Source organism: Kordia antarctica, from assembly GCF_009901525.1.
Lineage (GTDB): Bacteria > Bacteroidota > Bacteroidia > Flavobacteriales > Flavobacteriaceae > Kordia > Kordia antarctica.
Map to the genome: position 1 here is coordinate 3,096,274 of NZ_CP019288.1, position 922,746 is coordinate 4,019,019.

778 protein-coding genes, 3 tRNA genes and 5 pseudogenes (2 of these 786 cut by a window edge) are annotated in these 922,746 nt (G+C 33.6%); 361 read left to right on the plus strand and 425 right to left on the minus strand.

What is annotated here, in order from left to right; translation table 11 throughout:
- Window positions 1-1,339, minus strand: partial view of a M1 family metallopeptidase gene (locus IMCC3317_RS12840; protein ID WP_160129900.1) — the 5' portion only. 416 nt of this gene lie to the left of the window's left edge; only the first 1,339 of its 1,755 coding nucleotides appear in the window; its start codon is at window positions 1,337-1,339; the stop codon falls past the left edge of the window.
- Between the two features lie 138 nt (window positions 1,340-1,477).
- On the opposite strand from IMCC3317_RS12840, the gene IMCC3317_RS12845 reads away from it, so the two are divergent.
- From IMCC3317_RS12845 to IMCC3317_RS12860, 4 genes are all read left to right on the plus strand, one after another.
- Entirely contained in the window at window positions 1,478-2,146 is a 669-nt protein-coding gene (locus tag IMCC3317_RS12845; protein ID WP_160129901.1) for an SCO family protein, read from the plus strand.
- Window positions 2,147-2,234: 88 nt separating this feature from the next.
- On the plus strand, window positions 2,235-2,462 hold the full coding sequence (locus IMCC3317_RS12850) for a FeoA family protein (protein ID WP_160129902.1): 228 nt from the start codon (window positions 2,235-2,237) through the stop codon (window positions 2,460-2,462).
- 12 nt (window positions 2,463-2,474) lie between these two features.
- Window positions 2,475-4,631, plus strand: a complete 2,157-nt coding sequence (feoB, locus tag IMCC3317_RS12855; RefSeq protein ID WP_160129903.1) for a ferrous iron transport protein B — start codon at window positions 2,475-2,477, stop codon at window positions 4,629-4,631.
- A 4-nt stretch (window positions 4,632-4,635) separates the two neighbouring features.
- A complete protein-coding gene (locus tag IMCC3317_RS12860; protein WP_160129904.1) occupies window positions 4,636-4,755 on the plus strand; it encodes a FeoB-associated Cys-rich membrane protein in 120 nt (39 codons plus the stop codon).
- A 16-nt stretch (window positions 4,756-4,771) separates the two neighbouring features.
- Here IMCC3317_RS12860 and IMCC3317_RS12865 read toward each other — a convergent pair whose 3' ends face one another.
- Window positions 4,772-5,419 carry an outer membrane beta-barrel protein gene (locus tag IMCC3317_RS12865; protein WP_160129905.1) on the minus strand — a complete coding sequence of 216 codons (648 nt, stop codon included), beginning with the start codon at window positions 5,417-5,419 and terminating at the stop codon, window positions 4,772-4,774.
- 120 nt (window positions 5,420-5,539) lie between these two features.
- On the opposite strand from IMCC3317_RS12865, the gene IMCC3317_RS12870 reads away from it, so the two are divergent.
- A complete protein-coding gene (locus tag IMCC3317_RS12870; protein WP_160129906.1) occupies window positions 5,540-5,791 on the plus strand; it encodes a hypothetical protein in 252 nt (83 codons plus the stop codon).
- Window positions 5,792-6,116: 325 nt separating this feature from the next.
- Here IMCC3317_RS12870 and IMCC3317_RS12875 read toward each other — a convergent pair whose 3' ends face one another.
- From IMCC3317_RS12875 to IMCC3317_RS12915, 9 genes are all read right to left on the minus strand, one after another.
- Window positions 6,117-7,499 (minus strand): metal ABC transporter permease, encoded by a 1,383-nt coding sequence (locus tag IMCC3317_RS12875; protein WP_160129907.1) that lies wholly within the window; start codon window positions 7,497-7,499, stop codon window positions 6,117-6,119.
- The gene (locus tag IMCC3317_RS12880; RefSeq protein WP_160129908.1) at window positions 7,492-8,622 is read right to left on the minus strand and encodes a metal ABC transporter permease; all 1,131 of its coding nucleotides are present in this window, start codon (window positions 8,620-8,622) and stop codon (window positions 7,492-7,494) included. Before IMCC3317_RS12880 ends, IMCC3317_RS12875 begins: the two co-directional genes overlap by 8 nt.
- A complete protein-coding gene (locus IMCC3317_RS12885) occupies window positions 8,623-10,248 on the minus strand; it encodes a DUF3843 family protein (protein WP_160129909.1) in 1,626 nt (541 codons plus the stop codon).
- Between the two features lie 72 nt (window positions 10,249-10,320).
- A complete protein-coding gene (locus IMCC3317_RS12890) occupies window positions 10,321-11,061 on the minus strand; it encodes a hypothetical protein (RefSeq protein ID WP_160129910.1) in 741 nt (246 codons plus the stop codon).
- Between the two features lie 9 nt (window positions 11,062-11,070).
- The gene (locus IMCC3317_RS12895) at window positions 11,071-11,808 is read right to left on the minus strand and encodes a metal ABC transporter ATP-binding protein (protein ID WP_160129911.1); all 738 of its coding nucleotides are present in this window, start codon (window positions 11,806-11,808) and stop codon (window positions 11,071-11,073) included.
- A 266-nt stretch (window positions 11,809-12,074) separates the two neighbouring features.
- Window positions 12,075-12,989 carry a metal ABC transporter solute-binding protein, Zn/Mn family gene (locus tag IMCC3317_RS12900; protein ID WP_160129912.1) on the minus strand — a complete coding sequence of 305 codons (915 nt, stop codon included), beginning with the start codon at window positions 12,987-12,989 and terminating at the stop codon, window positions 12,075-12,077.
- A 126-nt stretch (window positions 12,990-13,115) separates the two neighbouring features.
- The gene (locus IMCC3317_RS12905; RefSeq protein ID WP_160129913.1) at window positions 13,116-13,931 is read right to left on the minus strand and encodes a transporter; all 816 of its coding nucleotides are present in this window, start codon (window positions 13,929-13,931) and stop codon (window positions 13,116-13,118) included.
- A 1-nt stretch (window position 13,932) separates the two neighbouring features.
- Complete coding sequence (locus IMCC3317_RS12910; protein ID WP_160129914.1) at window positions 13,933-14,589, minus strand: metal-dependent transcriptional regulator; 657 nt, start codon at window positions 14,587-14,589, stop codon at window positions 13,933-13,935.
- A gap of 151 nt (window positions 14,590-14,740) precedes the next feature.
- Window positions 14,741-15,715, minus strand: a complete 975-nt coding sequence (locus tag IMCC3317_RS12915; protein ID WP_160129915.1) for a polyprenyl synthetase family protein — start codon at window positions 15,713-15,715, stop codon at window positions 14,741-14,743.
- Between the two features lie 131 nt (window positions 15,716-15,846).
- Here IMCC3317_RS12915 and IMCC3317_RS12920 point away from each other — a divergent pair, with 131 nt between their 5' ends.
- The 8 genes from IMCC3317_RS12920 (at window position 15,847) to IMCC3317_RS12955 (ending at window position 25,181) form a co-directional block, all read left to right on the plus strand.
- Window positions 15,847-16,455, plus strand: coding sequence for a TetR/AcrR family transcriptional regulator (locus tag IMCC3317_RS12920; RefSeq protein WP_160129916.1), 609 nt, complete (start codon window positions 15,847-15,849; stop codon window positions 16,453-16,455).
- 1 nt (window position 16,456) lies between these two features.
- Window positions 16,457-17,806, plus strand: coding sequence for a TolC family protein (locus IMCC3317_RS12925; protein WP_160129917.1), 1,350 nt, complete (start codon window positions 16,457-16,459; stop codon window positions 17,804-17,806).
- A gap of 95 nt (window positions 17,807-17,901) precedes the next feature.
- Complete coding sequence (locus IMCC3317_RS12930; RefSeq protein WP_160129918.1) at window positions 17,902-19,074, plus strand: efflux RND transporter periplasmic adaptor subunit; 1,173 nt, start codon at window positions 17,902-17,904, stop codon at window positions 19,072-19,074.
- 13 nt (window positions 19,075-19,087) lie between these two features.
- Entirely contained in the window at window positions 19,088-22,642 is a 3,555-nt protein-coding gene (locus IMCC3317_RS12935; protein ID WP_160129919.1) for an efflux RND transporter permease subunit, read from the plus strand.
- Between the two features lie 231 nt (window positions 22,643-22,873).
- Entirely contained in the window at window positions 22,874-23,551 is a 678-nt protein-coding gene (locus IMCC3317_RS12940; protein ID WP_160129920.1) for a DUF6345 domain-containing protein, read from the plus strand.
- Window positions 23,552-23,602: 51 nt separating this feature from the next.
- Window positions 23,603-24,502, plus strand: coding sequence for a hypothetical protein (locus IMCC3317_RS12945; RefSeq protein ID WP_160129921.1), 900 nt, complete (start codon window positions 23,603-23,605; stop codon window positions 24,500-24,502).
- Between the two features lie 179 nt (window positions 24,503-24,681).
- Window positions 24,682-24,921, plus strand: a complete 240-nt coding sequence (locus IMCC3317_RS12950; RefSeq protein ID WP_160129922.1) for a hypothetical protein — start codon at window positions 24,682-24,684, stop codon at window positions 24,919-24,921.
- Window positions 24,921-25,181, plus strand: coding sequence for a hypothetical protein (locus tag IMCC3317_RS12955; protein WP_160129923.1), 261 nt, complete (start codon window positions 24,921-24,923; stop codon window positions 25,179-25,181). Before IMCC3317_RS12950 ends, IMCC3317_RS12955 begins: the two co-directional genes overlap by 1 nt.
- 151 nt (window positions 25,182-25,332) lie before the next feature.
- Here the strand turns inward: IMCC3317_RS12955 and IMCC3317_RS12960 are convergent, their stop codons facing one another.
- Together IMCC3317_RS12960 and IMCC3317_RS12965 are read right to left on the minus strand one after the other, a co-directional pair.
- Window positions 25,333-26,652 carry a RagB/SusD family nutrient uptake outer membrane protein gene (locus IMCC3317_RS12960; RefSeq protein WP_160129924.1) on the minus strand — a complete coding sequence of 440 codons (1,320 nt, stop codon included), beginning with the start codon at window positions 26,650-26,652 and terminating at the stop codon, window positions 25,333-25,335.
- Between the two features lie 14 nt (window positions 26,653-26,666).
- The gene (locus IMCC3317_RS12965) at window positions 26,667-29,627 is read right to left on the minus strand and encodes a SusC/RagA family TonB-linked outer membrane protein (RefSeq protein WP_160129925.1); all 2,961 of its coding nucleotides are present in this window, start codon (window positions 29,625-29,627) and stop codon (window positions 26,667-26,669) included.
- A 236-nt stretch (window positions 29,628-29,863) separates the two neighbouring features.
- Here IMCC3317_RS12965 and aspS point away from each other — a divergent pair, with 236 nt between their 5' ends.
- Window positions 29,864-31,612 carry an aspartate--tRNA ligase gene (gene aspS / locus IMCC3317_RS12970; protein ID WP_160129926.1) on the plus strand — a complete coding sequence of 583 codons (1,749 nt, stop codon included), beginning with the start codon at window positions 29,864-29,866 and terminating at the stop codon, window positions 31,610-31,612.
- A gap of 155 nt (window positions 31,613-31,767) precedes the next feature.
- Here the strand turns inward: aspS and IMCC3317_RS12975 are convergent, their stop codons facing one another.
- The gene (locus tag IMCC3317_RS12975) at window positions 31,768-31,947 is read right to left on the minus strand and encodes a class I lanthipeptide (RefSeq protein ID WP_160129927.1); all 180 of its coding nucleotides are present in this window, start codon (window positions 31,945-31,947) and stop codon (window positions 31,768-31,770) included.
- Between the two features lie 270 nt (window positions 31,948-32,217).
- Here IMCC3317_RS12975 and IMCC3317_RS12980 point away from each other — a divergent pair, with 270 nt between their 5' ends.
- Genes IMCC3317_RS12980 through IMCC3317_RS12990 form a run of 3 tightly spaced genes read left to right on the plus strand, consistent with a single transcriptional unit; the run spans window position 32,218 to window position 34,458 of the window.
- Window positions 32,218-32,376, plus strand: a complete 159-nt coding sequence (locus IMCC3317_RS12980) for a hypothetical protein (RefSeq protein WP_160129928.1) — start codon at window positions 32,218-32,220, stop codon at window positions 32,374-32,376.
- A 31-nt stretch (window positions 32,377-32,407) separates the two neighbouring features.
- Window positions 32,408-34,186, plus strand: coding sequence for a chloride channel protein (locus IMCC3317_RS12985; RefSeq protein WP_160129929.1), 1,779 nt, complete (start codon window positions 32,408-32,410; stop codon window positions 34,184-34,186).
- A 32-nt stretch (window positions 34,187-34,218) separates the two neighbouring features.
- Entirely contained in the window at window positions 34,219-34,458 is a 240-nt protein-coding gene (locus IMCC3317_RS12990; protein ID WP_160129930.1) for a hypothetical protein, read from the plus strand.
- Window positions 34,459-34,460: 2 nt separating this feature from the next.
- On the opposite strand, the gene IMCC3317_RS12995 is transcribed toward IMCC3317_RS12990, so the two are convergent.
- Genes IMCC3317_RS12995 through IMCC3317_RS13025 form a run of 7 tightly spaced genes read right to left on the minus strand, consistent with a single transcriptional unit; the run spans window position 34,461 to window position 40,445 of the window.
- Window positions 34,461-34,916 carry a nucleoside deaminase gene (locus IMCC3317_RS12995; protein ID WP_160129931.1) on the minus strand — a complete coding sequence of 152 codons (456 nt, stop codon included), beginning with the start codon at window positions 34,914-34,916 and terminating at the stop codon, window positions 34,461-34,463.
- 19 nt (window positions 34,917-34,935) lie between these two features.
- A complete protein-coding gene (locus IMCC3317_RS13000; RefSeq protein ID WP_160129932.1) occupies window positions 34,936-36,468 on the minus strand; it encodes a LytR/AlgR family response regulator transcription factor in 1,533 nt (510 codons plus the stop codon).
- Between the two features lie 25 nt (window positions 36,469-36,493).
- A complete protein-coding gene (locus IMCC3317_RS13005) occupies window positions 36,494-36,994 on the minus strand; it encodes a hypothetical protein (protein WP_160129933.1) in 501 nt (166 codons plus the stop codon).
- A 19-nt stretch (window positions 36,995-37,013) separates the two neighbouring features.
- Complete coding sequence (locus tag IMCC3317_RS13010; RefSeq protein WP_160129934.1) at window positions 37,014-38,228, minus strand: S8 family peptidase; 1,215 nt, start codon at window positions 38,226-38,228, stop codon at window positions 37,014-37,016.
- A 10-nt stretch (window positions 38,229-38,238) separates the two neighbouring features.
- Entirely contained in the window at window positions 38,239-38,592 is a 354-nt protein-coding gene (locus IMCC3317_RS13015; protein WP_160129935.1) for a hypothetical protein, read from the minus strand.
- Between the two features lie 2 nt (window positions 38,593-38,594).
- A complete protein-coding gene (locus IMCC3317_RS13020; protein WP_160129936.1) occupies window positions 38,595-38,954 on the minus strand; it encodes a hypothetical protein in 360 nt (119 codons plus the stop codon).
- Window positions 38,955-38,972: 18 nt separating this feature from the next.
- Window positions 38,973-40,445, minus strand: coding sequence for a hypothetical protein (locus tag IMCC3317_RS13025; protein WP_160129937.1), 1,473 nt, complete (start codon window positions 40,443-40,445; stop codon window positions 38,973-38,975).
- 279 nt (window positions 40,446-40,724) lie between these two features.
- Between IMCC3317_RS13025 and IMCC3317_RS13030 the strand changes: the two genes are divergently transcribed.
- Both IMCC3317_RS13030 and IMCC3317_RS13035 read left to right on the plus strand, forming a co-directional pair.
- On the plus strand, window positions 40,725-42,494 hold the full coding sequence (locus IMCC3317_RS13030) for a 1-deoxy-D-xylulose-5-phosphate synthase (RefSeq protein WP_160129938.1): 1,770 nt from the start codon (window positions 40,725-40,727) through the stop codon (window positions 42,492-42,494).
- A 76-nt stretch (window positions 42,495-42,570) separates the two neighbouring features.
- Window positions 42,571-42,720, plus strand: coding sequence for a hypothetical protein (locus IMCC3317_RS13035; protein WP_160129939.1), 150 nt, complete (start codon window positions 42,571-42,573; stop codon window positions 42,718-42,720).
- A 275-nt stretch (window positions 42,721-42,995) separates the two neighbouring features.
- Here IMCC3317_RS13035 and IMCC3317_RS13040 read toward each other — a convergent pair whose 3' ends face one another.
- Genes IMCC3317_RS13040 through IMCC3317_RS13050 form a run of 3 tightly spaced genes read right to left on the minus strand, consistent with a single transcriptional unit; the run spans window position 42,996 to window position 50,151 of the window.
- A complete protein-coding gene (locus IMCC3317_RS13040; protein WP_160129940.1) occupies window positions 42,996-45,812 on the minus strand; it encodes a WD40/YVTN/BNR-like repeat-containing protein in 2,817 nt (938 codons plus the stop codon).
- 58 nt (window positions 45,813-45,870) lie between these two features.
- Window positions 45,871-48,771: a M4 family metallopeptidase gene (locus IMCC3317_RS13045; RefSeq protein WP_160129941.1), complete on the minus strand. Its 2,901-nt coding sequence runs from the start codon at window positions 48,769-48,771 to the stop codon at window positions 45,871-45,873.
- 36 nt (window positions 48,772-48,807) lie between these two features.
- On the minus strand, window positions 48,808-50,151 hold the full coding sequence (locus tag IMCC3317_RS13050) for a deoxyguanosinetriphosphate triphosphohydrolase (RefSeq protein WP_160129942.1): 1,344 nt from the start codon (window positions 50,149-50,151) through the stop codon (window positions 48,808-48,810).
- A 246-nt stretch (window positions 50,152-50,397) separates the two neighbouring features.
- Between IMCC3317_RS13050 and IMCC3317_RS13055 the strand changes: the two genes are divergently transcribed.
- The 3 genes and pseudogenes from IMCC3317_RS13055 to IMCC3317_RS13065 all read left to right on the plus strand — a co-directional run bounded on the left by IMCC3317_RS13055 (window position 50,398) and on the right by IMCC3317_RS13065 (window position 54,866).
- Window positions 50,398-51,603, plus strand: a complete 1,206-nt coding sequence (locus IMCC3317_RS13055; protein WP_160129943.1) for a porin — start codon at window positions 50,398-50,400, stop codon at window positions 51,601-51,603.
- A 75-nt stretch (window positions 51,604-51,678) separates the two neighbouring features.
- Window positions 51,679-54,016 (plus strand): annotated as a pseudogene (locus IMCC3317_RS13060) (anion permease).
- A 139-nt stretch (window positions 54,017-54,155) separates the two neighbouring features.
- The gene (locus tag IMCC3317_RS13065; RefSeq protein ID WP_170293850.1) at window positions 54,156-54,866 is read left to right on the plus strand and encodes a DUF6503 family protein; all 711 of its coding nucleotides are present in this window, start codon (window positions 54,156-54,158) and stop codon (window positions 54,864-54,866) included.
- Window positions 54,867-55,137: 271 nt separating this feature from the next.
- On the opposite strand, the gene IMCC3317_RS13070 is transcribed toward IMCC3317_RS13065, so the two are convergent.
- The 3 genes from IMCC3317_RS13070 to IMCC3317_RS13080 all read right to left on the minus strand — a co-directional run bounded on the left by IMCC3317_RS13070 (window position 55,138) and on the right by IMCC3317_RS13080 (window position 59,559).
- Window positions 55,138-57,582 (minus strand): ribonucleoside-diphosphate reductase subunit alpha, encoded by a 2,445-nt coding sequence (locus tag IMCC3317_RS13070; RefSeq protein ID WP_160129944.1) that lies wholly within the window; start codon window positions 57,580-57,582, stop codon window positions 55,138-55,140.
- A gap of 152 nt (window positions 57,583-57,734) precedes the next feature.
- Window positions 57,735-58,715: a ribonucleotide-diphosphate reductase subunit beta gene (locus IMCC3317_RS13075; RefSeq protein ID WP_160129945.1), complete on the minus strand. Its 981-nt coding sequence runs from the start codon at window positions 58,713-58,715 to the stop codon at window positions 57,735-57,737.
- A 274-nt stretch (window positions 58,716-58,989) separates the two neighbouring features.
- The gene (locus IMCC3317_RS13080) at window positions 58,990-59,559 is read right to left on the minus strand and encodes a DUF3109 family protein (protein WP_160129946.1); all 570 of its coding nucleotides are present in this window, start codon (window positions 59,557-59,559) and stop codon (window positions 58,990-58,992) included.
- 157 nt (window positions 59,560-59,716) lie between these two features.
- On the opposite strand from IMCC3317_RS13080, the gene IMCC3317_RS13085 reads away from it, so the two are divergent.
- From IMCC3317_RS13085 to IMCC3317_RS13095, 3 genes are all read left to right on the plus strand, one after another.
- Window positions 59,717-60,301 carry a MarC family protein gene (locus IMCC3317_RS13085; protein ID WP_160129947.1) on the plus strand — a complete coding sequence of 195 codons (585 nt, stop codon included), beginning with the start codon at window positions 59,717-59,719 and terminating at the stop codon, window positions 60,299-60,301.
- An 86-nt stretch (window positions 60,302-60,387) separates the two neighbouring features.
- Complete coding sequence (locus IMCC3317_RS13090; RefSeq protein ID WP_160129948.1) at window positions 60,388-60,591, plus strand: hypothetical protein; 204 nt, start codon at window positions 60,388-60,390, stop codon at window positions 60,589-60,591.
- Window positions 60,591-61,193: an FAD-dependent oxidoreductase gene (locus IMCC3317_RS13095; RefSeq protein WP_160129949.1), complete on the plus strand. Its 603-nt coding sequence runs from the start codon at window positions 60,591-60,593 to the stop codon at window positions 61,191-61,193. The genes IMCC3317_RS13090 and IMCC3317_RS13095 overlap by 1 nt, the downstream gene beginning before the upstream one ends.
- Before the next feature lie 338 nt (window positions 61,194-61,531).
- Here IMCC3317_RS13095 and IMCC3317_RS13100 read toward each other — a convergent pair whose 3' ends face one another.
- From IMCC3317_RS13100 to IMCC3317_RS13115, 4 genes are all read right to left on the minus strand, one after another.
- Window positions 61,532-63,130, minus strand: a complete 1,599-nt coding sequence (locus IMCC3317_RS13100) for a S41 family peptidase (RefSeq protein WP_160129950.1) — start codon at window positions 63,128-63,130, stop codon at window positions 61,532-61,534.
- 12 nt (window positions 63,131-63,142) lie between these two features.
- Window positions 63,143-63,577: a deoxycytidylate deaminase gene (locus IMCC3317_RS13105; RefSeq protein ID WP_160129951.1), complete on the minus strand. Its 435-nt coding sequence runs from the start codon at window positions 63,575-63,577 to the stop codon at window positions 63,143-63,145.
- 115 nt (window positions 63,578-63,692) lie between these two features.
- Window positions 63,693-64,280: a HupE/UreJ family protein gene (locus IMCC3317_RS13110; RefSeq protein WP_160129952.1), complete on the minus strand. Its 588-nt coding sequence runs from the start codon at window positions 64,278-64,280 to the stop codon at window positions 63,693-63,695.
- A 60-nt stretch (window positions 64,281-64,340) separates the two neighbouring features.
- Window positions 64,341-65,150 carry a TerB family tellurite resistance protein gene (locus IMCC3317_RS13115; RefSeq protein WP_160129953.1) on the minus strand — a complete coding sequence of 270 codons (810 nt, stop codon included), beginning with the start codon at window positions 65,148-65,150 and terminating at the stop codon, window positions 64,341-64,343.
- A 243-nt stretch (window positions 65,151-65,393) separates the two neighbouring features.
- Between IMCC3317_RS13115 and IMCC3317_RS13120 the strand changes: the two genes are divergently transcribed.
- The 3 genes from IMCC3317_RS13120 to IMCC3317_RS13130 all read left to right on the plus strand — a co-directional run bounded on the left by IMCC3317_RS13120 (window position 65,394) and on the right by IMCC3317_RS13130 (window position 67,293).
- Entirely contained in the window at window positions 65,394-65,804 is a 411-nt protein-coding gene (locus IMCC3317_RS13120) for a BrxA/BrxB family bacilliredoxin (RefSeq protein WP_160129954.1), read from the plus strand.
- Window positions 65,805-65,892: 88 nt separating this feature from the next.
- On the plus strand, window positions 65,893-66,636 hold the full coding sequence (locus tag IMCC3317_RS13125) for a lysophospholipid acyltransferase family protein (RefSeq protein WP_160129955.1): 744 nt from the start codon (window positions 65,893-65,895) through the stop codon (window positions 66,634-66,636).
- Between the two features lie 3 nt (window positions 66,637-66,639).
- Window positions 66,640-67,293: an HD domain-containing protein gene (locus IMCC3317_RS13130; protein ID WP_160129956.1), complete on the plus strand. Its 654-nt coding sequence runs from the start codon at window positions 66,640-66,642 to the stop codon at window positions 67,291-67,293.
- Window positions 67,294-67,335: 42 nt separating this feature from the next.
- On the opposite strand, the gene IMCC3317_RS13135 is transcribed toward IMCC3317_RS13130, so the two are convergent.
- Window positions 67,336-68,205, minus strand: a complete 870-nt coding sequence (locus IMCC3317_RS13135) for an AraC family transcriptional regulator (RefSeq protein WP_160129957.1) — start codon at window positions 68,203-68,205, stop codon at window positions 67,336-67,338.
- Window positions 68,206-68,409: 204 nt separating this feature from the next.
- On the opposite strand from IMCC3317_RS13135, the gene IMCC3317_RS13140 reads away from it, so the two are divergent.
- Window positions 68,410-69,006, plus strand: a complete 597-nt coding sequence (locus tag IMCC3317_RS13140; RefSeq protein WP_160129958.1) for a hypothetical protein — start codon at window positions 68,410-68,412, stop codon at window positions 69,004-69,006.
- Between the two features lie 304 nt (window positions 69,007-69,310).
- A complete protein-coding gene (locus IMCC3317_RS13145; RefSeq protein WP_160129959.1) occupies window positions 69,311-69,505 on the plus strand; it encodes a hypothetical protein in 195 nt (64 codons plus the stop codon).
- A 103-nt stretch (window positions 69,506-69,608) separates the two neighbouring features.
- Here IMCC3317_RS13145 and IMCC3317_RS13150 read toward each other — a convergent pair whose 3' ends face one another.
- On the minus strand, window positions 69,609-70,040 hold the full coding sequence (locus IMCC3317_RS13150; RefSeq protein WP_160129960.1) for a hypothetical protein: 432 nt from the start codon (window positions 70,038-70,040) through the stop codon (window positions 69,609-69,611).
- A 413-nt stretch (window positions 70,041-70,453) separates the two neighbouring features.
- Window positions 70,454-71,530 (minus strand): PA0069 family radical SAM protein, encoded by a 1,077-nt coding sequence (locus IMCC3317_RS13155; RefSeq protein WP_170293877.1) that lies wholly within the window; start codon window positions 71,528-71,530, stop codon window positions 70,454-70,456.
- 144 nt (window positions 71,531-71,674) lie between these two features.
- Here IMCC3317_RS13155 and IMCC3317_RS13160 point away from each other — a divergent pair, with 144 nt between their 5' ends.
- Complete coding sequence (locus IMCC3317_RS13160) at window positions 71,675-72,106, plus strand: hypothetical protein (RefSeq protein WP_160129961.1); 432 nt, start codon at window positions 71,675-71,677, stop codon at window positions 72,104-72,106.
- 1 nt (window position 72,107) lies between these two features.
- Here IMCC3317_RS13160 and IMCC3317_RS13165 read toward each other — a convergent pair whose 3' ends face one another.
- The 7 genes from IMCC3317_RS13165 to hemH form a co-directional block, all read right to left on the minus strand.
- Window positions 72,108-73,142, minus strand: a complete 1,035-nt coding sequence (locus IMCC3317_RS13165; RefSeq protein WP_160129962.1) for a T9SS type A sorting domain-containing protein — start codon at window positions 73,140-73,142, stop codon at window positions 72,108-72,110.
- 108 nt (window positions 73,143-73,250) lie between these two features.
- Window positions 73,251-74,033, minus strand: coding sequence for an enoyl-CoA hydratase/isomerase family protein (locus IMCC3317_RS13170; RefSeq protein ID WP_160129963.1), 783 nt, complete (start codon window positions 74,031-74,033; stop codon window positions 73,251-73,253).
- Window positions 74,034-74,037: 4 nt separating this feature from the next.
- Complete coding sequence (locus IMCC3317_RS13175) at window positions 74,038-75,495, minus strand: sensor histidine kinase (RefSeq protein WP_160129964.1); 1,458 nt, start codon at window positions 75,493-75,495, stop codon at window positions 74,038-74,040.
- 47 nt (window positions 75,496-75,542) lie between these two features.
- Window positions 75,543-76,088: a CopD family protein gene (locus tag IMCC3317_RS13180; protein WP_160129965.1), complete on the minus strand. Its 546-nt coding sequence runs from the start codon at window positions 76,086-76,088 to the stop codon at window positions 75,543-75,545.
- Complete coding sequence (locus tag IMCC3317_RS13185) at window positions 76,089-79,196, minus strand: WD40/YVTN/BNR-like repeat-containing protein (RefSeq protein WP_160129966.1); 3,108 nt, start codon at window positions 79,194-79,196, stop codon at window positions 76,089-76,091. It abuts the gene before it with no gap.
- Window positions 79,197-79,422: 226 nt separating this feature from the next.
- Window positions 79,423-80,772 (minus strand): MATE family efflux transporter, encoded by a 1,350-nt coding sequence (locus tag IMCC3317_RS13190; protein WP_160129967.1) that lies wholly within the window; start codon window positions 80,770-80,772, stop codon window positions 79,423-79,425.
- Window positions 80,772-81,809 carry a ferrochelatase gene (hemH, locus tag IMCC3317_RS13195; RefSeq protein WP_160129968.1) on the minus strand — a complete coding sequence of 346 codons (1,038 nt, stop codon included), beginning with the start codon at window positions 81,807-81,809 and terminating at the stop codon, window positions 80,772-80,774. Before hemH ends, IMCC3317_RS13190 begins: the two co-directional genes overlap by 1 nt.
- A gap of 359 nt (window positions 81,810-82,168) precedes the next feature.
- Here hemH and IMCC3317_RS13200 point away from each other — a divergent pair, with 359 nt between their 5' ends.
- The gene (locus IMCC3317_RS13200) at window positions 82,169-85,618 is read left to right on the plus strand and encodes a TraB/GumN family protein (protein ID WP_160129969.1); all 3,450 of its coding nucleotides are present in this window, start codon (window positions 82,169-82,171) and stop codon (window positions 85,616-85,618) included.
- Between the two features lie 427 nt (window positions 85,619-86,045).
- Here the strand turns inward: IMCC3317_RS13200 and IMCC3317_RS13205 are convergent, their stop codons facing one another.
- Window positions 86,046-86,933 (minus strand): helix-turn-helix domain-containing protein, encoded by an 888-nt coding sequence (locus IMCC3317_RS13205; protein WP_160129970.1) that lies wholly within the window; start codon window positions 86,931-86,933, stop codon window positions 86,046-86,048.
- 205 nt (window positions 86,934-87,138) lie between these two features.
- Between IMCC3317_RS13205 and hemA the strand changes: the two genes are divergently transcribed.
- The 3 genes from hemA (at window position 87,139) to hemE (ending at window position 91,413) form a co-directional block, all read left to right on the plus strand.
- Entirely contained in the window at window positions 87,139-88,398 is a 1,260-nt protein-coding gene (gene hemA / locus IMCC3317_RS13210; protein ID WP_160129971.1) for a glutamyl-tRNA reductase, read from the plus strand.
- Window positions 88,395-89,972 (plus strand): hydroxymethylbilane synthase, encoded by a 1,578-nt coding sequence (gene hemC, locus IMCC3317_RS13215; protein WP_160129972.1) that lies wholly within the window; start codon window positions 88,395-88,397, stop codon window positions 89,970-89,972. Before hemA ends, hemC begins: the two co-directional genes overlap by 4 nt.
- Before the next feature lie 415 nt (window positions 89,973-90,387).
- On the plus strand, window positions 90,388-91,413 hold the full coding sequence (hemE, locus tag IMCC3317_RS13220) for a uroporphyrinogen decarboxylase (RefSeq protein WP_160129973.1): 1,026 nt from the start codon (window positions 90,388-90,390) through the stop codon (window positions 91,411-91,413).
- Window positions 91,414-91,510: 97 nt separating this feature from the next.
- Here the strand turns inward: hemE and IMCC3317_RS13225 are convergent, their stop codons facing one another.
- From IMCC3317_RS13225 to IMCC3317_RS13235, 3 genes are all read right to left on the minus strand, one after another.
- On the minus strand, window positions 91,511-94,000 hold the full coding sequence (locus IMCC3317_RS13225) for a TonB-dependent receptor (RefSeq protein ID WP_228054791.1): 2,490 nt from the start codon (window positions 93,998-94,000) through the stop codon (window positions 91,511-91,513).
- Between the two features lie 43 nt (window positions 94,001-94,043).
- Window positions 94,044-94,967, minus strand: a complete 924-nt coding sequence (locus tag IMCC3317_RS13230) for a FecR family protein (RefSeq protein ID WP_160129975.1) — start codon at window positions 94,965-94,967, stop codon at window positions 94,044-94,046.
- Window positions 94,968-95,029: 62 nt separating this feature from the next.
- On the minus strand, window positions 95,030-95,545 hold the full coding sequence (locus tag IMCC3317_RS13235) for an RNA polymerase sigma factor (protein WP_160129976.1): 516 nt from the start codon (window positions 95,543-95,545) through the stop codon (window positions 95,030-95,032).
- A gap of 202 nt (window positions 95,546-95,747) precedes the next feature.
- Between IMCC3317_RS13235 and IMCC3317_RS13240 the strand changes: the two genes are divergently transcribed.
- From IMCC3317_RS13240 to IMCC3317_RS13290, 11 genes are all read left to right on the plus strand, one after another.
- The gene (locus IMCC3317_RS13240; protein WP_160129977.1) at window positions 95,748-96,809 is read left to right on the plus strand and encodes a hypothetical protein; all 1,062 of its coding nucleotides are present in this window, start codon (window positions 95,748-95,750) and stop codon (window positions 96,807-96,809) included.
- A gap of 106 nt (window positions 96,810-96,915) precedes the next feature.
- Window positions 96,916-97,692, plus strand: a complete 777-nt coding sequence (locus tag IMCC3317_RS13245; protein WP_160129978.1) for a membrane metalloprotease — start codon at window positions 96,916-96,918, stop codon at window positions 97,690-97,692.
- A gap of 43 nt (window positions 97,693-97,735) precedes the next feature.
- A complete protein-coding gene (locus IMCC3317_RS13250) occupies window positions 97,736-98,326 on the plus strand; it encodes a porin family protein (RefSeq protein ID WP_160129979.1) in 591 nt (196 codons plus the stop codon).
- 88 nt (window positions 98,327-98,414) lie between these two features.
- Entirely contained in the window at window positions 98,415-99,242 is an 828-nt protein-coding gene (locus tag IMCC3317_RS13255; RefSeq protein ID WP_160129980.1) for a hypothetical protein, read from the plus strand.
- Between the two features lie 16 nt (window positions 99,243-99,258).
- Complete coding sequence (locus IMCC3317_RS13260; protein ID WP_160129981.1) at window positions 99,259-100,032, plus strand: EI24 domain-containing protein; 774 nt, start codon at window positions 99,259-99,261, stop codon at window positions 100,030-100,032.
- A gap of 62 nt (window positions 100,033-100,094) precedes the next feature.
- Window positions 100,095-100,262, plus strand: a complete 168-nt coding sequence (locus IMCC3317_RS13265; protein ID WP_160129982.1) for a hypothetical protein — start codon at window positions 100,095-100,097, stop codon at window positions 100,260-100,262.
- A 40-nt stretch (window positions 100,263-100,302) separates the two neighbouring features.
- Window positions 100,303-100,503, plus strand: coding sequence for a hypothetical protein (locus tag IMCC3317_RS13270; RefSeq protein WP_160129983.1), 201 nt, complete (start codon window positions 100,303-100,305; stop codon window positions 100,501-100,503).
- 199 nt (window positions 100,504-100,702) lie between these two features.
- Window positions 100,703-101,608: an oxygen-dependent coproporphyrinogen oxidase gene (hemF, locus tag IMCC3317_RS13275; protein ID WP_160129984.1), complete on the plus strand. Its 906-nt coding sequence runs from the start codon at window positions 100,703-100,705 to the stop codon at window positions 101,606-101,608.
- A 158-nt stretch (window positions 101,609-101,766) separates the two neighbouring features.
- Window positions 101,767-102,198, plus strand: coding sequence for a PaaI family thioesterase (locus tag IMCC3317_RS13280; protein WP_160129985.1), 432 nt, complete (start codon window positions 101,767-101,769; stop codon window positions 102,196-102,198).
- 29 nt (window positions 102,199-102,227) lie between these two features.
- On the plus strand, window positions 102,228-103,520 hold the full coding sequence (locus tag IMCC3317_RS13285; RefSeq protein WP_160129986.1) for an ATP-binding protein: 1,293 nt from the start codon (window positions 102,228-102,230) through the stop codon (window positions 103,518-103,520).
- Window positions 103,520-104,746 carry a tetratricopeptide repeat protein gene (locus tag IMCC3317_RS13290; RefSeq protein ID WP_160129987.1) on the plus strand — a complete coding sequence of 409 codons (1,227 nt, stop codon included), beginning with the start codon at window positions 103,520-103,522 and terminating at the stop codon, window positions 104,744-104,746. The genes IMCC3317_RS13285 and IMCC3317_RS13290 overlap by 1 nt, the downstream gene beginning before the upstream one ends.
- Window positions 104,747-104,763: 17 nt before the next feature.
- Here IMCC3317_RS13290 and IMCC3317_RS13295 read toward each other — a convergent pair whose 3' ends face one another.
- Complete coding sequence (locus IMCC3317_RS13295; RefSeq protein ID WP_160129988.1) at window positions 104,764-105,048, minus strand: helix-turn-helix domain-containing protein; 285 nt, start codon at window positions 105,046-105,048, stop codon at window positions 104,764-104,766.
- A gap of 2 nt (window positions 105,049-105,050) precedes the next feature.
- Complete coding sequence (locus IMCC3317_RS13300; protein ID WP_160129989.1) at window positions 105,051-105,389, minus strand: type II toxin-antitoxin system RelE/ParE family toxin; 339 nt, start codon at window positions 105,387-105,389, stop codon at window positions 105,051-105,053.
- 198 nt (window positions 105,390-105,587) lie between these two features.
- Here IMCC3317_RS13300 and hemB point away from each other — a divergent pair, with 198 nt between their 5' ends.
- The 10 genes from hemB (at window position 105,588) to IMCC3317_RS13350 (ending at window position 112,736) form a co-directional block, all read left to right on the plus strand.
- Window positions 105,588-106,562, plus strand: coding sequence for a porphobilinogen synthase (gene hemB / locus IMCC3317_RS13305; protein ID WP_160129990.1), 975 nt, complete (start codon window positions 105,588-105,590; stop codon window positions 106,560-106,562).
- 3 nt (window positions 106,563-106,565) lie between these two features.
- Complete coding sequence (locus tag IMCC3317_RS13310; RefSeq protein ID WP_160129991.1) at window positions 106,566-106,955, plus strand: c-type cytochrome; 390 nt, start codon at window positions 106,566-106,568, stop codon at window positions 106,953-106,955.
- A gap of 14 nt (window positions 106,956-106,969) precedes the next feature.
- A complete protein-coding gene (locus tag IMCC3317_RS13315) occupies window positions 106,970-107,476 on the plus strand; it encodes a DinB family protein (protein WP_160129992.1) in 507 nt (168 codons plus the stop codon).
- A gap of 108 nt (window positions 107,477-107,584) precedes the next feature.
- Window positions 107,585-108,658, plus strand: coding sequence for a CNNM domain-containing protein (locus IMCC3317_RS13320; protein ID WP_160129993.1), 1,074 nt, complete (start codon window positions 107,585-107,587; stop codon window positions 108,656-108,658).
- A gap of 215 nt (window positions 108,659-108,873) precedes the next feature.
- A complete protein-coding gene (locus tag IMCC3317_RS13325; RefSeq protein ID WP_160129994.1) occupies window positions 108,874-109,359 on the plus strand; it encodes a methylated-DNA--[protein]-cysteine S-methyltransferase in 486 nt (161 codons plus the stop codon).
- On the plus strand, window positions 109,360-111,129 hold the full coding sequence (locus tag IMCC3317_RS13330; protein WP_160129995.1) for a helix-turn-helix domain-containing protein: 1,770 nt from the start codon (window positions 109,360-109,362) through the stop codon (window positions 111,127-111,129).
- Window positions 111,130-111,235: 106 nt separating this feature from the next.
- Window positions 111,236-111,391, plus strand: coding sequence for a hypothetical protein (locus IMCC3317_RS13335; RefSeq protein WP_160129996.1), 156 nt, complete (start codon window positions 111,236-111,238; stop codon window positions 111,389-111,391).
- 105 nt (window positions 111,392-111,496) lie between these two features.
- On the plus strand, window positions 111,497-111,715 hold the full coding sequence (locus IMCC3317_RS13340) for a class I lanthipeptide (RefSeq protein ID WP_160129997.1): 219 nt from the start codon (window positions 111,497-111,499) through the stop codon (window positions 111,713-111,715).
- Between the two features lie 82 nt (window positions 111,716-111,797).
- Window positions 111,798-111,974 carry a hypothetical protein gene (locus IMCC3317_RS13345; protein ID WP_174805954.1) on the plus strand — a complete coding sequence of 59 codons (177 nt, stop codon included), beginning with the start codon at window positions 111,798-111,800 and terminating at the stop codon, window positions 111,972-111,974.
- 48 nt (window positions 111,975-112,022) lie between these two features.
- Window positions 112,023-112,736 carry a 3'-5' exonuclease gene (locus tag IMCC3317_RS13350; protein WP_160129998.1) on the plus strand — a complete coding sequence of 238 codons (714 nt, stop codon included), beginning with the start codon at window positions 112,023-112,025 and terminating at the stop codon, window positions 112,734-112,736.
- A gap of 244 nt (window positions 112,737-112,980) precedes the next feature.
- Here IMCC3317_RS13350 and IMCC3317_RS13355 read toward each other — a convergent pair whose 3' ends face one another.
- From IMCC3317_RS13355 to IMCC3317_RS13365, 3 genes are all read right to left on the minus strand, one after another.
- On the minus strand, window positions 112,981-113,571 hold the full coding sequence (locus tag IMCC3317_RS13355; RefSeq protein ID WP_160129999.1) for a hypothetical protein: 591 nt from the start codon (window positions 113,569-113,571) through the stop codon (window positions 112,981-112,983).
- Window positions 113,572-113,610: 39 nt separating this feature from the next.
- The gene (locus IMCC3317_RS13360) at window positions 113,611-114,663 is read right to left on the minus strand and encodes a ligand-gated ion channel (protein WP_160130000.1); all 1,053 of its coding nucleotides are present in this window, start codon (window positions 114,661-114,663) and stop codon (window positions 113,611-113,613) included.
- 629 nt (window positions 114,664-115,292) lie between these two features.
- Complete coding sequence (locus tag IMCC3317_RS13365; protein ID WP_160130001.1) at window positions 115,293-119,279, minus strand: immunoglobulin-like domain-containing protein; 3,987 nt, start codon at window positions 119,277-119,279, stop codon at window positions 115,293-115,295.
- Between the two features lie 218 nt (window positions 119,280-119,497).
- Here IMCC3317_RS13365 and IMCC3317_RS13370 point away from each other — a divergent pair, with 218 nt between their 5' ends.
- The 3 genes from IMCC3317_RS13370 to IMCC3317_RS13380 all read left to right on the plus strand — a co-directional run bounded on the left by IMCC3317_RS13370 (window position 119,498) and on the right by IMCC3317_RS13380 (window position 123,230).
- Window positions 119,498-121,168, plus strand: a complete 1,671-nt coding sequence (locus IMCC3317_RS13370) for an ABC transporter ATP-binding protein (RefSeq protein ID WP_160130002.1) — start codon at window positions 119,498-119,500, stop codon at window positions 121,166-121,168.
- Between the two features lie 82 nt (window positions 121,169-121,250).
- Complete coding sequence (locus tag IMCC3317_RS13375; protein ID WP_160130003.1) at window positions 121,251-121,622, plus strand: hypothetical protein; 372 nt, start codon at window positions 121,251-121,253, stop codon at window positions 121,620-121,622.
- A 48-nt stretch (window positions 121,623-121,670) separates the two neighbouring features.
- Window positions 121,671-123,230, plus strand: coding sequence for a class I SAM-dependent methyltransferase (locus IMCC3317_RS13380; protein ID WP_160130004.1), 1,560 nt, complete (start codon window positions 121,671-121,673; stop codon window positions 123,228-123,230).
- 250 nt (window positions 123,231-123,480) lie between these two features.
- Here IMCC3317_RS13380 and IMCC3317_RS13385 read toward each other — a convergent pair whose 3' ends face one another.
- The 3 genes from IMCC3317_RS13385 to IMCC3317_RS13395 are packed head-to-tail and all read right to left on the minus strand — an operon-like array spanning window position 123,481 to window position 127,550.
- The gene (locus tag IMCC3317_RS13385; protein ID WP_160130005.1) at window positions 123,481-125,670 is read right to left on the minus strand and encodes a prolyl oligopeptidase family serine peptidase; all 2,190 of its coding nucleotides are present in this window, start codon (window positions 125,668-125,670) and stop codon (window positions 123,481-123,483) included.
- On the minus strand, window positions 125,663-127,345 hold the full coding sequence (locus tag IMCC3317_RS13390; RefSeq protein ID WP_160130006.1) for a S8 family serine peptidase: 1,683 nt from the start codon (window positions 127,343-127,345) through the stop codon (window positions 125,663-125,665). The genes IMCC3317_RS13385 and IMCC3317_RS13390 overlap by 8 nt, the downstream gene beginning before the upstream one ends.
- 40 nt (window positions 127,346-127,385) lie before the next feature.
- Window positions 127,386-127,550 carry a hypothetical protein gene (locus tag IMCC3317_RS13395; protein ID WP_160130007.1) on the minus strand — a complete coding sequence of 55 codons (165 nt, stop codon included), beginning with the start codon at window positions 127,548-127,550 and terminating at the stop codon, window positions 127,386-127,388.
- Window positions 127,551-127,683: 133 nt separating this feature from the next.
- Here IMCC3317_RS13395 and IMCC3317_RS13400 point away from each other — a divergent pair, with 133 nt between their 5' ends.
- The 11 genes from IMCC3317_RS13400 to IMCC3317_RS13445 all read left to right on the plus strand — a co-directional run bounded on the left by IMCC3317_RS13400 (window position 127,684) and on the right by IMCC3317_RS13445 (window position 137,608).
- Entirely contained in the window at window positions 127,684-128,817 is a 1,134-nt protein-coding gene (locus IMCC3317_RS13400) for a helix-turn-helix domain-containing protein (protein WP_160130008.1), read from the plus strand.
- A gap of 149 nt (window positions 128,818-128,966) precedes the next feature.
- Entirely contained in the window at window positions 128,967-130,505 is a 1,539-nt protein-coding gene (locus IMCC3317_RS13405) for a hypothetical protein (protein ID WP_160130009.1), read from the plus strand.
- 12 nt (window positions 130,506-130,517) lie between these two features.
- A complete protein-coding gene (locus IMCC3317_RS13410) occupies window positions 130,518-131,000 on the plus strand; it encodes a hypothetical protein (RefSeq protein ID WP_160130010.1) in 483 nt (160 codons plus the stop codon).
- Between the two features lie 350 nt (window positions 131,001-131,350).
- Window positions 131,351-131,845, plus strand: a complete 495-nt coding sequence (locus IMCC3317_RS13415; RefSeq protein WP_174805955.1) for a hypothetical protein — start codon at window positions 131,351-131,353, stop codon at window positions 131,843-131,845.
- A complete protein-coding gene (locus IMCC3317_RS23790) occupies window positions 131,842-131,970 on the plus strand; it encodes a hypothetical protein (protein ID WP_262887040.1) in 129 nt (42 codons plus the stop codon). The genes IMCC3317_RS13415 and IMCC3317_RS23790 overlap by 4 nt, the downstream gene beginning before the upstream one ends.
- A 640-nt stretch (window positions 131,971-132,610) precedes the next feature.
- Window positions 132,611-134,512, plus strand: coding sequence for a hypothetical protein (locus IMCC3317_RS13420; protein ID WP_160130011.1), 1,902 nt, complete (start codon window positions 132,611-132,613; stop codon window positions 134,510-134,512).
- A gap of 18 nt (window positions 134,513-134,530) precedes the next feature.
- Window positions 134,531-134,803, plus strand: coding sequence for a hypothetical protein (locus IMCC3317_RS13425; protein WP_160130012.1), 273 nt, complete (start codon window positions 134,531-134,533; stop codon window positions 134,801-134,803).
- Between the two features lie 45 nt (window positions 134,804-134,848).
- Window positions 134,849-135,010 (plus strand): hypothetical protein, encoded by a 162-nt coding sequence (locus IMCC3317_RS13430; RefSeq protein ID WP_160130013.1) that lies wholly within the window; start codon window positions 134,849-134,851, stop codon window positions 135,008-135,010.
- Between the two features lie 2 nt (window positions 135,011-135,012).
- Window positions 135,013-135,426 (plus strand): hypothetical protein, encoded by a 414-nt coding sequence (locus IMCC3317_RS13435; RefSeq protein WP_160130014.1) that lies wholly within the window; start codon window positions 135,013-135,015, stop codon window positions 135,424-135,426.
- Window positions 135,427-135,947: 521 nt separating this feature from the next.
- Complete coding sequence (locus IMCC3317_RS13440; protein ID WP_160130015.1) at window positions 135,948-136,664, plus strand: helix-turn-helix domain-containing protein; 717 nt, start codon at window positions 135,948-135,950, stop codon at window positions 136,662-136,664.
- Window positions 136,665-136,708: 44 nt separating this feature from the next.
- A complete protein-coding gene (locus tag IMCC3317_RS13445) occupies window positions 136,709-137,608 on the plus strand; it encodes a hypothetical protein (RefSeq protein WP_160130016.1) in 900 nt (299 codons plus the stop codon).
- A gap of 77 nt (window positions 137,609-137,685) precedes the next feature.
- Here the strand turns inward: IMCC3317_RS13445 and IMCC3317_RS13450 are convergent, their stop codons facing one another.
- The 8 genes from IMCC3317_RS13450 to trhO all read right to left on the minus strand — a co-directional run bounded on the left by IMCC3317_RS13450 (window position 137,686) and on the right by trhO (window position 150,810).
- Complete coding sequence (locus tag IMCC3317_RS13450; RefSeq protein ID WP_228054793.1) at window positions 137,686-139,509, minus strand: M43 family zinc metalloprotease; 1,824 nt, start codon at window positions 139,507-139,509, stop codon at window positions 137,686-137,688.
- Window positions 139,510-140,432: 923 nt separating this feature from the next.
- Window positions 140,433-142,742: a M43 family zinc metalloprotease gene (locus IMCC3317_RS13455; protein WP_160130017.1), complete on the minus strand. Its 2,310-nt coding sequence runs from the start codon at window positions 142,740-142,742 to the stop codon at window positions 140,433-140,435.
- A 294-nt stretch (window positions 142,743-143,036) separates the two neighbouring features.
- Complete coding sequence (locus tag IMCC3317_RS13460; protein ID WP_160130018.1) at window positions 143,037-143,693, minus strand: CoA transferase subunit B; 657 nt, start codon at window positions 143,691-143,693, stop codon at window positions 143,037-143,039.
- Between the two features lie 1,026 nt (window positions 143,694-144,719).
- Window positions 144,720-145,421, minus strand: coding sequence for a CoA transferase subunit A (locus IMCC3317_RS13465; protein WP_160130019.1), 702 nt, complete (start codon window positions 145,419-145,421; stop codon window positions 144,720-144,722).
- Between the two features lie 74 nt (window positions 145,422-145,495).
- Window positions 145,496-147,847 carry a penicillin-binding protein 1A gene (locus tag IMCC3317_RS13470; protein ID WP_160130020.1) on the minus strand — a complete coding sequence of 784 codons (2,352 nt, stop codon included), beginning with the start codon at window positions 147,845-147,847 and terminating at the stop codon, window positions 145,496-145,498.
- Window positions 147,848-147,865: 18 nt separating this feature from the next.
- On the minus strand, window positions 147,866-148,357 hold the full coding sequence (locus IMCC3317_RS13475) for a gliding motility lipoprotein GldH (RefSeq protein WP_170293851.1): 492 nt from the start codon (window positions 148,355-148,357) through the stop codon (window positions 147,866-147,868).
- The gene (gene ricT, locus IMCC3317_RS13480; RefSeq protein ID WP_160130022.1) at window positions 148,341-149,678 is read right to left on the minus strand and encodes a regulatory iron-sulfur-containing complex subunit RicT; all 1,338 of its coding nucleotides are present in this window, start codon (window positions 149,676-149,678) and stop codon (window positions 148,341-148,343) included. Before ricT ends, IMCC3317_RS13475 begins: the two co-directional genes overlap by 17 nt.
- A 100-nt stretch (window positions 149,679-149,778) precedes the next feature.
- Window positions 149,779-150,810 carry an oxygen-dependent tRNA uridine(34) hydroxylase TrhO gene (gene trhO, locus IMCC3317_RS13485; protein ID WP_160130023.1) on the minus strand — a complete coding sequence of 344 codons (1,032 nt, stop codon included), beginning with the start codon at window positions 150,808-150,810 and terminating at the stop codon, window positions 149,779-149,781.
- Window positions 150,811-151,050: 240 nt separating this feature from the next.
- On the opposite strand from trhO, the gene IMCC3317_RS13490 reads away from it, so the two are divergent.
- From IMCC3317_RS13490 to IMCC3317_RS13510, 5 genes are all read left to right on the plus strand, one after another.
- Complete coding sequence (locus tag IMCC3317_RS13490; RefSeq protein WP_160130024.1) at window positions 151,051-151,713, plus strand: CHAP domain-containing protein; 663 nt, start codon at window positions 151,051-151,053, stop codon at window positions 151,711-151,713.
- A 612-nt stretch (window positions 151,714-152,325) separates the two neighbouring features.
- Window positions 152,326-153,327 carry a recombinase RecA gene (gene recA / locus IMCC3317_RS13495; protein ID WP_160130025.1) on the plus strand — a complete coding sequence of 334 codons (1,002 nt, stop codon included), beginning with the start codon at window positions 152,326-152,328 and terminating at the stop codon, window positions 153,325-153,327.
- A gap of 255 nt (window positions 153,328-153,582) precedes the next feature.
- Window positions 153,583-154,002 carry a hypothetical protein gene (locus tag IMCC3317_RS13500; RefSeq protein ID WP_160130026.1) on the plus strand — a complete coding sequence of 140 codons (420 nt, stop codon included), beginning with the start codon at window positions 153,583-153,585 and terminating at the stop codon, window positions 154,000-154,002.
- A gap of 27 nt (window positions 154,003-154,029) precedes the next feature.
- On the plus strand, window positions 154,030-154,569 hold the full coding sequence (locus tag IMCC3317_RS13505) for an RNA polymerase sigma factor (protein ID WP_160130027.1): 540 nt from the start codon (window positions 154,030-154,032) through the stop codon (window positions 154,567-154,569).
- Window positions 154,562-156,286 carry a porin family protein gene (locus tag IMCC3317_RS13510; RefSeq protein WP_160130028.1) on the plus strand — a complete coding sequence of 575 codons (1,725 nt, stop codon included), beginning with the start codon at window positions 154,562-154,564 and terminating at the stop codon, window positions 156,284-156,286. The genes IMCC3317_RS13505 and IMCC3317_RS13510 overlap by 8 nt, the downstream gene beginning before the upstream one ends.
- Window positions 156,287-156,385: 99 nt before the next feature.
- On the opposite strand, the gene IMCC3317_RS13515 is transcribed toward IMCC3317_RS13510, so the two are convergent.
- Entirely contained in the window at window positions 156,386-157,132 is a 747-nt protein-coding gene (locus IMCC3317_RS13515; protein WP_160130029.1) for a lysophospholipid acyltransferase family protein, read from the minus strand.
- Between the two features lie 116 nt (window positions 157,133-157,248).
- Here IMCC3317_RS13515 and trpS point away from each other — a divergent pair, with 116 nt between their 5' ends.
- Entirely contained in the window at window positions 157,249-158,217 is a 969-nt protein-coding gene (gene trpS, locus IMCC3317_RS13520; RefSeq protein WP_160130030.1) for a tryptophan--tRNA ligase, read from the plus strand.
- Between the two features lie 300 nt (window positions 158,218-158,517).
- Here trpS and IMCC3317_RS13525 read toward each other — a convergent pair whose 3' ends face one another.
- The 3 genes from IMCC3317_RS13525 to IMCC3317_RS13535 form a co-directional block, all read right to left on the minus strand.
- The gene (locus IMCC3317_RS13525; RefSeq protein WP_160130031.1) at window positions 158,518-159,378 is read right to left on the minus strand and encodes a C1 family peptidase; all 861 of its coding nucleotides are present in this window, start codon (window positions 159,376-159,378) and stop codon (window positions 158,518-158,520) included.
- 154 nt (window positions 159,379-159,532) lie between these two features.
- Window positions 159,533-160,639: a DNA-processing protein DprA gene (dprA, locus tag IMCC3317_RS13530; RefSeq protein ID WP_160130032.1), complete on the minus strand. Its 1,107-nt coding sequence runs from the start codon at window positions 160,637-160,639 to the stop codon at window positions 159,533-159,535.
- Window positions 160,640-160,708: 69 nt separating this feature from the next.
- Window positions 160,709-161,104 carry a hypothetical protein gene (locus tag IMCC3317_RS13535; RefSeq protein WP_160130033.1) on the minus strand — a complete coding sequence of 132 codons (396 nt, stop codon included), beginning with the start codon at window positions 161,102-161,104 and terminating at the stop codon, window positions 160,709-160,711.
- Window positions 161,105-161,307: 203 nt separating this feature from the next.
- On the opposite strand from IMCC3317_RS13535, the gene IMCC3317_RS13540 reads away from it, so the two are divergent.
- Window positions 161,308-162,267, plus strand: a complete 960-nt coding sequence (locus IMCC3317_RS13540; protein ID WP_160130034.1) for an HU domain-containing protein — start codon at window positions 161,308-161,310, stop codon at window positions 162,265-162,267.
- A gap of 164 nt (window positions 162,268-162,431) precedes the next feature.
- Window positions 162,432-162,944, plus strand: coding sequence for an acyl-CoA thioesterase (locus tag IMCC3317_RS13545; protein WP_160130035.1), 513 nt, complete (start codon window positions 162,432-162,434; stop codon window positions 162,942-162,944).
- A gap of 151 nt (window positions 162,945-163,095) precedes the next feature.
- On the opposite strand, the gene IMCC3317_RS13550 is transcribed toward IMCC3317_RS13545, so the two are convergent.
- From IMCC3317_RS13550 to IMCC3317_RS13615, 14 genes are all read right to left on the minus strand, one after another.
- Window positions 163,096-163,269, minus strand: coding sequence for a hypothetical protein (locus IMCC3317_RS13550; protein ID WP_160130036.1), 174 nt, complete (start codon window positions 163,267-163,269; stop codon window positions 163,096-163,098).
- Window positions 163,270-163,474: 205 nt separating this feature from the next.
- Window positions 163,475-163,669 (minus strand): hypothetical protein, encoded by a 195-nt coding sequence (locus tag IMCC3317_RS13555; RefSeq protein WP_160130037.1) that lies wholly within the window; start codon window positions 163,667-163,669, stop codon window positions 163,475-163,477.
- A 127-nt stretch (window positions 163,670-163,796) separates the two neighbouring features.
- A complete protein-coding gene (locus tag IMCC3317_RS13560) occupies window positions 163,797-165,776 on the minus strand; it encodes a tetratricopeptide repeat-containing sensor histidine kinase (RefSeq protein WP_160130038.1) in 1,980 nt (659 codons plus the stop codon).
- A gap of 30 nt (window positions 165,777-165,806) precedes the next feature.
- On the minus strand, window positions 165,807-166,541 hold the full coding sequence (locus tag IMCC3317_RS13565; RefSeq protein WP_160130039.1) for a LytR/AlgR family response regulator transcription factor: 735 nt from the start codon (window positions 166,539-166,541) through the stop codon (window positions 165,807-165,809).
- Between the two features lie 356 nt (window positions 166,542-166,897).
- Window positions 166,898-168,130: a murein hydrolase activator EnvC family protein gene (locus IMCC3317_RS13570; protein WP_160130040.1), complete on the minus strand. Its 1,233-nt coding sequence runs from the start codon at window positions 168,128-168,130 to the stop codon at window positions 166,898-166,900.
- Window positions 168,130-168,900 carry a DUF4292 domain-containing protein gene (locus tag IMCC3317_RS13575; RefSeq protein ID WP_228054795.1) on the minus strand — a complete coding sequence of 257 codons (771 nt, stop codon included), beginning with the start codon at window positions 168,898-168,900 and terminating at the stop codon, window positions 168,130-168,132. The genes IMCC3317_RS13570 and IMCC3317_RS13575 overlap by 1 nt, the downstream gene beginning before the upstream one ends.
- A 29-nt stretch (window positions 168,901-168,929) precedes the next feature.
- Complete coding sequence (locus IMCC3317_RS13580; protein WP_160130041.1) at window positions 168,930-169,859, minus strand: tetratricopeptide repeat protein; 930 nt, start codon at window positions 169,857-169,859, stop codon at window positions 168,930-168,932.
- A gap of 21 nt (window positions 169,860-169,880) precedes the next feature.
- Window positions 169,881-170,900, minus strand: a complete 1,020-nt coding sequence (locus tag IMCC3317_RS13585; RefSeq protein WP_160130042.1) for a sugar phosphate nucleotidyltransferase — start codon at window positions 170,898-170,900, stop codon at window positions 169,881-169,883.
- Between the two features lie 280 nt (window positions 170,901-171,180).
- Window positions 171,181-171,615, minus strand: coding sequence for a dUTP diphosphatase (gene dut / locus IMCC3317_RS13590; RefSeq protein WP_160130043.1), 435 nt, complete (start codon window positions 171,613-171,615; stop codon window positions 171,181-171,183).
- Window positions 171,616-171,788: 173 nt separating this feature from the next.
- The gene (locus IMCC3317_RS13595; RefSeq protein ID WP_160130044.1) at window positions 171,789-173,252 is read right to left on the minus strand and encodes a lipopolysaccharide biosynthesis protein; all 1,464 of its coding nucleotides are present in this window, start codon (window positions 173,250-173,252) and stop codon (window positions 171,789-171,791) included.
- Window positions 173,253-173,670: 418 nt separating this feature from the next.
- Window positions 173,671-174,183, minus strand: a complete 513-nt coding sequence (locus tag IMCC3317_RS13600) for a hypothetical protein (protein ID WP_160130045.1) — start codon at window positions 174,181-174,183, stop codon at window positions 173,671-173,673.
- Between the two features lie 278 nt (window positions 174,184-174,461).
- A complete protein-coding gene (locus IMCC3317_RS13605; RefSeq protein ID WP_160130046.1) occupies window positions 174,462-175,022 on the minus strand; it encodes a hypothetical protein in 561 nt (186 codons plus the stop codon).
- The gene (locus IMCC3317_RS13610) at window positions 175,012-175,491 is read right to left on the minus strand and encodes an RNA polymerase sigma factor (RefSeq protein ID WP_160130047.1); all 480 of its coding nucleotides are present in this window, start codon (window positions 175,489-175,491) and stop codon (window positions 175,012-175,014) included. Before IMCC3317_RS13610 ends, IMCC3317_RS13605 begins: the two co-directional genes overlap by 11 nt.
- Before the next feature lie 40 nt (window positions 175,492-175,531).
- Complete coding sequence (locus IMCC3317_RS13615; RefSeq protein ID WP_160130048.1) at window positions 175,532-176,389, minus strand: alpha/beta fold hydrolase; 858 nt, start codon at window positions 176,387-176,389, stop codon at window positions 175,532-175,534.
- Between the two features lie 262 nt (window positions 176,390-176,651).
- Between IMCC3317_RS13615 and IMCC3317_RS13620 the strand changes: the two genes are divergently transcribed.
- Window positions 176,652-176,978 carry a hypothetical protein gene (locus IMCC3317_RS13620; protein WP_160130049.1) on the plus strand — a complete coding sequence of 109 codons (327 nt, stop codon included), beginning with the start codon at window positions 176,652-176,654 and terminating at the stop codon, window positions 176,976-176,978.
- A 93-nt stretch (window positions 176,979-177,071) separates the two neighbouring features.
- Here IMCC3317_RS13620 and atpG read toward each other — a convergent pair whose 3' ends face one another.
- The 12 genes from atpG to IMCC3317_RS13680 all read right to left on the minus strand — a co-directional run bounded on the left by atpG (window position 177,072) and on the right by IMCC3317_RS13680 (window position 189,031).
- Window positions 177,072-177,932, minus strand: a complete 861-nt coding sequence (gene atpG, locus IMCC3317_RS13625; RefSeq protein WP_160130050.1) for an ATP synthase F1 subunit gamma — start codon at window positions 177,930-177,932, stop codon at window positions 177,072-177,074.
- A 30-nt stretch (window positions 177,933-177,962) separates the two neighbouring features.
- Window positions 177,963-178,298, minus strand: coding sequence for a four helix bundle protein (locus IMCC3317_RS13630; RefSeq protein ID WP_160130051.1), 336 nt, complete (start codon window positions 178,296-178,298; stop codon window positions 177,963-177,965).
- A gap of 86 nt (window positions 178,299-178,384) precedes the next feature.
- On the minus strand, window positions 178,385-179,962 hold the full coding sequence (gene atpA / locus IMCC3317_RS13635; RefSeq protein WP_160130052.1) for a F0F1 ATP synthase subunit alpha: 1,578 nt from the start codon (window positions 179,960-179,962) through the stop codon (window positions 178,385-178,387).
- 12 nt (window positions 179,963-179,974) lie between these two features.
- Window positions 179,975-180,511 (minus strand): ATP synthase F1 subunit delta, encoded by a 537-nt coding sequence (gene atpH / locus IMCC3317_RS13640; protein ID WP_160130053.1) that lies wholly within the window; start codon window positions 180,509-180,511, stop codon window positions 179,975-179,977.
- Window positions 180,512-180,521: 10 nt separating this feature from the next.
- Window positions 180,522-181,016, minus strand: a complete 495-nt coding sequence (locus IMCC3317_RS13645; protein ID WP_160130054.1) for a F0F1 ATP synthase subunit B — start codon at window positions 181,014-181,016, stop codon at window positions 180,522-180,524.
- Between the two features lie 77 nt (window positions 181,017-181,093).
- Entirely contained in the window at window positions 181,094-181,315 is a 222-nt protein-coding gene (gene atpE, locus IMCC3317_RS13650; protein ID WP_160130055.1) for an ATP synthase F0 subunit C, read from the minus strand.
- Between the two features lie 20 nt (window positions 181,316-181,335).
- Window positions 181,336-182,409: a F0F1 ATP synthase subunit A gene (gene atpB, locus IMCC3317_RS13655; protein ID WP_160130056.1), complete on the minus strand. Its 1,074-nt coding sequence runs from the start codon at window positions 182,407-182,409 to the stop codon at window positions 181,336-181,338.
- A gap of 527 nt (window positions 182,410-182,936) precedes the next feature.
- Window positions 182,937-183,173, minus strand: a complete 237-nt coding sequence (locus tag IMCC3317_RS13660; protein ID WP_228054797.1) for an AtpZ/AtpI family protein — start codon at window positions 183,171-183,173, stop codon at window positions 182,937-182,939.
- On the minus strand, window positions 183,133-183,552 hold the full coding sequence (locus tag IMCC3317_RS13665) for a bactofilin family protein (protein WP_160130057.1): 420 nt from the start codon (window positions 183,550-183,552) through the stop codon (window positions 183,133-183,135). Before IMCC3317_RS13665 ends, IMCC3317_RS13660 begins: the two co-directional genes overlap by 41 nt.
- A gap of 41 nt (window positions 183,553-183,593) precedes the next feature.
- Complete coding sequence (porW, locus tag IMCC3317_RS13670; protein ID WP_160130058.1) at window positions 183,594-186,113, minus strand: type IX secretion system periplasmic lipoprotein PorW/SprE; 2,520 nt, start codon at window positions 186,111-186,113, stop codon at window positions 183,594-183,596.
- Window positions 186,114-186,790: 677 nt separating this feature from the next.
- On the minus strand, window positions 186,791-187,501 hold the full coding sequence (locus IMCC3317_RS13675; RefSeq protein ID WP_160130059.1) for an ABC transporter ATP-binding protein: 711 nt from the start codon (window positions 187,499-187,501) through the stop codon (window positions 186,791-186,793).
- Between the two features lie 21 nt (window positions 187,502-187,522).
- Window positions 187,523-189,031 carry a DUF5687 family protein gene (locus tag IMCC3317_RS13680; RefSeq protein WP_160130060.1) on the minus strand — a complete coding sequence of 503 codons (1,509 nt, stop codon included), beginning with the start codon at window positions 189,029-189,031 and terminating at the stop codon, window positions 187,523-187,525.
- A gap of 503 nt (window positions 189,032-189,534) precedes the next feature.
- Between IMCC3317_RS13680 and IMCC3317_RS13685 the strand changes: the two genes are divergently transcribed.
- On the plus strand, window positions 189,535-190,575 hold the full coding sequence (locus IMCC3317_RS13685) for a ferredoxin--NADP reductase (RefSeq protein WP_160130061.1): 1,041 nt from the start codon (window positions 189,535-189,537) through the stop codon (window positions 190,573-190,575).
- A 222-nt stretch (window positions 190,576-190,797) separates the two neighbouring features.
- On the opposite strand, the gene IMCC3317_RS13690 is transcribed toward IMCC3317_RS13685, so the two are convergent.
- From IMCC3317_RS13690 to IMCC3317_RS13710, 5 genes are all read right to left on the minus strand, one after another.
- Window positions 190,798-191,838: a glycosyltransferase family 9 protein gene (locus tag IMCC3317_RS13690; protein ID WP_228054799.1), complete on the minus strand. Its 1,041-nt coding sequence runs from the start codon at window positions 191,836-191,838 to the stop codon at window positions 190,798-190,800.
- A gap of 20 nt (window positions 191,839-191,858) precedes the next feature.
- Window positions 191,859-192,464 (minus strand): DUF4254 domain-containing protein, encoded by a 606-nt coding sequence (locus tag IMCC3317_RS13695; RefSeq protein ID WP_160130062.1) that lies wholly within the window; start codon window positions 192,462-192,464, stop codon window positions 191,859-191,861.
- Window positions 192,465-192,574: 110 nt separating this feature from the next.
- Window positions 192,575-199,048 carry an SdrD B-like domain-containing protein gene (locus tag IMCC3317_RS13700; RefSeq protein ID WP_160130063.1) on the minus strand — a complete coding sequence of 2,158 codons (6,474 nt, stop codon included), beginning with the start codon at window positions 199,046-199,048 and terminating at the stop codon, window positions 192,575-192,577.
- 905 nt (window positions 199,049-199,953) lie between these two features.
- Window positions 199,954-204,081 carry an SdrD B-like domain-containing protein gene (locus IMCC3317_RS13705; protein ID WP_160130064.1) on the minus strand — a complete coding sequence of 1,376 codons (4,128 nt, stop codon included), beginning with the start codon at window positions 204,079-204,081 and terminating at the stop codon, window positions 199,954-199,956.
- A gap of 256 nt (window positions 204,082-204,337) precedes the next feature.
- The gene (locus IMCC3317_RS13710) at window positions 204,338-205,183 is read right to left on the minus strand and encodes a hypothetical protein (protein ID WP_160130065.1); all 846 of its coding nucleotides are present in this window, start codon (window positions 205,181-205,183) and stop codon (window positions 204,338-204,340) included.
- A gap of 124 nt (window positions 205,184-205,307) precedes the next feature.
- On the opposite strand from IMCC3317_RS13710, the gene IMCC3317_RS13715 reads away from it, so the two are divergent.
- A complete protein-coding gene (locus IMCC3317_RS13715; RefSeq protein WP_160130066.1) occupies window positions 205,308-205,535 on the plus strand; it encodes a DUF6341 family protein in 228 nt (75 codons plus the stop codon).
- Here the strand turns inward: IMCC3317_RS13715 and purD are convergent.
- The 44 genes from purD to IMCC3317_RS13935 all read right to left on the minus strand — a co-directional run bounded on the left by purD (window position 205,530) and on the right by IMCC3317_RS13935 (window position 261,157).
- Window positions 205,530-206,801 (minus strand): phosphoribosylamine--glycine ligase, encoded by a 1,272-nt coding sequence (gene purD / locus IMCC3317_RS13720; protein WP_160130067.1) that lies wholly within the window; start codon window positions 206,799-206,801, stop codon window positions 205,530-205,532. The genes IMCC3317_RS13715 and purD overlap by 6 nt on opposite strands.
- Window positions 206,798-207,568: a glycosyltransferase family 2 protein gene (locus IMCC3317_RS13725; RefSeq protein WP_160130068.1), complete on the minus strand. Its 771-nt coding sequence runs from the start codon at window positions 207,566-207,568 to the stop codon at window positions 206,798-206,800. Before IMCC3317_RS13725 ends, purD begins: the two co-directional genes overlap by 4 nt.
- A gap of 2 nt (window positions 207,569-207,570) precedes the next feature.
- On the minus strand, window positions 207,571-208,977 hold the full coding sequence (locus tag IMCC3317_RS13730; protein ID WP_160130069.1) for an exopolysaccharide biosynthesis polyprenyl glycosylphosphotransferase: 1,407 nt from the start codon (window positions 208,975-208,977) through the stop codon (window positions 207,571-207,573).
- 3 nt (window positions 208,978-208,980) lie between these two features.
- Window positions 208,981-209,967 (minus strand): UDP-glucuronic acid decarboxylase family protein, encoded by a 987-nt coding sequence (locus tag IMCC3317_RS13735; protein ID WP_160130070.1) that lies wholly within the window; start codon window positions 209,965-209,967, stop codon window positions 208,981-208,983.
- 45 nt (window positions 209,968-210,012) lie between these two features.
- Window positions 210,013-211,323, minus strand: coding sequence for a UDP-glucose dehydrogenase family protein (locus tag IMCC3317_RS13740; protein ID WP_160130071.1), 1,311 nt, complete (start codon window positions 211,321-211,323; stop codon window positions 210,013-210,015).
- A 72-nt stretch (window positions 211,324-211,395) separates the two neighbouring features.
- Entirely contained in the window at window positions 211,396-213,441 is a 2,046-nt protein-coding gene (locus tag IMCC3317_RS13745) for a polysaccharide biosynthesis protein (protein WP_160130072.1), read from the minus strand.
- Window positions 213,442-213,498: 57 nt separating this feature from the next.
- A complete protein-coding gene (locus IMCC3317_RS13750) occupies window positions 213,499-214,632 on the minus strand; it encodes a DegT/DnrJ/EryC1/StrS family aminotransferase (RefSeq protein WP_160130073.1) in 1,134 nt (377 codons plus the stop codon).
- 163 nt (window positions 214,633-214,795) lie between these two features.
- Window positions 214,796-215,407 (minus strand): sugar transferase, encoded by a 612-nt coding sequence (locus IMCC3317_RS13755; protein WP_228054801.1) that lies wholly within the window; start codon window positions 215,405-215,407, stop codon window positions 214,796-214,798.
- Window positions 215,408-215,436: 29 nt separating this feature from the next.
- A complete protein-coding gene (locus IMCC3317_RS13760; RefSeq protein WP_160130074.1) occupies window positions 215,437-216,048 on the minus strand; it encodes an acetyltransferase in 612 nt (203 codons plus the stop codon).
- 2 nt (window positions 216,049-216,050) lie between these two features.
- Window positions 216,051-216,800: an aldo/keto reductase gene (locus tag IMCC3317_RS13765; RefSeq protein WP_160130075.1), complete on the minus strand. Its 750-nt coding sequence runs from the start codon at window positions 216,798-216,800 to the stop codon at window positions 216,051-216,053.
- Window positions 216,788-217,564 carry a TauD/TfdA family dioxygenase gene (locus IMCC3317_RS13770; protein ID WP_160130076.1) on the minus strand — a complete coding sequence of 259 codons (777 nt, stop codon included), beginning with the start codon at window positions 217,562-217,564 and terminating at the stop codon, window positions 216,788-216,790. Before IMCC3317_RS13770 ends, IMCC3317_RS13765 begins: the two co-directional genes overlap by 13 nt.
- Before the next feature lie 5 nt (window positions 217,565-217,569).
- A complete protein-coding gene (locus IMCC3317_RS13775; RefSeq protein ID WP_160131922.1) occupies window positions 217,570-218,175 on the minus strand; it encodes a sugar transferase in 606 nt (201 codons plus the stop codon).
- Window positions 218,175-219,422, minus strand: coding sequence for a glycosyltransferase family 4 protein (locus IMCC3317_RS13780; RefSeq protein WP_160130077.1), 1,248 nt, complete (start codon window positions 219,420-219,422; stop codon window positions 218,175-218,177). The genes IMCC3317_RS13775 and IMCC3317_RS13780 overlap by 1 nt, the downstream gene beginning before the upstream one ends.
- Window positions 219,423-221,303: an alginate lyase family protein gene (locus tag IMCC3317_RS13785; protein WP_160130078.1), complete on the minus strand. Its 1,881-nt coding sequence runs from the start codon at window positions 221,301-221,303 to the stop codon at window positions 219,423-219,425.
- A gap of 50 nt (window positions 221,304-221,353) precedes the next feature.
- Window positions 221,354-223,468: a bi-domain-containing oxidoreductase gene (locus tag IMCC3317_RS13790; protein ID WP_160130079.1), complete on the minus strand. Its 2,115-nt coding sequence runs from the start codon at window positions 223,466-223,468 to the stop codon at window positions 221,354-221,356.
- Window positions 223,469-223,543: 75 nt separating this feature from the next.
- Window positions 223,544-224,737: a hypothetical protein gene (locus IMCC3317_RS13795; protein WP_160130080.1), complete on the minus strand. Its 1,194-nt coding sequence runs from the start codon at window positions 224,735-224,737 to the stop codon at window positions 223,544-223,546.
- Window positions 224,734-226,092 carry a hypothetical protein gene (locus tag IMCC3317_RS13800; protein WP_160130081.1) on the minus strand — a complete coding sequence of 453 codons (1,359 nt, stop codon included), beginning with the start codon at window positions 226,090-226,092 and terminating at the stop codon, window positions 224,734-224,736. The genes IMCC3317_RS13795 and IMCC3317_RS13800 overlap by 4 nt, the downstream gene beginning before the upstream one ends.
- Entirely contained in the window at window positions 226,093-227,325 is a 1,233-nt protein-coding gene (locus IMCC3317_RS13805) for an O-antigen ligase family protein (protein ID WP_160130082.1), read from the minus strand.
- On the minus strand, window positions 227,326-228,447 hold the full coding sequence (locus IMCC3317_RS13810) for a glycosyltransferase (protein ID WP_160130083.1): 1,122 nt from the start codon (window positions 228,445-228,447) through the stop codon (window positions 227,326-227,328).
- Window positions 228,447-230,300, minus strand: coding sequence for an asparagine synthase (glutamine-hydrolyzing) (asnB, locus tag IMCC3317_RS13815; RefSeq protein WP_160130084.1), 1,854 nt, complete (start codon window positions 230,298-230,300; stop codon window positions 228,447-228,449). Before asnB ends, IMCC3317_RS13810 begins: the two co-directional genes overlap by 1 nt.
- Window positions 230,301-230,315: 15 nt before the next feature.
- Window positions 230,316-231,566, minus strand: a complete 1,251-nt coding sequence (locus IMCC3317_RS13820) for an NHL repeat-containing protein (RefSeq protein WP_160130085.1) — start codon at window positions 231,564-231,566, stop codon at window positions 230,316-230,318.
- A 3-nt stretch (window positions 231,567-231,569) separates the two neighbouring features.
- Window positions 231,570-233,012: a polysaccharide biosynthesis protein gene (locus IMCC3317_RS13825; protein WP_160130086.1), complete on the minus strand. Its 1,443-nt coding sequence runs from the start codon at window positions 233,010-233,012 to the stop codon at window positions 231,570-231,572.
- A gap of 135 nt (window positions 233,013-233,147) precedes the next feature.
- Complete coding sequence (locus IMCC3317_RS13830) at window positions 233,148-235,088, minus strand: alginate lyase family protein (protein WP_160130087.1); 1,941 nt, start codon at window positions 235,086-235,088, stop codon at window positions 233,148-233,150.
- Between the two features lie 118 nt (window positions 235,089-235,206).
- On the minus strand, window positions 235,207-236,646 hold the full coding sequence (locus IMCC3317_RS13835) for a hypothetical protein (protein WP_160130088.1): 1,440 nt from the start codon (window positions 236,644-236,646) through the stop codon (window positions 235,207-235,209).
- 176 nt (window positions 236,647-236,822) lie between these two features.
- On the minus strand, window positions 236,823-238,319 hold the full coding sequence (locus IMCC3317_RS13840) for a hypothetical protein (protein ID WP_160130089.1): 1,497 nt from the start codon (window positions 238,317-238,319) through the stop codon (window positions 236,823-236,825).
- Between the two features lie 347 nt (window positions 238,320-238,666).
- Window positions 238,667-240,784, minus strand: a complete 2,118-nt coding sequence (locus tag IMCC3317_RS13845) for a bi-domain-containing oxidoreductase (protein WP_160130090.1) — start codon at window positions 240,782-240,784, stop codon at window positions 238,667-238,669.
- Entirely contained in the window at window positions 240,784-242,445 is a 1,662-nt protein-coding gene (locus tag IMCC3317_RS13850) for an SGNH/GDSL hydrolase family protein (RefSeq protein ID WP_160130091.1), read from the minus strand. The genes IMCC3317_RS13845 and IMCC3317_RS13850 overlap by 1 nt, the downstream gene beginning before the upstream one ends.
- A 5-nt stretch (window positions 242,446-242,450) precedes the next feature.
- Window positions 242,451-243,890 carry an MBOAT family O-acyltransferase gene (locus IMCC3317_RS13855; RefSeq protein ID WP_160130092.1) on the minus strand — a complete coding sequence of 480 codons (1,440 nt, stop codon included), beginning with the start codon at window positions 243,888-243,890 and terminating at the stop codon, window positions 242,451-242,453.
- A 12-nt stretch (window positions 243,891-243,902) separates the two neighbouring features.
- A complete protein-coding gene (locus IMCC3317_RS13860) occupies window positions 243,903-244,448 on the minus strand; it encodes a hypothetical protein (RefSeq protein WP_160130093.1) in 546 nt (181 codons plus the stop codon).
- Window positions 244,449-244,467: 19 nt separating this feature from the next.
- The gene (gene wecC, locus IMCC3317_RS13865) at window positions 244,468-245,670 is read right to left on the minus strand and encodes a UDP-N-acetyl-D-mannosamine dehydrogenase (RefSeq protein WP_160130094.1); all 1,203 of its coding nucleotides are present in this window, start codon (window positions 245,668-245,670) and stop codon (window positions 244,468-244,470) included.
- A gap of 8 nt (window positions 245,671-245,678) precedes the next feature.
- Entirely contained in the window at window positions 245,679-246,806 is a 1,128-nt protein-coding gene (wecB, locus tag IMCC3317_RS13870; protein WP_160130095.1) for a non-hydrolyzing UDP-N-acetylglucosamine 2-epimerase, read from the minus strand.
- Between the two features lie 30 nt (window positions 246,807-246,836).
- The gene (locus IMCC3317_RS13875) at window positions 246,837-248,096 is read right to left on the minus strand and encodes a nucleotide sugar dehydrogenase (protein WP_160130096.1); all 1,260 of its coding nucleotides are present in this window, start codon (window positions 248,094-248,096) and stop codon (window positions 246,837-246,839) included.
- Window positions 248,086-249,081 carry an SDR family oxidoreductase gene (locus tag IMCC3317_RS13880; RefSeq protein WP_160131923.1) on the minus strand — a complete coding sequence of 332 codons (996 nt, stop codon included), beginning with the start codon at window positions 249,079-249,081 and terminating at the stop codon, window positions 248,086-248,088. Before IMCC3317_RS13880 ends, IMCC3317_RS13875 begins: the two co-directional genes overlap by 11 nt.
- A 404-nt stretch (window positions 249,082-249,485) precedes the next feature.
- Window positions 249,486-250,283 (minus strand): 3'(2'),5'-bisphosphate nucleotidase CysQ, encoded by a 798-nt coding sequence (cysQ, locus tag IMCC3317_RS13885; protein ID WP_160130097.1) that lies wholly within the window; start codon window positions 250,281-250,283, stop codon window positions 249,486-249,488.
- A gap of 59 nt (window positions 250,284-250,342) precedes the next feature.
- On the minus strand, window positions 250,343-251,416 hold the full coding sequence (locus IMCC3317_RS13890) for a Fic family protein (protein WP_160130098.1): 1,074 nt from the start codon (window positions 251,414-251,416) through the stop codon (window positions 250,343-250,345).
- Between the two features lie 204 nt (window positions 251,417-251,620).
- On the minus strand, window positions 251,621-252,358 hold the full coding sequence (locus tag IMCC3317_RS13895; RefSeq protein ID WP_160130099.1) for a hypothetical protein: 738 nt from the start codon (window positions 252,356-252,358) through the stop codon (window positions 251,621-251,623).
- Window positions 252,359-252,506: 148 nt separating this feature from the next.
- Window positions 252,507-253,358, minus strand: coding sequence for a dTDP-4-dehydrorhamnose reductase (gene rfbD / locus IMCC3317_RS13900; protein ID WP_160130100.1), 852 nt, complete (start codon window positions 253,356-253,358; stop codon window positions 252,507-252,509).
- An 89-nt stretch (window positions 253,359-253,447) separates the two neighbouring features.
- Window positions 253,448-253,981 carry a dTDP-4-dehydrorhamnose 3,5-epimerase gene (gene rfbC, locus IMCC3317_RS13905; RefSeq protein WP_160130101.1) on the minus strand — a complete coding sequence of 178 codons (534 nt, stop codon included), beginning with the start codon at window positions 253,979-253,981 and terminating at the stop codon, window positions 253,448-253,450.
- 9 nt (window positions 253,982-253,990) lie between these two features.
- A complete protein-coding gene (gene rfbA, locus IMCC3317_RS13910; protein WP_160130102.1) occupies window positions 253,991-254,848 on the minus strand; it encodes a glucose-1-phosphate thymidylyltransferase RfbA in 858 nt (285 codons plus the stop codon).
- A 110-nt stretch (window positions 254,849-254,958) separates the two neighbouring features.
- Window positions 254,959-255,975, minus strand: a complete 1,017-nt coding sequence (rfbB, locus tag IMCC3317_RS13915; RefSeq protein WP_160130103.1) for a dTDP-glucose 4,6-dehydratase — start codon at window positions 255,973-255,975, stop codon at window positions 254,959-254,961.
- On the minus strand, window positions 255,968-257,041 hold the full coding sequence (locus IMCC3317_RS13920; protein ID WP_160130104.1) for a hypothetical protein: 1,074 nt from the start codon (window positions 257,039-257,041) through the stop codon (window positions 255,968-255,970). Before IMCC3317_RS13920 ends, rfbB begins: the two co-directional genes overlap by 8 nt.
- Before the next feature lie 5 nt (window positions 257,042-257,046).
- On the minus strand, window positions 257,047-258,741 hold the full coding sequence (locus tag IMCC3317_RS13925; protein ID WP_160130105.1) for a DUF6909 family protein: 1,695 nt from the start codon (window positions 258,739-258,741) through the stop codon (window positions 257,047-257,049).
- Window positions 258,742-258,783: 42 nt separating this feature from the next.
- Window positions 258,784-260,283, minus strand: a complete 1,500-nt coding sequence (locus IMCC3317_RS13930) for a GH3 auxin-responsive promoter family protein (protein WP_160130106.1) — start codon at window positions 260,281-260,283, stop codon at window positions 258,784-258,786.
- A 1-nt stretch (window position 260,284) separates the two neighbouring features.
- On the minus strand, window positions 260,285-261,157 hold the full coding sequence (locus IMCC3317_RS13935) for a M23 family metallopeptidase (RefSeq protein ID WP_160130107.1): 873 nt from the start codon (window positions 261,155-261,157) through the stop codon (window positions 260,285-260,287).
- Window positions 261,158-261,284: 127 nt separating this feature from the next.
- Here IMCC3317_RS13935 and tatA point away from each other — a divergent pair, with 127 nt between their 5' ends.
- The 5 genes from tatA (at window position 261,285) to IMCC3317_RS13960 (ending at window position 264,753) form a co-directional block, all read left to right on the plus strand.
- Window positions 261,285-261,473: a twin-arginine translocase TatA/TatE family subunit gene (gene tatA / locus IMCC3317_RS13940; protein WP_160130108.1), complete on the plus strand. Its 189-nt coding sequence runs from the start codon at window positions 261,285-261,287 to the stop codon at window positions 261,471-261,473.
- 319 nt (window positions 261,474-261,792) lie between these two features.
- A complete protein-coding gene (locus IMCC3317_RS13945) occupies window positions 261,793-262,575 on the plus strand; it encodes a hypothetical protein (RefSeq protein ID WP_160130109.1) in 783 nt (260 codons plus the stop codon).
- A 13-nt stretch (window positions 262,576-262,588) separates the two neighbouring features.
- A complete protein-coding gene (locus IMCC3317_RS13950; protein ID WP_160130110.1) occupies window positions 262,589-263,161 on the plus strand; it encodes a Crp/Fnr family transcriptional regulator in 573 nt (190 codons plus the stop codon).
- 65 nt (window positions 263,162-263,226) lie between these two features.
- Entirely contained in the window at window positions 263,227-264,081 is an 855-nt protein-coding gene (locus IMCC3317_RS13955) for an alpha/beta fold hydrolase (RefSeq protein WP_160130111.1), read from the plus strand.
- A 33-nt stretch (window positions 264,082-264,114) separates the two neighbouring features.
- Window positions 264,115-264,753 (plus strand): hypothetical protein, encoded by a 639-nt coding sequence (locus IMCC3317_RS13960; RefSeq protein WP_160130112.1) that lies wholly within the window; start codon window positions 264,115-264,117, stop codon window positions 264,751-264,753.
- A 373-nt stretch (window positions 264,754-265,126) separates the two neighbouring features.
- Here IMCC3317_RS13960 and IMCC3317_RS13965 read toward each other — a convergent pair whose 3' ends face one another.
- The 4 genes from IMCC3317_RS13965 to IMCC3317_RS13980 form a co-directional block, all read right to left on the minus strand.
- Complete coding sequence (locus tag IMCC3317_RS13965) at window positions 265,127-267,253, minus strand: Tex family protein (protein WP_160130113.1); 2,127 nt, start codon at window positions 267,251-267,253, stop codon at window positions 265,127-265,129.
- 272 nt (window positions 267,254-267,525) lie between these two features.
- Window positions 267,526-268,503 (minus strand): DUF4837 family protein, encoded by a 978-nt coding sequence (locus IMCC3317_RS13970; RefSeq protein WP_160130114.1) that lies wholly within the window; start codon window positions 268,501-268,503, stop codon window positions 267,526-267,528.
- Window positions 268,504-268,527: 24 nt separating this feature from the next.
- Window positions 268,528-270,171, minus strand: a complete 1,644-nt coding sequence (locus IMCC3317_RS13975; RefSeq protein WP_160130115.1) for a LysM peptidoglycan-binding domain-containing protein — start codon at window positions 270,169-270,171, stop codon at window positions 268,528-268,530.
- 165 nt (window positions 270,172-270,336) lie between these two features.
- Complete coding sequence (locus IMCC3317_RS13980; RefSeq protein ID WP_160130116.1) at window positions 270,337-271,524, minus strand: phosphoglycerate kinase; 1,188 nt, start codon at window positions 271,522-271,524, stop codon at window positions 270,337-270,339.
- A 243-nt stretch (window positions 271,525-271,767) separates the two neighbouring features.
- Between IMCC3317_RS13980 and IMCC3317_RS13985 the strand changes: the two genes are divergently transcribed.
- Complete coding sequence (locus tag IMCC3317_RS13985) at window positions 271,768-272,928, plus strand: DNA polymerase III subunit (protein ID WP_160130117.1); 1,161 nt, start codon at window positions 271,768-271,770, stop codon at window positions 272,926-272,928.
- A gap of 11 nt (window positions 272,929-272,939) precedes the next feature.
- Here the strand turns inward: IMCC3317_RS13985 and IMCC3317_RS13990 are convergent, their stop codons facing one another.
- From IMCC3317_RS13990 to IMCC3317_RS14010, 5 genes are all read right to left on the minus strand, one after another.
- On the minus strand, window positions 272,940-273,947 hold the full coding sequence (locus IMCC3317_RS13990; RefSeq protein ID WP_160130118.1) for a nucleotidyl transferase AbiEii/AbiGii toxin family protein: 1,008 nt from the start codon (window positions 273,945-273,947) through the stop codon (window positions 272,940-272,942).
- 1 nt (window position 273,948) lies between these two features.
- The gene (locus IMCC3317_RS13995; RefSeq protein WP_160130119.1) at window positions 273,949-274,551 is read right to left on the minus strand and encodes a DUF6088 family protein; all 603 of its coding nucleotides are present in this window, start codon (window positions 274,549-274,551) and stop codon (window positions 273,949-273,951) included.
- A gap of 96 nt (window positions 274,552-274,647) precedes the next feature.
- Window positions 274,648-277,248: a carboxypeptidase-like regulatory domain-containing protein gene (locus tag IMCC3317_RS14000; RefSeq protein ID WP_160130120.1), complete on the minus strand. Its 2,601-nt coding sequence runs from the start codon at window positions 277,246-277,248 to the stop codon at window positions 274,648-274,650.
- Between the two features lie 57 nt (window positions 277,249-277,305).
- Window positions 277,306-278,223 carry a FecR family protein gene (locus IMCC3317_RS14005; protein ID WP_160130121.1) on the minus strand — a complete coding sequence of 306 codons (918 nt, stop codon included), beginning with the start codon at window positions 278,221-278,223 and terminating at the stop codon, window positions 277,306-277,308.
- Window positions 278,224-278,276: 53 nt separating this feature from the next.
- Window positions 278,277-278,789 (minus strand): RNA polymerase sigma factor, encoded by a 513-nt coding sequence (locus tag IMCC3317_RS14010; protein WP_160130122.1) that lies wholly within the window; start codon window positions 278,787-278,789, stop codon window positions 278,277-278,279.
- A 611-nt stretch (window positions 278,790-279,400) separates the two neighbouring features.
- Between IMCC3317_RS14010 and IMCC3317_RS14015 the strand changes: the two genes are divergently transcribed.
- Window positions 279,401-280,204 (plus strand): hypothetical protein, encoded by an 804-nt coding sequence (locus IMCC3317_RS14015; RefSeq protein WP_160130123.1) that lies wholly within the window; start codon window positions 279,401-279,403, stop codon window positions 280,202-280,204.
- Between the two features lie 132 nt (window positions 280,205-280,336).
- On the opposite strand, the gene IMCC3317_RS14020 is transcribed toward IMCC3317_RS14015, so the two are convergent.
- Together IMCC3317_RS14020 and IMCC3317_RS14025 are read right to left on the minus strand one after the other, a co-directional pair.
- Window positions 280,337-281,185 carry a DUF4249 domain-containing protein gene (locus IMCC3317_RS14020; RefSeq protein WP_160130124.1) on the minus strand — a complete coding sequence of 283 codons (849 nt, stop codon included), beginning with the start codon at window positions 281,183-281,185 and terminating at the stop codon, window positions 280,337-280,339.
- 4 nt (window positions 281,186-281,189) lie between these two features.
- A complete protein-coding gene (locus tag IMCC3317_RS14025) occupies window positions 281,190-283,568 on the minus strand; it encodes a TonB-dependent receptor (RefSeq protein ID WP_160130125.1) in 2,379 nt (792 codons plus the stop codon).
- Between the two features lie 308 nt (window positions 283,569-283,876).
- Between IMCC3317_RS14025 and IMCC3317_RS14030 the strand changes: the two genes are divergently transcribed.
- The 5 genes from IMCC3317_RS14030 to IMCC3317_RS14050 all read left to right on the plus strand — a co-directional run bounded on the left by IMCC3317_RS14030 (window position 283,877) and on the right by IMCC3317_RS14050 (window position 287,863).
- Entirely contained in the window at window positions 283,877-285,043 is a 1,167-nt protein-coding gene (locus tag IMCC3317_RS14030; protein ID WP_160130126.1) for a hypothetical protein, read from the plus strand.
- Window positions 285,044-285,147: 104 nt separating this feature from the next.
- The gene (locus IMCC3317_RS14035; protein WP_160130127.1) at window positions 285,148-285,714 is read left to right on the plus strand and encodes a hypothetical protein; all 567 of its coding nucleotides are present in this window, start codon (window positions 285,148-285,150) and stop codon (window positions 285,712-285,714) included.
- 10 nt (window positions 285,715-285,724) lie between these two features.
- Complete coding sequence (locus IMCC3317_RS14040; RefSeq protein ID WP_160130128.1) at window positions 285,725-286,351, plus strand: hypothetical protein; 627 nt, start codon at window positions 285,725-285,727, stop codon at window positions 286,349-286,351.
- Window positions 286,333-287,115, plus strand: a complete 783-nt coding sequence (locus IMCC3317_RS14045; RefSeq protein WP_160130129.1) for a sensor histidine kinase — start codon at window positions 286,333-286,335, stop codon at window positions 287,113-287,115. Before IMCC3317_RS14040 ends, IMCC3317_RS14045 begins: the two co-directional genes overlap by 19 nt.
- Before the next feature lies 1 nt (window position 287,116).
- Window positions 287,117-287,863 (plus strand): LytR/AlgR family response regulator transcription factor, encoded by a 747-nt coding sequence (locus IMCC3317_RS14050; RefSeq protein ID WP_160130130.1) that lies wholly within the window; start codon window positions 287,117-287,119, stop codon window positions 287,861-287,863.
- A 69-nt stretch (window positions 287,864-287,932) separates the two neighbouring features.
- Here IMCC3317_RS14050 and IMCC3317_RS14055 read toward each other — a convergent pair whose 3' ends face one another.
- The gene (locus tag IMCC3317_RS14055; RefSeq protein WP_160130131.1) at window positions 287,933-290,338 is read right to left on the minus strand and encodes an outer membrane beta-barrel family protein; all 2,406 of its coding nucleotides are present in this window, start codon (window positions 290,336-290,338) and stop codon (window positions 287,933-287,935) included.
- Between the two features lie 158 nt (window positions 290,339-290,496).
- Here IMCC3317_RS14055 and lepA point away from each other — a divergent pair, with 158 nt between their 5' ends.
- The gene (lepA, locus tag IMCC3317_RS14060; protein WP_160130132.1) at window positions 290,497-292,293 is read left to right on the plus strand and encodes a translation elongation factor 4; all 1,797 of its coding nucleotides are present in this window, start codon (window positions 290,497-290,499) and stop codon (window positions 292,291-292,293) included.
- Window positions 292,294-292,568: 275 nt separating this feature from the next.
- Complete coding sequence (locus IMCC3317_RS14065; protein ID WP_160130133.1) at window positions 292,569-293,078, plus strand: hypothetical protein; 510 nt, start codon at window positions 292,569-292,571, stop codon at window positions 293,076-293,078.
- Window positions 293,079-293,410: 332 nt separating this feature from the next.
- On the opposite strand, the gene IMCC3317_RS14070 is transcribed toward IMCC3317_RS14065, so the two are convergent.
- The 3 genes from IMCC3317_RS14070 to IMCC3317_RS14080 all read right to left on the minus strand — a co-directional run bounded on the left by IMCC3317_RS14070 (window position 293,411) and on the right by IMCC3317_RS14080 (window position 298,646).
- Window positions 293,411-295,255, minus strand: coding sequence for a cation:proton antiporter (locus tag IMCC3317_RS14070; protein WP_160130134.1), 1,845 nt, complete (start codon window positions 295,253-295,255; stop codon window positions 293,411-293,413).
- Window positions 295,256-295,527: 272 nt separating this feature from the next.
- Entirely contained in the window at window positions 295,528-295,920 is a 393-nt protein-coding gene (locus IMCC3317_RS14075; RefSeq protein ID WP_160130135.1) for a hypothetical protein, read from the minus strand.
- Window positions 295,921-296,228: 308 nt separating this feature from the next.
- Entirely contained in the window at window positions 296,229-298,646 is a 2,418-nt protein-coding gene (locus IMCC3317_RS14080) for a helix-turn-helix domain-containing protein (protein WP_160130136.1), read from the minus strand.
- 170 nt (window positions 298,647-298,816) lie between these two features.
- On the opposite strand from IMCC3317_RS14080, the gene IMCC3317_RS14085 reads away from it, so the two are divergent.
- From IMCC3317_RS14085 to IMCC3317_RS14115, 7 genes are all read left to right on the plus strand, one after another.
- On the plus strand, window positions 298,817-299,665 hold the full coding sequence (locus IMCC3317_RS14085) for a universal stress protein (RefSeq protein ID WP_160130137.1): 849 nt from the start codon (window positions 298,817-298,819) through the stop codon (window positions 299,663-299,665).
- Window positions 299,662-301,896: a SulP family inorganic anion transporter gene (locus IMCC3317_RS14090; protein ID WP_160130138.1), complete on the plus strand. Its 2,235-nt coding sequence runs from the start codon at window positions 299,662-299,664 to the stop codon at window positions 301,894-301,896. The genes IMCC3317_RS14085 and IMCC3317_RS14090 overlap by 4 nt, the downstream gene beginning before the upstream one ends.
- 64 nt (window positions 301,897-301,960) lie before the next feature.
- Window positions 301,961-302,329 carry a hypothetical protein gene (locus tag IMCC3317_RS14095; RefSeq protein WP_160130139.1) on the plus strand — a complete coding sequence of 123 codons (369 nt, stop codon included), beginning with the start codon at window positions 301,961-301,963 and terminating at the stop codon, window positions 302,327-302,329.
- A gap of 20 nt (window positions 302,330-302,349) precedes the next feature.
- Window positions 302,350-302,820, plus strand: coding sequence for an HAD domain-containing protein (locus tag IMCC3317_RS14100; protein WP_160130140.1), 471 nt, complete (start codon window positions 302,350-302,352; stop codon window positions 302,818-302,820).
- Window positions 302,821-303,048: 228 nt separating this feature from the next.
- Window positions 303,049-303,906, plus strand: coding sequence for an MBL fold metallo-hydrolase (locus tag IMCC3317_RS14105; protein WP_160130141.1), 858 nt, complete (start codon window positions 303,049-303,051; stop codon window positions 303,904-303,906).
- Between the two features lie 23 nt (window positions 303,907-303,929).
- The gene (locus IMCC3317_RS14110; RefSeq protein ID WP_160130142.1) at window positions 303,930-305,558 is read left to right on the plus strand and encodes a S8 family peptidase; all 1,629 of its coding nucleotides are present in this window, start codon (window positions 303,930-303,932) and stop codon (window positions 305,556-305,558) included.
- Window positions 305,559-305,619: 61 nt separating this feature from the next.
- On the plus strand, window positions 305,620-307,458 hold the full coding sequence (locus IMCC3317_RS14115; protein WP_160130143.1) for a M1 family metallopeptidase: 1,839 nt from the start codon (window positions 305,620-305,622) through the stop codon (window positions 307,456-307,458).
- 258 nt (window positions 307,459-307,716) lie between these two features.
- Here the strand turns inward: IMCC3317_RS14115 and IMCC3317_RS14120 are convergent, their stop codons facing one another.
- Complete coding sequence (locus tag IMCC3317_RS14120) at window positions 307,717-308,520, minus strand: LexA family transcriptional regulator (RefSeq protein ID WP_160130144.1); 804 nt, start codon at window positions 308,518-308,520, stop codon at window positions 307,717-307,719.
- 619 nt (window positions 308,521-309,139) lie between these two features.
- On the opposite strand from IMCC3317_RS14120, the gene IMCC3317_RS14125 reads away from it, so the two are divergent.
- The 4 genes from IMCC3317_RS14125 (at window position 309,140) to IMCC3317_RS14140 (ending at window position 311,864) form a co-directional block, all read left to right on the plus strand.
- Complete coding sequence (locus tag IMCC3317_RS14125) at window positions 309,140-309,751, plus strand: phage tail protein (RefSeq protein WP_228054803.1); 612 nt, start codon at window positions 309,140-309,142, stop codon at window positions 309,749-309,751.
- Window positions 309,752-310,223: 472 nt separating this feature from the next.
- Window positions 310,224-310,658: a TIGR02594 family protein gene (locus IMCC3317_RS14130; RefSeq protein ID WP_160130145.1), complete on the plus strand. Its 435-nt coding sequence runs from the start codon at window positions 310,224-310,226 to the stop codon at window positions 310,656-310,658.
- On the plus strand, window positions 310,645-311,130 hold the full coding sequence (locus IMCC3317_RS14135; protein WP_160130146.1) for a phage holin family protein: 486 nt from the start codon (window positions 310,645-310,647) through the stop codon (window positions 311,128-311,130). The genes IMCC3317_RS14130 and IMCC3317_RS14135 overlap by 14 nt, the downstream gene beginning before the upstream one ends.
- Before the next feature lie 122 nt (window positions 311,131-311,252).
- Entirely contained in the window at window positions 311,253-311,864 is a 612-nt protein-coding gene (locus tag IMCC3317_RS14140) for a hypothetical protein (protein ID WP_160130147.1), read from the plus strand.
- Between the two features lie 21 nt (window positions 311,865-311,885).
- Here IMCC3317_RS14140 and IMCC3317_RS14145 read toward each other — a convergent pair whose 3' ends face one another.
- A complete protein-coding gene (locus tag IMCC3317_RS14145; protein WP_160130148.1) occupies window positions 311,886-312,200 on the minus strand; it encodes a heme biosynthesis HemY N-terminal domain-containing protein in 315 nt (104 codons plus the stop codon).
- Window positions 312,201-312,625: 425 nt separating this feature from the next.
- Here IMCC3317_RS14145 and rnpA point away from each other — a divergent pair, with 425 nt between their 5' ends.
- Window positions 312,626-313,018: a ribonuclease P protein component gene (gene rnpA, locus IMCC3317_RS14150; protein WP_160130149.1), complete on the plus strand. Its 393-nt coding sequence runs from the start codon at window positions 312,626-312,628 to the stop codon at window positions 313,016-313,018.
- A 43-nt stretch (window positions 313,019-313,061) separates the two neighbouring features.
- The gene (locus tag IMCC3317_RS14155) at window positions 313,062-314,699 is read left to right on the plus strand and encodes a S41 family peptidase (protein ID WP_160130150.1); all 1,638 of its coding nucleotides are present in this window, start codon (window positions 313,062-313,064) and stop codon (window positions 314,697-314,699) included.
- A gap of 10 nt (window positions 314,700-314,709) precedes the next feature.
- On the opposite strand, the gene IMCC3317_RS14160 is transcribed toward IMCC3317_RS14155, so the two are convergent.
- The 4 genes from IMCC3317_RS14160 to IMCC3317_RS14175 all read right to left on the minus strand — a co-directional run bounded on the left by IMCC3317_RS14160 (window position 314,710) and on the right by IMCC3317_RS14175 (window position 318,625).
- Complete coding sequence (locus tag IMCC3317_RS14160; protein ID WP_160130151.1) at window positions 314,710-315,153, minus strand: GNAT family N-acetyltransferase; 444 nt, start codon at window positions 315,151-315,153, stop codon at window positions 314,710-314,712.
- 155 nt (window positions 315,154-315,308) lie between these two features.
- Window positions 315,309-315,743, minus strand: coding sequence for a ribose 5-phosphate isomerase B (gene rpiB, locus IMCC3317_RS14165; RefSeq protein ID WP_160130152.1), 435 nt, complete (start codon window positions 315,741-315,743; stop codon window positions 315,309-315,311).
- A gap of 1,114 nt (window positions 315,744-316,857) precedes the next feature.
- A complete protein-coding gene (locus tag IMCC3317_RS14170; RefSeq protein WP_160130153.1) occupies window positions 316,858-317,100 on the minus strand; it encodes a DUF2007 domain-containing protein in 243 nt (80 codons plus the stop codon).
- Between the two features lie 610 nt (window positions 317,101-317,710).
- On the minus strand, window positions 317,711-318,625 hold the full coding sequence (locus tag IMCC3317_RS14175) for a diacylglycerol/lipid kinase family protein (RefSeq protein ID WP_160130154.1): 915 nt from the start codon (window positions 318,623-318,625) through the stop codon (window positions 317,711-317,713).
- Between the two features lie 311 nt (window positions 318,626-318,936).
- Between IMCC3317_RS14175 and rnr the strand changes: the two genes are divergently transcribed.
- Both rnr and IMCC3317_RS14185 read left to right on the plus strand, forming a co-directional pair.
- Window positions 318,937-321,132: a ribonuclease R gene (rnr, locus tag IMCC3317_RS14180; RefSeq protein ID WP_160130155.1), complete on the plus strand. Its 2,196-nt coding sequence runs from the start codon at window positions 318,937-318,939 to the stop codon at window positions 321,130-321,132.
- Window positions 321,133-321,646: 514 nt separating this feature from the next.
- Window positions 321,647-321,961, plus strand: coding sequence for a YbjQ family protein (locus tag IMCC3317_RS14185; RefSeq protein WP_160130156.1), 315 nt, complete (start codon window positions 321,647-321,649; stop codon window positions 321,959-321,961).
- Between the two features lie 64 nt (window positions 321,962-322,025).
- Here IMCC3317_RS14185 and IMCC3317_RS14190 read toward each other — a convergent pair whose 3' ends face one another.
- Window positions 322,026-322,211, minus strand: coding sequence for a hypothetical protein (locus IMCC3317_RS14190; RefSeq protein WP_160130157.1), 186 nt, complete (start codon window positions 322,209-322,211; stop codon window positions 322,026-322,028).
- A 161-nt stretch (window positions 322,212-322,372) separates the two neighbouring features.
- Between IMCC3317_RS14190 and IMCC3317_RS14195 the strand changes: the two genes are divergently transcribed.
- Complete coding sequence (locus IMCC3317_RS14195) at window positions 322,373-323,044, plus strand: head GIN domain-containing protein (RefSeq protein WP_160130158.1); 672 nt, start codon at window positions 322,373-322,375, stop codon at window positions 323,042-323,044.
- A gap of 420 nt (window positions 323,045-323,464) precedes the next feature.
- Window positions 323,465-324,136 carry a LysE family translocator gene (locus IMCC3317_RS14200; protein ID WP_160130159.1) on the plus strand — a complete coding sequence of 224 codons (672 nt, stop codon included), beginning with the start codon at window positions 323,465-323,467 and terminating at the stop codon, window positions 324,134-324,136.
- Between the two features lie 61 nt (window positions 324,137-324,197).
- Here the strand turns inward: IMCC3317_RS14200 and IMCC3317_RS14205 are convergent.
- The 3 genes from IMCC3317_RS14205 to IMCC3317_RS14215 all read right to left on the minus strand — a co-directional run bounded on the left by IMCC3317_RS14205 (window position 324,198) and on the right by IMCC3317_RS14215 (window position 325,360).
- Window positions 324,198-324,268, minus strand: a tRNA-Cys gene (locus tag IMCC3317_RS14205).
- 141 nt (window positions 324,269-324,409) lie between these two features.
- The gene (folB, locus tag IMCC3317_RS14210; protein WP_160130160.1) at window positions 324,410-324,769 is read right to left on the minus strand and encodes a dihydroneopterin aldolase; all 360 of its coding nucleotides are present in this window, start codon (window positions 324,767-324,769) and stop codon (window positions 324,410-324,412) included.
- A 381-nt stretch (window positions 324,770-325,150) separates the two neighbouring features.
- Window positions 325,151-325,360 (minus strand): zinc ribbon domain-containing protein, encoded by a 210-nt coding sequence (locus IMCC3317_RS14215; RefSeq protein ID WP_160130161.1) that lies wholly within the window; start codon window positions 325,358-325,360, stop codon window positions 325,151-325,153.
- 142 nt (window positions 325,361-325,502) lie between these two features.
- On the opposite strand from IMCC3317_RS14215, the gene IMCC3317_RS14220 reads away from it, so the two are divergent.
- From IMCC3317_RS14220 to IMCC3317_RS14230, 3 genes are all read left to right on the plus strand, one after another.
- On the plus strand, window positions 325,503-327,791 hold the full coding sequence (locus tag IMCC3317_RS14220; RefSeq protein WP_160130162.1) for a glutamate--tRNA ligase family protein: 2,289 nt from the start codon (window positions 325,503-325,505) through the stop codon (window positions 327,789-327,791).
- 105 nt (window positions 327,792-327,896) lie between these two features.
- Entirely contained in the window at window positions 327,897-329,198 is a 1,302-nt protein-coding gene (locus IMCC3317_RS14225; RefSeq protein WP_160130163.1) for a hypothetical protein, read from the plus strand.
- 196 nt (window positions 329,199-329,394) lie between these two features.
- A complete protein-coding gene (locus IMCC3317_RS14230) occupies window positions 329,395-333,006 on the plus strand; it encodes a S8 family serine peptidase (protein ID WP_160130164.1) in 3,612 nt (1,203 codons plus the stop codon).
- Between the two features lie 391 nt (window positions 333,007-333,397).
- Here the strand turns inward: IMCC3317_RS14230 and IMCC3317_RS14235 are convergent, their stop codons facing one another.
- The gene (locus tag IMCC3317_RS14235) at window positions 333,398-333,925 is read right to left on the minus strand and encodes a hypothetical protein (protein WP_228054806.1); all 528 of its coding nucleotides are present in this window, start codon (window positions 333,923-333,925) and stop codon (window positions 333,398-333,400) included.
- A 92-nt stretch (window positions 333,926-334,017) separates the two neighbouring features.
- A complete protein-coding gene (locus IMCC3317_RS14240) occupies window positions 334,018-334,953 on the minus strand; it encodes an SPFH domain-containing protein (RefSeq protein ID WP_160130165.1) in 936 nt (311 codons plus the stop codon).
- A gap of 95 nt (window positions 334,954-335,048) precedes the next feature.
- On the opposite strand from IMCC3317_RS14240, the gene IMCC3317_RS14245 reads away from it, so the two are divergent.
- On the plus strand, window positions 335,049-335,699 hold the full coding sequence (locus tag IMCC3317_RS14245; RefSeq protein ID WP_160130166.1) for an outer membrane beta-barrel protein: 651 nt from the start codon (window positions 335,049-335,051) through the stop codon (window positions 335,697-335,699).
- Between the two features lie 111 nt (window positions 335,700-335,810).
- On the opposite strand, the gene IMCC3317_RS14250 is transcribed toward IMCC3317_RS14245, so the two are convergent.
- The 4 genes from IMCC3317_RS14250 to IMCC3317_RS14265 all read right to left on the minus strand — a co-directional run bounded on the left by IMCC3317_RS14250 (window position 335,811) and on the right by IMCC3317_RS14265 (window position 341,307).
- Complete coding sequence (locus IMCC3317_RS14250; protein WP_160130167.1) at window positions 335,811-336,257, minus strand: OmpA family protein; 447 nt, start codon at window positions 336,255-336,257, stop codon at window positions 335,811-335,813.
- Between the two features lies 1 nt (window position 336,258).
- Window positions 336,259-337,770, minus strand: coding sequence for a glutamate--tRNA ligase (gltX, locus tag IMCC3317_RS14255; protein WP_160130168.1), 1,512 nt, complete (start codon window positions 337,768-337,770; stop codon window positions 336,259-336,261).
- 245 nt (window positions 337,771-338,015) lie between these two features.
- Window positions 338,016-339,956 carry a T9SS type A sorting domain-containing protein gene (locus IMCC3317_RS14260; RefSeq protein WP_160130169.1) on the minus strand — a complete coding sequence of 647 codons (1,941 nt, stop codon included), beginning with the start codon at window positions 339,954-339,956 and terminating at the stop codon, window positions 338,016-338,018.
- A gap of 301 nt (window positions 339,957-340,257) precedes the next feature.
- Entirely contained in the window at window positions 340,258-341,307 is a 1,050-nt protein-coding gene (locus IMCC3317_RS14265) for an alkane 1-monooxygenase (RefSeq protein WP_160130170.1), read from the minus strand.
- Window positions 341,308-341,475: 168 nt separating this feature from the next.
- Between IMCC3317_RS14265 and IMCC3317_RS14270 the strand changes: the two genes are divergently transcribed.
- The 6 genes from IMCC3317_RS14270 (at window position 341,476) to IMCC3317_RS14295 (ending at window position 350,007) form a co-directional block, all read left to right on the plus strand.
- On the plus strand, window positions 341,476-344,901 hold the full coding sequence (locus IMCC3317_RS14270) for a DUF4175 family protein (RefSeq protein WP_160130171.1): 3,426 nt from the start codon (window positions 341,476-341,478) through the stop codon (window positions 344,899-344,901).
- Entirely contained in the window at window positions 344,894-345,316 is a 423-nt protein-coding gene (gene ybeY / locus IMCC3317_RS14275; protein ID WP_160130172.1) for an rRNA maturation RNase YbeY, read from the plus strand. Before IMCC3317_RS14270 ends, ybeY begins: the two co-directional genes overlap by 8 nt.
- A gap of 59 nt (window positions 345,317-345,375) precedes the next feature.
- Window positions 345,376-347,247 (plus strand): tRNA uridine-5-carboxymethylaminomethyl(34) synthesis enzyme MnmG, encoded by a 1,872-nt coding sequence (mnmG, locus tag IMCC3317_RS14280; RefSeq protein ID WP_160130173.1) that lies wholly within the window; start codon window positions 345,376-345,378, stop codon window positions 347,245-347,247.
- Window positions 347,248-347,280: 33 nt separating this feature from the next.
- Window positions 347,281-348,108 carry a GNAT family N-acetyltransferase gene (locus IMCC3317_RS14285; protein WP_160130174.1) on the plus strand — a complete coding sequence of 276 codons (828 nt, stop codon included), beginning with the start codon at window positions 347,281-347,283 and terminating at the stop codon, window positions 348,106-348,108.
- Window positions 348,109-348,338: 230 nt separating this feature from the next.
- Window positions 348,339-349,181, plus strand: a complete 843-nt coding sequence (locus IMCC3317_RS14290; protein ID WP_160130175.1) for a class I SAM-dependent methyltransferase — start codon at window positions 348,339-348,341, stop codon at window positions 349,179-349,181.
- A gap of 304 nt (window positions 349,182-349,485) precedes the next feature.
- Complete coding sequence (locus IMCC3317_RS14295; RefSeq protein WP_160130176.1) at window positions 349,486-350,007, plus strand: OmpH family outer membrane protein; 522 nt, start codon at window positions 349,486-349,488, stop codon at window positions 350,005-350,007.
- A gap of 73 nt (window positions 350,008-350,080) precedes the next feature.
- Here IMCC3317_RS14295 and IMCC3317_RS14300 read toward each other — a convergent pair whose 3' ends face one another.
- The 5 genes from IMCC3317_RS14300 to IMCC3317_RS14320 form a co-directional block, all read right to left on the minus strand.
- Window positions 350,081-350,770, minus strand: a complete 690-nt coding sequence (locus tag IMCC3317_RS14300; protein WP_160130177.1) for a nucleotidyl transferase AbiEii/AbiGii toxin family protein — start codon at window positions 350,768-350,770, stop codon at window positions 350,081-350,083.
- On the minus strand, window positions 350,763-351,281 hold the full coding sequence (locus IMCC3317_RS14305) for a hypothetical protein (RefSeq protein WP_160130178.1): 519 nt from the start codon (window positions 351,279-351,281) through the stop codon (window positions 350,763-350,765). The genes IMCC3317_RS14300 and IMCC3317_RS14305 overlap by 8 nt, the downstream gene beginning before the upstream one ends.
- A 153-nt stretch (window positions 351,282-351,434) precedes the next feature.
- Window positions 351,435-352,028, minus strand: a complete 594-nt coding sequence (locus tag IMCC3317_RS14310; protein WP_160130179.1) for a hypothetical protein — start codon at window positions 352,026-352,028, stop codon at window positions 351,435-351,437.
- A gap of 10 nt (window positions 352,029-352,038) precedes the next feature.
- Window positions 352,039-352,617: a YceI family protein gene (locus tag IMCC3317_RS14315; protein WP_160130180.1), complete on the minus strand. Its 579-nt coding sequence runs from the start codon at window positions 352,615-352,617 to the stop codon at window positions 352,039-352,041.
- A gap of 17 nt (window positions 352,618-352,634) precedes the next feature.
- Window positions 352,635-353,165 carry a hypothetical protein gene (locus tag IMCC3317_RS14320; RefSeq protein ID WP_160130181.1) on the minus strand — a complete coding sequence of 177 codons (531 nt, stop codon included), beginning with the start codon at window positions 353,163-353,165 and terminating at the stop codon, window positions 352,635-352,637.
- A gap of 106 nt (window positions 353,166-353,271) precedes the next feature.
- On the opposite strand from IMCC3317_RS14320, the gene IMCC3317_RS14325 reads away from it, so the two are divergent.
- Together IMCC3317_RS14325 and IMCC3317_RS14330 are read left to right on the plus strand one after the other, a co-directional pair.
- Window positions 353,272-354,153: a winged helix-turn-helix domain-containing protein gene (locus tag IMCC3317_RS14325; protein ID WP_160130182.1), complete on the plus strand. Its 882-nt coding sequence runs from the start codon at window positions 353,272-353,274 to the stop codon at window positions 354,151-354,153.
- 369 nt (window positions 354,154-354,522) lie between these two features.
- On the plus strand, window positions 354,523-355,971 hold the full coding sequence (locus IMCC3317_RS14330) for an ATP-binding protein (RefSeq protein WP_160130183.1): 1,449 nt from the start codon (window positions 354,523-354,525) through the stop codon (window positions 355,969-355,971).
- A gap of 134 nt (window positions 355,972-356,105) precedes the next feature.
- Here IMCC3317_RS14330 and IMCC3317_RS14335 read toward each other — a convergent pair whose 3' ends face one another.
- From IMCC3317_RS14335 to pdxA, 8 genes are all read right to left on the minus strand, one after another.
- A complete protein-coding gene (locus IMCC3317_RS14335) occupies window positions 356,106-356,555 on the minus strand; it encodes a 3-oxoacyl-ACP synthase (protein ID WP_160130184.1) in 450 nt (149 codons plus the stop codon).
- A complete protein-coding gene (locus IMCC3317_RS14340) occupies window positions 356,552-357,664 on the minus strand; it encodes an NAD(P)/FAD-dependent oxidoreductase (RefSeq protein ID WP_160130185.1) in 1,113 nt (370 codons plus the stop codon). Before IMCC3317_RS14340 ends, IMCC3317_RS14335 begins: the two co-directional genes overlap by 4 nt.
- Before the next feature lie 233 nt (window positions 357,665-357,897).
- Window positions 357,898-359,247, minus strand: a complete 1,350-nt coding sequence (gene accC / locus IMCC3317_RS14345) for an acetyl-CoA carboxylase biotin carboxylase subunit (protein ID WP_160130186.1) — start codon at window positions 359,245-359,247, stop codon at window positions 357,898-357,900.
- A gap of 91 nt (window positions 359,248-359,338) precedes the next feature.
- Window positions 359,339-359,824, minus strand: coding sequence for an acetyl-CoA carboxylase biotin carboxyl carrier protein (gene accB / locus IMCC3317_RS14350; RefSeq protein WP_160130187.1), 486 nt, complete (start codon window positions 359,822-359,824; stop codon window positions 359,339-359,341).
- Window positions 359,825-359,847: 23 nt separating this feature from the next.
- On the minus strand, window positions 359,848-360,846 hold the full coding sequence (locus tag IMCC3317_RS14355; protein ID WP_160130188.1) for a beta-ketoacyl-ACP synthase III: 999 nt from the start codon (window positions 360,844-360,846) through the stop codon (window positions 359,848-359,850).
- Window positions 360,847-361,021: 175 nt separating this feature from the next.
- On the minus strand, window positions 361,022-361,222 hold the full coding sequence (gene rpmF / locus IMCC3317_RS14360; protein ID WP_160130189.1) for a 50S ribosomal protein L32: 201 nt from the start codon (window positions 361,220-361,222) through the stop codon (window positions 361,022-361,024).
- Window positions 361,223-361,230: 8 nt separating this feature from the next.
- Window positions 361,231-361,770 carry a YceD family protein gene (locus IMCC3317_RS14365; RefSeq protein ID WP_170293852.1) on the minus strand — a complete coding sequence of 180 codons (540 nt, stop codon included), beginning with the start codon at window positions 361,768-361,770 and terminating at the stop codon, window positions 361,231-361,233.
- Window positions 361,771-361,844: 74 nt separating this feature from the next.
- Complete coding sequence (gene pdxA, locus IMCC3317_RS14370) at window positions 361,845-362,891, minus strand: 4-hydroxythreonine-4-phosphate dehydrogenase PdxA (protein ID WP_160130190.1); 1,047 nt, start codon at window positions 362,889-362,891, stop codon at window positions 361,845-361,847.
- Window positions 362,892-362,948: 57 nt separating this feature from the next.
- Here pdxA and IMCC3317_RS14375 point away from each other — a divergent pair, with 57 nt between their 5' ends.
- From IMCC3317_RS14375 to IMCC3317_RS14390, 4 genes are all read left to right on the plus strand, one after another.
- On the plus strand, window positions 362,949-363,545 hold the full coding sequence (locus tag IMCC3317_RS14375) for a riboflavin synthase (RefSeq protein ID WP_160130191.1): 597 nt from the start codon (window positions 362,949-362,951) through the stop codon (window positions 363,543-363,545).
- 514 nt (window positions 363,546-364,059) lie between these two features.
- Window positions 364,060-365,226 carry an efflux RND transporter periplasmic adaptor subunit gene (locus IMCC3317_RS14380; protein ID WP_160130192.1) on the plus strand — a complete coding sequence of 389 codons (1,167 nt, stop codon included), beginning with the start codon at window positions 364,060-364,062 and terminating at the stop codon, window positions 365,224-365,226.
- Between the two features lie 3 nt (window positions 365,227-365,229).
- Complete coding sequence (locus IMCC3317_RS14385; protein ID WP_160130193.1) at window positions 365,230-368,520, plus strand: efflux RND transporter permease subunit; 3,291 nt, start codon at window positions 365,230-365,232, stop codon at window positions 368,518-368,520.
- The gene (locus IMCC3317_RS14390; RefSeq protein ID WP_160130194.1) at window positions 368,510-369,829 is read left to right on the plus strand and encodes a TolC family protein; all 1,320 of its coding nucleotides are present in this window, start codon (window positions 368,510-368,512) and stop codon (window positions 369,827-369,829) included. Before IMCC3317_RS14385 ends, IMCC3317_RS14390 begins: the two co-directional genes overlap by 11 nt.
- A 326-nt stretch (window positions 369,830-370,155) precedes the next feature.
- Here IMCC3317_RS14390 and IMCC3317_RS14395 read toward each other — a convergent pair whose 3' ends face one another.
- The 4 genes from IMCC3317_RS14395 to IMCC3317_RS14410 all read right to left on the minus strand — a co-directional run bounded on the left by IMCC3317_RS14395 (window position 370,156) and on the right by IMCC3317_RS14410 (window position 378,933).
- Window positions 370,156-373,197: an FG-GAP-like repeat-containing protein gene (locus IMCC3317_RS14395; protein ID WP_160130195.1), complete on the minus strand. Its 3,042-nt coding sequence runs from the start codon at window positions 373,195-373,197 to the stop codon at window positions 370,156-370,158.
- Window positions 373,198-373,254: 57 nt separating this feature from the next.
- Entirely contained in the window at window positions 373,255-374,352 is a 1,098-nt protein-coding gene (locus tag IMCC3317_RS14400; RefSeq protein WP_160130196.1) for a hypothetical protein, read from the minus strand.
- Window positions 374,353-374,714: 362 nt separating this feature from the next.
- Window positions 374,715-377,759 (minus strand): FG-GAP-like repeat-containing protein, encoded by a 3,045-nt coding sequence (locus tag IMCC3317_RS14405; RefSeq protein ID WP_160130197.1) that lies wholly within the window; start codon window positions 377,757-377,759, stop codon window positions 374,715-374,717.
- Window positions 377,760-377,835: 76 nt separating this feature from the next.
- Entirely contained in the window at window positions 377,836-378,933 is a 1,098-nt protein-coding gene (locus IMCC3317_RS14410; protein WP_160130198.1) for a hypothetical protein, read from the minus strand.
- A gap of 217 nt (window positions 378,934-379,150) precedes the next feature.
- Here IMCC3317_RS14410 and IMCC3317_RS14415 point away from each other — a divergent pair, with 217 nt between their 5' ends.
- On the plus strand, window positions 379,151-379,369 hold the full coding sequence (locus IMCC3317_RS14415) for a hypothetical protein (protein WP_160130199.1): 219 nt from the start codon (window positions 379,151-379,153) through the stop codon (window positions 379,367-379,369).
- 46 nt (window positions 379,370-379,415) lie between these two features.
- On the opposite strand, the gene IMCC3317_RS14420 is transcribed toward IMCC3317_RS14415, so the two are convergent.
- The 7 genes from IMCC3317_RS14420 to IMCC3317_RS14450 all read right to left on the minus strand — a co-directional run bounded on the left by IMCC3317_RS14420 (window position 379,416) and on the right by IMCC3317_RS14450 (window position 387,388).
- On the minus strand, window positions 379,416-380,369 hold the full coding sequence (locus IMCC3317_RS14420) for an ABC transporter ATP-binding protein (RefSeq protein ID WP_160130200.1): 954 nt from the start codon (window positions 380,367-380,369) through the stop codon (window positions 379,416-379,418).
- A 381-nt stretch (window positions 380,370-380,750) separates the two neighbouring features.
- Window positions 380,751-382,910: a prolyl oligopeptidase family serine peptidase gene (locus IMCC3317_RS14425; protein WP_160130201.1), complete on the minus strand. Its 2,160-nt coding sequence runs from the start codon at window positions 382,908-382,910 to the stop codon at window positions 380,751-380,753.
- A gap of 239 nt (window positions 382,911-383,149) precedes the next feature.
- Entirely contained in the window at window positions 383,150-383,533 is a 384-nt protein-coding gene (locus IMCC3317_RS14430) for a DoxX protein (protein ID WP_160130202.1), read from the minus strand.
- 181 nt (window positions 383,534-383,714) lie between these two features.
- On the minus strand, window positions 383,715-384,704 hold the full coding sequence (locus tag IMCC3317_RS14435; protein WP_160130203.1) for an aspartate-semialdehyde dehydrogenase: 990 nt from the start codon (window positions 384,702-384,704) through the stop codon (window positions 383,715-383,717).
- A gap of 419 nt (window positions 384,705-385,123) precedes the next feature.
- The gene (gene mscL, locus IMCC3317_RS14440; RefSeq protein WP_160130204.1) at window positions 385,124-385,540 is read right to left on the minus strand and encodes a large conductance mechanosensitive channel protein MscL; all 417 of its coding nucleotides are present in this window, start codon (window positions 385,538-385,540) and stop codon (window positions 385,124-385,126) included.
- An 85-nt stretch (window positions 385,541-385,625) separates the two neighbouring features.
- Complete coding sequence (gene alr / locus IMCC3317_RS14445; protein ID WP_160130205.1) at window positions 385,626-386,735, minus strand: alanine racemase; 1,110 nt, start codon at window positions 386,733-386,735, stop codon at window positions 385,626-385,628.
- A gap of 8 nt (window positions 386,736-386,743) precedes the next feature.
- A complete protein-coding gene (locus IMCC3317_RS14450; protein WP_160130206.1) occupies window positions 386,744-387,388 on the minus strand; it encodes a thymidine kinase in 645 nt (214 codons plus the stop codon).
- Between the two features lie 103 nt (window positions 387,389-387,491).
- Between IMCC3317_RS14450 and IMCC3317_RS14455 the strand changes: the two genes are divergently transcribed.
- On the plus strand, window positions 387,492-388,262 hold the full coding sequence (locus IMCC3317_RS14455) for a hypothetical protein (RefSeq protein ID WP_160130207.1): 771 nt from the start codon (window positions 387,492-387,494) through the stop codon (window positions 388,260-388,262).
- Window positions 388,263-388,548: 286 nt separating this feature from the next.
- Here the strand turns inward: IMCC3317_RS14455 and IMCC3317_RS14460 are convergent, their stop codons facing one another.
- Window positions 388,549-392,619 (minus strand): DUF7933 domain-containing protein, encoded by a 4,071-nt coding sequence (locus IMCC3317_RS14460; RefSeq protein ID WP_160130208.1) that lies wholly within the window; start codon window positions 392,617-392,619, stop codon window positions 388,549-388,551.
- Between the two features lie 139 nt (window positions 392,620-392,758).
- On the opposite strand from IMCC3317_RS14460, the gene rsmI reads away from it, so the two are divergent.
- Both rsmI and dcm read left to right on the plus strand, forming a co-directional pair.
- Complete coding sequence (rsmI, locus tag IMCC3317_RS14465) at window positions 392,759-393,427, plus strand: 16S rRNA (cytidine(1402)-2'-O)-methyltransferase (RefSeq protein WP_160130209.1); 669 nt, start codon at window positions 392,759-392,761, stop codon at window positions 393,425-393,427.
- Window positions 393,428-393,509: 82 nt separating this feature from the next.
- Window positions 393,510-394,781, plus strand: a complete 1,272-nt coding sequence (gene dcm, locus IMCC3317_RS14470; RefSeq protein WP_160130210.1) for a DNA (cytosine-5-)-methyltransferase — start codon at window positions 393,510-393,512, stop codon at window positions 394,779-394,781.
- Here the strand turns inward: dcm and IMCC3317_RS14475 are convergent.
- The gene (locus IMCC3317_RS14475; RefSeq protein WP_160130211.1) at window positions 394,727-395,437 is read right to left on the minus strand and encodes a PmeII family type II restriction endonuclease; all 711 of its coding nucleotides are present in this window, start codon (window positions 395,435-395,437) and stop codon (window positions 394,727-394,729) included. The two genes, dcm and IMCC3317_RS14475, sit on opposite strands and share 55 nt — an antisense overlap.
- A gap of 109 nt (window positions 395,438-395,546) precedes the next feature.
- Window positions 395,547-396,137, minus strand: a complete 591-nt coding sequence (locus tag IMCC3317_RS14480) for a carboxymuconolactone decarboxylase family protein (protein ID WP_160130212.1) — start codon at window positions 396,135-396,137, stop codon at window positions 395,547-395,549.
- A gap of 64 nt (window positions 396,138-396,201) precedes the next feature.
- On the opposite strand from IMCC3317_RS14480, the gene IMCC3317_RS14485 reads away from it, so the two are divergent.
- The 4 genes from IMCC3317_RS14485 to IMCC3317_RS14500 all read left to right on the plus strand — a co-directional run bounded on the left by IMCC3317_RS14485 (window position 396,202) and on the right by IMCC3317_RS14500 (window position 400,908).
- Window positions 396,202-396,624, plus strand: a complete 423-nt coding sequence (locus tag IMCC3317_RS14485; RefSeq protein ID WP_160130213.1) for an OsmC family protein — start codon at window positions 396,202-396,204, stop codon at window positions 396,622-396,624.
- Window positions 396,625-396,943: 319 nt separating this feature from the next.
- Window positions 396,944-397,243, plus strand: a complete 300-nt coding sequence (locus IMCC3317_RS14490) for a GIY-YIG nuclease family protein (protein WP_160130214.1) — start codon at window positions 396,944-396,946, stop codon at window positions 397,241-397,243.
- A gap of 526 nt (window positions 397,244-397,769) precedes the next feature.
- Window positions 397,770-399,458 carry a single-stranded-DNA-specific exonuclease RecJ gene (recJ, locus tag IMCC3317_RS14495; RefSeq protein ID WP_160130215.1) on the plus strand — a complete coding sequence of 563 codons (1,689 nt, stop codon included), beginning with the start codon at window positions 397,770-397,772 and terminating at the stop codon, window positions 399,456-399,458.
- A 181-nt stretch (window positions 399,459-399,639) separates the two neighbouring features.
- The gene (locus IMCC3317_RS14500) at window positions 399,640-400,908 is read left to right on the plus strand and encodes an MFS transporter (RefSeq protein WP_160130216.1); all 1,269 of its coding nucleotides are present in this window, start codon (window positions 399,640-399,642) and stop codon (window positions 400,906-400,908) included.
- A gap of 182 nt (window positions 400,909-401,090) precedes the next feature.
- Here IMCC3317_RS14500 and IMCC3317_RS14505 read toward each other — a convergent pair whose 3' ends face one another.
- The 7 genes and pseudogenes from IMCC3317_RS14505 to IMCC3317_RS23895 form a co-directional block, all read right to left on the minus strand.
- Window positions 401,091-401,846, minus strand: coding sequence for a UDP-2,3-diacylglucosamine diphosphatase (locus IMCC3317_RS14505; protein WP_160130217.1), 756 nt, complete (start codon window positions 401,844-401,846; stop codon window positions 401,091-401,093).
- A 160-nt stretch (window positions 401,847-402,006) separates the two neighbouring features.
- A complete protein-coding gene (locus IMCC3317_RS14510) occupies window positions 402,007-402,456 on the minus strand; it encodes a 6-pyruvoyl trahydropterin synthase family protein (protein WP_160130218.1) in 450 nt (149 codons plus the stop codon).
- Window positions 402,457-402,672: 216 nt separating this feature from the next.
- The gene (locus IMCC3317_RS14515) at window positions 402,673-403,860 is read right to left on the minus strand and encodes a hypothetical protein (RefSeq protein WP_160130219.1); all 1,188 of its coding nucleotides are present in this window, start codon (window positions 403,858-403,860) and stop codon (window positions 402,673-402,675) included.
- A 215-nt stretch (window positions 403,861-404,075) separates the two neighbouring features.
- Window positions 404,076-404,843 (minus strand): enoyl-CoA hydratase/isomerase family protein, encoded by a 768-nt coding sequence (locus IMCC3317_RS14520; protein WP_160130220.1) that lies wholly within the window; start codon window positions 404,841-404,843, stop codon window positions 404,076-404,078.
- Between the two features lie 232 nt (window positions 404,844-405,075).
- The gene (locus IMCC3317_RS14525; RefSeq protein ID WP_160130221.1) at window positions 405,076-406,410 is read right to left on the minus strand and encodes an MATE family efflux transporter; all 1,335 of its coding nucleotides are present in this window, start codon (window positions 406,408-406,410) and stop codon (window positions 405,076-405,078) included.
- The gene (locus IMCC3317_RS14530) at window positions 406,407-406,916 is read right to left on the minus strand and encodes a GNAT family N-acetyltransferase (RefSeq protein WP_160130222.1); all 510 of its coding nucleotides are present in this window, start codon (window positions 406,914-406,916) and stop codon (window positions 406,407-406,409) included. The genes IMCC3317_RS14525 and IMCC3317_RS14530 overlap by 4 nt, the downstream gene beginning before the upstream one ends.
- Before the next feature lie 26 nt (window positions 406,917-406,942).
- Window positions 406,943-408,334 (minus strand): annotated as a pseudogene (locus IMCC3317_RS23895) (glycoside hydrolase family 113).
- Between the two features lie 112 nt (window positions 408,335-408,446).
- Here IMCC3317_RS23895 and IMCC3317_RS14545 point away from each other — a divergent pair.
- From IMCC3317_RS14545 to IMCC3317_RS14560, 4 genes are all read left to right on the plus strand, one after another.
- Entirely contained in the window at window positions 408,447-409,241 is a 795-nt protein-coding gene (locus IMCC3317_RS14545; protein WP_160130225.1) for a universal stress protein, read from the plus strand.
- Window positions 409,242-409,384: 143 nt separating this feature from the next.
- Entirely contained in the window at window positions 409,385-409,558 is a 174-nt protein-coding gene (locus IMCC3317_RS14550) for a hypothetical protein (protein WP_160130226.1), read from the plus strand.
- 425 nt (window positions 409,559-409,983) lie between these two features.
- A complete protein-coding gene (locus tag IMCC3317_RS14555) occupies window positions 409,984-410,160 on the plus strand; it encodes a hypothetical protein (protein WP_160130227.1) in 177 nt (58 codons plus the stop codon).
- A gap of 47 nt (window positions 410,161-410,207) precedes the next feature.
- Window positions 410,208-410,384, plus strand: coding sequence for a class I lanthipeptide (locus IMCC3317_RS14560; protein WP_160130228.1), 177 nt, complete (start codon window positions 410,208-410,210; stop codon window positions 410,382-410,384).
- A gap of 47 nt (window positions 410,385-410,431) precedes the next feature.
- Here IMCC3317_RS14560 and IMCC3317_RS14565 read toward each other — a convergent pair whose 3' ends face one another.
- From IMCC3317_RS14565 to IMCC3317_RS14595, 7 genes are all read right to left on the minus strand, one after another.
- Complete coding sequence (locus IMCC3317_RS14565) at window positions 410,432-411,283, minus strand: alpha/beta hydrolase family protein (RefSeq protein ID WP_174805956.1); 852 nt, start codon at window positions 411,281-411,283, stop codon at window positions 410,432-410,434.
- Window positions 411,284-411,285: 2 nt separating this feature from the next.
- The gene (locus IMCC3317_RS14570) at window positions 411,286-414,051 is read right to left on the minus strand and encodes a PD-(D/E)XK nuclease family protein (RefSeq protein WP_160130229.1); all 2,766 of its coding nucleotides are present in this window, start codon (window positions 414,049-414,051) and stop codon (window positions 411,286-411,288) included.
- Window positions 414,052-414,121: 70 nt separating this feature from the next.
- Window positions 414,122-415,492: an OmpA family protein gene (locus IMCC3317_RS14575; RefSeq protein ID WP_160130230.1), complete on the minus strand. Its 1,371-nt coding sequence runs from the start codon at window positions 415,490-415,492 to the stop codon at window positions 414,122-414,124.
- 119 nt (window positions 415,493-415,611) lie between these two features.
- Window positions 415,612-416,805, minus strand: a complete 1,194-nt coding sequence (gene kbl, locus IMCC3317_RS14580; protein ID WP_160130231.1) for a glycine C-acetyltransferase — start codon at window positions 416,803-416,805, stop codon at window positions 415,612-415,614.
- A 40-nt stretch (window positions 416,806-416,845) separates the two neighbouring features.
- On the minus strand, window positions 416,846-419,995 hold the full coding sequence (locus tag IMCC3317_RS14585; RefSeq protein WP_228054808.1) for a UvrD-helicase domain-containing protein: 3,150 nt from the start codon (window positions 419,993-419,995) through the stop codon (window positions 416,846-416,848).
- Between the two features lie 111 nt (window positions 419,996-420,106).
- Window positions 420,107-420,385: a hypothetical protein gene (locus IMCC3317_RS14590; protein ID WP_160130232.1), complete on the minus strand. Its 279-nt coding sequence runs from the start codon at window positions 420,383-420,385 to the stop codon at window positions 420,107-420,109.
- A gap of 210 nt (window positions 420,386-420,595) precedes the next feature.
- Window positions 420,596-420,835 (minus strand): class I lanthipeptide, encoded by a 240-nt coding sequence (locus IMCC3317_RS14595; protein WP_160130233.1) that lies wholly within the window; start codon window positions 420,833-420,835, stop codon window positions 420,596-420,598.
- Window positions 420,836-421,145: 310 nt separating this feature from the next.
- On the opposite strand from IMCC3317_RS14595, the gene IMCC3317_RS14600 reads away from it, so the two are divergent.
- Complete coding sequence (locus IMCC3317_RS14600; protein ID WP_160130234.1) at window positions 421,146-421,754, plus strand: superoxide dismutase; 609 nt, start codon at window positions 421,146-421,148, stop codon at window positions 421,752-421,754.
- Between the two features lie 842 nt (window positions 421,755-422,596).
- Here the strand turns inward: IMCC3317_RS14600 and IMCC3317_RS14605 are convergent.
- The 5 genes from IMCC3317_RS14605 to purN all read right to left on the minus strand — a co-directional run bounded on the left by IMCC3317_RS14605 (window position 422,597) and on the right by purN (window position 427,569).
- Entirely contained in the window at window positions 422,597-424,495 is a 1,899-nt protein-coding gene (locus tag IMCC3317_RS14605) for an amidophosphoribosyltransferase (RefSeq protein ID WP_160130235.1), read from the minus strand.
- A gap of 69 nt (window positions 424,496-424,564) precedes the next feature.
- Complete coding sequence (locus tag IMCC3317_RS14610) at window positions 424,565-425,491, minus strand: PfkB family carbohydrate kinase (protein WP_160130236.1); 927 nt, start codon at window positions 425,489-425,491, stop codon at window positions 424,565-424,567.
- Between the two features lie 372 nt (window positions 425,492-425,863).
- A complete protein-coding gene (locus IMCC3317_RS14615; protein WP_160130237.1) occupies window positions 425,864-426,454 on the minus strand; it encodes an START domain-containing protein in 591 nt (196 codons plus the stop codon).
- A 63-nt stretch (window positions 426,455-426,517) separates the two neighbouring features.
- Window positions 426,518-426,988 (minus strand): ribonuclease HI, encoded by a 471-nt coding sequence (rnhA, locus tag IMCC3317_RS14620; RefSeq protein ID WP_160130238.1) that lies wholly within the window; start codon window positions 426,986-426,988, stop codon window positions 426,518-426,520.
- Between the two features lie 8 nt (window positions 426,989-426,996).
- Complete coding sequence (gene purN / locus IMCC3317_RS14625; RefSeq protein ID WP_160130239.1) at window positions 426,997-427,569, minus strand: phosphoribosylglycinamide formyltransferase; 573 nt, start codon at window positions 427,567-427,569, stop codon at window positions 426,997-426,999.
- A 187-nt stretch (window positions 427,570-427,756) separates the two neighbouring features.
- Between purN and IMCC3317_RS14630 the strand changes: the two genes are divergently transcribed.
- The 8 genes from IMCC3317_RS14630 to dusB all read left to right on the plus strand — a co-directional run bounded on the left by IMCC3317_RS14630 (window position 427,757) and on the right by dusB (window position 433,975).
- Window positions 427,757-427,993, plus strand: coding sequence for an acyl carrier protein (locus IMCC3317_RS14630; protein ID WP_114901751.1), 237 nt, complete (start codon window positions 427,757-427,759; stop codon window positions 427,991-427,993).
- A 106-nt stretch (window positions 427,994-428,099) separates the two neighbouring features.
- Window positions 428,100-429,350 carry a beta-ketoacyl-ACP synthase II gene (gene fabF, locus IMCC3317_RS14635; protein WP_160130240.1) on the plus strand — a complete coding sequence of 417 codons (1,251 nt, stop codon included), beginning with the start codon at window positions 428,100-428,102 and terminating at the stop codon, window positions 429,348-429,350.
- Window positions 429,351-429,356: 6 nt separating this feature from the next.
- Window positions 429,357-430,091 (plus strand): ribonuclease III, encoded by a 735-nt coding sequence (rnc, locus tag IMCC3317_RS14640; protein ID WP_160130241.1) that lies wholly within the window; start codon window positions 429,357-429,359, stop codon window positions 430,089-430,091.
- 183 nt (window positions 430,092-430,274) lie between these two features.
- Window positions 430,275-430,760 carry an IPExxxVDY family protein gene (locus IMCC3317_RS14645; protein ID WP_160130242.1) on the plus strand — a complete coding sequence of 162 codons (486 nt, stop codon included), beginning with the start codon at window positions 430,275-430,277 and terminating at the stop codon, window positions 430,758-430,760.
- Window positions 430,760-432,190, plus strand: a complete 1,431-nt coding sequence (gene pyk / locus IMCC3317_RS14650) for a pyruvate kinase (protein ID WP_160130243.1) — start codon at window positions 430,760-430,762, stop codon at window positions 432,188-432,190. The genes IMCC3317_RS14645 and pyk overlap by 1 nt, the downstream gene beginning before the upstream one ends.
- A gap of 85 nt (window positions 432,191-432,275) precedes the next feature.
- Window positions 432,276-432,419 (plus strand): hypothetical protein, encoded by a 144-nt coding sequence (locus tag IMCC3317_RS14655; protein WP_160130244.1) that lies wholly within the window; start codon window positions 432,276-432,278, stop codon window positions 432,417-432,419.
- A 26-nt stretch (window positions 432,420-432,445) separates the two neighbouring features.
- Window positions 432,446-432,925, plus strand: a complete 480-nt coding sequence (locus tag IMCC3317_RS14660) for a hypothetical protein (protein WP_160130245.1) — start codon at window positions 432,446-432,448, stop codon at window positions 432,923-432,925.
- Window positions 432,926-432,982: 57 nt separating this feature from the next.
- Window positions 432,983-433,975: a tRNA dihydrouridine synthase DusB gene (gene dusB, locus IMCC3317_RS14665; protein ID WP_160130246.1), complete on the plus strand. Its 993-nt coding sequence runs from the start codon at window positions 432,983-432,985 to the stop codon at window positions 433,973-433,975.
- Between the two features lie 384 nt (window positions 433,976-434,359).
- Here dusB and IMCC3317_RS14670 read toward each other — a convergent pair whose 3' ends face one another.
- Both IMCC3317_RS14670 and rbfA read right to left on the minus strand, forming a co-directional pair.
- On the minus strand, window positions 434,360-435,571 hold the full coding sequence (locus tag IMCC3317_RS14670; RefSeq protein ID WP_160130247.1) for an ABC transporter permease: 1,212 nt from the start codon (window positions 435,569-435,571) through the stop codon (window positions 434,360-434,362).
- Window positions 435,572-435,964 (minus strand): 30S ribosome-binding factor RbfA, encoded by a 393-nt coding sequence (rbfA, locus tag IMCC3317_RS14675; RefSeq protein WP_160131929.1) that lies wholly within the window; start codon window positions 435,962-435,964, stop codon window positions 435,572-435,574.
- Window positions 435,965-436,154: 190 nt separating this feature from the next.
- Here rbfA and mce point away from each other — a divergent pair, with 190 nt between their 5' ends.
- Window positions 436,155-436,556: a methylmalonyl-CoA epimerase gene (mce, locus tag IMCC3317_RS14680; RefSeq protein WP_160130248.1), complete on the plus strand. Its 402-nt coding sequence runs from the start codon at window positions 436,155-436,157 to the stop codon at window positions 436,554-436,556.
- 57 nt (window positions 436,557-436,613) lie between these two features.
- Window positions 436,614-436,687, plus strand: a tRNA-Ile gene (locus IMCC3317_RS14685).
- Window positions 436,688-436,975: 288 nt separating this feature from the next.
- Here IMCC3317_RS14685 and dinB read toward each other — a convergent pair.
- Complete coding sequence (gene dinB, locus IMCC3317_RS14690; RefSeq protein ID WP_160130249.1) at window positions 436,976-438,088, minus strand: DNA polymerase IV; 1,113 nt, start codon at window positions 438,086-438,088, stop codon at window positions 436,976-436,978.
- Window positions 438,089-438,205: 117 nt separating this feature from the next.
- On the opposite strand from dinB, the gene IMCC3317_RS14695 reads away from it, so the two are divergent.
- The 6 genes from IMCC3317_RS14695 (at window position 438,206) to prfH (ending at window position 443,925) form a co-directional block, all read left to right on the plus strand.
- A complete protein-coding gene (locus IMCC3317_RS14695; protein WP_160130250.1) occupies window positions 438,206-438,682 on the plus strand; it encodes a CYTH domain-containing protein in 477 nt (158 codons plus the stop codon).
- Complete coding sequence (locus IMCC3317_RS14700) at window positions 438,675-439,202, plus strand: YciI family protein (protein ID WP_160130251.1); 528 nt, start codon at window positions 438,675-438,677, stop codon at window positions 439,200-439,202. Before IMCC3317_RS14695 ends, IMCC3317_RS14700 begins: the two co-directional genes overlap by 8 nt.
- A 281-nt stretch (window positions 439,203-439,483) precedes the next feature.
- Window positions 439,484-440,365: an endonuclease/exonuclease/phosphatase family protein gene (locus IMCC3317_RS14705; protein ID WP_160130252.1), complete on the plus strand. Its 882-nt coding sequence runs from the start codon at window positions 439,484-439,486 to the stop codon at window positions 440,363-440,365.
- A gap of 740 nt (window positions 440,366-441,105) precedes the next feature.
- On the plus strand, window positions 441,106-442,503 hold the full coding sequence (locus tag IMCC3317_RS14710) for an RtcB family protein (RefSeq protein ID WP_160130253.1): 1,398 nt from the start codon (window positions 441,106-441,108) through the stop codon (window positions 442,501-442,503).
- 256 nt (window positions 442,504-442,759) lie between these two features.
- Window positions 442,760-443,314, plus strand: coding sequence for a hypothetical protein (locus IMCC3317_RS14715; protein ID WP_160130254.1), 555 nt, complete (start codon window positions 442,760-442,762; stop codon window positions 443,312-443,314).
- Window positions 443,315-443,328: 14 nt separating this feature from the next.
- The gene (gene prfH / locus IMCC3317_RS14720) at window positions 443,329-443,925 is read left to right on the plus strand and encodes a peptide chain release factor H (protein ID WP_160130255.1); all 597 of its coding nucleotides are present in this window, start codon (window positions 443,329-443,331) and stop codon (window positions 443,923-443,925) included.
- A gap of 123 nt (window positions 443,926-444,048) precedes the next feature.
- Here the strand turns inward: prfH and IMCC3317_RS14725 are convergent, their stop codons facing one another.
- Both IMCC3317_RS14725 and IMCC3317_RS14730 read right to left on the minus strand, forming a co-directional pair.
- Window positions 444,049-444,351, minus strand: a complete 303-nt coding sequence (locus IMCC3317_RS14725; protein ID WP_160130256.1) for a hypothetical protein — start codon at window positions 444,349-444,351, stop codon at window positions 444,049-444,051.
- Window positions 444,352-444,364: 13 nt separating this feature from the next.
- Entirely contained in the window at window positions 444,365-445,480 is a 1,116-nt protein-coding gene (locus IMCC3317_RS14730; protein WP_160130257.1) for a TolB family protein, read from the minus strand.
- A 44-nt stretch (window positions 445,481-445,524) separates the two neighbouring features.
- Between IMCC3317_RS14730 and IMCC3317_RS14735 the strand changes: the two genes are divergently transcribed.
- Both IMCC3317_RS14735 and IMCC3317_RS23795 read left to right on the plus strand, forming a co-directional pair.
- Window positions 445,525-446,805: a M20/M25/M40 family metallo-hydrolase gene (locus IMCC3317_RS14735; RefSeq protein ID WP_160130258.1), complete on the plus strand. Its 1,281-nt coding sequence runs from the start codon at window positions 445,525-445,527 to the stop codon at window positions 446,803-446,805.
- 146 nt (window positions 446,806-446,951) lie between these two features.
- Entirely contained in the window at window positions 446,952-447,086 is a 135-nt protein-coding gene (locus tag IMCC3317_RS23795; RefSeq protein ID WP_262887045.1) for a hypothetical protein, read from the plus strand.
- Between the two features lie 73 nt (window positions 447,087-447,159).
- Here IMCC3317_RS23795 and IMCC3317_RS14740 read toward each other — a convergent pair whose 3' ends face one another.
- Complete coding sequence (locus tag IMCC3317_RS14740) at window positions 447,160-447,354, minus strand: hypothetical protein (protein WP_160130259.1); 195 nt, start codon at window positions 447,352-447,354, stop codon at window positions 447,160-447,162.
- A 78-nt stretch (window positions 447,355-447,432) separates the two neighbouring features.
- Window positions 447,433-449,106 (minus strand): AraC family transcriptional regulator, encoded by a 1,674-nt coding sequence (locus tag IMCC3317_RS14745; protein WP_160130260.1) that lies wholly within the window; start codon window positions 449,104-449,106, stop codon window positions 447,433-447,435.
- Between the two features lie 473 nt (window positions 449,107-449,579).
- On the opposite strand from IMCC3317_RS14745, the gene IMCC3317_RS14750 reads away from it, so the two are divergent.
- On the plus strand, window positions 449,580-449,825 hold the full coding sequence (locus IMCC3317_RS14750; protein WP_228054810.1) for a hypothetical protein: 246 nt from the start codon (window positions 449,580-449,582) through the stop codon (window positions 449,823-449,825).
- 42 nt (window positions 449,826-449,867) lie between these two features.
- Here the strand turns inward: IMCC3317_RS14750 and pbpC are convergent, their stop codons facing one another.
- The 8 genes from pbpC to IMCC3317_RS14790 all read right to left on the minus strand — a co-directional run bounded on the left by pbpC (window position 449,868) and on the right by IMCC3317_RS14790 (window position 461,363).
- Complete coding sequence (gene pbpC, locus IMCC3317_RS14755) at window positions 449,868-452,222, minus strand: penicillin-binding protein 1C (protein ID WP_160130261.1); 2,355 nt, start codon at window positions 452,220-452,222, stop codon at window positions 449,868-449,870.
- Between the two features lie 295 nt (window positions 452,223-452,517).
- On the minus strand, window positions 452,518-452,829 hold the full coding sequence (locus tag IMCC3317_RS14760) for an antibiotic biosynthesis monooxygenase family protein (protein ID WP_160130262.1): 312 nt from the start codon (window positions 452,827-452,829) through the stop codon (window positions 452,518-452,520).
- Window positions 452,826-453,710 (minus strand): hypothetical protein, encoded by an 885-nt coding sequence (locus IMCC3317_RS14765; RefSeq protein WP_160130263.1) that lies wholly within the window; start codon window positions 453,708-453,710, stop codon window positions 452,826-452,828. The genes IMCC3317_RS14760 and IMCC3317_RS14765 overlap by 4 nt, the downstream gene beginning before the upstream one ends.
- Entirely contained in the window at window positions 453,707-459,244 is a 5,538-nt protein-coding gene (locus tag IMCC3317_RS14770; RefSeq protein ID WP_228054812.1) for an alpha-2-macroglobulin family protein, read from the minus strand. The genes IMCC3317_RS14765 and IMCC3317_RS14770 overlap by 4 nt, the downstream gene beginning before the upstream one ends.
- A gap of 106 nt (window positions 459,245-459,350) precedes the next feature.
- Window positions 459,351-460,397 carry an isoaspartyl peptidase/L-asparaginase family protein gene (locus tag IMCC3317_RS14775; protein ID WP_160130265.1) on the minus strand — a complete coding sequence of 349 codons (1,047 nt, stop codon included), beginning with the start codon at window positions 460,395-460,397 and terminating at the stop codon, window positions 459,351-459,353.
- Between the two features lie 120 nt (window positions 460,398-460,517).
- Complete coding sequence (locus tag IMCC3317_RS14780) at window positions 460,518-460,748, minus strand: hypothetical protein (protein ID WP_160130266.1); 231 nt, start codon at window positions 460,746-460,748, stop codon at window positions 460,518-460,520.
- Between the two features lie 149 nt (window positions 460,749-460,897).
- A complete protein-coding gene (locus tag IMCC3317_RS14785) occupies window positions 460,898-461,137 on the minus strand; it encodes a hypothetical protein (RefSeq protein WP_160130267.1) in 240 nt (79 codons plus the stop codon).
- 22 nt (window positions 461,138-461,159) lie between these two features.
- The gene (locus IMCC3317_RS14790; RefSeq protein WP_160130268.1) at window positions 461,160-461,363 is read right to left on the minus strand and encodes a class I lanthipeptide; all 204 of its coding nucleotides are present in this window, start codon (window positions 461,361-461,363) and stop codon (window positions 461,160-461,162) included.
- Window positions 461,364-461,532: 169 nt separating this feature from the next.
- Between IMCC3317_RS14790 and IMCC3317_RS14795 the strand changes: the two genes are divergently transcribed.
- The 3 genes from IMCC3317_RS14795 (at window position 461,533) to amaB (ending at window position 464,427) form a co-directional block, all read left to right on the plus strand.
- A complete protein-coding gene (locus tag IMCC3317_RS14795) occupies window positions 461,533-462,075 on the plus strand; it encodes a 3-hydroxyanthranilate 3,4-dioxygenase (RefSeq protein WP_160130269.1) in 543 nt (180 codons plus the stop codon).
- The gene (locus IMCC3317_RS14800) at window positions 462,065-462,787 is read left to right on the plus strand and encodes a hypothetical protein (RefSeq protein ID WP_160130270.1); all 723 of its coding nucleotides are present in this window, start codon (window positions 462,065-462,067) and stop codon (window positions 462,785-462,787) included. Before IMCC3317_RS14795 ends, IMCC3317_RS14800 begins: the two co-directional genes overlap by 11 nt.
- Before the next feature lie 86 nt (window positions 462,788-462,873).
- Window positions 462,874-464,427, plus strand: coding sequence for an L-piperidine-6-carboxylate dehydrogenase (amaB, locus tag IMCC3317_RS14805; RefSeq protein ID WP_160130271.1), 1,554 nt, complete (start codon window positions 462,874-462,876; stop codon window positions 464,425-464,427).
- Between the two features lie 501 nt (window positions 464,428-464,928).
- On the opposite strand, the gene IMCC3317_RS14810 is transcribed toward amaB, so the two are convergent.
- The 8 genes from IMCC3317_RS14810 to IMCC3317_RS14845 all read right to left on the minus strand — a co-directional run bounded on the left by IMCC3317_RS14810 (window position 464,929) and on the right by IMCC3317_RS14845 (window position 474,388).
- Window positions 464,929-465,927, minus strand: a complete 999-nt coding sequence (locus tag IMCC3317_RS14810; protein ID WP_160130272.1) for an acyl-ACP desaturase — start codon at window positions 465,925-465,927, stop codon at window positions 464,929-464,931.
- Between the two features lie 215 nt (window positions 465,928-466,142).
- Window positions 466,143-466,877: a metallophosphoesterase family protein gene (locus tag IMCC3317_RS14815; RefSeq protein ID WP_160130273.1), complete on the minus strand. Its 735-nt coding sequence runs from the start codon at window positions 466,875-466,877 to the stop codon at window positions 466,143-466,145.
- Between the two features lie 86 nt (window positions 466,878-466,963).
- Window positions 466,964-468,100 carry an ATP-binding protein gene (locus IMCC3317_RS14820; RefSeq protein ID WP_160130274.1) on the minus strand — a complete coding sequence of 379 codons (1,137 nt, stop codon included), beginning with the start codon at window positions 468,098-468,100 and terminating at the stop codon, window positions 466,964-466,966.
- Window positions 468,097-468,729 (minus strand): HD domain-containing protein, encoded by a 633-nt coding sequence (locus IMCC3317_RS14825; RefSeq protein ID WP_160130275.1) that lies wholly within the window; start codon window positions 468,727-468,729, stop codon window positions 468,097-468,099. The genes IMCC3317_RS14820 and IMCC3317_RS14825 overlap by 4 nt, the downstream gene beginning before the upstream one ends.
- Window positions 468,726-470,426 carry an SWIM zinc finger family protein gene (locus IMCC3317_RS14830; RefSeq protein ID WP_160130276.1) on the minus strand — a complete coding sequence of 567 codons (1,701 nt, stop codon included), beginning with the start codon at window positions 470,424-470,426 and terminating at the stop codon, window positions 468,726-468,728. Before IMCC3317_RS14830 ends, IMCC3317_RS14825 begins: the two co-directional genes overlap by 4 nt.
- A gap of 4 nt (window positions 470,427-470,430) precedes the next feature.
- A complete protein-coding gene (locus IMCC3317_RS14835) occupies window positions 470,431-471,183 on the minus strand; it encodes an SDR family NAD(P)-dependent oxidoreductase (RefSeq protein ID WP_160130277.1) in 753 nt (250 codons plus the stop codon).
- A 71-nt stretch (window positions 471,184-471,254) separates the two neighbouring features.
- On the minus strand, window positions 471,255-472,124 hold the full coding sequence (locus IMCC3317_RS14840; protein ID WP_160130278.1) for an aldo/keto reductase: 870 nt from the start codon (window positions 472,122-472,124) through the stop codon (window positions 471,255-471,257).
- A gap of 431 nt (window positions 472,125-472,555) precedes the next feature.
- Window positions 472,556-474,388 (minus strand): sodium:solute symporter family protein, encoded by a 1,833-nt coding sequence (locus IMCC3317_RS14845; protein WP_160130279.1) that lies wholly within the window; start codon window positions 474,386-474,388, stop codon window positions 472,556-472,558.
- Window positions 474,389-474,624: 236 nt separating this feature from the next.
- On the opposite strand from IMCC3317_RS14845, the gene IMCC3317_RS14850 reads away from it, so the two are divergent.
- The 10 genes from IMCC3317_RS14850 to IMCC3317_RS14895 all read left to right on the plus strand — a co-directional run bounded on the left by IMCC3317_RS14850 (window position 474,625) and on the right by IMCC3317_RS14895 (window position 486,261).
- The gene (locus IMCC3317_RS14850; protein WP_160130280.1) at window positions 474,625-475,620 is read left to right on the plus strand and encodes an AAA family ATPase; all 996 of its coding nucleotides are present in this window, start codon (window positions 474,625-474,627) and stop codon (window positions 475,618-475,620) included.
- Window positions 475,621-475,747: 127 nt separating this feature from the next.
- Window positions 475,748-476,614 carry a DUF58 domain-containing protein gene (locus IMCC3317_RS14855; protein ID WP_160130281.1) on the plus strand — a complete coding sequence of 289 codons (867 nt, stop codon included), beginning with the start codon at window positions 475,748-475,750 and terminating at the stop codon, window positions 476,612-476,614.
- Window positions 476,615-476,642: 28 nt separating this feature from the next.
- Window positions 476,643-478,307: a BTB/POZ domain-containing protein gene (locus IMCC3317_RS14860; RefSeq protein ID WP_160130282.1), complete on the plus strand. Its 1,665-nt coding sequence runs from the start codon at window positions 476,643-476,645 to the stop codon at window positions 478,305-478,307.
- Window positions 478,307-479,314, plus strand: coding sequence for a vWA domain-containing protein (locus tag IMCC3317_RS14865; RefSeq protein ID WP_160131931.1), 1,008 nt, complete (start codon window positions 478,307-478,309; stop codon window positions 479,312-479,314). The genes IMCC3317_RS14860 and IMCC3317_RS14865 overlap by 1 nt, the downstream gene beginning before the upstream one ends.
- Before the next feature lie 8 nt (window positions 479,315-479,322).
- The gene (locus IMCC3317_RS14870) at window positions 479,323-480,357 is read left to right on the plus strand and encodes a VWA domain-containing protein (RefSeq protein ID WP_160130283.1); all 1,035 of its coding nucleotides are present in this window, start codon (window positions 479,323-479,325) and stop codon (window positions 480,355-480,357) included.
- Entirely contained in the window at window positions 480,354-481,208 is an 855-nt protein-coding gene (locus IMCC3317_RS14875) for a tetratricopeptide repeat protein (RefSeq protein ID WP_160130284.1), read from the plus strand. The genes IMCC3317_RS14870 and IMCC3317_RS14875 overlap by 4 nt, the downstream gene beginning before the upstream one ends.
- A 230-nt stretch (window positions 481,209-481,438) precedes the next feature.
- Window positions 481,439-483,205, plus strand: a complete 1,767-nt coding sequence (locus IMCC3317_RS14880; protein ID WP_160130285.1) for a BatD family protein — start codon at window positions 481,439-481,441, stop codon at window positions 483,203-483,205.
- A gap of 6 nt (window positions 483,206-483,211) precedes the next feature.
- Window positions 483,212-483,973 carry a tetratricopeptide repeat protein gene (locus tag IMCC3317_RS14885; protein ID WP_160130286.1) on the plus strand — a complete coding sequence of 254 codons (762 nt, stop codon included), beginning with the start codon at window positions 483,212-483,214 and terminating at the stop codon, window positions 483,971-483,973.
- A 9-nt stretch (window positions 483,974-483,982) separates the two neighbouring features.
- The gene (locus IMCC3317_RS14890; RefSeq protein WP_160130287.1) at window positions 483,983-484,306 is read left to right on the plus strand and encodes a hypothetical protein; all 324 of its coding nucleotides are present in this window, start codon (window positions 483,983-483,985) and stop codon (window positions 484,304-484,306) included.
- Between the two features lie 83 nt (window positions 484,307-484,389).
- Window positions 484,390-486,261, plus strand: coding sequence for a SulP family inorganic anion transporter (locus IMCC3317_RS14895; protein ID WP_160130288.1), 1,872 nt, complete (start codon window positions 484,390-484,392; stop codon window positions 486,259-486,261).
- Between the two features lie 66 nt (window positions 486,262-486,327).
- Here the strand turns inward: IMCC3317_RS14895 and IMCC3317_RS14900 are convergent, their stop codons facing one another.
- From IMCC3317_RS14900 to IMCC3317_RS14910, 3 genes are all read right to left on the minus strand, one after another.
- On the minus strand, window positions 486,328-487,101 hold the full coding sequence (locus IMCC3317_RS14900; RefSeq protein WP_160130289.1) for a tetratricopeptide repeat protein: 774 nt from the start codon (window positions 487,099-487,101) through the stop codon (window positions 486,328-486,330).
- A gap of 41 nt (window positions 487,102-487,142) precedes the next feature.
- Window positions 487,143-487,556 (minus strand): hypothetical protein, encoded by a 414-nt coding sequence (locus tag IMCC3317_RS14905; RefSeq protein ID WP_160130290.1) that lies wholly within the window; start codon window positions 487,554-487,556, stop codon window positions 487,143-487,145.
- Window positions 487,557-487,712: 156 nt separating this feature from the next.
- Window positions 487,713-488,291: a CvpA family protein gene (locus IMCC3317_RS14910; protein ID WP_160130291.1), complete on the minus strand. Its 579-nt coding sequence runs from the start codon at window positions 488,289-488,291 to the stop codon at window positions 487,713-487,715.
- 176 nt (window positions 488,292-488,467) lie between these two features.
- On the opposite strand from IMCC3317_RS14910, the gene IMCC3317_RS14915 reads away from it, so the two are divergent.
- From IMCC3317_RS14915 to IMCC3317_RS14925, 3 genes are all read left to right on the plus strand, one after another.
- Window positions 488,468-488,824 (plus strand): hypothetical protein, encoded by a 357-nt coding sequence (locus IMCC3317_RS14915; RefSeq protein WP_160130292.1) that lies wholly within the window; start codon window positions 488,468-488,470, stop codon window positions 488,822-488,824.
- A gap of 52 nt (window positions 488,825-488,876) precedes the next feature.
- Entirely contained in the window at window positions 488,877-489,896 is a 1,020-nt protein-coding gene (pheS, locus tag IMCC3317_RS14920) for a phenylalanine--tRNA ligase subunit alpha (protein ID WP_160130293.1), read from the plus strand.
- Between the two features lie 150 nt (window positions 489,897-490,046).
- The gene (locus IMCC3317_RS14925) at window positions 490,047-490,442 is read left to right on the plus strand and encodes a hypothetical protein (RefSeq protein ID WP_160130294.1); all 396 of its coding nucleotides are present in this window, start codon (window positions 490,047-490,049) and stop codon (window positions 490,440-490,442) included.
- Between the two features lie 640 nt (window positions 490,443-491,082).
- Here the strand turns inward: IMCC3317_RS14925 and IMCC3317_RS14930 are convergent.
- A complete protein-coding gene (locus tag IMCC3317_RS14930; RefSeq protein ID WP_160130295.1) occupies window positions 491,083-492,084 on the minus strand; it encodes an NAD(P)H-dependent glycerol-3-phosphate dehydrogenase in 1,002 nt (333 codons plus the stop codon).
- A 126-nt stretch (window positions 492,085-492,210) separates the two neighbouring features.
- Here IMCC3317_RS14930 and IMCC3317_RS14935 point away from each other — a divergent pair, with 126 nt between their 5' ends.
- The 3 genes from IMCC3317_RS14935 (at window position 492,211) to IMCC3317_RS14945 (ending at window position 494,671) form a co-directional block, all read left to right on the plus strand.
- Window positions 492,211-493,155: a nicotinic acid mononucleotide adenyltransferase gene (locus IMCC3317_RS14935; protein WP_160130296.1), complete on the plus strand. Its 945-nt coding sequence runs from the start codon at window positions 492,211-492,213 to the stop codon at window positions 493,153-493,155.
- A 483-nt stretch (window positions 493,156-493,638) separates the two neighbouring features.
- Entirely contained in the window at window positions 493,639-494,145 is a 507-nt protein-coding gene (lysM, locus tag IMCC3317_RS14940) for a peptidoglycan-binding protein LysM (protein WP_160130297.1), read from the plus strand.
- A gap of 136 nt (window positions 494,146-494,281) precedes the next feature.
- On the plus strand, window positions 494,282-494,671 hold the full coding sequence (locus IMCC3317_RS14945) for a hypothetical protein (protein ID WP_160130298.1): 390 nt from the start codon (window positions 494,282-494,284) through the stop codon (window positions 494,669-494,671).
- 645 nt (window positions 494,672-495,316) lie between these two features.
- Here the strand turns inward: IMCC3317_RS14945 and nadD are convergent.
- The 3 genes from nadD to IMCC3317_RS14960 form a co-directional block, all read right to left on the minus strand.
- The gene (nadD, locus tag IMCC3317_RS14950) at window positions 495,317-495,898 is read right to left on the minus strand and encodes a nicotinate (nicotinamide) nucleotide adenylyltransferase (protein ID WP_160130299.1); all 582 of its coding nucleotides are present in this window, start codon (window positions 495,896-495,898) and stop codon (window positions 495,317-495,319) included.
- A 292-nt stretch (window positions 495,899-496,190) separates the two neighbouring features.
- A complete protein-coding gene (gene gmk / locus IMCC3317_RS14955) occupies window positions 496,191-496,772 on the minus strand; it encodes a guanylate kinase (protein WP_160130300.1) in 582 nt (193 codons plus the stop codon).
- Window positions 496,773-497,621: a YicC family protein gene (locus tag IMCC3317_RS14960; RefSeq protein WP_262887046.1), complete on the minus strand. Its 849-nt coding sequence runs from the start codon at window positions 497,619-497,621 to the stop codon at window positions 496,773-496,775.
- Between the two features lie 198 nt (window positions 497,622-497,819).
- Here IMCC3317_RS14960 and IMCC3317_RS14965 point away from each other — a divergent pair, with 198 nt between their 5' ends.
- Window positions 497,820-498,497, plus strand: coding sequence for a PrsW family intramembrane metalloprotease (locus IMCC3317_RS14965; protein ID WP_160130302.1), 678 nt, complete (start codon window positions 497,820-497,822; stop codon window positions 498,495-498,497).
- Here IMCC3317_RS14965 and IMCC3317_RS14970 read toward each other — a convergent pair.
- A complete protein-coding gene (locus IMCC3317_RS14970) occupies window positions 498,484-499,446 on the minus strand; it encodes a YheT family hydrolase (RefSeq protein ID WP_160130303.1) in 963 nt (320 codons plus the stop codon). The two genes, IMCC3317_RS14965 and IMCC3317_RS14970, sit on opposite strands and share 14 nt — an antisense overlap.
- 52 nt (window positions 499,447-499,498) lie before the next feature.
- Here IMCC3317_RS14970 and IMCC3317_RS14975 point away from each other — a divergent pair, with 52 nt between their 5' ends.
- The gene (locus IMCC3317_RS14975) at window positions 499,499-499,975 is read left to right on the plus strand and encodes an acyl-CoA thioesterase (protein WP_160130304.1); all 477 of its coding nucleotides are present in this window, start codon (window positions 499,499-499,501) and stop codon (window positions 499,973-499,975) included.
- A gap of 192 nt (window positions 499,976-500,167) precedes the next feature.
- Here the strand turns inward: IMCC3317_RS14975 and IMCC3317_RS14980 are convergent, their stop codons facing one another.
- The 11 genes and pseudogenes from IMCC3317_RS14980 to IMCC3317_RS15030 all read right to left on the minus strand — a co-directional run bounded on the left by IMCC3317_RS14980 (window position 500,168) and on the right by IMCC3317_RS15030 (window position 509,926).
- Complete coding sequence (locus IMCC3317_RS14980) at window positions 500,168-501,328, minus strand: sodium:calcium antiporter (protein ID WP_160130305.1); 1,161 nt, start codon at window positions 501,326-501,328, stop codon at window positions 500,168-500,170.
- A gap of 12 nt (window positions 501,329-501,340) precedes the next feature.
- Window positions 501,341-502,861: a helix-hairpin-helix domain-containing protein gene (locus IMCC3317_RS14985; protein ID WP_160130306.1), complete on the minus strand. Its 1,521-nt coding sequence runs from the start codon at window positions 502,859-502,861 to the stop codon at window positions 501,341-501,343.
- A 10-nt stretch (window positions 502,862-502,871) separates the two neighbouring features.
- A complete protein-coding gene (locus tag IMCC3317_RS14990) occupies window positions 502,872-504,320 on the minus strand; it encodes a PP2C family serine/threonine-protein phosphatase (protein WP_160130307.1) in 1,449 nt (482 codons plus the stop codon).
- A 2-nt stretch (window positions 504,321-504,322) separates the two neighbouring features.
- The gene (locus tag IMCC3317_RS14995; protein ID WP_160130308.1) at window positions 504,323-505,381 is read right to left on the minus strand and encodes a TerY-C metal binding domain-containing protein; all 1,059 of its coding nucleotides are present in this window, start codon (window positions 505,379-505,381) and stop codon (window positions 504,323-504,325) included.
- Window positions 505,382-505,625: 244 nt separating this feature from the next.
- A complete protein-coding gene (locus IMCC3317_RS15000) occupies window positions 505,626-506,261 on the minus strand; it encodes a vWA domain-containing protein (RefSeq protein ID WP_160130309.1) in 636 nt (211 codons plus the stop codon).
- A gap of 4 nt (window positions 506,262-506,265) precedes the next feature.
- Window positions 506,266-506,646, minus strand: coding sequence for a TerB family tellurite resistance protein (locus IMCC3317_RS15005; protein WP_160130310.1), 381 nt, complete (start codon window positions 506,644-506,646; stop codon window positions 506,266-506,268).
- Between the two features lie 21 nt (window positions 506,647-506,667).
- A complete protein-coding gene (locus tag IMCC3317_RS15010; protein WP_160130311.1) occupies window positions 506,668-507,306 on the minus strand; it encodes a vWA domain-containing protein in 639 nt (212 codons plus the stop codon).
- 1 nt (window position 507,307) lies between these two features.
- A complete protein-coding gene (locus tag IMCC3317_RS15015) occupies window positions 507,308-507,985 on the minus strand; it encodes a TerD family protein (RefSeq protein WP_160130312.1) in 678 nt (225 codons plus the stop codon).
- A gap of 69 nt (window positions 507,986-508,054) precedes the next feature.
- Window positions 508,055-508,729 (minus strand): TerD family protein, encoded by a 675-nt coding sequence (locus IMCC3317_RS15020; protein WP_160130313.1) that lies wholly within the window; start codon window positions 508,727-508,729, stop codon window positions 508,055-508,057.
- Window positions 508,730-508,735: 6 nt separating this feature from the next.
- Window positions 508,736-509,291: pseudogene (locus IMCC3317_RS15025) on the minus strand (TerD family protein).
- Between the two features lie 11 nt (window positions 509,292-509,302).
- Complete coding sequence (locus IMCC3317_RS15030; RefSeq protein ID WP_160130314.1) at window positions 509,303-509,926, minus strand: TerD family protein; 624 nt, start codon at window positions 509,924-509,926, stop codon at window positions 509,303-509,305.
- 343 nt (window positions 509,927-510,269) lie between these two features.
- On the opposite strand from IMCC3317_RS15030, the gene IMCC3317_RS15035 reads away from it, so the two are divergent.
- Complete coding sequence (locus IMCC3317_RS15035) at window positions 510,270-510,713, plus strand: DUF1761 domain-containing protein (protein WP_160130315.1); 444 nt, start codon at window positions 510,270-510,272, stop codon at window positions 510,711-510,713.
- A 274-nt stretch (window positions 510,714-510,987) separates the two neighbouring features.
- On the opposite strand, the gene IMCC3317_RS15040 is transcribed toward IMCC3317_RS15035, so the two are convergent.
- The 4 genes from IMCC3317_RS15040 to IMCC3317_RS15055 all read right to left on the minus strand — a co-directional run bounded on the left by IMCC3317_RS15040 (window position 510,988) and on the right by IMCC3317_RS15055 (window position 514,885).
- Window positions 510,988-511,695, minus strand: coding sequence for a hypothetical protein (locus IMCC3317_RS15040; RefSeq protein WP_160130316.1), 708 nt, complete (start codon window positions 511,693-511,695; stop codon window positions 510,988-510,990).
- 555 nt (window positions 511,696-512,250) lie between these two features.
- Window positions 512,251-513,483 carry an ammonium transporter gene (locus tag IMCC3317_RS15045; protein WP_160130317.1) on the minus strand — a complete coding sequence of 411 codons (1,233 nt, stop codon included), beginning with the start codon at window positions 513,481-513,483 and terminating at the stop codon, window positions 512,251-512,253.
- 17 nt (window positions 513,484-513,500) lie between these two features.
- Window positions 513,501-513,839, minus strand: coding sequence for a P-II family nitrogen regulator (locus IMCC3317_RS15050; protein ID WP_160130318.1), 339 nt, complete (start codon window positions 513,837-513,839; stop codon window positions 513,501-513,503).
- A 59-nt stretch (window positions 513,840-513,898) separates the two neighbouring features.
- The gene (locus IMCC3317_RS15055) at window positions 513,899-514,885 is read right to left on the minus strand and encodes an outer membrane beta-barrel protein (protein WP_160130319.1); all 987 of its coding nucleotides are present in this window, start codon (window positions 514,883-514,885) and stop codon (window positions 513,899-513,901) included.
- Between the two features lie 436 nt (window positions 514,886-515,321).
- Between IMCC3317_RS15055 and gltB the strand changes: the two genes are divergently transcribed.
- From gltB to IMCC3317_RS15100, 9 genes are all read left to right on the plus strand, one after another.
- Window positions 515,322-519,821: a glutamate synthase large subunit gene (gltB, locus tag IMCC3317_RS15060; RefSeq protein ID WP_160130320.1), complete on the plus strand. Its 4,500-nt coding sequence runs from the start codon at window positions 515,322-515,324 to the stop codon at window positions 519,819-519,821.
- A gap of 3 nt (window positions 519,822-519,824) precedes the next feature.
- Complete coding sequence (locus tag IMCC3317_RS15065; protein ID WP_160130321.1) at window positions 519,825-521,291, plus strand: glutamate synthase subunit beta; 1,467 nt, start codon at window positions 519,825-519,827, stop codon at window positions 521,289-521,291.
- Window positions 521,292-521,412: 121 nt separating this feature from the next.
- The gene (locus tag IMCC3317_RS15070) at window positions 521,413-522,285 is read left to right on the plus strand and encodes an Abi family protein (protein WP_160130322.1); all 873 of its coding nucleotides are present in this window, start codon (window positions 521,413-521,415) and stop codon (window positions 522,283-522,285) included.
- A gap of 1,033 nt (window positions 522,286-523,318) precedes the next feature.
- Window positions 523,319-524,998: a dihydroxy-acid dehydratase gene (ilvD, locus tag IMCC3317_RS15075; RefSeq protein WP_160130323.1), complete on the plus strand. Its 1,680-nt coding sequence runs from the start codon at window positions 523,319-523,321 to the stop codon at window positions 524,996-524,998.
- A gap of 86 nt (window positions 524,999-525,084) precedes the next feature.
- On the plus strand, window positions 525,085-526,818 hold the full coding sequence (ilvB, locus tag IMCC3317_RS15080) for a biosynthetic-type acetolactate synthase large subunit (protein ID WP_160130324.1): 1,734 nt from the start codon (window positions 525,085-525,087) through the stop codon (window positions 526,816-526,818).
- Window positions 526,819-527,049: 231 nt separating this feature from the next.
- Entirely contained in the window at window positions 527,050-527,580 is a 531-nt protein-coding gene (gene ilvN / locus IMCC3317_RS15085; protein ID WP_160130325.1) for an acetolactate synthase small subunit, read from the plus strand.
- A gap of 64 nt (window positions 527,581-527,644) precedes the next feature.
- Window positions 527,645-529,144: a ketol-acid reductoisomerase gene (gene ilvC / locus IMCC3317_RS15090; protein ID WP_160130326.1), complete on the plus strand. Its 1,500-nt coding sequence runs from the start codon at window positions 527,645-527,647 to the stop codon at window positions 529,142-529,144.
- Window positions 529,145-529,279: 135 nt separating this feature from the next.
- Window positions 529,280-530,545: a threonine ammonia-lyase IlvA gene (gene ilvA, locus IMCC3317_RS15095; protein WP_174805957.1), complete on the plus strand. Its 1,266-nt coding sequence runs from the start codon at window positions 529,280-529,282 to the stop codon at window positions 530,543-530,545.
- An 8-nt stretch (window positions 530,546-530,553) separates the two neighbouring features.
- Window positions 530,554-532,131: an NADP-dependent glyceraldehyde-3-phosphate dehydrogenase gene (locus IMCC3317_RS15100; RefSeq protein ID WP_160130327.1), complete on the plus strand. Its 1,578-nt coding sequence runs from the start codon at window positions 530,554-530,556 to the stop codon at window positions 532,129-532,131.
- A gap of 291 nt (window positions 532,132-532,422) precedes the next feature.
- Here the strand turns inward: IMCC3317_RS15100 and IMCC3317_RS15105 are convergent, their stop codons facing one another.
- Genes IMCC3317_RS15105 through IMCC3317_RS15115 form a run of 3 tightly spaced genes read right to left on the minus strand, consistent with a single transcriptional unit; the run spans window position 532,423 to window position 534,811 of the window.
- Window positions 532,423-533,565, minus strand: a complete 1,143-nt coding sequence (locus IMCC3317_RS15105) for a hypothetical protein (RefSeq protein WP_160130328.1) — start codon at window positions 533,563-533,565, stop codon at window positions 532,423-532,425.
- Entirely contained in the window at window positions 533,562-534,458 is an 897-nt protein-coding gene (locus IMCC3317_RS15110) for a DMT family transporter (RefSeq protein WP_160130329.1), read from the minus strand. The genes IMCC3317_RS15105 and IMCC3317_RS15110 overlap by 4 nt, the downstream gene beginning before the upstream one ends.
- A gap of 2 nt (window positions 534,459-534,460) precedes the next feature.
- Window positions 534,461-534,811, minus strand: coding sequence for an arsenate reductase family protein (locus IMCC3317_RS15115; RefSeq protein WP_160130330.1), 351 nt, complete (start codon window positions 534,809-534,811; stop codon window positions 534,461-534,463).
- A 105-nt stretch (window positions 534,812-534,916) separates the two neighbouring features.
- On the opposite strand from IMCC3317_RS15115, the gene IMCC3317_RS15120 reads away from it, so the two are divergent.
- The 3 genes from IMCC3317_RS15120 to IMCC3317_RS15130 all read left to right on the plus strand — a co-directional run bounded on the left by IMCC3317_RS15120 (window position 534,917) and on the right by IMCC3317_RS15130 (window position 539,171).
- Entirely contained in the window at window positions 534,917-535,372 is a 456-nt protein-coding gene (locus tag IMCC3317_RS15120) for a DinB family protein (RefSeq protein ID WP_160130331.1), read from the plus strand.
- A gap of 2 nt (window positions 535,373-535,374) precedes the next feature.
- Window positions 535,375-536,616 carry a cation:proton antiporter gene (locus IMCC3317_RS15125; protein WP_160130332.1) on the plus strand — a complete coding sequence of 414 codons (1,242 nt, stop codon included), beginning with the start codon at window positions 535,375-535,377 and terminating at the stop codon, window positions 536,614-536,616.
- Between the two features lie 698 nt (window positions 536,617-537,314).
- The gene (locus IMCC3317_RS15130; protein ID WP_160130333.1) at window positions 537,315-539,171 is read left to right on the plus strand and encodes a PLP-dependent aminotransferase family protein; all 1,857 of its coding nucleotides are present in this window, start codon (window positions 537,315-537,317) and stop codon (window positions 539,169-539,171) included.
- A 290-nt stretch (window positions 539,172-539,461) separates the two neighbouring features.
- Here the strand turns inward: IMCC3317_RS15130 and IMCC3317_RS15135 are convergent, their stop codons facing one another.
- Window positions 539,462-541,108, minus strand: a complete 1,647-nt coding sequence (locus IMCC3317_RS15135; RefSeq protein WP_160130334.1) for a M1 family metallopeptidase — start codon at window positions 541,106-541,108, stop codon at window positions 539,462-539,464.
- A gap of 98 nt (window positions 541,109-541,206) precedes the next feature.
- On the opposite strand from IMCC3317_RS15135, the gene IMCC3317_RS15140 reads away from it, so the two are divergent.
- Complete coding sequence (locus IMCC3317_RS15140) at window positions 541,207-542,349, plus strand: cystathionine gamma-synthase (RefSeq protein ID WP_160130335.1); 1,143 nt, start codon at window positions 541,207-541,209, stop codon at window positions 542,347-542,349.
- Window positions 542,350-542,423: 74 nt separating this feature from the next.
- Here IMCC3317_RS15140 and IMCC3317_RS15145 read toward each other — a convergent pair whose 3' ends face one another.
- Window positions 542,424-543,212, minus strand: a complete 789-nt coding sequence (locus tag IMCC3317_RS15145; protein WP_228054814.1) for a THC0290_0291 family protein — start codon at window positions 543,210-543,212, stop codon at window positions 542,424-542,426.
- 251 nt (window positions 543,213-543,463) lie between these two features.
- On the opposite strand from IMCC3317_RS15145, the gene gdhA reads away from it, so the two are divergent.
- The 9 genes and pseudogenes from gdhA to IMCC3317_RS15190 all read left to right on the plus strand — a co-directional run bounded on the left by gdhA (window position 543,464) and on the right by IMCC3317_RS15190 (window position 560,947).
- Window positions 543,464-544,807, plus strand: a complete 1,344-nt coding sequence (gdhA, locus tag IMCC3317_RS15150) for an NADP-specific glutamate dehydrogenase (RefSeq protein ID WP_160130336.1) — start codon at window positions 543,464-543,466, stop codon at window positions 544,805-544,807.
- A gap of 210 nt (window positions 544,808-545,017) precedes the next feature.
- Window positions 545,018-547,324, plus strand: a complete 2,307-nt coding sequence (gene porZ / locus IMCC3317_RS15155; protein WP_160130337.1) for a type IX secretion system anionic LPS delivery protein PorZ — start codon at window positions 545,018-545,020, stop codon at window positions 547,322-547,324.
- Window positions 547,325-548,044 (plus strand): DNA repair protein RecO, encoded by a 720-nt coding sequence (gene recO / locus IMCC3317_RS15160; protein ID WP_160130338.1) that lies wholly within the window; start codon window positions 547,325-547,327, stop codon window positions 548,042-548,044. It begins immediately after the preceding gene.
- The gene (locus IMCC3317_RS15165; RefSeq protein WP_160130339.1) at window positions 548,028-550,448 is read left to right on the plus strand and encodes a TonB-dependent receptor plug domain-containing protein; all 2,421 of its coding nucleotides are present in this window, start codon (window positions 548,028-548,030) and stop codon (window positions 550,446-550,448) included. Before recO ends, IMCC3317_RS15165 begins: the two co-directional genes overlap by 17 nt.
- A gap of 169 nt (window positions 550,449-550,617) precedes the next feature.
- The gene (locus tag IMCC3317_RS15170; protein ID WP_160130340.1) at window positions 550,618-555,117 is read left to right on the plus strand and encodes a GEVED domain-containing protein; all 4,500 of its coding nucleotides are present in this window, start codon (window positions 550,618-550,620) and stop codon (window positions 555,115-555,117) included.
- Window positions 555,118-555,430: 313 nt separating this feature from the next.
- Entirely contained in the window at window positions 555,431-558,838 is a 3,408-nt protein-coding gene (gene ileS, locus IMCC3317_RS15175; protein WP_160130341.1) for an isoleucine--tRNA ligase, read from the plus strand.
- Between the two features lie 5 nt (window positions 558,839-558,843).
- Window positions 558,844-559,224 carry a TraR/DksA family transcriptional regulator gene (locus IMCC3317_RS15180; protein WP_160130342.1) on the plus strand — a complete coding sequence of 127 codons (381 nt, stop codon included), beginning with the start codon at window positions 558,844-558,846 and terminating at the stop codon, window positions 559,222-559,224.
- A gap of 381 nt (window positions 559,225-559,605) precedes the next feature.
- Entirely contained in the window at window positions 559,606-560,226 is a 621-nt protein-coding gene (locus IMCC3317_RS15185) for a hypothetical protein (RefSeq protein WP_160130343.1), read from the plus strand.
- 54 nt (window positions 560,227-560,280) lie between these two features.
- Window positions 560,281-560,947, plus strand: a pseudogene (locus IMCC3317_RS15190) (lipoprotein signal peptidase).
- 254 nt (window positions 560,948-561,201) lie between these two features.
- On the opposite strand, the gene IMCC3317_RS15195 reads toward IMCC3317_RS15190, so the two are convergent.
- Window positions 561,202-561,765 (minus strand): 5-formyltetrahydrofolate cyclo-ligase, encoded by a 564-nt coding sequence (locus IMCC3317_RS15195; RefSeq protein WP_160130344.1) that lies wholly within the window; start codon window positions 561,763-561,765, stop codon window positions 561,202-561,204.
- 243 nt (window positions 561,766-562,008) lie between these two features.
- Here IMCC3317_RS15195 and IMCC3317_RS15200 point away from each other — a divergent pair, with 243 nt between their 5' ends.
- The 7 genes from IMCC3317_RS15200 to IMCC3317_RS15230 all read left to right on the plus strand — a co-directional run bounded on the left by IMCC3317_RS15200 (window position 562,009) and on the right by IMCC3317_RS15230 (window position 571,826).
- Complete coding sequence (locus IMCC3317_RS15200) at window positions 562,009-563,337, plus strand: Fic family protein (protein WP_160130345.1); 1,329 nt, start codon at window positions 562,009-562,011, stop codon at window positions 563,335-563,337.
- 78 nt (window positions 563,338-563,415) lie between these two features.
- The gene (uvrC, locus tag IMCC3317_RS15205; protein ID WP_160130346.1) at window positions 563,416-565,206 is read left to right on the plus strand and encodes an excinuclease ABC subunit UvrC; all 1,791 of its coding nucleotides are present in this window, start codon (window positions 563,416-563,418) and stop codon (window positions 565,204-565,206) included.
- Window positions 565,207-565,219: 13 nt separating this feature from the next.
- Window positions 565,220-567,445 carry a patatin-like phospholipase family protein gene (locus tag IMCC3317_RS15210; protein ID WP_160130347.1) on the plus strand — a complete coding sequence of 742 codons (2,226 nt, stop codon included), beginning with the start codon at window positions 565,220-565,222 and terminating at the stop codon, window positions 567,443-567,445.
- A 526-nt stretch (window positions 567,446-567,971) separates the two neighbouring features.
- Window positions 567,972-569,141, plus strand: coding sequence for a homogentisate 1,2-dioxygenase (locus tag IMCC3317_RS15215; RefSeq protein WP_160130348.1), 1,170 nt, complete (start codon window positions 567,972-567,974; stop codon window positions 569,139-569,141).
- A gap of 110 nt (window positions 569,142-569,251) precedes the next feature.
- The gene (hppD, locus tag IMCC3317_RS15220; RefSeq protein ID WP_160130349.1) at window positions 569,252-570,415 is read left to right on the plus strand and encodes a 4-hydroxyphenylpyruvate dioxygenase; all 1,164 of its coding nucleotides are present in this window, start codon (window positions 569,252-569,254) and stop codon (window positions 570,413-570,415) included.
- A 27-nt stretch (window positions 570,416-570,442) separates the two neighbouring features.
- Window positions 570,443-570,736: a hypothetical protein gene (locus IMCC3317_RS15225; RefSeq protein WP_160130350.1), complete on the plus strand. Its 294-nt coding sequence runs from the start codon at window positions 570,443-570,445 to the stop codon at window positions 570,734-570,736.
- A 145-nt stretch (window positions 570,737-570,881) separates the two neighbouring features.
- Window positions 570,882-571,826, plus strand: a complete 945-nt coding sequence (locus IMCC3317_RS15230; protein WP_160130351.1) for a tryptophan 2,3-dioxygenase family protein — start codon at window positions 570,882-570,884, stop codon at window positions 571,824-571,826.
- 350 nt (window positions 571,827-572,176) lie between these two features.
- Here IMCC3317_RS15230 and IMCC3317_RS15235 read toward each other — a convergent pair whose 3' ends face one another.
- The 4 genes from IMCC3317_RS15235 to IMCC3317_RS15250 form a co-directional block, all read right to left on the minus strand.
- Entirely contained in the window at window positions 572,177-572,428 is a 252-nt protein-coding gene (locus IMCC3317_RS15235) for a hypothetical protein (protein WP_160130352.1), read from the minus strand.
- A 117-nt stretch (window positions 572,429-572,545) separates the two neighbouring features.
- The gene (locus IMCC3317_RS15240) at window positions 572,546-573,172 is read right to left on the minus strand and encodes a hypothetical protein (RefSeq protein WP_160130353.1); all 627 of its coding nucleotides are present in this window, start codon (window positions 573,170-573,172) and stop codon (window positions 572,546-572,548) included.
- 213 nt (window positions 573,173-573,385) lie between these two features.
- The gene (locus tag IMCC3317_RS15245) at window positions 573,386-574,243 is read right to left on the minus strand and encodes a T9SS type A sorting domain-containing protein (RefSeq protein ID WP_160130354.1); all 858 of its coding nucleotides are present in this window, start codon (window positions 574,241-574,243) and stop codon (window positions 573,386-573,388) included.
- A 99-nt stretch (window positions 574,244-574,342) separates the two neighbouring features.
- The gene (locus IMCC3317_RS15250; protein WP_160130355.1) at window positions 574,343-576,118 is read right to left on the minus strand and encodes a helix-turn-helix domain-containing protein; all 1,776 of its coding nucleotides are present in this window, start codon (window positions 576,116-576,118) and stop codon (window positions 574,343-574,345) included.
- A 427-nt stretch (window positions 576,119-576,545) separates the two neighbouring features.
- Here IMCC3317_RS15250 and IMCC3317_RS15255 point away from each other — a divergent pair, with 427 nt between their 5' ends.
- The 6 genes from IMCC3317_RS15255 (at window position 576,546) to IMCC3317_RS15280 (ending at window position 584,677) form a co-directional block, all read left to right on the plus strand.
- Window positions 576,546-577,322, plus strand: coding sequence for a DUF3108 domain-containing protein (locus tag IMCC3317_RS15255; RefSeq protein ID WP_160130356.1), 777 nt, complete (start codon window positions 576,546-576,548; stop codon window positions 577,320-577,322).
- Window position 577,323: 1 nt separating this feature from the next.
- Window positions 577,324-578,289: a tryptophan 2,3-dioxygenase family protein gene (locus tag IMCC3317_RS15260; RefSeq protein ID WP_160130357.1), complete on the plus strand. Its 966-nt coding sequence runs from the start codon at window positions 577,324-577,326 to the stop codon at window positions 578,287-578,289.
- Window positions 578,286-579,581, plus strand: a complete 1,296-nt coding sequence (locus IMCC3317_RS15265) for a peptidoglycan DD-metalloendopeptidase family protein (RefSeq protein ID WP_160131934.1) — start codon at window positions 578,286-578,288, stop codon at window positions 579,579-579,581. Before IMCC3317_RS15260 ends, IMCC3317_RS15265 begins: the two co-directional genes overlap by 4 nt.
- 5 nt (window positions 579,582-579,586) lie before the next feature.
- Window positions 579,587-581,230 carry a glucose-6-phosphate isomerase gene (gene pgi / locus IMCC3317_RS15270; RefSeq protein WP_160130358.1) on the plus strand — a complete coding sequence of 548 codons (1,644 nt, stop codon included), beginning with the start codon at window positions 579,587-579,589 and terminating at the stop codon, window positions 581,228-581,230.
- A 156-nt stretch (window positions 581,231-581,386) separates the two neighbouring features.
- Window positions 581,387-584,125 carry a TonB-dependent receptor gene (locus tag IMCC3317_RS15275; protein ID WP_160130359.1) on the plus strand — a complete coding sequence of 913 codons (2,739 nt, stop codon included), beginning with the start codon at window positions 581,387-581,389 and terminating at the stop codon, window positions 584,123-584,125.
- Window positions 584,126-584,236: 111 nt separating this feature from the next.
- A complete protein-coding gene (locus IMCC3317_RS15280) occupies window positions 584,237-584,677 on the plus strand; it encodes a hypothetical protein (protein ID WP_160130360.1) in 441 nt (146 codons plus the stop codon).
- Between the two features lie 362 nt (window positions 584,678-585,039).
- On the opposite strand, the gene IMCC3317_RS15285 is transcribed toward IMCC3317_RS15280, so the two are convergent.
- Window positions 585,040-586,086 (minus strand): endonuclease/exonuclease/phosphatase family protein, encoded by a 1,047-nt coding sequence (locus IMCC3317_RS15285; protein WP_160130361.1) that lies wholly within the window; start codon window positions 586,084-586,086, stop codon window positions 585,040-585,042.
- Between the two features lie 137 nt (window positions 586,087-586,223).
- Here IMCC3317_RS15285 and IMCC3317_RS15290 point away from each other — a divergent pair, with 137 nt between their 5' ends.
- The 3 genes from IMCC3317_RS15290 to IMCC3317_RS15300 all read left to right on the plus strand — a co-directional run bounded on the left by IMCC3317_RS15290 (window position 586,224) and on the right by IMCC3317_RS15300 (window position 591,478).
- A complete protein-coding gene (locus tag IMCC3317_RS15290; protein WP_160130362.1) occupies window positions 586,224-589,004 on the plus strand; it encodes a TonB-dependent receptor in 2,781 nt (926 codons plus the stop codon).
- A 63-nt stretch (window positions 589,005-589,067) separates the two neighbouring features.
- The gene (locus tag IMCC3317_RS15295; protein WP_160130363.1) at window positions 589,068-590,477 is read left to right on the plus strand and encodes a DUF5689 domain-containing protein; all 1,410 of its coding nucleotides are present in this window, start codon (window positions 589,068-589,070) and stop codon (window positions 590,475-590,477) included.
- Between the two features lie 746 nt (window positions 590,478-591,223).
- A complete protein-coding gene (locus IMCC3317_RS15300; RefSeq protein ID WP_160130364.1) occupies window positions 591,224-591,478 on the plus strand; it encodes a hypothetical protein in 255 nt (84 codons plus the stop codon).
- Between the two features lie 84 nt (window positions 591,479-591,562).
- Here IMCC3317_RS15300 and IMCC3317_RS15305 read toward each other — a convergent pair whose 3' ends face one another.
- From IMCC3317_RS15305 to IMCC3317_RS15320, 4 genes are all read right to left on the minus strand, one after another.
- The gene (locus IMCC3317_RS15305) at window positions 591,563-593,752 is read right to left on the minus strand and encodes a prolyl oligopeptidase family serine peptidase (RefSeq protein WP_160130365.1); all 2,190 of its coding nucleotides are present in this window, start codon (window positions 593,750-593,752) and stop codon (window positions 591,563-591,565) included.
- 118 nt (window positions 593,753-593,870) lie between these two features.
- Window positions 593,871-594,044 (minus strand): hypothetical protein, encoded by a 174-nt coding sequence (locus tag IMCC3317_RS15310; RefSeq protein WP_160130366.1) that lies wholly within the window; start codon window positions 594,042-594,044, stop codon window positions 593,871-593,873.
- Window positions 594,045-594,162: 118 nt separating this feature from the next.
- Window positions 594,163-595,965 carry a helix-turn-helix domain-containing protein gene (locus IMCC3317_RS15315; protein WP_160130367.1) on the minus strand — a complete coding sequence of 601 codons (1,803 nt, stop codon included), beginning with the start codon at window positions 595,963-595,965 and terminating at the stop codon, window positions 594,163-594,165.
- 733 nt (window positions 595,966-596,698) lie between these two features.
- A complete protein-coding gene (locus IMCC3317_RS15320; protein WP_160130368.1) occupies window positions 596,699-596,947 on the minus strand; it encodes a hypothetical protein in 249 nt (82 codons plus the stop codon).
- Window positions 596,948-597,658: 711 nt separating this feature from the next.
- Between IMCC3317_RS15320 and IMCC3317_RS15325 the strand changes: the two genes are divergently transcribed.
- The 7 genes from IMCC3317_RS15325 (at window position 597,659) to IMCC3317_RS15355 (ending at window position 604,252) form a co-directional block, all read left to right on the plus strand.
- Window positions 597,659-598,042, plus strand: coding sequence for a hypothetical protein (locus tag IMCC3317_RS15325; protein WP_160130369.1), 384 nt, complete (start codon window positions 597,659-597,661; stop codon window positions 598,040-598,042).
- Window positions 598,043-598,121: 79 nt separating this feature from the next.
- Window positions 598,122-598,505 (plus strand): hypothetical protein, encoded by a 384-nt coding sequence (locus IMCC3317_RS15330; protein WP_160130370.1) that lies wholly within the window; start codon window positions 598,122-598,124, stop codon window positions 598,503-598,505.
- Between the two features lie 10 nt (window positions 598,506-598,515).
- Entirely contained in the window at window positions 598,516-599,097 is a 582-nt protein-coding gene (locus tag IMCC3317_RS15335; protein WP_160130371.1) for a hypothetical protein, read from the plus strand.
- Between the two features lie 15 nt (window positions 599,098-599,112).
- Entirely contained in the window at window positions 599,113-600,096 is a 984-nt protein-coding gene (locus IMCC3317_RS15340) for a hypothetical protein (RefSeq protein ID WP_160130372.1), read from the plus strand.
- 2 nt (window positions 600,097-600,098) lie between these two features.
- Window positions 600,099-600,503, plus strand: a complete 405-nt coding sequence (locus IMCC3317_RS15345; RefSeq protein ID WP_160130373.1) for a thiol-disulfide oxidoreductase DCC family protein — start codon at window positions 600,099-600,101, stop codon at window positions 600,501-600,503.
- 97 nt (window positions 600,504-600,600) lie between these two features.
- Complete coding sequence (locus IMCC3317_RS15350; RefSeq protein WP_160130374.1) at window positions 600,601-603,255, plus strand: outer membrane beta-barrel protein; 2,655 nt, start codon at window positions 600,601-600,603, stop codon at window positions 603,253-603,255.
- A 139-nt stretch (window positions 603,256-603,394) separates the two neighbouring features.
- A complete protein-coding gene (locus IMCC3317_RS15355; RefSeq protein WP_160130375.1) occupies window positions 603,395-604,252 on the plus strand; it encodes a hypothetical protein in 858 nt (285 codons plus the stop codon).
- 71 nt (window positions 604,253-604,323) lie between these two features.
- Here the strand turns inward: IMCC3317_RS15355 and msrA are convergent, their stop codons facing one another.
- The 9 genes from msrA to IMCC3317_RS15400 all read right to left on the minus strand — a co-directional run bounded on the left by msrA (window position 604,324) and on the right by IMCC3317_RS15400 (window position 619,936).
- Window positions 604,324-604,863 (minus strand): peptide-methionine (S)-S-oxide reductase MsrA, encoded by a 540-nt coding sequence (gene msrA / locus IMCC3317_RS15360; RefSeq protein ID WP_160130376.1) that lies wholly within the window; start codon window positions 604,861-604,863, stop codon window positions 604,324-604,326.
- Between the two features lie 654 nt (window positions 604,864-605,517).
- Window positions 605,518-606,957, minus strand: coding sequence for an alpha-amylase family glycosyl hydrolase (locus tag IMCC3317_RS15365; RefSeq protein ID WP_160130377.1), 1,440 nt, complete (start codon window positions 606,955-606,957; stop codon window positions 605,518-605,520).
- A 37-nt stretch (window positions 606,958-606,994) separates the two neighbouring features.
- Entirely contained in the window at window positions 606,995-609,409 is a 2,415-nt protein-coding gene (locus IMCC3317_RS15370; RefSeq protein ID WP_317172551.1) for a TIM-barrel domain-containing protein, read from the minus strand.
- Window positions 609,399-611,468: an alpha/beta hydrolase gene (locus IMCC3317_RS15375; RefSeq protein ID WP_160130378.1), complete on the minus strand. Its 2,070-nt coding sequence runs from the start codon at window positions 611,466-611,468 to the stop codon at window positions 609,399-609,401. The genes IMCC3317_RS15370 and IMCC3317_RS15375 overlap by 11 nt, the downstream gene beginning before the upstream one ends.
- 238 nt (window positions 611,469-611,706) lie before the next feature.
- Window positions 611,707-613,632 (minus strand): glycoside hydrolase family 13 protein, encoded by a 1,926-nt coding sequence (locus tag IMCC3317_RS15380; protein WP_160130379.1) that lies wholly within the window; start codon window positions 613,630-613,632, stop codon window positions 611,707-611,709.
- Window positions 613,633-614,087: 455 nt separating this feature from the next.
- A complete protein-coding gene (locus IMCC3317_RS15385) occupies window positions 614,088-616,397 on the minus strand; it encodes a glycoside hydrolase family 65 protein (protein ID WP_160130380.1) in 2,310 nt (769 codons plus the stop codon).
- Window positions 616,398-616,458: 61 nt separating this feature from the next.
- A complete protein-coding gene (gene pgmB / locus IMCC3317_RS15390) occupies window positions 616,459-617,115 on the minus strand; it encodes a beta-phosphoglucomutase (protein ID WP_160130381.1) in 657 nt (218 codons plus the stop codon).
- Between the two features lie 6 nt (window positions 617,116-617,121).
- Window positions 617,122-618,696, minus strand: coding sequence for an MFS transporter (locus tag IMCC3317_RS15395; RefSeq protein ID WP_160130382.1), 1,575 nt, complete (start codon window positions 618,694-618,696; stop codon window positions 617,122-617,124).
- Between the two features lie 199 nt (window positions 618,697-618,895).
- Complete coding sequence (locus tag IMCC3317_RS15400; RefSeq protein WP_160130383.1) at window positions 618,896-619,936, minus strand: LacI family DNA-binding transcriptional regulator; 1,041 nt, start codon at window positions 619,934-619,936, stop codon at window positions 618,896-618,898.
- Between the two features lie 310 nt (window positions 619,937-620,246).
- Between IMCC3317_RS15400 and IMCC3317_RS15405 the strand changes: the two genes are divergently transcribed.
- The 4 genes from IMCC3317_RS15405 to IMCC3317_RS15420 all read left to right on the plus strand — a co-directional run bounded on the left by IMCC3317_RS15405 (window position 620,247) and on the right by IMCC3317_RS15420 (window position 628,955).
- Window positions 620,247-623,165: a SusC/RagA family TonB-linked outer membrane protein gene (locus IMCC3317_RS15405; RefSeq protein ID WP_160130384.1), complete on the plus strand. Its 2,919-nt coding sequence runs from the start codon at window positions 620,247-620,249 to the stop codon at window positions 623,163-623,165.
- A 25-nt stretch (window positions 623,166-623,190) separates the two neighbouring features.
- Window positions 623,191-624,771, plus strand: coding sequence for a RagB/SusD family nutrient uptake outer membrane protein (locus IMCC3317_RS15410; RefSeq protein WP_160130385.1), 1,581 nt, complete (start codon window positions 623,191-623,193; stop codon window positions 624,769-624,771).
- Window positions 624,772-624,782: 11 nt separating this feature from the next.
- Window positions 624,783-625,844 carry a SusE domain-containing protein gene (locus IMCC3317_RS15415; RefSeq protein ID WP_160130386.1) on the plus strand — a complete coding sequence of 354 codons (1,062 nt, stop codon included), beginning with the start codon at window positions 624,783-624,785 and terminating at the stop codon, window positions 625,842-625,844.
- Between the two features lie 234 nt (window positions 625,845-626,078).
- On the plus strand, window positions 626,079-628,955 hold the full coding sequence (locus IMCC3317_RS15420) for an alpha-amylase family glycosyl hydrolase (protein ID WP_160130387.1): 2,877 nt from the start codon (window positions 626,079-626,081) through the stop codon (window positions 628,953-628,955).
- Window positions 628,956-629,113: 158 nt separating this feature from the next.
- Here the strand turns inward: IMCC3317_RS15420 and IMCC3317_RS15425 are convergent, their stop codons facing one another.
- Genes IMCC3317_RS15425 through IMCC3317_RS15435 form a run of 3 tightly spaced genes read right to left on the minus strand, consistent with a single transcriptional unit; the run spans window position 629,114 to window position 633,638 of the window.
- The gene (locus tag IMCC3317_RS15425; RefSeq protein ID WP_160130388.1) at window positions 629,114-630,511 is read right to left on the minus strand and encodes a hypothetical protein; all 1,398 of its coding nucleotides are present in this window, start codon (window positions 630,509-630,511) and stop codon (window positions 629,114-629,116) included.
- Between the two features lie 12 nt (window positions 630,512-630,523).
- Window positions 630,524-632,335: a hypothetical protein gene (locus IMCC3317_RS15430; protein ID WP_160130389.1), complete on the minus strand. Its 1,812-nt coding sequence runs from the start codon at window positions 632,333-632,335 to the stop codon at window positions 630,524-630,526.
- Window positions 632,336-632,375: 40 nt separating this feature from the next.
- Window positions 632,376-633,638: a phosphatidylserine decarboxylase family protein gene (locus IMCC3317_RS15435; protein WP_160130390.1), complete on the minus strand. Its 1,263-nt coding sequence runs from the start codon at window positions 633,636-633,638 to the stop codon at window positions 632,376-632,378.
- 782 nt (window positions 633,639-634,420) lie between these two features.
- Between IMCC3317_RS15435 and IMCC3317_RS15440 the strand changes: the two genes are divergently transcribed.
- The 3 genes from IMCC3317_RS15440 to IMCC3317_RS15450 are packed head-to-tail and all read left to right on the plus strand — an operon-like array spanning window position 634,421 to window position 635,847.
- On the plus strand, window positions 634,421-634,666 hold the full coding sequence (locus IMCC3317_RS15440) for a hypothetical protein (protein ID WP_160130391.1): 246 nt from the start codon (window positions 634,421-634,423) through the stop codon (window positions 634,664-634,666).
- 36 nt (window positions 634,667-634,702) lie between these two features.
- Complete coding sequence (locus IMCC3317_RS15445) at window positions 634,703-634,996, plus strand: helix-turn-helix domain-containing protein (protein ID WP_160130392.1); 294 nt, start codon at window positions 634,703-634,705, stop codon at window positions 634,994-634,996.
- The gene (locus IMCC3317_RS15450) at window positions 634,993-635,847 is read left to right on the plus strand and encodes a reverse transcriptase family protein (protein ID WP_160130393.1); all 855 of its coding nucleotides are present in this window, start codon (window positions 634,993-634,995) and stop codon (window positions 635,845-635,847) included. Before IMCC3317_RS15445 ends, IMCC3317_RS15450 begins: the two co-directional genes overlap by 4 nt.
- Before the next feature lie 62 nt (window positions 635,848-635,909).
- Here the strand turns inward: IMCC3317_RS15450 and IMCC3317_RS15455 are convergent, their stop codons facing one another.
- Window positions 635,910-637,196: an AAA family ATPase gene (locus tag IMCC3317_RS15455; RefSeq protein WP_160130394.1), complete on the minus strand. Its 1,287-nt coding sequence runs from the start codon at window positions 637,194-637,196 to the stop codon at window positions 635,910-635,912.
- A gap of 266 nt (window positions 637,197-637,462) precedes the next feature.
- Here IMCC3317_RS15455 and IMCC3317_RS15460 point away from each other — a divergent pair, with 266 nt between their 5' ends.
- Window positions 637,463-639,673 carry a peptidase domain-containing ABC transporter gene (locus IMCC3317_RS15460; RefSeq protein ID WP_160130395.1) on the plus strand — a complete coding sequence of 737 codons (2,211 nt, stop codon included), beginning with the start codon at window positions 637,463-637,465 and terminating at the stop codon, window positions 639,671-639,673.
- Between the two features lies 1 nt (window position 639,674).
- Entirely contained in the window at window positions 639,675-641,069 is a 1,395-nt protein-coding gene (locus tag IMCC3317_RS15465; RefSeq protein WP_160130396.1) for an HlyD family secretion protein, read from the plus strand.
- A 266-nt stretch (window positions 641,070-641,335) separates the two neighbouring features.
- Here IMCC3317_RS15465 and IMCC3317_RS15470 read toward each other — a convergent pair whose 3' ends face one another.
- The 7 genes from IMCC3317_RS15470 to IMCC3317_RS15500 form a co-directional block, all read right to left on the minus strand.
- Entirely contained in the window at window positions 641,336-641,599 is a 264-nt protein-coding gene (locus tag IMCC3317_RS15470; protein ID WP_160130397.1) for a hypothetical protein, read from the minus strand.
- Between the two features lie 88 nt (window positions 641,600-641,687).
- Complete coding sequence (locus IMCC3317_RS15475) at window positions 641,688-643,415, minus strand: AraC family transcriptional regulator (protein ID WP_160130398.1); 1,728 nt, start codon at window positions 643,413-643,415, stop codon at window positions 641,688-641,690.
- 604 nt (window positions 643,416-644,019) lie between these two features.
- On the minus strand, window positions 644,020-644,925 hold the full coding sequence (locus IMCC3317_RS15480; RefSeq protein WP_160130399.1) for a thiopeptide-type bacteriocin biosynthesis protein: 906 nt from the start codon (window positions 644,923-644,925) through the stop codon (window positions 644,020-644,022).
- Window positions 644,918-647,173: a lantibiotic dehydratase family protein gene (locus IMCC3317_RS15485; protein ID WP_160130400.1), complete on the minus strand. Its 2,256-nt coding sequence runs from the start codon at window positions 647,171-647,173 to the stop codon at window positions 644,918-644,920. Before IMCC3317_RS15485 ends, IMCC3317_RS15480 begins: the two co-directional genes overlap by 8 nt.
- A 10-nt stretch (window positions 647,174-647,183) precedes the next feature.
- Window positions 647,184-648,401, minus strand: coding sequence for a lanthionine synthetase C family protein (locus IMCC3317_RS15490; RefSeq protein WP_160130401.1), 1,218 nt, complete (start codon window positions 648,399-648,401; stop codon window positions 647,184-647,186).
- A gap of 137 nt (window positions 648,402-648,538) precedes the next feature.
- Window positions 648,539-649,351 (minus strand): tetratricopeptide repeat protein, encoded by an 813-nt coding sequence (locus tag IMCC3317_RS15495; protein WP_160130402.1) that lies wholly within the window; start codon window positions 649,349-649,351, stop codon window positions 648,539-648,541.
- Window positions 649,348-649,905, minus strand: coding sequence for an RNA polymerase sigma factor (locus IMCC3317_RS15500; RefSeq protein WP_160130403.1), 558 nt, complete (start codon window positions 649,903-649,905; stop codon window positions 649,348-649,350). The genes IMCC3317_RS15495 and IMCC3317_RS15500 overlap by 4 nt, the downstream gene beginning before the upstream one ends.
- 144 nt (window positions 649,906-650,049) lie before the next feature.
- Between IMCC3317_RS15500 and IMCC3317_RS15505 the strand changes: the two genes are divergently transcribed.
- The 3 genes from IMCC3317_RS15505 to IMCC3317_RS15515 all read left to right on the plus strand — a co-directional run bounded on the left by IMCC3317_RS15505 (window position 650,050) and on the right by IMCC3317_RS15515 (window position 658,957).
- A complete protein-coding gene (locus IMCC3317_RS15505; protein ID WP_160130404.1) occupies window positions 650,050-653,682 on the plus strand; it encodes a T9SS type A sorting domain-containing protein in 3,633 nt (1,210 codons plus the stop codon).
- A gap of 103 nt (window positions 653,683-653,785) precedes the next feature.
- The gene (locus IMCC3317_RS15510) at window positions 653,786-655,111 is read left to right on the plus strand and encodes a S8 family serine peptidase (protein ID WP_160130405.1); all 1,326 of its coding nucleotides are present in this window, start codon (window positions 653,786-653,788) and stop codon (window positions 655,109-655,111) included.
- A 1,092-nt stretch (window positions 655,112-656,203) separates the two neighbouring features.
- A complete protein-coding gene (locus IMCC3317_RS15515) occupies window positions 656,204-658,957 on the plus strand; it encodes a CHAT domain-containing protein (RefSeq protein WP_160130406.1) in 2,754 nt (917 codons plus the stop codon).
- 488 nt (window positions 658,958-659,445) lie between these two features.
- Here IMCC3317_RS15515 and IMCC3317_RS15520 read toward each other — a convergent pair whose 3' ends face one another.
- Window positions 659,446-660,405, minus strand: a complete 960-nt coding sequence (locus tag IMCC3317_RS15520) for an NAD-dependent epimerase/dehydratase family protein (RefSeq protein WP_160130407.1) — start codon at window positions 660,403-660,405, stop codon at window positions 659,446-659,448.
- Between the two features lie 203 nt (window positions 660,406-660,608).
- On the opposite strand from IMCC3317_RS15520, the gene IMCC3317_RS15525 reads away from it, so the two are divergent.
- The 3 genes from IMCC3317_RS15525 (at window position 660,609) to IMCC3317_RS15535 (ending at window position 663,920) form a co-directional block, all read left to right on the plus strand.
- On the plus strand, window positions 660,609-661,244 hold the full coding sequence (locus tag IMCC3317_RS15525) for a hypothetical protein (RefSeq protein WP_160130408.1): 636 nt from the start codon (window positions 660,609-660,611) through the stop codon (window positions 661,242-661,244).
- A gap of 3 nt (window positions 661,245-661,247) precedes the next feature.
- The gene (locus tag IMCC3317_RS15530; protein ID WP_160130409.1) at window positions 661,248-661,766 is read left to right on the plus strand and encodes a nuclear transport factor 2 family protein; all 519 of its coding nucleotides are present in this window, start codon (window positions 661,248-661,250) and stop codon (window positions 661,764-661,766) included.
- 96 nt (window positions 661,767-661,862) lie between these two features.
- Window positions 661,863-663,920, plus strand: a complete 2,058-nt coding sequence (locus tag IMCC3317_RS15535) for a M13 family metallopeptidase (protein ID WP_160130410.1) — start codon at window positions 661,863-661,865, stop codon at window positions 663,918-663,920.
- Window positions 663,921-664,202: 282 nt separating this feature from the next.
- Here the strand turns inward: IMCC3317_RS15535 and IMCC3317_RS15540 are convergent, their stop codons facing one another.
- Complete coding sequence (locus IMCC3317_RS15540) at window positions 664,203-666,485, minus strand: M28 family peptidase (RefSeq protein ID WP_160130411.1); 2,283 nt, start codon at window positions 666,483-666,485, stop codon at window positions 664,203-664,205.
- 122 nt (window positions 666,486-666,607) lie between these two features.
- On the opposite strand from IMCC3317_RS15540, the gene IMCC3317_RS15545 reads away from it, so the two are divergent.
- Window positions 666,608-667,078, plus strand: coding sequence for a CBS domain-containing protein (locus IMCC3317_RS15545; RefSeq protein WP_160130412.1), 471 nt, complete (start codon window positions 666,608-666,610; stop codon window positions 667,076-667,078).
- Between the two features lie 6 nt (window positions 667,079-667,084).
- On the opposite strand, the gene IMCC3317_RS15550 is transcribed toward IMCC3317_RS15545, so the two are convergent.
- The 3 genes from IMCC3317_RS15550 to IMCC3317_RS15560 are packed head-to-tail and all read right to left on the minus strand — an operon-like array spanning window position 667,085 to window position 668,683.
- Window positions 667,085-667,774 carry a hypothetical protein gene (locus IMCC3317_RS15550; RefSeq protein WP_160130413.1) on the minus strand — a complete coding sequence of 230 codons (690 nt, stop codon included), beginning with the start codon at window positions 667,772-667,774 and terminating at the stop codon, window positions 667,085-667,087.
- Between the two features lie 22 nt (window positions 667,775-667,796).
- Entirely contained in the window at window positions 667,797-668,147 is a 351-nt protein-coding gene (locus IMCC3317_RS15555) for a hypothetical protein (protein WP_160130414.1), read from the minus strand.
- Window positions 668,148-668,149: 2 nt separating this feature from the next.
- Entirely contained in the window at window positions 668,150-668,683 is a 534-nt protein-coding gene (locus tag IMCC3317_RS15560) for a GNAT family N-acetyltransferase (RefSeq protein ID WP_160130415.1), read from the minus strand.
- 184 nt (window positions 668,684-668,867) lie between these two features.
- Here IMCC3317_RS15560 and IMCC3317_RS15565 point away from each other — a divergent pair, with 184 nt between their 5' ends.
- Window positions 668,868-669,200, plus strand: a complete 333-nt coding sequence (locus IMCC3317_RS15565; RefSeq protein ID WP_160130416.1) for a single-stranded DNA-binding protein — start codon at window positions 668,868-668,870, stop codon at window positions 669,198-669,200.
- Between the two features lie 163 nt (window positions 669,201-669,363).
- Here the strand turns inward: IMCC3317_RS15565 and IMCC3317_RS15570 are convergent, their stop codons facing one another.
- On the minus strand, window positions 669,364-670,056 hold the full coding sequence (locus IMCC3317_RS15570; protein WP_160130417.1) for a hypothetical protein: 693 nt from the start codon (window positions 670,054-670,056) through the stop codon (window positions 669,364-669,366).
- Between the two features lie 183 nt (window positions 670,057-670,239).
- Between IMCC3317_RS15570 and IMCC3317_RS15575 the strand changes: the two genes are divergently transcribed.
- The 10 genes from IMCC3317_RS15575 to IMCC3317_RS15620 all read left to right on the plus strand — a co-directional run bounded on the left by IMCC3317_RS15575 (window position 670,240) and on the right by IMCC3317_RS15620 (window position 681,015).
- Window positions 670,240-672,624 carry a heavy metal translocating P-type ATPase gene (locus tag IMCC3317_RS15575; RefSeq protein WP_228054817.1) on the plus strand — a complete coding sequence of 795 codons (2,385 nt, stop codon included), beginning with the start codon at window positions 670,240-670,242 and terminating at the stop codon, window positions 672,622-672,624.
- Between the two features lie 339 nt (window positions 672,625-672,963).
- Complete coding sequence (ccoS, locus tag IMCC3317_RS15580; RefSeq protein WP_160130418.1) at window positions 672,964-673,134, plus strand: cbb3-type cytochrome oxidase assembly protein CcoS; 171 nt, start codon at window positions 672,964-672,966, stop codon at window positions 673,132-673,134.
- A 23-nt stretch (window positions 673,135-673,157) separates the two neighbouring features.
- Window positions 673,158-675,368 carry a cytochrome-c oxidase, cbb3-type subunit I gene (gene ccoN / locus IMCC3317_RS15585; RefSeq protein ID WP_160130419.1) on the plus strand — a complete coding sequence of 737 codons (2,211 nt, stop codon included), beginning with the start codon at window positions 673,158-673,160 and terminating at the stop codon, window positions 675,366-675,368.
- 4 nt (window positions 675,369-675,372) lie between these two features.
- Complete coding sequence (locus IMCC3317_RS15590) at window positions 675,373-675,561, plus strand: CcoQ/FixQ family Cbb3-type cytochrome c oxidase assembly chaperone (RefSeq protein ID WP_160130420.1); 189 nt, start codon at window positions 675,373-675,375, stop codon at window positions 675,559-675,561.
- Window positions 675,558-676,502 (plus strand): cbb3-type cytochrome c oxidase N-terminal domain-containing protein, encoded by a 945-nt coding sequence (locus IMCC3317_RS15595; protein ID WP_160130421.1) that lies wholly within the window; start codon window positions 675,558-675,560, stop codon window positions 676,500-676,502. The genes IMCC3317_RS15590 and IMCC3317_RS15595 overlap by 4 nt, the downstream gene beginning before the upstream one ends.
- A 50-nt stretch (window positions 676,503-676,552) precedes the next feature.
- On the plus strand, window positions 676,553-677,977 hold the full coding sequence (ccoG, locus tag IMCC3317_RS15600; RefSeq protein ID WP_160130422.1) for a cytochrome c oxidase accessory protein CcoG: 1,425 nt from the start codon (window positions 676,553-676,555) through the stop codon (window positions 677,975-677,977).
- 232 nt (window positions 677,978-678,209) lie between these two features.
- Window positions 678,210-678,656 carry a FixH family protein gene (locus tag IMCC3317_RS15605; RefSeq protein ID WP_160130423.1) on the plus strand — a complete coding sequence of 149 codons (447 nt, stop codon included), beginning with the start codon at window positions 678,210-678,212 and terminating at the stop codon, window positions 678,654-678,656.
- Window positions 678,657-679,358 carry a sulfite exporter TauE/SafE family protein gene (locus tag IMCC3317_RS15610; protein ID WP_160130424.1) on the plus strand — a complete coding sequence of 234 codons (702 nt, stop codon included), beginning with the start codon at window positions 678,657-678,659 and terminating at the stop codon, window positions 679,356-679,358.
- Between the two features lie 367 nt (window positions 679,359-679,725).
- Window positions 679,726-680,145 carry a CBS domain-containing protein gene (locus IMCC3317_RS15615; protein WP_160130425.1) on the plus strand — a complete coding sequence of 140 codons (420 nt, stop codon included), beginning with the start codon at window positions 679,726-679,728 and terminating at the stop codon, window positions 680,143-680,145.
- 42 nt (window positions 680,146-680,187) lie between these two features.
- Window positions 680,188-681,015, plus strand: a complete 828-nt coding sequence (locus IMCC3317_RS15620) for a universal stress protein (RefSeq protein WP_160130426.1) — start codon at window positions 680,188-680,190, stop codon at window positions 681,013-681,015.
- 48 nt (window positions 681,016-681,063) lie between these two features.
- Here IMCC3317_RS15620 and IMCC3317_RS15625 read toward each other — a convergent pair whose 3' ends face one another.
- Window positions 681,064-681,576 (minus strand): GNAT family N-acetyltransferase, encoded by a 513-nt coding sequence (locus IMCC3317_RS15625; protein ID WP_160130427.1) that lies wholly within the window; start codon window positions 681,574-681,576, stop codon window positions 681,064-681,066.
- Window positions 681,577-681,768: 192 nt separating this feature from the next.
- Window positions 681,769-682,602, minus strand: a complete 834-nt coding sequence (locus IMCC3317_RS15630) for a universal stress protein (RefSeq protein ID WP_160130428.1) — start codon at window positions 682,600-682,602, stop codon at window positions 681,769-681,771.
- 230 nt (window positions 682,603-682,832) lie between these two features.
- Here IMCC3317_RS15630 and IMCC3317_RS15635 point away from each other — a divergent pair, with 230 nt between their 5' ends.
- The 3 genes from IMCC3317_RS15635 to IMCC3317_RS15645 all read left to right on the plus strand — a co-directional run bounded on the left by IMCC3317_RS15635 (window position 682,833) and on the right by IMCC3317_RS15645 (window position 686,629).
- Window positions 682,833-683,837 carry an alpha/beta hydrolase family protein gene (locus tag IMCC3317_RS15635; protein ID WP_160130429.1) on the plus strand — a complete coding sequence of 335 codons (1,005 nt, stop codon included), beginning with the start codon at window positions 682,833-682,835 and terminating at the stop codon, window positions 683,835-683,837.
- Between the two features lie 122 nt (window positions 683,838-683,959).
- The gene (ppk1, locus tag IMCC3317_RS15640) at window positions 683,960-685,978 is read left to right on the plus strand and encodes a polyphosphate kinase 1 (RefSeq protein ID WP_160130430.1); all 2,019 of its coding nucleotides are present in this window, start codon (window positions 683,960-683,962) and stop codon (window positions 685,976-685,978) included.
- A gap of 90 nt (window positions 685,979-686,068) precedes the next feature.
- Window positions 686,069-686,629 (plus strand): hypothetical protein, encoded by a 561-nt coding sequence (locus IMCC3317_RS15645; protein ID WP_160130431.1) that lies wholly within the window; start codon window positions 686,069-686,071, stop codon window positions 686,627-686,629.
- 112 nt (window positions 686,630-686,741) lie between these two features.
- On the opposite strand, the gene dinD is transcribed toward IMCC3317_RS15645, so the two are convergent.
- Window positions 686,742-687,578, minus strand: coding sequence for a DNA damage-inducible protein D (dinD, locus tag IMCC3317_RS15650; protein WP_160130432.1), 837 nt, complete (start codon window positions 687,576-687,578; stop codon window positions 686,742-686,744).
- 707 nt (window positions 687,579-688,285) lie between these two features.
- Here dinD and IMCC3317_RS15655 point away from each other — a divergent pair.
- A complete protein-coding gene (locus IMCC3317_RS15655; protein ID WP_160130433.1) occupies window positions 688,286-688,975 on the plus strand; it encodes a peptidoglycan DD-metalloendopeptidase family protein in 690 nt (229 codons plus the stop codon).
- 2 nt (window positions 688,976-688,977) lie between these two features.
- On the opposite strand, the gene IMCC3317_RS15660 is transcribed toward IMCC3317_RS15655, so the two are convergent.
- From IMCC3317_RS15660 to IMCC3317_RS15715, 11 genes are all read right to left on the minus strand, one after another.
- Complete coding sequence (locus tag IMCC3317_RS15660; protein WP_160130434.1) at window positions 688,978-689,406, minus strand: VOC family protein; 429 nt, start codon at window positions 689,404-689,406, stop codon at window positions 688,978-688,980.
- Window positions 689,407-689,409: 3 nt separating this feature from the next.
- Window positions 689,410-690,069 (minus strand): hypothetical protein, encoded by a 660-nt coding sequence (locus IMCC3317_RS15665; RefSeq protein ID WP_160130435.1) that lies wholly within the window; start codon window positions 690,067-690,069, stop codon window positions 689,410-689,412.
- Window positions 690,070-690,271: 202 nt separating this feature from the next.
- Complete coding sequence (locus IMCC3317_RS23690; RefSeq protein WP_160130436.1) at window positions 690,272-691,069, minus strand: LysM peptidoglycan-binding domain-containing protein; 798 nt, start codon at window positions 691,067-691,069, stop codon at window positions 690,272-690,274.
- Between the two features lie 14 nt (window positions 691,070-691,083).
- A complete protein-coding gene (locus tag IMCC3317_RS15675; RefSeq protein ID WP_160130437.1) occupies window positions 691,084-692,733 on the minus strand; it encodes a DUF4407 domain-containing protein in 1,650 nt (549 codons plus the stop codon).
- Window positions 692,734-693,008: 275 nt separating this feature from the next.
- Window positions 693,009-693,662 carry a PAQR family membrane homeostasis protein TrhA gene (gene trhA / locus IMCC3317_RS15680; RefSeq protein WP_160130438.1) on the minus strand — a complete coding sequence of 218 codons (654 nt, stop codon included), beginning with the start codon at window positions 693,660-693,662 and terminating at the stop codon, window positions 693,009-693,011.
- A 355-nt stretch (window positions 693,663-694,017) separates the two neighbouring features.
- Entirely contained in the window at window positions 694,018-695,910 is a 1,893-nt protein-coding gene (gene serA / locus IMCC3317_RS15690) for a phosphoglycerate dehydrogenase (protein WP_160130439.1), read from the minus strand.
- 266 nt (window positions 695,911-696,176) lie between these two features.
- On the minus strand, window positions 696,177-696,329 hold the full coding sequence (locus IMCC3317_RS15695; protein ID WP_160130440.1) for a hypothetical protein: 153 nt from the start codon (window positions 696,327-696,329) through the stop codon (window positions 696,177-696,179).
- Between the two features lie 116 nt (window positions 696,330-696,445).
- On the minus strand, window positions 696,446-697,561 hold the full coding sequence (leuB, locus tag IMCC3317_RS15700; protein ID WP_160130441.1) for a 3-isopropylmalate dehydrogenase: 1,116 nt from the start codon (window positions 697,559-697,561) through the stop codon (window positions 696,446-696,448).
- Window positions 697,562-697,563: 2 nt separating this feature from the next.
- The gene (leuD, locus tag IMCC3317_RS15705; protein WP_160130442.1) at window positions 697,564-698,148 is read right to left on the minus strand and encodes a 3-isopropylmalate dehydratase small subunit; all 585 of its coding nucleotides are present in this window, start codon (window positions 698,146-698,148) and stop codon (window positions 697,564-697,566) included.
- Between the two features lie 10 nt (window positions 698,149-698,158).
- Window positions 698,159-699,550, minus strand: coding sequence for a 3-isopropylmalate dehydratase large subunit (gene leuC / locus IMCC3317_RS15710; protein WP_160130443.1), 1,392 nt, complete (start codon window positions 699,548-699,550; stop codon window positions 698,159-698,161).
- A complete protein-coding gene (locus IMCC3317_RS15715) occupies window positions 699,550-700,722 on the minus strand; it encodes a 2-isopropylmalate synthase (protein WP_160130444.1) in 1,173 nt (390 codons plus the stop codon). The genes leuC and IMCC3317_RS15715 overlap by 1 nt, the downstream gene beginning before the upstream one ends.
- A 157-nt stretch (window positions 700,723-700,879) precedes the next feature.
- Between IMCC3317_RS15715 and IMCC3317_RS15720 the strand changes: the two genes are divergently transcribed.
- Window positions 700,880-702,424, plus strand: coding sequence for a hypothetical protein (locus IMCC3317_RS15720; RefSeq protein WP_160130445.1), 1,545 nt, complete (start codon window positions 700,880-700,882; stop codon window positions 702,422-702,424).
- A 43-nt stretch (window positions 702,425-702,467) separates the two neighbouring features.
- Here IMCC3317_RS15720 and IMCC3317_RS15725 read toward each other — a convergent pair whose 3' ends face one another.
- From IMCC3317_RS15725 to metG, 3 genes are all read right to left on the minus strand, one after another.
- Window positions 702,468-703,229 carry a hypothetical protein gene (locus IMCC3317_RS15725; RefSeq protein ID WP_160130446.1) on the minus strand — a complete coding sequence of 254 codons (762 nt, stop codon included), beginning with the start codon at window positions 703,227-703,229 and terminating at the stop codon, window positions 702,468-702,470.
- A gap of 227 nt (window positions 703,230-703,456) precedes the next feature.
- Window positions 703,457-703,975 carry a ferritin gene (locus tag IMCC3317_RS15730; protein ID WP_160130447.1) on the minus strand — a complete coding sequence of 173 codons (519 nt, stop codon included), beginning with the start codon at window positions 703,973-703,975 and terminating at the stop codon, window positions 703,457-703,459.
- 94 nt (window positions 703,976-704,069) lie between these two features.
- Window positions 704,070-706,139 carry a methionine--tRNA ligase gene (gene metG / locus IMCC3317_RS15735; protein WP_160130448.1) on the minus strand — a complete coding sequence of 690 codons (2,070 nt, stop codon included), beginning with the start codon at window positions 706,137-706,139 and terminating at the stop codon, window positions 704,070-704,072.
- Between the two features lie 223 nt (window positions 706,140-706,362).
- Between metG and IMCC3317_RS15740 the strand changes: the two genes are divergently transcribed.
- Window positions 706,363-707,253, plus strand: coding sequence for a S66 peptidase family protein (locus tag IMCC3317_RS15740; protein ID WP_160130449.1), 891 nt, complete (start codon window positions 706,363-706,365; stop codon window positions 707,251-707,253).
- Window positions 707,254-707,397: 144 nt separating this feature from the next.
- Here the strand turns inward: IMCC3317_RS15740 and IMCC3317_RS15745 are convergent, their stop codons facing one another.
- The gene (locus tag IMCC3317_RS15745) at window positions 707,398-708,186 is read right to left on the minus strand and encodes a class I SAM-dependent methyltransferase (protein WP_160130450.1); all 789 of its coding nucleotides are present in this window, start codon (window positions 708,184-708,186) and stop codon (window positions 707,398-707,400) included.
- A gap of 138 nt (window positions 708,187-708,324) precedes the next feature.
- On the opposite strand from IMCC3317_RS15745, the gene IMCC3317_RS15750 reads away from it, so the two are divergent.
- Complete coding sequence (locus IMCC3317_RS15750) at window positions 708,325-708,684, plus strand: YraN family protein (protein ID WP_160130451.1); 360 nt, start codon at window positions 708,325-708,327, stop codon at window positions 708,682-708,684.
- An 82-nt stretch (window positions 708,685-708,766) separates the two neighbouring features.
- Window positions 708,767-709,426: an aspartate kinase gene (locus IMCC3317_RS15755; RefSeq protein WP_160130452.1), complete on the plus strand. Its 660-nt coding sequence runs from the start codon at window positions 708,767-708,769 to the stop codon at window positions 709,424-709,426.
- 671 nt (window positions 709,427-710,097) lie between these two features.
- On the opposite strand, the gene IMCC3317_RS15760 is transcribed toward IMCC3317_RS15755, so the two are convergent.
- From IMCC3317_RS15760 to IMCC3317_RS15780, 5 genes are all read right to left on the minus strand, one after another.
- Window positions 710,098-710,307, minus strand: coding sequence for a hypothetical protein (locus tag IMCC3317_RS15760; RefSeq protein WP_160130453.1), 210 nt, complete (start codon window positions 710,305-710,307; stop codon window positions 710,098-710,100).
- A 17-nt stretch (window positions 710,308-710,324) separates the two neighbouring features.
- Window positions 710,325-710,489 carry a hypothetical protein gene (locus IMCC3317_RS15765; protein ID WP_160130454.1) on the minus strand — a complete coding sequence of 55 codons (165 nt, stop codon included), beginning with the start codon at window positions 710,487-710,489 and terminating at the stop codon, window positions 710,325-710,327.
- A 64-nt stretch (window positions 710,490-710,553) separates the two neighbouring features.
- Window positions 710,554-710,835 carry a hypothetical protein gene (locus IMCC3317_RS15770; RefSeq protein WP_160130455.1) on the minus strand — a complete coding sequence of 94 codons (282 nt, stop codon included), beginning with the start codon at window positions 710,833-710,835 and terminating at the stop codon, window positions 710,554-710,556.
- 78 nt (window positions 710,836-710,913) lie between these two features.
- A complete protein-coding gene (locus IMCC3317_RS15775) occupies window positions 710,914-711,123 on the minus strand; it encodes a hypothetical protein (RefSeq protein ID WP_160130456.1) in 210 nt (69 codons plus the stop codon).
- A gap of 127 nt (window positions 711,124-711,250) precedes the next feature.
- Complete coding sequence (locus IMCC3317_RS15780) at window positions 711,251-711,430, minus strand: hypothetical protein (RefSeq protein WP_160130457.1); 180 nt, start codon at window positions 711,428-711,430, stop codon at window positions 711,251-711,253.
- Window positions 711,431-711,636: 206 nt separating this feature from the next.
- Here IMCC3317_RS15780 and IMCC3317_RS15785 point away from each other — a divergent pair, with 206 nt between their 5' ends.
- Window positions 711,637-713,328: a helix-turn-helix domain-containing protein gene (locus IMCC3317_RS15785; RefSeq protein WP_160130458.1), complete on the plus strand. Its 1,692-nt coding sequence runs from the start codon at window positions 711,637-711,639 to the stop codon at window positions 713,326-713,328.
- A gap of 89 nt (window positions 713,329-713,417) precedes the next feature.
- Window positions 713,418-713,675, plus strand: a complete 258-nt coding sequence (locus IMCC3317_RS15790; RefSeq protein WP_160130459.1) for a hypothetical protein — start codon at window positions 713,418-713,420, stop codon at window positions 713,673-713,675.
- Between the two features lie 83 nt (window positions 713,676-713,758).
- Here IMCC3317_RS15790 and IMCC3317_RS15795 read toward each other — a convergent pair whose 3' ends face one another.
- A complete protein-coding gene (locus IMCC3317_RS15795) occupies window positions 713,759-715,084 on the minus strand; it encodes a TlpA family protein disulfide reductase (RefSeq protein WP_160130460.1) in 1,326 nt (441 codons plus the stop codon).
- Window positions 715,085-715,130: 46 nt separating this feature from the next.
- On the minus strand, window positions 715,131-718,472 hold the full coding sequence (gene mfd, locus IMCC3317_RS15800) for a transcription-repair coupling factor (protein WP_160130461.1): 3,342 nt from the start codon (window positions 718,470-718,472) through the stop codon (window positions 715,131-715,133).
- Window positions 718,473-718,618: 146 nt separating this feature from the next.
- Between mfd and IMCC3317_RS15805 the strand changes: the two genes are divergently transcribed.
- Both IMCC3317_RS15805 and IMCC3317_RS15810 read left to right on the plus strand, forming a co-directional pair.
- Window positions 718,619-719,344, plus strand: coding sequence for a hypothetical protein (locus IMCC3317_RS15805; protein ID WP_160130462.1), 726 nt, complete (start codon window positions 718,619-718,621; stop codon window positions 719,342-719,344).
- Between the two features lie 127 nt (window positions 719,345-719,471).
- Window positions 719,472-719,903: a tellurite resistance TerB family protein gene (locus tag IMCC3317_RS15810; protein ID WP_160130463.1), complete on the plus strand. Its 432-nt coding sequence runs from the start codon at window positions 719,472-719,474 to the stop codon at window positions 719,901-719,903.
- Between the two features lie 146 nt (window positions 719,904-720,049).
- On the opposite strand, the gene IMCC3317_RS15815 is transcribed toward IMCC3317_RS15810, so the two are convergent.
- From IMCC3317_RS15815 to fbp, 5 genes are all read right to left on the minus strand, one after another.
- On the minus strand, window positions 720,050-721,582 hold the full coding sequence (locus tag IMCC3317_RS15815) for an ATP-binding response regulator (RefSeq protein WP_160130464.1): 1,533 nt from the start codon (window positions 721,580-721,582) through the stop codon (window positions 720,050-720,052).
- A gap of 5 nt (window positions 721,583-721,587) precedes the next feature.
- Window positions 721,588-722,079, minus strand: coding sequence for a Rab family GTPase (locus IMCC3317_RS15820; RefSeq protein ID WP_160130465.1), 492 nt, complete (start codon window positions 722,077-722,079; stop codon window positions 721,588-721,590).
- Window positions 722,066-722,899 (minus strand): cell envelope biogenesis protein OmpA, encoded by an 834-nt coding sequence (locus tag IMCC3317_RS15825; RefSeq protein ID WP_160130466.1) that lies wholly within the window; start codon window positions 722,897-722,899, stop codon window positions 722,066-722,068. The genes IMCC3317_RS15820 and IMCC3317_RS15825 overlap by 14 nt, the downstream gene beginning before the upstream one ends.
- Before the next feature lie 28 nt (window positions 722,900-722,927).
- Entirely contained in the window at window positions 722,928-723,299 is a 372-nt protein-coding gene (locus tag IMCC3317_RS15830; protein ID WP_160130467.1) for a fructose 1,6-bisphosphatase, read from the minus strand.
- Between the two features lie 69 nt (window positions 723,300-723,368).
- The gene (fbp, locus tag IMCC3317_RS15835) at window positions 723,369-724,373 is read right to left on the minus strand and encodes a class 1 fructose-bisphosphatase (RefSeq protein WP_160130468.1); all 1,005 of its coding nucleotides are present in this window, start codon (window positions 724,371-724,373) and stop codon (window positions 723,369-723,371) included.
- Window positions 724,374-724,489: 116 nt separating this feature from the next.
- Between fbp and IMCC3317_RS15840 the strand changes: the two genes are divergently transcribed.
- The 5 genes from IMCC3317_RS15840 (at window position 724,490) to IMCC3317_RS15860 (ending at window position 730,538) form a co-directional block, all read left to right on the plus strand.
- Window positions 724,490-724,972, plus strand: a complete 483-nt coding sequence (locus tag IMCC3317_RS15840) for a GNAT family N-acetyltransferase (protein WP_160130469.1) — start codon at window positions 724,490-724,492, stop codon at window positions 724,970-724,972.
- A gap of 423 nt (window positions 724,973-725,395) precedes the next feature.
- On the plus strand, window positions 725,396-726,646 hold the full coding sequence (locus IMCC3317_RS15845; RefSeq protein WP_160130470.1) for an aspartate kinase: 1,251 nt from the start codon (window positions 725,396-725,398) through the stop codon (window positions 726,644-726,646).
- Between the two features lie 56 nt (window positions 726,647-726,702).
- On the plus strand, window positions 726,703-728,511 hold the full coding sequence (locus IMCC3317_RS15850; RefSeq protein WP_160130471.1) for a GNAT family N-acyltransferase: 1,809 nt from the start codon (window positions 726,703-726,705) through the stop codon (window positions 728,509-728,511).
- 42 nt (window positions 728,512-728,553) lie between these two features.
- Complete coding sequence (locus tag IMCC3317_RS15855; protein WP_160130472.1) at window positions 728,554-729,315, plus strand: exodeoxyribonuclease III; 762 nt, start codon at window positions 728,554-728,556, stop codon at window positions 729,313-729,315.
- A 188-nt stretch (window positions 729,316-729,503) separates the two neighbouring features.
- Window positions 729,504-730,538 (plus strand): aldo/keto reductase, encoded by a 1,035-nt coding sequence (locus tag IMCC3317_RS15860; RefSeq protein ID WP_160130473.1) that lies wholly within the window; start codon window positions 729,504-729,506, stop codon window positions 730,536-730,538.
- A gap of 460 nt (window positions 730,539-730,998) precedes the next feature.
- Here the strand turns inward: IMCC3317_RS15860 and radA are convergent, their stop codons facing one another.
- The 5 genes from radA to panC are packed head-to-tail and all read right to left on the minus strand — an operon-like array spanning window position 730,999 to window position 735,728.
- Window positions 730,999-732,357 (minus strand): DNA repair protein RadA, encoded by a 1,359-nt coding sequence (gene radA, locus IMCC3317_RS15865; RefSeq protein WP_160130474.1) that lies wholly within the window; start codon window positions 732,355-732,357, stop codon window positions 730,999-731,001.
- A gap of 1 nt (window position 732,358) precedes the next feature.
- The gene (locus IMCC3317_RS15870) at window positions 732,359-733,507 is read right to left on the minus strand and encodes an alpha/beta hydrolase (protein WP_228054819.1); all 1,149 of its coding nucleotides are present in this window, start codon (window positions 733,505-733,507) and stop codon (window positions 732,359-732,361) included.
- A gap of 37 nt (window positions 733,508-733,544) precedes the next feature.
- Window positions 733,545-734,501, minus strand: a complete 957-nt coding sequence (locus IMCC3317_RS15875) for a lysylphosphatidylglycerol synthase transmembrane domain-containing protein (RefSeq protein WP_228054821.1) — start codon at window positions 734,499-734,501, stop codon at window positions 733,545-733,547.
- Entirely contained in the window at window positions 734,502-734,852 is a 351-nt protein-coding gene (gene panD / locus IMCC3317_RS15880) for an aspartate 1-decarboxylase (RefSeq protein WP_160130475.1), read from the minus strand.
- Between the two features lie 27 nt (window positions 734,853-734,879).
- Complete coding sequence (gene panC, locus IMCC3317_RS15885) at window positions 734,880-735,728, minus strand: pantoate--beta-alanine ligase (RefSeq protein ID WP_160130476.1); 849 nt, start codon at window positions 735,726-735,728, stop codon at window positions 734,880-734,882.
- Window positions 735,729-735,832: 104 nt separating this feature from the next.
- Here panC and IMCC3317_RS15890 point away from each other — a divergent pair, with 104 nt between their 5' ends.
- The 16 genes and pseudogenes from IMCC3317_RS15890 (at window position 735,833) to IMCC3317_RS23700 (ending at window position 753,708) form a co-directional block, all read left to right on the plus strand.
- Window positions 735,833-736,648: a glycogen/starch synthase gene (locus IMCC3317_RS15890; protein ID WP_160130477.1), complete on the plus strand. Its 816-nt coding sequence runs from the start codon at window positions 735,833-735,835 to the stop codon at window positions 736,646-736,648.
- Window positions 736,649-736,660: 12 nt separating this feature from the next.
- The gene (locus tag IMCC3317_RS15895) at window positions 736,661-738,298 is read left to right on the plus strand and encodes a DUF4270 domain-containing protein (protein ID WP_160130478.1); all 1,638 of its coding nucleotides are present in this window, start codon (window positions 736,661-736,663) and stop codon (window positions 738,296-738,298) included.
- Window positions 738,299-738,320: 22 nt separating this feature from the next.
- Window positions 738,321-740,168 carry a glutamine--fructose-6-phosphate transaminase (isomerizing) gene (glmS, locus tag IMCC3317_RS15900; protein WP_160130479.1) on the plus strand — a complete coding sequence of 616 codons (1,848 nt, stop codon included), beginning with the start codon at window positions 738,321-738,323 and terminating at the stop codon, window positions 740,166-740,168.
- Window positions 740,169-740,248: 80 nt separating this feature from the next.
- Window positions 740,249-743,095: a TonB-dependent receptor gene (locus IMCC3317_RS15905; RefSeq protein WP_160130480.1), complete on the plus strand. Its 2,847-nt coding sequence runs from the start codon at window positions 740,249-740,251 to the stop codon at window positions 743,093-743,095.
- 249 nt (window positions 743,096-743,344) lie between these two features.
- Window positions 743,345-744,853, plus strand: coding sequence for a F0F1 ATP synthase subunit beta (atpD, locus tag IMCC3317_RS15910; protein ID WP_160130481.1), 1,509 nt, complete (start codon window positions 743,345-743,347; stop codon window positions 744,851-744,853).
- Window positions 744,854-744,942: 89 nt separating this feature from the next.
- Window positions 744,943-745,236: a F0F1 ATP synthase subunit epsilon gene (locus IMCC3317_RS15915; protein WP_160130482.1), complete on the plus strand. Its 294-nt coding sequence runs from the start codon at window positions 744,943-744,945 to the stop codon at window positions 745,234-745,236.
- A 186-nt stretch (window positions 745,237-745,422) separates the two neighbouring features.
- Window positions 745,423-746,142, plus strand: a complete 720-nt coding sequence (locus tag IMCC3317_RS15920; RefSeq protein ID WP_160130483.1) for a hypothetical protein — start codon at window positions 745,423-745,425, stop codon at window positions 746,140-746,142.
- A gap of 173 nt (window positions 746,143-746,315) precedes the next feature.
- A complete protein-coding gene (locus IMCC3317_RS15925) occupies window positions 746,316-747,089 on the plus strand; it encodes a hypothetical protein (protein ID WP_160130484.1) in 774 nt (257 codons plus the stop codon).
- A 77-nt stretch (window positions 747,090-747,166) separates the two neighbouring features.
- On the plus strand, window positions 747,167-747,799 hold the full coding sequence (locus IMCC3317_RS15930) for a SanA/YdcF family protein (RefSeq protein ID WP_160130485.1): 633 nt from the start codon (window positions 747,167-747,169) through the stop codon (window positions 747,797-747,799).
- Window positions 747,800-747,858: 59 nt separating this feature from the next.
- On the plus strand, window positions 747,859-748,365 hold the full coding sequence (locus tag IMCC3317_RS15935; protein WP_160130486.1) for a hypothetical protein: 507 nt from the start codon (window positions 747,859-747,861) through the stop codon (window positions 748,363-748,365).
- Window positions 748,362-749,501 carry an aminotransferase class I/II-fold pyridoxal phosphate-dependent enzyme gene (locus IMCC3317_RS15940; RefSeq protein ID WP_160130487.1) on the plus strand — a complete coding sequence of 380 codons (1,140 nt, stop codon included), beginning with the start codon at window positions 748,362-748,364 and terminating at the stop codon, window positions 749,499-749,501. Before IMCC3317_RS15935 ends, IMCC3317_RS15940 begins: the two co-directional genes overlap by 4 nt.
- Window positions 749,502-749,822: 321 nt before the next feature.
- Window positions 749,823-750,203 carry a DUF2007 domain-containing protein gene (locus IMCC3317_RS15945; protein ID WP_160130488.1) on the plus strand — a complete coding sequence of 127 codons (381 nt, stop codon included), beginning with the start codon at window positions 749,823-749,825 and terminating at the stop codon, window positions 750,201-750,203.
- A gap of 285 nt (window positions 750,204-750,488) precedes the next feature.
- Complete coding sequence (bioD, locus tag IMCC3317_RS15950; protein WP_160130489.1) at window positions 750,489-751,100, plus strand: dethiobiotin synthase; 612 nt, start codon at window positions 750,489-750,491, stop codon at window positions 751,098-751,100.
- Window positions 751,100-752,365: an adenosylmethionine--8-amino-7-oxononanoate transaminase gene (bioA, locus tag IMCC3317_RS15955; protein ID WP_160130490.1), complete on the plus strand. Its 1,266-nt coding sequence runs from the start codon at window positions 751,100-751,102 to the stop codon at window positions 752,363-752,365. The genes bioD and bioA overlap by 1 nt, the downstream gene beginning before the upstream one ends.
- 381 nt (window positions 752,366-752,746) lie before the next feature.
- A pseudogene (locus IMCC3317_RS23695) lies at window positions 752,747-753,087 on the plus strand (DUF1016 N-terminal domain-containing protein); the annotation flags it as partial.
- A gap of 60 nt (window positions 753,088-753,147) precedes the next feature.
- A complete protein-coding gene (locus IMCC3317_RS23700) occupies window positions 753,148-753,708 on the plus strand; it encodes a DUF1016 domain-containing protein (RefSeq protein ID WP_228055058.1) in 561 nt (186 codons plus the stop codon).
- A 163-nt stretch (window positions 753,709-753,871) separates the two neighbouring features.
- Here the strand turns inward: IMCC3317_RS23700 and IMCC3317_RS15965 are convergent, their stop codons facing one another.
- A complete protein-coding gene (locus IMCC3317_RS15965; RefSeq protein ID WP_160130491.1) occupies window positions 753,872-754,306 on the minus strand; it encodes a cytochrome c oxidase assembly factor Coa1 family protein in 435 nt (144 codons plus the stop codon).
- A 205-nt stretch (window positions 754,307-754,511) separates the two neighbouring features.
- Here IMCC3317_RS15965 and IMCC3317_RS15970 point away from each other — a divergent pair, with 205 nt between their 5' ends.
- The 8 genes from IMCC3317_RS15970 to IMCC3317_RS16005 all read left to right on the plus strand — a co-directional run bounded on the left by IMCC3317_RS15970 (window position 754,512) and on the right by IMCC3317_RS16005 (window position 761,273).
- A complete protein-coding gene (locus IMCC3317_RS15970; protein ID WP_170293881.1) occupies window positions 754,512-755,669 on the plus strand; it encodes a beta-ketoacyl synthase N-terminal-like domain-containing protein in 1,158 nt (385 codons plus the stop codon).
- A gap of 43 nt (window positions 755,670-755,712) precedes the next feature.
- Window positions 755,713-756,327, plus strand: coding sequence for a hypothetical protein (locus IMCC3317_RS15975; RefSeq protein ID WP_160130493.1), 615 nt, complete (start codon window positions 755,713-755,715; stop codon window positions 756,325-756,327).
- Window positions 756,328-756,346: 19 nt separating this feature from the next.
- Window positions 756,347-757,738, plus strand: coding sequence for a flotillin family protein (locus IMCC3317_RS15980; RefSeq protein ID WP_160131940.1), 1,392 nt, complete (start codon window positions 756,347-756,349; stop codon window positions 757,736-757,738).
- A 160-nt stretch (window positions 757,739-757,898) separates the two neighbouring features.
- Window positions 757,899-759,494 (plus strand): AraC family transcriptional regulator, encoded by a 1,596-nt coding sequence (locus IMCC3317_RS15985; protein WP_160130494.1) that lies wholly within the window; start codon window positions 757,899-757,901, stop codon window positions 759,492-759,494.
- Between the two features lie 106 nt (window positions 759,495-759,600).
- Entirely contained in the window at window positions 759,601-759,753 is a 153-nt protein-coding gene (locus tag IMCC3317_RS15990; protein ID WP_160130495.1) for a class I lanthipeptide, read from the plus strand.
- Between the two features lie 372 nt (window positions 759,754-760,125).
- Entirely contained in the window at window positions 760,126-760,278 is a 153-nt protein-coding gene (locus IMCC3317_RS15995) for a hypothetical protein (protein WP_160130496.1), read from the plus strand.
- Between the two features lie 87 nt (window positions 760,279-760,365).
- Complete coding sequence (locus IMCC3317_RS16000) at window positions 760,366-760,506, plus strand: hypothetical protein (protein ID WP_160130497.1); 141 nt, start codon at window positions 760,366-760,368, stop codon at window positions 760,504-760,506.
- 326 nt (window positions 760,507-760,832) lie between these two features.
- Entirely contained in the window at window positions 760,833-761,273 is a 441-nt protein-coding gene (locus tag IMCC3317_RS16005) for a hypothetical protein (protein ID WP_160130498.1), read from the plus strand.
- Between the two features lie 118 nt (window positions 761,274-761,391).
- Here the strand turns inward: IMCC3317_RS16005 and IMCC3317_RS16010 are convergent, their stop codons facing one another.
- Window positions 761,392-762,192, minus strand: coding sequence for a GLPGLI family protein (locus IMCC3317_RS16010; protein ID WP_160130499.1), 801 nt, complete (start codon window positions 762,190-762,192; stop codon window positions 761,392-761,394).
- A 16-nt stretch (window positions 762,193-762,208) separates the two neighbouring features.
- Window positions 762,209-764,740 (minus strand): peptidase associated/transthyretin-like domain-containing protein, encoded by a 2,532-nt coding sequence (locus IMCC3317_RS16015; RefSeq protein ID WP_160130500.1) that lies wholly within the window; start codon window positions 764,738-764,740, stop codon window positions 762,209-762,211.
- Between the two features lie 48 nt (window positions 764,741-764,788).
- Between IMCC3317_RS16015 and IMCC3317_RS16020 the strand changes: the two genes are divergently transcribed.
- The 4 genes from IMCC3317_RS16020 to IMCC3317_RS16030 all read left to right on the plus strand — a co-directional run bounded on the left by IMCC3317_RS16020 (window position 764,789) and on the right by IMCC3317_RS16030 (window position 767,440).
- Window positions 764,789-765,067 (plus strand): hypothetical protein, encoded by a 279-nt coding sequence (locus tag IMCC3317_RS16020; protein ID WP_160130501.1) that lies wholly within the window; start codon window positions 764,789-764,791, stop codon window positions 765,065-765,067.
- A gap of 122 nt (window positions 765,068-765,189) precedes the next feature.
- The gene (locus IMCC3317_RS23800; RefSeq protein WP_262887049.1) at window positions 765,190-765,321 is read left to right on the plus strand and encodes a hypothetical protein; all 132 of its coding nucleotides are present in this window, start codon (window positions 765,190-765,192) and stop codon (window positions 765,319-765,321) included.
- A 28-nt stretch (window positions 765,322-765,349) separates the two neighbouring features.
- Window positions 765,350-766,456 (plus strand): biotin synthase BioB, encoded by a 1,107-nt coding sequence (gene bioB, locus IMCC3317_RS16025; RefSeq protein ID WP_160130502.1) that lies wholly within the window; start codon window positions 765,350-765,352, stop codon window positions 766,454-766,456.
- Window positions 766,457-766,570: 114 nt separating this feature from the next.
- Window positions 766,571-767,440 carry a cupin-like domain-containing protein gene (locus IMCC3317_RS16030; RefSeq protein WP_160130503.1) on the plus strand — a complete coding sequence of 290 codons (870 nt, stop codon included), beginning with the start codon at window positions 766,571-766,573 and terminating at the stop codon, window positions 767,438-767,440.
- 223 nt (window positions 767,441-767,663) lie between these two features.
- Here IMCC3317_RS16030 and IMCC3317_RS16035 read toward each other — a convergent pair whose 3' ends face one another.
- Window positions 767,664-768,134 carry a regulatory protein RecX gene (locus IMCC3317_RS16035; RefSeq protein ID WP_160130504.1) on the minus strand — a complete coding sequence of 157 codons (471 nt, stop codon included), beginning with the start codon at window positions 768,132-768,134 and terminating at the stop codon, window positions 767,664-767,666.
- A 127-nt stretch (window positions 768,135-768,261) separates the two neighbouring features.
- Between IMCC3317_RS16035 and IMCC3317_RS16040 the strand changes: the two genes are divergently transcribed.
- Complete coding sequence (locus IMCC3317_RS16040; protein ID WP_160130505.1) at window positions 768,262-772,803, plus strand: lamin tail domain-containing protein; 4,542 nt, start codon at window positions 768,262-768,264, stop codon at window positions 772,801-772,803.
- A 335-nt stretch (window positions 772,804-773,138) separates the two neighbouring features.
- Here the strand turns inward: IMCC3317_RS16040 and IMCC3317_RS16045 are convergent, their stop codons facing one another.
- The 6 genes from IMCC3317_RS16045 to IMCC3317_RS16070 all read right to left on the minus strand — a co-directional run bounded on the left by IMCC3317_RS16045 (window position 773,139) and on the right by IMCC3317_RS16070 (window position 778,505).
- Window positions 773,139-774,104, minus strand: coding sequence for a hypothetical protein (locus IMCC3317_RS16045; protein ID WP_160130506.1), 966 nt, complete (start codon window positions 774,102-774,104; stop codon window positions 773,139-773,141).
- A 154-nt stretch (window positions 774,105-774,258) separates the two neighbouring features.
- On the minus strand, window positions 774,259-775,035 hold the full coding sequence (locus IMCC3317_RS16050) for an ATP-grasp domain-containing protein (RefSeq protein ID WP_160130507.1): 777 nt from the start codon (window positions 775,033-775,035) through the stop codon (window positions 774,259-774,261).
- A 15-nt stretch (window positions 775,036-775,050) separates the two neighbouring features.
- Window positions 775,051-775,548: a hypothetical protein gene (locus IMCC3317_RS16055; protein ID WP_160130508.1), complete on the minus strand. Its 498-nt coding sequence runs from the start codon at window positions 775,546-775,548 to the stop codon at window positions 775,051-775,053.
- A gap of 103 nt (window positions 775,549-775,651) precedes the next feature.
- Window positions 775,652-775,864, minus strand: coding sequence for a hypervirulence associated TUDOR domain-containing protein (locus tag IMCC3317_RS16060; RefSeq protein ID WP_160130509.1), 213 nt, complete (start codon window positions 775,862-775,864; stop codon window positions 775,652-775,654).
- A 474-nt stretch (window positions 775,865-776,338) separates the two neighbouring features.
- A complete protein-coding gene (locus IMCC3317_RS16065; protein ID WP_160131941.1) occupies window positions 776,339-777,886 on the minus strand; it encodes an Rne/Rng family ribonuclease in 1,548 nt (515 codons plus the stop codon).
- A gap of 328 nt (window positions 777,887-778,214) precedes the next feature.
- Window positions 778,215-778,505, minus strand: a complete 291-nt coding sequence (locus IMCC3317_RS16070) for an HU family DNA-binding protein (RefSeq protein ID WP_160130510.1) — start codon at window positions 778,503-778,505, stop codon at window positions 778,215-778,217.
- Between the two features lie 131 nt (window positions 778,506-778,636).
- On the opposite strand from IMCC3317_RS16070, the gene mutY reads away from it, so the two are divergent.
- From mutY to gldD, 4 genes are read left to right on the plus strand one after another with little or no spacing between them, the layout of a single operon-like run.
- Window positions 778,637-779,674 carry an A/G-specific adenine glycosylase gene (mutY, locus tag IMCC3317_RS16075; protein WP_160130511.1) on the plus strand — a complete coding sequence of 346 codons (1,038 nt, stop codon included), beginning with the start codon at window positions 778,637-778,639 and terminating at the stop codon, window positions 779,672-779,674.
- A gap of 42 nt (window positions 779,675-779,716) precedes the next feature.
- On the plus strand, window positions 779,717-780,238 hold the full coding sequence (locus tag IMCC3317_RS16080; RefSeq protein WP_160130512.1) for a single-stranded DNA-binding protein: 522 nt from the start codon (window positions 779,717-779,719) through the stop codon (window positions 780,236-780,238).
- A 26-nt stretch (window positions 780,239-780,264) separates the two neighbouring features.
- Window positions 780,265-781,566 carry a gliding motility-associated protein GldE gene (locus IMCC3317_RS16085; RefSeq protein WP_160130513.1) on the plus strand — a complete coding sequence of 434 codons (1,302 nt, stop codon included), beginning with the start codon at window positions 780,265-780,267 and terminating at the stop codon, window positions 781,564-781,566.
- Complete coding sequence (gene gldD / locus IMCC3317_RS16090; RefSeq protein WP_160130514.1) at window positions 781,566-782,132, plus strand: gliding motility lipoprotein GldD; 567 nt, start codon at window positions 781,566-781,568, stop codon at window positions 782,130-782,132. The genes IMCC3317_RS16085 and gldD overlap by 1 nt, the downstream gene beginning before the upstream one ends.
- Before the next feature lie 74 nt (window positions 782,133-782,206).
- On the opposite strand, the gene IMCC3317_RS16095 is transcribed toward gldD, so the two are convergent.
- Window positions 782,207-782,467: a class I lanthipeptide gene (locus IMCC3317_RS16095; protein ID WP_160130515.1), complete on the minus strand. Its 261-nt coding sequence runs from the start codon at window positions 782,465-782,467 to the stop codon at window positions 782,207-782,209.
- Between the two features lie 203 nt (window positions 782,468-782,670).
- On the opposite strand from IMCC3317_RS16095, the gene IMCC3317_RS16100 reads away from it, so the two are divergent.
- The 4 genes from IMCC3317_RS16100 (at window position 782,671) to IMCC3317_RS16115 (ending at window position 786,518) form a co-directional block, all read left to right on the plus strand.
- Window positions 782,671-784,014 (plus strand): serine hydrolase domain-containing protein, encoded by a 1,344-nt coding sequence (locus IMCC3317_RS16100; RefSeq protein ID WP_160130516.1) that lies wholly within the window; start codon window positions 782,671-782,673, stop codon window positions 784,012-784,014.
- Window positions 784,015-784,541: 527 nt separating this feature from the next.
- The gene (locus IMCC3317_RS16105) at window positions 784,542-785,078 is read left to right on the plus strand and encodes a DUF2589 domain-containing protein (protein ID WP_160130517.1); all 537 of its coding nucleotides are present in this window, start codon (window positions 784,542-784,544) and stop codon (window positions 785,076-785,078) included.
- Between the two features lie 69 nt (window positions 785,079-785,147).
- Window positions 785,148-785,924, plus strand: coding sequence for a hypothetical protein (locus tag IMCC3317_RS16110; protein WP_160130518.1), 777 nt, complete (start codon window positions 785,148-785,150; stop codon window positions 785,922-785,924).
- Between the two features lie 57 nt (window positions 785,925-785,981).
- On the plus strand, window positions 785,982-786,518 hold the full coding sequence (locus tag IMCC3317_RS16115) for a hypothetical protein (RefSeq protein WP_160130519.1): 537 nt from the start codon (window positions 785,982-785,984) through the stop codon (window positions 786,516-786,518).
- A gap of 151 nt (window positions 786,519-786,669) precedes the next feature.
- Here the strand turns inward: IMCC3317_RS16115 and sufD are convergent, their stop codons facing one another.
- From sufD to IMCC3317_RS16150, 7 genes are all read right to left on the minus strand, one after another.
- Window positions 786,670-787,989, minus strand: coding sequence for a Fe-S cluster assembly protein SufD (gene sufD, locus IMCC3317_RS16120; RefSeq protein ID WP_160130520.1), 1,320 nt, complete (start codon window positions 787,987-787,989; stop codon window positions 786,670-786,672).
- A 24-nt stretch (window positions 787,990-788,013) separates the two neighbouring features.
- Window positions 788,014-788,766 carry a Fe-S cluster assembly ATPase SufC gene (gene sufC / locus IMCC3317_RS16125; RefSeq protein WP_160130521.1) on the minus strand — a complete coding sequence of 251 codons (753 nt, stop codon included), beginning with the start codon at window positions 788,764-788,766 and terminating at the stop codon, window positions 788,014-788,016.
- 28 nt (window positions 788,767-788,794) lie between these two features.
- Complete coding sequence (locus IMCC3317_RS16130) at window positions 788,795-789,226, minus strand: hypothetical protein (RefSeq protein WP_160130522.1); 432 nt, start codon at window positions 789,224-789,226, stop codon at window positions 788,795-788,797.
- Window positions 789,227-789,250: 24 nt separating this feature from the next.
- Window positions 789,251-790,699: a Fe-S cluster assembly protein SufB gene (sufB, locus tag IMCC3317_RS16135; RefSeq protein ID WP_160130523.1), complete on the minus strand. Its 1,449-nt coding sequence runs from the start codon at window positions 790,697-790,699 to the stop codon at window positions 789,251-789,253.
- Between the two features lie 35 nt (window positions 790,700-790,734).
- On the minus strand, window positions 790,735-791,136 hold the full coding sequence (locus IMCC3317_RS16140) for a four helix bundle protein (protein ID WP_160130524.1): 402 nt from the start codon (window positions 791,134-791,136) through the stop codon (window positions 790,735-790,737).
- Between the two features lie 38 nt (window positions 791,137-791,174).
- The gene (locus IMCC3317_RS16145) at window positions 791,175-791,504 is read right to left on the minus strand and encodes a HesB/IscA family protein (RefSeq protein WP_160130525.1); all 330 of its coding nucleotides are present in this window, start codon (window positions 791,502-791,504) and stop codon (window positions 791,175-791,177) included.
- Window positions 791,505-791,805: 301 nt separating this feature from the next.
- On the minus strand, window positions 791,806-792,780 hold the full coding sequence (locus IMCC3317_RS16150; protein ID WP_160130526.1) for a hypothetical protein: 975 nt from the start codon (window positions 792,778-792,780) through the stop codon (window positions 791,806-791,808).
- Between the two features lie 437 nt (window positions 792,781-793,217).
- On the opposite strand from IMCC3317_RS16150, the gene IMCC3317_RS16155 reads away from it, so the two are divergent.
- Window positions 793,218-794,237: a LamG-like jellyroll fold domain-containing protein gene (locus IMCC3317_RS16155; RefSeq protein WP_160130527.1), complete on the plus strand. Its 1,020-nt coding sequence runs from the start codon at window positions 793,218-793,220 to the stop codon at window positions 794,235-794,237.
- A gap of 93 nt (window positions 794,238-794,330) precedes the next feature.
- Here IMCC3317_RS16155 and IMCC3317_RS16160 read toward each other — a convergent pair whose 3' ends face one another.
- Window positions 794,331-795,401 (minus strand): cytochrome-c peroxidase, encoded by a 1,071-nt coding sequence (locus tag IMCC3317_RS16160; RefSeq protein ID WP_160131942.1) that lies wholly within the window; start codon window positions 795,399-795,401, stop codon window positions 794,331-794,333.
- 164 nt (window positions 795,402-795,565) lie between these two features.
- On the opposite strand from IMCC3317_RS16160, the gene IMCC3317_RS16165 reads away from it, so the two are divergent.
- The gene (locus IMCC3317_RS16165; protein ID WP_160130528.1) at window positions 795,566-795,772 is read left to right on the plus strand and encodes a hypothetical protein; all 207 of its coding nucleotides are present in this window, start codon (window positions 795,566-795,568) and stop codon (window positions 795,770-795,772) included.
- 78 nt (window positions 795,773-795,850) lie between these two features.
- Here the strand turns inward: IMCC3317_RS16165 and IMCC3317_RS16170 are convergent, their stop codons facing one another.
- From IMCC3317_RS16170 to IMCC3317_RS16210, 9 genes are all read right to left on the minus strand, one after another.
- Window positions 795,851-796,477 carry a response regulator transcription factor gene (locus tag IMCC3317_RS16170; protein ID WP_160130529.1) on the minus strand — a complete coding sequence of 209 codons (627 nt, stop codon included), beginning with the start codon at window positions 796,475-796,477 and terminating at the stop codon, window positions 795,851-795,853.
- Window positions 796,474-799,263 carry a sensor histidine kinase gene (locus IMCC3317_RS16175; protein ID WP_160130530.1) on the minus strand — a complete coding sequence of 930 codons (2,790 nt, stop codon included), beginning with the start codon at window positions 799,261-799,263 and terminating at the stop codon, window positions 796,474-796,476. The genes IMCC3317_RS16170 and IMCC3317_RS16175 overlap by 4 nt, the downstream gene beginning before the upstream one ends.
- A gap of 164 nt (window positions 799,264-799,427) precedes the next feature.
- Complete coding sequence (locus IMCC3317_RS16180; protein ID WP_160130531.1) at window positions 799,428-799,955, minus strand: DUF421 domain-containing protein; 528 nt, start codon at window positions 799,953-799,955, stop codon at window positions 799,428-799,430.
- A 279-nt stretch (window positions 799,956-800,234) separates the two neighbouring features.
- The gene (locus IMCC3317_RS16185; protein ID WP_160130532.1) at window positions 800,235-802,199 is read right to left on the minus strand and encodes a serine hydrolase; all 1,965 of its coding nucleotides are present in this window, start codon (window positions 802,197-802,199) and stop codon (window positions 800,235-800,237) included.
- Window positions 802,200-802,274: 75 nt separating this feature from the next.
- Window positions 802,275-803,954, minus strand: coding sequence for a helix-turn-helix domain-containing protein (locus IMCC3317_RS16190; protein ID WP_160130533.1), 1,680 nt, complete (start codon window positions 803,952-803,954; stop codon window positions 802,275-802,277).
- A 296-nt stretch (window positions 803,955-804,250) separates the two neighbouring features.
- Window positions 804,251-804,748 (minus strand): nuclear transport factor 2 family protein, encoded by a 498-nt coding sequence (locus tag IMCC3317_RS16195; protein WP_160130534.1) that lies wholly within the window; start codon window positions 804,746-804,748, stop codon window positions 804,251-804,253.
- A 102-nt stretch (window positions 804,749-804,850) separates the two neighbouring features.
- Window positions 804,851-806,305: a hypothetical protein gene (locus IMCC3317_RS16200; RefSeq protein WP_160130535.1), complete on the minus strand. Its 1,455-nt coding sequence runs from the start codon at window positions 806,303-806,305 to the stop codon at window positions 804,851-804,853.
- A gap of 95 nt (window positions 806,306-806,400) precedes the next feature.
- Entirely contained in the window at window positions 806,401-807,096 is a 696-nt protein-coding gene (locus IMCC3317_RS16205; RefSeq protein WP_160130536.1) for an alpha/beta fold hydrolase, read from the minus strand.
- A gap of 47 nt (window positions 807,097-807,143) precedes the next feature.
- Window positions 807,144-810,002: a WD40/YVTN/BNR-like repeat-containing protein gene (locus IMCC3317_RS16210; RefSeq protein WP_160130537.1), complete on the minus strand. Its 2,859-nt coding sequence runs from the start codon at window positions 810,000-810,002 to the stop codon at window positions 807,144-807,146.
- Window positions 810,003-810,413: 411 nt separating this feature from the next.
- On the opposite strand from IMCC3317_RS16210, the gene IMCC3317_RS16215 reads away from it, so the two are divergent.
- The 4 genes from IMCC3317_RS16215 (at window position 810,414) to IMCC3317_RS16230 (ending at window position 817,091) form a co-directional block, all read left to right on the plus strand.
- Window positions 810,414-810,572, plus strand: a complete 159-nt coding sequence (locus IMCC3317_RS16215; protein ID WP_160130538.1) for a hypothetical protein — start codon at window positions 810,414-810,416, stop codon at window positions 810,570-810,572.
- A 121-nt stretch (window positions 810,573-810,693) separates the two neighbouring features.
- Window positions 810,694-811,278, plus strand: coding sequence for a Crp/Fnr family transcriptional regulator (locus IMCC3317_RS16220; RefSeq protein WP_160130539.1), 585 nt, complete (start codon window positions 810,694-810,696; stop codon window positions 811,276-811,278).
- A 227-nt stretch (window positions 811,279-811,505) separates the two neighbouring features.
- Window positions 811,506-814,964 (plus strand): T9SS type A sorting domain-containing protein, encoded by a 3,459-nt coding sequence (locus tag IMCC3317_RS16225; protein ID WP_160130540.1) that lies wholly within the window; start codon window positions 811,506-811,508, stop codon window positions 814,962-814,964.
- A gap of 837 nt (window positions 814,965-815,801) precedes the next feature.
- Window positions 815,802-817,091 (plus strand): aminopeptidase P family protein, encoded by a 1,290-nt coding sequence (locus IMCC3317_RS16230; protein ID WP_160130541.1) that lies wholly within the window; start codon window positions 815,802-815,804, stop codon window positions 817,089-817,091.
- Between the two features lie 258 nt (window positions 817,092-817,349).
- Here the strand turns inward: IMCC3317_RS16230 and IMCC3317_RS16235 are convergent, their stop codons facing one another.
- From IMCC3317_RS16235 to IMCC3317_RS16245, 3 genes are read right to left on the minus strand one after another with little or no spacing between them, the layout of a single operon-like run.
- Window positions 817,350-818,573 (minus strand): AbiH family protein, encoded by a 1,224-nt coding sequence (locus IMCC3317_RS16235; RefSeq protein WP_160130542.1) that lies wholly within the window; start codon window positions 818,571-818,573, stop codon window positions 817,350-817,352.
- A complete protein-coding gene (locus tag IMCC3317_RS16240; RefSeq protein WP_160130543.1) occupies window positions 818,570-819,943 on the minus strand; it encodes a branched-chain amino acid transport system II carrier protein in 1,374 nt (457 codons plus the stop codon). Before IMCC3317_RS16240 ends, IMCC3317_RS16235 begins: the two co-directional genes overlap by 4 nt.
- Entirely contained in the window at window positions 819,930-820,502 is a 573-nt protein-coding gene (locus tag IMCC3317_RS16245) for a hypothetical protein (protein WP_160130544.1), read from the minus strand. Before IMCC3317_RS16245 ends, IMCC3317_RS16240 begins: the two co-directional genes overlap by 14 nt.
- A gap of 24 nt (window positions 820,503-820,526) precedes the next feature.
- Between IMCC3317_RS16245 and IMCC3317_RS16250 the strand changes: the two genes are divergently transcribed.
- On the plus strand, window positions 820,527-821,333 hold the full coding sequence (locus tag IMCC3317_RS16250) for an alpha/beta fold hydrolase (RefSeq protein ID WP_228054825.1): 807 nt from the start codon (window positions 820,527-820,529) through the stop codon (window positions 821,331-821,333).
- Window positions 821,334-822,142: 809 nt separating this feature from the next.
- On the opposite strand, the gene thiL is transcribed toward IMCC3317_RS16250, so the two are convergent.
- Window positions 822,143-823,198 (minus strand): thiamine-phosphate kinase, encoded by a 1,056-nt coding sequence (gene thiL, locus IMCC3317_RS16255; protein WP_160130545.1) that lies wholly within the window; start codon window positions 823,196-823,198, stop codon window positions 822,143-822,145.
- A gap of 285 nt (window positions 823,199-823,483) precedes the next feature.
- On the opposite strand from thiL, the gene IMCC3317_RS16260 reads away from it, so the two are divergent.
- The 4 genes from IMCC3317_RS16260 to IMCC3317_RS16275 all read left to right on the plus strand — a co-directional run bounded on the left by IMCC3317_RS16260 (window position 823,484) and on the right by IMCC3317_RS16275 (window position 829,108).
- Window positions 823,484-824,740: a choice-of-anchor B family protein gene (locus IMCC3317_RS16260; RefSeq protein ID WP_160130546.1), complete on the plus strand. Its 1,257-nt coding sequence runs from the start codon at window positions 823,484-823,486 to the stop codon at window positions 824,738-824,740.
- Window positions 824,741-824,746: 6 nt separating this feature from the next.
- Entirely contained in the window at window positions 824,747-826,132 is a 1,386-nt protein-coding gene (locus IMCC3317_RS16265) for a hypothetical protein (protein WP_160130547.1), read from the plus strand.
- A 2-nt stretch (window positions 826,133-826,134) separates the two neighbouring features.
- A complete protein-coding gene (locus IMCC3317_RS16270; protein ID WP_160130548.1) occupies window positions 826,135-826,893 on the plus strand; it encodes an MbnP family protein in 759 nt (252 codons plus the stop codon).
- 244 nt (window positions 826,894-827,137) lie between these two features.
- Window positions 827,138-829,108 carry an NACHT domain-containing protein gene (locus IMCC3317_RS16275; protein WP_160130549.1) on the plus strand — a complete coding sequence of 657 codons (1,971 nt, stop codon included), beginning with the start codon at window positions 827,138-827,140 and terminating at the stop codon, window positions 829,106-829,108.
- 444 nt (window positions 829,109-829,552) lie between these two features.
- On the opposite strand, the gene IMCC3317_RS16280 is transcribed toward IMCC3317_RS16275, so the two are convergent.
- Together IMCC3317_RS16280 and IMCC3317_RS16285 are read right to left on the minus strand one after the other, a co-directional pair.
- Window positions 829,553-830,518, minus strand: coding sequence for a succinylglutamate desuccinylase/aspartoacylase family protein (locus IMCC3317_RS16280; RefSeq protein WP_160130550.1), 966 nt, complete (start codon window positions 830,516-830,518; stop codon window positions 829,553-829,555).
- Window positions 830,496-831,389, minus strand: coding sequence for a RimK family alpha-L-glutamate ligase (locus IMCC3317_RS16285; protein WP_160130551.1), 894 nt, complete (start codon window positions 831,387-831,389; stop codon window positions 830,496-830,498). The genes IMCC3317_RS16280 and IMCC3317_RS16285 overlap by 23 nt, the downstream gene beginning before the upstream one ends.
- Before the next feature lie 265 nt (window positions 831,390-831,654).
- Here IMCC3317_RS16285 and IMCC3317_RS16290 point away from each other — a divergent pair, with 265 nt between their 5' ends.
- The 14 genes from IMCC3317_RS16290 to IMCC3317_RS16355 all read left to right on the plus strand — a co-directional run bounded on the left by IMCC3317_RS16290 (window position 831,655) and on the right by IMCC3317_RS16355 (window position 846,056).
- Entirely contained in the window at window positions 831,655-832,887 is a 1,233-nt protein-coding gene (locus IMCC3317_RS16290; protein WP_160130552.1) for a hypothetical protein, read from the plus strand.
- 99 nt (window positions 832,888-832,986) lie between these two features.
- Entirely contained in the window at window positions 832,987-833,679 is a 693-nt protein-coding gene (locus IMCC3317_RS16295; protein WP_160130553.1) for a succinate dehydrogenase cytochrome b subunit, read from the plus strand.
- A 14-nt stretch (window positions 833,680-833,693) separates the two neighbouring features.
- Window positions 833,694-835,706, plus strand: a complete 2,013-nt coding sequence (locus IMCC3317_RS16300; protein WP_160130554.1) for a fumarate reductase/succinate dehydrogenase flavoprotein subunit — start codon at window positions 833,694-833,696, stop codon at window positions 835,704-835,706.
- Between the two features lie 30 nt (window positions 835,707-835,736).
- The gene (locus IMCC3317_RS16305; protein WP_160130555.1) at window positions 835,737-836,096 is read left to right on the plus strand and encodes a hypothetical protein; all 360 of its coding nucleotides are present in this window, start codon (window positions 835,737-835,739) and stop codon (window positions 836,094-836,096) included.
- A gap of 45 nt (window positions 836,097-836,141) precedes the next feature.
- On the plus strand, window positions 836,142-837,392 hold the full coding sequence (locus IMCC3317_RS16310; RefSeq protein ID WP_160130556.1) for an AAA family ATPase: 1,251 nt from the start codon (window positions 836,142-836,144) through the stop codon (window positions 837,390-837,392).
- Window positions 837,385-837,819, plus strand: coding sequence for a hypothetical protein (locus IMCC3317_RS16315; RefSeq protein ID WP_160130557.1), 435 nt, complete (start codon window positions 837,385-837,387; stop codon window positions 837,817-837,819). Before IMCC3317_RS16310 ends, IMCC3317_RS16315 begins: the two co-directional genes overlap by 8 nt.
- Window positions 837,820-837,832: 13 nt before the next feature.
- On the plus strand, window positions 837,833-838,582 hold the full coding sequence (locus IMCC3317_RS16320) for a succinate dehydrogenase/fumarate reductase iron-sulfur subunit (protein ID WP_160130558.1): 750 nt from the start codon (window positions 837,833-837,835) through the stop codon (window positions 838,580-838,582).
- A gap of 293 nt (window positions 838,583-838,875) precedes the next feature.
- Window positions 838,876-839,796, plus strand: a complete 921-nt coding sequence (locus tag IMCC3317_RS16325) for a M28 family peptidase (RefSeq protein WP_160130559.1) — start codon at window positions 838,876-838,878, stop codon at window positions 839,794-839,796.
- A 98-nt stretch (window positions 839,797-839,894) separates the two neighbouring features.
- The gene (locus tag IMCC3317_RS16330) at window positions 839,895-841,670 is read left to right on the plus strand and encodes a MutS-related protein (protein WP_160130560.1); all 1,776 of its coding nucleotides are present in this window, start codon (window positions 839,895-839,897) and stop codon (window positions 841,668-841,670) included.
- Between the two features lie 129 nt (window positions 841,671-841,799).
- On the plus strand, window positions 841,800-842,333 hold the full coding sequence (locus IMCC3317_RS16335; protein ID WP_160130561.1) for a GNAT family N-acetyltransferase: 534 nt from the start codon (window positions 841,800-841,802) through the stop codon (window positions 842,331-842,333).
- A gap of 148 nt (window positions 842,334-842,481) precedes the next feature.
- A complete protein-coding gene (locus IMCC3317_RS16340) occupies window positions 842,482-843,360 on the plus strand; it encodes an alpha/beta fold hydrolase (protein ID WP_160130562.1) in 879 nt (292 codons plus the stop codon).
- A gap of 261 nt (window positions 843,361-843,621) precedes the next feature.
- Window positions 843,622-844,113, plus strand: a complete 492-nt coding sequence (locus tag IMCC3317_RS16345) for an RNA polymerase sigma factor (protein WP_160130563.1) — start codon at window positions 843,622-843,624, stop codon at window positions 844,111-844,113.
- Window positions 844,106-844,711, plus strand: coding sequence for a hypothetical protein (locus IMCC3317_RS16350; protein ID WP_160130564.1), 606 nt, complete (start codon window positions 844,106-844,108; stop codon window positions 844,709-844,711). Before IMCC3317_RS16345 ends, IMCC3317_RS16350 begins: the two co-directional genes overlap by 8 nt.
- Window positions 844,712-844,913: 202 nt before the next feature.
- A complete protein-coding gene (locus IMCC3317_RS16355) occupies window positions 844,914-846,056 on the plus strand; it encodes a methionine aminotransferase (RefSeq protein ID WP_160130565.1) in 1,143 nt (380 codons plus the stop codon).
- A gap of 55 nt (window positions 846,057-846,111) precedes the next feature.
- Here IMCC3317_RS16355 and IMCC3317_RS23210 read toward each other — a convergent pair whose 3' ends face one another.
- From IMCC3317_RS23210 to IMCC3317_RS16375, 7 genes are all read right to left on the minus strand, one after another.
- Window positions 846,112-846,249 (minus strand): hypothetical protein, encoded by a 138-nt coding sequence (locus tag IMCC3317_RS23210; RefSeq protein ID WP_170293853.1) that lies wholly within the window; start codon window positions 846,247-846,249, stop codon window positions 846,112-846,114.
- Between the two features lie 33 nt (window positions 846,250-846,282).
- Window positions 846,283-846,438, minus strand: coding sequence for a class I lanthipeptide (locus IMCC3317_RS23215; RefSeq protein ID WP_170293854.1), 156 nt, complete (start codon window positions 846,436-846,438; stop codon window positions 846,283-846,285).
- Between the two features lie 34 nt (window positions 846,439-846,472).
- Window positions 846,473-846,634, minus strand: coding sequence for a class I lanthipeptide (locus IMCC3317_RS23220; protein WP_170293855.1), 162 nt, complete (start codon window positions 846,632-846,634; stop codon window positions 846,473-846,475).
- A gap of 247 nt (window positions 846,635-846,881) precedes the next feature.
- Window positions 846,882-847,043 carry a hypothetical protein gene (locus tag IMCC3317_RS16360; RefSeq protein WP_160130566.1) on the minus strand — a complete coding sequence of 54 codons (162 nt, stop codon included), beginning with the start codon at window positions 847,041-847,043 and terminating at the stop codon, window positions 846,882-846,884.
- A gap of 90 nt (window positions 847,044-847,133) precedes the next feature.
- The gene (locus IMCC3317_RS16365; RefSeq protein WP_160130567.1) at window positions 847,134-848,828 is read right to left on the minus strand and encodes a helix-turn-helix domain-containing protein; all 1,695 of its coding nucleotides are present in this window, start codon (window positions 848,826-848,828) and stop codon (window positions 847,134-847,136) included.
- Window positions 848,829-849,096: 268 nt separating this feature from the next.
- Complete coding sequence (locus tag IMCC3317_RS16370) at window positions 849,097-849,237, minus strand: hypothetical protein (protein ID WP_160130568.1); 141 nt, start codon at window positions 849,235-849,237, stop codon at window positions 849,097-849,099.
- 237 nt (window positions 849,238-849,474) lie between these two features.
- On the minus strand, window positions 849,475-850,359 hold the full coding sequence (locus tag IMCC3317_RS16375) for a thioredoxin family protein (protein WP_160130569.1): 885 nt from the start codon (window positions 850,357-850,359) through the stop codon (window positions 849,475-849,477).
- Between the two features lie 222 nt (window positions 850,360-850,581).
- Here IMCC3317_RS16375 and IMCC3317_RS16380 point away from each other — a divergent pair, with 222 nt between their 5' ends.
- The 4 genes from IMCC3317_RS16380 to IMCC3317_RS16395 all read left to right on the plus strand — a co-directional run bounded on the left by IMCC3317_RS16380 (window position 850,582) and on the right by IMCC3317_RS16395 (window position 854,347).
- Window positions 850,582-851,550, plus strand: a complete 969-nt coding sequence (locus IMCC3317_RS16380; protein WP_160130570.1) for a sensor histidine kinase — start codon at window positions 850,582-850,584, stop codon at window positions 851,548-851,550.
- On the plus strand, window positions 851,547-852,269 hold the full coding sequence (locus IMCC3317_RS16385; RefSeq protein WP_228054827.1) for a LytR/AlgR family response regulator transcription factor: 723 nt from the start codon (window positions 851,547-851,549) through the stop codon (window positions 852,267-852,269). The genes IMCC3317_RS16380 and IMCC3317_RS16385 overlap by 4 nt, the downstream gene beginning before the upstream one ends.
- A gap of 126 nt (window positions 852,270-852,395) precedes the next feature.
- Complete coding sequence (locus tag IMCC3317_RS16390) at window positions 852,396-853,178, plus strand: amidohydrolase (protein ID WP_160130571.1); 783 nt, start codon at window positions 852,396-852,398, stop codon at window positions 853,176-853,178.
- A gap of 89 nt (window positions 853,179-853,267) precedes the next feature.
- Window positions 853,268-854,347, plus strand: coding sequence for an AAA family ATPase (locus IMCC3317_RS16395; RefSeq protein WP_160130572.1), 1,080 nt, complete (start codon window positions 853,268-853,270; stop codon window positions 854,345-854,347).
- A gap of 7 nt (window positions 854,348-854,354) precedes the next feature.
- On the opposite strand, the gene IMCC3317_RS16400 is transcribed toward IMCC3317_RS16395, so the two are convergent.
- Entirely contained in the window at window positions 854,355-855,998 is a 1,644-nt protein-coding gene (locus IMCC3317_RS16400) for an Ig-like domain-containing protein (protein ID WP_228054829.1), read from the minus strand.
- A gap of 33 nt (window positions 855,999-856,031) precedes the next feature.
- Window positions 856,032-856,721: a ComF family protein gene (locus IMCC3317_RS16405; protein ID WP_317172552.1), complete on the minus strand. Its 690-nt coding sequence runs from the start codon at window positions 856,719-856,721 to the stop codon at window positions 856,032-856,034.
- 52 nt (window positions 856,722-856,773) lie between these two features.
- Between IMCC3317_RS16405 and IMCC3317_RS16410 the strand changes: the two genes are divergently transcribed.
- The 5 genes from IMCC3317_RS16410 (at window position 856,774) to IMCC3317_RS16430 (ending at window position 863,292) form a co-directional block, all read left to right on the plus strand.
- The gene (locus IMCC3317_RS16410; RefSeq protein ID WP_160130573.1) at window positions 856,774-857,178 is read left to right on the plus strand and encodes a hypothetical protein; all 405 of its coding nucleotides are present in this window, start codon (window positions 856,774-856,776) and stop codon (window positions 857,176-857,178) included.
- Between the two features lie 116 nt (window positions 857,179-857,294).
- The gene (locus IMCC3317_RS16415; RefSeq protein ID WP_160130574.1) at window positions 857,295-857,849 is read left to right on the plus strand and encodes a class I SAM-dependent methyltransferase; all 555 of its coding nucleotides are present in this window, start codon (window positions 857,295-857,297) and stop codon (window positions 857,847-857,849) included.
- A 35-nt stretch (window positions 857,850-857,884) separates the two neighbouring features.
- The gene (locus IMCC3317_RS16420) at window positions 857,885-859,426 is read left to right on the plus strand and encodes a glycine--tRNA ligase (protein WP_160130575.1); all 1,542 of its coding nucleotides are present in this window, start codon (window positions 857,885-857,887) and stop codon (window positions 859,424-859,426) included.
- Between the two features lie 354 nt (window positions 859,427-859,780).
- A complete protein-coding gene (locus IMCC3317_RS16425; RefSeq protein WP_160130576.1) occupies window positions 859,781-862,159 on the plus strand; it encodes a DUF2339 domain-containing protein in 2,379 nt (792 codons plus the stop codon).
- 305 nt (window positions 862,160-862,464) lie between these two features.
- A complete protein-coding gene (locus IMCC3317_RS16430; protein ID WP_160130577.1) occupies window positions 862,465-863,292 on the plus strand; it encodes a hypothetical protein in 828 nt (275 codons plus the stop codon).
- 105 nt (window positions 863,293-863,397) lie between these two features.
- Here IMCC3317_RS16430 and IMCC3317_RS16435 read toward each other — a convergent pair whose 3' ends face one another.
- The 24 genes from IMCC3317_RS16435 to IMCC3317_RS16550 all read right to left on the minus strand — a co-directional run bounded on the left by IMCC3317_RS16435 (window position 863,398) and on the right by IMCC3317_RS16550 (window position 885,878).
- Window positions 863,398-863,970 (minus strand): hypothetical protein, encoded by a 573-nt coding sequence (locus tag IMCC3317_RS16435; protein WP_160130578.1) that lies wholly within the window; start codon window positions 863,968-863,970, stop codon window positions 863,398-863,400.
- A 107-nt stretch (window positions 863,971-864,077) separates the two neighbouring features.
- A complete protein-coding gene (locus IMCC3317_RS16440; RefSeq protein WP_170293856.1) occupies window positions 864,078-867,491 on the minus strand; it encodes a hypothetical protein in 3,414 nt (1,137 codons plus the stop codon).
- A gap of 172 nt (window positions 867,492-867,663) precedes the next feature.
- A complete protein-coding gene (locus IMCC3317_RS16445) occupies window positions 867,664-868,080 on the minus strand; it encodes an arsenate reductase ArsC (protein WP_160130579.1) in 417 nt (138 codons plus the stop codon).
- Window positions 868,081-868,143: 63 nt separating this feature from the next.
- A complete protein-coding gene (locus tag IMCC3317_RS16450) occupies window positions 868,144-868,476 on the minus strand; it encodes an ArsR/SmtB family transcription factor (protein WP_160130580.1) in 333 nt (110 codons plus the stop codon).
- Between the two features lie 72 nt (window positions 868,477-868,548).
- Complete coding sequence (locus tag IMCC3317_RS16455; RefSeq protein WP_160130581.1) at window positions 868,549-869,241, minus strand: YtxH domain-containing protein; 693 nt, start codon at window positions 869,239-869,241, stop codon at window positions 868,549-868,551.
- A gap of 155 nt (window positions 869,242-869,396) precedes the next feature.
- Window positions 869,397-869,822, minus strand: coding sequence for a VOC family protein (locus tag IMCC3317_RS16460; protein WP_174805958.1), 426 nt, complete (start codon window positions 869,820-869,822; stop codon window positions 869,397-869,399).
- A gap of 70 nt (window positions 869,823-869,892) precedes the next feature.
- Window positions 869,893-870,387 carry a hypothetical protein gene (locus IMCC3317_RS16465; RefSeq protein ID WP_160130582.1) on the minus strand — a complete coding sequence of 165 codons (495 nt, stop codon included), beginning with the start codon at window positions 870,385-870,387 and terminating at the stop codon, window positions 869,893-869,895.
- Between the two features lie 241 nt (window positions 870,388-870,628).
- A complete protein-coding gene (locus IMCC3317_RS16470) occupies window positions 870,629-871,015 on the minus strand; it encodes a VOC family protein (RefSeq protein ID WP_160130583.1) in 387 nt (128 codons plus the stop codon).
- 18 nt (window positions 871,016-871,033) lie between these two features.
- Window positions 871,034-871,549: a DUF4199 domain-containing protein gene (locus IMCC3317_RS16475; protein WP_160130584.1), complete on the minus strand. Its 516-nt coding sequence runs from the start codon at window positions 871,547-871,549 to the stop codon at window positions 871,034-871,036.
- A gap of 11 nt (window positions 871,550-871,560) precedes the next feature.
- Window positions 871,561-872,505 (minus strand): 2-hydroxyacid dehydrogenase, encoded by a 945-nt coding sequence (locus IMCC3317_RS16480; protein WP_160130585.1) that lies wholly within the window; start codon window positions 872,503-872,505, stop codon window positions 871,561-871,563.
- Window positions 872,506-872,510: 5 nt separating this feature from the next.
- Window positions 872,511-872,876, minus strand: coding sequence for a cupin domain-containing protein (locus IMCC3317_RS16485; RefSeq protein ID WP_160130586.1), 366 nt, complete (start codon window positions 872,874-872,876; stop codon window positions 872,511-872,513).
- A gap of 23 nt (window positions 872,877-872,899) precedes the next feature.
- Window positions 872,900-873,421: a GNAT family N-acetyltransferase gene (locus tag IMCC3317_RS16490; RefSeq protein WP_160130587.1), complete on the minus strand. Its 522-nt coding sequence runs from the start codon at window positions 873,419-873,421 to the stop codon at window positions 872,900-872,902.
- A 395-nt stretch (window positions 873,422-873,816) separates the two neighbouring features.
- Window positions 873,817-875,169 carry a magnesium transporter gene (gene mgtE / locus IMCC3317_RS16495; protein WP_160130588.1) on the minus strand — a complete coding sequence of 451 codons (1,353 nt, stop codon included), beginning with the start codon at window positions 875,167-875,169 and terminating at the stop codon, window positions 873,817-873,819.
- Window positions 875,147-875,938, minus strand: coding sequence for a 16S rRNA (adenine(1518)-N(6)/adenine(1519)-N(6))-dimethyltransferase RsmA (rsmA, locus tag IMCC3317_RS16500; protein ID WP_160130589.1), 792 nt, complete (start codon window positions 875,936-875,938; stop codon window positions 875,147-875,149). Before rsmA ends, mgtE begins: the two co-directional genes overlap by 23 nt.
- Window positions 875,939-875,947: 9 nt before the next feature.
- Window positions 875,948-876,388: a hypothetical protein gene (locus IMCC3317_RS16505; RefSeq protein WP_160130590.1), complete on the minus strand. Its 441-nt coding sequence runs from the start codon at window positions 876,386-876,388 to the stop codon at window positions 875,948-875,950.
- A gap of 6 nt (window positions 876,389-876,394) precedes the next feature.
- Complete coding sequence (locus tag IMCC3317_RS16510; RefSeq protein ID WP_160130591.1) at window positions 876,395-876,709, minus strand: DUF4286 family protein; 315 nt, start codon at window positions 876,707-876,709, stop codon at window positions 876,395-876,397.
- A gap of 120 nt (window positions 876,710-876,829) precedes the next feature.
- Complete coding sequence (locus IMCC3317_RS16515; RefSeq protein ID WP_160130592.1) at window positions 876,830-877,375, minus strand: hypothetical protein; 546 nt, start codon at window positions 877,373-877,375, stop codon at window positions 876,830-876,832.
- A gap of 72 nt (window positions 877,376-877,447) precedes the next feature.
- Window positions 877,448-879,232: a tetratricopeptide repeat protein gene (locus IMCC3317_RS16520; RefSeq protein ID WP_170293857.1), complete on the minus strand. Its 1,785-nt coding sequence runs from the start codon at window positions 879,230-879,232 to the stop codon at window positions 877,448-877,450.
- A 441-nt stretch (window positions 879,233-879,673) separates the two neighbouring features.
- Complete coding sequence (gene serS / locus IMCC3317_RS16525) at window positions 879,674-880,945, minus strand: serine--tRNA ligase (protein ID WP_160130594.1); 1,272 nt, start codon at window positions 880,943-880,945, stop codon at window positions 879,674-879,676.
- A gap of 208 nt (window positions 880,946-881,153) precedes the next feature.
- The gene (locus tag IMCC3317_RS16530) at window positions 881,154-882,500 is read right to left on the minus strand and encodes an HTTM domain-containing protein (RefSeq protein WP_160130595.1); all 1,347 of its coding nucleotides are present in this window, start codon (window positions 882,498-882,500) and stop codon (window positions 881,154-881,156) included.
- Window positions 882,493-883,422: a bifunctional riboflavin kinase/FAD synthetase gene (locus tag IMCC3317_RS16535; RefSeq protein WP_160130596.1), complete on the minus strand. Its 930-nt coding sequence runs from the start codon at window positions 883,420-883,422 to the stop codon at window positions 882,493-882,495. The genes IMCC3317_RS16530 and IMCC3317_RS16535 overlap by 8 nt, the downstream gene beginning before the upstream one ends.
- 26 nt (window positions 883,423-883,448) lie before the next feature.
- Window positions 883,449-884,090, minus strand: a complete 642-nt coding sequence (gene pth / locus IMCC3317_RS16540; RefSeq protein WP_160130597.1) for an aminoacyl-tRNA hydrolase — start codon at window positions 884,088-884,090, stop codon at window positions 883,449-883,451.
- Between the two features lie 194 nt (window positions 884,091-884,284).
- Complete coding sequence (locus IMCC3317_RS16545) at window positions 884,285-884,911, minus strand: 50S ribosomal protein L25/general stress protein Ctc (RefSeq protein ID WP_160130598.1); 627 nt, start codon at window positions 884,909-884,911, stop codon at window positions 884,285-884,287.
- Between the two features lie 25 nt (window positions 884,912-884,936).
- Window positions 884,937-885,878: a ribose-phosphate pyrophosphokinase gene (locus tag IMCC3317_RS16550; RefSeq protein WP_160130599.1), complete on the minus strand. Its 942-nt coding sequence runs from the start codon at window positions 885,876-885,878 to the stop codon at window positions 884,937-884,939.
- A gap of 144 nt (window positions 885,879-886,022) precedes the next feature.
- Between IMCC3317_RS16550 and IMCC3317_RS16555 the strand changes: the two genes are divergently transcribed.
- Window positions 886,023-886,104: transfer RNA gene (locus tag IMCC3317_RS16555), tRNA-Leu, on the plus strand.
- 563 nt (window positions 886,105-886,667) lie between these two features.
- Here IMCC3317_RS16555 and IMCC3317_RS16560 read toward each other — a convergent pair.
- Window positions 886,668-887,540 carry a hypothetical protein gene (locus IMCC3317_RS16560; protein ID WP_160130600.1) on the minus strand — a complete coding sequence of 291 codons (873 nt, stop codon included), beginning with the start codon at window positions 887,538-887,540 and terminating at the stop codon, window positions 886,668-886,670.
- Between the two features lie 36 nt (window positions 887,541-887,576).
- On the opposite strand from IMCC3317_RS16560, the gene tnpA reads away from it, so the two are divergent.
- From tnpA to tnpC, 3 genes are read left to right on the plus strand one after another with little or no spacing between them, the layout of a single operon-like run.
- Entirely contained in the window at window positions 887,577-887,927 is a 351-nt protein-coding gene (gene tnpA / locus IMCC3317_RS16565) for an IS66 family insertion sequence element accessory protein TnpA (protein WP_160128709.1), read from the plus strand.
- A complete protein-coding gene (tnpB, locus tag IMCC3317_RS16570; protein ID WP_228054780.1) occupies window positions 887,915-888,268 on the plus strand; it encodes an IS66 family insertion sequence element accessory protein TnpB in 354 nt (117 codons plus the stop codon). Before tnpA ends, tnpB begins: the two co-directional genes overlap by 13 nt.
- Before the next feature lie 49 nt (window positions 888,269-888,317).
- Window positions 888,318-889,805: an IS66 family transposase gene (tnpC, locus tag IMCC3317_RS16575; protein ID WP_228054778.1), complete on the plus strand. Its 1,488-nt coding sequence runs from the start codon at window positions 888,318-888,320 to the stop codon at window positions 889,803-889,805.
- Between the two features lie 185 nt (window positions 889,806-889,990).
- Here tnpC and IMCC3317_RS16580 read toward each other — a convergent pair whose 3' ends face one another.
- Together IMCC3317_RS16580 and IMCC3317_RS16585 are read right to left on the minus strand one after the other, a co-directional pair.
- The gene (locus IMCC3317_RS16580) at window positions 889,991-891,334 is read right to left on the minus strand and encodes a hypothetical protein (protein WP_160130601.1); all 1,344 of its coding nucleotides are present in this window, start codon (window positions 891,332-891,334) and stop codon (window positions 889,991-889,993) included.
- A 37-nt stretch (window positions 891,335-891,371) separates the two neighbouring features.
- Complete coding sequence (locus IMCC3317_RS16585) at window positions 891,372-892,931, minus strand: NACHT domain-containing protein (RefSeq protein ID WP_160130602.1); 1,560 nt, start codon at window positions 892,929-892,931, stop codon at window positions 891,372-891,374.
- A 214-nt stretch (window positions 892,932-893,145) separates the two neighbouring features.
- Between IMCC3317_RS16585 and IMCC3317_RS16590 the strand changes: the two genes are divergently transcribed.
- A complete protein-coding gene (locus IMCC3317_RS16590) occupies window positions 893,146-893,313 on the plus strand; it encodes a hypothetical protein (RefSeq protein WP_160130603.1) in 168 nt (55 codons plus the stop codon).
- A 43-nt stretch (window positions 893,314-893,356) separates the two neighbouring features.
- Here the strand turns inward: IMCC3317_RS16590 and IMCC3317_RS16595 are convergent, their stop codons facing one another.
- Both IMCC3317_RS16595 and IMCC3317_RS16600 read right to left on the minus strand, forming a co-directional pair.
- Window positions 893,357-894,025, minus strand: a complete 669-nt coding sequence (locus IMCC3317_RS16595; RefSeq protein ID WP_160130604.1) for a response regulator transcription factor — start codon at window positions 894,023-894,025, stop codon at window positions 893,357-893,359.
- Between the two features lie 8 nt (window positions 894,026-894,033).
- Complete coding sequence (locus IMCC3317_RS16600; protein ID WP_160130605.1) at window positions 894,034-895,923, minus strand: tetratricopeptide repeat-containing sensor histidine kinase; 1,890 nt, start codon at window positions 895,921-895,923, stop codon at window positions 894,034-894,036.
- A gap of 542 nt (window positions 895,924-896,465) precedes the next feature.
- Between IMCC3317_RS16600 and IMCC3317_RS16605 the strand changes: the two genes are divergently transcribed.
- The 4 genes from IMCC3317_RS16605 (at window position 896,466) to IMCC3317_RS16620 (ending at window position 899,456) form a co-directional block, all read left to right on the plus strand.
- Window positions 896,466-896,636, plus strand: coding sequence for a hypothetical protein (locus tag IMCC3317_RS16605; RefSeq protein WP_160130606.1), 171 nt, complete (start codon window positions 896,466-896,468; stop codon window positions 896,634-896,636).
- Between the two features lie 44 nt (window positions 896,637-896,680).
- Window positions 896,681-897,394 carry a hypothetical protein gene (locus IMCC3317_RS16610; RefSeq protein WP_160130607.1) on the plus strand — a complete coding sequence of 238 codons (714 nt, stop codon included), beginning with the start codon at window positions 896,681-896,683 and terminating at the stop codon, window positions 897,392-897,394.
- A gap of 5 nt (window positions 897,395-897,399) precedes the next feature.
- On the plus strand, window positions 897,400-898,359 hold the full coding sequence (locus tag IMCC3317_RS16615; RefSeq protein ID WP_160130608.1) for a hypothetical protein: 960 nt from the start codon (window positions 897,400-897,402) through the stop codon (window positions 898,357-898,359).
- Between the two features lie 200 nt (window positions 898,360-898,559).
- Window positions 898,560-899,456, plus strand: a complete 897-nt coding sequence (locus IMCC3317_RS16620; protein WP_160130609.1) for a UbiA prenyltransferase family protein — start codon at window positions 898,560-898,562, stop codon at window positions 899,454-899,456.
- On the opposite strand, the gene IMCC3317_RS23900 is transcribed toward IMCC3317_RS16620, so the two are convergent.
- The 9 genes from IMCC3317_RS23900 to IMCC3317_RS16665 all read right to left on the minus strand — a co-directional run bounded on the left by IMCC3317_RS23900 (window position 899,449) and on the right by IMCC3317_RS16665 (window position 905,967).
- Window positions 899,449-899,925: a methyltransferase family protein gene (locus IMCC3317_RS23900; protein WP_160130610.1), complete on the minus strand. Its 477-nt coding sequence runs from the start codon at window positions 899,923-899,925 to the stop codon at window positions 899,449-899,451. The genes IMCC3317_RS16620 and IMCC3317_RS23900 overlap by 8 nt on opposite strands.
- 479 nt (window positions 899,926-900,404) lie before the next feature.
- Window positions 900,405-900,875, minus strand: a complete 471-nt coding sequence (locus IMCC3317_RS16630; RefSeq protein ID WP_160130611.1) for a relaxase/mobilization nuclease domain-containing protein — start codon at window positions 900,873-900,875, stop codon at window positions 900,405-900,407.
- 50 nt (window positions 900,876-900,925) lie between these two features.
- The gene (locus IMCC3317_RS16635) at window positions 900,926-901,342 is read right to left on the minus strand and encodes a hypothetical protein (protein ID WP_160130612.1); all 417 of its coding nucleotides are present in this window, start codon (window positions 901,340-901,342) and stop codon (window positions 900,926-900,928) included.
- Window positions 901,342-902,109 carry a hypothetical protein gene (locus IMCC3317_RS16640; protein ID WP_160130613.1) on the minus strand — a complete coding sequence of 256 codons (768 nt, stop codon included), beginning with the start codon at window positions 902,107-902,109 and terminating at the stop codon, window positions 901,342-901,344. Before IMCC3317_RS16640 ends, IMCC3317_RS16635 begins: the two co-directional genes overlap by 1 nt.
- Window positions 902,110-902,199: 90 nt before the next feature.
- Window positions 902,200-902,562, minus strand: coding sequence for a hypothetical protein (locus IMCC3317_RS16645; protein WP_160130614.1), 363 nt, complete (start codon window positions 902,560-902,562; stop codon window positions 902,200-902,202).
- On the minus strand, window positions 902,559-904,022 hold the full coding sequence (locus IMCC3317_RS16650; protein WP_160130615.1) for a type IV secretory system conjugative DNA transfer family protein: 1,464 nt from the start codon (window positions 904,020-904,022) through the stop codon (window positions 902,559-902,561). The genes IMCC3317_RS16645 and IMCC3317_RS16650 overlap by 4 nt, the downstream gene beginning before the upstream one ends.
- Before the next feature lie 13 nt (window positions 904,023-904,035).
- A complete protein-coding gene (locus tag IMCC3317_RS16655; RefSeq protein WP_160130616.1) occupies window positions 904,036-904,185 on the minus strand; it encodes a hypothetical protein in 150 nt (49 codons plus the stop codon).
- A complete protein-coding gene (locus IMCC3317_RS16660) occupies window positions 904,178-904,894 on the minus strand; it encodes a hypothetical protein (protein ID WP_160130617.1) in 717 nt (238 codons plus the stop codon). The genes IMCC3317_RS16655 and IMCC3317_RS16660 overlap by 8 nt, the downstream gene beginning before the upstream one ends.
- Window positions 904,891-905,967: a hypothetical protein gene (locus IMCC3317_RS16665; protein WP_160130618.1), complete on the minus strand. Its 1,077-nt coding sequence runs from the start codon at window positions 905,965-905,967 to the stop codon at window positions 904,891-904,893. The genes IMCC3317_RS16660 and IMCC3317_RS16665 overlap by 4 nt, the downstream gene beginning before the upstream one ends.
- Before the next feature lie 413 nt (window positions 905,968-906,380).
- Here IMCC3317_RS16665 and IMCC3317_RS16670 point away from each other — a divergent pair, with 413 nt between their 5' ends.
- From IMCC3317_RS16670 to IMCC3317_RS16690, 5 genes are all read left to right on the plus strand, one after another.
- Window positions 906,381-907,751 carry a hypothetical protein gene (locus IMCC3317_RS16670; protein ID WP_160130619.1) on the plus strand — a complete coding sequence of 457 codons (1,371 nt, stop codon included), beginning with the start codon at window positions 906,381-906,383 and terminating at the stop codon, window positions 907,749-907,751.
- A 239-nt stretch (window positions 907,752-907,990) separates the two neighbouring features.
- On the plus strand, window positions 907,991-908,659 hold the full coding sequence (locus IMCC3317_RS16675; protein ID WP_160130620.1) for a hypothetical protein: 669 nt from the start codon (window positions 907,991-907,993) through the stop codon (window positions 908,657-908,659).
- Window positions 908,660-909,192: 533 nt separating this feature from the next.
- Complete coding sequence (locus tag IMCC3317_RS16680) at window positions 909,193-913,731, plus strand: caspase family protein (RefSeq protein WP_160130621.1); 4,539 nt, start codon at window positions 909,193-909,195, stop codon at window positions 913,729-913,731.
- Window positions 913,728-914,444, plus strand: coding sequence for a hypothetical protein (locus tag IMCC3317_RS16685; protein ID WP_160130622.1), 717 nt, complete (start codon window positions 913,728-913,730; stop codon window positions 914,442-914,444). The genes IMCC3317_RS16680 and IMCC3317_RS16685 overlap by 4 nt, the downstream gene beginning before the upstream one ends.
- 1 nt (window position 914,445) lies before the next feature.
- Window positions 914,446-914,859: a hypothetical protein gene (locus IMCC3317_RS16690; protein ID WP_160130623.1), complete on the plus strand. Its 414-nt coding sequence runs from the start codon at window positions 914,446-914,448 to the stop codon at window positions 914,857-914,859.
- A gap of 89 nt (window positions 914,860-914,948) precedes the next feature.
- On the opposite strand, the gene IMCC3317_RS16695 is transcribed toward IMCC3317_RS16690, so the two are convergent.
- The 3 genes from IMCC3317_RS16695 to IMCC3317_RS16705 form a co-directional block, all read right to left on the minus strand.
- Window positions 914,949-915,455 carry a hypothetical protein gene (locus IMCC3317_RS16695; protein ID WP_160130624.1) on the minus strand — a complete coding sequence of 169 codons (507 nt, stop codon included), beginning with the start codon at window positions 915,453-915,455 and terminating at the stop codon, window positions 914,949-914,951.
- On the minus strand, window positions 915,439-915,771 hold the full coding sequence (locus IMCC3317_RS16700; protein WP_160130625.1) for a helix-turn-helix domain-containing protein: 333 nt from the start codon (window positions 915,769-915,771) through the stop codon (window positions 915,439-915,441). The genes IMCC3317_RS16695 and IMCC3317_RS16700 overlap by 17 nt, the downstream gene beginning before the upstream one ends.
- 444 nt (window positions 915,772-916,215) lie before the next feature.
- Window positions 916,216-916,722 carry a replication protein gene (locus IMCC3317_RS16705; RefSeq protein ID WP_160130626.1) on the minus strand — a complete coding sequence of 169 codons (507 nt, stop codon included), beginning with the start codon at window positions 916,720-916,722 and terminating at the stop codon, window positions 916,216-916,218.
- A gap of 422 nt (window positions 916,723-917,144) precedes the next feature.
- Between IMCC3317_RS16705 and IMCC3317_RS16710 the strand changes: the two genes are divergently transcribed.
- Window positions 917,145-917,456 carry a hypothetical protein gene (locus tag IMCC3317_RS16710; protein ID WP_160130627.1) on the plus strand — a complete coding sequence of 104 codons (312 nt, stop codon included), beginning with the start codon at window positions 917,145-917,147 and terminating at the stop codon, window positions 917,454-917,456.
- 68 nt (window positions 917,457-917,524) lie between these two features.
- Here the strand turns inward: IMCC3317_RS16710 and IMCC3317_RS16715 are convergent, their stop codons facing one another.
- Window positions 917,525-917,794, minus strand: coding sequence for a hypothetical protein (locus IMCC3317_RS16715; protein ID WP_160130628.1), 270 nt, complete (start codon window positions 917,792-917,794; stop codon window positions 917,525-917,527).
- Between the two features lie 53 nt (window positions 917,795-917,847).
- On the minus strand, window positions 917,848-919,413 hold the full coding sequence (locus tag IMCC3317_RS16720; RefSeq protein WP_160130629.1) for a recombinase family protein: 1,566 nt from the start codon (window positions 919,411-919,413) through the stop codon (window positions 917,848-917,850).
- Window positions 919,414-919,728: 315 nt separating this feature from the next.
- Between IMCC3317_RS16720 and IMCC3317_RS16725 the strand changes: the two genes are divergently transcribed.
- From IMCC3317_RS16725 to IMCC3317_RS16740, 4 genes are all read left to right on the plus strand, one after another.
- A complete protein-coding gene (locus tag IMCC3317_RS16725; protein ID WP_160130630.1) occupies window positions 919,729-920,919 on the plus strand; it encodes a type IV secretory system conjugative DNA transfer family protein in 1,191 nt (396 codons plus the stop codon).
- Window positions 920,920-920,984: 65 nt separating this feature from the next.
- Window positions 920,985-921,452: a JAB domain-containing protein gene (locus IMCC3317_RS16730; RefSeq protein WP_160130631.1), complete on the plus strand. Its 468-nt coding sequence runs from the start codon at window positions 920,985-920,987 to the stop codon at window positions 921,450-921,452.
- 38 nt (window positions 921,453-921,490) lie between these two features.
- Window positions 921,491-922,276 (plus strand): DNA adenine methylase, encoded by a 786-nt coding sequence (locus IMCC3317_RS16735; RefSeq protein ID WP_160130632.1) that lies wholly within the window; start codon window positions 921,491-921,493, stop codon window positions 922,274-922,276.
- 34 nt (window positions 922,277-922,310) lie between these two features.
- Window positions 922,311-922,746 carry the 5' portion of a hypothetical protein gene (locus IMCC3317_RS16740; RefSeq protein WP_160130633.1) on the plus strand. It continues 161 nt past the right edge of the window, so 436 of the gene's 597 nt are visible here — the first part of the coding sequence; its start codon is at window positions 922,311-922,313; its stop codon lies off the right edge, out of view.

The following is a 922,746-nucleotide window of genomic DNA, read 5'->3' on the forward strand; positions in this document are numbered from 1 at the left end:
GATGTGCTTGTAATTGACTTGTATTTGCGTAACCGTATGCTAATTCTTCATCATCCAAATAATTTCTAATTCCTTGAAAGAATGCTGCATCACCTAATTTTTTACGCAACATATGAATTACCATTGCGCCTTTGTTGTAACTTAATCTAGAACTAAAAATACGCCCAACATTATCTAATTTTTCATCTTGCACATAAACTGAACCGTTTCTTGACGTTGTAATGTCTGCAATTTTTCCACGTTTCCAGTTGATAAAATCTTGTTCGCCATCAAAATGATTCTCTACCAAACCTGATAAATACGTTGCAAAACCTTCATTTAGCCAGATATCATTCCAAGAATCACACGTTACTTTATTTCCAAACCATTGGTGTGCCAATTCGTGCGCGATTAATGATCTGCTAAAATTCCCCATAAACGAAATCGTAGAATGTTCCATTCCGCCACCATATTCAAACTCTGCATGACCATATTTTTCATCTTTAAAAGGATAATCTCCAAATAAATCTTGAAACAGATTCATAATATCAACCGTTACTTTCGTGTATTCTTCTGCTTTTTCTTTCGATTCTGGATATACATAATTTACAATATCAAAACTATGCCCATTTCTTTCTATTGTTTGCGAAAACACTTCGTAGTCTGTTACCGCAATTCCAATTAAATACGAAGGAATTGGGTAGTTGTGTTGCCAATGCGTCGTCACCATTTCTCCATGTTCTTCTTCTGATATTGCCATTCCATTAGAGACAGCTTTGTATGCTTTAGGAGCAGTGATGATTACATCAATTTGATCAATCTTATCTGTTAAATCTTGTTTACACGGCCACCAATCTCTTGATCCGTAAGGTTCAGACATCGTATATAAAGAAGGTGTATTATTATGTGTTGTTGTTACAAATCCGTCGCCGCCTGCATTTTTATTTGGCGTTCCTTCATATATAATAGTTACTTTCTCCGTAGCGTTTTCACAAATACCTTTTGCGAATGTGATGGTAAGTTCGTTGTTTTCGTGTGTGAAGTTTAGGGTTGCTTCTTCTGTAGTGATAGAAGCTACTTGTAAATTATCTGATAAATCAAAAACGATGGTGTCTGTATTTTCTAAAGCGCGAAATTCTGTAGTTACTTCTCCTTTAATATAATGTTTTGCGGGATCAACTTCTAATTGAAGTTTATGATATAACAAATCGTATGAAGCTGTATGTTGATTTGCTTGAAAATCTTGTAATTGTGCTGCCTTATTGTGTTCTCCTTGTGCTACATCAATTAGTTCTTGACCAGATTGACTGTACGCAATAAAAGTCCACAAAAAACCAATGGCTAAAATGGCTTTCTTCATAGTTAAGTTTGGTTTGGGACTAACAATATAGGATTTTTTCACAATCAAAAATAAAAATCGTAAATTTGTACAGCGTTTTTTCGATGAAGTGCGTGAATTAAATCGATGAACGGTAAATTAATACGTCAAACAACCTGAATGTTAGCATTTTTTAAGAAATACAGACTTTTTACGATTGTAATGAGCTGTTTATCAGTAATCATTCTCATCACTTTTTACTTTGCTTTAAAAAAGGAAAGAATGCTTAAGGTATATGAGCCCGAAGATTTTAATTCAGAATTAGTTGATCCTTCTATACAACATGTGAGAAAGTATCATACGATTAAAGATTTTAAACTCGTGAATCAAAATGGTGACACTATTACGCAAGAAACCTACAAAGACAAAATTTATGTAGCCGATTTTTTCTTTACAACCTGTCAAAGTATTTGTCCTGTGATGACAAAAAACATGGCGCTCATTCAAAAAGAAATTTTAGATGATGATGATATTCTGTTATTATCACATTCGGTAACTCCCGAAATTGATTCTGTTGCACAACTAAAACGCTATGCAATTGAAAAAGGTGTGATTGATGCAAAATGGAATTTGGTCACAGGCGATAGAAAACAAATTTACGATTTGGCACGTAAATCATATATGGCTGTAAAATCTGACGGTACAGAAGGTTACGGAATGATTCATACCGAAAATTTTGTATTGATTGATAAAGAAAAGAGAGTTCGCGGAACCTATGATGGCACAAACGATGAAGAGATTCAAGAACTTCTGGGAGACATCAAAATCTTAAAAAAATCTTACAAATAAATTCATTTAAACTTTTTCCAAAAGGAAGTTTTCTAACTAAAATTTTTATCTTAAATTTGCTTCTTTAAATTTAATCTAAATAAACGTAATGTTGACTGTTGCAGAATTAAAAAAGGGAGAAAAAGCAATAATCCTTGATTTTCCTGTCGATACAATTCCGCTGAAACTCATAGAAATGGGTTGTTTGCCCGGAAATGAAGTCATGTTGGTTCAAACCACACTTTTTAATGGTCCTTTATTTTTAATGATTAATGGTAGCAATATTGCAATTAGAAAAGATACTGCAAAGGAAATTCTAATCGAAAAAATAGTATAATCCTATTGGCTAATGAGTGATGCAATGATAAAAGTAGCGTTAATAGGAAATCCAAATACAGGAAAAACTTCGCTTTTTAACCATTTGACAGGATTGAACCAAAAAGTTGGAAATTACCCTGGAATTACGGTTGATAAGAAAACTGGAATTTGCAAACTTTCCAAAACGCAAAAAGCCACTATTTTAGATTTACCAGGAACGTACAGTTTGAACGCTTCCTCAGCAGATGAAAAAATCACGATTGATACGTTAAATGATGCAACGAACGAGTTTTCTCCAGATGTTGCTGTTGTTGTCACTGATGTAGAACAACTAAAGCGTAACTTGTTAGTTTTCACGCAAGTGAAAGATTTAGAAATTCCAACTTTGTTAGTCATTAATATGGCGGACAGAATGCAATCGAGAGGAATTTCATTAAATATTCCGCAATTAGAAGCAGATTTAAATACCAAAATTATAGTCATCAGTTCTAAACTTCAAACAGGAATAGACGATCTTAAAGAGGCGATTATTAGTTATACTTCACTTTCAACCGAACGTTGTATTTCTGCGGGGAAAATTGAAAATAATACGATTACACATCCTGAGTTATTGACGTCTTTATCTGCAATAGAACTCAAAAAAGTACAACATCGCGAAACCATTATTCGGTATCAATTTATCAATGCAGCGCTTAAAAAATCGTATAAAATTGATCGCTCAAAAGCATCTGATTTACAAGCAAAACTCGATCGTATTTTTACACACAAAATATTCGGATATGTGATTTTTGGAGTCTTATTATTACTTATTTTTCAAGTAATTTTTGAATGGAGTTCGGTGCCAATGGAATTCATTGATGGTGCGTTTGGCTCGTTGGCAGATTGGACAAAAGAAACCTTACCCGAAGGAATGTTTACCAATTTACTCGCCGAAGGAATCATTGCAGGTTTGGGCGGAATCGTCATTTTTATTCCACAAATTGCGTTTCTATTTCTATTTATCGCCATTTTGGAAGAAAGTGGTTATATGAGTCGAGTTGTCTTTTTGATGGATAAAATAATGCGCCGATTCGGCTTAAGCGGAAAAAGTGTTGTTCCTTTAATTTCCGGTGCTGCGTGCGCAATTCCGGCAATTATGGCAACCAGAAACATTGAAAGTTGGAAAGAACGTTTAATCACAATATTAGTCACGCCATTTATCACCTGTTCGGCTCGATTGCCTGTATATGCAATTTTAATCGCGCTCGTTATTCCGAGTGAACGCGTATTTTGGATTTTTAATTGGCAAGGAATTACGTTGATGGCTTTATACATTATCGGATTCGCGATGGCGTTGCTTTCGGCATACATTTTACACAAAACATTAAAGATTGAAAGTAAATCTTATTTTGTTGTAGAAATGCCAAAATACAAAGTTCCATTGTTTAAAAATGTAGCATTTACAGTAATTGAAAAGACCAAAACGTTTGTGTTTGAAGCTGGAAAAATCATTTTAGCAATCTCAATTATATTATGGGTTTTGGCGTCCGTTGGCGTAAATGAAAAATTTGATAATGCAGATGCGATCATTACGGAATCAGTTTCCAAAAATGGTTTCAACGAGATTCAAGAAGTATCTTTAAACAATAAAGTTATTCGCTTCAAGCAAAGTTTAGCAGATGAAGCTTCAGAAGCAGGAAAAACGATTACTGCACAAGAGATTAATTCAGCCATAGCTGAAAAAACACCTGAGTTTAGACAAGCAGTTATTGACGATGAAATTTCGGCATTGCGTTTAGAAAATTCTGCGTTAGGAACTATCGGAAAAGCAATTGAACCTGCGATAAAACCTTTAGGATACGACTGGAAAATAGGAATTGCCTTAGTAAGTTCATTTGCCGCGCGTGAAGTGTTTATAGGAACGTTGGCAACAATTTACAGCGTAGGAAGCGAAGGCGATGACGAAGAAGCAAATACGATTAAAGCAAAAATGGAATCGGAAGTACATGCGAGTTCAGGCAAAAAAGTATTTACGTTTGCTTCAGGAATATCATTACTATTATTTTATGCGTTTGCGATGCAATGTATGAGTACGTTAGCCATTGTAAAACGGGAAACCAACGGCTGGAAATGGCCAATGGTTCAGTTATTTGGAATGACAGCTATTGCGTATGTAGCAGGATTAATAGCGTATCAATTATTAAAATAGAACTATGATTCAAGGAATATTAGTTGGCATTACGTTTAGTATCGCAGTTGGTTTTATTATTAAAAAATTCTTCTGGAAAAAGAAAACCGCAAAAGCGTGTGGAAAAGACGATTGCGGTTGTTAATTTATTTTTTATTCTTCTAGAAATAATAACTCAATCCGAAAAGTAAGTTAGATGAGTTTAAAGAGAAGTTAATGTTATTCGTTTTAACATCTGTTCCTGTCGTTTCGTTTTCAACTTTATCTGTTGTATATCCTAAAGCTCCAATGGACGTTTCTAATCCTAAATTTTTGTTCAACATCCAAGTAATTCCTGGTCGTACACCAATAAAAAATCTATTTGATGTACTGCCATCTACGCCGTTAAACTCAAAATTCGTATACGAATATCGCGCTTCTCCTTGGATATAAAACGCTAATTTTTTTCCAATTCCTTTGTAATAACGTACATATGGAAATATGTTATATGAACTTGCTTTGGTTTCACTATCAGTAACTCCATTAAGCTCATTTTCTCTTGAGTTGTAGCCATAACCCAATCCGAGTCCTAAAAAGAAATCTTCGCTAATAGCATATGCATATGACGGACTAATGCTGAATCCGAAATTTTTACTTTCTTGTGTTTGTGTAGTTCCTTCAACATCAGAATTGCCAATATTCAAAGTAATACTTCCGTTTATTAATTGAGTTCCTTTCGCAAACGTTAGTTTGTCAGAAGTAGTTGCGTCATCTTGCGCATTTACAAACATAGCCATAAGAATGCATACCAAAAGTGTAATTTTTTTCATTGTTTTTGTTTTAATGTATGAATTAACAAATTTAGTATAGCAGAAGTTTTTAGGTAGTCTGTTTAACAAATTTTTATCGGTTTTGCATTCAAGATCAAAAAAGAATACTAAATTTATAGCATGTCAATTTCTTTACTCTTTTTCGCTCCTATACTTTTAATTGGTGTTGGTTATTACTTTGACTACAAAGATAATCCTGCAGTATTCATGTCCAATCTAAAAGGTGGAATGCTGTATTTCTTGGCGTTATTTCTATTTATTGCGATACAAAAAGTAGTGTTTGGAGTTGGTTTGCTACTATTAGTACTGCAAGTTGCCGTATTTATAATAGGATCATTTTTGATAAAATTCTTGATTCAGAAGGGAAAATAAAAGCATAAAAAAAGAGAACGCTAAGCCTCGTTCTCTTTTTTTGTAGTTTCTAGTTGACTTTAAGCAAATCAATAGAAGACTAATATTTAAAATTACTCAAAGTAAAGATACATTGATTCTCAAAATTTTAAATTTTATTTAGATTAATGTACGTAACGAATCGTTAAACATATCAATTTAATAGATGAACGGTAATTTTCAATTGTTTAAAGTACTGTTTTTCAATTTACTAACGTTTGATCGTCGTTATTTAAACGACACATAAGTGTCATTGACGGAATGTGTGTTTGCTTATGCTTTATTTATCTTCTAATGCTGGCTGAAGTTATCCTCTGAACAAGAAGAAATCATCTTTCATTCCTTCAATTTCAGTATCTTTATTTGTAATGATATAATCGATGGCTTTTTCAGTGAAATCTTCTCCTTTTGCCGTTAACGAAATGATTTGATCCGTTATCGTAATCATATTATTTTTTTGAGCCAATTCCACAATTGATTTTGATCGGATGCGTTGCCAATTAATGTGTTCGTTTAAGTGTTTTACATGACGTTCGCTTTCTTCTGTATGATTGCGAATGTGTAATAAAAAGACCAACAACATGATTTCAGTTTTCTGTTGTCTCACTTTGTAGTAGCCAAAAATAACACCTCTTTTGGGTAAAATATAAATTAAAAATGTTGTTAGGATTGCCGTAATTCCAAAAATATATACATAATCTAAAAAAGTAAATTGTGAAAAAATAGCTTTTAGCTTCTGCCATAAAAGTAAGTGTTCCAAACCATCTGTAGTTTTTCCTAAATATTGATGAAATATAATGCTTGTTCCTGCAATAAAACTCACCACAATTGAAGTAATTATTGGTTCATATACAAGCAAAAACAAAACTGCTAAAACCGTTGTCATAGAACCCGAAATAGAAGCATCTAACATATGTGCTAACCAATAGCCTGAAATTGCCGCAAACACACCAAAAAAGCAAGAAAGCAATAGCATTTTCTTTAAGTCTTTGGTAAATAAATAGGCGGTTGCCGCGGGCGCAATCATGAGCGCGACGACTAATATTGGCCCAACTGCATCAAACGCGCCAACAATGGTAATTGACGAAACTGTCATGAGTCCGTAATGCATTATAATTGGCGAGAAACCAAGTGCAGCCGCCAAACCTGCGTCAAATGTGCTTACTTTTAGTTCTTTGAAAAACAAAAAGAGTAAGACTAACGTAATCAACAAAATTGTTCCAATAACCCAAATGGCTTTTGGGCCAAGATTGATGCATGAATCGGCAATTCCTTCGGTGCAATTAATTAATAACGGATCAAAAGGTGCAAAACTTAAATCGCCAACCATTACCGAATCGATATCTAAATGTACATCATTTGCGTTTTTGGCAATTAAGATAACTCCAATACTGAATAGTGCTGGAAATACGAGCCCGATTGCTGTATCTTCTTTTACCAAGCCAGTTTTCTGGATAAACTCCACCAACATTACTGTGATAACACCAGTTAAAGCAGCTAAAACAATTAATAAAGGCGAAGAAGTATCTTTCACAATAAAAAAACCAATTACAATTCCTAATAAGATGGAATGACTAATTGCGTCGCTTATCAACGACATTTTCCGCAATACCAAGAATGTCCCTGGAATGGCACAGGCAACTGCTACGAGCGCCACGATAATTTGGATGATAATTTGCGCGCTATTCATGCGTATTTCTTATTTGTTGATCGTATAAATTTGCCGCAGTTTCAAATCCTTGTTGCGTCATAGACCATTTTTTTCCTTTGATTTTTACATAATTCAAATCGACCAATTCCTGTAATGATTTTTTAGAAAACCCTTGAAAACCATTTAATATATTAATCATATGTGGATGCGAGATATTTTCATGATTTTTGGCAATTCCGTACATAAATGCCAACGTTTTTTGCATTTTGATGTTATTTCTGTTTTTTCGGAATCGAATTTCTCTGAATAATAATCCTCTGTTTGGCGAGAAAATAAACGAAAATAATACAATACTTGCTGCAACTAATACAATGACTGGACCTGTTGGTAAATTACTTTGACTTGCGCTAATTCCGGTGCCAACAACTCCTGAAAATGCTCCGAAGATTGCTGCCAAAATCACCATAATTCCTAAGCTATTTGTCCATTGTCGTGCGGCGGCGGCTGGCGCTAATAACATCGCGCTCATTAATACAACTCCAACGGTTTGCAATCCTAAAACAATGGTAATTACAATAAATGTTGTGATTAAAATGTCAATAAATGTTGTGTTGAAACCGAGTGTTTTGGTATAATCGGCATCAAAAAGTAAGATTTTAAATTCTTTCCAAAATAATAATAAAATGACTAAACAAACTCCTGCAACAATTGCCATGAGCCAAACATCTTTTTCTAGTAATGTTGCGGCTTGCCCAAATAAATATTTGTCCAATCCTGCTTGACTGGCATTCGGTTGTTTTTGAATAAAAGTTAATAATAACATTCCAAAACCAAAGAATAAGGAAAGTGTTAAACCAAGTGCAGTATCCGATTTTAAGTGTGTGTTTTTCGTAATTCCGCGAATCCAAAATGTTCCAATTAATCCACTAATTAAAGCGCCAATTAATAGCGTATTGTTGTCTTTTGCGCCCATAATTAAGAATGCAATAGCAATTCCTGGTAAGGCTGCATGCGAAATTGCGTCACCTAATAAACTTTGCTTTCGTAATACTGCAAAACTTCCCAACATTCCGCAAATTGCACCCAATATTGCCGTTCCAAGCGTTATGGTACGTAAGGTATAATCTTCAAAAACAAGCGATATGTATTCTTGAATGTCCATTTATGAATTACCTATAAATGTTATTCTATTTTGCTCTTCATAATGATTGATTTTACTGAATTGCAATAAAAAGTCTAATTCCGCTATATATTCCTTTAGTGGAGATTCTTTTAAAATAGACACTTTATTTTTGAATTTTTTTATAAAATAATGAATCAACTCAGGAGAATATTCTGGACTAAAAAGCAAGCTTATTATATCACTTTTTGTAATTTCAAGAAGGTTAGAATTGTGTGTTTCATTTGGAAAAATAGTTTCTAGCCCATAAAATATTTCTATTCCACTTGAAGGATTGAAAAATAATACTACTTTTTCATTTACATCGATGAAATTTTGATCTTCTTCTTGGTTTGAAAATTCTTCATGAAAAAAACCTTCTTTTTTGATTCTTTCTTCGGATTCCTTAATTTCTTCTTTGGATAGTTTTAAAGTATCATTATGATGCGTTATGAAAGACTGTATAAAATCATCCACTTTATTTTCAGGTAAAGTAATTGTAAGACTTCCTTTATTAAGTTTTAAAAATGTCTTTTTTTGATCTTCTAAAAAAGATTGTGTGTATTCAGTAGGATTCAAGAAATTTACAGAAGCTCTATCTACTGCTGAATTTTTTTGATCCAAAATTAAATCAGCATTAAACTCTTGTTTATAATAATTACCAGAAAACCACCAATAACCTTCCCATTTTACTAAACCTATGTATAATATTTCGTCTTCTTTTAAATTGTTGTAATCATCAAAAGATTTTTTAGTTAATTCAAAAGATTTTCCAGAAGCAATATGCTCTAAATATATAAGGTTTTTATCTTGATTTTTATAAAGAAAAAAGCCAACTACTCTTTTTGAAATGGTTTCAGCGCCTTGCGTTTTTTGATGTGTATTTTTCAGAAAATGATAACCCCATTCTGAAGCACTCATTGCTAATAAAGAGCTCTTTTTGTTAAATGTATAAGTTTCTCTGAACTCTCTAATGTAGCTTAATTTCATGTATTCTTCTTCATCTTTCTTTTCAAGTAATAGTTCTTCTAATTCTAAATCGTGTCTTTGATTGATATCAGGATAAAAAAGAAACCCACTAAAAATAACTTTTTGAATAAATTCTCTAACATCATAAAAATCAACATTTTTAGCTAATGTATAGCATGTTTTTAGCTTATCGTTTTCTGGCACATATTCATATTCTTCTTCAAAAACTTCCATTGCAGATAAAGAAATATCTAAAATAAATTTATTAAAAGGACTAATAGAATGCTCTTTTTGAATTGTATTGATATAATACCAAATTAAAAAAGAAATATCTTGAATATTAATATCTCCTTCATTATAGTCCTGATTTGCAATTGCATAAAAAGGTAACTGTTTGTTATTCTGACTTTTATATTGTTGTTGAAAGGTTTCCCAAAAGCCTATTTTACTAATAACATCTTCAAAATAAGACACTATAAAACAAGTGAGCATTTTAAGATCATCTTGGCTTATATAACTGAGCAGAACTATTTTTTCTCCAATATCTATTTTAGCATAAATAGTATTACAAATATTTAAATAATAGAGATCAATATTGGTTTCGTTGGTATATGGTTTTAATTGTAGCCAATGATTGATATAAATTTGATCTTTTTTCATGTCCTTTTATATATTGCTTTTTTTATTTTTAGTAACTTCAAACCATAGCTAATATTATTTGCCCTGATTGTTTTATTGTTTAAATATTTTTCCGTTAAAAGTCAGTATACATTTTTTCCCTGTCGGTTTGTAAAATTCCTTTTCTTCATCCCAAACAAATTCATTGTGTGAGATTTCCTGTGTTTTCGTGTTTATTTCTAACTCAAATTCGTATCGCCGCGAAATTTCAAGCACATAATAATTCGCTCCTTTTTCAAAAGCAGATTTTCGTTGTAATGTATCATTTTCAAACTCGTAATAGGCTAAAATTTTATGCTCATGTCCACTTCCATGCGTTCCCCAACCTTCTAATAAATAGCCTTTTTTAAGTTGATAAATTTCAATAATGACAACATCTCTGAAGACTTCTTCATCGTCATAATCCATTTCTTCACTTTCTTCTTGAAAAGAAAAAACAGCGACTCCATTGGTGGTTTTGTGTTGAACCAACGTTTTGAGCATATGCCAACTTCCGCCCATGCGATTGTCCCAGCCAAAAGTTCTTATTTTTTTATCTTTTGAAATAGTTATACGAATAAGTTCAGAAAGTTTGGCAAATGAATAATTCCAGCTTTCTTTGTTGGAAAGTAGTGTTTTCAGTGTGGTTTCAAATTGAATTACAACTTCTTCCAAGTCCATTTCTGGATCATTAGAACGCAATTTTTGCAAGATTGTAATCACTTTTTCTTCTTCTACTTTCATATCCGTTTGCGAGAAACCTGAAAGCGAATAAAAGCTTATAAATAGTACTAGAAAGATTGTTTTTGTTTTCATATACTGAAATTATTCTTGAACACTTACTTTGTAATTGATTCCGTAGGTTTTAGTCAAATTATCATCATTAAAAATATCTTTTACTGGACCTGTTGCTATTTTTTTTACGTTTAAAAAAGTTACCCAATCAAAATATTCAGGAACAGTTTGTAAATCGTGATGTACCACAACAACTGTTTTTCCTGCTTTTCGTAATTCCTTGAGAATGTTGATAATCGCTTTTTCCGTAGTTGCATCAACTCCCTGAAAAGGTTCGTCCATAAAATAGATGGAAGCATCTTGCACCAACGCTCTCGCTAAGAAAATTCGTTGTTGTTGTCCGCCCGAAAGTTGACTGATTTGTCTACTTTTAAACGGCAACATTCCTACTTTTTCCAACGCTTCTAAGGCTGCTTTTTTTTCTTTTTGTCCAGGACGCTTTATCCAACCGAGGCTTCCGTATGTTCCCATCATGACAACATCTAACGCAGTTGTTGGAAAATCCCAATCTACACTTCCTTTTTGTGGAACATACGCAACTAACGAACGTTGTTTTTCATACGGTTTCCCGAAGATAGAAACTGTTCCTGCAATCGGTTTTATAATTCCCAAGATTGCTTTTATTAACGTAGATTTTCCTGCGCCATTTGGCCCTACAATACACATTAATACACTTTCAGGAATCATTAAATCAATATCCCAAAGTACTGGTTTGTAGTTGTATGCAACTGTAAGATCATCAACTGTGATGGCGTATTTTTGTTTCATTTCTTAGGTTTTGGGTTTTGGATCGCTTTGCTTTTGGGTTTTTGTTGATTTGTTTATTCGTTATTCGTCTTTTTGTTAATTTGTTTACACTGAGCGGAGTCGAAGTGTTGATTTGTTATTTCTGTGAAACTTTTCACTTTTCACTCTTAACTCTTCACTTTCCACTTTTCACTTTCAACTTTCAACTTTTAACTTTTAACTTTTCACTAATTTGTTTATTCGATAAAAGGCTTTTCAATTTAAAATTCAACATTTATCATTCATAATTACTTAAGTGCATTCACAATCGTTTTCACATTATATTGATACATTCCAATATACGTTCCTTCCACAGTTCCTGCATTTCCAAGTGCGTCTGAATATAAGGTTCCACCAATAGCAACTTCATGTCCTTTAGATTTTACAGCTGCTTGCAACGCTTCTATGGTACGTTTTGGCACTGAACTTTCTACAAATATGGCTTTTACCTTTTTTTCAATAATAAAATTTGCCAATTTCTGCACATCTTGCACACCAGCTTCCGTCGCTGTTGATAGTCCTTGCAAACCAACTACTTCAAAGTTATGCAATTTTCCGAAGTAATTAAATGCATCGTGTGCCGTAACTAAGATTCGTTTTTCTATTGGTAATGTTTCAATTATTGCTTTAATTTCTGTTGCTAATACCTCTAATTTCGCAATGTATTCTTGTCCGTTTTTTTCAAAACTTTCTGCGTTTTTTGGATCTATTTTTTTGAGTTCGTCAATCACAAATTGTGTTGCTTGTTTCCAATAGCCAATGTGAAACCAAATGTGCGGATCGTAGCTAGAAGCAAAGTATTCCGAACTTATCAATCCGCTTTTGTCAATCGCATCCGAAACTGCAATGGTTTTCTTTTGTTGCTTGCGCATTTTTTCAAAAATATCTTCTAATTTTCCTTCTAAGTGCAATCCGCTATAAATAATAACATCTGCGTTAAAAAGTTTGCTTACATCGCCTTCACTCGCTTTGTATAAATGCGGATCAACGCCACTTCCCATTAAACCTTGAACTTCAACTTTATCGCCACCAATATTTTCAACCATATCAGTAATCATCGTGGTTGTCGTAACGATTTTTAGTTTTCCATTACGTTCTTTGACTTCTGTTTTACAGCTTATGATTGTGAGTATAGCGATGAGTATGTATAGGTGTTTTTTCATTTTTTTTGTTTGTTGATTCTGTGTTTGTTGATTTGTTCTATGTTCTATGTTCTATGTTCTATGTTCTATGTTCTATGTCAAAAAAAATTCTTTTTTATTTAAAATTCAACATTTAGCATTTATAATCTATTTTGGCAATCTAAAACTAATTCCTGTACTTATAAAAAAATCTTGATCTGTGTTGATTCCTGTTCCGCCAGACAAATCTAATTGTATGTTGTTTGATACTAAATAGGTAAATCCGCCATCTATTAAATGATTTGCTCGATCACTTTCAGGGAAATCGCCATAGAATTCTAAATAACAACCAATTTTTTCTGTAATACTATGCCCTAAAACCGTTGTGTATACATACGAAACGTTTGATGAATTTCCATCCCAAGCTGCTCCAAGATTGTACGAGAAACTCCAGTTTTCACTAAGCGTATGTGCAAATGAAAATCTAAAATCGCCACCTGTATTTTCAGGTTTATATTTGGTTGCCGCTGTAAATGGCAAAAATGCGCCTCCTAAAAATCCTATTTCTGGCAACGCGCCTTTTTCTTCTGTGATTCCAATTTTAAAACCTACATATAAAGGACTTAATCCGCTAAATTTGTCTTCAAAATTACTGTTTCGCGCGCTGTTTTTTGTTCCAGCAATGTCCAATCCTAACCGTAATTCTAAATTGTCTAATAATCCGTAACGCAGTAACATTGTATTGAATGTTGTTGTATTACTTTCTATATTGTCAGTAGTAATTTCTTCATACATAAAACCAGTTTCTACTTGTAATAATCCTTTTGGAACCAACGTTGGCGATTCGGTTTGATCTGGTCTATCTGTTACAATAACACCATAATCTTTTATGTTTTCATCTGAATTGTTTTGTGCTTGAATTGTTGTACATATAAATAAAAATAGTATTCCTATCACTATATTTAAGTTCCTCGTATCCTTCATTTTAAGTACTCTTTTTGACATAAATATTATTTGCAATTTGACTTGATATAGTAATTTCCTGTTTTTTTATTTTTATTTTCATGGAATTATCAAATGGTTCCATTTCCATGACTTTTATTTTTTTTCCCAGAGCAATTTCTTGTTTGTCTAAATATTTAAGGAATGAAGAAGAAGAATCTTTTACACCAACAATAATTCCTTTGTCATCTTTTTGTAATGTTGATAATAGTGTATCAGCAACTGTTTTGATATTTCCGTCTTTATCAGGAATTGGATCTCCATGCGGATCGCGCGTTGGAAAACCTAAAAAAGCATCTAATTGATTCGTGAGTTTTTCAGATTTTATGTGTTCTAATTGTTCTGCAACATCATGCACTTCGTCCCAAGTGAAGTTGAGTTTTTCAACTAAAAAAACTTCCCACAAGCGATGTTTTCTAACAATATTAGAAGCGACTAATTTTCCTTCTTCTGTAAGTGCAGTTCCTTTGTAGCGTTTATAATCTACCAAACCTTTTTCTGAAAGTTTTTTAATCATGTCCGTAGCCGATGAAGCCTTGGTATCCATTTTTTCAGCAATAGAATTTGTACTTACGCCACCTTCTTTGTGATTACATATGTGATAGATTGCTTTTAGATAATTTTCTTCAGAGAGTGTCATCTCATTTTATTTTTAGACTACAAAGATATTTATAATTATGATATAAGTAAATATATTTTTAGTCTTATCTAAAAATAAAATTTAAAAAAGAGGTTTTTCACATCTAATTAATTGAAATTAAATGAATTACATTCATGAAGAATACTGATTTCTAAACCGTTCTATTCATCAATTGCGCACCGAAGGATTTGAGAGATTGCTTTTCTGTGTCGCCAATATTAAGCGTTTGTAATAATTTGAATGCTTTGGAAGTATAATCTTCAATCGCAGTTTTGATCGCTTCTGGAGCTTTACTTTCGTTAAAAATTTCCATGACAGCATTTATTTTCTCCGTTGCATCTTCTGGTTGTTCGGAGAATAATTGGATTAATTTTTCGCGGTTTTCTTCCGAACTATTTTTTAATGCTTTTAGGTAGAGATATGTTTTTTTGTTTTCAATAATATCGCCGCCAACTTGCTTTCCAAAGGTTTCTGGATCGCCATATGCGTCTAAATAATCGTCTTGTAATTGAAATGCCAATCCTAAATAGCGACCAAAATCATAAATACCTTGCGCATCTTTTTCGCTTGCTTTTGCCACCAACGCGCCCATTTTCATCGCAGCACCAACTAAAACTGCTGTTTTGTATTCAATCATTTTCAAATATTCAGGGATCGTAACATCGTTTCTAGTTTCAAAATCAATGTCATATTGTTGTCCTTCACATACTTCTATTGCCGTTTTACTGAACAATTCTGCCAAAGCTCTAAACGTTGCTCCATCGTAATTTTCAAATAATTGATATGCCAAAATCAACATTGCATCACCTGATAAAATTCCTGTATTTATGTCCCATTTTTCGTGAACTGTTACTTTTCCTCTTCGCAAAGGCGCATCGTCCATAATATCATCGTGAACTAACGAAAAGTTATGAAAAACCTCCACAGCCAACGCTGCATTTAAAGCTTCTTTGTGAGAAGTTCCAAAAATTTCGGCAGTCATTAATGTCAATACTGGTCGCAATCGCTTTCCGCCAAGTTGCAGAATGTAAATGATTGGCTCGTATAAATTTTTAGGTTCATTAATTATAATCTTTTCTTCTAAATATTTTATAAAAGTCTCTCTGTATTGAGCAATGTGTGTCATTTAATTGAAAATTTCTGCTAAAATACCATATTTCCAATTTATGCAAATAGAAATCAATTGTTAAATAAATGTAAAAACTTTGGAAACTTTTTTGGTTTTTAAAGTTTCCGAAGTACATTTGCACTCAATTTATGAAAGAAAAAATCAAAATAACAGCGACAGAATTATTCTTAAACTTAGGTTTTAAGAGTGTCACTATGGACGATATTGCTAATGAAATGGGGATTTCTAAAAAAACCATCTATACACATTTTAGCAACAAAACAGATTTGGTAAATGAAGTAACTTCTTCTTTGTTTTGTATAATTAGTGAAGGTATTGACTTGATTTCTGCCGCACAAAAGAACTCCATTGAGGAATTATACGAGATTAAACGCTTTGTAATGGAGCATTTGAAAGATGAAAAGTCTTCTCCACAATATCAACTGCAAAAATATTATCCAAAAATCTATTCAACCTTAAAAAAGAAGCAATATGATGTGATGCAAGATTGTGTGAAGGATAATTTGTTACGCGGCGTAAATTCAGGAGTTTATAGAGATTCTATTAACATAGACTTTATTTCAAGAATCTATTTCAATGGTGTAATTGGAATTAAAGACAACGAATTATTCCCACTTAAAGAATTTTCTATGAATACCATTATGGAATATTTTTTAGAATACCACATTCGTGGAATTTGTACAGCTAAAGGACTAGAAACATTACAAAAATTTATAACCACTAATCAATCATTATAATATGCGAAATAGACTAATATTTATCTTTAGTTTATGTTTTCTAAGCTTGGGATTTTCTCAAGAAGATACAGAAGCTCCCAAAAATTTCTCTTTGGATGAAGCGATTGCTTTTGCACTTGAAAACAACAGAACTGCCAAAAATGCTGTCCGAAGTATTGAAGCTGCTGAAAAAGAAAAATGGGAATTTACAGCGACTGGATTGCCTCAAATTAATGGTGCAATTGATTATCAAAACTGGATAAAACAACAAGTTTCGTTACTTCCTGGTGAAATTGTAGGACAAGAAGAAGGAACTTTTGTCCCTGTTAGATTTGGCACAAAACAAACCCTAAATGCAACCGTGACGTTGAACCAACTTATTTTTGATGGTTCGTATTTAGTAGGATTGCAAGCAGCGAAAGTATTCTTAGAAATTTCTAAAAACGCTAAAGATAAAACAGATTTACAAGTTCGAAAAGCGGTTATTAATGCCTACGGAAATGTGCTACTTTCTGAGGAAAGCCTCGCGATTTTAGAACGCAATTTGGCAACACTTGAGAAAAACTTGAATGAAACTAGAAAAATCTACGAAAATGGATTGACAGAAGAAGAAGATGTTGAACAGCTTGAAATTACACTGTCTAGCATTGAAAGTAATTTACGAAATGTAAAGCGTTTACGCGATTTGTCATATAAAATGCTAAATATCACGTTAGGAATTGACCTAAATCAGAATACAATACTTACTGATTCGCTTCAAGCATTGACAGCTTTGAATATTGTGCCTTCTTTGTTATTACTAGAAGATGATGTGACAAATAATTTGGATTATAGAATTGCAGCAAATGATACGCAAGCTAAAGTATTGCAGTTAAAGTTAGAAAAAAGCAAAGCATTGCCATCTTTGAGTTCATTTGTTAATTTCGGATATACCGGAAATAACGATTCTTTCGGATTCTTGCAAAGAGAACAAAAATGGTTTGGATCGTCTTTATTAGGCGTAAGCTTAAATGTTCCGATTTTCAGTTCCATGAAAAGAAGCGCTTCGACACAACGTGCAAAAATCAATTTAGAAATAGCGAAAGATGATTTATTAGAAACAGAACAACAGTTAAAATTACAAGTAGCTGCTGCAAAAAGTGATTATCAATTAGCGATTGAAGAATACGAAACTGCAAAGAAAAATTTGGGACTTTCGGAACGAATTGAAAAGAAAAATCAAGTGAAGTTTTTTGAAGGTGTTTCTTCAAGTTTTGAATTACGCCAAGCACAAACACAATTATATTCGGCACAACAAGAATATTTGCAAGCAATGCTTGATGTTATTAATAAGAAAGCTGAATTGGAGACTATTTTGAATGAAGTCGATTGAGTTGATGGGTATTTTAGTAGTTGAGTTCAATGCTCATCTACTCAGAAACTAAACAACTAACACACTAAACAACTAACAAAGAAAAATAAATCCTAATGAAAAAAATAAATACACTAATTCTTCCTATCGTGCTTCTATTAGCTTCTTGCGGTGGCGGAACTAAGAAAGATGTAGACACATTGATCTCAGAAAAAAATATTGAAGCAATCACGGAAAAAAGAGACGCATTGAAAGTTGAAAAGACAGAACTTGATGCTAAAATTAAAAAACTTTCGGATGCTATTGAAGAAGTCAATCCAAAAGAAAAACACACCTTAATTACAGTATTTACTGCAAAGGACACCATATTTAATCACTATTTAGAATTACAAGGAAATGTAGATACTAAAAAGAATATTGTCATTACTCCTGAAATGTCTGGAATTTTAACCCAAGTTTTTGTGAAAGAAGGACAACGCGTTTCAAAAGGACAAATTTTAGCAAGAATCGATGATGGCGGAATGAGTCAGCAATTGGCACAAATACAAATTCAAGCGGACTTAGCAAAAACAACGTACGAACGCCAAAAAAGATTATGGGATCAAAAAATTGGGTCTGAACTTCAGTTTTTACAAACAAAATCTGCGTACGAAGCACAACAACAAGCCGTAAATCAACTAAAAACGCAATTAGGAAAAACAGCCGTTAGAGCTCCTTTTCCTGGTGTGGTAGATGATGTAATTACGGAGCAAGGTTCGGTAGTTAGCGCAGGACAATCGCAAATTATTCGTATTGTAAATTTACGTGACATGTATATTGAAGCTGTGATTCCTGAGCAATATATAACAAGTGTTACAAAAGGAAAAAAGGTAGAAGTACATTTCCCAGTTTTGGGGAAAACAATGGAAGCCAAAATTCGTCAAGCAAGCGATTTCATTGATCCTAACAATCGCACATTCAAAATAGAAATTGGTGTACCAAATAAAGAAGGAAACATCAAGCCAAACTTGACAGCGAAGCTAAAAATCAATGATTATACAAGTGCTAACGCTATTTTAATTCCGCAAAGTATCATTTCTGAAAATGCAGAAGGCGAACAATATGTATATATCGCTAAAGACATTAAAGAGAAAAATGCAATTGCAAAACGTGTCATTGTACAAACAGGAAAAACGCAAGGTGATTTTATCGAAATCACAAATGGATTAAACGATGGTGACGCCGTTATTAAAGAAGGTGCCCGAAGTGTAAAAGATGGTCAAGAAATCAAGATCATAACTAACAACTAAAGTCTACAACCAAATGGCGAATAAAAAAACAAATAAAGAGTTCTTTATGTCTTCTTGGGCGATTGATAATAAAACTATTATCTACATCGTAATGGGCTTAATTCTCGTTTTAGGAATCTCTGCGTATTTCAGTATGCCTAGAGAAAATTTTCCTGAAGTAATTGAGACTAAAATCTACGTAAGTACCATTTATAGAGGAAATACAGCAGAAGATGTTGAAAAATTAATTGTTGATCCGTTAGAAGATCGACTCAAAAATGTGAGTGGCGTTGTAAAAGTTACCTCAACATCACAGGAAGATTATGGAATTATTGTCGTTGAATTTGATGAAAAAATCAGTGTAGAATCTGCCAAAGTAAAAGTTCAAGACGAAGTAGATGTCGAAAAAGGTAGCGAAGATTGGCCAACATTTAACGGCGCAAAAGTGGAACCGAATATTTTCAATCTGAATCTTTCGGAAGAACAACCAATTCTAAACATCAATATATCAGGCGATTATCCTGTTGAAAAATTAAAAGAATTTGCAGAAACGCTTCAAGATGATATTGAAGATTTAACTGAAATTAAACAAGTTGACATTCGTGGTGCGCAAGAAAAAGAAATAGAAGTTGCGGTTGATGTGTACAAAATGATGGCAGCAAAAGTAAATTTTGATGATGTCCGTAACGCAATTTCCAATGGAAACGTTACCATTTCTGCGGGAAACATGATTTCTTCAGGACAAAGACGTACCATTAGAATCTTGGGTGAAATTTCAGATCCAAAACAACTAAATGACTTTGTAGTAAAATCTATTGATGGACCTGTTTATTTAAGAGATATTGCTGATATAACTTTCAAAGAAGAAGACAAAACAACTTATGCACGTAAGTTTGCAAAAGACGTTGTAGCGCGAGATGTAGTAATGCTTGATGTAAAAAAACGTGCTGGTGAAAATATGGTTGCTGCCGCAGAACAAATCGGCGAAATCATTGAAAAATTTAAAGAAAGTCACGAAGAGTTAGAGATTTCTATTACCAATGATCAATCTGAAAAAACGATCAACCAAGTAAATGACTTGGTAAACAATATTATTTTCGGAATCATCTTAGTGGTTTTTGTATTAATGTTTTTCTTAGGATTCAGAAATGCATTATTTGTAGGATTGGCAATTCCGATGTCAATGTTTATGTCGTTTGTAATTCTAAACTTATTAGGATATACAATGAATACTATGATTCTATTTGCCTTAATTATGGGACTTGGAATGCTAGTAGATAACGGAATTGTAGTTGTTGAAAACGTATATCGTTTGATGGATGAAGAAGGCATGAGCCGAATTGAAGCTGCGAAAAAAGGAATTGGCGAAATTGCTTTTCCAATTATCATTTCAACGTTAACAACGGTTGCGGCGTTTGTTCCTTTAGGAATGTGGCCAGGAACTATGGGACAATTCATGATTTATTTCCCAATCACGCTTTCCATCGTATTAGGTTCTTCCCTATTTGTGGCAATCTTTATCAACTCATTAATGGTATCGCAATTTATGGAAGTTGGCGAGCGTAAATTAAAAATGAGACAGCTATTAATTATTACGGTAGTATTGTTAGTATTGGCAATTTTATCTTTTATAATTGGTGGCGGATCTAGCGGTTTAGGAACATTATTCATATTCATTGCGATCATGTTTTGGGCATACAAATATGTGTTAAAACCGATGGCTCGATTCTTTCAAACTAGAATATTAGCTGCGCTAGAAAGAGCCTATGAACGTTTTCTAAAATTTGCTTTAGGTGGTTGGAGACCTTATGTGTTTACACTTGGAACATTTGTATTATTATTCTTAGCGTTCGGATTGTTCGGTGCATCTATAGGAAGTAAACGTACCAAAGTAGAATTTTTTCCAGACAATAAACCAAATCAAATTATTGTCTATATAGAATATCCGCAGGGAACTGCGATTGAAAAAACAAATAACATCACCAAAGAAATTGAAGCACGTGTATATGACGTTTTAAATAGCGACGAATACATGGACGGCGATTATAATTTCTTGGTAGAATCTGCGGTTTCACAAGTTGGTGAAGGTGCAGGAAATCCGCAAACCGATGGCGGATCGGCAGCAGAAATGCCACACAAAGCAAAAATTACTGCTTCCATGCGTGAATATAAATTCCGCCGCGGAGAAGACAGTGAAGTATTGCGCCAAAAAGTAACGGAAGCATTGAAAGGAATTTATCCTGGAGTTGCTATTTCTGTTGAAAAAGATGCCGTTGGTCCGCCTGCAGGTTATCCAATTAATATTGAATTAGAAGGCGATGATTATACAGAATTAATTGCGGAAGCAGAAATAATGCGTGAGCTGATCAATTCTAAAAATATTGCAGGAATTGAAGAATTAAAAATTGACGTCAACAAAGGAAAACCGACTATGCAAGTAGTTGTTGACAGAGAAAAAGCAGGAGAATTGGGCGTTTCGGCTGGACAAGTTGGACAACAATTACGAAACTCGTTATTTGGTGCAAAAGCTTCTGTATACAAAGAAGATGGCGAAGATTACGATATATATGTTCGTTTTAACGAAGAAAATAGATACAATGTAAGTTCACTGTTTAATCAGAAAATGATTTTTAGAACTCAAACGGGACAACTGAAAGAAATTCCAATTTCTGCGGTTGTAAAACGTAACAATACGTCTGGTTTTAGTGCTATAAAACACATGCAGAAAAAACGTGTCGTAACTGTATATTCTGGATTAATGCCCGGATTTACAGATGCTGGAGCAATTGTAGCGCAGATTCAAGCGGAAATGTCAGACTATAAGCCTGACGGAATTGAAATTGATTATACAGGACAAATTGAGGAGCAAGACAAGCAACAAGCGTTTTTAATGACGGCATTTTTTGCAGGACTTGGATTAATTATGTTGATTCTAGTTTTTCAATTTAGTTCTATCTCAAAACCAACAATCATAATGATTGCAATTTTCTTAAGTTTGATTGGTGTTTTTGGTGGGATTTTAATCACAGGCGCGCCATTTGTAATTATGATGACGATGATGGGAATTATTTCGCTCGCGGGAATTGTGGTAAATAATGGTGTAGTTTTGCTCGATTACAATCAACTTTTAATTGATCGTAAAAAAGAAGAACTCAACATTCCAGAAGATAAATATTTACCAATTGATGATGTATTTGAAACAGTAGTACGAAGTGGAAAAGCACGTTTGCGTCCTGTATTACTAACGGCAATTACAACCGTTTTAGGATTAATTCCATTAGCAATTGGATTCAACATTGACTTCTTTTCACTATTCAGCCAATTTGATCCAAAAATATATGTTGGTGGAGATAATGTAATTTTCTGGGGACCATTAGCATGGACAGTAATTTACGGATTAATTATTGCTACATTCCTAACATTAATCATTGTTCCCATCTTATTCTTCTTAACAACGAAGTTTAAATTTTGGGCGTTTAAAAGCAAGCGTCCTGAAATGGAAACAGCTGATGATCTGCATATCAAAGATGGAGATTCTGGTGAAGATTTAAATATCAACGAAATTGATTTGCCGATAGAAACGGTATAAAAATACTGAGTTTCACTAACACAAAAAGCCCGAAATCTACCTTAGATTTCGGGCTTTTTTTATGCTCATTATTTTTATTCATAACTGGTTTTAGATTTAGGTTAAATATTAAAGAATCATCTAATGACAATTTAAAAAAGGGGAAAAACACTAGCCTCAAATCAGGTTTTACATGGCTAAAAATAGCTTTACAATATAGTAGCTTTGGTAAAAAACTAAAACTATTTACATATGGGGTCAATTGGAATTGAATGGGTCAATCAATACAACGGAAATGCTTCTAACCTGGAGAACAATGATAATAATGCGCGCGGTTTTTACAATACTTTACAAGGTGTAAAACAATTTGAATACGGAGATAACCTAGCATGGGATGAAGATTTTGAAAAAGCAGGAAAAGGTTCGCCATCCGCAGGAACAGATACAACGTATGCTGATAATGCAGATATTGTTTTCTTCTCAGGTCATGGATGGAGAGATTTTTTACTTTTTGGAAGAAATGATCGTGATAATGGAAGAGCAAGAAATACCGAGATGGAACTTGGTGATCAAGACTTAGAATGGATTGTTTTTGACGGTTGTCAAGCCTTAGAATTTGATGGCGTTTTCGGACGTTGGGGCTGGGGAGTTTTCAAAGGATTGCATTATATCTTAGGATTTGCAACTATTTGTTATGACAAAGCAGATAGAGGCAAAAAATTTGCACAACGCTTAAATAATAAATGGAGAATGCGGGAAGCATGGATAAAAGCCTGTAAAGAAACAGAAGTTGCTGATACGAAATTTGCTTATTTGCGTGCCAACGAAGGAGGAATTAGTACATACAATGATCATTGGCATGGAAAAGGAGACGTAAGTTTAGATCCTGACAATCCTGATAATTTATGGTATTTAAACGGAAATTGTTAAGACAAAAATTATAAAAAATGTCGCGAACTGACATCTAAAAATATAGCACACATGAAAGATTCATTATTCAAACTAAATACAAAATTACCAAAACACGTTGGTCGCATACCAATGTATAAAACGTTCCACTTTGAAACAGCTTCAAGCAGAAATAAAGAGTATGCTGCGTATATTTCAGAACGCGTCGATTTTTTACGTTCCAAGTTTAAAACAGAAGGAGAATTAGAAGATGTTGGCGATCAATTAGTCATTAAAAACGAAAAAGAAGCACTAGAAATATATACCGCAAGCGATTCTTTTTGGTGGACAGATCGTGAAAACGCATATAGCGAAAATATAAAACTGGCGGAAAATCTTCCAAATAAAGACGAAGCTGTACAAAATGCAGTAAAACGACTTGAAGCATTGAAAATTGATACGCAATTCATGAAATTGCACTCTGTAAGTAACAATTTTGCAGCATTCAGTAAATCACCAAAAGATGCAAAAGGAGAACAATTTCCAACAAGTGTCAACGTAAATTTTAATTATGAATTAGAAGGATTGCCTTTATTTGGTGCTGGAGCAAAAACACAAGTATCATATATTAATAACGATCAAACTGTTGAAATTTTACACTTTTACAGAACACCAAAGCAAGCAGGAAAAGCAGAAGTTATTAGTCCTGAAGAAGCTGTTCAACAAGTATTTGACAATTATCGATTTGCACAACTAAAAGATTCTGATAAAAACACAGGCGAAATCACAGATGTAACTTTGGGTTATTACACGGCAAGTCCAACAGACTTACAACGTTATTTGATTCCTGTCTATAAAGTAAAAGGAAGCGTTTCTACACCAGCTTTGGAAAACTACGACTTCAATTTATTTGTCATTGCAAGTACAGAAAGTCAAGAAATGGCAAAACAAAAAGGTCAAATCAATACAGGATTAGAAACTGTTTTCAATTAATAGCCAATTAAAACGCTTTGCAAATTTTTGTAGAGCGTTTTTCCATAGAACTGAACTTGTTTTGGTTTTTTCTTTACCATATTATAAGTGATTATAAAATTCTATTACTTTCGCCACTTTCTTGATATAAAGGATATCTTATAATTTACGTATATTTGTTAGTATAATACTTCATTATTATGGGAGCAGTTGAGTTAAAAAATAGAATACAAAACTTTTTAGATAATGCCGATGAAAGAGTATTAGCTATCGTTAACGGTGTATTTGAAAACTACTACAAGGACCAAACTGTTGCATTCAATCCTGATGGAACTTCTATGACAAGGCAAGAATACAAAACGGCGCTAGATACTACTGAAGAACAAATTGAAAATGGTGATTTTATTTATGCTGAAGAATTTGAGCAACAAGAAAATTAATGGCTGAAAAAGTTACAAAAGTAGTTTGGACACGCCAAGCTAGAGAAGCACTCACTTCAATTTTAGATTACCGCTGTAAAGGCGTTCCGCCAGCTCGAAAAATTATTCGTAATGATATTATTAATTCTTCTAAAGAAATTGTTTTTGCAAAGCAATTCCAAAAAGACGATATCTATCCTCAGTATCGAAGACTAATTGTTCGTGATTACAAAGTTCTTTACACAGAGAAAAAAGGAGTGGTTTGTACAAAAACTAAATGAAATAGTTGCTCCCAAAATAGTCAAATCTCAACATTATTCATCCAACAAAACATTCAAAAAGAAAAAGCTGATAGATAGTTTCTAGTAAAATTTTGACATAAAAAAAGCGCCTCTTTCGAAGCGCTTTTAAGTTTGTTATTTGTACTATATATTACTGATTTTCGTTTAATGGAATAGGAAATTCTATCCAAACATCATCTTCAGCTCTATCAATAGGTAATTCTGCCAATTTATTAAAACGTCTCATGTCTATCCATCTATGACCTTCGCCAAATAAAGAATATCTTCTTTGCTTTAATATTTCAGTAAGTAATTGACTAGGACTTGTTCCTCCAGTATACGGTACTAAACTTGCGCCACTTCTAACAGCATCAATAGCAAGAACCGCTTGTACAGGAGCTGTATTCATATTTGCCTCCGCATATAATAACAATAATTCCTCGTTACGAATAATAGGAATTGCATCTGAATTAGACGTATATACCATTACATCATACGATCCTGTTAAATTGTCTAGTGTCAACGCTCCAGATGGTCTTAAAGCTACTTTTGATAAACGTGTATCACCAGCTTCTGCGTCTGTCACAAAACTAGGTTGTGCAATTCTAACTCCAGCCGTTGAAGCATCTAAAGGAAAAAACATTGGGTTTGTAATATCTCCTGCTCCTGTAGAAAATACATAACTAACTCCTGTATTCAAATCTCCTGTGATGTTATAAAAAGAAGCATTTAAAAATGTTAATACCGCTGGATAATCTTCTTGATATGCAGCAACTCTTGCAGCTAATGCATTGTTGAATTTTAAAAATTCTGAAGGCGTATCAAATCCTGCAAAACCAGTGGTTAGTGAAAACGGGAAGTCTGATCCTCCGTTGCCTAAATCTGAAGCTCCACTTACCAACAAGTCTCTTATTCCTTGCAATGCAGCATCTTTACCAACTACGGGACCTAAATTATCAGGATCATTTACATCCAAACGAATTCCGTTACCATACATTAAATTTAAATTTAATAATAGTTCATACGCTTGAATGGTTTTTGCGAATCCAGTTGTTGCATTTTTCTCTTCAGTTGAAAAATCTGCAGTAGAATTCACAATTCCTTCTAAAATAATATTGGTTCCTTTAATGTTCACATATCGTGCTCCCCAAGGACCTGTTGTATAAAATGTATTATTGTCAAGTGTTGACGATCCTCCGCCTAATAAATCTGACGTAAAACGTGGATCTGAACTTGAAAATCTATAAAATTCTCTTCCAATAACACCTACGTCATCAAAATAAGTTCCTATTCGGGTTCTCATACTCGATTGTACTCCACCTGCAATATCTTGCAAATCTCCACGAGACATATTGGAAGCAATGGTATCTACATCGGCACCATTTAAGTTCGGAAATTCTTCTACCTCACAAGAAAAAAGCAGTAAGCTTCCTAATGCGAATAGAAATATATATAAATTATTTTTTTTCATAATATTTTTTTAGATTAAAATTCGATTGCTAGGTGAAACATATAACGCTTTGAAGATGGGAATGGTGTTACCTCAACTCCTGTTGATATTCCATTTGATCCAAAGTTAGATACTTCAGGATCGTAACTGTTATAATCAAATATATTGATTAGGTTCGTTCCTGAAAATCCTAATTTTATTGAATCTATATAATCCTTACTCCATTTAGTGATTAAATTTTTAGGAATACTGTAATATACTCCAAGTTCTCTCAATCTTAAATAAGATGCATCTTCAACGAAAGGTGCTGCGCTTACTCCCAATTGACTCAGTCTGTAAGGTCCGTTTCCAACTTGTCCAGCAGGATCTAAATCGATATCATCAAAATCATGACTTGTGCTGTTAAGATCTGTTAATAATGCTGTTAAATTCACATTATCACCACCTTTTTTCCAGTGCCATAAAAACGATAATTCAAAATCTTTATATTTTACGTTGTTTCTAAAAGACATTTGAAAATCTGCTTCAGAATCTCCATGTTGTACCAATCCATCTGGACTAATTCCAACAATTTGTGTCGCACTTTTTCCTTCTTCAATTCTAAAAGTTCCTAAAGTCGCTCCAAAAGCTCCGATATTAAATGCTGGTACATCTAGTTTTGTAATTTCAGAAGTGTTTTTCCAGAAACTAACATTCGTTGTCCATTCAAAATCATCGGTTCTGACAGGTACTGCATTTATTGCAATTTCAACACCTTTATTTTCTAAATTACCTGCATTTGTCCATTTGGACGTAAATCCAGAAGAAGGTGGCAATGCTGCTTGTAGTAATAAGTCATCTACTTTTTTGTTATACCAAGTAAATTGTAATTCTACTCTATTATCTAAAAACCCAAGATCAAAACCTAATTCCAATTCTTTTTGTCTTTCAGGTTCAATATTAGGATTTCCTCTAAAAGGACTTACACTAATTCCTTTAAATCCACCAATATTATTTCTGTCAAAAGAAGTAAATAATGATCCAAATGGTGCAAAGTTTCCAGATTCACCATATGCGATTCTCAATTTTACTTGATTCACAACTTCTGATTTCCAAAATTCAAAATTATTAATGTTTACAGCTAAGGAAGCTTTAGGATAATAATACAATTTTTGTGCATCTCCGTTATTTGAAGATCTATCGCCTCTAATTCCTATTGTTCCGATAAATTTATCTTGAAAATTGATTTCTTCTTGAACAAAAAATCCTGCATCTTCTTGCTTTAATCTAGTTTGAGCTGCATCAATAGAACCAGCTTGATCTACATTATTTTCAGAAGCAATTAAATCTTTCGCTATAATTAAATACGTATTTCTATCAAAAACTTCTTTAGTGATACCTGCTTGTGTTCTAAAGTTTAAATCACTATCAGTTGTATAATTATGTACTAAAAACCCTGAAAAGTTTAGGTTTCTGTTTACCGTACTTCCTTGAATAGAAACTCCATTATCTCCTCCTGCAACATTCTCAAATTGCAATTCTTTTGGAAATATTGCTCTACTACTTAAATTATAACTGTCAAGACCAGCTCTTAAGATCATCTTTAAATTAGAGTTATCATTTGAATACAATTTTATATCCGCAGAACCTCCAATTATAAATCTATTAACTTTTTCGTTATTAGTTACTAAATCTCTTGTTTGTAAAACGTTTGAAGCTCCCGATTGACTGTTTGGATAATTTCCGTTTGCATCTGGAAACAATTGATCCCAAGGTCGTGTAGAAGTCAATGAAACACCTATTGTTGTTCCGGTATTATCATTGTTAAAATATCCTCTATTTGAAGAAGAGTTAATATAGTTGGCGCTCAATCCAAGTTTTATACTGTTTGATACTTTATGATCTAAGTTCAATCGAACAGAAGCTTTTCTATAACCTGTATTTTTAACAATTCCATCTTCGTCGCTATACGACATTCCTGCATAAAACTTTGTTTTTTCTCCACCGCCACTCATTCCAAAACGTGTATTTGAAATAAGTCCATTCTCTCCAAAAAGTTCATCTTCATAATCATGATAATTTCCTGAAGCCTGAGCTGCTGTAAACAATGGAACTTCGGCAGCACCAAAAGCATCTTCTACTTTGGCTGCATCCCAATTTCTAATTCCCTGCAAGTTAATTGCTTGAGTAAACCCAAAAGCTTGTGAAAAACTAAATTTAGTTTCTCCAGCCTTCCCTCTTTTTGTTGTAATAATAACAACTCCGGCAGATGCTCTCGATCCATAAATAGCTGCAGCAGATGCTCCTTTTAAAATCTCAATGTTTGCAATATCATTTGGATCTATATCTGCAATACGATTGGTAGGATTGTCCTGATTTGAAGCACTTCCTCCAGCGGCAGCACCAGATACTGCATTTAATCCCGAAGGAATAGATGAGTTATCTACATAGACTCCATCAATAATATATAATGGTTGAGAATTTCCATTAACAGAGGTCACACCTCTAAGTTTAATAGACAATCCACCTCCAGGAGCTCCTGAATTTGCACTTACTACAGCTCCAGTAAATTTTCCATATAAAGCTGCATCTAACGTTTGTGGAGGTGTTACTCCAACAAGTTCTTGCGCCGAAATGGACGAAACTGCATTTGCAGAATTAGTTCTTTTAATAGAAGTTGCTAAACCAGTTACAACAACTTCATCCAAAGCAACGCCACCAGTAAGTGAAACATTAATTGGATTAACTGAAGTACTAACCAGTACTTCTTTACTGTCGTATCCTAAGGAGGAAAACACCAAGGTAACTGGCAAATCGTTTACCGTTAAGGTATACTTTCCATCAAAATCTGTTGCTGCTCCTTTTTCTGTTCCTTTAACAACAACACTGGCACCAAATAGTGGCTCGCCACCGTCAGTGCTAGTTACGGTTCCTGTGATTGTATTTTGTGCTAAGAGTCCTAAAGGGACAAAAAACAACAAAAACATCAACATTTTTTTAAGTAAAATTTTTTTCATAAAAAATCGAGATTAATTAATATTGAATAGGCTTTTATTAACTGCGAAATTAAATTAAATTAACAGTATTTAACTATTTTTTAGAGAATAATTTATTTAAACACACCACAGATGGCATTTTTTTCATTTTTTTATCAATTTATCAATCAATTCTATACAACCTAGAAAATATTTATCCATAGAAGCACTGATGCAATCAAAAACCATTAAATTTGCCCTTTTAAAATCGCATACAAATGTACAGATCACATAGTTGTGGTGAATTAAGATCATCACACATTACACAAGAAGTTACCGTATCAGGTTGGGTACAAAAGTCTAGAGATAAAGGATTTATGATTTGGATTGATCTTCGCGATCGCTACGGAATCACACAATTAATCTTTGATGAAGAACGTACTTCGAAAGCCGTTTTTGAAAAAGCAAAAACACTTGGTCGCGAATTTGTAATTCAAGTAAAAGGAACGGTGATTGAGCGTGAAGCTAAAAACGCAAAAATACCTACAGGAGATATTGAAATTTTAGTCTCTGAATTGACGCTTTTAAATGCTTCTTTAACACCTCCATTTACGATTGAAGATGAAACTGATGGTGGAGAAGATATCCGAATGAAATATCGCTACTTAGACATACGTCGAAATCCTGTGAAAAACAGTTTGATATTCCGTCATAAAGTATCAATGGAAGTTCGTAAATACCTGTCTGCGCAAAATTTTATAGAGGTAGAAACTCCATATTTAATAAAATCCACACCAGAAGGCGCACGCGATTTCGTGGTTCCTTCTCGTATGAATGAAGGACAATTTTACGCATTGCCACAATCGCCACAAACCTTCAAACAACTCTTGATGGTTGGCGGAATGGACAAATATTTTCAAATTGTAAAATGCTTTCGCGATGAAGATTTAAGAGCCGACAGACAACCTGAATTTACACAGATTGACTGCGAAATGGCGTTTGTAGAACAAGAAGACATCTTAAACGTTTTTGAAGGATTAACGCGTCACTTACTAAAAGAAATCAAAGGAATTGATGTTGAAAAATTCCCAAGAATGACGTACGATCACGCCATGAAAACCTACGGAAATGACAAACCAGACATTCGTTTTGGAATGGAATTTGGCGAACTAAATGAAGTTGCACAACACAAAGAATTTGGCATCTTCAATTCAGCAGAATTGGTTGTCGGAATTGCTGTTCCTGGAGCCGCAACATACACACGAAAAGAAATCGACAAATTGGTCGATTGGGTAAAACGTCCACAAGTTGGCGCGTTGGGAATGATATATGTAAAATGCAATGAAGACGGAACCTTCAAATCGTCTGTTGATAAATTCTACGATCAAGAAGATTTAGCAAAATGGGCAGAAAAAACTGGCGCAAAAACTGGTGATTTAATCTGTGTATTATCTGGAAACACCAACAAAGTACGAGCGCAACTAAGTGCATTACGTATGGAATTAGCAACACGTTTAGGATTGCGAAATCCGGCAGAATTTGCTCCACTTTGGGTAATGGACTTCCCATTATTAGAATTGGATGAAGAAACAGGACATTACCACGCAATGCATCATCCATTTACATCTCCAAAACCAGGTCAACTAGAATTATTAGATACAAATCCTGGTGATGTAAAAGCAAACGCATACGATTTAGTCTTAAACGGAAACGAAATTGGTGGCGGATCTATTCGTATTCACGACAAAGAAATGCAAGCAACGATGTTTAAGCATTTAGGATTTACGGAAGAAGAAGCAAAAGCACAATTTGGTTTCTTAATGGACGCTTTCCAATATGGAGCGCCGCCACATGGTGGATTGGCTTTCGGATTGGATAGATTGGTTGCTATTTTGGGCGGACAAGAAACGATTCGTGATTTCATTGCGTTTCCAAAAAATAATTCTGGTCGTGATGTTATGATTGATGCACCTGCACCAATTGACGCTCAACAATTAAAAGAACTGAGTATTAAACTCGATTTATAAATAGAAAAAGGCTAATTAAAAATTTAAAAATAGCTATAATTGTCACATTGAGCGCATTCGAAATGCTTTGGTAATCAAGGCTTACTATTTCTCGACTGCGCTCGAAGTAACAATAATTAAGACTTTTCAGACAGCCTCTTTACTTCTACATGTAATTAATTACATTGCTGATTTCCACAAGCGGAATACATCGCAGTAGTTCCACAAGTCCAATTGCAAGTATTGCAAGTACATGTGTGACAACCGTTTGTTCCTGCTCCAGATACAGCATCTTCTTCTAAACTCGAAATTTTGCTTTTGCTAAATGATAGCTTTTTTAATGACTTTTTTTTCATGATTTAAAAAATTATGATTAGTAATTATCGCCATTTTAAATAACGATGTATTTAGGTTTTCAACATCTTTTGCTAAATTAAACCCAATTCAAGTTACATCTTAATCGAATACAAAAAGTAATGTTCTTCCGTAAATTAGATGATTTAAGCCACTTAAAAGTAAGAAAATAAATCTATTAAGGTGGTTTTTATGCAATAAATTATACTGGTTTTTTTAGGAGATATAACTCAGATTTTGCAGATGCGAAATAGTATAAAGCATTAATTATCTTGGATGAAGATACCAATGAAGCCTTCACGATTATTGAAGAAGCAATTGACAATTTTCACAATGGGTATTCCGATCAGCGACCGTATGTAGAAACCATTCGTCAATTATATTTGGAAGATTATGAAAACCTAAAGGCAAAATTGGAATCGATAGATTAGATTTGTACTTTTAAAGTACACAATCGCAAACATGCCAACGCAGAAAAAAACGCTATTTAGACGCTTCTTAATTTGGAGATACAAGCATATTTCCCATAAGAATTTCATTTTCATACTGAGCATTTTAGTCGGTTTAGGTTCTGGTTTGGTTGCAGTTACCATTAAAAACATCACATTTTGGATTGAAACTCTACTAGAAAATGGAATCATCTTTTCCAAAAATCAACTGTACTTTATTTTACCAGTTATCGGACTTCTTTTAGTCTATTTATTGGTGAAATTTGTTTTCAAAAAACAACCTGAACACGCTATTTCGTCTATTCTTTATGCGTTGTCCAAACGCACAGGAATCATTCCAAATCATAAAATATATTTACCACTAATTACCGCGCCATTAACGGTTGGTTTTGGCGGTTCGGTAGGTTTATTAGGACCTGCGGTTGCTTCTGGTGCTGCGATAAGTTCTAACATTAGCAAAATTTTTCACATCAACAGCAAAACCCGAATGCTCTTAATTGGTTGTGCAGCGGCTGGCGCAATTTCGTCCATCTTTAAATCGCCCATTGCAGCAATTATCTTTGCAATAGAAGTTTTTAGTTTAGATTTAACCCTAATATCGTTAATTCCGTTGTTATTAGCTTCCATTTCGGCAGTGGTAACTTCCTATTTTTTTCTTGGGAATGAAAACCTATTCAATTTCAAACTGATAGAACAATTTCAACTCAGTGACATTCCTTTTTACATTGCGCTTGGTATCGGAACTGCGTTTGCATCTATTTATTTTACCAAAATGCACTTTGCGATTACGAAGTTTTTTGAACGATTTAAACGAAAATTACACAAACTCATCTTTGGCGGATTGGCAATTGGTGTCATGTTATATTTCATTCCGCCATTATATGGAGAAGGTTTAGGATTTATCACAAATCTACTCGATGGAAATCACATTGAAGCACTCGGAAAAACACCTTTAGACAATTACACTGAAAACATTTGGGTTGTCATTATACTTTTAATCGGAATTACCATTTTTAAAGCAATTGCCATGACAACTACATTTGCGGCTGGCGGTTCTGGCGGAATTTTTATTCCGACAATGGTTATGGGAAGCGCATTGGGAAATGTGGTTGCTAAAATCATCAATCAGTTTGGATTTAATGTATCAGAAGCAAACTTTACACTTGTCGGAATGGCTGGATTGATTGCCGGAGTTATACATGCGCCGTTGACAGCAATTTTCTTAATTGCAGAAATTACTGGCGGTTACGATTTATTTATTCCGTTGATGTTAACCTGCGCGATTTCGTTTCTCATCACAAAAAATCTATTAAATTATACCATTTACACACGTGAACTTGCTGAAAAAGGCGAATTGCTCACGCACAATAAAGACGAAACTGTATTAACGTTAATGGCACTTGACAGCGTAATTGAGCAAAATTTTACCACAATCCAACCCAAAATGACCTTAGGAACTATGTTGCATGAAGCTGTGGCAAAATCCAATCGAAATTTATTTCCTGTAGTCGATGAAGATGAAAATTTGGTTGGTATTATTGTGTTGGATGATATCCGCGAATTTATGTTTGATACTTCGCTGTATAATTCACTTCATGTAGATGATATTATGCACAACGCGCCAGATTATATCATTTATGAAGAAGATAATATGAAATCGGTGATGAAAAAATTTCAAGATAGTAGTGCATGGAATTTGCCTGTTTTAAAAGAAGGAAAATACTATGGATTTGTCTCAAAATCTAAATTATTAACCGCATATCGTAGAAAGTTGATTAATTTTACGCGGTAGTTTTAAAACTATTCTATTTTAAAAAACAACAAATGAAATACATACTCATCATACTCTTAATAGCTTTAATCGGCGTTGGAATTTTTGCAAATTACTACGAATTTCAAGAAGAAAACTTTAGCGAAAAAGTGCTTGGACTTTGTATTTTGACGTTTTCTTTTATTTGGATGCCACTTTTTATTTACTATCGATATAAGGATAAGAAAAAAGAAGATTTTATACTTTCTAATGAAAAGTTAAAAGAAATGAACGACTTCTCTCGAAAAAAGTAAATTTAATTCAAGTTCCGTTTTTGAATAAAGAACTGTTTTAACAAATTGGAAGCTTCTTCTGCCATAATCCCACCTTTCATCACTGTTTTTGGATGTAATTTTGTGTTTAATTTTATACAGCCACGATCTTCATCACGTGCGCCGTATACAATGTTTGAAATTTGACTCCAATACAATGCGCCTGCACACATTTGGCAAGGTTCTAACGTGACATATAGCGTACAGTTTTTCAAATATTTTCCACCTAAAAAGTTAGCTGCAGCAGTAATTGCTTGCATTTCCGCATGCGCTGTCACATCGTTTAACGTTTCAGTTAAGTTGTGTCCGCGCGCAATGACTCTATTGTCAATTACAATCACAGCACCGACAGGAACTTCGCCTTTTTCAAGCGCCATTTCGGCTTCTTGCAATGCTTTTTTCATGAAGTAATTGTCGTCGTAGCTATCTTCTAGGTTCATTGTGGAGTTTTGTGTAAAATTACGGTTTATCTTTAAAATTACCTTTATGTAATCGCGACAATGGAATTTCTGTTTTATCAATGAGTGTAATATGATTTCCGTTGATTTGCTTGATATAGTTTGAATTGATAATATACGAACGGTGCGATTGTATAAAGTTTGGCGGCAATTCTTCTTTGATTTGGCTTATTTTACCACGTACAAAATGTGACTTCCCATTATTTAAAAATAGTTTTATAAAATGATCTTCCGATTTGATATACATTAAATCCGAAATATAGACTTTGGTTTTATCTTTTAAAATGATATAGTTTTTAATTACAATTCCTTTGAGTTCTTCTATTTTTTCAAGTGTTTCTGATTGTGCAGTTTCAAGTGTTTTTGATTTTGATTTGTATTTTTTGAAATAGTAAAATAATGCAATGGCAATTAGGGCAATGATTGCTAAGATTGGGAGAACTACGTTAATTGTAGTTGTTAAGTTCATGATTTCTTTATCTTTTTTTTTAAATTTTTGTTGGGTTTTTTTTGCTTCATTGGTAATATCAAATTCAATAACTTTTTCTATATGCATATAATATTCTATAGAATCTTCATACTTCATAGTTAGTTTCATATAAAAGTTAGAACTATCTATTTTTTTTTGATCCTCATATCCTTGACGCAAACAATTATATATTGAATATTTTAATTCTATGTTCTTTTTAATCATTTCATCATTTAATAACTCATGAAATTCAGTTATAGCCTCTTTAAATATTTTATTTCTGAAATCTATAATGGCTAATGCTATTTTAGCCCTTAACTTTCTTCCATAAGAGTAAAAATATTGATTACTATATGTGTTATATGCCTTTTCAAAATAGACTCTTGATGAATCGTGCATACTTGGATAGCTATAAAATTGTCCTATTGCATGATTAATTCTTCCTTGAAAATATGTATTATTTGGAGTATTGTTCTTTTTTAAATTCAACAATGATTCCTCCATATTTTTGAAATCTAGATTATCTGAATTCCTGATAGAGTCATACGACATATTAAAAAGTAACATATAGTACTCTTTCCAAAATATATCAATCTCATCTTTTTGATATTTAAGCAATTCACCTACATATTTTTGATACATTTTCTTATTCTTATCATTTTTTAAAAAAAATGTATTGATACGTCTTAGTGATTCATTTATAAGTAAAGTGTCTTTGTGTGTTTTTGCGATTTCAAATGCAGGAATATAATATCTAAAAGAATACGAATCATTAGGGTTCATTTTTCTAACACAGTAATCTCCTAAATAATTATAATACAACACACTATCTAGATAAGTTATGTTTTCTTGCCTTTCAAAATAATCATCAATTCTTCCAATCTTCCCCTTTTTTAAATACTGCAATTCTTGTTTAAAAATTATATACCCTTTTATTTTAGGATCGTTTTCAAGAGTTCTTGTCACAGAATCTAATTCGAATCCTTTAAATAGTTTTATAAGATCATAACTAGTTTGTTTTTGAGCAAATAAGCCATTAAACAAGAATAGCAGTATTATAATCAAAGGAGTTTTTTTAATCATTATTTCATTATATTGAAAAATATGCAACAGTATTACATGGTATTCCGTTTCTTAATATAAGTTTTGGATACGAAGTATGTAAGTGATAATCTATTTTCTGGTTTAGTTTAACTTTAAATGGTTGATCTATTAACCTGTGATGAGTATTCTTCTCAAATTCTTCGTCATAAGGAATCTCTTTTAAATTTGCAGTAATGTTCATAATACCTTTATCATCTGTTCCATCTACTCTAATTGAATCAAAACCATATTGTATAACCGCTTGATTTTGTATAATATTTATTAATTTAAAATTTACTTCTTTTACTAAAAAAACTGTTTCTTTATTTTCAGTCAAAAATTTTTCACCAATAAATCTTCCATATAATTGAAATTTATTAATTCCATCATTATCCGTTTCATTATGCAATATCTGATAAGTATCTGATTCTTCAAGATGTAAAAATGTATAAACATTCTTGTTAATATCTCTTCTATCTCTGGGCATAAAAATGTTATTTTGTTCCATAATTATAAGTTTTATAAAGTTAGTTAATTGTTTTTATGATATCAAGTATATAGCCGTAATGTCCTGTATCTTTATCAAGAAGTACTTTATTCCCTCTTTGTAATCTTTTAACAACTTCCTCGAATTTTATTGATTTATTTTTCTGTTTTAACAATGCTATGGTAGCCGTAACAAAGGGCGTTGCTATAGAGGTTCCAGTTACTTTTTCAGTAAGAATAGAGGGATTTCTGCTACCTGTCATCTTTTTTGTGGTTGAAATGTTTTCTGCCGGAGCCCACACAGTCACCTTTTCCCCAAAATCTGAACTCTCAATTTTTTTACCATCAAAACCTAATCCTCCAACTACAATAGTATTCCCTGTATTTTGGGGATACGTTCTATTAATATCTTGCCCTCTATTTCCAGCTCCAAATACAAGAATACAAGCACTATCTGCTAATTCTTCAAATAACTGATTTAATATTCCCGATTGTTTACCGTCATCTATATACCAACTATTATTAATTACATCTGCCCCTAAATGATATGCCATTTTTATTGCATTGTAAACATTAGATATATAAACTCTCTTTTCAGGTGTTCTTGTGTTTACTTTAAATGATAATAAATTAACCATTTTTGCTATTCCTTCAGGATCATCATTTTTGGTTGAATTAGCAATGATTATTCCTGAAACATTAGTTCCATGACCGTTATCATCCATGAAATTAAAAATTTGAGTATAATCTCTAGCTGAAAAATTGAATCCAAACTTCATCTTACTTTTATTGCCAGAAAAATGTGGATGCTTATAATCTATTCCAGAATCAATAATAGCAACCGTAACTCCTTCACCATTTAACTTTGTTGATTTTGAATTATAGTTGATAACCCCAAAAGGGGTTTTCACTTCTTTATTATCAGAAAGAGAAGCCACGGAATTAGGAAAAAAAGATACTGGCATGTCATCCTCAATTAAATCTATAGTCCCTTGAATAGCTTTAAATCTATCCTCTAATTCTTCTTTTTTAACGGTTTCGAAAAATTCAAAAACATATTTATTCTCATCATCAAATAAAAAAGAATCATTATCGTCTGAACATATATCAAAATGGAAATCATTATGACAATTACACAAACTCCAACATTTTTTACAATTAGAAGACTTTAAAATTTCTTTAAATTCTTTGTTTTTAAACATCTCCGTCATGTCTACTTCTTTTTTGAATCCTATTATAAATCTTGATGTACCCATATTGTAAAATTTAATTAGTATTATTAATAGGTGAAGGCGCTAACAGTCCAGCAATTGCTGCAATTGCTGACGAGGCAATAATTCCTAGAATTTGTGGAATCTGAATAATTAAATCACTTTCTCCTGTTTCAGAAGTTATCTGATGAGGATCCGAAAGAGTAATAATTCCAATGAAAGTAATACTTACTATCATTGCTAAACCAATGATGGAAACTATTAATGCAAAAACCCAAGGAATTTTAGTAGGTTCTTGATTTATTTTTTCAAAGAATTCTTTTGGATTATTCTGTATCAAAGCTAACATTTCTTCTGAAGCCAAAACTTCATCCTTAAATGCGCTAAGGTGTCTGTAATTTGTTTTCATGATTATAAATTTTCTAATGATATACTTCTGTGTAATTTTTGAGTTTCCTCTACAATAAAAGCCTCTTTATCTTTTATCTTTTTTTGATAATTAAATAATTTTTGAAATGCTTCTGTTTCATCAGTACACCAATTACTTTTATAGTTCTCATCTGGACAGATTATTCTATATCTATTTTGCTTAATCGCATTAGAACTAAAAGGGAAAACTCCTGATGTTTGTGTTACATATATAGAGAATTTATGCTTCTGCTGATTTCCATCAAAACAATGTGATCGCACTGCTGATTTTGCTTCTAATTCTGAAGCAAACGTTCCTAAAGAAGTATTAGTTGTTATACATTTTACTGGATATGTTGTCATAATTTTAAATTTAAAAAGTTATAAATTAATTGAAAAAGGAAGTGTGAATCTTAGCCCGACAATACCATCATTTAAAAGCCGTTCTCTTGATGGAGAGCGATTACTCCCAATATCTGTTAAGCTGTAAAAGATTTCAGCATTAACAACTGCTTTTTTATTTTTTTTACTCTTTAATGAAAATAGAAGCCCAACATCTAGATCAATTAATGGTTTCTCAAATTCTGTGAAAGTAACTCTTGGATACAAATGAAAAGCAACTTTACTATTATTATTGAAATACTTGTAATAATGAAGGTAGAAAAATAATTCACTCAAACGGCTTTTATAATCTCCTTGATACACATTAAAAGTACTCGATCCTGAAACTTCAGTGGTTTCATCTTCTTGAAAAATAGTAGATTCTTTTATTTCTAACTTCCTTAGAGAAGAAAGATTATTAATAGCCTTAAAAGTTGCTCCAATATTTAAAAAAGTTGGTTTTCCTGAAAATTTATCTTTAACGCTATATCTACTATATTGCGCATTTAATTCAAATCCAGTAAAAGAAGTATCTATAACCTTTTCTAGAGAAAACACTTCTTCTTGCGAAAGTTTAAACGAATCTTTATTCAATTTAGCCCCAAAACTAAACCAACTAATATCTACTGATTTGTAGTTTTCAAATAAAGAAGAATATTCTTTTTTCTCTTTATCATCTATCTTTTCAGAAAGTTTTGACTTATCAATTATGTCTAAAGAAGCATCTTTTTCAATAATTTTTCTATGTGATTCATACTTCTGTCTCGCTTTAGCTTTTGCTACCGGAAGTTCAACTATGTCGAAATATTTCTTTTCGAACAAATCATAAGTGACTGATGAATTAATTATTCTATGATACGTAACTCCAACTCCGATTCCAGTATTTAAAGATGCGTTGGAAAAAATTGGTAAAATACCATCTTTAGAAGCTCCTTCTAAAGTTACTCCTAAAATATTATTATTACTCATAATATAGTTGACCGAAAACATTAACTTAGAAGCTTCAGTATCTATGGATGCATAATTTCCAATACTTGTTGAGTTTCCAGTAACAAATGAGGTGAATTCTTTTCCAATAATGTTTTTGAGTTCCAATTCTGTTAATTTTTTTGATTCATTAGAGGCTAATTTGGGTTTTAAAATTTTGACTTCTTGACTAAGATCATAAAGTCTGGCTTTGTATGATTCTATTTCCCTGAATAATTCAAAAGCTTCTAACTCCTTACTATCTTTTAATTTGGTATATTCAGTACTCGAATTATCCTCTTTCTTTAATTGCTCTAAAAAACTAATTACTTTTAAAAATCTTGACTCTTTTACTTTAAGAGAATCTCTGATTACTAATATTTCACCCTCTTCTGTTAAAGTAGTATCTGTTGCTTCTCTTATTCCTTCAGCAACTTTTACTTGCCCATAACTATTGGATATATGAAAAAGTAGGAAAGCAAAGAACAACATGTATTTATACCTCATAATATTCATTTTTAAATTAATAATTCACTCACAAGCGTTGCAACAGCTTTCTCAAAACTAGCTGATAATCAAGCATAAAACCAAATAAATGTCGTGAGTGGTATGAAAAATAGCGCGAATGACACAAATCGTAATGTAAGATTTAACTTTCCAACTCAAAAAGATAGCTTTTTGGAATTCTATAAGATCAACTTGATTTAAAAAGAGCAGTTTTAATTGCTGTTTTTCTAAAAATTCTTCTCAATTTAAAATCGTAGTTTTGTAATCACTCATTCGCACATGAACAAACTACTTTCAGATATAAATTCGCCAATCGATTTACGGAAACTTTCCAAAGAAGATTTACCGAAAATTGCACAAGAATTACGTGAGTTTATTATTGATATTGTAGCCACGAAAGAAGGACATTTAGGCGCAAGTTTGGGCGTTGTAGAATTGACAATTGCGCTTCATTATGTGTTTAACACACCAAAAGATTTACTCGTTTGGGATGTTGGACATCAAGCATACGGGCATAAAATTTTAACAGAACGCAAAGATGTTTTTCATACGAATAGAAGACGCAACGGTATTTCTGGATTCCCAAAGCGTGATGAAAGCGAATATGATACGTTTGGTGTCGGACATTCGTCAACAGCGATTTCTGCCGCGTTAGGAATGGCAATTGCTTCCAAACTTCAAAAAAATTTTACAAAACAACATATTGCAGTCGTTGGCGATGCGTCTATTGCAAGCGGAATGGCGTTTGAAGCCATGAATCATGCGGGCGTGACAGACACGAATATTTTAGTGATTCTGAATGATAATGCTATTGGAATTGATCCAAGTGTTGGCGCATTAAAAATGTATTTGACAAACGTTAAGAAAGGAACACAGAAACAAGATAATATTTTTGAAGCGTTAAATTTTGAGTATTCTGGACCAATTGACGGACACGATATTTTTGCCGTTGTAGCCGAATTGGAACGTTTGAAAACGGTAAAAAGTCCAAAGTTTTTGCACGTAATCACGACGAAAGGTAAAGGTTTGAAACAAGCTGAAGATAATCAAGTTACGTATCATGCGCCTGGGAAGTTTGATAAAGTTACTGGCGAATTAACGCCAAAAGATACTACACATTTACCACCAAAGTTTCAAGATGTTTTTGGATATACGATTGTAGAACTTGCTAAAGAAAACGAAAAAATTGTCGGAATTACGCCTGCAATGCCAACAGGAAGTTCGCTTAAGTATATGATGGAAGAAATTCCTGAACGTGCTTTTGATGTCGGAATTGCCGAGCAACACGCAGTGACACTCGCCGCAGGAATGGCTACACAAGGTTTGATTCCGTTTTGCAATGTGTATTCTACGTTTTTGCAACGCGCGTACGACCAAGTAATTCATGATGTAGCTTTGCAGAATTTACCTGTAATTTTCTGTTTAGACAGAGCTGGTTTAGTTGGTGAAGATGGCGCAACACATCACGGAGTTTTTGATTTAGCGTATTTGCGTTGCATTCCAAACCTCATCATTTTTGCGCCTTTAGATGAAGTTGCATTACGAAATATTATGTACACGGCTCAACTTGGGTTGAAACATCCGATTGCGATTCGTTACCCTAGAGGTCGCGGTGTTTTGCTTGATTGGAAACAACCTTTTCAGAAGATTGAAATTGGAAAAGGAAATTGCATTCAAGAAGGAACCGAAATTGCTGTTTTAAGTATTGGCGCTATTGGAACTATCATGATTGATGTGTTGCAAGAAACTACTTTTTCCACGAAAGTGGCACAGTACGATATGCAGTTTGTAAAACCATTGGATGAACCATTATTGCATGAAATATTTGAAAAATTTGACACGATTGTGACATTAGAAGATGGCGTAATTAAAGGAGGCTTTGGAAGTGCAATTTCTGAATTCGCTTCACAACATAATTATTCAAATAGAATCCATTTTTGTGGAATTCCCGATCGTTTTATTGAACATGGAACTGTGGAAGAATTGCATTCAGCATGTGGAATTTCTAAGAATGCGATGAAAGAATTGTTGATTTCTATACTACGTTAATTAAAAAGAATTTATAAATTTTGGGTAACGTTTTCGCATGTTTTGTACTTAAGTATATAACATAAAACTTATTATTATGAAAAAACAAAATTTTACCACATTGAAGTTAAACAAGAAATCTATTTCTGAGATTCAAGGAAAAACTTCACTCGATCAAATTAAAGGAGGAAACAATACGTTTATGATGGCTGATTGCCGATTGTCAGTATTTCATCATTGTACTTAATTGAAAGAGAAAAGCGAATCTAAATACAAGATTCGCTTTTTTTATTACTGTTTTTATGTGTGCTACTGAATTACATTTCGACTGTATTTAACGTGAAAGTTCAGTATGACGCTAAGTTATAATGAAACTCATCATCAAATTGACAAATCTTCAAATTATCACATTGAAACATTACTTTTTCTGCCACGACTGCACGAGTTATTTTATGTGTTCTATTTTTAAATGATAGTTGAAAACAACGCATTATAAAATTGACAAATCTTCAAATTAACACATTAATTAATCACAATTTTCTGCGTTTGAATTTTATCGTTTTGTTGAATTTTTAAAATATACACACCAGAAGCGATATTGGAAAGTTTGAATTTTGTTGTACTATTTTTTGTGAGATTTATGGTTTGAAGATTCACTTGTTGTCCAGCTAATGTATACATTGTTATCGTTGCCAAGCCGTTTTCATTCGCGCCAAGCGACATAGTTCCATTAGATATTGTTGGATAAATTTTAAAATATTTTTCAGATTGAATTTCCGCAGTCGTTAACGTTCCTGATAAGAATGTTCCTGTAAAGAATCCGCGTCCGTATGTTGTTGCCAATACTGTATAATCTGAAGTTCGTAAGTCTAAGTCTAAGACTGAAACCGCGCGCATTCCATTGTCAGATCGTGTCCAAGTTGGCGAAGTTGTATCAAAGTTTTGTGAGCGCCAAACGCCTAATTCTGTTCCAATAATAACTTCTGCTCCGCCAGCTAGTAGCGGATTCATCAAGATGCATTTTACAGGCAAATCGGGTAAATTACCTTCTTTGTTGTTCCAAGAAGTTCCTTGGTTTGAAGATTGCCAAACGTTATTTACGCCGTAATTATGAAAGGTTATTAAGAGTTCATTTTCGGTCATGCCAAATTCTATATCGGAAATACTTCCCACAAAATTACCATCACTAATGTCTGTAAATATTGGCGTTTCTGTATGCACATTGTCTATTTTGAGTAGTTTTCCATTTTTTAAACCTGCATATAATGTTTCGCCATTGGCTGAAATTTTTAACGCCGTCGGCACATTATCCAATAACGGATCTACCAATTCAAAGGTTGTAACGTTTCCATTTCCGCCATTTACATTGGAATGTTTCCCTATTTGAAAAATCCCCGTAGAGGTTGACGCATTTGTGTATAATACATTGAGCGTTTTGTCTAATTCGGCAGTATTTATGAATTCTCCTTCGCGAAAGCTAAACGGATTGGATTCGGACGCAACGAAATATCCTTGATTGATATCAAACGAAGGATACGGAACATACGCATGATTGAGATATGGAAAAGAAATGATTGCATAACCGTCATCTTCGTCAATTTCTGTATACGCGCCATCGCCAGTAATTATGGTTGAAAAGTTATTGATTCCGACAGTTGCATCAATCGCGGAAAGACTTCCATTGTCTTGCGTTCCGCCTGCAATGTCATCGCCATTTAATGCATCATTTTGGGCAATTGCGCCAGAGTAGAATTGCGTTACGTTGTAGTCTTTGTTCCGAACTTCAATGGATGCGGCATCATTCACGGAAGTGGAAAAATTATCACTGAAATATACGCCACCATCATTTCCGATAATTCCATGATTGTTGTTGTTTGGTCGAAAAACGATTGCGTGTTGATCGGCGTGTATTAACGAAGCCGTAATGTTTTGCAAACCACTATCGTTTTTCCACTTGGAGATTTGATCCCAATTAGAATTCGTTGTGTTGTACTTGAACAAGTCAACTCCGCCAACGTATAAATTATCATTCGCGTCAGCTTCAATGACTAAGTCGTAAAATGCTTGACTTCGTGTGAAATCGGTAGCCGAAATTCCGTTATCAGCATCATTTGGTTCTTGCAAAGCATTTATTGTTGTAAAGTTGTCATCTGTAAAATATACATCTGCTTGCCGATTCGTTTCTGCTAAAATCCAGAAAGTTCCCGCAGTTGTGCTTGAAGGTTCTATTTCGGTACGTTTGGTATTTGCAATGGTATGTTTTAAATCGAATGTAATTCCATCGGAAGATGAATAGATATATCCGCCAGGATTGTTGAAGAAATCGCCAGTTGTTGCCAACCAAATGTTATTGTTGATGTCCAATTCTATGTCGCTTGGATTTTGATAGAGTACACTGCTAGGATATTGAATTGGGAATCGTGACCAATTTGCGCCATTGTCTGTAGATTTGTATAATCCGCGTTCATAATATCCTAGTTGATTGAATGGCGCTGCTGCGTCTCGGTATGAAGCACTTGCTATTGCAGCATAGATTTCCGTGGTTCCGTTGTTGTTTCTGGCTACTAAATCGTTGATATAAAATACACCTTCTACATAGTATGAAGCGCCATCAACCGATGATGTTCCGTAGTTTCCTCCAAAGATTTGTTGCCACGTTGTTCCGCCATCTTCTGATTTATAGATTCCGCTTCCAACAGCATCACCACTTGTGTACGATTCGCCAGAACCTAGATAGAGAATGTTTGCAGCATTTGGATCTGCTATGATAACCGTGACCGAAATGTTATCGGGCAAACCTGTGATTAATTGCCAAGATGAGTTTGCGTCTGTAATGTCGTTATTTACCCATAATCCGCCAGAAACACTTCCTGCAAAGACACGTGTGTAATCGTCCGTTGAATTTGTATTGTTGATGTCATTTGGATCGAATAGAATTGCGCGTGTGCGTCCGCCAATGTTGTTTGGACCTCGTTCTGTCCATGGATTGTCATTCGCATCTCCAGGAGCACGTTCTTGCGTGTTTTGTAATGAGAGTTGTTGTTGAAGTCTGAATAGTGTTTCAGGAGTTGGTCGTCCTAAACTGGGATTTATCGTGAGTTCCCATTGTTGCTCAAAGTATGCATTTGGCGGTAAGCCTTGTAGTTTTCGATCTGATCGAGATAAATTTTTAGACGTTAGAAACGGACTGTTTTCTAAATGATATGCGTGTTGTTCTTTCGCTGTTTTTTCAGGAACTTTATCAGTGCTTTCTTTTTTGTATTTATTGCTCAGCACATAGCCAATGATAGCTAGAAATAGCAATATATAAAATATCCTTCTCTTTTTTTTTCTGTCCATAGTTATAGATAGGTTTTCAAAGAGAAGGATATTTGTATGTGATTATTTTATTTTATTATTATTCAATAATAATTTTAGTCGATTTTACAAAATCTTCTCCTGCTACTCTTAGAATATATAATCCTGATTGTAAATTATCTAGGTCAAAGTTAACCGTTCCTGTTAAGTTAACATCTTTAGAATATAAGTTTCTTCCGTTTATGTCGAAAATATGTACAGAAACATCACCTAAGTTTTTAGCTGCTTTGATACTAAAGCTTCCATTTGAAGGATTTGGATATATAGAGAATGCATTGTTGTTTTCTACATCGCCCACACTTAATACAGACGTAACTGTTAAGTTGTCTATGATTGGTCCTTCATTGTTTGTACCTGCATCGGTTACTAATACGAATCTGAATACAATACTTGGCTCGCTGTTAAAGGCTGCTAAGTTATAGCTGTATTGTTGCATGGTTGCATCTGTTCCTGTCCATTGCGATCCGATACATGCAAAACAATCCGTGTTTCCTGAAGATGCAAATGTTCTGTCACTGTTGTACCAGTTAGCATCTGATGCGCTACCTAATACATTCCAGTCGTTTCCACCATTTGTTGAGTATTCTACATATAAGTAATCCCAATTTTCTTCTATATCAAACGCCATGTCAAATTGAATTGTTGGGTTTACCACACCAACTAAGTCATAACAGTCTGTTACTAAATAACTTCTTGTGTTTTGGAAATAGTTTCCGTTAAGGTTTGTAGCATATACGTTTCCGCTTAGTGTAGTTGTTGCAAATACACTTCCTGTTTGGTTGTATGTTCCTCTACTCCATGTTTGTGGAACTCCATCAAAATATGTAAGTAAGTCATCACTTATAGTTTCAAAATCATATACATCTTGTACTGTCCCAATTTCGTTTACACGCAATGCAAAACCTTCTTGATTGTTTGTTGCGTTTCCATCGTTTACAACTACAATAGAGAAACTAAGTGCATGTAACCCTTTGGTTAGTGTGATTGCTGGAAGGTCAATGTCTTGTGTTGCGCCAACAGGAATGTTTCCGTTGAATGTGAATGTGTTTGTACTACCACCATCAATTGAATAGTTAATGTCTACTGATGTAATTGGAGTCGCTACACCTGCATTTTCAACTTTAACTCTTGGGCTGTATGTGTTTAATCCGCAGTGAATTTCTGGGTCAGATACTGAAACTAATCTTCCGTCTGTTGCTTGCGCTACATATGGAGCTCCAACATTTACAGCGTAGAAAGCATCTTGTGTTGCTATTGCTTCTGGACTGTTAGATCCGTATAGACTTAATGCAATGTCTACAGCTGCGTTTCTTGCATCTAAAAATGTACTGTTTGGCGTTAAATAGTCTCTTAGTACTAAGTATGCAATTTCTTCTGATTTTTGCATTCCTATTCCAGTTACATTAAACGCATTGAAAGCATCGTTTGTTCCTGATCCACCTTGTGTTAATAAGTAAAACCAAAAGTTTAGTACGCCACTATTACTATGTACACCACATTGGTCATTGCTGTTGTTTGGTGTTGGACAACCAGTAGCTGATGTTGGTCTCCAGTTTGAACCTTCATACGTATCAGGATCTCCAAATTGATTTGGATTGCTCATACTACGAATTCCTATTCCGTTAGATACAAAGTCTTCTCCTATTTGCCATGTTTCAGCATTCGGGTTTAAATCATCTCCATTTCCTTTCGCATAAAATTCAATAGCTGCTCCCCAAATATCTGAGTATCCTTCATTTAATGCTCCAGATTCTCTTGCATATACTAAGTTGTTTGCAAATTGTGTTATTCCGTGTCCAATTTCGTGTCCACAAATATCGATAGATGTTAATGGTTGAAAACTACTTCCGTTTCCATCACCATACGACATTACAGATCCGTTCCAAGCTGCGTTTACCCAACTTCCGCCACCTTGCGGATTGGCAACGTGTACGTAGCTTCTCATTGAAAAACCGTTTCCATCAATTCCATTTCTTCCATGAACATTTAACCAATAATCATAGGATTGCATTGCGCCCCAATGTGCATCTAAAGCTGCATCGTCTAAGCCTGGAAGCGTCCAAACATTATCTGCATCTGTAAATTCTGCAAAGTTGTTGATATAACCACCACCAAAAGGTACATTTTGTGCATTTCTTGTAAATACACTTCTTCCATCATCGTTTAGTGTATACATTCCGCTTGTTTCCAAACGTGTTTCAATACCTCTTAATCCGCTGTAACGCGTGTTTGCAGATCCTAATACAAAAGGTCCCATTGCTTCTTTTCTCGAAACAAGATTTGCAGGATCATTTAACATTTCACGACCTTCGTTGTAATAATGCTTGATGATTTTGTTATTGAATAATATGTTTCCATTTTGTGCATCAACGTATACTTCTCCTCTACTTACAGGTTGTGTTGCATAGATATCAAATTTGTATGCTAAGTTTAGCATGCCTGAATATGTATCCATTTCTGGAAGCAATACTAATTCGCCTGTTGGTTTTGAGTAGTTGATTGCCGCAGCTTCCGCAGGATTTGACCATAAGTATTGTTGCGCACCAACAAATGCTGTTGCTTTGTTAAAAGCTTCTTGTGGAGATAACGTTGGTGAAAGATTTACACCATTTCCGTTGTATACTTCTCCGTTGATATTTTTTACGGTGTTATTTTTTGAATGCACAATCAACGTACCAAATTCTACTTTGATTCCGTTATAGTATTGCTGCATTTTTTCATGCTGCATTCCCGATCTGTCTTTGTTGACAATTGTTTGTTGAAATGTGTTGTTTTCGTCCAAATTGAACTTTTGCAAAAATTGTGCTTTTGCTTGTGTTGGAGATACTTCTTTCGTGAATTTGATTCTTTTATTCACTGAAACTCCTTCTTGCGCATTTGTTTGCAATACGAATACTGCGCAAAAAAGTAGTATTCCTGTTTTAATGTAATTTGAGTACATATGTAATTGGGTTAAGTGGCTAAAATAATAAAAAAATTATAATGTTTTGGCTGTTAATTTGTTAAACAAACTTACCGCTTTACTATCTGATAAAGTAGATATGAAATTGGTAATGTTCATCAGCCTTTTGTATAAATGGTCAGTAGCATAGTCTACATTTTCCGGTAAAACTTTCAAAATTAATTTGTCATAGTTAGAAAGCGAGTCAGTATGATAATTTTCTGCTGCAGTGATAAATGTGTTCAGCAAATGCTGTAATACGTGATATCCTGTAATTTCTTTTTCTATGACTTCATCACTATTATATATCTTTTCAACACTAATTTTAATGATGTCATCAATTTGTGCTTTGTATTTACTTTTTTCCATCAATCCTACGGAAAAAGTTCCTTCGCAAATTGCTCCTTCATTTTCTAAAAAGATACGTACTGCATCTTTAATAAGTGTGTTGATTGATAAGGCTCTTAGATAACTTAAACGATCTTCACGATATTGTAATAAGTTATATTTTTCTCTGTTGATATTATTCTTTACCAAATTGATTAAAAATTCCAATGCTTTTTCTTCTTGAATTAATCCAAGATTGATACCATCTTCAAAATCAATTATTGTGTAACAAATATCATCGGCGGCTTCTACTAAGAATGTGAGTGGATGTCTTGCATAACGGATATTTTCGCCTTCACCTGTAGCTTTTAAACCTAGTTCATTGGCTACATCTGTAAAAGCTTCTTTGTCAGATTGAAATATTCCGTATTTCTTGTCCGCAATGTGATTGGTAGGTTTTTTGGGCAATGATTGTTTCGGATACTTCATAAAAGCACCTAACGTAGCATAACTCAAGCGTAAGCTTCCGTCAACTCCTTTGCGGTTTTCTGTTAAAATTTTAAATCCGTTAGCATTTCCTTCAAAATCACATAAATCTTGAAATTCTTTTGGAGCTAATTGCGATTGGAATTTTATTCCTTTTCCAATTTTAAAATATTCTCCAATAGCTTTTTCTCCTGAATGTCCAAATGGCGGATTCCCAATATCGTGTGCCAACGCTGCCGCAGCAACAATTGCACCGAAATCATTGAATTGAAATCCGTGAACTTCTTTGAGATGTGGATATTTTTCTAGGAGTTTTGTGCCAACTTTTCTTCCCAAACTTCTTCCTACTACAGAGACTTCCAAACTGTGTGTGAGTCGTGTGTGGACAAAATCTGTTTTGGATAAAGGGACAACTTGCGTTTTGTCTTGCAAGCTGCGAAAAGCAGACGAAAAAATTACCCTGTCGTAATCTACATCAAAGCCCAATCTGGTTTCATCTTGTTCTTTACGTAATCGCTTATGAGTATCTCCATAACGTTTTAACGAGAGTAATTGTTCCCAATTCATTCTTAAATAGCATTTTTCCTTGCAATATACTACATAAATTATAGAAATCCCATCGCAAGCCATTTCTTGATGCTATATTCCTGTTTTTGAGGGAAAAGCATGGTAATTATTTAACCCGTGATTAACACTAATTTAACAAAAGACATCTTTATTTGCACTGCGAACAACGCAAATTTAATTATTAAATTTTTAATCTCTTTTTTGATTTTTTCTACATCGAAAAGTGCTTTATTTTAAAATAAAATAATGAACAAAGTAACAGTACTAGTAAGCTTAATTCTTTTATTTTCCTTTTGTGCTATACAAGCTCAAGAAGTAAAAACTCCCAAATTTGGAAAAGGAATTTTAAACATTAAAGGAAAAGATAGTACTTGGAGTATGAATGTTTCTGCTCGAATGCAATTTTTAGCTACCTCTGAATGGGAAAGCGAAGATGGCAACCTTATAAATCCGGAATCAAATTTTTTGATTCGAAGAGCACGTTTGAAACTCAACGGATTTGCCTTTTCTCCAAAACTTCAGTATAAAATTGAATTAGGCTTGTCTAATAGAGATATTTCAGGAGCTTCTGAATTTACCAGCAATGCGCCACGCTATATTTTGGATGCTGTTTTAAAATGGAATTTTCATGGAAACTTCACACTTTGGGCAGGACAAACAAAATTACCAGGAAACAGAGAACGTGTTATTTCTTCTGGAAATTTATCATTAGTAGATCGTTCCTTATTAAATAGTAGGTTTAATATTGATCGTGATATGGGAATTCAACTAAGACACCATTTTAAACTGTCAAAAAACTTTATTGTTAGAGAAATGTTGTCCATTGCGCAAGGAGAAGGAAGAAACGTAACTACTGGAAATCTTGGTGGACATCAATATACAGGAAGAATAGAAATGCTTCCTTTTGGAGCTTTTCAAGGATCAGGAGATTATAGAGGAAGTGATTTGAAAAGAGAAGAAAATTTCAAATTAGCAATTGGAGCAACCTACGATTTCAACAATAATGCTGTTAAAAATAGAAGTAATCAAGGTTCGTATATGGAAACTACTACTGGTTTTTATGAAACAAACATCAATAGCTTTTTTATTGATGCGATGGTAAAGTATAAAGGATTTTCATTTATGGGCGAATACGCAAATAGAGATGCAAAAGATCCTATTGCTAAAAATGCGGACGGAACTTTAACTGGAGATGTCGTGCAAATAGGAAACGGATTTAATCTTCAAGCTGGTTATTTATTCAAAAACAACTATGAAGTTACAGGACGCTACACAAGTATTGATCTTGATGAAAATATTACAGGAAAAGCACTGGAACAACAATATACGTTAGGTGTTTCTAAATTTATTGTTGGTCACAAATTAAAAATTCAAACCGATGTTAGCTACTTATCAAAAGAAAGTAGCAACAATCAATTAATGTATAGATTGCAATTTGATATTCACTTTTAAAAGAAGATATAACCTTTAGGTAACGTTAACTTTAAAGACACTATTGATATTTGCACAATATTTTAAACCCATCTTATGGAAAATATTTATTTGTATATGATTATTGCACTTGCCATTTTAGCTGTTGCTGATTTGGTTGTTGGTGTTAGTAATGATGCTGTAAACTTCTTAAACTCTGCAATTGGTTCAAAAGCTATTTCTTTCAGAACAATTATGATTGTTGCGAGTGTTGGAGTTGCTGTCGGAGCTATTTTTTCAAGTGGAATGATGGAAGTTGCTCGAAAAGGAATTTTTAATCCTGGAGAGTTCATGTTTAATGAAATCATGATTATTTTCATGGCGGTAATGATTACAGACATTCTACTCCTCGATTTCTTTAATTCAGTCGGAATGCCAACATCAACCACTGTTTCTATTGTTTTTGAACTATTAGGAGCCGCAGTTGCAATTGCTTTAATTAAAATTGGCAAAGACGGAGGCGAGTTTTCAGATGTTATAACTTACATAAACACCTCTAAAGCTTCTTTAATCATTTTTGGAATCCTACTCTCTGTCGTCGTCGCATTTTCCATTGGCGCACTTGTACAATGGGTTACAAGACTCTTATTATCCTATAACTTTGAGAAAAAAGCAACTTGGGTTGGCGCATTGTTTGGAGGTATTGCATTAACAGCAATTACCTATTTCATTTTCATGAAAGGACTCAAAGGCACCTCGTACGCAAAACAACCATTTGACATTCTTGGCGGAGGAACCATGGCAAATTTCCTTGAAACACAAGTACTCGCTATTGTTGCAATGAGTTTAGTGTTTTGGTCATTGTTATCTTTTTCACTCATTAAATTTGCTCAAACAAATATCTATAAACTCATCATTATCGTCGGAACATTTGCGTTAGCATTGGCTTTTGCAGGAAACGATTTAGTAAACTTTATCGGAGTTCCTATGGCAGGATATAATGGATATCTATTATGGGAAGCTTCTGGAACTGCAGCTGTAGATTTCCCAATGGGTTCTTTAGCGGATAAAGTTCCTACGAATACCTGGCTATTATTTGGCGCTGGAATGGTAATGGTATTGACACTTTGGTTTTCTACGAAAGCTAAAAATGTAGTAAAAACATCATTGGATTTATCGAGTCAAGGAGCAACAAAAGAACGTTTTCAGCCAAACTTTTTATCTCGTAGTTTTGTGAGATTTGCTGTTGGAGCGTCTCAAGTATCTGCATATGTGCTACCAAAAACTTGGCAGCAAAAAATTGAAAAACAATTTGAAGCTCCAGTAATCGTTTTACAGAAAGATAAGATGGAAGAATTACCTGCTTTTGATATGGTTAGAGCCGCTGTAAACCTAATGGTTGCTGCCGTTTTAATATCAATAGCAACTTCCTATAAATTACCACTTTCAACTACATATGTAACTTTTATGGTTGCTATGGGAACTTCATTAGCCGATAGAGCTTGGGGAGCAGAAAGTGCCGTTTACAGAGTTGCAGGCGTATTAAATGTTATTGGAGGCTGGTTCTTTACTGCATTTAGTGCATTTCTTGCTGCCGGATTAGTAGCATTTCTACTAAACTTGAATTTGGTATTAATGTTTCCACTTTTATTAGTGCTTGCTTTTGGATTATTGGTGAGAAATTATATCTCTCACAATAAAAAGAATAAAGAATCTAAAGCAGAAGATCGTTTGCAGAAAGCAGAAAGTAGCTCTGTACAAGGTGTTATTCTTGAAAGTGCTGGTAATATTGCAAACGTAGTAAAACGTGGTAATAGAATTTACACAAGTGCAATTAACGGATTAGCTAAACAAGATTTAGCAATGCTTAAAAAGAACAAAAAGAATATCTCTAAACTTTCAAACGAGATTGATGATTTGCGTGATAATATCTTCTATTTTATTAAAAACTTAGACGAATCTAGTATTGGCGCGAGTAATTTTTACATCAATATTTTAGGCTACTTGCAAGATTTTGCTCAGTCATTGGAATACATTTCAAAGGCGAGTTTAAAACATGTAAACAACAATCATAAAAAGCTAAAATTCAGTCAAATCAAAGAATTAAAGCAAGTTGATGAAGCGTTAGAACATTTATTCATTAAAACAAAAGATGCATTTGACTCTCGTTCTTTTGAAGAAATTGGAGTTGTCTTAGCTGAAAAAGATGCTATTTTTCAATTAGTGCGTCAAAAGATTCAAACACAGGTAGAACGTACACGCACGGAAGAATCGAGTCCTAAGAATACAACCTTATACTTTAGTTTATTATTAGAGACCAAAGATTTACTGAAAGCAACGGTAGCGCTGTTAGAAGAATACCACGATGCGCATGACGGTTTCTGTTGAACCTGCTACAATTGCGACGAAGGATAAAGAAACAGATCAAGGCGATGCCGCGAAAGAAACAAAATAATTTATACAAACATTTTAAATATAAAAACGCAATCATTTTGGTTGTGTTTTTTGTTTTTGAAATGTTTTGCACCAAAATCAAATCTTTTAAAATCATTAAAAACCGCTATCTTGGGCTTCACTAATTTTAGCAAATTCCCATGAAGAAATCATTTTTCTATTGCCTACTATGCTGTTTTATCTATATAACAACGGCAACGAGCCAAGAACTTACAGGACAACAATTACTAGAAAAAGCTATTGAATATCACGATCCTAATAGCAATTGGGAAACTTTCAACGGAACGTTAAACGTAACGATGGAAACGCCTAAAAATGCACCTCGCGTAAGTACGATTAAGATTAATTTGCCAAAGGAATATTTTTATGTAAAAGCTTCGCGCGATGCTAAAACGACTGAATACACGGTTGAAAAAGATACGTGTGTAATTACTTTTAATGGTGAAACAAACATTTCTGATAAAGTTGCCAAAGAGAATAATCTCAGTTGCGATCGTGCCAATATGTATAAAAATTATTACACGTATTTATATGGTTTGCCAATGAAATTGAAAGATGCAGGAACTGTTATTCATCCAAAAGTAACGAAGAAAACCTTCAAGGGAAAAAAATACTTAGTCTTAAAAGTAACGTATAAAGAAAGCGTTGGAAAAGATACTTGGTATTTTTATTTTGATCCAAAAACGTATGCAATGGAAGTATATCAGTTTTTTAAAGATGAATCTAAAAATGATGGCGAATACATTCTATTAACGGATGAAACTGTTATTAACGATATCAAAATACCTAAAAAACGCGCTTGGTATTATAATAAGGATAATGGATATTTGGGAACGGATATATTGAAATAGATCGCTTTGCTGTTAGCTGTTAGACCGGTTTGCTATTAGATCGCTACGCTTTTAGATTGTTGCACTTCTTAGATTGTTAGACGAAACGCTAGCGCGAGTTTCAAAACTCGTGCCGATACACGAGCTCAAAATTAGATTACTTTGCCATTCCTCAAATAACCAATCAAAATACATCTAACAATCCAAGAAGTCCAGAAATCTAGAAATCTAGAAAAGGGAACGCTTATTACAAACGTTCCCTTTTTCTATTGTCAATTTTCTATTTTATAACTTAAGAACCACACATTAAGCAATCATCATCTTCGCCTTCTTTCGATCTTGCTATGATTTCCTTCAATTCTTCTGGCGTTAAAGGCTCAACTGCTACAGGAGTTGGCTTTTCCCCTACTGTTTCTGCTGCAACTGTTACTGCCGCGGCTGCTTCAATAGCTACAGGTTCTTGCTTTACCTCTTTTGCTACGGTAAATTTAATTGCATCTACTGCCGATTTTGTTCGTAAGTAATACATTCCCGTTTTCAATCCAGATTTCCAAGCGTAGAAGTGCATTGATGTTAATTTAGACATCGTTGCGCCTTCCATAAACAAGTTCAATGATTGCGATTGATCAATGAAATATCCTCTGTGACGAGACATGTCAATGATATCTTTCATACTCAATTCCCAAACAGTTTTATACAATTCTTTGATGTCTTGTGGAATTTCCTCCATGTGTTGAATAGAACCATTCGCACGCATCAAATCTTGTTTTAAATCTTCTGTCCATAAACCTAAGTTTACTAAATCTTCTAGTAAATGCTTATTTACCACAATAAATTCTCCCGAAAGGACTCTACGTGTATAAATATTTGAAGTGTATGGCTCAAAACATTCGTTGTTTCCAAGAATCTGCGAAGTGGAAGCTGTTGGCATTGGCGCTACTAATAACGAGTTACGCACACCATTTTTCATCACTTCTGTACGCAATTTTGCCCAGTCCCAACGTCCGCTGAGTTCTTCATCTTTAATTCCCCATAAGTTATATTGAAATTCTCCTTGTGATATTGGCGAACCTTCATAACTCTGGTATGTTCCTTCTTCTATTGCCATTTCCATGGAAGCTGTAACTGCTGCAAAATATAAAGTTTCAAATATTTCTTGATTCAGTTTCTTAGCTTCGTCTGACGTAAACGGCATTCTCAATTTGATGAAAGTATCTGCCAATCCTTGCACACCTAATCCAATTGGACGGTGACGGAAGTTTGAATTTTCCGCTTCCTTTACAGGATAGTAATTTCTATCAATTACTTTGTTTAAGTTTCTTGTTACACGTTTGGTTACACGGAATAATTCTTTGTGATCAAATTCTTTTCCTTTTATAAACATTGGCAATGCAATCGAAGCCAAATTACAAACCGCTACTTCATCAGGAGACGTATACTCCATGATTTCTGTACATAAGTTTGAAGAACGAATGGTTCCTAAATTCTTTTGGTTCGATTTGCGGTTTGCTGCATCTTTATACAACATATACGGCGTTCCTGTTTCAATTTGAGATTCTAGGATTTTCTCCCATAACTCACGCGCCTTAATTGTTTTTCTTCCTTTTCCTGCTGATTCGTATTTTAAGTATAATTCTTCAAACTCTTCACTATGTACGTTGAATAAGTTTGGACATTCATTTGGACACATTAACGTCCATGAACTATCTTCTTGAACACGTTCCATAAATAAATCTGGAATCCACATTGCGTAGAACAAATCGCGGGCACGCATTTCTTCTTTCCCATGATTCTTCTTCAAATCAAGAAAATCAAAAATATCTGCATGCCAAGGTTCTATATATATTGCGAATGAACCTTTCCGTTTTCCGCCACCTTGATCTACATAACGCGCTGTGTCATTGAATACTTGTAACATTGGCACAATTCCGTTACTAGTTCCGTTGGTTCCTGCAATGTATGAACCAGTTGCACGAACATTGTGAATAGATAACCCGATTCCACCAGCTGATTGAGAGATTCTCGCCGTTTGTTTTAACGTATCATAAATACCGTCAATACTATCATCTTTCATTGCCAATAAGAAGCAGGATGACATTTGAGGTTTTGGAGTTCCAGAGTTGAATAACGTTGGCGTTGCATGCGTAAAATACTTTTTAGACATCAACTCGTAGGTTTCAATCGCTGAATCCAAATCATTTAAGTGAATTCCGATAGAAACACGCATCAACATGTGTTGTGGACGTTCTGAAATTTTTCCATTTAACTTTAATAAGTACGAACGCTCCAACGTTTTAAATCCGAAGTAATCGTATCCAAAATCGCGGTTATAGATAATTGTAGAATCTAAACGATCTGCATTTTCCATAATTACCTTATAAACTTCATCAGATAATAATGGCGCTTCTTTTCCGGTTCTTGGATTTACATATTGATATAAATCCTCCATCGCCTCAGAGAAAGATTTTTTCGTGTTTTTGTGTAAGTTAGATACAGAAATACGCGCAGCCAATCGAGCATAATCAGGATGCGTAGTCGTCATAGTGGCGGCAATTTCTGCTGCCAAGTTATCTAATTCTGAAGTCGTTACTCCATCGTATAATCCTTCAATAACACGCATGGCAACTTTTACAGGATCTACCAAGTCGTTTAAGCCATAGCATAACTTTCTCACGCGTGAAGTGATCTTGTCAAACATCATTGGTTCTTTTCTTCCGTCTCTTTTTGCTACAAACATATGCTCGTTAATTTTTTAGTTTTTTCCTGAAACTCGTTCAGAAAAGGGGTTAGTTATTTTACCAATTTTTTGGCGAAAAAATCAGTGTTTAGGGAATTTCTTTATGTTTTTTAAATTTTGATTGCGTGCAACCAAAATCAACTGTTTTTTTGCTAGAAATCAGCGTCAAAGCTGAATTTATCTGATTCTTCTTCTTTGTTTAAAACACCTGCTTTTTGATATTCAGATACTCTTTTTTCGAAGAAGTTTGTTTTACCTTGAAGGGAAATCATATCCATAAAATCAAATGGATTTGATACATTATACTCCTTTTCACAATTCAATTCTTGTAAAAGTCTGTCGGTAACAAACTCCAAGTATTGTGTCATTAATTTAGCGTTCATTCCAATAAGACTTACTGGCAATGATTCCGTGACAAACTCACGTTCTATATTTAACGCATCAACAATAATGGCACGAATACGTTCTTTAGGAACTTTATTTACAAGGTGATTATTGTGCAAATGCACCGCAAAATCACAATGCACACCTTCATCACGAGAAATTAACTCGTTCGAAAATGTTAATCCTGGCATAATTCCTCTTTTCTTCAACCAATAAATAGAACAGAAAGCTCCTGAAAAGAAAATACCTTCTACAGCTGCAAACGCAATTAAACGTTCAGCAAAACTTGGCGAATCAATCCATTGTAAAGCCCAATCTGCTTTCTTTTTAATAGCTGGGAAATTATCAATTGCTTGAAACAGCATCCCTTTTTCCTTTTCATCTTTCACGTATGTATCAATAAGTAATGAATAGGTTTCAGAATGTATGTTTTCCATCATGATTTGAAATCCGTAGAAAAATTTAGCTTCCGAATATTGCACTTCATTTACGAAGTTTTCCGCTAAGTTTTCATTTACAATTCCATCTGATGCTGCAAAAAATGCTAAGATGTGTTTTATAAAATAACGCTCGTCATCATTTAATTTCGTTGTCCAATCCGTAAGATCTTGGTGTAAATCAATTTCTTCCGCTGTCCAAAAACTAGCTTCCGATTTCTTGTACCATTCCCAAATATCCGCGTGTTTGATTGGAAAAATCACAAATCTGTCTTTATTTTCTTGTAAAATGGGTTCTATTGCTGATGACATAAAATTATTGGGGTTTTTAATGTAAAATTTAATATAAAGACTCTCGTTTGATTTGGGAAATACAAAGATGGAGAAATGTACGGTAAAATAAAAGACTAACTTATTCACAAAGCAAGCAAGTTTTTAACAACGATACAGTTTTTTCCCACTTTTGTGTTAATTTTTAAAATGGCATTTTTTATTGATAATCAGATAGTTAAGGGTTTTAATTTTTGCTCAGGTGCTATGAACCATAACATTTGAAAAAAAAATGAGAAAAAGAAATTTTAAAGATTTAGCGACCTAATTTTTGTGCTGTCTTCTCTAATTCTAAATACCAATCTTCGCCAAATTTTCGAATTAAAGCTTCCTTGACAAATTTATAAACCGGAACTTGCAATTCTTTTCCTAAAGTACATGCATCATCGCAAACTTGCCACTTATGATAATTCACAGCTGCAAATTCACTATAATCTTGCACACGAACAGGATATAAATGACATGAAATCGGTTTTTTCCAACTGACCAAACCTTTGTTATATGCTTGTTCAATTCCGCACATCGCAACTTTTTTATCGTCAAAAGTAACATATGCACATTCAGCACCATTTACTAATGGAGTTTCTAGTTCACCTTTTTCAGTTACAATATAGGTTCCTTGTTGTTCAATAGCTTCAATTCCCTCTTTTCTGAGGAATGGTTTCACGGTTTCATAAATATCTTCTAGAATTTTAATTTCGTCTTTTTCCAGCGGCGCTCCAGCATCTCCTGCAACACAACAAACACCTTTACAGGCATGTAAATTGCATACAAAATCCTTTTCAATAATATCTTCCGAAACAATGGTTTTTCCTAAATGAAACATGCTGCAAAGATACTTTTTTCTTTGTCTGAAATTCTGTGAAAAGTTCAATTTTTTGAACATATTTAATTAACATTAATTTAAAGTAAATATTACAAGCTTTAGTATTGTTTGTTTGTGGAATGCTGTACTTTTGCCGCCAATTTAAAAAAACCCTAAAATGGATTTGGATTTGAAACACATTTTAACAGCAAGTATGCTATTATTTGCTGTAATAGATATCGTAGGAAACATTCCTATTATTATAGATTTACGTCGCAAAACAGGACACATTCAATCTGGAAAAGCCACTATTATTGCTGGTATTATTTTGATAGTGTTTTTGTTTGTTGGGCAAAGCTTGCTCAATTTAATTGGAATCACTGTAAATCAGTTTGCCATTGCAGGTTCTTTTGTACTCTTTTTTCTAGCATTAGAAATGATTTTGGGAATTACCTTATTTAAGGAAGATGATGAAAGCCCTATGAGCGATGCTTCTGTGTTTCCTATTGCGTTTCCGTTAGTCGCAGGACCAGGAAGTTTGACTTCTATTTTATCGCTTCGAGCAGAATTTAACGTTCAAAATATTGTGATTGCTATTATTATCAACATGATTATTATGTTTGTTGTGTTGAAAGCTTCTAATAGAATTGAACGTTGGTTAGGACAAAATGGAATTCGTATTTTGAGAAAAGTATTCGGTGTTATTTTATTAGCAATTGCTGTAAAAATATTTACTACTGGAGTTCAAAATATATTTGCGTAATTTTGCAAGTAAGAAAATGTTAGTGCGCATACGCATTTAGTAAATTTCGTATGCGCACTGAACTATTTTATCAAAATAAAAATCTTATGAAAATATTCACGTATGTATTAATTGTAATTGCAGCACTACTTTGTATTTACAATGCCACAAAACTAGATTTTGAAAATTTGTTACAAGGCGAAAGTGTTGTAGCACTCATTGGTATTGTAGCATCATTATGTGCTGTGTTAATTTTACTGATTTTTATGACTTCTAGAAAGATTCAGGATAAAGTAAATAACCAAAAGTAATGTTTGATGTACTTGTTATTGGCGGCGGTGTTTCTGGAATGCAATGCGCGCTTGTGCTTGGTTCTGCAAAGGGAAAACCATTTGCTGCTGATAAAGACATAGGTATTATTTTGCATCAAAGAGCATCACATTTACAGAATGCTTTGTTTAATAATGTACTAGGAATTCCTGTGGGGAAAACTGCTGCGGATATTTTGGAAGAAGGTCAAATGCATTTGCAAGAAGTGTATCCACATGTAAAACAAATTGCAAATGAAAAAGTACTAGAAATTAAAGGCGAAGCTGGTAATTTTGAAATTATTACTACCAAAAATATTTACGTTAGTAAAGTTGTTGTGATTGCGCTAAATTATTCAAAACCATTCACTATTGATGGTTTGGACGAATTTGTTGCATCACATCCGAGAGCAGCCGCAAAAAAAGATAGAATTTATCTTAAAAACGAAGATCATTTGGTAAAAGATGGTTTGTATGTGTGCGGAACTATTGCCGGTTGGCGAAGTCAATTCGCAATTGCAGCAGGAAGCGGCGCGCAAGTTGCTACGGATATTTTAACACTTTGGAATGATGGAATTCACACGAAGATTCATGATAAAGTATGAATTAAATTGATTGAAAGATTGAAAAGAGTAAAGATCGCTCCGCTTTTAGAATAAAGAGCAAAGACTTGATCTTAACTGATTCATATTTAGTTTTTTATTTTAAAATTTAAAGAAACAAGCTAACAAAACGCCGCAATAAAAGTCATTTTCAAATTAAAAAATCTTCAAATCTTCAAATTGAAAAGAGCAAAGACTTAATTGTAACTAATTGATATTTAGTTTTTTATTCTCGAATTCAAAGAAACAAACTAACAAAACGCCGCAATAAAAGTCATTTTCAAATTAAAAAATCTTCAAATTTTCAAATTGATACATTGCTAGATTAATACATTAAAAAATTAATTCCCGTGTAGTTCAATAACTTTCTCAATCATCTCGTCATTTTTGTTCAACTCTTGTTGATAACCGTTGACACCAAATAATTGCTCAATAAAAACTGCTTTGATATGTCTTTTCATTTGTGCAGCGTACTTTTCAATGTAGATCCGTTGTCCGCGTTTTTCACTTAAATAATCTGTATATTCTATTAGCAAATCATCACTTACGTTGAATTTGTTCATGAATTCTTCAAATGACATATTACTATATATTGCTCTGTCTTTATCTAGTTTATCGAATACAAAATCATCAATAAAACCGACCATTTTTGAGCGCAATCCTCTTTCGAGAGATAATTCTTCTGGCGAACGCGCTAACGGCACAAATACATCTGGAATAATTCCGCCGCCGCCATACACAATTTTACCCTTTGGAGTTTTAAACTTTAACGAATCGGCAACTTTAATGCTGTCCATTGATTTCAATTCTCCCGATTTGAATCTGTCATAATAATCGTCAAAATAATCTTTATTTCCTTTTTTATACGAACGCTGAATAGATCGTCCTGTTGGTGTATAATATCTTGAGATTGTTAATCGTACAACAGAACCATCGCCAAGTGGCATTGGACGTTGTACTAATCCTTTTCCAAACGATCTTCTTCCAACAATTACACCTTTGTCATTGTCTTGCAACGCGCCTGCAATAATTTCACTGGCAGAAGCTGATTTTTCATTAATTAAGACATAAATTTCGCCATCTTCAAATTCGCCTTCATCCGTAGCAAAGTATTTGTCAATTTCTCCTTTTTTATTTTTGGTGAACAGAATTAGTTTTCCATCTTTCAAAAATTCGTCCGCAATACTGCGTGTTACATCTAAAATTCCGCCTGGATTATTTCGTAAATCAAGTGTTAAATTTTTAGCACCTTTTTGTTTTAAGATTGCTAATGCTTCTACAAATTCGTCATAACTAGTTTCTGCAAAACGATTGATTTTTATATAGCCTAAATCGTCTGTCAACATATAATATGCCACCACACTTTTGATTGGAACTTTTGCTCTTTTTAGATTGATATTGAATTCTTCGTTTGTTTGCTTGCGATATATTTTCAGGTTTACAGACGTATTTTCTGTTCCTTTGAGTTTTGAAATGATATCAGTATTTCGCATATTTTTTCCATACAACGTATCAGTATCTGCCATTAAAATTCGGTCACCAGCTTTAATTCCTGCGGCTACACTTGGCCCGCCTTCTAGCGTTCGTACAACTGTTAATGTATCATTTATCATATCAAAACGAATTCCGACACCGACAAAATCACCTTGCATGTTTTCGGAAACTCTTTTTTCTTCTTCCGAAGGAATGTACACAGAATGCGGATCTAAATTTTCAAGAATATTCATCACTGTAACATCTACAATGCTATCAACATCAACATCATCCACATATTCATAATCAATATAATCGATCAATCGGTTCAGTTTGTCTTTACTTGTGTTTGATGAGAATAGCGTTTCGGGCGTTGCACTAAAGTTTAATTTTCCACCAATAAATACTCCTGCGGCTACTGCTGCGGCAATGATCACGGGAAGTAAATATTGTGTTGTTTTATTCAAAATACTATTGTTTTATGAGGTTTGCAATGTTGGAATGTGTTCTACTTCAACGCCTGCTTTTTGTAAAAATTGTACACCTGAGTCATCTTTGTACGCGGTTACATATACAACTCGCGTAATTCCTGATTGATGAATGAGCTTGCTACATTCTTTACATGGCGACATCGTAATGTACAACGTTGCACCAACACATGATTGTGTAGAAGCCGCTACTTTTAAAATAGCGTTTGCTTCTGCATGAAGCACGTACCATTTGGTATAACCTTCTTCATCTTCACAGAAATTTTCAAATCCTGAAGGTGTTCCGTTGTAACCGTCAGAAATAATCATTCTATCTTTTACAACAATCGCGCCGACTTGTTTACGCTTACAATAAGAGAGTTTTCCCCATTCTTTTGCCATTCGTAAATAGGCGTGATCATATTTTGCTTGTTTTTGTTTCGGCATAGCCAAATGTAAGTTTTTTATAGCGAAAAAAAGCAACCATAACAGTTGCTTTTCCTCTTCTGTAACGAAGATATTAGGTTTACCGTTGATTCACAACAGCATTGCTGTTAATTTTTTACCAAAATCTTGCTTTTATAAGTAATGGAATTAATACTCCAATAACAATTGCAGAGACAACCATAACCCAATCACGTTTTGAGAATCTAAATATTGTTTGAAATATAAAGGAAATAATAAGTACGACAACAACAATAATGATTTGGGCTGCTTCTATTCCTAATGTAAATTCTAATAATGGAAGTAATTTGTCATTAATATCATTAGTAATGAATTTAAAATCTTTGGCAAAAGCCAATCCATGAATAATTCCGAAAAATAATGCAGATATAACTAATATTACTGATTTTGTTTTATTTGCACTTTTTCCAGCAGTAAATACGTTATATAATGCCATTGTAAAAATCGTAATTAATACAAAAAACTCTACAATTTCTCCGTTTACTTTAACAGCTCCATAAGTCGATAGAATTAATGATAAAGTATGACCAATTGTAAAAGCAGTTACTAGCCATAATACTCTTTTCCAGTCTTTAAAAGTGTAAGCAATTATTAATACTACTAGAAAAAGAATATGATCGAGTCCATTGATCCGCAGAATATGGTTCATTCCTAATTCAAAGTAAAACAAGAATTGATCAAGCATAAAATTATAGGTTTTAGGGTTTGGGGTTTGTGCATCAAACTTACATTATATTTTTGGGTTTTAAAAACCGCGTTCTTTTTGCAGCTTTTCGTAGGCTTTTTGTACGTGTTGAAATTTTTCTTTGGCACCTTTCATGTGTTCTTCTCCTAAGTGTTGTAATTTGTCAGGATGATATTTTTTCGCCATTTTTCGGTATGCTTTTTTGATTTCATTAATAGAAACCGATTTGTCAATTTCTAAAATCTTATACGCGCTATCTACAGGATCGTAAAACATAGCTTTAATCGATTCGTAATCGCGCGCATTGATATAAAGATATCCTGCAATTTTTTCAATGAGTTCTACTTCACTTTCGCTCACATGTCCATCAGCTTTGGTCACGCCAAATAAATAGTGTAGTAATTGTAAACGTGAAGAATGATCCATGTACAACTGAATTTGCTGACATATTTCACGCGTAGAAAGGTCTTCTTTTTTTAGAATTCCGTTGAAAAGTTGAAATGCATGATTTGCGCGTTCTTTCCCGTACATTTTTACAAAATAGGCACGTACGTAGTTTTTTTCAGAATCTGAAACTTCGCCATCGACTTTCATTACAATTGCAGAAAGCACTAATAAACTTACTTCAAAATCTCCCGATTTGGTTTCCGCTTGTTTTTGTGCTGATGAAACTCTTCTCCTTCTTTTATCGTATACAGAATCAGCGCGTTTATTGCGTTGTTGTCCAGTACGTTTTGGCGGTTCTAACAGTAATCCTTTTGATGTTGCTTTGTCAACGGCAGCTCCAATGGCAAATCCAATAGCGGCTCCAATTGGTCCTCCAAGTGTCCAACCTAATGCGCCTCCAATCCAGCTTGCAAATCCACTCATATGGTTTGTTTTTTACCAAAGATACATTTTCCCAAGAATAATTCATTAAACAACACCATTTCTCTTTGAGCCTTTCTTTAACAAAAACTGCATTTAATTTTGGAATAAGCTTTTAGATCTCGCTCTCCAGCGAGATTAGTTCAACTTACAATTTTATGCAGATCTTAAAGACTCCTCAAAATTGAGTTTCACTAATTTAATCCGTATCTTTGCAGCATTATTAATGAATTAATTTAGAAGATTATGTATCCACCAGAATTGGTAAAACCGATGAGAGCAGATTTGACTGCCGTTGGTTTTGAAGAATTACATACTGCCGAAGCTGTTGATAAGGCTATTGCAAAAGAAGGAACAACGTTAGTTGTTGTAAATTCTGTTTGCGGTTGTGCAGCAGCCAATGCAAGACCTGGAGCAAGAATGTCTCTAGATAACGCAAAAAAACCTGATCACTTAGTTACTGTTTTTGCAGGAGTTGACAGAGAAGCTACAGATAAAGCAAGAAATCATATGATTCCTTTTCCTCCATCTTCGCCAAGCATGGCGTTGTTTAAGGACGGACAATTAGTACATATGTTAGAACGTCATCATATTGAAGGTAGACCAGCAGAAATGATCGCTGAAAATTTAAAAGACGCGTACAACGAGAATTGCTAATACATTCTTACCGAAAAAAAATACGATAAAACCACGCTTTTGCGTGGTTTTGTTTTTTATTTTTGTCACATCATAAAGTACCAAAGTTGTGAAGTATTTATCATATATAGTATCTAGCGTTTATTTATTATTTTTTGGATTGTCCTTAGTAATCTCTCATGGAATCCAATGGATTTGCTTGAAGTTAGGCGGACAAAAATGGCACAACTGGAGCGTAAATTTGATGCAATTTACATTGATGCGTTGCCAAAATCTTTTAGGAACGCGTTATACGCTCAAAAACCCGCATGAATTAAATTCGAATCAACCGATAATTATTGTGTCAAATCATCAGAGTATGAATGACATTTCGCCGATGATTTGGTTGTTTAAAAAACATTTTCCAAAATTTATCAGTAAGAAAGAATTAGGAAAAGGAATTCCAGGTATTTCTTTCAATTTACGCCACGGTGGCGCAGCTTTGATTGACCGAAATGATCCGAAACAAGCCATTACAGAAATCATTCGATTTGCAAAATATATTCATGAAAATAACTATTCCGCTGTAATTTTTCCAGAAGGAACACGTAGTAAAAATGGTGTGCCAAGACCTTTTAAAAGAAAAGGATTGGATGTGTTGTTTAAGTATATTCCGAATGCACAAATTGTTCCTGTGACGATTAATAATTCGTGGAAAACAACCAAATACGGGAAATTTCCATATGGTTTAGGCGCACACATTACCGTGGAAGCACACAAACCTCTTTTATTAAGTGATTTTCCAAAAGATAAACGCGACGAATTGCTTGAACATATTGAGAAAGTAATTACAGAACATATTGTAATTGATTGATTTATGAATAAAGAAAAAATCATTTCGGAAACTATTTCTTTTGTGCAAAAAACCTTGAAAAATGCTGAAGGCGGACACGATTGGTTTCACATTGAACGTGTGTATAAAAACTCGTTATTGATTGCGGAAGAAGAAACCGTCGATGAATTTATTGTGAGTTTGGGCGCATTGTTACATGATATCGCTGACGCTAAATTTCACAATGGCGACGAAACTGTTGGTCCAAAAGTAGCACGCGAGTTTCTAGAAAGTTTACAAGTCGAAAAAAGTGTGATTCTGCATGTAGAAAACATTATTTCTAATATTTCTTTTAAAGGTGGGAATTTTGATCAACAATTTAATTCGCCAGAATTAGACGTCATTCAAGATGCAGATCGTTTGGACGCGATTGGCGCCATTGGAATTGCACGTTGTTTCAATTATGGCGGATTTAAGAATCGGAAATTATACGATCCTGCAATTCCTGTAAATCTTCACATGAGTAAAGCCGAGTATAAAAAAACAACTGCGCCAACAATTAATCATTTCTACGAAAAATTGTTATTGCTGAAAGATAAAATGAATACCAAAACTGGTAAAAAAATTGCCGAACAACGTCATGAATATATGGAGCAATTTCTGAATCAGTTTTTCCGTGAATGGAATGGGGAAGTTTAGACTTTGTTAGATTGTTAGATTGTTAGATGAAATTTAATTACGTTACTGTATCATCAACTTCATTTCGCTTCTGTATTTAGAAGCACTTTTCCCTGTAATTTCTTTAAATGACTTATTGAAGTGAGAGAAATTATTAAAACCACTTTCATAGCAAATATCGGTAATACTACTTTGGCTTTCTAAAAGCAGTTTTGTTGCATGCATCACTCTGTATTCGTTCACTAATTTTGTAAATGTTTTTCCTGTCACTTTTTTAAAGTAGCGACAAAACGCAGGAACTGTCATACTTACCTTATCTGCAATTTCATCTAAAGTAATATGTTGTTGAAAATTGCTACTGATATATTTGAATATAATATCTATTTTAACGCTGTCTTGCGGTTGTGTTTCAAAGGCAAATCCGTCTGCATTTAGTAACACATAATCTTTGGCTAATGCCAACAGATTCAAAATTTCTAATAGCTTGATCACTCTCTTGAAACCATCATATTTTGGTAATTTTTCAATTTTTGGTCCAACGAGTTTTTTTGTTTCTGGCTGAAACCGAATTCCTTTTTTTGCCTTTTCTAGCAAGAGCGAAATATTCTTCATTTCTGGTAAATTGTAGAATTCTTTCCCTAAAAAATCAGTTTTAAATTGAATGAGTGTTTCTTTTCCTTTTGAAGTCAATCGATCTGCAAATCCATTGTGTGGCAAATTAGATCCAATAAGAATTAATTGACTGTTATTGAAGTACGATAAATGGTTTCCTATATGACATTTACCTTTTCCTTTGTTTACATATACCAATTCTACTTCAGGATGAAAATGCCAAAACGCTAATCCACGTTTTCGCTTTTTCGTATTCTGTGCCACAAGAATAGAACTCCCAAAATCTGGTGTTATTTTTTCATAGGTAGGTTTGTTGTTCATAAGCAAAATGTATTCGTTGCAAATTTACCATTTACATGGTTTTAAACATATGTTCTTTTACCTAAATTATATACTATATTAACTTAATAAAAATATAATATTTATTTCATGGTTAAAATAACACACATATTAGCCAAAATAGCTGTTTTACAACAACAAAATCGAACTTAGATTTGTACTGTGAATTATTTAAAACTAAAAGTCATGAAAAAAAGAATCAAAAATGTTGTATTTATAGTAGCTATGTTGGCTAGTGTAATGAGTTATGCGAGTGCTGATTATGCTTTAAACACCAAGAAAATTAGTACTATACTAACCTTAACGAATGTTAAAAAAGGACAAAAATTAGTAATTAAAGATGCTGATTTATCTATTATTTATAAAGAATTAATAGCAAATGATGGCATATTTTCCAAAGGATATGATTTGACGGCTTTGCCAGATGGTAAATACTTTTTTGAGTTAGAAAAAGATGTTGAAATCGTAATTATGCCATTTACAGTAGTTTCAAACGAAGTGAAATTTGAAAAAGAAAAAGAGGCTTTTATATACAAACCTACTGTTAGAACTGTAGATAATATAGTTTATGTTTCTAGGCTTTCTTTAGATACGCAACCTTTAAAAATAAAAATTTATTACAGAGAATCTTTTGGCGATACTACTACTTTAGTTTTTTCTGAAGAAATTAAAAACACCAAAATCATAGAGCGAATCTATGAATTATCAAAACTAAAAAAAGGAGATTACACGATCGTGTTTAAAACACAAAATAGAGAGTTTACAGAACGAATTAAGTTCTAACGAATCTAGTATTAAATTTGATTGAAGGCACAGCAAACCGCTATTGGGATTGCTGTGCTTTTTTTCGTTAGAACAGGCAATATTGACCATTTTATACTTTTAATAAAACGTTTTGTTGAGTTTGAGCATTCTATTCTAGTGTATTATCAACTTCATTTCTCATAGCTTTAAATACAACTACAAGAATTCAGAAAAGTCTCTTTTTTAAAAAAAATAAAAAAAGTGGGTAATGGAATCTAATTATGAACCCTAGTTATAAAAGCTGACAAGCAAACTAAATAATTAATCCATAAAATTCTATATTATGAAAAGCAAAACATTCAATTCGTTAAAATTAAACAGAGTATCAGTTTCTAACTTATCATCTATTAGTGGTGGTCTTGTTGCGAATAACAATAATAATCAACAACCAATGCGAAATGTTCCAAGTACAGCCGGACCAACTTGGGATTGTGGTTACAGTGCTGGTTGCAAAACTAAAGGTTGTGCTAATGGTTAATATGAAGAACTAAAATTATTTTCTAAATAACGTAAATTACCCAAGTTTTATACACTAAAATTTGGGTGATTTTTTGTTTAAATTAGTCTCTAAAAAAACCACCCTAATATTCAATATTAATAACTCCATCAGTAAACGTAAATATTGGTTGTCCAGTATTATCTTCCATAGTTGCTCTAAAAGTTCCTTCCATTTTAGAATCTGTATGTACTTCAATAGAAGTTTCTCTGTTTCCATATATTGGATCTGAAATGTGGTTTATATGATTCTCAATAAACACAAAATCATCTATTTGATTTGTTTCTTCTACCAACACAGAAAACAAAAGTGTTTTCATATTATTATCAAAAGATGCTTCTATAATCCTAATTTCAGTATTTGCTGGATTTAATGTCACGTTGTAATCTGTTAGAGAATAATCAACTCCATTAAGATTGAAACTTAAATTACTTTCATTCAGTATTAATGAGTTTTCATCATCAGTTGAACACGACAGAAAAGCTAGAGCGATTAGACATAAAAATACTTTTTTCATTGCGGTTAATTTATAATTATACACGTTTTTAATTCATCAATTTTGATTGATTACTTTTAAATGTATATCATAAATTTGTATAAAATACTACAGAATTGATAAGCGTCGTGTATTTTTTATGAGCGTTGTTAAATGATGTGAATTTTATATATTTTTTGAAAAATAAAAATGATAGATTTCGTTTTTATTTTCTTTGTTCGCCCAAAGAATACTGAATCAAGTTCAGCACAGGCTTCAACAAAAGAAAAGGCACTTTTCCAGAGGTGTTTTTAGTTTTTTCTCTGAAAAACTAAAACCGTATTCATTTTTCTAAATTTTTTCCAAGGCTTCAAAAATTCTTAACGAAAAATGAATACTACACTTCGGAAAAGAACAAAGTGGAAAACAACAACATTTATTACATCAATCTAATCTCAAAACAGCGAATATTGCCCACTTTTATACTTTTCGTGAAGCGTTCTATTGAGTTTGGGCGTTTTTTTATTTTTGAAATATTTCAATCGCGCAAGCTTGATTAAGTTATGAATTTGTTCTGCAATTTTTCCTTCGCCGCGCATTCTGTTTCCATAACGACTGTCATTTAATGTTCCGCCATGACAACTTGCAATTTGATTCAATACTTTTTCTGCTTTGTCTGGCATGGTTTTATGAATCCAATCTGAGAAAATTTCGCCAATAGCGCCATTCAATCGTACAATTGTATAACCAATTGATGTTGCGCCTAATTCAGCTACTTTTTTTGCCATCGGAAGAATTTCATGACTGTTTATAGACGGAATTATCGGTGCCAACATTACATTGACAGGAATTCCGTTTTCGGCGAGCGTTTGTACAGTTTCCAATCGCTTTTTAATGGTGGCAGTTCTTGGCTCCAACACACGACGCGTTTCTTCTGACAAGGAAGTTATAGAAATATTGACACTGACCAAGTTATCTTTTGCGAGTTCTTTTAGGAGATCTAAATCGCGCAGAATTAGTGCGTTTTTAGTAATGATTCCGACAGGATGTTTGTATTTTAAGAATACTTTTAAAAGACTTCGCGTAATCTCCAACTCCTTTTCTACAGGTTGGTAACAATCAGTATTGCCAGAAAGTATAATGGGACATGCTTGCCAATTTTTCTTCTTTATTTTTTCTTCTAATAATTCCGCAGCGTTGCGTTTGACTAATATTTTTCGTTCAAAATCTAATCCTGCGCTAAATCCCCAATATTCATGCGTCACACGCGCATAACAATAAATACAACCATGTTCACAACCTTGATACGGATTTAGTGAATATTCCATACCAACATCTGGACTTTGCACTTTGTTTACAATCGTTTTTGGAAACGTATTGATGTATTGAGTTTTGTTTTTATCTGCTTCTTCGCCTTCTTTGTGACAATATTCTAAAAAATCGGAGCGCGTTTCATGCGTATCTTGCAAAAAACGATTGTGTACATTTTTTTGCGCGCCTCTTCCTTTGATGTTTTTCGTACGTTCCAACATTTCTTTTTTCAAAAATAAAAGCTATACAAACAATATCGCTTGGTTGAAATGATTTTGAAGTGCAACTACGGGAATTTTAATTCGTTAAACTTTTGAAAGTGACGTTCATTATATCTACATTTATAAAAAACAACCGCATTTCATATGTTTAAAACAATCTCTATATGCATTTCTTTTTTGTTTTTTGCTTCTGCAAATAGCCAAGAAACTGTTGATCCTTACAAAGATCAAAAGGCAAACGCGAAAAATTTTCCATCAAACCTCAAAAAAAGCGATCAGCTAATTTGGTGTATTGATGCGGAAAAAAAGAAGGGAAAATGGGTTGTCATTCTTGAAATATCTAAAGAAGAAATAAAAGAATTACAAGAGAAATTAGTATTACTTGGTTTTATCTCAAGGATAGAAAAAACTCAAGAAAGTATTTTGGATATAAATACAATGAATGCTATTATTTGTTTTGAAAAAGAACAAGGAAAAATTTATGAATGTTGCGGAATTATTGGTATTTCTAAAGGAATGAAATCGCGAATAGAAAAAGCATTCCAAAAGAGAAAAAGAGTTCAAAAAAAGAATTGAATTACTTCTTTATAAATTTTTTAATGATTGAACGATTTTGAAAATCAATTACTTTCAAAAAATATACACCACTTTTTAAAATACTTACATCAACTGTTGTTGAATTGTCTAAAGAAACTTCAATCTTTTTTCCAAGTATAGAATACATTTCTACGGTTTGAATGTTTGTAATTCCTTTAATATGTAAATTATCTGAAGCTGGATTTGGATAGATTGAAACATTTGAAAGTTCTAAATCTTCTGTTGATAAGGTCCTAGAATAGGTAACTTGATTGCAATCGTTTGATACAGTTAGATAACGAAATTCCATTAATCCACATCCTGCAAAGCAATCGCCGCCACCAAGCATAAACTGATAGTTTTGATTTTCATCAAATATGATATCACATAGTTCTGTTTGAAAACTTACATTAGGAAATTGAACGATGTAATAAAGAACTCCTGTATAATTAAATCTATTATCAATTCCACTAGGAATTTCGAACGCTTCAATAATACCTGCCATGCTTTCCAAATCGTCAATCAAAGCAAGCATGTTCAAAGCATCATGGCTAGTTTGTAAAGTGAAAAATGTTTTTCCACTACTATTAGAACTAAAATGCTCCGAATATGTAAGCTGATATTGCGCCATAAAATCGTCTAAAGGTGCAAACCCAGACGTTCCTGTAGTAATTAAAGTTTGTACCCAAGAAACATTAGTGAACACAGAAAAAACGATCTTTTCATACGATACCTGAAACTCATTATATTCAGTATTGACATGAAACTGAAATTTAGTAAACAAAGAATCAATACTTGGGTTGTTATCAGGGTTTTCATAAATAGCCGATAGCTTTTCCAAATGGTAATCTACGCGTGTTTGTGGAATATAAGGATTGTCATAATCAGGATCATTCACGTTACTTTGAATTTCTCGTAACGCCAATATATTAGCATCTACATCATAGTTCTGCTGAATAAATGGGCTAATAACACATTGCGCAGATACGCTAAATATGAATAAACAAAATAAGGCTGTTAGAGAAGTTTTTTTCATGACGACTAGTTAGTTGTTTGATAAACAAATTAACCACCTATTCCTAAATTTAACAAGAAACTCTATTCGTAATTTATAAATAACGATAACAATCGAATTATTCTCTATTTATTTCCCCGGAAATTCCGCTTTGCGTTTTTCTAAAAAAGCGGTTGTTCCTTCTTTGAAATCTTCCGTTCCAAAACAGTTTCCAAATTCCGAAATTTCAATTTCATAACCATTTACGCCAGCTTCATAGTTTGCATTGACAGCTTTGATTGCTCCGCTAATCGCAACTAATGAGTTTCGCATTATTTTGCTTGCCAATTTATACGCTAATGGCAACAATTCTTCTTGTGTAGTTACATGATTTACCAATCCGCATTGGTGTGCTTCTTCTGCGCCAATCATTCCGGCAGTCATAATCATTTCCATTGCTTTTCCTTTTCCAACCAATTGTGGCAAACGTTGCGTTCCGCCATATCCTGGAATTACGCCTAAGGAAACTTCTGGTAAGCCCATTTTTGCATTGTCGCTGGCAATTCTAAAATGTGCAGCCATTGCCAATTCCAATCCGCCACCAAGTGCAAATCCGTTTACGGCAGCAATTACTGGCGTTCCTAAATTTTGTACAAAATCGAATAGCAATTCTTGTCCTTTTGCAGCTAACTTTCCGCCATCTTTAACTGAAAAATCTGCAAATTCGCTAATATCTGCGCCAGCTACAAAAGCTTTTTCACCACTTCCTGTTAAGACAATTACTTTGGTATTTTCGTCACTATCTAACGCTTCAAAAGCATCGCGCAATTCTTGAATGGTGTCACGGTTTAATGCGTTTAGTTTTTTTGGACGATTGATTGTAATTGTTGCAATTCCGTTGTCTTGTGTTACACCTATGTTTTCGTAATTCATGTGATTAATTTTTTGGGAAAGTCACTATAAATGTCGTGCCTTCGTTTTCTTCTGATGTAAAAGTAATACTTCCTTTATAAGTTTCTACAATATTTTTTACCATTCCAAGTCCAAGTCCCATTCCACTGGTTTTGGTTGTAAATTTTGGTTCAAATATCTTTCGCATGTTTTCTTTCGTGATTCCAATTCCGTTATCTTTTACCGTAATTGTTACGTTCTCGTTTTCTTGAAATACACGGACATCTATACGCGGTTTTCGATCAGTTGGAATTGCTTGTGTCGCATTTTTTACCAAGTTCGTTATGACACGAATTAGTTGTGTGCGATCAAATTTTGCAACAATTTCTTGTTCTTCAAACGAAACATTTATATAATCTTCATTAAAAATATCCATTGCCAAACGTGTAATTTCAACCACATTCAACATTTCATTTTGCTGTGCTGGCATTTTAGCAAAGTTAGAAAACGCCGAAGCAATACTACTCATGGTGTCAATTTGCTGAATTAATGTTTTAGAATATTCATCTACTTTTTGATGAATTTTTGGATCTTCCGGATCAAACTTTCGTTGGAAACTTTGCACACTCAAACGCATTGGCGTCAACGGGTTTTTAATTTCGTGCGCTACTTGTTTTGCCATTTCGCGCCAAGCTTGTTCACGTTCGCTCATCGCAAGTTTTACAGCACTTTCTTCCAACTCATCAATCATACTATTGTACGCATTAATTAGGTTGTAAATCTCTTCTCCTGCATCTTCTACAATAATTTTTTCATTGCGTTTATTAAAGCGTGTTTGATCTAATTTTTCTCCAATTTGCTTTAATGATTTTGTAATATATCTCGAAATAAAATACGCAAAAACAATTGCCACTAACAGCATTACAACATAGGCATATCCTAAACGTCTTAGAAATTCTCGCAATTCGTAATCACTAAATGTATTGTCTTGTTTATATTTTAAATTGATGATTCCCAGCGGTTTCGATTTGGAATCTGTGATAATACTATACGAAGATTGATATTCTATTTCTGTTTCTGTGATAATTTCTTCTACATAATGTTTGTCAACACTTGCACGTAAATTATTTAGGATTTTGGCAGACAAACATTCTGTGACATCTTCGCTTCTAATAGAAGTGTCAGACGTTTTTAGAAAATTACCTTCTAAGTCGTATAAATTAACATCCACTTTATGAATATCTGCAATTTTAAAAATTTCATCCTTAAAAATAAGTCCCAAATTTTCTTGACTCACTACATACGTAGTTTCAAAATTGATAAGGTATTTTATATGTCCTTTTACCTGATTTTCTTTTCGTTCCAATCGTCTTAAATGATAATCAACGGATTGTTCATGATATTGATAAATAGTCACCAAAGCAATAAGGATAGATGCTACAAGAATCAAGAGAATCATGTAGGCAAATATTCGGGAACGTAATGACAATCTTGCTGGTTTCATGAATGTTTATTTATCTTCTGTGTGTTGACTCAATAATCAAGCCAATATTATGCTTCTGGGTTTTTCGTGCGAATGCGTTTATATAGCTTAAATCCTAACATAAGCACTATTCCTAATACAAAAATTCCAATTACACCAAAAATCCAATTGATAGCACTTTTTAAGATGACCAAAAACACAACCGCAAATAGAATAAAAGTCGCGCCTTCGTTCCAAATTCGCATAAAATTAGACGTATATTTTACCTCATCACGTTGCAATTGGGTGAACATTTGATGTGTTTTAAACTGATACAGAAATAACAAAAATACAAACGCAAGTTTTACATGCATCCAAGATTGCTCAAGCCAAAAAGGTCTTAAAATTAACAACCAAATTGCAAAGATTGTTGCCAAAATTGCTGAAGGCCACGTGATAATAAACCACAAGCGTTTTGCCATTAATTTGAGTTGTTTTCCTAAGATTTCTTTTTCTGGCGAAGGTTTATGAAACGCTTCTATTTGATACACAAATAGCCGTGGAATATAAAATAATCCTGCAAACCAAGTTACTACAAAAATCAGGTGTAATGATTTTATATAATCGTATTCCATTTAGTCTTCTATAAATAGATAGTTTAGTTTTTTCGTATTAAATGCTTCGTTAAATGCTTTAATTTCAGTGTCTACCAAATTATTGAATGTGTTCAATTGTTGATTAATTTGTTGCGATAATTCATTTTTTACGGCAATATCTTGCTCGGTTGGCGCAAAATCGCCCATACTTACCAATGAATTTAAGTGTCCTAATTTGTTCGTTAAACGAATTGGGAAATTCAACGGATCTTGTCCACTTCTATTTTTTGTTTGATACAAAGCTTCTTCAATCGTCGTGAATTTTTTCTTTAACTCATTGGCTTTATCTACCAATTCTTTCACGTTTTCGTCATCTTTATATTGCGCTGCAAAAGAACTCAATTTTCCATTAATCTTTCTAATTTTTTTAATCGATTTATGTGCATTATCCATCGTTTCGTTAACATCTTTGATAAAATCAAATTGCTTTTGCATATCTGCCAACGTACTTTCTGCTCTTGGATCTGCTACAATTGTAAATGGTTTTGTAAGTTCAACTTTATTGATACTATCCTTTTTAACCGTTAATTTCACTTTATAATCACCAGGAATTGCTTTCGGACCTTCCAAACTTGCCCACCACAAAATCATTCCTTTGAGCTTTTCAGTTCCTTTGTACGACATATTCCACACAAACTGATTCGCTCCTTTTTCAACTTCAAGCTTATCTTTCTCTTTATTTTTTGTGCTGAATGTTTTAATAATTTTTCCACTTGCGTCAGAATATGTTAACGAAACCTCAGCTTTTTCATCAAAATCATTCAAATAGAAATACGTCATCACACCATTCGGATGATTTGTTCCGTCAGTTTTACTTCCTTTTCGGGAACCGCCACGCATTCTGTAGGTATCTTTTGGTGTGTACAGAATATTTGAATTTTTTGTAATAGTATATTGTTGATGAATCACAGTTAAATCATCAATAATCCATAAACTTCTACCTTGTGTGGCAACGATTAAATTGTTGTCTTTTATAGTTAAATCTGTAATTGGAACAATGGGAAGATTCAACTGAAACGATTGCCAGTTTTTCCCATCGTTGAACGAAATATACATGCCAGTTTCTGTTCCAGCATATAACAAACCTTTGCGTTTTGGGTCTTCACGCACAACACGCGTGAAATGTTCTGCGTTGATTCCGTTGGTAATTTTTGTCCACGTTTTTCCGTAATCTGTTGTTTTATATAAATATGGAGCAAAATCGCCTGTTTTATATTTTGTTCCAGCTATATAACACGTTCCAGCATCAAATGCACTTGGCTCAATGCTATTAATCATCATCCATTCTGGCATTCCGTTTGGCGTAACATTGTTCCAGGTTTGTCCGCCATCTTGCGTAACGTGAAGCAATCCGTCGTCGCTTCCAACCCAAAGTAAACCTTCTTTTACTGACGATTCTTGTGCAGCAAATATGGTGCAATAATATTCTACGGAAGTGTTATCCTGTGTAATTGGTCCACCTGAAGATTTTAGTTTCTCTGGATCATTTCGAGTTAAATCTGGACTAATAATTTCCCAAGATTGTCCTTCATTTTCCGTCACATGCACACGATTTGAAAATGTATATAATTTATTCGGATTGTGTTTTGAAAATAGAATTGGAAAATTCCACTGAAAGCGATATTTCATACCTTCTGCGCCATGTCCCATCGGATTATCTGGCCAAACATTAATGGCTCTTACCGTTCCTGTTCTGTGATTTTTTCGGGTAAGAAAACCGTCATAACTTCCACCATATACAATGTCATTATCTTTTGGATCGACGGCAATATGAGCTGATTCGCCACCTGCGGTACTTTCCCAATCGTCATCCGAAATAGAACGTCCGTCAGTTCTATGCGGAATTCGAATCGTAGAATTATCTTGTTGTGCTACATAAATTCTGTATGGAAAACTAGTATCTGTAGTTACCCTGTAAAATTGCGATGTTGGCTGATTGTGATATGTGCTCCACGTTTCGCCGCCATCATAGGTAACTTGTGCGCCGCCATCATCGCCAATAATCATCCGTTTTGGATTTTCGGGCGCAATCCATAAATCATGGTGATCGCCATGTGGCGCATTGTACGTACTAAATGTTCTTCCGCCATCGGTGCTTTTATGATACCGAACATTCAATACATAGACAACATCTACGTTTTCCGTATCCGCATATAAACGTGTGTAATACCAAGCGCGTTGACGCAATTTACGTTCACTATTCACTTGATTCCACGTTTCGCCGCCATCATCACTTCTATATAATCCGCCTTTTTCTTTATTTTCAACAATTGCCCAAACACGTTGATTGTTGAGTGGAGAAACCGTTACGCCAATAATTCCTAAGGTATCTGTTGGAAATCCTTTATGTTTTGAAATCTCTGTCCACGTTTCGCCACTATCTGTACTTTTCCATAATGCCGAACCTTCGCCACCAGAACTCAAACTATATGGAGTTCTACGAATTCGCCAAGTTGACGCGTATAAAATTCTCGGATTTGTTGGATCTATCAATAAATCTACAACGCCAGCATTTTCATTTGCGAAGAGTGTTTTCTTCCATGTTTTTCCGCCATCGATACTTTTATAAACGCCTCTTTCTTGTGTTGGTTTGTATAAATTTCCCATCACGCCAGCATATACAATATCTGAATTTGTTGGATGAACCGCCATTCTTGGAATGTGTCTTGAGTTTTTTAAACCAGCGTCTGTCCATGTTTTTCCTGCATCGACACTTTTCCAAACTCCATATCCTGAAGATACATTTCCGCGCACGGTTTTTTCTCCGCCGCCAACATACATAACATTCGGGTCACTTTTAGAAACTGTAATCGAACCAATACTTCCGCCAAAATAACCATCCGAAATATTTTCCCAACTCCGTCCGCCATTGGTAGTTTTCCAAACGCCGCCGCCTGTTGCGCCAAAATAGAATAAGTTTGGTTTGTTCGGAACGCCAGTTACTGCAGCACTTCTTCCGCCACGAAATGGTCCGACTAATCGGTATTCTACGTTTTTATAATAATCTTCGTTAAAGGTTTGTGCTTGTGTTTCAAAGGAAGTTCCTACCGTAAGTAGTAACACGGCTAATAAGGTTAAAAATCGCATTTTATGGGTTGGTTTAGTTTGAGGTATTAAAAATAAGGATATTCTTTTTTGCTTGCTAGTATTTAGGCTTTTTTGTGAGTTTTGGCGTTGCTGGTTGCTGGTTAAACTTATAAACTATTTTATATTTAAAATTTCATTCATAGCGTCATTTCGAGTGAATTTGTGAAACAAATTTGTATCGAGAAATGCTTTTTAATTTAAAATTCAACATTTAGCATTTAAGATTTTATAACGCCGTTTTCAAATTTCGTTTAACTTCTCTATTAAGATAGAATCCTGTAAGAATGGTTGATAACAAATCGGCAATTGGAAACGCAACCCAAACACCAAAAATGCCGAAGTATTGTGGTAATATTAGAATCAACGGAATGAGGAAGAATCCTTGTTTTGTGAGTGTCAATAATAGCGCTGGAATCGCTTTTCCAATGGCTTGAAAATATCCAGATCCAATCATTTGTACCGCAATTAATGGCGTGACTAAGAAAACCCAACGCAATGCACTTGGCGTATCGCGTAAAATGACTTCATCATCCGTGAAAACGGAAACAATTTGTTCAGGAAAAAACATGATAATTGCAAAGATCGCAAGTGCCAATCCTGTTCCGTATTTTATAGAAATATTGATACTTTCGCGCACACGCTGATATTTTCCTGCTCCGTAATTAAACCCTGCAATTGGCAGAAATCCTTGGGAAATTCCCATGACTGGAAATAACGCAAACATCAACATTCTACTAATAATTCCATACATAGTCACAGAAGTTTCGCCACCATACATAAATAAGGTATGATTTAGAATGATAGACAAAATACTCACCATTCCTTGTCGCGCCAACGTTACGCCGCCGAGTTCTGTAATTTCTTTAACGATTTTGCGTTCCAATTTAAAACATTTTAATCGTATTTTGAGTTCGCTATGTTTTGAGAAGAAAAACCAATAGATAAATACAAAACAGATAAAGTATGAGATACAGGTTGCCCAAGCCGCGCCAGCCATTCCATAACCCAACACATTGATAAATAAGTAATCGCAGAAGATGTTTCCAATTGCAGGAAGAATCAACGCGATCATTGCAAATTTTGGTTTTCCTTCTGCACGAACTACAGGATTTCCCGTCATGCACAAGGCTAAAAACGGAATGCAATACATAATTATTGAATAGTATATTTCGGCTGGACCGAGAATTTTACCATTCGCACCAAAAAGTGCCAAAGCTTCTTCTTTAAAAATCAATCCAACAATGACAAAGAAAACCGATAAACCAAACGACATCACAATTTGATTTCCAAAAACGCGTTGCGCTTTGTCTTGATCGTCAGAACCTAACGCACGGGAAATGATGGACGCGCCACCAACTCCAATCGCCATTCCAATGGAAGCAATTAAAAAGGTAAGTGGAACTACAACGGTAATTCCTGCAATCGCCATCGGACCAATCCATTGTCCAACAAAAATGGTATCTACCACCATGTTTAGCGACATCACCAAAATTCCTATGGAAGCAGGAAGTGCTTGCGAAATAAGTAATTTCCCAATCGGTGCGTTGCCAAGTTCGGCAGAAGCTTTGTGTGCCATTAAGCGGTAACTTCCTCTTTAGAAGTTACGCTCCATTCGTTAATCCAACGTGTCATTACTTTTACCCAATCGTCGCTGTCATTTAAGCAAGGAATGTGTTTGTATTCTTCTCCGCCAGCTTCTTTAAATTGCTCTTCTCCTTCCATTGCAATTTCTTCCAATGTTTCCAAACAATCTGATACAAATGCAGGTGTAATAACCACTAAATTCTTTTTTCCTTCTGTTGGAAAACGCTCAAATTCAAAATCTGTATAGGGTTTTAACCAAGGATCGCCACCTAAACGTGATTGAAATGAGTTGCTATGTTTTTCTACTGGCAAGTCTAAATATTTTGCAATTTCTTTCGTCGTTTCAAAACATTGATGTCTGTAACACGTTGCGTGTGCTTTGGATGCAGTTTCGCAACAACTTCCATCAATTTTGCAATGTGAGTTTGTTGGATCGCTTTTGCGGATGTGCCGCTCAGGAATTCCATGATATGAGAATAAAATATGATCGTAATCAACGCCTTCTAAGTGCGATTTTATGTTTTCAGACATCACACGAATGTAATCTGGATGCTTGTAGAATGGTGGAACAAACGTCAACTTCATGTTTGAAAAATGCTTCTGTTGTTGTTCTTTCGTTTTTTCGATGACGGTTTCCGAAGAAGACATTGCATAATGCGGATATAAAGGTACTACTAAAACTTCATCAACGCCTTGTTCTTGCAATTCCATCAATCCTTTTTGAATACTCATAGAACCGTAACGCATTCCTAATGCAACAGGAATTTTGGCGCGTTCTTGTACTTTTTTATGAAAACGTTCTGAAATAACAATTAATGGAGAACCTTCTTCCCACCAAATTTTTTGATAGGCTTTTGCCGATTTTTTTGGACGCGTATTTAAGATAATTCCTTTTACTAAAAACGCACGAAGTAAATACGGAACGTCAATCACGCGTTTGTCCATTAAAAATTCGCCTAAGTATTTTTTTACATCTTTAGGATTTGGGCTATCTGGCGAGCCTAAATTTATCAATAATACACCTTTCATGTGTTTGTTTTTATTGTTTTTTACTTGTCACATGCTGTTCGCTATGAATCATTTACTTAAATGATAAAATTTTGAACATGCTCGTTTCATGTGTTTGTTTTTTTCAGTTTTTAACGAATTACAAAATTACGATTCTAACTTTAATAAATGAATACGACATCATAGGAAATGTCTATACAGGCATTGAAAAGGCATTTTTACGTTTATACCATCTCTACATTGAAATCAAAATAGAAATGGTATTATGATTCTATTAACACGAAAGAATTTATATCTTTAGTACATTGAACTCAGTTTAAGCAAGTTCATTGTTAAACTGATTACCGATGTTAGTTACCATTAAATTTCCACCTATTTTTATGAGAGTTTATATATCCTTTTTATTCCTGTTTTACGCGTCTATCCTTTTTTCACAAGAAAATAAACAAAGTCTTCTTTGGGAGGTTTCTGGAAACGGAATGGAAAAACCTTCGTTTTTATACGGAACCATGCACGTAAGTAAAAAAGTAGCATTTCGCTTAGATGATGTTTTTTTTAAAGCGTTAAACGAAGCCGAAACGGTAGCTTTAGAATCCGATCCTACAACTTGGTTGGCGCACAATTATGAAAGCATGTCTAGCTCGTCTGCAAGAAGAAGTTATGGAGGCGGACAAAATTTTTATAGCCTAAACTTTAATCCGCAGTTTTCCAAGAAAATAATTGTACGCAGTATTATTCGGTTTGATAATAGAATCATCAACGGATATTTATACCGAAAACAAGCTGGCGCAGATGATTTTGAAGAAGAAACCTACTTAGATATGTTTATTTATCAAGCTGGAAAAAAGAACAATAAACCTATTATAAGCTTAGAAAATATTGAAGAAGCTCGGTATTTGACTTCGCGCGCAGCGTATAATGTGCGAAAGAAGAAAATAGATGAATGGATTCAGAAAAAATTCAAAAATAAAAACCGATATACATTACAAGAAGACGTGTATAGAGACCGAAATATTGACTTGCTAGATTCTATTGGTGCAGCTACAAATACGGAGTTTTTCCGTGAACATATGTTGTATAAGCGCAATGAAAATATGGTCATTGTCATGGATTCATTAATGCAACACAAAACTGTTTTTGCAGGCGTTGGCGCAGCACATTTAGCAGGCGAAAAAGGCATGTTGCAAATGCTTGAAGATAGAGGTTACACTGTAAAACCGCTCACTTCCGAACAAACTGATTATGCACTAAAAGCGAAAGCCGATTTGGAAGAATTACACGTAAAACCGTATTTGAATACGTATAGTACGCCAGATGGTTTTATTACAATAAAAACCTTCGATGAACTTCGCGAATTTGTATATAAAGATCAAAAATTTTACTTAGCGCCCGATATGACAAATGGTGCATATTTAACGATTACACGACTGAATACGTATGATCATTTTCCGAATGAAGAAAAAATTACGCTGGACGAAATTGATCCGTTATTATATGAAGATATTCCTGGCGATATTATTTCTAAAACGCCATTGACAAGTCCGTTTCCAGGATTTAGCATTGTGAATAAAACCACAAAAGGCGATTACCAAAAGTATCATATTTACAAAACGCCTTTGGAAATTATCATCATCAAATTTGCTGGAAAGAAGGATTTTGTATTGCAATATGAACAAGAAATTTTTGATTCTATCGAATTTCGTTCTTCTACGGAAGAAATGAAAACATATACGTCCGAATATACTAAATATGAGTTTTTATTTCCTGCGAATTTTATTTCGGACAATACAAAAAACGTTGGAAATAAGTTGTTACAAGCCGAAGTTAACGACCAATATTATTTCTTCAAAGAAGTGTACAGCACCGACGTTTCTTATATTGAAGAAGATGCATTTGAAGCGGAATATATTCATGATAATTTCTATAAAAATTTAGACATCAAAAAGATTGACGGCAAGTTTACAGCATCTACATATACGAGTTACGAATCGTCAGCCATTATAGATAGCATCACGAAACAACACATTTATTTAAAAACTGTGATAAAAGACGAAAGCTATTATTTGCTCGGCTATATTGGCGATCATAAAGAAAAAGCAACGACTTATTTTAATTCGTTCAAACTAAAAAAACCAACGTATAAAAAGTTCGAAACAGTGATTGACACATCATTGCATTTTTCTGTATTGACGAATACCAAACAGCCTGCAACAAGATCGAGCAGTTCTAGCAGATACAGCGCTGAGAAAAAAGCATACGATCAAGAGAAAAAATACATTACGTATACGTCAAAAAGTAACGAGAAAATATTTGTAAAACGCATAAAATATCACGATTTACAAATGTATCATAACATTGATAGTTTGTGGAGTTCTATGGAGCGTGGCTACAAATTTGGTTTTGTGATTGAAGATAAAAAATACGAAGAAAAAGACAACATGTTTTACAGTACATATGTCATAAAAGATACGGCGAGCGCAAAGCGAATTTACATGAAAAACATCTTAAAAAAAGGTGTTTTATTTGGCTTGCTTACGCTAGAAGATTCCATTTCAGAACCATCTGATTTTGTCAAGAATTTTTACGAAACTTTCACTCCTTTAGATACGTTACTTGGGAAAGATGTGTTTGCTGATAAAACAGGAATTTTCTTTGATGGAATCAAAAATAATGATAGCATTGTGCTAAAATCGTTCGCAAAAATTAAGTTTACAGACAAACACGCAAACACGATTATTTCTATCTTACATGAACATGATTTTCCAGATGATCGGGAAAACATCAAAAACTACTTAATTACGTCACTTGGAAAGCTGAAAAATGCACGAATTCATCCATTTTTTGAAGACTTATATGTGAATGCATACGATAAACCAAAAACGCAAACAGCAATCTTAAAATCATTATTATCGCAAAAAGATGAAGCTTCCTATACATTGGTGCTTTCGCTGTTGGAAAAAGATTTTCCGCTAGATTCTAGAGGCACAAATACCTTATTTAAAGCCGGAAAAGACAATTTATTACTGAAGAAAGAATTGTTTCCTGAATTGTTGAAATATTCGAGTATTGAAGAATATAAAACGCCAATTTATTCGTTGTTAACAGAACTCCGCGATAGTAGTCTCATCAAACCAAAAATATATAAAAAATATAAAAATCAATTGCTAAATGATGCTAAAATTGAAATCAAACGAAACTTAGGAAAATCAACTTCTTACAGTTATAAAAGTAGCAGCGCGTTGAGTAATTATGTGAAATTATTATTTCCGTTTCGAAAGGATAAAAAGATTCAGGATTTCTTCAATAAATTAATCAAAACAGAAGCGCGAACTGCGTTGACAACCTATTTGGGATTGTTGGCAGAAAATGGCGAAATGATTCCGCAGGAACTAAAAAATAAAACCATTTTTGAGTCAAAAGCATTGGCTTTTACATTAAAAGAATTAGCAGACAAAAATTTACTTGCCATTGTTCCCGATTCTTTAAAAACACAACAACGCTATGCAAAAGCACGATTGCTAAGTCGTGTTAGTTTTGATGAAGAAAAAGATACAATTTCATTTGTAAAATCTGAAACTGTAGAAAATGAAGATGGAATAATTACGATTTACTTTTTCAAAATAAAAAAGGAAAGTCGCTACAACAACAGCACAAAATTATATCACATCGCATTTTTGAATAAACCAACCTTGAATACGAAAATCTATTTAGTAATTAAAAGCTATAGTGGCGAACGAATTTATGGCGATGAAATTGATGATGAATTGTTTGATAATGCGATTGAATTGGTGAAGTATAAGAAGCGAAAAAGAATTAGTGGACGGAGATAGGTTGTTGGACTTGCTTAGACTTTTTTTAAGTACGAAAGCTAGCGAAAACTTCACGTATGCTGAGTTTATCGAAGTAAACTCGTGCCGACAAACAAACTAAAAACATTCGTGAATTTGTGGCAAAAAATAATTAACGATTAACGATTGTTGATTTTTTTATTATGATTGGACTCACTGTTATGAGAAGATGAATCAATACTGAATCAAGTTCAGCACATGGTTCAGCTTGACGAAAGAAACCGTAAAATACTAAAGTTTTCAATCCTGCAATCATTAAATATTTCAATTAATCACAAAACAGCTAGTGCAAGTTTTCAACTCGTGCCGATAAATAAGTTAAAAGATTCTCTGCGTCGGCACAAGTTGAAAACTTGCGCTAGCAAACGGAATGATTCAATCTTTCAATTCTTAAATCTTTCAATCAAAACTAATTCACACTCGCTAAAATATACTTCTTCGGTGTTGTTCCATATTTCTTTTTAAACGCCGCAATAAAGTGACTTGCAGTACTGTAGCCAACTTTATGCCCAACTTCGTTTACATTATAACTTCCCGACTCTAGTAGTTTTCGTGCGTATTCCATTTTATAATCAAACAAAAAGCTGAATACGGAATCGCCATAAATTTGCTTAAAACCTTCTTTTAGTTTCTTAATATTCAAACCAACTTCATTTGCCAATTCTTGCAATCCTGGCGGTTCTGCCATATTTGCGATGACAATATCTTTTGCACGACGGATTTTCAATACATTTTCTTCATCAACCAAAAACGGACATTGCTCAATATCAGCATCTTCACTTCTGTTAAAATACAAGCTTAGCAATTCGTACGCTTTTCCTTTTAAGTATAATTTTTTGATAGATTCGTGCATGTTGTTATTAATCATCTGATTCAACACAACTGCCATTATCGGTGTAATTTCTTTGTTATCATAATACTTTTTATCTTTCTTATCGGCATTCAAAAAGTGAATGTAATTTGCTTCGAGCGAAAACAACGAATGAAATTTTTTAATCGGAATCAAGAGAGAAATCAACCAAGTTTTGGACTTTACTTCCACATTAATTGGCAAATCGGTTTGCGGATTGTACAACAACAACGCATGTTCATCCAACACATCAAACGAATAACGTCCGTTGTTAAAATTGAACTTGCATTCACCTTTAATACAAAAATGAAATTGTATAAAACTACTGTCAATTTCTCGGATAAGTTGCTGAGTATCATCACTCTCATTTTGAAGCTTTAAAATATAAAAACCTTCTTCCACTTGGGTCTCTTGAAAAGTTCCTTGAGCGTTGTTTTTTTCTTCCATAAGTAGAAATACCTGTTTTTGCTTTATTTAGAATGATTCTACACTAAACCACTTAAAAAGCCTTAATTTGCTGTAAATTTACAACATTTCGCAAGTTTTTTATACGAAATGCACTTAAAAAACTTAGAGCGACACTAAAAGTCCTTTGAGCGTTGTTTTTATTAAACCTCGAATGATACTTTTGTTAACGATTTCAAAAATCCCCATGAAGCAATACAATATATCAAAACAAAATTCTTTCTACTGTGTAGGCATGAGCTATCAAAAAGCAGATGCAAGCACTCGCGGAAAATTTAGTTTGCCCGATAATGCCAAAGCTTCTATCCTTTCTACAATTTACGATACTGAAATTGGCGATGGCGCATTAATCATTTCTACGTGCAACCGAACAGAAATTTACGGTTTTGCACAACATCCGTGTCAATTTATTAAATTATTGTGCGACAACTCTAACGGAACTGCGGAAGAATTTGAAGAAGTAGCGTACATTCATAAAAACAAAGATGCCATTTCACACTTATTCAAAGTTGGCACAGGATTGGACAGTCAAATTTTAGGTGATTTTGAAATTATTTCACAACTAAAAAAAGGATTCAAAGCTTCTCAAAAAGCAGGACTTATCAATGGTTTCATGGAACGTATGGTAAACGCTGTGATTACGGCGAGCAAACGGATCAAAAACGAAACGGAAATTTCTTCAGGAGCAACTTCGGTGGCTTTTGCTTCAGTTCAGTATATCTTAAAAAATGTAACAAATATTTCTGATAAAAATATCTTACTCTTTGGAACTGGAAAAATTGGAAGAAATACGTGTGAAAATTTAGTAAAACATACGAAAAACGATCAAATTATTTTGATCAATCGTACCAAAAATAAAGCAGAACGAATTGCTGGAAAGTTCAACTTAATTGTAAAAGATTACAACGAACTTACTACTGAAATTGAAAAAACAGATGTTCTAATTGTTGCCACTGGCGCGCAACAACCAACAGTTTCTAAAAAAGACATTCATACAAACAAAGAATTATTGATTCTGGATTTATCGATTCCTCGCAATGTTTCACAAGATGTAACGGAATTAGAAAACGTAACATTGATTCATTTAGATGAATTATCGCAAATTACCGATGAAACATTAGAAAGAAGAAAATTACAAATTCCGAAAGCAGAAAGAATCATTAACGAAGTCAAAGCAGAATTTATTGCGTGGTTAGAAACTAGAAAATTTGCACCAACAATCAAAGCGTTAAAGCAAAAATTGACTGCAATGAAAAATGCTGAAATCAACTTTCAACGTAAAAAGATAAATGATTTTGACGAATCTCAAGCTGAAATCATCAGTAACAGAATCATTCAAAAAATAACTACACAATTCGCCAATCATCTTAAAGATGAAAACACGACTTCAGAAGAAAGTGTAGCACTTATACAAAAAGTATTTCAATTAGAAAATAACTCATTATGAGTAGAATCATCAGAATCGGGACTAGAGATAGTGAACTCGCATTGTGGCAAGCTAAAGTAGTACAAACGCAACTAGAGCATTTGGGTCACAAAACTGTATTAATTCCCGTAAAAGCTACTGGAGATTTAATTTTAGACAAACCTTTATACGAACTCGGAATTACAGGAATTTTTACGCGTACGCTAGATATTGCAATGCTGAATAATGACATTGATATTGCGGTGCATTCGCTAAAAGATGTTCCAACAGTTTTACCGAAAGGAATTGTGCAAGCTGCGGTTTTAAAACGTGGAAATGTACGCGATACGCTAGTTTTTAAGAAGAATGAAGAATTCTTATCAGAGCGTCATGCTGTCGTTGCTACAGGAAGCTTACGCCGAAAAGCACAATGGCTCAACAGATATCCAACACATACGATTGAAGATTTACGTGGAAATGTAAACACGCGTTTGGAAAAACTTGAAAATACCGAACATTGGAATGGCGCTATTTTCGCTGCCGCTGGATTGGGAAGAATTGATCTCCGACCAGAAGATGCTGTAAATCTCGAATGGATGGTTCCTGCACCAGGACAAGGCGCAATTATGATGACAGCGTTGGAAGAAGATGAAGAAATTAGAGCGATTCTTGCCGAAATCAATCATGAAGAAACAGAAATTTGTACCACAATTGAACGCAAATTTTTAAACCTGTTAGAAGGCGGTTGTACAGCTCCAATTGGCGCAATTGCATACATAAAAGAAGAAGTTGTTACGTTGGAAACTGTATTGTTGAGTGTTGATGGAACGCGGAAAATTACCATCACTCGCTACGACAAACTTGGCGAACATCATGAATTGGCAAAATATTGCGCTGATTACATTATAGAACGTGGCGGAAAACGTTTGATGGAAGAAATCAAAACTTCTGGAAGTCAAACGAATGTATATTCTACGAAGTTATTAACAGAAGGACAACGACAGTTATTCAATGAAAAAGTAGTTGCAGAAAGTAGCGATTTTATTAAAATTAGTTTGAATAGAATTAAACCGCAAGCTGTTCGCAAACCGATTCAAAACGTAGTCATTACAAGTAAAAATGCAGTAGCAGCATTATTACAAAACTTTTCGGCTGCCGAATTACAATTTGAAAATATTTATTGTGTCGGAAGACGTACCAAAAAACTCATTGAGCAGAAAATTGGTCCCGTTGTAAAAGCCGCACGAAACTCAAAAGAACTCGCAGAACATTTAGTAGAATTTATTAGCGGAACAAGTGTAACCTATTTTTGTAGCGACATTCGTTTGGATGCATTGCCAACTATTTTGGAAGAAAACTACATTGAAGTCATCGAAGTACATGCCTACAAAACGATGTTGGACGCTGAGAAACTTCAAGAAAGTGTAGAAGGTATTTTATTTTACAGTCCATCAACGGTACAAAGTTATGTTTCGGTAAACAAAGCAAAAGGAATTGCTTTTTGTATTGGAGAAACAACGGCAAAAGAAGCAAAACAATATTTTGAAGATGTCCGTATTGCAAAAGTTCCAACGGTGGAGAGTGTGATTGAGTTGGTGAATGAGCACTATGTGTAATAGGCATTAGGTTTTGGGTATTAGGTATTAGTAACGTCACTTCGAGTGAAATTCTGCACATTGAGCGGAGTCGAAATGAAAGAATTTTGTATCGAGAAGTACTTTGAAATAAAATTAGATGTGAGATGTTAGTAGTGAGAATTGAGATTATTTAGATATTCTAATCTCAATACGAGAATAAAACCAATCGTCACTTCGAGTGAAATTTCGAAGAAATTTAGTATCGAGAAGTGCTTTGAAATAAAAAATAGATTTGAGATATTAGTAGTAAGCAGTGAGATATCCTCAATACTGACAACTCAATACTGAAAAAATAATAAAATTGATTCCTGCCTACGCAGGAATGACAAATAGTAAATGTTAGCATTGCGCAATTTTTCTCAATTCTCAATACTAACAACTCAATACTAAAATTATGCTAAAGAACGATTTATTTTTAAGAGCTTTAAAAGGAGAAGTGGTCGAACGTCCGCCAGTTTGGATGATGCGCCAAGCAGGAAGATATTTACCAGAATTTATGGCAATTAAAAAGAAGTACGACTTCTTTACGCGTTGCCGAACTCCAGAATTGGCAAGTGAAATTACGGTGCAACCAATTCGTCGTTACGGAATGGACGCAGCAATTTTGTTTTGCGATATTTTGGTAATTCCACAAGCAATGAATATTGAAGTGCAAATGAAGCCGAATTTTGGACCTTATTTACCAAATCCGGTGCGTACTCAAAAAGATGTTGATAATGTAATTGTTCCCAATGTTACTGTGGAATTGGATTATGTATACAAAGCCATCAAAGCAACGAAAGAATTGCTAAATGATGAAATTCCATTAATTGGTTTTGCAGGTTCGCCGTGGACAATTTTGTGCTATTGCGTACAAGGTCAAGGAAGTAAAAACTTTGATAAAGCAAAGGAATTTTGTTTTACAAATCCTGTTGCGGCGCATCAATTATTACAAAAAATTACAGATACTACGATTGCATATTTAAAGGAAAAAGTAAAAGCTGGCGTAAATGCTGTTCAACTATTTGATTCTTGGGGCGGAATGTTGTCGCCAACCGATTATCAAGAGTTTTCTTGGAACTATATGAATCAAATTATTGAAGCTTTAAAAGATGACGCGCCAGTAATTGCCTTTGGAAAAGGGTGTTGGTTTGCATTGCAAGAAATGGCACAATCTAATGCTTCTGCTTTAGGAATCGACTGGACATGTTCTGCACGAAATGCACGTTATTTAACTGGCGGAAACATTACATTACAAGGTAATTTTGATCCAACACGTTTATTTTCTCCGCCTGCGGAAATCAAAAAAATGGTGCATCAAATGATTAATGAATTCGGAAAAGATAAATACATCGTGAATTTAGGTCATGGAATTTTACCAAACATTCCGTTAGATCACGCAAAAGCATTTATTGATGCAGTGAAAGAATATAAAGTTTAAAAAAAGCTTTTTTAGAATATAGAAGAATCCGTTGTTTACGAAAGTGAGCAACGGATTTTTTAGGTTTTATATTGATGTGAATTCCGCTTAAAGCGAATTAAAAACTCACCCGAAAACTAACATTCGGCGTCATGCGAAGCGAAATATTGTCTACACGTTTTGCTTTGGTGTTGTCTTCGGAATCAACTTCATAGTATCGATTGATCACATTTCGTTCATTTGTGATATTTAAAACGCCTGCTTTTAGTGTTCCTTTGATATCGTTGTGAATATTAAATCCGTAACTTATTGAAGCATCTAATCGTTTGAAATTGTTTAAAAAACTGCTGTTTGGCTCTTCATAATTGACTTGTGTAAAGTTTCCGTTTTGAACCGTTTCATTTCCTTCAATTGGTTCTGTATACGGTTGTCCTGAACGCCAAATTCCGCCCACGGAAATTTTTAAATTTTTGATAAATTCATAGTTAAACGCTGCCGAAACCGAATGTCGCGCATCTACATTGTTTGGAAACTTTGAAGGTGTAAATTGATCAAACGTATAATCGTTTATGCTATGTGTATAACTTATCCAAGCGCTATATGCATCAGCTGTTTTATTTGCCAAAAATTCCAACCCATATGATTGATAACTTCCAGTAGCATCGCTAAATTGCAATCCGTTATAAAAACCTTGACTTGATGTCGTAATTCCGTCTATATTTTTATAAAATCCCGTAACATCTATTACTAGATTATTATGATTGAATTCAATTCCTGCCGAGCCTTGAATACTTTCTGCAATTGGAATATTTTCGTTATTTGCTAAAATCCAACGGCGGTTTTCCACACCTAAGAAATCATCTTGAAAATCTACAATTTGTGTTGCTGATTGATTTTTAAATTCTCCTAAAAATTTTACTGCAAATTGGTTAGATAATTTTTGTCGAATGTTGATTCGAGGTTCCAATCGAAATTTTTGAAACTGCTGAAAATAGTTGGCGCGCAAACCTAATCTCACGTAAGTGTTCTCCTTTTTATATTCGGCTTCCGCAAATGCAGCATGATTGAGCAACACATCTTTTTTGATTCTTTCAAAGAACGGTAAACTTACCTTGGTTTCGTTTAAAATCCCTATTTCGTTAAACTGATAACCAGCATTTAGTCGAATGTTTTCGGTCCATTTGTATGAAGCTTTTAGTTTGATTCCAGTTTCAATGACTTCATTAATTTGCGTCAATCGCTGATCTGATTCTACTCTGTAATCATCAGCATCAACCATGTATGTTGAATAAAAACCTGAAAATTCTGTGTTTAATTTATCGCTCCACGAAGCTTTCCAATTTCCGCTCGTTCCAATATTAGACTGATTCAATTCGCTTACACGTGAAATAGTTTCATCGGACGTATTTGTCGTTGTTTCCATATAATCCAACTGATTGTCAATACTTAAAAAACTAAGTCGAAACTGATGATTTTCATTGAAATCATACAGAATTTTAGCCGAATAATCATTAAATACAAAGTTGGAAGTTGTTGCTGCTTCATTGATGTTATCGCTATTGATATTGATGTCGCTATCTTGAAAACTTCGATCAAAATAGCGGTCGTATGTTGGCGTGTTGAAAATGTCTGTATACGAACGTCTCGCAGAAACGTGTAGTTCTAAATTTTCAGTCAGCGGAATTTCTAAAAAGGCATCTGCACTTATCAAATCAAATCCAAAACCACCTGAAAATTCATTGGTAATATTGTCTTTAGTTTCCATTTTTATCGTGCTTGAAACTCCATCGCTATATTCGCTACTTGTTCCGTTTTTGGTCACAGTAACTTTCTCTGTTAAGTATGGATTGTACGCAGAAATTAACCCAAAAAAGTGTCCTGAATGATACATTTTAATTCCGTCCCAAAGCATTAGATTTTGGTCATTTGTTCCGCCACGTACATTGATATTTGCAATACTTTCATTTGCACTTTCCACACCTGGTAAGGCTTGAATGGATTGTAAAATATCGGGAGCTGTCAATCCTGGCAAGATTCCAAACTCTTTGGTGTTTAAAACGGTACTTCCATCCAATATTTTTTGAAGTCCAGTAGTTAGAAACTTTACAATCACTATTTCGTCTAAGTTTTCATTGATTGGTTTTAATGAAATTGTACGACAATCGCTAGTGGTAAATATATCTTTTGCAATCACTGTTTTTGATTCGTATCCTAAATAAGAGATCAAAATTTGTGCGTTTGGGGAAACTTGGTTGAGTATAAATTTTCCAGTTTCAGAAGTTGTACTTCCTCTAGTTTCGCCAGCAATGGCAATAGTTCCGCCAAAAAGCGCGTCATTTGTTTCTGCAGATTTTAAATACCCACAAATGTCAATCTTTTTATCTAGCACAGAAACCGTAACATACCGTTCATTCAGCATTTTGAAGTTCAGTAAGGTTTGTGTGTTTAAATACGCAACGGCTTCTTGTAGATTGAGCGAATCGTTTGGCGGATGTATTTTGATACTTCCTAAATCTTCTACCGCATACGAAAACTTGACATCGTATTTTTTTTCTAGCGCGCTAATGACTTCAGTTAGCAGCTGTTTTTCTTGCGTATTTTGTGCCATCAAACAGTGGCATATCACAAAAAATAAAATATAGAGATACTTTTTATTTACTGCCATGATTGTAAAATATCACTTTTTTGTCTTCAATCGTATATGTCATTCGCAACGGTATTGTCACAGATTGTAACGCTAATTCTTTGTTGTTGTGTGCAAAAGTTCCTGTGTATAATTGTGTCGTATCTACATCATTTGTTTTGATTACGATATCATATTGACGCTCTAATTCTTCAATTACTTGCGATAATGGAACTCTGTCAAAAGTAGATTCATTTTGCATCCACGAAGGATTTTCGCTGGTAATGTCATAGACATTTACATCTTTCTCATTGACAATTCGGAATGCTTTTCCTTTGGTTAAGATAACCGTTTCTTTGCCATAGGTTACGCTTACTTTTCCTTCGAAACATTGAACGTCAAAGTAATTTTTTCGGTCTTTGATATTAAATTGTGTTCCTAATACCTGAACTGTTCCTTCGTCCATTTGAACCGTAAATTTTTCACCTTTACTTACTTTAAAAAAGGCTTCACCATCTAATTCTAAGTTGCGTTCTTTTTCCCAAGAATCTTTGACATATGATAGTTTAGAACCTGCGTTTAAAGTTACTTCTGAGCCATCTGGCAAAGAGATTTGTTTGTTTTGCGCAAATGAAGTTTCTAGCGTAAATGTATTGTTTGAAAGTAATAAATAGGAAACTGTAACTAATAATAAAACGGCGGCGGCTATTTTAGAGATAAAGCTAATATTTAATTTTCTAACTTTCGTTTCTTCCTTTTTTGTTTTTGTTAGATAGTTTGTTTTAAAATCATTTAATGCCGCTTCAACATCACGTTTAGGCACCTCAAATTGTGCTCCATAGAAATTAATTTTTTCCAAAGTATCAACATCGCCAGTTTCGTGTAAACTTTTGATTTCTTCTTCGGAAAGCGCTCCATTAAACCATTTTAATATGTCTTTTTCTTTGTCCATATGTAGTTTTCTATATGTAAGACAACTCTATTTTAGTTTACCCTACGGAAAAACGAAATAGATTATAATCCTTCTATTTTAGTTCGTAAATATTTTAATGCCAATGACATGCGTTTTTCAACAGTTTTTTGAGAAATGTCTAATAATTCGGCAATTTCTCTATATTTTTTTCCTTCGATTCTATTTAATAAAAATACTTCGCGCTCTTTATCTTCTAGACCTGCAATAGCAGCTTGAAGCTTCTTTTTAAACTCGTTTTCTTGCATGATATATTCAGGATCCTGATTGGTGCGATCCATATACGAGGAACCTTGTTCATATGTTAACACCACTTTTTGATGTTTAACAATGTTTAAGAAGGTATTATTTATGGTTGTGAATAAATACGTCTTTGCTTTTGAGGTATCTATTTTTGCACAATTCTCCCAAATTTTCACAAAAGCTTCTTGAATAATATCCATAGAAGTTGCTTTGTCTCCACTTTTATAGAAAGCAAAATTACTCGCAGCTTGTAGATACGTAGCATAAAATTTAGTAAAGTAATCTTCATCACATAAATTATCGTGCTCCGATTGCATAAATTATCTTTTAGATTTTTACTTTTACAAAAGTATGATATTTTAATGTATTATAAATTATTGATTATCAAGTGGTTGCTATTTTTTTTGAAAAAAATTAAAAAAATCATAGGGTAAATAGTTGCTGCGTTGTCTTAAGTTCGAAATAACGAAAAACAATTTATTTACAAACAAAAAATAGCAAACTAAAAAAACAATCATTATGAAAAATTTAAAGCTTTTAACATTCCTTATTGTATCATTCGCAATGATAACTTCATGCCAAGATTCAATTGATTCAGAAAATGGAGATAATCCAAATCCAAATGTGACTACGAATTCTGCAAATTCTGCAACAACTCTAAATTTAGCAAGAACAAATATGTTCGACGGATCTTTTGACGATTATTTGGATGGAGTTTCTTGTTCATCTGTTTTATTACCCGTAACAGCTACTGTAAACGGAACGCAAGTTTCTATTGTTTCGCAAGCAGATTATCAATTAGTTCTAAATATTATAGGACAATTTAATACGGATAACGATACTGTTGAGTTTCAATTTCCGATCTCAGTAAGGTTAAGTGATTACACGGAAGTTACAATTACGAATGAAGCAGATTATCAAGCATTAATCAACGAATGTGAAACAGCACAAAATACGGCGCAAGATGCAATTTCATGTGTAGATATTCAGTTTCCGATCGCCATCTTAAATTATGATGCTACTTTGAACCAAACTGGAAGTATTTCTGTACAATCTGAAGAGCAATTATATAACTTTGTTAATGACATAGGTGATGATGAATTTTACGCAATAAGCTATCCGATTACGGTGATTTTGAATGACGAAACTACGGCAACAATCAACAGTGATTTAGAATTACAATCGAGTATTGAAAACTGCTTAGATGTGGAAGAATTAGAAGACGAAGCAAACGACAATGCAGATGATTTAGAAGTAATTTTAGTAGACGGACTATTTAGAGTAGAATCGTTTGTAAACTCAGGTACTGACACAGCAAATGCATATGCAGAGTTTACCATTGATTTTTCAAATGACTTATCAGTTGAAGCGCAAAATATAATCAATAGTACTATTGAAAATGTAGAAGGAACATACGAAGTAACTTCGGAAACAGAAGTATTCTTAACGTTGAATTTCTCTGGAAACGCTTCATTTGAATTATTAAACCAAACGTGGGAAGTAATGAGTGCTTCTCAGACTACAATTTCATTGCGTAGTACGGTAAATAGCGCCATCACTTTAGTGTTGACTGACATATAATATTATCCCTGAACCTGCCCATAGTTACTATGGTTGAACAATTGTCAAAAAATACTTGGCAATTGTTCTTTTTTAAAATAATTTTGCATCCTAAAAAATAATTGTCATGCTTAAAAAAGGAATCTTAGTACTTATCTGTTTCACATTTTTTGCTTGTTCAGAAGATGAAAGCATCACGCCAACGAACAACGGAACACCAAATCCAACGACGGCTAATTTACAAGCGGTTGGAAGTTCAGCCAATGATATTTTATCAGACCATACATATACAAGTTTATCAATTGAAATTGTATATGTACAAGGTTTTGAACCGTCACAAACGGCTGTCAATAATTTCACTTCTTTTTTACAAGAACGAACGTTTAAACCTGATGGAATTTCGACAACACTTACCGCGATAGAATCGCCAGGAAATACTTCATATACAATTGAAGATATTTCGAATTTAGAAAGTATTCATCGAATGAATTATAATAGTGATTCTGAAGTTGTGATTTGGGTATTTTTTGCAGATGCACCTTCGGCAAGTAATACAAGTAGTGGAGTTGTACTTGGAACGGCTTATAGAAATACTTCTTTTGTAATTTATGAGCAAACGATACAAGAATTGAGTGACGAACCTTTTGAACCAAATAGAAGTGTTTTGGAAACAACAGTCATTAAACATGAGTTCGGGCATTTGTTAGGATTAACGAATTTAGGTTCCGCATTACAAAGTGCTCATGAAGATGCCGAACATCCAAAACATTGTGATGTAGATTCGTGCTTAATGTATTGGGCTGCCGAAACTGGTTCAGGAATTTCCAATATGATTTCTGGCGGAAATGCTCCACAATTAGACGCACAATGTATTGCGGATTTACAAGCAAATGGCGGAAAATAAATTATAAATTCAATCAAATTAAAAATCATTAAACAACAAGAAAATGAAAAAGACAATTTTAACTTTAGGAATTATTTTAATGGCATTTCAAGTAGGAAATGCACAAGATGTAACTTCAAAAACAGCAAATGTTGGAATCAAAGGTGGTTACAATTTGGCTGCGGTGAGTTTTGATGGCGACGGCGAAACAAGTCAGCGTAGTGGTTTTCATATTGGTGTCTACGGAGAATCATTTTTGAGTGAAAGCTTCGCATTGCAATTGGAGCTTTTATATTCGCAACAAGGGTATGAAATTGAAGCAAATGGCGGAACTTTTACGCAAAAACTAGATTATTTGAATCTTCCAATCATACTAAAAGGATATATTAGCGACAACTTTTTCTTAGAAACTGGTCCACAAATTGGGTTGGCTATTTCGCACAAAGAAGAATTTGACAGCAGTTTCAACTTGTTTGATACAACTCAAGAATTTGATCCAAATAGTTTTGATTACGGCGTAAATTTTGGTGCTGGTTTTAAAACAGATTCAGGATTTACATTATCAGCGCGTTACCATTTAGGATTGGGCGATATTTATGACGAAGGAAGTCCAAAAAATCGTGTTTGGCTGTTTTCAGTAGGATTTGATTTATAGAAACATAGCACCTAAATAACCTCAAAATCCGTTGCTTTAATTAGCTTCGGATTTTTTTTTGAGCCTTATTTTATGCTACATTTACGGTATGAATACTTCCGCTGTTAATATTATTGGCAATCTAAATTTTGACAAAAAAACGATTAATTATTTATCGGTTTTAAAACCTGCGGCAACTGCTATTTTATTAGCGCCAAGCAAAATAGAACTCAAAGATATTATTCGATATACCTTGATGGATTTAGCATTAAAAAAAGTGTTGGTCATTAAGAAAAAACATATCCAATTGCATCCAAGTGATCCATATAAGAGAACACGAACAACTGTTGAAACTGCTAAAAATTTCAACGCATACTACAAAAGTGAATTTGAAAAATACTTTCTAACGATTATTGATAATGCAAGTTACTTTCATTTGCGTTCGTATTTACACAGAGTGTATACCGATATGCCACGAGATCATGTAGTAAAACGGCAGGTAATCAAAGAACATAAAATTCAAAATTTATTCTCTAATTCTTTCATTTACAGCATATTTAATGTGTTTCGATTAAATACTTCAGGAAGAAAAGTTCAAAATGAAATACAACGATATCTTTCTGCAATTGATGAAAACATTGTGCAAATCATTGAAGAATCGCCCGAACAAGCATTGAAATTAGTATCTTTTTTAAAAGGAAATATTTTCTTGTTGAAAAACTTAACTTTTGAATTATTAGAAAAAATCAACGCGTTAATCATTCAAAATAAAAATATCTCTCGTGATACGTATTTTGAAATGTTTGATATATTTGATTTTTCAGAAATATTTTTCACTTCTCTCTCAGAAGAAATCACATTACTATTAGATAGTATAGAAATTGATTTTAATTCTAGTGACGGAGGCGATTTTGATATAGGAGATTTTATAGATTAATTGTACATTAGGACTTATGATAAAAGATATATTTAACGGAATTCAAGCCTATTTTTCAGCATATACATTACTGAATAAACTCAATTTGTGGCGCTTTTTTGTGATTCCGATCGTGATTAGTTTTTTGCTTGGTATTTTCATCATTTTTACTGCGTATGGTTTGTCAGACAACATTGGAAATTACATTGCTAGTATTTGGGGATTTACTTGGGGAAAACAAACTGTTACGACGATAAGTCATTTTATTGGCGGATTGATCGTTCTTGCAGTTGGAATCATTATTTTCAAACATACACTCATGGCAATTGTTTCGCCGTTTATGAGTCCAATATCTGAAAAAATAGAACAGCATCTTTTAGGAACTGTTCGCAAACAAACCACTGGATTCAAAGCGCAAACCTCAACATTGGCAAGAGGAATCAGATTAAATTTTCGAAATTTGATCGTAGAAATTTTATGGATCATTCCATTTTTTATATTCAGTTTCATTCCGTTAATTGGAATAATTTTCTTGTTCTTAATCTTTTTAATACAAGCGTATTATGCAGGTTTTGGAAACATGGATTATACGTTAGAACGCTACTTTCCGTATAAAAAAAGTATTGAATTTGTTCGGAAAAACAGAGGAATTGCCATTGGAAACGGAGTTGGTTTTATGCTTATTTTATTAATTCCGATTATTGGAATTTTAATTGTATTGCCATTATCGGTTGTTGCTTCAACGGTAACGACTTTGAAAGCGTTACATCCTGAAAAATTCGACAAAAACAACCGTATTATTACAACTTAAGCACATACTTTAATTGCATGTTTTTACTTATATTTACTACTTAACTAAAAATTATAAATATCATGAAAAAAAGTAAAACCAAATTAGCATTCAGCAAAAGCACTATTTCTGCTTTAGAAAATATTCGTGGAGGACGTTCTGAAACTTCTTATAGTTGTCCTGGAGATCAGTGTCTGACTGACGCAAAAACGTGTGTTAACAACGGACCATGTGATAATACCATAAGATAATTCTTCAAAATTCAGTACATAACCAAAAATTATAAATAATATGAAAAAAAGTAAAGCGAAATTAAATTTAGGTAAAAACACAATTGTCTCATTAGAAAAAGAAGTTCAAAAAATAATTAATGGTGGTCGTGAACCTTTACAAGCACCAACGGATAGTTGTCCTGGAGCCGCTTGTCCAAGCGAACGAAACAGTTGTAACTTGTCATGTAATGGTTATCCAAAATGTGATGGTTTTAACTAAAAAAAGAAGTCTATATAAAAGAAGAAATCAGCAATGGTTTCTTCTTTTTTGTTAAAAACGTATTGTATATTATTTCTACAGAAAAAGTATCTTTGTATAATACCAAATTAAAATTTAAAATGACCGTTTAAAATCGTTTTAAACATTATTTGGTATAACTCAAAAAAGCACCAAAATTATTTAAATTAAGGCGAAAACAATGAAAGATCTTTTTCTCAATTATATTCATCAATTACAAGACACTATTACATCAACACTAGAAAAAGTTGATGGAAAAACAACCTTTGAAGAAGACTTATGGAAACGTCCAGAAGGCGGCGGCGGACGAACGCGTGTCATTGAAAATGGAGCAATTTTTGAAAAAGGTGGTGTTAATATTTCGGCAGTTCACGGCGAACTTCCAGAAGCATTACGAAAAAATTTCAACGTGGAACAAGGCGATTTTTTTGCATGCGGATTGAGCTTAGTATTGCATCCAAAAAATCCATTTATTCCAACAGTTCATGCCAATTGGCGTTATTTTGAAATGTATGATAAGGAAGGAAATGTTGTCACACAATGGTTTGGTGGCGGACAAGATTTAACGCCATATTACTTGTTTGAAGAAGATGCAACACACTTTCATACAGTTTGTAAAACGGCGTGTGACAAACATCATCCGGAATTTTATCCAACACATAAAAAAACCTGTGACAATTACTTTTGGAATTCACATCGTGACGAAGCGCGTGGCGTTGGCGGATTATTTTTTGATTACCTAAAAGAAACGGACGAATTTTCCATGCAAGATCGGTTTGACTTTGTAACTGAAGTTGGAAACAGTTTCCTAGAAAGTTATGTGCCAATTGTAGAACGCAGAAAAAATATTGAATACACACAAAATCATAAAGATTGGCAAGAAGTACGTCGCGGACGATATGTTGAGTTCAATTTGGTTCATGACAGAGGAACTTTATTTGGCTTAAAAACTAACGGACGCATTGAAAGTATTTTAATGAGTTTGCCGCCAACAGTGCAGTGGAAATACAATCATCATCCTGAAATTGGAAGTGAAGAAGCAAAACTGATTGAGGTTTTGATGAATCCGAAAGATTGGGTTTTGTAAGTATGATTAGCTAACAATGGTCATTGCGAATGAAATGAAGCAATCTGTTGAATTTAAGTTGCTAATCTAAAGATTACTTCGAAATTAAGAATTTCTCGTAATGACAATATTCGTGTATTCGTGGCAAACAACAACGAAGAATTCACTAATTTTATACAATGGAACATTACCAAAAATTAGAGCGAATGTATTTGGCAGCAAATATGAATACACAACTCTATGAAACCACAGAAATAAAAATTGAAGATGAAGTTGCAGAAATAAAGTTGACAATTGATTCCAAATATTTTCATGCGCTTGGCGCGATTCACGGTTCGGTATATTTCAAACTATTGGATGATGCCGCTTTTTTTGCCGTAAGTTCTATTATAAAAGATGTATTTTTATTAACAACTTCATTCAACATTAACATTACTAGACCTGTAAGCCAAGGCGTAATTACTGCAACAGGAAAGCTGAAATTCAAATCGCGAAATCTATTTGTTGCCGAAAGTAGTTTGGTCGACGAAAAAGGCCGGGAAATAGCTTTTGGGACAGGAAATTTTACCAAAAGCAATATTTCATTAACGGAAGAAATTGGTTATAAATAAAAGTGTTTATCTTACAAAAAATTAAACAAATGTTAGAAAGTTTACTAGAAGCATTACAATTTTCTCCAAATAATATTCCACTCAAACTTCAAATTGCCAAATTGTTTATGCAACAAGGAAGTTTTGCTGAAGCGGAACAACATTTTATTCAAATTATTGATTTAGATAGCAATCACATAGAAGCAAAATATGAATTGGCTAGTTGTTTTTACAAGCAGCAAAAAATTACAGCTTGCGAAGTTTTGTTGGAAGAAATTATAAAAGTACGATCAGATCGAAAGTTTTTAGAATTGTTATGTTATTGTCAAATAAATCAAGAAAATTACAGCGACGCGCAAGAAACATATAGAGAATTACTTGAGCTTGATCCATCTTATGAAAATGAAGATTTTGACAATGTATTAAAAGTAAACACAACGCGCGAACCAGATTTTGTTGATGAAGATGGTTTATCTTTTCTAAAAAAACCAACGACAAATTTTGCCAGTATTGGCGGAATGGAAGAAATCAAAAAGGAAATTGATCTCAAAATCATAAAACCATTAGAACATAAAGATTTATACAAAGCGTACGGTAAAAAAATTGGTGGCGGAATTTTATTATACGGTCCGCCAGGTTGCGGAAAAACACATATTGCACGTGCAACTGCAGGCGAAATTGACGCGAATTTTATCAGTATTGGAATCAACGATATTTTGGATATGTGGATTGGAAGTTCAGAGAAAAACTTACATGAAATCTTTGAAACTGCGCGCGCAAATACACCGTGCGTCATTTTTATTGATGAAATTGATGCGCTTGGCGCGAATAGAAACGATGTAAATAAAACTTCAGGAAGGTCTGTTATTAATCAGTTTCTAGCGGAATTGGACGGAATTGACGCCGATAACGACGGAATTTTAGTGCTTGGCGCTACGAATGCTCCTTGGCATTTAGATCCAGCTTTTCGTCGTCCAGGACGTTTTGATCGCATCATATTTGTTTCGCCACCAGATGTGGAAGCAAAAGCGGAAATATTTAACATTCATCTCAAAGAAAAACCAACAGAAACCATTGATTATATGTCATTGGCAAAAGCGGCAAAAGAATTTTCGGGCGCAGATATTCAGGCAGCAATTGATGTTGCTATTGAAGTAAAACTGGAAGCTTCTTTTAAAGACGGAATTCCAAAACCACTAAGCACGAAAGACATTTTAAAAGCAATCAAAAAAGTAAAACCAAGCACTAAAGAATGGTTTGTATCTTCTAAAAACTACGCGTTGTATGCAAATGATAGCGGATTGTACGATGATATTTTAGCATATTTAAAAATCAAAAAATAATGGAATCTAAAAGTCATTTAAGAGGCGCACAATTGTTCGAATTAGGACGTTTTAAAGAAGCAATTCCTGTTCTAAATCAAGCGATTTCGGAAAGTGTTTACAATTATGCAAGCAAGTATTATTTGGCACTTTGTTTTTTTAATATTGATGCATATGATAAATCATCCAAAATTATAGATGAGTTATTGCAAGAATCACCAAACGAAGGAAATTTATTTTTTATAAAAGCACAAATTGCGTCACGTTTAGATAAAACTTCAGAAGCGTTAAATTTAATCAATCAAAGTATTGCATTAGATCCGTATCAAGCAGATTATTTTGCGTTTAAAGGCGCGTTATTAATGGCAAACAAAAAGTTTGAACCTGCGTTAGATTTTGTGAATCAAGGCTTACAACTCGATCCGAAAAATGCAGCGTGTCTAAATCTTCGCGCACGATTATTGACAAAATTAAACCGAAAAGAAGAAGCTCAAGAAACTGTTGAACATATTTTATACGACAACGCAGAAGACGATTATGCGCACGCAAATGTCGGTTGGGTTGCATTGGAAAATGGCAATACCAAGAAAGCGTTGCATCATTTTAAACAAGCGTTACAACTGAATCCAAACATGCAATACGCACGTGAAGGAATGACAACGGCTTTAAAATCGAAGAACTTTTTATACAAATGGTATCTAAAATATGCCTTTTGGATGAGCAATCAATCGTCTCGAAATCAATGGATTTTCATCATTGGTTTATATATTGCATATCGTATAGGAATTGTAGTTTTACAAGCATCTGACTTAACGTTTTTAGTAATTCCGTTAGTTATTGTGTATTTACTTTTTGTCCTTGGCGGATGGATTATGGAACCCTTATCCAACACCATTTTATTAGCCGATTCGTACGGAAAATATTTATTACAAGACCGTCAAAAATATAGTGGATACGCTTTTGGCGGATTGGCATTAGCAGGAATTTTGGCAGTTGGCGCCTATTTCACGTTTGGAAATGAACTGTATATGTTATGGGGATTAACCTTTTTCTGTGCGTTATTACCATTGCCGGGATCATTTTTAAGAGAACAAAAAAGAACAAGATTGATTGGACTTTTTTACGGAATCGCGATGATTTGCGTAGGATTTTTTGGCGTGTTTTTTACCAACGACATTATGCTCAACGGCGCAATCGTTTTAGGAATGATGGTTGTGTATACGTGGATTTCCGGGTTTATTTCTTAAAGAATTTATATACAACTTTATTCAACTGTCAACTGAATTGTTAGTCCCAAAGCGTTTGCAAGTAAAGCAAAATTAGATAATCTAATGTCTTCTCCGTTTTCAATTCTAGAAATATACGGCCTTTTCTTTCCAACTTTTTCTGCTAGATGTTCTTGAGTCATGTGTAATTCTTTCCTGCGATTCTTTATAATTTCTCCAAAATAATAGGAAAAAGCACCTTCTCTAAACGCTTCACGTTTTTCCGTGCCTTTTTTCCCATAACGTTTTGCAATTAATTCTTTTGCGTTTATTGATTTTCCCATAATTATTCTTCTTTTAAATAATTCTCCAGTATTTTTTCTGCTTGTTTAATTGCTTTTTTATAATCTTTAGTTCCTTTTTTTTGAAATCCATACAAGCAAATTGCTTTTTTACATTCTGAAAAATTCAGGTGGTCAATAGCAAAGATTACAATTCGATATTCGTTTCCTGATTTAATTCGCAATTCATAAAATTGTGTTGATTTCAGTTTTTTCAGAAAATTGGAATTAATCACTTTAATTTCACTGATAACTTCAATAAGTTGAAAAAATTTCAATGCAACTCTCTCTTCTTGACTGTCGATAAATTCCAAACATTCTTCTGCAATATCGATTTCTCTCATAGTACAAATGTAACTAATTAGTTACAATTTAATAGAAAATTTTTATTAAACGTGATTATTTGGACATAAAAATAAAACCATTTACAAATCATTTCTTTCTAATTTTCTGATATTCCCATTGTTTCATAGAATTCTATTAATTTAACATTCACTTTATAATTTAGTATCTTTGCACAAGTTACTTTTCAAACAAAAAATATGTTCCCACTTCGAAGAAATAGACGTTTACGTGCCAATGCTGCGATTCGCGGTTTGGTCAGAGAAAATATAATTACAGCAAACGATTTTTTAGTGCCACTTTTTGTGGTGGAAGGCAAAGGAATCAAAGAAGAAATTCTGTCCATGCCAAATTATTACCGACATAGTTTAGATACATTAGTTACTGAAGTAAAATTGCTTTGGAGTTTAGGTTTGCGCTCCGTTTTGCTGTTTGTAAAAGTGCCCGATAATTTAAAAGATAACAAAGGAACAGAAGCTTTAAATGCAGATGGTTTGATGCAACGCGCTATTAAAACCGTCAAAAATACCTGTCCTGATATAATTATTATGACAGATGTTGCGCTCGATCCGTATTCTTCTTTTGGTCATGATGGAATTGTGGAAGAAGGAAAAATTATCAATGACGATACGATTGAAGTTTTGGCTGAAATGAGCGTTTCGCATGCGGAAGCTGGCGCTAATATTGTGGCGCCAAGTGATATGATGGACGGACGAATTTTAAGCATCCGTGAAGCGTTAGAAGATGAAGGTTTCGTAGATGTTGGCATTATGAGTTACAGCGCAAAATACGCGTCTGCTTTTTACGGACCTTTTCGTGATGCACTCGATTCTGCTCCTGGTTTTGGCGATAAAAAAACCTACCAAATGGATCCTGCAAATCGGCATGAAGCCATGCGCGAAACTGAAATGGATATTGATGAAGGCGCCGATATTGTGATGGTAAAACCTGGAATGGCGTATTTGGATATTGTGCGAGAAATTAAAAATGAATTTGATGTTCCTGTTGCGGTCTATCAAGTTAGTGGCGAATATGCAATGATTAAAGCTGCGGCTGAAAAAGGTTGGCTCAACCATGATGAAGTTATGATGGAATCGATTATGGCATTTAAACGTGCTGGCGCAGATGTCATTGCGAGTTATTTTGCTAAAGATGTGATTAAATTATTATCGTAAACGATGAAAGTTGCTTTTTCCATATTTATATTAATTACCATTGCTGGAATGGCTTTATTGGTATTTATAAATATTGAAGAACAAGAAAAAACGTACGCTTCACAACCAATTTTTATCTGTGGAACTCCTTCTCTAGATTCTTCTGAAGAAGCAAAAAAAGGAAGAAGCTTATTTAACGCAAATTGTGCTGCTTGTCATAAATTAGACGCGCAATCTACTGGTCCGCTATTACGAAGTATTAACGAACGCTATTCTGCGGAAGACATTATAAAGTTTATGAAAAATGATTTTTCAGGGGAAATTAAATATTCTGGAGAACGAGGTTATAAGTGCAATCCGTTTCCAAACCTAACTGATGCCGATATTAAAAATATTCTCTCATATACACACTAACCAAATTATCAATTATGAAAAAACACATATTTCTTCTAGTCATTTTCGTAAGTTCATTCGCGAAAGCGCAAGACACACCAATTTCAGCTTTTTTGGAAAAATGGGAGAACTCTAAAGATTATTTAGTAGAAATGGCAGAAGCAATGCCTGAAGATAAGTATGATTATAAACCAACCGAACGTCAAAAGACATTTAAAGAGCAGTTATTGCATATAAAACAGAATATGGATTGGTTGAGCAATCGGTATTTCGCGAAAGCAACACTTGAAAATATAAAAGTAACATACCCTACAAAAGCGGAAGTGATTGAAGCCATGAAGACATCTTTTGACAATACAGCAACAATTATAAAAACTGCAACTCCAGAAGATTTAAAAGAGTTGGTAGAATTTTTTGCAGGTCAAAAAACGAAATTGCAAATCTTGAATTTACTGCAAGATCATGTGACACATCACAGAGGACAACTCATCGTGTATTTGAACCTCAACGACATAAAACCGCCAACATATCGTGGTTGGTAGTTAAAATCCGCCTAAGTAAATCGTAGTAAATTTTATGGATTCAACTCGGATAGTTTAAGATTGACCAAAATATTCTCTAAATTCGCTACATCCAATTTTTAAATAAACATGACACTATTAATACTTTACGGAGTAGTTTCTATTTTTTTCTCGTTTTTATGCTCCATTTTGGAAGCTGTACTTTTGAGCGTTACACCAACGTTTGTAAACATTAAAAAGAAGGAAGGAAAACCATATGCAGATGCTTTAAAAGAACTTAAAAAAGACGTAGATAAACCGTTAATCGCGATTCTTACGTTGAATACAATTGCGCACACAGTTGGTGCAATTATGGTTGGTGCAGAAGCAAAAAAGATATTTAATGACGAAGGTTACGGCGTATTTATTGTGTCTTCTGTGATGACAATTTTGATTTTAGTTACTTCTGAAATTATTCCAAAAACAATTGGCGCTACGTATTGGAGACAGTTGGCAAATTTTACCACAAAAACGCTTGGAATTATGGTAACGATTTTAAAATACACTGGAATTCTGTGGGTTTTACAATTGTTCACAAAAATTATTGGAAGTAAAGGTCACGGAAGTGTATTGAGTAGAGAAGATTTTAGCGCAATGACGGAAATTGCAACCGACAAAGGTGTTTTTCACGAATCGGAAAGTAAAGTGATTCGCAACTTATTAGGTTTTAGAGATATTTTAGTGAAAGATGTGATGACGCCGCGATCTGTGTTAAAAATTGTTGCTTCTGATAAAACGATTCAACAGTTTTTTGATGAAAATCCGAATTTGAAATTCTCTCGAATTCCCATACATGGAGCAAAAGAAGATGATATTTCTGGATATGTTTTGAAAGATAAAATAATGGAAGCCATTATTCACGGAAGAGGCGAAGAACCGTTAGAATCTATTAGAAGAGAATTATTAGTAACTGAACGTAATTTACCAATTCCAGAATTGTTTGAGCAACTTATTGAACAGCGCGAACATATTGCGTTGGTTGTAGATGAATACGGTTCGGTAAGTGGTTTGGTAAGTCAAGAAGATGTGATTGAAACCTTGCTTGGTTTAGAAATTATGGATGAAAGTGATAACGTTGCCGATTTGCAACAATTGGCACGTAAAAGCTGGGAGAATAGAGCTAAGAAATTAGGCTTGATAGAAAAAAATAACCCAGAAGAATAAATCCGTCTGGGTGTATTTATCGTTGGTGTATTTTAGTTAAAATTTCCAACTACTAACAACTTTCTGTATGCTGATTTTTCACCATAAACTCATAATTAAAAAAATGAGAGTGAACTGAGTTCATGATTAGATTTCGGGCGTGACAAACTTATAAAAAAAACGCGCTTTATCTGTCTTTTTAATCACTTTATCGATGAAATACACTTTTTAGTTTCATGAATACATACACAGCACATATAAAAACTCCTTTGGGGATTGCAAGAATTGTTTCTGACGATACTGATATTCTTGAAATTTCTGTGTTGGATGCTACTACAACGTTTACGGATTCTGAACAAATTCCTGAAATACTTCAAGATTGTGTCACACAATTACACGAATATTTTGATGGAATACGCACCAATTTTGAACTTCCACTAGCTCCAAAAGGAACCGAATTTCAACAGAAAGTATGGAAAGGCTTGAACGAAATTCCTTTTGGAAAAACATGTTCGTATTTAGATTTGTCGAAGCGTTTGGGCAATGTAAAAGCAATTCGTGCAGTAGCTTCGGCAAATGGGAAAAATCCATTGTGGATTGTAACGCCGTGTCATAGAGTTATTGGAAGTGACGGCTCGCTTACTGGCTATGCTGGCGGATTGTGGCGCAAAAAGTGGTTGCTAGCGCACGAAAGTCCTGCTAAACAACAATCTCTTTTTTAAATGAATACTACAACACCTAAAAAGCTTTTTTTATGTTTGGCTGGAATCTTCTTTAGCACTTTTATATGCTTTGCGTTTCAAAATCCTAAAGTATCAGCCAAACTTGATAATTTATCAATGTCTCAACTGAAAGATAACATTTCTTTTTACACCGATAAAGAAGATCCTGAAGCTGAACAATATTTACAAGTATATCTTAAAAAAGCAATTGAAAAAAAGCAAGTCTATGCTGTTTTTGAAGCCTATTCAGGTTTAGGGAAAATTAAATATCATGAGAATAAGTATCTAGAAGCGATTGCATTTTATGATAGCGGATTGGCTTATTTAAAAAAATATGGTAAGCAACATGCTAAAGAAATTGTTCTTCTTTTAAAAGATAAAGGTCAGAGTTTATTGGATATGCAACGGCTCAATGATGCTTATGAATGTTATTCTAAAGCACTTGATACAATTGCAAAATATAATTTGAATGATTTAAAAGTTTCGCTTACTTCTAATATTGCTAATATAAAATCTGAAACTGCCGATTTTGAAGAAGCGCTGAAATTGCATCAAGAAAACTTAGCTATTTTAGAACAAGTTAATAAAAAAACCTATGCTTCTTATAATGATTATGATACCGAGTATATAGCTACTATACTGAATATTGCCACAGCTCACAGACGTTTAAAGGAATTCGAAGAAGCTTTAAAATATACCAAACTAGGAATTGCCAAAAATGAAGAAATTCTAAATGAAAAAAACATACCTGACAAAAAAAATAGATTTCATCAAAAACTAAAAGGGCATTTATTAACTAATCAAGGAATTATTTATTTCTATAAAAATCACTTTGATCTTTCCTTAGATTATTTTGATAAAGCTCAAATAATTAAAGATGAATTAAACATCAATAGTTTTTCGCTTGAATGCGATTTGTTTAGAGGAAAGTGTTATTTGAAAAAAGGTAATTATGTACAAGCAATTTCTTTTGGAAAGAATGCCATTAAAGGATATGAAAATAGATATCAATTTTCATCTACACGAAATCTTTTAGACGCGTATTTAGTATTGATTAAAAGTTATAAAAAATTAGGACAGTATGAAGAAGCTACCATTTATGATGAAAAATACAGAGTACGATACGATCAGGTTTTTAATCTTCAAGAGATTCATATTTTAAATCAACTTGAAAACGAGTATGAGTCTAAAAACTTAAAATTACTCAATCAAATTCTTCAAAAACGATCTTCGCTTTTTATGATTGCAGCAATCATATTAATTATACTCTTGTGTATTGGATATCTGTTCTATAAAAGGAAAATTAAAAAAGGAAAACAAGCGTTCGGTGCTTTAATGCATAAGATGACGTTGTTAGAAGAACATAAAAATATTACTGTAACTAAAAAGTCACAACAGCATCTTCAAATTGATGAGCAAACGATACAGATTATATTAGACAAACTAAATCGTTTGGAACAAGAACATTTCTTTTTAGATAAATTGTATGATTTAAGTCAGACAGCTCAAAAAATTGGAACAAATACGTCTTATCTCTCTGCGATTATTAATCATTACAAAGCAAAGAATTTTAAGGAATATATGAACCAGTTAAAAATCAATCATGCAGTAGTAACGCTTAAAGAGAATAAAACATTTAGAAAGTATGCAATTGCTGCGTTGGCCGAAGAGTTTGGGTATAATAGCACATTAACGTTTTCTAGGGCTTTTAAAAAATACGCTGGATTAAATCCGTCCGAATACATCGCTACGCTGAATAAAAATCATTAATTTCTTTATGTAAACGTATGTGTCATTTTATAAAATGACGCTACGTTTCTTTGGTTTACAAATACAAGAAGAGTTACTTTAGTTGTCATATTTAAACCAATATACCATGAAAAATACACAAAAAAAACGTGCTTCAATTAAGAAATTGACGCTAAACAAAAAATCTATTGTTCTGTTTGATACTTTAAAAGGCGGAACAGAATTTAACACCATTTATAGTCATCAAAGCCTTGGCGAATACACCTGCGCACAGGATTTTTAAAAGATTTCATTTTATAAAATGATACTATAAGGCTAGTTTTCACGCTAATTTCCAGATTTTATATCGCTAAGTTTGATTCATATTTAATCATTAAAAATTTAAATCATGAAAAAAAAGAATGTAAAAAAATTGTCTATTAGTAAGTCCGCTATTTCTGTGCTTAATGTAAATTCTGTGCGTCAGATAAAAGGAGGAAGTGCATTTGTGTGTTCCAATGATTGTGACACAACTACGGATACAGATACTTTAGGAATTCCAGGAACTATCATCGGATGTCCATACAATCCTAGTTACTATCCTTGCGAAAATGAAAATCGTAATTAAATTTATTTTTTGAGAACTAAACACACACTAAATTTATTGATGTTTCTAAAACCGTCTTTTATCTAAGACGGTTTTTTTATATTTGGACTTAAAAGTAAAGAATGTACAAACCGAACATGAAATTACTATTGAAAAAATAACGTATTTGAAGAATGACAACGCACAAATTTTTGCAGAAGTCATTAAAACCCTATATATTGCTGAAAAGTCGTTTTATAAAGAGAAACTTAAAAAACGCGAAAAAGCAATGTCTTATTAGTACACAGACCAAAAACTTACCCTTTTTAACGTGCTAAAATAAAGACTTATGTTACAAAAAATGAACCTGGAACATGTGTTGTTTCTAGATATAGAAACGGTTCCTGAACATCCTAATTTTAATGATTTGGATGCAGAAGAACAAGCACTTTGGGAACAAAAAACGGTGTATAAACGCAAAGATGAGTTTACACCTGAAGAATTTTATGATCGTGCCGGAATTTGGGCAGAGTTTGGAAAAATTATCTGTATTTCTGTTGGGTATTTTTCCAATAAAGGCGATATCCGAAATTTTAGAACGACTTCTTTTTATGGCGAAGAAGAACACTTACTCCAAGAGTTTAAAGGACTTTTAGAATCACACTTTAACAGACCGCATCATGTGTTGTGTGCGCATAATGGAAAAGAATTTGACTTTCCATTCATCGCGCGCAGAATGATTATTAACAGAATTACATTGCCTTCTAAGTTGAATTTGTTCGGGAAAAAACCTTGGGAGATTGCACATTTAGACACCTTAGAATTGTGGAAATTTGGCGATTATAAACATTATACTTCTTTAAAGTTGATGACAAAAATTTTAGGAATTCCTTCGCCAAAAGATGATATTGATGGAAGTCAAGTTCGAGATGTTTTTTACGAAGAAAATAATATTGATCGTATTATTGTGTATTGTGAAAAAGATGTGATCGCTGTCGCGCAGATTTTACTCAGACTCCGAAATGAACGTTTGTTAGATGATGATGAAGTTTTGCATGTGTAGTTTTGGTATGTTGGGTTTTTGGGTGTTAGGTGTTAGGTCGCTGCGCTTTTGGACTTGCTTAGACTTGTTAGATTGTTAGATTGTTAGATTGTTAGATTGTTAGATGAAAATAAATAAAGCTGATCGAAAAGCCCTGAAGAACATCATTACGAATAATTTTTCATTCTGAAGTAATCTGTGACTAAATTCAACAGATTGCTTCATTTCATTCGCAATGACAATTTGGTATTAACGCACAGGTAATTTATTGAAAGTAATATTTCAATTTAGACCAAAAACTTGATTTGCCGTTGTTAGTTTCTGAGTATTTTAAACCTATTTTTGGAAATGCTCTTTCTTTGATATAATCCATAATCCAACTTTCGGCAAGAAGGACTAATTTTTTTCTTGACTTTAATTCATTGGCGACTCTAGCAGCCATTTTAGATCGATTTTCAACTTCCTTTAACTTTATTTCTTTATCTATCAATTCACCTGAATTGTCATAGATGAGTACACAAAGAACTTCCACTAAAATAATGCGCTTGTGGTCAAGAATTTTATGATTATCTATTATATCTAAAATTAAATCTATATTTTTTTCTTCAGCTAACATTAATTCTTCGTCCTGTTCTTCAAAAAATAAATCAATATTGTTTCCCCATTCCAGCATTAGTTCTTTATCAAATTCTGGCTTAGTTACTTGTGACGAAAGCCATTTTTTTTCGCCACATTTTGAGCATTTGGAATCCCAAACTTCCTTCGTGTCATATAAATCAAATGCAGCTTCTCGTTTTGTAAATCTAATTTCATCCCTATTTCCACACTTACATATTTTAATCAATTTATATTTCATGATCTAAATTCTTTTGAAAAGACATCCAAAACAAACTATCTACACAATTAATGACATATAAAGTACAATCATTATAAGAGCATATACAATTGGAAACAAATACCTAAAGTATTTTAGTAGCGGAATTTTATCTCCTTTATCTTCTTCTCCATTAATTCTATGATTTATAATCACGGCTACTATCCCTAAAAAGATAAAAATATAACCCACAATAATTACGTATTCGATAAAGGTATTGTACGGAAGTTTTGGTAAGATGGATGCAGAATAGAAATTAAACGCAACAACCGTTAACATTAACGTAAATCCGACACCAATTTGAGATCCAAATTCTTTGATCCAAAAAATAGAGAACGATGCCAAAATGATAATCAACAATGGAAATAGTACCTGCCATTCGTAATATCCGGAAAGCCTTTGCGCTTTGATTTCAAAGATGACTCTGGAGTATGAATTCTTTTCAGAATTTATACTGTCATCCATGTATTTATAGGTTTTTGTTACAACATGTGCATCACTATTTACAAACTCCCAATCTTCTCCAAGATAGTCCTCGTGATCTTTTTCTAGAAATAACTTAGGATTCGTAAAAACAATTTTTTTGCTCCCATAAGAAAACGCCTCAATAGCCACTTGGTACACTTGCGAATCGAAAGGAAATTTCTTAAAATCCATATTTGTGCTGCATGTGGCAAAAAAACGTTCTTCGTATTCGATAATTCCATCAGAATAAATTTCAATACGAATATTTGGCACTTCTCTACTGCCTTGAACATTTATAAGTTCGAATGCAGGAATCCATAAGTCGCTATTTATGAGTTCTCGTGCTTTATCATTTTCAAAAACTATTGAATTTGCCGTGGAGTCTTTAAGATAAGATATGGCTTCTTCATTTTTCCAAGTGTACATAAAATAACCGTCAATTTGATACGTTTCCTGTACCGAATTTATATTGTAAATTTTATTAATCCGTAAGTTAACAGAAACTTCCAACGGTTCTTTTTCTGTTGAAATAGTGTGATGCTGCCTTGCAAATAATTGTACAGATACGAACAATATAAAGATGCAAAGGATACTTTTGGGAAATTTCATTTAGTAATTGTTGTGTGTTTTAAACACTAAATTTAGTAAATACATATTTAATAAAAAATTCTTGCAAATTTTCGTAAGTAGGCTTTTACAAACGCATCTCTAACAAGAATTTCTGAGAGTTTTATGATAATTAACGTGAATTCGATATAAAATTTCAGAGTGTTTTTTTTGTCTTTTCCGCAGTATAGCAGGGATTTTTCGTTAAGAATTTTCGAATCCTTGGAGAAAATTTAGAAAAATTCATGCGGTTTTAGTTTTTTTCAAAAAGAAAAACTAAAAATACCTCTGGAAAAGCGCACTTTCTTTTGTTTCTTTTCTTTGTGCGAACAAAGAAAACGAAAATCAAATACTTAGCACTTATTTTAAAAATATGCTGAAAATTTTATATCGAATTCAGGTTAATTAAATCTTATGCTATTGTTATACGCTTAGTCATTTTAAAACTTAAATAAAGCTTACGCTGAAAATAGTTAATTCAGAATTTATGAATGTGCAGTAAAAAATATCATTCCCATGAAAATGGAAATCTACTCTGAAACACTACAGATTCCTGCCTACGCAGGAATGAAAAAGCCCAAACACATTACATGTTTGGGCTTTTAAGCATTCTTTATTTACTAGTTTGGGTATTATTCTTTAATAAACTTCTTCGTTACAGTTTTTGATTCTGCTTCGATTTGAATCATATAAACTCCACTTTGTAATCTTTCAACATTAATAGTTCCAGAACCAATTTTTCCTTTCGCTACTTGTTGTCCCATGATGTTAGTTATGGTATAATTTGCATCATTTTCCAACGTTCTAACATTTAATACGCCTCCTTTTACAGGATTAGGATAAATCTGAACTTCAAACGATGCTCCAAGAGTATCATCGCTAGTTGTTGCATATCGTGTATCGTTCGTAGACGTTGTAGCTACCAAACAGAAGTTTGTAGTTTCAGATGTTGTAAATGAACCGCCTGAAGCTAAGGTTGCTCCACTAGTACTATTTGTAAGTGTAAACGAACCATTTCCATAAGAACAGCAAATTCCATCACCATACGCATCTGTAATAGTAAAGTCATAACATCCATCATCTAAACAACCAACAGCAATATTTAATGTTGATCCGTCTGCTTGAGAAGCGTATGTTCCGCCTGAAGCAACAACGACTCCTCCACTATTTGTAATTTCCCAACTTGTTTCTTCAGGATAATTATCAAAAGTAATTGATAAGGAAACATCAGAACATGAAGTTCCGCCACCACTTGTAGTAAGGCTTACATCATCTATTGCAATATCTGCTTGCCAAGTAGAACCTGTAGTTCTGTTAAATCGTAGTTGTACACTTCCACCAACATATGCTGCTAAATCTACACTTGCAGATAACCAAGAATTTCCTTTATTTCCTGTTTGGCTCCATAAGGATGTCCATGAAGCTCCGTTGTCATCACTTGCTTCCAATAAAATACTTCCCATATCAGCTGCTCCATACATGTGATATTTAAAATCGAATGTAGCTTGCGTTGCTGCACTTAAGTCAAAACAAGGAGAATTTAAAATCGCTTGTTTTGTTGGAAAGCCAGCACTTCCTGATGCTTCAACGTATACATAATATGTTCCTTGAGAAGCACTAGCTGGTCCTGTATTGCTTGAAGGTGTTCCAGAAGCATCAACTATCCAGTCAATATCATCTGCGCTAGATTGTGTCCATCCGCCTAACGTATTTTCAAATCCTTCAGTATAAGGGAATGATGTTATTCCTCCTGAACAACTTCCTGTACTAGGTGCTGTAACAATTACGGTTCTTGAAACTTGTGTTGCTGCATTTCCTGCTGCATCACTTACATTATAATTTAATATATACGTTCCTGCAGTATTTGTATTCACAGAACCTGTTACTACAATACTTGATGTTAAGTTTCCATCTACGTTATCTGTTGCCGTTGCGCCAGGATCTGTAAACGAATCTCCGACAGTTAAGTTCATCGTTGCCGAACCAGTTAATGTAATTACTGGTGCTGTTCCATCAGATACATTTACTGTTCTACTCACTTGTATTGCTGCGTTTCCTGCTGCATCACTTACATTGTAGTTTAATGTATATGTTCCAACTGCATTGGTATTTACCGAACCAGTTACTGCAATACTTGATGTTAAGTTTCCATCTACGTTATCTGTTGCCGTTGCTCCTGGATCTGTAAATGAGTCTCCTACGTTTAAGTTCATCGTTGCTGAACCAGTTAATGTAATTACTGGCGATGTTGTATCAGCTGCTCCGCTTGTAATATTTACAGTATAATCTTCAACTTCTCCATAAGAGAACGATTCACACGCTGTTGGTATTGCATTATATTTTAAAGATACTCGCATACGTGTAGCTCCATTTGTTGCAGAAGATGGTACTGTAAAAGAACCACTTACAGGAGTTGTTTGTGTAGCAGCTTGTGTCCAAACTTGTTCTCCAGCATCGCTAAAGTCTCCATCTTGATTGTAATCAATCCAAACACTATATCCTTCACTATATACAGTTCCTGACCAAGTTGGCGTTACTGTAATTGTTTGTGATGTATTTTTTGCTAAAGAAGTAGAAACAGAAGTATGATCTGCATAACCACCGGCCGAAGCTCCTGTGCTATTATCTATACTTCCAAGTTGTACTCTACTAATATATTCATCGGCTACACTATTTCCATTAGAAGCGCAATAATTTAATTGTACTTCCGTAGTTGTAAAGTTCACAGACGCACTGTATGACGAGTTTCCACTTGTACATTTGCTACGAACTTGCACTTCATATTGTGTAGTTAATGTTAATCCTGTTAATGTTGTAGATGACCCAGAAACTGCATTTGTTGTCCAAGTAGAACTTCCAGTTGCTCTGTATCGTACGTCATATGTTGCCGCAGGAACTGCTGTCCAAGAAACAGTTGCTTGCGAATCTGTTACTCCAGTTACTGAAACTCCTGTTGGTGTAGTTGCATTACAAACTACTGGTGTTCCTGTTAATCCAGTTACAATTAGTGAGAAGTTTTGACTTCCGCCAACTAAAGATCCTTTGTTTGTTACCGTAATTGTATACGTTCCAGATGCTCCAGAAACGTCCACTCTTTCATACGGATCTACCACATTATCTCCTTGTCCATTCGTCGTAACTCCTGTCAATCTCCACGGAGTGTGTGTTGTTCCACTTTTGGTAACTCTTATATCTAAATCATTTACTAAAACTGGTGTTGAAGAGTTTACAGTTGTATTAGCCGTTCCTGCACGATCTGTCCAAGAAATAGATGCTAGTAATGGGTTTATTCCATCAGAATCAACAGTAATTGTATACGTTTGACCAGAAGTCAAGGTCAATTCTTCAATTTTAGATTCGTTTCCATCACTTGTAATTACCTCAGCAGCTTTTTTTGTATTCATTAATCCCCATCCAAAAATAGCGTCAGGTCCGTTAGATCCTGCGTCATCTGCTGTATGTAAAGCCAACCCTTTTAAAGTTGCTGCTTTCATAAATGAACCGTTTGTATTATTAGCATGTTGTTGTAATAATAATAATGATCCTGCTACGTTTGGTGAAGCCATTGATGTTCCTGTAATAGAGTTGTATGCTGTATCACTACTTTCATACGTAGAATATACCGAAGTTCCGTTTCCAGTAATATCTGGTTTAATACGGTAATCATCCGTTGGTCCTTCACTACTACTACTATTTATGGTTACCGAAACTAAGTTTCCACTTCCGTCAATATTTGCATCATTTGCATTGGCAACTACTAAATTATTTTTTGATGTAGAATGTCCTGTTAACTTATCATAAGAACTATTTCCGTCTAAAGGACTTCCATTATATCCATTTTGATTTCCATCATTTCCTGCAGCTACTACCATTAAAAAGTTTGGTGCGTTGAATAATATTTCATCCCAATCACGAGATTCTGTAATATATCCTCCAAAATAATGATCAGGAACTAAATCACCTCTAAAACCATAGGAATGATTAGAGATTAACATTCCGCTAGATGCTGCTGAAGTTGCTTCTGCTAAATCACTATTCCAGTCATATCCGACTGCACTTGCATGTGGCGCCATTCCTTTTGAATTCGCAACCACTCCAGAAGCCATAATCGTTCCTGTAACGTGTGCTGAGTGATAGTGTAATGTTGTTGTTCCGTCACCAATAGAAAATCTATTCGTTCCTCCAGCTCCATCATATTCTTGATGCGAAGTTCTTGCCAAACCACCATCCCAAACGTGTGCAGTCATGTTTTGTCCCATAAGGTTCAATCCTAATGAACCTCCACTATTTAAATGATCTGCTCGTGTTGATTTTGCTGCCGCTACATTAAATGTTGTGTAATATACAGGCGTTCCGTCTGGAGTAACTTTTTGTAGTTCAATTAAAGTTCCGTCTGCTAGAGTTTTTCTAATGTCCCAACCGTTTTGTTGAGCAAGTCTTACAGCTTTTTGCTTTTCTTGCACTTGTGACGCTGTAAATGTGTTTTCTAATTCTCCTAGTTTCTGAACATCATATTGGCTTACTATTTTCTGCTTTTCAGCATCAGTTTGTCCAAATGAAGTTTGTGCGAAAAACATTCCGAGGGCTAATATGCCCATTGAAAAGTACTTTTGTTTCATAATTGGTTGGTTATTTGGTTATAAAAAGTTTTAACGAAAACGTTTTCGTAAAAATCAATTAAAATTTAAAAGACTTTCATTAAAACACCGCAAAGTGTTAAATTTTAACTAATTTTCTATGAAATTATCGTTTTTTTCGATGAAATACACTCTTTTGTCTAAAAATCTTATCTATTTCTCAGTATCCTAAATTCATTTCGTTTGCGTACTTTTGAATAATGAGTTCGCTATTAGATATACAAAACTTAACTATCTCATTTAAAGGAAACGAAGTGATTCATGGAATTTCGTATACGTTACATCCAAATGAAATTTTAGGAATTGTTGGCGAGTCTGGTAGCGGAAAATCAGTTTCTTCATTGGCTATTTTAGGCTTATTGCCGAAAAAACATACAGAGATTTCTGGTGCTATTTTATATGAAGATCAAAACTTAGTTTCACTTCGAAATAAGGAATTTCAACGGGTACGCGGGAATGAAATTTCGATGATTTTCCAAGAACCTATGAGTTCTTTAAATCCGTCAATGACGTGTGGCAAACAGGTTGAAGAAGTATTGTTACAACACAAATATAGTACTCGGAAAGCTGCAAAGTCTGAAGTATTGGCATTGTTTGAAAAAGTAAAATTGCCTAGAGTTGCACAAATGTATGATTCGTATCCGCATCAATTGAGTGGCGGACAAAAGCAACGTGTTATGATTGCAATGGCAATTGCTTGTAAACCTAAAATTCTGATTGCTGACGAACCGACAACCGCTTTGGATGTAACGGTTCAAAAGGAAATTATTTTGTTGTTAAAAGAATTGCAACAGGAAAATCAAATGGGCATTATTTTTATCTCGCACGATTTGGCATTGGTCAGTGAAATTGCCGATACTATTGTAGTAATGTATCAAGGAAATATTGTGGAACGTGGAGAAACGACTTCGTTATTTACCAATCCGCAGCATGAATATACCAAAGCATTATTGAAATCAAAACCTTCGTTAGATGTTCGGCTACGAAAGCTTCCAACTATTCAAGATGTACTCGCAGGCACAGTTTCGGATGCGGTTGTAACTTACGAAGAACGTAAAATTCACCACGAGACCATTTACGCGAAAGCGCCAATATTAGAAGTAAAAAATGTATCAAAATCATTTTATAGCAATGCGCGTCTGTTTGGCAAATCTACGGAAGTGAAAGCTGTCAATGACGTTAGTTTTTTAGTATACGAAGGCGAAACATTAGGTTTGGTAGGCGAATCAGGTTGCGGGAAATCTACGTTGGGAAATACTATTTTGCAGTTACACAAAGCAACCGCAGGACAAATTTTATATAAAGGTGAAGATATTACCAAGTTATCCAAACGTGAAATTCGTGCGTTGCGAAAAGAGATTCAGATTATTTTTCAAGATCCTTTTGGCTCTCTAAACCCTAGAATTCCTGTCGGAAATGCTATTTTGGAGCCAATGAAAGTGCACGGTTTGTACGCCAATGATACAGAACGAAAAGAGAAAGTGTTAGAGTTGCTAGAACGTGTTGGTTTGGAAGCTTCGCATTATGGAAGATATCCGCATGAGTTTTCGGGCGGACAACGCCAACGAATTGGAATTGCGCGTACGATTGCGTTGCAACCAAAGTTGATTATTTGTGACGAATCGGTTTCTGCTTTAGATATTTCGGTGCAAGCACAAGTATTGAATTTACTGAATGAACTGAAAGATAATTTTGGTTTTACCTATATTTTTATCTCGCATGATTTGGCAGTTGTAAAGTATATTTCTGATCAATTGTTAGTGATGAATGACGGACGCGTTGAAGAATTAGGCGAAGCGGATGCAATTTATGCAAATCCAAAATCATTGTATACACAAGCATTGATTGATGCGATTCCGAAAGGAATTTGATGCTTCGACTTCGCTCAGCACAAGCCGCTATGATATTATTTTCTTTTTACTATCTTGTATCTTTCAGAATTAAAAAAATATTATGACAGAATATAAAGGTTGCAAAGAAATGACTGTTGATGAGTTTTTAACTATGGTTGAAAACAGTCCAGAACTAAAGAAGAAGTTTGAACAATTGGGACTTTCACAAGATGAAGAAGGGCTCAAAGTTGTTTTGAATTATTATGAACTTCTTACTAAAGAAGAGTTGGAGTTTTTAAAGAATGTTTTCAAAGATTTTTATCCTGGATCAGGAGACGAAAATGCTTCCTTTTTTGTGAAATTTAATAGTGATCCTAATGCTTTGACTTTTTGTGTGTCTAATGTAATTTGTGATTCTTGTCATAAACATTTATTAAACAGTAGAAAACATAAAGATCACTTAACATCTAATACTTTTGGTGCTGGAGATTGATATATATTTTTCTTTACGCCACATTTGAAAAATATGTATCTTTAGAAAATGAGCTTAACCAAGGAAGAGAAACGAATATTCCGATCATTATTATTTAAACATCAAGACGGAATTGCTATTACTGCAATTATTGCAACTTTAGAACATCATGCAGTTTTTGATTTTTTAGCTATGCAACAAACAACTTCCGTTGCCGAGATTCTTCAACAATTTCCACAATTCCATGCAGGTTATTTGAATATTGCGCTGCGCAGTTTGGCTTCACAAGGAATTTTGACATATGAGGTTTCTGAAAAAGAAGTTCGCATTGAAACTACTTCAAAGTTTATAGCATTTCAGCGTCACATTACACATTATGTAACCTTTAATGAACTGTTTGTGTACTTTTATGAATTATTCAAACAGCCATTTCAGTTTCCATTACAGAAACCTCGAAAATTATATCAGCTAGCTTCTTATTTGACAAATGCTCGAAAAGCACTTCGCACAGATGCATATTTTCAGATAGAGATTGCCGCACATATGGAAGGTGTTTTGTTAGCTTCATTGTTAGTATATTTAGAGTATCATGGCGATTTAGAAAATATAGAAACCGCTACATTCTTAGAAGATGAATCGCTTCAAAAGGTATTGAAATTATTGGAATTACACGACGGAAATACATTGACAGCAAAAGGTAATTTTTTAGTTTCTAAGAGTTATGCTTACGGAGTTACCGTTTCGTATTTGCCAATTATGCGACATATGGAAACGTACTTGACAGGCGATTTTCTTCCGTTTTTTGAGCAAGATCATTTAGGTAATGAACAACATGTATTTAGAGGTGTGAATGTTTGGGGAAGTGGCGGAAGTCACGCAACCTATTTTAATAAGTTTGATGCGGTTTTGACAGCTATTTTTAATAAACCACTTGCCGAGCAGCCAAAAGGAATTATTGATGTCGGTTGTGGAAATGGCGCGCTTTTGGAACATGTTTTTGATTTGATTTGGAATCAGACACATCGCAGAGACGATTTAGGCGCAAATAAACTCATCTTAGTTGGTGCCGATTATAATAAGGAAGCTTTGTTGACTACCAAACGAAATTTGGAGAAAGCCAATGTTTGGGCAGAAGTTGTTTGGGGCGATATTGGGAATCCGGCAGAGATTGATCAGAAATTACAAGAGTTGTATAATGTAAAGTTGGAGGAATTGTTGAATGTGCGTTCTTTTTTAGATCATAATCGCCCGTTTAATTCGCCTCAAGGTTCATATAGAGGCAGTTTGCTTTCTACGGGAGCATTTGCGCATCGCGGGAAACAATTGCATAATACTGACGTTTCACAAAGTTTGGTAGAACATTTTCAGAAATGGAAACCGTATATTCAACAGCACGGATTGTTGTTTATTGAGCTCCATACGGTTTCGCCAACTACGGTTTCTTTAAATTTAGGCAGAACACCTTGTACAGCGTATGATGTGACACATGGTTTTTCCGACCAATATATTGTAGAGTTGAATGTATTTTTGGAAGCGATTGTTAAAGCAGGACTTTCCGTTGATCCTACACATTCGTATCGTTTTCCAACAGAAGAGATTTCCACGGTTAGTATTAATTTGATTCGGTAGTTTTTTGGACGCGCTTCGCTTTTGGAAACGGCTTCGCCTTTTGGATCGCTTTGCTCTTGGACTCGCTTCGCTTTTAGTATTTTAGAATGTGACTTATTAGTTCAACTTGAATAAACTTATAAACCTTTAAACTGAAATTTTGCTTTGCTTTGATTGCCATGAGTAATACCAATTATCACTTAAAATGCACCTAATAATTGGTATAATGCATTTTAGACATTGACTTATTTGCCTGACTTGGTACTATTCATTATTTAGACTCTTCATCAAGTTTATAATCTGGATGTCCAGTTTGCCAAAAAGCAAATGAAAACATATTTGCATAGTTTACATGAAGTTTATTCTCAGTTAAATTTATGCCTCCATGTCCCGCATCAGAATCTACCAAAAAAAGAATAGGTGATTTCGATGTGCTTGAATCTAAAAGCTTTGCAACAAACTTTGCAGGATCCCATGCGACAACTCTACCATCTTTTAATCCTGCTAAAATTAGTACTGCTGGATATTTTTCTCCTTTTTTAATGTTATGATATGAATCCATTTCAAGCAAAGCTCTAAATTCAGTTGAATCTTTTACTGTACCAAATTCTTTAATACTATTCAATCCATTTGGTTGAATTTCACTGCGCACCATATTCATCGCAGGCGCAAATCCTAATACAGCTTTAAATAAATCGGGGCGTTCTGTCATGGCTCTTCCAACCACAATTCCTCCAGCGCTTGTTCCCCAAATAACTGTTTTGTCGGGCGACGTATATTTATTAGCAATCATATATTCAACCGCGGCTATAAAATCTTTCCACGAATTGGGCTTCGTTGTTTTCATGCCAGCTTTGTGCCAAGCATCTCCTTTTTCGCCTCCACCTCTCACATGTGGCATTACAATAATACCGCCTTCTTTTACCCATAGTAAAAAGTTTGTTGAAAAGAATGGAGAAAGTGAACTACCGTAAGACCCATAACTGTAAAACAATGTTGGGTTTTTACTGTTCTTTTTCATTCCTTTTTTATAGATCAAAGACACGGGAAGCATTGTTCCGTCGTGAGATGGTATTTCAATTTCTTCAGCAGTAAAGTCTTTAAATCCATCTGGGAAAATAGAGTTAATAATATTCGATTGGGAAAAATTATTTTTGTTCACATCGTATTCGTATATCATTAAAGGATTTGTCCAACCGCTAGTGTATATGCGCAAATCAGCATGATTAGTACCAAATGATCCAATAGATATGCTTCCTGCGGTAGACGGTAAATTGATTTCCTTTGTTGTAGTATCTTTTACATGAAATAACTTAGCCTCAATTCCATTTTTGACTGAAACATAGAAGAATCCGTCTTTGGTAATCTGAAAATTAGAAATGACAGCATCTTCTCGTTCCGTTATAATAACTTCAGGAGATTCAAAATTAGGGTTTTCAAGAGCTGTTTTACAGATTTTAAAGTTGGAGGCGTTTTTTGCAGTTAAGTATATTATGTCTTTTCCAACAACCATAAACCTAGATATCTTTTCATCTTTTGTGAATAATAAGTTCCACTTCGTTTTTTCAGCATTGATTTCCGATTCATGCATGTAATACATATCTTGATAGTCTGAATCGCCTGAAATTTCACCGAATAAATAAGCGTCATCGTTAGAATAATTGTAGACCGTTGGAAAATCTTCAATGTTAATAGCTAACTCAGGATTATTGTTTTTTGAAAAAATATCTTTGCCTTTGTCATTCCCTATTTTATAAAGAAACGTTTTCGTATCCAGCCAAAAATTTTCATCAGTTGGATCCGTATAGGGTAAATAAGAACACATAAAACCTGAGTCATCAGAGAGCCAATGAATGCCTTCTAAACTAGCAGGAGCGCTATTAGGATACACGTTTGGTAAAATAGTATTCGTTTCTCTATCAAAAACTACTATTTCAGATATTTCATTTCCTTTTTCAGAAAAACTCAAGGCTATTTTAGTTCCGCTCCAATTGGGTTTGATGTAATTGATTACATAATTTTCTTTTGAATTCTTTTTTAAATAGACATTCACATTGAAAATCATTTTTTCTTCTCCATGTAAACTGTCACGGTAGTAAACATTAAAAACATCTTCCTCAGCAAACTTTTTTAAATAAAAATATTGACCCGATGGAATGATCCTAATTTGTTTTGCACTGTGTCCTTTATTTTCATCAATTCTTTTTTGAATTTCGATCAAACGATTTCTTCCAGAAATATTTGCAACAATATTTTCTGCATAATCGTTTTGTTGTTTCATCCAGTTTAAAACTGTAGAATCTTTTAAATTTTCCAAATTTCTATAAGGATCATTTAATTCAATACCATGATAGGTATCAACTGCATTCACTCCTTTTATGGATTCACCTCGATATACTTCTTCCGAACAGGAAATTATTAAAAGTGTTGTTAAGAATATGTATGTTAATTTTTTAATCATTTTTCTTCTTTTTTGAAACTTCTTCAGCCATGAGTAATGCATTGTAGGCATTGACTATTTTACCTGATTTGGATAATGAACTGAACGGAATTTTTTTAGGATCTTGTTTGTCTCCATAAGGATACGGCCGTACAACATCAACATCAAAAGAAATGCCTGATTTCAAAATGATATCTTTTACTTCAATAGCTGATAAGTTTGGATAATAGGAGCGAATTAAAGATGCAATGCCAGATACTACAGCAGAAGCTAATGAAGTCCCTGAAGAATAACGAGTTCTGTTCCTTGATAAACAATAAATTTTATGCCCAGGCGCAAAAATATCTACATTTTTGGTGCTATAATTCGAAGACAACCATACCATGGTAGAATCTGCCTTATACGAACTCGCACCTACTTTGACAAAGTTTTTGACATATTCCGTATCTTCTTTATAATCATCAGGGTAATCAAACTCATTATTCAAATCATAACTTTTATTTCCAGCAGAAGAAACAATGAGAACATCTTTACTTTCAGCATATTTGATTGCTTCTTCTATCCATTTTGGATGCATAGAAAACTCTTTACCAATACTCATGTTAATAATTTTAGCACCATTATCCACCGCATATCTAATGGCTAAAGCAATGTCTTTATCATGTTCATTTCCAAGAGGAGCGACACCTAAAAACATAACTTTAACTGAATTGCTAAAACCGTTTATTCCAATATCATTATTTCGAGTAGCGGCAATAATGGACATTACTCTTGTTCCATGACTTCCTCTTAGAGTCCCTTGTACATTATTATTCCCATACGGAACATCATTTAGATTATCTACATTATCTCTTTGATTTTGTCGATCATCATATGTAAAGCTTAGCCATGTATTTAGTTTTTTATTTTCTTCTTTTATACCTCTATCTGTCCATTTTACATCCATATTATTTTTTAAATAATATTTCATATTTCCAATGCGCATCTTTAGTATGGAATCCGTTGTGGCTTGTAATAAAGAATCTAATTGAGGAATTGTATAATCTTTTTTAGGGAAATAAGTGGTTAGTAATCTATCTGCTTTTATGAACTTATCTTTTATTCTATTGTAGGTAGTAATATCATCTTCTACTCCCTTTTTTTCTTTATTGTAAGTCTTGATAGCTCTGAGATACTCTTTATATTCTTTCTTTTGACTTTCAGGAATTTGAATCTCTTCCTTGTCTTTAAAAAGCGAATCATACATTTTTATGATTCTTATAAAGGAATGATTAGCATATAAAACAGCACCTTTTTTAGTGGTTTGTAAAAAATTCCAACCATGAATATCATCAATGTAACCATTGTTATCATCATCAATATTATTGTTTGGAATTTCGTCTTTGTTGATCCAAATTTGACTTTTTAAATCTTCATGATCTATATGCAATTCAGTATCAATAAGAGCTATTATAATGGTATCGGATTTTTTATTTTTTAAAAAAGTGTATGCTTTGTCAAGACTTATCCCTGGAATAGAATCTTCAAAAATGTCTTTGAGGTGCCAATTTTTCTTTTCTTCCTTAGTAAATGCTTGTTTTTTGGCAAAAGCAGCGGTAACTGTTTGCGGAGTTTTTGACACCTTATTCTGCTGTGAAGCGCATGCAATAATAAGGCAACAACTTAAGAGTGCGATAAAGAATTTGAAATGCTTCAAGTGTGTCTATTTTTTCTGAAATTTACAATACTTAGCAGTATTATTCTATAACTCCTGTAAAATCTTTACTTTCCGAATATATTTTTATACCAAATAAATACCAATGTAGTACGCCACTCATATCGTAGCTAAACGTTCCGTTTTCTAGTTTGTTAATAGCAGCACTCATATATTGCCAATCGTAGCCACTTGTAAATCCTGACATATGACTTCTGTTGCTAAGAACAACACATAATATGCTTTTCTTGATTTTTAATTACGATAAAAGTAAGAAAATATTTTTTTAACAATACTTTTTTGATAAATTAGAGATTTCTAATTTCTAGTTAAATAAAAGAATGTTTAAAGACCTAAATGTCAATATCTACAACTTATTAATTTTTGCAGGAATAATTCAAGGAATAATTTTTGGAATAATCGTCTTAACTAATAAAAAGTATAATAACAAAGCTAGTTTCTCACTCGCATGCGTTATGTTGCTAATGTCTTTAAGTAATTTGCAGTATTGGTTGATTGATACTAAAACTATAGAAAAATATACGTTTATAAAATTTACTTACATTCCTTGGCATTGGCTTATTATGCCATTCTTTTATTTGTTTGTTTATAAGTACCTTCAAAGAAAAGAAAAATTAGATAAAAAGATCAAACTGTATCTTTTTGCCCCTTTTTTCATTGTACTCTCAATAGTTATAGTTCAGCTTATATATAAATTCTTAATTAATCCAAACTATGAATTGCCATCTCATTTTAGCAGAGGGATTTTTATTTATTTAGATATTTTATCAATTCTTTTCATTGTCAGTATCATATATATGATTTTCAAAATGTTGAAAAAATATGAAATTGATAACAAAGAATATGATTCATTACAAGTTATTTCTGAAACAGCATGGTTAAAACGTCTAATAACGATTGGTCTAATAACATGCGTGTTTTGGATAGTAGCAATGGCTATCACAGTATATTCAAATGAGGAAAACTTAGCTTTATTTTATTTTTTGTGGTTAGGTATGTCAATAATTATTTACTATTTGGGATATGTTGGGATTAATAAATTACAACTAATTAAAGAAAGAAAAAAGATAAGAGTGACTCAAACAGCAAAAAAAATAAAGAAAAATTTACATGATAATAAGCTAGATGAAATTTTCGAAAACTTCACATCTATTGTTTCTGAAAAATATACAAATCCAAATTTAACCTTAGAGGAAATAAGTAAAGAGTTAAATATAAGTTCAAGTTATTTATCTCAAAAAATAAAAGCAAATAGCGGCGAAAATTTTTCTACATATATAAATGCATTAAGAATCAAAAAAGCAAAAAAGATGCTCATTAATAGTGAGTATAAAAACTATACAACAACTGCAATAGGTTTAGAAGCTGGTTTTAATTCTAAGTCAAGCTTTTATAGAGCTTTCAAAAAAAATGAAAATTGTACACCTCAACAATACATAAATTCTCAAAAATAAGTGTCATTTTCTATAAAACTGAAGATTTTGACACTCTGTAACTCTTTGAATGGAATATCATTGCCAAGTATTAACAAATAAAACTGATTTAGAAACGTATAATTTCCAGTCATTTTAATAATTAAAGAATTTATGAAATTAAAAACTACTTGAAATTCGCATTAGTGTTTGCAATTTCTTCTTTATTGTTCAATTGTCAAACCGACACTAATGTTGATGATATCGCATCAATAGAAACAGGAAACAACTTAGCCTTCAAAAAAGAAAGGTTTCAAGATTTAGAAAAACTTACATCTTATGTTGAGGAGTTAAAGCGAAATATAAAAGGATCATCCTTAAATAAAGAATCTTCATTAGGAGATGCTTATAATTTTATTGTCATTGAAGATCAAGACGTTTTAATTTACGAAGAACAAACGAATACAACTTATACCATACCAATTGTAAAAGCAGAACAAGAAGTCGGTACTTTTAGTAATTTGGTAGTGAAGTTCAGTGATACCAATCAAACTGAGGCATTTATCATAAATTATGTACCAAACGATGGGTTTTTAGAAGCTTCTGAAAATTATGAGCAAACACCTTTTTCTGGAAGCATCACAAAAGAACACCTTCAATATGATGGAAGTTTAGATAATTTAAACGAAAATGCAAATCCAAATTGTACAACCGTTACCATAATGTTTTGTAATTGGTCAGAGGGAAGTGTTGAAGGAACTACACATCTTGCAGGAAGAAATTGTACACCGAGATACATGTTTTCTTTTAGTTATGAAGCATGCAGTGATTTTCCTGAATTAGTTATTCCGCCTTCATCATCATCTTCAAATCAATCAACTAGCAGTCCTTCGACAAGCACATCATCTGGAAGTAATAACAATAGTAATGATAACCCTATAATTATTCCTACTGTTCCAAGAATAGAAAATACTCTAGATATCGATGGTATTACATTTGATATGAATAACTGGTTGAATGATAATTTATATGTAAAACTTGAACTAATTAAGCTTTTAGAAGAGAAGCCTGACGCTGAAGATTTTATTTTGGAAGTTATTGAAGAGTTAATAATAAATCAAGGACTAACTTTGGAGGAATATCGTAACTCACAGATTGTATTTGAAGGTCCAGAAGTTTTGGTTCCAAATATAAGAGATTATTTAGATTGTTTTAGTCTTTTAGAAAGTGCAGAAATTACAATTTATGTTGATCAACCTGTCCCTAATACCGATGATACGTGGGTATCGACAGGAGATATAAAGGCAGGACATTCATTTGTGAAAATAAAACAGGGTAATGTTACACGGGTTTTTGGATTATACCCTGCTGGGGATGCAGACCCAATAGCACCAAATGATCCACATGCTTTCGGAAACAATGAAGGCTATGAATTTCATGTTAGTATTACATTTTCAGTAAGTGGGGGAGCTTTACAACAAATTATTAGTAATGCTAATAACTATAATCAAAATTATGATCTAAATAATAATAATTGTACAGATTACGCTATTCAAACCGCGCAATCTGTAGGACTGACATTACCTGATCCGCAAAAATCATGGTTAGGTGGTGGAGGTAGTAGCCCAGGGGCTTTTGGGCAAGCATTGAGAAATATGCAGCTTCCAAATGGAATGACACGAAATACTACTGGAGGGAACGCAAGCGCTAATAGTGGTGATTGTAACTAAAAAATAAAACTCATGAAAAACTTACACTACACGAAACTCATACTTTTTTGTTTCCTGTTCATTGCATGTGGGAAGCAAAAAACTGAAAGACTAAAAGCTGATTTAACATTCAGGTCTGTAACATTTTCAAGCTTTTATGGAGCAACAGATGAAAGATATGAAAGTTTGGTTCGTGAAATGGATAGTACACTACAAAATTTTAAAAAAGAAGATGGAAACGTAAAGTTGTGCCGTCAATTTAAAAAATTACAAAAACTTTCTCTTTTGAGGTCACCATTTATATTTTTAAACATCGAAAAAGATTCTACAATCACCGTTTACTTGGATGAAAAAGAGTATACGAAAGTTAAACATATTAAACATGTTGATCTTTTTAGAGAGGGCAAAAAAGCAGTTTTAGAATTGGAAGTGATAGAAAAAGAAAAAGGTATTTATTATTCTGAAAATATAATAGCTGTTAAAAAAGTTGATGGAAAATCAAGATCCAATATTTAATTAAAAATATCGGACTATTAAATCTTTCACTAAATAGAATTTTTATTCTTTTTTAAATCTATGTGAAAAATGAGTTCTAAATAAAAAAAGACTTTCACGTTAATGAAAGTTTCAAGAACAAACAAATAAACATTTGCTTACGATCTGCAAATCAAAGATGAGTATTTTTTTAATATACATCACGGCAAATGTTTACATAAAGAAAAGCTTTCCTTATGTAGTAGTGAGGTATTAGTATTGAGATTTTATAGTTTCTCAATACTAATATCTAAATACTCACTACTATAAAACAAAAGTCGTGGAAACCGAAAAACATACGAGTAGGTGTATTTTAAAAATTCAGAAGCAAAATGGCATTAGAAAATTTAATTAGTATTGAATTCACAACCGAAGAACTCACAGCCTTAGACACGCACTTAGATGGCATACAACAAGTACTTGCAGGAAAAACCGTAAACTTCACACCTTCACAACGTCAACAATACGGAAGTATAGGCAACCAAAACAAACTTATTGTTGACAAAGCAAAAAACTACATGGAACAACACCCAAATTGGATTCCTAATTTTTTGGACAAAACCGAGTTTGACAAAGACTACAACGCACGCCAACAAATGGAAGAGCGTACCCAACGCCTACAAAACCTAGCACAGCAATTGTTAGACACCAAAACCCTCCTAGATCACGACAATTACACCAATTCACTTAGTTTTTATAGAATGATGCGCTACCTAGCAGGCGAAAACGAAGCAGGTTCCAAAACCGTGTATGAAGATATGAAAGTACTGTTTACTAAAAGTGCTAGAACAGCTAATACCGATGAAGAGCCAACAACGGATTCATGATACTCAAAGAACAGCGCAAAGAACTCAAAAAGATTTTAGGTTATCATTACACAGCAGGTGTGCTAAAAATTTTAAAAGAAAAGAAAGAAACAATAGCGCAAAGAAACCGAATACTGGGTTTATAGGGTTTCGTATACATTACTTAGGGTTGCACATTATATACTTAGGGTTGATTATAAAATAGTTGAGGTTGGTTTATCAATAAAAAGGGTTACATAAAAAATAGTTTTGGTTGATTATAAAATATTTGGGGTTCAGTATAAAAATTATGCGGTTGCATAAGGGTTAACAGCCACCAAACAACCCCAAATATTGGTTAACCAAGCCAAAAAAAAGCTTACTGAGCCCAAAATAAATAGTTGTTATAGGGGTAAATTATATTTTTTAACCGAAAATAATGATAAAACAACCGCAAGTAAATATTATAGAACCCGAAAAGAGGTTTTTTGAGTTGTGGGTTGAAAATTACAAAACGTCACTTCGAGTATTATTGAGAAGTGCTATAAAACAAAAAAGACTCTCGTAAAAACGAGAGTCTTAACATAAACAAATAAACATTTGCCTACGATCTGCAAAATCAAAGATACGTATTTTTTTAATACACATCACGGCAAATGTTTAATCATAAGGAAATCCTTCCTGTGAAAGTGAAAATGTGAAACGCTAGATTGAAATTTTACATTTAAAATTTAGCATTTAAACTTTCCAAAACGTCGTGGAAACCGAAAAACGTATGAGTAGGTGTATTTAAAAATAATAACCAAAATGAAAACAGTAAGAAATTTATTTCGATTTTTATGTATCTTGACACTTGTAGTGTCATTGACCAACTGTCAGCATGATACTGTGAGTGAAACACAACAAGATGAAGCTTTGCAAAAGGAATTCCCTTTTAAATCAAGCATATTGTCCAAGCAAGATGTAGAAGCCAATACAAAACTAAGTAACCAAATGAGAAGTTTAACAACGTTACAATCTAGTAATTTAGCCGAAAGTGTATACAACGAAACGTATAACTTTACGATTGATACTGACGTTGTAAAGTTTGTGGAAAGTACCGAAAACGATTTACATTCGTATACATTTCCAATAAGTCGTGAAAATAACACTAGTAGTGCTTTAGAGAATTTAGTATTCTCTTATAATGCTACTACCGATAATTATGAAGCTAGTTTAGTGACGTATCATTTTACAGCTTCACAACAACAAGAGTTTTTGTTAACTCAGCATGTACGCACACCGTATGAGATATCGTATGAGTCTATTGCCGTAAACTTATCTGATATAGTTGGCGAAACGTCATTGCCATGTACTACTAATTATACAGAATATCATACCACGCCCGATACAGGAGAAACTTTTGTGCATTCATCCTCTATTGGAAATGTAAACAATGAATGCGAACACGAAGATACTTCGGGAAATACAAGTTGTACAGTCTATACAATAATTACAACTGATTGTCCTGTTAGTGGAAGTACAAGTGGATCACCTAGCAGCCCAAGTAATTCGCCTACTGGTGGTGGAAATACAACACCAAATAATGATAATGATAACGATGACCGAGTAATAACTTCGCCTATATTAAGCCCATCACAAATAATTACTGATTGTATGAACGGAGATTCATTTAATCCACTTTTATCAGAAGAAGCTCTAAACTGGTTACAAGAAAATAGAAGTTCTTCTGCAGCCATGAGTAATTATTTAAAAAATGTTGGATGCGATGAAAGCGCACAGAACTTTGTGGAAGAAGCTATCGAAGAGATGATGGCTAATCCTAACTTAACTTTTGAAGAGTATATAGAACAACAAGTAGAAGATATTTTAGAAGCTAATCCATTTGCTTTATTAGAGATTGATTGTAATCAAATAGATCATTGGCAGACTCTTGCACAGCATATACCTCCACAAACAGTAAAAGATAAAATTGAAGGTCTTCATGCTAATCATGAAGCAGCTTTAGGAGATTGGCAAATACAATCGCTTGAAGAAGCTGGTGGTAAAGTTCTTAATCTTGATTATTTTGCAGTAAAAGTGACTACACTTCCTAATAATCCAGTAACTGGGACTCAATTTAACGCACAAGATTTTTTAGTTTATTTTAGAAAAAACATTAATAATTTTACGAATGGATCAACTTTTGAGCCTTATTGTGAAATCCCTAGCATTTGTCAGCAAGAAACCAATCTTTGGAATACAACAAACATATTAGGAGCAATAGTAAAATTAGATATTCCTGCTTATAATGGTGTTGGCGGTGATACTTTTGGAAATGATGGTGTTGTTGTATGTTCTGAATTCACAAATAACTATTGGAACTTTATGACTATGGAAGCTCCATATGATTACTCTCATCCCGTTAGTGGTACTAGACAATTTGGCTTTGAAACAAATTCAGATGGTTCATATAATTTCTATGTGAGAGGTGTTGACAGATTTAATTCAAGAGCTCAAGAAATTGCTGCGGGAATAGTCTTTGGAGATGATATATTTTCTAAGGCAGATGAGCTTTGGGAAACAGTTCAAGAAAAGTTGAGTATCTTTATAAATGCAAATGGTGGTGGTTCAACCATCGTCACTCCTGTTACAAATCGTGCTAATTGGGAGAAAGTTAAAGATGTTCTACAAGGTAAAAGACCTACAAGCGATCTAGGATGTAATTAATAATTAACTAATAAATAAATGAAACATTTTTTTAACTATTGGATAAGTGTGGTAGTAATCACTTTTTTACTTTTTATATCATTGTCATACAATAAATTAATAGATGGCGGAATTGGTTATATATGGATATATCTATTATTTCCGTTAACAATAGTATTTATGATTGTTACAGTAACTCTATTAATAAAATCAGATGATAAAGAACGATTAAAGAAGTTTCTTATAAAAACAATTCTTTGGATTTTATTTCTAATTATTGGGACTTACACAATTCGTTATATTTTTTTATAATTAATTATGTAAGCAGACATACTGTTTAAAACTTATCAGATGCCTATGGAAAATAGCACTGAAGCATTTAGTATTGCAATTGCATTTATCATTACTGTAATTGTTTTAGGAATCAAGTTGGTTTTAAAACTTTTTAAACTCATGGATTCACAAACCATGCTCAATAAAGAGCGTTTAAAAAAGTTGAAAAACGAAAATTCTAATTAACAATGAAAAAAATACTCTTTACAATTTTTCAAATTTTAATTACCATTGTATTTATCGGAAAAATATCCAATTGGTTTCTGAATTATAGTGACGAAACGAATCAAATTCTGAACGTTGCAATGTTTACACTAATTGGAATTGCGTATATGTATACTGGTTTTATTTGGGACAAAAAACTAATTAAAACAATCTTGATAGTTTGTGGATTATACCTGATTGTGGCAAATTTTATAAGTGATTTTTATTTAAAATCAATAATTGGAATCGTATGTATTTTGGTGCCAATGTTGATTATACGATTTTCTCATAAAGAAGTTGATGAAGAACAACTAGAAGAAGAGATAGACAAAAAACACAATTGGAATCTCGTAGACCTCACATGGTCAGACATCTTTTCCCATAAAAAGAAACACTAAACAGGTTCACTTTTTTTTCATAATTACCCTTAAAAGCCATGCTTTGATTAGCATAGTCAGCTATACGCATGGCTTTTTTTAACTGAGTTTAGTATTAAAATATATGAATTATGCGTATTGAAATTATATCAAACAACATATTGCTATTATCAGTATTCATCTTTATTGTGATTATAATCGCTGTGATAATATATCTGTATGCTTTTAATTCAATGAAGAGGAATTCAAAAACAAAAAAACGAAATACAGTAGATGATGAGATTGAAAAGGAGTTGGGAAAAAACACGTAGTTTTTTTGGTTGTGAGTTGTGAGTTATTGGTTGTCGGTAAACTTCTCAAATCAAAAATCAACATTCGTTAATCGTTAATCTTATTGGGAGTTAGTCGTGAAGCAGAATTTAAAACTTCTTAAATCAACATTCGTTAATCGATATTCGATATTGGGTTTTGGGTTTTGGGTAAAACTTCTAAAATGAATATAATCTAATTAAAATAGTTACCCGATTTCTCGGGCAATACATATGAAATCATTAAAAAATATAAGTATTCAATATTGTACATTCATACTATTTGCATGTTTTATGTGTAATACAACTGTACATGCTAATGAACAGAAAGAGCAAAATTTTGAACAGACTGTTGATAGTTTATACGCTTACCAAAAACAAGATGTACAAATAGAGCAACTTCTACACACGCAAGAAGTATTTGAAACTAGATATTATTTATCAATAGGAATTGTATTGTTATTAGTACTCATTTTCGGGTTGTTATGCGCTCGAAAAACGAAAGGATACAATCATCTTAAAAAAATCATTGAACTACTTGAAAAAAATAAACAAAATACAGGTAGCGATGATAAAAAAAGTAACGAAACATACATAGAAATTAATGAAACAATTGTGAATTCTATTTTAGAAAATCTTCAAGCTTTTGAAAGAGAAAGAGGTTTCCTAATATCAAAAATCACCTTGCATCAATTTGCTAAGCAACTAAAAACGAACACGAAATATTTATCAAAAGTGATTAATACGTATAAGTTAAAATCGTTTCGAAATTACATCAATGATTTACGAATTCAACATAGTCTTCAAGAACTAGAAAACAATACGAATTACAGAAAATATACCGTAAAAGCGATGGCGAAAGAATCGGGTTTTGGTACTACAGAATCCTTTTCAAAAGCATTCCAGAAAAACACAGGCGAAACCGTTTCTAGCTTTCTGAGGCAGTTTTAGGTGTGATATTATTTCTATATTGCCAAACTTTAAAATTTTATATTATGAAATATTTTATACTTCTATGTGCCTCATTGTTTATTGCTTGTTCTGAAAAACAAGAAGTAAATAGTTTGACTATTGCAGATAATTTTGTAAACCATTTTTTCATTAGTGATCTCCATGATTTGACAGCAATAAATGCGTACATGACCTCAGAATATAAACGTCACTATAATTTTTTGTCGGAAGAGCAAAGAAATGTTCATGAAGAGTATATCAGAGCAATGATTGATCGCTTACGAGAAGAATTAGCAGAAAACAATCACGCGTATACACTTGAAAAGTTAGAAGAATTATACATTGAAGAATTTCAAAAAGAAATCTTATATAAAGGAACTGGCGATGTGTTTTTATTGAAAAGTAATGATGAATTTTTTGGGATTATAATTGTAGAAGGGAATAAAATATATTCTTTTGCAGGAGACTTATATCTTTCCCCGAGAGGAAAAATATTGCCGTACTTCTTTTTTAAAGAACTAAACGCGCAACGAATAGAAGCTGATTTAACGTTTATGTCTATAACATTTTCAAGTTTATATGGTGCAACAGATGAAAGATATAAAAGTTTGGTTCGTGAAATAGATAGTACATTACAAAATTTCGATAAGGAAGATGGAAACGTAAAGTTATGCCGTCAATTTAAAAAATTACAAAAACATTCTCTATTGAGATCACCATTTATATTTTTGAATATCGAAAAAGATTCTGTAATTACTGTTTATGTAAGTGAAAGTGCTTACGAGAAAGTAAAACATTTTAAACATGCTGATTTGTACAAAGAAAAGAAAAAAGTAATTGTACAATTAGATATTGTTGAAAAAGAAAAAGGGATTTTTTATGCTGCACGAATTATAGAGGCTAACAAAGTTGATGGCAGATCAAGATCCAATATTCATCATTAAAAAAACAAAAAACTCCCACGCTTTTACACTTGGGAGTTTTCATTTCTATAAAAATTGTATTAGAAATTGCTTATTGCTTATTGCTTTACAAACTTCTGAATAATTCTCTCTTCTTCGTCGCTTAGTTCTAATAAATAAACTCCCGATTTTAATTCGCTCACATTCAATCGTCCTCCATCTTTCAATATTCCTGTTTTCACAGTCTGACCTAATAAATTTAAGATTCTATACGATGAATTAATGTTATAACTAATTAAGTTAACTGTAATATCTCCACGAGTTATTGTTGGCGTTATTAAGTGATCTCCACTAACTGGTTCTTGTGGTCCTGTACGTGATAACTGAAGACCGTCAACTGTTGCTCTTGCAGTTCCTCCATTGATACCTGTAATGGTTACTTGGTCAATGTATACTTGATCTGAATTATTACCTGCATCACACTGAATTCTAAACTGTGAGTTAGACGCAAAGTTAACATCTGCACTGTTTAATGTTATAATTCCAGCATAGTAACTTCTGTTTGTAAAGTCATTTCCACTAGTATACGTTGCTACTGTATTCCAAGAAGATCCGTTGTAATATCTAATCCAGAAGTCTTCTCCATTTTCCATAGAGTTTGGATAGAAGAAGAATTTGAATTCTACTTGATCGTATCCAGTTAAGTCAAATTCTTCAGAAGTCATTGCAGAACTTGTTCCTGAATTATCTCTTATTCGCATAGAATATTTCCCTTCATACGAACGTTTTCCTTTATAACGATGACAATCGCTTCCACCATCAGACCATCCGTCTAATCCACTTTCAAAGTATCCTTCGTGTAACAAAGTATCTCCTGGAATTTGACATGGCGCACATGCTGATCCACCACAATCTACTCCTGTTTCATCTCCGTTTTGAACTCCATCCGTACACGTTGGTGTTGGCGGTGGTGGTGTCGTTGAATTACATTTATCAGATAACGCTAAACTTCTTCTTGATCCACCTGTTCCTAATATTGCACGCATACGTGCTTTTTGTCCTGCAGTATATAAGTTCATACATGCATCCGCTGAGTAATCCATGTAGTTTTGTACCATGTCAGTACTTGCACAAGAAACATGAGTAGAATCACATCCGTAGTTTGGTCCATCTGAAGCTGGTGTATCAGATACGAAATCGTCAACTCCACATCCACCATCACCCCAAATATGGCGTAAGTTTAAAAAGTGGCCTACTTCATGTGTTGTAGTTCTTCCTAAGTCGAAAGGAGCTGATAAGTAAAAACCTGTTCCTTTTGCACTACTTCCAAAATATTGAGGACTCATTGCAACGCCATCAGTAGCAGCACTACCTCCAGGAAATTGTGCATATCCTAATAATCCACTTCCTAAATTACAAACCCACATATTTAAGTATTGATTTGTATTCCAAGGATCTACTCCACCTTCAGAAGATTTTTTCATTGCATCATTCGTTCCCCAAGCAGTAGTTGGTGAAGATTTTCTTGTAATACCTATTGTTGGATTTCCATTAGGATCAACAGTAGCTAAACAGAATTGAATTTCTGTATCGGCAGCTTGCGACCATCTATTACTTGTATCAGTATTAGTTCTTCTAAAGTCTTCATTTAGTACATCTAATTGCGACTGAATTTGTGCTTGACTAATATTTTCATTAGCGTTATTGTAAATAACATGCACTACAACAGGAATGGAAATTATATTTCCTGTAATACTTTCTTGTGATCCCGCTTCTTGAATTCGCTGCCTTGTGAAATCTTCGATTTGTTGCATGCGTGCCTCCAACTGTGGATCTAATTGTTTTCTGTATTCTAAGTTTTCCATTGTTGAACAATCGCGCTCCTGCGCAAAAATTGTTCCTATGCAAAAAAGAGTTAGTACTAGTAAGGTAATATTTTTCATAATGGGCTATTAGGGAATTTGTATATAATTTACACTTCAAAAATCTTAATTAAGTGTGGAAACTTATCAAATATGTTGATCTTTTATATGCTTTACGATGAAATGTTCATTTTTTCGATGAGATACATAAAAATTTTTGAAAATATTTACATTTAATTCACATTATAAACTGAACTCATCTTGACTTTTTGTTTTTAACCGAAAATGAGTTAAAATTTGTTCAGATAAAGCTATTTTTAAAAGGCATAGCATCGCTACGCATGAGAAAATAGCTGAAATATAGGCGAATTTTAGGCATTTTTTAGGAAATAGAAAAAGTCAAGATGAGTTCACTATTGCCTTTCTGCCAATTATACCAATTATTATTTAAAAGGAGCCTAAAATAATTTGAATTATAGTGTGTACAGATGAAATAGAAAATCAAAGCATAGCATCGTTACGGTTTTATTTTATATTGAAATACATGTACTGAGCCTAGTCGAAGTATGGGCGCAATAGAAACAAATTATTAGGTGCATTTTAAGTGATAATTGGTATTACCTATAAAACCTACTTTTACTAGGCATTAAAAATTTTAATAAATTCATAAAAAAAGCGCCGTATTTGAGAGATATGACATCAGAAGATCCATGTCATCATAACCCTTTATTAGAAGAGCATAGAAAAATTCATGAACAATATATCAGAATACAACCTTGAATTGTATAAGTATGCAACAACGCTTGAAAAACACAAGATTATAAGTTCGACTCAAATACATTTGAATCTTGAAAGAAATTCAACAATCACTGTTTTTTTAAGTGAAAGTGCTTACGAGAAAGTAAAACATTTTAAATATGCTGATCTGTATAGAGAAAACAAAAAACTCCCAAGCTTTTACACTTGAGAGTTTACATTTTATATAAATTGTATTAGAAAATTGCTTATTGCTTCACAAACTTCTGAACAATTTTCTCTTCTTCGTCGCTTACTTCTAATAAATAAACTCCAGATTTTAATTCGCTCACATTCAATCTTCCATTTTTCAATGTTCCTGCTTTCACAGTCTGACCTAATAAATTAAGAACTCTATACGATGAATTAACGTTATAACTAGCTAGGTTAATTGTAATGTCTCCACGTGTTATTGTTGGTGTCATTAAGAAATCTCCACTAACCGATCCTTGTGGACCTGTACGTAATTGTTGAATTGAGTTTGCTGATTCAGCTGTAGCTCTTGCTCCATTAATACCAGTAACAGTTACTTGATCAATATAAACTTGATCTGCGTTTGCACTTGCATCACACTGAACTCTAAACTGTGAGTTAGACGCAAAGTTTACATCTGCACTATTTAATGTTATTGTTGCAGAATAGAAATTTCCATTGCTAAAGCTACTTCCACTTGCATATGTTGCAACTGTACTCCAAGATGATCCGTTGTAATATCTAATCCAGAAATCTTCTCCATTTTCCATAGAGTTTGGATAGAAATATAATTTGAATTCTACTTGGTCGTATCCACGTAAGTCAAATGTTTCAGAGGTCATTGCTGAACGCGTTCCTGAGTTATCTCTTAATCGCATAGAATAGCTTCCTTCATACGAACGACTTCCGTTGTAACGGTAACAGTCACCTCCACCATCAGTCCATCCGTCTAATCCGCTTTCAAAATATCCTTCATGTAATGTAGTTGTTCCACCTGTAGCACAAGGCGCACATGATGATCCACCACAATCAATTCCTGTTTCATCTCCATTTTGAATTCCATCATCACACGTTGGTGTTGGCGGTGGTGTACTTCCTAAACAGAAATCAGTTGCTTCAGAAGAAGTAAAGCTTCCTCCTGATTTTATTTGTCCATCAGGACCTGTTAATGTATACGATCCGCTTCCATATGTACAGCAAATTCCGTCTCCGTACGCATCGTTAATTGTAAATGTGTAACAGTCATTTGGTAAACAAAGTGTTTCTGTAACCGTAGAACCGTCTGCATTTGCAGCAGAATAGCTTGTAGAAGCTACCGTAGTTCCTCCGTCAGTAACAATAGACCAAGAAGTTTCTTCTGGGTATTGATCAAATGTAATTGTTAACGTTACTTCATTATCTGAACAAGCTGTTTGACATGGCGCACATGATGATCCACCACAGTCAATTCCTGTTTCATCTCCATTTTGGATTCCATCATCACAAGTTGGGTCTATTGTACATGGCGCACATGACGATCCACCACAATCTACTCCTGTTTCATCTCCATTTTGAACTCCATCCGTACATGTTGGTGTTGGAGCAGAACCACATTTGTCAGATAATGCTAAGCTTCTTCTTGATCCGCCTGCATCTAATATAGCACGCATACGCGCTTTTTGTCCAGCAGTATATAAATTCATACATGCATCATCTGAGTAATCCATATAATTTTGTACCATGTCAGTACTTGCACAAGAAACATGTGTACTATCACATCCGTAGTTTGCTCCATCAGAAGCTGGTGTATCAGATACGAAATCGTCAACTCCACATCCGCCATCGCCCCAAATGTGACGTAAATTTAAATAGTGACCTACTTCGTGTGTTGTAGTTCTTCCTAAATCGAAAGGAGCTGATAAGTAAAAACCTGTTCCTTTTGCACTACTTCCAAAATATTGAGGTCCCATTACAACTCCATCAGTAGCAGCACTACCTCCTGGAAATTGTGCATATCCTAAGATTCCTCCTCCAATATTACAAACCCACATATTCAGATATTCACTTGCATTCCAAGGATCTACTCCACCTTGAGAAGATTTTTTCATTGCATCATTTGTTCCCCATGCAGTCGTTGATGAAGATTTTCTTGTAATACCTGTTGTTGCATTTCCATTAGGGTCAACAGTAGCTAAACAGAATTGAATCTCTGTATCAGCAGCTTGCGACCATCTAGTATCTGCATCAGTATTTGTTCTTCTAAAGTCTTCATTCATCACATCTAATTGCGACTGAATTTGTGCTTGACTTATATTTTCATTAGCGTTATTATAAATAACATGCACTACAACAGGAATAGTAATTATATTTCCTGTGATACTTTCTTGTGATCCCATTTCTTGGATTCGCTGCCGTGTAAATTCTTCAATTTGCTGCATACGTGCCTCCAACTGAGGATCTAATTGTTTTCTGTATTCTAAGTTATCCATAGTAGAACAATCACGCTGTTGCGCAACCATTGCTCCCATGCAAAGAAAAGCTAATATTAGTAGGGTAAAATTTTTCATAAAAAATTATTTAGGTTATTAGAAATTGAGAATTCGAAACTCTCAATAATTTGTGAAAACGTATCAAATGTGTTAAAATTTTATTAATTATACGACAAAAGGTCATTTTTTTCGACGAATTGCACGAAAATTTTCGAAAATTAGTACATTTAACTCAGAATACAAACTATTGCCTTTCTACCAATTACCTATAAAACCTACTTTTACTAGACATTAAAAAAAATTGATAAATCCATAAAAAAAGCGTCATATGTGTAAAATATGACGCTTTTTAGGTTCTGTGTATTTTAAATGTTATGCAAGTTGCATCTCTGGAATTTCTCCTTCAACAAGTAAGTTTCCTTCCGTTGCTTTTTTGATTTCTTCTACCGAAACGCCTGGCGCTCTTTCTAATAATTTGAATCCTTTAGCAGTAATTTCTAAAACCGCTAAGTTGGTTACAATCTTTTTTACACAGCCAACACCTGTTAGTGGCAAAGAACATTTTTTTAGTAATTTAGATTCTCCACGTTTGTTGGTATGCATCATAGCCACAATTATATTTTCTGCGGAAGCAACTAAATCCATTGCGCCACCCATTCCTTTGACCATTTTCCCTGGAATTTTCCAGTTGGCAATATCTCCGTTTTCTGAAACTTCCATCGCTCCTAATATGGTAAGATCGACATGTTTTCCTCTAATCATTGCAAAACTCATTGCAGAATCGAAGAAACTCGCGCCTGGCAATGTTGTAATAGTTTGTTTCCCTGCATTGATAATATCAGCATCTTCTTCACCTTCAAACGGAAAAGGTCCCATACCGAGTACTCCATTTTCACTTTGAAATTCAACTTCAATATCGTCTCTAACAAAGTTAGCAACTAGCGTTGGGATTCCGATTCCTAAATTTACGTAGTAACCTTCTTTTACTTCTCTTGCGATTCTTTTCGCGATTCCATTTTTATCCAACATGTTTTTTATGATTTCTGTTTGATGATATTTCTGTTTTTAATTTGAAAATGTGGTAATTTGAAAATTTGATGATGCTTTTCTATTTAATAACCTTTTTTCTAAATCTACTACCTTTTGAGTCTTTATTTACCTTTTATAATTTGAAAATGTGGCGATTTGAAAATTTGATGATGCTTTTCTATTTAATAACCTTTTTTCTAAACTTACTACCTTTTGAATCTTTATTTATCTTTTATAATTTGAAAATGTGGCGATTTGAAAATTTGATGATGCTTTTCTATTTAATAACCTTTTTTCTAAATCTACTACCTATTGAATCTTTGAGTACCTTTTTTTATTTGAAAATGTGGCGATTTGAAAATTTGATGATGCTTTTCTATTTAATAATCTTTTTTTTAAATCTATTTCCTTTTGAATCTTTGACTACCTTTTTTCAATTTGAAAATGTGACGATTTGAAAATTTGGTGATGCTTTTCTATTTAATAACCTTTTTTTTAAATCTATTTCCTTTTGAATCTTTAACTACCTTTTTTGATTTGAAAATGGTTCTTTTAGAATAAAATGACAATCTGTAATCACAATGGTTCTTTCTAAGTATCATTTTCAAATTGACACATTTTCAAATTTTCAAATTAAATCATCATCAAATTAACTTCTAGAATAAAATACCAATCTGTAATCACAATGGTTCTTATAAGTATCATTTTCAAATTGACACATTTTCAAATTTTCAAATTAAATCATCATCAAATTAACTTCTAGAATAAAATGACAATCTGTAATCACAATGGTTCTTTCTAAGTATCATTTTCAAATTGACACATTTTCAAATTTTCAAATTAAATCATCATCAAATTAACTTCTAGAATAAAATGACAATCTCTAATCATAATGGTTCTTTCTAAGTATCATTTTCAAATTGACACATTTTCAAATCATCAAATTAAATAACAAAAAGAAAGTCAACATTTCAAAAGGTTCTATAAAAACCAATCTTCAAATTTTCAAATTGACACATTTTCAAATTAACTTTTAGTTCGAACCGTCCGTTGTTCAATCCTTTTTTCATAGTTCTCTCCTTGAAAAATCCGTTGTACAAAAATCCCTGGAATATGTACCTGATTTGGATCTAATTCGCCCACAGGCACTAATTCTTCTACCTCAGCAACCGTAATTTTTGCCGCGCCACACATACATGGATTAAAGTTTCGGGCAGTTCCTTTAAAGATTAGGTTTCCTGCTTCGTCACCTTTCCAAGCTTTTACAAATGCAAAATCTGCTTCGTACGCTTTTTCCAAGATGTACATTTTTCCGTTAAATTCTCTTGATTCTTTTCCTTCAGCGACTTCTGTTCCGTAGCCTGCTGGCGTGTAGAATGCTGGAAATCCTGCTTGTGCTGCTCGACATTTTTCTGCCAACGTTCCTTGTGGAGTGAGTTCTACATCAAGTTCTCCAGAAAGCATTTGACGCTCAAATTCATCATTTTCTCCCACATAAGAAGAAATCATTTTTTTGATTTGACGCTGTTGTAATAGAAAGCCTAAACCAAAATCGTCCACACCTGCATTATTTGAAATACACGTAAGATTCTTTACGCCAAGTTTTACCAATTCGGCAATTGCATTTTCGGGAATTCCGCACAAACCAAAACCACCAAGCATCAATGTCATATTATCTTTTACGCCTGCTACTGCTTGTTGTACTGTATCTATCTTTTTGTTAATCATCAATCAATATTTTGATTGAAAATTACGAAATTTTCAAAAGATGTCTCTTATTTTTTAGAATAATTTGAGGATTATTAAAAGTCTATTCCATCTAACTTATCATTGCCGTTAGGATTTTTGGTGCCATCATCAGCTTTTGTAGTCGTTTTAGAACAATCTACATTAATAGTCAATTCGTCTGGCTCAGGAAATTTATCTTTTGAAACTGTTAGTGATTCATCTGCATAACATTTTTTCATGAATAATCCCCAAATCGGCAATGCCATTGATGCTCCTTGCCCGTATTTAGTTCTTTCAAAACGTATTTGACGATCTTCTCCACCAACCCAAGCTCCAGAAATTAGGTTTGGTACCATTCCAATAAACCAACCATCACTGTTATTTTGAGTAGTTCCTGTTTTTCCTGCAATTGGATTTTTGAATTCGTACGGATATCCTGTGATGATTTCGTCGTACATAGGATTCCACTTATTTGCTCCTTTACTGCGCAATCTTGCTCCTGAACCACTTTGTGTTACACCTTCCATAAGGTTTACAACGGTGTACGCTACTTCTTCGCTTAATACATCTTTAGTTTCTGGCACAAATTCGTATAAAACAGTTCCGTTTTTATCTTCTATTCTACTTACTATAACAGGTTTTACGTATACACCTTTATTTACAAAAGTTCCGTATGCACCAAGCATTTCATATAAGGTAATATCTGGTGTTCCTAATGCAATTGATGGCACTTCTGGTATTTCAGATTCTACACCTAGTCGTTGTGCTAATGACCGAACGTTTGCAGGTCCAACTCTATCCATCAAACGTGCAGTTACCGTGTTTACAGAGTTTGCTAATGCGCTTTTAAGAGTTCTCATACCTTCGTAATCGCCGTTAGAATTTTTAGGACACCAAGGTTCTAGCAACCCATATTTACCTGTTTCAATACAGAAAGGTCCATTTGGCATAGAATCGCAAGGTGATAAGTGTAATTGGTCTATCGCGGTAGCATATACAAATGGCTTGAATGTAGAACCTATTTGACGCTTTCCTTGTTTTACCATATCGTATTTAAAGTTTCGGTAATTTATACCGCCAACCCAAGCTTTTACTTGTCCTGTTTGTGGTTCTAATGACATAAAACTAGCACGCAAAAAGAATTTTGAGTAGAGGATAGAATCACGTGGCGTCATGATGGTATCAATACGATTGTTTTTCTCCGTCCACGAAAATAATGTCATTGGTGTTTTTTTATCAAATGAAGCAAGGATATCCTTTTCAGATTTTCCTTCTTTTTTCATGATTTTCCAACGCTCTGAATTTTCTATAGCTCTATTTAATACATTGTCAATAGATTTTTGCTCAACATCTTTGGCAAATGGCGCATTTTTGTTTCTATCTTTTGTGTTTTGATGATAAAATTCTGCTTGTAATTTTGTCATGTGTTCTTCCACAGATTCTTCAGCATATTGTTGCATGCGCGAATCAATAGTGGTATATATTTTTAATCCATCAAGGTAGATATTGTATTTTCCGCCACCTGCTTTTGGGTTTTCGCTAATCCATGTTTTTAAGAAACCTTTTAAGTGTTCTCTAAAATATGTTGCTAACCCTTCATTATGCGATTCTGGATTGTAATCTAATGCTAGTGGCAATTTCTGTAAAGAGTCTTTCGTTTTTTCTGTGATATAGTCGTATTTGTACATTTGCGCTAATACAACATCTCTTCTGTTTTTTACACCTTCAGGATTTCTTCTAGGATTGTAGAGTGAGGAATTTTTGAACATTCCGACCAACATAGCAGATTCTTGAATTTGTAAATCTTTTGGTTCTTTTCCAAAATATATTCTCGCCGCAGAGCGAATTCCATCTGCATTATTACCGTAGTCATAGATGTTTAAATACATGGCAATAATTTCTTCTTTGGTATATTGACGCTCTAAACGTGTTGCAATAACCCATTCTTTGATTTTTTGAATGAGTCGTTCTGGAAGATTTTTAGAACCTTCTCCCACAAATAATTGACGCGCCAACTGTTGAGAAATTGTACTTGCGCCACCTTTACTTCCTAAAAAAGCAAATGCTCTTATGGTTCCGCGGACATCAATGCCTGAATGATTGTGAAAACGTGCATCTTCCGTAGCAATTAATGCCTCTACTAATTCTTTTGGCAACTCTTTATAACCAACAGGTGTTCTATTGTCATTCAAATAGTATTTTGCCAATATTTTTCCGTCAGAGGATAATATTTGACTTGCTAAGTTTGTTTGCGGATTTTCTAAGATTTCAAAAGAAGGCATTTCTCCTAAAGCTCCCCAAGAAGCTAATAAAAATAATAGGAATATGCTTGTAATTCCACCTGCGAATACGATCCAAAACCACTTGATGATTTTTTTAGCATACGAAGGATTTTCTTGTTCTTTTTTGACTTGCTTTTTTGCCATTTCAATACGTTGTTTGCACTATTTTTTTTCTATTCTAAAGCCGACCTCTGAGATTCCCTTTAAGCTTTGGACTCCATTGGGTTCATTAATTTTCCGCATCGCTTGTTGGATCTCAACTTCGTACATTCCTTTGTACGGGAAACGCACATTTGGTTTGTACCAAAGTTTACTTTCTTTGGTTGTTGTAAATCCTGTACCAAGCCATTCTCCTTTTGGTGTTGCCATTTCATACTCTAACGTATCTGTAACAACATTTCCATTTGGAAAGTTCATGTTTACAATGAGAAACAAATTCTGAAATTCATATTCATTTGTATTTCTCACGTTCACAAACAAATTGTAGCTGTTTGTGCTGTCTGGCTGTTGAAATTTAAAAGTTAAAGAGGTGTCTTTGTCCCAAGATTTTCCAACGGTTTCATATTGGTCAAAAACACGATTACCGTCACAAGAAATAAATAGTGTTACACAAAGAATACAGCTAAAAAATGCGATTTTACTTTGGGTTTGCATTTCTATTAGGTTTTTTACGTCTGTTGTTATTCTTGTTTGCTGTGCCAGTACTTCTTTTAGCAGTTCCACTAGTGTTTTTTGTAGTATCGTTACTTTTTTCATTAGTACTACTTTTCGCAGTACTACTTCTTTTCGCAGGTACACTACTTCTAGTTTTATTGCTAGGATTTGTATTTGGACGTCTGTTTTTGTTTTGAGTTCCTCTTTTCTTTCGGTTTCGAGTGGGTTTTTTATCAAATCGCGTAAGACTATCTTGCCCTACAACGTTTTCAAAGTCTGTTTTAGTATCTTCTTCATCAAGTTCTATAGCATATTCTTCTAAACTTGCTACTTTTTCTTTTTTTGCGTTTTGCGCGATGATTTCATTCGCTTGATCTGTAGTTAGCTTGTGCCAATTCATCCATTCACCTTCATACGCATACCAAATGTGTCCTTTGAAGATGTCTGTTTTTTGACAAACTGCCGTTCCTTTTTCGGTGTAGAGTTTTACGTCGCTTTTTGGAAATTGCTTTAGTGCTTCTAGATACGCATCTAATTCAAAATTTAAACAACATTTTAACTTTCCGCATTGTCCTGCTAATTTTTGGGGATTTAACGAAAGTTGCTGATATCTGGCGGCAGCCGTATTTACAGATCTAAAATCGGTTAACCAAGTAGAACAACATAATTCGCGTCCACAAGAGCCAATTCCACCTAAGCGAGCGGCTTCTTGACGAAAACCAATTTGACGCATTTCAATACGAATACTGAATGCTTTTGCCATATCTTTAATTAGTTGACGAAAATCTACACGATCTTCCGCAGTGTAATAAAACGTAGCTTTTGATGCATCTCCTTGAAATTCTACATCCGAGATTTTCATATGTAATTTTAAAGCAATTGCCAATTCGCGGGCACGCTTTTTTATTTCTTCTTCTCTATCTCTTGATCTTGACCAAACATCAATATCTTTTTGAGACGCTTTTCGGTATACTTTTTTGACTTCTTCACTGTCAACACTTACTTTTTTCTTCTTCATTTGCACTCGTACCAATTCTCCGGTAAGCGTTACAATTCCGACATCATGTCCGGGAGAAGCTTCTGTAGCCACAATATCTCCAATACTTAGCGTTAGATTTTCTGTGTTTCTATAAAAATGTTTTCTACTGTTTTTGAAGCGCACTTCAATACAATCAAAAGGTTCTTGACTGCTTGGTAACGACATATTTGATAACCAATTGAAAACCGTTAGCTTATTACAGCTATCGGTTCCGCAAGTACCATTGCTCTTGCAACCGCGTGGTTGACCATCTTTACCAGTGGAACAACTGTTACAACTCATATTTGTATATATAGAATCTGCAAATTCGGGTTTGCAGATATAGGGTTCATAAATTTCTCTAAAGATGTAAAGATAGGATTATTTCCGTAGCATTGGAAATCTACTTTTTGTACTTTAACACTTCCGATCTTCCTTTTTTGAAAATTTTGTTACTTACTTCTTTTCCTTTGCGGAGTTCTTTTTGCATTTCTACTGGTAAATTGTGTACTTCTTTACATTGGTCAGAACAGCAATCGTCCATTTTTTCGGCACACGATTTACATTGAATAAATAGTAAATGACAGGCTTCGTTAGCGCAGTTTACATGCTCGTCACACGAGTTTCCACATTGATGACAGTTGGCAATAACATCATCTGAGATACGTTCGCCTTTTCGGTGATCGAACACAAAATTTTTACCAATGAATTTGTTTTCTAATTCTTGCGCTTCTACTTGTCGTGCATAATTAATAATTCCGCCTTCAAGCTGAAATACTTTTTTGAAACCTTTGTGTTTGAAATATGCACTTGCTTTTTCGCAACGAATTCCGCCTGTACAATACATGACAAGGTTTTTATCTTCTTTGTGAGCTGATAAATCGTCTTCTATGATAGGTAATGATTCACGAAATGTGTCCACATCTGGCGTTATTGCGCCTTGAAAATGACCAATTTCGCTTTCGTAATGGTTCCGCATGTCAACCAAAATCGTGTTTTCATCATCTAATAATTCATTAAACTTTTCCGCGCCAACGTGTACACCTTTTTCGGTAACGTCAAAACTAGTGTCTTCCAATCCGTCAGCAACAATTTTATCTCTAACTTTCACTTTTAGCTTTAAGAAAGACATATTATTATGTTCTATTGCTACATTGAGTCGCACATTTTCTAGAAATGAAATTGTATCTATATGTTCTTTGAACGCATTAAAATTTTCGGCTGGCACAGAAAGTTGCGCGTTGATGCCTTCGTACGAAACATAAATTCTTCCCAAGACGTCTATGTTGTCCCAATTAATAAATAAGTGATTTCGTAAAATTTCAGGATTTCCGATGTTAGCGTACTTATAGAAAGATATTGTCATACGATCCTTACCAGCTTTTTCGATAAGTTCGGCTCTTTCTTTAGCACTTAATTTATTGTACAGTTGCATGCTATATCAATTTTTTTAAGTTTAAAAGTGTATGATTTCAGGGCAAAAATACATTTTTTCAATGAACTACCGGTATATCATTTTAAGATTTGCCGTTTTGAATAGAAAATCAAAAATTTTAACGTTTCAAAAAATACGTTTATAAATATTTTCTGCTTTACACGTACAAAAAATACGGAAACAGCTTACTTTTTTAGCATTGATATTTCTTATTTTTAAGTATAACTAAAAAATAACCTTATGAAAATTAATAAAATGATTTTAGGAGTAGGAACGTTCTTAGTAGCAACCTTCCTTTTTATAAATTGTAGTAGTGATACTATTGCTGCTGTAGAGAGTGAGAACGAAACAACAATAAATTTTGAGTATTACCGAATAGATTTGAGTAAATCTTTTACAGACCTTTCGGATGATGAGCGCTTTAAAGATTTGACTAATGAGCAAATTCTTGCCATTATGGATTATTATTCTCCTGGAGAAGAATCGCTCACAGAAGCTGATTGCAACAACTGTGTATATCATGTACGCTCATTTGACAATCGTTTAATGCCTGTTAATTCTGGATGTAACATAACTTATAAGTGGACTAACACAGGATGCTTAGGTGGGAAAAAGAAATTAATTAACTCATGTACGCCAGCTGTTGGATCTGCTATAATTATGGACACGGGAATTTCCGCAGGACATGTGGCATATATCGAGTCAGTTGTATTAATTAATCCAAATCCTGTCCAATACAGTATTAAAATTAATGAAGGAAACAGACCTAGTGGTGTATGTAGAACCATTTGGATTTCGAGTACCGATAATAATGTTGTAGGATATCAAAACCCTAATATTGGTATTAATTGTAATAATGCGCCTTTTAGTACATGTAGCACTCCGTATAGTAGTTGTAATTAGTTTTTAGATGCATATCAATTTTTACTATATTACATTTTATTCAAAAACAACAACGCTTATAAACAAATAGCTACGCTTACAAATTTTATAAAGTGATATTGAAAAGTATGCTGTATCTTTAATTTTATAATTTATAAAAGAGGCTAAATTATATTTGTCAGTTGATGGAATTGGAAAAAAAAGAGTGACGAGATTAAGCGAAATGAAGACTAAAGTAGTGCTTTTTGAGTAGTTGAAAATAGTTTTTACTGCAACTACGGGGAAAATAAAAGTGCCTCTATTTATATAGAAGCACTTTTACTAGCTAATTCATTGTTAATATAAAAATTTTCTATTGTAAAATAGAATTAACAATGAAGTTAGCCACCGTCTAGCTTACAGTTCCCATAAACTGAAACCGAAGCATTATCCCTTTTTTGGAATATAGTTTTTTTCAAGATTCTCATAATTTAATAAGCAATTTTACATATTAGATACAGAGTTTTCAAAAAGGTTGCGTCCAATATGTGATTATTTTCAATGTTTTTTGATGAAAATCCGAAGAGGCGAATTGTTTACGGTAAAAAGAAATAGTAATTTAGCAGTATTCTAATTAATAGAAAAATTGATATCATGAGTTCAGAAAAAGAAGCAAAATTAAAAGCATTAAAGCTTACGTTAGATAAGTTAGATAAAACATACGGTAAAGGTACTGTGATGAAAATGAGCGATCAACCCATTGTGGATATAGATGCCATTTCCTCAGGATCTTTAGGATTAGATATTGCCTTAGGTGTTGGTGGATATCCACGAGGAAGAGTTGTGGAGATTTATGGTCCGGAATCATCTGGGAAAACTACCTTAACATTACATGCTATAGCGGAAGCTCAAAAAGCAGGTGGTATTGCAGCTTTTATTGATGCAGAACATGCCTTTGATCGTTTTTATGCTGAAAACTTAGGTGTTGATATTGACAATTTAATTATTTCTCAACCAGATCACGGAGAACAAGCCTTAGAAATTACTGATAATTTAATCCGTTCTGGAGCAATTGATATTGTTGTAATTGACTCTGTTGCTGCTTTGACACCAAAGAGCGAGATTGAAGGAGAAATGGGAGATTCTAAAATGGGATTGCATGCACGTTTAATGTCGCAAGCACTTCGTAAATTAACTGCTTCTATTAGTAAAACAAATTGTACAGTGATTTTCATTAACCAATTGCGTGAAAAAATTGGTGTGATGTTCGGAAATCCTGAAACTACAACTGGTGGAAATGCATTAAAATTTTATGCTTCTGTACGTTTGGATATTAGACGTTCTACACAGATAAAAACCACAGACGGAGAAGTAATGGGAAATAAAACCCGTGTAAAAGTTGTAAAAAACAAAGTAGCGCCACCATTTAAAATGGTAGAATTTGATATCATGTATGGTAAAGGAATTTCTAAAGTTGGAGAAATTTTAGATATCGGTGTGAATTACGAAATTATAAAAAAGAGCGGATCTTGGTTTAGTTATGGAGATTCCAAACTTGGACAAGGACGAGACGCAGTAAAAATATTACTACAAGATAATCCAGAGTTGCTTGAAGAACTGGAAATAAAAATTAAAGCCGCTATTGCAAATAGTTAATAATGAACACGTTTACCCTTTTCTAATTTGCTAAAAAATTGTTGTTTTTAGCTCAGTATTTGTATATATTTCTTTCCGTAGCTATGCTATGCAACTCAAAAAAATATTCAATAGAACTGAAAATTTCTAATTTTTGCTTAAGCCCAAAAGGGTAAACGAATTCATAAAAAATCCCTTTTCGGGATTTTTTATGTTTTTAGACGCAACCATTTGCACTTTTTATCATCTACTTGACAAAGTAGCTTATTATCGATTATGAAAAAGATAGTATTTTTAGTCTCATTAGTGTGTGTAACACTATTTAATTCGTGCTCCGTTGACGACAGCGCGGCAGATTTTCAAATTGAGTTTATTCCAATAGAAACCGTAGAAATACCTACTGAATTTAATTTTGGAGAAACGCACATAATTACCGTAACTTATAAACGTCCAACAACATGTCATTCGTTTAGTAGTTTTCAATATGTACCAGAAGATAATAACGTCCGAAATGTGGCTGTTATAAATTTTGTGACACTTGGAAGTGATTGCGAAACGCTTGAAGATGATTTTCAATCAAAATCATTCAGTTTTAGCGTGCTTGATACAAATTCCTATACATTTAAGTTTTGGCAAGGCAAAGATGATAATGGACAAGATATGTATTTAATATATGAAGTGCCTGTTACCAATTAATTTAAGTTACTAAAACCAACAAACCGAGTGAGTTTAGAACAGCTCATACATAAATGTAAGAATAACAACCGTGATGCTCAAGCTCAACTGTATAGTTTATATGTTAAAAAATTATACGCGACTAGCTTAAAGTACTCTCGGAACAAGCTTGAAGCGGAAGATAATTTGCAAGATAGTTTTATGGTTATTTTTGAAAAAATTAGTCAATACAACTTTAAAGGTTCGTTTGAAGGTTGGCTTAGAAGAATTACCGTAAACACCGTACTTCAAAAATATAGAAGTAAAGGTGTTTTTGAAGTTATAAATGAACGCGTGTTGGAAGAAAGACCAGTAACCGTTTATGAAGAAGATGTTTCATTAGATTTTTTACTGAGCATCGTTCAAGAATTACCAGATCGGTATCGATTGGTATTCAATTTATATGTGCTTGATGATTATTCGCATCAAGAAATTGCTGAAATGTTAGGCATTTCGCAAGGAACTTCTAAATCTAATTTGGCTAGAGCCAGAATGATTTTGAAGACTAAAGTAGAAACGTTTAAAAAAAAAATCGCCATCAATGAGTGATCAAAAAAAAATAGACAACCTGTTTCGGGACACCTTCGAAGATTTTGAAGCGTCACCCGATTCTGCCTTATGGGATAAAATTTCCGATAAGCTAGACGCACAAGAAGCTGAGAAAAAGAGAAAAGGCGTCATATTTCTTCCTTGGTTATACAAAGCCGCCGGAATTGCCGCTGCAATTGCTTTATTGTTTTTTGTAGGGAATGAATTTGTGAATTCTGATGGAACTGAAATTGATTCGGACGAACAAACTACGGAAACAACGAAGAAAGATTCAAATCTCGATGAAAACAATAACGGAACAACGTCAAATTCGAAATTAACCGATATAAATTCTGAGCAAAATTCATCAAATGATCCAAACAATTCATCTTCTAATAAAATTATAAACGATCAAGAACGTATTGCGAATGAAAATGGTGTTGCACAACAAAATGGAACAACTACAAATTCGGCTTCGCAAGAATCTTCAAACAATAATGTTACTACAAATAAGATCAAGAATCGTACTTTGATTACGAACGAGAATGCAGTAACTAATACTAGTTCGCCAGAAAATAAAAATTCAACAAATACGAATCAGCAAACGCCAAATAACCGATCTAATAATGGAAATTATAAAGTTGGAAATGGTGATTATGTTTTAGGTTCAACTACAGTAACGCAAAATAACAACAACGGAACTAAAACTTCTGAAAATAATAATGATGTTCAGAATGGCGTGAATTCTTCGAAAACAAATAAAAACGCAGTTACAAACTCAAATTCGTCTACTGTTGCACAAAATGATCCGAACAATTCAACAAACGCTTCAAACACATCAAATTCATCAGCAACAAACGCTACAAAAACAACTGATACTGAAACTTCAATTATAGAAACAGCAGTTGCAGAAGTGAAAAAAGATGATCTCATTAAAAAGTCATTATTAGACGTTATTAATGATTTGCACGATTTAGAAAAAGAGTCCGAAGTAGCCGAAGTGAAGCGTAAAAAATGGACAATTTCGCCAAATGCTTCGCCTATCTATTACAATAGTCTTAGCAATGGCTCACCAATTGATGAAACATTTGCAGACAATACAAAAGCCGGAGATGTAAATCTAAGTTATGGTGTCAATGTTGGGTATGATGTTTCAAAAAGACTTACAATTCGTTCAGGAATTCACAAAGTAGATTATAGTTATAGTACGCAAGATATTGCGCTTGTACCATCTATTAATGGAAATGATTTAACAACTATTGCTTTCAGAACTAATGGAGCTTCGTTTGATCTTAAAGACAGACAAGCGCCATCAACTATTGTGTATTCACAATATCAATTACCAACAAGTGAATCTTCTATTTTTGAAAAGCAAATTGAAGGAAACTTGAATCAGCGCATGAGTTATATTGAAGTTCCCGTGGAATTAAAATATGCTGTACTCGATAAAAAATTAGGAATCAACGTTATTGGCGGTGTAAGCACATTGCTCTTAACAGAAAATAGTATCATATTAGATTCTCCAGAAATAGTCGCAGAAATTGGAGAAGCAACCAATATAAATGATGTGAGTTTTAGTACAAATATTGGCATCGGAATCGATTATAAAATTTCGGAACAATTAGAGTTCAACTTAGAGCCAATGCTAAAATATCAGTTAAATACATTTTCAGGAAATACTGGCAACTTTAAACCTTATTCAGTAGGCGTTTATACAGGAGTCAGTTTTAGGTTTTAGTTTTTTAGTTGATAGGTATACGCCATATACCTTAAAAGCAGAGATGCTTGCCAAAAATCGTTTTTCTTATTTTTATAGGAAAGACGATTTTTTATTTTTTTATAAACTTCCGTGTGCCGTAAGTTCTGTTAAAATTATGTCTCTTACCGTTTTACTAATTTCTCTTTTATCTTCAACTTTCAAGCCTTCAGTACTCAAAAATTTATGAATCGTTACGCGCATGCGTCCTGGCGAACCACTAAAAAATGTATATGAAAGTCGTTTCTTATTATCCACAAACGTCATTGGTACTACAGGAATTTGGTGTTCAATTGCCAACCGAAATGCGCCATCTTTAAATTCATCCAATACAACATCTTCTTCTGGCACTTTCCCTTCCGGGAAGATACAAATACTCATACCTTGATTGAGACGTTTTTGTGCGCTGTCGTAGACCGCTTTTCTACTTGCCATGCTTCCTCTATCTACCAAAATACACGTACGTTTATAGAAAAAACCAAAAACAGGAATCTTTACGAGTTCTTTTTTTCCGACAAAAACAAATGGATTTTTAGACGCAAGAAGCATCAACATAATATCTGTCATACTCGTATGATTTGCAACGAGCATATAACTTTTTCCTTGTACAATTTCTTCTTCTTGTTTAAACTTAGGAAAAAAGCCCATTCCATATAAAATTGGACGCGCCCAAAAGTTTCTAGCAAACCAAAAAAACTGCGGATATAGTTTTTCTGAAGTTGTCAATAATAGTAGTATTGGGAAAAATATAAGTATAGGAAATAGCACCAAAAAGTAAAACCAAATGCGCCAAATAACAATTCCAATATTGCGTATGAAAGTAATCATAAGTGTCAAAAATACATTAAAGTTTCGAAAATGTGTTCAGAAATTATTTTTATGAAATTTTCAGTAGTGATTTCAAAAGAAGTACATTTGCTAAAATTCAATAATTACAACTACTCATGGCTAGAATACTTACTGGAATTCAAAGCACAGGAACACCACATTTAGGCAACATTTTAGGAGCAATTGTTCCTGCAATAGAAATGGCTAAAAGTGTGGAAAATGATTCTTTTCTGTTTATTGCTGATATGCATTCGCTTACGCAGATAAAAGATGGAGAAACACTTCGCGAAAACACATACAGAACTGCGGCAACATGGCTTGCATTTGGTTTAGATGTGAATAAAACGGTATTTTATCGCCAAAGTGATGTGCCACAAGTAACAGAACTTTCTTGGTATTTGAGTTGTTTTTTTCCGTTTAATCGATTAAAATTAGCGCATAGTTTTAAAGACAAAGCAGATCGTTTGGAAGATGTAAATGCAGGTTTGTTTTCGTATCCAATGTTAATGGCTGCAGATATTCTATTATATGATGCTGAGATTGTTCCCGTAGGGAAAGATCAAGAACAACATATAGAAATTACACGTAATGTTGCCACGCGTTTTCATGAAAAATTAGGCGAAACTTTTGTATTGCCTGAAGCTAAAATTCAAAAAGACACCAAGTTGATTCCTGGAACTGACGGTGCTAAAATGAGCAAGAGTAAAAATAACGTGATTGATATTTTTCAGACCGATAAAAAACTACGCAAACAAATTATGGGAATCCAAACGGATAGTACGCCGATGGAAGATCCGAAAGATCCTGATAAAGATAACGTGTTTGCATTGTATAAATTATTAGCAAGTGAAGCTCAAATCGCAGAAATGCGTCAAAATTATTTGGGCGGAAATTACGGTTACGGACACGCCAAACAAGCTTTCTACGAAGTTGTTGTTGAAAGATTTGCTACCGAGCGCGAACGCTTCAATCATTATATAGAAAACAAAAATGAAATTGATGCCGCTTTGGCAATTGGTGCTGAAAAAGCTAAGAAAGTTGCGAATGAAGTGTTAGCTAGAGTTCGAAAAAAAGTTGGTTATTAAGTTTGTTTAGAATACAATATACATGAATAGTTTAATGCGAGATTCATTCAAATGAAATTTTGAAAACACTTACTATAGTATTTTTAAAATACTCAAATTCAGTTTTTTATTTTCGTTTTCTTTGCTCGCACAAAAAAAAGAAACAAAAGAAAGTGCACTTTTCCAGAGGTATTTTTAATTTTCCTTTATGGGAAAAATTAAAACCACAGTGATTTTTCTAAATTTTTTCCAAGGCTTCAAAAATTCTTAACGAAAAATCCCTGTTATACTGCGGAAAAGAAGAAAATGTATTCCCTAGAATCACTTTTTAAAACTTACTTTTTTCAAAGCCAACGCTTCGTACGCAAAAAGTTCGTGATAATCATAACTGATGCGTTCGTATCCATAATAACGCCAATCTGTTCCCCACGAATTTTTAATAATAAATCCTTCTGAATCGTACCCAACAATTGCAACTACATGTCCGCCATATGGATTATAATTTTTTGTTGGTACAACGGTGCGTTCTAAAACAATTTGTCCACTATTAATCTTATCATTAAGATTAACAATTGCTTTTTTCATATCACTATATGTTACTTGTTTTTGATTAAAACCTCTCAAAAAATAGCCTTTATCTGGTGTAATTGTGGTGTATTTTGTAGCTTGAAATTTTTCCCAAGCTGGCATGTATAATTCATAGGAAACTGGAATTGCTTTTACGCCATTGTCCAACAAGCATTTAATACGTTCGATGTTCTTACTTTGCATTCTATCCATATATTCATAGGAATCCAAGTTGAGAAATTTAGCAATAGATTTGTATTTATATATAAAAGATACTGGTCCAGTTGGTGATTCCTTTAATATTTTCAGAACTTCTGATTCATGATCTTCCCATTTTGAAGCTGCTATTTGTGGATATGGCAATTCCGCTTCTGTAAGAATGCCATATTTTGGCAATGAAGTAACATATGCTTTTAAAAAAGTTCCTCTCGTAATTGTATTGTTGGTATCGAATTGTTCATATTTTTGAGCCGTATACAAGAAGTTTTCACTAATATCTTTAGGCATATTTGGCAAGGTTTCCAAAGCGGCAGCAACTCCAAAAGCACTGCATGAATTTCCGTTTCCTTGATCTTTCACAGGTGTTTGAGAGCTTATATGAATTCTACTGCTCATTAATTCCTCTGGGCTTTTTAGTTTGATTTGACTAAAAAGAAAATTCACACTTAAAAAAAGTAAACAAAAAGAAACTGATTTCATCTTTATATTTATTAGTTATTTTCAGATTAAATATACTATTTATTTGCTTAACATCAACATATTACAATTTCTAAACGGCTTCAAATAATTTTCCTGGCAATGGTTTTATAACACCTTTCATTTCCATTTGTAATAGAATTGGTGCTACTTTATGAATTGGCAATTTGCATTCCAATGCAATACTATCCAAAACCGTTTGTCCTTTTTCTTGCAAATATGAATGAATGGAAGCTTCTTCTGTATTTAAGTCTACAAATAATTGTTTTTGTACAGGTTGAATTGTTGCCGTTTCCAATTCCCAACCTAATAAATATAAAATATCTGCCGCAGACGTTAAAAGGTGCGCGCGTTGTTGTTTGATGAGATTATTACAACCAATACTTTGCGAATCGCCAACTCTTCCCGGAACTGCAAAAACGTCTCTGTTATACGAATTTGCAATATGCGCCGTCACTAAACTTCCGCCTTTTTCGGCAGATTCTATGACAATTGTTGCTTGCGTCATTCCTGCGATTAATCGATTTCGTTTTAAGAAATTTTCACGATCTGGATTGGAAGTACTCCAAAAGTCGGTGACAAAACCACCATTTTCTTGTACACCTTTCATATATTTTTCATGAACCTTCGGATATATTTGATTCAATCCATGCGCCAAACAGCCAATCGTTGGAACGTTATTTTTTACCGCGGCACGTTGCGCAACAATGTCAATTCCGTAAGCAAAACCAGAAACAATTGTTGGTTGAATTGGTGATAAATCTTCAATTAATTTTTTGCAAAAATCAATTCCGTACGTGGTAGCTTTTCGTGTGCCGACAATACTAATCATTTTGGAAGCGTTCAAATCTGCATTTCCTTTCTGAAATAGTAAAATTGGACTATCCGCGCAATGTAGCAATCGATTTGGATAGGTTTCATCCAAAAAATAATGAACCTTAATGTTTTCTTTTTGAATGAACGCTAACTCTTTTTCAGCTAATTTTAAATTTTTAGAATTATGTAAATCTGATAAAGCATACGTGCCAATTCCGTCTATTTTGAGTAATTTATCTTTCTTTTCTTTGAGAACGGCTTCTGCGTTTCCACAATGTCTTATGAGTTTTTTAGCGAGTATATCACCCACTTTTGCTGTTTTTTGAAGCGCAAGTGTGTACAACAATTCTTGTTCAGAATTCATAGTAATTAATTTTCGAAACTAAAGTTACAGGATTTTTTTAAGGTGAAGCTTTCTTTGGTAGAATTTTATTTAATTAGGTTCAGTTTTGTGGAATTCCAAAAGTTTATCCGTCAAAATATTTATTTCTTTTTTCTCTTTTAATTTAAAATCAATCACTACTATTAATCCATAAACAACTAAAACAACAGGAATCACCCAATTGCCTTTTATCAGTGAAATTATAGAAACTAAAATTCCAAGCGCGAGTAAAAATTTTGCAATAATGTTCATCGGTGGTTTAAAGTCAAATTTTAGTTCGTAATTTCCAGTATCATTCGCAATTCCAATAATTCTATGATTATTTGGAAAACGATTCCGCATTAATTCAAACTTTTCAGTTCTGACGTATCCGTTATAAAACCCATTTGCAATTAGCAAATTCAGAATTTCTACATTTTTATTGCTTTTGGTAATTGTTTGTTTCATGTTTCAAATTACATATAATAGTTTTCTGCATGAAAGATAGCAGTTTTGGTTTAGCGTTTAAAAGAAGAAAAACTTTTCTATTCCTCAGAAAAAGAACAGCTTACTAAAAATCCTGTTTTTAAATTTATAGCAAACTCACATAATGTTAATAAAAAATTGAGCAGATACGCTATTCGCTTTATATTTTTTCTAACTTTGTTTTAATGAGATTAGACAAATACATCAGCGACCTTTTATATAGATACGAATGTGTGACTGTTCCTAACTTCGGTGCTTTTTTAACGCAACGAAAAGGAGCGCAAGTACACCATATAACCAATGCATTTTATCCACCTTCAAAAGTAGTTTCGTTCAACGCGCAACTTTCTTCAAATGATGGTTTGTTGGTAAAACACATTGCCGATATTACTGGCGAAGAGTATGAAACCACATTACAAAAAGTATTAACAAAGGTTTCTGAGTGGAAACAAGAATTGGAAAATTCAGCGATTGTTTCTCTTGAAAATATTGGCGATGTATCATTAAATGCCGAAGGAAATATTCAATTCGAACCTTCGTATCATTTGAATTACTTAACGGCATCTTTTGGATTGTCTTCGTTTGTTTCTTCAGAAATTAGCAGAGTTATTGCCGAAGGTATTCAAGAAGTCGTTCCAGTTATTGCAGGAAAAGAAACTGAAGTTATTCCTTTAATAGTTGCCGAAGAAAACAACAGATTCCGTTTTCCATGGAAATATGCCGCTGCAGCAGCAATTATTTTTACCGCAGGTATTTTTGGATTTAATGAATACAATAAATCAGCACAAGAAAAACAACAAGTTGTAGAAGATACGAAAGCAAAAAAATCAATTGATAAATACATTCAACAAGCAACATTTTTTGGAAATAGTCCAGTTGAGTTACCTTCCATTACGTTGCAAGTAGCGAAAGAAGTGAGAAACTATCATGTTGTTGCAGGCGCATTCCGAATTGAAGAAAACGCCAATACAAAAGTTGCCGAGTTACAAGCAAATGGTTTTGAAGCGGAATTGTTAGGCAAAAATAAATACGGTTTACATCAAGTTTCGTATGCAAGTTTTGCTAGTCGTAGAGAAGCTACAAATGCATTGATACACATTAAAAAAACGGAAGCTCCAGAAGCTTGGTTGTTAGTTACAGAATAAAAAAATTACACTACATATTTTGAAAGACTGCTTTTTATAGCGGTCTTTTTTTTTCGCTTTCGCGAGATGAAACATTTTGTGATTCCTTAATGGTTTCTTGTAATTATTCTCCTTTTTTAGCATGCTAGAAAACGAATCTGTGTACCTTTGCAAAAAAATTATTGATGGAAGCAAGACATCCAAAATCATCTAAAACTATTATGACTGACTTGGTTTTACCGAGTGAGACAAATCCGCTGAATAATTTGTTTGGTGGCGAATTGTTAGCGCGTATGGACAGAGCTGCAAGTATTGCCGCACGGAGACATTCGAGAAGAATTGTAGTCACAGCTTCTGTGAATCACGTTGCGTTCAATCGTTCCATTCCTGTGGGAAGTGTGGTTACGGTAGAAGCTAATATTTCCAGAGCTTTTAAGTCTTCAATGGAGATTTATATTGATGTTTGGATTGAAGATCGTGAGTCTGGAAGACGCGATAAAGCAAACGAAGCTATTTATACGTTTGTTGCCGTTGATGATACATCGAGACCTGTACAAATTCCTGAGTTAATTCCTGAAACTGATTTAGAAAAAGAACGTTTTGAAGGTGCTTTGCGCAGACGACAATTGAGTTTGGTACTCGCTGGAAAGATGAAACCGAATGAAGCAACTGAATTGAAAGCGTTGTTTTTTGATTAGACGCGCTATCGCTTTTGGTATTTTGGTATCGCTGCGCTTTTAGACTTTAGCTTTTTCCTTTCGAAAAAACTTTTACAATGACTTAAATAATAGCAATAAAAAAGCGGGAACCTATGTTCCCGCTTTTCTATTATTATATCCTACTTGTATATTAACAAACAATTACTGAGCAATAACCAGTAAAACCATCATCAGATGCTGGCTCTGGTGCTTGATCTTCACATTCTCTTTTGTAATGTGTTTTTCCTGGTCTTCCTCCGCGAATATCTGTAAAGTTTAAAATTACATTTTTATTCAACGATAATTTTTTCAATTGTTTTTTCATGATTTTTAGTTTTGTTATTTAATTAATCAAATTTATTTTTCTAGCTTCTATAAAAAAAACGTCCTGATCTTGAAGGTCGAAATGATGAGATTTACTTCCTTTTTGATAAGATTGAGCAAGCAAATTCATGTTTTATATTAGTAAGGTAAAAAAAAGCGGCAAAAAATATTTTTCCACTTTTTTATTTTATGCTTTATCTATAATGTTAGTCTGTCGGACAAGTCTCACCAAATGTTCCTCCTGGCTCACATAATCCTCTACCATTTGAAGGTCCACATAATTCACAACTCATTCCTTCACAAGTTTGTCCATGTGTTTCAGGTGCTCTACCTCCTTGTACCTCATTGAAGTTTGCTACTACTTTTTTACTTAACGATAGTTTTTTAAGTTGTTTTTTCATAAGTTTTTAGTTTAAGTTAATACCCAAACTTATTTTATTATTTTTAGCCACAAAAAAGCTTTGAGTCGGAAAGTCGTTCTGATGATCTTTAGTGGTTATTTGATGTGGTTTACTGTAAAAACAATCGTTAAACGATTGAGAAATTGCCGTATTTCAAAGGAATTGTAAATATTACAGTCGTATTTTTATCGGTAAGAATTTTGTATTGAATCTCCATTCCATGCACTTTTTGAATGTTTTCAATACGCTGTTTTATAATATCCGTACTCATAGATCGATGCAACATTCCAGACTTTTTCGGCTCCGTAGTCATTCCTTTTCCATTGTCGCTAATTTGTATTCGCAGAAATGTAGCTTCTTTAGTATATGCAATGGTAATATGTCCGTTTTCAATACTAGAAATACCATGTATAATTGCATTTTCTACAAAAGGTTGAATCAACATTGGCGGAATCATAATTTTTGAAGAATTCAATTCCTCTGCCAAAGATATAGTATACGTAAAATTCGTAGCGTGGTTTAACGATTGCAACGCTAGATATTTCTCAATAAAATCAATATCAGTTTCCAACGGAATGAAATCAATATCAGACGATTCTAAAATAGTTCGCATCAGCGCGCCAAATTTTTGCAAAAACAGCGCCGCAGTTTCTTTTTCTTCTTTGTAAATATATCCTTCGATTGCCGTTAATGCATGAAAGAAAAAGTGTGGATTGAGTTGCGTTCGCAAAAAACGTTGTTGTAGTTTTTCTTTGTCTAAATTGATGATGGCTTCTTTAAATTTTTGCTTTTGTTGTCTCGTTTTATACCATACAATTCCTAAAATAAGTAAGAGCATAATAAGTCCAGCAATTCCATAAATAATATATGATTGTTGGTGTATTTTTAGTTGTTGTAATTCAGATTCAGTATTAAGAAAGGTGATTTCTTTTTGTTTTTTTTCATTCTCATATTTTTCTGTGATTTCTGCAATTGCTTTTTCTTGAGATTGATTATATACCGTATCTTTTAATTTGTTGTGAAGAAGCAATACTTCATTTGCCTTTTTATAATTTTTTAATTCTTGGTAGGCTTTCGCTAAATCATTTAATACAGGAACTTTACCTGTTTCCACATTAGTTTCCTCAAGTGCCTTTTCTAAATACGGAATTGCTTTTTCATAATCTTTAAGTCCCAAATAACCTATTCCTACGGCATGTAAAAATGTATCTTTAAATTCTGGATAATTGTATAGTTTTTCGAGCTCTAATGCTTTTAAACCATTTTGTATGGCGTTTTCATAATCTTTTGATGCAATATACATATTGCCCAACGTTGAATAAATTTTTGGAAGTAAATTATGCTGTTTTTCTGCTATACTTAAGGCTTCGGCTTTTTTAGCATATATAATAGCTTTTGGCAATTGATTTAACCTTTCATAGATATCTGCCTTATTAATATGATTGTGAATATTTATAACTGTTACTCCAAAGTATTGCCGATGCGATTTATCTATTATAGCAATTTTTTCAGTTAAAAGGATTTCAAGTTTATCACAATATTCTAATCCTCTTTCTTCATATCCTATGAGCGATAAAATACTGCTAATATTGTGTAAAGTTAAATAGTAGTTAATTTCGTCTTCTACACCTTCATTTTCATAGATTGAAGCAGTTTTATAATAAATTTCTAATGCTTTTTCATAAGCTATCTGATCAAAATAAATTTCAGCTAAAGCTCCATAAAACTTGAGTAATGCATATTTATTTTCTGGCTTGTTGAGTTCTTCTGAGTTTTGTTGTATCGTTTCTTCAATAAGTAAAACAGCTTCATCATATTTTTTTTCGAGTTGAAGTATATATATTTTTCTACTAATTGCATCAAAATGCATCGTAGAACCTTGCGTAAGTTTAGCATATTTTGCTACGTATATTTTACTACTATCTATATTTCTTCGTGCATAGAAAGTGATGACCCGAATATAATTATTTCTGTTTGTATCCGTATTTGCGTCAGTTAGAATTGTTTTTATACTATCTATTTCGCGGTGTTCTTTAACCACATCTATTTCTTGACTGTATAATAGTATCGGAATTAGAAAACCAATAATGACAATATATATTCGCATTTGTTTATTTTAGAATCACAATTTGTAGAGTCACATTATATTCAATCGTTTGTATAAGTCTTCTTTAAATGTGCGACCTATTGGAATATGCGTGCGCTCTTTGAGACATAACATTTGTTCTTTTTCATCAATGTGTAAAATATAATTGAGGTTGATTCCGTATAATCTGTGTACTTGTATAAAGTGAGAATTTAAAGTTTTCATCAGTGCTTTTAAAGAATTTCGTAGTTGAAATTCTTTATCATCTTTATCAACCAATGTTACATAGTTTTTTGACGTAATTTTTAAAAGTTTTATTTCTTTTAGATTTATTTTTCGCAATCTATATCCAACTCTTACCGTTAAAAACTTAGCGTTTTCTTGTGTTGAAAGCACTTCTTTTGTATCAATATTTGATTGATTTTGCTGCTGTAAAGCGACTTCAATAGTTGCTTTTAATGTTTCTGTTTCTATTGGTTTTACTAAATATCCTGAAGGACGAATTTGCACTGCTTTTTCTATAATATTACTCGCCGTTAATGCAGTTGTATATATAATAGGAATTGTAGAAAAGCTTTTAATTGCGTGCGCCAATTGAATTCCGTCATTATCATTTTTTAGATTAATGTCTAAAAGAATTACATCAGGTATGTTCTTTTTAATGATTCGCAATGCTTCTTCAAACGTAGCACAAATTTTTAGCACTGTATGTCCAATTGCTTTTACCTTTTCTTGCAAAGCATACGCATGATTTTGATCGTCTTCAACAATACAGATATTTGCCATTTGTAAACATTTTTTCGTTTAAATATAGCGTTTTATTTCGGATAGTTATTGTTTATGCTAGATGAAGACGTTGTAAATGCATATTGTAATTTTTGCCACGAATGCATGAATTTTTATATTATCATTCCATAAAAGTTCAACAATCTAAAAGCAACAGAAAAATTTTAGTTTAAAAGTTGAAAGGTTTATAAATTTATTCCATTGGATAAATAATTCACATACCAAAATACCAAAAGCGTTTACACTGAGCGAAGTCGAAGTGAAGCGATCCTAACATTCCAAAAGCGTCTTTGAATTATTTGAACTTTTAGTTATCATTGAAGATCCTGAATCAAGTTCAGGATGACGCACTAGCGTCACATCCGATACAACCAAGTTTCAGGATTTAAACGTGTTGTGTTTTTAAAGACTGAAAATTTAAGTTCTGCTTTTCCTGTACTTTTATTAGTGTGCATTACGCCTATATTTTGTTTTTTAGATACTTTATCGCCTGTTTTTACGGAAACTGAGTCTAAGCCGAAATACGTTGTAATGTAACTTCCGTGTCTAATTACAACACATTTTACACCATCATTTGTCGTAAACATATACGTAACTTCTCCACCATAAACTGCGCGCACACGTTCGCCTTCATTTGTTGCAATAATAACTCCATTACTTATTTTGGTAACGTTCGGATTCAACACATCTCTGTATTGTCCGTAACCTCTGGTTTTTGTTCCTTCTGCAACTGGCCAAATGTGTTTTCCTTTGTTTGCCGCAAAACTGTTTCCAATAGCTTTGGCTTCTGGCGTTAATGCAAAGGTTTTGCTACTTGTCGTTTTTCCAGCTTTTTTGTTAGAACTTGCAATTGCATCACGAATAATTTTATCAATTTGTCTGTCAATTTCGTCTGCTTGTTGTTGCTTCTTTTTGACTTGACCCGCGTATTTATTTTTATCTTTTCGCAAAGTCGCTAGCATTTCGCTTTGCATTTTTTTCTCCTTTTCAAATTCTTTTTGCACTTTTCTGTTTTCTGAAATAAGTGCTTCTTTTTCCTTTTTTTGTTTGGAATAGGTAGTGTTTAGTTTTTGTAATTCTTGCGTTTTTACGGCAATTGCTTCGCCTTGTTTTTTGCGATAATCCGTATATTGTTTCATATACTGAACACGTTTGTAGGCTTGCAGAAAACTTTCTGACGAAAGTAAAAACATGAGTCTACTGTTTTCAGATTTACTTTTATACGACTTCCGAATCATTGCTGCATAATCAGCTTTTGATTTCGTTAAATCGCTTCGTAATTGTCCTATTTTTTTGATGTTTGTATTAATTTGATTTGTCAACAGATTTGTTTGTTGATTCATCACTTTAATCAAATCTCGTTTGACACGAATTTTGTGATTGATGCTTTGTACATCTTCAACTATAAATTTTGTTTTGGATGAGTTTTTACTGATCAATTTGTTGATGAGGCGGATTTCTTTCTGCAAACGCAAACGCAAAGCTTCGAGCTCTTTCTTTTTGTCTTGCGCCATGCTCATACAGCTTACAAATAATAGTAAGAGTAGAATTATATTTTTACGATGATGCTTTTTGAATATTGACTTCACTAGATTTTTATTTCTTTATATCCACTTGGAATTTCGAACGGAAAACGTACATCTTCATTGAATGTTATTTTTCTATATTCTATTTGAATGGTCGTTGTTTTATTGGCTTCTGCCGCTTTGATTTCAATATTTTCAGGAAATACTTGTCCTGTTACTTCTTGATATGCTGTATAGTCAATTGTCAGTAAACGCAGTTCTGCGGATTGTTCTAACTGTTGTTTTTTTACTTTGAAATGAAACGCATCTAATAAAAATAATCTTTTAAAAAGTTCTAAATCGCGCTTTGGTGTCAACGCATACGTTTTGTCTTGTATTTCAGAGTTGAATGGCTCTTTTTTTAAATCGAATAATGCATTTCCAATTAATAGGTTTTGCACTTTTTCAAAATCGAGTTCGGTTCCTAGAAAGTTACTGAGAAGTGCAAAATCGCCTTCAAAATATGTATTATCAAGCTTGTTATAAAAACTTACTTTGGTAGGCGTAATGTATACTTTTACTAATGAAAGTGTCGCGCTTAACCAAATGGCTTCGTCTTTTTTCATGCGTAAGCTAAGTGTAAAACTTTCTTCCGTTTTTCCATTATTGAAACGAACTTTTAGTTTGCCACGAATCGTTTTGAACTTTAGCGTATTTCTGTAATGATTTTTAATGATGTTTTTTGTAGACAGATTGGCTACTTTACCCGAAGACGTTATTGTTTTAGCAGATTTACAACCTATTAAAAAGAGCAATAAAATGCTTGTAATGAGTATTTGAATTCCGTTTTTCAAGTGTTTGAATTTAGTGCGCGTACGTACGTTTATTGTATTTTTTTACGGTAATAGTTTTCCTTTTTTGAGTTGCCCATTTTCTTGTATGCAACTACAAAAGCTTGATAGAATTCTTTTTCAAGTTTTGTATCTTCAATGATGTAATCCAAACCAATTTCGAGCATTTCTATCGCTTTCTTGTATTCTTTTAACGCATTTAATGCTTTTGCATTGTATAGATATAGTTTTGGTTGCGACGGAAAGTCACCTAATCCTATTTTCACTAAACGTATTGCATCCGTAAAAGCATCGGTTTCGAGCGCTTCTTCTATTTGCTCCAAAATTTTACTGTTGGCATCTGCTCTTGGTTTTGGTGTTTGATTGATAACCTCAGCAACATCACCTGACGAATTTTGATTTTTGTGCAATTGCTTTTCCAACATGTTTTTCATGTTAGCAGCCATCAATGATAATCCGCCGTTTTTTTCGAGTTTTTCAAGTTCCTTTAATGCTTTTTTGTATTCGCGCATTCCGATGTAAACTTTGGCAACATCTTCTCTAAATTTTGGATTGAGAGAGACGATTTTTTTTCCTGTGTCTAATGCTTCTTCGCGTTCATTCAGCTTCAACTGCGTATTGAATAATCCTAAAAGAAACCACTGATTTTGAGGTTTTTTTGTGACTGCTCTTTCGAACGATTCTTTTGCCAAATCGTATTCTTTTCGCGAGTAGTAATTTTTCCCAAGTTCAAAAGAAACACTTGCATTGTCGTCTATTTTTTTACATTTTAAGAGTTCGTCAATGGCACGATCATAGTTTTCAATTCCGCGTTGTTTTAGTGCTTCAAAGAAGTGTTCTTGAAATTCGTCAATGTTTTCTTCTAATGATATTTCTGCGCTTTCTTCTTCTTGCGCATGTACAATCTCAGGAATGGAAAATAGCATTCCTGAGAATATAAATATGTACATGTATTTTTTCATTGAAAGATGATTTCTAAGTTGTTATGCTTCTAGGGTTGAATAATCGCCAATGCTGATTTTTGTGAATTTCCCATCAAATTTTGCATGGTTTCCGATCATTGCTTCCTCTAAATTAGCGTTTTTTACCGTAGTATTGGTTTGTATTAAGCTATTTTTAAGAGTTACGTTTTCCAATCGCGAGTCATCGCCAATAGAAACATGCGGTCCAACCGTTGAATTTTTGATAATTACGTTTTCGCCAATGTAACATGGTGGAATGATTTCGGAGTTGATTATTTGAGCAGAATCTGCCACTAATTTTTCATTATCAGCCAGTAAAAAACCTAACATTCTTCCGTTGGTTTCAATGGTTACATTTTTGTTTCCACAATCCATCCATTCGTCTACTTTTCCAGTGACAAAACGACGACCTTTGCGCATCATTCCTTTGATTCCGTCATTGATTTGATATTCGCCACCATGAATAATATTGTTGTCTAATACGTATTGTAATTCTTCTTTTAAGACAGCAACATCTTTGAAGTAATAGATTCCAATAACCGCCAAATCTGATACAAATTCTGCTGGTTTTTCTACCAATTCTACAATTTCGTTTTTATCGTTTAGTTTGACAACTCCGTACGCTTCTGGCTGGTCTACTTGTTTTACCCAAATAGCAGCATCTGCATCTTTATCAAGGTTGAAATCAGCACGAATTAACGTATCTGCATACGCAATTACTGCTGGTCCAGATAGTGAATCTTTTGCGCACATAATTGCGTGACCAGTTCCTAATGGTTGATCTTGACGATAGATACTTGCTTTTGCACCTAAACTTTCTGCCAATTCCGTTAAGCTTGAAACTACTTCGTCTCCAAAAAATGCTGGATCGCCCAATACAAACGCAATTTCGTCAATTGGTTCGCCTAATACTTTTGCAATGTCAGAAACTAATCGGTGAACAATTGGTTTTCCTGCAATTGGAATTAATGGTTTTGGAACTGTGAGTGAATGTGGACGAAGCCTAGAACCTCTTCCTGCCATTGGTACGATTATTTTCATGCTTTGTTTTTTTGGTATTCGTTTATTCGTTTATTCGTTAGTTTGTCTGTTTGTTGATTTGGTGTTGTGTGTTGTGTGTTGTGTGTTGTGTGTTGTGTGTTGTGTGTTAATTTGTTCTTTTATTTTGATTTAAACTATAAACTGATAAACTTCAAATTTGTTTTGTCTTTTTGTTAATTCGTTTTTTGGATTTATAAACTTTTCAACTTATAAACACTTTTTAATTTTTAATTTCATACTACTTCTCAATACTCAATTCTAACAGCTAATTTCTAATACACTATTTCACGCCTGTACTTCCAAATCCGCCAGCGCCTCTGTCTGTTTCTGAGAGTTCACTTACTTCTTGCCATTCCGCACGTTCATGTTTTGCAATGACTAATTGTGCAATGCGTTCGCCGTTTTCAACCGTAAATGCTTCTTTGGATAGATTTACAAGAATCACGCCAATTTCGCCTCTGTAATCTGCATCAATTGTTCCTGGAGCATTGAGTACTGTGATTCCTTTTTTCGCCGCTAAACCACTTCTAGGACGTACTTGCGCTTCTATTCCAACTGGTAATTCAATGAATAAACCTGTTTTTATGATTGCTCTGTCCATTGGTTGTAAAGTTACAGATTCCGATAGGTTTGCACGTAAGTCCATTCCGGCGGAAGCCAATGTTTCATAATGCGGTAACGCGTGTTGCGATTTGTTGATGATTTTTATATTCATTTTGTTAGTTGTCGGTTATCGGTTGTCGGTTGTTTGTTGATTCGTTTATTTGTCTTTGCTCTTGATTTTTGTGTATTCGGTAATTTGTGTATTTGTTATTCGTTTTTTTGTTGATTTGTCTTTTGTCTTTTGTCTTTTGTCTAATAGTCCAATAATCTAAGAAGTCTAATAATCTATTCCCCTTTTTTTAAGAGCCTTTTGAGTTCTTTTCGTTCTGATATATAAACGATTGCCAAAAATACTAAAAGTAACGCAGTTGTGATGATATAGTTACCGCGAAACTCATCATAGAAAGCTAACGCTGATAATAGTGCCGCGAGTGTAATGTAAATTCCAATTTGTTTTATGTTGTATGGAACAGGATAGTGTTTTTGTCCAAGTATGTACGAGATAATCATCATGCTTCCGTACGCAACTAATGTTGCCCAAGCTGACGCCATGAATCCTATTTTAGCAATCATAATCCAGTTGATGATAATGGTAATAATTGCGCCAAAGATAGAAATGTACATTCCGTAATTGGTTTTGTCCGTGAGTTTGTACCAAATGGACAGATTGTTATAGATTCCCAAACAGAGATTCGCCAATAGAATGATTGGAACTATTGCTAACGCATCTAAATATTCGGGTTTGCTAATGAGTAAACTTGCGAATAAATCAATATATGCAACAACAATTAACATAAAAATTGCGCCCAATATGGTAAACCATTTGAGAATTGTTGCATAGTTATTTTTGGCATTTTTTTCTTTTGCATGATTGAAGAAAAACGGCTCTGCACCTAATCGGAACGCCATAATGTATAACGTCATGAAAACACCAAGTTTGTAACAACCTGAGTATTTTCCCATTTCAACATCACTTATCATGTTTCCTAAGAAGAGTTTGTCAATGTTTTCGTTGGTTACATACGCCAAACTTCCAACCATAATTGGCATTCCATAAATTAAGAGTCGTTTTAAGATTTTTTTGTCAAATTGCCATTTGATTTTTAGAATGTTTGGAATGAGAAGTATCAACGTAAGTAAGCTTGCAAATACATTTGCCAAGAATATATAGATAACTTGTGGTTCATTTTTTATGTAAAAGTTGAGTGAATCAGGCAATAATTCTTCCGAAAGGAAACCAGTAGGAATTGCCCATAAGAAGATCACATTTAAAACTGCCAGAAATAGAATGTTCGCTATTTTGATTCCTGCAAAGCGAATTGGTCTGTTTGTAACGCGCAAATATGCAAACGGAATGACGACAATTGTGTCTAAAAATACGGTCCAAATTAAGATTTTGACATACATCACTTTTTCAAAACCGAGCGATTTTGTGATTTCGGGCGCAAATGTTAATCCTAAAATTAGGAATATGACTGTTGTAAAGAGCAATGTGATAAACGAGGTGGAAATGATTTTCCCTTTTTCTTTTTCTTTACTGAAAAATCGAAAGAACGCCGTTTCCATTCCGTACGTTAATAGCGCGTTCAAATATGCTGCATACACATAGTATTCGGTGTTTACCGCGTATTTGTCGGCTCCAAAAACATCGGTGTGTAATCTTAGTAAACCTATGTTGATTGCTCGTGGCAGAATTGCCGCAATTCCATAGATTATGGTGTCTTTGAAGAACTTTTTTAGTGCGCTCAAGGCATGTTTTGTTTAAGCGTTAAAAGTATTGATTTCTGCGCGCTTTCCCAAAATGATTTTTACTCGATACTTGAGATTTTGTATTCTTTGGCTTTTCGCGATATGTAAAGTGGTTTTTAACTAACGTGAGTTCGATATAAGTTTCACAAATAACCTTTGAACTGTTTTTTAAAATTTCACGATAAAAACCTCATTTTCATATTGTTATTTTCGTTTTCTTTGCTCGCACAAAGAAAAGAAACAAAAGAAAGTGCGCTTTTCCAGAGGTATTTTTAGTTTTTCTTTTAGGGAAAAACTAAAACCGCATGAATTTTTCTAAATTTTCTCCAAGGATTCGAAAATTCTTAACGAAAAATCCCTGCTATACTGCGGAAAAGACAAAAAACATTCTGAAATTTTATATCGAACTCACGTTAGTTTACTGTTTGTTTTCAGGCGCGCTTGGATAATGAATTGGGAATTTTTCTATGATGTTTTTTACTTTATGATATTTCAACGTTCCGTTTTCTGTGTAACTAATCACACCTTCATTATTTTCTAAAGTAAAAGGAAACTTCTCTTCTAAATGTGGCGGTTCATTGCCTGCTTCTTTTTTGTGATTTTCATGAAGCATGATCTCTTTTTCTGTTTTTGTAGAATTGATAAAATACGCAACGAATAATCCATTGTTATTGGTGGAAGCATCTTGTAGTGTCGTTTTCCTTCCACGGAAGTAAAAGTCTTTTAAAACAATTGTTTCCGTATCAAGATTCGTAATTGTCATCTGTACATTGATTCCGCTTCCTCCATTTTCTTGTCCTGCTGTCCAAACTTGCGCAAATACAGATTCGGTTTTGAATGGAACTTCTTCTTGCATCGTCATTGTTTTTTGTGATGATGAACAGTTTATGAATCCGATGATTAGAAGAATTGGGAGGATTTTTTTGATCATTTTTCTTTTAGCATTTTTATAAATATATGGAATTTGTTTACACTGAGCGAAGTCGAAGTGTTGATTTGTTCTTTGTTCTTTGTTCTTTGTTCTTTGTTCTTTGTTCTTTGTTGAAAAAAAATTTTTATTTTGAAATTCACAAACGTCAGTTCGAGTGATTTTCGATAGAAAATTGTATCGAGAACTGCTTTGAAACGAGTTCCCATTTTTATTTAATTATTTCGTAAACTAGCACTTCTCGATACAACAAATCACAGATTTGCCACTCGAAGTGACGTTTAGGATTCCTGAAGGTTTTCTAAAATTTCCAGTTCTTTTAATACTTGTTTTCGTATAAAGAAAAATAATATCACAAAAGATACAACATAAGATACAACAATATAATAGAAAAAGCCTCTTGATAGATATTGGTAAAAATAATACGACATGATTACAAAACCTATGTTGTAAATGATAAGTAATACAGGAACAATTTTGAAAGCCAGTGTTTTTCGTTTTTGATAATAAACTATGAGTTGTTCTTTGAATTCATTGAACGATAGTAAAACGTTTATTTTTCTAAGTTGCTGTTGACTTCTGATTTCAATGTAAACTCGTGTTAGAATGACTCCAATTAGTAATGACATTCCTAAAAGTGGTCCGTTGTATTTGTAAGCCGATATGTAAAAGAAAAATACAATCAGGATTGCTACTGTACTTCCTAAAACAAGGTGTGTAATTTGCTGTTTTTTACGAAGATATTTTAGTTTTTGCTTTGCAGGTTCAAAGTCAGGAACTGTTTTTGGAGCTTCTGATTTTGATTGTTGCTGCCATGTGTTTTGTATGTCTTTAAATTCCATTGGATACGCATTTTGTTAGTTTTTCTTTGATTCTGTGAACTCGTACGCGAATGTTTTCATGTGAATGTCCCGTAATTTCTGCTATTTCTTTTTGTGGTAAACCTTCTAATACTAATAAAATGATGATTCGTTCTGTTTGTTTTAGTTTGTGAATGCACACGTACATTTGTTTCACGCGATTTTGATCGTTTGTTTCTTCTTGAACTTCATCTTGGATTTCTGTGAAACTGAGCTGCTTCTTTTTTTTATCCTTTCGAATAAATAGCAAACATGTATTGACAGTAATTCGGTAAATCCAAGTTCCTATGCTCGATTTTTGTTGAAATTGATCCAAATGTTCCCAAACTTTTATGAAAACATCTTGCGCTAAGTCTTTCGCCAACGCTTGATCTCCATTTACATATCCGAGACACAATCTATGTACTTTGTCATAGTGTTTTTGGTAGATTTTTGTGAATTTTTTTGACAAGGCTTTTTGTTTTAGATTGCTTACTCTTAACTTTACACTTTTAACTTTTAACTTTCAAAATTGTTTTCATTTGAGTTAGAAACCAATCTGGTTTGTCAAACATAATAAAGTGCGCTGAATCATCCACATATATGATGTCTTTTTTAGCAAGTTTTTGATATTGTTTTGTGTATAATTCTTCAACTTGTTTTTTTGGATAGAAACTTACTGCCGCTAGTATTGTAACTGGTATTTTTATGTTTTGAATTTGCTCTCTTAGATCCAGTTTTAACAAATCTACATACCCATAAACATATGTTTTTCTATCTGCTTGAATCATCCAAGAAGTTATTGTGCTTTGTTTTTCTTTGTTGAATGTCATTCCTGCCGCCATTTGCGTTGCCATTGTCTTGAAAGCTTCATCGTCCATTGCAAATTGTTGTTTAGAAAATGGATTGTCATGCGTTACATTTTCACTTGAAAAGTTAGGAATCATTAATGCTCCTATACTTGGAAGTCCATCAATTATAATCAAATTTTTATATGTATTTTGATTTGTAGAAGCTAACCATAATGCCAAAGATCCGCCCATACTGTGTCCAATAATTGTTGGTTTTTGTAATTTTTTGCGCTGTACATAAGCTTCTACATCTTTTTTGATGGTTTCTAACCAAGGTGTTTCTATCGGCGCAACCGTTCCAAATCCTGCAAATGTAAATACATGACATTCGTAGGTTTTTGATAGTTCTTTTACGGTTTCGTTCCAAACGTCGCCTGTACAACTAAATCCAGGAAATAATAATATTGGATTTCCTTTTCCTATGACTTCAACTTCGAATGATTTTTCTTGAGATTGAGATTGCGCTGTAAACGTAAATAAGATTGCTACAACTAACACTAGATTTTTTAAGGTTTTCATCTTTTTTGTTTTATGATTTTCCCTTTAGATACAATTCGCGTAAAATGTTACAGATTTTTTTAATTTTTGTTTCTTTCGCTTTGCTCAATGTTCTTTGTTATTCGTTTGTTGTGGATTTGTTTTTTGTTCTTACTCTATACTTATATTTTATTGCAGCTATTTTTTTTCTCTAACAATCCAAAAGCAAAGCAGTCTAACAACCTAATTTGTTTGAATTTTTTTATATTTTTACTGAATATTAATTCTCCTAAAAATTAAAATTATGGCTCTTGGAATTGCTGAAAGATTAGTTGCTGAAGAAACTTTAAAAATGACCATCTGTGAGCGATGTAATACTCAAGAAGATACACTTGTAGTGCGTGTGTTTTCTAAGTTTTTTGTTGCTTCTATTATGTTTTTTGCATTTAAGAAACGAGTTCATATTGAATGTATTTCGTGCAAAAGAATGGAAAAAAGTATTGATTCTTTTCCTAAACGAACACAAGATCGGATTGAAGCTGTAGTTGGCGATGCGAAACATCCATGGTATTTATACAGCGGATACGTTATTTTCTTTATCATAATTCTTATTAGCCTAGTTTCAAAATAAGATATTTTGAATTAAGCATAAAAAAACCTCACGTTTCTGTGAGGTTTTTTAATTTTATGATGTGATGCTGAATCAAGTTCAGCATGACGTTTTTTAGTTATTCAAAGCTTCCGCTCCACCAACGATTTCTAAGATTTCGTTTGTAATGGCTGCTTGTCGTGCTTTGTTGTATGTCAATGTTAACGAATCTCTTAATTCTCCTGCATTGTCCGTTGCTTTGTGCATCGCTGTCATACGCGCGCCGTGCTCACTTGCGAAAGAGTCTCTGATTCCTTTGTATAATTGAGTTTTTAATGATTTTGGAATTAACTCTTCAACGATTTCTTCTTTTGATGGCTCAAAAATGTAATCTTGTTGAACGTTTGCTTCTGATTCCATTGGTACAATTGGTAAAAATTGTTCCGTCATTACGATTTGTGTCGCAGCATTTTTGAATTTGTTGTAGACAATCTCGATTTTATCGTACGATCCATCTTCAAATAATCCCATTAATTTTTCTGCAATTTCAGCTACGTTATCAAAAGTTAAATCATCAAAAACATCACTACGATTTTCAATGACCGTGTTGGTTTTAGATAAGATATCTTTTCCTTTTTTACCAATCGCAAATACATCAACTTGTTTACCTGCGTATACATTGTTGATTAGATTTTTTGATTGCTTGATAATGTTAGAGTTGAACGCTCCACAAAGTCCTCTGTTAGATGTAATAGCTACAATTAGTACTTTGTTTACTTCACGTTGATCTGCAAGTTTGCTTCCGCTATCTGCATCAAGTGTAGCACTTAAGCTTTGTAATAATTCTGTAAGTTTGTTAGCATACGGACGCATCGCAGTGATGGCATCTTGTGCTTTTTTCAACTTTGCCGCCGATACCATTTTCATAGCACTCGTGATCTGCATTGTTGATTTTACAGAGGTAATTCTATTACGTATTTCTTTTAAGTTTGCCATTTTTTCAAGTTATGAGTTAAAAGTGTTGAGTTATGAGTTTTTTAGTATTGCTACTAGAATTCTGATTAACTCTTCACATTTATTCATCATTTCTTTTGGTGTTTGCCTTCCTGTAGCTTCTAATATTTGTAACCAGTATTTGGTTTCGTCAGCTTCTTTTAGTGCAATGCCAAATTTGTGTTTAAAATCTTTTTTACTAACTCCTCTTTGCGCTTCTCTTGTATTGGCTCCAATACTTGTTCCACTTCTGAGTAGTTGAGAGGCTAATTCGTAATCCTTCTGAGCTTTTAGCTGATCGCAATACTTAACGATATTACATGCAAATTCAAAACTCTTTTTTCGTATCGGACTATCCTCTAATGACATTTATTTTTGTTGTCTGTTTCAGAATTTAGAGTTTGTATACAAAATACAAACTCTAAACTCATCACTTTTCACTCTTAACTAGAAACCTAGTTATATTTCGCAGACAATTCTTTACAAACCTGTGTTAACGTGTCTGTAACTTCGTCTGTTAGTTTCCCTGCTTTTAATAAATCTAAGACACCTCTGTGTTTCGCGTTTAAGAATTCTAAGTAATCTCTTTGGAATTCTTTTACTTTTTCAACAGGAACGTCTCTTAATAAATTTTTAGATCCAGCATAGATAATTGCAACTTGGTCTTCTACGGCAAACGGATCATTCTGTGCTTGCTTTAAGATTTCCACATTACGCTTTCCTTTGTTAATTACGTTTAACGTAACTGCATCTAAGTCAGAACCAAATTTTGCAAATGCTTCTAGTTCACGATATTGCGCTTGATCTAGTTTTAAAGTACCTGCTACTTTTTTCATTGATTTAATCTGTGCATTTCCTCCAACACGAGATACCGAAATACCTACGTTAATTGCCGGACGAACTCCAGAGTTAAATAAATCACCATCTAAGAAAATCTGCCCATCAGTAATCGAAATTACGTTTGTTGGAATATATGCAGATACATCTCCTGCTTGTGTTTCAATGATTGGTAACGCTGTTAACGATCCACCACCTTTTACGATTGGCTTCAACGAATCTGGAAGATCATTCATTTCCCTTGCAATAGCATCATTGTTGATGACTTTTGCCGAACGCTCTAATAAACGAGAGTGAAGGTAGAATACATCTCCAGGATATGCTTCTCGTCCTGGTGGACGACGTAATAATAACGATACTTCACGGTATGCAACTGCTTGCTTAGATAAATCATCATAAACAATTAATGCTGGACGACCAGTATCTCTGAAATATTCTCCAATAGATGCTCCAGTAAATGGTGCATATACTTGCATTGCAGCAGGATCTGATGCGTTTGCAGCTACTATTGTTGTGTATGCTAATGCTCCTTTTTCTTCCAGCGTCTTCGCAATAAGTGCTACTGTTGAAGCTTTTTGTCCAATAGCAACATATATACAATATACAGGTTCTCCTGCATCGTAAAATTCTTTTTGATTTAGAATTGCGTCAATACAAACGGCAGTTTTTCCAGTTTGTCTATCTCCAATTACCAATTCACGTTGTCCTCTACCAACTGGAATCATTGCATCAATTGCTTTAATTCCTGTTTGTAATGGTTCTGTAACTGGCTCACGATAAATAACTCCAGGTGCTTTACGCTCTAAAGGCATTTCATATGTTGTTCCTTCAATAGGACCTTTTCCATCAATTGGACTTCCTAATGTATTTACAACACGCCCAACAATACCTTCTCCTACTTGGATAGATGCAATTCGTTGTGTACGTTTTACGATTCCGCCTTCTCCAATATTTTGTGAAGATCCTAATAAAACTACACCAACGTTATCTTCTTCAAGGTTTAATACAATTCCTTCAAGTCCGCCTTCGAATTCTACTAATTCTCCGTATTGAGCGTTCGCTAATCCGTAAACACGTGCGATTCCATCACCTACTTGTAGTACAGTTCCAACTTCGTCAAGTGAAGCTGTCGCTTCAAATCCTGAAAGTTGTTTTTTTAATATTGCTGATACCTCAGCAGCTTTAACTTCTGCCATTCTATTTAGTATTTAATTTTGAGTGAAAGATCGTTTCAGGTTATTCAATTGGTTTGCGATGCTTGCGTTGTATTGCAAATCACCTAAACGTAAAATAAATCCGCCTATGATACTTTCGTCGATTTTGTTTTCTATTGTTACTTTATTGCTCGTAAGATCTTTGACCTTCGCTAATACTTTGCTTCTTAATGCGTCTGTTAAAGGAATAGCCGTTGTTACTACTGCTGTTTGTTCTCCTTGTAATTCTTTATATAAGTTGCCGTATTGAACTGCTATGTTGTCTAATAAATGAATTCGTTTATTAGTAATTAACATATCTATTACTCCTTCAGATACAGAATGCATTCCTGTAAAGATTTCTTTTAAAGCTGATTTTTTCGTTTCAGGCTTTATAATAGGACTGTTTAGCATTAATCGTAATTCTTTACTGTTGTTCACAGTTTTTACGATTCCGTCCATATCTTTAGCTACAGCTTCTCCTGCATTTTGATCTTGTGCTAATCCTAAGATAGCTCTTGCATAACGTATTGCTGCTCTAGATCCCGCCATAGTATTCTTATTAGTTTAGTGTAACGTCTGCAAGCATTTTATCAACTAATGCTAATTGCTTGTCTTTATCTGCTAATTCTGCACGCACTACTTTTTCTGCAATTTCCACAGAAATGTTAGCGACTTGATTTTTCAATTCAGCCAATGCAGATTGTTTTTCACTTCGGATGCTTTCTTGCGCTTGTGCAATCATTTTGTTTGCTTGCACTTTTGCTTCTCCAGTAGCGTCAGCGATCATTTTTTCTTTGATCTCACGTGCTTCTTTCAGCATCATTTCTCTTTCTGCACGTGCTAGTTTTAATAACTTTTCGTTATCAGCATGCAAGTTTTGCATTTCTTTCTTTGCATTTTCAGCAGAAGCTAACGCATTTTTGATAGAGTCTTCCCTTTCACTTACTGCTCCAAGTATTGGTTTCCAAGCAAATTTTCTTAATATGATAAGTAATATTAAAAATGTGATTGCTGTCCAAAATACAAGTCCAATTTGCGGTGTAATTAAATCCATTTCAGTATTTTTTTAATAACTTAAATTTTTAAAAAATACAGAAGAAACCAACCGTTTCTTCTGTATTTTTAGGTTTTTTATCCTTGTAAGAAAGCAACAACAACACCAAATAGTGCTACTGCCTCTACGAAGGCTGCTAAAATTAATGCAGAAGATTGTATTTTTCCGTGCATTTCTGGTTGACGAGCCATAGCTTCCATAGCTGATCCACCAATTTTACCAATACCAATTCCAGCTCCGATAGCTGCTAAACCAGCTCCGATAGCTGCGATTCCAGTAATTGTAGTAACAGGTTCCATGTATATAAAATTTAAATTAATTAATGATGTTCTTCTTCAGTTGCCATTCCAAAATAAAGGGCTGACAATATTGTAAATATGTATGCTTGTATTGCTGTTACAATGATTTCTATAACTGTAATAAATAATGAAAATGCTATAGATACTGGTGCAATGTATATAGACTTAAATACGAATATTAATGACATTAATGCTAATATGATAACGTGTCCTGCGGTAATGTTTGCGAACAAACGAATCATTAACGAAACTGGTTTTACAAACATTCCGATAATTTCTATTGGCATTAGAAATATTTTCATAGGAACAGGAACTCCTGGCATCCAGAAGATATGTTTCCAGTAATTTTTGTTACCACTAAATGTAGTAATGATAAATGTAAATATTGCTAGTGTAAATGTAAATGCTATATTTCCACTTAGGTTGGCTCCATTTAATATAGGAATCAATCCAAATATGTTATTAATCCAAATAAAGAAAAATATTGTCAATAAGTACGGCATGTACTTTTTGTATTTATGCTCTCCTATCATTGGTTTTCCTATCTCATCTCTTACAAAGACCACTAAAGGCTCAACAAATCCTGCTATTCCTGTTGGAACACCATCTTTAGATTTTTTATAACTTCTCGCTGCTGGAATAAAGATAAGTAGTAAGATTAAAACAGAAAACCACATCATAAATACGTTTCTTGTAATAGAAAAGTTTAATGGTTTTGTTCCATTTGTTATTGTATGAAGTTCAGTATCAAAAGTTGCTGAATCACCGTTTAATTGGTATATTTTTTCATGAAATTTTACGAAATTTTCACCATTCTTTCCAACAACTACTTTTCCTGCGTCGTCATGATGAAATTCGCTAGACATAAATGTTGTTAAACCATTGTCTGTCCAAAGTATTATTGGAAGTGGTATAGAAACTGGTTTCCCTTTCCAGTCCCAGAAATGAAATTCATGTGCATCTTTTACGTGATGCAGGATCATTTCCTTTGCATTAAATTCTTTGTCATCATCTTTATCATTACTAGCGTAACTAACAAAAGATGTTGCTAAAAATATTCCTAGTAAAAGTGCCTTTAATACTTTTTTATGCATTACTTATAAAATTAAAATGCCTATCCTTAAATTCCGTGCAAATCTACACACATTATTTGAATTGACAAATTATATTTTAAAGATTATTTAAACCCTTATATGGAAAGAGTTTTTTTGGTTTATTGGGGTTTATTTTGAATAAATTTAATTATGGAAAAGACTTCAAAAAACAGGTATAGAAAGTAAGGAATCATGAAGTTAAATAAATCCAATTTTTTGTTTTCCATTGGCGCTAGTATTAAAGGAAGAAAAAATACTATTGTTAGCACCATTTTTAAAAAAGTTCCGATCATGAATGTATTGAAAACAGTTTCATGTCCGTTTGAGAATCTATAATTCACAATGCTGTAGATAATTGCTGTCATTACAAAATGAAAGGTGTAAATATGCCATATTGGAAAAAATAGCACGATTTCTTTTGCAAAATGATACAGTAAGTAACTATGTATTCCTAGCAATATCAATGTGATCGCTATGAGTTGTACTAAAAAGTCTATTTGACGTTTTCTGAAATCTACAGTCATTTTTTAATTTTCTTTTGAATCTTTTGTAATCCGTCTTATCACATATATTATAGACATAATTACGGATCCTAGTGATAGAAAGAGTGTATATAGTTTGTGTTCGTTGGGAAATTTTTCGTCGAGTTTTACTCCTAAGTAGGATCCTACTGCTATTATTGCAAACATTTGAATCCCTATTCCAGAGTATTTAGCATAGCTATTAAGCGGTTTTGTTGGCTTTGTTGGCTTTTTTTCCTTCACTTGAGTTGAGTTCTTTAATTCCTGTTTTCATTGCACATGTCGCATTAAAAGTAGCGCCAGGTTCAATAGATAGTTTACTTACTGTTACTTCGCCTTCAATGATTGCTGTGCTTTTTAATGTAAGCAAGTTAGATACGTATAGTTCTCCCTGAAAACGCCCTTCAATGTCTGCGTTTTCACAAATTACTTTCCCTGTAATTACACCACTTGTGCCAATGACTATTTTTCCAGAAGTTTCTACGCTTCCTTCCAATTTTCCGTCAATTCTGAAATCGGATTGCGAAACAACATCTCCTTTGATATTGGTCGATTTTCCTATTCGGTTCGATTGTCCGCGTGCAGCTTCGTTGGCTCGCTTTTTTTTAGATTCTGAAAACATGGTTCTTGTTAGTTTGAGGGATTCCTAAGTTGTGTTTTTTATTATTTTACTTCGTCTAGATTTTTATGAATTTGTACCGTTTGATAATTCTCAGAAGACAAAATCACATTTTCTTTTTCCACAAGATACGCGGGTCCAGTTTTTAAGGTGTTTTCAAAAGCAAGTGCCGTTGGTTTTGATTTGAATCCATGAATAATGACAAATTGTTGACTCCTGTTATACACATCTCTCGATATGGTAAGCGAATTGTATCCTCGATCTTCAAATGCTTGCGCAATTGTTTTTTCGAGTGCTTCCATCGCTTCTATTTCGTTTTTTTCAAACGTATATATGATTTTAAAGTTTTTTGCTTTATCGTCATTTATGAATGCTTTTTTGGTCAGTTTTGGCAATGAAGACGTAATTATTTCCTGCGCACGTTTTCCTTCTTCATCATTCGGATAGTTTAAAGCCACATAATTTAATGCTTCTTTGTATGCAACACAACCGTCTAATCGTGCAATAAGAATCGCTTTTAGCATTTCAAATTTTGGTGCAATTTCTTCGCCCGTAAATTGTAAAATGTATTTGTCACTATCAACCAACGCTTCTTCATATTGCTCATTGGCAAATTTCTTATACGTTTTTGCATATAAACTTTCAGGACTGTTTTCATCCGAAGCAATGACATCTTGTGGATTTTTTAAGATTTGCGCATACCGACTATCACCATGATTGTTAATAATGTCATTCTTATACTTGTCTGCGTTATTTGATTGCTCTAAAAGAATATAAATTTTATATAGATTGTACTTTGAAGGCAGAATCAATTTTTCTTCAGGATTGTTTTGTAATAATTGCTCCAATCGGCTTGCTGCCAATTCGTATTCCTTAAATTTTTCCTTATAAATTAATCCTAATTGGTAATACGCAAAGTTTCGTTCTGTACCAATACTGTCAATTATTTTTTCGTCTGTTGGAATTTTATCTGTGTAAAAAGCTACGGAATAAATGTCTTTCGCGTCGTCGCTTCCTGCTTCATTGTTCGTTGCTATGGCAGTTTTTGTAATTGTGTTTTTATCAAATAAACGCCAATTATCTTCTAAAGCACGATCGCCCCATCTTTTACGGAATTCGTTTTTACCGTATGCAACTGTGGTTTGATTGTAAAAGTAAAATTCATCATTACTTCCTGTTTTTGGTCCAGAATTTCGGCTTGAAGCAAATTCGTTCGCAACAAAACTTTGTTGTTCTTCCAATTCTTTTTTAGCTTCTTCTGCAGCTTTTAATTCGTCAATATAGGTTTGAAAATATACAGTTCGTTCTGCTTCAGAAGAGTTAACCAATTTTAGAATACTGTCATTTTTCTGTGCAACATCTTCATATGCAATTACATCTTCAAGATTTGCTTTTTTCTTTTCAATTCTTCTAAATTTTCGCGTGTTCTTTTTCAGGTTTAATAAAGTACTGTCATAATATGAACCTGCATCTTTATAGTTGGCTTCATCAAAACGTAGGGCTGCAATATTTTCGTAATCTAACGCTTTTAGGAATTTGTCTGTGGTTGCTTTCCGAATGGATTGTTGAAAGTATGATTCTGCCAATTCCAACGAATCGTTCGCCAAATGATAGGTTGCTAGTTGACGGTAAATACGATCTAAAAACGGTCTGTTTTCGCGATCTTCAGCCAAATCATTTAGCATTTCTAAAAATACTTCTTTGTCTCCGTTTTCCAGATCAAAATTTTTCGCTTTTTCAATGTGCGCATTTATCATGTACACTCTTGGCGATTTTCGGTTGAGTTCAATTACTTTATCAAACGCAATATTTGCGCTGTCTTTATGACCTAATTCGTTGAATAATTGCCCAATGATATAATTGTAACGTCCTTTTTCTTCTTTAATTTCTGTTGAAGAAGCCGCGCGCTTCATAACTTGTACTGCGCTGTCTTTATGTTTTAGATTGATGTATGCCTGACCTAATACCGCATTTGCATCTGCATATTCTTGATCGTCTAATTTTTCGAAACGTATTATTTTTTTCAGATTGACAATTGCGAATTCTTCATTTTCTAGTCGAAGATGTGTTTTTTCGCGCCAAATTCGTGTTTGGTTTATTTTATCGCTATCTGGATATTCTGATAATGTATAATTGAATGCTTCTAATGCAGGAATGAATCGTTGGTCAAAATACCGTGCTTTTCCTAATAGCAGATAGGCTTCGTCCATTTGCGAATTGCGCTGACGTCCATCAATTTCCATAGAATGCTTCTGAATTGCTTTGACGGCTTTTTCTTCTGCTTTTTTGAAATTTGGATTTCGCCCACCTTTTCCAGGAATCGTTAATTCGTCTAATACTTCCATGCGTTCTACAGGCAGCACTTCCCAATAATTGTCAATATAGGAATTCATTAAAGCATCGCGTCCTTCTTCAAAAGCTACATTTCCATTGAATAATACGTTGTATTTGGTCGTAACAGAATGGAAGTTTCTGTTAATGAATGAATCTTTTTTAGTGGAACAACTAAAGAGTAAAATTCCTAATACTGATAGTGTTACCGATATATGTACTGTTTTCTTCAAGGTGAATCTATTTTGTAATTGTAAAACTAAAATCTTACGTGTTTAGTATACAGAAAGGTAAAAATACATTTCTTTTTGAAAATTTTGGTGAAATCTGCGATAAAGTGTCCTTTTTTGGGTTTTTAGAAGGCAAGAAACTCACAAAAAGAAAAAAGATTACTCTAAAAAAGCAATCTTTCTTAATTTTTCAGAAAACGAACATTTTTTTCATGTTGCGTTTTCAATACTATATTAAAGCATTAATCCATATCAGCTTCGTCTAAATTTCTTAATCACCTTCGCCTATAGCTTGTAGAAGATTTCCTCCTGTAATTTTTGCAACTAATTTTTCATCCAATTGGTAACGTTCTCGTAGTGTTTGTAGTGTTTTCATAATAATCGTATTTTAATTTCTACTTAAAGTAACGAATTTTTACGCGAATATATTGTGTTGTTAGTCATAAAACGTTGCTGAAAATTAGTGCTTAATTCTTAAATAACGTGAGTTTGATATGAATTTTGTCCGCGTTAAGGATAGAAGCATTGTTGGAGCTCTTTGTGGTTTGGATTCCTGCCTACGCAGGAATGACAAAGCGCAAAAGCGACTGCGGATAGCCTGACCGCAATAAAAAAAGCACACCTACATTTCGAGTTTTCTCAATGTTCGGTGTGCTTTTTTTGTTGTGGGAACGCCCAAATTATTCTTCAACTGCCGTTCCTGCAAAGAAGGCTTCGAGTTCTTTTAGCGTTTTTTCCGATTTTACAATGTCTTTGACAACTTCGCCTTTGTTGAGTACGACGATTCTATCGGAAACTTCCGTTACATGCATTAAGTCATGACTGGAAACTAATACGGTTACTTGACGATCTTGAGCTAGTTTTCTGATGATTCCTTTGAGTCGGATTTGCGTCGTTGGATCTAAGTTTGCAAACGGCTCATCTAAGATAATGACTTCTGGATTTCCGATGAATGAAGCCACAATTCCTGCTTTTTTCTGGTTTCCTTTACTAAGATCACGCAAGTATTTTTTTTGGTTTAGTATTTCTCCGTGAAAGAAATCTTCAAAACCTGCTAGTAATTTGTCAACAGTTGCTTTGTTTTGTCCGCGTAAGTCGCCAATGAAGTAAAAATATTCTTCTGGCGTTAAGTAGCCAATTAGGAAACTTTCGTCAATGAATGATGATGTAAATGGTTTCCATTTTTCGCTTTCGTGAACTTTGATATTGTTGTTGCTTATGTAACCTGTTGTTGGCTGAATTAAGTCTAAAAGCAAACTGAAAAGCGTTGTTTTTCCTGCACCGTTGTTTCCTACTAAACCAAAACTTTGTCCTTTAGGAATGTCTAAACTGTCAATTTTTAAAACGGTGTTTTGTCCGTATGTTTTTGATATATTTTGTATTGAGATCATTGTTGTCGTGTTAGTGTGTTATTAGTTTTCGCTGAAAGCTTCGATGGTTTTGTATTTTCCTTTTTGGTATACTTTTTCTATTTGTGTGAGGAAAAAGTTTCTGAATATTAATCCAACTGCGCCACTTACAGCTAGTGTGATGATTCCTGCGTTTAGGTTGTAATCTGTTAAGAAGTATGGAATGTAAAAGAGTAATACTGGCAACAACATTTTTGGCAAAGCAATGAGTAATTGCGTCGGATTGAAGCCTTGTGTGTTGCTGAATGCTTTTGCTTTTTCGTTGAGTTTGACAGGAACTCTGTTGAGCGCGCCACCAAATAGTGTTACAAACGAGTTGATTCCGATATTGAACGATGCGCCAGCGGCAATCATTGCATATGTGTCCCAACCAAAGTAAATGTATGGCGTGCTTAGAATGAACGAAATAAATACTGCCAATACCATCAAATACCATTTTGATTCTAGGTATTTACGGTATGGAATGTTTTGACTCATGAGCATTTTGTAGTGTTCGCTATCCCAAGAAGGAACTAATTGTCCAAACGAGAATAAGAATCCTGCCGTAATGAAGATTGATGCAAAAGCTTTCATCGCTGGCATATTGTCATACGATTTTTGTGTGAAGAAGAAAAGTCCGTAGAATAGGAAAAAACACGACATGATGAGTACTTGTTTTGGTCGTTTATTTCTCCAAATCATTCGTACATCAATTTTTAGGAATGTTGCTAGTGTTCCAAAACGATTCATCCATGAAAGATCCGAAGTTTCTACTTCTTTTATTTGTTTTGAAATGGCGCTGTCTAAGTAAAAACGCTTGTTTAGATAGTCAAAGTTTAAACGATATAGAAATATTGCCAATCCTATTGGAATGACAACTAAATACGGATGATTGTATAATCCGTTGAAAAGCATTCCGAAAAGTGCTGATATTTTGAAAGCGTCAAAGTATTCATTAATGTAAAGATATTCCAATCCGACAAGCGTAATTAGTAATCCTACTATTATATAGAAAACCGTATTGCTTTTGTTGACTAGAATGTTTAAGAAGTTTAACACTTGCGTGATTGCCATTACGGAGATAAACCACGCAATTACATGTAACGCTGAATATTCGTGTACGAGCAATACAATACTGAACGGAATGAATATGAACAACGGTAAGATGTTGAAAAAGGAAATGGTTGTTTTTCCGAGTAAGAAGTGAATGATTGTTTTTTGTTTGATAGGCAACGTCATTAACGGTTTAATGTTCATTACAGGCATTTGCTGCATGAAATACCTAATCATTAAATCGAGCAGAAACCAGAAGATGAGGAAGTTGTTTACAATAACTAGTGGATCTACTTCTATATTATACTTGTCTGAATATATTTCTCTGATAAGAAAGAACATTCCAGAACCTAGTAATATTGCCATTCCAATAAAGTATAACGCGGCAATTATGAGTAGTATTTTTATGGCTATTCCTTTTTGAAAAGAGGAAGATCGAGTAAATTCTTTCCACTGTAAGCTTAGAAATTTTTTGATCATTATGTTTGTGTGAGTTAGTTGTAGTGTTAGTATCGGTTTTTTGGATTTGTTACAGGTTGGTGGGGAATTTTGTTTTTTTGTTGATTCGGTTTTTGTTGATTCGTTGATTTGTTTACACTGAGCCTTTCGACTTTTAACTTTTAACTTTTAATTTGTTCGTTATTCGTTGATTTGTTTACACTGAGCCTTTCGACTTTTAACTTTTAACTTTTAACTTTTAACTTTTAATTTGTTCGTTATTCGTTGATTTGTTTACACTGAGCCTTTCGACTTTTAACTTTTAACTTTTAATTTATTCGTTATTCGTTATTCGTTATTCGTTATTTAAAAGTGTCTAATTTATCTAAATAGTCCAAAAATCTAGCTATCTAAAGTGTCTAATATTGGTATGCATCAGTTTTTTAGGTATAATTTATGATGAAATCGTTTTTAAAGCCTAGTAGTATTGTTTATTTTTGCAGAATTATTCGCGAAAAGCGATCATTTTTATAAAAAATTACACCATGTCAGGTTTCCATTCATTAGAAGTACGTCATATTCATAGAGAAACACCAAGCGCCGTTAGCGTTGAGTTTCATGTTCCAGAAGTATTACAACCTTCATTCTCTTTTAAAGCAGGACAACATATTACTATTAAAACTACTTTAAACGGCAAAGAAATACGCAGATCGTATTCGTTATGCGCTACGCCAAAAGAGAATAAAATTAAGGTTGCTATTAAGGAAATCGAGAACGGAACGTTTTCAAAGTACGCCAATCAAGAGTTAACCGAAGGAACAATTTTAAACGTACATCCGCCAGAAGGAAAGTTTGTTTATACGCCTTCTTCACATAAAGGAAATATTGCTCTTTTTGCCGCAGGAAGTGGAATTACGCCTATGATGAGCATTTTGAAAACTGCGTTGGAATACGGAAATACGGTGGCGTTGTTGTACGGAAATAAGTCTACGGAAGAAACTATTTTTCATGATGAATTGATTGCTTTGGCAGATAAGTTTCCTAATTTTTATTTGAAATTTGTGTACAGTCAATCACGTACTGAGAATGCATTGACTGGACGAATTGATGGAGCTTCGGTAAATTATGTATTGAAGAATCAAATGAAAGCTACTGATTTTAGTCATTATTATATTTGCGGACCTGAAGAAATGATTGCTACTGTTTCTGATACATTAACTACAAACGAAGTTGCCAAAGAAACCATTCATTTTGAGTTGTTTACGTCTTCTGCTAAATCAAATGCAGCAGCGGAAGCAGTTTCTGGAAAAACAACCATTTCTATTACGGTTGATGATGAAGATTTTACGTTTGATATGGATGCAAGCGAAACTATTTTAGATGCCGCATTGAAACAAAAGATTGATGCGCCATATTCATGTCAAGGTGGAATTTGTAGTAGTTGTATTTGCAGAGTTACCGAAGGAAAAGCAATTATGGAGAAGAATCAGATTTTAACCGATAGCGAATTGGCTGAAGGAATGATTTTGGCGTGTCAAGCACATCCTGTAACTGCAACGATTGCTATTGATTTTGATGATATTTAGCATTTCGACTCGCGCAATGTTCAATGTTCAATGTTCAATGTTCAATGTTCAATATTTAATTAAAACACCTTTTGAAGCGTCATTACGAGGAAGTATGACGAAGTAATCTGTTCTTTGAACAAATAGATTGCCACGAATTTATTCTAGATTCTCGCAAAGACGGAAGTATTGTTAGATATTTTAAATTGTATCTAGATAGTTGATTTTCAATTTTTCAATCCTTTAATCTTTTAAAACCTCCACAATTTTATCAAAAACCACTTGCGGCGTAATACTTTCCATTACATTTTCATATCCTGCTGGATATTTATTTCCATAGATAGATGTTGGCAATAACGGATATTTCTCTTTGTCTGCGAATATTGCATTTTTTAGCGGTTGCCCAAAAGGGTAAAACCCGGCGTATGGATGCGTTATTCCCCAAATGGTGACTACTTTTTTGCCAAACATCGCGGCTAAATGTGCATTTCCAGAATCCATAGAAAGCATGAGATCTAGGTTGGATATGAGTATGAGTTCTTCTTCGAAAGAAAATAAACCTGCACAATTATATACATCATCGTATGTATCATGCCAAGAAGCGAGTTCGTTTTTGTCTGATGCGCCACCAAAGAGAATGATTTTGTATTGATTGGTTTTGCTAAGTTTAGCAATTACTTCTTCCATTTGTGTTGTTGGATAGGTTTTTCCAGCGAAAGCGGCAAACGGCGCAATTCCAATCCACTTTTTTGAATCTTTGCCAATGAATGATGTTACTTTTTTGGTCAGTTTTAATTGCGGTAATACATCTTCTTTTACAAGTTTTAATTCGTATCCTAATGCACGAAAAACGTCCGCATAACGTTCGTGCGTTGTTTTGAGTTGCTTAAAGATTTTGCTCTTTGTTTGCGTTAGTGCTTTTTTCTCGGTTCTTCCTTTGTCTATTGTACAGACTTTGTATCCGCCAAGTTTGAAAAAGGTTCCTAATATTTTTGATCGCAATACATTGTGAAGATCGGCTACAACATCAACGTTTAGTTTTTTGAGTTCTTTGTATAGTTTGAAAAGTCCCGATACACCTTTGTGTTTGCTTTTTACATCTGCTGTGTAGAAAGATACATTTGGTATGTTTTGAAAGATCGGTTTTAGAAATACTCTTGAAACAACTGTGATTTTTACATTCGGATACGTACGTGTCATTGCTTTTATGACAGGTATAGACATAGCAACGTCTCCCATTGCTGAGAGACGTATGACTAAAATGTGTTTCGAAGATGAATCCATCTTTCTTTGTGACCTACTTTTTATTTGTTTTTGTTGTAAAGAACTGGATTTAGATCGTCATCATTGTACATTTTCATTTGCTTGTACACTTTCATGTATTTGTCGCCACTTTCAATGTCTGTAATGAGTTGGTCTATTGCCATAGAAAGATCTACGCGTTGTTCTAGTAACGTGTTTAGTTTTTCTTGGCATTTTGTTCTGTGTGCTTCCGAAGCGTCTTTACGATCTGCTTCTTCTTGCATGTGGTATATTTTTAATGCAAGAATTGACAACCGATCTAGTGCCCAAGCTGGGCTTTCTGAATTGATCGTTGCCGAATCTTTTACTTGAATATGACTGTATTTTTTAAGAAAGAAACTATCTACATATTCTACAGTGTCTGTTCTATCTTGGTTAGAAGCGTCAATTAATCGTTTTAGTTTTAGTGCTGCAACAGGATCAATGTTTGGATCTCTAATAATGTCTTCATAATGCCATTGTACGGTATCAATCCAGTTTTTTCTGTATAATAGATGCTCAATTTTGTCGTTTGCGTATGGATTTTTAAACAGCTGATTTACATCATCAATGATATGATATGTATCAATGCTTTCTTGAAATACTGTATTTGCTAGGTCACTAAACATAGTTCTTATATTTTGATGCAAATATACGTTAATATTTGATTTTATTGGAAATAAGAAAAGCCGCTTTGCAGCGGCTTTTCATTAGGTTGGGGAATTATTGCTATCGTTAATTATCTTTTGATAAATTTCTTGCTAGCAACTTTATTTCTAGATGCGAATTTAGCATAGTACATTCCTGGCGCTAGCCTTTGAACGTTTACTTTAACTTCGTTTCCAAATGGACTTACCGTTGTAGTCATCACTCTGTATCCTCTGTCGTTGTAAATTTCAACAGTTACGTCTCCTGCAAACTCCTCAGCGTTGATAGCTATTTGGCTAACAGTTGGGTTTGGATATAATCTTAATCTTTCAGATACATCTTCAGCAGCGTTTGTATACATAGTATCAGCTCCGTTTGCGTCTCTAGATGTAGAGTTAAGATCAACATAGTTGATTCCAAAGTTTACTCCTGCAATATTTCCTGTCATAATTGTTGGAAATACTCCGTCTGGATTTGCAGTTCCTGAATCTGGATCATATGTTGGTGTCCATGTCTCAAATGGAGGGTTTGGTGCTGGAATTACTATTACAACAAATACTTGTCCTGGAGGGATATTATCTACAAAATAGTTAGGATTTGTAAAGTCGAATCCTCCGTTTGCTGTTTGCGTAAGTGCAATTAATACATCAAAGTTGGCATCAAATGTTCCTGATAAATCTGTATCAGCATAGATTTCAACAGACAATCCGTCTAATGAACCTTCGCCAACATCAGCTATACCATTTTCATTGTCGTCATCAAATACAACACCAGTTACTTGGAATAAGTTTGGTGTGATTTGTATACCAAAAATTACATTGTTTACATCAGTGTTTACACTAGAAACAGCTAGCTGTCCTGAAGTTGTATACGTTCCATTTGATGGTAATATTGGTGCTACAATTACATTAGCAAGGTTTACATTTGTAAACTCATAAACTCCAGTTATTGAAGTGAAAACTGTGCTTACTACAGAGTCTGTCCCTGCGTCAATAATTCCGTTTCCGTTAACATCTTCATAAAGTGTTACTCCAATACCTTCTAATCTTAGTTCTAGTGGATCTTGATTTTGGTCAGCATTCTCATCACTCCAAACATAACCTCTTACATTGTATAAGACAATTAATGTTCTTTGAATACCAAAGTCTACATTTATAACAGTAGCTCCTGTACTTAAAGCCACACTTACTGCAGTTGTAGCCACGTACTGAAATTGTGGAGTGTTAAGTGGTACTACTATTTGTACTACCACAAATACATCTGTTACTCCAGTGAATTGGTAATTACCATTTCTGTCTGAAGTCGTTGTAGTGATTAATGGCTCTCCTCTATCAATTCTTCCATTTTGGTTTATGTCTCTGTATAAATTAACAGTTACATTATTTAAACCTCCATCAGTAGCATCATTGTTTCCGTCTGCGTTTACATCATTGAAAACGTTTCCTGAGATAGCGTATGAAGCATTTTGTTGGTTGATTCCAAAATTAACTCCAGTAACATTGGTAACTATTGAACTAGTAACTCTTGTTGCTGCTGTTGTTAATGTATAGATAAAAGAACTATCATTTGCTGGTACTGTTACCGCTACTAATGTTCTTCGTGCAGTTACATTGCTGAACGTGTATGTTCCGTCAGTAGCAGAAGTTGTAGAACCTATTACTGTATCAGCAGTTCCTAAAGTTCCGTTGTTGTCAGTATCTTCATATAATGTAAGCGTTACATTACTTAATCTTCCAGCTTCATCGATCACTCCGTTTGCATTATCATCATCAAATACAGTTCCTGAGATGTTGTAGTTAACTACTTGTACTCTATCAATTCCAAAGTCAACACCTGTTACATTAGTCATTACTGAACTAACAGCTTCTGCTACTGGACTCGTTGGTACAAATGTAAAGGTTGTTGTGTTTCCTGGTACTGTTACTTGAACTATTGTGTTCATAACAGTAACATTAGTAAAGCCATAGTTTCCTGACATGATATCCGTTGTAGTTGTAGTGATTATAGTATCACCAGCATCTAAAACTCCGTCATTGTTAGTATCAGCATATAGTGTAAGTAAAGCAGCTCCGATAAATCCTTCGCCCATATCTTTTACACCATTTCTGTCATTGTCATCAAATACAATTCCTGAGATGTTGTAATTAATAACAAGCTTTTCGTTGATACCAAAGTCTAATCCAGTAACATCTGTAGTTGTTGAATTAGCAGCTTGTGTGTTAGACGTTGTTAATACATATGTCTGAGTTGCTGTGTTTCCTGGAGTTGTTACTACCGCTAATACATATTGCGTAGTAATGTTTGAGAAACTATATGCTCCGTTTACTCCTGTTGAAGTTGATGATAATGTTGTATCACCTACATCAAGATTTCCATCTTGGTTGTTATCAGCATATAAGGTAATGTTGATTCCGTCTAAAACTCCGTCACCAGCATCATTTACACCACTTTCGTTATTATCATCAAATACAGTTCCTGAGACATTGTAGTTAATAATTTCTACTTTGTTGATTCCGAAATCTACTCCAGTTACATCAGCAGTTGTTGAACTTACTGCTAACATTACAGCTGTAGTAGGTGTGTATAAGAATTGAGGTGTGTTTGATGGTACTGTTACTGCTACTAAAGTGTTTTCAGTAGTTACATTAAGGAAGCTATATGTTCCATCAGTAGCTGTACTAGTTGTTCCTAAGAATCCATCACCAGCATTTAACGTTCCACTAGCATCATTATCTGAATATAATGTGATTGTTAATCCGTTTAATCCTGCTTCAGCATCGTTTACACCATTTGTGTTATCGTCATCAAATACAGTTCCTGAAATATTGTAATCAATAACTTGTACTTTATTGATTCCGAAATCTACTCCAGTTACATCGGTAGTTGCAGAACTTGTGTTTTGATCTCCAGCTGTTGTTAATGTGTATGTGAAATCTACAGTGTTTGTTGGTACTGTTACCGCAACTACTGTATTGTTTACTGCAACATGTGGAAAGATATACGTTCCGTTTGCTATAGTTGTAGTTGTAGTTATTACTGTATCCCCAGCATCTAACATTCCGTCAGCATTCACATCGTTGTATAAAGTAACTGTAACGTTTTCTAATACGCCTTCAGCATCATTTACACCGTTTGCATTATCATCATCAAATACAGTTCCTGTAATGTTATAATCAGTAACTTCTACTTCATTGATTCCGAAATCTACTCCAGTTACATCAGCAGTTGTTGAGCTTACCGCTAACATTACAGCCGTAGTAGGTGTGTATAAGAATTGAGCTGTGTTTGATGGTACTGTTACCGCTACTAAAGTGTTTTCAGTAGTTACATTAGAGAAACTATAAGTTCCATCAGTAGCTGTAGCTGTAGTTGTAATGAATCCATCACCAGCATTTAACGTTCCACTAGCATCATTATCTGAATACAATGTGATTGTTAATCCGTTTAATCCTGCTTCAGCATCGTTTACACCATTTGCATTATCATCATCAAATACAGTTCCTGAGATATTGTAATTAATAACTTGTACTTTATTGATTCCGAAATCTACTCCAGTTAAATCAGCAGTTGTTGAACTTGTATTTTGTTCTCCTGCTGTTGTTAATGTATAGGTGAAATCTCCAGTGTCTGTTGGTACTGTTACCTGTACTACTGTATTTCCAACTGTTACATTTGCAAAGCTGTATGCTCCGTTTACATCAGATGTAATTGTTGTAATTGTAGTATCTCCCGCATCAACAGTTCCATTTGAATTGTTATCAGCATATAATGTTACAGTTACTCCGTTTAAAACACCGTCACCAGCATCTTGAGTTCCGTTTGCATTATCATCATCAAATACAGTTCCTGAGATATTGTAGTCAATAACTTGTACTTTATTGATTCCAAAGTCTTTGTCATTAACATCATTAAGTGTTGAATTTACTGCTAATAATTCTGGTGTTGTAGAAGCATATGTAAAGTTTGGTGTGTTTGCTGGTACTGATACCATTACCAATGTGTGCTCTTCAGTTACATTTGAAAATGCATATCCTCCATCTACTGCTGTAGTTGTTGAAGTAATCATTGTATCTCCTGTATCAAAAGCTCCATCAATATTATTATCAGCATATAACATCATTGTTACATTGTCTAATCCTGCTTCAGCATCGTTTACACCGTTTGTGTTATCATCATCAAATACAGTTCCTGAGATATTATAATCAACAATTAGTACTTTATTGATTCCGAAGTCAACTCCAGTAACATCTGTAGTTGTAGAACTTGTATTTTGCTCTCCTGCTGTTGTTAATGTGTATGTGAAATCTACTGTGTTAGTTGGTACTGTTACCACTACTACTGTGTTTTCAATAGTTACATTTGTAAAGTTGTATGTTCCTGTTACAATTGTGTTAGCTGAACTGATTACTGTATCACCAGCATCCTGAGTTCCATTGTTGTTGTTATCAGCATATAATGTTACTGTAACATTTTCTAATGTTTCTTCTCCAGCTTCTACAACTCCGTTTGCATTATCATCATCAAATACAGTTCCTGAGATATTGTAGTTGATAACTTGCTCTTCGTTGATTCCAAAATCAACTCCTGTTACATTTGTATTGATTGAATCAATAGCTTGTGTTGGAGGTGTTGTTAATGTGTATGTATAGTTTCCAGTACTTGTTGGTACAGTTACTGCAACAATTGTATTTTGAATACATACGTGTAAAAAGCTGTATGAACCATCAGTTCCAGAAGTAGTTGTAGTGATTACTGTATCACCAGCATCTAAAACTCCGTCAGTATTTGTATCAGCATATAACGTTAATGTTACATTGTTCAATCCTGCTTCTCCTGCTTCTAAAGCTGCGTTTTCGTTGTTGTCATCATAAACAGTTCCGAAAATATCATACGCTACGTTTACAACAACTGGTTGTTTGTTGATTCCGAATTTAATTCCTGTAATATCAGCTGTAGAACCTGTTACAGCAACAACTTCCGCCGTTGTTAATGTATATGTAAAGCTAGCATCATTACTTGGTACTGTTACTTGCACTAACGTGTTTGCTACTTGTACATTATTAAATGTGTAGTCTCCAGTTGCATTTGTATTTTGAGATTCGATTACTGTATCACCAGCATCTAAAACACCATCAGTGTTGTTATCTGCATATAATGTTACTGCAACACCATCTAATTTAGTTTCTCCTGAATCAAGATTTCCGTTTTCGTTGTTATCATCGAATGCGAAACCTTCAATCTTATAAGATACAGGTGGCGTTAATCTAACATAATCAGATGCATCTGTAATTTTACCAACATCATAGCTGTTTAGTCCAGTAATTTCATTTAATGAACCTATTTGAAGGTTGTTGTACGTTCTAAGACTTGATGGAGCCGTATAACTTTGTACAAAACTCTTTTTTGTACAAGATGTATGTGGGCAACCATAGTAGTAAGATGTACTACATTGTCTTTTGTTTTTTAATAATTGAAGTGCGCTGTTTTTATCTTTCGCCATTTGAGCATATACATCTTCGTTGTTAGCCCAGTCATATCTGTTGCTATTAAAGTTGTAAGCTTGTACTTGGTAAGAAGTAGCTGCGTATAACTGACCGTTATCATCAACTACGATATCTCCAAGTTCTCCTCTGTATCGGAAACTAGAATATCCCCAGTTGTCATATACAGGTCTTCCGTTTGATACAGAAGCAGTACTTCCAGATGCATCAGATAATCCATTGAAAGAGATTTCTAATAAATACATTCTGTTGTTGTACGAACTACTGTAATAGCTAGAACCACTTTCAGCATTAGAGGTTCCTCTTTGTTGTAAAGTATCATCAGCAGTAGTATCAACTGGTAAATCTTCTTCAGGAACGTAGTCACTAACAAGATCATTTAAAGCGTTTGCTTCTTCTCCATCTATAATTACGAAATCTGCAGCAGTTTCTCCTTCTCCTTCTCTACCACTATCAGCTGCGTCAGTTTCAGACATGCTGTTACTGTTTCTAGGAACTGGCCCATTTGTAAACATTGAGTTTGACACTGTTCCTGCCGTTCTCACATTGTTTGACAATTCGTCTTTTGGGTTTTCATTTCCAGAATTCTCACCTCTACCATAATAACAGTACGTAGGATATTCCATTGCGAAATATAATTTCCCGTTGTAGAAAGTTGCTCCACCAGAAGCTAAACCTCTAGAAGAGTACGCGTGACCAGTAGACGTAAAGTAATTTCTAACTGATCCAAAATTTTTGTGTGTGTTTGTGTACACATTGTAACCATATATCGTCCAGTTGTACCTAGAGATGTGGTTAGAAACGTAAAAAATCCATCCTGTAGTGTTGTCACTAGCGATGGAGTTAATTTCATTTACGTAAGGTGATGTTGCCAACAACGTAGCTTGGTACGTGTTCATGTCAAGCGTGTAAATTCGCTTTCCTGCTGAAATGATAATCGAGTTATCACCAGTAGTCATAATTTCATTTTCGACAATATTCTCGCTCGATGGCATCGAATTTGCGAAAACATTCGTCAGTCCTAGGAATACTGTTAGGACTAATAGAGTAATTTTAGTCTTCATTGATTTGCTGTTTAGTTAACTATTATATGTATGCCTACACATGAATAGAAAAAATTAATAATAAGTTTGGGGTTGAGCGGCTTAATTCTCAGTGACAAAAATATTTTTAATTCTTCTAATAAACAGACAACTTCTTTTCTTTTAGATAAAACGTCATTAAAATCGGGAAAGGGTGCATTTCGTACTTAATATACTACGGTTGTGTACGTAAAAACGTTCGCGTATTTACGGTTTGTAGGTCTATTCTAAATAAAAATTGAATATAAAACTAACAATCATTAGCAAAAACAGCAAAATATCGCCTATCCTTTTGTTTTCAATATTTCCTAGAAGATTCGCCATAGAGATTGCTAATGGAAATAGTGGTACTATTTCAGTATTTTGAATCCCATTTTTTGCAAACAACACATGCCCAACTTCTATAAAAAAAGTGCTTTTATTAGTAAAAAAGAAATTTTTTCTGAGAAGAATAAGTTTTGTATTTTAAAAAAAAGATTACAAAATTTATGCTAAATTATGAAGTAATTAACACATGTAACAAAATTCGTCTATAACCTGTCGTTGAATAATTAATTTTTTATATCCAATTGAAATAATGAGCCTGTAAGAATGTTTTCATCTTAAAGAGAACTAAATACAAAGAAAACTATCCTAGAATCAAAGAGTTTCTGCTTTACATAGCCTAGTAAACGTAACTGATGATTTCTCTAAAACCTATTCATACCAAAATGTGTATACAATTTATATACGGGAAGAAACGTGTAAAATAATCCAATGAAGATTGTAAAAAATAAATAGCGCAACCTCATTTTAATGAATTATGCGCTATTATTTAATGTTTACTAGAAACATGAAAAGCCGCTTTGCAGCGGCTTTTCATTAGGTTGGGGAATTGCTATCGTTAATTATCTTTTGATAAATTTCTTGCTAGCAACTTTATTTCTAGATGCGAATTTAGCATAGTACATTCCTGGCGCTAGCCTTTGAACGTTTACTTTAACTTCGTTTCCAAATGGACTTACCGTTGTAGTCATCACTCTGTATCCTCTGTCGTTGTAAATTTCAACAGTTACGTCTCCTGCAAACTCCTCAGCGTTGATAGCTATTTGGCTAACAGTTGGGTTTGGATATAATCTTAATCTTTCAGATACATCTTCAGCAGCGTTTGTATACATAGTATCAGCTCCGTTTGCGTCTCTAGATGTAGCATTAGTATTAACATAATTGATTCCAAAGTTTACTCCTGCAATATTTCCTGTCATAATTGTTGGAAATACTCCGTCTGGATTTGCAGTTCCTGTGTCTGGATCATATGTTGATGTCCATGTCTCAAATGGAGGGTTTGGTGCTGGAATTACTATTACAACAAATACTTGTCCTAAAGGAATATTATCTACAATATAGTTAGGAGTTGTAAAGTCGAATCCTCCGTTTGCTGTTTGCGTAAGTGCAATTAATGTATCAAAGTTAGCATCAAATGTTCCTGATAAATCTGTATCCATATAGATTTCAACAGGTAATCCGTCTAACGAACCTTCGCCAACATCAGCTATACCATTTTCATTGTCGTCATCAAATACAATACCAGTTACTTGGAATAAGTCTGGTATAATTAACATACCAAAGTCTACATTGTTTACATCAATGTTTACACTAGAAACAGCTAGCTGTCCTGAAGTTGTATACGTTGCGTTTGATGGCAATGCTGGTGCTACAATTCCATTTGTAAAGTTCACATTAGTAAACTGATAAACTCCAGTTACTGAAGTGAAAACTGTGCTTATTGCCGTGTCTGTCCCTGTGTCAATAATTCCGTTTCCGTTAACATCTTTATAAAGTGTTACACCAATACCTTCTAATCTTAGTTCTAGTGGATCTTCAACTTGATTAGAATTCTCATCACTCCAAATAATACCTCTTACATTGTATAAGACAATTAATGTTCTTTGAATACCAAAGTCTACATTTATAACAGTAGCTCCTGTACTTAAAGCCACACTGATTGGAGTTGTAGCCACGTACTGAAATTGTGCCGTGTTGTTTGGTACTACTATTTGTACTACCACAAATACATCTGTTACTCCAGTGAATTGGTAATTACCATTTCTGTCTGAAGTCGTTGTAGTGATTAATGGCTCTCCTCTATCAATTCTTCCATTTTGGTTTATGTCTCTGTATAAATTAACAGTTACATTATTTAAACCTCCATCAGTAGCATCATTGTTTCCGTCTGCGTTTACATCATTGAAAACGTTTCCTGAGATAGCGTATGAAGCATTTTGTTGGTTGATTCCAAAATTAACTCCAGTAACATTGGTAACTATTGAACTAGTAACTCTTGTTGCTGCTGTTGTTAATGTATAGGTAAAAGAACCATCATTTGCTGGTACAGTTACCGCTACTAATGTTCTTCGTGCAGTTACATTGCTGAACGTGTATGTTCCGTCAGTAGCAGAAGTTGTAGAACCTATTACTGTATCAACAGTTCCTAAAGTTCCGTTGTTGTCGGTATCTTCATATAATGTAAGCGTTACATTACTTAATCTTCCAGCTTCATCGATCACTCCGTTTGCATTATCATCATCAAATACAGTTCCTGAGATATTGTAGTTGATTATTTGTACTCTATCAATTCCAAAGTTAACGTTAGGTACATTTACAATTGTTGAACTTACGGCTTGTTCTGTTGGAGTTGTTGGTACAAATGTAAAGGTTGTTGTGTTTCCTGGTACTGTTACTTGAACTATTGTGTTCATAACAGTAACATTAGTAAAGCCATAGTTTCCTGACATGATATCCGTTGTAGTTGTAGTGATTATAGTATCACCAGCATCTAAAACTCCGTCATTGTTAGTATCAGCATATAGTGTAAGTAAAGCAGCTCCGATAAATCCTTCGCCCATATCTTTTACACCATTTCTGTCATTGTCATCAAATACAATTCCTGAGATGTTGTAATTTATTTGTACTTGGTTGATTCCAAATACAATCCCTGTTACATCAGAAGTACTTCCAGTTACAGCAATGACCTCAGCAGTTGTTAAATTATATGTGAAACCGCCATCATCAGTTGGTACAGTTACTTGCACTAGCGTGTTTGCAACTTGTACATCATTGAATGTATAGTTTCCTGTTGCATCAGTATTTAGAGATTCAATTACTGTATCACCAGCATCTAAAACTCCATCAGTATTGTTATCTGCATATAATGTTACTGCGACACCATCTAATTTAGTTTCTCCAGTATCAAGATTTCCATCTTCGTTGTTATCGTCAAATACGAAACCTTCTATCTTGTATGATACAGGTGGCGTTAATCTGATGTAATCAGAAGCGTCTGTAATTTTACCAACATCATGAGGATCTAATCCAGTGATTTCATTTAGTGATCCTATTTGAAGGTTGTTATACGTTCTTAAACTTGATGGAGCCGTATAACTTTGTACGAAACTCTTTGTTGTACAATTTGTGTGTGGACAATTGTCATCGTCATCATCATCATCATCATCATCATCGTCATCATCATCATCATCGTCATCGTCATCATCATCATCATCATCATCATCATCGTCATCGTCATCGTCATCGTCATCGTCGTCGTCGTCATCGTCATTATCGTCGTCATCATCATCATTATCATTGTTATCGTCGTCGTCGTTATCATCATTGTCACTCTCATTATCTCCATAACTACGATCATCATCGTCGTCATCATCATTGTCGTCATCATCATCGTCATTGTTATCATCATCGTCGTCGTCGTCGTCGTCGTCGTCATCGTCATCATCATCATCATCATCATCATCATCATCATCATCATCATCATCATCATCATCATCATCATCATCATCATCATCATCATCATCATCATCATCATCATCGTCATCATCGTCATCATCATCTCCTCCTGGAGTAGTATAACATTGTCTTTTGTTCTTTAATAATTGAAGTGCGCTGTTTTTATCTTTCGCCATTTGCGCATATACATCTTCATTGTTAGCCCAGTCATAGGTGTTGCTATTAAAGTTGTAAGCTTGTATTTGGTAAGATGTGGCAGCGTATAATTGACCGTTATCATCAACTACAATATCTCCAAGTTCTCCTCTAAATAAGAAACTAGAATATCCGTTGTTATCATATACAGGTGTTCCGTTAGATACAGCTGTAGTATTTCCATAAGCATCAGCTAATCCACTAAAAGAGATTTCTAATAAATATATTCTGTTGTTGTACGAGCTACTGTAATAACTATAAGAACCACTTTCAGCGTTGGATGTTCCTCTTTGCTGTAAAGCACCATCAGCAGTATTATTCACTGGTAAGTCTTCTTCAGAAAGGTAATCATTAACAAACTCATTTGCCTTATTTGCTTCTTCCGTTTCTAAAATTTGGAAATCAGCATTAGTTTCTCCAGTACCAGTTCTTCCACCAGTATCTGCAGCTTCATCAGAAGAATTTCTAGTAATTGGCCCATTCGTAAATAGTGTGTTTGACACTGTTCCTGACGACCTCACATTGTTTGACAATTCATCTTTTGGGTTTTCATTACCTGAATTTTCGCCTCTGCCATAATAACAGTGCGTAGGATATTCCATTGCGAAATATAGTTTCCCGTTGTAGAAAGTTGCTCCACCAGAAGCTAAACCTCTAGAAGAGTACGCGTGACCAGTAGACGTAAAGTAATTTCTAACTGATCCAAAATTTTTGTGTGTGTTTGTGTACACATTGTAACCATATATCGTCCAATTGTATCTAGAAATGTGGTTAGAAACGTAAAAAATCCATCCTGTAGTGTTGTCACTAGCGATGGAGTTAATTTCATTTACGTAAGGTGATGTTGCCAACAACGTAGCTTGATACGTGTTCATGTCAAGCGTGTAAATTCGCTTTCCTGCTGAAATGATAATCGAGTTATCACCAGTAGTCATAATTTCATTCTCGACGGTATTTTCACTTCCGGGTACGGAATTCGCGAAAACATTTGTAAATCCTAATAATGTTATTAGAACTAAAAGAGTAATTCTATTCTTCATTGATTTGGTTGTTTGGTTAGCTATTTTAGATACCCAAAGGGTACACAAATAGAAAAAATTAATACTAAAATTTGAGATGAGTGTCTTAATTCTCAGTCATATGAGCACTTTCAATTTCTATAATAGTTTCCAATAAGCGGACTACAAATTTTTTATTTAGCTAAAAACACCATTAAAATCGATAAAAAACATGTTATGTGATTAATACATTACAATAATATTGACAAAAACTATTGAATAATTACGCTTTCTGTGCCTATTTCAGAAAAAAGTTAACTAAAAAGCCAACAATCAGTAGTGAAAACAACAAAATATCGCCTATCCTTTTGTTTTCAATATTTCCTAGAAGATTAGCCATAAGGATTGCTAATGGAAATAGTAGTACTATTTCAGTATTTTGAATCCCTTTTTTTGCAAACAACACATACCCAACTCCTATAAAAAAAAGTGCCTTTATTAGTAAAAAAGAAACCTTTTTCTGAGAAGAATACGTTTTGTATTTTAAAAAAAAGATTATAAAATTTATGCTAAATAATGAGGTAATTAACACATGTAGCAAAATTCGTCTGTAACCTGTTGTTGAATAATTAATTTTTATATCAAACTGAAATAATGAGTCTGTAAGAATGTTTTCACTCGTAAGATATAAAGATGTTGTATATATAAATAGTATTCCCAAGAAACTAACTATGGGAACCAACCAGTTTCTATAATCGTTTGATACATATACAAGGATGGACATGTATATAATGAATAGATACAAAATCATCCAAGAATCAAACAAAACTGCAAGTGCTATATATAAAGATGCGTCAAAAAGTTTCTGTTTTGTACTGTTTAGCGTTCGCAAACTAATGATTCTTCTAAAAGCAAGCAATACCAAAACATAAATACACACTATGTTTAAATGTGCAAAAATATCAGGAAATAATCCTAAAAAAATCGTGACAAATAAGAGCGTAAAATCGTTCTGTTGCATGAAATCGTTCTTTTTTACGATAAAATCTACCATAAATAAGGAAAAGAGTAGTAAAAATACAATCGGAACTTCCAGTGTTAACATATCCAAACCAAACTCCTTATCACTTGAAAATAAGCACATTACAAAATATACGAGTATAATTACCGCACACAGTATAAAATTTATTGGTTTAGATTTGCTAAAAACGCTTGTTATCATTATTGGTTTTTATATTTTTGTACTGTAAATATAATATGTTTTATCGATGAAAAATATTTTTGAAGGAATTGCAGACTTTAGTGAAAACGTACTTCTTGCTCCTTTTAATTCTTTGCGAGCAATGGAATTAGAAAATTGGGCAGCAGCAAATGCAATCAACTGGATCTTTATGATTATAGCAGCTTCTGCTATGGTATATTGGGTTTTACAGTTAAAGAAATTCAACGACAATGGCGAAGAACGTAAAGACATATCGTCTCATTCTTATTTATAAGTCGAAACCGATATCTTTTCTATAATACATCTTATCAAAATGTAACTTGTTTATATTTTGATAAGATTTTTTTATGGCTTCTTCATACGTAATTGCTTGCGATGTAATTGCAATCACTCTTCCGCCGTTTGTAACTACCTTATTTCCTTCCAATTTTGTTCCTGCGTGAAACACGATAGAATCTGTAATGCTTTCTACACCCGTAATTTCTTTTCCTTTTTCATACGCTTCCGGATATCCGCCAGAAACGACCATTATTGTCGTTGCCGCTTCTTTTTTAATCTGTAATGTGATTTTATCCAATGTTTGATTTCCTATTGCTTGAAACAACTCCGCCAAATCATTCTCTAATCTTGGAATCACAACTTCCGTTTCCGGATCGCCCATTCGTACATTATATTCTATCACAAACGGATCATTTCCAACTTTGATCAATCCAATAAAAACAAATCCTTTATAGGGCAAGTTATCTTTCTGAAAACCGTCAATAGTTGGTTGTATGATGCGCGTTTCAATCTTTTCCATAAACTCCGCATCTGCAAAAGGAACTGGCGATATTGCGCCCATTCCGCCTGTGTTCAATCCAGTGTCGCCTTCTCCAATACGTTTATAGTCTTTCGCAGTTGGAAGTGTCACATAGTTTTTTCCATCTGTTAAAACGAAACAACTCAATTCAATTCCATCCAAAAATTCTTCAATCACAACTTTTGTACTTGCGTCGCCAAATTTTGCATCGACTAACATTTCACGTAAGGAATCTTGCGCTTCTTTTAAATCTTTTATAATTAACACACCTTTTCCAGCCGCCAAACCATCTGCTTTTAATACATATGGCGATTGTAATGTGGTTAAAAATTCGCAACCAGCTTCTACGGTTTCTTTGGTAAAACTTTCATACGCCGCTGTTGGAATGTTGTGACGCATCATAAATTTCTTAGCAAACTCTTTGCTTCCTTCTAATTCGGCGGCTGCTTTTTGCGGACCAATGATGTGAATTTGGTTTAACGCTTCATCATTCAAAAAATAATCATGAATTCCGTTTACCAATGGATCTTCTGGTCCAACTACGACAATATCAATGTTGTTTTCTACTGAAAATTTTCCAATCGCTTCAAAATCATTCACGCTCATTGCTACATTTTCAGCAATTGCCGCCGTTCCAGCATTTCCTGGCGCTACAAAAAGCTTGGTGAGTAATGGACTTTTTGATAGTTTCCAAGCAAATGTGTGTTCTCTTCCGCCTGATCCTAAAACAAGAATGTTCATAGTTGTGTTGTTTGTTGTGGTTTTATAAAGAAATGTTCTATTAAAAATCGAACTAAATATAAACTCGATTTGAAAGCCCCAAATTTAAGTGCCTTTCTGTAAATAGCATAGTTGTATTTCAATAAATTTATTTTATTTGATGAAATTGAATTGTCACGTACACGATATTTTGCCAACGGTTCTTCCAAACTGTGCGCTTTTCCAACTTTTTTAATCAGTTTTAACCATAAAGCCCAATCTTGTCGCTTCCTAATATTTGGCATATATACTTTACCAAGTTTCTCCGCATTATACATTCCCGTAAGGTTTCCGACGTAATTACTTTTGAGCATTTTAGCGTAATTCACTGTTGGCAAGGCTTTAATCATTTTTCCTAATGATGTTCCTTTTTCATTCATCAATTCATAACTAGAAAAACTAACTGCAATATCTTTTGTTTGCATGAAGCTGATTTGTTTTGAAAGTTTTTCAGGCTTCCATAAATCGTCTGCATCTAAAAAAGCAATGAAACTACCAGAAGCTTTTTCAATCGCGGTATTTCGAGCAATTGCTGCGCCCGAATTTGTGTCTAATACATAAAACGTGATTCGTTTGTCTAAGGTGGAATAGTGCTGTAAAATTTCTACAGTAGTGTCGGAAGAAGCATCATCGACCAAAATAAGTTCCCAATTTGTATAGGTTTGCGCACGAATAGAATCAATCGTTTCCGAAATAAATACTTCAGAATTATACGTTGGCGTAATGACAGAAACTAGCGGTTGTTGCATAATTAGTATGCCTTTTTTTCTCCTTTGAGAATGTTTGCAATCGTTTCAAAAATAATTTTTATGTCTAAGAATAGTGACCAATTTTCAATGTAAAAAATGTCGTATTTGATGCGATTGATGATGTCTTCATCATTTTTAATTTCGCCGCGATAACCTTTTACTTGTGCCAATCCGGAAATTCCAGGTTTTACGCTGTGGCGGAATACAAAATTGTATTTATCAATCTTTTTGGCGTACTGACTTGTATACGGAATCATGTGTGGTCGTGGTCCAATAACGGACATATCGCCTTTTAATACATTGAAAAATTGTGGCAATTCGTCAATGCTTGTTTTTCGAATAAAACGCCCAATTTTGGTCACACGTGAATCTTCTTCTTCCACTTGTTTTAAGTCTGAATCTTTATCGTAATTCAGCGACCGAAATTTGTAACAAGTAAATTCTTTGTAATTCATTCCATTCCGAATGTGCTTATAAAAAACTGGTCCTTTTGATTCTAGTTTTATCAATATTGCCATTAATGGAATAAACCAAGAGAGCAGAAAAATGATAATAAATAACGAAAAAGCAATATCAAACGCGCGTTTAATAAACCGGTTTAAGTTATTGTTTAAAGCAACTTCCTGAATGGATAATATAGGCAAATAGTTGTAGTAATCTGTTTTGAGTCGTTTGGTAACTAACTTTTTTGTGTTTGGAATGAACTTGATATTAATCATATTCAAACTCGCATATTTCACATAATCGTTTACATGCTTTTCGCTGAGTTCATCAATGGCACAGTAAATTTCGTCAATACCTTGTTCTTTTTCTATAAAATGAAAACTTTCTTCAATAGTTCCTGTAATTGCTTCACTTTTTTTATCACTAAAGATACCCGAAATTTTGTATCCAAGTTCTTTGTTATTTTTGAATAAACGCTCTAATTCTTGCGCGCCCGAATTATATCCAATAATAATAACTCTACGAATATTTCCATCTAAAACGGCGCGGTATTTTTTTAAACCATAATACCCAATTATTTTACCCAAACCGATAATTCCAAAACTCAATAGTAGGTATTTAAACGTCACAAAAGCTTGTACGTCGATACTTCTAAAAATTCCGATAAACGCATACATAATTAAGGTGTACGCTAATAATTGTTTAATGAGTAAGGATAAAATATGTGGAATTGATGTAAACCGATATACGTTGTAAAATTTTAAATAGATAGATGATAACGGCCAAAAAATGATCGTATATAAGATGAATAACAAGTGTTTATTATTCCAAAAAGAAGAATCAAAAAAGTATAAATCCTGATCGTTAAAGTCAAAAAACCAAAAGACAAGGATATTTATGACGCACAAATCGAACACCACAAAAAAGGGTCTCAATAGCCATGAATATCTTCCTTTTGTGCGCATGAATTACATTCTTGTATACGTTGAAAAATCTTTGTGTTCTTTTTTGAATAATTCTTTTTCTGGTAATGATTTAAAGTAATCGTAGGTTTTTTTCATTCCTTCAGCACGATCTACTTTTGGTTCCCAGTTTAGAATTTCTTTCGCTTTGCTAATATCTGGCTTTCGCTTTAATGGATCATCAACTGGCAATTCTTTGTAGATTACTTTTTGTGATGTTCCCGTAAGTTTGATGATTTCTTCTGCAAAATCTCCAATCGTAATTTCGTGCGGATTTCCAATATTTACTGGATCTACATAATCACTCATTAACAATCTAAAAATTCCTTCTACTTGATCGGTAATATAACAAAAGGAACGTGTTTGTGTTCCATCTCCAAAAACGGTTAAATCTTCGCCGCGTAACGCTTGCCCAATAAATGCAGGAATCACACGTCCGTCATTCAATCGCATTCTTGGTCCGTATGTATTGAATATTCGAACAATTCGCGTTTCCAATCCGTGAAATCTATGATACGCCATTGTAATAGATTCTTGGAATCGTTTGGCTTCGTCATAAACGCCGCGTGGACCAATAGTATTTACGTTTCCGTAATATTCTTCCGATTGCGGATGCACTAATGGATCTCCATATACTTCCGAAGTAGACGCAATTAAAATACGTGCGTTTTTTTCTTTGGCTAAGCCTAATAAATTATGTGTTCCTAACGAACCTACTTTCAAGGTTTGAATCGGAATTTTTAAATAATCTATCGGACTTGCTGGCGATGCAAAGTGTAAAATATAGTCTAACTTATCAGGCACGTGTACAAATTTTGTCACATCGTGATGATAAAAATCAAAGTGTTCTAAGTGAAATAAATGTTCAATGTTACGAATGTCTCCCGTAATAAGATTGTCCATTCCAATAACGTGATATCCTTCTTTTATGAAGCGATCACATAAGTGTGAACCTATAAATCCGGCTGCTCCCGTAATTAGAATTCGTTTCATTGCAATTGTTGATTAGTTGGTGTTGAACTCATTTAAACGAATTCATTATAATACTTCTTTTCGTCCAATAGAGAAATAGGTGAATCCTTCTTTTTCCATGTCAGCTACATCATATAAATTTCTACCGTCAAAAATGATCGGTTGATTTAGATGTTCTCTTAACTTTTTGAAATTTGGCGTTCTAAAAATGCTCCATTCTGTACAAATAATTAATGCATCTGTATTTGAAATGGCTTCGTACATGCTATCTGCATATTCCACTTTGTCGCCAAGTTTTGCTTTAACATTGTCCATTGCTTCCGGATCAAATACTTTTAGTTTTGCTCCTTTTGCTAATAATGCGTCAATAATATATAAAGATGGCGCTTCGCGAATGTCGTCAGTTTCTGGTTTGAAAGACAATCCCCAAATTGCAATTGTTTTTCCTGTTAAATCTTCTCCTAAGTGATTGACTACTTTCGGAATTAACGCTGTTTTTTGCTTATCGTTTACATTGATAACCGCGTCCAATATTTGAAAATTGTAGTTATTATCTTTTCCCGATTTGTACAATGCTTTTACATCTTTTGGAAAACACGATCCGCCATAACCAATTCCTGGAAATAGGAAACGTTTTCCAATTCGTGAGTCTGTTCCCATTCCGATACGAACTTTGTCAACGTCTGCGCCAACTTTTTCACAGAAATTAGCAATTTCGTTCATGAACGTAATTTTCGCCGCTAAAAACGAATTTGAAGCGTATTTTGTAAGCTCCGCAGATTTTTCATCCATAATCAAGATCGGATTCCCTGAACGTACAAACGGTTTGTACAAACGCTGCATGAGTTCCGTAGCTCTTTCTGAACTTGAACCAATGACAATGCGTTCTGGCTTCATGAAATCATCAACAGCAAAACCTTCACGTAAAAATTCTGGGTTTGAAACTACATCAAAATCTACCGTTGCGTTTTCTGCAATAACCGAAGTTACTTTTTCGGCAGTTCCAACTGGCACCGTACTTTTGTCAACAATGACACGATATTCCGTCATTAGTTTTCCAATGTTTTCGGCAACGCCTAATACGTATGATAAATCGGCAGAACCATCTTCATCTTCTGGCGTTGGCAATGCTAAAAATATAATTTTTCCGTGCGCTAATCCTTCTTCTAATGAAGTTGTAAATTTTAAACGACCTGCGTTTATGTTTCTTTCAAAAAGTATATCTAAATGTGGCTCGTAAATAGGAACTTCTTTGTTTTGCATTCGTTCCACTTTACGCTTGTCTATATCGACACAGAGTACATCATTTCCCGTTTCAGCTAGGCACGTTCCTGTGACTAGTCCTACATATCCTGTTCCAACAACAGTTATTTTCATTGATCTCTTTTTTATGTTGCAATCTTTTGAGTTTTGGTTTTTTAGAAAACGCTAACTCTTGGATTTGATATTTTATTTTGTGACTTTTACTTTTGCTTTTTTGAGTGTATTGATAGGAGTATCTTTTTCTTTTTTGTCTAATTTTTCATAGGAAGAATTCATACTCTTGTATTCAGGAACAATCGCTTTCATACGTTTTACGACTTCTACTTTGTCAAAAAGTGCTGCAGAATCAATCAATTCACCAATATTACTATTGATTTCTTCATAATCATACATTTCGCCACGCGCAATCATTATTTTTTCATTGTACGTTGGCAACGTCGTCGATTTGTCATTGAGCAATTCTTCGTATAACTTTTCTCCAGGGCGCAATCCGATGATTTTAATGTGAATGTCTTTATTTGGAATAAATCCTGCTAGTTTGATAATTTTTTTGGCTAAGTCAATAATTTTCACGGCTTCTCCCATATCAAATATGTAGATTTCTCCTCCATGTCCCATCGCGCCAGCTTCTAATACTAATTGACACGCTTCAGGAATGGTCATGAAATACCGAATGATATCTGGATGCGTAATTGTTAATGGTCCGCCTTCTGCAATTTGCTTTTTGAATAATGGCACAACCGAACCGTTGGAACCTAATACGTTTCCAAAACGAGTTGTGACATAGTTTGTTGTATATCGTGTATCTTTCTTGAAGGTTTCTTGCAAGGTTTGCACATAAATTTCTGCAATACGTTTGGATGCGCCCATTACATTACTTGGGTTTACCGCTTTGTCCGTAGAAACTAATACAAATTTTTCAACTTTATGTTTTAAAGAACAATCTGCCACATTTTTTGTTCCCATTACATTTACAAAAATGGCTTGCGACGGATTGTCTTCCATTAATGGAACATGTTTGTATGCTGCCGCATGATAGACAACTTGTGGCTTGTGGAGTTCAAAAATGTTATCCAATTTATCTTTGTCACGAACATCTGCAATGATGGCTTCAAAGTCTAAGTCTGGAAATTTCGACCTGATTTCCATTTGAATTTGATACAATGGTGTTTCCGCCTGATCGACAATGATTAGTTTTTGCGGTTTGTAATTGGAAACTTGTCGTGCAATTTCACTTCCAATAGAACCTGCGCCACCTGTAACTAAGATTCTACGGTTGTAGAGTTCTTTCGCGATAAGCTTATTATTTAAAACAATTGGTTCGCGCTCTAGTAAATCTTCAATTTGAACGTTTTGAATTTGTTGCGCCAAGTTTACATTGTCATTGTCTTCCATATCGGAAACAATTGGCGCTCTAAATACTTTGAAGTTATGCTCTAAACATTCATCTACAATTTTGATCCGTTCTTCTTGCGTGATGGATTTGTCTGCTAAAATAATAGCATTTGCGCCATGCGCTCGTAAGATAACTGAGAGTTTTCTTTTTAGGTGAATGATTGGTAATCCTAAGATTTCTTTACTTTGATTTTTCCCTTTTTTGTCAATGAAACCGATTAGTTTGTATCGCATTGGACGTTCCACTTTTAACGCATTGGAGATTGCAATTGCGTTAGAGTCAATTCCGTAAATCATTACTTTGATTTGATCTTCTTTTGCAGCATAATCAAAATACGCTTCAAAAACTTGTTTTACTAAAACTCTAAAGAGCAGTAGAAACGTGAACGACATCACGAAGTATATAAACAATTCGGGAATTAAGAATAGATTGCTTCCCCTAAACATAAAGTGTGAAGAGTCCACAATTAATAACGTAATTAAGGTTGATAGTGAAGCTAAGAAAAATTTGATGGCGTCAATGAACGTTGAGTGACGAATTAATCCTGCGTATGTTCTAAAAAATATAAAGAATAGTAAGTTGGTAATTAGCACCAATCCTGAGCTCGGTGAAAACCCAAAGAGTGATTGTGAGGTTGGTGTATTAATATTGCTAATGTTGATGTTATCAACAATAACACTTGTTATTATGATTGCCACACAACAAATAAACATATCGAAACATAGGATAAGCCATCTCGGCAAGTATCCAATGTTTTTGAAATCAATGCGCTTTTTGCTTGATTTTAGGACTTGCTTTAGTGCTTCTTTTATTTTTCTTGAATTCGGTATCTTCATCTTCTCAAAAAAACAGATTCTTTAGTTAATGACACAAATTACTTAATTTATTTCTTTCTATGCTAGAAAAGCGGCTATAACTTGTGTAATACGTTCTTTTTCCTGTGTAGTTAAATTTGATCCTGATGGCAAACAAAGTCCAGTGTTGAATAAGTTTTCACAAACATTGGTTCCATAATAGTCATATTTTTCAAATATTGGCTGTAAATGCATTGGTTTCCAAAGTGGTCTGGACTCAATGTTTTCTTCCCATAATGCCAAGCGTAATCCTTCTCGCGTGAAACTTGCTTTGCTTTCATCAACCGTGATACAACTTAACCAATGATTGGAAAAATAGTCGTCGGTTGGCTCTTCAAAAACAGTAACACCTTCCACGTTTTTGAAGATGTTTTTGTAGAATGTATTCATGTCTCTACGAAGCGAAATGTGCTTGTCTAAGACTTCCATTTGTCCGCGACCAATTCCTGCAACTATGTTACTCATTCTGTAATTGTATCCTATTTCAGAATGTTGGTAATGTACTGCTTCGTCTCTAGCTTGCGTTGCTAAGAAGATGGCTTTGTTTTTAGCTGCTTCGTCATTACAAACAATTGCGCCACCGCCAGATGTTGTGATGATTTTGTTTCCGTTAAATGATAATGCTGCATATGTACCAAAAGTTCCACAGTTTTTTCCTTTGTAGGTTGAGCCTAATGCTTCTGCGGCATCTTCTATAATAGCAATTTCATATTTATTGGCAATAGCAACTATTTCATCCGTTTTTGCAGGCATTCCGTATAAGTGTACTAAAATGATTGCTTTTGGTTTTTTTCCGTTAGCGATGCTGGCTTTAATTGCTGTTTCAAGCTGTACGGGACACATGTTCCAGGTTTCTTCTTCACTATCAATAAATACCGGAATTGCATTTTGATATAGAATCGGATTCGCGGAAGCGGAAAAAGTCATACTTTGACAAATAACCTCATCGCCAGCCACAACTCCTGATAAGATGAGCCCTAGGTGAATTGCCGCCGTTCCAGATGATAACGCGCCAACCTCTTTTTCGGTGTTTAAAAACTGTTTTAAGTCTGCTTCAAAACCTGTTACATTTGGTCCAAGTGGAGCAATCCAATTGGTGTCAAACGCTTCTTTTATATATGATAATTCGTTTCCGCCCATGTGCGGAGATGAAAGCCAAATTCGTGATTTCATATGCTTTATAGTATTTTTTATATCATTTATCATTTGGATTTACTGAAATAAAACACCCTTTTTCCCTTTCTTCTTTACTAAAAAAAGAAACCGTAACTAAGGCTATGCTTTCGTATTTTAGTTCAAATAAAGAAAAAAATCATTGTTTTCTTTTTCAGCAAATTCAAACAACAAATGATATTAGAGTTTGAAATATGTATTTGATATCTTTTGCAAAGCTATAACTTTTTACATATTCTTTGTTAAGTTCTATTTTTTTTGCCCAAATTATATTTCTATTGTATTCTTCAGGAGCTATTTTTTGAGCTAATATTTTTTCTTCTTGTTGAAAGTAAATAGAAGCTGGTCCTGTAATTCCTGGTTTTACTGAGAGAATGATTTTGTCTTCTTCTGAGAGTTTGTCTGCAAATCCTGCCACATCTGGTCGTGGACCTACAAAACTCATGCTACCAAGGAACACATTGATTAGTTGTGGCAATTCGTCTAGTTTCCATTTGCGTAACGCGCTGCCTATTTTTGTAATTCTATGTTCATTGTGAATGGCAAGATAAGAACCTTCGATTTTTGAATCGCTTCTCATGGTTCTTATTTTGTATATGTTAAATTTTTTTCCGTGCAATCCTATTCGGCTTTGCAACAGTATTCCAATGCTTTTAGTATCTATAGAACTTATGATTATCAATAGTAGTATGAGCCACCAAAATAAGCTGATACCAATGATTGCCATTAGAATGTCAAATGTACGTTTTGTGATTTTTTGTTTAACAGTTAACACCTAGACATGTTTTACTTTTTTTTAATTCGTTATGAATATAATTTATGCTTTTTTATTGCTACTGCAGGACAACCAACTGCAACTGTGTAGTCTGGAATGTCTTCAATAACTGTTGAACCAGCTCCAATGACGCACCATTTTCCGATAGTTACACCTGGAATTACGACTGCGCCAGAACCTATATGTGTTCCTTCGCCAATGGTAACGTTTCCTGCAAGTGTTGCATTTGGCGAAATGTGTACAAAGTCACCAATGTTACAATCGTGTTCTACAACGGCTGCGGTATTAACAATGCAATGTTTTCCAATAGTTGTTGCTGCATTTACCGTTACGTTTGCCATGACAACAGTTCCTTCGCCAATTTTAGTAGCTAGTTTAGAGATTGTTGCAGATCCGTGAATGATGGTTTCGTACTGAGTTTGAAGTTTTTGGGAAATTTTTTTACGAATTTGATTGTCACCAATACTGATAACAAATGTACCTTCTAACGGTATTTCAGTTATATTTTTACGAATAGGAATAGTAAACAAACTTTCTTCCTCTGAATAATCATCATATACAGCTTCTATGGTATGAGAAGTTGATGACAAAATACTGTCAATAATCACTTTTGCATGTCCGCTGGCTCCGTATAAATACATAGTTAGCTTAAGTATTTTTTATAAGTCTTTACTTGTTCTGTGGAATTAATACCGACAATGGTTGAAATTACATTGGCATGATTTTCCACGAAAGCAAGTTGTTCCGCGATGGTTTCGTCAATATTTGCAACGTCTTTTACTAATTTCCCTGCAAATAACGGTCGTATTGCTATGAATGGATTGTTCGTTGCAAACGGCACATAGTCTAATTCTTCTTTATTAAGATAGGAAATAATTCCGTCTACTTCTGGAAATTTAATCACTTCAGTTGCAAATGGAACTGAATACGGAAAACTGAATACCGATTTGATTTTTCCTTTTTGTTTGAGCGACGTTAATATTTCTTTAATTTCCTCTTTTTTGTCTTGTAATGTACGCAATCTGTCTGCATCATTAATTGGTTTTGAACGTACTAACCATTGCAATACATCAATACAATCAATTTGTAATGTTTTGAGTTGTGCATCAACGCGTTCTTCAAGTATTTTCCCTGAAAAAGTATCATCTTCAAAGTGAGGAGAAGATATTTTTACTAAATGCTTAACGTTGTTTCGGATGCTACTTTTTTGCAACGCTTTGGTATATAATTCGTAGGAACTATATTCAGAAGAAGAATGATGAGAAGTAATTCCTGCTTCCCATGATTCTTCTAAGAGTTGTATAACTTGTGTTTCAGTTAAACCTTTGTCTGAGAAACGCATGGTTCCCAAAGTGATTCGACTTAATTCAAGTTCTTTTTTTAGTTTTTCCACTTAAATCCTGTTTTCCAGATAAAACGATCATTCGTTTTCTTTACATCATATGAAGTACGTCCGTGCAATACCAATTCGTCCCACCATAAAACAGCTTCTCCAGGATTGAGTGTTACTTGCTCAATCATGTGTGAATGTGCTACATAATTTTGAAGAAAGTCAAAGAATTCTTTGTTTAACGCTCTGTTTGCTTCCGTTTCCTTTGGATCTACACAGTAATAGTTAAAGTTGAAATGAATTAATCCATCTTCTTTAATGTCTATTATTTTTTCTGTACGTTCTTCTCCTGCTTTTCGGTAACGAACATCGGTTGATGTCAATTTTTCTAATAATTCAGGATTGTTTTCTTTTAAAAACTCAAGCAATACTGGACCATCAATAAACGTTGTTGCTCCACCTTTTATAGCTTTGTTTATGCTGTAAAATAACATAATGTCTGCTGGGTCAGCTATGTAAGATTCATCCGTATGTAACGGTTGTGCGTTTTTACTATGTCTGTATGCTGCCAAATCAGGAATATCATCGTCATAACGAATTTCCAACCACTTTTCATGTGTTTGTGCTCCTGCTTGAGTAAAGTCTTCACCAATATTTATCGGATCTCCTAATTCACTTGTAAACACATCGTAAAAGCCGCGTAATTCACCTAAATACCATTCCGGTACTACTTTGATTACTTTATACTTTTTTAATGCTTCTTTTACAACTTTTGCAGCTTCCACAGGATCGTTTGTTCTCAGCTTTACGTCCGTAATGAATTCCATAATATCTAGTTTTTTCCGTTAAATTTAACAGTTGTTGTTTCTCCTTCTTTGTTTACGTCTTTGGGGACGATAATTTTTAACAAAGTTAAAAAAAGAATTTTAATATCGAGTAGTATATTTCTATTATCAACATACCACACGTCCAATTCAAACTTTCGTTGCCAACTTATATTGTTTCTGCCATTTACTTGCGCCCAACCTGTAATTCCTGGGCGAACTTCGTGACGTCTTTTTTGAAAGTCATTGTATATTTTTAGGTATTCTGACATGAAAGGTCTTGGACCTACCAAACTCATTTCTCCTTTTAGCACATTGATTAGTTGTGGTAATTCGTCTAAAGACGTTTTTCTAATAAAGTTTCCAACTTTCGTTAATCGTACATCGTCTGGTAATAATTCTCCTTTTTCATCTTTTTTATCGTTCATTGTTTTGAACTTGATGACATAGAATATTTTTTGATTTTTCCCACCACGTGATTGAAAGAAGAATGGCGAACCACCATTATTAATTCCGAGAATGATGCAAATGATTATAAAAACTGGAGAAAGTACCAACAGCATGATAAATGCTGCAACGAAATCTGCAATCGGTTTTATGATGGATCCGTAAATCATTTTTCTACTGATTTTTTTATGTGTTCAATGTAGTCTACTGCCAATTTTTGGCGATCAAAATGTATTTTGGCGTATTCGTATCCATTTTGTCCGTGTTCTTTATGAAGTGCTTCTTGTTGTTTGTACGTTTTGATTCCGTTGGCAATGCTGTTAGCATCTTCAGGAATGACGCAGATACCGCAATTTGCAGTTTCTACTAAATCTTTAGAAACTCCTTCAATAGCAAGTAAAATAGGTTTTTTACAACTCATATAATCAAACGTTTTATTTGAGTAAATGGTTTTGAATGTGTCTACACGTTTTAATACAGATGCGCCCATATCAGAAGATAAAATGTATTTAAAGACTTCTTGTTTGGAAACAGGATCTCTAAAAATGACTTGATTTTCTAAGTTTCTACTTTTTGTTTCTTTGATTAATGCATCTTTACGCATTCCCGAACCAATGAGTTGAAATACCACATTTGTATCTCGTAAATGTTCTGCTGCATCGAGTAATTGAATGAGATGATTTGCCACACCATGCGCACCAACATACGTTATTACAAATTTATCAGCCAATCCAAGTTCTTGTTTGAAGGCTTTTGCATCAAAGTTTTCCTGTATTTTTTCCGCCAAGGTAAAATCGGCTGCATTCGGAATGAAGATTACTTTTTCCGCAGGTACTTTTTTATCGTTGATTAGTTTATCGCGAAAAGCGGGCGTTAATACATTGATTAGTTTTGCTCTTTTGTAGATGAATTTTTCAAACCAATAGGCAAATTTAATGATCATTCCATTTTTTAAAACACCTGCATCAATAGCCGATTCTGGCCAAAGATCACGCACTTCAAATACAAATGGAGTTCGTTTTATAAGCGATAACACATACGCCGTAATTCCGACAAATAAAGGTGGAGACGTCACTAAGATGACATCAAATTTTCCCTTAGTTTTAAATAATCCTGCATAAATACTAGAAAATACAAACGAAAAATATGCCCACAATCTACCTAAAAAATTCACATTGTAGCTTTCCGAAATGTGACAACGAATGACATCTACATTTTCATAGAACCCTTCATCTTTGAACGTGAATTTCCCTTTGTATCTCGGTGTTTTTTTTCCAGTTGTATAGTGTACCATTCCGCCAAGCACTGTAATTTCGTGTCCTTGACTTGCCCAAACTTGGGTCATTTCATTGAAACGAGATCCACCGCCGTCTCCTTTTTCTAAAAAGGCTTGGTGTATTAGTAATATTCTCATCTATTGTTTAATCCGTATTGAAGTGTTGAACACATTATGTTTGCTTGCAAATGTAAGCCTTATTGATTTTTCTTTGACTCCATAGTAGCCAGAAAACCATTTTTCTTCTATGAGCGGTTCTAGTTGCTCACCATTTTTATCCGTTGTACTGATTTCTATATCATTTACATGATCTGGATGCAAATGCCAATATTGGTATATATTTTTGTTTCCTTGGTTTTGAATGCTGTCTGTAACTTCCCAATGGTTTTGTCCCTGTTTTTTTGTTACTTTTCGGGTATGCAAAATATTGTTTCCAAGTTGTTTGAAGGCTTTTATTGTTCCATCAAACTTGAAAATATCTTGTTCTTTTGTTACACTTGCATTGGCTTTTTTAACCCAATAATACCAAATGAAACGTCCGCCTTTGAGCATTTGATCTTCTTTAGCTACACTTATTGTATTGTGCCCTTCCGTACCATTGAAATACTTCACATCACCAAGTTCTGCATTGTATTTGTACGAACCTGTATCGCGTAAATAATTGATTCCATTTGCCCAAATGTCTAGATGTAAATTGTCTGACTGAAAAGGTCTGTCTTTGTAAGCGCCGCAACGGATGAATGTTTTACAGTTTTCATCTTGAATGATATAGTAACCGCTTTTTTCAAAGGTATTGAGTTCAGGTAATTTTACAGATGATTTTTGTTCTGGATGAATTCCGTACCAACGTGAACTTTCTGATGTAAAATACGTATATCCATTTAATACCGCGCGCAAATCGTCTAATTGTGATCGGTAAACTCTGTAATCATCATTGGTAAGTTTAAAGAATAATGCGCCATCATTGGAACCATAGTTTGGCAATTTTCCTGTGACAGGATCCATACATGCATCTAAGAAATTGAGCGATTTTTGTGCGCGCTCGTATACGACATCTATAAATTTATCATTGTGGAGCTTTGCCAACTGAATTCCCCAAGTAAGTAATTGAATTACGACTCTGTGATAGTTCATAGAGAATTGCAAAAATGTACCATCTTCATAGATTTGATACTCAATTTCCTGCTCAAACCATTTTTTACCTTTTTTGCTCCATTCAGCTACATTTGGTAAAAACGGAAATAATTTTCCCGAAAGGTATAATAGCAACGTTTCTGTAATTGCATGATTGTTTCGAACCGTAATTCTAGAGAAATGAATGTTTTGATATACGTGATGAATTTGCCAATAGATATTGTGCATTATTTTTTGGAATACTGCTTCGGTTAGCTGTGGCGAATCTTTATAATAATACAGCGCAAATGTCCAATTCATGACACGCAAACTGATTTCTTGACTGCATTTGTAATTTGGTCCTTGATTGATTGGATTTTTGGTAATAAAATCTTCAATTTCACTTAAAACATATGCCGATTGATCATCTTCAAAGTGGTAATCATAACGAATAACATCATACAGAAATGAAAAACGCGCTTTTTCCCAAACGTATTTGATATCGCCTGCTTCTTTGGATAAATCAACTACTTCCGACCAATGTTTGTTACTATTGTAGCGATATTCAGTAGTTGGATTGACCATCCAATTGTATTCTGTACCAAGTTTTATTTTCGTTTTGTTGAAAAATGTAAAGATTCCTTTTTGAATTTCTTCAAAGGTTTGTTTCAATATTTCTTTTTCCTCTTTTGGTACGTTGGGAATGTTTTTCCCGTAAAAGAAAAATGGCGGCAAGTTCGTTTTCCAATCTTCTAGAGAAATCTGTTTTTCTTCTTTCGGATTAATAGGATATGCCTTTTTTTGAAATCCTAATTTCGATTTAATCATATATATGACTCTAAAAGACAGATAGCGGAATCCCATGTTTGAGATAAGATTGGCTATCTTTTTTATTTTTTGAATCATGATTTATATAATTATTTTAGAACGAATGTTACTGCTTTACTATTATACTGCTATTCTATTTCGATCCACTTTCCTTCTTTTAAACTTTGAATAGCTGCAAAGCTTGCTTTTGTTACATTTATGAGTTCTTCATACGGAATTAAAGCAATATCACCTTGTTTTATTTTTTCAAGAATTTGTCCAAATTGTGCTTTGTGCCCTTTGTTTAATTTCGTTTTAAGTTTAGAAAACCCTTTTGTACCGTGACCTGTTGTTTTGATAAAGTTGTCCATGATGAGTGTTTTCTCTTGTGAGAATACTTCTAATCGTTCTTTAGCGTACGATTTTGATCCGTTTGCAAAGTAATTGACAACTCCTGTAGAACCGTTTTCTAGTTTTACTAAAATAGAAGCGCTGTCTGTGTTTTCTGCTGGATTTTCGCCCAATGCATTCATACAAACTGCTTTGATTTTGCTTCCTGTTAAGTATACAATTAAGTCTAAATAGTGACACGCTTCTCCAATGATTCTTCCGCCACCGACTTCCATATCATGCACCCAAATTTCTGGCGGAATTGCGCCTGCGTTCATCGTAGCAATTACGTTCATTGGCGCATCGCCTACTAATGATTTTATTTTTTGCGTGTGTGGAGAGAAACGTCTGTTGAAACCAATCATTAAGGTTCCGTTGCTTTTTTGGTAACTTTCTTCGATTGCTTCTAGTTCTTCATGATTAAGCGCTAGTGGTTTTTCAACAAATACATGTTTTCCTTTGTCTAATGCTTTGATCACCATATCCGCGTGCAAGTTGTGACGCGTTGTAATCATTACTAAGTCTACATCTTTATCGTCTAATACCAGCTCATAATCTGTAGTACTCTGTGCAATGTTATGTTTTTTGGCAAGTGCAGTTCCGTTTACGCCACCTGAAGAAACAATGTGCTTTATGTGTGCATTTGTTCCTTTTAATGCAGGCAACAGTGTCATTTTCGTGAAGTTTCCGGCACCAATTAATCCGATCACGCCTTTTGTTGGTTGTCCTTCTTTTTTAGTGACAATTATCGTGCTTTCTGGCTGCGTACTTTCGTCGTATTTTATGATGGAAGCAATTGATTTTGAAGTACCAATTTCTCCGTATATTTTTTCATATTCTTCTAATGCAACAACTTCGGAAATGAGGTTTTTTACTTGTAATTTTCCTGTGGAAATGAGTTGCAATACGGTTTCAAAGTTTCGCTTTTCTGTCCAACGTACAAATGGTAATGGATAATCGATTCCTTTTTGTTCGTAATCGTCATCATATCTTCCTGGCCCGTAAGAACAAGAAACTTGGAAGCTTAATTCTTTTTCGTAAAATTCTGCTCTTGATATATTTAATCCAATAACACCAACTAAAACGATGCGTCCACGTTGTCTGCTCATTTGAGCCGCTTGTGAAATAATAGCGTTCGATTTTGCAGAAGCTGTAATTAATACGCCATCGGCTCCAACATTATTCGTGTTTTCTAATACAAATTTTACAGGATCATTTCCTTTGAGCGGATTGAACGCGATGATACCTTTTTCTTTGGCAATGGCAACTTTGTTATCGTCTAAATCGTATCCAATAACTTTACAACCATTTGCCATTAACATTTCTGCGGCTAGCAACCCGATAAGACCTAAACCAATGACAACAATTGTTTCTCCCATTGTAGGATTGACCAAACGAATTCCTTGCAATGCAATTGCGCCAATTACCGTAAATACGGCTTCTTCGTCAGTGATGTTGTCAGGAATGTGTGCTACTAAGTTTTGCGGAATGGAAACAAATTCGGCGTGTTGCCCGTTTGATGTAACTCTGTCACCTACTTTAAAGTCTGTGACACCTTTTCCAACTTCTATTACTTTACCAACGTTGCAGTATCCTAAAGGAAGTGGTTGTTCTAGTTTGTTGAAGACCGTTTCTAACGTAGGCATTAATCCTTCGGTCTTTATTTTATCCAACACCATTTTTACTTTGTCTGGTTGTTGTCTTGCTTTTTGTATGAGTGAAGCTCTTCCAAACTCCACTAACATGCGTTCTGTACCTAATGAAACTAAACTTCTAGTCGTTTTTATTAATACTTGTCCTGTTTTTACTTTTGGTGCTGGCAGCTTTGCTAGTTCCGTCACTCCTGTCTTGAACGACTGTAGTATTTGTCTCATATGGTCTTTTTTGATTTTTACAAATTCTGCGCAAATTTACTTTTTAATTTGACACTAACCCAAGAATTTGTCCAATTATCCGTTAGGTACGTTTTTATTAGATTTCATCACATATTTTACTACGATATAAAAAAGGATTGCCGCAGTGACGTTTAATAAAAGTCCTCCGGAAAGTAAGCTTGTAACAAATGTAATGATGATTAAGTTTCGCTTGACTAAATCACTTCCGTTGAAAAGCATTGAAACCACATAGAGATAGTAAATAATCCCTGCAATTCCCATAAATATGTAGAGATCGATGAATTCAAATTCTACTTTGAATGTATTAAAGTCCAATCCGCCAAAAATATAGTTGAGGAAACTCCAATTTTCATTCATGTGATTCATGGTATCTATCAATAATTGATCTCTGTAAGATGTCACTGTTGATAACAATCCGCTTTCATTGTAAATAACTGTCCAAAAGTCAGAACTTTTAATGAGTTCCGTTAATATTGTTTCCTTGAAAAAGAAGAATCCTACTGCTAAAACTCCCAATGTCCAACTAAATATCTTTTTATATCGGTTGTGACGCACTAAGAATACGATGCCTAAAAGCAGTAAAAAAAGCAGCATCTTTTTTTGTCCTAAACAGAGAGAACATGCGATAAAAAATAACAGTTTGTAGCCGTATTTTTTTTGCTTGTTTGTGATCCAAAAATAATAGTTAACCGCAACTGCAATCATGTACATGTAGCTTGCTTCTCCGGGTTTGGAGAAAAAGCCTGTAACACCAAATCGAACCGTGTATTCGTAGGATCTAAATAATTCTATATGGAATATATATCCGCAAATTAACGCAATTGCGTTTACATATAAGAAATACTCGAAATACGTATATATTTTTTGATAGGTTTCTTCTTTTAGCGGAATCGTTTTGATAAATAATGCAAAGATGAGTAGGTATATATATCTGTTAAAGAAATAGATGTTACCACTCAAAAATTCTGTTTGTAGGTTGTAGCCTTCCGGCGAATTTAGCAGTAATTGACTGATGATGAATGATGCCGTAATTCCGAGAATAAACCACAGTGTTCGAAATGGCTTTTTGTATTGTGTAATGATCATGAATACCATGAATATTTCAAATACTAGTTTTACAATTCCTGAGTATCGGTAAAAAGAATTTGGCACAAGCTTAAAGGTGATACTTGTAAGAAAGTCACTTACGAAGAATGCCATCAAAAAAAATATTACAATGCTGTCTATGTTTTTTTTGATAAAATTCATGGGCGCAATTTCACTTTAAATCCTTTTTGTAAAAACATCCAAGTAATCGCAAAAAAGAAAAATCCGTATCCTAATAATGATCTCGCCATACTTGCTTGCGATAAGTAATACGCAAATACGAAACAAAAGATGATAAAGATTAAGTTGATATTGTTTTTTTCCAACCGATTAAGAAATGCATCTAAACCACAAAGAAAAAACCCTAAAATCATATTCCCAATGATTAGTCCGTAATATCCAAAGGCTCCGTAGAAATCTAAAATACTATTTATTGCTAATGATCCTTGTTTTTCATCTGTTCTTGTAAAGTGTAAAAATACTTCTTTTGAATCTAAGAATGTTTGGTATCGGAATACTTTACTCAGCGTTCCAATGTTTGTAATTCCATAATGACCTTCTACATTGGGAAAGTAATGCACATAACAGAATGCAGGAAGCGCCAATCGTCCAAAAATACGCGTAAGTACAACTTCTGTTAGTTTTGTAACTCCTGAAAATACACTTTTAAATTGATAGGTAGTTCCTGAATAATAAAGTAATATTAATATGGAAAATAACGCGAGTCCAATAAGTGCATAACGGCGGCGTAATTTTTTCTTTTCTTTTCTTGTTAGAATTCGCTTTTCTTTTATGTGAATGTATTTTCTAAATATAAATGCTGACAGCAATAAAGACAGTAGAAATATAATTAACGGGCGTTTTTGAAATAGTAATAGAATTAAAGAAAACGATACTATGAATAACCCAATGAAAAGTATTCTACTGACCAGCGTTTTTCTTTTCATGGAAACATACAACGCCACAATAGTAAGAAATGGCAGTAAATTGTATGTGATAACTACATATAAATAGTTTGAAGTAATGCCAATCCTAGATATTAATAATGCTGTTGGTTGTCGTCCAATAAGTCCATCTACAATACCTGTAATTAAGATATCTCTTTTGATAAAGAGATATACAGACAGAAATAAAAAGATGAGAAGTAGGATAAAGTAGAAGTTTGTTTTGCTCAAATTATTTTTAATCGGTGCTTCCATTCGGAAATGATCTATACATTCCACGCGTCCATATAATGCCCAAATCCCAATTGTATATGAGTATAATACGGTGAGCAATCCGCCGACGACCAATAATTGTGTTTTGATGATTTCTTGACTCGTTATCAGCTCTAGCTTAAACGTGTTGAATGTGATCATTACATAATCTATCATAAATGGATATGCCATCACACCAACTACAGAAAATATCATAGTAGCGATAAAGAATATCCCAAACGTATTCCATCTGAAAATCATCTTTTTGAATAGAATGATGTGGAATAGTAAGACAAATATGAGTATATATGTAATCGTCATTTATTTTTTTGGGTATTGAAAGTAAAGCAAATAGTTGAAAGCCGCATAGAACGTAATTCCCCATTGCCTGCTCAATATATTTTCTGTAAAACAACAAATCATAATGATTATTGTGAAACAAAAATAGATATAATTATTTGTTTTGATTGCTTGAAAGAGCGAATAGCCAAAAATGGTAAGGAAAAGCGCCAATCCTAACACTCCAAATCGCATGAGATAATCTAAGTATTGATTGTGCACATTACTGCGCAGTGGAATGTTATTTTTCTCAAATTCGGCATGCAGAAAGCGTTTTACATCGCCTGTTCCTGAACCTATGAGATAGTTTTCTTTGATAACAGGAATTGCAGCTTTCCAAATTCGCGCACGCGTTATTCTATCCGAATCTTCTCCTTCTAACAATTCCGTTAAACGATCGCTAATTCTGCTTAGCGGCAAATTTAAATGTTGCGTGGCAAACCAACCTGTGATACAAATTAATAGTAACGAAAATCCTAGAATTTTAAAACTTCTGCTTTTAACAAGAAAGTAAATTAATGACGTTGAAATAATAATAGCATTGAGTACAATGGCTGTTTTTGCTACGGTTTGAAAAAGAAATAAGGATTGTACAACCAATAATAATACTAGTAAAATAATGAGGTAGTTTTTGGTCGCTTTGCGAATGTAATCTAAGATAATAACATGTGCGAATATAATGTACATTCCGAAATACGAATTGTGCATTTCAAAAACTTTGGTGAGTTCCGCGCCCGTATATCGATAGGAAAAAAACAATTCTAAATCTAATGGAAAAATATCACTTTTGTAAAAGAAGCGATACAGCGTATGCGTTTCAAAGATAACAATGAACCCAAAAATAGAAATTACAAATGCTTTTAGAAGAAAGTCAATATTTTTGACACGATATACCGTGTAAAAAATCGGAAACAACACAAAACTGATTTGACGCGTAATGGTATTGAAACCTCGTGAAACATCTTGTGTATATAACATTCCGACAATATTTAGCGCATAGAGCGCAAGTAAGAGCCAAAAGTACGTCGTGGTTTTGAAGTGAATTTTTTCTTTTTTTCGAAACATGATGAATCCTTGCACAATCATGAGTGAAAAAATGAATATCGGATTTATTTTTTCCTGTGTAAAGGTTCCTACAACACCAATGAGTAGTAGAAAAATAATGTCAATATTGTTCTTTTGAAAAAATTGGATCAGAGACGTTTTTTGTTGCATTTAGTTGGCTAAAAAAGATTCTAGTGCTTCGTAATCTTCATCGCCAAAATACATCTTTTCAGGTAAAGACGAAAAATTATTTTGTAAACGGTCGGTATTCTGTGTCAAATAACTCACTGCTTCTTCTAAAGCGTTTGGTTCTTTGTAATTTACGGAAGTTCCAATGCCCAAATCCATCACTATTTCTTCTAAATATGTTTGCTTACTACACAATATTGGCACTTTGTAGTACATACATTCGTATAGTTTGTTTGGCAATGCCAAACGATTGTTCAATGAAGTTTGATCAATGTCGTATACTAAATAGATTATATCTACAGAATTGTAAATGCGTTGTGCATCTGTAAACATGTTGTACGGCCCGAAATACGTAATGTTATCATAGTTTGCAGCATATTCTTTCACTACGTTTTCGTATTGTCCTTTTCCGTGAATGTGAATGTCTACATTCGGATGGTTTTTATAGGTTTCAAATAGTTTGATATATTCATCTTTTCGCAACAGTAACCCAACAACTCCGATCACTGTTTTTTCAGTTTGTTGCTTTTGAATCGTAGTATCATGTTGCAATTCTGTTGAAAGCATTTTGTTTTCCAATACAAAGACCTCTTTTTTAAAGAATTTTTCAAAATGATAGCTATAGTATTTTTTAGAGGTCACAATGAGTTTGTCAATATGCTTGGTGTACAAGTATTTTTCCAACGATCGCATGCGTTTGCTCATAAAACTGTCTGCAAAGACAAACTCTCGCAAATCGGAAATTTCAATGGTTAGTTTTGGTTTGTGTTTCTTTTTACCAAATTTGAAACTTGCCATTAGGTATAGAATAATGACATCAATATTGTTTACCAACGCCACATTGAATTGTGAATTGGAAAGAATTTTTCTAATTTGCCTAATCGCTTTGATGTATACCCAAATTCTTTTGAATGCTTGTGAAGCATTTGGCAAACCGCCTAAGTTATGACGAATTACATTTTTTGCGATAGAATCATCAAGTGTAGCCAACGTTTCTCTGTGAAAGTACACCAATGTTACTGTATGGTTTTTTGCTAAGAAATTGATTTGCTTTACAAACCTCGGATTCGGCTGATGTGAGATAAAGAATAAAATATCTTTCATTATTTCGCTAGTTTTTCATGATTAATCAACCATTTGTTTAATGAATAAATAATCCAAATTCTATAGCCTAACTTAGGAGATACTTCTTTTTTAGAGCCTAATTCTTTTAGAAAAGATTCTTTTAGATATTCTTTTATTGGAGCAGCTTCATCATTAAGTACTTCTTCTTGAAACATTTTTGGCAATGAAAGCGTTAAAAAAGGATGTAATAACATTCCAAATCCTACTTTTTTACCATTTACAATATAATCGGGAAGAATTTCTTTCGCCATACTTTTGATTATTGATTTGGGACCATTTTTCATTTTTAAATCAAATGGTAATCCGGCACAATATTCTATTAATTGATAATCCATGTAAGGCGATCTCGCTTCTACACTCGCTGCCATTGTTGGGTAATCTACTCTAGGTAATATTAATTCGGGTAGTCTTAATTTGTATTCAATGTTTAAAACTTTCTTCAGAAAAGAGTCTTTACTTTTTACAGTAACCTCATCCATTAATTTACCTAAAATTTCATAGGTGTTGTAGTCGTTTTTCTTCCAGAATGTTTTTTTCTCAGATTCGGTGAAGCCATGTACTTGTCTTCTAGAAACTATTTTTCCTTTGTAAAAGAAATCGAACGGTTTTGAGAGCGGAATGTATTTTAAGAATCTTTTTAAGAATCCTGGAATCCATTTTATGATATCATATTCTCGTTGCATATTGGTATACACAGGATAACCGCCTAATTCGTCTCCGCCTTCACCAACTAAAATTATTTTAGAGCCAATTTCGCGTGCTTTTTTGGAAATGTAATAGAGCAATACAGAATTTGGATCGCCAAAAGGCATATCTGCTTGAATGCTCATTAGTTTTATAAGTTGCGTTTCAAATTCTTCTTGATCAATTTGCATTTGATGATATTCTATAGCTAATGATTTAGAATATTTTCTTGCGTTTACAGATTCATTAAATTCGTGTTTCGTTTCATATTCCAAATTTATAGCATTGATATTTGGACTTATTTTTGAACTGTAATGTAAGTTTAACGAACTATCAATTCCGCCACTTAATGCAATAGAAATTGGAACATCGGAAACGTTACGCAACACCATTGATTTTTCTAGTTTTTCTTTAAAAGTGGCTTCTGCTTCTTCATAAGAATCACTAGATATTGTGTTTATTGCATCAGTAACAGACCAATATTCTTTTTGAGTGATGTTTCCGTTAGCCTCAATTTTTAAGTAATTTCCTGCTTCTAATTTTTTTATGTTTTTATAAAATGTGTTCGGAGCATTTACCGTTAATAAAGAAAGGTAATGGTAAATTGCTTCTTCATTGATTGATTTGTCTATTTCGTCAGATTTTAATAATGCTTTAATTTCTGATGAAAAGTAAAGTTTATCTTTTATGGAAGCATAGTATAGTGGTTTTTTTCCCAGTCTATCTCTTACAATATAGGTTGTTTGCTTTTTTATGTCATAAATAGCAAAGGCAAACATTCCTTTTAGTTTTTCTAATGTTTTATCTAATCCCCATTCTTTGTAGGCATTAATAATTACTTCCGTATCTGAGTTGTTCGTGTTAAACTGTTGTTTGCCTATGAGGTCTTTTTTGATTTCTTCATGGTTGTATACTTCGCCATTAAAACAAATAACCACCGATTCGTCAACAGATTTCATCGGCTGATTCGCCTGATCTGACAAGTCAATAATAGAAAGTCTATTATGTCCAAAAACAACTGAGTTATCATTCCAAATAGATTGATCGTCCGGACCTCTATGCAAAATTTCTTGTTGCATTAAAGCCATCGTACTCGTGTCTTTGTCTATTATTTTATTATAATTAATAATTCCTAAAATTCCGCACATACATTTTTATTCTATTTAATTACTTGGCTCAAATTTTATTATTTTCAATGGATTCGCAGAATGATTTGTGGCTACTATGAAAACATTATAAGTATCATCTACTGATACTATATTATAAACAGTCGGATAACTTGTCATTTGGGTAATACTTGAAATTATATTAATACTATTCTCCTCCATTACATGTTTTATTAAATACTCAGTACTAGTCCATTCCAGCGAATATAAATGTCCTTGTGAATCTACTTGAAAAATTTTCGTAACTCGATCTGCAAAAGGTTCCGTATATACATTTAGTAATACTCCTTGAGATGAATAAACTAAAAGAGAGTTTTTTGTTGAAGCTACTGTAGAAACTAAAATATATAATTTATTATCTGCACCATAAGTAATTCCATTTATACGATTATAATCTGCGCTTATACTAATTGGAGTTAATACATTAAAATCCGCATCATATACCTCTATAGTTAAAGAGTTTTGTTTATTTATAAATAATCTATTTTGTATTTTATCTACATCAAAATGATTGATTCTGACAGATGTTTGTATGGATTCTGAATATACATCTTGTGTTTGAGAATTAAAGCGTCGTATTCTTTTATGATTGTTATCTAATACATATATATCTTCATTAGAGTTTACTCTAACTAATTTAGCATCATTAAATAAGCTATTATTGAACATAGACAGCAAACTTCCTGTGCTAGCATCTATTATAAGTAAGTTACTACCACCATTGTTAGTTTCATAAGCTACAAACAATTTATTGTTCATAAGATCCGTAGAATTAACACGTTCTGGTCCAACAATACTTGTAATAACTTCTGAAGCCACATAGGTTTGACATCTTTCCAATTCTAATGTTTCTGATGCCAAACCATCTCCATGAATATTACTGTAAGCAACTACATAAAAGAAATAAGGTGTGTTAAATTCAAAATCAACACTAGAATAATACGTCTCCGTAACTGTTTCTAGTAAAGTATATGTACCGTTTATAGCATCTGAGGCAAAAACTTTATAGTTATCTGCTCCTTGTACTGAATTCCATTTTATACATATGTGATCTCTACAAGCCGAATTTGCATAGGTTAAATCAAAACAAGAACCTTCTTCTGCTGTTAAATCAAAATTTACTTGCAATGTTGAAAAGTCATTTACTGGGTTCTGGTTCGTATTAGTGTTCTCACTATTTTCATCTGAACTAGTACACGAAGAAAGTATTAGAAGTACTGTAAGTAGCGTAAAACTGAATTTTTTCATAACTTATTTTTTAAAAATTAATATTGCTTCTTTTATAAATGGACTCTTTATTTTTATACTGTAAGCTAAAAATAAAATGCTCGATATAAAACCACTTATTACAAACCCTAAAAAATTAGGGTAAAAATCATGAATTGCAAAGTTGATTAAAAATAATAGAACGTTCAATGCTAAAAGTGGTATTATTTTAAAGTATTTGTGTGATTTTAAGTATTTTCTATTCCAATATAAAGAGAAAAAACCTAACAATACAAAGCTACACATTAACGAGATTGATAATGCTTCTATAGTACCTATTGTACTTTTTAAAGAATAATACATTACTACATGCGTTGCAATTGCTATTGCTAATGATATTAAATTCAACGGCTTAAAAAACTTAACTTCTATAATTCCTTTTAAAACTTGAAATATCGCATACGGAACCAATCCTAATGAAAGTAGTTTGAATATGAATACGACTAGCACAATAATTTCTTCATTTTTTAGCCAAAGCGGCAACAGAACATCCACCCAATTGAATAGTACTACGGAAGTTAGTATTGCAATGTATAATGTGCCTCCAACTAATAGATTTACTAATGTTTCATGTCGTTCTTCAGAATTTTTATGACCAGATATAACTGCTGAAAGTAATGAAACTGGTTGCAATACAATTAATATGGTTCTAGATAGCGTTATTCCTATTAAAAATCCTCCAATAATTTCATCTTTTCCATGTATCATCATAGCTCCTACGGTAAGTAAGAACATATCTGAGAATGTAATTATTGATCTTGGCAAACCATATTCAATAAAGTCTTTTCCAACAGTTTTTATTTCTTGAAATCTTGGAAAAATATACAATTTTAAAGTAATAATTATATAAGTCAGTAATAGTAATAACAGTAATACAATAACCGATAAAGCATTTTTGAAAAGTAATATTAAATCATTTTCAATTGTGAAAAATTTAAAAACAAATAGCAGTATTAAACTCGCTATTAGCAACTGAATCATGTTGTATGTAAATATTTTTCTCAGATTCAAGAAATAAGGCAATATGATATAACTTAAATGTAAAATACTTATATAAACAAACGTAATTTTTAAAATTTCTTCAGCTATTTCTTCGGGAAAATAACCACTCAAATAGGTGTGAAACAGTGCATAAATTCCCAATAATATACCAGACATCAATATCCAAATTGATATGGATAATATGTAATATATCTTTAATTTACTCTTATTGTCTTTGTCAATGCTCGTAAACCTAATTAATGCTTGAGAAGTACCTAATTGGGAAAAATTAGAAAATGTTGGTGCAATACGTCTGACATAAAGAAACACACCTAAATGGACAACCGACAACGTAAATTCCGCTTCCTTAATTAACCAAAAATTAAAAAGCACATTAAAAAAAGAAAAAGCAGTACTAATTATGATGTCTTTACTGAGTTTGTTCATTACTAACTGAAGTTAATTCGGTGTTTTCCAAGTGCAAAACTAATTTATTAAAACAAAACCACAATTATTAAGTGGATTAATAATGGTGGTATTTGGTATAAATTGAAAGATTATGCTTTAGTAAAACTGTATTTTTTAATTATTTTCCTTTTCAATCATAAACTGTAACGTGGTTGTTCCTTTTATATTTGTTTCTAAAATGACTTTTTTAGAAGTTACTTTACTTCCATAATTGCGACTGCTTGTATAATCTGCAATGCGAATTGTGGTAGAAGCATCAACCGTTATTTTTGAAGAACCAGCATTCGTTCTTACTAAAATAGCATTATCTTTTATTTCGACACCAATTTTTTCGTCAAAATGTAAATTTCGCGTGATTTTATGTTCGTTTTCACAAGAAATAACATCGATACATGTCAGCTTAAAGTTTTCTTTTTCAATGTGAAACGTACGTTCATGCGTTACAGCATCTTCCAAACGTTGGTAACCTTTATGCTTTCCTGAAATCGTAGCATTTGTTGCCGAATGTTCCGTTGCAACGTCAAAAGGTTCCGCAATATCACTAATTCCCCAATTGCCAATCATAGGCGCTAGTTCTTCTCCGTCAACTTCCAATCCGTTATGATATGCCGTTGATTTCATTTTTGTTTTCAGTGCCAAATCGCCAGTATATGTATAACAACCTGGATCTACGATAATATCGGTTGCATCGAGCATGAGTTCAAAGCTAAACAAATCGTTGTGTCCGTGTCCGCCGCGACCTTTCATTCCGACTTCGCCAACATCTGTAATAAAATAATTTTGCGCATCTTTTACAGTTACAAATCCGCCTTCTTTATAATAATACGATTCAAAAGTATTTTGTGTTGTAAAGCCTAAATTCTCGGTTGCTTTTGTTCCAAATACTTCAAATGCGGAATGATATTTTTTGTTTGTACTGTTTAATTTTTCATCTTGAAAAAACAAACTCGCCAATTGCAATAAGTTTGTATGATTGTTCAAAGAAACGTCATCATTTTGAAATACAGAAGCACTATCGTTATCTCCAATAATTGGTGTTAACTGGTTTGGTTTTGTGACATCACGCGTGAATTCGCATGCATTTTTCAAGACTTTCAATGTGTTTTCTTTCACTTTCAAACCTGCGCGTTGCATCACTACGAAAGAAATAAAATAAAATTCTACGACTAATCTGTGATACGGAATCGATTTTTCAAAGTTGACGCCATCTGCAATAAATTGCAAGTGAAATTCTTTTTCGGTGTGTTTTACGGCGTAGTTGTACCACGTTTTTGCTTCTGAGTAAAATCCTTTGAAGGTACTTCCTAAAAGTAATAATGCGGTTAGGTTTGCCGAATAATGATTTCCACGAATATCTGTATATTCTATAGTTCGCCACAAGAAAATTCCGTGAAGCAACAAAATTTCATTCAACACATTTACAACCGCATCTGTATTTGAAGCTTCTAGTAAAATTTCTCGCAATTGAATCAAATTAATCGTTCGCACCGAAACTTCCATCGGATACCAATTCACAGAAAAACCTATTGGATTCTTGCTTTTCCAATCGGATAAAATCTCATGAATATACGCTAATTGTGAAGCATCTTTTTGCAATTGATACGCACGTGCCACAGGAATTAAAAAACTCAAACGTGATAATTCCCAAGGAAATTTTACATCAAATTCTTTTGCTTTATTTTTTTCGTAGAATGAATAGCCTTTAAAGTACTTGTTTTTCCATGAATGATTTTCGCGCCAATCCGTATTCCAAGAAATTGGTTGTGTGAAAGTATAATTTACATCAAATACCGAAATGGTTCCGTTTACGATTTCATTAGCATTTAAAATGGTTTGTGTTTGAAGCGTTTCAGGAAGCGATTCCGCTGAAAAATCATCAGAAAACAATAAACTTTTTGCGTTCCACGTGTTTTTAGATTTGTTTACTTTTTGATGAATTTTTGGTTCAATTTTCTGCCAGAACTTCGTTTTAAAATACATTTTCAACTTTACAAGTTGCACAAATCGATACCAAACTACAGGAATTGGCTTGGATAAAATGGTTTTTATGTTCATACTGATAAACTGTCGTATATAAATAAAATGCTTGAAATATGCTGCAAATTTATTGTTTTGATTTTTGATAGACAGTTTCGATCCTAAAAAAGATGTGAAATACTGAGCTATTTTCTGTTTACACTGTTGTATTTGGATAATCTTGGTTATGCATCCAATCTGCATCTGTGTCATTTTCAATTTCATGCGCATTGTTATAGCATTTATAAAAAGTGACTGTATTATTATCTATGTTTATTGGACATTGTAATTCTATAGGATGATTTTTTCGTTTATTTAAGATAAACTTTTTTGTTACTTGCAGTCCTTCATGATCTTTATCCGAACCGTTGTAGATTAATAGCTTTCCAAAGCTACAATCAATATTAGTAAATAAGCTTTTCTTTTCAATTTTGATACTTGCATGCGTAAGATCAACACCATTTAAGTGTGTATTTGCACAACCATAGATTCCGCCAAGTACAATTCCAGGATAAATAGCTTTATTATGTACACCTAATCCAGAAGAAAGTGTACCTCCAATTATGTGCAATCCTAAGCAATTCATTGCGCGTATGGTTTCTCCTTCCAAAGTTCCACCTGCAAACTTGCAGTTCATTAATACAATATCTCTAATACGCCAAGGCAATTGCCCGCCTTCTTGGTAACTTCTCATGTAAATAGCTCTTTTGGCTCTTGCTCTCATTACAATGAAAACATTTTCTGCTTTCCATTTGGAAACCGCTGGGCAATAGGTTAATCCCGCTGATGGCGTTTTATCAGGCGCAATTAATACGATTACATTTGTATCATATCCATTATTCAAATCCTTTTTAGCGTTTGTATGAATGTTTTCTACGCTAATGCTTAAGTTTTTAAGTCCGCCGCCAGAATTATTTGCTGCATTTGCATAATATCTTAAAAATCCATACTCATCTCTTTTAACTCCTGTGAGAGCTTCGTCAACTTCTGTATATTCATGAAAAATAAGAAGGCGCGTTCCGTGTGAAGATGCGCCCATATTCCCTTCACCTTCAATCACAACTCCGTACTGTATTGAATTTATCGCTGAGAAAAATTTGTATCTTCCTGCAGGAATGTAGATCGTTTTTCCTGGCCGCGTGTATACTTGGTAATTAAATATGGTAATCTCTGGATTTGGAATAGTTGTTGGCTCATTAGCCCGACCTTTGTTCGGATTGGCAATTTTAGGAGATTGAACATTAAATTGCGCATATGCTAAGGATGCATTTAATGCAAAAGATGCATCTCTACTTGGGCTAAAATCTGGCAATGCACCAAACCAGCGTAAATTTAGTGCTCCTCGATCCCATTGACGAATCCATCTTCCATCAGCTACATTTTCAGCTTTACAAACCATTCCATCGTAATTAGCATTGTAACCTACTTTATAGTAACTCGTATCATCAAAAAAAGGATTCACAGTACAGAATTTATCAAAAATAAAAAATCCGCCACCGCCATCATTTTTATCCCAAAATCCTTTTACATATAACATATCTCCGTCTTTCGGAGTAGCTAATTCATACAATCCAGCTAAATTTTCTACTACTGTCATATTTTTTTGTGTTTGCCTTTACGATATGTTGTCTTAAAAGTTTCAAACCACAAGATATAAAGTAATTTTATATGAATTGATCTGTTAAAGTTTTAAATAAAAAAAGCACATCAACTTTGAAAGTTAACGCACTTTATTTAAATTTTAAATAAAAAATTAACGAATATATTTTCTATTTAAACTGATGTATTTGGGCAAGCTTGATTGTGCATCCAATCTGCATCAGTATCACATTCAATTTCATGCGCATTATTGTAACACTTGTAGTCAGTTACGGTGTTGTTATCTATATTTAAAGGGCATAACTGCTCCTGAGAAAGGTCAGTCCGTTTATTTAAAATAAATCTTTTAGTCACATGTAACGCTTTGTGATTCTTATCAGCTCCATTATAAATTAATAATCTCCCAAATCGACAATCTATATTTACAAGATTACTTGTTTTCCAAATTTTTATAATTCCATGACTTAAATCTACGTTACTTAAATGCGTATTGGAGCATCCATGAATTCCTGTTAATACTATTCCTGGCTTAACTCGCAATGGTGGAAGATTTGGGTCTGTCGGGTGCACTAAACCTAAACCTGAAGAAAAGAAACCTCCAATAATATGTAATCCTGAAACATTTTCTGCTCTAACAGTTTCTCCTTCTATACTTGCGCCTGCAAACCAACAATTTATTAAGGCAATGTCACGTATTCTCCAAGGTAAAGTGCCTCCACTCTGTTGATTACTCTTCATATAAATAGCTCTTTTCGCATTAGCACCTAATCCCATGACAATATTTTCCGCTTTCCATTTTGCCACCGCAGGTAAATCTATGCCATTAGGAGGAACGCTTCCTGTTGAAATAAGTGAAACTATATTTGCATCAAACCCTTTTTCTACATAATTAGCGTCTGCATCCGCAGGTGGGTTTAAATCTATAACATCAAATGTCAAGTCTTTAATTCCTCCTCCTGAACTGTGAGCTTCATTAGAATAAAATCTTAGGAATCCAAACCCATTATTTCCTATAATTTGATCAATTCCTAAATCTTCATACCTATGTGCTATTAATAATCGTGTTCCATTTGCTGAAGTTCCAATGTTTCCTTCACCTTGAATAACAACACCAAATGTTATGGTAGTGATAATACTTCTGAAATAATATCTACCTGCAGGAATAAAAATTGTTTTTCCAGGTCTTGTGTAATGTACATCATTGAAAATTGTTCCGTTGGATAAAGGGTCAAATTGCGCATATTCTAACGCTGCATTTAAAGCTTTTGATGCATTTCCAATATCACCAGGCATTCCTCCAAACCAACGTAAATTTAAAGCTCCTCTATCCCATTCTCTAATCCATCTTCCAGTTGTGTTGTTTTCGGATTTACAAATCATTCCATCATAATTTGGATTATTTCCAATTTTATAATGCTCCGCTAAGTTTACAGGACTTGGCGATGCTATCAATCTGTATACCGGGTCTAAAGTGGAAGAAGCATCAAAGATGAAAAAGCCGCCACCGCCATCGTTTTTAGTTCCATAACCTTTTACATAAACCATATCTCCGTCTGATAGTACAAATGGATTCGGAATCGTCGCTGGTTCATTAGGTTGACCTGCGTTAGGATTGGGTATTGTAGCACTAGTTAAGCTATACAATCCTGCTAAATTTTCTACTGTTATCATAATTTTTTGTGTATTATTTTTAAGGCATTTTACCTTAAAATATTAATAAATTGTTATCTACTGTTGAGAAGATTCTACAAAAGAACACAGAAAAAATTGTGTGATGAATTATTTTGGAGTGTATCAAATGCAACTACGGGAAGAAGCTGTTTTTGGTGTTTTTGAATCTGAGAAGATTCTATAAATGGAAAAATAGATTAGACTTCGCTTTTCAGCGGAGTTAGTTCAACTTACAATTTGGAATACGCCTAAAACAGGCTTCTCAAAATAGAGTTTCACTAAAAAAAGCGCGTCAACTTTAAAAGTGAACGCGCTTTGTAGCTTGTTTGGTATTAGAAAATTTCTTTCTAGTTATCTTGAATTAAGAATGTTGCTCTGGTAGTTTGTACCATATCATCAAAGTCAATAGCGAATTTGTTGTTTTGAATCGCATCAAACATATGAATTAATTCTTCATACTGTCCTTTCTCTGATGTTTTAGAAGCCAATTCGTTTACTTTAACGCCATAACCTGTGAGTTTCATGAAATCATCCATGATAATCGTTTTTGTGTCGTAATGCACTTCTAAGTTCTCTTTTTGATACGCTTTGTTTCCAACAGCAAAGTATTGTAAACTTCCAACAGAACCATCTTCGTATTTTAATAAGATAGAAACATTGTCATCATTACGAATTTGATCATTATTAGGGCTTATTTTTTCAACACTAACCGACTGAATTTTAGATTCCGTTAAAAACGTAATTAAGTCAATAAAGTGACATACTTCTCCAATAACTCTTCCACCATGTTCGTGTAACGCATCTGTTGCAGGACGGAATCCGGCATTGATACGGTAACTTATATATAATGGATTTTCACGAGTCGTTGTATGCTTTTTAATTTCTTGCGCATATTTACTAAAGCGTCTGTTAAAACCTGTTAGTAATAATGGTTTGTTTTGAATGCTTTCATCATTGTAGAAATCAACAATTTTGTCTAAGTCTTCTGGCGTTGTTGCTAGTGGTTTTTCAACAAATACATGTTTTCCCGCTTGCAATGAACGCAATGTTAATGACGCGTGATCTTTGTGTTGTGTGGTAATAAATACAAGATCAACTTCTGGATCTGTTAATACATCTTCTATTTCCGAGGTTGTATATTTTGCATCAAAATGCGTAGCAACTGTTTTTCCTTTGTGTCCAGTTCTGTTTACAACTGCATAGAGCGAATATTTGTCTTTCATTTTCTCCATGTTTGGCAAATGCATTGCCGTTGCAAAACTTCCTGCGCCAACTAAAGCAACATTTAGTTTTCCTTTTTTGACGTAAGTATCATTTATGGCAACTTTTGCTCTTGGAGCTGCAGTTACATCATTGTCGTACGAAAGTAATACAATGATTGGTTTTTCCGGACTTTGCAAAGATGCGTACGCTTCTTCTGCTTGTTCTATTGGATATGTTTTGTTGATTAACGGAGTAAGGTTTACTTTTCCTTCGTGAATCATTTTTAGGTATTCCGTCATGTTCCGATTTTCCGTCCAACGAACATATGCGTATGGATAATCGTGTCCTTTGTCTTCGTATTCTCTGTCGTAACGTCCAGGTCCGTAAGAGGTAGATATTTTAAAGTCTAATTCTTTTTGATAGATATCTTCACGTTTGATTTCCATTCCAGTAACTCCAACTAAGATAACGCGCCCTTTCTTTTTACACGCTTTAAATGCTTCTGATAACGGTTCGCTACTTGCGGTTGCTGCTGTGAATATTACGGCATCAGTTCCGTATCCGCCAGTAAAATCTTTTGTTTTCTTTACTAAATCGTCTCTCGTAGGATTTAATATAATGTCAGCACCTAATTCTTTTGCAATTTGTAAACGATCATCATTTATATCACTTACAATCGTACGAACACCTGAGTTTTTCAAGAATTGAACCGTTAGTAATCCTAAGATTCCTGCGCCAATAACCACACAATATTCTCCTAAACGTAAGTCTGCACGACGAACTCCTTGCAATGCAATTCCACCAAGTGTTACGGTAGAAGCTAATTTTAAATCCAATCCTTCAGGGACTTTCATTACTAAGTTTTCTGGAACTACTGCATATTCTGCATGATTTGCAATTCCTGCGCCAGCTGCAGCAACTTTGTCTCCAACTTGTACGTTTTGAACGCCTTCTCCAACAGCAATTACAATTCCTGAGTTAGAATAGCCTGTTGGTGTTCCGTATTTTACTTTTTGCTGTACTTTAGAGAATGCGCGCGCAATTCCTTGCGATTTTGCAAGTGCAATTACCTTTTTTAAGTTTTCTGGTTGCTTGATGGCTCTCATCAGTAGATTTTCTCCACTGTTTCCAACACTTTTTAATTCTGTTCCCGCAGAAATACAGCTATACGATACTGCAATAAGTACTTCTCCTGCTGATAATATTGGTGATGGCACTTCTTCTGCCATTACCTTTCCTTTTTTTATGATTGCTTGTAACATTATAGATTGAGTTCTTTTATGATATATTTTGCTAATTTTTCGTGACCTTCTGCATTGAAATGTAATACATCTATTTTACCTTTTTTTTCTCCATTTGTATAAAGTCCAAAATTGTCTTTCGATAAAATGTATGACGCATCTACAAATGCGACATTGTTTTGTACGCAGTATTTTTTTACCGCTTCCACTAAGTCTTTATATTGTGCTCTTTGTGGATAGGCTGTTTTTTCATTGTTATGCCAAAAAGGCGTTAATAAAAATACATTTTGCTCTTTTGTTTTCAGTTTTGCTAATTGATCAACTACTAAAAACATGTTTTGTTGAATACGTACCCATTCTGCGGTTGTATATGAATATGAAACATTTACACGTTCTGTAAGTTCTTCTTCAAATCCTGCGTTTGGTAATAGGTTTTCGCTAGCAACACCATTATAAACAGGCATTGCTTTTATTTCGTCAAACCAAACCGTTCCTGTTCCTCCATAAAATAAAACATGTGGTTTGATTGATGTTACTTTTTTGTCAAATTGGATCCGTGTTTTTACTAGTTCCCAATCATGTGTTCCTGTATTAAATGTCAATCCTTTGTAAAACCATTTGCTGGTACCATCTTCAAAAATAACTTGAAAGTCTATACAATAAAGTTTGCTATTCTGAACGTTTTCAGCTTTACTCCAACCTTCAAAATCAAATGTATCGGTTGGTTTTTTTAAAAGAATATCGTCACCAGTCCATTTAGCGCTTTGTGCTTTTTCATTGACAATTTTGATTGATTTGCTTCCTGTATGCGCAATTTCAGATTCCCAACCTTCAATGTTGTCTAAATCTTGATTAAAGGTTTTCCAGTAAGCTGGAGTGTTCGTTCTAAATACGTCTTCTGTTTTCTCAGAATTAACGTCTCTAATTTCTTTGAGAACGCCTATAGTTTCAGCATTAAGCCATTTTTTGATTGCGGATCTTTTTTGATAAATATCAATATTATCTTCTACAATTTTATCAACAGCTGTTGTAATTTTTGAATTTATGTTTAAAGGAAATACCTCATCGCTCACTGCGTTAGTAACAGCTTCATCATTGCCGTTTTTTTCGAGTTTGTTCTCTACTTTCTTATACGTTTTATTTACAATAGCTTTTACTTCTGGTCTGATGACTTCAGCTAAACCATCCCAAGGTGTTACTGCGATAAGTATGCGATCTGGGTTAATGATTTCAACACCTTTTTCAGACATTATAAATTTTTCAGGCGTTGACATTCCTCCTAAAGAAAGGTTGTAAGTAGCGTATTTGTCACCTGTAAATTGTGCCATTTTTCTAGAAACCATCTTTTGGTACGAATCCTGAATATCTTCTCCTTGCATTACACGCATTTGCGAGGAGCCAATGATTAAAAATTTTGGCTTTTCTGAGTACTTTAAGTTGTTCAGAACTTTATCTAGCATTTTTCCACTAGTTGGATCAAATGTTAAATCGTTTTGTGCAATTAATGAATCTATCAACGAATAGGTATTGCTTGCCATATTTTTGATACCATCATTGAACGAAAGATATGATTGTGCTTTAGGATCTTTTAAGAAGATACTTTTCACAGCGAAAGATGTCCCAAGAAATATGACTAAGGCAATTGCAACCTGAATGAGAAATAAACGATGTTGTTTTTTCATAGCCATTAGAATTGAAAATATATAAATGCTTGATTGTCATCACTTCCAAATAGTAATACTAGGAAGATTGCCAGTCCAAATAAAGCTCCTTGCAAATACGGATTGGAAAACATGTGTTGTTGCTTTTCTTCTACTTCTTTGTAATATTTTGTTCCAAAGAAATGACCTATTACGGTAATTCCAAGCAATGCAACAAACGCAATTGGAATTGTGTAATTGACAGATTCTTTTAGTGTAAACATGTTTTGTAATACTTGTGAAGCATCGCCAAATGTTTGCGCTCTAAAAAACACCCACGTAACCATTACAAATATCATGGTTAAAACCCACGCAAATACGGTATATGCAGAAGCGCCAAGTTTTGAGAATTTGAAATTTTTTGAGTATTTGGTTGAATATAATTTGTGTACAATTAATGCGGTTCCGTGCAATCCGCCCCAAACGACAAAGTTCCAGCTTGCGCCGTGCCAAAGTCCTCCAAGAAGCATGGTTAACATTAAGTTTCTGTAATAGAATATTTTTTTAGAGACTCTACTTCCTCCTAACGGAATGAATAAGTAATCCCGTAACCAGGTTGATAAACTGATGTGCCATTTTCTCCAAAAAACAGTAATGTCGGTAGCGTTATAAGGCATGTTGAAGTTTTCCATTAAACGAAAACCTAACAATGCTGCTACACCAATTGCCATGTCTGAATATCCTGAGAAATCGCAATAAATTTGGATACTATACGCCATTACACCAATCCAAGAAGCTAATGTTCCAAATTGATCTGGATTTGAAAATAACGGATCCGAGAAGTGTGCAATATTATCTGCTATAACTACTTTTTTTACCAATCCTAAGAGAAAATAATTCGCGGCAAGCTGAAAGTTAATATTTTTAAAATATTGATTGACTTTTAACTGCGGAATGAAATCAACGGCTCTTACAATAGGTCCGGCTACTAATTGCGGGAAGAATGTTACGTATAATGAAAACTCGAAGAAATCTTTGGAAGGTTTCAGTTTTCCGTAATAAATATCTATCGTGTAACACATGGATTGAAATGTGTAAAACGAAATTCCCACAGGCAATATTACATCTACAAAAAAGTTAGAACCTGCAACGTCATTGACCGTTCCTAAGAAGAAATTGACATATTTGAAGTATGCCAAAAACCCTAAGTTGGTTACCAAACTGATAATCAAAAATAGTTTCTTCTGTTTTTGAGATTCGCTACTATGAATTTTTTTACCAGCAATATAATCGACAACCGTAGAAAATAATATCAATAGAATGAATATCGGATTCCATGACATATAAAAGTAATAAGAAGCCAAAAGCAAGAATACAATTCTCGCTTTTAGCCTTTTATTATCGTCTTTTATACTACCTAATACAAACCAATATATTACAAATACAATAGTAAAGAATACTAGGAAAAGAGAAGTAGAAAATATCATTTAATAGTTTATTTACTTAGGCATTTTGATATCTCTAACTGTCAATATTTTTTTATTAACAACACCTTGATCATTGTAAAAGTAAAATTTCACTTGCGTGAATTCTTTTGGTATGATTTCAAAGTTTTGAGCTACTACAATTCCTCCGTCTAAAGTGAATAATTTACTTAACTCAGGTATTTGTCTTGCTTTTCTTTTTTGATAGATTTCATCTTTTAATAATGATGGATCTACTGGGTAGAATACCGCAGAAACTTTTAATTCTGCTACTTTAGCAAAGTCTGTACCTTCTTCTAATCCGTAGATTAATTGATATTTATCTCCACCTTTACTTTCTAATGCAATAAAATCTACTTTGATATCATCTGCAAATTCATATCCATTATCAAAAATATAGTTAAGCTGTGTCGGAACATCTGTAAGTTTCGGATATGTTACTTCTTCCTGTGTTGCTTCTATTTTTTCGGTTTCTTTTGTAGTGTCTTCAGGTTTCTTTTTTTCATCTGAGCCACATGCAATCAGAAAAAGACCAAGAACTAATACTAATACTTTTTTCATTGTTTTTTATTTTTACAATTTAACTTACGTTACAAAAATCGATAACAGTTTTATTTACTGTTAAATCTTTAAATTCATTATGCGCTACTAAATATACAATAATATCTGCTTGTGACACAGCTTCTTGCATATCGTGAATTTCAAATGCTTTGTGAGATTTTACGTTTGGCTCTACTGCTAATACCTGAAAACCATCGTTTACTAACGTGTTGGTTACCAATAATGCTGGCGATTCGCGTAAATCATCAATATTTGGTTTAAATGCTAATCCCATACATGCGATTTTGGCATCTCTTCCGTTGTCTATTTTAAATTGTAACGCGGTATTTTTTACTTTTTCAATAGCCCATTCTGTTTTGTAATTATTGATTTCTCTTGCTGCGCGAATTATTTTTGCTTGCTTTGGAAATTCCGATACAATAAACCAAGGATCTACGGCGATACAATGTCCACCAACTCCAGTTCCTGGTTGTAGAATGTTTACTCTTGGGTGTTTGTTCGCTAAGCGAATTAATTCCCAAACATTGATTCCTGCTTCATCACAAATCATAGAAAGTTCGTTTGCAAATGCAATTTGAACGTCTCTTGATGAGTTTTCAACCAACTTACACATTTCTGCCGTTTTAGCGTTGGTTTTGTGCAATTCTCCTTTTACGAAATGCTTGTAAAATGCTACTGCTTTATCAGTTGATGCAGCATCAATTCCGCCAATAGCTCTATCATTATGCTCTAATTCGTAAATTACATTTCCGGGCAATACACGTTCTGGGCAATATGCCATGTATATTTTACCTTTCAATTCTGGACGTCCAGCATTAACGATAGCTAGCATTTTTTCCGTAGTTCCTACAGGACTTGTAGATTCTACAATAACCAAAGCGCCTTCTCTTAAGGTTGGCAATAAAGCCTTTGTTGCAGCTTCTACATATGAGATATCTGGCTCATGATCACCTTTAAATGGTGTTGGCACTGCTATCAAATATACATCTGCCTCAACGGGCGATGTACTTGCTGTTAAGTATCCTTTTTTTACTACATGATGTACCAAACCATCTAAGTCTGGCTCCACAATATGGATTTCTCCTTTGTTTATAGTATCTACAACATGTTGATGAATGTCAACTCCTGTTACTTTAATTTCTTTACTTGCAATTAACGCTGCGGTAGGAAGTCCAATATATCCTAAACCTACCATAACAACGCTTGGTTTGTTATTCCCCATGATTCTCTTTATTGTAATTTTGACATGTATTTTACGATTTTATCACAAGCAGTTCCATCTCCATACGGATTATGTAATTTACTCATGCTGAGATACGCTGATTCGTCTGTTAATAATTTTGTAGCTTCTTCAATAATACGTTCAGTATTTGTTCCTACTAATAATACCGTTCCTGCATCTACAGCTTCTGGTCTTTCTGTGGTATCACGCATGACTAATACAGGTTTTCCTAAACTTGGTGCTTCTTCTTGTACGCCGCCACTATCTGTAATGATTAAGCTAGACTTATCCATTAACCAAACAAAAGCAGGATACGATAACGGTTTTATTAAGTTTACATTGTCAATACCGCCTAATAATTCGTACACAGGTTTTTGTACGTTTGGATTTAAGTGTACAGGATAAATAATTTGTGTGTCAGGATGATTGGTTGCAATTTGCTTTAATGCACTGCAAATGTTGATGAATCCTTGTCCGTGATTTTCTCTACGATGGCCTGTAACTAAGATTAATCGTTTGGAAGTGTCTAAAACTCCTTTTAAGTCTTCGATTTCTTGATCTTGAAATCCTTCCGATTTTACTTTGTTTGCGCTAAAGTGCAACGCGTCAATTACCGTGTTTCCAGTAATTAGTATGTTTTCGTCTGTTACGTTTTCGTTTAACAGATTTTGCTTTGATGTTTCCGTTGGCGAGAAGTGATAATCACAAATACTTCCAGTAACACATCTGTTGATTTCTTCTGGAAAAGGCGATCTTTTGTTGAATGTACGCAATCCTGCTTCTACGTGACATACTTTTGCACCAGAGTAAAATGCCGCAATACTTGTTGCCATGGTCGTAGTTGTATCTCCATGAACGTATACAAAATCTGGTTTGAATTCCTCCAACACAGGTTTTAGATTCATGATGATATCTGAAGTTAAACCATATAGATTTTGATTCGGCTTCATTAAGTCTAGATCGTAATCTGGAATTATTTCAAAAAATGAAAGTACCTGATCTAACATTTCTCTGTGTTGCGCCGTAATACAAACTCTTGTTTCAAAAGTGTCTTGATGCTTTAAAAATTCCTTTACCAATGGCGCCATTTTGATGGCTTCTGGTCGTGTACCAAATACAATAAGATTTTTTTTCATTGATTCTTTACTATTTTATCGTTCTTACGGCTATAATCTTTCTGTTACAATTGATTTTGGGAGGAAATTTTTCGCGTCAAAAATAATACATCCATCTTTAAAAAAGGGCGTTACATCAATTTTATTGAAACTTTTATGCGCAACTGCCAAAATAATCGCTCTAGTGTCTTTTGAAATCGATGAAACTAGCTCAATATTGTATTCCTTTTTTACTTCGGAAGCATTTACGTTATCGTCAAATACCTCAACCTCAATTCCATATTCGTTGAGTTCATGCACAATGTCAATCACTCGTGTATTTCTAATGTCAGGACAATTCTCCTTAAAAGTGATTCCTAAAATGGTCACTTTTGCACCTTTGATTAGTTTTTCTTGTTTTATCATGAGTTTTACAACGCGTTCTGCGATATATTTCCCCATGTTATCATTTATTGTTCTTCCTGCCAAAATTACTTGCGGAATGTAGCCTACACTTTTTGCTTTGTACGTTAGGTAATACGGATCGACGCCAATGCAATGTCCGCCAACCAAACCTGGCGTAAATGGTAAAAAATTCCATTTTGTGCCTGCGGCTTCTAATACTTCATGCGTATCAATACCTAGTTTGCCAAATATTAATGCCAATTCGTTTACAAACGCAATGTTGATATCGCGCTGAGAATTTTCAATCACTTTTGCGGCTTCTGCTACTTTTATGGACGACGCTTTAAACGTTCCGACAGTAACAATACTTTTGTATAATTTGTCAATAGTTTCTGCAATTTCAGGCGTACTTCCCGAAGTGACTTTGACAATGTTGTTGACTCTGTGTTTTTTGTCGCCTGGGTTTATTCTTTCAGGAGAATATCCACAATAAAAATCTATATTAAATTTTAATTGACTTTTTTCTTCCAGAATTGGTACACAAACTTCTTCTGTACAACCTGGAAAAACGGTAGATTCATAGATTACAATGTCATCTTTTTTCAATACCGAACCGACTAAACGTGAAGCTGATTCTAGCGGGTTTAAATCTGGGAATTTTTGCGCTGTAATTGGTGTTGGAACCGTGATAATATATACGTTCGCTTTCGCGATTTCTTCCGCTTCGTTCGTATACTGCAAACTTGAAGCTTCTTGCAATTCTTCCGAAGTTACTTCAAGTGTGTGATCTTTTCCTTGCTGTAATTCTTGAATTCTGTTTTTATTGATGTCAAATCCAATGACTTGAAACCCTTTTTTACTGAATTCAACAGCCAAAGGCAATCCAACATATCCTAAACCTATTATGGAGATTACCTTATTTTTCATTTGCTACAGCTTGTTTTTTAAAAAAGTCATATGTAATTGCCAAACCTTCACGTATTTTATATGTAGGATTGTATTTTAAAAGTGTTTTTGCTTTTGTAATGTCTGCTAATGAATCTCTTACATCGCCAATTCGGTTTTCTCCATGAGAAGCTTCAACTGTACTTTGCGTAAGTTCTTTGATGTTATTCCACAAATCGTTTACACTGATCCGATCTCCAACTGCAACATTGAAAACTTCATGCTGATTGATTTCTGCAAATAACGATTTCATATTCGCTTGCACTACATTTTCGACAAAAGTAAAGTCTCTCGTTTGATTTCCATCACCGTTGATAGTTACTTTTGTATTATGTATTCCTGCATTGAAAAATAACGGAATTACTGCCGCATAAGCGCCTTTTACATTTTGTTTTGGTCCAAAAACGTTGAAATAACGCAATCCGACGGAATGAAAATTGAAGTGTTTTGAGATATTGTCAGCGTATAATTCGTTTACATATTTTGTAATTGCGTACGGAGATAATGGATTTCCGATAATTTCTTCTTGTTTTGGCAATGCTTTACTATCGCCATACGTACTTGAAGAAGCTGCATAAACCATTCGTTTAACGCCTGCATCACGTGAAGCTATTAATATGTTTAGAAAACCAGAAATGTTTACTGCATTTGTAGAAATTGGATCGTCAAATGATCGTGGAACAGAACCCAATGCCGCTTGGTGCAATACGTAGTCTATTCCGTTTACTGCTTTTTTGCAGGTTTCTACGTCTCTAATATCGCCAAGAATGAATTCGAAATTTGGGTTTGATTCAAATTCCGCTAAGTTGTGTTTAAAACCTGTTGCCAAATTGTCTAATACACGTACTTTTTTAGCCTTGTGTTTTAGCAAATATTCAACTAAATTAGAACCAATAAATCCTGCGCCTCCAGTGATTAGGAAACTGTGCTGTTCTAATTGCTCTTGATGATATGCTTTTTGGTACATGTTGCTATTATTGGCTGCAAAACTAGCCATAAATTTTAACACTAGGAAATAAATGAGTTTTATGGGGAAATACCCTTTTATTCAAGGGTAAAATCACCCTTTTTATTTAACGTGAGTTCGACATAAGTTTACTTAAGTAAAATTTTGAACATATTTTCATAATAAGTGCTAAGTATTTGATTTTTATTTTTTTATTTTCGTTTTCTTTGTGCGCACAAAGAAAAGAAACAAAAGAAAGTGCGCTTTTCCAGAGGTATTTTTAGTTTTTCTTTTTGGGAAAAACTAAAACCGCATGAATTTTTCTAAATTTTCTCCAAGGATTCGAAAATTCTTAACGAAAAATTCCTGCTATACTGCGGAAAAGACAAATAAATACTCTGAATTTTATATCGAACTCAGGTTATTTATGTTACTTTTCGAACAATAAACCACGGATTTAGTAGATTTTCCTTGTTGTATTTTAGCGGTTTCTGGGTTTCTAATGAATAGACCTCTACTCCGACAGCATTGCAAATGGCGTGTCCTGCCGCAGTGTCCCATTCCATTGTTGGAGCGTACCGCGGATAATACGAAGCTTTTCCTTCCGCCACCAAACAGAATTTTAAGGAACTTCCTGCTTTGATGAGTTCAACTTGTTTTTGTTCGCCTTCATGTTTTGCAATTAAGTCGAGTACTTGCTGGTTTGTGTATGAGCGACTTGACGTAATTGTAACAACATCACTTTCAGAAGCTGGAACTATTTCAACTGCATTTTCCAACATGTCAGTTGAAATGTTGTGTTCGGCTAACTCTATTTTAAACGCTTTTTGTTCCGAGACAACTGCATAATACAACGTTTTTTGTGCAGGAATATAGATAACGCCTAAGATTGGCTTTCCGTTTTCAATTAATGCAATGTTTACAGTAAATTCGCCATTTCGTTTTATGAATTCTTTGGTTCCGTCTAACGGATCTACAATCCAACATTGATTCCAGTTCTTCCGAATTTCGTAGGTTGCATGTTCGCCTTCTTCACTTAACACAGGAATATTAGTGCTTTCCAACGCTTCTTCAATAAACGCATTTGCTTTTTTATCTGCAATAGTTACAGGAGAATTATCAGCTTTCGTTTCTACTTCCACGATTTGATTTTCATAGATGTCCATGATAATTTTGCCTGCGTTTATGGAAGCTTTTATTGCTTTTTGTAGATGTGATTGCATTAATTTAGAATTGGTTTTAGTACTGTTTTGAACTTTGGTATTCTTGATAGTTAAAGTAATTACTTTTCCAAGGTTAATATTTTAATCAATTTTATATTAACATAGTAATTTCCAGTTCCTAATTTTTCTTTTTTCAGTATATTATCTTTTGCTAATAGATTAAGATATTTAGCAGCAGTAATTCTTGAAACACCTAAATCCTTTTCTATAAATTCGATTTTGGTATACGGATGCTTAAATAAGTTATTTAATAAATCTTGGCTATAAAATTTATAATTATTTCTCAACAGGTTTTTATACTCAAAAATTAGCGCTTTAATTTTTGAAATTAATATAATAGTCTCTTTTGAAATTTGTTCAACACTGTCAAGTATATATAGTATCCACTTTTCCCAATTATCGGTTTCTCTAACTTCTTGTAAAAGTTTATAATATTCTATTTTATGCTCAATAATATAGCGACTCAAATATAAAACAGGCAGATTTAGTAAATCATTCATTACTAAATATAATACATTAATAATTCGTCCTGTTCTTCCATTTCCGTCATAAAAAGGATGAATACTTTCAAATTGATAATGAATGATAGCCATTTTTACTAAATCGTCGAAATCTGACATCGTAGCATCATTTATATATTGCTCAAGGTTTGTCATTAAATCCACAATAGTATCATAATCTTGTGGTGGTGTATAAACAGTTTCTCCCGTAGTTGCGTTCTTTAAGGCAGTTCCTGGCACTTTTCTAAATCCAGCATTATTTTTTTCTAATTCCGATTGAATTGAGATGATATTGTTTTTGGTCAATATTTTTTGCTTTGTTATTAATTCGAACCCTTTTTTTAGTGCAGAAATATAGTTTTGAACTTCTTTGGCATTTAATGATTTAAAACCATCAAGGTTTAGTTCGGCTTTGTATATGTCATCGTGCGTTGTTATTATATTTTCAATAGCAGAACTGTCTTTAGCTTCTTGAAGACCTAACGTATTAATTAAAATATTTTGATTTGGAATACTTGAAACTACACCTTTCAATTCGGCTAAAGCTCTATGCGCAGAAGTTAGTTTTTTAAGAACTTTCTTCGTTTCAATATCTTTTGATAGTGGTAATTTTCCAAGTTTAAAATCGATCATAATGATAAGAAAATCTATTTTTCTTTACAAAGATAGTTTATTATGATAAGAAAATGCGTTTTTCTTATCATAATGAATGCTTAAGATAAGATTTTTGGATATTTTATACAGTATTGATTTTCTCTGGTGTGGTGTTTTTAGTTAGCGGTTTCGTGTATGATTTCGTTGCGTATCTAAGCAAATAATTAGACACGGTGGTATTTATTAATATTTATATGCTGCAACTTTTAACCAAATTGCATCCAATTCCTTTTTTGTTTTAATATTGAATTTTTTCATTATTAAAGGATGATATTCTTCTTCTTGCAAATCTATATATTTTTCGTTCATCATTTCATTATAAATATCTAATTCTCGTTTTGTTGGTAAGTCCGTTTTTTTGATATTCCCTACTTTGTCTTTTATGTCAATGTCGAATTTATAAGAATCTCGATTATTGTTTTTTGCAATTTTTGATGTCACATTTCCAGTTTTTCCATTCGGTCCCCAAAATAGTTTTCCAAAGGTGTAAATTCCGCCACTATTTGTTAAATCCTTTTTGTCGTCATAAGCGAAAATCATAATTTCATCGATGTCCTTATTCTCTTTGATTTTTTCGCTCGTGATGTATTTCATTGTGTTTAATAAACTCTCTTTGCTAATGTCAAATGGGACAACAATTCCCAAAGTAAGTCTTTTAAATTCAGGTAATTCTTTAAGTTCCTGAGTGGTATAGTCAGATAGTATTTTGTCTAATGCTTTTGATTTTACTAATTCTGAATGTTCAATAGTAAATTTCGCAACTTTTGTTGAGTCAAAATCTATTTTATATGGCAGCTCGTCTTGGTTTACGTTTTCTTGAGTTTTCAATTTCGGCGAAGTTTCTAATTCGGTATTAGCTTTTTTGGTTTCGTTGCATCCGAATATGCACAAAGCAAATAAAATTCCTAATATTTTTTTCATTTCTAATTTTCTTGGTTAGTTCTGATATTTGTTATAATTACCCACAACATTCATATAATTAATACATGTTCATTGCACAATATCTGTCTTTCACAAATCTAAAGAATTTTTAGCAACTTAAAAAAAAGCTACTACACACAAGCTTAAACTATAACTCATCCATCAACTTCCGCAAACTATCCTGCCAAGAAATTGTTTCAATTATGTTGCGAACTTTGGTTTTGTCTAAGACGCTATTTTTTGGGCGTGCGGCTTTAGTTTTGTAACTCGCTACAGATTGTAACGTAGGTTTTTCGGCGGAAGCCAAGTTTAAATTTTTAATAATTTCTTTGGTAAAATCGTACCAAGTTGCTTCGCCATCATTGCTAAAGTGATAAATTCCGTAGTCTGTATTTTCTGTATTGATGATTTTCAGAATCAATTCCGCTAAATCATTTGCGTTTGTCGGCGTTCCTGTTTGCTCCGTTGTAATGGTTAGGTTTGCCTTTTCTTTTGCTTTTTGTACAATGGTTTTGTAGAAATTCTTCCCAAATTCAGCATATAACCAAGACGTACGAATGATGAAATACTGCTGTAATACTTCTTGAATGTTTTGTTCGCCTTTTAACTTAGACGCGCCATAAACGCTGATAGGATTTGTCGTATCAGTTTCTACGTATGGAGCCGTTTTTGTTCCGTCAAATACATAATCTGTAGAAATATGTAGTAATGTTGTGTTGTTTTCAGCGCAAGCTTTCGCCAGATTTTTAACAGCTTCCGCATTTACTAGATATGCTTTTTCTTCTTCGCTTTCTGCCAGTTCCACATTTGTGTACGCAGCACAATTTACACAATAATCAAAAGTATTTTTAGAAAAGTAATCGTTAACAGTTTTTGTGTCTGTAATGTCTAATTCGCTTGACGATTTGAAGTGAAACTTAATCTCTTTATGCTGTTGTTGTATTTTTTGAATACATTGTCCTAATTGACCATTTGCGCCAGTTACTAAAACCGTTTTCATGTGTGTTTATATTATTTGTTTTTTTATTGGTCACATGTTGTTCGCTATTAATCATTCCCTTGGATGATAATCTTTTTAACATGCTCGTTTCATAGCGATAATGATTTCAGTGTTGGTAATGCTTTGTCTTTCTCAGAGAGTAGTATTTCGTCTTCGGGCAGCATCCAATCAATAGCAATTTCAGGATCGTTATACATAATTCCCGATTCAGCTTCTTTGTTGTAAAGATTGTCACATTTGTATGCGAAAATGGTATCGTCTTTCAAGACGATAAAACCATGTGCAAATCCTCTTGGTACAAATAATTGCTTGTTGTTTTGATTGTTTAAGACTACTGAAAAGTGTTGTAAAAATGTTTTAGATTTTGGTCTTATATCAACGGCAATGTCTAATACTTCTCCTCGAATGACACGTACTAATTTTGCTTGCGCATGTTTCCCTGTTTGAAAGTGTAATCCGCGCAAAACACCTTTTTGTGACGTAGATTGATTGTCTTGTACAAAGTGTACATCTGCTGGAAAGTTTTTTTCGTTATATGTTTCCATAAAGCTGCCTCTAGCATCTCCAAATATTTGAGGTTCTATGATAAAACAGCCTGCTAATGGTGTGTGAGTAATGTTCAAGACTAAAGTTTAGTGTATTTCTAATAGATGTTTTCCATAACCACTTTTCAATAATGGTTGTGCCAATTCATCTAATTGTTTTTTGGTAATGAATCCCATTCGATATGCAGCTTCTTCAATAGCGCCAATTTTGAGTCCTTGACGTTCTTCAATGACTTGTACAAATTGTGAAGCTTGCATTAATGAATTAAATGTTCCTGTGTCTAACCAAGCCGTTCCTCTGTCAAGAATGCTAACACTTAGTTTTCCTTTTTCAAGATATACGCGGTTTACGTCTGTAATTTCGAGTTCGCCACGTTTGCTAGGTTTGATATTTTTGGCAATTTCTACCACTTCATTGTCATAGAAATAGATTCCTGGAACCGCATAGTTCGATTTTGGTGTTGCAGGTTTTTCTTCAATAGATATTGCATTTCCGTCTGCATCAAATTCCACAACTCCATAGCGTTCCGGATCGTGTACGTGATACGCGTAAATGATTCCACCTTGAGGATCATTGTTTGCTTGCAGTAATGTCGCCAAGCCAGATCCATAAAATATATTATCTCCTAAAATCAACGCAACTTTGTCATCGCCAATAAATGGTGCGCCAATTATAAAAGCTTCTGCCAATCCGTTTGGATTTTCTTGTACTTCATAGTGAAATTCGCACCCAAGTTTTTTTCCGTCGCCCAATAGTTTTTGGAATAATGGTAAATCTTGTGGCGTAGATATGATGAGTATTTCACGAATTCCAGCACTGATAAGTGTAGAAACTGGATAGTAAATCATCGGTTTGTCATATACAGGCATCAATTGCTTACTTACGGCTAACGTAAGTGGATGCAATCTTGTTCCTGAACCGCCTGCTAATACTATTCCTTTCATCTGTTGATTTCTATTTTATTAATTAGGTCAAATGGAATTCGCAAATAAACAATCCGTTATTGTAACAACTCAGGGTTTATGCTCATTTCATTTGTTTATTTTTATTTGAACTATTGTGTGTATTTGTGTAAATACCATTCAATTGTTTTCAAAATGCCCGATTCGAAGTTTTCTTCGGCTTTCCAACCCAATTCTTCTTCTATTTTGCTTGCATCAATTGCATACCGAAAATCATGTCCTGGTCTGTCAGATACAAACGTAATTTGTTCTTTGTAGGATGCTTCTTTTGGATGAATTTTGTCTAATAACTCACATATTGTTGAAGCAATGTATACGTTGTTACGCTCATTACGTCCGCCAATGTTATAGGTTTCGCCTGTTTTTCCAGTTTGGTATACTAAGTGAATTCCTTTGCAATGATCTAATACGTATAACCAATCGCGAATATTGGTTCCATCTCCATATATTGGAATGTTTTCGCCTGAAATTGCTTTGCGAATTATGGTAGGAATCAACTTTTCGTCATGTTGTTTTGGTCCGTAATTGTTGGAACAGTTTGTCGTCACAACATTCATTCCGTACGTATGAAAGTAACTGCGCACAATAAAGTCTGACGAAGCTTTGGAAGCACTGTACGGACTGTTTGGCGCGTATGATGTTTCTTCTGTAAACAAACCTGTTTCGCCTAAGGTTCCGTAAACCTCGTCGGTTGATATGTGATGAAATCTACAGTTTTCGAATCCTTTTTTGATTTGATTTGGTCCATCCATCCAAAACTTTTTTGCAACATCTAATACATTAAAAGTTCCAAAGATATTTGTTTGAATGAATGCATCCGGATTTTTGATAGAGTTGTCTACATGCGATTCCGCAGCAAAGTGAATCACCGCTTTAAAATCGTGCTTCGTAAATAATTCTTCAATAAACGCTCTATTACAGATATCGCCTTCCACAAACGTGTAATTTTCATGATTCGCAATTTCTGCCAGATTTTTTAAATCTCCAGCATACGTTAGTTTATCAATATTTACAACTGTGGTGTCTTGGTGTTGTTCCAAGAAATACGGAATATAGTTTGCTCCTATAAATCCTGCTCCTCCAGTAATAAGTACAGCGTTTTTAGGCATTCGATCTTCTATTTTCTGCGTAAGTATTTAAGTATTTGTTTAATTCTCTTAATAAGATAAATACAAATAATAACAGTAATGTAACGATTGGAATTCTAAATAAGTAACTCTCGTAGAAGTTTCTTATTTGTGCACCATCTGAAAAATTACTCAATACATTTATTGTTTGCCCCTTAAACTCCCTATCTTCTGCAATTTGACGTAAACGTGCTGATATATTTTCGTCTAAAGAGAAAAGTTCTATTTCGTTTGTTTTTATCGAACTTGAAGACATCTGAATTTGCGTTTGTGCTAGACTCGTTTTTCCTGCTTCACTTTGTATTGCTTTGTTGTATACCGCACGTAATGTATCAATTTTATCCAAACGCTTCTTTAAGGCTTCTTCAGTAGCATCTAAGTTTCGAATCATAATCTCCTTTTGCTTCTTGATATATTCATTCTCAACATTTTCAGTAATCAGCCTTGCTTGCAATAAACCAAAAACGTTTTGTTCTCCAGAAACAATGCCTAATTCATGTCTAGTAAAGTCTAAAGGATCAATACTTTTCTTAAAAAGATCATAGTCAATTTGATCAGCAACATTGCTACTGTCCGTTTCTTTTCTGAATTCATCATATCTTTTTAACATTTCTATTTCAGAGATGTTTGGCTTTATGAATACACCTTTCAATTGGCTTGCTTGAGGAACTGTAATAGCAAATACCTTTGCTAATGCAATACTATCACCTTGCAGTACCAATCCATTATAATATCTAATGTTTGAGTATAGTTGACGCTCACTTCCAAAGTTGGTTTGTACAGTCATATTTGATCCATATACAATAGGTTGTCTTGAATCAATAAACCATCCAATAGCAACACTTAGTATTCCTACAATGATAAATTTTACAATGTGAACTCTAACTATAATTAAAGCTCTGATAATTAAGTCAAGAACAAATAGAAATGCACTTCTTAAAAAGGCAAAAAATCGGCTCATTGCTCTACCTATCATTCTAAATAATTCTCCTAAGTCTACTTCCGTAGATTTTTGAGGTGTAGGTGTATTCTGAATATTTTCACTCATATTCTTTAGTTGTTAAATAGTTGTTCTAAAATTTTTCGTGTTATTAAATAAGTCGGTTTTACACCTGTTGTTCCCAATCCGCCAGAAGCTAATGTGCTTCCAGTTTCTAATGGATTATCAGAAGCGTAATATGCATACCGCACTTTTACATCTTCTGAAATACTTCTTCTTATTTTTGAAGCAGATTGAATTGCTTTTTGATAATGTGCGCCTTCCATTTCTAAACCAATGACATTCCAAGTAGAATCATGAAAGAATTTTAAGATGTCTTTGTTTTGCAATGACGTTCCTAAAACGGTAATCATGGAACCTTCAAAAACCTTTAATCCATGACCTTCTAAATCTTCTTTTTTCAATTCATTTTCAAAAGGATAATTATCGGCTGTTCCTTCAAATATGTGTGCTGACGGAATCATGATATCGCCTTTTCCTCCTTCTAAAATACCTGCTTTTCCCATAATGGAAATGGAAGCCATATTTAGGTATTCTTTCTGAGTTTCATCGTCACTAGTATAAGGTTTTAAAAACTCATCAATAGTTTCATATGCTTGTTCTCCAAAAGCATAATCCATGACAAATAAAACAGGTTTTTCATCATCATTTTTCGCAGTACATGTGTACGATGTTTTGCTAAAATCTATTTTAGAAGTATCAAATATTTGCACATTGATATTGGTTCCTGATTCATCTTTAATGTAAATCATTCCTCTTTTTAACGCTTCTTTTTCTACTTTAGCACGAAGTGTATTGTTTCCTGATGCACTTAATTCTTCAAAGATATCAAACTCGTCCGTTGTATTGAGTTGTTTGCGTAATAGTTTTGGCGCAAATATAGAATTCATCACACTGTGCATATTGGCACTAATAATATGAATTGGTCTGTGTAATAGATTATTTTCTTTTAATACTTTTTTAATATTGTTTGCCCAAACTTCTCCATGAATATGGTGTCCTAAGCGTTCTCGCAACACAGGACTAAACGTAATGGTTCTTTTTTCGCTTTTGGCAACTTCTTTAATGGCAAGTTTCCCTAACCAGTAAATAATGTTTAAAAAGCGCTCTGGATGTTCTTTAGTAGAAAACGTTTTATGTGCATCTAAGATTTCCTCAAATGTTCTTCCTAATATATTCGCTGTATGCGTAATGGCAACTTCTCGCTCGGCAAGTGTTAATTTTTTCTTTTTAGTAACTGCGGCTTCTAATTTTTCCCAATCGCGCGTTGTTTCACCTTCTTCTCCAAACAATACACGATTGCAAATTTTATGCGATTCTATAAATAAAAACGTCAAATGCGTTAAAATATCATAGATTTCCGAACGTCCACGCGTAATTTCAATGTTCATCTGTTCCTCATCAATTCGGTAACAGTTTCTTCTTCTTTTAGGTGGAATAATGGCTTTAAAGTGTGAATTTTTATAGCCTTCATCAGATGTTAAATTGATAAAACGACATTCTTCAATCCCAATTGGCAAACGATCAATTACATAAAGTAATCCGTTAATTTCTGCCTTTTCATCAGCGATAGAGCCATATATTTCGGGACGTAACACCAATAACGATTGTCGCAATGTTTCTCCAGAAACGCCCATCGGTTTATAAAATCCACGATTAAATAAATGCCTCATGGTAATGTACAAACGTTCAATAGCTCCTGATGATTCTTGCGCTCTAGTTCTTTCGTGTCTTTTAATGTTACTCATAAATGGTTTTTCCGCACAAAAATACAAGTTAATTTGAGATTTCTATGCTTTTTTGTAATTCGTTAGCGTTTCCGCGATTTTTCTATCGTTTGATAATCTCGGAATTTTGTTTTGTCCGCCCAATTTCCCAATCGATTTCATATAGTTTTGAAATCCATCTTTTTGAATTTTGGTAACTTGTAATGGCTTTAATACTTTCCCTTTTATCAAGTCAAAATAATAACTATTTTGCGTTTGTAAAGAAGCGTCTATTATTTTTTCAAAAGCATCCATATTTTCAGGTTCTTTTTCAAATTCTATAAACCATTCGTGATATGGCAAACCGATTTCAGGATCTATTTTTGGCGCAACGGTAAATTCATTAATGCTTGCGCCAGATTGTTGCAGTGCTTCGTTTAATGCATGTTCTACTTCCTTACCAATCACGTGTTCGCCAAATGCCGAAATAAAATGTTTGATGCGTCCCGAAACAATTACTTTATACGGTTTTAAAGAAGTAAACTCAACAGTATCGCCAATATTATACGCCCAAAGTCCTGCGTTTGAAGAAATTATTAGTACGTAATTAACGCCAAGTTTTACATCTTTTAGTGTAATTCGTGTTGGAGTTGAATCAAAAAACGTGTCTGCTTTGATGAATTCATAGAAAATTCCCGAATCCAATTGCAATAACATTCCTTTATCTTCTTGTTCATCTTGAAACGCAAAAAATCCTTCACTTGCTGGATACAATTCAATGCTGTCTACTTTTCTTCCAATAAGGTTTTCAAACTTATTTCGATACGGTTCGTAATTCACGCCACCAAAAATGAACAATTTAAAATCTGGAAAAACATCGCCTATTTTTTTGCCTGTTCGTTCTTGAATACGTTCAAAATACATTTGAACCCACGAAGGAATTCCGCTAATAATCGCCATTTTTTCAGGCAACGTTTCATCAACAATTGCTTCTACTTTGGTTTCCCAATCGTCAATGCAATTGGTTTCCCAACTTGGCATTCTATTTTTTTGCAAATAACCAGGTACATAATGCGCTACAATTCCTGAAAGTCGTCCGAGTTTTACGCCATTTTCTTCTTTTAAGACTGGACTTCCTTGCAAAAAGATCATTTTTCCGTCTACAAAATCTGTATTTCCAGTTTCGGCAACGTACAATAAAATTGCGTTTCGAGCTGCTTCAACATGAGTTGGCATTGATTCTTTTGTAATTGGAATATATTTTGAGCCAGAAGTCGTTCCAGAAGTTTTAGCAAAGTAGAGCGGTTTTCCTTTCCAGAGAATATCTGATTCGCCCGCAACTACTTTTTCAACATATGATTTTAATGCTTCGTAATCACGAATTGGAACACGTTTTATAAAATCAGCATGCGATTGAATGTTTTCAAAATCGTGATCTTTTCCAAATTCCGTATGCTTTGCACTTTCAATGAGTTTTTGAAATACTTTTTCTTGTGTGACAATCGGATTGCTTGCCCATTTGTACACTTTTTTTCGAATGTAATGCGCAAATGGTTTAGCTAGAAGTGCTTTTAGAGATTTCATATTATAGTTTAAAATCAATAAATGTTGCCGGATTTACAGGATAACCTTCGCTCCAAAGTTCAAAGTGTAAATGTGGACCAGTTGTTAACTCGCCTGTATTTCCAACCGTAGCAATAACTTCGCCTGCGGTGACCAAATCACTTTGTTGTTTGGTGAGAGATGCATTGTGTTTGTATACCGAAATCATATTGTTTGCATGTTCAATAATGATAACATATCCTGTAGCTGCTGTCCATTCGGAAAAAATAACGGTTCCGTCAGCAGTTGCTTTTACGGGCGTGCCTTTTGGAACTACAACATCAATGGCAAAGTGTTTTTCTTTCGGATTAAATTCTTGTGTAATTTGTCCTTTTACAGGCGGAAATAGCACAAAGTTGACTTTGGACGTTGCAGTTTCAAACAGATTGTATTTGTCTTCTTGCGCAACTTCTTCTCGTAGTAATGAATCTTGTTTACTTGGCGTTAAATCAACTTCGTCAGGATCAACCTCAACCGATCGGTATAAGGAATCTTTATTGATGCTTGCGCTTTTTATTTCTCCCGTAAGGACATTACGAATAGACGCCAAATACATAGAATCTCTTACGGTGACTTGTTGTAACGAATCTATTTTTTCATTAAGATCAATCGCTTTTTGCTTCAAAGCCGTTGATGAATAGCCTGGAATATATTCTCGCAATGAGGTAAAGGCAATTAAAAACGTTGTTAATACAATGAGTAGAATTGCGGAAAACGTGACCAACACGAAAACATTTAAACGTGTCAGTTTAAAGGAAATACGCTCTTCAAAAGTATCTTCATTGAGAATTACCAACCGATACTTGTGCAAAAGTCTCTTTTTTAATCGTTGTTTTTTCTGTTTATCTTTTGCCATAAGTCTATTGTACACTACAAACTTAAAAGAAAAATGTTAGTAATAAATTGTAGAAAGTGTTTTTTTTATGCTTCTTTACACTTAGGTGTGTATTTATTTTTACCTTTGTAACTTAAATTTAATCATTATGATGACTTTAAATATGTTTTTAGCAATTCCTGGCGGATATTCAATTATCCTGATCGTTGTTGTAGTATTACTTTTATTTGGAGGAAGAAAGATTCCTGAATTAATGCGTGGCTTAGGTAGCGGAATTAAAGAATTTAAGGATGCCACAAAAGAAGACGAAACACCAAAGAAAGTAGATAAAGAGTAATTTCTATTTTTATATAAAAGTATAAATCCACGCTGTTATAGTGTGGATTTTTTTGTTTTAGAAACTATCTTTAACTACTAAAAAATCTTATTCTCAAGTAACGGAATGTGAAAATAATGTACATATCTTACAATGAACGTGAGTTCGACATAAGTTTACTCAAATAAAATTTTGAACACATTTTCGCAATAAGTAATAAGTATCTCATTTTCATATCATTATTTTCGTTTTCTTTGCTCGCACAAAGAAAAGAAACAAAAGAAAGTGCGCTTTTCCAGAGGTATTTTTAGTTTTTCTTTTAGGGAAAAACTAAAACCGCATGAATTTTTCTAAATTTTCTCCAAGGATTCGAAAATTCTTAACGAAAAATCCATGCTATACTGCGGAAAAGACAAAAAAACACTCTGAAATTTTAGATCGAACTCAGGTAAGGAATAAAAATTTAACACCATTGGAAATCATTAAAAAAGAAGTCAAGCAACTTATACAAACTGAACAGAAAGATACATTTCTGAATCACATGTTGGGAATGTTTAAACGTGATTTCAATGTGATTGGCGAATGTTCTTCAGAGGAAATAAAACTTTGGCAACGTAATAGTTGGACCGTAAGTTTGTACGCCATTTTTATATTCAAATTTAATGCGCAACAACATTTAATTGATATTAAAGCTGAACTCAATTTTTTTGGAAAAGTGCTCTCTTACGGGATCTTTTTTTTACTTCTATTTATTTTTATTCCTAAAGATGTAGCTTCTTATCAGCATGATAATTTTTGGCTTTTCAGCATGATAAAAATCATCTCTCTCATCATATATGTTTTGTTTTGTACGGTTATTTACGAAAGTGAAAAAAGAATTCAGCGACAAGCTATTTATGAATTATTAGATATTGAAATAAACGAAGAAAACACACTCAAGGAACGATCATTATTCAGTATTTTTATTCGAATATTTACATATCCTTTAGGTTTAGCAACACTTTATGGTAGTGTATTTCACTTTTTTCCAGAAGGACAATATAAACTTGCAATCGTAGGAATGGTGATTGTTTCTGCGTATTTTATAACTGACATAATCCTTCTTTTTAGAAAGAAAAAATGATGAAACATTTATAATGGAAACCACCGAAAACATATTTGAACATTTTGAGCAGTTTATCAAACTTTCTGATACATTGAAAGCGGAATTGCAAGATCGGTTACAGCTCGTTACGTTTAAAAAAGGCGAACTTATTTTAGATGCGAATCAAATTTCTACCAAAAGTTACTTTATTCGAAAAGGAATGCTCCGCACGTATTTTTTAAAAGACGGAAAAGAAATTAGCGAATATTTTTCTAGTAAAAATGAATGGATAAACTCGCCAAAAAGCTTCATGCAACGCAAAACAGATATCTATTATATTGACGCGATTGAAACTACAGAAGTTTTTTCGTTACATGTAAATGATTTGGGTTATTTGTTTGATAATTTTCCAGAAATGGAACGCTATGCACGACTTTCTATGGGAACTGTTTTTGGACATTTTATGGAACGAATTACATCGATGCGTTTTGCTTCTGCGAAAGAAAAATATGCACACTTTCGTAAAACATATCATGATATTTACCATCGAATTCCATTAGGAATGATTGCTTCTTATATTGGAATTACGCAAGAAACATTAAGCAGAATTCGTGCAGAAAAATGATTATTTGATATAAGTCAAAAGTTTTGAAATTGTAATGAAGTTACTTTGTATAAAAGTAAACAACTATGATTTCATCAAAAAATATACAACGCGTATTTCTACTAATATTCTTAATTTCTACAACAGCATTTCATGCGCAAGTAACGCTTCAAACAAAAAATACAGAAGCCGTTTTATATCTTGGAAAAAGCGAAAAACAACCTTTGATTGTCGGACTTGGCGGTTCGGAAGGTGGAAATGCTTGGACTAGTGATTATTGGAAAAAAACCAGGGATCAATTTCTTGAAAAAGGCTATTCTTTTTTAGCAATTGGCTATTTTAACGCAACAGAAACTCCTAAACTTTTAGAAAAAATTGCGCTTGAAGATGTGCATAATGCAATTCTAAAAGCAACACAACATAAAAATGTAGATTCTGAGCGAATTGCCATTGTTGGCGGTTCTCGTGGCGGAGATTTAGCGTTGCTACTAGCGAGTTATTATGACGACATTGATTGCGTGGTGAGTTTAGTGCCAAGTCATGCGGTTTTTCCTGGAAACACCAATCATTTTACAACTTCATCTTGGACGTACAACAACGCTGAATTGCCTTTTATTCCTGTAAATGAAGCTTCCGTACCGTTTTTGATGAAACGTGATTTACGCGGAACTTTCACAGCAATGTTACAAGATACAGTTGCAGAACAAAAAGCGTTGATTAAGGTTGAAAACATAAAAGCGCCTATTTTATTAATTTCAGCAACCGAAGACGAAATTGCGCCAACTACGCCAATGTGTAACAAAATTATCAACAGATTGAAACAGCACGACTTTCCATATTACACGGAACATATTGCTATTGTTGGTTCGCATGCAAAACCTTTACAGCATTTTGAATTGGTATTTAATTTTTTAAAACATAAATTTCCTGTGAATAAGTAAGCTTTTTTTGGTGTTATTTCTTAAATTGACAAGATGAAAACGTTCACTACTTTCTTTCTAATTACAATCGTATTTACTTTTGTTTCTTGTAATCAGAATACAAAAACTGTTCCTGAGAAGCTTCCTAAAAAAGAAAATGTAACAGATACAATTGTTCCTAAAAAAGTAGTTTCTCACGAAAGTGAAACTATAAAAAATATAAATCTTACTTCAAAATTAGCAGAAAAAGTAAACCGATTAGCTCAGCTAGAACATAACTATCTACTGAAAAGTTTAGAAATTGTACAATCTGAAGAAACGCTTCTTTTAGGTCGTTTACAACGTATTTTAAAACATAAAGACAGTTTGTCTAGAGAAATCGATCTTGCTTCTATAAGAAGTGAAATTCATAATATTCGGAAGTCGTTTTTAAAAGGCACAAAATCGATGCAACCTAACGGAAATATCTTTCCAAGAGTTACGATTGAAGAATATATTTTTAAAAGTCAACAAAGTGCAAAAAAAGCTTTTGAAACATTTATAAAAGCTAAAAAAAGCGGAAGTTTATGGACATATGTTTCTAAAGAACCAAGTGTGTTCTTTTTGGAAAAAAATAAAATCTATTTTGTGTGTTCTGGCGGATATTATATGATGAATATGTATGAAGAAATTGTTGAAAAGATAAAAGGTTGATAAATTCGCAGAAATGCTAACATCGGTTCTTTATAAAAACAACAAATTTTCTTATGAAACTCGTTCTTTTTCCACAGTATAGTAGCTATTTTTTTGTTTAAAATTTTCAAGTTATATAGAATACTGAATGATCTCACTTGCACAAAACAGAGCTTGGGGAAACAAAATTCAGAAAAATAACTGCGGTTTTAGTTTTCGATAGAAAAACTAAAAATACCTCTGGAAAAAGTGCACTTTCTTTTGTTTCTGTTTTCTTTGTGCGAGCAAAGAAAATGAAAATTAGAAGCAAAAAAGGAGGTTTTTGATCAATTATTTACTTCATAAATCAGTATAATTTTTCAACCTTAAACATAGAACATTAACCCTTGAATTTTCACTCAATCATCGACAATTGAATTCGTTTGCGAGCTTCGTCAACCTCAACAACGGTAACTGTTACGTGTTGGTGTAGTTTTACAACAGAATTTACATCGCTGATAAATTCACTGGCAAGTTTTGAAATGTGAACCAAGCCGCTTTCCTTTATTCCGATATCCACAAAACAGCCAAAATTGGTAATATTATTTACAATTCCTGGCAATGACATGCCAACTTTTACGTCAGACATCTTTTTTACATTTTTGTCAAATTCAAAGAGTTTTGCCGCTTTCCGCGGATCAACGCCAGGTTTTTCCAATTCCTTTATAATATCATTTAGCGTTGGCAATCCGATGGTTTCTGTGCAATAAGTATCAAGTTTTATCTTGCTTAAAACTTCTTTATTTCCAATCAATTCATTGACAGAAATCTTCGCATCTTTCGCCATTTTTTCTACAATATGATAACTTTCAGGATGCACCGTAGAATTGTCTAACGGATGTTTTGCATCTCTAATTCGTAAAAAAGCGGCGGCTTGTTCAAACGCTTTTGGACCTAATCGTGGTATTTTTTTTAAGCTTGAACGCGAATCAATCTTTCCGTTTTCAGTTCTGAATTGTACGACATTTTCTGCCAAAGTTGATCCAATACCAGAAACATAACTCAGCAATGCGCTACTTGCTGTATTTACGTTAACGCCAACGGCATTTACGCAACTCATGACAACTGTGTCGAGTTCTTCTTTGAGTTTTGTTTGATCTACATCGTGTTGATATTGTCCAACGCCAATTGCTTTTGGATCAATTTTTACGAGTTCCGCTAACGGATCTTTTAAACGTCTTCCAATAGAAACTGCACCACGAACGGTAACGTCATAATTTGGAAACTCAGCACGCGCAATTTTTGACGCAGAATATATTGATGCGCCAGCTTCATTGACGATGAAAACTTGCAAATCGCGATCAAATGGAATCTTTTTAATGAAGAATTCGGTTTCGCGCGAAGCTGTTCCGTTTCCAATGGCAATTGCTTCAATTTTGTATGCGTTTACCAACGATTTTATTTTTTTGGAAGCTTGTGTAATTTCTCGCTGTGGAGGATGCGGATATATATTTTCGTTATGAAGTAAATCGCCTTTTTCATCCAAGCAAACCACTTTACAACCCGATTTAAAACCTGGATCAAGTGCCAATACACGTTTTTGTCCTAAAGGCGCACCGAGTAATAATTGCTTTAAATTTTCTGCAAAGACTGAAATTGCGATTTCGTCTGCTTTTGATTTTGCGTCGTTCATAACTTCGTTAACAATTGCTGGTGCTAATAAACGTTTGTACGCATCTTCAATTGCCATAGAAACTTGATCTGTGCTTGATTTTACGTGCGTTTTAATCACCAATCCGTTAATAGTGTGTAATGCTTCTTCTTTGTCAACTTCAACTTTAAGTTTTATGAAACCTTCATTTTCTGCACGTAGCATTGCTAATAATCTGTGTGAAGGTGTTCTTTGAAGCGATTCGCTCCAATCAAAATATTGTTTGTATTTCTGTGCTGTTTCATCGTCTTTTTTGACTTTGACAACTTTGGTTGTAATCGTTGCTTTTCGTTGGTAAAGACGTCGTATTCTATTTCTGACGTATTCGTTTTCGTTAATCCATTCTGCAATGATATGTCGTGCGCCTTCCAATGCTTTTTCAACGGAAGTGACTTCGCCTTTTACAAAACGTTGCGCGGCGTAATCCACATCTTCATGTTGTTGTTTCATGATGATTTTCGCCAATGATTCCAATCCGTTTTCTTTGGCAATTGACGCTTTTGTCTTCCGCTTTTTCTTGTATGGTAAGTATAAATCTTCTAAAATGGTTAGTGTTTTCGCTTGCGCGATTTTTTCCTGCAATTGTGGCGTTAGTGCATCTTGTTCCGTAATGGATTTTAAGATGGCTTCTCGCCTTTTTTCCAATTCTGAATAAGCATTTTTTAGTTTTACAATGTCACCAATTTGAACTTCATCCAAGTTTCCTGTCATTTCTTTTCGATAGCGCGAAATAAAAGGAATTGTACAATCTTCATTCAACAATTGAATCGTTTTAAGAATGCTTTTTTCAGGGATTGAAAGTTGTGATTGAATGTATTGAAGTTCGGTCATGAAGGTGTTTTTTGCATTAAAAAATTGAAAAATTCAATGATTGAAATATTGAAAGATTCAACAATTAAAAAGATGCTAATTTTTAGTGTTGCAATTTAGTCTTTTTTCCATTGAAGGATTAAAAGATTCAATACTTAAAGAATTGCTGTTCGAGAATAGTTTTTTAAATCATTTGATATTTCCAAGTTCATTCCAGCGAAAGCGAAAAAAAAGACATAAAAAAAGCACCTAAGTTTCTACTCAAGTGCTTTGGTGTTTTTATAATAATCGTTTTATTCTTTAATGTCCAACGTTTTTAAAATCGCTTCAATTTCAAACATAAAATCTCGTTTGTCTTCCGATGGCGCAAAAGTGAAACCTTCTATAACCACTAAACGATTGTGTTGCTTGTCTTCTACAATGTAGTTGATAAATGGACCTGCCATATGAAAGCCTTTCATTTCCCACATTCCTTTGGTTTCAAGCGCAGGTTTGTTGTCAATAATTGCATCGTATAAATACGGCGCATATGCTTTTTCTGTAATCATATGCATGGTTCTTGGATCTCTTCCTGGTACGTATAATTTACCAATAGAATCACGCATTTTGATAATGGCGTCAATGGTTGAATCGTTTTTCGGAATGCTTCCAAACGGCAATGTATATGCAATGATATTCATGGTTCCGTTAGAAACTTCTCGCTCGTACCAAACGAAATTATCTTCCACTTTTACCGTTTTATATATAGACGGAATGTTTAGCGTAATTCCCAAGGTTTCTTCCAATTCTTTATCGTTATTTAACGATTCACTAATGAAATTTTGCTTGGTGCGTAATTCATTCAGTTTCAACGTTAAAATAGATTCTCGTGCATTTTCTGTTAGTTGTGAAATAATTTCATCTTCATTTCCACCAATAAATACTATTTTTTGCGGCTTTGCGTATAGATTCTCGCGAATTTTAAATTGTTTTTTGTCTGATGATTTTACAATTAAAATACTTCTACATTTCAACAATAATCCGTCGAATACATCAGGGTTTATTTGTTTTAGCGAGAATAATGGTTCTTCCATTGGCAAACCATCTGTTGGCGCGCCGTAGATACTTCGAATGCTGTCACCAACTTTTCCTTTCCATTGTTCCAAATCAATGACAACGGTTAGTAAATTTACTTTTCCGAAAGATTCTGGTAGATATTGATCAGCATTTTCTCCGTTTTCACAAGAAGAAAGTACTACTAAAGCCAATAAAAGTATGTATAATTTTTTCACGAAGCTAGTATTTTGATTGTTATTTTATTTTTTGGAAACTTTTAAAGTTGTTCCCGGTTTTAGTTTAGTACCGCTAATATCATTCCATTTTTTAATATTCGTCACGGAAACACCTGGGAATTTTTGTGCAATGCTCCATAAAGAGTCGCCAGACTTGACAACGTAGGTTTTTGCATTTCCTGTACTTTTTTTATTTTTGGTTGCTTTCTTGGCTGTAAATCCTGGTTTTTTAGGATAAATGGTTAAGCGTTGTCCAATTTTTAATTTATTGGAACGCAATCCATTCCAACGTTTTAAATCGCTGACACGAACACCAAATTTTCGAGCAATTTTACCCAGAAAATCACCGCTTTTTACACGATAACGCGTACGTTTTTTCGTTTCAAAGAGTTGCGGTAATGGCTTTTCTCTTTTGGCTAATTCTTCACGAACTAAGTTATAAATCGCATCTTCATTGTTTACAAATCTACCAACTTCTTGCACAGGCAATCGTAAGGTATAATTTCGTCCTTCTACATGTGGAATGATATCTAATTTGTACGACGGATTGAAGAATTGAAGGTCTTCTACTTTTACGTTTAATACTTCCGAAATATGATCGAATGTCAATAATTCTTTTACGCGAATAGTATCCGTTGCAAAGTGTGGAATTTCTACTTTTTCTACTTGAAAACCGTGTTCTTCCGCATATTCAAAAATATACATTGTTGCCAAAAAAGCAGGTAAATATCCTGCGGTTTCGCGCGGTAAGTTTGGACGAATGTTCCAATAATTTACATATCCGCCAGAACGTCTAATGGCTTTGGAAACGTTTCCTGGTCCTGAATTGTATGCTGCTAACGCTAAATCCCAATCGCCAAATATTTTGTATAACCGTGCTAAATATTCACATGCAGCTTTCGTTGATTTTACAGGATCGCTACGTTCGTCTACATACGAACTTACATTCAAATTGTATTGTTTTCCTGTTTGATACATAAATTGCCAAAGTCCGGTTGCACCAACGCGCGAACGTGCTCGTGGATTTAATGCAGATTCTACAATGGCTAAGTATTTTACTTCTAACGGAATGTTGTAATTGTCCAATTCTTGCTCAAACATTGGAAAGTAATATTGACTTATTTTCATCAATTTTTCCATTGATTTTTTGCGCCTTTTTAAGAATCGTCTAATAACACTTTCTAATGACGGATTGTACTCAATGTTGAATGGTGTTCTCTTGTTGAGTCGTTCCAAACGTGCTTTTAGCGTATCGGTTGGCAAATCTTGAAAGACAACAGGATCATATTTAAGTTCGGTAATTTCGTTGTGAATCGTATCAAATAAATCGTCGCCATTTAATTCTCGCAACCAAAGACTATCAATAGAAGCTGCTAATTTATGATCCTGCAAGTCGTATTTTTCATTGACTTTCGTCAGATCGCGCTTGCCATCCAACAATATTAGTGTACTATCAATTTCTGGAAGAATAGTGTTAGTAGTGCGTTTGATTTCATTTTTGGTAGCGAAGTAAATCGTATCAATCATCACGGTTTTTACGCCATCTAAAATGATCGTGTCTTTTATGATTTTGAACGTTGGCTTTTCTATTTTTGGCTTTTTTTCGTCTTCTTGTGCGTTTCCAATAAAAGCTGCAAATAAGAGAAGTATACTAAAGAGGTTTTTCATATATCTACTATGATTTGATCGTTTTTGCGTTTTAAGAATGTCACTGATTAAAACACAATTCCTGCTAAATTCGTGTTTTTTATTCGAATTTTGAAATTAGCGTGTATTAAAAAAAGTCTAACTACGGGAATTAGACTTTTTTAATATGTTATTTCTGTTGATTTTTTACGACAAAATCGCAGCAATTCCTGGCAATGTTTTTCCTTCTAAACTTTCTAACATTGCACCGCCGCCTGTACTTACGTAACTTACTTTTTCTTCAAAACCAAATTGTTTTACTGCCGCAACCGAATCGCCACCGCCAACTAGTGAGAAGGCTCCGTTTTTTGTTGCTTCCGCAATAGCGTCGCCCAAAGCAATTGTTCCTTTGGCAAAGTTTGGCATTTCAAAAACACCTAAAGGTCCATTCCAAAGAATCGTTTTTGATTTTGAAATTACATCCGCAAAGTATTCTTGCGTTTCCGGACCAACATCTAATCCCATGAAACCATCTGGAATTTTACTTACGCCTACAATTTGTGTGTTGGCATCGTTGTCAAATGCATCCGCAGCTATAACATCAACTGGTAAATGGATTTGTACTTTTTTAGCAACTGCTAATTCCAAAATATCATTTGCCAACGCTAGTTTATCATCTTCTACCAAAGAGTTTCCAATGTTTCCGCCTTGTGCTTTTATGAATGTAAATGTCATTCCGCCACCAATTATTAGGTGATCTATTTTTTCTAAAATGTTATCTATAATTGTAATTTTTGAAGATACTTTTGCACCTCCAAGAATTGCTGTGACTGGCTTTTTGCCTGTTTCCATTACTTGTTTGATACTTTCTATTTCTTTCGCAAGTAAGAGACCGAAACATTTTTTTCCTGTAAAGTTTTGTGCAATTACTGCCGTAGATGCGTGCGCTCTGTGTGCTGTTCCAAAAGCATCATTTACATAGATATCGCCAAGTTTGGCAAGTTTGGCTGCAAATTCTTCATTTCCTTGTTTTTCTTCTTCGTGAAAACGTAAATTCTCCAATAATAATACTTCGCCATTTTTTAAACCTGCAACTGCTTTTTCAGCTTCTTCACCAACACAGTTTCCTGCAAATTTAACGTGTACGCCAATAATTTTAGAAACCGTTTCTACAATGTGACGTAACGAATATTCTTCTTGAAATCCTTTTGGTCTTCCCAAATGTGACATTAACACGCAACTTCCGCCATCTTCTAATATTTTGATAATCGATGGTTTTGCTGCACGAATTCGAGTATCATCTGAAACTTGAAATTCAGCGTTTAGTGGTACATTAAAATCTACACGAATTAATGCTTTTTTATCTTTGAAATTGAAATCGTTGAGCGTGTTCACTTGTGTTATTATTTTAGTTATTGTTGTGCTTTATCTATTAAATCAGCAAGCAAGATAAGTTGTTTTATATTTTCGAGAATCACTTTTTTGAAGTTTTTTTTAATCAAACGTTTGCGTAATCTCTTTAGAAACTAAAAAATCCTTGATAGAATAATTTGGTGTCTTCATCCTATTATTTTATCCGTAGTGGAAAGTAGTGTATGTTATGATGAAAAATTCAACAGTTACAACTATATTTGTGACATGCTTTTCCAAGATATTTTAGGATTAACACATATTAAAAAACACCTTACGTTAAGTGCCGATGGCGGACGAATTCCGCATGCGCAACTTTTTGTAGGACCAGAAGGTTGCGGAACACTTCCAATGGCAGTTGCGTATGCGCAATATGTGTTGTGTACTAATGTTAACAGTGAAAATGTAGGCGAAAACGAAGCGTGTAATTTGAAATTTAATAATTTATCGCATCCCGACTTGCATTTTGCGTTTCCCGTTGCCGGAAATCATAAAGTGAAAAGTCATCCAGTTTCCAAACATTTTTTGGAAGAATGGCGCCAGTTTGTAAAAGAGCAACCGTACGGAAATTTGTTCGATTGGTACAAATTGCTTGGAATTGATAATAAACAAGGTCTAATTGGTGTTGATGAAGCGTTGGATATTGTAAAATCGCTTGCGCTGAAATCGTATGAAGGCGGTTATAAAGTGATGATTATTTGGATGGCGGAACGCATGAATACTGCCGCCGCAAATAAGTTATTAAAATTGCTTGAAGAGCCACCAAATAAGACATTGTTTTTGTTGATTGCTGAAGATGAGGAACAGCTAATTAATACGATTCGTTCGCGTTGCCAAATTGTACATTTTCCTCCTTTGGGCGAACAAGCTATTAAGGAATCTTTGATTTCAACACTAAATGTTTCCGAAGCAGAAGCGACTAAAATTGCACATCAAGCGAATGGAAATTATAATAAAGCTGTCGATTTAGTGCATCAAGATTCAGAAGATTTAATGTTTGAAACTTGGTTTGTGGCTTGGGTTCGTTCTGCTTTTAAAGCGAAAGGAAATAAAACTGCAATTCGCGATTTGATTGCTTGGAGCGAAGAAGTTGCCAAAACTGGTCGTGAAACACAGAAGAAGTTTTTAGGCTTTTGCCTGAATCTTTTTAGACAAGCTTTATTACAAAATTATACTGCAACTGAATTAGTATTTTTTGAACCACATACGAAAGGTTTCTTTTTAGAGAAGTTTGCTCCTTTTGTACATGGAAATAATATTTTGGATATTTCTAAAGAACTTCAAGATGCAATTTTTCATATTGAGCGTAACGGAAATTCGAAGATTGTATTGACCGATTTGTCTATTAAGTTGACGCGATTGTTGCATCGGAAGGATCAAAAATTGTAGAAAGTCCGTTTTTATTCTTCTTCTTTAATACTATTAATTCTATCATTTAACTTTTGCAACTTCTTTATAAGCTCTTCGAAAGATTCAGTTTCTCCATAAAACATACTTTCTTTCATAGCTGAATAGTCTTTTTCATATTCCCCTATAATTTCTTTTGGCGGAATAAAATTTAAAGTTTTATGATTGTGTGTATTATAATCTACCCACGAGATTCTAGTTAATTTACTTCTGTGATTTATGATTGTATTGTATAATTCTTCATTATTAATAGCTTCTTCTAAATACTCGGTGTCCATAAGTCTAGAAATATCATACAAATGCCTTGTCATTCGTTCGCTTCGAATTTTCCTTTCCTTTGGTTTTTGAAATTCTTCATGTAACAAGAACATTTTTTCAATTAAAGTTCTAGTTGGTATAACTGTAGGTACAACTATTGGTTTGTCAACAAACTTATGTTTAGGATAAACTGTTCTAATCAATGAAGACAATTCTCTATTTTCAAAAGGTTCTATTAATGATCTAGAACTGATTTCAATAAGTATTCTTGGTTGAAGATACTCTTGTTTTTCTACTAAAGAATTATATTTTAATTCTATGGCTAACGGATCTGTATCTGATTCTTCAAATTCTGTCACGTTTAACTCAAATTCTTTTACTCCGTTTTTCAAAAGAGCTTTTTTTAGAAGTTTAGGGAATTTCTGGTCTACATATTTACAAGATGCTTTTCTAAGGTTTTTAACTTGAGATCGATTCAAATCGCCTTTAAAATCAAAGAAAGATCTATTTATAGCTAAATCAATGTCCTCAGAAAATCGCTCTATTATTCCCCAAGCTTTACTTAAGGAAGTTCCACCTTTAAACACTATGTGTTTAGCTATTTCAGTAGAAAATATAGCCTGTAATGCTATCATTACCCACAAATCTTTTTCTACTACTACTGGAAGTAATCCTGTTTTTGAACTTACTTGATTTATTATTTCTTTTCGATATTCTTCGGATAGATTAAACCAGTTTTCCATATTATTTTTTTAATATACTTTCTACTATTTCAGCGATCCAAACAGGAGCAAGTTTCATGTCATTTTTTACATCCTTAATCTCAACTTTTTTTAAAATATTTTTAATCTTCTCAATGATTGTAGCATCTATATTTTCTTTCCCAAGTTCTCTAAGAGCCTGAATAATTAATACATTCGTTTCGTTTTTTGCAGAAAGTAATTTAGGTGAAGCTATTTTAAATTTGATTGTTCTATTCTTAATTTTAATTGTTCTTGGAGTTCCATCTGTCAAATAAACCACATTCATAGGCACTTGAGTAGACAATCCTAATTTATTAAGCGCATTAATTCCAGTTGGAATAATTCTAGCTTTATCTCTTTTAGAAATTGCTAATGCTATTTGTTCAAGAGTAGGTTGAAGAATCCCTAATAATTCATGGTTTTTTGGATATAGATAAATTCCTTTAGCGAGCCTTACTAGTCTTCCTTTATCTTCTAATCTATTTAAAGCTTGTCTTACAGCAGTAGATGATCCAAATTCTGAAAAACTTGATGGGAAAAATATTTTTCCACGCTTATAATTTGATATTGCTTTTTTTATACTATTTATAACTGATTCAGACATTTTTTTAGAATAAATATGTCACAAATATAATGAATAATTGTGACATAATAATATTTTATTTATTGAAGAAGTGATCTTTTAGATAGTATAAGAAAATCAAAAATCAACCCGAAAAACCAAATTCGGCGTTAAGCCTAACGAAAATTTATCAACGGTTTGCAAACGAAATTGAATATCATTATCTTGATTTAAGAAAGCTCTTATTTCATAATAACGCTCTAGTAGATTTTTACGATCGTAGATATTGAGTAATGAAAAACCTATTTTTCCTTTCCAATTGTGCTTTTTGTCAAAATTGAATGTGTACGTTCCCGAAAAATCCAAGCGATGATAATCAGGAATGCGCGTACTATTCGTTTCTCCGATAAACACGAATAAGTCTCCGTTGGTTTGCGTTTCCGATGTTACAGGCGTATATGGCGTTCCTGTACGGTAATTCCAACCTAAAGAAAATTTAAAATTATTCAGCGTATACGAATGCGCCCAACGGAAATAATGGCGAATGTCATAATTCCCCGGAAAAGTAAGTCCGTTGTTGATTTTGGAGAATTCAAATTTATTGTCTGTGTACGAATAACTCATCCACGTTTGGTAATCATTGATCGTTTTTTCAATGAGAATATCAACGCCATATATTTGACTTTTTCCTTCCGAAAAGGTTTCTAAAACACTCGTATTTCCAAAACTCCTATTAAAGGAAGTCAATCCACTAATGTTTTTGTAATAACCGTCTACATCAACACGCCAACCTTTTTTGTTAAATACAACTCCTGTGGAAATTTGCCTGCTTTTCAATACAGGAAATTCATCGCCATTCGCAATTGCCCAAACTTGATTTTCCAATCCAAAATTTGAGGTATTAAATTCCAATATCTGACTTACCGCTTGGTGTTTTAATTCCGCAGAGAAATTTACGCTAAAAAGCGAATTTAACTTTTTTTCAACGTATAATCTTGGTTCAAAAAACATACTTTTTGCGGTACTGAAATAATTGACACGCACACCTGCATTAATGATGACTTCATTTTGGTCGTTGTACTTATAAGATGAATATAGTGCGTGCGAATTGTTGATACTTTCCTCAGAAGCCGCATAAGTAGTTACGCCATCTTCTGTTCCTTGAAAACCTGAAAAGCCAAATGAAACATCGTTAGATGAGAATTGATACCCTGATTCTAAACTACGTTTTTCATCTATTTTTAAGGATGTATCATAAGAAAATCCGATGTCTTTTATTTTATTTCGTTTTTGATCTTGTTCAGTAATTGATACAATATTTCCTCTGAATGTTCCCAAATAATCAAAGTCAAATCGTGAATAATAAGCACTTAGCGTATGCGAAAAATTAGCATTCCATGTACGTTTCCAAAAACCACTAAAACCTGAGTTTCGAATGCTAAGTTGATCACGAGATGTTTCTTCAAATAGCGCTATTTTAGATCTGAAATCGAGTTCGTTTTTGGTGCGCAAATTACTAATCATGATGTTGTCTTTATCAGAAAGTTTCCCAATTAGTTTTATGGTATAATCTGTAAAATAGAACCTGTTTTCCGTTTCTGAAAATACGTTTTCTATAATTTCTTCGCTTTTTGTAATCTTGGTATTTTGAAAAACACGTTCTGAAAAATTGTTATAGGTAAATGTTTCCCATACGTCTGTAAATGCACGACGTGCCGAAACCATGACGCCGAATTTTTTCCCAACAGGGATTTTTAAATACGCATCGGCATGTGTCATATTAAAACCAAATCCGCCTGATAATTTTTCAGGAACTTTTGTATCCGTTTGAATGTCGATTACTCCCGAAATACGATCGCCATAACGTGTTGCTGTTCCACTTTTGTAGATGGAAACTTCTTCTATTACATATGGATTGAATGCTGAAATAAGTCCGAAAAAATGACCTGAATGATACATTTTGATTCCGTCCCACAAAATTAAATTTTGGTCAGGCGTTCCACCACGAATGAATAATCCTGAAGCAGTTTCGTTTGGACTTTGAATACCTGGCAAGAGTTGTATACTTTGCAAAACGTCAGGTTCTGTAAGTCCTGGAAGAATGCCCAATTTTGATGGCGAAAGCGATAATGCGCCATCTGTTTGTTTGTCGATTCCGGAAGTTAAATAGTTGCTGATTAATACAGTTTCTAAATCATATTGATCGGCAATCATTGCAATTGTTATACATGGTTTTACTTGTAATTCTTTGGCTACAAAACGCCTTGTTTTGTAACCTAAAAAGCGAATTTCAATGGTATCAGAAGGAAATGCCAAGAAAAGTTCAAATGATCCGTTAGTATTTGTAACTGTTCCTTTAAATTGCGTTTTGTTCACAACAGAAGCTTCTATGATTGGTTGTTGATTTTGAGCATCAACCAAAACGCCACAAATTTGTATTTTTCCTTCTTGTGACTGGTTTCGAATGATGTAATAGCGTTCATTTACTTTTTCAAACACAATAGAAGCTTGTTCTTGTAAACGCTGAAAAACAGTGTTTAAAGTTGCGTCTTTGAGTTTTAACGTAATTATTTTGTCGTTGGCTAATTCTGCTCGGTACGAAAATTTTATGTTGTATGCTTTTTCTACCGCTGTTAAGACATTTTGTAGTGGTTCTTTTTCAAACGAGAGTGACACATCATTTTGGGCAAACAATGTATTTGTGATGAACAGTAAGACAACACTTATAACACTTCTCATATACGTAACGGTAAAATTCTAGTGTACGAATCCTTTTTCGTCGTAAAAAAAGTCCGATTATTTCGCTTTCTTAAGGATGATTGTTTTTCCGTCCTTAAAAGTATATGAAATTTCCATAGGAACAAAAACTGTTCTTAAGGCAAGTTTTAAATTTTTGTGTGAAAAAGTTCCTGTAAAGCGTTCCGAAATGTTTATATTTTCAGTGATAAATTGCACTTGATATTGATCTTCCAAAGCTGTAATTACATGTTTTATAGGCATTTCTCTAAAATTGCTTTCGCCTTCTCTCCAAGTTAAATTGTTTACATCAAAGTTCCAAGAAGCAGTTTTTCCTTCAATAAGAGAAAATGCATTTCCTTGTGTTAATAGTGCCGTTTTTTGTGTTTTAGATGCAACTTGTACTTTTCCTGCGTGACATTTTACTTCAAATATTCCATCTGCGGAAAGCACATTAAATTGTGTTCCAAGTACTTCAACCGTTCCAGAAGTTGTAGTTACGGTAAATTTTTCGCCTTTTTTTACTTTGAAATATGCTTCTCCTTTTAAAGAAACAGTTCTATTAGTATCCCAAGAATTTTTAGTGAATGTTAGTGAAGATTTTGCATTTAATATTGCTTCTGAACCATCTGGCAATAGAACCGTTTGTTGATTTCCAAAGCCAGTTTCAACTGTTTCGCCAGACGTAAAATACATGTATGAGAATCCAACAAATAAAAGTACAACGGCAGCGGCAGCGTATATCCACGAAGTATTCAATTTTCTTGTTTTTGACGCAGTAACTTGCTGTTTTTGTTGAATAGATTTCAACGTAGCTTGCTTATCAAATGAAGGCGCTTCTAATTGATCGGCACTTTCAATGATTTGCAGATAGTCGTGATACTCCGCAGAATTTTCAAAACGTAGTTTTTCTTCTGCATTGAGATCGTCGGCTAGCCATCTTGCTAAAAACGTATCATCATATTTTTCTTCCATCATTCTCCTTTGATTCGATTATTAAACAGTTTTCAACTAAAATACCCTACTTTTTTTTAAATATTTCCTATTTCTTTTCGCAACAGAATTAATGCTTTGTGCATTCTTTTTTCCACTGCTTTTACAGAAAGTCCAATGATTTCTGCAATTTCAGCATAGGTTTTTTTGTCAATTCTGTTGAGTAAAAAGACTTCGCGTTGTCCGTCGGGCAGTTTTGCAATGGTTCGTTGTAGCTTTTCTTGAAATTCTTTATGGCGCAATACAAATTCGGGCGTTTCGTTGGAAACTCTGCTCGGCGTTTGTTGTTTGTATTTTAAAACCACTTTTTGATGTGCTACTTCATTTAGAAACATATTGTTGGCAACTGTATATAAATACGATTTGGCTTTCGTAAAAATCACTTTTGCACAATTTTTCCAGAGTTTTATAAATGCATCTTGAACAATATCTTCCGCTTGCTGTTCACTACCACATTTGTAATACACAAAATTCCGAAGTGTTTCGGAATGCGCATTAAATATGCTTTCATAGTGTTTGGTTTCACAAACAGATTTATCTTCTGGAGACATTAATTTTTAATTGTTTATTTGAATTTCCAAAACTACGTAATTTTATTTTTAATGAAATCCTTGTTATACTTCATGAAAAAAGGGAAATAATAGACAATTCTTGATCTTTTTAACACTTTAATTTCAGATTTTTTGTTTTTTTTCAAAATAATGGTAGGGTATTTTCCAAGTATCCTGTTTTATTATCAAACTTAACGAAAGTTATTATTTGTTAGGAAAGTTGAATATTTCGGAATACACATATAAAAATAATAAGTTCAATTGAGTCGGTTTTTTATTAGTTGAAAATAAGTGGCAGCAAAGCTATTGAGACCGAGGCTAAAGTCTTTGTTGCCCTTTTTTTAACTGTACATAAAATTATAGGTTGGGAAAAGAATGCTATGAAAAAGAAAGGCAACTGTTTCGGTAGTTGTTTCAAAGAATTCGGGAAAAAGAAAATACATCTCAAACCTATTTACTAGTTTTTCTTCCCTCGGTAATGTCTGACTTTACCGAGGTTTTTTTGTGCCTTATTTTTTAAATTTCTATACTTTTATTCAGTTTGTATTTGCTAAATTGGTAGTATAAAACATATAATACCAAATATGTTGGCAATAATTAAATAAACTACATTGATACGATTTCTGCTTTTACTATTTACAATAGTATTCTTTACAAATTGTAATAAGAATAACAACGATACTATTGAGAAATTAAAAACTGAGATACAATTTATCGGAGGTTATAGGTATTTTGAAACGCCAAATATTGATATAGAAAGTTTAAGTCAGAATACTGCTAAAAATTTAACCGATTTACTTTCTAAAAAAGAACTCACAGCATCAGAAGTTGATTCTTTAGGTTTGGAACTTGCAATTACTTCACTCGAAAATAATTCATTGAAAATATATAATTTTGGCTATGATTGTGGAGGAACTAGAGGTTTTATAACGCATCCTGTTGTGCAGTGGAAAAACAATCAAAACAAGCTGTTTTCATATAATTTTTCAAAGGATATTAATTGTAGTTTTTATGAAATTCATCAACTAAATCATCCTTCAAAACAATTATTTTTATTGATTGGGCAAGAGCGAGGAAGTGGCGCTTGTCTGCAAAATATTGTGTATTGCTTAGAAATTAAAGATGATGATTTAATCGTTGATAATCCATTTTTTATAAACCGACCCTATATTAATCTTTGTAATGTTGTATTTGATTTTAACCAAGATACGCAAGAATTAATAGGTAATGAAGATTATAATGGAGCCAATAATCTCATATACGCTGTAAAAGGTCAAGGGAAATATTCAGACTCTGAAAAAGATAATGAAAAACTAATTGAGTTGTTGAATGGAATACTATTTATAGAAGAAGAACTTAATGTGATTAATTTATCATTTAATGGTTCACGTTTTATAAAAATTAACGGCTACTAAAAACATATATGGTTAATTCCAGATCGATTATTTAGACTTGAAATTAACCATATTTATTAAATTCTGAATTGGTGATTTTATAAATAAATTACATCAGATTGAGTGAAATTCTGAAATAATTTTGTATCGAAATCACTGAAACGTATAATCAACCTGATCAAATTCTGTGACTCTGAAATACCCAAACGCATAGTTTGATTCGTCAGTTACGTTGACACAGTTTCCTTTGATTTCGGCTGGAATTGATGCAAATGGATTTCCAGCAGAATCATATTGTTCCGATAGTAAAGAAATGTAATTGTAATACCGTTGCGAGATTCCGTATAGTTTTATATTCACTATATCGCCAGGATTAAATTCTTCTAGTTCGTTTTCATCGTCTCTTCCTTTTTCGAAAAATTCTTCTTGCTCATTTCCGTTTGTAAATTCGTCCGATTGTGCTTCTAATGACGCAAATAAATCACTTTCTTCTTTGATTCGGAACATGTAATAGTTGTCTTCATTTACAGGATCATCAAAAAATATAGAAACATCTAATACTTCATCGTCAAATCCGCCTTCCAAAGATTGTGTTACTGCATTAATTGGCGAAACTGGTAGTAAGTTTTCTGTTGCCGTATACGTTTCTCCGTTGTGAATTACTTCTAATGTATAAGAATCATTCAACACAGGAATAAAGTTATTGATTGTATATGTTCCATCGTTTTGATCTGTAAAGTTAAAAACTGCATTGGAATTGTTGTTCGTCACTTTTACAGAAGCACCAATGACACTTGTATTTAATGTTGTTTGAAAATACGGCGTTGATGTACTTATTTTTATGGTTTGATTGTTTCCAGAAGTTCCTTTTTCCCAATCTAAAGAAGCTTCAATTACTAAACGTGGCTCAGCTTCAGGAACATCGACATCTATTTTGTCATCACACGAAATAAACGTGATGAAAACGGCTAAAATTACGGAGAGTTTTATATATTTTTTCATCATTTTAAAATTTAAAATTATATGTGATTGATGGAAGTATGCTTCCAAAAATAGAAATTCTACGCGCTTCGTTCACACCTGTATTAAAATCTTGCGCAAATGAGATTGACGCTGCGTTTCTTCTCGCGTAAGCGTTATACAACCCAAAAACCCATTCGCCTTGCCAACGTCTATTTTTATTTTTTGTTGGTGTCAGCGTTGCTGCTAAATCTAGTCTGTGATAAGCTGGCAAACGATTTGCGTTTCGTTCGTCAAAGCTTGCAATGGAGATTCCTTCATATTCATATTGTCCAGTTGGATACGTTACTGGACGACCAGTTTGATAGACAAAGTTTGCGCTAAATCGCCATTTTTCATTGAAATCGTACGTTCCCGTTACTGAGAAATCATGTGTTCTGTCATATGGCGTGTTGTACCAATTTCCACTATTTATTCCTGGTCCGCCAGCATTTCCGCCAAGCGCTCTTTGCTCTGATTTTGAAAGTGTGTATGCAAACCAACCTTTGAATTTTCCTGTATTTTTCCGTAATAAAACTTCCAAACCGTACGCTCTAGCTTCTCCGTTTAGAATTTCAGTTTCTATATTATTTGTTCCGATTAATTCAGATCCGTCAATATAATCGATTCTATTATCTACATTTTTATAGTATGCTTCTAATTCTAACGAATAGGTTTTGTCTTTTATATTTCGGTAATATCCAACAGCATATTGATTGGATTTTTGTGGTTTGATGTAACGTCCGCTTGGCGCCCAAACGTCTAATGGTGTTACCGAAACCGTGTTGGAAAGTAAGTGTACATATTGAACCGATCTGGTATAACTTGCTTTTACAGAAGAATCGTCATTGAGTTGATATGCAAGTCCTAATCTTGGCTCAAAATTGGCGAATGTTTTGATACTTTCACTTTTTTTGTAATCCGTAGTTCCTATTTGTTCGCCTTCTTCATAGATTCCTATTTCTTCGTTGTATACAACAGGTTGATTGTTGGCGTACTCTGAGAGTGTTTGTCCGCCTAATCGGCTAAATGTACTGAAACGCAAGCCATATTGCGCGGTTAACTTGTCTGTTAATTCATGTTCGGCACTTATGTATGCAGCAGCTTCAAAAGCTCTTTTTTGATCAAGTTTTCTATAGTTAATTAACGAACTTGGCTCTGAAGGTCGTACTTCTCCTGGATTGAAATTGTATGAAATTCCACTGACTCCAAAATCAAGTTTTAGCTTGTCACTTGCATAGTAACGCAGGTCATATTTTAGGTTGAAATTTTTAATGTCTGCAACCCAATCTAGTTTTATAAAATCGAGCACAATTTCATAATTGTATTTACTATAAATTAATGATAGGTTTGAGAATAGTTTTTCATTGAAAACATGATTCCAACGTACGTTTGCTGTTGTGTTTCCGTAAGTGTTTTTGATGAATTGTGAAAGATCAAAAATGTCTCTTCCAAAGTATCCTGAAAGATATACCCGATTGTTTTCATTGATTTCGTAGTTTGCTTTTAGGTTTAGATCATAAAACGAAATTTTATCATCTTTTATTTCTTCAATTAATGGCATAAATATATGCGCGTACGACGTTCGTCCTGCAACTAAGAAAGATCCTTTTTTGTTGAACATTGGACCTTCAACCGCCAAACGACTCGAAATGATACCAACGCCACCATTTACTTCTAAGTTTTTACTGTTTCCATCTTTCTGACGTACGTCTAAAACTGACGAAATTCGTCCTCCATATTTTGCTGGAATATCTCCTTTATAGAGTTTGATATCTTTGATTGCATCTGCATTGAATACTGAGAAAAACCCAAAAAAGTGTGATGTATTGTAAATAATTGCTTCGTCTAGTAATACTAAATTTTGATCGGCTGCGCCACCACGAACGTTGAATCCGCCAGTTCCTTCGCCTGCGTTTGTAACGCCTGGCAACATTTGAATGGATTTAATAATATCAACTTCTCCTAAAACCACAGGCATTTGTTTTATAGTTGCTGCGTTCAGTTTGGAAACGCTCATTTGTGGTTTCCGAATATTGGGTCGTTCCGTTTCTTCTGCTTCAATTACAACTTCGTCAAGTGACGTTGCTGCTTCTTGCATTTCAAAATTGATAGTTTGATCAACATTTAATGTGATTTCTTTGGCCACATCTTCATAACCGAGAAACGAAATGATAATTGTGTACGTTCCTTTTGGCGCTGTTAAGGAAAAGAAACCGTATTCATTGGTTACGGAGCCATTAGTTGTTCCTTTGAGATAGACTGTTGCGCCGAACAACGTTTCTCCATTTTTTTTGTCTTTTATGGTTCCGTTTACACTGAATTTTTCTTGCGCAAGTAGGAATGTGGTCATTAAAAGAAAGATCCAGATAATACTGTTTTTCATTGTTTATTATATGTTCTAATTGATATTATTTAGTTACTGACGAATGATAGGGTAAAATGTTACACGTTTTTTGAAATTTTAAGCTACAAAAATAACTTTCTCAGAACGTAGTGTGTCTTTTTTAACAAAGTATTATAAAATCAAGTTTACCGATCATCGAATCAACTGAACCGTTCCTAAAACTACTCTATGTACTTGATTGTGCGTATATCATCTTTGCCTTCATAATTACGTAATGAAATTTAAGTAAGGCGGAAACCGAAAAGCCTTTTTACAAAAGAGTAGGCAATTTATAAAAACAACTATTTATGGACAATGATAAAAATTGTGACCAGATAAGAGATATACAAGGAACATATTGGTGTGACGATAATACTGATGTTTATATTGGCAATTGTAACACTGTTTCACAAAAAGTAAGCTCGCAAAACTATCCTGATCTAGAAAATTTTGGAGCTATAGCAACATGTAACGATTATATTTATTTTGTATGCTGGAGTAACGATATAGGGAGAAATGGTTTTATAGCAGAATTGCACGGAACAAATTCTGCATTCTCAGGGTTGAATCCAAAATGGGAAGTTTTTCCAACAGGAATTGATTTTGATACTCCAACAGAAAGACCTTCAGAAGCTTTGGTAAATAATGAACTGAAAAAAGCCAATTGTAACAAATGGAAACCTGTATTTACAGGACAACCAAATACTGGAATAAGTAAACCTTTTAGTGGAATTAGCGGAATTAATGATAATGCTCATTTTATTTGGTATGATTCAGGAAAAGATACAAGACCTATATATCCTACATCTCCATATGTTCCTTTTGCAGGATTTGATCATGATGAGTTTTTGATTTTTAGATTTCCCGTGAAGGAATTATTTAAAGAAGAATGCCTCAATTGTACTAACGAATGTGAATGTCAAGATGATTGTAATTGTTCTGTATGTGCAACAGAGATTACAGAACAGCAAGAGGTTTTGAAAACAAAAGCTTTGAAAAAATCTTTTGTAATTATTGGAAAAGAAAACAATTCCAAAAGATGCAAAGCTCCATATTCAGACGAAGCATGCTCAACACTCGATTTACCAACTTTAGAACCTTGCTTCTATTTACATTGGGGCGATGGTCCGAAAGATCAAATGGAAACACATGACGATGAAATTATGTATATCACAGCGTGCAATCCGTATGGAAATTTAAGTTTTAAAGGATTGACAATTACGAGTATTTCAATTATACCAACACCAACTGTTGGTAATAATGGAAATGAAACTATTCAAATTATTCCAGATCGTTTGGTTCGTTTGGGAGATTTATGCGGATGTTCATGTGTGAGTCAAGCATTAACCTTATTAACATGCGGTGCAAAGCCACAAGATTATGGAATTCACGTGGAGTATTGTATAGATCAGATTGTGATCAATCAAGATAATAAAGGAAAAACGCACTTTCCTATTTCACTGATAAGCAGTTAATTAAAAACTAAAAAATGTTCCGTTTGGAGTATGCAGGCGGAACATTTAAATACAATTATAAAAAAAACACAATATATTTAACAATTTTATTCTTACTTTTAATTATGAATTCATATAACATTTTGAAATGGAACGGACAAGAACCTGAGGGTTTAATATCTCCGACTAGAGCAAGTTCTTTAGAAAAAAATTATAAAAACAATCAATACCAAATTATTAACAAAGCAGTTAATTTAAATAAAGAAATTATTGCTTCAAAAATAGTTTCGGGCGCTAATATTCAAGAAAATGAAACATTAGTTGCTCCAAGTATATACAAAGATACTCGTGAAGTATGGTTTTCTATGAACGATATCGTTGGTTACTTAACAATGGTGCAAAACCATGCTGTAAAAAATGGATATCAAAACCTTGGTATTCGTATCTATAATGGTTCTTATATAAAAGATGGTGAACCTAAAACAACTGTGTTTTTAGTTCCTACGTATGATAATAATGCGGATGACGTAGGCGATTCGAGCAGTTTTGACAATCTCATAAAGGAAAATACTAATGTACTAGGTTTTGATGATCCTACACAACAACAAAACATGTATGACATGAAGTGTTTAAATTATGGAAACTCAGGAAAACCGCCTATTGAATATGATCCATCAAATGGTGAAAACTAAAAAAAATATTATGGATATTAACATCGTGCTTTATTGCATACGGAACTTTTCCATTTTGGCAGCATTAGTTGCTGCCATTTGGTTTTGGCCACATTATAAAAACAGTTCGCTGCGCTTTTTTTTACACTATTTAACGTATAGTTTTTTTACAGAATTACTAGCTTATATTATTATAACGCAATTTGACATTTCTAACTTTATTTTATTCAATATCTATATGATTGTTAGCTTTTTATTTTACTTATATTGGTTTCAGCTCGTTTTAAAAAATAAGATGTTGGTATATATATTGACTGTCTTTTTCATAAGTTGCGCTGGCTACTCTATTGCTATGGAGCCAGGTAATGATCAACTTTTTCATGTTGCTTTTTTCTCTGGAGTGATTTGCATTATTATGCTTACGTTGTATTACTTTATCAAAGCATTGCGAAATGAACAAATAATTTCTTTTCACAAAGATTCAAAATTTTGGATTGTTACAGGTTTGTTTCTATTTCATTTAGGGTTTTTACCAATTCTACTTTTACAAAAAGAATTAGCCGATTTTGATACATCTTATCATGCCGCTGTAACATTCTTGAATATGGTACTTTATGGTTGTTATATAAAAGCTTTTGTATGTCTGAAGAAGAATTAGAACGTTTGTTTATGTTGCTTTCTGGAACAGCTTTTTTTGTTGGCGTTGCTGTCGTGATCTTATTTTTCGTTTTTATTACACGTAAGAATAAATTAATTATGGACAAATCAACATCCGAAAAGAAAATGATTGAACTGGAATTACACGCCTTACGATCGCAGATGAATCCACATTTTGTATATAATTCACTAAACGCGATTCAATATTATATTCAACTCAATGATATTGATCAATCGGAGAATTATTTAACACAATTTTCAAAATTAGTGCGTCAATTTTTTGAATATTCGCGGAAGAAAACTATTCCTATTGAGGAAGAAATAGATTTAATTTCTAATTATTTATCGCTTGAAAAACTACGGTTTGAAGACAAACTCACCTATGAAATTATTTGTGATGAAACTTTAGATAAAGAAGCTTCTATTCCGTCAATGGTATTGCAACCTATTGTTGAAAATGCAGTGAATCATGGCATTTTTCACAAAAAAACTTCAGGAAAAGTGACCGTTATGTTTTCGCAACTTTCAGAAGATACGTTTTGTGTAGTTGTGAAAGATGATGGAATTGGGATTAAAAAATCTCGAAAAATCTCGCAAAACACAATTCAAACACACGATTCTAATTCTTCTCAAGTATTAGACGAACGTCTGAAATTGTTGGAACAAATTGATAATTGGCATGTAGAATATACCATAAAAGATCGTTCGGAACTTGGAAACGAGCAAGGAACCATTGTAACCCTAATTTTTAAACTACCAAACTAATATGACTGTAACGGCTGTACTTATTGACGATGAACATAAATCGTTAGCAATTCTGAAAAATAAACTGGAGCGTTTGTGTCCAAATGTGAATATTGTTGGCGAAACGCAAGATCCAGAAGAAGGAATTGAACTAATTAATACTTTAAAACCGCAATTGGTATTTTTAGACATTGCGATGCCTGGCATGAATGGTTTTGAAGTATTGCAAAAAATCCAAGAACCACAATTTGAAGTCATCTTTGTAACAGCTTTTGATAATTACGGCATTGAAGCCATCAAACATTGTGCTATTGGCTATGTTGTAAAACCTATTGATAGTCAGGATTTAATTCAAGCGGTTTCTATTGCGACACAAAATATCACGGATAAAACAGCCTTACAAAAGAATAAACAGTTGATTGAAAATTTAGGGATTCAATCGTTTCAACAAAAAAAAATTGTAATTCCTTCACAAGATGGTTTAGAGTTTGTAAAAATTGAAGATATTATTCATTGTCAAGGAACCGATGGCTATACAAAAATTTACTTTCAAAATGATAAACCAATTATGAGTTCGTATAGTATTGGGCATTTTCTAAAGTTATTGAAACATAAAGATTTTTACCTAATTCACAAATCGCATTTAATCAATGTAAATTATATTTTGAAATATTTGAATGAAGGTTATGTGGTATTGCAAGACAATCACAAGTTGCCCGTTTCACGAAATAAACGCACGGATTTTTTGAATATGATTCGAAATGTTTGATTTTTTAATTTGAAGATTTGAAAATCAATTAATTTGAAGATTCGGTTGAAGCTTTAAAAGTTTAAAAAACTACTCTTTCAAACGTTCTTGCTCCGCAGAAGATTTTGTACGCTGATTGGTTGTCAATTTCGTATTTCCGAAGTTATAACGGAATCCTAAACGAATGGTTTGCGTGTCAAAGTTTGCACGGTAAAAGTTATTTTGATTGAAATATCGTGTAGTTCTCGTCGTTTCTTGTCCGTTTAAAATATCATTTACGGTCAATGAAAGTGTCGCTTTTTTATTCCATACTGTTTTGCGTAAAGACAAACTCAATAAGTTTCTTGAAGAAACTTCTGAAAACCCTAAAACCACTGGTGATAAGTATACAAATGTCACGTTCGCCGTTAAGCTTTTATCTTTTAAAAGCGTGAAGTTATTATCTATAGAAGTATAATTTGCCCATTTCTGTTGAGATACACGTACATTCTCAGCCGTTGTGAATGTATCTTCATTATTATAGAAAGAAGTCGTTATGGAAACGTCCCAAATGTCTAGCATTGAAAAATATGTTACAAAATCCAATCCGTAATATCTATTATTTTCTACATTAGAAGGTATATACTGTAAAGTAGTATTATCGTTATCTTGAATCGTTAGCTGGTAAATTTCGTTTTTATTATACGTATAAAATGCTTCAATAAAAAACATCCCATTAATTTCTGTCCCTATTTTATAACTATTTGCAATAGATGGCTGTAATTTTGGGTTTCCAGTTACAAAAGAGAAATCCGTAAAATTGTATCGGAAAGGATTCAAATCATCAAAACTTGGACGTATTATTCGCCTACTAAAGTCTGCGTATACATTCAGCTTATCAGAAATCGCATGATTAATATGTGCTGTTGGAAACAATTTAAAATAGTTTTGTGTATTTACTTGATTGGCAATGATTGAGTTTCCTTCAAGTTCCGTATGTTCTCCTCTAAACCCAACTTTAACACTCCACTTTTCCCAGCTTTTTGCATAACTCACATACGCTGCGTAGATAGCTTCATCATACTGGAAAGTATCTGAATTGGAAACATCTAACACAGAAACACCATTTACAATGTCAAATTGCCATAAGTTGCTCTTGGTTTCAATATTTGCAGCTTTTATTCCTGTTTCAAAAGTTGCCGTTTCGCTTATTGGTAATTCATAATCAACTTGTCCGCTAAGAATATTTGTTTTCTGACTTGCATTTGTTGTAAACGCTGTGGAAAAATCTGGATTTGCTAAAACTGTATAATCTGTATATACGTTTTGGTCATCTCCTTTGTCGTAATCTGTATAATGTACGTTTGCCGAAAGCTTCTCGCCTTCTTTCTTAAATTGATGTACATAATCTAAGTTCAGTCCTAAATTATGCATGTCTTTACTTGAAGAATTTCTTGCCCATAACGAGAAATCTTCATTGGCAGCAGTTTGATCGTCAACTACTGAATTTGTTACCGTTTTTCGCTTCCAATACGGAAGATAAAGCAAGTTACCAGAAAAACTCAATGTATTTTTAGCATCAATTTCATAATCAACATTCAAGTTTACATTGTGTTGATTTGATCGTGTATTTCGATTAATATCTGAATTCCAAAGTGAGGTTGTAGCACTATTATCTAAATAATTAATGTTTTCGTAATTATCTCTATTTATTTTTGAGTGCGTATAATTATAATTTGCGAAAAAATTCAGCTTGTTATGTTTGAAAAAGTGATTCATTCCACCATTATAACGCGGAAAAACACCTTGCGTAAAGTTTCCATAAATACTTCCATGATATCCTAGAATTAGGTTTTTATCCATCACAATGTTTAAAATTGTGCCACCTTGTGCATCATATTTTGCTGGCGGATTGGTAATTACCTCAACAGATTTTACAGTTTGCGCCGGCGTTCCTTCCAACAATTGGTATATTTCACTTGCAGAAAGATGCACTCTTCTGTCATTGATATAAACTACTGGTGTACTGTTTTTTATAGATAATGTATTATTTATCACAATAACACCAGGCGTTCTGCGCAATACTTCCCATGTGTTATCTTCAGTTAATGCTGTTCCTTCTATAGTAAAAACCAAGCGATCAATTTCGCGTTTTAAACGCGGTTTTTTGGTTGTAATGTTTACATCATCCAACGATTCTATATCTTTTTGAAGCACTAATGTACCCAAATCAATAGTTTTGGTCACTTCAATTTCTTTGTGATATGTTTTGTAGCCTAAAAAACTAATGTCTAAATTGTATTTTCCAGAAGAAACATTGGAAATGGTAAATTTTCCAGAAGCATCAGAAGAACTTCCTTTCATAGCAGTGCCGTCTTGGAGTAAAACCGCATTGGCAAACGAGATTGCGATTTCCGAATCGGAAGCAATCAGTTTACCGGAGACTTGATAGGTTTCTTGTCCAAAAGTGGTAAAAAATGTAAAAAGCACAAATAAACTTGTGATTTTTAAGTTCATGGCGGTAGTAAGGTTAATTTCGGCTCAAATATATAAATTTTTATTCAATGTAGAAAAAAAGCTACATGTATAATTAAAAAATCTTCGTATCTCCTTATAAAACGTGCATACTTACTCTGTAATAAGCTATATTTGCAAATTATTAGCTATAGATTTAGATGAAGCACATTAGAAACTTTTGCATTATTGCACATATCGATCACGGAAAGAGCACGTTGGCTGACAGATTGTTAGATTTTACAGGTTCGGTAACTGAGCGAGAAAAGCAAGATCAATTACTGGATAGTATGGATTTAGAACGTGAACGTGGAATCACGATTAAATCGCATGCCATTCAAATGGAATATACGTTTGAAGGTCAAGATTACATATTGAATCTGATTGATACGCCTGGACACGTAGATTTCTCCTATGAAGTTTCACGATCTATTGCTGCTTGTGAAGGCGCATTGCTTATTGTTGATGCTGCACAAAGCATTCAAGCGCAAACGATTTCTAATTTATATTTAGCATTAGAGAATGATCTGGAAATTATTCCAATCTTAAATAAAGTAGATTTACCAAGCGCCAATCCTGAAGAAGTAACCGATGATATTGTTGATCTATTAGGTTGTGATCCTGAAGAGATTATTCACGCAAGTGGAAAAACAGGTTTTGGTGTTGACAATATTTTAGAAGCTATTATTAAGCGTATTCCTCATCCAAAAGGGAATTATGATGAACCGTTACAAGCCTTAATTTTTGACTCTGTGTATAACTCTTTTAGAGGTGTTGAAACCTATTTTAGAGTTATGAATGGTTCTATTAAAAAAGGACAACGCATCAAATTCGTCGCAACCAATAAAGAATATAATGCTGATGAAGTTGGTACATTAAAATTGAGTCAAGTAGTTCGAAAAGAGATAAAAACAGGCGATGTTGGCTACTTAATTACAGGAATTAAAGATGCACGCGAAGTAAAAGTTGGTGATACGATTACGGATGCTAAAAACCCAACAACGAAGGTTCTCGCAGGATTTGAGGATGTAAAACCAATGGTTTTCGCAGGAATTTATCCAGTTGATACCGAAGATTATGAAGAACTTCGTAATTCGATGGAAAAACTACAATTAAATGACGCTTCGTTGGTATTTGTACCAGAAAGTTCAGCCGCTTTAGGTTTCGGTTTCCGTTGTGGATTCTTAGGAATGTTACACATGGAAATCATTCAAGAACGTTTAGAGCGCGAATTTAATATGACTGTGATTACCACGGTTCCTAACGTATCGTATCATGCGTTTAAGAGAAAAGATCCAGACGAAATTATTATTGTAAATAATCCTACTGATTTGCCTGATCCGTCAAGTTTAGATCGTGTAGAAGAACCATATATTAAAGCAACTATTATTACAAAATCTGATTATATCGGAAATATAATGTCGTTGTGTATTGAAAAACGTGGTTTAATTACCAATCAAACATACTTAACTACAGAACGTGTAGAGTTGACTTTTGATATGCCATTGGCAGAAATTGTTTTTGATTTTTATGATCGATTAAAAACGGTTTCCAAAGGATATGCTTCGTTTGACTATTCGCCAATCGGATTGCGCGCGTCAAAACTGGTTCGTGTTGATATTTTACTGAACGCACAACCTGTAGATGCACTTTCTTCCTTAATTCATGCGGATAATGCACACAATATTGGTAAAAAGATGTGTGAGAAGCTAAAAGAATTAATTCCAAGACAACAGTTCGATATTCCCATTCAAGCTGCGATTGGCGCAAAAATTATTTCGCGTGAAACGATCAAAGCACTTCGTAAAGATGTAACTGCAAAATGTTATGGTGGAGATATTTCGCGAAAGCGTAAATTATTGGAAAAGCAGAAAAAAGGAAAGAAACGTATGCGCCAAGTTGGTAATGTAGAAATACCACAACAAGCATTTATGGCAGTGTTGAAATTGAATGATTAAGCACATAAAACATATTAAAAATCGGCTGTAATTATATAATTGCAGCCGATTTTTTTGTTTTGTATTCATACGCACTTCTCGATACAATTTTTCTTCATTTCATTACAAAAAATTACTCGAAGAGACGGTTTAGATATAAGATCATCGTCATTCTAAGCTTGACTCAGCGTTTCATTATAAATAGACAAATTAAAAAATTTGTAAATTCGTGATAGAAAAAAATATTTTTGAACTGGTTTGATCGTAATTTCAAACATACAGTTAAATTTGAGATCATGAAACAACGCTACACAAACTTAATTTTCGTTTTAATTACTTTTTTATTTTTACAAAATTGCACTTCAAAAAAAGCGACAATAATAGATTCAAGTAAACCTTCTATTCTTTTTCAATTTGAAGGAAATAAACCGCTATTCTTTAAAGCTTTAGAAGCTGATATTCGTAAATACTTTTCGAAAGAAGGCATTCTTGTTGGATTTGAATATAATTTTAAAGTTCCACCTCGTGATAATAACGATTATAAAAATTTACCCAAGTATGTATATGAAACTACTTTTGATCTTCGTTGGAATATAAACTTCATTGAAGTTGAAAACCTTCGATTTAATCTAAGAGAAAGAGAGAAAAATAGTATATATAAGTTCATACTAAATCTATATAATTCGAAAACGGATAAGCGCATAGAAAAGTCATTTGAAAGCCTAAGTATTAGCTATATTAAAGATGACAGAAGCTATGATTTGGCAAAAAAATTATTGAAAAAGTATAAAAAAATTCTGAAATAGAAATAGTTCATAAGCTAGCGCGATTTTGGAAATCACGCCGAAAAACCTAAAAGCAAAGCGATCTCAATTCTAAAAGCAGCAGCGGTCTAATTTCTATGAGCAAAGCGAAGTGTTAGACTTACTTGGACGTTATAGACTGGTTGGATTTACTCTTGTGAGAAGCTGAATCAAGTTCAGCTTGACGAAAGAACCTTAAATATTAAAAAGTTAGTGAGAGGTTCTAACTGACGCCGAAAAATCTAAGAGATTCACGACTGCACGAGAAAAAGTCTAACAGTTACGAGCAAAGCGAATAAAGCGGTCTCAATTCTAAAAGCGAAGCGTTCTAAAATCTAAGTAGTTTCCGTATTCTCCACATCAAACGGTTTCCCTAAATACACAAGTTTCCAGTCTTGCCCAATTTCGTCAATTTCCATATTATGTGAAGAAATAATATGAAACTCTCCATCTTCTTTTTTAATGAATAATGGAATAATGTCTTTGTCTTTATTTGTAATATCAATCAGGCCTTTGTAATGCTCTTTATCATTGATATCAATTTCTTGAATAGAAGGATATTTACGAGTTACTTCCGTTAATGTAGCGTAATCGTCGGTATTAGAAAATAAGCCTTCTTTCGGATTGTTATTGTCGTCTAACATTTCTTCTCGTGTCACCAATCGGAACGAACCATTTTCACCAAATTGTTTCGAAAATTTATTAATCGCATATTCATTAATGGCTGAATTTCCTGTCATTGCCATTACATAGCCAACATCATTCAGTTCTATATTATCCGTAAGCATTGTAGAATATATATCTGTATTAATGGCTTCTAAACCTAATTCTTTTGCTTTCGCGATGTTACTCTTATTGCTATCAATTAATACCACATGTCTTTCATTCGTCTCTAAATAATGACCTAATAAACGTGATACTTTTGAAGCGCCAACAATTAAAATTCCATCAGATTTAGTCAAGAAAACACCAACAATTTTCGCAAATAAACGCGCTGTTGTTGCATTTAGTAAAACCGTTCCAAGTACAATCATAAATACTAATGGCGTAATATATTCAGCTCCTTCTACACCTTGTTTTACCAACTTACTTCCAAATAATGAAGCAATTCCTGCAGCGACAATTCCACGTGGTCCAACCCAACTTATGAAGAGTTTTTCGTTGATGTTTAATTTTGACCTGGCAGTACTCAAAAACACACCAATTGGTCGTATGACAAATACAACCACAATAAATAGTACCGCAGTTTTCCAACTGTAAAGTAACATTAAATCTTCCATGTTTATATTCGCGGCAAGCAGTATAAACAGTATAGAAATCAGTAAAATACTGAGCGATTCCTTGAAGTATAAAAGTTCTTTAATGTTTTCTAATTTTCCGTTTCCTAATACCATTCCCATGACAACAACGGCTAGTAAACCAGATTCGTGCGCAAAGATTTCCGATTGGACAAATACCAATAATACAGCCGATAATGAAACAACATTTAGCAAATAATGCGGAATGAATTTTTTATTAATCGCGAATGCCAATGCGTGCGCAAACGTAAATCCGAAGGTTGTTCCGAATAGTATAATTTTTCCAAACTCAATTAACGCAGTTTTAGTGAAACCGCTATCGCCTTCTACACTAATAAATTCAAATACCAAAACGGCAACCAATGCACCAATTGGATCAATTAAAATTCCTTCCCATTTCAATACTGTAGAAATATCTTTTTTTAACGGAATATTTCTTAAAATCGGTGTGATTACGGTTGGTCCGGTTACGATGATTAATCCTGAGAATAGAAATGATAATTCCCAACTCAATCCAAAAACTAGATGCGCTACAATTCCTGCTCCAAAAAAAGTAATTGCCGAACCAAGTGTAATAAGTTTTGTAATTACAGGTCCTACCGTTTTAATCTCGGAACGTTTTAACGTCAGTCCGCCTTCAAACAGAATAATACTAATGGCTAGCGATACAAAGTAATAGAGACTTTCGCCAGGAAAAAGTCCTTTTTCGCCATTCCATTTAGGTTCAATCCATTTGGTTCCATCTTCAGATAAAAATTCTGCTGCAATTGGTCCAACAAGTAAACCAATAAGTATTAAAGGTAAAATTGCTGGAATTTTAAGCTTCCATGCAACCCATTGTGCCAATATTCCTAAGATGATAATTCCCGCTAATTCGAGCATGTATGCGTAATTTTAGATTGAAAAAGTAAATTTAATAATTATAATGTGAATGTGAGTTAACCCGTTGTGCATTTTAAATTCAAAAGTATAATAAAGCGTCCGTTCGAGTGATTTTGAGGCACGAAAAATTGTATCGAGAACATTTTTAGTGTAAAAAACGCTATTCTCGATACAAATTTTACTCATCTTCAATCGTAAAATCCACAACGGGTTAAGTTAGATATCTTCATATCAAAGAAACAGTTTTTTAAATCTGGTTTTCTAGATAACTTTTATTGATCTACAACTCCAATAAATTTTAAATATTCAATTTCAGTATCGTAAATTTCTAATAAGTCATTTTTTGTCAATTCAACTTTTTCCTTATTCATAGCATATTCGACAAGTTGATTAATGTCAAATTCGACCTCTGATACGGTTTCGCCTTCTGAATTTGGATTCTCAGAAATCAGTCCAATAGTATTCATATAATTTTCTTCCGCAATCAACGCTTCATGAATTAAATTCAAATCAGATGTTTTTTTGTTCAGTTCTAATGCAATAAAACAAGTTGCTTCGCCCAAATCATAGATTTCTTTTCCAGCATTATTTTCATCTACAGAACAAATTGGTTCGTTTTTACAACTAAAAATTGAGAATAAAGATAATATGAGTATTTTTTTCATGTGTTATAATAAAATTTTGGAAATCATTAAATAATCTGAATTCGATGTAATATTTATTCAAATAAAATTTTGAAAACACTAAAATTCAGTTTTTTATTTTCGTTTTCTTTGTGCGCACAAAGAATACTGAATCAAGTTCAGCACAGGCGTCAACAAAAGAAAGTGCGCTTTTCCAGAGGTATTTTTAATTTTTCTTTTAGGGAAAAGGAAAAAACTACTGTTGACGCCTGTATTGGGCTTGATTCTGAGTTTCATCATATATTCTTTACTTATAAATATATGTAATCTTGAATTTCATTTTCTAAAACTTATTTTTCCTCACTATAAGTTACCAACATACGAAGTTCGTTATACGAAAAATTAGCACCTGCAATTTCTTTAAGTTCGGTTAAACCTTCAAACGTATTATTTTTGATGATTTCCAGTCCTTTTTTTACTTTTTCTTCTGATAATATTTCGGTAATATCTAAAACTCCTTCACTCACATAATGCGCCAAATGTCCTAAAATCGTAGAAGCTGCCAAGGCTCTTTTTTTTGCAATTTCTTCTATAGAAAAACCTTCTTTAAAAAAGTCTAATGAAATCGTTTTTGTGTTTTTCTTCTCCACTTCAATAACGACTTCTACCTCTTTTGATGTTAAGTTGTTTTTTGTAGTATACTCAGTTATGATTTCTAAAATTTCTTCTCCATATTTTTCTACACGTATTTTACCCATTCCGTGTATTTTTCTAAGTTTTTTAGCGGTAGTTGGCAATAATTCGCACATTTCATACAATGAATTTTGAGTAAATACTTGAAACGGTGGAATGTTATCAGAGCTAGAAATACTCGATCTAAATAATCGTAAGTTTTCAAATAATTCTTCGTGCGCTGTAGCTGTCGCTATTTTTCGTTTTACAACCTTGATTTCTGAAACGTCTAAGAGTGATTTTGCGCGAATTTTTAAGTAATTTTCTGTTAAAAAATTATCCGATAAGGCTTCTAAAATCTTGGTTTTTATTGCTAATTTATCTTCTAGATCTTTCAATTGCTTTTCAAAATCTTTTGAGACAGCTTTGTTATCCGTTGCAAAAGTTAGCGTACTTAAAGTAGTTGCAATGTGTTGTTTTGTTTGTGCTGTAAAGTATGTAATTGCTTTTTTAAACCGTTCTTGTATTGCGGCATCTTGTTCAGGATTTTCAATGTCTTTTGCAAACGTTGCTAATTGATTTTTGAACGAATTATTAATCTTCAATAAAGGTATAATTCCTTTATCTTTTATGGCTTCAAGCGGTTCCGAAATATTTCCCGTGAGTGTATTTCTATTATTGTAATAAATATCAAGCAACCGTTTTACTGGATGCATAAACGAATGATAATCAAATACTTCTCCCATTAAATTTAACTGAAATGCTTTTTTAGAAGCTTGCAAATCGGCTTCATCAGGTTCGTTTTCTTCAAGCTGTTTTGTAAACGTATTTATAGTAGCATCACTAATTATACTTGCAGATTTTATAGGTGTTTTTAATACAATGCCTTCTAAAGTTTTGCACCTGCTCAACGCTACATATGTTTGTCCATGCGCAAAAGAAGCTTCGGCATCAATAATCGCTTTTTCAAACGTTAAACCTTGACTTTTATGAATGGTAATTGCCCACGCCAATCGTAACGGAATTTGCGTATATGTTCCTTCAATATTGTTAGAGATTTCTTTTGTTTCTTGGTTGAGTGTGTATTTTATATTTTCCCAAGTTTCATACGTTGCTTCTATAATATCATCATCTGAACATTTTACAGTGATGGTATCTTCATCTAAATGAATTACGGTGCCAATTTTTCCATTGTAATACCGCTTTTCGGGCGAACTATCATTTTTAATAAACATAACTTGTGCTTCTTTTTTGAGCACTAAATTTTCACTATTTGGATATGTTTTTTCATTAAAATTGCCCGAAATAGCTGCTGTATATTTTTTTGACTTCCCTTTTAATTTTTCTAATTCTTTTTGGTTGATAGCATCTGCACGATTGTTATGCGTAGTAAGTGTAATGTAACCATCTTCCTTTTTCGGATTAAAATCTGGTTGGTATTGTTTATTTAGAATTTCTGCGGAAGCGGGAGAAAGTTTATCGTTGCGAATTTCATTTAATATAGAAATAAATGCTTGGTTTTGCTGACGATAAATCAGTTTTAATTCAATAGATAAAACAGCTGCTTTTTGATATGCAATACTGCTAAAAAAATAAGCTGTTTTATAGTAGTTTTTCAGCAATTGCCATTCATTAGGACGAATAACTGGCGAAAGCTGCTGTAAGTCACCAATTAATAATAGTTGTACGCCACCAAAAGGCTGCGTTCTATCTTTGTATCTGCGCAATACTTCATCTATTCCGTCTAAAACATCAGCGCGAACCATACTAATTTCATCAATAATAACAAGGTCTAATGATCTTATAATATTGATTTTGGTTTTACTAAACTTCCGTTGAATTGTAGTGCTTTTTCCGGTAGCATCAGGAATAAACGGTTCAAAAGGCAACTGAAAAAACGAGTGAATTGTTACACCTTTTGCGTTAATTGCAGCAACACCAGTTGGAGCCACAACCACTAATCGTTTTAATGATTCGGCTTTTATTTTGTGTAAAAAAGTAGTCTTACCAGTACCTGCTTTCCCCGTTAGAAATAAATTTCTATTCGTTTTTTCTATAAAATTAAATGCTAACTCTAGCTCTTTATTAATTTCCATATGATATTTGTTGCCATAAAGGTAAAAGAAATAGATTACGTTGGTTTTATTTTGAAATATTTTTTTATTGGAAGCAATATCTGACAAATTTGGAAAAAAAGAGTGAAGTGGTTGTTTTGATTTTTCAAAAATATACTATCTTTAAAAACCAAATCAGAAAATAACCCTTTTTGCATAAAAAACCATTTCATATTATAGGAATCGGAGTTGCGTTTTCTCCAAATTTGAAAGCTAATATTCACGAATCGGCAAGATTGTCTTTGCTTTTTGAAGCGAAGTTAGTGTTGATTCATGTTGGCGAACACTCTGCTCAAAAAGAACAAGAATTAGAAGAAATTCTACAACCATTTGTTGCGCAAAATCTTTCGTACGAATTGGTTTTTAAAACTGGAGATCCTGTCGAAGTTATTTTATCTACAAGTAAAGAAAAAAAGGTTGACCTCTTGATTTTAGGCGCTGTACAACGTGAAAATTTCTTAAAATATTATGTAGGTTCCATTGCGAGAAAAATTACGCGTAAAGCAACTTGTTCCATTTTATTAATGATAAAACCGTCTATTGAACGTATTCCATGCGGACACATTGTTGTAAATGGTTTGCAAGATCAAAAAACGAAAAAAGCCATTGCTTCTGCGTTTTATGTTGGACATAAGTTAGGTGCTTCAAAAATTTCGATTGTAGAAGAAATTAGACAACAAGAAATTTCTGTAAATGTAGATGATGATAAATCACTACGGAAAGCCAATTTAATAAAAGAGCGCATTCGAAATAGAGAAAAAAGTAGAATTAAAAAAATTGTTGCGGAAATTCCTAAAGAACATCTTGAAAATATTGCCATAAAATCACAACCTATTTTTGGAAAACGAGGCTATTCCATCGGACATTATGCACAAGTTGTACGTGCCGATTTGTTAGTGATGAATGCACCGACAAAAATGACGTTTTGGGATCGTTTATTTCCGCATGACATCGAACATATTTTAACCGAACTACCAACCGACGTATTAATTATTCAATGAGTCCTAAAAAAAACACCTTTAAAGATTTTCTAAAAGCATTGCCAAAAAATATATTTTCTGGTTTTGTGGTAAGTCTTATTGCGCTTCCGCTAGGTTTAGGACTTGCAATGGCAAGTGAAGCGCCACCAATTTCAGGAATTATTGCCGCAGTTGTTGGTGGATTTGTCGTGTCGATTTTAGGTGGAAGTTATGTGACTATTACAGGTCCTGGAAATGGATTGGTTGGTGTATTATTAATCGCAATAACTGCGTTAGGAATTAATGATGCGTATGGCGCAATTATTTGTTCGGGCGCACTATTGTTGGTCTTAGGATTTTTGCGACTCGGAAAACTTGCCGACTTTTTTCCTTCGTCCGCAATTCAAGGAATGTTAGCCGCCATTGGATTGATTATTTTGGCAAAATCCATGCATATAATGTTGGGAAATGATGGATTTGAAGGCGTTCCTGTAAGTATTGGTTCGTTTACATTATTTGAAAAAGGAAGCGTTTTGGCGTTACTCTTTGGTATTCCTAAGACGATTATTGGATTGTTTTCTTATGAAGATGCTGGCTTAACGTATGCCGCTTTGGCGGGAATTTTTAGCTTGATTATTATGGTTTTCTATCCGAAAATCAGAAATAAATATTTACAATTAGTGCCAGCACCAATGTGGATTGTAATTATCTCTATTGCATTTAGTTACTATTACGAAATGGTATTAAATTTACCAAATCCGATTGCTGCAAGCGCGATGATTCCGGCAATTCCGAGTTTCAATGAAGTCATCACAGATTTGCCAACAATTAGCTTTTCGAAAGTGGGACAACTAGGTTTTTGGTCAAGTGTGTTTGCTTTGACACTAATTTCAAGTATTGAATCGTTATTAAGTATCAAAGCCGTTGATAAATTGGATCCTGAAAAGAGACGATCAAACGTAAATAAAGATTTAAAAGCATTAGGTTTAGCAACAATTGGAAGCGGGTTTTTAGGCGGATTGAATGTTGTAACCGTAATTGCGAGAAGCTCTGTAAATGTAAATAATGGCGGAAGTAATCGATCGGCAAACTTCTTTCATGCATTCTTTTTGATTCTGTTTATTTTACTGTTCAGCACACAATTGACGCGAATTCCATTGCCAGCATTAATGGCAATTTTGGTGTATACAGGTTACAAATTAGCTTCGCCAAAGCTTGTAAATAAGATGTTTTCTATTGGAAAAGAACAACTAATTATCTTTTTTGTAACGTTATTAACAACTTTAAAAGTTGGATTGATTACTGGAATTGCCGTTGGTGTTTTTACAACATTTATCATTCATATTATCATTAACAAACGTTTTTCAATATTTGTTCGAAACTTGTTGAAACCGAACGTATTAATGTTTAAAGAACAAGATACGAGTAATGATTATTTCTTAAGTGTGAAGCATTTTTGTAGCTTCTTAAACTATTATAAATTAAAAAACAAGTTAGACGCCATTCCTGAAGATAAAGATGTAATTGTCGATTTTTCTATGTGTGAATTTGTAGATCATACCGTGATGGAAAACCTCAACGATTACCAAGAAATATTTGAAAAACGTGGCGGACATTTTGAAGTCATCGGACTCGATATGCACGGAACAGATTCTAAACATCCGTTTGCATTGCGACGTATTTTGCCGATTCCGAACTTACTATCAAACTTAACTAGAAGGCAAAAAACGATTGAAGAGTTGGCAGAAGATTACTGCTTGAGTTACGAATCTAACAAAAATAAGAATATTCATTTTTTAGAAGATTTTTTATTCTTTCGAACCAAAAAAATAAATCATACCTACAATCAACTATCTGACGAAAGTAGTTCTGTTCGGTTATTTGATTTGGAATTTTCAGAAGGAGAATTCATTGCAAAAGAGGTCGTTCGTACGACAATGATGTATGTTGAATTGGATCATGAAATTCCTGAATTTACACTTGATCGCGAAGGATTTTTAGAAAAAGTATATGCTTTCGCGGGATTTCAAGATATTCCTATTGACAATCACACCGATTTCTCCAAACGTTTCTACTTATTGGGCGAAGATGTACAAGCAATTCAAACATTTTTCAATGATGATTTGGTTCATTTCTTTGAGAGCAATCCGTATTATCATGTAGAATCGAACGGAAAAGCGTTATTGATTTTCGGTAAAGAACGTTTGGCAAATATCAAGGAAATCAAAGTTATTTTAGATTTTGGAAAGCGTTTGGAAAAGGTGGTTCAGTAAAAATCTCTTTAAAAAGTCTGCTTTTTAGCTTTGAGCCAAATCAAAACTTTCATAACAAAAGATAATGGCTAAAATAACCAAAGAAATAATTCTGAAAGCAATTAAACAATCCAATCATACCTTAATAACAACTCATAACAAACTTTGTCTTCCAATAATCAATAGAATTTACACAAAAATGGTACATGGAATAAAATTTGATGACATAAAAGTATGTGATGTTTTAATTATTGATGGACATCATAGATATGTAAGTTCTTTATTAGCAGAAATAAAATTAGATCAAGCTAAATCATCTAAAACAATTGCAACAACTGAATATGACTGGACTGATGTTGAGTTTGATACCGAAGACAAAATAAAACGTCTGAATGAACTCGATGCAGAATTCAATAACATTTCGATAGAAGAGTTAATAAAAATGACAACATAAATCTTTAGTATATTTGTAACATGTTAATTTACTTAGACATAGATGGAGTAATGGTTCCTGCTAATTCTTGGAGAAAACCTGAAATATTAGAAGGTGGTTTCCCTAATTTTAGTTCAAAGGCAATTGATTCACTTAATAGAATAATTTCTATTTCAAGTGCTGACATTATGTTGACTACTTCGCATAAGTTTAAATATTCACTGCATGAATGGGAAGAAATGTTTGAGCGGAGAAATGTTTGCATAAATAAGATATCTAGACTTCCTGAAAATATTGAGTACTTGAACAGAAAAAAAGAACTTTTACGTTGGTTTGAAAATAATGATGTGGACGATGAATTTATTATCATTGATGATGATAAATCTCTAAACGGATTGCCAAACTATTTGAAAAATAAATTAATACAAACAAATGCATCAGTTGGTCTGACAGATTTTTTAGCAGATGAAGTTATAGATAAAATTAAGAAATTAGAATATGTAATAGCTTAACAAAAAGCATCATAAAAAACAATAGCGACTTTGGTTTTAAATCAAAGTCGCTTTTTCATATTCAAAAGCCATCTTTAAACAGAATATTTAGATTTTAAAGAATAAAATCAGCTCAAGCGTCTATCTGACATTAAAAATCTACAACGAGTTTTCTTAATAAATCCTTAACAAATACACATTTTCGTTGCGATTTTGTTAATTTGCAACACCAAAAATTCAAAGAATCGTATGAAGCTTTATCCTATTGCAGCTGGAAATTTCAAATTAGATGGTGGCGCTATGTTTGGCGTCGTTCCAAAATCGTTGTGGCAACGCACAAATCCGGCAGATGCACATAACATGATTGATGTTGCAGCACGCTGTTTGTTAATTGAAGATGGAAATCGATTAATTCTTGTCGATACAGGCATGGGAAATAAACAAACCGATAAATTTTACGGCTATTACCATCTTTGGGGCGACGATTCTCTTGAAAAATCATTAAAAACATATGGTTTTCATAAAGATGATATTACGGACGTTTTTATGACACATTTGCATTTTGATCATTGTGGCGGAAGTATTCAGTTTAATAAAGACAAAACTGGCTACGAACCTGCGTTTAAAAATGCACGTTTCTGGAGCAATGAAAATCACTGGCAATGGGCAACTATTCCAAACCGACGCGAAAAAGCTTCTTTCCTAACGGAAAATATTATTCCAATGCAGGAAAGTGGTCAACTCAACTTTATTGCGCAACCAGAACTTGATATTGTAACAAAATCTGCGCTTGGTTTTGATGTGTTTTTCGCAAATGGACATACAGAAAAACAAATGATTCCAATGATTCATTACAACGGAAAAACCATTTGTTTTATGGCAGATTTGTTACCAACCGTCGGACATTTGCCAATTCCATTTGTCATGGGTTACGACACACGACCTTTATTAAGCTTAGATGAAAAAGAAAAATTTCTAAAAATGGCGGCAGATCATAACTATTATTTATTTTTAGAACACGATGCACATCACGAAATTATCACCGTAAAACACACAGAAAAAGGAGTACGGCTCAACGAAGTATTTACTTGTAAAGACATATTTTAAACTCACTTTATATAATTAGAATAATGAAATTCATAAAACCCTCAATTTTTGTTGCTTCACTACTCCTATTAGTCGGTTGCGGAAGTACAGCTCCTATTTTATCGACTCCAATCGAAAACATAGATTTAACGCCTATAAAAGAGCGTACACTTACTGAAAAAGAACTCCAAGTTTGGGGACACAAAGATTTGGTGACAGACACCATTCCTGGAATGAGTGTTGATAAAGCATACGCAGAAATCATCAAAGGAAAAAAAGGGAAGAAAATAATTGTTGCCGTATTAGATTCTGGAATCGATATCGATCATGAAGATTTAGACGACGTAATTTGGACCAATACTAAGGAAATTCCCAACAATGGAAAAGATGATGATAAAAACGGATATGTTGACGACATTCACGGTTGGAATTTTGTAGGTGATTCATACAACGAAAACCTTGAGATAACACGTATTGTAAAAAAAGGTACGAGTCATCCTGAATATACGAAAGCGAAAGCTGAACTTGATAAAAAATACGCTGAAAAAACGGCACTAAAACCACAGATGGAAAGCCTATTACAGCAAGTAAATCAAGTGCATGAAGCATTAACCAAACATTTCAAAAAAAGTAATTATACAAAAGAAGAGGTAAATACTATAAAAAATCCGAGTGAAGAATTAGCGCAATACATCGGAGCTGCAAAATACTTTTTTAGTATAAATCCAAAAAATAACACGCTAGAAGAGTTTTCAAAAGAACTTAAAAATTACATTGAAGAAGGTATAACTGATTATTTAAACTATCACCTAAATACAAACTTCAACGGACGAACGCCTGTTGGCGATAATCCTTATGATATTACCGATACCAATTACGGAAACGGAAATGTAAAACACGTTAAGAAAAGTGAAATGCATGGAACGCACGTTGCTGGAATTATCGCTGCCGAACGTAACAATGGAAAAGGTGTAAATGGTGTTGCTAACAATGTAGCCATCATGGCTGTGAGAATGGTTCCAAATGGAGACGAATACGATAAAGATGTTGCCTTGGCAATCAGATATGCTGTTGACAACGGCGCACAAATTATCAATGCAAGTTTTGGTAAATACTATTCTCCTAATTCAGAATGGGTTCGGGATGCTATCGCTTACGCGGGAAAAAACAATGTATTAATTGTTAAAGGTTCTGGAAACGAAAACACAGATTTAGACACTATAAATGTATATCCAAACGATCAGATAAATAACGGTGTTGAAATAGCTGATAATTTTATTTCTGTTGGCGCACTAGATAACAAATACGGTTCGCAAATGATTGCAGATTATTCTAACTACGGAAAAATAAATGTAGATATTTTTGCACCTGGATCGGATATTTATTCTACATCTCCAGAAAATGAATATGTAGCTATTGATGGAACTTCTATGGCTTCACCTGGAGTTGCTGGAGTTGCGGCATTAGTTTGGTCACAATATCCAAAATTAACAGCAGCACAAGTGAAACAAATCATTATGCAATCTGGTCTTCCAATCAGCAGAAATGTTATTATAGATCAATCTAAAGGAGCAATGCAATTTTCAAAGTCATCACGATCAGGAAAAATTGTAAACGCTTATAACGCGCTTATTTTAGCAGATAAAGTAAGTAGAGGACAAGTAAAATTATAATTTAAAACAAGAAATTTCTAAATAATTCCATCAGACAATACTATAAATTAAAAACGAATAGATGAAAATTTTCAGTAAAATAAGTATCCTACTCTTACTTGCTTTTGTGGCTTGCAAACCACAACAAGAAACTAGTAGTGGAAGTAAAAATATGACTTCGTACAGTACTTCTTCAACCTATTGGCAACAACACGTTGATTATAAAATGAGCGTTGACATGAACGTCAATAATTACCGATATACAGGCACGCAAAAGCTGGTTTACACTAACAATTCGCCTGACGCTTTAGACAAAGTGTATTATCATTTATACTTTAATGCGTTTCAACCAGGAAGTGAAATGGATGTTCGTTCAAGAACTATTTCTGATCCAAGTCCAAAAATTGGGAGTAGAATTAGTAAACTTTCTGATGCTGAAATTGGTTATTTAAAAGTGAAATCGCTTATGCAAAACGGACAAAAAGTAACCTACACTACTGAAGGAACTATTTTGGAAGTTACGCTCGCAAAACCTATTCAACCTGGAAAATCTGCAACGTTTGACATGAATTTTGATGGACAAGTTCCTGTTCAAATTCGCCGTTCTGGTCGAAATAACAGTGAAGGCGTTGCTTTATCTATGACACAATGGTATCCAAAAATGGCAGAATATGATTTTGAAGGTTGGCACACGCCACCATATATTGGAAGAGAGTTTCACGGCGTTTGGGGAGATTTTGATGTAAAAATTACGATTGATAAAAAGTATGTTCTCGGTGGAACTGGATATTTACAAAACCCAAATGAAATTGGATACGGTTACGAAACTGGAACTGTAAAAAGACCAGAAGGAAATACACTTATGTGGCATTTTAATGCGCCGAATGTACACGACTTTACTTGGGCAGCCGATCCTGATTATGTACACGATACATATAAAGGCGAAAACGGCGTAACTTTACATTTTCTTTATAAAAATGATCCTTCTATAAAAGAAAACTGGAAAAATTTACAGCCCAAAACTGCTGAAATGCTTTCGTATTTCAACAAACACATCGGACAATATCCGTACAAACAATATTCTGTAATTCAAGGTGGAGACGGCGGAATGGAATATGCAATGTGTACATTAATTACGGGAAAAAGAAAGTTTGGAAGTTTGGTTGGCGTTACATCACATGAATTGGCACATACTTGGTTTCAGTTTTTGTTAGCAACCAACGAATCAAAACATGAATGGATGGACGAAGGATTTACTTCATATATTTCTGATCAATGTATGAATGAAATCATGAATATGAATAGAGAAAACCCATATAAAGGTTCGTATGCTGCTTACTTAAGATTGGCAAAATCTGGAGGAGAACAACCATTAACAACGCATGCGGATCGGTATGATTATAACAGAGCTTATGGCGCTTCTGCTTACGGAAAAGGAGAAGTTTTCTTGGCACAATTAGAGTATGTGATTGGAAAGGAAAATGTGGAGAAAACGTTGAAAAAGTATTTTAACGATTTCAAATTTAAGCATCCAACACCAAATGATATCAAGCGAACTGCTGAGAAAGTTTCTGGAATTCATTTAGATTGGTATTTGACAGATTGGGCGCAAACAACCAATACAATTGATTACGGAGTGAAAGAAATTAAAGGAAATACTATTGTTTTGGAACGTATTGGAAGAATGCCAATGCCAATTGATTTGACTGTAAATTATACAGATGGATCAAGTGAAAACTTTTACATTCCATTACGCATGATGCGTGGCGAAAAGCCGACAAAAGCAACTAAAAAAGCTGATTGGGCTTGGGCATATCCAACGTATTCGTTAAAAGCTAGCAAAACTGTTAAAAGTGTAGAGATTGATCCTTCACAATTGATGGCTGATATTAATAGAGGTAATAATGTTGCTAGACAGTAATTATACCAATTATCACTTAAAATGAACCTAATAATTTGTTTCTATTGCGTCCATACTTCGACTAGGCTCAGTACATGTATTTCAGTATAAAATAAAACCGTAACGATGCTATGCTTTAATTTTCTATTTCATCTGGACACACTATAATTCAAATTATTTTAGGCTCCTTTCAAATAACAATTGGTATTAGATAAATTTATAACTAAAAAGCGCGATAACAAAAGATGTTATCGCGCTTTTTAATTGAGTAATTTTTAATTAGTTTTTTCGTTGCAATGCATTTTCTAGCAATACAATTTTACTTTCTAAATCGTGCAAACGGTCATACACATCTACAGGTTCTGGCATTTGTTTGGATGCAAACATTGATACATACCAAACTTCCATAATTTCTTCTGCATTGATTGTATACGTTGGATAGTTTCCGTCTTTATTGTCCGATTTTAAAATGAGCTTTCCGCGTTCTTCAATTCTATTAATGACACGTTTCAGCACAATTCCGTCATTACGACTCACTATAATATATACACGACCATCTTTTACATCGCTTAAATCTTCTACATATTTTCCAAAAACCAAATCGCCATCAAAAAATGTGCGTACCATTGAATTTCCTTGTACTTCAAAACAACGATACGTTCCGTTAGTCAAATGCGGCATACTAAATGAAGGCAAGGTTTCTATATAACCTGCGTCTCCGTAACCATCTAAATAACCGGCTCTGGCTTTGATAGGAACATATACAACATTTTCTTCTCCATCTTGATTTACGGCAACAACTTGTGGAATTCCAGCATATGTTTGAAATTCTTTTTTATCGGATTTAAACATTTGCGAGCTTTTCCCAAATAAATAATCTGAATTTATTTCAAATTCATTGATAATACTTGTTAATAAATCGTAGCCTGGTTTTGTTCTTTTCCTTGAACCGTCTGATTGCGGCCTACCATTGGTAATACTATCAATAGTTGTGCTAGTCACTCCTATTCTTTTAGAAAAAGAATTGTTATTCAAACGAAAATGATCAATGATTTCTTTTATTTTTTCATGAATTCCTTCCATATCTCTCTCACTAATGTAAACATTTTACAAAATAATTCTGCTTTTTGTTTGAATATATCTGTAATTTGTTTATGTTTGTACTGTAATTTGTTGCTAATATAAGAATTTTTATTGAAAATCAAACATTTGTGAGGATAAATGTCGATTTTATTCTTCATAAATACAAAATAGGAGACAAAATATAGACTGACGGTTACGTATTTAAAGACAACTTTTGAGTACGATTTGAACATATAAAACATGCATAACATCATATAATATAATAGCTATGAAACGAAGTAAAACGTTATTAGACAAAAGAAAAACATTTATTCATAATTACGTAGAAGATAACTCTACAAAACAAATGAAGGTAATTATTAACGAATTGGTTAATAAACTGTTCATTTCAGAAAAGACGATATATAATATTTTAAAACAGTAATTAGCTAGTCACTCAACGCTCATTAAAATATGTATATCCAGAAAACTCCTTTATTCAAGTAAAGGAGTTTTTTTTTGAATCAACTCTAAACAAAAGATTAATCCTTTATAAATGTAGGTTTATTCTTAAAATTATTCGTAAATTGAAGTATTAATCTTTAAAATATGTCATTAACGAATTATAATATTACTTATTATGAAACAATCACTAAGAACATTAAAATCCTATTTTGAAACAGGAGACACACCAACAGAATCCCAATTTATAGATTTATTAGACAGTTTGGCCATACCTATGATTGGCGAAATCAAAACTGTAAGTTTTGCCACAGTTCCAAGCGGTTGGGCAAAGTGCGACGGACAGTTGTTAAATACTTCCGATTACAAAACTTTATTCAAATTGATTGGTACAACCTACGGTGGAGACGGAACAACCACTTTTGCTTTGCCTGATTTAAGAGGACGGTCTCCTATTCATGAAGGACAAGGATCAGGACTTTCTAATATTACATTAGGTCAAATAAGTGGTTCTGAAACTAAAGTATTAACTGTTACAGAATTACCCAATCATACGCATTCTGGGACAATTAAAGTTTCTAATGTAAATGCTGATGATGATGCAGGAGGCACTAGTTCGTCCATAGGAAAAACAGAAATCTTCGTAGAAAGTGCTCCTAATATAGACTTAGCATCAGGAAGTGTAACTCTTGATAACACAGGAGGACAACAACCGTTTAATATTAGAAATCCATTTTTGGGGCTTAACTATATTATTGCTTTAGAAGGAATTAATCCTTTAGCAAGTTAAAATACAGTAAACAATACAAATTCAAAAAACCCCTTTCATTGTGAAGGGATTTTTTATGATTAATTTCTTCAAGAAGATGAGCTATTCTTCAGCTCGTCATAAGCATCAAAAGTAAATTCCAACATAAAACAGAAAAAACAATTATATTATTGTAATATGTTTGTTTTGTGTTGTAATATGTTTTATATTTGTATTCACTTTACTACTGAATAATACATCATTTTGTAAAATTCATAGTTAAAAGACACTGTTGAGAAGAATCTTATTACGCATGCAAAGCACTATTCTGGTTAAGAAAATATAAAATACTGTTGCATCAAATATACGTTTTTTTATTCTCAAATTTAATTCCAACATATTCATGAATATATACATCATGCGCTAATACAAACAGCTGCAAAGGTGATTGTATACACAATTATTTTTCAGACAATGAGTCGTATTTGTCGCTTAATTAATAAAAATTAAAACTATGAGCTTAATTCAAAAAGCATTATCACAATATGGTGTAAGAGAAGTTGATGGTAAAATAGATAATCCCAAAATCGTTGCATACTTTGAAATAGTAGGATTCGATGGCAACAAATTACACGACGAAACTGCTTGGTGTAGCGCATTTGTAAACTGGGTTTCTAAAACCGAAAATTACTCTTACAGTGGAAAATTAAACGCCCGAAGTTGGCTAAATGTTGGCGAATCAACCGCAGTACCAACACAAGGAGATGTTGTCGTATTATGGCGCGAATCTCCAAGTAGTTGGAAAGGACACGTCGGTTTTTTTGTAAAAGAAACTAAACGGTACGTCTACATTTTGGGAGGAAATCAAAATAATAGAGTTTCTATAAAAGCCTATCCAAAAAATAGGGTTTTAGAGTATCGAAAATTAGCTAAGCATGGAGAAAATTAAACCATATCTATTTTGGGTATTCGCATTAATTGCGCCAATAGCTTCCATAATGTTAACCATTGGTTTCCTAATTATTGTAGATTTTATTACAGGAGCGTATGCTTCATATAAGAAAAAGATACCAATAACAAGTAAACGCATTGGAAATACAGTCTCTAAATTTTTCATCTATAATTTGGTGGTTTTGTCTGCCTTTTTATTAGAAAAATATATTGTAAAGGAAATTCCTTTTCAACGCATTATTACAGGATTTATAGCGATTGCTGAAATTAAATCCATCTTAGAAAATTTCAACAAAATCTATGGAATAAATCCTTTTAAAGCATTAGTCAATTTAATCAAAAAAAAGTCTTTTGAAGGATTAGAAGAAACCATAAATATTCTTGTAAATGATAAAGAGAAACATCTAAAAACTCAAAAAAATGAACTAGAAAAAAATGAAAATTCAGAAAAAAGTATTGATTATAAGTAATTGAAATTCAATTATTTAAACCAATATATAGTCTTCCTATAAAACATATATTAAGTACATATTACCCAAATTTTAATTATTGAGCCTTTGTACTGCAAAGGCTCTTTTTAACTCAAATCATCATGAAAACTATAAAAATATCCAAAGATAGAATACTACTTGTCGTCATCATTATATTAGTCTGGTACACCACATTACTAAAAGCGTGCGAAAGCGACATTAACATAAGTCCAGAACCAACTGTTACGATTGTAAGAGACACAGTTTGGCAAACAAAAATTGATACTTTACACATTAAAACGACAACCTTTGAACACGTTTACATTCCTATCGAAAATTCACATTTAGATCGGAAAGATTTTAAAAAAGAAATTACACTTGAAGAAACAACACAATTTGCCGCAGGAAAGTTATACAAAGACACACTTAGCACCGACGATATTGATATTTTCACCTATAATTTGGTTGATGGAACTTTGATTGACAGTAAGTTTTCGTATCAATTAAAAGTACCAAGAGAAATTACCATTACAAAAACCATTGAACATCCAAAAACGTACAGAAGCGGTTTGTATGTTTTTGGCGAAATTGGCGGAAACAATCAAAAATTTGATAATCTGAGTCTTGGATTGCAATATCAAAACAAAGGAAAATGGTTTGCGTCGTATCGTATAAACCTCAACCAAATTGAAGCAATAACGCATAATATTGGTGTTGGCGTTCGGTTTTGGTAAAAAACATTTTAAATTAGGTTTTTATACCAACACTACAAACGCGATAATCAATGCAATCAATACAAGCGTTAATATAAGTTCAATTCTATAAGGCCTGTTATGCTTTTTGGAAGTCAATTTTTCTGTTTCCTCAAATTCTTTCTCTTTCAATTTTTCATTAATGATTTCTACCAAAATAATATCTTTCTCATTAAAAAAATATTCAGAAAACTTCGAATCTGGAATTTCTCTTTTCACAAATTTTATTTGCTGTTCTTTCAACGAAGTATCAAAGAAGTGTTCTGCTTCTTCATTCGTAAATAATTTAAAATAACGCTCTAAGTTTACTTTCTTCATTTGTGGTCTGTGTACAATAAAGATAGTAAATAAGATGAATTTGATTAGAAAAAGGTACAAAATTACTCCTAACGAATTCTTTTTCCGAAGTATAGCGTTGATTTTTCGTTAAGAATTTTCGAAGCCTTGGAGAAATCAAAGATTCATGAACTCTTATTTAATAAAATAAAAAATTGTGAACTAAAATTTAGAAAAATGAATGCGATTTTGACTTTTTCAGTCAAAAATACCTCTGGAAAAACGCACTTTCTTTTTGTTTCTGTTTTCTTTGTGCGAGCAAAGAAAATGAAAATTAGAAATTGATACTGAACTATTTAATAAATAATTTTCTAAAATACCTCAAAACGTTGTTCTCAATGTAATTAGAGGAACTTATGCTAAATACAATCTTATTTTCTATTTTTACCGAGATTCAACACATTTTCATGAAATTAGGTTTTCCAAAAGAAGAAAAATTAAAGAGTAAAAAGTGCATTGAGCAGCTTTTCAGCGAAGGAAATTCTGTTTCAAAGTTTCCGCTACGACTTGTGTTTACAGCAACCAATTTACCAACTGATGTTCCTATTCAGGCAGGTTTTTCGGTAACGAAACGTAATTTTAAAAAAGCTGTCACGCGAAATAGAATCAAAAGATTAATGCGGGAAGCGTATCGATTGAACAAAAATGATGTTTTTAACAAAATATCAACAACCTATGCTTTTATGTTTTTGTATATTGGAAAACAAGAACCGACTTTTGAAGAAATTGAAAAGTCAATGATTCGATTGTTGCAAAAATTTGTTGAAAAAACGGAAGCAACAATCACACCCGAAAAATAACTGTACGAAAGCTATATCTTATTAGCCGTTAACGAAATAAAAGATGAAAAAAATATTCAAAAGAAAAATTATAATTCCTGTATTAGCAATTACAATTTTATTTGGCGCAGTAAGTTTTAAAAGTGACTTTTTTGAAATCGCGAAGCAAATTGAAATATTCACAACCATGTTTAAGCAATTAAATATGAATTATGTAGATGAAACAAATCCTGCCGAATTGATGGATGGAGCCATCAAAGAAATGCTCAGTGATTTGGATCCGTACACAAAGTTTTACAACGAACAAGACGTAGAAGCTGCCAAAATTAGAAATGCTGGCGAATATTCAGGAATTGGCGCATCTGTTCGTAGAAACAAAAATAAAATTACCATTATTGAACCGTATAAAGATTATCCTGCCGATAAAGCCGGAATGAAAGCTGGCGATGAAATTATAAAAATTGGCGACATTATAATTGCAAATTTTAAAGAAGATACTGGCGAATTGCTAAAAGGTACTGCCAATAGTAAAGTTACCATTGTGTACAAACGTCAAGGAAAAGAATACACAACCGAGTTGACGCGTAGTAAAGTTGAAATAGACGCAGTTCCTTTTTATAAAATGATTGATGACAAAACTGGATATATTGTACTGGCTAAATTCAACAAAAAAGCAAGTGCACAAACCAAAGAAGCATTAGAAAAACTAAAAGAAGATGGCGCGGAACGTATTATTTTAGACTTGCGAAGTAATCCTGGAGGATTATTGCGTGAATCTATTGATATTGTGAATCTTTTTGTGCCAAAAGGCGAAGTGATTGTGGTTACAAAATCGAAAGTAAAAAAATACAACCGAACGTATAAAACTAGAAAAAGTCCTGTGGATACAGAAATTCCATTAGTAGTTTTAGTAAATGGTAGAAGTGCCTCAGCAAGCGAAATTGTTTCTGGAGCATTGCAAGATTTAGACAGAGCTGTCGTAATTGGCGCGCGAAGTTTTGGAAAAGGCTTGGTACAACAACCAAAAAAATTAACGTACGGAACACAAATAAAAATAACGATTTCAAGATATTATACACCTTCTGGACGTTGTATTCAGGCATTGGATTACTGGAATAGAGATGAAGAAGGAAAAGCCGTAAGAACCGATGCAAATGATTATACTGCGTTTAAAACGAAAAAAGGAAGAACAGTTTATGATGGTGGCGGAATCAATCCGGATATTGAAATTAATTCACAAAAAACAAGTGATTTTACAAAGTCATTAATGGGAAATTTGGTCATTTTTGATTATGCAACCGAGTTCTACAATCAAAACTCATTTGCAACGATGAATGATTTTTCTTTTGACGATTCAAATTATAATGCGTTTAAGCAAAGTGTCGTTTCTTCAGGAATGGATTACTACGAAACAAATACGGAGAAAGAGCTTCAAAAAATAATGAACACAAAAGAAGCGGAAGATTTTGGCGCTGGTGTTTCTAAAGAATATAGCGAATTGTTAGCTTCCATTAAACAAAGTAAATTAGAAGCGTTAGACACGTATAAGGCGCAAATTGAACAAGAGCTTCAAAACGAAATCTTAAAGCGTTACTTCTATCGTGAAGGTTTGTACGAGTATCAACTTACACATGATGAAGCTATCAAATCAGCAACTGCGTTATTGGCTAATAAAAGTGAATATGAAGCAGTTTTGGATTAAGAGATTAACTTTATCTAACCATTCCAATATGTGGAATTCCATCTTCTAAATATTCATCGCCAACTTGAGTAAAACCGTGTGATTCGTAGAATTTTTTCAAATACGTTTGTGCTGAAATTTTAATATTTTTTGTATTATAATGCTGTTCAATTGCTGCAATAGAAGCTTTCATAATTGCATGTCCGTATTTAAAAGCACGTGCGTTTTCTGAAACTACTACTCTACCAATACTTGCGTTGTCAAAATAATCGCCTGCATTAAAAAGTCGCGTGTATGCTACAATTTTTTCGTTTTCGTCACAACCAATAACGTGCAATGCTTTTCGGTCTTTTCCGTCAATATCTTGGTATACGCAATCTTGTTCTACCACAAAAACTTCACTTCGCAATTGGAATACATCGTGTAATTCATCAATGGTAAATTCGCTAAATGATTTTACTTTTACTGTTAGCATACGTTATCGATATCAATTATTTTTTGACAAATATAATATAGAATAGCAGATTATTTTTGATTTAAAACCATGAAACTCATTCACAAAAACATAAAAACCCGAAAACTAATCGAAGTTTTCGGGTTTTCTATATATATAAAGTACTTATTAATAACCTAACTACACCCAATCTTAGCAACTCTATTCTGATGTCTTCCACCTTCAAATTCGGTTTCTAAAAACGTATCAACCATTGCAATTGCTTGCGGAATTGACGTAAAACGTGCAGGAATACTCAAAATATTTGCATCGTTATGTTGCCTGGCAAGCGCTACAATCTCTTTGGTCCAACAAAGTGCAGCTCGTACCTTTTGATGTTTATTCGCAGTCATAGAAGCACCATTTCCGCTTCCGCAGATAATAATTCCAAATTTGACTTTTCCACTTTCCACATCTGCAGCAACTGGATGTACAAAATCAGGATAATCTACACTTTCATTACTATCAGTTCCATAGTTTTTAACAACGTAACCTTTAGCTTCCAAATGTGCTACAATTGCGTTTTTATAATCGGTTCCGGCGTGATCATTTCCGATGACAATATTTTTCATAAATAAGGTGTTGTGTTTGTTGTAAACAAAGGTATGAATCGAGTTTTGAACAACCGAAAAAAGTCATTGTTAATTTCATTTTGCAATCGCTTCACGCTGAACTCATTATATAGTAGTACCAATTGTTGATAGTTTGTAGCTAAAAAGTGAGAAGTAAATTTTGTTACTTCAATAATTTTTACAATACAAACAAATACCTGAGCTAACCTATTTAGTTAGCACTTCTTTTTAGCAAAGTTATAAAGAGTCGCTCTCTTGATTGTTAACAAAAATTTACCAACTATTTATCACAAAAAAGCTGTGTATAAGAGTTGTTAATAACTGTTCATAACCTATCTAATGTTTCTTATGTTGAACACATTAGTCTTTTCATAACTTGTTCATCAAATTCGATAACACACAATTCCTATCAAAAGTAAAAAAAGTTTTAGTAGCTATTCACACGCTATAATAACCACCAATAGTTTTTTTAAATTTATAAAAGAAAGAAATATATATATTATTAATGTTCATAACATTTGAAAGAAATCTATCTTTTTAAAAGAGAAAAATGACTGTTTTACTTAATTTGAAAATGTGTCAATCTGAAGATTTGAAAATGCAATTTAGAATTATCAAATAAGCATTAAAGAAATCTTTAAAAATAATTAATCGATTACTTTCGCTTTCGCTAGAATAAAAAAATAAGGTAATCATTCAATACGGTTTGAAGCTACTAAGAAATTATAAATGTTGAATTATAAATCATTAGTGTCCGATTAAAATCACTTAAAATGTTTCAAAGTCTATTTATAGTTGAAGTCTAAGTGTTTTAAAGCAATAACACCTTGCTTTTAAAGACAATTTTTGAAAAGATAGAAAACACAATATTATCTTTTAAATTACTTCTGGTTGTCAAGTAGTTAACATAGAGTCTTTATTCTTGGCTCTATGAGCGCAGCGGTCTTATATCTTATATCGGACAACAATGATTTTAAATGTAAAGGTTTGGATAAAATAATCTGTTCATTGCATACCAAAACGTCACTTCGAGTTAAATTCTAAAAGAATTTAGTATCGAGAAGTACTTTAATTTTTCAATCTAACTAGTCTAACAATCTAAGCAAGTCTAAATTTAAACTATCCTCAAATGCGATTGCTTGCTATTAAAATCCTCCAAAATCTGTTTTGTGATGTCAACATCGTTTTTATGGACTTTCAACGAAATACCGCCTAACGCGTTCGAATAGAAAGGAAATACACTCAACATTAGTTCGTTTTCAAACACATACTGAATTCCTTTCTGATCTAACACAATTCGTAAAATTGCATATTCATAAGGATACGTAAAAGTCGCTACGGTCACAAAATTGATCATATGCTAAAAATAATTAAAGATGTAATGTATTAAAAATAAGGAATCTAGTTTAAATAATACGTATCAATTGCTGCATTTTTCAAAGAATCTTTCTGAATATCAACAGCTCTGGTATCATTATCTTTTTTCAAAGAAGAATTAATATAACTACCAAACGAGAAAATACCGATTAAAAAAATCGATACAAATAGAAGAATAACTTTATACACTCGTTTCATAATTTTGATAAAAATACATTGAGTACTTTCTATATAGACGAGACAAAAAGAGAAATGTTACACTTTTTTTAAGATTTTTTTAACTTTTCTGTAAGAAAGTTGTTTATTTTCGGAAAATATGTTCTTTTTCCGCAGTGTAGTATTTATTTTTCGTTAAGAATTTTTGAAGCCTTGGAGAAAATTTAGAAAAATGAATGCGATTTTGACTTTTTCAGTCAAAAACACCTCTGGAAAAACGCACTTTCTTTTGTTGAAGCCTGTGCTGAACTTGATTCAGTATTCTTTGTGCGAACAAAGAAAACGAAAATAAAAAACTAATAATGAACAATTTAACTCAACTTATTCTTTATAATTTCAAAAATTACTTCAAAACTAATTATAAAGAAATTATGTTACGGAACAACAAATCTTAAAGATTTTGGTAAAATAGTTGCAGTAAAACCACCACATCCAATCAATTCGCCATCGGCTTGTATAAAAACTGCTGGTTCTGAAGTTGTAATCGTAACTTCATTCGTTTTAAAAGTTTCCACCAATGGATGATTTGTAATAGATCCGTTAAACAAACCAAAAACATTTCGTATCAAATTAAACAATGTAAAATGTTTAGCAACCGAAACATCAAAGAAACTATCTGCAGGATTTACGTCTTTTGTTAACTGCATTCCGCCACCAGAAAACTGACAAATTCCAATGATAGTTAACAATGATTTAGTTGTTAATTTCTGTTGAGTAGTTTCAATCGTAAACGAAGTTGCTTTATAACTCGCTAAACTCAACACCGTAGAAATCAAAAAAGAAGCTGCACCTAAAAATTTCAATCGTTCATTTCGTTTTACCACATAACCATCAAAACCCAAACCTGCAACATTATTAAAAAACACAGTTTTTGCTTCATTCAACAAAGAAATCGTGCCAATATCTTGTAAAACAGTATGTTCAGTTTTAATAATAGCAACCGCTTTTTTAATATTCTTAGGAATATTATACGTTTTTACCCAATCATTTCCGGTTCCTAAAGGAATCACAGCAACTTTCAAATCCTGTTTTGGAACCGTTTTTTGTTGCATCAAACCATTTACAATATGATGCAAAGTTCCGTCGCCGCCAATGCTCACAAACTTTCGAAAACCGTTCTCTAAAGCTTCAATAACCAATTCATATTCGTGTTGAGGTTTAGTTGTAAACTCATAATCAAATTCAATATCTTGTACTTCAAACTCTCTAGAAATTTGCTTCCATTTTCGCTTTCCAGAGAAGCTTCCAGAAGTCGGATTCACAATCAAAAACCATTTATCTTTACACATACATAACACGAATTTAAAGTGTTGCAAAATACGAATTGTAAAATATTAACTATATTTGCATCAGAATTTTTAATACTTCTCTCCTATTCGTTGTTTACAATAAGAAATAGTTAATTCCTAAAACAACAACATTCCTAACAGAATTAATTTGTACTTTTCAAGAGTAAATAGAGGTAAACTAGGAATAGTTAAATCTCGATTATCGAGTAAAATTCAACAAAAAGCAATTTCGGTATGCTTTTTAAACAATCAAATAAAATAATAATAACAAACCGAAATATACACGAAAGCGTGTAAAATAGAATGATATAATGACAAGAAAGAAAAAAGAGAAATCGCACAAAATACCAAACTTAACAGATGCGATCCTTCAAATATTTAAAAAGTCTTCAAACAAAGTTTTTAACTACAAACAAATAGCCGCCAAACTTAATATTACAGACACAAGCGGAAGAAATCAAATTATAAAAACGATTAAAAAGCTTAAAGCAAAACAAAAAATTGAAGAAATTGACCGTGGACAATACAAAGTAGTTGGCGATACGGAATATTTCACAGGAATTTTAGATTTGACTGCGCGCGGACAAGGTTATGTAATTTGTGAAGAATTTGAAGAAGATGTATTTGTTCCAAACAATAAACTGAACAAAGCATTAAATGGTGACGAAGTAGAAATTTATGTGTACAAACGTCGCAAAAACAACAGACCAGAAGGTGAAATTACAAACATTATAAAACGCAAAAAGACGGAATTTGTCGGCGTTTTACAAATGCAGAAAAACTTTGCTTTTGTAGTAGCTTCTGATTCAAAAATGTATACTGATATTTTTGTTCCCAAGAATAAAATAAACAATGCTGAAGATGGCGACAAAGTAGTTGTCGAAATTGAAGATTGGCCAGCAAGAGCTGATTCTCCATTCGGAAAGATTATAAAAGTACTTGGAAAACCAGGTGAACACAATACTGAAATTCATTCCATTTTAGCAGAATATGGGTTGCCATACGAATTTCCTGAAGAAGTTGAAAAATTTGCAAACAAGATTGATACGTCAATTCAAAAAGAAGAAATCAAGAAACGTAGAGACATGCGGAACGTGTTAACGTATACGATAGATCCGAAAGATGCCAAAGATTTTGATGATGCATTATCGTTTCAAGTATTAGAAAATGGAAACTACGAAATCGGAATTCACATTGCAGATGTTTCATACTATCTAAAGCCAGGAACTATCTTGGATGATGAAGCATACGAACGTGCAACTTCCGTATATTTAGTTGATCGTGTTGTACCGATGTTACCAGAAATACTATCAAATGGCGCGTGTTCATTACGTCCAAATGAAGAAAAATATACATTCTCGGCCGTATTTGAAATCAACAAAAAAGCAGAAGTTCTCAACGAATGGTTTGGACGAACAGTAACGTATTCAGACAAACGATTTGCCTATGAAGAAGCACAAGTAATCATTGAAACAAAAGGTGACGAAATTCCTGCAGATATCTCCATCACAGGAAAAGCATACAAAGTTGACAAAGCAATTGTAGAAGCAACATTGACGTTAGACAAACTAGCCAAAATAATGCGTGCAAAACGAATGCGTCAAGGTGCAATTTCGTTTGACAAAGTAGAAGTTCGGTTTAATTTAGATGAAAACAGCAATCCAGAAGGTGTCTATTTTAAAACACAACAAGACGCGAACAAACTGATTGAAGAATTCATGTTATTAGCCAATAAAAAAGTAGCTGCTTTCATTGGTAAACAAGAACCAGAAAAAACATTTATCTATCGTGTGCACGACGAACCAGATTCAGAAAAACTGGGGAATTTACAAAACATAATCTCTCGTTTTGGGTATTCATTAAACCTAAAATCAAGAAAAACTACAACAAGTTCTCTAAACCAATTACTAGAAGATGTAAAAGGAAAAGGCGAACAAAACATGATTGATACGCTTGCTATTAGAAGTATGAGTAAAGCAAAATATACGACTGATAATATTGGTCATTATGGATTGGCTTTCAATTACTATTCGCACTTTACATCGCCAATTCGTCGCTATCCTGATGTTATGGTACATCGATTATTACAACACTATTTAGATGGAGGAAAATCGGCAGATGCGTCTGAATACGAAGTAAAATGTGAGCATTCATCAAGTATGGAAGGTTTGGCAGCAAGAGCAGAACGTGATTCTACCAAATACATGCAAATCAAATTCATGCAAGATCATAAAGATGAAGAATTTGTAGGTGTCATATCTGGTGTAACCGAATGGGGAATTTATGTAGAAATCATTGAAAACAAATGTGAAGGAATGGTAAGTATCCGTAACATAAAAGACGATTATTACACCTTTGATGAAAAGCAATATGCATTAATTGGTGAAGTTACCAAAAACGTATATCAACTTGGAGATGAAGTAGTTGTAAAAGTAAAAAGCACAGACTTAGTCAAACGTCACTTAGATTTTGATCTCGTTGGAAAAAATGTTGAAGTAGAAGCATAATTTGGGCGTTACCAAAAAAAGACTTCGAGTTCCTCAGTCTTCTTTTGGTCAGGCTATTCGCTATATCTTCCGAAAAAAATCGGAAGGATGCCGCTGCTATCCTTAACGCAGAAAATAAAAAGTTCACTGAGGTTTTCTCGAAGTGAACTTTTTATTTTCGTAACATTTCTTAAAAAATGGTACTAACTTAACGTTAGTTCGATATAAAAATTCAGAATTTTTTTGTCTTTTCCGCAGTATAGCAAGGATTTTTCGTTAAGAATTTTCGAATCCTTGGAGAAAATTTAGAAAAATTCATACGGTTTTAGTTTTTCCCTAAAAGAAAAACTAAAAATACCTCTGGAAAAGCGCACTTTCTTTTGTTTCTTTTCTTTGTGCGAACAAAGAAAACGAAAATAAAAATATGAAAATCAGATGCTTAGCATTTATTTTAAATGTGTTCAAAATCTTATTTATGTAGACTTATATCGAATTCACATTAACAAAACAAACAAACTAAAAACACACAACCATTATGATATTTACAACAACCAATAACTTTGAGAATAGAGAAATTGCTGAATATTTAGGCGTAGTTTCTGGAATGACATACAATGTTAATTACAGTTACAAAGGTGTATCGTTCAAAGATATGTTTAACATGAAAAAATATTACGCACAAATAGAAAGCGGAATTGAAGAAGTAAAAGAAGCAACATTTCAAAAACTAAATGACAATGCTGCAAAATTAAACGCTGACGCAGTTGTAGGCATTTCTGTTGACATGGAAATAAGTGCTGGCGGCGCAGTCATGGTTAGTGTCACTGGAACAGCAGTAAAATTGAAGTAAAACAAACAAGAAAGCTAGATTTTTCAAAAATCGGGCTTTCTTATATTGTAAAAGTGGGTAAAGATTAATATCCACACTCACAATCTATTTCACATGCCATTTTTCCATAACTTGTAGTTGGTCCTGCGGAGCAGTATACACCTGGATTATTAGATAAGGAGCCTCCTGTTCCTCCTTTTATTTCTTCTACACTTAATTTAGAAATTGTCTTTTTGTTAATCTTCAATAATTTTAAATTCTTTTTTTTCATGATATAATTTTTTAAATTTCATACTAAATTTACTAATTTAAAACACATTTTTAGTAAGGTAAAACCATAATTAACAAGTAATTACATAAAATTTTAATAAAAACTGTAACAAACCGTTTTCTAAACACTCTTTATGTACAAACACTAAAACCATGATATTTATGAAACATATTTGCACATTCGTTTTTTGCTTTCTAGCCTTTACAGTTTTTGCTCAAAAGCCACTTGAAAAACAAGTAGGTGATTTTGACGAAGTAAAAGTTTTTGATTTGATCGAAATAAACCTCATCAAGTCTACGGAAAACAAAGTTGTCATTACAGGCGCTGATACAGAAGATGTAGAAATAATCAATAAAAATGGAAAACTAAAAATTCGCATGAAGTTTGATCGTATTTTCGATGGAACACAAACGTTTGTAGAAGTATATTACACAAAAATCAGTACAATTGATTCTAACGAAGGCGCTATTGTAGTTTCCAATGAAACAATAACACAACCCTATTTAGAGCTAAAAGCGCAAGAAGGCGGAAAAATTAATGTCGGATTAGAAGTAGAAAACCTAGACTGCAAAGCGGTTTCCGGCGGAATTATTGAAGCTTCTGGAAAAGCAACTCACCAAGAAGTCATTTTAAATACTGGTGGAATTTACGAAGGAGAAAAATTAATAACCGAACAAACAAAAGTAAAAGTAAGTGCTGGCGGAAATGCAGTAATCTCTGCTTCTGTTTTAGCAGATGCAAAAGTGAGAGCTGGCGGATACATTGAAATTCACGGTGATCCAAAAACCATTAAAAAAGACAGACTTTTTGGAGGAAAAATCAAAGTGAAATAATAGTATGTAAAGGATTTTTTCCGCAGTGTAGTATTCACTTTTCGTTAAGAATTTTTGAAGCCTTGGAAAAAATTTAGAAAAATGAATGCGGTTTTAGTTTTTCAGAGAAAAAACTAAAAACACCTCTGGAAAAACGCATTTTCTTTTGTTTCTGCTTGTCACATTGAGCGCAGTCGAAATGTTGTGCGAGCAAAGAAAACGAAAATAAAAAGCAAAAAATATTTTTTAGACACTTGAAATTATTTCACATATAATTTATATTGAACTTACGTTAAAATAAAACATTCATACCTTCATCAATCAATTTCGAAAAACGTCTAAACTACCATTCAGACGTTTTTCTTTTTTTAAAAACTACAAGCTCTATTATTTCCTATTGTATTAGAAATAAAATCATATAACTTTTAGTACTTTTGTACTATGTTTGACGGATTAGCATACGCTATACTTTACGGATTCATCTTAGCCTTTGCAGTAGGACCTGTTTTCTTTATCATCATAGAAACAAGTATTACCAAAGGTTTTAGAAGTGCACTCACATTTGATTTAGGCGCTATCTTCGCAGATATTGTCTTTATTATATTTGCATATTATAGCACGAGTCAAATTCTAGAAAAAATAAAAGATGATCCAAATTTGATCATTTTTGGAGGTTTAATTTTACTTTCCTTCGGAGTTATCTCATATATAAAAACATCCAAATCATTTCGAAAAATTGTGCGCGAGCATTACAATGTAGATCCTAAAAAGAATCTTCTCGGATTATTTGTAAAAGGCTTTCTACTGAACTTTATCAACTTTGGTGTCTTAGCAGGTTGGATAGGTGTTATTATCATGGCAAACGCACTTACAAGCACTGATGAAGGAGTTATTGTATTCTTAGCAACGGTTTTGATAAGTATGTTGGTTACAGATATTGCTAAAATGTTATTGGCAAAAAAATTAAAAAGCAAAATGACACCACGTTTTATCTTCAAAACGAAAAAATGGGTCAGTATATTAATCATTTTATTTGGTGTTGTGATGATTTTACAAGGTGTATTTCCAAAAGGAAAAGACAAAATCAAAGAAAAAATAGAGCGTTACTTATAAAACTCATGTAAACTAAAAATAAAAAAACCTTCTGAATTTCAGAAGGTTTTTACTTTTGTAGAGGCGTCGAGCGGATTCGAACCGCTGTAGAAGGTTTTGCAGACCTCTGCCTAGCCACTCGGCCACGACGCCATTATAGATGCAAATTTAATCAAATTTACATTTTATGCAACAAAAAAGAAACATTAAATATCCTCTAAGACGTATGAGAAAATCTAACCTATTTTTAATCCTTTCTTTTTGTGGACTATACAGGAGATTTTCCTTGTATAATTAGGAACGTTCTAAAGACATTTCTATCGTAACCATTTCTACATTGCCACCAATTGGCGGATTTATCTTAGAAACAGCTACCGTTGCTTTATTTGCAATTGCAATCTCATCAAAAATTCTGTTCAAAATACGTTTGGCAACATGTTCCAATAACTTAGAACGAATTGCCATTTCTTCCTTTACTATCTTGTTAATATGTACATAATCTACAGTTTCTTGTAAATTATCACTTTTTGCAGAAGGTTGTAAATCGGCAGAAACTGAAACATCAACGCGATAATCACTTCCTATTTTACTTTCTTCTACTAAGCAACCGTGATATGCGTAGGCTTTAATATTGGTAACACGAATAATTCCCATAGATTCATTTTAAAAATGTAAAAATAAACTATTCATTCCATTTATTGTTTTTTCCACAATACGTTCTTTTTCCGCAGTGTAGTATTCATTTTTCGTTAAGAATTTTTGAAGCCTTGGAAAAAATTTAGAAAAATGAATACGGTTTTAGTTTTTCAGAGAAAAAACTAAAAACACCTCTGGAAAAACGCACTTTCTTTTGTTGAAGCCTGTGCTGAACTTGATTCAGTATTCTTTGTGCGAACAAAGAAAAAGAAAATAAAAAACTAGAAAATGAGGTAATTATTAAGATTTTTTCTTGAGACACGTTATAGTTTATTTATGAACTTACTAAGGTGCTTTATTGCAGTAAATTCAAAATGATAAATGGTATTAGATTAACTATTAATTCGTAAACAAATCAAAAATATTACTAATAGCGCTTGTTTTAGCTTTATAAAATTCGGTATATGAACAACGTTCACAACTTACAGACGTAAATTTTGCACTTTGTACATCAAAAATTTTAGACCAGCGTCCGCCAGTAGCGCGCATCTCTCCTACTTTATACGTTCTGTTGTTGCATTTAGGACAGGAATAATTAGAATGTTTCATTGTATTTTTACTATTTAAAATTAAACTTCTCTCTATACGTAGTGCATTGTGAGTGTTCGTTACAAGGAAGTAGCAAAGAAAATAGAAGCAATTCACAATAATTTGCTAATTTTGCAGCTTAATTTGTTGAAGTACTATTACAATGACAGAAGAAACAAAATCGCTCAATTTTATTGAGCATATCATAGAAGAAGATCTTGCAAATGGAATGTCGAAAGATAAGTTACGCTTTCGCTTTCCGCCAGAACCAAACGGTTATTTGCATATCGGACACACCAAAGCTATCGGTATTAGTTTTGGTTTGGGCGAAAAATACAATGCGCCTGTAAATCTTCGTTTTGATGATACAAACCCAGCCAAAGAAGAGCAAGAGTATGTAGACGCTATTAAAAAAGATATCTCTTGGTTAGGCTATCAATGGGCAAACGAACTGTATTCTTCTGATTACTTTCAACAATTATACGATTGGACAATTCAACTCATAAAAGACGGAAAAGCCTATGTAGATTCGCAATCGTCGGAAGCAATGCGCGAACAAAAAGGAACACCGACGCAAGTTGGTACCAATAGTCCGTATAGAAATAGAACTGTTGCCAAAAATTTGGAATTATTTCAAGGTATGAAAGCTGGCGAATTTAAAGCAAAAACTCATGTATTGCGTGCAAAAATTGATATGAAACATACAAACATGCACATGCGCGATCCGTTGATGTATAGAATCTTATTTTCGCATCATCACAGGACTGGTGACGTATGGTGTATTTACCCAACTTACGATTGGACACATGGTGAAAGTGATTACATAGAACAAATATCACATTCTTTATGCTCACTAGAATTTAAACCACACAGAAAACTCTATGATTGGTTCAAAGAACATGTGTTCATTTATCAGAATAGAGAAATATACAAAAACTTATTAAAAATAAAGTATATTGGAAAAGATAGAGCTACTAGAATCATATCTCAACTTTCAAATGAAGAAATTTATGATGCTATCAAAAATGAAAATGTATCTAAATTATTAGAAGTAAAATATATTGGAAAAGATAGTGCAAAAGAAATAATTTCTAATTTTAGATTTAAAGAGATAGTTTTCAATCTAATTAATAATAATAATATTCAGTATGAATATTCAAATACCTTTAATAATTACAAACCCAATATACAGCCAAAACAACGTGAATTTGCACGATTAAACCTAAGTTACACCATAATGAGTAAGCGTAAATTACTCAAATTGGTAGAAGAAAATATAGTTTCTGGTTGGGACGATCCGCGAATGCCTACTATTTCTGGCTTACGCCGAAGAGGTTACACGCCAAATTCCATCAAGAAATTTGTGGAAACGGTTGGTGTTGCGAAGCGCGAAAATGTAATTGATGTTTCGTTGTTGGAATTTTGTATCAGAGAAGATTTAAACAAAACAGCCAATAGAGTCATGGCAGTTTTAGATCCTGTAAAGTTAATCATTGCGAATTATCCTGAAGGAAAAGAAGAATGGCTTGAAGCTGAAAACAATCCAGAAGATGCAGCTTCAGGAAGTCATAAAGTTCCTTTTTCAAGAGAATTATACATTGAAAAGGAAGATTTCAAAGAAGATGCAAGTAGTAAATATTTTAGATTGACACTTGGAAAAGAAGTTCGTTTAAAAAATGCATATATCATTAAAGGAGAAAATGTTATAAAAGATGCGGATGGAAATATTACAGAAATTCACTGTACATACGACGTTGACAGTTTAAGCGGAAGTGGAACAGAAGCAAGTGTACGTAAAGTAAAAGGTACATTGCATTGGGTTTCTATTGCACATGCAGTAAAAGCTGAGGTTCGTGTATATGATCGTTTATTTTCTGATGAAGCGCCTGATAGTCACAAAGACAAAGACTTTATGGAGTTTGTAAATGCAGATTCTTTAAAAACGGTGATTGCGCATGTAGAACCGTATTTAAAAGAAGCCAACGTTGGAGATCGTTTTCAATTTCAACGTTTGGGTTATTTCTGTGTAGATAAAGATACAACGGCAGACAAATTGATTTTTAATAAAACGGTTGGTTTACGCGATACATGGGCAAAACAAAAGCCAAAACCAGCACAAAATCAAGGAAAACCTCAGCAAAAGCAAGAACATCAACGTCCGCCAATTGAGGAAATAAAGCAATTTGGAAAAAAATATACCAATCTTCCAGAAGAAAAGCAGGAAATTGCCAAAGCGAAGATTCAAGCATTAGCAGAAAATGTTCCGTATGAAGATGTAGAACCGTTATTTGCAACAGCAGCTAAAAAAGCAGGAACGCGCATTGCAGTTATGATTACGTTAGGTGTTTTACTCAAAAATGGACAAGAACGCACTGATAACATTAATGAATTCATTGAAAAAGCATTGGATGACAAAAACGAATTGTTAGTTGCGGAAGCGAAGCAAATGTAACATAAACATTCATTCAAAATATTCTAAAGACTGTACACTTGTACGGTCTTTTTTTATGTTTTTATTTAAAATTGTATCTTGAAAATTCATTGACATTAAAACTACATGAAAAACTTCAGTTACCATCTTATCGTTTTAGCTTTTATATGTGTATTTAGTAGCTGTTCTTTCTTAGAAGATGACAACCTTGCTCCTATTGAAAAAGAACGGTTAGAACTTGAAGAAAGTGTGTATACATATAAAGTATTACTATGGAAATACTTGAAAATGGCAAAAAAAGCAACATACATAAATGAAAATGTATATCCCGAATTGTTACCTGTAAAAGCAAAACTAGGAAACATTCAAAACATCGTAGATATGTATGATACTAAGGTAAAGAATGATGATTTATCTGCGTTGGATTACATCAATGTATTTAAAGATTTTACAGAAATAAAAGAGTTTGTAAAAGTAACAGACGAAGATATTTTACCATCGTATTCGGAAATTAAAAATAAGAGCACAAAAACGCTAACTCAGGAAGAAAAAAAAGGTAAAAAAATGGGTGAACACCTAGCTTTTGCTGTACTTTCAATGCTTTCTAGAGATGCAGGAAGGGAAATTGCACTCTATGAAATTACAAAAGTAGATATAGAAAGCGCTCCAGAAAGTGAAGAAAAATGTTTATTTAGATTATTTAGAGGAATGTTATTTCTTGAAAAAGGAATGGTATACTTAACAGAAGAAGACTTAACAAAAAACATCAACTGGATTGAAAACAATAACGATACTGACTTTTCTAACTATTACCTCTATTTATATGGAAAACGATGTACACCAGCGGTAGCAAAAAAAATTACCCTATCCATGCATTATCTATTTCGCGGAATAGATCGGTTAATCATTGGTGATGAAAAAGAAAAAGGCTGTTTGGAAGATTTTCAAGCATTTTTAGACATTATGAATGAATTTGGTGTACAAACCGAATTAACATTGGCAGTTGAAACCTATTTGCATTTAAAAAATGAAGATTCCGAAAAAGCAATTGTATCATTACTGAAATTAAAACAAAGCAATATGCTTTCTGATAAAGAGAAAAAATCAATTGATGAAGCTGTTGTATATTTAAAAGATAGAGAAACCGGTAAAGTGCTAAATACGGTGTATGACAAATATTTTTTAAGTAAAATTGTAATGAAATATACATGGAATACGGTTTCTGAACTAGATTGGAGACGTTTTGCAAAAGAACAAGGATTCGAAAATGCGGATGCTGTTTTTGATAAAATAAATACAGTTGGGGAATTTATTGAAAACATAGAAAAATACACAACTGAAGACGGAATTAACGAGACTGGAAAGCAACTTCAAGAAGGTGGAGAAGAACTTTGGGACAAAGCTAAAGATTTTTGGGATAAAAATTAATGTGCCAATAGATAATAAAAAGCCTACAAAACAGATCATTAACGAAATTATATCTTCAAAAAACTTAACATTTTTTTATAAACTTATTAGTATATTAGCATGCTAATTACTTTTTTGACAATATTTTATCTCAAAATATAACAAAAAACTATTGTTGATAAGTAGTAGACCCTTATAAAACTTAATAAAAATTGTCATGAAAAAAATTACGCAAGTAAAGAGTTTGCTAGGCTCTTTAATTCCTTTGCTAATAGTTGCAATCTTTTTAAATTGTACTGTAACTAAAGCACAAAACACAGTATATTTCCAGGATGAAGTCATTACGATGCCAACTAATATTGCATCATTTAACTGGAATTCAATGCCTGAATCTGCAAAATTCAATGGCGGATATTTTGGGTGGGCACGTTTTAGTCAAACACCAACGCAAGCTATTCAAGATCAATTTGCAGAAAGAAATCTCAAACTTATTGAGTATTTCCCAGACAAAACATACCTTTTCTATTTTCCTGCAAGTACGCAAGTATCATATTTGCAACAATCAGGAGTTATTTCTATCATTCCAATAGAAAATAATTTTAAGAAATCTTCTCAAATTAAACTAAATAACATTGATAGTTACGCAATAGAAGGAAATAAAGTTATTATAATGCTAGAACATTATGACTTTATTAGTACTGACTATGTAATTTCTGAATTGCTAAGAAATAGTTCGGTAACTATCAAACAAGAATACAAAGGAAGTAGCACATTACAAATTGCAGTTCCTTACGGACAAATGGACGCAGTTGTATCACAACCTTTTGTAAAATGGGTAGAATTACTTCCTCCACCAGCAGTAAAAGAAGATACTAGAGGAAGAAGCTTACACAGAGCAGCAAACTTAGACACGCAAGTACCAACAGGAAGAAACTATACTGGAGCCGGTATTGGCGTTATGGTAAGAGATGATGGAGTTGTAGGACCACATATTGATTTTCAAGGAAGAATTGATAACTCTGCGTCATCAACAGTTGGACAAACACACGGAGATGGTGTTGCAGGAATTATGACTGGAGCTGGTAATTTAGATCCAACAAAAAGAGGAATGGCAGCAGGCGCAAATGTTTTTGTGACGCAATATGGTGGCACATTCTTAGATGCTGCAACAACAACTTTAATAAATGACGGATCTGTACAAATTACAAACTCATCATATGGTGATGGATGTAATGGCGGTTACACTTCAAATTCTCGTACAGTAGATACACAAACAATTACAACACCAACATTACTTCACGTATTTTCGGCAGGTAACTCAGGAACGAGTGACTGTGGATACGGAGCTGGAGCAGGTTGGGGAAATATTACAGGTGGACACAAACAAGGAAAAAACGTAATTGCAACAGCAAATACATTCTTTAATGGATCGCGAGCAACTTCTAGTAGTCGTGGACCAGCTGCCGATGGACGTATTAAGCCAGATATTACAGCACACGGACAAAACCAAGAATCAACTGCAGAAAACAATACATACCAAACATTTGGTGGTACTTCAGGAGCTGCACCAGGAATTGCAGGAGTTTCTGCTCAATTATACGAAGCGTATGCAGGTTTAAATGGTGGAACACTTCCAGAATCAGCACTAATAAAAGCTACATTATTAAACACAGCAAATGATTACGGGAATGTAGGACCTGACTTTAGTTTTGGTTGGGGAATGGTAAACGGATTAAGAGCAGCAATGCTTATTGAAGAAGGACGTCACTTAAACAGCACAGTTGCGCAAGGAGCAAACAATAATCACTCAATTACAGTACCAGCAAACACAACGCAAGTTCGTTTTATGGTATATTGGAGTGATGCAGCTGCCGCGCCAGGAGCTTCACCAGCTTTAGTAAATGACTTAGATTTAGTAGTAACAGATCCAGGAAGTACAACATACCAACCGTGGATTTTAGATACAACTCCAAGTGCAGCATTTTTAAACTCACCTGCAACAACAGGAGCAGATCACTTAAACAACATGGAGCAAGTTTTAATAAACAATCCTGCTTCTGGAACATATAATATCAATATTGCAGGATTTAATGTTCCTATGGGACCACAAAAATATTATGTAGTATATGAAATTATTACTGATGGAATTACACTTACATATCCACAAGGAGGACAAAAATTTATTGCTGGAACGCAAGAAATTATTCATTGGGATGCCATCAATGCTGTAAATTCACATGTATTAGAATATTCTACGGATAATGGAGCAATTTGGAATAACATGGCAACATTGCCACCAGCAACTACAAACTATACATGGAATGTACCAAGTGGACTTACTTCTGGAGAATGTTTAATTAGAATTACTAATGGAACGTTAACAGATCAAAGTGCAAACAACTTTTCTATTGCTTCTCGTGTAACAGGTGTAAATATTACATCAGTATGTCCTACGGAAGCTACGGTATCATGGAATGCTGTTACAGGAGCAACTTCATACGATGTATATTTATTAGGAAACAAGTTTATGGAAGTAGTAGGAAACTCTACAACAACATCATTAGCAATTCCAATATCAGATCCATTTGCTCCAATTTGGGTAGCAGTTACTGCCAAAGGTGGAAACGGATGGGAAACATTGCGCACAAATGCTATAAACTACTTAGGAAGCGGATTGTTCAATTGTCCATTGGCTAAAGATTTATCAGTAGCAACTATAAATAACTCAGCAACAGATTTTGAAACAATTTGTAATACAAATCCAATTATTGTTTCTGTTGATTTACAAAATGACGGAACTGATCCACAATCCAATTTTGCAGTTTCTTACCAAATCGGGACAGACCCAATAGTACAAGAAATGTACACGGCAACTTTAGCTTCTGGAGCTACAGACACATTTAACTTTACAACAGCAGTAACATTAACAGCTAATGGTGACAGGATTTTACGTGTATGGACTTCATTAGCTGGTGACGAGTTTACTAACAATGATGAGAAAACATTAAATTTCTATTCACAAGTAAATGGTACAGCAATAGATTTTACAGAAGATTTTGAAAATGGTGCATTACCTGATGGTTGGTCACTTGACAATCCAGATAGCGCAAGAACTTGGCAAGCAAGAGCCAATGTTCTTGGAGTTGACGGAAACTCAACAAGTACAACTTTTGTTGACGGTGCAAACTATACAACAAGAGGTCAAGAAGATACATTCACAACAGAATATTTTGACTTAAACTTTAATGGAACTGCCGAATTAACATTCGATTTAGCAAAAGCACAATGGTCAGCAAGTTACAACGATGCTTTACGTATAGAAATCTCTATTGATTGTGGTACTACATACACACAAGTATATTTTAAAGATGCACTTGATTTAGCAACTGTTCCTTATACAAATTCAGCTTGGGCACCAAATGCCGCTGCAAACTGGAGAACAGAAATTATTGACTTAACTCCTTTTGTGGGAGAAAACATTTTAGCAAGATTTATAAATATTAACGATTACAGTAACAGTACATTTATTGATAATATCGTTTTAACAAAAACATTATCCGTTGGCGAAAATGCATTAGAAAAAGCAATTTCTATGTATCCAAATCCTGCGAAAAGTAATGTAGCTGTCATTATTAATACAACTATTGGAAACACATACGAAATTGAACTACTAAATAGCTTAGGACAATTAATCTCTAAAATTGAAGAAACACGTTTTAGTGCAAGAGCACAACAAAACTTAGATGTTTCTAAATACGGAGCAGGATTGTACTTTGTGAAAATTAAAGTAGGCGATCAAGTAGTAACGAAAAAGCTACTTGTGAACTAAAGAGTAACACCAATCAAACCAAACTATAAAAATCCTGAGAATGTCAAATTCTTGGGGTTTTTTCTGTCTAAAAGTTATCCATAAGATTTGATGATACTTTATTGCGGAACGATTTATAATTCTTATCAAAACCAACTTTAAATTAAGAGGTTTCTAGCATTTTAAACCAACTTGAAGCTACAATGTTATGTGAATAAAAATGAACACTTAAAATGGCTTTAAAACGAAAAATAATGTTGCTGAGGTGAAGTTTGATTGAAAATGATTCTACCAAGTTTGCTGAAGTAAACGTATTTCAAAAAAAAATGTCACTCCTGTTTTTAGGAATGACACTTTTTGATGATTCTATAAATTGCTGCTTTCGCAGGAAATAACAATTACTTGAAAAACATTACTCCTTAATATCTTCCATCTTCATTGTATTCTCAGGAATCTTTAAAGAAGTTTCAAAATCTGGAAAATACGCAATAATAGTTCCTGTATCTTTCATTTCTTTAGCTTCCACAAACGTCCATTTCTTAGTCGTTTCATTATAAAAACCAAGCATATAACTTGTAGATTTAATGCGCTTATCTTTCATACGCATCTGATTGTAATTTTCTACATAACAACGGTATTCTCCTTGTTCTTTTACAACATCTGAAACTGATTTTGTTTCAACTTTTTCATACGCAAAACCATTGGCTTTCATTTGTGTAAATGTAGTTTTCAAATAAGATTCCATTACATCTGCGCCACCAGCAGCATCTAAAATATTTGGATGCGTATACGTTAGCAATGTTTTAAAATCTTCTTTTAAGGTGGCTTCAGTAGCTGCTTTTGCATCACGCGCTGCGCTTGCTTTAAGACCTTTCATATCTTGTGAAAACACCTGTGTAGCACAAAATACAAATAGAAGGAAAGTGATTTTTTTAATCATAATTAATAGATTTTTAGAATATTAAATTTTTTATACCAAACAAAAAACCCAAAATCGTGCCATTTTGGGTTTCTTGAAATTTTATATGTGTATTATTCTTTTGTCTTTTTAGCGTTTTTAGCATTTTTCATGGCTTCACCAATTTGATTACTTGCTGTAAAACTAGCAACCATATCATTTAGCATCGTACTTCCTGCTTGTGGCGAATTTGGTAACAATATTAAATTACTATTTGTTGTTTGACCAATTGCTTGCAAAGTATCATAATGTTGTGTTACTACAATTAAGGCAGAAGCTTCTTGCGAATTGATTCCAACTTTGTTCAAAACCTCCACAGATTCTTCCAAACCACGTGCAATTTCACGACGTTGATCTGCAATACCTTGTCCTTGTAAACGCTTGCTTTCTGCTTCCGCTTTTGCTTTTTCAACGATTAAAATACGTTGCGCGTCTCCTTCATATTGTGCCGCAGTTTTTTCTCTATCAGCCGCATTAATTCTATTCATCGCTTCTTTTACTTGCGCATCAGGATCAATATCTGTTACTAAAGTTTTAATAATATCATATCCGTAGTCTATCATCGCTTCATTCAATTCAGATTTTACAGCAATGGCAATATCATCTTTACGTAAGAATACATCATCCAAAATCATTTTTGGAACTTCGGCACGTACCACATCAAAAACATACGATGTAATTTGATCGTGCGGATAATCTAACTTATAAAAAGCATCTTCTACTTTGTCTCTAATTACTTTATATTGAACAGAAACTTTTAAACGAACGAATACATCATCTTTCGTTTTTGTTTCGATAATAACGTCCAATTGTTGAATTTTTAAGCTTAATCTTCCAGCAATTTTATCAACTAGCGGAATTTTAAACTGTAATCCAGATTGACGAATGCTGCCAAAACGACCAAAACGCTCCACAATAGCAGCGGTTTGTTGTTTTACAGTAAAAACAGAAGAAATTAAAACGATAACTAAAAGAACAATAGCTACGATTAGAATGGGATTAAATGGCATAATTTTGAAGTATTAAAATGTTAGTGTGACTAAAATAATTTTTTTTTGTGTAAAAAAGGATACTTTTGACAACTTTAATCTAAAGTTTATTTCTAATGAACAAATTCCTTTTTCAGCTATTAGTAGTTGCAACACTACTTTTTGTTACAAATTCTTTTTCTCAAAGTCGTTATAATGATTACAATCGATTCGGAATTTCAGCCGGAATTCATCAATTTGACATCAAAACGAATGACTTGGTAACTACCAAATCTACTGGCTTTCACGGCGGATTGTCAACCCGCGGAACTGTAGCAAGAAGTTTTGATATGATTTATTTTTTAAACTTAAATCGACATGAAGTAAATTTTGTTGGAAGAGAAAACATACTTGCAATAACCGAAGAAATTCCGTTTAAACTATTAGCGGTAAAAATTGGCTTGTTGGGAAGTTACAAAATTATGGAGAAACATTTAAGTCTTGAATTTGGTTCTGCATTGCAACTTTCTGATAAATTTGAGTTTGAAAGTACATTTGACGACTACATTTTAGAAGGCTACGACACATTTACAGCAAAAGATGCACGCCAAACATCGCGCATAAATATTTTGGGAATCATTGGAATCTCAGCAGGATTTCAATCATTTAAAATATCGTTTCAATACGAATATGGAATTTCCAATTTTCTAAGCAAACTCGAAGCAGATCAAAAAAAATTAAAAGGAAACACAACACAGTTAAGTGTTTTAGCGACTTTTTATTTGTGATTAGATATTAAAAAAGTGTCAATTGACACTTTTTTAATATCTAATCATGCTGAACTTGATTCAGTATCACACTTACTTTGATGCGATTCTGAAATAAATTCAGCATGACATTTATGATTTAAAAGCAGCAATTTCAACTCTTCTATTTGCTTTTCTACCTTTACTAGTTCTATTTGAGGCTAAAGGTTTTGTTTCTCCATAACCTTTAGCAACCAAACGAGAAGATTTGCAACCTTCTTTTACCAAAAGTTCCTTTATCTTATCAGCTCTTTTTTGTGATAATGCTACATTCAATTCTTCACTTCCAACAGAATCTGTATGACCAGAAATTTCAAAAAATAAATTATCAGGAGCTTTCTTGATAATACTACTTATAGCAATAATTTCTTTGCTATAATCTCCAGCTAATTCATCTGTACTACTTTTGAAAATTAGGTTTTGTGTATGCTTTTCAAAAAAATTAAAATCTTCTATTAATGTATTTTCAGAAGAAGAAACTTGCGTTGAACTTCCGCAGGAAATCAATAAAAAACTAAGAATTACGAAACATCTTTTCATACTATATCATTTCAACAACCTTTTGAATCCGCTTGATGGTTTCCTGTTTTCCAATCATAAACATAATTTGAAACAAATCAGGTCCTTGTAATGCGCCAACTAATGCCAAACGCAATGGTTGCATTACTTTTCCAAAACCAATTTCGTTGCTTGTAATCCAACCTTTAATATCGGTTTGAAGGTTTTCTACGGTGAAATCTTCTATTGGTTCAACAATCTGTATCAATTGCTGTAAAATCTCGCTTGTACCTTCTTTCAATGCCTTTTTAGATGCTTTTTCATCGTATTCTTGTGGTTCAACGAAGAAAAAATGACTCAAATTCCAAAAATCACTCACAAAAGTGGCTCTTTCTTTAATCATTCCGACAACTAATGCAATATAATTTACATCAATTCCAACCAATTCCGCTTGACTTTTTTGAAAAGCTTCCGCCAGACTTTCGTCAGATTGTAATTGCATATATTGCTGGTTGAACCATTTCATTTTATCAATGTCAAATCGAGCGCCAGCTTTATTAATTCGCTCCAATTCAAATGTTTCAATCAACTCATCTAAACTGAAAATTTCTTGTTCTGTTCCAGGATTCCACCCTAAAAATGCTAAGAAGTTTATCATTGCATCATTAAAATATCCTTCTTCACGGAAACCTTTAAAAGTTTCGTCTCCTTTTTGATCATTCCACTCAAGTGGAAATACAGGAAAACCAAATTTTGCACCATCACGTTTGCTTAACTTTCCTTTTCCAGTTGGTCTCAGAATTAAAGGTAAATGTGCAAATTCAGGAGCTTCCCATTCAAATGATCTGTATAATAAATAGTGCAATGCTAACGACGGCAACCATTCTTCTCCACGAATTACATGTGTAATTTCCATTAGATGATCGTCTACAATATTTGCCAAATGATAGGTTGGCATTCCGTCACTTTTAAACAATACTTTATCGTCTAAAACGTTCGTGTTAACTTCAACATCTCCACGAACAATATCTTTTAAATTTAAAATTTCATCTTCTGGCGATTTGAAACGAATTACATACGCTTCTCCAGCTTCTAATTTAGCATTTACTTCATCTTGCGTAAGCGATAACGAATTTGAAAGCTTCAATCGATTGTGCCAATTATAGATAAACGTTTTTCCGTTTGCTTCATGATCTTTTCTGTGCGCATCCAACGTTTCTGCGGTATCAAATGCGTAATATGCATGTCCTTTTTCTAATAATATATCTGCATATTCACGATACAAATGTTTGCGTTCACTTTGCTTATAAGGACCAAACCCGCCATCTTTCATTGTGCCTTCATCAACAGTAATTCCGCACCATGATAATGCTTCTGTAATATATGCTTCTGCGCCTTCTACAAATCTGTTTTGATCGGTATCTTCGACACGTAAAATAAAATCTCCGCCATGTTTTTTGGCAAACAAATAGTTAAATAAGGCAGTTCTTACGCCTCCAATATGTAAAGGTCCAGTTGGACTTGGTGCAAAACGAACACGAACTTTTTTAGTCATAAATAATAGTATCTGGTTATAAAGTGCAAATGTAATATTATTTTTCCTTTAAAATTAGGTGTATAAAGCGGAGTTATTTTTTTAATAAGCAAAATAGGATATACAAGTATAAGAGCATTTTAAATCTCGATTATCGAGTAAAAGTGAAACCCTCAAAGTTTTTAATTTTGAGGGTTTCGGGTAATCAGCAAATATGAGAAAAAATGCTATTTTTTACAAGAATTCATTATAATTCTTGAAATTCATTACTTTTTAATAAACTTTTCTGTGTGATTGATTCCTGAAGCCGTTGTTACAGTTACAAAATACATGTTAGCACTTAATCTTGACACATCAATTTCTGAAACTTCAATGGCTTTACTTTGAACCAATTTTCCAGTTATATCTGTAATTTTGTATGATACAATAGTTTCATCTGACTTAAATCGCAATACATCTGAAGTTGGATTTGGATACATTGTAAAGTCAACTAACTCGTTATCATCTCTTCCTAAAGTTCCTGTATTTGCTTCTCCCATTACGAATAAAGAACGGATATGATCTTTTACTTCTTGTGTAAATACATTCATTGCTGGCGGCGAATCACTTTCACTGCTAAATGTAATTTGGTACGACCAAGCTTCATCATAACAACTATCGCAACATGAGCCAACATACAATCCAATTACATACAATTTGTTGTTTTCAAAAGTATAGTTAGGAAATGTTGTTGTTAATCCCCAAACTGGATTTGTCGAAGTTGGCAATTGATTGTTAAATCCACCAATATTACTAGACCAAGCAAATGAATCTGGCGCCATATTTACAAAATCAATTGGCTGTGTTATTGGGTAACTTGCTAATTCATATACAAACCAGTTGTATTGATATCCGTTGTTTTGCTCTGCGCAAATATCTCCAACTAATACAGTATCATCTGTAGTAGCAATACTATTTATAGAACCTGTTAATTGTTGAGGATTTCCTTGGTGTAATACACTAATACTTAAGTTTTGATCTAATTTAGCTTGAAGCGAAATATCATCAATTGCTAAGTCGTTTCCATCGCCTAAGCCATCTTCTTTTAAGTGAATTTTAATGTCTAACACATCTTGATCGCCTTCAAAACATTCTGAAATTTGTTGCCAATCGCAAGGATCGTCACTATTTGTATCAATGGTAATCCATTCTGATAATTGTCCGTTAACTTCTAAGCGAATTTCTGGTTTTATATTGAATGTACATTGTGGTAAATCTTTAAAGTTTGCACAGAATTTATAATTTTTTTCAGGATCAATCGTAACGGTTTGTTGCCAAATAACGGCAGTTGTTCCAGCTGGTTGTGTAGTTCTTCCATTAATTAATAAGAAATCGGTATTCGAGCCATATTGAGTCGGATCAACACATGCAGAATGATCTGTAACTGTTGTTCCAAAAATGCTTGCATCGTCAGATACATTGTATACTCCAGGATATAAACTTGCGTCTTCTGTATAATCGCTACCAAATCCTCCAGCACCATTTTCAAAGTTTCCATTTTCTACTAAGTTGTCACCTTCACAACAAAAAGCACCTTCATCATTTGGTTCGCCACCTTGTGTATCACAATCTTGAATACAAATATTATCATACCCATATTCTTCAATTGGATACGAAGTTAAATCTAAGTAAAAACGAATTCCACCAATATTGCTAAGTAATGTGTTCCAGTCTGTACATTCCAATCCACTGCTCATAACCCATTGTCCATTTGCGTTTGAAGGCAAATCGGCACCTTCGCAAATATCAATTGGCGCACAAACGTGCACCCAACCTTCGCCTTCAGCAATAGATACATTGGCAACAAAAGTTGCTGCTGCAGTTGGACTTGTTGGCGATCCGCTGTAAATAATTAATCGTGGAGATAATGGTGTTCCTAAGTTTCCATCGTTGATAACTTTAAAATCCCAACACAGGCATTTTCCATCATATTCGCGCCAATCGCCGCCATAATCTACGTCGTTGTAAATGTATGATGAACCAGAAGCATCGTATGAATGTAAAAAGAAATCGTCAGCGTTTCCGCTTGGTCCAGGACTGTCTACTGTACTTGCGCCAGCGGCAACGCCGTTCCAGTTAGAAATGTTTTGTTGACTAAAATCTTCGCAGAATTGTCCAAAGCTTACTCCACAAACGAAGAGTAAACATAAAGTAAAAATGTTTTTCATAATGTAAAATGTTTAAGTTTATATTTTTTGTTTCAAGGCAAAGATGCGCAAGTATCAAAAAATAGGGAAGAAGCAAAGCACCGAGATTGCAAAAGTGTTTTGCCTTAAGGTTTTATGTGAAAACCGTACATGTTACAGGAAAAACACCCTAACAAATGGACTACAAAATGAAATTCAAATTATTTGAAGTATATGCGTGTATAGACGAGTCATAAAAATACAAGCATAGCATTAGCTACGGTTTTATTTTTTGAAGAAGTATAAGCGTGGTAGAAACTAATTATTAGTTTTATTTTGTGGTTTATTTGGTAGTAGAAATCATTTCACTTGGAATGCGTTTATTCATCACTTTGAACCATAATGGAGGAATTAAAGCCAATATCATTGAAGTTGGATAACCATATGGCATTTGCGGACTTTCCTCGTGGCAATCTAACAATTGATATTTTTTTGAAGCTTTATAATGATGATCGCTGTGACGCGTGAGTTCATACAAAACAATGCGTCCGATTGTATGATTGGAGTTCCATGAATGAACTTCACGAACACGCTCATACCGACCAGAAGGCAGTTTTTTTCGGAGCAATCCGTAGTGTTCTATATAGTTGATGGTTTCAAGCAGTAAAAAGCTTACAATAGCACTTCCAATCACAAAAATAAATCCGATACTTCCAAAAAAATAGAAAATAGTCGCCAGATACGCAACTTGTAAAACTGTAAACCAAAACATATTATTTTTAGGCGAGAAGAATGAAAATTTTTCACGTTTGCGTAAGTCTTTCTGAATTTTCCATGCTTTTCCATATTGTCTGATTGTAGAGGTAATCCAGAAAGAATATACAGCTTGATTGTATCGAGCAGTTGCAGGATCTTCTTTAGTTGCTGCGTGTAAATGATGTCCAAAATTATGTTCCACAAAAAAGTGCATATATAATGATGGTAATAACAGCAATTTTGCCATAATTTGTGCTGCTTTCGTTTGTCTGTGACCAAGTTCGTGTGCAACATTGATTCCGTTTGAACCTAATACAATTCCTGTGGAAAAGATCAATCCGACCAATTCGTAAGTTTCATACATTCCCGTGGAAACGTTGAATACTGTTATTAGCAACAATCCAAAAACAATAGGAATATTTAAGTATAACAACCAATCAAAAATAGGATTTGTAGATTTTTTTGTTACTTCTTCAGGCGACAAATTTGCTTTACTTTGAGAAAAAATCAATTCCATAATCGGAATTATTCCAAAGGCATAAATTAGCGTTAAATATGTGTAATATCCGCCTAAATACAAAGCTATAAAAGCAACTAATGGCGTAGAAAAAGCCGCTACATATTTCAAATCTTTCATAAATTCAGTTCTTAATTTGAAGTTATTCAATGTACTGTTTTTTTTGTTTAAATGGAATTTAGTAGCTGAAATGTACTAGCAAACGAACACTTGCTCAAAAATCTTACAGAATCTTTAACAAGTCTAATACAAGAATAATTGCGCAAATATGTTATTTTTATCAGTTATATGAAGAATGCATATCAAGAAATACAAAAGAAGCTTGGACAATTTGTAACGAAATACTATACAAATGAGCTCATCAAAGGTGCAATACTGTTTTTCAGTATCGGACTCTTATATTTTATCATCACCTTATTGGTGGAACATTTTCTATGGCTAAACACTGGCGCAAGAACAGCTTTATTCTGGATTTTTATCTTGGTGGAATTGGCGCTTTTCGCGAAATTTATTGTGTTTCCATTGATAAAATTGTTAAAGCTACAACAAGGAATTAGTTTCAAAGAAGCATCTACAATTATCGGAAATCATTTCCCAGAAGTGAACGATAAGCTGTTGAATGTTTTGCAATTGTCTGAAACGTCTCAGGAATCTGAATTACTTTTGGCAAGTATTGAACAAAAATCGGAAGAATTACAACCAATTCCGTTTCAAGTAGCGATTAACTTTAAGAAAAACGTCAAATACATAAAATATGCAATTCTGCCATTGGCAATTGTGTTGTTCGTGTGGATTTCTGGAAACAGTTCGCTATTTAGCAAGAGTTATGAACGTGTAATCAATTACAAAACAGCGTATGAACCGCCTGCACCTTTTCAGTTTATAGTCGTAAATGATACATTGCAAGCTATTGAAAATCAAGAATATAAATTGCAAGTTCAAACCTTAGGTGATGTTATTCCGGAAGAAGTTCAAATTACGTTGGGCGATGAAACCTATTTTCTTCAAAACAAAGGAATTGGAACGTTCGAATATACATTTGCACAACCAAAAGAAGCAACAACATTTACGTTAACGGCGAATGAAGTTACTTCAAAACCGTATATATTAGAAGTTGTAAAAGTTCCGTCATTAGTGAACTTTCAAATGGTGTTGGATTATCCTGCATACACAAAACGTAAAGATGAGGTTTTAAAAAGTACTGGAAATGCGACAATTCCCGAAGGAACAAAAGTTACTTGGGAAGCGAAAGCAAAACAAACGAATCAATTAGAATTAATTTCTAGCGATAGTACATACGTTTTTAACAAAGAAGAAAATGATTTTAAACTAGAAAGAATAATTTATCAAAAACTTGATTATGAGATAAGTACAAGTAATTCTGAACTTAAAAACTATGAAAATTTAAGTTTTAATATTAGTGTAATAAAAGATGAATATCCTAAAATGGATTTGCAATCCAAACGTGATACAGTAGATCAACGTACATTATATTTCTTAGGTCAAGTTTCAGATGATTACGGATTGAAACGTTTGCAATTAGTATATTTTCCATCGGAAAGTGCTCAAACCAAAACTAGAGAAAACATTCCGATTAATGCTTCCAACATTGATCAATTTCAATACACATTTCCAGGAAATCTTCAACTTACGAAAGGCGTAAACTATGAATTCTATTTTGAATTAACAGATAACGATGGAATTCGTGGTGGAAAGAAAGTAAAAAGTGAAATCTTCAACTATCGAAAACTTACCGATAATGAACTAGAAACGGAACAATTACAACAACAAAACGAGACAATTCAAGATCTAGACAAATCGTTGGAAAAACTTCAAAAACAACAAGAAGAACTGAAAAAGATTTCGAAAAATCAAAAAGAAAAGAGTGAATTGAACTTTAATGATCGTAAAAAGCTTCAAAAATTCTTGCAACGACAAGAACAAAATGATCAAATGATGGAGAAATTTTCTAAGCAATTGCAAAAGAACTTAGAAGAATTTCAAGAAGATGAAACAAAAGAAGATGAAGATAAAGAGTTACTGAAAGAACGTTTAGAACGTCAACAAAAAGAATTAGAAAAGAATGAAAAGTTGATGGAAGAATTGAAGAAACTCGCTGAAAAAATAAGCGAAGAAGAACTTTCTGAAAAACTGGAGCAACTCGCAAAAAAACAACAAAACAGCAAAAAGAATTTACAGCAAATTGTAGAATTGACGAAACGCTTTTATGTAACGAAAAAAGCGGAAAAGATTCAAAAGGAACTTGCTGAACTTGCGAAAGAACAAAAAGAACTTTCAGAAAAAAGTGGTGATGAAAACACCAAAGAGAAGCAAGAAGAGCTCAATAAAAAGTTTGAAGATTTGCAAAAGCAAATGGACGATTTGGACAAAGAAAATGAGGAACTTAAAAAGCCAATTGATTTAGAACGTAAAAAAGAAGAAGAAGAAGACATCAAAAAAGAGCAGGAAGATGCTTCTGATGATTTAGAAGAAAGTGAAAAATCTGAAGCAGAACAACAGAAAAGCGATAAACAAAAAAGCGCCAAAAGCAAACAAAAGAAAGCTGCTCAAAAAATGCAGCGTATGAGTAAAGCGATGCAAAGTTCTATGCAAATGAGTGGCGAAGAAGGCATGAAAGAAGACGCAGAAATGTTGCGCCAAATTTTAGATAATTTGGTTTTATTCTCGTTTGATGAAGAAAAACTAATGAAAGGTTTTCAAGAAATTGACAACACAAATGCGAGTTATGCATCCAAGTTAAAACGTCAACAAGAACTTCGAAAAATGTTTGAACATGTAGATGATAGCTTGTTTGCATTGTCGTTGCGTCAGCCAAAAATCTCGGAACAAATTAATGGAGAAATTACAGATATCTATTTCAACATTGACAAATCAATGGAGTTATTAGCGGAAAACAATGTATATCGCGGTGTTGGAGCGCAACAATATGCACTAACTGCTACCAATAAACTTGCCGATTTTCTAAGTAGCGCATTGGACAATATGCAACAAAGCATGGGACAAGGTCAAGGACAAGGTTCTTCTGGAATGGGACAAAGTGGACAAAACCAAGGGCAAGGAAAAGGGTTTCAGTTGCCTGATTTAATTCAGTCGCAAGAAGAATTGAACAAGCAAATGAAAGAAGGAGCAAAGCAAGAAGGTCAAGGAAAAGATGGAAAAGGCGGTAAGAAAGATGGCAAAGAAGAAGGCGAATCTGGTAAAGGTGGAAAAGACGGTAAATCCGGAGAAAATGGTCAACAAGGTGGCGGATCTGGAAGCGGCGATGAAGATTCTTCAGGAAAACTATATGATATTTACAAACAACAACAAGCGTTGCGCGGTCAATTAGAACAGCAATTAAAAGATAAATACGGCGAGAAAATTGACAATCCACAAGCGAAAGAATTGCTAAAGCAAATGGAGCAAGTTGAAACGGAATTGCTAGAAAAAGGGTTCAATGATGAAACGATGAAAAAGATGATTGAACTCAAGTATAAATTGCAAAAACTGGATAAAGCTGCCTTCGAACAAGAAAAAGAAAACAAACGAGAATCTTCCTCAAATCGCAAGGATTTTACCAATACTACAAACGAGAAAATGCCTGATGTTAGACAGTATTTCAATCAAATTGAGATATTAAACAGACAAGTATTACCTTTGCGCAATAATTACAAAAAGAAAGTACAAGAGTATTTCAAGAAAAAAGATGATTAGTTTTAACTATGAAACCCAATTTGAACTTCCAAATGAAGCGCAAATTGAATACTGGATTCGCAAGGTAATTGCATCGGAAAGTAAGCGTGAAGGAGAAATCAATTATATATTTTGTGACGATGCATATTTGCACAAACTTAATGTAGAATTCCTCAATCATGATACGTTAACTGATATTATTAGTTTCGATAATACTGTGGGAAACGAATTACACGGAGACATTTTTATTTCAGTAGAACGTGTTGCTGAAAATGCGAAAGATTTTGATGTTTTGTTCGATGAAGAACTCAAAAGAGTCATGGTTCACGGTGTATTACATTACTGTGGATTTAAAGATAAAACTGAAGAAGATCAGGCTGAAATGACAGCAAAGGAAAATGAAAAACTTGAAATGTTCCACGTGGAACAATCGTAAATATCACTTAGAATACTTTCGAAAATTATATAAAAGTAAAGAAATTCAATCGTTAAGATATGTTTGAAAATGAATATGATGTAATCGTTGTTGGAGCAGGACATGCAGGTTCAGAAGCCGCAGCTGCAGCCGCAAACATGGGAAGCTCAACGTTACTTATTACAATGAACTTGCAAAACATTGCGCAAATGTCTTGTAATCCCGCGATGGGCGGAATTGCCAAAGGACAAATTGTGCGCGAAATTGATGCACTTGGTGGATATAGTGGAATTGTTACCGATGCATCTGCGATTCAATTTAAGATGCTAAATAAATCTAAAGGTCCTGCAATGTGGTCGCCAAGAGCGCAAAGTGACCGAATGCGATTTGCAGAAGAATGGCGTTTGAAACTAGAATCAACTGAGAATTTAGACTTTTATCAAGAAATGGTAAAAGGCTTAATCATTGAAGGCGGAAAAATTAAAGGTGTAAAAACTTCTTTAGGATTAGAAATAAGATCGAAAACTGTTGTCTTAACTAACGGAACTTTCCTAAACGGATTGATTCATATTGGAGATAAAAACTTCGGTGGTGGAAGAGCAGGAGAAAGAGCTGCCACAGGAATTACGGAAGAATTAGTAGCACTTGGGTTTGAATCGGGAAGAATGAAAACAGGAACGCCGCCACGAGTTGATGGACGTTCGTTAGATTATTCCAAGATGATAATTCAACCTGGAGATGCAATTCCAGATAAGTTTTCATACTTAAAAGAAAGTAAACCTTTAGTAGAACAACGCGCATGCCACATGACACATACAAGTACTTTGGTGCATGATTTATTGCGTGAAGGTTTTGACAGATCGCCAATGTTTAACGGAAGAATTCAATCGGTTGGACCAAGATATTGTCCTTCTATTGAAGATAAAATAAATCGTTTTGCTGATAAAGATCGTCATCAATTATTCGTAGAACCAGAAGGTTGGAATACCTGTGAAGTTTATGTAAATGGGTTTTCTACTTCTTTGCCAGAAGATGTTCAATTTAAAGCATTGCGTTCTGTGGTAGGATTTGAAAAGGTGAAGTTTTTTAGACCTGGTTATGCAATAGAATACGATTACTTTCCGCCAACACAATTAAAGCATACATTAGAAACAAAGTTGGTTAACGGATTGTTTTTTGCAGGACAAATTAACGGAACAACTGGTTATGAAGAAGCAGCTTCTCAAGGATTAATGGCTGGAATAAATGCTGCTTTGCAAGTGCAAGAAAGAGATGAATTTATCCTAAAAAGAAACGAAGCATATATTGGAGTTTTGGTTGATGATCTCATCACAAAAGGAACTGAAGAACCTTATAGAATGTTTACTTCTCGAGCGGAATATAGAACATTATTGCGCCAAGATAATGCCGATTTTAGGTTAACTCCAGTTGGACATAAACTCGGTTTAGCGAGTGAAGAAAGATTAAAAGCGATGGAACATAAGAAGACTTCCTCAGATGCTTTTATCCGATTTTTTCAAGAAACAAGTGTAAAACCAGAAGAAATTAATCCTGTTTTAGAAGCTAAAGATTCTGCTAAAGTGAAGCAGCAAGATAAGATGTTTAAGATATTTTCGCGTCCCAATATTAGTATGGATGATATGAAACAAGTTGCTTCTGTTTCTCAATTTATTGAAGAACATCAATTGGATAAAGACGTCTTAGAACAGACAGAAGTTCAGATAAAATATGCTGGTTATATTAACAAAGAAAAGGCAAATGCTGATAAATTAAATAACCTCGATCGTGTCAAAATTCCAAAAGATTTTGAGTATGATGGTTTAACGAATTTGTCTTTAGAAGCACGCCAAAAGTTATCTAAAATACGTCCTGTAAACTTATCGCAAGCATCACGAATTAGTGGCGTTTCTCCAAGTGATATTAGTGTGATGTTAGTCTATTTGAAGAGATAAATTACTAAGTGTTCCACGTGGAACAATCTACATATGAAAATACAATCATTAGAAAACACGCCTGTTGAAGAGATCATAAAGACCTTGAATCTGGCGTTTTCTGATTATTTAATCCCTATCAATTTTACGCTCGATTATGTGAACGAACGCTGGACAGCTTCCGGCGTAGATTACAGTTTGTCGTTTGGTGTTTTTGACAATGAGAAATTAGTCGGGTTCATCATTCATGCGATAAATAGGTATGGAGATTCGAAAGTCGCGTTTAACGCTTCTACAGGAATTATTCCGACACATCGTAGAAAAGGCCTGTTGACGAAATTATATTCAACCGCGATTCCAACGTTAAAAGAAAATGGAATTCAAGTAAGCACATTGGAAGTAATTACAGAAAATGAACGCGCCATTTTAGCATATCAAAAAGTAGGTTTCAAAATTGATCGTCAATATAAATTATACAAATTCAATTGGGAACAAAAAGAAATTGAATCGGAACTCGAAGTTGAAATGAATGCTGATTTCGATTTTGAAACATTCGAACATTTACAAAACTATTTTCCTTCATTAGAAAATCAAAATCATTGTTTGGAAAAGCTTAAAAAAAGTTTAGTTTCGATTTCAATTTTTGATAAAAAAGAAATCGTTGCATATTTAATTTTTCATAAAACTTCAAATAGAATTCATCGATTAGGTGTAAAAGAAAATGATTGGAATAGTTTTGGTGAAATTTTATTTTCAGGGTTGGCATCAGGAAATTATAATATTATAAATATTGACACTAATAATAATAATATTCACAGTTTTTTCAAAAAGATGAAGTTCGAAAATTACATTGATCAATATGATATGAGTCTGGAATTTTGAATTATAAATGATGAATTATAAATTTTGTTTGTTGAATAATTATTAAATAGAATTTTACAGAATAGAGGATTTGAATAACAATTATCAAATCGTTTTAGATTATTAAATAATCAACTTTGAACCTAAAACTTTAAACCTTGAATTTTATAAGTTAATTTGAGATTGACGATATATAAAACATCAATTGTTCCACGTGGAACAATTCAATAAAAAAATAGAAGCAATAAAAAATGGATAACATTACGGTAAAAGATCATTCTGTTTCTGGTGAAGAATTTCAGCTTGTGTTTGACGACGTTTTGGAAATGTACAAAACCGAACCGCAACCAAGTTTGGACAAATTACCTTCCTATTACCAAAGCGAAGATTATATTTCACATACCGATACGAAGCGGAATTTATTCGAAAAAATATACCATTGGGTTCGTACATATATGCTTTCTAAAAAAATGGCGTTGGTAGATTTGCATACGAATAGTGATGGAAAAAAAGTGCTAGATATTGGTTGCGGAACTGGAGACTTTTTGGCAATGGCTCAAAAATACAACTGGAATATTTCTGGTGTTGAACCTGACGCTGAAGCTCGGAAAATTGCTTCTGAGAAAACATCAATCGAGATTCATGACAACAATTGGCTTTCCAAAATTTCCGACGATAGTTTTGATGCAATTACCATGTGGCATGTGTTAGAACATGTTCCTAACTTAGAGGAACAAATTGCGATGCTGAAACGAATTGTAAAACCAACTGGAAGTATTTTCATTGCCGTTCCAAATTTTAAAAGTCATGATGCAACTCATTACAAAGAACTTTGGGCAGCGTTTGATGTGCCGAGACACCTTTGGCATTTCTCACAAAAATCTATCACAGAACTATTTTCAAAGGAAAACATGAAAGTAGTAAAAATCTTACCAATGAAATTTGATGCGTATTATGTGAGTTTACTTTCTGAAAAACACAAAACCGGAAAGATGAATCCTGTAAAAGCATTTTATAGAGGATTTGTCTCAAATTTTAAAGCGATGAATAGTTCGGAGTATTCTTCATTGATTTACGTAATCAAGAACGACTAAAAACGCAATTAGAGCTACTTTAAGCATATTTCATCACTGAAACTATATAATGTGCTGACTTTTATTAGAAATGGTTTTAAACACCTAAAAAAACAGATGTATTTTAATTAGTATTATTTATAGTTTCAATAATTAACATAAATATTATTTATAGTTTTGATTTTGTGGAAATTCATTCAATATTCACAATTTGTTATTTCAACTTTATTTCTATTTTTGCGCCAATGAAAATGATAGAAAACGGAATGATGTCGTTTTATCAATTTTTCAAAATAAATAGATACTAATTTAAAAACTCATACACATGAAAAAATTAATCGTTTTGGCAATTGCCGCACTCGGATTGTATTCTTGTCAGGAATCTGCAAAAATTGCTTTTGTTGACAATTCTGAATTAATCAACGAATACCAAGAGAAAAAAGATTTAGAAGGAAAGTTTACTACAATTATTGACGGTTTCAATAAAAGAAAAGACAGCATGCAACAAATGTTTAATCTTGAATTGAAACAAGCGCAAGAAACTGCTGCAAAAGCTTCTCCAAAAAAACAACAAGAATTATCGGTTAAAATTCAACAATTGGGTGAACGTTTGGATCAGCAAATCAAAATTGAGCAAAATCGTATTTCTGAAGAGAGCAGAACGCAAAATGATTCTTTGGTAAGCAGCGTGAAAAAATTTGTTGCCGAATACGGAGAAACAAATGGATACGATTATATTTTAGGTAAAAATGAATTTACAGGAAATATGTATTACGGAAAAGAAAAGCATGATATTACGAAAGCTGTTTTAGAAGCGTTGAATAAAAAGTACGCAGATAAAAAGTAATTCGTTTTACATTATAAATAGTTAAAGGCTTCCATTGCGGAAGTCTTTTTGTTTTTGTGAAACTGAAATTTTGTTATAATTCGAGTATTTTTTGAAGCTTATCAATAATTAATTCTCTTCGGTCTTTCGCTGTATAAGGATTTATATGACACTCTATAATTTCATTTCTGGAAGAATGAAATAGTATATGTTCACTCATTTCTTTCAAAAATACTTGAACGTCTTCTTCTGCATTTTTCACATCTTTAAGTAAGTCAATATTATTGTCAATTATATGGATTATATCTTCAAAGTCATGACTTGTTCTATGATCTTTTCCTCTGCCTTTAAATGCTTCCCATTTTGTAGCTAGAAATAAACTAACGGGTAAAATGTGAATCTCTGCATTGCCAATTTTAACTGGATACGCTTTTTCAAAACCAGGTTTTAACCAACTATTTGTTGGCCCAAGAGCAGTTTGTTCCCACGGAATAAAATCAATCAGTATTTTATCATACGTATAACGATATATTACAGTTTCAGTTTGTGCTGGATAAATCTTTTTAGTAGCTAATTTTTCTCTCAGTTCTTCCATTTGAGAATACGTACTTATTTGAACAGAAATGTCAATATCTTTAGTTGGTCTTGGTTGTTCTGCACTTTCATCTGTAACATACAAACTCACTACAGCGCCGCCAACATAAATAACTTCTTTATTAAGTTCTCCTAATGCTAAAGCAACTTTTTCAACTACTTTTAAGTTTATTATTTGATTTTTAAGCATGCTCAATTCTTTCTTTTAATAAATTAAAAGCAATAGTTTGCTCCCTAACTTTTCCAATTCTTATAGCGTCTGTTAAAGCCATTAATTCGTAATATTTTTTGTCTTTTAGACAAGCTTCAGGTGTTTTTGGATGAAGCGGCTCAATGACCTGACCTCTTATTTTTCCTTGTCCATAAGCCCAAACAAATCGGTCAACACTTACAATTTCATTATTCAATGGACTTGCAGAAATAGAAGTGCCAATACCTCTAACCATTGCGCCTGGACGTTGTGGATACACATATCGTAACCCAGATTTCAGAAAATCTAAAAGTGCTAACTTATGAAGTGTTTTTTTATCACTACTAATTAAACCTCCAATTACTGATCGGTTTATACTTTCGCTTATTTCGCTAGAACTAATATGAAGTTCATACGCCAAGTCTTTCATGTACCATTTTTCTTGTCCTTTACTTGCAATTTTGAGAAGAATAGCAATGTCGTGAGGACGCATACCATTATGCTGTTTCATAACTTGAATCTTTATTCTTATCAAAGATACAAATAATTATTTGCAATTCGCGATTCGCGAATCGCGAATTTAGTTCTATTTGAAAAATCAAATTATTTCAAGCTTGAAATTTTAAAAAAGTCTCTCGAGCAAGCTCTTAATTTATAATAAACACTAATCTTTACAAGGTTTCCCTTTGAGTTTCACACTATATAATTTATCCCAAATTGCATGATCCAATTCTTTTTGAGAGAAGTAAAACAGCACCATTGATTTCTTTTTTTCTTTACAATAATACTGCTTTACAGTGCAATTTAACATCATAACATCTTTGGTGTGGAATGAATTGTAAATTTGAAGTTTTCCGACAAATTCAAATGCTTTGTTTGTGGTTTCTTTTTTGAGAAATAACGCAATGGTTTTTGGTAAAATCTTTCCCTTGTCTTTATTAACGCCATCCATTAAACCATCAAAATAATATTGTAAATAGTTTTCTAAATCGGTTGCAGACAATTCTTTATTCAAATCAATGTCCCAAACAAATGCGTACGTCCAAAAACCGTCACTTTCTTTCTTTGACCAATCTGGTGAAAAGCGAATTTCTTCAATACCTTTGTACGGAATTTGTGGCGCAAAATGTATTGGCATCGGAATGATTTCTTTTCCCCAAGAAGCGTCAGAAATTAACAAATCAGCTTCCTTTTTTTCTTGTCCAAAAGCCAAAAAAGCTTGTAAACATAATACGATGAGCAGTAAATTATTTTTCATATCTATTTAATTATAAAATTATTTTTACTTCAAAACCAATTGCGTCCGAAATCGCTTTATCTTTCAGTTTACTATTATAATTAACTCCCCAAAGTGTTCTATCAATCTTAAATTTTGTGGTCATGATTTTCTTTTCAAAATTAAGTTGGGCTTGAAACTTTACAGGTTGCGTAACACCTTTTATCGTCATAGTTGCGTTTGCTTCAAAATGTGTTGCATCGTGGTAACGAATACTTGTAATCACAATTGTTGCGGTTGGAAATTTTTTCACTTCAAAGAAATCAGCATCTTTCAAATGATCGCTCAAACTTTGATTTCCTTCTTCGTTCATGTCTTGCGCAATCAAAGTATTCAGGTCAATACTAAAAGTTCCGCCAGTAATTTTCCCTTCCGATTTTAAAAAATGTCCTTCTTTGAACTTTACAATTCCAAAATGTCCACTAAAATAAAAGCTATAATCGCACGACCATTTTATTTCACTTTTAGAAGTGTTAATTGGAAGTTGTTCTTGTCCATAGATTTCTTCTTGTGCATTTGAAAACGCTACTGAAAATATCGCGAAAGCGAATGCTAAAATATATTTTTTCATCTGTATCTTTTTTAGAATTACTTTTTAACGGTTACTTTTTTGATTTCTAATTTTCCAGCTTTACGAGAAATGGTAAAATGTACTTTTTCTAGCGTGCAACGTGGTTCAATCGTAAATTGAATGAAGCCAGAAACTTCAAAATCATTTGTATCGGAAATGGTAAATTGTTGCGTATGCGTTGTGTTTTCTCGCACAAAATTTACAGGACCGTGATTCCAAGGATCAACACTTTCTTCTGATAGTGGACTTTCTGAAAACTTCCCAATCATTTGAAGTTTCGTATTCTTATCCATAATCATGGTAAAAATCCCTAAATAATCACCTTTAGAATTTGGAGAAACATAATGCGCATCTTTCTTTAATTCCATTTTAATAATTAAATTATAGGTGTCATTTTTCAATCTTTTAACTTGAAGCGAAAGATCATACGGTTCTTCATGTTTGCTAATTTTTTCACCTGAAATAATATTTGGATTCGTATCAACTTGATGATTTGTGTCATAGTTCATATTAAAAAGAACGATGATGAGTGTGATAATTTTGTTCATTTTTTGAATGTTTTGATTTTGAAGTAAAACTAGATCGAACACGTAGCAAAAAGTGTCAAAAAATTGTAAAAGAAGTGTCAACAGTTGTAAAATGTCCTGAAATTGTATGTTATTTACACCAATTATGAGCAAAAAACGTATTTATTCATACAGCGGATTAATTCTGATTATCTTCCTTACTTGGTTATTTTCAAAACCGAGCCAGGAACAAACGGAGTTTTCCGAGAAGGTAAAAATTGCTTTGCGCGATGTTGGAAACAAATTATTATTGACAAATAAAGATTCGACGTCATTGATTTTTCCTGTGAAAGAAATTGGCAATTCAAAATATGAAGTGTCCTTTGAAAGTAAGCTTACATTTGAGCCAACTGCATTCGTTTCTATTGTAGAAAAAAGTTTCAAAAAGTCACAATTACCCGAAGAATATCGTGTGGAAGTTATTCAATGTACGGACAAAGAAGTTGCGTATAGTTACGAGATAAGTCAGCAAGAAGAAAACACAATTATTCCGTGTGCCGGACGATTTTTGCCAAGCAATTGCTATACGATTCAAGTGCGATTTACTGAAATTAAAGCTTCTTTTTTTAGCGCTTCAACTTTTATATATCTATTTCTTTTGATTATTTTCATTCTGATGGAAGTGTTCTTTTTCAAGAAGAAGCAACCCGAAAAACCGCGAGAAGGTTCAGATATTTATGAATCTATCGGAAGTTTTCATTTCTATCCAGAACAGAATAAATTAGTGAAGCAACTGATGGAAATTAATCTTTCTAGAAAAGAATGTGAATTGTTACAAATTTTTGTGGCGAACCCAAATCAAATCGTAACTCGTGACGAACTCACCAAAAAAGTTTGGGAAGATAACGGCGTTATTGTTGGCAGAAGTTTAGACACGTATATTTCCAAACTCCGCAAAAAGCTAAAAGACGACGAAACCATTAAATTAACTAATGTGCATGGCGTTGGTTATAAATTGGAGATATCTTAGATGCGCTTCGCTGTCAGATCGCTATCGCTTTTAGAATCGGCTACGCCTGTTAGCATATTAGATTTTTTGTGTTTGTCATTTCTATTAACTTATTGAGCGGAATTGAAGTAAGGCAATAAACTAATTTCTATAGTAAGTATTAAAAATCTTATTCTTTACTTTCACCTAAGCTTGCCTGTAAAAAAATAGGTTTGGTTAGAATGAAAATATATCGAACTTGATATGCCCACATGTTTACAATATTAATAAACAACTTCATATTAAATAATTTTACTAGATTTGTTTTATGTGACTGTTATGTGACTAAACTAATTAATTTTTATTTAAGTATTTGATTTAAAGTGCTTTAAAATTTTTATTTATGTGATTATGAGTGAAAATGAATTAAAAATCCTGTTAAGTGAACTTCGTTCTCTTGTGAATGAAACAGAATGGGTTGAATTTAAGGCAAATAATGCAATAGAAATAGGAGAGTATATTTCTGCTTTATCTAATTCAGCTTGTGTACATGATAAAGATTATGGATATGTTGTATTTGGAATTGATGACAAAACCCATAGAATAATAGGAACTACTTTCTTATCAAATCAAAAAGCAAAAGGAAATGAAGATTTGATACCTTGGCTTGCTCGATTACTCAACCCTAGAATCAATTTTAATTTTTACGAATTTGAAGTCGAAGGAAAAAATATAGTTCTTTTAAGAATTAAAGCAACACAAAACACTCCTGTCAAATTTAAAGGAATTCCATACATTAGAATTGGTTCTTCAAAAAAGAAACTAGATGATTACCCAGAAAAAGAGAGGTCTATTTGGACTAAAAGCCCAACAGAAAGTTTTGAAAATGAGATTGCTGTTTACAACTTAAAACCTGATGAAGTTTTAAAACTAATAGATTATCCTTCTTATTTTGAGCTAACGAATTCTCCTCTACCAGAAAATAGAGATGCCATATTTGAAAAATTTCAACAAGAAAGATTAATCACAAAACATGGAAACCACTATAACATAACCAATCTATGCGCAATACTTTTCGCAAGAAAATTATATGAGTTTGAAAATCTTGAAAGAAAAGCTATAAGAGTTATAATTTATCAAGGAAAAAATAAATTACGTACCAAAAAAGAACAACTCGGACAAAAAGGCTATGCTTCTGGTTTTAAAGGCTTAGTTAATTATATTAATGACCAATTACCATCTAATGAAGAAATTGGAAAAGTTTTTAGAAAAGAAGTAAAAATGTATCCTGAATTAGCAATAAGAGAGTTGGTTGCAAATGCTATAATTCATCAAGATTTTAGTGAGACTGGAACTTCTCCAATGGTAGAAATTTTTCAAGATAGAGTAGAAATAACTAACCCTGGAAAACCTTTAATAAGCACAATGAGGTTTGTTGACCATAATCCACAATCTAGAAATGAAAAACTAGCTCATTTTATGAGAAGACTAAGTATTTGTGAAGAAAGAGGAAGTGGTATTGATAAAGTTATTTTTGAATGTGAATATTTTCAATTACCAGCTCCTAAATTTATAGAAGGAGATAATTATACTCGTGTAATTATTTATTCTCATAAAACATTAAGGCAAATGGATAAAGAAGATAAAGTTAGAGCTTGTTACCTTCACTCTTGCTTAAAATATGTGTCGGGAGAGCATATGACTAATCATTCACTAAGAGAAAGATTTGGAATTGAAGAAAAAAATTATTCTATGGCTTCAAGAATAATATCAGAAGCTATTAAATCGGGTCAAATAAAAGATTATGACCCAGAAAATAAATCCAAAAAACATTCTAAATATGTACCGTATTGGGCTTAAATCTTCTGTGATTGTTATGTGACTATAAGATATGAAAACAAGTGTTTATAGCTATTAACAAGGAAAAACTATGTGACTAAACGTTTGACAAGAATAGACGTAAAAACAAAATTACCACACAAAATACACTCACATCACAAAACCGCCTCAACAACAAAACTCTGATCTCTAAACGAAACCTTTTCACCAACTTTTTTGCCTAATAATAATTTCCCAATGGGCGTATTGGAAGCAATTGCGTAGAAATTTTCATTGTTTGCAGAAATTTCGCCAACACTTACCGAAATAAAATAATTGGCTTGCGAAGTGTACACAATACTACCCAAACAACCTTGTTCGGCAACTAATTTCGGATTTACCTTAAAGAGAATTTCTTTTACTTTCTGAATTTCCGCCAACTGATTGCCTAACTTTTCACGTTCTATTTGCAACATAGCGCGTCCAGTTTCATGCTTATCGCCAGCCGAACTTTTGGTTTCAGACAACATCGCTTCTTGAATGCTTGCGAAGTTTGCTTCAATATTTGCGTGTCGTTCGTTGACAATTTTCAGGCATAAATTATATAAGGTTTCTTTCAAATTCATGTCAATTGTGCTAATTCTTTTCCAACCAAACTACCAATTGCAATGCCCATTCCGCCTAAGCGAACGCCACAAAATACATGATTAGAAAGTGGTTTTACAATGGCTTTTTTCTGTGTTCCAACGCCCATAATTCCGCTCCAGCGATGTTCTACTTCAAAAGGTATATTTGGTAAAATAGTCGTTTTTAATAAATTTTCCAGCTTCCGCTGAATGATCTCAGTTTGATTAAATTCAGTAGTTTCTTCACCTTTAAAATCCAAATTTCGTCCGCCGCCGAATAGAATACGATCGTCAATATTCCTAAAATAATAATAGCCTTTATCCAAATGAAAAGTTCCTTTTATGTGTAAATCAGGAATTGGCTTGGTAATTAATACTTGTGCGCGTGCAGGTTTTACTTTTTCGTCTAATAATTGGGAAGCAAATCCGTTGGTTGCAATTAAGAGTTTTTTGGTATTCAACTCAAAATGATTGGTTTTTATGTGAACCGAATTTCCACTTTCCGTGAAATCTTCTACCGTAACCGAATTTAAGATTAAAATATTCTCTGATAAGACTTTCTGCAAAAGCGAATTCATCATTTTCCCTGTATCAATTTGTCCTTCAAACTGATTAAAAATATACGTTGATTGAATCTGTTGAAATTGAAATTTATTGTCAACTTCACTAAATACATTTCCTTTAAAAATTGGCTTCAATAACTGATTGATGATTTCCTTTTCCGCCAAACATGATTCGTACAAATCTGAATCTTCTTGTGTAAACAATTCATAACCGCCTAATTGTTGAAAATCGATGTTGGAATCGCCTAAAGTTGAGCGAAGCAACGCTAAACCATTACAACGTCTTTTAACGAGTTCTAAAACTTCTTGCTTAGAATGTGTGTGTAAATCGTCTAAAATCTCTGAGAGACTTCCAAAACAAGCAAATCCAGCATTTTTTGTGCTTGCGCCTTGCGGCAGAATTCCTTTTTCGAGCACAATAATTTTTGCAGTTGGATATTGATTTCGAAGTTGCAACGCACAATTGAGTCCAACAATGCCGCTTCCAACAATAGTGAAATCAACATTTGATAACCACGTTTTATATTCCCAATAGCTAAGATTCATTGGTTTTTTCAGTTAATTTTATGTTTCAATTTAGATAAAGTATAAAGATATATAAATAGTAGTTATTGCGAGAATTTTGAAAAAATTTGTGGCAATCTGTTTTTTTCAACAAGTAATTTGATTACTAGATTACTTCGGCACAGCTCAGCACAAGAACTTCACTATCGTTCGTAACAGCGTTACAATAAAGCATAAAAAAAGCTCCTAATCTTAGGAGCTTTTTTCTATATAATTTATTCTTCTTCTTCTTTCATTACGAAATCTTCCATAAATTTCGTTGTGTAGTTTCCGGCGACATAATCTGGATGATCCATTAATTGTCTGTGGAAAGGAATTGTAGTTTTTATTCCTTCAATTACAAACTCATCTAACGCGCGTTTCATCTTATTGATAGCTTCTTCACGTGTTTGCGCTGTTGTAATCAACTTTGCAATCATAGAATCGTAGTTTGGTGGAATTGAATACCCAGCATATACATGCGTATCTAAACGAATTCCGTGTCCGCCTGGCGCGTGTAATACTGTAATTCTTCCTGGAGAAGGTCTAAAGTTATTGTATGGATCTTCCGCATTAATTCTACATTCGATAGAGTGTAATTTAGGCGTATAATTTTTTCCTGAGATTGGCACACCAGCCGCAACTAAGATTTGCTCACGAATTAAATCGAAATCAATTACTTGTTCCGTAATTGGATGTTCTACTTGGATACGCGTATTCATTTCCATGAAGTAGAAGTTTCTGTGTTTATCTACCAAAAATTCGACCGTTCCAGCACCTTCATATTTAATGAATTCCGCAGCTTTTACCGCAGCATCTCCCATAGCTTTTCTAAGCTTATCAGTCATGAATGGAGAAGGAACTTCTTCGGTTAGTTTTTGGTGACGACGTTGTATAGAGCAGTCGCGCTCAGATAAGTGACATGCTTTTCCTGAAGAATCTCCAACTATTTGAATTTCAATATGTCTTGGCTCTTCAATGAGTTTTTCCATGTACATGTCATTATTCCCAAAAGCGGCTTTTGATTCTTGTCGAGCATCATCCCAAGCGTCTCTTAAGTCTTCTGGTTTCCAAACGGCGCGCATTCCTTTTCCACCACCACCAGCAGTTGCTTTTAGCATTACAGGATATCCTGTTTCTACGGCTAGTTTTTCACATTCTTCAAAATCTTCAATGATTCCTTCACTTCCTGGAACACAAGGAACGCCTGCAGCTTTCATGGTAGATTTTGCAGAAGCTTTGTCTCCCATTTTATCAATCATATCAGCAGAAGCGCCAATAAATTTGATGTTATGCTCTTCACAGATTTTTGAGAATTTGGCGTTTTCAGATAAGAATCCGTATCCTGGATGTATGGCGTCTGCATTTGTAATTTCTGCAGCAGCAATGATATTTGCCATTTTTAGGTATGACTCGCTACTTGGCGCGGGTCCTATACAAACTGCTTCATCAGCAAATCGTACGTGTAAGCTATCAATGTCTGCTGTAGAATATACAGCAACTGTTTTGATACCCATTTCTTTGCAGGTTCTAATAACTCTAAGTGCTATTTCACCTCTGTTTGCAACTAATATTTTTTTGAACATCTCTTGAAATTTTAAATTTTGAAATTAAAATCAATAACTTTTTGAATCGCTCAGAATTTCTTCTTTTGCTTCAAGTGTTATTTAAAATTTCTTATGATGGATCTACCAAGAATAATGGTTGATCAAATTCTACTGGTGAAGAGTCGTCTACTAAGACTTTCACTATTTTTCCTGAAACTTCTGATTCAATTTCATTGAAAAGTTTCATTGCTTCAATCACACAAAGTACATCTCCTTCGGAAATAGTGCTTCCAATTTCAACAAATAAAGGTTTGTCTGGAGCGGGTTTTCTGTAAAAAGTACCAATGATTGGCGATTTTATAATAATAAATTTAGCGTTTTCGTCAGCTACTTGCGCTTCCGCTGCTGTTGGAACTGCTGCTTGTGCTATTGGAGCTACGGCAGTGTGTTGTTGCGGCATTCCGCCCATAGGAATTTGCTGTACTAAAGTTGTCGTTTCGCCTTTTGCATCTCCAGTTTTAATGGTGATTTTTACATCTTCCATTTCAAGTTTTACTTCACTTGCGCCAGATTTAGCAACGAATTTGATTAAGTTCTGAATTTCTTTTAAATCCATGATTGATATAGGTTTTAGTCGTTTTAGTTTGAATTATATGCCCATTTAAGATAGATAGCTCCCCATGTGAATCCGCCACCAAAAGCAGCAAAGATAAGGTTATCTCCTTTTTTGAGTTGTTTTTCATAGTCATGTAAACAAAGTGGCAATGTCCCAGAAGTTGTATTTCCGTAACGTTGAATGTTTACCATTACTTTACTTTCATCTACACCCATACGCCTTGCGGTGGCGTCAATGATGCGTTTATTGGCTTGGTGAGGCACCAACCATTGCACATCTTCGTTTGTCAGGTTATTATCTTCCATAATTTTTGCACTTATATCTGCCATTTTAGATACTGCAAATTTGAAGACTGTTTTCCCGTCTTGAATTACGGTATGTTGTTTGTTTTTTACGGTTTCTTCAGAAGCAGGTAAGATAGATCCGCCTGCGTCAATTTTTAAGAAGTCGCGACCATTACCATCACTTCTAAGGTATTCGTCTTGCAATCCTAATCCTTCTTCATTTGGTTCAAATAATATAGCACCTGCGCCATCACCAAATATGATACACGTTGATCTGTCTGTGTAATCAACAATTGACGACATTTTATCAGCACCAATTAATAGCACTTTTTTGTAACGTCCAGATTGTATATAACTTGCTGCCGTAGACATTCCGTATAAGAAACTAGAACACGCTGCTTGCAAGTCAAATGCAAATGCATTGGTTGCACCAATTTTAGTTGCGGTATACACTGCTGTAGATGCTACAGGCATATCAGGTGTTGCCGTGGCAACAATTACGAGGTCTATTTCTTTTGGATCTAAGTTTTTCTTTGCGAGTAAGTTTTTCGCAGCTTTGATAGCTAAATATGAAGTTCCAGCTCCTTCTTTTTTAAGAATTCTGCGTTCTTTGATACCTGTTCGAGTCGTGATCCACTCATCATTAGTATCAACCATTGTTTCAAGGATCTTGTTGGTTAATACGTATTCAGGAATATAGGCTCCTACAGCTGTTATTGCTGCTGTGATTTTGGTCATACCTTAACGTTGGTTTTTTTTGTTTTTTTAACAAAAATTCATTAGAAACTAAACGAAATTACTAAAATTCTGTGATAATCTCGGCAAAATATATCGTTTTTACATTTTTAACAAAAAATTGAACAAATAAAAAACTCTCACGAAAGTGAGAGCTTTTATGACTAAACATTAAATATTATGCTAAGTTTTCTTCAGTTGTATTGTCAATTAATACTTTTCCTCTGTAGTATAGCTTTCCTTCGTGCCAATGAGCTCTGTGATATAAGTGTGCTTCACCAGTAGTTGAGCACGTAGCGATTTGAGGAACTGTCGCTTTGTAATGTGTTCTTCTCTTATCTCTTCTTGTTTTGGAGATTTTTCTCTTTGGATGTGCCATTTTGTATGTTATTTATTATCCGTTAATAGTTTTTTTAATGTATTCCAACGAGGATCTGTTTCCTCTTCAGTTTCTTTTTTTCCTGTACCAGGTTGTAATTCTTCTAATTTTTCTAATATTTCAGACTCTAATGTTCCATCTTCAATACCAGGATGTATTCTTTTTGAAGGCATTGCTAACACAATCATTTCATATATGTATTGTGCAACATTGATTTCGTACTCTCCGTGTGTAACGATGAGAATTTCTTCATTTTCATCATTGTATTCGTTTCCGAATTGCACAATCAAGTCCAAATTGCTTTCAATTGGCTGCTCATAAGGCTCATTCGTCAAATCACAATTTACATTTACAGTTCCTATTGCATTGAAGGTTAATTCAAGCATGGTTGCTTTTTTGTGAAATTCTAACGTAGCTTTTATAGCAGTTTCATTGAATTCATCAAAGTCAAAAAGTTTAAAGAACGAATTATCAATTTGATATTCGAATTGGTGCTTTCCTTCTTTTAATCCCGTAAAAGGAATATTAAAGTCCTTTAGTTCCATCATCTTAAACATCAGTTTCGAGCGTGCAAAGATATAAATTTTTCTTAATGTACGTTAAGTTGTTAACATTTTTTTGTTTATATCTTGGGAAGCTGCTTTTTTAATGGGTTTTTTGCAATTACTTTATAGGTTTCTCTAGTCCTAAAAATCTGTATTCCAGTGAATACTGCTTCTTTGAAAGAGTTATGATCTGCCTGGTTTTTCCCAGCAATTTCATACGCAGTTCCATGATCTGGTGATGTACGTACTCTATTAAGTCCTGCCGTGAAATTCACGCCTTGTCCAAAAGATAACGTTTTAAACGGAATTAATCCTTGATCGTGATATGCTGCTAAAATGGCGTCAAAGTTTTTGTAATTGCTTGATGCAAAAAAACTATCTGCCGCATACGGACCAAAAACTAATTTTCCTGAATTTTTAATCTTTTCCAGTGTTGGTTTTAATATTTCATCATCTTCCACACCAATAACACCATTATCTCCAACATGTGGATTAATGCCTAAAACAGCAATTTTCGGTTTGCTAATTCCGAAATCTTGTTTCAAAGTATTATAGATAATGTCTACTTTTTTCTGAATGAGTTCTGGCGTAATCGCTGCCGAAACATCTTTTACAGCAACATGATCTGTTAACAATCCAACTCTTAAAGAATCATTTACCATTAACATCAAACTATCGCCTTCTAAAACTTGTCCTAAATAATCTGTATGTCCTGGAAACTTAAAATCTTCCGATTGTACATTATGTTTGTTAATTGGCGCTGTCACCAAAATATCAATGGTTCCTTCTTTCAGTGCGTTGGTTGCTTCTACAAACGATTCAATGGCAAACTTTCCAGCTTGTTCCGTTGATTTTCCGTATTCAATATCCATAGAATCTTTCCAAATGTTTACCACATTTACTTTGCCATCTAGCGCTTTGTCGGCACTTGGAATTCCATGAAAATTTGTTTGTATGTTGAATTGCTTCTTCTGAAATGATAAAATTTTAGTAGATCCAAAAATAACAGGCGTACACAATTCTAGCATCCTGCTATCTTCAAATGTCTTCAGAATTACTTCTGTTCCTATACCATTCAAATCACCAACCGAAATCCCTACTTTTATTTTTTCCTCTTTCTTCATTTAGGTATTAAAACTTTTTATTTCTAATTTTACATGCAAATTTAACCAAATAAATAGATGTTTACAGGGATTATTGAAGAATTAGGTGTGATTACACATCTAGAGAGCGAAAAAGAAAACCTCCACATCACAGTTCGGAGTAGTTTAACGGAGGAATTAAAAATTGATCAAAGCGTTGCACACAATGGTGTTTGCTTGACTGTTGTCGATAGAAATTTGGATGAGAAGACGTATGTCGTTACAGCAATTCAAGAAACTTTAGAAAAAACAAATGTGAGAACTTGGCAAGTAAATGATCGTATTAATTTGGAACGCGCTATGAAATTGGGCGATCGTTTAGACGGACATATTGTGCAAGGACATGTAGATCAGGTTGGAACATGTATTTCTATTAAAGAAAGTGATGGAAGTTGGTATTATACATTTGAGTATGACGAATCTTTAAGCAACATTACTATTGAAAAAGGTTCAGTTACGATAAACGGTACAAGTCTTACTGTCGTAAACTCGGGAAACAATACATTTTCAGTTGCTATTATTCCATACACGTATGGCCACACCACTTTTCAATATTTGAAAGTTGGGTCGCTTATAAATCTAGAATTTGATGTTATAGGAAAATATGTAGCAAGACTTCAGGGGCGATTGAAGTAGTTACTTATTCATTTTTTTCCTTATACCATACAAAAGTCCAGCAACTAAAACACCTATAAGTCCAGCATCTATCGGGAATCCCGGTGGAGGCGGCGGTCCAGGTGGCGGTGGTACGATTTGGGCGTGTGTTAATGTCAAAAAAGCTAAAGCGATTATAACAAAGCACACCAGGGTCTTTTGGTTCACTTTTGCCATTACGGTGTAAAAGTATAAAATTATAGGGTTCAAAAAAATGTTTTACGTTATATCATTGCTAAATTATCTATGAAATGACTAAAAACAACGTCAAACACGTATTTTCACTAAGGTTATTTCGCATAATTTTTAAAAATAGCTACTTGAAAAGTAGTTAAAATGCAACAAATACAAAATAATTAATAACTGTTTTACAATAATTGTGCCTTAAATAATTCTAATCAAGTTACATTTCATACGATATTAAGCTTTTTTTAAGAGTTTAAAAGTAAACTAATGGATAAATTTGCAGTCTAACCATCTAAAATAATCCCGCCAAATGCGAAAAATTATACTTTCGGTTCTTGGAGTCCTCATTATCGTAGGAGCTTTTTTATCTGCAAAAAATATGATTGCAAACAAAAATAAGCCAAGACCTGTTCCTGAAAAAGTAGTAAAAACGGTGTATACTGATACTGTTCAGAATACAACAATACCAATTGTAATTCCTGCAAATGGAAGCCTTGTGGCAAAACGGCGTGTGGAATTATACGCTGAGGTACAAGGAATTTTTAAAACTAGCGGAAAATTATTCAAGCCAGGACAAAAATACCGTCAAGGAGAAACACTCATTCGTATTGATGCTGCCGAATATTACGCAGGCGTACAATCAGCTAAAAGTAATTTGTACAACGCTATTGCAGCCATTATGCCCGATTTGCGACTCGATTTTCCAGAAGTATTTCAAAAATGGCAAACCTATCTGAATAATTTCGATTTAAACAAAACAACGCCAACCTTACCTGAGTTGACTTCCGACAAGGAAAAATACTTTATTACAGGTCGCGGAATTGTATCAAACTATTATACCGTAAAAAACCAAGAGCAACGATTGGCAAAATATACCATCCGAGCACCATTCTCTGGAATTTTAACACAAGTATTGCTCACAGAAGGTTCATTGGTTAGAAGTGGACAAAAATTAGGAGAGTTCATTGATGATTCTGTTTACGAAATGGAAGTTGCTTTAAGCAAAACCTACGCAAGTTTATTAAAAGTGGGCGAAAAAGTTGCCTTGAACAATCTTGAAAATACCGAAAATTATTCCGGAGTCGTTTCCCGTGTCAACGGAAGTATTGATCCAACTACACAAACGATTACGGCTTTTATAGAAGTTAAAAATGAGAAGTTGAAAGAAGGAATGTATTTAGAAGCCAACTTAAATGCAAAAGAAGAAACAGACGCTATTCAAATTAATAGAAATTTATTGTTAGAAAGCGAGCAAATTTATGTTGTAAAAGATAGCATTTTAGACGTTATTGACGTAAAACCTGTCTATTTTTCAGATACGAAAGTTGTGCTGAAAAATGTGCCAAACGGAACAATTATACTTTCCAATCCTGTTCCTGGAGCATACGCTGGAATGGCTGTAAAACCATTTAAAGTTGCTTCAGAAAAAGACGAAACAACGACTACCAATGACGATACTAAAAAAGCTAAACAATAGGTTATGAGAAAACTAATTGCCTATTTCATTAGGTATCACGTTGCGGTAAATGTATTTATCATTGCATTTTTTGCGTTTGGTATTTTAGGCGCGTGGTCGTTAAAATCTTCCTTTTTTCCATTGGTAGATTCTAAAATTATCAATGTAAATATTGCATATCCTGGCGCGTCTCCACAAGAGATTGAAGAAGGAATTGTGCTTCAAATAGAAGATAATCTCAAAGGCTTAAAAGGTGTAGATCGTGTGACATCAACTTCGCGTGAAAACAGCGGAACGATTACCGTTGAGATTGAAAAAGGAGAAAATATTGACTTCATGTTACTAGAAGTCAAAAATGCTGTTGATCGTGTTCCGTCGTTTCCAACAGGAATGGAACCGTTGGTTGTTGCCAAACAAGAAGCTGTTAGAGAAACGATTTCATTCGCGCTAAGCGGAAAAAATGTTCCGTTAACAACTTTAAAACAAATTGGTCGCCAAGTTGAAAATGATTTGCGCGCCATTGACGGAATTTCGCAAGTTGCCATTTCTGGATATCCTGCGGAAGAAATTGAAATTGCTGTCAACGAAGCCAATTTATTAGCTTATAATTTGACGTTTGCAGAAGTTGCCGCAGCCGTGAGTTCGTCAAATATTTTGGTGACTGGTGGAAATATAAAAACAGACGCTGAAGAATATTTAATTCGTGCCAATAATCGTTCGTATTATGGTGATGAATTGTCAAATCTTGTCATTCGTGCTACGCCAGATGGGAAAACTGTTCGGTTAAAAGATATTGCCATTGTACGCGATCGTTTTTCTGAAACGCCAAATGCTACGTATTTCAATCAAAATTTATCGGTTAACATTTCTATCACAAGTACAAATAATGAAGATTTAATCACTTCGGCAGATAAAGTAAAAGAATACATTGAAGATTATAATCACAAGTACGAAAATGTGCGTTTGGATGTTGTGCGCGATTTATCGATTACGCTAAACCAACGTACAACACTTTTATTTTGGAATGCTTTATCAGGAATTGCGCTAGTATTAATCTTTCTATCCATATTTCTAAACGTACGTTTGGCATTTTGGGTAGCGTTTGGATTGCCAATTTCATTCTTGGGAATGTTCATTTTTGCAGGTCAATTTGATGTCACTATCAATGTATTATCACTTTTCGGAATGATCATCGTGATTGGTATTTTGGTGGATGATGGAATTGTCATTGCAGAAAATATTTATCAACATTATGAAAAAGGAAAAACGCCCGTTCAAGCAGCAATTGATGGAACTATGGAAGTAATTCCGCCAGTAGTTTCCGCGATTATTACAACGTTATTAGCGTTTTCACTATTTTTATTTTTAGATAGTAGAATTGGCGAATTTTTCAGTGAAGTCTCCGTTGTCGTAATCTTGACTTTGCTTGTTTCATTGGTGGAAGCTTTAATCATTTTGCCTGCGCATTTGGCACATTCCAAAGCATTGAGAAAACAAAAAGTAGACGAAAATCCTTCGAAATTGAAGCAATTCTTCTCAAAAATGCGTGTTGTTAATGAGTTTGGAGATAATTTTATGAGCTATTTGCGAGACAAATTATATACACCAATTTTAGGATTTGTATTGCGATTTAAAATATTCTCGTTAGGTGTTTTTATTGCGTTATTAATTCTAACTGTTGGTGCTACAATGGGAGGCACAATTGGTGTTACGTTATTTCCATCTATTGCGAGTGATCGTGTTTCTATTGAATTAGACATGCCAAACGGAACCAACGTACAGATTACAGATTCTATCATTTCGATGATTGAAGAAAAATCATTTATCGTTAATAAAGAATTTACAGAAAAATATTTAAAAGGAACTGATAAAGAATTGTTTGAAAACACAATTTTGACCTTAAATAGTAGTTCTAGCGCACGATTGGTTATTAATTTGTTGCCAGGGCAAGAACGTCCAGATGCCGTTAAATCTTCTTTAGTTGCCAACCGATTGAGAGAATTAGTCGGTCCAGTGATTGGAACAGAACGTTTAATTTTCGGTTCAGGTGGAAACTTCGGCGGAAGCCCAGTTTCTGTAGCATTACTAGGAAATAATATCACGGAACTGAAAGCGGCAAAAGAAGCATTGAAACAGGTTTTAAGCGATAATCCGCTTTTAAAAGATGTGGAAGACACAGATCCGGCAGGAATTAAAGAAATTCGTTTAAAACTCAAAGAAAGTGCTTATTTACTTGGTTTAGACTTGCGTACGGTAATGTCGCAAGTACGTTCAGGATTTTTTGGTACACAAGCGCAACGTTTTCAGCGTGGACAAGATGAAATTAGAGTTTGGGTTCGATACGATCGGAGCAATAGAGCTTCTATCAATGATTTGGATGACATGCGAATTGTAACGCCAAGCGGCGAACGCGTAACGTTGAAAGATATTGCTTCGTACACTATTGAACGTGGAGAAGTTGCTATTAATCATTTAGAAGGACAACGTGAAATTCGTATTTCGGCAGATTTAAAAAATCCAAGCGCAAGTTCGACAGATATTTTAGATGATCTTAAAAACAACACAATTCCAGATTTGCAATCAAAATACCCAACAATTACTGCTGCTTTTGAAGGACAAAATAGAGAGAAAGATAAATTATTAGGTTCATTATGGGATGCGGGAATTCCAATATTAATCTTAATTTATATTACAATTGCGTTCACGTTCCGAAGTTACAGTCAGCCAATATTATTGATACTTTTAGTACCTTTTAGCTTAACGGCTGTTGCTTGGGGACATTGGTTATTAGATTTTTCTGTAAATATTTTATCACTTTTAGGAATCATCGCGTTAATCGGAATTATGGTGAACGATGGTTTGGTGCTCATTGGAAAATTCAACACGAATTTAAAAGAAGGCATGAAATTCGATTTGGCTTTAAGCGAAGCTGGAAAATCACGATTTAGAGCAATTTTCTTAACGTCATTAACAACAATTGCGGGTTTAGCGCCATTATTATTAGAAAAAAGTAGACAAGCGCAATTTTTAAAACCAATGGCAATTTCTATCTCGTTCGGAATTGGTTATGCAACAATTTTAACATTACTCGTTTTGCCATTATTCTTATCGTTCAGTAACAGTATTAAGAAAAATGGAAAATGGTTGCTCACAGGAAAAGATGTGACGAAAGAAGAAGTAGAACGCGCAATTAAAGAACAGCGCGAAGGAGAACATCTTTCGGAAGAAAAAGAAGATTTTGCAGCAATAAAAGACGAAGAAGTACACACATTTGATGAACAAAACGAAAACGAACATAAGACGGATGAACAATAACATATATCTTACCTGGATCTTCCTTTTCTTCGGAATCTACGCAAATGCGCAAGAACAAGTTTTAACGCCAGAAGAAGCTATTCAGTTGACGTTGGAACACAATTATGGAATTAAAATTGCTAATAATACGGTAAAAGTTGCCGAAAATAATACGAGTATTTTTAACTCAGGTTATTTGCCAACCTTAACGGGAAATGCTGGCGCAACGTATAATTTGGATAATACGGAAGCCGAATTTTCAAATGGAACAACAACGACGTTAAATTCTGCAGAAAGTTCACGTTACAATGCTTCTTTAAATTTAAACTATACACTTTTTGATGGTTTAGGTCGAAAGTACAATTACAAACGTTTAAAAGAGCAATATCAATTATCGGAATTGGAAGCACGTGAAACTATTGAAAATACAGTATTGCAACTATTTTCAGTATATTATTCGGTAGCGCAACTTTCAGAAAATACGTCAGCGATTATGGAAACGTTTGAAATTTCTAAAGATCGATTGACAAGATCAGAATATCAATTTGAATATGGTCAGAATACAAAATTGGAAGTTTTAAATGCGCAAGTAGATATCAATAATGATAGTATTACAATTGTTAATACGGAACAACAATTGAGAAATACCAAGCGTGATTTAAACGTAATTCTTGGAAATAAGCTTACGCTAGATTTTAATGTTGATACAACTATTAACTTTGCGTTTGAGCTTGATAAAGAAGCGTTGTGGACAAAAACGAAAGCAACGAATGTTTCGCTCTTACAAGTAGAAAAAAATATTAATATTAGCTCGTTAGATGTAAAATCGAACCGATCTCAATATTTGCCAACAGTTGGTTTGACAGGAACGTACGGTTGGAACAAAAATAACAACAATGCAGCTTCGTTTGTGGCAGTTTCTACCAACACAGGATTATCTGGCGGAATTAATTTAAGTTGGAATTTGTTCGATGGCGGAAGCACGTTAATTAGTGTAAAAAATGCAAAAATTACACTAGAAAATCAACAATTGCAAAAAGAGCAAATTCTGATTGATATTGAACGTAATTTTAACAATGCTTGGGACGATTATCAGAATAAAATCTTGATTTACGAATTGCAAGAAAGAAATATTAAAACGTCACAAAACAATTTTGATCGTACCAAGGAAAAATTCAAAATAGGACAAGTAAACTCTATCGAATTTCGTCAAGCACAATTGAATTTATTAAATGCGGAACTCAGCAGAAACCAAGCAAAATACAACGCAAAACTTGCGGAATTGGTTATTTTACAATTGAGCGGCGATTTGTTGAATGTGAAGTTTTAGAAACTAGATATTAGACCGCTTTTAGACTCCTTGGACTGGCTTTAAAACGTCATTACGGGAAGCATGACGAAGTAATCTGTTTCTTTTAATTAACGAATTGTATTTAGCTTGTTTATCGGCACGAGTTGTGAAACTCGCGCTAGCGTTCAATGCTAGAAAAAGTCTAAAATTCCAATAATCCAAGCAAGTCTAAGAAGTCTTTTTCTTTGAAAAAGAAAACTCCAATACTTTAAAAGCATTGGAGTTTTGTATATTATTCTAATTATAAAATAGCTAGCGACACGTTTTTGTTCTTGATTCTAAAAGCGCAGTGATCTTGTATCTTTTTATCGTTTGATGAATTTCTGCGTGTATACTTTTCCATCAGATTCTAAACGTAGAATATAGTTTCCTTGACGTAAGTTTGAAACATCAATGGAATGTTCTGTCAATTTTAAGTTCATCATACGTTTTCCTTCAATGTTAAAGATCGTTGCAATTTTTCCAACTAAGTTGATCGGACTGTTGATATTCATCACTTTTCCAACAGGATTTGGATGAATTGTAATGCTTTCCAACAACGCTTCATCTTCAATACCTAATGCTTGTCCTTCAGTAATTACATGATGCGTATTAATTGTAGGATTCAGCACATTATCAATAGCACCAGATGGCCAGTAAATAATAATATTTGTAATCGCAGTATCTGTTCCGATTCCGAAATGTGTATTTAATGTACTCATAAAACGGAATCCTTCTCCACTACGTACATCACGAATTTGAACTCCGGAAGCTGTATGAACTTCCACTCTAGCGCCAATTCCGTTAATATTACTTCCAACTCCAGTCGTGGTAATTTTTATCCAATTATTAGTATTTGTATCGTTTGTGTATAATGTAGTTCCTGAAAGTGCATCAATAAATCCGTCATTATTCATATCTCCAAAAGAACCATTATTTCCAGATAAAACCCCGTCATATACTGAAAATGTCATGTCGCCATTTCCGAATAGAATACTTCCGTTAGAAGCAACATCTAAGTTTCCGTCGTTGTCAAAATCGTACGTTGCATTTTCGATTCCTGTATTGGTTAAGTTTGGCAATATTCCAGAAGCGGCAGTTACATCGGTAAATGTACTGTTTCCGTTATTTCGCATCAGTTTGTGTGTTCCGTTTGAAGTAGAACTTGCACCTACAAAAACGTCCATATCGCCGTCGTTATCAAAATCTCCCCAAGCGGAAGACCACGTTTGTACTGGGTCAGCTAAACCTATGGTAGAAGCTACTTCTGTAAAAGTTCCAGTTCCGTCATTTTCATGCATTTCATTGATATTAATCGTAGAAGATCCTCCACGACATTTAGCAATAAACATGTCCATATCTCTATCATTATCATAATCAATCCAAACAGAACCATAGTTTCCTCCACCAGCAATATCTCCAAGTCCACCTTGGTTAAATACTAGGTTTCCACTTCCATCATTCAAATAATATACATTTGGATCAACATCATGACACACAAAAGCATCTAAGTGTCCATCTTGGTTTAAATCAACAAAGTTTGAACGTTGTGAGAATACATATTCTGATCCAGAAATTTCAGTAAATCCTGTTCCTGTTGCATTTGCTCTCATAAAGGTAACACCATTTCCTCCACCATATAATAAATCGGTAAATCCGTTTCTATCAAAATCGGCAGCAGCCAAACTCCACGATGGCGTATTGTTTGCGCTTGTAGTTGTAATGTTTGTTGCCGTGCCGCTTAAACCTCCAACAGCTTGTTGATAAAAGATATTTACATTGGTTGTTCCAATGGAAACAATATCGTCTAAAAAGTCACCATTCATATCTACGGCAGCTCTTTGTGTTCCTGAAGTTGCCACAGTAGATGTTGTAAATGTAGCTGGCGGTGGCGGCGCTAACGTTTCGAATGTTAATGGTCCGCCCCAAATACTAGCATCTAATCCGCAAATGGCACGAACATATACTTCGTAACTTGTTCCTGGATTTAAGGACGTTATATTTACAGTTGTTGACGTTGCAGCAGTTCCTGGACCTGTTGGAATTCCTGTTCCGGCTGGCTGTATTACATATTCCCAAGCTGTTTCTCCGTTGTTTGCTGCCCAAGAAACGGTTGCTGAGGTTTGTGTGATTGCAGAAGCGGCTAAACTTGAAGGTGCAATACAAAACGATCCACATGTTTCTACACGTACATAATCTATAGACATATCTCCTTGAAAACCTGTTCCTGTTCCTGTATGGCTAAATTCTAAGTAAATTACTTGCCCTATGTATGTATCTAAATTGACACCAACAGAAACCCAAGCTTCTGCTCCGCTTGTTTGTAATTCTCCAGTTTGTGTAAATACTGTAGTAAAAGGTCCTGAAGCAGACGTACCAACTTTTACGTTTAAAGTTCCCATATCATCTCCAAAAGCATGTAAGTAGAATGAAAGTTCAGCGCCATCTGTCGCTGATGATAAATCTATTGCTGGACTTACTGCGGAACCTGTAGATGTAGTATTTCCTGAAGCTTCAAAATTCATAAAGTTTGCACCACTAAACGCAGTGTCTGGTCCAGTTCCAGTAGATCCAGAAGCGTTAGGAATTTCCCAACTTCCGTTTCCAGTATTTAAGTTTCCTGTCCATCCAGAAACAGTATCAAATTCTTCTGTAAAGATAAACGTAGAAGCTCCTGAACCACACGTTATACCAACTGGCGGCGGCGGCGGACAGTTACTTTGCGTAAGCGAAGTACTATTTACGTTACAGTTTGTATCTTGATCATTTAGAATAGAAATTACAACGTCAGTTGCATTTGTAAATGGTCCAAACTGAACTGTTCCAGCTGTATTTAAAGATTGCGTAGCACTTGATTGATTATCCGAAACGGTTAAAGAAGTCGCACTTCCAAGGTTAGAAACGTTGACATCTACTAAAAACCCGCCACTTGTAGCACAATCATTTACAACAGTATACGTAGCTGTTGGGTTGGTACAGGTTGCACAGTTTACATCAAAATCCCACGATGTATATCCGTTACCACTACAATTAATAGTTCCATCAGAATTGATAGAAACCGTAATCGTATCTCCAGTTGATTGAAATGTAAGACCTGTTAAGTCTCCAGCATTTCCATATCCGTTGTATAATTCAGTTCCGTTTGTATCCAATACGATGAGTTCATCCCAAGTATTTTCTACTTCACCTGCGTTAAAGGTGACTTGTAAATCTGATCCATCAGAACTTACAAAAACAAAACTTGTAGTATCATTATTTACATAACAATACGTTGTATTTACAGGACCAACTAAGCAGTCAACTGTTGTTTGTGCGCCTGCAAAAAAGCAGGAAGCTATCAAACTTATTAGTAACATAATTTTTTTCATATGCTGGATTTTATACTACAAATACATAAAGAATTCATAGTGTTATTTTAGTTATTATTAATCGCATTCGGTGGTTAATCCATCAATCCATTGACCAATAAGAGTGACGGCTTCTTCGTGAATAATAGTTCGTCCAAGTAAAGGCATTCTAAATTCTTCAGCTGTTGTATTGATTCTATAATACATAACTGAGCGTTCTTTTAAGGAAGGTGTTACAATATTTACCATTCCAACAATTTCTGTATCAGGATCTACACAAACACCTAAGTTTGTTTCGTCAGCAGATTCATCAAACGCAAAACGCACAGGTCTGTAGTCACAATGTGATAATTCTGAATGACAATGTGCACAATTGATATCAATATATGAGCGAACGCGTAAGTCAATTGGTTGCGTTGCATCGCTCCAATCTACAACCGTATTAATCGTTGTTGGTAAGTTATCTTCTAAATAACCTTCATCAACTAGCTTTTGTAATTGATTCTGAGAACCATCTGTGTACCCGAATAAACTATTTAAGTTTTGCGGTTTTACACCAATAGGAACAGAGTTTGTACCTTGTTTATGACAAGTAAAGCATTCCACACTGGAAGGAATTCTGTAGTTTGTGCTTTTTGCAACGCCATTTTCCAGAAAGTCTACATTTGTAAATGAACCTGTTAGACTAAATGTCGCTTCCGTTTGCTCATCATTCCAAACGTAATCGGCAAAATACCAATCGTCTGCTTTTTTTAGCATTAAGCGAGTTTCAATAATACGCGTATTATTAGCAGGTTGTACGTTGTTGTAATAAAACGTTTTGATGAGTAATGTTCCGACAGGAAATTCAATAAGTTCATTGTCAGCAACATAGGTTGCTTGCACATCGCTTGGCATCCAAACGAACCTTTTCTTTTTGGCGTAGTCTGTAAATAAATTTGAAATTGGCTTGTATGGAATGACACCTAAAACAGGTTCTTGATCCTTTATTTCGCCTTCAAAAAAGTTGTATTCTGAAAGTGTGTCAAAAGGAAAGGCGTCCATATCTAATACAACTGGCGACACAGGAATTGGTACATAATCGTCGTCTGTAACGGGATTTTCATCATCAGAACAAGAGAAAAGCATAGCAAAAAGTAGTGCTATACTAGCAATTTTTGTTAGTTTGGTAATCATGCGGTTGATTGATTAAGGCACTAATATAACAAATTTATTGCATGTTATATTTGATTTTTAGTGAGTTACTCTTTATATATAACAACTGAATGTACTTTTGTCCTACCTTTTGGTGAGTTTTGTTTTGAAACACTATCTATTTTGTAGCAATTTACAAATGAGCATTTACTGTTATGAGAAGCTAAACTTGATTCAGCCTAACGAAAAAGTCTAACAATCCAAGCAAGTCTAAGAAGTTTATTTCTTTGAAAAAGAAAACTCCAATACTTTAAAAGCATTGGAGTTTTGTATATTATTCTAATTATAAAATAGCTAGCGACACGTTTTTGTTCTTGATTCTAAAAGCGCAGCGATCTTGCTTTTTATCGTTTGATGAATTTCTGAGTATATACTTTTCCATCAGATTCTAAACGTAAAATATAATTTCCTTGGCGTAAGTTTGAAACATCAATTGAATGTTCTGTCAATTTTAAGTTCATCATACGTTTTCCTTCAATGTTAAAGATCGTTGCAATTTTCCCAACCAAATTAACGGGACTATTAATATTCATCACTTTCCCAACAGGATTTGGATGAATAGCAATACTTTCTAAGGTTTCATCTTCAACACCTAAGGTTTGTCCTTCGGTAACCATATGATGTGTATTGGTCGAAGGATTCAACATATTATCAATAGCTCCAGATGGCCAGTAAATGATAATATTTGTAATTGCAGTATCTGTTCCGATTCCGAAATGTGTATTTAATGTACTCATAAAACCGAATCCTTCTCCACTACGTACATCACGAATTTGAACTCCGGAAGCTGTATGAACTTCCACTCTAGCACCAATTCCGTTAATATTACTTCCAACTCCAGTCGTGGTAATTTTCACCCAATTGTTAGTGTTTGTATTGTTTGTGTATAATGTAGTCCCCGAAACTGCATCAATGAATCCATCATTGTTTAGATCACCAAAAGAACCATTATCACCTGCTAACACATTTTCATATACTGTAAACGTTAAATCACCATTTCCAAATAGAACACTTCCGTTAGAAGCAATGTCTAAATTTCCATCATTATCAAAATCGTACGTTGCGTTTTCAATTCCTAAGTTTGTTAAGTCTGGCAATATTCCAGAAGCAGCAGTTACATCGGTAAATGTACTGTTTCCGTTATTTCGCATCAGTTTGTGTGTTCCGTTAGACAGAGAACTTGCGCCAACAAAAACGTCCATATCTCCGTCGTTATCAAAATCTCCCCAAGCGGAAGACCACGTTTGTATTTGATCTGCTAAACCTAGCGTAGAAGCTACTTCTGTATAAGTACCAGTACCATCATTTTCGTGCATTTCATTAATGTTAATCGTAGAAAAACCTCCACGACATTTTGCAATGAACATATCTAAATCTCTATCGTTATCATAATCAATCCAAACAGAACCATAGTTTCCTCCACCAGCAATATCTCCAAGTCCACCTTGGTTAAATACGAGGTTTCCACTTCCGTCATTCAAATAATATACATTTGGATCTAGATCATGACACACAAAAGCATCTAAGTGTCCATCTTGATTCACATCAACAAAATTTGAACGTTGACAGAATACATATTCAGGTCCTGAAATTTCAGTAAATCCTGTTCCTGTTGCATTTGCTCTCATAAAGGTAACTCCATTTTGTCCACCATATAAAAGATCTGTAAATCCATTTCTATCGTAATCGCCAGCAGCCAAACTCCAAGCAGGCGGAAAGTCTGCAGTTGTAGTAGTAATATCTGTAGCTGTTCCACTTAAACCACCAACAGTTTGCTGATAGAAAATATTGATATTTGTAGCTCCAATAGAAACGACGTCATCCAAAAAGTCACCATTCATATCAACGGAAGCTTTATGCGTTCCCACAGTAGAAATCGTTGATGTTGTAAAGTTCGCTGGCGGTGGCGGCGCTAAGGTTTCAAATGTTAAAGGTCCAGCCCAAGTACTAGCATCTGATCCGCAAATAGTACGCACATATACTTCGTAATTTGTTCCTGGGTTTAAGGACGTTATATTTACAGTTGTTGACGTTGCAGCAGTTCCTGGACCTGTTGGAATTCCTGTTCCGGCTGGCTGTATTACATATTCCCAAGCTGTTTCTCCGTTATTTTCTGTCCAAGAAACGGTTGCTGAGTCTTGTGTAATTGCAGAAACGGCTAAACCTGAAGGTTCAATACAAAACGATCCACATGTTTCTACACGTACATAATCAATAGCCATGTCTCCTTCAATCCCTGTTCCTGTTCCTGTATGGCTAAATTCTATATAAATTACTTGTCCTATGTATGTATCTAAGTTGACACCAACAGGAACCCAAGCTTCTGCTCCGCTTGTTTGTAATTCTCCAGTTTGTGTAAATACTGTTGTAAAAGGCCCTGAAGCAGACGTACCAACTTTTACATTTAAAGTTCCCATATCGGCTCCATAAGCGTGCATGTAGAATGATAATTCAGCACCACTTGTTGCTGTTGATAAATCTATTGCTGGACTTACTGCTGAAGCCGTTGCTGTTGTATCTCCAGAAGCTTCAAAATTCATAAAGTTTGCACCACTAAACGCAGTGTTTGGACCAGTTCCAATAGATGTAGAACCATCAGGAATTTCCCATGAACCGTCATCAATGTTTAAGTTTCCTGTCCATCCAGAAACAATATCAAATTCTTCTGTAAAGACAAACGTAGAAGTTCCTAAACCACACGTTACACCAACTGGCACTGGCGGCGGACAACCACTTTGCGTAATTGAAGTACTGTTTACACTACAGTTTAAATCTTGATCATTTTGGATAGAAATAACAATGCCTGCTGTGTTCGGAAACGGTCCAAATTGAACCGTTCCGGGAGCACTTAAAGCTTGTGTAGGACTCGATCTGTTGTCAGAAATTGTTAATGAAGAAGCTGAACCAAGGTCAGAAACATTGACATCTACTAAAAACCCGCCACTTGTAGCACAATCATTTACAACAGTATACGTAGCTGTCGGATTGATACAAGTTGCACAGCTTACATTAAAATCCCACGAATCAAAAGCGTTATTATTACTAGTGCAATTAATTGTTACATCAGAATTGATAGAAACCGTAATCATGTTTCCATTAGACTGAAATGTAAGACCTGTTAAGTCTCCAGCATTTCCATATCCGTTGTATAATTCAGTTCCGTTTGTATCCAATACGATGAGTTCATCCCAAGTGTCTTCTACTTCACCTGCGTTAAAGGTGACTTGTAAATCTGATCCATCAGAACTTACAAAAACAAAACTTGTAGTATCATTATTTACATAACAATACGTTGTATTTACAGGACCAACTGAGCAGTCAACTGTTGTTTGTGCGCCTGCAAAAAAGCAGGAAGCTATTAAACTTATTAGTAACGTAATTTTTTTCATAGGTTAACTTTTTTTATAAATTGGTTTTTTTATACTACAAATACATAAAGAATTCATAGTATTGGTTTAATTATTATTAATCGCATTCAGTGGTTAATCCATCAATCCATTCCCCAATAAGATTGACAGCTTCTTCGTGAATAATAGTTCGTCCAAGTAAAGGCATTCTAAATTCTTCAGCTGTTGTATTGATTCTATAATACATCACTGAGCGTTCTTTTAAGGAAGGTGTTACAATATTTACCATTCCAACAATTTCTGTGTCAGGATCTACACACACACCTAAGTTTGTTTCGTCAGCAGATTCATCAAACGCAAAACGCACAGGTCTGTAATCACAATGTGATAATTCTGAATGACAGTGTGCACAATTGATATCAATATATGAGCGAACGCGTAAGTCAATTGGTTGCGTTTGGTCACTCCACTTTACAACAGTATTAATCGTTGTTGGTAAGTTATCTTCTAAATAGCCTTCCGCAATAAGCTTTTCTAACTGATTTTGAGAACCATCTGTGTACCCGAATAAACTATTTAAGTTTTGTGGTTTTACACCAATAGGAACAGAGTTTGTACCTTGTTTGTGACAAGTAAAGCATTCCACACTGGAAGGAATTCTGTAGTTTGTGCTTTTTGCAACGCCATTTTCCAGAAAGTCTACATTTGTAAATGAACCTTCCAAACTAAAAGTAGCTTCGGTTTGATCGTCATTCCAGATATAATCAGCAAAATACCAATCGTCTGCTTTTCTTAGCATTAAGCGAGTTTCAATAATACGCGTATTGTTAGCAGGTTGTACATTGTTGTAATAAAATGTTTTGATCAAGATTGTTCCCACGGGAAAATCTATAAGTTCATTATCAGCTGCATACGTTGCTTGCACATCGCTTGGCATCCAAACAAAGCGTTTCTTTTTGGCGTAGTCTGTAAATAGTCCTGAAATTGGCTCGTACGGAATAACGCCTAATACAGGTTCTTGCTCTTTCATATCACCTTCAAAAAAGTTGTATTCTGAAAGTGTGTCAAAAGGAAAAGCGTCCATATCTAATACAACTGGCGACATAGGAATTGGCACATAATCGTCATCAACAGCGGTATCGGTATCATCAGCACAAGAAAAAAGTGTAGCAAAAAGTAGTGCTACACTAGCAATTTTAAGTAGGTTTTTGAACATGGTTTTAATTAATTAAAGCATCTAATATAACAAAAAAATAAACGGTTAGTTTGATTTTTAGTGGATTACTTTTTATATAGAACAACTCAATCTATTTTTTCCCTATCTTTTGGTGGGTTTTGAGGTAGTATTTTGATTGTAGTAGTTTTATTAATTAGCAATAAATTTTGAACTACACCTTTCATTGTTATACCTTTAAGAGATTGAAAGTGATCTCATGGAAGAAGATAAAGCAAGTTATGAAGCACTTGAACAGGAAAACAAAGAACTTAAAGAAAAATTAGACAATATAGAAAAGTTTAAGGAGTTTCAAAGAAAAGCTGCCAAGTGGACACTTCGAAAAGGCGCTGGTGTTTTTTTGGGAAAAGGGTTGAAAGATGCAATCAAGCAAACTTTTACAGAGTTTAACACGAACAGGTATATATTATTATACTGATAATGGAGTTGTTAAGGAATATGAAAACTTTAAAAAACCAATTAATCTAGTTAAAAACTAACTCCAACCCAACTTCAACACCAATTTCCAACACACATAAACTCTCAAAAAACACCTCAATTCCTCCATACCTTGCAACAACTAAATACTGACTTCCTTTAAAATAACTTTGTTGTACTATTACTTTGAAATCAAAAGTTTCGTTTACTTTTAATTGATGTGGATAAATCAGAACAGTTTCTTGTGAAGTTTTTATACTTGGAAACAAATTCGCTGGCAATTCATTGACTTCACCAAAAAGTGACGCAATATATTTATTGGTAGGATTCTCGTATAAATCTTTAGGTGCGCTTTGCGCTATGAGTTTTCCTTGTTTTAACACAAGTGTCATATCTGCAAAGGAAAGCGCGTCTGTGCTATCGTGTGTAGCAACGATACAAGTAATGTGCTGCTTTTTGAGATATGCAAAGAGGTTTCTACGAAGCTTGTTTTTTCGGAAATTATCTATGTGACTGAAAGGTTCATCTAACAATAAAACTTCAGGTTCACGCGCAACTGCTTTTGCCAATGCGACACGTTGTTGTTGTCCGCCACTGAGTAATTTTGCTTTTACATTCGCGAATGCGGACATTTCAACCATTTCTAGCAATTCCGAAATGCGTGCTTTTTTTTCTTCAGGATAGAAATTGGACAAATAACTTCCAACGTTTTCCGCAACCGTAATATATGGCATTAAATCAAAATCTTGCGCTAAGTATTTCATCTTTTCATGTCCTGGAACGAGATGATAACTTGGCCCTAAAACTTGTTTTTCTTTCCAGAGAATTTCTCCTGCATTCAAATCATATAAACCGTAGATAAGTTTTAATAAGGTACTTTTTCCGCAACCGCTTTCGCCAATAATTGACACATGTGTTCCTTCGGGAATTTTAAAAGAAATATCCTTTAGAATCGGTGTGTTTTTAAGATAGGAAAAAGAAACGTTTTGGGCGTGAAGCATAGTGAATTGTTGAGGTGCAAAAATAGGGAGATTGTGGTAGAAAAGATGATTGAGTAGTTGAAAAGTTAAGAATTTTTCTTCGTCATGCTGAACTTGATTCAGCATCTCACAAGAGAAGATTACGATGATATCTTAAAGGAATCTCGATACAATTTTTCTCCATTTCATTTCGAAAAACCACTCGATTTGACGTTTGAGAACTAAACTGATGTATTCGTGGCAATTTTTAAATTCCTGCCTACGCAGGAATGAAAAACCGCCAAACTGAATTTCAATTTGGTGGTTTTTGTAAATTTATTTTACCAGACTCCGTTCTTCAACGGAGTTAGTTCAACTTTCAATTTTGAATGCGCCTTTCGGGCTTTTCAAAATCGAGTTTCACTAATCCTTAAATTTCTCTAAAACTGCTTTGTTTGGCAATTCCTTGAAGCCCATATTGTACAGCGTGAAACCGAACATATCAGCATATTGCTCAATGGTTTTTGTAATTGGCGTTCCTGCGCCGTGACCTGCATCTGTCTCAATACGAATTAACGTAGGATTGTTTCCTGATTGTTTTGCTTGCAATTCGGCAGCAAATTTAAAACTGTGCGCTGGCACAACTCTGTCGTCATGATCGCCCGTAGTTACCATTGTCGCAGGATATGAAACACCAGCTTTTACATTGTGCACTGGCGAATATCCTTTTAGATATTCAAACATTTCTTTGCTATCTTCGGCAGTTCCGTAATCGTACGCCCAACCTGCGCCCGCAGTAAATGTGTGGTAACGTAACATGTCTAAAACGCCAACTGCTGGCAACGCAACTTTCATTAAATCTGGGCGTTGCGTCATGGTTGCACCAACTAACAATCCGCCGTTGGATCCACCACGAATGGCTAAAAAGTCACTTGAAGTATATTTCTTTTCGATTAGATATTCCGCTGCAGCGATAAAATCATCAAATACATTTTGCTTTAACATTTTTGTTCCAGCATCGTGCCATTTTTTACCGTATTCGCCGCCGCCACGTAAATTTGGCACTGCGTAAATTCCGCCTTGTTCCATCCAAACAACGTTGGCAACACTAAAAGATGGTGTTAATGAAATGTTGAAACCTCCATAACCATACAGAATTGTTGGATTCTTTCCGTCCATTTTCAATCCTTTTTTGTGTGTAATAATCATTGGAACTTTTGTGCCATCTTTTGACGTATAAAATACCTGATTGCTTTCATATTCATCTGGATCAAAGTCAATGCCTGGTTTTCTGAATACTTTAGAAGTTCCATCTTTCGGATTGTACGTATAGGTTGTTCCTGGAGTTTTATAGTTTGAGAACGAATAATACAATATTTCATCTTCTTTTTCGCCACCAAATCCGCCAGCGCTTCCAACGCCTGGCAATTTGACTTCACGCACTAATTTTCCATCGTAATCATATTGTAATACTTTAGAAACTGCATTTACCATATATTCTGCAAATATATAGCCTGAACCAGTTGATGGACTTAATACATTTTCAGTTTCTGGAATGAAATCTACCCAGTTTTCAGGAGCAGGATTTGACGCATCAACAGTTACTATTTTTTGGTTTGGCGCGTTCCTGTTAGTCATGATATACAATTTTGAACCTACATTTTCTATTACTCTTGAATCTGAATCTGTAGTGTTTAAAATTGTTATTATTTTACTATTTGGTTTTGTCAAATCTTTCATGAATAACCTATTTCCCGACGTAGAGACTGCTCCATTAATAAATAAATAGTTTCCGTCTTCAGTAACTCCGCCACCAATATATCGATGTTTTTCTGCCGCTGTTCCGCCAAAAATTACTTTATCTTCTTTTTGAGAAGTTCCTAATTTATGATAGTATAATTTATGTTGATCTGTCTTTGCAGATAATTCACTTCCTTTAGGTTTGTCGTAGCTAGAATAGTAGAATCCGTCATTTTCTTTCCAAGAAATTCCTGAGAATTTGATGTCTACCAATGTATCTTCAACAATTTCTTTCGTTTCTACATCTTTAATAATTACTTTTCGCCAGTCGCTTCCGCCAATTGAGATTGGATAAGCAACGATTTTTTTATCTTTTGAAAAGCTCAATCCGCCACCGAGCGAAATAGTGCCATCTTCTGAAAATTTATTAGGATCTAGAAAAACTTCAGGTTCTTCATCACCTTTTTGTCTGTAAATGACAGATTGATTTTGCAATCCGTCATTTTTAGAGAAATAGCTAAATTCACCTTCTTTTTTAGGCGCACTAATTTTTTCATAATTCATTAATTGAGTATATCGTTTTTTTAACGCTTCGCGGAATGGAATACTGTCTAAATATTCGAAGGTAGTTTTATTTTGTTCTTCTACCCAAGCTTCTGTTTCTGGCGAACGATCATCTTCAAGCCAACGATACGGATCTTTTACTTCAGTACCAAACAAGGTATCTATTACTTCTTTTTGTTGCGTTTCTGGGTATGTCACTACTATTTCTTTTTTTTCGGGTTCTTTCTCGCAAGAGAAGAAAAACACTGCGAGACAACTAATTTTTAACAACTGTTTCATCTTTTTATATTTTATTGTTTTTGTCTGATAGAATTTGCATACGAATCATTTCAGTTAGTATTGAAATTTCTATTTATGCTCATTTCAAAAAACACAGGATTGGTTTTAGTTCAAATTTAATCTAAAAAAAACCACTTCAAAACAATTAGAAGTGGTTTTAACATATTGGAGTCGTTTTTTATAGCTTTTCAACGTACAATTTTGAGTTCGTTTTTTAGATTTCTCAAAATGGAGTTTCACTAATAAAACAAGGGTTTAAATTGTGGCCAATGTTTGTAAATTAAGATTCCGTTTAGAAGTGCAACAATAAATGCACCAATCATTCCGCCAGATAAATCTAGGAAAATGTGAAACAGTAAAATATTTACAGATATCGGCGCAAGTAAGATTAACGCAAAAGGCACCCATTTTTTTAGAACGAGTAAGATTCCAATGTAAACTTCTAGCGCGCCAACTACAGGAAGAATGTACCCTATGGTACTAAACGATTCTGTAAATGTAGACATTTTTAACGCTGGCATAAAACCAGTTCCATTGAAAATCATGAGGAGCTTATTAGCACCAAACACGATGAGAATTATTCCTAATACAAAACGGATAATTTTGGTAAAGTTAGAATTCATATTGCGAGACTTTTGGTTAGTGTACTCTTAAATATATGAAAAAGATGTTGACTTTACTAACTATTTCGTTGATCGTCAGGATAATTACTTTGTAATAAGAAACTGATTAATAGTATTTTGAAGTAGAAAGGCACTTCGACTTCGCTCAGTGCCCGTTATTTTATGTTTTATTTTATTTAGATTACACTAAGTTGTTGTCTACTAAATATTGTGCAATTTGAACTGTATTTGTTGCGGCACCTTTTCGTAAGTTATCGGCAACAATCCACATATTTAAACTATTTGGTTGCGAACCGTCACGGCGAATTCGTCCCACAAATACTTCATCTTTTCCTTCTGCGTAAATTGGCATTGGATATACGTTTACATCAGGATTGTCTTGTACAATGATTCCTGGCGATTCGTGCAATAGTTTACGAACTTCAGCAACATCAAAATCGTTTTCAAATTCAACATTTACACTTTCAGAATGTCCGCCAACTACAGGAATCCGAATGGCAGTTGCCGTAATAGCAATTGTATTATCGCTTAGAATTTTCTGTGTTTCACGTACCAATTTCATTTCTTCTTTAGTATATCCGTTTTCTTCAAATACATCACAATGTGGCAATGCATTTCTATGAATTGGATACGGATATGCCATTTCGCCTTTTTCGCCAGCATATTCGTTTTCTAGCTGTCTCACTGCTTTTACGCCAGTTCCTGTGATAGATTGATAGGTAGAAACTACAATCCGTTTTATTTTATATTTTTTGTGTAATGGCGCTAAAGCCACGACCATTTGAATTGTAGAACAGTTAGGATTTGCAATGATTTTATCGGTTGCAGTCAATTCGTTTGCGTTGATTTCTGGGACAATTAATTTTTTGGAATGATCCATTCGCCAAGCAGATGAATTATCAATGACAGTCGTACCAACAGCTTCAAATTTTGGAGCCCATTCTAGCGACGTATTTCCGCCAGCAGAAAATAAAGCAATATCTGGTTTGGCGTCAATAGCATCTTGCATACTTACAATAGGATATGCTTTTCCTTGATACGTGATTTCTTTTCCAATAGATTTTTCAGAAGCTACTGGAATTAAGGTTGAAACGGGAAATTTTTGCTCTGCTAATACTTTTAACATTACAGTTCCTACCATTCCTGTTGCGCCAACGACTGCTATTTTCATGTTTTTATTTTTAATATTTTTTATCTGTCAGATAGAACATTCAGATACTCATTTTTTAGTGGAACTAAATTTTAGCAATAAATGTTTCATTTGTTTACTTATACCAATTATCACTTAAAATGCACCTAATAACTTGTTTCTATTGCGCCCATACTTCGACTAGGCTCAGTACATGTATTTCAATATAAAATAAAACCGTAGCGATGCTATGCTTTTCTACTTCATCTGGACACACTATAATTCAAATTATTTTAGGCTCCTTTTAAATAACAATTAGTATTACTTAGCAAAACTAGGAATAATTATAGCACGATTTATATAAAACTTTAGAAATATCAAAAGTGCAACAAAAAGTTATATATAACACAAAAGTCACTCGTTTCGGAGTGACTTTTGATATATTATTTTATACAGAAAAATTAAGCTTGTTTTTTCAATAAATCTCTAATATCTGCTAATAATTCTTCTTGTGTTGGTCCAGGAGGCGGAGCTGGAGCAGGAACTTCTTCTTTCTTTTTTGTTTTATTATATGCTTTTATAATCATGAACATTACAAATCCTACAATGATTAAGTTTACAATGGTGTTTATCCAACTTCCCCACATAATTGCATTTTCGGGCGTAATTACTTTTCCTGTTGCATCCACAACAGCATCAGATAAAATAATCTTTTTATCTGCAAAGTCAGTTCCACCTGTAAAATATCCTACGCAAGGCATTACAATATTGCTTACAAATCCTTTTACAACGGCGCCAATTGCACCAGCCATAATAACAGCAACTGCTAAATCAACGACATTTCCTGTCATGATAAAACTTTTAAATTCTTTGAACATACTATTTATTATTAGTTAATAATTGAATGTAAATTAAGAAAAAATTAACAGTTTTTCAGACACTTACCCAGGGTATTTTATCAAATTACCGAAGAAACACACGTTTTATTCGTTGAGATACTGCTGTAAGCAATTCGTAAGAGATGGTATTTATCTTGGCAGCCAATTCTTCGGCACTTTGTCCTTCACCAAAAATGATCACTTCATCGCCTTCATTGCATTTGATCTTGGTAACATTAACCATAATCATATCCATACACACATTTCCGATTATTGGCGCAAGTTTTCCGTTGATCACAACACTTCCAACACCATTTCCAAATTGTCTACTGATTCCGTCAGCATGACCAATTGGAATTGTTGCAGTTGTCGTGTTCTTTTTTGCTACAAACGCACGATTGTATCCGACACTTTCGCCTTTTTCAATACGATGTATTTGTGAAATGACAGACTTTAACGAAGCTACAGGTTGCAATTTTTTGTCAAACTTTGGATCATTTCCAAAACCATACAAACCAATTCCTGTACGAATCATATCAAAATGCGCTTCTGGATAGTTAAAAACGCCAGAAGTATTTGTCATGTGTAAGATAGGTTTGTAGTTCAATGCTTTTTCAAAAGATGTACAAATTTCTTTGAAGGTTGCGATTTGATTTTGGGTAAATTCTTTTTCATTCGCAGCTTCAGAAGCTACCATATGTGAAAATATAGAAGTTACTTTTATCTGTGAGAGCGTTTTGAGCTTTTGAAGTATGTAATCGGTATCCGTGTGAAAAAACCCTAAGCGATTTAATCCGGTGTTGAATTTTAAATGTACAGGATACTCCTTTTTTCCTTGTATTGCCGCTTCTTTGGCAAACGCACTAAATATGCGATCGTTGTACAAACTCGGTTCTAAATTGTACGCAATGGCGTGTTTCAGATTTACAATCTGCGGATGCAATACCAAAATAGGTGTCGTAATTCCTGCGGCTCGCAAATAAGCGCCTTCACGAATATACGCTACTGCAAAATAGTCTACTTGAAGTTCATCTTGTAAAAATTTGGCAACTTCAACAGCATCACTTCCATAGCCAAACGCTTTTACAACGGCTAAAACTTTAGTTCCTGTTTTGGTTTTGGATTTTATAAATTCAAAGTTTTGTTGTAAGGCTTTGAAATTGATTTCTAGAACAGATTCTTGTATGTGTAACATTATGGTAGTTAATTGTCAGATTGTTGTTTTGGAATGATTTCTTCCGCATCGTCAACTTCAATCTCTTTCACTGATTCTTTTAGCATTGCTTTGTAATAAGCAGCTCTACTTAGTGGCTCGTATTCGTCAGTTTCTCCTAGCAAGACTAAATCATCGCTTTGGGATTTTCTAAAACTGTATTGTGCTAAGTTTCCTGTTCGTGTGCAAACGGCATGTACTTTGGTAACATATTCGGCGGTAGCCATTAATGCGGGCATTGGCCCAAAAGGATTTCCTTTAAAATCCATATCAAGTCCTGCAACAATAACTCTGATTCCTTTGTTGGCTAAGTCATTACAAACGGAAATAATTCCATCGTCAAAAAACTGAGCTTCATCAATTCCAACAACATCACAATCATGGGCTAATAAACGTATATTGGCGGCGGCGGGAACTGGTGTAGAGCGAATTTCATTTGCATCATGCGATACAACTTTTTCATCATCATATCGGACATCAACAGAAGGTTTGAAGATTTCCACTTTTTGCTTGGCAAACTGTGCTCTTTTGAGTCTTCGGATCAATTCTTCGGTTTTTCCTGAGAACATTGAACCGCAAATAACTTCAATCCAACCAAATTGTTCTTTCTGATTTACTGTATTTTCGAGAAACATTTTGTAATTTTCAAGTCGAAAACGAATTTATACTCGTTTTTGTAAAGGTGGAACAAATTTATTAAAAAACCAAAGGTTATACAACGACATTAGTTTAAATATTATGAAGAAAAAATTAGAAGGAGATTTGATGAGTATTGCACATCGCATCCTAAAGTTAAAGGGTAGAGAAGACGTAGTTGCGTTACATAAAGAAGCAAAGGAAGTTTTTGAAAAATTGTCGGTATTATTGTTTTTTGAAGAACAATTTAAAGATTCCGTACCCGATTATGCAGATTCTTCTTTTTTCCAAACCTTAGAGAATGTGTACAATCACGATAAGGTAGAACAAAATGCCGAAGACGACGATATTATTCGTCATAGTTTGGTAGCAGAAGATCCTGAGCAAGACGAATTGATTCAACCATTAATGGAAACTATTCGAAATATGGTTGCCGAAATGCCAGAAGATGAAGAAGAGGAAGCAGCAGAAATTCCAGCAAAACCAGCAGCAAGACGAGAAACCTTAGAAGATATTTTGGCAGATGTATTGCCACAACCAACGTTTGTAAAAAGTGATGAAGTAGCCAAAGAAATGGTGGCAAAAGCAGTTGCTCCAAAAGTTGAGGTAGATGTGAAATCAAAATCATTAAATGACCGATTAAATACAGGAATTTCTATTGGATTGAACGATCGTTTGGCATTTACAAAACACTTATTTGATGGAAATCAAGAAGATTATAACAGAGTAATTTCGCAATTAAATACGTCTGAATCAGAAGCAGAAGCGAAAGACTTTATTTATAATATGATAAAGCCAGAGTATAATAATTGGACAGGAAAAGAAGAATACGAAACGCGCTTTTTGGAAATTATTGAGCGTAAGTTTGCGTAGTTTTTTTGGACTTGCTTAGATTGTTGGATTGCTTAGACTTCTTAGATTTACAGTACGTCACTTCGAGTGAATTTGTATAACAAATTTGTATCGAGAAGTGCTTTGAAGCAATCTCTTTTTGCCACGAATGCACGAATATTTTTAGTTTGTTTATCGTCACGAGTTGAAAAACTCGCGCTAGCTGAGAGATGCTGTATTTCGGCTCCGCTCATTGCGCTTTGATTCGTTTCATAACAACTTTCGTTTTTTACATTTTCAATCGTAGTACATTGAGCTTGTCGAAATGTTAATAATTCAAATAAACCCAACCTGTTTTTTCAATCGTATTTCCTTGTAATTTTAAAATGTAGAAATAGGTACCAATAGGTAATTTTTGATTTTTATCAAAAAGAGCAGTTCCTTGGTTTGCAACTCCATTCCAGTCGTTTGCGTAGTTTCTTGTTTTGTACACAACAGTTCCTAATCTGTTGAAAATTACCAATTCATTATCTGAAAAATTAGCTAAACATTCAATTTCCCACAAATCGTTCACGTTGTCATCATTTGGCGAAAAACCACTTGGAATTGCTAAACAATCAGGGAATGTGATCGCTTCCGCAGAATTGTTTGTGCTATCTAAGTCCGTTTGAGCTTGACTCAGTATCTGCACAACATTCATATAATTATCGGCTCTTAATACCGTAACATTGATTGTTAACGTTGCAGAACTTCCTGCCGTTAGGGTTGAAAGTGTCCACAGTTGCGAAATGTTGTCGTACAAACCAACTGTTGTCATGTGTGAAACATATTCGTAGCCATTTGGAAGCATTTCTTCTACTATAATATTGGTCGCGTCTAAGTTGCTATTATTGGTAATTGTAATTGTAAATTGAATCGTTTCACCAATAGAAGGCATATTAATATCAACTACTTTTTCAATTCCTAAATCAATACATTCAATTGTTGTAACTGTGACGGTTTCTCGTGCAATTCCAGGGCAATTATTTTCATTGATAATTTCAATTTCATAGGTTGTATTTGCTGTAATTATTGGCGTTTCAAACGAAGTTCCTGTAAATACAATTTGCGCAGGATTCGAACTTTCATACCAATTATATGTATATGCAATTGTCGGATTGTCAATAATTAACGTCGTCGATGTTCCAAGACAAACTTCTGCATCAGCGATTCCTAAATTTATATCGGTATGAATTTCAAAAACCGTGACTTGAATTTCAGTTTCGTCGTCATCAGCCAATCCGTCAGCTAAATCATCTACATTAAAACTTGTGGCAACATCGCTATCCAAATCTTGAATACTTGTGGCGGTAATTTCCGCAGTCGTTTCAAACTGATTCGTAATTGCAGTGTCAATAGCTAAAATAGTTGTCGTAATTTCTGCTGTAAATGTGTTGTTTCCAGCGAAAGCTGAAATACTAATAGTAGAAAGTTCCCAAATTCCTGTTGCATTTGTGTATGTTCCGCCAGCATTATCAGATAGATATGTAAACCCTAAAGGATTCAAATAGTGTTCCACTGCAACATTTGTGACAGCATCCGGGCCATTATTTGTAATTGTTAGCGTAAATATAGCTTCATCGCCTTCACAATATTGCGTTTGATTTGGCGTCAACGAAATTTCTAAATCGGCACTTGGCGGAATTGGCAATACATTTAATGTAGCAAAAGCACTTGTTGCATCTATATTATTTAAGTTTGAAAAATTACTGAAATCGTTCGTATAAAAATCAGGAACAGACGATGTTACTAACACAGAAAATGTACAATTGGCAACTCCATTAGGAAATACCAAATTGGCAATTCCGACAAAATCATCATTCGTTAAACCAACAAAATCAGCCGTACAGCCATTACTTTGCACCCAAGCTGGATCGCCTGCTAATACAATTCCCGCAGGTAAATTATCGGTAAACGAAATACCAGATTGCGCGGCATTTCCAGGAATATTAGTAATCGTAAATGTCAATAAAGAGGTTTGTGAAGCCATAATTTCGTCTGGTACAAAACTTTTACTCACAAGCGGAGAAATGACTTGCACACTAGAAATAGAAATATTGGTACTTGGATCAAATTCGCCATTATTGGCAGGATCGGGCTGAACTTCGGCTATATTATTAAACGAACCTCCAAAATTTGGCGCGACGACAGGAATTCGTAATTGAATTGTTGCATCAGGATCTAATAACGGAATAACGCCAGAAACGACATTTCCAACAATATTAAATGTAGTTACACACGTAGCATTTCCGCTCGTAACTGTACATGTTGGCGTTCCTGTAATGGTAAATGCATTATTGACAGTTGTAGTAAACGTGGCGTCTGTAGCTGTTGAACTGATAACACTATTGGTAATATCTACAACCCATTCAAAGTTACTATTGATCGGAACCGTTGGCGCAGAAGGAAATGTTTGTACAATTAAATCTACGCAAGGCGTTAAATAACTTGTAGCAAACGAAGTTTTTGAAATGCCTTGTCCGTCTGTAATAGCTCCGATTACGCCGTTACTTACAGAAGTTACAGTACTAGAACATGTTGGTGTCCAATTGACAACTACTTCAAAGGTAATAGAACTTTCTGCGGGAAGTTCCCAATTTTCAGCATCGGTAATTTCCCAAAAAACATCGTTTACTTGCGTGTATTCAATGCCAATATTTGGATTAATAATATCATAACAAGTTGCAGTTCCTGTCGTGGAAACACAATTAACCGATTGTAAAATGGCAGTTACACCACTACTTCCCGTTGAATTTCCGTAAAAGTCTGCTAGCATTAACGGAATTGCTATTAAATTATCGTTCGTTACTGTAATTTCATAGGTAATATCGCCCCACGGAATTGGGTCATTTGCAGAACCACCTAAAGGTAATGTTGGATTTATTTGTGTTTTGGTAATGCTAAAATCGGTAGCGCTAATACATTGATTCGTTCCAACGGCTTGCGGAAGAATGATATTACTGAATTCATTATTATCGTCAGGAAAACAATCAACATGTTCTATCATATTAATGGTGCTTCTATAATTAGAAACAATTACAGTATCGGTAGCGCAAATAGGTTCCAAATAACGGACTACGGTTCTTGTTACAACTTGTCCGCCGTTAGGAATCATATAATCTTCTACAGACCAAAATTGATTTGTAGCTCCAAGTATGTAATTTGTTGTTCCGCAATTTAATCCGCCAGTAGCGCTAATACATTCCACCGAAATAATTTCCCACTGAAGTCCTAAATTTTGAAAAAAGAAGCGAATAGTTGTATCTAATGGTCCATTATTAGTAACGGTAGTTTCAAACGTTACGGTTTGGGTATAATCTGCAATAATTGCGCCGCCAGAAGGATCTGTTTGAACAGTTGTAATGGAAACATCCGTACACGGACAAAGTGTTGATAACAATAAATCTGTAATTTCTGTATTTGATTGACTCGATGAAGTCGTATTATTTGCCAATGCAATACGCACATAACTTCTCGTTTTAATCAAGCTCGATTCAAATCCGCATTCGCCTTCAAAATAAGCATACACAACTCTAAACGTAATGCTTGATTGAGACGGAAAAATAATTTGGTTGTCAAACGAATACATCTGTTGCGTCGGAACAATAACAGTTTGCGGTCCAGAAGTAACACCTAAATCTGCGGGACATGAAACGCCATTAGTCGTTCCAATACATTCCAAAGAAACTAATTGTACCAATGCAGTTCCATTATCTGCGTTTGATAACATTCCTTGAAACAAGTTAAAACTATCAATCGGATATTCAATAGTACTATTATTTGTAATGGTAAATTCAAACGTAACTTGGTCGCCCCAAGCGGAAATTGCGGTTCCTGATGGCGGCGAAATTTGCTGATAATCAATTATAAAATCTAACGGAACATTATTTACGTCCATAGAGACGATGGAAATATTACTAGCGGGCATTGTATCTGTTGTGCCTGTCGGCGGAAAAACCTCAGCAGTTGTTGAAATTCCTCCTAATTGAGTTGGCGCTCTTAAGTTAATTCGAACCTGAACGCTAGAACTTGTAGGCATATTAGGAAGCAATCCTGTAATAGTATTTAGAGTAGGATTATAAGTTAAATTTATAGCCAAAGCTGCGCCACCAAGCGGATTAATGCTTTCAATGGAAACAACAGTAACGTTTTGATTCAATACTTGTGAAAATGTAGCGTTACTTACAGCATTCCCTGAATTACTTATGGTAGTAACATAGCTAAACTCTTGGAATAAAAATACATTTGGAATTGTTGTGCCAGTATCATCAGTAACTTCGATGCTTATAGATAAATCTGTGGTTTGTCCCCACAAAGTGGCAGATACTAACAGGAAAAAAAGGTAAGAAAAATGTTTCATATAGTATAAATGATACAGAAAACCTGAAAAGGTTGCGTATATATAACAATAAAGATACAGTAAATACGACTTATATTTTTTTAATAGTTATTTTTGATTCGAAATTTAACGCAAACTTCAACCTCTAAAACACGCATTAATGAAACTTTATATTGTGCCAACGCCTATCGGAAATTTACAAGATATGACCTTTAGAGCTGTGGAGGTTTTAAAAACTGTCGATCTAATTTTGGCAGAAGATACACGCACGAGCGGAAAACTCTTAAAGCATTTCGAAATCGGTACACACATGCAAAGTCATCACATGCATAACGAGCATAAAACGATAGAAACTTTAATAAAACGCATGCAGGCTGGAGAAACATTTGCTTTGATTAGCGATGCTGGAACGCCTGCAATTTCTGATCCTGGGTTTTTACTAACACGTGAATGTATTGCCAATAATATTCCTGTGGAATGTTTGCCTGGTGCAACCGCTTTTGTGCCTGCTTTAGTAAATAGCGGATTGCCAAATGATAAATTTGTCTTTGAAGGATTTTTGCCTGTAAAAAAGGGCAGACAAACACGTTTTAAAATTTTGGCAGAAGAAACGCGCACCATGATTTTTTATGAATCGCCACATAAATTAGTCAAAACGTTGGGACATTTCTGTGAATATTTCGGCGAAGACCGACAACTTTGTGTTTCCCGTGAACTCACAAAACTCTACGAAGAAAACATTCGCGGAACCGCGAAAGAAGTTTTAGCGCACTATGAAAATAAACCACCAAAAGGGGAAATTGTGGTTGTTGTTGATGGGAGAAAGTAGTTTATTTTTTATAAGCGTAATAATGTTTTTTTTCTATTACTATTATATATAAATTTGTAACCAATGTTTAAGGTTGTATAACATGGTTATGAAAGATTATTATTCGCTGTCAGAAGCTTCTGAAATTTTAGGAAAAAGTAAAGAAACACTACGTAGATGGGACAATTCTGGTAAATTTTCTGCTGCCCGAGAACCTATTAGCAATTACAGAATTTATAAAAAAGATGAAATAGAATCGCTGTTAGAATTATTTCCTGTTGATATTAACGATTCTATAGATAATTTTGTAGTTCCGTTACAAGAATACAAAGTTTTAGAACTTTTTGCAGGAGCTGGCGGATTGGCTATAGGATTGGAAAAATCTGGAATAAAATGTGCAGCTTTAAACGAAATAGATAAATGGGCTTGTCAAACGTTAAGAGAAAATAGACCAAATTGGAATGTGTTAGAAGGTGATATTAAGACATTTGATTTTACTAATTATAGAGATAAAGTTGAAGTTGTTACTGGCGGATTTCCATGTCAAGCTTTTAGTTATGCTGGAAAAAAACTTGGTTTAGAAGATGCTAGAGGAACTTTATTTTATGAATTTGCTAGAGCAGTAAAAGAAGTTCAACCTTTAATCTGTATTGGAGAAAATGTAAAAGGATTACGTTCTCATGAAAAAGGAAAAACATTAGAAGGAATGATTTCTATTTTGGATGAAATAGGATATAATGTAGTTCCTGTTCAGGTTTTAAAAGCAATAAATTATAGAGTTCCACAAAAACGAGAACGATTGATATTAGTTGGAGTTCGAAAGGATATTGATATCAAATATGAATATCCGAATCCGCATGAAAAAATATATAACCTTGTAGATGCCTTAAAAAAAGGAGAATTATTTGATAGCAATGTTCCAAAATCAGAAGGTTCTAAATATCCTGAGCATAAAAAAGAGATTCTTGATATGATACCACCAAAAGGATATTGGAGAGATTTACCTCTTGAACTTCAAAAATCATACATGGGAAAAAGTTTTTATTTAGGTGGCGGAAAAACAGGAATGGCACGAAGAATAGGTTGGGACGAGCCAAGTTTAACGCTTACTTGTAGTCCAGCTCAAAAACAAACAGAACGATGTCATCCAGATGAAACGCGTCCGTTTACCGTTAGAGAATATGCTAGAATTCAAACTTTTCCAGACAATTGGAAATTTATAGGTTCAGTTTCGCAACAATACAAGCAAATTGGAAATGCAGTTCCATGCAACTTGGGAGAAGAAATAGGATATTCTGTAATAAAGTTTTTGAATCAATACTATTCGAAATCGAATAAATCGGAAGACTCAATTTCTTTAGCCAACGCCATATAACCTTGCTTGAAGAAATCTTCAGTATCAATATCTAAAATCATAGTATCTAAATTAACTACAAGCTTATCATAAAATTCAGCAAAACCAGTGAGTCTATGCCAAAATTCTTTACCAATAATTACTGGAAATTGAGCATCTATTTTTCTGTAATGTTGACTTAATTGATCTTCTTCTCCGTACAAAACACCTAAAATTAAATCTGAGTTATTCAAATTCATAGCATTTGTTCTGGCTAAATTGGTAACCGTTGAAAATTTCTTCAATAAAGGATTTACATCTTCTGAATTTATTGTATTTGGACCAGATTTTAATTGACACCACTTTTTCCTTCCATCAATTTTATCTGTAAATTCTATATCCATTCCTTTAATCAAAGAACCACTGGCAAGATTCAATTCTACGAACATATTCTGTATTCTAGTACCAAAAGAAGTATTAATAGAAGTGCCCAAAATTCTAGGATAATACAAGGCTTTTGCAATTCCTAAAGGAGAAAAATCATCTTCAAGTATCTTTGATAAATACTTTACAAGAATTGGATTTATTTTATAAGACTTAAGCTTCGAATGCGTTTTTAAAGAATTAATTTTATGATTCTCAAAGATCTTATCTTTAAAATAGGTGGTTATAATCTCTATAAGTTTGGCTTCGTCCATATTCAAATATAAATATTTTCTTTAAAACTTAATGAGTTTAAAATGACGTATTCTAAAAACCCTCACTATTTCTAGCAAGGGTTTCTGTTTTATAAAATTTTCAAAGAATTTACACGTGTTTCCCTTTTTCCCAACCGTGTTTTCCTAAATATTGATCTCCGCTTTCTACAGCGCCTTCTTCAATAGAAGTTCCCATACTATCGTTCCAACGATTTAAATATCCAAATAATGAAATAACACCAAGCATTTCTACAATTTCGCCTTCATTCCAATACTTATACAATTCGGTTTTAATAGCTGAATTTACTGCATTTGGAATAATAGAAGCTGCCAACGAAAAATCTAACGCGGCACGTTCAGCATCTGAAAACGCAGGATGTGTTTTATATTCCCAAACATTATCCAATTGTTCTTGTTCTGCGCCGTAACGTTCTGCGGCTCTAATGGCGTGTGCCTGGCAATATCTGCAACCTGTGGCGTTGCTACTTACCCAAGCAATCAATCGTTTCAAAGCCGAAGTTACACGACCTTCATTTGCCATCACAGCTTTATTTAAGTTGATAAATGCCTTCGAAATGGCTGGTCTGCGTTGCATCGTTAAGACAGAATTTGGGCAAAACCCAAGTGTTTCGTTAAAAAATTCTGCTAATTCTTTCGTTTCTGAATCGTGATCTGGATTCAATGGCGTTACTAACGGCATAATCGTATATTTTTAAATTAATTACTTGTATTTTTGAATTCACAAGAAACGAAAAACTTCAGACATGGCAGATAAAATCACAACACAATGGAAAGGAAATATGTTATTCGAATCGGATAATCCAAGCGGAAACAGTGTATTAATGGACACTTCACCTCAAAATGGTGGAAACTATGACGGATTGGGTCCAAAAGCAATGATGTTATCTTCGTTGGCAGGTTGCTCAGGATTGGATATAATTTCAATTCTAAACAAAATGAAAACCTCAGTTGCTGATTTTAAAATGGAAGTTGTTGGTGAACTCACAGAGCAACATCCAAAATACTATCATTCTGTAAAAGTTGATTATCATTTTTATGGAACTGATTTAGATGAAAATAAAATTCAAAGAGCCGTTGATTTATCTGTAGAAACTTATTGTGGCGTCATGGAAATGTTCCGTCGTTTTGCAAAAGTGGAAACGAATACGTATTTTCACAGCAGCTAACAATCTTATTTAGTTATAGTAAATCGTCATTTCGAGTAATTTTCTAGAGAAAATTGTATCGAGAAAAGGTTTTTAACATTGTAGTATAATTTTCCTCAGTTTAATTCACACACGTCACTTCGAGTAATTCGCCAAAGCGAATTGTATCGAGAAGTACTTGGAAACGTAAAGTTTTTTTATCAAATATGATCTCGATACAAAAAACGTTATCACGTTTTCCACTCGATCTGACGTAAGTAATTCAAACCGTCACTTCGAGTGAATTTGTACAACAAATTTATATCGAGAAGACTCTGAAACGATACCTTAAATTAGGAAAATGAAAGTATCGTATGTATATATATTGAAATGTTCTGATGACTCTTATTATACTGGAGTTACAAGCAACCTTGAAAAACGTTTTCAACAACATCAAAATGGTTTTCACAAAGAAAGTTATACATACTTTAGAAGACCTTTAATATTGGTTTTTTATGCTTCTTTTACAGATATAAATATTGCAATAGATAAAGAGAAACAAATCAAAAAATGGTCGCGTGCTAAAAAGGAAGCTTTGATTGATGATAGATATGAAGCATTACCTAATTTAGCGAAGAAGAAATTTAGAACAAGAAAGTAGATCTCGATACAAAATTCTTCCAGAATTTTACTCGATCTGATGCCTTTGTAGCCCAAAATGTCACTTTGAGTAATTTTAGAAAAAATTGTATTTATAAGTATTTAAAAATGAAAAACATATTATAATATTGACTTATAATTGATCTAACGCCTTTGTAACTAAAAATGTTACTTATAGTTTCATCAGTCGTCAATTGTTCAAAACGTCACTTCGAGTAATTTTCGCAGAAAATTGTATCGAGAAGTGCTTTGAAGTAAAAAACAACATTATGATTATTGAATTAGATCTCGATACAAAAAACTCTACGAGTTTTCACTCGATCTGACGATAGTAGTAGAATAATAAGCAACCTGTAAAATTAGATTTCGATACTGAATTCTTATAAAATTTCACTCAATCTGACACCTTTTTAACAAAATATTGTTTTGTTATCCAAAACGTCACTTCGAGTGATTTTCGGAGAAAATTGTATCGAGAAGTACTCTGAAACCAAAAAAGTACATTAAAAATCTAAACCAAAAAAACCATGCGTTGGACATTAAAACCAAAACCAGAAACACATAAAATTGAGCATTTAGTAGACGTATTGCAAGTCAATGAAACGGTTGCAACACTACTATTGCAACGTGGAATTGAAACCTATGAAGATGCCAAAAACTTTTTTCGTCCTTCGTTAGAACATATTCACGATCCGTTTTTAATGAAAGATATGAATCTCGCTGTCGCGCGAATTGACAAAGCAATAACCAATGGCGAAAATATAATGGTGTATGGCGATTATGATGTAGACGGAACAACTTCGGTTGCGTTGGTTTCTTCATACTTAAAAACCATTTATCTAAATGTAGCTACTTATATTCCAGATAGATATGAAGAAGGTTACGGACTTTCCTTTTTAGGAATTGACTTTGCAGAAGACAATGATATTTCATTAATTATCACACTCGATTGTGGCATAAAAGCCGTTGATAAAGTTGCATACGCAAACGAAAAAAACATTGATATCATCATTTGCGATCATCACAGACCTGGAAACGAATTGCCAAAAGCGGTTGCAATTTTAGATCCAAAACGAGATGATTGTAATTATCCGTATGACGAATTGTGCGGTTGTGGCGTTGGCTTCAAACTCATTCAAGCATTAGGCTCAAAAAGAGGGCAAACCATTACTGATTTATTTCCGTATTTAGATTTAGTCGCAACAGCAATTGGAGCAGACATTGTTCCGCTTACAGGCGAAAACAGAATCTTAGCACATTTTGGAATGCAAGTCATTAATTCGGCACCAAGAGCAGGATTTAAAGCAATTATAGATCAACTAAAAAAGAAAGAATTAACAATTACAGATGTTGTTTTTGTAATAGCTCCAAGAATTAACGCTGCAGGAAGAATAAGTCAAGGGTTACATGCGGTTGAATTACTTACGGAGAACGATTTGGAAGTTGCCAAACAATACGCAGCGTCCATTGAAACCTACAACACAGAACGTCGCGCGCTCGATCAAGAAATTACAACAGCCGCTTTTCAACAAATAGAAAAATTACAAGAACAAGAACGTTTTACAACGGTTGTGTACGATGAAAACTGGCATAAAGGCGTCATCGGAATTGTCGCTTCACGCTTAATAGAAACCTATTATCGTCCAACATTAGTGTTCACAAAAAGTGGCAATAAATTAGCCGCTTCTGCACGTTCTGTCAAAGGATTCGATGTTTACAATGCCTTAGAACAATGTCAGGAACATATCATACAATTTGGTGGACATAAATATGCCGCAGGATTAACCTTGAAAGAAGAAAATTATCAAGCATTTAAAGATGCGTTTGAAGAAGTTGTGAAAAATTCGATTGATAAAAATCTGCTAACACCAGAAATTCTAATTGATAAAGAAATCGCACTCAAAGAAATTACTCCAAAATTCTATAGAATCTTAAAACAATTTTCACCATTTGGTCCGCAAAATATGAGTCCGACTTTTATGAGTACACAATTACAAGATACAGGTTGGGCAAAATGTGTTGGCGCAGAGGAAGATCATTTAAAAATAAAGGCGATACAACGAAAATCAAAGGCGATTTCTGGAATCGGTTTCAATCTGGGCGAAAAACTTTCCAAAGTGCAAAACAAAAATCTATTTGACGCCGTATATTCCGTTGACGAAAACGAATGGAACGGAACTGTGACTTTGCAATTACGTTTGAAAGATATTAGATAATGTATCAATGTATTAATTTGAAAATGTACCAATTTGAAGATTTGAAGATGGAAATTCAACTCCTAATTCAATATGTTTTAATGAAACATTAAGCATGTAATTTTTTCATTTTATAGAATTATCATCATTAAGTTAAACGATTTGTATTTTATAGTTTAATTTTGGCGATAAATATTACAAAGTGCAAAAACTAGATCCGTACGCAGCATTGCGATTCAAAGAATTCAACATTTTTCTACTCGTTAGATTCTTCTTGGTTTTTGGTTGGTCTATGCAATTTATGGTGATTGAATGGCAAGTGTATTCTATTACCAAAGATCCATTATCATTAGCTTTTATTGGACTTACAGAAGCAATTCCTGCCGTTTCGATGGCATTATTTGCAGGACATATTGTAGATCAAAAAGAAAAACGAACCTTATTATCAATCTGTATTGGATTGTTCTCAATCATAAGTTTAGGATTATTTTTATTGACATGGCCTGAAGTAATTTCGGGTTGGGCTGAAAACACAGTTTTGTTAGGTATTTATGCAATGGTATTTTTTGGCGGTTTTTTGCGTTCGTTTTTTGGTCCAACTATCTTTTCTTTAGTTGCGTTAATTGTTCCTAAAAGAATATACCCAAATGCCGCAACGTGGAGCAGTTCTACATGGCAAATGGCGAGTATTTTAGGGAAAGCTTTCGCTGGATTATCCATTTTTTGGATTGGTGTCCACTTTTCTTTATGTGTCGTATTTGTGCTTGTCGTATTATCATTTGGTCTTTTATTATTAATTCCGAAGAAACCAATCATGAATCCTAAAATTGGAGAAAGTGTAAAAGAAAGTTTAAAAGAAGGCATCAATTTTGTGCGTAATGAACCAGCCGTTTTAGGCGCATTAACCTTAGATATGATTGCCGTTTTATTTGGTGGCGCAGTTGCCTTATTACCAATTTATGCCACGAAAATATTGAATGTAGGTTCGCTCGGATTTGGCTTGTTAAGTGCAGCAACTTCCGTTGGCGCGTTAATTACGATGTTGGTTACAGCGTATATTCCAATTACTAAAAATGCAGGAATGAAATTGCTCGTTGCCATCTTCGGATTTGGTATAAGTATCATCATTTTTGGAATCTCAGATATATTTTGGATTTCATTAGTAGCCTTATTCTTTAGTGGAATCACTGATGGTGTTTCAATGGTAATTCGTCAAACCATATTACAACTAAAAACACCTGACGAAATGCGCGGACGCGTGGCTGCTGTAAACTCAATGTTTGTAGGTTCGTCTAATGAATTAGGAGCTTTTGAAAGTGGCGTTGCCGCAAAATTGATGGGAACAGTTACTGCTGTAGTTTTTGGCGGAACTATGACGTTAATTACAGTGCTTACTACAGGATTTGTTTCTCCATCGTTCAGAAATTTAGATTTAACTAAAGATATGGAAGCGCATTCTAAGGAAGAGTAGCTTTTTATAGCCTTTAGCTATTTGCTTTTGGCTTTTAGTGCGTTTTGAAAAAATATGATATTTTAAAATAAATAGCAAAACTCGAAGTATATCTCGATACTAAATTCTTTCAGAATTTCACTCGACATGACGTTTCTAAAAAGTCTAACAATCTACATTTCGGCTCCGCTCAATGTTCGCAGCTATTCATATTTCTTCAACGAAAGTACTTTCCCATCAAATTCTCCGTAGGTATAATAATGAATCCAATCGCCAAGATTTACGTAGCGACTTTTCTCGTTGAGGTCTATTTCTAAAGGCAAATGACGATGTCCAAAAATAAAATAATCGTAGTGTTTAGTTTCAAGTTTTTGTTTCGCATATTGAACCAACCATTCGTTGTCTTCTCCTAAAAATTTAGCATCTTCATCACCTGAAATCAGTTTATTTTTAACAGATAAATATTGTGCAATTCGCATGCCAATATCTGGATGCAACCAACGAAAACACCATTTGAAAAAAGGATTCGTAAATACCTTTTTCATGCGTTTGTATCCTTTATCTCCAGGACCTAATCCGTCACCGTGACCAATGAAAAATGTAGTATTGTTAAATGTAAATTCTTGTGGTTTGTGATATACAGGAATGTTGAGTTCTTTCTCAAAATAATCATCCATCCATAAATCGTGATTTCCCACAAAAAAATGAATTTGAATGCCTTTATCACTCAGTTCAGCTAATTTTCCAAGCGTTCGCACAAAGCCTTTTGGAACTACGGTTTTATATTCGAACCAAAAATCGAACAAATCGCCTAATAGAAAAATGGCGGCGGCATCGTGTTCAATTTCATTCAACCAAGCCACAAACTTTTTTTCTCTCGGAAAACTAGCTTCTGCCGTTGGCGCGCCTAAATGGTTGTCGGAAGAGAAGTATATTTTTTTTCCTTCGGGAATGTTCATGGTGTAAATATAACAATTCTGTAATTCCTGCGTGTCACATTGAGTTAAATCGAAATGCAGGCAGGAATCTATTTCTACGTTGTTATGCGTTGAAACGCATAACTACTGTGCTCAGTGTTCAATTAATGAGATACTCAATCAAGTTGAGTACTGCGCTTCGCTAGTTATCACTCGCAAACCATTCCGCGCATGACGAATCGGTTTCTTGTAAACGCAATGCAAATAGTTGAATGTCTTTTGGAAGTCTGCTTTTTATTTTCGCAGCAAAATCGATCACCATATTTTCACTTGTTGGCTGATAATCTGCTAAAATTACATTATGTCCTTCGCCGCGCATTGTCATTGCCAACGAAGCATGTGGCGTATGTTTGTTAAACACAATTGCGTGATCAAATACATCTACAACTTCTTCTTTTACGATTTTTTTAAGATCGCTAAAGTCGATGACCATTCCCCATTTTACGTTTGTATCGTCTGTAATAGGATTTCCAATCACGGTTACCGAAAGTTTATAACTGTGTCCGTGTACGTTTTTACATTTCCCGTCATAACCGTATAAAGCATGACCGGTTTCAAAATTAAATTGCTTTGTAATGCGAATTTTGCTCATTTTCATTTTCAATTAATGTGCAAAGATAGGATATTTTGTGTTTTTTCATTCCCGTCTTTCGATTTTACTCAAGATAAATTACGACGGGAATCTAGACTTTAGAGTCAATAATCAAGGTCTTGGACTTTTTTCGCCACGAATGCACGAATGTTTTTTTTAGTTAGTTTATCGTCACGAGTTAAAAACTCGCGCTAGCATTCTAGCTAAACGAATCTTTTATTTTGCTTTTTTTACTTGTTCAAAATATGCTGCTGGAATTTGCTCTCTTATATTTTTAAATGGAAATTCAACGTTTCCATCTGGAGATTCTTCAAAAGATAGAAAATGTGGAATGGAGTAGTGTCGTATACATTTATATGGATGTATAATTCTGATACTATCTTGCTGTGTTTCATCTAATTTATTAATAGAAACATTGAATAACGAAAGAGCTGTTTTATTTCGTTCTTCATCTAAAATAGTTTTATAAATACTAACAAATTCTAAGTAGCTTTTATAATTAGATTCTAAATCATACAACATCAACATAGGTTTCTTGTTTTTTATTGTGGTTTTCATATGTTCAGAAAATGCTTGTTTTGAAAGCTTTTCTTTTCCAAAATAAAATTCATTTCCTATTAAGAATGTATATTGAAATGGTTCATTGTTTTCAACAAAAAAATTCATTTGACCAAATCGATCAGGTAGATATTGTACAATATATTCCTTAATGTAGTTTGGATTTACATCTGGCAATAATTTTATTCTGTGGAACTCTTTATTTATAATATTGTTTCCTATTGGAGCTATAAAAGGTTGCTCTTGATTGTTTGCTAGAAAAATTGTGTAGAAACCAGAAAAACAACTGGTTAAGAAAATGGATTCTACATCTTTCATTTTTACATTTTTATCACAGTGTAGTACAACTTTATAAACATTACGATATACACTTTCACTATAATTCATATAGACGTCATGATGCGCATCTACTTGTAAAAGTGTATCATGATGTCGAATATAAAATTCGTCTGTAGTTGGTTTTTTTCCACAGTAAATATCTATTGTTTGATGAGTTAATAATAGTTCATCAAAGTAATATCCTTCAAGCTTTGGCAATTTAACTTCTATTGGATTTTTAAATTGAATTTTTTTATATGCTTGTCCATCAATCCACATTGAATCTTCTGAAATTGATGATTCAAAAGTTTGTTCAGAAAACGTTAGACTTCGATTTTTAATAGAAACTGGATAAGAACTCCAAATTACTTCATTCTGACTCAAAGCGATACTGTCTTGGTTTATTTTGATATAAATTGGCTTCTCATTGGGGAAATCAACGGCAACCCAATTTCCATAATACTGTTCTTTTTTAGAACAAGAAAGTAACAGAAATAAAACAATAATACTTGGAATTATTTTTTTCATAAGAATAGAATTGATTTCTAAAAAGCATCAAATTTTATGCCTTTGTTTTGATCCGTCATTACAAGGAGTTTGCGACGAAGTAATCTGCTACTTGTCAACAGATAGCTTCATTTCGACTGCGCTCAATGTGAAACATTTCATTCGCTATGACGTTTTGCAATTTACATTTTAAGATGACGATTATAGATTCCTGCCTTCGCAGGAATGACAAAAAATCACTTCTTGAACTTCGCCAACGCCTTTTTAGTAAATTCAGATAAAACTAAGGTTCCAGAAAGTTCTGCGCGTTCGGCTAAGAGTTTGTCCCAATTTTCGGTGTCTTCCCACAATATTTTTTTCATTCCTGCTAATGCATCAGGATTGTACGAAGCAAGTTTTTTTGCGAAGAATTCTACTTCTGTATCCAACTCTTTTTGGTTTTCAAATACTTTGGCAAATAAGCCTTTTTCTTTTGCCCAATAGGCATTTTTCCATTCGCTTGGCGCGAGACTTAACTCAGAGAAACCTGCTTTTCCAATTCGGTTTTGAACCGCTGGCGCAATAACAAAAGGACCAATTCCGATAGTTAATTCGGAGAGTTTTATAGAAGCAGCTTCGGTTGCAAATGCATAATCACAGGCAGAAATTAATCCAACGCCGCCACCAACTGCTTTTCCTTGTACACGACCAATTATTAATTTTCCACAGCTTCGCATTGCGTTGATTACGTTTGCAAAACCACTAAAAAATGTTTTTCCATCTTCTAAATTTTCAATCGCAACGAGTTCATCAAAAGATGCGCCTGCACAAAATGCACGATCGCCTTCACTTTTGAGAATAATGACATGTACAGCGTCGTTTTCTCCGAGTTTCTTCAATTCGCTGGTCAATCGATCTAACAATTCGCCAGGAAAGGAATTGCTTGCAGGATGTCCAAATTCAATCGTTGCAATGTTGTTTCGAATATTTGTGTATAGACTTCCGTTGGTTCTTGTTGTGGTCATGTTGTTTTGTTTTCGTTTGACAAATGTAGAATATATTTTTTGATTCAAATTTTATGGAAATAAGTAGTTCTCGATACAAATTTGCTTTGCAAATTTACTCGAACTGACGATTTGAAATTCATATTTATTAGGCAACTAATCTAAGTAAGTCTAACATGTCTAAAAATCCAAACAAGTCCAACAATCCAAGAAGCGATGCAAGTCTAAACTTCGACTCCGCTCAGTTGCCTTTTCACTTTTTCTTAATTTTCGGAATAAATTCTCTTCGGAAGATGAAAATTAATGGAAAACTACGAGCAGTCATCCAAAGTGTGAACGCAATCCAAACTGCGTATAACTTCAAATCGAGTTCATCTAAAATGAAAATTGTTGGGACAAATACCGCAAATGTTGACACTAATAATATGTTGCGAAGTGTTGCCATTTTGCCTAATCCTTTAAAGATTCCATCAAAAATAAAGGCAATGGCACAAATTGGTTGCATGATAAGAATGATCCAGAAAACAGTATAAAATTCGTTTAAAACCGCTGGTTCTTCTGTAAAAATTCTCCCGATAGGATAGTATAATGTTCCGCCAATGAGTAACATCATAAAACCAATAATTATAGCATATTTGGTGAGTTTGACACTTAGTTTCACCAATTCTTCATAATTTTCTTCGCCATAAAGTTTTCCTGATAAACTGTTTCCAGCACTAGAATATCCATCAATGAGAAATGCTCCAAAAAGCCAAATGTTTAATAAAATTGTATATGCGGCACTATATTCCGCGCCGTAAGCCGCCGAAAAAGATGTTGCGAAGTATAACGCCACATTTAATGCAATGGTTCGGATGACTAAGTTTACAATCATTACCGCAAGTTTTGGCAATTCGTGGTGTAATGGGAATTGTATTTTTAGTGGAATTGACGTCTTTTTCAATACAAATATAACGGCTACTACTGCCATGAATATTTGCGAAATTAGACTTGCATACGCCGCGCCATCTACATTCATAGCAGGAATGTGTCCTTCTATTCCGTAGACCAAAGCAAAGTCTAAAGCAACATTTAGCAACGCGCCAACAATTGCAATAATCATTGGAATAAACGTATTTTGCAAACCTCCAAATATACCAAATATGGCAAATGTTAAGAGCGTAAAAGGCAATCCAAAGATTCGAATTCGGTAATACGAACTGCTGTATTCTAAAATGATGCCTTCTGCATTGTAGAAATTTAAAATGTATTCTGCAAAAGGATATGTGATCAGGATTAATATAAAACTTATGGTAAGAATGATTGCAATGGCTTGCGCTGGCAACGTTTTTATTTGCTCTAGTTTGTTCGCGCCTAAGTATTGTGATATTAATGCAGAAATTGCATTTCGGGTTTGTCCAAAAACCCAAACTAACATAGAGATAAACGCGCCTGCAATTCCGACAGCACTTAACGCTTCCGTTGCGTTTATGTCAATATGTCCAACAACTGCCGTATCTGTGATAGATAATAACGGTTCTGCAATTCCGGCAATTAAAGCTGGAATTGCTAATTTATTGATTTGTGAAGTAGTGATTTGTGTTTTCAAAGGATGCGTTCGTAACAGTAAAATGGATATACACTTTGTTTCGGAAAGTATATGTTTCCTAGTTTTTTATAGTTGCGAAGTTCGTAAAATTTTTGGTTTCTGAGGTTCTTACTAAACGTATCTAATCTTATAGAACGATAATTATTTTCTATGGCGTGTGTTTCTGCAAATTGCATCAAGTATTGCGCGTACCCTTTTCCTTGTGCTTCTGGGTGAATTGCCAATCGATGAATGTACACGCTTGTATTATCTGGCGAAAGCCAATTAACAGTTTTATATTCTTCATCCATGAACGTAGAGATTACAACACAACCTATAATTTGAGAAGCTTCAATTAATACGTATAATTCATTTCGAGCGACATCAGTTGAAAACGCTTTTCTATTCGGATAATTTTCATTCCATTGAAATATTCCGTTGTGAATCATATGTTTAGCACATGCTTTGGCAATGTTTAGTAAAGTATCAATATCTTTTGAGGTTCCTGTGCGAATTTGTAAGCTCATGAATTTTTTGGTGTGAATTGTTATTTTTAGTGCTTCTCTTTTGCTTGTATTTTAAAATATTTTGCAATGAGATTTAGTGATGGTTTGCCTTCAATAGTAAAATTGGTGTTATTTCCATCTGATTTGCCATGACCTTGCCATTCCCAAATATGAATTCCATGAAACCAAGGTTCTTCCCAAATGGTATTGAAAAATGCCTGATAACACAACAGTTGTTCTTTTTTAGAGATTTTAGCATATAAATTTTGAACACCATTCCATTCCCAAGGTTTTTTTGAAGTTCCTTGAATAGATTTGTATCCGATTTCTGTAAATAGGATTGGTTTGTTATATTTTTTACTAACCAACGCCATGTTTTCTGTATGTTTTTTCCAATGATTTTCTAGCTCTTCCAGCGTTGGATTGTCGGTTTCACTTAACGGAAAGTACGCTTGAATTCCTATGTAATCTAGTGATTCCTAAAAAGGAACTGCTTCATATTCATTGTACCAATTGGCTGCATAGGTTAGTTTTCCTTTATAGATTGATTTTATTTGTTGTATTAAAACGTTCCATTTTTCGGGTTTTTTATAGACTGTTGTTTCTAATTCTGTTCCGATACAGAACTGTTCTAGTTGTAATTCTTGTGCGATTTCCGCATATTTTAACATGATTTGACTGTAATTTTCAAACCAAAGATTCCAGTCGTTTTCAGTTTCCATTTCAATGTCAGACCGCCATTTTCCGTCTTCCATTTTGGACAACCAAATGTGAGGTTTTAGCATTATTTTCATTCCAAATGTATCGCATGCTGCTTTTATAGCTTTGTAGCGTTTTAGTCTTTTGATGTAATTGTCATCAGAAATTAATCGTAATGTTGGTTTCTTATAATGCTCTTGATCTATAAATGGCGTAATGGTAATCCATTCAAAATTGTTCGTTTTAAGTTGTTCAATGTCTTCTAAATTTCTAGTTATATTGAAAACATGAATGCCTCGTTGCTTGTTATCAATGCTATAATAATTGTTTACTTTGGCAAGATTGTTTTCTATATCAGTAGCCCAAGTATAGTGTAACACTTCAGAGAGTCGATAGTTTTGCAACGCTTTATTTCCTGTAAAAATAACTAGCACAGGAATCACTATTTTAAAGAAAATACCTTTTAATACTCCTTTAATTTTATGTTGTTGGTAGTTGCGTATAATACTTTTTATCAATAAGAAAAGTAAGTAAGGAATCAGCGCGATTCCATAAAATAATGGACTCGTCAATATATTGTCTACAATGTCTCCAAAAAACCCGACTGTATTAGTTACTACATAGTTGTTTTTGTGTAGAATTAACAAAAATATAAATATCAGAAGACTAAAAATAGTCAAGCAGTAAAACCACAGAAAACGCTTTAATACAGCTGTTTTTATCTTTATTTTAGGAATCATGTAAGTTTTGGAATGAATTATTCTTTTTAAAGATAGTTACTTTTTGAGGTTTAAAAAACGGAATTACAACCTTTGAATTAAAAAATGATTATTTTTGCAAGAAATTAAGACGATGAAACATATTTTGGTTCCTATTGGAAATTCTGAAAATGCAAAAAACACGTTGCAATATGCAATTGATTTTTCAGAAGTAATCAACGCAAAAGTATTCGTATTTAGAGCTTTCAAAGTGCTTTCGAAAGCAGGAACAATTTTAAATGTAGATGAAATTGTAGGTCGTGAGACTGCAAATAATGTGAAAGAAGTAGTAGAAAGTGTGAACCTAAAAGGTGTAGATGTTTCTATTATTTCTGCGAAAGGAAACGTAATTGACAGCATTAATTCGATAGATAAAGAGTTAGGAATTGATTTGATTATTGTCGGACCAAGAAGCAACTCTATTAAAGAAGAAGTGTTTTTAGGAAATACGACAGGAAGTATTATAAAACAAACAGATATTTCAGTATTGGTTGTGCCAGAAGGATACGTTTTTAAGCCAATTAAAAAGGTATTAACAGCTATAAAATCTGGAATGATAAAGCGCAAAGAAGTTTTAGAGCCTCTAGAAAAAATATTAGAAGCTTTTGGTGCAAAAATGCGTTTGTTACAAATAAAAACACCCAAATTTTTACCTGAAGATTTAGAGTTTCATTCGGAATTAGCCGCAATTACATCTGCGTATAAAAGTTCGGAAAATGCAACGTTATTTCAAGGAGTTTTGGAACATTTGAATGAAAACAATCCAGATTTAATTTGTGTTTTTAGACGCAAACGTGGATTCTTTAAAAAATTGTGGGAACAAAATTCAATCAAGAAATCTGACTTCGAAAGTCGTTTGCCATTATTGATATTGAAAGAAACAGAATAAAATATTTTTCAACATACTAGAAAGCTATTCAAGATCATTTTTTGAATGGCTTTTTTTGTACCTAAACTTTTTCATTATAGAAACAATAAATCAGTTACATCATAATATTTTGTATTTTTAGATATTAACCAAAACTTTATAATATGAAAAAACGAAATTTAAAAAATCTCAACTTAAACAAAAAAGTAATTAGTAGTCTAAAAATTGAAGCTTTAAAAGGGCAGTTGAGAAGAGGTTCGGACGATCCCAATTGTAGCGGTGATACAGCAATGGTATATACATGTCATCCAGAAACGTGTAATAATCAAGAAAGATAATTGATATGTTAGAAAAATTGACACAATACGAAGTTCAGCATGTTAATGAGATTAGCGGCGGACTCACAACGGTAGAATATATTATTATTTTATAATCCTTAACTCAGAGCGAACTTCGGTTCGCTCTTTTTTCTTTCCTTTCCTGCCACTTTAGTTATCAATACTTCTTCTATTGAAATTTGGCAATTTTCATACCAAATCAGCTATATATTTTAAATTAAAGGAACTACAATTATCGAATTCTCAAGCTCTTATTCACAAGCTTCAAACCAGCTTTTCCACCTTGACTTGCTGTCATTTAACTGCATTTATATGCAATTTATAAATTGCAAGAACTCTTTCGCACCTTTACATTGTTTCAGTAGGTTTTAGGTAGTATTATCTTCTATATTTCAATTATTATTCACAAATTAAAACTTACTAATATGAAAAAACGAAGTATGAAAAAATTGGAATTAAAGAAAAAAGTAATTTCAGACATGAGTCCATCTGAAATAAAAGCAGGCTACGCAGGCACTTGGGTTTGTGGTGTTTCATTACTGTGTACAATTTCTGTATCTACAGCTTACACAAATGCTGACACGCATTGTAATTGTGCCTAAACACGATTTCTTGCATATTTATTATTCACTAATTAAAACTTACTAATATGAAAAAACGAAGCATTAAAAGATTAGAATTGAACAAAGAGCGTATTTGTATTTTGACAGATAGCCAACAAATGGAAATAGAAGGCGGTGTAACTCCTACAGTAACTACGGTTACATGGTCGTCTGCACATTGTATCATAATTATAACAGCTACAATAAGCGCTAAATTTTGCTAAATTTTTGCTGTTAACATATTTAAAAGTGAACTTCGGGTCACTTTTTTTTATGCATTTTTTATAAACTTAATCGTTGTTTTTATAACTTCTTCCAGATTGTTTGGCAATTTCAATTCGTTCCACGGATGACGCGCGCCAAAAACATGATCGGCTTTTTCAATGAATTCTAATGTGCTTTTCGGATTCCATTTATGTAAATTTTCTGCATCTTTTAGTGGAACTGCAGGATCTGAAGTTCCATGAACAATCAATTGTGGAATTTTCAAGTTTTTGGTCGCTCTTTCAATATCTAAACGTGTTTCATTCGCTTTAAAATCTTCAAAAAACTGATAAAAATGTGGCATTTCTTGCTTCGTTCTACCATTTACAACATACATTACATTTGTTTGTTTCCACTCTTTTAAAGCTTCTCCTTTCGGGAAATGTGACGCGTAATCTGAAACGCCAGCCCAAGAAATTACCGTAGAAATTTTAGGTTCTTCTTCTGCTTTTATAATTACAATTCCGCCGCCGCGCGAATGACCAATTAAAGAAATATGTTGTGTGTTCGCTTCCGCAGAAAATACAAAAGAATCTTTCATGATATGATTGATCACGAATTGCAAATCATCTAGTTCTTTGGTATAATTGTTCTCACCGAATGCTTCCAAATCTGGAAAGTCAATTGGTTGTTCCATCGTTCCGCCATTATGCGAAAAATTAAACTTCACAAAGAAAAATCCTGCGTCAGCAAAAGCTTCTGCAACCAAGTCCCACGCGCCCCAATCTTTGAAACCTTTATAGCCATGACAAAATATGACAACAGGCTTTGCTTGATCGTTCTTTTTGAAAAAGTAATCAATCAGTATATCTTTTTGGTTAATGCGCGTTAAAACGTTGTTTTTGAGCTTCTGTATCATGATTAGACTTCTTTTTCTGTGAATGGAATGGCTTGATTGCAAATTTCAAGAATAAGCTTTTTTAATTCAACTAAAAAATCATCCAACGTTTCTGAAGTAACCAATTGATTTTTGGTGCGACTTCCTGGTTTATCTTTCGTTCCGAATTTTAAAAATCCGCTTTGTAAATTCTTAAACGAAATAATTCCTCCTTCTGTATCTTGCTGAAACGGCTGTTTTTGATAAATCATGTACGCATACGCCAATACTTGAAAGCTTTTGCTGAATTTAAAATCTTGCGTAAGCAAATCCCAATCTACAATTTCTACATCGCCTTGCGACACTTTTCCAGTTTTATAATCAATAATTCGCATCACGCCGTCTAGTTCGTCTACACGATCTGCTTTTCCGCCAATATAAACTGGAAAATCAAGTTCAGGAATTTCAACTTTGGCTCGTAATGTTTGTTCTATTTGAAGAATTCGCAAGGTTTTTCCCGTTTTCAAGGTTTGCAATTCTTGGTTCAAAAAGTTGGTTACATAGCGTTTTGCAACATTAAAAATGATGAGGTTTTTGCCGCGATGAATATTTCCTTCTCCATACGCTTTTTTGAAGTTATCGGTAACCAATTGTTCTACCTTTTGGAACATTGCTTTGATATCATCTGTCACCACAATTTTTCCTTCAAATGGTTTGTACAATAACTCTAACGTATCATGAACAACAGTTCCAAGTGTATTTGCTGCCACAGTTTCTTCTACAGCTTCGTATTCTCTGATGCCGAGAATTTTTTGGTAATAAAAATCAATTGGATTCCGAATGTAAGACGTTAATGCAGAAGGCGAAAAACCTTTGTTTGCAATATCTTTGATGCGTTCTAAAATAGTCGCTTCTTTTTGTACTTCTTGCAAACGACTTTCTATTTTTGGTACTTTCGGAATCACTACATTTTGCGAAACTGTATGATTTGGCATTTTATACGTTTCTAATTGCATTAAAAAACGACTTTTTTCGCCACCATTTAAACCATCAGCTTCGGTATTGTATAGCAAATAAATATTTTCTGCTCTGTGCAACAATCTGTAAAAGTGATACGTATAAATGGCATCTTTTTCTTTGTATGTTGGAAGATTGAACTGTTTTTTAAGATCGAATGGAATAAATGAATTGTTGCTTTTTCCAGAAGGCAAAATACCTTCGTTCACGGAAGAAAGAATCACGGTTTTAAAATCGAGTACGCGCGTTTCTAACATTCCCATTAATTGTAATCCTTGAAGCGGCTCACCTTTAAAATCGAGTGTTTCTGTGCTAATAATCTCTTTATACAACGCCAATAACGATTTAATATCTGCAATGTAATTGTGTTGTTTGGTTAAATGTTGCAACTGATTGAAGACTTCGTTGAAACGATATAAATATTCCAATGCTAACAAATGTTGCTCACGATCTTCAATTAATCTTGTTTTTAAGCGACGAATTAACGTGATACAGTTTTGAATGGCAACTTTTGGATTATCGGTCCAATACGTAAAAAGCATTTCGGCAATATCTCGAATGTCTTCCGGAAATCGTTCTACAATCAATTCCGTAGGCACGTAAATAATATTATTTGCTTGAATATATTGAATAATATCTGCCGCTACGTTGGTATCTTCTTGCTGAAAAAGTGGACGCAAGTTTGTGTCTGAAAGTACATTGATGATATTTTTATAGTAAAAAGCATCGTTTCGGTGATGTTCTTGTAGTAAGTATAAATTATTGAAAGTTGTTGCTAGCGGAATATCTTTTAGCGGAAATCCCATGGTAATATTGAGCTTTTCAATTTCTGCGGGCAATGAGTTTAGGCACGGAATCAACAATTGTTCATCGCCTAAAACGACTGCAACATCTTGTAAGGTTTCATTATTTTGTTGCAACTCTTGAAGAATTTCCCCGATGTGTTTTGCTTGCGTTACATTTTTGGGAACACCAATGATTTCGATATTTTTCTTGCTTGAAAAATTATCAGCAATCCAAGAAAAGGCATTCTTCTTAAAATAATTCCAGTCGTAGCGATGGCGACGTAAAAACAAACTTGCATCGTGTTCAGGATCGTCAAAGAAAACATGATCTGTATCCCATAAAATTTCTGCCAAGCCAACTTCTAAAAATTCTTGAATGATTTTTTCTTCTGCAGTATTCAACGCATTGAAACCAATAAAATAATGTTTGTTGTTTTCGTTTTTTTGAAGATAGAACTCTAAACTATCAACGGCTTCTCTGTAAACCAAACCTTGATAGGCAATTCCTTTTTGCGTGATTTTTTCGGTTAACGCAGTGTAATATTCCTCAAGCTTGTTCCAAAACGTTAGATAATTTTTAACCAAAGCTGTTGGTTCTTTTTCCATTGACCAATGATTAATTTCTTGAATCGCACCTAAGTAATTAAAAATTTCTTTTTGCGGAATCAGATAGCGATCAATTTCATTAAAGTCCTGTAAAAGTATTTGCGCCCATTTTGAAAAGGAATCAAAAGGTTCTTGAGATTCTTTCGGTGTTAGTGTTTTGTATACGGTGTAAAATTCAAATAGTAATTCAGTATTACTAACTGAGGTATATCCTGAAATTTGCTCTACCAATTCTTCTATGCTGAGAATAGTTGGAGCAAAGGAAGTTTTTTTAATTTGTTGTGAAAGTTCATGCTTTAAGAAAACGCCTGCTCTTTTGCTAGGCAATACCAGTGTAAGATTACTAATGTCGGTATTGTTTTCTAAAATATAGCGAACAACATGAGAAAGGAATGATTTCATGTTGTAAAAATAAAAAAACGCCACGATATATCGTGGCGTTTTTTATGAAGTTATTTTGAGTTTAAATTAATTATCTAACTAATTTAATATCTACTCTTCTGTTTTGTGCTCTACCTTTTCTTGTCTTGTTAGAGGCAATTGGCTGAGATTCACCGTATCCAGTAGCTGTAAACTTGTTACTTACTTTACTTCTTAAGTATGTTACAACTGCATTTGCTCTTGCATTAGATAATTTTTGGTTTAAAGAATCAGAACCAACGCTATCAGTGTGACCACCAATTGTGAATTCTTCTTTCGGGAAACCTTTTAATAACTCAGCAATCTTGTCTAAGATAGCATACGTTTCAGGCTTGAAAGAATCTTTTCCAGAATTGAAATATACAGTTCTAGCTAAGTTGTCTAATACTGTAATTTCAGTTACAGTCATTCTAGCGATTGGAGGACATCCATCGTTTTCAGCAACACCAGCTACTTCTGGACATCTGTCATCTTTGTCTAATACTCCGTCACCGTCTTTGTCAGTCCAAGGGCAACCTTTGTTTGCAGATGGTCCAGCTTCAGTTGGGCAGTTATCTTTAGCATCAGTGATTCCATCACCGTCAGTATCAGGACATCCGTTCATTGCAGCAGTACCTGCTACTTCTGGACAGTCATCTTTACCATCAGCAATTCCGTCACCGTCAGTATCAGGACATCCGTTTAATGCAGCTAAACCTGCAGTATCAGGACAGTCATCTTTACTGTCTTCGATTCCGTCACCGTCAGTATCAGGACAACCATTAAATTCTGGTAAACCTTTTACGTCTGGACAAGCGTCATCTTTATCAAAAATTCCATCATCATCGGTATCTTTTCCACCAAACTTGATAGCAATACCTGCTAAGTGTTGGAAGTGAGGAGCTAAATAATCCTCAAAAGAATGCTTGTAAGATGTTTGAATGTTGAATGCAATGTTTTCTGTGAACCAGTAGTTGATACCTAAACCTGCGTTTACTGTACCAGCTCCGATATCATCAACCCAAGTGTAACCTCCACCAACTTCTACATAAGGATCAAATTTCCCCATGTTGTAAAGTTCATTGATGTTGTACTTGATGTTTGCATCGAATCCGTAGTAAGTTAAATCTTCAACTGCTACGTCTCCATACTTTTCGATTCTGTTTACAGAACCTCTAACTCCAACAGAAAATCCGTCTCCAACATATTTGGAAACACTAACTGAAGAAAGTGTTGGTAGGATGTTATAATGGTCTCCTACATTAAAATATTCGTCAAACCACTTTCCTGTTATACCAGCTGCTTCCATATCATTTGTTGGATAGAAGTCAACAGCATTAACCGAGATGTTAATCTGCCAAGGGTTATTTGAGTCTTGAGCTTTTACGTTGCTGAATCCTACTACAAGCAACAAAGCAACTAAAAATCTGCTAAGATGTTTCATGTTAATTATTTAATTTTAAGTGTTAATTAAAGGACAAATGTAAGTTGTTAATACTTATTAACAAAGACAAATATATTAATTTTTTTAGAATCATTTAAGAAATTTGTGTAATTAAGCTTTTAAATTACATTTAATTCTTTCCCAATCTCTGTAAATGCAGCAATGGCAGCATCTAAGTGAGCCTTGGTATGTGCCGCAGATAATTGAACTCGTATTCTTGCTTTTCCTTTCGGAACTACTGGATAAAAGAAACCAATTACATAAATCCCTTTTTCCAATAATTTATCTGCCATTATTTGTGAAAGCTTCGCGTCATATAGCATTACAGGTACAATTGCCGAGTCGCCATCTATAAAATCAAAACCAGCATCTTTGATTCCTTTTCTGAAATATGCCGTGTTTTCGGATAATTTATCGCGTAAGGTTGTATCTGTTGACAGCATTTCAAAGACTTTGATAGAAGCTCCAACAATTGCTGGTGCTAACGAGTTCGAAAATAAATAGGGTCTTGATCGTTGGCGTAATATTTCAATAATTTCTTTTTTTCCTGTGGTATATCCGCCCATTGCGCCGCCCATAGCTTTTCCAAGCGTTCCTGTAATGATGTCTATTTTGCTCATTACATTTTTTTCTTCCAGCGTTCCACGTCCTGTTTTACCAATAAAACCAGTAGCATGACATTCGTCAATCAGAATCATTGCGTCATATTTTTCAGCTAACACAGCAATTTCATCTAATGGAGCAACTAATCCGTCCATAGAAAAAACGCCGTCTGTTACAACAATTTTAAATCGTGCGCCGTCTGCATTTGCTTGTTGCAATTGCTTTTCCAAGTCAACCATATCATTATTTTGGTACCGATAACGAGCCGCTTTACACAAACGAACGCCATCAATAATAGATGCATGATTGAGCGAATCAGAGATGATTGCATCTTCTTTGGTAAGTAATGGTTCAAAAACACCACCATTAGCATCAAAAGCCGCCGCATATAAAATGGTATCTTCTGTTCCGTAATAGTCTGCTATACTTTTTTCTAATGTTTTATGAATATCTTGCGTTCCACAAATAAAACGAACAGAAGACATTCCAAAACCATGCGTATCCATTGTGTCTTTTGCCGCCTGAATTACATCTGGATGCGATGATAATCCTAAGTAATTGTTCGAACAAAAATTTAGTACAGTTTCTCCAGTATTTATAGTAATTTCAGCGCCTTGTGGCGAAGTGATGATGCGTTCTTTTTTGTAAAGTCCCGCTTCTTTAATTTCTTGAAGTTCTTTTTCTAAGTGTTGTTGTATACTTCCGTACATACTTATTTTATTTTATACAAAAATAGCTACGATTTTTGAGTTATATATATTTAATAATGATTTCTTCATTTATATAGAGTAAGATTTTTTTCGTGACCTTAAAATCCATTTCTATCAATGTATCTGCATATTCATACACTTGTTCCACATAAAATGGATTGTGCATGCCCGTTTTGTAATCAATAAGTATGGTTTCATTGTTCGAATTAACCACAATTCTATCAGGACGCATTATTTTTCCAGCTTTCGAAATAATGTCTTTTTCATTATAAACCGTATTATCTTGATCAAAATAAGGCGCAATTTCTGGATGATTTACCACACGATTTATACTTTCCGACAATTTTTCACGCTGTTGGTCATCAATAATTCCTTTCGAAATATATTCGTCCAACACAAAATCAATGTCCGGCGGATATTTTATTTGCGCCAACACATCATGAATTAAATTTCCTTTTTCAATAGCCTGTTCTTGCGTTGTGTCCCACAATAAACCTTGTTTAGTAAGCAAATGTAAGTTGTGATCTTCCTTCGCTGTACTTATAAATTGTTCTTGAACTATGGTGCGAATTTTTTCTGAAGTGTCCGCTTTCGCTAGATTTTCCTCTGAATCACCAAATACGTAGTATGAAAGCTCATCATTCCATTTATCACTTTCCTTCAAATAATTGATGAATAAACCCGAAAATGTCTGCAAACGTTCATTTCCAGTACGATCAACATCTTTTTTTGTAATCACATGCAATTGTTGTACAGCACGCGTAAATGCTACATATAATATATTAAAATTGTCCAATTCTAACTGCGATTGTCGCTCTTCATACAATTGCGCGCCCAATTCGCCATATTCTTGAATCGTACTATTCAGATTCAAATACGCTTCCTCAAAACCATTAAAATCATCTTTATTAATCGGATACCAGAGTTTTGGCTCTAGTTCTTTGTAAATATCTGTATTGGCAAACGGGAAAATAACGACAGGAAATTCCAATCCTTTTGCTTTGTGAATCGTCATAATTTGAACCGCATTTTCAGAACCAGAAGCCACAATGCTTAAATGATTCTTTTTCTTTTCCCAATGTTCCAAGAAACCTGCAAAACCCAATTGTTTCTTCTGCGTATATTCCAAAACAAAATCAAGGAAAAACTGCACATACGCATCTGATTTCTCCGTGAGTTGAAACGCGCGCACACAATATTCCACAGCTTCATACAAGGAAAGTTGCAAGAAATAGGTGAAGTCAAAACTGAAATCGGTCAACGCTTTAAATAATGCTTCAGGCTCCAGCGCAACGTGTGTTTTTAAAAATGGATGTGTTTCTGAAATATCTAATTTTTCTGTTGCCAGATAATTTAATAAATGAAGCTTTACTTCGTTGTTTTTTGGTTGAATTGCCAATCGAAGTACATCATTAATAAATTGTACTTCTAGTGAACGACTTATGAGTAAAGTTTCCGAAGAAATGATTGGAATTTGATGTGTTGACAGAATATCTGCAATTGCAATTCCTTCCGATTTTCTTCGCGTAAGCACACAAATATCTTTGTATTGAAAGCCTTTTGTTTCTAAATCGCGAATTTTTTCAATGACCATTTCTGGAATAATCTCAAATTCCTCCTCAACAGTTTTTGCTTCTATAAAATGAAACGAAACAAAACCACCCTTTTTGTCGTTGGTGAGTTGCGAGCTTCCGTTTTTGTAAATAGCTGCATATTTTTCTTGACTAAAGAATTTTGAAATGTGTTGAAAGAAACCATTGTTAAAGTTGATAATTTCGTCATAACTGCGGTAATTTCTAGGCAATTCAACCTTTTCTTTTTCCACGAAGAAAGGATTCACGTCATGATTCAATCCAATAAATTGTTCTGCTTTTCCGCCGCGCCACCGATAAATAGATTGTTTTGCGTCGCCAACAATAGTCAAAGTTCCGCTTTTAGCATCTGAGGTTTCGGTTTGAAGCTTATTGGAAATCAACGGAATTAAATTTTCCCATTGCATAATAGATGTATCTTGAAATTCATCAATGAAATAATGCTTGTATTTTTCGCCCAAACGCTCATAAATAAATGGCGCAGGTTCGTCTTTTATACTTTCGCTAATTAAAGTATTAAACTCCGAAATCAACACTAAATTTTGTTCTTCTTTGATGGTTTCCAGTTCGTGTTGAATCGCGTTTAGCACAGAAAGTGGCGTAGCATTTTTATAGAAATTCCTCAAAAAACTCAATTCAAAAACATTTGCTTTACAGCTGTGATAACTTTCGTTGAGTTGTGGCAATAAAGCATCAATAGCTGACGCTTTCAAAGGATCTAAAGCTTTTTTATATACAATTCCGCTTTCTAATGCTTCGGAAAGTTTGTTTCCGTACAAGCGTTTTTCATCAAAATCTTTATCAGCAATTTTCTGAAAATGGTTTGGCAAGGTTTTGCGCAGAAAATCATCAAATTGCAATCCTGAACTCGCAATAAGTTCCAAAACTTCTTTTCCGGCATTGACAAGTGTGTCCGAAGTTGTTTTAATTTTCTTTTTAAGCAACGTTTTCAGCTCGCTAAAATCTTCTAGTGTTTTATCTTTTAGTTTCCGAAGGTGTGGTTTTTCGTTTTCATTCAGCAGCAGCTTTGCAATCTTATTCAAATCGAAAGCAATGTCCCAACTTTTATCGTCGTCAGCTTTTTCTAATGCAAAATCAATCAACACATCTGAAATTAATTTGCTTTCACCAGCTTTTGAAATTAATTGGTCAACGGCTTCATTTAATAACGCGTCTGTATCGAGTTCAACTTCAAAATTCAACGGAAGTTTCAAATCGTATGCAAACGTTCTGATGACACTATGTGTGAATTTATCAATCGTAGCAACTTCAAAAAAAGCATAATTGTGCAACACACTTTTTAAAACTTCTTTGGCTTTTTGCTGTAATTGTGCAGGATGAAGTTTTAATTCATCAGTAAATTCAGAAAAAAGAGGTTTGTATTTTTGTGGAATTTCATCGAGCGTAAAAGCGGTTAAAGCTTCAATGATTCTCGCTTTCATTTCGGCAACAGCCTTATTTGTAAACGTAACCGCTAATATTTGCTTGTATGCATCTTTATGAACTGCTTTGAGTAAGATGCGCAAATAATCCTTAACGAGCGTATACGTTTTTCCAGAACCTGCAGAAGCATTGTAAATGATGAATGGTTTAGACACAGAAAGAAGTTTAGCGATGTCTACAAAGATAGCTTAAATTGTAAAGTAGCTACAAAATAAATAATCCAGCTTCATAATAAAGCTGGATTGTTTTAATATATGATAAAGTGTTTAGCACACATATCCTGGACAAGAGATTCCTCCTGATGGATTGCAATTATTTGTGCCACAGTTATTTGTGCCACAGTTGTTTGTTTGGTTATTACATCCTCTATAATTAGTGTTGCAATTTTCTGTAAGTCCACAACCTGGATAACATGTTTCTAATAACGACAAATCAATTGGTTCACATTGAAATCTTGATCCGCCGCCAACAACTTGATCTTTTGCTAAATTAGAAACTTGTGTTTTCTTGAATTGTAATTTTTTGATTAAATTCTTTTTTTTCATGATTTAAAATTTTTAGTTAAACATTATATACAGAAGAGTACCAATTGGTTAAATTGTTACCCATTGCTAAAGAAACGCAAAGAATTCCAAAAACGTATACATTATTTTGTAGTATTTTATAAATATCCTAAAAACAAAAATCCAGCTTCATGATAAAGCTGGATTTTATTAATTGGTATGTTTTTAAAATTCATTAGTATTTTCTGTCTATTAAAAAGGATCAGGACAAACATCTGGATTGCATGATCTCGTTATACATTCGTCAGTAAGACATGTTGCAATTGTTATACAAGGACAGGTGTTAAATTCTGTACAATTTTGAGTAAGACATGTTCGTGGTTTTGTTGACCAAGGTTCAGCATCAAATCCTCCAATAACTTTAGCGTTGGAAAGATTAGAAATTTGCGCCTTTTTAAGCTGTAATTTTTTGACTAGGTTCTTTTTTTTCATGGTTTAAAAGTTTTTTAGTTAATACTATATATAAGATTATCAATTGGTTAAATTGATATTGTAATTTATAAAGAAACGGAATTTTTTCAAAATCGCACGTGTTATTTCGCAGTAATTTTATAATTTAATACGTAAGTGTTGCGTTTTTTAAAAGAATTTCACCCTTAAAAATGAAAGATTGAACCCTTCTGGTATAGATTTATTTTATGTGAAGATTAACACAATCTGTTTCAATCGTTTCATTATGTGCTAACAGATGATTAAATTTGTAGGTATTAAAATGAATGTTTAATTAATAAATCTAGATACAATGGCTTTTAAATTACCAGAATTATCATACGCTTACGACGCTTTAGAACCAAATATTGATGCAAGAACAATGGAAATTCACCATTCAAAACATCATAACGGATATACTACAAAATTGAATAATGCAATTGAAGGAACAGACTTAGAAGGAAAATCAATCGAAGATATTTTAACGAACTTAGACATGAGCAATGCAGGAGTTCGTAATAATGGAGGCGGATTTTACAACCACAGTCTTTTTTGGACAGTAATGAACCCAGATGATAGAGGATATCTTTCAGGAGAATTAAAAGACGCTATCGAAGCTGCTTTTGGTTCTAAAGATAAATTCATTGAAGCATTTAGCAAAGCGGCAGCAACACAGTTTGGATCTGGTTGGGCTTGGCTTTGTGTGCATAAAGGAGGAAAAGTAGAAGTATGTTCTACACCAAATCAAGATAACCCGTTAATGCCAGGAGTTGGTTGTGGCGGAACACCAATTTTAGGATTAGATGTTTGGGAACACGCATATTACTTAAACTATCAAAACAGACGTCCAGATTATATCAATGCATTTTTTAATGTAATTAACTGGAATGAAGTTGAAAAGCGTTATGCAGAGAGTAAGTAATTAGAAAATACTTTTGTAAAATAGAAAAGGCGAACAGCAATGTTCGTCTTTTTTTTTTGAAACTCAGTTTAGTGAAGCTTGCAGAGCGAACACAAAACTGTAAGTTGAAGTAATCCCGCTGTAGAGCGGGATCTCATGTAAATATTATTTAGTATGAGTTTTATACAATTTTGAAATATACAGAATAAAAGAGCCAAGACTTTCAGAATCAAGAATCAGGATGTTTTTTAATGATGCTTTTATAAAAGTTTGAAAACTTATTTTCTAAACAGGTTCCGAGTAAACATCTAAAAGCAAAGCGATCTAAGAAGAGCCAAGATATTTTCTGATGTTATTCCTGCACAGGCAGAAACCTAAAGCGTTTCAAAGTGGATTCCGCATTAAGTGCGAAATAACAAACTGATAAGGCAGAAAAACAACGTCAAACTCAACTCGATTCAGTTTCTCATATGAGTGAGAAACAATTTAAACTTCACGATTTAAACTTTATAATAATGAAAATAGATTCCGAGTAAGCATCTAAAAGCGAAGCGGTCTAAAATCTAAAAACGAAAGCGGTCTAAGAGATTCCCGCCTCCGCGGGAACAAGTCTAATTTCACTTTTGCGCATAAAAAAAGGTGGAATTAACCACCTTTTTTTGCCCCAAATCTTACCATGAACTTAACCTACTTATGCTATGGCATTGCTAATGTAAGTCGAGTTGATAAACTTGCCCTAATATATTAGACCAAATACCTCTTTTTTAGACTAAGTGTGTATTTTAACTTTTCTTTATGATATTAACCATTATAAATTAATTTTTCTTTATGAAAATTATTCATAATAATTTGAAACTAAATGTCTAATACGCACGTTCTTTATTGCCTTCATAAAAGTTAATAAAAGCACGATTTACAACACGGTTTCCGCCATCAGTTGGGTAGTTTCCTGTAAAATACCAATCTCCTAAATTATTTGGGCATGCTTTATTGAGATTTGCTACTTTTTGGAAAATCACTTTGACTTCCGCATTGACTACATCTGTTTTGATAAGTTCACTTATTTTTTCTGATATTTCTTCATCTGTAAAAGGATCGTAAATTTCCTTTACAAAGTTCTGAACATGAATATCTTTTAAGCCTTCTTGTGCTTTACACTTGTTGTAGACTTCTTCTACTAAGTCATACTTATTTTGATCTTTTAAAAGCGATAGCGCAGCTTTAAACGCAATTAAATCTTCTATACGTGCCATATCAATTCCATAACAATCCGGGTAGCGTATTTGTGGCGCAGATGAAACGACAACTATTTTCTTAGGATGCAAACGATCCATCATTTTAATAATACTCTTTTTCAGCGTCGTTCCACGAACAATACTATCATCAATAATCACTAAGTTGTCTTCGGGTTGTATAACGCCATACGTAACGTCGTATACGTGTGCAACCAAATCGTCACGGCTGCTATCTTCCGTAATAAAGGTTCGTAATTTTACATCTTTAATGGCAATTTTCTCTACACGCGGTCTTTCGGAAAGAATTTCTCGAACTTTTTCAGCAGATAAGGAACGTTGTCCGTCTAAAATTTCTTTGGTTTTACGTTCGTTTAAATACTCTTCCACAGCTTCGGTTAAACCGAAAAAAGAAGTTTCTGCTGTATTTGGGATAAAAGAAAACACCGTATTTCTAATATCATCATCAATAGCTTTTAATACTTTGGGAAGAAGTAATTTCCCTAGCATTTTTCGCTCTTTATAGATTTCTGCGTCGCTTCCGCGAGAAAAATAAATCCGTTCAAAAGAACATGCTTTGCGTTCTAAAGGCTTTAAGATTTCTTTACTTTTAACAGTTCCATCTTTTTTGATGATTAATGCATTTCCTGGTTTAATTTCTTTTACCTGATCAAAATCTACATTAAATACTGTTTGAATCACAGGACGTTCCGAAGTAACTACAACAATTTCATCATCTTGATAGTAATACGCTGGTCTAATTCCCGCAGGATCTCTCAAAACAAAAGAATCTCCGTGACCTAATAATCCAGCCATCGCGTAACCGCCGTCCCAATCTTTTGCAGATCTTCGCAAAATTTTCGCAATATTCAATCGTTCCGCAATTAGTGGAGACGCTTCTTGTTTATTATAACCTTCGTCTTTTAGTTTTTTATACAATTTGGCAACAGCATCATCCAAAAAGTGACCAATTTTTTCCATCACAGTCACCGTATCCGTTTTCTCTTTCGGATGCTGTCCAATAGTAATCAGGTTTTCAAAAAGATCATTTACATTGGTCATGTTAAAGTTTCCAGCAACAATCAAATTACGATGCATCCAGTTATTTTGTCTCAAAAACGGATGTACACTTTCAATACTATTTTTACCAAAAGTTCCATAACGTACGTGTCCTAAAAACAATTCGCCAACATATGGTAATTGCTTTTTTTGAAGCGCTACGTTTTCTTGCAATTCAGGTTTTTCGAGTATAATTTCATTAATACGCTCGTTTATTTGCGCAAAAACATCTTGTATAGGTTGTTGATTGTTGGAACGAACTCTACTAATATAACGTTCCCCCGGATTCATATTAAGCTTAATGCTTGCCAGTCCAGCACCATCTTGCCCTCTATTGTGTTGTTTTTCCATTAATAAGTACATTTTATTAATGCCATAAAATGCGGTACCATATTTTTCTTTATAGTACTCTAATGGTTTTAAAAGTCGTAGGAGTGCAATTCCGCACTCGTGTTTCAAAGCGTCACTCATTAGTGTAGTTTGTTGTGTTGTTCATACTTATTGTGACAAAAAAAAGCGCTCATGACTGAGCGCTTTTTTTTAGTTTACTTCTATTTCGAACTGAGTCAGTTGCTTAAATTGTTTTAAGCGCTCCGTTATTTCTTCACTTGTGAGCGTTTCCATTCGTTGTGTTCCAAATTTCTCCACACAGAAGGAAGCTAAATTAGATCCGTATATAATAGCATTTTTCATACTTTCAAACGAAATATTTTTATGCTGTGCTAAATATCCAGAAAATCCTCCTGCAAATGTATCTCCAGCTCCAGTTGGATCAAATACTTCTTCTAGTGGTAATGCTGGTGCAAAGAAAATATTTCCATCATTGAAAATCAATGCTCCGTGTTCTCCTTTTTTAATCACTACATATTTAGGACCCATTTCATGAATCTTCTGAGCAGCTTTTACTAAAGAGTATTCTTTTGATAATTGACGCGCTTCTTCATCATTAATGGTAATTACGTCTACTTTTTTAATGACTTCGATTAAATCATCCCAAGCACAATCCATCCAAAAATTCATCGTATCTAATACAATTAACTTTGGTTTCTTGGTCATTTGATTAATCACGCTCATTTGTACGCCAGGATGTAAGTTTCCTAACATTACAATTTCTGCATCTTTATAATTTTCAGGAACAACCGGATTAAAATCTGCCAATACATTTAACTCTGTCGCTAACGTATCTCTTGAATTCATATCATTATGATACTTTCCACTCCAGAAGAATGTTTTTCCGCCTTTTACAACTTCAATACCAGAAATATCAATATTTCTAGCTGCTAACATATCTAAATATTCCTGCGGAAAATCTTCCCCAACAACCGATACAATAGCTGAATCTACATTAAAATTCGAAGCAGACAGTCCAATATATGTAGCTGCGCCACCTAAAATTTTATCTGTTTTTCCAAATGGCGTTTCAATAGCATCAAAAGCAACCGTTCCTACAATTAATAATTTGCTCATTCTCCTAAATTAAATTTTTTTTGCAAACTTACATAAAATTTCCCCAAGAAAAATACCTTGATGCGGTAGATGTAAGTTTTGATATTCTTTTTCTAATTTTTTTTACACGAGTGTCCGATTAAAATTATTCAAAATGTATTAAAGTCTATTTATAATTGAAGATTAAGTGTTTTATTTTAATAACACCTTGCTTTTAAAAATAGTTTTAAAAAAATAGTAAATACTAGATGTACTTTTAAAATTATTTCTGTTTATCAATTAGTTAGAAGCAAGTCTTGGTTCTTTATTCTAACAGCGGCTTGTGCTGAGCGAAGTCGAAGTAAGCGGTCTAAAATCTCTCATCGGACACTACTGATTTTTTTTATTCGTAAACTATTCAACTTTTTCTTTTAACGCCAAAAAGTTATAATATGGCGCTCTTGTAATAGTACTATTTACAAACCAATTTGGTAAATTCCCGCTTGGATCACCATGCATTTGATGCGTAATTTTCACCATATCACCTTGTTGCTCTAATAACCAATAGCCTTCACAGGAAGTAATACGTAAATAATCTTCTTGTTCTTCATATTGATCAGAAGCTGACATCATATCAATGCGCAACACGTTTTTTGTAATTCTTTTTATATGTAGCGAAACCACAACATCTCTGTTGCGTAATGGCCAAGGAAGATCGAGTGCCATCCAAATAAGATATTGGCTTTCTGAATGCTTTTTAAGGAGTTTACTATCGATAGCTTTATAATTCCAAACGTGTAATTGGTCGCCGTCTATGATAACATCTTTTACCTTATTCAAAGAACTTTTGACTGTCATTAGGGCTTTATATGCCTTTATTTTGCTAGAACTAATAGATTTGGTATACACCTGAATATCATTTTTGTCCTTCTTCAATTCCCACTCTTCTTGGGCAGAAAGTGGAATACTAAATAGGATACTAAGAATTGCAATATAGATTTTCATACTTTGATATTGAGGGAATTATAAAAGTAAAAATACAAATATGATACCAAAAATGATTGTTTACTATACATTGTTTTGACTTTCGAAATAAGTATCAATCTTAACTTTATCTTTTTTTGAAGCTTCAACGGCTAAAAAATCGCAACGTTCGTTCTGTATATGGTTATTATGCCCTTTTATCCATTGAAAGCGAACAATGTGTCGTCGGTAAATTTTTAAAAAGCGAATCCATAAATCTGTGTTCTTTCTTCCAGAAAACCCTTTCTTCTCCCAACCTAACACCCATTTTTTTTCTACAGAATCTACTACATATTTCGAATCTGTAAATACTTTAGCTTCGGTATGCATGTATTTTAGTTTTTCTAAAGCAACAATTACGGCAAGCAATTCCATACGATTGTTGGTTGTTTTTCGAAAACCTTCTGAAAATTCTTTTCGATATGATTTTCCAACCCATTCCATCACAATTCCGTAACCACCAGGTCCTGGATTTCCTCTAGAAGAACCATCGGTATATATATGTACATCTGCCATTGTGTGTATTAATTATTTGAAGTTAACACGTGCGCAATGACTTCTGGAAAGTGTTTATATTCTAACTGATGAATCTTTTGTGCAACCGTTTCTGGAGTGTCAATTTCGGTTAAATTTGTCTTTGCTTGGAAAATAATCGCGCCTTCATCATAATTTTCATTGACAAAATGTATGGTAATGCCACTTTCTTTTTCTTTATTTGCAACCACAGCAGTATGTACATGTGATCCATACATGCCTTTTCCTCCATATTTTGGAAGCAAGGCAGGATGTATATTGACAACCTTGTTTGGGAACGCGGCGAGAATATGTTCAGGGAATTTCCAAAGAAATCCAGCAAGAACAATCAAATCAATATGTGCACTCTGTAACAAATTCAGAACGTCATCGCTATGATATAGCGCGGTTTTGTTAAAGCTAAAGGCACTGATTTTGTGGGTTTTAGCTCGTTCTAAAACTTTGGCATGCTGATTGTTAGTCAGAACTTGAACAACGGAAGCGGTATTTCGTTCTTGAAAATATTCAATAATATTTTCAGCATTAGTCCCGGAACCCGAAGCAAAAATTGCAATACGCTTCATAAAAAGAATGAAATTTAGTAACTGTTGTTTCGACAAAAAAAAGAATAATTATTAACAAAATGAAAGCAAAAGCAAATTACTTATTCTAAAATTTTAGTAAATTAGAGCACATTTATCAAACAAAATGTTGTTTTAAATTAAAGTTTTTTATTTTTGCAAACAATTAAATTTTAAAAACTATAAGATTATGTCAGACATTGCATCAAGAGTAAAAGCGATTATCGTAGACAAATTAGGTGTGGATGAAAACGAAGTTGTACCTGAAGGTAGCTTTACAAACGACTTAGGAGCAGATTCATTAGACACCGTTGAATTGATTATGGAATTCGAAAAAGAATTCGATATCCAAATTCCAGATGATCAAGCAGAAAACATAGCGACCGTTGGTCAAGCTATCTCTTACATCGAAGAAGCAAAAAAGTAAGGAAAGAACATTTTCATATTTAAAAGATACATTAGAATGCATATTTTTGCATTCTAATGTTTTGTTAAAAGGGTTTCTTCTTAAATTTTAAACGAACGTATCAAAGATGGAATTAAAGCGAGTTGTAGTTACAGGTTTGGGTGCATTAACCCCAATCGGAAATACAGTGGAAGAATATTGGAACGCGTTGCTCGCAGGTAAAAGCGGAGCCGCTCCAGTAACACATTTTGATGCAGGAAAGTTCAAAACAAAATTCGCTTGTGAATTAAAGAATTTTGAGGTAACCGATTTTATGAATCGGAAAGATGCTCGTAAAATGGATAAGTTTTCGCAGTATGCAATGGTTGCTTCAGATGAAGCTATCGCAAATTCAAAACTAGATTTAGATACAGTAAACAAATTAAGAGTAGGTGTTATTTGGGGAGCAGGAATTGGTGGTTTAGAAACTTTTCAAGAAGAAATGATAAACTTTGCCAACGGTGACGGAACTCCAAGATTTAATCCTTTCTTTATTCCAAAAATGATCTCAGATATTGCTCCTGGAAACATTTCCATAAAATATGGATTTATGGGACCTAATTATACTACGGTATCTGCTTGCGCATCATCAGCAAACGCTATGATTGATGCTTTAAATTACATTAGATTAGGACATTGTGACGTCATTGTAACTGGTGGAAGTGAAGCTGCCGTTACTATTGCTGGAATGGGTGGATTTAACGCCATGCACGCCATGTCAACACGTAATGATGATCCACAAAGTGCCTCCAGACCATTTGACGCAACCAGAGATGGTTTTGTACTTGGTGAAGGAGCTGGCGCTATTGTTCTTGAAGAATATGAACATGCAAAAGCAAGAGGCGCAAAAATATATGCAGAAGTTGCTGGTGGCGGATTATCTTCGGATGCCTACCATATGACTGCACCACATCCAGACGGAATAGGTGTTGTTGCAGTAATGAAAAACTGTCTTGAAAATGCTGGAATGCAACCAGAAGACGTTGATCATATCAATACACACGGAACATCAACTCCATTAGGAGATGTAGCAGAGCTAAAAGCGATTACAGAAATTTTCGGTGCGCATGCTAAAAATATAAACATAAACTCTACGAAGTCCATGACTGGACATTTATTGGGAGCAGCCGGAGCAGTTGAAGCAATTGCCTCCATACTTGCTATTGAGCACGGAATTGTTCCACCAACAATAAATCATTCTACCGTAGATGAAAATATTGATCCAAGTTTAAACTTAACTTTAAATAAACCTCAAAAACGAGATGTAAAAGTTGCCCTTAGCAACACATTTGGGTTTGGAGGACATAATGCGTGTGTATTATTTAAAAAGTTAAATTAATTTAAAATGAACTTCGTTCGCAAAATATTAAATTCTCGATCTAAAGAAGATGAGAATTTTTTTGCTGAACTCGAAGACATTTTAGGATTTAAAACTCGCAAAAAGAAACTTTATAAGAAAGCTTTTACACATCGTTCTCTAAATCAGAAAGATGCGAAAGGAAATTCTGTAAACTATGAACGCCTAGAGTTCTTAGGAGATGCGATGTTGAGTAGCGTGATTTCTGGATATCTTTTTAACGAAGTTCCATCTGGTAATGAAGGTTATTTAACCAAAATGCGCTCTAAAATTGTGAGTCGTGAACACTTGAATGAGCTTGGACGCGATTTAAAACTGATTGATTTAGCACAATCACGGATTCCAAAAGATAATTTTGGTGAAAATATTCATGGAAACTTATTTGAAGCATTGGTTGGCGCCATATTTTTAGATAGAGGCTATAAATACTGTGATAAATTTATTCACTATCGTGTGATTTCTCCATATGTAGATATTGAACGTTTGGAAGGAAAAGTGATCAGTTATAAAAGTTTACTTATTGAATGGTGTCAAAAAGAAAAGAAAAACTTCAAATTTGATGTATATGACGATACTGGAAATGACGAATTAAAGCATTTTGCAGTAAAGCTTTTTATTGATAATAGAGTTGCAGGAAAAGCACGTGCAACTTCCAAAAAGAAAGCAGAAGAAAAAGCATCAAAACGTGCTTATTTTGCCTTTCAAAAACAAATTTCAGAATAAATTTAGGATACATTTTTCGCATTCAAATACGATTTTCACAAATTTCCGTACAGATTTTACGATTTCAAAAAAAGAATGCATCAGCTACAACGTTTTCGTTGCGGTATCTTTAGAATCATTACTAAAATTTAACTATTATCTAGTCATTAAATTATATATTTACATTTGTTAATAGTAAGATTTATGGCAATTCATAAACTCTTTGAGGATGATTTTGAAGAAGATAACTATACGCTGATAGCAATTCATTGCTCAACAGAAGATTATCGATTAGCGTATTTATTGAACACCAATCTCAATCTGAAATTAGCACGAAAACGGGAAGATTTAGACTATAATTATCTGGAAGCTTCTTTTTCGATATACGAATGGGACGATGAAGAAAATTTTGTGACATGGAATCTGGTAGCAAACACCAGTAAAAAAGAAGTGGAACAAATGGCAAGTGCAGGATCATTATTTTCTGATCAAAAAGGCAAGCGAACCATCTCTAAATATTTGATTCCTGAACAAAAAAGAGTAGATTATTTCATTAAAATATCTAGCGAAAGCTATTTAAAATCTTCCAAAATTATAGTATCTAAAGTAAACGCAATTGCTGAAGTAATTACAGCATATATTGTGGACCCAAATCAACTAAAATCTAAGAACAATTTAATTTTTGAGTAATGCCGAAAAGAAAAAAGACGAAAATAGTAGCGACTTTAGGACCTGCAACAGGAACGAAGGAAATCCTTAAAAAAATGATAGAGCAAGGAGTAGATGTATTTCGCATCAACTTTTCGCATGCCGATTATGAAGACGTAAAAGAGCGAATTAAAATGATTCGCGAATTAAGTAAAGAATTTGGATACAATACGTCCATATTAGCCGATTTGCAAGGTCCAAAACTAAGAGTTGGAGTGATGGCAGAAGATGTAATTGTAGAACCAGGAGACGAAATTACATTCTGCACGGGAAAAGAATTCAAAGGCACTTCCAAAAAGGTGTATATGAACTATCAAAATTTCCCAAGAGATGTAAAAGCAGGTGAACGCATTTTACTTGATGATGGAAAATTGATGTTTGAAGTGATTGCTACCGATGGAAAAAAAGAAGTTAAAACCAAAGTAATTCAAGGCGGACCTTTAAAATCTAAAAAAGGAGTTAATCTTCCAAATACAGCGATTTCATTACCAGCATTAACGGAAAAAGATATAAATGACGCTATTTTTGCTATTGGGCAAGAAGTAGATTGGTTGGCACTTTCATTTGTGCGTAATAGCCAAGATTTAATAGACTTACAAGCAATTATCAATGAGCATTCGGAACATAAAATTCCGATCATAGCCAAAATTGAAAAACCAGAAGCCGTAGCAAATATTGATAAAATTGTCGCTTATTGTGATGGTTTAATGGTTGCTCGTGGCGATTTAGGAGTAGAAGTTCCTGCGGAAGAAGTTCCACTAATTCAAAAGCAATTGGTATTACGCGCCAAAAAAGCGAGAATTCCAGTAATCATTGCCACACAAATGATGGAAACAATGATTACGAGTCTTACGCCAACAAGAGCGGAAGTAAATGACGTTGCAAACTCTGTAATGGATGGCGCTGATGCGGTCATGTTATCAGGAGAAACTTCGGTTGGGAAATATCCAGTACAAGTAATTGAGCAAATGACGAAAATTATCAGAAGTGTTGAAGATTCGCCATTAATCACGGTGCCACATTCGCCACCGCATATTCGTACCAAGCGTTACATTACAAAATCAATATGTTACCACGCTTCACATATGGCAAATGAAATTAAAGCAAAAGCAATTTGTACACTGACAAACAGTGGATATACAGCTTTTCAGATTTCTGCTTGGCGACCAGATTCAGACATTTTAGTATTTACATCAAACTACAGAATACTTTCACAATTAAACCTACTTTGGGGCGTAAAAGCATTTTTCTATGACAAATTTGTAAGTACAGATGATACCGTAGAAGACGTAAATAGAATTGCCAAAGAAAAAGGATTTGTGAAGAAAAACGACATGCTTATTAACTTAGCAGCTATGCCAATTACAGACAAAGGAATGGTAAATACACTTCGTGTTTCGCTGATAGAATAAAAAATTAATATATTGCATCATATGCTTCGATTTACATGTTAAAGTGTGTATCGAAGCATTTTTTATTTAATAAATATCAAAATACATGTCGAATAACATTTCAGAAGATTTAGAGAGAGATAGACAACGTTTCAACAATCCAATTCCATTACCGCCTGCAAATACCCAAAATCAACCACCAGAAAATGACAATAAAAATACTATAAAGGTTGTGGATGCGGATGTTTAATACTCATTGTAGCTTTTATTGCACTTATGATTTGGGGGAATTATTTTCTTGAAGATGAAGAAAAAAATGATCTCAGAATTACATATCTAAAACAAGATATGGACAGACTTACCTCAAAATCTGATGCGGAAGACGCTATTTCAGAATTGATAAAGCAATGTGTGGATCTCGGTGTAGATTCTGATGGTGAAATCAATAAAAATGCGATCAAATACTTTACGCGTCGTAATGGCAAAAAACTCTTAGTACTTTTAGAAATAAAAGATTTAAAAGGCATTGAACCATCTTCTAGAAGAGTTATTGTTGATGTAATTGCAGAATGTTTGGATTACTTGAATGATGAATTAAATGTAAATAAATATTACATCTGCGTGGAAGGAAATTGGAATACACTCTTAGTAAAAACGCCAAATGGTTCAGATTTAGGTGGAAAATATGCGGACGATGCGTTATTGTTACCTTTCTATAATGAATACGTAAAAGACAGTTTGCCAAGTTTAGAATAATCATGTGAAACTAAATTTTCATGTATCTTTGCAAAATATTTAATAGAATAGCATATTGTGGTTAAAATAGGAGACATAGAATTACCAGACTTTCCATTGCTTTTAGCGCCAATGGAAGATGTTAGCGATCCGCCATTCCGAGCATTATGCAAAGAACAAGGCGCAGATGTTGTATACACAGAATTTATTTCTTCGGAAGGATTAATTCGTGATGCAGCAAAAAGCACCATGAAACTTGATATTTACGAAAAAGAACGCCCTGTTGGAATTCAAATATTTGGAGCCAACTTAGATTCCATGTTGCAATCGGTTGAAATTGTAGAAAAATCAAACCCTGACATCATAGACATCAACTTTGGTTGTCCTGTAAAAAAGGTAGTAAGTAAAGGTGCTGGCGCAGGAATTTTAAAAGATATAGATTTAATGGTTTCCTTGACGGAAGCGATGGTAAAACACACCAAATTACCAATTACGGTAAAAACCCGTTTAGGTTGGGATCACGATTCTATCAAAATTGTAGAAGTTGCCGAACGTTTACAAGATGTAGGTTGCGCGGCAATTGCAATTCACGGACGAACACGCGCGCAAATGTATAAAGGAGAAGCTGATTGGCATCCGATTGCAGATGTGAAAAATAATCCAAGAATGCACATTCCTGTATTTGGAAATGGCGATATAAATTCTCCTGAAAAGGCACAACTAATGCGTGACAAATTTGGCTTAGATGGTGCTATGATTGGTAGAGCAAGTATTGGATATCCTTGGTTTTTTAGAGAAGTAAAACACTTCTTTGAAACTGGCGAACACAGAGCAAAACCAACAATGGAAGAACGTGTTGATGCTGCTCGCCGTCACTTGCAAATGTCAATTGATTGGAAAGGAGAACGTTTAGGTGTATTTGAAACTAGAAGACATTACACGAACTATTTCAAAGGAATTCCACACTTCAAAGAATACAGACAGCGCATGGTAACCACGGACGATTCTGAAGGTGTTTTCAAAGTATTTGATGAGGTGTATGAAGCTTTTGGCGATCATCAATTTGTATAGAATTGCCTCTTTTTCATTCCTGCGAAGGCAGGAATCTACGATTATAGGTTCAGCGAAACTTTAGTTTAAAAGTTGAAAGGTTTATAAGTTTATTCAATGTGTAAATAATTCACATACCAAAATACCAAAAGCGTTTACACTGAGCTTGTCGAAGTGAAGCGTGACCAAAATACTAAAGGCACAGCCGTTTCTAAAAGCAAAGTTTCTAAAGTCGAACTTTTTGACAGATGATTTAAAAGCTATCAACTTATTTACAAAAGAACATGCTGACTTGCACATTATTTCTTAAAATCAAAAAACAGTGTCGACAAACAACCTTGAATCATTGAATTTTTAAATTCTTGAATTGAGCGAAGCGAATCTAAAAGCAAAGCGAGTCTAAAACTAAGCATTCGCAATAAAATTTCTATTAATACGATTACTCGCGATAAACGAAGCCAATACTCCTAAAATTGTGATGGTTAAAAATACGGTGACGCAATTCATAAACTTCAATTCCACAGGATATGGCAAACTTGCCGTAATATAAAACAGCTTAAACTGCAATTGCAAATAAATCACAATCACACCTAAGGTAATTCCCAGCAATCCGCCTAAAACGGTAATAATAATTCCTTGCAGAAAAAATATGCGCTTAATTTCTTTCACGGTTGTTCCCATACTAAACAGCGTTTTCATATTCTTTCGCTTGTCCAAAATCATCATCACAATTGCGCCAACAACATTAAACAAGGCAAGAATCAGCACGAGCGTAAAAATCAAGTAAATCGCAAGATTCTCGGTATTCAGCATCTTATACAACGCATCATTCAGCTCAATTCGATTCTTAATAATAATTTCATCATTAAAAACGGTAGAAATTTTCTCTTTTACAGCAGTTTCATTTGCTTCTGGCGTTAAATCGAATTCAATATTAGTAATCTCATTCACTTCAAAATCAAGTAATTCTTGCGCCAAACTCAAATTCGTGAAAACGTATTTAGTATCCAAATCTTCATTAATTCGATAAATTCCTGTCGTCGTCACTTTCACCTTTTCATACGGACTTTTAGAACTGCTTGTGATGCTTTTAGTACCAGGTTTTGGCACAATAATTTCCAGCAAACCGCTATAATCATACGCAATCACGCCCAAAAGATTCGAAACTCCAATACCAATCACGGCTTCATCGTACGCGTTTGAATTCATCCAATTTCCAACATACATAATGCTGTCCATAGCGTTAACTTCTCTAAAATGGGCATCTACACCTTTAATATTGGCAATATGATGTTTATTCTTCAAACTCAAAACCACACGTTCTTCTACGACTTGTGAAAACGATACAATTTCTGGAATCTCTTTAAGTTGATTTAGTTGTGTTGCGCTTACGCGAAAGGACTTTCCGGTAGCCGCTTCAATCTTAATATCTGGATCAAAATCGTTGCTAAATGACAAACTGAAGGTTTTCAATCCTGCAAATCCAGAAAGTACAATGAACAAAGCCAACGCACCAATCACAACAACCACGCTTGTGACGATGTTGATAATGTTGATGGCGTTTTGCGAACTTTTAGAAAGTAAATAACGCTTGGCTATGTAAAAAGAAAAATTCAATTACGATTTCTTTCTTTTTTCTAACAAATCAGGATCTTGGATAGGATTTTCTTTTCTTTTCAAAGACTGTTCAATATTTTCAATATATTCCAAAGAATCATCTACGTAAAACGTTAAACTAGGAACTTTACGCAACTGATGTCGTACACGTTGTGCCAATTCATGCTTTATCAACGGCGCATTCGATTGAATTCCTTCCAAGAGTTCCTTTCCTTTATTATGTGGAAAAATGCTTAAATATACTTTCGCCACGGAAAGATCTACCGTAACATTCACTTTCGTTACCGAAATAATAATATTCGTTAATCCGCCGCCGCGTGCAGCGCCTTGCAAAATGTCTACCAAATCTTTTTGTAAAACACTTGCTATTTTTTTCTGTCTGTTATTTTCTATTTCACTCATAATGCTGCAAAAATAAAATATTAAGACCACAAAACGTTGACAATCCTACTGAATTACAATAACTTTACTCAATAATTGAGATTTAAACGCTCTAAACGCTTGTCTCGAAATGTTATTTATACATTTTTTTACACTTTTGGAGCTTACATAAAGGTAGTTGATAATTTAATCAGATAAAAACGTGAATAAAATAGAACATATTGGAATTGCAGTCAAAGATATTGACGCGTCCAACCAATTATTTGCAAAACTGTTCAACAAAGAACCTTATAAAATGGAAGAAGTTGCTAGCGAAGGCGTAAAAACCTCTTTCTTTCAACTAGGCGAAAGCAAAATAGAATTGTTAGAAGCTACGCGCGAAGACAGTCCTATTGCTAAATTCATTGCCAAAAAAGGCGAAGGCGTACATCACATTGCATTTGATGTTACAGACATTCACGCAGAAGTTATACGATTAAAAAAAGAAGGTTTTGTTGTGCTAAACGAAATACCTAAAAAGGGCGCAGACAACAAGTTAGTCGTCTTTTTGCATCCAAAATCAACCAATGGAACATTGATAGAATTGTGTCAAGAAATAATTTAATGCAGTAATATTTTTTCGGAATTAAAAAAAATAGTAATATTGCATCCTGTTTTTAACGGTCCCATAGCTCAGCTGGTTAGAGCATCTGACTCATAATCAGAGGGTCCTTGGTTCGAGCCCAAGTGGGACCACTTTTTAGAAACAAAAGCCTTTCAAGAAATTGAGAGGCTTTTTTCATGCGTAAATGTTTCTTGGCGAGAAGTTTATGCTGAGCATTGGTGAGTTGGAAATATATTTTCAACGAAAGCACCTCACGTAGTGAACCGAAGTAAGCCCAAGCGTTGCAATGAGTTTATCGAATTGTGGGACCACTACTTAAAAACAAAAACCTTTCAGGAAACTGAGAGGTTTTTTTATGCGTAAATGTCTCTGGGCGAGAAGTTTATACCAAACTTAAAATCAATAAACGAGTTCAATACTTAAAACTCAAACTTCAACTGAACAGAAATACTATTTTTTTGTTCAGTTTTTTGTTGCTTCTTTTCTTTCTTATCTGTATTCAAATTATTCAAAGAAATTCCCAACAAACGCACGGAATCTTTCGGTTTTTCTTGATACAATAATTCTTTAGCTGTTTCCAGAATAAGATCTTTAGCTGAAATATAATACGGAATGGTTTTGCTCCGAGTTTGTGTCGTAAAATCACTGTATTTTATCTTTAATGTGATGGTTTTTCCAGAAACATCATACTTTTTCAAACGTCGTTCCAGTTCAGTGGCGATATTCTCTAGCTTTTCTAACATAAAAATTTCGCTGGTCAAATTATCTGAAAACGTACGTTCGGCACCAACCGATTTTGCAATTCTATTAGGTTTTACAGTACTTAGGTGAATTCCGCGCACCACATTAAAATAGAAGCTTCCCGATTTGCCAAAATGTTCCGTCAAAAATTCAACATCTTTAGTTTTCAAATCCTTTCCTGTGAAAATTCCAAGTTGATACATACGTTCTGCAGTCACTTTTCCAACGCCGTAAAACTTACGAATATCCAATACTTCTAAAAAACCCAATACTTCTTCTGGCGGAACCGTTTTTTGTCCGTTTGGTTTATTATAATCGCTTGCAACCTTGGCAATAAACTTATTAATGGAAATTCCAGCGGAAGCTGACAAACCAACATCTTTCAAAATTTTAGCACGAATTTCTTCAGCAATCATCGAAGCACTCGGATTTCCTTTCTTATTCTGCGTCACATCCAAATACGCTTCGTCAAGAGACAAAGGTTCCACCAAATCAGTATACTCGTAAAAAATAGCGCGAATCTGTTTAGAAATCTCTTTATATCGATCAAATCGTGGTGGCACAAAAATCAACTCAGGACACCGTTTTCTGGCTAAAAATCCGCTAATGGCACTTCGCACACCAAACTTTCTAGCTTCATAATTAGCCGCGCTTACAACGCCACGTTTAGATCCTCCGCCAACTGCGAGTGGTTTTCCTTTCAAACTCGGATCATCCAACTCTTCTACAGACGCATAAAACGCATCCATATCCACGTGAATAATTTTTCGTAAAGGGAAATCAAACTCCATATTCAAAATTATGATATCTTTATGTCATATCTATATTGAAACTGCTAAAAAAGAAAATGAAATTTTATCAAATTTATTTCAATGTAAATATGATATTAGCACTCTATACCAATATTCATGCAAGAAATAGAACGAAAATTTCTCGTTAACAATTTACAATTCAAAGAAGAAGCCACAAATTCTTTTGAAATAGCGCAAGGTTATCTCAATACACACGCCGAACGTTCGGTAAGAGTTCGGATCAAAGGAAATCAAGGGTTTTTAACTGTTAAAGGAAAATCTAACGAAAGTGGCACAAGTCGTTTTGAATGGGAAAAAGAAATTTCTACCGCAGACGCAACACAATTATTACAACTTTGCGAAAAAGGAATCATTCAAAAAATTAGATACAATATTCCTGTTGAAAATCATACTTTTGAAGTAGATGAATTTTTTGGCGAAAATGAAGGATTAATTGTTGCAGAAGTCGAATTACAACATGAAGATGAAGCGTTTTCAAAACCCAATTGGCTTGGCGAAGAAGTCACAGGACACCTAAAATATTACAACTCACAACTCAGTAAAAACTCTTATAAAACTTGGCATCATGAATAAATATATCTTTATGTTTTTTGTTGTACTCTTTTGTTTTGCATGTAAACAAAATCATGAAAATGACGAACACGCACATGGAAAAGAACACGATCATACTTCTGAAAAACCCCATGAACAAGACGCAGATAAAAAATCTACAGTAGTGTTAAAACAAGAATTGCTCAACAAAGGTTTCAAAATTATTGAATTTGTAGATCAAAAAACAAAAGATACCGTTTTGATGCAACAATACTTTATGGCATTCTTGAAAAAAGGAAAAAATCGTACGCAAAATAAGCAAGAAGCAGACAGTTTGCAACGACTTCATTTAGATCATTTAGGCAAAATGTACGACTTAGGCTTTGCTGATATTTCTGGACCTTTTGGCGATTTGGGCGACATTCGCGGAATTACTATTTATAATGTACCAACTATTGAAATGGCAGACAGTTTAGCAAATGCAGATCCGATGGTAAAATCGGGGCGATTGGAAATTGAAATGCATCCTTGGTGGGCAAAAAAAGGAGCTCCGTTGCGATAACACTTCGACTCCGCTCAGTGTACCACATTCCTGCGTTTCAATAGTAAGTATAACTGAAATTGAAGCGGGAATATAAATAATTTCCAAAGTCTGTTTTTTTGTCTTTTATGCAGTCTAGAAAGATAATTACGTTAAGAACTTTTGAAGCCTTGGAAAAAATTTAGTAATTATTTTTCGGTTTTCTTGTTTAGGACAAAACAAGAAAAACACCTCATAAAAGTGCCTTTTTTTTTGGTTCGTTTTCTTTGGGCAAACAAAGAAAATGAACATAAAAATAAAACATGAAGCTCCTATTCTACACCAAAAGATTGTTACAACTATTGCTACTTTTAGCAATACTAATACGTTTTACCATAAAAGATATGTTTCATATATCTTCGCTACTATTTTATGCAACGCCGCTTCCGCTGATTGTACTCGGATTGTTATTTTTACTAGTATTTATAAAGGCTTCCGCCAGAAAGTACTATGCAATATTCGCGTTTGTATTGTTAATTTTTTGGTTGAAAAGTAGTTACAGAAGTACTTCGTTTGAAGACACTTCAGAAGCGTTAGAAGTTGTGGTGTGGAATGCATACCGAACAGAAAACTTTGAAGATGCCTTTGAAGTCAGCGAAAACATACCAGATGTTATGGTTTTGGTAGAATGTGATGCGTACGATTATGAAAAAATCAAGGAAAAATATAAAAATTACTACTTTGAACTGAATCATCATGAAATTGGAATATTTTCAAAAACACCCATCAAAATTTACTACGATTCAACGAAAGCAATCGGCGTCCGAATGGTTCATTTTGAGACAAAAAACATACATTTTTACGCCACAGATATCTCAGCAAATGTGAGATTTTTTAGAAAACCTGTGCCGAAAGATATCTTATTTAACATAAAAACAGATGCAAAAACAATCATTTTAGGTGACTTTAACATGCCATATGAGTCTATGTTTCTAAAAAATTTCAAAAAAAAATACCAACATGCATTTACGGAAAAAGGAAACGGATTTCGAGAGACTTGGTTTTGGAATATTCCGTTGCTTTCGCTAGATCACATCTGGGTTTCCAAAGATTTAGAAATTCTAAAAGTTGATAAAATATTAACGACAAAATCGGATCATGCAATGTTGAAAATGTACCTCAAAAATGACTCAGATAAAAAATAAATTTGGAAAATAGAAAAATGATCTTCTATATTTGCAAACATCAAAACGAAATAGAAAAAACAAATATTAATAAAAAACTTTAAATGCAAAACGTAAAACTTACATATCGAAAAGGTGCCGGAAACATTCCGACATGCGACTTTGGTTTTACCAGTTGTATCTTCAAATAATATAGATATCACATCCTAAAAAACCCGAGTTCATAAAAAACTCGGGTTTTTTTGTGCATAATTTTCAACATATGATCAAAAACAGACACATACATATCGTAGCAATACTTGGGAATGCCAAGCTATTGTTCGCATTAGAACCAAACTATTCTTTGAGATAAAGAATATATATACGCAGTATAAAAGCTCGGTTCTACCTAAGAATCGGGCTTTTTTAGTGAAGCTCAATTTTGAAAAGCCTGAAAAGGCGTATTCAAAATTGCAAGCTGAACTAATCCCAACGCAGGTTGGGATCTTGTGAATTTTTCACAGATATAAATTGATAGTACAATTATCAATTGAAGAAGAATGTTTTGAGAAGCCTGAAAGGCGCGCATAAAATTGCTAGTTGAACTAATCGCAATGAAGATTGGGATCTTGAAAAATTTTAGAGAAGTAAAATAAAAGTATAATTATAAATTCAAAACTTTAAAAATAAATATGAAAAATGTAAGGAGTTATTTTTTTGACTAAAACTCGGGAGTGTGTTTTTAGTCGTTTCACAACAAATACAAACTATAAAAATAAAAAATGGCAAAATTAAAATTACGAGGCAAAGACCTCATCGAAATAGGATATCCTCAAAAGGGAAAAGTAATTAGTATTGCAATTGATGCGATGTTAAAACATTACAGACGCGAACGAAAAGACAAAGTAATACAGCGTTTAAAATCAGTACTTAAAAATCCTGAAAAATATTTGGGAGATGGAATTTTTGGCAAAATCGCTGAAGAATTGACAACTCCTGTACACATAGAAGCAAAACAATTAGAAACGAAACGAGCGCCGTTTACCATATTTGGCGAAAACGGAATTCAAGAAGAAGCAAAACACCAATTATACACAGCGTTAAAATTACCAATTGCAAGAGCAGGCGCATTAATGCCAGATGGACATGCAGGTTACGGTTTGCCAATTGGCGGTGTATTGGCAACTAAAAATGCTGTAATTCCGTATGGAGTTGGCGTAGATATCGGTTGCAGAATGTGTTTGTCAATCTATGATATTCCAGCTTCGTATTTGGAAGGTCACAAAGACAAATATGTACATATGCTGCAAGAACATACCAAATTTGGCGGTTTTGAAACGCATAGAAGTATCAACGATCATGAAATTTTTGAGCGGACGGAATTTAAAGAAATTCCAACGGTAAAAAAATTGTTCAAAAAGGCGTATCGGCAATTAGGTTCTTCAGGTGGCGGAAATCACTTTGTGGAATTTGGAATTGTAGACGTTTCGGATGTAAACAACGAATTCAATGTTCCTGTCGGGAAATATTTAGGAATTCTGTCACATAGCGGATCGCGCGGAATGGGCGCAAATATTGCTAAGCATTACACAAAATTAGCAATACAACAAACGCCATTGCCTGGAGAAGCGAAAAACTTAGCGTGGCTCGATTTGGATACGCACGACGGACAAGAATATTGGTTGGCAATGAATTTAGCAGGCGATTATGCTTCGGCGTGTCACCATGATATTCACAAGCGTTTGGGAAAAGCATTAGGTTCAAGACCGTTAGCAATGGTGGAAAATCATCACAATTTTGCTTGGAAAGAAATCGTAAACGGAGAAGAATTGATTGTACACAGAAAAGGAGCAACGCCAGCACAAAAAGGTGTGTTAGGAATTATTCCAGGATCTATGACAGCGCCAGGATTTATTGTTCGAGGAACAGGAAACGTGCATTCGTTGCAATCGGCTTCACATGGTGCAGGACGACAATTATCAAGGCGAAAAGCTAAGCAAACCATCACGCAAAGTGACATTAAAAAACAATTAAAAGATCACGGTGTAACTTTGATTGGTGGCGGAATTGACGAAGCGCCAATGGCATATAAAAACATTCATCATGTTATGGCAAACCAAACAGAATTAGTGGAAGTTGTCGGAAGTTTTACGCCAAAAATTGTGCGCATGGATAGATAGCATATTTTTTTCATTCCCGTGAAGACGGGAATCTATTAAAGAGCAAAAAATTAAATAATGAAAGGTCATTGCGAGAATTTTGAGAAAATTCGTGGCAATCTGTTACTAAGTAAGCGATTACTTCGTCGCAAACTTCTCGTAATGACAAAATATTAACAAAGCAGTTCTCGATACACTTTTATTCTTTCATTTCAATCAAGAAAAAAAGCACTCGAACTGACGTAAAGAGAAAATTTAAACAATAAAAAAACATAAAATGTCAACACATACAAACGATATATTATTCATTCAGGCACTTGATAGTTACACCTATGACTTGGAACAATGTGTAGAAAAGTTACAATATGTTCTTGGAGGAAACGATCATGCAGGTGCCAATAATTTAATGGGAAGAATTTATCATGAGCAATTACACGATTATAAAAATGCGCGCGAATATTACCATCGCGCATTGTGTATAGATCATGAATATACAGAAACCTATTACTATTATCCGTTTTTGCTCATCGATATTTGCGATTATAAAGAAGCAATACACGTTTTAGAAGTTGGGTTTTCATTACCGCAAACAGATAAAGCACGCTTGCAGTATATAAAAGCAATTCTTTTTGAGAAGCAAGAACAGTTTAAAGAAGCTAAAAGGTGTTTAAAAAAATCAAAACATTTGGCTTTGAATGGCGAACACAGATATTTTGTTGATAATCAGTTAAGTCGGATTAATGGAAAACAGAAAGAAGTGAAAAAGTCAACTAAAAAGAAGAAAACAAAAAAAATCAGGTCTAAACTCAGATTTAATACGATGTTAGATTAAAAAAAATAGAAATTATGGACAATCAATTTTGGGTGCAAATTTCTTCAGGATCTGGTCCTGAGGAATGTTGCCTCGCCGTAAAATACTTAACAGAAAAACTAACCCGATTGCAAAATTTCACCTTTAGCGTTATTGAATTGGTAGCTACAAAGCATCAAAATTATAGTTCGGTTTGGTTACGAGCAACTGGCAATTCGGATGAATTTAAAAACCATTGGCAAGGAAGCGTACAATTCATATTTAAAAGTCCGTATCGTGCAAAACATCCACGTAAAAACTGGTTTGTAAACGTGCAAGTATACGCAGCGCCAACGCATGTTTCTTGGTCTCCGAAAGAAGTTCAAGTGAAAACTGCGCGAAGTTCAGGAGCTGGCGGACAACATGTAAATAAAGTAGAAACGGCAGTAAGTATTACACATATTCCAACAGGAATTATGGTACAAGCAAGCGAAGAACGTTCGCAAATTTTAAATAAAAAACTAGCATTTGCACGATTGGATATTGCAATTAAAGCTCAAAATCAAAAACAGCAGAAAGCGATGCAACAACAAAAGTGGATGCAACATAAACAGTTGCAACGCGGAAATCCTGTGCAAGTTTTTAAGGAATAATTGCTTTAATATATCAACTGAATTAAAAGCTGGAGTAATTCGAAAATAAAAAATATCATTATGAATTGTGTGAAAAAAATTATTCGAGAAGTAATTAAAACGACTTCTCGAATAGTTTATTTATTAACGTTGTTGTTGATCCGTAAAACAAAGATCTTCTCCAATATAGATAGCAGATTTACATAGTACCGAAGCAAACGAAGTTGTTGGTATTAATCCACCCTTTGCTGCATCAGCATTTAATACAGAAATTGAATGCTTTTTTAATTGCATTTTTTTAAGACTTTTTTTCATGAGTATATAATTTAAAGTATTGGTTTCTAAAAATTGATACTCAAAGAAAGTTGAAAATACCGATACTTCAAAAAAGTACTTCTCTTGATTTATAAATTGTGTAGATATGTTTTGCCTTAAAATACTAGGCAAAGTTATAGAGTTGCTATTCCTGCCATTCTACTATGAAAAGATTGGTATCTCTTCCGCCGCCATTGTTTCGGTTAGACGAAAAAGCTAATTTTTTTCCATCGTTTGAAAACACTGGGAAAGCATCAAACGTTTCACTATGTGTAATGCGTTCTAAACCTGTTCCATCAAGATTAATCATGTATAAATTGAATGGGAAACCACGTTCGCTTTCATGATTAGACGAGAAAATGATTTTTTCTCCAGAAGGATGAAAAAACGGACTCCAATTTGCGTTTCCTAAGTCGGTTAATTGTCGCAAATCGCTTCCGTCAGCATTGCAAATGTATAATTCCATTTCGGTTGGCTGCACTAAACCTTCTGCCAATAAATCTTTGTATTCTTTGATTTCCGCTTTTGTTCTCGGACGCGATGAACGGAAGATAATTTTTGTTCCGTCAGGTGAGAAAAATGCGCCACCATCATAACCCAATTCATCCGTAATTTGCTTTACATCAGAACCGTCAATATTCATAGTGTATAATTCTAAATCGCCGCTTCTTGTTGAGGTAAATACAATTTTATCTCCTTTTGGCGAAACGGTTGGTTCTGCATCGTATCCTTTTTCGTTGGTCAATTGTTTTACAATATTTCCTTCTAAATCAGCAACAAAAATGTCAAATGAATCATATACTGGCCAAATGTACTTTCCGTTTTTACGCAATGGAACTTCTGGGCAATTATCATCAACCAAATGTGTAGATGAATAGATTATATGTTTGTTATCGGGCAAAAAGTACGCACAGGTTGTTCTTCCTTTTCCTGTACTTACCATTGGTGGAATTGTATCTTTAAAAGTATCATCAATATTCATTAAAAACATTTGATCACAGGAAACATTCCAGTTGGTATTATTGGATTGGAAGATTAATTGTTTATCGTCAAAACTCCAATATGCTTCTGCATTATCGCCGCCAAATGTAACTTGATGCATGTTTTTAAAATATTTCTCTTCTGAGAAAATTAATGGATTATCAGTAGCTGTTTTTACAGTTTCTTCTGATTCTGGCGTAGTTGTAGTGGTTTTTTCTTTTGTGTTTTCTTTACATGAAAAAACAGTACAAAGTAAGATTAAAACAAAAATACGTGTCATTGAGTGATACTTTTTTGATAGTTTTACACAAAAATAACTTTCTTATGCGCAACAAACCATTATTTGGAATTCTTTTTTTAGCAATGTTATGTTCTTGTAAAACAGAACGTATCGTAGAAAACCATCTCAAACAAGATGTAGAAGTTTTAGCAGATGATAAATTAAAAGGAAGAGCAACAGGAACTGAAGGCGAAGTCTTGGCAGCAGCACATATTTCAGATCGATTTAAAGAATTGGGCATTCTGCCGAAAGGCACAAACGGATATTTACAAGCGTTTACATTTACACCACAAACAGATCCGCATGCAGAAACGGTGTACAGCGAAGGAAGCGACAAAGAAACGATTACAGGAAGAAACGTGATTGGCTATATTGACAACAACGCCGAAAACACAATCGTTATTGGCGCGCATTACGATCATTTAGGAATGGGCGATGAAGGTTCGTTATATAGAGGCGATCCAATGGTGCATAATGGCGCAGATGATAACGCGAGTGGCGTTGCTGTTATGTTGCATCTGGCAGATCAATTAAAAGATAGAAATACAAATAATAACTACTTATTTATTGCTTTTTCTGGCGAAGAAATGGGCTTGTTAGGTTCTAATTACTTTGTGAAAAATCCGACGATTGATATTACAAAAATGAATTACATGATTAATATGGATATGGTTGGTCGTTTAAAGAAAAACAAAACGTTGGCTATTTACGGAACAGGAACTTCGCCTGTTTGGCAAGAAACTATTCAAAAAGCAAATGTTAAAGACACAATCGAGGAAGCAAATACTAATAACAGGTTTAGTTTGAAACTGAGAGAATCTGGTGTTGGACCGTCGGATCATACTTCTTTTTACTTGCAAGATATTCCTGTATTGCATTTATTTACAGGACAACATGTTGATTATCATAAACCATCGGATGATTTTGAAAAGTTGAATTATGAAGGAATGCTTCAAATTTCGAATTATATTTACAACGTCATTTCAGAAGTAAATTCAAAAGGAAAAATAGCGTTTACAAAAACTGTCAACGAATCGGATGATGCGCCAAGATTCAAAGTAACCTTAGGCGTAATTCCTGATTATTTGTTTGATGGAAAAGGCATGCGAATTGATGGAATTAGCGAAAATCGTCCTGCACAAAAAGCAGGTTTGCAAAAAGGCGATATTGTCATTCAATTGGGCGAACACGAAGTTACGGAGATAAATTCGTACATGAAAGCATTGTCAACATTTGAATATGGCGATAAAACCATTGTTAAGGTAAATCGTAATGGCGAAGTTGTAGAAGCTGAGATTACTTTTTTTGATAATAAGAAGAAATAGTTTCGCAATCAATTTCGAAATATAGTTGCGATACTTTTCACCCTAAAACCTACCCGTGATAATTTATAAATTACAACATACCTTCCTTTTTTTAGCTATAAATATGTGCTTACTTAGTTTCATAATTAATTTAAAAATATACAATTATGAAAAACAAAGTACAGAAAAACCGAGAAGTAAAAAAGTTGAATTTTAAAGTAATTAAAGTTTCTAAAGTAGACCAATCTAAGATTGTTGGTGGCGGATGGGAAGACTATTGGTCATATGTCTTTTGTATGTAATTAAAATAGGTTGTCTGAAAACTATAATTTTCAGACAACCTATTTTAAAGTTTATTTGGCAGTAATAGCTACATCAAGGTTTCGTTGCTGGTTCTCCACCAATAGTTGTGTTTGTACATTGAAAAGCATTCACAGAAGCACAAATTTCAGTTTTACAATCTTTTACAATGTCCGAATGTGCGATTTTATGAGTATCTGCGCCACCAACTATTGCGTCAGTATTTTTAAGATGCGAAATCTTTATTTTATTTAGAATAAACCTTTTCATAATTCTAGAATATATTAGTTAATATACTATCAAAGATTGCTATTTTTTGTAGGAATTTACAATTGTTGTCGTGACGATTTATGAATTATCACGGGTTTTATCAGTACTTTTCTGCAATTCTTTTACATACATAGAAGGATGCATTCCAGTTATATTTTTAAACACTTTTGAAAAGGTTTCTCTTCGTGCATATCCAAATTCTTCCGCGATAGCTTTGATAGAATACAACCTAATTTTCTTGTTGTTTTTTAAGGTTACTAAAGCTGTATTAATTCGGAGTTCATTTAAATATGCAGTAAACGATTGTCCTTTATAGGTATTAATTACGTGTGAAAGATAAGCAGTATTTGTTTTTAATTTTTTAGCTGTATAACTCAAATTACAATCTACATGCAAAAACTGTTGTTTCTTTTCAAACTTTTCCAACGCTTTTAAAATTTGTACAACACCTTCATCATCAATTGCTAACTCTGTTTTTTGCTTGTTGGAAGGAGCTGAAATTTTTGGAGTTTCAATCTTTTTTATATGTGCTAGAAGTTTATCAAAACGTTGTCTGTTTCGGCGTTGATTTCGTTTAAACAAAACAAAGAAAATAACAATGCAACTCAGCAAAATACTAGCAATAATATACAAATAATAGACAGTTTTTTGTTGTTTTTTGCGTTGTGTATTTACCTCAAAAAGCTCTTTTTTTAAAGTAGAAATATCATAATCTTTTATAGTATGACTCACTTTTTTATTAGCAAGATTATTCTCTTTGGTAAACGTTTCAAATAACTTGAAATTTTCGGTTGCTTTTTCAGCATCATTCTTATGAAAATACATTTTAGCCAAATGATAATAGACTTCTTCTAACTCAGGAAGCGAAAAATGTTCAGTATTGACCAATGTCTTTATTTTTTCGAAATAAGCAATTGCATTATTTTCATCATCTAATGCTTGATGGTTTTTTCCAAGATATAAATAAAACGTTACAAATTTTTGCTCTTGACTCAACTGTTTTATAGCATTTTCTAAAGACAAAGCTAAGGCTATACTTTGCTGATATTTCTGCTGTTGATAAATAATAATGACTTTATTTAAAGACAAATCTGTGTGCAATTCCAAATATGTGTTTTCGGGTATTTTTTGCAATCCTCTATTTGTATATACCAAAGCTGAATCAGGAATTTCCATTCGCAAATACGTGTCCGCAATAGCAAGATTATGAACGATTTCCAACCGATCATATTCAGTAGAATTTATACTTTTAATCGCTATAAGATTCTGCCCAAAATCTTCCAACGCGCCTGGAAAATCTTCAACCTGCTTTTTTACCAATCCTATATTATAGGTCATCACAATTAAATCTCTAAAACTATCAATTTTAGTTGCAATTTCCTTTGCTTTCAAATACTGCTCAATGGCTTTTTTATACGTTCCATTGGTTAAATAAATATTTCCTTTTTGCGTATAATTTTGCAACAATAAATCACTATCATTAATCTGTTGTGCTATTTCTAAAGATGCATCTGAAAAATCAATGGCTTCCGCCGAATTTCCTAACTTCGAATAAATATATCCTTTACGATACAAAGCTTTTGCAATACGTTGTTTATCCGTTCCTTTTAATGCTGAAACATATAAAGCGTCAACATATTTTTTTGTTTTTTTGGGAGTTGTGTAAGAAGAAATATATAGAGTTTCTAATTCTTCAAATGATTTTGTTGCCAAAGAATCTGTTTGCGCAACTGCAAAGGTTACACTACACAATAAAAAAAATGTTATGAAAAAAGACAGTTTCATATTTTGAAAGAATATTTCTGAATGAACTCGTTTAAACTTTTTAGCAAATTAAAAAAGTTTAAACGAGTTCGATATGTAAAATACTAAATTCTACGTCCAATAAGAAGAAAATTACTCCTGAATCTCAATAGTTCTTCTCGCTTCATTACCAAATTCGTCAACAACAGTGATTTTGTGAATTCCTAATTATTTATTTGATGGAAAAGGCATGCGAATTGATGGAATCAGTGAAAATCGTCCTGCACAAAAAGCTGGTTTGTAAAAAGTGAAATTGTGGAAGCTGCGATTACTTTTTTTGACTAGAAGAAACAGAAAACCTACAACTTTGTAGTCTTAAAGAATGTTGAAAGTTAGAATAAATAAATCATAAATTTAAAGTAAAAGCCTACAATTGTTTTATATTTTTAATATATTAGTAGTCTAAACCAAAATATATTATTATGAAAAAAAGAATTTTAGAAGTAAAAGGAGTTACTGAGTTAACAAAAAAAGAGCAAACGCTTATTAACGGGTCTGCTGGACCAATTGCGTTTTGTGGCCCTAATGGAGATTGCCCTCCTGGATCAACATGTGACGGAGATTATTGCTACGCTGATGGTGGCGGAAATCCTGGTGGTGGTAATTGCCATGAACCTACTAGGTTCTGTATACCTCCAGAAACTGGTTGTGGATGTGTTTACTGTTAAGATAATAAAAGAGATTGTTTTACTTTTTAGACAGTCTCTTTTTTACTCCTGAATCTCAATAGTTCTTCTCGCTTCATTACCAAATTCGTCAACAACAGTGATTTTGTGAATTCCTGCTGTTGGCTTCACTTCCATTTCGTGAATAGTTTCGGTAGTTCCTAAATAAGCTTCATCCAAATACCAGAACACTTTGGTTTCTGGAATAGAATGCGCCAAACGTAAAATCAGACCATTTTTACTTCCGTCAAAATCTTTCGGTAAAAACACTTTTACAGCTTCTTCAGGATACAAAAAGTCCATACTTTTTTGTCCTTCTGCGGTACAATCTTTCCGAAAAGGCGGCAATGTTTTATACAACGGATTTTTATTCTGATAATAATATTCCATCAATGGCGGCAACACAAACCAACTTTTATGCGTCATTTCACTCAATGGCTGACACGAAGAATTCACTTGGTAACGTTCGTCTTTGTCCAAATGTACCCAAATATGATACGGACATGGTTTTGTTTTCAATCCGCTTCGTGGAATAAACTGCAATTGCGCTTCTTCACACAATTCGGAAGCTCGGTAACCACTTTTTGAACAGATAGAAACTTCTTCAAGTGCGTCATACGGAACGTCAAACCAATCGCTATTTGGTAATACTTCAAAAATATCGAACAAAATTGGCGCTGCCGCAGAAGAGCCAATCAATCCTGGTCTGCCTTCGCCATCGGCATTTCCAACCCAAACGCCAACTACATAATCTTTCGTTGTGCCAATTGCCCAAGCATCCCGAAAACCAAAACTTGTGCCTGTTTTCCATGCAATTTGTTTGCTAGAATCGAAAAACTCCCAATTTTCTTCGCCTTCTGGTCTGTTTACTTCTTTCAAAGATTCGTAGGTTAAATACATAGAACCTGCGTCAAAGATTGTTTTTTCGCGCGTAAGCGTTCCAAAATCAACGTTTTCATCCAACAAAAAAGAAGGTTCACAAAATTCATTCGTAAAATATTGACTTGAGTTTTCGCCAAAATGTGTCAGCGTAGAAGAGAATGCAGCATATGTTTTGCATAAATCCCACAAATTACTTTCTGCGCCGCCTAAAATCAATGAAAGTCCATAATGATCGGCACTATACGATATATCTTTTAAGTTCAATTCTTTGAGATAATAATGAAATCTATCCAAGCCAAATTGTTGCAACATTCGCACCGCAGGAACATTCAACGAACGCGCCAATGCTCTTTTTGCCGTTACTGCGCCATCATATGTATCTGTGTAATTTTTAGGATTGTACGTTCCAATTTTTGTTGGCACATCAACGACTAATGTATTTGGTAACAAATCGCCAGCATCCAAAATTGCCGTGTACAAAAATGGCTTCATAATACTTCCTGTACTTCTTGGTTTGTGAATGACATTTACATCTTTTTGATGCGCTCTATCCGTTGGCGTATTTCCAACATATGCGAGTACTTTTCGTGTTTTTACGTCTAAGATTAATACAGAAGCATTGTAAATTTGATTCTGCTTTAATTCTTTGTAATGCTTCGCTACAATTGCGTTTGCTTCTTGCTGAAGATACGATTCTACGGAAGTCTGTACACGTTTTCCTTTGTGCGTTTCTGCAACTTTATTTAGCAAATGTGTTGCCGTTTGTGGCAATGCATATGGTTTTTGTGGAAGTGTTTCTTTAGTTGCCAATTCGTAGGTTAATTGATCAATAATTTCTTGCTCTTTTAATTTTTTGAGTAATCGATCTCTTTTTGCTTTCAGTCGCAGTTGATTCTTTCCAGGATAAATCAAACTTGGAGCATTTGGCAATACGGCTAACGTAGCATTTTCTGCCCACGAAAGTTCTTGCGGTCTTCTTCCAAAATAGCGCCAAGCTGCTGCGTCCAATCCGACAACATTTCCGCCGAAAGGCGCGTGTGAAGCGTAAAAAGTTAAAATTTCGTCTTTAGTATATCTAAATTCTAATCGTGTTGCGAGTATTAATTCTTTGAATTTCTCAACATACGAACGTTTCTGTCCTTTCCGAGACAATCGAATTACTTGTTGTGTCAACGTACTTCCGCCACGTTTTACTTCGCCCGATTCTATATTTTGCCATAACGCTTTCGCGATTGAAATCGGGTTGAATCCAGGATGATTATAGAAATATTCATCTTCAAACTGAACAATACAAATTTTGAATTTCTCTGGAACCGAATCTAGTTTTGGAAACCGCCATTGTCCGTCATCGGCAATTTTCGCGCCAAGCAAAATACCTTCACGACTTTCAATAACCGTAGAAGTTGGCGTATTAAAAAGTGTTTTTGGCAAACAAAAATAGTAGGCAATCAGTAGTATTACAAAGATTGCTGTTTTAATTTTATTGTTCTTTATTCTTTTGAAATTTTTTTCTAACAAAGTATTTTTTTAGATCAGTTCTATATGATTTTATCTTTTTCCGAAGTATAGTAAGTGTTTTTCGTTAAGAATTTTCGAAGCCTTGGAGAAAATTTAGAAAAATAGTTACGGTTCTAGTTTTTTCTTTTAAAAACTAGAAATACCTCTGGAAAAATTCCCTTTCTTTTGTTTCTTTTCTTTGGGAAAGCAAAGAAAATGAAATTAAAAAACCTGAAATTAAATATGTATCATAAAAACCATTTTAATATTTCTTAATTTTTAATTGAAGGGTTAAGTAAAACTAATATTATCTAAACTATTTTTCAAAACTATACTCACGCTCAACTTTACAGATTTTCACATTATAATACGCATACCAATTTTTAATGCCTTTTTGTTGTGCAACCAAATGATCTGTATGTTGTTTCCATTGCTGAATAGCTTCCAAACTTTCCCAATAACTCACGGTAATTCCGATAGCATTTCGTGCGCTGTCAATACTAATAAATCCAGTTTGATCTTTGGCAAGATTTTCCATTTGTTCCGCCATTTCGGCATAACCTTCCGTATCTTCTGTTTGAATAGAAGTGAAAATTACTGCGTAATATGGTGTAAAGTCTGTTTTCATATTTTTCCCATAAACCAATCAAAGCCATAGATTTCTCTATATTCTTTGGGTATTTTAGTTACTATAATATCTTTTTTGCCTTTTTCAATCCAAAATCTTTTATTTGATCGTATGATGTTGCCTGTTTTTTCTCCTAGCTTATTTTTTTGAAAAGAAATGAATTCTATGGTGTCAATAGCTTCTTCATTCCATTTGTATTTGTACATTTCTGTCTCTCCAAGATGTCCATAACAGATACCTTTAATTAGATGCTCTTTCGGTGAAAACGTTGGGTTGATAAAATGATAGCGATCAGAAAAACTTCTATTATCTTTTTTTAATATAAATACTTCGCTAAATGCTTTTAAACAGCAACCAGAACTACCATAGCCATTGATAACGAAATCCTTAAGATTATCACCATTAATGTCTTGAATTGTGTCAGAAATATACGTTATTTTCCAGTGTTTATTTTCCAAAACAGTTTCTATATCATTTTTCTTTATCACATATATATTATGATAAATTTCGCCCATATCACTTCTTGCAATTAATAAATGACGCTCTTTTTCTGAAAAGAGGTGACCAATAGATATACGAATTGTTACAGTGCTTAAACTATCTTCAAATTCTTCATAATGTGTTTCATAACGCTCTTTTTTAAGATGCGGATTTGCTTTTAAAATAGCGCGATTTAGTATGTTATACATTCTCATACTATAAGCATTTTTTTGCTCTTCAAGTTGTTGACTATTCTTCAATACTTGTTGCTCTTTCGTCAAAAACGGTTTCGTTTCCTCTTGAATGACAATAGACTTCTCTGTTTTGTCACCGTTTTTATTCGCGCAAGCATAACAAAGCAGTAACAAAAAACACAGCAACATATAAATAACTCGCATCATTTCACAACCTCAATCCATTGTCCTTTAGTACGCACAAAATAATCATTATCATACATCGCTTCTGCTTGAATTCCAGGTAAATAGTATCTTCCTAAATAGGAAGCATTCAGCAATACATTGAATGTTTTTGATCTTCTTCGTGGCAAATCAAAATAGAAATTCACACGATCATCTCTAATATCGGTATGTCTTGCTTCGCTTGATTCTGTATTTCCGTAATCGGTAAAACGTGTATTCACAATTTCCCAACCAGAAGGGAAAATCTCTGTCAAAGCAACATCGCCCAAAAAGATAGCTCTATCATTAGAAATAGTAACTGTTGCCATAAAATCAGTTCCTTGTTGCAACTTCGTTACATCAATTTCGTTTCCAGCTTTATCTTTATACGTCACTCTAATTGTTAAATGTCGTTTCTCAGCCAATTCTTCGCCAAGCGGTAATTTTCCAGTACTCAACACACGCACAAACAAAACATTATCTTCTTTGTTTTCAATTTGTAACGAATTTGCACCTTTTACAATAGTTAAATCACGTTGTGCAATTGCTTTAGAAGTTTCAATATTTTGCTGATTATTTCCATTACTGGAGAATTGCATTTTGATATTTTTACCACCATTTTGCGTCACCATTTTTCCCATTGCTAACAAACTATACGCGGTAGTTTGTGTACTCATCCAATCGCTTGAAGATAATCTTTTTGCAATTATTTTTGACATATCAATCGCTTTTTTATCTTTCAAAATCACCATTGTTTCCATTGCCATTGCACGATTTCTATCGATGGATCCATAGGTATAATCATACCGATTTCTTGAAGGTTCAAAGTTAATATTTGCCGTTTTTGCAATTTGTTCCCCTGCTTCTTTCTGTGAAGCCAATGCATACGCCGCCGCCAATCGCCATTTGGCATCGTTTGATAATTTATTGGATTCTCGCAATCGGTTCATGGAAGCTAAATCTGGATGACCAGCCAACGCTAACGTGTACAAACGATATGCTTGCGCTAAATCAGCATTGTAGTAATTATCGTTATTAGTACGCCATGCACGCGCTGCATTTTTCTGAAAACTAATCCATTGACTCATAAAATTGAGTGGTAATATATAGCCTTTCTTTTCAGCTTCAATCATAAAATGTCCAGCGTAACTTGTTCCCCATTCGTTGGTTCTATTTTCGCCAATCCAATAACTCAAACCGCCATTTGGACGTTGAAAATGTGCCAATCGTTTGATTCCTTTTTCAATATTACTTTCTATTTGTTGCTTTTTTGAAGTTGTAATATCGAAAATATCGTTTAAGTATAATTGCGGAAATACACTTGAAGTCGTTTGCTCAATACAACCGTGCGGATATTGAATTAAATATTCCATTCGCGAGGTGAAATCCATTGGCGGCAATGTAGAAAACTCTACAACTGCGGCGTTTGTTCCTGCAACGCCGAATGTATCAAAATTGAGTGTTTTAGCCGTTTTTCCATCTAAAGTAACTTCATGAATTTTCTTCGTAATCGGATTCGGATTTTCTACATCAATTTCAATTTTATAGGATGCTTTTTCGCCGTTTCCTGTGGCAATCACTTCTATAGTTCGAATGCCTTTTGCTTCGCTCACATCTAAGTCAAAATAGACCATTTTTTCATCTGGTTTATCAAATGTAAGTGTCTGGTTTGCGCTTCCAATTACAGAAATTCCGTCTTGCAATTTCAGTTGAAGCGATACATTTTTCACCTTATCTTCCATCGCAAAAACCGTCACAGGAAGTGTTACTTTTTCGCCTGGACTCAACTTTCGTGGCGCAGTTGCCAACACCATTAAAGGTTTTTTTACTTGCGATGATTGTTCTGCATTTCCATACGCTTCTGTTTCAGGGTTTCCTGCAACAACCATTGTACGAACAGCGCCAATATAATTTGGCATTTCAATTTTGTGCGACTTTGTTTGTCCAGCTTTGAGCTGAAAAGGACCTAGATACACAACCACAGGTTTAAAACGATTTGCTTTTTTGTTTTTAGCGCCATTTCCGCCATCGCCACCACCAACTGCAAATACTTGATCTATGTTTCCGCTAAATGCACCAATAATGTCATCATAAATATCCCAAGTGCGAACGCCAAGTGCTTGTCGTTGGTAAAAAACGTCCCAAGGATTTGGTGTTTTAAATCGAGTTAAATCTAATAAACCTTCATCAACAACGGCAATTGTATACGTCATTGCTTTTTTGTTTTCTTCGCTTACTTTTACCGTAAATGATTGTTCTGGTCGCAACGTTTCTGGTACGGAGATTTTAGGTTTTAAAATCGTTAAAGGATTTTCTACCAATATTGGAATGACTCCGTATAATCGAATTGGTAAATCGTTGGAAACGTTATCATGTTTTTGAACCAACGAAATATTTACAAATACATTTGGTGCCATTTCTTCTGTAATCGGAATCGTTGTCGTGGTTTGCTCTTTTGAAGTTTTTACCCATTTTGTACTGAGAACTTCTGTGCCATTTTCGACACTTACCAATGCGCGTCCGCCTTTTCCAGAAGGAAACGTAATCGTAGCTTTTTCGCCAACATTGTATGTTTCTTTATCTGCTGCAAAAATTAACATTTTCGCCGCTTCTGAGTTTCCGTCGTTGCTTCTGCGCCACCAATTTTTATAAAAATAAGTCGTCATTCCTGTTGCGTGACCACTTTTTGCGTCGTATACACGAATTAAATAACGCCCACGATTGTCATCAGGAATGTTGAGGTTAAAACTTCCTTTTCCGTTTGCGTCCGTATTGACTCTTAAGGTTTTATAGTGTTCATGATAGTCACTTCCCGAATAGGAAGAAAGGTCTTCATACGACGAACTCCACCACCAACGCCAGTTAATTTCATAGATTTTTACTTCGAGTCCGTTGCGTTTGATCGGGTTTCCTTTATCATCAACTGTAACGATATCAAATTTTTGATTTTCATCTGTATAAAATGAACCATATTGTTTTGGTTCGGGTGATTTTAATCCAACAAAAGAAATATATGGTGCAAAGTTTTTGGAGAATGCATCAATAGAGAAATCGCCGCCATTTTCAAATACGCGCGTTAAAAAAGAAGCGCGCAACATTCCTGGCGCTTTTTTCTCTACGTTTATTTTTTTAGAGATTTTTACCAAACCATCTTCATCTAAATTTCCTTCGAACATGATAAATTCTTCTGCATTAAATTCACGTGTCGGATCGTTGAATTCATAGTTTGGAAATTTCTTGAAAGACGCTTTTGTATTCGTTAATTTTATACTGACTTCTGCTTTTAAATTTTTAGCTGGCGCGCCATGCAACCAAGCCGCTTTTAGTGTTCCTTCAATTGGTCTAGAATTGGCTAATATTTCATCGTCAAAATCAATATTAATTTTTAATCGATTCGGTTTTACTGTTTCTACTTTAAGTGTTTTAGAGAAATTTACGCCACCAACATTTACATTGGCTTCCCAATTTCCAGTTGGCGCTTCTGATGCAGTCGGAACCGTAAATTTATAGAAATTTTCTACGCCTTCCGTCAAGACGTTTTTGTAGATTAATTTTCCACGCGCATCCGTAACTTCCATTTTTACTGGATGATTTTTTGGAAGCGGACTTCCTTTGTCATTTAAAACAAATGCTAAGTGTAAGGTGTCGCCAGGTCGCCAAACGCCGCGTTCTCCGTAGATGTAACCATTAATTCCTTTTTTAATTTTTTTCCCAGAAACATCAAACTTACTCATGGACAACGAACTTCCATCATTCAGTTTTACGAACGTCATTTGTTTGTTTTTGGATACAATAGCAAAGTATGCGTTTTTGTCTGCGTCAATGGTAATTAACCCTTCAGTATCCGTTCGTCTTGAATAAATTTCTTGTTGTTGGTAATTGTATAAAGTTACTTTTGCATTGCCTACAGGATTTGTAGATAGAATGTCGCTTACCGCGAAATAGTACGATTTGTTTTCGCCTTTTTTTACAATTACACCTAAGTCAGAAGCTATTATGTTTGCTGTTAAGAAACGATCTTTTAGATAGTACGAATCTGTACAAGGATTTTCACGATCATTCCAATTGTAGCTGTAGTTTCGGAAATCATATATTTCGTTGTCCCAATATTCTTCTTCATTTTCGTCTTCATCTTCTCGGTTTTGGTAATAATCGCCGCGCGAACTTGCTTCTTCAGTTTTATCAGCAACAGCATCACAGGTATATAATGCATAGTCTTTTTTGAAACCAATTTCTATTTGATAAATAGCGCCAGGTTCTGCTTTGAATAGTTCTGATAAGTCAATTCCGTACGTTTTCCATTGTCCATCGTTTTCGTCTTTATTTTTGATAAGATTAATGGTTTTTTTGGCAACACGTCTTCCAACTTTACGAATGCTATACCGATCAATTTCGCCAATGCTATTATCTTGTAAAAACTGAAGCACATTTTTTTGGTATATTTTTACAATTCGCACATCTACAGATTTCAAGTTCATCGCTTGAAAGTTATACGTCAAATTTTTAGAATTTGGTAAAATAACACCTTTGCTAATGGCGCGTAATTGTGGTTTTTGTTGTTCGAATGAAATGGGTTTTGTGAAATTTCTTTTTAGTTTGAAACCTTCTTTGTTTTTGATTCCTGTAAAAACTTCCAACATTGTTGTGCCTGTAACTCTGTTTCCAGGATATACATTTAAAATGTTTCCATCAACAGCATAGGTTATGTTTTGTTGATCTTTTACAGTTACCAATCCTTCAAAGTTTTGATTTTTGAGTAATGGATCCGAGAAGTTAATACTGATTTTTTGTTCAGGACTTTCCGAAACATTTATTTCAATGATAGAAAAATTGTTTTGACCAGAAATGAGATACGATTTTGAACCTTTTGTGTCTGCACCAATTGATTTTCCTGTCCACGAAATTTGTATTTCCGAATCGTCAATTGGTCTGTTAATGCTGTCTATAGTAAATTCGTAGGTTGTATTATTCAACACATCAGCACTCCATTTTACAGCTAATTCCTTGCCGTTTTGTGTAGCTTTTAGTAAATCTTTTAGTTTATCATTCGGAATAACATCTGCGGAACGCAACATTCCGTTTAAGTATTGCCATTCCTTGGAATATGATTGTAAATCGTTGGTAACTATCGTAAAGTTTGGTGCAACAGTTTTGAACGCGAATGTATATTTTTTGAATTCGTCAGCAACATTTTCATAGATCTCATCTAATTGAAGCGTTACGCTATATTCTGTGTTTGGCTTTAGTGATGTTTCAGGTACAAAGCGCAAGGTTTTGTTGTTTTGAACAAACAGTTTTCCATTCACTCTTGGATTTATTTTTAGGAGCTTCACAGGAACTTCCTGATCATTTGCCCAATCGGTAACTTCTTTTTGCAATCCTATGATAATAGGTTCATTTACAGAAACAGTTCCAGCAGTTGTTTGATAAATGTAGTCTTTGAATTCAAAGATGTTGTCTGCTTCAGGACTTTCCGTTTTACACGAGAATAATCCAACAAATACCCAAAAAAGGATGAAAATAGTAGTGTTGCGCATGATGCTTTTTTTTGTAAAATAGGCAGACTTTTTCATAATTGTAGTGCTTAATGAGTATTCGTTGCTATGTATTTAGTATTCGTAAAGTAGTTGAAGTTTTCCGTTTTTACTCTTTGTAAATTCCAACGGTAATCGTTCCATTTTCATCAACTGTTGCTCGGTACATTCCGGCAGTATTAAATTCAGCTACTAAGTTTCCTTTTGCATCAATGGCAATAATTCCGCCATCGCCGCCCATATTTTTTAGTTTGTTTTGAATCACTTCTTTTGCAGCTTCTTGTAGCGACAAGTTTTTGTATTCCATTAAAGCAGAAATATCATACGCAACATTTGCTCTGATAAAATATTCGCCGTGTCCAGTTCCAGAAACTGCACAGGTTTTGTTGTTTGCATACGTTCCTGCGCCAATTATTGGAGAATCACCAATACGATTCCATTTTTTATTGGTCATTCCGCCTGTAGAAGTTCCTGCGGCTAAGTTTCCGTCTTTGTCTAAAGCAACACAACCAACAGTTCCGAATTTGTAATCGTTAATATATGGATCAACATAGGCACTTTTGCTGTCGTCTGAAAGATTTTGCTTCGCATGTAATAACGATTGATATCTTTTTTCTGTGAAGAAATAATCAGGATTCACAACTTCCAATCCTTGTGAAGCGGCAAATTCTTCTGCGCCTTCTCTAGCAAGCAATACATGAGCTGAGTTTTCCATAACTTTTCGCGCAGCCGAGATTGGGTTTTTTAAATTCGTTACTCCAGCAACTGCGCCAGCATTTAACGTTTTTCCTTCCATGATAGAAGCGTCTAATTCATTTTTTTCATTGTTAGCAAATACTGCACCTTTTCCCGCGTTGAATAATGGCGAGTTTTCTAAGATATGAATGGTTTGTTCTACGGCATCTAAACTTGTACCGCCATTTTGTAAAATTTCGTAGCCTTTTCTAGCTGCTTTTTCTAATGTTTCTTTGTATTGTGCTTCTAGTTCAGGAGTTAGATTCTTTTTTAAAATCGTTCCAGCGCCGCCATGAATGACCAAGCCGAAGTTATTTTGCGAAGGGTTAGAACTTTTAACTTCCTTTTTTGTTGAGGTTTCTACACAACTCGTCAATAATAATAATAATAAAACTGTTGTAAAAAAGACATAAACTCTCATAAATATTTTTTAATTAGTTAACATTTAAAAATACAGCTTTTTAAGCATAAAAAAGCACTTAAAACTTAAGTAGTTTTAAGTGCTTTAGTAATTTAAAGGAATACATTGTTTAGAAAGTGATTATTTAACACATCCGTGAACCTCCTTTGATTGGCACGTACATGCAGTATTTGCTTCACTGACACGAAAACAAGTTAATGCTTCTTCAGTAAGAAATCCGCAACCACCGCCAATAGCACAGGTTTCACAAGTAATGTATGATTGCGCTGGCGCGCCACCTTTTACATTTCCAAGGTTAGAAATTTGATTTTTCCCTAATGATAACTTTTTAATGATTTTCTTTTTTTTCATAAGAATGTAAAATTGATTAGTGCCTTAAATTACATAAATTCAAATGGAATAGCTGTTGTTTTTCAGATTTTTATTTAGAAGTGATTGCATAAAAAAAGCTTCAAAAGTAACTACTTTTGAAGCTTTTTAGAGTTTTAAAATCTAGCTTTTTATAATATGTCACATGGTCTATCAACAGATAGTTGACATCCTAAATCCCAAGAAGGTTCACATTCACAAGCCGAATATAATTCGCTATACCAAGTACATTCGTATATATCATTTGTATATACACATTCTTCTAAATTTCTAGTAAGCTGAATAGGTCTCGCTGCATTTTGAGCACCACCATTTAAGTTAGAAATGGAAGATTTTTTGAGCGATAATGATTTTAATTTCTTTTTTTTCATGATATTCTATTTTTAATTTTATTTAAACAGGACAAGCAGCTTCAACAGAAGCACATGCACCTACAGTCATGCACAAGCAAGTATCTATTCTACTAAAACATCTAGCGTCATTTGATTTAGGATTTATTGCAACTCTTACTGGAACAATACCTCCATGTATACTTGAAAGGCTTGAAATTTCTTTCTTCCTTAAATCTAGCTTTTTACTAAGTTTCTTTTTTTTCATGATAAGTTTTAATTTGATTAGTTTAAAAAGATAAAGAAAAATGCAGTTGGTTAAGTACGGTTTTACCTTACTTAACACTTATGTGTCAGTAACTTACGGTTTTGCCTGATTTAAAATGATTAAGGATCGCTAAAAAATCGTAATTTTAAAGTCTAAATTTCAAACTATAATGGCAATACAAAAACCGTTTAATCTCAATCAATGGATTGAAGAAAATAGAGACTTATTAAAACCACCAGTAGCAAATAAAAACTTGTATAAAGACGCAGGCGATTATATTGTAATGATTGTTGGCGGACCAAACGCACGAAAGGATTATCACTTTAATGAAACCGAAGAATTATTTTTTCAATTAGAAGGAAATATTGAAGTTCATATTCAAGAAGATGGCGAAAAGAAAACCATGAAGTTAGGACCAGGCGATATGTATTTGCATCCTGCTTGTGTGCCACATTCGCCAGTTCGTTTTGAAAATTCTATCGGATTGGTTGTTGAGCGCAAACGAAAAGGAACCGATTTAATGGACGGTTTGCAATGGTATTGTGACAATTGTAATCATCAATTGCATGAAGTAAAGTTTCCATTGATTGATGTTGAAAAAGATTTTTTAGGACATTTTAAAGATTTTTATGCTTCTAAAGAACTTCGAACCTGTGACAATTGCGGAACCGTAATGCCAGTTGACAAACGATTTACCGCAGATGAAGATTAAAAGTGTTTTTTTAGGTGTAATTTTTGGATTTCTTGCATTGTCATGCGAATCCAAACGTACTGCTGAAATGATTGTTAATACATCTTTGGAAGAAGCACATGGAGGAATAGCGAATTGGGAACTGCCTAAAACGTTAATCTATGAGAAAACAACCATTTTATACGATAGTTCAGGAAAGATAGAGAGCCAAAAAAAGCAATTGTTTCATAATATCTTACGACCTAAATTCACTTCGAAAGTTGATTGGAAAGAAAAGGGAATACAAAAACGTATTGTTTTTGATGGAACGGAAACATCTTTATTCTTCAATCAACAAAAACAAACCAATTTAGAAACTATTGAAAAAGCGCACAAAGAAATTACTGGAGCACAATATGTTTTGTGGCAACCGTATAAATTGTTGGCAGATGAAGCTTCATTAAAATTAGAAGGAAAAGTTAGGTTAGAAGATGGAAGTGAAGCGTTTAAAATTAAAGTTGAATATCCAAATAGCGCAACAAAATGGTGGTATTATTTTGACACAGAAACATTCCTGTTAAAAGAAAACTTGGTAAAACACGGAACTACATACAGTCAGATAAAAAATATAAGTCACGAAAAAAAGACAGAATTACGGTTACATAAGGAGCGAAAAAGTTATTGGATTGATAGTATAAAAAATCAAAAATATCTTCGTGCACAGTACTATTATACCATTCTAAAGCTGGAATGATAAACGATTTATTGCAGATGAAGATTGCTAGAATTGTGCTATCTTTGCAGAAATTTAACAAAAGAATTTAAAAAAGTTATAAATACATGGGAGCAGTTACTACTGATTTTGGAATCAAAGAAGCGTTAGCAACACTAGGCTTAAAAGATATAAACGAAGGAACATCAACAGGTTCAAATAACTTCTCTAATGGAGAAATCATTGAATCTTATTCTCCAGTAGATGGAAAATTGATTGGAAAAGTAAAATCTACTACAAAAGAAGATTACGAAAAAGTAATGACAACTGCAACGGCAGCTTTTCAAACTTGGAGAACAATGCCAGCGCCATTACGCGGTGAAATTGTGCGTCAGTTCGGAGATAAATTAAGAGAGAAAAAAGAAGCTTTGGGAAAATTGGTTTCTTATGAAATGGGGAAATCATACCAAGAAGGTTTAGGTGAAGTACAAGAAATGATTGACATCTGTGATTTCGCAGTTGGATTGTCGCGTCAGCTTCACGGACTTACCATGCATTCGGAACGTCCAGGACACAGAATGTACGAACAATACCATCCATTAGGAGTTGTCGGAATTATTTCGGCATTCAACTTTCCAGTTGCCGTTTGGGCTTGGAATACAGCATTGGCTTGGATTTGTGGTGATGTTTGTGTGTGGAAACCATCTGAAAAGACACCAATGTGTGGCGTAGCTTGTCAAAATATAGCAGCAGAAGTTTTTGCAGCAAACGATTTACCAGAAGGAATTTGTTGTTTAATAAATGGAGATTATAAAGTAGGAGAGTTGATGTCTAAAGACACTCGTATTCCGTTAGTATCTGCAACAGGATCAACGCGAATGGGTAAAATTGTAGCGAAAGAAGTTGCAGGACGTTTAGGAAAGACTTTACTTGAATTAGGTGGAAACAACGCAATTATTGTGACGCCAGATGCAGATATAAAAATGACCGTTATCGGAGCTGTTTTTGGAGCTGTTGGAACGGCTGGACAACGTTGTACATCAACACGTAGATTAATTATTCATGATTCTATTTACGATAAAGTAAAAGATGCAATCGTGAAAGCTTACGGACAATTACGTATTGGAAATCCATTAGATGAAAACAATCATGTTGGACCAGTTATTGACAAAGATGCTGTAAAAGGTTATCAAGCTGCGTTAACGAAAGTTGTTGAAGAAGGTGGAAAAATTATTGTTGAAGGTGGCGTTTTATCCGGCGAAGGTTACGAAAGTGGCTGTTATGTAAAACCTGCAATTGCAGAAGCAAAAAATTCATTCAAAATTGTTCAACACGAAACATTTGCTCCAGTTTTATATTTATTAAAATATTCTGGTGATGTAACAAATGCTTTAGACGCTCAAAACGGAGTTGCACAAGGTTTATCGTCTGCAATTATGACAAACAACTTACGTGAAGCAGAACATTTCTTGTCTGTACAAGGTTCTGACTGTGGAATTGCCAATGTAAATATTGGAACTTCTGGAGCGGAAATTGGTGGAGCTTTCGGTGGAGAAAAAGATACAGGTGGCGGACGCGAGTCTGGATCTGATGCTTGGAAAGTATACATGCGTAGACAAACAAATACAATCAATTATACTACTGAATTGCCATTAGCGCAAGGAATTAAGTTTGATTTGTAATCAATATATTGAAACAAAAAATAAAAAATCCGCTTTTTACGAAGCGGATTTTTTTATATTTTAATTTGATGATTTGAAAATTTATTAATTTGAAAATATTGGCTTACTGTTATGAGAAACTGAATCACACTTCGACAAGCTCAGTGTAAAAGTTCAGCTTGACGCACTTTATTTTTAATTCCAAAGTTGTCAGTTCTAGCCTTTCGACTATCGCTCAAGATAAACTAAAGCCGAGAACACTTTTGAACCGCAAAATATAAAATACTAAATGTAAAATTTAAAAGTTTTTTGGTTAGTAAATTGTATGACACTTTGTTTCTAGCAAGTTACTTCAATATTTCAAAGTACTTCTCGATACAATTTTCTATCGAAAATTACTCGAAGTGACCTTTCAGTAATTTGAGTCAAAACGTTTAGAATTCAAGCAAGAGTAAGCAATCTAAAAGCGAAGCGTTCTAACATCTAACAGCGTAAGCGGTCTAACAGCGCAGCGATCTAAAATCAAAGCATTCCATTCGCTTCAACCCATTTGAATCGTGTAATATCTTCAGGAATCGTAACACGATCTGCAATACGCGCCATACGATCTGGTAATCTCATTACGTAATCACGAGCTTTTTCTGCGGAAGCGGTCAATCCAGTTAACTTATCAATTTCCCAATATGCATTCAACTTTCTTAGGATATCAATATAATCATGTGTTGTGTATACGCCTAAACGTTGTGCTGCATTTGAAAAGTTTTCAAACGCACTACCGATTACTGTTCCAGATTCTCTGAGAAACAGCGCTGGCATTACAATCTTTTTACGCATCATATCTTCAAACGCCAACATCATTTCACTTGGATCATAATTTAAGATCGTTTTTACAAACTCTCTATATGCCAAATGGTGTCTCATTTCGTCACCAGCAATAATATTACACATCTTTCCAAGCAAGACATTTCCTTTTTTCTTTGCGAGTTGTCCAACACGTTTGTGAGAAACATTAGTTGCTAACTCTTGAAAACTTGTATATATAAAATTACGGTACGGATCATTTGCGGTTCCAATATCAAATCCATCGCTAATCATATGTTGCGTTGTAATTTCTATTTCACGCATATTTACACGGCCAGATAAATATAAATATTTACTCAACACATCTCCATGACGATTTTCTTCTGCTGTCCAATTACGAATCCATTTTGCCCAACCATTGTTTACGCCTTTTCCATGCTGATTTATTCCTTCAACATCCATTAACCACGATTCATACGTTGGCAAAGCTTCTTCCGTAATCGTATCACCAACTAATACAACCCAAAAGTCATATCCTAATTCTTTAGATTCTTCTCGTATTTGATGCACTTCATCAAAAAAAGTATCTTTTTGAGAATTAGGTAAAAAATCCGTCGGTTGCCATATTTTTTCAGGTGGAATTAGATACTTATCCATGTAACCATCAATTTCTTTTTCGATGGTTTGCATAACTTCTAAACGTATATTTTTTATAGACATTGATGGGTATTTAATATTTTGCAAAAGTACTACTAAATATTCAAAATAATTACGGTTTTGAAAGAATTAACATCTTATTATGCTTTTGAAATAGTTATTCGAATTTATTGTAATTATTTATATTTCAGCAACTTATCTATTTTTAAAATCATTATTAGGAATCTTTTTGTTTCCTCTTCTAACGGACATTCCTCTTTGTAATTTTTTTTGTGGTATCATTTATTACGACCTTTTTCAGTTGGATATAATGTTGGAAGCGGATCACTTTGCCAAAACTCTTTCGTATCAATATCCATGATGGAGAGTTTTCCTGTAAATGCCGCGCCAGTATCTACATCCCATAAATTAGTTGCTTTCATCGGTACATCACAATCATAATTGATAGTAGGCGTATGTCCAACATAAATTTCTTTGTAATGGTTCAATCGTTTTGGCGCGTATTTGGTGCCGATTAATTTTTCAATACCTATTTGTTCGGCTAATATTGCAGATTCAATCAGTGTTCTATCAAAATAAAAATTCTTCGGATAAAACTCTTTCGTTACGCCATGCATAGAAGTAAATCCTGCATGAATAAACAATCTATTTTGATCGTCAATATAATAATTTTCTAGATTTTCATAGAATTCTAAATGTTGTTGTTTATCATAAGAAATACGCTCATAACTTTCCAACGTTTCTTTTCCGCCATGCGCGTACCAAATATCGTTTACATGACTGTCTAATAACCATTCATGACACCAAACATCATGATTTCCACGAATGAAAACACATTTTTGCTTTGTGTTTAAATCAATTAAAAATTCGACTAATTCAGCAGATTCGCTCCAACCATCAACATAATCGCCCATAAAAATTAAGGTGTCATTTGGAGTTACATTGGCGCGTTTTAGCACTTGTATTAAGGCTTTAAATCCTCCATGAATATCTCCAATGGTAAGTGTTCTCATCTGTTATTTTTTTGCTAAAATAGTTTAAAAATTAAAGAAAAACAGAAGGTTTGCGGAATGATACTATGGAAGAATTAATTCTGTAATTAACTATACTTTATCTTCCTTAAAATTCGAATGGTGGCTTTGTACGATTCGTAAACATCGATGTCGTAGTTTCTTAAAAGTGGTTTTGCTTCATCCAATTTGTCTTTTGCTTCATGAAAACCATTCAAATAGCAAACCATATACGTCGCAGGAAGATTACGTAAATCGTGATGTTCACTTTCGTTGATCGGAATATTTTTGGTTAATTTTTCTAGAATTGCGTTGTTGGTATTGTAAATATGATGCAAAGTTTTTTTGTCAAATTCTGGTGCTTCAAAAATCAAATTGCTTTCTAAATTATACATTCCGTTAGGTTGAAATGTAATTGTGACTTTTTCAAGCGGATAATATTTGTATCTGTTTTGTAATCCTAACGGAACATATTCGACAATAGTAAAATCGTCTTCGGTATACGTGATTTCTACTTGATCTAACGTGGAATAAAACAGCTTTACTTGTTCATTAACTAACTCAATATCAACTCTGGAATAAAAAATTTTGTCTTTATTTTTCTGTTTAATTCCTGCCCAACAAACTATAAATTGTTCCTTAAAAACTTGGTAATATGAGTCTAAATTTTTGTGCTCGTTGTTGATGAAATTAATTACGCTATCAAGTGTTAATTTAATATTATTTTGCGCACTTTTTTCAATCTGAGCAACGATTCCAGAATTCACATCTTTAATCTCAATATCAAACACTTTTGGCATGGAAATGCTTCCATCACGCAGAAAAACAGAACCGCCATAATATTTCCAAATATTTTTTCGAAGTGACGTAATCTTGTCAATTGGTCTAATCGTAACCAAACCCACTACTTTTCCTTTTGGTAAATGTGGAAAGTAAATATTTTCATATTGCACAATCGGTGGATTTGCCAAATAAGCATTTATTAAATTCTGAATCTTGCTATCGTCAAAAAAATCTACGCCAACAATTTGATTATCTTCATCTTCCACACCAATTACGATGAACGAATTGTTTTTCGGATTGCTGTTAGAAAGCGCACAAATATGTTTCAAAAACTTTGCTTTTCCTTCTTTTTCATCAATATTCAACTTTCGCTTTTTGTCATAAAAACTATTCTCGTCGTTGTGCGCGAGCAAATTTTTAATCAAAAGACGTTTGTTAATCATAATAGCGAAGTAAGTTCTTTTTGAATGTTTTTTCTAGCGAAAGCTTCCCATAAATCATGGTATTTCTCCGTGTAATAAATTCGTGGACGTTCTAGAAAATGCTGCAATACTTTTTTTCTTCCTTTAGTATACATAAAATCTGGAAACATGGAATATTCTGCTCTAATTTTTTGAGTGTACTTTTCATACGTTTCCCAAGTTGTTCCTAAAATTGCCAAATCCCAGTCCAAAAGATAGGCATTATCTTGATTTTGAGCATTTATGACTTCGTGTTTTTTTGTAGAAATGATCAAATTTGCACAGTTTTCTATCCTTTTTGGATCAAACTGAAGTTTTATTAATCGCTTTCGCGCGAATGTTGCACTTTTCAATTCATTAGTACTTTTCACTGAATTATAAATAACATCGTGATACCAAATGGCGAATTGTACTGTGTCATAATCTTCCAAATCAGCTTGATCGTTTGTTGCTAATTGAAACATATAATCAAGATGATTCAAGTTGTGATAGTGACGTTTTTTAGAAGTATATTTTTCATGTATTTCAATCCAAAGTTCATTCAATAATAAATCATCATCGGTATATTTCGATGATAAATTCAACCACGATTGATGCAACTCATTTTTCATAAATATATTTTAGATAACTCATCTAATAAGGCAGGTTTTCTTTTATGCAAATCTCTCAGGTTTGCTGCAATAGTTTTGACATCACCTTTAAGGTTTTTGATTTTCAAGATCATTTTACAAGCGTCTTTGTAATGAGTTCTACCAGTATTACGTTGCAAATTATCATATACATGTTCGGTATATTCATGTATTATTTCTGCGCTATATTCTTCTTTTAAAGATGATTCAAAAGATTGAAGTAAGTTAATATGTGTATGAAAATAAAAATTAGATGTTTTTTGGAATATGATGTATTTATACAAGTCATCTATTCTATTTTCTATATTTAAAACTCTACAAATTTCTGAGGAAGAATTACGAGATTCTTTTTCTAATGCTACAATTAACGCATTTACTTCAACTTGCCAATCTTCTGAAGCATATTGTGATTTTAGCACAGAATACTGTTTTTTATGATCAGAGTGTTTTATATATAATTCTCTTGCCCATTTTAGAATATCACTTCTATTATTTTCTGTTTGTGCAATAACTACTAATTGTTCTTTCCAATTATGAACAATTCTTCTTTGTTCTTTATTGATTTGAATTCCTTCTAATAAAATAGATTTTGCTTTTTTATACTCTTTTTGAACAATTAAATCTTTTACAATAATTTCTCTAAATTCAGGAAGCAAAATGTGCTCTTGTAAATAGTTATTTCCTGCTGCTTCTCCATCTATTTTTTTAATAATTTTATACAATACCATCGTATATCTTTCAATATCGTATTGATCTTTCATATTGTATTTTATGGCAGCTTCTAGTATTTTTCTTTCGTCATTAGTTTTAATTAATTCCACAGCAATGTCAATGAAAATCTCTTCATATCCCCAACCATAAAAAGCTTCTTTTTTAGAAGCTTGTGTTAAGTATTTGAAAAGTGTAGTTCTAAATTTTTCATCTATTTTCTTTACATTTATTTGAGACAGCAATTCCAAAGCATCATCTATTCGAGAATGAAATACTCCTGACGAATCATCAACTTCATGCAACCCTGGAATCATTACATTTATAATTGCTTGACAAATAATACTGGTGTTTTCATATTTTTCTTCCTCAAGAAATTGCGCAGCTTGCTCTATAAACTTATAAACTTCATTTCCGATTTTTGTAGCACTTCTGTATTCAATATATCCATATCTGCCTTTATGAGTTCGGATTAAATCTTTTATAATTCTTTCGTATGTACTTAGATCAACAGTATCATTTTTTAATGCATGTTTAGAAATAATACTATTGCGAAACTCTTTGTTTTCTTTTGCTGTTTCTAGTACTAAATCATACAATTCTTTTTCAGTAAGCGCATTGAGAATCTCTTTAATTTGAGTAACTATGTTTTTACCTCTTTTTTTTCTTTCCTTTTTTGGCTTTTCTTTAGTAAGATTCATAGCGTCAGATTGCAATTCAAGTAAAGATGCCACAATATGTTTGCAAAAAACGCCTTGATCGTAAGGGCAATCGCAAAAAACATCTTTTATAATCTCTTTTTCAAGATGTAGCTTTACATTATAATCTTCAGAACCATTTACAATAGTTTCTATAGTGTGATTATCTATAAATTCCAGCGGTTGCACATGTCCGTTAACATAATAGTTGTAACCTCTTTTTAGTATTGTTTCACTAATATGTTGTTCAAATTCGTTTAACGGGATATTCATAATTCTAATTTTTATTCAAAATCGTATTCGAAGCTTGTGCTGTACACATCACAATTAAATCGGCAATATTTACATGCGCAGGACGCGACACAACAAAATACGCAATCTCAGCAACATCTTGTGGTGTTAACGGTTGGTAACCTTGATAGGCTTTCTCAGCACGCGCCGAATCACCTTTAAAACGCACATCACTAAACTCAGTTTCTACCAATCCTGGATTAATAGCGCCAACGCGAATTCCGTGTGCATGTAAGTCCATTCGCATTCCTTGATTCAGTGCGTCAACTGCGTGTTTACTGGCGCAATACACATTTCCATTCGGATACACTTCTTTTCCAGCCGTAGAACCAATATTCAAAATATGACCAGATTCTCGTGCAACCATTTGCGGAATAATTGCTTTGCTCACATATAACAATCCTTTCACATTAATATCCAACATTGCGTCCCAATCGTCCAAATTTCCTGTCTGAATCGGATCTAAACCATGTGCATTTCCAGCATTATTGATCAAAATATCAATCTTTTTGAAGTTTTCTGGTAAAGAAGCTACTGCTTTTAAAACATTTTCTTTATCGCGCACATCAAAATTTAGTGTGTGAACTTCTGTTTTTGAACTCAATTCTTTTTGCAATTCGTCCAAACGATCTTGTCTGCGTCCGCAAAGAATCAAACGTATGTTATGTTTTGCGAATTCGCGTGCAATCTCACGCCCAATTCCACTTGTCGCACCTGTAATAAAAGCTGTTTTTTTCATATTCATTTCCCACGAAAGTGGGAATCTATTTTAATTAAACTCAATACTAATATCTAAAATCTCACTACTTTTCAAGGGACTTCATGCCCTTGACTTTCAGTCAACAATAAAAACCAATCTTCTAGCGACAGCTCAATTTCCAACGCTTTCACTGCATTCGTAATTCGCTCAGGCGTTGTAGTTCCAATCACAGGATGAATTCCAGACGGATGTTTTAAAATCCAAGCCAACACCAATTGGTCTTTAGTAGCATTATATTTTCCAGTTAATGTTTCCAATGCTTTGTGAATTCGGATAGTTTGCTCATTTTTTTCTCGGAAAATAGTTCCTAAAGGTTGCCAAGCCATTGGAAGAATAGCATTTGTAATCATATCATCGAGTGTTCCGTTGTGCATGGCGTCAAAATCGGTCAATGAAAACTGAATTTGATTTGCTTTAATGACACTTTTTGCACCAATCATTGTCAATTGCGAAGGCGTAAAATTAGAAACTCCAAAATTCTTAATCTTTCCTTGGAGTTGTAACTGATCAATCGCTTTGGCAATTTCGTTAGGACGCATCAACGGACTTGGTCTGTGCAATAACAACAAATCCAAATAATCGGTTTGTAAATATTTTAAGGAAGTTTCCACCGACGAAATAATATAATCCGATGAATATTCATAATGTTTGATTGTATTTTGACGCGTTTCAGCTTGCAATTGAATTCCACATTTAGAAATCATTTGTATGCTTTCGCGATCAATTCCGCTTTGCGCGAATGCTTTTCCAAAGTCAGCTTCCGTAGTATAACCGCCATAAATATCTGCGTGATCAAACGTTGTAACTCCTGAAGTGATACAATGTTGAACAAGGTCAATCATTTGAGAAGTAGAAAGTTTTTTTCCCCAACTTCCCCAAGTCATGGTTCCGGCAATAATTCTAGAATAATTTGAATTCAAAGTCTATTAATTTTATGGTAAAAATACGAAATTGTTCAATTAGACTAGCTTAGACTGTTTGGATTTTTAGACATGTTAGATTCCTGGACTTGTTGGAAAGTTAGAAGTGTTAGACTTTTTGGATTAGTATAAATTATAAAATCAATCCATAGATGTATATAAAATTACGTCATTGCGAGGCACGAAGCAATCTACTTCTCGATTAACAGATTGCTTCAGTCATACTTCTTTCGCAATTACGTTTCAAGAAAAATTCTATCGAGATTTTTTTAGCTTGTTTATCGGCACAAATTAAAAACTTGGTCTAGCATCAAGTATAGAATGACGAACTTTTCAAAAATCTAAAAAACGAAGCGATCCAACAGCAAAGCGTTTCCAAGAGCGCTAGCAATACTAAAGGCAAAGCCGTTTCCAAAAGCGAAGCGCGTCTCCTAAAAAACATTCGCTTTTATCTTCTTCCAAAGTCGTATTAGAATAAATCCTGAAGTAATCACAACAATTGTCAATGAAATTGCATAGTTATAATCACCATAAATCCAATATCCTGTGGCAAACATAATACTGTAAATAAAGATCATTGCGACAAGCATTGCTAAAATTCCAGAAGGAACATTCCAAGGTTGTTTGTCGGTTACAATTTCAACATTTGCTTCTTCCGCATCAGCAAGTGTTTTTTTCCAGCCAGGTCCGCCAGGTTGTATTTTTTTATAAAAGTTGAATAAAGTTTCTTCTGTTTCAGGTTGTGTCAAAAAGGTAACTGCAACCCAAATAATCGTTGTAATCAATACTACAAGTGGAAATTGTGCATAACTCGGCATCAAACCTTCAATCGTAGTTCCATCTAAATCTTTATGTGTGAATAAAATGTCTCCGACAACAGTCAATTTAAACAAAAAAGAAATTACGCCAGAAGCTACCATTGCTGAAATTTCGCTCCAAGCATTGATTCGCCACCAAAACCATCTTAAAATAAAAATCAATCCAGTTCCTGCGCCAAACATAATAATGATGTTAAAAAGTTGACTTGCATTTTGTAGAAATAGCGCAAAAATTGCACTTAAAACCATTAATACAACTGTGGAAATTCGTCCAACATTTACCAATTCTCTTTCAGAAGCATCTTTATTAATAGTTTGTTTGTAAAAATCATTCACAATATAGGATGATCCCCAATTTAAGTGTGTCGAAATTGTTGACATATACGCCGCAACTAACGAAGCGAGTACCAAACCTAACAATCCGCTTGGTAACTTTGTTAACATTGCAGAATATGCTAAATCGTGTCCTAACTTATCCGCAGGAATATTTGGAAATGCTTGTTGAATGCTTGCAATATCTGGAAAAACGACCAACGAAGCCAATGCAACTAAAATCCAAGGCCACGGACGTAATGCATAATGCATAATATTGAAGAAAAATGTTGCGCCAATCGCATGATTTTCATCTTTTGCGGCTAACATTCGTTGCGCAATATATCCGCCGCCGCCAGGTTCTGCACCCGGAAACCAAGAACTCCACCATTGTACAGCAAGCGGAATAACAATCAGTGTAATCAATATTTCTTTATTACTAAAATCTGGAAAAATATTAATCTTATCGGCTACATTTTCATGTGAAATTAAATTTTGAATTCCGCCAACTTCTGGAAGGTTCACGCAATAATATGCTGCACCAATTGCACCAGCCATTGCGACAAAAAACAATAGAAAATCTGTATATACAACACCTTTAAATCCACCAATTGCGCTGAATATTACGGTAATAGTTCCTGCATATAATATAGTTTCTATTGGTTGCAATCCGAGCATAACTCCACCAATTTTTATCGCGGCAAGCGTAACTCCAGCCATTGCAAATACATTAAATACAACACCTAAATATACAGCTCTAAATCCTCTGAGAAACTTTGCGGGTTTTCCGCCGTAGCGTAATTCATAAAATTCAATATCTGTAGAAACATTCGATTTTCGCCAGAGTTTTGCATACACAAAAACCGTCAATAAACCTGTAATTAAAAAAGCCCACCACATCCAATTGGACGAAACTCCATCTTTTCGGACAATATCGGTTACAAAGTTTGGTGTATCGGTTGAAAAAGTAGTCGCAACCATAGAAACACCTAAAATCCACCACGGCATATTTCTTCCTGATAAAAAATATTCGGTTGTGTTTTTTCCTGACGTTTTGGATACGTATATTCCAATCCCTAAAACAATGACGAAAAATCCAATAATAAGGCTATAATCTAGTACTGATAATTCCATAAAATAATATTCAAAAAAAGGCAATACAATCTGTAAAACCAGAAAGTGTATCTGCTTGAGTTATCAACAAAAAAATGAGATCGTTAGATTTCAACTGTTGTTTTGGGTTTTAAAGGCTTCAATATATAAATATCCTTAATATTTTAACCAATTATTAACAGCAATAAACGAATAATTTTAACAATTTGCATCGTTTAAAAGTGATAAGTAAATTCACGCCACAAAAAAGTACCCAAATGGAAGAAACAATAGACATTAAAGCTATTAACGAAAAGATAGAAAGAGAAAGTGCATTTATCGATTTGCTAACGATGGAAATCAACAAAGTAATCGTAGGTCAAAAGCACATGGTAGAACGTTTATTAATTGGTTTGCTCGGAAAAGGACACATTCTTTTAGAAGGAGTTCCTGGATTGGCAAAAACATTAGTGATTAACACGTTGAGTCAAGCTGTACAAGGAAGTTTTAGCAGAATTCAATTTACGCCCGATTTATTACCAGCCGATGTTGTCGGAACTATGATTTACAACATGAAAGAGAATGATTTCTCTATCCGAAAAGGACCGATTTTTGCAAACTTTGTCTTGGCAGATGAAATAAACCGTGCGCCAGCTAAAGTGCAATCGGCATTATTAGAAGCAATGCAAGAAAAGCAAGTTACTATTGGTGATACCACTTTTATTTTGGACAAACCTTTCTTAGTAATGGCAACACAAAATCCTGTGGAGCAAGAAGGAACGTATCCATTACCAGAAGCGCAAGTGGATAGATTCATGCTAAAAACCGTGATCAGTTATCCAAAAATGGATGAAGAACAATTGATTATGCGTGCAAATCTAAAAGGAGATTTTGAAAAAGTAAATCCAGTCATTTCTGTAGAACAAATTTTGAGAGCGCAAGAAGCTGTAAAAGATGTGTACATGGACGAAAAGATTGAAAAATATATTTTGGACATCATTTTTGCAACTCGCTATCCAGAAAAATACAAACTAGCAGACTTAACACCATTAATCAGTTTTGGAGCGTCGCCTCGTGGAAGTATCAACTTAGCAAACGCGGCAAAATGTTATGCATTCATCAAACGAAGAGGTTATGTAGTTCCTGAAGATGTGCGCGCCGTTGTACACGATGTATTGCGTCACAGAATCGGAATTACGTATGAAGCTGAAGCAGAAAATATTACTTCCGAAGATATTATCAATAAGATTGTAAACGAAATTGAAGTACCGTAAATGAGTTATGAGTTGTTAGTAGTGAGTTATGAGTTTTTTTACTCTAATTAATCATTGAACACACAAACTAAATTTAATATTTCAAATAGATTCCGCATCAAGTGCGGAATGTCCAGCAAGCTGAACAATGGATACGAAAGAGTTACTTAAAAAAGTACGAAAAATAGAAATCAAAACGCGCCGATTGAGCGATCATATTTTTGGAGGAGAATATCATTCTACCTTCAAAGGAAGAGGTATGACGTTTAGCGAAGTGCGTCAGTATCAATTTGGTGACGATGTACGAAATATTGATTGGAATGTAACCGCGCGTTATAACGAACCGTTTATAAAAGTTTTTGAAGAAGAACGCGAATTGACAATGATGTTAATGGTTGATGTTTCTGGTTCAGAATTATTTGGAACGAATACGCAATTTAAAAACGAAACAATCACAGAAATTTCGGCAACGTTGGCGTTTTCAGCAATGCAAAACAATGATAAAGTCGGACTGATTCTATTTTCAGACGAAATTGAATTATACATTCCGCCGAAAAAAGGAAAATCACATGTATTGCGCATTATTCGTGAACTGTTAGAATTTACACCGAAAAGTACCAAAACAGACATTTCGCAAGCACTAAAATTCTTGTCGAGCGTAATGAAGAAAAAAGCAATCGTATTTATGCTTTCAGATTTTATTGCAGATGAATACGAACAAACTTTAAAAATTTCGGCAAAACGACATGATCTTACGGGAATCAGAATCTATGACAAACGCGAAGAGGAAATTCCAAACTTAGGAATGGTGCAAATGGAAGATTCCGAAACAGGCGAAACCATGTTAGTCAATACAAGTTCAAAAACGGTACGAACCAACTATACAAAATTCTATCAAAGCAAAGTAAACTACTTTCAAGAATTATTTTCAAGAAGTGGCGCAGGCGCATTAAGTACACGAGTTGACGAAAGTTACGTGAAAAAACTATTAGGCTATTTTAAAAGAAGAGGCTAAACGAATGATGAATAACGAATTAAAAATCATGAATACAAAAGCACAAGCTAGCACAAAAAATTCATTCCTACGAATGAGCAGCTTTTTGATGGTTTGCTTTTTTCTAGTAACTAGCTATTCATTTGCGCAAAAAACCAATGCAAGTGTTGATTTAACTAAAATAAAAATTGGAGAAGAAATAAAACTTTCCATTTCAGTTGAAGCAGATTCTACGGCAAGCATTATTTTTCCTGAAGGAAACACGCTTTTTTCACCGTTGGAATTGTTGGAATCATACAAAGTTGACACGATAAAAAAAGACGGGAAGTACAATTTGATAAAGCAATATGGATTAACGCAATTTGATTCAGGCGTGTATTTCATTCCGAAGCAAAAAATACTCATTAACGAGAAACCTTTCTTTACAGATTCTATTCGGATCGCTGTGGCGGATGTTGCTGTCGATACGTTGAAGCAGAAAATGTATAAAATAAAATCAATCGTTTCTGTTGAAAAAGGGAATAGCAATTGGTGGGTTTATCTATTACTTGTTTTAGGATTATTGCTAGCATTCGGGTTGTATTTCTACTACTTTGTATTTCAGCTAAAAGCGAAAAAAGAAAAGAAGAAAAAAGCGGAAATTCCAGCATATGATAGAGCTTTATTACAATTGAATGAGCTTGACAATTCTACCTTATTACTAAAATCAGAATATAAAGATTACTATTCAGAATTGACAAATATTGTACGTCAATACATTGAAGAAGAAGTTCGGATTGATGCTTTAGAAAGTACAACGGAAGAACTCATCCGAAAAATAGAAGCACAGAAAAAAGCAGGATATTTAGACTTAAAAGAAGAAACGATAAAAAGTCTAAAAAACGTATTGCAAACTGCCGATTTGGTAAAGTTTGCAAAATCAAAACCTGATGATTCGGTGGTGCAAGCCGATCGTAATTTGGTCGAACATATTGTAGTAGAAACCAAAGAGGCGATTCCAGAAATCTCGCAAGAAGAATTACGAAAAGATGAAGAATATAAATTGCGATTGCTTGAAGAACAACGTAAAAAACGTCGTTTCAGAAATGCACTGATCGGAATTGGTGCCATGATTATTGTTTTTGGCGGACTCATCGGTTATGCAACCTTAACATACGTAAAAGAAAACACGTACATCGGTCATTCTATGGACGATTTACAGGAAGCAGAATGGGTAACAAGTGAATATGGAGCTTCTGGTTTTACCATTGCTACACCAAAAGTATTGAAACGGATTTCGCCAATACAAATGCCTGACAGTATTAAAACAGAATTCGATTCGCAAATGTTTCAGTACAACAGTTACTTAGCACCATTTATGATCAATCTGGAAACAGTAACATTTACAAAAAAAACAGACATTACAGCAGATAAAATATCTGAAAAAGTATTAAGACAAATGCAAGAAGCTGGCGCACAAGATATCATTGTAAAATTTGATGAGTACGAATCGCCACGTGGAATCAAAGGACTCAAAATGTACGGAAGTGCAACGTTTAACGATGTGGAAAATCCGTTAGGAACATCACAAAAAAGAGCGTACGCAGTTTACATATTTGAAGAAGGCGTTGGCATACAAATTCTGCGTTTTTCATATGCAGATAAAGACGAAGAAGCGAAAAAAGTATTGGATAGAGTTATGAACTCATTAGCGCAAATAGAAGAACAAAAATGATGTTAGAAAATTATAGTTTTGCCCATCCACAATTTTTCTGGTTGCTAGTGTTCATTCCATTAGCAATTGCTTGGTATGTTTGGAAAAAACCGAAACAATTGGCGTCTGTAAAAATGTCAAGCTTGCAAGGTTTTAAAGCAACATCAAGTATTTTACCAAAATTAAAGCCAATATTATTTGTGTTGCGAATGTTGGCAATTGCGGCGATCATTACAGCAATTGCGCGTCCGCAAATCAAAGAAGTTTCTTCGCGAATCAAAACCAACAACGGAATTGATATCGTAATGGCAATAGATGTTTCGGCAAGTATGTTATCGAGAGATTTAAAACCAAACCGATTGAGCGCGCTGAAAAGAGTCGCTGCCGAATTTATAGAAGGAAGACCAAGTGACCGAATAGGATTGGTAGTGTATGCAGGAGAAAGTTTTACCAAAACACCAATTACAACGGATAAAAATATCATTCAAAATGCATTAAAAGACATCAAATATAAGCATGGCGAATTGGAAGGCGGAACCGCAATCGGAATGGGATTAGCAACAGCCGTAAATCGTTTAAAAGATAGCAAAGCCAAAAGTAAAGTCATTATATTATTGACGGATGGAGTGAACAATACAGGATTCATTGAGCCGCAAACTGCTTCGGAATTGGCTGTAGAATATGGTATCAAAACGTACACAATTGGTATTGGAACCAACGGAATGGCTTCTACACCTGTGGCGTTAAATCCGGATGGAACCATTTTGTTTAGAAACATGCAAGTCACGATTGATGAAGAATTACTAAAGAATATTGCAACCACAACAGGCGGAAAATACTTTAGAGCGACCAACAGCGAAAAGCTGGCGGAAATCTATGAAGAAATCAACAAATTAGAAAAGACAGAAATAGAAGAATTTCGGTATACAAACTATGAAGAGAAATTCAGATTATTTGTATTATTTGCTGGAATTTTATTATTGATAGAAATACTATTGCGTAAAACACTATTTAGAAGTTTCATCTAAAACGAATTATGTTAGAAGAAAAAAAATATTTTTACTTACTAATTATCATCCCAATTGTGGTGTTGGTATTTGTATTATTGCAACTTTGGAAACGAAGCGCGCAACGCAAATTTGCCGACAAAAAATTGCTAGAACGGTTAAGTCCAGAAAAATCAATTTTCAAGCCAATTTTGAAGTTGACTATTTGGTGTTTGGCAATTGCTTCCTTAGTTGTTGCATTGGTAAATCCGAAAATTGGAACAAAACTTGAAACGGTAAAACGTGAAGGCGTTGACATTGTTTTTGCAGTAGATGTATCTAAAAGTATGTTGGCAGAAGACATTTCGCCAAGCCGATTGGACAAAGCAAAACGGATTGTTTCTGAAATTATCAATAATTTGGGAAGTGACCGAATCGGAATCATCGCGTATGCGGGAAGAGCTGTGCCACAATTGCCAATTACCACCGATTTTTCAGCGGCAAAAATGTTTTTAGCAAACCTAAATACAGATATGTTGTCTTCGCAAGGAACAGCGATTGATGATGCAATTCGTTTGGCAAAAACCTATTATGACGATGTAGAACAAACCAATAGAGTTTTGGTCATTATTTCTGATGGAGAAGATCATACAGGCGGCGCAGGAAAACTAGCGGAAGAAGCAACGAAAGAAGGCATAAAAACCTATACAATTGGCGTTGGAACGGCAAAAGGTGGACCAATTCCAATCAAAAGAAGAGGAATTACAGAATCGTTCAAACGAGATTTACAAGGCGAAGTTGTCATTACAAAATTGAACGAAAAAACGTTGAAAGACATTGCTTCGGAAGGAAATGGCGAATATGTTGACGGAACTGTAACGGAAGAAGCAGTAGAATTCATCAAAAACCGATTGGGAACGATGAACAAAACAGAATTTGAAGCAAAACAATTCTCGGAATATCAAGATCAATTTCAATGGTTTCTTGGTTTGGGAATCTTCTTATTACTGTTAGATGTTTTCTTGTTAGAACGAAAAACTGCTTGGTTGCAAAAGTTGAACTTATTTAATGAAAAAGAATCATGAAGCACTTACAAAACATATTGATTTTACTGTGTACAATTTCTATCGCGCAAGCGCAAAATAAAGAAGCGGAACAAATCAAACAAGAATCAAATAATTACACATACAAAGCAAATGAAGCTTTGAAAGAAAATAGTTTTGCTGATGCAGAAGCTGAATACCGAAAAGCAATTTCCAAAGATGGAGAAAACGCAACGGCAAAGTATAACTTAGGAAACGCGTATTACGAAAATGAAAGTTACCAAGCTGCATTTGACCGATACAAACAAGCTTCAGAAGTTGCACTCACAAAACCAGAAAAACACAGCGCATATCATAACATGGGAAATATTTTCATGAAAAAACAAGAATATGCAAAAGCTGTAGAAGCTTATAAAATGGCACTTCGCAACAATCCAACAGACGATGAAACTCGCTACAATCTGGCATTAGCCAAAGACATGTTGGAGAAAAATCCTCCGAAAGAGGACGACAAAGACAAAAAAGACAAGGACAAAAAGGAAGAAGATAAAGAGCAGGATAAAAAAGATCAAGACGACAAAGACAAGAAAGATAAAAACGAAGATAAAGGCGATAAGGAGAAAGACGAAGGCGGAAAGGACGACAAAAATAAAGACGGAGAAGGCGATAAAGAGAAAGAAAAGAATAAGCAAGACGATAAAAAAGATCAAAACAAATCGGATCAAAAAGACGATCAAGATAAGCAACAACAACAGCCAAAACCAAATCAGTTGTCGCCTGAACAAGTGAAAAGTTTGTTACAAGCAATGAACAATGCGGAAAAGAAAACCCAAGACAAACTGAATGAGAAAAAAGGAAAAGCCATCAAAATAAAAGCTGAAAAAGACTGGTAATTATATCAATATTGTTCGATAAAAGATACAAGATCGCTACGCTTTTAGAATCAAGAACAAAGACCTTGTAATAACTATCTGATAACCAATTGTAATTTTAAAAGCACGGTATTTGTATAGTAGAATACTGAAACTTCAATTACAAATGGACTTTGAGATATTTTAAATAATTATAATCGGACACTAATAGTATTATATATAAAAAAACGAAGAAAAGTTCGTTACAATACATGAAAATAAAAGTATACATATCCACTATTATTTTATTGCTATTCGCAGGTTTCGTATCTGCGCAGGTTACGTTTGTAACTAAAGTAAGTAAAAAGAAATTGGGCGTAAATGAGCGTTTGCGTGTAGATTTTGAAATGAACGAAGATGGCGACAATTTTACGCGACCAGCATTTACAGGTTTCCGAATTGCTGCAGGTCCAGTACAATCTATGAATCACGTTTGGAACAACGGACAACGCTCGTTTTCAAAAACGTACACATATTTTTTGCAGCCAACGAAGGAAGGAAAATTTACCATAAAGCAAGCAAAGGTTGAAATTGAAGGAAAAGTTTATAAAACCTTGCCTGTTACGGTTCAAGTTGTCAAAGCAGTTGCCAAACCAAAAGATGGAAATAATGCAGAATATGCAGTTTCTGAAGGAATTCATATGGTGACAGAAGTTTCAAACGGAAATCCGTATTTGAACGAACCTGTCACAATTTCCTATAAATTATATGTAAAATCGGGCATTATTATTAATGATTATAGTGAACTTGGAAAGCCAAAATTTAATAATTTTTGGAGTCAAAATATACAAACACAACTCAAAGCGCAAAACGGAACTTATAAAGGCGAACCGTATCCGTATGTAATATTAAAACGATTTGTGTTATATCCACAGAAAAGCGGAAAACAAGTGATTGAGCCATTTTCTATTGATGTGCAAGTTTCTGTACCAACACAACGTAGAGATGTTTTTGGAAGACGTTACGAAACGGTTCATAAAACGATATCATCGCCACAAAGAACAATTAATGTAAAAACATTGCCAGAAGCTGGAAAACCCACAGATTTTTCGGGCGCAGTTGGTGATTTTGATTTTGAAGTAACCACAAGCAAAACTTCATTGGATGCGAATGAGTCGCTTCAGGCAAAAGTAGAAGTGACAGGAAAAGGAAACTTAAAATTATTTCAATTACCAAAACTCAATTTGCCAAGCTCATTAGAAGTGTATGAACCTGAATTCACCGAAAGTGTGACAACTCGCTTGAGCGGAATGCAAGGGAAAATTTCAGATAGTTATACAGTTGTGCCGCGATACAAAGGGAAATATCCAATTCCGAGTATTTCATTTTCGTATTTTGATCCGAAAGACAAAACATATAAAACAATAGCTTCTGACGAAATTATTATTAATGTGATTAATGGTCCAGCAAATACAATAGTTGCCGAAAACACTAATGAAACAAATCAAAAACAAGCAATTGCAACTACTGGTTCACAATTCAAGTTTTTAAAAACAGACGCAAATTTAACGCCGATTGCCACCGAAGATTTCTTTAAATCGAATCTATTTTACGGATTGTTAGTTGCTCCTTTCTTTTTTATTCCAATTATATTATTAGTTAGAAGAAAAAAGAGAGCGTTTGATAATGATATTCAAGGAAGTAAAACACGGATGGCAAATCGTTTGGCGAAGAAATACTTATCGGAAGCGAAGAAGAAACTTGGCGATAAAGAAGCATTTTATGAAGTGTTAGAACCAGCTTTGCACAATTACTTGCGAGCAAAAATTAGCATAGAAACATCTGAATTTAGCAAAGAAAAAATAAGTCAATTATTGACAGAACGTAATGTGAAAGATGAAACAGTTCGTGATTTTATAACATTGTTAGAAAGTTGCGAATTTGCACGTTTTACGCCTGCATCTAATGTGACGATTACGAAAGATTACGAAAAATCGGTGGAAACTATTTCGCAAATTGACAAACAAATAAATCGATAAAAAGAAATGAAAATCAAGATCACATATATGTTTCTCGTGTTCATTTCTAGTTTTGCACTAGCTTTTGGACAAGATAATACAGCATTATTCGACGCGGCAAATAAAGCGTATAATGATGGAAATTATGCAGAAGCGATTGTAAATTATAAGTCAATTCTGGAAACAGAAAACCATTCAGCAGCTATTTATTACAATCTTGGAAACGCATATTACAAAAGAAATGAAATTGGTCCAAGTGTGTATTATTTTGAAAAAGCGTTACAGCTTTCGCCGAATGATACAGATATTTTGAACAATCTGGCGTATGCCAAAAACATGACAATTGACGCGATTGAAGCGTTGCCAAAAACACAACTTTCTAAATTTGTTGGAAACATTACAGGAACATTTACGTACAATCAATGGGCTTGGATTGCTGTGATTTGTGGGTTTTTATGTGTGATTTCATTCTTATTGTATCAATTTGCATATCAAACCTTGAAAAAAAGAATCTATTTTATTGTGAGTTTTATCACTTTCCTTTTTATCTTGGGAACTGTTGCAATTGCATATCAACAATATGGGAAGGTTCAAAAAGATAGACCTGCCATTATATTTGCAACGGAAACAACTGTAAAGGCTGAACCAAACTTGCGAAGTGATGCAGTTTTTGTATTGCATGAAGGAACAAAAGTTCAGGTGTTAGATACCATTGATAGTTGGAAAAAAATTCAACTCATTGATGGAAAAACAGGTTGGATTGTCGCAGAAGACGTAAACGAATTATAATATATTATTTTGAATAAAACAAAAACACATACACTACTTAGATTTTCACTTTTGGTGGGAATGTGTGCGTATGTAACTTTTTTAGTTTATAATAAAATTCAATCTTCGTTTGATATAGATGCTATCGTACTTACAGAACAAATAGAGATTGACACAGAAGAAAATACGGAAAAAGAAATTGATTTTGAAGATGAAATTAAATTGCAAACAACACATTCTGTAGAAGTATTTATAAGTACAGATCAAGAATACAAATACTATAAAAATACGCATCAATTTCCGCTATCTTCTTATGTGGAACATTTGACGCCACCTCCGAAATTGTCTTGTTAAATATTCCAATAAGAATATAAAATTTCAACATACATTAAATGGTGTGCAAATCGTATACTACTCAACAAACACAACCCAAACGAATGAAAAAATTATTTTCAAATTTCAAAGGCGATGCTTTTGGAGGAATTACCGCAGGAATTGTTGCCTTACCATTAGCATTAGCTTTCGGAGTTTCTTCAGGATTAGGCCCAAGCGCAGGATTATATGGCGCTATTTTTATAGGATTCTTTGCCGCTTTATTTGGAGGAACCAACACACAAATTTCTGGACCAACCGCGCCAATGACTGCTGTAAGTATGTTAGTTATTGCCGGAATTGTTGCTACTAAAGGAAGTGTAGAAAGTGCAATGCCCGCAATTTTAACCGTTTTCCTTTTGGCAGGGATATTCCAAATAGGTTTAGGTGCAATAGGATTAGGGAAATATATAAAATACATTCCGTATCCTGTAGTTTCAGGATTTATGACGGCTATTGGTGTGATTATTTTGATTACACAAATTTTACCTTCTATCGGATATTACCCAAAAGCAGATGTGGAATATGTAAGTCAGTTTAAGCCAAAAGCAGAAGAGGTTATCTTAAAGGACATATTAAAAAAAGAACAGGAAGAAGGAATTCTTGTATTAGAAGATTTCAGAAAAACGATTGAAAGCGCAAAACAAATATCACAAGAAGATATTTTAGAAAAATCGCAAACCTTAGCTAATAATAACGCTTCTGGTGTTATTGGAGCTTTAAGAGTATTGCCACGTGCGCTAAAAAATATCAATTGGCTAGAACTCATGTTGGCGCTCGGAACTATTTTTATTATTTACGGCTTTAAACGGATTACCAAAGCTGTTCCGAGTACGCTGGTGGCACTCGTCGTCATGTCGGGAATAGCGTATCTTTTCAAATTAAAATACCAACCTATTGAAGCAATTACAGGAGATTTCCCAATGCCAAATATGGAAATATTTACTGGTTTTAGTCTCGGGAGCATTACGCCATACATATTTACTGCATTGACTTTAGCATTGTTAGGAGCTATTGATTCACTATTAACAAGTGTTGTAGCGGATAATATGACCAAAACAAAACACCAACCAAACAAGGAATTAGTTGGACAAGGAATTGGAAATTCTATTGCGGCAATATTTGGAGGAATTCCAGGTGCAGGAGCAACAATCAGAACTGTTGTAAATATCAATTCTGGAGGAAAAACACGCTTATCAGGAATGATTGCAGGTGTATTACTGTTAGTTATTCTATTGGCTTTAGGACCAATTGCTTCACAAATTCCGGCAGCCGTATTAGCAGGAATTTTAATTACAGTTGGAATTGGTGTTATGGATTATAAAGGCTTAAAAGCGATTCCGAGTTTGCCAAAAGACATGAAAATAGGACCTTTAAAACTAAGTTCAGAAGTATTAATTATGTTAATAGTTCTTGGATTGTCAACCTTTTGGGATTTAATTTACGCTGTAGGAATTGGGTTGATAATTGCTTCGTTAATGTTTATGAAGAAAATTGGAGACATTACCGCAAGAAGATCTGATGTAAAAGCATTAAAAGAAGAAGCTTGGGATGATGAAATTGACTTCCCTGAAAATTTAAAAGAAGAGGTTTTCATTAAACACATTAAAGGACCATTATTCTTTGGTTCTACGAGTGAAATTCAAGCGTTGGCAAAACAATTGCCCGATACGGCTCGTACAGTGATTATTCGTATGGGAAGAATGCAATATATAGATCAATCTGGATTGTATGCATTGGAAGATATTTTAGTCGATTTAAAAAGTGCAGGACGAAAAGTATTGTTTGTCAACATTCCAAAACAGCCAAAATACATGATGGAACGAATTGATATTATTCCAGATTTAATTCCAATAGAAGATTGTTTCAAATCGTTTCAGGAATGTCTAAAATGGATTAAAGAGAATGTAAAAGATACCATTCCACATAAAAAATAAATATATTGAAATCACAAAACCCGCTTAACTTTTAATGTTTGGCGGGTTTTTTTATGGATTGAAATTTTATTTATTATCACAATACACAAAAACTAAATCTTCAATAACTTTGTCACCTAGTTCATATGCTTTTTTCAAATCTATGCAAGCATCTTTGGTTTGCTCTTTGCTTGGCGTAATTGTTCCGCGTGTAGTAAGTATATTTATTTTTGCAGTTCCTCTATTTGCGTAAGCTTCCTTAATATTGGGTTTTAGTTCGATCACTTTTGTGTAATCTTTTATAGATTCTTCAAAAGCACCCAACATATCATTTGCCGTTCCACGAATAAAATGCACTTCGTAATCTTTCGGATTAATTTTTAAATATTGATCACAATTTTTTACAACTTCTTCGTAATTTCCTTCTGAACTGTGAATTCTGGCAAGCCAATACAAAGCAGCTTCCATCATAGAATGATTGTTGTTTTGAGTAACAACGTATTGATAATCTTCTTTAGCTTTCTCTAAATAACCTGCGTGCATTTTTGAAAGTCCACGATCAATAAAAGAAGCCAAATCTGCACTATCACGTTTAATTGCTTCTGTAAAATCAGTAATTGCCAAATCGTACTTTCTTAAACGATCATAGGAAAGTCCACGATTAATATAACAGGTTTTTTGAAGCGACGAATCATCAACAATTTTTAGTAATTCTGTATAATTTTTAATGGCTTTTTCAAACTTTCCAGTGCTAAAATTAGCAGTTCCTGTTTGGTATAATTCGACTAATTTATTTTGAGAAAAAGTCACTGTTGTAAGGAACATTCCAACAAACGTGATGATGATTTTTATGTAATTCATGAGTTAATGTAATTTAAAAAGTTGATTCACCAAAAATAAAATCAAACAAAAAGATCAATTACAAACGAAGCAAAACTATAAATAAGGTACAAAATGAGCGCAATAAACAAGAAGATCATTCCTAAGCAACATCCACAATTTTTGCTTCTTTTCCCTTGAAACGTTTCAAATCTGCTATTTGTTTCATTGGTTTGATGATCCTCAAATACTGTAACTCCTTCTACTGGCAAAAAATAACCACGCCAAGAACCTTCATCAATTGATAAAACCCAATCCGTTCCGCAAAACGTACATTGATAATTGTCTTCAAGCGACTTATTTTCAGTTTCGTTTGCATTTACGACGCGAACAAAAGTTCCTTCAACACATTTGGTTTCCAGTACTTTTTCGAAAGTTTTAAAATCTTTTTGTGAAGAAAAATTTTTTGCGGTAAGTGGCGTACAATGTTCGCACATGAGTTATAAATATAAAGTTGAAAAGTTATGCTTAATTCGTTTTTACTTTTTTAGATTTTCCTTTCAAAGAATCTATATTCAATTTTTTTTGAAACGGTTTTAGGTCTTTGGCAAGATGCGTTTCATGAATTTTAGATGGCGTACATTTTTCACACATTATTCTTCGTTTTCAAGTTCTTCTATCTGTTTTAAATCTTCTTCCAGCTCTCGTTGTACTTCTTCGTCTTCATCATCATCCTGAAATTGTGGTGTTTCTTCCAAAACATACGCAAACACAAAGCCGCCAACTTCTCTTACAGGTTCGTATAATACAGATTCTTCAATCTTCTCACCTTCTACAAACTCCATTGTATTGTTGGTTTTATCAAAAAAGACCAACACAGCGCCAGCAATGATTGCTATTTTCAATCCGCCAAAAGCGCCACCAAGCAATTTATTTAAAATTCCTAACGCGGCAAAATCTGCAATCTTTGTCAAAAGCTTTCCTGCAATTGTTATCAAAACTAAAATTACGACGAACGTAATCGCGAAAGCGGTCAAATTAATATATTTCTCGTCCCAACTTTCAAACTGTTCACTCAAAAAATCACCAGCGAAGTACGAAAAGTGAATCGCGCCGTAAATTCCAGCAATCAAAGCAACCAACGAAGCAACTTCAACAAAAAGTCCTTTCATGAGTCCGCGCACAAATCCAAACAAGATCAATCCGCCCAAAATAATGTCAATAAAGTTCATGAGAATCGAGTTTTAACAAATATAGAACTTTTATTCAAAGTGTTTTATTGTTGTACGAATTGTAAAATTCGTGCAACATTGAGCGAAGTCGTAATGCTGACTCCCAAAAACTAACTAATATTTGTATACGATTCTTTCTAAACTACCTACCTTTGCAGTCGAAAAAGAAGGGAATTATGGCAAGAGACGAACAATTAAAGGTACGATGGACGCTATTAGTGGAAAAATTGACGCTTCAATTTGCAGAAGGAGATACGCTAGATTTGGACGCAATTATCTATTTAATTGGCGTTCAAGAATTGGGTCAAATACATAAAACATTCAAAAAAGACGAAAAAGTAAACCTCATGCACATTGCAATTTGTCGTTTGTTGGAGCCTTATGGATATTACGAATTTGACTATTTTGATGATGATAGTTGGCCACATTACAAGTTTAAAGAAGAACTACCAACATTAAAAGCTGGCGAACAAACCGTTTTAATGAAAGAAGCCATTGTCAACTACTTTTTAGAAAAGGAATACATTCAATAATTGATATAAGTTAGTTTTGCTTAAATTTGCATGCTAAATTAAGAAGATCGTCATGATAGATAAGATCAAGGAACATATTGCTGAGGTAGAAAAGTTTACTACACAAGCAAAAGAAGACATTGAAAACTTCAGAATTAAATACTTAGGTAAAAAAGGATTGTTAAATGATTTTTTTGCTGAGTTTAAGAATGTTCCGAATGAACAAAAGAAAGAATTTGGGCAAACGATCAATAAGCTAAAAGAAGTTGCTCAAGATAAAGTAAACGCTTTAAAAGAAGCTTTAGAAAACAAGGCGGAAGAAAAAGGTGTTTATGGCGATTTAACACGTCCTGCGCAACCAATTGAAATTGGCGCGCGTCATCCGATATCATTAGTGAAAAATCAAATTATAGATATTTTTTCTCGCATTGGATTTGATGTGTCAGAAGGACCAGAAATTGAAGACGATTGGCACAACTTTACGGCGTTGAATCTTCCTGAATATCATCCAGCGCGTGACATGCAGGATACATTTTTCATTCAAACAAATCCAGATATTTTATTACGAACGCACACAAGTTCTGTGCAAGTTCGATACATGGAAAATAACAAACCTCCAATTCGTACAATATCTCCTGGAAGAGTATATCGTAATGAAGCGATTTCGGCACGTTCTCACTGCTTTTTCCATCAAGTGGAAGGTTTATATATAGATAAAGACGTAAGTTTTGCAGACTTAAAACAAACCTTGCAACACTTCACAAAAGAGATGTTTGGAAAGTCGAAAATTAGGTTGCGCCCTTCATATTTCCCGTTTACAGAACCAAGCGCGGAAGTAGATGTATATTGGGGATTGGAAACGGAAACTGATTATAAAATCACCAAAGGAACAGGTTGGTTGGAAATTATGGGCTGTGGAATGGTAGACCCGAATGTGTTGGAAAATTGCGGGATTGATTCAAAAGAATATTCCGGATTTGCCTTCGGAATGGGAATCGATCGTATTGCGATGTTAGTTCATCAAATTAGCGACATTCGTTTATTAAGCGAAAATGATGTGCGTTTCTTAGCGCAATTCAAATCTGCATTGTAACATAACGTCATTACGAGCGATAGCGAAGTAATCTGTTTGTTTAATAAACAGATTGCCACAACTTTTTCAAAGTCTCGCAATGACTGAGTTTAAAACTTTTTTTGAAAGTAATTAGAAATAAATTCCTGCTTTACCACAATAGTATACGAAATGAAAAAAGACATTGAAATTCTTGAAATAAAAGATGTATACGTTGCCATTGTGCGCCAATGGAATACAGAATACGAGTTTCACGATTGGAACGCTTTTATCATTAATGACAAAGACGTTGATTTGGAAATGGTATTAATTGTTTCCAAAGGATCTGACGAAACGCGCAAAACGCCAATAATGCGTCACAAACTGGAAAAATTACCTGCAAAATCATGTGCAAAAATTGAATTTATGCCTGAGAATTTATTGGAATTGAGCAATGAGTTTTTGGTAACTTTCTTTGAGAACAATCGCATGTTTGATAAAAAGTTTGTCTTTGAGAAAAACACGATCAACGAAAATGTGATTGCCGAAGTTCCGCTGATGACAGACAAAGGTGTTTTGGGGAAATAGTCTTCGAGAACCTCAGACTACGATTGTAGAACACTGAGCAGAGTCGAAGTGTAGATCGCTACGCTTTTAGGCTTTTCAATCATTAAATCTTTTAATTTTTAAATCTAAATAATGGCGTGCCCGAAAACGGTCAGGCTTTCGGCTATATCTTTTTTAAAATGCAGTCATTGCGAGACAAATTTGTAATTTATTGTAACAATCTGTTTATCGACAAGCAGATTACTTCGTCATACTTCCTCGTAATGACGAGTTCAAAAATAAAAAAAGGATGCCGCTTCAATCTTTCACGCAATATGTGCTTCAATTTGCATATTAAGTAAATTTTCAAATAAAAATATAAAGGGTTTTGTAAAGTTCTAGAGTTTGCTTTTATGCAGAATAGAAATGAAAACACGTTAAGAATTTTTGAAGCCTTGGAAAAAATTAAGTGTTTTCATTTCGGTTTTAGTTCTTTCAGAAAAGAACTAAAAATTCCTCATAAAAGTGCCCTTTCTTTTGGTTCATTTTCTTTGGGCAAGCAAAGAAAAGAACGAAGAATACTAAAAATTCAATTTAAATTCAATAAGTAAATATGTTATAGAGAGGTTTCTCAAAGAACAACATTTATAAACGAACTTTTCAAATTGACACATTAAAAAAATCAATCCAACTTATCAGTCAATTTTTCAAATACTTTCTTCGGATCTTTATTCTCATACAAAATAGCGTAGACTGCATCAACAATTGGCATATTTGTTTTCTTATCGTTTGTCTGATTCAACAAATAAGCACTATTTGTTGCGTAATAACCTTCAGCAACCATATTCATTTCCAACTGCGCAGAACGAACTGTGTAGCCTTTTCCAATCATGTTTCCGAACATGCGGTTTCTGGAGAATACCGAATATCCAGTTACTAACAAATCGCCCAAATAAGCAGAATCATTGATGTTACGTTTCATCTTATGTCGTTTCTTAATAAAGCGTTTCATCTCGCGAATAGCGTTGCTCATTAATACACTTTGAAAATTATCGCCATACCCAAGTCCGTGTGCAATTCCGGCAGCAATAGCGTAAATATTTTTCAACATTACAGCATATTCTGTCCCAATGACGTCGTCACTAATTTTTGTTTTGATATAACTACTTGATAATTGATCGGCAATATGCTGTGCTTTTTCTGCATCGACACAAGAAATCGTTAAATAGGACAAACGTTCCAACGCAACTTCTTCTGCATGACAAGGTCCGGCAATAACGGCAATATTCTCAAAAGGAATTTTATACACATCATGAAAATGCTCGCCAACCAACAATCCAGACTCTGGAATAATACCTTTTACAGCAGAAACAATAGTTTTACCTTCAATAGTAGCTGACAGTTTTTGCAATTCGCCATAAATAAAAGCAGACGGAATTACAAAAATTAACACATCTGCATAATTTGCCATTTCGTTAATATCGTTGCTTAGTTTTAGCTTATCAATATTAAACTCTACCGAACTTAAATAACTCGGATTGTGTTGTTCTTTTAATAAATGTTCTTTTGTGTATACACTTCGCATGTACCAACCAACTTCATCTAGGTTTTCACAAAGCATTTTCACAATTGCGGTTGCCCAACTTCCAGCGCCAAAAACAGCATATTTCAATTTCGTGTCCATAAACGTTTCATCTATAATTCAAAAATACGCAAAATATTACTCTTATGTTGCTATTGAAAATCAGCAGTTTACTTTTTTGGCATGTGTTTTGAATGTAGATAAACAAGAACATTAAATGATTGGCTTATGAAAACTATAAAATTACTCTTAACAATTACCCTATTTAGCACGCTGTTGACATCATGTTATACAGAAGTTATTGTAGAAGACACAATTATTGACGAGCCAGGAATTACGTTGAATCAATTATTAAGCTCGTATGAATTGTGGTATGTAAACATAAATGAAACTACTGGAAACGGTGAAGTTCCATTTTTACAACGCGCATTTACAGTTTCATTCAGAAACGGAACGTTATATGCAAACAACAATATTTCAGGAATAGGAACCAATGGAAACGGATATGGAATTGATGTTGGAGCCTACGGAACCGATTTTGAATTTGTAGATATCGATCACGATATTGACGGATATTATCCGTTGCGAGTATATCAAGTAAGCGGAAATAAAATTCGTTTGCACGATAGTTCAAGCAATACGAGTTATTACTTAACAGGATATCAACGTGCAAATTTTGATTACGACTTTGTATTCTATGACAACATTCACTATTTATTACAAGAATTTACAGCGTGGAAAAAAACATATACAAGTCAGGCAGGAATGTTAAATGCTTTTGATGATGAAAATTTCTTAACGTTTTTAGCTGGTGGAAATGATGATACATTTTTATCGTCTACAGATGCTGAAAATACGCCAATTGCAGACTTAATATATGACTACGAAGGAATTTACGAAGTATACGATGTAGCTGGCGATCCGTACGCGAAAGTTTTAACATTAGATTATGATTACTTGGACAATGAATATTTCGAATTGAACGTTATTGATGACGGAACCATAGAGTTGTTTCACCCAGATTCAGGAACAACTTACGAATTTCAAGGAAGAGGTTACATACAATATTTACGTCCGTCAACAGATGGAAGCTCGACTAAATTGAAGCAGACGGACAAAAAACGAAAAAAGATTATCAATAAGAAGTTCAACAAGGACGACTTTAAGAAATAAAAATATAAAGACTTTGGTTGGTTAGTTAGTTTAGAAACAGTTTTCACATTCGTGTGGAGACTGTTTCTTTTTTAGTGAAACTCAGTTTTGAAAAGCCTGTAAAGGCGCATACAAAATTGTAAGTTGAACTAACTCCGTTGAAGAACGGAGTCTGTTGAAAATTATTTCAAATTTTCCTTTCTAGTATAATTTATTTATAGAAGTCTAAAAGGCAAACTCAATAGTGTAAGTTGAACTAACTCCGTTGAAGAACGGAGTCTGTTGAAATTTATTTCAAATTTTCCTTTCTCTTCACAAATTATAGCTGACAATAAGTTTCTTGAAAAATCTATAAAAATACATATCAAACTGTAAATAAAAGAGTTTTTTTGCAGTACATCGTATAGTTACGGAAATGCGATTGAACTTTTGAAGATTGCTCGATTTTTCGTACTTTTACAATTCAATAATAAACAGTTTAATAACAATTAAAAACAAAGAATCATGGGATTATTTTCATTCATTAAAGATGCTGGAGCTAAATTATTTGGCGGAAAAACATCAGCTGAAAAAGCAGCGGAAGAAGCAGAAGAAAAAGCAACAGAACACTTAGAAGCAATTGCAGCTAAGAAAGCAAAAGATGAAGCTTCTATTAAAGAAACGATCAACGATTTAGACTTACACGTGGAAAATTTACACGTTTCTCTTGAAGGCGATACGGCAATTATTAGTGGTAAAGCACACGACCAAGCAACCAAAGAAAAAGTAGTTTTATTGGTAGGAAATACACATGGAATTGCAATGGTTGATGACAGAATGGAAGTGGAACATAAAGAACCAGAAGCACAATTTCACACGGTAGCAAAAGGAGATACACTTGGTAAGATTGCGAAAAAATATTATGGAAATGCGATGAAATATCCAACCATATTTGAAGCAAACAAGCCTATGTTGAAAGATCCAAACCTAATATATCCAGGACAAGTATTACGAATTCCAGCATTAAAATAATATAGAAACATGAAAAACTCCTCAACTTTGAGGAGTTTTTATTGAATTTAAGTTAAAAACCTACAAAAAAGGGGAAAAGTACCCTTGTTTCATACCTCGAAAATCTTCTAATATTGCGTTATAAACAAACCAATACATGAGAAGCTACCGACCGTTAATCATTATCCCGCTTTCAATACTCTTATTGATCCTATTAGGAATTACATCTTTTGTGACACCTAAAAAGGACATCATTGGCGCTTGGGTTTCTCAAGAAAATCCAGAATATAAACTAGAATTTCTTCAAAACGGAATCTGCAAAGATTATTACGCAAATAAAGAACACAAACAATATCACTATACAATTTCTACGGAATGTGATGAAAATAGCGCGTATCGTTCGTTATTCGTTAAAATAGAAGACGATGAAGGTTTCTTTTCAAAATGCTATGAACTAAAAGGCGGCAACGAAAGCGACGATGGAATTTTGGTATTAGCCGACACAGAGAAAGATGAAGAGTATTTGTATACGAAGATTGATAATTGAAAAATTAGATTTTAGACCGCTTTGCTTTTAGAATATAGAATATAGACTTGGTCTTGACTATTTGAGAACTTTTTCTAGGAACACAAGTCACATTTTCAAATTAACGAATCATCAAACGTCATTTCGAGTAAAATTCTACAAGAATTTTGTATCGAGAAATGCTTTAGAAACACAAACTACATTTTCAAATTGACTAATCATCAAATCATCAAATTAAAAGAATAAAGATCGCTTTGCTTTTAAAATCAAGAATATAGATTTGTTCGAAACGCAGAAACATTTCAAATCACCAAACGTCATTTCGAGTAAAATTCTGCAAGAATTTTGTATCGAGAAATGCTTTAGAAACACAAACTACATTTTCAAATTGACTAATTTTCAAATCATCAAATTTAATAAAGATCGCTTCGCTTATAGAATAAAGAATATAGACTTGTTTGTGACTATTTGAGAACCTTTTTAGAAGCACAAACTCCATTTCAAATCAACCAATCAACAAACTTTCAAATCACCAAACGTCATTTCGAGTAAAATTCTACAAGAATTTTGTATCGAGAAATGCTTTGAAGCACAAACTCCATTTTCAAATTGATTCATCTTCAAATTTTCAAATTGACTAATTTTCAAATCATCAAATTGAAAAATTCACTTTCTATAAAAATTCATCTCATCAATATATTCCCAAACATGTTGGGGCAATAACGGTTTAATGTTTTTCTGATCTTTAATTGCTTTCCGAATAAACGTAGAAGAAATCTCCATAATTGGCGCGTTGACACGATGAATCTTTGGATGATCTGTAAATTGATGTTCCGCAATTCCTTCTGAAATTCTCGGATACACATACACATCGTGGTTTTTTAGAATCACTTCGTAATTTTTCCACTTGTGTAAACTTTTCAAATTATCTTCGCCCATAATAAGGCAAAATTCATGTGTTGGATATTTTTCTTGAAGATGCGCTAAGGTATTTGTAGTGTAATTTGGTTGCGGTAAATCGAATTCTATCTTGCTCGGCTTAATTTTCGGATATTCTTCCGTAGCAATCATCACCATTTGATATCGATGATGATTATCAAGCAATGTACTTTTCTTCTTAAATGGATTGTGTGGCGTTACAACCATCCAAATGGCGTCTAAATCGCTGTATTCTGCCATGTGATTGGCAATTGCCAAATGTCCGATGTGAATAGGATTAAATGTGCCAAAATACAAACCAATTTTCATCTGTATATTTTTATTTGATTAATGCGAATTAGATATAAGTTTTTAAAAATTCCTGTAAAGTATCTTAAGGGAACACATTGTTTCTATTTTCGTTTTCTTTGTTCGCACAAAGAAAAGAAACAAAAGAAAGTGCGTTTTTCCAGAGGTGTTTTTAGTTTTTTCTCTGAAAAACTAAAACCGCATTCATTTTTCTAAATTTTTTCCAAGGCTTCAAAAATTCTTAACGAAAAATGCCTGCTACACTTCGGAAAAAGAGTGTAATGGGAAAAATGAGTAACCAATTTTCATCTGTCTACTTTTTTTCGAGTCCGATAAATTTAGCAACTACTTTTTCCGCTTCGGCTTTCGCTCTGTCTAAATCGTCATTCAAAATAATAACATCAAACAAAGGAGCAGTTGCCATTTCTGCGGCAGCTTTTGCGACGCGCATATTAATTTTATCTTCGTTTTCTGTATTTCTATTTTTCAGTCTAATAATCAAATCATTGATACTTGGCGGTTCCACAAAAATGGTTAGTGTATCTTCTGGAAACTTTCGTTTAATTCGCAATCCGCCAGAAACATCAATATCAAAAATGACGTTTTTTCCAGCATCGCAAATACGATCAATTTCGGTTTTCAATGTTCCGTAAAAATTGTCGCGATATACTTCTTCCCATTCTACAAATTCCTTATTTCGAATTTTATCCATAAACTGTTCTATAGACAAAAAATAATAATCTTTTCCTTCAACTTCAATAGCGCGTTTTTCACGAGAAGCTGCCGAAATAGAAAACTGTAAATTCAGTTCAGGAATTTTTAATAAATGTTGAACAATAGTCGTTTTTCCTGCGCCAGAAGGAGCTGCAAATACAATTAACTTACCTCTTTTCATTTACAACACATTTAAAAGTTGCTCTTTAATTTTTTCCAATTCGTCTTTCATCTGAACCACCAATTGTTGCATTGGCGCGTAATTAGATTTAGAACCAATCGTATTAATTTCACGACCAATTTCTTGTGTAATAAAACCTAATTTTTTTCCGTTTGAATCTTCAGAATGTAACGATTTTGAAAAATAATCCAAGTGATTTGCCAAGCGAACTTTTTCTTCCGTAATGTCAAATTTCTCTAAATAATAAATCAATTCTTGTTCAAAACGATTTTCGTCAACCTTTTCTTTTAAAGTATCTAATGCTGTACGAAGTCGCTCTTTTACAGAAGCCATACGTTCGTCATCAATCTCAATAATGCTATTCAATATGTTTGAAATATTTTGCACGCGTAATAAAAAGTCTTGTTCTAACACTTTTCCTTCTTCCAAACGATATTCGTTGAGCTCTTTAATAGCATGTAGCAATGCTTTTTCAATCACTTCAAATTCCTTTTCGTCTATTTCTTCGCGTTCTGTTTTCAATGCATCTGGCATACGAATTACCATTTTCAACAACTCTACATCTTTAGCTTCTGGTTCAATATCGCGAAGTTGACGCATATATTGTTTTACAACCGCTTTGTTGATTACAGTAGAAGTTTCTTCCGCAGTTGCTTCTATATACAACGAAAAATCAACTTTTCCTCTCACTAAAGCACTCGCAATTGTTTTACGCATTCCCAATTCTTTTTCTCGATATGAAGAAGGAATTCGAGCGTTTAAATCCAAACTCTTACTGTTCAGTGATTTTAATTCGATGGTAATTTTTTTAGACGGAAGTTGTTCTACAGACTTTCCGAATCCGGTCATAGACTTTATCATAGCGACAAAAATACTAAAAATAGCGATAAAGCTTCGGATTATCAGTAGCTATTCTATACGTTTTGAAGACTTTTATAAAAACTGTTTTTTGGCTTTCGCCGAAATTTTAACGCATTGCACTGATGATAAACTGAGAGAAACACCTCATTTTCCTCTATGTTTTTATATTTTTGACAAAACGCACCAATGGAATTAGTATTATTATCAATAGCGCCTGCGTTACTGGTTATGATTTACATTTATTATAGTGACAAATATGACAAGGAACCGCGTCATCTGTTATTTATATGTTTCTTATTTGGTGCCGTTGGAAGCATTTTTTTAGCTGCAATTTCACACTTTTTCGTTTCAAAATATTATCCCGAATTTGAAGAACAAATTATTTGGATTCAGTTCTGCAAAGCTTTCGTTGTAGTAGCTTTAGTAGAAGAATTTAGCAAATATATTTTTGTTCGCTATTTTGCACAAACACGCAAAGCCTTTGACGAACCTTTTGACGGAATTGTCTACGCAGTAATGGTTTCTATGGGTTTTGCGGTCACAGAAAACTTGGCGTATGCATTTCAAGGCGGAATAGAAGTTGCGTTATATAGAGCGTTTACAGCAGTTCCTGCACATGCAACTTTTGGTATTATTATGGGTTATTATATGGGAAAAGCTAAATTTTCAAGATATCGCGTTCGATACAACCTCATGGGATTGGCGTTGGCAGTTTTCTTTCATGGAATCTATGATTTCTTCTTATTCATCAATTACATTCCAGGAATTTCGGTTGGCGCGTTTATGTCGTTAGCTATTGGAATATTATTATCACAAAAAGCCATTCGAATTCATCAAGAAAATTCACACTTTAAACCGAAGTAGCAAAACTCAAAGCTTGTGATTCTGTGTGGTAAATTTTACCAAATTCAAAAAAACCAACATGTCCGCCATATTTTGGCATTTCTAAATACAAATCATTATTTGCTTCCGCTTCTTTAATTGGGTAACAATCTTCAGACAAAAAAGAATCATTTAAGGCATTAATAATTAATGTTGGCGTTTTAATGTAGCGTAAATACTGTAAGGAAGAACACTTTTTATAATAATCCAACGCGTCTTTATAGCCATGTGCTTTGGAAGAATATAAATCGTCTATTTTAAATAAAGTATCAGCTTTTTTAATGTTTTCTATATTCAGTAATTGCGGAAATGAACGATTTTTTTCCATGAGTTTTCCATGCAAATGCTTTACAAAACGATTTGTGTACAACCGATTTTCCAACCGATCCATTTGTTGTAATGAACCATGTAAAGAGCATGGAACCGAAATAGCAATACCAGCTTTTACTTCTTTTGGAACACGAATTGGTTCGCCCAAATACTTCAACAACATGTTTCCGCCTAAACTAAATCCTTTTATAATAATATGATCGTATTGCGGATGATTGGTAAGTACATGCGTAACAACTTCTCTTAAATCTTCGGTTGCGCCAGCGTTGTAAGATCGATATAAACGATTGGATTCGCCACTACAACCTCTAAAGTTCATCGCAATAGCATCGTATTCATTATCATTAAATAATTTTGCGGATCGAGTTATGTAAGCGCGTTGCGCATTTCCTTCCAAACCGTGTAACAAAATGATGACTTTGTTGGTTTTCTTCTTGGCGAAACTCCAATCTAAATCTATAAAATCACTATCGCTCAAGATAATGCGTTCTCTTTTCTGTTCAATTTTTGCACCTTTTCGAAACAAGCCTGAATAAACTGTTGAAAAATGACCATTTTTAAAAACAAATGGTGGATCGTAATATGTATTTAATATTGGCAAATTAAAAAAGTTTAAACGAGTTCATTACTTTTGATAAAAAAATAAATATACAATGTATTTTAAAGAATTTGAAATTCGATGGAGTGATTTAGACGCAAATCGTCATTTAGCCAACTCCGCTTACATAAATTTTATGAGTCATACGCGTATGGGTTTCCTTATTGAAAGTGGATTTACGCAACGTGAATTAGCCAAACAAAATATTGGTCCTGTGGTGTTTTATGAACATATCTATTATTTTAAAGAAGCATTTTTGGGAAAACCAGTCAAGGTTTCGTTAGAAGTTGCAGGTTTAAGCGAAGACGGAATGTTCTTTGAGTTTCTTCATAATTTTTATGATGCAAACGGAAAAAACTTTGCAAGTTGCGAAATTATGGGCGCATGGATTGATTTAAAATCTCGCCAATTGATTGGATTACCAACAGAATTTAACAAAGCTTTGCGCGATGTGCCACGTGCAAAAACATTCAAAATATTGACAAAAGAAGATACACGGAAATTTGGCAAGAAGCCTGAGAATTTGGAGTAGGTTTTATCAAAATCATGAAATAAAAAAAGAGGCTGTCTAAGAAGCTGTCATTGCGAATGAAATGAAGCAATCTGTCAAATTTAAGTTATCGACTTACAGATTACTTCGAAATGAAAAATTTCTCGTAATGACGTTGTTTAAACCTTTTTAGACAATCTCTTTTCTATATTAAAAAATAGTAATCTTCAAGAATTACTTCCAAAAACGAAGTGTTTCTACAAAGTCATTAATAGTTTGTAACCACTGACTTACTTGTAATGCTGTTTCAGAATCTGCCGATCTACCGAAAATGTATACTGTAAATACTACATAAATTAGCAATAATAAAACTGCGCTTACAATTCCCATTTTTGGTTTTACAATGTAAATAATGAATGCCAACAATGTAAATATGAATAGTAAAATTCGGAGTTCAGCTACATTTTGAATCGTATCTGGGCTCATTACGATTGGTCCGTAGATGATTGTAAATAGGAACAATGGAAATCCTAAAGCAAAACATACATCGAATATGTTACTTCCTAATGCATTTGAAACCGCATCATCATAGTTTCCTTTTTTAGCATCTTTCATAGATAAAATAGTATCCGGCACACTTGTCGCTGCACTTGCTAAAATTACTGCAATAAAGTAAATAGGAATGTTTAGTTCGTCACCTAACCATTCACACGATTTTACTAATAGTAAACACGCGCCACCAATGACTAACATTGCAAAAATTAACAATGTCCAACCATTTTTTGAATTGATTTTATCTTTTATAAATACAGGTTCTAAGTTTAGTGTGATTAGATTCATAAAGAAACCAGCATCTGCTTCATCCTCATCCTCGTCTTCATCTTCTTCTTCCTCGTCATCTTCTTCTGCGCCAGCTTTTTTCATAGAACTAAGCATATAAATTGCGTATACTGCGTATAATCCCATTAAAATTAAACCATGTGTCCAATTTAGAGACGCATCGCCCAATAAAAATATTAAGACCAATTCACAGATTAAAAGTGAAATTCCATCTCTTAGTAATACTTTTTTAGAGACTTCTACATGTGAAGTCACACCTTTGATGACAACTACTAAGATGACAACTGCAGGAATAATCATTCCGTTAAAAATGGCGCTACCTGCTGTAGTTCCAATTCCGCCGGCAAATCCGTCTTTATCTTTTAAAACAAATAGGAAAAATAATGTGGTAAATAATTCTGGCATCGAGGAGCCAATTGCGTTTATGGTTGCACCACGAACACCTTCGCTAAGGTTTCTTCCTAAGTATTCCGAAGCTGCTTCAAAGCCGTCACTGGCGCGCCAAATGATAATACAGCAAAGTACAATTAATAGTATTGAAATGAGAATCCACATAGAGTTGTTAGTTTATTGGTTAGTTATTGTTATAGTTGCTACTCTGTTTCCTTTATCAGTAGCGAGTAATAATTTGTTTCCGTTTATTAGTTCTACACTTTGTCCTATTGGAATTTCGGTGTCATTCGTTACATCTTTTAGTGTCATTAAAGCTTCATTAATTAACAACCATTTTCCTTGGTGAAAAGCGAAATAACCCAATCTCTTTTTATCTTGATTGGTTAGTTTTTCATTTCTGATAATATTTCTGTCTACATGCCATTTGTGCAATGTTGTATTGTGGCAAATGACCAAACGTTGATTTTCAGGTTTCCAAACATTGGGTTTAAATTCATAGAAAAAATCTAAAACTGGAATGGAATTTCTGTATTGCGTTCCGCAGAAAGGACATTTTGTGACTTTAGAATTATCAAATATAAACCATTGCTGATCGCACGCATGATTGCTACATTTTAGCTTTAAATCGTCTGTTTTAATCAACGCTTGTTCCCAGCTTTCTGCAATTGGACGTTCTCTCGGATTTTGAAGTCCTTTTATAAATGCACGATCGAATAATGCTTTTAAATAAGGTCCTGCAATTGAGTATGGCGTACTTTTAAGATCTGTCCACGGATGAAAATTTTTCACATTATCACCGTATTCTCGTTTAAAGTTTCTGTTTTTATCGTCGGTTGGATGTTCTATAAATAGTGCTTTCTCGCCCATTAATAAATCTTCCTCTTCATCAGCTTCCATTTGTCCAAAGTAGTTTCCGCCACGCAATGGATGTCTGTAAAATAAGTACATGTATATTAAAACCGCAAGCGCGTGCAAATCGGTATGTCGGTTTGGCAAATTACGCTTCGGATCTTTTACATCTAAGTGTTTCGTGGCAATTACTTCTGGCGCAATAAAATCGGCGGTTCCAATTACTTCTGGCGGATATAATCCTGGGACAACCAATCCGTCAATGTCAATAATGGCGGCAGTTTTCGTTACAGGATCAATCAATACATTTTTATATGATAAGTCAGAATGTGCCAATCCTGCGGCGTGCAATCTTTTGACACCACGAGAAATATTTACACATACTTGAAAGTAACTCAGCCAATTGCCAAGTTCTGATTTTGCCAAGCGCAGTTTTGAAGTTTTCGATCTAAATTTGGCACTTGCATACCATTTTCCTTCTTTTTCAGCACCTTTTAGTAAATCGAGACTTTCATATCCTTTCGCAAAGAAGAAATTTTTAGAATACGTTGGCACTACGATTCCGATCAAGTCCTTTTCCTTAATTACATCGGTTGGCCACGAGTATAATTCTTTATAATAATCGCCACCTTCACGTTCAAAAAAGCTTTTGTAATACGTAGTAACAATCTTCTTTAAGCGTTCAATGGAATTGTAATTTTGCTTGTCTCTGTAAAAAGCAACAACATAATCTTTGTTTGGACTAAAATATACATCTTTCATTCCGCCGCGCATCGGATCACCGTTATCAACATATTGATAACTTTTGGAAGTGTCTATTATAGATGTTACTGTTTTTGTAGCCATAGTAAAGTTGCTAGTAAATGATTGCTAAAGTTCGGTCATCATGATTTCCTTTGCTCCAAAAGTCCATCCAATTGTTCAGTTGAGCTTCTGCTTCTGGAAGTTCAGCACTAAAATCAATGCCAATTTTATCTTCGTTTTTTCCTTCTAAATCGTCAATAAATTCTAACCATTTTTCGGTTTTCTCCAGATTTGCTTCGACTTCAAACTTCGGATCGTAAATTCCATCCGTCATTAAAAATAGATGAGAAAAATCTTCTTGAATGTGCATATTGAAGCGACTCACCATTGGACGTTCTTTAGAATGAAATATTGATGGTTGCGTTATAAAACGTGTGCCGCCACCAAATTCGCCAACGTCTAACCAATTGAGCAAGCGCGCTTCCGTTTTGTCTTTGTTTACGATACCAATAGGACAATCGCCAACGCCAAACGTTAGAATTACATATCCTATTTTTGTTTTTTTAATTGCTGTGACAATGAGTGTTGCATGAAAATATTCTGCATTGTAGGAAGTATTTTTTCTATTGAATAACGCTTCGTTTTCTTCAAACGTTTGTTGCGCTAATTCATTGATTTTGTTGTGTGCATGTAAAACGGCTTTGTACAAAACTTTTTTTGCTTCGTTTTCAGCTTCCGTTAGAATTGTTTCATTTTTAGTTTCAGAAAATTCATCGAGTTGTGCTTCAATAGCATCTAATTCTTTACTTGGTAGAATTTCATTTTCAAAGTATGAAATGATTTCGTTACAGGCTACTTTTGAACCTTCTCGGGAAAAACTTGCACTTCCTGCGCCGTCTGAAACTGCAATAACGCTCCAATCATTTTCGTCGAAGTGTTTGTATGCAAAATCGTCATCTCTAAAAGTTCCATCATTTTGATGAGATCTTCCTCTTTTGGAAGAAATTATAATTGATTTTTCGCCTAATGTATCTGAAATTGAGCTGTTTTCTTCTTTCCAGAAGATAGCTTCCGTGTCACTTGGAATGTTTTTCCAAAGCAATTTCGGATCAGGATTGAATACAATATCGATTAGTTTTTCATTTTGTTCAGCACTTTCGCCTTCGCCTTTTACATTAAAAAGAATTTTAATTTTAAAGTTTCCGCTAGTTTCTGGCATTCCTGCGAGTGTGCCTGTTTCTTTGTCAAAGGTTAATCCGAGTTCGTCTAATCCATCTAAATCGAAAGAAATGATTTGATGTTTTTGGATTAGAGACGTATCAAACGTATGCGAATATTCAATATTTTGTGTGCCATTAGGAACTCGAACACTTTCGTTTTTAAATTCGATAATGCGTGATCTTACTTCCCAATTTGCCATAATTTCGTTTTGGATATCTATGATTGTTTGTACTTTTTCTTGATAAGTTTCGTCGGAACTAAATTCGTGCAACAACGAATTGTTGATTACTTTTTTTTTAGTTTCGAGCAACTTTTTTATGTAGTCATTGGTTGTGTTCATTGTTATCCGCGCGTACGATTTACGTCAAAACCACCAGTTCCTGCGCCGTATTTTCCTCTGTTTCCACAGCCAGGACACGTTGTTACTTCTTCGTCACCAATACAGTGAATTTGATTGCATTGACATACCGCAAAGGCAATTTGATTTCCGCAACATGGACACGTTGGCGCACCAATGAGTTCGTCTGTGTTTACGGTTAGTTTTATTTCTTCGTTGCCTGATAATTCTTTGTACGTATCATCAACTTGGTATGCTCCGTTGAGTCGATAGGATTTTGTACCTAATTCAATTCCTGCGAAGTTTGATTGTTTGATGACTTTTTTATATTTCATCAAATAGTTTTTACGCGTGTTTTGACACAATGCACTTATAACGACAAAATTGTCATCTACTTTGTGTGTGTTTTCTCCGCGACTGTCTTTGGTGACATCCATTTCTTCTAAATTGGCAGAAGCTAGATTGGCAAGTTCAAAGCCAGATTTGTTGTTTTCTACACTTTCACTACTTGTTTTTATGGAATCACTTACCCATTTAAAAAATTCCTTGTATGCGGAATGATCTGTATTTTTTAGATGAATTATATTTTCTGTAAGTTGATTTAAGATATGTGCATCTGCGCCATCACCTAAGGAAACTGCGACTAAGTTTGCGGTTTTTTTCCAGTTGCTTTGCCATTCTCGGATTGCTGTACTGCTATCATCTGTTGGAACACCATCTGTAAATAAGAATACAATTGGTTTCCAATCTCCTTTTTGTTCTGCGGTTGTTTTTACTAAATTTTTTCTGAGTTCAAACATTAAATGTCCCAATCCTTTTCCTAAAGATGTTCCGCTACCTACGGGAAATTTTGGTGGATAGAAGCTTATAATATCCTGCAAAGGAACTAACGTTTTTGCTTCACCTGCAAATACGATAATAGATATAAATACAGTTTCTAATGCTCTAGGATCTGTTTTTAATTCTTGAATTATGTTTGCAATTCCATCTTGAACTTCGCTGATAGGATCGCCTACCATAGATTCTGAAACATCAATTAAAAAGTATATTGGTAATCTTCTCATATCATTAAAATTAGTAATAATAAAATTAGTAAAACGAATTGCGTAGTGTCTAAAGCCAATCCGTTTCCAACTTTATGAGGTTTAAAAAATTTGCTAAATACATTGAGAATTGGCTTTAAAATGGAAGTCATCATGCCAAAATACGTTTTGTATTTAGGTGAAATTCGAGTTTCGTATGCTTGTAATTTGCTGAAAATAAATAGTGATACAATCAGAAAACAGGCAAATAGTTTTAGTAGTATCATTAGATTACAATAATGTCTTCACTTGGTGGTGGTGGCAACGATACAGTATCCGTTGTTCCGAGACTTTTATTTCCTTGTTCAATAGTGTCCGAAACCCACATGAAAAATTGTTTTAGCGTATTGCTATCGGTTGTTTGTAAATGTACAACCGTATCTGTGAGTTCTTTTAGTTTTTCATCATCTGCCAAATGTCCAGCGGCACAACCTACAATAGTACCAAAGTTTATAGCTTTAATCTTTGGTACTGCTTCTCTGTAGAGTTGTACATCGGAAGGTTTTCCATCGGTAAATAAAAATAGTAATGGACGCCAATCTCCTTTTTGTTCTGCAGAACCTTTTCGGATATCCGCAGTAACTTTTTGAGCAAGAAATTCCAATGCTTTTCCTGTAAATGTTGGACCACTTTGCGGACACGTTATTTCAGGTAACTGAAATGATTGCAAGTCCGTTAGCGGAATTAATTCTTTTACTTCTCGGTCAAATGTAATAATGCTTATCCATAACGTTTCCGAAGCTTGCGGATCGGAACGAAGCGTATTTATCATACCAGATAATGCATTGTTTAGCGCTTCAATAGGTTCGCCATACATTGAACCAGAGGTATCCAATAAGAAATATACTGGAAGTCTTCTCATATGTTTATTTTAAAAGTTTTTCTAAGCTTTCTGGAAGTTTATCAACAGCACTTTTTAGGTATACTAAAAGTGCATGTTCCGTAGCATCTACTTCTCCGTCACCTTCTATTTGCTTTACTAAATATGCTGCTTCGTCAGCGTCAATTTCTCCGTTAGATCCATCATCATCTAATACAAAACTAGCAACTGCTTTGATAAATAAATCGGTCCAAGAGCTGTGATTGTCTTTTCCGGTAACGGCATCATTTAATTCAAATAAGAAATCAGCTTCATCTTGGTCAATTTTCCCATCAGCATAAATTACTTTTTCTATTTCTTGCACTTCATCAGCATCAATTACTCCATCTGCTAATACTGCTTTTTTTAATTCTTCTAATGTTTTCATTTGTATGTTTTTTTAAATTGTTTATAGTACGATATTTAATTCAGATGGCGGCGGCGGCAATTCGTTTAAGCCAGTCGCTTCTTTCCCTGAATCTTCTACTTTTGATGAGGTTACGCCAATTGAGGCTGTTACCCATGCGAAAAATTTGGAAATGCTCTGACTGTCAGCAGTATCCAAACTTACCACGTTTTCCGTAATTTGTTTTAGAAACGACGTATCTGCGCCACTTCCTGCGGCACACGCAACAATAATTGCGGTGTGTCGTTTTTTTAATTCTGTTAAACCTCTTTGAATGTTATCCGTTGGAATTCCGTCTGTCATAATAAATATTAACGGTTTCCAATCTCCTTTACTTTCGGCAGTCGTAGAAGCAACTTCATTATCTATACACGTACTTACCAATTCTAAAGCGCCGCCCAAAGCTGTTGTTCCACTTGCCTGAATATCGGGCGTTTGAAACGAACTTAAATCTGTCAACGGAACTACTTGTTGTGCAGTACTGTTGAACGTAATGATGCTTAAAAAGGCAGTTTCAATTGCTTGCGGATTTTGACGTAAGGAACTAATCATAACCTGCACACCATTTTTTACAGCTTCTATTGGTTCTCCCATCATGGAGCCAGACGTGTCTAGTAATACGTAAACGGGCAATTTTCTCATATTACTTTGCGTAATTGGTTAATATTTTTTGAATTGTTTGAAGGAATATTTTGTCATCAGATGGTTCTCCAATGGCATCAAATTTCCACTCTCCGTTTCTGCGGTATAATTTCCCCATGATTAAAGCTCCTTTTCCAGCATACGAATTATCTGTTACAATGTCGTAGTTAGAGTGTACATTGTTTACGCGTGATGGCGTTCCTTCGTACATTCTAATTTTTGCAAATGGAATGCTAGCAAAGTCAAAGTTTTGTCCTTTGTTTAAGTAGATATTTAAAAAGAAGAATATTTTATCAATGCTAGGGTCTACTTTGTTTAAGTCTACACTAATAATTTCATTGTCAAGTCCGTCATCGCCTCCAACATCACCTTGTCTGTCATCACCACTGTGACGCAATGCACCATCTTTAGAAATAAGTTTTCCTAGTGGCTGGTTGTTTTGTTGTAAGAAGCCGTTGTATTCTGGAGAATAGATCCAATCGAAAATTTCTCCGTTTGCATCAGTCATAATACAACTTAAGTCTAAATCAACATCTTCAATAACTTTTTTACTTCCAAAGAAGCCTTTTTTTATTGTTTCTATTGCTCCCCAGTTTACACCTACACAAAAGTTGGTAAGTTGTTCTCCAGACGATTTTCTTAAGTCAATTTTTTGTCCTTTGGATAAATTTATAGCCATATTGATATTAATTTTAGAGTATGAATTTAGTTTAAATTGTTTTATAGTTGGTTGTAAAATTTTCTGTTTCTACGCGTATTTTTGAGTAATTACAGTAATTGTTTCTTGTAAATCAACTGCTGTTGATGGATCTCCGATGGCGTTAAATTTCCACTCACCGTTATTTTTGTATAATGCGCCCATAACCATTGAAACATATCCTTTAAAGGAAGGATCTGATGAAACGTCATAGGTTGCAAAAATTTGGGTTACTTTATCAGGTGTTCCTTCATATAAACGAATGGAGGCGAAAGGAACTGTTGCAAAATCTTGTTTTTTGTAACTGTTTAAGAAGAATACAACTTTTTCTATGGATGGATTTATTCGAGTTAAATCGACAGAAATAATTTCGTTGTCCAAACCGTCATCGCCATCTGTGTCGCCTTCACGATCATCGCCACTATGAATTATAGCACCATCTTTTGAAGTTAATTGCTTAAAAGAAACCACATCGACTACGTTTTTGTTAGCATCAAACATGCAACAACTTGCGTCTAAATCTACAGCTTCTACAAAGTTTTTTTGTACTTTTTCAATCGTACCACCAAAACCAAGGAAACCACCTTTTTTTTCTTCCATCATGTACGAGCGTTGAATTGCGCCCCAATTTACACCAACACAAAATTTTAATAAATTAGTGGAAGTACCTGATGCTGTATTTTTTCTGAGGTCAATTTTTTGCCCTTTAGATAAATTTATAGCCATGATCTCTTAGTTGTATTTGCTTAAGAAATCGTTAAGACCGCCATTCATTCCGGTACCAATTGCTTCAAACTTCCATTCGCCGTTGCGTTTGTAAATTCTTCCAAATTCAACAGCAGTTTCAACTGAAAAATCTTCATCCAATTCAAATTTCATAATTTCGGTATTGTTTGTATTGTCAACAATTCGAACAAAAGAATTTCGGACTTGTCCAAAATTTTGTTTTCTAGCTTCGCATTCGTCAATCGTAACTACAATACAAATTTCCACGGCTCTATCATCAATTTTAGATAAATCGATAATGATAGCTTCGTCGTCTCCATCTCCTTCACCAGTTTCTATTGTCGCCTGTATGTTCAATGGCTCCATCTGGAGATTTTAAATTATTGTAGAATATAAAGTGTTGATCAGATAACATTTTTTTGTTTTCGCCCAAAATAAAGATGGATGCATCTAAATCGAAATCGACACCTGTAGCAGTTTGGTTCGTATCCCAACCTAAACCGACAGTAAAATTAGCTGTTGTCAACTTTTCTCTTTGCCCTTTTTGTAAATTTATAGCCATTTGTTGTTTTATTATTTAATTACTTCTCCTGAGTAATGTTTGTTAACGAAATATCCTAAATCTTCTTTGTAACCTACGCCAGAAGCTTCAAACTTCCATTCGTTATTTCGTTTGTATAAACGACCAAATTCTACGGCAGTTTCAATAGAGAAATCTTCGTCTAGTTCGTACTTTGCAACGACTTCGTTTTTAGTTTCGTCAACAATTCTGATGTACGAGTTTCGCACTTGTCCAAAATTTTGTTTTCGCGCTTCGTAATCTTCAATCGTTACAACTATAAGAATTTCTTCAATTTCTGCAGGAAGTAATGCTAAATCTACCATTACAGCTTCGTCATCATCACCGTCGCTCGAGTTTCCATCAGGATCATCACCTGTGTGTCTCACGCCAAATACGCCGCTTGTACATCCGTTTTTCTCACAAGGATTATTCTCATTGTGACCAAGTCCACATAAGTTGTTATAAAAGATAAAATGCGATTCTTTAACGAGTCTTCTATCCTTATTTAAGAGAAACGCAGAAGCGTCAAGGTCAAAATCAAATCCAGTTCCTTCATTAGGATCCCATCCTAAACCAATTGTTAATTTGGACAATCCTATTTCAATTTTTTGCCCTTTTTGTAAATTTATAGCCATTTGAAAAATATTAGTGGTAAGTCTCAAATATAAAAAAATGTGATTACAATTTTGGTAGATATTCAAAAAATATATGTCAACACTCGCTTGAAGTGCAAATTTTAACAAACTTTTATGTATAAATTCCTCTTAAAGAAATCTCAAGATACTTCACGCAACAGCGAAAATTAAAAAATAATTGTGTCAATTTTTAGATTGAAAGGAGAATTATAACTTCTAAAATAGCTCTCATAAAAGATGTTATTTGTTTTGTATCGTTTTCTAATTAGCGTGTAACTATTTGATTTTTAGTTAAAAAAGTGTACATTTAAAATACGAACCTTTAGTAACTAACAACAAAATTATGGAAAATGTAAATTGGATTGCACTCGTAGTAGCTGCATTATCTACACTTGTGATTGGTTTTTTGTGGTATGGACCTTTATTTGGGAAAGCTTGGATGAAAGAAACAGGCATGACCGAAGAAAAAGCAAAACAAGGAAATATGCCTTTACGACTCGGATTGAGTGTTGTTTTAGCATTTGTTGCAGTATTTTTTATCTTTCAGAACTCTGTACTTACCGGCGGAATTCCTCCAGATCAACTGCATGGATTGAATAATCCAAGGTACTTAACTTTTGGTCATGGAGTTTTGCATGGAGTTATAATTTCAATGTTTGTTGTAATGCCAGCAATGGTAACAAACGCGATGTACGAGCAAAAGTCAATTAAATATATGTTGATTAATGTCGGTTATTGGGTTGTTTCTTTTGCCCTTATGGGCGGAATTGTCAATGCATGGACTTAAAAATTAAGTTAAAAGTTAAAAGTTATTAGTTAAAAGTTGAAAGTGTGTGTCTGACTATTAGACATTTAGTCTTACACCTTTTATCGGACATTAATAATTACATATAATTAAAGCGGCTGTTTGAAAAATTGTCATTGCAAATGAAGTGTTTTACATTGAGTTGAACCGAAATGAAGCAATCTGTTAAATTTGAGTTATCCACTTACAGATTACTTCGAAATTAAAAATTTCTCGTAATAACGTTTTTTAAAAACTTTTCAGACAGTTTCTTTTTTTATCCTTTCCAAATAGAATTTCGAAGTCCAATAAGATATGGAACGCCTCTATAAACTGCAATGTCCAATCCTTTTCCGCCACCTGGATATGGATTCCAACGCCCAAATCGATAGGAGAAAACGCCGTTATTAACACCAATTATCCAAACAGTTCCGTTACGATCGCAGTATATTTTTTTACCAATTCCATTTCCACGAAGTTGTAGCCAACCCATTCCATTTCCGCGCCAAATACTTCCGTCTTCGGCTATGATATACGGAATTCCGTTATGTGCTGCAATGTCAATAGCTTTTCCGTACCCTGAATATAAATTCCAGTTTCTGCCATCAAAAGAAAATATATTATTATTAATTCCTATAATCCACAATTGTCCGTTATCACTGTAAATTCGCTTTCCAAGTCCATTGCCAGGCATCGGAATCCAACCTGAACGAGTTCCTTTCCAGATTCCGTTATTCAACCCAATAATATATGGAATTCCGTCATGAACCGCAACATCTATGGCTTTTCCGCGACCAGGATATTCTTTCCATAAGCGACCATTGTATGAAAAAATACTGTTGTCAACTCCAATTACCCAAAGTGTTCCCTTGTCGGTATAGATTTCTTTTCCTTTTCCGCCACCGCGTAATTGTTTCCACGCTTGTGCATTTGCAGCTGTAAAACAAAAAAGTAGTATTACTAAAACACAGGTAATTTTTTTCATAAGAAAATCATTAAAAATTAATGAAGTAAAGTTATGAATTTAATATGATTTGGGAAGAAGGTTTTATGTTTCGTGTGTTAATAAATCATTGTTGTCCGATAAAAGATATAAGACCGCTGCACTCATAGAGCAAAGAATAAAGACTTTATGATAACTATTTGACAACCAGCAGTGATTTAAAAGAGAATATTGTGTTTTCTATCTTTTCAAAAATTGTCTTTAAAAGCAAGGTGTTATTGCAGTAAAAAACTTAGACTTCAATTATAAATAGGCTTTGAGACATTTTAAATGATTTTAATCGGACACTAATGTTAATAAATAAAATCACAGTTATTAAAATGTAAGAACTTGTCTGAAAAGCAGTCATTGCGAATGAAATGTTTTACATTGAGTTGAACCGAAATGAAACAATCTGTCAAATTTAAGTTATTGATTTACAGATTACTTCGAAATTAAAAATTTCTCGTAATGACGTTATTAAAACCTTTTCAGACAGGCTCTTAGTATTCTTTGTAATGTTAACTAAATAATGATTCTCAGCGTATTTGCTGTCTTTTAATGTTCATTCAATCTAAAATCTGGATACGCATCCATTCCATGTTCATGTGCATCCAGCCCTTCTAATTCTTCTTTTTCCGAAACTCGAATACCTATTGTTTTTTTCAAGGCAAATATGATTAAAAAGGAAGAACCTATGCATATTGCGGCATACGATACGACTCCAATTAATTGGCTTACAAATTGTGCGCCACCTGCTAGATTTCCAAAAAGACCAACAGCCAAAGTTCCCCAGATTCCACAAACTAAATGTACAGCAATAGCTCCTACAGGATCATCTAATTTTAATCGATCAATGAGCGATACTGCAAATACAATAATTGCACCAGCTATTGCTCCAATTATGATAGCGTCTGTTGGACTCATTTGATCTGCACCAGCAGTGATTCCTACTAATCCTCCTAAAATACCATTTAAAAACATGGTTAAGTCTAGGTTTTTATATCTTAAAGTAGATACCAAAGCTGCTACAACGCCACCAGCTGCGGCTGCCAAACACGTTGTTGTTAAAGTTAAAGATGTCGCTTCAGGATCTGCGGATAATACAGAACCACCATTAAATCCAAACCAACCTAACCAAAGAATTAGAACTCCGGCAGTTGCCAACGGAATGTTGTGTCCGGGAATTGCTTGTATTTTTCCTTCTTTAAACTTTCCAATTCTAGCACCTAATAAGCAAACCGCTACTAAAGCTGCCCAACCACCAACAGAATGTACCAAGGTTGAACCCGCAAAATCATAAAATGGAGTGTCTAAAGTTTGTAAAAATCCGCCGCCCCATTTCCACGAACCAGCAATTGGATAAATAAATCCTACATATATAATTGTAAAAATCATAAAAGCCCCAATTTTCATTCGTTCCGCAACGGCACCAGAAACAACAGTAGCTGCTGTGGCTGCAAACATTCCTTGAAATAAAAAGTCAGTCCAATACGTATATCCTTCATTGTATGCTAAGTCTAAAGTGCCTTCGGTTGTTAGCGGAGCATCTAATCCAAAGCCAGCAAAACCTATAACTCCATTAAATTCTCCCGGATACATTAAGTTAAATCCAACCAGGCAATAAAGTAACAATCCAACCGTAATGATAAATATATTTTTGAACAGAATGTTTATTGTATTTTTTTGTCTTGTCAACCCTATTTCTAAAAATGCAAATCCTAAATGCATAAAGAACACAAGTGCTGTACAGATCATCATCCATACATTATTGATAGTTAATAATTCCATAATTCTAATTTTGTGATTTATTTTAGTGTGTTTCCGCCCTTTTCTCCTGTTCGTATTCTGTAAACTTCTTCGATGTGTGAAACAAAAATTTTTCCATCACCAACTTCTCCTGTAGCGGCAGCTTCGAGAATCGCTTTTATGGTAACTTCTTCAAAATCTTCATTAACAACTATGGATAAATAGCGTCTTTGAATGTCGCTAGTGCTGTAAGAAACACCTCTGTATACATGACCTTCTTTTTCATTTCCAAGTCCTGTAACATCCCAATAGGTAAAGAAATTTACACCTACTTCATGCAATGCTTTTTTAACATTAGAAAATTTAGATTTTCTAATAATTGCTTCAATTTTTTTCATACAAAAAATTATTTTTTTGATTTTCCGTGAAAACGGAAATCTTGTTAATGTTTAGTTCGTTAAAATTTGTAAATGGCAGCTACTACAAAAGAGCCTAAACTTTTTGTTGCCATTAAATCGGTATCAATAAAAATGTCTTCAGAACCGCTATCAACCCTAAATTCAGGCTTGATAATTAAATCTTCATCAATTACATAACTTCCAGTAAGTGTGATTGCAAAAACACTAGGATCATCAGCTATTGCATCGCTTTGCGTTTGAAAAAATTCGCCTCTTAATCCTATGGTTAAAGATTCGGTTGTTTTATATTGAGGATAGATGTTTGCTCCGTAAAATCCTTCGCCTTTATTATCTGCGTACGCAGCATTGATTCCAATAAAGAAATCTTCAGTAGCATCAAAACCACCTGTATAATCTATTTCAAAACCCAATCCGGCTTTGTCATATAGTAAGTTTAAGAATTGATCGCTATATCCTACTTGTGCTCCTATTGCATAACTTCCATCAGGATTAAATTCTGTAACATCGGTTTGATTAAATACGCCGAGCATTAAGCTAAAATCTTCAGAAAGTGTAAAATCAGCTTTCAATCCAGTATGTGAAAATGGACCGTTAGAGAATAAATAAGAAGTACTGTAATTGAAATTTCCAACAGGAGAAATAACTTCATAGCCTAAAAAAGTGTTGAACTTTCCGATAGTCAACTTTGTGTTTTCACTAATGTTATAATAAGCGTATAATTGGTTTAATACTGTTGAACTTGCAGCTTCACCTCTTGGACCGAAAACTAAATCGGCAACAGCACCAACTTTCCCTTTTTCATAAGCAGCAATAATATTTGCCATACCTAATGAAAAACCTGCGGTATCTGCAAAAGAAGTTTCCGGCGCAATTTGATTATCATCATTTGGTGCTGTGAAATTTGTTCTAAAATAAGCGTCTAGACTTCCTTCAAAAGTAAATTTCTTTTTAGGCGCTTCCGTATCTTCTTGAGCACTCACAAAAAAAGTTGTTAAAAGTAGTGTTAAAGTAAGTACGTGTTTCATAAGGTTGTTTCGTTGGTTAATATCTTTCAAAACTATATAAATTTTATTCATACCTCATAAAAAATAGGGTTCAAAACATAATTTTTATCATAAAATAGATTTATACCCTATTTTTTATAGGGTTACTATTTTTTAAGTTATTTTTTTACGAATTGATAATAGTGGTTTTGCAAAATCATCATCATTTTAATAAAATGGATGCTAATTTTTTAATAAAAGGACTTTTTCGCAAACGTTTTCGCAATAATTGACACTTAATAGCGATATTGTTTTTGTTGTGTTTTATATAATATATGCGCTGAAAATCACTGATTCTTCATTTAAAATGTCTTTAATTCTCGATATGAGAAAAGTGCCGCTCCTTTTTTTATTATAGCGTTCTAGCTTCTATATTAGATGATAAATAAGGCGTAAAAAACCTCCAAATTATTCGACAATGTTAAAGAAACAAGGACTCTATTTACCAGAATTTGAACACGATAATTGCGGCGCAGGATTTATATGCAGTTTAACTGGAAAACGGTCTAATGATATCATTCACAAAGCACTTGAAATTTTAGTAAAACTAGAACATCGTGGAGCAGTGAGTTCCGATGGTGTAACTGGAGATGGCGCAGGTATTTTAATTGATATTCCACACAAGTTTTTCAAAATATTTTGCGAGTTCGATTTACCTGAAGCTGGAGAATATGCCGTGAGTAATGTATTTCTTCCTAAAAAAGAGAATCAGCGTCAATATTGTATAGATGTCTTTGAAAAAGAAATTAAAAATCAAGGTTTAAAACTTATTGGCTGGAGAGATGTTCCAGTAAACAGTAAAGTGTTAGGCGAAATTGCCAAAGTAACTGAACCTTTTGTAAAGCAGATTTTTATAAGGAAAAATAACGATAAGCAAACAGATAGAGAATTTAATTTAAAATTATTTGCAGCGCGTAAAATTGCAGAACATACTATATATGGTTCTAAATTATCGGAAGCTCAGTTCTTTTACCTTCCGAGTTTATCAACAAAAATTATAATATTTAAAGGGCTTTTAATGCCTGAACATATAAATGAGTACTATCTTGATTTATTCAATTCAGCTTTAGATACACGATTAGCATTGGTTCACCAACGTTTTTCTACCAACACATTTCCAACCTGGGATTTAGCACAACCGTTTAGATACATTTGCCATAATGGCGAAATAAATACGGTAAGAGGTAATGTTTCAAGAATGTTTTCTCGTGAAGAAATTATGGAAAGCCCATTATTTGGAGACGACATTAAAAAGATAATCCCAACCGTTTTAAAAGGAAAATCAGATTCTGCAACCTTAGATATGGTCGTAGAATTATTATTAATGACAGGTCGTTCGCTTCCAGAAGCAATGATGATGTTAGTGCCAGAAGCTTGGGAGAAAAATCCAAACATGTCGGATGCTAAAAAAGCATTCTACGAATTTAATTCATGCTTAATGGAACCTTGGGACGGACCAGCTTCTATTCCATTTACAGACGGTAATTTTATCGGAGCTGTTTTAGACAGAAATGGTTTGCGTCCTTCACGTTACACAGTGACAAAAAAAGGAAACGTGATTATGTCTTCAGAGACTGGAGTTGTAGATATAAAGCCTGAAAACATTGAATATCATGGTCGATTAGAGCCAGGGAAAATGTTTTTGGTAGACATGAATGAAGGTAGAATTGTAAATGATGAAGAAATAAAAGAAGAAATAGCTTCAAGACATCCGTATCGTAAATGGTTAGATGAAAATTTAGTTCACTTGCGTGATCTTAAAGCAAAAAAAGGACATATTGATTATGATGAAATTGCCCTAAAAAAGCGTGAAGTTATTTTTGGATATACGGAAGAAGACTTAAACACTATTATTCGCCCTATGGCACAATTGGGTAAAGAACCTATTGGATCTATGGGAAGCGATACGCCAATTGCAGTTTTATCTGAGCGTCCACAATTAATTTACAACTACTTCAAACAAATATTTGCGCAAGTTACCAATCCGCCTTTAGATGGAATTCGTGAAGAATTAGTAACAGATATCAGTTTAACCTTAGGAAGCGATGTCAATATCTTCGACGTTAATGCAGAACATTGTAAAAAACTAAAAATACAGAATCCAGTAATTTCAAAGCACGATTTAGATAAAATAAGAGATTACGATACAAATCCTGACTTTAAAATCGAATCTATTTCCATGTTATATGAAGTAAATCGTGGATTAAATCAATTAGAAGTTGCGCTTGAAGGCTTAGTAACTCAAGCGTCGAAAGCAATTGATGAAGGTGCAAATATCATTATCCTTTCGGATAGATATGTAGATAAAGATCATGCGCCAATTCCAGCATTATTAGCATGTTCTTATTTAAACCATGCGTTACACAAACTAGAAAAACGCTCAAGAATTAGTTTAATTATAGAATCTGCCGAACCTCGAGAAGTACATCATTTCGCCTTACTATTTGGTTATGGAGCAAGTGCTGTGAATCCTTATATAGTAAACGAAATTGTTCAGAAACAAATAGACGATTCAGATCTAACGGATTTAGAATACTTAGCAGCAATCAAAAATTACAACAAAGCTGTCGGGAAAGGCATCTTAAAAGTGATGAACAAAATTGGGATTTCAACACTAAACTCGTATCGTGGTTCGCAACTATTTGAATGTATTGGAATCAACACAAAAACAGTTGAAAAATACTTTCCAAACACACCAACCCGGATTCAAGGTATTGGCTTGCGCGAGATAGAACAAGAAATTGTAAAGCGTCATAAAAAAGCATTTCAAGCAAATGAGGCAAATATAGACATTGAAATTGGAGGCGAATACAGATGGAGGCGTGGACAGGAAAAACACATGTTCAATCCGTTAACGGTTGCCAAATTACAAGAATCTGTTCGAACAAACAAAGCATCAACATTTAAAGAATTTTCAGATTTGGTAAACAACCAATCAGAGCAATTAATGACTATTAGAGGTTTATTCGAATTCGATCAATTTGATCCAATTCCAATAGAAGAAGTAGAACCTTGGACAGAAATTGTAAAACGTTTCAAAACTGGAGCGATGTCTTACGGCTCTATTAGTAAAGAAGCGCACGAAAATTTAGCAGTAGCGATGAACAGAATTGGAGGAAAATCTAATTCTGGCGAAGGTGGAGAAGATCAAGAACGTTTCTATAAAAGTTCGCAAGGCGATTGGAAAAACTCTGCCATCAAACAAGTGGCTTCAGGTCGTTTTGGTGTAACATCAAACTACTTAACAAGTGCCAGTGAAATTCAAATAAAAATTGCACAAGGCGCAAAACCTGGTGAAGGCGGGCAATTACCTGGACCAAAGGTGAATAAAGAAATTGCAAAAACAAGAAACTCTACGCCATATGTAGGTTTAATTTCTCCGCCACCACATCACGATATTTATTCAATTGAAGACTTATCGCAACTAATATATGATGTAAAATCGGCAAACAGAACTGCGAGAATCAATGTAAAACTTGTATCAGAAATTGGTGTAGGTACTGTTGCAGCAGGAGTTGCCAAAGCAAAAGCAGATGTAATTTTAATTGCTGGTTTTGATGGCGGAACAGGCGCAACACCTCTAACATCACAAAAACATGCAGGTTTACCGTGGGAATTAGGAATTGCTGAAGCACAACAGACGTTGGTAATGAACGATTTAAGAAATAGAATTGTTTTAGAATGTGATGGACAATTAAAAACTGGTCGAGATGTAGCAATTGCTTGTTTGCTAGGCGCAGAAGAATTTGGTTTTGCAACGGCTCCATTAGTTGCTTCAGGTTGTATAATGATGCGAGTTTGTCACTTAAATACGTGTCCTGTTGGAATTGCAACGCAAAATCCTGAATTGCGTAAAAAATTCAAAGGAAAACCAGAACATGTAGTGAACTATATGTATTTCGTAGCACAAGAATTACGCGAAATTATGGCGAAACTTGGGTTTAGAACGATCAATGAAATGGTTGGACAATCTCAAAAACTAAACAGAAACAAAGCAATAGATCATTACAAAGCTTCTGGGCTCGATTTATCACCAATATTACACAAAGTAGAAGTTGCTGACGATGTAAAATTATACAACACATATTGTCAAGATCATAACTTGAATGTGCATTTAGATTTCAAGATTATTAAACAAGCGCATCAAGCGTTATTTCGAAGACAAAAAACGAATTTAAAAATGCCTATCACCAATATTGATAGAGCAGTTGGAGCTGTAGTAAGTAACGAAATCTCTAAAATTTACGGAGCTGAAGGTTTGCCAGATGACACCATAAATATTGATTTTACAGGTTCTGCGGGACAAAGTTTTGGAGCATTTGCCACCAAAGGATTATCCTTTACAGTTCATGGAAACACAAACGATTACTTAGGAAAAGGTTTATCTGGAGCAAAATTAATCATCAAAGTACCAGAAAAATGTACGATTATTCCAGAAGATAACATCATTACTGGAAACGTAACCTTATATGGAGCAACCTCTGGTGAAGTGTACATAAACGGAAAAGCAGGTGAACGTTTTTGTGTTCGGAACTCTGGTGCAAAAGCAGTTGTAGAAGGAATTGGAGATCATGGTTGCGAATACATGACTGGTGGAATTGCAGTAATTCTTGGCGAAGTTGGACGAAACTTTGGCGCAGGAATGAGTGGCGGAATTGCCTATGTTTTAGATAAAGATGGAACCTTCAAACAAAACTGTAATGCAGACGATTTAAACATTGATCCAATAAGCAATGTTGATGACGAATTGCAGTTAGAACAACTGATAGAAAATCATTTTCAAGCAACTGGAAGTCCATTGGCAAGACGCATTTTAGATAACTGGAAAACAGTGCTTCCAAAATTTAAAAAAGTAGTACCAGAAGAGTACAGACAAGCTTTAGTGAGATTAGAACAAGAAAAATTAGAAACAGCTTAAGACATGGGAAAGATAACAGGATTTTTAGAGCATAAGCGTCAAGACGAAAGTTACATTGCGCCAGAAAAGCGTATTGAAAACTATAAAGAATTTACAATTCCGTTAGAAGAACAAAAGCTAAAAGACCAAGGCGCGCGTTGCATGGATTGCGGAATTCCGTTTTGTCATAGCGGTTGTCCGTTGGGTAATTTCATTCCAGATTTTAACGATAAAGTATACAAAGGCAAATGGAAAGATGCTGCCGAAATTTTACACAAAACGAATAACTTTCCTGAATTTACGGGTCGTTTATGTCCTGCGCCTTGTGAAGAAGCGTGTGTATTAGGCATCAATTCAGATCCTGTAACTATTGAAAACATTGAAAAAAATATTGTAGAAACCGCTTTCGCTGAAGGTTGGATAGTTGCAAACCCACCAAGCGTACGAACTGAAAAATCGGTTGCAGTCATTGGCTCAGGTCCAGCTGGTTTGGCGGCGGCACAACAACTAAATCGTGCAGGTCATTCAGTCACTGTTTATGAACGCGATGAAAAAGTTGGCGGATTATTACGCTACGGAATTCCAGATTTCAAAATGGAAAAAAGCGTCATTGATCGTCGTGTAAAAGTATTAGAAGATGAAGGAATCAATTTCAAAACAAACGCGCATGTTGGTGTAAATGTTGATGCAACACAACTAAAAGAAGATTTTGATGCTGTTGTTCTTTGTGGTGGCGCAACAATTCGACGCACAATTCCAGTTGCTGGAGCAGATGCAAAAGGCGTTTACCAAGCAATGGATTTCTTAAAACAAAACAATCAATATGTAGATGGTTTGGTTGATTTTGATCAAATAATCTCAGCAAAAGGCAAAAACGTAATTGTCATTGGTGGTGGCGATACAGGTTCGGATTGTATCGGAACGAGCAATCGTCATGGTGCAACATCGGTTACAAACTTTGAAATATTGAACAAACCAACGGTTGGTCGTCCTGCGCATCAACCTTGGCCGTATTGGCCTATGAAACTCAAAGCAACATCATCTCACAAAGAAGGTGTGGAACGGTTTTTTAGTGTTTCCACAAAAGAATTTATAAGTGATGAAAAAGGAAATCTTACAGGTTTAAAAACGGTACAAGTGGAATGGATTTTCAAAGAAGGCGAACGACCGCAACTAAAAGAAGTTCCGAATACAGAAAAACATTGGGATTGTGATTTAGTACTACTAGCATTAGGATTTACAGGCGCAGAAAAAACATTGGCAGACGAATTTGGTTTAGAAATGGATTTCAGAAATAATATCAAAGCCACGACAAAAAACTACGCAACAAATGTTTCGGGAGTATTCGCGGCTGGCGATATGCGCAGAGGACAATCGTTAATCGTTTGGGCAATTTCGGAAGGTCGCCAAGCGGCACATCATGTGGATGCTTTCTTGATGGGAAATTCTAATTTGCCTTTGAAAGATGATAGTGATTTGCCTAGGGTTTAGGTTTTTTTAAGTATTTAGATGAAAAATATGATTTATTACAAGTCTCTTAACGTAGTTATTTACTTTCAGATTAATTAAAAATCCGCTAGATTTGTGGAAATATATATTATAATAATCTAAAATGGGAAAGAAAGCAACCACCGTAAAAGAACAAATAGACATTCTAAAAGAAAGAGGAATGAATTTTGATTGTGGAATAGATAAAGCTGAAGAAATGCTTTTAGATATAGGTTATTATAGACTTGGGTTTTATTGGTACCCATTCGAAATAGACAAAGAACATAATTTCAAAGAAGGAACTATATTTTCAAATGTCATTAACCTTTATTACTTAGATGTTGATTTAAGGAATGTTTTACTAAAATATTTAAAACGTATAGAAGTAAATTTTAGAACTAAAATTATTTATTATACTTGTAACAAATATATTGAAGACCCAATATGGTATTCTAATCCGAAAATAATGGCTTATTGGTTTATTACTAAATTAGATGTGAATCTATATACAGATAAATTTAAAGAAGAAAATAAACAAATAAAACTACATCATGTAAATAACCGAAATGATATATATGCGCCTACTTGGAAAACTTTTGAATTTCTGACTTTTGGAGCAATTGTCACTATTTTTAATGCATTAAAAAATGAAGAGTTAAAAAAAGAAATTTCAAAACTTTACGGATTAAATAATCTTAATACATTTATAAATTTCGTCCATACCATAAAATTTATTCGAAATATTTGTGCACATGCAGGAGTTTTATTTGATTTAAATTTTCCACAAGGAATATACAAAATCCCTAGAGTAAAGTTTAATAACAACAACAACCAATCTTTGGATGCGGGAATAAAAACAATGTCGTTTATTTTAAAAAATATTTCTGAGGACAGAAATTCTGATATGAATACTGAAATAGACGACTTATTTAAAGAGCATACTAATAATGAAATACTCAAAGAAATAATTATCAATAAAATTGGCTACAATATATAATATTTGTATATTTGCAGTATAAAGTGCCTAGCTATTCATTACGCTTTAGTGTTGCACTATAAAAAATTATACAGAACCTAGACATTGTGCTCTAGGTTTTTTTTGTTTCCAATGTAAGTAATATACATTCCTGAAAACAAAGTTTTCAGTATATGAATCAACTTCTGAACAGATTGAGAAATACGTTTGGTGCCACCGTGTATAATTTTTTCTTACTTTTCTCCTACTCACAAAAGCCCTCACGAATTTTCTATTCAGTATCTATTCGCTAAATGCGACAAAAAAACCCTCTAATTACAACATATGTACTTTATTTTGTGTTTTTGGTACATATAATACATACGTGAGATAAAATGCACCCTATAAAAAACCTTGATAAATTACCTCTAAAAGGACACAAACAGAACCATCTTTCTCAAACAAAAATTTGGAATCTAAAAAAACTTTTCTAATATTTGGTCTAACAAAATGAACAAACAAAATATCAATATCATTTCTATCAATATAATTGTGATTCACTCACAACGATAAGGAATGCATATAAAAATTTAACTATAAATTTACAAAGCCTTCCTTAATCGGGAAGGCTTTTTTTAGTGAAACTCAGTTTCGAGAAGCCTGAAGGGCGCACACAAAACTGTAAGTTGAACTAATCCCGCTGAAAAGCGGGATCTCAAAGTTTAAAACATTTAGAACAAAAAACATGAATACTATTATTGTCATCGTCATCATCATTATAAACTCATCCTAAGTTGATACAATTCGCTATATAAAAATAAAAGCCTGTATCAATTACGATACAGGCTTTTATTATGAAAAAAATCAACCGTTGAACATCGTATTTAAGAACAATCAAAACATTGAATATCAAATGATTAGACAGTAAAAACAACAATTGGTTTTAGGGGAATAACTAAAATCAAACACAAAAAAGAAACACAAAAAACTAATTTAGAGCCTTAGTAGCCACGCACAGACAGTATACAAATAAAAAGTACTATGCAAACGCTCCAAAAAACTATCAAAAAGCAGTATGAATACCTTAAATAAATACAGTAAAACAGTCACACAAGATCCTACGCAACCTGCCGCGCAAGCTATGTTGCACGCAATCGGGTTGACGAAAGAAGACTTTTTCAAACCCATTATCGGAATTGCAAGTACAGGATACGAAGGAAATCCATGTAACATGCACCTAAACGACTTGGCAAAGTTGACAAAACAAGGAACGAAAAATCAAGATATCATTGGATTAATATTTAATACAATTGGTGTAAGCGACGGAATCTCTATGGGAACTCCAGGAATGAGGTATTCGTTGCCTTCGCGCGATATCATTGCAGATTCTATGGAAACGGTTGTGCAAGCAATGAGTTACGACGGACTAATTACGGTTGTTGGTTGTGACAAAAATATGCCTGGCGCATTAATGGCAATGATTCGTTTAAATCGTCCAAGTATTTTAGTTTACGGCGGAACGATTGATTCTGGTTGTCACAATGGAAAAAAACTCGATGTTGTCTCTGCTTTTGAAGCTTGGGGAAGCAAAGTTGCGGGTACAATGGACGAAACAGAATATCAAAACATTGTTGAAAAAGCCTGTCCTGGTGCTGGCGCTTGTGGCGGAATGTACACTGCAAACACCATGGCTTCTGCAATAGAAGCGTTAGGAATGACATTACCATTCAACTCGTCAAATCCTGCATTGAGTGATGCAAAAAAGCAAGAATCAATTGCGGCTGGTGAAGCAATGCGTTTATTACTTGAAAAAGATATCAAACCATCGGACATTATCACACGAAAATCGTTGGAAAATGCAATCCGATTAATCACTATTCTTGGCGGATCAACCAATGCAGTATTACACTTTTTGGCAATTGCCAGAGCCGCACAAATAGATTTCACACTAAAAGACTTTCAGCAAATAAGCGATACAACTCCATTTCTTGCCGATCTAAAACCAAGCGGAAAATATCTCATGGAAGATGTACACGCTATTGGCGGAATTCCTGCAGTATTAAAATATTTACTCAAAAAAGGATTACTTCATGGCGATTGTTTAACCGTTACCGGAAAAACCATTGCTGAAAACCTATTAGATGTTGACGATTTAAAAGAAGGTCAAGATGTAATCAGATCGATTGAAAACCCAATCAAAATATCTGGACACTTACGCATGTTATATGGAAACCTGGCAACGGAAGGAAGTGTTGCCAAAATCACGGGAAAAGAAGGTCTTTCTTTTAAAGGAAAAGCAAAAGTATTTGAAAGTGAATACGAAGCAAATGACGGAATCCGTGATGGAAAAGTAGAAAAAGGCGATGTAGTTGTCATTCGGTACGAAGGCCCAAAAGGTGGTCCAGGAATGCCAGAAATGCTAAAACCAACCGCTGCAATAATGGGCGCAGGTTTAGGAAAAGATGTCGCACTTATTACTGACGGACGATTTTCAGGCGGAACACACGGTTTTGTGGTCGGGCATATTACACCAGAAGCACAAGAAGGCGGAACGCTCGCATTAGTAAAAGATAATGATATTATCACAATTGACGCAGAAACAAATTCAATTCAACTAGAAGTATTTGAAGAAGAACTGCAAGAACGTAGAAAACAATGGAAAGCACCAGAACTCAAATTTGAACGCGGTGTTTTATACAAATATGCAAAAACAGTTTCATCAGCATCAAAAGGATGTGTTACTGACGAGTTTTAATTAGAAAAAAGACCAAAGAACAAAGAGCATAGAAAACATACGCAGTCTATTATCTATGCTCTCTATTCTATAATCAATAAAAAATCATGCAGACAAAAACCATACAAAATACTCAAAAGGCAGTTCAAAAAACAGAACGCATCTCAGGAAGCGAAGCCGTTGTACGCTGTTTATTAGCAGAAGGCGTAGACATACTTTACGGATATCCAGGCGGCGCAATTATGCCTATTTATGATGAATTATACAAATATCAAGACAAAATTCATCACGTGCTTACGCGTCACGAACAAGGTGCAACACATTCCGCACAAGGATATGCGCGAATCTCAGGAAAAGTTGGAGTCGCTATGGCAACTTCTGGTCCAGGCGCAACCAATCTAATCACAGGAATTGCAGATGCACAAATAGATTCCACGCCAATGGTGTGTATTACTGGTCAAGTAGCTTCACACTTATTAGGAAGTGATGCTTTTCAGGAAACTGATATTGTCGGAATCTCAACGCCAGTAACCAAATGGAATCATCAAATTACGAAAGCATCTGAAATTCCAGAAGTTTTGGCAAAAGCATTTTACATTGCAAAAAGCGGTCGTCCAGGACCAGTTTTAATCGACATTACGAAAGATGCGCAATTTGAAGAATTCGATTTCTCATACAAAAAATGTACAGGCGTTCGTAGTTACAAACCTGTTCCGGAAACTGATCCTAATTCATTAAAAGCTGCCGCTGAATTAATAAATAACGCAAAAAAACCACTCGTAGTTTGGGGACAAGGCATCATTTTAAGCGAAGCAGAAGAAGCGTTTAAAGCATTCATTGAAAAAGCAGGAATTCCGTCAGCATGGACAATTTTAGGTGTTTCGGCAATTCCAACAGAACATCCGTTAAATGTCGGAATGTTAGGAATGCACGGAAATTATGCGCCAAATGTATTAACCAATGAATGCGATGTACTAATTGCAATTGGAATGCGTTTTGACGATCGTGTAACAGGAAATTTAGACAAATATGCGAAGCAAGCTAAAGTGATTCACTTTGAAATTGATCCTGCTGAGGTTGATAAAAATGTAAAAACAGATGTTGCAATTTTAGGCGATGCGAAAGCGAGTTTAGAATCAATATTACCATTAATCAATAAAAATTCACATCCAGATTGGCATCAAAAATTCAAGGATTTATATGCGATTGAATATGAAAAAGTCATCAAACATGATTTGCATCCAACGAAAGAAGGATTGACAATGGGCGAAGTATTGCATCAAATAAATCTAGAAAGTAAAGGTGAAGCGGCAATTGTTTCTGATGTTGGACAACACCAAATGATTGCGTGTCGCTATGCAAAATTCAATCAAACAAAAAGTAACATAACTTCTGGCGGATTAGGAACGATGGGATTTGGATTGCCAGCCGCAATTGGCGCAAAAATGGCAGCTCCGGAACGACAAGTTGTTTCTATTTCTGGAGATGGCGGTTACCAAATGACGATTCAGGAATTAGGAACTATTTTTCAGCAAAAAACGGCGGTTAAAATTGTGGTTTTGAATAATGATTTCTTAGGAATGGTACGTCAATGGCAACAACTATTTTTTGACAAACGCTATGCATCAACTGAAATGACGAATCCCGATTTTGTAGCCATTGCCAAAGGATATTATATAAACGCACGACGCGTAACCAAACGAGAAGAATTAGCGGAAGCGGTAAAAGAAATGATGCAAAGTAAAGAAGCATATTTCTTAGAAGTTTGTGTAGAAAAAGAAGGAAATGTATTTCCAATGGTTCCATCAGGAGCATCGGTTTCGGATATACGATTGAGTTAATTAATTAAAAAAGAAAATAGAGAATAGAACAAAGAGCAAAGAGAAAAGACGATTCTCGATACGATTTTTTCATTTAAAAAAATATGAAAAAATCACTCGAATTGATGTTTGAAAAAATAGAATTTAAGAACAAAGAACAAAGAACAAAGAACAAAGAACAAAGATGGTTTTAGATTGCAGAAAACAAGTCTATACTCTTTCATCTATTTTCTATCATCTACATGTAAACATATGGAAAAAGAAACAAAACAATTTACGGTTTCGGTGTATACCGAAAATAATATAGGATTGTTGAACAGAATTTCAGCAATCTTCCAACGAAGACACATCAATATAGAAAGTATCAATTCGTCTGTTTCAGAAATTGAAAGCGTTTCAAGATGGACATTAGTGGTCAATCTCTCGGAAGAGCAAATGAAAAAAATCATTGGTCAAATTGATAAGCAAGTTGAAGTCATTAAAGCGTATTATCACACAGAAGAAGAAATTATCTATCAAGAATCTTGCATTTTTAAAATGAGGTCAGATTTATTGTTTGATGAACGCCAAATTCAAAACATCATCAAAGATAGCAATGCACGAATTGTCACCGTAAACAGGGACTTTTTTGTCATTGAAAAATCGGGGAGAAAAGAAGAAATAGAAATGTTACAAAGAGAATTAAGCGTCTTTGGAATCATGCAATTTACACGCTCAGGGCGAATTTCGGTTTCCAAAGATGAAATGAAAATATCAAAGATGTTGGAAACATTCAATCATTAAAAAAGAGAATAGAGAATAGAATAAAGAGAATAGAGCTTCTATTTTCCAAATTAAAACAAAAAACATGTCAAATTACTTCAACACACTATCATTACGAGATCAATTAGCGCAATTAGGAAAATGTAGATTTATGAATGCTTCCGAGTTTGAAGATGGCGTAAAAGCACTCAACGGAAAAAAAATTGTCATTGTTGGTTGTGGCGCACAAGGTTTGAATCAAGGATTAAATATGCGCGATTCAGGATTGGATATTTCATACGCATTACGACAAGCCGCTATTGACGAACAACGCGCTTCGTATGAAAACGCAACGTCAAATGGTTTCAAAGTTGGGACCTACAAACAATTAATTCCAACTGCAGATTTAGTATTGAATTTGACGCCAGATAAACAACATACTTCGGTTGTAAAAGCGGTGATGCCATTAATGAAAAAAGGAGCAACGTTGAGTTATTCTCACGGTTTTAATATTGTGGAAGAAGGAACTCAAATTCGTAAAGATATTACGGTAATTATGGTCGCGCCAAAATGTCCTGGAACGGAAGTTAGAGAAGAATATAAACGTGGTTTTGGAGTGCCAACTTTAATTGCGGTGCATCCTGAAAACGATCCAGAAAACAAAGGTTGGACGCAAGCAAAAGCATATGCAGTTGCAACTGGCGGACACAAAGCTGGCGTACTTGAATCTTCTTTTATTGCAGAAGTGAAAAGTGATTTAATGGGCGAACAAACTATTCTTTGTGGTTTATTACAAACTGGTGCGATTTTATCTTTTGACAAAATGGTTGAAAAAGGAATTGAACCTGGTTATGCCGCAAAACTAATCCAGTTTGGTTGGGAAACGATCACGGAAGCGTTGAAACATGGCGGAATTACCAATATGATGGATCGGTTATCGAATCCTGCAAAATTAAAAGCTTTTGAATTATCTGAAGAATTAAAAACGATCATGCGTCCATTATTTGAAAAGCATATGGATGATATCGTTTCAGGTCATTTCTCAAAAACAATGATGGAAGATTGGGCAAATGATGATAAAAACTTATTACAATGGCGCGCTGCAACTGGCGAAACTGCGTTTGAAAAAACAGGCTTGACAATCGATCATATTACGGAACAAGAATATTTTGATCATGGTGTATTATTGGTTGCTTTTGTAAAATCGGGTGTGGAATTAGCGTTTGAAACGATGGTAAGTGCTGGAATTATTGAAGATTCTGCGTATTACGAGTCGCTTCATGAGTTACCGCTTATCGCGAATACAATTGCTAGAAAGAAGCTTTTTGAAATGAATCGTGTGATTTCTGATACAGCTGAATATGGTTGTTATTTATTCGATCATGCATGTAAACCATTGTTGGTTGATTTTATGAAAGACGTTTCTACGGAAGTAATAGGAAAATCATTTTCAGATACAAACGGAGTAGACAATTTAGACTTAATTGAAGTGAATGATGCGATTCGAAATCATCCGATAGAAGCTGTTGGAAAACGATTGAGAGCAGCAATGACGGCGATGAAAACGATTAAAACAACGAATACGAAAAACCCTGTAAAAGTTTAGATTTCGATACAAAATTCTTCCAGAATTTCACTCAATCTGACGTGATTCGTTTTCAAAGAACGTCAATTTGAGCGCAGTTGAGATAGACAAAAATTGTATCGAGAATAACTTTGTAAATTTAATTAATACTATATTTTGCAAACAACAATAAAAACATACACACCAACATTAGCAGCCGTAAAATCTGCCGCAAAAACACTCAAAGGAATTGCCTCGGTAACACCTTTGAGTTATAACGAGCATTATTCCAAACAATGGAATTGCAACGTGTTTTTAAAGCGAGAAGATTTGCAGCAAGTACGATCTTACAAAATTAGAGGTTCGTACAATAAAATTTCTTCGTTGACAGCAACACAAATAGAAAACGAAATTGTGTGTGCAAGTGCTGGAAATCATGCGCAAGGTGTTGCGTTATCATGTAAGTTATTAAAAATAAAAGGCACAATTTTTATGCCAATGCCAACATCAAGTCAAAAGATTGAACAAGTAAAAATGTTTGGTGAAGAATATGTTGAGGTTGTATTAGTAGGCGATACTTTTGACGATGCGTATCATGCGGCAATGCTGGAATGTGAACGACTGAACAAAACTTTTATTCATCCGTTTAACGATGAAAAAGTAATTGAAGGTCAAGCCACTATTGGATTGGAGATTTTAAAACAGACAGAAAATCCAATTGATTATGTTTTTGTACCTGTTGGCGGCGGCGGATTGTCCGCTGGATTATCTTCCGTGTTTAAAATGCTATCTCCAACTACAAAAATTATTGGCGTAGAACCAAAAGGCGCGCCTTCTATGTCTACATCGATTCAGAATGATAGAAATACAACGTTAAAAAACATTGAAAATTTTGTAGATGGCGCGGCAGTAAAACGTGTTGGAGATTTGAATTTTGCGATCTGTAAAGAAAATTTATACGACATGATTACGGTTGATGAAGGCAATGTATGTCAAACCATTTTAGATTTATATAACAAACAAGCTATTGTAGTTGAGCCTGCTGGAGCTTTAAGCCTTGCTGCATTATCGCAATATGCCGAAAAAATAAAAGGTAAAAATGTAGTGTGTGTTGTTAGCGGAGGCAATAACGATATTACACGAACGGCAGAAATTAAAGAACGTGCATTATTGTATGCAAACTTAAAACATTATTTCATTATCAAATTTCCACAACGTGCAGGCGCATTGCGTGAATTTTTGGCAGAAATTTTAGGTCCAACAGACGATATTACACATTTTGAATATACCAAAAAAACCAATCGCGAAAAAGGTGCGGCAGTCGTTGGTTTGCAATTAAAAAATGCAGGCGATTTAGAAGCGCTCATCACCAAAATGAAATTGCGTGATTTTTATGGCGATTACTTAAATGACAAACCCGATTTGTTTCAATTTTTAGTTTAAAAAAAATTATGAAAATTCCTGAACAGTATCAAATTAAACAAACCATCACTCAAAATACATATTTAGTAGATGGACAATTAAAATCTTGGACAGGAGAAACGTCTGAGGTCTATTCTACAATTTCTTCCACAGAAAAGTACAAACCAACATTACTTGGAACAATTCCAACTTTAGGAGAAAAAGAAGCTTTAGAAGCATTAAATTCGGCTGTTTCTGCTTACAACAAAGGTCAAGGTTTGTGGCCAACAATGAAAGTTGTGGACAGAATTGCCTGTATGGAAAAGTTTGTAACGCAGATGAAAACCAAGCGTGCCGAAGTTGTGAAACTTTTAATGTGGGAAATTGGTAAAAACTTACCAGATTCAGAAAAGGAATTTGATAGAACTGTAGAATATATTTACGATACTATCGAAGATTACAAACAAATGGACAGAGATTCCGCTAAGTTTGAAAAAAATGCTGGTGTGAATGCGCATATTCGTAGAGGTCCACTTGGAGTTGTACTTTGTTTAGGACCTTATAATTATCCTTTAAATGAAACATTTGCCTTGTTGATTCCTGCGTTAATTATGGGGAATTCTGTCATTTTTAAACCCGCAAAGTTTGGCGTTTTATTATTATCTCCTTTGTTGGAAGCTTTCCAGAATAGTTTTCCAAAAGGTGTTGTGAATATTATTTACGGACGCGGACGAACAGTTGCTTCTCCAATTATGAAAGATGGTCGCGTTGATGTGTTAGCCTTAATTGGAAACAGTACATCTGCGAATGCTTTGCAAAATGTGCATCCTAAAAGTAACAGGTTGCGAATGGTTTTAGGATTAGAAGCTAAAAATCCTGCAATTGTATTGAAAGATGCCGATTTAGAGTTGGCGATTGACGAATGTATTGCCGGTTCAACTTCTTTCAACGGACAACGTTGTACGGCATTAAAAGTTTTATATGTACACGAAGATATTATAGAGGAATTTAACAAGCGTTTTTCTGAAAAAGTAGATGCATTAAAATTTGGAAATCCGTGGGAAGATGGCGCGAAATTAACGCCTTTGCCTGAACCAAATAAACCTGCGTATATTCAAGAATTGATTGATGATGCCATTGAAAAAGGAGCAAAAATCATCAATAAAAAAGGTGGAGAAACCACAGAGAATTATATTTTTCCAGCCGTATTATATCCTGTTTCAAAAAATATGCGTGTTTTTGAAGAAGAGCAATTTGGACCAGTAATTCCAGTTATTTCATTCTCGGATATTGAAGAACCTTTAGACGATATGGCGGCTTCTAATTATGGACAACAAGTAAGTTTGTTCGGAAAAGATATTAAAACATTAGCACCTTTAATTGATACTTTGGTGAATCTTGTTTGTCGTGTAAACTTGAATAGTTCGTGTCAACGTGGGCCAGATGTGTATCCGTTTACAGGTCGAAAAGATTCTGCAGTAGCGACATTAAGTGTACACGATGCGTTGCGTTCATTTTCAATTAGAACGTTTGTGGCTTCAAAAGATAACGCATATAATAATGCTATTTTAAAGGAATTACTGGAAACGAGAGCATCTAATTTTGTGAGTACGGATTATATTCTTTAAGTGAAAACGTCATGCTGAACTTGATTCAGCATCTCACATACATATTTTTTAGCTTGTTTATCGGCACGAGTTGTAAAACTCGCGCTAGCCGTTATGTGTTTAAGTTTATAAGTTTATTTCTGTGCGTCACTTCGAGTGAAATCTTGAAAAGATTTTGTATCGAGAAGTACTTTGAAACTATCTGTTTATTAAGTAACAGATTACTTCGTCATACTTCCTCGTAATGACGTTTCAAAAGCTCTAGATAAATCTAAGAAGTCTAAGTAAGTCCTGTAATCCAAGAAGTCCAAATTACTTTTTAAAAACCGAATGCTCTTTAAAATCTTTAATCTTCACATTTTTCATAAAAGGTCGCATTACAGTATTTAATATCGGATTTTTATGTCTAATGTAACACGTTAAACCTTGTGGTTTTGCGCCTAATGTGCTTTTAATTTCGGAAGCAGTTCTTCCTAAATTGATCGTTTTTGCTTGATGCTGAATTCCCAAGCGGACATAATCAATTAAGATTCTTGGGTAAATTGCGTAGTTTTTATTTAGGGAATAATCTAACCCAATAAAATGTGCGTCTAAGTTTCCTTGATTCATCATTGCAGACAAAAATCCAACTAATATATCATCCAAAAAATAACCTTTTACAATAAATTGATCGCCGAAAGTTTTCTTTAAATAGGTATACGTGTTCAAGTTTAACACTTGCGCATTAAAATCGGCATTGGCAATCGTATTTTCATACAACGACTGCAACTCACTTTTATAGTATTCTATTTCTTTAGAAGTAAATTCTTTTGTTGTCAATTTTTCACTCTTGCTATCGGCCTTATTGGCTTTAACTCTGTATTTTGACTTTAACGCATCTTTATAATCATCAAACGATTTCCATTCAGGTTGCAACGTAATAATCATATTTGGCTCTACACTAATAGGTGTATAGTTGTAATTTTTCAGTTGATCTGTAATTGGTAATGTCGTTTGTTTAAAATCTTTTATAAAAACGCCATGTAACTTTTTTGTCTGTTTTATCAACATTTTTAATGCGATAACTAAATCATGAAATAACGCGTTGGTATCTTCGCCTTTTTTGATGAATGTTCCGTATTCACCGCTTAAAAAGATATTTCCAAAAAACATAATTTTTAGTGCGCTGTTGCAGAAAAAGCTATTGATTCTTTTTTTGAATGAATCAGAAATTTTAATATTTTTCGTAATGGTTTCTATCGGAATCGACACAACTTGCGCAGTACCAAACGCAACCGCTTCTTGTTGATTGTTCAGAATGATAATATACCGAAAGACAATAGTGTCATTGGCAATTTCGTACGCATGTAAAAATTGTGGTGTATAATATGTGTTTTGTAAACAACCTAATTGTTGCCAATATTCTTGAGGAATATCGTTGACGTTATTGTAAAAAAGAGGTTGCGTATAACTCATGTATTGGCTTTAGCTTTAGGCATTGAAACAAGATAAACTCCAGCAAAAATCAACAAAGCTGCTACAATTTTAATGAAATCTAATGAATCGCTCCCCATACTGATCGCAAAAATTCCTGCAATGACAGGTTGAATGTATAAAAATGTAGTTACCGTTGATGCTTTTAATTGTCGCAATGCTAATGGATTTAGTAAGTACGTCGCAAAAGTAGCACCAATAATTACAAATAAAGTTTCAAATGTAACATATGGAGTGAAAATACTCCAATCTACTGCTTTTAATTCTGAATAGCCAAACGGCAATACCATGATTGTTCCAAACAGAAATAACCATTTTATAAACGTAAACGGATGATATTTATCGCTCAATTTTTTAATGATGATGATGTAAATACTATAGGAAACTGCGTTGATAAATACGAGTAAATTACCAAGCGGAATGTTTTCTGAACCTTCCATCGGTTTTCCGTAAAGACTCAAAACGACTGCACCCGAAAGTCCTAAAATAACTCCAATAATTTTTTTAGGAAGTACTTTTTCTTTCAAAAAAATGGCTGACAAAATAAGTACAATAATTGGTACAACTACCATAATCACGGAAGCATGAATTGGTGTTGTATATTCAAAACCTTTGAAAAACGTAAGCATGTTGAGCGCAATTCCGAAAATGGATGCAAAAAAGAACATAATAAAATCCTTCCGATCAATCTTTTCTTTTGGTGCAAAAAAGCTAAATATCCAGAATAATATGGCTGCGCCAGAAACGCGAAGAAGTATAAACCCGAATGGTTTTATGTAACCACCTTTTATAACATCTGATGCAAATGTAAAGGTAACGCCATAAAATACTTGTACCATAAAAGCGGCAATAAAAGCAAAGGTTTTTTTAGACATGATTAAGAAATCGCTTCTTTAGCAGCAGCTACGGTTTTGGCGGAATTTCCAATGAAAATTTGATCGTCAACAATAATCACAGGACGTTTTAAAAAGGTATAATGTTCTAAAATGTACTGTTTGTAATCTTTTTCATTTAGATCCTGGTTTTTCAAATCCATTTCCTTGTACAGCTTGGCGCGTTTGCTAAACAACGCTTCATAACTTCCCGAAAGCGCGTGCATTTCTTCCAATTGTTTCACGGTAATTTCTTCTTCTTTAATTCCTTGCAGTACAAAATCGGAAGTTGGCTGAATGTCTTTAATGATTCGCTGACACGTATTACAGGTCTTTAAATGATATATTTTTTTCACGGTTCAAATTTTAAAAAAAGATTAATTTTGCCTTTCGTCGTAAAACTTCTGCAAAGAAAATTCTTTTCGACTAAAAATGAATACTTTTAAGAAAAATATACCAAAATGAATTTCACAGAAACCATCACACACAAAAATAGAATCATCTTAAAAAAAATTTTAAACAAATTTTCTTTGGATGAATTAAACAAAATTCCAGCAGGATTTTCTAATAATATCATTTGGAATATTGCGCATACTGTCGTGACACAACAATTACTTATATATAAATTATCAAATTTACCAATGCATGTTTCGGAAGAAATGGTGTCAAAATATAGAAATAAAACAAAGCCTGAAGGCGATGTTACACAAGCCGAAGTTGATGAAATTAATGGTTTGTTGGAAAGTTTACTGATTCAAACAGAAAAAGATTTGGATGCAGAAATTTTTAAAACCTATAATGAATATACGGTAAGTTTAGGAACGACGCTGACCAATGTGCAAGAAGCTGTCGAATTCAATAATTTTCATGAAGGTATACATTTAGGATATATTTTAGCACTCAAAAAAGCACTTTAAAGATGGACTATTTTTTAATTATTACCGTACTTGTTTCTTTGGCAGCAGCTTTTGGATACATTAATGTGCGATTTTTAAAATTGCCAAATACGATTGGCTTAATGCTGATTACAATTCTTTTTACACTCGCAGTATTTGCATTGAGTTATTTTGATGCAACCTTGCTAAATGCCGAAAAATATATCATTACACAAATAGATTTTAGAACTGTTTTGCTCGATATTATGTTGAGTTTTCTTCTTTTTGCAGGCGCATTGCACACAAATTTTGAACAACTCAAAGTGCAACGTTGGCCAGTATTTGTATTTGCAACTGTTGGTGTGTTGGTTTCTACATTTTTGGTCGGAATTGTAATGTTTTATGTGTTGCAACTCACAGGTTTGGAAGTCAATTTTATTTATTGTTTACTATTTGGTGCGTTAATTTCTCCAACAGATCCAATTGCAGTATTGGGAATTTTAAAAAAGGCAAATGTTCCAAAGAAATTAGAAGTAAAAATTGTTGGTGAATCTTTGTTTAATGATGGCGTTGGAGTCGTTATTTTCTTGACAATATTTCAAATAGCAAATTCAGGTCCTGGAAATATTGGCGTAGCAGATGTTGCAGAATTATTCGGATTGGAAGTAATTGGCGGAATTGCGCTTGGTGCATTGCTCGGTTGGATTACGTACAGATTATTAAGATCCATTGACGATTACGATATAGAAGTTATTATCACCTTAGCAACTGTTATGGCAGGAACGGCAATTGCGCATAAAATACATGTTTCTGCTCCTTTAGCCGTTGTAACAGCTGGATTAATTGTTGGAAATGATACGGTAAGAGGAAGCGCAATGTCTAAAGTCACGGAAACTTATGTAGACAAGTTTTGGGAACTGATAGATATTTTACTAAACACTATTTTATTTGTGTTGATTGGAATGGAAATGCTAGTCATTGCGTTTGAAGGAAGATTCATTGTTGCAGGATTATTGGCAATTCCGATTGTACTTGCATGCAGATATTTGTCACTTTTATTTCCGATTAAATTCTTTGAGAAACGACTCGATTTTGTACCAAAAACCAATCTCATTATGACTTGGGGCGGATTGCGTGGCGGAATTTCTATTGCACTTGCGTTAGGATTAACTGCCGAAATGCATCGCGATTTGTTTTTGGTAATTACGTATGTTGTGGTGATATTTTCAATCTTAGTTCAAGGTTTAACTGTTGGAACTTTGGTGAAAAAATTGAAAGAAGATTAGGTGTTCAAAGTCTTTATCACGTTTATTAAATAGAATAGATCTCGATATAAAATCTCTATGAGATTTCACTCGACCTGACGTTTAGTAGTTTTAAGAATTTGAACCGTCACATCGAGTGAATTTGTATAACAAATTAGTATCGAGATGTCTTTGAAAACAAATTTCACTATTTTTTTCCACGAATATTTCTAGTTAATTTATCAATACGATTAAACTTGTAACCTGAGTTCGATCTAAAATTTCAGGGTGTTTTTTTGTCTTTTCCGCAGTATAGCAGGAATTTTTTGTTAAGAATTTTCGAATCCTTGGAGAAAATTTAGAAAAATTCATGCGGTTTTAGTTTTTTTCAAAAAGAAAAACTAAAAATACCTCTGGAAAAGCGCACTTTCTTTTGTTGAAGCCTGTGCTGAACTTGATTCAGTATTCTTTGTGCGAGCAAAGAAAACGAATATAATGATATGAAAATGAGATACTTATTGCTTATTGTGAAAATGTGTTCAAAATTTTATTTGAGTAAACTTATGTCGAACTCACGTTTGTAAAAGAGCTTGCAGAAATAAACTAGCACTAGCGATGGAAAAATTTTTAACTTTTACATTTTGCGGTTTCAACTTCTCATAACATGAAGTCCAAGAGAAGTTCAACGATCTAAACAATCTAAAAACTGTATCTTTGCAGCCGGTTTCAAGGAGAAAATTATGCAAGACACTAAAATACTGAATTATATAAAAGATGTAGTAGAAAATATGCCAACTGATTGGTTAAGTCTAACTACGCATCGACTAGATATTTATGATGAAAAATTGGCAAAAGTTCAATTCTTAGATCAGTTTGAAACTTTATTCGAGAATAATAATTCAGATACAGCTTCACTTAGTGAATTGCCAACTGCGTACGATTATATTCGATTAGGACATCCATTATCTTGTGTTTTAGAATGGGGAATTGCAAAATTAAACGATCTAAAGCCAGAAAACGCAGTAAGTTTTTCATCAAAGACAACTCCTATTTTAGCAATTCTAAGGAAAAATTTATTAGATCATAAAAATACCCAAATCGTTTATACAGGCAAATTACCAACGTGTTTTGATGCTGAAGTTATAAAGCGTGTTTATGGATATCAATTTGAGTTAAAGAAAGTTGAAAACGCATCAGCAATTTCAGAATTTAACGGAAGCACCATTTTCATTTCAGAACAAGATGAAATTAGTACTATTGATCTTAATTCAAAAGTTGATTTTTATATCAACCTATACGGAAATCTTGGAAGTATTTTGCTTGTAAATGGCGAACAGAATGAAACTTATATTTCTGAAATTCAACATGTACGAAGAAGAGAAACGATTGCAATGACACCAATTAATTGTTTGGTTGCTTTAAATTCGTTCGTACACAAGTCTTCTCTTGAAGAAAAAAAATCAAATACTTCTGCTGAACTGAGTCGAAACAAAACGATTGTTTTAAATACAATTCAAGAAATTACAAATGCAAGTACAAAAGCACTTGTAGGTTCAAGTGGATTATCTATTCAATATGCAATTATGATGGGATTAATTCATGATGCACAAGAAAATCACAAAGGAAAAGCGATCAAATTTGTAGTTCCTCCAAATTGTTATGGCGGCACAAACGATCAAGCTAGACGCGTTGCTGCATGTCTTGATACTGTTGAAATCGTAGATTTACCTGTGGATGGCGATAATGATATGGTGAAAAGTATTGATCGAGTTTTAGCAAAAATTGCAAGCGAAGATGCTATTCCATACATCATTGCAGAAATTCCAACAAATCCAAGAGTTGAAGTTCCAGATTTAGAAGAATTAAAAAGAGTATTAAGTAAAACTCGCAAAACAGCAACTGGCGAAATTGCGATTGATCCAGTTTTTATATTAGATCAAACATTTTGTCCAAACGTACACTTTTTAGGCGAAGGCGAAATACTTTCCACAGTTAGAACTATCTCATATGCTAGTGGATCTAAATTTCCAAGTGGCGGAAAATGTAATGCTGGATATTGTGTGGGAAATAAAAAAGCGGAAGCGTTAATGGACAACATAGAAATGCATCTCAAACTTTGCGATAATGAAGCTACAAATCTTCAATATGAAATATTGGCGGAACAATTGCCTTCTATGAATCAAAGAATTGAAGATGCTTATGTAAACACACGCGAATTTGTAAACTTTATCAAAGAAACGTTGCCTGAAGCGAAAATTAATTTTGTTTCTGAAGAATTAGCTGCGCAAGGATTTACGCCATCTGTTTTTTCATTAGACCTTCCGACGAAAGGAAATACTGCTGAAGAAAAAGAAGCGTATAAGAGAGAATTAAATCATAGATTAATCAATTTAATGATTACAGAAATTCCTAATGAAAGCAAATATTGTGTGAGTTACGGACAATTAAAAGGCTGTTATTGGACAATTCCCGCAACTTCTACACAAGGAACAACGAAAGAAGGCGACAAGGATTATATTGCACGTGTTGCACTTTCTGGAAACATGGATTTGGAACGACATAAAGAGGTGTTTTTAGATTTTGTTGAGGAAATTTAATGGTTCTTCAATTTGAAGATTTGAAAATTGGCTGATTTGAAGATTTTGACTCGGCTGGCTTGTTCGCTTTGCTCACTATTTTTGTTGATTCGTTGATTTGTGAATTCGTTAATTTGTGTTTTTAGTTTGTTGTGTGAAGCTGAATCGAGTTCAGCTTGACGGTAATCAATAATGTCACAAAACGTCACTTCGAGTGAATTTGTGGAACAAATGGTACTTCGATAAACTCAATAGAACTATCGAGAAACGCTTTGAAAATCAGCACATTAATGTATTTTCAATCTAACTAATTACTTTGATTCTTCCGATTTCACATAAAAATCTTCATCAACTTCAACAGTAGTGATTTTGTCAGAAGTAGTTTCTGTTTTCCAAGAAGTTGTTGGCGATAACCAAACACTTTCTTCGTTTATATTGACTCGAACTTTCATATCAAAATGAGAAACGCAGTTTTCCCAACGATAGGTAAGTTTCTCATTTTCAATTTTATATGTAAAAACAGGAATCTCTGTATTGCGTAGATATTGATCAAAAACAGCAGATAAATCTATGTTTGATTTTTTACTTATATAATCTTCAATCTGCTTTGTATTTACTGTTTGATGATAAAAATCTTTGTTTAAACCACGCAAAATATTACGCCAAGTAAAATCATTATTTATAAGTTGACGAATGGTATGCAACATGTTTGCACCTTTATAATACATATCGCTAGAACCTTCATGATTTACATTATAAATTCCAATAATTGGGCGTCTGTTTCGAATTTTACTTCGCATTCCGATCACATATTCTGCACTTGCTTCTTTCCCATAAAAATAATCGACAAATAAATTCTCAGAATAGGTTGTAAAGCTTTCATGAATCCACATATCAGCAATGTCAATATTGGTAATATTATTGGCAAACCATTCATGTCCCGATTCGTGAATAATAATATAATCGAATTTCATTCCCCAACCGCTTCCGCTTAAATCGTACCCGAGATATCCATTCATATAACCGTTTCCATACGTCACAGAACTTTGGTGTTCCATGCCTAAATATGGCGCTTCTACCAACTTAAAACTATCTTCGTAAAACGGATATGGACCAAACCAATGTTCAAAAGCTTCCATAGTACGTGCGGCGTCTTTAAATTGTTCTTTCGCTTTGGCTAAATTGTCTCGAAGCACATAATAATCCATGTCTAAAACACCATTTTCTCCATTGTATTTTTCACCAAAATGAACATAATCGCCAATATTAATATTCACTCCATAATTATTAATCGGATTCAAAACATTCCAATGATAGGTTTTTGTATCATCTTCTTTTTCTTCAACTTTCGTTAAACGTCCGTTGGAAACATTCATCAAATTTTTAGGAACATTCACGCTAATTTTCATACTATCAACTTCGTCATACATATGATCTTTACACGGCCACCAAACACTTGCGCCCAATCCTTGACAGGAAGAAGCGATAAACGGAAGTCCATTGTTGTCTTTTTTCCACGTAATTCCTCCATCCCACGGCGGACGTTTGGCAACTTTGGGTTTTCCTTCGTAAAAAACTTGAACACTATACGTTTTGCCTTTGCGTTGTTTCTTTTTTAAATGAATAAAATGTGCATTTCCGTCATGCGTAATTTCAAGTTCTTCACTATTTTGAACGGCTTTTGTGAGTTGTAACGGAGGTTGTAAATCTATTTGAAGCTTCTCATTATTTTTTTCTAAAACAGTATATTGAATCGTATTACTTCCCGAAATTGTTCTTTCGTTTGGATCAACTTTTATATCTAAATGATAATGTGTCAAATCCCACCAAGCACGTTCTGGCGTAATGGAACCACGCAATGTATCTTGTTTTGTGAAATTTTGAGAAAATGCTTGCAAACTCATCATTGCAAATATTAAAAGAAGATATTTGAAAAAATTGTTATTTTTATGACTCATTTCGACTAAAAAGTTAAGTAATCCTAAAGGTACAATTATAATTGGGAAACCAAAAAATGAAACGCAAAATGTGTATCACATTATAAAGAAGAAAATATATGAAATTTAATACGAAAACAATACACGGTGGACAAGAACCCGACAAAGCTTATGGAGCTGTAATGCCACCAATTTATCAAACATCAACATACGCACAAACTACGCCTGGCGGACATAAAGGCTATGAATATTCCCGAACGCACAATCCGACGCGAAATGCTTTGGAAAATGGATTGGCGAGTATTGAAAACGGAAACTATGGTTTGGCATTTGGTTCTGGTTTGGCAGCAATTGATGCAGTTATCAAATTATTACAACCTGGCGATGAGGTAATTTCTACCAACGATTTATATGGCGGAACGTATAGATTGTTTACAAAGATATTTGAAGGCTTTGGGATTAAATTCCACTTTATTGGGATGCAAAATGCGGCGAATATTGAATCGTATGTAAACGAAAATACAAAGTTGATTTGGGTTGAAACACCAACCAATCCAATGATGAATATTATTGATGTTGAAGCTTCAGCGGCAGTCGCTAAAAAGCACCATATTATGTTAGCAGTTGATAATACGTTTGCAACACCATATTTACAAAGACCTTTGGATTTAGGTGCAGATATTGTAATGCATTCTGTAACAAAATATATTGGCGGACATAGTGACTTGGTTATGGGCGCATTGGTTGTAAAAGATAAAGAAATTGCAGATAAACTCTACTTTATTCAAAATGCAAGTGGCGCTATTTGTGGACCAATGGACAGTTTTTTGGCTTTGCGCGGAATTAAAACATTACATGTTCGGATGCAACGTCACTGTGAAAATGGAAAAGCTGTGGCTGAATATTTAGCACAACATCCAAAAGTAGCAAACGTATATTGGCCAGGATTTGAAAGTCATCCAAGTCATTATATTGCGAAAAAGCAAATGGATGATTTTGGTGGAATGATTTCGTTCACAACTAAAGGAAATAATTACGACAAGACCATTAAAATTCTAGAAAACTTAAAAGTATTTACACTTGCAGAATCGTTAGGCGGCGTAGAATCGTTAGCGGGACATCCTGCAAGTATGACACATGCAAGTATTCCGAAAGACGAAAGAGAAAAAACAGGCGTTGTAGATTCTTTGATTAGATTGAGTGTTGGAATTGAAGATATTGATGATTTAATTGCAGATTTAGAAAATGCTTTAGCACAGTAGTATTATTTCAAATTGTAGTATAAAAAAAGCCATTCTCAACAGAATGGCTTTTTTAGTATGTATATATTTTTCTTCTAGAAATTCAAGTAATAAATGTATCCTACATTGATCACAAATCCCCAATCATTTGCTTTATTTTCAGGATATAGGTTTTCATCTGGATTTAATCCATCGACCCAGTTTGAGAAGTAATATCTCCAACGGACATCAAACAATAAATCGGATACTTCTGTAAACTTGTAACGTGTTCCGATACTTGCTACAACGGACCATGTAGAGCCAGATTCATTTCTAAATGCATTTTGATATTTTATGGGCAAAACAGTAGGGTCCGAAAGTGGTCCTAAGTCAGATTCTACGGTTGGTATGTAATAATTGTACTGAACTCCTAAAGCAGCATAAGGTGCTAATAAAGCGCCACCACTTTCAAATTCACGAATACTTCTAGGGAAAAATTCTAGTTGTGTTCCTACGTTTAAAACTTTTGTATTTCCGTGCATTGCTCGCAACTGGTTTGCTGTTAACGATACTTTATCGTCACCAACATATCTACCAAAATGTTCTAAATTTACAGTAGTAAGTGTCAATTCGTTTCTCACTTTAAAGTGGTCATTAAAAAACGTATATCGAGTAAAACAGTTACATTCTGCGCGGTATGAGAAGTTTAAATAATGAACAACACCGAGTTCGAGTCCAACATTTCCAATATTAGTATCAAAATCGTTACGTTCTCCATAATCTGACTGAAACGCATTTGGTCCAATAACAAATCCAATTTCATGAGAAAATCCAAATTGGGCATGTATAGATCCAACACACATCAGCATGATAAGTAGGAAGATAGGGCATATTCTATTTAACATGTTATAAACCAGTGTTTTTATAAGGCTATACAGCAAATATATAAAAACCCGTAAAACAAAAAAACAAAAAGTGTATTAACTATTGTTTATTATTCTTTAGTTGCAAGATGTTCAGTAAAATAGCCTTACGAGATTTTATATCGTTAACAGATTATCAAATTATAAAAAAAACACTATTTTTTTTTAATTAAATGTATATTTGCATCGTCAAATAATGATATTAATACTAATATGTTAATCAAACTTCGTTTATGGAAGCAAAAGTAAAAGACTTTTTAGACTTGGTAAAGCAGACTAACGGACACGAACCTGAATTTATACAAGCTGTTCAGGAAGTTGCGGAAGCTGTAATCCCTTATATTGAAGGTAAAGAAAAATATAACGGAACAAAAATTCTTGAAAGAATGGTAGAACCTGAACGTGTTATAATGTTCAGAGTTTCTTGGATAGATGATAAAGGAGAAACTCAGGTAAACCGAGGATATAGAATTGAAATGAATTCTGCAATTGGACCTTATAAAGGCGGATTGCGTTTTCACCCAAGTGTAAACTTAAGTATTCTTAAATTCTTAGCATTTGAGCAAGTTTTTAAAAATAGTTTAACAACACTTCCTATGGGCGGCGGAAAAGGTGGTTCAGATTTTAATCCAAAAGGAAAATCTGATATCGAAATCATGCGTTTCTGTCAAGCTTTCATGTCGGAATTATTCAGACATATTGGGCCAAACACAGATGTTCCTGCAGGAGATATTGGAGTTGGTGGACGAGAAATTGGATACATGTTCGGAATGTACAAGAAATTAAGAAACGAATTTACAGGAGTTCTTACAGGAAAAGGAATTACTTGGGGCGGATCTTTAATTCGTCCAGAAGCAACAGGATACGGAAACGTATACTTTGCACATAGTATGTTAAAAACACAAGGAACATCTTTTGAAGGAAAAACAGTTGTTGTTTCTGGTTCTGGAAATGTGGCGCAATACGCCGTTGAAAAAGCAACAGAATTAGGCGGAAAAGTGGTAACAATGTCTGATTCTTCTGGATATATTCATGATACTGACGGAATTGATGCTGATAAATTAGCATTCGTGATGGAAATTAAGAATGTAAATAGAGGAAGAATTAGCGAATATGTAGACAAATATACTTCTGCAACATACCATGAAGGCGAAAGACCTTGGAATGTAACTTGTGATATTGCTTTGCCATGTGCAACTCAAAACGAATTGAACGGTGATGAAGCAAAAGCATTAGTAACTAATGGTTGTATGTGTGTGAGTGAAGGAGCAAACATGCCATCTACACCAGAAGCAATTGAAGTATTTCACGCGAAGAAAATATTATTCGCGCCAGGAAAAGCATCAAACGCTGGTGGAGTTGCAACTTCTGGTTTAGAAATGACGCAAAACTCGTTACGTTACAATTGGACACGTGAAGAAGTAGATGCGAAATTGAAACAAATCATGATTGACATTCACGAAGCATGTGAAAAATATGGAACTGATAAAGATGGATATATTGACTATGTAAAAGGAGCTAATATTGCTGGTTTCGTAAAAGTAGCTGATGCAATGATTGCGCAAGGAGTTGTGTAATTAAAATCCTCAAAATATATTAAAAAAGCTTTCTGTTAAATATTCAGAAAGCTTTTTTTATTACAATAATATATGATAACCAATTCATTTACGTTATTATTAAATATATTTGATAAAACATGAAATAATCCAAAGCAATTGGTTGAAACCAACCTTTTGTTTTTAAGCGGTAAATTTCATTAGATACAATTAATACATAAAAATAAATAGATGAAAAGAGGTTTGTATTTACTACTGCTGATATGTTGTATGTCAGTGAACGGACAATCTTTTGAAAATTCTTGGCTAGGTCATTATTCATATAATAACGTAATTGATATATCACTTGGTTCGGATAAAATATATGGAGCCTCTGAAAATGCATTTTTCACATATGATTTACAGTCTAATGAAATAGAAAAATTTTCTACGGTTAACGGATTGTCTGGAGAACAAATAAGCACAGCGTACCTAAGTCAGTCTGCTCAGAAATATGTACTTGGTTATGACAACGGACTTATTGAAGTGTTTGATGCAAATACAGAAGAAATACGAAAAGTAGTTGGTATTGTAGACAAACCAACGATTCCGCCAAACAAGAAGAAACTCAATCATATAATGGAGTATAACGGCTTCTTATACATTTCTACGAATTACGGAATCTCTTTATATGATATCAATGCCTTGGAATTTGGAGACACCTATTTCATAGGGCCAAATGGAAGTCAACTAGAAGTACGACAAACAACTATTTTGGGCGAATATATTTACGCTGCAACAAACGTCGGAATGTTTAGAGCACTCGTAAACAATGATAATCTCATAGATTTTGCAGAATGGCAACGTGTATTTGACTCAAATTGGTGGGGAATTGCTGCCTTCGGAGATACTATTTATTTGGTAAACAATAACAGAAGACTCTATGAATACGATGGAACTTCTTTACTAATTCAAAGTCAAATTCCTCAATATGCAACACTTTTAGAAGACTTAAAAACTGATGGCACGTACTTAACAGTTGTTAATAATACCAAAGTTCATATCTACGATACTGGACTCAATGAAGTTTTAGAAATTGATACGCTAGAAGAATTTCCCGATCTTAAATTCAACTCCGCTTTGTTACTAGCTAACAAAATATTTTTGGGCACAGAAGATTATGGAATTCTTGAAACTACTTTTCCGACAACAAGTACCGTAAATCAAATACTGCCAGACGGACCTTTGCTAAACAATATATTTTCTCTTACGGCAGTCCCTGATGAGTTGTGGGTTGTGTATGGCGATTACAATGCGGGTTACAATCCGTATCCATTAGCTCGTAGAGGCGTAAGTCATTTGCAAGAGTTGGCGTGGACCAACATTCCGTACACCGCAGAATTTGATGCGCGAAATTTGGTGCATACTTCGGTAAATCCTTCAAATACGAGTCAAGTATATATAAGCTCATTCTTTTCAGGAATGCTCAAAATTGAAGACAATATTCCAACAGAATTATTAAACACTACAAACAGTGATTTAGAATCTTTAGATATTGGAAATCCAAACTATATTGACATTAGAGTTGGAGAAACCCAATATGACGAAAATGGTGATCTTTGGGTATTAACCTCCAAAATTGATAATGGAATCAAAGTATTGCGCAGTAGCGGACAATGGAATTCTTATAGCATTACCGAAACAATTAGTGATCCATTAGGTGGAGAAAATGGACTCTCAAAAATTGAAATTAGCGACGGCGGAATAAAATTCATTGCAACACAATCACATGGAGTTTTAGCATTTGATGAAACTCGTAGTGAAGGTGCTCGTTTTGTAACTTTAGGTGAAGAAGAAGAAGGAAATTTACCAACCACAGATGTAAGAGCGTTAAATGTTGATAAAACAGGAAACCTTTGGATAGGAACTGTAAAAGGAATTAGAGTTTATTATGGAGCTGACAATATTTTCAATGATAGTAATCCGCAAAGCGATAATATCATTATTGTAGAAGAAGATGGTGTGCCAAAAGAATTACTATTTGAGCAAACGGTAACTGATATTGAAGTAGACGGATCTAACAATAAATGGATTGCAACTTCTGCTTCTGGAGTATTTTACTTGTCGTCAGATGCTACAGAAACTTTTGCACATTTCACAAAAGACAATTCGCCATTGCCAACAAATACAATTAACGACATAGAAATTGATTCAGAATCTGGACGTATATATATAGGAACTTCCAAAGGATTAATATCGTTTCAAGGAACTTCAACAGGACCAAAAGATACCTTAGAAAACGTATACGCATATCCAAATCCTGTACGACCTGGATTTAGTGGAAACTTGACAATTTCGGGCTTAACGAACAATGCAAATGTAAAAATTACCGATATTGAAGGAAACTTAGTCTACGAAACAACTTCGGAAGGTGGAACATTACTGTGGGATTTAACAGCTTTTGGAAGACACAAAGTAGCTTCAGGCGTATATCTAATTCTCATTGCAAGTGAAGACGGAATAGAAACCAAAGTCACGAAAGTGATGGTTGTTCGCTAAATGTTAGTTACTACAAAAGCAATCGTAATTTCTACCATAAAATATGGTGATGCTGGCGTTATTGTAAAATGTTTTACAGCTTCAGACGGAATAAAAAGTTACTTACTCCGCGGAATTCTCAAATCGAAAAAAGGAAAACTAAAAATAGCCTACTTTCAACCATTAATGCAACTTGAAATTGTTGCTAATCACAAAAACAAAGGAAGCTTAGAATACATTAAAGATGTAAAAACTGTTTATGCGTATACTTCAATTTATACCATAATTACCAAAAGTTCTATTGTGTTATTTCTATCTGAAATGTTAAATTATTCCATTCAGGAAGAAGAAAAAAACGAAACACTCTTCGAATTTATAGAAAATGCACTACAATGGTTAGACGTTCATGACGAAATTGGCAACTTTCACCTATTATTTTTAATAAATCTTACCAAGTATTTTGGGTTCTATCCTGAAACAATACACATGCATAAAAGTTATTTTGACTTACAAGAAGGCAAATTCTTTGACAACAGTACGATGAACGAATGTGTTTCCGGTGAAACTTTAACATGCTTCAAACAGCTATTAGGCACAAAATTTGATGAGCAGAACACTATAAAGTTGTCTTCTCAAAGAAGAAATGAAATTCTTGCAATACTCATTCAATATTTTAAATTACATTTGCAAGGATTTAGGCAACCAAAATCAATGGAAGTGTTACATGAAGTATTCAAATAAAATAAAAGGTATTGCGATTCTTATTTCTTTTGTTTTTTCTACAGCTCTTTTTGGTCAAGAAATTCAAGTAAAAGACATTCTTAATGATAGAAATATATCTAACGTTAATGTGTATAATTCGGATCAGTCTAAAGGTGGAATCACAAATGCTAAAGGAAAAATAGATATTTCTATGTTTTCTGATGATGAAAAAATTACTTTTCAGCACATTTCTTATTCGCCAGAAACATATACAAAAGCCGAAATTCTTCAACGAAAAAACAAAATATACTTAATAAAAAATTCTTCGGAACTCTCAAAAATTGTCATTTCAGTCTCCAAATGGCAACAAAACAAAAAAGAAGTACCTGAAAAAATTGTCAGTATCAGCAGACAAGATATTGCATACTCATCTCCACAAACTGCTGCGGATTTACTAGAAAAAAGCGGAAAAATATTTGTCCAAAAAAGTCAACTCGGTGGCGGAAGCCCTATGATTAGAGGATTTTCTACAAACAGATTATTAATTTCGGTTGATGGCGTACGTATGAATAATGCCATATTTAGAGGCGGAAACATACAAAACATCATCTCTATTGATCCTTTCAACGTAAACAACACAGAAGTAATATTGGGCGCAGGCTCCGTTATTTATGGAAGTGATGCTGTTGGTGGTGTGATGAATTTCTATACAAAAACACCAAAACTTTCGTGGAATGATGAAACAATTTTCTCTGGTAATGCAAGTATGCGATATTCAACGGCAAATACAGAAAAAACAGGTCATGCAGACTTTGGTTTTGGATTAAAAAAATGGGGATTCCTAACAAGTGTAAGTTACAGTGATTTTGATGACTTGCGGATGGGAAGAAACGGTAAAGATACGTATTTACGACCTGAATATGTGACCAGAATCAATGGAGAAGATGCGGTTGTAACCAATGGAAACCCATTAATTCAGCGGTCTACAGGATATAATCAAATCAACTTGGCACAACGAATAAAATTGGTGCCTGATGACATTTGGGAATTCGATTTAGGATTGCATTACTCAGCAACTTCAAATTATCCACGGTACGATCGTTTAATTCAATACCGAAATGGAGCATTGCGTTATGGCGATTGGTATTATGGACCGCAGAAATGGTTTATGGCGAATTTTCAAACACAGAAAAAAGGAAACAATACATATTATGACAATGTAAAATTTACAAACGCATATCAACGTTTTGAAGAAAGTAGAAACAAACGAAACTTTCAAGACGTAATTCTCAATGTAAACGAAGAAAAAGTAGATGCAATCTCTTCAAATTTAGATTTTGAAAAAAGATTCACTCCAAAAATAAAAACATTTTACGGTTTAGAATACGTTTACAACAAAGTACATTCTGACGGATTTGATAAAAATATTGATACAGGCGAAATTACGGATGCGCCTTCACGCTATCCAGATGGAGCTACCTGGCAATCAATGGCAGCATATGCAAGTTTAGAATACAAGTTAAATCCTAAATTTACTATTCAATCTGGTTTGCGCTACAATCATATTTTAATTGACACAGATTTTGACACTACATTTTTCCCGTTTCCGTTTACAGATGCGAGCACAAATACGGGCGCATTTACAGGAAGTGTAGGATTTAGTTGGTTGCCATCAACGTGGCAAATAACAGCAAACATTGGCACAGCTTTTAGAGCGCCAAACATTGATGATATTGGAAAAGTATTTGACTCTGAACCAGGTTCGGTAGTTGTGCCAAATCCTAACTTAACTCCAGAGCATGCGTACAGTGCAGAATTTGGAATCCAAAAAAGAATAGGAAGTAGTTTTGACTTAAATTTCACGGCTTTCTATACAATATTAGATGATGCACTTATCCGTAAAGATTTTAATCTCAATGGAGAAACAGAAATTTTATACAACGGAGAATTAAGTAATGTACAGGCAATTCAAAATGCTTCAAAAGTATTTACATATGGTTTTGAATTTGGATTTGTAGCTAAATTTGACAAAAAAACAAAAATCACTGCCGATCTTACCATTCCTCGTGGGGAAGAAGAACAAGAAGATGGTACAAAAGTTCCACTAAGACATGTATCTCCAATATTTGGAAACATTCATTTCATATACAAAAATGAACGACTGAAATTTGACGTTTTTGCCAACTACAATAGTTCCATAACTTTTGAGAATTTAGCGCCTTCCGAACGGAGCAAAGCATACTTATATGCAACAGATAAAAATGGCAATCCATATGCGCCTTCTTGGTTCACAATTAATGCAAAATCGAGCTTTGAAATTTCAAAAAAAATCAATCTAACGGCTTCGTTAGAAAACATTGCAGATCAGCGATATAGAACATATTCTTCGGGAATCACTGCACCAGGAAGAAACTTAATTTTAGGTCTAAATTATACCTTTTAGGAAAATTAAGTAGGAAAAGGAATGTTAAACACAAGATCTTATGAAATTTAATGTTATTTTTAACGACTAATTCATAGATTTCATCTAATTTACTACTTTACACTATTGTAAATCACATATAAGAATAAAAAATAGAGTAAATTTATTACGCCTTAAAATACTTTTACATATGAAAAAAGCCTACTCACTCTTAGCAATGTTGCTATCAATTGCTTATGCAAATGCACAATATTGTTCTTCTCCGCCTACAAATGCTAATGATACTACTTTTGAGTACATTACTAGAGTTCAACTAAACACTGGTGATAATGACACAAGTGGTGTTCCAGGAAGCGGATACAGTGACTTTACTGCAACAACGTTTACTTCAGTCAATAAAACATTATCGTATACAGTATCAATTTCCAAGTACTCTTTTTACAATGACCCAGAAGGAGTTGCTGTTTGGATAGATTACAACGGAGATGGTGATTTTGGTGAAGCTAATGAGTTGGTATACAGTGACCCAGCAAACACCAATAGTCCTGTTTCTGGATCAATTACGATTCCACTAACTGCAGCTACAGGACTAACACGTATGCGAGTGATGTTATTTTATAATCTGAGTACTTCTCCCGGTTTCGGCGACGAATGTGATGATGGATTATTTGGGGAAGTTGAAGATTATACCATAGATATATTACCATTTGAATCTCCTGGAGATGTGATAACAAACCTACAACTTTGGATGAAAGCCGATGTTGGAACAACACTAACAGGAACTGATGTGGACGCATGGGAAGACCAATCTCCCAATAAATTTCCAGCAACTTCTCAAGGAGTTACAGATGCGCAATTAGTTACAGACGGATTAAACTTTAATCCTACTTTACGATTCGCAGGTGCTGAATTCTTAAATCTTGGAAATCAGCCACAATTAAATCTTCAGCCTAATTCTAATCAAATGACTATCATTACTGTGGTAGTTAATGGAGCAACCAGCCAAGGAACTATACTCAGTAAAGCAGATGCTAGTGACGCAAACTATCAAGTTTGGTTTAGCGGAACTGATAGAGTATTGCATCATACACTTGGAAAATCAGCTGCGGCATTTCCTAACACAGCAGTTCGCTATGGAACTGTATATGCGTTAAATGAACCAAAAATTACTTCTGGCGTTGTGGCGAATACAGGAAGTTCGCTTACAAGATTATCGCCTTATATGAATGGTGTTGTAGATACTGCTGTATTAAACGAAGGAACAAATATAGGAACAATTGCTGCCGATGTATTAATAGGAGCAACAAGACTTACTGGAAATACTGGATCAAGCTCTTTGTATAATGGAGATATTGCAGAAATCATTATGTATGATAGAGACTTAACCTCTACGGAATTACAAAAAGTAGAATCTTATTTAGCAATAAAATACGGTATTACGTTAGGTGCAAATGAAGCAAACTGGGCTACTGGTACTGGTACTTCCCCATCTGGATATGCAGGAACCAGTAACAACTACCTTAATTCAGCTGGAAGCATCATATGGAATGGTACTACAAATGCAGGATATGGATACAACGTATTTGGTTTGGCAAGAGATGATGACTCTGGTTTCATACAAACAAAATCAACAAGTTCTAATATAGGACCTTCCGATATATTAACAATGGAAGTAGAAAGCGGGACTTTTTCTTCTGATAAAAGTTATTTAATGGTTGGAAACAATGGACTTGCAGAAACAGTTCAAACATCCTCATTATCGATAAGAACAGTCCGAATGCTAAACAAAATATGGATAGCGCGTGAAAGTGTTACGGATGTTGGCACGGTAGAATTAGAATTTGATATGAGCGGAAGTGGTGTTTCAAACCTTGATGATTTAGACTTATACATTGCAACTAATTCCAGTTTTACAGATTATGAAAATTATGAAGGAACCAATGTTGGTGGTGTATTAACATTTACAGGTGTAAACTTAAGTAATGGTCAATATTTCACGCTAGCCGAACCACAAGTAATAACAGGACAAAACGCACTATTTTTTGATGGGATTGATGATTATGTAGAAGATAAAACACCTGCCACGCAAGGTCTAACAGACTACACGATAATGGGATGGATTAAAAACCCAGGGCAATCGTCTACAATACCATTTAGAAGAATTATGGGCGTAAATGGACAATTCAGATTCTATTTAAGTTCTGGATTATTAGCAATTGAAGAAGGTCAAACGATTGGAATAGCATCAACAGGAACTGATACCGTACGAGATTGGGTTCATTTTACTATAATTGTGAATACATCCGTTAATTTTGCGAGATTTTATTTGAATGGAAAATTTATAGGTGGTGGAAGTGTAGATCCTTTACCATCAAATCCAAACCCTTTTCGAATAGGAACCGACACAGGGATCAACTTTTTTAGAGGCTCCATAGATGAAATAAGAATATTTAATATTGCACTTACCTTAGACCAAGTCCAATCAATGGTGCATCAAGAAATTGAACAAAATGGAGTAAATGTGCGAGGGAAAATAGTTCCAAAAGATATTGAAGATTTTACAACCGGAGTCAAAGTACCTTGGTCATCTTTAATAGCGCACTATGACATGTCCGACATAAAAGGAAATCGTCTCGAAGATCAAACAGGAAATGGAAACGTTTCGTTCATGAAAAATATGTCAACCATTGAGGCACAAACAGCACCAATGCCATATATAAGTGTTGCGGATGGTAACTGGACAAGTGATGCTACTTGGGAAAATGGAACTGTTTGGGATACGCCATCAGCGTCAAGTATAAATTGGTCTATTGTTCAAATAAAAAACAATGTCACTGCAAGCGCAAGTTATTCAACCTTAGGATTAATGGTTGATCCTGGAGCTAAACTTACCGTAACAGGAACAAACCCTACAGTCACAAGCACATCACCTTTTGCCATAACAGCAGGAACTGGGTTTGCATTGACTAATATTTGGTATGCAGAAATAAACGGTATAGTAGATTTACAAGGAGAAAGTCAATTTGTACAAACACAACGTAGTGATTTAGGAGTTACAAGTGCTGGCTACATAGAAAAAGATCAACAAGGAACAGCGAACAGATTTACCTACAATTATTGGTCGTCACCTGTAAGTATGATAAACACGACGGCAAACAATCAAACATACACATTAGGAGATGTATTATTAAATGGGACAACGGTAGCTACGCCAGGCGCAGTCACATGGACTCCTAATGCAGATGGAGGAACTTCACCATTTACAATCAGTACACGTTGGATCTATAAATTTGTTAACGGAGGTGATGAAGATTACGATGCTTGGCAATTTGTTAGAAACAATGGAAACATTGTACCAGGTGAAGGATACACCATGAAAGGAGTTTCATTACTAAATGAAAAAAGGGAGCAAAACTATATCTTTAGAGGGAAACCTAACAATGGTGTAATTACGGTAAGTCCATTAGGAGACAATAACTTATACTTAGTAGGGAATCCATATCCAAGTGCGTTAGATGCAAATGTATTTATCAACAATAATATTACAAACAATGCAACATCAGGAACGTTATATTTCTGGGAACATTGGGGCGGCGGAACTCATGACCTTCTGGATTATCAAGGTGGTTATGCCACATACACGTTAAGTGGAGGAACGCCAGCAATGTCGCATCCAACGGTAAACCAAACAGGATCGGGTACAGAAACACCGAAGCGATACATTGCAGTTGGCCAAGGATTCTTTGTGCAAGGAGATACGAACGCAGGAAACGGATTAACAGCAACGGTAGAATTCAATAATACGCAACGAAGATTTATACCAGAATACATAGGAGCATCTGAATTTTCAACGTTCATGAGAAATGGAAGCAATTCTGATGATATAGGTTTAATTGAAAACAATACAAATGCTGAAAACAATTCAACAGAATCAACAACGGACGACGATCCAACACTTACGGAAGAAGAATTAGATGAACTATATGCGTCACTAGGCATTCCAAGAGACTTTAGAGAAAAAATCCGTCTCGGATACACAAACCCTGCTGGATTCCACAGACAACTATTACTAACGTTTGATACAAACTCTACAGACGGAATCGATTTAGGATACGAAGGAGAATCTATCGGAGTTACAGCAAATGATATGTATTGGACATTAAATAACGAAGAATTCGTAATCCAAGCAGTACAAAATCTAACCACAACAAGAGAAGTTCCTATCGGTTTAGTAGCTGAAACTGCTGGTGGCGGAACAATATCGATAGATAAATTAGAAAACATAGACGATAGTGTTGGAGTTTATATCAAAGACAATTATACTGGCGTAACACACGATTTACGCGCAAATAGCTTCCAAGTAAATCTTCCTGCCGGAGAAACGAATGACAAATATTCATTAGTATTCCAACCAGAAGGTACGCTAGGTATCAATGATGATATTTTAGAAAATGGAATCATAATATACACTGATACAGAAACGGAAGAAATTGTAATAACAAACAATACCAACTTCAAACTAGAAGGTATAGACATGCATACCATTCTAGGACAACGAATACTTTCAATCAAAGAAGGAATGAACGAAAACACAATTCGAATTCCTATCAATGACAAAGCAAGTGGTATATATGTCATAAGTATCTATTCTGAAAAAGGAAAAATTAGCAAAAAACTAATCATTCAATAAAACAGAATTACAACGCATACTAAAGACCACTTGAAAACCTCAAGTGGTCTTTTTTTATTTTGAATGATTTAATAAAAAAATCATTCAAAATAATCTCGTTGCAGAACGAGATCTCAGTGAACAGGAGAATACATAAATCATTCAAATAATCTCGTCGTAGGACGAGATCTCAGTGAATAAATCTCAATTTTGAGATCTCTAGAAGATACACTCAAAATTGTACCTTGAACTCATCTCGTTGAAAAGCGAGATCAAAAACAACACAATTCAATGAAATTCATTAATTTCGCAAATCCAATATACAGCAGAAAAAATGGTTACTAAATTTAGAGAATACAAAGGATTAGACTTACCCGTAGTTGCAGACGAAATACTAAACTATTGGGAAGAAAACAACATCTTTGAAAAAAGTATAAGTTCACGAGAAGGCGCTGAATCATTCGTATTTTTCGAAGGTCCACCTTCCGCAAACGGATTACCGGGAATTCATCACGTATTAGCCAGAGCAATCAAAGACATTTTCTGCCGTTACAAAACACAAAAAGGATATCAAGTAAAGCGTAAAGCAGGTTGGGACACACACGGACTTCCTATAGAACTTGGTGTGGAAAAAGAACTCAAAATCACCAAAGAAGACATTGGGAAGAAAATCTCTATTGAAGAATACAACGAAGCTTGTAAAAAAGCGGTCATGAAGTATACAGATGTTTGGAACAATATGACGCGCAGAAGTGGCTATTGGGTTGACATGGAAACGCCATACGTAACGTACAAATCAAAGTACATGGAAAGCGTTTGGTGGTTGTTAAAAGAAATCTATGCTAAAGGATTAATGTATAAAGGCTACACAATTCAGCCATATTCTCCAAAAGCAGGAACAGGATTAAGTTCGCATGAATTAAACCAACCTGGAACATATCAAGATGTAACGGACACAACAGTTGTAGCACAATTTAAAACCATTAAAGAAACATTACCAAAAGCTTTACAAAGTATAACTGGCGATTTGTATTTCTTAGCGTGGACAACAACTCCTTGGACATTACCATCAAACACAGCATTAACGGTTGGACCAAAAATTGACTATGTTGTGGTTCAAACCTATAATCAATATACATTTGAGCCAATCAATGTGGTATTGGCTAAAAACCTTATCGGGAAACAATTCGCGGGTAAATTCACGCAAGTGGAAACAAAAGAAGAAGTAGCAGCATACACAAAAGAAGCAAAAAAAATACCATACTTAGTAGGAAGCGAGCACAAAGGAAAAGACTTGGTAGGCATCAAATACGAGCAATTACTAGACTACGCGTTGCCATATCAAAATCCTGAAAATGCTTTTAGAGTAATTTCTGGAGATTTCGTTACTACGGAAGACGGAACAGGAATCGTACATACAGCACCAACATTTGGACAAGATGATGCACTAGTTGCCAAAGAAGCAACACCCGAAATTCCACCATTATTAGTCTTAGACGAAAATGACAATCCGGTGCCTTTAGTAGACTTACAAGGGAAGTTTAGACCAGAAATGGGTGAATTTGCTGGGAAATATGTCAAAAACGAATACTATGAAGATGGCGAAGCTCCTGAAAAATCAATAGATGTTGAATTAGCCATTAAGCTAAAAACGGAAAATAAAGCATTCAAAGTAGAAAAATATGTCCACAGTTACCCAAATTGCTGGCGTACGGACAAACCAATATTATACTATCCATTAGATTCATGGTTTATAAAAATCACGGATGTAAAAGATAGAATGTACGACTTAAACCAAACGATTAACTGGAAACCAAAATCAACTGGAGAAGGACGTTTTGGAAACTGGATTGCTGGTGCAAACGATTGGAACTTATCGCGTTCCCGTTTCTGGGGAATTCCATTGCCAATCTGGCGTACGGAAGACGGAAAAGAAGAATTGATGATTGGTTCTTTAGCAGAATTAAAAACAGAAATCCAAAAAGCAATCGATGCTGGCGTTGAAACCAAAGATGTATACGCTTCGTTTGAAGCTGGAAACATGTCGGAAGAAAACTATGACAAAGTAGATTTGCACAAACATATCGTTGACGGAATCACGTTGGTTTCACCTTCTGGGCAACCAATGAAGCGAGAAAGTGACTTAATCGACGTTTGGTTCGATTCTGGTTCAATGCCTTATGCACAATGGCATTATCCGTTTGAAAACAAGGAAAAAATAGACAATAACGAAAACTTTCCAGCAGATTTTATTGCTGAAGGTGTCGATCAAACACGTGGTTGGTTTTATACGCTTCACGCGATTGGCTCCATCGTATTTGATTCGGTTGCCTATAAAAATGTAGTATCAAACGGTTTAGTATTGGACAAGGAAGGGCAAAAAATGTCCAAACGTCTTGGAAATGCGGTTGATCCATTTACAACTTTAGACAAATACGGAGCCGATGCGACACGTTGGTATATGATCTCAAATGCAAATCCGTGGGACAATTTAAAATTTGATTTAGAAGGAATTGCTGAGGTTCGCCGTAAATTCTTTGGAACGTTATACAACACATATTCGTTCTTCTGTTTATATGCAAACATTGACAATTTCAGCTACAGCGAAAAAGAAATTCCGTTAGCAGATCGTCCAGAAATAGATCGTTGGGTACTTTCTGAATTGCATACACTAATCAAAAATGTAGATAAATTTTACGCAGAATACGAACCAACAAGAGCTGCAAGAGCAATCTCAGAATTTGTACAGGAAAACCTAAGTAACTGGTTTGTAAGACTTAGTAGAAGAAGATTCTGGAAAGGTGAATACGAACACGATAAAATATCAGCATACCAAACTTTGTATACATGTATGTTGACTGTTGCCAAATTAGGTGCGCCAATTGCTCCTTTTTATATGGACAGACTTTACAAAGATTTAACGAATACAACAAACACAGAAAACTTTGAAAGTGTACACTTAGCGGACTTTCCAACCTATGACGAATCATTCATTGACAAATCGTTGGAACGTAAAATGGAAAATGCGCAGACAATATCTTCCTTAGTATTATCGTTAAGAGCTAAAGAAAAGATCAAAGTGCGTCAGCCATTACAACGAATCATGATTCCTGTGTTGGATGCGCAAAACAAAGCGGAGATTTTGGCTGTAGCCGAATTAATAAAATCGGAAGTAAACGTAAAAGAAGTAGAACTCTTAGACGATGCTTCGGGAATATTAGTCAAGCAAATAAAGCCCAATTTCAAAGTATTAGGTCCAAAATTCGGGAAAGATATGAAAGCTGCGGCGGCAGTAATTATGCAGTTTGGACCAGAAGAAATTGCCGAAATTGAAAAAACAGGGAAAATACCTGTTGAAATTAACGGAAAAAATAGTACATTAGACATAACTGAAGTGGAAATCACTTCGCAAGATATTGAAGGTTGGTTAGTAGCCAATTCGGGAGGAATTACCGTTGCGTTAGACGTTACCTTAACCGATGAACTGCGTAAAGAAGGAATTGCAAGAGAACTTGTAAACAGAATCCAAAACTTACGTAAAGACTCTGGTTTTGAAGTCACGGATAAAATTCACGTAACACTACAAGAAGATGAACATTTAGTAGAAGCTATCAATGTGAACTTGGATTATATAAAGGCGGAAACGCTCACAGCTGAGTTAGTATTTGTAGATCAATTAGATAATGGGACAGAAATTGCTTTCGATGAAGTAAACACCGTATTGTTTATTAAAAAAATGTAGAACACATGGAAGACACTAAAATAAGATATTCTGACAAGCAACTTGAAGAATTTAAAGGAATCATTCAAGATAAAATTGATCAAGCACAAAAAGACTTAGAATTGTTAAAAGGCGCATATATGAATGACCATAACAATGGTACGGATGATACATCGCCAACATTCAAAGCGTTTGAAGATGGATCTGAAACTACGTCTAAAGAAAATAACATGCAATTGGCAATTCGTCAAGAAAAATTTATTCGCGACTTAAAAAACGCTTTGCTTCGTATTCAAAATAAAACCTACGGAATTTGTAGAGTTACAGGAAAACTCATCAATCCTGAACGTTTAAAATTGGTGCCACATGCTACGTTAAGCATTGAAGCGAAAAATATGCAATCATAAAACAATCATAATTTCACAAAAAGCGCTCTAGGAGCGCTTTTTTGGTTTATAAGTTTAATTTCAAGATAATTATACATTGACAAACAAACAACACACAACAAACAAATCAACAAATTTTAGTTTATAAGTTTATAAGTTGAAAGGTTTATAGGTTTATGTTCAAGGTTATTATAGATTGACAAGCGAACAAACGAACAAATAACGAACCACAAACACCGAATATCGAATAAAAAATACTGAATGATTAAGTTGAAATTGTAACTGCGAGTAACATCGAAATAAACCAAATCAACAATAAGGAGCAAAGCGACGAAAAACCCAAAACCCAAAACCCAAAACCCAAAACCCAAAACCCAAAACCCAAAACCCAAAACCGCTCAAATGCAAAAAGCGACATACATAACTTATTTTTTACTGCTAGTCACTACAGTATGTTTCTCCCAAAAAACAACCCAACAAACACTTTCCATTCATCAAATAGAAGAAATCCGAATTGATACGGACAAAATATTTCAACTCAATATTTTCAGTACAAATGATGATTTTATTAAAATTGAAACGCGAATGGAAGGCGAATACTTTCGCGATTTAAACGTGATTACAGCTACCAAAAACAAACAAATACACCTTTCATGTAAACTCGCAGAAGGTTTTGAGCTTCCAAATGACAAACTAAGCGCGCACAAAGTATTTTCTGTTTCGATGAATATCTACATTCCAAAACAACTCAAAGTCCAATTAGAAGGCGAAGGAACGCAAGTTTACATCAAAGGAAACTACAGAAAATTCTTGGCAATACTCATCACAGGAAACTACACATTAGAAGATTTTTACAGTGAAGCCAAAATTCAAAGCAAAAAAGGAAACATTCATTACATCAAAAAAAGGAAGCCAACGCTGGAAACAACTTCTGATCAGCATGTGATATTCTATGAAAGCGGAAAAAAAGTAGAATTAAAAACTGACAATGGAAAGATTACATATTCTTCCAATAAAGCATAAAATATTCTTATTTTAGCCAACTATTAGAATTTTCAAACGGAAATTGCACGACACATGTCATTAAAAAAAGCTATTGGAATCATTATTTTGGTCTTACTCATTGACCAAATAAGCAAAATATACATCAAAACTAACTTTGCACTTGGAGAATCTGTGGAAGTTTTTGGTTGGTTCAAAATTCTATTTGTCGAAAATAAAGGAATGGCTTGGGGCGTTGAGCTTCCAGGAAGTTACGGAAAACTATTCCTAACCTTATTCCGTTTATTTGCTATTACCGCAATTGGGTATTGGTTATATGATGCTGTAAAAAAACACAGTTCACGTATTTTAATTGTTGCCATTGCGCTCATCTTTGCAGGCGCATTTGGAAACATCATTGACTCTGTATTTTACGGTTTAATTTTTAGCGAAAGTATTTATCAAGGCGAAGTAGCTACATTTATGCCAGAAGCTGGCGGATATGAGTCCGTATTTCACGGACATGTAGTTGACATGCTTAAATTTCCTCTAATTGATACGACTTGGCCAGAATGGGTTTCCGTGGCTTGGCGGAGATCGTTTAACATTTTTTGATCCGGTATTCAACATTGCAGATTCTGCTATCACGATTGGAGTTTTACTTTTACTTATATTCAACAAAAGGGCATTTCCTAAGAAGGAAATAGAAGTAAAAAGAGACGTTGTAAAAGAAGTTGTAGAAGTAACTCCTGAAGAAGCATAATTGTCATTCCTGCGCAGGCAGAAATCCATAATATAATTTACTGAGCTCAGACTTTCGTCGAAATAACCTGTTTCTCAGAGAAGCAGATTGCCACGAATTTTATCAAATTCTCGCAATGACGAAATTAGAACAAACCGTCATTTCGAGTGGTTTTTCATATTTGACGAACGTCAAAAAATGAAAAATTGTATCGAGAAATCATGATGCAGCACAAAAGTACTTTCTAAAAGTTTGTAGACTGATGCACTCAAAGTCTAAAACTCATAAATATCCTCAGGCGTCACACAAAAATCCAACGAAATATCAGTTACATCAACATCAAACAAAGTAGTTTCGGGTGGAAAAAATGACAAACCAATTTTAATAATAGCTGGTTTGCATTCTGCTAAAAATCGATCATAAAAACCTTTGCCGTAGCCAATTCTATTTCCTTTTGTATCATATGCTAACAAAGGCACAAAAATCACATCAATCTTGTTACTAGGAACTTCAATTCCATCAATTGGTTCAGGAATGTTGTGAGCATTTTTTTTAATTACTGTGTTATCTGTCAGCAAAAAATGTGTTAATGAATGATCTTCAAAATTACTTTTAGATAGAATAATGTCTTTGTCTTTTCCCGCAAGGATATTTAAAATAAACTCCGTATCAACCTCTTTATGTTCGGCAATCGTTAAAAACAACTGATAATAACGTTTTTCCCAAATGGGAAGTTTCAACAATCTATTTGCAATGGCAATACTAAAATCATCTAACTGTTCGGAAGTCAGTTCATTTCGTAAGGCTTTATATTTCTTTCGCAAGGCAGATTTTGACATTCAATAAAAGTTTATATCAAAAATAAACTATCTCAATGTTGAGATCAAATTTTGAAGTAAAAAAAGAAACAGATATACTAAAAATGCAGACTCCACTCTTCAGTGGAGTTAGTTCAACGTACTACTTTAAGTTCGCCTTAATAGGCTTCTCAAAATAGAGTTTCACTAAAATAAAAATTGTAAATTGAATATGCATTTGTTTTTAGAATAATTGCGATTAACTTTGTTAGCGATACTTGAATTATGGTAGAATTAAAAAAAGCGTTGGAACTTAAAGAAGAATTGGATGCATTGCGACCAATTGACCCTGAAAGAGAAGCAATTATTATGCAGAAATTTCGGTTGGATTGGAATTACCATTCAAATCATTTGGAAGGAAATACGTTGACATATGGCGAAACCAAAGCGTTATTGCTGTTCAATATTACAGCGCAAGGAAAACCACTCAAAGATCATATTGAAGTTACAGGACACAATGAAGCCATAAATTGGGTGCTAGATTTGGTAAAAGGAGATCGTCCATTTAGTGAAAGTTTCATTCGACAAATTCATCAATTATTACTCAAAGAACCATATGAAGTTGATGCAATTACGCCTGACGGAAAACCAACTAAAAAGAAAGTCCATGTTGGTGAATACAAAAAAACACCAAATCATGTAAGAACGGTTACAGGAGAAATATTTCGGTTTGCTACGCCAGAAGAAACACCTGCAAAAATGACTGATTTACTAAATTGGTATCGCAATAAAACCGAAGAAAAAACTCTAAACCCAATATTAGTAGCGGCAGAATTTCACTATAAATTCATTAGAATTCATCCGTTTGATGATGGAAATGGACGCACGGCAAGAATCATTATGAATTTCATTCTGATGAAATACGGTTTTCCGCCAACAATCATTAAAACCGAAGACAAAGAAAACTACTATGCTGCGTTACGCATAGCAGATGCTGGAAACATAGAAGCATTTATAAACTACATCGCTGAAAATTTAGTTCATTCTTTAGAATTAATGATTTCTGGAGCAAAAGGTGAACCTATTGAAGAGGATGATGATATAGAAAAAGAAGTGAGTTTACTTAAAAGTAAGTTTGAAATAATCAATGAAAGAGAGTATATAGCTAAGAATGATGAAGAATTAAAAAAAATCATTTCAAAATCATTTTTACCTTTTAACAGGAATTTAAAAGAGCATCAACAAAAATTATACGAATCATTTTACGAAAAACTAGAACAACTCTTTTATAAAGATGGTAAAGCAACTACTGAAATTTATCATGCTCTAAAGCCTTTAGAAATAGATACTTTTAAATCGGAATTAGTTTTTAAATTTTTAAAAATCATTGGATATGATAGAAATTATACTATTTACATAATTATTAACTTCAAGAAATCAAAATATGATTTATTAATTGAAACGAGTTACAATTATTATATACGACTAGAAAAGCCTTATGGTGTATCATTGACTAAAAAAGAATCGAATAATATAATTAAGGCTTTGGCTGAAAATCATAAAAGTTTTATAGAAGAAATTATTAGTCTCAAAGAAAGCTCAAAAAAAAAATAATAAATGTAAAATACCAAACTCAAAATGTAAAAGTATTTTTGAACATTGAACATTGAACATTGAACATTGAACCAAAAAGTGACCGAAGAACTCCAACTCCAACTCAAAACAATTCCAACCAATCCTGGTGTCTATCAATACTATGATAAAGATGGGAAGATTTTGTATGTAGGAAAGGCAAAAAATCTAAAAAAACGAGTTTCTTCCTATTTCAATAAAAACCACGATTACGGAAAAACGAAAGTGTTGGTCAAAAAAATTGCTTCCATCAAGCATATTGTGGTAGAAACGGAAACAGATGCGTTGCTATTGGAAAACAATCTCATCAAAAAATACCAACCACGCTACAATGTTTTACTAAAAGATGACAAATCGTACCCGTGGATTTGCATCAAAAACGAACGTTTCCCAAGAGTATTTCAAACTCGCAGAATGATCAAAGATGGTTCGGAATATTTTGGTCCGTACACAAGTGTAAAAACGGTTCGGACACTCTTAGATTTAATCAAAGGATTATATCCGTTGCGAACGTGTAACTATGATTTATCTCAAGAAAAAATAAACACAGGCAAATACAAAGTCTGTTTAGAATATCACTTAGGAAACTGTTTAGGTCCGTGTGAAAACTATCAAACCATACAAAGTTATGAAACGCAAATTGCGGCGATTCGTGAAATACTAAAAGGAAATTTCAAAGATTCTTTGCAACAATTTAGAGAGCAAATGAAAGCGCATGCAGCAGCAATGGAATTTGAAGATGCGCAAAAAGTCAAAGAAAAAGTAGAAATCTTAGAAAACTATCAAGCAAAATCGACGATTGTAAATCCAAAAATTAGCAACGTAGATGTATTTTCTATTATGTCGGATGAAAGTTTCGGATACATCAACTTTTTGCAATTATCACTTGGTTCCATTGTACGTTCGCATACGCTAGAAATTAAAAAGAAACTAGACGAAACCGACAAAGAATTGCTAGAATTGGCAATCACGGAAATTCATCAGCGTTTCAAAACCAATTCCAAAGAATTATATGTGCCTTTTGAAGTAGAAGTTGGAGAGAATTTCAAAATCACAATTCCAAAACTAGGCGACAAAAAACGAATTTTAGACCTTTCATTACGAAATGCAAAATATTTCAGAATGGAACGTTTTAAACAAATAAAACTGACCGATCCTGACAAACATGTAAAACGTATTATGGCGCAAATGAAAAAAGATTTGCGACTGTCTGAAGAGCCACAACATATAGAATGTTTTGACAACTCTAACATTCAAGGAACGCATCCTGTGGCGGCTTGTGTGGTTTTTAAGAACGGAAAACCAAGCAAAAAAGAATACCGACATTTCAATATAAAAACCGTTGTTGGACCAGACGATTTTGCTTCGATGGAAGAAGTTGTCTATCGCAGATACAAAAGATTGCTGGAAGAAAAGCAGCCATTACCGCAATTAATTGTCATTGATGGAGGAAAAGGACAACTCTCGTCTTCATTAAAAAGTTTAGATGCTTTAGGATTACGTGGAAAAATTGCAATCATCGGAATTGCGAAACGTTTAGAAGAAATTTATTACCCAGGTGATTCAATTCCACTATATTTAGATAAAAAAAGCGAAACGCTCAAAATCATTCAACATTTACGAAACGAAGCACACCGATTCGGAATTACATTCCATAGAAATAAAAGAAGCAAAACTGCGTTAAACTCTGAGTTAGAAATCATTGCTGGCATTGGCGAAAAAACAATTGTGGAATTATTGAAAAAATTCAAATCGGTTAAGCGAATCTCGGAAGCATCACTAGAAGAAGTTTCGGCAGTTGTTGGAAACAGTAGAGCGAAAAAAATATACGATAATTTTCATAAAAAATAAAGGACCATATCTAATGAAAAAGTGGATTCTCATCTGCATAATGATTTTAAGTTTTTCTTTTGTTACAGCGCAAGAAGAACCACAAAAAAAGCAAGACCTCAAAGTTGGTTTGGTTTTAAGTGGCGGCGGCGCAAAAGGATTGGCACACATTGGAACCTTAAAAGTCATTGACAGTTTAGGAATCCGTATTGATTATATTGGCGGTACAAGTATGGGCGCAATTATTGGCTCGTTGTACGCTTCAGGTTATACCGGAAAACAAATAGATTCTATCTTTAAAGAAACTGATTTGGAGCTGTTAATTCAGGATGAATTGCCACGTTCTGCAAAAACATTCTATGAAAAAGACGATGCGGAACGGTATGCCATTACGTTGCCGTTTGATAAATTTAGCGTATCCTTTCCATCATCTATTTCCAAAGGACAAAACGTATACAACTTGCTGGCACAACTATTACTGCATGTAGATCATATTGACGATTTTAGTAAGCTTCCGATTCCTTTTCTGTGTATTGCTTCAGATATAGAAAAAGGAGAACAAGTAATTTTAGATAAAGGCTATTTGCCAGATGCAATTACGGCAAGTGGTGCGTTTCCGTCACTATTTGAACCTGTCGAAATTGATGAACGTTTACTGATTGATGGCGGCGTAATTAACAATTATCCTATTGACGAAATTAAAGCGAAAAATGTAGACATTATTATTGGTGTCGATGTGCAAGATGGTTTGGCAGACAGACAGAAATTAAAATCTGCAATGCGAATTCTGTCGCAAATCAACAATTTCCGCACGATCAATGACATGAAAAAGAAAAGTAAACAAACTGATATTTACATTCGTCCAGACATTATTGGTTTTTCAGTAATTTCCTTTGGCAGAGGTCGCGAACTTATTAAAAGAGGAGAAAAAGCAGGAAGAAATCAACTAGAAGCGTTAAAAGAAATTGCGGAAAAACAACAGGAAAAACGCAAGCTAACACCTGTAATAATTAAAGATTCTATACATATTAATTACGTTCACTTGCTTGGAAATGAAAAGTATACGCGTTCGTATGTGAGTGGGAAATTGCGCTTTAAAACGCCTGCTAAAATATCGTTTAAAAAATTTACAGAAGGTATTAGCAACTTAGCAGCAACAGGGAACTTTACAGGAATTCGGTATAAAACACTCAAAAATGAAGACGATTCGGAAGATGTTATTCTCAATCTAAAAGAAAGACCAAATACTACATTTTTGCGTTTGGCAGCACATTATGACGATGTTTACAAAACGGCAGGATTGATCAATGTGACAAAGAAAAAAATACTCTTTAACAATGATGTAGCTTCATTTGATTTTATTATTGGCGACAACATTCGCTACAACTTTGAATACTACATTGACAAAGGATATTATTGGAGTATTGGACTAAAATCGCGCTACAATTCTTTTGAAAAAGGCATAAATTATGACTTAATATCTGATGAAAATATAAACCCAAATTTGAATAGAATTGATATTGAAGTTTCCGATTTCACAAATCAATTATATGCGCAAACTGTTGTTAGAGAGGAATTTGTATTTGGAATTGGCGCTGAGTACAAACGCTTAAAAATTGTATCAAAAACCATTAGCCAAAACAATGAAGAAGAAACCATTTTTGAAAAAAGCGACTTTGTAAGTGCTTTTGGATTCTTAAAACTTGATACGTACGATAACAAGTATTTTCCATCATCAGGAATCTTCTTTTCGGGAAACTTTAATTGGTATCTACTCTCGTCAGATTACAATAAAAACTTTGAACCTTTTTCGTTGGCAAAAGCTAAAATTGGCTATGCTACACCATTATTTAGTAACATATCGCTTAACATTTCTTCGGAAGGTGGATTCAAACTTGGAGATACACCTATAAACTCGTTAGACTTTGTATTGGGCGGATTTGGAAACAATTTCATCAATAATTACACATCATTTTTAGGATATGACTTTTTAAGTTTTACTGGGGATAGTTTTGTAAAAGGAACTATTACACTTGATTATAATTTTTATGACAAACATCACGTAAACTTAACGGCAAATTATGCCAACATAGGCGAAAATATATTTGACAATGGCGAATGGTTTACCACACCAAATTTTAACGGATATGCTCTTGGATACGGTTTAGAAACTTTCTTTGGACCATTACAAATAAAATATGCTTGGACACCAGATGTAGATAAAGATCAGCTGTATTTTAGTATTGGTTTTTGGTTTTGATCTTTTAAATCATTGACATTTCACATCACAGGAATGCATAAAATCTCCAAATAATTCCGATATTTGTGTAAAGATGAAAAATCATCTTTCTGAAGATCAAAACACTAAACAGTAAATGAAACCTTTTTGGAACGACTTATTGGCGCATTTACACTATCTTATCAAAAGAAATCCTGAATAAGAAGGTGCACAATATCTAGTTTTTTAATTAAAATTGGGTATAATCACACGTGACGGATTCTTTTTCCGCAGTGTAGCAGACATTTTTCGTTAAGAATTTTTGAAGCCTTGGAAAAAATTTAGAAAAATGATTGCGGTTCTAGTTTTTCATAGAAAAAACTAGAAACACCTCTGGAAAAACGCACTTTCTTTTGTTGAAGCCTGTGCTGAACTTGATTCAGTATTCTTTGTGCGAGCCAAGAAAAAGAAAATAAAAAACCAACAATAAACTATTTAGCAGAGATAGTTTTTTCAATACTAAAAATATTCTTTCATAGAATATAGAATTAATATTAATTATTAAATCATGCCTTTTTACCACAAACTAGGAAACATTCCGCCAAAACGACACACCATATTCAGAAAACCAAATGGTGATTTATACTATGAGCAACTCTTTGGAACCATTGGTTTCGACGGAATGTCTACAAACAGTTACCACGAACACAGACCAACTCAAGTAAAAGAAATACGCAAACAATACAGCGTTGCGCCAAAAATCGCGAAAGCAAATAACATACAATCGTATCGCTTGCGCGGATTTCAAGTGCCACAAGTTGATGATTACTTAGAAAGTAGAAAAATAATGTTGACTAATAGTGATTGCAATATCATTCTGGCAGCGCCAAAAAACTCTACGCGTGATTATTTCTACAAAAATACAGATGCAGACGAACTCATTTTCATTCACAGAGGAACAGGAAAACTGCGCACAATGCTCGGAAATCTCGATTTCAAATATGGAGATTATCTATTAGTTCCACGCGGAATTATTTACAAAATTGACTTCGATACAGAAGACAATCGCTTATTCATTGTAGAATCATACAGACCAATATACACGCCAAAACGCTACAGAAACTGGTTTGGACAACTCTTAGAACATTCGCCATTCTGCGAACGCGATATCAGAAGACCATACGAACTAGAAACAAATGATGAAAAAGGAGAATTTCTAATCAATGTAAAAAAACAAGGCGATATTTTTGAAATGATTTACGCAACACATCCTTTTGATGTCATTGGTTACGATGGTTACAACTATCCGTACGCGTTTTCCATTCATGACTTTGAACCAATTACGGGACGAATTCACCAACCGCCGCCAGTACACCAAACATTTGAAACGGACGCGTTTGTAATTTGCTCGTTTGTGCCACGAATGTATGATTATCATCCGCAAAGTATTCCAGCACCTTACAATCACAGTAACATTGATAGTGATGAGGTTTTATACTATGTTGATGGAGATTTTATGAGTAGAAACGACGTTGACGCAGGACACATTTCGTTGCATCCAGCAGGAATTCCGCATGGTCCACATCCTGGAGCTGTAGAAAGAAGTATTGGGCATACGAAAACGGAAGAATTGGCTGTTATGGTAGACACATTCAAACCGTTGCAAGTAACAGAAGAAGCAATGAAAATTGCTGATGAAGACTATTTCAAATCTTGGTTAGAAAACGGGAAACACTGATGACACACAAAACTAAAATTGCAACGCATATTCGAGCAATGTGGTAAATCCCTAAGATTATTTACACAAAAACACAAAAACGAATTGCAAACGCATCAAAAAATAAAAAGATGGCAGCAGAAATAAAAAACTTAAAAGATTTACAAAATACAGAATACGGACTCAAAAAATTATTTGACGACGCACAAGATTTTCTTCCATTATTGGGAACTGACTATGTAGAATTATATGTTGGAAACGCAAAACAATCGGCACACTTTTACAAAACGGCATTTGGTTTTCAATCGGAAGCATATGCAGGATTAGAAACAGGCGTAAAAGACAGGGTTTCATACGTGCTAAAACAAGATAAAATCAGATTGGTTTTAACAACGCCACTTGGAAAAGGCGGCGAAGTCAACGAACATATTGATTTGCATGGCGATGGCGTAAAAGTAGTTGCACTTTGGGTAGATGATGCTACAAAAGCGTTTGAAGAAACGACCAAAAGAGGCGCAAAACCATACATGAAGCCAACCAAGGAAGAAGATGCGAATGGACATGTAATTCGTTCAGGAATTTACACATATGGCGAAACGGTTCATATCTTTGTAGAGCGTAAAAACTACAAAGGTCTCTTCTTGCCAGGCTATAAAAAATGGGAATCTCACTATAATCCTAAAGATGTTGGACTAAAATTCATAGATCACATGGTAGGAAATGTTGGTTGGGGAAAAATGAAAGAATGGTGTGATTTCTATGCGAAAGTAATGGGTTTTGCCCAAATTATCTCGTTTACGGATGATGATATCTCAACAGAATTTACCGCATTAATGAGTAAAGTAATGAGTAACGGAAATGGTAGAATCAAATTTCCAATCAACGAACCAGCAAAAGGAAAAAAGAAATCACAAATAGAAGAATACCTAGATTTTTATAATGGCGCTGGCGTGCAACACATTGCAGTTGCTACAGATAATATCATTGAAACGGTTTCGCAAATGCGGGAAAGAGGCGTGGAATTCTTATATGTTCCTGAAGAATATTATGATGACTTACTAGATAGAGTTGGAGAAATAGATGAAGATGTCGCAGAACTCAGAAAACACGGAATCTTAATTGACAGAGATGACGAAGGATACTTATTGCAAATTTTCACAAAAACAATTGTAGACAGACCAACAATGTTCTTTGAAGTTATTCAACGAAAAGGCGCACAATCGTTCGGAGTCGGAAACTTCAAAGCATTATTTGAAGCTATTGAAAGAGAACAAGAAGCGCGCGGAACATTGTAATATTTAAAAAATTGGAAATAAATAACGATGAATAATCATATTCAAACAATACAGGATTTAGCTCATTTAATAAATAAGTTAGCAATCAAAAACCGTAAAGAGAACGGAGTATATAATGTAACCCTTGCGAGTTTATCGGGAATACTTTTAGCAGAAATAGAACGTATCAATCAATTCCTTGAAGAAGAAGGTTATAAAACATTATATAAATGGGAATTATTGTCGCCTACGTCAGTATATGCTGAATTAGAAAATTCTCATAAAGCTATTAACCTGAATGAGTTTTTTAATACTGATAATATAGATGAATCTTTGAATTAGAGTTCTTTATATTCCTCTTAATAATACACAAATCTCATATGGAGCGCAGTCGAAATAGCTTTGAAACCAGAACTTCTAAGTTCTCGACTGCGCTCGAAATGACAATTCAATATAAAAAACATCATTCTCTCCAAAAAAACAACACATGACTAGAGAAGAATTACTAGCAGCCATAGACAAAAAATATTTGGATATGGGACAAGATCCAAATGTGCATCTTTCAGGATTATTACACGCCGAACCTATGAAATACTGGGATTTCGTTCAACTAGATGCGCTTTTAGGATTACAAACACAACGTACGCAATTGCCCGATGAAATGGTTTTTATCATGTATCATCAAATCAATGAATTGGTTTTTAAGATGATTCTATGGGAAATGCAACAAATAGCGCATGTAGAAAATATTGAACCCGAAAAATTCGTCATGCATCTCATGCGAATCAGTCGTTATTTTGATATGCTTTCCAACTCATTTACCATTATGGGCGATGGAATGGAAGTAGATCAATACATGAAATTCCGTGATACATTAACGCCAGCAAGTGGTTTTCAATCTGCGCAATACCGAAAAATTGAAATTGCTTCAACGGAACTCATCAATCTAATTGATTACAGATTCAGAACTACCATTGATCGTGAAACTCCATACTTACACGCCTATAACAATATGTATTGGCAAGTTGCAGGAAACGATCACAAAACAGGAAAGCGTAGCAAATTGATGGTAAATTTTGATGAGAAATATAAAAAGGAACTCATTGAATGGATGAAAGAATACAATACCATTAACCTTTGGACAAAATTTAAGCAATTGCCAAGAGACTTTCAAAACAATAAAGAACTCATCAATGCGATGCGTCATTACGATCATACTGTAAATATTAGTTGGGTAATGCATCATTATCATGCGGCAGGAAAATATATAAACTCTGAAAAAGGAAATGCAGAAGCGACAGGCGGAAGCGATTGGCAAAAATATATGCATCCAAAATATCAAAAAAGAATCTTTTTTCCAGAACTTTGGAGTGAAGACGAGCTTCAACATTGGGGAATCACCAATTTAGAAGGCTATAAAACGCTAAAATAACCAAAATTAGAAAAGTCAAAAACCATAAAATGTTGAATATTTCTCAAAGAAATTGAATTTTAGTTGAGAATTCAGCAAAAAACCTTCTTGAGGAACCGTTGTGAATGCAAAAATTGTGTTAAAGTTAATTACTATGCTTGCATAGTATAATTCTCGTCATATATTTGCAGTGCAAGAGAGAGTGGTTTCCTCTTGCGACTTTAAGAAGAGAAATTTTCATAATTTAAAGTTTTGGTTGGTTAATAAAAATGAGCTCGATCGCAAGATCGAGTTTTTTTTTGCTTTTTTTTAAAAATGAAAAGCCGCCAATATATTGACAGCTTTTCTTATAATTCAATCGTTGTTAGTAATTAAGGTACTTCTGTTATAGTTGGGCAGAATCGAGAATCTCCTGTTTCTCCTGTGTAACCTGTTGGTTGACAAGCTGGTCCGCAAGTAGCTCCACATGTTGCGGCACACGTATTTGCACACGTAGCAGCTTCTGTAGGGCAACACGAATTACCGTGACAGGTATTTGTTCCTCCTCCATTTAATTGATCTTGGGTTAGCTGAGAAATCGTAGCTTTTCTAATTCCCAATTTTTTCATTTTTCGTTTTTTCATGATGTTATATTTCAAATACTCCTACTCTGTAAGCTTTTCGGATTCCGCTTTTTAATACTGTTCGTTAATAATTGATGATGATTTACTTTACAGTAAGATCAAATGCTGCTAAATTTTCTAAAATGTACATTGATTTGCCGCGTTGTTACATTCTGTAGTAATTCCGCTTAATCTTCTTCCGAACTCAGGAGAATTACCAATACCATTGGCGACATCAAGAATACCTCTTGTATTTAAAATGTTATTCCAATATATTCCTCCAGGAACATCAGGTTCTCTAAGTAGCAAACCTCTGTAAGCGATGTAAATTTTCTTATGAATTTGATAACTGGTGATATTATTTCTACTTAAAAAACTTTGGTAACGACTATTCCATCGCTGGCTAGCTTCTGGTGAAGTAATAAATCCTTTTGCAAGATCATCAAACCCTCTAGTGTTTAAGATATTGATCCAATAGGTTACATCAGAAGCATTCGTTGGACAACGTTCTAAGTATGACAAATACGCCAATCTTACAACACAATGTGCATCTATCGTTGGTGGATTGGGAATATTTGGTGGACTAAAATCTGGGTCAAACGGAATTCCTTGAATTTTTTGACTTTCCGTTAAATCGGTTGTGGAAATAACATCTTCCGTTGCTGTACTTATTTCTTCTGTTTGACAGGAAATAATATACAATGATCCTGCAATCATTAAAAGTACAAGTGCAAAATTGCGAGATTTTAAAATGAATTTTTTCATAACTTTATAAATTCTAAAATTAATTCCTACTCTATTAAGGATTTTCGGATGCTTCCTGTTTTGATCAAAACTATTCAAAGGTATGAGGCATTATTTCCCGAAACAACAGAAGCATTTTCAGATTTATAAATTTGAGTAGCTACACTTTACACGCGCAAAAAAAACCATCTATATAAATTATATAGATGGTCATATTTTAAAGGTGTAGTACACTTATTTTTTCACAATGGTTTTAACGTGTGTATTTTTCCCATGTTTAATTTTACAGAAATACATTCCTTTTGGCAACTGAGTAATATCTAATCTATATAATTCTGTATTATTTTTTACACTTATCGGCATCAGATTATAAGAAATAACTCGGATTCCTTTTCTATTAAACAGCGTAACTTGTAATGGAATCTTCTGTAAAGGAATATTTTCAGTTGAAGCATTAAAACGGTCAATAGTTACAAATTCATTACTAGGATTTGGATATGTTGTTATAGAAAAATGATTCCTCGAACCTTGAGAAGAAGGTAAAGTGCCAGCATTTGTAATTAAGTGTACAGGTAAAGATGGACCATTTGTATGATTACCATGATAGATATAATCTAGTTCATTTTCATATTTTACCAAATCAAATTGTGCCGTGTAGCTTGTCTCTGTAGGCACATAATTTGTTGTTATAACATAAGGATAACTACCAAGATGAAGATTATTGACATGGACACGTGTTGAATCTTTTCGTACAGGAGGTATTAATACAGGCACTGTAATTCCATGATTCGGAACCGTAAACCCATTAACTTCAGAGGTTAATTTATAGTACAATCTAAAATAGCTAATGTTGTCTACACTAGATTGATAGTCAAGTTTTACCCTAAAACGAACGTTACTATTAGTGTGTACGGTTTGGGTTTCAGAAGCAATAAATTCAAATGATTGTTGTGATCCTTGAGCTCCAAGAGTATCTTTTACCAAGATGGTAATATCAACGGTATTGTCTCTAGAAAATGGAATGGTTTGCGCACTTGTTGTTCCTAAGAAAAACAAGAATACTGCTGAGAATGTAATACATTTTAATTTCATAACAAAGAGTTTTAATTATACTCTAAGTAAAGTATGAATATTTGATTGTTCAGAATAAAAAGGAGTATTCAGATTTATAAATTTAAACAAAATGATAGGCTAATTTTCTATTTTTTTAATATAGTAGGAAGGATTTAAGCCAGTTTTATTCTTAAACTCTTTAATGAAAGTAGTTGCACTTTTATATCCGATCTCTTTGGAAACTGCATGAATAGTATACGACCTAAACACAGAATCTTCTTTTAGTTTTACCAAAACGTAGTCAATTCGGAGTTTATTCAAATATTGATTAAAAGATTGTTTTTTTACGTCATTCAATGCTTTAGATAAATAGGTCGTGTTGGTATTGAGTAATTTTGCTGTAGTGTATAAATTACAATCTTGAGAAAGATAAAAATGAGTGTTTTCTAATTCTTGAAGCTTTTCTAATATTACTTTAGCCTTTTCGTCTTTTATTTTATAATCTTGAGAAACTTTTTGAGATGTATCTTTGAGTTGATGATGTGAAATTTTTTCAATGATTGCCAAAAACTTTTGTTCCTTTATTTTAGTTTTTCTGCGATACAACAAAAAAATCGTCAGTAATAGAATCAAAATTACAATAGAAATTGTGCTTATAATTCTCTTATCTATCAAACTCTGAGTTTTCTCATTTTCCAATTTTTCATTCCTAATATCATAATCCTTCAAATCATCGTTGTGTAACAAATCTTTAGCTGCTGACTTTCTATCTCTTTTAAATTTGGTGATTTCTCTTAATTTGCTATAATAAATTACCTGCTTATTCTGGTCAGTTTGAATCTTAGAAATATCAATTGCCAATTGATACATTTCTTCAAGTTTATCAGCTAATAAATTATCGCCAATACGTTCAAAATTTTCATCCAACAATAAAATAGCTTCTTCATATTTCTTTTGCTGGTAATAACATTTTGCCACATAATAATCAGCAATGCGTAGATTATTCTGCAAACCGCTATAATTCTGAAGCTTATCTTTTCCTTGTTTCAGAAAGCCTAGCGATGCATGATATTCTTTTTTCTCATAAGAAAGTTTTCCTAAACTAATATAGAAATAACCTTTATAAATTTGCAAATCATTTGCTTCAGCCAACTTTATACCTTTATCAAACGTTTCTTGCGCTTTTTGATAAATTCCTAATTCAATTAAACACAATCCTTTTCCTAAAAGCGAACTCAAATAGGTTTCTTTAAACTGCACAAATGAAGCATCTTTTTTCTCGTCCAAAGTTTTAATAATCAAATCATAACTTTTCAGCGCATCTTCATACCTATTCAGTTTGATGCGCGTGTTTGCTACATTCGTAAGACATATAATTTCGTAAGATGAATTTTCTATATGTGAAGCTAATTCTTTCGCTGTCAGATACGATTCAAGTGCATCCTCATAATTTCCTAACACATACCAAGTACTGCCAAGTAAAATATTACTACTTATGGAGTTAATAGTATCTTGTAATTTTTCTGCAACCTTAACGGATTGATACGCATATTTTAATGCTTGTTTATAATCAGATCTATTATATTCTACATACGCAATTTGAAAGCTAGAAAAATATTGAATCTCATAATTTTCCTGTGTTTTGCCTCTTTCTAAAAAATATTTAGAATATTGTAAACCCAATAAAGTGTCTTTTTTCGCGTAAAAAATATCTTGAATCAATTCCTCAATCTTTTCTATAGAATCAGATTGCGAAATAAATAACTGCGTTTCTTTAGAAACTAATTCCTCAAGCTTTGTTTTTTCTTCTTGCCCTAAAACAAAATTGGAATACAGCATAAGTGCGCAACATATAATAAAAGGTAATTTTCGAACCCAAATAATTTGTAGCATGTGAGAAATTCTTAATATCATAATGTAAATGTGTAAGATACGTCCTGAGGCTGAATCAGAAATATACAACATATTCTCGAATACAATAATTGACTTCTGTTAATTTATACAGTCAAAACACAGGCTTTTTGAACAAATAGCTACTAATTAGGTAATTTAAACTATCGTAAAATACGTTGTGAATGCAAAAGTTGTGTTAAAATCAAATACTATGCTTGCATAGTATAATTCTAGTCATATATTTGCAGTGCAAGAGAGAGTGGTTTCCTCTTGCGACTTTAAGAAGAGAAATTTTCATAATTTAAAGTTTTGGTTGGTTAATAAAAATGAGCTCGATTGCAAGATCGAGTTTTTTTTTGCTTTTTTTTGGAATAGTAATTGTAAAGGTTACATAAATTAACGAAAAGTAATACGAATTTTATTATTTTTACAAATCATTACATCAAACATGAAACGTACACTTACTATACTATTCTTGCTCACATGCATCGCATCGCAAGCACAAAAAAAAGAAAGCGCATTCCAATCAGGCGAATGGTTTAAATTTAGAATTCACTACGGATTCATAAACGCTAGTTATGCTACTTTAGAAATCAAAGACGAATATCTTAACGGAAAAAGTGTATACCACGTTGTAGGAAAAGGAAAAACTACAGGATTTGCAAGCTGGTTTTTCAAAGTAGATGACAATTACGAAAGCTATTTTGACAAAGAAACTGGAATGCCATACAAATTTGTTCGTAAAATTGACGAAGGTGGACACACAAAAGATGTGGAAATTGACTTTAAACACGAAAAAGAAAAGGCGTTAGTCAACGATAGAAAACACAATACAAAAACAGAGTACGACATAGAAAAAGATGTACAAGACATGGTTTCTGCATTCTACTACTTGCGTAATAACTACAATATTGACGATATAAAAGTTGGTGATGAAATTGTGTTGAATATGTTTTTTGACAAAGAAAACTTCAAATTCAAGCTAAAATACTTAGGCGAAGAAACAATGAGTACAAAATTTGGAAAAGTTCCTTGTTTAAAATTCAGACCTTATGTACAAAAAGGACGCGTTTTCAAGGAAAATGAAAGTTTAACATTATGGGTTTCTAATGATCAAAACAAAGTTCCAATTCGGATCAAAGCAAGTTTAGCTGTAGGTTCATTAAAAGCAGATTTAGAAGCTTTCAAAGGATTAAAACATCCATTCAAAATAGTTGTAGACTAATATGGAAATTCCACCAGAAATTGCGGAACGTATTGAAAAATTAGACAAGAAATACACAAATTCTGGGCAAGACTTAGGCTCGTACCTTGACGGTTTATTACACCAAAGATACCTTACCTATTGGGATTATATTCACTTAGATACACTGTTAAGTTTACAAATACCACGTACATTTTTTCCCGATGAAGAAATCTTTATCATGTATCATCAAATCACAGAATTGTACTTTAAACTCATCATTCATGAGCAAAAGCAAGTCATTGATGACAAAGATCAAACGGCAGAATTTTTTACGCAACGCATTCACAGAATCAACAATTATTACAAGGCGTTAACATCTTCTTTCGAAATCATGATAAATGGTATGGAAAGAGAACAATTCTTAAACTACAGAATGTCGTTATTGCCTGCCAGCGGATTTCAATCAGCACAATACAGAATGATCGAATTATACTCGACGCCACTTGAAAATTTGGTGCATTATTCCGTGCGCGATCAATTTTCTGCAAATAATACATTGGACGCGCTTTACGAAAACATCTATTGGAAAAAAGGTGCAACCGATAGTAAAACGGGCGAAAAAACGCTCACACTCAAACAATTTGAATATCGCTACACGCCACGTTTCATGCGAATTGCTGAAGAAGTAAAAATAAGCACAATATATCACCGCTATTTAGCGTTGCCTATCAAAGTAAAACAAGACAAAAACGTAATTTCAGCACTAAAAAGCTTAGATTTGAATGCAAATGTCAATTGGCCATTAATGCATATGGGATCTGCATATCGTTATTTAAGAAGAGAAAACAAGACTGTTGAATCTACTGGAGGAACAAATTGGAGAACATATTTGCCGCCAAGTTTTCAAAAAGTAATTTTTTTTCCTGAAATTTGGAGCGAAAACGAAAAAAGCGAATGGGGAAAAGAATGGGTAGATCATATCCTCAATACAGAAAAGAAACAATGAGAATCGGAAAAATTTTACTGCTTGCATTATTAGTAGTAGGTTTCAATGCGTGTAAAGAAACCAAAGAAGAAAAAAAAGAAATTGTACAAATAGAAGCGCCAGTTCCTGATCCGATGGAATTTGGGTTTAACTTAAACGACTATATAGTTGTAAAAGATACCGTAAGAAATGGCGATAGTTTTGGGAAAATTCTAGAAAAAAATAATATCGGATATGGCACTGTTTTCAATATTGTTGAACAAACAAAAGATACATTTGATATCAGTAAAATTGTTGCTGGAAAACCATATACATTACTTTGTACAAAAGGAGATTCTTTGCAGCGACCAGAATGTTTCATCTATCAACCAAACAGTATTGATTATGTAGTGATAAAATTTAAAGATTCTATCAATGCATACAAGGAAAGCAAACCTGTAAAAATTGTACAAAAAGAAGTTTCAGGCATCATTACAAGTTCATTATCTGGCGCGTTAGATGACGCAGGATTAAGTCAGCGATTGGCATTTGATATGTCAGATATTTACGCATGGACTATTGACTTTTTTAGACTTCAAAAAGGAGATCAATTCAAATTAATTTATACCGAAAAATATATAAATGATACCACTTTCGTGGGAATTGACAGAATACACGCGGCATACTTTAAACACAACAATGAACCGTTTTATGCCTTTGAATTTGAAACAGATAGCGTAAAACAAATTGTTGATTATTACGATGAAAACGCTAAAAACTTACGCAGAGCTTTCTTAAAAGCGCCCGTTGTTTTCAAGAACGTACGCATTTCATCACGTTACAACTTACGAAGACGCATCAAACTATACGGAAACCGAATCAGAGCACACAAAGGAACTGACTTTGCTGCGCCACGCGGAACACCAATTATCTCAACAGCCAATGGAGTTGTGGTTGAATCTGCCCGTAGAGGCGGAAACGGAAATTATGTAAAAGTAAAACACAACAGTACATACACGACGCAATACTTGCACATGAATAAGCGGAAGGCAAAAGTGGGCGACTTTGTAAAACAAGGAGACGTAATTGGTTGGGTTGGAATGACAGGAAACACTTCGGGGCCGCATGTATGTTACCGTTTCTGGAAAAATGGAAAGCAAGTAGATCCATTTAAACAAAAATTACCAGATGCGGATCCAATAGATGACAAACTAAAAATAGCGTATTTAAAACACATTGAGCCGTTAAAAGTTCAAATTGACAGTATCAAAATACAACCTCCAAAACCGGCGGAAGAAGAACTCACACAACAAGCAGTAACTGCACTAAAATAAACACCATGTTAACAAACATAAATCCCACAGAAACTGAAGTTTGGAAAAGACTTCAGGAGCATTTCTATGCAACGAAATCGTTTGAGATAAAAGAACATTTTAAAACCGATGCGGAAAGAGCAGATCGCTTTTCCATTCACTGGAAAGATTTTTATGTGGATTATTCTAAAAATAGAATTTCGCAAGAAACGATGGATTTATTGTTGGAGTTGGCAACTGAGATGAACCTTAAAGAAAACATTCAAAAATACTTTGACGGCGATATCATTAATGAAACAGAAGGTAGAGAAGTGTTGCATACCGCTTTGCGCGAAAAAGAAAACGCAAAAGTATATGTTGACGGTAAAAACATTATTCCTGAAATCTACGAAGTTAAGCAAAAAATAAAGCAATTTTCAAATGCAATTATTTCTGGAACTAAAAAAGGACATACCGAAAAAGCCTTTACAGATGTTGTGAATATTGGAATTGGCGGTTCTGATTTAGGACCTGCAATGGTAACGGAAGCGTTGTTACATTATAAAAATCATTTAAATGTACACTTTGTATCTAATGTTGATGGCGATCATGTGCAAGAAGTGATCAAAAATCTAAATCCTGAAACGACGTTGTTTGTTATTGTTTCCAAAACATTTACAACGCAAGAAACCTTGACAAATGCAATGACTATTAGAAAATGGTTTTTAACGCATGCGTCTGAGGAAGCTGTTGCAAAACACTTTGTAGCGGTTTCTACTAATTTGGAAAAAATACAGGAATTTGGAATCGCTTCTGAAAACGTATTTCCAATGTGGAATTGGGTTGGCGGACGTTTCTCGCTTTGGAGCGCTGTTGGTTTATCGATCAGTTTGGCAACAGGTTATGATAATTTTGACAAATTATTAGCTGGTGCGAATGATATGGACGCGCATTTTAAAAATACGGAGTTCGATCAGAATATTCCTGTTGTACTAGCTTTGTTGAGTATTTGGTATAACAATTTTTACGGAGCAGAAAGTGAAGCAATTATTCCGTACACACAATACTTACATCGTTTTTCGGCATATCTGCAACAAGGAATTATGGAAAGCAATGGTAAAAGTGTGGACAGAAAAGGAAATCGTGTCAACTACGAAACCGGAACTTTAATTTGGGGAGAACCTGGAACCAATTCGCAACACGCGTTTTTTCAACTCATTCATCAAGGAACAAAATTGATTCCTGCGGATTTCATTGGCTATGTGCATTCTTTAAAGAACGATAAAGATCATCATGAAAAATTGATGGCAAACTATTTTGCACAAACGGAAGCTTTATTAAACGGAAAAACAAAAGAAGAAGTCCTAGCAGAATTAAAATCTTCAGGAATGGAAGCTTCTCAAATAGAAAAATTACTTCCATATAAAATATTTGAAGGAAATAAGCCAACAAATACGATTTTAATTGATAAACTTACGCCAAAAAGTTTAGGTGCATTAATTGCATTATACGAGCATAAAATATTTGTACAAGGAGTTATTTGGAATATTTTTAGTTATGATCAATGGGGAGTTGAACTTGGAAAACAACTCGCTACTAAAATTTTGAAAGATATTAAAGGAGACGAAATTGCTAAACATGATGCTTCAACAGCTAATCTTTTAAGATTCTTCAAAAAAAACAGGAAATAATTGTTAATAATTTAGTTTATATCTTAATTCTCTACAAAACAAACAAATAAGTTAAAAATGTAAATTTGATAAAATGTTAAAACATTTAACATTCGCTTAATATATGCATGCACAATAAACACGATTTTTGCGGCATTAAATAAACTAATGAAACTTATGAAAACGATTAACAATTTGTTTTTAATAGTAGCGATGTTCTTAGTAACATCAGTTGCTTTTTCTCAGGGAACAATTACAGGTAAAGTGGTAGATTCTGAAACAGGACCATTACCAGGAGCAAGTGTAGTTGTGAAAGGAACAACAAATGGAGCATCAACCGACTTTGATGGGAAATTTAGATTAAATGTAAAGAGTGCTACGGGTACAATTGAAGTATCATACGTAGGATTTGGAACAAAAACTGTTACATTCAATGTAACTAGTGGAACAAAAGATATTGGAACTATTACGTTAGTTTCTAATAATTCTCTTGACGAAGTAGTAATTGTTGGTATAGTTGATATCGCGAAAGAGCGCGAAACTCCTGTAGCAGTATCTACTATTAGAGCTGAAGAAATTGTTGAAAGATTGGGTAACCAAGAACTTCCAGAATTATTAAATGCCACACCTTCTGTGTATGCTACGAAATCTGGTGGAGGATTTGGAGATTCAAGAATTAACATTCGTGGATTTGATCAAAGAAACACGGCAGTATTAGTAAACGGAGTTCCTGTAAACGACATGGAAAACGGAGCTGTATACTGGAGTAACTGGACTGGTTTAGCTGATGTTGCTTCTGCAATTCAGATTCAAAGAGGTTTAGGTTCTTCTAAATTAGCAATATCTTCTGTAGGTGGTACATTAAACATTGTAACAAAAACTACAGAAAGAAATGAAGGTGGATTTGTTGGAACTACATTAGGGAACGATAACTATCTTAAAACAATTGCTTCTTATTCTACAGGAAGAATGGAAAGTGGATTTGCATTTACTGGATTATTCAGTAGAACTGCAGGAGACGGTTACATTAACGGAACTGCTTTTGAAGGATACAACTATTTCTTAGGATTTGGATGGACTGACGAAAACAGAAAACATGATATTCAATTTACTGCAACTGGTGCGCCACAGGTTCACAACCAAAGAACAACAAGTTTCTTTAACGCAGCAACAATTGCACAATATCAACAATTTGGTGACAAGTATAACTTTAACCATGGAACATTAAATGGTGAAGAGTTTAACTGGAGAAGAAACTTTTACCACAAACCAGTATTATCATTAAACTGGGATTGGAACATTTCTGACGACACTAAATTATCTACAGTAGGATACGCTTCTTTTGGTAGAGGTGGAGGAACTGGAGACATCGGAAGATTACCAGGATTCAACTTTGCAAACAGTGACCTTTATAGAAGTCCAACAAATGGTGAAGTACAGTGGGACAAAATTGTACAGTACAACAGTGGTCAACTTACAACATTTCCTAATGGAGAAACTCTTCAGAGAAATGATCAGGAAAATGGTTTATTTATTAACGACAGTAGAGACAATGGTATCTCTAGAAGAGCTTCTATAAACTCTCATAACTGGTTTGGTTTATTAGCAAACTTAAACACAAGAATCAACGATAACTTAACGTTAGATGTTGGATTTGATGCAAGAAGCTACAAAGGATTCCATTACAGAAGACTAGATAATCTATTAGGTGCTGATGCATATAGAGATGATTCAGATGTAAACAATCCTGACAGAGTATTAACAAACACATATGCTTCTGATTTTGGTTCTATCCTTAACGTGTTTAAAGATATTGATGATGAAGATAAAATCAACTACTACAATATAGGATATGTACGTTGGTTAGGTTTATTTGGTCAGTTAGAATATAAGAAAGATGCAATTTCTGCTTTCGTACAATTCTCTGGGTCAAACCAAGGATTTAGTAGAGAAGATTTATTTAGAGAAACAGTTGCAGCTGGACAACGTACTGATTGGGAAAACATTCTAGGAGGAACAGTAAAAGGTGGATTGAACTACAACATTGACGAAAACCATAACGTATTCGCTAATGCTGGATATTACACAAAACAACCTTCATTTGATGCTGTATATCTTAGTAATACAAATACTCTAAATGATGACTACAGAAATGAAAAAGTATTCGGAGCTGAATTAGGATACGGATATAAGTCTGAAAAATTAAATGTAAGCGTAAACCTTTACAGAACTTCTTGGACAGATAGATACTCTTCAATCTCAAGTAGATTTGATGTAAACAATACACCAACGGACTCTTCTGATGATGAGCAAGGAACTACAAGTTTACAAGGTTTAGAGCAAATCCACATGGGAGCTGAATTAGAATTCACTTACAAACCAGTCCACATGTTAACATTCAGAGGAATGGCTTCTTTTGGAAACTGGGAATATGGTGGAAATGTTGCAGGTCCTGCATTTGACCAAAACAATACTGTAATTGGAGAAAACAAATTATTCTTAGATGGTGTTAAAGTTGGAAACGCTGCACAAACAACAATGCGTTTAGCTGCAATTGTTGAGCCAGTAGAGCGTTTAAAATTCGATATCGCTTGGTACAGAGCTGATAACTTATACGCAGACATCAACGCTGAAGATTTTGATGAGGTAGATCATCAAGGTTCTTTACAATTACCAGCTTACACATTATTTGAAGGTGGTATGTCATACAAGTGGTTAGTTGGAAAAGAAAAAGAAAACAATATCTTTTTCAGAATCAACGTAAACAACTTATTCAATACAACGTATTTAGCTGAATCGCAAACAAACATTTTTGCGAATCCAGGAGACAATACGTATGATGGAATTGACACAGCAAACAAAGCATTCTTCGGATTTGGAAGAACATGGAACTTTAGCTTACGTTATACATTCTAAGAAAGAAAGTATAAAGCATTCTAAAACATAAATTCTAAAAACCCTGTCAATCGACAGGGTTTTTTGTTTCATAAAAATAAGTACCTTTGTATATCAACTAAAAACAAACCTATGTACGAACACGTAAAAAACCTGCATTCTTATTTTGCTTATTTTGTCCTTCTTATCTTAATAATAGCTGTGGCAAACGCAATCATAGGATTTGCAACCAACAAAAAATTCGTTTCCAAAGACTTGCGAATCTCACTATTCGCACTCATCTTTACGCACTTACAATTACTCATCGGATTAATTCTATACTTTATATCTCCATTCGGAATGAAAATGATTTCTACAAACGGAATGGGCGGAATGACTTCAGCACAACGTTTACTTGCCTTAGAACATCCTTTCATTGTAATCATAGCAATCGTATTGATCACAATTGGTTGGTCTAAACACAAAAAGCAACAAACTGACAAAAGAGCTTTTGGTAAAATCGCTTTCTTTTACGGTTTAGGATTACTACTCATACTATCCAGATTACCTTGGAGTCAGTGGTTAGGATTATAACACACAAAAGTCCTTGTCTAGTACGGCAAGGATTTTTTATTATACCAAACAAGTCTCACATCTTTTTTTGAAGCTATTTCCTGCTTTCCGCTATATCTTTTTTTGCCTCAAGGCAAAGCAAAAAAAGGATGCCGCTGCAATCAGGGCTATTCAATAGAATTGAGTAATTAGATATGAGTATTGAGATTTCTGTTGGTAATTACATCACATCTTAACTCTTTATTCTAAAAGCGTAGCGATCTAAAATCTTATATCAACAATGTCATTAAACAAAAAATCCTCATCAATTACGATAAGGATTTTTTTATTTCTATACGTCAATTTTCAAATCAGCAAATCTTCAAATTGACACATTAAAAAGATTATTTAACTTCTTTAATCAAATGCACATACACAGGAAAATGGTCACTATAACCACCTGTATAACTTCCGCTAGAAAAACTTCTGAAAGGATAGCCTTTATAACGTCCACGCTTATTAGATAAATATGTTTTATTATAAATTCCCGCTTTATAATAGCGATACTCAGAATAATCTTTCTCTAACAATGGCGCTGTAAATATAATTTGATCAAACAAATTCCAACCATCTCTATATGCCAACGTTCCATTTCCGCTCTTGGCCATTCCGCCCATTGGGTTAAACAAATCTTTTCCTTTCACATCTTCACGATCATCTTTAGTTTTCAGTACATCTTTCATACTTGCGTTAAAAGGATCATCGTTCATATCGCCAATGGTAAAGATCTTTGCATTCTTATCAACGTTTTGTAACGAATCAATAATACGTTTATTCAATTCTGCGGCTTTCACACGTTTTGGTCTGCTTCTCGCTTCTCCGCCACTACGCGATGGCCAGTGATTTACAATAATATGTATCTCTTCACCATCTAACACTCCAGAAACCAATAACTGATCTCTTGTGTAGACTCTTTTATCTCCATTATATATAAACAACGGATGTTTTGAAAAACTGTGCGGTTGAAAAATATCTTGTTTATACAACAAGCCTACATCAATTCCTCGCTTATCAGGAGAATCGAAATGGATAATACCATAATCAGAATCTTTCAACTGAGGATCATTTACCAAATCTTCCAACACTTGCTTATTCTCAACTTCGGCTACACCTAAAATAGCGGGTGATGTTTTGGCAACATCATAGCCAATATCGGAAATAACGCGCGCAAGTTTTGAGATTTTATCTGCATATATCTTTGAACGATCTCTTTGAATTTCCATCATCGGACTTTTCTCGTCGTCTTTCAATGGATCATTAATAGTATCAAACAAATTTTCTACATTATAAAATGCAATCGTTTGTACTTTAAATTGCTTCTTTTTCTGTGCCCAACCGTGGGTAGATGCTAATAAAAAAGCAAGTATTACTAAGGATTTAAGGTTTTTCATTTAATCAATGTTATGTTATCTTAAACAATCTTTGCAAAAGCTAGACCAAAAGTAGTTATTAATTATAAAAAATGTACATTTGCGCGTCGTTATTAAAGATTTTTAAACGTTAATAATAATTAATTGCAAATTACAGTATGAAAAAACTTATTTTTTTATTTGGATTGCTATCAGTTTGGTTTGTCAGCGGACAAAACACAATTACAGGTAAAGTAATTGACGCCAATACAGATGATGCTGTCCAAAATGTTTTGGTTTCAGTTGCACGTAACAATAACATAGAAGTTACTACGGATGCATCTGGAGTCTTTAAGTTAACAAATATTGCAGCGGGTGAAGTGGATGTAACATTCACTAAAGATGGATACTCAATTTTGAGAATGCCAGTAACCGTTATTGATGGTCAAGCAATTGACTTAGGAACAATTTTGTTAAAAAGATTCGTCCAGGAAGATGTTACACTAATATCTTTAACTGATGATGAATTAAATGATGATTCTACAGCAGCAGACAACATCTCAGGACTATTACAATCGTCAAGAGATATCTATTTAAGAACTGCCGCGTTTGAATTTGGTTCTACTTTCTTTAGAGTAAGAGGATTAGATTCTGAGAATGGAACAGTACTTATTAATGGTGTTAAAATGAACAAACAGTTCAATGGAAGACCACAATGGAGTAACTGGGGAGGATTAAATGATGTCGTAAGAAATCAAGAACTTACGAATGGACTAAGCGCTAACGACAATACTTTTGGCGGAATCTTAGGAACAACAAATATCAATACCAGAGCTTCTGAATACAGAGAAGGTGGTAGAGTAACGTATTCGTCATCTAACAGAAGTTATACCAACAGACTTATGGCAACATATTCTTCTGGTTTACTTGAAAGTGGATGGGCTTACACGGTTTCTGCCGGAAGAAGATGGGGAGATGAAGGTTTTAACGACGGTACTTTCTACGACGCAAATTCTTTATTCGTTTCAGTTGAAAAGAAATTAAATGACAAGCATAGCCTAAACTTTACAGGAATGTATGCGCCAAACAGAAGAGGACAATCTTCAGCAAACACACAAGAAGTGTGGGATCTAAAAGGAATTGAGTACAATGACTATTGGGGATATCAAGATGGTAAAAAACGGAACTCACGTGTTCGTAGAGTTGTGGAACCAATCTTAATGCTAAACCATTATTGGGATATTGCAGAAAATACTAGATTACAAACAAATGTTGCGTACCAATTTGGTGAGCAAGGTAGAAGTCGTATTGACTTTGGAGGAACTGACTTAGATGTTAGCGGATTTCCAATTGGAAGTGGCGCAAACCCAAGTCCAACATACTACCAAAAATTACCGAGTTTCTTTGCACGAAACAATCCTGAAAATCCAGGATTAGAATTTGGAGCACAACAGCAATTTATCAATGACGGACAACTTAATTGGGTAGCATTATACGCTGCAAACCAAAGTAACTTAGTTGCTGGTGGAAATGCAGTAAATATTGTATACGAAGATAGAACGGATGATAAGCAATTCATAGCAAACACAATCTTAAACACAGCAATCAACGATAATATTACGTTAAATGCTGGTGCAAGCTTTACATCATTAACCTCTGAAAACTTTGCAGAAGTTACAGATTTACTTGGTGGAAGATCCTATTTAGATGTGGACAACTTTGCGGATGATTTTATTGGAAACCCAAACAGCGTACAAAACGATGTTAGAAATCCAAACAGATTGGTTACTGTCGGAGATCGTTTCAAATACAACTTCGAAATTCAATCAAATACAATTGGAGGATTTGCACAAGCACAATTCAAATACAAAAAAGTAGATTTCTTTGTAGCTGCTAGTGTTGAAAACACAACATACCAACGTAACGGTATCTACCAAAATGGAGGTTTTGCCAATAACTCTTTTGGAGAAGGCGAACAACAATCATTTACAGGAATTGGAGCAAAAGGTGGATTGACTTATAAATTAACAGGTCGTCACGTATTTGATTTCAATGCTGGTTACATAACAAAAGCACCATCAATCCGTAACACATTCTCTAACTCTAGAGAAAATCATAATATTGTACCAAACATCAGTGAAGAAAAAATTACTTCGTTTGATGCAAGTTACATCTACAGATCTCCAATAGTAAAAGCTAGATTAACTGGTTATTACACAAAAATGGAAGATGCAAACGAAATCTCTTTCTTCTTTGCAGATGGAATTGGTGGAGACAATCAAGCGTTTGTTCAAGAAATTTTACAAGGTGTTGACAAAAGACACATAGGAGCTGAATTTGGAATTGAAGTACAAGCAACTTCTACTATAAAGTTAAAAGGTGTAGCATCGTTAGGACAATATACATATGATAACAATCCTGATTTATACTTATCTTCTGAAGATTTTGAAGATGGAACTCGTTACTTAGGAAAATCTACCTTAAAAGATTACAGAATTGCTGGTGGACCGCAAAGAGCGTTTTCAGCAGGATTTGAATATAGAGATCCAGATTACTGGTGGTTTGGAGCTACTACGAATTTCTTCTCTAATGCATATATCGACGTAAGTCCATTACAAAGAAGTAGCAACTTCTACACAGATTTTGATGGACAAGTGTTTAATGATTACGATCCAGAAGCGGCACGTGAATTATTAAGACAAGAACAATTTGACGATTACATGCTTGTAAACCTTATTGGTGGAAAATCATGGAAGTTAGGAGACTACTATGTTGGTCTTTTTGCAAGTATCAACAACGTATTTGGAAAAGAATACAAAACTGGAGGTTTTGAGCAAGGAAGAAATGCGAATTTCAGAGAACTAAGAGACGATTCTGCACTAGAAACAAGAGTATTTGGAAACAGATATTGGTACGGTAGAGGAAGAACTTATTTCTTAAACTTATATTTTAGATTCTAATAAAAAACAAAAAAAGATTGTGTAACTTTATGTGTTGCGCAGAAAAAACATAAAATCGAACAAATGAAAGCAAATAAAATTTTTAGTCTAATAGCTGTCTTAGGAATTATGGGATTAGCTATTACTTCTTGTGTTCAAGACGATGAATTTGCAATTCCTTCAGGAACAACAACTGTAGATCCAGGATTAACTGCAAACGCTACTTTTAGTAATATGGTAGCACGATACCAACAAGCGGTGAACAGTGGAGACGACATTGCACTAATTGCGCTTGACGAAGCTGAAATCATCATTGAAGGATATGTAGTATCTAGCGATCAAGCTGGAAACTTCTTTGAAGAATTAGTAATTCAAAACAAAAAAGATGCATCTGATCCTGCGGCTGATCCAAGATTAGGATTCCGTGTAGATATCAACCAATCTGCTTTATTCAACAGTTACGAATTTGGTAGAAAAGTATATATCAGAATGAACGGTTTAGCGATCGGATTAGAAAATGGAGTATACGCTATTGGAAAAGCAAATGGTAACGACATCGATCAAATTCAATCATTTGAATTGTTAGATTTCGTAATACGTGGAGCAGAAGTAGCTACGATTGAGCCAAAAGTAACAACAGTTGGCGATTTAACGGAAGCTGATGAAAATACATTCATTCAATTACAAGATGCACAATTCCGATTAAACCAATTAGGATTAACCTATGCAGGTGAAGCTTCTGATAGTTTTGATGGATTCAGAAGTATTGAAGAATGTGTTGCTGGTGGATCAATTGCATTACAAACAAGTACGTTTGCTGATTTCAAATCATTAACAATAGATGAAAACAAAGGAACAATTCAAGGAGTTTTCACAAGAGATTTCGGAGATGATACAAATGTATTAGTATTGAATACGCTTGCAGATATTAACTTTACAGAAACTACACGTTGCGATCCAGATATCTTAAACTGTCAAGGACCAGTTTCTAGTGCTGTAACTGTATTTGAACAAGATTTCGAAACAATTACAAACGAAGCACAATTAGATGCTTTAGGATGGACAAACGTAAACGTTTCAGGTGGTTCTGAGCGTTATGAAGATGGTTCATTCAGTGGAGATAGATACATGGTAATATCTGCTTTCGGTACAGGAGAAGATCCTATGGAAGTTTGGTTAGTAACACCGACAATCAACTTAGATGCTACAACGCAAGAAGAATTAACTTTTAACGTTTCTGCAAACTTTGAAACAGGAACAATCTTAGAAGTATATGTTTCAACAGATTTTACTGGAGATCCAACAACAGCAGAATGGGCTTTACTAGATGCAAACATTCCAGTTGGAAGCGGCGGATTTGGTTCATTTGTAGGTTCTGATATAAACATCTCATGTTTAGATGGAGATGTACATATTGGATTTAAGTACTTAGGTGCTGCAGGTGGAGCAGAAACAAGATACCACATTGACGATGTAAAAGTAACAGGAATGTAAGATTCCTTATATCATATAAAAAAAGAGTGCTAGCAATAGCGCTCTTTTTTTTGACTTTTTTTAGACATCTTAGATTATTGGATTTTTTAGTTTTTCGCATGCGCGAATTTGCAATTCATGCCGATAAACAAGCCAAAACCATGCGTGAATTCGTGGCAACGGCTAGCGCGAGTTTTGTAACTCGTGCCGAGAAACAAGTTAAAACTATTTGTGAATTCGTGGCAAAAAAAGGTATCAATTTGAAGCTTTTCTATTGAATAAAATTTGTATTTACAGTATTACTTTTTAGATTAAACCGAAAACCGAAAAACTCTAAATGTAAAATGTAAAATGTAAAAGTTTTCAATTGTTGAATCATTCAATTTTTAATTCAAAAAAACGGCTAGCGCGAGTTTTGTAACTCGTGCCGACAAACAAGCTAAAAACCATTCGTGCATTCGTGGCAAAAAAAGGTATCAATTTGAAGCTTTTCTATTGAATAAAATTTGTATTTACAGTATTACTTTTTAGATTAAACCGAAAACCGAAAACCGAAAACCGAAAACCGAAAACCGAAAAACTCTAAATGTAAAATGTAAAATTTTTCAATTGTTGAATCATTCAATTTTTAATTCAAAAAAACGGCTAGCGCGAGTTTTGTAACTCGTGCCGATAAACAAGCCAAAACTATTCGTTAATTTGTAGCAAAAAATGTATCAATTTGAATTTTTTCAATTGTTGAATCTTCAATTTTTTAATTATAAAACATGACAAAACAAGAATTAAAAAAAGAACTATCTAAATTAGGATTAATAGATTCTGATTATTCTTTAAATGAAGGACTAAAAATTGATGCCATGATTCTTGAAAACCTTGATGGATTATGGAGACTTTTTTATTATGATGAAAAAGGACAAGAAAGTTCAATAACGTATCATAAAAATGAATCAGAATCCTATGAATATCTTTTAAAAACATTTAAAGACCAACTTAAATTATTAAAAAAAGATACGTTTAGATAAACTTGAAAATTTAAAGCTTTTATCAGTACCAAGTAGAATCCAGCGAAAGCGACAAAAAAATAAAGAAAATACCCTTTCAATGATTCAATTTTTTAATCCTTTAGTCACGCTATACTTCTCATTCCCAGTTTGCCACAACAAAAAAGAAATAATATCGGCAAGTTCTTCACGCTTACTTTTTTGGGTGCGATCAAACCCGTGACCTTCGGAAAAATTTACAGACAACAAAATTGGATTGTCAGAATTGGTAGCAGCTTGCGTACGTGCAGCAAACTTAGCAGGTTGCCAAGCGGCAACTCTAGAATCATTCAATCCGGCGGTTAATAAAATTGCGGGATATGCGGTTTCTTTCTCAACATGATGATACGCGTCCATTTCTAACAATGCTTCAAACTCGGTGGAATCTTTAATAGTTCCGAACTCTTTCATATTATTTTGACCATTTGGCGCAATCTCAGAACGCAACGTATTCAACAAACCAACTCTAATTACGGCAGCGGCGTATAAATCGGGTCTGGCTGTAACAGCGCGTCCAATAGTAACGCCGCCAGCACTTCCGCCCCAAATTGCAAATCGTTCAGGAGACGTATAATTTTCTGAAATTAAATACTCAGAACACGCAATAAAATCTTTCCAGCTATTCGGTTTTGTCGTTTTAAATCCGCCTTTATGCCACGTATCACCTTTTTCGCCGCCGCCGCGCACATGTGCAACTGCATAAATGCCACCTTCACGAATCCAGTGTAACAAATACGGATACAACATAGGCGCGTTTATCCACTTATACGCACCATAACCATTCAATAACATGCGGTTTTTGCCATCTTTCACCATTCCTTTCTTATAAATGATTGATAATGGCACTTGAATTCCGTCGTGAGATGTGATTTCAATCTCTTTTACCACAATATCTTCCAATTCTGTATAATCTATAACAGGAGTCAAATTCTCTTCCTTAAAAGCTTTCGTATCGCTTTCATAATAATACCTGTTTTTATGACTTATCCAACTTTCAACTTCAATCCATAAATGCGGAAAGTTTATTCCAATCGTAGATAAACTAATACTTCCAGACGATTTTGGCAATTGGATCTCTTCAATAGTTGCATCTTTTAAATGATACAAACTCGCGCGTACGCCATTTTTAGTAGTTGTATAAAATAATCCTTGTTTGGTAATTGTAAAATCCTTTAAAATCTGATCTTTTTCTGCAGGAATAATTTCGGTTGGCATATCAAAATTTAAACTATCAAAATCAGTTTTGTAAATGCCAAAATTTGATGCTTTTTGTGCGCTCAAAAAGTAAATTTCATCAGCATATGGAATAAATTTTTCAACCTTATGTTTCTTCTTAAAAAGCGGTTTCCAGGTAACGATTTTCTTTTCTAATTCGGTTATTGGCGCGTAATAATAATCCTTAAAACCAATGCCGCCAACTCTACCAAACATATACTTTTGATCTTTCCCAAAAATATTCACAATAGGAAAATCTGCTGCACTCAAATTAAGTTGCGGATGTGTTTCTTTTGAAAAAATGATCTGTAAATTTTTTGGATTTTCGCCTAAGCGATACAACACGGTTGCGGAATTTAAAATATAATTGGGAGACGTTGTGTCAATCGTTGGAATATGTAAATATATAAAACCAGAATCGTCCGCCAACCAGTTGATTCCGCCCAATTCAGATGGCCAACAATGGTCAATAACTTCTTTGTTAAACTGTTTTTTTTCTAACTCATACACCACAACTTCTGAGAATTCTTCATCGTTTTTAGTAAAACCAATGGCTATTTTTTTACCATTCCAGCTTGGCTGAAAATAATTAATAATATATTGATCTTGCGAAGTTGATTTATAATCTTGTGAATTAAAAATTTCAGTTTCTTCTCCATCAACTCCTGCTCTGAAATAAAGAATAGTTGCCTCTTGATTTTCTGAATACTTCAAGTAATAATAAACATTTGGTGAGACTATTTTTAAGTCAAAAATAGTTTCTGAGCGCAATTCGTCGTACGCTTTCATCTTTTTCAATAATGCATCTCGTCCCGAAATATTTTGAAGTATCTCTTCTGCATATGTATTCTGAGAAGACAACCAAGAAAGTACGGTTGTATCTTTTAAATTTTCCAAATATTGATATGGATCTTCAATCTCTTTTGAGAAATAAGTATCAATTACAGGTTTTTCCACTGTAATTTTAGAGTGATTTTCATTCTCAATACATTGAATCAACAATACGGAAATTAATAGGTATATGATAAATGAATGCTTCATTAATGATTGAAAAAAAGATAGTATTTATGTGAAATGTAAAATGCTACATCAAGATATTTTACACGATATCTGAAATAGCATTTTATGATATGAAAAAAAAGTAATATAAAATTTTATTCTATTGTGTGTCTATAGTATCGCCTCCACAATTGTAAGTACAAATTTCATTTGTATTACAATTATCAGTTTCTTTTGGAATTGAACCGCCGTACAAATTATTAATGTCTCCTACTTTAGCGATGTTTAATTTTGATAAATTTAATTTCCCGAAGTTTCTTTTAGTAGTTTTCATAGTGTTAAGTTATTTTTGATTACGATGTAAATGTAGTAGAAAACTATACATAATAATAATGAAGTATGGTGGTATTTACAAATATCACGATGAAAATTAAAATTTAAAATATTGAAAATTAAGTAGTTATAACAGATTTTTGATTTTCAAGTTGTTTTAGGAAGTATGACGGATTAATGCCCGTTTTTTTGTGAAAAGCAATAGAAAATGACTGTGCATTATTAAAACCAACTTCCAAAGCAATGGCTTTTATTGTATAAGATCGGAACACTTTATTCTCTTTAAGTTGCGTAATTGCATAATCAATTCGTAACTCATTCATGTAGTTTGCAAAGTTCATACCTTTGGTCATATTGATAATTTTTGACAAATAGGTACTATTAGTATCTAACTCTTTTGCGAGTTTTGTTTGCGTGTAATTCTTTTTAGTGAATCGATGTGTATCTTCAAACTTTTGCAGTTTAATCAAAATACTATCAACAATTTCTTTTGGCAATCCAAGATCTTCTTTTTGGGAAACAGCTGCAGTTATCTTTTCAATTAAAGGTGTTTCATTTTCATTTTCTTTCAGAACTTTTTTCTGCTCGTATTCTTCCATTATTGAATCAAAACGTTTTCGTTGCACTACATTTCTTCGGAAGAAGTAAAAAACGACAAGTACTAACAACACAGAAATAATAATAAGTGCAATAACTATCTTTTCAGATAAGAAATTTTCATCTTTCAATTGACTAATCAATTCTTCTTTTTGACTAATTAATTCCTCAGTTTCAGACAATATTAATGGAGTCTCATACTTTTGGACAATCTTTTTTCCTAAATTTTGATATTCATCTGTGATAATTTTGTCTACTGCCAATAACTTCTCAATCACCGCCAATTGTTTTTCCGCATCTTTAGCGGCTTTATGTTCCTTATTCAAAAGTTCGTATGCTTCTCTAGCCTGAAAAACTACTTTTGGTTTTTTCTGATAAATAGAATCTATCTTATATAAATACGTAATTCCTTCTTCCGTTTTATTTTGTTTCTTCAAACATCGATAGATATATAAATAATTAGAACACAAGGTTTTTTCATTCGTCTTTAAGAATTTTGTTGCCTTCAACAAACTGTCCATTCCTTTGGCGTAGTTTTCCTTATAATAAGAAGTAATTCCATAAGAAGTTAAAAACCAAGGATACAAATACTTATTCGGATGTTGCAAACTTGCTTTAATTCCGCGTTGGTGTACAACTTCCGCAGAATCGAGCACACGATTTTTATTATACGAATCTGCCAATGCAAACAACGATTTTAAATACTGATCAGAATCTTTTTTCTGAAAATCATTTTTGAGAATAAACGCAATATTATCTTGAAAAATTTGTAATGCTTCTTCGCGTTCTTCGCTTACATTTTTTAGCAATCCTATATAATGTTTAATAGAAATTTGCTGTCTAATATTCTTATTCGCCAACGCCATGTCATTAGCTGTAGCAAAATTATTGAGCGCGTCGTTGTATTTTGAGTTGTAATATAATTGGATTCCTTTTTTCAAATAACCTTCCGCCGGATAATTGTCAAGCTTTGTATTTTTGGTTAACAAAATAATACTATCTGTATAAAAAATTGCTTTTGGTGTGTGACTGTAATTTGATATCAACAACTCATAACCTTCTACAATTCGTGCTACGTCGTTGGCTTCTTTGGCTTTCGCCAGAAATAAAGTAGCTGCATTCAATGCTTCTTTCGAATTCTGTGACGAAGCGCTGAATTTGGATTTAAGGTCTTCAAAAGTATTAGCACTTTGCTGAGAAAATGCTGAAGTCGCACAACATACAATTAAAACAAGAGCTGCTAAAAAAGAAATGAATGACTTTCTGTGTAGAAAAGATGTAGGTAAACAGAAAAAAGAAGCTAAATTTTGGGTGTAATTTTTCACTTTTTTTGATTTTTTTTTGAATCGAACATAAAAAGCATTTAAAAAAGGATTTTTATGTTTAAAATTCAATGAAAATTGTGAGATAACAACTACTATACTATCCAATAAATCAAAATAGTCCTGTAAAATCGTTATAAACGTGCATAAATATATAGTTTTTTCAGACAATAATGACACTATCAATGAATGCAAGTAACCACAAGGAAGTTTCGAAAAATTTCTTTCATGGAATTTATAAATACGGAACGTGATATTTATAAAACCCAATATGAATCACTTGATAAAGAGAAAATAACGCCATTATTTAGCAGTATTAAACACAAACAATCAATGATAATAGCGAACCCAAAAAAACCATAAAATAACAAATTAGCATATGAAAAACTTACACCATGAAACTTAGCCAATAAAGGCTTTAAGCAATAAAAGCCGAAAAACTAGAAGCGTATAAAGAGGAGTAAGTTACCTCTTTATATAGTAATTACCTTTACAATAATTACAACTTCTATATTTTGATTACAAGACTAAAGGCTGTTTAACCATAGCAGCCTTTAGTCAATCAAAAAAAGAAAAACATAAAACCTTTAATAGCCAAAATTTAGTAGCATATAACTATAATTTACATTAAAGTGTTTAAAAAGAGTGCTGATTTCAGCGCTCTTTTTTTGTGCCTAAAACGCTGTGAAATAGCAAAAAATAGGAGTCTTTAAAATTGGTTGAAGAACATCTTATTTTAGTCAAAAATAAGTGTGATGAGTATAATCAAAATCCAAACGATAAAAATTCCGAACACTGGCGCAATTGTCCAAATTATCTTCCTTTTCCGAGAAACAATAGTTGATTTCCAAATGATAATTAGTCCAATTACATACAAAGGAATACTGATTATAACTGCAAATGGATGAATTCCAAAAATTGCTCCTAGTACAATCAAAAACTTCCCAAAGCTTATAATTTTATGTGTTGTTTTCGGAGTTTCCATGTATTCTTTTGGGTAATTTTAAATATAATTCTTCTGCAAGAAAAACAATTTCCATCAAAACTATTCTTTTCTAGGCTTCCGCCAGATGAAACTCGGCATAATTTGTTGTTTTCGTTAAAATAGATCACACTTCAACTTTAGAATCGTACAATATTCCAGAAAAATCATCTCAAAAACTACCTGGAATCAAAAAAACAGAAAATAGATAACGGAAACTTTTCAAAGAGAACAATTTCTTTCCAAAAAGAAGTTCAAAAAAGCCACAAACGATCACATTTTGCCATTTTTTCTTCAAACAAACCCAAAAAACGCAGAAAACATAAAAAAAGCACTCAATTTTCTTTTTGCCACAAGTGGTATTTACAAATCAATAGCTTCATAAACCCTTATTTTACGCCTATTTCACTCTTTTTTTAGCAAAACAAAAAAGAACACTACAACTCCTTGAATTTATGAAAATTATGCCTTTTTCGTCCGTCAAGCCAGTGTTTACGTAAAAACCGATACAAAGTAGGTACGTGATATTTATAAATCAGGTGGTTGTATTTACAAATGGCAATAGTAAGTGTTTGAAAATGTGATAATTGCGTCGTTAATTGCAAATGTAATTTTGTTGCAACATTATACAAGGCGGTTGCCGAAAAGCCTTTAAAAAAAAGAGTACGCAATTAATCAAACCTTACTTATTATAAACCATTAAATAGAAAAATTATGAAAACTAAAATCTTTTTACCAGTAGTAGCAATGATCAGCTTAATGCTTTTTTCTTTTACAACAAACACTACGAACGAAAGTTCAGTAAGAGAATTAGCCGATGGAAACTTCTTATTACAAAATGTAGCATTAGAAGACGGAGATGTATTCAGATTAGATGAATTAACAGAACGTATCAGTATCAGTGACCAAATCAATGAAGAATCTGCAGCACGTGGAATCTGGATTTTCAGAAACAAAACACATGATGATACGAAGTTTACGCAGAAAACATTCATCGGAGGTTCAATGAGTGCAGAATTAAACGAAGAAGATCTTCAAATTGTTGAACAAGCGCATGGTGAAATCAATGAAATGATGCACCGTTACATGAACAGATAAATTGTAGCACACCTAAACTTTAAATAATACCAATTATAACCAAAATCAAAAATTAATCAAACCTTTAAAATTTAAAATTATGAAAACTAAAATCTTTTTACCAGTAGTAGCAATGATCAGCTTAATGTTATTCTCTTTTACAACAAACACTACAAACGAAAGTTCAGTAAGACAATTAGCCGATGGAAACTTCTTATTACAAAATGTAGCATTAGAAGACGGAGATGTATTCAGATTAGATGAATTAACGGAACGTATTAGTATCAGTGACCAAATCAATGAAGAATCTGCAGCACGTGGAATCTGGATTTTCAGAAACAAAACACATGATGATACCAAGTTTACACAAAAAACTTTCATCGGAGGTTCTATGAGTGCAGAATTAAACGAAGAAGATCTTCAAATTGTTGAACAAGCGCATGGTGAAATCAATGAAATGATGCACCGTTACATGAACAGATAATCTCTGATTTATGAATCCATTCAAAAATACCTTCGTGTGTGTCACACTAATCGTCATTCAATTATTCTGTTTATTGTTTATCAATACACATGGATTAATAAGAGATTATTATACGTTGACAAACCCAGATGTGACAGACGTAAAGGCATTAAAAATAGGGCATGCTATTGAGAGCAGCCCTATTTTTAAAACATATGCCAACTACACAGGAACAGATGCCGGATACGGTTTTTACTCTCCAAATGTAGGTAGCGAATTTGTAATGTCCTTTGCAGTTGTGGATTGTGATGGTAAACTATTAGGAGAACATCAAGCTCCAATAAGTTTGCAACAAAAAGAAAGTAAAGTGCGTTTTAACCTCTGTACATTTCCAATGATGGAAAGAATTATGTTAGATGAACCAAACGAAATTTACGATAAATATTTTGAAGTCATGATGCATCAAATTGCAAAAAACATCAATGATTCTTATGAAACAGGAAGTAAAGTAATCTCAGAAATTTACATTCACCAACCTGCTCAAATACAAGAAACATTAGATGGTAAAACCGAAAGACTTGCGCTTTTAGAGCGTTACACATTTAGATTCTAAAAAAACTACAGCACCATGAATACTTTGCAGTTAATCAAATCAAAAATACATACATTCTTCTTCAAAGAAGATAATACCAAAGGATCATTTATTGCCTTTTTCAGAATAGGAACAAGTGTTTTTATCCTTATCCATTTAATGAGTATCATATTGGATTTCAGTAAGTTATTTGGAAAACAAGGAATTATTCCGCACGATATTCGCGAATTTTTTCTGTCCAATCAAATGATTTCATTCACACAAATCATTACCTTTTTTGAAAGTTACGGAATTTCAGAAAGTGTGACAACAAACGGATTTATAGGAACCTTTATTTTCTTTCTGTTGGCATTAATGTTTGGATTATGTACACGGTTTTCTGCGATAATGACGTTGCTTTTATACAAAGCAATATATTCAGGAACATATATTTACGGAATAGATGGTTTCATGGTGACATCATTATTCTACTTAATCATATTTCCTTCAGGATATTTTCACTCCATCGACAATCTTATCTTTAAAAAGAGAGATCGAAACAACTTAAATGTAACCTTATTCAAAAGACTTTTACAATTCAATGTTTGTATGGTATATTTCTATGCAGGACTTTCTAAAATGATGGGAATTACGTGGTGGAATGGAGAAGCTATCTGGAAATCTATTCACTTATGGAGCGCCAATAGTATTTTTAATATCGATTTTACATTCTTGGCAGAAAACTCATATATACTAACTGTAATGGGTTGGAGCGTTTTACTAATTGAAACTTTATACGTAATCTTTATATGGATTCCGAAAACCAGAAAAATATGGTTGTACAGTACGTTAGCAATGCATGTTGGAATCGGAATATTCTTAGATTTATACTTCTTTGCTTCTTTCATGATGTTTTGGAATGTAACGGTATTTTACATCAGTGAGCCAATGCCAGAACTAAATATTTCAAAATACTTTGTCTTTTTCAAGCGAAGAAAAGTGCAGCCACAAAACGTAACACTAGAAGCTTTAAACAGCTAGTTATGTGGAATCAACTATTAAAAAATCATACGATTATAATGTATGATGGAACTTGCGGATTTTGTAACGAATATATTCAATTTATTCTGGACAGAAATCCTTCACAGAAACTCAAATTTGTTTCGTCACAGTCAGAAACTGGACAACAACTAATCAATTTACTAAACATTCAAGGATTTACGACTTCCATAATTGTCGTGCAAAACCATCGATATTACAAAAAATCCACAGCGATTTTTAAAATCATGAAACAACTTGGAACATCTTGGAAATACGTAAGTTACTTGCAAATAATTCCAACATTCATCTCAGATTTTGTGTATTCGATCCTATCAAAATACAGATACAAATTAGCAAAGCAACATTGCAGGCTAATTTCTAAAGAAGAACAACATTTCTTTCTTTAAAGCAACACATCATATCAGAAATTAGATCAAATTTAAAAAAATAGCAAACGCTCATTTTATAGGATTTACACATCTAATTCATCCTAAAAACGATTCCATGAAAAGGTACATTCTCATACTATACCTGTTACTTTTGGCTACGACTGCAATTGCGCAGAACATATCGTACGAAATCAAAGGTTCTGTAAATGGTGTAATGGATAGTATTCCTTTAGAATCGGCAACAATATACCTGCAAAATAGTAAAGACAATGCCCTCTTAACCTACACTACTTCCAACCGAAAAGGAGAGTTCTCCCTAAGTGGTAAAACTTCTTTGAAGAATGCCACGCTCTTCATTTCTTATGTTGGAAGTAAAACATTTTCTAAATCGATTACGTTACAACCTTCTATAAATTTAAAATCAATATATCTTGAAGATACTTCTATGTTAGACGCGGTAATGATAAGCTCAAAAGCACCTGTTACCATAAAACAAGATACCTTAGAATTTAATCCTAATTCGTTCAAAACCAAACGAAATGCCAGTGTTGAAGACTTTATCAAAAAATTACCTGGCGCGCAAGTAGATGATGAAGGAAACATTACTGTCAACGGAAAAAAAGTGGACAAAATACTAGTCAACGGGAAACCTTTTTTCGCAAACGATCCGACGATTGCTACACAAAATTTGACCAAAGAAATCATAGAAAAACTACAAATTACAGACTCAAAAACGAATTCTGAAGCCTTTACAGGAGAAACTGGCGACGGAAATTTTAAAACGATCAATCTTGTGATCAAAGAAGAAAATAACAAAGGTTCGTTTGGGAAACTTTCCACAGGAATTGGCGATAATGATCGGTATGAAATTTCAGGAAACTACAACAAATTCAACAACAATAGAAACATTAGCGTAATTGGTACTGGCAATAATATCAACGCGCCAAGAGTTGGTTTTGGTACCAAAGGAATTCGGACATCTCGGAAAGGTGGTTTTACATATGCTGATGAACTCATTAAAAACAATTCATTATCGGTAAATTACGTATATTCTGATGCGCAATTTGAAAACAGACAAACGCAATTTACAGAATACATAGTTCCAGATGCGCCTTACTTTTCTAGTGCAACTTCACGATCAAAAACAGACAATAGAAGTCATGCAGTCGATGTACAATATCAAGCCACTATTGATTCTACATTTCATATAGATTTAGTATCAAGTTTTACGTATTTGCCTGGCGAAAACAGTTATCAAGGCAATTCAGAAACATTTGATGAATCTCAGGAATTAACGAATGCTTCAACAATAAATGCCAACGGAACGGAAACGCAAAAAGAATTTAGAAACGCGTTATATCTAACCAAAAAAATAGGAGACAAAGGCGCATTTATAAAAGTGCGTCTCAACCAAAGTGCTGCTGATTTTAATAGAGATGATTTTACAGCTTCTGAATTGTTTTTTTTCAATTCGACAACGGACGATATCATTCGAAATCAATTTACAAACACAGACGATCGTGGAAGTTCATTGAACACAGGAATTACATTCAGATTGCCCATTGTTGGACGAAAATTATTTGTAGATTTTACATACGATAACTATCATCGAAAAGAAGAAAGTGACAAAGCTGTTTTTGATTTTAATGAAGATCAACAAGCGTTTTCGACATTCAATACCGAATTAAGTTCTGACTTTATTTATCGTAATAACGCGATGATTCCGAGTGTGGAATTAAACTATAAAAACGAAAAAATAAAAGCGTTTATCAATTTCGATTATGCGTTCCGAACTTTGGAAAATAAAGATCGATTGCGACCCGAATTCGACATCAAACAACGTTTTAAGATCTTTACATATTCAGGAGGAATTCGGTATAAAATCAGCCGAAAAACGATTATAAATACTGGAATTGGACTTACAAACTCCATTCCGTCATTATCGCAATTGCAATCGTTTACCAATGTTTCCAATCCGTTAAATATAACGCGTGGAAATCCAAACCTAAAACCTCAAAATCGATACAGTATTCATGTAGATTTTAGAACGAATAACTTTCAAAAAGGTTATGGATTATACACGCGACTCAAAGCAAATTTTGACACTAACAGAGTTGTTTCAAAATATACAATTAACGACGATTTGGTACGCGAAACAACGTTTGTAAACGTAGATGGAAATTACGGATATCACAGTTATTTCAATCTATACAAAAAAATAAAATTTGATCAAACACGCGTCATGCGAATCAATTTGAATGGTTCTATAAATACAACAAAACGAATTAATTTCAATAATGACAGTCGTTACAATGTGAAAACAACGAATTATATGCCTTCACTCGGATTTGATTTTGAATGGGAAAAAGCGTTCGATTTCAATGTAAATTACAATTGGAAGTATTCACAAACCAACTATTCTCTTGACGGTTTTAACAATCAAGAAATCATAACACATGAGCTCGATTTTTACACAGCGACACAAATTTTTAAGAATCTGAATTGGGAAAATAATGTTCGATATGTTTACAATCCGAATGTTTCCAACGGTTTTGACAAATATGCGTGGTCGTGGAACAGTTCATTAACATATAGTTTTTTGGATGACAGCGCAAATATATCGCTCAGAGTATATGATTTGCTCAATCAGAACATCAACACACGCCGAATTGTAAATACAGATTACATTCAAAATACGCAAAGCCTCATATTGCAACGATTTGTAATGCTTTCGCTTGATTGGAAATTTAATTCTTTTAAGCGGAAATAAAAATCTACGTTATGAAATTTGATTTTAGCTACAAATCTTATAAATTTAACAAGATTAAACTTTAGCTATTTTCTAAGGTTGTATATAATAGGAATTTCGTATATATGTTAGGAGCAATTAAAAAATATCGAACTAAAGAATGACACCTGAATACCGAATTGAAGCAGAAAAACTAATTAAAGAATATCTAGGTTCATATGATGATATCAAGGAAATTGTTAATATCAAATGTGAAGAAACATTTACTGATTTGGATGTTGTTATTAATGTTTGGAATGTTAAAACTGAAAATGAAGCATATTGGTTAGTAGAAGGTGGTTCTACACCTATGAATATGTACACTCAAGGAGCAAATTATTTATCAGCTGACGAAGCATATTCTTTCCATATGGGTTTAACTCAAAGGTTAGCCAAAAGATATCAAAATGAATTTAAGCATATAATTGACGAGATACCATTAAATATTGAGCATTTGAAATCTATTAATCGAAAACTAAAGATGGCTTCAGAAAAATTAGATATTCATCTAGAGCCTGAAGAGTTTCAATCAATAGGACTATTATGTAGAGAAAGTTTAATTGATTTGTCAAAAGAATTATGTGAACGAAATCCCCAGTTGGTAAAAGAGAAAGGATTAAAAAAGGCAGACTTCAAAGGTGTTTCTAATGCTTTTATTGATTATTATATTCCAGGAAATCAAAACTCGGACTTAAGGAACTACTCTCGTAAAATGGTTGATAGTGCTTGGAGTTATAATTCAATGATTGTTCATTCTCAAAATAAAAAATATCCTGATGCTAAGATTGCATTACTTTTTACTTCAGCGACAGTAAGTTTAATTGAGAACCTTTTTTATAAACATTTAGGATTTGACCAAGAATTAGCATGTTCAGAATGTGGTAGCTTACAAATCGAATTTTTAGAATATGAAAAAGATAAAATAAAACAGATTTGTAAAAAATGTGAACACGAAGAAAAAATAATATTTGCAGAATAATAGCTTCTGTAACCCATTATGTTCTTAAATAATTACAAAGGTTTTCATTTTCGAAATCAATTAAACAAATACTACTTCAACTTATCCGCAAACAACTTTCGTAACTTCGTCAACTTTGGTGTAATCACATAATTACAATATCCTTGTTCTTGATTTTCTCTATAATAATTTTGATGTTCTAGTTCAGCTTCAAAAAAAGGTGGCAAAGCGGAAACTTCTGTAACAATTGGTTCGTCATAATACGAAGCCATTTCTTTCATCACAATTTCGGCAGTTTCACGTTGTTTCTCATCATGATAAAAAACAACGGAACGATATTGTGTTCCAACATCAGCGCCTTGTCTATTCAAAGCTGTAGGATCGTGTGTTGCCATAAACATCACTAAAATCTCTTGAAACGAAACAACAGTAGCATCAAACGTTACTTGAATCACTTCGGCGTGTCCCGTAAGTCCTGAACAAATTTCACGATACGTTGGTCTTCCAGGAACTGTTCCGCCAGCATAACCGGAAACAACTGTTTCAATACCTTTTATTTCCTGAAAAACGGCTTCTGTACACCAAAAACATCCGCCACCAATAGTGGCAGTTTCTATATTTTTATTCTCCATATAATTATTCTCTTAATAGCATGACACATGACAAAGATACTTATAAAACGGTTTATATAATATCTCAAAATGCGCTTTACAGGACTATTAGTCGCAGAAACTTTAAAAACTTAAATTTAGAGAATTTAAAGACATTTAAATGTCAATTTTCACCGTATCACCTCAATAAAATCAATGATTTTGACAGTAAGCCGTCATCAAAATTTACATTCACCTACAAAAAGTATACATTCATCGAAGGTTTAGTAGTTGTTGTCTAATAGATAGGGTTTTATGAAATAGAGATAGTATATTTGACCTTAACTTTTTTTCATGGTTAAAGTAATTTATTGGTTATAAATTATTTCCCTTATTACCCTAAGACCCCAAATAACATTAACCAATTTTTTTTTGGTAAAAGAAAAGAGCTTCCGCAAGGAAGCTCTTTTTGATTAGTGAAACTCCATTTTGAGAAGCCGATAAAGGCGCACTCAAAATGGTAAGTTGAACTAATTCCCCTGAAAAGGGGAATCTTCTCCAAATTTCCAGTTAGGTTTTTAAGAATTCATATTTTTAATCTAACAATCTAACAATCTAACAATCTAATAATCCAACACCGTTACCTTGAAAAAGTCTCATATCTCATGTCTTTCAGCGTAGCGGTCTCATGTCTTTTTACTGAGCAACCAAAACCATATACTGCCAAGGCTGTAAAGCAACATCTTGTCCTTCTCTAAAAGTTACCATATCACCATTCATATAATTTGAAAAACTTCCAGCAAGATCAATTTTTGTAATAACTGCTTCTTTCGAAAGATTTCCAATATAATACACTTTTTTTCCACCTTTCTCACGCTTAAACGCCAATACATTAGCAGCTTTGCTTGTTGAAATTTTAGTATAAGAAGCGGCATTTTTTCCACCATTCAATGCTGCATTTGAAGCTTTCAAAGAACCTAACTTCTCTAACAGCGTCCACGTTTTTCCTTTCTCTTTTGGAATCTCATCCTTCTCAAAAAACTTCAAACGATGTTTCATATCATATTCTTGTCCTGAATAAATTAACGGCATTCCTGGTGCAACAAAACTCAATGCTGTAAACGCTTCAGCACCTTTTCCCATGCGTTCTTCAATAGTTCCATTCCAAGAATTCTCATCATGATTCGTTACAAAATTCATCAAAATATCATTGCGTTCATACAACGAATCAATCTGTTGCATGCGTTTGTCCCAATCAGCAACAGTTTCTTCACCTTTTGCAATATGATTCATGCGGTGATGTGTGTCCCAACCGTACGCCATATCAAACAAATTATTTTTCAACAACTCAGGTTCCCAAGCTTCTGCAAGCATAAAAATGTCTTTAGTTTCTCGCAATTTCGGAATTGCTTCTTGCCAAAAATCTGTCGGAACCGAACCTGCAACATCGCAACGTAAACCATCTACATTTTCCTCTGTCAACCAAAAATTCATATCTTTTATCATCGCTTTGCGCAATTCTTTATTGTCATAATTCAAATCAGCAACATCTGCCCAACCAACAGGAATTCCATCTTCATTTAACGGATCGGTAATTTCGCCTTTGGCATTCTTTGTATAAAATTCTGGATTTGTTTTCAGCCACGTATGATCCCAACCTGTATGATTTGGAACCCAATCCAAAATCACATATATTCCGTTATCATGCGCAGTTTTTACAAGTGCTCTAAAATCTTCAATAGTTCCAAACTCAGGGTTAATTTTAGTGAAATCTGAAACGGCATAATAACTTCCCAAATGCTTTTTACGTTCCTCGGGATCTTCAATTTTACTTGCAAAATCACCGCCAGTAGCCTTTCGTTTCGTCTCCGAAATTGGGAAAATTGGCATCAGCCAGATGATTTTTACGCCCAAATCTTTCAACTGCGGAATATCTTTCGTAAACGCATCAAACGAACCTTCTTTTGAATATTGACGAATATTTGCTTCGTAAATAACTGCGTTTTCTAGCATTTCATCAGAAACTGCAGCAATCGTTTTTTCATTGATTTCTGGAGTTTTCTCAGCTTCTTTCTTTTCCGTTTCACACGAAATAAAAAGAAATAGTGTAATTAAAAATAAAGGGATTTTCTTCATTATACGTTAGTTTATAAATGGTTTTTAAATTGAATTTTTATAATTTGATGATTAATTTTTCTTTCTTCTTTGTATTCCATTTAATTGAAAAAGACAACGTTTTAGTATGTTTGTTCCAATCAAATTTGACACGCTTTCCACGAAATTTTACCTTTCTAGGTTTCTTGTTGATATTGTGAACAAACACATCAATTTTTTTATTACTTGTTGAATAATTTATACCAGTTTCAGCTTCTAGCTCAATCTCAAGTTTACTTTTCTCAAACTCACTTTCAAATTCGAGTAATTCGTAGTTTCCTTTTTCGTACGCGTTTGACAACAATCCATTGTCATTATAAAGTTTTCGTTCACTTTCGTGAATACGCTCATCGTGATAATAATGCAAATCGAATGTATTTTGATCATAATTAGCAGTCGTTTGCATCGGTTTTGCCATCGGAATAAACGCACCACCACGAACGTACACAGGAATCAAATTTTCTTGAGTAGCGACCATTTTTGTTTGTCCACCAAGTACTTTTTCATCCGTATAAAAGTCAAACCAAACAGCATCTTTCGGAAAATACACTTCTTTAGTTTGAACACTATCTTTTACAATTGGCGTCACCAAAAAATCATTTCCCCATAAATAGGTAGAAGCGTTTGTGTACAAGGCTTTAGTATCAGTTTCTTCAAAAAATAACGGACGCATTAACGGTGTTCCTTTTTGATTATTTTCAAAAGCAATCGTATAATTATAAGGCAATAATTTATATCGCAATTCAATAGCTTGTTTAGCTAATTTTTTCGCTCTTGCGGAACGAAAAACTGGTTCACTCGGAACTTCTTCTTGCGCATGTGGTCTGTAAATTGGTTGAAAAACGCCGTATTGCAACCAACGTACATATAACTTATCGTCCAAATTCGCGCCAGCAAAACCACCTAAATCCGAATGCATATAACCCAGACCTTGCATTGCCATTTGCAACGCAATTTCCGGCTGCGATTGCAATCCGCCCCAAGTTCTATTCACATCGCCCGACCACGGAATCAATCCGTAGCGTTGCGAACCCGAATAACCTGCGCGCATTAAAATAAAAGGGCGTGTTTCAGGGAAATCTCGGTCGTAACCTTCTTTAACCAATCGCGCCCAATCGTGTCCGTAAATATTATGTTTTTCGTTGGCTGTTCCTGTGTGATGCAATAGTTTTTCTGGATGAACTTCTGGTTCGCCCAAATCTCCCCAAACGCCAGCAACACCAAGATCAGCAAGGTCTTTATAAATACTCCAAAACCATTTTTCTCCTTTCGGATTGTAAATATCGATCAAGCCAGTATTTCCAAAATAAAAATCATATTTAAATGGATTTCCAACAGAATCTTTCGCTAAAACTCCTAAGTTTGAAGCTTCATACCAACGATTAGAAGTCGTCAATACAAAAGGTTCTGTGATGAAAATTGTTTTCACACCTTGATCGTTAAAATCTTTGATCATTTGTTTTGCGTCAGGAAATGAATCTTTATAGATTTCTAAATTTCCCATCGTTCCTTTAATGTCTTTTCCAAACCAATACAAGTCCAAAATCACAGCATCCACAGGAATTTTTTCATCTTTAAATGCTTTAATAGTTGCTTCGGTTTCTGCTTGTGAATGATACCCAAATCGACTCGCAAAATTTCCAAATGCCCAACGTGGTGGCAACGGTTGTTTTCCTGTCAAATCGGTATAATTATCGATCACATCAATCCAAGAATCGCCAGCAATCACTTGATACGTTTTACGTCCCGAAATAGTTTCGTACGTAAGTGTATTATCTTTTTTACTGTCTAAATCTAAAAAACCAATCGGTGCATTGTCAAAATGAATCATATACATATTTGAAGAAAGTACAATTGGCAAGGTGAAATTCATCAATTCCGAACGTGTTTCGTATCCGTAATGTGCTCTATTATACAATTTCAAACGATTTCCACGACGATTCATTCCCAACGCTCGTGCGCCGCCGCCATACAAAATTTCATCTTTGGTGAGATTGAACTGAATTGCTTCGCCATTTTCAATCTTTTGATACCCGTTTTTCTCAGAAATGATCGGTTTTCCTTTATAACTATATGAAATTTGAAAAGGAGATTTTGTAATCGTTGCCGAAATTCCCGCTGTTGAGAATCGAATTGTTGTTGCATCTTTACTATACGTAGTTGTTGGAATTGTTGGTTGCATCACAACAGCATGAGAATCTTTATTTTCGTCTTGATTTTTTGGAACAAATGTCGTTTCAATAATTTCTGTGTTGTATGCTTTTAATGTATAGATTCCTTCTGTAACTTGAATCATTATCGAAGCTGATTCTTCATCATAAGAAAAACCTTGAAAAACTCGAGTCGCGTTTTGTGCAACTGAAAACTGCGAAAAAAGGAGTGAAACAATAAGTAATTTAAATATTTTCATTGCGTATAAACTTTTAATGCCCATTAGGAGCTTTTAATAGAAATGTAAACGGAATATGCAATCGTTTTTGCCAAGAAATTTCCGAATGATCGGCACCTTCAAACACTAAATTTTTATAATTTTCACTTGTATATCCTTTCTTCCTAAAAATTACATCAATCTTTTCTGCATATTGTATATAATGCTGATCCAACGTTTTTGTTCCGTAATCAAAATAGAATTTGTGCGTTGCTGGCGAAGGTAAATTTTCTTCCATATACTCAAAAATTGCTGTCGGAAACGGATTGTCTTCTACTGGCATCATTCCAATCCAATGCGTGGAAAGACAGGCTGTGCCACCAAAAATTTCTGGATATTCACAAATGGCGTACATCGAAATTAATCCGCCCATGCTAGAACCTGCAATAAACGTATGTTCACGCTCAGTTTTGGTTGCGAAAGTTTGGTCAATGTACGGTTTCAGTTCTTCCGTAAGGAATTTTAGATAATCATCTCCATTAAATTCCAAGCTAAAATTGTTCTTTTTTGAAGTTGCTCTAATTTCCTCTTGTGTGGTTGCATTCATATAGCCAAATGCTTTCTGCGGAAAATAATCTTGCCAACGCAATCCAGGAGCACTATATATTGCAACGACGATAAAATCGTGCACTTTTCCTTCGTTCATTAACTTTGCAGCGGTTTCGTCTATTTTCCATTCTTGGTTGTTCCAAGTCGTAGTTGCATCAAACAAATTTTGTCCGTCGTGCATGTACACTACATTGTATTTTTTTGTTGCTGAATAATTTGTAGGTAACCAAACCTCAACAGTTCTAGGTTTCACGTAGTTTGATGGAAAATCAACAGCGCGCATGAGTTTTCCGCTTGCTAATTTGGCAGTTGTAACTTCTTTCATCATAGGTTTTAAATCAATATTTTTTTGCTGAATATTTTCCGAAAATAACCACAGAATTGCTTCTTCAAATTCCGATCGCCAAAAAGCTTCACTATGTGTGCCATTTGGTGCAAACTTAGAATTTAGATTCGTTTTTGAGAAATTATTTGTTTCTAATATATGGATAATTTTTTGCATATCAATCACCATGTTTCCACCTTCTTTTTCGCCCATTACATAATATAATTTGGAATTTTTCGCTTTCGCGATGCGACTCTTGGTAAACGGAATAATTTTATCAGAAAACCAAAACGATGGCGAGAAAATGCCCGCTTTTCCAAACACATTCGGATATTGAAAAACGGCATACTGTGAGATCAATCCGCCCATAGAACTTCCCATAATTGCGGTATTTTTTGAATCAGATTTTGTTCTATATTTCTTGTCAATTGCTGGTTTTAGTGTATTTGCGATGAAATCTACATATTGTTTTCCTTCTGATTTCCCGAATTCTTTGTTTTCCCAAGCAGTATATTCTTGCATGCGGTTTTCACTATTATCAATGGCAATAACAATAAGATCTAAACCGTGAGTTTGATGCAGTTTATTTAGCGTTTCATCAACTTCCCATTCACCTGAATATGAAGTTGCTTTATCAAACACATTTTGTCCGTCATGCATGTATAAAACTGGATAGGATTTTGTGGAAGCTTCATAATTTGGAGGCAAATAGACAGAAATTTTGCGAGTACGATTCAGTTGTGGAATGTTGAAATTTTCCTCGAAGGTTTCTACATTTGGTTGTTTTGTAGAAATTCCTTGCGCTGTTTTTTGGCTTGCCCAATTTTGAACGGCAAATGTAACGGTTTCTGATATCTCGGAAAACGTATAACTTCTATTCTCCATCATTTCTCCGTTTAGGTCTGTTTCCACGGAATCCCAATTTCCTAAGGTAAATTTGAAGTTGATGGTTTTTTGCTGTTTCGGAAGTGTAATGCTATATGTTTTGTCTTTTCGTTCTAGTTTGAACTCCGTTTTTCCGCCAGACCAACCTTCAAAATCACCAGAAATGTAAATGTCTTTATTGAAATCGTGATCGGGAGGTAATGTATTAATGACAATAGTTGCAACCTTTGTTGTCGCTGCTTTTTTTTCCGTTTTGCACGAAAAGAAAAGGAATGCAATGAGTATGATGGTGAAATTTGTTTTCATGATATTTTTTTGTCATTCCTGCGCAAGCGAGAATCTATTTTGTTATACTATATTTTAGTTTTAAAGTACTTCTCGATACAATTTTTCGTGCCTCAAAATCACTCGAAGTGACGTTTTGGTAAAAACAGTATTGAGACGCGTTTCATAATGTCAGTTCGAGCGCAGTCGAGAACACTTTTGAAACAAGAATGGTCAAATTAACTTATCTCAATACTAATATCTCAATTCTCAATACTATTTATTTCGTTGTCAATATAATACTTCCTTTTTCTTTCAATACAATCACATCATTCCACGTAAATTTCTCTCCTGTAATGATGTTTGTCAACGTTTTTCCTTTCAAATTTAGTTCTGCATAACGCTTTAAGTCAATCGTAATTTCTTTTTCATTTTTGTTGATAATATGCACAACGGTTTCATCGCCCAAAGTTCTAAACAAGAAATATGTTCCCATAAATGGTGCAAAATGTGTTGTTTTTCCATCGTGAATTGCCTTGCTATTTTTGCGAAAGTTCAATAGTTTTTTCAGATACGTTTGCATGTCTTTTTGTGCTGCTGTCAAACCTTTTCCTGTAAATGCATTTATGGAATCATCTTGCCAACCGCCAGGAAAATCGGTTCTGATTAATCCGTGATCGCCCGGTTTTGCAAAATCGTTCATCAAGATTTCTGTTCCGTAATAAATTTGCGGAATTCTTGGCAACACCAATTGATAACTCAATGCCATTTTCGTATTCGCAATATCTCCGTCGAATTGTGTAAAAATTCGACTCATATCATGATTATCGGAAAATATAAACATGTCTTTTGGACTTGCGTAATGAAAATCGTTTGCCAAACCTTCATAGATTTTTACCAAGCCTTTGTCCCAAGATTCTTTTTCGGTGAAGGCTTCTACCGTTTTGCGTTGCATGGCAAAATCCATCGTAGATTTCAGATTACTTTCGTAACCATCTTTATTTTTTGCGCCTTTTTGCCAATAACCAATGAGCAACGGATTGTAACTCCATTCTTCGCCAACAATGGAAAAATTAGGATATTCCGTCATAATTGCGCCTGCCCAATTGCTCATAAATTCCTTGTCAGGATATGGATAGGTATCTTGTCGAATACCGCTTAAACCAAGTGATTCAATCCACCAAATACTGTTTTGAATAATGTATGTTGCCATAAATGGATTTTGCTGATTCAAATCGGGCATGGATTCTACAAACCAACCATTTGCCATTCCTTTTTTGTCACTTTCAGAAGCATACATATCTTGATTGGAAGTTCGTCTGTGATTTGAAAAGGTTGTTTTTTCACCATTTTCAAATTCGGTTTGATAGTTTACCCAATTATTAAAAGGCAAATCTTTCATCCACCAATGTTCCAATCCGCAATGATTTGCCACTTGATCCATGATGAGTTTCATGCCACGCTCGTTAGACTTGTCTGCCAATTCTTTGTATTCCGTAAACGTTCCAAAACGTGGATCAACTTGGTAATAATCTGTAATTGCGTAGCCGTGATACGAACCGCGTTTCATATCGTTTGTAAGTAACGGACACGACCAAATTGCCGTAAAACCTAAATCATCTATATAGTTTAGATTGTTTGTAATTCCTTTGATATCGCCGCCGTGTCGCGCATAATCGTCTTTACGATTTACATTGGTTTCGAGTAAGTTTTTGAATGTGTCATTTTCGGGTTTCGCATTTGCAAAACGATCTGGAGTGATTAAGTAGATTGCATCCGAACTGTTGAATCCTTCAAACGCTTCCGCAGATTTTACTCGTTGCTTCAGTTCATATGTTTGTGTTAGCTTTTTGCCGTTTTTGAATTTAAATTCGATATTAAATTTTCCAGGTTTTATGTTTTTTGAAATATCTAAATCAATAAATAAGTAGTTTATACTTTCGCCTTTTGTTATTTTTTCAATGGTAATTCCTTCCTGTGAAATAGTTGCAGAAGCTTTTGAAATGTCAGGGTGTTTTACAAGAAGTTGCAGTTTGTTGTTTTTAAAACCTGTCCACCAATGTGGAGGTTCTATGCGCTCAATGTCGTTTTTTATTTCTGTTACTTCTGTAGATGAAATTTTGGTTGAGTCAATAGTTGTTTTGTCTTCTTTTGTGTTGCAAGAGAAGAGAAACGTAAGTAGTGTAACTAAGATGATTTTTTTCATCGAATTTTTATTAGATCATACATTTTCTTTTATAAGAGCATCTCGACTGCGCTCGATGTGACATGAAAATCAATTAAAGTGACGTTTCTGCATCGTCAGATCGAGTGGAAAATGTGATCACATTTTTAGTATCGAGATCCAATTTGGCACTCAATACTAATATCTAATTACTCACTACTGTTACAAGAAACACTTAGTTTCAAAGTACTTCTCGATACTAAATTTTTCCAAAATTTCACTCGAAGTGACGTTTCTGCTAGTTATAAACTCTTTACGTCAGATCGAGTGAAAAATGTGATCACATTTTTTGTATCGAGATCCAATTTGGCACTCAATACTAAAATCTCACTACTCACTACTATTTTCTAGTCCTGATTGCAGCGGCATCCTTTTTTTGTTTCGCCTTAAGGCAAAAAAAGATATAGCGGAAAGCAGGAAATAACTCCTTATTATTTTTAAGATACAGTGACCAAATTGTTTGGTGTAACTGCTACTTTTATTCCATCTACGAGAATGACTAAGTCGTTTCCCTTTTCGAGTTCGAACGTAGTTCCATCGTGTGTGACATTTATTTTGAGTATGTGATTTCTAAAGTTTACTTTGAATGAATATCCTTTCCATTGCCACGGAATTCGCGGTTCAAACGAAAGTGTATCATTTTTAATGCGCATTCCGCCAAATCCTTCTACAATACTCATCCAAGTTCCTGCCATGGACGTAATGTGTAAACCTTCTTCGACTTCTTTGTTGTAATCGTCCAAATCGAGTCGCGATGTTCTAAGATAGAACGTATACGCCATGTCCATTTTGTCCAATTTTGCTGCTTGAATGCTGTGAACACAAGGCGAAAGTGATGATTCGTGAACCGTAAATGGTTCGTAGAAATCGAAGTGCTTTTCGAGTTCTTGCGTGGTAAAATGATCTTCAAAGAAGTAGAAACCTTGTAGCGTATCTGCTTGTTTGATGTACGGTGAACGTAAGATGCGATCCCAACTCCATTTTTGATTGATTGGACGTTGTTTTTGGTCTAAATCGGCAACACTTACCAAGTCTTTGTCAAGGAAACCATCTTGTTGTAAGTACACGCCATATTCTTCGCTACGTGGAAAATACATGTTTTCCGCAACTTCCATCCACGAAGATATTTCTTGATCGGAGAGTCGCACTTTTTGCATGATTCGCTCGTAATCTGAAGCGTATTCTTGTTTTACTTTTTGAATGTTTTCTTGTGCAAATTTGATACACCATTGCGCAATATAGTTTGTGTACCAATTGTTATTGACGTTGTTTTCGTATTCGTTTGGACCTGTAACGCCGAGAATTACATATTTGTCTTTTGCTGTAGAAAATGTTGCTCTTTGATGCCAAAAACGCGCAATTCCGATCATGACTTCTAAGCCCATTTCTGGAATGTAACTGTAATCGCCAGTGTAACGCGTGTAGTTGAAAATGGCAAACGCAATGGCGCCATTTCGGTGAATTTCTTCAAAGGTAATTTCCCATTCGTTGTGACATTCTTCGCCATTCATCGTTACCATTGGATATAATGCCGCACCATTGTTAAACCCAAGTTTTTCAGCATTTTCAATGGCTTTTTCTAAGTGATTGTAACGATATTGTAATAAGTTCCGAGCTACTTGCTGATCTTTCGTTGTCATGTAAAACGGAATGCAATACGCTTCCGTGTCCCAATAGGTACTTCCGCCATATTTTTCGCCTGTGAATCCTTTTGGACCAATGTTGAGTCGAGAATCTTTTCCGAGATATGTTTGATTTAGTTGAAAGATATTGAACCGAATTCCTTGTTGCGCTTTTACATCACCTTCAATGGTAATGTCTGCCATTTCCCAAATTTTTGCCCACGCTTCTTTTTGATTTTGTAAAAGTGTATCAAATCCTAAAGAAGTTGCGTTTTGCAATGCTTTTTTAGCGGCAGCAATTAGTTCGTTTTTGTTATGATTTGAGCAAACTGTATATCCTCCATATTTGTAAATCGTGAATGTTTCATTTGGGTTGACTTCTTGCGAATAGTGAAATGCAATTTCTGTTGATTTTTCAGAAACATTCGTTGGTAAGTGTAACGATTCTCCATCGAGTTTTAATTCCGTTTGCATGAATGTACATGCGTGGAAATCTGTTTTCAACGTTTTTGCAACGATGAATGCTTGATTTCCAGCTGCTTTTATTTGAATGGTTTCCCAGAATTTTTCTTCCCAGTTGGTATCTTCGTTTTCGATTCCTGCATCTAAATACGGCAAATATTTTATAGTTGCATTATTATTAATTGGTTTGATGCTGTATGCAATTGCACCAACTTCGTCAATATCTAAACTTAGAAATCGTTTGGAAGCAACTTCTATTTGAATGTCGTTTTGTAAGGTTGTCGTAAACGTACGCTCGTACCAACCTTCTTTCATGTTGAGTTCGCGACGGAATTCTTCCACTTTTTTACAAGCGTTTAAATCTAAAACTTCATCGTTGATTGTGACTTTGATTCCGATCCAATTTGGCGCATTTAGTACTTTTGCAAAGTATTCAGGATAGCCATTTTTCCACCAACCAACTCTTGTTTTGTCTGGATAGTAAACGCCTGCAATGTAACTTCCTTGAAATGTTGCGCCAGTGTAGTTTTCTTCAAAATTAGCACGTTGTCCCATAGCGCCGTTTCCGATACTGAAGAGACTTTCGGACGATTTGACACTTTCGGGATCAAATCCTTCTTCGATGATGGACCAATTGTCTGGCTGTATATAATTCTGATTCATTTTTTTAAAGATGTGAGATATTAGATGTTAGAATTGAGATCGCTGTGCGTTCTTTTTTCTGTTATCTATTTATTAATTCGTCTATAAAACTAGTTTGTATTTCGGTAAAATCATTGAAGATATAATCTGCATGACCGAGTGTTTCTTTGGAACCAATTCCGATAGAAATCATTCCTGCGGCATTTGCGGCAGTTACGCCCGCAACAGCATCTTCAAATACAATACAATCCGATGGTTTTATGTTTAGTTGTTTTGCAGCAAGTAAGAATACTTCGGGATCGGGTTTTGCTTTGCTGACATTGTTTCCATCAGCAATGGCTTGAAAATTTTCGAATAGGTTTACCTTTTGTAAAATTGTCCGTGCGTTTTTACTTGCTGATCCGAGTGCAATTCCTTGCTGTTTTTCTTGTAAATAGTTGAGTATTTTTGGGACATCGGGAAGTATTTCTCCTTCGTCCATTTGTGCAATGTGCGATAAGTAGTTTTCGTTTTTCTCTGCCATGTATTTTTCAAACGCTTCTTCGGAGAGTGTTTTGTTTCCCCAACCGAGTATAATTTCTAGGGAACGGACTCTACTAACTCCTTTGAGTTGTTCGTTTTGTGTAAGCGTGATGTCAAAACCTAGTTCGTTGGCAAGTTGTTTCCACGATAGGTAATGGTATTTTGCAGTATCAACAATGACACCATCTAAATCGAATATAAATCCTTTTGTATTCATGATATGTTATGCTTCTTCTGTTTGGTAACTAATTGCGTTTTTGTCGGTAATTAAGAAATTACACAATCCAGCAATTATTAGACTGACTCCAGCTAAAACCATTGCATTGATTGCACCTTCGCCAAAAAGTCCTGAGATAAAGTTGATTCCGCCCAAAGCGGCAATAATTTGAGGAATTACAATGAACATATTGAAGATTCCCATGATAACGCCCATTTTCTTCGGATCAACCGCACTTGACAACATAGCATACGGCATGGAAAGAATACTTCCCCAAGCAAAACCTATAAGTGTGAAACTGATGAAAAGATAATCGGGAGAAGGAACAAAATACATAAAGATGAATCCGATTCCACCAAGAATTAAGGAAGCCATGTGAATAAATTTTCTGTTGATTCTTCTTCTAGATGTGTACAGAACCAATATTAATGCAAAAACCATAGACGATAATCCGTAGGTTCCCATGTAATAACCGACTAAGTTGGATGATTTTTGAAATTTATCATTATTCGTCCAATACCATACTTTTTGATCTTGAAAAGAACTCGCATTGCTTTCTAAGTATGTTAATTTTTCAGCTTCACCTTTTAAAGAAGAGTACGTAGTTAAAATTTCTTTAGATACATCCGCATTAGCAATTAAAGTGTCTTTGATCGCATTTTTTACAAATATGCTGTCTTTTGCGGCAATTGCTAAGAAATCACGTGTATTTTGTTTTTTGAAAGCATCATTTTTTTCCGCCTGTGCGTATACTTCTTCTGTTGGATTAGGATTTTTGAATACATGCTCCGTTAACGCAGGATTTGCCATACTCCACATCGTAAAGAAAGCAAACCAACTAAAAAATTGAATGACACCTAAACGTTTCATTGTTGTTGGCATGCTACCAATATTTTCAATAATATCTGGAATGAATCTGTTTTTTTGTTTTTTCTCTCTTTCAAATTCTTCCATGTCTTCCGGAGGATATTCTGAGGTCGTAAAAATGGTATATAATATACTAACTAAGAATATGAAGGCTCCAATAGCAAACGCTACTTTTACGGACATAGGAACAACTCCTGTTGCGGCGGCATCACTGACACCAAGTTCGGAAATCATCCAAGGTAAGTTACTCGCAACCCAAGTTCCAATACCAATGATAAGTGTTTGCACAACAAAACCATACGATCGTTGTGATTCAGGTAATTTATCAGCTACTAATGCTCTAAATGGTTCCATTGAAACATTAATAGAAGCATCAAGAATCCAAAGGAAACCTGCTGCCATCCATAATGTTGGCGAATGTGGCACAAAGAACAACGCGAGCGAACTCAAAATGGCTCCAATAAGGAAATAAGGTCTTCTTCTTCCTAATCTGGAATGCCAAGTGCGATCACTGAGATATCCAATAATTGGTTGTACAATTAAGCCTGTTAAAGGAGCAGCAATCCATAACATTGGAATGTCGTCTTTAGCAGCACCGAGAGTTTGAAATATTCTAGACATGAATCCGCCTTGTAAGGCAAACCCAAATTGTATTCCTAAGAAACCGAAACTCATGTTCCAAATTTCCCAAAAACTTAACGTACGCTTTTTCATTATCGTAAAGTAATTAGTTAGTACTACGATAAGCGCTATGACTTATCAAAACTTACTTTTATTTTGAGAGATAAAAATATAAGTCTTGATTTTTATGCTGTAAATATAATAGTTTTTTTGAAACGGATGCCATTAAATTGAGAATCTGGTAAAAATTTCCTTTAAAAAATTAATAATTTGATACCTGAAAATTACCAAATTATCGTGTAGTATCTCGCTCTATTAATGTGGTGTTTATGACTTCCGTATGGTATTTATCTTCTTCTACGAGTTCTTCTAATTTGTCGATTAACATGTTAGCAGATTTTTCGCCCATTTCAACGCCATGTTGACTTATAGTGCTTAATGAAGGAATGGAATGTTTTGATAAAACGCCATCTGTAAAGGCAATAATTGAGATATCATCAGGGATTTTATAGCCTTTGTTCAACGCTATTTTCATTGCGGTAATTGCGTAGAGTTCGTTTACGGCAAAAATTCCGTCAATAGATTTTTCTTTTTCAAGCAATGCAGAAATTTCTTTTTCCAACATTTCAATTTCTACATCTTTGTCTTCATTTTCTTCTACTTTGATTATTAAAGAAGATTTTGGAGATATTTTATGTTCTTCTAATGCTTCTAAATAGCCTTGTGTCCTCAGTTTCCCGACGTTTACATAATCTTTTGTAGTGATAAGCGCGATGTTTTTGCAACCAGTTTCAATCAGTTTTGCGACTGCTTTTTTGGAACCGAGTTTGTCATCGACCACAACTTTATCACAGGCAATTTCGTTCACAACTCTATCAAACATTACAATTGGCATTCCTTGATTGATGGTTTCATAAAAGTGATGATAATCTTGTAAAAGCAAGGTTTCTTTGGCAACCGACAAGATAAATCCGTCAATACTTCCGTTGGCAAGCATTTCAATGTTAATTACTTCTTTGTTAAAAGATTCGTTAGACAATCCAATAATTACATTGTAACCTCTACTGTTGGCTACTTTTTCAATACCACTTATGACTTTAGAGAAAAAGTGATGTACAATTTCAGGAATAATAATTCCAATTGTTTTTGTACACTTATTTTTCAGGCTTAGCGCGATATTATTTGGACGGTAATTATAGAGTTTTGCAAAAGCCTGAACTTTGGTTCTAGTGTCCAAACTTATTTCTTTACTATTTCGCAATGCTTTCGAAACCGTTGAGACAGAAACATCTAATTCGCGTGCAATTTGTTTAAGAGTTACTTTTCGTTTCATAAAGGTTCAATTATAAGATCAATAATTAAGACTGCAAATTTATTTTTTTTGTTAAAAATACAGTGTTTTAATTAGATAAAACTCAATGTTTATAAAAGTTGTCAACACGAAAACGTTTGCGTAAAATCAAAAGTTGTTACTATATTTTGATTTGCTTAAAATTTACATAGTTTTATCATCGAGAGGTAAAAATATAAAGTATTTAAATTAAAAAGATTACGTAAATTAACAACAGATTGTTATAAAATGTTTAAAAAACACGTGATTTTTACGACAATTTTGAAAACGAAAAATTAAACAAATGAAGAAAATGCAAAAATTTATTTTGTTTTTGGCTTTTTTGATTCCACTTGGAATGCTTGCCCAAACAAATGTGACAGGTGTTGTTACTGAAAAATCAACAGGAACTCCATTGTTAGGAGTGAATGTGATTATTAAGGGAACAGCCACTGGAGCCACAACCGACTTTGACGGGAAATACCAGTTAAAGGTTGACAATGGACAAACGATGGTGTTTACCTATGTAGGCTATAAAAGTCAAGAGATTTTATATAGTGGACAAGCTAGTGTGAATGTAGCACTAGATGAAGACGCATCTACACTTGATGAAGTTATCGTCGTTGGATACGGTTCTGCCGTAAAGAAAGACGTAACAGGTTCGGTAGAATCCGTAACATCAGATGACTTTAATAGTGGAGCTATTGTATCGCCAGAACAATTAATTTCGGGTAAAACTGCCGGAGTACAAGTAACGCCACCAAGTGGAGCGCCAGGTTCTGGTTCTGCCATTAAGATTAGAGGTGGAGTTTCTTCGTTATCTGCAAGTTCAAGTCCGTTAATTGTGGTTGATGGAGTTCCATTAGATCAAGGAAATAGCGGATTAAACTACATCAACGCAAACGATATTGAATCATTTACAGTATTAAAAGATGCTTCTGCAGCTTCTATTTATGGTTCGAGAGCAACTGGTGGAGTTATTTTAATTACTACAAAGACAGGAAAATCAGGTCAGCCAATTAACATTAATGTAAATCATTATACGTCTGTTGGAAACAATTTTAATGAAGTTGATGTATTATCAGCTACACAATTTAGAGATTTGGTAAATGCAAACGGAAACGTAGGTCAAATTTCTCAATTAGGAAATACAGCTACTGATTGGCAAGACGAGATTTACAGAGGTTCATTAACTGCCGATACAAACGTAACGGTTTCTGGCGGATTTGATAATTCTAATTATAGAGCTTCTATCGGATATGTAACGCAAGAAGGAACCTTAAGAAATTCTAAAGTAGGTCGTTGGACAGGTTCTGTAAAGTTCATTCAACGTTTATTAGATGATGATTTAAAAATTGAAGTAAATGCATTAGGTGCTTTAATTGAAGATACATTTGCAAACACAGGTGCCATTGGCGCAGCCGTTTCTTTTGATCCGACACAATCTATATTTGACCCAACAAGTCCTTTTGGTGGCTACACGGAAAATGTAAATAATGATGGAACTATAAACACGATTGCTGTTCGAAATCCTATCGGTTTGTTAGAACAAAATAGCAACGTTGCTGATAGTAAAAGAAGCACAGGAAGTTTAAAAATTGACTACACATTACCTTTCTTCAGAGATATCAAACTAACCGCAATTGGTGGTTATGACTATTTTGAAGTAGAAGGAAACACAAGTATTCCTGCGGAAGCAGCTTCCAACGTTAACCAACAAGGTGTAACAAGTACGTACAATACATTAAATAGAAGTAAACTTTTAGATGTATATGCAAACTACAAGAAAAACTTTGAAAGTATCAAAACTACGGTAAATGTAACGGCAGGACATTCGTTTCAACGTTTTTACAGATCAAACGGTTCTTCAAGCACAACTGGTTTAGGAGAAACAAATTCAAACAGATTTATTGGAGAAAATTCATTAGAATCATATTTTGGACGATTGAACTTAGATTACGACGGAAGATATTTATTAACATTAAATATAAGAAATGATGCGTCATCTCGTTTAAATCCTTCAGATCGTTCTGAATATTTTGGTGGAGCTTCTTTTGGTTGGAATATTATTGATGAAGGTTTCATGAAAGATTCAAAAGTATTCTCACAATTAAAATTACGTGTTGGATACGGAGAAACTGGTCAGCAAGAAATTGGACAAGACTACGCATATCTTCCACGATATACAACAGGTGACGGACGCGTACAATATCAATTTGGATATAACACAGATGGATCGCCAAGATTTGTAACAACAATTCGTCCAGAAGAATATGACGAAAACTTAAAATGGGAACGTTCTAAAACATTCAACATTGGATTAGATTTCGGATTTTTCAACGACCGATTAACAGGTTCGGTAGAAGTGTACGAACGTAAAGTAGAAGATTTATTGAACTTTATTCCAGTTCCTGCAGGTACAAACTTATCAAACGCATTATTAACGAATGTTGGTAATTTAGAAAACCAAGGTTTGGAAGTTAGCTTAAATGCTACCATTGTTGAAAATGAAAATTTCTCATGGAACACAAACTTCAATATTTCTTTCTTTGAGAATGAAATTACAAAACTATTCTTAACAGATAACACAGATTCTCCAGGTGTTTTAACTGGTGGAATTTCAGGTGGAGTTGGAAATACGATTCAAATCAACTCGGTTGGTGATGAAGTAAACTCTTTCTACGTTTTCAAACAAATATATGATGCACAAGGCGCACCAATTGAAGGCGCATACGCAGATATTAATGGAGATAATGTTGTGGATCAAGATGACAGATACAGATACAAGAGTCCAAATGCTGATGCAGTCATAGGATTTTCATCGAACATGCAATACGGAAACTTTGATTTTAGCTTTACAATGAGAGCAAGCATCGGAAACTTTGCGTATAACAACGTCGCTTCTAACACTGGAAATGTTGCCGCGCTATTTGGAGCAAACTCAATCAACAACGTGAATTCATCAATTTTAGACACAGGATTCCAAAATCCGCAACTATTCTCTGATTATTACGTTCAAGATGCTTCATTCTTAAAATTAGATAACTTAACTTTCGGATATACAATTGATAACTTATTCAAAGATGCGAGAATGAGAGTATATGTAGCAGGACAAAATCTATTCACAATTACAGATTATGATGGATTAGATCCTGAAATCAGCGGCGGAATTGATAACAATTTCTACCCAAGATCAAGAAACATATTGATGGGCTTTAATTTGAACTTATAAAAAGTAATACCAAATACACACAATGATGAACACACTTAGAAAACAATCAAATCGTATAGGTATTGTACTATTACTACTAATGACGAGCATAGGATTTATATCTTGTGACAAGGAATTAGATTTAGAACCAGTAATAGAACAGACAGCAGCAAATGTCTTTGACGATCCTGCGGCATACGAACAATTTCTTGCAAGAATTTATGCAGGTTTTGTAGTGAGTGGACAACAAGGTCCCGCTGGAAATCCTGATATCTCAGGAATTGATGAAGGATTCTCAAACTATTTGAGACAATATTGGAAACACCAACAATTAACAACTGATGAAGCTTTAATTGCTTGGAATGATGGAACAATACATGATCTAAACTGGCAAACATGGACGCCAGCAAATGAATTCATTACAGCAATGTATAACAGAATTTATTATCAAATTTCTATATCAAATGAATTCTTAAGAGCAACCGCAGACGTTCCAGAATCTGAATTTTTAACAGCAGCATACAAAGCTGAGGTTCGTTTCTTAAGAGCTATGAGTTACTGGCACGCCATTGATATGTTCGGAAATGTTCCGTTTGTAACAGATGCAGATCCAGTTGGCGCATTTTTGCCTCCACAAGGAAGCAGACAAGAAGTATACGACTTTATCATTGCTGAATTAACAGAAATTGAACCAATGATGATCGATGCGCGCCAAAATGCATACGGACGCGCTGACAAAGCTGCACTTTGGATGTTATTAGCAAAAATTTACTTAAATGCGGAAGTGTACACAGGAACTGACCAAAGCGCACAAGCAATTCCGTATTTAGAAAATGTTATTGGAGCTGGTTATGTATTACATGATAACTATGACGAATTATTCTTGGCAGATAATGATACCAATGGAGCTCAAAATGAATTTATCTTTACATTTAATTCTGATGGATTAAATACACAAGGATTTGGAGCAATGACATTCTTAGTACATGCACCTGTAGGTGGAAACATGAGCGCAGCAAACTTCGGAATCAACGGAGGTTGGGGCGGAATTAGAACCACAAGTACTTTTGTAAACAAATTCTCAGCTTCGGAATTAATAGTTGACCAAAGAGCAAACTTCTTCACAGACGGACAAAATTTAGAAATTGAAGATGTATACAACTTTAACGATGGTTATGCTGTAGAAAAATTCAAAAATGTAACAAGTAATGGTGCTCCAGGATCAGACAGTTCAGGAGACTTTATTGATACTGATTTCCCTGTTTTCAGATTAGCAGATGCGTATTTAATGTATGCAGAAGCTGTAAAAAGAAGCGGAACTGGCGATCAAGGATTGGCTGTACAATACGTAAACTTAGTACGATTACGTTCTAGCGCAAACCCAATTGGAGGTTTTTCAGATATTACAGATACATTCTTATTAGCAGAACGCTCAAAAGAATTGCATTGGGAAGCACACAGAAGAACAGACTTAATTCGTTTCGGACAATTCTCAGACCAAGGTGTTTGGCCTTGGAAAGGAAACGTTGAAGGCGGAACAACAACAGCAGCTTATAGAGACTTATTCCCAATACCAGCTACGGATATTACCGCAAACCCTAACTTAACTCAAAACTCAGGTTACTAAAAAAAATTGAAATGAAAAAACTAAATAAAATATCAACAGGCTTATTAGCAGTAGTCGCGTTCGTTGGATTCAACGCATGTAGTGAGGATGATAACTTAATCATTGCTTCTGCGAAAGGCGGACCACAAATAGTAACTCCAGCATCAGGAACAGCAATTGTTTTAAGTGCTGCAAACGAACAAAACTTAGCAACTACGCTTGTTTGGAACGATGCAGATTATGACGCAAGTGTTGCCATTAACTATGAAGTACAACTTGCTTTAGCAGGAACAGAATTTGCTGCACCAATTGCAGGCGGATCAACTACGGAACGTTTTGTTTCTTGGACAAACCAACAACTAAACGATGTTTCTATCGCAGCAGGATTAAATCCGTTTGTAGCTGGAGATGTTGAAGTACGTGTAATTTCTTCGATTGGAACGCAAGACGCGCAACAACAAACTTCGGAGTCAATCACACTAAACATTACTCCATATACAACTTCGTTACCTAAAATTGGAGTACCAGGAAATCACCAAGGATGGGATCCGGGAACAGCACCATTATTAGCATCTTCAGAATTTGGAGCTACTGACTATGAAGGATATGTTTGGTTAGATGGTGAATACAAGTTTATAGCACCAGATGAAGCAGGAAACTTTGCTTGGGGAAATTTAGATTGGGGAGATGATGGAAGTTTTTCAGGAGTATTAATTGCTGAAGGAGAATCTAATATTCAAGCTTCAACAGCAGGACATTACTTAGTAAAAGCAAATACTGCCGATTTAACATACAGCGCAACACAATATAGTTGGGGATTAATCGGATCAGGAACACCAACAGGTTGGGACAGTGATACGGATATGACATACGACGCAGGATCACAAACTTGGACACTTACCGTAGATTTAACTGCGGAAGAAATCAAGTTTAGAGCAAACGACGGTTGGGACTGGAATTATGGAGATACAGGAGCTGACGGAAGTTTAGAAAATGGTGGAGACAACATTGCAGTGCCAGCAGCAGGAAACTACACAATAGTATTAGACTTAAGCAATCCTAGAGGGTATACATATACACTTACGCTTAACTAGTGAAAGTCGATTTTGAGGAGTCTGCAAGACGAACTCAAAATTGTAAATTGAACTAATCCCGTTGAAAAACGGGATCTCAATCTTAATACTTAAATAGCGCAAGGTTGATCTCTATCATATATAAATTATCATAGAGCTTGCCCTTTAGTTAAAGATCATTTTAAAAGGCTGTAATTATCATCATTACAGCCTTTTTATGTTTTTCAAACAAAGAGTACAAAAAAAAGAAAACTGATGAAAAAAAAATTACACTTATTATTCCTACTGTTTGCTAGTATTGCATTCGGACAAGTAACTATTTCGCCATCACCTTTTGAAGTAAACCAACTAATTACCATTACGGTTGACATCAATAGTTCGGCAACGGATTGTGCAGGAATCACAAACCCAGATAAAGTATACATGCACTCAGGTGTTGGAACCGATAGCAATCCGTGGACATATGTCGTTGGAAATTGGGGACAAGATGATGGTATCGGAGAAATGACAAACATCAGCGGAAGCTTATGGCAAATTCAAATTACGCCTGAAACCTATTATGGTTTAACAATGGCACAAGCTGAAACTATAACCAAAATGGGAATGGTTTTCAGAAACAAATCAGGAACACAAGAATTGAAAGCTTCAGGTTGTAATGACTTTTTCTTTGATGTTGGAGCGTTTCAAGCAACACTAGTTACACCAAATGACGGAAGCACTACGATTTTAGCTTCTGGATCAAACTTATCTATTACCGCAAATAATTCTGGCGGAAGCGCAGCCTATGTGTTAAAAGCAAACGGAACAACGATTAACTCAAACAATGGTTCGTCTTATTCGTACACAGATACAAATATCACAGCCAATAAAAATTATGTATTAGAAGTTACGCTAAGCGGAACAACTATTTCAAAGAATTTCAATGTAATTATCAATCCAGGAACGGCGACACAAGCGTTGCCAGCAGGAATGGAAGATGGTATCAATTACAATACAGACACAACAAAAGCAACATTGGTATTAGATGCGCCAAACAAAGATTTCGTATACATCGCAGGAAGTTTCAATAACTGGCAACCTGACGGAACGTATGCTATGAAAAAAGATGGAACTACGGGGAAATTTTGGTTAGAAGTTGACGGATTAACGCCTGGACAAAACTACACATATCAATATTGGGTTGTTGACGAAACACCAATAGCAAACTCTCCATCATTAGTAAAAACGGCTGACCCTTATTCAACATTGGTATTATCGCCATTTGATGATCCTTTTATTCCAGCTTCAACATATCCAAACCTTCCAACATATCCTGCGGGACAAGAACGTGAAGTTACAGTTTTACAAACAGGACAAACGCCATATGCTTGGCAAGTAACAAACTTTGCAAAGCCTAAAAAAGAAGATTTAATTGTGTACGAAGTATTAATTCGTGATTTTGATGCGGATAGAAACTTCCAAAACTTAATTGATCGTATTGACTACTTTAAAAACTTAAATGTAAACGCAATTGAGTTAATGCCAATCATGGAATTTGAAGGAAATGAAAGTTGGGGATACAACACGGCTTTTCATTTAGCATTAGATAAATATTACGGAACTTCGGATAAATTCAAAGAATTTGTAGACTTATGTCATCAAAATGGAATTGCGGTTATTTTAGATGTCGCTCTAAACCATGCATTTGGTAGAAACCCAATGGTGCGTATGTGGATGAATGATCCAGATAATGACGGTTGGGGCGATCCAAGTTCGGAAAACCCTTATTTCAATCAAGTAGCAACGCACAGTTACAGTGTTGGATCTGATTTTAATCATCAACAATCAAGAACACAATATTATACAGAACGTGTGATAAAACATTGGATTGAAGAATACAATATTGATGGTTTCCGTTGGGATTTAACCAAAGGATTCACGCAAGAATGTACGTCTGGCGATGATGGTTGTACAAACGGTTACAGAAATGATCGTGTGGCAATCTTAAAGCAATACGCTGATTATTCTTGGAGTTTAGATGCGAATCATTACGTAATCTTTGAACATTTAGGTCAAGACAACGAAGAAAAGCAATGGGCAGATTATCGCTTGGGCGAAGGAAAAGGAATTATGATGTGGGGAAAAATGACCGATCAATACAATCAATTAACCAAAGGATTTGCTTCCAATGCTAATATTTCTCGTATGGGACATAATAGTAGAGGTTTCAACGGACCACGATTAATTGGTTATGCGGAAAGTCATGATGAAGAACGATTAATGTACAAAAACCTTCAAGAAGGAAATACAGCATTATCATCTCATAATGTACAAAACTTAAATACTGCATTATCAAGAATGTCTGCGTTAGGCGCGGCTTCTTTAACGATTCCTGGACCAAAAATGATTTGGCACTTTGGCGCGTTAGGAATGGAAAACTCCATTTTTACTTGCGGAAACGGAAGTGTAAATACACCAAGTGATCCAACAGCGGGCGATTGTAAACTAGATACAAAACCACAACCACAATGGACAAATAATTGGCTTGCGGATGCAAACAGAGCTAAAATTTATAACGATTGGGCACGAATTATTCAACTAAAAGTTAATGAGCCAGTTTTTGAAGCAAACTACGCAATCAGTCCGTATATCAATGATATCAGACAACGTATTTATCTTTGGGATGATACAATTCCTGTTACTGAATTAAAAAATGTAGTGATTTTGTGTAATTTTTCTGTGGCAGATTTAACGATTGTTCCAGATTTTCCTTATCCAGGAACTTGGTACGATTTAATGGACGAAACTGGTGCAACAAGTATGATTGTAACCAATACGGCAGATCCGATTGCAATTCCTGCGGGACAATTTAGAATCTTTGGAAACCAACAATCTGTATTAAGTACGCAACAATTCCAAAGCATATCAAATACAATCTCGTTATATCCAAATCCTGCTTCGAGTAGTTTTAAACTAGACAAAAAAGTAGAAGAAGTATTGATTTATGATATCACAGGAAAGCAAATCAAATCGTTTGAAGGTGGATTTACAGCAGGACAAACATTTGATATTTCAGAATTATCAAAAGCGTTGTACTTAGTAAAAATTATTTCTAACGAAGGAACAGCAACAAAACGATTGCTTATTGAGTAATCTCAAATTGAGATAACATTTTTTCCAATAAAGAATAGGCTAAATAATATTTGATTAAACTTGTGTTATATAATTAAAAATTAGGAAAAAAATGTTTTTAAAAAGTCGCTATGAAAATAGCGACTTTTTGTTGTTTACAATTATATAAGTAACTGATATTACTGATCGTCTTCTTTCTTTGTATCTTTTTCTATGATTTCCACTTGCTTTTGTGCCATTCCAAACATAAAGCTATAATCGGAAGCATATTCCTTTCCATCTTCTCTATTACTAATTCCGGCATTAATATGACAATCTAAACAGGAAATTCCTTGTATATAGGTTTCCATCGTTACATTTGTTAAGACTGTTGGTGTTTTTCCGCCATTTTTCAAAGGTGTAAACTTATTATTATCAACATCAGCAACTGAGCTTGATGGCCATTGACTATCAACTAATTTGTAATACTGAAATACACTTTTCGGATTCAACTCAGCAATTCTTTCTTTTACAAAATCATTTAAGACAATAGCATCTTCTCGTGGTGCTGCAGCAGGATCTTTAATAACTTGAATAGGCTTAGTTATTGGATCTTTACCGACAACAGGCGTTTTATTTGCAGGTTCATCAGACTTCTCAGGATTGTACAATAACCAATCTACATCAGATTCTTTTACATTTGTTTCTGGCGCTAAATCCTCATGTTCAAAAGTAGCCCAATGAAACTGTGGCATTGAAGGTGTTTTTTGAATAATATGTAACCCTACCAAGCCTAATTTCGTTTCTTTGTAATCTCCCAAGATGATGCTATCTCTACTTTTTACTACAACTTTTTGTGGAACCATCGCTGTAATTATTTTATAACGACTTTTAAGTCTGTCGTAATCTGTTTCGGGAATAACGCGCCAAGCAGCTTTAACTTCTATAGAACCATTTGGCAACCAGATTCCTTGTTTTTGCGCAAATTCTTTTTGTGCATCCACATCATATAATTTGTTAGAAACTATATACTCAAACTCTGTGTAATTTGTTTTGATTTCATACCAAATTAAATTTCCATTTTGATCCGTTAACCAAGATGTTCCGCCAGAAGCCTGAAACAGTTCGTTTACCACTTCAGCATCATCATCAAACTTACTAAAATCTCCGATAGATCTCTCAGATTTATTATCCGTTGAGGTTGTATCCATTAACATTTCAAGGTTGCTTCCCCATTGTGTAGGTGTACGATCTGTAAAGATACTTTCAGAACTTTTATAGGTTCCGAATGTCATTGGTGTTAAATCGCCTGGTTTTCCCCAATCTTCAATATTTTTAGAACGATCAGGTTGTCCTGCTTCCGATTGGCTAGACGGCCATGTAAGCGCAATAAATGATTGCCAAGCAAAGGTATTGGCACATTGTTGATTTAGTATTTTTACATCCAATGGATTATTAGGCGAAAAAACCAAGGTATCACATCCTGCGCCACAGGCTTTTGAAGCAGATATATCTGCATATTTATGCTTTGTATTATTGCAGCTAAAAACCATAATCATTGCTACAATTGTTATGAAACTTATAATTCTTATTTTCATTGTAAATTCTTTTTAAATGGATTTCTTTTCTGGAAGTGTTCCTGCTGCAACAACTTCTATTAAATGCGGAACTGCCAATCCAAAATTATTGTTAGTGACCAACATGCTATATTGACCAACAGGTACATTTGCTGGTACTTCTACGCTAATATTAAAAGTATATTCATTGCCTTCAGTAAGCGTTGCATAAGCCGCATCTGTGCCAACATACGTAGAAGTCACTTTAATATTCGTTTCTGGGAAACTAATTTCAACATTGAAATCTTCAGGTTTCACATTTCTACCATGTGCATCTATAACATTATCAATAACCACCGCAAGATTAGTAACAGTGCTACCTTGTGCTACTTGTGTAATATTGCTTGTCACGTTTGCTTTTATATTCAATTGATTCTTCTTGCTAATACTAGCTTTTAAGATATTTGCGTCTACAAAATAACTTACACCAACAATTCCATTATCAGCAGTACAATCTAATTCTCTAGCTTTTGAACTTGTCGTAGCTGGTTTTCCTGCAGCTGCCAATTGTACTTTAATGGTTTCCATAACTTGTGAACCGTATTCAATTTTCTTTCCTAATACTTTAAAATCATTCAACGTAATACTAGAATCCCAACTGTCAGGAACTTCCATAATCATGTGTAGAATCATATTATTAGGATAATCTGGTGCACTTTTAACACCTCTAACAAAACGAAAACAATCTTCTATTTTAGCTCCTTCTGGCGCGTTTGCAGGAAGTTCAAAATATTGATATGAAGGTTCTTGCAAATACAATCCTACAGGATTTAATAACGTTACTTCCAAACCTTGTTGTACCGCTTGATACACGTTTTGTCCAATATGCGGATCACTATGTCTGTACGCTCTTCCGTATTTACTACAACAAACTAATGTATTGGCTGAAGCATTTTCTTGCTCATTATAACTTCTTAAAACAGCTCCACCGCCAGCAAGTACAATCTCTGCACTTAACTCATTTGGCGGACTCGTTAAATGCATGGCGCCACCAGAAGTTGCGGTCATTTTGGTTCCAGAATTCCATTTATTGATCGGATTATAAGTGGCTCTTCCTGTTGTCCTGTCGTATACGATTGCATTATTTTCGTCTCTTAAGTATAAATCTTCTAACTGTATGTTTTCGTTTTTTAGTGTTGTACGATAAATTTCTAACACTTTTTCTGGATCAATTTTCCACATTGTCCAGTAATATTCTGGGTTTTCACAGGTAAAATGTAATCTTACGAGCTTTTCGCTAGCATTCTTCATAATACCCATTTCGCAGTATTCATCTAACCAGCCTCTTGGTCCAAGTGGATCAAATAATTTTACCTCTTTCGGATTTGGATTGCAAGGATTTTTAGGAATAAACACTATACTGTCTTTGTACTTTGCTTGATACGCTTCTGGTCCAATATCGACCATTTCGTACATGTGGTTTAGTCCTTCTGATTTGTATTTTGCATTGAATTTTTGCTCTAAATAGTGAAATACTCTTCCTGGAAAAGCTTCCCAACGTACAGGAATTTGCGCTGCTCCATCAAAGAAATTATCTTTATCTTTTGGATTTACATACGTTTTACCTGGAACGGTAAAGTCATAACCGCCGCTTAAATTATAATTGGCAGATGTTACGGTATATCTGTTTACATACTTATCCCAAGCATCTTCAAAAGCGGCTCTTTTCTCAAGATCTTGAAAGTCTTTTTTACTTTGATATGCTGGTGTATTGAATGTAAAACTGTCATCTTTTGAAGCTTTCATATTTACAAACAAAGCTGCGAAAACAATCAAAAGGACAATTGGAATGATGATTTTTTTCATTTTAAAGTTTATTTGGTATTAGTTAGTATTGGTTGAATGTTTAATTAGCAACTGCTATTTCAGAATTTATAGGAACTATTTTTGAATCTTCTCCTTGTGTTCCTTGTGGAATTGCTGGTAATGAAAAATTAGCAATCGCTCCTTTTTGAAAAAGCACACAATGTGTAGAACCGCCAAACTGAAAATACCCAATTTGCTCTCCTTTTTTCACTTTATCTCCTTTTTTCACCGTAATTAAACACGAAGAAACTTCTGCCATTCCAATAGGCATTACGCAAACCATTCCTAGTTTTGGATCGCCACTTTCTATGAAAATTAAAGCTCTTGCGGCAACTTGTGCTAAATATCCTTGTGAGTTATTCGGTCCAGCCGGATCAAACCCTTCGGAAGCTGCCTCTGAATAATAAGTTCCGTCAATATTTTTAATATCTACAATAGTTCCATCAATCGGCGTATGCCAACGGTGATAATTTTCTGCACTTAAATACGCCTGATATACAGTTCCGCCAACATAATAATCAACGTGGTTTCCGTCTAGCATGTGTTCTAATGAATACGGTTGTCCTTTAATCCAAAATTGATTTGTTTTTTGAACATTCGCGCTAATTTTCAATGGAGCAGATTCACAAGCACTTACAATTACTTTTTTGTCTTTTGGTGAAGCCACAGGTCTTTTTCCTGATTTAAATTCACGAATAAAGAAATCATTCCACGATTTGAATCCCCAAAAAGGTTTTTTAGGATCATGAATAAAGTTTTGCATTTGCAATGCTTTGTAGGCACTTTTACTCATCCAACCATTTGGACCAGTATTTAATACGTACAATGAATCAGGAGAATCTAGATATTTATTCCATTTTTTCAATATTCTTTTGAGTGCTTTGTTCACTTTTTCATCCGCAAAAGCGGCTAAACCTGCTGGCGTAATCATAGGAAAATCTAAAATAGCATTGATTGGAAAACCAACCATTCCTGTCGTATTATATTCAGGAGCCGTTGTTAGCACATGATTCATAATCAGCAACATTTCTTGATAATTTTCAATCTTTACATCTCCGCTTCCTGCTGGTGGCGCAAACGTTGGTTGTTGCTGAAACATTTGTGTAAAGTACATGTTAATGATAGGATCTGTTTCTATCAAATTTTTGAATTTTCTAACAGAAGGATCAAGCTTTCGCTTCTTTTTCTTCGCTTCTTTTTTAGTTTTTGCTAACCATAATGCGGCAGTTTCTATGGTTGGTAACCAATTTCCCATTCGGTTGGTTACTGGCATATGTGTTGAGTCACTCTTTTGCTGTTTCATACTATTTATGGTGGTTAGGGTTCGTTGATTTTTTGATACATTATGCATTGTATCAAATATGTAATAATAAACCTAAACTTTATAGCGCAAAAGCATGCGTTTTGAAAACTAGGTATTACTACTTGGAGAAAAATGGTGTTTTATTCAATTGTAATTGATTTAAGTTTGATATAATTTGAAAAACGATTAGTTTAGAGGATAACTGAAGATTAAGAGATAAGAAAGTTTAGTTATAGTACAAGTTATATACAAAAGGAAAAAAGCAATAAGCCTCATATTTTTATTTCTTACAGAGCATTAATGAGTATTTATTATATACTCACAGTAATATTTTTTCGATTTTGTTTGGAGAATCCAAAATAATCTTTATCTTTGCACCATAAGTTCTTTGAAAGAGTATTGAAAAATTGTAGTAATTAAAATTCAAACTACTAAAGTGTATTAAGTTACACAACCAATTATGGTTCTATTGGCGACGGCACGTAGCACTCTGAAAAGAAGGCAACGGTGAAACTCGGTTTAGGCAAACGCTGAAAACACGAAGTCATTCAATAAGGGAAATTGTAAAGATGTATTTAGGGAAACACTTGAAAACACTTGAAACCAATCCGAATTGAATAAAACTGATAACTTGCTAAAATGTATTAATTTAAGATATATAGTTATAAGTAGCAAGGAATAATTTTGGGGTGATAATGTGAACAACGCATATTGAATTTAATTACAAGCGTATTGTAAATGTAGCAAGGTGATATTGCCTTATAATTAAATACATTAAAGATATGCGTCAAAAGCACAATTATCAACACGTTGATGGTCTTATACTTGGTATAAAGACTATCCTTTCTGAGAACCGTTGTTCATTCTCAGACGAAGAAAAAGTTCATTTATCCAATGCTATTGGATATTTAGAAAACTCTAAAAAAGAAAGCGATAAAAAGCCTATAAATTGGAGTTTAGTTTTCAAAGGAATTGATTTACTCAACAGAGTAATAATCAATCTTGATGATTTCACGAACATTTTCTGACCTGGCACCCCATAAATTTTTTCAAACATCTAAAACATGGATTTAGGATTAGCGATAAAATCAATTAGGAAACAAAAAGGTTTAAACCAAAACCAATTTGCGCAGTTATGCGATATCACCCAAGCATATTTATCACAAATTGAAAATAACAATAAGGAACCTAACCTTTCGACTTTGAAAACCATTTCAAATGAGTTAGAGATGCCTTTGCCTATTCTATTTTTTCTATCAATCGATAGTAACGATATCAGTCCAGAAAAGGTAGATGCTTTTAACATAATTGCACCCTCTGTAAAATCATTGATAAATCAATTCTTTGCTACTCAATGATTAATACACCAAAACATTTAGTCTATACTTTACAAGTTGATATAAAAGAGATAGAATCAATTTTAAATAATATTGATAGCTTCTATAGAGAGAAAATCGAAATTAAAAAAGATAAATTTGGTAAACCTAAATTAGACGCTAAAGGACAACCTAAAAAAAGAATAATAAACCCAAGTACTAAAAGGTTAAAAATAATTCAAACTAGGATCCATAGAAATATTTTGAATAAAATTGAAATGCCAAGTTATGCATTTGGTGCTGTTAAAGGGAAGGATAACATAGTTAATGCTAAACAGCATCAAGGTAAGAGGTACAAATTCACAACTGACTTAAAAGATTTTTTTCCATCGATTACTAATAAAGCTGTTTTCAAAATGTTTGTAAGCCAAGATTTTTCCCCAGAAGTTTCAAGTATATTGACTAAATTAACTACTTATAAAGGCAAAATTCCCCAAGGAGCACCAACTTCATCTACTTTAGCAAATTTAGTTTTTATTAAAACTGGTGATATTTTACAAGAATTTGCTCAAGAAAACAATGCAACTTTTACTTCGTTTGTTGATGATATGACCTTTTCTTCTGCAAAGGATTTTAAAAGTAAAATTCCACAGATTTTAGAAATTATCACAAATGATTATAAAATCAGCCACAAGAAGACAAACTATTCTAGAAATCCTAATATTACTGGACTTCACGCAATGAATAATCATTTGAAGTTGCCAAAATCATTTTTATCAAAACTTGAATCGACTGAAAATAAAACTACTGAACAAATTGCTGGTCTGAGAATGTACAAAGAAAAAGTATATAAAGCTAATTACGGAAAAAATCTAGTTGACGACACCATATAAAATTAATTTAAAATACTGAGCGAAACTGTCAAGCTTTTATATTCCTAGAAAAACCAAAATATCTACTCGCCAAACAACCGCAAACCTTTCCCCATTTTCACATCAGGAAGTCCGTCGTATTTTCCTTCTAAATAGTCTTTTTCAAAAGAAGCATCTTTGCGAATTTTCTTGTCGTATAACGATTCCATATTCGTGATTCCGTAACTATCTTTTTCCGCAATAATAATTTGATCGCGTCTAAATAATTTTCGTTTCGGATTTATTAAAGACGAATTATGCGAAGCAAAAATAAGTTGTGCGCCATTCGGGTTATTCTCTTTCGAATTAAACAATTCAATAATCGCTTTGCTCAAATGTGGATGCAATTGCGCATCAAACTCATCAATAATCAGCGTTTTTCCGTTTAATAACGTATCTATAATTGGACCTGAAAGTGCAACATATTTTCCTGTTCCTAAAGATTCACTGACAAATAAATTAAAATATACGTTGTCTACTTCTTCATTATTTTCATCATAAATAGCGTGTTTTGTGCTCACGACAACATTCTCTTCATCAGATTCCAAAATCATCTTTCTAATTTCTTTTGGAACGTTTCCTTTCTCTAAAATTTCTTCGGTAAGCTTAAAACGTTCTACTTTCGTTTCCGTAAATCCTAAATCGGCGCCAGCAATAAAATTATCAATATATTTTTTCTTTGCAGGATCGTCCATCATATCAATTGTAAAATTAATAGTGAATCTGTCTTGCATTCCAGAAATATATTGAATGGAGTTCAATGCTTTCAAAATAGCCATTCCAGTAGCAATATTAAATTGCGCGCAGACAGAAATAAATAAGGCATTCTTTCGTGTAATAGTCGTTAAATTAGAACTCGCCGCATCAAACTTTTTTGTGATTGTAATTTCTTGAAAATCACGTTCAAACAATAATTGCTCTTTATTTTTTGTAGTGACGTACAACCATTCTTTATGAATTTCTGTTGCATCTGCTTCAAAACCAAAACGATACTTTACAGCATTATGAATAAACACCAATTCAAAAAAACTAGGTTTATCAATAGATTCTGTAGATAAACAAAACGGTTGAATTTCTATTGGTTCATCCGATTGTGAATCTTTCGAAGAATTTAAAATAAATGTTCGTGCAAAATTAATCGCCTTAAACAAATTACTTTTCCCGTTAGAATTTGCTCCGTATATAATAAGACTCTTCAATAATGTCAAATTTTTTATAGGGGAAACATGAAGATTCGCATCTCTAAGTTCGGTTAAAGAAGAAGCTGTTAAATCAATAGACGTTCTATTTTTGAATGATAAATAGTTTTCTACCGTGAATTTTACGAGCATTTGGGTTCATTTTTAGGTTTTTCCAATACAAATATATCAATTTATACGAAAATATCGTACAAAAAGACAAATTAAGTTTGGTTAGCAAAAATAAAAATCTATATTTGTACGTGTTCTTCTCATAAAAAGCATTTTTTTTGTAAAAACACATCGTATATGAATGCAATCGTCGTAAATATCGTGTGAAACAACTGAAAATGACGTTTCTACTGAAAAGTATCACATTCAAATCATAAAAAGTTAAATCATACTAGAAAAAAAAATTAATGGTAAAAAGAGAATTTCCTTTTTATAGACAGTTAGATCAAATGGATTGTGGACCTACATGTTTACGTATGGTTGCAAAACATTATGGACGCGCATACACAATTGATTTTCTAAGGAAGAAAGCAAATATCACTCGTGAAGGTGTTTCTTTAGGAGGAATTGCAGAAGCTGCCGAAGATATAGGATTGCACACACTCGCCGTGAGTGTTGATTTTAAAACGTTGGTAGATGAAGTTCCGTATCCATGTATTGCACACTGGAGACAACGTCATTTTGTGGTTGTTTATAAAATAAGAAGAAATACGGTATATGTTGCAGATCCTGCGCATGGATTGGTAAAATATTCAAAAGAAGATTTCATAAAAGGTTGGATAGGAAGTAGTGCCGATCCTGAAGCTGCGGAAGGTTATTTACTATTGTTAGAGCCAACGCCAGAGTTTTATGAACTAGAAAAGGAAGAAAAAAAAGAATATGGTTTCAGGTTCTTATTTTGGTATTTCAAACCTTATAAAAGATATATTGCGCAGTTAATATTAGGACTGCTCGTTGGGAGTTTGCTGCAGTTGATATTTCCGTTTTTAACGCAATCCGTTGTGGATTATGGTATTAATTATGAGAATAAAAACTTTGTATTTTTAATATTAATTGCCCAGTTAACACTGTTTGTATCGCAAACTACGGTAGAACTGATTCGAGGTTGGATTCTGCTTCACATGACGAGTCGAATAAATATAAACCTCATCTCAGATTTCTTAATTAAGTTGATGCGATTGCCAATTGCGTTCTTCGATTCCAAAAATACGGGAGATATTATTCAACGTATTTATGATCACAACAGAATTCAGAGTTTCTTGTCATCAACGACATTAAACACACTGTTTTCTGCCTTTAACATGGTTATTTTTGGAGCTGTATTGGCGTATTACAACATGCAAATATTTGGAGTTTTCTTCATTGGATCTGCCTTATATATTGGTTGGACGTTGCTTTTTATGAAAAAGAGAGCCGAACTCGATTACAAACGATTCGATCAATCTTCAGACAATCAAAGTAGTTTGTACCAATTAATTTCTGGAATGCAAGAAATTAAACTAAACGGTTCAGAACGAAGAAGACGTTGGGAATGGGAAGCAATTCAAGTACGATTGTTCAAAATTTCCATTAAAGGATTAACGCTTTCGCAAACGCAAAATACAGGTGGACGATTTATTAATGAATTAAAAAACATCTTAATTACATTTATCGCCGCAACCGCAGTAATTGACGATCCATTATTTACGCTTGGTATGATGCTTTCGGTTCAGTATATTATTGGACAATTAAACTTACCAATTAACAACTTTATTACGTTCATTCAATCGGGGCAAGATGCAAAAATCAGTTTAGAACGTTTATCTGAAATTCATAACAAAGATGATGAAGAAGATCGTTTTGAAGATAATATCAAACAACTTCCAGAAGACAAAACAATTACGTTAACCAATGCAAGTTTCCGTTATGGAGGAAAAAGTTCGCCATTAATTTTAAATAATTTAAACGTAGACATTCCGGAAGGAAAAGTAACTGCAATAGTTGGTGCCAGTGGAAGTGGAAAAACTACGTTAATAAAGCTGCTGCTGAAATTTTATGACTTTAATGAAGGTTCAGTTTCTATTGGAAAAACTAGCAATTTAAAGGATATAAGTACCAAAGTTTGGCGTAAAGCCTGCGGATCTGTAATGCAAGATGGTTTCCTATTTGGAGATACGATTGCTCGAAATATTACAGAATCTGATTCAGAAGGAATTATAGATAAACAACGTCTGATTCATGCAGTAAAGGTTGCCAATATTGAAGAATTTATTGAAGAATTACCATCAGGATACAATACAAAAATTGGATCAAGTGGTGTGAATGTTTCTGGTGGACAGAAACAGCGAATTCTAATTGCACGTTCGGTATATAAAGATCCGAAGTATATTTTCTTTGATGAAGCAACAAGTGCTTTGGATGCGAATAATGAAAAAGTAATTATGGAAAACCTAAAGGAATTCTATAAAGGAAAAACAGTAGTTGTGGTTGCGCACCGTTTGAGTACGGTAAAAAATGCGGATCAAATTATTGTACTAGACAAAGGTGAAATTATAGAGCTAGGAAGTCACGAAGAATTGACCGCAAAACGCGGAGCATATTATACATTAGTAAAGAATCAATTAGAGCTAGGAAACTAATATGGCAAAGAAAGAAGAAGAAATAACGGAAAAAGAGGCGAAGAAGTCAAAAAAGGAAGAGAAGAAGGAGAAGAAAGACCAGGAAAGACGCAGAAAGATTAACGATCTTGATGAACGTTCGGATCAGGTAAAAGAAATCTTGGGGCAAGCACCTAATTGGGTTATCCAATGGGGAATCTCCGTAGTATTAATCATTGTGGTGATTTTCATAGCCGGTTCGGCATTGATGAGTTACAACGATATTATTCCGGCGCGTGTGACAATTACGTCTGAAAATCCGCCAGCACATTTAACAGCAAATGCTTCAGGAAAATTGACAAGCATTTTTGTAGAAGCTGGTCAAAAAGTAGAAGCAGATGAAGTGTTGGCAGTTATTGAAAACACTGCGAATTTTGAGGATGTAAAGTTGCTTAAACAAAAATTAGAAAACTTTGTACCTAGCGAAAGCGACTTTGATTCGTTGAACTACACATTTCCTTCAAAATTGAAATTAGGGCAAATACAGTCGGGTTATAATGCATTTAGAGCGCAATATCTCACGTATTTGAACTATGCAATTTTTAATGAAGACAAAAATCAGGCAGCAAATATACGTTTGCAGTTGAGTAGAGTTAGAAATAGAATGCGCAATAGTCAAAATCAATTGGATTATTACAATACGGAATTGGCAAATTCTAAAATAAGGTATGAAAAGTTCAAGCGATTGTTTGCAAACAAAAGTGTTTCTGAGCGCGAATACAAAGATCAAGAAAATTTATATTTAGGTTCACAACGTGCGTACGAAGGCTTATTATCTAGTATAGAAAATGATCAAAATTCGTTACTTTCTTTACAAAATAGTTTGCGCCAAGCATCTGTTGGAGATAAAAGTTCGGAAATATCTACCGATCAAAATTTAGAACAAGCTAAGCAAGATTTAGATAATCAAATCTTACAATGGGAACAACAATTTGTATTAAAATCGCCTATAAAAGGAGAGGTTACCGTTTTTGATATTTGGTCACAATACCAAAATGTAACTGTTGGACAAGATTTATTCACGGTAATTCCTGATGAAATAGAAGGAATTATAGGAAGAGTTTCATTTCCAGTTCAAAATTCAGGAAAAATTAAAGTTGGACAAAGCGTTCTTATAAAATTAGACAGTTATCCGTACCAAGAATGGGGAAGTTTGTCGGGAGAAATCATAAACATTTCAGGAGTTCCACAGATGAGCACGCAAGGCGGACTAGCAATGTATGTTGCGTATTTAAAAGTGAATTCGTTGGAAAGTTCCTTTGAAAAGGCTATTGACTTTAAACAAGAAATGGAAGGAACGGCAGAAATTGTCGTAGAAGAATTAACCGTTATGCAACGAATCTTCTATCAATTGCGAGAAGTATTTAGTAGAAAATAATAAAATAAATCCGTTGTGAATTTTACGATTGAAAATGAGTAAAATTTGTATCGAGAATAGAATTTTTTACATTGAACAGGTTCTCGATACGATTTTTCGTACCTCAAAATCACTCGAACAGACGCTTCATTATACTTTTGAATTTAAAATGCACAACGGGTAAAATAATTAAGTTGATATCTTTTTTTTTCATGATAAAAGCCTCGAAATTTACTTCGAGGCTTTTTGTATTGGTTTGGTTGTTTTATTAATTCTATGATTTCAATTTAATTTCGTATACCTACATCCACATTTCTTACGCCTACTATATCAGTTGCATTTCCAAGTGTTGCTGTATTGCCATTTGTCTGTGGGATACAATCGCCATCTAGTCTTGTATCTCCACAATTATCAGGATGTGATACATACATATCGTCGTCATATGGATTATGTGCGTTTTGTGCGTTGTGCGCTTCGTATGCACCTCCAAATAATATGTGGGGATTTCCAATTTTAGAAATCTTTACTTTTTTAAGTTTTAAAGTTTTCATAATACTTTAGTTGTTTAGGTTAACATTTAAATATGGAAATTTTTTATGAGATAATCAATTTTTTATAGTGACGCTTTATAAAACGTCACTAGTTATCATTCTGATTTTGAAGGCTTTTGATGTAGTAGGAAGGATACACATTTGTTTGTGCTTTAAAGGCTCTGGAGAAGGTTTCTGAGCGCTTAAAACCAAATTCTTCCGCAATAGCTTTAATGGTATATGAACGTAATTTTTCGTCATTTTTAAGTTTAACTAATGCCGCATTAATTCGTAACTCAGAAAGGTATGATTTGAATGGTTTTTCTTTATAAGTATTAATTACATTTGATAAATACGTCGTATTTGTCTTTGCTTTTTTTGCTACATAACCTAACGTACAATCTTGTCGTAAATACAATTCTTTCTCTTCAAAAATGGTTAATGCTTTTAAAATTTGCAATGCATTTTCATCTGTTACAGGATTGGAAGTTTCTTTACTACTGACTTCGGGAGTTATTTTTTCTTTTGGTTGTTCAAGCTTTTCAATAGTTACCAATAATTGCTGAAAACGTATTTTGTTTTGATGTTGTTTTCGTTTAAACCAACTAAAAAATCCAATTAATGAAACTAGCAATACTGCTGAAATTATATATAAATAAGTTGCTCTTTTTCGTTGTTTCTGATTTTTGGTATCTAAAGAATCAATTTCCTCTTGCAGTGGAACAATATCATATTTTTCATGGATATTATTGTTAATACTCATATTAATGCTGTCATTCTGTTTATCTAACGCAGCGTATTTATTCAAGTATAATATGCTTTTTTGTTGTTCTCCAATATTGGCATAGCAAATAGCAAGAAACTCATATACTTCCTCTATTTCAGGTGTTTCCACTTCTGTGCTGTTAATAATATCTTCAAATTTTTTAAAATATACAATGGCACTGTCGTACTGTTTTAGTTTTAAATAACTTTTTCCGATATATAAATAAGGTGTTGTAAGTGATTGGTCGTTGCCAAAATCAGTAATAGACTTAATGGTAGATTTTGAAGAAGCAATACTTTTCGTATACTGCTGTTGTTGAAATTGTATAATGATTTTATTGGCGTTTAAGTAAAGATATAAATCATTGTACTCACTTTTTTTTGCTATTTCTAAACCTTCTTCCGTATAGGTTTCTGCCGAATTGTAATCTTTCATTCTAAGATACGTATCTGACAAAAATGCCAAACTTGCTACTTCTAATCGAGAAAGATTTTTCAAATTATTTTTTCGAATGATGCTTAAATTTTCTTTGAAAATCGCTGCCGCTTCTACCAAATCTTTGGTTTGTTTTTTTATAAAACCAATGTTATGTGAAATCTGTAAAACATCATTCAAATTCCCCATTTTGTCCGCTACTTTTTTAGCCAATAAATAAGTGTCTAAAGCTGTTTTATAATCGCCGCCAGTAGAGGCAATATTTCCTTTTAAAGAATAATTTTGTAAAATTAAAGAATCATTAGAAAGTTGTTTTCCTATAGTTAACGAAGCATCTGTATAATAAATAGCGCTGTCATATATGCCTAATTTATAGGAAATCATGGCTTTTTTATATAATGATTGTGCAATTTTTTTTTCGTCTTTTATCTTTTTTGATCGTTGATATATGGCTTCTGCATATACTTTAGCAAGTGTCGGATTGTTATGGCGTTCTACTTTGTATAATTGTTCCAATTCCTCATACGATTTTCCTTGTAAAGAATCAATTTGTGCATTCAGCGAAAGCGAATATAAAAGAAGAACCACGCTAATTATACTATGAAACGCTGTGAAAAATGGTTTTTTTGTATGCATGGTTTGGATATTGGTGTCGATCAATCTATACAAGTATAACGGTTTTATGTGTAGAAAAAAAATACCTACAATAAACAATCTCATTACGGCTATAACTAACCATAATGAGATTATTGCAACTTATACCAATTATCACTTAAAATGGCAGTTTAAAATCGTCTCTATTTCCTTTCTATTTTGACACAAAACAGAACCGTAACTGATGCTATACTTAAGTTTTCTACCTCACATAAAGAAAACATAATTCAATTTTTTACCAATCATTTTAAACATTATTTGGTATTACTTATCGTTACACCAAGGTCTTCCGCTTGGAGCTGGACCGCATGCTCTACAATAAGAAGTACAATCTGAGTTTGTAGGCCCAGCACCAACAATGTTTTGTGTGGTAAAGCTAGAAATCACTTTTTTTGATAAGGTTAATTTTGAATGTTGTTTTTCATAATTAAAAGTTTTTAGGTTTATAAAACAACAATGCAGTTCTGAAAACGAGGGAATGTATACTATATCATAAAGTTACAATAAAAAAGTGAAAATTTCAGTATCTAAAAAAAAGGTCTAAACATTGCTGCCAGACCTTTAACTTGTGTAGTTTTTAAGAATATTACTTCTTTGCTTTATTCATATGCTTTTTACGCGCAATCATTGATTTGTAATATCTGTACAAGAAATCGTAACAAACCATTTCGTGAATTCGGTTTTTTGACTTAAATAATCGATTCATTAACATGTGCATGTAACTTCCCATAAGGTCGTTGAGCGGCATGAGCAATGTTCCATCTTCATTGTGTTTTAAAATGCCAGCAACCGTTTCCACAATTCCTTCTTCTTTCGCTGTTAAAACGTCTAAAATTGGTTCATAATCAGGGTTTTCTTCTGCGGTAAACACCATAAATTCTTCAATCTTCTTGCGTTCGGCTCTAAACTTGTCGTCCAATTGCTTTTTTAGTGGTCTCGACATTCCAAATTCGTTCCCGAATCCAGTTTTTAAACGATCCATGAGTTCTAGTTTCTCATCATCAGTATAGCCGTAACTTGTTAAATGTGAATCCATTGCACGAATTGAAAATAACCAACGCAATTCTTCGCCTTCATCACCTTCAACCATATCAATAAAATCGACCATCATTTTACTGTCGTGATAGAATAAATCTTCACCCAATTCCATAGTGTTAGATCCATAACGTTCTATTTCTCGTTGGTAGGTATCAATTTGAATTTTATAAATTAAATCTTGATCGATAAATTCTTTAAACTTCGGATACAATCCGTTGATAATGTGTCCAACGTTTTCAGGTTTTGCATAGTGAAAACGAACTCTTATATGATGTTTTGGATCGGCGTATCGAATAAAAAACCATTTGTCAATAATGCCGTCTTCTATAAGCTGTTCTGCTATTGGTTTTATAATCTCCGTTAGCACAGCATCACAGGTTTTTGGTCCTGTATATATTTTATAATACAGCCAACTGTCTCCTAAAATAAAATTTCTCTGTATTTCGTTATTCATTGGGCTGCTTGCTTTGAGTTAATTTTTCTTCGTTATAAAATGAAACTATTACTTGATTTGTGTAATATTCATTTCCTTCTTTTACAACACCCGATTCACTAAATAGAAATTCGGTAAGTTTGAATGAACCTCGTTTGCTTACTGTATCTAATAACATACGAACGGAAGTGAGGTTGCCAAAGTTAACAAGCAATTCATTATCTCCATCAGCCAGCATTACATATTGCGGAATTTTTAAGCTGTCGCGTAATGTTTTTATTTCGGCAGAAAGTTTTTCGTTATCCTTTTTTGCTTTTAGCAACGGTTCAATGTGGCTTTTCTTTAAATTCCAAGCAGCATCGTGCAAGATTAAATTGTTAAATTCTACACGTGGCAAGAAAGGATATTCGTTTGCAAAAGGACCTAATCCAAATCCAACGCCACTTCTAATTCCTTGCGTTTGCATATCGGATAGAAAGTGATAAATTGGCAATGAATTGGAAGAATAATTGTGCGCATTGGTTAAATGTGGCACAACTTCTTTGTTATATTTTTTAGAACGTAATAATACTTTGCTATGATTTTTTACAGAAACCATCAAATCGTCAATTGGTAATTGATCTTCTTCGTCTTTGATAGATTTTGCTAAGTATGGAATTTCATATTTACGTAAATCTGGACGCATTAGAATGTTACCAACTCTCGATTCTGGAAGATGCACAATTTCTGCTAAGATTTTATCTTTGTTCATCTCCGCTTCCATGTCTACCATTTCTTGTGTATACTTAAAAAGTTCTGGATCACCGTGGCAGAAACGTCCTAATAAGTTTGCTGCACTAGATCCGCCACCGCCGCTAAACTTAATTTTTTGTTCACCATTTTTATCTTCTAAAATTTCAATCATACACGACATCGTATCTGGAAGATCGTCCCAGTTGAGGTCATAATCCTTAAAATCGGCAGCGTCAATTTTGATAATATAATCATCATTTTTGAAGGCTTCTATTAGTTTATCTTGAAAGTATGAATTAATCGATGACCAACGTACTTCCATTATTGGATGTTTGGATTGTCTTCCAGGAATCATAATATTATCCACTAACGGATTTACATCTCCAGCACCTTGATCTTGTTTGTAACCAATTCCGATTTCAACATCTAACGCCGTAGAAAGTGGCACTTCACGTTCTTCAAATCGTTCGTGAAACGCATCTTTAAATTTTGTGAGTGTTGTCGTCGTTTGTGGAAATGTGAGTCTGTTTAGTAATGCATATCCTTTTTGGATGTCATCAATAACCGTAGTACTTAATGTGTTTTTCGTGTTTTGTAACACCATATCGGTTTGGAACATAAATTTCAGTTCGAAATCAGTGTCTAATTCCTGTAAAAACTCACTCAACTCTAAGTATACTTTCGGATTGTTTCCGATAGATTGGTCAATTTTGTTTATTTTTTTGTCAGCTTCTTTTAATGCCGCCAATATACTTTCAACACCTTGCAAACGTTCCAATACATTACATATTTGATCTAAGAATTCAGGGCCAGAAACCGAAGGTTCAAGTTCACTGATGAGTAATTGGCTAGACACCAATTCTTCAATGAATTCTGTAGCTTCTTCCATCGTAATTTCATCATCAACCAATAAAGATGCAAGCTGTGATAAAGATGCGCCATGAGAAGCTTTTTCCAATACAATTGCTAAATATTCTGTATCATCAACCGCAACAATATGGTGATGTCTTCTACTGTTGAAATATTTGTATTCTATGTAGCGTAATTGCGGTCCGGCTTTGTAAATACTAGAGTTTGGAAAGAAGAGCAATTGTTCTCTAATTTTTTTATTGGTAACCAAATCTTGCGAAAGCGCTACTAAATAGTTCATATCTAATCGCGTGTGACGCTTATTTTGATCGGAACCTTTGAGTTGAATTTCTGTTTCTTCACCAAATTCACCTACCGAACATCCAGCAAATAGTCCAAACGGCGTACATCTAGAAGACATTCTAGAAATATATTTTAAAATAGAATAGCGTAATTTTTGTTCTTTCTTAGCGTCGTCCATTTCACCGGCGAGCCATCGATCTATTTCTTCAAATAATGAAGGCGAAGCTAAAAATAGTGCTTCTCTCACAATAGGATTTGTACAAACGGTTCTAAAATCTTCCTCAGAGATTTCTTGTTTAGAAGTCAATTTTTGATAGGAAGTGAATGAGAAAAGTGGTGTTCGTAATATATATTTTGAAAAATTCTTATATGGATTTTTACTCATCTGTTTGTTGTTAGCTTATCATTAAACATTCATCCCAATTTGTATCGTAATCTGCTAAATAGTCAAGAATACTTAATCCAATTCCAGCAATTCCTTCTAGCAATGATGTTTCTGGTGCCCAACTTTTGTCAACACCTTTCCATTGCATATAGCCAGCATATCCTTCTTTGTGAGTTCCTCGGTCAATTCCGTCTTGAATCCAAAATTCAAAAGCATCTTTAAATTCTTTGTCGCCAGTTTCTTTGTACATTCTTAAAAACATTTGCGCATTTCCGTACGAACCGTGACAAAGACCAGCATCTCTTACTAAACTGTCTTCTTGCTTAATTCTTGCAGCAGAATGTTTTAATACTGCAAGAGCTGTATCTCCTAATGCTTTATCGTTTAATGTTTTTGAAGCAAACCAAAAGCGCATAGCAACACCAAGATCGCCATAACACCAAGCCAAACGACTTTGCCCGTTTTCGTCTTCTTTGTTATCGGTAATCCAACTTGGGAAGATAGAAAAAGCTTCCATATCGTCAGTTTTATGACTCATGATATAATTGATAGCACCTTTTAACATTGGTTCCGATTTCGCTTTGAAATCATCGTATACGTGAAGTTTTGTTAAGATCCCTACAATGCTCGACATTCCGTGAGATAGACTTAAGTTATAGCCTTTCTCTTTGGTTTCGATGCTCAATTCAGAAATCCATTTTGTTTTCCCGTCGCCGGCATCTTCAGACATGTCTTCTAACAAGTCTATAAATTCGTTTAAGATGGTTTTATATTTATCTTTTAATTCGTCTGATTTTGTATTTCGGTACCGATTAAGGAAGTAAAAAGCATATCCAATAGCACCATGAAGGAAATCGTAATTTCCGTTTTTCATGTCGGTTACCATGAATGTGTGTATGTATTGATCTAATTCTGGAAGTAAATCGTCATTATCAGCATCCATAAATTCTTCTTGCTCCAAATGATCTAAAACCCAACCTGCACCGGCAATACCTGTACAAAACGTTGGATAACTGTATCCTTCATTGATTTTGTCAATACAATCGGTTAGCATTTCCACACCAATATCGGCATGATCGTCAATATCAAGATACTTTGAATAGTAAAACTCAAACAATGAGACACCAGCCAATCCAGCCAAAACTCCTATTTGAGATTCTTCTTTATATTTCGATTTAATAATTAGGTCAATTTCTTTTAACTTTTCTTCTAAGAGCTCTTTATTCATAATTTTCTAGTAATTCAAGTTTTGGTCTACCTCAAATTAAAGGCTTTTTTTATTTTCTTACAAGCGTATGATGCAGTATAACCAATAAAAAGTGGAATAAGTTATCGAAATTTATAAAAATGAGGAAGAAACTTGTGTTATTTTAACTTTTTGAGTAGTTTTTTTGCTTTTTCGTAATTGTAATTACCTGAAATTTGAACTAAGGAATTTAAAACTTTCTTTGCATTTTCAGCATCGTTTTGTTTCAAATATGTTAATGCGGTATACCAATATGCTTTGTGCGCATCAATTGTATTGCTATTTTTTAGCGTGTTAAAAGTTTGAATAGCTTCCTGATAATTTTCAAGTTCCAGTTGCGAAACACCAATATAGAGTTGTATTTGTGGATTGTATGTGTTGTTTTCTTTTTCGTACTCTGTGAAAATAGTTAAGGCTTCTTGGTATTTCTTTTCTTGAAATAATTTGCTCGCTTTCGCTAGATTATTCTCAGCCGCACTTTTTGTTTGAAAAGATGGTAATGTATTCCAATCGTGGTATTGCTCAAAAGCGTCATTTGCTGTAATTGATTGCGTAAACGAGAAATAAAACAACGAACATACAGCCGCTATTGCAACAGCAGAAGAAATATAATAGAAATAGGATTTTCTGTTTTTTGTGGAAGTTTCTTGAGTAGTATGCTGTTGAATGGCGCGGATCTTTTTAGACAAATCAACAACATCATCGCCTCTAAACTCGTTGGCAAGTGCTTTTACATCTTCAATAGAAGCATTACTTTTTATAGTCCATGTGTCTTCGTTATACACACTATCTAGTGTAGAAAACGTTTCTACAAATGAAGCGAGTTCTGTGTCATTTTTAAGTAAAGCTTCAAATGCGGTTTTTTCGGCTTTATCCATCTCGTTGTTCAAATATGAGGCAACTTGCTCATATGTTTGGTCATCAAAATTCATAATTTCTTTATTTTAGAAAACTTAGCATCTTCCTTAATTAGTTTGGTTAGTTTGGCTTTGCATTTAAAAACACGTTGTCTCGCGACTACTTTGGACGAATATGAAAAAGTTTCTACAATTTCATCATACGAAGTACCATTAAACAATAATGTCAATACTTTTCTACAATTCTCAGACAGTAACTGAAATTTTTGAATGTACAATTCCCACTGTTCTTGTTCAAGCAATGCAAAAGCATTTTCTGTTTCTTTATCTTCAAGTTCAACAACAAGGGTTTTTGTTACCCGTTTTTTATTTAATTCTCTTCGCCAAAGATTTTTGCAAGTTGTAAAAAGGTACGCTTCAAAAGACGAATTGATAGTAAGTTGTCTGTTTTTGAGTCGAATATACAATTGAATCAACGCATTGTGAAAAACATCTTCGGCATCGGTAGTATTGCCTTTATTTTGAATAACAAAGGTTCTGACCTTTGAAAAAAATTGATCATAAATTTCTTGTAAAACAGTTTCTCTTCCTGTGCGAAGTCCTTCAATAAAATAAGCATCATTTGACATAAAAAAATAGGGTTTGCAAAAGCAGTTCTAAATTTAATGAAATAAATCGGGTAACAAAACATCTTCTACCTAACTATCTTATGAAATCATTCATTTCATAGGCAGAATCCGAAAAGCCTATAACCAAAACCAAACATTTTAATTATGAAAAAAATTATTCTAAGTATGTTTTGTTTATTCTTGGCAAGTTCCTTTACAGGGATTTTTGCGCAACAACAATCATTGCAACAGCAGCGTATTGAAAAAGTTGAGCAACAAGTTCAAGAGTTTACAAAGAAAAACATGCAAAATGTTCCTCAGGAACAACTAACAACATTTAAAAATTCATTTGAACTTGGAGAGCATGGATTTTCATTTAATGATTTATCTCCTGAAGAAGAAAAAGAATATGTAGATAATTTTAAGAAAAATTATTTACGTGTTGAGTATTTTAAAAACCATCCAGAAGCTTGGACGCCTTATCAGGCAGAAATGGCTCCAATATGTGATAATGGAGGTTTTGAAGATGGGAATTTTGACAACTATGAAGGTCAGTCAGCCATCGGTTCACAAGGTGGATATAATGGTTCGCCAAACGGGGAATGTAGCGCTTTGCCAACAAGTGGCTTTGGAGGATTTTCATGGACACCAACAACTTTGAATAGTACTACAAATAATGATAACTTTACACTTGTTAGCTCTGGGAATGACCCAATTGTAGCTACAGGAGGCGGAACGTTGAGTATGATCAACCCAAATAGTCCAGATCCAAATAACTCAAGAGCTGTGCGAATCAATAGTGCGCGACCACTTCCATCAACTGGAAGCTGTAGCCCAAATAGAGGAATTAACAGATTGATAAAGCCAATTACGCTAACAGAAGATGGAATTCAAACGGTACGTTTTTATTATGCTTTAGTAGCAGAGTTTCCAAATCATACTAATAGAAACCCAATCTTTGTAGCAAGAGCTTTAGACGGGAACAATGCTGAGTTAGACAGATTATGTGTAATATCTAATCCAGCAGGAAATCCTTTTTTCACTCGCTTTACTCCAAACCCATATCCTTGTGCTACAAATCAAGTTGATATTTTATGGCAAAACTGGACATGTGCAGAACTAGAAATATCAGGGAATGCAGGAGATGTTATAAACTTAGAATTTATTGTTGCTGATTGTGGTTTTGGAGCACATTTTGGATATGCGTACGTAGATGATATTTGTGTAGAAGCATGTCAGCCAGGCGATAACTTCCAAGGAAGTATCCAATTAAACGATTTAGATCCATGTGAAGTTACACTTCCTTTTGATGTATGTGCGGATTTTATCTTACCACAATTGAATGGACAAACAGGAACACTTTCTGCTAATGATACTTCTTTAGAAATTTTGCAAAATGGAGCAGTAGTAGAAACATTAACAAATGGAGTAATTACAGGAAATACAATCTGTTTCAGTGTTGATGCTGCTGATTTTGATACACAAACTGGCGGTTATGATTTCCAAGTAAATGCAGAATTTACTATTGGAGGCGGTACGCAAACAGCAGATGATGTACATACCATACCAGGGCAAGACAATGATTATATCTTTAATAATCCTGACTGTTGTGATATTGCTGCCACCGTAGCAAATATTGTTTGTTATGATCAAGGAAGCACAGATCCTAGTGATGATACTTGGTCTATTGAGCTTACAGTAACCAATTCTGCTGGAACTACTTGGAATGCTACAACACCAAATGCAGATTCAGGAGGTTATGGAAATGCAACTCTTATTGATATGGGTAATATTTCAGACTTCCCAGGAGCATTTACTTTCCTTGTCGCTGATGACGGAGATCCTAGTTGTTCAACAACTGTTACTGTTGAAGCACCAAAACCATGTTCTCCTCCTTGTGATCTTGAAGCAACTGTTGTAGTAGGTGAATGTAATGATAACGGAACACCATCCGATTATTCAGATGATTTCTATAATGTTACTATAACTGTGAGTGGAACCAATGGACTTCCATGGATGGTTAAGAAAAAACTAGAAAGTAACGGTTTAGAAACTGTAATTCACAATGGTACTGGAGATGTTGTTGATTTAGAGTTAGGACCTTTTGACGTAAGTGACGGAGATTGGACATTATGGGTTAGTCTTACAGACTATACAGATTGTTTAATTGACACATTTATTACAGTGCCAAACTGTTGTAATGACGAACCATATATTATTCCTTACTGGCAACATCCAGCTTGCCCAGAAGTAGTTTGTACAGCAGATCAATGGCCAATTCATGTATTAAGTAGTGACGGAAGTACCATAACAAATGGAAACGGAATTACGATTGTTTGGGATAATTTGGATACTCCAGCAGATGAAAACGATATTCAAGATTGGATTTATGCGTCTGCAGAAGAAAATTGGCAAGCAACGATTACCTATCCAAATGGATGTGAGTATATTATAACATACTATGAAGACTGCTGTGATGAAGATATTTTTATTAGAGTATTAGAATGTCCTTCGGATGGTCAACTTCAATCATACCAAACAGCGCTTGAAAAAGCTATGGAAGCTGCTTCGGCAAGTCAATCTGCATCTGTAGAAAGTGAAGCGCAAAATTCATCGCAAGCACAACAAGCTCAAATTCAAAATGAATTAGACAGACTAAGAACCTACAAGGAAGCTCGTGCTAACAGTAGTGGAGATGAATGTGATCCTTGTGAATTAGGATACGTATTCATACAATTGGTAGATGCAAACGGAGACGAAATAGATATAGATGATTATGACACATTTAGTTGGAATAATGGATCTATGGTAACAAATGCCTTATTTGATTTGCCAATGGAAGATGGGCCAGCTTGCTTCACCGCCACTAAAATAGAATATGGTAAAGAATGTGTGTATCAAGATTGTTTCTTCTATGAATGTGAAGAAGAATGTTTATGTGATGAATTAACTCTTGGAGACTTAACCGTGTTCGAAGTAAATGAATGCTTATACTCAATATCAGCAAGTTCAATTGTAAACTGTTCTAGTGATCAAATTGCTAGTGAAGAATATTCTTTTACAATTAACAATGGAACACCAATCACTTCAACTGGGAATGGTATCTATCATACATTTACAGCAAATGGAGACTATGATATTACAATGAGATGGACTGTTGTAGACACTGAAGGATGTGAAACAACGGTATCTATTTCTGAAACGGTAAAAATAGACTGTATTAAAGACCCAGATCCATGTAAAGTTCCAACCAATTTACATTACGATTGTAGAAGAGCAAATTTAACATGGACAGGAGATGCAAACACAAGTTATATTGTTGAAGTAAACTGGGACGATCCTGCATGTTGTAGAGGTGGTGCTAATCCAACAAGTCAACGTTGGGATGTTACTGGAACTTCATTCCAATTACCATACATCAATCAATCAGGATGCTTTAGCTGGAGAGTTGGAGTTAAATGTAAAGATGAAATTGTTTGGTCTGCTTTAGCATGTGGAAGTTGTGATACAAAACCACATGAGCCAGGAACAAGTAGCGTAAAAACAGTAGCGAAAATTACGCCAAATCCAAATGACGGTAATATGAACATTGAAATTTCAGGAAACGACAAAACGCCTTTCACCTTAAAAGTGTATCGTTTTGATGGAACGCTGATCAAAACTTTCAATGAAAATCGTATAGAGAATCAATCAATTAAGATATCTTGGAATGGCAAATCGGTATTAAATCAAGGAATGTACTTCTTTGTTATTACTACGGATACAGAAACCATTACTAAGAAAGTTATTATAGAATAAACATAATAATGCAAGAGAATTCCAGTCAACTCCGGTTGGCTGGAATTTTATTATACCTAAACCATTATTACAAATTGAAGTATTAATTTAAACATAAAAAATTATGAAAAAAGTATTCGTAAACTGTTGCGCATTGCTACTGATGACATTCATAAGTTGTCAAAAAGAAACTATCAACACTGAAGGAACTGAAACTGTAAAAGAATCAGAAATAACACAAAAAGGAGACGGAAGTGCTTCAAATGCTGAGGTAGGTAACGAACTCGTTATTCTATATCCTGACGGAACCACAGAAGCCGAAAAAATACTAAAAAGAGCAGAATACAACATTGAAGAATTTAAAAAATGTGAATGTGCAGACCCAAACCTTGAACTTTGGGTTTTTAGCAAAAGAGAAGCTGGCGGCGGTGGTTTGGAAGACAAACGAGCAACAGCTAAATCAGATGAAGAAATAGAAGGTGCAGAATTCAATCCGAATATTAAAATAAGCGAAACTATGTTTGTTGATTTTGCGGGTATTGGAAGCCCAAGTGACGGAATTGCAAAACGAGTAGCATCAAATCAAGGCGTAACCGTTGCCGTATTAGATACAGGCATCATGTATGATTATGAAGGTTTTACCACGCCATTTTTATACAATAGCGATCAAAATGGTTGCAATGATAATGGCTATACTGAATTGTTTGGTTGGAATTTTGTAGACGAAAACAACAACCCGTATGACAATCACCAAGGAAGACACGGAACGATTGTTACACAATTAATTGCTTCTAAATTTGAAGCAGCAAACGTAAATTATCAAATTCTGCCTGTAAAAGTAGCGAGCGAAACAGGAAACATTCGGTATTTTGACGCCTTATGCGGATTTCAGTTTGCAGCAAACAAACCCGATGTAGATATTATAAATATGAGTTTTGGTTGGTATCACCATGAACGTGAGTTGCTTGAAAAGTTCATTATCGATGTTGAAGATCGAATCTTAGTTGTAACCTCAGCAGGAAACAAAGGTACCAATAATGATATGACTACACATTATCCATCATCGTATGAAGTAGATAATATTTTGGCAATTGCAGGTTTGGGAAGTGGCGGAACACCATCAAATACACCTAGCTCTTACTATGATGCTGTAGTACTAAATCCTAATGGTTCATCATCCAATAGCAATTCAGGCTTGGCAAGTTTTTCCAACAGAGGAACCATGTCAGTAGATATTGCGGCACCAAGCGAGCAAATACCTTTTATCTATAACAATGAAACATTTTATGTAGACGGAACCTCATACTCAGCTGCACTAACTTCAGGATATAGCGGAACGCTTCACTTAAATGGAATGACAGGAATCGCTTTAAGAGCAAAAGTTTTAGAAAATAGTGTGTACAATGCAAATCTTTCTGAAATACAATATTCTAGCCACATACCAGATTAGTACAATATATAGTTTAAATTAGGTTTAGGTAATCTTGCATTTAGACTATTCAAAAGGGGAGTTGCAAAACTCCTCTTTTATTAATGAAACTCAATTTTGAGAAGTCTGAAAGACGCGCTCAACATTGTAAGTTGAATTAATCCCGTTGCATAACGGGATCTCAATTTAAAATGGTACTATCTCAATTTTGAGAAGTCTGAAAGACGCGCTCAACATTGTAAGTTGAATTAATCCCGTTGGATAACGGGATCTTAAGTTCAGAATGACACTATCTCAATTTTGAGAAGTCTGAAAGACGCGCACAATAGTGTAAGTTGAATTAATCCCGTTGCATTACGGGATCTGAATTTAAAATAGCACTATCTCACTATTGAGAAGTCTGAAAGACGCACACAATAGTGTAAGTTGAATTAGAGACTGTCTGAAAAGCTTTAAAAAACGTCATTCTGAACTTGATTCAGAATCTCATTACGTTGAATCTCAATGATTATGAAAAACCGAATCAAGTTCGGTTTGACGAAACTCAGACTTTTAGAGAGACTTCTCAATCTTTACTCAATTTCTTCATCACCTTTTATAATTGCTTTTTTCTCACCACCATTAATTTTAGTGACTAAAGAAGCAGAAATTTTGTGATTTTCTAATTGAGAAATGTTTTGTTGATTTTTCATACTGTTTAATTTTTGTGTTATAATTTAGTTGTGTGTCCGTCAAGTGTCATAAAGGCGTAAAGTACGTCATTCTGAACCACGTGCTGAACTAGATTCAGTATTGATTCAGAATCACACATGATTAAAAAATCATGAATATAAACGATGTGATCCTAAATCAAGTTCAGTGTGGCGAATAATTATATGACAAAAAACGGAAATACATTAATTTAGTTACTCAATTTCTTCATCGGCCTTTGCAGTTCCTTTTCTTTCACCACCATTAATCTTAGTGGTTAATGAAGCTGGAATTTTGTAATTTTCTAATTGAGAAACATTTTTTTGATTTTTCATACTGTAAAGTTTTGTATATTAACAACGTACGAAAGTTACTAAATATTTTACAAATTACTAATTATTGCATATTAACACCTTAGTCTTAATGATTACTTCATTTAAAAGAATTCATAAATTTTCCCTACTCATTTTTTTTCTATTATCAGTATTTGTGCTTCAAGCACAAGAGATAGAGCTATGTAAATATTATAATCAACAAATTGAAAAAGAAGAGCTAACACTATCTGAAGAAGAAAGCCTTGTCGATAGTCTATTACTTATAAAAAATATAAAGATTGATACGATGAAACTTGTGCAAATTTATAGTGGGTTTATAAAAGCAGAAGGTTTGTCTCAACTTAAAAAAATAATTTCTTATGCTGATAAAATCGAGCATTTAGCTTTGAATTTGAATGATTCAAGTTTGGAAATATTCAAAAAAAACCGCAGAAATAGAATTGTTTTTTTATCTAGAGATCAACAGTTTTACAAAGCCTTAAAAGCGGGAGACAATTACTTAGAAAGATATCCAGAAGTTGATAAATCTAACGACAGAGTTTATCGATCACTTGGAAATAGTTACAGTGGTCTAGGAGATTTTCAAAAAGCAATTGCTAATTATGATGAAGCTATTTATCTATCAAAATCTTTTAAAAATAATAAAGAATTAGTGCGAACGTATATTTGTAAATTAGAAACTTTAGTCGATTTAAATGACTTAAGCTATTCAAAGCAAATATTAAAAATAGAAATCGAATTAAAGGAATTTCAAGAAACGAATGAGATAAGTTATAAAAATTCATTCGCTTTATATTTAAACTTGGGAGTATTTAATGATAAAACTAATAATGATTTTCAAAAAGCTATTTCTAATTATAAAAAGAGCCTAGAAATAAGTTTACAAGAAAACGATACTATAAATATTATTAAAAGTTATGTTAATTTAGGCGGAGTTTATAAAAATAATAAACAGTTTGATGAAGCAAAAAAATATCTATTTCAAGCAAAAGAAATTACAATAGATTTTTCTTTTCTTGCATCAATGATTTCCAACAATCTAGCAGACATCTATCAAAAAGAAAACAACCACAAAAAAGCACTCGTCCATTATCAAAAAGCAATTGTACAAGCATTGCAATCTAAAGAAATTGAGTATCAAAAATTACCAACACTGGAAGACATTGAATTCTCTCCAAATAAGCTAGATGTCTTAGGATATTTAATTGACAAAGCCAACGGTTGGGTTGCCTATTACGACGCAGAACAAAACCCTGAATATCTCCAAAATGCACTCGAAACCTTTACACTAGCCGATCAATTAATTGACATCATTTATGTAGAAAGCAGAGAAGATTTATCGAAACTATTCTGGCGAAAAAAAGGAGCAACATTCTATCCAAAAGCAGTTGAGGTTTGTTACCGTTTGCAACAACCCGAAAAAGCATTCTTCTTCATGGAAAAAAACAAAGCCATGTTATTGCTCGAAAACATGACAAATGCAACCGCAAAACGTTTGTCCAAACTTCCTGAAAATACCTTAGAACGCGAACAAAACCTTATTAAAGAAATAAAAACACTTGAAGCCGAAATTCAAGCAAGTACAAAAACTCAAACGATAGATTCACTAAAAAACAGTGTTTTCAAATACAAAAAAGAATACACAGCGTTCATAGATTCACTTGAAACGGAATTCCCAAAATACTACAATTACAAAAAAAACATAAAAATTGTTACGTTGCAAAATGTACAATCCACATTGCAAAAAGACGAATTGGTATTGCAATACATTGTTGGAAAAGAAAAAGGGTTTGTCGCGCTTATTTCTTCCGAAAAAATTCAACTAAAAGAATTACCAACCACGAAAACTCTAACAAAAACGGTTACGCAATACAAAGAAGCAGTTTCCAAACCATTTGTAAATACAGAAGACAAAAATACGTATCAAGAAGTTGCAAAAAAACTCTATCAGCAACTCATACCATTTGGCAATTCAGAAATAGAACTCGCCGAAAAACGCATCACGATTATCGCTGACGGAATATTGCAATACATTCCGTTTGAAGCTTTGCTAACGTCAGAAAACGAATACTTAATTCAAAACACAGAAATTCATTACAACTATTCACTTTCTTCGGCGGCACAATCACAACAAAACAATTCGCCAATTTCCAAAACGTTCATTGCAATTGCGCCGACCAAATTCAAAAATGATCAATTTAACGCGTTGGCAACAAGCGAAGAAGAATTGGACAAACTCACCGACATATTTAATGCAATGCATTTTCAATATGAAAAAGCGACAAAACAACGATTTACGGAAGCCTACGGAAACTACAAAATAATCCATTTATCTACACATGGCGGCATCGATAACACAATTCCTTGGATGGCTTTTTATGACGAAAAAATGACGTTAGATGAACTTTATTTTACAAAAAATCAATCAGAATTAGTGGTTTTAAGTGCTTGTAAAACTTCGGATGGCGAACTCAAAAAAGGCGAAGGTGTCATGAGTTTGGCAAGAGGATTCTTCAATGCAGGCGCAAAAAGTGTGGTTTCTTCCTTATGGGATATCAACGAAAAAGCGAGCAATGACATCATACAAGAATTCTACAAAAACATTGCTGCTGGCGATACAAAATCGAGCGCGTTACAAAAAGCAAAACTCACATACATAAAAAACAACAAAAACACAAGTGAAGCTTCTCCATACTATTGGAGCGCACTTACCATTACTGGAGATGTAACTCCTATTCATATAACTCAAAATTCGTATCTGTACTATCTTTTAGGCGGTTTTTTCCTTACGGGAATTATCATGTATATACGATTCAAAAGCAGCAACAAACAAGCAGCGTGATGGAAACTGAAACTGAAATTGAAATTGAATTTGAAAATGTCACATCGAGCGCAGTCGAGATGCTATTTTGCGAATTTTGCAATATCGAATATCGAATAAGAAATATCGAATTTTGAAGTTTTTTAATTTGTCATTGCGAGTAAGCGAAGCAATCTGCCTCTTGATTTTTTCAATTTTGTTTGAAACTAAAAAAATATCGAATATCGAATAAGAAATAATGAATGTTGAAGTTTCGTAGTGGATCATATCACATCAAGCTAAATTCAAATAAACAAACAACAAACAACAAACAACAAACAAAATATCGAATAAGAAATAAAGAATGTTGAAGTTTTTTAATTTGTCATTGCGAGTAAGCGAAGCAATCTGCCTCTTGATTTTTTCAATTTTGTTTGAAACTAAAAAAATATCGAATATCGAATAAGAAATAATGAATGTTGAAGTTTTTTAATTTTAGAACCTAGAACCTAGAACCTAGAACCTAGAACCTAGAACCTAGAACCTAGAACCTTCTTCAAATTCATAATCATTTCAGAAACAATCGCTTTCATGTCAGTCCTTGAAGACCAATCCCAATCGTTCTTAGCAACAGTATCATCAATGCTTTCTGGCCAACTATCAGCAATCTGTTGTCTAAAATCAGGTTTATAACTAATAGTAAAATCAGGCAACAACTCTTGAATCGCAATGGTTAATTCTTTTGGTGTAAAACTTGTTGCGGCAATATTATATGAAGAGCGTACTTTCACGTTTGACGCTTCTGCATTCATAAGATCAAGTGTAGCACGTACAGCATCATCCATATACATCATTGGAAGCGAAGTATCTTCACTCAAAAAACAAGTATAACGTCCATTCTTAATTGCTTCATGAAAAATTTCTACGGCATAATCTGTTGTTCCGCCGCCAGGATTTGCTTTCCAGCTAATAATACCAGGATAGCGAATACTTCGGATATCAACACCGAAATTCTTATGGTAATATTCACACCAACGTTCGCCGGATAACTTACTAATTCCGTAAACGGTAGAAGGTTCCATAATGGTATATTGTGGTGTATTTTTCTTGGGAGAATTTTGACCGAATACAGCAATAGAGCTTGGCCAAAATATTTTTTTGATGATCTTATCTTTGGCAAGATTCAGCACGTGAAGCAAAGAATTCATATTCAAATCCCAAGCCAACTCCGGATTTTTCTCAGCGGCAGCAGAAAGTATAGCCGCCATCAAATACACATCCGTAATTTCATGTTTCTCAATACAAGCGCGAATAGCTTCTTTATCTCTTGCGTCAAGAACTTCAAAAGTTCCTCCGCTACATACGTTACTTTCGCTTTTTCGGATATCAGTTGCAACAACATTTGCAGTGCCATAAGTGTCTCGCAAAACGGCTGTAAGCTCCGTGCCTATCTGCCCGCAGGCACCAATAATTAAAACTTTTGTACTCATTAAAAATAATAAAATATGTGTACAAATATATAGAATTCTAATGCTAGCGAATACGAAAAACCTACTTTAATAGCCAATATTTTTGATAAATTCATAAAATCCAATGGCTTAGCATGGTAAAATTTGTTAAAACAACAAACAGACATAAAAAACTAACTATATTTGTTTTTCGTTTTTCTAACAACATCGATAGTCAAAAATTAATGAAGAAAATCATCGTATCTCTGCTTGTTATCATCACCTTTTTTGCATGTAAAAAAGAGCAAGAAGCTACACGCTCTGCTGAGACGCAAAGTCAAGAGGAATATTTTGCCAAAAACAAGTTGACCATTCCGAAAAAAGCACAACTAAAAGAACTAACACCAACACAGAAAAAATTGGTGCAAGATTGGTTGGAATTCACAGCCATACACGAAAACATAAAACTCATCAATGCTAGTACGCGCTTTGCAATTGCAGAAGATTTGGGTCAATTAGCAGCAAATATTGATACACTAGGATTTAAAAAATTTCCAAAAGAATTGGACGTTATGCAAATACGCAGCCGATTATTAGTCCTAAAAACGAAAGCATTAAAACTACAAGATGATGCAACAGACGATAATGTTCCGAATGATTTCTTAGAAAAAGAAATTGCAGAAATGAACAAAGTATTCAATGCAGTTTGTTATCAAATAGAACAAACTTCCGAATTAAATATTCTACCTGAAGAAATTCTTGGGAACTCACTAAAAAAGAAAGATAGCACTAAGGTGAAAATAGAAGAAAAAAAGGAGCAAAAACCCAAAATGAAACTTCCTAAAAAGCCATTCAAACAAATAGAACCAGAAAACAACTAAATTTTGAAAAAACTAATTGTACTCTCAATCATTACCGCGTTTATATCGTGTAACACAGAAAAATCGCGACAAAAAGTGGAAGACTTTCGTCTAGAAAAAAGCAAAACGGAAATCAATATAGTTTTAGACGCTTGGCACAAAGCCGCTGCGGACGCCGATTTTGACGCGTATTTTTCCAAAATGACAGCTGATGCTATCTTTATAGGAACTGATGCTACTGAAAACTGGGAAAACGCTGCATTTAAAGAATTTTCAAAACCGTATTTTGACAAAGGAAAAGCGTGGAGTTTTACGGCGTTAGAACGAAATGTATTTATATCGGAATATGGCGATATTGCATGGTTTGATGAACTATTAGACACACAAATGGAATTATGTAGAGGTTCTGGTGTGCTCAAAAAAGTTGATGATACATGGAAAATTTCTCACTATGTACTTTCCATTGCCATTCCAAATGACAACGTTCCAGAAGTTATCAAACTAAAAAAAGAAAACGACTCAATCGTAAAATCTCAACTATAGAATATCTTAAAAAAATGTTAATGTGCCGAATAACGGTAACATTACGGTTAATATTTATACTAAATTGCATAGAACTAATTAAATACAATCAAACAAATGAAGATAAATTTAAAACTAGCACTTTGCTTTACAGCGAGCGCACTTCTTTTTTCTTGTGAAGATAAAAAAGAAGAAAAGAAAGAAGTAGCTGTCATTCCAGGAATCAACTTGGATTATATGGACACATCAGTAAGTCCTAAAGATGATTTTTACACGTATGTAAATGGTAAATGGATGGAAACTACTGAAATTCCTGCAGACAGAACTTCTTGGGGAGGATTTGGAGTATTGCGTAAAGATACTGACCAAGATGTATTGGCTATTCTTGATGAAGCAAACAAAAGCGGAAAATACAAAGCAACTTCTGATCAAGGGAAAGCGTTGTTAATTTACAATTCTATCTTAGATACTGCGGCAAGAAACAAAGCAGGCATTAAGCCATTGCAACCAGCATTAGACGCAATTGCAAGCATCAAAAATATTGCAGACATGCAAACTGTTATTGCTAAAAATGTAGCAACAATTTCAGCACCTTTTATGGGATTAACAGGATTTGCAAACTTGTCAGATAGTAGTATGAACGCGGCATACGTGGTTCCTGGTAGTTTGGGATTGCCAGAAAGAGATTACTACTTAGATAAAGATGAAAAATCTCAAGAAATTAGACAAAAATATGTAGCACACATTACACGTATGTTACAATTTTTAGGTGATAGCGAAGAAAAAGCTAGAAAAGATGCTGAAACAATTTTGGCTTTAGAAACAAAATTAGCATCACCAAGATTGGATAAAGTAGAAAGTAGAGATATGCGTAACTTTAACAATCCACGCTCTGTACAAGAACTTTCTGAAATGACACCAGCAATTAATTGGAATAAATTAATGGCTGATTTAGAAATGAAAAAAATAGATACAATTATTGTAATGCAACCAGGTTACATGACTGCTTTACAAGAAATTCTAACGACAGCAAGTGTTGAAGATATGAAAACGTTAATGCGTTGGTCAACATTAAACAATTCTGCAAGCCAATTAACTACGGAGTTAGATAAAGCAAACTGGGATTTCTATTCAAAAGAATTAAACGGAGCAAAAGAACAACGCAAAGCAGATGAAAGAGCGTTGGCAACTGTAAACGGAACTGTTGGAGAAGCAATTGGACAATTATATGTGGATGCTAAATTTCCGCCAGAAGCAAAAGAAAAAGCAGAAAAAATGATCACAAATGTGATTGAAGCGTACAAAGAAAGAATCATGAACTTAGACTGGATGAGTCCAGAAACAAAAGAAAAAGCAGTTGAAAAGCTTGACAAGTTTACGGTAAAAATTGGATATCCTGACAAATGGGAAGATTACGCTAGCTTAGAAGTAAAAGAAGGAAACTCATATTATGACAACATGGTAGCTGTTGGAAAATGGGGATACAGAAAAAATCTTGATGAAATCAATGAGCCAGTTGACAAAACAGAATGGGGAATGTCGCCACAAACAGTGAACGCATACTTTAATCCATTAAACAATGAAATCGTTTTTCCAGCAGCAATTTTACAACCGCCTTTTTATAACTATCAAGCTGATGATGCTGTAAATTATGGTGGAATTGGAGCTGTAATTGGACACGAAATTTCACATGCATTTGATGATTCTGGAGCACGTTTTGACGCTGATGGAAACTTGAAAAACTGGTGGACAGAAGACGATTTAACACAATTTACAAAAAGAGGAGATGCATTAGCAGCTCAATATAGTGCTATTGAAGTATTAGATAGTGTTTACATCAATGGTAAATATACGTTAGGTGAAAACATTGGAGATTTAGGTGGTGTTTTAGGTGCATATGATGGTTTACAACGTCATATTAAAGAAAACGGACGACCAGATAAAATTGATGGTTTCACAGCAGAACAACGTTTTTTCCTTTCTTGGGCAACTGTTTGGAGAACAAAAATGAGAGAAGAAGCTTTGCGTACAAGAATCAAAACGGATACGCATTCGCCAGGACAATACAGAGCATATGTTCCATTACAAAATATCGACGCTTTTTACGAAGCATTTGATGTTAAAGAAGGAGACAAAATGTACATTGCTCCAGAAAATAGAGTTCGTATTTGGTAAGTATCAAATTATAATAATATAGCAAAGAGGCTGTCTGAAAAGATTAAAAGGCGTCATTCTGAACTTGATTCAGAATCTCATAACAGTAATTTTCATTGATTATGAGAAACCGAATCAAGTTCGGTTTGACGAAACTTAGACTTTAGACAGCCTCTTTTTTTATATTCCGTGCCTAACACTGAATCTTATCGTTTGAAGTAGTATCAAGTCTTGATTCTTAACTCTAAAAGCGGCTTGTACTGAGTGAAATCGAAGTAAGCGGTCTTTAATCTTAATAAATATCTAAAACTGAATCGTCTTCTTCACTAAAACTGCATCATTCAACACAAAAGGTCTTGGCATCATGTTTTTAGCGCGCGCAGGAACTGAAAACAACGGGTTTTCTAGTAAATCAAAAGAAGCTTCGTAAATAATAAATTCTATTCTTTCAGTTGGTTTTGCAGTAAATGAAAGCACTAACGGTTCGTTATCTGAAACATAATATGTAACCAAACGTTTGCTTCGCTTATTTGGTATTTTTTCCACCATAATTCCGTTAATCTGTAAAGTTTCAAGTCGTTTTCCATCACCAAAGACTTCAATTCTATTCACATTTCGTTGCGGAATAATAGTCACATCTATATGACGAATAGTATTGTAAATCGTGTCTTTTGTTGTTTCAAAAAGTGGTAGTGGAATTGACTTAACAGGCGCAGTTTGCGAATACGTAAATCCACCTTTATACTTACTATCCATAATTTCTTTTGCATTCGCTGTCATCGATTCGTCTTTGATGTAATTCTTTGTCCAATCGTCCAAAATGCCATCATACGTATTCCAATTGGCTGTATTTTTATCTGCATCTAAAACATATACCAAGCTATTTGGTTTTTGGCGTGTTTCTGAAAAATCTGATTTCGCATGCGCGATAAAAAATGTAACAATCGCCATTAGAAAGAATAAATACGCGGTCCATTTTTTACGTTTATACAATCCGAAAACAGGCATTAACAATCCGATCAATAATACAATTAACAACGCAACAACTGCAATAATTTTCAATCCTAAACCAACAGGAAATAGTTTGAGAAACGGAACCAATATAAATACTGCTGGAATTGCTAAAATGGTTAAAAATAATGCGGAAGGTTTTTTTTGTTGTTTGATCAGAAAAAAGACAGAAACCAAACTTAATAATACTGGAATACTTATAAAACTTGCGCCATCTAAATAGAAAGCGGCAAGTGCAGTAATCACAATCCAGAAGAAAAGCGGAGCAATTGTCAGGTTTGCAGGTGTAATTTTTTTGCCAAATTTATGATATGAATAAAATGTAATTCCTAAAGACAAAAACGCAAAAAGGAAAATATATGTGTAGCCATTATATGTAAATCCATGTTGAATTTCGGCATAATTCGGATAGATCCAATTAATAAACATCCAACCTAAAACAGTTGCCGCACAACTTACAATTAAAGCAACTAAGAACGGAATAAACCCGAACATAATTCCGTTGCCAGAAAGCATTTTTTCTTTAAATCCGTAAATTAATACACCTATAAATAACAGCACAATTAAGAGTAACATTGGCAGAATCCAACTAAAAGGATACGTATGAAAACCAAAAGGCGTATTGAAATAAATTAAATCATCAGCTGATGTCATTTGTGTCAAATCTTGCTTGGAAAAATAGTCTAACAAAGGCATCAAATAACTTCCTTGATGCGTCAACGTATTAAAGTCTAAATTTTCAGGCGTATCATTTTCGGTGTGATAATCAAAATGATCGTCAATAAACGCAAAGTTGAATCCTTGAATGTTTCCATCTTCCCGAAAAACAGTCAAATCTGTATCATTCGGAAGCATTTTATAAATACTATAAGCGAGCGAATTCCCAACAGGATATTTTGTATCAGCATTTTGAAACGCTTTAATCAATTTGGCATTTCCATTGTTCGTTTCCAACAACATAATACTTGGTCCGCCACTTCCGCGCGCTTCAAAATTCAACACCAAACCAACATCTTTTGCCCACGGATGTTCATTTACAAACAATTCGGCACCATTTAATCCTAATTCTTCTCCATCAGAAATTAATAAAATAATATCATTTTCTGGTTGTTCGCTTTTGGCTAAAAAAGCTCTTGTTCCTTCTAAAATAGTTGCCACGCCACTTGCAGCATCACTTGCGCCAACTGCAGAATGCGGATCACTATCGTAATGTGACAATAATAATAATGCTTTTGTAGAATTCTTCCCTTTAATTTGAGCTATTATATTTTTTGGCTTGGAAATATTTCCCCAATTATCAAGCGTAAAACCTTCTTGTATTATCGGTTCTAAACCTAATTTTTTTAATTCAGCAATAATATAATTACGAACAGTTTCATGTGCTTTTGAACCTACATAATGTGGTTCTTTGGCAATTTCGTTGACATGTGCAAACGCGCGAACCGTAGAAAATTCAGTTTTCGGAACTTTTCCTTCTGTGGTTTCTTGTGGCATTACACTATAAAAACTAAGGTAAACCGCAAGTGCAATTAATAAAAAGGAAAGGAATGTAAAACGGGCTTTTGGTGTGTTCATGTTGGTTGGTTATAAGGATGCTTAAAAGTAGTAAAAAGTGAACAGTAAATGTTATGAAATTGTTGTTTTAGGTTTACCAATTAAAAAAGAGTAACTTTAGTAATTACCAAATCTTAGAAATTATGGGAATAAAAAGTTTTCAAGGCGCACGAAAAGTGCAAGCTAATACCACGAGTAAAGCGGAAGCATTAAAAGTTAGTGATTATATGACACGGAATTTGATCACGTTTAAACCTGAGCAAACTGTGGAAGAAGTAATTCAAAAGTTAATTCAGCATAAAATTTCTGGCGGACCAGTTGTGAATGATAAAAATGAATTGATCGGAATGATTTCGGAAGGTGATTGTATTAAGCAAATTTCGGACAGTCGTTATTATAATATGCCTTTTGAGCAAAATAAAATTGAAGCGCATATGGTAAAAAATGTAGAAACTATTGATGGAAATTTAGATATTTTTGATGCTGCAAATAAGTTTATTCAATCTAAAAGAAGACGTTTTCCAATTGTAGAAAATGGCAAATTGGTTGGGCAAATTAGTCAGAAAGACATTTTAAAAGCTGCGATGAATTTAAAAGGGCAGAACTGGAAGTAATACTATTTATAGTTTTCGCTTTACGCGTTTCATAGCTTTTGGTTCATCTGTAACTAGTAATCGTTGTTCTTTAGTTCCTGATAATACCAGTATTCTTCCATCGGAATAACTGTCCATTGGCGTGTCAATAATTTGCCAATTACCGATGCCCATAATGGCAATTTCTTCATTAACTTCAATAATTCTTTCTTGATATTGAAGCGGTTTGTTCATTCCAAAAATACTTTTATCTTTAATTCCATGTTCATTTAAATACTGTACAATTGCGGCATTAGTATTATTAAAAACTCTTGAGTGAAATGAATGATCGGTTACTAAATGAATGAGTTTCTCAAATTCGCGCCGTGCATTTAAGTGTAAAACAGCACTTTCCGTTCCAGTTTGTATAAAGAAATCTTGGAATTGGACATCTTTAATGACATTGCGCCATTGTTTCCCTTTATTTTCTTTTACAATCACTTCAAAGTAGACGCATTCTCGTTTGCTTAATGGTGCAATTAATGGTTTGCCTACGTGTTTGGCATTTCCAACAATTTTTACATATTCATGTTCACGGACACTCTGAATGTTTTTTCTGCGAGTTTTTTTTAATTGACGGAGAATTTTATGTTTTGGACTATAATAGATTCCTAAAAAGATTAAAGTGGCAATACCGATAATAAACATTGCGGGAAATATCAGATTTGTATAGTCCATATAAAACGTGTTGTTTTTTGATTTAAGAATTCTTTTTTACTAATAAATAATAATCATTTTCTAGTGCCAAATATCCTTGATCGTACACATAATAATACGTCGATTCGGCTTTGGTCACATAGATAGAAGTGAAATAATTAAAATCAAATCCTTTTTCCAAAAGTTTTCCTTTCGTCGTTTTTGTTTTTTGATTCACGTTTAAATCTTCCAAAATTCGCCAATTTTTGCGCAGGCGATTGTTGATATTACGAATCAGATTTTTTCCATCTTTATTCAGTCGATTATTATATGCGTTGCGACAATAATCGCTACAAAACTTTTTATCAATACGACCTTTAAACGTATCGTTACATTCCAAACATTCTTTGTCCATAATTATTCAGGTTTTGAGATGCTATACCAACGGAGCATCATTTTTTCAGGTTCATAGTGGAAATCTTCCAAATAATTGAGTCCAATTTTTAATAATACTTTGTGTGAAGCTTCATTTCCTTTTTCGGTAATTCCGTAGATTTTGTCAAGTTTAAGCACATTCCAAGCATATTCTAAACATGCTTTTGAAGCCTCGGTGGCGAATCCTTTTCCCCAGAATTTACGTTGAATCCGATAGCCAATATCATGAAAATTTGTGTGATTGTTGAAGGTGTAATCGGTGTACAATCGCATGCCGCACCAACCTATAAACTCGCCTGTTTCTTTCATTTCAACTGCCCAACGTCCGATTCCACGTTGTTTATATTGCAAATTAACATCTCTAATATATTTTAAAGCTGCTGCTTTTTGTGTGATTGGTTTATTGCCTAAATAGGTATGTACTTCAGGATCAGAATCGAGTACAAACATTCCGTCTACGTCTTGTTCTGTAAGGTCTCGAATAATAAGTCTGTCGGTTTCTAAATGTATATTCATGTATTGTAAATGAACGACTAAGGTATGAAAAAATTCCCAATTACAAACGACTACAAATATTTGTAAACGAAAGTAAGTGCTTCGTAACCGAATAAAATTTGGATGTCGTTTCATATTTGCACTGTCGAATCAAAACAACGATTCTATCACAAAATAATTTGTAAACATTTAAAATACAGTAATTATGAACAATTTAAAAAACAGAGTACAGTTAATCGGAAACTTAGGTAACGACCCAGAAATCATCAATTTAGAAGGCGGAAAGAAAATTGCAAAGTTTTCCATTGCAACAAATGAAAGTTATAAAAACGCACAAGGCGATAAGGTTGAAAATGTGTATTGGCACAACCTAATCGCATGGAACAAAACCGCTGAAATTGCAGAAAAATTTTTACTAAAAGGTAAAGAAGTTGCTATTGAAGGAAAGCTAACAAATCGTTCATATGAAACAGAAGCTGGCGAAAAGAAATACGTGACTGAAGTTATCGTAAACGAAATTTTAATGTTTGGGAAATAGGTTTGGGAAATCTATATGTGGGTTTGTAAAGCGGCTGATTCTTCGGAATTGGTCGTTTTTTATTTTTATAAAAGCCAAAAGTTTCAAACTAAAACCAAGAAGCTAAACGAAGTCGAAAAGGTAATTTAGCAAACTTAAAAAAGCTAACCAAACATACCCAAAACTATTCTTCTTCTTTCTTCTCCAAACTAAACATTTTGTTCGTGTCAACGCTTTGCTTTTCAAACTCTAAATAAAAATCATGAAGCTTCGTCATTCTATTTATAACACTAGAATGTATTTTTATAAATGTAATAGAATCACCTTTAATATCTGCATTCGTAGCACAATAATTCATCAGCTCTTTCTGTAAATTATCATAATTAATATACGCATTCCCATTTTGACCAATACTTACTTTTTGGTCAAAAGTACTGGCAGAAATTCCAAAAAAAGATGTCAAGGACATAAACACCAAAAACAGCACTTTTATACTATGAGAAGTTCCATTCCAACCATCTTGTGTTATCAAAAAAACTGTCAATGCTGACAGAATTGAGAAAATTAAAAACAACGTTGATGATGTATAATGATATGTATATAACTTTAAAAAAATAACCTCGTGTTGTTCTTTATATTCTTGTATTTCATCATTCAGAATTACCAATCGTCCTTCTTGCCAATCATCAATATTATAACAATCTTTAATGCCTTTATCCGCATGAATACTACTGACTTTATTCATAGAAAGCATTAACTCACGACCTTCTTTATTGGCATGTTTTCTTAAAAAATGAATTCCTGAAGCGGTTAATATCACAATCACTATAACGGTTATGATGATTTCTTTGAGATTTTGTTTTGTAGCGGTTTCCATAATGATTGATCTTCTTTTAGTACGATTAAAGATAGTAAAAAGATTGAAAATCAAAAATGTGTGTTAATGTACTTATTCATAATTAGTTGTTGAAGTAGTGTAATTACGAATCCATACATGACAAATATCATATTTTAAAATGGATTCATTTGTAATCTTTGTGAGTGTGGTAAAAAGGTATAAATGAGCAATAATATAAAGCAAACAAAATGTTTTCATTGTGGCGATGCATGTGCAAAAGAAATCATTCAATCAGATAAAAAATCTTTTTGTTGCTTCGGATGCAAAACGGTGTACGAACTATTTTCTGAAAACGATTTATCATCTTACTACGATTTACAAGCTTCTCCAGGCGGAATTCCGAAAGAAATAGAAGGAAAATATGATTTCCTAACGCAACAAAATATCATTGAAAAATTGCTAGAATTTAATGATGAAACTACGCAAATAGTTACCTTATACATTCCGCACATTCATTGTAGTTCGTGCATTTGGATTCTCGAAAACTTACACAAACTCAAACCAGAAATTAGCGATTCACAAGTCAATTTTGGCAAAAAAACGGTGCGAATCACATACAATACAACGACTTTTTCACTCAAAGAAGCGGTTTTATTACTTAGCAAAATTGGCTACGAACCGTATATAAGTTTGGACGATTATGCGACTGGAAAAAACAAAATCAATCGTACGCTCATTTACAAACTTGGAATTGCAGGATTTGCCTTTGGAAACGTCATGTTTCTATCATTTCCAGAATACTTTCAAGTCAGCGGATTTTGGATCGAACACTACAAACCACTATTTCGTTGGTTAATGTTTGCCTTTTCACTTCCTGTCGTTTTCTATGCTGCGCAAGATTATTTTATCTCTGCATTTAAAGGTTTACGCGCAAAGCTACTCAACATTGATGTGCCAATTGCATTAGGAATTTTAGTCTTATTTGTGAGAAGTTCGGTGGAAATTATATTTGATTTGGGTTCAGGCTTTTTTGATAGCCTTACGGGATTGGTCTTTTTTCTATTACTAGGGAAATTCTTCCAACAGAAAACATACAACTTTCTATCATTTGAGCGCGATTACAAATCGTACTTTCCAATTGCAGTTACAAGAATCAATAAAGGGAAAGAAACACCAATTCAAGTCTACGATATTGAAAAAGGCAATCGGTTACTTATCAGAAATGAAGAATTAATTCCCGTAGACGGAATTCTAATTAACGGAAATGCTGCTATCGATTACAGTTTTGTAACGGGCGAATCGGAAACGGTTCAAAAACTAGCAGGTGACAAGGTATTTGCAGGCGGAAAACAAACATCAGGAATCATTGAAATAGAAGCGATAAAATCGGTGGAGCAAAGTTACCTCACACAATTGTGGAGCAATGCGGTATTTGACAAAAACAAAGAAGAAAGTTTTACAACGTTAACAAATGCAATCAGTAAACACTTTACGATTACAGTGCTGTCAATTGCGTTTATATCGACAATATTTTGGTTATGGTTTGATGCTTCCAAAGCGATAAATGTATTCACAGCTGTCTTAATCATTGCATGTCCGTGTGCAATTGCATTAGCTGCACCATTTACATTTGGAAACCTATTACGCATCTTCGGAAAGCTGAAATTCTATGTGAAAAATGCAAGCGTTTTAGAACAATTAGCAACGATAAACACAATTATATTTGACAAAACAGGAACGATTACATCCAATCAAAAAAGCACCGCAAATTATGAAGGCGAACAATTATCAATTGCTGAAGCGACACTTTTAAAAAACACGTTGCGTGGCTCTAATCATCCATTAAGTAGAACGCTTTATAACATTTTAGACGAACAAAATATTGTCACACTCGATCATTTTGAAGAACATGTTGGCAAAGGAATGTCAGCGTGTTATCATGAAGAAAATATCAAAGTTGGCGCGGCAAAATTTGTAGGTTTTCAAGAAGAATCAACAGTATTAAACACAACAGTTCATATTAGTACAAACGAAACGTACAAAGGGAAATATACATTCTATAATAAGTATCGAAAAGGCGTATCGAAACTATTCAATAAGCTAAAAAAGGCGTATGATTTGGCAATCCTTTCGGGAGATAATGAAGGCGAACGAGAAAATCTCAAAAAACTATTACCGTCAAAAACAAAATTGATTTTCAACCAGAAGCCAAACGACAAACTAGAATACATCAAATATCATCAAGCAGAAGGCGCAAAAGTACTCATGATTGGCGACGGATTAAATGATGCAGGCGCGTTGGCACAAAGTAATGTCGGAATTGTGGTGTCGGAAAATGTAAATGTATTTTCTCCTGCGTGTGATGCGATATTGGATGCTTCCAAATTCAATCAATTAGATACATATTTGAAAGCTTCCAAATCAGCAATCAAAATTATCCAATGGAGTTTTGTGTTATCATTTATCTACAACAGTATCGGATTATACTTTGCTATCACAGGACAATTAGCGCCTGTAATCGCCGCAATTCTAATGCCGTTAAGTTCCATAAGTATTGTTGTATTTACAACGGTTTGTACATCTTTCTTAGGAAGGAAACTTAAGTAAAACGTCATTGCGAGAATTTGAAAAATTCGTGGCAATCTGTTTAAATAAGAGCAGATTGCTTCGTTCCTCGCAAAGACGTTTTACATGTGTACGCTAAATCTGTACACTGAGCCAAGTCGAGTTATTGAAAACAGCTTTAAAATAAAATAGTGAAAACTACAGATCCCACTTTTCAGTGGGATTAGTTCAACTTACAATTTTGAATTCGTCTTAGATGCTGAATCAAGTCCAGCACAAGCTTTTCAAAATTGAGTTTCACTAAAATAAATCCAAAACATGATAAATGTCATTTTATAGGAAATCATACAAACGTAATTTTGAGCCATAACTTCAATAGGTATGAGTGTTATATATGTTTTACTAACCATTAGTATTGTAGTTGCAATACTCTTTTTTGTCGCTTTTATTATAGCGGTAAGAAACGGACAATTTGACGATAGTTATACGCCATCGGTGCGCATGCTATTTGATGATGAATTGGTAAAAGACAAACCAAAAAAGCAAAACTAACTACAAACCAAACAGGTATTACTATGGAAATTCAGCAATTCTATTACGATAATAAAATCGTTAAAAACTTCATCTACGCCACCATAATTTGGGGAATTGTTGGAATGTCAGTTGGATTATTACTAGCGTTATTATTTCTATTTCCAACCATAGGAGAAGGTATTTCTTGGCTAAGTTTTGGGCGTTTACGTCCATTACACACAAACGCAGTAATTTTTGCCTTTGTCGGGAACGCCATTTTTGCAGGTGTATATTACTCGCTACAACGATTGCTAAAAGCCAGAATGGCAAGCGATTTTCTAAGTAAAGTTAACTTTTGGGGTTGGCAAATTATCATTATTGGCGCTGCAATAACATTACCATTAGGATACTCAACTTCGAAAGAATATGCCGAATTAGAATGGCCTTTTGATATCGCAATCGCAGTCATTTGGGTTGCTTTTGGAGTCAACATGATTTGGACAATCTTAAACAGAAGACAACGACATTTATACGTAGCAATTTGGTTTTACTTAGCAACATTTGTAACTGTTGCGGTATTACACATTTTCAACAGTTTAGCACTGCCAGTAACTGCTTTAAAAAGTTATTCCGTATACGCAGGTGTGCAAGATGCCTTGGTACAATGGTGGTACGGACACAATGCAGTTGCCTTTTTCCTTACGACACCATTTTTAGGATTAATGTATTACTTCATCCCAAAAGCGGCAAACAGACCTATTTACTCATACAGACTATCTATTGTACACTTTTGGTCGTTAATATTCATATATATTTGGGCAGGACCGCACCATTTATTATATACAGCGTTGCCAGAATGGGCGCAAAACTTAGGAGTTGCGTTCTCTATAATGTTATTAATGCCTTCTTGGGGAGGAATGATAAACGGATTGCTAACCTTACGTGGCGCATGGGATAAAGTACGAACCGATCCTGTGTTGAAATTCATGGTAGTGGCAATTACAGGATACGGAATGGCAACTTTTGAAGGTCCATTACTATCCTTAAAAAGTGTAAACTCCATTGCGCATTACACCGATTGGATTATTGCACACGTACACGTTGGCGCCTTAGCTTGGAACGGATTCCTAACCTTTGGAATGATCTATTGGTTAGTGCCGCGATTATTCAAAACGAAACTATACTCACTAGGATTGGCAAATGCACATTTCTGGATAGGAACCTTAGGAATTGTAATGTACTCGTTGCCAATGTATGTAGCAGGATTTGTACAAGCGTCCATGTGGAAACAATTCAATCCTGATGGAAACTTAGTCTACCCAAACTTTTTAGAAACAGTTTCTGAAATCATGCCATTATATTGGATGCGCGCTATTGGAGGTTCACTATTCATTGTCGGAATGTTTTTCTTAGCATACAACATTGTAGCTACTATTATTAAATCGAAAAATAAAGTAACTGATGAATTGGCAGAAGCACCAGCATTGCAACGTGTATCTAACAAACGTACAAAAGGTGAAGGTTGGCATACGGTTTTAGAACGTAAACCTATCAAACTGACTATTTATGCTACCATTGCAATCTTAATTGGTGGAATTGTACAAATAGTGCCAACGTTAATGATTGACTCAAATATTCCAACCATTACGGAAGTAAAACCATACACACCATTAGAATTGGAAGGTAGAGATATTTACATCAGAGAAGGTTGTGTTGGTTGTCACTCACAAATGATTCGTCCGTTTAGAAGTGAAGTAGAACGCTATGGCGAATATTCTAAAGCAGGCGAATTTGTATACGATCATCCATTCTTATGGGGAAGTAAACGTACAGGACCCGATTTGCAACGTGAAGGAACAGACAAGCTGAAAAAAGCAGATTCTTGGCACTTTAAACACATGTACGATCCAAGAGGAATTGAAGATAAATCTATTATGCCAGCGTATCCTTGGTTGATTCATGATGAACTTGACACATCGTCCACACAAGCCAAAATGCGCGCAATGGTTTCGCTTGGAGTTCCATATTCAGAACAAGAAATAGCAGATGCGCTGCAATACATGGACGAACAAGCCATTGGGATTGTTAAAAATCTAAGAGAAGATCCAGATTTGTTAGCTTCTTTTGAAGGCGCAAAACAAGCTGCTGCTGATAATGGCGAAGAATTTATTGAAGTAAAAAATCGTGAAATTATTGCACTGATAGCGTATTTACAACGCTTAGGAACTGACATAAAAGTAAAAGATTCGCAAGAAGAAACAATAGAAAAATAAAGCCATGTTAAAATTTGTAAAAAATCATATGGAATCAATTACGGGTATTGAAATATATCCGTTGATTTCTCTACTCATCTTCTTTACCTTCTTTATGTTGTTGTTTTGGTGGGTAATCACCGCAAAAAAAGAATACATCACAGAAGTGAGTAATATTCCATTAGACAATCAACCAACTAACCAAACACCATGAGAAATCTAATTCCATCTTGGGTACGTGTACTCGTCATTTTTTTCCTGTTATTCATAGGAGTTGAATACTTTGTAGAATCTGGCGACAGACCAGCATTTATAGAAGAACCATTAATTCTACTGTTTCTACTATTAGTGGTATTTATTTTAATAGCTATTGAAGGAATTATAGCAGCAATGGAAAATATTCTGTTCAACGGATTGGATGAAGCAGCAAAAGCAACCTACCTAGAAAAGAAAAATAAAGTTCCGGAATATAAATTGGTAAATTGGTTCAAGAAAACCTATAAAAAATCAGTAGGAACGAAACCTATTGAAGCTGAAGCCGAAATTATCTTAGATCATAATTATGATGGAATCAGAGAATTGGACAACGATTTACCGCCGTGGTGGAAATACGGATTCTATGCGTCTATTGTATTTGCAGGAATTTATTTAGCAAAATATCACGTATTTAATGGCGACGGACAATATGTAGAGCTTGAAGAAGAATATGCAGAAGCAAAAGTAGCGTATGAAGAATATCTAAAAACAGCAAAAGACCTTATAGATTATAAAAGTGTCGTATTGCTTACAGAAGCATCTGACGTAAGTGCTGGAAAAACAATCTATGCAGAAAACTGTGTGGCTTGCCACGCGGTAGATGGCGGCGGAGGAATTGGACCAAACCTAACAGACAAACACTGGGTTTTAGGTGGCGGAATTAACAACGTATTTAAAACAATTTCTAAAGGTGGACGAAGCGGAAAAGGAATGGAAGCTTGGTCTAAAAAAGGACTAAAACCGTCTGAAATTGCGCAAGTGTCAAGTTTTATACTATCATTTGAAGGAACTACGCCAGCAGCACCAAAAGATGCAGAAGGTGACATTTGGGAAGATCCAACGAAAGTGCCAGAAAATGCAAAAGTCATCGATTCTACAAAAGTAGAAGTTAATGAATAATACCAAATAAAGGTTAAATTTTATTTGGTATAAACAACAAACACATAATTGTGGAAATACCAGAAAACGAAACATTTAGAGATTCCATCGGAACTATTAATGAAGATGGAAAACGTGCTTGGGTATATCCAAAAAAACCGAGCGGTAAATACTATGAGTGGCGAAAAATTGTCAGTTATGGATTGCTAATCTTTCTATTTGCTGCTCCTTTTATAAAAATTAACGGAAACCAATTTTTACTATTTAATGTGTTGGAACGTCGTTTCAATATATTCGGATTGCCGTTTTGGCCACAAGACTTTCATTTAGTGGTGATTTCCATGATTATTGGAGTCATTTTTATTGCACTATTTACGGTTGCTTTTGGGCGTATTTTTTGCGGTTGGATATGTCCACAAACTATCTTTTTGGAAATGGTTTTCCGTCGAATTGAATATTGGATTGAAGGCGACAGAGGAAAACAAATCCGATTGGATAAACAAGATTGGAATGCTGAAAAAATTAAGAAGCGACTCTTAAAATGGTTTATATTTTTAATCATTTCTTTTGCAATTGCGAACACATTTTTAGCCTTTTTAATAGGAAGTGATGAACTCATTAAAGACATTACTGACGGACCTTTTAAACACTTAGGAACCTTGTTTCCGTTAATCATATTTACGGCAGTTTTCTACTTTGTATTTGCGTGGTTTAGAGAGCAAGTATGTATTATTGCGTGTCCTTACGGAAGATTGCAAGGAGTATTACTAGATAATAAATCGATCTTGGTTGCGTACGATCACAAACGTGGAGAAGGCGAAAATGGACGTAAAAAGTTTCGTAAAAATGAAGACAGAGAAGAATTAGGTAATGGAGATTGTATTGATTGTTTTCAATGTGTAAATGTCTGTCCAACAGGAATTGACATTAGAAACGGAACGCAACTAGAATGTGTTAATTGTACAGCGTGTATTGACGAGTGCGATGACATTATGGAAAAGGTAGACTTGCCTAAAGGATTGATTCGATATACAAGTGAAGACGAAATTGAAAAGAAAGAAAAGTTCAAATTTACACCACGATTAAAAGGATATACAGCAGTTTTAATAATTCTAATTGGCTTTTTAGTCGGAATGTTATTGATCCGAAATGATGTAGAAGCAAATATTTTACGATTACGCGGACAATTGTATGAGCAAAAAGCAGACAATATAATTAGCAATGTTTTTACATACAAACTCATCAATAAAACCACTGAAGCGATTCCTGAAGTACATTTTGAAATTAGAAAAGTAAAAGGAACTATAAAATTGGTGGCAACAACAAATGAATTTATCATTCCGAAACAAGGAATTGCAGAAGGAACTTTGTTTTTGGAAATCAATAAAAGCGATCTGAAAAACGGAAAAAATAACATCACAATTGATGTATACAGTAAAGACAAATTGATTGAAACGACAACGGTGAATTTTATAGGACCAACGAGTTATTACTAAGTTGCTGGTTTCGTTTATTCGTCATTGCGAGAAGCGATAGCGACGAAGCAATCTGTTTCTCGACAAGCAGATTGCCACGAATTTTAAAAAATTCTCGCAATGACGAAATGAAAACTAGAATTGCATTAAGGATTGCATTTCGACAAGCTCAATGTGCATCATTGTGAACGGTATTTAAAAAGGAAGCTTGCTGAGGCACTCGAAGTAAGCAAATAAATATAAAAATAATATCATGAAAATAAATTGGGGAACAGGAATCGTATTAGCATTCATAGCGTTTATCAGCTTTATATTGTTTTTTGTGATACGGATGAGTACACAATCAAAATACGATCACGATTTGGTAACCGAGACGTATTATGAAGAAGAATTGCAATATCAAAACACGATTGATAAACAGAAAAACGCACAAAAGCTCACGCAAGATGTTACGCTGACACAAACGGAACAAGGAATCGAAATTGTGTTTCCAAATACGTTTGACATCAACACGATTAAAGGAAAAGTGTTCCTATACAGACCGTCTAATAAACAATTCGATTTCGAGATGCCTATTTCGTTATCAAACCACACATTGCTCATACCTGACAATCGTTTGTTAGGCGGTCGTTGGAACATTTCTGTCGATTGGAGTTACGATGAAGAAGCGTATTTGTACAAACAGGAAATCACTTATTAAATGGTTTTTTCGGGATTCATATTAGGATTGTTAGGAAGTTTTCACTGCGTTGGTATGTGCGGACCAATTGCGTTTATGTTGCCCGTAGATCGCACGAATAGTTACAAAAAAGTAGCGCAAATTTTACTGTATCATGTTGGACGATTGCTTTCGTATGCAACTATCGGATTCATTTTTGGATTGTTGGGAAAAAGCATTTATATCTTCGGAATGCAGCAGCGTTTGTCCATAGCCATTGGAATTATTATGATTGTCACGATTAGTATTCCGTACAAAACTTTTAGTAAGTATAATTTTTCAAAACCTGTTTTTAGAATCATTTCCAACCTAAAATCGAGTTTAGGAAAGCAATTCAAAAAGAAAAGTTTAGATACTTTTTTTACGATTGGATTTTTAAACGGATTACTGCCTTGCGGATTGGTTTATATGGCAGTTTTTGGTGCCATTGCTTCTGGAAGTATGTTGCAAGGAAGTTTGTATATGTTGTTTTTTGGCTTGGGAACAATTCCGTTAATGACGACTGCAATTTACATTGGAAAGTTTCTAAACGCTACTATAAAACAACGCATTCAAAAAGCAATTCCTGTCTTTGTAATCATCATTGGAATGTTGTTTATTCTTCGCGGATTGGGTTTGGGAATTCCGTATATTTCTCCAGTTTCAAATGTTGGTTTGATTACGAATGTGATAGATTGTCATTAAAATAATTTTTAAAAAGCAGCAATATGTCTCTTAGCAAGATTATTCTTTTCTGAAGTATAGAAAAGGTTTTGCGTTAAAAATTTTCGAAGCCTTGGAGAAAATTTAGCAAAAGTTTTTCGGTTTTAGTTTTCCGAAGAGAAAACTAAAAATACCTGCCAGAAAAGCGCACTTTCTTTTGTTGATGCCTGTGCTGAACTTGATTCAGTATTCTTTGTGCGAGCAAAGAAAACGAAAATCAGCAGTAAAAAAGTGTGTTGTCTACAAAGAGTTCATTCAAACTCAAAATACCTCTTTCAGCATGACAAATATCATAGCAGTTTCCATACCTCATAACTATCTTTACTATAGAAATTAAAACAAAAACAAGATGAAAAAAAGAACACCAGTTTCCACAATTATGACCGCTGAGGTGATTACATTAAACCATACAGACAGTTTAGAAACCGCAGAAAGTTTATTCAAATCAAACAACATTCGTCACATTCCAGTTGTAAGTGGTGACGCAATTATTGGTATGTTGAGTTATACCGATTTATTGCGGATTAGCTTTGCAGATGCCGCAGATGAAGATGACACTAATGTTGAAACTATTGTCTACAATATGTTCACAATAGAACAAGTAATGGCGAAAAACTTGGTAAGCATAACTTCAGATACACTTATTAAAGAAGCCGCAGAAATTTTGGCTAAAAAGGAGTTTCACGCGTTACCAGTAGTTGACGACGGAAAATTAGTCGGAATCTTAACAACCACAGATTTAATTAACTACTTATTAGATCAATTTTAATATCTTTAAAAAGCAGTAGCGAATTTTATTAAAAAAAGAGTCATGAAAAATGTTTTAATTCTTACCGATTTCTCTCCATGTTCACGGAATGCAGCACAATATGCAATCAATTTTTTGAAAAACGAAACCTGTAGTTTCTATGTGTTGCACGTTCACAAATCGGGAACTTTTACAATGGATGATTTAATGTCTTCCGCTACTGCTAATGTTTACGAAAGTATTTTAAAGGCTGAAAAACAACGTTTACAAACCTTTAAAGACGAATTGGAACAATCGTCACAAAATGAAAAGCATCAATTTGATTCAATTTTGGATTATAATAGTTTTATTGAAGCGACACATAAAATCATTGAAGAAAAAAATATTGACTTATTAGTTGCTGGTTATAATGGTGTTTCTAATGCTGCCGAAATTCTCTTTGGAAGTCACACACTAAGCATTATCAGAAGAATTAATTGTACAACATTAATCATTCCTTCAGCCATAAAATTTCAATCTCCAACAAGCATGTTGTTACCGCTTGACGCGAAAGATGCTGTACAAAGTGAAGCGTTTGCAACTATTTTAAATACTGCGAAACTGCATCACATGCAAACGCACATTTTGAGAGTGTATGAAAAAGAAATGACTGGAGATCGTTATGACGAATCGTATCTTATAAAGCATTTCAAAGAAGTTAATTATAGTTATCATGTCATTCAAAATGTGCCGTTAGAGCATGTAAAAACATGTTACATGCAACTACATTCCATAGATATGATTGGCTTGATTGTTCAAAAAGAATCTGTCTTTGAGCGTTTATTCAAACATTCATCAACCACAGAAATTAGCAAAGCATTAAAAAAACCTTTATTGGTTGTGCATGTTTGATAAATGAAAATTTACTTTTAGATGAGGTATAAATGTTGTTGGTAAATGCTATTCCAATTCAATCTCAAAAAAGCATGCGTCTGCATTATGATAATGTGAAGGCAATCCAGCGGTATTTTCTAATTTTTTCATTCCCAAAAAATTAAATCCACAACTTTTATAATGAGCTATTAATCGCTCATTTTTTCCACAAGTATCCATTCTAATAAATTGTTTATGGTGCTTTCGGGCAAAATTTTTAGACCAATCAACAATTATCTGCACAAAGTTATTTCCTCTAAATTCAGGGTTTGTGGCTATCCGATGAATGTATATAGCAGCATCATTTTCGCTATGTTCCCAAATTTGGTCATCACTATATGTTATTGCCCAAATACAAGCTATTTTATCTTCAATTACTAACTTAAACTGTCGCTTTTCAACAACTTCAGTAGTTATATATTTTAGATCAAATTCTGGCCAAAGGTTTTCTGGAAATTTCACTTTTTGAAACTCTGTAGCCAATCTGTATAGCCTAAAAATTTCTGGAATATCTTCTGAATTGCTATTTTTTAGTATCATTTTCAGGTTTATATTAACTGATGTTTCAATGAATGCAAACGTATTTCTACAAGTTTACTATTGCTAAATCTATTCGAATTAAATCTAATATCAAAATCATAAAGAAATATTCACAAACCAAAAAAGCAGGAAATTCTAAAATTCCCTGCTTTTCTCTACAATAAATAAATAAATAATAGATTAACTAACAATCTAAATCTTAAATGTCATTACGGGCAGTACAGAATGATTTGCAATATCTTCTGAAACGCTTCCTTCAAAGAAATGTGACAATCCTGTGCGTCCGTGCGTTGCAACGGCTATTAAATCTGCATTTTGTGCGCTTGCAAAGTTCAAAACTCCTTTTTCTATGGTGTAATCATTTACATAATGTACGCTGTCCATTTTATCTAAATTTCCATCGGCAACTTTCAAGAAATCGGATACTTTAATTTCAATTTCAGATGAACTTTGGAAACTTGAACCTGGTAAGTTTACATACACTAAGTGTAATTTCGCGCCAAGCTTCGCAATTAATTTTGTAGCGTTTATATAAGGTTTTACCGCTTCTCGCGAGAAGTCACACGCAAAGACTGCGTTTTCAAAATCCATCAAAATCGGATTGTGTTTAATAACCAATACAGGAATATCCGAATGGCGCACAACTTTCTCCGTATTAGAACCAATAAAAATTTCCTTAATTCCGCTAGAACCGTGCGATCCCATTACAATTAAATCTGCATTATGATCTTGCGCTACATCACTTACTTCACTAAATACCTTAAAATGTTTAATAAGTGGCGTAACGGTAATACCTTCTAAAAATGGTTTATCTAAAAACTCATTAAACCTTTTCTCTGCCAACTTTAAGTAAAAAACAGTTTCTTGTGTGAGTTCACTTTCGTTTTCAGAAATAACAGCATTCGACAATTCTAACATGTGCAAAGCAATCACTTCTGCTTCGTGCTTGCGCGCTAAAATTGCGGCTGCTTCCAAGGCAAATTCTGAATGTTTTGAAAAATCAATGGGTACAATAATTTTTTTCATAGTGAGCTATTTTATATTCAATTGTCATTGAAAACAACTGTGTGTCTAGTTTTTATAGTGTAAAAGCGCGTTAAGTATTATCCAAAATTAGCCAATGTTATACCCGAAATCTATGATATTTGTCATGTTCGATAAATTATTCAGTAAGTTGCTGTAAATTTTTAAAAACATTGACAAAAAATAGCATCGTAACTTTTTTGCGTTACAAACGTCTTATTCAAAAACAGCATATGAAAAAAATAATATTTCTCAATTTATTCTTGTTGGTTTCTGCAATTGGAATAGCTCAAAAAAATAAAATTCCAACAATTAATGACGCTTTAAAAAAATATGATTTTATTGAAGGTCAGGTTGTTGAAAAATCGGATACAATTACATACTATTTAAAAAACTATAAAACAAAACCAAGCAATTTAATTGTATATATTCAAGGAACTGATCCGAATCCTATTTTTTCTTATTCCAAAAAAAATGGAAAAACAACAATTTCAAGATGGTTTGCAGATGATTATTTACAAGTTGATTCAACCTATACATTTGCCATTATTCCGAAACCAGGAATTGCAGGAATATATGATGAAAGTAACTTGTCAATTCCTGAGGAATATTATAAAAATAATTACCTCGAATATAGAGTGAATCAAATTGATGTATCAATTAAAGATATTGTAAAAAATCATTTAGAAAAACCACAAAAAATAATAGTTTACGGTCATTCAGAAGGCGCAACGATTGCAGCAGCATTGGCTTCAAAAAATGATGCAATAACTCATTTAGGATTCTGGTCGGGAAATGTACTGAACAATTTTTATGAATTTTCACTTTTTAATCGAATCGAATCTTTAACAGAAAAGCAATCAGATTCATTGGCGCATGAAAACATTATGGGAATTATTGAATGGTATAAATCCGTGATAGACAATCCTAACTCAACAGAAATCGATCATTTTGGATATACAAATAAACGTTGGTCTTCCTATGAAAAACCACCAATTGAATATTTACTAGAATTAGACATTCCGATTTTTGCTTATTTCGCAACAGAAGATGAAAGTACTCCAATTGAAACCGCGTATTTGCTTCCAATACAATTTATGCAAAAAAGAAAATTAAACCTCACATTTAAAGTGTGTTTAGGTTGTAATCATTCCTATGAAAAAGAAATAAATGGCGTACATAGAAAAAATTGGAACAACGTATTTATGCAATTTATCAATTGGACTAATCAAAAATAATTTCAACGAATAACTTTACCATATTGTTAAGCCTTTACAAAAATAAATGCTTGCTGATAAAATATTGAGTATTTTCGTGCTTATATAATTAAAAACAATTGTTTACTTAAAGTACTATACGAATGTCATTAATTTCCAGTGAATATTATAACAGAGATGTATCGTGGTTACGTTTTAACCATCGTGTTTTACAAGAAGCTGCCGATGCGCGAAATCCATTGTACGAACGCATCAAGTTTTTAGCCATATTTTCATCGAATTTGGATGAATTTTTCAAAGTAAGAGTTTCGGCTATTCGCCAGATTAAACAATTGGACAAAGGTTTACGTAAAAAGTTGATTACAAAGCCAAATAGATTGCTGCGTAAAATTAAAAAAGAAGTCAATCTGCAACAACAAGAATTTGGAAATATCTTTAAAAATCAAATCATTCCAGCACTGGAAAAAGAAGGTATTTCTTTGATTGATTCTACACGTTTTTCAGAAGCGCAAGCACAATTCGCGAAAGCATATTACAAAGAAGAATTAGAGTCAAAATTGACGCTCAATTATAAAATTTCGTCAGAAGAAGATATCTTTATCGAGAACGAACAATTGTATTTAGCTTCTATTTATGAAGGACAATTAGTCGTTTTTAAAATTCCTTCAAACACACCTCGATTTATAGTATTTCCTACTGAAAATGATACGTGTAGCATTACGTTTATTGACGATATTTTAAAGCACAATTTCAAAGAAGTATATCCTGAAAACACGTTTTACTCAATAAAAGTTTCGCGCGATGCGGAATTGTATATTGAAAATGAATATTCGGGCAATTTATTACAAAAAATAAAAGACTCTTTAGGCAATAGAAAAACAGGTCAAGTTACAAGAATTCTAGTCGATCAGAAAGCACCTAAAAACTTGTTAGATGAGCTGAAAGACGAATTGAATGTAAATGATACAGACATCGTTTTAGGCGGTTCATATCATAATTTTAAAGACTTTTTCGGTTTCCCGAATCCAACAGACAAAAACTTATCAATACCAGATGTTTTGCCAGTTAGAAACAAACAATTGGATGCATATGATAGTATTTTTGAAGCGATTACTGAAAAAGATAGAATGCTTTATTTTCCATACGAATCGTTTGATCATGTAGCAGAATTAGTAGAAGAAGCGGCAAAAGATGTACTTGTATCTAAAATCAAAATTACACTTTATCGTGTTGCCAAAGAATCTCGATTGACCAAAGCATTGATTGATGCTACGAAAAACGGCAAAGAAGTCACGGTTTTTATGGAGGCTAAAGCGCGATTTGACGAGCAAAATAATATAAAATGGGGAACTATTTTAGAAGAAAATGGCGCAAAAGTAATTTACAGTTACCCAGGCATTAAAGTACATTCTAAAATACTAAGTATTGAACGAATAGAAAACGAAAAACCAGTACTTTACGGATATATTGGTACAGGAAATTTTAATGAAAAAACGGCAACTTTATATACTGACTTTTGTTTGATGACGAAGAATGAAAAAATCACATCTGAGTTGATCCAAGTTTTTCAAGTATTGGAACGTGAAATCATCATTCCGAAAAGCAAAAAATTATTAATTTCTCCATTTACAACGCGAAGTACATTTTTAGAGTTGATAGACAACGAAATCAAAAATGCAAAAGCAGGAAAGGAAGCCTATATTATTTTAAAATTGAATAGTATTCAAGATACCAAAATGATTGATGCTTTATACGAAGCAAGCAACGCAGGCGTAAAAATTGACATGATTGTTCGCGGAATTTGTTGCATTGTGCCAGGCATTCCAAATCAAAGTGAAAACATTACTGTAAAAAGTATTTTAGGACAATATTTAGAACATGCGCGTGTGTATATTTTCGCTAATGGCGGAAAAGAAAAACTATATATTGGTTCTGCCGATTGGATGACACGAAATTTAGATCACCGAATTGAAGTGATTACACCAATTTTGGACGCTGATATACATAAAAAACTACGCAAATTTGTGCAATGGCAATGGAACGATTCTGTAAAAGCCAGAATTATGGACGCAAAGCAGAAAAACAAGTATATTGAAACAGACGAAAAAGCCATTCACGCGCAACAAAAAGCATATGAAGAATTGGTGAAGATGAATTCTTAAATGTCACCTTCAACTTGATTCAAAAATTTCATTTTGTGAGTTTTATTTATACTTATAAATTGTTAATTACAGAAAAGCAAATACGTTGCAATGGAAAGAATAGCTTTTGATTTGGTAATTATTAAAAAAGGAGTTTTATTCAATATTTTCAATGAAAAAATAATTGGCTACATAGGATTTGTTGGACTTATTTCAATGCTAGGTTTTGCTGCTGTTTATTTTAAAGTTTACGAAATAAATCTACTTGAGTATGCTGTGTTCAAATTACTAATTTTTCTCTTTTCGATTTGTGTTTTCATACAAGTCATAAAAATCATTAAAGGTGTAGATGGAATTTATCTAAAAAAGAAAGGGCTTCTTTTTTTTGATGAAAATGAAATTACTATTGATTTTACTGAGATTTATCCACTTACAGAAGTAACATATATTAAATTTAGCATCGCAGATTATTTAGGATATGTAGTGAAAACTAATTCCGACGGAAGTTATAAACGTAGAGCAATAGTCTGTAATCATTTAGAGTTTCAATATAATCAAAAAATTTATGAATACCAGTTTTCAATAGAATCAGAAAGACAAAAACAACTACTTATAGAAAAGGTAATTCCGCAGATGCGTGCAAAAACTAAAGTGACTTATTTAGTGCATTGAGTTGGAAAATAAAGGTTTTGCCACGAATTCACGAATTTTTAATTTTGGTTATTGACTAAAGCTGCACTTGAATTGAGTCTGTCAAAATAAACTTCAATTAATGTATGTAGCATTATTTCAGTTTTTTCGGATTTTTTAAACTCTTCTTTTCGTCACTTTTCAAACGTCTGTCTATTTTACTAATATCTTCTTCAGGTGCTAAATTTTCAGGTTTAATTCCACGTGAAATTAACGTATTACGAACAGATTTATTATTAGTACTATGTTCTCTTGAAATTTGACCTTCTGTTTTCATGTGATTTCCTTTCGCATTAAATATCGTAATCTCCGTAGCGAAATCTTTTGCTTTCAAAAGAATTGTAGGCATAAAGTCAGCTAAAGGTTTATTCTTTATTCCCCATCTATCTTTCATTTGTTGTGTAGTTTTTCCAAACAACGCAGTATCACCTTTACTTCTTATTAGGGCAAAATTTTGATTACCTCCAGTTTGCTCAAATATTACTTGCGATAATTCTTTTTCGGTAGCTTTTAATTTCTCTCTAGCTTGAACTCTTTCGTGTTCAAGAATTTTTTGTTCAATAAGTTCTGCTTTTCTAGTTTGAACTGCAAAATAACGTTGTGCAAATGCTATTGTTTCTTTTCGCGAATCTCCGTTTTGTGCAACTAGATAACAGGCGAATCGCGTGAGCATAATATCTTCAATTTCTCTCTCGCTTCCAGAACCAAGTGTAACCATTTTGTTGACGTCAACAAAATGGTCATTTATTAGTTGCTCAGAAACTTCACAAGCGGTTTTAGCTTTGTTAATTACTAGATTGAAGTTTCTCCATTCTTTATACCCTAAAAGATGTTGTAAATCTCTTGCCATCCAAAAATCTACATCATCAGAAGTTTTCTGAGCATGAGATTCAAAGTTTTCAGTAAGGCTATGTATGATGGATGTTTTCATTTTTAAAAAGTATAAATTTTAATCGAAATAGTGTAAATCTAAAGTGTTCATTTTATGCTACACAACGTATCTACAAAAGGATTTTTGATCTGAAATTGCTGTTATTTCCATAAAAATAATACAAATAGTACAGATAAACAATTCGGTTTCCCGTAGTTGCAGTTATTTAGTTGCAGAATAGCAGACAAGCTTTCCTAAGTAACGTGAGTTCGACATAAGTTTACTTAAGTAAAATTTTAAACATATTTTTAAAATAAGTGCTGAGCATTTGATTTTCATTTTTTTATTTTCGTTTTCTTTGCTCGCACAAAGAAAAGAAACAAAAGAAAGTGCGCTTTTCCAGAGGTATTTTTAGTTTTTCTTTTAAGGAAAAACTAAAACCGCATGAATTTTTCTAAATTTTCTCCAAGGATTCAAAAATTCTTAACGAAAAATCCCTGCTATACTGCGGAAAAGACAAAAAAACACTCTGAATTTTTATATCGAACTCAGGTTAAGTATTTAAAACATGTAATAAACAAACTAAAAAAAATTCGTGAATTCGTGGCTGAAAAAAACATTTCAATCCGTCAGATTGAGTGAAATTATAGAAGAATTTTACACTTCGACAAACTCAGTAAAACTATCGAAATCTACTTTGATTTTCAATGAGTAAATTATTGAATTTTTTAATTCTAAAAGTTTATTTTTGATAAAAAAATACGCGCATGTCTTCAGAAACATTCACACAACTTCTTGATCGTTTAGGAAATCAATCTTTGTATGTTTTAGATTCAAGAATTCCAAAATCAGCGTATGTAAAGTTAGATTTGTCAGTGACGAATGAAGCGTTGAAAACCATTGATGTTTCTTCTTCTGAAAAACTCGAGAATTATATTGACAAACATATTTTGTCAAACAATGCGCAAGTTGCTTTTGGCGGTTATATAGAAACGAGAAACATTTACCAACGCAGTAATTATTTCAATAATAATCCAAAAACTGAACGGAATATTCACTTAGGAATCGATTTGTGGATTGCTGCAGAAACACCAATTTATTCACCTTTAGATGCCGAAGTTCATAGCTTTCAAAACAACACCAATTTTGGCGATTATGGACCAACACTAATTCTAAAACATGCTATTGAAACTATTGAGTTTTATACCTTATATGGACATTTAAGCGTAGCTTCAATCAAAAATATTAAAGTAGGACAACAATTCAAGCAAGGAGAAGAAATTGCAAAATTGGGCAATGCAAGTGTAAACGGAGATTATCCGCCACATTTACATTTTCAAATCATAAAAGATATCCAAAATTACAAAGGCGATTATCCAGGAGTTGCTTCTAAAAAAGATTTAGATTTTTACAAAGAAAATTGTCCTGATCCTAATTTATTGTTGCGATTGGAATGATTTTAAACTTCTTCAATCGTATTTCCGTCAGCATCTAATTCCAAAAACGGATTATGAGCTATTTCCCATAAATTTTCATCAGGATCGGCAATGTAACCGCTATAACCGCCCCAAAAAACATGTTCGGGTTGTTTCACGATTTTCACACCTTTATTGGCTAAATCTGTAATGATAGTATCAACTTCTTCTTTCGTTCGTGTGTTGTATGCCAATGTAAATGCTTTGAATCCAGAACCTGCGGAATTAACAGTAGCATCTTCAGCCAATTTATCTTTTGGATATAAAGAAAGCAACAATCCATTTAACTGAAAAAAAGAAATATTTTTAGTGCTTGATTTCATCTTTTTCCAACCAAATTTTTCTACATAAAAAGCAGTAGAAATTTCTAAGTTGTCAACTCCTAAAGTGATAATTGTAGCGCGTTGTTGCATACCTTATTTGTAGTATATTTTAAATTTGTCGTACGTTTTTTGCCCTGGAATATGAACACTCATAAAGTAAAAACCATCTTCTTTTGACAAAACTTGGTACACGTATATATCTCCTTTTACACTAAAATTCGATCTCGATTCATTGTTACTTTCTATAAAAGTTAATTCAAATTCAGTATCATTAATCCAGTTGTACGTTAATTTTGAGAACGTTTTATCAGAAAAAGAATCTGTCCAAAATCCATCTTGCATAACTACATTCGTTGTGTCTCCTGCAACTTCTAAATAATAAAAATCTTTTTGATTTTTGAATTGTTTGAGTTGTTTTCGAGAAATTTCAGATGTAGGTTTTTCAGTGATTCGAACAATAGCTTCTTTCGGCGGTTCTAATCTGTCTAATAATTCGCTAAATTCTAAGCAATTTCTTTGAAGTCTGTAGAAAAGCTGTTTTCCAATTTTCTGGACTTTTGATTGGTCAATTTTTCTTAAATAAGGATTGAATTGTTCGTTGTATAATGAACTTATTTTTAGTGTATCATTTTTAATATCTGATTGTTTCAGATAGTCACAGAAAACATTAGATACAGAATCAATTTGTGCAATAGTTTGTGAAAATGCAAGATTGGAAATTCCAACAAAAAATATAAATAGTATGTTTCTCATTTTGTAAAAATAAGCTAAAGATTAGAGCTATACAATTGAGTTTGCCTTTTGGAGTCAAAACCCATCAGCAAACCAATCTTTTGCTACACTTCTTAAATCTTCTGTGGGATATTCATAGTGTGCAATCAAAGTTTCTTCATTGATACTTTTTTGAGTAGGATAAATTAATAGGTGTAAAATTTCATTGATTTTTCTTTCTTTTCTAATTCGAAATTTTTAATGTATCTCCTGCCTTTATATTTCCATCACCGTCTATTTTATCTGGATTCATCTCAATTAATTTATCCGCACTAATATTATATTTTTTAGATATACTATATAATGTTTCTTTCTCTTTAACAAAATGTATTTTCTTTTTTAGTGTATTTTTTATTTTATGAAGCATTTTTTTTTGAGTTTTAGTAAGCCATGTCAACTTTAAAAGTTGGTCAGCCTCAGTCACAATATTATCCTGATTCATCGAACCAGCATTTTTTTTGAAATTTATTATTTGTAGACTGTTCATCTCTCTTATTCTTTCTAATAAACCTTTGTTTTGAGGATCACTTAGACCTTTTATATCATATAATTTATTTAGTTCTTTTATTATAATTTTATGTTCATCTCTTATGTAGACTTTGTTAGTTAAATAATTACTTGCAGTTGATACTAAATTATTAATACCTTCTTTATGTTTTTCAGAATTATTTACAATAATTTCAATATTTATACCTGAATTTTTTAAACTATCAATTGCTATGCTATCTTTTTTTGATTTTTCCAAAAGATCAGATATAAGATCTTTTTTTTCTGATAATTTTTTACCCTGATTATTTACAATCGATAATAAACTATCTCTTTTCTTTTGATAATCTTTAGTAAGTTTCTCATTTATTTCTTCCCTATTCTCTATTTTGTAATCAATAGTAATAGTGAAAATTAGAGTCCCAATAATAGCAAACAATATAGTTTTAATGTATGGTTGAGCTATCTGCATGAAAGTTTTCTCCAGTTTTTCCATATTAAATAATTTTTTTAATTTTTTTCCTTAATATTAGACGCTTTTACCAACTCAATCAAAAAACCAGACGTGATTGTTAAATACAGAGGCAGAAGCACACGCCATCTTTCAAAATCTTCTTTATATCTTTCATCTGCATATTTGTAAATAGCACAAATAATGATAAATACAAAGATTGCACGTGTAAATTTGTTGTCAAGTGTTTTCTTTATGGTATTCCTTAAACTTTTTTTATTCTGATTAGTTTTATTTTCTGAAATTGGAGATGCTTGTGAATTTCGGTATATTATAACTTCTTCTTCCCCATCATTTATTTTATTAAACTCCTCAAGTTTACTTGATATAATGCTCATTAAAGTATTCTCAAATTTTTCATTCAAATTATTTAAATACTTAGACGAATCAAATTTATTGTTTTTCCAAGTATTCAATAATTCTTTGACTTTATCTATTTCTAGTGGTGTTTTTTCTTTGATGAAAGCCTTAGAAACCTCAATCTTTTCTTTTTGCTCATATTCCATAATTTGAGCGTCATATTCCTTTATTTTTTTGTCATATAAATCAATTTTTTCATCTATTCTGGTTTTTGAGATTTTATGTTTAGTTTTTTCTATTTCATCAATTAAAAGATAGTCGTAAGCTCCTTTAGGACTTATTAGCTTAACAAAAACAGGTGTTATCTCAATAATTATAAAAAGGAATGTGATAAATAAACTAGCAACAAGAATACTTAATTCACTTTTAGATAGTTCCCATAAAGCGTTACTCCTAGCTAAAAAGGATTCAGAAAATTGTTCTTGAAGCTTTATTTTGTGATTTTCTCTTTTTACTCTTATGTCTGAAATTATAGTATCTCTCTCAATTTGATATTTATGTAAAATGCTTTCATTTACTGAATCTTTTTCTAAAATTTGATCTTGAATTTTTTTTATTGCTGAGTTTGTCAATTTTGTTTGCGTTTCAAACTCTTTCTGAGTAGTTTCATAATGTTTCCTCTTTCTTTTACATTCTGGGCCATCACCTGGACTGTTAGTGCCACAAGTTCCATCACATTCACATTTGTAACTGTTATATGCTACATCTCTTAACCCTTGATATTTTGTTAATTGTATTTCTAATTTTCTAATTTCATCTCGATCTTTTGATTTTTTACCATCATTTTTATCATTGGCTGATTTTTCTTTTTCTTGGAGATCTTTTTCTACATTATTTATCTTTTCTTCATAAATATTATCAATGGAAAGTTTTTCGGATTCAAGTTTACCAACTAAGTACTGATCAATTTCATCTTTAAAAAGCCTTAATTCGAAAGGCCTAGAAATAACAACAGCTATTACTAAAGCTAATATTATTCTAGGGAGTGCATGTAAAAACTCTCCTCCAAAGTTATTTCGTTTTCTCATACTAGAGATAATAACTCTGTCTAAATTCAAAATCATAAACCCCCAAACTACTCCAAAAGGAAAAGAATATATGAGAGAGTCAAAAACATAATGTATTGCATATCCGCCTGCAACAGCTGCTAAAATTCCTGTTAACAGAACAGAAATTCCAATTCCTATATATTTATTATATTCTGACTCTGGACATTTTTGAAGAATCTCTTTACTTGCCCCAGAGCAGAATAATAAAAATTTATTTTGCTTTCTTTGTGATTGGCTCATTTAAGAATAATAAATGCTTATTATTAAAAATTTCATTAACGCAATAAAAATAATTAATTTATTGTAGTAATAATTACGGTTTTCCGCAAAGAGAAAAGTTTTGAGAATAATCAGTGATTAAAAAATAAGGGTGTTGTAGCTTTTTTATCGTTTGTAATGATACATAAACCACCAATTTTAAACGATTTATTGAAGAGCTCAAAGTAAAACCATTTCTGTAAACTCACAACACGCTTTCATATAAAATAGAATTACAAAATGAACATCATAATTTCCTACAATGGCAACACATAAAAATACACAGAAATAAAGTGACAAATACTTCCGATCAATACAAAAATATGAAAGATAGCATGATTAAAAGGCAATTTTCGAATGCTGTATAAAATAGCACCAATTGTATAAGCAATCCCGCCAGCCATGAGCCAAAATAAACCTTCGTAGGATAAATTCGCGATTAATGGTTTTATGGCAAACACAATAATCCAACCCATAAAAACATACATCATGGTAGAAAGTTTGTCAAATTTGCCTGTAAAGAAAAGTTTCAGCGTAATTCCAATCGCGGCAAACGCCCAAACTGTTCCGAAAATAATCCAGCCAGTTGTCCCTTTTAAAGTAACTAACGCAAAAGGCGTATACGTTCCTGCAATGAGTAAATAAATTGCTGCGTGATCAAAAATGCGCAGTCGGTTTCTAAGATTCGGTTTTATTGCTTTGTGATATAATGTAGATGCCAAATACAAAATAATAATGCTCAATCCGTAAATGGTAAAACTCACCACATGAACAGCTTCGCCTTCTTGAACCGCATGTGTTACTAAAAAGAGCAACGCAATAACACCTAAAATTACGCCAATTCCGTGCGAAATGATATTGAGTTTTTCCTCTAAGGGCGAATAATAAACAGCTTCTTTTTCTGGTTTCAAATGGTGTTTGTTTGTGAGTTAAGAATCGTCACTTCGAGTAATTCGCCAAAGCGAATTGTACTTCGATAAACTCAGCAGAACTATCGAGAAGTAAACGGAAGCGAATGTAATAAAATTGGATCTCGATACAATTTTTACATTTCAAATTCTTTTCAATGTAAAAATCACTCGATCTGACGTCTTGCAATCTTCTTTATTTTGAGCGCAAAGTCAAAGTAATCTGCGTATTAACTGAACAGATTGCCACAAGTTTTTTACATTTCGACTCTGCTCAATGTAAAAAACTTTCGCAATGACGTTATTTTAACGGTCTATACTCTAAAAGCAAAGCGATCTTTTTTCTCTTCTCTATTTTTTAATACAAAATTCGAAACTTAATCGTATGCTCAATATTTCTCAACGCAGAAGTAACTTCTTTGTTATACTCTTTATCGACATCGACAATCACATATCCAACGCTACTGTCGGTTGATAAATATTGTCCTGTAATGTTCAATTCGTATTTTGCCAATACTTTGTTGACTTTTGCCATGATTCCAGGTACATTTTTGTGAATGTGCAAGAAACGATGTGCATTAGTTTGTCGTGGCAAGCGAATGTTTGGAAAGTTTACAGCATCAACTGTATTTCCAGAGTTGATATACGCCATAATTTTATTTGGAACAAAATCAGCAATATCACGTTGTGCTTCTTCTGTGCTTCCACCAACATGTGGCGTTAAAATTACGTTGTTTAATCCTTTCAATGGTGTTTCAAACTTTCCGTTAGCGCGTGGTTCTTCAGGATACACATCAATAGCAGCGCCTACAATTTTTTTACTTTCTAAGGCAACTTTTAGCGCACCAATATCTACTACAAAACCTCTGGCTAAGTTGATTAATATTGCGCCATCTTTCATTTGGTCAAATTGTGTTTTGCCAAAGAAATTCCGATTCGCATTGTTATCATCTACGTGTAATGAAACCACATCAGAAATTGAAAGTAACTCTTCTAACGACTTGCATTTTTGCGCGTTTCCGAGTGCCAAACGATCTTCAATATCATAATAATGAACCAACATTCCCATTGATTCTGCCAAGACAGATAACTGCTTTCCAATGTTTCCGTATCCAATAATTCCAAGCTTTTTTCCACGAACTTCGCGTGAACCTTTTGCGGTTTTATTCCATTGTCCGTTGTGCAATTCGGTACTTCTAGGAAATACACTTCGCATCAACATTATAATTTCTCCAATTGCTAATTCAACCACCGAACGCGTATTGCTATACGGCGCATTAAACACGACAACTCCATGTTCCTTACATGTTTGTAAATCAATCTGCTTGGTTCCGATACAAAACGCACCAATTGCTAATAATTTTTTAGCGGCTTTAATTACGTTTGGTGTCACTTGTGTTTTGGAACGAATTCCCAAAACGTGAATATCTTTTATTTTTTCGATTAAATCTTCTTCTGACAAACTATGCGATAATATTTCTACACTAAAACCATCATCTGCCAAACGATCAAACGCGTCTGAATGAATATTTTCTAGCAATAATATTTTGATTCTATTCTTTGGATATGAGATGTTTCGAGGTAAATCGTTTACAAATAAAAATTCATCTAACGAAGGCGTTACATGATCAGCTTGTTCTACGGCTTTATCTCTAGAAACATTTTCTGTAAAGGCAAAAAACTTATCGGCAACGCCAGCTTTCCGCATGACATAATCACTATAACCATCGCCAATAACCTGAATTTCTCCTTCCAAATTCATGTCTTTCAAGCATTGAATTTTCCCGTCGTGTTGCGAAAGTACATTCTCGGAGTCAAATCCGACAATATAACCATCGGCATCAAAGGCAAACGTATTTGCGTACACACGATCGGCAGGAATATTATATTCTTTTACAATTGGTTCAATAAATTCTTTGAATCCGCAGGAAATTATATAAATATCATCTGAAAAGTTCTCAAAAAATTCTTTATTACTTTCAATAGAAGTTGATAGTTGTTGATGCAATCTGCGAATTAATTCAACCAAATTAGACTTGTGCGCTTTCAGCAATTTAATGCGTCGTTCTAAAGATTCCGTAAAGGAAATTTCTCCGTCAATTCCTAGATTGGTAATTTCTTGAATTTCTTGAATAATTTCGTCTTTCTTCGGATTACTTGCCAAAGATATTTCGGCTAAAACGTCTAAAGCTTCCACACTTGTAAGTGTACTGTCGAAATCAAAAATGTAATTTTTTTGAGCGGTTTTCATGAGATAAAATAATAAGCGATAAAAGTATTAAAATGATTCTATTGGAACGTTGTTTTTTCTAAGATTAAATCAACAATTTTGATCCTTTTGTTGATAAAAATACTTCGTGCTTTTAGATTGAAAGTTTATGGTGTGATTTTTTAGTAGTGTTGAAATTGTTGAAAGAATAAGTTTTGTCATATCGAGCATTATTGAAATCAAAATACATTTTGATGAAAAATACCTTGCGAAGCAATTGAGATACTCAGAAAACAGAAATTAAATTTCTATCTATGGTTTTCCATAAATGAATCGTAGTCAGTAAAATCTCCATTTTCAATTTCAGAAGTTGCCATCTTAATCTCAATTTGTTGCTGAGCAGTAAATTCACCCCAAAAATCAGTAAGCTTTTCTTTTTCAAAATTTTTTTGATTGTTCATTTTTTCAATTTTGTATGTACATAAAAATAAAGAATCTTTTCTAAACTCCTAAATAAAGCAAATTATAAACATTCCTTTTCGTTTTGCTTGAAAAGGAATGTAAACAAGCTAAATCACTAAATTATAGTAGATTGTCCTACTCTTATATTTCCTGAATTGATATGTAATGCACTTGAATCTGCAATAAGTCCTTCAATAAATGTTCCGACGTTTTCCGTAGAATAACCGCCATTTGAATTAAGATCAGGCGTACAAATTTCCAACTTGATCGCGCGTTCTACTGCATTTCTAACAGTTGCTGCTTCTTTAGAAAGTCCAAAATGATCTAACAACATCGCCGCCGATAGAATAGAAGCAATCGGATTGGCAATTCCTTTTCCTGTAGCTTGCGGATAAGAACCGTGAATTGGCTCAAACATCGCATATTTGTTTCCAATAGAAGCGGAAGCCAACAATCCAATAGATCCGCCAATAACGCTGGCTTCATCTGAAATGATATCGCCAAACATATTTTCGGTCAAAATCACATCAAATTGACTTGGATTTAACACCATTTGCATCGCAGCATTATCCACAAATAAAAATTCTAAATTAACATCTGGATAGTGTGAAGCCATTGCTGTGACAACTTTTCGCCACAAACGAGATGTTTCCAATACATTGGCTTTATCAACCAACGTTAATTTTTTAGTTCTGCCTTGAGCCGCTTTAAATGCTAAATGCGACACACGTTCTATTTCTCCTCTGCTATACGAACATAAGTCAGAAGCTTGCGTGCCGTCTTCACTCAATGTTTTTTCTCCAAAGTAAATTCCGCCAGTCAATTCACGGTAAATTACGATGTCGGTATTTTCAATAATATGTTTCTTTAAAGGCGATTTGTCCAATAAAGTATCATACGCTTTTACAGGACGAATGTTGGCAAACAAACCTAAAGATTTGCGCAATGCTAACAATCCTTGTTCGGGACGTACTTTCGCTGAAGGATCGTTGTCGTATTTCGGATCGCCAATGGCACCAAATAATACGGCATCTGCTTCTAAACACAAATCCAACGTTTTATCGGGCAACGGATTTCCTGTTTCGTCAATAGCAATTGCGCCAACCAAAGCTTCTTCAAAAGTAAACGTATGTTGATATTTTTCTGCGACAGCATTTAATATCTTTATGGATTGATTTGTAACTTCAGGACCAATTCCGTCGCCTGAAAGTACCGCTATGTGTAAGTTCATTGTTAGTATATATGTTGTTGTTCAAATGCTTCAATTTTTGATAATTTACTGACTAAAAAGTCAATATCATCGTATCCTTTTTGCAAGCACATTTTTTTATATGGATCAATGTCAAATGTTGCATTATGTGTTCCAAAAGAAACCGTTTGTGCTTCTAAATTGACTTCAATTTCGGTTGATGGATTTTTTTGTATTGCTTGTAATAAACTATTTAAATATTCAGGCGCAACCTGAATTGGCAATACATGATTGTTTAATGCATTTCCTTTAAAAATATCTGCATAGAAACTAGAAATTATCACGTTGAATCCAAAATCTTTCAAAGCCCAAGCCGCGTGTTCTCTACTAGAACCGCAACCAAAATTATGTCCTGCAACCAATATAGAACCCGAATATTGTTGATGATTTAATACAAAATCAGTGTTTTCGCTTCCATCTTTGTGATACCGCCAATCTCTAAATAAATTCTCGCCAAAACCTTCTCTGTCAGTTGCTTTTAAAAAGCGCGCAGGAATGATTTGATCTGTGTCTATATTTTCTACAGCTAACGGAAATGCCGTTGATGTAAATGTGTTGAATGTACTCATGTTTTCTTTTTTAAACTTCTTCCAATACAGGAATGGTTATATCTACTATTTTTCCAGCAATGGCAGTTGCAGCAGCTACTAACGGACTCGCTAATAATGTGCGTGAACCTTGTCCTTGTCTTCCTTCAAAATTTCGGTTAGATGTAGAAACGCAATATTCGCCATCTGGAATTTTATCATCATTCATTGCCAAACACGCCGAACAACCTGGTTGCCGTAGTTTGAAACCTGATGCTTCAAAAATTTCATCCAAACCTTCTTCCTTAATTTGTTTTGCAACTAATTGCGAACCTGGCACTAACCAAGCGTTTATATTGGAGGCTTTTTGTTTTCCTTTTACATAATCGGCGACAACTCTAAAATCTTCAATCCGAGAATTGGTACAGCTTCCGATAAACACATAGTTTACTTTTTGACCTAGTAAAGAAGCACCTTTTTCGAAATTCATATATTCCAATGATTTTTCTAAATTCACATCTTTTCCTGTCGGAATATTTTCTGTGAGCTGAATTCCCATGCCTGGATTTGTTCCAAACGTAATCATTGGAGTTATGTCGGAAGCATCAAAGGTGTATTCTATGTCAAATTCTGCGGAAGCGTCCGTTTTCAAGGTTTTCCAATGTGCTATTTTTGTATCAAAATCTGCTCCTTTTGGTGCAAATTTTCTGCCTGCTACATACGCAAAAGTAGTTTCATCTGGAGCAATCATTCCGCCACGCGCGCCCATTTCAATACTCATGTTACAAACTGTCATTCTGCCTTCCATAGACATATTTTCAAAGACTTCTCCAGCAAATTCTATGAAGTGTTCGGTTCCGCTATCGGTTCCTAATTTTGAAATGATATAGAGAATTACATCTTTCGAAAGCACATTTTTTCGCAAACTACCATTTACAGTAATGCGCATTTTCTTTGGCTTCTTTAATAATAAGGATTGACTCGCAAATACTTGTGCAACTTGACTCGTTCCGATACCAAACGCAATAGCACCAAAAGCGCCGTGCGTTGAAGTATGACTGTCGCCACAAACTAGTGTCATTCCTGGTTGCGTGATTCCAAGTTCGGGCGCCATAACGTGCACAATTCCGTTATATTCGTGTCCTAATGCGTATAATTCTATGTTGTGTTCGTCACAGTTTTGTTGTAGTTTTTCCAACTGATTTCGTGACAATGCATCTTTTATAGGCAAATGTTGATTTTCCGTTGGTGTATTGTGATCGGCAGTGGCTACAATTTGTTTTGGTCTAAAAACTGGAATGTTTCTTCTTTTTAATTCATTGAATGCTTGCGGACTTGTTACTTCATGAATTAAATGTTTATCAATATATAAAATTTGTGGTCCATTCGGAATGCTGTCTACAACATGTGAATCCCATACTTTATCAAATAATGTTTTTTTCATTATGCGTACATTCTTTTTGAAACAGTACTTGTTTTCATGATTTGATGAATGTCTGTATCGGTTACTACTTTGTTTTTGTCAGCAAAATTTAAAAAGTCACTATAAATGATATCTAATTCAAGTTTCGTAAGCTCGTACCCAACATTTTTAGCTCTATATGCTAAAGCTGCGCGTCCGCTTCTTGCGGTTAATACTATAGACGAATTTGCTGCGCCAACATCTTTCGGATCCATAATTTCATACGTTTCACGATGTTTTATGACACCATCTTGATGAATTCCAGAACTGTGCGAAAATGCATTTGCGCCAACAATCGCTTTGTTTGGCTGCACAGGCATTCCCATGGTTTCAGAAACCAATTGACTGATTCCTGTCAACATTTTTGAATTAATATTTGTATTTAAATCTAAATATGGATGTTGTTTTAAAATCATTGTAACTTCTTCCAACGAAGTATTTCCTGCACGTTCGCCAATTCCGTTAATCGTACATTCTATTTGTCGTGCGCCATTCATAACACCTGAAATTGAATTTGCTGTTGCCAATCCTAAATCATTATGACAATGACAGGAAAGAATCGCATTGTGGATTCCTGTAACATTTTCTTTTAAGTATTTTATTTTTGCGCCATATTCTTCAGGTAAACAATAACCTGTTGTATCTGGAATGTTTAATATAGTTGCGCCAGCTTTTATGGCTGCTTCACAAACTCTTGCTAAAAACTCGTTGTCGGTTCTTCCAGCATCTTCTGCGTAGAATTCTACATCTTCTACAAAAGATTTTGCATATTTTACCGCAGCAACGGCGCGCTCAATAATTTGATCGGGCGTTGCTTTGAATTTATATTTCATATGTGACTCAGAAGTCCCGATTCCTGTATGAATTCGTGGACGTTTTGCATATATTAATGCTTCTGCAGCAACTTTTATGTCGTTTTCTACGGCTCTAGTGAGTCCGCAAACAGTGGCGTTTTTTACCAGTTTTGCAATAGCTTCAACCGATTTGAAGTCGCCAGGACTCGAAACAGGAAATCCTGCTTCTATCACATCAACGCCTAGCGTATCTAGCTGATTCGCAATCATTAATTTCTCTTCCGTGTTGAGTTTACAACCTGGAACTTGCTCGCCATCTCTTAATGTAGTATCGAAAATATAGACTCGATTTGAACTCATGAACTAAAAATTTTCAGTGTTTGTTTCTTTATATACTCACGAATGTATACTTTGTATTCTCTAAAAAGAATGATAGCGAAGTACATTTTACAGTGGCTAACCTTATTTTTTTTAATTAAATATCTGATAATCAGATATTTATAAAATAATTTTTACAATGCCAAACCCACAAAAGGAATCTTTATTTGTATTGATTAAATCGTTATCAAAATCTGAAAAACGACAGTTTAAGCTGTATGTTGGACGATTTGATGGCAATGTAAATTCTAAATTTCTGGCTTTATTTACTTTTTTAGAGAAGAGTCAAACGTATGACGAACAAGCAATTTTGAAAAAGAAGATTGTTACGAAACAGCAATTATCAAACTTAAAAGCCAATTTATACAAACAAATTTTAAAAAGCTTACGCTTAAATCCTGCACAACATAATATTCGAATTGTTATTAGAGAACAACTAGATTATGCAACCATTTTGTACAATAAAGGTTTGTACACGCAAAGTTTGAAATTACTTGATAAAGCTAAAATTCTGGCTTTAGAACATGAAGAAAAAAATATTGCCTACGAAATTGTAGAGCTAGAAAAAGTAATTGAAACGCAATATATTACGCGAAGTATGGAAAGTCGCGCCGATGAACTTTCTGAGGAAGCAAAAACATTGAGTATTCAGAATGTATTGGCGAGTAAATTGTCAAATTTATCATTACAATTATACGGTTTGCTGTTGCGAGTTGGCTATGTGAAAAATGAAGATGATTATAAAGAAGTCAACGCATATTTTCATAAACGATTGCCCAAAGTAAATATTAATGAGTTTGGTTTTCGTGAGAAGTTATGGTTTTATAAAGCACATTTATGGTATAGTTTTTTGACACAAGATTTTCTGTCAAGTTATAAATACGCTTCTAAATGGGTTGATTTGTTTACGCAAACACCGAAAATGAAAGAGATGAATCCTGTGTTTTATTTGAAGGGAAATCATTATTTGTTGGAATCGTTATATTTTATTAAACATGAATCGAAGTTTAAAGAAGTGTTGTTTCAATTGGAAGATGATATTTCCGAAGGACGAATTCCGCTGAATGATAATACTGAAGTTTTGAGCTTTTTGTATGTGTATATGAATAAGTTGAATTACTATTTTTTAACGGGAACGTTTAGTGACGGTTTGCACTTGGTAGCTGAAGTGAATGAACGAATTTCGACTTTTGAAAATAGAATTGATCCGCATCATGTAATGGTTTTTTATTATAAGATTGCTTCCTTGTATTTTGGCGCAGGCGATAGAAAAAATAGTATTTTCTATTTGCAGAAAATTATAAGTAATAAATCGCTCAATGTGCGTGAAGATTTGTTGTGCTTTTCCAGAATTTTGAATCTTGTTGCGCATTACGAATTGGGCATGGATTATCATTTGGAAACGCAATTGAAAAGTACGTATAAGTATTTGTTGAAGATGAACGATTTGCACGAAGTTCAGCGAGAAATGATTGTGTTTTTAAGAAGTTTAGGAACCATTTATCCACATGAAATAAAGAATGCTTTTAAAGCGTTGCATGCCAAATTGAAACCTTTTGAGGAAGATCCGTATGAACGAAGAGCGTTTTTGTATTTAGATATTATTTCATGGTTGGAAAGTAATATTGAAAATAAACCTGTAGCTGAGATTATTCAAGCGAAAGCTAAAAAATTGATTCGTTAAGAAAAATTGTTTTTATGTGAGAATCAATAACCAGTTACTCTTTTTAATATTCATTGATTTTATCTTCTATCATTTTTTGAGTAGACTTTAAAGATATAATTACTAATAATTCATATAAAACTATTATTAAGTCTTTCTTTTCCGAATAATCGAATTCTGGTGTTGTTACAGTTGTCTCACCATTATGAACAAAATTGTTTCTTACTGCATAGGACAAACTTAACCAATCTGTAATTTCTAGGTCATCAACATTATCAGGAATATTTATTTTCCCAATAATTCTATTTAATCTATTAGATTGACTATTGCTTGCTTCTGAAATACAATATTGAATATAGTTATGAAGATGTTGTCTTTTCTCTGAAGTATTAAATTTAAGATTTAGCTCAATATTTGCTCTTAGTATTGCATTTTGAATTTCTTGTTGATTAAAGTAATCTAAATTAGTTCTTAGACTTAGCCAAATAACTTTACTTTGAATAGATGTAGTATTTAAGTTGTTGTATAGTTTGACAAATGCTTCATAAGCAAACCATAAGTCATTAAATTTGTAAAGCATTAAATGGCAAAGCCTCAATTCTCCAACTTTCTGTTGCATATATTCTTGACTTAAGTTGATTTCATAAATAGCAAAAGCTAATCTTAGCTTAATATCAAAAAAATTAAATTGAGATCTAATATTGTCCAAATCAATTAGATTACTAAAGTCTCTTTGTGTGAGAATTGTATTTTCAATTTCAGTGTATAGATTTTGATATCTTTCGAAAAGTATGGTGAAATAAGGTATTTCTGATTCTCTGTACATTTTTCCTTTCTTAATTGTTGGTTATCTTTTATATAACAGGAATTTCTGTTATTTCTCTTAAATAGAACTCCATTAGATTCAATATTAAACGATATATTTATATTTTGGTGCAAATATGTAATATAACTACGCAATTATTTTGCGCAGTATTAACACTAATTAAATTGTGTATAAAAAAAGCGACTGAAATTTCAATCGCTTTTGTATAATTTAAAAATCGAGTTTTTTTATTGTGCTGGACTTGCAGTAGAAGGCTGTACCGTAATTGCTTGCACATCTCTGTCAAACAAGTACAATCCACCTTTGTCATCGCCAATTAAGTTGATTTTGTCAAGAATAGTACGTGCCAACGCTTCTTCTTCAATTTGCTCTGCTACATACCATTGTAAAAAGTTGTGCGTTGCATAATCTTGTTCTTGTAAACTAATGTGAACTAAATCATTGATGCTTTTTGATACTTTTACTTCATGATCAAATAGATTTTGAAACATTTCTTTAATCGAACCATATTCCAAAGGTGGCTTAGATAATTCCGAAATCGTAGCATGTCCGCCGCGTTCGTTGATATATTTTACAAATTTTAGCATGTGTTGACGTTCTTCATCAGAATGCATATACATAAATAATGATACGCCTTCAAAACCTTGCGTTTCAGCAAAACTTGCCATTGCTAGATATACTTGTGAAGATTCGGCTTCTATTCTAATTTGTGCATTTAGAGCACTTTCCATATTTTTTGATAACATAGCTTTTCTTTTTTTCGGTTGTGTAAAAATACGCATTACAAGCGAGTTATGTTTGTGCGTATGGTAATTTTAATTTATTCTAACTAAAGGTAAATTAACTAATCACGGCACCACTTTTAACATCTTCCTCATCAGGATTTACAAAAACTAACTTTCCTTCTGGCGTTTCAGTCATTAAAATCATGCCTTCACTTTCCACGCCACGTAATTTTCTTGGCGCTAAATTGATGAGAACAGTTACTTTTTTTCCAATTACTTCTTCTGGTTTGAAACTTTCTGCAATTCCAGAAACAATGGTTCTTGTGTCTAATCCTGTGTCCACTTTTAAGACTAAAAGCTTTTTCGTTTTTGGCATTTTTTCTGCTTCTACAATCGTTCCAACACGAATGTCTAGTTTTGTAAAATCGTCAAATGTTGCAATGTCTTTTTGTGGCGTTACTATTTTATTTTCCGCTTCGTTTGCTTTTTTAGTCGCTTCTAATTTGTCCAATTGCACTTGAATTTCTTTGTCTTCTATTTTAGCGAATAACAATTCACCTGGATTAATTTGATGATTTGCAGGAAGCAACGCATTTTTTGTAGCTACTTCATTCCAAGATGTTTCTAATTCGCTTGTTGAAATATTTAAAATTCCTTTTAATTTAGTAGACGTAAATGGTAAAAACGGTTCACTTAGTGACGCCAACGCAGCAGCAATTTGCAATGCAATATACATCACAGTTTTTACACGTTCTTCGTCTTGTTTAATGACTTTCCAAGGTTCTTCATCGGCTAAATACTTATTTCCTAATCGCGCCAAATTCATTAATTCTTGACTTGCTTCACGGAAACGATATCTTTCAATGGAACTCGAAATCACCGCCGGAAACGCTTTTAGTTGCGCAATTGCCGCTTCATCAATTTCGTTGTATTCATTTGGCGCAGGAACAATTCCGTTATAATATTTATGTGTCAACACAACTACACGATTGATAAAGTTTCCTAAAATCGCTACTAATTCGTTGTTGTTTCGTGCTTGGAAATCTTTCCACGTAAAGTCGTTGTCTTTACTTTCGGGTGCATTCGCGGTCAACGTGTATCGTAAAACATCTTCTTTTTCAGGAAAATCTTCTAAATATTCATGCAACCAAACTGCCCAATTTTTAGACGTTGATAGTTTGTTTCCTTCTAAGTTTAAGAATTCGTTTGCAGGCACATTATCTGGCAAAATATAATCGCCATGTGCTTTTAACATTGATGGAAAAATGATACAGTGAAATACAATATTATCTTTTCCGATAAAGTGAACCAACTTGGTGTCTTCATCTTTCCAATACAATTCCCAATCTTTTCCTTCACGTGCTGCCCATTCTTTCGTTGCCGAAATATATCCGATTGGCGCATCAAACCAAACATATAATACTTTTCCTTCTGCGCCTTCTACAGGAACTGGAATTCCCCAATCTAAATCACGCGTTACTGCGCGTGGTTTTAAACCGTCATCAATCCACGATTTCACTTGTCCGAGGACATTTGGTTTCCAATCTTTTTTGTGTCCTTCAACAATCCATTCGTTTAAGAAATCACTATATTTATCTAAAGGTAAAAACCAGTGTTTTGTTTGTTTTAAGGTTGGAACATTTCCTGTGATTGCCGATTTCGGATTGATTAATTCCGTTCCGCTTAACGAACTTCCACAATTTTCACATTGATCGCCATACGCTTCTTCATGACCACATTTCGGGCAGGTTCCTGTTACAAAACGATCGGCTAAAAACTGATCGGCTTCTGCATCGTATAATTGTTCTGTTACTTCTTCAATAAATTCGCCATCTGCATATAATTTTTTAAAGAAATCAGACGCAGTTTCATGATGAATTTCCGAAGAAGTTCTTGAATAGTTATCGAACGAAATTCCAAAATCTGCAAACGATTTTTTGATGATTCCGTGATATTTATCAATAACATCTTGCGGAGAAATCCCTTCTTTTTTGGCGCGCATCGGAATCGCAACACCGTGTTCATCGCTTCCGCTGATAAAAGCAACATCATTGCCTGTTAATCGTAAGTAACGTGCATAAATATCAGCAGGAACATATACGCCAGCCAAATGTCCAATATGGATTGGTCCGTTTGTATATGGTAAAGCTGCGGTAATGGTATAACGTTGTGGATTTTGAGTCATTTCGTTTTGTTTCAATTCAATAATAGTAAATTTTCAAGTATTTTGCGTGTTGAAAATTGTGTAATTAACGTGCAAAAATAAGGATTCTTGTATGATTTTGTGTTTAAAAAAGAATGAATTGAAGCGTAAAAGTCACAAAACCGATTTTTTTGCAGATCATCTAAAACTGAATTTTGTTTCTTTTGAAAAATAAAGTCTGTGTATTTTCTATTACATTTAGTTTATGAACCAACCCAAATTTTTACACAAAGGAGCAACTGTCGGTATTTTATCGACAGCGCGCAAAATTCCTATTCCTGAAATTGAAGCCGCTATTGAATTATTACATAGTTGGGATTTAAAAGTTGTTTTAGGCACCACAATTGATCTAGAAGAAAACCAATTTGCTGGCAATGATATGACACGTGCGTTGAATTTTCAACAGTTTATGGACGATGAACATATTGATGCTATTTGGTGCGCGCGCGGCGGCTACGGGACGATTCGGATGGTAGATCAGTTAGATTTTTCAAGATTTATCAAAAAGCCAAAATGGATTATTGGCTATTCTGATATTACTGTTTTGCATTCAAAAGGACAGCAATTAAACTTTGAAACTTTACACGCAACGATGCCAATTAATGTTTTGAAGAATACTCCTGAAGCTATCGAAAGTTTACGCAAAGTACTTTTCGGCGGAAGCCTAAATTATACAATTCCAAGTGTTGATTTTAATAGAAAAGGAGAAGCAAAAGGCGAATTGATTGGCGGAAATTTGAGTATGTTGTATAGTATGACAGGTTCTGATTTGGGATTAGATACGAAGGGGAAAATTCTATTTTTAGAAGATTTAGATGAATATTTGTATCATATAGATCGGATGTTGATGAACTTGAAACGCAACGGTTATTTTAACGATTTAGCCGGATTGATTGTTGGCGGAATGACAGATATGAATGACAATTCCGTTCCTTTTGGGAAAAACGCGCATGAAATTATTTTGGATATTACAAAGGAATATGATTTTCCGATTTGCTTCAACTTTCCTGCGGGACATTTGGATGATAATCGCGCGTTGATTTTTGGCAAAGAAGTTGTTTTTTCGGTTGATTCAGAAGTGAAATTAACGTTTTGATTTATCCCATATAAATCTTCTAAAACAGAATTATTTGAAGATAATCTAATCAATACAATTTAACTTTTAGTTGCTAATTTTCATTTTCTTTGCTCGCACAAAGAAAACAGAAACAAAAGAAAAAGAGTTAGTGTATATAATAACTTAAACTTCTTTCTGACTTAATAAAAATAAATAATCGCCATCACGATTTTTGTATTGCTGCATGATTTTTTTGATTTCACCCGAATCAATATCTTTTTCAAGTTGTGCGAGTCCTTTTTGAACTTCGTCTTGATGTGCTAAAAGAGAAAATGAGGAAATTCCGTTTCGCACATTTGCATCTAAGTATAGTTTTGGATTTTGTTTACCTGCGTATAAGAATAAATCTTTTAAATCGGGTTTGATGGAGTACTTTTCTGAAAATATATTTTTGAAACCAGCGGCTTTCATTGCGGTTTTAATTTTAGCTAGCGAAGGCATTTGTTTCATAGAATCTTCTAGCATTTTAGGAAAGTAATGATTCAGCCAATACCCTTCCATTTGTTTTGGTGTCGCTGTAAAGAAAACCATATTTGCGTACGGTTTCATGACACGAAATAGCTCTGAAAATCCTTTTTCTAAATTGTTCCAATGATGTAATGTTAATGTTCCAAGAACGCCTTCCATGCTATTGTCTTTTAGCGGAATGTTTTCGGCAGTTCCTAATTTCCAGTCTATATGTGGAAAGGCTTTTTTTGCTTTCGTCAACATATGTTCAGAAGGATCAATACCTATAAATTTTGTTTCCTCGTCATGTAATTTTGACGTATAATTTCCTGTGCCGCAACCAATGTCTATATATAATCCTTCGTTAATAGGATTTAAGTGATATTGAATTCGTTCTAATAAAAATGGATCTGCTTTTCGTGTATTGTTATATCCTTTTCCAATGTGATTATATGTAGCTCCCATATTGCGTTGGTTTAGTGATTACACCACGGCAACTATCAAGCTTGACTTTTAAAGAATTATCATTATAAAAATTGATAGTTACTATTGATTATTCTCTATAAGATACGTATTTTATGTGAAATTTTAGAAGCGTAGTTCATGGCAGCACATAATGATTTAGGAAACGAAGGCGAAAAATTAGCCGTGAAACATCTATTAGCACATGGATATGCGATATTAGAAACAAATTATCGATTCCAAAAAGCAGAAGTTGATGTCATAGCTCAGAAAGCAGAAACGTTGGCAGTTGTGGAAGTAAAAACGAGAACTTCTGCACATTTCGGGAATCCTGAAGACTTTGTAACTCCTAAAAAGATTAAATTATTAGTCAAAGCAATTGATACATATGTAAATGATAATGATTTGAATGTTGAGGTTCGGTTTGATATTATCGCAATCGTACTTGATAAAAATAAAACTACCATAAATCATATAGAAGACGCATTTTATCATTTTTGAAAAAAATGTTATAATTATAACAATTTGTTTTGAAACTTCTTTTTATGTTTGTATTTTCGCAGTCTAGTAAAATTATAGACTAATGAAAACCATTTCCTCAATTGTAGAAGAATATATAAAAGCCAAGCCGTTTTTATCGAGCGCGTTGTCGCAAGGAATTATCAATTTGACATCATTATCTCGACTTATAAAACCTGAGATTGAGCATCAATTAGGAAAAGAAGTAAAAAATGGAGCTATTGTAATGGCTTTGAAACGCTTATCGTCTGAATTAGAGTTTAGAGTGACGCATAGAGTATTGAAATTTGTCCGAAATATTGGAGAAATCACAGTCCGATCTGCCTTAAACGATTATACATTTAGAGTCACAGAAACTTTATTGAAAAGTCAGGCAGCATTTATGTCTGAAATTGAAGATTTGAATACCGTTTTTTATACATCTTCTCGCGGTGTAAACGAATCTAATATTGTGGTAAGTAGTGAAGTTGCAGCATTGGTTGGAAAGATTTTTAAGGACGAAATTTTATTAGAAAAACAAGAGAATTTATCATCAATCACGGTAAAGTTGCCAAAAGATAATGTAAACGTTCCTGGAATTTATTATTTTATTTTTCAACGTTTATCTTGGGAAGGCATTAATATTTATGAAGTAATTTCAACAACAAATGAATTTACTATTTTAGTAAACGATGAACAGGTTGATAAAGCTTTTACCGTAATTAAAAACCTGAAATCACTTTAATATTATATATTGAAAATTCTGCGCGTATTTTTATGTATTAATAAAAACAGGTATTTCTACGCTATTGAACATCGAGATTAATTCGGTTATTTGTTTTGTAGATATAGTGTATTTGAGTATTTTAGATAAAAATTAAAGGTGTTTTAGCCAACTACTTTTAAACTTTTAAAATAAAAAGCACATTTACTACACCAAACGTTACCCCTAACGACTACCTTATTTTTAGGTTCTGAAGAGAACCAATCATTAGATTATATTAAGTTACATTCCGATTTGCCTACGTTTATATAAATAATAGACTTCATGTATGTTGTCCGTTGTTTTATATATGAAACTGAAGTAAAAAACACGATATACTTGTTGTGAAACCTTGTGTTTTGCAATATACAAAAGCTTGCGTGGAAGAATTGATGATTTCTGTTTAGTAGATAGATAAATCTTAGGGTGTTTTTCTTAGGAAAAATTGATTTATTTAGTCTGAAATTTACAACCTCCTAAGCGTAATTTTAGTTTTACGAGAAATCCCGCCCAATTTGGGCGGGATTTTACTATATGTATAGGTTGGTAATTAGCGAAACAATACATTCAACGTTGTTTCTCTTGGTCCATACATAGAGAGAAAGTCTTTACATTATATTTTGAATTAAATATGATGTTTATAACCTATCTTCCTAACAGTGTCCTATAATAGAGCCACAACCTTTATTAAAGTCAGATCCACAGTAACAGTCTGAATGCGGTAATGAAGGTGGGCAATTGTCTGTAATCCCAACAGGATCAGAAATTGTACCACCTCCTGGAGCTCTTCCTCCAAATATGGTATTTAAGTTTGAAACATTATTTTTGTTTAACTGTAAATTGTTTACTTTTCTTTTTTTCATAATATGTAGTTTTAAAATTATTGACAATAGCAATTAGAAGCATTCGCACATCTAGTTGCCCAACTTTGAAAAATGCAAGGAGCACCTGTTCTCTTTCCACCTTTTACTTCAACTGTATTTGTATTGATGATAGAAATGGATTTCTTGTTTAGTTTTAATGATTTAAGATTTCGTTTTTTCATACTATTTGTTTTTAAGATTTAAATTAATTAAGTGTAAAACAAAAGTGAATTTTGTTGTAAAGTATTAACAAACGACTGGAAAAATAGAAGGAGTTCCTGGATCAGAACCTGCGTTACAATCAGCGGGTATTTGACTAGGACAATGAACAGAAGGACTACCACTACCAGTAGTACCGCTAGTGTTGCAAGCAACGTTATTTATTGAACACGTATCTGTAATTGGTGCTTCACAGATTCTTACAGATTCTATTCCACAAGCTCCACTACCTCCGTGAACAGTTGAAGAATTAAAATTTGAGATCGATTTTTTGTTAAGTTTTAAACTTTTTAGCTGTTTTTTTTTCATAATATTTGATTTTAAAATTTAAGATAATTTATTGAGTTACTAATTAAGTATGAATCAAAATCCATACTATTCAAGATGTTAACAATCGTATGTGCAGTCTATAAAAGTGGTGCAAGCATGATTTGGAGCGGTTTTGTCACAATTCAGACAATTTGTTTGTTCTGATGGACTACAATCATCGCACTCCGTTTCATAAAATGATTTATTTGGTCTTCCTCCAACAACTGATTTAAAATTTGCAATTTTACTTTTATTTAGACGTAAGTTTTTTAAATTTTGTTTTTTCATAATTATAATTTTTAAATATTAATGTCTGTAAATAAAGAACTTATACCGTTTTTCTTGGTTTGAATTCGTAAAGAATATAAAGTGAACTAAAATCCACTTTAGAAAGGATCTAGAAATCATTGTACAATTAACAAATTGAATCATAACTGATAGCTGTACAACCTGCAAGACAATGTGTGAGTTGAGATGGACTACATGTACATTCTGTTTGACGAAATGATAATGGAGGTCTGCCTCCTAAAATTTCTTTTAGACTTGAAATTGAATTTTTGTTTAATTTTAAACTTTTTGCCTTTTGCTTTTTCATAATTGATGAGGTTTGATTCATAATTTTTTTCTCGTGAATTATTCACAAAAACAAAACAACAAGTAAATTTGAAGCCAGACAACAGAAGCAAACTACAATTCCTTGAATTACAGCTACAATTCCGTGAATTATCGGAAATCTTGCAGTAAAAACAGACATATTAAACTCCCTTTTCTAGTATATTTGTTAGAAATACAACCTTTTATATGAAGAAGATTTTACTGTATGCATGTTTATTTTTTGTTGGAACTGTTGCTTTTGGGCAAGAAAAAAAGGACTTATTAAAAGAGTTTGAAAATTTAAGAATTAAGTTTCGTGATACAAGTATTAGTTTCGAAAAAGCAAAAATACTTGCAAGTGATTATTTAGATACAGCAAAAAAGAGTGGCGAAAAACGATTTATTGGAAGAGGTTACTTTTTGTTGGCACTAAGGAATACTAATATAAAACAGAAACTTCAGTATTTAGATAGTGCTATTTTTTATACAGAAAATATAAAAGGCGATAATAGATTTCCTATGCATGCATATTTGGCAAAAGGGATAGCTCTAAATTATGAAAAGGATTATCCTGAGGCATTAAATAATTATTTTTTAGCAGAAGCGGCAGCGGCAACAAATGGTAATTTTAAATATCAGTATGATATTAAATATAATATAGCTTATTTAAAAAGAATTTCGGGAAATTATAAAGAAGCAGAAAAACTTTTTAAAGAATATATCGCTTATAAAAAATCTATAGGCTCAAAATATGTTGAAGGAAATTTACAGGCGCTTTTTCAATTATCTTCTACATATTATGAATCAAATCAGTCTAAAAAGGCTACTGAAATTAATGTACAAGGTATTCAAATTGCCTTAAAAAATAATCTTGGAGAATTGTATCATTCTTTTGTTATAAATGAGGGAATAAATTTATTTTATAAAAAAAATTATAAAGCTTCCATTGATAGTATTCAAAAGGGTATTTCCCATCTAGAAGAAAGAAATCAATTAGTTGCAACTTTCTATTTAGGAAAAAACTATCATGCATTAGGTGAACGTGAAAAAGCAATGAACTACTTCAAAAAAGTAGATACATCTTATAACGAAAAAAACGATCTTTTTCCACCATTGCGTGAAGCATATGTCTATCTAATTAAAAATGCACAAGCAAAAAAAAATGAAAGAATAGAATTGTATTACACGAAACAATTATTAAAAATAGACAGTACCATTCATGCTGACTATAAATATTTATCCAAAAATATTTCGAAAAACTATGATATTCCTGCGTATGTAGCTAATAAAGAGCGTTTGATTAAAAAACTACAAGGTCAAAATAAACGTATTACTATTGAAAGAGATTGGATTGCCATTATAGGTGGTTTTATTGGTTTGTTAGTGATAAGCTTACTTATATACTATTATCGATTAAAAAAGGAATATGAAAAACGCTATAATGAGATTGTTGAACAATCCAATTCCATGATAGAAGAAGAAATCATTGTGAAAAATGCCAAACCACAAGCAGTATCTTTAGGAATAGATCAACATATTATAGAAGAAGTTTTACAAACCTTAGAAACATTTGAACTAGGAGAAGCTTATCTTAAAAATCAAATCTCTTTAAAAGATGTCGCTAAAATCGTGAATACAAACTCCAAGTATTTATCTAAAATTGTAAACTCGTACAAAGGCAAAAACTTTACAACGTATGTTAACGATTTGCGAATTGACTATTTAGTAAGTCACGTACAGCATGATACCAAATATCAAAAATATACTATTCGTGCCATTGCTGAAGAAATAGGGTTTTCAAATCCAGAAGGGTTTTCAAGAGCCTTTCAAAAGAAAACAGGCTTAAAACCTTCTTATTTTATAAAAAAAGTTAGAGAAAGTACTCAAAAAAAACGATAATTCACGGAATTATCGTTTTTGGAAGCCCAAATTTCCTTTCATACTAATAATGAATACTTAGATTTGAACACATTCAAAAATTTATAAAAATGAGAGAAAACAAAAAAGTATTAAAATTCAGAAAATTTAAAATTGCAAATTTAAATAGAAAACAAATCATTGGTGGGACTGAAGACCCAGCAAATGATACTACTACTGGAACTCATGTAAACGAAACAGAACATCCTACTTGTCAAACTAAGGCAAATGGAATGTGTACAGAAGGAGCTACCGTAACAGAACTTAAGAATGGATGTACAGAAGGAGATGGAAATCAAGGCTTAAACTCAGGCCCTAATTGTCCATAGAGACTCAGCAACTTAAGAAATAAACCTAAAAAACAGAAAAGCAACTATACTTTTCTGTTTTTTTTATAATTGAATTTCAATAATTATTCCTTCTTAAAAAACGCTTCCAATTCTTCTACACCATATGGTTTTCCAATAATGCGTTTATCTTTATCTAATATAAAAAATGTTGGCGTAGAACTTACATCATATTGGTTTCCAATTTCATTTTCCCACTTATCCAAACCTAAAACGTGAATGAAATTTGGGTAAAACGAACTTTCATTTGCCCAACTTGTGCGTTCATCTTCCAAACCAATTGCGATCACTTTAAAAGTACCTTTTTCTTTGCTTTCAACAAACGTTTTCAACAATGGCAATTCTTTCAGACAATGCGAACAAGTACTACTCCAAAACACGATAATATAGTTTTCAGCACTTTTTAATTCACTTAATTTATGTGCTTTATTATCTTTTACCCACGTAAAATCTGGAGCAACTTGCCCAAATGACAAACGTTTATAGGTTTTTAACTTATCAATTAATACTTGATCGTTCAATTGTTTTGCCAACGAAATCAAATAGGTGTCGGCAATATGATTTGCAATATCTTGATTCTCCACAACAACCATTTGTTCCCACAAAACGTTGAACAATGTTTTTTGATAATCAATAGCAACAGGTTTTATTTTTTCATCAATGGTGGCAATGTTCTTCTTATATTCTTCTATTAATTCTTCTCCTGTAAACTCTTTCATTGGCAATGCCGTAAACACATAATTTGACATTTTATCTGCAATGAAATCTGAATTTTGCAACACAGGATTCGAAAAATCTACATGATCAAAATAATGCTTCTTAATATTATCAACCATTATTTCTGGTTTTTCATAAGAAGTAGGAATGTACGAACGACTCGCTTTGATAAAATTATACACAATAGTTCCTGCTGCTTCTTTTTCAAAAACCTCTTGCGTATCATTCAGGATTTTAAAAATAGTCATATAATCAGATGTGTGAGATTGTGTAGTTTGGTAAAAATCATTGATTTGTTTCTTCGCCATATTCACACTAGAAAAATAAGAAGTATATAGTTGATTTTCTTTTGAAAGCGTAAATTCAGAATCATTTTCATCAAACATAAACGTAATATCTTCTTCGCCACTATAAATAAAATCGAAATTCTCAGACTCTTGTGGCATTCCATACACCAAACGATACATACCTTTTTCAGCGTCAGCTTTAAACGTATAATTTAATTTCCCATCGACAATTTTTCCGTTATCAATGTATGCCTGATGCGTTGTTTTTAATTTATATAAGATAAACCATTCGTACTCTTCTGCTGGAGAAAATGTACCCAACATAGTTTTCTGCGCTTGCATGCACAATGGAATCATGCAAAGAATAAAAAGTATTTTTTTAATCATGAGTTTCAGTTTTTTAAATCTATTTCAATAATTAAGCCAAAGCAATTTATGTAATTTTTTCGAGAACGTTTAGTGCTTTTTTAGCAGACGTAATTCGTTCAAAAGTAAGCAATAAGCGTAAACCTTTGCGAGTTTGTTTTTCTTTCATCTTACAAATAGATGGATTTTGCTGTACAAACTGCAATACCTTTGTAAAATTAGGACTTTGGTAGAAACCTGACTGTTGATCTGAAATAAAATAGCCAATCAACTTGCCTTTTTTCATAATAATTTTCTCCAAGCCAAACTTCGTTGCAATCCATTTAATGCGAACCGAATCCAACAATGCCGCGGCACGTTCTGGCAACGGACCAAACCTGTCAACGAGTTCATTTTCAAATTTCTGTAATTCATCTTCGGAAGTAAGTGTACTCAATTTACTGTACAATGCCAAACGTTCAGAAACCACATTTACATACGCATCAGGAAATAACAACTCAAAATCGGTATCAATTTGTGTTTCTTTCAAATACACTTTCTCTTTCGGACTTTCTTGATCTTCATACAAGTCTTTAAACTCGTTTTCTTTGAGTTCTTCAATAGTTTCGTTCAATATTTTTTGATATGTTTCAAATCCAATTTCATTAATAAATCCACTTTGCTCGCCACCTAACAAATCTCCTGCACCACGAATTTCTAAATCTTTCATGGCAATATTAAGTCCGCTTCCTAAGGCAGAAAATTGTTCCAACGCAGTCAATCGTTTGCGCGCATCTTGTGTCATTACAGAATCTGGCGGCGTAATAAAATAACAAAAAGCTTTCTTATTGCTTCGTCCAACGCGACCTCGCATCTGATGTAAATCGCTCAATCCAAAGTTGTTAGCGTTATTAATAAAAATTGTATTTGCATTTGGCACATCCAAACCACTTTCAACAATTGTGGTAGAAACCAATACGTCAAACTCACCATTCATAAAAGCAAGCATAAGTTTTTCGAGTTTCTTTCCGTCCATTTGTCCGTGACCAATTCCAATTTTAGCATCTGGCACCAAACGCTGAATCATGCCTGCAACTTCTTTAATATTTTGAATCCGATTGTGAATAAAAAACACTTGTCCGCCACGTTGAATTTCATAACTCACAGCATCACGAATCGTTTCTTCTGAAAAGCGAATAATGTGTGTTTCTATTGGATAACGGTTTGGCGGCGGCGTTGTAATTACGGATAAATCTCGCGCAGCCATCAAACTAAATTGTAGTGTTCTCGGAATTGGAGTTGCAGTCAATGTCAACGTATCTACATTCTCTTTAATGGTTTTTAATTTATCTTTTACAGCAACACCAAATTTTTGTTCTTCATCTACAATTAACAAACCAAGATCCTTAAATACCACGGCTTTACTTACCAATTGATGCGTTCCAATTACAATATCAACATTTCCGTTTTTGAGTCCTTCCAATGCTATTTTTCGTTGTTTGGTAGATCGGAAACGATTCAAATAATCAACTGTAACAGGCATATCTACCAAACGCTCGGTAAATGTTTTAAAATGCTGAAACGCCAAAATAGTTGTCGGAACTAAAATTGCAACTTGTTTTCCGTTGTCAACTGCTTTAAATGCTGCTCTGATGGCAACTTCCGTTTTACCGAAACCAACATCGCCACAAACCAATCTGTCCATTGGACGTTCACTTTCCATATCGGCTTTTACATCTTGTGTCGCAGTAGATTGATCGGGCGTATCTTCATAAATAAACGAAGCTTCTAATTCGTGTTGCAAATAGGTATCTGGATCATATTGAAATCCTTTTTGCGTACGTCGTTTTGCATATAATTCAATCAAATTATAGGCAATATGTTTTACGCGTGCTTTGGTTTTTTGCTTGAGTTTTTTCCAAGCGCCAGAACCTAATTTATATATTTTTGGAGGTTTTCCGTCTTTTCCGTTGAACTTAGAAATTTTATGCAACGAGTGAATGCTCAAGTATAAAATATCGCGTTCGCCGTAGATTAATTTGATGGCTTCTTGTTTCTTTCCTTCAACTTCAATCTTTTTTAAACCGCCAAATTTTCCTATTCCATGATCAATATGTGTGACATAATCGCCAACTTCCAAATTGGTCAATTCTTTTAGCGTAATTGCTTGTTTTTTTGCGTATCCATTTTTCAAATGAAATTTGTGGTAGCGCTCAAAAACTTGATGATCTGTATAACAAATTAGTTTCTGATTGTGATCTGCAAAACCTTGATAAAGTGGAAGTACAATGGTTTCATAATGTACTTTTTGTTCTACATCGTCAAAAATATCGTGAAAACGTTTCGCTTGTTGTTCGCTTACGCATGTAATATAATTGGTATATCCTTTTTCGTGATTTTTGTCTAAATCTTCAATCAATAAATCAAATTGACGATTGAATGAAGGTTGCGGCGTTGTATTAAATTCGATAAAAGTATCCGCTTTCAACAATGGATTCGCTGTCAATTCTACAATAGTATATTCTAAAAATTGATTTTGTAAAAGTTCTTTTGTGCAGAATAATTCTTCAGGCGTATTGTGTTTAATTTCTCCAGATAATTCAGAAAAAACACTTTTCGCTTTGGTAAATAATGTGTCAATTCGTCCAAAAAGTAATTCTGTATTTTTTGCAAACACAACCGTTTTTCCTGGAATATATTTTAAAAAGCTTTCGCGAGATTCTTGCAGTGCTTTATTTTCTACATTCGGAATAATACTAATTTTGGTTACTTTTTCCGTAGAAAGTTGCGTTTCCACATCAAACGTCCGCATGCTGTCAACTTCATCGCCAAAAAACTCAATTCTGTACGGTTCATCGTTTGAGAACGAATATACATCTACAATTCCACCACGAACGGAAAATTCACCAGGTTCTGTGACAAAATCTACGCGATGAAAATTATATGCAAATAAGGTTTCATTTATAAAATCGATAGACAATTTATCGTTTAATGAAACTTTGAGTGTATTCTTTTCTAATTCTTTTCGCGTGACAACTTTTTCAAATAATGCTGCTGGATATGTTACAATTAATGATGGTTTTTTGCGCGAATTAATTCGGTTCAAAACTTCGGCACGCAACAACACATTTGCATTGTCGGTTTTCTCTATTTCATATGGTCTGCGGTAACTTCCAGGATAAAAAAGTACATCTTTATCATTCAGCAAATGCTCCAAATCATTCAAGTAATAGGCAGCTTCTTCTTTATCGTTTAAGATAAAAATAAACGGCTTGTCACTTTCCTTAAAAGCTTCGGAAATTGCGAACGACAAACTGGAACCTGTAAGTCCTTTAAGGTGTATTTTTTCTTGATTTTTGGCAATAGCTTGCCCTAATTTCCTTAGTTCAGGAGATTGTTTGAAATGTTGCGAGATTTTAGCGATACTCACGAATGTGAAATTTTTATGCAAATATACTATGCAGGTGTTGTAATTTATAACGAATTAAAGTAAAAATTTATCATTTCTGAGCAATTTTGAAAAGAAATGATGTGAAATGCTTTATTTTAGAAGCGATAAAAAATGGTTTCTATACTTTGAAAAAGACATATAAGTTACATTACAAACTTCTAAAAAAAGTATTAAAAGAAAACCTATTTATATTTTTAGGTTTCATTTTTCTTGGTTTTATTTTTGGCTTATTTTCCGAAACTAAGGATGCGGAATATCGTACTATAATGCTACTTACTTTCGTTGGAGTAATGCTGCTTCTTAATCTTCAAACTATTATTCTTTTGATTGATTATTACGTTCGAAACAAAGAAACAATCGTTGAAATTGATACCGCATCTAAATATATAACGATCAGTAAAAAAGGACATTTTAAAAAATATGAATTTTCAGAGATTGAAACATCTACGTATCATCTTGGAATTTATTATAAACAAGCAATTGATAATTGGGTAAGAGAATATGCGATTCACTCTGATTTTGGCTATTGGGATTTAAAATTTAAGAATGGCGATCGGTATTATATTTCAAATTTAATTGTTGACTTTTTACATGAATATGCTTTTATAAAAAAAACCAAGTACCGATTTAGATTCTTTCCTTATATAAATACGTCTAATTCAAAAAAAGCTGTCAAATTAAAACGTGCGAAAGAAAAAACGAATATTGAGAAGTTTGTTGAGAAGTTTCAATCCAAAAATGAAAAGCAGTTGCGAGAAATTTTAGACAATAAAACCAAGTATCAAAAAGATGCTGTGAAAGCGGCTGAGATTGTGTTGAAGAGGAAAAATATTGATAACAATCAATACTAACTTATGCTGGTTACACTAAATAAACTTTCAATAGTTAAAAAATCCAACTTTCATGCTAAAAATAAAAATCGAACAGACAAAAAATAGCCAAGAGATTATTTATATTTGCAGTACTAAAAAATAAGAAATGTCTATATCAGATTTATATTCAAGTGGATTTCGTGAGCGGAATCAAGATCATTTTGCAGCCATTGTTCGTGTTGCAATGAGTGACGGCGTTGTTTCAAATGAGGAAAAAGCGTTTTTAGATAGAATGGCTAGAAATTTAGATATCTCTGAAAGCGATTACAAAGAGATTTTAAAAGATTACAGATCGCATCCTGTAAATCCGCCAACAATGTATAACGAACGTTTGGAACGTTTGTACGATTTGGCGCGTATGGTATATGTAGATCATCACTTAGGACCAAAGCAAACTGCTATTTTAGAACGTTTGGCAATTGGATTAGGATTTTCTCCAGAAAATGTTCCGTATGTAGTGCACAAAGCATTATTATTGGTAAGTAAAGGAGTTGATTCGGATGATTTTAAAGATGAAATTAAAAATATGAATCGCTAATTTTAGAAACGATTTTAATATAAAAAACCGAGCAATTTGCTCGGTTTTTTATGCTTATAATTGAAATTAAAATATCTATTTTCTAATAATTTTAAAAGTGAAATCCGTCAGATTGAGTGAAATTCTGAAAGAATTTTTTATCGAAATCACTTCAAATACTTATAAATTTTCTTTAATAAGGTTGTTTCATCAAATGGTTTTTCAATGATGTCATTTATTCCCATTTTTTTATAACGCTTTTTGTCTTCTTGATATAAATTTGCGGTTAACGCCAAGATTGGAATGGTTTTGCAATTGTCTACAGGAAGTGTACGAATCATCTTTGTCAATTCGTCTCCATTGGTTCCAGGCATGCGAATGTCCATTAAAATTAAATCGTATTCGTTGTGAATAACGCTTTCAATCACATCTTCGCCATTGCTAATAATGTCTAAGAAAAAGAGACCTTCTTGTGCTAAAATTTTCAACACAGCCATTTGTGTCAATTCTGAATCTTCGGCAAGCAAGACGCTGTATTTTTTCTTGGATAAATTATTTTTGTGTTCTAAATCCGATTTATTTTCTAAAGAAATGTTTTCTTGATTGGTCGGATATTTAAAGTTGATATTTATTTTAAAAGTAGCACCTACATTTTTTTTACTTTCTACCGTTATTTTTCCGTCCATCAATTCTACCAATCCTTTTACAATAGTCAAGCCAAGTCCAGTGCCTGCGTATTTTCGAGAATTGTTCAACTGCGTAAAACTATTGAATATGAGATCCAATTTTTCTGCAGAAATCCCAATTCCGGTATCTTTAACACTAATATTTAGGTTTACTTTTCGCGCTCTTCGCTGATTTTCTATAATGGAAAATGTAACCTGTCCCGTGGTTGTGAATTTAAGTGCATTTTCAAGTAAGTTTTCAAAAACCTGCTGGATGCGTGTTTTGTCGCCTTCTAAATATTTTGGAATCTTCTTATCGAAATTTACTTCAAACGCTATATTTTGCTGCTTTGCTTTAACACTATAAGTAAACTCCAACATTTCAATTAATTCATGAAAATTGAATACTTCTTCTTCAAAAGAAAGTTTTCCAACTTCCATTTTTGACATTTCTAAAATGTCTCCAATCATATTTTTTAAATGATCAGCCGAAGATTTTATAACTTCTACGTAATCTTCTTGTTCCGCAGTCATGTTCGTTTTTTGTAAAACAGAACAAAATGCAGTAACACCAGTTAACGGATTGCGTAATTCATGACTAAAATTGGCGATAAATGTATTTTTAAAATCTTCTTTTTCTTGAAGATATTTATTTTGAAGTTCTAAAACTTGCGAATTAATCACAGATTCGTTTCTACTTTGCGCTACTTCTTGATAATAGTTGTAATGATCTGAAAAATCATGAATAATAACCAATGTAGGCTGTTTGTTAGCAAATGTTTTAAACTCGATGTCGCAAATAAGGTCTTTTTTATGTTCATTTTCTAAATGAACACACGTAAATTTGATGTCGTTCTTTTCTTGCACATCAAAATACGAAGAAAGACCTTCAAAAAATGGACTTATGGAAGAAAGATGTTCTCCTTTTTTTAACGAAAATAAAACATCATCACTTTCTAATACGTTCCCTTTAGAATCAATAGTTATAAATTGTGTTCTCGGATGGAAATATGCTCCTCTGTATGTTTCTAGCATAGTAATTATTTCGCAAGTTCTTTAGCCAATGTAGTAAATAAAGTGTCTACTTTATCACCTGTTTTTGCGCTCGTAAAAAAGTCAGGAGTTGCTCCAAAAACGGCTGCATTTTCTTTCAAATAGCTTTTGGTTACTAAATCTGCTTTGTTTCCAACGACTTTTAAAGGCGTGTTGGCGTATTGATTTGTTAGGTAGGCAATATCGTCTTTTAAATTTTCATAAGTTGCAGGTCGCGTGATGTCAAACACATAAATAAAACCGTGCGTTCCTAGTAAATAAGACGCTCTTGTTTTTTTAATATCATCATATCCTTCCAAATCCCAAATAATTAGAGATATGTTTTCGTCAGGAGCAATTTCAACTTCTTTTTTTAAAATGTGAACACCAATGGTTACTTTGTAGTCTGAGGTAAACGAATTTTCAACAAACTGTCGAATCAACGAAGACTTTCCGACACCAAAATGCCCAAGTAGAATTATTTTTTTAGAGATTTTCATTCGTGCAAAAGTAAAATTCTAATTCGTTAGTAATTTCTTTTTCTTTAATTTCACTTAAATCATCAAAAAGATTTAAAAAATTATCAGTAAAATTAAAGATAATATCTTGAATTTTATTTTTAAAGATAAGATTATATTCTCCAGAAATGGCAACTGCAACATAAAAAGATACAAAACTCTGAATATGAATATGATATAACTCGTATTCAATCAACTCTAAATTTTGACTTTTCTCATTAAAAGCATCTTCCACAAAACTTTTAATAGCAGTCAACATTCCCGAAATCATATCTTTATCAATCGTTTCTGTTTTAGTATATTGCCCAATAAGTAATCCTGAATTTTTCTCAATAATCAACACTTGTTCAACTTGCGAAATAGACGATAATTGACTCAATAATAATTCTTCTTCTTTCACGCCACCAAACCACGATCTGAATTTTCGTTTCCAACTATTTGCCGAAAAACTGTCTTCCAATTGCTTATTAATGCGTTCCGTAAGTAAGCTAATTTCTTGTGAAATATACTTCTTAATCATTTTCCCCATAATTGGGTACAATGCTTCTACAACTTGATCTTGTGAATTTCTAATTTGCTCCGCAAGTGTTTTGGTAATTGTGGGTCCAAGTGTTTTTGGAATTTGCTTGGTAAACTCTTCTAGCTTCTTATCAATAATAGGATTTATCTTGCTAGAAAGCTTCTGTTGCTCGTTAATAAGTTCTTCGAGCTGTTTAATTTTAGAGTGTATTGATTCCGTATACACACGATCATCTGTGAGTAACAAATCTTTTAAAATCGATAATTTATCGTCTTCCGTCATAAATACACACTAAGATTTACGTTGGATTTTATTCTTTTCCTATTTTCTCGCCAAGGCTTACCAATAATTGTCCTAAGTGTCTTCTGTCTACTTTTTTCTCGTCCATATCGTCCAATTTATTTTCAATATTGGATTCCAATTCCGTGATGCGAATATTAAGATCAGTACTTAAATTGTCTATATTTTGAATCAATTCTGAACGAACTTCCTCAATCAATGTTTCTAAAGCCTTCTTTTTGGCAAGAATATCATTTTTGATACTGTCAAACTCAGAATCATATTGTAGAATATTTTCTCCAAAAATTAAATTCTTGATTGCTTCAATCTTAGCAGAAGATGGATCTGCAGATTGAGAATTTGTTTGATCTGCATCTGCAGTATTTTTACCTTTTGTAGCCATTTAGAAGTGTTTTATAGTAATTGCGGTTTCACACAAAAATAGTAATTTTTGGGAAAGTTAATCCTTTTCCTATGAATTCTTCATAAATTCCTTGGCTTTTTCTACCATTTTACGGCTTCCGCAGAAAATAGGAACGCGTTGGTGTAACTCCGTTGGTTTAATGTCCATAATGCGTTGAAATCCGTCTGAGGCTAGTCCGTTGGCTTGTTCTGCCAAATATGCCATTGGATTACATTCGTATAATAAACGCAATTTTCCAGTTGGTGCTTTAGACGTTTGCGGATAAATATAAATACCACCTTTAATTAAGTTTCGGTGAAAATCTGACACTAATGAGCCAATATAACGAGAAGTATAGGGTCTGTCATCTTCTTCTTGTTGACAATATTTAATATAATTTTTTACACCTTTCGGGAAATGTGCATAATTCCCTTCATTAATAGAATAAATATTTCCAGTCTCAGAAAATTCCATATTTGGATGCGATAAATAAAACGTTCCAATTGCAGGATTCAACGTAAATCCATTTACACCATGTCCTGTAGAATATACTAACATTGTAGAAGTTCCATAAACTACATAACCAGCGGCAACTTGTTCATTTCCTTTTTGCAGAAAATCGTCAATAGTTACAGGCGTTCCAACAGGCGTAATTCTTCTATAAATAGAAAAAATAGTTCCAACAGAAACATTCACATCAATATTAGAAGAACCATCTAGCGGATCAATTAAAACGATATATTTATTTTGATTTTTCTCGTCCAAACTATTAATTGCGATAAAATCATCATTTTCTTCAGAAGCAATTCCGCAGACAATATTTCTATTGGTCAGTGTTTGAATAAACTTTTCATTTGCATATACATCTAGCTTTTGCTGATCTTCTCCTTGAATATTAGTTTCGCCAAATGCGCCAATAATATCCACTAAACCTGCTTTGTTTACTTCGTGATTTACAACTTTTGCTGCCAATCGGATAGAATTGATCAATCTAGAAAGTTCTCCAGAAGAATATTGGAATTCCGCTTGATTTTCAATAATAAACTCTCCTAATGTTTGATTTTTTTTAGCCATTTTGTCTACTTTGTTTCTCAGATCACAAATATCGATAATTTTGTACAACTATAACGTTTTCGTAAAAATTATAATTTTACACTTGTTATATTTGTATGAACATTTTCAAAAAAACTATGAACTATACAATCCGAAAAGCAACCGAAACCGATGTTCATGATATCTTTAGATTGATTGAAGAATTGGCTATTTTTGAGAAAGAACCAGAAGCCGTGATAACAACTCCAGAAAGTTTACGTAAAGATGGTTTTGGAACTGCGCCAAAGTTTCAGTGTTTTATTGCAGAAACCTCAGAAGAAGTTATCGGAATTGCACTTGTATACATGCGCTATTCTACTTGGAAAGGCGAAGTATTACACTTAGAAGATTTAATTGTAAGCGAAACAGCACGCGGAAATGGTGTTGGAGGTTTATTGCTAACTGAAGTTGTAAAATACGGAAACAAATTGGGCGTAAAACGAATTAGTTGGGAAGTATTAGATTGGAACACGCCAGCAATCGATTTTTACGAACACATTGGCGCAAACGTAATGCGTGATTGGCATGTGGTACAATTAGACGAGGAAGGAATTCAGAATTATTTGTCTAAAAGAGAGTGAAAAGTTAAGAGTGAAAAGTGAAAAGTTGGAAGGGGATTTTAAATTATAAATGTTGAATTTTAAATGTAAAAATGCTTGTTTTGAATAAAGAATAAAGAATAAAGAACAAAGAACAAAGAACAAAGAACAAAGAACAACGAACAACGAACAGTGAAAAGCTGAAAGTGAAAAGTTGAAAGTGAAAAATTGAAATTGGAGTTTGTAAAGAAACATAAACGTCACTTCGAGTATTATTGAGGTTAAAATATATTTTGATAGAAAATACCAAGCGTAGCTATCTGGAAGAATTTAGTATCGAGAAGTGCTAGGAAAATAAATACATACTAAATGTTTCGAAGTAGATCTCGATACATCCTGAAACAAGTTCAGGACACTCGATCTGACGTTTTGAAACTAATATAAAAAAGCAGCAGAAACAAAAAGATGAAAATATTCAAATTTGGTGGCGCATCTGTAAAAGATGCAAATGGCGTTAAAAATATTGTCAAAGTATTGCAAAAAGTTGGGTATGAAAATACACTCATTGTAGTTTCTGCGATGGGAAAAACAACAAACTTAATTGAGTTTGTCATTAAAAATTACTTCGATTCAAGTAAAGAATTGCAAGCTTCTGTTCAAGAAATTGTTAAATGTCACAATGAAATATTGTTGGAATTATTTCCAAATGAGCAACATCAAATTTACAAAGACATTAAAAAACTTTTTGAAGAAATGAAAGGTTTTTTGCATAGAAACAAATCGCCTGATTATGATTTTGTGTACGATCAATTAGTATCTTTTGGTGAATTGGTTTCTACGAAAATTATTAGTGCATATCTAAATAGTATTTCACTTGAAAATACGTGGTTAGATGTTCGTGAACTTATCAAAACAGATACAAATTATCGGGATGCAACCGTAAATTGGGAAGCGACGCAGGAAAACATCAAACAAAAAGTAAATAGAAATAAACTCAACATTACACAAGGTTTCATTGGAAGTGATCCAAATAATTTTACCACAACATTAGGAAGAGAAGGTTCTGATTACTCAGCAGCTATTTTTGCGTATTGTTTAAATGCCGAAAGCGTGACTATTTGGAAAGATGTTCCAGGTGTTTTAAATGCCGATCCACGCTATTTTGAAAATGCACAATTACTACACAATATTTCATACAGAGAAGCGATTGAGTTGGCATTTTATGGTGCTTCAGTCATTCATCCAAAAACATTACAACCATTACAACGCAAGGAAATTCCGTTATATGTAAAATCGTTTCTAAACCCAAAAAATGACGGAACTACGGTTGCAAAAGGTTCGGGAATTAATCCAAATATTCCGTGTTTTATCGTTAAAAAGAAACAAGTATTAATATCTCTTTCTTCTTTAGATTTTTCATTCATCGTTGAAGAAAATATCAGCGAAATATTCAAACTATTAAGCGATTGTAAAATGAAAGTTGACGTCATTCAAAACTCAGCAATTAGTTTCTCAGTTTGTGTTGATAATAAGTTTGATAATCTAGAAAAATTACTCAATACCTTGCGTTCAAAATTCAAAGTTACACATTACGAAAACGTGTCTTTGTACACAATACGACACTTTACAGAATTAGCGATTTCGGGATTAAAAAAAGAAAAAGAAATTCTGCTAGAACAACGCGCAGAGCAAACGATACAGTTAGTTGTAAAATAAATGAAGCAAATTGAGGTTGTTTTTCCTATATTTGTAATTCGCCTTAAAATAAATATATGGGATTGGTAACAGCTAAAGAAGTTGCAAAAGCTATCAAATTAGACAAGTACGGCTTTATTGGAACCTTTATCGGTTGGATTTTAATGAAGGTGTTGCGTATTTCCAATATAAATAAAGTCTACGACAAGCATAAACACCTCAAAGATTTAGAATTTTTAAATGCATTATTAGATGAGTTTCAGATTAAATTTGAAATTCCTGAGGAAGATATGAAACGTCTTCCTAAAGATGGCGCGTATGTAACAATTTCAAATCATCCACTTGGTGGAATTGATGGACTTTTGTTGTTAAAACTGATGATAGAGCAACGACCAGATTATAAAATCATTGCGAATTTCTTATTACAACGAATAGATCCGATAAAATCATACATAATGCCTGTAAATCCTTTTGAAGATCACAAAGGAGCAAAATCAAGTTTGGCAGGTTTCAAACAATCCATCATGCATTTGCGGGAAGGAAAACCATTGGGTGTTTTTCCAGCAGGAGAAGTTTCAACCTATAAAGACGGGAAACTAATTGTTGATAAACCTTGGGAAGAATCTGCAATGAAACTAGTGAAAAAAGCAAAAGTTCCGGTGGTTCCTATCTATTTTCATGCAAAAAATAGTCGCATCTTTTACAGACTTTCAAGAATCAGTGATACGTTTCGAACGGCAAAATTACCGTCTGAAGTATTGACACAAAAAAATAGAGTCATAAAAGTGCGTATCGGAAAACCAATTTCTGTAAAAGCACAAGACGAACACGAAAGTTTAGAAGACTTTACAGAATTTGTACGCAAAAAAACATACATGTTATCTAACACGTTTGAAAAGCAAAATCTGTTGAGTAAAGTGCCAACATCGTTAAAAATTCCAAAACCACCACCAAAACAAATTATTACGCCAGTTTCTGCGGAAGTCATACAAGAAGAAGTAGAAGGTTTACCGAAAGATCGTCATTTGCTAACAAGTAAAAATTACCAGGTTTTTCTAGCGGAAGCTTCTGAAATTCCAAACGTATTACGTGAAATTGGAAGACTTCGTGAAATTACGTTTCGGGAAATCGGTGAAGGAACCAATCAAGCAATTGATTTAGATAAATTCGATTACTATTATCATCATATGTTTCTGTGGGATAGTGAAGCAAAACAATTAGTTGGCGCGTATAGAATGGGCTTAGGAAGTCAGATCTTTGCAAACTATGGAATTGATGGTTTCTATCTGCAAGACTTATTTCGTTTTGAACCAGAATTACACAAAATGATGAGCGAATCCATTGAAATGGGAAGAGCTTTCATCATAAAAGAATATCAGCAAAAACCAATGCCATTATTCTTACTTTGGAAAGGAATTGTGCACACAACGTTGCGATATCCAGAACACAAATACCTCATTGGTGGCGTAAGTATTAGCAATCAGTTTTCAAACTTTTCCAAATCACTCATGATTGAGTTTATGAAATCGCATTATTACGATCCGTATGTTGCACAATACATTCATCCGAAAAAAGAATTCAAAGTCAAACTAAAAGATGCAGACAAAGACTTTATTTTTGATGAAACAGAAGCCGATTTAAACAAATTTGATAAAATCATTAACGAAATAGAACCTGGAAACTTGCGTTTGCCTGTACTCATAAAAAAGTATGTAAAACAAAATGCAAAAGTGGTTGCCTTTAATGTAGATCCGCTATTTAATAACTCGGTTGATGGTTTAATGTACATTCGAATTTCTGATCTTCCAGAAAGTACTGTAAAACCTGTCATGGAAGAATTTCAAGCAGAACTAGAGCGCAGACTAAACGACAACGAAGAAGAATAAAATATTCATTCTCAAAAGTATATTTTCAATACAATTAACTTCATGAAAATAATATCATACAATGTAAACGGAATCCGTGCAGCAATCAAAAAAGGATTCATAGAATGGCTGCAACAAGCAAATCCAGATGTAATTTGTCTGCAAGAAATAAAAGCACAAAAAGAACAACTCGATTTAGAAATTTTTGAGCAAGCAGGTTACAAATACAACTATTGGTATAGCGCACAAAAAAAAGGCTACAGCGGCGTTGCGATATTGTGCAAGCAAGAACCAAAAAAGGTAGTCTACGGAACAGGAATTGAAACCATGGATTTTGAAGGTCGCAACGTGCGTGTCGATTTTGACAACATCTCTATAATGAGCATGTATTTGCCTTCGGGAACAAATGATGCGCGACTCAGTTTCAAGTTCCAATACATGGACGAAATAAAGGAATACTTAACGGAATTGCGCAACGAATTACCAAACTTAGTCGTTTGTGGCGATTACAATATCTGTCATGAAGAAATTGACATTCACAACCCAAAAATGAAAGGAGTTTCAGGATTCTTGCCAGAAGAACGCGCTTGGATTGGAAGTTTCATAAATAGCGGATTCATCGATTCATTCCGACATCTCAACAAAGAACCACATCATTACAGTTGGTGGAGTTACCGCGCAAACGCCCGAAACAACAACAAAGGTTGGCGCATAGATTACAATATGGTCAGCGAACCGCTAAAAGAAAACATTACCAGAGCAACCATTTTGCCAGAAGCCAAACACTCGGATCATTGTCCTATTTTGGTGGAGGTAGAAGTGTAATTTGGGCATTTCCTAAATATTCACTTCGATAAAACCTCAGTGAACATTCAGGTCAGGCTTTCGCTACTCGCTTTTTGGATTTTTGCGTTGGCAAAATCCAAAAGAGCTCAGACAAACCGCTCTATCCTTAATGCGAAGTTGAAGTCGAAATTGAAGTTGAAGTTGAAGTTGAAAAAGAAATTGAAAACATGAAATACTCAAAAATACCACATACAGACATAAAAGTTAGCAAAATATGCTTAGGAACCATGACTTGGGGAAATCAAAATACCGAAGCCGAAGGTCACGAGCAAATGGATTACGCATTAACACAAGGCGTTAACTTTTTTGATACTGCCGAATTATATCCAGTGCCAGCAACGGAAGAAACCTACGCAGAAACCGAACGTATTATTGGAACTTGGTTCAAAAAATCAGGAAACAGAGACAAAGTTGTTTTAGCTACTAAAATAGCAGGTCCTGGCGATTATACTGCACACATTAGAACGAATGGTTTTAAACCAGAAGCCATAAAAGATGCTGTAGAAAAAAGCTTAAAACGTTTGCAAACAGACTATATAGATTTGTATCAATTGCATTGGCCAGAACGCCAAGCAAACTTCTTTGGAACGCGTGATTATAAGCATGATCCGAGCGATTCTTGGAAAGATAATTTTCATGAAACTTTAAACGCCTTAGATGCGTTAATCAAAGAAGGAAAAATTCGTCAAGTCGGAATCTCCAATGAAACACCTTGGGGAACAATGCGTTATTTGGAAGAATCTAAAAAAGGATTGCCAAGAATGGTCACGATTCAAAATGCGTATTCATTAGTATGTCGAAGTTTTGAAACAAGTTTGGCGGAAATTGCAATGCGAGAAAAAATTGGATTAATGGCATATTCGCCACTTGCCTGTGGTGTTCTTTCGGGAAAATACTTAGATGGAAAACTACCTGACGATTCCCGCTTAGCATTATTTCCAAGATTTGCACGATATAGCGGAAAAGAAGCAATGGAAGCTACACGACAGTATAATGAAGTTGCCAAAAAACACAATATAAGTTTGTCGCAAATGGCGTTGGCGTTTATAAATCAGCAACCATTTTTGACAGGAAATATTATTGGAGCTACTAAAATGGAACAACTCAAAGAAAATATTGCAAGTATTGATCTTGATTTGTCACAAGAAATCATTGATGAAATCAATGAAATTCATAGTCGGATTCCGAATCCGGCACCGTGATTTAGACTCATTCCCGCGTAGGCGGGAATCTCTTGGACTCGCTTCGCTTTTAGACTCGTTCTCGCGTAGGCGGGAATCTTTTAGACTGCTATCGCTTTTAGATTAGTTAGTTTGCGGACACTGAGCATTATTGAGATCAAAATACATTTTGATAAAAAATACCTGACGAAGCTATCGAAGTGTGGATCGCTTAGCTTTGGTGGTTAAATACTAATTCGTCACTTCGAGTAAATTTGCAACGAAAATTTGTATCGAGAAGTGCTTTGATACGTCATTACGAGGAGTTTGCGACGAAGTAATCTGCTTATCGAGGAACAGATTGCCATAAGTTTTTTCATTTCGACTCCGCTCAATGTAAACAAAACTTTCGCAAAGACGTTTCAAGAAATAATTCGTGAATTCGAGGCAAGCAATACCACAATTTTTTAATCGTTAAATCATTGAATCTTTCAATATTATTCTAAAACAAATGCGAAACTAAATCTTCAATTTTAGAGATTAAGATAATTTCTATGTTGGTGTTTTTGAGTGATATTTTATTGTATTTTGAAGTAAAAAATCGTTTGAAACCTAATTTTTCAGCTTCTGAAATACGCTGATCTATTCTGCTTACAGGACGAATTTCTCCAGCCAATCCAATTTCTGCAGCAAAACAGTTTGTTTTGGAAATTTCTTCATCTTCATTGCTTGATAAAATTGCTGCAATTACCGCCAAATCTATCGCAGTGTCATCAATGCTAATTCCGCCAGTAATGTTTAGGAAAACATCTTTTGCCGCTAATTTGAAACCTGCTCTTTTTTCTAAAACTGCCAACAACATGTTGAGTCGTTTGGCATTATATCCTGTGGAACTTCGTTGTGGTGTTCCGTAAACCGCTGTGCTTACTAAGGCTTGAATTTCAATCATTAACGGACGCGCGCCTTCTAAAGTTGCTGCAATTGCAGTTCCGCTGAGTTCATCTTCGTTTTTGGAAATTAATATTTCTGACGGATTGCTCACTTCGCGTAAGCCATCGGACAACATTTCATAAATTCCTAATTCGGACGTTGAACCAAAACGGTTTTTTAACGAACGTAAAATTCTGTATACATGATTTCGATCGCCTTCAAACTGTAAAACCGTATCCACCATATGTTCCAAAATTTTTGGTCCAGCAATGTTTCCGTCTTTTGTAATGTGTCCAATTAGTAAAACTGGCGTGCCACTTTCTTTGGCAAATTTGATGAGTTCTGTTGTGCATTCTCGGATTTGTGAAATGCTTCCCGCAGATGATTCAATATAATCAGAATGCAAGGTTTGAATGGAATCAATGATAACAATATCTGGTTGGATTTCAGCAATTTGCTTGAAAATATTTTGCGTTTTCGTTTCCGTCAATACAAAACAATTCGAGCTTTTTTGACTGATACGTTCTGCGCGCATTTTGATTTGCTTCTGACTTTCTTCTCCAGAAACATACAACGTTTTGTACGGTAATTTTAATGAGATTTGAAGTAATAGTGTGCTTTTTCCAATACCAGGTTCTCCGCCGAGTAAGATTAAGGATCCTGGTACAATTCCGCCACCTAAAACTCTGTCCAATTCTTGGTCAGAAGTTGGTAAACGTTGTTCTGTTGCAGAACTAATTTCATGAATCAACGTCGGTTTTGAAATACGTGAAACACCTTTTTCTTGTTTTTGCCAATTGGCTTTTACTTCTTTTTGAATTACTTCTTCGACAATGGTGTTCCATTGTTTGCACGAAGAACATTGTCCTTGCCACTTTGCGAACTGTGATCCGCAGTTTTGACAGAAAAAAGTTGTTTTTACTTTTGCCATATTACCAACCGAAGTCTTGTTTTATTTTAGCTGCTTTGTCAAGCATTAAATCTTTTGTGATAAAATCTATTGCGTTCATGCTAAATCCGTTTTGATACATGCGCAACGCTTTTTTTGGTTCGCCACTTTTTTCATAAAATTCTCCCATAAAAAAGTGAAATAATGCCGAATCGGGATATTCTTTTTTAGCAAGTTTGGCTAATAATTTTAAATCATCTATTTTTTCTGATTTGCGAACTGCCGAATATATTGCCATAAAATCATTGACAGAAACACGTTTTTCAAATCCAAAAAGATTTTTGATTGTTTCGTATTTATCTGCTAAATATAAATAGGGAGATGTTTTTAATTCTAAGATGGTTTCTTTGTATTCTTTTACGCTAATTGGGCGATACATAGAAAATATTTGACTCATTGCTCTCGGAATCGCTTGTACTGCCAATGAGTTGTGATCTGCTTCCGTAAAATCGTCGTAATAGTAAAAAATGTTTTCGTTTTTTAATGCGCTAAGTGAAGTGTTTAACGCTCTAATTCGTTGTGCGTCTTTCTTTGTGTCTTCTTCCGCGGTAGCGAGATAGTAGAATTTTTTCGTTTCAAATTCACCTAAACGTGTTGCAATACGTTCTTCCATTTTTGGTGCGAAATACGGACTTAGATTTATGTAGGCATCAAATAATGGCACTTCTTTGAATAAGTAATAATTCGCAAAATTTGCTGTTAAATCATGTCCAATAATCATTTTAAAATTCGCAGTGTTGTAATTTTTCTCTACAAACGGAATTAGTTCCATTCCTATAAATTCAAAGAATTGATTTCCTTTATCTTTTGGTAACCCATTGTCGTCGTCATACATACAATCGCGATCACGTGATTCTTTTTCATATTGATTAATTCCTATGACAATAGATTCTGGCATCTCGTTCCAATAACTATAATAACGCGTATTTGCCACAACACTTTCAAAGAGATAATGCGCATCTAGCACTACAATAATTGGATATACTTTTTCATCGGAATATCCTTCAGGAATATATAATTGAATGTCGCGTGTTTCATTCAGTTTTTTTGATTCGATTTTCTCAATTTTGGTTTGCGCATTTGCCACAGCAAAAGACACAAATACAACGAGTAGCATCACATACTTTTTCATGGTGAAGGTTGGTTGGTTTAGAGTAGCAAGTTAAAGATTATTTTTTGCTATTAAAAATAGGTAAATAAAGAAATGATAATCCACCCAAAATTATAACCATTAGGGTTTGCGACGACCACATAATCCAGCCGAAAGCTTCACTTGGAACGCGCGCTATGCCAAATAGTGAAAATGCACCAGCAACTGCAATTGGATATAAGCCAATTCCGCCATTGGTAGCGGCAATACTGAAACTTCCTGCAATGAAAGCAATTAAGATTGCGCCAACAGGAACTTCTCCGTGTAAATCTTCTACGGAAAGTATAGTTACATAAAACATGAGCATGTACATCGACCAAATGAAAAGTGTATGGAAAATGAATCCCCATTTATTTTTCATTTTTAAAATACTGGTTGCGCCTTCATAAATTCCTAAGATGAAATTTTTGATTTTTAGGGCAATTCCTGTTTTTGCTTTTTTAATGAAGATGATTAACGCAATTCCAAAAACCATCATGATTACTAGCAAGATGATTATTTTTGTTGGATTGAGCTTTGTCATGAGTAAATTCCAAATAAAATCAAACTGAATACATAGTGTAATTGCAATGACAAAAAGCATCACAATTAAATCAGCAACACGTTCGGCAACAATAGTTCCGAATCCTTTTTCAAACGGAACACCTTCATAGTTTGTTAGGGTTAATGCGCGCAATGCTTCACCAGACCTTGGAATTCCTAAGTTGGCTAAATACGCTATAAAAACTGCCATGATACTATTTGGGTATTTTGGTTTAAAACCCATAGGTTCTAGCATGTATTGCCAGCGATAGGCTCTGGAAAGATGACTTAGTATTCCAAAGAATACACCAAGTACAATCCAATAGTAATTTGCTTTCTTAAAATGATTAATGAGTTCGTCTAAAGGTGTTTTAGACAGCGAGTACCAAACTAAAAATACTCCCAAAAAAAGTGGAAGTATTATTTTTAATATTTTTGATACGGATGTTTTCAATTAGGTAAGTGTATTGTCTGCTTCGTTTGGAAATACCAATGCGGGTTTGAACTGCTTTGCTTCTTCAATGTCCATAATTGCGTATGTGATTAAGATAAGGATATCATCTTTGGCAACTTTACGCGCTGCGGCGCCATTTAGTGTAATTTCTCCGCTTCCTCTTGGTCCTGGAATTGCATATGTTTCAAGGCGTTCGCCATTATTGTTGTTTACAATTTGGACTCTTTCTCCTTGAATAATGTTTGCAGCATTCATAAGGTCTTCATCGATAGTGATACTTCCAATATAGTTTAAGTCAGCTCCTGTGACTTTTACTCTGTGTATTTTAGATTTTACTACGTGTACTTGCATAGGGCAAAGTTACTAATTTTAAAGTTTTTAATTCAATGCTATGTTGTCAATTAAGCGAATGTTTTCAATAAAAGCAGCAATGAATATGCGATACGTTTCGTTTTTAGATTTTCGTTTGGTAGTTTTCAAGTTTTTTATGTTTGCAATTTCAACGTATTCCAAGGTTAGTAACGGATGTTTATTGAACTGATTCTGGACCCATTCTTTCACTTTTAATGCGCTTTTCGTGCCAAATTTTTTCTTTGCTTCTAAAAGCGTTTTGTAAATAAAGGCACTTTCTTTTTTTGCGTGATCGGATAAGCGTTGATTTCGAGAACTCATAGCCAAGCCAGAAGCTTCTCTAAATATTTCACAACCAATCACATGTACAGGTAATTTGTATTTGGAAGCTAATTTTTTGATAATCATTAATTGTTGAAAATCTTTTTCGCCAAAATAGGCATTATCTGGTGTAACGATTTCAAAAAGACGTTTTACAATGGTTCCAACACCATCAAAATGACCAGTTCTAAATTTTCCTTCCATCTCAAATTCGAGTCCATCAAAACTGAATTTTTCGGCATTTATGTCAGAATTATAGATATCTGTCACACTTGGAGCGTATACAAATACATTTTTTCCTAAAGTTTTTAGCAGTGCAACATCGGCGTCTAAAGTTCGAGGATATTTCTCTAAATCAGTTGCGTTACCAAACTGAGTTGGATTCACAAAAATACTTACAAACACAATATCATTGTCAGTCATAGCGTTCCTTACAAGCGATAAGTGACCTTTATGAAGTGCGCCCATTGTGGGAATAAAACCAATAGTTTTTCCTTCTAATTTTTGAGCTTTTACGAAAGCTTTTAATGTATTTTGAGTATCGTATATAATCATTTAGTAAAAAATTAACAGCTTGCAAACTTAATATATTACTGTTAATCTGCATAATTTTTGTAATTTTGCATGTTTTACGCTGAATTTTAAAGGAATAATATTTTATGAAAAATAAAAGAGTCTTGTACGTTTCATCTGAGGTAGTCCCTTATTTACCAGAAACAGAAATTTCGTCAATGTCGTTTGAAGCACCAAAAATGGTAAATAGCAAAGGTGGACAAATTAGGATATTTATGCCACGTTTTGGGAATATCAATGAAAGAAGACACCAATTGCATGAAGTAATTCGTTTATCGGGAATGAATTTAGTCATTAATGACATGGATATGCCATTAATTATTAAAGTTGCTTCTATTCCAAAAGAGAGAATCCAAGTATACTTTATTGATAATGAAGAATATTTTAAACGTAAAGCTACGTTTACTGATGAAGATGGAAATTTATTTCCAGACAATGATGAACGCGCAATTTTCTTTGCAAAAGGTGTTATTGAAACTGTTAAGAAATTAAATTGGGCACCAGATATTATCCACGTTCATGGTTGGATGGCTTCTTTATTACCGCTTTATTTAAGAAAATATTATAAAGACGAACCGTTATTTACAGATAGTAAAATTGTAACTTCGGTCTACAAACAAGAATTTGACGGTGCTTTAGATGATAAAATGCTGGATAAAATCAAATTTGACAATATTGGTGAAGGCAATGTGGAAATATTAGCTGACCCAACCTACTCTAACCTTCTAAAAGTTGCTGTGGATCATTCGGATGCCGTAGTAATTGCATCTCAGGAAATTCCTGCTGATATTCAAGAATATCTCACCGGTTATGATAAACCCGTTCTTGAATATAAAAACAGAGAAGAATTTGCGGATGCATACACAGATTTTTACAATACAAAAGTTTTAAATTTAGGTTAACAGATTACACTTATGAACAGATTTAAGAAGACACTCACAGGTGCTTCAGTAGTGCTTTTAATAGTGCTAGGCTTTGTTGCTTGTGATGATGAATTTAGTACGGTTGGAGACGAAATTATTGAAAATAATAATTTCTCTACTGACTTATTTGCGGAAACAATAGTGAACGCTTCAAACAAGCGATTGAATCCAGTGCAAACGAACGGATTGCCAGTATATCAACTAGGAAAAAATGATGATCCAGTTTTTGGAACTACATTTTCAAGCCTTACGGTTCAGGCAAGCTTAATAACAGGAACAGAAAATCCTGAATTCGGAGACTTTAGTCAAGCAGAAGAAGATGCAGATTTAACAGATTTCGAAGAAGAAGAAATGGTAACCGAAGTTTGGTTAAATATCCCGTTTTTTAGCTCAAGTTCAGTGGATGATGCTGGTGAAACTGTTGTTGAAGTAGATTCATTATATGGAAACATAGATACGCCATTTACATTAAGTGTGAAAGAGCTTACCTATTTCTTAAGAAGTGTTGATCCTAACGGAGATCCGCAAGCATATTTTTCTGATGAAGATTATGCTGGTTTAACTAATGAAACACTTTTTGAAGATGCTGCATATGTAATTAATACAGCAGAAATTGAAGTTGGAGAAGTTGACGCTAGTGGGCAACCCGTAAATGATGATGCAGGAGTACAAATAATTGAAGAGACATTATCACCAAGAATTCGTGTGAAGCTAAACTCAGTTTTCTTTCAACAACGAATTATTAATAATGAAGGAAGCATAAAACTTTCAAACAACAACGTTTTTAGAGCAGAAGATTTATTTAGAGGTTTGCATATTACTGCCGATGATGCAGAAGCTTTAATGTTGTTAGACTTTCAGAATGCTAATATTGAAATAAATTACACATATAATAAAGTAAATACACAAGGAAATACGGATGCTTCAGATGATACAACGGAGCTAGAAAAAGCTAAATTCTTATTGAGTTTATCATCTGCCAACATTGTAAATACATTCTCCACACCAACTTTTGGTCAAAATGTAGCGACTACTGACAATTTATTTCTAAAAGGAGGAGAAGGTTCTATGTCTACCATTGAACTTTTTGGGCCAGACACGGATGGAAATGGTGTTGCAGATCAATTAGAAGAAATTAGAGAAAACGGTTGGATTATCAATGATGCAAACTTAGTATTCTATGTAAACAATGCAATTCAGGTTGATGCCGCTCAAGATCCACAACGTATTTACTTATACAACATGGATGATGCAATTCCATTACAGGATTACATCGTAGATCAAACTGTAAATCCAACGTCACTTTCGTTATCAAAAGCTGTACATGGAGGAATTTTAGAACGTGATGATGCAGGAATTGCAACTCAATATAAAATTAGATTAACAGAACATATTAATAACGTTATCCGAAAAGATTCAACTAACGTTGTTCTTGGATTAGTATCTTCTTCTGACATACGTATCATTTCAAGCGGACAAACACAAACAGGAAGTTCAGAATTGGACTTTGTTCCCACTGTTTCAATCATGAATCCGTTTGGTACTGTATTACACGGAAGTACACCAGCTACACCTGAAGACAAACGACTGAAGCTAGAAATATTTTATTCAATCCCAGGAAGCAATTAATATCATTAATTAAGAAAAAATTATGTGCGGAATCGTAGGTTACATAGGTCATAGAGAAGCATATCCTGTAGTGCTAAAAGGTCTGAAAAGACTTGAGTATAGAGGATATGATAGTGCAGGTATTGCTATATACGATGGTAAAAACATCAAACTATCCAAAACAAAAGGAAAAGTTGTCGATTTAGAAAATCGAGTAAAAGAGGAAATCACTGTTGATGGAACTTTGGCAATTGGCCACACACGTTGGGCAACACACGGAGAACCAAATGATGTAAACTCTCATCCACATTATTCTAACTCAGGTGAATTGGTAATTATTCACAACGGAATTATTGAAAACTATGATCCGTTAAGACAAGAACTAATCAAAAGAGGATATGTATTTCATTCAGATACAGACACAGAAGTTTTGGTAAACTTAATTGAAGATGTAAAAAAGAATGAAAATGTAAAACTTGGAAAAGCGGTTCAAATTGCTTTAAATCAAGTTGTTGGAGCATATGCAATTGCGGTTTTTGACAAAAAAAAGCCAGACGAAATTGTAGTAGCACGTTTAGGAAGTCCTTTAGTTATTGGAGTTGGAGAAGATGAATTTTTCATTGCTTCAGATGCATCTCCTTTCATTGAATATACAAACAATGCTATTTATTTAGAAGATGAAGAAATGGCAATTGTACGTAGAGGGAAAAAAATAAAAGTTCGTAAAATTAAAGATGATTCATTAGTTGATCCGTACGTTCAAGAATTACAATTAAACTTAGAAGAGATAGAAAAAGGTGGTTACGATCACTTTATGTTGAAAGAAATATACGAGCAGCCAAGAGCAATTTTGGACACGTTTAGAGGAAGAATGTTAGCAAATGACGGCATCATTAGAATGGCTGGAGTTGATGATAACATTGAAAAATTTCTAAATGCAAACAGAATTATAATTGTTGCCTGTGGTACATCATGGCATGCAGGATTAGTGGCTGAATATGTATTTGAAAACTTAGTTAGAATACCTGTTGAGGTTGAATATGCTTCTGAATTTAGATACAGAAACCCTGTTATCACTGCAAATGATGTAGTTATTGCAATTTCTCAATCTGGAGAAACAGCCGATACGATGGCAGCTATTAAGCTAGCAAAAAGCAAAGGAGCTTTTGTATTTGGAGTATGTAATGTAGTTGGATCATCAATTTCAAGAGAAACACATGCTGGTGCATACACACATGCAGGTCCAGAAATTGGAGTTGCTTCCACAAAAGCTTTCACAACGCAAATTACCGTGTTAACGTTGATCGCTTTAAAACTTGCGCAGAAAAAAGGAACGATTTCTACATCTGAATTTCACGCGTACTTATCAGAAATGGACGCGATTCCTGCTAAAGTTGAAAAAACTTTACAATCTGACAATCACGTAAAAACGATTGCTAATATTTATAAAGATGCTACAAACTTTCTATACTTGGGTAGAGGTTATAACTTCCCAGTTGCATTAGAAGGCGCATTAAAGTTAAAAGAAATTTCATATATCCATGCAGAAGGATATCCAGCGGCAGAAATGAAGCACGGACCTATTGCATTAATCGATGAGCAAATGCCAGTTGTGGTAATTGCTACTCGAAAAGGACACTATGATAAAGTAGTAAGTAACATTCAAGAAATAAAATCTAGAAAAGGAAAAATCATTGCTGTAGTCATGCAAGGTGACAAAACAATCAGGAAAATAGCTGATTATGTCATTGAAATTCCTGATACGTTAGAGCTGTTAACTCCTTTATTAACAACCATTCCGTTACAACTATTGTCGTATCATATTGCAGTGATGCGCGACTGTAATGTGGATCAACCAAGGAACTTGGCAAAATCGGTTACAGTAGAATAACTTTAAAATACACACACTTTTTTTACAGATATCACAAAAAAGTGTATATTGTTCTCATAAATAACTAAACCAATAAACTTATGAGAACCTTATTATCAATCTTTGCTATGTTGGTTTGTGCAGGTACGTTTGCACAAACCGATGTTAGCGGAACAGTTGTTGACGAAGGTAACAATCCTATTCCTGGTGTGAATATAGTCGTAGTAGGATCTTCTACCGGAGCTGTTTCTGACTTTGACGGGAAATTTACCTTAAAAGTAACACAACAACCACCTTTTAAAATCCAAGCAAGTAGCATTGGATTTGAATCAACAACAGTAGATATTACTGCCAACAATCAAGATGTTACAATTGTTCTAAAAGAAGGAAACGAACTAGATGAAATCGTATTATCAGCCTCTAGAACACCTGAAAGAATTCGGGAATCTCCAGTAACTGTTGAGCGAATGGATGCTAGAGATATTAAAAATTCTTCCGCTCCATCGTACTACGATGCACTAGAAAACTTAAAAGGTGTTGATGTAAACACAAGCAGTTTAACATTCAAATCAGTTAACACAAGAGGTTTTGCCACATTTGCTAACACTCGATTTATGCAATTGGTAGATGGAATGGACAACTCTTCACCAGCTTTAAACTTTGCTTTAGGAAACCTATTAGGAATGTCTGAATTAGATGTATCAACGGTAGAATTACTTCCAGGAGCATCTTCAGCACTATACGGAGCAAACGCTTTTAACGGAATTATGTTTATGCGAAGTAAAGATCCATTCAAAAAACAAGGAATCAGCTTCTATGCTAAAACAGGAATAACTTCTTCTGAAAATGCAGGTGATAATAACTTTTTAGATTTCGGCTTAAGAGCTGCACACGCATTTAGTGATAAGTTCGCTGTAAAAGCATCTTTCTCTTTCTTAAACGGAACAGAATGGTATGCAACTGATTATACAAACTATAATGGTTCTACGGGAGATGCTATTTCCGGAACTAGAGCGTCTGACCCAAATTACAACGGATTAAATATATATGGAGATGAAGTTTCTACAACACTAAACTTTGACGCCTTGGCAATGGCACCAGCAGGAACATTTGGTTCATCTGCTGTATCAAGAACAGGATACGAAGAACGTGATTTAATGAATTATGAAGCAGAAAGTGTAAAAGCTGACATCGCATTGCATTACAAGCCATTTGCAGATGACTTCACTATAATTTGGAACTCTAAAATTGGTAGAGGAAACACCATCTATCAAGGAGCAAACAGATATTCCATTAAGAATTTCTTCATGCAACAGCATAAATTAGAAATTCGCAATAAAAATTTCTTCATTAGAGGATACGTAACTGCGGAAAAAGCAGGTGATTCATATGATACACGTTTTGCAGCAATTAATGTAAACAGAAGATGGAAATCAGATCAACAATGGTTTACTCAATATGCAACAGGATATTTAGGAGCTATTACAGGAGCAATTCCTGGAGTAACGCCAGGTGATCCAAGTGTAGCGCATGCTTTTGCAAGAGGTTTGGCAGATACAGGACGTTTTGAGCCAGGAACGGCTAGCTTCAAAGGAGCATTAGATACCGTAACTGCTGATGGAGATTTACTAACAGGAGCAAAATTCATTGACAATACAAAATTATATCATTCCGATATAAACTATAACTTCTCTGAATTAATAGATGTTGCAGACATTCAAGTTGGTGGATCGTATCGTCAATATGTATTAAACTCTGAAGGAACCATCTTTACAGATTACGACGGACCAATCAAATATGACGAATATGGTGCGTATGTACAAGTTCAGAAAAAGTTCATGGAAGATAAAATGAAATTTACAGGATCTATTCGTTATGACAAAGCACAAAACTTTGACGGAAACGTTTCTCCTAGAATATCATTAGTATTTTCTCCGGATGAAGACAAAAAACACAACTTTAGAGCTTCTTTCCAAACAGGATTTCGTAATCCAACAACTCAAGATCAATACATTGGTTTAGATGTTGGAAATGCTATCTTAGTAGGATCGGCTCCTGATAACTTAGACCGTTATAGAACAAGACCAATCACAAATAACTTTCCAGCAGGATTAGAAGCATTCGGATTGGACAGAATAGTAACACTTTCTGGAAATGACGCGTATAACAATTCATTTACGCTCGCATCATTCCGAGCATTTGGAGCAAGTGCAGCAGCAGGAGCGCCAAACCCAGGATTATTGGAACAAGCAAGGTTTGATTTTGTAAAGCCTGAACAAGTATCTGCTTTTGAAGTTGGATATCGTGGAATTGTATATGATGGCATTTCAGTAGATGTTAGTGCATACTATAATGCATACAAAGATTTCATTGCAAACAGAACGGTAATTGTGCCTAACTATGGTAATGTAGACTTTTCAGATATTACTGATTTAACACCAGTTGGTGGCGCGCCAACACCAAATGCGTTAATTGCAGCTGCAAATGGTGACTTTACGCCTTTCCAATTGTACTCTAACTCACAAGCTGATATTAATTCTTATGGACTTGCAATTGGTGTAAACACGAAAGTATTTGGAGATTTTGATTTTGGAGTGAATTACACATATGCAAAACTTGACTTTGATCAAGCAAGCGATCCAGATTTTGAAACAAACTTCAACACACCAGAACATAAAGTAAAAGCATCTTTTGGAAACAGAAATCTTTTTGAAAACTTTGGTTTCAATATCAACTATCGTTGGAATGATGCTTTCCTTTGGGAATCTACATTTGCTGACGGAACTGTAAGCGCACGTTCATTAATTGACCTGCAAATAAATTACAGTTGTAAAAAATCGACTTTCAAACTAGGTGCTGCTAACTTATTAGGACACGAGTACGTAAGTGCGCCAGGAGTAGGAACAGTTGGTTCTCAATATTATATCTCTTGGACAATCAATCAATAGAAAAAAACACATAAACTCATAAAAAAGCATACAAATCTGTATGCTTTTTTTATGAAATAGATTTTGTAAAATTAAATAAGACTACGAAAAATCAAGGTTTTTATATAAATTTTAAAAATCATAACAATAATATTACTTATTTTAAGTAATAAAATATATCTTTGCACGGCGAAAAAAGGTCATATTTTAGCATAAAATAAGGAAACCATTTTTCAGTATTTAATAACCTAAACATTAAACACTTAAGTAATGTCAAAAGTTACAGGTAAAGTTGCACAAATTATAGGTCCTGTTGTTGATGTAGAATTCAGCGCTGGGAACGAACTTCCAAGAATTTACGATTCATTAGAAATAACCAAAGCTGATGGTACACTATTAGTACTAGAAGTACAATCACACGTTGGTGAAAATACGGTGCGTACAATTTCTATGGATTCAACAGATGGACTAAGTAGAGGAACAGATGCTGTTACTACTGGAAATCCAATAAAAATGCCTATTGGCGACGATGTATACGGACGATTATTTAACGTTATCGGAGATGCCATCGATGGATTAGGGAATTTACCTAAAACAGGCGCTGATGGTTTATCAATCCACAGAGAAGCACCAAGATTTGAAGACTTATCAACTTCCACAGAAGTTTTATTTACAGGAATTAAAGTAATTGATTTAATTGAGCCGTACGCAAAAGGAGGTAAAATTGGATTATTTGGTGGAGCCGGAGTAGGTAAAACAGTATTAATTCAGGAATTGATTAACAATATAGCAAAAGGTCACGGTGGACTTTCAGTATTCGCAGGAGTAGGAGAAAGAACACGTGAAGGAAATGACCTTTTACGTGAGATGTTAGAATCGGGAATTATCAAGTATGGTGACGATTTTATGCACTCAATGGAAGAAGGTGGATGGGATTTATCTAAAGTAGATAAAAACATCATGAAAGAATCGAAAGCAACTTTCGTATTCGGACAAATGAATGAGCCACCTGGAGCACGTGCACGTGTTGCATTATCAGGACTTACAATTGCAGAATATTTCCGTGATGGAGCAGGAGACGGACAAGGAAAAGATGTACTTTTCTTCGTAGATAACATCTTCCGTTTCACACAAGCAGGTTCTGAAGTATCAGCACTTCTTGGACGTATGCCATCTGCGGTAGGATACCAACCAACATTAGCAACCGAAATGGGAGCAATGCAGGAACGTATTACATCAACAAAAAAAGGATCTATTACATCTGTACAAGCGGTTTACGTACCAGCGGATGATTTAACGGATCCAGCACCAGCAACAACGTTTGCCCATTTAGATGCAACAACAGTATTATCTCGTAAAATTGCAGAACTTGGTATTTACCCAGCGGTAGATCCATTAGATTCTACCTCAAGAATCTTAACAGCAGACATTTTAGGAGATGAGCATTATGACTGTGCGCAACGTGTAAAAGAGTTATTACAACGTTACAAAGAATTACAAGATATTATTGCTATTCTAGGTATGGAGGAATTATCTGAAGAAGATAAAATGGCAGTTGGTAGAGCAAGACGTGTACAACGTTTCTTATCTCAGCCTTTCCACGTAGCAGAGCAATTTACAGGACTTAAAGGAGTATTAGTAGACATTAAGGAAACGATCAAAGGATTCAACATGATTATGGATGGAGAATTAGATCACTTACCAGAAGCTGCTTTTAACCTAAAAGGAACTATCGAAGACGCAATCGAATCTGGAGAGAAAATGCTTGCTGAGGCGTAAGCCGATGCAATACTGAATTTATTTCAGTATCTGTTTAATAAAAAAAGAGACTTCCGATTTCTCGGAAGCTTTTAAATAAAATTTAAAAGATGTATTTAGAAATTGTATCACCAGAAGCAACGTTATTCAGTTCAGAAGTAGATTCTGTAACGGTACCAGGAATTAATGGCGAATTTCAAATGTTAAACAATCACGCGCCTATTGTATCTTTATTAAAAAAAGGTGTAGTAAAAATTCATACACACACTAAAACTCATTTAGTATTTGATGAATTACACGCGGAAATTGTTCCTCACATTGATGATGATAAAGTTTTAACTTTACCAATCAACTCTGGAACCGTTGAAATGAAAGATAACAAAATTATAGTGCTTGCAGATTAATTACAAATCTTAAGCTACAGATACAAAAGCATCAAACTATACAGTTTGGTGCTTTTTTTTATGATACTACTCAAAATTAACGCATTCTATTAAATTGGACTGATATTTGATGTTTAGTTAAAAAATATCATTAATTTGGAACAAACCTTATTCAATTCGTAAATTCACACATAAAATATAAAAGTTATGAAACTATCTATCAAACAACTAGTTGCTACTTGTGCAATCATATTATTCAGCACAGCAGGATTTTCACAAACTGCAAGGCAAGCAGCACAAGCTTCCATGTTTCACGATAATTTGACATTGCAATCTCAAATGCAAAAAAACTTTGCAGCTATCTATAAAGCAAATGTAGAAGGAACACCTTACTATGACGAGGAATTCAACTCAGCGAATATTTCTCCAATGAATAAAGTGTACTTAGTACGTTATAATGCAGCATTAGATGATATGGAAGTAATTCAAAGCAGTGATACTTTAATCATGAATAAGAATAACAGAAACTATGTCATCAAGCAAAATAAAGGAAGTATTACCTATAAAATTCTAGAATGTGCTGAGAACAAAAAAGATGAAAAACTAGGATACTATGTAGCGTTAACGGAAGGAACCAATGTAGCTTTATATAGAAAAGATAGAAAAAAATTCGTGGAAGTGAAAAAGGCTGCTTATGGCGGAAATTTAAACGCAAGCTCTGCAAAATTCAAAAAGCAAAAAAGTGAGTTTTATATTGAATTAAACAAAAGTGGAAATGCAATTGAATTTCCTAGAAAGAAAAAAGATGTCATAAAGATGTTTCCGGGAAAAGAAGACTTGGTGGAAAAATATATCAAAAAGAACAAAATAAAAGTCACAAAAGAAGAAGATTTGAAAAAGTTAATTAGTTATGTAAATTCGCTTTAGACAAACATAAAATCAACAATAGTAAAAAGCATCAAACTTAGTTTGGTGCTTTTTTTATGGTGTAAAATCAACAGAATCAATATGTTATTTTATAAAAAACAAAGAATCTAACTTCGATTGCTCACATTTTTTCGTAACTTTAAGATACATTAAAACCAAAAACAGATTAAATTATGAAAACAATTCACACCAAAAACAAATTAAAAAACCTTGGATATCTATTGGTATTCTGTTTATTACTAAGCTTAGAAGGCGTTGCGCAATGCGCTGGCGGAAGTTACGGATTAGCACCACCACAAGGAGCTGTAAAACTTGCCTCAAAAGCCTCCATGGACTTTGATAACTCACTCAGTTCAGTTGTTGTAAGAAACCAAGCAGTTGTGTACGGACCAAATACTATTGGAACTCCGTATACGCAAGAAGCATTTGCAACGGCGAAAATTACGTCTGTTGACAAAGTATATCTTGTACGTTACAATGCCTTAACGGACGAAATGGAAGTAAAAGGAGGAGAAGCTGAAATATTAGTAATCTCTAAAAAGAAGAGTTATGAAATCAATCAGCATTCTAACAATGTTACCTACAGAGTCCTAGAAAAAATTGACAGCGAAAAAGAAAATGATTTAGGATATTACATCAATCTTGAAGATGATGACAACATTTCATTATACCGAAAAGAATGTAAAAAATTAGTGCAGAAAAAAAGAGCTACTTACGGAAGCACAGCATCTTCAGTAACAACGGAGTTTAAAAAAATGAGGTGCGAATTCTACATTGAAAAAGCACATAACGGACATGCTATAAAAATTCCAAAAAAGAAAAAAGAATTCTTAGCACTTTTTCCAGACAAATCAGAATTGATTAGTGCGTTTATCAAGGACAATCGAATCAAACTCAACAAAGAAGAAAGCTTGAAAAAGTTAATCAAGTATATCAATACTATTTAAAAATAACGAACACACACTTGTGAAAACCCTTTCGTCTTGAAAGGGTTTTTTAATATAAAAAAAGTATTTTTGTATTGATGAAAAAATGGTTAAAACGTATCGCAATATTAATTGGAATCTTCATTCTTGGAATTCTTAGCTGTAATATTTATGTTGAAGTCATATCTGGTGAAAAAATGTTTGAGGATGTAACTAAAATTCCATCAAACAGAGTTGGACTATTACTCGGAACTTCCAAATATGTTAAAGGTGGAAACATCAACTTATTTTATAAATACAGGATTGATGCGGCTGTAGAACTTTACAAATCTGGGAAAATAAAATACATATTGGTAAGTGGCGATAATGGAAGTGAATACTACGATGAGCCAACAACGTTCAAAGAAGATTTAGTTGCGGCAGGCATTCCTGAAAATCGTATCTTTCTTGACTATGCAGGTTTCCGAACCTTAGATTCTGTCATTCGAAGCAAAGAAATATTTCAACTAGAAAGCTTTACTGTTATATCTCAAAAATTTCACAACGAAAGAGCCATTACAATTGCGCATGCAAAAGGCATCAAAGCAATCGGTTTCAACGCTAAAGATGTTGGCGGACGTAGTGGAATGAAAGTAAAAGTGCGAGAAATGCTTGCGCGAGTTGCCATGTGTATGGATCTTGTTTTTGGAAAACAACCAAAATTCTTAGGCGAAAAAATTACGATAGAATAACTGTCACATCTCCACAATTTCTCCCTCACTTTCCGTAGAATAATCAGTATTTTCGTAACATGAAAAAAGAGGAAGTCATAATCTCACAAGGAAACAGACCGTTTTGGCATAATATCATGGCTGCATTTTTTTATACAGTAGCTGTTTTTTGTGTTATATTTTTCTTTTTTAATTTTGAATTTTCTTTAAACTCGGAGTATGCTGTACGACAACTGGATTACATAGATATTGGCGCATTTGCATTATCAGGCGCATTTTACTTCTCATTAATTCAAACCTATTATTTCGATTTCAAAAAAAAAATGTACAAACATGAAAGTGCATATTTAATATTCAGGCTAGGAAAATGGAAAGAAATGCCTTTATTGGAATACATTTCTGTATTCAAAAAAGAAGAAGGTCTTTATGAAGTTAACTTATGGCATCTTGGGAATAAGCATTTCAAAATATATGAAATGTTTGATGAAGATGAAGCAATGAACGTTGGAAAAAAACTAGCAACAACATTACAAATAGATTTATTGGATGCAACAGTTGCCAACGATTCAAAATGGATTGATCTATGAAAATGCCAAAAAAAATTCAAGCAAAAATTCAAGATCGCATTCAAAACAATGTCTTGCGAACGCTTCCTGTAACCACGAAAACAGTAGATTTTTCTTCGAATGATTACTTAGGTTTTGCAACTTCACAAACCATATTCAACAAAACACATCAACTACTTATTGATCGTAATTTGCAACAAAATGGCGCAACAGGTTCACGATTACTTTCTGGAAATCACGAACTATATCAAGAAGTAGAAACACACATTTGTAAATTCCACAACAGTGAAGCGGCAATCATATTCAACTCAGGTTATGATGCGAATATTGGCTTCTTTTCGGCGGTTCCACAACGTGGAGATATCATATTTTATGACGAATATATTCATGCTTCCATTCGTGATGGAATAAATATGAGCAATGCAAAAGCGTACAAATTCAAGCATAACAATCTAGAAGATTTACAGAAAAAGCTTAAAAAAATTCAACAAACTAAAAGCAATCAACGAGAAATATACGTAGTTACGGAATCTGTATTTTCCATGGATGGAGATTCGCCTAATTTGGCAGAATTGATACAACTTTGCAACAATAACAATCTCTATCTAATTGTAGATGAAGCACATGCAATTGGTGTTTTTGGTCCTTCCGGAGAAGGATTATTGCAAGAATTGAACCTAGAAACGGAAGTATTTGCCAGAATCTACACGTTTGGAAAAGCGTTAGGTTGTCATGGAGCTGTGATTCTAGGAAGTGAAACCTTAAAAACTTATTTGATCAACTTTGCACGAAGTTTCATTTATACCACAGGATTGTCGCCTCATGCAATTGCAACGATCAAAATTGCGTATGAAGAATTGGCGGAAACAAAAGCAATACATACTTTACGGAAAAACATTAAAATCTTTCATCAAGAAACAAAAACATTAGATTTTATCTTTGGAAATGCAGCGATTCATTGTTGTATCATTTCAGGAAATAATAATGTAAAAAATGTTGCAAAACAGCTTCAAACAAAAGGATTTGAAGTAAAACCTATTCTGTCGCCAACAGTTCCAAAAGGAAAAGAACGATTACGTTTCTGTCTACACTCATATAATACGGAGACAGAAATAAAAGAAGTCATTAGCACACTAAAAAAAGTGAGTTCGATATAAATGTCAAGAGTGTTTTTCACTTTTCCGCAGTATAGCAGGGATTTTTCGTTAAGAATTTTTGAAGCCTTGGAAAAAATTTAGAAAAATTTATGCGGTTTTAGTTTTTCAATAAAAGAAAAACTAAAAATACCTCTGGAAAAGCGCACTTTCTTTTGTTGATGCCTGTGCTGAACTTGATTCAGTATTCTTTGTGCGAGCAAAGAAAACGAAAATAAAAAGGTAATTTTCAGGATATTGTAAATAGTACATTAAGTTTAATTAATATTTCATTGGAATAATATTTACGTCAAACTCAAGTTAAAAAGGCTAAAAAAACTAACTATGAACAACGAATTTTATACAATTGCATCTTTTGAATACACTGCGGAAGCGCAAGTAATGAAAGGAAAATTTATGTCGGAAGGCATTGAAGTATTTTTAAAAGATGAACATACTTTAGATGTTGATCCGTTAGTAAGTCATGCAATTGGTGGCGTAAAATTGCAAGTACATGCAAAAGATAGAAAACAAGCAATTGCGTTGTATAATGAATTGCGTGAATATGAAGTTGACAGAAACCGAAACCGAATTATTTGCCCTAATTGTGAAAGCGATAGAGTGTTGATTGCGCCACCTAAAAAAAGTTTACTATACATGTTATTTCCGTTCTTTGAAGCAAGTAGATATATGTGTTCCAACTGTGCTGAAATTTTTAAAAAGTAATTGAGCAACATGCAGAAAGAGAAAGGTGATTTTTTTCTTTTCCAAAGGTATTTTGAAACAGAAATAAAATCATATTAAAAAACCCGTTGTACACTTTGAATTCAAAAGTATAATGAAACGTCAGTTCGAGTGATTTAGAGATACGAAAAATCGTATCGAGAACCTGTTTAGTGTAAAAAATTACTATGCTCGATACAAATTTTACTCATTTTCAATCGTAAAATTCACTCGAATTGACGAATTTTATCAAAATGCACAACAGGTTAAAAAAAGTAAATTTAACGAATGCAAAAAAAAATATTTGTCACAGGAATTTCTACAGAAGTTGGAAAAACAATAGTTTCAGCCATTTTGGTAGAAGCATTACAAGCCGATTATTGGAAACCTGTACAAGCGGGAGAATTAGAAAACTCCGACAGTCATAAAATTGAGAAACTCATCTCAAATAAAAAAACAAAAATTCATAGCAATAGTTATGCGCTTCATACGCCAATGAGTCCGCACGCTTCCGCGGAAATTGACAAGGTAACAATTGATGTAAAAAATATCACAGCACCAAAAACGAACAATCATTTAGTCATTGAAGGCGCAGGCGGAATCTTAGTTCCGTTAAATGATACAGAAACTGTTTTGGATATTATAAAGCCTGATTATCATGTAATTGTAGTTTCGCGCCACTATTTGGGAAGTATCAATCATACATTATTGACGGTGAATTTACTGAAGCAAAAAGGCTTTAAAGTGTCTATTATTTTCAGTGGGAAAGAACACGTTACGACAGAAGCTATCATCAAAAAAATGACCGAAGTTCCTGTTATTGGACGTATTGAAGAAGAACCATATTTTGACCAAAATGTAATTCGCGAATACGCGGAATTATTCAAAGAAAAATTATAATGAGTTTACAAGAAAGAGATAAAAAACACCTTTGGCATCCGCTTACGCAACACAAATCGCATCCAAATCACATTGCGATTACTAAAGCGAAAGGAGCAGTTTTATATGATGAAAATGGCAACGAATACATTGACGGAATTGCTTCTTGGTATACGTGCGTTTATGGACATTGCAATCCGTACATCATTCAAAAAGTACGCGAACAAATGGAAACTTTAGATCATGTAGTTTTCACAGGATTCACGCATAAACCAGCAATTGAACTTTCGGAAAAGCTCATCAATATTTTACCTGAAAATCAAGAAAAGCTATTCTTTTCAGACAATGGTTCTACAGCAATTGATGTTGCAATAAAAATGGCGTTGCAATATCATTTCAATCAAAATGAAAAAAGAACTAAAATTATTGCGCTAGAAAATGGTTTTCACGGAGATACATTTGGCGCGATGTCAGTTTCAGGATTATCAATTTATAACGGACCTTTTGAAGAATTTTTTATAGATGTCTCTAGAATTCCCGTGCCAAACGGAGAAAACTTAGACGAAGTAAAAACTTTATTTATAAAGCTTATTACCGAACATAAAGTTGCAGCGTTTATTTATGAACCTTTGGTGCAAGGCGCGGCGGCAATGCAAATGCACAAAGCGGAACATCTTAATGAAATTTTAAAAATTGCACAAGAACATAATGTTGTCACTATTGCAGATGAAGTAATGACAGGTTTTGGGAAAACGGGCAAAAACTTTGCTTCCGAATATATAGAAACAAAACCAGATATTATTTGCCTATCCAAAGCATTATCTGCTGGAATGGTTGCGATGGCAATTACGAGTTGCAGTCAAAAAATATATGATGCTTTCTATGCTGATGAGATGAAAAAAGGCTTCTTTCACGGACATACCTATTCTGGAAATCCTGTTGCATGTAGTGCCGCTATTGCGGGAATTGACTTGTTGCAATCCGATGAAATACAAGCAAATTTAAAACGAATTGAAGCGTCACATCAAGCATTTAATCAAACCATAAAAAAGCATCCAAAAGTATTAGCAACTCGACAACAAGGACAAATTTTTGCACTCGATTTAAACATTGAAATGGAACGTTACGGAAACCTGCGCGACAAACTATTCAATTCATTTATGAGCAAAGGTGTTTGTTTACGTCCGCTTGGAAATACTATTTATATTTTAGCGCCATACATTACAACTGACGCGCAATTGCAAAAAATATATATGGCAATTCGTGAAACTATTGAGGAGCTTTAGGAGGGATTAATTTGGTGTAATATTGAGTTATTATAGTTGCTTTGAAGTTTATTTTTTTTCCTTAGTATAGTAGATTTTTTCGTTATGAATTATTGAAGCCACAGCATACCAAAACGGAATAAATAATACCTATAACAATGTTTATGAAAAATAAGCAACTGCAACTGATAAAATCGTAATTTTATCTGATGTAAATCCTTTTGAAAAAAATGAAAGGCTAAATGGGCAATTCATTTTAGACTATGAACGAATAAAAAAAAGCATACAAGACTTTTTAGGATAATTATGAATAATAAACCATTAAATAACAAATTTCATTCTCAGATTGTAAATTTATTACAATCTGCAAGAAACAAAGTTGTTCGTTCTGTAAACCAAACTATGGTTGTCACTTACTTCGAAATTGGCAAAATGATAGTTGAGGAAGAACAAGATGGCAAAGAACGAGCTAGTTATGGAAGGAGATTTTAAAAAGCTTATCATCTGTTCTTTCTAAAGAATTTGGTAAAGGGTTTTCGGTTGATAATTTAGAGAACATGCGTAGGTTTTTCTTGGCTTATGAAAAATCCGAGACGCTGTCTCGGATTTCTTCAAAAGTAATTTCCGAGACGGCGTCTCGGAAATTCGAAAAAGAAAATATAATATTGAGCTGGTCGCATTACTTAAAACTTATGCGTATTAATGATAAAAACGAACGGAGCTTTTACGAAATAGAATCTTTTAAAAATAATTGGAGTGTAAGAGAATTACAACGTCAATTTGATTCAGCGTTATATACAAGATTGGCATTAAGTAGAAACAAAGACAAGGTAAAAGAACTTTCAGAGAAAGGACTTATTCTTGAAAAACCAAAAGATGCAATTAAAGCCCCATATATTTTAGAATTCATTGGGCTTCCTGAACACTCAGGATATTCAGAGAGTGAATTAGAGCAAGAAATAATTGATAAACTAGAACACTTTTTACTCGAACTTGGTAATGGTTTTACGTTTGTTGCGAGACAAAAAAGGATTTCTTTTGACGACAAACACTTTAGGATCGATTTAGTATTCTACAACCGGTTTTTAAAATGCTTCGTACTAATCGACCTGAAAATTGGTGAAATAAAGCATCAAGACCTCGGACAAATGCAGATGTATGTAAATTATTATGACCGAGAAATAAGATTGGAAGAAGAAAATAAAACAATTGGAATAGTTTTATGTAAAGACAAAAGCCAATCAGTTGTGGAATATACATTGCCTAAAAATAATGAGCAAATTTTTGCTAGTAAATACGAAACAGTACTTCCGAGTAAAGAAGAGCTAAAATCGTTAATAGCTGAACTGAATAGCCAACGCTAGTATGTTTGAGGAAAAGTGAACAAACACAACAACGTTTATGAAACATAGCACAAGTCATTTTACTAAATTCAATAATTCGACTTGTATTTATCTGAATAAACAGTGACTACTTTCCAAGATTAGATTTCACAACAATGAAACAAAAGTTAACTTCATGTTAATGTCATTCCTCCAACAAATCAATAGTCTCTTCAGTAGCTTCTATATAAATCGACATCTCGCTATATTGCCATTCTCCGTTGAGTTTTTTACCAACAACATGAACAGTTCCTTCACTTTTTGAACCTTTTACAGAGAAATAAATATCAACACTTTCGGCTTCCTTTCCGATTACAATATCTTCTTCAGTTACTTCTCCTAGTTCTATAGGTTCGCCTAAACTTTCAATTACGTATGAATTAGTCATTGCATTTTTAAAGCCGTCTATAAATGGTTCTGCTTGTTTCATTGCAGAAGCAACGCTGAAATAAACGATAACTACAAAAACGGAAACTAATGCTAAAAGTGTAAAACATCCTGTTGGTACAAACCATTTCCAGTTGCGTTGCCACCAACTTTTTTGTGGTTCTTGTAGTTGATTTGCTTCAGATTGATTCATAAGTTGGTTTTTAAAAGTACATTTATTCTCAGATGACTAGAGCTAAGTCTTTATTCTTGACTCTAAAAGCGTAGCGATCTTACATCATTTACCGGACAATAAAAGTCCAATATACAGAATTTCATTCAAAAACAAACTACCCTACAAATGTTAGCAAATCATCACATTTCTTACGATATTAGCATTCTCAATTTATGTCAATATGATGCATGACTGTATTTCTATAACTGGCTTGGGTTCTATATCTCCATTAGGAAGTACGCAAGCAGAAATTTGGGAACACTACACAAAAGATTCACATTGTTTTCAAGCGGAAACAATCAATAATAAAAGTATGTATACAGCACCGCTTTCTATAGCTGCAGCAGCGGAAATTCAAACCTTAAAAAACTCAAACTCCAAATATAAAAACCTAGACAATAGTGTTTTATATGCAATAGTAGCTTCGCGAATAGCAATCAAAAACGCAGGCTGGACTCCTGAAAATAATTTCGGAATCAATATTGGTTCTTCCAGAGGTGCCACAACATTATTTGAAAAATATCATAAAGATTTTTTAAAAAATCAACATGCAGAAACCTTAAGTTCGCCAACAACTACGTTGGGAAATATTTCATCTTGGGTTGCACACGATTTGCAAACAAACGGTCCGCAAATATCACATTCAATTACGTGTTCTACAGCTTTACACGCACTCTTAAACGGAATTGCTTGGATTACTGCTGGAATGGCAGAAAAATTCATTGTTGGCGGAAGCGAAGCGCCATTAACACCATTTACCATTGCGCAAATGGAAGCATTACATATTTACGCAAAAAAAGAAGCGGAATTTCCATGTTTGTCTTTAGACTTAACAAAAAAGCGAAACACCATGATTTTGGGTGAAGGCGCGGCAGTAATTTGTTTGGAAAAAGGCGAGAAAAAGAATGCATTGGCAAAAATAAGAGGAATTGGATATGCTACTGAAATTCTAAAACACAACACTTCGATTTCTGCGGAAGGTATCTGTTTTGAAAAATCGATGCGGATGGCTTTGGGAGAAAATAATTTGGATGAAATTGACGCTATTGTGCTTCACGCGCCAGGAACTATAAAAGGTGATTTAGCAGAATATGAAGCAATAAAAAAAATATTTTGTAACAAAATGCCTGGACTTACTACGAATAAGTGGAAGATTGGTCACTCATTTGGAGCTTCAGGAATGCTAAGTGTCGAATTAGCAATTGCAATGATACAACACCAACAATTCGTTTCAATTCCGTATCTTAACGATGAAAATAAACCGAAAAAATTACACAAAATTTTAGTCAATTCGGTTGGATTTGGAGGAAATGCAGTTTCAGTTTTACTTACGAAGGACTAATCATTCAAAACATTAATACATTAACAAACTAAAATCGCACACTATGGGAGAATGGTTTTCAACATTAACATTTTTTGAACAATCGTATTGGGTTATTGCAGGAATTTCGTCCATCATCTTCATATTTGTATTAATCTCAACATTCTTAATTGGTGATACAGATGGAGTTGACGGCGATGTAGATGCCGACATAGAAAGCGACACCGGAATTGGATTTCAATTTTTCACTTTCAAAAACTTAGTAGCGTTTTTCACCATTTTCAGTTGGGCAGGAATTACGTGTATAGAAGCTGGTTACGGAAAAACTATTACCATATTAGTTTCTAGTGTTTCAGGACTAATGATGATGCTTTTCATGGCATCTTTAATCCATTACATCAACAAATTAGTAAGTAGTGGCACATTAAAACTAGAAAATGCTATCGGAAATGTTGGAGAAGTGTATCTCACCATCGGAGGCAATCGTTCTAAAATAGGAAAAGTACATGTCAACATTCAAGGTGCTTTACGCGAATTAGATGCGCTTGCTGACAGTGAAGAAACTTTAAAAACAGGAACTGTAATCAAAGTTACAGAAATAACAGGAACAGGAATATTAATCGTACAACCAATAAACAAAAATAAACATGACAACAAACCTCTTATTGCAAACCACTAATGAAAATCCACTAGGCGATATGTCTGGGCTCGTCTTAATTGTATTTATCATCTTATTTATTTTTCTGGTACTCATCGTATTTATTCGTAGATACAAACGTTGTCCTTCGGATAGAATTTTAGTAGTCTATGGAAAAGTTGGTGGCGGCGAATCTGCCAAATGTATTCACGGTGGCGCGGCGTTCATTATTCCAGTAATTCAAGATTATGAATTTTTAGATTTAACGCCAATTTCCATAGAAGTAAACTTAGTAAATGCTTTAAGTAAGCAAAATATTCGTGTAAACGTACCTTCTAGATTTACCATTGGAATTTCTACAGAGCCAGGCATCATGCAAAATGCGGCAGAACGTTTGTTAGGATTAGGACAAAACGAAATTCAAGAATTGGCACAGGAAATCATTTTTGGTCAATTACGTTTAGTAGTTGCATCGATGGATATTGAAGAAATAAATAATGACCGAGATAAATTTTTAACCAATATTTCACAAAGTGTTGAAACCGAATTAAAGAAAGTAGGTTTAAAACTGATCAACGTAAATATTACAGATATTGTTGACGAATCAGGATATATTGAAGCACTTGGTAAAGAAGCGGCTGCACACGCAATTAACGCAGCTCGTAAATCAGTTGCAGAGAAAAACAGAGATGGTTCTATTGGTGAAGCAAACGCAGTTCAAGATGAGCGTACGCAAGTAGCCGCAGCAAATGCACAAGCTGTAGAAGGAGAAAATACCGCAAAAATTGCAGTTGCAAACTCAGATTCTTTACGTAGACAACGTGAAGCAGAAGCAGAACGCGTAGCAATTGCATCTGAAAAAGTACAAACGGCGAAAGCCTTAGAAGAATCATACGCAGCAGAACGCGAAGCAGAAGTTGCAAGAGCAGAAAGAGAACGTTCTTCTCAAATGGCAGATATTATCGTTCCGGCCGAAATTGACAAAAAGAAAGTCGAAATTGACGCTGAAGCAGAAGCAGAACGCATTCGTAGAAGAGCAAAAGGTGAAGCAGATGCAATCTTATTTAAAGCGCAAGCAGAAGCACAAGGTTTATACGAAGTTTTAACGAAGCAAGCACAAGGTTTAGAACAAATAGTAAAAGCTGCTGGAAACAGTCCAAAAGACGCGGTATTATTATTAATTGCTGACAAATTACCAGAATTAGTAAAAACACAAGCGGAAGCAATTAAAAATATTAAAATTGACAAAGTAACTGTTTGGGAAAACGGCGGCGGCGGAAAAGATGGAAAAACATCAACGTCAAACTTTATCTCAGGAATGTACAAAGCAGTTCCACCTTTACAGGAAATGTTTAACATGGCAGGAATGGACTTGCCAGAATATTTAAAAGGAAAAGATAAAACTACCGAAGCAATTACTCCTGAAATAACAAGTTCAGACGATACTGAATAAAATAAACACATGTATACAAGATAAAAATCCGCCTTTGTGCGGATTTTTTATTTGCTTTAATCCTCGATTGGTATTAGTATCTTTACAAAACAACGAAAGTTGAATCCTCTTTTTCTAATGTATGATATATAAAAAACTATTACTAAAGCGTATTTTTTTATTGGGAATTCTTTTTTTTCTAATACACACGCTTTCCTATTCGCAACAAAAATTAGTGCTAACCATTAATTTTCAAGACACTAAAAATACAACGTTACAGCAACATATAGACATTGGTAGTGAATTACAAAAAAATGAAAATTACATAAAGAGTATCTCTTACTTTTTAAAAGCTATTAAGCTTGCAACAGCGACAAAAAACAATGAGCTCTTATTCAAATCATACATGAAACTTGGCAATTCATATATGTATAGTTGGAAAAATGAAAAAGCGATTGAAGCATATTTTAATGCGCTAACAATTGCCAAAAAGAATAAAAGTATAGATCAGGAATTGATTGCATATTCTGGGTTAATAGCGCTTCTTCCCTTAATAAATAAAGAAGATAAAGCCATCGATTTTTCTTTGTATGCACTAAGTTTACTTGATAAAGCTTCTTTCAGAAATAAAGAAAATCATGTCAGAATATTGACAACTATTTGTGATGCGTATTTGGCTCAAGGGAATTATACTGAAATGTTTGTGCATGTAGAAAAAGGAATTGCATTGGCAGAAAAACTAAATTATAAAGAAGGACTTGTTGATTTATACATTAAAAAAGGAAAATATTTTAGACATGAAAATAAATGGGAACAGGCATTTGAGTGTTTATTCAAAGCAGAAAAAATTCTAAAAGAAAATAATATAGCAAATGCTTTTTTTCCTAAAGTAAACACGAATTATGCGATAGCACTTTGTTTTTATGATCTCAAAAAATATGATGATGCAATTGAATATTTGCTGAATTCAATTGCTTTTATAAAAGAAAAAGATTTAGAAAAAGACAATGTAATACATACGTATAATTTACTTGCAAAATGTTATTCTGAAAAAGAAAACTACAAAGAAGCAATTACATTATTAAACAAAGTAATAGACCTAAAAAATACGGCAAGACGCAATAAAGATATTGCAGCAAACAAATTTCATGAGCAGGATAGTGAAACCTTTTTACTTCAAATTGTTGCATTGCGAAATCAAGAAAAAGCAGCCAAGCAAACAATGAATTATATGTTTTGGGGAATTATAATAGCTACTTCCGCTTTTTTTCTGACGTTAATTTTATACATTAAAAAGCAAAAAACGAATCAGGCAACTTTTAAAACGCTTCTCGAAAAAATTTCGACTTTAGAAGAAAATGAAAAAGAAATATTCCCAAAAAAACCTAAAAATGAATTGAAAAATATTCCTGTTGATGATGCAACTGTGAAAGCAATTATTGGACGATTAAACAAATTAGAAACTCAGGAATATTTTTTAAATCCAAACTGTAGTTTACAATCTATTGCCAAAAAAACAAAAACAAATGTTACGTATTTATCGCAGATAATTAACAACTACAAAGGCAAAAGTTTTACGGATTATATCAATGATTTAAGAATTGAATATGTTTTGAAAAGACTAAAGAATGATAAAAAATTCAGATCATTTTCAATAAAAGGAATTGCAACGGAACTTGGCTACAAAAGCGATGATTCTTTTGTGAAGCATTTCAAAAAGAAAACTGAATTAAACCCATCGTATTACATAAAAGAATTGAACAAGATAAAAATTTAAAATGTTTAAAATTGTACCCTATTTTAAATAAAATCGGGTATTATAATTTCGCTAATTTTTAGTAAGAACATATATTTAGGATCTGATAATAAAAACTCTTTCAATTATGAAAAAACAAGTAACAAAAATTAGTTTCAACAAAACAACAATAGCAGCAGTAAACTCAGAAACTATCGGACAAATTAAAGGTGGAACAAGTATTCCAACAGATTTTGATGATTATACTTTTCTAAGAGATTGTCCATCTATTTCTAAATGATAATTATTGCACTTATGTAGGTTTCAAGTCTTGTGTTTTTCGCAAGGCTTTTTTTATGCCCTATTTTATTTAATCTCGCGCTATAACTCTTTTTTATAAATTTTAAATGATTGATATTCGTATTCAAATTTAATACCAAATAGTAGTTAAAATGGTTGATAAAAAATTGAATTATATTTTTTTTAGATGAAATAGAAAATATAATCATAGCATTGTTACGGTTCTATTTTATATTAAAATATAAAGGAAATAGAAACGATTTTAAACTATCATTTTAAAATTTATTTGGTATAGGCATTGCTAGCATGTTTATATTCATAGGGGAAACCGAAAACCTTTAATAGAGTAGGTTACGTTTTAACAATTGACACAATGAAAAAATCATTTAAAAGTTTACAACTAAAAAAAGAAGTAGTCACTAATTTTGATATCAAAGAAGTGAAAGGTGGAGGAACTGACCCAACTGACATTATGTGCAATAGCGTACCAAGACATTTAGGCGGATTAGGATGTCATCTGAAATAATTTTTTAGTTAATTCCGCGGAAAAAATTAATTATAGTTTGCGAGATATTTTTCTCCAAACATTTACAAAACTAAAACAATTAAGACAATGAAAAAATCATTTAAAAGCTTACAATTAAAAAAACAAGTAATCACTTCTTTTGATATTAAAAAAGTGAAAGGTGGAGTAACTCTTATGTGTAATACTGTGCCAAGACATTTAGGTGGAATAGGATGTCATCTGTTCTAGATCTTATTTAATAATATAATTCCTCGGAAATATTAATTTTCGGGGAATTCTAATTTTGTTTTATCATAATAGTAAAAAATTAAAAGCATAATCTAAATATGCTTCTCTTCATTAAAAGCACAATTTCTATCTTCCGATTAAATAGTTATATTTACAATAAATCATTCGTATGAAATTATTGTTGAGTTCTCTAAATCTTCTATTCTTCAGCGTTACTTCTATAATTTCCGCACAACAAGAAGCAGCTAATTACAGTACTATAAAACTATTTACAAACTTTATCAATGAATAATAACAAAATAGTATTCAAAAGAAAAGTTCCAGTCATGAGATACGTTTTTGGCGTTGCTTTTTTCTTTTTAGGAGCACTTTGGCTAATCTCAGGAAGTTTATTTGGAATGATTTTATCTGGAATGTCTATCTTTTTCTTTCATAAAGATGGATCTGAAATTGACTTAGAAATCAACAAATACCGAACCTTTACAGAAGTATTTGGGCTTCGTTTTGGAAAATGGGAAGAGTTACCCGAAATAGAATATATTTCTGTATTTAGCACAACAGAGTCAACAATAGTACGATCAATGAGCGCGGAAGCTACCATAAAAAATGATATCATAGTGCTCAATTTATTTTACAACGGAAACCACCGCATTAAAGCCTATTCCACAACAAACAAAGAAGACGCGTTCAAAATAGCAACTCAAATTGCAGGAATATTAAAAATTGATATTTTAGACGCAACAGAAGCAGAATCTAAATGGTTGTAAAATAATTTTCTTTTTTTATTTGCTTCAATTGTGAGTCACTATGTTTATGAAATACGGAAAGTGAACCCTTTTTTCTAATTTATGATATATAAAAAACTGTTTTGAATATTCGTGTTTTTTATTGATTAAAGATCTCAAGAAAGTTATCTCTTTCGTTATAAGGGTTTACTCGAACTCCGTATCGTTTTGCAGTAATTTTCAAGTGATTATCAACTCTCTTGATCTCATTTTTTTGTTTCAACATATATTCTTTCATAGAAATGAATTTCTCTTTCTTTGGTAAGAGTTTATTTTGATTTGTAGGCACGGTAACTTTTTCTTCAGGATATTTTATTTTTTTAAATTTTATAATAAAAAAGTTATCATCTGATTTCGCTTCTAAAATGATTCCAGGTAATCCCTGTAATTTCCATGGTCCGTATGACAATGGAATTTCTTCCGTATACCAGCAAATATATTTTCTACCTCTAAATAAAGTGGTTGCTTTTTTACAATTGAATTTACCTATCATTTTGGTATCAGTTGTAAATTTCCATGTTAAATTTGGTCTTTTTTCTTTTCCATAAATTGTTTTAGAGGCTAGTGTAAATGCATTTGTAAAATACATCGTGTCTTGTAATTTATCTAAAAAGACTTCTAAACCATTTTTTCTAGTTTTACTTATTTCATCAAAATCTGCTACTTCAACAAATTCCTCTTCTCCATTATATTTAGCAACCTTAACACCTTTTGATAATCCTAGAGAATCCTTTGCTGTTACAAAATAGGATTTACTTTGATTGAAGACTAAATACGCATTGTAACTTTCGCTATAATGGTTATCTATATGGTCAAAGTAAATAATGCCAGTTTGAGAACTTTGCGCTTGCACATAATTGAAAAGGGGAATTAATAGAAATAAAAGAAAATATCTTTTCATGATATAAGGTTTAATGTTAAAATATATATTTTACACTAGCAAACGTATAAAGCGGCACTAATGGAATTGTTGTCACTGAGGTGAAAAATGAATTTCGATTTTGATATGAAAATTCGTCTTCATTCAACACATTGTTCATTCGTAAGTTATATGAGAATTTTTTATTCTCAGGAACGTAATCTAAAGACACATTAAATATGTTATAGATGTTTTCATTTAGCTCGTAAATTCCACCATTTACTTTCAAAGCCAATGCTTTTGTAAAATCCCAATTAAGCTCCAAAATCAAATTTCGTGTATCAAAAGTTGATTTAGTATCATTGAACGTTTGAACATTTTTATTGTACTCAAATTTCGCATTGAAATTCAATGAGGAAGAAAAATAGGAAGTAATCTCAAAACTATACAATCCAAAGTATAATTCATTTAATTCTGTACCTTCATTTACTAATGGTGTGTATAACAAAGAGTGCGAAGTTTCTAGTTTAAAACCGAGGGAATTTACTAAAAATATAAACTGATTCTTGAACACATATTCTTCTCCATCTCTTAATATAAGAAAAGTATTGTTGAAATTTACATTATCTACTAAAGAAAATTCGTCTAATAAAGATGATTTTGTTTTTTTGTATGTAAAGGAAAACTCATTATTGAATGTGTTTTTACGATTTTTATGAATCCATTTCATTCGCAATTGATCATAATTTAGAGGTTCAAAAAGCAATCCACCTCTTCTAAATGTGTTGTTATTGGTTATATAGTAATTTAATAAAAAATTCTGATTCGACGCAAAATTTTGTCGCTGCGAAAAAGAGAGATCTAACGTTCCCCAAAATTTAAGACTTAACATTGTATTGTAATTAAACAGTACTTTATTCACGTTATTTAAGCTAAAGAAATTGGTGCTTACATGACCTTTCCATTTCACTTTCCGGGATACATTGTAAATAAAAGATGGCTTTATAATAAATTCACTTCGTGAAAAAGCAACATTATTACTGTAGAGTGTAATTACAGGATTTAATCCTATATTAAAACGTTCGTTATTGTTTTTATAATTAAGCTGTAACTTTCCTTTCAATTTTTTAGTTAGTAGAAATGTAGCATCTGTTTTAAAGTCGATAAACTTAAATTGTTTTTCTACACGTTGATTTATCGGAGAAGCACTTTGAATAACCGAACTTACATCTTGTGAATTAATTGTTGTTTTTTCATCTAAATTTGAAATTCCAAAATTCAACTCACTATTTATAATAACTCCTTTTTTGAAACGCTGTGTATACTGAAGATAATTGTAAAATGCTACTTCATTATTTTTGCTATCATCATTAGTTTCATCTGTATCAAATAAAGAGAACGAAGAAAATTTATTTGCACCAATTTTGTATTTAAGCTTATTTATAAAATAACTATTTTTTAATTCAGGATTTTTTAATTCTATTTCTCCAAAAAAGAGTGTTTTTCTATCTCTATTTCTATTTATTTCTGTAAAAGAATCTTCATCTTGAAAGAAGAAATCGGTACTTCTAAACGATTCTTGTTTTTGCTTGTCAATACCAATAAAATTAGTACTTCGTAATACTAATTTCTTGATTTTTTTATTGATTAAAAACGTATTCCCAAAAGCATCAGTGAAGTTCGTAACTTCATTAGGCAATGCGACGTCAATACTTTTCAAATTATAGATGGCAGCATTACTTTTTTCATATTCACTTTCCCCAAAAAAAACAGGAATTGATTCATCGCCTAATGAAGAAAATTTTTGTGCATTTAGGAACTTTATTTTTTTTCTTAACAACCCAATGTTGCTACTTGTTTTTAATTCATCATCATTTCCCAGACCGTTTCCATAACCTAACGATACGTTTCCAAACCAAACACTTTTAAATTCTTCTTTAATCTTTAAATTCAGCGCAATCTTATCCGATTTTCTGCTTTTTTTTAAGACGGTATTCTCTTCAAAATTTTTTAAAACCTGAATATCCTCTAAAACTTCTGATCGTAAGTTTTTTGAAATAAAAGTATATTGATCGTCTGCTAAATCATCACCATCAATCAATATCTTTTCAATCTCTTTATTCCAATACCTTATTCTACCATCTTTATCAATACTAATACCTGGAATCTTTTTCAATGAACTTTCAATACTTTCTGTTTTCTTTAAATTATATTTTCTTATATCAAGATTCAAGGTATCCTTTGCATAATTAGATGATGTAATAACAACTTCATCTAGTACTTCAACTTTTGGATTGAGTGTTAATATGATATCTTTGGTTGTGTCAATTTCAACTTCTTTTTCTTCAAAAAACAAAGATGATGCTTTAATATATACTGCTGAATTTACATCTTTTAAAGTAAAATTAAACTTTCCTTCACTATCTGAGTATTGATAAGCCAACATATTTTTATTCTTTGATAGTACAGTTACAAGAATATTTGGTAAAGGCTCACCATTGTTGTTTTTAACTACACCATTTATTGCAACTTCCTGATTTATAAAAGGAAAAAACAATAATATAGATAGTAAAAAACTTGTTAAACTCATTTTTTTATTGTAAATATGCTATATAATTAACCATTAAACAAATATTTTATGAAAAAAGTTATGTATTTATTCGTAATTTTCATGTTTTCTGCATTCCTATTAAATGCAGCAAATGTGGAAGAGAAAAAAGAAGAGGTTAATGCTTTAAAAATCGTTAAGATTGAAAAAGTAAGTGAAGTAATTAAAGATGGTATAGTTTATGCCACTTACACTGGAAGATGCTTAGACGGCACAACTTTTACTTTCGAAGCCGACAATAGAGATGAAGGACAAGCTTATGTAAATGGCTATTGTAGAGGTTTAAGAGATGCAGAAACTACTGAATAATAGTATTTGTATTTAGCTGACATACTACAATTTCATAACCCACAATAAATTTTGTGGGTTTTTTTATGCCAATACTCAATTTTCTAAAAAATCCGATTGGATTCTAACAAGAATGTTTATCAGTGTGCAAAAATATTCCATCCGTAATATTCTACTTCCTTAAAGAAGACGCGTTCAAAGTTGCGAAACAAATTGCAGGAATATTAAAAATTGATATTTTAGACGCAACAGAAGCAGAATCTAAATGGATATAACTATTTTTGTCATCAAATACATCTTTTTATGAACAACATTCGACACAATTGGACTAAAGAAGAAATCATTGCAATTTACAACAAACCAATGATGGAATTGCTATATGAAGCAGCTACTGTACACAGATTACACCACGATCCAAACACAGTGCAAGTGTCTACATTACTCTCTATAAAAACGGGCGGCTGTCCAGAAGATTGCGGATATTGTCCACAAGCAGCACGCTATCACACAGATATTGAAGGAAACGATTTAATGACGGTTTCGCAAGTAAAAGCACAAGCATTGCGCGCAAAATCCTCTGGAAGTTCTAGAGTTTGTATGGGCGCAGCTTGGAGAAACGTAAAAGACGGACCAGAATTTGACCAAGTATTAGAAATGGTACGTACGATCAATAAACTAGACATGGAAGTTTGTTGTACGTTAGGAATGGTAACAGAAAATCAAGCACAACGTTTGGCAGAAGCCGGACTCTACGCTTACAATCATAATTTAGATTCTTCGGAAGAATATTACAAAGAAGTAATTTCTACACGTGGCTATGAAGATCGTTTGGAAACCATTGACAATGTTCGTAAAACAAACGTAACAGTTTGTAGTGGCGGAATTATTGGAATGGGCGAATCGGTAGCCGATAGAGCAGGAATGTTAGTTGCATTATCAACGCTAGATCCGCAACCAGAATCTACACCAATTAACGCTTTAGTTCCCGTTGACGGAACACCATTAGAAAAAGAGGAACCTGTAGAAATTTGGGATATGATCCGAATGGTAGCAACTACCAGAATTGTAATGCCGGAAACGCAAGTACGCTTATCAGCAGGAAGAACAAACATGAGTAGAGAAGGACAAGCAATGTGTTTCTTTGCAGGTGCAAACTCTATCTTTGCAGGCGACAAATTACTAACAACGCCAAATCCTGATGTTAATGAAGACATGAAAATGTTTGAAAAATTAGGATTAAATCCTCAAAAACCGTTTACCAAAAAGACGCAACCACAAACTGTAGAAGCGGCAAATTCAGAATATCAAGCGTTGGGCGAAAAGCCAAAATGGTCTCGACCAGATCATAAAATTGATAGAAATGAAGAAGCAAAAGAAAAAATGAAAGCGGCAGTATTAGAGAAAAAATAGTAATAATTACCAAAATATTAACACAAAAGAGCTTAGAAATAGGCTCTTTTTTTATGTTCAAAATACCTAATTTCATAACAATTTAGTAAATTAGCTACATAAAACGTTAGAATATTGAAATTGAATCTGCAACAAATTCCAAGGGTTAAAACAATTACCAAAAAGGACTTCATTAAAAATTACTATAAGCCACAAAAACCTGTAGTTATAGAAAATTTTATTGAAGATTGGCCTGCGTATAAAAAATGGAGTTTAGACTACATGAAAGAAATTGCAGGCGATAAAGTAGTTCCCTTGTATGACGACAGACCTGTAGATTACAAAGATGGTTTCAACGAGCCACACGCAAAAATGAAAATGGCTGAATATGTAGATTTACTAAAAAGAGAACCTACAAAATATCGCATCTTTCTTTGGAATATTTTTAGAGAAGTCCCATCATTACAAAACGATTATTGGTTGCCAAATTTTGGTCTAAGATTACTCAAATCAATGCCAATGATGTTCTTTGGAGGAACCAATTCGCATACATTTATGCATTATGACATTGATTTCTCAAACATCTTCCACTTTCACTTTGAAGGAAAAAAGGAATGTATTCTATTCGATCAAAAACAAAACGACTTTCTATACAAAATTCCACACTCATTAATCGTTCGTGAAGACATTGATTTTTCCAATCCTGACTTTGAAAAATGGCCAGTTTTGCAAAAAGCAAAAGGATATAGTACAGAATTAGAACATGGAAATGTGCTCTATATGCCAGAAGGTTATTGGCATTACATGAAATACATAACACCAGGTTTTTCAATGAGTTTGCGTGCCATTACTAAAAATCCAAAAAACGTAGCGAAAGCATTATATAACTTTATCGTAATGAGACAATACGACAACATCATGCGAAGAATAAAAGGTCAAAAATGGATTGATTGGAAAAATGAGGAAGCAATCACAAGAACCCATAAAAAGAATGGGATTTTATAACTATTTCCCAAATTAAAATTACTCGTAACGGATTCTTTTCCGAAGTGTAGCAGGCATTTTTCGTTAAGAATTTTTGAAGCCTTGGAAAAAATTTAGAAAAATGATTGCGGTTTTAGCTTTCCGGAGAGAAAGCTAAAAACACCTATGGAAAAGAGCACTTTCTTTTGTTTCTTTTCTTTGTGCGAGCAAAGACAAAGAAAATAGAATTCAAATTTATATATAATCATTTCACCAACTCATTAATCTTCTCATACACCAAATGCGATTCCCAACCTCTATAAAATAAATAATCTGCTATTTTCTTTTTCCGTTTATACGGATTTTTCTCTTTTACAGCCGCATCACGTTTTCTAGCGAGTTCGTCCAAAGTATTGATATAATCAGAATCTTCAATCTCTTTCAGTGCAGTATCAATATTATACTTAGAAACCTGTCTAAACTTCAATTCTCTAACAATTCGTACACGACCCCATTTTTTAATTCGAAATTTACCTCTCGCAAAACTTTGGGCAAAACGTTCTTCATTCAGAAAATTATCTTCAATCAATTCAGAAACGATTACAGCAATCGCTTCAGGAATCATGTTCATTTGTCGCAACTTTTCGTTTACTTCTTTATGACATCGATCTTGATATACGCAGTACTGTTGTAGCTTTAATTTGGCTTCTTTAAGAGAGTACGATTTTCTTTCCATATGAATTTTACAAAAGAATGACTATTTATTCATAAAAACAAACTTTACAAGTTAGATAGTTGCTATATTTTTTATTACATTTGTAGCCCTATAAGAATTTAACCGTATGAAAAAAATTACAACCCCCATGTTATTTTTTCTGATTTGTTTTGTTGGAAACAGTCAAACAATAATTGATTTTGAAACTTTAAATAGCGGATATACTCCATCTGCTACTTCTGGCACAGGATTTACAGATGTATTTAACCGCACAAATGCTGATTTGCCAGGCACAACTTCCGAGACAGGATTTTATTGGGCAGTAGAAGATAATCCACTAATCAATCCTACAATTGATTTAACCCAAATTAGCATTGCAGGAGCTACCGATTTTACATTTTCTCTAGATATGCTAGCGCATCATTATAATGATTGGGATTTATTAGACGAAGTTTTAATTACCTATTCTGTTGATGGTGGAGGATATCAAAACCTTATGTGGGTTCAAAATACAGGAGCTACTTTTAATACGCCTGCATCTCTCGATACAGATTTTGATGGCAATGGCGAATGTGTAGCTATTCTGCCAGCGTTGACTCAAGGAACAGCCGACGGATGTACTGTAAACTCTTCAGATTTTCAAACTTTTGCAACAAGTGCAATTACACTTTCAAGCAATACAACACTAGACATAAGACTTCAATTCAATGGATTGACTTCTACTGACGAAGGAATTTACATTGATAACATCACGATTTCACAAACATCATCTTGTTCGGATGCTCTCGATTTTGCAAATATACAATCTCCTACAACTTCTCAAACAATTACAGTTGGCGATGCCTTTACCGTATTTGCACAAGGATACGAACCTGGTGTAACAGAAGCTGCAGGAGCTGGTACAGGCGTAGAAGCATGGATTGGTTACAATACTACAAACAATGATCCAAGTGTTGGTGCTGGTTGGACATGGATTGCAGCAACATTTAATGTGCAATCTGGAAATAATGATGAATTTAGTGCTGAAATAGGTTCAGCATTACCATCAGGAACCTATTATTACGCAAGTCGTTTCAGGCTCAATAGTTGCAACTTTACCTATGGAGGTTCTGGTGGTGTTTGGAGCAATGACTCTGTGCAACTAACGGTAAATCCGGATGTTGCAGATTTTTGCAATGTAGACTTTCCAAAAACAGCAACAATTACAGCAGGCGATACGTTCAATGTATACGCACAAGTCTACGAGCCAGGAATTACTGATGCAGTTGGACAAGGAGCAAATGTTGAAGCGTGGATTGGTTACAATACAACAGATAATGATCCAAGTGTTGGAGCTGGATGGACTTGGGTAGTTTCTACCTATGATTCAGATGCTGGAAATAACGATCAATATACTTCTGAAATTGGATCACCATTAGCCGCTGGAACTTATTATTACGCAAGTCGTTTTAGAATTAATAGTAGCGATTTTACCTATGGTGGAATTTTAGCAGATAATATGGGTGATTTTTGGGATGCGATAACCTATAATTCGGGAATCTTAACTATAAATTCACCGCCAGTATCAGACTTAGTCATTACTGAAATTATGTATAATACTTCGGGGACTGATGATGAATGGATCGAAATTTGTAACGTCTCAGGAAGCACGCAAAGCCTAAGTTTATACACCATAGATTTTAACGGTTCTACATTATATACATTTTCAGGAGGAACTACTATTGCTGACGGAACCTGTATTACAATTGCAGTTGGAAGTGACGGAGACGGAACTTTTAATCCAGGATGTAATTTCACACCAGATTATGGGCTATCAGCCAATATTAATGACACAAATAATTTATCTAATGCTGCGGGAACAATCACTTTATTTGCTGCAGATGGAACTACGGTTGCAGATGTTGTGACTTATGATGATGCGGACGGAGCTGATGGAAATGATGCTTCTTTACATGTTACAGATATCACAATGGATAATTCTGATACCGGAACCAATTGGCAGGAAGTTGCTCTTGGTGGATCGCCAGGAAGTAATTCACTAATGTCTCCATGCGCAGGCACACAAGTAGAATTTTTAGCAACAACTTCAACATTATCAGAAGGTGGAGTTACTATAGATATATGTGTAGAAATCACAAATCCAAGCGGATCAGTTGCAACAACTGTTGAGGTAGCTCTTGATGGTGGAAGTACAGCAACCAATGGAACCGATTATGATGATGGCGCAGGAACTCCAGCAGCAATTTCTTTTCCTGTAACGCTTACATTTCCAGCAGGATCATCAACGAATCAATGTGTGTCCATCTTTATTTCAAACGATGATGCAATAGCAGAACCAAGTGAAACAGTTATCCTAAACTTACAAAATGTTGCTGGCGGAACAACAGCATCTATAGCATCAAATGCAACGCACACTTTAACGATTACCGATAATGATGGCGGAGCTTCTGGAGATATTATGATTACACAATATTATGAAGGTACAGTTACAAACAAATGGGTTGAAGTAAAAAACATAAGTGGTTCTATAATTCCAGCAAACACCTATTACATTATTGTCTTAAATAATGCAGATGCAGACACTCCAACTGCGGCAGATCCGACGAGTGTGATTTCACCGTCATTTAATAATAATGTACTTATTTCAACAGACATTGCAATTGGAGAAGTTAGAAGGTACAAACATAATTCAGCAGTATTACCAGCGTATGCTTCTCCTGGAGAAGTTGGATATGACGGGAATCCTACTTTTGAATTTCCTTTAGGCGCAGCTATGTTTAGTGGCGATGATATTGTCATTATAAGTACAACAAACGATAACAATACTTGGGCAAATAGAGTAGATGTTATTGGTGATGGAGCACTTTGGGGAGATCGTAGATGTTTTGTAAGAAACTCATGTGTATCTAGCGGACCATCTACAACTTGGAATCGTGACGATTGGGTAGAATTTACAGATGCAGAAGTAGAAAACCCCGTATCAGGAACAAATCCATATCTAGGAGAACATGAACAAGGAATCACTAGTTGGAACGGTTCTGTTTGGAGTACTGGAGGACCTGATAGATCTCGTATAGTTTCCTTAGCGGGAAATTACAATACAACAACTCACGGCAATCTTATAGTTTGTTCACTAACGATTAATAGCGGCGTTACACTCACAGTTCCAAGTGCAACATATGTAGATATTCAAAACGATTTAACGGTAAACGATACAGGAATCATGAATATCAATCATGAAGGTTCACTTATTATGGTTGAAGATGCTGGAAGCGTTACACTAAACGGAACAGGAATTATTAATGTTGAAAAAACAACAACTTCGTTTGAACAATACGACTATACGTATTGGTCTTCTCCAGTAACAAGTACAACATTTGGAACTGTATTAGGCACTTGGCGTCTTGATTATACGTTCAGCTATTTAGCTGCAAATTTTGAAGACTTAGACAATGATGAGTTCGATGATAATGGTGATGTTTGGACAGTTGTTGCTGCTGCAAATTCCATAACGCCAGGAGTTGGGTATGCTGCTATGGGACCAACAGCAGGAACTTTTCCTCGAACAGAAACAGTCCTTTTTAGTGGAATTGTGAATAACGGAGTTCTCACAACACCAATTAGTTTAAGTGCTGATGCAACAGATGCTGATGATGATTGGAATTTTATTGGAAATCCATATCCTTCAGCAATTAGTGCTGACGATTTTGTAGCGTTCAACACAAATATTACTGGAACTTTATACTTTTGGACACACGTTGATGATGTTTCTATTTCAAATCCTGGGCCACATGCATTTAACTACAGCACAGATGATTACGCTATGTATAATACGGTTGGCGGCATTGGTACAAGCTCAATAAGTGGAAGTAGCGCACCAACTGGTTTTATTGCTTCGGGACAAGGATTCTTCATGGAAGCTATTACTGCCGGAACAGTTACGTTTAACAATAGTATGCGAAGTAATACATATGCGAATAATGATTTTTTTAGACCGAATACTGCTGAAAATGATCCAACTATTGAAAAAGATAGAGTTTGGCTAAATCTAACCAATCCCGATGGTGTATTCAGTGAATTATTAATTGGGTTTTTTGATGATGCAACCTTACAAAAAGACAGATTGTACGATGGTATTCGATTAAAAGGATCAAATTATGTTAGTTTTTACTCAAAAGATTCTACGAATGAATACGGAATTCAAGGACGTCCAACATTTATAGAAAGTGATATTGTTCCGTTAGGATACGACTCCACTATTTTGGGCGATTTAACGATTAGTCTTGGTGAACTTGATGGAATTTTAAACACAACTGATGTCTATCTAAAAGACTTACAATTAAACATCACACACGATATAAAACTAGCTGATTACACATTTACTACAACCGATGGCATTTTTCCAAACAGATTTCAATTGCAATTTATCAATACTACAGTATTAAATGTAGAAGATGTTATAACTGAAAATGATTTGGCAGTTTATCTGAATACGAACAACGAACTTGAAATTAAACAACGTACACGAACACAAATAAATACTGTAACGCTATATTCAATGTTAGGAAAGCAATTGGCTTCCATCAATGATATGAATCAGAAAATTTCATTACGTGAACAATCTTCAGGTGTATATATTGTAGTAATTGATACAGAAAAAGGAAAAATCACGAAGAAAATAACACGTTAATCATTTTTAAGTTTAGTTGGTATTTAACGTGAGTTTGGTATAAAATTTCAGAATATTTTTTGTCTTTTCCGCAGTATAGCAGGGATTTTTCGTTAAGAATTTTCGAATCCTTGGAGAAAATTTAGAAAAATTCATGCGGTTTTAGTTTTTCTCTAAAAGAAAAACTAAAAATACCTCTGGAAAAGCGCACTTTCTTTTGTTTCTGCTTGTCACATTGAGCGGAGTCGAAATGTTGTGCGAGCAAAGAAAACGAAAATAAAATTAAACACTTAGCACTTGTTTTAAAAATATGTTCAAAATTTTATTTGAGTAAACTTATGTCGAATTCACGTTATTTATATAGAATAATATGCTTCATCTACAGAAATCCCCATTATATGCGACATTTGAAATGCTTCATGTATGATAATTTCATCTCCTACTTCAATATTTTGATATACCATTTCGGGAGTTATAATGGATTTATAAGTAGTGATAAGTGTACACTTTTCAGATGTTCTGCCGTTGTTTGAAACTGTAGTAAAAGATTTATCAGTAACATATGTACTCGTCAATTTCTTTCTTCCTGTATCAATCGTTTTTTTATAGTTAAGATGCATTTTCAGTAGCTTGTACAATTGATATAGTAAGATTAATGGTAACGGAAATATAAACACCAAAAGTGACGCTAATCCGTAAATTGCTAGGATAATTATTGGTACGCTTAAAAACGCAATAGTTCGTACTCGCGATGTTACTTTTGACTTATAAAATTCTTTCAGATTATTTTTGTCTTCTCTTGTAAATGCTGCTTCTCTTATTTTTGAATCAGGATAACTTTCTCGGCTATATCTAGGTATATTTCTTGGTATTTCTGAAGCTGCTTGTCTTGAAGTTTCATAATGTAAAATCACATTAGATTTCGGCGCAACTTCAAAATAAACATGATCTCCAACGCTTACATTCGCGTACATGTCATATTCTATGGTGTGTTGAGTTCCATCAACAATCATATGATAATAGCGTTTTGTAGTCGTTTTTCTTCCAGAACCTCTTGATCCTGTACTTGTAGATGTACTATGTTTAATGTGGAGTCTTTTATCTTCAATAATTCCTTCAAAGCAATTTTTAATTCCATTTTTCAAATCATACACAAAAACCCAAACCATGTATCCAATAATTCCTGCAAAGATTAACCCGAAAATGCCAAACATTACTATTGGTATATAGCTAAATCCATCATCATTTGTGGTGAAATCTCGTAAGATCATCGTATAAATAAAGGTAAAAATACCGATAATAACAAAGATGAATATGGACATGAAGCCAAGCTTTTTTCGGATTTTGCTTCGATCACTTTTGGTCAATGGTTTTTGCATAATTGCTATTTCTAAGTTGAATTTATTTAAAAGTATTCTTAAATAAAAATAGGTTTTCTGTTATGAAAAAACAATACGAAGAATTGCGTATTTATTTTCAAGAAAAATAAATATGCAACGCTTTAACCAAACTATGTACGTTGAGGTTTGGATAAAATCCTGCGCTATTAATACAATTAATTTCTACGATTTTCCAACCGTAATTCGTTAAACAAATATCCATTACAAATGCTTCTGCGACTTCGTAGGTTTGAATCATCTTTTTAGCAAATTCAATTCCTTCAGGAGCAACTTCTGCTTCAAAAACAACAACATCATTAAACTTATAATAGACTGCGGCGACAATTTGTCCACCAATAATCCAAAGTCTAGCTTCTTTATAAATTTCTTTTGGAATTGATGCCTGAATCAATGATTCAGTATTCAATAAAGGTGTTTTTGGATTTTCGAGTGAATGCTGAACAAAATCATTCCATTTTAACTCGGTAAACACTTTTCCTGTAAAGATTTTAGCATCTTTATACGGTTTGATGAATTTCTGCTCGTTTGGTTTCCAAGCAATTGAATCTTCAAAATTAAAAACTTCCACATCATAATTGAGTAAATTCTCTTTATAATACTCCGCGTAGATTTTATATTGATGATTTCCACCGTAAAACGAACCTGGATTCCAATGTGTATTTTCTTTGGCAAGTCGTGCAAGTTTCACCGAACCATACACAAAAACATCTGCACGATTAGCTTTTACGGTAATTTCTTTCGTTTCCGAATTGAGCTCAATCGTTTCATACGGAATATTAAGATCGCTTAAAGCTTCGAAAATTCGATCATGATCTGGATCGGAATAAATATTGGATTGGACTAAGAATAGCATACTGTAAACCTAAAGTTATGATTTCTTTTTAAACCTTGCACAATTATATTTAGTTTCCAAAGTTTTTAATTTTTTAGAATCTTCACAATGTTTTCCATTATGCGTTGTACAGCAAAATTCTCCTTCAAACATTGCCAAAGACATATTTATAGCTTCAATCGCTGTTTTTTTATCTTCATCGGAATCGTACGTGTATGTATTTTGCATATTAGCACGTTGTTGCTCAATTTGTTGTGCCATAGTTTGAAGTGTCGCAATGTCAAAACTCATTACTAATTTTCCGTTATCACTTTCTTCAAAACGAAGATTTTCTCCGCCAATGGCAACTTCTTCTAATGCTTTTTCAAATGCAATATCTTCTGCTGTTTCAATTTCAGAATCTTCTTCACTAGAAAATTCGACTTCTTCAATTGGTACAGTTTCTTGAGTTGTTTCAACGTTGACTGTTTTTTCTTTTTTAGAATCGCAAGAACATATAAAAACGGCAACAAAAAGGAATAGTAATTTTTTCATAATAAATCGATTAGACTTGAAATATAATCGATCTTATGAATATTTAGAAATTAATGAGAGATTTTCTTTATGATTTTGAAAGCGAACTAATTTTTCTGAATGTTTAATCATTGCGTTCCACTTCGCTTTCTAGCTTTAAAACACTCGTTCCATCTTCTTGTTTTATGTGAAGTGCTTTGTCGTCATCTGAGCCGTTTCGGGTAACTTCCGAACCTTTAATTGTTTTCGTAATCGATTTTGTATAGGTTTCTTCAACGTTACCTTCTGCGTGTCCGTTTCCCCATTTCCATTTGACTGCTGTTCCTTTTCGTATCATTTTTTATTTTTTTCTTAAAGATAAAACAAAAAGTAATTTTTTGAAAATGAATTGCAAGTATTGAAGTGAATGTGTTGCTTTTTTTTGGATTGAATTTAGGATTGAAATTGAAAGTGAAGTTGAAGTTGAAGTTGAAACTGAGGAAAGTTTGACTTGTGCCGAAAAACAACCTAAAAAAATTCGTGCATTCGTGGAAAAAAACCATGAGTTTCAAATCAGTTTTTTAGTGAAGCCTTTTTTGAGTCATTCCTAACTTATCTCGTAATCTCAAATTTATAATATTCATTCACCACTTACTGTTTTATGGGAAGCTGAATCAAGTTCAGCTTGACGAATGACGAACGTTATTACACGAATTGTAAATCTTCATATTAGTGTAATCTTATAACTTGCGTTAAGATTAAAAAATATGAGTATGGTTTAATACCAAACAACCACAAACAAAAAAAGCGACCATTTCTGGTCGCTTTTCTATTAATTGTAAACATTATCGTCTTTATCTTTAAAACGATACTGTAGATACGTGTAAGCATCTCTTGGTAATATTTTTACCCATTTCTTATGGTCTAAAAACCACTTGAAACGGATGGATGGAAATCCTTTTGTGAGATACGCCGCAATAAACGGATGCGTGTTTAACGTAACTCCATTGAAGCCATCTTTCTTGGCTAATATTCTTTCTAGATCAGTTATAATATTATCAACAATAAGAATCGGAGCTTCTACTTCGCTTCCGTCACCATTAGGGTTTACTTCTCTCGTTTTAATATTTACTTCTGGTCGTACTCTTTGTCTCGTAATTTGTACCAAACCAAATTTACTTGGAGGTAATATTTTATGTTTCGCTCTGTCGTCTTTCATTTCTGTCTTCAAATGCTCAAACAAAGTTCTTCGGTGATCTGCATTGGTCATATCTATAAAATCGATGACGATAATTCCTCCCATATCGCGCAACCGGAGTTGCCTTGCAATTTCTTTTGCGGCAATCATATTGACTTCTAATGCGGTGTCCTCTTGTGTTCGGGCTTTATTAGAACGGTTTCCGCTGTTAACATCAACAACGTGTAACGCTTCGGTATGTTCTATTACTAAATACGCGCCTTTACTCATGGAAACTGTTTTTCCAAAAGAGGTTTTAATTTGTCGTTCTATTCCATGTTTTTCAAACAATGGAACTTTTGACTGGTACAATTTGACGATAGACTCTTTTTTAGGTGCAATATTGTGCACATATTCTTTAATTTCGTAATAAAGATCTTCATCGTCTATATGAATTCCTGTGAATGATTCGTTAAATATGTCTCTCAAAATAGAAGACGCTTTATTCATTTCACTTAATACTTTCGACGGATGTTCTGCTTTATACAACTTTTTACACATTGTTGACCATTTTGTCAACAAATTTTGTAAGTCTTGGTCCAATTCAGCTACTTTTTTGCCTTCAGCTACTGTACGTACAATAACGCCAAAACCTTTCGGTTTGATACTAAGTACCAAACGTTTTAACCGGTCTTTTTCTTCCTTGCTTTCTATCTTTTGAGATATAGATACACGCTCCGAAAAGGGAACAAGTACAATATATCGTCCTGCAATAGAAAGTTCAGAACTAATTCTAGGACCTTTGGTCGAAATTGGCTCCTTTACAATTTGAACAAGTAATGATTGATTGGCTTTAATTGCATCCATGATGCTACCATTCTTATCAATATTTGGTTCAAACGGAAAGTTTTTTAATGTATAATCTTTTAATTTACCTGTGCTTACACGTTTTATAAATTTCAATAAGGAAGGAAGTTGCGGTCCCAAATCATGATAATGTAAAAAGGCATCTTTTTCGTAGCCAACATTTACAAAAGCTGCATTTAGTCCAGAAACGGGTTTTCTTATTTTGGCAAGAAATACGTCTCCAACAGCAAAATCGTTACTATCTTCTTCCTTATGTAACTCTATAAGTTTTCCATCCTTTAGCAAGGCAAAATCAACTTCAGAGGAATTGGATCTAATGATTAATTCTTTATTCACTCTGATTTCATTTTTATCCATACATAAATAAATGTACAGATGGATTAAACAATTTTCAACAGGTATTGTTTCTACCCAATAAAATATACATACGTGTAAGTTACCACAAGACAGTAGTGCTTACTTTGGTATGCAATTTTTTTTCAAAGAACGTTTTGTTTTATGTTTATAATAAAACAAAGAAGTAGTTTACTTAAAACTACTTCTTCTTGTGGCGATTAGCTCTTCTTCTCTTTTTACGCTTGTGCGTAGCCACCTTGTGTCTTTTTCTTTTCTTACCACTTGGCATAATGCTCTATGTTTTTAAAATTAATAATTATTCTTTCAATTACTTTACTTCAACGTTGCTCTTTACTCCTTCAACAAAAACTTTTGCTGGCTTAAATGCTGGAATATTGTGAGCAGGAATTTTAATTGTAGTGTTCTTAGAAATGTTTCTACCTGTTTTCTCAGCTCTTGTTTTGATGATAAAACTACCAAAACCTCTAAGATAAACATTGTCTCCACTCTCTAAAGAATTCTTCACTTCTTCCATAAAAGTTTCTACAGTTGCCTGTACTTCACCTTTTTCCATTCCTAATTTCTCTGAAATTTTTGCTACGATGTCCGCTTTCGTCATTTTAATATATTTTATTTATTTTTTATAAAAATTAAGGGTTGCAAATATATAATTAATTAGATAATATATATATTCTAATTGATTAAAATTTAACCATATAAAGATATATTTTTGCGTATTATTTTTATTTGATGAACTTTTCCAAAGAAATTACACATTGGTATTTCCAAAATAAGCGCGATTTGCCGTGGCGAAAAACCAAAGATCCATACCGTATTTGGCTCTCCGAAATCATGCTGCAACAAACGCGTGTAGCACAGGGACTTCCTTATTATCAGAAGTTTACAGAAGAATTTCCAACCGTGTACGATCTGGCGAAAGCCGAAGAATCACACGTATTAAAACTTTGGCAAGGACTCGGTTATTATTCGCGTGCACGCAATTTACATTTCACCGCAAAAGATATTGTAAATAACTATAATGGAGAGTTTCCAAACACGTATAAAGCACTTTTGAAGCTAAAAGGTGTCGGAGATTACACAGCAAGTGCCATTGCATCGATCTGTTTTGACGAAATTGAACCCGTAGTTGACGGAAATGTGTACCGAGTTTTGGCGCGTTATTTTGATATTGATATACCTATTAATAGTACGGAAGGAATAAAAACGTTCAAAAAACTAGCTTTTGAAGTCATAGATCCTAAAGATCCTGCGAATTTTAATCAGGCAATTATGGAGTTTGGCGCAGTGCAATGCAAACCACAAAGTCCAAATTGTACAATATGTCCGTTAGCTTCAAGTTGTTTAGGATTAAAAAATAAGCGTGTCGGAATATTGCCAGTCAAGCTGAAAAAAACAAAGGTCAAAAACCGTTGGTTCAACTATCTTGTTGTGGTTTCAACCCAAGAACAAACGCTTCTGGAAGAACGTAAAGGAAAAGGAATTTGGCAAGGATTGTACCAATTTCCATTGCTTGAAACAACAAAGGAAGTTGAAAACATTGAGAAGTATCAAGCTGAAATAGAAGAAATTATCAATATAAAAGACTTTTCTATTACACAATTCAACAAAAAAATAAAAGTACACAAACTATCACATCAACACTTACATACCACATTTTGGATTGTAGAAACAGCGAATAGTCTAAAAAACGGAATATCTTTGCAGGAAATTAGAAAATATCCAGTACCAATTCTGATTGGAAACTTCATTGAAGAGTTCAATTTTTGATGGTTTTTTAGTACATTTGACTATACACAGAAATTTAAGAACATGAGCGGAACACTAAATAAAGTAATGTTAATAGGACACTTAGGTGATGAAGTAAAAATGCATTACTTTGAAGGTGGCGGTTGTATTGGGCGTTTTCCCATAGCAACAAACGATTCATACACAAATAAGCAAACAGGCGAACGCGTTGTAAATACAGATTGGCACAATGTTGTTGTCCGTAACAAAGCGGCTGAAGTCTGTGAAAAATACCTTAGTAAAGGCGATAAAGTATATGTAGAAGGACGTTTGAAAAACAGACAATGGCAAGGTGAAGATGGAAATACTCGATATTCTACGGAAGTGCAAGTAACCGATTTCACATTTTTGTCTACCAAGAAAGAAGCACAATCAAATGCAGCAGCGGCAAATAAACCAGCGGCTACTACAAATACGAATACAGATACAACAACAAATCATCAAGCTGCTGGACAACCAGCGCAACCTGTACAGCAACCGCAACAGCCGCAACAAACTGCGCCAGAAGCGTCGCAAGTTGAAGAAGAAGATGATCTACCATTTTAATCGAAATATAACTAACCATTTAAACTTTGGATCCAGAACCCAGTATACTACTATTTACAACAGCCTTTACAGGACTGATTATATTTAAAATTGTTTTTTTTGGTATCTTATTATTTTGCTCTGCGCTCATTTCTGGAGCCGAAGTAGCACTATTTTCCTTATCGCAAACTGATGTAAACGAAGCGACAGCATCTGATTCTGCTCGCATGCGATTAGTCGCTAAATTACTTCGAAAACCTAAAAAACTATTAGGAACTATCTTAGTTGCAAATAACTTTATCAACATTAGCACCGTGCTATTATTTGCTTCGGTGAGCGATGTTTTCTTTTCAGGAATTACGACAATTTGGATTCGATTGGTCATAGAAATTGGTGTAGTTACCTTCTTAATTTTACTCTTTGGAGAAATTTTACCAAAAGTATACGCAAGTAGAAACAAGCACAAATTTTCCGCAATGATGGCGTATCCATTGATTGTTTTAGACAAACTCTTTACGCCAATTAGTGTTCCGATGAGTTATATATCTGGATTAATTCAGAAACGACTCGGAAAGCAACGTTCCCATCTTTCGGTAGATCAATTATCACAAGCATTAGAATTGACCTCTGAGCACGAAACTACCAAAGAAGAACAGAAAATTTTACAAGGAATTGTCTCGTTTGGAAATACAGATACCAAACAAGTAATGCAACCACGAATGGACGTATTTGCATTGCGAGAAGATATGAAATACAATGTAGTAATTCAAGAAATTGTCAAAAAAGGATATTCGCGAATTCCAGTATACAAAGATAGTTTGGACGATATTTCAGGAATTTTATATGTAAAAGATTTAATTCCGCACATTGATACTGCTGATTATGGATGGACAACGATACTTCGGAAACCTTATTTCGTTCCTGAAAACAAAAAACTAGACGACTTATTACGCGAATTTCAAGACAAAAAAATTCACTTAGCCATTGTAGTTGATGAATATGGCGGAACATCTGGTTTAGTATCGTTAGAAGATGTAATTGAAGAAATTGTAGGCGATATTAGTGACGAATTTGATGATGAAGATTTAATTTACTCTAAAATTGATGATAAAAATTATGTCTTTGAAGGAAAAACGAATCTAAAAGATTTTTACAAAGTAATCGGATTGGTTGATACTTCCGAATTTGAATCACACAAAGGAGAATCTGAAACCATTGCAGGATTTGTATTAGAAATATTTAGAGGTTTTCCAAAAGTAAAAGATAAAATAAACTTCGGTGATTATACGTTTGCTGTGGAAGTAATAGACAATAAACGTTTAAAACAAGTAAAAGTAACACTCAAATAATGAAGATAATCAAATATATAAGTATCACATTCGTTCTTAGTATGCTATTGATTTCTTGTGATGGAGAAGTGTTGCCCAAACCAAAAGGATTTCTAAGTTTAGAATATCCAACGGCAAACTATACCAAAGTACAATCAGATTGTCCGTTTACATTTGACAAAAACGAAATTGCGTTGATTGTTCCAAAGAAGAAAAAATGTTGGATAAATTTAGAATATCCTGCGCTTAACGGAACCTTGCATTTATCATACATTCCGATTAATGGAAATTTAGATAAATTACTAGAAGATGTGCAAAAACTTACCTACGAGCATGCTGTAAAAGCAGACGCTATAGATCCAACTATCTATGACAACAAAGAACAAAATGTCTACGGAATAGTCTATGAAGTAGAAGGAAATGCAGCTTCGCAAGCACAATTTTATGTCACTGACAGTACAAAACATTTCCTAACAGGTTCATTATACTTTAACGCGAAACCAAATTACGATTCCATTTATCCAGCGGTTGTATATATCAAAAAAGACATTCGTACGTTGATTGAATCTTTACAGTGGAAAGAGTAAGTTATTAGCAGCAAATAGCTAAAAAAAGAAGCCGTCATTACAACAGCTTCTTCACTAATTTAGTTAGGTTGTTTTTAGCATATAAATCCTGAAGGACAGCCAGCAAACGAACAATCTATAGTTCTAATGCAACCACTATCTAAAGTCTTTACACAATCAATGCGTAATGTCGGACAAGCACCAAATGTTGGACAGTTAAATCTTGTTGGACAGTTGAGCGCAGTTGGACAAAAAACGGTAACAAGTGTTCCACCGCTAACTTGATTTCCTTCTAAATTTGACACAACTTTTTTGTTCAATGTCAATTTCTTTAAACTTTTTTTCTTTTTTTTCATGGTTGTTAAATTTTTAAATGGTTTATATTTATTTTACCGTTACGTAACAGTTTTACAAAGTTCTCTTTAATTAATCGATTGATAGACAGCTTTATGGATACTTTTTTAAAGTGTTTTTCCTAATTTTGAATAAGGAAAAACACTATTGAAACGTATAAACTAAATTTCATTTTAATATATTTGAAGTTCGAAAATCATTTGTCATGAAAAAAGCCTTAAAAATTTCACTCGTTATCATTGCGATTCTTGCAATTGTTGTTGCGTTTAATTATTCGCGACTAAACATTATCTCAGGATATTCTGCTAAAAATATGAGTTCGTCAGTCTTTGTTGCTGGAAGAACTGCCGAATTTACCGATAAGACAGATAATAATTTTGGACCTGTAAATATTGCAGTAGATGTTGTGAACGAAGCTACAAAATCAGCTTCGGCATCTGTATACGGTTTCATGGAACGAACTGCTGTGTACAGAAAAGGCTTAGGAAGTGTTCTCATTGATGATGAGTATGATGTTTCTAAAGAGACACCAATACCATATCGTACAAATATTGCGCGGATGTCGTCATATCCATACGGAAATATGGAGCAAAAAGATACTACATTTTCAAATGTTGATTACGATAAAATAAATAACGCTGTTAATTACGCTTTCGCGAAAGAAAACGGAGAAGATCTCAAAAAAACACGCGCTGTTTTAATAATCTACAAAGATCAAATACTGGCAGAACAATATGCAGATGGATTTAATAAAGACTCTAGAATCTTAGGTTGGTCCATGACTAAAAGTTTGATAAGTACAATGTATGGAGTCTTACAATATCAAGGAAAACTCAATGTTTGGGACAAAGCACCAATAGAAGCCTGGAAAAGCGATGAACGTAACGCAATCACAATTCACAATCTATTACAAATGAATAGTGGTTTAGAATGGGAAGAAGATTATGGTAAAATATCTGACGTAACCAAAATGTTATTCTTAGAAAAAGACATGACCAAATCGCAAGTTGAAAAACCGTTGGTTGGAAAACCCAACGAAACTTGGTATTACTCTTCAGGAACTTCCAACTTGCTATCAGGAATCTTGCGCAAGCAATTCAAAAATCATCAAGAATACTTAGACTTTCCGTATGTAAACTTTATTGACAAAATAGGAATGCATTCTATGTTGATTGAAGCTGATATGGAAGGAAACTATGTAGGTTCATCATATTCTTGGGCAAACACGCGCGATTGGGCAAAATTCGGATTGCTATACTTACACAGAGGAAACTGGAATGGCACCCAAATATTTGATGATTCTTGGGTAGATTATATTACCAAGCCAACACCAACTTCAGACGCACGTTACGGAGCACACTTTTGGCTAAACGCTGGCGGATTTCACCCAGATGTACCAAAAGACATGTATTCGGCAAACGGTTATCAAGGACAACGTGTATATATCATTCCATCAAAAGACTTAGTTGTAGTTCGTTTTGGATTAGCCGGAAGTGACGGCATAGATTTCAATAAATTCCTAAGTGAAATTTCTTCAGCAATTGAATAATTAACGTGAGTTCAATCTAACTTTGTATATATATAATCCATTGTGCATTTTGAATTCAAAAGTATAATGAAGCGTCAGTTCGAGTGATTTTGAGGCACGAAAAATCGTATCGAGAACCTGTTTCGTGTAAAAAATTCTATTCTCCTATACAAATTTCGTTTAATTTCAAACATATGTTTTAATATGTAAAACATTTTCAGCTATTTAATGCTTCTTTGTATACATAAGTATGCTATTAATTTGAACAACTTCTTGTATAATACAGAATATTTTTAAATTTCTCAATTCCCATCTCATTAAATTACAACATATTACAATTTAATTATAACATTTTACATTATATTTATGTAATATGTTTGTATAATTTAAACATATGTTTTACATTTGCAATGTTATTCTTTCGAAAAGAATATAATTTTAAGCTTAAAATGACGTAGAAAACAGTTCGCTACTATTTTTTACAAACCAAGGAGAAAGCCGAAAATCCTTTAAAAAAGAGTAGGTTCAAAATTTTAATTATTACAATTATGCCAGTAAATCCAAATGAAATAGCTAACATCAACTTTAGTGCGATGTTAGGGAAGCCATTAACAGCAGTTATTGACGCGCAAGCCGCAGCAGCTTTATCAACAGTAGATTTTATCAACGCAGTTGGTCTTGATGATACAGGAAATGTCAAAAATGTTACATTCAAGTACATGAAAGATGTTGAAGGACTAGCAACAGAAGTAACATTGACAACACCTTTGTTAACCATTATTCCAATTCCGTATTTACGAGTTGCAGACACTACAATTGATTTTAATGCAAAAATCTCTAGTGTTACACAAGTAGAAACGACAACTGATCACAAATTAGCATTAAGTGTTGATTTGAAATTACGTTGGGGATTTGGAAGATTAAACTTCAACGGTAGTTATTCTTACCAAAAGAAATCTCGTTACTCTGATGAGTCTACACGTACGTACAGTATGAATATTAGAATTCACGCAGTGCAAGACGAAATGCCAGCAGGTATGAGTAGAGTTTTAGATATTCTTGAAGAAGCTATCACACAAGCTTAAATCTTAGTTCACTAAACAAATTAGGGAAGCCTCTTCGGAGGTTTCCTTAACCTAAAAACAAACAAAATCATGATTTTATTAAAAGACTATATAGGGAAGATTTACAAGGAAATAACAAATGCCAAAGTACAATCTGATATTGAAACGTTAGTTATAGCGAATGAATATGCCAACAATCCTATGTTAAAGCATTTTTCAGTTCCAAATATTCGTATTAAAAATATGGAACTTACTATTCCTGTTGCTGTTGATGCCACACAATCAACTTCACGTCCGTACACAGAGAGAGAAGTGAAAACAGCATTCATCGTCGCATTTAATGCCAGTTTTTTGTCTTTTTACCCTGACAAACAAGACACTTTGGATTCATTGGCAATAGATGTTGCACAAGCAGCAAGTGGAAAATCAACCGCAGCTGCATCCGAACTAAAAACAGCAAATACGCCTAGTGAAGAAGCTGCACCAACTGCTGATAGTCCAGACAGTACAAAAACTGCGGATGGTTCAACACAAACGACTGCAAGTTCAGAATCAACTCAAAAATATGAGACGGCTGTAAATAAAGTAGCCTATGGCTTTGCAGAAGTAAGTTACCGATTTGTTGATACATCAATTCCTCAGGATGCTTTCTATGCAGTAATGATTCCGGAAGTTGAAAGTAGATTGGCACAACGACCTTTAGAAATTCAAGAACTTCCAGTAATTATTGAAACACAAAAATTAAAGTTGATTAACGATCCAGCAAGCATGATTAACATCAAAGTAAGTATTACAGATGATGCGATGGAATGGACAACCGATATTGATGAAAACGGCGAAACTAGACAAGTTTTAAACTACGAATAAACCCACGTTGCTTATTATACTATCTAATATATAGTAAGAACAATAAAATACAAACAGATGAAAACAAGTATTATAGAAAAAAACACCTTCTTTGAAACGTCACTTTTTAAAGTTGGATTGATTTCTGAATTGCTTCGTTCCAAATCTTTCCGCTTCTTTGCGGAGATTGAACGTTGGCTTTTAGAAAATCAAGAAGTATTAAAACAGTTTGGGTTTGTAGAATCGAGTCGGATGAGCATTTTACAAAATCAAATGTTTGTGTCAAAAAACAAAGATGTTCCGCAAAAAAGAAAACATCAATTTATAATTGGAGCCAATTGCTTGGAAGTTGCTCATGATGTATTGGCACATTTACATGAACCTATCAAAACTAAAGTTGCACAAGGTAGAGAAACCATTCAGCAAATCTTAATAATGATAAAAGATCATCCAGAATATCAACAACAAAATGACGAGAGCTTTAATCAATTTATCAAAAATATGTGGCAGCAATTGCGACAAGATCCGCAATTTGCTTCCATTGCAATACAATTACAAATAGTACTTCCTGAGGTAGATATTCACAGAATTCTTGCGGAAGAGATTGAATTGTAATCTTTTAAAAGTCAAGAATAGATACAATTGTCAAATTGAGCACAGTCGAAATGCTTTGATAATCGAGATTTAATGTTTCTCGACTGCGCTCGAAATGACAATAAGTAAGCCTTTTTAGAAAGCCTCTTTTATTAATTGATCTTTCCTTTTTTTACAAATCGAATCCTAAATTAACACCTAATTTCTGAGCGATTAATTTATTGATTCGAGTTTTAATGGCGTTTATCTTCACGCTTTCTAAAACGTTATTAGCAAAAGCATACGTAAGTAATGCTTTTGCTTCCTTCTTAGGAATTCCGCGCGTTTGCATATAAAATAAAGCATCTTTATCCAACTGACCAATAGTACAACCATGTGAACATTTTACATCATCTGCAAAAATTTCAAGTTGAGGTTTGGTGTTAATCGTAGCTTTATCGTCTACTAAAATATTATTATTTGCCTGGAATGCGTTTGTCTTCTGTGCTTCCTTTTCTACTACGACTTTTCCGTTGAAAACTCCCGTAGAACGATCTGCAAAAATACCTTTATAATCTTGGTGACTTTCACAATTTGGTTCAATATGATGCACCAATGTATTATGATCTACATGTTGTTTATCACCAATAATCGTAATTCCTTTTAAAGTAGAATCTATATGTTCTCCTTTTTGGAAGAATTGCAGATTGTTGCGAATCAGTTTTCCACCAAAAGAAAATGTATGTACAGAAGCACGACTGCTTTGCTTTTGAGAAACATACGTATTATCAATCAGAGAAGCTTCTTGGTTATCATTCTGAATCTTGTAATAATCAACAATAGCGCGCTTATTTGCGAAAATTTCGGTTACCGAATTTGTCAATACTACATTTGATGTCAAACTTTGATGACGCTCAATAATTTGTACGTGTGAATTCTCGTCAACGACAATTAAATTACGTGGTTGTAACATTAAAGTTGCTTCATTTCCAGTAGAAAAGTGAACAATTTGAATTGGCTTTGTAACTACTTTATTCTTAGGAATATGAATGTATGCGCCTTCCGAAGCAAATGCGGTATTTAATGCCGTTAAACTGTGATCAGATTTTGCAGCTTTGTTGTAATATGAATCAACAATAATTTTATACTTCGGCTTGTTCAATGCAGAACTCATCAGGCAAACATCAATTCCGTCATGTGTAGTTTCAGAAAGGAAAGAACTATATTTTCCGTCAATAAATACAATTTTATACGTATCAATATCGTCAATGAAATATTTCTTTACTTCCTTAAATTCTACGGCGGTTTCTTGTTTTGGAGAAATACAATAATCATGCTTCAACAAAGCATTTAGTGATGTATATTTCCAATCTTCTTCTTTTTTAGTGGGAAATCCTTTTTCTTGAAACGATTGAATCGCATCGTTACGAATATCATTCAAGTGTTTTGATTCATCGTGCAAACGATCTTCAAAAACCATAAAGGATGACAATAATTTATCTTTTAACTCCATGTGTGTCGTTTTAAAAATCGATCCTTAAATAGTCGCTTCTTGTTTAATCCAGTCGTATCCTTTTTCTTCCAATTCTAACGCCAATTCTTTCGTTCCCGACTTTACAATTTTTCCGTCATGTATAACGTGTACAAAATCTGGAATAATATGATCTAACAAACGTTGGTAATGCGTAATTACAATCACAGCGTTGTCTTTGCTGCGTAATTTATTCACGCCATTGGCAACAATTCGCAACGCGTCAATATCCAAACCAGAATCCGTTTCGTCAAGGATGGCTAATTTTGGTTCTAACATTGCCATTTGGAAAATTTCGTTCCTTTTCTTTTCTCCACCAGAAAAACCTTGGTTTAGCGAACGTGACAAAAACTTTCTATCAATTTCTAATAATTCCGCTTTCTCGCGAATTTTCTTCAACATTTCGCTAGCTGGCATATCTGCTTCGCCTTTTGCTTTGCGTGTTTCGTTGATTGCTGTTTTAACAAAATTTGTCACAGAAACTCCAGGGATCTCTACAGGATATTGAAACGATAAAAATACGCCTTCGTGTGCGCGCTCTTCGGCAGAAAGGTCTTCAATATTTTTACCATTCAAGAAAATTTCTCCATCTGTAACTTCATATTCATCTTTTCCTGCAATAACAGCAGACAACGTACTTTTTCCTGATCCGTTTGGTCCCATGATCGCATGTACTTCTCCTGCGTTAACTTCAAGGTTGATTCCTTTCAGAATTCCTTTTCCTTCAATACCTGCGTGTAGATTTTTTATGTGTAACATTCTAACTATGTGTTATATTTTAATCGAATTATTGATTGTTTTTGATGATAATAGTACCATCTTGATTTTCGTTTGGCTTTTGTACAGAAACAATTTGTTTAATTTCTATAACTTCTTCCCAAGCATCTTTTATAGGATTTGGTTTCCGTACGCCTCTAATAACGACAGGAATCATATTGTGGTCTTCGTTCTTAAATTGTTTGCATTGTTCGTTTAATGCCAACATTTGATCGTCCACAACAACACCATACATTTTACTTCCAGCAGTTTGAAATACAGCAGCTTTTTCACTTTCTAAGTATAAAAACATTCCTGAAAATGTTTCAAATTCATTTCCAACAGTTACTGATTCTGTGTATCCTAATTTTTCTTCTCCTGTCTCTGTCTCGTTTGACTTAGCGTCGTTTTTACAGCTTACTATTAGTAAACATATTGCGAATACGAAATAGATTTTTTTCATGTTTAATTGTATTTGTGTGATTGATTATCCTACCGAACCTTCTAATGAAATTTCTAATAATTTTTGTGCTTCTACGGCAAATTCCATTGGCAACTTGTTCAACACATCTTTACTGAAACCGTTTACAATTAAGGCAATTGCTTTTTCGGTATTAATTCCACGTTGGTTGCAATAGAAAATTTGATCTTCTCCAATTTTACTTGTCGTTGCTTCATGTTCTATTTGTGCAGATTTGTTTTTTACTTCAATATATGGAAATGTGTGTGCGCCACATTTGTTTCCCATCAATAGAGAATCACATTGAGAAAAGTTACGCGCATTATCTGCTTTTGAAGCAACTTGTACTAAACCTCTATAACTGTTTTGTGATTTTCCAGCAGAAATACCTTTGGAAATAATTGTACTTCTGGTATTTTTTCCAAGATGAATCATCTTAGTTCCTGTATCCGCTTGTTGATAATTGTTTGTGACAGCAATTGAGTAAAATTCCCCAACCGAATTGTCACCTTTCAAAATACAACTTGGATATTTCCATGTTACTGCCGAACCTGTTTCTACTTGTGTCCAAGAGATTTTCGCATTCTTTTCACACAATCCTCTTTTGGTTACAAAATTAAAAACACCACCTTTTCCTTCAGCGTTTCCTGGATACCAGTTTTGAACTGTAGAATATTTAATTTCTGCATCATCCATTGCAATGAGTTCTACAACAGCCGCATGCAATTGGTTTTCATCTCGCGATGGCGCTGTACAACCTTCTAAATAACTTACATAACTTCCTTCATCAGCAATTAAAAGCGTACGCTCAAATTGACCTGTCCCAGCTTGATTGATTCGGAAATACGTTGATAATTCCATCGGACAACGAACGCCTTTTGGAATGTAACAGAATGAACCATCTGTGAAAACCGCCGAATTTAATGCCGCATAGAAGTTATCTTTGGTAGGAACAATAGTTCCCATATATTTTTTGACTAATTCAGGATGTTCTTGAATTGCTTCAGAGATAGGGCAGAAAATAATTCCTTTTTCTGCTAATGTCTTTTTGAATGTTGTTGCCACAGAAACTGAATCGACTACAATATCAATAGCGACACCTTGCATTTTTTTCTGCTCATCAATAGAGATTCCTAATTTTCTGTACATTTCCAATAACTCAGGATCTACATCGTCCATTGTTTTATTTGGATCTGCTTTTTTAGGAGCTGAATAATACGAGATTGCTTGAAAATCGGGTTTTGTGTAGTTTACATTTGCCCAAGCTGGTTCTTCCATTTCTGACCAAACTTTAAACGCTTCTAAACGCCAATCAGTCATCCATTTTGGTTCATTTTTCTTTTTAGAAATTGCTTTCACAATATCTTCATTAAGTCCAATGGGAAATGTATCACTTTCAATATCTGTATAAAACCCGTACTCGTATTCTTTCGTTTCGAGCTCTTTCTGTAATTCTTCTTCGGTATACTTACTCATTCTTTCTTTTTTGTTCAAAGTTTAAAGTTCAATATTTAAGGTTGCTTACTCTTGTATTTGCTACCTTTCATTTCACTTTTTGACAAATAATTTATAAATGCGCTTATTTTTTTACTTAATACAAGTGTTGCTGTTTGTAATGTTTCAAAAGTTTCACTTGTAATATATTTTCTATCTACAACTCTATACAATTGCGATCTTGTTTCGCCACAAGAAGCTTTTGCAATTGATAAGAATTGTATAAATTCTCTATTTCCATTTCGTTCAAATCCTTCGGCAATGTTGTCCATAACGGAACCTGAAGAAGAATTAATTTGATTGTAAAGCTTGTAGTCGGTTTTTAAATCACTTTGTTTTGCAATTTCAAAGATGTTTTGACAAAGTATTCGAGATAGTTTCCAAATTTCTAAATCTTCAAACTGTTTTATAGTTGCCATTTAACCTTGAACTTTAAACATAGAACTTTGAACAAACATTACAAAGAAAACGATTCTCCGCAACCACAAGTTCGTTGTGCATTTGGGTTATTGAATACAAAACCTTTTCCGTTCAATCCACCAGAAAATTCTAGTGTGGTTCCTACGAGATATAAAAAGCTTTTTTTATCTACAATAATTTTGACGCCATTGTCTTCAAAAATTTTATCTTCTACTGCGTGACTTTTATCAAATGTAAGATCGTACGAGAGTCCGGAACATCCGCCACTTTTTACGCCTACACGAACATAATCGTTGATTGCGTCAAAACCGTCATCTGTCATGAGTTCGACTACTTTTTTACGGGCTGTTTCTGAAACTGTTATCATTTTTTATTCTATTTATTTCAATATGCAAAGATATGCTATTTGCCGCTTTTATTGAAGAAACCTAACATTTATATAACATATAACATGATAGAATTTGTTGATAAGAGAATTTTGATTGATTTTTTGGTGAGATTGTGTGGAATTTAAAAACATAGAATGCTTTCTCAACTAATTTAGAATTGTGCTTTAAGTGAAATTTTTTGATTTTTTTTGATGATAATTGAGCCACCTATTCTGAAAATAAAAAAGCAAATTAGAAAGAATAACGAAACTTTAAGTTTGAAAAACATTCGTTAAGAAATTATTTTAAGTGATACATTTTAAATTTCCCATCACTTATTAAGAATACGCCTTTCATCTCAAATCCTTTATAACCAAAGTAATCTAAACTTTCGTATGTGAACATTTGTAATATAGTTGAGTTGTTGTTATTGTCCGTAAACCAATTAGAAAAGCTATAAGGTTTCTTAAAACGATACACTGATGTCAACGTGTTGTTTTTTAGTTCTCCAATATGTGTAGTTTTTGAATCGTTGTAAATAACCATCAATTTATCGTACATTCTAAAGCTTTTGTATAGTTCGAATTCAGATTTAAAAAATGATTCCACGCCTTGATTTTCTTTTTCAAGATAACTTCTATCAAATGTGAGTTTAGATTGATAAAGTTTTGTTGGGTCTTTAATAATTAAAATTTCATGTTTATTAGTTAATAAATATCCTTGTTCTACTTTTAAGAAATTGAAATTACAAGAAGAAGCAAATTCATATACTTTGTTGTCTTTTTTATCCTTAAAATAGATTGAAGCGCCCCATTCTCCATTGCAATTAGGATAAATAATGAAGTCAGCATCTTCATAAATATTAATATCTTTTTTTGGTATTTTATTAAAATCAGCCACGAATTTTTCAAGCAGAAAAGTTTGTTTTTCAAATGCATGTTCTTGCACCATGTATAAGCGTTTGTCATTTACTCTTAAGTCGCAATAAAACATGGAAACTGCTTCTTTTGACAAAAATACATTTTCAATAAATTTACCATTGCTATCATAAATTTTCATTGATTTGAATGTTCCAGTTGTATTTTTTCTATCGGTACTAAACAGTAGGTATAAATTATCTTTAAAAAAAGCTACTTCTCTCAACCAGCCATGATTTGATATGTGAAGTGTATCAGTTTCAATAGTGATTTCTTGACCAAAACATGCAGTTAGTGAAGTTATAACAATAATGAAAATTAGTTGATTGATTTTCTTTTGAATTTTTTTTAATTGCATTGAGTTTAGTTTCTTAAAATTACAAGAATATTTTTTACGACCAAATTCTAAACACTATTTCATTTCCCAAAACCCGCGCAAAGGATAGCAGTGAAAATCTCAGAGCGGAGCGAAGAATTGCAACAAATAACACTTCGACTTTACTCAGTAAACACCTGATGCCAAATTTTCTTGGCGATGCGCCCAAATTAAAAATTATAAGAATTTATATCCACTGACAAAGCCAGTATTCGCACGTGTTTTGAGGAAATAATTGATGCGGAAATTACTACTCAGTATTTTTACCTAGTTTAGTAAAATAGGTAGTTTCTACATAGAAAATATTATAATAGTATCATACATTTGTCACGTAATCAAAAAAGCATATTTGATTGTAAAAAACGAAACAATAAAAATCCCCTTACTAGAAATAGTAAACATTAAAAAACTTTAAAAGCATGAAACAAATTTACATTTTAGTAGCCTTATTTTTTATCAGTGCAATAAACGTACATGCACAAGCTATAGATCCAGCATTGTGTTATGATGGAGTAGATGATTTTTTTAATATTCCAAACAGCGGAAATGGAGTACTCGGTACAAACTCAGATAATAACAGTTTTACGATTGAATTTTGGACGAGAGATGACAATGGAGTAGGAAAACATTATTTTTCAAAACATAGTAATTCAACAATAAGAAAAGGATACTTTATTGAGCGTACAGCTACAGGTACTGTAGTGGCTGGAATAGCAAATAATTTGAATAGTTGGTCTACTGTTACTGGCACAACAGTAATAAATGATGCTAATTGGCATCATATAGCATTTACATATAATGCAAGTAATTCTCAAATTAAATTATATATTGATGCTACTTTAGAAGCTACCTTAACGGGAGGATTTACACCTGTATTCGATGATTCCGTAAGTGCTAGAGTAGGCGGTTCGGAATATTATAATTCCTATTTTTCAGGTGCTTTTGATGAAGTAAGAGTCTGGAATTCGGTAAGAACAATCGCTGAAATTGCAGCCAATAAAAACCAAGCGGTTGCAACGGCTCCTAGTGATTTGATTTTAAATTATAGATTTGCTGATGGAACAACTCCTGAAGCAGATAATAGCTGGACTTCTATCATATTAGATTATTCAAATAGTGGTTCGCATACAAACATCTTTAACTTTGCCAGAATGGGAACTTGTTCTAACTGGGCTAATAGTGTTGATAATGGAACTTTGTCAGTTGCTACTTTTACTGCTGGAAATGAATTTAGTTTGTACCCAAACCCAGCAACTAATGTTTTAAAAGTTAACGGATTGACTTCAATAGAAAATTATACAATTTATAACACAATTGGAGCTGTCATAAACAGTGGAAGTATCGGTAATAATGAAGAAATAAATGTTAGTTCCTTAACGAATGGTTTATACTTTTTGAAATTTGAAAATAGCAACGCTATTAAGTTTATTAAAAAGTAATCAGATAAGAAATAGTTGATCACAAGAAATTTAAAAATAGTAATTAAGTAGAAATGTACGTTTCATCTTAATTACTATTTTTTTTGGTCTAATTTAAAACTCCGAAAACCGCTCATCAAAAACAAAATCAGCGTCCGTTAGTGTTTTGAGGAAATCAATAATGCGTGCTTTTTCTTCATTGGTCATAGGAATTCCGAGTGTTCCATCCGCTTGACGGAAAATATCATCTAAGTTTTCAGTATCCGAAATTCCGCTTCGGTAATGTTCCAAAACTTGTTCTAAATTTTGAAAACGTCCGTCGTGCATATATGGAAAGGTAACTTCAATATTTCGCAAATTTGGCACTTTGAATTTGTAATTATCTTCCGAAAGTCCTGTAACACGTGCGCGTCCAATATCGTTGAATTCTGAATCGATTGCCAAACCGTTATTGCGATATGATTGATCTGTAAATAAATCAGTTGCATGACAAGAAGCACATTTTTGACCGAACAATTCCATTCCTTGCGCTTCGTTTGCCGTTAAGGTTACGTTTCCTTCATTACGACGGAATTTATCGTATTTACTATTGGAAGAAACCATCATAATCATAAATTGGGACAATGCTTTTAAGATATTTTCTGAGTTAATTTCACCATTTTCAAATGCTTCACGAAACAATCGTGGATACTCTGGATGTGATTGTAATTTTGCGATTACGTTTGTAAATGTCTCGTTCATTTCCAATTCATTCGTAATCGGAATAATTGGTTGCAAGTCTAAATGCATTGCTGCGCCGTCCCAAGTAAATTCGTTCTGAAACGCCAAATTGTGCAACGGTTGCGCGTTTCTGCTTCCCAAAGCGCCATCAACTCCGTGACTTATAATATGTGTGTGATGTGTAAAAGCAAACTCTTGAATGTGGCAAAATCCGCAAGCAACCACATTATCAGAAGCCATTCTACCTTCGTAAAATAAACGTCTTCCGAGTTCAAAACCTGTTTCGGTTGGTGCATTTCCTTCCACATCATAAATTAATGGCGGAAAGTTGGAAGGAATTGTAAATTCAAGACGCACATTGCTAAACTCGCCAGCTTCTTCCACAGGAATTTCTTCGTACGGTTCGTTTTTGCAGGAAGCGAGTAAAAACACAAATAAGATATATGCGTAATAATTAAATTTCATAGCAATTGCTAAGGTATCAAATGTGAGATGATGATACAAGAAACTTAACATTTTAGCTGATTTTGAGAAAAATAGAATGTTTTTTATGAAAAATCATACAATTTGTAGGACTTAGCATGCTTTTGTTTGAAGTAGTTTTGAAATGAATCAAAAACTTATAAATCATGAAAAAACAAAATTTAAAAACAGGACTCAACTTAAAGAAACAATTAGTTTCTAATTTAACAACAGACGAGGTTTCTGGTGGTGTTGCAAGAAGTACTATAGCTTTTTTAACTTGTCGAACTTGTAATAGATCGTGTGTTGGCGTTTGTGGGACTTTTGAAACATTAACACGATGCAATGTAGGTTGTGTTTCTATGATGTGCTAAACATTTGGTTTTGCAAAATAAAGCTCACAGTTTACAACGTATAATTTTTTAGGTTTATAACGCGTATGCTGTGAGTTTTTATATCATCTTTTTCTCGTTTGCCAATTGTATCGCTTCTGCTTTTGAATTGACATGCAATTTCTGGTAAATGTTTCGAATGTGTGTTCTGACTGTCGTTTTAGACACAAATAATTCTTCTGCAATTGTGCTATATGTTTTGCCTTTCGCGAGAAGCGTCAACACTTCTTTTTCACGTTTGGACAACGTAGTATCTTGATGATTTAGCTGAAAAGATTCCACCACCATTTTCGCAATTTTATTACTCATTGGCGCGCCACCTTTTTTTAAATCTCCCAAAGCTTTATTGAGTTCTGGCAAACCTAAACTTTTGGTTAAATATCCGCATGCGCCAGCTTTTAAAGCTTCAAAAACCATATTGCTATCTTCAAAAACGGTGACAATAATAAGTTCAGTTTTTGGGAATTGTTGTTTAATGATTTTTGTGCCGTCAATTCCGTTTATGCCAGGTAAACCAATATCCATTAATACAATATCTGCGTGATTTCCTGATTTAAAATCTTCCAAAGCAGTTTCAAAACAACCGTACGCGCCTAATAGAAAATAACCGTCTAATTGTTGAATGTACGCAGCAATATTTTCTCTGAAAATAGTATTGTCTTCAATGATGGAAATGTATTTTTTCATAATTCGTCGGTGTTGTAAAGTTCTTCTTTTAAATTGAGTGTAAATGTGTAAAATACGCCTGCTGATTTTTCAACACGCATTTCGGCATGAATCATTTCCATGCGTTTCTGAATGTTTTTCAATCCGTTTCCGTTGGTTGCCGTAATTTTGTCAATTCCGATGCCGTTATCTTGAATTTGTATGGTAAATATATAATTGTCCAAATTGGCTTTGAAAACAACTTTTGTCGCGTGCGAATGTTTTATAATATTAGCCAAGATTTCTTTGTAAGCCAAAATGATATTTCTACTTTTCACATACGATATGTCAATTGGAACGATGTCTACTTCAAGATACAAAAAGTCTATTTCATCAAAAAGATCGAAGAAATTTTCGCCATAATCACGTAGATATTTACACAAACTTTCTATGTTATTATTTTTAGGATTTAATGACCAAACAAAGTCTTTAGCGGTGTGATATATTTCTTTGGAAAGCGACGAAATTTTGTCAATTTTGGGCGAAGCTACTTTTCTACTGAGTTTTAAATTGTTAGATAACGCAATGACTGAAGCAATTTTGTTTCCGATTTCATCATGAAAATCACGCGCTATTTCTTCGCGAAGATGTGCTACTTTATGTTCTAAAAAAATACGCTGATTTATTTCGTTTGATAATAGTTCATTTCTGCGTTTTATCACGCGCAAGCGATTCCATAAAAATCCTAACAGCAGACACACAATTGCAATGAAAATAAAAACCTTGATAATAGTAATTTGATACCATTTTGGTTGAATTTTGAATTGAAACGTCTCAGGAATTGACCAATTGCTATTCATATGTTTTCCACGAAAAGAAACGCTGTAATTTCCAGGCTTTAAGTTGCTCATTTCGAGTTGTGTAAATTGTAATTTTTTCCAGTTAGCATCATTTATTTTGTATTCAAAAAGTACGGCTTCTGGAAAATGGTCTACAAAACTTTTAAAGTGAATTTGCACGTAATCATTCTGAATGTGTTTTTTGTAAATTTCAATTCTTGGTGGTAGTGTAATATCTATTAAATCTGGATTGAACTCCATAATTCCATTTCCAGAAACACTCCAAATAATTCCTTTTTTATCTTGATAGAAACTGTAAATATTATCGGAATTTGTACCGTTTTTGCTATTAAAATGAAACGTATATGAATCTGTAAGTATCCAAAATCCTTTGTTGGTTCCTATGTAAATTCGATCTTTAGTATCTACAAAAGTTGCGTTGATATAAATGTCATCTTCTGTAAAAAGTAATGGTTTTATTTCTTTTTGATTGTATGTAAATACTTCATATGGCGTTGCAATAACGAGTTCATTTTTGTGTTGAATAATATTTTTAATTACTTTTTGAGCGAAGAAATTCTGCAGTGTAGTATCTGGAATTCGTTCCCAAATATCGACATTGTTTTTCATGAATTTTTTGACACCATTTTGTGTTCCGATATAGATGAAGTTGTTAAAATAAATTCCCGCATTTATTTTTTTATCCTGCGCACTATATTGAGTGCAAAAAATGTTTTCTCGAGCGCCATTATGATATCGACTAAACCAATATTTAGAATGAAATATGGTGTCATTCTTTTCAGCGAAAATAATATTATCAACTCGTGAAGCTGTAATTTTTTTTAGCGATTCGTCATACAAATTGTCATGAGAAGAGAAATAGCGTTTGTTGTCAAATTCAAAAATTGTATTAAGTCGAAACGGGTTTTTTTGTTGCACAAATGTATCTTTTTCTTGAAGTGTATACGAAACATTTTCCGTTGCAAAAACCATATTTCCTGCATCATTTTCATAACTAAATTTTGCAATAGGAATTTGATAATCAGTCTTTTGGTACGATTTTATGAATGACGGAAATAGTTTGTAAAATCCGTTGCCATACGTAGCAATATAAATGGTTTCTTGATCGACGAAAATTTCGCTGATACCGTTTTTAATAGTTAATAAGGTTTCAATGTTGGTGATTTTTGAGTGCGATTCGTCAAAAGTAATTTTATAAATACTATTATATTCTGCACGATGTTTTAGTTGCACTAAAATTTGTTGTTTTTTGTAAGGAACAATCCGCGTAATTGTATACGGTTTTTCAAATGTATGTGTGCTGTTTTGCGAAAGATCATCTTTTGCAGACCACGTTAAATTCCCTTCACGATCGCCAAAAAATAGAAAATTCTCAATACTATTAATAGCTTCAATTGTTGAGGTTGTTTCGTACTGAAATGTTTCTTCTTTTGTGCCTTTCCAGTTATACGCAGAAACCGTTTTTCCTTCACTTATGTAAATAGAAGAAGTATCGATAGCAATACGTCTATTTTTATTGACTTTTTCCCAATTGATAATCGTATCAATTTTGTTTGCAGCGTTAAAACTTAACAGCGCAAAACGTTGATATGTATTATAAATAAGACACTTATTTTTGTATTTCAGAATTCTGTTGATCCGCGCAGGATATACATTTTTAATTTCTTCATTTTCTATTGATAAAATACCGTCTAACCAAGAACCAATATATAAAGTTTCATCGTTTTTATTGAGTAATGAAACAGGATACCGAATTTCTTTTTTATTGCGAATCTTGAAATGAATGCCATCAAACGTAACCAAACCGCCATCAGTTGCCACATAAATTTCTTCTTGAAACTTCTCAAAAGCAAACACGTAATTATCGGGCAAACCATTTTCAACAGTAAAATGTTGCTTAGTCCAATATTGCGCGTGTACAAAGCAACAACAAAAGACACAGAAAATACTTGTGATGGTTTTTTTCACGGAAGAAACAGTTAGTTTCCTTAAAAATAATGATTTAGTTAGACATCAAGTACTACAAAATGTAGTATTTTGAATGCTTTCATTGTTGATTTTCACTTGTCATTATCTCAAAATATTGAAAAGCCGAAATCTTTGAATGTTTATATTTTGGATTGATAATAAAATTAAGGTGTTTCTCGAACTCCTTCTAATATTTCAGAATCTACCTTTTGTTCACTATCTGAAGATTTGTGCAACACAGAAATAGCTCCTGTAGATTCTAAAACAACCGCCAGCACTTGACTGAATTGTGACACGTTTGCTTCACGGAGTTTCGCCATTAATTGAGATTTTTCAATTCGTGCTTTTTTTAGATTTTCATCTAATATTTCGCTTCCTTTCATTAATAATAATGGCTTATTTGAGATAGCCGAACTCAACGCTGGAAATTTTTTCTGTAAGGTTGAAAAAATATACGTTAATCCCAAAAGACTAGCAATTGCAACTGAACCATGAACTATGGTTGTGCTTGATGTTAATGTAGAAGATAAAATGCTTCCAATGGCAATTGTAAACGCAAAATCATAAGCTGTAAACTTCGCAAAAGAACGCAAACCAATTATTCTGGTTAATAAAATAACAACTATAAATAGCAGTAAACTTCCTAGCATGGTTTCCACAAGTGGATCTTTAATATTGTATATCCAGTCCATAGTTTTTAAAGTGTTTATGAATTTCAAAGTTAATTTTTAAAGATGATTAATTGTATCTCATACAGCGTTACTTTTAACTCATTATAATTTTCATATTCGTAATTATAGTAAGAGAAAAAACCACCACACAGAAATCGCTTTCCGTGCAGTGGCAAATCAAGCATGAGAATGCTTCAACATTTCTAATACTATATTTAGATTAGACTCCGCTCTTCAGCGGAGTTAACTCAACTTACAGTTTTGAATTCACCTAAAAAGGTTTTTCAAAACAGAGTTTCGTTAAAATAAATCTAAGTTTGGCCAAAATTTAATTGCTTTAATTCCATCTTCCATTGCTTTTTCTAAATCATTTCTGTGCGATTCTTTATCACTTTCTCTAAAGTTTGTTAAGATGATATAACTAATTCCATTCCCTTTCTTTTTAAGCAATGTATTTGTTCCTGTCATTACGCCGCCATGTGTCCAAGTGCTACCAACTACTGTCCAACCTTTTGCATAGTTTCCACTTACAGCTGATTTTGTAGCCATTTTAGTTACCGTAGTTTTTTTGAGAATATCTTTTTTTGAAGGATCACCATCTACATGAACTATGAATCGCATCATGTCTACCGCAGAAGCAATCCAACCGCCATGACTGTCCATTTTATTCATTTGTAATTCATACGGTTTATCTTTTGAATAATAAACAACTTCTCTGTACGCACGTTTCTTTTTTTCCAATGCGCCAATTTTCATGTCTGTGATATTGCATGGTTTTAAAATATGCTTTCGTACATATTTTTCATAACTCATTCCTGTTTTCACTTCAATAATTCTTCCTAGAAGACAATATCCAAAGTTAGAATACTGCCAGTAAGATCCTGGTTTGTGCGTTGGGTTTGTGTTATCTAAGACTCTTTTAATTAGTTTGTTAAAACTCTCTTTTGTTCTAAGCGACATAGGATCGCCCAAAGCATCTTTATCTTCTGGAGTTGTGTTGTTATCCCATGAATCTCCACCAGCTGTATGCATTAATAATTGTTTTACTGTAATTGCTTTTTCGCGCGCATTGTATTGTTTGGTACCATACTTTTCCCCTAGAATTTTATTCTTCCCAAAAACCTTATCATTTAGTTTTAATTTTTTCTGTTCTACCAATTTCATAATAGCGACTGCTGTGATAGGTTTTGAAATACTTGCCAATCGATATTGACTCGTTGCAGACGCAATTATTTTATCTTCTTTATTTCCATAACCATATCCTTTTGCGTAGACTAGTTTTCCATCTTTTACAATTCCGATAGCCACTGACGGAAGCTTGTACTCTTTCATTACTTTGCTAATTTTAGCGTCCAATTGGTTTATATCACTACTTTTCCAAGTCGTTACATTTTTAAAAGCTGCTGCATAACCTGCCTCATTTCCTGCATCGTGTCCGCTTACCGAAATTGGCACATATCCTTGATAGTAATGATTCTCCACTTCTAATTGATAATTTTTAGGATTCATGTCATGACGCGCACTAAATTGTCCAAGCCCTTTTTCCAGAATGCAGGCGTAGTAGACTTTATTTTGCACATCATAACTGTCAACCTGTGCTACATGATAACCTTGTTTCCAATAGGTTGCAACCGTTTCTTGGTATTGTTTGCTCGTTAATCCATGACGTGTTACAACTCCTAAAGAACTTGCTTTTTGCCAAATACCAGCATAGTATGCTTTCCCGTTAACTCCGTAACCGCTAATGTGTACCAAACGGAAGCCATCTTGTTTATTCTTTTGAAATTCGGCAGTATATTCTGTTCCGGTCATTCGGTGACGCGCTCGCAATCCGCTGGTGCTTTGTTTGTTCCAAATAGCTGCATACCGATCTTTATTTCCATCAGAATATCCATCAACATGAATTAAGCGATAGCCATTTTTATGATTTTTTGTTACCTCGTTTTGGTATTGATCTGATGTTAGATTATGACGTAGAATTAAGGTCGATGTTTCTCCTTTTTTCCATAGAGCTGCAAATTTTATTTTTCCGTTTACATAATAACCATCCACATAAGTTAGTTTGTAACCTGCATTGTGAAAATTGGTGACTTCCGTTTGATATTGCGCTGACGAAAGTGCATGGCGCGCTGCGTAATCACTCGGGGTTTTCGGAGCAAATAGTGTTGCTTCGTTTTTGGCGCTCTCGCCTTTTTTTGTTCCTGCAAAGGAAAATGCAACTAAGAGTATCATTCCCCATAATGCCAATTTAGTTTTTGTATTCATCATTTTGATTTTTAAAATTTATAACGATGCAAACCTAGTGTTGACAAAGGTTTCAAGTGTCCCGAATTGTTGAAACTAAAGGAATTGGGACTTGTATGGGTGTTTTTCCCGAAAGGTCGTGGGTGACATTCCTGTGTGTTTTTTGAAAGAATTGTAAAAAGCAGACTTTGAATTGAATCCAGCTTCTAATCCAATGGACAATACAGGATATTCTATAAACGCAGGATGCGATAATTTTAATTTTACTTCTTTGATTCGGTAACTATTTACAAAATCGGAAAAGTTTTGTCCGCTTAATGCATTGATTACTTGCGAAAGATAATTTGCACTAATATTAATCTCTTGAGAAAGGGTACTGAGTTTTATTTCAGGGTTTCGATAGCGTTTTTTTTCTTTCATTAATGAGCAAACTTCTTTGTAATAGCAATTATCATCCGAAATACTCAACCCTTTTTTCAGTTGTAATTGAAGCAACTTCTTTTCTGTCAATTTTGCAATGAGTTGAAATAGATACAAATGATTTTCTGTAAAGAAATTACACTGAGAATGTTCCGCATCCAACACACCTTTTAATTTCCCTTCTACATAAATCGGAACTGCCAATTCAGACAATCGCGCTTTATCATCTACAATATAACGCTTGTCTTTGCGCGTATCTTTGATGAGTTCGTAGTTTCCCGTTTTGGCAACACTTCCTACGATTCCTTTTCCAACAGGGATTTCTTTGGGTTCGTGTATTTCAAATCCATCTTGTTTTTTATTTCCAAAAGCAGCTTCTTGGTGTAAAACTTGTTTTTTTTCATCCAACAGATACAACACACAATCTTCTAATTGTAATTTGGAAATACAGTTTTCTAAAATATCCCACAGCACTTCTTTTGTTTTGTTTATTTCGAATAATGACGTTGCAAAATAACTTAAAATTGCAATGACTTGCGATTGGTTTCTCTGTAAAACAGCTAAAGCCGAAGGTTCAAATAATTCATCCAAACTAGATAGATTAAAAGCCGTTTGTTCGTCTACTTTTTCTTTTTGAATGTACTGTAAATGCGAGATACTTTTCATATAAAACACATAATAACACGCCAAATACGCAATCCACAACGGATAATAGGTATCGTTTCCACTAACATTGACATTGGTTTTTATGTATAAAAGTGTTAGCAACCAAAAAACACTTAATAGAATTAACGTCATGTACATATTTTTTAACCATTTCGTTTTACGAAGTACAAAATCATATGACATTTTGCCTAAGTCTTTTTCGTATTTTTTGATGCTGCTGTAATTCCAAACTCCAATGACAAATGTGAATAATAGTGCTAAATTTTCATTCCATTCCATACGAATATTTCCAACCGTTTCTCGGGATAAAATAGCATAATCCACAAAAACATTGATCTTCACAACTGTGTAAATTAAAAAGAATGCCGCAAACGGAATAAGTAAATAATATTTGTATTTTTTGAAGAGTTTTTCTTTTTGAAGATACGCGCAAGTAAACGCTGTAAAGATAACTGGTGCCAAAAATTCGAACGGAGTTACCAATAATGCGAGCACTCTGTATTTTCGGGTAAAGCCAATGTCAAACGAAATATATTGTAGAATTGCAACTGCTGTAATGATGAGAAACCAATTGAAATAACGCGTGGTTTTGTCCTGTATTTTTTTAGTGAATATGCGATAAAGCACCAAAACTAAAAGCCCGATTGCGCCAATAAATATGGTTGTGTTATATAAATTCCAATGTAACATTTAGGTAGGTTTAGTTACCTAAAGATACATTAAAATGCTTTTAATCGCTTGATTTTGTTTTAGTTGGTTGAGAATATTGTGTGAGTTGGTGATTTGGGTGAGTTTTCTGAGAAAGGTTTTCAATATGAATTTTATTTATTCATCATTTTTTAGATAAAACTAATTTCGAAAGGGAATTATTAGTTTTTAACATTATTTAAAGGGTAATTTTGGTTTTTAATGTGCTAAATCAAATACACTTAATAAAAAGTAATTTTCTTAATGAAAGCTTCTATTGCACATCGCAAGAGTAACACTCAATTCTTATGCGTACTAACAATCCGTGTCATTTGCCAATTTCCATTGTCGTTTTTCCAGATAGTAACAAACTTACTCGGAATGGATTTCGCACTCGGTTCTTGATTATTATAAAACTTGTGTTCGCCCATTTGCACAGCACCATAACCTGCAATTGGATACACTTCAACAGTTCCATCGATTAGTGTTCGGGTAACTTTTCCGCAGATGTTATTTTTCATCGCTTCCATAATTTGCGTTTTAGAAGTTGATAATCCGCCTTTATCATGAAAAAACTCAATGTCTTCTGAAAGTAATTCGTTTTGAGTTTCTAAATCGCAGGTATTGTATGCGTCAAAAAAGCGTTTGTCTAAGTCTACAATAGTGTTGTATAATTCTTGATCTACAGGAATGTATGTTGCTTTTTTTACAACAGTTACCTCAGATTTTGCTCTAATTGACACACAAGAAATTGTGAATATTCCTAAAGCGAGGACTAAAAGTAATTTTGATTTCATGATATATTGTTTTTTGAATGCTATTTAATAGACAACAAAGTTTCTTATTTGTTACACCAACAAATAAGAACCAGTTTTTCACAATATATAATCATTTGCTATTCAGATCGCATGAATCATCTCCAAAATAGAAGGCACATTCACTTTTTCTTGCTTTTTGGAAGCTTCTAATAATGATTTTGTTTGCTGTATTGCTGCTTCATCAATTATATCCACATTCTGTAAAAGATATAATTTTAAGCCATACACATTCACATATCCTGAACACAAAAGTTGCGCTTTATTAATCTCAACCAAAGCTTCGGCATACCTTTTTTCTTCTCTTAATAATAGAGCTCTCAAATATGGAATTCGATAGTCTTGTAAACCTAATTCTTCGCATTGTTGTAAAGATTCAAACGGATTGCCGGCAGGCTTTCTATATCCGCCATTATATTTTATTTTTCTGAGATAAATAGCTTTCGCTAGATGCAACTTAGCTTCATACGGATATAACGCTAAAAGTACTTCCAATCGTTCATATTGTTTGGCTGCTTTTTCAGATAATCCTTGCGTTGGATCTCCAAATCCTTCGAGTAAATTTTCGATTTCTAATGAAACATTTTCATACTCGTTTGTACCATAAATCTTTGATAGCAACACAAAATACCTTCCGTATGCATACGTTTCAAAATAGTGTCCATATGTGTTTTTTGGGATAAAAGGAATGACTTTTTCTATAATCTCTTTTGCTTTTTTATAATTACCTGTTTCATAAAAATAAACTGCAATTTCATACAATTTGTCCAATCCATATTGTAACGATTTTTTAATTGTATATGAATGACTTTGTTGATGTTTTTGTGATCTTTTTTGCTCCTTTTCAAAAAAGAGTAAATCATTTTTTGCAATACATTTCAAATACGTAACCAAACGTTCTTCTTGTCGAGAAGCTTTTAACAATTGTATTTTTTCTGTCTGAAAATAATCGCTACTTCTGTTGCTATATTTTTCATAAACGAATGGTTTATTAATATCTTCTTTCGGTGTGACTAAATCTATATAAAACAATGCTATTTCATAATTCTCCAGTGAATAATTTTCGCCTGTGTTGTAGTAATATGCCGCGATTGACAAAGATATTTCTTGCTTTAATTTATAAGCGGGATTATGTTTCAATGCAACTAGATAATCATCCAAAGCATATTCACGATATCCTGTTACGTAAAAAAGTTGTCCTCTTTTAAAATAAAAATTAGCTAAGGAAATAGTTTTCATTTTAATCTTAATAGAAATTTGATTCGCAATCAAATAATTTAAGTCTTCCAAAATATAATATGGATATTCAAAACCGCGCTGTTGAAATCCTTCAAAGGTTTTTCCTTTTGCATATAAATTAAAATGAGGATCGAAAGTGAGTTCCAAACGTTCCCAAATAAGTGACACATTATTTGGATCATTTTGCAACGCTTTTTCAATTTTTAGCAATTGACTTTTACGCATTGCGAATTGATCTCCAGGTTGCGCATTTGCAAATGTGATGATCCATAAAAAGCAGCTCAAAAAAAGAAATTTCATGTTAGCGTATTTTAGGTTTCCAAAAATACGACGGAGTTTTCAATAGTGAAAGTTAGAATGCGTGAACTACCTTTTTGAATGAGTGAAGGATAAATTTATATAAAAAATTGAAGAATGGTGTTTCTTACCAAATCAGGCATTTCTAACGGAATCATATGTCCGCAATTTTTCAACACTGTAATCGTAGCTTTTGGTAAACGTTGTTGTGTGTTTTTTACATGATTAATATTGACCAAAGCATCTTCTTTTGAAGCGATAATGTGAATTTTAGTTTCTATATTTTTCAACTCGTGGGTTAAATCTACTCGTAGTGAAGTTGCTTTCAGTTGTCTAATCAAAACCTCTTTTCCCAACTCAGCATCCATGTCTTTAATAACTTGAATCAATTCGTTATTTTGATGATTCTTCGGATGTAAAAACTGCAATGCACGCGCATTGGAAATTCCTTTATAAGTATGTTTCTCTAGAAAATGAATTGTGCTTTTTCGGAGTTGCAACTCTTTTGCGTCCAAACCATTTGCAGAAGCTGCAATCATGATCATTTTTTCAATCCTATTTGGATTAGAAACCGCAAAATGCATCGCCGAATATGCGCCCATCGAAAACGCAACTACACATGCGTTTTCTTCAAGAGTTTCATTCAACAAAGCATCTATCTCATTAAAAGAATTTGCCGAAGTTGTATCAATAAAAACACATTCAAAACGTGGTAATTCGTCACAAACAAAATCCCACAATTGCGCTGTACACATTGTTCCCGAAAGGAAATAGAGTTTTTGTTTTTTTTGCATTTAGGTATCTTTCATTTCGTTTTATCGAGCGCAGTCGAGATGCTATATTACTCAATCACCAATTTCATAACATCTTTTCCGCCATTTCCAGAAACTTCAATTCTGTATGTTCCTTTTGGTAAATAATATGCACCGTTTTTCTTTTTTGGAATTTCTACATCGTCATTCATTCCAACATATTTTTTACGTCCTTTTGACGTGATACTTAAATCGTATGTAAATGTGTTAAATCCCGCGTCAGCGTCAATTTTAAATTCATTCAGAACAATTTTATCATCTTCTGTTGATACTTTTGCAGTAAATTTCCCAGCTTTTTTCGTGTGGAAATCAATGTGTTCAGCCGGAACATTTGGTTCTAACCATTTGCTCCAAGTTGATCCCCAAGATGAACGATACCGCACATTTTTCATTGCAAAAACATGAACATCTTTACTCTTAATAGTTTCATCAACTTGTTGTAAAACAGCAATATTTGCTTTATAAATAGAACGTCCATGTGTTCCTAAAAGCAAGTCTTTAGCTTGTTTTTGAACTACAATATCATGAACGGCAACATTCGGCAATCCACCTTGAAATGGTTGCCACGAAGTTCCCTTGTCTAACGAAGCATACGCGCCAATATCGGTTCCTAAATACAATACGTTTTCGTTTTCAGGATCTTCTTTAATCACATTTACTGGCGAATTCGGAACAGAATTTCCAATGTTTTTCCACGTTTGTCCGTAATTATCAGACATGTACACATAACTTGTAAAATCGTCCCAACGATAACCATTTAAGGTAATAAACACACGTTCTTTTTTGTGTGAAGAAGCAATAACGCGCGTTACCCACAAATCTTTTGGCAATCCGTTTGAAACATTTTGCCAATCGCCACCGCCATTTTTCGTAACATGAATCAATCCGTCGTCACTTCCAACATATAATAATCCAAATTGAAAAGGCGATTCTGAAATGCTTGTCAACGTTCCGTAGGCAACATTTCCTTTTCTTCCACCTTGCGTTAAATCGTTTGAAATAGTTGTCCAATCGTCTCCTTTATTGAGCGATCTGTGTAATTTATTTCCACCTAAATATAAAATATCTTGATTGTGAACTGACAAATGAATCGGCGTTTGCCAATTAAATCTATAAGGAGATTCGCCTAATTCATGTTTCGGTTGAATATAAGCTCGTTGTCCGCTTTCACGATCAATTCTATAATAATTTCCAAACTGATAACCTGTATACACAATATTCGGATTGCGCTTATCTACTTGAACTTGCATTCCGTCGCCGCCCATAATTCGCTCGTACGGATATTGTCCTTCTTCATGCCATTTTACAGACGCTTTATAATTGCTTGAACCTATCCAAACGCCATTATCTTGCAATCCGCCATACACTTTATAAGGTGTTTGTTCATCTGCGTAAATCGCGTAAAACTGTCCAACGGCCGGCGTATTACACTTAATCCAATTTTCTCCATTATCATACGAAATATTCACGCCGCCATCATTTCCGTTAATCAAATGATTTGGATTGTTTGGATTTACCCAAAGCGAATGATGATCTACGTGGACGTTTTGTCCGTTGATCGATTTATATGTTTTTCCACCATCTTCTGAACTCAAAATTGGAACACCTGCAATATAAATTTGATTTTTATTTTTTGGGCTTACGCGAATCAACCCGAAGTAATATCCATACGAATATACCAAATCATCTAAATAACCTTCGTGAGTTTTATCCCAAGATTTTCCACCATTTGTAGTTTTGAAAACTTGCGCGCCAATTACAGGCGTATCAAACAATAAAGAATTTGCATCTTCTAAATATTTCGATAAATCAACAGGTTTAATAGTTCCGCTTCTTAACAATTGCTTTACGTTTTCAGCTCTGTATTTTTCCTGAAAACCATTCGTTTTCAAGTAGGTATTTAGTTCCTTATCTGTTAAATTTAAAAACGTTTCCGATGACATTGTTTTAAAATCGTCTTTTGTCAATGCTTTGGAATCGCTCTCTTTTTTCTTTTTGTCTTCGCGTCTAAATTGACTGTCATGAAACGCATATACAGTTTCATCATCGTACACTGCCAATCCAATTCGTCCAACGCCTTCACCAACTGGAAAACCTGATTTCTCATTAATTTTATTCCACGTTTGCCCTGCATCTGTACTTTTATAAATTGCCGAATTAATTCCGTTTCCGACAAAATTCCATGCTTTCCGATCGCGTTCCCAAGAAGAAGCATATTGCACATTGAAGTTATTTGGCGCAACGGCTACATCTACAATTCCTGTATCGCTATTTACAAACAATGTTTTGTTCCATGTTTTTCCGCCATCGGTCGTTTTGAAAATTCCACGTTCTACATTTGCTGAATATAAATGTCCTAAAACTGCAACTACAAGTTCATTTCCATTGTTTGGATTAATCACGATTCTACTAATATGATGCGAATCGAGCAAGCCCATATTTTCCCAACTTTTTCCGTTGTCGGTACTTTTTAAAATTCCGATTCCGGCATATGAAGAACGAGAAGAGTTATTTTCTCCAGTTCCTACCCAAATTGTTTTTGAAGTCCAATCGACAGCAATATCTCCAATATTTTGTGTTGGCGAACTGTCTAAAACAGGTTCAAATGTAGTTCCGTTATTTTTTGTGTACCACAATCCACCAGAAGCATATGCAACGTAAAACTCGGTAGTATTGTTTGGATTTACGTCTAAATCTACCACACGACCACTCATAACAGTTGGTCCAATATTGGTAAATTCAATATTTTTTACAGTTGAATTTTGTGTAAGTGTTGCTTTCTGATTTAATGCTTCTTGCACTTTCGCTGCCGAAGTAGGATTGGTTTGCGCAATACTAAATTGCAAGAAAAATATAGAAAATACGAATAGGAAAAATTTAGGTTTCATAGCTAGTTTTGGTTTAATGTTGGAAATTAGGCATTGTTGCAAACTTGGCAAAATTTTGGTTGATTTTTAACTATTTTTAGACTTGCTTAGACTTCTTGGATTGTTAGACTTGTTAGAAACGTCTTTGTAAACTATAACGTAATTTTTCATCAATGAATCTACAAGCGTCAGATTGAGTGATTTTTCGACGAAAGGAGAAAAATTGTATCGAAATCTATTTAGAAAAGCTAGTTTTTAGTTTACGTCATTTTGAACCATGTGCTGAACTTGATTCAGTATCAATTCAGAATCACACAAAAAACATACGTATTGTTATGCGAAGCTGAATCAAGTTCAGCTTGACGAAACATCTCGGAATGATTATTGATAGTATTTTAGTGGCGATATTGCTAAAATTAAAACTTTAACACCATGGCAAACAACAAAGAACACAACAGAGGTCAAACAGACAAATCGAACGGAAAGTACAAGCCTGGAGGATCTTTTTTAGATTTTTTTGGAACTAATTCTCAACTAAGAAAAGTTGACAGAGACAGAAGTCAATACGATAAAGGTTGGAATAATAAATAATATTTTTTAAGCATATATAATAAGAAATCAAAAGGTAATGGTATTTAACTATTATCTTTTTTTAATACCCAAGTTTTACAAATCAAAATAGTTCGTATTTTAGAACCATACTTTATAATGTATGACCATTTCCACCAAAAATTTTGAATCCTATTTAAAAACCATCATTCAAGATGCTTCTTTGAATGCTGCCATTCCTGAGATTTTGGAAGCGTTCAATTATTTACATTTAAAAAAGAATACACTTTTTGTAGAAGAAGGCAAGGTTTGTCAATATTTCTGTTTTATTGAAAGCGGCATTTTGCAACATAATATTATGGTTTTGGGTGAAGAAAAAACAACTTATCTCGCATTGAAAAATTCCGCCACAGCGGCATTAAAAAGCTTTATACACAAAATTCCATCACGCAAAAATATAAAAGCAATTAGCGATTGTGATTTGTTTGTAATTACTCAAAAAGACTTTCAACATTTACTAAAAAACAACAAAGCATTCAATCGATTTTACTATAATTTAATAGAAAATCAAATTTACCGTATTGACGATTATCGCATCGATTTATTGACCTTAACACCTGAAGAACGCTACCAAAAATTACTTAGCAACGAACCAAAATTATTAAAGGAAGTTCCATTACATTATTTAGCTTCTTTTTTAGGAATTTCGTCACGACACATGAGTCGAATTCGGAAGAATGTTTTTTGAAAGTTTATAAGTTTATGAAAAATGTTCAATAGTATTAAATTATGATATTTTCAAATTGACACATTTTCAAATCATCAAATCAAAACATTATCAAATCAAATAAGTAGACAATCTTACCACTAAAACTATCTGAATTCCATATTTTTACAATTGACTCATCGAAATTACCAAGATGAAGTTCAACTTTTTGCCTCGATCTTATTGTATTACCAGACAAAATATACGTTATGAAAAAATTACTATTTCTAATCGTATTGCTTTTTGCAATCGTTGGATATTCACAATCTCCAAATCCAAGTATTTCAAATCAATTATACAAAGAAGCTCCAAATTGGGCAAAGTTGATGTACGCGGAAAACCCGAATGCAAATACAATTGATAATTTATACGCTACCTATTACAAAACGAATCCGTACGTAAAATCATTTCATACACAATATTATAAAAGGTGGCGCAGAGCAATCAATCCGTTTCTAAACGCAGATGGTTTTTACGATGCTACAAAAAAAGAACAATTGCGAGAAGCAATGCGAACGTTAAGAAATACGCAAACCAATAATCCAGAAATTGGGAATTGGTCACCAATTGGACCTTTTGAAAGTTACCGAGAAGGTGGAACCGTTTTGAGCGGCGCACAAACCAATGTGTACAGTATAAGTAAATGTTTGGCAGTTCCAAATACGTTGTATTGCGGAACAGAATCGGGCGAAGTTTATAAGACAATAAATGGCGGCGATACATGGACAAATGCTTCTAAAACTTTAGTAACAACACTTGCACCACAAGCCGTAATTGCAAATGGAGGAATCAGCGCAATTGCAGTACATCCTACAAATCCTGATATTGTATATGCAGGCGCAGGAAGCGAAGTTTTCAAAACTACAAATGGCGGAACGTCTTGGACAGTAGTTTTTGATAGTAATATTGCGTTGTTTGGATATATTGATAATCCGGCGGAAATATATATTAATCCAACTACTCCAGAAACTATTCTATTGGCAGGAAAAGCAGGTGTTCATAGAACTACAAATGGCGGAACTTCTTGGGTTAAAGTATTAACAAACGAGAGTTTTGATATCAAAGCACAACCTGGAAATCCAAACACATTATATACTGTACGACGTAATACTTCTACAAATACACATCAGTTTTTAAAATCTACCAATGGTGGAAGTACGTGGATTATACAAAATGTAGGCTGGTATGCTTCTTCGGATGCAAATAGAAGTGTTGTTGGCGCACGAATTGCCGTTAGTGACGCAGATCCGTTAAAAGTATATGCTTTTTTAATTGGAGATTCGAAAGCTGGCGATAACGGATTTATAGGAGTTTACAGAAGTGATAATGCAGGAGTTTCATGGACAAATACTATGGGGTATGATGGCGCGCCATATACTGCAACACACCCAAATATATTAAATTCTGATTTTGGTGGCGCTGGCTTTAACCAAGGATTTTACAATTGTGCAATTATGGGTTCGAACGCTAATGCAGATGAAATTTTGGTTGGCGGAATTGGCATGTGGAAATCTACCGATGGCGGACAAACGTTTACGTGTGTTTACAATTATGGTTGCGGAAGTTACAATCCAATGCACGTAGATATGCAAGATTTTAGAGCATACGGAAATGAATATTGGGCAACTACGGATGGCGGAATTTTTAAGTCGAGTGATATGTTCAGTTCACAACCCGAATTTAAAATGAATGGCGTTCATGGAACTGATTTTTGGGGGTTTGGCTCTGGCTGGAATCGTGATTTATTAGTTGGCGGAACGTTTCATAATGGAGTAGATGTCTACGCAGAAGGTTTTCCTTTCGGAACTTTCTTAGATTTAGGTGGCGGCGAACCTGCTTCGGGTTATGTAAATCCTGGAACAACACAAATTTACTCAACAAATATTGGAGGGAAGTTTATTCCAAATACATTAAGTGGAGCTGTTATGAATGCTTCCATGGGATTAGCGCCAACGGAAGAACCTTGGTTTGCACAATCGTCCGAAATGGAATTTCATCCAAGCTGTTACAATCATGTGTATTTAGGAAACTCCAATCAACTATTTAAAAGTGTGGATAGCGGCGCAAGTTACTCAGCAATCTATACAGCTGTAGCAAATAGTACGGTATTGGGAATTGAAATTTCTCGTAGAAATACAGATACGATGTATATTGTAGTTCGACCAAATTCGGGAACTCCTTATTTAGTGAAAACTACGGATAATTGGGCAACCAATACAACAATCACACTTCCAAATGTAGCGACAACACTTGCGTTGATAAGTTTGGATCCTGAAAATGACGAAACTATTTGGTTAGCGTTTCCGCGAGGCGACAATGGTAATAAAATGTTTAAAAGTATTAATAGTGGAACTTCTTGGACAAATGAAACTTCGAGTGAATTAGACGGACAACACATCCAAGCAATGACAACAATTGGCGGAACAGATGGCGGCGTTTATGTGGGAACAAGTATGTCGGTATATTATAAAAATAATACGATGGCTTCTTGGACACTTGATAATAGCAATTTGCCAGTAACAGTTGGCGCAAATGATTTACGTCCATTTTACAGAGACGGAAAAATACGATTGGCAACCTACGGAAAAGGAATTTGGGAAAGCAATTTATTTGATACTCCAACACGACCTGTTGCCAAAATTATGGTGGATAAATTAACCGCTACATGCGCAGGAGATATATTTTATTTTGATGATTATTCTATGTTAAATCATACTTCGGCGACTTGGGCTTGGACATTTCAAAATGGAAACATTGCGACTTCTTCGATGAGAAATCCTGAAGTGAATTTTACTTCTACGGGAACTCACACGGTAACATTAACCGTTACAAACGCCGCAGGAATTTCGGATAGCGATACGATTACTGTAAATGTTGAAGCATTGACAAATACTGAATTGGAAGAAGATTTTGAAGTTGCATTTGTTCCTGATGGTTGGACGCAAGAAGCTACAGGAAACATTTCATGGGCATACGAAAATACCGTTGGCGGTTTTGGACTAAGTACAAATTCTATGTTTGTAAATAATTATGTGACTTCGCAAGTAGGATTGCATTGTGATATTATTGCGCCATTAAATATGTTAAACTTAACTGCTGGCGACGCTACATTAACGTTTGATGTTGCATATGCTTTATATTCCGCAGCATATCCTGATGCATTAGAAATATTGATTTCTGATGATTGCGGGACAACGTGGACTTCGGTTTATAACAAAGTTGGAAGTAATTTAGCAACAGCGCCAAATACAACAAGTCAGTTTGTGCCAACAGCAACACAATGGCGACAAGAATCTATTGATCTTTCTTCATATATCGGAAACGAAAATGTACAAGTTAAGTTCAGAAATATCAACGCATACGGACAAGCTTTGTATGTAGATAATATTAACTTAGGAACTACACTTGGCGTGAATGATGTTGCTTCTGAAGCACTAACATTCTACCCAAATCCTGTAAAAAATAATGCTTCTGTCTTTCTAAAAAGCACAAAAAATTCAGCCATTAAATTTTCATTATACAACATTCAAGGAAAACTAATCGGAACAGTTTTTACACAGACAAACAAAGCAATTCCGACACAACAATGGAGTTTAAGCGCTGGTGTATATTTATACAATATCAGATCGAATGATAAAATTAAAAAAGGAAAATTGATTGTGTACTAAGTATTCGATTTGAAAATTTGAAGATGTTTTAATTTGAAAATGCGTTGCGCTATTACAAAATGTGAAATGTTGTGTGTTATCGCTTTCGCTGAAATGTACTCAGTGTAAAATTTTATAAAGTGCGTCATTCTGAACTTGATTCAGAATCACATATAACTAAAGACCAAGAGTGTGCTCATGAGACCCTGAATCAAGTTCAGGGTGACGAGAGATTATAAGTGAAAAACAAAAAAAACATTTGTGTATTCGTGACAAAAAATGGTATTGCTTCGAAGTACTTCTCGATACATCCTGAAACAAGTTCAGGACACTCGAAGCGACGGTTGTAGTATCTAACAAGAAGAATTTCAAATAATTTTCAAATCGTCAGATTGAGTGAAATTCTGAAAGAATTTAGTATCGAAATCTACTGTGAAACGGAATTAATTTTAGAATACTGTTCAATTTGTGATATGTTGACAGATTTTATTATTGAGCAGTATTGAACCATTATCAAATCTTCAAATCGACACATTTTCAAATTAACTTTTTTTCAATCAAACAAAACACCTTATTGCTTCAAAATACTTCTCGATACATCCTGAAACAAGTTCAGGACACTCGAAGCGACGTTTGTAGTATCTAACAGGAAGAGTTTCAAATAATTTCAAAAGTTTATTATTGAGCAGTATTGAACAATTATCAAATTGAATTTTATCCTCAAACTGACACATTTTCAAATTGACACATCTTCAAATCATCAAATTGAATACATTGAAATTAAAAATTCCGCCATTTGGCTACGTAATTCTTTTTTTGTTTGATTATTTTTGAAAGAATTCAATTAAAAATACGAATATGAAATACCAACCGATAGATCGCAATTTGTTTAGTAAGAATAGAAAGAATTTCATGGCGCAAATGAAACCAAGTAGTTTGGCTGTGTTTAATTCGAATGATATTTACCCAATTAGCGCAGATAGCACAATGCCTTTTGAGCAGCACAGAGATATATTTTACCTCAGTGGCGTAGATCAGGAAGAAAGTATTTTGGTATTATTTCCCGATTGTCCAAAAGAGAAACACCGCGAGATTTTATTCCTAAAAGAAACCAATGAACATATTGCCGTTTGGGAAGGCGAGAAGTTAACCAAAGAAGCTGCGTTGGCTTCATCAGGAATTAAAACGGTGTATTGGTTGAAAGATTTGGAAAAAATTATGTTTGAAATCATGACGCAATCTGATACTGTTTATATAAATACCAACGAGCATTATCGTGCAAACGTAGAAACAGAAACCCGCGAAGATCGTTTCACAAAGTGGTTAACAGCCAAATATCCTGCGCACAGCGTTGCGAAAAGCAATCCGATTTTACAACGTTTGCGTTCTGTAAAAGATAAAACGGAAATCAATTTAATACAACGTGCATGTAATATTACCGAAAAAGGATTTCGCAGAATTTTAGGTTTTGTAAAGCCTGGCGTAATGGAATACGAGATTGAAGCTGAGTTTATTCACGAGTTTTTACGAAGTCGTTCCAAAGGATTTGCGTACACGCCAATTGTGGCTTCTGGAAATAACGCAAATGTGTTGCATTATATTGAGAACAATCAAGAATGCCAAGCGGGCGATTTGATTTTGATGGATGTTGGTGCCGAATACGCCAATTATAAAAGTGATATGAGTCGTACGATTCCTGTTTCGGGAAGGTTTACGCCAAGACAAAAAGAAGTCTACAATGCGGTAAATCGTGTGAAGAATGAAGCGACAAAAATGTTGGTTCCAGGAACGGATTGGGCTGAATATCATGTTGAGGTTGGAAAGTTGATGACTTCGGAATTGATCGGTTTAAAATTGATTGACAAAACCGATGTGAAGAATGAAGATCCAGATTGGCCAGCATATAAAAAATATTTCATGCACGGAACTTCGCATCACATGGGACTTGATACACACGATTACGGAATTTTGACCGAACCAATGCAAGCAAATATGGTATTTACCGTAGAACCAGGAATTTACATTCCCGCAGAAGGTTTCGGAATTCGATTGGAAGATGATGTTGTCATTCAAGAAAGTGGCGAACCATTTAATTTAATGCGTAATATTCCGATTGAAGCAGACGAAATTGAAGAGTTGATGAATTGATAGTTGGTTGCTTGTTGCTAGTTTTTGGTTGCTGGTTTTTAGCTTCTTGCCTTTAGCTTTTGGGTTTTTGTAATTACGAAGCGTCGGTTCGAGTGTTTTATCGAAATGTGTTACATTGAGCGGAGTCGAAATGTGTTACATTGAGCGAAGTCGAAATGAAATGAAGATAAAATGTATCGAGAATCAATTTGATTTCAAAGGCATTCTCGATATACTTTTCCTTTCAGTCAAAGCACTCGAATTGACGAGTTTCAAATATCATTTCACAAGCTTCGGCAACTGAATCTGTGGCATCGGCTCACACAACGTTTTCTCAACAATTTTAGTTCGCATGAGTTTTTTATCATTAAAATGCCTAGAAATATTTTGAATGATTTCGGTGTAATTATCACTTCCGTCTTCTTTTTGATGATAAAACACTTTAATAGAACGACAATTTTCATGCTCAAAAATAGTGTTTAGTAATGTTCTATCGGATAAACCACAAGAATGTCCCATAATAACAACTTGAAACTTTTCGTAATCAACAAAACGTAAAACATCTTTATAATATGAGTTTTGCACATATTGAAACGATTTAAAATATTTTAAATATTCGTTATCGTCCATATCTTCAATCAACTTATAATCTTCATCCATTTCGTCTCCGAAGCCGAATACAATATTTTCATTGAGTTCTCCGTGAATGTGATTTATATCAATATTAAATTTGGTCAACTTTCTAGATTTTACGTACTCATTAAAAGTAGGTGTATAGTTGAAATTCAATATTTGTGTTTCTGTTGAACTTGATTGAGTGTGTGATCTTGAATCAACTTCCATAAGTTTTTCAATTTCTGTAATATCTTCTTCAATTGAAAATTCCTCGGCTAACATCAAAATTCTATCTAAACTTTCATAAGGTTTCAAAATACGCAATAAACTATTACTATCTTCGATTGACCAATTATAAGCTTCAACCACATTCTTTTGCAGATATTTTTCTAACAATTGCTTTACTTGTTCAAACTCTCTGTGAAGTTTTAAAACGTCTTCTTTCTTATGACGAGCTAGTAGTTTTTCATCTTTACAGATGTTTTTTAATGCTTGATAATATTCATTCTCTACATCTACCCAATTTTGAATGGATTGTGTTTTGTTTAATTCTTTGAAAAATTGATTTTTGAATTTGAATAAAATCGTTTGATTATCATAATTCTGAGCTCGTCCTTTTTGAGAAAAACAATACTTATCTAATTCATAAACACGAAAATTTCGCTTTAAATAATTATGAATATTATTTTCAAAATCTTTAAAATTTGTTACTTCTCTTTTGCTAAAATGATCTTGATTTAGTGGATGTATATAGACTAATTCTTTCACCAACTCATCTTCAAAATCATCCTTCAAATCACGCCAAAAAGCATCCATGAAATTGTTATACGATGTTGGCAATCCGTGTGCCAAATCAAATCCGTTTCCTGCAATGATTAGTTTGTTCATGCTTGCTTATTTTTCTGAACCAAACCAACAACCAAAAACGTCAAAAACGAAGGTAAAACCCAACCGAAATCTGCTGTTCCTAACGAAATCGTTTCGCGGAAAGCTATTAAATAAGGATTTTCAGGAAAGAAATGCGTCAACATATCTAAAATACCTCCTAACGAAATCGTTTCGCGGAAAGCGACTAATAAATTATTTGTTGGGAAGAAATGCGCCAACATATCTAAAAACCCAAAGATAAACGTTACCAAAACTACAGCTCTAAAAACCAATGGTGTTGCGTATTTTGTTGGAGCAATGTTTAAAAAGATCAACACAATCGCAATTGGATAAATGAATTTCAACACAGGACCAGCAATCATATATATATAATGAAAGCCTAATTGTCCAATTATAATTCCGATCAAACATGCAATAATCGCCGTAATTGTATATGCATTTTTAGAATTGTTAAATAATCCTTTAAAGTAATCGGCTGTTCCTGTGGTAATTCCGACAGCAGTCGTAAAACACGCCAAAGCCACTAAAACACTCAGAAAAGCAGTTCCGATATTTCCTAAAGTTGCCAAACTAATTCCACGAAGTAAGTTTGCGCGTTTCATATCATTACTCAAACTTAAATCTATATCAACTTCACTACTGAAATATGAACCGAGCAATATTAAACCTGCATACATAACGAACAATCCAAAACCTGCAATCCAACCCGATTTTGCAATGAGTTTTTTCTTTTCTTCGAAAGAAGTAATTCCTTTTAAGTTCAACGAAATGATAATAACGCCACCAATTACAATTGCGCCAATCGCGTCAAACGTTTGATAACCAACTTCTAATCCTGTGAATAAAGGCGTTGTAAATTCCGAAGCTTTTATCGCTTCATGCGGCATCAATAATCCGATTCCGATAATTGCCAATAAAATTAAAACGATCAAAGGCGTTAAGAATTTTCCAAGAAAGTTTAAAATTTTAGATCTATTCAACACAAAAACTAATACCAACGCAAAATACAGACTACTTGTCAACAATGCATTTGTGCCAAAGTTGGGAAATATAGAAATTTCGTGTGTTGCTGCGGCAGTTCTCGGTGACGGAATTGTTACTGAAATGATATAAATAATAATGCAAAATATACTGCTAAATAACGGCGAAACTTTCTTTCCGAAATCAAACATAGAACCTTGCAATCGCGCATGCGCCAAAATTCCAAAAATAGGAACTACAACGGCTGTAATCATAAATCCGAGCGTAACCCAAAACCATTGATCGGTTGCTTGATAGCCTAATAATGGCGGTAATAGTAAGTTTCCTGCTCCGAAAAACATAGAAAATAACGCAAAAGAAGTAATGAAAAGTTCTTTATTTTTTGACATGTGAAGTTTTTTTAATTCCAACAATTATCAAACTGACAATCACGTATAGAATTCCGAAAATAATATTGATAAATTTTATGGTAGCAGTTGCAAAAGCTAATGTTGACCAATGAGATTGCAAATCGCCATAAAAAAGTTGAAGCAGCGCAAAGTTTTCAACTGCGTCTAAAAAAACGGCGAAAATGACCATTCTTAATAGTACAATTCCAAGTCTATAACCTAAATTTTCAGGCTGTTTCCACACAATTCTCGCCGTACGATGTATAATTAAACATAACAAAAAACCATATGCAAACATAAAAATATAATCGAACCATAAACTCCATGCTGCGGAATTCATTGCACCTTCAGTTGCTTGCCAAGAATTCAAAATTTTGGTGGAACAATCGAGCGTGGATGCCAATTCAAACGAAATAATTCCTAGTGGCGCAACATCATTTTTGAGTAATGTATCAAAATGAATCATGCAACTTGCTGCCAACAGAAAGATTAAAAAGGCTATTAATAAAAGCCTCTTTTCGGAAGCATTGGAAAGTTTTTTGAAAGGAGAAGTGAACATTTTTGGTTTCTTGTTTTTTAACCAATGAAAGATACATATTTTTGCGAGATGCAACAGTTTGTGACCTGTAAAAATATAGAAATCGCCTATACGGTTTCGGGAAAAGGAAATGCGTTGGTATTATTACACGGTTTTTTGGAGACAAGTTCCATGTGGAAATCATACGTAAAAAATCTCTCTAAAACCCACAAAATCATTACGATAGATTTGTTAGGTCATGGAAAAACGCCATGTTTGGGTTACATTCACACGATGGAAGAGATGGCAGAAACTGTTTTTTCTGTGTTGAAGGAACTCAATTTGCGCAAAATTCATATTGCAGGACATTCTATGGGCGGTTATGTTGCGTTGGCTTTCGCCGAAATGTACCCGGATTATGTAAAAGGGTTGTGTTTAATAAATTCCACAGCAAGAGCAGATAGTACGCAACGAAAAATAAATCGTGATCGCGCAATAAAAGCTGTAAAATACAATCACAAACAATTTATCCGTTTGGCAATTTCGAATTTATTCAGACCGAAAAATCGTAAAATCTTCGCTGAAAGCATCAAAGAAGTCAAAAAAGAAGCATTAACAATTTCTTTACAAGGAATTGTAGCTGCTTTGGAAGGTATGAAAATACGAGAAGATCGGGAAGTATTGCTTCATTTTTCACCCTATAAAAAAATGATGATTATTGGAAAGCGTGATCCAATTTTAGTCTACGAAGAATTAATAGCGCAAACACAAAACTCAGAAGTTGAGGTTCATGTGTTTCCTGATGGACATATGAGTCATATTGAAAACGAAGCTGAACTTTTGAACTCACTTAGGTTATTCTTGAAAATTTAAAAGGTAAGAAAATACATTTTACACTTTAAAGAATTTAAAATTTTATGTGAAAGAATCAATTTTGATCTAAACCATTCAACTTTAGAAAACACGTCATTCGTCTAAAAAATAATGCTTTTAATCGGATAAATAGGAGTATTTGTGTATATTCGGAGTGCCCAAATAAATCAATTAACCTACTTAACCGCTATGAATACTATGAGCATAAAAACTACTTTTTCCCTTGGAAAGTTATACTGCAATTTTTTCGGTCATCGCTACCGAGTTACAAAAAAAATCACTTCACACGTAAATGAATATCAATGCATGTTGTGCAATTGTGAAGCTACTAATCATAATGAAGGGAAAATTACTTCGTTAACACCACAATTAAAAGAAATCAACGAAACGTTGGTTACTTTCCACAACAAGAAACATCACGCTTTTTAGTTAATTATGAATTCGGAATTATAAATTTTGAATTTACTGTGTTCAGATTAAAATAGTACGATCATTTTTTCTATGAAGTCATTTCTTTTCTGAAGTATAGAAAAGGTTTTGCGTTAAAAATTTTCGAAGCCTTGGAGAAAATTTAGCAAAAGTTTTTCGGTTTTAGTTTTCCAAAGAGAAAACTAAAAATACCTGCCAGAAAAGCGCATTTTCTTTTGTTTCTTTTCTTTGTGCGAGCAAAGAAAACGAAAATAACATATAAATTAATGAAGTTCTGAAGTCAAAATTTAATTGATTCACAAAATTTCTCTATCATCGTTAAGGCGAATTCATTTTCAACTGAAAACCGCACACTGAAAACTGAGACTGAAAACCGAAAACTACTGTTGTTCCTCTTCCATAGCATTCCAGCCTTGCGCTTTTAATGGAATCTTTGTGTTGGCTCTTGTCACCAAATGAATTCCTTCGCGCGCTTCGGTCATGTGACCAATAATAGTAAAGTTTGGATTTGCTTTAATTTTTGGAAAATCTTCTTGACTCACCGTAAAAAGTAATTCATAATCTTCGCCGCCGCTTAACGCAACCATTGTACTATCTAGCTTAAATTCTTCACACGTAGAAATCACTTGCGGATCTAACGGAATTTTATCTTCATACAAATTACAACCAACTTCCGATTGTTTGCATAAGTGCATAATTTCGGAAGACAAGCCATCGCTAATATCAATCATAGACGTAGGTTTTACATCTAAATCATGGAGTAATTTTGAAATATCTTTTCGAGCTTCAGGCTTTAACTGACGTTCAATAATATAAGAATACATGTCCAAATCTGGCTGATTATTTGGATTCACTTCAAACACAGATTTTTCACGTTGTAATACTTTCAATCCTAAAAATGCGCCACCAACATCGCCTGTTACTACTAACAAATCGTTGTCTTTTGCGCCATTTCTATACGTAATATTTTCTTCTTCAATTTCGCCAATCGCGGTAACGCTAATCAATAATCCTTTCGTAGAAGAAGAAGTATCGCCACCAACAACATCAACCTTATAAACCTCAGAAGCCATCTGAATTCCTGCGTACAATTCTTCCAACGCTTCTAACGGAAAACGATTGGAAACTGCAATGGAAACAGTAACTTGTGTAGCCGTTGCATTCATTGCATAAATATCAGATAAATTCACAACAATTGCTTTGTAGCCCAAGTGTTTAAGTGGCATATAACTCAAATCGAAATGAACGCCTTCTATCAACAAATCGGTAGAAACTACTACTTTTTTCGATTTAAAATCCAGTACTGCGGCATCATCTCCAATTCCTTTTACTGTAGAACTTTGTGTAATCTTAAAGTTTGCTGTCAAATGGTCAATCAATCCAAATTCTCCCAAACTCGCTAAAGATGTTCGCTGTTCTCCTTTGTCTTTTAACATGTTGCAGTAGTATTTATTTAAGTTAAAATTGTATTTTAGTCATAGTTTTTAGCCTCGACTATTTGAAAACGCAAAATTAGCCAAAAAAATGACACATATTGCACGAAACCTACGCTTTATCAAAGCGCGCTATTTCGTTCCTATGTCAATCACAAACATAGTTACTACATATTTTAACCGTATTAATAGTTCTTTTTTTGAAGACTAAAAGAAATTAACATCAATCTATTTTGCCAATTTAACGCGAACTAAATTCCAATAGCAACCAAAAATCCCATCTTGAAAATGAAAAAATATAGGTACTTCATAACTTTAGCTGTTGCGATTGCTTTTTTTAGCGCATGCGCGAATGATGACCATGCACCAATTCCAACGGAGCCAATTCCAAATTCCATTGCGTTTCCAGATGCAATTATTTGTGAAAATGGTTTTGCTGGACAATATCCATGTGATGGTTATGATTTAATGGGACACATTCCGTTAAGTGTTTTTGGCGCATCAAGAGGAAATGATTCTTGGGGTTGGACAGATCCGCAAACAGGAACAGAATATGCACTCATCGGAACGAACGAAAACACTTGTTTTCTAGACATTACAGATCCGACAAATCCAATATACTTAGGAAATTTACCAACAGCAACCGTTGCGAGTTCGTGGAGAGATGTGAAAGTATATAACAATCACGCATTTGTTGTAAGTGAAGCGCCAGGACATGGAATGCAAGTTTTCGATTTAACACGTTTGCGAAATGTAGTAAATGCTCCAGAAATATTTACTGCGGATGCATGGTATGATGGTTTTGGAAGCGCGCATAATATTGTGATCAATGAACAAAGCGGATTTGCATATGCAGTTGGCGCGATGACTCTTGATGATTCTACGACTTCTTTTAATGGTGGACCACATTTTGTAAATATTCAAAATCCTACAAATCCAATAGCGGCTGGCGGATATTCTGATGATGCCTATTCACACGATGCACAAGTGGTGACGTATAATGGACCAGATGCGGAACATGTTGGAAAAGAAATTTTACTTGGAAGTAACACCAATGAAGTTGTCATTATTGACATTTCTGACAAAAATAATCCAATTCAAATAGCAACCATTGCGTATGCAGATATCGGTTATACGCATCAAGGTTGGTTTACGGAAGATCAACGTTATTTTATAGTAGGCGACGAATTGGACGAATTAAACTTAGGATTCAACTCGCGAAGTATTGTATTTGATTTGCAAGATTTGGATAATCCTTCAGTGAAAATGACTTACATAGGTCCAACAGTAGCAATTGATCACAACGGTTACGCAAAAGGAAACACGTTTTTCTTATCTAATTATACGGCTGGTGTTCGCATGCTAGATATTTCAAATATTGACGGAAATCAAATTCAAGAAATTGGGTTTTTCGATACATTCCCAACAGATAACGAAACTACTTTTAACGGCGCTTGGAATGCATATCCATACTTTGAAAGTGGAAATATTGTGGTTAGTGATATCAATTCAGGATTGTTTATCCTTCGAAAAAGTACTGATTAACTCATCATGAAAAAGAACATTTATTTCATACTATTTTTAACGATTTTGCTGGCTTTTTTCTTTAGCTGTTCCTCTGATGATGGAACTTCTGCTGAAACTCCAAATCCTAATATCACAGGTTTTCAAGGCGAAATCGATTGGCTGAAAACCTTTGGCGGCTCGGAAGAAGATACTGCGCAAGATATTACCAAAACTGCTGATGGCGGATTTGCAATTGTTGGTTTTACCAAAAGCATTAACGGCGATATTACCGATCATACTTCTGAACAAAATGATTATTGGGTTGCACGATTGGATGCTGACGGAAATGTACTTTGGAGCAAAACGTATGGCGGAACTGCTGATGATCGTGGCGAAGCAATAAAGACGACAACCGATGGCGGATTTATCATTACAGGATATAGTAGAAGTGGCGATGAAGACGTAAATTCCAACAACGGTTTTTACGATCAATGGATTGTAAAATTGGACGCTGGCGGAAACATTCAATGGGAAAAAAGTTTGGGTTTCTCTGGAAGCGATCAAGCATTTGACATTATTCAAACGAGTGACGGCGGTTATTTTACCACAGGATTTTTAGATATTACTGCTTCTGGCGGACAAGGAAGTTTTGGAAGACAAGATGCTTCTAACGTAAGTTTTACAAATCCAGAACATGGCGTTGGCGAATATTGGTGTCACAAATTAGATGCAAGCGGAAACATTACCTGGAGTCGCTATTTTGGCGGAACAAATAATGACAGATCGTATGCAACCTTAGAAACAAATGACAATAACTTTATCATTGCTGGTTCGTCTGAAAGTGATGATTTTGACATTACAAATAGCAACGGAAGTTATGATTTTTGGGTTGTGAAAATAAGCAACACGGGCGATTTGATTTGGCAACAATCTTATGGCGGAACAGGAATCGAAATTGGTTATGACATTGCCAAAACTACCGACGGAAATTATGTTGTAGTTGGCGATACTAGAAGTTCCGATGGCGATATTTCTAACTTAAAAGGTGCTGCTGATTTTTGGGTAATAAAAGTTAGTGATACAGATGGTTCTCTAATTTGGGAACGAACTTTTGGAGGAAGCGATTTTGAATCGGCAAGAGCAATTACAAACTTACAAGCTGGCGGATTTGCCATTGCTGGAAGTGCCAAAAGTAATAACGTTGATGTAAATTCTAATTATGGTCAAAATGATTTTTGGGTGATTAAAATTAGTGAAGATGGAAATTTACTTTGGGAGAAAAACTTTGGCGGTTCACAACTCGATATTGCGTACGGAATCATAGAAACGAACGACGAAAAATTAGTCGTTGCAGGAAATACACAAAGTACTGACGGCGATATTAGCGTGAATAAAGGCATTAAAGATGCGTTACTTATAAAAATAAAATAGCGATGAAAAATATAGTATTTATATCCGCTCTCATAGTATTGATAATTGCTTCATCGTGTAAAAGCGATGAAAACGCATTAGAAACTTCTGCGGTTACAATTACATTTGACAATCGTATTTCAGCGAGTCAAGATTTAATTTTAGGCACAACTACATTCGTCAATCAAAACAACGAGACAATTTTGACAAATGAATTGAAATATATCATTTCTAATATTGCGTTGATTCAAGATAACGGAACCATTTTCGAATATCCAACAGCCAATTCGTATTTTATCATTAATGAAGAAGATGCAAGCAGTTTAACTCTAAATTTGACAGGAATTCCTCTTGGAAATTACACACACATTTCGTTCGGAATTGGCGTTGACCAAACCAAATATCCGTTAGATGGCGGCGTTTTAAATTTTGTGCCTCAAGCGGATGAAGCTGGCATGTTATGGAATTGGGCAGCAGGTTATAAATTCATCAAATTTGAAGGAACTTTTACGCCACAAGGCGGAACAGAAAGTCCATTTGCCATTCACGTGGGAAGTCACGGAATGACGTTGGATAATTATAAATTTGTAACACTTCCACTTACAAGCCCAATTAATGTAGCCACAGGAAATACAGCTTCTATAAACGTAAAAGCATTTGTAAAAAACATTATTGACGCAACCAATCAAATAAAATTAGAAGATACAAGCGACATTCAAGTTGATCCTGTAAATGCGCCAAAAATTGCTACAAATTTGGAGGGTGTTTTTCGTGTGGAGTGATTGGTTTTATTTTCATTTGTTGAATTTACTTAGTTCATTAAACAAACAGCTAACCGCGAACTTGAAAAAAGTTCTCGCAGGGACGTTTATAATTAATTGTAGAGTAAAAGATTCGAAACTTTACACTAAGCGGAGTCGAAGTATAACTTCACATATGAAGCTAAAAAATACCCTTTACGGAAAACCGCATTGTATAGTTGTAATCTTTGTCTTAAATTTAGAGTTGTAGAAAACGATAAAAAACATGGACACTTCCCAAGAATTACTTATTGCTAACTTAGTATATCCTATTGTAAAAGATTTGGTATTACCTAAAATACAAGCTGTATTCAAAAAAAACCCTAAAATAAGTGTTAAGAAAGAAAGTGTTGAAGAACAATTAAATTTATACTTAACACAACGTTACACTAAGTTTTTGACTATTGATACATTGGTGTTTCCAAACATGCAAACAGCATTAGAAATATTATACCAACCATTGACTATAAGTTGTTGGGAAGGAGTTATTGGGGAAAACATTGCAATAAAAATTGATAGTTATCCAAAAGAATTATTACCTAATTATGCGAGAGTTATCATAGAAGATACCGCAGGAATGGGAAAATCTACTATTACGAAAAAGCTGTTTCAGTCTATTATTGAGCAAAAAGCAGGAATTCCTGTATTAATTGAATTAAGTCAAATAAAAAAGAAGAATAGTATTTTAAAGGAAATACAAAACCAAATGTCTCCTATTGGAAAAAAACTAAGTCAAGACATACTGTTAAAATTAATAAATGAAGGTAATTTTATATTTCTGTTTGATGGCTATGATGAAATTGCGTTGGACGATAGAGATTTTACCATAAAAGAATTACATCGTTTTATAGAAAAAGCTGGAGACAACTATTTCTTAATTACATCAAGACCTGAAGATTCGTTGACTTCCTTTGGCGATTTTCAAAAATTTCATGTAAATCCACTCAAGAATGAAGAAGCGTATGAGCTTTTAGAAAAATATGATACGTATGGACACAATAAAATAGCAGAAAGTTTGATCGAACAGCTAGAAGAAAGTGATGATTCATTACAAGAATATCTTAGTAACCCTTTCTTGGTTTCTTTGTTGTATAAATCCTATGAATATAAAAAGGATATTCCTGTAAAGAAAACTCAGTTCTATCAAAAAGTTTATGACGCACTATTTGAGGCACATGATTTATCAAAAGTAGGCTATCTGAAAAGAGAAAAATACAGCAAATTGCATACAGATGATTTTGAACGTGTGTTAAGATATATAGGTTTTTTTACGTCAAAAGCTAATAAAATTGAATATGATAAAAATAGTATCATTCAATTTATAGAAAAAGCGAAAAGGCAAACCACAGATTTAAAATTTAAAGCGAGTGATTATTTAAAGGACTTATTAAAAACCGTTCCATTGTTTAAAAAAGAAGGGAATAATTATAAATGGGCACATAAATCATTACAAGATTATTTTGCTGCGAAGTTTATTTGGATTGATGCTAAAGAGAGTAGAATTGATATATTAATAAAAATCTTTCATGATGAACAAAACCAACGTTTTTACAATGTATTGTTACTCTATTTTGAATTGGATCGAAAAGGTTTTGAGCATACAATATTGAAATTGCTTTTAATTGAATTTAAAAAATTTATACATGATCATGATCATTATAATTATTTATCCAAAGAAGAACATAAAATAGAAAGAATCGAAAAAACCTTTGCAAAAGAGTCAATAGTTATAATGATATCAAAAGCTAGTGATTATAAAAAAGGTGCTTCTGATGTATATCGTAAATACGTGAAAAAAACAAATAAATTGAATTCATTCACAGAAGATCAATCAGCACAACTTTATAAATCACAAAATCCAAACAGATATATTTTTACAGTTATTACATATAACATATACTTGGCAGTGATATTAAGGTTGATAAATGAAGTTTACCCTAACTTGACACGAAAACATTTTTCTACTGAATATATTTCTACGATTTGTAAAATAAGAGAAGGTAATATATATACTTTAGACGATAAAAGATCAAATGTTTTGAATAAAGAAGAAAACTTTAAGTTTGTTAATGATGTTATTGGAAACTCTAACTCTAGGCGTAGTTTAAAATATTATGAATGTTTATCTAAATTAAAAGAACTAGAAAAAAACGATTCCGAAGCAGAGAAAAATGAATTGTTAGATTGGAAATACTAAAAATTCGTGACTAAAAAACAACACAACGTCATTCTGAATTTAGTTCAAGATCACATAACAGTGAGTGAGATGCTGAATCAAGTTCAGCATGACGTATTTCGACTTCGTTTGGATATTAAATGATAAGATATTGTACTTCAATAAGTTCAGTAACCAATTCGGCATGACAAACAGTTCATCCAACAAACAGATTGCCGCGAACTTGAAAAAAGTTCTCGCAATGACGTTTCAAAAGAATAAATGGATTGTTTGTTAAGCACGGAATTACGAACAGTTTACCCAACAAACAGATTGCCGCGAACTTGAAAAAAGTTCTCGCAATGACGAAAGTATCTAAATTCCTCTACCAAAATACTAAGAGCGACAGCGATACTAAAAGCGCAGCGCGTCTAAGAAGTCTAAAATAAGATACTGAATCAAGTTCAGCATCGGTAAGTAACTTCGTTACTTACCGATATGAAACAAAGCATTCCCTTGATTCACAACCGCTTGGTGATTAATGCAAAACACAAAACCATCATATGGCGCTTTCACTTCTTTGTGATACGTAGCAAACGGATTCGTTACCAAACCTAAGACATCGCCTTTTTTAATAGAGCATCCGTTGAGTACTTGCGGGACAAACATTCCTGCGGTTGGTGCGCGCAACCATCTATGTGAAGTGAGTAAATGTGTTTCTTTTCGTTCAATTAATATTGGATCAATTTTGTCAATCATTTTCATAAATTTCATGACATTCAAAATACCTTGCACACCTTCTTTAATGGCGTATTCGTCAAAACGCATACTTTCGCCACCTTCATACACAATAATCGGAATATTCATATTAAATGCTGTTTCTCGAAACGATTTCTCAATCAATGAAGTTGCAAAATAAATTGGCGCATTAAAAATTTCGGCAAGCTTTTTACTTTCAGGCATTTTTTCTGTGAAACGAATTTGCGGATGGTTATTTCGTTGCGAGCCACCAGTATGTAAATCAATTCCAAAATCGATTTGTGGCAAAATTTCATTCGTTACATGATACGCAATTCTTGTGGCAAGCGAACCTCTATTTACACCAGGAAAACTTCTATTTACATCTTTTCCGTCAGGTACTTGTCGTGAAAAATGAATAAATCCAAAAACATTTAATAATGGTAACACAATCACAGCACCACTTTTTATTTTATAACAGCCTTCAAATAACATTCTTCTGATAATTTCCACACCATTTATTTCATCGCCATGCAAACCACCTTGCACTAATAGCGTCGGACCTGGTTTTTCAGCGTTACAAACATAAATTGGGATTTCAATAAGTGTTCCTGTTGGCAAGCGATCAATCGGAATTTTAATCCATTTCGCTTCGCCAGGTTTTACCGTTTCTCCGTTTATTGTAATAATTTTATTTTCCGAATTTTCGAACATTCTTTTCTAAGTATTTAATAATTTCTCCAGCAATATTCACTTTTGTATGCGATTCAATTCCTTCTAATCCCGCAGACGAATTGGCCTCAATCACCAAAGGTCCACGTTTGGAACGAATAATATCTACGCCGCAAACAGGCAAATCAAGTACTTTTGCTGTTTGAAGGGCAATCTTCTTTTCATAACCTGTCAGCGTTACCGATTCCGTTTTTCCGCCGCGATGCACATTGCTTCTAAAATCTTCATCTGTACTACTTCGCATCATGGAAGCCACAATTTTATTCCCAACAATATACACGCGAATATCTTGTCCGTTGGCTTCTTCAATAAATTCTTGCAGAATAATATTCACATTCATAGTATACAACGATTCAATGATCGATTTTGCAGATTTTTCACTTTCGGCAATCATCACGCCCAATCCTTGCGTTCCTTCTTGTAGTTTAATTATTATTGGCGCGCCACCAAGCAATTCTATATGTTGTTTAATGTTTGAAGTATCTTTTGCAAACAACGTTTTCGGAATCGGAATGCGCTTTTGAGCCAATAGTTGCATCGTGCGCAATTTGTTTCGAGAACGAATAATTCCTGCCGATTTTGCCGTTGTAAATGCGCCATTCATTTCAAACTGTTTCGCAATTGCCGCGCCATGTTGTGTCACGGAAGTTCCAATACGCGGAATAATAGCATCTACGCCGTTTGTAATGTTTTCGGGACCTGCATAAATTTGTGATTTGGCTTCATCACCAAGAATTACAGCACATTTTGTATGATCTATAATGCGGACATGATGTCCTTTTTTTGCGGCTTCGTGATAGAGTCTATTCGTGGAATAAATTCGAGCGTTGATGGAAAGAATATAAATATTCATTGGTGCAGGTTGAAGTAATAATTCTTAAAAATAAGTAAACTTTCTTAGTTTAAAAACGCATCTTGTATTAAAATACTGTAATTGCTTGATTTTTCACAATGATTGACACTTCTTTTACATTTTTTTCACAGTAGTTAGCTGAGATGAACTTAGTTTTACCAATAAATAAAGTTTACATTTCCTTTAAGGTCTTTTGAAATAAATTAAGTTCTTTCTAGGGATTTCATTCAATGATTTATATTTGCAAATTAAACGAAACTACATTATGCCAAAGTCTATATTATTAGTTGCACTAATGCTCATTTCTTCTCTTGCTGTTTCGCAGGAAAAGTTAAATGATAATCTCAAAATTTTTCTCGATTGTAATAGATGCGATCACACATACATTAAACAAAATCTTAGCAATGTTCAGTTTGTAAGAGATCAAGGTCTTAGCGATGTTCATTTATTCTTTTTAATACAGGCAAACGGAAGTGGTGGACGTTTATATGAAATTGATTTTATTGGTAAAAATCAGTTTGAAAAAATAAACTATAAGTTGAAATTTTCTACTAATACAGACATGACGAGTGATAACGTCCGAAATGAAATTCTAAAACATATAAAAATTGGTCTTGTTCGGTATTGGATAGAAAATGGAAACTTAGCTGGTGTAACAGTTACGGTTCCTAGCGCAGAAAACGAACCAGAAGTTGTTGAAAAAGACGCTTGGAACTTTTGGGTATTTCGATTGGGTGCAAATGGTAATTTTAATGGTGAAGAAACCAATAAATCTAGCAATTTAAATTTCAATGTTTCTGCCAAAAGAGTCACGGAGAAAAATAAATTTTCATTGAGAGCGAGTTTTGGCGAAAACAAATCGACCTTTACTTTTGACGGGTCTGATATTGTAGCAGTTAACAACAGTAAATCATTAAATGTAAGTGATGTTTTGAGTATTAATAGTCACTGGTCTTATGGTATTTTTGGAAGTATTGGAACTTCAACTTATCGAAATTATAAGTTGTTTTGGCGATTGCGACCTGCAATAGAGTATAATTTCTTTAAGTATGAACAATCTGCAAAAAAACAACTCATTCTATCGTATCGAAATGGATTGGTTTTTAACGATTATATAGAACGCTCTGTTTTTGGCGAGGACAAAGAACTCGTATTTGAGCATTCGTTATTATTAGGTGGAAGTATTCGTCAAGAATGGGGAAATATAAATGGAGAAGTATCTTTTAATCAGTACTTGCATGACACGACACTAAATTCTCTAGGCTTTTATGTGGGCGCTAATGTTAGAGTATTTAAAGGATTCAATGTTAATATTGGCGGAAATTATAGAATTACTAGAAACCAAATCAATCTACCAGGTGGCGATGTATCACTTGAAGAGCTATTACTTCAACAACAACAACTACAATCAGGATACAACTATTGGGTTTCCATTGGCTTCAGTTACTCCTTTGGATCAATCTACAATTCTATTGTTAATCCTAGATTCAATTTTTAATTAAATCGATTCTAAATATACTTCAAAAGAATACCTAAAATTTGTAGAGCTTCTAACGTAGCTGTATATTTGTATGACAAATAATTAATCAAAATTATAATGAGCGGAATTTTAAATTCTTCGATTGGAAGAAAGTTTGCCATGGCACTTTCAGCACTCTTCCTAATGTTTTTCATCTTACAACACTTTGCAATCAATATTCTTTCTGTATTTAGTCCAAGCGCTTTCAATGAAGCGTCACACTTTATGGGAACATTTTGGGCAGTACAATACTTGTTGCAACCCGTTTTAATTTTGGGTGTAATTTTTCACTTTGTGATGGGTTTTGTGTTAGAAATCAAAAATAGAAACGCACGAGAAGTGAGTTATGCGAAAAACAACGGAAGCGCAAATTCTTCTTGGACAAGTAGAAACATGATTTGGAGTGGAGGTTTTATCCTTGTATTCTTGGTCATTCACTTTATAGATTTTTGGATTCCAGAATTGAATGTCAAATTTATTAAAGGCGACATGTCAGGATTAATCAATCCAGATGTTGCAGATAGCGGATTTAGATATCATGAAGAATTAGTTCATAAATTTGAACCAATTTGGAGAGTTGCTTTATACTGTGTTGGATTTATATTCTTAGCATTACACTTATTACACGGATTTGGTTCAGCATTTCAATCAGTTGGAGCAAATAACAAATATACCAAAGCATTAAAAGGAGTTAGTAAAGTATATGCAATCGGAATTCCGGCAGGATTCATCTTTATTGCATTATTTCATCACTTCACTGGAACTCACTAAAAAATATCAGAACTATGGCTTTAGATTCTAAAACACCAAAAGGTCCAATTGCAGACAAATGGACTAATTATAAAAATCACATTGACTTAGTAAACCCAGCAAACAAACGTAATATTGATATTATCGTTGTTGGAACTGGATTGGCAGGTGGTTCTGCAGCAGCTACTTTAGCAGAGCTTGGATATAATGTAAAAGCATTCTGTTTTCAAGATTCTCCGCGTCGTGCGCACTCAATTGCAGCACAAGGAGGAATCAACGCTGCAAAAAATTATCAAGGAGACGGAGATTCAACATATAGATTATTTTATGATACCGTAAAAGGTGGCGATTATCGTTCGCGAGAAGCTAATGTATATCGTTTGGCTGAGGTTTCTGCAAACATCATTGACCAATGTGTAGCACAAGGAGTTCCTTTTGCACGTGATTATGGAGGCTTGTTAGATAACCGTTCGTTTGGTGGCGTTTTGGTATCCAGAACATTTTATGCCGCAGGACAAACAGGACAACAATTATTACTTGGAGCGTATTCTGCTATGAACCGTCAAATTGGTCGTGGTAAAATCAAAATGTACAATCGTCATGAAATGTTAGACGTTGTTAAGGTTGATGGAAAAGCGCGTGGAATTATAACACGTAACCTTATTACTGGAGAAGTTGAACGTCATTCGGCACATGCTGTAGTTCTTGGAACTGGTGGTTATGGTAACGTATTCTTCTTATCCACAAACGCAATGGGAAGTAATGTAACAGCAGCTTGGAAAGCACACAAACGTGGCGCATACTTTGCAAATCCTTGTTACACACAAATTCACCCAACATGTATTCCTGTTTCGGGAGATCATCAATCTAAATTAACATTGATGTCTGAGTCTTTACGGAATGATGGACGTATTTGGGTTCCAAAACACATGAAAGATGTGGAAGCTATAAAAGCAGGAACTTTAAAACCTAAAGATTTAGCAGAAGCAGATAGAGATTATTACCTAGAACGTCGTTATCCAGCCTTTGGAAACTTAGTTCCTCGTGATGTAGCATCTCGTGCAGCAAAAGAACGTTGCGATGCTGGTTACGGAGTTAATGCAACTGGTGAAGCAGTATTTTTAGATTTTGCTTCCGCAATACAACGCTACGGAAAAGAAACTGCGCATGTAAAAGGATTGGATGAAAATGATGCAGCTTTAGTTAAAAAATTAGGACAAGAAGTCGTAAAAAATAAATACGGAAACTTATTCCAAATGTATGAGAAGATCGTAGATCAAGATCCATACAATACACCAATGATGATTTATCCAGCGGTTCACTATACAATGGGTGGAATTTGGGTGGATTATAACCTAATGACAACCGTTCCTGGTTTATATTGTATTGGTGAAGCAAACTTCTCCGATCACGGTGCAAACCGATTAGGAGCTTCTGCTTTAATGCAAGGTTTGGCAGATGGATATTTCGTATTGCCATATACAATTGGTGATTATTTATCCGATGATATTCGTACAGGAACAATTTCAACAGATTCAAAAGAATTTGAAGAAGCTGAAAAAGAAGTAAAAGAGAAACTAAACTTTTTTGTTACCAATGAAGGAAAACATTCTGTAGATTATTTCCATAAGAAATTAGGGAAAATCATGTGGAATAAAGTTGGAATGTCTCGTAATGCACAAGGATTAACAGAAGCTATTGCTGAAATAAAAGCACTTCGTGAGCAATTCTGGAAAGAAGTGAAAGTTCCTGGAACAAACGAAGAATACAACGAAGAATTAGCAAAAGCTGGTCGTGTAGCAGATTTCTTAGAATTAGGAGAATTATTTGCTAAAGATGCTTTACAAAGAGAAGAATCTTGTGGAGGTCACTTCAGAGAAGAATCCGTAGAACTAGATGGAGAACAAAAAGGAGAAGCAAAACGTAACGATAAAGACTTTGCGTATGTATCTGCTTGGGAATACAAAGGAGAACCTAGTGATGCAGTATTGCACAAAGAAGAATTAGAATTCAAGGATATTGAATTAAAACAAAGAAGTTATAAATAACATATTCAACTAACTAAAACTAAAAATACGATGAACAATCTTGTAAAATTAAAATTAAAAAGAATCGATCCTGTAAAATATGCAGTAGTAGCAACAATAGTATACCTTATACTTTTACTGATTATCTATGTGCCAATAATACTATTATTATCATTAGTTGGTGGAGCTTCTGATCTGTCAGCAGGAGCTGCAGTATTAGGCGGAGGACTTTTTGCAATAATACTTATGGTAATTTTTGCTGGAATAATAGTTTTCATTATAACGCTTATTGCATGTGCAATTTTAAATTTCGTTTTAAGAAAAACAGGTGGTATAGATATTGATTTTGAACAAGCAGGTTTGGACATTTCTCAAATTGGTGGGACACAACAGCCTAAGTTAAATCAATAAAAAATTGTTGTGAATTCAACGGCTCAATACTCGTAATCTACAAAGATGAAAGAGAAGCTTATCATTAAAAACTTTGGTCCTATTAAATCTGTTGATTTAGATTTAGGAAAAATCAATGTGCTTATTGGTGAGCAAGCTACAGGAAAAAGTACCATTGCTAAGGTGTTGAGTATTTGTAGGTATTTTTCTTATATAGTAAATTATTCAATAGATATTGAAAGTCAACATATCTTTCATAACAACGAACAATTTTATAAAGGATTAAAAGATTGGGGAATTGATGAGTATCTTCAAGATGCATCTGAATTTTTTTATGAAAATGAATTGTATACATTCGAATTTAAAAATAAATTAATTACAGAGTTTGAAACTGTAACTACAACAGATGATCTTAAAAAAGAATACTATCAAACAGAAACAAGAATACATTCAAACTCAACTAATTTCACGAAACTTTTAAATGAGCTAGAAAGCCTCAAAAAAGATGAAGAAGTAAGTGATAAAGTGTCAGAAACTGAAATTTTTTATGCAAGTGGATGGACTCCAAACGAGAATTTTTATAGATTAAATGTAAAAAAGGTAATGGATAACCCGCTATTCATTCCTGCAGAACGAGGTTTTCAGTCCGTATCAGTTAGTAAAGACTCACTTCTGTCAACTGCAATATTAGATGAACTAGCTAAAATTAATAGAATAGTAAGAGAGTATCGGACAGACATAGAAATTAAACCTTTAAGCTTAATTTTTAGAAATGAAAATGGATTAAGTAAAGTAAAAAAGATAGACACTAATGATTTTCATTATTTACATACTGGCGCAAGCGGTTATCAATCCACTATACCAACTTTCTTAGCTATAAAGTATTACAGTGAAATTGAAAAACGAAAAAGAACAATCACAGTTGAAGAACCTGAGCTTAATCTATTTCCCAAAACGCAAAAAAAATTAGTTGAATTCTTTATAGAATCAATTAATCAGTCTAATAATAAATTCATTTTACCAACGCATAGTCCATACATCTTAACAACATTAAGTAACTTGATTTATGCACATAAAGTTGGTACAACAGATAATGGAAAGTTTGAAAAAGAAGTAAATGAAATCATTTCAAAAAAAGCATGGATTGATGTAAATGATATTTCTGTCTACTTTTTAAACAATGGGCAAGCTAAAGATTTAGTAGATGTTAAAGAATGCTTAATCAACTTAGATGATTTAGATAATGTATCAGAAACTATTAATAGTGAATTTGATGAATTGTTGAACATCGAAATGAAAAGCATTTCAGATGAATAAAGAAATAATTGACAATTGCAAAGAAACAGTTACAGATAGAAACATTGTTTTAAGAGAAAAGAAAAGTATTTATAGAGCAATAAACAGAACCAACGAAAGTATATTAATATATAAAGTAGATGGTTGTATTTACAAACCAAGTAATATTGAAACAAGATGTGATTATTTATTAAATGCAAATCAAAAATTATACTTTATAGAACTAAAAGGTTCTAATGTTCAAAAAGGATTAAGGCAAGTATTGATTTCAATTAATAATTTAGTAAAACATCTCAATAATAGTTCTGTAAATGCAAGAATAATTACAACAAGAGGTACAAAACCAAAAAGGTTAAATACTTATAAAGAGTACAGAGATTTAATAAAGCTAATAGGAAAAGAAGGTATTGTGTTAAGTAATTCTCCTTTTCAAGAACATATAACTTAAAAATAGCAAAGCTATGAATTTAACGTTAAAAATTTGGCGTCAAAAAAACGCTAACGATAAAGGAAAAATGGTTGATTACAAAGTCAATGATATTTCTCCTGATATGTCTTTCCTTGAAATGTTAGATGTTTTAAACGAACAACTCATAAACAATGGAGGCGAAGAACCAGTAGCGTTCGATCACGATTGTCGTGAAGGAATCTGCGGATCATGTTCACTTTATATCAATGGAGAAGCGCATGGACCAGATCGTGGAGTTACTACATGTCAATTACACATGCGTATGTTTAAAGATGGCGATACTATTTACATAGAGCCATTCAGAGCAAAAGCATTTCCAGTAATCAAAGATTTAATTGTAGATAGAGGCTCTTTTGATCGTATTCAGCATGCGGGAGGATTTATTTCTGTAAATACCTCTGGGAATACCATTGATGCCAATGCAACTCCTGTAAACAAACACGATGCAGATACGGCTTTTGATGCCGCAACATGTATTGGTTGTGGAGCTTGTGTAGCAAGTTGTAAAAACTCTAGTGCAATGTTATTCGTTTCGGCAAAAGTATCGCAATTTGCATTATTGCCACAAGGACAAGTAGAAGCAACAGATCGTGTATTAAATATGGTAAAACAGATGGACGACGAAGGATTCGGAAACTGTACCAACACTGGAGCTTGCGAAGTAGAATGCCCGAAAGGAATTTCGCTTGAAAATATTGCACGTATGAATCGTGAATACTTGTCAGCATCTTTCAAAGGATAACATACATTTACCCGTTGTGCATTTTAATTCAAAAGTATAATAAAGCGTCAGTTCGAGTGATTTTGAGGCACGAAAAATTTTACTTGTGTTGAGCTTGGTCGAAATATCGAGAACCTGTTTAGTGTAAAAAATTGCTATGCTCGATACAAATTTTACTCATTTTCAATCGTAAAATTCACTCGAATTGACGAATTTTATCAAAATGCATAAAAGGGTTACATTTATAAAATTACACTTAAAATCCTGAGCAAATTGCTTGGGATTTTTTAATTAAATTGATCAAAAATAATCCCATGAAATATATCATAAGTAACTTTATAATACTCTTACTTTTAATAAGCTGTAAACAAGAAACCAAGCCCGAAAACACAGAAACCAATCAAACAGAAACGATTGCGTATGACTTCAATGAAATCAATTTATTAAAGCACGTAAAAGAATTATCTTCAGATATATATCAAGGAAGAGAAACAGGAACGCTTGGCGCTACAAAAGCAAAAAACTATATCATTGGTGAATTCAAAAAACTAAACGTAAAACCGTTAGGAGAAAGCTTTGAACAAGTATTTCCATTACCTAAAAAATTAAAAGCTACACAAGGAGAAAATATAATTGGCTACATAAAAGGAAGCGAAAAAGCAGCTGAATACATTGTAATCACAGCACATTACGATCATGAAGGAATCAAAAATGGGAAAGTGTATAATGGCGCTGATGATGATGCTTCTGGAATAAGTGCGTTATTGGCTTTCGCCGAATACCTTCAGAAATATCCACCAAAGCATTCTGTACTATTAATCGCTTTTGATGCGGAAGAAAAAGGATTGTTAGGTTCGTATTACTATATAGAAAATTCCATCGTTCCAAAAGAACAATTAAAGCTTAACATCAACATGGACATGATAAGTCGTAGTGATAAAAAAGAACTCTATGCAGTTGGTCCACAATACTATTCACAATACAAACCAATTATTGAAAACCTTGAAAAAAGTGGAGAAGTAACCTTACTAATTGGTCACAAAGAATGGACATATTCCAGCGATCACGCAGGATTTCACACAGCAAAAATTCCATTCATTTACTTTGGTGTAGAAGATCACAAAGATTATCACAAACCAACGGACGATTTCGAAAACATTCATCCAACGTTTTATACAAATGCGGTACAAACCATCATTTCGTTCTTCAAAGAAGTGGACAATCAGCAATTATAAGTTCGCTAAAACGTTAAAATTGATAACAATCAGCGCCAATCTTCACATATAAATTATAATTTTTTGTTTCTTGGCGAGATATTTCTCAGAAACCTATCATGCAACAACCGATTACTTTCTATACTTCACAAAAAGCAAAATTTGAAGCGGAATTAAAAATTCAACGACGAAAACTCAATCAATCAAGTATTGTACGTTTTGTTGTTTTTTTAAGTATTGCTTTCGCGATATATCTCTTCTTTGGACAATGGAATTATGTCATCATTTCATCAATTGTCGGAATGGGAAGCTTTCTATACTTAGTCTTTCGTCATGCGGATTTAGTCTATCAACGTAACAAACTAAAAGCGTTAATTGAATGCAATCAGGTAGAAATTGATGTGCTCAATGGCGATCTTTCTAAATTGCCAACAGGCGAAGAATTCTTAAACACAGAACACTATTTCAGTTACGACATTGATCTATTTGGAAAAGCTTCATTCTTTCAATATCTAAACAGAGCAACAACGCGCGAAGGAAAAAATGAATTGGCTAAATTATTAGCGAGTAACAATATTTCAGACATTTCAACACGACAAAAAGCAATCCAAGAATTGGCTGAAAAAGCAGATTGGCGACAACATTTCTCAGCAATTGCATTACTCATAAAAGTAGAAACGACTTCAAAAAATATCACAGATTGGTTAAGCGATTACAAAAGTTTCATTCCAAAAATCATGCGGTATATACCAATTATTTTTTCGTTGTTATCAATTGCAGTCGTCATATTATCATTTATGGGAATAATTTCATTTCTCTATCTCTTACTTTGGATAGGAATTGGTTTGGGAATCACAGGAAAATTTCTAAAAAACATCAACAAATTATCGTTTCATACAAGCAAAGCGAAAGATACATTTCAGCAATACGGACAACTCTTAAATCGTATTGAAGAAGCAATATTTACGTCAAAAGGCTTGTTAGAAAAACAACGAAACATTCACAGCGATGTACAAAAAGCGTCCACACTTGTTAGAGAATTTTCAAAACGAATAGATGCCTTAGATAACAGAAATAATATCTTGGTGGCAATCTTCTTAAATGGACTTTTATTGTGGGACATTTCAAAATCATATCAAATAGAAATCTGGATTGACAAACACAGCCAAAAAGTAGCGCAATGGTTTGATGTGGTTACCTTTTTTGATGCGTACAACAGTTTAGGAAACTTTGCGTTCAATCATCCAAAATTTGTGTATCCAACAATTACGAAAAACGGAAACCAGGTTTTAGACGCCAAACAATTAGGACATCCATTACTGCGAACAAAAAACAGAATTGACAACGATTTCAACATCGGAAACTCAGAATTTTTCATAATTACAGGCGCAAACATGGCAGGAAAAAGTACATTTCTCCGAACGGTTTCGTTAAGTATTGTCATGTCAAACACAGGTTTGCCAATCTGTGCAGAAAACGCAAACTATTCGCCTATAAAACTCATTACAAGCATGCGTACAACGGATTCGTTGGCGGAAGGCGCTTCGTATTTCTTTTCGGAATTGCAACGCTTAAAAATGATTGTAGATCAAATCAAGGACGATACGTATTTTATCATTCTTGATGAAATTCTCAAAGGAACAAATAGTCATGATAAAGCAATGGGTTCTAAAAAAATTGTGCAAAAACTCGCGTCACAAAATGCAGCAGGAATCATTGCAACACACGACTTAAGTTTGTGCGAACTTGACAAAGAAATTGATCAAGTCAAAAACTATTTCTTCGATGCAGAAATCATTGATGACGAACTATTTTTCGGCTATCAACTCAAAAAAGGAATCTGTTCCAACATGAATGCTTCATTCTTATTGAAGAAGATGGAAATTGTGGAATAGACTTTTTAGACTGACTTAGAAAGTTGGATTTTTAGATTTTTTATTTGAAACGTCATTGCGAACGATAGTGAAGCAATCTTTATTTTTTTCAATTTTTCAATCATTTAATTTTTCAATAAATAAAATAAAATGGAAGCATATAAAAATTTTGAAACAGAAAGACTTTTCATAAAACCAACTTCAGTTGAAGATGCTGAATTTATCTTTGAATTAATCAATTCTCCAAAATGGATTGAAAATATAGGCGACAGAAATATTAGATCTGTTGAAGCTGCAAAAGATTATATCGTAACTAAAATGCGTCCTCAATTGGAAAGACTTGGATTTTCAAACTATACGCTTACACGAAAAATAGACAACGTAAAAATTGGAACTTGTGGATTATATGACCGAGAAGGATTAGAAGGAATTGATATTGGTTTTGCTTTTTTGCCCGAATATGAAAGAAAAGGATTTGCTTTTGAAGCTGCCAATAAAATTAAAAATGTAGCATTCAATGAATTTGGAGTTAACGCAATAAGTGCCATTACATCAAAAAATAATACGTCGTCTCAAAAACTATTGGAAAAGCTTGGTTTAAAACTTACAGGAACAACAAAATTGCCAAACGAAACGGAAGAATTACTTGTATATAAAATGTATCGAGAACAAACCCAATATTGAACGAAATCGAAAAGAAATCTGCTTACTTATAAACTTCTTGCATTGGTTTTTTTCAATTTTTCAATCATTTAATTTTTCAATTATTTAGTTTCAACCTGTAATAAATCTCACGGAAGTGTACTAAAAGAGAAATACAAAATCACAAACGATGAAAACTAAACTTTCAATTCTATTATTTCTTTTTGCTTTCGCGAATCTACTCGGACAAGAAACCCAAAAAACACCTGCTTTTGAAGTTTCCGTTCATGGAAAAGGCGACACCATGTTCTTAATTCCTGGATTATCTTGTTCGGGAAATGTTTGGAATGAAACCGTTAAAACATACAAAGACAACTACGAAATTCATGTCATTACATTGGCAGGTTATGGTGGCGTGAAACCAATTGCTTCGGAGAACATTCTGCAAGAAGTCAAAACAGAATTAATCGGATATATCAAAAAGCATAAAACCAAAAACAGCATTTTAATTGGTCACAGTATTGGCGGATTTACAAGTTTATTAATCGCAATTGAAGATCAAAATCTAGTTTCAAAAATTATCATTGTAGATAGTTTACCGTTTTTGGCTGGTTCTTACAATGATGCAGTCACAGTAGAAGTTGTAAAATCTTCCTATGGAATGATGAAAGAAATGTACATGCCAATGGACAGTTTAACGTTGAGAAATACGCTAAAACAATCAATTAATGGAATGATGCGCAACAAAGAAAATCTTGAATTTGTAGTAAATGACGCAGCAAAGTCAGACCGTAGAACACTTGGATTTACAGTATTTGAAATGTTAAGTACAGACATTCGTGATGACATTCAACACATAAAAACGCCAACATTAGTTTTGACAAACTGGAACAAACCTATTCCACAATTTCCTAACTTTACACGTGCCGATAAGTTGAAAATGTATCAAAAACAATATGAAAATTGTAGTTCGTGCACAGTAAAAATTATAGACAAAGCAGAACATTTTATCATGCTCGATAATCCAACGGAATTTTACAAGGAAGTTTCTAATTTTATCAACGAATGATTGTAAAATTAACAGTGAATTTTTTTTCTGAAGTATAGAAAAGGTTTTGCGTTAAAAATTTTCGAAGCCTTGGAGAAAATTTAGCAAAAGTTTTTCGGTTTTAGTTTTCCGAAGAGAAAACTAAAAATACCTGCCAGAAAAATGCCTTTTCTTTTGTTTCTTTTCTTTGGGCAAGCAAAAAATAAGAAAGATCAAATAAATTAAATGTAATCAATGATTTTATCAGTTATTTCTAATTTATATAAAATGTAAAACACGCGCATGCGAGAAGATTATTTCAAAGAAATCATCACACATCACAAAGACAAAATCTACCGAATTTGCTTTGCATATCTCTATGAAAAAGAATTGGTAGATGATTTGTATCAAGAAGTATTAATCAACGTATGGAATGGACTCAAAAATTTCAAAGGAAATTCAAAACTAACAACTTGGTTGTACAGAGTTACGCTAAATACAACAATTACGTTCAACAGAAATACTAAAAAACACCTGTCACTTTTTAATAATGAATTGCCCGATACGTTTGAAGCAGCCATTGATACAGAACGGCAATCGCAAGAAAATCGTGTGAATAAACTCATGCAATGTGTACAAAAACTCAAAAAAGACGAGCGGTTAATTATCAGTTTAGTTTTAGAAGAACTGAGTTACAAAGAAATTGCAGACATCATCGGAATCGAAGCCAACAATGTTGGTGTTCGTATTAGTAGAATCAAAAAACGACTTTTAAAAATATACAATAATGAATGATTTCAACGATTTACAAAACGATTGGAACTCAGTTTCTTCTAAAGAAATTGAACGAAAAGATGTGAGCGATTCATTATTTGGAAAGCTCAAAAAACTACAACGCAAAATTGTGTTTGGAAACGTATTAATGAGTATTTCTTTTGCAGTAATATTTGTAGTTTTTGGTTGGTTATGGAAGGCAAATCCGCTCAAAGAACGTTCGGATAATTTCTATTTAGCATTAACATTTATGTTCATTCTATTAACTGTGACTTTAGCAATGATGTGGTATCGCGTATTATTTTGGCGTACGCCGAATGATATTTCGGAAAACATGAAATCATTCGCGACGAAAATGCTGAAAAAACTAAAATATTTCAAGTGGATTACCAATTTTTTTATGCCAGTTTATTTGGTATTATTAGCTATTGGAATGACGATTTATTTTCAAGATGTTTTGCATGAAGCAACGTTGCAATTTAAGTTGATAGCATACGGAATGACATATAGTTGGCTGTTAATTGTTGGATTTATCATCGTTCGAAAAAAGCAACAAAAAAACAACAAAGACGTAGATCCGATTATTGAAAATTTAGAAGAAATTCTGGAGAATTTTTAAATAGATAAAAGAGTCAAGAATATTGTTGTAAGATGTTTTGAATGGATTTCGTCATGCTGAACTTGATTCAGCATCTCACTAGACATACAGAAATGCACTTTTTGTTCAATATTGACGCTTTAATTTATTATGCTTAATTTTCAACAGACAACAGACAACAGACAACAGACAACAGACAACAGACAATAGACAACAGACAATCATGAACCACATTTCCAAACTTCCAAACATAGAAACCACGATTTTTACCGTGATGAGTCAATTAGCAGCACAGGAAAACGCAATTAATCTTTCTCAAGGATTTCCTAATTTTCCTTCTGATCCAAAATTGATTGAACTTGTTCAGCAAGCATTGCGTGAAAATTACAATCAATATGCGCCAATGCCAGGCGCGTTAATTTTACGCGAAGCAATTGCAGAAAAAATGGAATTATTGTATCAACGAGATTACAATCCGGCAACAGAAATTACGGTTACAGCAGGCGCAACACAAGCTATTTTTACCATTATAAGTGCATTTGTACGACCAACTGACGAAGTCATCATATTTACGCCAGCATACGATTGTTACGCACCAGCGGTTGAGGTTCACGGTGGAAAAGTAATCCCGATTCAGCTGAAAGGAAAAGAATTTTCAGTGGATTGGAATGAAGTTCGAAGTAAAATTACGACGAAAACAAAGTTGCTAATTATCAATACGCCGCACAATCCAAGCGGAACGGTTTTGTCAAAAGCAGATATGTTAGAATTGTCGTCAATTCTAGAAAATACAAACATTATATTATTGAGTGATGAAGTCTACGAACACATCATTTTTGATGGCGCACAACATCAAAGTGCGGCTTTATATCCGAAACTTGCCGAACGCGCTTTTATTACAGCTTCTTTTGGGAAAACATTTCATAATACAGGTTGGAAAATGGGCTATTGCGTTGCGCCAAAAGCATTGATGCACGAATTTAAAAAAGTACATCAATTCAATGTGTTTTCAGTGAATCATCCGATGCAAATTGGAATTGGAAAGTATTTAAAAAATCCAAAGAATTATTTGGGACTTCCGGCATTTTTCCAGCGAAAGCGAGATTATTTTCTAAATGAAATTAAAGATTCTCGTTTTACGTGGAAACCATCACAAGGAACGTATTTTCAGGTTTTATCTTATGAAAATATTACGGACGAATTTGATACCGAATTTGCCAAAAGATTAACGCGCGAATACAAAATTGCGTCCATTCCGCTTTCTGTGTTTAACACGAATAAAGAAGATCATAAATTGTTGCGTTTCTGCTTTGCTAAAACAGAAGAAACGTTAGCACAAGCTGCAAAAATTTTGAATAGAATATAAAAAGGACACTTCGAGAGTCTCAGTGTCCTTTTATTTTACCTAAATAATTTTTTCATTAATGTACTACACAAGAAGTGATGCAAATAGTTCTGAATGAACGTCCTCCACCATTTATTGTGTGTTGTTTTTTAGGATCTAAATTTGCAATTGATGCTTTTACTAATTTTAATGATTTTGTTTTTTGAGTTTTCATAAGTTTTGGTTTAATGAGGTTAATGAATAAATTTTAGTGTGCGTGACAAGATGTAACACACATTGATGTTCTACTATTACAATCGCCAATGCGTGTGCGTCCACCAACAACTTCTTGTTGTGTTTGTGGATCTAAATTTGCAATTGACGCCTTTACTAATTTTAGTGATTTTGTTTTTTGAGTTTTCATAAATTTTGGTTTAATAAAGTTAATAAGTTAATTTTTAGTGAGCGTGACAAGAAGTAGCGCATACAGAATATTCTATACTTCCGCAACCTGTCCAAGGGCTTGTTCTACCACCGATAACTTCTTGTTGTGTTTGTGGTTCCAAATTTGCAATGGAAGCTTTTACTAACTTCAGTGATTTTGCTTGTTGTTTTTTCATGGTTTAAAGTTTAAGATTGTTTAATAATTCACTTCTTATATAGGTTACAAATATTCCCTAATATTTCGCGATTTTTGTTTCTTAAAAGTATACTAGAAATTGCGTCATTCAAAAGATTGTTAACGCAAGAAGCATAAAAATTGTAGCAATTGAGGTAAGAGAAATTATATGAAAATTAGAAAGTGAAGCATAAAAAAACCAGAAGCTAAACTTCTGGTTTTTGAAAAATTATACGATATAATTACTGTTAATAACAAACAATGTCTCCACATTGTGTAGCCATTCCAGAATTTCCAAGTCCCGTATCTCCTTGGCGAGTTCCGCCTTTAAGTTGCATGGAAATTTTTTGATTAATTTGAGAGATAGTTGCTTTTGTAAGCTTCAATTTTTGTAACTGCTTTACTTTCATAAATTAAGATTATTTAGTTAGAATAATGTGAAAGATAGCATATTCAAAAGCTAAAACATATAATGGTGTACTATGTAAACCTCAAATTATTTAATTTGAGGTGTCATTTCCTAATGTATTCTCAAGATTCTTAATATAATAGGAAGGATACAATTTTGTATACGCTTTAAAATATTTTGTAAACGAATTTGTACTCTTATATCCTATTTCTTCGGCAATATGCTTGATAGAATAGTTGCGAAATTTTGAATCTTCTTTGAGCCGTTTCAATACATATTCAATACGTAATTCGTTGATATATTCGTAAAATTTTTTCTGCTTATACGTTGTAATAATTTTAGATAAATACGTCGTGTTGGTCTTTACTTTTTTTGAAATTGTTTGTAGCGTGCAATTACTATTTAGATAAAAAAGTGATTGTTCTAACTTATCCAAACGCTCTAAAATGGCTTGTACTTTTTTATCTTCAATAGTAAAATTAGCTTTCTTTTTTGGTACTTTTTTAGCTTCAATTTGTGAAACTAGTTTTTCAAAAATGACTTTATTTTGTTTTCTAACTTTGATGAATTTAAACAAGAAAAAGCCACACAATCCTAACACAAAAAATGTGAACATAATTACATAAACCAATCTATTTCTCAACTTAGATGTCAAGGAAGAAAGATCATCATTTTCTTTGCGAACCGTTTCATATAAATCTTTAATAACTTCAATTTGTCTCGTTTCGTTGTATTTATTTAACTCTATATATTTTTGCGTATACGCTAAATAGTATTCGTTTTGTTGAAGTTGCTCATACGAATTTGCCAACGTACGATACGTTCCTAATAATTCTGGCGGATTGAAACTATCTACTTTTTCCGTATTTTTTGTAGCAACAATAGTTTCTACTTTTTTAAGAAATTCAACGGCTTTTTGATAAGATTTTAATTCGTAATATGATTTTCCTATATAATAATAGATTTCTGTTAATCGTTTTTGATTATTGAGTCCTTTTGTAATCTTTTCTGCTTTGGTTAAATATTCAATAGCTACTTCAAAATCACCTTTGATAAAATAGGCAATTCCAAAATCGATATAAAAATAACTCACACCTTCATCGTCGTTAATAGCCAAACTCTTTTGCAATCCAATTTTAGAATAATGCAAGGTAGAATCGGGTAGTTGTAAACGTAAAAACGTGCCGCCAACGCCCATATATGAATTAATTGCAATCAATGGATCTTCAAATTGATATTGATCGGCTAATTGCGCATTGTGTTTGTAAATTTCCAATGCTTCATCAAAAAATCCCATGCGCCTTTTTATCTTCGCAATATTGGCTTTTGCTTTAATTTTTAATTGAATATCGTTTCGTTGATTTGCAATGTCTAAGGCTTTTAGGTAACTCGCCAACGCTCTCTTATTATCGCCAAGATTTATAATTGCAGTACCTTTTGTAAGATATGATTCTGCCAGCGAAACGTCATTATTTAACTTCTTTGCAGTTACAATGGCGGAATCACAATAGTGAATAGCAAGCGAATAATTTCCTTCAATAGTAGCAATGCGTGCATTTTGAAAATGTGCATTAAAAACACCTTCTGTGTCGTTTGTATTTCTACTTTTTTCTAGCAGAATTTGTGTGTATTTTTTGGCTAAATCAGGATTGGAATGTTTCTGTTGAATGATAAATTCTAAGATTTCTTTTGAAGATGCATTTTCGGGCATTTCTTGCGCAAAGGTGTTTGAAGCAAATACTATGAAAACAATATAACTCCAAAACGTAACTACCTTTCGTATCATAAAAACTTGATTTTGAGAAAATGGAATGCTCTTTTTTGAAAAGTACGTTAAAAACTGTGGTAGGGCATTTTTAATTATGACTTTTCATGAAAGAAGATAAAGAGTTAAAAATAATAATAATAAAATATATACATCTTGTTTTGAGTTTTATTTAATCTTAAAAAGGAAGAATGTAAAAAACAGCAATAAAATTTTTGCATCATTTCAATAAAAAAAGCTTCTCGTCGAGAAGCTTTTTCATATACATTGTTCTTAAAACAATCTTTTATTAATGGTGTTGGCAACATGGAGCTGCTGGTCCATCAGAGGTTGTCGGACGGAGACCTTTTCCTTTAATTTGATCTAAACTCTCCAAACGTGCAATTGCCATTTTTGCTAATGCTAACTTTTTGATGCTTTTTACTTTCATGGTTATAAATTTTTAAATTGGTTATGATCTAAATATAACTATTAAATAAGAACAAAGCAATTTTGCTCAAAAAAAAATAAGTATTTGCGGATAGAATAGACAAAGAATTAACTTTGTTTTTTATCATACTCAAGTTAAAATAATTTTTGTGCTCCAGTGTCTAAACACAAAAAGCAACGCCAAATCTCACATGGAGAAGCGTTGCTTTTCTAAACAAACTTTGCGTTGAAATTAGTATCACTGCATTTTGGCTAACATTGTCTTAGCATTTGTATCATTCGCATCCAACTCCAATACTTTGTGGTAGTTTTCCGTTGCTTTTTCATAATTTTTTGCAACAAAATAGGCTTCTGCCAAACTATCATAACAGTTTTTATCTGTTGGAAATAATTTTGTATTTATAGTAAAAACGGTAATCGCTTTTGATGTCGCTTTCGCGCGAAGCAACACATAACCATATGTATTTAATTCACTTAAACTTTTTGAATACGCCTGTAGTTTGGAAGTCACTTTTTCTAAATTTTCAGTTACGTAAGAAGCGCCTTTTTTAGTGAAAATATGATCCAATTGCGAAACAACTTGATACTTATGTTCGTATGATTTTCCACGACAAATTTTCAACAAATCGGCTTCCAAACTTTCCACAGGATGTTCTACAATACGTCCAACTTCCTTTCCTCTTTTATTGTATACAATAAAGGTTGGAACTCGATGAATATTCAAGTCTTTTTCTTCACCATTTGGTCCTTGTTTATAAGATTCTCGAACATTATTAAGTCCGACAACGCGTAAGTTGCTTTCAGGAAAATTGGCAGCTTCTAACACTTTATAAAGCTTTGGTACTTCACTTTTGCTATCGCCACACCAAGTTCCCATAAATACTGTAATTGTATATTTTTTAAGGGTTCGCTTGAGTTTTTTCACAATAACTTCATCAGGTTTGTACGCTTCGTAATTTGGTGTAAACCAGGAATTAAAAGTGTTCGACGTAAAACCATCTTTGGTAATTTCGCCCAACATTTTTTCACGACCTTTTGCATCTTTGGTAACCTGATTCACTTCTTGCGAAAGCGAAATTTGACATAGTAAAAGAAATGTAATTGCGATGATAATTCTGTTCATTTTTTGATTGTTTTAAATTGATGATTCAAAACTTCAACAATTAAGAATAATACACTAAAAAAGTGTACAACACGTTCAAAAAATAGTATGAAATACATGGAATCGTGCAACACATTTCTTGTAGTTAAAACAGACGTTTGTACAGCAAAACGCGTATTTTATCCGCTAATATTTGAAGAACGCTGCGTTTATTAGTACTTTGAATGCTTGTAATAACCGCACATGAATTTTTTTAGCCATAAAATTTCTAAAATACTGATTCATATTCTGTTTTGGATTTTGTTCACTTTTGTTTCTTTATTTTACTTTTCAGATTATTATTGGGCAGAAAATCCGTTTCTACAATACTTATCTATTTTAGTCATTATTGTGTATGCGAATGACTTTATTTTGTTGCCTTTTTTTGAAAAAAGAAAATGGTATACAATCTACATTCTCATCATTGCATTGATTAGTTTTTTAGCCACACAATTGTATTGTTATGCTTTTGCAGAATGCGGTTGTAGCGTTGTAAAATGCTTGTCAGATTATGTGTGGCAAACCATTGTTCCGATTATCTTTTTCTCCTTTATTTGGATGTTGTTTCGGTATTTGGAGAAGAAAGATGAAGTAGAAGCAATTCAGCTAAAACACACGGAAATGGAGTTAAAATTCCTTAAATCGCAGATAAATCCGCATGTATTATTTAATAATTTAAACACGATTTATTCGTATTCATTAGAAAAACCTGCGCAAGTACCTGAGTTGATTTTGATGTTGTCCAATAATTTAAAACATGTGTTATATGAAAGCAATGCAACGTTTGTTTCGCTTGAAAAAGAACTCACATTTATAGACAATTATATTGCGTTTCAAGAAATTAGAACCGAAGGAATTAAAACGATTCACTACAAAAAAGAAGTTTCCCAATTCAATTATGAAATTGCACCTTTGTTATTGATTACTATTATTGAAAACGCTTTTAAACATAGCACAATAGACACACATATTCATATAAAAATCAAAGTAGAAAATGACACGTTAGCATGTGTTTGTACGAATGATTTTGATGCAACAAAAATAGGTGCAGTCGATCAAATTGGTTTGCAAAACCTTAAAAAACGATTGGATTTAATTTATAAAGACACCTACGAATTGAAGATTGAAGAGAAAGAAAAGTATTGTGTAACGTTAAAATTACAATTGAAATGAAGGAGTTGAATAAGCTGAAATGTATTATTATTGAAGATGAAATTCCTGCACAACGCATTCTGAAAAGTTATATTGAAAAAGTATCACATTTGGAATTAGTGGCAACATTTAATGCTGCTTTAAAAGCATATGACACGTTATACACAGAAGATATTGACTTGATTTTTTTAGACATTAATTTACCCGATATTTCTGGATTGAGTTTTCTGCGAACGCTCAAAAATCCGCCAACAATTATTATGACAACTGCGTATCCTGATTATGCAGTAGAAAGTTTTGAGTTTGAAACCATTATTGATTATTTAGTGAAGCCGTTTTCGTTGGAACGTTTCCTAAAGGCAATTCAAAAAACACAGCGGAATCAACCCAGAGTTACTTCTGCGGAAGCGACAAAAGCAGTTTCGGACACCTTATTTTTAAACGTTGATAAAACCTTTTATAAAATTCAGTTTCAGGATATTTTTTATGTCGAATCCGAACGAAATTACCTCACATTAGTAAGCAAACCGCAAAAACTATCTTTTATAGGAACATTGCGCACTTGGAAAGATAAATTGCCTGAAAATCAATTTGTTCAAATTCATAAATCGTTTGTGATTAATAAAGATCATGTTGATAAAATCACGGGAAACGAAGTGTATATTCACGACAAACGCATTCCGATTGGAAGAACTTTCAAAGCGAGATTGTTTGAAGTGTTGGATATTACTGGGAAATAACCTTTCGACTCCGCTCAAGGTACTACAAATAGATTTTTAATTAGTCATTTAATATCATTTGGATTCGTGTTTTTTTGTAAATTACAAACCTGTCACATTGAGCGGAGTCGAAATGAAAATACCAACATGCAAAACCAACAACTAAAAATAGCGTTACTACAAACCAATCTTATTTGGGAAAACCCTGCGCAAAATCGGGTGCAATTAGCCAAAAAAATCAACGCAATTACGGAAACTATCGATTTAATTGTTTTGCCAGAAATGTTCACTTCTGGTTTTACCATGAAACCCGAAGTTGTTGCCGAAACCATGAACGGCGAAACGATGACTTGGATAAAAGCATTAGCAAAAGCCAAAAATGCCGCGATTACGGGAAGTTTAGTCATTACAGAAAATGGAAATTATTTCAATAGGTTGGTATTTGTGCTTCCTTCCGGAGCAATTGAAACGTATGATAAACGACATACATTTACCTTAGCTGGGGAACATAAAGTATATACAGCAGGAACGGAAAAGAAGCTCATTAACTTTAAAGGTTGGAAAATTTGCCCGCTAATTTGTTACGATTTACGCTTTCCTGTTTGGGCAAGAAACGTGGAGAATTATGATGTTTTATTGTATGTGGCAAATTGGCCAAAACCGCGAATTAATGCTTGGGACGCATTGTTAAAAGCACGTGCTATTGAAAATATGAGTTATTGTATTGGCGTGAATAGAGTTGGACTTGACGCGAATTCGAATGAATATCCTGGACATTGCGCAACGTATGATGTTTTGGGCGAAAAAATCACGAATATAACACCAAATAAAGAGGAAACAGAAATTGTTACACTCACGAAACCGCACATAGAAACGTATAGAAATAAATTGAAATTTTTAGATGATAAAGATGCGTTTAAATTAAATTAATAATATCTAAATTTGCGCTGATTTCAATTTTTCTCTAGAAAAATTAATATAACTTCATTCCTCCAAAATTTAATTTAAAAAATAATTTAATGGCAGAATTAATTCAAGCATTTGATTCTTATAATGAATTTGAAAGAACTTCATATTTTACTGTTTGTTTTGGCAAGTTAGCTTCAAAACTCCTCTTGGAAACTCCACTTGAAGGAAGTAAATCCAATATGGAAGACATTGTGGATACTATTGATTTTAAATCACAAAAAATAGAAGTGATTTTTAAACATTGGAGTACAGAAGATGCTAAAGATGCTGATTTTACAAAGGATTTCCCGTTTCAATATCTCCTAAAAAGCACCTCAGAAGAACTCATAATTTGGGTGTCATTAGAAAATGATGAGTTAACAGTCGATTTTCTTTATGATAATTCAGATCTAGAACTAGAGAAATGGGTAATTGCTACAAACCATAAATTGAGAACAAAATTTGGATTGAACCGAACGCCAGTATTTAAAGTATTATCAAGAAATAAAAGTAATTTTTATACTAAAGATGTAAGAACTGAAAATTTTGAATGTGATATACAAAGTATGTATAATGATGATTTTAAACAAGTTAATGATATTATTGAAGAATCATTAGCTATTGAAAAAGCAGGACTCATTTTGTTGCATGGAATTCCTGGAACTGGGAAAACATCTTATATTAAAAGCCTCATTAGCAAACATGATAAAAAGAGTTTTATTTTTATTCAGAATGAATTTGTCAATGAATTACTTCACCCAGATTTTATTTCATTCTTACTAAAAAATCAAAATGCTGTATTAATAATTGAAGATGCAGAGAAAGTGTTGACAAGTAGAGAACAACAGAATGAAAGTTCGGTTGTTTCAACAATTTTGCAATTAACAGACGGATTATTTAGTGATTATTTAAACATAAAAATAATTTGTACGTTTAACACAAGTATCAATAAGATTGATAGTGCACTTTTACGAAAAGGAAGAATGATTGCCTACTACGAATTTAAGGCATTAGTGAAACAAAAAGCGAATGAACTTTTGAAGACATTGAATGATGATTCAACTGCAACTACTGATATGACGTTGGCAGCTATTTTTAATTACCAAAACAAAAATTTTAATCAGACTGAAAAAACAAAAATTGGTTTCTAATTTAATGTTACTTTAAACCTATAAGATCTTCAATAACGTCCCAATTGGCTCTGATTTCCACTCTTTTAGGAAAGTATTTGATAACTTCTGGTTGAATCTTTTTTAGATAATTTCCAGTGTCCCATTTTCCATTTTTATTTGTATCAAAAATAACTCGGAAATAAACATTTTGAGGATCAATGAACGGAAAATTATAGAAAGGTTTTGCTTCGGTTACATATTCTTCAGCAATCAACTCTAACTTTTCATTTACTATTTGAATAATTACGGGAAACTCAGTGCCATTATATGTTAATTGAATGTTTCCGTAATCTTTATTTGCTTTAGTAGTTAATGCGTATTTCAACGTATCATTGACTTCGCCATAAAAATCGGTAATGGTTTTTGGCAACATTGTAATGTTGTAACGTTGGCTTTCTTTCTTCTCAAAGAAAAGATCCAAACTATTGTCTTTTTTATTGAATTTTGAAGTAAATTTTACTGGAATTGAATCTTTATTTTGAATAGAAATTGTAGCATCATCCACAGCAACAATTGGTGTATTTGCAGTTATTTTAAAATCGCGATTTGGCGGAATGTTTCCTCTGTAATTTACCGAAATTTTCATTGAATCTCTCTCTAATTCTTTCAACTTTACCGTAAAATCGTTGCTATATGCACCTTTAGAAACTGTAAATACTAAAGAATCTGTTGCTGGTTTTAAGTTTTCAAACCAATACCGAAGTGTATCTTTTTCGGGATCTTTCATGGTTTTGTAACGGAAATTTTCCGCAACTTCCGAATTGACTGTAATTTTCATACTATCAACTTCGCCTTCATACCCAAAAGCAATCATTCCTTTGGAAATTTGCGCTGGACGCGTAGCTCTAAATGCTGGAATTTCTTTAAACATTGTAATTTCATACATAGAATCTGTCGGAACTGTTACTTCTTGCTCCACATATCCAATTTTGTCAGATAGCGGATTAAAAGCATAATTGTTGGAAGTTTCTTTTAAAGCAACCATTTTATAGGTTCCTGCGCGCAAATTGGAAAGTTTAAATTCAGTCAAACTATCCAATGTATTTGTGATATATGTTGGGGTTTTATTATAAACTGTGGAATCGGTATACGTAGAATCAATTTCATACAACATCACAGAAACAAATTTTTCTGGACTTCTGTTTACTGCATCTTTAATGGTTCCGCCAACTTCTAAAGAATCAATATACGAACCTGTGGAAAACACATATTTAAAATAATCGTACGGAATACCTTCATTATTATCTACAATACTTTTTCCAAAGTTGAACGAATACGTCGTATTTGGCTGCAATGTGTCTAAAATTTGAATATCAATATATTTACTGGCGCTTCCTTGCGGATAAATAATATAGCCGCCTTCTTTAATTGGAGGCGAAATAATTAATTGCTTCTGAATATCTTTTACTTTGATATATTCATCGAAATAAATTCGAATTCGTTTTTTGTCAAAATTAGTACTGAATTCTTCTGGTTGCGCTTTCACCAATTTTGGTGGCGTTTTGTCTGCATCGCCGCCAGTTGGAGTTCCACGTTTGGCACAATTGACAAATGACAAAAGTAAGAGTGTAACTAAAAAGAAAAATATAAAACGTTGTTTCATTAAAAAGTCTAAAATGATGTGATACAAATTAACTAATTATTTTTGGTACTAGCGCAGACTTTAACTTGCTATTGACATTGTTGCAATACTAATCTTGATATTTGGGATATTTTTAAGCGTTTGTGCGCATGCTTCCAACGTTGCGCCAGTGGTTATTATATCATCAATGAGTAAAATATGCTGTCCTTCCAATTTTTCTGCATTAGTAATCTCAAACGAATGTTGTGTGTTGAGCCAGCGCGCAGCACGTTTTTTAAATGCTTGTGTTTTGGTGTTATTTATTTTGACAAGAATGTCGTCTGCATATTCCGCTTCTAAATGTTGTGCTAATTGTTCGCCAAAAGTTGTCACTTGATTATAACCACGTTTTCGCAATCGTTTTTTGTGCAACGGAACAGGAATAATATGTGTAATAGTACTGTAAGATGCTTCTTGTTGTAATGCGTTGCCTAATAATTTTCCTAAAACGGTGCCAACTTCTTGTCTTCCTTTATATTTTAGTTGATGTAATAATTGTTGCACCATTCCATTCTTTTTATAATGTAGTAATGCAGTTGCGTTTTCTATATGAACACGCCCATAAAAAGTGTTTAGTACAGGATTTTGATGATGTTTATGAAATGATGTAAATGGAAGATCGTGACGACATTTCGTGCAAATATGCGCCTCTTGATGCATTAATTTAGCATTGCAACCCAAGCAAATTCTTGGAAAAATGGAAGTAATAATATTATTTAATATATTTGTCAACTGGAAACGTTAATTTTTTTAACACATTAAATATAAAAGTACTACTTTTTTCATGAGTGGCGTAACAAAAAATACAATACAAAAAATATTATTAATTGCACTCTCTGCAATGACTGTAGCTATGGTGCTAATTTCTGTATTTAATTATAAAGATAACAGGCAAAAAAGTGAGTATCTAGACAAAGAGAATGTTTTGGTGCAAGAAGAATTGACAGAAATCATTAAAAGTTACGATCATTTAACGAAGCATAACAATATTGACTCAGAAGAAGTTATTGCAGAAAAAACCAAAGCAAAAGAATTACTCAAAAAAATACGCCAAACGGTTTTAAATTACGAAACCATCATAACATATCGGAAGCAATTGCTTGTATTGCGAAAAAGTAACCAGCAACTGCAACATAATTTTGACGATGACAGCATATCATTTGGTAAATTGAACACTTTCGATAAGTAGCCTTTCCAATTACATCCTTTAGATACTCATAATTCGATAACGCAAAGAATACTATAAAAAAGACAGTAGTTAATGAATATTTTCTTTACTTCGCGTCATATTAAAAATCTCCAAAATTGGACAAATTAAATTTTTTTAGAGAAGCAATACGCGATATTAAAACTTCGGGAACAATCTTTCCAAGTTCACGATTTCTATCTCGAAGAATTGTAAAAAATATTGACTTTTCAACGGTTAAAGTAATTGTTGAATTTGGTTCAGGAAATGGAATTATCACCAAAGAGATTTTAAAAAGAATACAACCACACACAAAACTAATTACGTTTGAAATTAACGAAAAGTTTTTTCAATCTTTAGAAAAAATAAAACATTCGCAATTAATTATAGAAAAAGTTTCGGCAGAAGATATTATGCCAATTCTTAAAAAACACGGTTTCGAAAAGGCAGATTGTATCATTTCAAGTTTGCCACTCACCAATATTCCTAAAGAAATAAGCGATAAAATATTAGCCAACGCATACGAAGCAATGGTTGATGATAGTTTATATGTACAATACCAATACAGTCTTACCTATTACAAAAAATTAAAGGAAGTTTTCAATGATAAAGTAAAGTTATCTTTTGAAGCATTCAACATTCCACCAGCTTTTGTATACATCGCACAAAAATAGCTTGTAGCTAATCTACAAACGTTTTATATTTGCGCATGGCAAAACAAGACGATCAATTTAAGAAGGTAGTATCGCACGCAAAAGAATACGGTTATATATTTCAATCAAGTGAAATTTATGACGGATTGAGTGCTGTATACGATTATGCTCAAAATGGAGCAGAGTTAAAGAAAAATATACGCGACTATTGGTGGAAAGCAATGGTGCAAATGAACGAAAATATTGTTGGGATTGATGCTGCAATATTAATGCATCCGACCACTTGGAAAGCTTCTGGCCACGTTGACGCGTTTAATGATCCTTTAATTGATAACAAAGATTCAAAAAAACGCTATCGCGCCGATGTTTTGGTTGAAGACTACTGTCTTAAAATTGAAAACAAGATTGAAAAAGAAGTCAAAAAGGCAGAAAAACGTTTTGGCGATGCATTCAATAAAGAAGAATTTGTGTCTACAAACGGACGCGTTGTTGGCTATCAAGAAAAAATAAATACCATTCTTTCTCGTTTAGGGAAATCGTTAGAAAACGAAGACTTAGCAGACGTAAAATTATTAATAGAAGAGTTGGAAATTGCAGATCCGATGACAGGTTCTAGAAACTGGACAGAAGTGAAGCAATTCAACCTTATGTTTGGTACGAAGCTTGGCGCTTCCGCAGATAGTGCAATGGACTTATATTTACGACCAGAAACGGCACAAGGTATTTTTGTAAATTTCTTGAATGTGCAAAAAACTGGTCGAATGAAAATTCCTTTCGGAATTGCACAAACAGGAAAAGCATTCCGTAATGAAATTGTAGCGCGTCAATTTATCTTTAGACAGCGTGAATTTGAACAAATGGAAATGCAATTCTTTGTAAAACCAGGAACGCAAAAAGAATGGTACGAGCAATGGAAAGAAAATCGTATGAAGTGGCATTTATCACTTGGAATAGGAGCAGAAAATTACCGTTTTCACGATCATGAAAAATTAGCGCATTATGCAGATGCTGCTACAGATATTGAGTTCAAATTTCCATTCGGTTTCAAAGAATTAGAAGGAATTCATTCGCGTACAGATTTTGATTTAAAAGCACACGAAAAACATTCAGGTAAAAAATTACAATACTTCGATCATGAAGCCAAAGAAAGCTATGTGCCATATGTAGTAGAAACTTCAATTGGATTGGATCGTATGTTTTTAGCAATCTTCTCAAACTCATTAGTAGATGAAACTTTGGAAGATGGTTCAGAACGAACAGTTTTACGTTTGCCAGCAGTATTAGCACCAACAAAAGCGGCGGTTTTACCATTGGTAAAGAAAGATGGTTTACCAGAAATTGCTCATAAAATCATGGACGATTTAAAATTCGATTTCAACGTAACATACGATGAAAAAGATGCTGTCGGACGTCGTTACCGAAGACAAGATGCAGCAGGAACGCCTTTCTGTATTACGGTAGATCATGATACTTTGGAAGACAATATGGTAACTATTCGTCACAGAGATACTATGGAACAACAACGTGTAAAAATTGAAGATGTACGCGGTATTATTTTGAAAGAAGTTGATATGCGTAACTGGTTGATGAAAATGTAAATTCAGGATTTAGTAGATATACCAAAAGCGACTTTCGAGTCGTTTTTTTGTTTGTAAGAGGTTGATTAAGTTCGATTTAAAAAATATTTTAATAAAATGATATCAGCTGTTTTTAAAGGTTTAATTAATTTTAAATCAATAAGTTATAATTTTTATCACTTAGGTGAATAAACCTTTTTGTGTAAAAATTGTATTTAAAAAGATATATAGATTATTCATATTTGTAATTATACTGCTTATCTTCAAAATTTAGAAGAAGCCACACAAATGAACATATTTCTGTTTGTAAAAAAGAACCAACTAAGAAGCAATATAAGTTAGGCAATTTATACTGCAATTATATTTATAACGACTATGCAAGATCATTCTGAAAGTATCCAACAACTTTTAATGCGACTCGAAATACTGTCTAAAAAGCAAGATCAATTTTCTAAAGAAATTAACGATTTACGTTTTCAAATAGAAATATTAAGAGCTTCAAAATGGTCAGCTATTGCTAATGAATCTATAGAAACAGCGCAACCTATACCGAAAGAATCAATTGAAGTTTCAGCAACAGCTCCAGAGGAAATCATCGAATCTAACGTTAAGGTTTCAGCTCCAAAAATTGAAACACCAACAACGAAGCCAACACATATTGCTACAGATAAACCAAAAAATTCAAATCAAAAATCGGATTTGGAGAAATTCATCGGAGAAAATTTATTAAATAAAATAGGAATTATCATTACCGTAATTGGTGTTTCAATTGGTGTAAAATATTCAATAGATAATGAATTAATTAGTCCGTTAATGCGAATTATCTTAGGATATTTAAGCGCAGTTGCATTGTTAGGTTTTGGAATTAAACTAAAAAAGAAATACGAAAATTACAGTGCAGTATTAGTCAGTGGCTCAATAGCAATTATGTATTTCATTACGTACGCAGCGTATTACTTTTATGGGCTAATTCCGCAAATGCCAGCATTTATTTTAATGGTTTTATTTACTGTATTTGGAGTGTTTACCGCCATAAAATATGATAGGCAAGTCATTGCGCATATTGGTTTGGTTGGCGCGTATGCGATTCCATTTTTATTGAGTAACGACTCAGGAAATGTACTTGTATTATTTTCATATATGATGATAATTAACATTGGAATCTTAGTAATTGCTTATAAAAAATACTGGAAATCATTATATGGTTCTGCATTTGGATTGACATGGTTGATTTACTTTTCATGGTATTTTTCGGAATATTCAATGGAAGCGCATTTCGGATTGGCATTGTTGTTTGTTACCATCTTCTTTGTCATATTTTATGTAATGCTTTTAGCGTATAAAGTGCTCAAAAAAGAAACCTATTCAGGAATTGATATTGTATTACTCTTATTAAATACATTCTTCTTTTATGCGATTGGATATTCTATTTTAAACAGTCATCCAGTTGGAGAAGAATTTTTAGGCGTTTTCACACTTATAAATGCAGGATTACATAGTATTGTGTGTTTAATTCTATTTAAACAAAAAGGAGTAGATAAAAATTTATTGTATTTAATTATTGGTTTGGCAATCACTTTCATAACGATTGCTATTCCTGTACAATTAGATGGAAATTGGGTAACAATGTTGTGGGTTTTTGAAGCCGCATTGCTATTCTGGATTGGTCGCACAAAAAATAAAGCGATTTACGAAAAACTTGCGTATCCATTAATGTTATTGGCTTTCTTGAGTATTATCCACGATTGGACAACGCTTTATCCCGACACGTATTCTTATACTAAAGAAGCGTATCTCACGCCACTATTCAATATGAATTTTGTAAACTCACTATTCTTTATAGCTGCTTTTGGATTTATTACAAAACTGAATTTCAACAAAGAACATTCGTCTTCGCTGAAACTCGGAAAATCGGTTGCAGAATTACTTTCGTTTGCAATTCCAGGAATTTTATTAATTACGATATACTGTGCTTTTAGAGTAGAAATAGAAAGTTATTGGAATCAATTATATACAAATTCAAGTACTACAATTGATTCAGAATTTGGGGCAATTAAAAATCTAAATTACAATTTATTAGAATTCAAAACAACATGGGTTATCAATTACACATTGCTTTTCTTGTCGATATTATCTTTTGTAAATATCAAAAAAATCAAAAATGAAACCTTAGGATATCTTAATCTTGGATTAAACATATTCACAATTTTGGTCTTTTTAACACAAGGATTATATGCATTAAGCAAACTTAGAGGTTCGTATATGCGCGAAGCTTTGGGCAAGTATGAACATGTTGGATTATATGCAATTTCCATTCGCTATATTTCGTATCTCTTTTTGGCACTTATGTTAGTGGTTACCTATACATACATTCGTCAAAAATTTATCAAAAAAGACTTCAAAATGATTTTTGATTGTATCTTACACATCACAATTCTATGTGTACTGAGTAGCGAATTGATTCATTGGTTAGATTTAGCATTAATTACAAAATCATACAAACTCGGATTAAGTATTCTATGGGGAATTTACGCGCTATTCGTAATTGTTTTAGGAATCTGGAAACAGAAACAATACTTGCGAATTGGAGCTATTGGACTCTTTGGAATCACACTTGTCAAGCTATTCTTTTATGATATTGCACACTTGTCTACACTATCTAAAACGATTGTATTTGTATCTCTAGGAGTATTGCTCCTGATTATTTCATTCTTATACAACAAATACAAAAGCAACATATTTGAGGAAGAATAATACTGCATAAAGCATAAGGGAAGCGACTTTTGAGTCGCTTTTTTTATACACTACATTTTAAAGCCATAAAACAGTGCATTTCAAATGTTTACAATTGACTTGTTTTTCATTTTTACGGAAAAGACTTATATAAAGTATGGTTTATATTTAAATAATAAAAGAAAATATAATATTTTATATATGTAAATAGAATTTATATTGTAGTCTTTTACGGATTAAACTTATAAAATGTACGGTGTTTACGTATGAAATAAAACCAAATCGTTTGTAATTTTAACTTATTAATAACCAAAACACTAATCAACATGAAAAGATTTAAAATGTATTTAGGTGTGTTATTTATAACTGCCTTGACAATTACTGGCTGTCAAACTGATAGCGTGAATGAAAGCCCAGAAGAGCAGGCTAAATTTGAAACTTCTGAACGTACAGCTGTAGCAAGCAACACAACGGAAGTAAAACATGTGTATAATTACAATAGGGAAACCTTTTCTGTAAGTTATATTATTAACAATGAAACTGGAGACGTTTTAAATACTACTGGAGACGCTGGTCGTGCTGAAGAATTATTCAGTACTGATGAGCGAGCTAGTTCAGTATTAATCACAGAACTTGAAGAGTATGATGGAGCAGATGCGTCAGCAGATACAGCGAACTCAGTAGTAATCAATTTGGAAGTGTTTGATTCTGAAGATGAAATGAATGCATTTGTAGAAGAAGATGGCGGACGCATTCCTACAGGAGATGGGGAATATGCCGCTAATGCTGAAGGTCCATGTAGTGACTATGATATTTGGGGACAAGGAAGATTTTATTTCTACAAACATTGGTATTATGGAGCTGAAATGACACCATTACGAAGAACAAATAGATTCTATTATAGAGACTACACATTTGGTTCTTACAATGATCAAATGTCATCATTAATAGTCTTGAAACCTGCCAATAAAAGATCGTATACGGTATTATATCAACATTCTTGTTTTAATGGAAGAAGATTGGCATTCTACCAAAGACCAGGATATTCAGGATTTGGAGTTCCAAACTTACGTTGGTATACTTTATACAGATGGTGGTTTTGGAGAGTTTCTTGGAACGATCAAGTATCATCTAGCTTAGGAGTTGTTTATTAATATATGATGCAACGAAAGTAAAACCCATTTTTTTCATAAAAGAAAGCCTATTGTCGTTAATATAATCGACAATAGGCTTTTATGTGCTTTAAAAATAATGTTTATTTAAAATCTATAACCTAATGAAACGCCACCTCTAAAAGTGAAATCTGGAGAATTATCATCCAATCCGATATTTCGTCCGCCACCAAGTGAAATTTCTAACATAAATCCTCTTCTATTTACCCACTTTTTTCCGATTGCCAAACCAAGTGCAGCATCAAAATAATCTACTTCGTTCTCTACATCGTCAAAAATATTATCAAAATTTTCTCCAGAAGCAAACTTCGAAAACACCTCTACAAAAAGTCCTTTAGCTCCGTAATCTTCTTTATTAAAAAAGTAAAATCTAAAAAATGGCGTAAATGCAAATTTCTCATAATAAGAACCATCGTCACCGCTTCTAAAATTTAAAAATAAGGAAGCTCCATAACCATAAGCGGCATCATTTACACGCTCATAACTTAGATCAATTGCAGAGAAAAATGCAGCATCAAAGACATCTAAACGAATTTCGTGTTTACGATCGCCAACATTAAATTGGTCATCTTTTTTTTGCGAATCTTCGTCTTGTGCGTACGATTGAAATCCTATCAAAAGGAAAAGAGCTAATAATGCTCGAGTAAAATTGTTTTTCATAATAAGTACTGGTTTTGTTGTTGTATGTTGCATGATTTAGCAATAATTATACCATAAATAGATTCAAGAAGTATAAAAAGGTTGCGTCGCCATACTGTTAATAATAGTTAAAAGAATGCTTTCAGTTGCACATTTCCTGTGTGAATGGTGCGTGAGTCCTTACTTTTTCTACCAAAATAAGAAAGATTTAAATCTAAAAACTTTGTCAATTTCTTTTGAATTAAAATATTCCACGTAAGGTTTGTGCCAGGTTGCAAGCCTTCTAACATTTGATAACCAACTGGCGAGAATGCATTTCCAGAAAAATCATTCTTAAAATAATTAAACTCGCCATTCAACGCTACTTTTTGTTGATTGCTATACGCGAACGAAACACCAACCTTTTGCTGTGTCAACGATTCCATATCACCAATGCTATTCTCTTTATTCTCAAACTTATAAAACACGCTAAAACGACTATTTCTATTAAATAAATACGAAAGTGTCGGCGCTACTTTAAATAAATTAATCTCAAAGTTTTTATTCAAGAAATTCTCTGAAATACTCTCTGTTTTTCCACTACTACTAATAAAATCGGTCAACCAGAATTTACCAATCTTATGTGTAAACTGAAGTTGATGCGACGTATTAATATTTTCCTGTGAACCAATAGAAAGCAAATTCTTAGACTTTGCATTCAAATACGTATACGAAGTTGTATATTTTTGCTTCCCGCGATTAAAAAAGAGCGCATTTCGCAGACTCTGATTCAATCCTAAAACATTGGCATCTTCAGCATCATCAAACGGATTAAAATTAAAATTATCATTCTCACGACGAATCTTTCGATCTATCAAAAAAGATGCTTGATTGTAAAAATGCGATAAAAATTTCTTCATGCCAGAAGCTGCATTCCATTGCGTAGGATTCAAGGTTACAACTTGACTAAATTTATTCTGATGCGTCTTAATAAAAATTTGATTCGGCAACAACACACGTACATAAATTGCTTCATCAGGAAACTGCGCCAATTCAAACTCGTCCAACTCCTGAATTCCATTATCATTATAATCATTCCACGTGTAAACGCCTTGACCTTGATCTACTTGTACATACGTAAATTCCTGTTGTGGCAACGTTCCAGAATTGGTTTCGTACACAGTATTTAACGTAATCATTTTATCAAATAATCGCTGCTGAAACACCAAACGTGAATTCAATGATTTCTCATCAGAAATATTTTCATCTTCTTGTTTCAAGGTTCTATAATTCACAAACAATGATAACTGTGTGCTTTTATTCTGAACCAATTTTGACTTCAAAAAGTAGGTGTTTGAAGTGTTTACGCGCTCCAAATTATTAGTCCGCAAACTATCGTTCACACGATACGTAAAGCCAATTTCGGCATGAATCTTCAAGCTATCGCCAACACCAACAAATCCTGTATAGGCTTTAAAACGTTGACTCAATGGCGTAAATGTTTCTGTAGCAATTTCTTTTTGTTCGTTGCTTTCCAAGTTTAATTGCGCACCAATCCAGCTTTTGGTAAAACTATACGTAGAACGCGCGAACAATCGTAAAAAATCGGAAGTTGAGGTTACGGTTTCATTAGTTAAATAACTTCCGTTAGACTGTACTTTGAGTTTTCCAAATTTCAAATTAGAAGAAATAATATGACGATTTCCAGTGGCATTATTCTTAAAATCTAAATACTCAAAACTATACCGAGCAGTTCCGTTTTTCTCGTTAGAAAAATCCAAACCTGTCGCTAAAAACTGCTGATTTCCTGCATTAAAAATGTTATCTAAATTCCAATCACGATTAAATTCAATCGAATACAAACGCTCAATAGTTTGAAACTTTTCATCGATATAATTAAAATTTGCAAAACTTTTAATCTTCCATTTCTTATCTAACAATTGCTGTTGTACGCTAATTTTTGCAGCCAAACCTTGATTATTATCATCGTCCAAAGACGAAAACAAATTCTCATCATTATTGCTAAAACCAACTTCAAATTGTACGTCCGTTTTTTCACTTGGCGTATAACTTCCGTTCAAAACGGCAACTTGTGTTTTAGTTGGCGAAACCAACTGAATAATAGGTTCGTAATTACCTTGTAAAATGCCAGAAATTGGCGAAACATATTCGTAAATACGTCCGTTTGAAGCCGTATTAGACAACATATAATTTCCTTGATTTTCGCCAACAAGCGAGAAACGAACATCAAATAAAGTATCATCAGGATTGTTTGAAAACACAAAAACTTCCATGCCGTCAATGATTTCTTTTTTATATAAAATTCGGTTCTCAGAAAACTCCTGTTCCACCGCAGAAGGCGCAGACATTAATTGTTGATTATCTCCAGCTTCGCGTAAAATGGCGACTTGTTCTTCAGATAAATTTTGTTGAATTGGCTGATTTTTAGAATCATTTTCAGAATAAATATGCCCTGCAAGTTTGAATTTTTCATGTTCGTATTTTGCGCCGCCATACGTTACAAAACGTGTATAATTATTATCTGTAAACTGATATTCAATCGTAATTCGCATTTCAGAAGTAATCGGATATTTGGACGTAAACGTGATTTCTCCCGCGTTATAATCAATCACATAATCGTTGTTTTCGCCGCGTTCTACGGGCAAACCGTTGACGAAAACCGTTTCACTTCCAGAAACAATTAAAATAAACAATTCTTCGTTCGGACCTGTCAATTTATACGGACCTTGATTTCCTTCCTGTCCTTGAAATCTACTTTGCGTATAGCGACCTCTAACGAGCGCGGCAGCAGCAAAAAGGGTAGTTTTGCTATTTTCATGTGGCAACGTTGCGGTAACGCCAACTCCTTGTACCTTTTTTTGAAAACGCATAAAATCAGTTTCTGTATTTTCAAGATTTACGTCTCCAGCACGGATTTTCCAGTTTTTACTTTCGAGTTCAATAAAAACCTGATCAAATTCGTCCAAGCGTTGTGAATATCCGCTTTCTTGAATCGGAATATTTGCGTCTTGAATTGAAGCTCGCAACGTAATAGTTTCCGAGATTTTACCAGAAATCTGTAAATCGAGTTCGGAATTCAAAACAGTATTCTGATTATTTCCAACGGTAACGCCACGCGAAATGCTTCCAGACGTATTCAAACCATCAAACAAACGTGTATTGGCAACTTCTTTATTCGATCTAAGCGAGATAATTTTATCAATATCAATCGGATTCTGAACAATAGAATTCTTATTAAAACCGCTATATTTTTTCGTCAAAAATTCTGGATATTTGGTATAGCTTACGCGAATAGAATCTGTGTTAATTTTGGCAAGATTCAAATACAAAATACCTTTCTCAAAGTCAATTCGATATGCGGTAGAATCAATCGGAATATTCTTTTTATCGGTAAGTTTAAATTGAAACGGATTGATGCTGACAGAATCCAACACAATAGAATCTTTGACTGCTACTTTTTTGATACGACGATTTTTTGTTTGTCCCTGAAGATTTACAGTGAAAAACAAGCCGATACAAAAAAATGCAAAGAGTGACTTCATTTACAACTAAACTAATTCCAACCAAAAATATTTCAATTTTCGCAGGAAAAGAAGCTTTTTAGTAGAAACGATGGAAATCTAGGTCTAATATTTCTTTATGAATGATATTTTATATTTTTTACAAACAAACAAACAAACAAACAAACAAACAAACAAATCAACAAAAAGAAAACTACAATTCCTCCGCCACAAACTCCTCACAAAACGCTCTAATCTGACCTCTAGTCTTCTTAAACGCATTAAAAATTTGCTCTTCCGAACCTTTTACTTTCGACGGATCAAAGAAGTCTTGATGAATACGTTTGGCGTTTTTACTTGGAATATGCGGACAGTTTTCCTGCGCGTGATCGCAAACCGTGATGATAAAATCAAAGTCAATATCTAGGTATTCGGAAACGTTATTGGAAGTATTTTGAGAAATATCAATTCCATCTAACTTCATAATCGCAACTGCTCTTGGATTTACGCCATGTGTTTCAATTCCAGCACTATATATAGTTGCTTTTTCTTTGGCAAAATATTTTAAATAACCGTCAGCCATTTGACTACGACAGGAATTTCCAGTACAAAGTACAAGTACATTTTTCATAATTTTGGTAAGAGTTTATGATTGTTGATTTAACATCTAGTAAACTTGTGAATCCACAGTTATTTAGCTTTTATTTTGACAGCTTACTTGAAGTTTCACAAAGAAATCATTAATTTTTCTTCGATATTGATTCAACAAATCGACATCAATTGTGTAAAACGTATTTTTCCCTTTACTTTTTTGCTTGAGTAACTTTATTCTTTTGATTTCGGAAAGATGTTGCGAAATCGTTGGTTGCGCTAATCCTGTGGCTTTTACCAAATCGTTACAATTGCAGTATTCGTTTTCGCTAATGTATTGCAATATCGCAATTCGTGCAGGATGCCCTAATACTTTTGTGATGGATGCAGTTTCGTTTTGATAGTCATCAAAAATGTGATTTTTTGTAATTCCCATGAGATATGTTTGTAACGCACTAATGCGATAAAGATAAAGAAGTTGAAAATGTTTTGCAGCTTTTCATGTTTTTTATTTTCCAAATAAACGTTGAAAGAAACTTTTCGTTTTCTTCGTAGCTTCTTCAATTGTTTCTTTGGCTTCCTCGGTAAAGTCTTCAATGCGTTCGCCAGCTTCTTCGGCAAATTCGCTAACTTTTTCTTTTACATCTCCGTAAACTTCTTTTGCTTCTTCAGATAATTCACTTGCTTTTTCTTTGGCAACTTCGCTGTATTCTCCAAATTTCTCTTTTGCTTCTTCTGCGAAATCGGCAGCTTTTTCACTAGCGACATCAGCGTATTCACTAATTTTTTCTTTGGCTTCGCCAGCAAATTCAGAAGCTTTCTCTTTCGCTTTTCCAAAAGTTTCTTTCGCTTCTTCGGCAAAATCTGCGGCTTTTTCCTGTGCGGTTTCTGTAAACTCGCTCAATTTTTCTTTTGCAGTATGTAGCGTTTCTTTTACTTCAGCTTTTAGTTCGTCTACTTTGCTTTCTTTGGCTTGTGTAGTTTCTTCTTTTGCATACTCCGTTTTTGCATCGACAGCTTCCTTAGCATCTTCTATTGTATCGTTGATTTCTTCTACTGTATTTTCTTTAGCTTCAATAGTTTCCTCCTTTATCTCTTCTGCTTTTTCACTAATAGTTTCCTTTGCATCTTCCATATTTTCTGAAACTTCGTTGGAAGTAGTTTCTATTTTTTTCTCTAAGTCGTCTTTTTTATCATCCATAATTGAACCTTTTCGATTGGAATCTTAAATGTAACGGTTTTTTTTGAATTTTTTATTTAACTTTAGTTAGATATCATTATTATTTAAAATTGCAAGTTGCTACATAACAATTGTGTAGCTGTTTATTTGAGCAACACTTGTATCGTAATTTGAATTTATTCTGGAAGATTCAATTGCCATGAAATACCAAATTTATCTTCACACCATCCGAATTTTTTACCAAAACCGTAATTCTCTGAAGTGTAGTTATCAAGAGGAATCATAATTTTGCCACCATTTGAAGAAAGTTTTTCAAATAAAGTTAGAATCTCATTTTCTGAATCACAATCAACAAATATTGATACTCCTGGTGTAAATGACCAATTATGATTGTAATTACTTTCGGAAACCATGTATTCTGTGCCATTTAAGGTAAATACTCCATATTTGATAAGCGCTGGTGTTCCTCCAGGTTCTCCTTTTTGGTATCTTGTGATGCTTTTAATTTCCGAATTTGGAAAGATAGAAGTGTAGAAATTTATTGCTTCTTCAGCCTTTCCGCATTGCTCACCTACAAATGTTAGAAATGTTGTTGTTTTCATGTTTTTAATTTTAGTTTAAACCTAAAATAGTTGATTTGGTAATTAAGGTATTTATTGAAAGTTGAAGTTATTAATTGTCAATAAAATGTTTAACTATAATTCCAATTATAAAAGCACTAATTGTGATGTACCACCTAAATCTAATATCCCAATTCCCAAGCCTTAAATTATCTTTTGTTAATTCTAGTATCTCTTCCTCTTTGATTCTATTAGACTTTTGGTAATCTGAATTTTCTTTTTGTATTTTAAGATTTTCCAATTCTAAAATTTCTTTTTCTTTCAAGGATTCAGATTCAGAATTTGTTTCAGATTCTAATTTAGTAAAACCTCCGTTTTTTAAAGTAATTTCAGAAAAACCTTTATCCATAACTATAGCATCATATCTAGTAAATTCAAATTTTGGAGTATCAAGATGTGATTCGTCCATTTCTTTCAATAAACACAAAACTTCCTCTATTGATTTTTCGGGGAATAATTCCTCATTTATACTAGTTCCTTTTCTTAAAGAATTTTCTTCTCTAACTATAGCTTTTAATATTAAATCTTTTTCTTCTCCTTTAGTCATTTTTCAGATTGTGATTGGTAATGGTTGTCAAACTTATATAACAAAAATTCCTGTTATTTCTATTATAACCAAATCTATATTAATTCAGTTATCCATAAAATTACAACATTCTTATCTAAAGTAAAAACCATCCAACGCGTTTTATATTTGAAAAACTACTGTCTATCAAATAGTTAGCAATAAGTCTTTATTCTTGATTCTAAAAGCGTAGCGGTCTAACATCTTTTTTCAGACACTTTTTCTACTTAAAAGCTTCATCAATAGGTTCCCAAAGTTCAATTTTATTTCCTTCAGGATCTAAAATCCAGCCGAACTTTCCGTATTCGTATTCTTCAATTTTGCCAACAACAGTAACGCCTTCTTCTTTTAAAACGGCTAGTAATTCTACCAAATTTTCTACTCTGAAATTCATCATGAATTGCTTCTCGCTTGGCTGAAAGTATTTTGTGTCGTTTGGAAACGTACTCCATTGTGTAGAACAGTCTTTTCCTTCTTTATCTTTCCACCAAAAAGTACATCCGTAATCGTCCACAGGCAAACCTAAATGTTTTCCATACCAATTTTTAAGTCCTTTTGGATCTTCTGTTTTAAAGAAGAATCCGCCTAAACCTGTTACTCTATTTTTCATATTTTTCTTTTTTAAGGTTTAATTTTTCTTGTGTAGCATAAATGCTGAAAGTAAGGAAACTATCACGCCAAGTACAAATACCATCATCGTCATTACAAAAAAGACAATGAATGGATTTCCAAAAGCTTCACTTCGTTTGAGTAAAGATAGCTTTTCATAGTTCATTTCTCCAGGAGTTAAATTTGTACGAGCAGCTAAAAGTTTATTCTCATAGGTAAGATATTGTGCTGTATAATCGGGATTAATTTCACTAATGTAGATTGCATCTGTAAGTCCGAAACCAACTGCGGCAAAAATGGAAATAAGCGCACCAATTATAAATGCTGTTTTGAAATCAATTTCGCCATTTAATTCCTCATTTTTATAGTGTTTGATGCCAAAGTAGACATAATATAACGAAAGAAACATTGCTACATATCCTAGAATTGATTGTGTTTGAAACGAGAATCTTTCGCCAGCATAGAATACAATTAAAAAAAGTCCTGATGCCAGTAAAAAACTATACATTCCGTATCTTAACACTGTATTTTTCATGTTTTCAAAGTTTAGAATTTGTGAAAATGGCGCTTTATTTTATCTACAATAGTTTGTGCTAATTTCTCTTTACTTTCTTTTGTCCAACCTGCGACATGCGGCGATAATAACACGTTTTCTGACTGAATTAAATATTTAAAAGCTGCTGGCATTTGATTGTCATTGAATAAGTTTTCAAACGAACTTTTTTCATATTCTAACACATCTAATCCTGCGCCGAGTATTTTTCCAGATTTTAGAGCTTCTACCAAATCTTGCGTGACAACACTTTTTCCGCGTGCTGTATTTAGCAACCAAAACGAGTGTTTAAATTTTTTGATGAATTTCTCATTTATCATATTCAGCGTACGCGAAGTTTGCGGCGTATGTAAACTGAGTACAGTTGCACGTTCTTGCAATTCTGAAAGGGAAACTTGTGTCGCATTTTTGTCGCCTATATTTTCTTTTAAATCATAAAAAATTACATCAACATCAAAACCGCGTAATTTTTTCGCAAATGCTTTTCCCATGTTTCCGTAACCAATAATTCCAACGGTTTGTCCGTCTAACTCAATTCCTCTATTGGCTTCGCGCAACCATTTTCCGTTCCGAACTTCTCGGTCGGCTTTGTTTAGTTTATTAAACAATGATAACAACATGCCAAGTGCGTGTTCGCCAACTGCATTTCGGTTGCCTTCTGGCGCAGAAATTAGTTTGATTCCTTGTTGTTCAGCAAATTCACAATCTATATTTTCTAAACCTGCGCCAACGCGTCCAATGAATTTTAAATTGGTTGCTTTCGCTAGAAAATTGGCATCAATCTGGAATCGGCTGCGAATGATAAATCCGTTGTATTCGTGAATTTTTGCTTCAATTTCTGCTTTGGAAGACGTATAATCTTCATGATTTGTATGTCCTAATTCCGCTAATTGTTCAATTAATAATGAGTGATTTTCATCAAGATGTAAAATGTTCACGTGTATTATATTTTTGGATATTCGGTTTGAGTTTTTTCATGTTGTACTTTGCCTGTATGCGCCGTGGATAGTTTTTCGAATAGTAAAACGTGTACTTCTTCGCCATCTTTCGTTTCAGGACAATGTTCAACACCTTTTGGAACTACAATAATTTCGCCTTCGTTTACCGTGACTGTTTTATCGCGAAATTTCATAAATAAGGTTCCTTTCACGACTTGAAACAATTCGTCTTCATTGTCATGCGAATGCCAGACAAATTCTCCTTGAATTTTTGCAAAAAGAACTTGCATATCGTCTACAACAGCAACTTGATGTGGATGCCATTGTTTGTTTACAAGTTTAAATTTTTCGTTGATGTTGATTGCTTTCATACGTCTAAAATACGAGGAATTTTTTAGAATGTCTTCATCATAATATTAAAGACAAAATCTTCTTTTTCGATACTAAAGCTATGAGAATCGTATTTATGAAAGTTATGTGTTCTATAAAAATTTAGTGTTTTTTCGTTTATATATATTTCTCTGAGCCACACACGATGAATTTGTAGTTGTTGAATTTCTTTAAAAAAGTCAGCTTTCAGTTGTCTGCCGTTACTTTCTATGATATATTCTTTCAGGATACATACTTTTTGTAATTCAGCGGCATTGTTGAAGTTTGTATTAGGAACAGGCGAATTCTTTTTCAGTTTGGCATATCCGACAGGAAGATCGCCAACAAAAGCAATCCAAAATATATTTTCTTCTTTTTCGAGTGAAGTCTTTATTTTTTCTATTGAAAATACGTTGTTTATATACGTCCGTAGTTTTTTTTTGGAATGGAATAAATTTCCATACGCTTCTGAAAAGTTGATTTTAGCCAATAACGAAATAAATTTCGCATCCGCTGTAACTGCTTTTCTGATGGTATGATTTTCCATATATCTGTAAACCTTTGTGTCAATTAGTGTGTTGAATTAGACGCAATTGTAACGTTTGTTTACAGGTAATTCGTATGTAGAGTATGTTTTTTCCAACACATTTAATGCGAGTTAGCTATAAATTTCCTCAAAAATCATTATAATTTATTAAGAAAATATATTTATAATCATCTCATTTTCAAATTATTATTTTCATTTTCTTTGCTCGCACAAAGAAAACAGAAACAAAAGAAAGTGCGCTTTTCCAGAGGTGTTTTTAGCTGAAAAAGCTAAAACCGCATTCATTTTTCTAAATTTTTTCCAAGGCTTCAAAAATTCTTAACGAAAAATGCTTGCTACACTGCGGAAAAGGAATGGATTGCGTAAGAGAACCAATTATATCGAATTGATCTTTTTTATATCCCAATAATAAGTTTTGCGATCATAAAATAGATTAAAATTCCAAAGATATCATTGCTCGTAGTTATAAATGGACCTGTTGCAATTGCAGGATCAATTCCTCTTTTATCTAAAAATAACGGAATAAACGTTCCGATGATTCCAGCAACAATGATAACAATGACTAAAGAAACGGAGATTGCTAAAGCTGCATTTATATCATCTTTCCAAAAATAAACTACAATCAAAAGAATTATTGCTAGTATAATACCATTTAACATGGCTAAAAGCATTTCTTTGATCAATCGGTTTTTAATGCTTCCTTTAATATCGTCATTTGCCAAACCTTGTACAATAATAGCGCTCGATTGTACACCAACATTTCCTGCCATTGCGGCAATTAGTGGTGTGAAGAAGAAAAGAATAGCGTATTTACTAATCATTTCTTCAAATCCTTCCATAATAGCTGCTGCGCCAATTCCTCCAAGTAATCCTAAGAAAAGCCACGGTAAACGTGCGCGCGTGAGTTGCCAAATACTATCATCAGCTTCTACATCTTGTGTAATACCTGCGGCAAGTTGGTAATCTTTTTCAGCTTCTTCTCTAATAACATCTACAATATCATCAATGGTAATACGACCCACCAAACGGTGCATTTCGTCTACAACAGGAATGGCTTCTAAATCGTATTTCGACATAATTTTAGCAACATCTTCCGCTTTCTCGCCAACACTTACATAATCTACTTTCGGAATGTATAACTCCTTGATATGCGTACGTGTAGACGTTGTCAATAAATCTTTCAATGACAATCTTCCTTTTAAAATATCATCATCATCAACTACATAAATTGAATGTACGCGCGATACTTCTTCTGCTTGTTTTCGCATTTCTTTTACGCAAGTAAGTACATTCCAGTTTTCGTTGACTTTGACCAATTCTTTTGCCATTAATCCACCAGCAGTATCTTCATCATAGCGAAGTAATTCTACAATTTCTTTGGCGTGTTCTCTATCTTCTAGTTCAAAAATTACTTCTTGTTTTCGCTCTTCAGGAAGTTCAGAAATGATATCTGCGGCATCATCCGTATCAAGTTCATCAATTTCTTCGGCGATTTCTTTGGCAGAAAGATTCTCCAGTATTTTTTCACGAACATCATCGTCAACTTCCGTAAGAATGTCAGATGTTTTTTCACTATCGAGGAGTTTGATGATGTATGTAGCTTCCTCAAGATTTAGCTCATCAATAATTTCTGCGATATCCGCATAGTGAATCTCTTCTAGGAGTTCTAGAAGTACAGCATCATTTTTTATTTCAATGAGCTTTTCTACTTGCTCGATGAGCTCATCACTGAGTTTGAATGGAATCATTTGCTATCTTGATGGTTAATTCTACAAATCGCTGAACGCTTAATTGTTCAGGTCGCAGTCCAAAGATAGTATCTTCTTTTAAATTATCGGAAAGATTGAATGTTTTTAAACTGTTACGAAGTGTTTTTCTTCGTTGTTGAAACGCCGTTTTTACCACTCTGAAGAATAGTTTTTCATCACACGGAAGTGAATAGTCTTTTTTTCTAGTGAGTCGCATTACGCCAGATTCTACTTTTGGTGGCGGATTGAATACTTCTGGTGGCACCGTAAAAAGGTATTCCGCTTCGTAAAAAACTTGCGTTAATACAGACAATATTCCATACGTTTTGTTTCCGTGTGGCGCGCAAATACGTTGTGCAACTTCTTTTTGAAACATACCGCTAAATTCTGGAACTTGATCGCGAAGTTCCAACGTTTTGAATACGATTTGTGTAGAAATGTTATACGGAAAGTTTCCAATAATGGCAAATTGTTCTTGCTTGAAGGTTTCCGATACATCGTATTTTAGAAAATCTTTTTCAATAATTTTATCTGAAAGCTGTAAATAGTGCGCTCGCAAGTAGGTGACTGATTCTGAGTCAATTTCGCATACAAAAGTTGTTACAGGTTTTTTTAGTAAGTATTTCGTTAAAACACCTGTTCCTGGACCAATTTCTAGGATCTTTTTATAGCCGTTTAACGAAAGCGTATCTGCAATTTTTTCTGCAATTTCTTCATCTTTTAGAAAATGTTGTCCTAAGTGTTTTTTTGCTCTTACTTTATCTTTCATCTACTAAAATTATATCGTTGCAACGCGTTCTTTGATAAATGCTTCTATTTCTTTTTGATCTTTCTTAGAAAACCACGAAAGTTCAAGGTCGTATTGTTTTCCTTCATGAGAGATTACATACGGTTCGCTTCCACCTTTACCAGGATGATATGATTTTAGCTGCGCAAAATCTTTTTTGAAACGATTGGTTCGTAATGTTGTGTGACTTAAAGTTACTGCTGGTTTCCCTCTGAGAAGAATCAATGCTATTGAAGCTAAAGCAATTAATCCAAAAATACCATTAACTACATATTCAATGATGACCATGTTTTTACGCAGTTTAATGCTGATTTCTTGTGCTATTTTGTCAGAGAATTGTGTGATTATGAAAAAGGTAACTCCAATCACAATAATGACTAAAATTGCTTTCATAAAATATAAAGCTTGCGAATAGTATTTTTTCTGTTTCATTATTTTTTACGCTTTAAAATCTTCAATAACTCTTAATTCCGTGCGGAAACCAAGCATTTTATCAGCAAATTTTTTCATGCCTTCTTCGCGCAATTTTGCAGCGTCTTCTGTATAATACGCTTCTAAATGTTCTTTTGATTTTGCAGTGTATTGAACAGCATATGTTGTTCCGCCCATTTCTTCTTCAACTAATACTTGCACAAGTCGTGCTTCCGTAAATTTCCCTGTGGCTAATACTTGCGGAATGTGCGCTTTGATCCATGTTGAAAATTCTTCATGAATACTCTCGTCAATGTTAATAGTAACGTTATAAATGTACATGTAAGTGCTTTCTAAATAGAGTGCAAAATTACGCTTTTATGCTGAATTACACATTATTGAAGAATAGTTTAATTCTTCTAATTTGTTTGAGTTTGAAGTAAATTTAATCGCTCAATTTTTTTAATATTCTTTCTTTTTTTTAATTTTTCCGTTATCATAATAAGTTGTCCAAACCCCTTTTTTCTTTCCGTTAACTCTTTCACCTTCTTTATGTAGATAACAATTCCCCGATTTTCTTAAACATTTGTAAAGTCGGTTGTATCTTTTGAATTTAGTATCCGTTGTAGAGTTAAAAAGCTCAGTTAGACTTTCAGCATCCGAATCGATTTCTGTTGTTACAGATTCTATAGTTTTGTTTCCATTTCGATCAAACCCTTTCCATGACAGTATATTTCCGTATTTATCCAAGTAACTTTCATTAGCTAGTTGACCATTTTTGTAGTATTGAACCTGTCTTCCAGAACCAGTTGAGTATTCCTCGGAATTATATTCATAAGTTATCCAAGACTCAATCCACCGAATATTTCCGTTTTTATAATAAGTTGTATCAGTTTTACAACCGATTTCTTTTAAGTCCTTGACAAATTCTAAAAACCGTTCGGAATGTTGAGAGTTACATATGTTGTAAATTAGGACAAAAAATATGATTGTTAAATTACGTTTCATTAAAGTATTCTATAAATGTATCTATGACATCAATTTCTGTAACTAACCCTATTTTTTTATATAGAATTGGTATTAATTTAAGTTATCACCACGCAATTTCCGATACGCTTTTTGCGCTTCTACGTAATGAATACTGTCTTGATGATTGAAAATGATTTCCTCAAAGAATTGTTTGGCTTTTTCAGGATCGTCAAAGTGATTTAGATATAATTGTGCCATTGCAAAATAGGCATCATCGACTAAAATATCTTCTTTGTAGAATTCGATGATTTTCTTGTAATTGAGGCGTGCTTTGTCAAATTCTGCCCGCTTTTCATACAATTTTGCTTGCATCAATAAAGCTTCATCTTCAATTTTTTCTCCTTTGTGATTTTGCAGAATATCTTCTAAGGTTTCAATCGCTTCAGTTTCTTTAAATTGATACGCTAACAAATCTGCTTTTGCATATTTTTTTAATGCCGTTTGTGTAGAATCTTCTAAAGAATTATCAGAAATAATTAATTTTAACCTTAAAGCGTCATTCGCAATTAATTGAGAAACAGACGATTTCAATACTTTCAGTTGCGTTTCTGCCCATTCAAAATCACCTTTATAATAACTTGTACGCGCTACACGAAAACGCGCTTCCTGACCAATGACATCATTTTTTAAGGCTTTTTGCACTTGCGAAAAGTAAATTAATGCTTGGTTAAATTGTTCTTTATACACCAAAATATCGCCCAATGCTAATTTCACAACTGCTTGCTGACGTATTGTTAGTTTTTGCTCTAATGTTTCTTTGAGATATGTGATTGCATTTTCCGAATTATTTTTCTGAAAAGCTAAAAAATTGGCATAATCGCGTTGTAATAAAACGGTTCGGTAATTGCGTTCGTAATTCGCGAATAATGCATCAAATCGTGCTTGAATTTCATCGTAATTTCCATCTGTAATCGCTTCAATATCTAATTGAATTAAGTTTTGAGATGCGCGAATTTTTGTAGAATCTTGATTCGAGTTTTCAATAATATACGTCAAAATTTCACGCGCCGTTTCTTTTTCACCATCTTCAATACTCATGCTTGCCAAGTCAAAAATGCGTTGCAAAGAAGCGTCGCCATTCATGTAAATTGCTTTTTCTTGAATAAAAGCTCTTTTGTATTGCTTTTGTTGAATGAATAACCAACTTAAGAGTTCATTCCACAACAAATTTGGTTCTTCTTGATTTCTTTTGAGCAATAATTTTCGGAACAGCGTATTGTTTTTCTCTTCTGGATCGTTTCGTAAAAACTGACTGATTATTCGTTGCGCATATCCTTTTTGTTCAACTCTGTCTTTTATAAGATCTAAATAGCTAGAAAACATTTTTTCAATCTCTCCTTTTTCGCCGTAAATTCTAGCAATATTGTTTAAAAAGTTATAGTTAGGATTTTCAATCATTGCATGTTGATATACATTTAATGCATAATCTAACAACGATTTCTTTTCAAATGAACGTCCAATTATATAGGAAGCGGAAGCTTTTTCTTTTGTAAAAGCAACTGCCTTTTCATAGTATTTTTTTGCGTTGACGGAATCTTTTTTTAATTCGTAATTAAAACCAGTTTCCACCAATAAAATAGGATTTGATTTTGGCACTTCAATCGCTTCCAATAATAATTTCTGAGGAGTTTCAAAATCTTCCAATTGCTGATAACTAGCTATCATTGCAATAAAGTAATTTACTTTTCGTGGCGAATTTTTATAGAGTTTTTCAAAAGCAACTATTGCTTTTTTGTATTCTCCTTTTTCGTAATATTGTTGCGCCAAAGCATCTGTTTGTGCAAATGTAGTTCCGTACATTGCCAAGCTGATGATTAAAAATAAAATGTAACGCATAGTGTAGCTTTTGCTCAAAGATAACAATAAAGTGTGTTAATTAAATGATAATGTTAGTAGATAATAGACCGCTAACGCTATTAGAATTGAGACCGCTTTGCTGTTAGATCTATAATGAAACCTATTTGAATTTTTTATTGTCGATTGCGTTAAACGTCAGATCGAGTAAAATTTCAAAGAAATTTTGTATCGAGATCTACTTAGGAATTTAAAACTGCTTCTCGACACAAATTTTCTTCATTTCATTCAAAAAAATAACTCGAAGTTACGTTTAGCATTTTGCACTTTAATTTGGTATTAAATATATGTATATGAGTTTCATTAAAAACAAAAAACACCAACAAAATAGATTGTCAATGCTTTATTTTTTTAATTTGAACCTTGAACCTTGAACCTTGAACCTTGAACCTTGAACCTTGAACCTTGAACCTTGAACACGAACTAAGAGATCATATCAAAACCTGTATATCTGCGTAAAACTTCTGGAATTTCAATACCGTTTTCTGTTTGGTAATTTTCTAAAATTCCCGCTAAAACTCTTGGCAATGCTAATGAACTTCCGTTTAATGTATGCGCCAATTGCTTATTTCCGTCTTTGTCTTTAATTCTTAATTTTAAACGATTTGCCTGAAATGTCTCAAAGTTAGAAACCGAACTAATTTCCAACCAACGATCTTGCGCTGTAGAAAACAATTCAAAATCATGCGTCAATGCCGCTGTAAATCCTAAATCGCCACCGCACAAACGTAAAATTCTATATGGAAGTTTCAATTCATCCAAAATTCCTTTAATATGTGCTTCCATTCCGTCAAAAGCTGTATATGAATTTTCAGGACATTCAATACGAACAATTTCCACTTTGTCAAACTGATGCAAACGATTCAATCCACGAACATGCGCGCCATAACTTCCAGCTTCGCGTCGAAAACATGGTGTGTAGGCTGTGCAACAAATTGGTAAATCTTCTGCTTTTAGCAAATCGCCACGAAACATATTCGTCACCGGAACTTCCGCTGTTGGAATTAAATATAAATCGTCTTCCGTTGCATGATACATTTGCCCTTCTTTATCTGGCAATTGCCCAGTTGCCAGAGCAGAAGCTTCGTTTACCAAATGCGGAACTTGATATTCTGTATAACCTGCATCGACGTTTTTATCCAAGAAATATTGAATCAACGCACGTTGCAAACGCGCACCTTTTCCTTTATACACAGGAAATCCTGCGCCAGTAATTTTATTTCCAAGTTCAAAATCAATAATGTCGTATTTTTTTGCCAATTCCCAATGCGGTTGCGCTTCTGCATGCAATGTTGGAATGTCGCCAGCGCGAAATATTTCTTCATTATCATCTTCGCTATTTCCGCTAGGAACTAACGCATTTGGCACATTTGGAATTGTATATAAAAGTTCTGAAAGGGCATCTTCTTTTTCCTTTAAATCAGTTTTTAAAACTTCTGATTTTGCTTTGAGTTGTGTTCCTTTTTCGCGTAAAATTGCTGCTTTTTTCGGCTGACCACTTTTAAACAATTGCCCAATTTCTTTGGCTAATTTATTAGAGGAAGCTAAAATATTGTCCAACTCAACTTGCAAACTTCTGCGCGTTTCGTCTAGCAAAACTACTTCGTTTACAACTTCAGTAGCATCAAAATTCCGTTTCTTCAAAGCCTCAATAATTTGGGCTTTATTGTCTCTAATAAATTGTAATTGTAACATGTTTTTCTATTTTTGGCGTTCCCTACGGTCAGGCTTTCGGCAGTCGCTTTTTGCAAACTGTCATTCCTGCGAAGGCAGGAATCCATTTTACAAAAGAGCTTCAACAAATGCCTCAATCCTTAACGCACTGATTATTGAAGATGCAAAAATAATCAAATTAAGATAACTGTCGTATTATTTTTGACCTTTCGCGAAAGCGGACTGAAAATTATTTTTTTGAAGTCGATTTTAGATGCTGGTATTTACTTTTAAAAGGCAAAATCCAAGTGTGATGTGAGAAGTGTGACCATTCTTCAGCGGCTAAATCTACTGTCGGATCAAAAAGTTGTTGATACGAATGATTGTTCACTTTGGCGCGACCTTCTGCATAAATACGTACTTCTTTGCCTTCTTTGGCAAATTCTTCTTCAACAAATTGTACAAATTGCCACAACATATCAGGTTTTACAGCAATTCTTTGCGATTGTTTTGGCGTTGTATAGCTTGCTGGATTTACATACGTAGTGACGCCCGAATTTTTATCGACAATTCTGAGTTGTACATATCCTGTTTTTGAGCGTAACATCATGCGCCAACTGAGTCGATGTCCTTCTTCTGTCCATAAAACATCATCTTGAAATGTCCAATGACGCAATGGTAAAAGAATTTGTGAGATAAAATACAGCGCGAATATTGGAATTATGATGTTTCTGTACGGAGACAAAATGACTTCATTTCCTGTATAGATTTCTTTTTTCTTTAGGAAGATGTTTCGAATGGTTTCTGGTTCAAAAAAGAAAATACACAACGCTAATGACAGATACGGAAAGATTCCGATGTGTAATATAAACGAGTTGAATAAGTGAAAAACAACCGCGCAGCAAAAGATAAATACGCGTGTACGTTTCCAAAGCAACAGCGGAATTATCAATAAATCAAACGCAATTCCGACGTACGTCAATACATAGTAAATCCAGTTTTGTTGTAGAAATTCGCCAACAATTGGCAAGTTTCTTCTTCCGCCGATTAAGTTTTTAGGAACTTCTCCCGAAATCCAATCTGGATACATTTTCGCAACAGAAGCATATGTATACACAATAAATAATTGTAGAATAAAAATCCACAGACACCAATTGGGTATGTAATTTTTTTTGATTGCCGGATTTCGTTTCGCATCTACCGAAAGGTAATGATGCGCAGGAACTATCCACATAAAAATGCACAACAATATTAATAAGTAATAGTGATTGTTATACGACGTTTTTTGCATCAAATAAGCGCATGTCCACATGATTGTAAAAATTCCCATGTTCCAACGATATTTGTAGCCAATCATGACGAAAAAACCACAAATTCCCATGAGAGCAAAGTAGAAATACATGCCGTTTCCTGGAAGTGGTTGCAACCATTCAAAACCGATAAATGTAAATGTGAAATCAGGATCGATAAACGTACGTTTTACCCAACCTGTGAGAATGGCACCAAATCCTTCTAAACAAATTAGTAAGCCAAAAAACACTCGAAACAGCACGAGCGATGTATTGTCTACTTGTTTAAAAAGAAATTTGTTAAGCATTGTAATTTTGAATTAAGTCTAACGAAGCGACTTTGTCTTTTTGTAATTGTTCTTGTAGTTTTTCTACCGAATTAAATTTTTGTTCTTCGCGCAGGCGTTTTATTAAATGCACTTGTATTTTTTTATCATATAAATCTTGATCGAAGTCAAAAAAGTGTACTTCTATCGTTTGTTTTTTTCCTGCAACCGTAGGATTCGTGCCAATATTCATCATTCCAAAAACGGTAACAGTATCAATGATACTTTTTACAAAGTATACACCTTGTTTCGGAATGAGTTTGTAGGTTTCTTTGATGTGAATGTTTGCTGTTGGAAAGTTGATTTTTTTGCCTAATCCTTTTCCAGAAACGACAGTTCCAGTCATCATAAATTCGTATCCAAGATATTTGTTTGCAGTAGTAATATAGCCTTCGTTGAGTGCTTTTCTAATTTTTGTAGAACTGATAGCGACATCGTCAATTTCTTTGGCTTTAATTTCTTCTACTTTAAAATCGAACGCTGCACCAAATTCACGTAAATCATTTATGTTTGCTGTTCTGTTTCTTCCAAAACGATGATCGTAGCCAATGATTATTTTTTTTAGATTTAGTTGTTCTATTAGTAAATCGCGAACAAAATCACGCGCTTTTAGACGTGAAAATTCTTTGTTGAAAGGATAAATAATCAACGTATCTAGTTTGGTAGTTTCTAAGAGTTGGATGCGTTCATCGATGGTATTGATGAGTTTTATGGTTGAATCTTGTTGCAAAACCATTCGCGGATGCGGAAAAAATGTCAACAAAGTTGTAGACAAACCGTCTGCTTTTTCGATGAGGTTTTCTATTATCTTTTTATGTCCAAGATGAACACCATCAAAGGTTCCGATGGTTATTGCGGATGGATTTTCGGCTTTGTATGTGTCAAAAAAATCTATGGTATTCACTGTTCGTTGGTTTTTTACAAAGCTATTTATTTTCCGTTAAAGTTGTTCATAGTATTTGAAATTCCTGCGGTTCCAAATGATTTTATGAGTTCGGCACTTTTTTCAAGTCGTTCAGAAAGCTTGTCATTTTCTTCGGTATTCCATTCGCCTAACACATAATTTACTTGTCTTCCTTTGCCAAATTCGGAACTAATTCCAAATCGGAATCTTGGATATTTTGTGGTCATGAGTTGTTCTTGCGTACTTTTTAAGCCATTGTGTCCGCCATCGCTTCCTTTCATTTTTACACGAATGGTTCCAAATTCAAGATTTAGATCGTCCGTAATAATTAATATATTATCGATTGGAATTTTTTCTTTCGTCATCCAATAGCGAATTGCTTTTCCGCTAAGATTCATATACGTGCTAGGTTTTAACAGCATAAATGTTCTTCCTTTGAATTTGTACGTAGCTACATCACCTAGTTTGTCTGTTTGAAACTTGACAGCTTCTTTTTTGGCAAAAAAGTCTAGTATTTTGAAGCCGATATTATGTCGCGTGTTTTCATATTCACTTCCAATGTTTCCTAAACCTACAATGAGAAATTTTTTCATAGGATCTGTTTCTTCTATGTTTCGTGCTATTTTTTCGGGAGATGAACTCCATAATTTTTTTAAAAATTGAAACATTCTTTTTTGTAAAATTTTATGTAAAAATAGAACCTATTAATTCTTATGGCAAGTCTGAGTCGTAAAAATTGACATAAGTTTGAAATTTCAGTAGGATTCGTGCAACTTGCAATTTTCTCAAAATGGAGTTTCACTGAAAATAAAAAAGCATTCCGATGTGGAATGCTTTTTATAGATCAGAAGATCAATTATTTTTATTCTGCTGCAGGAGTAGCAGGAGTAGTACCAGCGGCAACTTTTTCTTCTTTTACAGCATCTTGCGCAGCTTTCATTGCAGCACGCGAGATTCTTACTTGACAAACTACGGTGTTATCCGTATGTAATAATTTGTAGTTTTCATTTGCAAAAGCAGTTACATACAATTTATCTCCAATTTTTAATTCAGAAATGTCTGCTTCAATAAAGTCAGGTAAATTTTTTGGTAATGCTTTAATTCTAAGTTTACGCTTGTTTAAACGTAAAGCTCCACCATTCATAACACCTGGAGATTTTCCTTTGATAGTAACAGGAATACTCATTGTAAGTTCTTTATCTTCAAATGAACGATAAAAATCTACGTGTAAAATTTTGTCACTTACTGGGTGAAATTGAAGGTCTTGCAAAATTGCATTGTGTGTTGTACCGTCTTCTAATGCAATCACAACTGTGTGCGCATTTGGAGTATACACTAATTTAGAAAATGATAATTCTTCTGCTGAAAAGTGTAATGGTTTGTCTCCTCCGTATAATACGCAAGGAACCTTTCCAGCATTACGTAAGGCTTTTGTTGATACTTTGCCCACGCTTTCTCTTTGAGATCCGTTAATTGTAATTGATTTCATTCTTTTAATTTATATTAATATTTAATTACATTAAAAATTTTGAGCTGATAGAAGTGTTGTTTTGTACTCTTTGCATCACATCTGCAAATAAATGCGCACAACTTACTACTTTTATCTTGCTTGATTTTTGGCGTAAAGGAATAGAATCGGTTACGATTAACTCTTCTAATGGTGAGTTTTCTATTCGTTCATACGCTTGTCCTGATAGAATTGGGTGTGTACATATTGCACGTACAGATAAAGCACCTTTTTCCATCATTACTTCTGCGGCCTTTGTTAATGTTCCAGCAGTGTCTACCATATCATCCACTAAGACTACATTTTTTCCTGTTACATCACCAATGAGTTCCATGTGTGAAATTACGTTGGCTTTTTTTCGTTGTTTGTAACAGATAACAACGTCGCATTCTAAAAATTTAGAATATGCATATGCTCTTTTAGATCCTCCCATGTCTGGAGAAGCAATCATTAGATTATCTAAGTTCAGTTTTCTTAGGTAAGGTAAAAACACGGTAGAAGCAAATAAGTGATCTACTGGTTTTTCAAAGAAACCTTGAATTTGATCCGCATGTAAATCCATCGTAATGATGCGTGTTGCTCCTGCTACTTCTAGCATTTTGGCTATTAGTTTTGCGCCTATTGGAACTCTTGGTTTGTCTTTACGATCTTGTCTTGCCCAACCGAAGTAAGGAAGTACTGCTGTAATATGACGCGCTGAGGCTCTTTTGGCAGCATCAAGCATGAGAAGCATTTGCATTAGATGATCTGAGTTTGGAAACGTAGATCCTATGATAAATACTCTTGCGCCACGAACCGACTCTTCAAAGGAAGGTTGGAATTCACCATCACTATATGTTGAGAATGTTACTTTTCCTAAATCTGTTCCGTAGTGTTTTGCAATCTTTTCTGCAAGCTCTTCACTCTGCGTACAGGCGAAAATCTTTGGTTCGGGGACAGTATAGTTCATTTAATATTCTGTTTAGTAGTTACTTAATTGTTATGTTGCGCTAAATGAGGTGCAAATTTAGAAATTTATTACAACTCTAAAAGCTTTTATTTCTTTTTTTAACCGAGAATTGAAAATATTTTCTAAATTTGCACTCCTTAAATAGCTCGAGTGGCGGAATTGGTAGACGCGCTGGATTCAAAATCCAGTTCTTTCGGGAGTGTGGGTTCGATTCCCATCTCGAGTACAGCAACGAAAAGCCGAAGTTTTATACTTCGGCTTTTTTATTTGGGTAAAACATAGGTAAAACAATTCTTTGTTTACTAAAATCTATAAATTGAACTATTATTTAGGCTTTTGATTTGGGTTTAACTGTTTTTCTCTATTTTCCTTGATTTTTGTCATGGGTTTTATTTGTACCGTCCGTTCCCTTATTAGGATTCTTAATTTCTGCTTGGTGATCTCCTTTTTTCTTTCTCATGATGTTTGTTTTATATATAAACAATAACAGGCTTCTGTTTTAATAATCTTTACGGCTTTCCGTAATTGATGCAAAGTTTGAATAATAAAGACACACACGTAATATTATTTCTAAGGTGTTTTTTGTTCGTAAAATCATTCATTTAATTTACATATATGAATTCCTTAATGAACTTTTAAGGGTAAAATTTGCCGCCTTCTCTATAAATACTAAAGCATTTTGAAGTAACTATTCTTTGCTCCCCTGAATTCAAAAAAAACTATTCCGATGAGATAAATTTTATATCGATAAATTAAGAAAAAAGCAGTGCTGTAAACTTCTAAAATGAATCACTGACCTAAATTTTTATGGAGTTCTTTATTTTCTTGTAGAAGATTATCAAATTTTTCTGGGTTAAATTCTTCTTTGTTTATAAGTCTTTGATTGATTAAGTCTATTAGTTCTTTATAAAATAAATCCCCTAAAACAGGTTTGAATTTATTAACTTCTTTCATTTCAATACCATAATACTTGTTTTTAGTAAATTCAATTAAATTATCAAGAATTATAGTTTTTGCTCCAACTTCTTTATTTATTTTCTCATAAATATTAATTTCTATTAAAAACTCTTTCAAAACAGGATTGTAAAAATAGAAAAGGATATAGGTCAATAAATAAAATACAGGAGTCAAGTCGTGTACTTCATAATAACAAAGTTTTAATACTTTCTTATCTAACAAAATTTTCTCTATTAAACTCAAGATTTTATGCTTGAGATCTATATTTTCAACCCATTTAAGAATAAGTAAAATTTGAGAGATAAACTCTAAAAGTTCACCTTTAATTTGATCAGTTCTTATTTTAGAAAAGTTTTTTTTATTTTCAAACAAATCTAAAAAAACGACTATTAGCCTAGTATGATTTGATTCAAATAAAAACAATTCGTGATTTTTTAAAAAAGGTAACACAATGTTTATGTCCCAATTATTTTTTTCGAAGTGATCTCTGAAAAGATCCCAATATGTGTCTTCATAAAAAATAAAGTCAGCAGCTATAGTTTTTAAAATAATTCCATTATTAACATTATAAATTGCAGATAAATTATTTTTAAAAATCTGATCTAAGATAAATTTTTTATTATAATTTTTTTCAGAAATATTTATGATGTCTGTCAGTTGATTAATAATTTTTTTAAAAGTTTGTAAGCCTTCGGTAAACTGCATATTGCAGAGAATCTTTGAGTGGATTATTTTAGTCAGATGAAAAACTCCAAGAAACAAGAGCGTATGTTTGCCTTGATAGAAATGATGTACTTAGAAGATATCGATCAGAAATATTTTTGTGAGCGTGAAGATATCAAGCTGGCTACTTTAAAATATTGGCTGAAACACTATCATCTTGAAAAGAAATTAGATCAAGCGGAAATTCATCCTAGAGAAGAACCATCTTGGAGTAAATTTATTCCTATTGAAGTTGATATGCCCATGACTACTTCTGATTCATCAATTAAAATTGAATATCCAAACGGTGTTCGTCTACATTTAGATACCTGTTTATTAAATCAAAAGACTCTTTGCTCATTAACTCAACTTATATCATGTTTGGACTAGGAATTTCACACCGTTATCATTTATATAGTCACCCCACCGATATGCGTAAGAGTTTTGATGGTCTAGCAGGTATTATCCAAAAAGAACTCAACGGCTCTGCTCTGGATGGAACTGCATATATATTTATCAACAAATCACGTGATAAAGTAAAAATATTACATTGGGAAGATGGTGGTTTTGTGTTGTATTATAAACGCTTGGAATCTGGTCGCTTTGAGTTGCCTGTATATGATGCTTCTGTGATGGGTATTACTCTTAGTTATTCGCAATTGGTGTTACTTATCGATGGTATTTCAATCTCTCATATTCGTAGAAAAAAGCGATATCAAATACCTGCATAAATTGTTGTAAAACATTGTTTTTTCTAAGGAGTATTTGTATTTTTAACATGTGAAAACATCCTTATCTACAGTGGTTATCGATCAAGATTATGTTCAGATTCCTAAATCAGAATATGAACAGTTACTCTCTAACTATCAAAATTTAGAATTACAGTTATCTGAGTTAAAACGCCTTATTTTTGGTAGTAAAAGCGAACGATTTGTTCCTAACACAGATGCACTTCAATTAGGACTATTTACAGAAGAAACTTCTGAGCAGACAGCGGTAGTACAACAGCAGATTAGTTACAATCGGTCAAAAACAAAAAAGCATCCTATTCGTTTACCATTAGCTTCGCATTTACCAAGAGTTGAAGAAATAGTAGAACCTGTGCATATTGCTCAAGGTAGTATTAAAATAGGTGAAGAAATTACAGAAGTATTGGAGTATACGCCTTCTAGGGTCTATGTTCGTAAAATTATTCGTCCAAAATATGCATTACCAAATGATGCAGGAATCGTTATTGCTTCACTTCCTAGCATGATCTTGCCAAAATCCAATGTTGGAGCTGGATTATTAGCCCATATTTGTGTCAGCAAGTTCGTGGATCATCTTCCTTTTTATCGTCAGATACAAATTTTAAAAAGAGAAGACGTTGTTGTAGCAATGTCATCAATGACAGGTTGGTTTTCTAAAGGAGTAACACAATTGGAGGTATTATATGAAGTCCTACAAAAAGTAGTATTACAAAGTCAGTACCTCCAAGGGGACGAGTCGCCGATCAAAGTTCAAGACAATCATAAAAACGGAAGCTTGCATACAGGATATCATTGGGTATTCCATGCACCAGTGGAACGATTAGTATTATTTAAGTACGATCCTAGCAGGTCAGCAAAAGTTCCAAAAGATTTTTTACAACAGTTTAGCGGAACATTGCAAACTGATGGATATAGAGCATACCAAAATCTAAGTACCAAACATCCGATAAAGCTCTTGGCTTGCATGGCACATGCCAGGCGCTATTTTGAAAAAGCACTTGATAATGATAACGCAAGAGCCAGCCATGCTATGGGGCAAATCCAAAAACTATATGCCATAGAGCGAAAAATAAAAGAGCGTACTACAAATACACAGACCATAAAACGCTATAGAGAGTTATGTGCGAAGCCTATTTTAGAAAAGCTTCATACTTGGATGCAACAAGAGTACAGTAAAGTATTGCCTAAAAGCGCTATTGGAAAGGCTTTTGCGTATAGTTTAAACTTGTGGGATAAGCTAAGCGCTTACACACAAGATGGAAAGTATCTGATTGATAACAACCTAATAGAAAATGCAATTAGACCACTGGCACTCGGGCGCAAAAATTATCTCTTCGCGGGATCTCACAAGGCTGCACAACATGCAGCTATCATGTATTCTTTCTTTGCTACTTGTAAAATCAATGATGTAAATCCGTATCTGTGGCTACATGATGTCTTTAAAAGATTACCTGAGCATAAAGCCAATAAATTAGAAGAATTACTACCACAAAATTGGAAAAATCCAGCAGTAGTTTAAATTGTTAAAGAAATACCATTTTCTTAGCAGAATCTCTCCAATACTAAGAATAGCTTAAAATCAGACACCTATCTAAGAACTAGAAATACTAAGCTTGCTAACTATCAGTGTAATACGGTTTTTCATAACTCCTTTTATGTAAAATACAGTCTTACAAAATCATCCTGAAATATGCAATACGGGTTTTACCGAGTGCTTACAAAAGTTTCACTTTTTTTATTTTCTTTCACTAAAAGATCAAAATTATCATTAATCAATAGTTTAAATAATTTGAAGATACTCTCTCTGAAAAATAAATAATTATATCTAATGTTGGGAGCAGATTTAAGTATAATGATTAGCTTGTTAATTAACTTGTTATCAGATGTTTTAAAAACATCTTCGAAAATTAGATTTACATAGTTGTTAAATGTTGTTTCATTGTTCATCGATGAAAAAATAAATGCATCAAACTCTTCAGAGATACTAAAAAGAAAATTATATGCTTCAACAGTATTTATTTTAGCTAAGGATATAATAATAACATCTATAAGATGACCTATAAAGAAGTCATTTATATATGAATAACTGTTAGGGGTGAAAAGGTAGTTGGTGAAAAATTCAAAAAAATCATGAAACACTTTTTTCTCTCTTGAAGAAAAAGTTTTTTCATGGTTAATGAATACATATAGATTTTCTGCAAGTTTGAGTATTTCTTCAAAATAAGCTTCTTGAGTGTCTTCTAATTTGATTATATTTTTTATTTGGAAATTTTTTAGTGATTCATACTGTTGTTCTAATTCCACCAGGCTCCAAACAGAAATAATTCTTGAAATTATATTTTTCAATATAGAAAAATGAGTATTCTCGTCATTATAGATAGCTAAAATTTCAGCCCTATACAATGCTAATTCTTTATCAGAAAAAGATGTTAAATCACTAAACAGACTAGCTAAAGTGTTTCTTCCCCAAGTTTCTTTTTCATTCAATGTGTAATATATTGAAATTTGATTTTGATCTTCGGTATTAATATCTTCTTCTATAGCTATGGCTTGATTACTTAATTCGCTAACTTGATCTTTAAGTGTTGTCAAAACAGGTATAAGAATATTAAGAATATCTTTTTGACCGTAGTTTGATGCAATTTCTATTAAATTAGATAGATAATAGAAATTTTCGTGTTTCATTATTTTCTTATTCAATATACTTGCTACTCTAGGTAACTCTTCATTTATGGAATTTACAAACTCCTTTTGAAAATGATATGATGATTTATAAATGATTTTTTCTATTGATTCATAGATAGTCGTACTCCAAAAATTATCAAAATAAGCTTTTTTATAAAATATAATCATCAAGTTAATATTTTGACGATTCATGATTTTAGAAATGATATCATGATCACATTCTGCTAATAGCATATAATAGGCAAGACCATAATATTGTTGATCTTTTTCTGAATATATTTTATATAGAGATTCTAAAGTGTTTATTAGTGTTTCAGAATATTGATTTCTACTATTTAAATCATGTTTATTACTAGATAGCATTCCTATTAGCATTAAACATAAATTCCAAAAAAAAGAATCAGATACTAAAAAAACAATTGACTCTGAATTTATTTTTTAAATATCGTGCTGCTAAAAACTCCTGAAAAGTGATAGTGTTAAAACTGAACTGCCATTGAAATCCAAAACTATTTAATTCTCTTTGGCTTCCTAATCCAATTGCAGATAATTTTTCTACTGTACTTTCAAACGGATCTTCAAAATCACCCAAATATTTAAGTTTTTTATGAATTTGCATGTTATATGCAAACTCTTCTATGCTATGTTTTATTTTGTTCCGTCCAATACTTTTCTTTTTTATAGCATAAGATAAAACCCAGCTATACACTTTTTCTTGTAAGTCATATATAGATTTAATAGATGATAAATCTTTTTTAATGTTTTTACTAGTTAAGTAAATTAAAGACATAAATGAAAGCATCAAAGGTGTACTGGCATAATCTTTTAAGACTCTATTTTGTTCTACTAATTTTAGGAAATTTTTCTTTTTTCTTTTACTTTTAAGAATATTATCTAAATAATATTCTATACCTGAACTATTAAACCCATCTATTTGGATGGAAATATCGTGATTTAAATCATGATTAATTAGACCATAAGGGCGTGATAAAATTATATAGTTATGACGTTTTATTCTTGATATAAGTAATATTTGATTCTCAAAAGTTAACTCATCAAATCCATCTAAAATTAATTGAAAATTTTCAAGGGCATTCAATGAAAATAATTTACTATCTATAGCACTGAAGTATTGTCTATTTATAAAACTTACTAAGTAACTTTCTTCCTCAAAATTTAAATATCTTAATTGTATATATATTATAATTCTTTCGCTTTTTGAATTTTTATATTCCTTAGCCCATTTATAACATAGATTTTTTGCATAAGTAGATTTTCCAACTCCTGGGTTTCCAATAATTAAAACTTTATTATTAAAAATAATATTTTTAGCCACATAATCTTTTGCAAGATTACTTTTGTAAAAGCTGTTTTTGTTTTTATTAATTTTAGAATAAGAGTATTCTTTTTCTAGTTTTAATAAGCTATCCTGATTGCATATATCTTTATAAGAAGTGTACGAGAGTTGAATATAATAATCTTCCATTGATAGTATTCCTAATTTACTATCCAAATCTCCATTAATTTTGATAGTGGTAAATTCAGAATCAGTTAAGTAGAACTCTTTTATTTTTTCTCTAAATAGATTATTAGTAATAAATGGGGCTTTAAGGTTTTTTTGAATTTTTTTTAGTTCTTGTCCCAATTGTATATCAAACTCTAATAGTATTTTTGTTAAAGGGAAAATGCCATGTCTACTCGGACTTGTTTCTAGATTTAAAAATCCTATTATAGGTTTAAAATCATCAGCTTTACAAACACGTATTACTTGATTAATCGTTTTAACATCTTGAGAATAATAGTTGATTATTTTTTTTTGGTGAGCTTCATTACATTCTGAACTACCTAAAAAGTCTTTAAGACAATTCATGATTTGCCCTTTATGCAAATCTTTAAAATATACTAATACCCCTTTTTCTTTCGCTTTTCGATAGACATTAATAATTGGATTTTGATTCATCTTATAAACGTGTTTTTTAAAATTTCAGATAAAAAAAGAACAATCAGGGCTTTTTAGGACTTTACAGGGCATAATGTTTAATTATCTGTTACTCATGTACATATTTGTCTTGTATTTCAAGAGGGAAATACTCCTCGTACAAGGACGCATTGTTTAACTAGTTTGAGTTGCGACCTCAAACTAACCTGATCAGGACACTAATACTTAATGTGTCATGAGAAAGTTTTTAATTCTCATCCCTTTAGCATTTACTTTAGGAATGACATCTTGCTCAGTTGAAGAGCTTGATGATGAGCAAACAAATATTTCTGCTACTGACAACGCTTCTGAATCTCCATCAGAGAATACTGGAGAAGAGGAAGAGTTAGAGCCAAACGAATAATTTGTTTAACTAGGGTGCTGAGTTTTTTAGCACCCTTTTTAATTTATATAGATTTAAAAGGAGGAATAGTTTCTTCTACATTTTCCCTATTAGAACCCCTATATTTTATGTATTTCACAATCAACTCTGTTGTTTTTTTTACTTTAAACTTTTCAAATAAATTTCTAATATGTTTTTCAACGGTTCTAGGGCTGATGAATAGTTGTTCTGCTATTTCTAGTTGTGTTAATCCTTCAGCTAATAAAGAAATAATTTGTTTTTCTCGTTTAGTAGTTTTTATCCAACGACTATTTTCAAGAATTTTTTCTACTTCTATATCGGTATAAGTATTCCCTTTTATAATTTCATTTATTGCAGTAAAAGTTTCTTTTATATCTGATCTTTTGTCGATATAAGCATCAACATGGCATTCATTGAATAGTTGTTCATGTAAATATGTTTTTATGTTTTCAGTAAGCACAATAATTTTTTTCTTTGAATGTTGCTGTTTTATTTTTTTAGCAATATCAATCCCGTCATATTCTGATGTTCCTAAATTTAAATCTAGAATTATAATATCAACAGAACACTCTTTTAACTGTATTAGAGCTTCATTTCTATTTGTTGCAATAAAAACTTGATCAATTATAGAATTTTGAAGTAGTAATGCTTCTAGTCCTTGTGCAAAGGATTTTGAATCTTCAACGATTAAAATATTTATTTTTTTATTCATACTAAATTTTATTTAAGAGGAATTATAATCGTTATAGAAACCCCTTTGTCTGAACTTTCAACGATATGTGTTCCTCCAAGAAGTGAAACTCTATTCTTTATATTCATAAGACCTATGCCGCTGTTGTCAGACTTTAAAATACCAATTCCATTATCAGAAATACTTATATTTAAAAACCCGTCTTTATCTGTAAAATGAGTAATCACTACTTCAGTTGCTTGGGCATGCCTTCCTATATTATTTATGATTTCTAAAAAAACAGCATAAAAGTTAGTTTGCGCATCTATACTTATTTCATCTAATTCTTCAGGTAATGGTGGGTCAATATCAACTAAAGTTTTAGAATAGAGTTGAAACTCCGATAGATGTGAGATTAGAATTTCCCTGAAAGGAATATGTTTTATGCGATCTCTTAATGGAGATAATCTGTGAGAAATAAGTCGTATTTGCTTACTACTTTCTTTTAATTCATTAACAATATTAGTTATATAAGATTGATTATTTTCTAATGTAGGGATAGCTTGCATTTTTAAACGAATACCATTAAGGTTTGAAGCAATTAAATCATGTAAATCTTTACTAATACCATCTTTTATGACTTCTTGCGCTTTGAAAATATCGTGCAATTTTTTTAACTCAAAATCTCGCTGTTTTATCTTTTGTTGTTGTCGGAGATAAAAGTAAATTCCAATAGAAAAAAGCAATAAAACTCCTAGAAGGATCAAAAAAACATCTTTTCTTCTAAGATTTTTTTCTTGCAAATTAATAACCTTTTCTTGTGTTTTTTTATCCGTTGATAGCCCTACAATTTGCTTATCCTTTATCTCAGTATGAAATTGTTGTTGTAATTGTTGAGTATTTTGATCTTGATTATCATTAAAGACAGTTGTATATAATTTTTTATACTTTGTATGATACACAATACTTTCTTTAAAGTCTTCAATAGATTCATAATAAAGCGCGTTGATTTCAAGGTTTCTAAGGAGTACATCTTTATTATTTATTGAAGAAATCACTGTTTTAATAGTATCTAAATAATTCTTAGCATGGATATGATCTTTTTTTTCTAGATAAATAAACGCAAGTTCATTTAATGTATCTGCGATAGCAATACTATCTTGCTCTTTACGTTTTTCTGTAAGAGCTTTTTTATAAGTAGCTAATGCAGCTGTATACTTTTCTTGTTTGTGATAAATAGAAGCTAAATTACTAAGCATTCGACCTATTTCTTTTTTTCTAGATAAAGGTTCTTGAATTTTAATGGCTTTTTGATAGTAATGTTCCGCAGAATCGTATCTTTTGAAATCTTTATAAAAATTTCCCATATTATTATAACTGTAAGAAATTTTTAAAGAATCCTTTTGTTGAATTCTTAATTTCAAACTCTCTTTATAATATATTTCAGCGATATCTAGATGTCCTAAAAGGCGTTGTGTGTCTGCTATTGTGTTAGCAGTAGAAGCTTTTTTTTCATTCATCTGGAGTTTGTCAAACCCTTTGTATGCTTTAATAAGGTATCGAATAGCTTCATTGTAAACTCCTGCATTTTTATATAATATTCCAGCTTTTAAATAAGTTAGAAATTGATCTTTTGAAGAAGGTAGTTTATTATATATAAAAAGAGATTTTTCTAAACAATATAAAACACTATCCTGCTCATGTTGTTTTCTATATAAGAGGGAAAGGTTTAAATATGAATCTGCTGAATGTTTGGTAACAGGATTGGCTGTAATACTCTGTTTAAAGAACCTTTTAGCTTTTTTATACTTTTTTCTTTTATAATATATAAGTCCTATTTTTTTATAAATAAAGCTGGCATCATCAGTTAACTCATGTTTTGCCGCAATTTCTAAGGCTTTGGAATATATCGTTATTGCATCTTCGTACTTAGATTCCAATTCTAGTTTTTTTGCCTCTGCTAATAATTCGGTTATTTCTGAATTGAAGACCAAATTAAATGCATTGCTTTCATATCCCCAAAATAGAGTTAACAATAGTAAGATGGTGCAAATTTTTTTTTCACTTTAAGAATTTATATTGTTACTAAAGTAGTTCATTTTCTTCTTAGTAAGAAAGATGTGTTTAAAAATACAGGAATTTACGCATAGAATTACACTTTTTTTTTAACCAAATTTGTTTCAGATAAAATGATGACAATTTAATTATCAGTCTAAAACCTGATTAAAAAATACTTTCTCTAGATGATATTCAAGTCTTTGCTAAAAAACATAAACACTTGTAAGGAGTTCCTTCGTCTAAAGATATTGAGGCAACAGTAGGTGTTTTGGTCAATAGAGCAACAGAAATAAATTTGGGAAAAATAGAAGAACTTTTTTACACCTTATAGAGCTTAAAAAAAGGAAATGAGAAATTAAAAGCGAAAATAGAAACTCTTGATATCAAATGTGATGAAACTTTCGCTATAAAAAATTAATGATTTATGATTGATAATGTTTTTTTAAATGAAGATTATATTGGTACAATAAAAGAGAAATTAAAAATTCAAAAAATATTAAAATCTAAGCGAGAATCAATACCTAATAGATTCAAAAATTATATTTCATTAGAAGAATTAATGGATAAGAAAATAATTTCAGAAGATTTTTTTTAGAAAAGATTAATCTTGTTAAGCTTTTAATTAGATCAACATATAGTATGTTTAATTTCATCCCATTCGACCGTTATTTAGTTTCAATGCCGGAAAGTGATAAATTAGGAGGTTTTTATGACGAAAAAGGAGGAGGTTTTTATTATTTTAACTTAATGGCATTCACAACTCTTCTCAACATCGAAATAGTTGGTTGTGAAAAATTAGTTGTAGCGGAACTTTTACGGAATTATATTCATGACTGTATTCATTTTTCTACTTATAGAACTTTTAGACTAGTAGATGATGGGAAAAACAACTTTACTATCTATAGAGAACAATATGGAATTAATTATAGAAATCAATATGGAGACTCCTATTCAAGTAAAGATTTATCGAAATCAATACCTAAAGCTATTAATCTCAATTTATTAATGGATGGTGTTAATGCAGTTTATACAAGTTATATAATTGATTCAATCTTTAAAAAAGATAGCTTTAAAACTAAAAACTTATTAAATAAAGAGATACTGTTAGATTTGACCAAATTAAAGATAAGTAACTTTCAATTGTTTGATAGTTGTCCAATTATGTTTTATAATGAGGTTATTAATCCTTGTAAAGAATTTATTAATTATTGGGGAGGGTTTCCTTTTATTTGCATATGTCTTAAAGCAATGTTTGGAGGAGAACCAAATTTACTAAATGAGTACTATGAGTATAAAACTCAAGATAAAAACTATTGGATAAACAATTTTAAACAAGCAAACTTTAAAATATAACTAATATGGCGGTATATAAATTTTCAAATAAATTAAAAAAGAATGATGTTGATAAAACAACTTATGAAAGACACCTAACCGGAGAAGAAGATTCTAATGTGTTAGATAAAAATTATATACATAAAATTCAAGAAAGGTTTCATGAATTGGGTTTTGGATATATGGTTGGAAATATAAATGGTTGTTTCAATATAAAGCTTTATGCCACAATTTTAGCATTTCAAATTCAAGCTAAAAGTCAAAAAAGAAATATTTATAATTTTTTTAGTGAAAAAGAATATACAGAAAAAATAAATATTACTTTTTTAGGTCAAGTGAACGGAGTATTTGATAATGAAACGGCTAAAGAGTTAAGTTTGTGGCTCGAAAATAACTATAGAAATTCTTGTGATGTTCCTTTGGTAAAATGGGGAAAAACATGGATTCGATCAGAAACCTCAGAAAAAATTGAGAAAATTAAATCTAAGGTTTTAGGGTTGGGAGGAATCTTTCCTATAAATAGTATAGCGTGTTTTAGGAATCCTGCTAATACAACAATTTCAAAAGGGATGAAGAAAACGAGCTTACATCTAGCTGCCTTAGCTATTGATTTAGATGAATGGCGAGGAATGCAAGATCCCGACACAGACTATTATTATATAGCAGACAGAGATGGAGAGTATTGGGATGTTTTTGTGAAAAGCAAATTGAAAAATAATACTCTTAAAAAAGATTTTACTTTTTATGATTTTGATAAAAGACAATATTATAATAAAACTTTAGAAGGGGGATTTATAAATATTTCAAAATTATTCGAAGAACAAGCAATGATTCCTATTAGAAGGAAAATGGGCTGGGAAAGAGAATATTATTTAACCGAATGGTGGCATTTTCAACGTATCAATACTGATGATTCAATTTGGCAAAAAGAGATGAATAAAATAGGCTATATCAATAAGTTTCTTAAAAAGCAAAATTATATATAAACTCTTAATGAATAGTAACAGTCGCAAGATTACAAGATTAAGTTAAGCTGTCGTTATAACGGAAACTTGCATCTTGTTGAGGACTTTCCTTAAACTACTTTATGCATAATAATGCTATATCCTGATCTTAAGAAAAAATAAGGGTTTTTACGTATTTTTCCTCCCATAAAATTATTGTATTTTAATCGTAAATATTATTCATGAACTTCAACCATATCTTAGCAATTATTAAGCCTAAAGTATTATTGTGGTTTACTGTATCTACTTGTCTTGGATTTTCTGCAATGATCCTTCAGAAAGTACCTGATTATAACTTTGTTTTTCTTGTTGTTGTAATTAGCTTGGTAAATATTGGAGCAATTCTTATCAATGATATTGGTGATATTGATGTTGATATGGCAAGCCCTGAACTCTCAAAAAGGGACAGGTTAATTGCTTCAGGAAAGATTTCTGAAAAAACAGCTTGGAGTTATGTCTGTATAGTGTTTTTACTAGCACTTGTCATTTCTATATTTCACAGCATTTATGCTTTTGTTTTTGTCATGATAATTATGGTCTTTAGTTATGTGTATTCTATCCCACCTCTTCGCTTTTGTGAACGTCCTTATGGGAGCATTTTATACTGGATTATCCTTATCGGGACATGTTATATTATGATGTATATTACCCTAAATGAAAGTATCGAAGTGAGCATTATTTCTCAATTTTCTAGTGTTGTATTTACTTCGGGAGTTGTATTTTTCATAGGGATTGCCGAGATTATTGCTAAGGATTTGAGAGATTATAAGAATGATATAATTGGAGGTAGAAATACTTTTGTTAATCACCTTGGTATTAGAAAAGTGTGCTGGGTAATGATTGTCACTGCGTGGATAGGTATTATTTTATGGGGATTATCCTTTTTTATTTCATCAAATCCTATAAATATTTTTTCATCTATGTGTATTGTTGTAGGGATTATCTGGTGTATAAGAGTTACCACAAGAGGAATTTCTTTAATTAAAAAATATCATCAACCTCTAGCAAAAACTCTTCATGCTGACTGGACAATGATTTATGCTATCATGCAAATATTAACTTTCCTTGCTTTTATTTAATCAGTCTTAACCAACGAGGGGTTCGTTCTGTATACTTCCGGTATTCATCTCCAAATACTTGTTTCATATAGTACTCTTCTCGATATTTTACCCACCAGTTACATAAAATAAAAGATACTATCCACATTAAGATACCACTTATGGTTCCAATAAAAACAAGACATCCAAGAAAGATGAGTAAAATTCCAATATACAGAGGATTTCTTGAAACGCTAAAGAATCCTTCTGTAATAAGCACGTGTTGAGCCTTTAAGGTTAAAATAGAAACTTGTTTGCGGTAAAACTCAAGTGATGGTAGAAGCCTGAAAAACCCTCCTATTATCATTATGGTTAATCCATATCCGCGACTTATTGAACTATAGTATCCTGAAAAATTAAAAAAAGTATCTATGTCAACTGATAGTTTGGCTAAATAGACAGATATACTAATGATAAGTAAGTTTAGTAGAAACAAATATATGTATTTCATAATAGTATAGAATATACCTCCTTGGCAAGATTGCAAGTTCCTACAAATTTTCACTTCGTTACAATTTTTAGAACTTGCGATCTTGCCAAAGTGCACTTTGGAATCCTTTAAACCTAAAAAAGCTATTCCTTTTACAGAAATAGCTTTTTCTCGTTATCGCTCTAATCCACGATTTTTGCGATTACCTTTTGACTTTTTGAGACTCCCCAATCGTTCCTGTTCTTTTGATAGCTGGCGCAAATGTTCTTTTCCAACGCCAAGCGTGGTAAGACGAAACTTTTTATTACCCGACCAAACACCAGTCAATGTTCCATATCGATAATATGGTTCAATTTTTTTGTGAACTAACTTTGTATGAAGTTCCGTAAAATTTTTACACGTCTGAGCAATCTTACTTACTTCGATGGCTAGTTGTTCTTTTTGAGAAAGTACGCCACGAGATTGTTTTATATGCTGTTCTTTCTGTGAAAGCTTGAGGCTTAAACTTTTTTTTTAGAATGTTCAACGATAGAATGACTCAATTGTGGATACTTCTCTTGCTGAAATTCCTGCAACTTAATCTTGAAGCTTTTAAACTCATTTCGTGAAATTCTTGTTGATTTTGAATCAATCCCAACACCCGAAATAATAAAATGGATATGAATAGCTTCATCATAATGGACTCCGCAAACTCCTAGAGATTTTACAGATCGATGTTTCAAATAATACTTAGCGAAGTCTTTTAACATATCTCGTGATAATAACTTGTTGTCTTCTGGAGAAAATGAAATAATCTCGTGTCTGAGTACCGTTCTTTTACTATGGTTAAAGCTTCGCTTATTGTCATTTTCTATAAACATATCTGACCATTGTTCGATGTCATATCCACGAAGATATTTCTTAACGATAAGTTGTTTTCTTTCCAAAGCATCATAATTCATTTTCTTTGGGTCAAATACATATCGTATCAACTTTTGAATGTTTGACCGTTTCGTGGACGTGTGAGAAATAGTTTTTACAATCATGGTAAGAGTTCATATATCGTTATCAATTGTTGTAATACTTCTGTGAGTTGTATTGTTTCATCTTCATGAATGGCTTCTTCAATGTTATCTAGGAGGCTAAGTAACGATTCTCTTATCGCTCCGACGTCATTAGAAGCCTGTTGCTGTTGTATGGCTCGTTGTTTAAGAAGCGCGGTCACTTTGATGTTCTTCTGTTTGGCAATTTCTATAAACATATCGTGGACACTTTTATCAACTCTAAAGGTAACTTGTACATACTGTTCCCGATACCTTTTACGATATCGGGATTGGTATATCTTTCTGTACTCAGCTTTTGCTTGTTTTACCATTTCTGGAGTAACATTCTGTTCTTTTGAAAAACAGTATTCAAGATACAATTGAAGATTAGAAAAGTGCTGTTTAGTCTGTTCCATTATCGTTCGTGATCTTGCTTTGGATTATTTTTATCCACCATCCTTTTTAGTGCTTCTATTCTTTGATGTGGTACGTGTTCGATAGCTTTTTGAGTCATTTTCTTTATCGTTCTCATCTCTCGAAGAAGCGAAAACAAAGATGTTATCTTTTCAAATTGTGGCTCATCTTGATATCTGAGTTTCACCTCTGGATTATCAGGCAGACTAAAAGCAATTCCTTTCATATTATCTCCCATAGGAACATGAGCGGTAAAATTTCTATATAAATCATAGATGATTTTCTTTTGTTTTTTCGTTTCTTGTTTAAACAAATTTTCATCATCAATATCATGGTGCTGTTTTAAATAATGAATAACACTTTCTCTACTAATGTCATCGACTTCTTTTGGTGGAAGAATTATATCTTCGGAAAAAGAGGGCTGTTTTGTATCTTGATGAATATCACGCCTTAATTCATAGCTTTGGTTTAATCGATCAATAGCTAAAAGGAGGCTAAGCGGAGTCTTGATATCCTCTAGAGATGTTGTTTCAGTTAGAAATAAGGATTCATTTTGCATTTTTTTTGAAAAGACTTTATATTCTCGATCATAGTCAAAACCTGTAAATTTTTTGATAGTAGTAAGTGCAAATACCTCTCTTTGTGATCTGTCCTCAAATACTGATTTCAAGTCATCTAAATGGGGATATTTTTCATATAAGAAGCCAATAGTTTCTTTGTGCTTTTCGTAAACTTCTCGCCTTAATTTGTCTAAATTATTATCTTTCATAGTATCGTTTTTATCGTTCTTAATTTTGTTGTAATACTTCAGCGAAGCGTTGTATGAGTTCTTTGGTTATGAGTTTCATAATTTCGATGTTTAATGTTCACGTGTATATTCTTTTGTTAGTTGCTGTAATGCTTTGATTTCAGTCAATCGCTCTTTCTTTCGTTGCATACTGACTTTGACATGTTCAAAGTCTCGTATGGCATCTTGTTCTTCTCCAATCTCTCTAAACTTTTTTCGCTGTGATTTCTTCTGAATCCTTTCAGTGGATTTATCCTTAATCACTTGTTCCGTTTTTTCAATAAGCGTGGAAAGTGACGTTTCCACATCTTCAATAATCTTAGAATAGTTACCGTTTTTAATATGTGTAGCCACTCGTTCTATTCCTCCAATGGATTTAGATATAACAGTTCGAGTTATCGCAAAAAAACGATTCATGTAGTTGCGCCACTTCATGACTCATTCTTGTTTTGTTGATACGCATCAAGTGGTAAGTATTGTGCTAGATAGTTCGCTGTCAGAGATGGTGTATCTTCCTCTAATAATTTGGTGTTGAGATACCGCATGTACTTACCAACCTTGTAAAAAGGCTTCACCTTACAATACAAGGGAAGCAGTCCACCGTTAGGAATGACTATCACACGATCTTTGGGCATCGTTCTAATCTCACTACTACTCATCAGTGGTCGAGTACGCAACATCTTCTTTTCTTTATCCGCATAGTATTCATATTCTCCAAGTGCCTTTGAAATCCGCTCACATTCGTCGTTTAATCCTGTCATATATACGCGACAGGCATTGTTAAGAATAGTTTTTGCATTGTACTCACCATAGCTTTGGTAGAGCTGATTTTCGCTCTGGAGGATTCCCAAGATGGAAAAGTACTTCCTAGCGTTGGAGATTACTTTTGAAAGGCTTGGAATAGGAATGGAGGATAATTCATCAATAAGGAGATACAAATGATTGTCTGATGCTTTAGGAATTGATCGAAATAATTCAGTAAATAACTGTTCAAAAAACAAACCCAATAAAGGACTATAATATTCCATCTCTGCCGTTCCGCAATTTAGAAACAAGACAATCTTTTCCTTTGCCATGTTGGAGAAATCAAAAGTATCTACTGATGTCAGATTGCATAAATTAGGGTCATTCCCAATGAATGATAAATTTCCAATAGCGGAACTAATAATACTGGCTTTGGTGTTATCACTATTTGAAATTAATGCTTTGAATTGTCGCCATTGTTTTTCGGTACTTTTCTCTGCAAACAATCCGCTTACCGCATCTTCATTTCCCGCCAAATTTTCAAGGAGATAATACACGTTTGCGATATTCTGATAAACCTTTGAAGTATGTTCCAAAAGAAAACCAATTAACAGGCTGATTACTTCAATAGATTTTAATTGCCAATAATCTTTGGTTTCTTTACTGCTCTTAGTAACTAAGAGCGTAGCTACTTTGGCAATATCAGATGCATTTTGAATGCGATGCAATGGATTATAGTAAATAGAATGTTCAATATCATTTGGATCAAAGCGATATACTTTATATCCTTTGCTGATAAAAAAATTCATTAGTTTTAGATTTTCTTTTGACGGATCGTTGATAATCATACTTGCATCGATTCCGTTTTTAGATAGTGCAATATTCAAGGCACTGGGCACCAAACATACTGTGGATTTCCCCAGTCCTGTCGGTCCGAAGTATAAGAGATGTTCTTTTGATTTTTCAACACTTAAAAACTTTGTTCCTGTAACAGAAAGTCCGCCGTGGCGTGATGAGAGAAGGGAAGACTCGTTCCCAAACTCAGATGACAAGGAATTATCTTTTTTGGTGATGCTGTCGATACCATCAAACAGGAAGCTAAAGCCTCCTGTGATGATATCGCTAATCGCATAGATTAGTAGCTGTATCATAGTTGTAATTTTATTAATTCAATATTTTTTCAAAGAGCTTACTGAAAAAGCCACTTACGGCTTCAATCAGTTTACTTGCGATAAACATCGCAAGGAGGAGCAGTTTCCACATGGCTTTGACAATACTTCCAAGTGCGCTAAAGAGTATATGTCCTTTATTCATGGCTAGATGTTATGTTGTTGTCCATGCCGATGCGTATCTTCAATCCCGTATCTTTAAACACAGACTTATATATTTTACAGAAATCCGAAAAGAGTTGATTCTCTAGAGTGCTCGTAGGATAGTAGATTATGTATAACGTAATACCGCTATAATCATCCAATGTCAGGTGCGACTGAAACAAATCAACAATCGTATCATAATCCTTATCCATACTTCGCTTGTGTGAAGTACTGTAGCCGTTATACAAGGGAGAATGCTCAACAAGGTCTGAATACAACAGAATAACTTTTTCGCTTGCCTGTGATTGTTGCATGGCTTTTAAGCGTTGAACAAGTGGAATAAAAATATGGGATTGCTTATATTCAAATTCCTTTGTTTGTTCTCGATGAAAGAGCGTATCAATAGTCGCAAAAAAGCTATCCATTTCTGTTTTACGCAAGAGCGTATTACCTAAAATAGAATAGGCAGGAAGCGACAAACTGCGTCGCTTGTTAATATCTGTGTTTCCAATGATTTGATAGGAGAACTCAATAGCCATGTTCACGTTATGTTTTCCATCAAAAACGTAATGAAAATCGCCTATACTTGGCGCAGGAATAACAGCGTGTGTCTTATCAGCTAATACTGAAATAGAGGTGGATTGTGCTATTTCGTGCGTACACGAAAGAATAGCAAATCCAATACAGAAATATATGAATAGATGTTTCATGATAAATAAGTGTTTTCGTTCATAGTTTGATAGTTTAATTTTAATGGTGGTAAATCTTCTTCGTCGGTAGAAAAGAGGAAGGCACATTTTCCGTTACTCAGTAGATGTAATTCACTTTTAAATTCGTGAAAACACGCAAGCATACGGGTTGTAATATCTTGTTCCTTTTGTTTACCGAGGAGTAACAGATTGTGGTAATCGAGCAATCGTAATCGTAGTTTTGGTTCCAAGGTGTTTTTCTCTGCGATATAGGCGTAACGTTTCTGTTCTAAATTTTCAATACTTTTAACGTCAGCTTGGTACTTACCGTATGCGTTTTTTACCGCCACACTTGGACGATATTCATATACTAGATATGTGGCAATTAAATAAGCAAAGAAGTTAATCAAGGTTGGAACGATTGGACTACCGCTGTATATACGTTCCATGTTGGGAAATAGTGCCAAGAGGTAGTCAACTCGCATAGAACTGAAAAGGTAGAAGATGACAAAAATCGGAATCGCCATTAGACAACCCGCCAAAGATTGTTTTTTCAAATTACCCTTACCAAACTGACGTATACATTTGTTGGATAGATGCGCCCAGTAGAAGACTACAATTCCTGAAATTACTGCTATTGAAATTGATGCTACGATTCCACCACCTAGCATGTTGTAAATTTCCATATTCGCCAAGATTTCAAATCCTGCTAAAAAGTAAAGTATCCACAATACCATTTTCCAACGCTTAATAGTTGACTTGTACTGTTTGGCTTCCGAATCAAATCGTGCATTAAGAATGTTCAGAGCATCTTGGGTTTCATCAATCTTTCGATCAAGTTCCAGCGCTTCAGCTTTCATGTTGGCAATATCTGATCCGCCTTTGGCTTGGTGTAATGATCCGTTCAGTCGTTGGTCGGTGTAATCAACCAATTTTTGGAAATCTAATACGAGTCCTGTAATGTAATTACTAATACGAGCCGTTGGTGGAAGTTCGTTAAATTTCTGTACGCTTAATTTTTGTGCGTACTTTAAATACTTGTTTACATATTGGATTTCTTTCTCCTCAATGTGTTTGGATAGTTCACGATCCACGATGGTCGTGATTTTAGCTGAGTCATCAGCTTTTTTGCTAAAGAGTTTCATGACTTTGAAAAAATTAGTTAATAATTGATTTTTTCAAAACCACTTTGAAGGGTTGACTTACGTATCTAAATTTGATACAGTTTTAATGATTCGGCTGGAAGGTAGGATCTTCAACTGAATAAATTGTCAGGATGTCAAAGTTTGGTTTTGGTATCTCTGGCGTATTCCACCTTACGTAATGTTTGGTGGTTTTTTACATTACATTTATTAAGTAATGCTAACGCTTTTGATGTCACGAAGAACATGAAAAGTATTAGTGGAGTAACTCTTTATCCAATGTATACAGGATTTATCTAAGATATTTTATAGATAAACAGGATAATCTTTTTTTTGTATATTTAGCTTTCATATTAGGTAAGAAAATGAATTCGAAAATATTAGTTGTACATAAAGAACATTTGAAGAAATTAGTTGATATTGATGGCGTAACAAGTGATGCTATATATGTCAAATTATTGTACAGACTAAAAGAGTGTAAACAAATTATCGATAGCTTGGAAAATAAAATTCCAACTAACTACAGACCATACCCAACACGAAATAATCTTCAAAAAGGATACTTAGAAATAAAAAACTTGGTGAGTATTTTTTGTTTGTATTTACTTGATTATAAAGACGAAAAATTGCCTAAAATCGATAATCAATTTGATTATACCTTAGAGGGTCTACAGAAAATTTTGGCTCACCTTGATAAAAAGCAACTCAAAGCTATTGATAATAAGATACATTGTAGAAAAGGATTTAATGAGTTATTAGAAGCGTTAACAAAAAACGATCACCCTTTTGGTTTAATTTCTATCGATGGGAACTGGAATATTATTGGAGAAAAATGTGAACCTATTGAAAAAATAGAAGACTACATTAATAGTTTGGATAGTCCTCTTGATGATGAGATAACGCCTTCACAAAATAATTCTTGGATAAGAAACATCAAAAGCTTCTATCGTAAGCATGATCTTAAATTAGGATGGTTATTTAGTTTAATCTTTTCTTGGATACCATACATATCAATACCAATTCTTTCGATAGGTTTTTATAAAGCCTTCAAAAAGAAGATTTCTAAAAAAATGAAATACACAAGTTATATACTTTACTCACTAATATTTTTACTGACGATTGGATACCAACAATATCTAGGTTATGAACATGTAAAATTTCATAATAATAACCTGCAAAAAGGGTATGAACTTGTTAAAGATATAAAAAGCGGTACGTTCAATGTAGATCCTTCGGGTAGGAAAATAGGTTTTATGACGATTGGAGAAGGAAAAGTAAGCGTAGATTCAATAGTTGATCTTATTGTTTTACCTGATTTGAAATACAGAGAGAAGTTTTATTTCACTATTTTCTTAGACTTTCACAATAATGGAATCTTGCCGATCAATAATGTAGGAGCGAGAATTTTTCATCAAAGAATAAATAATGACTTGTACTTAACAGGAAGACTCTCTGGAGACTTTACAAACACTATATCTGATGTGTCGGAAATTCATAATGTGCCTAAGGAATATCAAATTGGTTTTGACGATGCTATAATAAGGAATACTCAAGGTGCTACAAATTTTGAAAGGTGTGCAGGAAGTAATTACGAATTACCTATAAATATAGATATCATGCATAAGATGATTATGTTGCCTAATCTTGGAATAAAAGAAAATGGTTGGTGTGATCAAGGTACCGTTCTTGTATCTTTATTTATTGAGAATATTTCAACTGATACTATACAAAATTAGTTAAATAATTATGTAAAAAAATACTAACGATCAAAATTCAGAAGCCATGAATTAAAATGCCAATAAATTTGTCATAAGTTTAATTTAAAAATCAATATCATGGCAAAGAAAACAACACCAAATGCCCCAAGTACAACGGGCAAGCCTTCAGGAAAAGGAAGAGGAAACAATCCTCCAAGACCAGGAAAAACGGCTCCTCCAGCTCCGAAGAAAAAGTAAAAACTATTCTGCACTATTCAATGAGTAGTGCAGAATCTAAATTTATGGAACTAGAAAAATTTAATCAAAGAGGACCTTCTTTAGGATTTATCATTGGTTGCTTGATGGGATATAATTTTCATTCTTTCAAGCGATTTTTAATTTATATATTTCATTATTGCAATTTTCTCGATTTAAAGAAAAAAGAGGCAAATCAATATACTGATGAAGAGATCATTGATATTTTAACATTGATTCATAGCGAGAAGATTGATAAGAAAGTTCTATACTCTTTAACCAAGTTATCAAAAAACACATTTAATAAACATTACAAGGAACTCTTTCAAGAGAATGGTTTTAAAGGAAAAAGAAAATTCACACTTTACGAAATATATACTATTTTAAATGAATGGCAGGGAGAAGGAACTTGGTCTACACTTAAATCAATAAAAAAACAACAAATTGCTGATGTAATTAATTTGGGGAACTTAAAGAGCCTTGCGGAAGAGTTTACTCTTATTGATTGTAATTATAAGAATAAAGATAAACTTTCACCCAAAGAAGTTAAACAGTATTTAAAACACATCGATTTTGATCAATCAGAAAAAGAAGAGAATCTACTTCAGTATAAAGACTTTCATAAACGGACACTCTGGGTTTTTGGACTTACAATAATATTTAAGGTATTGGAAAAGAGCGGTAAATTATAAAAATTTCCAATAATTGATTTTATAAAAACAGGTATGAGGATTGAAATGAGTTTAGATATTTTATTTAGAAAATATTTTAGTGCTAAAAAAGTATATATAGTTTATGAGATACATGCCAAATGTTATCATAGTTAATAGACAATCATTCTATATTCTCGCTTATTGATTTGAAACTAACTAATGCACTTTCAATATTTTCAATTATTTAATCAAGTAAAGTTTCTTGCTCTGGAAGATTTTCTAAATCAATCATATAACAACTTTTTATTCTGAAATAAATGAAGCAATTTAAAATCGTGTAATTGATCATAAAAATATTTATTTATATGAGATGAGGTTTCCCGTAAAAATTTTTAAAAAACATTGATTAATTTAATTGTCTATAGTTTAAAACTCTTAATAATTAAGAAAATAATCTTTTTGTTGTTATGCTCTTTTTTTTGTTTATCCACGTTTTTCTCAGGTAAAAATTGGGTTCAAAGAAAGAGCTAGTTAGCAATACTTTTAAATAAATATTTTATACAAATTTAAAAATGGTCACTACTAGATTTTATATACTAATAATTATAAACTTTATTTTTATTTGTAAAGTTTCTTCACAACAACATAATTATGAATCCATAAAAAAGGATAGTTTATTACAGATTAGTTGGAATAGTTTTAGTGCTGAAGAGAGAAAAAATATTAGGTATTATCTAAAAACGACTTATCCAGAAAGTGTTGAAGGAATATTTTCAAAAGCATATTTAGAAAGTGTAAATGATCGGAAAGAAGAAGCTATTTCTCTTTACAGACAGGCTTTAAAAAAAGAACCCAATCATCTTTATTCTCTATTGAACTTGGCTATTGAAGTTAATTATCCTGAATCTAAAATGTTGATAGAAAGGGTTATAGAAAAAGATTCTTCTTTCAGTAATTATATAGCCTTAATTAGAAAGTTCAGTCTCCTATATGAGAACGAAAGTGCAGAAATAGTTGAAGACTACATAGACACCCTTACAAAACAACTCTCCCATACTTATCTACCTCTTTATCTTCAAGGTATTTATTACATGAATAAAGAAAATTATGAACTAGCAAATAATAGTTTTGAAAAGGCTTTAAAAATAGCTCCTTATAACACGTATGTTATCAGAAATTATGTTGATGTGGGAATTAATAAACTAACAAACAGTAACACTCCGAGCGAAGAAAGATTAGCTTATTTAAATTTTATTCTTGGAGAAGGGAAATTCAAAGATTTAGAAAAAAAATTAACAAAAAGAGAACTTGCGGAAATCTTACATATTGTAGCTGAAAAGTTGTTACTATTAAGATTTAATTCTGATGCCTTTAATATTTTTAACTATTCTTTTTATTTTTATCCAACAATAGAATCTTTGAAAGGAGCTATAAAATCTTCTATACCATCCAAAACTAAAGACTTAGAAAACCTACTGAATAGAGCAATAAATTTGTTTGATAATAATCAAGCTCTGGAAAATATTTTAGCTCTCAGAAGCCTTGAATATAATTTTAATTTGAAAAAATCAAAACAACATTATTTAAATAGTATTCAATACTCTAAAACATTAAAAGACTCTTTGAATAATACTATTCAATTGGCGCTTCAATATTACATTTTGGAACCTAACGACTATAGCAAAGCGTCAGAAATTTTAAATTCTTTTAAAGAATCTAAAAAAAACCTTAATGATACTGAACTTTATAATATCGCTTTGAACTTACACGCAGTTGAATTTCTGAATACAAATTTTGAAAAGGCTTTAATACATCTAAATCAAGCTAATAGTTTTAATACTTTGAAGAGTAGTTATTATGAAGAAAGATATAAGGAACTTAAAAAGTTAGTTAATGATATTACAGAAAAACAAGTTGAAAATGAGGTGTTAATAGTTCCTACTACAGTATTAGAAACTAATAACTCAATGGCAATATCCCCTAATAACAAATATATAGCACTTGGAGTTCGCCCAACTCAACTATGGGATTTAGAAAAAAAAATTAAATTAAGAGACATAGGAATTGGAGGAATATCATCAAAATTTTCCCTTAATAATAAATATTTAGCAGTAATAGTTAATAATAAATTATCTGATGAGTGGACGAGTTCTATGATTGTTATTCATAATATATTAAATGGAGACATTGAACATATTATTCCTGCATCACATGAAAGAGAAGTTTCTGATTTTGACTGGAGTCCAGATAGTAAAAAAATAACATATCTTACAAATAATGGTGAAATCTATGTTTATGATTTGTCCCTAAAAAAAAGAATTGTTTCTAGTCGTGCTGGAAATATATTAATTGGAGGAAGTTTATTATGGCATAAAAGCGGTAAGTGGATTATTTCTGGTCAAGCTCAATCTAAATATTTAACCATACATAATTCTCTAGATTTATCTAGCATCAAAAGATTAAATCAAGTAGATTGGCCGCATGCTCTAGGACAGACCTATGATGGTAAGTATTTAGTTTGTTCAGATAATAATAGTAATCTAACTACTTGGGATATTGAGAATGAATGGTCTTTTTACAACAAAGTTAATATAAACCAAGCAGCAAAAACAATAACTGCTCACCCTAATAAACCAATAATAGCTGTAAATGCTTTTAATAAAAAAGGTAATTACCCGTTAATAACATTTGATGTAGAAAAACAAAAGAAATTAAATTCAACAACCTCTGTAATAAGTGCTCCTAAAATTTATTTTTCAAGTAATGGTGAAAAAATATTTAAAATAGAAAACTCAAAAATAGATATATTGTCTAGTGAAACATTAACAGTTAATGACTCTATCATTGGTGAATCAAGTTATGCTTATTTAGGTAGCACGGATAAGAAAAATGACTATTATATAACTGTAGATGCTGAAGGTGTAAAAATATGGAATATTTTAAATGGACGAAAAGTTTATACGTGGAATAAAAAGCCAGATTATTTCTATAAAATTGAATCAGGTGAAGGAGATAAATATCTAGCTGCCTTTCACGATTATAACAATCGAAAAACAAAAGTCTACATATATAATTCTTCTAATATTAGTAAATCTTTGGTTTTACAACTTGATTTTAAATTGGATAAAATAAAAGAATCAAAAGATAAATATGTTTTTGCAGGTTCTTATTTCAAGGTATCTAAAAATGATAACGTAAAGCAAGGTGAAATTGCTCTTGTAAACAAATCAGACTTTAAATTTATAAATAAGTATCCAGATATTAGTTTGATTGAAGATATTCTAAAATATCAAGGAGGAATAGTTCCTTTCGCAGGATTCCACACAATAGACATTACAGAAAATGGAAAAGAACTCATTTATGCCACCTACTGGCAAGATGGTACTGGGCATGAGCTTAGCTATTCAAAAAAATGTAGAGTGATTGATTTATCACAAAAATTATACTTAATCATTAAAACAATAAAAACTGACCGAGAGATTAAACAAGCTAGTTATGTTGGGAAAAATGATTCAGTAATTAAAATATCTGAAGGAACTCAAAATAAAACATTTGACAGAAAAAGGTTTGAATCACTATCTTATGACAGTAATAGTCTTTACGAAGTATCTATAAATCTTAAAAATGGAGACATCCTAAAATATAGCTCAAATGCTATTTCAATTGAAAGGAAAAATGGTACTAAGGATTTCATTCGCTACCCATACTCAAACTTAATTGATTTAGAGGTTTTTGAGGAAAAAAACCTTTTTATTAGCCTTACTAATTTAAATCAAATTGAGTTTTTCGATTTAAATAAATTTGCAAAAAGGTTAACTATAATTCCTAAGAAAAATAATGAATACTTTTCATATACCCCAAATGGTCAATATTTAAGTTCAAATAAGTTTGGAAATAAAGTGATTTGGTTATCTAATAATCGTTTTCTTGAATTAGAAACTTTGCCTGAAAATTATAATGAAAACCTTATTAAAAATCAGCTATCATCAATATATTCAGGAAAAGAGTTCGATTTACCTGTAAGATATATATCTAAACACAATATACCTCCCAACGCTTCTTATTCTTTAATAAAAGAATCTCATTTGTTTGAAAATTATAATTACGATTTTGATTTTAAAATTGTAAAGAATAATTCTAGAAATAAAGACCCAGAAATTGAATTGTTTCTTAATGACGAATTAGTTAAAAATCATTTGATAGATAAGAAAATTTTAGGAGATACTATATTCTACAAAGCTAAATTGAAATTAAGAAAAAATAATAACTCAATACGAGTAATGGAAAAATTCAATGACTTAACATTACAGCGTATATATCATAAGCTATATTCCAATGTTGTTGCAGAGAAACAGGATAGATTACCGAGGTTAGTGATATTAGGGATAGGAATTTCTAAATATAAAGATTCCTCGAGAAATTTAGATTATGCACATAAAGATATTAAAGATATAACAAACATTTTCTTAAAACAGCGAAATGTTCTTTTTAGCGAAATAAAAGTTGATACATTAATTAACAATAATGCTACTAGAGATAATATTGTAGGCAAAATAGATGAAATCCAAGACTATCTTAAAGATAGTGATGTATTACTTATTTATTATGCTGGTCATGGAGAATTGATTAATGAAAAACTTTGTCTAATGCCATGGGGTACAGACTTCAAAAATAAAAAAAGGCGCTATAACATAAGTGAGTTCTTGGATATTGGTGCTATAAGAAGGTCTGATGATGCAAATACAATCATAATGCTTGATATGTGTAATGCAGGTAATATCAAAAATGAAGTTTTTAATAACCAAAAACTAAATTCTAATGCAAAAGTTACTGTTTTTGCATCTAGTATTGGAGTGCAGTCTTTCGAAGATGAAGATTTCGGAGATGGGGGAAACGGAGCATTCACGGCGGCTATAATTTCAGGATTAGAAGGGCAGGCCGACCAACTTTTAAATGTAGGTGATGAAAATTATGAAGTAGACATCTTTGAACTTTCAGTTTTTCTAAAAATTAAAATAGAACAATTAACTAACAGTATACAGGTTCCTTATATGACTACAACCAAAGATAGTGGAGGGAGTTTTGTAATCTTTAAAAATAAAAAAGAATGAAAATAATTAAATTAATCCTGCTCCTATCTTTTTCTGTTTTTTGCAATGGTATCATTGCTCAAGAGATATCTGCAAATATTTTCTCTGAAAAAGACAGTGTGTCAATTGGAGATTCTGTAATTATAAAATGGGATGTAAAAAATGCAGATAAAGTTTACGTTTTTCCTTTTGCTGTTTCGGACAGCATAGGAGAAAGAAAAATTAAAATCAAGTCAAATTATACTTTTATAGTTATAGCTCAAGATAGTAGTGAACAAAAAATAATAAAAAAGACAATTTGGTTAAAAACAAAAAGCAGAGGAACTAGATATTTAGATGATGCGGAATACACACATCCCATAAGAGGTCGATTAAAAGGAAGATCTTTAATAGAATTTAGTGAAATGCTTGAGAACATTTTACAAAACAAAATGCGTTTCTCTATCTCTATCAGTAATACAACAAGCAACAAGAATATTGTTGTAAAAACAAACCTAGCAGATAGAGATTACCTTTTAACTGATGAAGATAAGGACAATAGAATAAATAAAAGAAGGATTAGTTATTTGATTTCTTTTGAACTAGATAATGAGATTAAAGGCCAGATTAACTTTACTATTAAGGCTCTAATAGAAAAAAAGAAAATAATTAAAACTACTTATATTAAAGAAACTAACGAGGATAATTATCATTCAGAAATTCAGAAATTAAAAACTATTATAGAAAGCAAATGATATGGTACTAAATCAAAATAAATCTAGAAATATTATTACAATTACCTGGCTGTTTTTTTTTACTATTAATTTAGTTATATTATTATACCTTTATCTTGATAACTGGTTATACTACAAAGATATATTGATTGGACTAAAAACTATCAGTACTACTTATGGAGGTTATTTAGGAATAATTATAGCCTTCCATTTCTCTAAAAAAATTAAAGAAGACTCACAATACAATGTTTCAAGTTTCTATATTAGTCTCTTTTGTTCCGTAATTTGGAATATCGTTATTACTCTTTTTTTATTTCGTTTAGCCTTAGGTAAGGGTTACTTCGAACATACAATAGAACTGATTTCAGATATAGCAGCAATGTTTTCTTGGTTGGTAGGTGGTGTTATAGGATATTTTTTTGCTAAGAATTCTTAAATTTTTGAAATAATACTTTGTTTTTTTAATCTTGCAGTTTACTTACAATAAAAATTTATATAGACATAAAAAAACACCCGAAGGTGTTTTTAATCAATCAAATAAAAGTGTGTAATTCCTAGCGCTATTGAATCAAACGCTCCTGTGATAAACGCTTCTCCTTCAAAACAGCGTCGTTTCTCCATCATTCGATTTTTCATATAAGGAACTTGTTTGGTAATAACTTGTGCAATTTCATGCTTGGTATGTGCTTTGAAGTTACTAAATACAAAGCGAATATCTGAACGTGTGTAGGTATACACTTTTATATTTCTTTCCTTGGCTAATACGGTCAATTGTTTCAACAACTTAGCCACTCGTTTTGATTTACTTGCCTTGATAGGGTCTTCAATGACCATGGTACTCGGCTCATAATAGGCTATTTTCTCGCGAATTTTTTCTAGTGTCTTATCATTCAGTACTGGGCGTGGCTTTATCGCCACAACATTTGCCATTTCAACGCTCAGGGCATCTTTCATCACCGCATATCCAAATCCAATGCCGTTGGGGAAGATAGCTATGGTAAGTCCTGTTGTATAATTACTTATCTGACTCATGGCTTTTTTCTTCCCCTATTAGATTGACAATACTTTGTAAGTATGTTATCCTTTGATTCCCCTTCGGTGATGGATTATGATTGATATCATCAATCATAATCTTACTTCGTTCTACTAATTTCGGTTTTATCTTTTTGAACAGAGGTGTAAACAGTTCGTGGAGCGTGACGCCGAAGAGGATATGGTAAGTGATGATAACTTCGGGGGTTGGGTCACGTGCCCCGTTTTCATAACGGGTTAAGGTTTGTGGAATGATATTCAGCAAGGTGGCAACATCTTGTTGCGATATATCTGCACGCTTGCGATACCACTTCAAGTTATGCATTGGTATCATATTAAAAACAGGCGGAGGCATTACGGATGTCCTCCGCCTGTTTTGTATTGTAGAGCATTGCCATATTAGAAAAAGATAGGAAAACTAAGCCATACGGCTCATTTTTTTTGCGGTCACGCAATATTCAGTAATAAACGAGATAGCAGGGAACAGGACCACGTTTAAGATGAAGGAATTCAGAGTAATGAACTTACACATAGAATTACAAAGCTTATATAAAGAAATACAAGCGATAACAGGCACTATCTAAACTAATTAATAATTATCGATACAAACAACGATAACGGGAAAAGAAAAGAATCATAACACGTAACTAACTAACTAACTAACATAAGCAACAGGGAACAACTCTAAGCAATACTGATAGTGTTCAGCTCGTCTTTGTTAGCAAAGACGAGATAAGCATACACCATTGGTCAACTCATATTACGCATTACGATTCGCTAAAATCTCTTGCAGACGTTGAATATCTGACATTCGTGATGGATTGTGCTGAAAGTTCTTTTGTCCTATTAGTTTTGTCTCTTTAGTTTTGTTATATCTACTATTTTGCACATCTTGAGGTACCTTTTTGCAGACCTTAGTGTTATTTTTTGCATAGCTTTCAAAACAAGGTGCGTAATAGATGCATACCTTTCCCTTACGTGTATCAGGGGTATGAAGTAAATCTCCTTGATAGTTGGTTATTTGAATATGATGCTTAGTGACAAGTGACTGAATCGTTGAAGGAATTGACCTGATAGATACTCCTGTTTTGTGATGGAGTTGTTTGTACGTGATTCGGTCTCGCTTTTTTCGTTTTCCATTCTTGTATGTCCATCCGTACGTTTGTCGGATGATGTACAGCAGTATTTTTAATTCTGAAAAGGTGAGTTGTGGTAAATGGATATCGAATAACTCATTGGGAGTCTGGGTGGTTTGTTGGTATTGCATATTAGTCTTGAAGATTCACTAATAAATATTGAACAAATTGTTCAATTTCTTTCTTATTCATAGGTTTTCGAGGTATATCAAGCACTTCATCTGTATGGGCGGTTTGTAACGTCAAAGTTCGGTGGGTGTCCCGTTCGTGTGCACACAGTAAGCCATATGGCTTAGTTTTATGAAAATCACTATATTTTATAGTGGTTTTTCTAATATGTTGGTAGCTAGGCATAATTTGGTAGTTTAGGGTTAATATTCACTAATACCTTATGGTATAAGCTTGTAATAAAGTTCGAGTCTGGGTGACTCCCATCGCATAAAAATGGGTATTTTGATATCTTTTCCCGAGCATGTATTCTTGAGGTAATATATTGACATTATCTCAAATTGTGATATTATGTATATCAGTATAAACTTTAAAAAATAGAATCATGAAAAATAATATTATTTACATTTACTTCATTTTTTCAGAAAAAAAGTTAATCGCATCTGCGGGGATAGATAATCGCTCCGATGATACCCTTTGGATTAATAGGATAAATGGTCAGAGATTTAATTTTAGAACTGAATCTGACCAACGAAAAGATGATCCTCAGTGGGATGACGAAGTGGTTGTTGCAAAGGTTTCCAAGGATGAGTTTTCTGATGAGCTCATAGAAACTGAAGTAATTCCTAACAAGAGAATTTTTACTTATGTATCTAATGAATTTAGTCATCGCGAAGGGATGATGGATTTATTCTAAAAACAAAATAGAGAACCTGGTTTTGATTATCAGGTTTTTTGTTTGCCATAATTCTCAAGCAAATCTTTTTAATCAACTTCTCTTTCCCCAGCCCCCCTCTCAACAACTCTTTTTGCTAAGTCAATCAAATCCATTATTCTTTCACTAGCCATAAGCTGCTCTTCTCGCGACTTGTCTTTTAAGAGTTTCTCAACAAATGGTATAGGTTCTTTGTCACTATTTTTATAATAAAGTAATTCTCTTTCAGTGGGTACATATTTTTTATTATGATGTTCTTCTAATGCTTTAGGTAAACATCCCGTACAGAGTTTGGTATTACTTGAATTTTGAATAGTCATATATTTTGTATACCTCATTATAATAATGCTTGAGGTATCTTTATCATATACTTTTACATACCTTCTAATCTCATGAGCGTGTGAACAAATTCTTCCACCTCCTTTTTCTTCATAGCTTTTCGAGGTATATCAAGCGCTTTATTTGTATGGTCTATTTGTAACGTCGAAGTTCGTTGGGTGTCCTGATTATGTGCACACAAATCCAAAAAATGTCTTTTGGCTAGGTCATCATACGGAGAACACATTGAGAAATAAACCTTTTTTGCAGTAACCTCAAAGTTCGAGATAACGTTTTTAAGATATTCCCGTTTTTCTTCAATAATTGAAGAATTATAGAGTTTTAAAGGCTCGTAGCAAAGTTCGAGAACTTCTTCAATTCTTTTGAATGTCTTCTCAGTTTCAGTATTTATGTTGGAAATACATTCTTCAATACCTTGTAACTTGATAAGGAGTTTCTTTTTCCTTTTCTGGTAATCGTTCTTTTCAATAACATTATCCAAGTAGGCATCAAGTAGTTTTTCCTCTTGATTCTGTAATTGATGTAACTGTAATTTATATCCGCTTAATTTTGATTGTTTGATAGTATTAAAATTCTTTCTTTCAATATCAAGTATATTGCCGATGTCTTCAACTTCTGATTGATGAAGAGCGATTTCTTTTAATTTATTTTTCACCTGAAACTCAACAGTATCCTCACGAATTCCTTTGTTCGGACATTCTCTGCGTTGACAACGATAATATATTCTTCCTTTTTGGCGTTCACCGCAGAGAGTTGCATTACAATTTTTACATTTGAGTAATTTTCTGAACAAATAAAAGTGTTTCAAGCCTTTTCCTTTTCGGTCTCTCGCTTTTAATATTAGTTGAGCTTGCTCAAATTTTTTCGTACTAATAAGTGACTCATGCTTTCCTGTAAAAGTTTGTCCTTTCACTTGCATAATTCCTATATAAAAAGGATTCTTTAAAATAGTAATGATACTATTTTTATCAACAAAATTTCCTGCTGTATTACGTAAACCTCTTTTTTTCATTTCTTCTGCCAGCGTAATAATATTGTATGATTCACTTAAATAAAGTTTAAAAACTTCTTTCACAAGAGGTGCTTTAATAGGGTCAATTGTTTTTATCTTTCCTTTTCCATTATTCATGTATCCAACGGGCGCACCCCATGGATACATGCCTTGTTTGAGTCGCCCGTACATTCCCTTAACAATTTCTTGTCTCAAATTCCGAACATAATCCGAAGCCATCACCGCTTGAATATCGGCAGACAATCGTCCACCTCGTTCGTTAAGATTAAGGTTTTCATGAGCAAAATAGACTTGGATATTGTTGTCAATCAAATCTCCTATGTCTGCCCAATCGTGCAGATTACGAGCACTTCTATCAATCTTGTGAATGATGACACCACTTGCTTTTTCTAGTTTAAGATTCTCCATCATTTCGTTAAAGAATGGGCGACCACGTTTCGCCGCAGTCTTTGTCTCTTTATAAAAGTGAATAATTGTTAAATTATTGGCTTTAGCATATTCTGCTAAGATTCTCCTTTGTTCAGCAAAAGAAACTCCTTTTTCTTGTTTTTTGTCCGATACACGAATGTATCCATAAACGTTATTCATATAATTTCTGAAAGTAGTTGGGTTGGTAATAGTTCCATGCTAGTCGCTTTTGGGTAGGGTAGTCAAGTTCTTTTCTTTTTGTTCATGTTCAATGCGTGTATGAACTCGTTTTGCCAAGTCAATCAGTGCCAAGAATCGCTGTTCAGCTTCTTTGATATGTTCTTCTGATTTGTTGGCTAATAAGGTTCTAATAAATGGGATAGGTGTCTGTTGTGTAGTCATAACAGTACCTATGCTACAAAGTCTTTTAAAAATAAAAAGACCTAACAAACGTCACATCTTCATAATTAAGTGATAGCGATACATACTGTCGCCATGAAGCATCGAATGTACAATCGAGATGTTAGCTATCTAGCATTTACTAATTTTAGAAACAACCATAAACTCTTTGGCATCAAACAAAGAGATCGACTCCTTCATACTTACATTCTAGGAAAGACAGGAACAGGGAAGACCAATCTATTAACGACACTCATTCTTCAAGATATTAAACACGACAGAGGTGTATGTGTTTTTGATGTACATGGCGACCTCTCACACACCATTATCAGTCACATTCCCAAGTACAGAATCCGTGATTTCATTCATCTTGATATTTCAAATCCACATCTTGAATACCGATACAATCCGCTTAAACGTGTTTCAGAAGAAAAACGTTCCTTGGTTGCATCATCCTTGTTAGAAACCTTTCAGAAGCTTTGGCGTGGTGCTTGGGGCGTGAAATTGGAGCATATCCTACGCTATGTCATTCTCACGCTGTTAGAGCAACCACGGGCAAATTTGGCGGATATTCCACGACTCATTCATGACCAACGCTATCAGCAAGCATGTGTAAGAAATACCACGAGTAAGGTCATTACATCGTTTTGGATTGATGAATTTCCAAAATACACCAAAAATGATTTAGTTCCGATTCTCAACAAGGTTGGAGCCTTCCTTGTTCATCCCGCTATTCGTCGATTCTTGATTGAAAATAAGAAAGAACTGTCACTGCGCCGGTGCATGGATGAAGGGAAGATTGTCATTGTCGATATCAGCAAAGGGAAGTTGGGTGTTGATGTATCAAATCTTGTCGGTTCATTTCTGTTAAACGCCATTATGAGTGCAGGTTTTTCAAGAATTGATACCCAAGAAGACAAGCGCAGAATGTTCCATGTCTTTTTAGATGAGTTTCACAACTACACGACTCCTTCCATTGTAAATATGCTTTCAGAAATTAGAAAATGGAATATTTCTTTAACGATGGCGCATCAATACTTGTATCAAATTGATGGAGATATTAGGAATTCGGTATTGGGGAATGTGGGAACCATTATCTGCTTTCGCTTGGGACAAGCCGATGCCAAGTACATGGAAAAAGAGTTTTATCCTGTATTTACTTCTTCAGATGTAAGCAATTTAGAGAACCATGACATTTATCTCAAGCTTATGATAAGTGGACGACCTAGCCGACCTTTTTCAGCAACAACGGTTGAATTCTCATACATTTTGACGTTACCAACGTAACATCTTTTTTTCTGAAAGACTTCCATTCATACTCGTATCAGAACGAACCTTAAATTCAATACGACATGAAAACAACTTTACCAAGTACGTGGCTCAATCACACCCACGAAATTGAACTTCATTATGTACGACCACTGTTTGAAGAGATGCAGTACATACGAAGTTCAAAAAGTGTAAATGAGATGATACGACAGTACGCAAACCCAAAACAACTTGATGTAAAAGAACACTTTTGGACAATTTTTTTGAATAACGCTAATGGTGTTGTTGGTATTGCTGAAATTGGTACAGGAAGTTGTACCAGTGTAATTATCCATACCAAGCACATCTTTCAACTAGCACTCTTAACCAATGCAAGCGCTATCATCGTAGTTCACAATCATCCTTCAGGAAAACTGAGCATTTCAAGAGCAGATAAAGGAATTACTAAGAAACTATGCAACGCAGGAGACCTCATTGATGTTAGAGTTCTTGACCACCTTATCATCACTTCTGAAAGCTATATCTCTTTGGCTGATGAAAACTTAATGTAGCACATCTTTATCAATCCTCATTCCACTTTTTAATTTACATGAAAACCCCCATAACTTACTACGGAGGCAAAACCACTTTGCTCTCTAAAATAATTCCACTCATTCCACAACACCGAATCTATACCGAAAGTTTTTTTGGTGGTGGTGCGGTGTTCTTTGCAAAAGTTCCTTCTGAATCAGAAATCATCAACGATACCAATAACATGGTTATCAATTTCTATGACGTATGTAAAACTGATTTTGAGAATCTCAAAGCAAAGATTGAGGCAACGCTGTTTTCACGAGCAACGTATACGGTAGCATTTACGATGTACAGAATGCCACACTTGTTTAGTAAGTTACAACAAGCGTGGGCATTCTACATTGCTACGAACATGGGATTTGCCTGCAAGATTGGAAGTTGGGGATTTGATAAGTATGGGAAGCGATTAAAGGCAATGCAGAACAAGAAAATTCGATTTGATGGAAATATTCCCAAGCGATTGTTGAATACTCAAATTGAGAATAACGATGCGTGTAAGGTGATTGAAACCTATGATACCGAAGATGCTTTTCACTACGTTGATCCGCCATATTTCAATGCCAATATGGGACACTACGATGGATATACCGAAGCAGATTACATCAAATTATTAGAAACGCTATCAACGGTAAAAGGCAAATTTCTTCTCAGTTCATATCCATCAGATATTCTTGATAGATACGTAACAAAGAATGATTGGTATACCAAGACGGTAGACAAGCCATTGGTAGCGAGTAACGGAGCGAATTTCACCAAACGTAAGCGAAAGATAGAGGTGTTAACGGCAAACTATCCTCTATAAAACAACAAACACAAACTTTTAAAATTTGATACTTATGAACATCACCACACAAACAGTCGTGAGGCATTTTCTCATGCGATTGAGTAAAGCTGAGCATTCCCCAAAAGGAATACATCCATTCTTTGAAAACTTTTTCACCAAGCAAGAACTCATAGAGATGATAACGCTGATATTCAGCGAACACGAAGTAAAAGAAGTTGATTTATCCATACTCACTCATCGAGAATTGTTAGACATCATTGATGACGATATGAGTATTTTGAGTTGCTGTCTGTATCAGTGGAAACAAGAAGAATTATCTCATGAATCATCTAAAGAAAAGGAGGTAGACGACACTCTTGACCAATTACAGCATCACACTCATTATCTGCGAAATAAATTATCAGAGGATTGGGATAAATATGATGTCAGCAATTTCCGTGCACTCCAATTAAAAGCGGGGAAGATACGTAAGGTGTATGGCATTTACG

Excerpts from the sequence above, each read along its gene's own strand:
- IMCC3317_RS12845 (WP_160129901.1), top strand. The coding sequence starts at position 1,478 with ATGTTAGCATTTTTTAAGAAATACAGACTTTTTACGATTGTAATGAGC.
- IMCC3317_RS12850 (WP_160129902.1), top strand. The coding sequence starts at position 2,235 with ATGTTGACTGTTGCAGAATTAAAAAAGGGAGAAAAAGCAATAATCCTT.
- feoB (WP_160129903.1), top strand. The coding sequence starts at position 2,475 with ATGAGTGATGCAATGATAAAAGTAGCGTTAATAGGAAATCCAAATACA.
- IMCC3317_RS12860 (WP_160129904.1), top strand. The coding sequence starts at position 4,636 with ATGATTCAAGGAATATTAGTTGGCATTACGTTTAGTATCGCAGTTGGT.
- IMCC3317_RS12865 (WP_160129905.1), bottom strand. The coding sequence starts at position 5,419 with ATGAAAAAAATTACACTTTTGGTATGCATTCTTATGGCTATGTTTGTA.
- IMCC3317_RS12870 (WP_160129906.1), top strand. The coding sequence starts at position 5,540 with ATGTCAATTTCTTTACTCTTTTTCGCTCCTATACTTTTAATTGGTGTT.
- IMCC3317_RS12875 (WP_160129907.1), bottom strand. The coding sequence starts at position 7,499 with ATGAATAGCGCGCAAATTATCATCCAAATTATCGTGGCGCTCGTAGCA.
- IMCC3317_RS12880 (WP_160129908.1), bottom strand. The coding sequence starts at position 8,622 with ATGGACATTCAAGAATACATATCGCTTGTTTTTGAAGATTATACCTTA.
- IMCC3317_RS12885 (WP_160129909.1), bottom strand. The coding sequence starts at position 10,248 with ATGAAAAAAGATCAAATTTATATCAATCATTGGCTACAATTAAAACCA.
- IMCC3317_RS12890 (WP_160129910.1), bottom strand. The coding sequence starts at position 11,061 with ATGAAAACAAAAACAATCTTTCTAGTACTATTTATAAGCTTTTATTCG.
- IMCC3317_RS12895 (WP_160129911.1), bottom strand. The coding sequence starts at position 11,808 with ATGAAACAAAAATACGCCATCACAGTTGATGATCTTACAGTTGCATAC.
- IMCC3317_RS12900 (WP_160129912.1), bottom strand. The coding sequence starts at position 12,989 with ATGAAAAAACACCTATACATACTCATCGCTATACTCACAATCATAAGC.
- IMCC3317_RS12905 (WP_160129913.1), bottom strand. The coding sequence starts at position 13,931 with ATGAAGGATACGAGGAACTTAAATATAGTGATAGGAATACTATTTTTA.
- IMCC3317_RS12910 (WP_160129914.1), bottom strand. The coding sequence starts at position 14,589 with ATGACACTCTCTGAAGAAAATTATCTAAAAGCAATCTATCACATATGT.
- IMCC3317_RS12915 (WP_160129915.1), bottom strand. The coding sequence starts at position 15,715 with ATGACACACATTGCTCAATACAGAGAGACTTTTATAAAATATTTAGAA.
- IMCC3317_RS12920 (WP_160129916.1), top strand. The coding sequence starts at position 15,847 with ATGAAAGAAAAAATCAAAATAACAGCGACAGAATTATTCTTAAACTTA.
- IMCC3317_RS12925 (WP_160129917.1), top strand. The coding sequence starts at position 16,457 with ATGCGAAATAGACTAATATTTATCTTTAGTTTATGTTTTCTAAGCTTG.
- IMCC3317_RS12930 (WP_160129918.1), top strand. The coding sequence starts at position 17,902 with ATGAAAAAAATAAATACACTAATTCTTCCTATCGTGCTTCTATTAGCT.
- IMCC3317_RS12935 (WP_160129919.1), top strand. The coding sequence starts at position 19,088 with ATGGCGAATAAAAAAACAAATAAAGAGTTCTTTATGTCTTCTTGGGCG.
- IMCC3317_RS12940 (WP_160129920.1), top strand. The coding sequence starts at position 22,874 with ATGGGGTCAATTGGAATTGAATGGGTCAATCAATACAACGGAAATGCT.
- IMCC3317_RS12945 (WP_160129921.1), top strand. The coding sequence starts at position 23,603 with ATGAAAGATTCATTATTCAAACTAAATACAAAATTACCAAAACACGTT.
- IMCC3317_RS12950 (WP_160129922.1), top strand. The coding sequence starts at position 24,682 with ATGGGAGCAGTTGAGTTAAAAAATAGAATACAAAACTTTTTAGATAAT.
- IMCC3317_RS12955 (WP_160129923.1), top strand. The coding sequence starts at position 24,921 with ATGGCTGAAAAAGTTACAAAAGTAGTTTGGACACGCCAAGCTAGAGAA.
- IMCC3317_RS12960 (WP_160129924.1), bottom strand. The coding sequence starts at position 26,652 with ATGAAAAAAAATAATTTATATATATTTCTATTCGCATTAGGAAGCTTA.
- IMCC3317_RS12965 (WP_160129925.1), bottom strand. The coding sequence starts at position 29,627 with ATGAAAAAAATTTTACTTAAAAAAATGTTGATGTTTTTGTTGTTTTTT.
- aspS (WP_160129926.1), top strand. The coding sequence starts at position 29,864 with ATGTACAGATCACATAGTTGTGGTGAATTAAGATCATCACACATTACA.
- IMCC3317_RS12975 (WP_160129927.1), bottom strand. The coding sequence starts at position 31,947 with ATGAAAAAAAAGTCATTAAAAAAGCTATCATTTAGCAAAAGCAAAATT.
- IMCC3317_RS12985 (WP_160129929.1), top strand. The coding sequence starts at position 32,408 with ATGCCAACGCAGAAAAAAACGCTATTTAGACGCTTCTTAATTTGGAGA.
- IMCC3317_RS12990 (WP_160129930.1), top strand. The coding sequence starts at position 34,219 with ATGAAATACATACTCATCATACTCTTAATAGCTTTAATCGGCGTTGGA.
- IMCC3317_RS12995 (WP_160129931.1), bottom strand. The coding sequence starts at position 34,916 with ATGAACCTAGAAGATAGCTACGACGACAATTACTTCATGAAAAAAGCA.
- IMCC3317_RS13005 (WP_160129933.1), bottom strand. The coding sequence starts at position 36,994 with ATGGAACAAAATAACATTTTTATGCCCAGAGATAGAAGAGATATTAAC.
- IMCC3317_RS13010 (WP_160129934.1), bottom strand. The coding sequence starts at position 38,228 with ATGGGTACATCAAGATTTATAATAGGATTCAAAAAAGAAGTAGACATG.
- IMCC3317_RS13015 (WP_160129935.1), bottom strand. The coding sequence starts at position 38,592 with ATGAAAACAAATTACAGACACCTTAGCGCATTTAAGGATGAAGTTTTG.
- IMCC3317_RS13020 (WP_160129936.1), bottom strand. The coding sequence starts at position 38,954 with ATGACAACATATCCAGTAAAATGTATAACAACTAATACTTCTTTAGGA.
- IMCC3317_RS13025 (WP_160129937.1), bottom strand. The coding sequence starts at position 40,445 with ATGAGGTATAAATACATGTTGTTCTTTGCTTTCCTACTTTTTCATATA.
- IMCC3317_RS13030 (WP_160129938.1), top strand. The coding sequence starts at position 40,725 with ATGAACAAACTACTTTCAGATATAAATTCGCCAATCGATTTACGGAAA.
- IMCC3317_RS13035 (WP_160129939.1), top strand. The coding sequence starts at position 42,571 with ATGAAAAAACAAAATTTTACCACATTGAAGTTAAACAAGAAATCTATT.
- IMCC3317_RS13040 (WP_160129940.1), bottom strand. The coding sequence starts at position 45,812 with ATGGACAGAAAAAAAAAGAGAAGGATATTTTATATATTGCTATTTCTA.
- IMCC3317_RS13045 (WP_160129941.1), bottom strand. The coding sequence starts at position 48,771 with ATGTACTCAAATTACATTAAAACAGGAATACTACTTTTTTGCGCAGTA.
- IMCC3317_RS13050 (WP_160129942.1), bottom strand. The coding sequence starts at position 50,151 with ATGAATTGGGAACAATTACTCTCGTTAAAACGTTATGGAGATACTCAT.
- IMCC3317_RS13055 (WP_160129943.1), top strand. The coding sequence starts at position 50,398 with ATGAACAAAGTAACAGTACTAGTAAGCTTAATTCTTTTATTTTCCTTT.
- IMCC3317_RS13065 (WP_170293850.1), top strand. The coding sequence starts at position 54,156 with ATGAAGAAATCATTTTTCTATTGCCTACTATGCTGTTTTATCTATATA.
- IMCC3317_RS13070 (WP_160129944.1), bottom strand. The coding sequence starts at position 57,582 with ATGTTTGTAGCAAAAAGAGACGGAAGAAAAGAACCAATGATGTTTGAC.
- IMCC3317_RS13075 (WP_160129945.1), bottom strand. The coding sequence starts at position 58,715 with ATGTCATCAGCAATAGAACCCATTTTACAAGAAAATAAAGACAGATTT.
- IMCC3317_RS13080 (WP_160129946.1), bottom strand. The coding sequence starts at position 59,559 with ATGTTTCATTTAGGAAAAACCATTGTTTCGGAAGATATTATTGAAAAG.
- IMCC3317_RS13085 (WP_160129947.1), top strand. The coding sequence starts at position 59,717 with ATGGATTTGGATTTGAAACACATTTTAACAGCAAGTATGCTATTATTT.
- IMCC3317_RS13090 (WP_160129948.1), top strand. The coding sequence starts at position 60,388 with ATGAAAATATTCACGTATGTATTAATTGTAATTGCAGCACTACTTTGT.
- IMCC3317_RS13095 (WP_160129949.1), top strand. The coding sequence starts at position 60,591 with ATGTTTGATGTACTTGTTATTGGCGGCGGTGTTTCTGGAATGCAATGC.
- IMCC3317_RS13105 (WP_160129951.1), bottom strand. The coding sequence starts at position 63,577 with ATGCCGAAACAAAAACAAGCAAAATATGATCACGCCTATTTACGAATG.
- IMCC3317_RS13110 (WP_160129952.1), bottom strand. The coding sequence starts at position 64,280 with ATGCTTGATCAATTCTTGTTTTACTTTGAATTAGGAATGAACCATATT.
- IMCC3317_RS13115 (WP_160129953.1), bottom strand. The coding sequence starts at position 65,150 with ATGAGTGGATTTGCAAGCTGGATTGGAGGCGCATTAGGTTGGACACTT.
- IMCC3317_RS13120 (WP_160129954.1), top strand. The coding sequence starts at position 65,394 with ATGTATCCACCAGAATTGGTAAAACCGATGAGAGCAGATTTGACTGCC.
- IMCC3317_RS13130 (WP_160129956.1), top strand. The coding sequence starts at position 66,640 with ATGAATAAAGAAAAAATCATTTCGGAAACTATTTCTTTTGTGCAAAAA.
- IMCC3317_RS13135 (WP_160129957.1), bottom strand. The coding sequence starts at position 68,205 with ATGAACAACAAACCTACCTATGAAAAAATAACACCAGATTTTGGGAGT.
- IMCC3317_RS13140 (WP_160129958.1), top strand. The coding sequence starts at position 68,410 with ATGAAAAAAAGAATCAAAAATGTTGTATTTATAGTAGCTATGTTGGCT.
- IMCC3317_RS13145 (WP_160129959.1), top strand. The coding sequence starts at position 69,311 with ATGAAAAGCAAAACATTCAATTCGTTAAAATTAAACAGAGTATCAGTT.
- IMCC3317_RS13150 (WP_160129960.1), bottom strand. The coding sequence starts at position 70,040 with ATGAAAAAAGTATTTTTATGTCTAATCGCTCTAGCTTTTCTGTCGTGT.
- IMCC3317_RS13155 (WP_170293877.1), bottom strand. The coding sequence starts at position 71,530 with ATGTTGGAACGTACGAAAAACATCAAAGGAAGAGGCGCGCAAAAAAAT.
- IMCC3317_RS13160 (WP_160129961.1), top strand. The coding sequence starts at position 71,675 with ATGTTTAAAACAATCTCTATATGCATTTCTTTTTTGTTTTTTGCTTCT.
- IMCC3317_RS13165 (WP_160129962.1), bottom strand. The coding sequence starts at position 73,142 with ATGAAAAAAACTTCTCTAACAGCCTTATTTTGTTTATTCATATTTAGC.
- IMCC3317_RS13170 (WP_160129963.1), bottom strand. The coding sequence starts at position 74,033 with ATGAATTACGAAAACATAGGTGTAACACAAGACAACGGAATTGCAACA.
- IMCC3317_RS13175 (WP_160129964.1), bottom strand. The coding sequence starts at position 75,495 with ATGAAACCAGCAAGATTGTCATTACGTTCCCGAATATTTGCCTACATG.
- IMCC3317_RS13180 (WP_160129965.1), bottom strand. The coding sequence starts at position 76,088 with ATGGAATACGATTATATAAAATCATTACACCTGATTTTTGTAGTAACT.
- IMCC3317_RS13185 (WP_160129966.1), bottom strand. The coding sequence starts at position 79,196 with ATGCGATTTTTAACCTTATTAGCCGTGTTACTACTTACGGTAGGAACT.
- IMCC3317_RS13190 (WP_160129967.1), bottom strand. The coding sequence starts at position 80,772 with ATGGCACACAAAGCTTCTGCCGAACTTGGCAACGCACCGATTGGGAAA.
- hemH (WP_160129968.1), bottom strand. The coding sequence starts at position 81,809 with ATGAAAGGTGTATTATTGATAAATTTAGGCTCGCCAGATAGCCCAAAT.
- IMCC3317_RS13200 (WP_160129969.1), top strand. The coding sequence starts at position 82,169 with ATGAGAGTTTATATATCCTTTTTATTCCTGTTTTACGCGTCTATCCTT.
- IMCC3317_RS13205 (WP_160129970.1), bottom strand. The coding sequence starts at position 86,933 with ATGGAAGAAAAAAACAACGCTCAAGGAACTTTTCAAGAGACCCAAGTG.
- hemA (WP_160129971.1), top strand. The coding sequence starts at position 87,139 with ATGAAGCAATACAATATATCAAAACAAAATTCTTTCTACTGTGTAGGC.
- hemC (WP_160129972.1), top strand. The coding sequence starts at position 88,395 with ATGAGTAGAATCATCAGAATCGGGACTAGAGATAGTGAACTCGCATTG.
- hemE (WP_160129973.1), top strand. The coding sequence starts at position 90,388 with ATGCTAAAGAACGATTTATTTTTAAGAGCTTTAAAAGGAGAAGTGGTC.
- IMCC3317_RS13225 (WP_228054791.1), bottom strand. The coding sequence starts at position 94,000 with ATGGCACAAAATACGCAAGAAAAACAGCTGCTAACTGAAGTCATTAGC.
- IMCC3317_RS13230 (WP_160129975.1), bottom strand. The coding sequence starts at position 94,967 with ATGGACAAAGAAAAAGACATATTAAAATGGTTTAATGGAGCGCTTTCC.
- IMCC3317_RS13235 (WP_160129976.1), bottom strand. The coding sequence starts at position 95,545 with ATGCAATCGGAGCACGATAATTTATGTGATGAAGATTACTTTACTAAA.
- IMCC3317_RS13240 (WP_160129977.1), top strand. The coding sequence starts at position 95,748 with ATGAAAAATTTAAAGCTTTTAACATTCCTTATTGTATCATTCGCAATG.
- IMCC3317_RS13245 (WP_160129978.1), top strand. The coding sequence starts at position 96,916 with ATGCTTAAAAAAGGAATCTTAGTACTTATCTGTTTCACATTTTTTGCT.
- IMCC3317_RS13250 (WP_160129979.1), top strand. The coding sequence starts at position 97,736 with ATGAAAAAGACAATTTTAACTTTAGGAATTATTTTAATGGCATTTCAA.
- IMCC3317_RS13255 (WP_160129980.1), top strand. The coding sequence starts at position 98,415 with ATGAATACTTCCGCTGTTAATATTATTGGCAATCTAAATTTTGACAAA.
- IMCC3317_RS13260 (WP_160129981.1), top strand. The coding sequence starts at position 99,259 with ATGATAAAAGATATATTTAACGGAATTCAAGCCTATTTTTCAGCATAT.
- IMCC3317_RS13265 (WP_160129982.1), top strand. The coding sequence starts at position 100,095 with ATGAAAAAAAGTAAAACCAAATTAGCATTCAGCAAAAGCACTATTTCT.
- IMCC3317_RS13270 (WP_160129983.1), top strand. The coding sequence starts at position 100,303 with ATGAAAAAAAGTAAAGCGAAATTAAATTTAGGTAAAAACACAATTGTC.
- hemF (WP_160129984.1), top strand. The coding sequence starts at position 100,703 with ATGAAAGATCTTTTTCTCAATTATATTCATCAATTACAAGACACTATT.
- IMCC3317_RS13280 (WP_160129985.1), top strand. The coding sequence starts at position 101,767 with ATGGAACATTACCAAAAATTAGAGCGAATGTATTTGGCAGCAAATATG.
- IMCC3317_RS13285 (WP_160129986.1), top strand. The coding sequence starts at position 102,228 with ATGTTAGAAAGTTTACTAGAAGCATTACAATTTTCTCCAAATAATATT.
- IMCC3317_RS13290 (WP_160129987.1), top strand. The coding sequence starts at position 103,520 with ATGGAATCTAAAAGTCATTTAAGAGGCGCACAATTGTTCGAATTAGGA.
- IMCC3317_RS13295 (WP_160129988.1), bottom strand. The coding sequence starts at position 105,048 with ATGGGAAAATCAATAAACGCAAAAGAATTAATTGCAAAACGTTATGGG.
- IMCC3317_RS13300 (WP_160129989.1), bottom strand. The coding sequence starts at position 105,389 with ATGAGAGAAATCGATATTGCAGAAGAATGTTTGGAATTTATCGACAGT.
- hemB (WP_160129990.1), top strand. The coding sequence starts at position 105,588 with ATGTTCCCACTTCGAAGAAATAGACGTTTACGTGCCAATGCTGCGATT.
- IMCC3317_RS13310 (WP_160129991.1), top strand. The coding sequence starts at position 106,566 with ATGAAAGTTGCTTTTTCCATATTTATATTAATTACCATTGCTGGAATG.
- IMCC3317_RS13315 (WP_160129992.1), top strand. The coding sequence starts at position 106,970 with ATGAAAAAACACATATTTCTTCTAGTCATTTTCGTAAGTTCATTCGCG.
- IMCC3317_RS13320 (WP_160129993.1), top strand. The coding sequence starts at position 107,585 with ATGACACTATTAATACTTTACGGAGTAGTTTCTATTTTTTTCTCGTTT.
- IMCC3317_RS13325 (WP_160129994.1), top strand. The coding sequence starts at position 108,874 with ATGAATACATACACAGCACATATAAAAACTCCTTTGGGGATTGCAAGA.
- IMCC3317_RS13330 (WP_160129995.1), top strand. The coding sequence starts at position 109,360 with ATGAATACTACAACACCTAAAAAGCTTTTTTTATGTTTGGCTGGAATC.
- IMCC3317_RS13335 (WP_160129996.1), top strand. The coding sequence starts at position 111,236 with ATGAAAAATACACAAAAAAAACGTGCTTCAATTAAGAAATTGACGCTA.
- IMCC3317_RS13340 (WP_160129997.1), top strand. The coding sequence starts at position 111,497 with ATGAAAAAAAAGAATGTAAAAAAATTGTCTATTAGTAAGTCCGCTATT.
- IMCC3317_RS13350 (WP_160129998.1), top strand. The coding sequence starts at position 112,023 with ATGTTACAAAAAATGAACCTGGAACATGTGTTGTTTCTAGATATAGAA.
- IMCC3317_RS13355 (WP_160129999.1), bottom strand. The coding sequence starts at position 113,571 with ATGAAATATAAATTGATTAAAATATGTAAGTGTGGAAATAGGGATGAA.
- IMCC3317_RS13360 (WP_160130000.1), bottom strand. The coding sequence starts at position 114,663 with ATGAAATTTCCCAAAAGTATCCTTTGCATCTTTATATTGTTCGTATCT.
- IMCC3317_RS13365 (WP_160130001.1), bottom strand. The coding sequence starts at position 119,279 with ATGAAACAAAAGTACTTTTCAATGGGCATATTAGCCCTCGGAATGTTT.
- IMCC3317_RS13370 (WP_160130002.1), top strand. The coding sequence starts at position 119,498 with ATGAGTTCGCTATTAGATATACAAAACTTAACTATCTCATTTAAAGGA.
- IMCC3317_RS13375 (WP_160130003.1), top strand. The coding sequence starts at position 121,251 with ATGACAGAATATAAAGGTTGCAAAGAAATGACTGTTGATGAGTTTTTA.
- IMCC3317_RS13380 (WP_160130004.1), top strand. The coding sequence starts at position 121,671 with ATGAGCTTAACCAAGGAAGAGAAACGAATATTCCGATCATTATTATTT.
- IMCC3317_RS13385 (WP_160130005.1), bottom strand. The coding sequence starts at position 125,670 with ATGATTAAAAAATTAACATACATATTCTTAACAACACTTTTAATAATT.
- IMCC3317_RS13395 (WP_160130007.1), bottom strand. The coding sequence starts at position 127,550 with ATGTCAGGATTTACAAGTGGCTACGATTGGCAATATATGAGTGCTGCT.
- IMCC3317_RS13400 (WP_160130008.1), top strand. The coding sequence starts at position 127,684 with ATGTTTAAAGACCTAAATGTCAATATCTACAACTTATTAATTTTTGCA.
- IMCC3317_RS13410 (WP_160130010.1), top strand. The coding sequence starts at position 130,518 with ATGAAAAACTTACACTACACGAAACTCATACTTTTTTGTTTCCTGTTC.
- IMCC3317_RS13415 (WP_174805955.1), top strand. The coding sequence starts at position 131,351 with ATGGCATTAGAAAATTTAATTAGTATTGAATTCACAACCGAAGAACTC.
- IMCC3317_RS23790 (WP_262887040.1), top strand. The coding sequence starts at position 131,842 with ATGATACTCAAAGAACAGCGCAAAGAACTCAAAAAGATTTTAGGTTAT.
- IMCC3317_RS13420 (WP_160130011.1), top strand. The coding sequence starts at position 132,611 with ATGAAAACAGTAAGAAATTTATTTCGATTTTTATGTATCTTGACACTT.
- IMCC3317_RS13425 (WP_160130012.1), top strand. The coding sequence starts at position 134,531 with ATGAAACATTTTTTTAACTATTGGATAAGTGTGGTAGTAATCACTTTT.
- IMCC3317_RS13430 (WP_160130013.1), top strand. The coding sequence starts at position 134,849 with ATGGAAAATAGCACTGAAGCATTTAGTATTGCAATTGCATTTATCATT.
- IMCC3317_RS13435 (WP_160130014.1), top strand. The coding sequence starts at position 135,013 with ATGAAAAAAATACTCTTTACAATTTTTCAAATTTTAATTACCATTGTA.
- IMCC3317_RS13440 (WP_160130015.1), top strand. The coding sequence starts at position 135,948 with ATGAAATCATTAAAAAATATAAGTATTCAATATTGTACATTCATACTA.
- IMCC3317_RS13445 (WP_160130016.1), top strand. The coding sequence starts at position 136,709 with ATGAAATATTTTATACTTCTATGTGCCTCATTGTTTATTGCTTGTTCT.
- IMCC3317_RS13450 (WP_228054793.1), bottom strand. The coding sequence starts at position 139,509 with ATGAAAAATATTACCTTACTAGTACTAACTCTTTTTTGCATAGGAACA.
- IMCC3317_RS13455 (WP_160130017.1), bottom strand. The coding sequence starts at position 142,742 with ATGAAAAATTTTACCCTACTAATATTAGCTTTTCTTTGCATGGGAGCA.
- IMCC3317_RS13460 (WP_160130018.1), bottom strand. The coding sequence starts at position 143,693 with ATGTTGGATAAAAATGGAATCGCGAAAAGAATCGCAAGAGAAGTAAAA.
- IMCC3317_RS13465 (WP_160130019.1), bottom strand. The coding sequence starts at position 145,421 with ATGATTAACAAAAAGATAGATACAGTACAACAAGCAGTAGCAGGCGTA.
- IMCC3317_RS13470 (WP_160130020.1), bottom strand. The coding sequence starts at position 147,847 with ATGGCAAAAAAGCAAGTCAAAAAAGAACAAGAAAATCCTTCGTATGCT.
- IMCC3317_RS13475 (WP_170293851.1), bottom strand. The coding sequence starts at position 148,357 with ATGCAAACCCAAAGTAAAATCGCATTTTTTAGCTGTATTCTTTGTGTA.
- ricT (WP_160130022.1), bottom strand. The coding sequence starts at position 149,678 with ATGAGTTGTAACAGTTGTTCCACTGGTAAAGATGGTCAACCACGCGGT.
- trhO (WP_160130023.1), bottom strand. The coding sequence starts at position 150,810 with ATGCAACTGTACAATAAATTAAGTGCTAAAGAAAGAGCCGAACTTATC.
- IMCC3317_RS13490 (WP_160130024.1), top strand. The coding sequence starts at position 151,051 with ATGAAAATTAATAAAATGATTTTAGGAGTAGGAACGTTCTTAGTAGCA.
- recA (WP_160130025.1), top strand. The coding sequence starts at position 152,326 with ATGAGTTCAGAAAAAGAAGCAAAATTAAAAGCATTAAAGCTTACGTTA.
- IMCC3317_RS13500 (WP_160130026.1), top strand. The coding sequence starts at position 153,583 with ATGAAAAAGATAGTATTTTTAGTCTCATTAGTGTGTGTAACACTATTT.
- IMCC3317_RS13510 (WP_160130028.1), top strand. The coding sequence starts at position 154,562 with ATGAGTGATCAAAAAAAAATAGACAACCTGTTTCGGGACACCTTCGAA.
- IMCC3317_RS13515 (WP_160130029.1), bottom strand. The coding sequence starts at position 157,132 with ATGATTACTTTCATACGCAATATTGGAATTGTTATTTGGCGCATTTGG.
- trpS (WP_160130030.1), top strand. The coding sequence starts at position 157,249 with ATGGCTAGAATACTTACTGGAATTCAAAGCACAGGAACACCACATTTA.
- IMCC3317_RS13525 (WP_160130031.1), bottom strand. The coding sequence starts at position 159,378 with ATGAGCAGTAGAATTCATATAAGCTCTCAAACACCTGTGAAAGATCAA.
- dprA (WP_160130032.1), bottom strand. The coding sequence starts at position 160,639 with ATGAATTCTGAACAAGAATTGTTGTACACACTTGCGCTTCAAAAAACA.
- IMCC3317_RS13535 (WP_160130033.1), bottom strand. The coding sequence starts at position 161,104 with ATGAAACAAACAATTACCAAAAGCAATAAAAATGTAGAAATTCTGAAT.
- IMCC3317_RS13540 (WP_160130034.1), top strand. The coding sequence starts at position 161,308 with ATGAGATTAGACAAATACATCAGCGACCTTTTATATAGATACGAATGT.
- IMCC3317_RS13545 (WP_160130035.1), top strand. The coding sequence starts at position 162,432 with ATGGAAGCAAGACATCCAAAATCATCTAAAACTATTATGACTGACTTG.
- IMCC3317_RS13550 (WP_160130036.1), bottom strand. The coding sequence starts at position 163,269 with ATGAAAAAACAATTGAAAAAATTATCGTTGAATAAAAATGTAATTTTA.
- IMCC3317_RS13555 (WP_160130037.1), bottom strand. The coding sequence starts at position 163,669 with ATGAAAAAACAACTTAAAAAACTATCGTTAAGTAAAAAAGTAGTAGCA.
- IMCC3317_RS13560 (WP_160130038.1), bottom strand. The coding sequence starts at position 165,776 with ATGCGAATATATATTGTCATTATTGGTTTTCTAATTCCGATACTATTA.
- IMCC3317_RS13565 (WP_160130039.1), bottom strand. The coding sequence starts at position 166,541 with ATGGCAAATATCTGTATTGTTGAAGACGATCAAAATCATGCGTATGCT.
- IMCC3317_RS13580 (WP_160130041.1), bottom strand. The coding sequence starts at position 169,859 with ATGAAAAAATACATGTACATATTTATATTCTCAGGAATGCTATTTTCC.
- IMCC3317_RS13585 (WP_160130042.1), bottom strand. The coding sequence starts at position 170,900 with ATGAAAATAATCGTACCAATGGCAGGAAGAGGTTCTAGGCTTCGTCCA.
- dut (WP_160130043.1), bottom strand. The coding sequence starts at position 171,615 with ATGAATATAAAAATCATCAACAAATCGCAACACGCGTTACCGCATTAT.
- IMCC3317_RS13600 (WP_160130045.1), bottom strand. The coding sequence starts at position 174,183 with ATGATCAAAAAAATCCTCCCAATTCTTCTAATCATCGGATTCATAAAC.
- IMCC3317_RS13605 (WP_160130046.1), bottom strand. The coding sequence starts at position 175,022 with ATGGAATTTAAAGACATACAAAACACATGGCAGCAACAATCAAAATCA.
- IMCC3317_RS13615 (WP_160130048.1), bottom strand. The coding sequence starts at position 176,389 with ATGAAAACCTTAAAAAATCTAGTGTTAGTTGTAGCAATCTTATTTACG.
- IMCC3317_RS13620 (WP_160130049.1), top strand. The coding sequence starts at position 176,652 with ATGGCTCTTGGAATTGCTGAAAGATTAGTTGCTGAAGAAACTTTAAAA.
- atpG (WP_160130050.1), bottom strand. The coding sequence starts at position 177,932 with ATGGCAAACTTAAAAGAAATACGTAATAGAATTACCTCTGTAAAATCA.
- IMCC3317_RS13630 (WP_160130051.1), bottom strand. The coding sequence starts at position 178,298 with ATGTCATTAGAGGATAGTCCGATACGAAAAAAGAGTTTTGAATTTGCA.
- atpA (WP_160130052.1), bottom strand. The coding sequence starts at position 179,962 with ATGGCAGAAGTTAAAGCTGCTGAGGTATCAGCAATATTAAAAAAACAA.
- atpH (WP_160130053.1), bottom strand. The coding sequence starts at position 180,511 with ATGGCGGGATCTAGAGCAGCAATACGTTATGCAAGAGCTATCTTAGGA.
- IMCC3317_RS13645 (WP_160130054.1), bottom strand. The coding sequence starts at position 181,016 with ATGGATTTAATTACACCGCAAATTGGACTTGTATTTTGGACAGCAATC.
- atpE (WP_160130055.1), bottom strand. The coding sequence starts at position 181,315 with ATGGAACCTGTTACTACAATTACTGGAATCGCAGCTATCGGAGCTGGT.
- atpB (WP_160130056.1), bottom strand. The coding sequence starts at position 182,409 with ATGCATAAAAAAGTATTAAAGGCACTTTTACTAGGAATATTTTTAGCA.
- IMCC3317_RS13665 (WP_160130057.1), bottom strand. The coding sequence starts at position 183,552 with ATGTTTTCAGAATCTAAAAAAAAGCGAGCCAACGAAGCTGCACGCGGA.
- IMCC3317_RS13675 (WP_160130059.1), bottom strand. The coding sequence starts at position 187,501 with ATGATCTCAATACAAAATATATCAAAAACATACGGACAAAACACCGTT.
- IMCC3317_RS13680 (WP_160130060.1), bottom strand. The coding sequence starts at position 189,031 with ATGATCAAAAAATTTCTAAGCTTACAGTGGAAAGAATTTACTCGATCT.
- IMCC3317_RS13685 (WP_160130061.1), top strand. The coding sequence starts at position 189,535 with ATGTCAGGTTTCCATTCATTAGAAGTACGTCATATTCATAGAGAAACA.
- IMCC3317_RS13690 (WP_228054799.1), bottom strand. The coding sequence starts at position 191,838 with ATGGATTCATCTTCGAAACACATTTTAGTCATACGTCTCTCAGCAATG.
- IMCC3317_RS13695 (WP_160130062.1), bottom strand. The coding sequence starts at position 192,464 with ATGTTTAGTGACCTAGCAAATACAGTATTTCAAGAAAGCATTGATACA.
- IMCC3317_RS13700 (WP_160130063.1), bottom strand. The coding sequence starts at position 199,048 with ATGAAGACTAAAATTACTCTATTAGTCCTAACAGTATTCCTAGGACTG.
- IMCC3317_RS13705 (WP_160130064.1), bottom strand. The coding sequence starts at position 204,081 with ATGAAGAATAGAATTACTCTTTTAGTTCTAATAACATTATTAGGATTT.
- IMCC3317_RS13710 (WP_160130065.1), bottom strand. The coding sequence starts at position 205,183 with ATGTGCTTATTTTCAAGTGATAAGGAGTTTGGTTTGGATATGTTAACA.
- IMCC3317_RS13715 (WP_160130066.1), top strand. The coding sequence starts at position 205,308 with ATGAAAAATATTTTTGAAGGAATTGCAGACTTTAGTGAAAACGTACTT.
- purD (WP_160130067.1), bottom strand. The coding sequence starts at position 206,801 with ATGAACATTCTTGTTTTAGGATCAGGCGGAAGAGAACACACATTTGCT.
- IMCC3317_RS13725 (WP_160130068.1), bottom strand. The coding sequence starts at position 207,568 with ATGCAACAACCGCTAGTTTCTGTCATTACGCCAACGTATAATTCTGAA.
- IMCC3317_RS13730 (WP_160130069.1), bottom strand. The coding sequence starts at position 208,977 with ATGCGCACAAAAGGAAGATATTCATGGCTATTGAGACCCTTTTTTGTG.
- IMCC3317_RS13735 (WP_160130070.1), bottom strand. The coding sequence starts at position 209,967 with ATGAAACGAATTCTAATTACGGGAGCAGCCGGATTTATAGGTTCACAC.
- IMCC3317_RS13740 (WP_160130071.1), bottom strand. The coding sequence starts at position 211,323 with ATGAAAATAACTGTTGTTGGAACAGGATATGTAGGACTAGTCACAGGA.
- IMCC3317_RS13745 (WP_160130072.1), bottom strand. The coding sequence starts at position 213,441 with ATGAAGATACCGAATTCAAGAAAAATAAAAGAAGCACTAAAGCAAGTC.
- IMCC3317_RS13750 (WP_160130073.1), bottom strand. The coding sequence starts at position 214,632 with ATGAAATCACGAATTTGGCTTTCATCTCCGCACATGGGCGGAAACGAA.
- IMCC3317_RS13760 (WP_160130074.1), bottom strand. The coding sequence starts at position 216,048 with ATGTATTTATACGGAGCCAGCGGACATGCAAAAGTGATTATTGACAGT.
- IMCC3317_RS13770 (WP_160130076.1), bottom strand. The coding sequence starts at position 217,564 with ATGGAATTCATTACGGACGTAAAGCTGAGAACAAACGATCCTGTGGAA.
- IMCC3317_RS13780 (WP_160130077.1), bottom strand. The coding sequence starts at position 219,422 with ATGAGAATATTACTAATACACCAAGCCTTTTTAGAAAAAGGAGACGGC.
- IMCC3317_RS13785 (WP_160130078.1), bottom strand. The coding sequence starts at position 221,303 with ATGATTCAAAAAATAAAAAAGATAGCCAATCTTATCTCAAACATGGGA.
- IMCC3317_RS13790 (WP_160130079.1), bottom strand. The coding sequence starts at position 223,468 with ATGAGACAAATACTACAGTCGTTCAAGACAGGAGTGACGGAACTAGCA.
- IMCC3317_RS13795 (WP_160130080.1), bottom strand. The coding sequence starts at position 224,737 with ATGAATTTTATCAAAAAAAACATAGACAGCATTGTAATATTTTTTTTG.
- IMCC3317_RS13800 (WP_160130081.1), bottom strand. The coding sequence starts at position 226,092 with ATGACGATTACATATATACTCATATTTGTCTTACTATTCCACATCATT.
- IMCC3317_RS13805 (WP_160130082.1), bottom strand. The coding sequence starts at position 227,325 with ATGCAACAAAAAACGTCTCTGATCCAATTTTTTCAAAAGAACAATATT.
- IMCC3317_RS13810 (WP_160130083.1), bottom strand. The coding sequence starts at position 228,447 with ATGAAAGATATTTTATTCTTTATCTCACATCAGCCGAATCCGAGGTTT.
- asnB (WP_160130084.1), bottom strand. The coding sequence starts at position 230,300 with ATGTGCGGAATTTTAGGAATTATTAATTATAATAAAATAATAGACAAA.
- IMCC3317_RS13820 (WP_160130085.1), bottom strand. The coding sequence starts at position 231,566 with ATGAAAAAATTCAGTTTTACGCTACTTACAGTACTTCTAATACTTTCT.
- IMCC3317_RS13825 (WP_160130086.1), bottom strand. The coding sequence starts at position 233,012 with ATGAACAAACTCAGTAAAGACATCATAATTAGTACTGCTTTTTCTTTT.
- IMCC3317_RS13830 (WP_160130087.1), bottom strand. The coding sequence starts at position 235,088 with ATGAACATAAAAACCATTTTATCCAAGCCAATTCCTGTAGTTTGGTAT.
- IMCC3317_RS13835 (WP_160130088.1), bottom strand. The coding sequence starts at position 236,646 with ATGACAGTAGTAGAAAATTTAGCTGGATTGTATGAATTAGCTACTCCG.
- IMCC3317_RS13840 (WP_160130089.1), bottom strand. The coding sequence starts at position 238,319 with ATGATAACAGTAGAAAATTTAGCAGGATTGTATAGCTTAACTAGTGCT.
- IMCC3317_RS13845 (WP_160130090.1), bottom strand. The coding sequence starts at position 240,784 with ATGTTACAAGCAATCATAAAAAAAGGAAAGGTAATGGCAGAAGAAGTG.
- IMCC3317_RS13850 (WP_160130091.1), bottom strand. The coding sequence starts at position 242,445 with ATGAAAAAACAACATCGTTTATTTCTCATTCAGGTTGCAATTGCCTTA.
- IMCC3317_RS13855 (WP_160130092.1), bottom strand. The coding sequence starts at position 243,890 with ATGATATTTTCTACTTCTCTTTTCCTAGTATTCTTTACTATTGTATTT.
- IMCC3317_RS13860 (WP_160130093.1), bottom strand. The coding sequence starts at position 244,448 with ATGAAAAAAGTATTAGTATTAGTTCTTGGTCTTTTTCTGATTGCATGT.
- wecC (WP_160130094.1), bottom strand. The coding sequence starts at position 245,670 with ATGGGGAATAACAAACCAAGCGTTGTTATGGTAGGTTTAGGATATATT.
- wecB (WP_160130095.1), bottom strand. The coding sequence starts at position 246,806 with ATGAAAAAAAATCTTATTGTATTTGGTACACGACCAGAAGCCATCAAA.
- IMCC3317_RS13875 (WP_160130096.1), bottom strand. The coding sequence starts at position 248,096 with ATGAAAAATAAGGTAATCTCCATAATAGGTTTAGGATATGTTGGATTG.
- IMCC3317_RS13880 (WP_160131923.1), bottom strand. The coding sequence starts at position 249,081 with ATGTACCAAAAAGCATATCATCAAGAGCAATTAGAACAGCACAGTTTC.
- cysQ (WP_160130097.1), bottom strand. The coding sequence starts at position 250,283 with ATGCAATCACATCTACAAAAAGCAATAAAAGCTTCCATAAACGCAGGC.
- IMCC3317_RS13890 (WP_160130098.1), bottom strand. The coding sequence starts at position 251,416 with ATGATCGATTTTAAACTTGGAAAATTACCACTATCAAAAGATATTGAA.
- IMCC3317_RS13895 (WP_160130099.1), bottom strand. The coding sequence starts at position 252,358 with ATGAAAAAAATATTAGGAATTTTATTTGCTTTGTGCATATTCGGATGC.
- rfbD (WP_160130100.1), bottom strand. The coding sequence starts at position 253,358 with ATGAAAACGGTTTTAGTAACTGGCGCAAATGGTCAATTAGGACAATGT.
- rfbA (WP_160130102.1), bottom strand. The coding sequence starts at position 254,848 with ATGAAAGGAATAGTATTAGCAGGCGGTTCAGGAACAAGATTGCATCCA.
- rfbB (WP_160130103.1), bottom strand. The coding sequence starts at position 255,975 with ATGCCTAAAAACGCTGTACTTATTACTGGAGGAGCAGGATTTATAGGA.
- IMCC3317_RS13920 (WP_160130104.1), bottom strand. The coding sequence starts at position 257,041 with ATGAGTGAAAATATTCAGAATACACCTACACCTCAAAAATCTACGGAA.
- IMCC3317_RS13925 (WP_160130105.1), bottom strand. The coding sequence starts at position 258,741 with ATGAGTAACATTAAAAGACACGAAAGAACTAGAGCGCAAGAATCATCA.
- IMCC3317_RS13930 (WP_160130106.1), bottom strand. The coding sequence starts at position 260,283 with ATGAAATCTCTAAAAGCACTTCTAGCTAAACCATTTGCGCATTACATT.
- IMCC3317_RS13935 (WP_160130107.1), bottom strand. The coding sequence starts at position 261,157 with ATGGCAAAAGATAAACAGAAAAAACAACGATTAAAAAAGAGACTTTTG.
- tatA (WP_160130108.1), top strand. The coding sequence starts at position 261,285 with ATGATGACTTTAAATATGTTTTTAGCAATTCCTGGCGGATATTCAATT.
- IMCC3317_RS13945 (WP_160130109.1), top strand. The coding sequence starts at position 261,793 with ATGAATTTTTCTAAATTTTCTCCAAGGATTCGAAAATTCTTAACGAAA.
- IMCC3317_RS13950 (WP_160130110.1), top strand. The coding sequence starts at position 262,589 with ATGGAAACCACCGAAAACATATTTGAACATTTTGAGCAGTTTATCAAA.
- IMCC3317_RS13955 (WP_160130111.1), top strand. The coding sequence starts at position 263,227 with ATGATTTCATCAAAAAATATACAACGCGTATTTCTACTAATATTCTTA.
- IMCC3317_RS13960 (WP_160130112.1), top strand. The coding sequence starts at position 264,115 with ATGAAAACGTTCACTACTTTCTTTCTAATTACAATCGTATTTACTTTT.
- IMCC3317_RS13965 (WP_160130113.1), bottom strand. The coding sequence starts at position 267,253 with ATGACCGAACTTCAATACATTCAATCACAACTTTCAATCCCTGAAAAA.
- IMCC3317_RS13975 (WP_160130115.1), bottom strand. The coding sequence starts at position 270,171 with ATGAAAAACCTCTTTAGTATACTTCTCTTATTTGCAGCTTTTATTGGA.
- IMCC3317_RS13985 (WP_160130117.1), top strand. The coding sequence starts at position 271,768 with ATGCTTTTCCAAGATATTTTAGGATTAACACATATTAAAAAACACCTT.
- IMCC3317_RS13990 (WP_160130118.1), bottom strand. The coding sequence starts at position 273,947 with ATGGAAAACTGGTTTAATCTATCCGAAGAATATCGAAAAGAAATAATA.
- IMCC3317_RS13995 (WP_160130119.1), bottom strand. The coding sequence starts at position 274,551 with ATGTCTGAATCAGTTATAAATAGTATAAAAAAAGCAATATCAAATTAT.
- IMCC3317_RS14000 (WP_160130120.1), bottom strand. The coding sequence starts at position 277,248 with ATGAGAAGTGTTATAAGTGTTGTCTTACTGTTCATCACAAATACATTG.
- IMCC3317_RS14005 (WP_160130121.1), bottom strand. The coding sequence starts at position 278,223 with ATGATGGAAGAAAAATATGATGATACGTTTTTAGCAAGATGGCTAGCC.
- IMCC3317_RS14010 (WP_160130122.1), bottom strand. The coding sequence starts at position 278,789 with ATGTCTCCAGAAGATAAATCTGTTTGTGAAACCAAACACTATGAAAGC.
- IMCC3317_RS14020 (WP_160130124.1), bottom strand. The coding sequence starts at position 281,185 with ATGAAAAAATATATAAAACTCTCCGTAATTTTAGCCGTTTTCATCACG.
- IMCC3317_RS14025 (WP_160130125.1), bottom strand. The coding sequence starts at position 283,568 with ATGAAAAACAGTATTATCTGGATCTTTCTTTTAATGACCACATTCCTA.
- IMCC3317_RS14030 (WP_160130126.1), top strand. The coding sequence starts at position 283,877 with ATGGACAATGATAAAAATTGTGACCAGATAAGAGATATACAAGGAACA.
- IMCC3317_RS14035 (WP_160130127.1), top strand. The coding sequence starts at position 285,148 with ATGAATTCATATAACATTTTGAAATGGAACGGACAAGAACCTGAGGGT.
- IMCC3317_RS14040 (WP_160130128.1), top strand. The coding sequence starts at position 285,725 with ATGGATATTAACATCGTGCTTTATTGCATACGGAACTTTTCCATTTTG.
- IMCC3317_RS14045 (WP_160130129.1), top strand. The coding sequence starts at position 286,333 with ATGTCTGAAGAAGAATTAGAACGTTTGTTTATGTTGCTTTCTGGAACA.
- IMCC3317_RS14050 (WP_160130130.1), top strand. The coding sequence starts at position 287,117 with ATGACTGTAACGGCTGTACTTATTGACGATGAACATAAATCGTTAGCA.
- IMCC3317_RS14055 (WP_160130131.1), bottom strand. The coding sequence starts at position 290,338 with ATGAACTTAAAAATCACAAGTTTATTTGTGCTTTTTACATTTTTTACC.
- lepA (WP_160130132.1), top strand. The coding sequence starts at position 290,497 with ATGAAGCACATTAGAAACTTTTGCATTATTGCACATATCGATCACGGA.
- IMCC3317_RS14065 (WP_160130133.1), top strand. The coding sequence starts at position 292,569 with ATGAAACAACGCTACACAAACTTAATTTTCGTTTTAATTACTTTTTTA.
- IMCC3317_RS14070 (WP_160130134.1), bottom strand. The coding sequence starts at position 295,255 with ATGCTCGAATTAGCGGGAATTATCATCTTAGGAATATTGGCACAATGG.
- IMCC3317_RS14075 (WP_160130135.1), bottom strand. The coding sequence starts at position 295,920 with ATGAAAAAAATACTCATATTATCTTTATTCTCAATTTTTAGTTGTAAA.
- IMCC3317_RS14080 (WP_160130136.1), bottom strand. The coding sequence starts at position 298,646 with ATGGAAATTAATAAAGAGCTAGAGTTAGCATTTAATTTTATAGAAAAA.
- IMCC3317_RS14090 (WP_160130138.1), top strand. The coding sequence starts at position 299,662 with ATGAGTCCTAAAAAAAACACCTTTAAAGATTTTCTAAAAGCATTGCCA.
- IMCC3317_RS14095 (WP_160130139.1), top strand. The coding sequence starts at position 301,961 with ATGGCTAAAATAACCAAAGAAATAATTCTGAAAGCAATTAAACAATCC.
- IMCC3317_RS14100 (WP_160130140.1), top strand. The coding sequence starts at position 302,350 with ATGTTAATTTACTTAGACATAGATGGAGTAATGGTTCCTGCTAATTCT.
- IMCC3317_RS14105 (WP_160130141.1), top strand. The coding sequence starts at position 303,049 with ATGAAGCTTTATCCTATTGCAGCTGGAAATTTCAAATTAGATGGTGGC.
- IMCC3317_RS14110 (WP_160130142.1), top strand. The coding sequence starts at position 303,930 with ATGAAATTCATAAAACCCTCAATTTTTGTTGCTTCACTACTCCTATTA.
- IMCC3317_RS14115 (WP_160130143.1), top strand. The coding sequence starts at position 305,620 with ATGAAAATTTTCAGTAAAATAAGTATCCTACTCTTACTTGCTTTTGTG.
- IMCC3317_RS14120 (WP_160130144.1), bottom strand. The coding sequence starts at position 308,520 with ATGGAAGGAATTCATGAAAAAATAAAAGAAATCATTGATCATTTTCGT.
- IMCC3317_RS14125 (WP_228054803.1), top strand. The coding sequence starts at position 309,140 with ATGAAACAATCACTAAGAACATTAAAATCCTATTTTGAAACAGGAGAC.
- IMCC3317_RS14130 (WP_160130145.1), top strand. The coding sequence starts at position 310,224 with ATGAGCTTAATTCAAAAAGCATTATCACAATATGGTGTAAGAGAAGTT.
- IMCC3317_RS14135 (WP_160130146.1), top strand. The coding sequence starts at position 310,645 with ATGGAGAAAATTAAACCATATCTATTTTGGGTATTCGCATTAATTGCG.
- IMCC3317_RS14140 (WP_160130147.1), top strand. The coding sequence starts at position 311,253 with ATGAAAACTATAAAAATATCCAAAGATAGAATACTACTTGTCGTCATC.
- IMCC3317_RS14145 (WP_160130148.1), bottom strand. The coding sequence starts at position 312,200 with ATGAAGAAAGTAAACTTAGAGCGTTATTTTAAATTATTTACGAATGAA.
- rnpA (WP_160130149.1), top strand. The coding sequence starts at position 312,626 with ATGAAATTAGGTTTTCCAAAAGAAGAAAAATTAAAGAGTAAAAAGTGC.
- IMCC3317_RS14155 (WP_160130150.1), top strand. The coding sequence starts at position 313,062 with ATGAAAAAAATATTCAAAAGAAAAATTATAATTCCTGTATTAGCAATT.
- IMCC3317_RS14160 (WP_160130151.1), bottom strand. The coding sequence starts at position 315,153 with ATGCTAACAGTAAAAGTAAAATCATTTAGCGAATTTACCATTGATGAA.
- rpiB (WP_160130152.1), bottom strand. The coding sequence starts at position 315,743 with ATGAAAAATATTGTCATCGGAAATGATCACGCCGGAACCGATTATAAA.
- IMCC3317_RS14170 (WP_160130153.1), bottom strand. The coding sequence starts at position 317,100 with ATGATCAATTTTGTGACCGTAGCGACTTTTACGTATCCTTATGAATAT.
- IMCC3317_RS14175 (WP_160130154.1), bottom strand. The coding sequence starts at position 318,625 with ATGTGTAAAGATAAATGGTTTTTGATTGTGAATCCGACTTCTGGAAGC.
- rnr (WP_160130155.1), top strand. The coding sequence starts at position 318,937 with ATGACAAGAAAGAAAAAAGAGAAATCGCACAAAATACCAAACTTAACA.
- IMCC3317_RS14185 (WP_160130156.1), top strand. The coding sequence starts at position 321,647 with ATGATATTTACAACAACCAATAACTTTGAGAATAGAGAAATTGCTGAA.
- IMCC3317_RS14190 (WP_160130157.1), bottom strand. The coding sequence starts at position 322,211 with ATGAAAAAAAAGAATTTAAAATTATTGAAGATTAACAAAAAGACAATT.
- IMCC3317_RS14195 (WP_160130158.1), top strand. The coding sequence starts at position 322,373 with ATGAAACATATTTGCACATTCGTTTTTTGCTTTCTAGCCTTTACAGTT.
- IMCC3317_RS14200 (WP_160130159.1), top strand. The coding sequence starts at position 323,465 with ATGTTTGACGGATTAGCATACGCTATACTTTACGGATTCATCTTAGCC.
- folB (WP_160130160.1), bottom strand. The coding sequence starts at position 324,769 with ATGGGAATTATTCGTGTTACCAATATTAAAGCCTACGCATATCACGGT.
- IMCC3317_RS14215 (WP_160130161.1), bottom strand. The coding sequence starts at position 325,360 with ATGAAACATTCTAATTATTCCTGTCCTAAATGCAACAACAGAACGTAT.
- IMCC3317_RS14220 (WP_160130162.1), top strand. The coding sequence starts at position 325,503 with ATGACAGAAGAAACAAAATCGCTCAATTTTATTGAGCATATCATAGAA.
- IMCC3317_RS14225 (WP_160130163.1), top strand. The coding sequence starts at position 327,897 with ATGAAAAACTTCAGTTACCATCTTATCGTTTTAGCTTTTATATGTGTA.
- IMCC3317_RS14230 (WP_160130164.1), top strand. The coding sequence starts at position 329,395 with ATGAAAAAAATTACGCAAGTAAAGAGTTTGCTAGGCTCTTTAATTCCT.
- IMCC3317_RS14235 (WP_228054806.1), bottom strand. The coding sequence starts at position 333,925 with ATGATTAAAAAAATCACTTTCCTTCTATTTGTATTTTGTGCTACACAG.
- IMCC3317_RS14240 (WP_160130165.1), bottom strand. The coding sequence starts at position 334,953 with ATGCCATTTAATCCCATTCTAATCGTAGCTATTGTTCTTTTAGTTATC.
- IMCC3317_RS14245 (WP_160130166.1), top strand. The coding sequence starts at position 335,049 with ATGAACAAATTCCTTTTTCAGCTATTAGTAGTTGCAACACTACTTTTT.
- IMCC3317_RS14250 (WP_160130167.1), bottom strand. The coding sequence starts at position 336,257 with ATGAAAAGATGTTTCGTAATTCTTAGTTTTTTATTGATTTCCTGCGGA.
- gltX (WP_160130168.1), bottom strand. The coding sequence starts at position 337,770 with ATGACTAAAAAAGTTCGTGTTCGTTTTGCACCAAGTCCAACTGGACCT.
- IMCC3317_RS14260 (WP_160130169.1), bottom strand. The coding sequence starts at position 339,956 with ATGAAAAACATTTTTACTTTATGTTTACTCTTCGTTTGTGGAGTAAGC.
- IMCC3317_RS14265 (WP_160130170.1), bottom strand. The coding sequence starts at position 341,307 with ATGAAAGATTTGAAATATGTAGCGGCTTTTTCTACGCCATTAGTTGCT.
- IMCC3317_RS14270 (WP_160130171.1), top strand. The coding sequence starts at position 341,476 with ATGAAGAATGCATATCAAGAAATACAAAAGAAGCTTGGACAATTTGTA.
- ybeY (WP_160130172.1), top strand. The coding sequence starts at position 344,894 with ATGATTAGTTTTAACTATGAAACCCAATTTGAACTTCCAAATGAAGCG.
- mnmG (WP_160130173.1), top strand. The coding sequence starts at position 345,376 with ATGTTTGAAAATGAATATGATGTAATCGTTGTTGGAGCAGGACATGCA.
- IMCC3317_RS14285 (WP_160130174.1), top strand. The coding sequence starts at position 347,281 with ATGAAAATACAATCATTAGAAAACACGCCTGTTGAAGAGATCATAAAG.
- IMCC3317_RS14290 (WP_160130175.1), top strand. The coding sequence starts at position 348,339 with ATGGATAACATTACGGTAAAAGATCATTCTGTTTCTGGTGAAGAATTT.
- IMCC3317_RS14295 (WP_160130176.1), top strand. The coding sequence starts at position 349,486 with ATGAAAAAATTAATCGTTTTGGCAATTGCCGCACTCGGATTGTATTCT.
- IMCC3317_RS14300 (WP_160130177.1), bottom strand. The coding sequence starts at position 350,770 with ATGCTTAAAAATCAAATAATAAACTTAAAAGTAGTTGAAAAAGTTGCT.
- IMCC3317_RS14305 (WP_160130178.1), bottom strand. The coding sequence starts at position 351,281 with ATGAAACAGCATAATGGTATGCGTCCTCACGACATTGCTATTCTTCTC.
- IMCC3317_RS14310 (WP_160130179.1), bottom strand. The coding sequence starts at position 352,028 with ATGAAAAATAATTTACTGCTCATCGTATTATGTTTACAAGCTTTTTTG.
- IMCC3317_RS14315 (WP_160130180.1), bottom strand. The coding sequence starts at position 352,617 with ATGAAAAAATATATTTTAGCATTCGCTTTCGCGATATTTTCAGTAGCG.
- IMCC3317_RS14320 (WP_160130181.1), bottom strand. The coding sequence starts at position 353,165 with ATGAACAAAATTATCACACTCATCATCGTTCTTTTTAATATGAACTAT.
- IMCC3317_RS14325 (WP_160130182.1), top strand. The coding sequence starts at position 353,272 with ATGTTATTTACACCAATTATGAGCAAAAAACGTATTTATTCATACAGC.
- IMCC3317_RS14330 (WP_160130183.1), top strand. The coding sequence starts at position 354,523 with ATGAGTGAAAATGAATTAAAAATCCTGTTAAGTGAACTTCGTTCTCTT.
- IMCC3317_RS14335 (WP_160130184.1), bottom strand. The coding sequence starts at position 356,555 with ATGAATTTGAAAGAAACCTTATATAATTTATGCCTGAAAATTGTCAAC.
- IMCC3317_RS14340 (WP_160130185.1), bottom strand. The coding sequence starts at position 357,664 with ATGAATCTTAGCTATTGGGAATATAAAACGTGGTTATCAAATGTTGAT.
- accC (WP_160130186.1), bottom strand. The coding sequence starts at position 359,247 with ATGTTCAAAAAAATATTAGTTGCAAACAGAGGTGAAATAGCACTTAGA.
- accB (WP_160130187.1), bottom strand. The coding sequence starts at position 359,824 with ATGGATTTAAAAGAAATTCAGAACTTAATCAAATTCGTTGCTAAATCT.
- IMCC3317_RS14355 (WP_160130188.1), bottom strand. The coding sequence starts at position 360,846 with ATGACCAAAATCACAGCAGCAATAACAGCTGTAGGAGCCTATATTCCT.
- rpmF (WP_160130189.1), bottom strand. The coding sequence starts at position 361,222 with ATGGCACATCCAAAGAGAAAAATCTCCAAAACAAGAAGAGATAAGAGA.
- IMCC3317_RS14365 (WP_170293852.1), bottom strand. The coding sequence starts at position 361,770 with ATGATGGAACTAAAGGACTTTAATATTCCTTTTACGGGATTAAAAGAA.
- pdxA (WP_160130190.1), bottom strand. The coding sequence starts at position 362,891 with ATGAAGAAAGAGGAAAAAATAAAAGTAGGGATTTCGGTTGGTGATTTG.
- IMCC3317_RS14375 (WP_160130191.1), top strand. The coding sequence starts at position 362,949 with ATGTTTACAGGGATTATTGAAGAATTAGGTGTGATTACACATCTAGAG.
- IMCC3317_RS14380 (WP_160130192.1), top strand. The coding sequence starts at position 364,060 with ATGCGAAAAATTATACTTTCGGTTCTTGGAGTCCTCATTATCGTAGGA.
- IMCC3317_RS14385 (WP_160130193.1), top strand. The coding sequence starts at position 365,230 with ATGAGAAAACTAATTGCCTATTTCATTAGGTATCACGTTGCGGTAAAT.
- IMCC3317_RS14390 (WP_160130194.1), top strand. The coding sequence starts at position 368,510 with ATGAACAATAACATATATCTTACCTGGATCTTCCTTTTCTTCGGAATC.
- IMCC3317_RS14395 (WP_160130195.1), bottom strand. The coding sequence starts at position 373,197 with ATGAAAAAAATTATGTTACTAATAAGTTTGATAGCTTCCTGCTTTTTT.
- IMCC3317_RS14400 (WP_160130196.1), bottom strand. The coding sequence starts at position 374,352 with ATGATTACCAAACTAACAAAAATTGCTAGTATAGCACTACTTTTTGCT.
- IMCC3317_RS14405 (WP_160130197.1), bottom strand. The coding sequence starts at position 377,759 with ATGAAAAAAATTACGTTACTAATAAGTTTAATAGCTTCCTGCTTTTTT.
- IMCC3317_RS14410 (WP_160130198.1), bottom strand. The coding sequence starts at position 378,933 with ATGTTCAAAAACCTACTTAAAATTGCTAGTGTAGCACTACTTTTTGCT.
- IMCC3317_RS14415 (WP_160130199.1), top strand. The coding sequence starts at position 379,151 with ATGGAAGAAGATAAAGCAAGTTATGAAGCACTTGAACAGGAAAACAAA.
- IMCC3317_RS14420 (WP_160130200.1), bottom strand. The coding sequence starts at position 380,369 with ATGCTTCACGCCCAAAACGTTTCTTTTTCCTATCTTAAAAACACACCG.
- IMCC3317_RS14425 (WP_160130201.1), bottom strand. The coding sequence starts at position 382,910 with ATGAAACAGTTGTTAAAAATTAGTTGTCTCGCAGTGTTTTTCTTCTCT.
- IMCC3317_RS14430 (WP_160130202.1), bottom strand. The coding sequence starts at position 383,533 with ATGAATTCTAACTTTACCAAAATTATCCGTTTTGTATTAGGAATAATT.
- IMCC3317_RS14435 (WP_160130203.1), bottom strand. The coding sequence starts at position 384,704 with ATGAAAATAGCAGTCGTTGGCGCAACAGGAATGGTAGGAACTGTAATG.
- mscL (WP_160130204.1), bottom strand. The coding sequence starts at position 385,540 with ATGTTCAAAGAATTTAAAAGTTTTATCATGACAGGAAATGTCGTTGAT.
- alr (WP_160130205.1), bottom strand. The coding sequence starts at position 386,735 with ATGTTACACATACAAGAATCTGTTCTAGAAATCAATTTCAAAGCCTTA.
- IMCC3317_RS14450 (WP_160130206.1), bottom strand. The coding sequence starts at position 387,388 with ATGTTTCTCGAAAATACAGTAAATCAGAAAGAACAATTTGGTTGGATT.
- IMCC3317_RS14455 (WP_160130207.1), top strand. The coding sequence starts at position 387,492 with ATGAAGAAAAAATTAGAAGGAGATTTGATGAGTATTGCACATCGCATC.
- IMCC3317_RS14460 (WP_160130208.1), bottom strand. The coding sequence starts at position 392,619 with ATGAAACATTTTTCTTACCTTTTTTTCCTGTTAGTATCTGCCACTTTG.
- rsmI (WP_160130209.1), top strand. The coding sequence starts at position 392,759 with ATGAAACTTTATATTGTGCCAACGCCTATCGGAAATTTACAAGATATG.
- dcm (WP_160130210.1), top strand. The coding sequence starts at position 393,510 with ATGGTTATGAAAGATTATTATTCGCTGTCAGAAGCTTCTGAAATTTTA.
- IMCC3317_RS14475 (WP_160130211.1), bottom strand. The coding sequence starts at position 395,437 with ATGGACGAAGCCAAACTTATAGAGATTATAACCACCTATTTTAAAGAT.
- IMCC3317_RS14480 (WP_160130212.1), bottom strand. The coding sequence starts at position 396,137 with ATGCCGTTAGTAACGCCATTGAATCCAGATCACGATTCAGAAACGAAA.
- IMCC3317_RS14485 (WP_160130213.1), top strand. The coding sequence starts at position 396,202 with ATGGCAGATAAAATCACAACACAATGGAAAGGAAATATGTTATTCGAA.
- IMCC3317_RS14490 (WP_160130214.1), top strand. The coding sequence starts at position 396,944 with ATGAAAGTATCGTATGTATATATATTGAAATGTTCTGATGACTCTTAT.
- recJ (WP_160130215.1), top strand. The coding sequence starts at position 397,770 with ATGCGTTGGACATTAAAACCAAAACCAGAAACACATAAAATTGAGCAT.
- IMCC3317_RS14505 (WP_160130217.1), bottom strand. The coding sequence starts at position 401,846 with ATGAACATTCCCGAAGGAAAAAAAATATACTTCTCTTCCGACAACCAT.
- IMCC3317_RS14510 (WP_160130218.1), bottom strand. The coding sequence starts at position 402,456 with ATGAGCAAAATTCGCATTACAAAGCAATTTAATTTTGAAACCGGTCAT.
- IMCC3317_RS14515 (WP_160130219.1), bottom strand. The coding sequence starts at position 403,860 with ATGAAAAAAATAATTCCAAGTATTATTGTTTTATTTCTGTTACTTTCT.
- IMCC3317_RS14520 (WP_160130220.1), bottom strand. The coding sequence starts at position 404,843 with ATGACCACAACAAGAACCAACGGAAGTCTATACACAAATATTCGAAAC.
- IMCC3317_RS14530 (WP_160130222.1), bottom strand. The coding sequence starts at position 406,916 with ATGAGCTTACAAATTCGCACAGGAACCTCAAAAGATATTGATACTTTA.
- IMCC3317_RS14545 (WP_160130225.1), top strand. The coding sequence starts at position 408,447 with ATGAAACATATTTTGGTTCCTATTGGAAATTCTGAAAATGCAAAAAAC.
- IMCC3317_RS14550 (WP_160130226.1), top strand. The coding sequence starts at position 409,385 with ATGAAAAAACGAAATTTAAAAAATCTCAACTTAAACAAAAAAGTAATT.
- IMCC3317_RS14555 (WP_160130227.1), top strand. The coding sequence starts at position 409,984 with ATGAAAAAACGAAGTATGAAAAAATTGGAATTAAAGAAAAAAGTAATT.
- IMCC3317_RS14560 (WP_160130228.1), top strand. The coding sequence starts at position 410,208 with ATGAAAAAACGAAGCATTAAAAGATTAGAATTGAACAAAGAGCGTATT.
- IMCC3317_RS14565 (WP_174805956.1), bottom strand. The coding sequence starts at position 411,283 with ATGATACAGAAGCTCAAAAACAACGTTTTAACGCGCATTAACCAAAAA.
- IMCC3317_RS14570 (WP_160130229.1), bottom strand. The coding sequence starts at position 414,051 with ATGAAATCATTCCTTTCTCATGTTGTTCGCTATATTTTAGAAAACAAT.
- IMCC3317_RS14575 (WP_160130230.1), bottom strand. The coding sequence starts at position 415,492 with ATGAAACATCTTAGCAGATTTTTAGTTGCTTTGTTGCTTGTAGTAGGA.
- kbl (WP_160130231.1), bottom strand. The coding sequence starts at position 416,805 with ATGTACGGAAGTATACAACAACACTTAGAAAAAGAACTTCAAGAAATT.
- IMCC3317_RS14590 (WP_160130232.1), bottom strand. The coding sequence starts at position 420,385 with ATGAAAAAAAAGAATTTAATCAAAAAATTACAATTCAAGAAAACACAA.
- IMCC3317_RS14595 (WP_160130233.1), bottom strand. The coding sequence starts at position 420,835 with ATGAAAAAAAAGAACCTAGTCAAAAAATTACAGCTTAAAAAGGCGCAA.
- IMCC3317_RS14600 (WP_160130234.1), top strand. The coding sequence starts at position 421,146 with ATGGCTTTTAAATTACCAGAATTATCATACGCTTACGACGCTTTAGAA.
- IMCC3317_RS14605 (WP_160130235.1), bottom strand. The coding sequence starts at position 424,495 with ATGAGTGACGCTTTGAAACACGAGTGCGGAATTGCACTCCTACGACTT.
- IMCC3317_RS14610 (WP_160130236.1), bottom strand. The coding sequence starts at position 425,491 with ATGAGCAAATTATTAATTGTAGGAACGGTTGCTTTTGATGCTATTGAA.
- IMCC3317_RS14615 (WP_160130237.1), bottom strand. The coding sequence starts at position 426,454 with ATGAAAATCTATATTGCAATTCTTAGTATCCTATTTAGTATTCCACTT.
- rnhA (WP_160130238.1), bottom strand. The coding sequence starts at position 426,988 with ATGGCAGATGTACATATATATACCGATGGTTCTTCTAGAGGAAATCCA.
- purN (WP_160130239.1), bottom strand. The coding sequence starts at position 427,569 with ATGAAGCGTATTGCAATTTTTGCTTCGGGTTCCGGGACTAATGCTGAA.
- IMCC3317_RS14630 (WP_114901751.1), top strand. The coding sequence starts at position 427,757 with ATGTCAGACATTGCATCAAGAGTAAAAGCGATTATCGTAGACAAATTA.
- fabF (WP_160130240.1), top strand. The coding sequence starts at position 428,100 with ATGGAATTAAAGCGAGTTGTAGTTACAGGTTTGGGTGCATTAACCCCA.
- rnc (WP_160130241.1), top strand. The coding sequence starts at position 429,357 with ATGAACTTCGTTCGCAAAATATTAAATTCTCGATCTAAAGAAGATGAG.
- IMCC3317_RS14645 (WP_160130242.1), top strand. The coding sequence starts at position 430,275 with ATGGCAATTCATAAACTCTTTGAGGATGATTTTGAAGAAGATAACTAT.
- pyk (WP_160130243.1), top strand. The coding sequence starts at position 430,760 with ATGCCGAAAAGAAAAAAGACGAAAATAGTAGCGACTTTAGGACCTGCA.
- IMCC3317_RS14655 (WP_160130244.1), top strand. The coding sequence starts at position 432,276 with ATGTCGAATAACATTTCAGAAGATTTAGAGAGAGATAGACAACGTTTC.
- IMCC3317_RS14660 (WP_160130245.1), top strand. The coding sequence starts at position 432,446 with ATGATTTGGGGGAATTATTTTCTTGAAGATGAAGAAAAAAATGATCTC.
- dinB (WP_160130249.1), bottom strand. The coding sequence starts at position 438,088 with ATGGAGTTTGATTTCCCTTTACGAAAAATTATTCACGTGGATATGGAT.
- IMCC3317_RS14695 (WP_160130250.1), top strand. The coding sequence starts at position 438,206 with ATGCAAGAAATAGAACGAAAATTTCTCGTTAACAATTTACAATTCAAA.
- IMCC3317_RS14700 (WP_160130251.1), top strand. The coding sequence starts at position 438,675 with ATGAATAAATATATCTTTATGTTTTTTGTTGTACTCTTTTGTTTTGCA.
- IMCC3317_RS14705 (WP_160130252.1), top strand. The coding sequence starts at position 439,484 with ATGAAGCTCCTATTCTACACCAAAAGATTGTTACAACTATTGCTACTT.
- IMCC3317_RS14710 (WP_160130253.1), top strand. The coding sequence starts at position 441,106 with ATGGCAAAATTAAAATTACGAGGCAAAGACCTCATCGAAATAGGATAT.
- IMCC3317_RS14715 (WP_160130254.1), top strand. The coding sequence starts at position 442,760 with ATGTCAACACATACAAACGATATATTATTCATTCAGGCACTTGATAGT.
- prfH (WP_160130255.1), top strand. The coding sequence starts at position 443,329 with ATGGACAATCAATTTTGGGTGCAAATTTCTTCAGGATCTGGTCCTGAG.
- IMCC3317_RS14730 (WP_160130257.1), bottom strand. The coding sequence starts at position 445,480 with ATGACACGTATTTTTGTTTTAATCTTACTTTGTACTGTTTTTTCATGT.
- IMCC3317_RS14735 (WP_160130258.1), top strand. The coding sequence starts at position 445,525 with ATGCGCAACAAACCATTATTTGGAATTCTTTTTTTAGCAATGTTATGT.
- IMCC3317_RS23795 (WP_262887045.1), top strand. The coding sequence starts at position 446,952 with ATGAAAAACAAAGTACAGAAAAACCGAGAAGTAAAAAAGTTGAATTTT.
- IMCC3317_RS14740 (WP_160130259.1), bottom strand. The coding sequence starts at position 447,354 with ATGAAAAGGTTTATTCTAAATAAAATAAAGATTTCGCATCTTAAAAAT.
- IMCC3317_RS14750 (WP_228054810.1), top strand. The coding sequence starts at position 449,580 with ATGAAAAAAAGAATTTTAGAAGTAAAAGGAGTTACTGAGTTAACAAAA.
- IMCC3317_RS14760 (WP_160130262.1), bottom strand. The coding sequence starts at position 452,829 with ATGAAAACAGACTTTACACCATATTACGCAGTAATTTTCACTTCTATT.
- IMCC3317_RS14765 (WP_160130263.1), bottom strand. The coding sequence starts at position 453,710 with ATGATGCGAGTTATTTATATGTTGCTGTGTTTTTTGTTACTGCTTTGT.
- IMCC3317_RS14770 (WP_228054812.1), bottom strand. The coding sequence starts at position 459,244 with ATGCGCAACACTACTATTTTCATCCTTTTTTGGGTATTTGTTGGATTA.
- IMCC3317_RS14775 (WP_160130265.1), bottom strand. The coding sequence starts at position 460,397 with ATGAGAGTTTATGTCTTTTTTACAACAGTTTTATTATTATTATTATTG.
- IMCC3317_RS14780 (WP_160130266.1), bottom strand. The coding sequence starts at position 460,748 with ATGAAAAAAAAGAAAATCATTAAAAAGTTATCATTAGGGAAAAATCAA.
- IMCC3317_RS14785 (WP_160130267.1), bottom strand. The coding sequence starts at position 461,137 with ATGAAAAAAAAGAAATTAAAATCATTATCGCTCAAAAAATCTTCCATT.
- IMCC3317_RS14790 (WP_160130268.1), bottom strand. The coding sequence starts at position 461,363 with ATGAAAAAAAAGAAACTTAGTAAAAAGCTAGATTTAAGGAAGAAAGAA.
- IMCC3317_RS14795 (WP_160130269.1), top strand. The coding sequence starts at position 461,533 with ATGGCAATACAAAAACCGTTTAATCTCAATCAATGGATTGAAGAAAAT.
- IMCC3317_RS14800 (WP_160130270.1), top strand. The coding sequence starts at position 462,065 with ATGAAGATTAAAAGTGTTTTTTTAGGTGTAATTTTTGGATTTCTTGCA.
- amaB (WP_160130271.1), top strand. The coding sequence starts at position 462,874 with ATGGGAGCAGTTACTACTGATTTTGGAATCAAAGAAGCGTTAGCAACA.
- IMCC3317_RS14810 (WP_160130272.1), bottom strand. The coding sequence starts at position 465,927 with ATGTCTATAAAAAATATACGTTTAGAAGTTATGCAAACCATCGAAAAA.
- IMCC3317_RS14815 (WP_160130273.1), bottom strand. The coding sequence starts at position 466,877 with ATGAGAACACTTACCATTGGAGATATTCATGGAGGATTTAAAGCCTTA.
- IMCC3317_RS14820 (WP_160130274.1), bottom strand. The coding sequence starts at position 468,100 with ATGATTAACAAACGTCTTTTGATTAAAAATTTGCTCGCGCACAACGAC.
- IMCC3317_RS14825 (WP_160130275.1), bottom strand. The coding sequence starts at position 468,729 with ATGAAAAATGAGTTGCATCAATCGTGGTTGAATTTATCATCGAAATAT.
- IMCC3317_RS14830 (WP_160130276.1), bottom strand. The coding sequence starts at position 470,426 with ATGAATATCCCGTTAAACGAATTTGAACAACATATTAGTGAAACAATA.
- IMCC3317_RS14835 (WP_160130277.1), bottom strand. The coding sequence starts at position 471,183 with ATGAAAAAAACAGCTTTTATTACAGGTGCGACAAGTGGAATTGGGCGT.
- IMCC3317_RS14845 (WP_160130279.1), bottom strand. The coding sequence starts at position 474,388 with ATGGAATTATCAGTACTAGATTATAGCCTTATTATTGGATTTTTCGTC.
- IMCC3317_RS14850 (WP_160130280.1), top strand. The coding sequence starts at position 474,625 with ATGGAAGAAACAATAGACATTAAAGCTATTAACGAAAAGATAGAAAGA.
- IMCC3317_RS14855 (WP_160130281.1), top strand. The coding sequence starts at position 475,748 with ATGGATACGAAAGAGTTACTTAAAAAAGTACGAAAAATAGAAATCAAA.
- IMCC3317_RS14860 (WP_160130282.1), top strand. The coding sequence starts at position 476,643 with ATGAATACAAAAGCACAAGCTAGCACAAAAAATTCATTCCTACGAATG.
- IMCC3317_RS14865 (WP_160131931.1), top strand. The coding sequence starts at position 478,307 with ATGTTAGAAAATTATAGTTTTGCCCATCCACAATTTTTCTGGTTGCTA.
- IMCC3317_RS14870 (WP_160130283.1), top strand. The coding sequence starts at position 479,323 with ATGTTAGAAGAAAAAAAATATTTTTACTTACTAATTATCATCCCAATT.
- IMCC3317_RS14875 (WP_160130284.1), top strand. The coding sequence starts at position 480,354 with ATGAAGCACTTACAAAACATATTGATTTTACTGTGTACAATTTCTATC.
- IMCC3317_RS14880 (WP_160130285.1), top strand. The coding sequence starts at position 481,439 with ATGAAAATAAAAGTATACATATCCACTATTATTTTATTGCTATTCGCA.
- IMCC3317_RS14885 (WP_160130286.1), top strand. The coding sequence starts at position 483,212 with ATGAAAATCAAGATCACATATATGTTTCTCGTGTTCATTTCTAGTTTT.
- IMCC3317_RS14895 (WP_160130288.1), top strand. The coding sequence starts at position 484,390 with ATGAAAAAATTATTTTCAAATTTCAAAGGCGATGCTTTTGGAGGAATT.
- IMCC3317_RS14900 (WP_160130289.1), bottom strand. The coding sequence starts at position 487,101 with ATGAATTACATAAAAATCATCATCACGTTTGTTGGAATGTTCCTTACA.
- IMCC3317_RS14905 (WP_160130290.1), bottom strand. The coding sequence starts at position 487,556 with ATGTGCGAACATTGTACGCCACTTACCGCAAAAAATTTTTCTTCACAA.
- IMCC3317_RS14910 (WP_160130291.1), bottom strand. The coding sequence starts at position 488,291 with ATGAACTTTATTGACATTATTTTGGGCGGATTGATCTTGTTTGGATTT.
- IMCC3317_RS14915 (WP_160130292.1), top strand. The coding sequence starts at position 488,468 with ATGGCAAGAGACGAACAATTAAAGGTACGATGGACGCTATTAGTGGAA.
- pheS (WP_160130293.1), top strand. The coding sequence starts at position 488,877 with ATGATAGATAAGATCAAGGAACATATTGCTGAGGTAGAAAAGTTTACT.
- IMCC3317_RS14925 (WP_160130294.1), top strand. The coding sequence starts at position 490,047 with ATGAAAAAAGACATTGAAATTCTTGAAATAAAAGATGTATACGTTGCC.
- IMCC3317_RS14930 (WP_160130295.1), bottom strand. The coding sequence starts at position 492,084 with ATGGACACGAAATTGAAATATGCTGTTTTTGGCGCTGGAAGTTGGGCA.
- IMCC3317_RS14935 (WP_160130296.1), top strand. The coding sequence starts at position 492,211 with ATGAAAACTATAAAATTACTCTTAACAATTACCCTATTTAGCACGCTG.
- lysM (WP_160130297.1), top strand. The coding sequence starts at position 493,639 with ATGGGATTATTTTCATTCATTAAAGATGCTGGAGCTAAATTATTTGGC.
- IMCC3317_RS14945 (WP_160130298.1), top strand. The coding sequence starts at position 494,282 with ATGAGAAGCTACCGACCGTTAATCATTATCCCGCTTTCAATACTCTTA.
- nadD (WP_160130299.1), bottom strand. The coding sequence starts at position 495,898 with ATGAAAATTGGTTTGTATTTTGGCACATTTAATCCTATTCACATCGGA.
- gmk (WP_160130300.1), bottom strand. The coding sequence starts at position 496,772 with ATGAAAAGAGGTAAGTTAATTGTATTTGCAGCTCCTTCTGGCGCAGGA.
- IMCC3317_RS14960 (WP_262887046.1), bottom strand. The coding sequence starts at position 497,621 with ATGACCGGATTCGGAAAGTCTGTAGAACAACTTCCGTCTAAAAAAATT.
- IMCC3317_RS14965 (WP_160130302.1), top strand. The coding sequence starts at position 497,820 with ATGGAATTAGTATTATTATCAATAGCGCCTGCGTTACTGGTTATGATT.
- IMCC3317_RS14975 (WP_160130304.1), top strand. The coding sequence starts at position 499,499 with ATGTATTTTAAAGAATTTGAAATTCGATGGAGTGATTTAGACGCAAAT.
- IMCC3317_RS14980 (WP_160130305.1), bottom strand. The coding sequence starts at position 501,328 with ATGTGGATTCTCATTTCAATACTATTAATTGTACTTTGCTGTATTATC.
- IMCC3317_RS14985 (WP_160130306.1), bottom strand. The coding sequence starts at position 502,861 with ATGGCTACAAAAACAGTAACATCTATAATAGACACTTCCAAAAGTTAT.
- IMCC3317_RS14990 (WP_160130307.1), bottom strand. The coding sequence starts at position 504,320 with ATGAACACAACCAATGACTACATAAAAAAGTTGCTCGAAACTAAAAAA.
- IMCC3317_RS14995 (WP_160130308.1), bottom strand. The coding sequence starts at position 505,381 with ATGAGAAGATTACCAATATACTTTTTAATTGATGTTTCAGAATCTATG.
- IMCC3317_RS15000 (WP_160130309.1), bottom strand. The coding sequence starts at position 506,261 with ATGAGAAGACTTCCAGTATATTTCTTATTGGATACCTCTGGTTCAATG.
- IMCC3317_RS15005 (WP_160130310.1), bottom strand. The coding sequence starts at position 506,646 with ATGAAAACATTAGAAGAATTAAAAAAAGCAGTATTAGCAGATGGAGTA.
- IMCC3317_RS15010 (WP_160130311.1), bottom strand. The coding sequence starts at position 507,306 with ATGAGAAAATTGCCCGTTTACGTATTACTAGACACGTCTGGCTCCATG.
- IMCC3317_RS15015 (WP_160130312.1), bottom strand. The coding sequence starts at position 507,985 with ATGGCTATAAATTTATCCAAAGGACAAAAAATTGACTTAAGAAAATCG.
- IMCC3317_RS15020 (WP_160130313.1), bottom strand. The coding sequence starts at position 508,729 with ATGGCTATAAATTTATCTAAAGGGCAAAAAATTGACCTCAGAAAAAAT.
- IMCC3317_RS15030 (WP_160130314.1), bottom strand. The coding sequence starts at position 509,926 with ATGGCTATAAATTTACAAAAAGGGCAAAAAATTGAAATAGGATTGTCC.
- IMCC3317_RS15035 (WP_160130315.1), top strand. The coding sequence starts at position 510,270 with ATGGAAAATGTAAATTGGATTGCACTCGTAGTAGCTGCATTATCTACA.
- IMCC3317_RS15040 (WP_160130316.1), bottom strand. The coding sequence starts at position 511,695 with ATGAAAAAAATTACCTGTGTTTTAGTAATACTACTTTTTTGTTTTACA.
- IMCC3317_RS15045 (WP_160130317.1), bottom strand. The coding sequence starts at position 513,483 with ATGGAATTATTAACTATCAATAATGTATGGATGATGATCTGTACAGCA.
- IMCC3317_RS15050 (WP_160130318.1), bottom strand. The coding sequence starts at position 513,839 with ATGAAAAAAATTGAAGCAATTATTAGAAAATCTAAATTTTCTAATGTT.
- IMCC3317_RS15055 (WP_160130319.1), bottom strand. The coding sequence starts at position 514,885 with ATGAAACACGTACTTACTTTAACACTACTTTTAACAACTTTTTTTGTG.
- gltB (WP_160130320.1), top strand. The coding sequence starts at position 515,322 with ATGTTAAAGAAACAAGGACTCTATTTACCAGAATTTGAACACGATAAT.
- IMCC3317_RS15065 (WP_160130321.1), top strand. The coding sequence starts at position 519,825 with ATGGGAAAGATAACAGGATTTTTAGAGCATAAGCGTCAAGACGAAAGT.
- IMCC3317_RS15070 (WP_160130322.1), top strand. The coding sequence starts at position 521,413 with ATGGGAAAGAAAGCAACCACCGTAAAAGAACAAATAGACATTCTAAAA.
- ilvD (WP_160130323.1), top strand. The coding sequence starts at position 523,319 with ATGAATACCTTAAATAAATACAGTAAAACAGTCACACAAGATCCTACG.
- ilvB (WP_160130324.1), top strand. The coding sequence starts at position 525,085 with ATGCAGACAAAAACCATACAAAATACTCAAAAGGCAGTTCAAAAAACA.
- ilvN (WP_160130325.1), top strand. The coding sequence starts at position 527,050 with ATGGAAAAAGAAACAAAACAATTTACGGTTTCGGTGTATACCGAAAAT.
- ilvC (WP_160130326.1), top strand. The coding sequence starts at position 527,645 with ATGTCAAATTACTTCAACACACTATCATTACGAGATCAATTAGCGCAA.
- IMCC3317_RS15100 (WP_160130327.1), top strand. The coding sequence starts at position 530,554 with ATGAAAATTCCTGAACAGTATCAAATTAAACAAACCATCACTCAAAAT.
- IMCC3317_RS15105 (WP_160130328.1), bottom strand. The coding sequence starts at position 533,565 with ATGAGTTATACGCAACCTCTTTTTTACAATAACGTCAACGATATTCCT.
- IMCC3317_RS15110 (WP_160130329.1), bottom strand. The coding sequence starts at position 534,458 with ATGTCTAAAAAAACCTTTGCTTTTATTGCCGCTTTTATGGTACAAGTA.
- IMCC3317_RS15120 (WP_160130331.1), top strand. The coding sequence starts at position 534,917 with ATGAATTTCACAGAAACCATCACACACAAAAATAGAATCATCTTAAAA.
- IMCC3317_RS15125 (WP_160130332.1), top strand. The coding sequence starts at position 535,375 with ATGGACTATTTTTTAATTATTACCGTACTTGTTTCTTTGGCAGCAGCT.
- IMCC3317_RS15130 (WP_160130333.1), top strand. The coding sequence starts at position 537,315 with ATGCAAGACACTAAAATACTGAATTATATAAAAGATGTAGTAGAAAAT.
- IMCC3317_RS15135 (WP_160130334.1), bottom strand. The coding sequence starts at position 541,108 with ATGAGTCATAAAAATAACAATTTTTTCAAATATCTTCTTTTAATATTT.
- IMCC3317_RS15140 (WP_160130335.1), top strand. The coding sequence starts at position 541,207 with ATGAAATTTAATACGAAAACAATACACGGTGGACAAGAACCCGACAAA.
- IMCC3317_RS15145 (WP_228054814.1), bottom strand. The coding sequence starts at position 543,212 with ATGTTAAATAGAATATGCCCTATCTTCCTACTTATCATGCTGATGTGT.
- gdhA (WP_160130336.1), top strand. The coding sequence starts at position 543,464 with ATGGAAGCAAAAGTAAAAGACTTTTTAGACTTGGTAAAGCAGACTAAC.
- porZ (WP_160130337.1), top strand. The coding sequence starts at position 545,018 with ATGAAAAGAGGTTTGTATTTACTACTGCTGATATGTTGTATGTCAGTG.
- recO (WP_160130338.1), top strand. The coding sequence starts at position 547,325 with ATGTTAGTTACTACAAAAGCAATCGTAATTTCTACCATAAAATATGGT.
- IMCC3317_RS15165 (WP_160130339.1), top strand. The coding sequence starts at position 548,028 with ATGAAGTATTCAAATAAAATAAAAGGTATTGCGATTCTTATTTCTTTT.
- IMCC3317_RS15170 (WP_160130340.1), top strand. The coding sequence starts at position 550,618 with ATGAAAAAAGCCTACTCACTCTTAGCAATGTTGCTATCAATTGCTTAT.
- ileS (WP_160130341.1), top strand. The coding sequence starts at position 555,431 with ATGGTTACTAAATTTAGAGAATACAAAGGATTAGACTTACCCGTAGTT.
- IMCC3317_RS15180 (WP_160130342.1), top strand. The coding sequence starts at position 558,844 with ATGGAAGACACTAAAATAAGATATTCTGACAAGCAACTTGAAGAATTT.
- IMCC3317_RS15185 (WP_160130343.1), top strand. The coding sequence starts at position 559,606 with ATGCAAAAAGCGACATACATAACTTATTTTTTACTGCTAGTCACTACA.
- IMCC3317_RS15195 (WP_160130344.1), bottom strand. The coding sequence starts at position 561,765 with ATGTCAAAATCTGCCTTGCGAAAGAAATATAAAGCCTTACGAAATGAA.
- IMCC3317_RS15200 (WP_160130345.1), top strand. The coding sequence starts at position 562,009 with ATGGTAGAATTAAAAAAAGCGTTGGAACTTAAAGAAGAATTGGATGCA.
- IMCC3317_RS15210 (WP_160130347.1), top strand. The coding sequence starts at position 565,220 with ATGAAAAAGTGGATTCTCATCTGCATAATGATTTTAAGTTTTTCTTTT.
- IMCC3317_RS15215 (WP_160130348.1), top strand. The coding sequence starts at position 567,972 with ATGCCTTTTTACCACAAACTAGGAAACATTCCGCCAAAACGACACACC.
- hppD (WP_160130349.1), top strand. The coding sequence starts at position 569,252 with ATGGCAGCAGAAATAAAAAACTTAAAAGATTTACAAAATACAGAATAC.
- IMCC3317_RS15225 (WP_160130350.1), top strand. The coding sequence starts at position 570,443 with ATGAATAATCATATTCAAACAATACAGGATTTAGCTCATTTAATAAAT.
- IMCC3317_RS15230 (WP_160130351.1), top strand. The coding sequence starts at position 570,882 with ATGACTAGAGAAGAATTACTAGCAGCCATAGACAAAAAATATTTGGAT.
- IMCC3317_RS15235 (WP_160130352.1), bottom strand. The coding sequence starts at position 572,428 with ATGAAAAAACGAAAAATGAAAAAATTGGGAATTAGAAAAGCTACGATT.
- IMCC3317_RS15240 (WP_160130353.1), bottom strand. The coding sequence starts at position 573,172 with ATGAAAAAATTCATTTTAAAATCTCGCAATTTTGCACTTGTACTTTTA.
- IMCC3317_RS15245 (WP_160130354.1), bottom strand. The coding sequence starts at position 574,243 with ATGAAATTAAAATGTATTACATTCTCAGCAGTATTCTTGTTTTTCTTA.
- IMCC3317_RS15250 (WP_160130355.1), bottom strand. The coding sequence starts at position 576,118 with ATGATATTAAGAATTTCTCACATGCTACAAATTATTTGGGTTCGAAAA.
- IMCC3317_RS15255 (WP_160130356.1), top strand. The coding sequence starts at position 576,546 with ATGAAACGTACACTTACTATACTATTCTTGCTCACATGCATCGCATCG.
- IMCC3317_RS15260 (WP_160130357.1), top strand. The coding sequence starts at position 577,324 with ATGGAAATTCCACCAGAAATTGCGGAACGTATTGAAAAATTAGACAAG.
- IMCC3317_RS15265 (WP_160131934.1), top strand. The coding sequence starts at position 578,286 with ATGAGAATCGGAAAAATTTTACTGCTTGCATTATTAGTAGTAGGTTTC.
- pgi (WP_160130358.1), top strand. The coding sequence starts at position 579,587 with ATGTTAACAAACATAAATCCCACAGAAACTGAAGTTTGGAAAAGACTT.
- IMCC3317_RS15275 (WP_160130359.1), top strand. The coding sequence starts at position 581,387 with ATGAAAACGATTAACAATTTGTTTTTAATAGTAGCGATGTTCTTAGTA.
- IMCC3317_RS15280 (WP_160130360.1), top strand. The coding sequence starts at position 584,237 with ATGTACGAACACGTAAAAAACCTGCATTCTTATTTTGCTTATTTTGTC.
- IMCC3317_RS15285 (WP_160130361.1), bottom strand. The coding sequence starts at position 586,086 with ATGAAAAACCTTAAATCCTTAGTAATACTTGCTTTTTTATTAGCATCT.
- IMCC3317_RS15290 (WP_160130362.1), top strand. The coding sequence starts at position 586,224 with ATGAAAAAACTTATTTTTTTATTTGGATTGCTATCAGTTTGGTTTGTC.
- IMCC3317_RS15295 (WP_160130363.1), top strand. The coding sequence starts at position 589,068 with ATGAAAGCAAATAAAATTTTTAGTCTAATAGCTGTCTTAGGAATTATG.
- IMCC3317_RS15300 (WP_160130364.1), top strand. The coding sequence starts at position 591,224 with ATGACAAAACAAGAATTAAAAAAAGAACTATCTAAATTAGGATTAATA.
- IMCC3317_RS15305 (WP_160130365.1), bottom strand. The coding sequence starts at position 593,752 with ATGAAGCATTCATTTATCATATACCTATTAATTTCCGTATTGTTGATT.
- IMCC3317_RS15310 (WP_160130366.1), bottom strand. The coding sequence starts at position 594,044 with ATGAAAACTACTAAAAGAAACTTCGGGAAATTAAATTTATCAAAATTA.
- IMCC3317_RS15320 (WP_160130368.1), bottom strand. The coding sequence starts at position 596,947 with ATGGAAACTCCGAAAACAACACATAAAATTATAAGCTTTGGGAAGTTT.
- IMCC3317_RS15325 (WP_160130369.1), top strand. The coding sequence starts at position 597,659 with ATGAAAACTAAAATCTTTTTACCAGTAGTAGCAATGATCAGCTTAATG.
- IMCC3317_RS15330 (WP_160130370.1), top strand. The coding sequence starts at position 598,122 with ATGAAAACTAAAATCTTTTTACCAGTAGTAGCAATGATCAGCTTAATG.
- IMCC3317_RS15335 (WP_160130371.1), top strand. The coding sequence starts at position 598,516 with ATGAATCCATTCAAAAATACCTTCGTGTGTGTCACACTAATCGTCATT.
- IMCC3317_RS15340 (WP_160130372.1), top strand. The coding sequence starts at position 599,113 with ATGAATACTTTGCAGTTAATCAAATCAAAAATACATACATTCTTCTTC.
- IMCC3317_RS15345 (WP_160130373.1), top strand. The coding sequence starts at position 600,099 with ATGTGGAATCAACTATTAAAAAATCATACGATTATAATGTATGATGGA.
- IMCC3317_RS15350 (WP_160130374.1), top strand. The coding sequence starts at position 600,601 with ATGAAAAGGTACATTCTCATACTATACCTGTTACTTTTGGCTACGACT.
- IMCC3317_RS15355 (WP_160130375.1), top strand. The coding sequence starts at position 603,395 with ATGACACCTGAATACCGAATTGAAGCAGAAAAACTAATTAAAGAATAT.
- msrA (WP_160130376.1), bottom strand. The coding sequence starts at position 604,863 with ATGGAGAATAAAAATATAGAAACTGCCACTATTGGTGGCGGATGTTTT.
- IMCC3317_RS15365 (WP_160130377.1), bottom strand. The coding sequence starts at position 606,957 with ATGAAGAAAATCCCTTTATTTTTAATTACACTATTTCTTTTTATTTCG.
- IMCC3317_RS15370 (WP_317172551.1), bottom strand. The coding sequence starts at position 609,409 with ATGGGCATTAAAAGTTTATACGCAATGAAAATATTTAAATTACTTATT.
- IMCC3317_RS15375 (WP_160130378.1), bottom strand. The coding sequence starts at position 611,468 with ATGAAAACAAATTTCACCATCATACTCATTGCATTCCTTTTCTTTTCG.
- IMCC3317_RS15380 (WP_160130379.1), bottom strand. The coding sequence starts at position 613,632 with ATGAAAAAAATCATCTTAGTTACACTACTTACGTTTCTCTTCTCTTGC.
- IMCC3317_RS15385 (WP_160130380.1), bottom strand. The coding sequence starts at position 616,397 with ATGAATCAGAATTATATACAGCCAGACAATTGGTCCATCATCGAAGAA.
- pgmB (WP_160130381.1), bottom strand. The coding sequence starts at position 617,115 with ATGAATACAAAAGGATTTATATTCGATTTAGATGGTGTCATTGTTGAT.
- IMCC3317_RS15395 (WP_160130382.1), bottom strand. The coding sequence starts at position 618,696 with ATGAAAAAGCGTACGTTAAGTTTTTGGGAAATTTGGAACATGAGTTTC.
- IMCC3317_RS15400 (WP_160130383.1), bottom strand. The coding sequence starts at position 619,936 with ATGAAACGAAAAGTAACTCTTAAACAAATTGCACGCGAATTAGATGTT.
- IMCC3317_RS15405 (WP_160130384.1), top strand. The coding sequence starts at position 620,247 with ATGCAAAAATTTATTTTGTTTTTGGCTTTTTTGATTCCACTTGGAATG.
- IMCC3317_RS15410 (WP_160130385.1), top strand. The coding sequence starts at position 623,191 with ATGAACACACTTAGAAAACAATCAAATCGTATAGGTATTGTACTATTA.
- IMCC3317_RS15415 (WP_160130386.1), top strand. The coding sequence starts at position 624,783 with ATGAAAAAACTAAATAAAATATCAACAGGCTTATTAGCAGTAGTCGCG.
- IMCC3317_RS15420 (WP_160130387.1), top strand. The coding sequence starts at position 626,079 with ATGAAAAAAAAATTACACTTATTATTCCTACTGTTTGCTAGTATTGCA.
- IMCC3317_RS15425 (WP_160130388.1), bottom strand. The coding sequence starts at position 630,511 with ATGAAAATAAGAATTATAAGTTTCATAACAATTGTAGCAATGATTATG.
- IMCC3317_RS15430 (WP_160130389.1), bottom strand. The coding sequence starts at position 632,335 with ATGAAAAAAATCATCATTCCAATTGTCCTTTTGATTGTTTTCGCAGCT.
- IMCC3317_RS15435 (WP_160130390.1), bottom strand. The coding sequence starts at position 633,638 with ATGAAACAGCAAAAGAGTGACTCAACACATATGCCAGTAACCAACCGA.
- IMCC3317_RS15440 (WP_160130391.1), top strand. The coding sequence starts at position 634,421 with ATGCGTCAAAAGCACAATTATCAACACGTTGATGGTCTTATACTTGGT.
- IMCC3317_RS15445 (WP_160130392.1), top strand. The coding sequence starts at position 634,703 with ATGGATTTAGGATTAGCGATAAAATCAATTAGGAAACAAAAAGGTTTA.
- IMCC3317_RS15450 (WP_160130393.1), top strand. The coding sequence starts at position 634,993 with ATGATTAATACACCAAAACATTTAGTCTATACTTTACAAGTTGATATA.
- IMCC3317_RS15455 (WP_160130394.1), bottom strand. The coding sequence starts at position 637,196 with ATGCTCGTAAAATTCACGGTAGAAAACTATTTATCATTCAAAAATAGA.
- IMCC3317_RS15460 (WP_160130395.1), top strand. The coding sequence starts at position 637,463 with ATGGTAAAAAGAGAATTTCCTTTTTATAGACAGTTAGATCAAATGGAT.
- IMCC3317_RS15465 (WP_160130396.1), top strand. The coding sequence starts at position 639,675 with ATGGCAAAGAAAGAAGAAGAAATAACGGAAAAAGAGGCGAAGAAGTCA.
- IMCC3317_RS15470 (WP_160130397.1), bottom strand. The coding sequence starts at position 641,599 with ATGAAAACTTTAAAACTTAAAAAAGTAAAGATTTCTAAAATTGGAAAT.
- IMCC3317_RS15475 (WP_160130398.1), bottom strand. The coding sequence starts at position 643,415 with ATGCATACAAAAAAACCATTTTTCACAGCGTTTCATAGTATAATTAGC.
- IMCC3317_RS15480 (WP_160130399.1), bottom strand. The coding sequence starts at position 644,925 with ATGAATAACGAAATACAGAGAAATTTTATTTTAGGAGACAGTTGGCTG.
- IMCC3317_RS15485 (WP_160130400.1), bottom strand. The coding sequence starts at position 647,173 with ATGAGTAAAAATCCATATAAGAATTTTTCAAAATATATATTACGAACA.
- IMCC3317_RS15490 (WP_160130401.1), bottom strand. The coding sequence starts at position 648,401 with ATGAATAAAGAGCTCTTAGAAGAAAAGTTAAAAGAAATTGACCTAATT.
- IMCC3317_RS15495 (WP_160130402.1), bottom strand. The coding sequence starts at position 649,351 with ATGAATTTTGATGACCAAACATATGAGCAAGTTGCCTCATATTTGAAC.
- IMCC3317_RS15500 (WP_160130403.1), bottom strand. The coding sequence starts at position 649,905 with ATGTCAAATGATGCTTATTTTATTGAAGGACTTCGCACAGGAAGAGAA.
- IMCC3317_RS15505 (WP_160130404.1), top strand. The coding sequence starts at position 650,050 with ATGAAAAAAATTATTCTAAGTATGTTTTGTTTATTCTTGGCAAGTTCC.
- IMCC3317_RS15510 (WP_160130405.1), top strand. The coding sequence starts at position 653,786 with ATGAAAAAAGTATTCGTAAACTGTTGCGCATTGCTACTGATGACATTC.
- IMCC3317_RS15515 (WP_160130406.1), top strand. The coding sequence starts at position 656,204 with ATGATTACTTCATTTAAAAGAATTCATAAATTTTCCCTACTCATTTTT.
- IMCC3317_RS15520 (WP_160130407.1), bottom strand. The coding sequence starts at position 660,405 with ATGAGTACAAAAGTTTTAATTATTGGTGCCTGCGGGCAGATAGGCACG.
- IMCC3317_RS15525 (WP_160130408.1), top strand. The coding sequence starts at position 660,609 with ATGAAGAAAATCATCGTATCTCTGCTTGTTATCATCACCTTTTTTGCA.
- IMCC3317_RS15535 (WP_160130410.1), top strand. The coding sequence starts at position 661,863 with ATGAAGATAAATTTAAAACTAGCACTTTGCTTTACAGCGAGCGCACTT.
- IMCC3317_RS15540 (WP_160130411.1), bottom strand. The coding sequence starts at position 666,485 with ATGAACACACCAAAAGCCCGTTTTACATTCCTTTCCTTTTTATTAATT.
- IMCC3317_RS15545 (WP_160130412.1), top strand. The coding sequence starts at position 666,608 with ATGGGAATAAAAAGTTTTCAAGGCGCACGAAAAGTGCAAGCTAATACC.
- IMCC3317_RS15550 (WP_160130413.1), bottom strand. The coding sequence starts at position 667,774 with ATGGACTATACAAATCTGATATTTCCCGCAATGTTTATTATCGGTATT.
- IMCC3317_RS15555 (WP_160130414.1), bottom strand. The coding sequence starts at position 668,147 with ATGGACAAAGAATGTTTGGAATGTAACGATACGTTTAAAGGTCGTATT.
- IMCC3317_RS15560 (WP_160130415.1), bottom strand. The coding sequence starts at position 668,683 with ATGAATATACATTTAGAAACCGACAGACTTATTATTCGAGACCTTACA.
- IMCC3317_RS15565 (WP_160130416.1), top strand. The coding sequence starts at position 668,868 with ATGAACAATTTAAAAAACAGAGTACAGTTAATCGGAAACTTAGGTAAC.
- IMCC3317_RS15570 (WP_160130417.1), bottom strand. The coding sequence starts at position 670,056 with ATGGAAACCGCTACAAAACAAAATCTCAAAGAAATCATCATAACCGTT.
- IMCC3317_RS15575 (WP_228054817.1), top strand. The coding sequence starts at position 670,240 with ATGAGCAATAATATAAAGCAAACAAAATGTTTTCATTGTGGCGATGCA.
- ccoS (WP_160130418.1), top strand. The coding sequence starts at position 672,964 with ATGAGTGTTATATATGTTTTACTAACCATTAGTATTGTAGTTGCAATA.
- ccoN (WP_160130419.1), top strand. The coding sequence starts at position 673,158 with ATGGAAATTCAGCAATTCTATTACGATAATAAAATCGTTAAAAACTTC.
- IMCC3317_RS15590 (WP_160130420.1), top strand. The coding sequence starts at position 675,373 with ATGTTAAAATTTGTAAAAAATCATATGGAATCAATTACGGGTATTGAA.
- IMCC3317_RS15595 (WP_160130421.1), top strand. The coding sequence starts at position 675,558 with ATGAGAAATCTAATTCCATCTTGGGTACGTGTACTCGTCATTTTTTTC.
- IMCC3317_RS15605 (WP_160130423.1), top strand. The coding sequence starts at position 678,210 with ATGAAAATAAATTGGGGAACAGGAATCGTATTAGCATTCATAGCGTTT.
- IMCC3317_RS15610 (WP_160130424.1), top strand. The coding sequence starts at position 678,657 with ATGGTTTTTTCGGGATTCATATTAGGATTGTTAGGAAGTTTTCACTGC.
- IMCC3317_RS15615 (WP_160130425.1), top strand. The coding sequence starts at position 679,726 with ATGAAAAAAAGAACACCAGTTTCCACAATTATGACCGCTGAGGTGATT.
- IMCC3317_RS15620 (WP_160130426.1), top strand. The coding sequence starts at position 680,188 with ATGAAAAATGTTTTAATTCTTACCGATTTCTCTCCATGTTCACGGAAT.
- IMCC3317_RS15625 (WP_160130427.1), bottom strand. The coding sequence starts at position 681,576 with ATGATACTAAAAAATAGCAATTCAGAAGATATTCCAGAAATTTTTAGG.
- IMCC3317_RS15630 (WP_160130428.1), bottom strand. The coding sequence starts at position 682,602 with ATGAAAAAAATTATTGTACCCATTGATTTTTCAAAACATTCAGAATTT.
- IMCC3317_RS15635 (WP_160130429.1), top strand. The coding sequence starts at position 682,833 with ATGAAAAAAATAATATTTCTCAATTTATTCTTGTTGGTTTCTGCAATT.
- ppk1 (WP_160130430.1), top strand. The coding sequence starts at position 683,960 with ATGTCATTAATTTCCAGTGAATATTATAACAGAGATGTATCGTGGTTA.
- IMCC3317_RS15645 (WP_160130431.1), top strand. The coding sequence starts at position 686,069 with ATGGAAAGAATAGCTTTTGATTTGGTAATTATTAAAAAAGGAGTTTTA.
- dinD (WP_160130432.1), bottom strand. The coding sequence starts at position 687,578 with ATGAAAACATCCATCATACATAGCCTTACTGAAAACTTTGAATCTCAT.
- IMCC3317_RS15655 (WP_160130433.1), top strand. The coding sequence starts at position 688,286 with ATGTCTTCAGAAACATTCACACAACTTCTTGATCGTTTAGGAAATCAA.
- IMCC3317_RS15660 (WP_160130434.1), bottom strand. The coding sequence starts at position 689,406 with ATGCAACAACGCGCTACAATTATCACTTTAGGAGTTGACAACTTAGAA.
- IMCC3317_RS15665 (WP_160130435.1), bottom strand. The coding sequence starts at position 690,069 with ATGAGAAACATACTATTTATATTTTTTGTTGGAATTTCCAATCTTGCA.
- IMCC3317_RS23690 (WP_160130436.1), bottom strand. The coding sequence starts at position 691,069 with ATGGAAAAACTGGAGAAAACTTTCATGCAGATAGCTCAACCATACATT.
- IMCC3317_RS15675 (WP_160130437.1), bottom strand. The coding sequence starts at position 692,733 with ATGAGCCAATCACAAAGAAAGCAAAATAAATTTTTATTATTCTGCTCT.
- serA (WP_160130439.1), bottom strand. The coding sequence starts at position 695,910 with ATGAAAACCGCTCAAAAAAATTACATTTTTGATTTCGACAGTACACTT.
- IMCC3317_RS15695 (WP_160130440.1), bottom strand. The coding sequence starts at position 696,329 with ATGAACAATCAAAAAAATTTTGAAAAAGAAAAGCTTACTGATTTTTGG.
- leuB (WP_160130441.1), bottom strand. The coding sequence starts at position 697,561 with ATGAACTTACACATAGCGGTACTTTCAGGCGACGGAATTGGTCCTGAA.
- leuD (WP_160130442.1), bottom strand. The coding sequence starts at position 698,148 with ATGAGTACATTCAACACATTTACATCAACGGCATTTCCGTTAGCTGTA.
- leuC (WP_160130443.1), bottom strand. The coding sequence starts at position 699,550 with ATGAAAAAAACATTATTTGATAAAGTATGGGATTCACATGTTGTAGAC.
- IMCC3317_RS15715 (WP_160130444.1), bottom strand. The coding sequence starts at position 700,722 with ATGAGTTCAAATCGAGTCTATATTTTCGATACTACATTAAGAGATGGC.
- IMCC3317_RS15720 (WP_160130445.1), top strand. The coding sequence starts at position 700,880 with ATGCCAAACCCACAAAAGGAATCTTTATTTGTATTGATTAAATCGTTA.
- IMCC3317_RS15725 (WP_160130446.1), bottom strand. The coding sequence starts at position 703,229 with ATGTACAGAGAATCAGAAATACCTTATTTCACCATACTTTTCGAAAGA.
- IMCC3317_RS15730 (WP_160130447.1), bottom strand. The coding sequence starts at position 703,975 with ATGTTATCAAAAAATATGGAAAGTGCTCTAAATGCACAAATTAGAATA.
- metG (WP_160130448.1), bottom strand. The coding sequence starts at position 706,139 with ATGACTCAAAATCCACAACGTTATACCATTACCGCAGCTTTACCATAT.
- IMCC3317_RS15740 (WP_160130449.1), top strand. The coding sequence starts at position 706,363 with ATGAACCAACCCAAATTTTTACACAAAGGAGCAACTGTCGGTATTTTA.
- IMCC3317_RS15745 (WP_160130450.1), bottom strand. The coding sequence starts at position 708,186 with ATGGGAGCTACATATAATCACATTGGAAAAGGATATAACAATACACGA.
- IMCC3317_RS15750 (WP_160130451.1), top strand. The coding sequence starts at position 708,325 with ATGGCAGCACATAATGATTTAGGAAACGAAGGCGAAAAATTAGCCGTG.
- IMCC3317_RS15755 (WP_160130452.1), top strand. The coding sequence starts at position 708,767 with ATGAAAACCATTTCCTCAATTGTAGAAGAATATATAAAAGCCAAGCCG.
- IMCC3317_RS15760 (WP_160130453.1), bottom strand. The coding sequence starts at position 710,307 with ATGAAAAAAAGAAAAGTAAACAATTTACAGTTAAACAAAAATAATGTT.
- IMCC3317_RS15765 (WP_160130454.1), bottom strand. The coding sequence starts at position 710,489 with ATGAAAAAACGAAATCTTAAATCATTAAAACTAAACAAGAAATCCATT.
- IMCC3317_RS15770 (WP_160130455.1), bottom strand. The coding sequence starts at position 710,835 with ATGAAAAAAAAACAGCTAAAAAGTTTAAAACTTAACAAAAAATCGATC.
- IMCC3317_RS15775 (WP_160130456.1), bottom strand. The coding sequence starts at position 711,123 with ATGAAAAAACAAAATTTAAAAAACTTACGTCTAAATAAAAGTAAAATT.
- IMCC3317_RS15780 (WP_160130457.1), bottom strand. The coding sequence starts at position 711,430 with ATGAAAAAGCAAAAGGCAAAAAGTTTAAAATTAAACAAAAATTCAATT.
- IMCC3317_RS15785 (WP_160130458.1), top strand. The coding sequence starts at position 711,637 with ATGAAGAAGATTTTACTGTATGCATGTTTATTTTTTGTTGGAACTGTT.
- IMCC3317_RS15790 (WP_160130459.1), top strand. The coding sequence starts at position 713,418 with ATGAGAGAAAACAAAAAAGTATTAAAATTCAGAAAATTTAAAATTGCA.
- IMCC3317_RS15795 (WP_160130460.1), bottom strand. The coding sequence starts at position 715,084 with ATGATTAAAAAAATACTTTTTATTCTTTGCATGATTCCATTGTGCATG.
- IMCC3317_RS15810 (WP_160130463.1), top strand. The coding sequence starts at position 719,472 with ATGTCTATATCAGATTTATATTCAAGTGGATTTCGTGAGCGGAATCAA.
- IMCC3317_RS15815 (WP_160130464.1), bottom strand. The coding sequence starts at position 721,582 with ATGCTAGAAACATACAGAGGAGCATATTTCCATCCGAGAACACAATTT.
- IMCC3317_RS15820 (WP_160130465.1), bottom strand. The coding sequence starts at position 722,079 with ATGAAAATCTCTAAAAAAATAATTCTACTTGGGCATTTTGGTGTCGGA.
- IMCC3317_RS15825 (WP_160130466.1), bottom strand. The coding sequence starts at position 722,899 with ATGACGGAAGACGATAAATTATCGATTTTAAAAGATTTGTTACTCACA.
- IMCC3317_RS15830 (WP_160130467.1), bottom strand. The coding sequence starts at position 723,299 with ATGGCTACAAAAGGTAAAAATACTGCAGATGCAGATCAAACAAATTCT.
- fbp (WP_160130468.1), bottom strand. The coding sequence starts at position 724,373 with ATGGCTAAAAAAAATCAAACATTAGGAGAGTTTATTATTGAAAATCAA.
- IMCC3317_RS15840 (WP_160130469.1), top strand. The coding sequence starts at position 724,490 with ATGAACTATACAATCCGAAAAGCAACCGAAACCGATGTTCATGATATC.
- IMCC3317_RS15845 (WP_160130470.1), top strand. The coding sequence starts at position 725,396 with ATGAAAATATTCAAATTTGGTGGCGCATCTGTAAAAGATGCAAATGGC.
- IMCC3317_RS15850 (WP_160130471.1), top strand. The coding sequence starts at position 726,703 with ATGGGATTGGTAACAGCTAAAGAAGTTGCAAAAGCTATCAAATTAGAC.
- IMCC3317_RS15855 (WP_160130472.1), top strand. The coding sequence starts at position 728,554 with ATGAAAATAATATCATACAATGTAAACGGAATCCGTGCAGCAATCAAA.
- IMCC3317_RS15860 (WP_160130473.1), top strand. The coding sequence starts at position 729,504 with ATGAAATACTCAAAAATACCACATACAGACATAAAAGTTAGCAAAATA.
- radA (WP_160130474.1), bottom strand. The coding sequence starts at position 732,357 with ATGGCAAAAGTAAAAACAACTTTTTTCTGTCAAAACTGCGGATCACAG.
- IMCC3317_RS15870 (WP_228054819.1), bottom strand. The coding sequence starts at position 733,507 with ATGAAAAAGTATGTGATGCTACTCGTTGTATTTGTGTCTTTTGCTGTG.
- panD (WP_160130475.1), bottom strand. The coding sequence starts at position 734,852 with ATGCAAGTACACGTAGTAAAATCTAAAATACACAGAGTAAAAGTCACA.
- panC (WP_160130476.1), bottom strand. The coding sequence starts at position 735,728 with ATGATTATATACGATACTCAAAATACATTAAAAGCTTTCGTAAAAGCT.
- IMCC3317_RS15890 (WP_160130477.1), top strand. The coding sequence starts at position 735,833 with ATGAAAAATAAAAGAGTCTTGTACGTTTCATCTGAGGTAGTCCCTTAT.
- IMCC3317_RS15895 (WP_160130478.1), top strand. The coding sequence starts at position 736,661 with ATGAACAGATTTAAGAAGACACTCACAGGTGCTTCAGTAGTGCTTTTA.
- glmS (WP_160130479.1), top strand. The coding sequence starts at position 738,321 with ATGTGCGGAATCGTAGGTTACATAGGTCATAGAGAAGCATATCCTGTA.
- IMCC3317_RS15905 (WP_160130480.1), top strand. The coding sequence starts at position 740,249 with ATGAGAACCTTATTATCAATCTTTGCTATGTTGGTTTGTGCAGGTACG.
- atpD (WP_160130481.1), top strand. The coding sequence starts at position 743,345 with ATGTCAAAAGTTACAGGTAAAGTTGCACAAATTATAGGTCCTGTTGTT.
- IMCC3317_RS15915 (WP_160130482.1), top strand. The coding sequence starts at position 744,943 with ATGTATTTAGAAATTGTATCACCAGAAGCAACGTTATTCAGTTCAGAA.
- IMCC3317_RS15920 (WP_160130483.1), top strand. The coding sequence starts at position 745,423 with ATGAAACTATCTATCAAACAACTAGTTGCTACTTGTGCAATCATATTA.
- IMCC3317_RS15925 (WP_160130484.1), top strand. The coding sequence starts at position 746,316 with ATGAAAACAATTCACACCAAAAACAAATTAAAAAACCTTGGATATCTA.
- IMCC3317_RS15930 (WP_160130485.1), top strand. The coding sequence starts at position 747,167 with ATGAAAAAATGGTTAAAACGTATCGCAATATTAATTGGAATCTTCATT.
- IMCC3317_RS15935 (WP_160130486.1), top strand. The coding sequence starts at position 747,859 with ATGAAAAAAGAGGAAGTCATAATCTCACAAGGAAACAGACCGTTTTGG.
- IMCC3317_RS15940 (WP_160130487.1), top strand. The coding sequence starts at position 748,362 with ATGAAAATGCCAAAAAAAATTCAAGCAAAAATTCAAGATCGCATTCAA.
- IMCC3317_RS15945 (WP_160130488.1), top strand. The coding sequence starts at position 749,823 with ATGAACAACGAATTTTATACAATTGCATCTTTTGAATACACTGCGGAA.
- bioD (WP_160130489.1), top strand. The coding sequence starts at position 750,489 with ATGCAAAAAAAAATATTTGTCACAGGAATTTCTACAGAAGTTGGAAAA.
- bioA (WP_160130490.1), top strand. The coding sequence starts at position 751,100 with ATGAGTTTACAAGAAAGAGATAAAAAACACCTTTGGCATCCGCTTACG.
- IMCC3317_RS15965 (WP_160130491.1), bottom strand. The coding sequence starts at position 754,306 with ATGAATCAATCTGAAGCAAATCAACTACAAGAACCACAAAAAAGTTGG.
- IMCC3317_RS15970 (WP_170293881.1), top strand. The coding sequence starts at position 754,512 with ATGCATGACTGTATTTCTATAACTGGCTTGGGTTCTATATCTCCATTA.
- IMCC3317_RS15975 (WP_160130493.1), top strand. The coding sequence starts at position 755,713 with ATGGGAGAATGGTTTTCAACATTAACATTTTTTGAACAATCGTATTGG.
- IMCC3317_RS15980 (WP_160131940.1), top strand. The coding sequence starts at position 756,347 with ATGTCTGGGCTCGTCTTAATTGTATTTATCATCTTATTTATTTTTCTG.
- IMCC3317_RS15990 (WP_160130495.1), top strand. The coding sequence starts at position 759,601 with ATGAAAAAACAAGTAACAAAAATTAGTTTCAACAAAACAACAATAGCA.
- IMCC3317_RS15995 (WP_160130496.1), top strand. The coding sequence starts at position 760,126 with ATGAAAAAATCATTTAAAAGTTTACAACTAAAAAAAGAAGTAGTCACT.
- IMCC3317_RS16000 (WP_160130497.1), top strand. The coding sequence starts at position 760,366 with ATGAAAAAATCATTTAAAAGCTTACAATTAAAAAAACAAGTAATCACT.
- IMCC3317_RS16005 (WP_160130498.1), top strand. The coding sequence starts at position 760,833 with ATGAGATACGTTTTTGGCGTTGCTTTTTTCTTTTTAGGAGCACTTTGG.
- IMCC3317_RS16010 (WP_160130499.1), bottom strand. The coding sequence starts at position 762,192 with ATGAAAAGATATTTTCTTTTATTTCTATTAATTCCCCTTTTCAATTAT.
- IMCC3317_RS16015 (WP_160130500.1), bottom strand. The coding sequence starts at position 764,740 with ATGAGTTTAACAAGTTTTTTACTATCTATATTATTGTTTTTTCCTTTT.
- IMCC3317_RS16020 (WP_160130501.1), top strand. The coding sequence starts at position 764,789 with ATGAAAAAAGTTATGTATTTATTCGTAATTTTCATGTTTTCTGCATTC.
- bioB (WP_160130502.1), top strand. The coding sequence starts at position 765,350 with ATGAACAACATTCGACACAATTGGACTAAAGAAGAAATCATTGCAATT.
- IMCC3317_RS16035 (WP_160130504.1), bottom strand. The coding sequence starts at position 768,134 with ATGGAAAGAAAATCGTACTCTCTTAAAGAAGCCAAATTAAAGCTACAA.
- IMCC3317_RS16040 (WP_160130505.1), top strand. The coding sequence starts at position 768,262 with ATGTTATTTTTTCTGATTTGTTTTGTTGGAAACAGTCAAACAATAATT.
- IMCC3317_RS16045 (WP_160130506.1), bottom strand. The coding sequence starts at position 774,104 with ATGTCCATATTCATCTTTGTTATTATCGGTATTTTTACCTTTATTTAT.
- IMCC3317_RS16050 (WP_160130507.1), bottom strand. The coding sequence starts at position 775,035 with ATGCTATTCTTAGTCCAATCCAATATTTATTCCGATCCAGATCATGAT.
- IMCC3317_RS16055 (WP_160130508.1), bottom strand. The coding sequence starts at position 775,548 with ATGAAAAAATTACTATTCCTTTTTGTTGCCGTTTTTATATGTTCTTGC.
- IMCC3317_RS16060 (WP_160130509.1), bottom strand. The coding sequence starts at position 775,864 with ATGATACGAAAAGGAACAGCAGTCAAATGGAAATGGGGAAACGGACAC.
- IMCC3317_RS16070 (WP_160130510.1), bottom strand. The coding sequence starts at position 778,505 with ATGACGAAAGCGGACATCGTAGCAAAAATTTCAGAGAAATTAGGAATG.
- mutY (WP_160130511.1), top strand. The coding sequence starts at position 778,637 with ATGAACTTTTCCAAAGAAATTACACATTGGTATTTCCAAAATAAGCGC.
- IMCC3317_RS16080 (WP_160130512.1), top strand. The coding sequence starts at position 779,717 with ATGAGCGGAACACTAAATAAAGTAATGTTAATAGGACACTTAGGTGAT.
- gldD (WP_160130514.1), top strand. The coding sequence starts at position 781,566 with ATGAAGATAATCAAATATATAAGTATCACATTCGTTCTTAGTATGCTA.
- IMCC3317_RS16095 (WP_160130515.1), bottom strand. The coding sequence starts at position 782,467 with ATGAAAAAAAAGAAAAAAAGTTTAAAGAAATTGACATTGAACAAAAAA.
- IMCC3317_RS16100 (WP_160130516.1), top strand. The coding sequence starts at position 782,671 with ATGAAAAAAGCCTTAAAAATTTCACTCGTTATCATTGCGATTCTTGCA.
- IMCC3317_RS16105 (WP_160130517.1), top strand. The coding sequence starts at position 784,542 with ATGCCAGTAAATCCAAATGAAATAGCTAACATCAACTTTAGTGCGATG.
- IMCC3317_RS16110 (WP_160130518.1), top strand. The coding sequence starts at position 785,148 with ATGATTTTATTAAAAGACTATATAGGGAAGATTTACAAGGAAATAACA.
- IMCC3317_RS16115 (WP_160130519.1), top strand. The coding sequence starts at position 785,982 with ATGAAAACAAGTATTATAGAAAAAAACACCTTCTTTGAAACGTCACTT.
- sufD (WP_160130520.1), bottom strand. The coding sequence starts at position 787,989 with ATGGAGTTAAAAGATAAATTATTGTCATCCTTTATGGTTTTTGAAGAT.
- sufC (WP_160130521.1), bottom strand. The coding sequence starts at position 788,766 with ATGTTACACATAAAAAATCTACACGCAGGTATTGAAGGAAAAGGAATT.
- IMCC3317_RS16130 (WP_160130522.1), bottom strand. The coding sequence starts at position 789,226 with ATGAAAAAAATCTATTTCGTATTCGCAATATGTTTACTAATAGTAAGC.
- sufB (WP_160130523.1), bottom strand. The coding sequence starts at position 790,699 with ATGAGTAAGTATACCGAAGAAGAATTACAGAAAGAGCTCGAAACGAAA.
- IMCC3317_RS16140 (WP_160130524.1), bottom strand. The coding sequence starts at position 791,136 with ATGGCAACTATAAAACAGTTTGAAGATTTAGAAATTTGGAAACTATCT.
- IMCC3317_RS16145 (WP_160130525.1), bottom strand. The coding sequence starts at position 791,504 with ATGATAACAGTTTCAGAAACAGCCCGTAAAAAAGTAGTCGAACTCATG.
- IMCC3317_RS16150 (WP_160130526.1), bottom strand. The coding sequence starts at position 792,780 with ATGCAATTAAAAAAAATTCAAAAGAAAATCAATCAACTAATTTTCATT.
- IMCC3317_RS16155 (WP_160130527.1), top strand. The coding sequence starts at position 793,218 with ATGAAACAAATTTACATTTTAGTAGCCTTATTTTTTATCAGTGCAATA.
- IMCC3317_RS16160 (WP_160131942.1), bottom strand. The coding sequence starts at position 795,401 with ATGAAATTTAATTATTACGCATATATCTTATTTGTGTTTTTACTCGCT.
- IMCC3317_RS16165 (WP_160130528.1), top strand. The coding sequence starts at position 795,566 with ATGAAAAAACAAAATTTAAAAACAGGACTCAACTTAAAGAAACAATTA.
- IMCC3317_RS16170 (WP_160130529.1), bottom strand. The coding sequence starts at position 796,477 with ATGAAAAAATACATTTCCATCATTGAAGACAATACTATTTTCAGAGAA.
- IMCC3317_RS16180 (WP_160130531.1), bottom strand. The coding sequence starts at position 799,955 with ATGGACTGGATATACAATATTAAAGATCCACTTGTGGAAACCATGCTA.
- IMCC3317_RS16185 (WP_160130532.1), bottom strand. The coding sequence starts at position 802,199 with ATGAATACAAAAACTAAATTGGCATTATGGGGAATGATACTCTTAGTT.
- IMCC3317_RS16190 (WP_160130533.1), bottom strand. The coding sequence starts at position 803,954 with ATGTTACATTGGAATTTATATAACACAACCATATTTATTGGCGCAATC.
- IMCC3317_RS16195 (WP_160130534.1), bottom strand. The coding sequence starts at position 804,748 with ATGAAATCAAAATTACTTTTAGTCCTCGCTTTAGGAATATTCACAATT.
- IMCC3317_RS16200 (WP_160130535.1), bottom strand. The coding sequence starts at position 806,305 with ATGAAATTTCTTTTTTTGAGCTGCTTTTTATGGATCATCACATTTGCA.
- IMCC3317_RS16205 (WP_160130536.1), bottom strand. The coding sequence starts at position 807,096 with ATGCAAAAAAAACAAAAACTCTATTTCCTTTCGGGAACAATGTGTACA.
- IMCC3317_RS16210 (WP_160130537.1), bottom strand. The coding sequence starts at position 810,002 with ATGAAACCTAAATTTTTCCTATTCGTATTTTCTATATTTTTCTTGCAA.
- IMCC3317_RS16215 (WP_160130538.1), top strand. The coding sequence starts at position 810,414 with ATGGCAAACAACAAAGAACACAACAGAGGTCAAACAGACAAATCGAAC.
- IMCC3317_RS16220 (WP_160130539.1), top strand. The coding sequence starts at position 810,694 with ATGACCATTTCCACCAAAAATTTTGAATCCTATTTAAAAACCATCATT.
- IMCC3317_RS16225 (WP_160130540.1), top strand. The coding sequence starts at position 811,506 with ATGAAAAAATTACTATTTCTAATCGTATTGCTTTTTGCAATCGTTGGA.
- IMCC3317_RS16230 (WP_160130541.1), top strand. The coding sequence starts at position 815,802 with ATGAAATACCAACCGATAGATCGCAATTTGTTTAGTAAGAATAGAAAG.
- IMCC3317_RS16235 (WP_160130542.1), bottom strand. The coding sequence starts at position 818,573 with ATGAACAAACTAATCATTGCAGGAAACGGATTTGATTTGGCACACGGA.
- IMCC3317_RS16240 (WP_160130543.1), bottom strand. The coding sequence starts at position 819,943 with ATGTCAAAAAATAAAGAACTTTTCATTACTTCTTTTGCGTTATTTTCT.
- IMCC3317_RS16245 (WP_160130544.1), bottom strand. The coding sequence starts at position 820,502 with ATGTTCACTTCTCCTTTCAAAAAACTTTCCAATGCTTCCGAAAAGAGG.
- IMCC3317_RS16250 (WP_228054825.1), top strand. The coding sequence starts at position 820,527 with ATGAAAGATACATATTTTTGCGAGATGCAACAGTTTGTGACCTGTAAA.
- thiL (WP_160130545.1), bottom strand. The coding sequence starts at position 823,198 with ATGTTAAAAGACAAAGGAGAACAGCGAACATCTTTAGCGAGTTTGGGA.
- IMCC3317_RS16260 (WP_160130546.1), top strand. The coding sequence starts at position 823,484 with ATGAAAAAATATAGGTACTTCATAACTTTAGCTGTTGCGATTGCTTTT.
- IMCC3317_RS16265 (WP_160130547.1), top strand. The coding sequence starts at position 824,747 with ATGAAAAAGAACATTTATTTCATACTATTTTTAACGATTTTGCTGGCT.
- IMCC3317_RS16270 (WP_160130548.1), top strand. The coding sequence starts at position 826,135 with ATGAAAAATATAGTATTTATATCCGCTCTCATAGTATTGATAATTGCT.
- IMCC3317_RS16275 (WP_160130549.1), top strand. The coding sequence starts at position 827,138 with ATGGACACTTCCCAAGAATTACTTATTGCTAACTTAGTATATCCTATT.
- IMCC3317_RS16280 (WP_160130550.1), bottom strand. The coding sequence starts at position 830,518 with ATGTTCGAAAATTCGGAAAATAAAATTATTACAATAAACGGAGAAACG.
- IMCC3317_RS16285 (WP_160130551.1), bottom strand. The coding sequence starts at position 831,389 with ATGAATATTTATATTCTTTCCATCAACGCTCGAATTTATTCCACGAAT.
- IMCC3317_RS16290 (WP_160130552.1), top strand. The coding sequence starts at position 831,655 with ATGCCAAAGTCTATATTATTAGTTGCACTAATGCTCATTTCTTCTCTT.
- IMCC3317_RS16295 (WP_160130553.1), top strand. The coding sequence starts at position 832,987 with ATGAGCGGAATTTTAAATTCTTCGATTGGAAGAAAGTTTGCCATGGCA.
- IMCC3317_RS16300 (WP_160130554.1), top strand. The coding sequence starts at position 833,694 with ATGGCTTTAGATTCTAAAACACCAAAAGGTCCAATTGCAGACAAATGG.
- IMCC3317_RS16305 (WP_160130555.1), top strand. The coding sequence starts at position 835,737 with ATGAACAATCTTGTAAAATTAAAATTAAAAAGAATCGATCCTGTAAAA.
- IMCC3317_RS16310 (WP_160130556.1), top strand. The coding sequence starts at position 836,142 with ATGAAAGAGAAGCTTATCATTAAAAACTTTGGTCCTATTAAATCTGTT.
- IMCC3317_RS16315 (WP_160130557.1), top strand. The coding sequence starts at position 837,385 with ATGAATAAAGAAATAATTGACAATTGCAAAGAAACAGTTACAGATAGA.
- IMCC3317_RS16320 (WP_160130558.1), top strand. The coding sequence starts at position 837,833 with ATGAATTTAACGTTAAAAATTTGGCGTCAAAAAAACGCTAACGATAAA.
- IMCC3317_RS16325 (WP_160130559.1), top strand. The coding sequence starts at position 838,876 with ATGAAATATATCATAAGTAACTTTATAATACTCTTACTTTTAATAAGC.
- IMCC3317_RS16330 (WP_160130560.1), top strand. The coding sequence starts at position 839,895 with ATGCAACAACCGATTACTTTCTATACTTCACAAAAAGCAAAATTTGAA.
- IMCC3317_RS16335 (WP_160130561.1), top strand. The coding sequence starts at position 841,800 with ATGGAAGCATATAAAAATTTTGAAACAGAAAGACTTTTCATAAAACCA.
- IMCC3317_RS16340 (WP_160130562.1), top strand. The coding sequence starts at position 842,482 with ATGAAAACTAAACTTTCAATTCTATTATTTCTTTTTGCTTTCGCGAAT.
- IMCC3317_RS16345 (WP_160130563.1), top strand. The coding sequence starts at position 843,622 with ATGCGAGAAGATTATTTCAAAGAAATCATCACACATCACAAAGACAAA.
- IMCC3317_RS16350 (WP_160130564.1), top strand. The coding sequence starts at position 844,106 with ATGAATGATTTCAACGATTTACAAAACGATTGGAACTCAGTTTCTTCT.
- IMCC3317_RS16355 (WP_160130565.1), top strand. The coding sequence starts at position 844,914 with ATGAACCACATTTCCAAACTTCCAAACATAGAAACCACGATTTTTACC.
- IMCC3317_RS23210 (WP_170293853.1), bottom strand. The coding sequence starts at position 846,249 with ATGAAAACTCAAAAAACAAAATCATTAAAATTAGTAAAAGCATCAATT.
- IMCC3317_RS23215 (WP_170293854.1), bottom strand. The coding sequence starts at position 846,438 with ATGAAAACTCAAAAAACAAAATCACTAAAATTAGTAAAGGCGTCAATT.
- IMCC3317_RS23220 (WP_170293855.1), bottom strand. The coding sequence starts at position 846,634 with ATGAAAAAACAACAAGCAAAATCACTGAAGTTAGTAAAAGCTTCCATT.
- IMCC3317_RS16360 (WP_160130566.1), bottom strand. The coding sequence starts at position 847,043 with ATGAAAGTAAAGCAGTTACAAAAATTGAAGCTTACAAAAGCAACTATC.
- IMCC3317_RS16365 (WP_160130567.1), bottom strand. The coding sequence starts at position 848,828 with ATGATACGAAAGGTAGTTACGTTTTGGAGTTATATTGTTTTCATAGTA.
- IMCC3317_RS16370 (WP_160130568.1), bottom strand. The coding sequence starts at position 849,237 with ATGAAAGTAAAAAGCATCAAAAAGTTAGCATTAGCAAAAATGGCAATT.
- IMCC3317_RS16375 (WP_160130569.1), bottom strand. The coding sequence starts at position 850,359 with ATGAACAGAATTATCATCGCAATTACATTTCTTTTACTATGTCAAATT.
- IMCC3317_RS16380 (WP_160130570.1), top strand. The coding sequence starts at position 850,582 with ATGAATTTTTTTAGCCATAAAATTTCTAAAATACTGATTCATATTCTG.
- IMCC3317_RS16385 (WP_228054827.1), top strand. The coding sequence starts at position 851,547 with ATGAAGGAGTTGAATAAGCTGAAATGTATTATTATTGAAGATGAAATT.
- IMCC3317_RS16390 (WP_160130571.1), top strand. The coding sequence starts at position 852,396 with ATGCAAAACCAACAACTAAAAATAGCGTTACTACAAACCAATCTTATT.
- IMCC3317_RS16395 (WP_160130572.1), top strand. The coding sequence starts at position 853,268 with ATGGCAGAATTAATTCAAGCATTTGATTCTTATAATGAATTTGAAAGA.
- IMCC3317_RS16410 (WP_160130573.1), top strand. The coding sequence starts at position 856,774 with ATGAGTGGCGTAACAAAAAATACAATACAAAAAATATTATTAATTGCA.
- IMCC3317_RS16420 (WP_160130575.1), top strand. The coding sequence starts at position 857,885 with ATGGCAAAACAAGACGATCAATTTAAGAAGGTAGTATCGCACGCAAAA.
- IMCC3317_RS16425 (WP_160130576.1), top strand. The coding sequence starts at position 859,781 with ATGCAAGATCATTCTGAAAGTATCCAACAACTTTTAATGCGACTCGAA.
- IMCC3317_RS16430 (WP_160130577.1), top strand. The coding sequence starts at position 862,465 with ATGAAAAGATTTAAAATGTATTTAGGTGTGTTATTTATAACTGCCTTG.
- IMCC3317_RS16435 (WP_160130578.1), bottom strand. The coding sequence starts at position 863,970 with ATGAAAAACAATTTTACTCGAGCATTATTAGCTCTTTTCCTTTTGATA.
- IMCC3317_RS16440 (WP_170293856.1), bottom strand. The coding sequence starts at position 867,491 with ATGAAGTCACTCTTTGCATTTTTTTGTATCGGCTTGTTTTTCACTGTA.
- IMCC3317_RS16445 (WP_160130579.1), bottom strand. The coding sequence starts at position 868,080 with ATGAAAAATGTACTTGTACTTTGTACTGGAAATTCCTGTCGTAGTCAA.
- IMCC3317_RS16450 (WP_160130580.1), bottom strand. The coding sequence starts at position 868,476 with ATGGGAATTACAAAAAATCACATTTTTGATGACTATCAAAACGAAACT.
- IMCC3317_RS16455 (WP_160130581.1), bottom strand. The coding sequence starts at position 869,241 with ATGGATGATAAAAAAGACGACTTAGAGAAAAAAATAGAAACTACTTCC.
- IMCC3317_RS16460 (WP_174805958.1), bottom strand. The coding sequence starts at position 869,822 with ATGAAAACAACAACATTTCTAACATTTGTAGGTGAGCAATGCGGAAAG.
- IMCC3317_RS16465 (WP_160130582.1), bottom strand. The coding sequence starts at position 870,387 with ATGACTAAAGGAGAAGAAAAAGATTTAATATTAAAAGCTATAGTTAGA.
- IMCC3317_RS16470 (WP_160130583.1), bottom strand. The coding sequence starts at position 871,015 with ATGAAAAATAGAGTAACAGGTTTAGGCGGATTCTTCTTTAAAACAGAA.
- IMCC3317_RS16475 (WP_160130584.1), bottom strand. The coding sequence starts at position 871,549 with ATGAAAAATACAGTGTTAAGATACGGAATGTATAGTTTTTTACTGGCA.
- IMCC3317_RS16485 (WP_160130586.1), bottom strand. The coding sequence starts at position 872,876 with ATGAAAGCAATCAACATCAACGAAAAATTTAAACTTGTAAACAAACAA.
- IMCC3317_RS16490 (WP_160130587.1), bottom strand. The coding sequence starts at position 873,421 with ATGGAAAATCATACCATCAGAAAAGCAGTTACAGCGGATGCGAAATTT.
- mgtE (WP_160130588.1), bottom strand. The coding sequence starts at position 875,169 with ATGATTCCATTCAAACTCAGTGATGAGCTCATCGAGCAAGTAGAAAAG.
- rsmA (WP_160130589.1), bottom strand. The coding sequence starts at position 875,938 with ATGAAAGATAAAGTAAGAGCAAAAAAACACTTAGGACAACATTTTCTA.
- IMCC3317_RS16505 (WP_160130590.1), bottom strand. The coding sequence starts at position 876,388 with ATGAAACAGAAAAAATACTATTCGCAAGCTTTATATTTTATGAAAGCA.
- IMCC3317_RS16510 (WP_160130591.1), bottom strand. The coding sequence starts at position 876,709 with ATGTACATTTATAACGTTACTATTAACATTGACGAGAGTATTCATGAA.
- IMCC3317_RS16515 (WP_160130592.1), bottom strand. The coding sequence starts at position 877,375 with ATGAAACGTAATTTAACAATCATATTTTTTGTCCTAATTTACAACATA.
- IMCC3317_RS16520 (WP_170293857.1), bottom strand. The coding sequence starts at position 879,232 with ATGCGTTACATTTTATTTTTAATCATCAGCTTGGCAATGTACGGAACT.
- serS (WP_160130594.1), bottom strand. The coding sequence starts at position 880,945 with ATGTTACAATTACAATTTATTAGAGACAATAAAGCCCAAATTATTGAG.
- IMCC3317_RS16530 (WP_160130595.1), bottom strand. The coding sequence starts at position 882,500 with ATGCTTAACAAATTTCTTTTTAAACAAGTAGACAATACATCGCTCGTG.
- pth (WP_160130597.1), bottom strand. The coding sequence starts at position 884,090 with ATGTTTCAATTTTTAAAAAAATTATGGAGTTCATCTCCCGAAAAAATA.
- IMCC3317_RS16545 (WP_160130598.1), bottom strand. The coding sequence starts at position 884,911 with ATGAAATCAATTACAATTAACGGATCTCAAAGAGAAAGCGTGGGCAAA.
- IMCC3317_RS16550 (WP_160130599.1), bottom strand. The coding sequence starts at position 885,878 with ATGAACTATACTGTCCCCGAACCAAAGATTTTCGCCTGTACGCAGAGT.
- IMCC3317_RS16560 (WP_160130600.1), bottom strand. The coding sequence starts at position 887,540 with ATGCAGTTTACCGAAGGCTTACAAACTTTTAAAAAAATTATTAATCAA.
- tnpA (WP_160128709.1), top strand. The coding sequence starts at position 887,577 with ATGAAAAACTCCAAGAAACAAGAGCGTATGTTTGCCTTGATAGAAATG.
- tnpB (WP_228054780.1), top strand. The coding sequence starts at position 887,915 with ATGTTTGGACTAGGAATTTCACACCGTTATCATTTATATAGTCACCCC.
- IMCC3317_RS16580 (WP_160130601.1), bottom strand. The coding sequence starts at position 891,334 with ATGCTATCTAGTAATAAACATGATTTAAATAGTAGAAATCAATATTCT.
- IMCC3317_RS16585 (WP_160130602.1), bottom strand. The coding sequence starts at position 892,931 with ATGAATCAAAATCCAATTATTAATGTCTATCGAAAAGCGAAAGAAAAA.
- IMCC3317_RS16590 (WP_160130603.1), top strand. The coding sequence starts at position 893,146 with ATGAGAAAGTTTTTAATTCTCATCCCTTTAGCATTTACTTTAGGAATG.
- IMCC3317_RS16595 (WP_160130604.1), bottom strand. The coding sequence starts at position 894,025 with ATGAATAAAAAAATAAATATTTTAATCGTTGAAGATTCAAAATCCTTT.
- IMCC3317_RS16605 (WP_160130606.1), top strand. The coding sequence starts at position 896,466 with ATGATTGATAATGTTTTTTTAAATGAAGATTATATTGGTACAATAAAA.
- IMCC3317_RS16610 (WP_160130607.1), top strand. The coding sequence starts at position 896,681 with ATGTTTAATTTCATCCCATTCGACCGTTATTTAGTTTCAATGCCGGAA.
- IMCC3317_RS16615 (WP_160130608.1), top strand. The coding sequence starts at position 897,400 with ATGGCGGTATATAAATTTTCAAATAAATTAAAAAAGAATGATGTTGAT.
- IMCC3317_RS16620 (WP_160130609.1), top strand. The coding sequence starts at position 898,560 with ATGAACTTCAACCATATCTTAGCAATTATTAAGCCTAAAGTATTATTG.
- IMCC3317_RS23900 (WP_160130610.1), bottom strand. The coding sequence starts at position 899,925 with ATGAAATACATATATTTGTTTCTACTAAACTTACTTATCATTAGTATA.
- IMCC3317_RS16635 (WP_160130612.1), bottom strand. The coding sequence starts at position 901,342 with ATGGAACAGACTAAACAGCACTTTTCTAATCTTCAATTGTATCTTGAA.
- IMCC3317_RS16640 (WP_160130613.1), bottom strand. The coding sequence starts at position 902,109 with ATGAAAGATAATAATTTAGACAAATTAAGGCGAGAAGTTTACGAAAAG.
- IMCC3317_RS16645 (WP_160130614.1), bottom strand. The coding sequence starts at position 902,562 with ATGAAGTGGCGCAACTACATGAATCGTTTTTTTGCGATAACTCGAACT.
- IMCC3317_RS16650 (WP_160130615.1), bottom strand. The coding sequence starts at position 904,022 with ATGATACAGCTACTAATCTATGCGATTAGCGATATCATCACAGGAGGC.
- IMCC3317_RS16655 (WP_160130616.1), bottom strand. The coding sequence starts at position 904,185 with ATGAATAAAGGACATATACTCTTTAGCGCACTTGGAAGTATTGTCAAA.
- IMCC3317_RS16660 (WP_160130617.1), bottom strand. The coding sequence starts at position 904,894 with ATGAAACATCTATTCATATATTTCTGTATTGGATTTGCTATTCTTTCG.
- IMCC3317_RS16670 (WP_160130619.1), top strand. The coding sequence starts at position 906,381 with ATGAATTCGAAAATATTAGTTGTACATAAAGAACATTTGAAGAAATTA.
- IMCC3317_RS16675 (WP_160130620.1), top strand. The coding sequence starts at position 907,991 with ATGAGTAGTGCAGAATCTAAATTTATGGAACTAGAAAAATTTAATCAA.
- IMCC3317_RS16680 (WP_160130621.1), top strand. The coding sequence starts at position 909,193 with ATGGTCACTACTAGATTTTATATACTAATAATTATAAACTTTATTTTT.
- IMCC3317_RS16685 (WP_160130622.1), top strand. The coding sequence starts at position 913,728 with ATGAAAATAATTAAATTAATCCTGCTCCTATCTTTTTCTGTTTTTTGC.
- IMCC3317_RS16690 (WP_160130623.1), top strand. The coding sequence starts at position 914,446 with ATGGTACTAAATCAAAATAAATCTAGAAATATTATTACAATTACCTGG.
- IMCC3317_RS16695 (WP_160130624.1), bottom strand. The coding sequence starts at position 915,455 with ATGAGTCAGATAAGTAATTATACAACAGGACTTACCATAGCTATCTTC.
- IMCC3317_RS16705 (WP_160130626.1), bottom strand. The coding sequence starts at position 916,722 with ATGCAATACCAACAAACCACCCAGACTCCCAATGAGTTATTCGATATC.
- IMCC3317_RS16710 (WP_160130627.1), top strand. The coding sequence starts at position 917,145 with ATGAAAAATAATATTATTTACATTTACTTCATTTTTTCAGAAAAAAAG.
- IMCC3317_RS16715 (WP_160130628.1), bottom strand. The coding sequence starts at position 917,794 with ATGACTATTCAAAATTCAAGTAATACCAAACTCTGTACGGGATGTTTA.
- IMCC3317_RS16720 (WP_160130629.1), bottom strand. The coding sequence starts at position 919,413 with ATGAATAACGTTTATGGATACATTCGTGTATCGGACAAAAAACAAGAA.
- IMCC3317_RS16725 (WP_160130630.1), top strand. The coding sequence starts at position 919,729 with ATGAAGCATCGAATGTACAATCGAGATGTTAGCTATCTAGCATTTACT.
- IMCC3317_RS16730 (WP_160130631.1), top strand. The coding sequence starts at position 920,985 with ATGAAAACAACTTTACCAAGTACGTGGCTCAATCACACCCACGAAATT.
- IMCC3317_RS16735 (WP_160130632.1), top strand. The coding sequence starts at position 921,491 with ATGAAAACCCCCATAACTTACTACGGAGGCAAAACCACTTTGCTCTCT.